This window comes from Thermococcus cleftensis, from assembly GCF_000265525.1.
In the GTDB taxonomy this organism is placed as follows: Archaea; Methanobacteriota_B; Thermococci; order Thermococcales; family Thermococcaceae; genus Thermococcus; species Thermococcus cleftensis.
Genome location: NC_018015.1, coordinates 704,275 through 1,599,885, shown reverse-complemented (window position 1 = coordinate 1,599,885; position 895,611 = coordinate 704,275). Strand labels below are relative to the sequence as shown.

Below are 895,611 nucleotides of genomic sequence, written 5' to 3'. Positions count from 1 at the left end.
TGTCGTCGTCCCAATACTTCTGATATCAATATTCCCACAGGTCGGTGTCGTGATGCTGGCCTTCAGCGAGAGCTGGGCAGGAACCTGGCCCCAGGGCTTCACCACCGCCCACATACAGAGCATCATAACCCAGCCAGATATTGAGAGGGTCATCATAAACAGCGTAATGTACTCGACGGCGGCCATTATTGTCATCATACTGCTATCGCTCACGGCATCCTACGCCTCCAGCAGGTTCAAGAAGAGCAAACTCGGTCCGATACTCGACAGCCTCTCAACCATACCAATAGCCGTCCCAGGTATCGTCATAGCCATGAGCTACTTCTTCTTCTTTGCCAAGGTGTTTCCGAACACGCCCCTCGACCCCACCAACCTGCTGGGCTTCAACCCGGCCATGGTGCTCATACTGGCCTACTCGATAAGACGTCTCCCCTTCGCGGCGCGTTCAATCTCTGCAGGAATCCAACAGGTCCACGTGTCCCTTGAAGAAGCAGCCCTAAACCTCGGCGCCAGCAGGTGGAAGGCACTGACGGGCATCTTGATACCGCTGATACTCCTTAACCTCCTTGGAGGTGCAATGCTGAGCTTCGTCTACTGTATGAGCGAGACCAGCGTGGGTATCACCCTCGGTTCCATTAACCCCGACTACTATCCGATAACGGCCAGAATGGTGGAGCTCATGACAAGTGCCGTCGGAAGTGCCAACCTGGCCGCGGCACTGGGTGTCTTCCTGATGACGGTCCAGATAATCGCCATAGTCCTTGCGAACCTTATAACCAAGCAGAAGTACTCCTTCATAGGTCTCACATGAGGTGGTTGAGATGGTTGATGTCAAACTCGAAAACATCGTCAAAACCTTTGGAGAAACCGTTGCCCTCAAAGGAATAAACCTTCACATAAAGGCGGGGGAGCTCTTCACCCTGCTCGGACCGAGCGGCTGTGGAAAGTCCACGACGCTGAGGATCATAGCCGGCCTTGACTTCCCGGACAGCGGGACGATATACTTCGGCGACGAGGAGGTCACCTACCTCCCCTCCAGCAAGCGCGGAGCGGTGCTCGTCTTCCAGAACTACGCCCTCTGGCCCCACATGACGGTCTTCGACAACGTCGCCTACGGCCTCAAGCTAAGGAAGGTTCCAAAGGAGGAGATAAAGAAAAAGGTCCAGTGGGCACTCGAGCTCGTCAAGCTAGAGGGCTTTGCGGACCGCTACCCGACCCAGCTTTCCGGAGGTCAGCAGCAGCGCGTTGCCATAGCGAGGGCACTCGTCGTCGAGCCCAAGGTTCTCCTCCTGGACGAGCCGCTGAGCAACCTCGACGCCAAGCTCCGCCTTGAGATGCGTTCGGAGATAAGGCGCATACAGCGCGAGCTCGGCATAACGGTGATTTACGTTACCCACGACCAGGAGGAGGCCATGGCCATAAGCGACAGGATTGCCGTCATGAACGTCGGAACCGTCGAGCAGGTCGGAACGCCGAAGGAGATATACGAGAGTCCGAGGACAGAGTTCGTGGCCAGCTTCATGGGTAAGACCAACGTCATTCCCGCGAAGGTCGTCGAGAGGAACGGTGACCGCGTTACCGTTGAGTTCGAAGGAATAAGACTCGACGGCCTTTACTACACCGAGAAGAGCGACGACGTGGTCATAGTCATTAGGCCAGAGAGGATAAAACTCAAACCGGTGGAGAATGCAGTTTCCTTTACAGGAACCGTTGATCTCGTTGAATACTACGGCTTCTTCATCGAGGTCGTCGGTCTCTTCGGGGACACCAGGATAATAGCCAGAACGATAAGCGACAGGGAAGTTGCCGGCCTGAGGCCAACCCAGCCGGTGACCTTCTACGTTGAGAGGGACGACATAATCGTCCTTCCAAAGCAGCAGCTTTAAACCCCTCTTTTTAATTATCCCTAGGTGGTGGCATGGAGCTTTTGGAGTTCCTCCGGGAGGGCCAGGTTTACGAGGTTCTCCTGGTCACGAGATCAAACGTCACCCCAGTAGGAGTCGTGAGGAAGGGAGAGAGGCTGTTTTTCAAGCTCTTCGGTGGAAAGAGCGCTGGTGAGCTAAAGGAACACCCGTATGCCTCTCTACAGGTCACCAACGATGTCGAGCTTATTGTAAAGCTGGCCCTGAACGTTCCCGTCAAGCTGGAGTTCGAAGGTAACGGTCGTTATCGCTGGATAAAAACCCTACCTGGAGTTTACGGAAGGGTTAAGTGGCGGGAAGAGCCCCACGAGGACGAGCTCGGAAAGGCGACGGTGATGAAATGTTCCCTGGAACCCGCGGGGGTCATCGCTGGAGTCTTACCCCCAATGCCCCTCAGCAGGGCGGACTTCCACCTCCTCGAGATGGCCGTGGACTTCACCAGACTGGAGGTAGCAAGGAGGAACGGGAAGATTGATGTCGCCAAGAAGCTGCGCGAAAGGATAGTCGAGAACTATTCCTCCTACAGGCGGTTCGGGGGAAGCTCGGAGCTGGCTGAGGCTATGATGGCGGCACTGGACGAAGGTGGGTAGGGAAAGCTTATAACCGATTTATTTCAGCTTTTCTTGGTGGTACCATGAAGGCCGGCAAGCTTATGGCCCTTTTGGTGGCCCTGCTTACCATAGCGGCGGTTCCAGTGAACACGGTCTGGGCCGCCTCGAGCTCGGTGGCTCCGGGGGAGGTTCTGATTCAGCCCCTGCCAGGAGTTCCAGCCATAGGGAAACCAGGAGATGTCGTTGAAATCCAGCCAGCGGAAGGCGTTGCAATCCAGTCCCTCCAGATAGTCTCGATACTCCACGGACCCTATGACCTTGAAATCGTCGGCACCGAGAACGGCATCATCAAGGCCAAGATACCGGAGGACGCGGTTCCGGACGTGTATTTCCTCGTCGTCAAGAGCGACAGGGGCGAGGTCACGATACCCAACGGCGTGTGGGTCATGAAGGACGCCCCAACGGTTCTCAGGATAGCCCACGGCAGCGACCTTCACGTCACCAGCGGTTCCAAGATGGGCTTCGTCTGCGGGGACTACTTCCAGAAGAGCATTCCAGAGATACTCCAGTACTGCGACCATCCCTACGCGATGCACAGCTACACCGCCGCCGACAGCTTTATGACGTACTACGCCATGACTGGCCTGCAGAGTGAGAACGTCATCAACCTCATAATCAGCACGGGCGACGACGTCGATACCAACGGCGACAGCGAGGGCTACAAGATGTTCGACGAGGCAATACTCCACGGCACCGCCGCAGGCACGCCCTTCATAAGCATAAAGGGCAACCACGACCACCCACCGACCTACTACAACAAGTACGTTGGCCCCAGGTACTTCTACGAGGTCATAGGCGACTTTCTGATAATCGGTCTGGACAGCAGGGGCGAGGAGAGGCACCCCGAGCTTGAGCAGCTCCAGTGGATGGAAAACGTGCTAAAGAGCCACCCTGACAAGGTACCAATAGTCCTCGTCCACCACCCGTTCTGGTACAGCACCCCCGACGGCAAGTGGGGCGGGACCATAAAGGGCTACACCGCCTTCGATGACGGTGACTGGCAGACCCTGACCAAATACGTTAGCTGGGACTGGGAAGGTAAGAACGGCGAGTACGACGAGATAGCCAGAACCTTCCTCCAGCTCGTCGAGAAGTACAACGTCAGGCTCGTCCTTGCCGGACACATTCACAGGGACAAGCCGGTCCTCTACATCGACAAGGAGGGCAACGAGCACTGGTTCTACACCGTCACCACCACCGGCGCCCCGGACAAGACCAGCAACCCGCCGAGCCAGGCCGACCAGAGCAGGGGCTACACCACCCCGAGCTGGTACGGATCACAGGTTATCTACGTCTATGAAAACGGCACCGTGAAGTTCCCGCTCGCCGGCGACGTCCTTCACGAGGGCATAAGCTCCCTCCCGATACCGCAGAAGTTTATCGTTTACAGGCAGAACGGTGAAGACGGGACTGCAGTCAAGTTCGTGAACGAGCTTGGCGAGGCCGTCAGCGGGCCCTTCGTCCTCGAGATACCCGCGGGAGCCAAGGTTGATCCGGAACACACCAATATAACCTACACCGTCCTCGGCGAGAGGGAAATCGGCGGAACCTACTACATGCTCCTCAACGTCACCGTCCCGGCCGGCGTCAGCCAGATAACCGTCGTCAAGGAAGCCGATACCCAGGGGCCCGAGGTTAAGGTAGGCTACCTCATGCCGGGCAAGCCCAGGCCGGGACAGAGGTTCAAGGTCTACGTCACCGCCAGCGACAACGTCGGAATCAGGGACATGAAGGTGCAGATAATCAGCGATGGCAAGGTTCTGGCGGAATACCCGGCGTTCTCGATGAAGCCGGCAGAGGTCGAGGCCACCTATTACACCGAGATCCCGGGCGTTGATGCAAGCGAGTTCACCATCAAGGTGATCGCGACTGACTTCTACGGCAACACCGGCGAGACCACCTACACCGTTGGCGGAAGCACTGGCACCAGCAGCCCGAGCCAGACCGAGACCAGCGAGGGTGGAAGCACCTGCGGTCCGGCGGCTCTCGTGGGCCTCGCACTCCTCCCGGCTCTTCTCAGGAGGAGAAAGTAAGCCTTCCATCTCTTTTTTACGTTACCTTTCGTTTTTCAAAGCCCTCCTTCCTGGGGAAGAGTTTTTAAACCGTCCCCATAAGCCCCCCATGGTGGTGAAGGTGAAGTTCAAGGGCAAGGCCTTTGGTAACATCGTGAGGATTGAATTTGATATCCTCACCCTCAGCGAGCTTAAAATAGACGACCTGCGAGACTTTGACGTCGATTCCATTAAGATAGAGCTCAAGCCCACCTCCTCGGGCATCAAGATAATAGGAATATGGGAAGGCCCGGTTGAGGAGGCCGGCGAAGGGATAAAGAAGGCCCTCTTCGAGAGCTACCGGCTCCGCGAGAGGGTGCTCAACAGGATAAAGAGCAAGACCGAGGCGATAAGGAGCACGATGCGCCAGCTTGGCTTTAAGGAGGAGGTTGAAGGCTACGGAAGCGCCCTCCGCTTCGTGAAGAAGGTCGGCTCCTACGAGATAGTGGTCGTTGCCTCAACCACCGACGACGTTGTTAGGGTCGAGGTCTACGGCAACGACAAGAAGATAATAAGCCCAGAGCTCGAGAGCATCTTCGAGGACGTCGAGGTGGAGGAGCTGGAGATATACGACTTTGAGGAGAACAAGGAGGAGCGGCTCGTCATAAACCTGGAGATACCGCGGAACGAGGAAAAGCCCGAGAAGAAGATAGTGGAAGCAATAAGAATGATAGAGAGCATGCTGATGGCCTAATCACTTGTACTTGTTTTCCAGCGGGAGCTGTTTGAGCTTCGCCGTTAACCCCTTCGCAGGGGCTTTGTCCTCGCTTGTTATCTTTCCCGTTTTGAGGTCTATCCTGGCGTAGTAGAGCGTCTCTTTACCGGCCACTTTGACGTGGACGTAGCCCTTCTCCTCGTAGAGGGTGAGCCTCTCGACGGTGGGGTTTTCTTCCCCGTACTTCTCGGCCACGTGCTTGAGGTAGCCCTCCTTTATTGCCATCTCGGTGAAGCGGACGTCGCTTTCGATAACCTCGCCGGTCGTCCTGTGGAGAACTATCCTGCCGACCTTCGTCCTCCCCGCGAATTCCGCCACCCAGTTCTCTCTTAGGGCAAGGGACTTGACCGTGGCCTCTTCGTCTATCTCCCTTGCCTTCTCCACCGCGATTTTCTCCGCCAGCTCCCTCCTGAGGACGCGGTCGGTCTCTTCTATCAGCTTTCCATCTTTGCTGACCCTGACGGTTACTATATGACGATCGTTCTCGGCGGTGACCCTGTACTCGGTCTCGTCCTCTTCAACCGACTTTATCTCGAAGTCCCCGTACCGCCCCGAGACTATCTCCCTGGCCCTCTCCGCCGTCACCTCGACGAGGTAGTCCAGCACGTCACCTGTCGAGCCGTCCACCTTGACGACCGCCCTTCCATCGGCGCTCTCGAGAATCAGCTCGAGGTACTTGTGCTCCAGCACGCGGTACGAGCTCATCTCCAGGTTCCTGAGGGGGAAGTTGCCCTCTATCACCGCCCTGGCGTTCTCGGAGGCTTCCTCCGGCGAGGGTAGCTTTCTCGCCTCCCTGTACTCTCCAGTGGTGAGGTCCACGCTGACGACCGCTATCCCGTCCTCAAGCAGGATATCCGCCACCGCGGCCTTCTTGCCCTTCTCGAGGTTAAGCACCCTTCCATCGGGGTAGGCTTTCCTGAGGAGCTCTTCCAGGGCCTCATCGCTCATTATAACCTCCATTCCGAGGAGTTTGCCCGTGTAGGCGTTGAAAGAAGCCTCGAAGGAGAACCTCTCGGTCGTCCCGGTTATCTTGACCTTTCCGTTCACCCTCCTGAGCTCGTACGCCTTCACACCCTCCCCAGTCTGTTTGAGGACCTCGTTGCGAACCCTCTCAATGAAGTACCCATCGGGGAGGGGCTCCATCTCCAGCTCCACGTCTCCAGTCTCGAGGTTCACCAGCGCTTCCGCCTGGTTCTCCCCCGCCCTGATGGAGAGCTTGGTGGTTTTGGGAACGTAGACCTTCTTCCTTTCGTGTATCGTTATCTTCCCCTCCGGAACACCGAGCTCCCTCGCGGCGGCAGCCTTGAGAACGAAGACGGCCTCGCTTGGGCTTATCGGGACCTCCACTTCCCTCTCGGTGGCCCTTATGATGGAGCGGTCGTTCAGGAGAGCCTTTGTAACCGGAACGCTCAGCCTCTTATCCTGGGTGGCTCTGAGAACAATGTCCTCGTCCGAGAACACCACGGCCTTGTCCTTCTCCTCCTCACCTTCCACCGACCAGGAGAAAATGTAGGCGCTGGAGAGGGTCACGGAAACGGACTCAAGCTCTATCTCCTCGGGCTTCACAGGGTACCTTGAGGCGGCAAAGGAGGCGACCTTCCTGAGAACCTCCTCCGACGAGAAGTCGTGGAGCAGGGGAGCGTCCAGCTCGAACTCTTCTATGGGAGTGTCTTCACTTTTCTCGTGAGCTTTCGCCATCTCCCTGACCAGTTCCTCGGGGGGTTCAAGGCCGTAGTTGTTAAAGAGCGAGGCCAGCTTCTCCCCGTCCCACGGGACTATCCGTCCCCGGTACTCCCTGGAGATGAGAACCTTGGCGTCCTTGGTGAAGCCGGCGGGAGATATGAGTATTCCCTTGTCGGCTCTGTACTTGTCAGCGAGGTCTGCAAAAACGTTGATGTCCCTGGAAGACGCCAAGCCCTTTGGGTGGAGCGCAAGAACCACCTTCTCCATTCCGGCTATAGGGTCGTCCCTTATCGCCACCACGTCGATTCCCCATTCCTTCCTGCCGGCGACCCTCTCGTACTCCCTGAAGCCCATTCTCCTCAGCAGCTCTATCACGTTCTCAATCAGCGTTTCCCTAGAGGCAGTTCTTATTAAATCGGGACTCCACGGCATCAGTCTCACCCATGAAAGTGAACTCTACCATCACCCCCCTATCGTGCTCATTTTATAAATCTCTTTCCCCGGAACGGCCTTATCACCGCAGGTGTTCAAAATAAGCTTTTTAACTCCACAATTTAACACCGCGATGGTGATGGAATGTTCAGGCTCACCGACTTCGATTATCACGATAAAACCGTCTTTCTACGGGCCGACCTGAACTCCCCCGTCAAGGACGGGAATATCATCAGTGACGCCAGGTTTCGAGCGGTTCTCCCGACGGTAAGGTACCTCCTTGAGGGTGGGGCCAAGCTCGTCATAGGGACGCACCAGAGCAAGCCGTACAAGGGGGACTACATTACCACCGAGCAGCACGCCGAGATACTCAGCGGGCTCCTCGGGCAGGAGGTGGAGTACGTCGAGGACATCTTTGGGAGGTACGCGAGAGAGAAGATAAGCTCGCTTAAACCCGGGGAGGCCATAATGCTCGAAAATCTCCGCTTTTCTGCAGAGGAGATCAAATACAAGCCGATTGAGGAATGTGAGAAAACTTTCTTCGTGAGGAAGCTTGCCCCGCTCATCGACTACGTCGTGAACGACGCCTTTGCCGCCGCCCACAGGAGCCAGCCATCGCTGGTGGGCTTCGCAAGGCTCAAGCCGATGATAATGGGCCTCCTCATGGAAAGGGAGATCCGGGCGCTCACAAAGGCCTACGAGACCCAGGAGAAGCCGAGGGTCTACGTGCTTGGAGGGGCAAAGGTGGACGATTCCCTCCGCGTTGCAGAGAACGTTCTGAGAGGGGAAAAGGCGGACCTCATTCTAACCGGCGGTCTCGTCGGCCACGTCTTCACCCTCGCCAAGGGCTTCAACCTCGGCGATGCCAACCTCGAGTTCATGGAAAGGAAGGGCCTCTTGGAGCTGGTGGACTGGGCTGAAAGAATCCTCGACGAGTTCTATCCGCAGGTCAGAACGCCCGTTGATTTCGCAGTTGATTACAGGGGTGAGCGCGTTGAGGTGGACCTCCTGAGTGATGAGAAGTGGCTTTTCGACGGGCACCCGATCCTCGACATCGGCTCCAGAACCGTTGAGAAGTACCGCGAGGTTCTCATGAAGGCGAGGGTGATAGTCGCCAACGGGCCGATGGGCGTCTTCGAGCGTGAAGAGTTCGCAATTGGAACGGTCGGAGTCTTCAGGGCGATAGGCGAGAGCAAAGCCTTCAGCGTCGTTGGTGGTGGCCACTCAATAGCGAGCATCTACAAGTACGGCATAACCGGGATAAGCCACGTCTCAACCGGCGGTGGCGCGATGCTGAGCTTCTTCGCGGGGGAGAAACTTCCAGTCCTCGAGGCGTTCAAGGAGAGCTACGAGCGTTTCAAGGACCTTCTCAAAGGGTGAGTAGCCAGACGAGGAGAACGACCGCGAGTGTTCCCGCGAGGAGGAGCATCAGGAACCATTCCACCCTCTCCATTAACCTTCTGTTCGAGTAGAGAACGTGACCTACGATTCCAAGGGCGAAGGAAGCGGCTATGAGCACCCTCTCCTCCACAGATTCAACCCCCGCGAGGACGGCCTCAAGGCCCCAGAGGGCAAGAAGCAGGAGGAATGCGCCGGCGATGAGGTAACCCCTTCTCATTCTCCTCGCGTTGGTGATGTAGAAGGTCGCGGCGAAGGCCACGAGGAAGACCACCATCGCCTGTATCTCCAGCGGCATCGGAATGGAGTTTGAGAGAACCAACCTCTCGTAAACCCACACAACCCCAGAGATTATCGTGGAAACTATCAGCGCCATCACGAAGATGTTGTGAACGTGGTCCGCTATGCCAAGGGCCTCTTCGAGCCCCTCAATCTCCTCCCGCCCTGGTACTTTTCCCTCAGCTTCCGTCCTTCCAGCCATTGAACCCACGGAAGCAGTACGCGCTTGGGGGATTTAAGGCTACCGCGTTCAGTCCACACCGGTCTTCTCGTAGAGCCTCCGATAAACGCCCCTGAAATGAAAGAGCATGATGACGGCATAGACCACCGCGAAGGACTTCAGGGGGAAGTGGCCGCCGAGAAAGTGGTTCAGGAGGAACAGCGTTGCCACGACGGCCAGGTACGTTATAATGACGTTGAGGGTCGCCGCCAACGTTGAGCCCTTGCGGTAGGCCAACCACACCCAGAAGGAAGAGTTGAGCGTTACCAGCCAGCGTAGCCTGAGGGGCTCCTCCGGTGAGACCTCGACGGAGTAAGAGTCCCTCAGCATCTCCTTTCGGAACGCGAGAGCGAGACCGGCCGTTAGCAGCATCATTCCAAACGAGCCAATTATGAGGAGACCGCTGTTGAGAATTGCCCCGATGGATAATGTCACGACCCAAGCCATAAAGGCCAGGTACACAACCAGCGATTCCAGGGAGAGCCGTCTCTTCCTGAAGAGATGGAAGGGATAGACGCCGAAGACCGAAACGCCGAGTACAAGCATGAAAGTGGGGAGGATCACCTCACTCATTCCGCATCGGAAGGTTTAGAACGCAAAAGAATAAAAAGATTTCGATTGAAAATTGAAATACTGACAGCCACAGAGCAACACGCACTACAAAAGGGAGATGGAAAAGAAAAGTAAGGGCGTGGCCAGAGATTTCGTGTCCCGCTCAGTCTATCGTGGCCTTCCTGAAGCCAAGCGCGGCAATTCCGGCGAACAGCGCGGCGAGGCCGATTAGCACCACCCAGTCGGTGACGATTCCGAAGGTCGGCTCGACACCGGCAAGGTAGTAGCGGGAGCCGTCCACCGCGTAGGTGAGGGGGTTCACCTTTGCCAGCCACTGCATCCACTCGGGCATCGTGCTTATTGGATAGAACGCCCCACTGAGGAAGGTCATCGGGAGCATTATCATGGTCACTATCATCTGGAAGCCTTCCATGCTGGTCATCTTGAGGGCTATCGCCACCCCCATGCCCGCTATCGCTATCCCGACGAGGAAGCTCAGGCCCAGCGCGGGGAGGATTCCGCTCACCCTGAGGTCGGCCATCGTGAAGCTGAGTGCCAGGATTATGACGCCCTGTATCATGGCCATGAGCGCTCCCCCGGTGATTCTGCCGAGTATTGCCTCCGTCCTGCTTGCGGGAGCCACCAGAATCTCCTTCAGGAAGCCGAACTGCTTGTCCCAGATGAGCGTTATGCCCTGCATGAAGCTCATGTTGAAGACCGTCATGGCTATTATTCCAGGCACCAGGTAGGTCATGTAGTCGACGCCTCCGAATATCGGGGCCGCCATGGGGTTGTCGAAGACCCCGCCCCAGCCCTTGCCGAAGAAGATGAGCCAGATGAGCGGGTTGATTATGCTCCCTATCACCCTCGCCCGTGAGCGGGAAAAGCGCTTCAGTTCGCGGTATATCATGGTGAAAAAGACCTGCATGCAATCACCTCCTCATGCGAGCCTTCATCATCATTTTCGCCACGCTCTGCTCTCCGCCCTCGTCCCGGATTTCCCTGCCTGTGAGGTGCAGGAAGACGTCGTTGAGCGTCGGCCTGTGGTATGTGACTTCGAGGATTTTGATACCGTTCTCCTTCGCCATCTCGAAGAGCTTTGGCAAAGCTTCTGCCGCGTTGTCCACGTCCAGCCTGATCCTCCCGTCCGGGAGCACCTTGCAGCCCTTGATGAAATCCGCCTTGAGGCACTTGAGCTCCTCCCTTGCCTGGAGCTTCAGGTAGATTATATCGTTGCCAACGAGCTTTTTCAGTTCCTCAGCGGTGCCCTCCGCGATTATCTTCCCGTGGTCCATTATCGCTATCCTGTCGGCTAACTGCTCGGCCTCGTCCATGTAGTGGGTGGTGAGGAATATCGTCATGTTGTGCTCCTCCTTCATGGCCCTGATGTAGTCCCAGATGTGCGCCCTGGTCTGCGGGTCAAGACCTATGGTCGGCTCGTCGAGGAAGAGTATCTCCGGCTCGTGGAGCAGCGAGCGGGCTATCTCAAGCCTTCTCTGCATTCCGCCCGAGAAGAACTTGACGGGCCTGTCCTTGAACTCCCACAGCTCGACGAACTTGAGGAGGCGCTCTATCTTCTCCTTCAGGTTCTCAACGCCGTATATCCTGCCGTGAATGAGCATGTTCTCGTAGGCGGTAAGCTCTCTATCAACGCTCGGATCCTGGAAGACTATCCCTATCTTCCTCCTGACTTCAATCGGTTCCCTGACAACGTCGTGGCCGGCGACTATGGCCTTCCCGGCCGTTGGCTTCAGCAACGTCGTGAGGACGTGGACGGTTGTGGTCTTTCCTGCCCCGTTCGGGCCAAGGAAGGCAAATATCTCCCCCTGCTTTACATCGAACGAAATACCCTTGACGGCCTCAAAGTCGCCGTACTTCTTAACGAGGTTTTCAACCTCAATCGCCTTCATAACTTCCACCTCCAAGAAGAACCAGCCTCAGCTCCCTAGCGCAGCCGGTAAAAAGCTCCCTGATCCTCGCCCTCTGCTCGTCCGTCAGTTCGTCCACGGACTCAAAGAGCTCCTTGAAGGCCGCCCTCAGCTCGTCGCCTCCCAGCTCAAGGAACGCCTTGTAGGCGCGCATTCTGCGCTTTGCCTCGGCGAGATCATCAGCGTGCTCCGCGAGGTAGTCCAGCCCCTTCTCGGTGATCACGTAGGTCTTTTTCTCCCTCTCACCCCTGCTGGTCACCTCAATCAGGCCGCTTCTCCGCAGGGAGGCGAGGATAGGGTACACAGTTCCGGCGCTCAGCTTCATGCCGTATCTTCCTTCCAGCTCCGCCATTATCCCGTAGCCGTGCATCGGCTCCCGGAGGAGGTCAAGGATAAGTATCTTCATGTATCCCCTGAAGTTAGGTCTCTCCATTGCTTTCACCGATATATCGCTAGATACATTGGTTTATAAAGCTTTGGGCGATAACGTTATTACCACCAGAAGTCCATCGCGGGGTGATGGTGATGAGGGTCGTCATGAAGCCCCTCTTCGACGCCGAGCTACCCCCTGGTTTCGAGGAGATATTAAAGGACAAGCTAATGGGAAGGGAGCTAAGGACTGGAGAAGAGGTCGAGGTTGAACTCCTTGGAAAGCCACTGCCCTTCAAGGTTCTCCTTGCCGAGCCGAGCCCTCTAAAGGTTGGCAGGGGGACGAAGATAGAGCTTTCGCGGGGGGACGTGGAGGTTCTGGACTTCGAGTTCGACGAAGCTGTGAAGGAAGTTGTTCCCTTCGACGGCGGCTTTGTCGTTGTGCTCGGCAGAAAGGTTCTAATTCTGAACCACACCGGGCAAAAGATTTATAGCGACGAGTTCGAAGAACTTAACGGAGTTAGGGTCTCCAAAGGAACAGTGGTGATAATCCATGACGGGAACAAAATCAGGCTCGTTAAGCCTTGAGGGCTTCACCTTCGATGAAACCTGGGAGGAGAAGAGGAAAAGAGCCGGGAGAATCGTCGAGGTTTTGATGAAAACCTACCCGAGGGAGAGGCTCCTCATCGGCGACCCCTACCGAACGCTGGTTCACTGCATTATCTCCCAGCGCATGCGCGATGAGGTTACCTACCGCGTCTGGGGGGAGCTGTTCGAGAGGTACCGCGACATCGAGACTATAGCAAACACGCCGGTCGAGGAGATGCAGCGCTTTCTGAGGGAGCGTGGCGTCGGCCTCTGGAAGACAAAGGGTGAGTGGATAGTTAAGGCCTCGCGGATAATCCTCGAAGAGTACGGCGGGAAGGTGCCCGATGACATTCATGAGCTCATGAAATTGCCGGGCATAGGAAGGAAGTGCGCCAACATCGTTTTAGCTTACGGCTTCGGAAAGCAGGCTATCCCAGTTGATACCCACGTGAACAGGATAAGCAAGCGCCTCGGTTTGGCTCCACCGAGGGTTCCTCCTGAGAAGGTCGAGGAGTACCTGAGAGAACTAATCCCCAGGGAGAAGTGGATTTACGTGAACCACGCGATGGTGGACCACGGAAAGAACATATGCAACCCCATAAGGCCAAAGTGCGGCGAGTGTCCGCTAAAAGAACTCTGCCCTTACGCGAAGGGATTAGTGGGGAACGGGGACATCAGGTAGTGCCCGTGCCGACGTCGTGAAGCTCGAACCTCAGGGGGAACTCCAGCCCCACCTCCCTTTTCTCCGCGGTGAAACGGCCCTTCCTGACCTCGTACTCAACCGTGACCACGAAGGTAACATTCCCGGAGTACGCAGGTGGATTCCCGTTCACCGTGAAGTCTGGCCACGCCTCGAAGAGCAGCCTTTTCCCCATGCTGGTTCCGTTGGTATGGCGACGATGCAACCGGCCTCGTTGGGGTCGCCGCAGGGCCTCGCCTCCACCAGGAACGGCCCGTCGAGGGGCTTGAAAACGGGAAACCCCACGAAGTCGTCGGGAACCACGTCGTCGAGCCAGGTGTTGCCAGACGCCAGTACCTTAACCTCCGCCCGTGTGACCTGGACAGAGGAGTTGAGGGGCAAGGCCTCGACGGTCACCGGGGCCGAGATGCGGACCTGAGTGCCAGCGACGTTCCTACGCCCGGAGAGCCTGATTCCCAGGCAAACCCTGACGTCGGTCTCGACGCAGGAAGTCCTCAGTGCCCCTATCAGCGCCCACCTGTCGATTCTCGCAGGGAAGGTCGAGGCGTTGATGACCAGGACTTCGCCCTGGAGGTGGAACTCCTCCCCACCGCCCTGATATGCGACGGGGTTGAGGTGGAGCCAGTGGAGGGCGTAAGCGACGACCGCCGTTAGGAGAATCAGAACCATCGAAAGGACGTGCCTTCTTCCAACCCGCATGGAGGAAATTATGGAAGGGGGATATAAAAGCCTTTCACTCCTCCTCTTCCACTTCCTCGCCGGCCAGCTTCCTCAGCCTGTCAAGGTCGGAGCCAACGGCTATGAGCACGTCGCCTTCCTTTATGACGTCGTTCCGTCCCGGGTTGTAGATGTACCTGCTCCCGCGCTTTATGGCCAGAATCCTGGTTCCTATCTTGCTGGGAAGCTTGAGCTGTTCGAGGGTCTTGCCGTGAAGAACAGAGCCCCTGTGAACCGTCACCCTGCCGAGTTCCTCCTCACTCTCTTCCATTATCTTCCGGATTATCGGGTGCGGCTCAACGTCGCGGAGCACGAGGTCGGATATTTTGTAGGCGGCATCGCTTATCTGCTCGTTTATCTCGGCCATATCTATGACGCTGAGAAGCTTGAGCGGGTCTTCCTCCCTCTTGGCAAGCATCAGAGCGAGCTTCTTGACCTTGAGGGTCAGCTCGTCCATGCGCTCCTCAAGCAGGTAAACCTCCTCCGCTATGTCCTCGCTGTTGTACATCACCGAGGAAAAGGCCAGATCAACCATGAGCGATGAGAGGTCCTTCATCTCTATGAGGCAGTTCCTAATCTCTTCAAGCTCACTCATTGCCCATCACCTTGATGTTGCCCCTGGCTATCTCCTTGAGGTAGTCTATGGAGGTGTTCGTTCCCCTTCCTATGAGTATGTCCCCCGGGAATATCTTGAAGTCCCCGTCGGGGTCGAAAATCCAGCGCTTGCCCCTTCTCACCGCGACTATCCATACTCCGGTGTTCGTGGCCAAATCCAGCTCCTCCAGGGTTTTGCCCACCAGTATCGAATCGGCCGAAACGTAGATTTTGCCTATTATCTCCTCGCTGCCGAGTATTGCTTCGGTTATGACTGGGTGAAGTTCAACACCTTCAAGAACCATCTTCGCCAGGTCCGCGGCGGCGTTGGACATGTCATCTATGGCGTGGGCCATGTGGAGAATGGACGTTATCTGCTCGGCCTCCTTGGGGCTTCTAGCCGCCAAAACTGCGTGAACCATGAGGTGGTAGTTGAGCAGGTCGAGGTACTCCTCAAGCTCAAGCACCTCTTCGGCCATCTCCTCCTCGTTGAAGAGTATCGAGGAGTAGGCCAGGTCAACCATCAGCTCGGCGGTGTTCTTCATCTCGATGAAAATGTCCTTAACGTTCCTTGGAACCTCGATTTCGTCCCACTCTTCCACCCGGCTCTCACCGATGTGGGGAGGGAGGGAAATCTTATTTAGTTTTCGCCTTCGAAAAGTTTAATACCCGCAAGGGCCAACGTCCACGGGGTGAGGGCAATGGAGAGTGATGGCAGTGATCGGCGGGGAGGTCAGGGAGGAGCTGAGGGAGAAGGTCAAGGAAGCCTACAGGGTCACGCTGCCGTCCCTGTTCACCTCCCAGATATTCGGCCTATTCGGCGGTACATTCCTGGGCAAGTACTTTGAGACCATAAGAACCCAGTTTCCCGGCCTTCTTGTGGTTCTGCCAGGAATGATGGGCCTTCGCGGCAACGTCTTCGGCTCGATGGCTTCCCGCTTCTCCACGATGCTCTACCTCGGTGACCTTGAGCCTTCCCTTCGTGACAGGAAGGTTCTCAAGGAGATAGTGCTCAGAATGCTCATCTCGCTCATTCCGATCTTCCTTCTGTGGGCCATAGGCGTCGCCACCGGAATAAAGAAGAACGCCTTCGACGTCCTCCTCATAGTCGTCACCTCGACGATACTGGTCTCCTTCATCCTCGGATACTTCACCTCATTCGTCACCATCTTCGCCTTCAGGCGCGGCACCGACCCTGACAGCGTAGCCGCTCCGCTCGTCGCCTCGATGGGCGACTTTCTAACCGTTCCCTCTTTAGTGCTCTTCATACTCCTCATAGAGAAATCCCCCGAAGCCTTCAGGCTCTTCAACTACTCCATGATAGTCCTCTTCGCCGTCGTCGCCGCGGTGAGCAGAGTCAGAAAGGCGGAGTTCCTCGAACTGAAGCAGGTGTTCCTGACTATAACCGGCCTTGCACTGCTCTCCACCGTCTCTGGCTCGCTCCTGGCGAAGTTCAGCGGTGTGATACAGGCCTCGGTGATACTGAGCTTTATCTATCCAGCACTGCTGAGCTCCTTCGGCAACTACGGTTCAATAATAGCCGCCAAGACCTCAACTAAGCTCCACCTCGGTGAGATAGAGGGCTTCCTCTGTCCGAAGGCCTTCACCGACATACTGGCCCTCTTCACCACCGCCCCGGTGATAGGACTCACCAAGGTCCTCATAGGCGGTGCGCTGATGGCTCTCACGACCGGGGCGAGCGTTCCCCGGACGGTCTACTGGATAGTGCTCACCTACCCCTTCATGGCGCTCTTCATAATGCTCTACTCCTACGCGATCTCCTACTTCCTGTTCCAGAAGAACATCGACCCGGACCACGTGGCCATTCCGCTCATCTCCAACAACAGCGACATATTCGGGACGATATACGTCGTGCTGATGGCCAAGCTGATGGTGGGAGCATGATCGGCCTTTCGATGACCGCTTACCGGGAGAAAACGCTGAAGGGTTTCGACGAGTGGCTGGAACAGGTTGAGGCCCTTGGCTTCGACTTCGTCGAGCTCGTAAGCGAGTGGCCACATTACCTAACGAAAGAGACCCTCCCCACCTTCAAGGAGGCCTTCTCAGCCCACAGGTTAAAGGTTACCCTCCACGCTCCTTTCAGCGACCTCAACCTCGCCTCCTTCAACGAAAGGATACGAGAGGCCTCGCTCGGCATAATCCGTGAAACCTTAGTGCTGGCGGCTGAGCTTGACGCCCTCGTCGTTACAATCCACCCCGGCCACTGCTCGCCGGTGAGCGTGAGGAACAGGAGGAAGTACCTGGAGATACACAGGGAGTCCCTGCGGAGAATAGCGAGGTGGGGGGAGGAATACGGGGTCAGGATCGGCGTTGAAAACATGCCGCGCTTTCCAATTCTCGATGCACAGACGTGCGAGAGGCTGGCGGAGGTCATCGGGGACGTTGAAATCGGGATCACCTTCGACGTTGGCCACCTAAACACGACAACCGGCAACTTCTCCGGCTTCCTCGAAAGGTTCGGCACCAGGATAATCCACCTGCACCTCCACGACAACTCCGGAAAGAGCGACGAGCACCTAGCACCTGGAGAAGGAACGGTACCCTGGGAGACCCTGGTTCCGAGACTTCCAGACACCACCTGGGCCCTCGAAGTAGGGAACCTGCAATCCGCCAGAAAAGGCCTCGAATTCCTGAAAAACCTGCATTGATGGACTTTTGAGTTCACTAGGGTTCAGATTTTACAAAACGCAACTCTTTTATACATTCAAACTGAAGTTTCCCCGAGGAGAAGTTTCTGGCGGAGGGATAGCAATGGCGGAAAAGATAGTTGAGGAAATGAGGCCCTTCTTCGACCCGAAGGCGGTCGCTATCATCGGTGCAACCAACAAGAAGGGTAAGGTTGGAAACGTCATATTCGAGAACTTCAAGATGAACAAGGAGCGCGGAATCTTCAAGGGCAACATCTACCCGGTGAACCCGAAGCTCGATGAGATTGATGGATACAAGGTCTACAAGACCATTGATGAGCTTCCCGATGACACAGATCTGGCGGTTATCTCAATTCCGGCCCCGTTCGTTCCAGATACAATGAGAGAGATAGCAAAGAAGGGGATAAAGTCCGTCATCATCATCACAGGCGGCTTCGGTGAGCTCGGCGAGGAAGGTAAGAAGCTGGAGCGCGAGATTCTTGAGATAGCCAGGGAGAACGGAATAAGGGTCATCGGCCCGAACTGCGTTGGCGTTTACGTTCCAGACACCGGCGTTGACACGGTCTTCCTGCCGGAGAGCAAGATGGACAGGCCGAAGAGCGGGCCCATCGCTTTCGTCAGCCAGAGCGGTGCCTTCGCCGCTGCGATGCTCGACTGGGCCGCGATGGCGGGTATAGGCATAGGCAAGATGGTCAGCTACGGGAACAAGCTCGACGTCGATGATGCGGACCTGATGGACTACTTCATTCACGACGATACCATAAACGTCGTTACCTTCTACATCGAGGGAGTCAAGGACGGCAGGAAGTTCATGGAGAGCGCCAAGAGGATAACCAGGGTTAAGCCCGTCATAGCTCTCAAGAGCGGAAGGACCGAGTACGGGGCCAAGGCCGCCTCTTCCCACACCGGTTCACTCGCCGGAGCGGACACGATTTACGATGCGGTCTTCAAGCAGACCGGAATAATCCGTGCCGAGGACTTCGAGCACATGTTCGACCTGGCGAAGGCCTTTGCCGCGCTCAAGGACAAGCTCCCGAAGGGCGACAGGATAGGAATAATCACCGACGGCGGTGGAGCCGGCGTTATGGCCAGCGATGCCGTTGCCAAGTTCGGCCTCAAGATGGCCGAGCTGAGCGAGGAGACGGTAAAGTTCCTGAGGGAGAACTTCCCGCCGCACGCGGTTCCGGGCAACCCCACCGACGTGGTTGGGGACACCGACGCGGAGCGCTACAGGATAGCCATCGAGGGCTTCGTGAACGACCCGAACGTCGATGCAATAGTGGTAATCGTCCTGTTCCAGGTTCCGCTCCTCGAGGAGGAGAAGATAATCGACATTCTCTCCGAGTACCAGAAGAAGAGCGACAAGCCCATCGTTGCCGTTGCCATGGGTGGTAAGAAGACCGATCACTACGCCAGAATCCTTGAGGAGAAGGGAGTTCCCGTTTATCCGACCCCCGAGAGGGGAGTCAGGGCCATGGCGGGCCTTGTCAAGTACGCCGAATACCTTAGGAAGGGGGTTTGACCCCCAGACCTTTCGGTGGTGGTAGTATGAAGGAGGAAGCCCTTAAGGTTATTAAGGAGGTCCTCGCCTCGGGCAGGACCGCCCTCGTCGAGTACGAGGCAAAGCAGGTTCTCAAAGCCTACGGTCTCCCGGTTCCGGAGGAAAAGCTAGCCAAGACACTGGACGAGGCTCTCAAGTACGCCGAGGAAATCGGCTACCCGGTTGCCATGAAACTCATGTCGCCACAGATTCTCCACAAGAGCGACGCCAAGGTCGTCCTTCTCAACATCAAGAGCCCGGAGGAGCTGAAGGAGAAGTGGGAGGTTATCCACGAGAACGCTAGGAAGTACAGGCCCGATGCAGAGATACTCGGCGTTCTCATAGCTCCAATGCTAAGGCCCGGCAGGGAGATAATCATCGGCGTTACCGAGGACCCGCAGTTCGGTCACGCCCTCATGTTCGGCCTCGGTGGAATCTTCGTCGAGGTGCTCAAGGACGTGACCTTCCGCATAATACCCATAACCGAGCGCGACGCCAGGAAGATGATAACCGAGATCAAGAGCTATCCAATCCTCGCCGGGGCGCGCGGTGAGGAGCCGGCCGACATCGATGCAATAGTCGAGCTGCTCCTCAAGGTCAGCGAACTCGTGAACGACCTCGACGCTTACATCAAGGAGATGGACCTCAACCCGGTTTTCGTCTACGAGAAGGGCAAGGGTGCCGTGGTGGTTGACGCCAGGATAATCGTCAAGGAGCCTACCGAGAAGAAAGAGGAGATAAGCAGCGAGTACAGGGAGAGGTGCGCCTGATCAATCCGCCTTTTCTTCTTCCTCTTTCCGGGACTCACTCTCCTCGCGGTAAACTTCCTGGACGTAGCCCAGTATGTCGTGGAGTATGAAGAAGTTTATGGCCGTATCAACCGCGGAGAGGAGGTTCCCGGCTATGAGGAAGAGCAGGGCGAAGAAGAAGCTTATCCCAGCGTAGATTAGGGCAACCTTGATGGCAGTCCTGTTCTCCCGCCCGACCCCGTAGGCCAGGGACAGGCTCAGGAGCGCGAAGGAGAGGTAAACGAACGAACCCCATGCGTAGGCATAGTAGAGGAGCAGTACCCCGTTGATGGAAAGAAGGAGAGTGGCAAGGGTTAGCCGTTTCATGTTACCCCCAGATAACCTTCAAATATCTCCACGTACTTAAACCCATCGTCGGGGAAGATGAGGACGTAGGTTTTCTCACCGAATTCGTTGGAGATTTTCTCGTACGCCTTGACAACCGCTCCAGAACTGAGTCCTATCAAGAGACCGTCCCTGCGTGCCACGCTGAAGGCGCCTTCAATAGCTTCGTTCCGGGTTATCTCCACGACCCTGTCTATGTCCACCTGGAAGTACCACTTGGGCTTCGTCTCGAGGCGCTTTATTCCAGGGATCTTCTCTCCTTTGGCGGGGACAACGCCGATGATCCTTGTGTCGTAGCGCTCCTTGAAGTACTGTGCCAGACCGGCTATGTGGCCCGAAGTGCCTATGCCTGCTATCAGGACGTCAGGCTTTTTGCCGATGCTCTTCAGCTGCTCGTCTATCTCCCCCGCGGTAAAGCGGTAGTGGGCGTCGAAGTTGTCGTCGTTCTCGAACTGGTTGAGGTTCATCGCACCGGCTTTTCTGGCTTCTTCCTGCACAAAGCGCACCATCGTCGGGTCTATCGTCTCGAAGTCCGTCATAACGACCTCTGCACCGAGGACCCTGAGCAGAACCTGGGTAGCCTTTGGTGTTGGCTTCGGCAGGTATGCCCTGAACTCTATTCCCAGAACGTTGCTGAGCGCCGCAAGAGAAATCCCGACGTTGCCGGAGGTGGCCTCAAAAAGGGCCGTGCCGTTGATGTCCCCGCGCTCGATGGCCTTCATAAGCATGTTAAAAACGGCCCTGTCCTTGATGCTCCTGCTGAAGGGGTTAAAGAACTCCAGCTTGGCAAAATACATCCCCCCTCTCCGCCGAGAGTTTGACCAGGGGGGTCGGCTTGTACTTCTCGAACAGTTCGAGGGTGCTGTTAAACACGTTCATTTGCCATCACCGAAAACGGGTGAGAGAAGGGCTTTAAAAACTTTCCTAAAACGAACAGTTGTGGACAAAATTGGGTAATCAGAGCGCCCCTTCCCTCACGAGCCTTTCCTTTATCCTCTCAAACTCACCGAGTGAACCCCTCACTATCGGGTGCCTCGGCACGAAGGGGCACGGCTCCTCCCGCTCGATGCTTATCGCAAACGTCCCTATCTCCTTTGCTATTTTGACTATCTCCTCCTTGTCGAGGCCGATGAGGGGCCTCAAAATAGGCAGGTCGCTCGCGGTGCTTATGATGAGAAGGTTGTCGAGGGTCTGCGATGCCACCTGCCCTAGGGAGTCGCCCGTAACTATAGCGCTTGCCCCGATTTCGTGTCCCACCCTGCACGCCTTCCTGAGCATCGTGTATTTACAGAAGAGGCACGTCCACTTGGCCTTTCCAATCTCAGCGAGCTTCGAAAAAACCGGAGCCTGTTCCTCGTAGGCATCTACTATAACCGGCTCATTCAGCTTTCCGTACTTTCCGAGAACCTCGCAGAGCTCAAGGACCTTGGACTCCTTCGTACCGCTCTGCCGGAAGTGAACGGGGGTTATCTCAAAGCCTTTCCTGAGCATCAGGTAAATCGCCACCGGCGAGTCTATGCCCGAGCTTAGTAGGGCAACTGCCTTCATGTCTTGGACTTGGAGGGAGCTTTTATGAGGCTTTCCTCAACTCAGGGTTTCAAACCTTTGAGGAGGAAACCGAGGTAAACGAACCACGACAGGATAAAGAACGCCCCTATGAGCTCCGGAATCGCCAGCCCCTTGAAGACTCTCGCCTTAATCAGGTAGAGCATGGTGAAGAAGACGAGAACGGCTAAAACGCTCCAGACGTAGTTGATGGGGTTCTTCTGCCCGAGCTTTATCCCTATTATCGCTATGTCAGCTAAGGCCAGGACGTAGAAGAGGACAGCCGAAGGGGAGTGGTAGGGTAGCTCCTCCGGGAAGACGCCGACGAGGAAGAGAAAGACCATCGCGAGGGGCATGAGGTAAGAGAGACCGTTCCTGAAGGCAACAACCGACGGTATCATCGCAACCGTTGCGAAGAGCATGAGGAAGCCGTTGAAGAGCCAGCGGTTCGGGTTTTTAAGGGAACCCATGTCGCTCAGCGCGTTGTCCGTGAAGGAGAACCAGGGGTTGGCGTGGACGTTCACCGCTAAGCCCACGAGGAAGAGAACGGGAAGCGAAAGGGCTATATAAGAAGCGACCCGCTCAGCCTCCATCACAACCCCCTCAGCACTCCCCCTTCCCCGGGTCTTCACCAAAGATGGCTCTGTAAATCTTCCTGAACTCCTCCCACGAACCGCGGATTATCGGGTGCTTTGGAATGAAGGGTATCTCGTCCTCAGGCAGGGTTGAGAGCTCGAAGGTGCCGATTCTCTTGGCTATGCTCACTATCTCCTCCTTGTCAAGGCCAACGAGCGGGCGGTAAATCGGCAAATCGCTCGCCTGGCTGACAATGTACATGTTCTCGAGGGTCTGCGAAGCCACCTGCCCGAGGGAGTCGCCCATGACGATGCCTTTAGCTCCGAAGTCCTTCGCTATTTTATCGGCGTGCCTAACCATCATGAACTTGCAGAAGACGCAGGTGTACTTCTCCTTTCCAAGCTCGCGGAGCTTCTCGATGATTCTCTCGCGCTCCTTGGGCTTCACAACTATCAGCTCACCCTTTCCTCCATAGTGGTACTTCTTGAGCTGATTCCATATCCTCCGGACCTTCTCAAGGGTCTTCTCGCCCATGTAGATGTGAACCGGAATAACCTCGACGCCGCGTTTCATCATGAGAAATGCCGCAACCGGCGAGTCTATACCGCCGCTAAGCAGAGCCACCACTTTGCCCTGCGTCCCTATCGGCAGTCCTCCCCAGGCTTTAACCTTGTCCACGAAGACGTAGGCTTTTCCCTCCATCAGCTCGACGCCGACCTCGATGTCGTAGTCGTGCAGATTAACCTCGCTCTCCTCGTTTTCAAGAATGTACTCGCCGACCTTGGCCTGTATCTCGGGGCTCTTGAGCGGGAACTCCTTGGTTATTCTCCTGGCGGTGACCCTAAAGCGGGGCCTCTCAAGGCCCAGCTCGCGCTTCTTCCTCCTGAAGAGCTTTAAAGCTGTTCTGTTGATCTTATCGAGGTTCGCATCGACCTCCATCGCCGGCGAGAGCGAAACTATGCCGAAGACGCGCGTGAGAACCTCGACGGCTTCTTTGGCTTTGTTCGTCCTCACGAGAACGCGCCCGTGCTTGGCCTCAACCTTCTTGAACTCTACCCCCTCACTGACTAAAGCTTCGCGTATGTTGTTCATGAGTATGTTCTCGAACCATCTCCTCGTCTGCCTTGACTTGGTTCCAATCTCGCCGTAGCGGACTATGATCACGTTCATGGAATCACCCCAGAGCATGCGGGAACTTGATTATTATCTCCACGTACTTCTGGATTCCCTCGTAAAGGATCAGGGAAACCAGATAGGAGGAGAGGAGAATAAGCTCGTTCATCTCGAATATGTGGGCCGCTATGGCCTTTGCTCGGGGCGTTGCGTCCACTATGGTTCGCATGTACTTTCTCTTGAGGGAGTGGTTAATTAGTATGAATCCTACGAGCAGGGCCACTCCAACCAGGCCCCAAGTCTGACCCAGAGCAAGCATCATGAAGAGCGTGGAGGCGACTATTATCCAGCCGCCGATGACACCGAGCAGGATAACGAACTCTATCATCTTCCCACCAAAGGTCAGTGGTGGCAGGGTAATAAAAAGGTAACTCAGACAAACTTAACGACGTCCCCCAGCTTTTTCCTCCTCTTCCTGGGTCGCACCTCACCCCTTGGATAGCCCACAGGAACGAGGCCAACGAGGTAGTGGTTCTCGTCGAGGCCTGCGAGCTCTCTAACCTTCTCCTCTATCCCCCGGAAGTTTGTTACCCCGATGTAGACAGTCCCGAGGCCCAGCTCAACGGCCTTGAGCATGAGGTTCTGAATGGCCATCGCGGCGCTCTCAACGCTCCATATGAACTCGAGCTCGTCGAACTCCTTCCCGGGAAGGAAGCGGGTCCCCCTGTCGATGAACACCGCGATGTAAACCGGCGCCCTGTACATTCCCTCCTCGTACATTCTCCGCCTGAGCTTCTCTATCTTCTCCTCGGAAAGCTTCACCGCCCTGTAGTAGGCTTCCATTCCCTCAGCTATCAGGGAGTAGAGCCTTTCCCTCGCCCCTTCGCTCCGGAAGACCACGAAGAGCCAGTTCTCCAGGCCGCTGGCCGTTGGCGCCCTTATGGCAGCCTCTATTAGGGCCTTCACGTGCTCCTCGGGAACGTCCATATCCTCGAAGTACCTCACCGATGTTCTTAGCCTTATCGCCTCCTTCAGCTCCACGCTACCACCCACTTAGGATTCCCGAGGACCTTAATCAACCTTTCCGGAACCAAAGGTTTAAGAGAACGGCCGAGTAAAGGGGAAAGGTGAAAGTTTGCATGTACGGCTGGAGAGGAAGACTTGGCCTTATCGTCCCGTCATCTAACACGACCATGGAGATGGAACTTCATTCAGTCCTTCCCGAGGGCGTTTCGCTCCACACCGCGAGGGTTCCTCTCAGGAACGTCACCGAAGAGGAGCTTATAAAGATGAACGCCCTGGCGGTCGAGAGCGCCAAGCTCCTCCGCGATGCGGGGGTTGAGCTGATCCTCTACGGTTGCACGAGCGGTTCGTTCATAGGCGGAAAGGACTACGAGAAAGAACTGGAGGCGCAAATAGAGGAAGAGGTGAACGTCCCGGTCGTGAGCACGAGCACCGCCGTCGTGGAGGCGCTGAAGATACTGGACGCCCAGTCGGTTCTGGTCGTCACGCCCTACACCGACGAGATAAACCAGAGGGAGAGGGAGTTCCTCGAGGCCAACGACTTCGAGGTCCTAGACATAAGGGGGCTCGGCCTGGAGGACAACCAGGCTATAGGGAAGCTCGAGCCCTACGAGGCATACCGCCTGGCAAAGGCGAGCTTCCTCGACGAGGCGGACGCGGTTTTCATAAGCTGCACCAACCTCAGGACCTTCGAGATAATCGAAACGCTGGAGGAGGACCTAGGAGTCCCGGTCGTTACCAGCAACCAGGCCTCGCTGTGGCTCGCACTGAGGCAGATGGACGTGATGGAGAAGATTCCCTACCTCGGACGGCTCTTCACGGAGTTCTGATCCCTCAACATTTTTCTGCCCTTGCCCTCCGAAACCCTTTTAAGACTCCCCGCTCATTTCTTGGGTGTTAGTCACTGAGGGTGATACATATGGGGCTCCTGGAGGAGGCGAGGAAGCTTTCAATCTACACCGCCTACAACACGAACGTGGACGCGATAACCTACCTGACGGGAGAGACGGTGCAGGGGCTGATAGACGAGCTCGGGGCCGAGAACGTGAGAAGGAGAATGGAGGAGTACCCGAGGGAGATAAACGAGCCCCTCGACTTCGTGGCGAGGCTGGTGCACGCGCTGAAGACTGGTAAGCCGATGGCGGTCCCGCTCGTGAACGAGGAGCTCCATTCCTGGTTTGATTCCCACTTCAAGTACGACGTCGAGAGAATGGGCGGCCAGGCGGGGATAATAGCGAACCTCCTGGCCAGCCTAGATTTCAGGAGGGTGATAGTCTACACCCCCCACCTCGCGAGGAAGCAGGCCGAGATGTTCGTGGAGGGGCCGAACCTTCTCTATCCGGTGGTTGAGGACGGGAGGCTGACCTTCAGGCACCCACGCGAGGCCTACCGCGAGAACGACCCTATCAAGGTGAACCGCATTTTTGAATTCCGCGCCGGGACGAGGTTCAGACTCGGAGAGGAGACGATAACGGTTCCCTTCTCTGGCAGGTTCATAGTCTCGGCGAGGTTCGAGAGCATAAGGATATACACCGAGCCCGAGCTGAAGCCGTTCCTGCCGGAGATAGGCCTCCAGGTTGACGGGGCGATCCTTTCAGGTTACCAGGGCATAAAGCTCCGCTATTCGGACGGCAAGGACGCCAACCACTACCTCAGGGAGGCGAAGAGGGACATACTCCTGCTCAAGCGGGAGAAGGACGTCAAGGTTCACCTGGAGTTTGCCTCGATACAGAACCGCGAGCTCAGGAAGAAGGTCATCTACAACCTCTTCCCCCTGGTTGACAGCGTTGGCATGGACGAGGCCGAGATAGCCCACGTCCTCAACGCCCTCGGCTACTCCAAGCTCGCCGATCGGATATTCACCTACAACCGCATCGAGGACACCGTCCTCGGGGGGAAGATACTCATCGACGAGATGAACCTTGAGGTTCTGCAAATACACACGATCTACTACCTGATGTACATCACCCACGCGGACAACCCGCTGAGCGAGGAGGAACTCAGGAACAGTCTTGAGCTCGCCACCACTCTAGCAGCCGCTAGGGCCTCCCTTGGGGAAATCCGCTCGCCCGAGGACTTCAAGGTGGGCACTGAAGTGCCGTACAACGAGCGCGGGGAGTACGTCAAACTGCGCTTCGAGGAGGCGAAGAGGAGGCTCCGCACGAGGGAGTACAAGGTCGTCATAATCCCCACGAGGCTCGTCAAGAACCCGGTCTCAACGGTCGGTCTGGGCGATACCATCTCCGCAGGGGCATTCACGAGCTATCTAGCGCTGCTGAAGAAGAAGGAGGCGCTCTGAGGTTTTTTCTCCGTTTCTCCAGTTGAGATTGGTGCGGTGTAGCGTACCAAATACGGTATGGTGTACCGTTTCTACTCAACCAATCCCTCCATGAGGCCAGCCTTCTCCTGGGCCCTCCTGAGGTGTTCCACGGTGACCTTGGTGTAAATCTGGGTTGTCGAGAGGTTGGAGTGGCCGAGTAACTCTTGAATGGCCCTTATGTCCACACCCCGCTCGAGCATGTGGGTGGCGAAGCTGTGGCGAAGCTTGTGGGGGGTTACCTCAATCCCGGCCCTCGCCCCGTACTTCTTAAGAAGGTACCAGACGGTCTTGGGGGAGAGCCTGTCCTTTTCCCTCCTCCTCTCCTCGACCAGGAGGTACTCGCTGTCGTCTTCCCGGGTTTCAATGTATGCCCTTATCTCTCCGACCAGGAACTCGGGAATCGGGACGACCCTGTCCTTAGCGCCCTTCCCGCCGCGGACGACTATGAGACCCCTGTCGAGGTCGATATCGCCCTTTTTGAGGTTGCAGAGCTCGCTTACCCTCAGCCCGGCACCGTAGAGGAGGAGAACGATAAGCCTGTCACGTCTCCTCGTCGGCGGAATCACCGAGAGGAGTCTCTTGACCTCCTCACGCGTTAGGGCCTTCGGCAGACTCTTCGGCACCTTCGGCGGCTTGAGCTTCTCGGCCTCCTCTTCGTAACCCTCAAAGCGGAAGTAGGACCGGAGGGCCTGGACGACGAGGTTTAGGCTCCTGCTAGAGTACCCCTCCCTCCTGAGCCTGGCCAGAAAACGGAGGGCGGAGCGGGCGTTTAGCCTCCCGCCCCACTCGAGATAGCGCCGCACGTAATAGGAGTACATTCTAATCGTGTTAGGGCTCTTGCCCTCGAGGTCCAGGTAGGTCTCGAACTCCTCTATGATTTCCTGGGCTTCCATTTTACTGGCCCTTCAGGAGATTCTCCAGATCTTCGGGCTTGACCTCAGTACTTTCAATGACTTCCAGATCCTCCTCAACCTCCGACGTCGGCTGTTCAGGTCTTGGAGGCTCCGGCTCTTCCGCTATGCTGAGGCTAAGGTAGACCGTCCTAAGGAGCTCGTCCACCAGGTTTCTGTCCTCGGCGAAGATGTACCCCTGGCCGACTATGACCTTGCCGGCCAGACCGAGCTTCTCGACGGCCCTTCCAATGTATGCCTCGTCTGGAACCGGCTCGGCCGGGAAGAGGGACTTCCAGGCCTCGTCGATACGGTAGACGTTTCTGCTGTTCTCCAGGAGGGCCTTAAGACTCTCGTTCTCCTCCCTGAGCCTCTCGTTCTCGGCCCTCAGCTCCTCGTTGGTCTGAATCAGATTCTCGTGCTCCTCCTTGAGCCTCCTGTACTCCTCGGCAAGTCCATCATAGCGCCCCTTGAGGTCAAGAAGCTGGTTCCTGAGGGCCATGTACTCGGGGAGTACCTGAAGACTCTTCAGTCCCGCCCTGACGAGTGTGTTCTTGAGCTCCTTCTTCACAAGCTCCACATCAACGTGCTCCAGATCGTGGCCGAGGGGAAGCTTCATTCTCTCGACATGGCCAACCATCTCGCTCAGCTCGCCGTAGAGCCTCTCGGCGAGGTCCCTTCCAACCCTATCCGCGTCGGTTGCTATGATGAGCAAATCGGCTCCGGCGGCCGCGCTCTTTGCTATCTCCACGTTAGTCGTTGGGATTATCGCGGAGATCGTGATGTTGTACTCGCTCCCCAGGGCCAGCCCCTGGAGGGCCTTGCTTACGACCTCAACGTCGCTCGCACCTTCCACGAGGATTCTAACATCGACTATCGCCATACCCATCACCGTAAACTCTCACCATCTCGACCTTAAAACGGTTCCCATCGGGAGGCTTATAAGATCAAACTCCCAAATACTATTAGGGGAGAACGGTGCAGGTCTCTGGGTGGCTAGTGGAGCCGTTGCTTGGAATCCTGGAGATCGTGTGGGTACTCACTGTCATCGTGATATACCCCATCTTCACTTACTACATCGTTCTGACACTCGAGGGTCTCAGGTACAATTCGAAGTTCAACCCCCCAGACGTTCCAAAGGATCTCCCATCTGTTACGGTTCTCATTCCAGCGAGAAACGAGGGCGTGGTGATAAGGGACACGCTCCTGGCGATGGCAAACCTCGACTATCCCAGGGACAAACTGGAGGTCCTCCTGCTCGACGACGGTTCCACGGACGAGACTGTGAGGATAGCGGAGGAGGTGGCGAGGGAGCACCCATTCATCAGGGTGATCCGCGTTGAGGGCGGCGGAAGGGGGAAGAGCTACGTTCTGAACTACGGCCTTAAACTGGCGAGGGGAGAAGTCATAGCGGTCTATGACGCCGACAACAGGCCGGAGCCGGGGGCGCTCAAGGGCCTGGTGGCTATGCTGAGCGACGAGACGCCTGCAGTAACCGGAAAAGTCCGAACAATAAACTGGAACCGGAACGTACTCACGCGCTTCATATGCATGGAGTACCTCTACTTCCAGCTGGCCGGCCAGAGCGGAAAGAGCAAGCTGTACAAAACCGCCATACTTCCTGGGACGAACTTCGTAATAAGGAGGGACCTGCTCGAAGAGCTGGGCGGCTGGGACGAGAATGCCCTCGCGGAGGACCTGGAGCTTTCCTTCAGGGTAATAGCCCTGGGAAAGAGGATAGCCTACAACCCACTCGCGGTCACCTGGGAGCAGGAGCCGGAGAGCTGGCGCGTGTGGTTCAGGCAACGGACCCGCTGGGCGGCCGGAAACGTCTACACCGTGAGGGAGCACGTAAAGAGGTTCCGCGAGATAAAGGGCTGGGGCCTGCGCTTTGACCTGCTCCTCACGCTGATGGTGTACTACCTCCTGGCGATAGCCGTCATAGTTGCGGACGTGGCCTTCGTGGCACTAATGATGGCTTCAGGAAACGTTACGTGGTTCACGGGACTTATCCTGAGCTTTGTGTACCTTTCGTTCCTGCTGGAGATTTTCGCTGGTCTCTACGACGGAAAGATAAGGAGCATCGGCTGCTGGCTCCTCGCACCGCTCATGTACTACACATACTCTCAGATGTGGATATTAATCTCCCTCGCCGGTCTGTGGGAGGCGAGAAAGGCCAAGAAGGTGTGGTACAAGACGCCTAGAACGGCGGTTTAGAGGTCGATCTCAAGGCTCGGCCTCTCAAGAACGACCCGCCCATCGGGCAGGAGGGAGATGCTGAGCGCCCGGATTTCAACGCCCGCTTTGCTGGCTTTCTTCAAAAGCCTCGCTATCTCAGGGTCGCCCCCCTCGTAGGGCCTGAACTTTTCTACACCGGGCATCGCTCCGACGAAGAAAATCATCGCCTTTTTCCCCGCCCTTGAAAGCTCCATCAGCTCCCTGACGTGCTTCTGGCCCCTGACGCTTGGGCAGTCGGGGTACATCGCGTACTCGCCCCTCTCACCGCCCCTGAGAACGGCACTCTTCATCTCGGCGTATACCTCCCCCTCAGGGCAGTCAAAGAGGTAGTCGAGGCGCGAGTTGCCAACGCGGACTTCCCTCCTTTTTATTGAGCAGTCCCTCAGCCAGGGGATAAGGTTGAGCTCAACGGCCCTCTCGAAGGCCTTCGCCTGAGTCCTCGTGTCTATCACCGCTCCCTTTCCGTCCAGGTCCTCGAAAGCGAGCAGGACGAAATCGGTCTTGCCCCCGCTCTTCGGGAGGCAGAAAGCCCTCCTTCCGGGAACCATGAACTCCTCCAGACGACCGGTGTTGGTTACGAGGGCTTTTCTGATTTCTCCATTGACCTCAACCAGCGCCACGAAGCGGTTGAGCCTCTCGAGGAAGACGCAGGGAACGACGTTCAGTTTCAGCAGGACCTCCCTCATGGGGGTGTTCTATGGGTGCGGGAAATATAAATCTTGGCCGTCACCCTTTATCCAGAACTGGGCAATCTACCAGTTGGAGGATAATGAGGTTTACGACAGGAATGACGGGATAACCAATCGCCAAGGGCTTCCGGCGGAAGTGCGACGACTGCATGACCATTGAGGAACTTTTGCTCACCTAAACCCTTAAAAGCCCATTATGATGACTGTCTAAACGGTGGTGCCGATGGTGGACTTTGAACTGCTCAAGAGGATTGTAGAGGCGCCGGGCGTTTCCGGCTACGAGTTTCTTGGCGTCAGGGACGTCGTCATCGAGGCCTTCAAGCCCTACGTTGATGAGATTAAGGTTGACAAGCTGGGCAACGTCATAGCCCACAAGGAGGGCAAGGGTCCAAAGGTCATGCTCGCCGGGCATATGGACCAGATTGGCCTCATGGTTACCCACATCGAGAAGAACGGCTTCCTCCGCGTTGCACCGGTTGGAGGGGTGGACCCTAGGACGCTGATAGCCCAGCGCTTCAAGGTCTGGGTTGGGCCGAACGAGTTCGTCTACGGCGTCGGTGGAAGCGTTCCGCCCCACATTCAGAAGCCGGAGCAGAGGAACAAGGCCCCGACCTGGGAGCAGGTCTTCATTGACATCGGTGCCGAGAGCAAGGAAGAGGCAGAGGAGATGGGCGTCAAGATAGGCACAGTCATCACCTGGGACGGAAGGCTTGAGAGGCTCGGCAAGCACCGCCTAGTCAGCATCGCCCACGACGACAGGATAGCGGTCTACACCCTCGTTGAGGCCGCGAGACAGTTAAGCGAGACCGATGCCGATGTCTACTTCGTGGCAACGGTTCAGGAGGAGGTAGGGCTTCGCGGAGCTAAGGTTTCGGCCTTCGGCATCGACCCCGACTACGGCTTCGCCCTCGACGTAACCATAGCGGCCGACGTTCCCGGAACGCCGGAGCACAAGCAGATAACCCAGCTCGGGAAGGGCGTCGCGATCAAGATAATGGACCGCTCGGTAATCTGCCACCCGACGATAGTGAGGTGGATGGAAGAGCTTGCCAAGAAGCACGAGATACCCTACCAGTGGGACATTCTCACCGGCGGAGGAACAGATGCAGGAGCGATACACCTCAACAAGGCCGGCGTCCCGAGCGGCGGAATAAGCATTCCGGCGCGCTACATACACTCCAACACCGAGGTCGTGGACGAGAGGGACGTCGATGCCGCCGTCAAGCTGACCGTCAAGGTCCTCGAGGAGATCCCGGGGCTGAAGCTCTGAGCCCTTCTCCGTTTTTCATCGTTTTCCATCGCCAAATTTAAAAACCTGCTTGAGTACATTCCGGGGACGAGTGCACAAGGGTGTGCCCCATGGAGTCAAGGACGGCAGAGGTGCCCTTCTCGGCCGGGTGGGAGGCGCTCGTGGGAGTGGCCTCGAGGCCGGAGGGAGTGTTTCCAACGTTTCCGTACGAGGCCAAGGTCGTTAGAATGGGCGAGAAAGTCATAGCCAGACTCTCGGTCAGGAAGTTTCTGTTCAAGTTCGAGTTCGAGGGCGTCCTCGAGTTCACCTTTAACGAGCCCCACGTCACCTACGTTATGAAGGGAAGCAGGGGGCTCCTCATACTCTCCTTCGCCGCCCTTGAAGGAAAACTTGTGGCCAGAGCTTCCGCCGACGTTCCAGGGGAGAGAATGCTGGGCAAGAAGCTGGCCTACCTCGCCGAAGGGGCGGGGCTCAGTTTGGCGAAGATGGCCGAGAGCCACGGCATCATAGCGGCGAGGGCCTTCGGATCACCCAGGGACTTTATAATCAGGAACTTCGAGCCGTCCCTTCTTGCCCACGTGGTAAGGTACGTCCGTCTAAACACGGGAATGAAAAGCTTCACGCTCACCGGGGAGAACGGGAGCGAGAGGTTCACGGTGAAGGTGAAGGACGGGATAGTCGAGAAGGTGGAATACGAGTCCAGCTCAGGAAGCTCCATAATAGAGGTCGGCAGGAGCATTCTGGAAGTCGATGGGCGGGACTTCGCGGGAATAGACGCGAGGGGAGAGTACGTCATGAAGGTCAGGGACTGAAATCGCTTTCTTCTGCTGGAGCACTTGTCCCACTCCCGTGCTCTTCTGATTCCACGGGGGCGACACTCTTCTCCTCCATCTGGAACTTGTTCCACTCGTACCAGAAGAGCAGGGCCCCGACGAGAACGCCCGCGAGGAAGAACGGCCACTTGGAGGGGAGCGGCAAGCCGCGGTGCCAGCGATAGAGCAGGTAGTTCTGGTAGAAGAATAGATAGCTCAGCCAGGCTACCAGGAGCGCCTCGACCGTGTACTCGATGAGTCTTCTAGTTCTCTCTTCCATTACCCTTCACCTGGGGAAAAGTTAAAAGCGGCCCGTTAAAACTCTTTCTCATGAGTGATACCAGCGAGCAGTTCGAATACTTTCCCTACGAGAGCCTGAGGCCCAACCAGCGCGAGTTCATTGAGCTGGTAGCTGAAACCGTCAGGAACGGAGAGAACGCCATAATCGAAGCCCCCACGGGCTTCGGAAAGACAGTAAGCGTTCTGGCGGGAATACTGCCCCAAGCGAAGGAGATGGGATACAAGGTTCTCTACCTCGCGAGAACCCACAGGCAGATGGATAGAGTTATAGAGGAGCTGAAGGTCATAAACCGGAAGGCCAAGGTTTCCGGCGTTGAGCTGAGGAGCAGGAAGGAGTTGTGCCTCCACACCTACCTCACCCAGTTCACGAGCGACGCCTACACGGCCATGGTCGTCTGCAAGAACCTCAAAAAGCTCGGGAAGTGCGAGTTCTACGAGAACGAGAAGAAGAAAAAGGCCGAGTTCGACGAGCTGGTGAACTTCTTCCTCGACGAGCCGAGCCACCCAGTGGAGATCCTGAGCTACGCGGAAACTCTCGAGCTGTGCCCCTACGATCTGACCAAGAGAATGGCGGAGAAGGCCGACGTGATAGTGGCCAGCTACCTCTACCTTCTCAGTCCTTCGATAAGGGAGAACTTCATAAGCTCGCTCGACGTCGATTACTCTGACCTCATAGTGGTCTTCGACGAGGCCCACAACCTACCGGATCAGGCCATCTCCGCCCTTAGCGACAGGATAAGCATCAACACCGTGAACAGGGCAATAAAGGAGGCCGACGAGTACAACGAGCACGAGATAGCCAACTTCCTCAGCATCTTTGGCAGGGGACTTGAGATTCTCTTCCAGGAGAAGCTCGCGAGCAGGGACGTCCAGGAGACACCAGTTCAGCCCGAGCTGGTCTTCTCTCACGTCGTAGATGTGCTAGGCCTGGACACGAGGTGGCTCGTCAAGACCCTCAACGACATGGTGGCCGTTGGCGACGCGATAAGGGAGGACAGGATAGAGAAGGGCAAGCCCCCAAGGAGCTACATCGGCCGCGTTGGAGAGTTCCTCCTCCTGTGGCTCTCGCTCATAGGTAGGGAAGATTACCTCTTCCTCCTCAGCAGGGAACGGGGGCTGAGCCTCGAGCTTGTGGCCCTGGACCCCTCCAAGGCGCTGGGATTCCTGAGGGAAGTTCAGAGCGCGATATTCATGTCCGGAACGCTCACCCCGCTCGAAGCTTTCCGCGACGTGATGGGCATCGAGAGGGCAAGGTTGAAGAAGTTCCCGAGAATGGTAAAGCGGGAGAACGCTCAGGTCTTGGTGGCTAAAGACGTCTCAACGCGCGGTGAGGAGCGCTCCATTCAGGTTTACAGGAAGATGGTGGACTACATAGTCGAAGCGGCAAAGCTTATCCCCAGGAACGTCGGCGTTTTCGCGGCATCTTACGAGGTCCTCCAGGGCCTGCTCTCGGCCAACCTCCAAGTCAGGCTTGAGGAAACCGGAAAAGCCGTGTTCATCGAAAAGCAGGGAGCCAGCTCGGCGGAGAACGACGCGATGGTGGCGAGCTTTAAGGCCCACGCCAAGGGCAACGGCGCGGTTCTGCTCGGCGTCATGGGCGGCAGGAACAGCGAGGGGCAGGACTACAGTGGTGATGAGATGAATGGGGTCATACTCGTTGGAATTCCCTACGCGAGGCCGACCCCTAGGGTTCAGGCCCAGGTAAGGTACTTCGAGCGGAAGTTCCCCGATAAGGGGCGCTACTACGGGTATTACTTGCCTGCCCACCGGAAGCTCGTCCAGGCCGCGGGGAGGGTGCATCGCTCGGCAGAGGAGAAGGGGAGCATAATAATACTCGACTACCGCGTCCTCTGGAGGGGAATAAGAAAGGACCTGCCCGACTGGATCGTCGAGACGATGAGGCCCGTCGATCTGGCCAGAATGAGGCTCTACCTAAGGAGGTTCTGGTCAGGGGGCGAAAGATTTAAAAAGACCCTGCGGGAGGTATAGGTCGGGCGCTCGGGCAGTGCCGGGGTAGCTTAGCCTGGTCAGAGCGCTCGGCTCATAGGGCCGCTCCCCCTCGGGGGAGCCTGAGAAACCGAGAGGTCCGGGGTTCAAAGCCCCGCCCCGGCACCACAGAAACTTTTGACAGACAAAAGTTCCACCAAAGCTCGTGGCTCTTTTTGGAAAGCCGAATTTTAAAGTGATTTTCCTACCAATCGGCCGTTTGAGTTGAGAACTTTTTGACTTATTTCTTGGGTGTGGGTTTGCTTTTAAATCGACGCCCGAAGGGCGTCAAGGAGAGAGTAACCCCGTTTTGAGGCTTATTCTCAACGTGTTCTCTCTTAGAAACGAGCACTGGGGGTAAAAATCCTCGCATTGGAACCTTTTTAAAGAGGGGCTACGTGCTTTTGGTGAAGCCTTTCCAAAAGTTTCAGCGCTGGCGAAAGATCAGGTGCCTTATCTAAGAGTCTCCGTTTAACGCGGGTTTATTCTCGAGTTGCCCTTGGGGAGTGCTTCACTCTAAAAACGGCTCCATCGAACGTCAATAACGAATTTTCTCCTTGGATTCAAGTTTCAAGTATGGTTTCAGAACCCCTCCCAGCGGGAATCAAAAACATAGAAAAGGCTACCAGTAGCCATACATCTGCACCATCAGGTGGCGCTTTATCCGTTTTCCGTAGTAGTAACCTATCGCCATTCCTACGAGAAGCCCCCCCAGGTGGGCGTAGACGTTGACGCTCGGCATGATGCTGTTTATCAGGAAGAGGACGAAGGCGTTTATCAATGCCCCCTGCATGTTGCCACCAACGACGCCGGTTATGATTATCAGCGTTCCAACTATGCCGAAGAGGGCCCCGCTCGCGCCTGCGCTCACCGAGTTGGCCGGAAGCAGGAAGAGCGTCAGCAGGTTGCCGGCCAGACCCGAGACGAGATAGACCATGACGAGCCTCTTCGGTCCGATGATTCCCTCAAGCTGCCTGCCCATCATAAGGAGGAAGTACATGTTGAAGCCTATGTGGAGTATTCCCACGTGCACGAACATCGCCGTGACGAGCTGCCACCACCAGCCGTAGCTGAGCACCGCGTAGTTCCACTGGCCGAGCCTCGCCAGGACGTCGATGCTTATGCTGAATGGGTTCCCGCTGAGGATTGCTTCGACTATGTAAACGGCCACGTTTATCAGGAAGAGTGTGAAGGTTGCCTTTCCGTAGCGGTGGGTAAGGCCTTCAAGGCTCATTTTCCAGCTCCTCCAGGATTATATCAAGCAGGTAGCGGTCGTTAACGGCTATGACGTTCGTCTTGGTCGTGGCGTCGAGCCTCAGCTCCAGCTCCTTCCCCCTCTCGTCCGCAACTATGGCTCCGGCTTCCCTGGCTATGAGCACCCCCGCCGCTATGTCCGTCGTCCTCACGTAGTTCCTTATGTCCAGGACGCCGTCGAGGGCACCCTTGGCGAGGTACGTCAGCTCCACGGCTATCGCGCCCAGGACGCGAACCCGTTTGACCCTCCTTATTAATCCCAGACACCTGCCGCGCGTGTAGAAGCTCAGCGCCTCCTTCCCTCGCTCGGGTTTTCTGACCCTTACCGGCCTTCCGTTCATGTAGGCACCCCCTCCCGGAAGGGCCTCGTAGAAAGTTCTCGTAACGAACTCGTATATCGCGCCGTAAACGGGCCTGTTCTTCCTGAACACAGCGAAGCTAAAGGCGAATATTGGTATCCCCGCGGCGAAGTTGTAGGAACCGTCTATCGGGTCAACGATGACCGTGTAGTCACTCCCGTTGTCTATGAAGCCTATCTCCTCGCTGACGATGTTGACCCCAAGAGGCTGGAGCCTGGCAAGGACGACATCCTCGGCGACCCTGTCAACGTACTTCGTAACGTCTCCGCTGACGTTTTCTCCTATGGTCTCCCCCGCCCTGGGGGTGCCGAAGAGGGGCATCACTTCCTTCTCAACCTCCCTCGCGGTTTCGAGGGCAATCTCGTTCCATGGAATCTCCATATCAACCACCCATAAGCATTATCAGCAGGTTTCTCGTTCCCGGCCCAAAGCCGAGTATGAATATCGTGAGCTTCACAAAGTTTATTAAATCGGGATCCTCTTCCTTCATCTCCCGGTCGAGTATCCAGACTACGGGGAGGAGGATAAGGAACTTCTCGAGGTACATCACCGCCGCGGTCCCAAAGGCGTCTATGAGCCACCTCGCGAGGACGTGCTGCTCCCAGAAGCCGAGGAACTGGATTCCAACGAAAGTGGTCGTGGCATCGTAGAAGTGCGTGTAGAAGAGGATCGAGTTATCACTGACGAGGGCGAACTTCCTTGAGAGAAGCCATATGAAGGCCTCGGAAACCAGTAACGCGGGGATAAAGTACCTGAACACCGCGGGGTTGAAGCTCACGTTGTCGAGGTTTATCACGAGCACGAACAGCAGCCCACCAACGAGTATCCAGCCGAAGTCCCGGTAGAGGGGATAGAGCCTCTCGCCGGGGCAGTGCTTCCAGACCGCAAAGAGGGAAGCTATAGCAAAGGCCGCTATGACGAAGTAGCCGCCGGGGCTGACGGTTAAATAGGTCCTTGGCAGTATTCCCACGTCCGTCATGCTCCTCATCAGCGGGCCGAGGATTATGTACGGAATGAGGGCCCTGAAGAAGCGGTCGTCAACCTTTATTTCCATTCGCTTGAGCATTCTGTACAGCAGGAGTACTGCTATGCCAAGGATTATCGCGTAGGCAATAGTGTTCACGGGATTGTAGCCTTGATTCTCCTTGATGGGAAGCACAAAGTACTCGTAAAAAAACTCGTAAAGCCCCATTCGACCACCATAGACGGTTGTTCCGATAGCCTTAAAGCTTTTCCCACCTTAAGGTTAAGGGTGGTGAGAAAAGTGCACCTGATGCAGCTCCCGCGAGAGGTTTTGCTCGGCGAGAACCTCAAGGGGGAGGTCGTGAACGTTGCAAAGAGGCTCGGTTTGGGGAGAAAAGCGCTCGTGCTCTATGGAAAACACACGAAAAAGATAGCGGGAAGGGAGGTCGAGGAGAACCTCTCGGCGGAGTACGAGGTGGAGGGTCTCACCGTCAAGGGCGCCACGATGGAGGAGGTGACCCGAGCCCTCAATAAAATCAGAAGCGGGAGCTTTGACTGGCTCATAGCGGTCGGCGGCGGGAGCATAATAGACGTCGCCAAGCTCGCCTCCTTCAAGGCGGGAGTTCCCTTCATCAGCTTTCCGACAACGGCCTCCCACGACGGCATAGCTAGCGCCAACGCCTCCATCAGAGACCTCGGAACCAAAACCTCGGTCAAAGCAGTGCCGCCGGTGGCTGTCATAGCGGACGTCCAGGTGATCAAGACCGCCCCCTACCGCTACCTCGCGGCGGGCGTGGGCGACATGATAAGCAACCTGACGGCGGTGAAGGACTGGCAGCTGGCACACAGGATAAAGGGCGAGTATTACAGCGAGTACGCCGCCTCGCTCAGCCTGATGAGCGCCAAGATGGTTATGAAGAACGCGGACATAATAAGGTTGGGCAACGAGGAGAGCGTGAGGAAGGTGGTGAAGGGCCTCATCTCCTGCGGCGTTGCGATGAGCATAGCGGGCTCTTCGAGACCTGCCAGCGGGGCGGAGCATCTCTTCAGCCACGCACTTGACGCAATAGCGCCAAAGCCAGCCCTCCACGGCGAGCAGGTGGGCGTTGGGACGATAATAATGGCCTACCTCCACGGCCTCAAGTGGGAGAGGATTAGGGAAACCTTAAAGAGGGTGGGGGCGCCAACTAACGCATACGAGCTGGGAATCGATCCCGAGCTGATCATTGAGGCACTCACCATAGCCCACACAATAAGGCCCGAGCGCTACACGATCCTCGGGAAGGACGGCCTCACGCGAGAAGCGGCTGAAAAGGCCGCTAAAATCACGGGAGTCATCTGACTATCATCACTCATGGAGGTGTTTGGAATGGCGATAATCACGTTAGTTGGGGAAAAGCTGGCAAGACCAGGGGTTGAGTTCATATTCTACGGGCCTGCAGAGCCGTGCAGAACCTGCAAACTGGCCGGGGTCTGCGTCGGAAACCTGGAGCAAGGAAGGCGTTACAAGATACTAAGGGTAAGGAGTATGCCCTCCCACTCATGTCCGCTCCACGAGGGGAAAGTAAGGGTCGTCGAAGTCGTCGAGCCGAGCATAGAGGTGGCGATAGAGCCCAGGCTCGCTGTGGCGGGCTCGGTGATAAGGCTCAGGTTCGAGAACTGCAACGATCCCGAGAAGGCCGAACTCTTCAGGCCCGAGGGCCTCTTCGAGGGCGACCACGTGAAAATAATCGAGGTAACCGGAGAAGTCGAGTGCGACGGAAAGACCTACAAGGTAGTCAAGGTAATGCGCAAGAAGGATTAACCTTCTTTTTCCACTTTTGCGAACGTTACGATTTCTTCTCCCGCAATCCTAACCCGGTATGCCCTCATATTTCGCTCGAGGAAGAGCCTTATCGCCCTCAGCGTTCTCTCCCGCCTCAACAGCTCTTCTCTGGCCCCCTCAACGTTTACCTCCCTGAACCTGACTCTGAAGCCGGGCCTCAGCTGGGCCAGCATGGACAGGTGGGCGCTGATAACGACGCCGATCCTCGCGTAGCCACCCGTCGTCTGCGCGTCCCTCATCATGACGATGGGCCTCCCGCTGGCGGGAGCCTGCACCGTGCCCGGGACTAGGGGGCCCGTCACTATCCCCGCACCCTTTCCCGAGTGCTCTATCTCCTTTCCGTCGAGGCGGTAGCCCATTCTATCGGACTCGGGCGTTACGGTGTAGGTCTCGCTGAGGAAAGTCCTAATTCCTTCCTCCGTGAAGTGATCCAGGTCGGGACCGGGAATGACGCCAACTGCTATCTCCTCAGCCGAGTAGTCAGGCCTCAGTTCCTCGGGCAGGTACCTACCCTCTTTCCCCGTCAGGATCGCGTGGCCGAGGTTCAGCCTATCGCCTGCTTTCAAGGGCCTTCCGAGGCCTGCCCTCGCGTAGGTCGAGCAGCTCCCGAGGAGCTTCTCGCATTTCACGCCCCCGGCGAATGCTATGTAGCCGTAGAGGCCATTGTTGAGGGTTCCAACTTCAAGGACGTCGCCCCTCTTCGCCCAGTAACTAGTCCAGGGTTCGATTGGGACTCCGTTGAGCCTTAAGTCAACGTCTCCCGCAACCGCAAAGACCGCCGAGGCGTTGAACCTCAGCGTCGGCCCGCCGAGGAGGAACTCGAGGAGCGGCTCATCCCCGGGGTTTCCAACAAGGTAGTTGGCTATCCTGGCGGAGAAGTCGTCCATGTAGCCAGATACAGGAACGCCGAGCTTTCTGTAACCTTTCCTCCCGGCGTCCTGAACGGTTAGAAGGGAGGGAACGCGGAGGAGCTCAATCATTGCCCCATTCCTCCTGATAGAGCCTCAAAAACTCTTCCTCATCAATCGGTACGAACTTGACCCTGTCCCCCGGCTGGAGGAGCGTCGGCGGTTTTCTCTCCGGGCTGAAGAGCCTGAGGGGTGTCCTTCCAATCAACCGCCAGCCGCCGGGGCTTTCGAGGGGGTAAATCCCGGTCTGCTTTCCCGCTATCCCAACGCTTCCGGCGGGAACCTTTAAGCGCGGTCTTTCGAGGCGTGGCGCGGCTATCCTCTCGTCCATTCCACCGAGGTAGGCGAAACCCGGCAGAAAGCCGAGGAAGTAGACGCGGTAAACCGGTTTGGAGTGGATCTCTATGACGTCATCGACGCTCAGGCCGCTGTGCTTCGCCACGAACTCCAGGTCCGGGCCGTACTCACCGCCGTAAACGACCGGAATCTCCACGAGCTCTCCCTCAAAGCTCTCAGCCGAGGCCTCAACGCCTTCAACGGCCCGCTTGACGCCCTCGAAGTCTATCAAGGTCGGGTCGTAGATCACCGCAAGGGAGGAGTAGGCCGGAACTACCTCCACGAGCCACTCAAAACCCGCTTTCTCTATCGCCCTCGCGAGGGCGTGAACGCGGTCGTTTATTCCCTCGTTTATGACTTCCCCAAAGGAAATCAGAAGGGCCGAATCGCCGAGGGGTTTGACCTTCATGCTCTCACCGGACAACCTCTTTCATTGGCACTATTCTCACTCCTTCCTCCTCGAGAACCTTCCTGATATGGCTCGCTATCTCCACCGCCTCCGGGTTGTCGCCGTGGACGCAGATGGTATCAGCTTTCAGCTCAACCCACTCCCCGTTTATCGCCCTAACGCCACCGTCCTTGACCATTGAGATGACGCGCTCGGCTATCTCTTCCTTGTCGTGTATGACCGCTCCCGGCCTCAACCGGGAAACTAGAGTGCCGTCAGGGTTGTACGCGCGATCGGCGAAGACCTCGTGGGCGACCTTAACCCCCATCTCCTCCGCCATCTCCGCCGGCCTTGAACCGGAGAGGGTAACGAATATCAGGTTCCTATCGAAGTCCGCTATCCCCTCGATGACGGCCCTCGCGAGCTCTTCCTCCTTGACGAGGGCGTTGTAGAGTGCCCCGTGGGGCTTGACGTGCTGGAGCTCGATCCCTTCAGCCCTTGTGAACGCATAGAGCGCCCCAATCTGGTAGAGAATGTAGTTCCTCGCTTCCTCCGGGGTGAGCCTCATGTAGCGTCTTCCAAAACCAAGCAGGTCCGGATAACCCGGGTGTGCCCCAACGGCAACGCCTTTCTCCCTCGCGAGCCTTACCGTCTTCCTCATAACCACCGGGTCTCCGGCGTGCCAGCCCGTCGCTACGTTCGCGCTCGTGATGTGGTTCATGACCTCCTCGTCGAGGCCGAGCCTGTACCTCCCAAAGCTCTCGCCGAGGTCGGAGTTCAAATCGACCTTCATGCTCCCACCGATGTCATTTCGACGGAAATCTAAAAAAGGGTTTCCCCGAGTTTAGGCCATGAAGGTCCAGGTCATAGACACCGCGATATTCATTCAGGGGGCTGACGTTGAGGGGGTTACAACGCCCAGGGTCGTCGATGAGGTCAAGGACCCCGAGTCGAGGCTCTTCCTTGAGGGCCTGATTGGCGCGGGCAAGGTCAGGGTTCTCCAGCCGTCGAGGGGGAGCATTGAGGCCGTTAGGGAAGCCGCAAAGAGAACGGGCGAGCTCGGCGAGCTGAGTGAGGCCGATATCGAGGTTCTTGCCCTGGCGTACGAGCTGGGAGGAGTCCTCTTCACCGACGACTACAACCTCCAGAACATTGCGAAAACGCTCGGGATAGAGTTCAAAACACTCAAGGGCGGGATAAAGCGCGTGATCCGCTGGAACTACGTCTGCATCGGCTGCGGAAAGCGCTTTAAAGAGGAACCGCCCGGCGGAATATGTCCCGACTGCGGCAGCCCGGTGAGGCTGATACCGAGGAAAAGACGAAAAAAGCGGGGAAGGCGTCAGCCGTAGACGTCGACCACTATTCTGTCGGGGTTGCTGAGCGTGAAGGAGTTGTAGGGCAGGTACGGCGTGTTGAGAACGAGGACGATGAAGACGTAGCCGTTACTCTCGGTGGCGTAGATGTAGGGAGCCGTTGGGGAGCCGGTGTATGTGTACTGCCAGTCGCCGTAGACCGGCCAGCCCAGGTCTGAAAGCCGGGCGTTGTCGAGCTGGATGACCAAGTGATAACCGCTCGAATACGAGGTGTAGTAGACGTGGTAAGCAACCGGCTGGCTCAGGTCGAGGACGACGCGGAAGTAACCGTCGTGCTGGGCGAATCTTATACCCGTGACAGTCGGGACGGGGTCATGCACGGGAACACCGAAGTAGCGCTGGACACCGTAGAGGATCGCGTATGCATAGCGCCACTGGTAGCTCTCGTCGGTTATTATGCTCACGTCGTAGGTGTTCGTGACAAAGCCCGTCTCGATGAGTATGGCGGGCATGGAGGTGTACTTGAGGACGTAGAAGCCGGCCTCTTTAACGCCCCTGTTCTGTAGGGGGATAACCTTGGCAATCTCCTCATCGACGTATGTCGCAAGGAGATTACCTTTGGTGGAACCGTAGTAGTGGTAGACCTCAAAGCCGCTCGCTGAGGTGTCGCTCGCGGCGTTGGCGTGTATGCTGATGAAGATGTCGCAACCGGCGGAGTTGGCTATGCTGACCCTGTCGGAGAGGGAAACGTAGTAGTCGCCGTCCCTCGTGAGGACTACCCTTGCCCCGTCGGCCTCGAGCAGCTTCGCAACCTTCAGTGCTATGGCAAGGTTGATGTCCTTCTCCTCAACGCCGTTCGCAACCGCTCCCGGGTCGGTACCGCCGTGGCCCGCATCGACGCAGATGGTATAGCCGCTGAGGTCAGTCCCGGCGGAGGACACCGGGGCCGCTGAAAACATCGCCAGCACAACCAAGATGATTACCAGGGCACCTATCCTTCTCATGGTGCACACCTCCGGCCGTTAAGGTAAAGAAACGTGCATTTGCTTTATAAATTTTTCCAGAATTTGCGGTTTATTCAACGCCCCGGACGGGCTCGGCGCTCATAGGGTACGTCATCGCCTCGGCTCAGCCCGTCTTGGAATCGTCACGGCCCGCCCGGGACGGCGTCAGGGCCAGTCCTCGTCATCAACATCAGTGCAATTCGCTGTCATCATCCGCGGTTCAACCTTGCAGGTAGTAGGATATAAGCTTTCTCAGCTCGATGTTGCGCTCGGGCTTCTTTCCCAGGAACCTCTTAAGCCCGCTGTTCTCGGCCATTAAACCTGAAAGCTCGATGGCGAGTATCTTGTTGTCCTCGCTCAGGCCGTAGGCCTTGAAGCGTAGGGAGGAGTACTCCTTCTCAAGCGCCCACGTTTTCTCCTCAAGTTCCTTCACCCTCTCCTCAAGCTCCTCAAGGTTCCCCCTCGGCTCACGGAACTCGCCGGTTAAAGCTATCTCAACGACCCTCTCGGGAGAAACGCCGTAGCGCTCGGCAAGCTCCTCGATACTCTTCCACAGGCTCTCATCGAGCTCAACCTCGATTTTCCCGAAGCCCTTCTCGGGCCTGATGATGAGCCTCATACTTTTTCCTCCAGGAGTTTTTTCATGAGGGATAAGAACTCCTCCGCTATTTTTATCGCCTCCTCGACCTCCTCAGCGTCGGGTTCATAGACTATGTCGTACTGGTCCTCGTGCCTCAGCTCCCTCATTCTGTCCAGGAGTTCGACCCACGTCCCCTCCAGCTTCCCGCGTTTAACGTAGAATTCCTCAAGGTAACGGGCGATGCAGTAGTGGCTCTTCTCCCTCCAGCCGTCGCGGAAAAGAACCGCCCTGGCGGCGTGGAACATGGCCATATAAGATGCCATGAGGGACGTCCGGTACGAGCCGTAGGTGAGGTTTCTCCTCGCCTCTTCGAGCCAGTCCCCGGCGCGTTTAATGCTCAACCAGCCCTTCTCCGGGGACGGTGGAACCCTTCTCAACAGGTTCCTTTCGAGGCATCTCTCGAATCCGCTCAAGGTTCTCCCCCCATATTATCATCGAACCGTAGGCGAGTGAGTAGTAGAAAACCGGGTCGTTGGTCCTGAGCTTTCTAACCCTCTCGGGCGTGAGAACGAGGAGATTGACCTCCCTGCCGGTGGACTTTTCTATCTCCCTCTTCAGGGAGGCGGATCTAGCTATGCTCGGCCTCTCGACGAAGACCCAGACGTCGAGATCACTTTCTGGCGTATTTTCCCCGGTTGCAAAGCTTCCGTACACCCCGAGGGCAATGACCCACCCGCTCTTCAGGGGCTCCAGCTTTTTGGAGAGCCACATAAAGTTGATGAACCTCTTGAGCTCCCGGGTTCTCGGAACGCTGAGTACAGTGAATCCCCTGCCGGATTTCTTGGCCATGCCGTACTTCACAAGAAGGTGCAGGGTTTTGGAGACGAGGCCCTTACTTAGACCAGTTGCCCTCGCGGTTTCTTCGACCCCCACCCGATGGCGCTCAAGCGCGTAGGCGAGGATCCTGATCCTCTCTTCGGTTGATACCAGTTCATGCATGTTACCGGCTCTCGTTCATGATTTATGAACTTTTCGTTCACACTCCATGAACGGCTTGTTCACGATCCGTGAACTTTCTTAAGCTCCCGCTTTCTCTCCTCAACGGCCTTCCTCAGCTCCTCGTTCTCCTTCCTCAGCCTGTCGCGCTCGGCGGTCATGAACTCCCTGTCCCTCAAAGCCTTCTCGTAGAACTCCTTAAGCTCTTCAATCTCCTCCTCCATCTCTCGGAGCTTCTCCTCAAGCTTGGAGACCTTCTCCCTCAGGAACTCCTCGCGCTCCGCCTTCAGCGTTTCTTCAACCCGTGGGAGGTGTCCTTCGATGAGCGCCTCAACGTCTCTCCCCTTTAGGCACTTGAACTTATCCCTGGGCAGGGTTATCTCCAGCCTCATGGTTCCTCACGCGACCAAAGCCATTCAAGGAATTCCTCGGACAACCTGGCCCCGGTTTTTGGGTCTTCCTCCTTGAACCAGACGTTCAGGAGGACGTTCGTGTCGATGTACACCCTAATCATACCCCTCCTCCCTGAGTTTCCTTATCAGCTCGACGCTCGTCATGCCCTCCGGTAGTTTTCCCTCGAGTATCCCGAGCATCTTTCCGGCGGAGCCTTTCTTAGGGGCCCTCTTCCTTCGGGTTTCCATTATGAGTGTGAGGGTTTTCATGTCCACCAGCATCCCACCACCGGCCTAACTTCGGCGGTTTTGTATTTTAAACTTCCTCTCCAGCTCGGTTTTCCTGTCGTAGCAGAGAACGTAAAACGCCAGAAGTCCCTTCCACTTCCCGTAGGGTTCAATGACCTCGCGGACATCCTTTTCCTTAACCTCTTTAACGCTCTTCCCGAAAATCTTTGCTATTCCCCTCCTTAGACCTAAATCACCCGCAGGATAGACGTTCTTCCTGAGGCCGTAGGCGAGGAAAAGCTCGGCGCTCCACTTCCCTATTCCGCGGAACTTTGTGAGGTATTTTACCGCGTCATCAACGCTCCAGTCCCAGAGCTCAAGGTCGAACTTTCCGCTCAGGTATAGCTTCGTGAGGCCCTTTATGTAGCCCGCGCGGTAGCCGAGCTTCGCTTTTTTGAGCCCCTCTTCGCTCAGAGACACTATTCTCTCGGGGCGCGGAAAGGCGTAGATGCCCCCAACGGGCTCCCCCGCCAGTTCGACGAGGTTTCTAATCGTCCTCTGGGCGAACTCGAAGCTGACCTGCTGCTGGGCCACCACTTCAACCAGGGCCTGGTACGGGCTCGGCGCTGCTGGAACCGTCAGGCCGTAGAACTCGTCAATGAGAAAAGCAAAGGGGGAGTCGCCTATCTCGGCGTAGAATGAATCTAGGTCCGTATCGAGGCCGAGAACAAAGGCCAGCCTATCCCTCGCTTCTTTTCGCTCCCTCCTCCCCCAATCCCCGGGAAAGTGGAAGTCCCCGTCGTAGGCAACGATTCCGACCCTTCCGGTGCTCAGCCAGATGGCCTGATAGAACGTCCCGTCCTTAAATACCCACGTGCCGTTGCGTATCATCTCGCGGGCCGTTTTTTCGAGATCGATCTCAGCCATCGGTCGAGCCTAACGGGGTTTTCCCTTATATCCTTTAGGGTCGAGACGTACAGCCTCTTCCCATCGACGGAGCGCTTTATCTGAACCTCGCCCGCCTCCTCGAGGAAGCGAAGGGCGTCTTTGATGTCCTCGGCGCGGACGTCGAAGCTCCGCCTGAGGAACTCCCAGTAAGGCTCGCGGCTGGAATATCTCACTGCCTCCCTCACGAGCTCCCAGGCCCTCGCGACCTTTTCTTCACCCTTAGCAACCCGGTAGAGCTTGGCAAGGGTTTTCAGCCTCATATTGGTGAGTTCTCGGGACAGTATAAATCACTTTTGGCCGGCAGGCAAAAGGTTTAAACCCTCGAGTGGTATTAGTATTTGGCGGTGGATATGAGGCCCAGGCTCGCGCTGATTGCTCTGCTACTCGCTGTGCTCATTCTCCAGCAGGGGGTGAGCGGGAAGGAAAACGTCGTCTACGTCGCCAGAGTGGACGGCATGATAACCGGCTACACGGTGGACCAGTTCGACCGCTACATAAGCGAGGCCGAAAGGGCGAACGCCTCCGCCATAATCATAGAGCTGAACACACCCGGCGGAAGGGGCGATGCTATGCAGGAGATCGTCACGAGGATTCAAAACGCTAAGGTTCCCGTTATAATCTACGTCCACCCCTCCGGGGGAATGGCCGCCTCCGCCGGGACGTACATAGCACTAAGCTCCCACCTCATAGCGATGACCCCCGGGACTGTCATAGGGGCCTGCAGGCCGATACTGGGTTACTCCACCAACGGGAGCATAGTTGAAGCCCCTCCCAAGATAACAAACTTCTACGTCGCCTACATTCGCGAGCTAGCGAGGGTGAGCGGGAGGAACGAAACACTGGCGGAAGAGTTCATAACCGAGGACAGGAGCGTAACGCCCGAGGAGGCGTTGAAGTACGGCGTCATCGAGGTCATTGCGAGCGACGTTGAGGAGCTCCTCCAGAAGGCGGACGGAATGGAGACAAAAGTCCCCGTGGCTGGAAAGGGAAAGGTGACTCTTCACCTCAGGGACGCGGAGCTCATGTACATCGAGCCGTCCTTCAGAGACACGGTCGTCAAGTACATAACAGACCCCACGATAGCCTACCTCCTCCTGAACCTGGGGTTCATAGGCCTCATCTTCGGTTTTCTAACTCCGGGCTGGCACGTTCCCGAGACGGTGGGCGCGATAATGCTTGTTCTTGGCCTCCTAGGCCTGGGCTACTTTGGATACGAGAGCGCAGGACTGTTGCTGGTAGTGCTGGCGATGATATTCTTCATAGCCGAGGCCCTGACGCCGACCTTTGGCCTGTTCACAGTCGCGGGGGTTGTGACCTTCGTCATAGGGGGCATTCTGCTCTTCAGCGGAACCGGAGCCGGAGGTGAGTACCTGGTGACGAGTGAGACGTACTCAGTACTGCGTATAGCGATACTGGTCATGGCAATACTGCTCGGGCTGTTTTTCCTCTTCGGTGCAGCCACTGTGGTCAGAGCCCACCGGAAAAAGCCCGAGGCCGGGAAAGAGGAGCTCATAGGGGAAGTCGGAAAGGTCGTGGAAGACGTAGACCCTGAGGGCGTCGTCAAGCTTCGTGGGGAACTCTGGAAGGCGGAGAGCAGGGACGGGAGGAGAATCCCGGTCGGGGAGAAGGTCAAAGTTGTTGAAGTCAGGGGGTTGACCCTCATCGTCGAAAAAGTTGATGGAGTGAAGGAGGGAGAATGAATGGCCATAACGGCAAGTACCGTGGTTATTTCGATTGTTTTGTTGTTTGTTTTGATTATCCTGGCGACGGCAATAAAGATAGTCAAGGAGTACGAGAGGGCCGTCATCTTCCGCCTTGGAAGGGTCGTGGGAGCCAGAGGGCCTGGACTGTTCTTCATAATCCCGATCTTCGAGAAGGCCGTCATAGTGGACCTCAGGACCAGGGTCCTCGACGTGCCCGTTCAGGAGACCATAACCAAGGACAACGTGCCCGTCAGGGTGAACGCCGTGGTCTACTTCCGCGTCGTCGATCCGGTGAAGGCCGTGACGCAGGTGGCGAACTACATAATGGCCACCAGCCAGATAGCTCAGACCACGCTGAGGAGCGTCATAGGCCAGGCCCACCTCGACGAGCTGCTCAGCGAGAGGGAGAAGCTCAACCTCCAGCTCCAGAAGATAATCGACGAGGCAACTGACCCATGGGGCATAAAGGTCAGCACGGTCGAGATAAAGGACGTTGAGCTGCCGAGTGGAATGCAGAGGGCGATGGCCAGGCAGGCCGAGGCCGAGAGGGAGAGGAGGGCCAGGATAACCCTGGCGGAGGCAGAGAGGCAGGCGGCTGAAAAGCTCCGCGAGGCGGCGGAGATAATCAGCGAGCACCCGATGGCGCTGCAGCTGAGGACGCTCCAGACGATCAGCGACGTCGCCAGCGACAAGAGCAACGTGATAATCCTTCCCCTGCCGATGGAGATGCTGAAGCTGTTCAAGAGCCTGTCGGATACTGCCGAGGTGGCAAAGAAGAAGCTTGAGAAGGAAATGCTCGGGGAGGGAGAGTCAAAGGGCGAAGGGAAGGCCCAGGAAGAGTAAACTGAAGACGGTCTTTTCTCTACCTTTTTCTCCTGTCACTAGATGAACCGCAAAAAATAAAAGCATTGCCTGCATAGTTCATACACGCAAATTGAACACTCCGTATAAAATCGAAAGGCCGCGGAGATCACTGCAAAAAGGCGGTACCGCTTACGCTGGAGGTGTGAACTTTGGAAGGCCGTTCAATTGTTTTTGCATCTGGAAAGGGTGGAACCGGTAAAACAACGACGGTTGCAAACCTGGGTGTCGCATTGGCCCAGTTCGGGAAGGAGGTAATACTGCTGGACGCGGATATAACCATGGCCAACCTGAGCCTCGTCCTTGGAATGGAGGACATTCCAATAACCCTCCACGACGTCCTGGCAGGCGAGGCAGACCTCAAGGACGCAATATACGAGGGACCCGCTGGAGTCAAGGTCATACCGGGAGGACTCAGCCTGGAGAAGATCAAGAAGGCCAAGCCCGAGAGGCTCAGGCAGCTCATCAGGGAAATCGGCCAGATGGCTGACTTCGTTCTCATTGACGCCCCCGCAGGTCTTGAGATGACATCTGTTACAGCCCTCCTCATCGGTAAGGAACTGATAATCGTCACCAACCCCGAGATATCTGCCATCACGGACTCCCTCAAGACCAAGCTCATAGCAGAGAAGCTTGGGACCCTGCCGCTCGGAGCGATACTCAACAGGGTCACCAACGAGAAGACCGAACTCACCCAGGAAGAGATTGAGGCGATCCTTGAGGTTCCTGTCTTGGCAATGATACCGGAGGACCCAGAGGTCAAGCGCGCCTCCGCCTACGGTGTGCCGCTCGTCATCAAGAACCCGACCAGTCCGGCGGCCATAGCCATCAAGCAGCTCGCGGCCAAGCTCGCAGGAATCAAGTGGCAGGCTCCCGAGCCGGAGAGCCCGATTAAGAGGGTCTTCAAAGCGCTCTTCGGAGGGAAGAAATGATGGCCGACGCCCTCGTGTACGGAATAGTGATCATACTGATACTGCTCAACGTGATACTGCTGATGCTCTACTTCTCCGCCAAGAGCAACCCCTACTACGTCGTCTATGACGAGGAGACCAAGAGCGCCCTCAAGAGGCGCGTCTCCAGCCTCAAGGAGGATCTCGAGAGCGAGCTGGTGGACTTCGACGTCGAGGAGTGGGAGAAGACCCTCGAGGAGTCCATAGACGAGGAAGTCAGGAACCTCTGAGCTTTTCAACCCTTTTGTTATTAAACATTTCTGGGGCGTTAAATTTTAAAACTCCTTTTCTGCCAACTTTATATGGGGGGTGAGGGATAATGAAGATTCGACTCGGCTATCCGGACAGGATAGTCGAGGTTAAGGATAGAACCGTTTACGTCTTCAAGGGACGTCTCGTGAGTGCCCCCCTTAACGAACTCGTGAGCTACTATCTTAAGGGCGATGGACTGCTCCCCCCCGCAATCAGGGAAGTCGCCCGGGACGTGGTGAACGTTCTCCTCAGAACTGGGAGGCTCGAGATGGACTACCAGACAGGAACCCAGTACATTCACGGCCTCAGCGGCTGATTTTTACACCTTTTCTGCAAGGAGCCGGCCCCGGAGGAGAGGGTTTTTCCAGCCCATCAGTTAAAAAAGTTTAAGTATTCTTCGACGCAATAGAGTGAACCAAATCCACGGAGGGATCAGAGATGAAGGCAAGGGTCAAGATACTGGACGTGTACAGCGGGAGGTACTCGGTTTTTATCAACGAGAACGAAGCCAAAAAGGCTAAGCTCCACCCGGACGACCTCGTCAAGATTGAGGCGGGCAAAAAGACGGTCTACGGAAGCGTTGTTATAAGCAGCCTCGTCGGGGAAGGCGAGATAGGTGTAAGCAGGGACGTTCTCCAGCTGCACAGCTTCTCCGAGGGGGAGACCGTCACGGTCGTCCCAAGCGGAACCCCCGAGAGCGTCCGCTACATAAAGAAGAAGATGAACGGAGAGAAGCTCAGGAAGGTTGAGATAGAGACGATAATCAAGGACATAGTCGATAGAAAGCTCCGCGACATCGAGATAAGCTCCTTCGTCACCTCACTGGAGATAAACGGCCTGGACATGGACGAAATAGCTGCCCTCACCATTGCAATGGCTGAAACCGGAGACATGCTCGACATCGACAGGAAGCCCATAATGGACGTCCACAGCATCGGCGGCGTTCCGGGCAACAAGACCAACATACTCGTCGTGCCCATAGTTGCCGCGGCCGGCCTGACGATACCCAAGACCAGCTCAAGGGCAATAACCAGCGCCGCTGGAACCGCCGATGTGGTCGAGGTCTTCGCGGAGGTCAGCTTCTCCCTGGACGAGATAAAGCGCATAGTTGAGAAGATCGGCGCCTGTATGGTGTGGGGAGGAGCTCTGAACCTCGCCCCGGCCGATGACATAACCATCAAGGCCGAGCGCGCGCTCAGCATCGATCCGACCGGGCTTATGCTCGCGAGCATAATGTCCAAGAAGTACGCCATGGGAAGCCAGTACGTGCTCATCGACATTCCGACTGGGAAGGGCGTCAAGGTCGAGACGGTCGATCAGGCGAGAGCCTTGGCCAGGGACTTCATAGAGCTCGGCAAGAGGCTCGGCCAGTACGTCGAGGTAGCGATAACCTACGGCGGCCAGCCGATTGGACACACCGTCGGCCCGGCCCTTGAGGCAAGGGAGGCCCTTTCGGCTTTGATGACCGGCAAAGGCCCTGGAAGCCTCATAGAGAAGGCCACCGGCCTGGCAGGAATACTCCTCGAGATGGGCGGCGTTGCCCCGGCCGGAATGGGCAAGAAGATGGCGAGGGAAATACTCGAGAGCGGAAAGGCCTGGGAGAAGATGAAGGAGATAATCGAGGAGCAGGGCGGCGATCCAAACATAAAACCCGAGGAGATACCAATCGGCGACAAGACCTACACCTTCACCGCCCCGACGAGCGGCTACGTAACGGCCATAGACAACAGGGCGATAACGGCCATAGCCAGGGCCGCGGGAGCGCCGGAGGACAAGGGTGCGGGACTCGAGCTATACGTCAAGGTCGGCGAGAAGGTCAAAGAAGGAGACCCGCTCTTCACGATCCACGCCGAGAGCGAGGCCAGGCTCGACCAGGCCATAGTGTTCGCCCGCAGAGCAGAGCCGATAAGGATAGAGGGAATGGTTCTCCAGCGAATCGGGAACATCTGAAGGGTTCCGTTTCCCTTTTCCCTTTCGTTAGCCGAAGTCAGCCGCGCTTCCCGTGTCTCTCGTACCAGCCCCACTCCTTCTTGGGGCCGAAGGCCCTGACGCCTTTCTTTACGAGGGTTATCCTCAGGTCCTTGGCCATCTCGGGCGTTATCTCACCGCGCTCCTCGAGCCAGTTTATTATCTCAAGCGCCTCATCGTCCGTCTCGCACCGCCTGAGGAAGTCTATCACCGTTGGGTTGTAGCCGGAGAAGTCCGTCGGCTCCTCCACCCTCTCCTCGCTGGTTCTGTAGGCCTCTATCGAAATGCCCTCTCCCTCGAGCTCCCTGGCGAGGGCCGGGAAGGTCTGCTCGAACTCCTCCCTGTCGTACTCCTGCCAGGCGAAGTCGTCCACGGGGCGCTTCTTCTTCCGCTCGTCCATTCCACACACCGGAAGGATTTGGAATCAAGGGTTTATAAATGGTGACCAGAACCGGATATCATGAGGGGCTCTTACTTCCTGGTTATCAGGCTGGACGGGGACAAGGAGATACGAACGAAGGGCAGAACGTTCCGGCTCAGGGCGGGCCACTACGTCTACGTCGGCTCCGCCATGAACTCCCTCGAAAAGCGGGTCGCGAGGCACTTCAAAAGGGAAAAGAGGCTCCACTGGCACATCGACTTTCTCCTGAAGGAAGCCGAGCTTCTGAGGGCCTACCTCATTCCAAGCGACGAGAGGCTGGAGGAGAGGCTCTCCCTGGAGGTGGCCAGGCGTGGCGAACCGGTGCCGGGGTTCGGGGCGGGGGACGTGAGGGTAAAGACTAACCTCTACCGCTTTGAAGAAGAACCGGACGAAACCTTGACGGAAATCCTCGAGAACCTCGGCCTCAACTGGAAAATCGTTAAAAGCGAGGCCGACGTAAAGGATATGCGGTGGTAGTATGGGGACGATTATTGAGGCGGTCTATGACGGCGAGACGTTCAGACCTCTCAGGCGAGTGAACATACCAAAGGGGACGAAGGTCAGAATTATCGTTGGCGAGACCATCTGGGACCTGCTTGATGAGATTGAGGGGATTCCCGTCGATGTCAGCGTGGAGGAAGTGCTGGAAGATGTTAGGCAGAGCGTCCAGTAAAGCCCCAAACGGTGCAGTTCCCCCCGTTCCGCTAGCCGTCCCCCAGTTTTTAGATTCAAAGGCGACACCGCCCACTTTCCTATCAACCTGGCCAACCAAGAGTTTGGAGATTAGAAGCTTTATGGGGGTGTGAAAGATGCTGGAAATTGGAAAGGTCGAGCGCTACATTCACGAGAAGCTCGAAAGGGAGAAGCTCCACTTCGTTCTTCTCGACCCGGACGACGTTACGCCGGAGGAAGCGGCCAAAATAGCGGAGATGAGCGAGGAAACCGGCGTCGATGCGATTATGATAGGCGGCTCCACGGGGGCAGAAGGGGAAGTTCTCGACGGCGTGGTGAGGGCGATAAAGGAATCCTCCGACCTGCCCACGATACTCTTCCCGGGCTCCCACGGCGGGATAAGCAAGTACGCCGACGCGATATTCTTCATGAGCCTTCTCAACTCGACCAACCCGTTCTTCATAACCGGGGCTCAGGCCTTAGGAGCCTTCCAGGTCAAGCGCTACGGGCTGGAGCCGATACCGATGGCCTACCTCATAATCGAGCCCGGTGAGACCGTCGGCTGGGTCGGCGATGCAAAGCCGATTCCCAGGCACAAGCCCAAGATAGCGGCGGCCTACGCTTTGGCCGGCCAGTACCTCGGCATGAGGCTCGTCTACCTTGAGGCCGGAAGCGGGGCGTCCCAGCCGGTTCCTCCGGAGATGATAGCCCTCGTCAAGCACGTCATAGACGTGCCCCTCATCGTCGGCGGCGGCATAAGGACGGCCGAGCAGGCGAGGGCGGCCGTGAAGGCAGGGGCTGACATAATAGTGACGGGGACTGCAATAGAAAAGGCAGGTTCGCTTGAAAAGGCAGGGAAAAAACTCCGTGAGCTGAACAGGGGGATAAAGGGGCGGGATTAAGCCTCGGACAGGACCCTGAGGCTGACCTTACCGTTTTTGATTATCTTCCTGAGTTCTGAGAGAAGCCCCCTGGTGTCGTCCTCAACTACCTCCATCTTTATCTCGCTGAAGCCCTCCGCGTCGGGCGGGAAGAAGTGTATGTCCCTAATCCTGCCCCTAACCATGGCAAACAAACGGCCCAGAATTTTTCCCCTACCTTCATAGGGCAATTTTATATCGAGTTCGACAATTTGCATACCTATCACCGCTTTGTTTTATGAAAAAAGGCCTATATAACCATTTTCATGAGCGGGAATTATCGAATTTCCGAACCGATATTCCTGAGGGTTATTCCAGTTCCGCAAGACTTATCTTTTATCGCTTCGATTTTTATCTCGGTGATGCAGATGCGCGCATTCATATCCCTTGACCTTGAGGGCCTACCGTACATCGTCAGCAGGGAGCACCTCTTCGTGAAAGGCGCCCTCTACGGGGAGGCCCGGAGGATAGCGACCGAGGTGGTGAAGGTTACCGCCGAGACGCTCCACGAACTCGGCTTTGAGGAGGTCATAATAGCCGACAGCCATGGTCCGATGGTCAATATCCTTCCCGGAGAGATGCCCGAATACGTTGAGCTGGTGAGGGGCTTTCCGAGGCCGCTCAGCATGGTGGCCTTCGCCAGGGGAAGCGACGCCGCGCTCTTCCTCGGCTACCACGCCAAGGCCGGCACGAGCTACGCCACCTTCGACCACACCTACAGCGGGGCGAGCATAGACAGGCTGGAGATAAACGGGGTTGAGGTGAGCGAGTTCCTGCTCAACGCCTACATTTTGGGAAGCTGGGGAATCCCCGTGATCCTCGTGGGAGGGGATAGAAGGCTCCTCGAAACGGACGTTAAGACATTCACTCCCTGGGTAGTTGGCGTTCCCTTCAAGGAGTCTCCCTCACGCTACGCCGCCAAGAGCCCTAGAATGAGGAGAATAAAGACCATGCTGCGGGAGGGCGTGATAGAGGCCGTCGAGCGGCTGAAGAGAGGAGAGACAAAGCCCCTCGTTACCAGAGAGCCAGTCCACGTAAAAGTCCGCTTCCTGAGGAGCGATATGGCAGACACCGCCGAGCTGCTGCCGTTCGTGAATCGCATAGACGGGAAGACGGTCGAGTTCAAGGCGAAGACCGTTGAGGAAGCCTACAAGGTCTTCGAGCTGCTGACCCTGGCGGCGGCCGGGGTGAGCGCGATAGTAACGAGGTAAAAGCTTAAGTCCAACGCTAACTAAAAGGTAACGCCCCCGGGAAACCGCGGGGAATGAGCGCTCGGCGAGCGATGATTTCCCTTCGCTCCCCGGGGGCACAGTTTATAAGACCCACGCTCTATTTTGAGGTATGAGGAGAACCATCTTAGCGACCCTCCTGGTGCTCATAGTGTTCTCATCGGGGTGCATTGCTCCGTTACATTACACTAGTGAGAGCGAGACCCCTCATTCGTGGGAAACTTCTGAAGTCACGTCTTCTTCCCCTTCGTACACGACACTCCCTGCAACCTGGACAAATCCCCTCGTGAAATGGGAGAACACAACGGTATCCCTGCCAAGCCAGGACGCCGAGCTCAACTGTCCGGGAATTCTCTGGCGCTATCTCCTGAAGGATGCCCTCGAATGCATGCTGAGCGGAAAGGAGCTCGATGTGGTTTCACCCCTGGCAGAGCAACTGAAGGGTGAGAACCTGCCACAAAGCGCCTGGAACGTTCTGGAGTGGGAGGGGGAGTGGCTGAGCTACGACTGGGAAAAGGCCAGCCAGCCCTTTGCGAAGGTCATAATATACCCCGACGGCAGGCAGGAGGTCGTTGAGGGGCAGAACAACACCATTCAGACCCCCTACGAGACGATAATGCGGAGAAAGGGAGTGTGCACCGACTACACGATCCTAACCGATGCCCTCCTTCTCGCGATGAACCACTCGCCGGTATATGCAATGGCGATAAACCTCACCGACCTCGGGCATGCAACGGCGCTGGTGAAGATAGGCGGCTGGTACTTTGCCCTTGACCAGCACCTCCCCCCGATGGATCTTGGCGCCTACTACCGCTACTGGGAGAGACAGGGGAGTACGATAATCAACGCCACGCTCTACGAGATAACGCCCGGCGAAAATCAGGCGAACGTGAAAAACCTGGGAACGATCAGGGGGTATGAGTTCCTCAATCAGGACTACACGATGACTGACGCTGACGCCAGGAACCTGGCCTACTCAATGATGAACGTTTTCTACGGCGATTTTGGCCTGAAAGCCGATGAATCCCTGACCAGTCTCTCGGACGGAAAGCTTCCCGGAGGCTACAAGGCGGGCTGGACGTGGGGAGTCACGTACTATCACCTGGCCGACTACTACCACCCCATATTCCACAAACAGTATGCGGAGTGGCTTACCGGTGAAATGCTATCTGATTCAGGGTTCTTAGGCTACCTAAAAAAGAGCGACACGGTTTGGGTAGAAATTGGGATAGCGGGTGACGATCTCGTCGTCACCGTTTACCTCGGGGAGCTTCAGTAGCGTCTCGAGTAGCCGCGGGAATAGTTTCTCCTTCCCTTTCTGTTGTTTCTGTAGTTCCTCGGACGTTCCTCGCGCTCATACCTCTCCCTGTACTCCTTCGGTATCTCCTCGCTCAGCTCAGACTTCCTTATCTCCACCCCTGCGACCTGGGCGATGTAGCGCAGCCTCTTGAACTCACCGGGCATTATGAAGGTCACCGCCCTTCCGCGCTTGCCCATTCTGCCCGTTCTCCCTATCCTGTGTACGTAGTCCTCAGCCGTCATGGGCAGTGAATAGTTCACTATGTGGCTCACGTCCTGAACGTCCAGGCCGCGCGCGGCGACGTCGGTGGCGACGAGAATTCTCGTCCGCTTTGTCTTGAAGCGCCAGAAGGTTCTCTCGCGCGCTGCCTGGCTCATGTCGCCGTTCAAGGCCTCGGCGCTGTAGCCCTGCCTCCTGAGTTTCTCACTCAGCTCCCTGGTTTCCCTCTTGGTGGCGCAGAAGATTATGCCGTAGAAGTCCCCATCGAGTATCTTCTTCAGCACGGTGAACTTCCTCGCGGGAACGACCTCAACGTACTCCTGATCTACCATTTCGGGGACCAGCTCGTCGCTGCTCACGCTCACGACCTCGTAGTCCCCCATGTAGCGCCTCGCGAGCCTTCTTATCTCCCGCGGCATCGTGGCCGAGAACATCAGCACCCTCTTCCTCCTCGGAGTCTCACGGAAGATCGCCTCTATGTCGTCTATGAAGCCCATGTCGAGCATTCTGTCAGCTTCGTCCAGTATGAAGAACCTGACGGAGCTGAGATCGAGGGTTCCGCGCCTTATGTGGTCGAGAACCCTTCCGGGGGTTCCAACTACGACATGGGTGCCCCGCTCGAGGGCCCTTATCTGCGGACCAATCGGCTGGCCACCGTAGACCGCGTAAACGTAAACCCTCTTCCTCCCGCGGAGGCTCTTGATTTCATCGGCCACCTGGAGGGCAAGCTCCCTCGTGGGCGTGAGGATTATCGCCTGAACCGCCTTGACCTTCGGGTCGATGGCCTCGATTATGGGGAGCGCAAATGCCGCTGTTTTCCCCGTCCCTGTCTGGGACTGGCCGATTATATCGACGTCGCCCGATAGAAGACGCGGTATGACCTCCCTCTGAATGTCCGTTGGGGTCTCAAAACCCTTCTGCCTGACGGCCACTAACGTGGCCTCGGACAAGCCTAAGCTTTCAAAACTCATTTTCCTAACTCCTTACGTTGCTCAAACGCATCCCTTCTCAAACGGAACGCGTCGAGAAGAAACGCGGTCTGGCGGGCCGGGGGGGATTCGAACCCCCGACCACGGGATTAAGAGTCCCGCGCTCTAACCATGCTGAGCTACCGGCCCTCAACCCGAAGTCATAGACGGGAGGTTGCTTTATAAATCTTTCGGTTCCCCCGGGGCAGAGAGGGGATAGAAAAATTTATAAAGACTCCCCGAGCCTTATAGTTTGGCAACGCGGGGGTTGCCGAGCCTGGTCAAAGGCGCGGGATTGAGGGTCCCGTCCCGTAGGGGTTCCGGGGTTCAAATCCCCGCCCCCGCACCAGAAACGTTTCTACCGGAAAGCTTCATCAAAGCTAGCATGCCTTATCAGAACATGCAAGTTAGTTAGGGGTTTGTCATTAACTCGCTTGTTTTGGTTGGGGTTTTCTTCTCCTTAGCGCCCTTCGGGCGCTGTTCTTAGATAAAACCCCTTCAATAGGTCTCTAATCAATACAAACCCTCGATAAAATGCCCACTAACGAGGCATGCAACTACCTTCTCCCTAGCATGCAGTCAGAGCCTTTTGGTCAAACTTTGCAAAGCAAAGTTTGTTCGCCTGCGCGACGTCGAGCCTCGCTCGACGCGAGGGACGCCAGTCCCGCAGAGTTTGACCAAGGTTTGTAGCTCCTTCTTGAAGTACCCATCTCCAAGTGGTTTCCCCATTTTGGAGCGTTTAACACGGAGAACAACTCCAGAATACTCTAATACAGGGGTTTGCTTTCTTTTGACGCCCTTCGGGCGTCTTTTGGAGTTAAACCCCCTCAACAGGAACCCAAAGTGGTTCTCACTTGAAACATCAGCCTCAAGTTTGGAAACCACATTTCCAGGTTACAACATAGAGAAGAGCTACAAACTCCCAGCGAAGCTTTCTAAGACAGAAAAATGCTTATCAGGTAAGTTGTTTCCAGGTTTTACTCTCCCAAAGAACGCACAGGCCAAACATATTTAAACCTTCAGTGCGTAAAACTCATCGGTGGCACAGATGAAAGGAATCTCCCGAGAGCTCGTGGTTGGGATTCTCGTGGGAATGGCGATTGGAGCGGTTTTCTCCTACGCTCTCGCCGTCCACGATGACACCTCCGGCGGGATCCGCACCTGTCCGGTAGTCAATCACGAAACCCTGATGGGATACCTGGTGAGGGCCAGCCCGACCACCGGTGGGAAGGCAACCGCCAGGGCGGTGGAGAGGGCCTATCTCGAGCAGCGCAGTCCTAACTATCCCTTAGAGCTCTTCAAGGAGATGTACCGTGACGTTCCTGGGAGAAAGAAGTTCATCGGACTTTCATACGTTTTCGCCAACGACACCCTTCTCTACGGCCGATTCGCCATCACCAACGAAACGCCCTCGGAGTTCGAGTTCGAGAGTCCGGCTCCGGACATGAGCCAGAGGATAGACGGGGCCGGGATAATGACCCCCAGGTGGGCCGTCATCTTCGTGAGCCTCTACGACCTCGGGGGAAGAAACGGCGTTGAGGGGCTCAGCCTCACAGTGCCCGCGGACTGGAAGCTCGAGTACTACGGGGGAACCGGGGAGATTACCCCCGGAAGCGTGCTCCGCGTGAGGTTCCCCGACAAAAAGAGGGACAACTATGTGGTTCTGGCCTTCGAGACCAGCGGTATACCCGATTCGCTCGACATTGAGGTCACCGTGGCAGGGGACGACTACCGGCTGATGGGCTACTCCTCCACATAAGGAGCCGTGATGACCTTCCTAATCTCCCTCGCCTTCTTCTCGCCTATTCCTTCAACCTCCTTGAGTTCCTCCTCCGTCGCGGTGAAAACCCTCTCCACGTTGCCGAAGTGCCTCAGCAGTCTCTTGGCGAGCGTTGCTGAAACGTTTGGCAGGCCCTCAACGATTAGCCTCTGCCTCTCCGCCAGGGTTAGGGCCTTCTTCTCGCTCCTAAGGCGGACCTCCTTCTTCCTCTCCTCCTGCTCGCGCTTGGCCAGGAGGTAGATGAAGCTCGCGGTTTCCTCCTTGCCCGAGGAGAAGAGTATCGGCACTCCCCAGTCGAGGGTCACAGCGGCTATGGCACCGCGAATGGCGTTGGGGTGAACGTTCCTTACCCCGTAAAGCTCGCCCTCGATGATTATCACCGGCTTCTCGTAGGCCCTCTTAAGCCTCTCCACCTGGTCAAAGAGCCTGCCGTCTATGATTGACTGTATGAAGTCGTTGGCGCTCTTCCTCTCTATCCCGACCTCCTCGCTGACGACGTAGTCGGCAACGTCGAGCGTCCTGACCTCAACCTCCGCCCCGAGTTCCTTCAACAGCTTCGGAACCCCGCTCCTCAACTCGCGGGAATCGACGTAAACGACTATCCCCTTGGGTTTCCTCACGAAAACGGGCTTTATTGGGAGTTCCTTCCGCTCCTCGGCCGGTTTCTCCGACTTCTCTTTTGGCTCACGTCCGGATTTATCGGTCCTTTCAACTCTCTTCGGCTTCAAAAACTGGTCGAGGGAAGTTATCCTACCCCTCGCGGACATCTCAACACTCCCCTTCCGCCCTTCCGGTTTATCTCCTCCGTTACGTGCGCGCTCAAGCTCACCCGCCACCTTCCTTACCGCTTCGAACATTCCCCTCTCCTTCCTCCTGGAGCTCCAGTAGTAGGCCTCATCGCGCGTCCCCTTTGCCATAAGGATTACTACCTTCCCGGGCCTGTGCCTGCCGGTTCTACCACGACGCTGTATGCTCCTTATCGCCGAAGGCACTGGTTCATAGAAGACCACCAGATCAACCTCGGGAACGTCTAGACCCTCCTCGCCGACGCTCGTGGCGACGAGAACGTTAAATTCACCCCTGGAAAAGCGCTCAAGAGTTTCCTTCTGCTTCCTCTGGCTCATTCCCTTATCCTTTCCCCTGCTGGCCTGTCCGATGAAGCGCTCGGCGCTTATACCAAGTCCCCCAAGCTCCTCGACGATTTTCCTTCCCGTGTCGCGGTAGTTGGTGAAAACGATTATTTTTGAGTTGGGCTTTCTCTCTAGCTGTTTTTTGATGAGCTCCTTGAGCTTCTCCATCTTGGGGTGGTCCATTCCCATCTCCTTCGCCTGAACGAGGAGGTAAATCACCTTCCTCATACGGGGGTCTTCCATCAGCTCCCTGCTGGACTTGGTTCTCTTATCCTCGCGGAGCTTCTTCAGGTAGGCCCTCAACGCGGTCAGCCCTTGGGTTTCGAGGAGTTCTATCGCGTGCTGAAGCTTCACCGCCTTCGCCTGGTACATTCTAAGCCGGCCCAGCTCGTAGTTGCCCATGGCAACCTCGCGGTTGATTTTAGAGCCCGCCTGGAGGACTTCCCTCTTGGAGATGTCGGGGGAATAGGTCGAGACGAGCTTGAACTGGGCCAGGGGCTTGAGACTCTCCTTCAGCATCTCCCTGAGGAGCGAGCGAACCTCCGTGTAGATACCTGGGAGTTCAACCTTCACCCACTCGAAAGCTATCCTCTGGACGTAAGGCTTGACGTCAGGCGAGTTCTCGGTTCTAACTTCTATGCGCCCTATCCCGAGGTTCCTCACTATCTCGCGTATCTTCTCCTCGTCGCTCCCCGGGGAGGCAGTCAATCCCAGAACGAGCGGGTGTTTGGCAGTTTTGAGGTACTCCTTCGCTATGAAGACGTAGGCGTAGTTTCCAACCGCGCGGTGGGCCTCGTCTACAACCAGCAGAACGACGTCCTCGAGCGAAATTCTGCCCGTCAATACGTCGTTCTCGACGGTTTGGGGCGTGGCGGTTATCACGACGCTCTCCCTCCACACCTCAGCCCTCTTTTCGGGCGAAAGCTCGCCGGTGAGGACGTTGATTTTCTCCGGCGGGAGGTTGAAGATCTTTCTAAAGCTCTCGGCGTGCTGGAGCGCTAGGGGCTTCGTTGGGGCGAGGAAGAGGACCTTTCCACCGTACCTGGAGAGGCGGTAGTCTGCTATGAGCATCGCTATGAGCGTCTTTCCTAATCCAGTCGGCAGAACGACAAGGCAGTTGGTTTCCTTGCACCGGGCGTAGATGACCTCCTGGTAAACGCGAGGCTCGATTATATCGCGACGAAGGTACATATGCCTATATCCTCGGCGAAGTTTATAAATTATGAGACCAACTCAGGCCATGCTCCTCACGAGGCACGCCAGGGAGAGGCTCGTCAAGAGGCTCGCAAAGAGAAGAAAGCTTGAGAGGATTTACTCGGAGCTGTGGGCCTTCCTCGACCGTTCGCGGAGGATTGACGTGAACGAAAGGATCGTAATCTTCACAGACGGGAGAAAGAGCCTGGTCTGTGCTAAGCTCGAATGCGAGAGGCTTTCCCTGGAAGAAATCAAAGAAAGGGTTTCGGGTATTTCCAGGGCCTACGAGTGCGTTTTCTTCGACGGGAGAACCGCCAGGGAAACAGCTCCCGGAAAATTCCTGGAGGAGATCCCCGACGGGACGTACTGCTTCTACCTGAACAAGGAAAAGAAAAGTCTATACCTCGGGAGCGAGGAGCCCCTGCTGGTCATAACGATAAGGCCAGCGAAGAGGGAAGAAAGAAACCTGAGCTAAGCTTCCTCACCTACTGGCACGACCAGTATCTCCCCAAAGGGCTCCTCCTGAATGAGGTCCACCTTCCCCATGTTGGAGAGGAAGAGGAGGTAGAGGAAGGTTCTAGCTATTATCTTCGGCGTCGGGTCAAAGACGAGATCCCAGAAGTTTATTGGCTCCCGTGTTTCCCGGTACATGTTCACGACTATCTCGTGGAGGCGGTAGACGTGCTTCTCGATGTCCACGCGGAAGTCATCGACGACGAAGACCTCCTCCTCTATCTCGACCTTCTTTTTCTTCCTGGGCTTTCTCTTCTCCGCCTCCTCGAGGGCGTCCATAAGGGCATCTAAGAGGTCGTCGAAGGTGTAGTAGCGCTCGACTCTCCTGAGCGGCGGGGCCAAAGGTTCGACCTCGACGTGGAGCCTCTCCTCCTTCCGCTCCTCCTCTTCCTCCTCGTCCGCGTGGAGCAAAGCCTCACTCTTCATTCTCACGAGGATTGATGCAGCCAGGATTGCTCTGGCTGAAACCCTGAGGTCAAGCTCCTTCATCTCCCTGAGCCGTTCGATGTACTTCTCGGTCAGGTCAACGATGTCGATGTTCCAGGGATCGACCTTGCCCATCTGAACGAGCTGGAGGAGAATGTCAACGGGCGTTATCTCCTCCTCGCGACGGGATTCCATCACCATCACCCGCCCAGGTGGCCGAACATCTCGGCGTGCTCGGCCTCGCTCCTCTTCCTGGCCTCTTCGAGTATCTTCATGGCCTTCTCAAGGCTCAGTGCAACGACGCGGGAGACGCCGTTCCTCATGCTGACCCCGATTATCTTGTCCGCGTTCGCCATCATGACGTCCCTGAGTGTAATCACGATGAACTGGCTGTTCTGGGAGGCCTCCTTGATGAGGTCGGCGACGCGCTTGACGTTGGCGTCGTCGAGGTGTGCATCGATCTCGTCGAAGAGGTAGAAGGGAGCCGGCTTGTAGCGCTGTATGGCGAAGACGAAGGCCAAAGCCGTTAAAGCTTTCTCGCCGCCGCTCATGGCCTCTATCCTCTTGACGTCCTTTCCAGCGGGCTTGGCCTCTATCTCAAGACCCCCGGCGAAGGGGTCGTCGGGGTTCTCGAGGATAAGCCTGGCGCTTCCTCCCGGCGAGAGCTTGGCGAACAGCTCCGAGAAGTTCCTGGCTATCTCGTTGAGGGTCTGGAGGAAGACCTGCTTCTTCTGGCCCTCTATCTCCTCGATGAACTCCTCTATGCTCTCCTTCTCAGCCAGAACCTGCTCGCGCTTGCTCTTCAGCTCGAGGTAGCGTCTCTCGACGACTTCGAAGTCCTCTATGGCCTTCATGTTCACGGGCTCGAGGGAGCGTATCTCTTCCTCCATCTTCTCTATCTGCTCACGGAGCGCCTCGAGCTCGAGCGGCACTTCCTTGATGCTCTTTATGAGCTTGGGGTCAAAGTGCTTCAGCTCGTCCCTCTTCTCCTTCAGCGCGGCCTCGTACTGTGCGAGCTTTATCTTGAGGGTGTTTGCCTCTATGCGAAGCTCCTGAAGCTTGGAGTTCAGCTCGTCCTTCTCGGCGCGGAGGTCTATTATATCGTTCCTGACCTTTTCGCGCCTTTCGCGTAGCTCCTTGAGTTCGTCCTTGACGCTCTCCTCCGCCTTCCTGAGCTCATTAAGCTCAGCCTCGAACTCCTTAATTGCGCTCTCATTCTCCTCGATGTTTGCCTTGAGGGCGTTTATCCTGTTCACCAGCCCCTCGATTTCCTCCTCCAGATCAGCCTTCCTCGGCAGCAGCTCCTCGTTTATCCTCACATCGAGGTTCTCGAGCTTGCTCTCGACCTTGCTCAGCTCCTCGCGGAGCTTGCTTATCTCTGCCTCGACCTCCCGTATGCGCTGGTTCAGCTCCCGGGCCTCAGGGTTCTCGAGGGCCCTCTTGAGCTTCTCCCTCTTCTTCTCCAGCCTCTCTATCCTTCCTCTGAGCTTTGCCATCTCGCCCTTAGCCTCGTGAATCCTCTTTTCCAGCTCCTCGATGAGCCTCTCGTTCTCCTCAATCTCCTCCTTGAGCGCCCTGTCCTCCGCAAGGAGGCGATCCATCTCACGCTGGACCACCTGCAGGTCCTTGGCCAGCTCGCTCTTCCTCATACGGAGCTCGAACAGCTCGTTCTCCAGCCCCTTGACCTCGAGCCTGAGGGCATTGACGGTAGATTCCAAAGCTTCCTTCTCACGTTCGAGCTTCTCCACCCTTTTCCTTATCTCGTCCACGTTTACTCCGAGCTTCCCCCTCGGCCTGTAGTGGCCGCCGGTTATCGCTCCGCTCCTCTCCAAAAGCTCGCCGCCGAGGGTCACCATGCGAACCTTTCCTATTCCAACCGTTCTCGCCTCGTCCATGTCGCTCACTATCAGCGTGTCCCCGAGGGCGTAGGCTACGGCGTTCTTGAAGCGCGGGTCGTACTGGACGACGTCCATCGCGGGAATTCCGAGGGAAGGCTTCTCGCGCATCGAGCGGGGCTTTATCTTGTTCAGCGGGAGGAATGTGAGCCTTCCGAGCCTCTTCTCCTTGAGGAGCCTTATCGCCTTCTCCGCAACCCTGTCGTCCTCGACGACGACGTGGTCGTAGCTCCCGCCGAGGGCAACCTCTATGGCCAGCGCGTAGTCCTCGCTCGCAACCGTTATCAGCTCCCCGAGGGGACCGTAGAGGCCGGGGATGTTCTGGCCCTTGAGGAACTCAACCGCGCGGTTCCCGCGAACCTCGCGCTGGGCCTCGGCCTTTATCAGCTCCTCCCTGGCCTTTGCAAGCTCTCCCTCGACCTTCCTGAGGGCCTTGCTCTTTTCCTCCATCTCCTTCTCGGCCTTCCTGAGCCTCGCCTCTGCCTTGGACATCTTCCCGTCGATTTCGCCGAGCTCGGAGCGCTTCGCCTCCAGGGACTTTTTGGCCTCCTCGATCTGGGCCTTGAGGGAAATCCTTCTGGCGTTGTTCTGGGCTATCCTGGCCCTGGCCCTCTCTATCTCCTCTTCAAACTTCTTAATATCGCTCTCCTTCATGTAGAGCTCCTTCTTGGCCTCCTCCAGCTCGTCAACGACCTTGTCGAAGTCCTGCTTGGCCATGGCAAAATCCCTGTCTATCTCGCCGAGCTTGACAACCAACTCGTTCTTGACAACCTCCCTCTCCTTTATCTCGGCGATGAGCTTCTCACGTCTCTTGCTCCAGCGGTTTATTGCGTTCCGCCCCTTCTCTATTTCCTCCGAAACCTTTCTAAGCTCCTCTTTCGCCTTCATCAGACGGTGCTGGCTGTCCTCTATCTCCTTTTGAGCCAGTTCTATGTTCTTCCTGGCCATCTCTATCCTCGACTGAACCTCGCTTATCTTCCTCGTGACCTCCAGGATACCGTCCTCGCTCTTCTCCTCAAGCTCCTTCTCGATGGCGTTCAGTTCCCTCTCCTTCGCCACTATCTCCCTGGCAACCTCCTTGAGCCTGGCCCCCATCGCCGCTATCTCGGCCTCTATCTCCTTGTCGCGCAGGTTGCTTTCCTCTATCAGGCTTTCCAGCTTCCTTATCTCACCCAAAAGAAGCGTTACTTTGGCCCTCTCAACGCGCTCCTTGAGGTCGAGGTAGCGAAGGGCATCGTTGCGCTCCTTCTCGAGCTTGTCTAGCTGGGCCTTCACTTCCCTGATGAGAAGATCAACACGAGCGAGGTTCTCTTCGGCCTGCTTTAATTCCTTCAACGCCTTCTCCTTCTTTGCGTCGTACTCGGCTATGCCGGAGATCTCATCGATTAGCATTCTCCTCTCGGTAGGGCTCATCTTGATGAACTTGGTGATGTCCCCCTGGAGGACGAGGTTGTAGCCCTCCGGCGAGATCATCGCCGCGCTGAGCACGTCAAGTATGTCGCTCCTGCTCGTCCTCTTTCCGTTGAGCCAGTAGGTGCTCCTGCCGTCGGGGTAAACTCTTCTCTTTATCACGACCTCGTCCTCGTCTATCGGAAAACCCCTGTCCTCGTTGTTGAAGTACATCGCCACTTCCGCGTACTTGGCCGGAGGCTCGGTCTTAGTGCCCGCGAAGATGAGGTCGCTTATCCTCGTGGCACGCATGGCCTTGGCGGACAGGCCGCCGAGGACGAAGAGAACGGCGTCGCCAATGTTGCTCTTCCCAGAACCGTTGGCACCGACGATGGCGGTGAAGCCTTTAGAAAGGGGAACGACGACCTTCCTGTTACCGTAGGATTTGAAGCCCTTCATTTCAATTTTCTCGATGTACGGCATGCCCTTACACCTAAACAGGGGAATGGCAAAGATGGTTATATAAGTTTACCCGTGTCACTCAACTATCCTGCGGAGTATGTTCCTGACCCTGTCATCGATGCCGTCGCTGATGGTGACGTAGAAGTCAGAGTTCGCCAGAAGGGCCATGTCCCGGAGCTTGCTGACAAACCTCAGCGTTGGCTCGACGCCGTTCTCTATCATCAAGTATTCGATGGCGTCCAGTATGACGTCCGCCTCACCCTGCTGGAGCTGCTCCCACACCATCTGCTCGATGGCGTGAAGCCTGGAGGGAGAAACGGCGTTGGGGTGGGGGATCTTGGTCACCCATATCGGGTGGACGTTATGCTTATCAAGTTCCACCGGCGGCTTTCGGGTTATGAGAAGCTTCCTTCGGCGCTTATTTCTTTGGAGGAGCTCATTGAGGCGCCTATAATCCACCACTCGCGACCCCTCGTACGTGGGTCGGATCCTCAACATCATACCCACCACTTCTTCACCATTTGGATTGGAGGACGCACTGAACTGTTTCCTCGCCAACCCAACTTCGTATCCAACTTTATAAGTGTTACTGTGTAAAATTGGAAGATTAGCAACATACCAAAAATACCACATGAAACTGAAAGGAAATACAAAATGTTGGAAACTTATGGAAATTAAACCGGCTATTCTGTCTTCCTTTCGCAAAGTTCGAGGAGAACACCGGTCACTGCCTTCGGGTGCACGAAGGCTATCTTGGCCCCGCCGGCACCTATGCGTGGCTCCTCGTCTATGAGCCTGTAGCCGGCTTCCTTGAGCTTCTCTAGGTGCGTCTCGATGTCATCGACGCCGAGGGCTATGTGGTGTATGCCCTCCCCCCTCTTCGCTATGAACTTGGCTATCGGTGAGTCCTCCGCCGTCGGCTCGAGGAGCTCAATCCTGCTCTCACCGACGTGGATTATCGCGGTTCTCACCTTCTGGTCCGGTACCTCTTCAATCTCCTCGACCTTGAGACCGAGGCCCTCCCAGACCTTTATGGCCTCTTCCAGGTTCTTGACGGCTATACCAACGTGGTCTATCTTCCTTATCATACCTTCACCCCCAGTGCTTTCTCCAACACCTTATCCGCGGCAGAGTAGGGGTCGATTTCACGCCTCACAACTCCGTCGATCAGGGAAGCTACCTCCCCCTCGTTGAGCTTCTCGCCGACGATGCGGGATATTCTGCCGGAGACTATGGTCTTAACCTCTTCCTCCGCCCGGAAGCGCCTCTTGCGCTCTATCTCGCCGCTCTCCACGAGGAACTTCCCGTGGTCGTTGATGGCCTTCCACAGCTCCCGGATTCCCTTCATCGTCGTGGCGACGGTCTCGACTATCGGCGGCCTCCAGCCTCTCCTTTCCCAGCGCTCCTTCTCGAGGTCGAGCATGAGGTTGAGCTCGAAGTACGTCGCGTCCGCCCCCTCCTTGTCCGCCTTGTTTATGACGAAGACGTCCGCTATCTCCATCAGGCCAGCCTTTATGGCCTGTATGTCGTCTCCCAGGCCAGGAACCGTGACGAGGACGACGGTGTCAGCAGTCTTGACGATGTCTATCTCTATCTGCCCAACGCCGACGGTCTCGACGAAGATAACGTCGCAGCCGTAGGCGTCGAGAACCTTTATGGCGTCGTTTGTGGCCTTGGCGAGACCGCCGAGGGAGCCGCGCGTGGCCATGCTCCTTATGAAAACCCCAGGGTCGGTGGAGTGACGCTGCATTCTTATCCTGTCACCGAGCAAAGCTCCGCCAGTGAAGGGGGAGGTTGGGTCGATGGCTATGACGCCTACAACCTTCCCCTCCTCCCTGGCGACCCTGATGAGCTTGTCGAGGAGCGTGGACTTACCCGCCCCCGGCGGCCCGGTTATCCCGACAATGTAGGCGTTGCCGGTGTGAGGGTAAATCCTGGATATTATCTCCCTCGCTTTCTCCTCGTCGTTCTCAACGAGGGTTATGAGCCTGGCAGTTGCCCGCTTGTCCCCACGGAGCATTCTCTCTATGAGGCCCTCTAGCATCGTCACCACTCGGACAGATTATCCAAAAGAAATTATAAAGTTTGCTCACTCCTCCCTGAACTTCCTGAGCTTGGGGACGTTCTCGTCTATGAAGGCTATGATGTCTCCGATGGGGCTTCCCGGGCCGAAAACCTTGGCGACGCCCATCTTCTCGAGCTCCTCCGCGTCGTCGGGCGGGATTATTCCGCCGGCTATGACGAGCACGTCCTCGTTCACCCTGAGGCCCCTCTCCTCGAGGAGCTTGAGTATCTTGGGAATGAGAACCATGTGGGCACCGGAGAGTATGCTTATCCCAAGGACATCGACGTCCTCCTGGATAACACTCTCGACTATCTGCTCCGGCGTCTGCCTGATTCCAGTGTAGATAACCTCGAAACCGGCATCGCGCAGGGCCCTGGCGACGACCTTAGCTCCCCTGTCGTGACCGTCAAGTCCGGGCTTGGCGACGAGAACCCTAACCTTGGAGCGCTCGACCATCTTCACCACCGCTTCCTTTTCTCCCCTGCGGTATTTAAAGGTTTGTCAAAACTCAAGGTTGGGCTTTACTTTGGATATTTTGTCCAGAAAGGGTTTTTAACCCCTCGCCGGGAGGTTGAACCATGCCCAAGTTCGCACACGACGCCCACACCCACACCGTTTACTCGGACGGCATCGGGGGGATAGCCGAGAACATAGCGGCCGCCGAAGAGAAGGGGCTTAGACTGCTCGGAATAACCGACCACGTCCACTACCTCTCAGAGAGAACCCTCAGCAGATACGTCAGGGAAATAAAGCGGTGGGGAGGGGAGGCCGAGATAACGGTACTGGCCGGAATCGAAGGGAACTTAACCTTTAACGGCGTGGACGTGCCGGATTTCATGGCCAGAAAGCTCGACTACGTGATAGCCAGCGTCCACGAGTGGCTGGAGAGCCCGAGCCAGTACATCGAGCTGGTGAAGTTGGCCCTCATCGATGAGAACGTGACGGTTATAGGGCACTTCGGGGCGAACTTTCCCCACATCGGATATCCAACTCTGGAGGAGCTCGAGGAGGTTCTCGAGCTGGCCGAGGCCAACGGAAAGGCCTTCGAGATAAGCTCCCGCTACCGCGTCCCCGATTTGGAGTTCGTGAGGGAGTGCATAAGGCGGGGAATAAAGCTCACCTTCGCAAGCGACGCCCATTATCCCCCCGCCGTCGGGAGCGTCTCCTGGAGCGAGAAGGTCTTCAGGAAAGCGGGAGGGAGAAAGGAGGACCTGCTCTTCGAAGAGTTCCTGTAGGTTTTCGTTATTTCAGCCCTCCCCGAGGCCGAGTTCAATTTTGAGATCACCAAGGACAAAGAGGCCCAAAATCGCGGGACGCCCTTGTTTTCCTTCCAGATTTAAGCATCTCATGGCCAGAGAACCGAGCCAGTTCAGCGCGACAAGACCTCAAATCCAAGCTCCCGGAGCTTCCAGATTATCTCTATGGGGAAGCCCACGACGTTGTAGTAGTCGCCCCTGATCCACTCTACCAGGAGCCCTCCCAGTCCCTGAATTCCATACGCCCCCGCCTTGTCCATCGGTTCACCCGTTGCCACGTACGCCCGTATCAGTTCCTCGTCCAGCTCGCGGAACTTCACGTCCGTCGTCACGGCACCGCAGAGCTCCTTCCCCCCGTGGATTATGCAGTATCCCGTGGTGACCTGGTGAACCCTGCCGCTCAGCAGTTTCAGCATTCTGACCGCGTGCCCCTCGTCCCTCGGCTTTCCCAGTATCTGACCGTCCACGCTCACCACGGTGTCGGCGCCGATGACAGTGCCGCCAACCCTGGAGTAAACCTCCCTGGCCTTCCTCCTGGCGAGTTCGACGGAATAATCTCCTGGCTCCCTGAGCCGGCACTCCTCGCTGGCGTTGCTTGGCACCACCTTGAACTCAGGGACGAACCTCGACAGTATCTCCCTCCTCCGTGGACTGGCGGAAGCTAGCACGAGCATGGTCAATGCTCCGGTGGAGGGTTAAAAAACGTTGCGAGGATTAAGCAATCTCCTGATGCTCGAGATTAAAAGGTAGACAAAGGCCATGATCCACAGGAAGTTGCCAACTACCGTGCCCTCCGTTCCAACCCACAGCGCGGAGAGGTGAGCCAGCAGGCCACCGATGGCAAGACTCCAGAAAAGTCTATCCCTCCAGAGCACGGGCATCTTCACCACTCCCCGATTCTCCGGGACACGCCTCCATCTCCCTTCTAAGCGATTCGATTTCCCCTCTAAGCTCCCTCCGAACCTCGCCCATCTTCCAGATGACGATACCAAAGGCAATCACAAGGAGGCCAAACCCCAGGACACGTCCTTCGGTTACTATAATACCCGCCAGCCCGAGGGCGCTCAGGATCGCCCCGAGGGTTTCCATGGGGTCATAGCGGCTTTCCATCTTCTTTCTCCCTCCTGAGCGACTCGAGTTCCTTCCTCAAAACCTCGACCTCATCACTGAGCTGCCACACTTTGACTAGAAGGACTACCAGAATCGCAAGGGGTAGGAGCCCGAGCAGGAGGAGCATCAGCGCTGGGCCGCCAGGAATGAAAGGGGCAAGTATGAGGGCGAGGAAGAACACCGCCACTAGGGTGGCCAGGACGTCGGCCGCTCCCAAGCTTACCACCATAGAAAAGAAGAAAACAAACTATAAAAGATTTTCTCAAGCACTTGCCCAGATGGGTATCCCTGCCTCGATGAGCCTCTTGAGTTCCTTGCCTATCGGTGTGCTCTTGCTGACCTTGACGAGGCCCTTCTTGCTCGGCGTTGCCGTGAAGACGTACTGCTCGCCGCCGTAGAACTTGAGAGGTTTTTTGGCGTAGTCAGGGGAAACTCTGAGCACTATCGTTTTCTTCTTCTCCTCGACCTCGACGGGTATCTTTTCCTTGGGTTTCTCCGCCTCCCTCTCGGCGAAGCTCTTGACGTCTATGCTTATGCCAATCCTCTTCTCCAGCTCGGTTATGCGCTTGCCCTTCTTGCCGATTATGGCCGGAATGTCGAACTCGTCCGCGTAGATCACCGCCTTGTGCGGGCTGACTATCTCGACCTCGGCGTAGACATCTGGCAGGAACTTCTTTATCTCCTGCTTGAGCCTCTTCTCGGCGAGCCTTAATGCCGGAGCCTTCTCCTCCTTCTTTACCGGAACGACGCTTATCTCCTCGCCGTAGGTGTATATCTCGTACTCAAGCTCGCCCGTCTCGAAGTCCCTGACCTCTATGACTGGCCTCGCTAAATCCTCCTCCTTCATCCCGCTCGGCACCTTGACGAGGTACTCGAGCGTCAGAACTTTGGCAACCCTTCCGGCCTTGATGAATATCACCGTGTCAACTATCTGGGGTATCATCCCCAGCTCGACCCTTCCGATGAAGCGCTGTATCGCGTCTATCGGCTTGGTCGCGTGCACGACACCGACCATTCCAACGCCGGCAAGCCTTAAATCCGAGTAAATCTTGAAGTCGCTCGTCTTCCTCATCTCGTCGAATATCGTGTAGTCCGGCCTCACAAGGAGGAGTATGTCACCGGTCAGCTCCATTCTACCTTTTAAAGCTGTGTACTGCGTTATCTCCTCACCCACCTGAAGGTCGCGGGGCTTTTCCATCGTCTTGACGATCCTTCCCATTCCGGCGTACCACTCGGCCAAGGCTTGAGCAAAAGTTGTCTTTCCCTCTCCGGGGGCTCCTGCAATGAGCACGCCAGCCGCTTTGTTCCTGAGCCTCTCCAACAGCTTCTCACTCAGCTCGTAGTCCTCTATACCGAGTTTCTTGACGGGCCTTACGGCGGTAATCTCAATCCTGTCGGCGAAGGGCGGCTTTGCTATGACGATACGGTAGTTCCTGAGCTGGACCACCGTTGCTCCGGGCTCGTCGAGCTCTATGAAGCTCTCCGGATCACGCCTTGCGCGCTCGACGATGTCATCTGCAATCTCCTCGAGCTCCTCATCACTGAGCGGTTCGTCCCTAACGGGAACGAGCCGCCACTCTCCCGGGCGGCCTTTCTTCGCTAGGGGCCGGAGGCCAGCCTTCAGGTGGACGCTCATCGTGGTCTCGTCGAAGAAGTCCTCGAGACGGTGCCTGACCTCCTTCTTAGCGGTCAGGTAAATGACGTCGATGCCTTTGGCTATCGCGATGTCCCTCTGCACCTGGTCGCCGGTGATGAGGGTCGCCCCAAGGACCCGAGCCGTCTCACGGACGAGGTTGTCTATCTCACCCGACTTGGCAGTTCTTATCTGCCATAGCTCCGGCCTCTCCCCGTGGAACTCGAGGAGAATCCTGTCTCTGTCAGCCATCTCCCGGAGCTTTTTAAGCTCTTCCAGGCCGGTGTGGCCTATCGCCTTCCCCTCGTTGGCCTGGTGCTCTATCTCCGCTATGACCGCCTCCGGAATCACAACCTTGACCTTCTCGTCGAACGCTGAAAGGAACTGCGTGAGCCTCCCATCGACGATAACGCTCGTATCAGCTACGAACACCTTCATCTCTCCCACCTCTTTCCCTCTTAACGTCGGTGTGGCTAAAGGTTCATAAAGGTTTAGCCAGAAATAGAATGGGTGGGAAGATGGGAAGGCTCATCTCCATAGCGAGCGGCAAGGGGGGCACCGGAAAGACCACCACCGCCGCGAACCTCTCCATAGCCCTCGGGAAGATGGGTTACAAGGTGTGCGCCGTCGATGCAGACCTGACGATGGCCAACCTGAGCCTCGTGATGGGAATAGACGACGCCTACACGACCATTCACGACGTCCTCGCCGGACGGGCGGACATAAACGACGCAATATACGCGACCGCCTACGAGAACGTTCACGTTATCCCGGCCGCCATCGACTGGGAGCACGTCATAAGGGCCGACCCGAGGAGGCTTCCCGAGACCATAAAACCCCTCAAGGGCAAGTTCGACTTCGTTATAATCGACTCTCCAGCCGGCCTCCAGATGGACGCTATGAACGCGATGCTGAGCGGTGAGGAGGTTCTCCTAGTCACCAATCCCGAGATTTCCTGCCTAACCGATACAATGAAGGTCGGAATGGTTCTCAGGAAAGCCGGCTTAGCTGTTCTTGGCTTCGTCCTCAACCGCTACGGCAGGAGCGATAACGACATACCTCCGGACGTCGCTGAGGAAGTTATGGAGATTCCTCTCCTCGCGGTTATTCCCGAGGATCCGCCGGTCAGGGAGGCAACGCTTGAGGGGGTTCCTGTGGTAGAGTACAAGCCCAACTCGCCGGGCGCAAAGGCCTTCATGGAGCTGGCCGAGAGGATAACGAGGATAGCGGGGTTCAAGGCGAGGGTGATGCGATGATACTGGTGTTCATAGGCACCGCTGGAAGCGGGAAGACCACCCTCAGCGCGGCCTTCGGAAGGTACCTAGAGGAGAACGGATACTCGGTGGGGTACGTGAACCTGGACACCGGGGTCAAGAGCCTCCCCTACCGGCCGGACGTCGACGTGAGGGAGAGCGTCACCGCATGGGAGCTTATGGAGGAGGGCCTCGGTCCGAACGGGGCCATAGTGGAGAGCTACGACAGACTTCTGCCGGAGGTGGACGAGTACGCTTCCAGAATAGCCAGGCTGGACGGGGAGAGGGACTACATCATGGTGGACACGCCGGGGCAGATGGAGACGTTTCTCTTCCACGAGTTCGGCGTGAGGCTGATGGAGAGCCTCCCGGAGCCGCTCGCGGTCTACCTCTTCGGCCCGGAGATACTGAAGGAGCCCCACGACTTCTGCTTCGTCCGGTTCTTCAGCCTCATGATAGACCTCCGCCTGGGCACGACGACGGTTCCGGCCCTCAGCAAGGTGGACACCGTGGAGGACCTTGAGGGATACAGAAAGTTCCTAGACGATATCGAGTACCTGACCGCAAGGCTAAAGCTGGAACCTTCGACACAGGGGCTTCTAGCTCACAAGATGTGCTCCGCCCTGCCGGAGCTGGCGCCGCCGACGAGGGTGGTCTACCTCTCGGCAAGAACGGGGGAGGGCTTCGACGAGCTTGAAACCCTCGCCCACGAGCACCGCTGCACCTGCGGCGACCTCACATAATTCCAGGTTCAGTTTTTCGTCCCTTTTCTGGACGAACGTTCAGCGTTTCCGGTTCCGTTTCATCACTACACCACATCGAAAGCGGGAAGCCTTATCTCGGCGACTGTGTATTTAACGCGGTGGGAGAGATGTGCCTGATTGCCGGCGGAGTGGGTTCAAATCTGAGGGAAAGGTTCGTCACGATGATACTCGCAGGAAAGCACAGGGGAGAAGACAGCTTCGGCGTCTGGACCGACGGAGGAGTGTTCAAATCAGGCGACTTCTCCAGAGTCTCGGAGATTCCGGACGGAAGGATAGGTCTCCTCCAGTGCAGGCTTGCCATGACCGGCTCCAAAGCGTTTACCCAGCCCTTCGTGAACGAGCTGGCCCTGGTCCACAACGGCGAGATATACAACCACCGTGAGCTGAGGGCCTGGCTGGAGGGAAAGGGCGTCTCCTTCGAGAGCGACGTGGACAGCGAGGTTATTTTGAGGCTCATCGAGTTCTTCCTCGATGGGGGAATGAGCGTTTCTGAGGCCGTCGGAAGGGCGATGGGAATGCTTGAAGGGGACTACGCGGTTGCCTTCTCCAACGGGGAGAGGATATACCTCTTCCGCGACCCCATTGGGATAAGGCCCCTATACTTCTCGCCCAGGGGTTTCTTCGCCAGCGAGAGGAAGGTTCTATGGTCGATAGGCGAGGAGGCGATTCCCGTTAGGCCCGGGGAGCTGGTCATCATCGACAGAAATACCATCAAGCGGGAGACAGTTTTTTCCCTAGCCCGGCTGAGGAGAAAGCCCCTCGACCCAAAAAGGGCCGTCGAAGCGGTTGCCAGAGCCCTTACCTGCGCCACCAGGCACCGGGTTGGGAAGAGAACCGGGATCCTGTTCTCCGGCGGGCTGGACAGCTCGACCATCGCCCTCATCGCTTCGGAGTACTCGGACGTCGTCCTCTACACCGCCGGGGCCGAGGGGAGCCAGGACCTCGAGTGGGCGAGGAAGGTCGCCGACCTTCTGGGGCTTCCCTTGAGGGAGAGGGTCTTCGACATCGACGACGTGAGAGATGCCGTCCCCAGGGTCGCCTTCGCCATTGAGGAGCCGAACCCGATGAACCTGGCCATAGGGGTTCCCCTCTACTTCGCCACGGAGCTGGCCAGGAAAGACGGGGCCAGGGTGCTCCTCAGCGGGCAGGGGGCGGACGAGCTCTTCGGCGGCTACGCCAAGTACCTCGAGAGGCCCGAGCTGATGGAGCGCGACCTGGAGGAAATAGGTGAGAAGAACCTCGCGCGCGACGACAAGATAGCGATGCTCAACTCGGTCGAGGGCCGCTTCCCCTTCCTCTCCCTGCCGGTTGTCTCGGCGGCGCTGAACACGCCACTGGAGGCCAAGATTTCCGGCGGGAGGAGGAAGGTCGTCCTCAGAAAGGCGGCGTTAAAGCTCGGACTCCCAGAGGAAGTGGCATGGAGGGAGAAGAAAGCCGCCCAGTACGGCAGCGGTTCGCAGAAAATCCTCGAGAGGCTCGCAAAAAGCGAAGGGCTGAGGCTGAGAGAATACGCTGAGAAACTTTTCATTGAGACGTTTAAACGGGGATAAACGTTCCTGAACGTTCTTTAATGTTTCCGCCCCAAAGGGGGCATCTCAACGTTTTTTCCCGCTCGCAGAGCTAACCGGGGCAAACGGTTTCGTGAAAAAGGCTTAAATAGGCCCTTTTCGATGGATAGAGTGGTGAGAGAAGGTGAAGGGAAAGGCAACTGGGGTCATTCTCATAGGGTTCATCGTGCTGTCACTGCTCCCCCTGCCGGGCGCATCTGGCGCGGAGAGCGGGATAGTGATACTCGTCACGGACAACGAGGCCGATCTGGCGGTGGCCAAGGGTGCGGCGGAACTTCTCGGGGCGGAGGTTGTGGTAAGTCCCTGGGGAACGTACAGCCCCGAGGTGAGCGCCGAGATACTCAGCGCCGCACCGGGAATGGTGATAATCATCGGCGGTCCCGTGGCCCTTCCGGAGGACTACACGGGCGACCTGAAGGACTTCGGAATACCCTACGAGCGCTGGTACGGTGAGACCAGGTACGGCACGAACCTCGCCGTCATACAAGGACTCGCCAGGGAGTTCCCAGAGGTTCTAAGGGACGTGAGCACGGTGGTCGTGGCCAACGGGAGAGACGCCCTCGCCCTCAGGGAGTACGCAAATTCCATCACCGCTGGCACGGGAGAGAAGCCGCTCCTCGTTCTCACGGACGAGGGAAAGACCAATGAGACCCTCGAAGCCCTATCACGGCTGACAGAAATTAGAAAAATCCGCTACATAGCGACGGAGGACGATGGAAGGCCGATGTTTCCCCTCAACAAGGGGGCAATTCAGGGGTTCGTTAGGGAACACTTCGGTGGAAACGTCAGCGTGGAGGAGAGGACATCTCCTCCTGGACCGAGAGATGCCCTGATACAGCTGGCCGTTGCCGAGAACCGAACCACGAGGGCGGAGGAGCTTCTTGACGGCCTCCAGATACCCCAAGCAAGGGAGAGGCTTGAGAAGGCAAGGGGGCTCCTCCAGAAAGCGAGGGAAGCCTACGGCGCCGGGGACTACGTGGAAGCCTACGCTCTATCCGTCAGGGCAAGTGGTGAAGCGGATTTCGTGATAGCGAGGGCCTACAGCGAGGTCAGGACGATATACCAAGGCTCCGCCAAGATAAAGCTCCAGGTTCAGCTCTCCCAGCTCGAGGCTATGCTCAAAGTTTTAAAAGCCAGGGGCTACGACGTGAGCGAGGCCGAGGAGCTCCTCCAAGAGGCAAGGGGGGCCCTGGAGAGGGGCGACTACTCGTACCTCATCAACGACCTCATACCGATGATCAAGGAGAAGATAGCCGAGGAGACCGTCTGGAAGGGAGGCATTCCGAGGCCTCCCGGGCCGCCATCTGGAAGGGATAAGGGGAAACCATAAGCCTTTTTAAAACCCTTCCCAATTTTTTCCGGTCACAATGAGGATTCTAATGGTCGGCCACTACCCGCCGCACGGGGGAGGAGTTGCTAACCACCTCGACGGCCTCGTGAGGGAGCTGAGGAAGAGGCACGAGGTCCACGTTCTCACATACGGCCCAATCAAGCCGAGGGAGTTCGAGAGGGATTTGGTTCACCAGGTGAAGGTTCCCCGGGTTTACGGTCTCAGGGGGACGAGCTTCGCGTTCCTGGGAGCAGGGAGGATAACGAGGCTCCAGGGGAAGTTCGAATTTGATTTAATCCACGCCCACTTCGTTGGAACAACGAGCTTCGCCGGAGTTCTAGCGAAGGAAAGGCTAAACCTCCCGCTCGTCGTGACCGCCCATGGGAGCGACCTGGAGCACACGGCAAAGCTGAGACTCGGGAGGTTCTACGTGAAAAGAACCCTGGCCGCGGCGGACGAGATAATAGCGGTCAGCCACTGGCTGGCGAGGAAAGCGCTCGACCTCGGAGCTGAGAGGGTCAGGGTCATTCCGAACGGCGTGAGGGAGCTGAGAAGTGTTCCTGGAGCCAGGAGGTACGTAACCTTCATCGGTGCGCTCAGAGAGTACAAATCCCCGGAAACCTTCATCGAGCTTGCCAGACACTTCCCGAGCGAGGAGTTCCTGGTGGTGGGCGACGGCCCGCTGAGGGAGAGGCTTGAGAGGGAAGCGCCGGAAAACGTCCGCTTCCTCGGCTACCGGGAGGACGTTGATAGAATCCTCTCGGAGAGCAGGCTCCTGGTTCTCCCCTCGAGGAGGGAGGGCTTCGGACTCGTTATTATCGAGGCTAACAGCCTTGGGGTTCCGGCAGTTGGAAGGAGGGTGAGCGCGGTTCCCGAGCTGATACGCGAGGGCAAGAACGGACTGACCTTCCAAAGCTTCGACGAACTCATTGAGGCTGTGGGGAAGCTCCTCGAACCAAAGGCAAACAGGAAAGCCGGCTCAACCGGAAGGCACGTTTCAAAGATCTACTCCTGGGAGAAGGTTGCGAGGGAAGTTGAGAAGGTTTACGAGTCCGTCCTGGGATAGGTTTTTAACCGCTTTTTCTCGCCCTCTCCAGGGTGAGAGAATGACGGTAATAATCAACATGCGAGACGGGATCGATGAGAGAAAGATAAGGGTCGCCGCGAGGTTCATACTGGAGGGCAAGCTGGTGGCCTTCCCGACCGAGACGGTTTACGGACTGGGAGCCGATGCCCTCAACGGGGAAGCCGTGAGGAGAATTTTCGAGGCGAAGGGCAGGCCGGCAGACAATCCCCTAATAATCCACATAGCGGACTTCAGCGACCTGAAAAAGCTCGCGTCAGAGGTTCCGAAGGAGGCGAAACTTCTGGCCGAGGAGTTTTGGCCTGGCCCCCTGACATTCGTTCTTCCCAGGAAGGAAGAAGTCCCGCTCGTAACCACCGGGGGTCTTGACACGGTCGCGGTTAGAATGCCCTCCCACCCGATAGCACTCTCCCTAATAAGGGCCAGCACGCCGATTGCTGCCCCTTCCGCCAACATAAGTGGGAAACCTAGCCCAACACTTGCGGAGCACGTGATTGACGACTTCTACGGAAAAATCAAGGCCATAATAGACGGGGGAGAGACGAGGATAGGCGTGGAATCGACGGTGATAGACCTCAGCTCCGAGAAACCCACCCTCCTGAGACCAGGAGGCCTGCCGCTGGAGGAGATCGAGAGGGTGATAGGTCCAGTGGAGATACACCCGGCGGTGAGGGGGAAGCTGATAGACGTCGCCCGCGCCCCGGGAATGAAGTACAGGCACTACTCACCGAACGCCCAGGTCATAGTGGTGGAAGGGCGCAGGGAACGGGTGAGGGCAAAGATCGAGGAGCTGGTGAGGGAGTACCGCTCAAAAAGCTATCGCGTTGGGGTCATGGCAACGGAGGAGTTCGAGGCCGACGAGTTCTTCCACCTCGGGAGGAGCGAGGAAGAAGTCGCGAGAAACCTCTTCAAGGCCCTGAGGGAGCTCGACAGGCGAGGGGTAGACGTCATAATCGCGGAGGGCGTTGAGGAGAAAGGCCTGGGCTTCGCGGTCATGAACAGGCTGAGGAAGGCGGCCGGATACAGGATAGTCTGGGCATAGACAACGCTTAAATATTGTGATTGCCAAGATTTAGGCAACATTCGCGGACTCGAATCATGTGAGGTGAGAGATTTGGTGGGCAATATGGGACTGGAGGGGCCGGAGGACCTCGAGCAGCTCGCCATCAAGAAAATCAACAGCGGCGAGTTAAAAGAGGGCCTCAAGCTCATGCTCCGAGCCGCAAAGGGCTACGAGGAGGAGGGAAAGGCTGAGGACGCCGCCAGGCTTTTCAAATACCTGGGCTACGTGCTCCTCGAGAGAACAGGGTCCATCGAAAAGGCCCGCCCCTCCCTTCTAAAGAGCGCTTACCTTTACTTGGATTTAATCGATAGGGAGATATCCAAGCCGGACGTGGACATAGACACCCTCGACGAGTACTGCTTCAGCGTTCTTGAGATATTCGCCACCCTGAACGACCAGAAGAACCTTGAGAAGTATGCCGAGGAGTTTGCGGGCATATACGAGGAGCTTGGCAACTCCTACCAGGAGAACGACGATCTAGAAATTGCCATACGGGCCTACGAGACGGCCTACAGGTACTACAAGTTGATGGGCAACGAGGAGGCGTACAAGAGGATAGCAGAGACACTTATAACCCTCTACGGCCAGGTGGCCGAGAGCAGGCTGGAGAGTGGAGACACGAAAGGGGCAGCCAAAGCCTTCTACCACCTGGCAGGATTCACAAGGGCGCTCTTCGGCTACGACATACACTTCATAGAAATGATGGACACCGCCGCCAAGAACTTCGAGAAGGCCAGCAAAACCGCCTACTCCAACGGCGACCTCGATGGGACGACGAGCTGTCTCGTGAAGGCCCAATATGCGTACCTCCTAGCCAGAAACTTCAACAGGGCCAAGCTCATTGGCCTCAACACGGCAAGAATGCTCTACCAGGTCATAAGCTCCCACCGCTCGAGGGGGGACTATGAGAAGGCGGCGGAGAAGCTCGTGGAGCTGAGCGAGGCGCTGATAGGCATAGGGAAGCTGGAGGAGGCGATGGGAACCTACAAGAGCGCCCTCGAGACGAGGAGCACGATGCCGGCAAGGGTTCGCGTTAGAATAGCCGTCCTCAAGAAGTTCGCCGCCGAGAACGGCAGGGAGGACGTCCTCGACGACATCGAGAACATTGAATACTACCTCGGCAGGAACAAACACACCAAGGCGCTGGAGCTGGCGGAAAAGGCCATGAGAAGGGACGGGCTCGTGGAAGTGCTGGAGAAGATACACGCGGCCGAGGGGTACGGCTGAAAAAGGAGAATCAGGGAGAGGACTTGACCTCAACCCTCGGAATGGGTATGTGGTACGGAAGGCGCATCTCCTTCGCGAGGAGCATCAGCATCGGGGAAACTTCCTTGGTTATGAAGTTCACGACCTCCGCGAAGGTGACGGGGTCTATCTTCTTTTCATCTTCCCACAGGCCAAGTATCTCATCTATCTTGTCCTTCTGCGGCGGAAGGTAGAGTATGGCGCCCTCTATGGCACCCTGGGCGATTCTAGGGTTGTAGTCAATCTCGTACCTGAAGAGGACCTCGATGCCGTTCATCTTTCCGGTCGGGGTGCGTATCTCCCCGAGGCGCATCTCCTTAACTTTGGGGGAGAGCCTGACCTCTATCTGGCCCGACGGAGCGGAGACACCGAGCTTTTCCATTTCAACCTTGGTTATGTTGAACCCGAGTACTGGCATTTTCTTTCACCACCCCGAAGTCGATCGGTTTATATAAAACGCTATCGGTAGGGCTTTAAACTTTCCCCCCAACTTCCAGCGATGGCCAGGGAAAAAGTCGTTAGGATCTGGGACGAGAGGGAGGTAATCTACACCCCAAAGAGGTGGCACTACCTCCGGGAGAAGCGCGAGAAGGCGCTCAAGATAATGGAGAGGCTTAGCCAGTTCGACCCCCTCCTCTACGGCAGCGTGGCAAGGGGCGACGTGAGAAAGGACAGCGACGTGGACATCTTCATACCCTACAGGGTCCCGAGCTACCTGGTGGAGCTAGCCCTTGAGGGGCTCGTGAGGAGAAGGAAGATAGTCATGGCGACGCCCTGGCACCTCATCAAGGGGGTCATCGAGATAGACGAGGAAACGACCGTAACGTTCCCGTTAATAGAGCCTACCGACAGGGAGCTCGACTTCTACCGGTGGGGCGGGGCGGTTGATTTGCGGGGCGTGAAGACGGAGGAGCGCGTTCCCGGCGTGAATAAAAAGCTCATCCTGATAATTCCGACGGAGAAAGGCCACATCGAGAGGGAAGTTGTCGGAAGGGAAAGTGAAGTTGCCAGAACCCTCGGCGTGAGCGTGGACATCGTCACCGAGCGCGTCCACGTTCTAACGAGGAGGGACGCGATTGGGAGGACTGGCATCTATCTGAACGAAGAGGTCCCAGACTGGCTGACCTTTGAGGAGGCCCTGAAAATCATCGCCGACCGCGACCCCAACGTGAGGAGGAAGGTGAGGGAGCGGGGAGGGGTTTAGCGAAGAAGCCAATCCTGGAGGGGAACGACATCGATTTTTTTGCCCCTCAGCTCAACCCTCTCCCGGTCGGCGAACGTAATCACTGTAAGCCTCTCCGCACCAATCCGCTCCGAGGCACTAACAAGGGCTTTAAGCTCGCGCTCCCGGTTAAGGGTATGAAGCTCGTAGCTGACCTGAATCAGCTCGTCTCCAGCAAGGAAATCTACCTCCCAGTCATCGCCGGGAACGTAGAACAAATCCTCTCCCGGCTCAAAGCCCCGCCTCAGAAGTTCAACCATGACGAGGTTTTCAAGCAGTCTTCCCCTGTCCTTAACCCCAGTAATCCTCAGCAGGCCGTTATCAACGAGGTAGGGCTTGAAGCCGAGCAGTTCCGCCTTTTTGTAGGACTTCACATAGGGAGGGAGACGGTGCAGAATGAACGCATCGCTCAGGTATTCGAGGTAATCGGCGAGGGTTCCCTTGCCTATCGAAACTCCAAGGCTCTTCATCGTCGAATACGCCTTGGTAAGTGTGAGATGGCTTGAACGGGCCAGGATTTTCAAAAGAAGCCTCAAAGCCGAGACGTTCCTGACCCCCCATCGCTCCACGATGTCGCGATAGATTGCGAGGTCGAGGATTCCCCTAAGGACTTCAATCCTCATGTGGGGGTTGAGCACGACCTCTGGATAGCCCCCCCATTCGAGGTACTCCCGCAGAAGAATTCTAAGCTCCACTTTCTCAGCACTTGAGAGGTAGCGCTTAACCGCAAATCCCCTTGCCTTCAAAAACTCCCCAAAGGAAAAGGGAAAGACGCGAACCGATACCGAGCGCCCCCTTAACTGGGTCGCTATCTCCTTCGAGAGGAGCTTTGAGGAGGAGCCTGATACGAAGACCATGTTACCCATATCGAGGAGGTAGCGGACGAAGCGCTCCCAGCCATCAACGGCCTGAACCTCGTCGAGGAAGAGGTGGAGTTTCTCCCCACCCATCTCCCTCAGGACTTCCAAGAGTGTCATCAAATCCTCAAGGGAAGCCCCCACAAGCCTCGGGTCCTCGAGGTTCACGTAGACGACCTTCTCCTCCGGAACACCCTCCGACCTGAGTTTCTCGATGATTTGACGCATGAGGTAGGTTTTCCCTGCTCTCCTCGGCCCGATTATCGCCAGTGCCATCTGGGTGTTGGGGATTCTCACGTCGATTTCTCGTTCCACCCCCTCGAAGGGCAGTGAACGGTAATCGAGAATCACCTCGGCCCAAGTTTCCCTTTCAATCATGGCCCATCATGGACTACATACAGTACAACCCTTTATAAATTCTTGTACTCCGTACAGTACAAGATGCAGAGAAAAGGAAAGGGGAGTCTCAGCCCTCGCAACAGCGCTCCTTCATGCTCGCGGGCAGGATCTCCTTGAAGCCCGTGTACTTCCACAGGGCTTTTGGAAGCTTCACGACGCCCTCTTCCGTCTGGTGGTTCTCGAGGATTGCCACGATGGCCCTCGAGGTGGCTATGGCCGTCGAGTTGAGGGTATGGACGAACTTTGGCTTCTCATGGGTCTTGTCGCGGAAGCGTATGTTCAAGCGCCTCGCCTGCCACTCGGTGCAGTTGCTCGCGCTCACAACCTCCCTGAACTTGCCCTGGCCGGCCATCCAGGCCTCTATGTCGTACTTCTTGGCAGCCACGTAGCCCAGGTCGCCGGTGCAGATGTTCACGACGCGATAAGGAATCTCAAGCTCCTGGAAAATCTCCTCTGCGTTAGCTATGAGCTTCTCGTGCCACTCCCAGCTCTCCTCGGGCCTCGAATAGACGAACTGCTCGACCTTGTGGAACTGGTGGACGCGGAATATCCCCTTGGTGTCCTTTCCAGCGGTTCCTGCCTCTTTCCTGAAGCACGGGCTCACTCCGACGTAGAGGAGCGGGAGATCCTTCCCCTCGATTATCTCGTTGGCGTGCATTCCAGCGAGGGGGTGCTCGGCAGTCGGAATCAGGTAGAGATCCTCGCCTTCAACCTTGTAGATGACGTCCTCGAAGTCGCCGAAGCTGGTGACTCCCTCCTCTACAAACCTGCGCACCATGTAGGGCGGTATGACCGGGACGAAGCCCTTCTCGATGAGCTTGTCAAGGGCGAAGCGTAGGAGTGCCAAATCAAGTATGACGAGCTCGTTCATGAGGTAGTAGAAGCGCGAACCGCTCACCTTCGCGGCCCTCTCGAGGTCAGCACCGCGGAGGAGCTCCAGCATGTCCACGTGGAGCCTCGGCCTCCAGCTTAAAACCTCGTAGTCCATCTTTCCAAGGCTCTGCTCTTTAAAGCTCTCCAAAAAGCCCTCCCAGACCTTGGCTTTGCCCCAGAACCTTATGGGAACGTTGTCCTCGTCGCTCTCCCCGACAGGGACGCTCTCGTGGGTGATGTTCGGCAGGCGCCAGAGGTAATAGTCTATCTTCTTCCTGAGCTCTTCAACTTCCTTCTCAAGCTCCTCAATCTGCTTCACTATCTCGTTGCTCCTCGCTAGGAGGTCATCGATCGGCTCGCCGGCCTTCTTGCGCTTGCCTATCTGAACCGCCAGCTGATTGCGCTCCTTCCGGAGGGTGTTGATTTTCCTCAGGTTCTCACGCCACTTCCTGTCAAGCTCAAGGATTTCGTCTATCCACTTGAGCTTTTCAATCTCCCCGCGCTTTATGAGGTCGCCCTTGACCAGGTCTGGATTTTCACGAATGAGCTTTATGTCCAGCATCGCCAACACCTGGGAGAAGAAGGAACGGGAGTTTAAAAAAGGTTTTGATGAGGGATTTGGAAGAACGACAGCCTCAGCCGAAGAACGTAACCTCTACCTCTTCTCCAGCCTCGAGTATCTCGACGTTCTCCGGCACCTCAATGAAGCCGTCGGCATCGATGAAGCTCGTGACCGCCCCGCTCCCCTTGAGTATCGGCACTGCCTTCCCCCCATCTATCCTGACGGGGAGGAACTGACGCCTGCCCTTAACCGAGAAGACCTTGTGGGCGAGCCTTTTTTTCACCTTCCTGACCTCGCTCTCCCTGCCGAGGAGCCTCCTGAGGAGCGGTGCAACGAGAAGGGTAAAGTTGGTGAGACAGCTCGTAGGATAGCCGGGCAGGCCAAAGACCGGCTTTCCGTTGATTAAGCCTATTATCGTCGGCTTTCCTGGCTGAATCGCTATGCCGTGTACCTTCACCTCCCCGAGCTCCTCGATTATCGAGCTGGTGAGGTCCCTGATCCCACCGCTCGCGCCACCGCTGAGGAGGACGATGTCACAGCACTCGACTCCCTTCTCGATGAGGGCCTTGAGGCTCTCGCGGTCGTCCCTTGCTATGCCTAGGAAAACGGCTTCACCTCCAAGCTCCCTCACGGCGTCGGCTATTGCTCTGCCGTTGATGTCGTAAATCTGGCCAGGTTTTAGCTCCTCCCCCGGGAGAACGAGCTCGTTGCCGGTGCTTATCACCGCCACCTTGGGCTTCCTGAAAACGGGGACCTCAAAAATCCCAACGGCGGAGAGGAGGGCGGTTTCCTTGAAGCCGAGCTTTGTCTCCTTCCTTAGGAGGGGCCTGCCCTTCGGAATGTCCGCCCCGGCCTTCATGACACCGAGACCAGGATAAGCAGGCTTGTAAATGATTACCTCGTCCCCTTCCCTGTCCACGTCCTCGAACTGTATAACCGCATCTGCTCCCCTCGGAAGGGGTGCACCGGTGGATATGTAAACGCTCTCGCCCGGCTTGAGCTCGAAGTCGGGGAAGTCACCGGCGTTCACCTCACCGACGACCCTCAGCCTCACCGGCTCGCCCTCGCTCGCCATGAAGGTATCCTCTGCCCTAAGGGCGTAGCCGTCCACAGTCGCCCTATCGAAGGGCGGGACATCTACTGGGGAAACTACCTCCTCAGCAAGAACCCTGCCGAGGGCTTCGCTCAGGGGGACCTTCTCGGTTTCCGGCTCTAAGGGAAATGAGTCGATTACCTCCAAAGCCTTCTCGAGGGGAACGACCTTCAGGAACGCCATTCTATCACCCGGAGAAAAGAAAACGCGTCTCTATAAATGGGTTGCGTAAGCGGGAGTGTTTAACGAGAAAAGGAAAGCTCACCACTCCTCGTCCTCTTCCCAATCTTCCTCCTCCCACTCCTCCTCCCAGTCCTCAAGCTCGTCCTCCTCGAGCTCCCACTCCTCTTCCTCTTCGAAGAGCTCCTCGTCGAACTCCTCAACGTCCTTCTTTTTCTTGGGAGGCTGCATCACTATCCCCGTTCCCACATTCCGATAATGGCTTATAAACTTTTTTCTATCGAATCAAAGCCTTTCGTCTCCAAATTTTCTGATTGGGACGGTTAGAAAGGTTTTTAATTGGTCAGACCAAGTGAAGACCATGAGGGTTGCTATTGTAACAAGCGATGCTAGGGTTTACTACACCGCCGCACGGGTGCTGAAGGAGTATGGCATTCCCTTCCACAGCCTCAGGGTTGGTGAGAGGATACCCTTTGACGTCGAGGTTGTTCTCACCGGCGAGAGGGACCGGGATAGTGTTCGCTTTCCTGTCAAGGTCGTCGTGAAGGACGAGAACTTCATAGACGAGCTCTTAGCAAAGCTCGAGGGAAGGGAGAGGTTTAAGAGGATTTACATCTCCATAGACCCCGGGGAGAGGCCCGGGCTGAGCGTCGTCGCCGACAACCGCGTGCTTGAGGTTCACCACCTCAAAAGTCCCCGGGACGTTGGAATAATACTCGACCTGCTGGAGAAGTATCCAGGCGCTAAAATCAAGATTGGCCACGGGGCGAAGAGGCAGAGGGTGCTCATGCTGAAGGCCCTCGCCGACCTGCTGGGTTACGATTATCCCGTCATAGTGGTGAACGAGTACCGGACGACCCCCAAGGTGGGGGGAGTCGAGGTTTCGCAGGTTCAGGACATAGTGGCGGCCATAAACATCGGCCTGCGCGAGGGAAGAACCGTTCCAATCGGCGAGCTGCTCGATGTCAGGGAGCCGACCAAGAGGGAGATAGAGGACATAAAGAGGCGCAGTCGGGAGCTGAGCGGGAACATCACGATATCCTCCAGACTGGCGCGGGAGGTTGCCCTGGGCAACATCACGCTGGAGGAGGCAATAGAAAGGCACAAAAAGGGGATCGGGAGGAGGTCACGATGATATTTGGAAAAGATGAGGAGAGGTACGAGAAGATTAAGCTCCGCGTCGCCGAGGCCCTGAAGAGGGACGTAGGAAGGGGGATAGTACGCTTCGATAGAAAGTACCAGAAGCAGCTTGGAGTCGAGCCTGGAGATATCGTCGAGCTGATCGGGGAGAGGACTACAGCAGCGATAGTTGCAAACCCCCACCCGGACGACCGCGGGCTGGACATCATCAGAATGGACGGCTACATCAGGCGGAACGCTGGAGTGAGCATAGGAGACTACGTCACCGTCGCCAAGGCCGAGGTGCAGGAGGCGAAGAAGGTTGTCTTAGCCCCGGCCCAGAAGGGGGTCTTCATTCAGATACCCGGCGACATGGTGAAGCAGAACCTCCTCGGAAGGCCGGTCGTTAAGGGCGACCTCATAGTGGCCAGCAGCAGGAGCGAGACCTACTACGGCGGCTCGCCCTTCGACGAACTGTTGAGAGGGCTCTTCGAGACGATGCCCCTCGGCTTCGGCGAGCTGAAGTTCGTGGTCGTGAACACGAACCCCAAGGGCATAGTCCAGATAACCTACAACACGGAGGTTGAAGTCCTCCCCCAGGCGGTTGAAGTCCGCGAGGAAGCTATCCCCGAGGTCACCTACGAGGACATCGGAGGTCTAAGCGACGCGATTCAAAAAATCCGTGAGATGGTCGAGCTTCCCCTAAAGCACCCCGAGCTCTTCGAGCGCCTTGGAATAGAGCCGCCAAAGGGAGTTCTCCTCTACGGTCCGCCGGGAACGGGTAAGACGCTCCTCGCCAAGGCGGTGGCCAACGAAGCCAACGCTCACTTCATAGCCATCAACGGGCCGGAGATAATGAGCAAGTTTTACGGTGAGAGCGAGGAGCGCCTGAGGGAGATATTCAAAGAAGCCGAGGAGAACGCGCCGAGCATCATCTTCATAGACGAAATTGACGCTATAGCCCCCAAGAGGGAGGAGGTTGTCGGTGAGGTCGAGAAGCGCGTTGTGAGCCAGCTTCTCACGCTGATGGACGGCCTCAAGGGACGCGGAAAGGTGATAGTCATAGCCGCCACCAACAGGCCCGACGCCCTCGACCCGGCCCTGAGAAGGCCCGGGCGCTTTGACAGGGAGATCGAGGTCGGCGTTCCGGACAAGCAGGGAAGGAAGGAGATACTCCAGATACACACGAGGAGCATGCCGCTCGAGCCGGACTACGACAGGGAGACCGTGCTGAGGGTGCTGAGGGAACTCGCCAGGAGGAAGGCTTTCGACGAAAAGGCCCTCAGAAAGCTGACGGAACGCGTCGAGAGGGCCAGGAGCGAGGAGGAAATCAAGGAGATACTCAAGAGCGAGAGCGAGATTTACCCCGAGGTCAGGGCGAGGCTCATCGACAGAATGCTGGAGGAGATAGCGGACAAGACCCACGGCTTCGTTGGGGCCGACCTCGCGGCTCTGGCAAGGGAAGCCGCTATGGTCGTGCTCAGGAGGCTCATCAACGAGGGCAAGATAAGCCCGGAGCAGGAGAGGATTCCTCCCGAAGTTCTTCAGGAGCTCCGCGTTAGGAAGGCGGACTTCTATGAGGCCCTCAAGATGGTGGACCCAAGTGCGCTCAGGGAAGTGCTCATCGAGATGCCCAACGTCCGCTGGGAGGACATAGGCGGCCTTGATGAGGTCAAGCAGGAGCTGAAGGAGGCGGTAGAGTGGCCGCTCAAGTATCCAAAGGCCTTCCAGAGGCTCGGAATTGAGCCGCCCAGGGGGGTTCTCCTCTACGGCCCGCCTGGAACCGGTAAGACGCTCCTCGCCAAGGCAGTGGCGACGGAGAGCGAGGCCAACTTCATCGGCATTCGTGGGCCGGAGGTTCTGAGCAAGTGGGTGGGTGAGAGCGAGAAGAGGATAAGGGAGATATTCAGGAAGGCTCGCCAGGCGGCTCCGACGGTGATATTCATCGACGAGATCGACGCAATAGCCCCAGCGAGAGGAATGGAAGGCGACCGCGTCACCGACAGGCTCATCAACCAGCTCCTCACCGAGATGGACGGCATAGAGAGGAACAGTGGTGTCGTTGTGATAGCGGCAACGAACAGACCTGACATACTAGACCCGGCTTTACTGAGGCCTGGAAGGTTCGACAGGCTCATACTCGTTCCGGCACCCGATGAGAAAGCGAGGCTGGAGATACTCAGGGTCCACACCAGGCGCGTGCCTCTGGCCAAGGACGTAAACCTCCGCGAGCTGGCGAAGAAGACCGAGGGATACTCCGGTGCAGACCTGGAAGCCCTTGTAAGGGAAGCCGCCCTGCTGGCGATGCGCAGGGCGATAGCGGAGCTTCCGGAGGAGCTGGTCGAAGAGGAGAGCGAGGAGTTCCTGGAGAGGCTGAAGGTCTCGCGGAGGGACTTCGAGGAGGCCCTCAAGAAGGTCCGCCCGAGCATAACCCCCTACATGGTGGAGTACTACCGCAGCTTCGAGGAGAACAGAAAGAAGGTGGAGGGCAGGAAGGGAGGGCCAGACTACTACACCTTCTGACTTTCCTCACCTTTTGGAAAAAGTTTTATACGTTGGTGCCCAAGAGGCTACACGATTAAACCGAGGGGTGGCGAAGATGGTCAAGATAATGGCTTCCAAGCTTAGGGACGTCGAGCTCATAACCGACACCGGTGTAAGGCTCGGCTGGGTCTACGACCTCAGCTTTGACGAAGAAACCGGCGACATTCTCGTCATAGTTGCCGAACCGGACGAAGACCTCGACACGAGCGAGTTCGTCACCGACCACGAGGGACTCCTCCTCGTCCCGATCAGCGCGGTCAAGAGCATAGGCGAGGTAATAATAATTGACTCCACCAAGCTCGCGGTCAAGTCCAAGCTGAGAAGGCCGCCCTCACCGAAGCCCTCCGAGTGATTCCGGCTCCCCGTTAATATCCTTCGTAGAGCCTCTCCGCAAGGAAGCGGGGAAGTCCCGCCTCCAGTATCTTTCTGGCGGCATCATCAACGTCATACTCAACGCGGTGGAATTCAAGATTGTCGGAAGTCTCTTCTTCCGTGTTGATAAGTGCATAGGCGGCCCTCCAATCCCCATCGCGGGGCTGACCAACGCCGCCGGGGTTTATTATCCTCCTTCCGTCGATTATCTTGAGCATCGGGACGTGAGTGTGGCCGACCAGGAGATCGTCCTGTTTAACGTAGCTCAGAACGGCGCGGAACTCCCCTTCCGGGAGCCAGGGAAAGAGGTACTCGTCCAGAGGGGCCCGGGGGGAGCCGTGGATCAGGAGGTAGCTCCTCCCGGCATCGTCGGTGAAGAGTTGCCTTACCGGAAGGCGCCTGAGGAACTCGAGGTTCTCGCTCGTCATCACGCGCTGATGCCACCTTACAGCCTGCCTCGCGTGGGGGTTGAAGCCCCACTCGGCGCCGAAGGCTATCGCGTTGTCGTGGTTGCCGCGGACGCAGAGGAAAGTTCTTTTTTCCATCTGCTTCCTTACGAACTCCACAACCTCGTTCGGACTGGCTCCATATCCGACGAGGTCGCCCATGCAGAGTACCGCGTCGGCCCTTCTGACTTCCCGCCAAACGGCTTTCAGCGCTTCAAGGTTGGAGTGAATGTCGCTTACGAGGGCGATGAGCATGACACTTCCCCCGTTTACATGGGAAACGCACGTTAAAAACACTTACCGAATACAGAAGAGAACCGAGAAGAGATGGGAAGGAATGGAAAATCACTCCCTCCTCTGCTTGGCCTTCCACCTGCTCCAGCGGTAGAGGGCCGCGAGGGACTTTATCGCCCTCTCCGGCTCCGGGTAGGCAGGAATGCCCTCCTCGTTGAGCATGTCTATTGCTTCCTTGGCCTCTATGCCGCCGACGATGGCAACGACGAGGGGCTTCTTCCTGCCGCTCTCGTTGTACTCGCGGATAACTATCTTCGCAAGGTCGCGCGGGTCAAGCACGGCCGTCTGGCAGTAGAGCACCGCTATGCTGTGCATGTTCGGGTTGGCAAGGGCGTCCCTGACGGCACCCTCGTAGCTCTCCGCGCCGGCCATACCGGTAAGATCAACCGGGTTCTTGTAGCTTCCGAAGGGCGGCATGTGGTTGGCGAAGACCTTGAGGTCCTCGAGGTTGTCGTAGAGGTGAAGTCCCTCTTCCTCGGCGGCGTCGGTGGCCATGACTCCTATTCCACCGCCGTTGGTGAGTATGACGACGTTCTCCCCCTCGGGCTCCGGGAGGTTGCTCAGCGTTCTGGCCCAGTCGAAGGCCTCGCCGATGGTGAGGGCCCTCAGAACGCCGCTCTGCTTGAAGGCCGCCTCGTATATCTTGTCGGCGCCGGCGAGGGAACCGGTATGGGAAGCGGCAGCCTTGGCACCGCGCTCGCTCCTTCCGGCCTTGATGATGATTATCGGCTTCTCCTTGCTGACCTCCCTGGCGACCTCCATGAAGCGCCTCCCGTCCTTGACGCCCTCCATGTAGATGAGTATCGCCTTGGTGTTCTCGTCCTCCTTGAAGAACTCGAGCAGGTCGGCATCGTCGATGTCGCTCTTGTTCCCGACGCTGACCACGGCAGAGAGACCGACCTTCTCAAGGATGGTCCAGCCCATGAGGGCTATTCCCAGTGCACCGCTCTGGCTGATGAGGGCCAGGTTGCCTGGCATGACGTCGGTGGGACCAAAGGTGGCGTTCATCTTGGCGGGAGTGTAGACGACGCCAAAGATGTTGGGGCCGAGGATCCTCATGCCGTACTTGTGCGCGGTCTCGACTATCTGCCTTTCGACCTTCTTGCCCTCCTCGCCAAGCTCGCCGAAGCCCGAGCTGATGATCGGGAGAACCTTGACGCCCTTCTTGCCGGCCTCCTCAACGACCTGCGGGACGAACTTGGCCGGCACGACGATGACGGCCATATCGACCTCGTCCGGAACGTCAAGAATGCTCCTGTAGGACTTGAACTTCTTCCCGTTTATCTCTATCTCGACGCCCTTGATGTTCACGGGGTAGATCTTGCCCTCGTAGCCGTACTCCACGAGGTTCTTCATGACGGCGTAGCCAATCTTGCCTGGCTTCTCAGAAGCGCCGATGACGGCGATGCTCTTCGGCCTGAAAAGTGCCTCAAGGTTCCTGTCCATCTCAATCACCTCACTTCGATGAGAGTCACATTTTCCGGTCAGTAAAAGCGGTTATAACTTTTCTCTTCTCGTTTTGACGATAGCCGAATCGACGGACGTTAAAAGAACCGAAGGTTGAGCACCGAAGATTCAGAACCTCTCCAAAATTCTTATTAGCCCGGCCTTCGAATCAAGGAGAGGTGATAACGTGAAAGCGCTTGAAGGCCGAACTGAGAAGAGGGCCCTGCACGTCCTCAGCATTCTCTTCGACTTCGTGGTCATAGCGCTGGGAACGCTCACTATGGTGTACGTCATTCGAATGATCATCGACCTCGCGATAAGTTCCTTCAGGCACTTCGTTCCAGAGGACGCGCTCCAGGGGATCGTGCTGATTCTGATATTCCTGGAGGTTTTCGAGATAATCGTGATGTACATCGCTTACCACCACGTGCCCATGAAGAGCGTCGTCGAGATAGGCGTCCTAGCGCTGGTGAAGGAACTTCTCGTGAACATTGACCTGGCGGAGCTCGGCTGGCAGATGCTCTTCGGGATTGCCGCGCTTATAGCGGCTATGGGCTGGGTCTACACCAGAGAGCGGCAGAGGGAGGACGCCCACACGGAGTTCATGATAGAACACGGGATCGAGGAGAACACGTGAGGGGTGGTGGTATGGGGGTTCAGATTGGCGAGCTGGTTCCGAGGAAGGAGATAGAGCTAGAAGGACTGTACGGGAGGAAAGTGGCGATAGATGCCTTCAACGCGATGTACCAGTTCCTCTCAACGATAAGGCAGCGCGACGGGACGCCGCTCATGGACTCCAGAGGGAGGATAACCTCCCACCTGAGCGGCTTTTTCTACCGGACCATCAATCTCATGGAGGCTGGTATAAAACCGGCTTACGTTTTCGACGGAAAGCCACCAGAATTCAAGCGAAAGGAGATTGAAAAGCGCCGTGAAGCGAGGGAAAAGGCCGAGGAGAGGTGGCACGAGGCCCTCGAAAGGGGCGACCTTGAGGAGGCCAAGAAGTACGCGATGCGCGCCACCAGGGTGAACGAGGGGCTCATAAACGACGCCAAGAAACTGCTCGAGCTGATGGGGATTCCGGTGATCCAGGCACCGAGCGAGGGAGAGGCCCAGGCAGCTTACATGGCCGCCAAAAAGAAGGTTTACGCCTCGGCCAGCCAGGACTACGATTCGCTCCTCTTCGGCGCGCCGAGGCTGGTTAGAAACCTAACCATAACCGGTAGGAGGAAGCTCCCTGGAAAGAACGCCTACGTCGAAGTTAAGCCCGAGCTCGTGGTTCTGGAGGAAGTTCTCAAGGAGCTCGGGGTAGACAGGGAAAAGCTTATCGAGATGGCCATACTCGTTGGAACCGACTACAACCCCGGCGGAATTAAGGGTATCGGTCCGAAGAAGGCTTTGACCATAGTCAAAAGAACCAAGGACCCGCTCAGGAAGTACCAGAAGGACAGCGACGTTGATTTGTACGCCATAAAGGAGTTCTTCCTCAACCCCCCGGTCACCGATGAATACGAGCTTAAGTGGCGCGAGCCGGACGAGGAGGGTATCATCAGGTTCCTCTGCGACGAGCACGACTTCAGTGAAGAGCGCGTTAAGAACGGCATTGAAAGGCTGAAGAAGGCGGTGAAGGCAGGAAAGCAGGCAACGCTGGAAAGCTGGTTCGGGAAGCGCTGACCTTTTCTTTTCCTCAAACCGGTATCTTCAGGTTGAGCTTGTCCACTAGCTCCTTGTATCTGTTCCTGACGGTGACCTCGGTGACGCGCGCCACCTCGGCCACCTCGCGCTGGGTCCTCTTCTCGTCCTCCAGGAGACCGGCTATGTAGAGCGCCGCGGCAACCAAACCTGCAGGACTCTTTCCGCTGGTGAGGCCCTTCTCGTAGGCCTCCTCGAGTATCGCGATGGCCCTTCTCCTCACCCTCTCACTCAGGCCCAGCTCGTCCGCGAACTTGTTCACGTAGTCGGTCGGCTTGACGAAGAGCTTCTTCGGCGTGAGGTTGAGGTTCCTCGCGATAAAGCGGAAGCTCCTGCCTATCTCCTTCTTGTCAACGCGGGAGATGTCGGCTATCTCGTCGAGCGTCCTGGGAACCTTCAAGAGCCTGCAGGAGGCGTAGACGCAGGCCGCTATAACGCTCTCAATCGAGCGGCCCCTTATCAGGCCTTTCCTGACGGCTTCACGGTAGAGCCTTGCCGCTTCCTCCTCCACATGCCTCGGGAGCTTGAGCTGGCTCGCTATTCTATCCAGCTCGCTGAGGGCAAAGGCGAGGTTACGCTCGGCGGCATCGCTCACCCTGAGCCTGCTCTGCCACTTCCTGAGCCTGTACATCTTCTCACGCATCAGCCCGGAGAGATTCCTGTCGATTCCAATGTCGGTTGAAAGGCCCTTATCGTGAAGAAGAATGCTCTCGGGGGCGCCAACACGGGCCCTCTTTTCCCTCTGGCTCGCGTCAAATGCGCGCCACTCCGGCCCCATATCAACGACGTTCTCCTCTATAACGTACCCGCAGACCTTACAGATTATCTCGCCCCTACCCGGATCGTAGATGAACTCCGTCGAGCCGCAGACCGGGCAAACCCTACGATTGCTCACTCCAACACCCCCAACCGGCCGGCTATTTTATATGGCCCTTATAAACCTTCGCCTTTTTTAACCACATAGCGGAGTAACCAGGCAAGGTCCTCACGCTTGAAGGTTATCCTCTCCAGGACACGGACGTCCCAGTCCTCCTCAACGATGTTGGCATAGATCCACAGAAACACTGGGTCGTCATCACTCCCAACGTGAAGGTTGCGGTAGAGCAGATCGACCGTTCCGTCCTTGTTCTTCTTAACCGAGACGGCCTTCCAAGTGTCCAGACTAACCTCTCCCTTCTCGTCGAGAATCTCCACTATCTGCCTGGCGTCCATGGAGTCACCTTCTGGTTACCACTTAATCTTGTAGTCCCTGCGCGTCCTCTCGTCTATCTGGGCCAGAATCCTTTTGAGCTTGGCGTCGTCGATGGGCTCCCTTATCTGGCCCGCCTGGTATAGCTGAACCAGAACTAGCTCAACCTGTCTCGCGAGCTCTGGCTTGACGAGTTTAACCCTGCCAAGCCTCTCCCTGGCATCGGGCGTGAGAATCCTCCTCATTATGGCATCGAGCTGGGCCTCGAGCTCCATCTCCTGCCTCAGAGCCTCCTCCTGGGCCTTCTGCTGTTCGAGGTACTTCCTCTGGAGCTCCATGAGCTTGCGCTTCCTGATCTCCTCTATGTCCTCGGCCATGGCCCTCACCTCCGGGGTTAAGATTGGGGAGGGGGTTAAAAGGCTTTGCGTTTCAGGGCTTCACCTTCTCCCCAGGACCAGGACGAGAGCCATTACCCCAAGGACCGCCACGATGAGCCACACCGCCGTTGTGAAATCTTCAGAGGGTTCAGGGCCGCTGGGACATAAGGAATAATTGAAACTGACCAATCCGGGCCAAGAAGCTGACGACCCCGTATAAGCGGGTTCTACGAGGGTGTACACCGCGGGAGTTCCGCCGCGATAAAAGAGCAGTGGAACTTCGGAGGGGTTCTCAATGGGAATCGAACTGTTGTCCGGGTGATGACCGGGAACGTAGTAGATGAGCACCCCCACCGGCGACCGGAACCGCCGCGAGATGCTCGAGGTCCTGCCTGGAGTAGTATTCCTCCAGCTCCGCGATGGGTATCTCGTACCGCTCTCCACCGCCCTCAACCACGAGGCTCTGACCGTAGATGCTGACGTTGAACCAGGGTGGAACGTAAGAGACGTGCTCCCCGGCGGGCTCGTTTACCCTGAAGGAAGCGTCTTCGGTAACGCGGTAAACCTCGAACGTCCCGTTGCGGTGGGCAACGTAAACGTCCGGAGGATTGAGTCTCACACTTCCTGAATCCTGTCGGAGCTCGCCCAGCGTGCGAACGCATTTCTCTCCGGGTATGAACCAGAACAGGTGGGTGCCGTTGAAGACGAGCTATGCGTTGGAGGGCAGATCTGGGAAACCCGGAGGTACAAAGGCGACCGGCAAGTCCCCTGCGTATCCCGATCTTCCAACGTAGCTAAGGGAGGTGCCGTTGAAGTGGTAGATGTCAACCCAGGCGGAGACCGGTGCGGGGGAACAGCACGGCTCGGTTCCCGGGCACTGGCACCGATAGTCATAGAGCCACCAGGTGGCCAGCAGGAAAGCGTCCTTGCCGTTGGAGATGACCGTTATGGAGCTCAGACGGAACTCTCCGGCACTATCAAGAGGGAGGATGAGCAGATACAGCACAGCGAGGACCGTGAGGGTTTTCCTCAGCGACATGTCCTCACCTTAGGTAGCGTTCGGGGTATCAATCGAAACCCATAGAAAAATTCGAGGTGGCCCTAAAAACGTTTCCTGGCACAGAAAGCCGGCAGAAGGGGGCAGAGGTTTGAAAAAAGGCCGAGCTCAGTACTTCTTGAGCTCGGGTATCTGCTCCTCGAGCTCCTTCTTGAGCTCGGTGGCTATCTTGTCAAGGAAGCTCTGTCCCTGCGGGGTAACGACCCTTCCCTCGCCCGGAACCTTCTGGACGAAGCCAGCCGCTTCGAGCTGCTGGAGAGCCTTCCTAATGATGCTCCCACCGGCCTTGTAGAAGTGCTCCGGGGCGTGGCCGCGGTTCTTCCTGCCGCCGTACCAGGTCCTGAGCCTCTCGATGCCGACCGGCCCATCGATGTAGACCTTCCTGAGTATGCTGGCAACGCGGTAGTACCACCAGTCCTCCTGCTCGGGAAGCCTCTCCTTGTGCCTCCCGGTCTTGACGAACGGGGCCCACTCGGGCGGCTTTATCGCCTCTATCTCCTTGAGCTTCTGAGCAACCCTCTCAACGAGCAAATCACCGGGAACGTCGTAAACGGTCGCCACTTTCAATCCCTCCCCTTCTTGAATTTCCTCCTGAACTGAGCGATGTCGAGCTTGACTTTCTTAACGGGCTTCTCCTCCCGCTTTTCCTTCGAAAGCTCCTTTCTCTGGAGCTTCCTTAAATACTTTTCCCAACCTTCCCTCGGTTTGAACAATATAAACCTTTTGCCGCGCACGTCGATTAGCTCGCTGTCGGTCAGCTCGGCAACCCTCCTTGCCAGCTCCTGTCTGTCCAGGCCAGTGCTTATGAGCGCGCCCTTCCGAATCTCAACCTTGAGCACACCGTCCTTCTCGAGTTGGGTGTTTATCTCCTCTATCACGCCCTCGTCAAGTCCCCTCTTACCTATCCAGGCTCGCGGGGGAATGTCGTAGTATCTCGCCCTCATGGCGCGTCTCACTTTACCAGGCAAGCGTTTCTCCATCTCTCTCACCCCTAAGCCTCTCGCGGGTGAGGGCCTTATAAAGGTTGGCCTTTTAAAGGTGTTGGCAACAATAACCTACGGAGAAGGGGTGAGGCTATGCTCGTTCACCATCTCTACTCGGGCGGAAAGGACTCAAGTTTAGCCGCGTGGATTCTAACCAGGCTCGGCTACGAGGTTAAACTCGTAACGGTGAGCTTCGGCCTCCTCGACAACTGGCGTTTCGCCGGGGAAACCGCCGAGAAGCTCGGCTTCGAGCACGATGTCCTCTACCTGCCCAGGGAAATTCTGGAAAAGGCGGCCGAGATTGCCATTAGAGACAGCCACCCGAACAATGCCATACAGTTCCTTCACGAGAGGGCATTAGAAGCGCTCGCTTCTCTCCCGGAGGTAGAAAGGGTCAGCGACGGAACGCGAAGGGACGACAGGGTTCCACTCCTCGACCTGCCGAAGACGAGATCTCTTGAAGACCGCTTCAACGTCGCCTACGTAAGGCCCCTCCTCGGCCTGGGTTACAAAACTATCCGCGAGCTGACGGAGAGGCTTTTCATCGTTGAAATTCGAGAGAGCGAGGAGCTGGAAAAAGCAGACTACGAGGTAGAGCTGAGGCACATATTGAGGGAGAATGGAATCGACCCGCTGACGATTTTTCCGAAGAAGCACTACCAGTCGAGGGTTATGGGGTGGAAGGAAAAGGAAATTAGAGCTCGAGGCTGAGCTTCCTGACTATCGGATTCTCGGCCTCTTCGGGCTTTATCTCCTCGACGCTCTCAACCCATATCTTGGTTCTCGGGACGCGGTGCTTGCTGCCTATCTCGGAGTAGAGTATCTCGAGCACGTCCTCGGCCTTGAGGCCGCGGTACTCCCTGGTGAACCTCTCCTTCTTCCCGTTCCTCTCGAAAACGCCCTTAACGCGAAAGACCTTAACCTCCATAGCTCACACCTCCATCATCAGTCAAGGAAGCCCAGGGCTTCCTCAATCTTCACTATCTCCGGACCGGTGGTCAGGTGCCCAACGACGACACCGTGAGAGTTGGCGAGCATGCAGGAGCCAACGAAGGGAACGCCCATGTTGGCGGTTCCGACGTAGATGTCAACCTTGAACAGGTCGCGGAGCCATTCCAGCTCCTCGTCGGTTGCCTCGGGGTGAACCAGCCCGCCCCTGTTGGTCACCACTCCAACGCTCCCGACGGCGTGGTAGTCCCCTATCATACCCCTCTCGACCTCGACGCCGAGTATGTCCTCGAGCTTCCTAGCCTCTTCTCGCGTGAACTTCGCGCTCACCAGCGCGGCCCTGTCGTTGGCGAGGATCAAGTTGCCGAAGGCCGTCAGCGTGCTCTGGAACGGGACTATCTCGGTGTCTATTCCGTACTCCTTAAGCTGACCGTTGATGTGCTCCAGCTCGGCGTCCCAGACGTACCAGGGGACGACTATGGCACTGGAGTTTCCGGCCGCGAATATGCCGACTATGCGGGACTTCATTATGCTCGTTTCAATGAGCGGAACCTTGAGAACCTCCCTGAGAACCCCGAGCTTCTTCTCGCCGAGGCCCTCCCTGATCAGGGCTAACTTATCGGTGGCGGTACCGTAAACGCCAAGGTACGGAGAGTTCTCAAAATCGAGTCTTTCTATGTGCATCTCGTCACCTCGTTAAATTAAAAGGGATCAGGCGAGGGAGACCTTGGCTATCCTCTTGCCCTCTTCCTCTTCCACAATGACCTTGACGCGGAGCTTGTTGGGCGGCTTTTCCGCTCCGCGTTCCCAGAGCTTCTCGTTGACGTCGGTGCCGATGATGACTTCGTCGGCCTTGGCGTGCCTGGCTATCCACTCGCGGACGAACTTAGCTGCTCTCGGGGCCCTCTTCCAGCGCGGAACGCGCTTCTTTATCTTCTTGATGGGAACGACGAATATGACCTCCTCTCCGGGCTTGATCATCTTAACTCACCTCACTCCTTGAGCTTGGTCCTTCTCCACATTCTCCTCTTGGGGTGGGTCATGACCTTCCTGTTGGTCTTGACTATGACCCAGACCGGAATGCGCCTGTTCTGCTTGGCGGCCTTTGCAAGCCTGAGTTTCTTCGCAAGCGGCTTGTTTCTCGCCATAACTACACCTCCGGGGATTATCATGATGCCTGTTGATGCTTTGGCTATCCTTTTTTAAGCTTTTTCGTGGGGTTTCAGGGTTTCTGGGAGAATGGGGATAGAAATGGAAAGGGCGGGATCAGAATATCAGCGGCGCCCTGTACTCGCCCCAGACCTCGCGCAGGACGTCGGTGACCTCTCCAAGGGTCGCGAGGTGCCTGTGGGCCTCGATGATGTAGGGCATGAGGTTCTCGTCCTCGCTCTCGGCTGCCTTTCTGAGCCTGTCGAGGGCCTCCTCGACCTTCTTGCTGTCGCGCTCGCTCCTCAGCTTCTTGAGCCTCTCGATCTGCTTCTCCCTGATGCTCGGGTCAACCTTGAGTATCTCGACGTCGAGCGGCTCGTCGACGATGAACTCGTTCACACCGACGATGATGCGCTTCTTCTCCTCGACCTCCTTCTGGTACTTGTAAGCGCTCTCCGCTATCTCCTTCTGAATGTAGCCGCGCTCGATGGCCCTCATCATGCCGCCCATCTTCTGGATCTTCTCGATATACTTCAAAGCTTCTTCGTAGATGTGGTCGGTGAGCCACTCGATGTAGTAGGAACCGCCGAGCGGGTCTATCGTATCAACGACGCCGCTCTCGTAGGCGATTATCTGCTGGGTCCTGAGGGCTATCCTGACGCTCTTCTCGGTGGGCAGGCTCAGGGCCTCGTCGTAGGAGTTGGTGTGAAGGCTCTGCGTCCCGCCGAGGACAGCGGCTAAGGCCTGAATGGCAACTCTCACTATGTTGTTCTCAGGCTGCTGGGCGGTGAGAGTTGAGCCGGCCGTCTGGGTATGGAAGCGCAGGAGCATCGAGCGCGGGTTCTTGGCGTTGAACCACTCCTTCATGATGTAAGCCCAGAGCCTTCTGGCAGCCCTGAACTTGGCGATCTCTTCCAAGAAGTTGTTGTGGGCGTTGAAGAAGAAGCTCAGCCTTCCGGCAAACTTGTCGACGTCCATGCCCCTGTCTATGACGGCTTTGACGTACTCGATACCGTCGGCGAGGGTGAAAGCGACCTCCTGGACGGCGTTCGCGCCTGCCTCGCGAATGTGGTAGCCGCTTATCGAAATCGGGTTCCACTTGGGGACGTTCTCGGCGCAGTACATTATGATATCGGTCGTGAGGCGCATGCTCGGCTGCGGCGGGAAGATGTAGGTCCCTCTAGCTATGTACTCCTTCAGGATGTCGTTCTGAACAGTTCCGCGGAGCTGGTGGGGCTGGACCCCCTGCTCTTCAGCCACGAGGATATACATGGCGAGCAGGTTGGCGGCCGTCGAGTTGATGGTCATGCTCGTTGAAACCTTGTCGAGCGGGATTCCGTCGAAGAGTATGCGCATGTCCCAGAGGGAGTCAATGGCGACGCCGACCTTTCCGACCTCGCCCTCGCTCATCGGGTGGTCGGAGTCGTAGCCTATCTGGGTGGGCAGGTCGAAGGCAACGCTAAGCCCGGTCTGACCCTGCTCAAGCAGGTACTTGTAGCGCCTGTTGCTCTCCTCAGCGGTTCCGAAGCCGGCGTACTGCCTCATCGTCCAGAACCTTCCGCGGTACATGGTTGCATAAACTCCACGGGTGAACGGGTACTCACCGGGGAAGCCGAGCTTTTCAAGGTAGTCCCAGTCTTCCCCGAGGTCGGCGGGAGTGTAAACGCGCTTTATCTCAAAACCGTCGTCTGTCATGAACTTCTCCTTTCTTTCGGGCCTCTTCTCGATGAACTTTTTAACGGTCGTTTCCTCCCAGCGCTTCTCCTCCTCCCTAATCTTCGCGAGCTTCTCCTTATCGAAGGTCATGCCTACCACCTGCCCCTATTTGGGCGCCGGCCTATAAAAAGCTTTTACATAACTCAAGGCCGGCCTTGATTTTGGATAAATTGTCCATCAGTCCAACGAGGCCGGGCGAAGATAAATAAGGCCGACTAACCCTTATTCAATGTGATGATAATAGGTAACGTAGGCCTCGACAGCTCCGCGCGCTTCGCCTTTCAGAGCCACGCCCACACAGACCACTTCGTCAGCGGGGAGGCCATTTTCGCTACCAAGGCGACCAAATTCCTCAGTCACCTCCGGAAGGGCGGCTTTTACAGGGAAATCGAGTTCGGGAAAACCTTTTACCTCGATGAATTCAGGGCGAAGCTCTATCCAGCGGGTCATATGCTCGGCTCGGCAGGAATAAAGCTCTGGCTGGAAAACGGGACGCTCTTCTACACAGGTGACACCAAGTGGTTCAAGCTCAGGACGGCAGAAAGGAGCAGGTTTCCGAGGGCGGACTTCCTGGTCATGGAGGCCACCTTCGGCGTTCCGAGCTTCACCTTTCCAGCTCCGAGGGAGGCGGAGAAGAAGCTGATAGCCTTCGTGGAGGAGGCCCTCGACAGGGGAAAAAGGCCGGTTCTCTATGTGAACCAGACCGGAAAGGCTCAGGAGGTCATGAAGATACTGGAGGCACACGGTTACACCGTCAAGACCTCACGGGAGATTCTCAAGGTGGCGCGCGTTTACTCGAAGTTCGGGGTAACCTTTGGAAACATCGATCCCGATGGCGAGGTCGTTCTCCGTTCCTACCGCTCTCCGCGCGTGAAGAACTCCCTATCTCCCTGGGAACTGACGGTTTCAGGCTTTGGAAGATTGAAGCTCAGCAACCACGCCGACTTCTGGGAGCTGATGAGGATTGTGGAGAAGGTAAACCCGGAAAGGGTCTTCACGGTCTACGGCTTCGCCCGGGAATTCGCGAGGATACTGAGGGGACTCGGTTATACTGCCGAGTCCATAGAGCCCAACACGGGGCTGAGGATTTAGTAACGACCGGGGACTAAAATCGAAAAGTTTATAAAGGGTCAGCTTTTAGTTACTACTGGTAACCAAAAGGGTTGGGGGGTGAGAGCATGGTCTGGAGGAGGGACCGCTACTGGGACCCCTTCGACCTGATGAGGGAGATTCAGGAGGAGATCGACGCCATATTCAGGGACGTCATGCGCGGGCCGAGGCTCTGGGGCTACCGCGAGCCCGGCGAGAGCATAGCCGTCAGCGAGACCTGGCGCGAGCCCTTCGTGGACATCTTCGACCGCGGTGACAGGTTCGTCATAACCGTCGAGCTTCCAGGGGTCAGGAAGGAGGACATCAAGCTCCGCGTCACCGAGGACACGGTTTACCTTGAGGCCCAGGTGAAGCGCGAGAAGGAGCTCGAGGAGGAGGGCGCGATAAGGATCGAACGCTACTACAGCGGTTACAGAAGGGTCATCAGGCTCCCGGAGGAAGTCATTCCAGAGAAGACCAAGGCCCGCTACAACAACGGGGTCCTCGAGATAGAGCTGCCCAAGAAGGCTCCGAAGAAGACCGAGGGAGAGGGCTTCGAGGTGAAGATCGAGTAACGACCCTTTCGTTTTTGAGGGGGACTACCTTCCGTCCTCCCTGTCATCAAACCCGCGCTGCTGCCCGCACAAGCGGGTAAAATAAGAACGTTGAATCTCACGATCATCGGTCACGAAAAGTTTGGAGGTGGTGAAAAATGGCCGAAAAGAGAGAGGTCAAGCTCAAGGTCGCCTCTGCTTACCAGAGGGACGTTGGGAGGGGAATAGTTAGGATAGACCGCAAGGCGATGCGCGAGATAGGCGTCCAGAGCGGTGACATAATCGAGATCATCGGAACCAAGAACACGGCCGCGGTGGTGTGGCCGGCCTACCCCGAGGACGAAGGACTCGGCATAATCAGAATGGACGGAACCATAAGGAAGAACGCCGGCGTTGGCCTCGGTGACGAGGTGACCGTCAGGAGGGCCGACGTCAAGGAGGCGAAGAAGGTCATAGTCGCCCCGACCGAGCCGATCCGCTTCGGGCACGACTTCGTCGAGTGGTTCCACAGCAGGCTCGTCGGGAGGCCCGTGGTCAGGGGAGACTACATCAAGATCGGAATCCTCGGCCAGGAGCTGACCTTCGTGGTCACCGCAACGACTCCGGCAGGGATAGTCCAGATAACCGAGTTCACCGAGTTCCAGGTGAGCGAGAAGCCCGTCAAGGAGGTGTCAAAGACCGCAGCCCTCGGCGTCACCTACGAGGACATCGGTGGACTGAGCGACGTCATTCAGAAGGTCAGGGAGATGATAGAGCTTCCGCTCAAGCACCCGGAGATATTCGAGAAGCTCGGCATTGAGCCACCGAAGGGAGTTCTCCTCTACGGCCCGCCGGGAACCGGTAAGACCCTCCTCGCCAAGGCCGTTGCAAACGAGGCCAACGCCCACTTCATAGCCATCAACGGGCCGGAGATAATGAGCAAGTACTACGGTGAGAGCGAGGAGCGCCTGAGGGAGGTCTTCAAGGAGGCCGAGGAGAACGCCCCGGCGATAATCTTCATCGATGAGATAGACGCGATTGCTCCGAAGAGGGAAGAAACCCACGGTGAGGTCGAGAAGAGGGTTGTGAGCCAGCTGCTCACGCTCATGGACGGCCTGAAGAGCAGGGGCAAGGTCATAGTCATAGGCGCCACCAACAGGCCCGACGCCATCGACCCGGCCCTCAGGAGGCCAGGAAGGTTCGACCGCGAGCTCGAAGTCGGCGTTCCGGACAAGCAGGGCAGGAAGGAGATACTCCAGATACACACGAGGGGAATGCCCATCGAGCCGGAGTTCAGGAAGGGCAGGGTCATCGAGATACTCGAGGAGCTTGAGAGGAACGACGCCTACCGCGAGAGCGCCGAGAGGGCACTCATGAAGGTCAAGGACGCCAAGGAGGAGGAGATTCCCGAGATACTCAGGGGCATAGATGAGAAGCTCTACGACGAGGTCAAGGCCAGGCTCATCGATGCTCTCCTTGAGGAACTGGCAGAGGTCACGCACGGCTTCGTCGGTGCCGACCTCGCGGCGCTGGCAAGGGAGGCAGCCATGGCGGCGCTCAGGAGGCTCATCAAGGAGGGCAAGATTGACTTCGAGGCCGAGCACATACCCAAGGAGGTCCTTGAGGATCTCAAGGTCACGAGGAAGGACTTCTACGAGGCCCTCAAGATGGTCGAGCCGTCGGCGCTGAGAGAGGTGCTCCTCGAGGTTCCGAACGTCCGCTGGGAGGACATAGGCGGCCTGGAGGACGTCAAGGAGGAGCTTCGTGAAGCCGTCGAGTGGCCGCTCAAGTATCCGGAGGCCTTCCTTGGGCTCGGCATAACCCCGCCGAAGGGAATACTCCTCTACGGCCCGCCGGGAACCGGTAAGACCCTCCTCGCGAAGGCAGTTGCCAACGAGAGCGAGGCCAACTTCATCGCCATCAAAGGCCCAGAGGTGCTGAGCAAGTGGGTCGGCGAGAGCGAGAAGAACATCAGGGAGATATTCAGGAAGGCCCGGCAGGCGGCTCCGACGGTGATATTCATCGACGAGATCGACGCGATAGCCCCGAGGAGGGGAACCGACGTCAACCGCGTCACCGACAGGCTCATCAACCAGCTCCTCACCGAGATGGACGGAATCCAGGAGAACAGCGGAGTGGTTGTTATAGGCGCCACCAACAGGCCGGACATCATCGACCCGGCCCTGCTCAGACCTGGAAGGTTCGACAGGCTCATACTCGTGCCGGCGCCGGACGAGAAGGCCAGGCTGGAGATATTCAAGGTCCACACCAGGAACGTGCCGCTCGCCGAGGACGTCAAGCTCGAGGAGCTGGCGAAGAGGACCGAGGGCTACACGGGAGCCGACATCGAGGCGGTTGTGAGAGAGGCCGCGATGCTCGCCATGCGCAGAGCGCTCCAGAAGGGCATCATAAGGCCCGGCATGAGGGCGGACGAGATAAGGGCCAAGGTCAAGGTCACGATGAAGGACTTCGAGGAGGCCATGAAGAAGATAGGCCCCAGCGTGAGCGAGGAGACCATGGAGTACTACAGAAGGGTCCAGGAGCAGTTCAAGCAGGCCCGCGGGTGAGCGGAGAACGGGGGGTGGGCAACCTTATATCCCCCTTCTTCCAAACCCTTAAGGTGGTTCCATGAGAAAGCCCCTTCTGATCCTTCTCACGGTCGTCCTGATGATGTACCTCTACCCGCTGTCCATCGTACCTCTCCTCCTGCTGAGGAGGGAGTGGCCAGGGTTCAGGGAAGAACTGGGCAGGGCCGCGGTGGCCATCGGCCTGTCAATACCCCTATACGTCGCAAAGGTGGCCCTTGGAATATCCGGCTGGAGCGAGACCCTCGGGATAACGCCGCTGGAGGTCTCGCCGGTGGCCTGGTGGGGGGTCTACCTGACCTTCACGGCCCTCCAGACGCTGGCGGTCTACCACATCTACCTCGTATCGAGAGGCCTCGGGAGAACGGCCCGGATCGGGGGCGTTCTGATGCTCGCGGCCGTCCCGCTCCACCTCCTCAGCCTGACGGTCTACTTCGCCCTCACCTGGCTCGGCCTGCTGCTCCTGCTGATCGGAATGGAACGGGGAGGTGATGGGAATGATATACGGCGTGCTGCTCAGCATTCCTAAGAAGCTAGTGCCGAAGTACGAGGACGAGGTTAGAAAGGTCATCGGACACGGCATAGCGAGGGGCGACGTTATAAGCTTCACCGAGGCCCGCTACAAGGGTGACGTCGCCTTCGTCATGCTCGCCCGCTCAAGCAGGGCGGCCGAGAGGATAGCCAACGAGCTGAGGGAGCTCCCCATAAACGTCAAGGTCATAGAGATCGAGGGGGAGAGCTAAGCGATCCACTCGAGCTCGTAGCCCCTCGCGCGGAGCTTCTCCATTTCCTCCCTCGCTATCCTCTCGGCCTTCTTTATGTCGTTGGTGACGACTATCTTCTCCTTGGGAAGGGTGTTGTTCATGTAGTAGACGATCCTCACGAGCATACCATCACCCCAATATATCACTGCGAGTGATAGAAGAGTTCGAGAGATTTAAAAACATTGTTGCACTGATTTCAACAGCAAAGTACACAACAGTACGAACCAAAATATGCATTAATGTACAACATTATCCCAATGATCACAAGTGTCGCTTCACCGCGGAGGGCACTGGTAAGAATAACTGAGGAAGGAGAATCACTCAAGCTTCTCCAGCTCGAAGACCCTCGCGTCCTTCCGCCTCATTTCCTGAACGGCAAGTCTTCTTGCCTCGTCCGCGGTTTCCGCCTCAAAGACTATGGTGGTCCCGTGGTGGTCACCACCGTGAAGTGTGAGGGCCCACTTCATCCTATCACCGACAGCCCATTGTCACTTGTTCAAAACTTATAAATCTAACGGGCCAAATTTAGGTATGCGGCTGATGATTCGACAAGGGGATTTAAGTTTGATTATCAAAACGGCAGAAAAGAGCGAGGTTGAGATATGCGGCTTCCTCTTCGGGAAGCGGGAAGGAGAGAACGCGAGTGTCGAGATTGTCAGCTTTATCACCAATCGGCTGGACTCACCCAATGCCTTCGAGATGGAGCCACTGGAGATGGTGAGGGCCATCGATGATGCCGAGGCGAGAGGTCTGCAGGTTGTTGGCATCTTTCACTCCCACTTGAAGTGTCCACCGAGACCTAGCGGCCACGATCTGAAGGGAATGAACCTCTGGCCGGTGGTCTGGCTGATAGTGGACGACAGGGGAAACTACGGGGCTTATGTGCTGGAGGGAGACAAAATCCGGGAGGTGGAAGTTAAACTTGTCTAACTCAATCCTCCCTTATCACTATCTCTATCTTCCTGCCCTCGCGGTAGCCCTTCATAGCAGAGAGCATGCCCTTAATCGTCTTCTCGACGAGCTCCTGAACCCAGTCCTTCATCGGGAGAACCTGACCGTCTATCTTCACCGTGACCTTCGGCTTCGAGCTGAGCACAACGCAGTCCTTCAGGGTTTTCTCACCCCTAACAATCATCTTCGCCATCTCCGCACAGCGGAAGCCGCAGAGGCCGCAGTCTATGTTAGGAAGCATGAAGGCCCTCTTCTCCACCAGATCGGCGAGCTTTTCTGGCTCTTTAGTCGCGTCTATAACGGGCAACCCGTCTATCTCCTCAACGCCGATGGAGGCTACGACCCCGCTCACCGCTATCGCCAGGCCGCCGTTGAGCTCCCTCACCTCCTCCTCGTTCCTCGCGCATATCACCTTGGGCACGTGCTGGACCGACTTGAAGCCCTCGAGCAGAAGAAAATCGGCTGAAACCATCGAGAAGAGTGCGTTGATGTCCTTGGCCTTGAAGAGAACCGCATCGGTATCGTGAGCTCTAACCAGAACGGCATCGGCGACCCTTGAGAAGCGCCAGGTGTCGCTCCCTTCCCTGTCAAAGTCGGCGTGCATGCTCTTCGCTATGGCAACGCGGTAACCGCGCTCCTTCAGAACCCTCGCAACCGCCTCAACCGTTGTGGTTTTCCCGCTCTTCTTGAAGCCGACGAAAGCAACGGCCCTCATCTCAACACCTCACAGCAACATTATCCAGTTCAGGTCGTCTATCTTGATTATCAGCTCCTTCGCCCTGTTCCCGGCTATGTCCACGACGTCGCTCAGGAGTATGACCTCCTCGTCGAAGTCCTTGAGTATTCCAGTGAAGGAGTGATCGTTGCTCACGGCCAAGGCCACCCTTTTCCCCTTCCAAGCCTCGAGGGTCCTGTCAAGGAGGTACTGCTTCTCGCCCATGCGCTCACCTCCAGAGACCAAAAGCCTATAAGGCTTTTAACCGTTTCCGGTTCGGTGATAGAATGAGGTTCGTGACCAAGAACGAGGCCGTCAAGAGGTCGTTTCTCGAGGATCTGAAGAGGGAAGGGATAAGGTTCGAGCTCAACGAGAGACTGGGCTACGAGAGCTTCGTGGGTTACATGCTCGAGGGAACGCTGGAGGAGATAAGGTCGCAGATAGATGTCATGGAGGGCGCCGACAGGGAGGCGCTCCTCGAGGGCTTCACGTCCTTCCGTGAGAGCCTGAACCACATACTGGAGCACATCAAGGTCGGGGAGAGGTTCGAGGCTCTCCTGCAGGAGGGCCCCTGGGTGGCTGAGCTCCTCGACCAGCTGACCAGGAACGGGGCGATAGACTACCAGGACGGCGTGATAAGGCTCCGCGATGGGGTGGACGTTACAAAGCTCCGCTTCGAGTTCAAGTTCCCCTTCAACCTCGTCCACAGCCCGGAAAGCGCCGAGAGGATAGCGAAGCAGTTCGCCTTCGCCGACCTCACGATGGAGTACGAATTCGAGATACTGGAGCTGGACATAGGCAAGATAAACGCCCTCGGGAAGGTGGCGGCGAGGTACTTCCCGGAGGAGCTACTGCTGAAGGTCTACTTCGCCCTCATCGGAAGGGCCATACTGGCGGGGGAGGTTCTGAAGGCCATAGGGGACGAGAGGGTGGAGCTGGAGGAGCTCGTGAAGGGCTTCGTGAGGGCCTCACCGATAGCCATTCCAACCGAGAAGGGAACCCTGGTCATCAACTACTCCCCAAAGGCCCTGGAGGAGGTGCTTCGCTTCCTCAAGAGACAGGGCTACGTCGAGATAAAGGCCGGAAAGGTCAAGAAGCTCAGGGATCTGGTCTGAGGTACTCAACCTTCGCCCTTCCATTCTTTTCCAGCCATTCCAGCAGTTCCTTGGCGAACTCGAACTTCTTCCTCTTGCTCTCCCACACCCGCGCGTGCTCCCTGAGACCCGGCTTGCTCCACCTCCCAACGGTATCGCCGAAGTCGAAGCCCACCAGAACTATCTCCCTTGCGCCCAGCTCCTCGGCCAGAAAAGCGGCCCTGTCGCCGTCGGTGAAGCCGCCGAAGTTGTAAACGATGTCGAGGGGCTCGGTCTGGCACGTGCCGAGTATGCGCGAGAACATGGGCACGTAAACGCCCATCTTCTCCACGTTGTCGCCGTGGGCGTGGACGACCAAAAAAGCGCCCTTATCGTTTGCGAGCTTTATGTCGGGTATCCTGCCGTCGAGATCGGTAACGATAACATCGGGCAGTAGCCCGGCATCGAGGAGTGCCGTTGTCGCTCCGTCGGCAGTTATTAGCGTTCCGTCCGAGAAGTCGAACTCCTCCAAGGCCAGCCCAAGGCTCGGGCCGGCGCCGAAGACGTAGGCTTTCCTCCCAACCACAGTCGCGAGCTCCTCCCGCAGAATGTACTCGTCGCCCTCCAGCAGGAGCGCCCTCAAAAGCTCGGCAGATTTTCTGTCCTCCTCGACCGAGTAGCCCATCTCCCTCACGATTCGCTCGTAGAACGGCTTCCAGTCCTCCCATCTCATTTCAATCCCTCAGCCTCCTGTCCATTTTTACCATCTCCCTCCACTGCCTCCCGGGCCAGTAGATTTGGCCGCATTTGGTGCAAACGTAGAACTCGTCGTACTTCCAATACACCGCCTCCGGAACCTTCTCCCTGATTTCTTCCTTCGAAACGCGCTTTATGGGCCCGTTGCACTTAGGACACCGCGCGCTGGCCGGGAAAAGCTCGCTGAACTCAACCCCCGAGGCCATCAGCTCCTTCACCTGCCCCTCGAGGGAGTTCGATGAGAGGAGGAAAACCTCCGCGCCGAGTTTTTTCGCTCTCTCGGCCAAGCCGGAGTCGCGCGTGAGGATTATCCGGCCTTCTCGCAGGGCAACCCGGATTATCTCATCATCGTCCTCCACTCCGTAGAGGGTGTCGTGGCCGTAAAGCCGGAGCCACCTCGCGAGCCGGCCGAGCATCATGTCGGCGATGAACCTCATATTGGGAAGTTGAGGCAACCCTTATAAGGGCCTTATTTCACAGCCGTGAAATAGGTGGTGGGTTTGATAGTCTACTTCATAGGCACCGGCGGCAGCGAGGGGATTCCCGCCCACCTCTGCACCTGCCCGACCTGCACCGAGGCGAGAAGGTTCGGCTTCGCCCAGAGGAAGCCCTCGACCCTCGCCGTGATCACCGAAAAGGGGAAAGCGGTTCTCTTCGACGTGGGCACGGACATAAGGGATTACCTCAACGTCCCCCTCGAGGCAATATTTCTGACCCACTGGCACCACGACCACATCTACGGCCTCTACAAGCTCCGCTGGATGGCACTTGAAACCCCGCTCTACGCTCCGGAAGGGCACGCCGACGCCCTGATCCTCCGCGAGCCCAAGAACCTCCAGCCAAGGGTGGTGAAAGCGGGTGACGTTATTAAGCTGGACACGCTGAGGATAACGGCCCTGAGGCTCAATCACCAAGTTGAAACCCTCGGCTACCTCATCGAGGAGGACGGGAAGACCATCGCAATCCTCTACGACACCAAGGGCCTCCCCGAGGAGACGGAGGAGTTCCTGAAGGGGAAGGCTCCCCTCAGGCTCGCCATCGTCGATGCAACCTACCCGCCGGGAATTAAGGATCCCTACCACAACAACGTTGATGAAGCTGCCGAACTGGGCCTCAGGCTCGCCGAGAGGACGGTTCTAAGCCACATCTCCCACAAGAACCTGCCATTCCTTGAGCTGACGGAGTACGTTAGAAAAAGGTGGGGAAACAGGGTTCTCGTCGCCTACGACGGCATGGTGTTCTACGTGTGAGCGCAATGCTTAAAAAGTTATAAGTCGAGTATCATACTATGCCAATAACTTTTGTTGACCGGGAGTCCGAGATAGAGTTCATGGAAAGACTCTGGGAGGGGGAGAACGCATTCCTTCCCATCTACGGGAGGAGGCGCGTGGGAAAGACCCGCCTGGTCGGGGAGTTCATGGGGGACAAACCGTCGGTTTATTACCTCGCCAGAAACAGCACCTACCATGACAACCTGAGGGGGTTCACGCGGGAGGTTCTCAAGGTGCATTCCTCCCCCTTCCTGAACGAGTCGTCGTTCTCGAGCTTCGAGGAGGCTTTCAGGTACATCGCGGAGAAGGGGAAGGTCGTGGTTGTCATAGACGAGTTTCCATATCTCATCCAGTCAGACAAAAGGATTTTGAGCGAGTTTCAGTACATAGTCGATGAAATCGTCAGGAACTCCGGGATTTATCTCATACTCGTCGGTTCGAGCGTTGGTATGATGGAGGAGCACGTGCTGGGCCAGAAGAGCCCGCTCTACGGCAGGAGAGACGGCCAGATAAAGCTCGGCCCCCTCGACTTCTTCAGCTCCTGGAAGCTGCTCGGTGTTGGCGTTGAAGAAGCCGTGAAGATTTACGGCGTGACCGGCGGGGTTCCGGCGTATCTTCTCCTCTTCAGCCACTTTGAGGACATCAAACGGGTCGCCTTCAGCAAGCACGGATTCCTATACGCCGAGGCGGATTTCCTGCTCTCAAGCGAGCTGAGGGAACCGCGGACGTACAAGCTCATCCTGAAGGCAATCGCCGAGGGTAAAATCCGTTTCAACGAGATAAGCACCTACACAGGAATCCCCCGCTCGAACCTCTTCAAGTACCTGGAAGTCCTCGAAAGACTCGGCTTTGTAAGGAGGGAAACTCCGGTTACCGCCCCACCGAAGACCAAGCACACAAGGTACAGAATATCTGACAGATACCTCGCCTTCTACTTCAGGTTCGTTGAGCGGTACAGGGACGAGATAGAGCTCGAGAGCCTCGACTTCTGGGAGGAGTTTCTGAAGGGATACAGCACATACCTAGGTTCAGTCTTCGAGGAGGTTTCCAGGGAGTTCCTCGTCAGGCTGGGAAGGGAGGGAAAGCTCCCGCTGAGGCCCAGCAGGCTTGGAAGGTGGTGGCATAAAAACGAGGAAATAGACATCGTTGCCCTCGACGAGCGGGAAAAAAGGGCCCTCCTCGTGGAGGTGAAGTGGAAGGAACTTGGCGAGAGGGAGGCCCGGGGAATTTTGAAGGACCTGGAGCGCAAGGCAGGGTTGATGGGCCTTGAAGGGTGGGGAAAGGGTTACGGGCTCGTCGCGAAAGAGGTTATGGGAAAAGAACGGCTGAGGAGAGAGGGCTGGTTCGCATGGGATTTGGAAGATTTCATGGAGTTTGATGGAGCTGGTGGCCATGAGGACCCTTGAGCTCGCCAGGCGGAGGAAGACGGTGAGGAGGTTCCTCCCGGATGCGCCTCCAAGGGAGGACATAATGACGGCCATCAAGGTGGCCAAGGAAGCGCCGAGCGGCATGAACGCTCAGCCCTGGAAGTTCGTGGTGATAGACGACCCCTGGCTGAAGGGGAAGGTAAGGGAGCTCTGCGAGGGGGAAGAGAGGAAGTTTTACTCCGGAACTAAGGGAGATTTGATGGCGTGGCTCACCGCGAAGGGCTTCACGCCGGAGAAGCCCTTCCTCAGCGAGGCCCCCTACCTGATACTCGTCTTCGGGCACACAAAAGCCCCCTACTGGCTCCAGTCAACGTGGATAGCCGTCGGCTACCTTCTCCTGGCCCTGGAAGAGTTAGGCCTCGGGACCGTGACCTACACGCCGCCGAACCCAAAACCGGTAGAGGAGCTTCTAAAGGCTCCTACGGAATACAAGCTCCAGACGATACTGCCCGTTGGTTACCCCGCCGACCCGAAGCCGAAGTACGGGAGGAAGAAGCTGGAGGACGTGGTGGGATTCAACGGCTTCTGAGGAAGCTTTCCAGTTCTTTTAAAATCTCCATCTGTTCAGGGGTTTCCACGGCCCCCGGCCGTATCCTCCTGACCCTCCCAAGGGCCTCCCCCAGCGGGAGTCCCTTGGAGTACATCAGCCACGCCACAGCCACCGTTCCGCTCCTTCCGAGGCCACCGAGGCAGTGAATCAGAACCTTCTTGCCTTCCCTCACCCTCCCCCCAATCCAGCGCAGGATTTCAAGGAGCTGGCTCAACGTCGGCGCTGTGAAATCGGGTATCGGGCTGTGGAGAACATCAACGCCCCTTTTCTTCCATTCCTCGATGGAATAAGGAAGCTCGAACTCCTCGACGAGGACAACTACCGCGTCGAACGTCTCCGCAACCCGATCGATTTCACCCACCGTCGGCATCCTTGAGAAGGCAACGCCCTCATCGATGAACCTGGCAGAGCTCCACATACTACCACCTCTGAACATTCCGGGGACTTACAGATAAATCTTTTGACGGAATACCCATTTCAAATGGGCCGATGAACCAAAAGGTATTTATGAACCTTCGGTAAGATTATTGCGTGGGGACCCACCATGAGAGGAAGGCGTTATCTTGTCGTCTTAACAGTGCTCCTGCTGAGCATCACAGTAGCAGGGTGCATAAGCAGCACCCAGACACCGACCGAGACGAGTCCCTCGCCCACCAACACCGTTCCGCTCGTGGGCGACACCAACGGGGACCTGAACACTCAGGATCTTCAGGAGTATATAGACTCGCTTCCGGCGGAACCTCTTACTGACGCAGAAAAAGAGGGTCTCCTCTATATGGTCGAGGAGGAGAAGCTCGCCCACGACGTTTACACCAAGCTCTACGAGAAGTGGGGGCTTCCGATATTCAACAACATCGCCAAGAGCGAGACCACCCACGTGGAATCCGTGAGAATGCTCCTCAAAAAGTACAATCTAACAGATCCAACGGCAGATGAGGGTATCGGTGAGTTCCAGAACGAGGAGCTCCAGGCCCTCTACGACCAGCTCATCGAGATGGGCATGAAGAGCGAAATCGATGCCCTCAAGGTCGGCGCTCTCATAGAGGAGACCGACATAAAGGACCTCCAGGAGTGGATATCAAAGACAAACAAGATAGACATCATCACGGTCTACGAGAACCTGATGATGGGCTCGAGAAACCACCTTCGCTCGTTCGTCGGCCAGCTGGAGAGCAGGGGAGTGAGCTATGAGCCGCAGGTCCTGCCGAAGGACGAGTTCGAGGCAATAATCAACAGCCCGATGGAGACGGGCCAGGGAATGGGCAAGGGGCCGTGACTGGCCGTTCTCTTTCAATTTTCACCCGACCACAAGCAACCGTTCTCCCCGTGAAGAGGCCAGGAGCGTCCCGTTCTCATTGAAGGCCCACGCACCGCCCGGCGGAAAGCTGTTCACAACAAAGGTCCTGACGCCAAGGAGCTTAACGCGCTCAGACATCGCCTCGACATTTTCTGATGTCATTTCTCCATATTCCGGCGAGTACTCCATCGGCACGAAGAGGTAGTCAGGCCTTTTCCGTCTAACCCACTTCGCTATCCTCTTGTTGTACAGGTCGCCGCAGATTATTATCGCCACCTTTCCGAACTCGGTTTTGGTTGTTCTCACAGTGTTGCCGGTGCAGAACTTCATCGGCTCCTGGAACTTGCGGTGCTTGAGGAGCACCTCGCCGTTTCGACCGATCAGCAGGGCGGAGTTGTAGACGCAGTTCTTGTAGGGCTCAAGGAGGCCGAAGACAACGTAAACGCCGTTCTCTCTGGCCAGTTCACTCACCCGCCCGACTATCTCATCGTACAGCTTTGCCCCCCTGAAGTCCCACTCCTCAAAGCCGGTGAGGCAGTACTCGGGGAAGACCACGAAGTCTGGCTCGTACTCCAAAGCCTCATTGAAGCGCTTTTTGAACTCGTTCCAGTTGGCTTTGAAGTTTCCAACCTCAACGCGCATCGGGATTAGGACAACCTTCATTTTTTCAGCCTCCTGAGGGCAGATGCGGTGGCGAGAACGGCAACGAGGAGGAAAAGCCTCACGTCCCACCTCCCCAGCCTCTCCATCAGGAGGTGGGCAGAGGTTAGAACGAAAACCACCGAGACTGCCTCCTGAACCCATTGCGGGGCAAATTTTTCGCAGGCATACAGGACAATAAGGTACAGGAGGACGAGCGCCAGGTAAACCGGCCCAAGAATGATGGTGGGGGCAAAGAATACCGCTATCACCAACAAGACGACAGCGGCGTAGAGGCCTTCCCTCACTGGCTTCACCTGAATTCATCGTCATGGATAAGCCTTAAAAACTTTTTTGAGTGGTAACAACGATGGCCGTTGGAGGGTGAGCTATGAGAACCTACTCCTTCGGCGTTGAGACGGTTCCGGCAGCTCTAGCGGACGACCTGATAGTTGGAAGCGTCCACGACGGGAGGAACTACAGGATAATGCTGGCGAGGGTTGTATGGGAGGAAATCATTGAAACCCGCTTTCTGGCTGGAGAAAACGACTGGGAGGGCCACAGCGCAGCGGAACTGGACAGCGGCTACATCATCGGCGGGGCCGTCGAAGGCGTTGCAACACCGGACGGCGGCGAGGGCTGGAAGGCCTACGTCGCGAGACTCGACGAAAGCTTAAACGTCCTCTGGGAGCGGAAGATTGATGTGAGGGAGAACGGGGCGGCCTATTCGGTTCTCCCAGCGGAGGAAGGTCTCTTCATCGCCGGCGAGACGGGAAGGCCCGGCGACAAGGGCTTCTTCCTCGGAAGGCTCTCACTCGAAGGTGAACTCCTCTGGCTGAGGGACTTTGGGCACTGGGAAGACGTGGTTCACGGCACTTCTTCCATCTGAGAACGGCTTCAAGCTCATCGGGAGCGTGAAAACCGGGCGCTGGGAGGTCAGGGTCTTCGATTTTGGCTCCAGCGGAGAGTTTCTCGGAGAGAAAGCCCTCGCGGAGGGGATAGCGCTGACTGCCGGTTTGTGGTGTGAAAAGCTCGTCCTCGCGGGCTACCGCGGCGAGAACTTCTGGGTTCGGGTAGGGAAGAGGGGCATCACGCTCGGGGAGGGAACCGCCACTTCGATGTTCGCCACCAGAGACCGCATTCTCGTCGGCGGGGAGCTCGAAGGAAACGCCGTCATCGTTGAACTCCCCGGAGGGGGAGAAGTGGTGGGCAGGAGAAAGCCCTGGGAGAACGGCTCGGTAGAGGTTTTGGGGGAAGGCGTTGCCCTTGGAGTGAGGGAGGGGGAGAGGATTGAGATGGTCATTGCCTTCCTCTAGCCCTTATCCCCTTAATCCCCCAATAACTCACCTAAACCCCGCAATGGGAACCGGACGAATGCCAATCCTTGGACAACAACTTGCAAGGGAAAAATACTTATAATTTGAAATCCAAAAGTATCGGGGGATCCCTGTGAGGCACATCAAACTTATTGTTTCACTGATCCTTATAATTCTGATCACAACGTCCAGCGGGTGCATCAACGGTCCGCCTGGAGAAGAAATCGGAAGCCCTGAAACGGAAAAGGCCTTCAAAAGTGGAGAACATGGAACCCCTGTGAACATTTTCCCTACGGAGGCTGTAAAAGCCACGTTTCCGGCAGGGACATTCGAACCGAAAACAGTGGACTGGTTCGCATACCCGCCGGAGTACGCGATCCTTGACGTCGTCTCCAGGTTATCGAAACGGTACAACGTCACCGAGGGGAGGGTGAGCATACCCCAACCTCAGAGGAGCCTCTCAAGCTTTACCGGAACGGCAAACGGCACCGAGTTCGGCCTCTTTGTTTATCCCAATTCAACGGCGGCCAGAGAAGCCATGAATCACGTAGTGGAACTCCTGGGGGAGAACGGCTTTCAGCGGGGAGACGATATCTTCTGGGAGAAGGGAAACGAGACTTACCTGGTGTTCCCATTCTACGAACGTTACTTTTACGTCCTGACCGTGGCGAGAGTCACCGGGGGGAGCACAGAAGAAAGGAGGGAAAAACTCTCGGGGTTCCTGGAGAGTGCCATCGCTTACGGACCCGGGCCCGGCGAGGTTCTCGGCCCCTTCCTGCCGGCCAAAGTGATCGCGGAGAACTGGAGCGAGGAGAGGGGTCTGAAGTTTTCGGGCTACCTGGACGCCCTTGAGGGGAAGGTTAAGGGAACCAACGTCAGCGCGGTTTTTCTCGTCTACCGGCCAGGCGAGGGCAGAGGGGTCTATCTCCAGCTCAAGGAGGCGTTTCTCAGGAACGGCTGGGTTGAGGGTGAGTACATCAACACAAACACCCGGGATCCGGCGGGACATCTCGTGGCGAGCGACTACTTCGAGGCCAACGGCACGGGGGCCTACATAGAGCTGGCGAGGATCACCGGCGTGGAGCGCGTCACCCTCCTGCGCGGAAAGTCCGGAGAGGTCAAAGCCATCGTAAACGACCTGTGGTCCGAAGGAGACCCAACGGAGGGGCTATCCTTCGAGCGGGGGGCAGAGGTGCCAGGGGGCGTTTTCAGGCCGGCCAGCGGGAGGAGCGTGGAGCCTGAAATGGTAATATCGATGGTCCTCGATGACCTCAGGGAGGACTTCAACATCACGGCGGACTTTGTGGATATCCCCGATGTCCCGGCGGCAGCCTGGTACAGCGGAAGAACTGCCGACGTCGAGTTCATGTTCCTCATCTATCCGAACGCCACCGCCTATCTCAAAGCCCTCGACGAGCTGACCGAAAAGCTCCTGGCTGAAGGCTGGGAGAGAACCGACGACGGAAGGGAACCCTACGCGAGAACCTTCGCCCGGGATTCAGACACCCTAACGGCCTTCGTCCAGTACCGCTACAACCACTACCTCGCCATCGTCATCAAGAAGCCCAGGTACTCGACCAGCGACTTCTTCTGGCACGTGGTCGGCACGGGCGAAGCAAGTCCAGGTGCGCTGCTCTCCTTCGGCAAACTGAGGAACGACGTGAGGCCCTGGAACTGGACGGAAAAGGCTGGACTGAGGTTCGACGGGTACATATACAAGCTGGAGGGGAACGCCTCAGGTGACACGAAAGCGGTGGTGCTGTTCTATCCTGCCCGGCTCGGCATGGAAGTCTACTTCCAGCTCAAGAAAGCGTTCCTCGAAACAGGGTGGGTGGAGAGGGACTACGTCGAGCTTCCCTCCCACGATGAGAGGAGACACCTGGTGGCCAACGACCTCTTCGAGAAAAACGGAAAAGCGGTTTACATCGAGATCTCCACCTACGGGGACATGGACGTCCTGATACTGCTCTACGGGGACAAGCCGGGTGTCAAAACCTCTGCCAGGGCAATGTGGAGGTGAGAGGGAGGTGGCTATCTCCTGGAAAACCTGAAAAGTATCTCCCTGAGCGGCGTGGAGGGGTCAAAGTGCTCCACGAGCACCTCGACAACATCGTCGAGAAGATCGTAATCAGCGAGCGCCCTCTGGAACCGCCGCTTCGCCCTGCCGGTCACCCTAGCTATGCCCGCCACCCTGAACAGAATCACCGGGACGCGAAGAAACAGAAGATAAAGGGCGGAGCGGAGGAACCTCACTCGCCGTCCTCCTTTCGTTTATCCCCGGGTTCGCCCTGGACGATGTTAATGGGGCCGAGGTGCCGTCCTCCACCCACCATTTCGCCGAGCATCTCCATCAGCTTCTTGCCGGGGTTTATAGCGTCCATGTACTCCTTCGTCAGTTCAAGGGCAGCGTCCCTATCCATTCCGGCCTCGGCCAGGTTCTTGTAGAACTCCGCCACGCTCTTTCCCATCGCCTGAACTCTCTCCGGGCTGTAGAGCTCGTTGAGGAGCTCCTTGAGCGGTTCGAGTATGTCCTCCACCATCTCGCCAACCTTATCCATGAGGGCCGGTATCTTGTCGAGGTCTTTGTCGCCCTCGTAGGCCTCGATGAGATCCGCCACGATCTCGGCCTTCTTCTTGAGAACCTCTACCTCCTCCACACTCTGGGCGTTCCTTATTTCCTCGACCAGCTCGTCGAGGAGCTCCTCCAGCTTCCTGGCTCCGGTCCTTTCGTCCACCATATCAACCACCTCAGTAATCATTAGTCTGGTCAAACCTAATCGGCATTCCGATTAGTTCGAGCCACCTTTTGACCACTCGCTTTGAGAGGGCGTAGGCCTTTCCCCTCTCGCCGGGAACCTCAACGACGATGCCAAGCTCAACCAGCTCTCTCAGCTTTGCCCGAACCGTGTTCCGCGAGGCCTTTCCGCGCCTCCCCTTCAGCTCCCGGGCTATCTGGCTGACGTTCGCCCTCTTCAGGTCGAAGAGAATTCTGACTATCTCACGCGCTATGGGGTCGGTAACCTCTGGCACGGCCACTTCTATCCCGAGCCCCCCGTACTGGGCGTAGAGGTTGATGAGCCTGAGGTAGGCCTGCGCCATCTGAGAAACCACCGCAAAGCTCTCCCTGAGCTCCTCAAGGGCCTTTCTGAGCTCCTGTACTTCCCTGGCGAGTTCCTCGTCGGCCATGTTTAAGGGTAGGGTGGTCAATCCTTTAGCCTTTCCGGTCAGGGGTGAGCAGTTCAATTTCTGCAATCCAGACGTAGCGGTTCGCCCTCTCGAACCGGCACTCCAGCCCGAGCGCGGTGCAGATTTTCCCCAGCCCCTAGACGGTCGCGAAGTACTCGTCCTCCATCTCCTTCTTTAGGCCGTCCTCCTCCCCGATTCTCATCTTTTCCTCCTCTGACTCAAACATCACATCGGCGATGACGATTCTCCCGCCAGGCTTAAGAACGCGGAGCATCTCCTTTATCGCGTCCGTCTTTTCCCCATCGGGAACATGGTGGAAGGCGTAGGTCGTTATCACGGTGTCCACACTTTCGTCCGTGAGGGGAATCCTTAAGAAGTGCCCGTCGAGGGGCTCGAAGCCGTGCTTCTCCCTGAACTTCTCACGCATTCCGACGGAAGGCTCGACGCCAATGTACTTCTCAGGGTCGAGGAAGCGCAGAACGTTCCCGGTGCCGCAGCCGATGTCCACAACAAGCCCCTAGCTCGTTCAGCAACGAGTTTGAGGACCTTCCAGTAATCCTTGTGTATCCAGTCCTCCCTTTTTACATCTTCATCGTAGCTCCTGGCCCAACCGTCGAAGTCCCAGCGCTCCATTAGGATACCTCCAAAACCTCGCCTCAGCTTGATAGCCTCTGCGTCAGGTTGAACAGCCTCTCCGCGCGGGCGGGGGACAGTTCACCCACCCCTCCGTTTTCGAGCACCGCACCCAGTTCTCTTGAGATTTCATCGAGGAGTTTCACGTCGTCCGAGAGCACTTCATCGGGATTTGGACTGTTCATGGCCGTGTGGAGGTAGACCTCCAGATTACTGGCCGCCACATGGAGCCTCCAGTACCTCTCATCTTCATTCAGCAGATAGAGGGAGAACGCTGCCTTTTCCATCATCACGGAGCAGTAAGTGTACCGGCTCAGCCTTTCCCTAAGGACATCATTGCTCACGTTGCCATCGAGCATTATCCCGATGGTGTTCATGTCTTCCAGGCAGAAGACCGCGATGTTTGAAACATCGAGTATGCCATTCAGAGTGGCCTCAAACTCCCTTTCCTGCTGATGGTATGCGTAGCCAAGGGAGGCGGAAATGATGAGCAACGCGACGGCGAGCGCGAGGAGGCGATTCATTAACACCACCAAACGTAATAACGAAAGGTGCTTAAGAGCGTTTTTCCAATCAGGCAACGGGTGGTGGTATGGAACCTCTCATAAGGGAAGCCAGACCTGATGACAGACCCTTCATCGAGGAGATTTCAAGGCTCACGTGGGGCGGGGAAGACTACCTGGCAAGGGTTTTCGACGAATGGCTTAGAGACGGCCACTTCTACGTGTTGGAGGTTGATGGAAAGGTAATCGGCACGGCGAAGCTGACGCTTCTCCCGGGAAAGGTCGGCTGGCTTGAGGGGCTGAGGGTTCACCCGGATTACAGAGGTAGGGGCTACGGGAGGAAGCTCCACGGCTTTATGCTTGAACTGGGCGAGAGGCTCGCCCGCGAGGGGAAGATTGAGGCCCTTGAGTTCGCGACTTACTTCCTCAACCGCGAGAGCATAGCAATGGCCGAGAGAACGGGCTTCCACGTGAGGGCCAGGTTCTTCGTCTTCGGGGCAAAAACCGAGAGCTTCGAGCCGGAGGAGCCTGAGCGGATAGAGCCGACCCTTGAGGACCTGACGCTCGGCACCGTTCCCGTCGGCTGGCGCTTCGTGAGGAGGAGCAGGGAGGCCTTAGAGTGGATTAAGGAAAACGCCGAGCTCTACGACATCAACGGCTTCCACTTTTTGGTCCCGAAGGAGGGAGCAACTTTCACGCCTCTGGACGTCGGTCTCGCGACGCTCAAGGCTATCCTTCCAGCGATGGCGTGGGTAGCGAGGGAGAGGGGCAGGGAAGAGTTCGACGTGATGCTTCCGAGCGGGGTTAAACCGCTCCTGCCGGGGTTAAAACGGCTCGGCCTCTTCCTCTGGGACGAGGCAGAGGAGCCTAACGTGCTGGCGTTCAGGAAGAGGCTGGTTTAAGCCACGATGGCCATGAACGCCCGCCTGCGTTCTTCCAGGCCCCACCGGGCGAGTTCCACGCGGCGATATCGAGCTACCGGAAGGTTCTTGGCCTCGTCACGCCGTTCATCGCGGGTGCTTTAGCGAGCATCCACGCAACTCTCCCGTACGCGGCGAGCTTAGCGATGTTCCTGCTGGCGGGAGTGATGTTCTGGTGGCTGGCGGGAAAAGGTATTTATTCCGGTGGGTCAAGTTAGTGGTGTGATGGCGATGAGCGAGGTCGTGATTTCGAAGAGGGACGTGCTGGCCCACGAGAGGCTGAGGGTAATCTCCGAGCTTGCTCCGATACGCGAGAAAATCAGGATGTTCGAGGAGAAATATGGGATGACGATTGAAGAGTTCGAGAAAAAACTCAAAAGCTCGGAGGAGTCTTTCGAGGCATGGGACGACTACATTGAGTGGAAGGCCTACGTAAAGAAACTGGAAGAACTCAAAAGCAGGCTCAGGGAGATTGAGCATGCTCAGAGAGTTAGAGTTGCTTGATGGCAGTCCCGTTGTTAAGGATTACGAGATTCTCGATTACAAAGAAGGAGAGAGCTTCTATTTCCTGAAAATCAAGGCAGAGCTAATAGACGGGAGCGTTCTGTACATCAGGGAGTTCGTCTCCGAGGATGACTACAACTACTCGTTCCAGTGGCAGAGGAATGGGGAGCTTATAGTTCGCTGGGATAACGCGCCGCACCACAGGGATGTAGAGACTTTCCCACATCATAAGCACGTCGGCTCCAAGGATAACGTTCAGCCTTCCAGGGAGGTTTCACTGGAGGACGTTCTGAAGGCCATCGAGGAAAGAATCAAACCCGCATTCTGAGCCTCCAGCCGTCTATTCTAAAGCCACCCATCTGTTCAAGGATGTAGTTTATCAAAGCCTCGACGTTTTCGGTTCTGACCTCTTTTATGCCCCTGAGAAAGAGATTCACGAACTTTTCGTCCGGGAAGTCCAGGTAGAGGTAAGCCCTTCTAAAGTTTTCGTCCCTGAAAAGGCGGTAAACTTTGCTCGCTGGAGGAATTTCAACACCCAAGAACTTCGAATAAACCTCAAGGGCTCTGTTGAGAGCCAAGTTGTAGAGGTAGCCAGAGCTGGGATCGTTCCTGTCTTCAGCGTCCTTCAGACTGTCGAGCATGTCCCAGAGGAAGTACTTAGCTATTTCCACCCAAGTCTCATCGGGCCGTTCAAAGGGTCTCTTCATGTATTCCAGCGCTTCCGATTTGAGAGCTTCAGCTATTCCGGTTTTGTCGAAGAGAACTTTTCCGATGGTGATAATCCTCGCCGTACTCCTGCTGTTCTGGACAAGCTCCTTCTCAAAGTAGCGCCTTATCTGCCTCGCCGGGTTTGCAAAGTACTCGATGAGGAAGCCGTCCACGACTACGTTTCCCCTTTCCCGCCAATCCACGTCATCGGAGAGCACGATGTAAACGTCTATGTCCGAGCGCGCCGTCTGGAGGCCGAGGGCATAGCTCCCAGTTAGCAGGGCCGCCTCGACGAAGTCCTTAGTTTTCCAGCCCTCAATAAACTTTTCCAAAGCGAGTTTCCAGTCTGCCTCCATACATACCCCCTAATTCAAAGGTAAAGAGATTCAAGGCTTCTAAAACTCCGGAATCCTAATCGGCGCCTGGAGCTCCTTCTCGTTCTTTTCCAGGTTCGTGGCGAGCATCTTTATTCTTTCACAGCCCTTTATCTCTCTGATAAACTCGGCCACGCTCCTCGGCACGAGCTCCTCCCAGGGCTGCCCCTCGACCATGCGCCTTCTTATCTCGGTCGCCGAGAGTATGTCCTTCCTGAACATCGGCTGGACGATGACCTCGTAGCCTTTCTCTCTGAAGAGCTGTGCAACGAGCGAGTTGCCCGTGAAAACCACATCGAAGCGCGGAACCATGCTCACCACGTAGGTCGCCCAGATGGCATTGAAGTTTATGTCCGGGAGCGGAATCAGGTAGTAGCGCTTCTCAACCCCAGCCTCGTCCAGGGCCCTTATCAGCATCTCCATTCTCTCGCTCGTCGTGAAGGGATTCTTGAGCGTGTGGCTCGCCTGGGCGCTCCCAATTCCGATGATGACCTCATCAACCTGCGAGAAAACGAACTCAAGGGCCTTTATGTGCCCGTTGTGAACCGGCTGAAACCGGCCGACGAAGAGTCCGCGCCTTACCATTCAATCACCTCCAATCAACTTCACCCTCACCTCGTCCCCGACCTTCAGACCAAGCCTTTCCGCCGCGCTCCCCTGATTGACTGCTATCTCAAGGTAGTCGTGGCTTCCGGGGAGGGCCAAAAGCTCTCCGGGCTTTACGTAGCCGTAGGCGTCGAGGTAGGGGATACTCAAGCCGAAATCCGGAAGTTCAACGGCCTCTGGCCTTCCGTAGTTTTCCAAATTAAGGATAACGTTGCCGAAGTCGTCGATGTAAATCACCTTCAGGAGCCATGATTCGCCCTCCTTCCTCGGCTCGACGTCAAGCCTAATCAGCGAGTCGAGAGGAATCTCCTCCGCGAACTCTTCCGGAGAAACGCCCCTCTCGATTAACGCACCCGCTGGACCGAAAACGTCCCTCCCGTGGAAGGTCGAGCTTATCCTCCAGCCGGTGAAGCGACTTATCCTCTCAAAATCTATGGCCCAGGCCCTTCTGGGGTTTACGTGCTTGAGCGGGAGCGTGGCTAAACCGTTGTCCGGAACGACCAGCCACTGGTCGCCTTCGATTATTACCGCCCTCCTCTCGGTTCCGACGCCGGGGTCTATGACACCGACGTGAACCGTTCCCTCAGGGGAATACTTGACCACCTGCTCCATCACAAAAGAGCCCTCAATGATGGAGTGCCTCGTTACCGCGTGCGTCACATCGACGATCCTCGCGTCAAGGTTGACCCTCAGCATCGCCACCTTCATCTCGCCGACGTAGGGCCCCTTAAGCCCGAAGTCCGTCGTCAGCGTTATCATTCCCACCACCTAAAGCTTATTAACGGTTCGGGCTTTAAAGGGTTTGGAAGATGACCATGAGAAGGCTCGCCCTCACCCTGCTCCTGATTCTTATCGTGGTTGCCTCGGGCTGTCTCTTCAAACCTCCCGCCGAGGTCAGATTCTCGGTTGATAAAACAGTAGTGGCTCCCGACGGAACGCTCCACGTCATCGTCTTCGTGAACAACACGGGCAAGGTCGGATTGACGGGGGCAACCCTCGTTCTCGGCGACGACAGCTTCCAGATACTCCAGGAGCCAAAGTTCCCGGACGTTCTGCCCGTGGGCCAGTCCGTTCAGCTGGTCTGGATACTCAAGGCCCCTGCCATACCCGGTTACTACAACCTCAAGCTCTCCCTCGAGCTGACCGATGAGCTTAAAAGAACCTGGACGGGCTTCTACGGACAGTTCAGGATCTCCGTCTCACGGGACGTTCTTCCCTCAGAGGAAGTCGAACTGGACGTGAAGGGGCCGGGAGTGCTGGAGGGAGGAGAGGTCTCGACCATAACCGTCACCATAAGGAACCGGCTGGAGGTTCCGGTGGATCTCCTTGATGTTAGACTCGACCTCCTCGATGGAATGAAAGTAACCGCCGCCGACGCGCTGCCGGACGAGCTGAACGGGGAGGAAACGGTTACCCTCAGGTACACCGTCAAGGCACCCTACGCCTACAGAAAGGGATACGTCTCGGCGATACTCAGGTACAGGATAGGCGACGCCGAGAAGAGCGTCGTCGAGAGCGTACCCCTTGAGATAACGTGGAGGCCCTGGGAGAAGAGCGAGGAAACCCTCAGGGAAGCCTACGGATTGAAGTACCACTGGATAACGGACAGGTATCTGGTCGATGGCTACTGGGCAGACCTCTACAACTCAACCCCCTCCTTCGACAGGGCCGAGATAAGGAGTCTTACCCTTAGGATAATCGGGAACACCAGCTCGGAGGAGGGTGCCGCGGAGAGGCTGTTAAGCTGGCTGGTAAGCAACTACTCCCTCGGGGACACCACCTCGACCCTGGAACCGGAAAAGATACTCCTCCAGGACAGGATAAGCTACGCCGAGGGTCAGATACTCCTGACCGCGATGCTCCGCTCCATAGACGTCCCGGCAAGGGTCGTCACGGTGTACAACGGAACGGACTGCACCAGAAGGCCGGTGACGGAGTTCTACACGACCGACGGCTGGTACGTCGTAGACATCAGGCACTCGTTCATCGGCTCCCTGGAGGACTACCTCGCCAGCCCCTACTTTCCGCGGCTGTACCAGATGATAACGGTGGAAGGATACCGGATAGTCGCCCAGAACCCAACGGACCTCAGCGGACACGGCCACGTTGATATAACCGGGGACTTCACGGCCAACCTGGAGGACAGGCTCCTGAGCGTCGTTAGTGACAGACTGAAGCCGGAACTCCGCTCCAAGCTCACTATGGTGCTCAACAACCTGAACGAGAACGAGAGGCTCTACGCCCTCTTCCTCCTGGCCTCAGCCCCGAACGATGAAGAGCTCAACAGGGTGGTGGAGGAGTACAGCACCAAGAGAATGGAGCAAAACGTAAAAACCATGTACGAGTTCTACAGGGACATGACGTGGAGCGACGACTTCACGAAGTACTGGAGGATATTCGCGGGTGATGTGAGATGATAACCGTGCTTCGCCTTGGTCACAGACCTGAGAGGGACAAGAGGATAACGACCCACGTCGCTCTGACGGCGAGGGCGTTTGGGGCGGATAAAATCGTCATAGCTGCGGAAGAAGACGAGCACGTGAGGGAGAGCGTCGAGGACGTTGTGAGGCGCTGGGGGGGACCGTTCGAGATAACCTTCGACCCGGGCTGGAAGCGGCTGATGAGGGAGTGGAAGGAGCGAGGAGGAATGATAGTCCACCTCACGATGTACGGGATCCACATCGACGACGCGATGCCAAGAATCAGGGACGAGCTGAAGGAAGGCAGGGACGTGCTCGTCGTCGTCGGTGCCGAGAAGGTGCCCCGAGACGTCTATGAGATCGCAGATTACAACGTCGGCGTGGGGAACCAGCCCCACAGCGAGGTTGCCGCTTTGGCGGTCTTCCTCGACAGGCTCCTTGAAGGGCAGGGCCTGAGGAAGGAGTTCCAGAATGCAAAACTCAAGATAATCCCGCAGGAGAGGGGGAAGAGGGTAATCGAGCTGAAGTGAGGGATGCTCATGGTTCTCAACCGCTACCGCGAGAACGTTAAGGGCTACCTGGAAGCGATCGTTAGACCCCTCGCGAGGGCGGGAGTGACTCCGAACACGATAACCGTCCTCGGTCTGCTGGTAAGCCTCGCCGGGGCGTACCTCTTCTACCGCGGCGAGCAGATCATAGCGGCTCTCGTTCTGCTCTTCGGCTCTCTCGTCGATGCCCTCGATGGAACGCTCGCGAGGCTGACAGGAAAGACGAGCCGCTTTGGAGCGTTCCTGGATTCAACCTTCGACAGGATAAGCGATGGTGCGGTTCTCTTCGGGATAGCCCTGGGCAACCTCGCCGACTGGCGTGTTGCTTTCATTGCCTTCATGGGGAGCTACCTCGTCAGCTACGAGCGCTGCAGGGCCGAGCTGGCCGGCTCCGGAAGGCTGGCCGTTGGGATAGCCGAGAGGGCCGAGAGGCTACTGATAATAATCATCACCGCGCTCTTCGGCCATGTTGAGTACGGTGTTTACGCAGTTGCAGTCCTGGCGTGGATAACCGTCCTCCAGAGGCTTTACGCCGCCTACCAGAGGCTTAGGGAGTGAAGAAGAGGGGAATGACGAAAATTTCGCTAAACGAGCCGCCAGGGCGATGAAGACCCCTGCCGTTGCCGACCCCTCACATCAACCCCTTAACGATTTCAACGACCTCGCCAAGTTTTGAGACCACGAAGTCGCAGTTTCCCCAGAGCTCTCTCCTCGCCCCCTTCGGGTCGAGAAGGACGCTGAGCATTCCAACATTTTTTGCCCCGACGCAGTCCTTGGCAGGATTGTCGCCGACGTAGAGAACTTTGCTCGCTTCAACGCCGGCCCTCTCAAGGGCGAGCTGGAAAGGCCTCGGGTGGGGCTTGTAGAAGCCGGCATCCTCGCTGGTGGTTATCGAGTCAAAGAGGTCGTAGATGCCGAGTGCCTTTAGGTGGGCCTCTATGTAGTCGTTGTCCGAGTCGGTGATTATGCCAACGTGCAGGCCAAGGTCTTTAAGTGCTTTAATCGTCTCGACGGCATCGGGGAAGAGCTTTCCATACCTCGCGTGCATCTCAAGACTAATCTCCCAGAAGTCCTCAGGAACGGTGAAGCCGTAACGCTCGGCCACTCTTCTCATGGCCTCGATATCAACGTCCCGGATTTTGACGTAGGGCTTGCCTGCGAGCTCCTTGAACATCACCGAGCTTTCCTCCTCGTACTCCTCCCACAGCCGCAGGTAGTCCAGGTCTTCCCTCCCGGCCCTCTTCAGAACCTCGCGAACTATGTTCTGGTGGGTTACGTTTTCGCCCTCCTTGGTTATGAGCGTCCCGACGAAGTCGAAGAAGACGGCCTTCATTTCCACCACCGTTTCCCGTTCTCCTTTAGGATTAAAACGCTTCCCGCCGGGGAGACGAACGGCCATCAAAAAACTTTCGATAAGTTGGACGTCTGACAGAAAAAGTTGAGAAAGGTTTTTATCATAAATCAACTTCCTGTTGTGCAGGAGGTGAGGAAAATCGAGGCTATACTCCTCGTCTGGGGGGTTCGAGACGAGGTTCTGGAAAGGCTCCCCGTGAGTGGCTACTGGCTCTACGGGGAGTACGATTTCATAGCCAGTGTGGACTTCGCGAGCGAGAGGGAAATGGAGGAGTTTGAAAAGGTCCTCAGAAGGCTAATCAATGGCAACACCTTCAAGCTCATGCCCGTCAGGCTCTCCGCAATCAAGAGGGAGGTCGGGGGAGAAGAGACGGTTACGCTCCTGGAGAGCGTCAAAGCCTCGGCCCCATGATGCCTTTCCTTTTCAGCTCCTCGTAGGCCCGCCTCAGGGCCTCCCTTATGAGGTGTCTCTTGTTAAGACCGCCGAGTCTGTAGGCCGCTTTTCTGAGACTGCCAGTCTTGAGGAATAGTTCGATTAGCCTCCTGTCCTCCTCGGAAAGGTTGAGGTGCTTTAGGGCCTTCTCCGCTATCTCGACCGGCAGGTTCCCCTCATAGGCGTAGTCGGAGCTCATAACCGGTTTATCAAAGCGCTCAACGAGGCGGAAGACTATGACGTGGGCCTTCGAGTCGTCGTTCACCCACCTGTAGTGCTCCCTCAGAGCGTTGATTAACTCCTCCCTGCTCGAGAAGCCGTCGAGGAAGGCGTCTTCATCGGTCAGCTCCTTCACCGTCTTGCTCTCGACCCTCTCGATTACGGCCTTCCCTATCGCGTAGCCGCCGGAGTGTATCAGGACAGTGTCGCCCTCCTTCAGGTTCGGCCTCCTGCCGAGCCTCACCGTCGCCCTCTTTTTACCCTTCAGTATCGCTTCCCTATACCTCCCGTCGAACTCGAGGTGCTTCATCTTCCCTCACCGAGGAGCTTGAACTTTATGACGATGACGCCGTAGCGGTTCTCCTTCCACTTGGGGTAGAGGTTGTGGAACCGCTTTACGGCCCTCTCGAAGCTAGGTTCATCAGGAAAGATTTTCTTTATCGGCTCCTCCCTCAGCACCTGACGGAAGGTCTCGTAGCGTTTAACTTCAGTTACAACGGCAGGAATCGAGTCGTTGAATATGAGCTTGTCGCCGGGCTGAATTTTCCTGAGCTGGGGGTAGGCTACGCGAACCTCTATCCTCTTCTCCCCGGACTTTATGAAGTCGAGGTACTCGTCGCGGACTTTCAGGTGATAAATCCTCATCTTTCATCACACCCCACTTTTCCGCCCCGCTTAAAAGGCTGATGGAAACTTTTAAATCCTTTAGCGCCGAAGTAAAGTCAGGTGTGAGAGATGAGAAGGAGTGCCCAGAGCGCCATCGAGTACCTCTTCATGCTGGCTGCGGTGCTGGTGCTCGTGCTCATGGCCACCAGGGTGGTGCTCAACGGAGTAAAGAACATGAACGAGGCAATAAGCGACTACGTAACCCAGGTCAGGCAGGAGATACTCGAAGACCTTTGAGGTGGAATCATGGAATACGTCCCCCTCCTTCTGGGGCTGGTTATGGGAGCCGTTACTTCTTACACCGATCTAAAGACCGGGTTCATTGACGACATACACGTTTTTCCCACCCTCGCGCTCATCGGGAAGCTCCGCGGCTGGGAGGGCGAGGAGAGCGAGGGAACGCTCGACAGGATCCCCATTCCCGCCGTCGAGGTTGGGGTTCTCTACTACCTCTACCGCGGTCTCGAGGGGAACGACCTCCTTTTGGCCGCCTCCGGAGTCCTCGGATTTCTCCTCGGCCTGACCCTGGGACTGCTTCTCTACTACATCGGCGCCTGGGCGAGCGGTGACGCGATCATTCTGGCGGGCTTCTCGGCCCTCCTGCCCTACCCCCCCGCGAGTGCCTCCACGGTGCCGCCGTACGCCCTAAGCTATCCCCTGTATCCCTTGACAATACTCCTCAACAGCCTGATAGCGGTGTTCCCGTTCGTGTTCATCTACTCCCTCGGCGTTATTCTACTGAGAAAGCAGTTCGACGATCTCAGGAGGATCCTCACCGAGAGAGCGAGGCTTACCGTCGAGGTGTCCCTCTGGATAATTGCCGCCCTGGGATTCAGGCTCGTAATCTATGATACGGCGGGAATAGAGATAGTGGGACTCTGGTCGTGGATCTTCACGGTGGCCGTGATATACGTTCTGGGCAAGTTCAGGAGGGTTGGAGACCTCGTGGGCCTGGCCGTTCTGGCGTACCTCTTGTATAGGGACCCAGTGCCGATGGCCGAGGCGTTCCTCAGGCTCCTCGCGGTGCTCTACACGTTCAAGGTGTTCTTCTCGCTGGTGAAGTTCATGCGGAAGAACGTCCTCATGGAGGAGGTTCCGGTGGAGGCCCTGAGCGAGTGGGACATACTGGGGGAGACTATTTTCGAAAAAGACGGCGAGGTTGGAAGGGACAGGGACGACCTCTTCACGAGGATCAAGAGGGCCATCGCGATGGCCGACCCCTCGCTCCTCAGGCCAGACTACGGAAGGATCATAGCGTCCCCAACCGCCGAGGGACTCAGGAAGGAGCAGATAGAGGAGCTGAGACGCCTCGTTGAGGAAGGAAGGCTGGAGAACAGGTTTTTAAGGAAGAAGTCGATGCCCTTCGCGCCGGCGCTCTTCCTCGGCTTCCTGATAAGCTACTTCTGGGGAGACGTCTTCTGGTGGATACAGCTCAAGATGGCCGGGCTGTGAGGGTAAGTTTTTAATCACCAAACCGGATTAGGGCACGGCCCGGCGCCCGCCCTCCCTGGGGAATCGTGAACCGGGGGTTCCGGCCGGGCCGACAGGGGAATGATGAGCTTTTGCTTTGCCGAGTGGTGAGGAGCACGCCCTTCACTGACCCCCTATTAAGCCCTCGATTATCTCCCTGACCTCGTGGAGGCTCTCGACGACGTGGTCGCCCTCAACGCCCTCGTGCGGGTTTATGGCTATTGCCACGTCCGCCTCGCGGAACATGCTGAGGTCGTTGTAGCCGTCTCCAACCGCCACCGTCAGTTCCGGTTTAAGCTCCTCCTTCAGGCCCCTCAGTATGGCACCCTTGCTCCTGAAGTCCACGATCGGATTCACCTTCCCGGTTATGGAGCCGTTCTCGTCGAATATCAGCTCGTTGGCGAAGACGTAATCGACGCCTAGTTCTTCCCCCACTTTTCTCGCGAGGCACAAGAGGCCGCTGCTCAGAATGGCTATTCTGAAGTCGTTCCTCCGGAGGAAGTCTATGAGCTCCCCCGCGCCTTCCATGTACTCGACCGAGCGAACCCACTCCATTATCTCCTCCTTGGTGTGCCCCCTCCAGAGGGACGCGTCGAGCTCGGCCCACTCCGCGTAGTCAATCTTTCCGGAGAAGAAAAGCTCCGCGTACTCCTTCCCCTTCTCCCACGTGCCGAACCTCTTATGAAGCTCCACCCAGCCCGAGATTGACTTGACGAGAGTTCCCTCAAGGTCAAAAGCTATGAGCCTTACCACATTACCACCATGGAAAAGGGAGGGAAAAAGCTTAAAAGCCTACCCCCGCCAGCCGTGCGCCCCTATGAGGGGCACGAAGACAACGCTGCCCCAGCGCCTTTTTCTTATCCTTCCGTCATCAGTCTTCTCCACAACGTACAGCTCCTGCCACAGGTGGTGGCTTCCCACAGGTATTATCAGCCGCCCCCCAGGTTTGAGCTGCTCGAGGAGGGGCTTTGGAACCTCGGGCGCTCCGGCGGTTACAATTATCCTGTCGTAAGGGGCTTTCGGAGGAAAGCCGAGCGTCCCGTCACCAAGGAAAACGTGGACGTTCTTTACCCCCGCCCTTTCAAGGTTCTGCCTCGCGAACTCAACCAACTCGGGAATCCTCTCGATGGTATAGACGTCGGTCCCCACGAGTTCCGAGATTAGGGCCGCGTTCCAGCCACTGCCAGTTCCTATCTCGAGGACGTTCATTCCCGGTTTTAAGTCTGCCAGCTCAAGCATTATTGCAACCATATGTGGGGCACTCACTGTTTGCCCGGCTGGGATCGGCAGAGGCTCGTCGAGATGGGCATACTTTTGATGCCTCTTCTCGACAAAGAGGTAGCGGGGGTACTTTAGAAAAGCCCTCCTAACGGCATCGCTCCGTATCAACCCCTCACTGGAGAGGCTCTCAACGGTCCTCTCCCACAAACGCCTTAACCCAGTCTCGTCAGACATGAAAGGATAACCAACTTGGGAACATTTAAGGATTGCGAAGAGAACCGAGAGAAGTTAGATAGTGGCCGGCGGCGTCCCCGGTTTCCCGCCCCCTCTCGGAGGGCAGTACACCCGGGATCGCTGGCGGGCTTAACTTCCGGGGTCGAAACGAGACCGGGTGTGACCCCGCCGCTATGACCGCCGTACCGATACATACCTGCCGCGGAGGGTTTATAAAGTTTACGGTCAAAGTGGGCATCGATGGAGGGGGAAATACTGGAACTGTTGGGGCTGGAGAGAGCGAGAGAACCGCTCAGTCCGGGGAAAAGGCTAAGAGAGTTTCAAAAGAGGATACAGAGTTTGAAAAACGGCGATGAGGTTGAGGTAGCAGGATTTCTAATCGGGAGGAAACCGCCAGGCGCCCCGCTCGACGGTGCCTACTATCTCCTCTCACCCATTCCGCCCTCGGAGCTCGCGTCGCTCGGGAAGAGCGAGTTCAGGACGTACCTGGTAATCAGAGCCACTGAGATGACCGAGATGAAGGGCGAGGTCAGGCCGGGAAGCCACGTCTTGGTCAGGGGTATCACCGACGCCTATCCCTGGGGCAATCTCAGAATGGTGCACGCAAAGGAAATAGAGGGAAGGGACTACTCGGACTACTGGAGGGACTACAGCGAGTTCGCTCTCAGCGGGCGCGAGGTGGGGGAGCTGTTTGAGAACACCGTTTACCTGCGCGATGACATGAGGAAAGCCCTCATCTACTCCCTCTTCGGCGTGCCCTACACCCCCCTACCGGAGACGCGGAGCTGGGGGGAGGGCTTCGGGTACACGGTCTACCGGTACGGGGAAGGAACGGGCCTCCTGGCCCTGTGGAAGGCCCTGAAGTACTTCTACAAGGGCCTGCCCTGGGAAGTGAGGCTGAGCAGGAAGAGGGTCATCGAGACCGAGGATCCACTCCTGGGAATCGATTTTAGACTGGGCAACCCGAACGGGAGCGACGTGAAGTACTACACGCCCCTCACCAAGAAGGCCCTCTCAGCCCTGCCCAAGTGGGTGGAACCCTTCCTGACGGGCAAGAGGTCGGTAGGATTAATTCCCGAGAACCGCGAGCCGAACCCTCGGGACGCGCTGGCAAGGATATCAGAGACACCCTTCGTCCTGGTGCCGTGGGAGGAGAAGCCTTACTTCGAGGAGAGTAGAGAGTTCCGCCAGCTCCTCCCCAACCTCCTGGTCACCGTGTTCCTCCACAGGGCAAAGGTTACTTCCCTTGGGGGCGAGGTGATGCGGGAGTTCAGGGAGAGGTACATTGAACTCAGGGAGTGGGGAAGGAGGGAGTACGGGAGGGAGTTCGAGGTCCTGAGCGTGCCATCGAGTTTCCTCAACAACAGAACCCGCTACGTTCTCGATGCGAGGCTCTTCGGAGCGGTGAGCAGGTTCCGGGGGAAGCCCGGGAGGCGAGTGGTCAGGGAAGTGGTGGGAATAAGCGAGGCCATAATAAACGACTGGGCCGTCGTCATCAAGGAGAACCCCGAAATCCTAATATCCCTCGAGCGGGAGTACGAGAGGTACGTTCCCCGGGACGTCAGGGCACAGAGGGCGCTCATGCTTATATACGACATCGCGGCCACGAGCACTGAGGGCGAGATGACCGCGGAGGAGGTCGTTCGGACCCTCGTGAGCCGCGGGTTCAGCAGGACGGACGCCCTTGAACTGCTGGAGAGGTTCATAAAAACCGGATACCTTTACGAGCCGTTCCCCGGAAAGCTCAAGCTGGTGCGGTGATAGAATGGGAAAGAAGTTCATCAGGAAGAGGGAGCAGAGGGAAAAGAGGAGAATAGCCCGGGAGAGAATCGAGACGCTCTTCACGCTGGCGGAGAGGGCCTTCCCCTACGAGCCGGAACTCGCCAACAGATACGTCGAGATAGCACTGGCAGTTCAGCAGAAGGCAAGGATAAGAATGCCGAGGAAGTGGAAGAGGCGGTACTGCAGGCGGTGCCACTCGTTCCTCGTTCCCGGAAAGAACGCCCGCGTCAGGCTCAGGAGCAGGCCGTACCCCCACGTGGTGGTCAAGTGCCTCAACTGCGGTCACATAATGCGCTACCCGTACCTGCGGGAGAAGAAGGGGAAAAGAAAGGGGGTGGGGCGTTAGGTTATTTTAGCCCCTGATTTGAGCCTAGGAAGGCGTTGGTGGTGCCCAGCGTGAATCCTCAAGGGCCGAACTTTCCAGGCCCGCGTGAGCCCGGCACGTTTGCCCTTATCGCGTCTCGGCCGCTGGTGTAGGCCTCGCGCAGCATAGTCTTTATCTGGTTCATCATCTCCTTGGCTTCATCGTACTGACCGTTCTTTATGGCCTCCTTGAGCTGCTCCATCAGGGCGTTTATGGCGCTCACGTCTATGCCGGCCTTTTCCATCACCCTTATCTGGGCCTCCAGCTTCTCCATCTCCACCTCAAGCGCGAGCCTCTGGTTGGTTTTCATGGCGACCCTCATCTCACCGTTTGCCATCTTGAGGGCAAATTCCGTCTGAGCCTGGAGCTTAACCAAGGTTCCATAGGCTTCTTCGTACCGTCCCTCCTGGATACTCTGGTTAGCGGTCTCCATAAGCCGCTCCATCAGACGAACCTGCTCCATCAGCCCCGTGGAGTTGGTGACGTTCGCTATCGCCTCAATCTCCATCAGCCTCTCCCTCACCTGCTCCATTAGCATAAGAACGTCCTCCCTGGTGACGTTGGCCCTGACCTCTTTGGAGGTGCAGTTGCAGGCGCGGAGCTGGTTCTTGACCTGTTCCATCACGGTCTCGGAGGCGTTGGTGGAAATCAAAGTCACGTTCCTGACCTGGAGTCTCTCCATCAGGCGGGTCACGTTGGTGCTGGCGTTCACGTAGGTTATCATGGCACCGTTCTGAACGGCTATCCTAAGGGCGTTCCGAATGGCGAGGGTGTCGTTGCCGGCAACGACAACGCTTCCGTTGAACTGGAGCTGGAACCTGACCTGGGCCTGTTCCATCACCATAATGTTGGTCTCGTACCTGTTCTGGCCGCCCCAGCGTTCAACGGTTATCCCCAGCTCCTGAAGGTCACTGACGTACTCCTCCACGACGGCCTCAGGACCGCCGATTATGATGACCTCGTCCGGGGCGTAGCTCATGATCTCAGCCGTAACGTTCGGGTCGTAAGTTCCCCACGTCGTCGTGACAACCACAGCCCCCGTCTCGTTGGCGAGGTACTCCGCAATGGCCTTATCGGCCGCGTTGTCGCTCACGAGTATGACTGTCACGCTCGTCTCAGCACTGACGCTGCTGATCGTGAACGGCATCGCCAACATCAGCAGTCCGAACAGGACCGCCACCACTTTCTTACCCATCATAGCTCTTCACCTCAGCCCTCCCTATGAAAAAAGGTCTATTTAAGCTTTTTTCAGGAAATCGTCAATTTACGTTGGCGATTGTTTAGAAAAAAGCTCTGAAAATCGGTTTCCATTTTTTAACCGTTAATGAAGGTTTCACAACGTTTAATTGCGTTTAACGAAAGCCCGTCGAGGTTAAAACGCGGAAAGAAAGAAGAATCTGTGGCAGTTCATCAAACCCCGTTCAATCCCGTCCTATAATGGCCACGGCCCGGACGGGACTTCCCGAGCCGCCCTCTATTCTCAGGGGAAGACCCACAAAGGTGAACCTCCTGCCGATGAGGGAATCAAGGTTGACGAGGTTCTCGAAGATGGGGACCTCTTCACTCAGGAGTATCCTGTGGACGGCCTCATCGCCGATGCTCATCGCATCGGTACCGACGGCTTTGACACCTTCTGCCACTAGGAAGAGCGCCACCTCGGGCGAAAGCTCCCGCCCGCCCGTCAGGAACAGGACGATCCTGTCATAGTAGCCAGAGTCTGGTATCTCATCGAGCCTGATCTTTCCATCGCCGTTCCTGACGTCCAGAACGAGGCCCTCCCCCATGAAGCGTTCGAGTGGCATCTCGTCGATGGTTTTGCCGTCGGGAACAAAGTGGGCCGGAGCATCGACGTGGGTTCCGGTGTGCTCGCCCATCTTCAGAACGTTCATGTAGTAACCGTCCCTGTCGATGACCGCCCAGAGCCTGACGCTCACCGGCGGGTCGTCTGGATAGACGGACGTGTCCTCTGAGATTGGGACGGAGAGGTCAACTATCATAGCCACACCAACCCTTTTTAACCCTCCAGATTAAAAACCCTGCGGTGATGGCCGTGGAATGCACGAAGGACTACTGCGTCAAGGACATCTCCCTCGCCCCGAGCGGGGAGAAAAAAATTGACTGGGTGTCAAGGTTCATGCCGGTCCTTCAGCATATAAGGGCCGATTTCGAAAAGAGAAAGCCATTCAAAGGGATAAGGATAGCGACCACGCTACACCTTGAGATGAAGACCGCTTTTCTGCTCCTAACCCTGAAGGCGGGCGGTGCAGAGGTTTCCGCCGCCGCGAGCAATCCGCTGTCAACGCAGGACGACGTCGTCGCGGCTCTGGCGAAGGCAGGGGTGAAGGTCTACGCGATTCGGGGAGAGAGCCGGGAGGAGTACTACGAGAACATGCACCGCGCTCTGGACATAAGGCCCAACATCATCATCGACGACGGGGCAGACATGATAAGCGTTGTTCACCGAGAGAGGGGAGAGCTTATCGACGAAATCTGGGGCGCGAGCGAGGAGACAACAACGGGCGTTATAAGGCTCCGCGCGATGGAGAGGGACGGCGTGCTGAAGTTCCCGATAATAGCGGTGAACGACAGCTACACGAAATACCTCTTCGACAACCGCTACGGGACGGGACAATCGACCTGGGACGGGATAATAAGAACCACCAACCTTTTGGTGGCAGGCAAGAACGTCGTCGTTGTCGGCTACGGCTGGTGCGGAAGGGGCATAGCGATGCGCGCCCGGGGACTGGGAGCGACGGTCATAGTTGTGGAGGTCGACCCGATTAGAGCGTTAGAAGCGAGAATGGACGGGTTCCTGGTCATGGACATGAATGAGGCGGCGAAGGTAGGCGACATCTTCGTTACATCAACGGGCAACATAAAGTGTATTCGCAGGGAGCACTTCGAGCTGATGAAGGACGGCGTTATAATGGCTAACGCGGGCCACTTCGACGTGGAGATATGGAAGCCGGACCTGGAGGAGCTGGCCGTTGAGATAAGCGAGCCGAGGCCCAACATCACCGAGTACAAGCTGGCAGATGGAAGGAGGCTGTACCTCCTAGCGGAGGGCAGGCTGGTGAACCTCGCCGCGGCCGACGGCCACCCGGCGGAGATAATGGATATGAGCTTCGCCCTGCAGGCTAAGGCCGCCGAGTACATAAAGGAAAACCACGAGAGGCTTGAGCCAAAGGTCTACGTCCTTCCAAGGGAGATCGACGAGATGGTGGCGAGAATCAAGCTGAGAGCGATGGGAATAAGGATTGAGGAGCTCACGGAGGAGCAGAGAAAATACCTTGAGAGCTGGGAGCACGGAACTTGATCTTAGGCCATAAAGAGAACGTATCTCTTGCCCCCCTCCACCCACTCTTTTTCCTTCGTGAGAATCCGAGTCTCCCAGGGGGATCTAAGCACCACCACCGCAGGAACGCCCTCCTCCCAGCCAAGCCTGAGCAGAACAGGCCTTTTTACCGGTGAACCACCCATCAAACCAAGCGTAATCCCCCTCTCGTCCCTGCCGAGGTACTCGACGGTGAAAGAATCGCCCGCCGTCATGTACGTCCTCAGCACGAGAAACGTTTCGGAGGCATCTTCCAGCTTCTCTCCCTTGGCCCGGGAGAACGAAGAGGCCACCGCAACCGCCGCACCCAGCAGGAACGGTGTGAGGAGATAGAAAGGGAAGGCCCTTTCGGGCGATTCTGCCCAGGAGCTCCAGCGGAGGACCAGGAAAAGGTAGCCCGCGCCGAGGGGAACCGGAAAGAGAGCTTCCTTAATGGCAGATAACGCGGAGGATTCAAGCTCTTCCCGAGATATTCCGGCGCGTAATGCCGTCTCGCTTTCCTGAGTTATCCAGTCAATGTGACTGACAATCAGCAGGACGGTGATGTAGAGAACTCCTCCCAGCGTGTACCCTGTGAGCAGTCCCACTGGAAGTCCGTAGAGGGAGGGGAGGAGGTACAGGGCGAACTGAATTCCAACGGTCTTCAGAGCGCTCTCCGCGAACAGGTAAAGGCCCAGGGAAAGAAGAGCAGAGACCAGAAGCAGGAGAGGAAACGGGGAAATCCAAACCCCGATGAGCTCGTGAAGGTAAGCAGATACCAGGAAACCCCCCGTTCGGTGGGAGAACAGCCACGCCAAGGGAAGGGAAGAGACCGCCACCAGGAGGTACTCAACACGGCGGAGCGAAAGCTCAAAGCGCACTGAAAACACCCCCCACGACCTTTTTCACAGCCACTCCAACGTCCTCCTCCAGTGGATTCCAGTGAACCACCGATGCCTTTAGGTCCTCGGAGAGTCCTTCCTTGTGGAGGGCAGAGAGCGCGAGCGGAACGTCTCCAAACTGCCCGTACGGATTAACGTCCACCACCACTACCCTACAGTCGAACGCGGCCCTGAGCCTCTCGATGGCGTTTTTGACATCATCAAGGTTGTAGGGGGTCAGATTGGTCACGAGAACAGCCACCGCCACCCCTCCCCTCACCGAGGTTCTGGAGCGCTCAACCGCAAGGGGAAGCGATTCCTCGTGGTGGACCGACGGGCCAGCGGACAGCACGGCCCGGGCGAACGTTGATACCGCCTGAACCCCGCTTCTCGGCGTGATAATTCTCCGGGAGCCCACGAGATAGAGGCCCACCTTGAAGTCGTTTCTGAGGAGAAGGCTCACGAGGGACATAACGAGACCCAAGGAGCTTTCAAGAGAGCCATGGAAAGCGCTTCCAACCGCCGTACTCTCCGTCGTGTCCAGGTAAACCATCACGGTGGCGCGTCCTTCGGGCTCGTACTCATTGACGAGAACCTTCCCAAGCCGCGCGGTTGCTTTCCAGTTTATCGTCCTGAGAGAATCCCCAGGCCGGTACTCCCTTATCTCCCTGAAGTCCGTCGAAGTCGGCCCCAGAGGTGCCACGTGGTTCGAGGCCCTCCTCTCCCTGGTCCGGAGCTTTGAAAGAATCAGCCTCCGAATCCCGCCAACCCTGGGATAAGCCTCGATCTCCACCTCCTCCCCGGCCAGAACGTAGGTTCCGTCCTTTATCCCCAGAAAGTCCCGCCCTATTACCTCAACCGGCGAAAGGGAGTGGGAACCCTTTTTTAGGGGGTGGATCTTATAGCTGTACTCCACGACCAGCCTTTTCCCGGGCTTCTTGAAGAAGACGTGCCTGTTCTTTCCCACCACCTCCAGCCCGGGCGAGGTGACGTCTCCAATGAACACGAAGCCGGAACCTCCCTCGACCACCAGGCGAACCCTAACTTCCGCCGTCCCCCCCACAGCCAGCTTTCTGCTCCCAACGTCCCTCTCGACGACGATGCCGGAGGGAGGTTCCGAGAGAATGCCGTAAACAAGAACCGACGCTGGGATAAAGCTGGCGTAGGCCAGCCCGACGACGCCCGTTAGGATTGCCAGCGAGAACGGGGCCAGGGTGAGCAGAACCAGCCACGTCAGCCGTTCCATTTCCCGATCCCCCCGTGGGTTTCGAGCCTCTTGACCAGCTCCTGAACCAGCAGGGCCCTCCTTTCCTTCTCTTCCTCTGCCTTCTTTTCAACCAGCCAGGGAGGTGCCAGAGGGGAAACGGGGGATTCCCGGTAATTGGCAACGGGCCGTATTATCTCCTCAAGGTGGGAATCGTAAAGTCTCTTCGGGGAGTTCCTTATGATGAACACCAGCAGAGGCGCCCGGTCACCCTTCTCGACGAACGCCCTCACTACCCGCCCCAGGTCCCTGGAGTAGGTGTCCTTCCTTGGCTCCAGGTCGGGTAGGGGCAGGAGGCCCATCTTCCTTCTGCCAGTTCTCTTCGAGGAGACGTAGCTCGAGACAAGGTATACCAGATAAAGCACGGCCAGGGAGGTGAAGAGGTATGAAACGAGCACGAACGAGGAACCTCTGGAGGGATAGGCGAGCATAAACGATGATATCGCCCCAACGGCCGCAACCCCAAGGAAGTTCCTCTCGAGAAAGTCGTTTTCGTACCGGACGCGGAGAACGTAGGCGATGAGGTAAACGATGGCCACCCAGGCAAGGAACGACACCGCAAAGAGCCGGAACCACGAGTCGGAGCGGAACAGGAAAATCGCAAGCGACATTATGGCAAAACCAAGACTCCTGGCCAGTAGATCCCTGTACCTCTCGACGTATTTTGCCGTTCCGGCAACTGCCGCACCGGCACCGAAGAGCAGGCCAGTATGAAAGTCCATGGACATGAACCCCAAGACGCTCCAGGTGAACATGTTACTCGCGAAGCTCCTGAGTTCGTCGCTTATTCTAAGTTTAGTCATTCAACCACCCCCAGTTCCCTCAACCCCTCGAGGAGAGCGATGAAATCGTCCTTCCCAACCGGGTGTTCCGAGTACTTTGCCCTGACGAAGACCCGGGTGATCCCGCGCAGAGGTTTTCCGTCGAGACCCTTCTCCTCAAGCAGGTGCTCGATCTCAAGGGGCGTCATAGGTCTCTCCGGAACGCCGTTGGAGGAAGCGAACGGGAGGAAGTGAAGCTCGTAGGCCTTAATCACCGCCTCCCTCGGGGGAAGGACGTACAGCTCGATCTCCTGACCTCCAGCGGAAAGGACGTGGCAGCCCTCTCCAAGCTCCAGCGTGAACTCCCTTCCGAATCCCAGCGATTCGCCGTCGAGGAACAGCTCCGCCTCGTCAGAGAGGGAAACCTTAACCGCCTCACCCGGAAGAAACACCCTGCGCGAGGGCTTCAAGAACCCCACTCTCTCCATTGACAGCTTAAACTGTGGAACGAGCCTCAGCTCGGCCCGTTTCTTCGAGTAGACGCTGTATCCTGCACCGGCGATAGCGATGACTGCCAACAGCGGGAACAGGACCCTAAAGATTCCGGCGAAGGCCTTCAAAAGTCCAAGGAGCCTTTCGAGGAGAGATGGACCTTCCGCCCTGGTAGAGGGCCCGTCCCCAACAGCGAGCTGAACGGTCTCGTTGATTGGGAGGTAGTAGGTGCTTCCCCCGTACATAACTCTGATGGAGGTTACGTTCTCCTGGGTCAGGTTGAGGGTCACGTAGCCCTCGTCGTCGGTTTTCAGCGTGAGAACCTCGGAACCCACGGACAGGGTTACGGCCTCGTTGGCGAGGGGGACGTCCCTCCAGTAGAGACTGAGCCTCAGAGTTCCGTTTTCAAGCCTCGCCGACACCTCAGGTTTTCGCCTGATCACCATAAGGGGATCGCTGTTCGAGGGGTAAGCCATGTAACCCCGGTAGTAGGCGATGACGTGATAGCTGCCCGGCGGCTGTCCCGGCCCTATGAAGCCCTTGACCTCGAACCTGCCGTTCCTGACGGTGCTCTGGCCCAGGAAAATTCCCGCTTTTCCCTTGGTCTCGTTCAGGGTTATCCAGACGACCCCACCATCAACGGGGCTTCCATCGGGATACCGGACGGTCCCCCTGACGGTGACCCAGATCGAACCGTCTCCCCCCACAACCGCGGGATAGTCCGTTATCTCAACGATGGGTTTTTCGAGCAGTGCCACCCACATCAGGAGCGCCACCGTCCCGTTCGTGGAATTGACCGTGACGAAAAAGGGGTAATATCCTGGCCTCATCGACCTGTTCACTGGACCCAGCCTGTACCTGTGAATCCTGTACCCATTTTCCTCCTCCACTGACTCCTCCTCGACCGGGAGTGCACTGAAAACGCTAACTGTCCCGCCGGGGGAGTTTTCCCTGAACTCCAGACTTGCGCTCCGCAGGTAGGTCATCAGGACGAGGGGCCTGTCAGTATCAACGGTAAAGGGAGCGGGGTTGATCCCCTTGAGCATGGTAACTCCCCTCTGAGAGTACACCCTGGGCACGTAGTAGACGCCGTCGTACCAGACCACCATGTTTTCAGGCTCGCGGTTCGGAAGGACCGGCAGACTCTTGGCAGGCCCATCTGTGCAGACTAGCATCGGGTCGTCCGGGAGAACCGCCACAGGGCAATCGACGTGTATGTTGGAGGGCTTAAAGGTAAAGTCCGAGTTCGGAAAGCCGGCCCTGAAAGAGAAGACGCCCCCAGAGGAGGGACGGCCCTCCTCACCCGGCCTGTCTGAGAACAGTGCATCTAACAGACTCCTAGTCAGGCCTCCCTCTGGGCCCGCATAGGGGAGCGTGGAGTAGCCGAGCGTGAGGGTAGCCAGAAACACCATTGTGAGGAGGAGAAGCGCGGCGCGTTCCCCCTTCATTTTTCCTCGCCCTTGGGCACGGGGGTTTTCTTGAGGGCCTCCCTGACGACCTCCTCTCCACTCACCCCCTCAAAGGCGTACTCAGGCTTGATGACAATCCTATGCGCCAGAACGTCTAGGGCGAAGTCCTTGATGTCGTCGGGGAGCACGAAGTCCCTGCCCTCAAGTAAAGCATTCGCCTTGGCGACTTTCATCAGCGCTATCGCGCCCCTGGGACTCGGGCCGGCCTCCACACGACCGTCGGCACGGGCATTCCTGACGAGTTCGACTATGTACCTCAACAAGTCACCGCTGATGAAGATTTTTCTTTCAACCAGCCCCTGCATCTCAAGGAAGGTTTCCCGATCGATGACTGGCTTCAAATCAACCGTCGGATCGTCCTTGCCCCACTCCAGCCTCGCCTCAAGGATCGCCACCTCGTCCTCCAAACGCTTCGGATAACCCACACGCAAGCGGAGCAGAAAACGATCCAACTGAGCCTCGGGCAATGGGTAAGTCCCCTCAAACTCAATCGGATTCTGGGTTGCAATGACGAAGAAGGGCTTCTCAAGCGGGAAGGTTTCACCCTCAATCGTCACCTGTCGCTCCTCCATGGCTTCCAGGAGGGCGGATTGGGTTTTTGGAGGTGCGCGGTTTATCTCGTCTGCGAGAAGGACGTTCGTGAAGATTGGGCCTTTAATGAGTTCAAAGGTTCCCTGGTTTTGGCGCCAGACTTTGGTTCCGAGAATGTCGGCCGGGAGTAAGTCTGGAGTGAATTGGACGCGCTTGTAGTTCAATCCCAGAGTCTTGGCGAAGGCTTTGGCTAAAAGCGTCTTCCCCAGTCCGGGGTAATCCTCGAAGAGGACATTCCCATTCACAAGCGCGGCAGCCAGAGTCTTCCTGACGACGACCTCGTTACCAATAAAAACCTCCGAGATCGTTTCAACTATCTCCCTGGAAATCTCACGAGCCTGTTCAATCCCGAGCAATTTCTATCCCCCCACCGAATTAATATGGGGATTGTTTTCAAATTAGCAGCATAAGTTAGATACTCCTTAACATCTTAAGATGTGAAAATGCCGTGAGTATTTAAACCTTTGGGAGAGGTAACGCTCCCGCGAAGATTTGCAAATGGTTGTCCTCGTCAGAGGAAAATTTTTATACATTAGTCTATATTTAACATCGGTGGTCCACATGAAGAAGCTTTCAGCCATAGTTGTGGTGTTAGTAGTTCTGCTAAGTCTACCAATGGTCGCCTCTGTCCAGCAGAGGCACGGGATAGACTACTCCAAACCCCTGTACGCAGAGGACGTGACGATAGGGCACAAGATAACTGTAGACTACATTCCAAAGGCCGGAGGATTCCGCGGCGGAAGAGGTGGAGGAACAAGCACCACAACCGCAGCAACAGGTATCCTCGGAGCCCCAGTTGAGGGTGAAAAGTATGCGATAGTCATAGGCATAGCCGACTATCCGGGCACATCAAGCGACCTCCAGTACACGGACGATGATGCTCAGCTGGTCTACGATACGCTGATTAACGTCTACGGCTTCAAGCCAGAGAACGTAATCCTCCTCCTCAACATGGACGCGAGCTTCTACAACATATACAACGCGGTTATGGAGCTCAAGTCGAAGGTCCAGCCGGGAGATGAGGTTGTGTTCTACTTCAGCGGTCACGGTTCAACCGGAAGGGCCGATGATGGGGACGACGAGGTAATTGACGAAGCGATAGTCACTCACGACGGGAACCCGGACGGAAGCTTCATCCTTATATGGGACGGACAGCTAAGGGCCTGGTTCGAGGACTTCCCGACCGACAGGATAATATTCATCTTCGACAGCTGCTACTCTGGTGGAATGACCGATTTAGCTGCAGACGGCAGGATAGTCGTCATGGCCTCTGGGGAAAGGGAGTTCTCACTTGAGAGCGCCGAGTGGGGACACGGTCAGTTCACGTACTACTTCTTCCTTGAGGGCATCAACGAGGGCTACGCCGATGTCTACGACCACGATGGAGACCCCGCCACTCCAGACGTCACTGTCGAGGAGGCATTTGACTACACCTTCGCCAACTGCGAGCAGCAAACACCCGTTATAGCAGATGGTTTCACCAACGACCTCCTTCCATAAAGCGTTTTAGCTCCCTCTCCCTTTCTTCTTCTGGTGATGTTATGGACGTTGAGCCCTTCAAGATTATCCCTGTCGGATACGTCAGGAAAAACGGCGAGACTTTCATAGAGATTCTACAGAAGTTCCACGAAGCCATAGACGGCCTCAACGAGGGGGACTGGATAAAGCTGATCCTCTGGTTTCACAAGAGTGACAACCCTGAAAAACGGAGCGTTCTGAAGGTTCACCCGTACAACAATCCTGAGAACCCCCTCAGGGGAGTCTTTGCAACACGCTCACCGGTCAGACCCAACCCCCTGGCCATCTACGCCGTTAGAATAAACCGTATCGAGGGGAACAGGCTCTATATCGACTGGATAGACGCCCACAACGGAACGCCGGTCGTGGACATAAAGATACTCGTGGAGAGGCTCGACTGTCCGGGGAGAGGCAGATCCCGGAGGAAGAGCTTGACATCGAAGCATCATGGCAGATTAGAGAGGTAAACCTGATACCGAGGAGGGACGAGCACCTCGACGAGCTGGAGGAGGAAGCCCTTAACGAAGTATACGGAAACCTACCCGCTGAGATAAGTGACAAGCTGAAGCCTCCAAGACCTGCCCAGACTAATCAGAGGTCATCGCCGTCCCAGAACTCCATGCACCAGAGCAGGCACTCCCTACTCGCACAGCGGTCGAGCACTATGCAACTGTAGCAATCGCAGCCCTCAGGTGGATTCGGTACCATATTTTCACCCCTAAAATACATGGAGGGCGCTGGCTTTAAAGCTGACGTAAACCTTCTTTCCCTTGGTTATTCCCATCTCAAGCATCGAGGAGCGAGTTATGAAGGCTCTGAGGTAAAGCCCGCCCACCGCCAGGTGAACCCTGACCAGGGGGCCGAGCTCCTCAACCGACTCAACCACGGCCGCGAATTCATTTCTCGCGGAGGTTTTTATGGGCCCAAGGGACAGGATTATATCCTCGGGCCTCAAACCAACGCGGACCCTTCCACTTGCCTCAACCGGGAGCTCTATCTCAACACCGTTTGTTTTGAGAATCCTCCCCTCCGCGGTTCCCTCGATGATGTTCTCGAAGCCGAGGAAGCGTGCAACTTCTTCGCTCGCCGGCCTTGAGAAGACCTCCCTGACCGGGCCGACCTGGACGAGCCTTCCATCGAGCATCACGCCAACGCGGTCACCCAGGCTTATGGCCTCCTCGAAGGAGTGGGTGACGTGCAGAGCGGTGAAGCCCAGCTCCTTCCTCCAGCGCTTCATCTCGCCCATAAGCTTGGCCCTCGTCTGGACGTCGAGGTTGGCGAAGGGCTCGTCCATCAGAACGAGCGGCGGTTCGATGACGAGGGCCCTCGCTATCGCCACGCGCTGCTGCTCCCCACCGCTCAGTGTTTTTGGCCTGCGGTGGAGGAGGTGATCTATTCCAAGCACGTCCGCGATTTCCCTGACCTTCCTCTCAATCTGAGGCCTCGGGACGCCCCGGAGTTTAAGCCCGAAGGCTATGTTGTCAAAGACGCTCATGTGAGGAAACAGCGCGTAGTTCTGGGGAATGTAGGCCAGGCCCCTTCTCTCGGGAGGCAGGTCGGTTATGTCCTCACCGTCCAAGAAAACCCTGCCCGAGTCGGGCTCGATTATGCCCGCTATTATCTCAAGGAGCACCGTCTTCCCTGCTCCGCTCGGGCCGAGGATTATGAAGTGCTCTCCCTCGCTCACGTCAAAGCTTATCTCCCTCAGCCGGAACTCCTTCCAGTCCTTGGAGACTCCCTTAACCTCAAGCATTGGCCTTCCTCCCCACGAGCCAGCGCAGGATAACGAAAACTGTGAGGCTCATCACGATTAGAATCACGGAAATCGGCCTCGACGCCCTCAGGCCGTAGTTGTTGAAGTACTCCATGACGAGAACCTGGGCCGTTTTGGGGTAGTAGGCGATTATGAGTATGGCACCGACCTCGCTTATGGCTCTCGCCCACGTCATTATCGCACCGCTCGCTATCGAAGGGAAAGCTATCCGAAGGGCCACTGAGAAGAAGGCCCTTAGCCTCGAGGCGCCCAGGGTTCTGGCTACGTATTCCAGCTCCTCATCGACCGCCAGAAAACCGTCGCGCGCGGCGTTTATGGCAAAGGGTGCCGAGACGAAGAGCATCGCGGCTATTATGCCGGTGTAGCTGTCGAGAATCGCGCTCGAAAAGGTAACGAGGAGCATTATTCCAACGACGGAATGGGGAATGACTATGGGCACGTCCACGATGGCCTGCACGAGGCTTTTTCCCGGGAACTCCTTCCTCGCCAGAACGTAGCCGAGGGGAACGCCGAAGAGGAGTGCTATAAGCGCGGTTGCAGTCGCTGTTGTGAGGGAGTTGATGAGGGCCTCGATTACGTAGGAGTCGTGGAGGGTCTTGACGAGCATCTCCAGGTCAGCGGCCTGCTTGACCAGTATGACGACCAGCGGGAGGGCTATGTAGACGACGAGGAAGCTTCCCAGCGCGGCGAAGAAGTAGAGGGTGTAGTCCCGTTTCATGGCCATCCCCTAAAATTTGAGGGGAGGAGATAAAAACCTCACCCCTCCACCTTGACGAGGGGCTTTATCTCGTCCGGGACGCTGCCGAAGGCAACCGGCGGCCAGATGAAGTCCTGGTGGTTCTCCTGGAAGATTCTCTTCCCGTTCTCGCCGAGGAGGTACTTGAGGAACTCCATAGCCAGCTCCCTGTTGGGCGCGTCCTTCGGAACGGTCACGCCGTAGACTATAGGCTTGGCCTGGATAATCTTGCCGGTGGAGCCGATGTAGATGCTGACCTTGCCGTAGTAGTCGGCCATCTTGAAGTCCCTGAGGTTTATCTCGTCCGGGAGCGTTACGTAGCTGAGGTTGTGCTGCTCGGCAACGCTCTTGTAAATGAAGTAGTAGTCGAGGCTTCCGCTCTCAACGAGGGCAGTCAAATCGGTCTCCTTTGGCCTGATGACGACCCTGTCGTTCTTTATCTGGATATCCTTGGGGGCAATTACCATAGAACCGTTGGCGTAGATGTTGGTGTTCCTCTCGACCAGGGTCTCGAATATCGGTTTGTCGTAGTAGTAATCGGCCAGCTTCATGACCATGACGCTCCTGTAACCGCAGGGGTCCTGGTTCGGGTCGCTGAAGCCGAAGGAAACGTCGTCCCTCGCGAGTATCTCGTACCACCTATCCGGGTGAGCCTTCATCTCGTCGGCGTACTTGCTGTGCTCCGTGAAGGCTATGACAATCTCGTTGGTGGCGAAGATGGCGTAGAAGTCAGTAAAGTTCGGCATCATAAGCTGGGGAATGAGGGTGTAGTCTGCAACCGCCACTATATCGGCCTTCTTGCCCAGGTCGATGACCTTCCTCACAGCCATGACGCTCCCACTCGCCTCGTCCTGGAAGGTCACCTTGTAGCCGAGGTTCTCCTCCGCGTATTTGGCAAACTCCTCCTCCAGCTGCTGGAAGGGGACACTCAGCGAGCCGGCGTGGAAGATTACGAGGGTTTCTTCCTTCGTGCTGGAGTCACCAGAACCACCCATGCAGCCGGCCGCGACGACCGAGAGCAGGAGAACCGCGATCAAAAGGAACCCCGCTTTCTTCATCGGAACCACCGATACAATGGACGGAACCGTGTATTTAAACGTTTTGAGCAAACAAAAGGATTAACGTAAATGGATGTGTTTTCCGGGGCTCCGGCCCGGTTCGAAAACCTTTTCTCTTTTGCCGGCGAAGTTTGATAGGTGGTACTGTGTCGCTTCTAGCTTTGACTGGGATGTTCATATTCGGGGGAAAGAAGGAGAAGCCCCGAAGGGATATATACGAAGAACTCTCAAAGAAATGGGGATTGCCAAAAGAGGTGGTAAAGAACATCGGATACGTGTATGGAAGCCCGGGGCGGGGACTTATCAAAATACTAAAGAGTGTGGATCCGGAGAACTCAGAAAAGTATGCGTGGAATGCCCTTGACGTAGATGATCGGGGAGATTACATATACATACGGAGCATCGAAGACTCAGAATACAGGGAAAAGGCAGGCAGAGAAAAAGCGCCACACGGCGTGCATTACCCGATAATCCATGGGTTCTTGACGCTGGCGATCGCAAGAAAGCTGGGCAACACAAGCGGAATAATTGGACACGCCGTTGGAGAAGCACTGAGCATGTGGCTATCACGGGGCGGATACCCTGACATCAAGAAGAATCCAGATCAATTTGTGGACTTATTGGCAACGATCCTACAGAGAAGAGGAATGTATGTTGACGAAAACGTGAAGAGAACAATTCGAGAAGCGCTCGAAAAATCAACAAAAATAGCAGATAAACTCATTCCAGACGTATCGAGCGTCAAACATCTCGATGCAACATCTAGAGCAATTGCCAACGACGCTGAAGACCCCTTCCAGATCCTCCGAAACGCAGGCATCGACATAGAGCCGGAACTTGAAGAATTCCGGCAGTTCCTGGCGGAGATCAGCGGGAAGAAGGTTGCACCAAAGAAATTCCCCGAGGTGGAGGAAACCAGCAGAGCATCGAGCAAAAGTTTAATCGCTCCAGAGCTCCTCGCGATAGCGAAGGGGCTGGAATTTGCGGGCTATTCTGAGGAGGCGATGAAGAGGGCAGAGGAGGAGCTCTGGAAGCTCATAGACGGGCTCCTTGAGGACCCCGAGGAGAACGCCATCGAGATAGCCTACGCCGTTAAGCTCCTCCGGCTCGTCCAGCGGAGGGACGTCGAGGGGATAAGGAACTTCGGGGGCTGAGGCGCGAAACCCTTTTATACTTTTCGATTCACGATTATATTATGAGAAGTCGAAAATTTGTGGACAGGGAGGAGGAGCTCAGGACCCTCGAGAGGCTTTACCGGCGGGAAGGCTTCACCCTCGTCCTCGTCACGGGGAGGAGGAGAATCGGGAAGAGCAGGCTCGTCAGGGAGTTCTTGAAGGACAAAGAGGCCATCGCGGTGCAGTTTGAGAAGCGGGTCTGGGAGTACAACCTCGCCAAGCTCAACGGGGAGATCGGGCGGTACTTCGGGATCCCGGTTCCAAACTTCCGGACCTTCACGGACGCCTTCCGCTTCATAGCCTCCCAGGGAAAGGGAAGGCTCGTGGTCTTCCTCGACGAGTTCTCCTACCTCCTCAGGTACTCGGAGGTGGAGGCTGAGTTCCAGAGCGTGGTCGATGAGGTCCTCGGCGGGAGCGACGTGATGCTCATACTCTCGGCCTCCTCGGTCGGCCTGCTCAAGAGAAGCTTCTTCGACTACTCGAGCCCGCTCTACGGCAGGAGCGACGCGACGCTGAACCTCCAGCCCCTGGGGTTCAGGCACCTCTTCGAGTGGTTCCCACGCCTAAGCCCCGACGATGCCGTGAAGCTCTACGCCGTGACCTCCGGCGTCCCCAGGTACCTTGAGCTCTTCAGCGGAAGGGACGTCGAGGATGAGATAAGGGGGAACTTCTTTGACCCGAACGCCTTCCTCTTCCGCGAGGCCAAGGCGCTGCTTGAGGAGGAGCTGAGGGAGCCTGAAACATACTACACGGTGCTTGAGGCTGTGGCGCGGGGAAAGACGAGGGTCAATGAGATCGCCCAGTACTCCTTCATCGAGCCTAAGAACACCGCCAGGTACCTCAGGATCCTTGAGGACATCGGGATTCTAAAGCGCGAGCTGCCGGTTGGGAGGAGGGCGAAGCGCGGGGCCTATCGCTTCAGGGATCTCTACTTCGCCTTCTGGTTCCGCTTCGTGGCCCCGCACTTCGAGGAGATCGAGAGCGGATTTCCGGAGGGGGCGCTTGAGGACTTCAACACCGGCTTCAACCGTTACCTCGGCTTCGCCTTTGAAGAGGTGGGGAGGCAGTTTTTAATCGAGCTCAACAGGGCCGGAAAGCTGCCGTTCAGGTTCACCAAGGTCGGAAGGTGGTGGCATAAGAGCGAGGAGATTGACCTGCTCGCCCTGAACGAGCGGGAGAAAAAAGCTTTGTTTGTGGAGGTGAAGTGGAAGGGGCTGAGGGAGAAAGAGGCGCGCGGAGTTCTCAAAGACCTGGAGCGGAAGGCTGAGCTGGTGGGTCTTGAAGGGTGGGGGAAGATCTACGGGCTGGTGGCAAAGACGATTGAGAACAAAAACAACCTCAAGGAAAACGGTTACCTTGTCTGGGATTTGAAGGACTTCGAAAGGTTCTTGGCTCCGAAGACTGAACCGCGAAACCCTTAAATAGTTTACTCGCAAGTAATTTACCGGTGAGTAAACTAATGTTCATCGACCGAAAGGCTGAGCTCGGACTGCTTGAAGAGCGTCTGAAGAGGGGGAGAGCCGAATTCGTCGTCCTCTACGGCAGGAGGAGGATCGGAAAGACCGCCCTGCTCCTTGAGTTCATAGGGAGGCATGGCGGCCTCTACCTCCTCGCGAGGGAGACGAGCGAGGCCGAGAACCTCAGGCGCTTCTCGGAGAGGCTCGCGGCCCACTTCAACGACGAGTTCTTGAGGAAAAACCCCCTCCGGAGCTGGGACGCCTTCTTCGAGTACCTGCACGGTAAAGCAATGGGGGAGAGGCTCATAGTTGCCATCGATGAGTTCCCCTACCTCGTGAAGGGAAACGGGGCCTTACCTTCCATCCTCCAGGAGTACTGGGACCTAAAGCTCTCCCGCGGGAAGATTTTCCTGATGATCAGCGGCTCCTCGGTGGGGATGATGGAGAGGCTCCTCGGCTACAGGAGTCCGCTCTACGGGAGGAGGACGGCTCAGCTGAGGCTCAGGCCCCTGAACTTCTTCGAGGCGAGGGCCTTCCTTCCGGGGTACACGCTGGAGGACTTCGTGAAGGTCTACGGCATCCTCGGGGGGACGCCGGCCTACCTCCTTGAGTTCAGCGACGGGAGGGGCCTTGAGGAGAACCTGCTCGACTACTTCCGGCCCGATTCGTTCCTCTACGGCGATGCCCTCTTCATACTGAGGGAAGAACTTGATGAACCGAGGAACTACTTCGCGATAATGGAGGCCATAGCGAGGGGCAAGACAACGCTCGGCGAGATAACCAGCGAGACCGGGCTCGAGAGGGGAACCGTGGGGAAGTACCTGGGCGTTCTCATTGAGCTTGACCTCGTGAGGAGGGAAGTCCCTGTAACGGCCAGCTGGAAGAGCAGGAAGGGGCGCTACCACATAACGGACCCCTACTTCACCTTCTGGTTCCGCTACGTCTACCCGAACGCCGACCTGGTGGAGAGCGGCCAGGGCGATGCCCTGGTGGAGCTCGTGATGAACGATCTCCCCGCTTACCTGGGCGGGGTCTTCGAGGAAATCGCGAGGCAGTTCCTGGGGAAGCTCAACAAAGCCAAGGAGCTTCCCTTCCGCTTCACGAAAATCGGCAGGTGGTGGCATAAGAGCGAGGAGATTGACCTGCTCGCCCTGAACGAGCGGGAGAAAAAAGCGCTGTTCGTCGAGGCCAAGTGGAAAAGCCTGAGGGAGAAAGAGGCCCGCGGAATACTTAGAGATCTGGAGAGGAAGAGCGAGCTGGTGGGACTTGAAAGCTGGGGGCGTTATTACGGTCTGGTTGCCAGGGAAGTGGAAGGTAAGGAGGGGCTTAAGGAAGAGGGCTACCTTGCCTGGGACCTTGAAGATTTCGAAGAAGGGCTTAACGGGGCTTAAACGGCCGGCAAAAAGCCGGCTATCTGCCCTTTCTCCTCTCCGCCAGTCCATCGACCAGCTCCCGAAAATGCTCATAAAACTCGCTCTCGCGGAGGGAATCAAGGGCACCCCAGAACTCGTCTAGATTAGAGAAGCCGGCCCTCTCGTACTCACAGGCCTGGATCAGCATCTCCAGCTTATCGGCGAACTTGACGAGCCGGCCCTCGAGGCTGAGTTCTTCCTCGTACTCCCTCCAGAGCCTGAAGTACTCCTCCGGCTTCGGCGTCTTTATGAACAGCTCCATCGCAGCCTTCTTCTCGGCTTTTCCCTTGTCGATATAGTACTGCGCCGTCAGGGGTATATCCGTAATCCTGGCCTCGGCCAGGTCGTGGAGGAGGGCCATTTTCAGGGCCCTCTCAACGTTCACATCGACGCCCTTCACCTTAAGCTCGTCGGCCAGGAAGAGCGTGATAAGGGCAACGCGGTAGCTGTGGTCGGCTATGCTCTCGGGATTCGGGACTCCCCTGAGGAGCCAGCCGGTTCTCGGCAGTCTCTTCAGATTGCCCGCTTCAAGAAGGAGGTCCAAGAGCGGCATTTTTCATTCCTCCGTCGTGAACACCGCCCTCTCGGTCTCGATGGCGCTCGCCATTATGCAGTCACCGAGAAACCTGCCGTAGACCTTCACCCTGTCGCCGGCCCCAATGCATGGACTCCCAGAGAACTCAACCCGTATACCGGAAACCTTAAAGGTTGTCCTGTAACCAGGAAGCTCCATGGGGAGGAACTCGACCAGGGGCTTGTCCTCTATCTCTCCCTCAATGACGATGTTCTTGCCCCTGAAGGCCCCGGAATTCAGCTCATCGACCGTGACGATGTAATAGTAATGGTGACCGAGTTTGACCCTCTTGGGCATGCTCATCACCTTTATAGACCGACCCTGAAAGTAGGTGTGGGGTGAGGGTATGATAAAGGTTGCGATTATCGGTGCCGAGAACGTCGGCAAATCAACGCTCATGAACGCCCTCATAGGTGGCAAAGTTTCAGAGGTGGAGAACCTGCCGGGAACCACGAAGGGGATCATAAGGAGGCGCTTCGGCAAGCTCAAGATACCGAAGAGCATGAAGAACCCGCTCGGCGGCGCCGACGAGTTCGTCCTCATAGACACCGCGGGCCTCTTCGACCCGCAGAGGGAGCTAAGGGGAAAGGTGCTGAGCGAAGAGAGGTTCAGAGAAATCCTGAACGAGATAGTCTCCGCGGACGTGATCATTCATATGGTCGATGCCACCGTTGGCCTCCACAGGGGAATGGAAAAGCTCCATCACATGCTCAAGTTCCGGTATGATAAGCCCATAATAGTCGTCATCAACAAGATAGACCTCGTCCCCAGGGAGCGGGTCGAAGAAATCAGGGAGGTCATAAAGAAGCGCCTCGAACAAGAAGCGATACCGCTATCGCTGGTCACATACGAGGGGTTCAACGACCTGCTCGAGAGGCTGGCCTATTACGCCCAGTACGTCTGACTACTCCTCCAGGAACTTGGGGCACGGGCATACCATGACCCGAACCTTTCTGTGCCTTGGACCGTCGAGCTCGACGAAGAGTATCCTCTGCCACGTCCCAAGCTGGAGCTCGGCCTGATCTACGGGAACCACAACCTCAGGATTGAGGAAGAGGCCAGCCCTCAGGTGGGAGTGGGCGTTGCGGTCAATGGTGTCGTGGGCGTAGCCGGCGCCTTTGGGGACGAGATCCTCCATCTTGGCCTTGATGTCCCCGAGGAGGCCTTTCTCAGCCTCGTTTATGAGCAGGCCCGTTGTGGTATGCCCGGTAAACACAACGACGATGCCATGCTTAACGCGGGAGCGGTACACGATGCGCTGAACCTCATCGGTTATGTCGATTATCTCGAACCGCTCCTTCGTCGGAACATCAACCTCAAAGAGCACCCACATCACCCGGGAAGGTTCTTCCGTATCTCCATCAGCAGCTCCTCTGCACCCTTGACCCTGCCCGAAACGACAGCCTTCAACAGCACGGCCGCCTCGTAGGCGTCCATCAGATCCTTGCGGTTGCTCTTCACTATCTCCTCGCGGAGGGTGGAGTAGATCTCCTCAACGGCGTCCCTGAAGAGCACCTCGTCGGAGTAAAGCTCCTTGTCCGTGAGGAGAAGGGATACCATATCGGCTATGAAATCCACCCGACTGCCGTTCCTCTTCCTCAGCGCCTTGAGCCTTTCCACTGCTCAACCCTCCTTGGAAGCTCCTGCTCAAGGGCCTTGACGAGTATTTCGGATATCAGGAGCGATGAGAACTTCGGCTCCCTAACCTCGAGAGCAGCATCGATGGCCCTTTCAACGTCGCCCTTCTTGAGGAAGTGGTGGGCAACGTCAGCCATCACGACCGAATGGAGGCGGGTGTCGCGAAGAATGCTACCTATCTTCATAGCCCCCTCAAGCTCACCCATTATGACGTAGTACCTGGCTATCTTGGCCCATATCTCCTCGCTGGGGGTGCTCTTGCCTATGGCCTTGATTATCTCCCAGTTGCCCAGCTCGGGCTTCTCGAGGATCCTGTTCATCACGGCCCTTCCAACTATCTCGGCCTCGCGCTCGTTGAGGGCCGCTATAAACGCCGGCAGGACATCGTGGTCCCTCTCGAGGAGCTCAAGGGCTATCCTGGTCATTACTTCCTCGCCGTTCTCACGGCCCCGTATCAGCTCGATCGCCGGAACTCCCTCTCCGCTGAGGGCAAAGGCCAGGGCCAAGTCCTCGGTGAACTCCTCCCCAAACTTTTCGATCAGTTCCTGAGCGACGGCCTCCAAGGAATCTATGTAGTGGCCGAGAACGTCCCTCTCCTTTAGGTAGAAGGACACCTCCTTGAAGGCCTGTCTGGCCCACTCCTTGACACCTATTGACCTTATCAGAGATATGCCGTTCTCGTAGCTCCCCAGTGCTATGTAGGCTTTTATGATCTCAAGGAGCGCCTTTGAGCGGTGGGGCTCCTCCTCTATGTACTCAAGGGCAAGCTTGCTCTTCCTCAGGCGATAAGCAACCTTGAGCTGCTCCTTCTCTATCATGCGCGTGTTTGCACGGATTATCTCGAGAAGAACGTCATCGCGGAGCTTTACATCCTCTATCTCCAGGGCGTAGGTTATGGCCTCGCCTATCTCCCCAAGGGCCAGCATGTAGCGCGCGGCGGTCGCCATTATAACGTCGCGCTGGGGAGGCGGAAGAATGCGGGAGTCCTCGAGAACCCCCTGATATATCCTCTTGGAGGACTTAAGTCCCGCCCTGTGAAGGGAGTATCCAACCGAAAGGAGGGCGCGGAACATCTTGACCGGATCCTCTATTTCCTTGGCCGTCTCAAGGGCCTTGAGAAAAGCTGTCTTGTAGTTTCTATCCCTCGCCTTCACCAGCCGCTCGCCTATTTTAGCGTAGGTCACGGATTTTATGTAAGGATCAGGAATCACCTCAACGGAAGCGAGGACTTCCTTGACAATCATACTGCATATCCCCCGCAGGATTGTGGATTTTACACACCTTACCATATATTACGTTACCAGCTCTTATTAACCTAACCCTCGGAACTTTTTTAAGGGTTCCCTCGAAGAGCGCAGTATGTACGCGGTCATATTCGGTAAGAATCCGGCCCTCAGCGAGGCAGAATTTTATTCATTCGCCAGGAGATTTGACATTAAGGTTAGGCCAATTGAATCCAGTCGTTACTGGTTGTTATTCGAGTCACCAAGTGGAGTTGAAAGATACTTCAACCGGCTCGGCGGCTCCCTCAAGCTCGTGAGAATAGTCGGCGAGGGAGATGAAGCGATCAAGAATCTCGAATACACCAAACTCTTCACGGTCAGCCTCTACGGGAAAAACGACTGGAAGCTCTGGAGGAAGCTGGGAAGTGAGATAAAAAGAGAATTCAAGGTTGAGGGTCCCTCCAAGTTCTTCAAGCCTGCCAAGGTTTACTCCATGCCCGCAGAGCTTATCCTCAAGGGTTTTCCCGAGACAAAGGACTTCGTCTTCATCTTTAGAGAAGATGGGAGCTTCCTAGTGGGCGAGACGGTCAAGGTCACCAACCCGTTTGAGCTGAAGAAGCTCGACGTTGAGAGGCCCGTCCAGAGGCCTATCCTTTCGATTCCTCCAAGGCTCGCGAGGATAATGGTGAACCTGACCGAGGTGAGAAAAGGTTCGTTCCTCGACCCCTTCTGTGGGATAGGGACGATTCTCCAGGAGTTCGTCCTCCAGGGGCTTTCAGCTTACGGGAGCGACCGCGACCCCGAGAGGATACGCGAAGCAAAGAGAAACCTCGCCTGGCTGAGGAAGGAGTTCCGGCTCAAAAATTCGGCCCACATTGAGGTCTGCGACGCGAGGAAGCTAAAGCGCTGTTTCAGGCAGAGGTTCGACACGATAGTTACGGAGCCGTACCTCGGGAAGCCACTAAAGGTGAACCCGAGCAGGGGGGAGGCGATAAGGCTCGCCAACGAGCTGGACAGGCTCTACTTCTCGGTTTTCGAGAGCTTTGGCGAGGTCCTCAAAAGGAACGGAAAAGTAGTCTTCGTCTTCCCAGCATACCGGCTGAAGGACGGGGGAATGTACAGAAAGGAGAGAAAATGGCTGGGCAAGCTTGGCTTCGAAGTCATTGGAAGGTACACCGACTACGAGGAGAGGCACCGTGTAATCAGGGACATTCACGTGCTGAGGTACAGGGGCTAAAGGAGTCTCGCGTGCTCCTGCTTTATGCAGCGGTGGGCCACAGCCCTTAATCCGGCTTCCTTGGCCTTTTTGAACGCTTCCCGGTCGTACGTCCCAAACTGGAACCACACCACCTTCGCCCCCTTCTTTATTGCCTGCTCCACGTAGTCCATTGTAAACTCGGGCCTCACGAAGAGGTCCACTATCTCAACGTCATCGGGGATATCCAGAACGCTCGGGTAGCACTTCCGGCCAAGAACCTCCGAGTAGCGGGGATTAACCGGATAGACTTCGTAGCCGTGTTCAAGAAGATAACGCATCACTTCGTTGGAATCGCGCTCGACCTTCGGTGAAGCACCAACAAGGGCGATCTTCCGATACTTCGTCAGAATCTCGCGGATTTCCTCATCGCTCAACCTATCAACCGGCATTATCCTGACCATGGTACCACCGAAAAAGGTTCTGAGCCAAGCTTTAAAGGGATAGCGGAGAAGTTCCATCGGTGGGAAGGTTGCTTTACGAGGAGACCCTGACGAGCAGAGGGCTTCAGGTTTTCATGCTCGTTCCGATAGTCTCTATGCTCGCCGGCCTCTACGCGACGTATCGGGCCGGGGAGGGACTCTGGATAATGGCAGCCGCGACCGCCGGAACCCTGATCATACTCCTCGATGCTATGGCGATTAGAATCGAGATAGACGAGCGCGAGCTGAGGATAAGAGGAGTCCTGGGACTCCTGGTGAGAAAAACGGTTCCCATCGAGAACATGGCGAGCTTCAAGGCAGGTGAGGGCTGGGCCTCCTGCTACGGGAGGATACACTTCAACCTTCCGGCCAAAGGCTGCGTGACAATACATCAGAAAAGGGGCTGGACGGTCTCGTTCACCACCAACAATCCAGAGGAAGTCGCGAGGGTTCTCGCTACCCTTGGCGTTCCACGAGAACCTTAGTGCCCCTCACCTCCACGACCACAACTTTCTCGCCGGTTCTGGCTTTCCCGTTCACGCATTCGGCCCTCCACAGCTCACCGTCGAGCTTGACGATCCCCTTAGGGTCCAGTTCCTCAACGACGAGGGCTTTCCTCCCCACCAGCGCTTCCGGCCCGGTTGAAGGCTTCTTCTCAAGCCCTCCCCCGAGGACGTAAGGCGCTATGAGGAAGTCTTTAACCAGGAGAACGACCATCAGGGGGGCGCTTATCCAAAGGGGAATTTCCACCCCCGCCTGAGGAAGCACCAAAAAGAGGAAGACGCCGACTATTATCTCATCGGCCATCAGTGCGATCAGCTTAAGACCCCTTTCGGCTTTCATACGCGGCACCTGTCAGCCACTTCCAGTAGGGGTTCAGCTCAAGAATCGTCCACCAGCGCTTCAGTTCCTTTCTCGCAGCCCGGTACTCCGGGTAAAACTCTCCAACAAGCTCCCAAAAGGCCTTCGAGTGGTTCATATGTCTCATGTGGGCGAGCTCGTGAACCACAACGTACTCCCTGAGCTCCGGTGGAACCGCGGCGAGACGGACGTTGAAGCTGAGGTTTCCCCGAGGGGAGCAGCTCCCCCACCTGCTCTTCTGGTGCCTGATATAAACCTTCCCCGGCTCGACGCCCATTCTGCCGGCGTAGAAATCCACAATGGGCAGAAGCTCCCTCCGCAGGAGTCTCCGGAGATAATCCACCACGTCGTAGGGGTTCGGGGAGAGAACCACCGTCCCGAACTGCCCGTGAACCTTCGGCCTTCTCCCGTGAATGACCCGGTAAAACTCGCCGTTGATTGGAAAGCCTGACCGAGCTACCTTCCTGAGGCCCTCGATCTCGGCCAGCTTGCCCTCGAGCCAGCTCCGGTGCCGCTCGACGAAGCCATCAACGTCGAAGCCCTCCGGGGCGGTAACCACAACCGTTCCGTCCGGCCTAACCTCGAGCCTGGCGTACCTGACCGGCCGGCGGAGAACTTCCAGGTTCACCCGGTTCACCTTAGATTGAGAAACCGAAAAGGTCTTTATGAACCTTCGGGTCAAAAAGCCTTGTATCATGACCTACCAGGTGGGAGAGCAGAGTTCCTCCGTAGGCTGGAGCAGGAATGCCGTGGAGAAGGGTACCGTGAACTCATCGTAGGCTGAAGGAGCGGTAGACTTTCGAGGAGAGTGGCAACCAGTGCAATTCCAGCCAAGATGGCCGGTGAGACCCCAGGTGTAAGAACGGCGTGGCTCGCCCAGAGCGCAATCAGCGAGACCAAAACAGGTACTTCTGCTTGACGTCCTGGGATCGATGCCCGGGACACCAAAGTGGCCATTAGGCACCACGGAAAGAGGGTAGTGATTTTCAGGAGAAGCAAAAGGGCACACCAGATAGGTTTCCTGCTCGCGTGGGACAGTACATTTTTCTTTTGAAAGCCTCGACCATCACGGAGGGGATTCCGACAGTTCGCATTAGTTCGAGGGCAACTTCCAGGGATTCATGCGCAAGAATTGGAAAAAGGGCTTAAAAATCAGTCGAGCATAGCGAGGATCTTGTCCACCTCGTTCGAGACCTCAACGTCGAATAGGTGTATCGTCGGGAGGAGCCACCAGAGGCGGTAGTTGTGGGTCTTCTTTTCCTGGCCGTAGTACTGGAAGATGAACCTCCCGAAGCCTGTGAGATCGCGGTGAACGTCCCTGACCTCCCTTAGGACCCTCCTGACCTTCGGCGGGTACTCCTCGAACGGCAGGGGAACGCTCAGTGTCTCAACGCGGTTCTTGTAGAAGTCGGTCGTCAGGCCGACGCTGACCACGTGCTTCTCGAGCTGGTTGAACTTCTTCTCGCTCCAGAAGCGGTGGAGTATTAACCTTGGATCCTCCTTTGCCAGCGGGTAGCTGGTCTCTTCCGCCTCGAGCCAGAACTCCAGGTAGGGCTGACCGCGTTCGATGACTATCCTGGCGAGCAGCTGGGCGTTCCTCGGTATCTCCCTCTTGGTCTCGCTGATGTGGTACTCCCTGCCGTTCTCGGTGTAGGTCTCTCCCTCCTCCCTCGTTCCGGCCCTCGATACGAAGTAGGCCTCCTCTCCGTCTATCGTTCCCAGGTGCAGGTCGTAGCCCCAGGCCTTGAGGTCCTTGAACCTGAAGCGCCTCTCAGCGGGGACAATCCCGGTGTTCTCAACTATGTAGTATCCCTCAAGCATTTTTTCACCTCAAGTAAATAAAAAGAGTCGGGCCTTTTAAGCTTTTTCATCTATGACCAGCTCGATCTCGGCGATCGTCTCGGGGTTCTTGAGAAGCTCAACGATACGCCTGTCGATGTCCCTGGCGGCCTTGTTGGCCCTTATAGCCAGGGTTCTGGCGTCCACGTAGTCGCTTTTCCGAATAACCATTGAGTACCCGTGGTCGAGGATAAGTCGCGGACTCCCCTCGGCCAGCACTTCATCTACCAGACCACCGACCTTTATCCTTATACGAAGCCTCCTCCCCGTCCTCAGGGCAGCCTTGAACTCCTCTCTTAGGTCGTTTATCCCCTTATCAGCTTCGATACAGAGTATGCAGTCACCCCTCGGCGTGAGGTAGTCCTCCTTGGTGAACTCCAGTGTCGATCTGTGGGTGGCTTTAACGTTCTCGTGACCGCGGCATCTGATTACTTCTCTCAGCATGGAAAGGGGTTTTCGAGAGGCCTTATAAACTATTGTCAAATTGCTCGAGTTACGTTGTGGATGACAACAATTCGGCTATGTAAGCAAGTGATAATCAAGTGTTAACAACTAAAATAAGTAATCATTGATTCTTCAAGGCTTGGTGATTTGCCGATGGAGAAGGCGTACCTATCAATGGTGACTCCCGGGACCCTGGAAGTCCACGCGGGAATGAACTTCCTAGCTACTGGCATAAAAGATAAGTTAAAGGATAAAGCGGTGAAAACCGTATGGGATCTATTGTCCGATGTGTTTTCCCTTCGGGAAGGTGATTTGATATACTTCTGGGTATATGAGCAGGGTGAAGAAGAAGACTTTCTGGGAACGTGGAAAGTTGAAGGAGAGCCGTATTTCGATACCGTGGCCAAGTGTTGTGGCTCCTCTTCTCATTGCGTTCCTGGTAACTATCCATTCCGAGTCCAGTTAAATCCCCAGGGTCTATGGAAAGATCCATTGCCGGGTGATTACGTTTATTCCCAACCCCAGCACATTGGGTTCTTGTGGCCCATTATCGGAAAGAAATCCCTGAATCGCGGCAAGAGCCTTACTTCCCTTCCTCCGTATGGAGACTCGATACTCAATGGGATTTATAGTACGTTTCAAAAGGTAAGCTCAACGTGGAACACGCGTGGCTACAACACCCAAGCGTGTCAGAACAATTACGCTCCAGGAAACAATGCCGTCAAATTGGACAAGACCTGGTTCTATGGGCTGTTTCAGAACAATAACACTGGGAGTGCCTCATCATTACGAGGTCAATCAATTAGTTCCATAAACATCAGCCAGTTACCAGTGATGAGTTCAAAGGATCCCAACTTGTTCGTAGTGGAGAAAGCTCTTGAGGCTTGGTTCTCGATGTTCATCGACAAGCCGGAGATGGATCACTTCTGGAATCAACTAAGCCAGAGAATTGGAATCAACTTCAACAAGAATAACATCCTATGGTTCTCCAATTACCATCCTCTCACGATAACTGGGAAGAACGTGGACTTCATCGTGTTGTTTAAGAAAAACAATCACTGTCACCTAGTTTTGGTAGAGTTGAAGAGAGAGCACTTAACAAGATCCATCTTTGAACAGGCTTCGCAGGAAGTCGAGACGTACGAGAGAATAGCAAGGAACTTGTTCACTCCACTGCTCCTGAAGAATTGTAATGACCTAGAATTCCACACAGTAATCGTTGGTGGATACCCAAAAGACGGGAGGAAGAATGGCAGTAAACAAGAAATCAAGAATCATCCAAGATACAAGAACCACGTGGTGTTCGGGTACAACATTGGCCCGAGCGGGAATCCTCCGGTGAGCTTCGACTTGGTCTAGCATCACGTGACGTTACTACTTTTTATTCTCTCTTCGATGAAGGGAAGCCAAGTCCAATAAGCCCCAACCAGCGTATTTTCTACTCCTCACTTTGTTAAAGAACTTCCTTGAAAATTCAATGTATTCATCCCGGAGTGGATACCTCCTATCCTCCACTGAGAATCCAAGGTTCTCGGCGACGCTGGACAAGTACGTTTCAACGTTGGAATCCAGGGGGATGTATGGTAAGTCATGGGCAAACAACAACGTAGCAGCCGTCACGTAAGAACCAACGCCCGGAATGGAGAGAAGCTCGTGGGCATCTTTTGGAACTATCCCATCGTACTCGCTGACCAACGTTTCCGCAATTCTAACTAGCAAGCGAGTGCGCCTCCTGTAAAGCCCCAGGGGTCGAATGCTCTCTTGAATCTTCTCGACTGGAATCTCGAGAAGAACCTCCGGCGTCGACGCCTTCAGTATCAAGTCACGGCCGTACTTGTCAACGTTCTCCGCGCGCGTCTTCCACAGTAGAAACTCGGTCGTCAGAACTTGAAAGGGAGTTAGATCCATAACTCTCCAAAAAAATCTTCTACCATATTTTTTGTAGTAATTCTCACAGGTGACGCCAAGGGTGGAGAGGTCAAGATCCATTGGACGATGCCTCCTCGCAACTTGAGAGCATCTTGACTATTCTCCTTCCCTCCTTGGTCAGGTAGTACAACCTGCTCTTGGAGTGCTCGTGCTCGACGAACTCGACGATGCCTTCAGTCCGAAGTTCCCTGAGCGCCCGGCTAACCGTGGGCAAGTGCTTGTTGAGCGCGATCGCCATTTCCTTGGGAGTCGCGTAGCCCCTCCGGGATAATTCAAGGATGATGCCATATCTAACGCCAGAGGACTTGACGAATGATGCCTTTTTGAGTATTGCTTGATCCATAACAGCACCTCTCTACACGCCCAGCACCTTGACTGGTCGGAACCCGTCACTCGTCTTCTCGACAACCAGCACGATCGACGAGGCTATCAAGACCACTGATTCCACCGCGGGAAAGTGTAGTTTCACGGGAAGCAACTTGTGAAAGACCACGCTACGATTGATTATTCCCCAGGCGAACTCGCGATACATCCAGGTTATGGACTTCATACCACTCTCCATTTCCTCGAGAAGGAACTCGTCAACTAGCCTTTTCTCGATTGCTGAGAGGTCCCCCTTTCTACTAACACCCTCAAGCTCAGGGGAATACACGAAGATTGTGAAGAACACGCGTGGAGTCACCTGCTGGCGCGTCCTGCTTTGATTTTCGTAGAAGCCTCTCGTCAATGCCTCCAGCAGGCCAACCTCCAGCTCCGGATCATCCTCATCGAGGAGCCTTCGCGTGCTATCAACGAGGTCCCTGGAACGACCCTTCGTCATCGAGAAGAAGTTGGCCACGGTGTTCTTGAAGTCAAAACCGATGACTTCAACGTTTTCCCAGGCCGCAAGAGCCGCTTGACCAAAGGACCTGGTAACCGCTTCGGGATTCTTCCACTGAATTGGAGCTCCCTGAAGGAAAACTTCTTGCCCAGTAGTCACGCTTTTCACGAATTTCACGAAATCCTCTCTTGTAAGTGGAAGGTACTCCTTGGATATCCAGGCATCGACGAAGAAATTCCTCATTTCCTCATCATCAGTGACTACTTTCAAGATGTTCCCTCTTCCATAGAACTCCTGGTTCAGGACAGCTTTTAGTAGCATCTCTTGTTGGTTCCGTACCCACCGAATGGTAGCAGCCTGGAACTCTCTCCTTCCAACCGTTTTTCCTTTCAACCTCTGGTTCGTCTTAAACTTGAAGAATTCTAGGTGGAACTGCCGCCACGTTGGGGCGGTGAAGAGGTTCCGTCCCCCCTTCAAGGCAGTTTCATCAAGACCCTCCCAGCTAAGAGAAAGTCCCTGCGCTTTCAAGTCACGCGCGCATTCTCTCAAGTTCTGAGCTATTTCCTCCACCCGCGGGATCGTCATTTCTCATCCCCGTCAAGTATCGATGATGATATTTAAGAAAATGCTTAACATATGATTAACAAACAATTACCAGAAAATTTTTAAGGAGAGTCATCGCACGTAAGTGGGGGGTGTTGAATTGAATAAATTCCCAAGGGATGAACTAATGAAAGCAGTTTCCACGTGGTTGACGCTTCGAGAAACAAAGAGGGGCGAGAGGCCCGTCACTGTTGACCTGTTCAGTGGTGCTGGTGGGCTGAGTCTTGGGTTCGATATGGCGGGGTTTGACGTTGCATTGGGGCTAGATGCCTGGGAAGATGCCTTGAAAACTTACAGGATGAATCACCCATCATCGATTCCTCTCCTAGCAGATGCCAGGAAGATAACTGGAAGGGACATAAAGAACAAGCTACGAGAGAAGGGATTTGACGATCCCGTGCTTGTGATCGGAGGGCCCCCCTGCCAAGGCTTCTCGTACGCTGGAAAGAGGGATCCCAATGATGAGAGGAACAACTTGGTCTGGCACTTCCTGCGCTTGGTGCACGAGCTAGATGTGGATTACTTTGTTATGGAAAACGTTTCAGGGTTGCTTACGATGAAGACCCCCGAAGGAGATTCAGTGCCTGAGAAGGTTCTGGAGAGAGCCGAGGAATACGGGTACAAGACGAACATAAAGCTTCTCAATGCAGTCAACTTTTGGGTGCCTCAACACCGCAGGCGTGTCATAATTCTCGGCTCCTCATTGAAGGCCCCATCTCACCTGAAGCCCCTTACCAAGATTCCGCTCACAGTGAGGGATGGGATAAGTGATCTCCCAACCCCAACTCCGGCTGATCCTCAATCATACGCTCATCCGCCCGAACGGCCGTATCAAGAAGTTATGAGAGTTGGCTCTAGATTCATTTACAACCATATCCCCACCAGGCATTCTCCAGAGATGATAGAAAAAATAAAGAACACTCCTCCGGGCCAGTCAGTGTATCCCAAGTTCAAGCATAGCTGGTATCGCCTCAAGTGGAACGAGCCAGCTCCCGTTATGAAAGAGAATCATAACGCTCCCGCGGTGCACCCGGAAGAACACCGTGTCATCACCCCCCGTGAAATGGCAAGGTTGCAGAGCTTTCCTGATGCATTCAGGTTTCTAGGAACTAAGAGCTCGATTTTAAAGCAGATTGGAAATGCTGTCCCTCCGATATTGGCATACTTCATTGCAAGACACGTGATGACCATTATGCACGAAAAAGTCGAGATTGAAATTAAAGAGGAAAAATTGAGAAACTCGATAAGTGGAAAGGACATAACAACTCTTCAAGCATCCAACTCCTCAAAGGGCCAGCTCAAGTTGACACAGTTCCTCAAGGGAAGATGATATCATATTCCAATAACCCTCTTTTTCTTCCATATAGAAAACTTTTAAAAGGCCTCTTATGATTTGGGTTACGGTTGTCAGAGTCAGGCTAATGGGGGGATTGATGATGGGAAACATCAAGCAGACTTTCATCAAGAGAACCGCCCGTGAACTGTTCGACCGCTACCCGAACGAGTTCACCAGGGACTTCGAGCACAACAAGAAGAAGGTGGAGGAGCTCACCAACGTCACCAGCAAGACCATCAGGAACAGGATAGCGGGCTACATAACCAGGCTCGTGAGAATGAAGGAAGAGGGCAAGATGCTTTAATCGCCCTTTTCCCGGGTTTTATTCTCTCGCCTCCTCCTAAAAGTCGTTGAGGTCTTCCAGTATCTTCCTCGGCAGTCTCGGGCCGAACTGCTTCATGAGCCTCTCAAACTCCCTCTCGTTCTCCTGCGCTATCCTGCGAAGGAGGTTCTCGATGTAGGTCTCAGTAAGGAGGCGAACCTCCTCTAGCTCCTGCTTCATTCTGATTATCTCCTCTATCCTGCCCTGTATCTCGGCCAGAAACGTCAAAAGCTCGTCTATCTTTGACTCTGCAGGCTCGGTGGACTTTATAAGCGCCCTCGCCTGGGCGTACTCCCTGGTCTGGCGGGGGGCCTTTGGCTCGTACATCTCCGTGCCAAAGGTGTACGGGGTTAAGAGAACCTCCATTCTGAAACCGCGCTTTATGGTGTAGTACTTCCTTGGCCTGCCGCGGGGTATCTTCTCGGTCCTGCCCTCGATGAGGCCTGCGCTCTCAAGTATCCTGAGGTGTTCCAGAACGGCCTTTTGACCCACTCCCAGCTCTTGGCTGAGCTCACTCACGAAGTAGGGCCTCTTGGTGAGCAGGATAAGTATCCTTCTCCGCGTCTCGTTCCCGAGTATGTCGAGTAGCTTTCCCATGTTCTTATTTGACTCCATGCTCTCACCCCCTTTCCCTAACCTGATGTAAGAAAAGATTACTTTAAGCTTTTCGGTGAGTTGGAAAGCTGGAAGAAATTAGGGAACGAAGTGATGCCCCCTGCATCTGGCTTCGTAGCTCTCGCTCCCGCCGACGAGTATTACCGGCGAGTCCCTCGGGGCAGGCTTACCGTCTATGAGGCGCTGACTCCTCGTCGCCGGCTTCCCACAGACGGTGCAGACGGCGGTGAGGTAGACTATGTTATCGGCCCTCACGAGGAGCTCCTTCGTGACCGGGAAAGGCTCAGCCTTGAAGTCCAGGTTAAGGCCGCTGGCGATGACGTAGACACCTTCATCGGCCAGCTCTTCGAGGGCACCAACTATATCCATCGGGAAGAACTGAACTTCATCGATTCCTATGACATCGTAGTTTCCTTTCCTCGTAATCTCGACTATCCTCCTCACTCCGTCCTCATCTGTCGAAACCACGAAAGCCTCGTAGCGCAGACCGTTGTGGGCAACGACCTCGTCTTCGGAATACCTGTTGTCGATTGCCGGCTTGAAGAGTGCCGCCTTTCTCTTCGCAAAGGTCTGCCTCTCGATGCGCTTTATCAGCTCGGTTGTTTTTCCAGCGAACATTGGACCGGTGATTACCTCCAAGAATCCCCCTGGGTGAACCATGATTCTCACCAAGAAAAGAACGCCCCCTGGCGTTAAATCTCCTCCGGCCGAAAAGTTGAACGGAAGACAAAAATGGGGAAGAAAAGCCGTCAAAGCTGTCAGACCGGGGTAACGTGGCCCCACTTCTCCAGAGCCCTGGCGAGCTCCTTGTGGGTCTTGGCGTACTCGTCGAGCGGGATTCCCTGCATTATGGCGTCTATGGCCTGCCTGACGGCCCTTGCCCCCGCGGCAGGTCCGTCCGGGTGGCCGAGTGTTCCACCGCCGAGCTGAAGCACTATGTCGGTTCCAAGGGCCTCTATGACGGGCGGCAGGTTGCCGGGGTGGAGTCCACCGGAGCTGGTCGGGAACGCCGCCTTTATGCCGTAGAACTTCTGCTCGAGGTGGAAGACATCGCCCTCGTCCGGCCTGTAGGTTTCCTCCCTGAGGACCCTCGCGTTCTGGATGACGTCCCACTTTCCGCCCTCGAGCTTGCCGGCTCCGGCGGTTCCGACGTGGAGCTGGTCAATGCCTATGAGCCTGTAAAGCTTCGCCAGGACGAACATCGAGATGCCGTGGTAGGGGTTCCTCGTGAAGGCCGCGTGCATCGCCCTGTGGCCGTGAATGGCCAGCCCGTAGTCGGCCGCGAGGTCCCTGATGTACTGCAGCGCTCCCCAGCCGGTTATGACGACGTCAACCATGGCGTGCTTGAGGCCAAGGTCCGCTAGAATCTCGATCCTCTCTTCCATCTCGGGGAGGTTGGCGGTTATGTTCGCGAACCAGGTCTTCTTCTCACCGGTCTCGTTCTCAACCCTGTCAATTATCCTCGCGATGATCTCGGCCCTCTCCTCAAAGCGGTTGTACCAGGGGCTGGTGAGGTTCTCGTCGTCCTTCATGTAGTCGGCACCGTTGGAGAGCAGGTCGTAGGCGAGCTTCTCGAACTCCTCGGGCGAATAGCCGACCTTGGGCTTTGGAACAACGCCGTAGATGGGCCTGTCCTTGATGTCGAGCATCTTCCTGACGCCCTCGATACCGAAGGCCGGCCCGTCAAACTCCCTGATGAGCTTCTCCGGGAAGTAGAGGTCCTCAAGGCGCAGGGCCTTGGCGCGCTTCATTCCGAAGACGTTCCCCGCTATGCTCGCGAGAAGTCCGGGAAGGTTGGCCTCCTCGAAGGCGTGGAAGGGATAGGCGATCTTGACTATCCAGCTTCCGTCGCCCATGTCGTGGAAGTCGAAGGCTTTAGCCGAGAGGTCCGCCCAGCGCTCCTCTTCGTACCAGTTGTAGAGGGTCGTCCAGGTTCCGGTCGAGCTCTCGGCGGCGACACCACCGGCAACTGCCTCTATAGAGTATCCCTCAGCGGGGGTTATGCGGAAGACGGCTATTATGTCCCTCTTCCTGTTGGGCTCGTAGTCCTTGTCCACATAGTAGTCGTATATCCTGTCGAACTTCTCCACCATGCTTCCACCTCCTGGGTAAATTTTGGATTGCATCAATCCCTATAAAAATGCTGTGGTTCATTCTTGGGACATCGATGCTTCCTTAAGAACATCTGAGATGTTTTCTCTTCCTCCGCGTTCCAAACCGCCGCACCTGTTTGGGAAATCCCGGGCCACATATGGTAATAATCAGCGATTGGAGGCTAGATGGAGGTTTTCAAAACTTCGTCCTCAGGCTGGCATTGACGCTTGAGTAAGTTGGCAACCCGATGATGGGGGATTTCTCCACTGGCAGACCAAAAAAGGACAATTATTCCCCCCAGAGCGCCCGGTTGCCGAAAAGTTTATATAGGCCTTCCTTCCTAGAATAGAACGCAGATACCTGCAAAACAACGTTTAGGAGGTTGGGAAAATGGCTGAGTTGCCGATTGCCCCGGTTGACAGGCTTATAAGGAAGGCCGGCGCCGCCCGCGTTAGCGAGGACGCCGCGAAGCTCCTCGCCGAGCACCTCGAGGAGAAGGCCATGGAGATCGCCAGGAAGGCCGTTGATCTCGCTCACCACGCCGGCAGGAAGACCGTCAAGGCCGAGGACATCAAGCTCGCCATCAAGAGCTGATGGCCCTTTTCCACTACTTTTACGCTTTTCCAGCTCTTCTCACCAGAAGCGCACCCTCTCAACCCTGACGTTTTCTCCGTTGATTTCAAGAAACGCAAAGCCCGCGGAGTCCATTCTGGGAAACGTCGGCGAGCCGGGGTTTAGGAGGACCACCCTTCTTCCATGAACCGAATAGGTATCGTGGTAGAAGCGGTGCGTGTGGCCGAATACGAGAACATCGACCCCCATGTCCAGGGCCTTGAGCGTCAGGAACTGGGCGTTGAGCGAGAAGAACTGGTGCCCGTGGAGGAGGCCTATCCTGACGTCACCGGCTTCGACGACCTTTTCCTCGGGCAGGCTGAGGCGGTCGGCGTTGCCGCGAACCGCTACAACCGGAGCGAACTCCTCCAGTCTCTCCAGAAGCTCGTGAGAGGTGACGTCGCCGGCGTGGAGTATCAAATCCGGCCCCCGCTCACCCAGTGCTTGAAAAAGAAGAGAAGGAACGTTTCCCGTCTTGTCTCCGTGGTGGGTGTCGCTCGTCACCGCTATGAGCAAGGCTATCCCTCAGATCGGGACGTTTATGTTGAGCTTTTCCACCAGCTCCTTGTACCTGTTTCTTACAGTCACTTCGGTGACGTGTGCAACCTCCGCCACCTCACGCTGGGTCTTCTTCTCGCCCTCCAGGAGGGAGGCGACATACAGGGCCGCGGCCGCCAGTCCGGTCGGCCCCTTGCCGCTCGTTATGCCCCTCTTTATGGCCTCGCGGAGTATCTCCTTGGCCCTCTTCTTTGTCCTCGCGCTGACGTTGAGCGCATCACCAAAGCGGTCCACGTACTCTATCGGGCTGGTGGGGCGGAGGTTGAGGTTCAGCCCCCTGGCAAGGAAGCGGTAGCTCCTGCCTATCTCCTTCTTGGTAACCTTGGAAACGGCAGCTATCTCGTCGAGAGTCCTGGGAATGCCCTCCATTCTGCAGGCGGCGTAAAGGGCGGCAGAAACCATTCCCTCAATGGAGCGGCCCCTTATGAGCTTCTTCATGACGGCCTTGCGGTAAAGCGAGGCCGCAACCTCCTTGACGCGCCGGGGAAGGCGCATCTGGGCCGCCATTCTGTCCAGCTCGCTCAGGGCGAAGGCCAGGTTACGCTCGGCCGCGTCGTTTATGCGCATTCTCCTCTGCCACATTCTAAGCCGTCTCATCTTCGTTCGGTACATTCCGGTTATCTGGTTGCCGTGTATGTCCTTGTCGCGCCAGTCAATGTCCGTGGAGAGGCCCTTATCGTGTATCATCAACGTCATGGGCGCACCGGTCCTGGCGCGCTTGGCCCTCTGGTCAGGGTCGAAGGCGCGCCACTCTGGACCTTCATCGACGACATTCTGCTGAACAACGTAACCGCAGACAGAACAGACAATCTCGCCCCTCCGCGGGTCGTAGAACAGCTTATCGGAGCCACAAATCGGACACACGTTCTTATCAGCCAAAAGCTCTCACCCCCTCTTTCTGGGGGCAGGGCGCTTTCCGCGGCCCTTGGAACCCTTCCTCCCGGGCCTGCCCTTCCTGGCGTGCCCGGACTTCTTCCTCGATGAATCAACGTAGAGCAGAGCACCAACGTAGTTCTCGGGATTTCTGACGCGCGGCTTGACAGCTACGTAGGGCCTCTTAACTGGCCCAAAGACGTCCTTCACTACACCGACCACGGTGAGCTTCTTGTCCACCACCGGGTCGTTGAGCGAAGGTACCCAGTCGGTGCGCAGAATCAAGAACCCCTGCTTCGCGTAGTGAGAAACTTTGCCCAGGCGCTTCATAGCCCCACCCCAAAAGGACATATCCTTTTAAGCTTTTCGTTTTTGCCCTTATAAGTTTTTCGGAAATTTCCAAAAGGTTTTTATTGGTGCGCCCGCTAATATCAAAGATTGGGACGGACAAAATGAAGTGTCTGGTCGTCGGCCACCTCGTGAAGGACGTCCTCGTCAAGGGTTCGGGAATCGAATACCGCATCGGTGGAGGAGCCTACTACTCCGCCCTGGCACTGTCACGGTTCTGTGATGTTGAGGTTCTGACGAGCGTTGGGGAGGACTTCCCAGGAAAATGGCTTGAGGAGCTCGAGGCTTCGGGGATAAGGCTCCATGTAATCCCCTCGCGAAACAGCACCTCTTACCGGCTCCGCTATCTCGACAGGGATAACCGGGAGCTGACCCTCCTCTCCGTTGCGGAGAGAATAACGGACTTCCCAAAGAAGGGATACGACATGATACTGCTCAACCCGGTGGCGGGGGAGATACCACCGGAAAGCATAGAACTCGCTAGAGAGAGGAGCAGCTTCGTCGGGGCGGACGTCCAGGGCTTCATAAGGCCCCCAGAACCTGGAAGAGTGAAGCTGAAGGACATTGACGGCTCTGTTTTCAGGGGGGTAAAGGTTCTCCACGGGGAAGCTTCGGAAATGACGCTAGTGAAGGGAATTGAACCCGGCGACGTGGAGGTTCTCTTAGTTTCACAGGGTGGAGACGAGGGAACAGCATACTTGAGGGGCAGGAAGCACGTTTACCGTCCCGTCAAGGTCGCAGTGGACGAGTCCACCGGTGCCGGTGACGTTTTCCTGGCTTCCTTCTCGTACTTCTACCGCGAGTGTCCCTTCGTGCAGGCCCTCAAGAGGGCCGCCGCATTCACCGCGCTCTTTCTGAAGCACCGTCACTTCTCGTTCCCGTTGGAGGAAGTGAACGAACTGGCGAGGGAGGTTGATGTTAAGCCCGCTCGCCAAGCATCAGGAATATAAGGGAACTCCACGGAGTTTAATCACCGATGATGAAACGTCAGCATGCTGAGTCGTGATGAAAAGCGGGGGCTGAGGTGATCCCATGGACCGCTACGTCCTTCTCGTAAAGACACCAAAGGACTACAACGTTGAACCGGTTAAGAGAGAGCTGATGGAGTTTTTATCAAGGAAGCACCCGGAGCTGGAGGTGGAGATGCACCGCTGCATAGGTCTGACCGCGGACGTTGTGCTACTCTACAACAACGGTGTCGTCCTCATAAAGCGGAAGCACGAGCCCTTCAAGGACAGCTTTGCTTTACCCGGTGGGTTCGTGGAGTACGGTGAGACCGTTGAAGAGGCAGCAGTCAGAGAGGCGAGGGAGGAGACCGGCCTCGACGTAAGGCTCATCAGGTTGGTGGGGATTTACTCAGACCCCAACAGAGACCCCAGGGGACATACAGTGACGGCGGCCTTTCTGGCGGTTGGCTCGGGAACGCTGAAGGCGGGGGACGATGCCAAGGAAGTGCACGTTGTCCCAATAGACGAGGCGCTTAAGTTACCACTAGCGTTCGACCACGAAAAGATCCTGAAGGACGCACTGGGCGTGAGGTGACGTTATGCAGCTTGAATATCCCGCCTTCGGGAAGATAGTCGTCGATGGAAAGGTCTACGAGCACGACATCGTAATCTATCCCAGCGGAAAAATCGAGAGGCGCAAAAAGTGGCTGAGCAAGGACAAGCACGGGACGAGTCATAAGCTCGACCCCGACGAGCTGAGGGAGTACCTTGAGGAGAATTTCGACGTCCTGGTAGTTGGTACAGGCTTCTACGGCTACCTGTCGCTTCTTCCGGAGAGCAGGGAGCTGGTGAAGGGCAAAGAGGTCATCGAAAAGCCGACCGGCGAGGCCGTGAAGCTCTTCAACGAGCTGTGGGAAAGGAAAAAGACCCTTGGAATCTTTCACGTCACCTGCTGATGGCCCTCTGAACGAGGAGAACCCCCAGGGCCGCCACCGCCAGCGCGTAGGGGTAGCCAATGAAGTACCAGGTTCCGGCAACGGTTCCGAGGGCGATTCCGTTAAGTATCATCAGCGCCAGCACGTGGCCGAAGTTGGTTTCCGGCACTGAAAGCTCCCGCTCGCCCCAGTAAAAGAAGGCCATCGCCACAGAGGAGGTGAGAAGGGGCAACACGAGAGCCGCTGGGAGAAACCGGAGCGCTCCCAGGTCCATGTAGGAAGCCACCAAGACAAGTCCCACTCCAGCGGTGACGGGGACGGCGTTCATGACGAGGAGCTTTGCCCTCACGAACTGGCCGACCGTTATCGGAAGGCTCCTCAGGAACTCGAACTCCTTTCCATCTATCTTGAGGACCGTATCGACCCCGACCGAGGCCACCCAGGCTATCATTAGGAGAACCGAGGCGAGCGCCCAATCTCCAATCTTTCCCGAGGTAAGGATCCCCACCGCACTCGGAAGGATTATGAAGAGGGGGAATATCAAACCCACTAACAGGGCGCTCTTTCGGAAGACTATTCTCAAATCCTTGAGCGCGAGGGCCAGAACAGGGTGGTGAGTTTCGGCCTTGAAGCGGACGATTCTTGCGTGGGAAACCCTCACCCCCTCCTCCAGTCCACTCCAGAGCCTCCCGAGAACGAGCCAGTAGAGCGGAACGAGAACCGCAAGGTAGCAGAGGAGAATCAGGAGTGAGTGGAGTGGCTCGGTTATCGAGGCGACCGAGAAGGGGTAGGCTATGGAGTACCGGGCAAAGAAGGGCAGGATCTCCTCGTAGTGCTCGTTCACGTACTCCTGGAGATAGTTGAGGGCGTAGAACATGCTTATGAAGAGCAGAACGCCGAGGGTTCTGGCGAGGGTTCTGAGCTTCGAGAACCTGCCACCAACGCTGGCGGAGCCAAAGAAGGTGAACACCACCAGGCCGAGAACGTGGCCGAGGAAAGTGCCGACGAGCACCCAGAGCAGGCCAACGAGGCCGGGGGCGCCGTACTTAAAGGTCATCGCAGCCGCCACAGGCAGGAGGGCTATGACCGCGGGGACGTTGTCTATCGCCAGGAGAAGGCTGAGGTACTTAGCGCCCGTCTTAACCGGGAGCGGCTTAAGGGGCTCGAAAATCCCCATCGAGACCGCGTAGGAGGCATTCACCGTCGTTGCGTAGAGAGCCATTATGAACGGAAGCATCGCGTAGGTCGCGAACAGGATCGCCGCCCTCTTTTCGTCCTCCGCCCCAAGCACCGCTCCCGCCATCATGAACCCAAAGAAGAGGAAGGCGACCGATTGGAGAGCTATACCCCGCTTTATATCACCGGCGTTCTTGAGCTGCTTCCTGAACCTCTCTGGGTCGGCCGCCACTTGAGGGTTGCTCTTCAAACGCCTGTAGTGGAGTTCCTTGTAGAGGATTCTGACTATCTCCCACATACTCCCACCTTAGAGGGTCTCCTTCAGGACCTGAACTATTCCAGCAACCTCGTCCTGGCTCTCGGTGAGCTTGAGGAAAACGTCCTCCAGGCTCTCCTCGTGGGCAAACTCCTTAAGCTGTTCAACCGTGCCCTCGGCGATTATCTCGCCGTTGTAGATGACGCCAACGCGGTCGCATATCGTCTCGGCCAGCGCAAGAACGTGAGTGGAGAAGACAATGCTCTTGCCCTCATCTCGGAATTGGAGCAGAAGCTCCCTCAGAATCCTCGCGCTCTTGGGATCAAGGCCGTTCATGGCCTCGTCAAGGATCAGAACCCTCGGGTCGTGGAGCATGGCCGCTATGAGAGACACCTTCTGCCTCGTTCCAAAGCTGAGCGAACCTATCATCTCACCGAGGTAGCTCTCTATGCCAAAGGCCCTGACGAGCGTTTCAACGCGCTCCTGGAGTTCTTCCCTCGGGATACCCCTCACGCTCCCCACGAAGTTGAAGAACTCAACCGGTGTGAGGCTCTCGTAAAGAACCGGCGTTTCCGGAACGTAGCCGGTTATCCTTCTAACCTCAATGGGGTTCTTGTCAACATCAATGCCTCCAACAACGACGCGCCCGGAGGTAGGCTGCAGTATGCCCGCCAGAATCTTCATCGTCGTGCTCTTACCGCTCCCGTTCGGGCCGAGGAGGCCATAAATCTCGCCGTCGGCAACGGTGAAGGTTATTCCTTTAACGGCCATCGTCGAGCCGAAGCCCTTGGTGAGGTCCTCAACCTCGATCATTCTACCACCGATTGTGATAATCCAGGCGGATTAATAAAGTTTATCCTCTGAAGAGTGATTCATCAGAGGTATCCTTAAATAAAATGGCGCCGGAGTTGTACCAATCCAAACCCGTGTGTGGCGTTTCTTTTTCAGGCCAGGGTTTGGACTTGGAGGTGCGTGTATGAAAAAAACCTCAAGGATATTGGTTCTTGTTTTACTGAGCGCGTTAGTCATCATTGGGGGGTGCATTGGAAACACCCCTTCACCCACAGAGACCGGTTCCCAAACCGGCGAGAACAGCTGGGAAGGAGGAATAAGCGAGAGCACAACAACGGAGACCCAGGGGACAACCGAGACGGTGACCGAGACCGTAACCCAGACGGAAACCCAAACTCAAGCGGAGACCGGGACATCAACGGAAACGCCTGCCAACGAAAGCCTCCAGTTCGACGAGGACGGCAACGTCATCTGCGATGAGAACTCGGATCCGGACCTCGGCTGCGAGGCCGGTGAGAGGAACGAAAACGGGACGGGTATTGGCTTCCCGATCCTCAACGTCAACCTAACGCCCGCGATAATCCCAATTTACAGGCTTAACAGCAACCTGACCTACGCCGGCCCGCTGACGGGCATGGCGAGCGAGCCCAACGGCGAGATAGTGGAGTGGGTCTCGATACTGACCTCGTCCCGCGAGCCGGGGAAGAGCGTTGCCCTCACGATAAAGTTCGAGAGCGAGGAGCTGGCAAGGGAATACGTTCATATCAAAGAGCTGAGGGACCTCCAGGGTAGGGTGATAGCGTCCTACAGGCCTACAATCCTTAAGTTCGACACCGGCGAGGAGTTTGGCGAGAGATGGGAGCTCCACCTCTACCTGGGAAGCTTCACGCTCTACAGCGTTACCGGAGGCGGCCTCACCGAGGTCCAAAAGGGGAGCGTCGAGATAGATGGCTCAATTGTGAGGTTCACCGTCGAGAACTTCTCGGAGATATTCCCCGACACAGTCTTCATGCGCATAGAGGGCAACCCAGAGGATCCGAAGACCGGTCAGAGGTTCAGCTACCCCGAGACCGGGAAGTTCATCATAAAAGCAACCCTGGGGAGGATTGACTACTACGCCCCGGCCTACTACGGCGACGCCAAGAGCGGCGTAGCTTTGTACGCCGAGGTTCTCGGCGATGACGTGAAGTTCAGGCTCCAGTTCAAGGACGAGGAAACGTATGAGGACTTCATACCCGGCGACATGTTCATAGACAGCACCGACAACGGCGAGTTTGACTGGTACGCGGAGATAGGGTCGAGCCACTTCCAGCTCAAGGACAGCTCCGGGAGCGTTTACCGCGAGGGGGACGTCATCCGCGGGGAAACGGAGCTCGGCCCCTACGTGGAGTTCACGGTCGAGAACCTCTTCTCCATAATCCCGTGGAGGGAGTTCCGGTTCTGGTTCTCCAACCCCGTCCTAGAAAACCGCTTCCCGGCCGAGGGGAACCTCTGGTTCAACGCCACCAGCGGGCTGAGCATAGAGGAGGACGTTGATAGGTACATCGTTGTGGTGGTCGAGGACGTCTACATCAAGGGCAACAAGGACAAGGCCGAGGGGGAGATAAGCCTCGTCTCGTGGGCCTACGGCACGAACTACTACGAGAACCTCAATAAAATCGAGTACAGCCCCATCTACGTCTTCGGCTACCCGCTCAGGCTCTGGATCGAAGCTGATGACCACAGCAGGCTTCTATACCACGACAGGAACGCGGCAAGGCCGGACTGGCCCTTCACGAACGGCTACCCTGTCCTGGCGATGCCCCTCGACGAAGCCAAGAAGTATCAGATGATATTCGTCAAGACGACCGGCTGGGACAACGACGACCTCGGAACGTACGTCAAGCTCGGTGCAGGTTTCCTCCTCGATGCCGCGGTAGGCCTCGCGACGGGCGAGATATCGAGCCTCGTCGAGCACGGCTACACAGGGGCGATGCTCCTCCACCAGCTGGAGACCGGCGAGAGCGCCAGCTACTTCTGGGGCGAGGCTTTAGCGAACCTCTTCGGCGCACCGCCGGACAGGGTGGGCTACGACACGATATCCTTCGACCCGAGGAGGGACTACAGCGACGGCTACCTCGTCAGGTCGGTCTCGAAGGACGGCAACATGGTGGTCACCTACATCATCTACGAGGTCGACCTTCCAAGGGCGGCGCGCTACGCGAGGCTCGAGCTGTCGGTTGATGGACTGCTCTTCACGAAGGACACCGAGTGGGGCGACGACGAGTACTACGCCTTCTTCAGGGCCTCCACCGGTTTCACTCCTGGAAATGCCGAGGTCGATGACGCCCTCATAGGGGAGATCACGACGATGGTTCCAGAGGGAGTGGCCTACGCCTATCCAAAGCTCGACAGGAGCAGCGGAACGGTGGGCTTCTCGGTGGGGGACTTCTCCGACGGCAAGCTCGACCACGGGGTCATAAACGGGAACACCGTCAAGATAATCCCCTTCGGGCTCACCCTGGTCAATTTGAGCAGCATAAGGACGCCCTTCGTCTACGTCGAGTACGACGGCTGGGAGGAGGATTCCGGTAACTGGGGCAACGACGACGACCCGATGGGGACGTTCGGCATAACGCTCCTCCTCGACGGCGGGAACTTCCACTGGGACCCGTTCTCGGGAATCCCGAGAAGATCCTGGGGAGGGAAGGACTTCGACGTCTGCGGCGTCTCAGGCGGCTGTTCCACGGTGTACATGAGCGCCTACATAGGGCCCTGAGGCCCTCAACCTTTTCTTTCAAGGTGCGCCCTCTTCACCTCAAGAACCCCCGAATACTCCCACTCGCTCCACTTCTTCTCGACCTCGTCGAAAACTATCCTCGCCCTGAAGAACGGCGCATCCCTGACGAAGGTCTCGAACTCACCGCCTTCCCCTGCGACGTGGATTTTATACTTCTCGTGGAGCTTTACCAGCTCACCTAAGGCCTTCTCGTCTATCCTCCGTCCGAGCCAGCTCTCGTCAAGACCGTATGCTGAAACCCCGACTATCACAATGTCGAAAATCCCCACCAGCTCGCGCATATAATCTATTGGATCGCGGTGCCAGGCCGGGGCGAAGCTCTCGATTCCAAGCTCCTCCGCCACCCTATCGACTCTCTTCTTCTGGTACTCACTCGCCAGAGCTCCGGCAACGACTCCATCTATCCTCAGCCCCTCAAGGACGGCCTTCATGTCCTCTACCTCTCTCTCCTTCTCGCCGCTCGTGAAGCCCTTGACGAGGGGAATCCCTATGGCCCTCGCCTGGAGCTCGGTGAGGTGTATGTTCGGCACGTGGTACATGTAGCTGTCATCGCGCTCGCTGACCATCGAGACGAGGTATTTCACCTCAAAGCCCTGCCTCAGCGCCCAGTGGAGGGCGTAGTTGGAATCTTTACCGCCCGAATAGAGCACCGCGACACGCATTTTCACCACCGAAAACTTTAAATCACCTATGGTTAATTTAATCTCGGTTCTCCCGATTGATGCCACATCGAGGGACTTAAAAAGGTGATGTCAATGACCCCAGGGACGGCGGTGATTCTAGCGGCTGGCCTCGGCACGAGGATCGGGGGCAGGCCCAAGGGCCTCCTCAAGGTTGCGGGAAGGGAGATTCTCTATCGAACGATAGTACTACTCCAGAAAAACGGCATCAAACGCTTTGTAATCGTAACCAACGAGCGCTACGCCCCGCTTTACCAGGAGTTCATTGAAAGGCACGGCTTCAACGCCGAGCTGGTGGTAAACCCAGAGCCCGAGAGGGACAACGGCCACTCGCTCCACATGGCCAGAAACCGCGTCTCCGGGCGGTTTGTTCTGGTGATGAGCGACCACGTCTACAGCGAGGCCTTCATCGAGCGCGCTGTAAAGGGAGACGGCCTGATAGCGGACAGGAAACCGGGGTGGATTGACGTTGAAGAGGCCACAAAGGTCAAAATCAGGGACGGCAGGGTCGAGCGAATCGGAAAGGGGCTGAGAGAGTGGGACGCAATAGACACGGGCTTCTTCGTCCTCGATGAGGGCATCTTTGAGGTGACAGCCCGGCTTGAAGAAGAGCGGGACGGTGACTACCCGCTGAGTGAGGTCGTTGAGCGGGCTGGGCTTAGGGTGACTTTCGTTGACGGTCTCGGCTGGACCGACGTTGACACACCTGAGGAGCTGAAGAGAGCCAGAAGGATGCTCGTCTTCACAGCGGTGAAGGGAACGGGCGACGGCTTCATCAGCAGGCACATCAACAGGAAGATTTCGACGAGGGTCAGCTACTTCCTGGTGGAGAAGGCCACCCCAAACGAGATGACAGCCCTTACATTCGCCCTTGGAATCCTTTCGGCCTTTCTAACCCTCGTCAGCCTCCCTCTGGCCGGGATACTCTACCAGCTTAGCTCCATCCTCGACGGCGTTGACGGCGAGCTTGCCAGGGCACAGCTGAGGACGAGCAGGTTCGGCGGCTACATCGACTCCCTCCTCGACCGCTACGTTGACGGGGCTTTCTTAGCCCTGCTGGCCTATTCGACCCTAAGGGAGCCCCTCTGGTACCTCGTTGCCCTCCTGGCATTGCTTGGCTCTGTCATGGTCAGCTACTCGACCGAGAGGTTCAAGGCCGCCTTCTGCAGGGACGCCTACAGGGAAGTCCCCGCCCTGAGAAGGCTTCCCGGAAAGAGGGACGAGAGGGTCTTCATAACCATGCTGTTCCTGCTCTGGCCTTCGAACGTCTCGGTCAAGGCGCTCTTCCTCCTGATGGCCGTCTTGACAAACCCGAGGGTTATCCTGACGGCGTATTTAATTTCCCGAAAAGTTTTGCAGCCGAAAACTATTTAACTGTTGTAAAATATCTTAGAGCAACTGAGGAGGTGGAGAAAATGGTGAAGGTTGTCATACTCGGACAGGGCTACGTTGCCAGCATCTTCGCGAGCGGGCTTGAGAAGATAAAGGCAGGAAAGATGGAGCCCTACGGCGTCCCCCTTGCCGATGAGCTTCCAATCAAGATTAAGGACATCGAGATAGTCGGCTCCTACGACGTTGATGCCGGCAAGGTCGGAAAGGACCTCTACGATGTCGTCAAGGCCTACGATCCGGAGGCACCGGAGAGCCTCAGGGGGATAACCATAAGGAAGGGAATACACCTCGGGAGCCTCAGGAACCTCCCGCTTGAAGCTACCGGCCTCGAAGACGAGATGACCCTCAGCGAGGCGGTCGAGCACCTCGTGAACGAGTGGAAGGAGCTCGGTGCCGAGGTTTTCGTTAACGTCTGCACCACCGAGGCCTTCGTGCCCTTCGGGAGCAGGGAGGAGCTTGAGAAGGCCATCGAGGAGGACAACAGGGACAGGCTCACGGCAACGCAGGTTTACGCCTACGCGATAGCCCAGTACGCCAGGGAGGTCGGCGGCGCTGCCTTCGTCAACGCGATTCCGACGCTCATCGCCAACGACCCGGCGTTCGTCGAGCTCGCGAAGGAGAGCAACCTCGTTATCTTCGGCGACGACGGTGCCACCGGCGCAACCCCGCTCACCGCCGACATACTCAGCCACCTCGCCCAGAGGAACCGCTACGTCCTCGACATAGCCCAGTTCAACATCGGCGGAAACAACGACTTCCTGGCCCTCACCGACAAGGAGAGGAACAAGAGCAAGGAGTTCACCAAGAGCTCGGTTGTCAAGGAGCTTCTCGGCTACGACGCTCCGCACTACATCAAGCCCACCGGCTTCCTCGAGCCCCTCGGCGACAAGAAGTTCATAGCGATGCACATCGAGTACGTCAGCTTCAACGGCGCCCACGACGAGCTCGTCATCACCGGAAGGATAAACGACAGCCCGGCTTTAGCTGGCCTTCTCGTCGACCTCGCGAGGCTCGGAAAGATAGCGATTGAGAAGAAGGCCTTTGGAACCGTCTACGAGGTAAACGCCTTTTACATGAAGAACCCGGGACCGAAGGACAGGCCCAACATACCGCGCATCATAGCCCACGAGAAGATGCGCATCTGGGCCGGCCTCGAGCCCAGGTGGCTCTGATTCCCCTCTTCTTCCAACAAACCTTTTAATCCCATCAATCCTATTTCTTCCGGAGGGAAGCCGATGAGCTGGAAGAGGGGAGCCTATCCTGAGTTCACTCTTGAAGATGCCGTTGCGGTTCTTTTCATGCTTCAGAACCCGACGGGAAGAAAGGCTATATCAGAGGTTCTTGACCTCGGCGAAGGGAGCGTCAGGACGCTTTTGAAGAAACTTGCCGCCCTCGATGTCATAAGCTCCACCCAGCGCGGGCACTCTCTCAACGATAGCGGAATGAAGCTCCTTGAAAGGCTCTCGAAGCACTTCTCAGAGGTTCATAAGGTTGGGGAGGTCGATGGTTACCCAGCCCACGCCATTCTCGTGAAAAACCCGCCCGAATTCAAGAGCATCGAGCTCAGGGACGAGGCAGTAAGGTTCTTTGCAAAGGGAGCAATGATACTCGTTGTGAAGAACGGAGAGCCAGTTTTCCCCGAGGACGAAAGGCCGCTGAGCGAGACGATGCCCGGGCTTGCGGGGGAAATTAAAGGGGCGTTCAATCTGGAGGATAATGACCTCGTAGTGGTAACGTGGGCAGAGAAGGAAGCCGACGCCATGAAGAGCGCATATCACGTCGCCCTCACCCTGAAGGAGGGAGAACTGCCGGAGGAGATAAGGTCCCTCGTGAGGTGAAGCCATGAAGAGGCTCATACTTGCCCTTGACGTCTACGAACGTGAGAGGGCCCTGGAGATAGCGGAATGCACCGCTGACTACCTGTGGGCCGTGAAGGTGAACTGGCCGCTGATAATAGGCTCGGGTTTGGGCATCATCACCGAACTCAGGCAGGTGACCGGACTGCCGGTGATAGCAGATCTTAAGCTGGCCGATATTCCGAACACCAACAGGCTCATAGCGAGGAAAGTTTTTGACGCAGGGGCCGACTACATCATAGCCCACGGCTTCGTCGGAAGGGAGGGCGTCAATGCCATCATGGAGCTTGGGGAGACCATCATTGTCGTCGAGATGAGCCACCCGGGTGCAGAGGAATTTATCCAACCGGCGACGGATAAGCTGATCGAGCTCGCCAACGAGCTTGAGCCCTTCGGCGTTATAGCGCCGGCCACAAGGCCGGAGCGCGTTGCATACATACGCTCGAAGCTGAAACCCGGAATCAAAATCCTGACCCCCGGTGTTGGGGCACAGGGAGGAAAGGCAGGCGAAGTTTTAAAGGCCGGTGCCGATTACGTCATCGTGGGCCGCTCTATCTATGCGAGTGAGAATCCAAGGGAAGCCGCGAGAAATCTCCACCGGGAGATAGCGGGGGTGTGAAGATGGAGCTTAAGGTCAAGCACCCGCTCAGCAAGAAGGAAGTGAAGGAGATAATAAGGGAGATGAGTGAGATATTCGGCGAGGAGATAGCGGGGAAGATGCTGAACAAGAAGGACCGCGTCGAGGTGGCGGAGTTCGATAAGACAACCGAGATACTCCTCGTGAACGGTAAGCCGTTCTTCATACGGAGGAAGGGCCTCATCTTCCCGCTCGTCATAGCGCTCTACGAGCTTTCCAACGAGGAAGACCTGAGGAAGTGGCCGAGAAGGGTGGTGGTCGATGCCGGTGCGGTGCCCTTCATAATAAAGGGCGCCGACGTCATGGCGGCGGGGATAACCGACGCCGATGATGGCATAAGGGAGGGCGACTTCGTCTTCGTGGTTGAGGAGGACTACGGAAGACCGCTGGCGATAGGCATAGCACTCATGGACGGAAAGGCGATGAAGGAGAAGCCCAAGGGAAAGGCTGTGAAGAACATACACCACGCAAAGGACAGGATCTGGGAGCTGACGGTGGGCTGAGATGGGAGAAGGGCGGGTGGAGCGGAGAATCCGCGTTCTGGTGGGGGGCGTCTTCGACCTCCTCCATGTCGGTCACATTCACTTTTTGAGGCAGGCTAAGGAGCTGGGCGACGAGCTTATAGTGATAGTCTCCCACGACGACACGGTCAGGAGAAGGAAGGGGAGGGAACCTGTCAATCCCGCTGAGGACAGGGCGGAGCTGTTGAGGGCTATAAAGTACGTGGACGAGGTCTACATCGGCTCCCCCGGAGGGATAGACTACGAGCTGGTGAGGAGGATAAACCCCGACATAGTGGCCATAGGCCCCGACCAAGACTTCAACTGCGAGAGGCTCAAGGAGGCACTCAGACAACACGGCATCGACGCGGAGGTAATAAGGATACCCTACCTCTACAAGAGCGACAGGGCGAAGACGAGCAAGATAATAAGAAGAATAGTCGAGGCCTACTGCGACTAGCCTCAACCCGGGCCGGGAGTTGGGGCGTGATTTTAGCGGGTTATTTCAACCGTGGGTCCCAATCAACATCAGAGCTTGAACTTCTCTATGTAGTCCCTAAGGAAGTCGGGGTCTTCTCTCTTCACGGCGCTGAGGAGTTCCTCGAACTTTTTCTCCCCCAGGGCAAGGCGGAGGTAGTAGTAAAGATTGACCGCGTCCTCTACGATAGCGCTCTGCCTCCTGCCCTCCTCCCCATAGAGCTCAATGAGCTTCCTGTTCATGTCCCTGCTTATGTAAAGGGTCTTCTGCATCTTCTCCTTCTTCAGCTCGGCCGATCTTGAAGGAGCCTTATCCTCCCTCTTTCGAGGCTTCGACGGCCGGGTGAGCTCATTGACGGAACCATCGAAGAGCTTTGGGATTTTATCCTTCGACAATCTCAACCACCTCGCGGGCGAGCTTTTTGAAGGCCCTGGCGGCCCGTCCATCACCCTCAAACTCGAATATGCTCATGCCCTGGCTCTGGGCCTTCTCCAGAGCTATCGCCTTTGGAATCGTCGTCAGAATGGGCGCGTCGGGGTAGGTCTCCCTGAGCTCCTTGAGGCGCATCTTCGGAACCTTGGTCTGACGGGTGAACTTGTTGGGAACCAGGCCAAGGAGTTTAAGGTTCTCGTTAGTTTCCTGACGTATCATACGCATCAAATTGAACATCAGCTGCATTCCTATGACGCCAAAGTAGCTCAGTTCTAGGGGAATGAGAACGTAATCTGAGGCAGTCAGTGAGTTCACAAGGAATATCCCCATGCTCGGAGGGTTGTCTATCAGAACGTAGTCGTAATCTGGAAGGACGGGCAGTAGGGCCTTTTCGAGCCTTCTCTCGCGGTTGTAGGCGTTGATTATCTCTATTTCCTTGGCCGAAAGGTTGAGATGGCTCGGTACCAGGTGCAGATTCTCCCTGACCTCAACTATCGTATCCTCGATGTCGCTCTCCCTTGTCATGAGGGTTCCAACGTTGCTGTTGCCGTACTGAAGGACGTCCATTCCGATCAGACCGAACGTGAGGTTGAACTGGGGGTCAATGTCCACCACCAGGACCTTCCTGCCCATCGCCGAGAGGGCATAGGCAAGGTTCATCGTCAAGGTGGTCTTTCCAACGCCGCCTTTCTGGTTGGCTACGCTAATAACCACTGCCATAGAATCACCCGCTAAATGGTAAAGGGGAAAATCAGGCGATGTCAATGAAGTCTTCGAGAACCCTTTTCGCGTAGGGTGGGAGTTCTCTTCCCTTCTTCTCGGGTTTACCGGATATCGCGTTGAAGATTCTATCAAAATCTCCGTCCTTGGATTTGAACGGCTTGACCGGCTCGGGGGCTATTATGTTGTCCTTCATCGACGAGCCAACCTGGAGGGCGTGTTCGCCACCGAGTATGTGGGGGGACTTAACGCCGGTCATTATGACCATTGCCCTTACCACTTTACCCATATCCTCGTCTATCCTTGCACCCCACTTGATTTCGCTCTTCTCGCCAAGCTTCTCGTAGACGATGTTCATGGCGTCGTTTATCTCACCGAGGCTCACGTCTGGTCCGACTGTGAAGTGAACCAGGGCCCTGTCGCCGCTTCCGTACTCAACCTCGAGCATCTTGTTTTCGAGCGCGTTCTTGACCGCATCGACCGCCCTGTTGCTTGAGTCGCTCTCGCCTATTCCTATCAAGGCCGCACCGCCGTTGTGCATGACGCTGTAAACGTCGGCAAAGTCGATGTTAACCATGGACGGGAGCTTTATCGTCTCGGTGATGCCCTTGACCATTCTGGCTATTATCTCGTCGGCGAAGCGGAAGGCGGCGTTTATTGGAAGCTTCGGGACGAGCTTGAGGAGCTTGTCGTTCTCGATGATGATGACCGTGTCCGAGTAGTACATGAGGGCCTTTATACCAGCCTTGGCCTTCTCGATCCTGATCTTGCCCTCGTTCTTGAACGGGTAGGTTACAACGCTGACGACGAGCGGTTCCCTAAAGCGACCGTTGTGCCTGGCACGCTCCTTTATGACCTTCGCAACAACCGGAGCAGCGCCCGTACCGGTGCCGTTACCCATACCAGCGGTTATGAACACAAGATCGGCGTCACCGATGGTCTCGGCAATCTCGTGGGCGCTCGCCTCGGCGGCGCGGTAGCCAACCTCGGGGTTTCCACCGGAACCCTTACCCTGGGTTATTTCCTTGCCGAGGAGAAGCTTTTTATGGGCTTTCGTCCTGGCAAGGTGCTGGGCGTCAGTGTTCATTGCTATAAGCTCAGCACCCTGAACACCGAGCTCAAAGAGTCTGGTTATCGTGTTATTGCCAGAGCCGCCAACGCCAACTATGACTATCTTTATGAGATCCTCAAGGTTCTCGTCGGAGAATCCCTCCATCTGAGGCGCCCTGGGTCCCTCATCGAGATCCAGCTTGATTCCGGCCTGTTCCAACAGCTTGAATACCATATGCCCCAACCCCCCAAACTTGGACTGATCAGCAGCAATTTGATTTAACCGTTGATTGAAGCGGCTTATTTCAGGACGTAATCTGGAGTTGAACGCTCCTCGATCTCAAGCTGATAGAGTTCCTTCTTCAAAAGCTCGCGTATAGCTTCCCTGATAATCTCGCTCCTGTTGGGATATACACCCTTCCTGACGAGCTGATCCATGGCGTTTATCAGTCCCTGAGGGAGCTGTACACTGATGATACGCATTTTGGTCATCTCTGCACCACCTAGTTCAGCAAGCCGCTGAAATAAATAGTGGTTTAATTAGTTAAATACTTTGCGCTTGCTTGATATTATCAAAATAATATGATTCTCAAAAAATTTTTGAAAGAATCTAAAGTAGCAAAAAATACAACAACTCAAACGCCCGAGAGACCCAGAAAGGGTTTTAACGCCAAAGTTTCCAGCTGGCACGGGGTGAACAGATGAGAGGGATAACCGACAATCTCCACATCGCCCGGGTACTGGTCAAAAACGTTGAGAAGTTGATACCAAAGATAGGTGGCGACTTTCAAGTTGTAAAGGCAGACTGCTGGGAACAAGTGGCCTTCGCGGCACTCCTGGCAATGCGCTCGTTTGAAAGGGGCACCAACCACGCCAAAACCCTTGGAGGAGAGATGCTGCTCCGCCTGGCTGGAACGCTCCAGATAAAGGACGCGATAAAGAACCACGGGGCAGGGGAGGGTGAGAACTACCTCGTAGTCTTCGGCAGCGGGGAGAGAGCCAAGGAAATTCTTGCGGAGCTGGGTCTGGAGGAGCTGCCTCTCATCGACTGCAACAAGGAAAAATCGAAAAGATTTTTCGAAAAAGCCGCGCTCGTTGAAGTTTTATAGACAAACAATGGCCATTTCTGTGCTTTGTGTCGGATAGGTTTATAAAATCCCGCCATTACTTTCGAACTGCCTGAGGTGATGCTCCCATGAGATACAAAAAGCGCAAATACTTCCTCGCCGGCAGAATAAACCTTATTCAGCGCTCGAAAATCAGGGAACTCTTCGAAAAAGCCAAGAAGATGGAGAACGTAATATCCCTGGGGATAGGCGAACCCGATTTTGACACCCCCCAGGTCATAAAGGAAGCCGCCAAACAGGCCCTCGACGAGGGTTATACGCACTACACCCCCAACGCCGGAATCCCCGAGTTCCGCGAGGCCATAGCCGAGTACTACAAGACACACTACAAGGTTGATGTTTCTCCCGAGGATATAATCGTCACCGCCGGCGCTTACGAGGCAACCTATCTCGCATTCCAGACCCTCCTGGAGCAGGACGATGATGTAATCATTCCCGACCCCGCTTTCGTCTGCTATGTCGAGGACGCCAAGATATCTGAGGCGGGCATCATAAGGATCCCCCTCCGTGAAGAAAGAGAGTTCCAGCTCGATCCGGACGAGCTGGTCGAGGCCATTACAAAGCGCACCAGAATGCTCGTCATAAACTATCCCAACAATCCGACGGGTGCCGTCCTCAAGAAGAAGACCGTCAAGGCGATAGCTGACATAGCCGAGGACTACAACCTCTACATTCTCAGCGACGAGCCCTACGAGCACTTCCTCTACGAAGGAGCTAAGCACTACCCGATGATAAAGTACGCCCCGCACAACACGATTCTGGCGAACAGCTTCTCCAAGACCTTTGCCATGACCGGCTGGAGACTGGGCTTCACCATCGCCCCGACCCAGGTCATAAGGGACATGATAAAGCTCCACGCCTACGTCATCGGCAACGTGACGTCCTTCATTCAGATAGCGGGAATTACGGCCCTTCGCGACAAGCGCAGCTGGGAAGCTGTCGAGGCCATGCGCCAGACCTACGCCGAGAGGAGGCGGCTCGTCCTCAAGTACCTCAACAAGATGCCCCACATAACCCCCTTCAGACCCAAGGGCGCCTTCTACATCTGGGCCAAGATTGATCCCGAGCTTGAGATGAGCAGCGAAGACTTCGCGGAGTGGCTCCTCGACAACGCCAGGGTGGTGGTGATCCCGGGAACCGCTTTCGGAAAGGCCGGAGAGGGCTGGATAAGGATAAGCTACGCCACCAAGAAGAGCCAGCTTAAAGAGGCCATGGAGAGAATGCACGAGGCCCTTTCAAAGCTCTGAGGGAGGTCCGATGGACGGAATTCTCGCCATCTTCTTCGCAATCTTTCTGGCGGAGCTCGGTGACAAAACCCAGCTGGCAACGATGGCCTTCGCGGCCAAGTACGGCTGGAAAACGGCTTTCATAGGTGCCGTTCTGGGCTTGGCCGCCGTGAACCTCATCGGCGCGGTTCTCGGCGACAAGCTCGGGGACTTCATTCCCCTCGAACTCGTTCACAAGTTCGCAGGGGCGCTCTTCATAGTTTTCGGAGTGCTCATGATATTCGGAAAGCTTTAGGAGGGATAGAGATGGACAGGAGATGGAGGTCGGTACTGCTCGACACCCTCGTGATGACCGCCGGCTTCGGAACGCTCACCATGATGGCCGTCGCCAAGCCGGACGTCATAGCGCACTTCGGCATCGACGATAACGCCTACGAGTGGCAGCACATCGCTTACGTCTTCGGTCTTTTCATAGCCTTCCTCCTTGGTCATACCAGAATATACGAGGGAAGCTTCAAGAGGAGCGTCGCCATAGCGCTCAGCTGGGCGGCGATAGCGCAGGCCCTCATTCCCCTTGCCCCCAACTGGTACGTCGTGGTGTTCCTCAGGTTCATTCAGGGTTTCGTGGTCACGCTCGTGCCGCTCTTCAGCACTCAGATAGCTCACTTCTTCGTGGCTGAGAGACCGTTCGCTAAAGGAATAGTCCTCTCGGGCATCTTCTGGGGGGGAGTTTTCGGAAGCATGAGCGCCAAGTACGCGGTGGCGAGCTTCGGCTGGAAGGGCGGTTTCTGGGTAACCGTCATCATAATGTACGCCGTCCTCGCCCTCTGGTGGGTTCTTACAGAGGACTTCGAGATAATCCACAGGAGCGAGGGCGAGGCGAGGATAAACGTCTGGAAAATGCCCTTCACCTGGGTTCTCGGCTTCACCTTCTTCCCTGCCCTGTGGGTCATCTTCACGATAATCGGATTCTCCGCGTCCCTTGGTTACAGCATGGGCTGGACCAAGGAGCACGTGGCAACGCTGAGCACCAGCTTAAACGTCTCTAAGGCCCTCTGGAGCATCGGAATGGGCTACGTCGGCTACATGCTGTCGAGGAAGAACCCGAGCGCCAAGGGCCTCTTCAGGGCCATCGTCCAGGTGATGATATTTTCCTACGCGGTCGCCTTCATCGGACTGCTGGTATACGGAAAGGCCATGCTGGCGGGGAACTACACCCTTGCCCTCGCCTCGGTCGTCCTCATCGGCGCCCTCCAGGGAACAGGACCGGCCTTCTGGACGAGCGCTCCGGCAACCTATCCAAAGAGCATCTTTCCCAAGGCCAGCTTCGCCCTCGGCCTAATCTCCAACTCCGCCAACGCCATAGCCCCGACCGTCACCGAGATTCTCGCCAGGCAGGGAACCGGGCTGGCCCTGGCCGAACTGGCCCTGATGCCGATCCTCGGAATCCTCACCCTCCTGGCCGTTTCCAGAATGAGGCTCCCCGTGGAGGAGCTGGGCGATGCAGCCTAAACCCATCGTGGTCTCCTTCTTTACCCTCCTTGCCTTCTTTTTCTATGGCATAGCGGCCATTAGTGGGGGGGAAACCACCAACCTCATCGGCTACTCGATAATCGGGACGATACACCTGGCCTTTGCCCTCGGCCTCTGGAGGGGCTTGGAAATCTTCGTGAACCTCTCCGCTTATCTGGCGCTCCTCGATATGCTCTTCGGCCTGCTGTGGATCATGGTAGGCCTTTCCTTCCCCGCGGCAACGCTGACCCTCCTCTCCGCACTGGCGCTTTTCATACTGATGGACGAGGACGTGAGGAGCGAGCTCAAAATGCCGTGAGCAAGCTTTGCTCCCACAAAGCTTGACCAAAAAGGTATAACTGTCCAAAATAGAAAGTCAAAAGTCAGCATGCTTCTTCAAAATGTGTATTTTAAGAGGGTTTTGTACCCCCGACGGAGTAATTCAACAAGGTTTACTTCAGGACAGCGCCCGAAGGGCGCTAAGGAGAAGAAAACCCCAACCAAAACAAGCGAGTTAATGACAAACCCCTAACTAACTTGCATGTTCTGACAAGGCATGCTAGCTTTGATGAAACTTTGCTCAGAAACGTTTCTGGTGCGGGGGCGGGGATTTGAACCCCGGAACCCCTGCGGGACGGGACCCTAAATCCCGCGCCTTTGGCCAGGCTCGGCAACCCCCGCGCGGATTGAACTTCTCCCCGGCGCTTTAAAAACTTTGAGGGGAAAGGCTTATAAGGATGTAAAGGAAGCTTTACGTAAAGGAAACTTTACATGGTGATGTGAATGAGCCTGAAATACGAAGGCCTGCGCGCAGGTTTAATAGCCGGGATAATTATCGGCCTTGCATACTCCACCAAATCTGGAAGGGCATCCCTAGCGGTGGGAATATTCCTTCTAGGCGTTCTGCTGGCATACGCTCTGAACTGGTACTACAACTCAAGGGTGGAGAAGGTAGAGGACGAGAGAACCGAGCTGATAAGTACCAAGAGTACAGGAAACGCGTTCGCCGTGATGAGTATCCTCCTCTTTGCCGAGTACCTCTGGGAGTACTCCAAAGGGAACACCGAAATTGCCATGAAGCTCCTGATTCCACTCGCGCTAGGTGCAATTGTCCTCCTAATATCACAGTACCGCTACGAAAGGGTGATGTGAATGAACGAGCTCGCCTTGGTCTCGTTGATTGCCCTGATTGGAGGCGGGCTCTTCGGGTACTTCATGACCAGGACGACAGTGAACAACATCGGCTTTCCCCTCGATGAGAGGGCCGAAGAGATAGCCAAAATCTCCGCCATGCGGACGCTGGAGCTGGTTCTGCTCGTAACCGTGATTTCGCTGTACTACTGCGCATTCTTTATCCGAGACGAGAGGTGCGCCAATTTCATGGTATTGATATTCGCGACAATATTTTTTGGCAACTTGGCATTCAGGGCTTATTACTCGAGGAAACTGTGAGGGATTCGAATGAAAAACCGTCTCCGCGAGCTCAGGGAGGAGGTGGGCATAACCCAGGAGGAGCTGGCGAGGGCTTTGGGCGTCACCAGACAGACAATAATAGCCATCGAGAAGGGCCGCTACGATCCGTCGCTTAGGCTGGCCTTCAAAATCGCCCGATTTTTCAACAAACCGATTGAAGAAATCTTTATCTACGAGGAAGATTAAGGATAATGGGGGACCTTGAATGCCCATGGTTGAAGTTCTGAACCTCGAGAAGGACTACGGAAAGGTAAAGGCCCTCAAAGGGATAAGCTTCTCCGTCAATGAAGGTGAAATATTCGGCCTGATCGGGCCGAACGGGGCCGGAAAGAGCACGACGCTCAAGATACTCTCGACGCTCCTCAAACCCACGGGAGGAACCGCGAGGATAGCCGGCCACGACGTCGTGAAAGAGGCGGAGAAGGTAAGGGGACTGATAAGCTACCTGCCTGAAGAGGCCGGAGCATACAAAAACCTCACCGGCTACGAGTACCTTCAGTTCATGGCGAAGTTGTACGCGAAGGACGAGGAAAAAGCAAAGAAGATGCTCGAGCTCGGCGTCGAGCTTAGCGGACTTGGGGAAAGGCTTCACGACAAGGTGGCGACTTACTCCAAGGGAATGGCGAGGAAGCTGCTCATAGCCAGGGCACTTATGGTGAAGCCCAAACTCGCGATACTCGACGAACCAGCGAGCGGGTTGGACATAGTGAACGCCTACTCGATACGTCAGATGATAAGGCGCTTCGCCCGCGAGGAAGGGGTAACGTTTCTCCTCTCGAGCCACAACATGCTGGAGGTTGAGTACCTCTGCCACAGGGTGGCGCTGATAAACAAAGGACAGATAGTTGATGTAGGCACCCCCAAAGAGCTGAAGGACAAGTACGGAGCGGAGAACCTCGAGGAGGTCTTCATGACTGCCGTTGGGAAGAAAATCAGTGAGCCCATAGGAGGTGAGGGGGCTTGAGCGACTTCTGGGTAATGGCGATGAAGGAGCTCAAAAACCTGTTCAGGGACAAGAAGCTCGTCTTTGGCCTGGTAGTCGTCCCGCTTATCCTTCTTCCAGTGATGGGAAAGGCCGTCAGTGTGGGAATGGAGCAGGCCCAGGGCGAGACTCACGTGGCTATAGTGAACTTCGACGACGGAAAGTACGGTGCGCTCCTGATAAAGGCGCTGGAAATAGCCCCCAACGTGACGGTAACGGTGGTGAACGCCACTTCCCTCGATGAGGCAATTCAACAGGCGGTACAGAACGAGCAGAACGTCCTAGTGGTAATACCTCCGGACTTCACGGCAAAGCTCCAGGCCAACGAGACGGCCACGGTGGAGATATACGGAATCTTCATGAGCATAAGCACGGGCATAAAGGAAAGCGTCAGCGAGGGAAGGATAAACGCCGTCCTGCAGGTCCTCAGCGAGAGCATAGCCAAAATAAAGGTGAAGAACCTCGGCGCTAACAATCCGGACGCGATACTCCAGCCGATACGAACCGAGAGCAGGTCGGTAATAAACGGCAACGTAGTGGACGTGTCTCCCACCGTCGTCTCGGGGGTCATAGCGGCGCAGGCCTTCACGATACCGCTAATAGTCTTCATGATGGTCATGATAACCTCTCAGATGGCGGCAGGAGCGATAGCGAGTGAGAAGGAGAACAAAACACTGGAAACCCTGCTCACCCTCCCGGTTCCCAGAACCCACATCGTGGCAGCCAAGATCTTCGGGACCGCGATGATGGGTCTCGCGGCGGCGGTAGCTTATATGGTCGGAATGAAGTACTACATGGGCTCCTTCGGTATAGGTTCGAGCGGGGTGAGCCTTGAGGATTTGGGCCTCGTGGTAACTCCAACGGGCGCGGCAATGTTTGCACTCGTCGTGTTCCTGACGATAATAATAGCCCTCAGCCTGGCGATGATAGTGGCGACCTTCGCGGAGGACGTTCAGAGCGCGACCACGTTGGTGAGCGCGGTGATCCTTCCGCTGGCCTTCCCGGCGTTCCTGCTGATGTACACTGACATCAACGACATGCCAACTCTAGTTAAGTACACCCTGCTGGCAATACCCTTCACCCACCCTGTCATCGACTACCGCTACGCCCTGCTGAGCAGCTACAAGCCTCTGGTGGCAAGCGTGCTCTACCTGACCATCATAGCGGCGGCAATACTCTACGCGACCGCGAGAGTCTTTTCCTCGGAGAGAATCCTGACGGCCCAGATAAGCTGGGGAAGGAGGAAGAAAAAGCAGGGATAACCCCTTCTACCTTTTATTGAACCGCCGTTATAGCTTCTCAATCACGACGACAGGACGGCCGTTAAGAACGGTTGAGGCTACTATGACCTTGTCGCCACCCTTGACGCCGATTGCTTCCAGCTCTTTCGTTACGGCGAGGAACGTCCTCCCGTTACTGGTTGTTACTGTTCTCACCTTCCAGTTGCCCTCACCGTAGAGGCCGTTGAGCTCTTCCCCGCGCTCCACGATTTTTTTAAGGGTTTCCAGGTCTTTCATAGTAACGCACCCCTCAGCATTTGTACGGGACACCCCCATTAATAGCCCATTGATTACCACTAAATGTTAAATAAAAAGTTTTTGCATGTTGAAAATTTGAAAACCCACAAATCCAAGGGAACCAAAAGAGATGTGGCAGTCCTATTCTATCGGCACGCCGTCCTTCGTCCTCGGTGCGAGCCATTTCATGAGCTTCTTGGGATTCTTGGTTCTGATGACTATCGTTATCGGGCCAAGCGGTGATTCCTCGTTGAAGTTCACAACTCCCGCGTAAGCCGCCTGCTTGTTCACCTTGACGATTATTTCCTCGCCGAAGTAGCCCTCCTCCAGGAAGGAGCGCGCAGTGTCTAGTATCGCCTGCCCGCGGAAGAGCTCGTAGAGCCTGCTTAACGCTTTTCTGCTCCCCGTCTTTCCGGTCAGAATAATGTAGTCGCCCCTATCAAAGGCCTCGAACTCCAAATCGGGGACGAGGTTCAGCATGGCCTTCTTGACCTTCTCGATGTCCTCTGTGGGGTAAACGTGGGCCTCGACCTCGACCTCTTCAAAGAGTTCCTCTGTCATTTTTCCCACCCGGGATAAGCTCGAAAGAAAGCTTATAAACCCAACCACAGAATTAGTTAGGGTGCCCTAAAGATGTTAGATGGGTTCATAACCGGTCTCGCGGAGTGGATACTCGAAGTCTCGAACGGTGAAATAATGTGGGTGGCCTTCTACGCCGGCCTGTTCGTTGCTCTGATGACCTCCCTCGGCGCGATGGTGGCCATATTCGCGAAGCGTCTCCCCGAGGGCGGCGTCGATTTCTCCCTCGCCTTCGCGGCGGGGGTCATGATAGTCGCTTCCTTCACATCGCTGATTCTCCCGGCGATAGAAAGCACCGGCTCGTTCACCCCTGCGGGAGTGGGTATAGCGCTCGGCATAGCCCTCATCTACCTGATAGACCGTCTCCTCCCCCATGAGCATCTGGTAAAGGGCTACGAGGGGCCAAAGTCGATGAAGGACAGGTTGAGGAAGGTCTGGCTCCTGGTCATAGCGGTCATAATCCACAACCTTCCCGAGGGAATGGCCGTCGGAACGTCCCTGGTCTACAACCTGGAGGTGGGTCTCGTTACCACCATAGCCATCGGGATCCAGGACTTCCCGAAGGGCACCGTGGTCTCCCTTCCCCTGGCAACGCTCCAGAGGAAGCGCCTTCAGCCGATAGCGATGGGAGTGCTGAGCGGCTTCGCTGAGATGGCCATGGTACTCCTCGGGGCCTACTTCTTCACTCTCTTCAGCTGGCTACTCCCCTACGGCCTCGGTTTAGCAGGGGGAGCGATGCTCTACGTGACGGTCAAGGAGATGATACCTGAGATATACAGGGGAGAAAAGAACGAGACCCTCGCAAGCCTGGGCTTCTTCGCGGGTTTCTACGTTATGCTCTTCCTCGACTCAATGCTCGGCTAGGATCTTGTCAACGAGCTCCCGCACCCTCTTCTCGTACTCCTCCCGGGAGCAGTCGTTTACCACCATGTGGTCTGCCATCGCTATGACGTTCCCTATGCCGAACTTCAGCTCCTTCCAGTCGCGCTCCTCGAAGTCCTCCCAAGTTTGAGGGTCGTCGTGTCTTCCCCTAGCCCTGAGCCTCTCGAAGCGGAGCATAGGGGGAGTGTGGACGGCAATTATCAATATCTTCTCCCCGGGGAAGGCGCCCCTGAAGGTCCCAACCTCGTCCAGAGAGCGGACGCCGTCGATGACCACTATAGGACTCTCCCTGAGCAGCTCCCTCACCTTCTCGACGGCAAGCTTTGCAACGGCGTTCTGACCGAGCTCCTGTCTAAGCCTTATGCTCACCTTGGCCACGTTCTCCTTGGTAAGCTCAAGGCCGCGCTTCACGGTCTCTTCCCTCACGACGTCGCCCATAGAAACGCTTGGAAAACCTCTCCTCTCGAACTCGTGAACAATCTTGCTCTTTCCTGAACCGGGCATTCCTGTCACGATGATTATCATAGTGCCCACGCCCGAGTAAAATGGGGGGATTTAAAAAGATTGACCTCACTTCAGGAAGGCATCTAAAGTACCCCTCTTCTTTCTCCCGGACCTTTTGGTGGCCCCCTTGATTTCCCCAGGCATCTCAACTCCGAAATACCTAAAAAGTCCCTCCACCACTTTTATTCCTATGCCCTCCACCTCGAGGAGATCCTTCACCTTGGCGCGCATTATGTCCTCCTGGCTCCTGAAGCCCGCGTTGTATAGCGCCCTGGCCCTCTTCCTCCCGATGTTCGGGAGCTTAACCAGCTCGAGGAGCTCTTCTCTAACGCCGTGGCGCAGGCGGAGGTGGAGGTCGCGGAGGTACTGGAGAACCTCCGCCTTCGGCTCGAAGAGCCTGTAGAGCTCTATGAGCGAGTACATCAGCCAGTCAGCCAGCTCGAGAATTCTGTAGAGGTCGCCGGGGTCTATGGAGTAGGTCTCGTAAATCCTCGCCTCAGGAACCTCGTTAATCCAGTCGAGGAGGACTTTGGCAGTTTTCACCTGCCCGAGAAAGCCCTGAAAGCGGGAGTCCTCGTAGTAGGGTATGCTCGCGTAGAGCTCCCCCTCAAGCTCGTAAGCTAAGTCGAGGTAGTCCTCCATCTCGCGCCTCCTGGCGGTAAGCGTGGCCATGTCCGGGGTTGAGGCTATCAGCTGGAAGATTCCGAAGGGGTTGGGGTTCCTCTCGATGGCCGGAAAGGTGTCCCTGAACTTCTTGGCCGTCAGCGGGTCGATGTAGAGCTGGGAGGTTCTTTTGCCGAAGGGAAGCGGCATGAAGTTGTCTTCGAGGTCCAGATCAACGAACTCGTTCTCTATCAGGAAGTAGACAACTTCTTTCGCCTTGTATTCGAGGGAGCTTAAATCCTTCCTCTGGTGGGCGTAGAAGGTCCTCTCGAGGAAGCTTATCAGCTCCCTGAAGCTTGAAACACCGAAGTTCGTTATTAAAGCCAGAACCTGACTCCTGAAGGCCTGCTCGTTGGCGAGCATCGAGAAGAGCTTCTCCGGCCTTCCGCGAATGTAGCGCTCCATCAGCTTGCCAGGTTCCTCGGTTCTGGCAACTATTATAGCCTCTCCAAATTTATCGTACCTTGGCCTTCCAGCCCTTCCCATCATCTGCTGTATCTCGAGGACCGGAATATCTACCCAGCCGAAGTTGGAGTAGCGCTTGGTGTCGCGGATTATTACTCTGAATGAGGGTAAATTCACACCCGCACTCAAGGTCGGCGTCGCCGTTATTACCTTAATCAGCCCTTCGCGGAAGGCGTCCTCTATCAAAGTCCTCTCGGCTCGGCTTAATCCCGCGTGGTGGAAGGCGACGCCTCCTTTCAAGGCCCTCTTAAGCTTTTCACTCGTGGGGTTGTCCTCCAGCTCGGAGGCCAGCCTCTCCAAGGCCCTCTTCTCGGGTTTGGTGAGATAGCCCGAGACGAGTTTTGAGAGTGCCAGCGCCTCCTTCTCGGCACTCCTTCTGGTGTTGACGAAAACCAGCGCGCCCTTGCCTCTCTTCACCGCGTCCGTCACCAGGGAGTACCAGTTCTCGGGGTATCTCTCAACCTTCCCGTCCTCCCAGACGAGCGTCCCGAGGTGAAAAATCCCCTTCCTGAGCTGAACCGGACGCCAGTCGCTCATAACCAGTGCGGCATCGAGCCACTCCGCCAGCTCCTCCGCGTTGCCGACGGTGGCGCTTAAAGCTAAAATCTGGGCCTTTCCAAGCATGTGGGTTAAAATCATCTCCAGCGTAGCTCCTCTGTCGTAGGAGCCTATTAGGTGAACCTCATCTGCAACGACGAGCTTTACCTCATCGATCCACCTTGCCCCGTGCCTCAAAAGGGAGTCGAACTTCTCGGCGGTGGCGACTATTATGTCGTACCTCCCGAGCCACTCGTCGGTGGAGTCGTAGTCGCCCGTGGTCGCGGCAACCCTGAGGCCCAGCTTTTCCCACTCTTTAAATTCCCGGTACTTTTCCTCAGCTAAGGCCTTCAGCGGGACGAGGTAGACCGCCTTACCTCCCTCGCGGAGGAGCTTGTTGACCATGACTATCTCGCTCACCAGCGTCTTCCCGCTCGCGGTCGGGATCGCCAGGACTAGGTTCCTGCCTTTCAAAACACCGCTCTTCAAGGCTTCCGCCTGCGGCGGGTAGAGCTCCTCGATGCCCCTCTCGAGTACTACCTTCTTCACCCTCTCATCGACGGGAAGCTCCTCAACCCTCATGTTCCTCAGCTCCTCCACTATTCGGCCGGCGGTTTTATATGCTTATCCCACCAACTACCCTGGGGTCGGTTATGAAGGTCGGGGTTCCGTACGTGCTATTCGAGACCAGGGCGGGAAGGTACGGGGTAGATGCGTACTTTTCCATGAGGGTCGAGAGGGTTGAAAGACGGGCTACCCTGATAAGGAAGGCTGAGGATTTGAGCCCCGTTGATGAAAGGCCACCCCTGGCCCTCCTGGAAACGGATTCCCTGGAAGGCTACCTCAGAGCGCTCTTCGAGACCCTCTATGCATTGAGCGGCGAGAGCTTCAACAAGAGGGCCAGGCACATGAGACGCTGGAACATCTGGAGGATAATCGGAATACCCACTGGCCATCAGCGGCACATCGAGCGCGATGAACGGCTGGCGAAGAGGAACAGGGAAGCCCTGCTTGCACTCTCGATACTGCGGAAGGTGCTCGGGGTGAAGGGTCCCTCCGAGTTGGAGGGAGCGAAAATAGTCCCCCTCGGCTATGCGGTTTTCGAACTCGAGGTGAAGGGTGGGGAAGTGGGCGACCCGGTTTACAGGGAGCTCTTCCGCGTTGATTATGGCGCGGCTATGGCCCTATCCCGGCTGATAATAGAGGAGAAAAAAGGGCTCAGGCCTTAGCGTAGAGCCAGCAGGCGACGTAGTGGTCCCTCTCCACCTCGACGAGAGGAGGCTCCTTCGCGTCGCAGAGGCCGGCCTTGGCGAAGGGGCACCTCGGGTGGAAGCGGCAGCCCCTGGGCGGATTTATCGGGCTTGGCGGCTCTCCTTCAACCTTCATGCGCTCCTCCTTGAGCTCCCTGGCCAGGTCAGGGTCGGGAACGGGAATGGCCGACAGCAGGAACTTGGTGTAGGGGTGGAGGGGATTCTCGAATATCTTCTCCGCCGGACCGACCTCCACGAGCTTTCCGAGGTACATCACTCCCATTCTGTGGCTCATGTACTTAACGACTCCAAGGTCGTGGCTTATGAAGAGGTAGGTGAAGCCGTACTGCCTCTGGAGGTCCTTCAGCGTGTTGAGAATGTTGGCCTGAACCGAGACGTCGAGCGCTGAGGTCGGCTCGTCGAGGACTATGAACTCCGGCCTGAGCGCGAGGAGCCTCGCCAGGGCTATGCGCTGTCTCTGCCCGCCGGAGAACTCGTGGGGGTAGCGGTAGAGGTGCATCTCGTTGAGACCGACGCTCTCGAGGAGTTTTATCACGAAATCCTCAGGGTCATCGACCTCTATGCCGTGGAACTTGACGGGCTCCATGATGACCTCAAAGACGGTCTGCCTGGGGTTGAGCGAAGAGTACGGATCCTGGAACATTATCTGGGCCTTTCGCCTGAACCACTTCATCTCCTCGCCCTTAAGCTTCGTGACGTCCTTTCCCTGGAAGATGATTTGACCGTCGGTCGGCTCTATGAGGCGGAGGATTGTTCTTCCCGTGGTGGTTTTGCCACAGCCGCTCTCCCCAACGAGACCGAAGGTTTCGCCCCGGTTTATCGTGAAGCTGACGTCATCGACCGCTTTAACGTAGCCCTCTGTTCTGAAGAGCCCCCTAATGGGGAAGTACTTCTTGAGGCTCTTAACCTCGAGTATCGGCTCGCTCATGCTATCACCTCAGTACAGGTGGCAGGCCACGAAGTGGCCGGGTTCAATCTCCTTCAGCTCGGGAACCTTCTCCCTGCATATCCCCCTCGCCTTCGGGCACCTCGGGTGGAAGCGGCAGCCGCCTGGGGGCTCTATGAGGTTCGGAACCGTTCCGGGTATCGTTTCCAGCCTGTCTATTCTGCCGAGGGGGTTTGGAACAGCTCTGAGGAGGCCCTGGGTGTAAGGGTGGAGCGGGTTCTTGAATATCTGCTCGACGGAGCCTATCTCGACTATTTTGCCCGCGTACATGACCGCAACGCGGTCGGCCATCTCCGCAACGACGCCCATGTTGTGGGTGATGAGTATGACCGTGGTGTTGTACTCCTCCTTGAGCTTGTTCATGAGGTCAAGTATCTGGGCCTGGACTGTGACGTCTAAAGCGGTGGTCGGCTCGTCGGCGATGAGTATCTTGGGGTTGTTGGAGACGCCTATTCCTATGACAACGCGCTGCTTCATTCCTCCGCTCATCTCGTGGGGGTAGTTCTTCACCCTGTTCTCGGGGTCTGGAATGAGGACGCGCCTGAGTATGTCCACCGCTCTTCTGAAGCCCTCCTTCCAGTCCTTGACGGTGTCGTGGACGACCATCGCCTCGGCTATCTGGTAGCCGACAGTGTAGAGCGGGTCGAGCGACGCGTGGGGGTCCTGAAAGATGTAGGCTATCTCCTTGCCGCGAATGTCGCGTATCTCCTCAGGGGAGAGCTTCAGCAGGTCCACGGTCGAGCCGTCCTCACGGTGGTAAACCACGCTTCCCTCGACTATCCTTCCCGGACTCTCGATGAGCTGGGTTAATGCCCTGGAGGTGACGCTCTTTCCACAGCCGGTTTCTCCGACGAGGGCGAAGGTTTCCCCGCGGTAAACGTCGAAGGAAACCCTCTCAATGGCCTTGACTATGCCCGCGTAAGTGTAGAAGTGGACTGTCAAGTCCCTAACCTCAAGGATAGGATCAGGCATTGCTCTCACCCTCCTTGCTCTTCTTGACCTTGAACTCTATGCTCCTCCTCGTCTTCGGATCGAGGATGTCCCTCATGGTGTCGCCGAGCAGGTTCCAGCCGAGGGCGACAAGCATAATCATCAGGCCTGAGAAGGTGACCAGCCACCACTTCTCCGGGAAGTACTGGGAGCCGTCGTAGACTATCCTTCCCCAGTCGGCTATCGGGGGAGTGGCACCGAGACCGAGGAAGCTCAGGCCGGCTTCCATGAGTATCACTCCACCGAAGTCGAGGGTGATGTAGACGAGTATCGGGCCGATGATGTTGGGGAGAATGTGCTTGAACATTATCGTCCTTGAGCTGAGTCCTATCGCTCTCGCCGCCTCGACGTAGAGGTTCTCCCTCTCGGTGAGAGTTGAACCGCGCGTGATTCTTGCATAGGCCGGCCACCAGACGATAATCATGGCCAGTATGACGGCGAGGAGCTTTCCGAGGTTACCAGCGTCCTGGGGTTCGAGCGCGAAGAGCCACAGCACGAAGCTCTGGACGGTCTCGTGGGAGGATATGAAGTTCTGCAGTCTCTGCGGCAACACCGCGGAGAACGCTATGGCCAGTATGAGCGCCGGAAATGCCAGGAAGACATCGGTGATGCGCATAACCAGCTCGTCCACCTTGCCGCCGTAGTAGCCCGCTATGAGGCCCAGGATTATGCCCAAGGGAACGCCGAGGGCTATGACTATGATTGAGATAACGAACGAGACCCTGGCTCCGTAGAGTATCAGGCTGAGGAGGTCCCTTCCGTAGTGGTCAGCACCGAGGGTGTAGTGTATGGTGGCGGTGTACTGCAGGATAACGTCTCCCCTAAGCTCTGTTACGTTGAGCGTGTATGTTGAACCCGGCGGGGCGAGGTAGGTTTCGAAGTTGTAGTTGGTCGGGAAGAAGCGGTAGCTCCAGGGCGCAAGGCTGGGGCCGAAGAGGCCGAGGAACACGAACATCAGCACGAGGGCGAGGCCTATAAGGCCGGGGGGCGAGCGGTTCAGGGCGTAGAGCATAAGCTTCCACTCTTCCATCTTGGAGCGGTTCTTCCTCTTCCAGTCCTTCTTGAAGAGGCTGATGAAAGAACCAAGTGCCTCAACAAAGGCATCGGAGAGCTTATCGAGAACGTTCTTCTTATACTCTTCCCTTCCCATTTTACCACCCCAGCGTTAGTACCTCACCCTCGGGTCTATCAGGGCGTAGAGTATGTCCACGACGAGGTTCGTTATGAGGAATATCAGGGCGAAGACCATGGTTATCGCCACGACCGCAGGGAAGTCGAGGTTCCTGATGGATTCGATGACGTAGGAACCCATTCCGGGCAGGCCAAACACCGTCTCGGTGATCGGAGTTCCGCCGAGGAGGCCGCCGAACTGGAGGCCGAGAACGGTAACTATCGGCACCATCGCGTTCTTGAGGGCGTGGCGGTAGATGCCCCTCTTCGGAACACCCTTGGCCTTGAGGAATCCCACGTAGTCGCTTCCTATGGCCTCAAGGAAGCTGTTCCTGACGAACCTCGCCAGAACACCAGCTCCCATGAAGCCCAGCGTGAATCCGGGGAGCCAGAGCCTGTGAATGTGCTGGCTGAAGGTATCAAAGTCGCCCGTCAGCAGGGCGTCTATCATAGGTATGTGAGTTATCTGGTGCTCCGGGGGAGCCGGGAAGCCGGCGAGCGTTATCCAGTGAACCTTGACGAAGAACACGTAGATGAGGAGGTAGCCGAGCCAGAAAACGGGCATGGAAACACCCGTGAGGGCAAAGAACCTTATGAGGGTATCCACCCAGGTGTTCCTCTTGAGGGCGGAGATTATACCGAGAGGTATGCCGATTATCAGTATGAAGAAGAACGCCATCAGCGCCAGCTCAAACGTTATGGGAAACCTCTCGCTTATGTCGTCGAAGACGTAGTTGGACGTTCTCGGATCCACTATGCTGTTCCTCGCCAGCCCGCTCACCAGGAACCAGTACTGGTCGTACCACGGCTCGTCCAGATGGTACTCCTTCCTTATCTGCTCCATGTACGCCTGACTGGCCTTCTCTCCACCGGCCCACGCCCTGGCGACGTCGGCGGGGATAACGTAGGCGATGAGGAAAACGATGAGTGTAACCCCAATTAGGGTGGGTATGAAGGTGAGCAGCCTTCTTATTAGGAACTTCCTCAGATTCGCCAATCCAATCCCCCCTGCTTCTTTTGGCATTCTCTCAACGGCCAAAAAGCGAAGGAGAAAAAAGAAAGCCCAAAATCAGCCGACTGTGACTTCAAGGCTCTTGAACTCGGTGGCGCCGTAGAGGAACGGGCCAACCCAGTTGTCGGAGTCGAGGTAGTCCGGAACCCAGCCGACGATGTAGACGTCGTACTCGCCGTGTTCGGTCTTGTCGAGGTAGGTCGGCCAGTTGTAGCTGTTCACCGTTACCTGGAAGCCGAGCTGGCTCCAGACGTTCTGGAGGAGGGTCATTATCTTCTCACGGGCGCTGTTGCCCTCGTTGTAGATGAGCTCTATCTTGTACTTGGTCGGATCAACGCCCGCCTGGTTGAGGAGCTGCTTGGCCTTGGCGAGGTTGTAGGTGTACTTGATTATTCCCTCCTCGGTGTAGCCCGGCCACGGCTTCGGTATCGGACCGTAGTTCCTCTCGAGGAGCCCCTGGTAAACGACCTGGGATATCTGGTCGTACGGAACCGCGTAGGCGAGGGCCTCCCTAACGAGCGGGTCGTTGAAGGGCTCCTTCTGGGTGTTGAAGACGAGGAAGGTCAGTATTGGCTGGAGTATGTCGGTCTTAACGACTGACTTGAAGCCCTGGAGCTCAAGGCCCTTAACCGTGTCCATCTTCTCGGGCGGAATCGCGACAACATCGGCGGTACCGGTCTTGAAGATGTTTATCCTCGCCATGGCGTCGCTGTTTATGATGTAGATGACCCTCTTGTGGCCTGGGTTGGCGGTGGCGTTCCAGTAGTACGGGTTGTATTCAAGGACTATGTAGGCGTCCTTCTGGTAGTCCTTGACGTAGAACGGGCCGGTTCCGACCGGGTTGTTGTGCATGAGCTGGTGGGTCGGGTCGCTCTTGCCCTCGCTCAGGTAGCTCCACCAGGCGCTCGGGTCGTGGCCGTTGTCGCTCGCCTGGAGGGCCTCCTGGTACTTGTCGCCGAGGAGGTACTCCATCGGGACGACGCTGAGGAACGGGTCGGCGAGTATTCCGAGGACGGGAGCGTAGGGTGCCGGGAGGACGAGCTTGAAGACTCCCGCGGTCTCACCGTCGTAGCCGAAGAACTGCTTGAGCTCATCGAGGCTCTTTATCTCGGTGCTCTTGCCGTTGTACTCGGCGATGAGCGGGTGCTCCTTGAGGTACTGGTCGAACTCGTCCTCGGTGAGGGCCTGGGAGGCGTTCACGTCCATGAAGCCATCGACCATCCAGCTGACGGAGTGACCGAGCCTCTCGACGCGCAGGAAGGTGAAGGCAACGTCTGTGGCGTCAATCGGGTAGGTCTTGTCGTTCCACGGGTCGTAGGCCTTGACGCCGCCGCGAATAAGGAAGTACCACTCGGTGCCCTCCTTGTTGTGAGCCCACGCAACCGCGAGGTCCGGGCTGACCTGCTCGGTGTTCTCCTTCCAGTAGGTGACGAGGGTGTCGCCTATCTCATGCCAGATCTCCCAGCCGAAGGTCTCGTAGGTCATCGCCGGGTCAAAGCTCTCCGGCCAGCCGATGGTGGCGATAGTGTAGGTCTCGGGGTCGTTCTCGTAGTCCTTGATGCCTATCTTGACGGAGGGAGCGTTCTGGTCCTCGCTCAGGAGGTCGTAGCGCTCCGCGAGGGTCGGGTGATAATACCTGCCCTTGACCCAGTCCCAGTAGACGCGGAGCTGCTTGTTCTGACCGAGGATAACCTCCGGGGCGAGCTTGTTTCCGAGCATGTAAACGGCCTTGAAGAGCTCGGTTCTAATCGTCGGATCGGTCTCGCGCCTTGCCGCTATGATGAGGGCATCAACGTGCTCGTCGCGGAAGAATGCGGGGTCAATCGCACCGAACCCCTGACCCTTCTCCATGAGGGTCTGGACGTCGGGGGTGTTCTCAGTATCGACCTCGTACTCGACCTTTATGACCTTCCTGTCGCTGGGTATCTCAACGGTCGGGCTGGCACCTTTCGGGCCGACAACGACGACGCTCTTATCAGTGACGATTACGTACACGTCCCCCATCTCAAGTATTCCCGGATTCACCTCGGCTGGAGTCTGAGTCTGGGTTTCCGACTGGCTGGAGGTGGTGGTTCCTCCGGAGGTTCCCGACTGGGAGGTCGTAGTCTGACTCGGGCTCTCAGAGGTACCCTGAGAGATGGTGGTCGTTGGGCTCGTGCTACCGCCGATACAGCCGCTGGCAACAACAGAAAAAGCCACCAAAAAAACAACCAACAGGGCTATTGTAGTCCTAGCCTTCATTAATACCCACCCCTGTACATTAAGGGCATAGATGTTAAGGTTGATGCAGTAATAAACCTTTCGATGTCACCAATTGGTACTTCAATAGCCCAACGGAGGCACGGTTGGGTACTATAATGCATCGTCTGCGAAATGCACCACAGGCGTGTACCCGAAAAAACTACGAAAAGCTTAAATGAGATGGGGGTCAAATAAAGGCGTAAAGCCTTTCCGCGGTGGTGAAAAATGGTTAGGTCGTACGTTTTACTGACCGTTGAGATTGGAAAAGTTGAGAGCGTCATAGAGGCGCTCAAGCAGATTCCGGGCGTCACCAAGGCCGACGCCGTCACTGGGCCGTACGATGCGATAGTCCACATCGAGGCGAAGGACCTCGGCGAGCTCACCAGAAAGATACTCCACGACATTCACAACATCGACGGCGTTATCGACACCACTACCGCCATCGTTGTAGAAATGGAAGAGGAGGAGTGATCACCTCTTTTTCTTCCCGGATTTGTGTTTCTTCTTGCCCTTGGCTTTAGCCTGGGTTTTCCGGATTTCCCTGATCTTCTGGCCCAGCATTCTCAGGGCCTTCCCTTTGGGGTGCTTGCTCTCCAGCCTGAGCATTCCCCTAACCCTGTACTCCTCGTCGAGGCCAGCCAAGCGGGGATTGAGCTTTTCAGGGTCAAGCTCAACGACTTTCATTCCAAGGGCCACCGCGGCGTCCGCTATCTCCTGAACCTTGGGAGCATCGACCGCGAACTCCTTCCCTACGGCCCTTCCATAGCGCCTGCTGAGCCTTGCGTCGAGCTCGTTGGGCCACACCACGAACTTCCTCATCGTCCCACCTGAAAGGTTTAAAAGAAACGCCGTTAAAAACCCTTTTGGTGAGCCAGATGGACACCCCAATCTTCGAAAAGTACCTCCTCGGCCGAGCCAACAGGGGGGACACCATTTTGATTGAATACAAGCCATCTTATCCCGTCGAGGATTTCTCATGGGGAATCCTTCTGCCCGCACTTGCCGGGAGATACGGCGTCGTCGTGGCGGACTTCTTCGGAGTGGGTGATATACTCTTCAGGAACTACGCGAGGAGGATATCCGGGAGGGAGTACTCCCGGGTTATAGAGCTTATCAAGAGGATAAAGGTCGTGAAAATCGGCCCCGGGTCGGCCAGCTACGGTGAGGTAATAGAGGAAGTCGTCCCGGCCTACGATCCCCAGACGTTCCTCAAGAACTACCACGCCGTTATCGGAAAGATGAGCCGCTCACCTGTCAAGCCGGAGTACTTCGTGACCTTTGGACTGAGTCACTACATTCATTTCGGTGGGGACGAGGCCATGAAGTCCATACTGACTGGTATCAGCACGATTCCCATGGAGGACTGGGTTGGAATACACTTTATAAACAAGGACGTCCTGAGGAAGGAGCACCTCGCGATGCTGGAGGAGATAGCCTCAATGGTCTTTCAGGTGTCGGAGGAGGGTCTAAAGGCCAGGAAGGAAGGTGGGACGATTGATACGGGAAGGGGATAAGGTTCTCCTCATCGACAAGCGGGGCAAGAGGTACCTCGTGACGGTTTCCGAGAGGGAGTTCCACACCGACCTTGGAATACTGAAGCTGAGCGAGCTGATAGGGAAGGAGTATGGAAGCAGGATAACCAGCCACAAGGGCGAGGAGTTCAGGGTAATAAAGCCCGACATCAACGACATCATAGCCAAGATGAGGCGCGGGCCACAGATAATACACCCCAAGGACGCCGGCATTATAGTCGCCTACGCGGGCATATCTCCAGGAGACACAGTCATCGAGGCCGGCGTGGGGAGCGGCGCCCTGACGATATTCCTGGCGAACATAGTGGGACCGGACGGAAGGATAATAAGCTACGAGATAAGGGAGGACCACGCAGAGATAGCCAGAAAGAACGTTGAACTGGCGGGCTTTTCCGACAGGGTCACCATCAAGCTCAAGGACATCTACGAGGGTATAGATGAAGAGTACGCCGACCACATAGTCCTCGACCTGCCACAACCGGAGAACGTACTCCCTCATGCCGTCGAGGTTTTGAGACCGGGCGGCTACTTTGTAGCCTACACTCCCTGCACCAACCAGGTTCACCGCTTCTTCCAGGCGTTCCAGGAGTACAGGGAGTACTTCTACCGGCCCAGGGTTGTGGAAGTCCTTGTTAGGGAACACGAAGTTAAGAGGGAGTGCATGAGGCCAAAAACCACGATGCTGGCTCATACAGGCTACATAACATTTCTCAGGAAGCTGTGAAGCCGCTTTTCTCCCCTGTTTCTTCTTCCCCAAAGGTCAGATACGCCAGACCCCCAAAGACCACCAGCCCGGCGACTGCGTGAATCAGAGGGTTTCCAGGGAGAATTCTCAGGACCGGGACGTTGCCGTACACGACAGGCCAGAAGAGGGCCAGGGCCGTCAGCACAACTGAGATGCGGTAGATGAGCCGTGCCATAGCCATTCCCCAATCGCCCTCTTTTCGGAAGTTTTTTAATCTTTCCCTTTCCCCTCCGAGGATCCTTCCGCGATGTAAACCTTTGGTTGGCAACATCTTTATAAACACTCCATGTTGCAAACCTTTAGATGACCATGTTTGAACCCATGTACGGAGGTGTTCATTGTGCCATACAAGATCCTTGAGAAGAAGGAAATCGCAATGCGCAACATCTGGTACAAGATTCACGCGCCCCACGTGGCGAAGAAGGTCAAACCGGGCCAGTTCGTCATCGTCAGGGCATTCAAGAACGGTGAGAGAATTCCCCTCACCCCCGTCATGTGGGACCCCGAGCAGGGCTGGGTCGTTCTCATAACATTCATACGCGGAAAGACCACAGCCAGAATGGCCGCCGAGCTGAAGGAGGGCGATGAACTCCTCAACGTCGCCGGTCCGCTCGGAAACCCCGCTGAGATGGAGAAGTTCGGAAAGATACTCGCTATTGGTGCCTACACCGGAATAGTCGAGGTTTATCCCATCGCAAAAGCCTGGCAGGAGCTCGGGAACGAGGTAACCACGCTCCACGTCACCTTCGAGCCGATGGTCGTCCTCAAGGACGAGCTGGAGGAAGCTGTCGGCAGGCACGTACTCGAGACCGTCCCGATAGACCCGAACCTCGACTTCCCGACCAACATGAAGAACGTCACCAAGAGGCTCGTCGAGAAGGTCCGCGAGATGCTGGAGCAGGAAGAGTACGACCTCGTCTTCATGGTCGGCCCCTCGGGCGACCAGAAGGCCGTCTTCGAGGTGGTCAGGGAGTTCGGCGTCCCGATGAAGGCTGACCTCCACCCGATAATGGTGGACGGAACTGGCATGTGCGGTGCCTGCCGTGTCACCGTCGGCGGCGAGGTCAAGTTCGCCTGCATAGACGGGCCGGAGTTCGACGCCTACCAGGTTGCCTGGGACGAGCTGATAGCGAGGAGCGGCTACTACACGGACCTGGAGGTCAAGGCCTTCAGCGACTACCTGAAGGCCCTCGAGGGGGGTGAGTGAAATGGCCGTCAAGAGAAAGCTCATCAAGGAGCGCGTCCCGACGCCTGAGAGGCCGGTGGAGGAGAGGATAAGGAGCTTTGACGAGGTCAACCTCGGCTACACCTTCGAGCTGGCCGTTAAGGAGGCCGAGCGCTGTTTGCAGTGCCCCTACAACTACGCGCCCTGTATAAAGGGCTGTCCCGTTCACATCGACATTCCGGGCTTCATAAGCAAGCTGGTTGAATACCGCGACGATCCTGACAAAGCCGTCAAAGAGGCCCTCAACGTCATATGGGCCTGCAACTCGCTCCCAGCCACCACCGGCCGCGTCTGCCCGCAGGAGGACCAGTGTGAGATGAACTGTGTCATGGGCAAGGTCGGCGACAAGATAAACATCGGCAAGCTTGAGCGCTTTGTGGCCGACTACGCAAGGGAGAAGGGAATCGATGAAGAACTCCTCTTCGAGATGGTGCCGAGGATAGAGAAGAAGGGACAGAGCGTTGCAATCATTGGAGCTGGCCCCGCTGGACTCACAGCTGCAGGAGAGCTGGCCAAGCTCGGCTACGACGTTACAATCTACGAGGCCCTCCACGAGCCCGGTGGGGTTCTGATGTACGGAATCCCCGAGTTCAGGCTCCCGAAGAGCATCGTCGAGAGCGAGATAGACAAGCTCAGGAAGCTCGGGGTTAAGATTCTCACAGACCACATCGTCGGCAAGACCGTCACCATCGAGGAGCTCCTTGAGGAATACGACGCCGTATTCATCGGCTCCGGAGCTGGAACGCCGAGGCTCATCAACGCGCCGGGCATAAACCTCAACGGAATCTACACCGCCAACGAGTTCCTCACCAGGGTAAACCTCATGAAGGCCTACAAGTTCCCCGAGTACGACACACCGGTTAAGGTCGGGAAGCGCGTTGTGGTCATCGGAGCCGGAAACACGGCAATGGACGCCGCCCGCTCAGCGAGGCGCTTTGGAGCGGAGGTCATCATCGCCTACCGCCGCGGTCCTGAGGACGTCAGCGCGAGGATCGAGGAGGTCGAGCACGCCAAGGAAGAAGGCATCAAGTTCGAGTTCTTCGTGAACCCAGTCGAGTTCATCGGCGATGGAAAGGGCAACCTCAAGGCGGTTAAGTTCGAGAAGATGAAGCCCCTCGACGAGCGCGACAGCAGGGGCAAGAGGAAGATAGTCGGAACCGGCGAGTACGTGGAGATAGAGGCCGAGACCGTCATCATAGCCATCGGAAAGCACCCGAACAGGCTCATCATCAACACGCCCGGCCTGAAGGTCGAGCGCGGTAAGATAGTTGTGGACGAGAACCTGATGACGAGCATTCCGGGGGTCTTCGCTGGCGGTGACGCGATAAGGGGAGAGGCGACCGTTATTCTAGCCATGGGCGACGGAAGGAGGGCGGCAAAGGCCATCCACGAATACCTCACGAAGAAGAGGGAAGGGAACGCCTGACCCTTTCATTCATTTTTCCTTGAAGCACTCCTCGAGTATCGGGTCGGGAATGCTATAGCGGACGTTTCTTCCCTCGCGCTTCTTCTCAAGGAACGAGGAATCAACAAGGGCCTTGAGAAGCCTCGCCAGCACGCTGTCGGCTATGCTCCTGCCCTCCCTCATCTCGAGGTGTTCCTTTATCCCCTCCCACGTTCTCCTGCCGCTGGCAACGGCCCTCATTATCTCGACGTACCGTTTTCTAGCGGCGGGTCTCTTCGAAAGGAAGTTCTCGAACTCCTCCATGGCGAGGGCCTTTGCCTCCTCGAAAACATTATCCACGAGGTTCTCGGTGAGCCCCTTTTCCATTGCCTTCCTGCCGAAGAGAACGAGCCACCCCACTATGCCGTCGAGCCTCTCCACGGCAAGGTCTATAAGCTCCTCGGAGGGAGTTAAACCTACCTGTTCAAAGCCTATCCTGAGGAACTCCCTGCTCTGCTCCGGTGAGAACCTGTGAAGGGAAATTTCATGGAAGTACCTGCCGTAAAGGGGGGCCTTCGGGTCATCGAGGCCCAGGTAATCGTGGAGCAGGCCCACCTCGGAGCCGGTCATGACCATTCTGAGGTCGGAGTAATCGTAGAGATGGGCTATGATGCCCGCGAATTCACTCCCCACCGGCCCCCTGAGGTACTGAACCTCATCGAAGGCCAGGACGACGTCGTATTTTTCCAGTTCCCTGAAGAGCGCTATGAGGTCGGTTCTCTCGTCCTTCCAGGAAAAGCTCACCCCGAAGCTCAGAACCCTGAGGCCCGTTATGTTCTTGAGGTCTCTCCTGAGCTCCTCCCAGAGGTCGCGGTTTTCGCGAAGGAAGGCATTGACCGAGCTCTCTATCCTCCGGTAAACGTCCATTCGGGAGTTCGGGTTTACCCCCCTGAAATCCACGAGAACGTACGGAACCGCGAGCTCGTTCAGGCCCACCACGAGAAGGGAAGTCTTCCCGAGCCTCCTTATGCCTGTTATTACGGTGAGGGGGTTTCCGGACCTGATTGAGCGCTCGAACTCCGCAAGCTCCTCTTCCCTGTCGTACAGGTCCTCCCTCCGTCTCTTCGGCCGGGTGTCAAAGTACACAACTACCACCCCAGTAGTTAACTACCGGGGCAGAAGTTATAAGGGTTTCGTGAAGTTTATCAGGTGAGGATAGAGAACAGTACGGCGATGACGAGCCTAACGGTAGCTGACCCGTGATGAGGGGCATACTGGCCGAGCCGCTAGGCTTTTTAACTTCCCCTAAAAAAGATTGAACGAGCGATGAAGACCTCTAGGGTATCTGAACGGTGATGATGGTCAAAGCCTGAGCTCACTCCTCCATCTCCTCGATTTCTTCGAGGATCTCCTCGAACTTCTTGAAGTCCTCGCTCTTTGCAAGGAGTGTTACGAACTCGTCTATCTCCCTCTTCTCAAGGAAGGCTCCAGCTAAGAGCTTCCCGGTGTAGCGGTTGTTCTTTATCTCCCAGAACATGTAGAACTCCGGGAAGTTCTCCTTGATCTTCCTGTAGGCGACACCGTATTTCGAGTCCTTAAGCGGGTTCTGCTCGAGGTAGAAGTGGCCCGGCTCGAGCTCAATCATGTGGAGGATCGCGCCCCTCTTGGTTTTCACGAGCTTTACCTTAACGTCCCATTCCTTCAGAACCTTCATGGCGAACACCGAAAAGAATAGGGCAGAAAGGTATTAAAGCCTTGCTCAGAGGCTCTCGAGGTACCTGGCATAAGCTTCGGCGTCCATGAGCTCCTTGAGCTCCTCGTCGAGGTTGCTTGGCCTGAGCTTGGCAATCCAGTGCTCGTAGGGGTCTTCGTTGAGGACCTCAGGTGAATCCTCGAGCTCCTCGTTGACCTCTATGACCTCGCCGCTGACCGGGGCGTAAACCTCGCTGACAGCTTTAACGCTCTCCAGCTCGCAGAGGACGTCGCCCTTGCTGATCTCCTTACCGACCTCGGGAAGCTCGACGTAGGCGAGGTCACCTAGCTCCTTCTGGGCGTAGTCGCTTATGCCCACGAGAACAGTCCCGTCCTCAAGGACCTGAACCCACTCGTGGTCCTTCGTGTAGTAGAGGCCCTCCTTGACCTTGTATTCACCGACTTCAATCATGAACATCACCGCCCTTCTCTACGCAGGCAGGGATTTAAACCTTTCCATGAGTGAAGGCTTTTGCATCTGCCTTCGGGCCACGGCCGGCAGTACGTTCGAGATTTTCGGCCCAACACCGAACGGATTTCACAGTTTTGGGAAGTCTCTTGTCATAGTGCAAAACCGTTATAACCCCCGGCGCCGTAAGGTACCACATGAGCCGGGTCCCCTTCTACCTCCGGGATAGGCTGGAGGCCCTCAACGAGAGGGTTCTCGCCGAGAGGTTCGAGGCGTCGAAGCTTCCGACATGGGAGAGGGTACTGCTGACGTGGTTCACCCTCCTGGCCTTCTGGGTGGTCATAACCTCGAGCCTCGAGCCGGCCAGCGTTGTCTCGGGCGCGGTGGTCACGCTCATCGTGGCCCTCTTCATGCGCGACCTCCTGACCGAGGACATAAGGCGGAGCGGCCACATCGCTGAGAAAATCCTCTACTTCGCTCTGATATACCTCCCGCAGTACCTCGTGATAATGGCCTTCCGTCTGCTGGAGAGCAACCTGAAGGTGGCGAAGAACGTGATTTTCATGGACATCAAACCCGGCATAGTCAAGGTAAAGACCGACCTCCACTCCGACACGGGGGTGACGATACTGGCAAACTCGATAACCCTCACCCCGGGCACCCTAACGCTCGACGTCAAGAAGAAGCTCGGGGAAACCTACCTCTACGTCCACTGGATAGAGGTCGAGACCCTGAACAGAGAGAAGGCGGGAGAGAAGATAAAGGGGGACATCGAGGAATGGCTCAAGAAGGTCTTCTGGTGAGCGCCTTCTACCTTCTCGTCTTCACGGCTATGCTGATAACATACCGCGTGCTTAGAGGACCGACCCTGCCGGACAGGGTGGTCGGCCTTAACACCATAACGACGAAGGTGGTGGTGATAATAGCCATAGTCGCCGTGATGAGGGGGGAGTACTACCTGATCGACCTGGCCATAGTCCTGCTGATGGTGAACTCCGTTGGTGGGCTGATACTGGCAAAGTACATGGAGCGTGCCGGCGGTGCTTGAGGTGCTCCTCCTCTTCGGCGAGGCGGTCATGCTCTTTGGAGCCCTGGGGATACTCCGCTTCCCCGACGTTTACACGCGCCTCCACGCGGCCAGCAAGTGCGACACAGGTGGAGCCATGAGCATAATCCTGTACCTAGTGCTCACGATGGACGCCCCCGGAATCGTCAAGGCCAAGTTCCTCGTGCTGGCGTTCCTCATAGCGATGATAAACCCGATGGTCAGCCACGCCCTCGCGAGGGGGGCCTACAGGTACGGCGTGAAGCCGGAAGTGGTGGTGGACATGTATGCTTGGGACAATCCTTGACGTGCTCTTCGTCACGATGATAATCCTGGCCATCGCCGTCGTGGAGGAGGGAAACCTGGTGACGGCCATCGTCAAGTACTCCCTCCTGAGCCTTCTCTTTATCCTAGCCCTGTTCGAGCTGAACGCCCCGGACGTTGCGCTCTCGGCGATAGTGGTCGGGGCGGTGGTCATAGGCGTGTTTCTCTTCACGGTTGAGGAGGTGAGGAAGTGAGAGCCATAGCCATCACGCTCACCCTCGCTCTCGCGACCCTGCTCCTTTCCCTGGATTATCACTTCCCATCTGGGGGAAGCTTCGCCTACTACGTGACCCGCTGGGAAGAAATCGGCGTCCCCAACCTGGTCTCAGCCATCTTGGCCGGCTGGAGGGCCTACGACAGCCTCGGCGAGGCCAGTTTGCTCTTCACGGCAGTTGTTGGTTTCTACGTCCTCCTCGGGGGGAAGAAGAAGTGAAGATGAGCGTCGTCGTCAGAACCACCACCAAGATGGTGAGCCCCTTCCTCGTCACCTACGCCGCCTACCTGATGCTGTACGGGCACCTGAGCCCCGGCGGCGGCTTCCAGGGAGGGGTAATCCTGGCGGTGGCGGTGATACTGCTCATAACCTCCCACGGCTACCGGAAGGTGAGGAGGAGGTTCCACTTCAACTGGGCCAGCCTGATAGAAAGCTCTGCCGGGGCCATGCTCGTGCTCCTAGGGCTGGCGGGGCTGGCCTTCGGGGCTTTCTACTCAAACTTCCTTCCCACGGAAGGGGGGATAATCCTGCCCTTCAACGTCATCGTCGGTCTTGAGGTTGGGGCGGGTTTCACCTTCGTATTCTACATACTGCTGAGGTGGGTGGAAAGTGATTAGCCCGGAGCAGGCTGGGATAGCAATAATGCTGGTCGGAATCTATGGGCTGATGGCTAAGAGGGAGCCGATAAAGCTGGTGCTCTCCATAAACGTTGTCTCCCTAGGGTTAGTGCTGTTTTTCATCGGGCTGGCTTACTCGCCCGGAAGGGACGTCCCCGTGATGCCAGCCGAGCCCGTGGACCCGCTCCCGGCCACGCTGATGCTGACTACCCTCGTGGTCGATGTGGCCATAACGTCCCTCGCCCTGGCGATGATAATCAGAATGAGGGGTGAAGGCAATTGATACCCATTCCCGTCGCCATTGCCCTGCTCTGCGCCTTCCTCCTGGTCCTCCTCGACACGCTCCGCGTTAGGGAGGCCGTTTTGAAGGGGGTATTTCTCATCGGCGCACTCCTGCCAGCGCCGGTTTTCCTCTTTGTCGGTGTGGGTTCGGAGGTTGTTGGGGGCTGGCCCAGGGAAGCGGGAATAGAGGTGGCCGTTACCCGGCTCAACATGCCCTTCCTCGTGGGGGAGATAGTTCTCTTCGCCTTCGTGGCGTTCTACTCCCTCGCTTACTTCAACCTGAAGGACGGCAAAACCAGAAAAGTCCTCGCCCTTCTCCTCCTTCTCCACGCGGGCCTGATGGGAGCGTTCGTAGCGAGGGACCTCTTCAACTTCTACATCTACATGGAGATAGCCTCGGTCTCGGCCTTCTCGCTGGTGGCGTTCTCAGATGAGAAGGGGGCCAAAAGGGCGGCCTTCAAGTACCTGATGCTCTCGCTCCTTGCTTCCTACCTCTTCGTCTTCGCGGTGGGCCTTGTGTACATGGAAACCGGCTACCTGAACGTCGGGCTAATAACTGAAAACGCCAGGGATAGCAGGGAGCTCCAGGTCGCCCTCGGCGTAGCCCTCTCGGCGCTTGTCCTCAAGGCGGGAATCTTTCCCCTCCACGGCTGGCTTCCAGATGCCCACTCCAAGGCCCCGACCCCCGTCAGCGCCCTCCTGAGCGGTGCCGTGGTCAAGGCACCCGCTTATGGAATGATCCTGCTCCTCCCGGCCCTGCCCGCTGGGGAACCCCTCAGGCTCGCCCTGCTCGCGGTCGCGGTGGTGTCAATCTTCTTCGGAATAGCGATGGCCCTCCTGCAGAAGGACGCCAAGAGACTCCTTGCTTATCACACCGTCTCCCAGATGGGCTACGTGCTCCTTGGAATAGCGAGCCTCAACTTCCTCGGCGCGGCCTACTACGCGATGGCGCACTCGATTTTCAAGGGGGGCCTTTTCCTGGGCATCGGCTCCATGGGGAGGAAGAGCAGGGAGCTCGGAACCTTCGGGTACCGCGGGGACGCTGTGATGATGGCTTCCGTCATCGCTCTCAGCCTGGCGATAGGCGGGGTCTCACCTCTCATCGGCGCCTACGGGAAGGGACTCATCTACTCCAACCTTTCCTGGCCCTGGAAGCTGGCGGTGCCTCTGGGGAGCGTGGGGACCCTGGTTTCCTTCACCAAGCTCAACTCATACCTGGCGATGGGCAGGGGCGTGAAGTTACCGGCATCGTGGAAGCTCCCGGTTCTCGGACTGGCCCTGACCGCGCTCGCCGGGGGCCTTTACCTGGGCTTAGGATTGAATCCCAAGGACCTCCTCTACCTCTCCGCGGCCTTTCTCATCTTCCAGCTCCTCAAGAGGGCCGGAGTCTTCGAGAAGAGTCCCTCCCCCGGAGGGGGCGAAGTGGGGGAGGAGGTGAACCGCCTGACTGCCGTGATGGTCGCTTTCATTCTGCTATTGACACTAATCCAGGGGGTTTAGGTAGACCTCCCTCACCTCTGGAAGGCTTTCCAGCTCGCGCCTCAGGTCGTCGAGGTTCCCCACCCCACCGATGTCAACGACCGCGACGATGCCTGCGAGGCCTATGGCGGAGAGCTCCTCGGACTCGCTGAAGAGTATGTTCACGCCGTGCCTGCCGAAGAGGCCGCTTATCTTCGCCAGCACACCGGGCCTGTCCTCAACGACAAGCTCCACCTCGGCCAACCTCTTCCCTGGGAGAGCTATCCGCTCCATGTGAATCTCGTTGAGGTCCGTGTCCACCTCGATGAGGAAGTAGGCGCCCTCAAGGAGGCCCAGCTCGTAGGCGTAGTCCATGGGGATCTCAACAGCCCCGTCCCTCTTTATCTTGACTATCTCGTAGTGCCTCATGATAGCCAGTTCGCACGGGACAATAAAAGGATTTTTAAAATTCGCCGCCCATACGGGAACCATGGAAATCATCGGGTACGTCTTCATAATCATAGCCTTTGCAAGGCTCCTGGCGGAGGGGTTTGAGAGGCTGGGCTATCCAGGATTCCTGGGTGAGATTACGGCGGGAATGATACTGAGCGCCCTCCTTCTCGACATGCCCAGGGACCAGATGGAGCTGCTGGCGGAGCTGGGCCTGTTCTTCCTGATGATTTCAGCAGGCCTTGAGGTGACGCCCGAGGAGCTCCACTACGCCGGAAAGATCACCCTGCCCCTCTACGCGCTAACGTACACCGCGATGTTCCTAGTCACGCTCCCCTTCACCGGCTGGACCGTCGGCTCGGACAACATCATCTCGGCAGCGATACTATCAACGGCCTCCGCCCCGATAGTGCTTCGCCTCAAGAGGTTCTTCGGAAGCGACTTCCTCCACGTGGCCCTCTCATACGCTGTGATAAGTGAGATATTCGGTCTGTTTATAGTGTACATGACGATAAGGTTTCATGAGAACCCAGGTGACTACGGGCCCATATTGTCAAGCATACTGAAGGACTTCATCTTCGTGGGCACCCTGCTCTACATCAACTACCTCCTCGGCATAAAGCAGAAGGTCCGCATAATACGCTTCCTCCGCAGGCTCAAGAGCGACGAGGCGGTGTTCGGCCTCTTTATGGTGTTCTCCACATCGCTCGCCTTCATCAGCGAGGAGATAGGAATGCACTTCAGCATAGGCGGTTTCCTCGCTGGGTTAATGATGCACAGCGACCTCGTCGGCACCAAGCAGTACGACAGGCTGACCACGATAGTCAGCGGGGTCACCTACGGCATCTTCGCCCCGATATTCTTCGCCTGGCGCGGACTTAACTTCGAGACCGAGCTTTCCCTCGTCGTCATTGAGTTCTTCATTGCGATATACCTTGTCAGACTGACTCTGTCGTCCCTGATAGTTAGGAAGACAGATCTATCAACGAGCCTTGTAAGAGGGGCCGGGATAGCCAGCTTCGGCGTCCTGGGCCTGCTCATGGGAGAAATAAGCTTCGTGTCGGGAGCACTGAGCGAGCACATGTACGCCATGGCCTCCCTCGCGAGCGTGCTGGGGATCTTCACCTCGGCCACGTTAGGGAGGGTCATAAACCATTATAAAGCAGAGAAGCCAAGCGGCACCGTCTAACTCCCGTACCTCCCCCAACAAGGCGTTACGGGAGCAAAGCCCACCCCTCGGGCTTTCTTTTAGATGTAGCGAAACGTTTTTAAGCCGCCCGCAAATTAGCGAGTAAGCGAACCGTTGCTTTCAACTATAATCGTCTAATAGGTGAGAAAAGAAAGGAGGAAGCCGAGATGAGCTGGACGACGCCAAAGAGGGCTTTCATAGGTGCCGCCGCCGCTGAGGGCGGAACCAAACTCAACGCCTTCGACAACGCCCTCCTCAAGTTGGGCATAGGAAACGTCAATCTCGTCAAGCTGAGCAGCGTCATTCCCGCGCACATCGAGTGGATAGAGGAGGTTCACGACGTCCCGATAGGAATGCTCCTTCCTACCGTCTACGCGCACATCGAGAGCGACGAGCCGGGAATGACCATAAGCGCGGCCCTGGGCATAGGAATCAGCGAGAACAACGAGGGTGGCTTGATCTACGAGTACAGCGGCTACTGCACCAAGGAAGAAGCCGAAGAGATGGTTAGGAAGATGGTCGAGGAGGGCTTTGAGCAGAGGGGCTGGAAGCTGGCGGAGTTCAAGGTCGCCAGCGCGAGCATAACCGTTAAGGACAAGCCCGCCGCCGCTATAGCCGTAGTGGTGATGTTCCCCTACTGATTCTTCATACCTTTTCCATTTCAAGGAGAACGTACTCGCCCTGGGCGATCTTCTCGAAGAGTAGGTTGTAGCGGGTTCCGTCCTTCACCGCCCAGACGTCTATGTACTCGCCATCTCCAGCCGGACGGACGTTTATCCAGAGCACGTCGAAGCCCTCCCGCCTGAGGGCGTTCTTCAGTATCCCCCCGATGCGCTTCCCGGGGACGAAAGCCCCGTCCTCCTCTCGGCCGTCTAGAAAGCGCCAGAGCTTGAAGAAGAGCCTCCTGCGGTTCCGTTCCTCCGCAGGATAGAGAAAGAAAACCCTGTCGTTCTCTCGGAGAAGGAAGCTGTGCCTTGCGCTCTCAAAGACCACCACCGAGAGAAAAACCGAACCGTCCTCAAGGATCTCCCCAACGATGTGGGGAATTCCATATTTAAAGCCCTCAGCAATCTCCTCTTCCACAAGCCCAAGCTTTCTCGCCAGTTCCCGCCGGGTTCCGGTATTCATCACCGCGATACTACCCGAGGACGCTTATAAAAATTTCCCAGGGCCAGAAGAACCTTAAGCTTTAAAACCCCGTGCCCTACCTAAGGGCGGTGAGACTCATGGGATACAACGAGCAGGAGAGAGCTTTCATCGAGTGGTATCCAAGGGGCTACGGCGTCGGCTTCAAAGTCAGGGAGAGGCTCTTTGAGACCCAGACGAAGTACCAGAGGCTTGAAATCTATGAGACTGAAGGATTTGGCAAACTGCTCGTCCTCGACGGGACGGTTCAGCTCGTTGAGGTCGGCGAGGAGAGCTACCACGAGGTTCTCGTTCACCCGGTCATGCTCGCGCACCCGAACCCGAGGAGGGTGCTCGTCATAGGCGGCGGCGACGGGGGCACGCTGAGGGAGGTCCTCAAGCACGGGACGGTGGAGAAGGCTACGATGGTTGAGATAGACGACGGCGTGGTGGAGGCTTCCTACATATACCTCGACGTGGCGAAGGACCTCCTCGACAGGCTCCTGAAGGGGGAGGAGCCGAGGGCCGAGCTCATAATCGGCGACGGCGTGAAGTACCTGCGGGAGAGCGACGAGCGCTTCGACGTCATAATAGTGGACTCCACCGACCCCGTTGGTCCTGCGAAGCTCCTGTTCAGCGAGGAGTTCTACCGCTCGGCCTACGAAAAGCTCAACGAGAAAGGGCTCTACATCACCCAGGCCGGGAGCGTTTACCTCTTCACCAACGAGCTCCTCGACGCTTACAGGGCGATGAAGAGGGTCTTCGATAGGGTTTACTACTTCAGCTTCCCGGTGATAGGCTACGCCTCACCCTGGAGCTTCCTGGTGGGGGTCAAGGGCGACATCGATTTCAGAAAGGTAGACACCAGGCGGGCAGAAAAGCTCGGCCTCTACTACTACGACCCGGAGAGGCACGAGACGCTCTTCCAGATGCCGAAGTACGTCAGGGACCTCCTTGAGAGGGCCTGACGGCTTTTCTAAAACCTTTTTGGAGGTACAACCATGCTCCGCGCGGTTATCAGAAACGCTCGAATCCCCGATGGGCGGGCGTTCGTAGGCATGGGGCTCCTGGGACTCACGTTCAGTCTGGAGAACAGCCCCGATTACACCCGTTTGGTCATGTTCCTGATTTCGCTCGTCCTCTACGTGGCCTATGCCTTCGCGATAAACAACTGCTTTGACGCGGATACCGACTCGATAAACCCGAGAAAGAGGGAGAAAAACCCCGTGGCCAGCGGAGAGCTGAGCTTTGGGGCGGGGATTGCCTCTTCCCTCGCCATGGCGCTGCTGGGACTGGGGCTTGCCGGCAGGCTGGGGGCGGGAGATCTGGTGGTGTACGCATCGATGATCCTGCTGGCAACCGCTTACTCGGCCCCACCGAGGCTCAAGGCGCGGCCGGTGGTGGACGTCCTCTCCCACGGGGCATTCTTCGGGGCCCTGCCCTTCCTCTACGGGGCCTACTTCGACGGCTCAATCACCGTGGAGGAGTGGGGCATCGCCGCGGCGGTGTTCCTCTACTCACTCGCCCTTGAGCTGAGGAACCACCTTGAGGACTACGAGAGCGACCTCAAAGCCGGCCTCAGGACGACGCCGATAGTCATCGGCAAAGGGCTCTCCGAAACCCTCGTCATCGCATTTTCGGCCGGGGCGGTAGGTCTGGCCCTCGCGGGAGTCCAACCAACCCTGGGTCTGCTCGGGGCCACAATTTACGGTCTCCGCACCAACTACAGGCTGATGGACGCTGCGATGGCCGCGGTCCTGATTTTCAGGGCATCAGGGGTGGTCTGATTGCGGATAGCGCTGGTGAGTGACTGGTACTACCCCAAAGTGGGCGGCGTCGCGAGCCACATGCACAGTCTGGCACTGAAGCTCAGTGAAAGGGGCCACGAGGTCGCGATAATCACCAACGACCTCGAAACTGGGAGGGAAGGGGAGCTGGAGAGCCTCGGGATAGAGCTGGTGAAGATTCCAGGTAGAACTAGCCCGATATTCGGGATAAACATGAGCTACTCCCTCGCCTCCAGCAGGGAACTCGAGGAATTCCTCAAGGACTACGATGTGGTCCACTCCCACCACGCCTTCACCCCACTGGCCCTCAAAGCCGTCAAGGCGGGCAGGGAGCTGGGGAAGGCGACCCTGCTGACCACCCACAGCATCTCATTTTCCCACGAGTCCCGCCTCTGGCAGGCCCTGGGCCTAACCATGCCCCTCTTCAGCCGCTACCTCCGCTACCCCCACGAGATAATAGCCGTAAGCCGCGCGGCGGAGGCGTTCATAAGGCACTTCACCGACGTTCCAGTCAGGGTGATACCCAACGGGGTGGACGACGAGAGGTTCCGACCGCTGGGTGAGGCGGACAAAAGGAGAGTGAGGGAGGAGTTGGGCATCGAGGGAAGGGTCGTGCTCTACGTCAGCAGAATGTCGCCGAGGAAGGGACCACACGTGCTCCTCAACGCCTTCCAGGGCGTGGCGAAGAGGACGGAAGACGTCACCCTCGTGTTGGTTGGCTCCGGCGAGATGCTCCCCTTCCTGAAGGCACAGGCGAAGTTCCTGAAGATCGAGGACAGGGTCAGGTTCCTCGGCTACGTGGACGACGCCACTCTGCCGCGCCTCTTCGGGGCGGCGGACGTTTTCGTCCTTCCATCGACGACTGCGGAGGCCTTTGGGATAGTTATCCTCGAAGCTATGGCCTCGGGAATCCCAGTGGTAGCAACTGACGTCGGCGGAATTCCGGAGATAGTGGGGGAGAGCGAGAGCGGCTTCCTGGTTCCTCCTGGAAACGAACCCGCCCTTGAGGAGGCAATTCAAAAGCTCCTCAGCGACGAGAAACTGGCCAAGTGGTTCGGGAGCAACGGAAGGAGGGCGGTCGAGAAGCACTACTCCTGGAGAAGGGTGAGCGGGGAGATAGAAAAGGCTTATGAGGAAACGATGAGAAACATCTAGGCAGAGATAGAGCGGTGGCTGAGATGGGGAAGGACGAGGTCTTGAAGGAGATAGACCGGCGCATCAAACGCCTGGAAGCGGAAATTCAAATGGCAGAGGAAAGGCTGAAGTACCTAGAGGAGATAGGGGCGCCCTCGAAGTACCGCGCCCTCCAGAGGAAGGACTACACCATTTACTACCTCGTCTTCATGGGGGTCTGGATGCTCGCTGGCACTCTGGCCCTTATCCTCATAAGGGGCCGCGTTCCCTATTTCAACGTCCCCCTGCTCCCCTACCTCCTGATATCCATCGTTATCCTGGCCGCACCGCTGCTTTACCTCCTGTTGAGCAGGGGAGAGAAGACCGGAACTCCCATGGAGGAGCTGGAGGAGCGGGAGAGACTCGCCAGGGAGGTGCTGGCCCTCTTCTACCGCCCCCTCCGAGAGGCGGTTGAGAAGGACGACAGGGGAAAGATTAAGGCGATAGCGGAAGAGCTCCTGAACAACCCTGTCCTAGCCAACGCAGTGGAAAAGATGGCCGAGGGTGAGCCGAAGCTCATGGCCTACGCCCTCTACCTCTACGCGAGCTACTCTCCGGAACTCGAGGACGAGGTGAGGGGAACCCTCGAAAGGCTGGGCAACAGGCCCCTCAGGGCGCTCCTGTCGGAGCTGGTGGAGAGCTAATCGGTTTTTCGGGGGAAAATATATAACTCCCACCGCCGTTTTTACCTTGGTGAGAGTCTTGAGGCTGGAGGTTCTGAGCAGGGAGGATATGAACGCCCTATCTAGGGAGCTGAGCAGGGCAGGAATAATGAACCGAACAAAGGAGGAGATTTCTTCCAGGATATCGCACTACGTCACGGTAGATGGCACCTACGCGGAGCTTCTCGAGAGAGCCGAGGGAATGGAACCCATCGAGGAGGCGCTAGAGGAGCTCAGGTTTGCCTACGACGAGATGCTCGGAAAATGGGAGGTGGGCGAGGAGAGGAACCTTGAGGAACTCTTCGACGAGTCCAACCTCGGAAAGCTGGTGGCAGTCACCGCCCTCATCGAGGCCGGCGCGGTCGAGGAGAAGGACGGAAAGCTCGTGCTGAGAGAAAAGGTACCCCTAGAGGTTCTCAGGGTCGAGCTCCGCTTCCCAATAGAGGACGTCGAGGAGTACCTGGAGGAGCTGGAGAAGCGCTTTGAGGTCGGAATGGTCACTGAGTACACTCTGGAGAAGAGGTACTTCGTGGAGGTAATGGAGGTCGAAGGGGAGCTCATCGAGGCCGCGCTGGAGATAGCCGAGGAGTACGCCACGGAGGAGAGCCTCGTCAATGCAACCTTCGAGGGGATAGCCCGCTCCGTCCTAGCGAACGTCATACTCGAGCTGGCAGAGAGGCACAGGCGCAAGAACGAGCTCATCGAGGCGATAATGGAAAGGGAACCCATCGTGGTGGAGGAGGAGCACGGGAGGGTGAACATCTACTTCGACGAGGACGCCATAGAAGACTTCCTGAAGGAACTCCAGACGCTCGGCTACCTCAAGGTGAAGGGCAACAGGATATGGGTCTAAGCCTCTCCGTAAAATTTTAAAATGACCTTTCTCACCTTAGCCCGGAGGTGGTGGCAGTGGCGGAGCTGAAGGCGGTTATATTCTACGACCGCGACGGCACCCGCTACTACCGCTGCCCGCGCTGCGGAATGCTCTTCAGGGACTCCAAGGAGTACACGAGGCACGTGAACAGGGCCCACGGGCACCTGTTCCGGAAGTGATTCCCTTTTCATTTACGGAATGAGGAGAACGGCCAGGGCTGAAAAGAAGTGATGAGCGGTTTCGGGCTTGCCGACCGCTAGTCTCGGATTATTATCTCCTTCGTCAGCCTGACTATGAAGGTCTTCCCCACTTTCTCCCTCTCAACCAGTTGCTTCTTCTCCAGCTCCTGGATAATTCTACTTATCGTGGGCCTTGAATAGCCCGTTAGCTCGGGTAGCTCCTCCTGCTTCACCGTGCCGCCCCTCTGGAGTATCGCGTTCACAACTATGCGCTCCTTCTCGGTCAGAACCTCGATGGGAACCCTGTTGGCAGACCACTTCTTCTTAGCGTAGTAGAGCGAGACCGGAACCGCCACGGCCAGTGAGAGCAGGACCGCGGCAGCTATCATCACCCAGTTTGTCTCCTTCTCCTGGGGCGGAAGCTTTATCTCCAGGTTCTCCTTGACCCAGTAGGTCTGGTAGCCCATCTCCTCTATCTTCTTCTGCACGTCCTTGGACATTCCAGCACCCATCAGCTCCACCAGGTCAGGGTTGAGCTTCTTTATAGCGTTGGCCGTGGAGTCAGAAAGGGCATCTTCCTGAGTCAGCAGGAGGGGAAAGCCGTATATCATCGCCCACCTGGCGGCTGCTAAAGCGGAGCCATAGTCGCTGGAGCTGGCGACCACGACGGTCTCGGCACCGTTTGGATAGAAGTGGAGAGCCAGCTTTGCGGCAGTTTCGGTCCTAACCGCCCCGCCGATCCTCTCCACCACGAATCCCATGTTGAGGAGCTCGTCCTGAACCTTATCGCTGACCGCCTGGGAGTCGCCTATTATGAGCACGTGGTTCCAGCCGAACTGGGCGTAGCTCTGGAGCTGGGCTATGGTTCCAGGATCGAGCTCCTTGGGATTGACGGGAAGAATAGGGACGTCGAGCATCTTGGCGTAGGGAAGGGCCACTATGTAGTCGATTAAATCGTCGTTTCTCACGATTATGAGGTCGTACTTCGGCCTATCTTCCCTCTCCTGGGCGGAGGAAAGAGGCAGGAGGAAGGACGAGAACACCAGCAGGATCAGCGCCAGAGCAGCGGCCCTTTTAACCATTTCACCACCTAAAAAGGGGGTGGGAAAAGGCCCTTAAAAGGTTTTTCAAAGCTCAATCTCCTCGCCAGGCTTGAGAATTACCACCTCGGCCTTCTCCCCAACGAGCCCCCTGAACTCCTCCGGGTCGGCGGAGATCGGCGGCCAGGTGTTGTAATGCATCGGAACGACCTTCCTAGGCCTGAGGAACTCAACGGCCTTAGCAGCTTCCCTCGGCCCCATAGTGAAGTGGCCACCTATCGGAAGGAGCGCAAGGTCTATCGGCCCATAAAGCTCGGCGAAGAGCTCCATATCCCTGAAGACGAATGTGTCGCCGGCGTGGTAAATCTTGACGCCGTCTAGCTCGATTATGTAACCACAGGCGTTCCCTATGCCGTACTTGCCGTCGCTGCTGGAGTGCCAGGCCGGAACCTGGACTATTTTAACACCCTCGACCTCGGTCGGGCCGTAGTTCATGCCGATAGTGGTTATGCCCTCGTTGCCCTCGACGAGGTAGTTGGCGATATCGTACATCGCCACTATCTTGGCCCCGGTTCTCCTGGCTATATCGACGGCATCGCCAATGTGGTCCCCGTGGGCGTGCGTTATTAGTATTAAGTCAGCATCTAGCTCCTCAGGCTTGGCTGCGGCCTGTGGATTACCGGTTAGGAACGGGTCTATCAGGATTTTCTTACTCCCCTCTATCAGGAAGGCCGCGTGGCCCAGAAACTTCACCTTCACCATTGGCATCACCACAGGATATAATAACCTGGACTAACTTAAATCTTTCGGGCGAGGAATATGGTCAATGATGTCCGTTTCAGCCCATCAGCGCTTTGTTTTTCCTCCCTCCTGCCCATAAATGCCTCACTGTCCTTTTTGGGAAAGCTTATATACAATTCCACCGAGATTTAAGCGGTGAGTTGCAGATGACGTTTGACTACTTCTTCAAGCCGAGGGCAATAGCTGTTATCGGGGCATCGAACGACCCCCTCAAGCTCGGCTACGAAGTCTTCAAGAACCTTAAGAAGTACAGGGACGGCAGGGTTTACCCTGTGAACGTCAAGGACGAGGAGGTTCAGGGGATCAAGGCATACAAGAACGTAAAGGACATTCCCGACGATGTGGACTTGGCGGTGGTGGTGGTTCCAAAGAGGTTCGTGAAGCAGACGATAATCGACTGCGGCGAGAAGGGCGTCAAGGGGATAATCCTCATCACGGCAGGCTTCGGTGAGGTCGGCGAGGAGGGCAAGCGGGAGGAGAAGGAACTTGTTGAGATAGCCCACAGGTACGGTATGAGGATAGTCGGCCCGAACTGCGTCGGAATAATGAACACCCACAACGATATGAACGCCACCTTCGTGATGGACGCGAAGAAGGGGGACATCGCTTTCATCAGCCAGAGCGGAGCTTTGGGAGCAGGGATCATCTACAAGACCGTCAAGGAAGGAATCGGCTTTTCCAAGTTCGTGAGCATAGGCAACATGGCCGATGTGGACTTCGCCGAGTTCATAGAGTACCTGGCCGATACGGAGGAGGACAAGGCCATAGCGCTCTACATCGAGGGGCTCAAGGACGGAAGGAGGTTCATGGAGATAGCCAAGCGCGTGACCAAGAAGAAGCCGGTCATAGTCCTCAAGGCCGGAAGGAGCGAGAGCGGGGCAAGGGCTGCATCAAGCCACACAGGTTCGCTCGCTGGAAGCTGGAAGATTTACGAGGCGGCGTTCAAGCAGAGTGGGGTCATAATCGCCGAAACAATAGACGACATGCTCAGCATGGCGAGGGCCTTTACACAGCCACTCCCGAGGGGCAAGAGGGTCGCCATAATGACCAACGCAGGTGGTCCCGGGGTTCTCACCGCAGATGCAATAGACAAGCTCGGGCTGAAGCTTGCCAACCTCGAGGAGAAGACGGTGGAGGAGCTGCGCTCATTCCTGCCGCCGATGGCTGCAGTTAAGAACCCAGTGGATATGATAGCGAGCGCTCGCGGAGAGGACTACTACAAAACGGCCAAGGCCCTCCTCAAGGACCCGAACGTGGACATGCTCATAAGCATCTGCGTAGTCCCGACCTTCGCAGGAATGACACCGACCGAGCACGCCGAGGGCGTGGTCAGAGCGGTCAGGGAGGTAAACAACGGCAAGCCGGTTCTTGGCCTCTTCATGGCCGGCTACGTCAGTGAGAGGGCGAAGGAGGTTCTCGAGAAGGCGGGCATTCCAAGCTACGAGAGGCCGGAAGACGTTGCCGCGGCCGCTTACGCCCTGGTCGAGTTCGCAAAGGCCAGGGGAGTTTTGGAGGAAGAGGAGTGAGGTGATTGTAGATGGCGAAGGTTACCGACATAGTGTTGTGGGACAAGCCAGGGGAGAAGGTTATCCTCCTCGGCAACCAGGCGATAGCGAGGGGAGCCCTCGAGGCCAACATAGCCGTTTTCGCCGCCTACCCCGGAACGCCCAGCTCGGAGCTCACCGATACGATGGCGATGGTTGCCAAGAAGGCCGGTGTCTACATGGAGTACTCCACCAACGAGAAGGTCGCCTTCGAGACAGCTCTAAGCGCCGCGTGGAGCGGTCTGAGGGCCATGACGGCCATGAAGCACGTGGGTCTTAACGTTGCGGCCGACACTTTCCTCAGCGCCGTCGGAATGGGAGTGGAGGGCGGCTTCGTCATAATGGTGGCAGATGACCCAAGCATGTGGAGCAGCCAGAACGAGCAGGACACAAGGGTTTACGCAAAGTTCGCCAACGTGCCCGTCCTCGAGCCCAGCGACCCGATGGAAGCCAAAGAGATGACGAAGTACGCCTTCGAGCTGAGCGAGAAGTTCAAGCACTTCGTTATCCTCAGAACCACCACGAGAAGCTCCCACGCGAGGGGAGACGTCGTTCTTGGAGAGCTTCCTGAGGAAATAAAGGGGGCCAAGAGGAAGTTCGGGAACTTCAAGAAGGACCCGAGCAGGTTCGTGGACATACCTGCCAACGCAAGAAAGTTCCACCCGCAGATTCTCGAAAAGATCGAGAGGATCCGCGAGGAGCTCAACAACTGCCCCTTCAACTGGATTGAGGGCGACGAGAACGCAAAGGTTGGCATCATTGCGCCTGGCCTGAGCTACGCATACGTCAAGGAGGCCCTCAACTGGCTCGGAGTCGAGAACGTAAAGGTTCTCAAGCTCGGAACCCCGTTCCCCGTCCCATACGGCCTTCTTGAGAAGTTCCTCGACGGCCTTGAGAAGGTTCTCATCGTTGAGGAGCTCGAGCCGGTGGTCGAGGAGCAGGTCAAGACCTGGGCCTACGACAGGGGACTCAGGATTCCGATCCACGGCAAGGACCTCGTGCCAAGGATATACGAGATGACCACCAGGAGGGCGGTCGAAGTGATAGCCAAGTTCCTCGGACTTGAGACCCCCGTGAACTTCGAGGAGATAGATAGGAAGTACGAGAAGGTCAGCAAGATGGTCCCGCCGAGGCCTCCCTCACTGTGCCCCGCCTGCCCGCACAGGAACACATTCTACGCCATAAAGAAGGCCGCCACTCCGAGGGCAATCTTCCCGAGCGACATAGGCTGTTACACCCTCGGTGTTCTTCCACCGCTCAAGGCCGTAGACACGACCGTCGCGATGGGCGGTTCGATAGGCATCGCCCACGGTCTGAGCATAGCCCTCAACGGAAGCATAGCCGAGGAGGAGCGCAAGACCGGCAAGGAGAAGAAGGTCATCGTTGCCACCATCGGCGACTCGACGTTCTTCCATACCGGACTTCCGGCCCTCGCTAACGCCATCTACAACCGCTCCAACGTCCTCATAGTAGTCGTGGACAACCTTGTTACAGCTATGACCGGCGACCAACCGAACCCGGGAACCGGTGACACCCCGCACGGGCCAGGAAAGCAGATTAAGATAGAGGAAGTTGCAAGGGCCCTCGGCGCGGACTTCGTCGAGGTCGTCGATCCATACGACATAAAGGCCACCACCGAGACCATAAAGAGGGCCCTCCAGGTTGAAGGAGTTAGCGTCGTAGTCACCAGGCGCGTCTGTGCCCTCCACAGGATAGGCCAGCTCAGGAAGGCCAAGGTACAGTGGCCAATCTACCAGGTGAACGAGGAGAAGTGTACCGGCTGTAAGATATGTATCAACGCCTACGGCTGTCCGGCCATCTACTGGGACGCTGAGACCGGCAAGGCCAAGGTCGATGAGCTCATGTGCTGGGGCTGCGGCGGCTGTGCCCAGGTCTGTCCGTTCGATGCCTTTGAGAAGGTCAGGGAGGGAGAGATATGAGGGAGTACAACATCGTTATCACCGGAGTTGGCGGCCAGGGTATTCTCACCGCCGCCAACCTCCTCGGCTGGGCCGCCCTCCGCGCTGGATACAAGGTCAGAATGGGAGAGGTCCACGGAATGAGCCAGCGCTTCGGTAGCGTCATAGCGTACGTCCGCTTTGGAGAGGACGTGTACGGCGCGATGGTTCCGGAAGGAAAGGCCGACGTCATACTAAGCTTCGAGCCGGTTGAGGCTTTGAGGTACATCAACTACCTCAAGAAGGGAGGCCTAGTTTTCACCAACGCCAGGCCGATACCGCCGGTTCAGGTCTCCATGGGCCTGGCCAGCTACCCGAGCCTTGAGGAAATTAAGAAGGTCGTGGAAGAGGACTTCAAGGGCAAGTTCATGGCCTTCGACGCCGAAGAGCTCGCCGTGAAGGCCGGCAACGTCATCACCACCAACGTCGTCCTCATCGGAGCGCTTACCCAGACGCCAGGCTTTCCGCTCTCGGCGGAGCACGTCAAGGAAGTTATCCGCGTCAGCGTTCCTCCGAAAGCCGTCGATGTGAACATGAAAGCCTTCGACCTCGGAGTCCAGGCGGCGAAGGAAATGCTGGGGCTCTGATGCCCCCTTTAGGATTTTTCCGTTCTCGAAGATAAGAAAGTGCTAAGCCCTCTTGGCGGCCTGGAGCTTTCTGACCCTCTCCTCAACGGTCTCAGTACCGAGGAGGGCCTTCTTGAGGAGCGGGAGCCACAGGGTCTCCGTGACGATGGACGCGAAGACAGTGATGACGGTGACCGCCAGTATGACCTCCGCCCAGTGCAGGGTCAGCGTCCCCTCGCCGTACTTGTTCACCAGGGCAAGGGGAAGGGAAGCCAGGGCGGCCGGGACTATACCCCTGGGCCCCTCGAGCGATATGAAGAGGTACCTCCTGAAGCCCCAGCGCCTTGCTATCGGCAGGGCCGCGAGAGGCCTGGCAACGAGCATGAGGAAGTAAGCCACCAGCAGGCCCTTCACTAGGTTGCCGGCGAATATGCCGAGTTCAAGGCTTGCACCGAGGAGGAAGAAGATGAAGAGAGTCGCTATGGCAGAAAGGTTCTCGTTGAATCTCACCTCGAGGCTTATGGCCTTGAGAACCCTCTCCATAACGCCGATGCTGCGGAACTTTCCGAGCACCTTGAAGTTCCCGAGCACCAGGCCGGCAACGGTGGCGGCAAGGTAGCCGGAGGCATCGATGCTGTCTCCTACCAGAAAGGTCAGGAAAGCCAGTCCCAGGGCGAATATCTCGATCTCGGGGAACTCAAAGATCTCAGCCTTCTTGATGAACCAGTAGCCAAAGAAGCCCATGGCCACGCCGACCAGGGCAGAGACGATTACCTCGTAGAGGAAGTAGAGAACGCTGGCGCCGTAGATACCCACGTGACCGGAAAAGGCCGAGAAAACTTCCGAGACGGCGTTGGGGTAGAGCATCGCCACGGCCACCGTCGTTAAGACTATGCCCAGAGGATCGTTGAATATCGACTCGGCCACTATGGTGGTCTCCACGTCCTGCTCAACCCGGTACTGCCTGAAGAGGGGAATCAGCGTGGCCGGGTCTGTGGCACTCACTATCGCGCCGAAGAGGAACCCGACCAGGAGCGGGGCGCCAAAGAGCCAGGAGAAGAACCAACCCGCGAGAAAAGCCGTTACAAGAACCCCAATGGTGTCAAGGAGGAGAATGGTGGTTGAGTTTCTTTTGAGGAGCTTCCAGCTCAGATTGTGACCTTCGGTAAAGAGTATAACCACGAGGCCAAAAACCCTCACGTACTCGAAGAGCTCGTGGGAAAGGGAACGGGGCACAAAGGAGGTCAGCGGCCCAATAAGAACCCCCAGGAGAATAAAGAGGGGAACGTATGATATTCCAGACTTCCTACTCACGACCATCGCGAGAACGCCCAGCATGAGAATCGCAACCAGGAGCTTCGCTACTAGATCCACCGGAACCATGCTCTCGCCTCCGTTTTTGAAGCGGTAAGATATAGGGTTTTTTAAAGTTCCTGAACGAAAGATTTCACCCCACAACCTCAGGCGGAATCGCTACCCAGAACTGTCCAACTAAATGTCCCACCACTGCCCGATTACCTCCCTCACCCTCGTGACGGTTCTCAGTGCCTCGTAGGAGGGGCTAACCGGAACCTCTCTAATTTCTCCGCTCAGATAGCCCTTGATGAACGCGGGAAGCCCCTTTTCAAGGCCAACGGAGTAACCGCCCTCGAAGATCACCGCGAGCGGATAGCGGGAGAGGGTCGAGCCGGCATAGGCGAAGAAAAGCTCGCTCAGCCTGAGGGTCGTCAGGTTCTCACCCAGGAAGCCGTCAAAGCCGGCCGAAACGACAACGAGCCTTGGCTTGAACTCCGCGAGAACCGGCAGAACGACCTCGTTCCAGGCGTAGATGAAGTCGTCGCCGGAGTAGTGGGGCATCGGGACATTGATTTTTGTACCCTCGGCCCCTTTCCCGCCGACCTCGTGCTCGTAGCCGCTCCAGGGGTAGATGTCGTGCTCGTGCAGGTCTATGTGGACGGCATTGGGATCGTCCCAGAGTATCTCCTGAGTGCCGTTGCCGTGGTGGGCGTCGAAGTCTATGACGAGAACCTTCCCTGAAAGCTCCTCAGCCACCTTCGCCGCGTAGGTGGCGTTGTTGAAGATGCAGAAGCCAAGGGTGGGAGCGTTGAAGGCCCTTCCAGATTTCCCCGCGTGGTGTCCTGGTGGTCTGACGAGGGCAAGGTAGAGGCCTTTCCTTTCGAGGGTGAGCTCGACGGCGAGGCGAGAAGCTCCAAAGGCCGTTAAAGCGGCCTCCCAGGTTCCTGGCGAGACGTAGGTGTCGGGGTCGAGGTACGAGAACGCGCCGCCCCTCCCCCTGACGAGCTCGACGTACTCCTTCGAGTGAACCCTGAGGAGCTCCTCCTCGGGAACGGGCTGGGGTTCGATGGGATCCCAAAGTCCCAGGTTTTTCAGAGCCTGAACTGCCCTCAAAAGCCTCTCGGGATTCTCAGGGTGATAGTTTTCAGGCTTGTGCTCCAAGAAAACGGGGGAATAGATAACGGAGAAGGCCAAAGCCTTCACCACTCCTCCTCTTCCTCGATGAGGCCGTACTTCTCCAGCTCGCGGAGGAGCTTTCTGACGGCCTCCCATGCGTCGTGCTCGCTCTTCGCTCCGGAGCAGACTATCTTTCCGGAGGAGAAGAGCAGTATCACCGCCCTCGGCTCCTTGACGCGGTAGATAACGCCGGGGAACTGCTCGGGCTCGTACTCACAGTTGGGAAGGCTCAAAGCAACGGCATCGAGGTTGAACTCCATACCTATGTCGCCGCTGAAGACCATGTTCTGTATGTCTATCTGCGGAGCGCGGCCGAACTTGGCCCCTATCTTCTTGAGCATTTGAATGAGCTTATTGACGGCCCGCTCAATATCCTCGACGCTCTTGGCGCCGGTGACGACGAGCTTGCCCGAACTGAATATCAGGAGGGCAACCTTTGGCTCTTCGAAGCGGCAGATTATGCCGGGGAACTCCTCTGGGTTGTACTTGGAGTTGGGGCATATCTCAATGACCTTCTCAAGGTTGAGCTGCGTGAACAAGTCCACAGAAGCGACGATGTTCTCGATCCTGAGCTTTACATTGCTCATATCTACCAAGGCTTACACCTCCAGATGGTGGGTTTAAAAACCCTTTATAAATGAAGCCGCTTGAGCTTTTAAAGGTTTACGTCCAAAAGAGGACATCAGACTAGAAAAAGAACGGAAGGGAATCAGGGGTAGGCCTCAACTAGGACTTTGCCCGCCTCGGTGAGGCTCTTGCTCCCGAGGAAGCCCAGCTCGCGGAGCATCGTCAAAGCTTTCTTTATCTCGTCGTCGCTCAGGCTGAGGTGCTTCCTTATGACGTCCACTTCCTCCACCTTGTAGCCCCTGGCCTCGCCCTTCTCCTTCCAGATTCTGTTGAAGGTCTCAAGGTTGTCGTGGATAACCTTCAGCACGTTGTAGAGGGTCGGGGTGACGCTGAACTTGACCCTGACTACCTCCTGGAGCTTCGCGTTCTCGAGGACCGTCTTGACCCCCTCTCCAAGCTCAGTGAGCTTGACCATGCCGTTCTGGAGCTCGACGACGAAGCCCTTGGCCTCGGCCTCACCGATTGCCCTGGTTATCTCTTTCTCGTCGCCGCCGACGTAGTCCCTGACCAGTTCAACCAGCTCGTCGCGGTGGACGTACTTCCTTCTGGGGGTCTTTGCGAGTATGGCCGCGTCGTAGCGCGTTATGAAGGGCCTCCTCCTTATCGAGCGGCTCAGCCTGAGGTAGAACCTGCCCTTGTCGGTGACGCCGGCCTTTACAACCCCCTCCTCCTGGGCCTTCAGAACCCACTCCGCTATGGGAACGTCGCCGCTCTCCGCGTAGGTTACGGCCTTCATGGCATCGGGACTGACGGTTCCGAACTCTATGGCCCCCCTGCCCCACTCGGTGAGCCAGTAGGTGTCCTTGTTCTTAACGAGCCTCCTCTCGACGAGCTCCTTGCTCTCAAGGAGGTGGAGTATCGCCCCGAGGTCTTCGACTTCGACGCGCCTGGCGATCTCCTTCCCTGTCGGCAGTATCTCGGGGTTGGTCTCGTGCTTCTCCTCTATTTCCTTGATGGCCCTGAGGACGGCGAGCTCATCGTCGAGCAGGTAGATCGGGAGGACCTTCTCCTCGATCCTGCCCATCGCCTCGTAGGTCTCCATCATGGCTTTTCCGAACTCCGTCGTTCCCTTCTCGTCGCTGAGCCCCATGCTCTCCAGCTCTGCGTTGCCCCTACCCGCCTTCAACGCCTCGAAGTCCTCCTTTCTCAGAACTATGGCCCTTGCAAACACTGGTATCATGCTTATCGCTTTGAGCGCGAGCCTTGCAGCCGGAGTGGTCGCGAAGGCCCTGCCCTTCTCTGTCGGCGGTGAAATCAGGAGCAGGCGCATGGCCTGGAGGGCGTTGACTATGTTGTCGCCGTAGAGCCGGGAGTTCTTGAAGGTGACGAGCTCGTCGAGGGTTCCGAGCTTTGGCATTCCCCTGAGGAACGAGACTATCTCAGGCGTGAGGTAAACGACCGGGTGCGTCTCGCGGTAAATTTGGAGGAGCGCCCTTCCGAACTCGGTGAGGCCGTTCTCGTCGGCCAGCTTCCTCTCCTTAAGCTTCTCAAGCCAGTCCCCGGGGATTTTACCGGTCTCCTCCAGGAGCTCCAGCATCTTCACTATCTCGGTGTCGGCTATAAGGTCGGGGAGTTCCTCAAGGTTGAGCGAGTCGGTGATTTCAAGAAGCTTCCTTCCGGCCTCTGTGAGCTTAATCTTTCCTCCCTCAAGCTCGGCGAAGCCAAGTATGTAGAGCTCTATCGCCCTAATCTGGAACTCCTCGGGCAGTTTGGCCTCGATCTCGGCCTGACTCTCGGTTTTCTTCATCTCCCTGAGTATCTCCAGGTGCCTCCTCTTCAGGTACATATCATCACCTCCGCTGTTGCCAGACATTTTTCTAACCAGAATTTTTTAAAACTTTCGGTGAATAAAAATGGGTAAGGTTTAAAAGGTGAGGAAAGCAGGTGGGGCAGGTGGTGGAGATGAGGAACACGATGGTGTTAGTGAGAACCGACAACTTCCAGAAAGCCAGCATAGCCTTGGCTGACCTCGTGCGCTACGGAGGAATGAGGATTCGCGGTGATCCCAGGATAATCCCCCCTGCCCTCTCGGACTGGGCCTTCGAGAAGATAAGCGGCGAGAGGCCTAGGAAGCGCTTCAGGGCTCATGTGGTTGCTCAGATAGACCTCCCCCCAAGGAAGGCGATAGGCAGGCTGATGGACATTCACCCCCCGGCACATATCCTTGTGATACCGCCCGACACAGAGATCTGGGAGGAGCTGATACGTCTCTGGGGAAGCTTTGAAAAGCTCCGCGGTTTTCACCCGCCGAAGATGACCAAGGCAGAGGAGCTGAGGAAGAAGGAGAAGGAAGAGGAGGAGTGGGAGTTCGAGGAGTTTTGATCACTTCTTTCTCTTTCGTATCCTGATGTTAGCGATGTCGCCGAGGGTCGGCTCGTAGTCCCTGGGAATCGTCCTCTTCTCAATCATCTCCTCTCCACTTGTTTCAATGAGCTTTATCTTGAAGTACTTCTCAAGCTTCCTGGCCTCCTTTATGGTGGGCTCGCGGTGGCCGTGGGCTATCGCGCGGAGGTCGTTCATCGAAAGGCCTATCTCGTGGGAGAGCTGCTCGTAGCTCTTGCCACTCCTCTGTATTGCCTTGTACACCCTCTCGGCGTAGTCCTCGACTATCTCCTCGGTGTAGAGAGGCTTCTCGCGGTAGGGCTTCGGCTCCCTCTTGGGCCTCGGGGCGGGTCTGGAAACGCGCCTCTGCCTGCCCGTTGGCATTATGCTGAAGGTTCCGGGCTTTTTACCGCCGTATTTCTCGTAACAGCGGTCACAGACGAGAACTTCAGCACCCTCGAGCCTTATCCTGTGCCCCGGCCCCCTTATCGGGGCGCCACAAATCTCGCAGTACTTCGGCTTGGCCTTCCCCATCTCAACCACCTTCTTGCTCCACATAAGGCTCGGAGTCAGGCTTTTTAAACCCCACGATGAGCTTATACCGATGGCGGAAGTGAAGGTAGAGAGGCTCAGGGAACTTGACCAGGGGACGCTCGAGAGGCTCATCGAGATATACATGAGGGGCTACGAGGGAATGCGCGAGTACGGCGGTGAGGGTGAGAGCTATGCGAAAAGATACCTCCGCTGGTGCTGGAACAATGCCAGGGACGGTTTCTTCGTCGCCAAGATCGGCGATGAGATAGTGGGCTTCATAGTCTGCGACGACGACTGGTACAGCAAGTACGAGGGAAGAACCGTCGGGGCGATCCACGAGTTCGTGGTGGACAAGAACTACCAGGGGCACGGGATAGGGAGGAGGCTCATGGAGAAGTGCCTGGAGTACCTGGGGAAGCACAACGATAGGATTGAGCTGTGGGTCGGGGAGAAGAACGAGGGCGCCATCAGATTCTACGAAGGCTACGGCTTTAAGAAAGTCGGCCAGAGCGGGATATGGGTTAGAATGGTGAAGGATTTGAAGGGGGGTGGCGGGAGTGCCCTGCATAGACCCTCCAAGCCCGGAGAAGGTGAGGAACTTGAGGGAAGAAAGCTTCATAAGAGAAGGAAATGGGAAGCTGAAGGTGACGATAGAGAGCAACGGAGAGGTCATTAAGACCACCGTGAACGGTTCGCTAAAGAGCGTTAATGAGATAGCGGAGATGCTTGGCGTCAAGGTCGAGAACGGGAGGATAGAGGCCGTCGTCGACGGGGTCAGAATTACGGCCAAGCGAGGAAAGCTTGAGCTCGAGTTCGAGAACGGGGACAAGATGAGGATTGAGCGGGCCTGAGCCACAGCGGACATAAAAAGGAAGTAGAAAATGCTTCACTTCACAGGCGGCCTGAACTTGTAGCCGTAGAGGATTATTCCGTCCTCCTCGAACTCCCTTATCTTCTTGGTGACGACCTCGACCTCCATGCCGAAGTCTATCTCCTCGGGATCGACGTCGGTGAGCTGAGCCAGGACCACCGGGCCCTCTTCAAGCTCTATTAGGGCCAGCGGGAACGGCTTGTAGTACTCGAAGCCGCTCGGAGGGTTTCTAACTATGGTCCAGCTGATGACCTTGCCCTTTCCGCTCAGCTCAACCTCCTCGATGTTCCTCGAACCGCAGACCGGGCAGACCGGCCTCTTCGGGAAGTGAACGTGACCGTTCTCGCACTTTCCGCCCATGAGCCGGTACTTCTCACGGAAGTGCCTCCAGTAGCGGGAAACCTGCATCGGGCGAGCCATCTTCAAACCCTCCTGAATATGCTAACCGTTATGTTCGAGCCGGTTCCACCTATGTTCTGGGTGAGGCCTATCTCAGCGTCCGGCACCTGGTTCGGGGCCTCTCCGCGGAGCTGGAGGACAGCTTCGACGGTCTGGTACATTCCGGTGGCTCCAACAGGGTGACCCCTCGCCTTAAGGCCTCCCATGGTCTGTATAGGATAGTCGGCGTCTATCGCTATCTGTCCCTCCCTGGCGAGCTTCGCACCCTCACCCTTCTTCGCAACGCCGAGGGCCTCGAGGCTTAGCGCCGCCATCACGGTGAAGGCGTCGTGAACCTCGAAGAAGTCTATGTCCCTCGCCTCAACGCCTGCCATCTTGTATGCCCTCTCAGCGGCTATCTTCGCCGCCTTGAGCGTTAGGAGATCCTCCCTGCTGGCCAGGCTTATGGTGTCCACAGCGCGCCCCATTCCAGCTACCTCGACCCACTTCTCCTTCGGAACCCCGAGCTCCTTCGCCTTCTCCGGCGTGGTGATTATGACCGCCGCAGAGCCATCGCAGACAGGCGAGGCGTCGAAGAGCTTGAGCGGGTCTGCAATGTAGGGGCTCTTGAGAACAGTTTCGACCTTAATCGGGCGCTTGAACATCGCGTAGGGGTTCTTGGCGCCGTTGGCGTGGGCATTGACTGCGAAGAGGGCCAGATCCTCCTCGGTGTAGCCGTAGGTCTTCATGTAGTAGCGCATTACCAGGGCGTTCAAAGCCACGAAGCTGGCACCGTGGAAGAGCTCCCACTCGGCGTCGGCCGCGTAAGCGAGGTAGCGCGTCGCGTCGCTCGGCCACGCGTCCGTCATCTTCTCGACGCCAACGACAGCAACGACATCTTCCAGCCCGCTCATTACTGCCTTGACTCCCTCTTGAAGGGCGGCGCCTCCGCTGGCGCAGGCGGCCTCGATTTTAACGGCAGGAATGTTTCCAAGACCGGCCCAGTCGGCTATGAGCGCGCCGAGGTTCTCCTGCTCGACGAAGGGGCCTGAGATCATATTGCCGACGTAGAGGGAATCCACCTTCTCTATTCCGGCATCGTCCATAGCCTTGAGGAGAGCCTCGACCGCCAAATCGCGGAGGCCGAGCCTCCAGTGCTCGCCAACGGGGGTCATACCGGCACCTATTATGACTGCCTTCCTCATCTCAACCACCTCACATGATGAACTTTCTCCTCGCCTTCGCGTAGAGGGCGTAGTCGATGTACTTCTTCCTGTTCACGTAGTCTATGGTCTTTGGAGCGAGGTCGCGCTTCTCCTCGATGGCGTCCTGAACGACGATGCTGAAGGCGTCGCTTCCAGCGCCGGAACCGAAGGAAACCCACAGGATCCTGTCGCCCGGCTTGGCGATGTCGAGAACTGCAGAGACGCCGACCATCGTGGCGCCGCTGTAGGTGTTTCCGATGATTCCAGTGAGCAGTCCAGGGAGGATCTTCTCCTTCGGGATTCCAAGAATCTTGCCGGCGGTGAGCGGGAACTTGACGTTGGGCTGGTGGAAGACCGCGTAGTCGAAGTCGTTCACCGTAAGGCCGAGCTCCTCCATGAGCGTCTTGGCCGCGCTGATGACGTGGTGGAAGTAGGCAGGCTCGCCGGTGAACCTGTTACCGTGCCTCGGGTAGTGCTCGTGCTGTCTCCTCCAGAAGTCCGGAGTGTCGGTGACGTAGGAGTAGCTACCCTCGAAGTAGGCAACGGTCTCGGAGCTCTTTGGCCCGACTATGAAGGCCGCTCCACCTGCTCCGGCGGTGAACTCGAGGTGGTCGCCGGGCCTTCCCTGGGCGGTGTCGGCTCCAATGGCCATCGCGTAGTCCGCCATCTCAGAGCCGACGAAGCCTATCGCGGTCTGCAAAGCCTCGGTTCCAGCCTTACAGGCGAACTCGAAGTCAGCGGTGCTCACATCGGGAGTTGCGCCGATGGCTTCGGCTATTACAGTTCCGGTGGGCTTGACAGCGTAGGGCTTGCTCTCCGAGCCGAACCAGACCGCTCTTATGAGCTTGGGATCGATCCTGGCCCTTCTCAGTGCGTTTCTCGCGGCCTCGATTCCTATGGTGAGCGCGTCCTCGTCAAGGCCCGGAACGGCCTTCTCCTCAATGGGGAAGCTGGAAACTCCCCAGACCCTTCCTATCTCCTCGGCCTTGATTCTATACATTGGAACGTAGGCACCGTAGCCGACGATGCCGACTTCGCGCCTCGGCTTCAGGAGCTTTTTCATGGTGCATCACCCACAAAAGCTGAACGTGACTCGCCTAAGGTTCAAGAGCGAGTTATAAAAGCCTTTCGGTGAAAGTAAAAGGCTTTTTCGACAATTGGCGAAGAAAGGGGGCAGAAAAGGATAAAGAAGATCACGGTTTTCTGACAACGAAGAGCGCGTGGTCCTTCTCGTAGGGCTCAAGGGAAAGCCTCTCGACGACCTTGAAGTACTCGGAAAGCTCCTTCTCCACCTCGTCGAACACCTGCTCCGGCTCCTTGGTGACGTCGATGCTCCTGCTCTTGACGGAAATCATGGCGTAGCCGCCGCTCTTGAGGAAGACCCTTGCGTTGTCTATCAGGATTTTCGCCTGGGTCGGCTGGGCGACGTCCTCGAAGATGACATCGACCTTAGGGACGAGCGCGCGGTAGCCTTCCGGCTTGGTGGCGTCGCCGAGTATGGGGACGAGGTTCCTCCTCTCCTCAACCAGAGGGACCAGCTCCCTGAGAACCCTCGGGGAAAACTCGACACCGAAGACCTTGCCCTCCCAGCCGACGATGTCGCTGACGTGGCTGGCAGTCGTTCCGCTTGCCACTCCGAGGTAGAGGACGGTCGAGCCGGGCCTTATCGGGAAGTGCTTGAGTCCCTTGAGTATGGCCGCGCCGAGCTTGGAGCGGCTGGGGTTCCACACCCTGTACTCCTCGCCCTCGAACTTTATCAGCCTCTCGCCGTAGACCCTCTGGCCCGGAACGAGGTTCTTCGTTGCTATCTTCTCGCTACCGTCCTCGTCGATGAAGACGTAAACGCCCGGGAACTTGTGCTTCTTAATCCTCATCTACCTCACCTCTTGCCGCCCTTACCCTTCTTCTTTTTCTTTTTGTCCTTCTTCCCCTTCATCTTCTCCTTCTTCTCGAACTTCCTGCCCTTCTCGCCCTTTCCTTTCTTCTTGCCCTTTGCCTTTTCCTTCTTTCTCTTGGCCGGCTTGGCCTTCCTCTTGGGCGGGTTCGGGTACTTCTGCTTTATCTCCTGAATCCTGCCCTCGAGCTCCTGCTTCAGCTCCTCGGCTATGTATTCGCCGGAGAAGTAATCAACACGCGCCGCTATGGCGAGCTTTCCGGCCAGAGCTCTCGCGATCTTACCCCTCTGCCACCAGGGTGAGCGGTTTATCGCGGGGTACTGGAAGATGACACCGTGCTTGGGCGGCTTCGCCCCGGTTCTGAGGTGCCTAAAGAGGGCCTTCTCGGCTCCAAGGACCTGTATGGTGGAGGCAGGCATCATAGCCAGCTCCCTCAACCCGCCGGCCAGGCTGAGGAGCCTCGCGGCCAGCTTGGCACCGACTAAAGCTTTCAGGTTCGGGGCGACCTCGTCCATCGCGGTCTCAAGGTAGTCCTCTATCTGGCGCCTGAGCTTGTAGAGGTCATCTATCTCGCTGGCGAGCTTGACGATGATGTCTGCGTCGAACTTGCCGAGCGGTGCTCCCATCGACTTCTCGGCCGCGTTCAGTATCTTCCCAATCTTGCCCTCGGGGAGGCCGAGCTTCTTGAGCCTTTCCTCCGTGGCGTTCTCCCTCGGGCCAACTTCCTTGACGAAGGCCACGTACTGCTCGTGCTTGGGCAGTATCTCGTCCAGCTCAGGGAAGTGGAGGCCGTACCACTCCCTCAGCCTGGAGACGAGGAGGTTTATGACCTTGTCAATGTCGTCTAAGGCTTCGATGGCCTGTATAATCATCTTGTCGCGCGCGCCGCTCTGCTCCTGTATGCGGAGCCTGGTGAGAGCGACGCCGACGTTGAAGTACTCGTCGAACCAGTTCTCGCCGAGGAACTCCCCGGGGCTTGAGCGGAGCTTTTCTCCTGCCACGTTCGGGAACTCGGCGGTGGCGTTGTAGCCGAGCTCCTTGAGCTTCCTGCTAAGCTCCGAGTCCTCAACCACGAACTCGTCGTAGCCCTCCCCGCTCAGCTCGTCGAGGAAGGCCAAAAGCTCATCGCTCGGCTCGCCCTTGAGGAGCTTGTCGAGGCTCGCCTCCGGCCTTCCGGAGAAGACCCTCTGGTCGATGAGATTACCGCTCTCGTCAAAGGCATAGACGCCCCTGACGTTCTCCGCTATGTAAGCTTTCATCATCATCACCCTCTCGGTTTTTGTTTCCGGAGTATAAAAGGGTTAGGCGTTTTAAACCCTTGTGTGTTTTGCATCAACTTCCGTTGAGACCCCCAACAGTCAATGAGCACCGTTAGCTTGAGAGTTTTAAGAACCTGTGTAGGGGTTTAAAATTGTATGGGGTTTGCCATAATATAACTTGGTTTTGGCCGAAATTTCACTTCTGGTGATAGAAAGGGTTAAATAGTCCAACGGCATATTTTGTAATACCATTCCCCACTGGAAGCGCAGATTATGGGCCGGAAAGCCGCGGTAGTATTACTTACAGGACCGTGAGTACAGTGATGGCACCCGTCATATTTACGTCCATACTACACGGGCACCGTGGCTTAATGGCAGACCAACTTCCGACTGGGTGATCGTTGACAGCCTACCGGGAGCAACAATAGTTACTGTCAAACCAAATTCCCGTCCATCAGGAATATGCCCAACTTCACTGGAGGAGGTGCCCCGAAAATGAATAAGACCCTTTATATTATTTCAGTGCTTTTTGTTATTTTCATTCTGACTATTACTTACGCAGATCACGAAGCGAGTAACGATAACGTCTCCAGTCATGGTAGTCTGTCAGGCCAGGTTAATGTTTCCCAAAGTCAAGGCCATCAGAGTGAGAAGCACTATCTGATGGAAAATCAATGCAAAAATAATGTGAACACTATCCCAGGATTAAACTCTTTTGGGAACATTATTGTATCAGAGAGACTTCCCAATAATTCAGCTGTAAGATTTAATGAAAACATAATAATAATTCCAAAGACAGACCTAAATAAATCCATAACAGCAGGAAAGATGTACCTTCAAAACTGGACTCATGAAATTGGGATAACCGTTCCATGTTACATCCAGGGAGGAGAAGCTACCCTGGACAACAACTCTACAAGTAAGGGTTTTCACGATTTGGGCCTATGCGTATCAACCTCTTCCCAGATCGACCTTACAAACGAGAGATGCATATTTCTAAAAACCGTAAACTATGAATCAGAACTGCCACCCGGAAGGGTGCATATGGCAACATATGCCATTCCACTGGCTAATACTAGTTGGGACAAATGGGATCATGTTTATTGCAGTGGAGTAATCGACTATCTAAGTGTCTGTGGCCATCCAGAACTGTGGGTGAAGAACTTTACGAGCCCCTGTTACTGCAACAGCCACACAATTGTCAAAAAGGTTTTGGACGGAATAGCCGAGGCGGGTTTTAGCACGATGGTATCTAGTGAAAAGAGTACCCCCAACGAAATATTTTCACAAATAGAGATATACATATATCGCAAAGGCGACGAATACCTCTACGTGGAATTCGCCAAAGTCAAGGGCATGGATTTGGTTAGAGTTCTCATGATAATGGGCGATGAGAAAGTCGTGAAAGCCTATGCACAGGCGTTCAGTGCTGGAACGCTGGTCTCCCAAAATTAAGCTTGAGACGTAACCAACAGATATTGACCATAGTCAACCCATCTACGGAGGGTGAAGGCCACTATGAAAGGCTCCAAGAAACCCAAGCTCCATTTTTTCATCTTTCTGCTGATAGCCCTGGTAGTGGTCGCTACGCTGAGTATTCTCTACTTCAGGGAAAAGGGAACACCCATATACAACAACCAGACGTTAGGCCCCCAGGAATGCGGCCAGGAATGCAGGCTTACTATCCATTCAAAGCAGCCAGAAAACGCCCTAATCGGCGGGTGGATAGACAAAAGAATCACCGAAGTGACCAACGGCTCCGAGCTTACACTGGACGACTGGTTCGTCGTTTACCCCAACATGAACCTCACCTCCCCGCCGGAGGGCTGGAACGCCTACTTAATCCACTGGCCGGAGAAGTTCAACCTGACTGTGCCGTGCTCCATGGGCGGCTTTACAATGGCCCTTGTGGGCAGGGAGAGCGGGCAATCCTTCTACCAGGCGGTTTTAAGGAACGAAACCCCTACAAAACACGCGAGGGACTGCTGGGGAGAAGGGAACGGGCGGTGGCTGGAACTGCCGCCGGGAAAGGCCTACTTCGCGGTTCAGTACATTCCAACGGCCAACGCAACCTGGAAACTCACCGTCCTGACGCCGACCAGAACCTGGACGGACTTCAGGGACTACCACATCTTCTTCGAGACCCCGGTGGAGCTTGAAGCCACCTGCATCTGCCCGATAGAAACGCTGATCGAGAGGTTTGAGGCTTCCATTAAAGCCCAGGGCTTCGAAGAGACCGAACTCTGGACCGTACCCAGGGAAAACGACTGCTTCAAGCCGCTCAGCATCAAGCTCTACCGCAGGGGCGACGAGTACCTCTATGTGGAGTTCGCCCGGGTGAAGGGTCTGGACCTGGTCAGGGTCCTCATGGTACTCGGCGAGGACGAGGGAGTCGTGAAGGCCTACGCGGAAGCCTTCAGCGCGGGAAACGTCGAAGGCTAAAGCCTTTCACTTTTCACCATCGACAAGACGGGGAATAAAGGGAAGAAGAGCCTCAATCCTCCCAGGGCTCGGTGTACTTGAGGGCCCAGCCGAACTCCTCCTTGAGGATATCTATCGCCGCACTGGGCGGGATTATGCCGCGCTCGGTTATGATGACGTCCACATATTCAGGCGGGGTAACGTCGAAGGCCGGGTTCCAGACCTCGATGTTCTTCGGCCAGGTCTTGAGCTCCTCCTCGGGAATGACCTCGGTCGGGTCGCGCATCTCTATCTCCACCAGCTGGCCGAGCATGGTCTCGGGGTGGAACTTGTAGGTCTCGGCGGCAATCATGGTCCAGACCCTGTGCTCCTTGGCGGTGAGCGCTATTAAAGCCGTTCCAATCTTGTTTATCACCGCGCCGTTCACGGTTATGCTGTCCGCTCCCATCACCACCTTGTCGGTCATCTTCATGTAGTGCCTCGCCGCGCTGTCCACGACGTAGATGACCGGAATGCCGTAGCTGGCCAGCTCCTTCGCGGTTATCTTGCCCTGCCACTTGGGCCTCGTCTCCGTGACGATGACCTTGATGTCCTTGCCCTGCTCCCAGGCGGTCTTCATGACGCTTATGGCTGCTTTACTGTGGCAGTGGGTCATTATGACGTCGCCGTCCTCTATCCTGTTTGCCCCTATCTCGCCAATCCTCTCAACGGCCTTCTCCGAGTTGTGAATGAACTCCTTGGCAGCGTTTATGACTATGAACTTGAGCTGCTCCAAATCCGCACCGCCGGCGTAGGCAACTTTGCCGCGGTGCATAACGTAACGGAGCGCGTTTGGGAGGGAAACCGCTGTTGGCCTCGTCTCGTAGAGTATCTTCGCCGCCTGCTTCATCTCGTCCCAGAACTCATCGACGTTCGTCGCCCTGCTCTTCTCGGCCTGGAGCTGGAGCGCGTAGGCCGCGGAGCGGGCTATTTTCCCGGCCCCCCTTATCCTCATGTCCCTTATCTCCTCGGCTATCTCGAGCACTTCCTTCACCACTGCCATTGCCATCACCCCTTACTGGTAACCACACATTATGGTGGGAGGGTTTATAGATGTTTTTGTGTTCACTGGTGGAGGTTTAGGTTCGTTGATGTTCTGAAAAGAACCCGCAGGGTTTAGTTTACATTTGTAAATCGCCCTAACGACCATTGCAGAAAGATTTATAACCAATCGCCGCTAATCCCACGTGTATAGAATTGGTGATGTGCTCAAAAGTGTTCATTCAAATGGGGGGGAAAGGAAGTGGAGGAAAAACTCATGAGGAAGCTAAGCTCAGGGTCACTGGACTTCGAGTCATACTTTTCAGACAAGGCGAGGGAGATGAAGGCCTCGGAGATCAGGGAGCTTCTCAAGCTCGTCGAAACGAGCGACGTCATAAGCCTCGCTGGCGGCCTTCCGGCGCCCGAAACCTTCCCGGTGGAGAAGATAAAGGAGATATCCCAGGAAGTCCTCACCCACCACGCCGACAAGGCCCTCCAGTACGGAACCACCAAGGGCTTCACTCCGCTCCGCCTCGCGCTGGCTGACTGGATGGAGAAGCGCTACGACATTCCCACGAGCAAGGTCGAGATAATGATGGTGGCCGGCAGCCAGCAGGCCCTCGACCTCATAGGGAGGACCTTCATCAATCCCGGCGACCTCGTTGTCGTCGAGGGGCCGACGTACCTTGCCGCTTTAAACGCCTTCAAGTACTACGATCCCGAGTTCATAAGCATTCCAATGGACGACAACGGAATGATGGTCGACCTCCTCGAGGACAAGCTCAAGAAGCTCGCCGCTGAGGGGAAGAAGATCAAGTTCGTCTACACCGTCTCGACCTTCCAGAACCCGATGGGAGTCACCATGAGCCTCGACAGGAGGAAGAGGCTGGTGGAGCTGGCCAGTGAATACGACTTCCTGATTGTCGAGGACAGCCCCTACGCGGAGCTCCGCTACTCCGGTGAGCCGATACCGCCGATAAAGCACTTTGACGACGAGGGGCGCGTTCTCTACCTCGGGACCTTCTCGAAGATACTCGCACCGGGCTTCCGCCTCGGCTGGGTCGCCGCGCACCCGCACTTCATAAGGAAGATGGAGATAGCCAAGCAGGCCGTTGATCTGTGCGCCAACACACTCGCCCAGGCCATAGCCTGGAAGTTCGTGGAGGAGGGCCACCTCGACGAGCACATACCCAAGATAATCGAGTTCTACAAGCCGAGGCGCGATGCAATGCTCGAGGCCCTCGAGGAGTACATGCCCGAGGGTGTCAGGTGGACAAGGCCAGAGGGCGGAATGTTCATATGGGTCACACTTCCTGAGGGCATCGACACCAAGATGATGATGGAGAAGGCCGTCGCGAAGGGTGTCGCCTACGTGCCCGGTGAGGCATTCTTCGCCCACCGCGACGTCAAGAATACGATGAGGCTCAACTTCACCTACGTGCCAGAGGAGACCATCAGGGAGGGCGTTAAACGGCTCGCCGAGGTCATAGAAGAGGAGATAAAGGCCCTTAGAGGCTGAGTTTTTCTTCCACATTTCATCATTCACAAAGTTTTTTACCCTTTCCTGAGACTTCCACTGAGGTGATGGTTATGAAACCTTTAATCGGTATAATCGGCCAGAGCGACCACCCGCGGAACAGGCTCTTTCTCGACAGGACCCACGTTGAGAATGTCGCCGCGGCGGGAGGCGTTCCGGCAGTCTTCAACGCTGACTCATCGCCGGAGGAAGTCCTTGAGCACGTGGACGGGATACTGCTCATAGAGGGCCCCGACGTTCACCCACACTTCTACGGCGAGGATCCCTCGAGCTCCATCAAGTACGTGGACGTTGAGAGAGACGAGCTCGAGATAGAGCTGGTGAAAAGGGCTGTGGAAAAGGGGATTCCAGTTTTCGGGGTCTGCAGGGGAATGCAGGTCATAAACGTGGCCCTGGGAGGAACCCTCTATCAGGACATCAACGAGATACCCAAGGCGATAAAGCACGACTGGGAGCTCAAACTCATAGGGCCAAGCCAGCGCGTTCATGGGGTCAGGATAAAGATGAACTCAAGGCTCTACGAAATACTCAAGGACGAGCTGAACGTTGAGGGCACCAATGAGGTCCACGTGAGGGTAAACAGCTTCCACCATCAGGCCGTCAAGCGAGTGGGCGAGGGAATAAGACCGGTCGCATACGCGGTCGATGGGCTGATAGAGGCCATAGAGGGCACGGGGGAGTACGAAGGCTTCATTCTGGGCGTCCAGTGGCAGCCCGAGTACCTCCCGGAGATGCGGCGGCTCTACGAGGCCTTTGTCATGGCGGCGGCCAACTACAGGGCGAGGAAGATGGAGCTTGAAGAGATAGAAATCGAGGCCAGGGTGAGGGAGAAACTGGAAGGCGACATTAGAGAGGAACAAGGTGAGAGCCATCGCAGCTCGGAAACGAGCGATAGCCTTCACGACACGAGCCAAACGTGATCCCCCTAGAGGCCATCTTTTCCTCGGCATCGCTGAGGATTTCAAGGCGGAGCTCCCTGGGGAGGTAGTGATAGCCGCCGATTTTTTCACCCCTCTCGTAGAGGGGCCAGAGCTTTTCCATTAGCTCTGGAAACTTAGCGAACATTCTCTTCTTGGAGTCGGGCCTGAGCTTGAGCGTCGAAACGGTGATGTGGCTCACGAAGCTCAGAGCATCTAGAGTTTTATCGAAGTCTTCCCAGGTGTAGAATGGGATTATCGGGTCTATCCTTGCGTAAACCGGAATCCCCGCTTTCTTGGCCTTCTTGAGGACCCTTATCCTGGCCTTAGGGGAGGGCGCGTTAGGTTCGAGGAGCTTGGCCTTTCTCTCATCAACGGTCGTGACTGTTATCCCGACGGCGCAGCGAAGTTCACTCAGGAGATCCAGGTCGCGCTCGAAGATATCTGACTTCGTGAGGAGCAGACAGCGGACATTATGGCGTTTGAACAGCTCCAGAACCTTCCGCGTTATACCCAGTTCGCGCTCAATGGTTGGATAGGGGTCCGATGAGTAGGAGAGTGCTATGATGTAGCGTTTATCGAACTTCCTGAGCTCCCGCTCGAGCCTGGGGAGCAGGCCCTCCTTGGTCCTCACGCGGAAGGCGTTGGGAATGTAGGAGGTTATGTAGCAGTAGACGCACGCGTGGTCGCAGCCGGTGTAGACGTTAAGGGTGTACTTGAAGGGGCACGTGCAGAGCTTCGCCTTCCAGGGATCGAAGGGCCGTATGTACATAATCGGAGGTTTCAGAAACCCTTTAAATCCCTTGCCCGAGGTTGAAAAGGTGGTGGCAGTGAGTGAACCGGTTAAGGGAAAGGTTGAATGGTTCAAGGATTACCAGTTCATCGGCAGGATAGAGAGCGACAAGTGCTCCGTCATTCTCGGGGAGGGAGGAATAAGCCCCATGAAGCTCCTCCTCCTGAGCGTCGCGGGCTGTACGGCCTACGACGTGGTCATGATACTCCAGAAGATGCGCGAGCCGATTGAAGGTCTGGAGGTCGAGATTTCGGGCGAGAGGAAGGAGGAGCACCCGAAGATATACAGGAAAGTCCACCTCCACTACAGAATCCACGGAAACGTGAGGGAGGAGAAGGCCAAGAGGGCGATAGAGCTGAGCCAGGACAAGTACTGCTCCGCCTCTGCCCATATGAAGCTCAGCGGGGCCGAGCTTACGTACTCCTTTGAGATTATCCGCGGAGGATAGGATTAACTTTTTAACCCCCTCTTCTCCGGCCCGGAAGGGTGGTAGCTTGCTCGAGTACCTGAAGTACTTCGTCATACTCTACGGAGGCCTCTTCGCGATAACCAACCCTGTCGGAGCCGTTCCGGTCTTCCTGAGCGTCACTCACGACCTCTCCTGGAGCCAGAGGAGGGAGATAGCGACCAAAACGGCTCTAACGGTCGTTGCAACCCTCGTCATCTTCGCCCTCATAGGGGAGTGGATATTCAAGTTCTTCGGATCCAGCATAGATGCCTTCGCGATAGCGGGTGGAATACTCCTCTTCAAGATGGCTATGGACATGCTCTCTGGCAGGCTCTCGACGGTCAAGATAAGCAAAGAGGAGACTGAGGAGTTCAGCGAGGAAGTGGTCACGCTGGAGGAGGTTGCCATAATACCCCTGGCGATACCCCTAATCTCGGGACCCGGTGCGATAACCACGGTCATGCTCTACATGGCAAAGAGCACTTCCGTTCCGGAGAAGGCGACGGTGATAGCGAGCATTCTCGCGATAGGCCTGACCGTCTGGCTGATCCTCTGCTCCTCCAACAGGATACAGAGGAAGCTTGGCAGGGTAGGAATAAAGGTTATGACGAGAATGATGGGTCTCATACTAACGTCTATGGCGGTTCAGATGATAATCAACGGCATCAAGGGGGCGTTCGGGCTTTAGCGTTTCACGGTTTTATTGCCCGGGACTTAAATTTTTATAACTTGGTTTTGGCCAGGTTTTCACTTTTGGTGATAGGAAAGGATTAAATAGAAGAATAGCCCACCGTGTAATAGGGGAGCTCCAAAATGGATAAGAATGTGAAGGTTGCTGTCCTGATTATTTCCGTTGTTGTGGTTCTCACGCTGGGTTACTACATATCAGGGAACCAGCTACCAAGCAAGGACTCCAGCGACGGGGTGGACTATTCCACCGTAACCTGCACGCTTGAGACCGAGCCCGGATTCACCCACGCAAACGCCTGGACCGGCTGGAGCGTCAGGGAACTTGTGGACAACCGCATGATGGAGTTCAGCGATTTTCTGGAGTTCGTTCCAAAGGTATCGCTGAGTGAAGGAACGAGCAGCGGTTACCTGCACGCGGAGAACTGGCCGGCGGAGATGGGAATACTGCCTGAGTGCACGCTGGCTGGCAGTGCCGTCTTCTTCGAGAACAACGACATCGCGAGGGGAATGTACTACCCGGTAGTTGCCGGAAACAGGGGAGAGATAAAAAGGCAGGACATCGAACTGCCCGCGGGGAACGTTTACTTCGCCCACTACGTGATACCCACGAAGAACACCACCTGGGAGGTAACGGAAAACCTTGCGAACTCGAACGGGACGGACTTCCTGATGAGCGGCGGCATCTCGGAGAGAAGGAGGACAGAGCTCACCGGGGCCTGCACCTGCCCCATTGAAGCGGTAATCGCCCAGCTCGACGAGGCCATAAAGGCGGAGGGATTTGAGGAGAGAATCCTGGATAAAAAACCCACCGAGAACGAGTACTTCAGGCCGTTGAGTGCAAAACTCTACCGCAGAGGCGGCGATTACCTCTACGTCGAATTCTCTGAGGTCAAGGGCATGGATCTGGTGAGAGTCCTCATGATAATGGGCGACGAGGAGACGGTCAAGGCTTACGCAGAGGCCTTCACGGCGGGAAGCATCGGAGAAGGGTGATGCTCCCACCGGCACATTTTTTAGCCGGAGGTTCAACTTTTCACGGTGTTGAAAATGCGCGGAGACCTGATTCGTGTTCTCAGCTCAGTTGAGGAGAAGGCCAACGAGCTGAAGCTCGACGGCTACGAGCCGGACGTTGTCCTCCTGGGAAGGGAAGCCTACGAGTTCATAAGGGAGCAGATAAACGAGGAGTTCGGCGACGAGGAGGAGGTTTTCGAGCTCTCGGGCCTTAAGATACGCATGCTCGACGAGCTCGGAGGGGATGCAGTTGTCATCGACAGCAAGGCACTCGGCCTCGGTCCCGGCGGGGCGAAGAGGTTTAGGGTCGTCCTATAACTCCCCAGACCTTCCCGTTTCTCATTTCCACCCTCAGCCCCCTCAGGACGAGAAGGCTGAGCGAGACGGCCATTATATCGGCCAAACTGCCGGGGTTCCTCAGGTCTCCCTTCTCCCGCATGAACGCATCGAACTCTTCGATGCCCATCTTTCCCTCAAGGACTTTCCCGGCGTTCTCCTGAACGAGCCTCGCCTCTTCGATGCCGGCCTTCCTGACTATCAGCGTGTCGATGTTCCCGGCCAAAAGTTCGATGAAGGCCCTCACGACCGCCTCCTCCAAGGGGAGCTTTTTTACCAGCTCATACAGCCATTCAAAGGTGGCATAGCTGAGTTCGTAGCCGTTCAGCCACTCGCAGAACACAAGCTCCCGCCCACAGCTCATCTCCGCGAGCCGGGAGAGGTTGATTCCGTCCCTGAAGAGTTCCCTGAAGGACTCATCGCTGTAAACGTCGTACTTCACACCGCTGGGGATTCCCTTGGGGTTCGCTATCCTTATCGCCCTGTAAAGCTCCATCGTGTCCCGAACCGTTGATTCGTCGATGAGGAGCCTGGCCTTCTCCCTGGCGTCGAGCATGTTCCTCCCGAGGGCAAGGCCCATGACGAGCGGAACGGAGAGAACGATTACCCCGAAGTTTGGGTTGGCGTCCTGGGCCTCGCGGGAGACCTGAACGGCGCGCTTTATCAGCTCGCCTATGCCAGCCTCGTTAAGTCCGAGCGTTCCCCGTTTCATCAGCTCGGCCCTCTTGACGGCCTCATAGTAGATTCCCGCGACGGCCGTGTCGGCGAAGAGGAAGTGGTAGAGGGTCAGATCCTCGAAATCCTCAAAGCGGTTCACGTTGCCGGGTTTGGGAACGACAGCCTCGAGCAGGGGCCCGAGGGTGAAGGCCCTGACGATCTTCCACCGGTCCATTCACACCACCAGGTAGAGGAGCAGGTAGATGAGGTAGAGGAGCAGCACCACTCTGCGGGCGGCTTTCCTGGTCATCATGTAGAGTCCAAAGGCTATGAGCGTAACGCCCCAGAAGGCGTCCTTTATGTAAGGTGCGTACGGCCTGAGCCAGTCGAGGAAGGCCGGCTGAAATTCCTTGAGGAGCAGGAGGAAGCCAAGGAAAACCAGAATCAAGCCAAAGGTTCTCATATCAATCACCCCTCAGGAGCAGGACGAGGCCTATCACAAGGAAGGTAACGGCCATGAGCGTCCTGATGTCAAGGGCCGGAAGGAGGACGGGCATAAAAGGCCCAGCTAAAAGCACCGCGCCGAGGACTATGAGGATAATCGCTATCGCCTTCGAGTTATCATCACCTGAAAAGACCTCCTCCAGTTTCTTCCCGGTCTCATCGACCAGCTCATTTACCCTGTCGGAGAGGGGCTTCTCTCCCTCTTCCCCCTCCTCAGGAATCACCAGGGCCGCTATAAAGTAGAGGAGCGTCATCGCAACCGGGTTGAAGACGAGGAGCACGACAAAGAGCAGCCTGACGAGGGTCGGGTCCAGCTCGAGGTGCTCGGCTATGCCCCCGAGGACGCCGAGGAGAATCCTGCTGCGTTTTGACCTCACGAGTTTTCCCGCCATCTCTCTCACCCAAAAAGGAAAGGTTCCAGAGGCTTAAAAGACATTCCCCCTGACTTTTCTCTTTTCAAGCCTCGCCCTTCAGGACGGGGAGGAGGTCAGGTCGCCAACCACGCCCTCCCTCGGTACCCGAGTCGCATCGTCATCGACCTAATTAGGAAAAGTGATCAGTCGGCTCCTAATGGAACTCGAGGGAATGAAAAAGGAACAAACATCACCTGAGGAGCTTCACAAACTCCCTCATCCAGGCGTGCAGGTCGCCGGGGTGCCTTGAGCTGACCCAGTTGCCATCGACGACGACTTCCTCGTTCACCCACTCGGCGCCGGCGTTCCTAACGTCGTCTCTAATGGTTATCGTGCTCGTTCCCTTCCTCCCCCTCAGCACGCCGGCTGAGATGAGTATTTGCGGCCCGTGGCAGATGCTAGCTACTGGCTTTCCGGCCTCGAACATCTTCCTGGTTATCTCGATGGCCTTCTCGTTGAGCCTGACTATTTCTGGAGCCTTTCCACCAGGGAGAACGAGGGCGTCGAACTCATCGGGATCGACCTCGTCAAAGCTCAGCTGGACTTCAACGGAATAGCCGTGCTTTCCAGTTATCCTCCCGCGCTCGAAGCTGGCTATGTAGACCTCATGGCCCTCCTCCTTTATTCTGTGGAGGGGATAGATAAGCTCAACGTCCTCGAACCCGTCGGCGCTCAGAAACAGCACCTTCATATGACCACCCCAGTTATAACGTTCAGAGGGGAATGGAAAAGGTGCTTATAAGGATTTTTGGGCAAAAATGGTCAGAGAGGTAGCTCGGTTGTCTCCTTGTGTATCTTAAGCGCCACCATCGTGTGGGTGGCGACGACGCCATCTATCTCACCAATGGTGTCGAGGAACTCGTTGAGCTCGTCGCTTCCCGACGTCCTTATCTTCACCAGCATGTCGTAGTCGCCTGTGGTCTCGTAGATCTCAACTATCTGGGGGTACTGCTTCAGCTCGTTTGCCACGTGCGAGTACATTCCAGCCTTGGATTTGATGAGTATAAAAGCCAGTATCTTAAAGCCCAGTGATTCCGGATCAAGGATAACCGTGAACTTTCGTATTATGCCCCTGTCCTTGAGCTTCTTTATCCTCTCGTAGACCGTAGATTCGGCCAGACCCACCTCCTTGGATATCTCCCTCAGGGGCGTCCGGCTGTTCTTCTGGAGTATCGCGAGTATCTTCCTATCAGTCTCGTCCAAACCGGTTCGCATGAGCATCACCGCCAGTAAAAAATTTTCGAGAGATTATATAAATTTGCCGATTTCAAAACCACAGCGTTTATAAAACGCCCCTCGCCTCTTAATTCAGAGCTTCTGGGGGGTCAGCGATGCCAACGAACGTGACAGCGGAATACCTGGCGGCGGAGGAGGAGTACAGAAACGCAAAGACTATCCCTGAGAAGATACGCGCCCTCGAAAAGATGTACGCCACCGTGCCAAAGCACAAGGGGACTGAGAAGCTCCGCCTCCAGATAAAACGCAAGCTGGCCGAGCTCAGGAAAGAGCTGGAGAAGCAGAGGCAGATGAAGAAGGGCGGCGGCGGGCCCTCGATGGCCGTCCGAAAGGAGGGCGCGGCACAGATAGTTCTCGCGGGCCTCCCCAACGTGGGCAAGAGCTCACTCATGAAGGCCCTAACCAACGTCGATGCCGACGTTGCCGACTACGCCTTCACGACCGTCGAGCCGATTCCGGGCATGATGCATCACAGAGACGTTCAGATACAGCTCGTCGAGGTTCCTGGCCTCGTTGAGGGAGCTGCCCTCGGAAAGGGCATGGGACCGCAGCTGCTGAGCGTTATCAGAAACGCCGACGCGATAGCGATAGTCGTTGACCTCTCCCAGGACCCGGTGAAGCAGATGGAGACCCTTCTCAGGGAGTTCGAGAGGGCGGGGATAAAGCTCAACAAGCGCCGCCCGAGGGTTGAGATAAAGAGAACCGCGATGGGTGGGATAGTCATCAATGGCCAGGAGAACATCAAGGGCGACATAAGCGAGGTCATGAAGATGCTCCGCGAGGAGAGAATCCACTCGGCAGAGATAACCGTCAAGGAGCCCGTAACGCTTGAGGAGTTCGCCGACGCGCTCGATGAAAGCCTCGTCTGGAGGAGGGCGATAATCATCGCCAACAAGGGCGACGCCCCGGGAAGCAAGGAGAACTATGAGAAGCTCGTTGAGGCCTACGGGGACCGCTTTAAGATAATCCCTGTCTCCGCGAGAAAGAAGATAAACCTCGACAAGCTGAAGGACGAGCTATACGAGCTGGCCGGTATAATCCGCGTCTTCACCAAGAGCCCCGGCGAGGAGCCGGCCTATCCACCGGTGCCGCTGAAGAAGGGCTCGACCGTTATGGACCTGGCCGAAAGGATCCACAAGGACTTCGCCAAGAACTTCCGCTACGCTCGCGTGTGGGGCAAGAGCGTCAAGTTCCCCGGCCAGCGCGTTGGGGCCGACCACGTTCTTGAAGACGGTGATATCGTGGAGATTCACGCCCGTTAGCGACAGAACGGCCCCCTGCACTTCCTCCCGTCTTTTCCGACTAGGGAATCCAGCCTGAACTCCTTCCCGTCGAGGCTGTCCATTATCAAGTTTTCACCGTCCCTCTCGAAAATCCAGAAGACCTTGTAGGCCCTCTCGTGGCGCACCACCTCTATCCTTGGAAGCCACCAGGAGATTACCCTCGAGTTCCCCCAGGTTATCGCGCTCTCTAAGGCCTTCTTCTCGGCCTCGTCGTAACCAACCAGCGGCTCCATTACCTTGTTCCCCTCTACGTCCCACTCGTAGAGCTCTATGAATCCGTCTCCCCTCTCGGCCCCGAGGCGGTAGAGATCCACGTAGGCGAAGTAATCCAGCACCCTGTCGCTTTTACCGAGGCGCCTGTAGAAGAGCCGCAGGTGGAAGATGTGGTATGGATAGAGCACGAAGTCAGGGTTTGAATGCTCTGGCTTGAATATCGGCCTCATGACTTTAACTCTCATCTGACACACCAATAAATGTAACGCGAGGGCCTTATTAACGGTTGCGCAGGTTTTGTTTCATTCCCCGAATATTCCATCTCGACTTTGGAATAATTCAACCAACACATTTATATTTGCAAAATGCGTATGAGGTGTTTGATGTCCTCTATAGGACATCGATGTATTGAGGTGGTGTAAAATGGGGCTGAGTGGTGAAGCCTGGGCAACCCTGCTGGTTCCGACTTTTTTGGGCATCGCAACGATGCTTCTCTACGGCTTCTGGGACAAAATAACCGGCAAGGAGTACTACGTGGACGACGAGATCCTGGCCTACGATGAGGACCTGATGAAAACCCTTGAGGAGGAGGGTAAGGCATGAACACGGAGATACTCCTCGGTTTCCTGTTCTACCTCGCCCTTCTGGCCTACATCGGCTGGTGGGCCAACAGGTACACCAAGACCGAGGATCAGTACTTCGTCGGCGGCAGGAAGGTCCACGTTTTGGCGGCGACCCTATCAGACAAGGCGAGTGACTTCTCAGGCTGGCTGATGCTAGGCTATCCTGGGAGCGCCTTCAAGGCAGGCCTAGGTGCTTTCTGGGCAGGAATCGGCTGTCTCTTCGGAACGCTGGCAGACTACGTCCTCATCGGGCCGAGGCTCAGAATCTACGCCGGTAAGTTCAGGGCCATAACGGTTCCGGACTACCTTGAGGCCCGCCTGAAGGACGACACCAAGCTGATAAGAATCCTGAGCGCGCTGATAATCCTGATATTCATGACGGCCTACGTTGCGGCGCAGTTCACGGCCGGAGGAAAGACCTTCGCCGAGGGCTTCGGCATAAGCGACAACACCGGAATAATCATAACCGTCATAATCCTCACCGCCTACGTCATCACCGGTGGCTTCTTCGCCGTCGTCTGGACCGACGTCGTTCAGGCAATGTTCATGCTGCTGACCCTGATAATCGTTCCCTTCCTGGCGCTGGCGGAGATAGGCGGCCTGGACAAGGCGACGCAGATAATAGCCCAGGCCGACCCGACGAAGCTCGACCCGTTCGGCGGCGCGACCGGTCTGGCGGCGATAGTCTTCGCGATAGGCTACGCCAGCTGGATAGTTGGCTACCTCGGACAGCCGCACATAGTCACGCGCTACATGAGCGTCGAGGACCCGAGGAAGCTCAGGAGGCCCGGAATCTTCATCAGTGGAACGTGGACGATACTCGTTCTCTGGGGCGCCTTCTTCGCGGGCTTTCTTGGCTTCGCGATGTACCAGGCTGGAATGCTCCAGGTCAGCGACCCGGAGAAGGTCATTCCCGCCATGGCCGTCGAGCTGATGCCCGGCTGGCTCGCAGGATTTGTCATAGCCGGGATAATCTCGGCCGTCATGAGCACCGCCGATTCACAGCTCCTCGTGGCTTCCTCCGCCATAGCCAGGGACTTCTACCACAAGGTGCTCGGAAAGGAGGTCGGCAAGAGGCAGATGGTGAACATCTCGAGGCTCGTAGTCGCTGGCGTCGCCCTCGTCGGCCTCTGGTTCGCGCTGACCGGCAACAAGGTCGTCTACGAGATGGTCGCGACTGCCTGGGGAGGACTGGCCGTGGGATTCGGACCGATACTCACGCTGAGCCTCTGGTGGAAGGGCGTAACCAAGGAGGGCGGAATAGCCGGAATGGCTTACGGTCTGGTCAGCGAAGTTATCCTCGAGGCGAAGGTATACGGCTGGGCCTTCAACCCCGACGCCCCGGGATTCTTCGGCACGATCGGTTCATGGTTCAACGGCATACCGGTGTTCTTCATCAACTTCTTCGTGACGCTGTTCATCATAATCCTCGTCAGCCTCTTCACCAAGCCGCCCGAGGACGTCGTCAGGCTCCACGAGGAGATATTCAGGAAGGTTCCCATCGAGGCGGGGAAGAAGAGCATCACCGAGACCAGAGCCAAGAGCCAGGTCGAGAACGTGGCTGAGTTCGTCCTCACTAGGGGCCTTGCCTGAGTCCCTCTATTTTTCATTTGGAGCATGACGTTCCGCCCCCGGAACGCTGAATCGCCCAACCTTTGGTTTTAAACCATTTTTGGTCAGCCTAACGTTTATAAGCACTGGTGTATAAAGGAGAGCGCCGATTGTAAAATCCTCGGGGTGGGAGCATGAGACCGCTCGACCTTACTGAGAAGGAACATTCTAGAAAGGTCACCATCTACTTTGAAGGAAAACCCTACGAGGCCTATGAGGGGGAAAAGATTACCGTCGCCCTTCTCGCCAACGGAATTTACTGGCTCACCACCAGCACGGAGGGACGGAAAAGGGGGGCCTTCACCTTCGGTCCGGTGCCAATGGTGGTGAACGGGATCAAGAACATCAACGCGCGCAAGACCAAGGTTCGTGACGGCATGAGGCTGGAGAGGCAGGGCTACGGGGACTTCCAGGAGACCGTTGAGATCGACGAGGGCAAGCCGGTTGGAAGACTGGTCGTAGATGTGGCCGTCATCGGCGGCGGCCCGGCGGGAATAGGGACTGTCCTGGAGGTCCAGGAACACCTCACCGTCGCCATAATAGAGGAGAAGGGCTGGCTCGGCGGCGACCTCTGGCTTAAGGGCCTTCCGCAGGAGGGTTTTGGAGAGAAGAAGCCCCAGGAGGTCGTTAATGAGCTTGTCGGGAAATTCAACGAGAACGTCCGGGTTTTCAAGGGCACGATAGCCCTCGGGGTCTTCGACAAGGGCGAGTACTTCCTCGTGCCGATAGTCACTGGACAGAACCAGCTCATCGAGATAATGGCGAAGCGCGTCGTTCTGGCCGTCGGTGCCGTGGATAACATACTGCTCTTCGAGAACAACGATTATCCCGGAGTTTTCAGGAGGAGCGACGCCCTGGAGGTTATCAACGTCTGGGGAATCGCCCCGGGAAGAAAGGTGGCGGTGGTCGGTGCCTTCCCCGAGGAGATCACCGTCGAGCTCGACCGCTGGGGGATAGAATACGTAGTCGTCCCCAATCCGAAGCGCGTCGAGGGGAGGGAGAAGGTCGAAAGGCTCATTGACATGAACGGGCACTCCTACGAGGTCGATGCGGTGATAGTTTCCGACGGGAGAAGGCCGGACATAAACCCCATCACCCAGGCAGGTGGAAAGCTGAAGTTCAAGCGCGGCTACTACGTTCCGGTGCTTGACTCCCAGCACAGGATACGCGACGGCATTTACGTGGCGGGAAGCGCGGTCTCGATAAAACCCCACTATGCCAACTACCTCGAGGGCAGGCTCGTCGGGGCGTACATTCTAAGGGAGTTCGGCTTCGAGGCGGAACCCTGCACCTACGAGGAGAGGCTGAAGGACTACGAGCCGGTGGCGGTTCCCGTTCACAAACTCCCACTCGACGAGTTCAACGGCGATGATGTCCAGATATGCGGTTGCGACGTCTCGCTCGGAAAGGTGGACAACGTCGTGAAGTCAGGCATAACCGACCTGCAGATAATCAAGCGCCTAACGCATTTAGCGATGGGCTTCTGCCAGGGCCGCTTCTGCCTCTTCAACGGCGCGGTTGTTGTTTCGCAGAGGACTGGAACGCCGATGGACAGGCTCGACATACCCGTCGCGAGACCGCCCCTTAAGAACATTAGAATGAAGGTCACCGCCGAGGGGGTGGAGGAGTATGCCGAGTAAAGAGCTCCCCGGGAGGAGCGATATCGTCATCATCGGTGGCGGGATAGTCGGGGTAACGCTCGCCCATGAGCTGGCGAAGCGAGGGGAGGAGGTCACCGTCATAGAGAAGCGCTTCATAGGTTCAGGCTCGACCTTCCGCTGTGGAACCGGCATAAGGCAGCAGTTCAACGATGAAGCGAACGTCCAGGTTATGAAGCGCTCCGTCGAGCTGTGGAAGAAGTACAGTGAGGAGTACGGCTTCTCCTTCGAGCAGACGGGCTACCTCTTCCTGCTCTACGACGATGACGAGGTGGAAGAGTTCAAGCAGAACATTGCGATTCAGAACAGGTTCGGCGTCCCGACGAGGCTCATAACGCCGGAGGAAGCCAAGGAAATAGTCCCGCTCCTGGACATCAGCGAGGTGATAGCTGCCTCCTGGAACCCAACCGACGGAAAGGCCGACCCCTTCTACGCCACGGCCGCCTTTGCCCTCAACGCCGAGCGCTTCGGGGCCAGGCTGGTTGAATACACCGAGGTCAAGGACTTCATCGTCGAGAACGGCGAGATAAAGGGCCTGAAGACCAGCAGGGGAACAATAAAGACGGGCACCGTCATAAACGCCACCAACGCCTGGGCAAAGCTCATCAACGCGATGGCCGGGATAAGCGTCAAGATACCGATAGAGCCCTACAAGCACCAGGCTGTCATAACTCAGCCCATAAAGAAAGGCGCAATAAGGCCGATGGTCATCTCCTTCAAGTACGGCCACGCTTACCTGACCCAGACGGCCCACGGTGGCGTAGTCGGGGGAGTCGGCTACGAGCTCGGGCCGACCTACGACCTCAACCCGACCTACGAGTTCCTCCGCGAGGTTAGCTACTACTTCACCAAGATTATCCCCGCCCTTAGGGAGCTCCTCATACTGAGGACCTGGGCGGGTTACTACGCGAAAACTCCCGACAGCAATCCCGCAATCGGGAAAATCGAGGAGCTGAGCGACTACTACATTGCCGCCGGTTTCTCCGGCCACGGCTTCATGATGGCGCCAGCTGTTGCGGAGATGGTCGCTGACCTAGTGACGAAGGGAAGAACGTCCCTCCCGGTTGAGTGGTACGACCCCTACCGCTTCGAGAGGGGAGAGCTCAGGGGAGAGGCCCTCCAGATGGGGTGAGCTTTCCTTTTCTCGCCACCCTTAAATATTTTCGAGCCCAACTTCCATAGGGGAAGTTCATGTACCGCGTTGATTCTCCCGGCAGGGTGAACCTGATAGGGGACCACACCGACTACGCCCTCGGATACGTCATGCCCGTGGCAATAAACCTCTACACCGTTCTCCACGCCCAAAAGGACGAAAAAGCCAGGGTTTACTCCCAGATTTTCCGGGAGGTGAAGGAGTTCGACCTAGAGGACATCAAAAAGGCCAACGATTGGGCTGACTACGTTAGGGGGATCTTCTGGGTTCTGAGGGTGGAGGGGTACAAAGTTGGCGGAATGAGGGGAATCCTTGGGGGCGATCTACCGATCGGTTCGGGCCTGGGTTCCTCGGCGAGCATAGAGATTGCTGTTTTGGCTTTCCTCAACGGGGCCTACGGGCTGGACCTCCTCCCAATAGAGATGGCCCTTCTCGCCCAGAAGGCGGAGAACGACTTTGTCGGAGTCCCCTGCGGGATACTCGACCAGTTCGCGGTCGTCCACGGAAAGAAAGAGCACGTCATATTCCTCGACACGGACACGCTGAGGCACGAGTACATCAGGTTCCCCGGCGACGTTCAGATTCTCGTGTTCTACACAGGGGTTAAACGGGAGCTGTCCTCCTCCGCCTACGCAGAGAGGAGGAAGGTCGCCGAGGAGACGCTCAGGCTCCTTGGAAAGAGAACCTCCAAGGAGGTCGAGGAGCGGGAGCTCAGGAACCTCCCCTCCCTTTACCGGCGATTCTTCGGGTACATCGTCAGGGAGAACCGGCGCGTCCTTGAGGCCAGGGACGCCCTGAAGAGCGGCGACCTCCAGAGATTCGGCGAGCTGATGACTGCCTCGCACTGGGACCTGGCGAGGAACTACGACGTCTCGAGCGAGGAGCTGGACTTCTTTGTAAGGAAGGCGGTCGAATTCGGTGCCTACGGGGCCAAGCTGACCGGCGCCGGCTTCGGCGGCTCGGCGGTGGCCATAGTTCCGGAGGAGCTGGTACTGGACGTGGCCATGAGGATCACCGATGAATACGTCAGGCACTTCAACTGGGAGCCTGACTACCACCTCGTCAGCCCGAGCGATGGAGTGCGCGTGAGGAGGGTCTGAACTTCTTCTGACCACTGATTTCCTGACTTTCCGCCCTGAAGGGCGAGGCTTTCAAGAGAAATGTGACGTAGAGGCACTGTAGTCCATCATCGATTATCCATATGTTGGCAAGCAATTAAACAACTTTATGCAGTAAAGTTTATAAAAAATGAATTTGAAAAATTGATTGAAAACTCTACAGGGCGATGCTATGAAACTCAAAATCGTGGGAGTCTTGTTGCTGACCCTACTGTTAACCTCCACCCTTGGCATGACGGCAACGGACTTTCTGAGTGTCGAAAGAACTTACCTCCAGGGAGGCGCTAAGGTCTTCATATTCCAACCCTCCCCCGAGGGAGGGGTAAAACTCCTCAAGCAGGGACACCTCAGCGGTCTCGTGACTCTGAGGACGGAAAGCAAAAAGTGGCGCGAAGCCGAGACTACTGAAAACCTACACGCTGTACCCACCCCGCTCGCAATATACATCACAAAGGACGGAAAGGTGGGAGTAAAAAGCATTCAGCCCGGAAAACCCCTCGAATTGAAGGGAATGTTCCCAATCGAGGAAGTTGCGGAACCCTATACCAAGCCGGGGCTGAGACTCCCGATAACGGCAAGACTGAAATATAAACTGCGCTCGCTTTTGGGCACATCGTCCTGTCCTTGGGGCTATGAGGAACTCAATGACAGATACTGCATAATCGAAAACTGGGAGTACCTTAAAGACTCATACTACGCTGACTCAAAAACCTTCACAGAATGGATCCCCTTCATGGGATTGAAAGTCAAAACTGGAGGGTATAAAGAAATAAGAAGCATCAGCGCTTCATGGGGTATTCAATTAACAACAAGTACAAATTCAATGTGGAGTCTAAGCATAGACGGAATACCTGTCCTAGACTTTGGAAATTCATACTCAGGCTCAACGCTGAAGGTCAGCTATGCGCCAGAACACGTAATAGAAACTGAGAACGGTTATTTGGACAGATACCTAAATCTCCCATTGAAGTACGTGGTCGTTGTTTACAACATTCCAGTATACGACAAGTGGAAGAAGGAATACGCCAGCATCCCCATTGCCGGAGTTTATCCCTTGGAAGTTATGATGAGCGGAGAATATAACGTCGGGGAAAGCGACCTGAACAGGAACCACTTACTAACGGATTACCTCCCGAATTCTCACTTTCCAACAAGTAACATCAAGGCAGAAATAAAAGTGGCCAAAACGGATTCCCGTGGTTCGTATCCAAACCTCGTGTTTGATTTCCAGGGGAGCTCCGGATACAACTTCTATTCTACTCCCCTAGGGGGTTCCGCGGCAAATTGGCTCTGGAGCAAACTTCCCGGAATCGGAACATTATCAATAACTTTCAGCTACTCATCAACGTCTCAATCAGTCGCAACGTATCGCATTGATATAGAGGAAGGGGCACCCAACCGGGCTTACTACGCCTCAATACTCAAAAGGAACCTCACACTCACTAACAGCAACAACGTGGAAGCAGCAATGTACTTTGCCACTGTAGATGACGGCCAGGATTCTCTGCCCCCATGTATTGGAAACTTCTGTCCCAAATCACTTGATCCAAACACTGAGAGATGACGTCCCTCTCTTTTTGTTCTGAAACCCCTACGTAGCCATGCGAATGGCACGTTTCCACATACATGTTCCCGGAGGAAGTTTTATAAGAGGCTTTCCGTAGGGCCGGCCGATGAAGAGGGAAAGGGCTATCCTCCAGGGGCGCAGGGAGAAGGCAGGAAAGCTCAGGCGGCTAAAGGTGAAGAGAAAGAACGTCCTCCTCCTAGCGGTCTCCATGTTCCTCGCCAACGTCTCCTTCGGAATGGCCTTCCCGTACCTGAGCGTCTACATGCGCCTCATCGGCGGAACGATGCTCATGGTAGGCCTCCTCAGCGTGGCATTCAACCTGACCTCCACGGCCTTCCAGTACCCCTTCGGCTACCTCTCCGACTCCACCAGAAACAGGAAAGGCTTCATAGCCCTCGGTCTCTTCTCCACGGGCTTCTTCTACGCCCTGATGGCCCTGGTATCGACTCCCCTGGCCCTACTCGCCCTGAGAACGGCTCAAGGAGCGCTCGGCTCGGCAATGATGCCTGCCAAGTCGGCCCTCATAGCGGAGCTTTCCACGAGGATAGGCTCGGCCTACGGCCTCTTCTCAACCGTTGAGAACGCCGGCTATATGTCCGGGAACTTCCTCGGCGGCTTCCTTGTAAAGAGAATCGGAATAAGGGGGATATTCGTGCTTTCCGGCGTTCTGCTGGCGGTTTCCGCGGTTATAGCCCTGGCTATGCGCGAGAGACCACGGCCGAAAAGGGCGCCGAGGCTTCTCCTGATCCCCCAGGAAGGGCGGGAGAGCGATAGGGCGACCGTCGGAAAGAAAGCCCTGGGAAGGCTGATGAGGGGCCACCTCGGAACCTTCTACCTCAGCGTCCTGCTGATGATGATAGCCAGCGGCCAGGTTTACTCCGTAGTCCCGGTTTACTTCGGCGAGACCTTCGGCGAGGAGTGGGTCGGTCTGCTCTTCGGCATCGATTCCCTCGCGGCCGCCCTGAGCGGCTACTACATCGGGAGGCTCATCGACAGGTACGGGGCCAAAAGGTTCTACCTCCTCTCCATAGCCGGCTACGGTATCGCTTTCCTCGGTTACGCCTTCGCGGAAAGCATCTACCTAATGCTCCCCGTTGCCTTCCTCTCGGGTGTGAAGTGGTCCATGACGCTGAATTCGGCCTCCACTTACGTCGCCGAGCGGGTGAGGGTGAGCGAACGCGGCCAGGGGATGGGCCTGCTGAACGCGATGATGAGCCTCGGCTGGGTCCTCGGCCCTCTCCTCGGGGGTTACCTATCGGGGATAAGCTTCACCCTGAACTTCGTGAGCACGCTGATTCCCCTAGGGCTGGCCTTCGTTTTAGCCATCAGACTGCCAGGGTGATGCACTCCGGAGGAACGCGCTCGACTATCCTGACGTTCTTTCCGGCTCTGTAGATCCTCAGGCCCCTCTTCCTCAGACAGTCGGCGTCTATGACGAGAAGAACCACGTCCCTCCCGTGCCTCCTGCCCGTTTCGACCGCCTCGCTTTTGCTCGTCGTTAGGTGAACGAACTGCCGCTTCATCGGTTTGAGTCCTTCTTTCAGAATTCGCGTGAGGTTCCTCCTCGGCGTTCCGTGGTAGAGAATTCTGGCCTCCCTATCTTCTTCGTGGTTTAGAGAGACCGGAAAGCTGTGGCCGTAGCGGGCGCGGATTTTGTCTCCTCTAATCTCGTAGCGGCCCTTCGCATCGCGGGCGACTATCTCCCTAACGAACTCCTCGGTGACATCGGGATAAACGCTCCGCAGGGCACTCACTAGGTCTTTGAGGGGCACAAAGCCCCTGGAGTCAGGCTTCAGCCCGAACTCCTCTGGGGAATGGCGCAGAATGTAGGCCATCAGCTTGCTCACCCTGACCCTCGACGGCATGGAGAAGAGTGGAGGGAGGAAATAAAAAACCTCACGGAAGCTCGATGACCGCCCACACCGGTCTGTGGTCTGAAACCTCGACGTCGCAGAGGCAGCCGTAGTCCTTAACCCGGGCCGGCCAGTCCTTCTTGAGTAGAATGTAGTCTATGTTCTCCTCGTCCCTGACACCGTTGCGCTCCCAGAGGAAGGTGTACGGGGGCCTCTCGGGGAAGGCGTCGCGGTAGTCGCGCGTGAGTATTGCTATTGCCTCCTCGTCAGGCTCCGCGTTGGTGTCGCCCCCTATTACCTGGGCCACCGGTTTGCTCTCCGCAAACTTGAGCAGCTCCTCGGCCTGCATCGCCCTCTCCTCCTCGCTCAGCCCCATGTGGACGTTCACTAGGGTGAGGCCGAGTTCCTCGATGAAGACCTTCTGTGCCGGTCTCGCCTGGCCGACGCTCTCTAGGTTGAGCTCACCCTCGGTTCTCATGTGCCAGTGGGAGAAGACCGCTATCCCGTAGCTTCCCTCCACTGCCGGCTTGTACTCGTAGGCGTAGCCGAGGCGGGCGGAGATGAAAAGGGGCACGTCCTGGTAGCCGTTGGCTATCATTCCGCCAACAACCTCCTGGGCCAGCCACACGTCCGGCCTCTGCCCGGCTAAAAGGTTCACGAGCTCGTAGCCGTTGAAGGTGCCGTCGTAGGGCCCGAAGCCCTGGTGGACGTTGTAGGTCCAGATGAGGACGTCCTTTTTCGCTTCGCCGTAGGTTGGCCCCGCGTTGAAGAGTGCCAGGGTTATCAGGGAAGCGACGATGAGGCCGGCCAGCGGTCCGGCAATTTCCCTCGCGCTTGGGAGTCCAACTTCGCGGTCCTTCCCGTAGGCGCTGAGGGCGTAGATTACTGAAGCGACCAGAATCAAAATCTCAAGCCTGTCCTCCATGAAGGCCAGCCCTATGTCCCTGCCCACGTAGGCACCTATGGCGAGCGTTGAGACGAGGAAGAGGTAGAACGCACCTATGACGCCTCCCCTGCTGCCCTTGGCGTTCTCGACCAGCGCTATTGAAGCCGCGAGAGCTAAGGGGAGACCGATGAGCGAGAGTGGCTTGAGGAAGAGCGTGGCCGAGCCTAGGACGAGTAGGGCCATCGCGAGGGAGGGCTTTCTGGCAAGGTACGGGCCGAGAAGAATCGCCAGGGCCACGAACAGGGAGAAGCCGATGAACTCGGGCAGGTAATAGACAGTCATTCCGGAGTAGCGCATCACGGCGTTGGGGTAGATGAGGCCGAGCTCGAGCAGAGCCGCGAAGGCGTACAGCCCAAAGCCGGGCTTCTTGAGGGTTCCCGGTTCCTTCCAGAGAGCGTATGAGCCGAGGAACAGAAGGACGGCCAGGATTACCCTCGTGTAGGGGAAATCAGCCGGTTCCCCGCCGGTGGCCAGAACGCGGAGGCTCAGGTCGGCAACGAGGCCGATCGCCAGGTACTTCACGTCAAGCTCCTTGACGAGGGCCAGAGCCACTGGAAGGGCAAAGGCCGCTATCAGGTGCGTGTATTCCGTCGCATCAGTGGCGAGGAGTGCGATGGCGTAGGCGGCCATTATGACCGCCCCGGCCTTTCTGCTAAGCCGCCCGACGAGAAATGCCGCAAGCAGGAGCAGGAGAATCCCCAGTCCGGAGGGGAGGTTCACCCCGTAGAAGAACGTCTTTTCCAGGCTGGAATACGCTCCCGCAATGAAGATTCTAAGTGACGACGCCAGCAACACTCCGGCCCCAAGACCGAGCAGTATTTTATCCCTTCCGTTCACGCTCATGTCCATCACCTAAAACTCAAGTTGTTGGGAGGGCACTTAAACTTTGTTGATACCCCAACGGCTCAGAGGAAGAAGGGGAGGAGAAAAACCAGCGCCCCCATGAGAAAGGCCGCCTCCATCTTCCGGAACACTTCCTGCCTTTCAGCACCGTCGAGCCAGTGCCATAGTTGAAGGACAGAATATGCCATAAAAGGGAGCGAAAGGACAGAGGGAAGCGGGTAATAGCCGAGGAGGCAGTAGACGACGACCATGATGGAGGAGAGGGCAAAGAGAAGCATCCCAACCTTTATTCCCCTCTCCCGCCCGAGCCACGAGGCGGACGTTCTTGCCCCCAGGGCGAGGTCCTCATCTATGGTCGGTATCGCGAGTATCATGTGGCCTGCCGAGAGGAGAACGAAGAAGGGGAGGGAGTAAACGACCGCCCATCTCACCGGAAGGCCGAGGGACTCGAAGATGAGCCCCATCGTGACGGGGCCGTAGGTCAGGCCGTTGGTCAGCGAATCGACGAGGGGCCTCGCCTTGAAGCGCATCGGAGGAGCGGAGTACGCTATGGCGAGGAAAGAGGCGATGAGCGTTATGACAAGGGCTTTGAGGGATATCAGCGCGGAAAGGGCAAGCGCCGGAATGAGGAGGCCGTAGCCGAGGAGTTTAGCGACCCTCAGGCTCACCTTTCCGCTCACGAGGGGGAGCTCGGTTCTGTTGGCCAGCAAATCCAGCTCGTAGTCGTGGTACTCGTTGATGACCAGGCCCGCCGACGTGACGAGAAAGACCACGAGCATCGCTATGAGAAAATCCGCCGTGAAGAAAACGCCGTAGTGGTAGCGCGCGATGGTGAAGGCAACTAACCCCGGAACGAGGGAGGGAAGGGCGAACTTGGGACGAAGAAGGGAAAGTAGAGCCCGGAGCTCCACTCAGCGGAACCTCCTGAGGGCCATCTCGGCCGCAACGCTTATCGGGTCAATGGTCGGGCTTATCGGCGGGGCGTAGGCGGTCTCAAGGTAAACGACGTCCTCAACGGTCGCCCCCTTCTGCGCCAAAGCCGAGAGCGTCATTATCCTGCCCCAGACGCGCTCGCCGCCGACTATCTGCGCGCCGATTAGCTTCCTGTCGGACTTCCTGAAGATTACTTTAACCGTTATCGGCTTGCCGCCGGGGTAGTACTCGGGTTTTGTGCTTCCCTTGAACTTGCCGACTGCTATTTCAATGCCCTCTCTCTTGGCCCTCTCTTCGGTTATTCCGAAGGTACCTATCTCGAGGCCGAAGAGCTCGGTTATTGCGGTGTTGAAGGTCGGCCTGAAGGCGACGTCCTTTCCGGCTATGTGCTCCGCCGCGACCTTCGCCATTCTCACCGCGCTCGTCCCGAGCTGGCTGAGCGTCCTTGCCCCGGTAACGGCATCAATGACCTCCGCGCAGTCGCCTATTGCGTAAATATCAGGATCGCTCGTCTGGAGGTGCTCATTGACGACTATTCCGCGGTTCACCTCAAGCCCTGCCGCCTTCGCCAGGTCGGTGTTGGCCCTCACACCGGTGGCAACGAGCACGAGGTCGGCCGGGACTTCCTCGTCGCCGATTCTTACAGCTCTGACCGGGCTTCCGATTATCTCGCTAACTCCCTCTTTGAAGCGGAAAGTTATGTTGTGTTTCTCCATCTCGGCCTGGACGAGCTTGGCGGTATCCTTGTCCAGCATCGTGGGCAGAAGCCTGTCCATGAGCTCTACAACCAGAACCTCCATGCCGAGCTTCGCGAAGGCCTCCGCGCCTTCGAGGCCTATAAGCCCTGCACCGATGACGACGGCCTTTCTCGGCTTCCTCTCGGCTATGTAGGCCTTTATCCTCCTCACGTCGTCGAGGCTCTTGAGGGTGAACACTCCCTCGTTCTCCACGCCCTTGATGGGTGGAACAAAGGCCTTAGAGCCAACCGCCAGGACAAGCTTGTCGTAGGGGATTTCGTCCTTGTCGGTGATTACAGCCTTCCTCTCGCGGTCTATTGCCCTGACCTCGGTGTTGAGCATAAGCTGGATCTTCTGCTTTTCGTAGAACTCGTTGGGGAAGACGACAACGTCCTCGGGCTTCTCTATCGTGCCGCTGATGACGTGCGGCAGGGCGCAGGGGGAGTACTGCATTGTCTCCTCCTTTCCGATGACGATGATCTCGGCCTTTCTGTCGAGCTTCCTCATGAAGAGGGCGAAGTTGCTTCCGGCTGTGCCAGAACCGACGACCACGATTTTCATGAGCACCACCGGAGGGAGAAGGGCGAGGAGGTATAAAAAGTTGGCCTTGGTGAAAGGAGGGATTAGAACCTCACGGCTCCACTACCGTCCCGCTGTGCTTCCCCCTCACCACGTCAAAGAGGTGATAGGCGTCGCTCTTCCCGACTATGTAGGTTCTAATCTTCCCGCGCTGGATGAACTTCGCCGCTAAAGCATCAACGACCCCGCTTCCCCCCGCTTTGCTCTCGGCTTGCATGGCGATCTCGACGAGCTGGTCGACGGTTATCCTGTCGAGCTTCTTCGCGTTGGGGTTCTTTCTCGGATCAGAATCGTAGACGCCGTCAACGTTTGTCACCACGACGAGAAGGTCGGCCTGGAGGTACTCGGCGAGAAGAGCCGAAACCGCATCGGTCGTGTGGCCGGGGTGAGTTCCTCCCATTATTGGTATCTTCTTGAGCTGTATGACCTCCCAGGCCTTCCTGAAGTCCTGAATGACGAAGGGATAGGCCTTCTCGCCGAGGGCAGCGATGAGAAGCATTGCATTGGCGCGGGTGATGTGAATTCCGATGTAGTCCTTGAAGGTCTCGTTGGGCGTGAAGGTCTTCGCCGCTTTGATGTACTTCCTGGCAACCTTTCCTCCGCCGACTACCACCGCAACCTCGTGGTCCTCGCTTATCTTGATGAGCTCGTATGCGATGGCCTTAATAAAATCAACGTCCGGGTCGTCGGGGACAAGAACCGAACCGCCTATATCGAAGACTATCCTCATGATGACCCTCACGGTGCTAATCGAGGTTCCTTTATAACCTTTTTCTTGCCTAGAATCAGTCAACCCGAAAGCGTTATCAACTTAAAAGGGGAAAGTATGTTGGTGTGGGGCATGGAGATAACGGTTAGGGTGCGCGTTCCGGAGGGGGCTGATGAAAAAGCAATCGGCGAGCTAGCGGGGCTGTTTGCGCGGGCACAGGTGTTGAAGTCCCTTGCAACCGGGAAAAGAAAGGTAAGGAGAGAAAAGGCTTCGTGGAGGGAGCTTCGTGAGTATCTTGAGGAGTACCGCGACCTTCGTGGATAGCAGTGTCCTCCTGAACGTAATCTTTGAAACCGAACTCACCGAACGGGCCGTTAAGTTGATTTCTCTCGCGGAGTATCCTGTGATTTCTGAGACGGTAATCGATGAATGCGTTTACGTCACCCTCAGGAGGAAAGCATCTCGAAAAGGAGTGCGCAGCATATACGACCTGAAGCGATTCCTCAAAAGAGAAGAGGGGAAAGCTCTAATCCGAGAATCCAACGAGGATGTTCTCTCCGTCGTGGCGAGTTACGGGATGGAGGTTGTGAAAGACCCCGATGTGTTTCTTGCGTTGAGTCTTGCGGAGAGATACGGCCTGCTGCTTCACGATGCAAAGATACTCGGCTCAATGGTCGAGAACGGAATTCGAAAGCTCGTCACCCTGGACAGAGACTTCGAGGGAATCCCTTTGATTGAGGTCATAAAGGAAAACAAAAACGGAGAGTAGCTCACCCTATCTGGAAGGCTGAAGTCCTCAGCTCACCGCGCTCGAAGCGGTAGGGGTCGTACCACTCCCAGTCTAGCGGGACCTTGGAGCGGCCCTTTGAAATCAGCTCGGCCATCGCCTGAGCAACCGCCGGGGCCATCATGAAGCCGTGCCCGCTGAAACCAGCCGCGATATAGAAGTTATCAAGGAGTTTACCCATCGCAGGGTTGCTGTCGGGCGTTTTCGCGTAGAAGCCCGCCCACTGACGGACGATGTGTGCATAGCGGAGCGGCGGGGCTATCCTGACCGCGTAGTCCAGAACACCGCGCAGGAAGTCGTAGGTCGGCTCGACGTCGTTTAAGCTCCTAGCCTTGTGCTCTATTCCTGCGCCGCAGATTATCCCGCCGTCCTCCCCGTCCTGGATGATGTAGGCGTCGTTCCAGCTCGGCGGACAGATCAGCGGTTCAGCCTGTCCGGGCTCGAGGGGTTCGGTCTTGACGAGCTGGTGCTTGTAGGCGGTGATGGGAACGAGGTTCCGCTTTAAGCCAGCCATCTCGTTGATGAGCGGCGCCCAGGCGTTGGCCGCGTTGAGGACGGCATCTACCCTAACCCTCTCGATCCTCCCGTTGTAGCGGAACTTCACGGTCGTTATGGCGTTCCCCTCGCGCTCAAAGCCAACCACCTCGGTGTGCTCGCGCGCATCAACGCCGAGCCCCTTAGCCCGGAAGAGGTAGGCAAAAAGCGTCTTGAAGGGGTTCGCCTTCCCGTCCTTCGGGTTCCACGCCCCGGCGAGGAAGGGCTCGGTGTTGAGGATCGGGGCTATCTCTTTCGCTTCGTCCATGTCGATGAGCCTTGTTGGGACACCGAATTTGTTCTGGAGCTTTATGTTCGCCTTAAACGCCTCAACCTCCTCCTCACTCGTGGCAAGGAACAGGTAGCCGGTCTGTCTGAAGACTATGTCGCTCTCCAGCTCCTCCTCAAGCTTTTCCCATCTCTCAACGGAGTGCTTCATGAGCCTGATGTTCGCTTCGTCCGTGAACTGTGCCCTGATTCCCGTTGCACAGCGGAAGGTGGAGCCCGAGCCGAAGTAGTTCTTCTCGAGGAGGATTACCTCCTCCCCAAGCTTCGCCAGCTCGTAGGCGGTGGCAACTCCTATTATCCCCCCGCCAATTACGGCTATTTTACTCATCGGCACCACCCACTATGACCTCTACGCGGACCGGCCTGGTCGGGACCCTCGCCTTTGGAAGCAGAATGTCCTCCTGCTTCTTCCCGGTCTTCCTCGCGAGTATGCCAAGCACTATCGGGATGCACGTCCTTCCCTGGCAGGGGCCCATTCCTATGCGGAGGAGCCTCTTGAGCTCCTCGATGTCGGTAATTCCAGAATCGATGAGCGCCTCGACCTCCTCAACGGTGACATCGTTACAGCGGCAGACTATTTTCTTCCCGGCCATTTTCATCACCCCTCGCCCCTCACAGCCCTTTCTTCGAAAGCGCTGGCGGAATGTTTCTGACTCCAACACAGGCTTCCACGACATTGGGTGCCCCCACAAGTGATGCCACTCCACTGTTCACCCCTGAAATGTGCCCTTCGGGCATGTGAGTGTGAACCCTACTGAGGTGTTCCATCTCCTGGCACCCATCGGATAGGATCTCGACGGTCATTCTCTCACCACCTTAATCGCCCTAACCTCCCAGGCCAGCTCTATCGGCACCTCAACGGTGATTATCGGTGTATCTCCCTTGCTCTTTTCCCTGGGAACTACCGTGATCACCTTCCCCCTTCCGACCGGCTCGCCGACCCTGTTGAGCAGTATTACCTCCTCGCCCCGCTTGGGCAGCGGAAGAAGCTCGTGGGGCATCGTTATCCTTGCCTTGTCGCCAACGTAGTGCACCATGAAGAAGGCCAGGCCCGGGCATATCTGGACGCAGAGGGAGCATCCTATGCACCTGTCGTAGTCCACAATCGGCAAATCGTTCGGGGTGGGCATGCTTATCGCGTTGGTCGGACATACCTCCCTGCACGGGGCGCACGGAATCTCCTGCGGGCATTCCGGAATCGCTACCGGTCTTTTCCTCAGCCTCTCCTCGCTCGGCCTCGGGATTATCGAGAAGAGCTCCTCGGGAGTGATGTAACCGTTTCTGAGGTAGGCGGGGATTTCACTCACTGGCGACACCTCCAATAAGGGCCTTTTTAATCCCCTCAAGCACGTGCCTGCCGAAGGGGCCTGAGCGGAACTCTACGAGGTCCTTCTGGGCTTTCTCCATCTCCTTCAGCCAGCTTTCGTCCGCTATTCCGAGTCTCAGTGTTGCCGCAATTCCCGCTATCTTCCCTTCAAGCATCGCAGTAGTAGCTTCCTCTATTCCGGCCGAATCTCCTGCGACGAATATTCCCCTGACCGTTGTTTCCATCCACTCGTCGCGGAGAGCCACGTGGCCGCTCAGCTCGCGTACGTAGCGTATCTGACAGCCCGCCTGATGGAGGAGCTCGATGCTCGGCCTCAGGCCAACGGCGAGGGCTATAACGTCCACCTCAAAGGTTCTCTCCGTTCCGGGGATTGGCCTCCAGTTCTCGTCGAGTTGTGCCACAACGGCCTTCTCAACCTTCTCCTTTCCTTCAGCGCGAAGAATCGTGTGCCTCGTTAGTATCGGGACTCCAAGCCTTCTGACCTTGGCAGCATGGACGAAGTAGCCGCCGACCTTTGGCATGGCCTCGACTATCGCCTTCACTTCAACGCCCGCCTGGATGAGCTGATACGCCAGAATAAGTCCCACGTTGCCGGCACCGACGATTAAAACGCGGTCGCCGGGCTTGACGCCGTAGGTGTTCATGAGCGTCTGTATAGCTCCGGCACCGTAGATTCCGGGCAGATCGTTGTTCTCGAAGGGTATCATCTTCTCCATCGCACCGGTCGCCACTATGACCGCCCTTCCTCTGAATTCTATCAGTTCACGGTTGTTTTTAACCGCCAGAACGAGCTTCTCGTCGCCGTCCTGAAAGATGCCAACGGCGGACGTTTCAAGGAAGATTTTGATGTTCTTCCTTTTCCTCGCCTCGCCCTCCAGAATCCTCGCTATCTCAACGCCCCTGACCCCTGCGAACTGCTCGCGCTTGCCGAAGAACTTGTGGGTCTGCTTGACGAGCTGGCCGCCGAGCATGGGGTTCTCATCGAGAAGAACGACGCTCGCTCCCCCGTCGGCCGCGTGTATGGCCGCCATCAGACCTGCGGGACCGCCGCCGATTATCACGATGTCTGCCTTCACTACCTTCGCGTTCCTGAACTCAGGGGGTTTGGCTTCTCTTGGCAGCTTGGCCTTTCCGCGCTGGCGCTCTATGACCATTCCGTCCTCGACGAGGGTTATGCACGTCCTCACGTTGGGAACCCCGTTCACGACCATCAGGCAGGAGGAGCACTTTCCGATGGCACAGAAGAGACCTCTAGGCCGCTTCTCGTTGGCGGAATAGTTCAGGACCCGTATTCCTGCCGCATGAAGGGCCGTTGCTATCGTTTCGCCCTCGTAGGCTTTTATGGGCTTTCCCTCAAAGTATATTGTAACCTCCCTGCCGCGCTCAAAACGCAGAACAGGATGCTCAGTTAAGCGCACGGTGTATCACCCATGCACCTATTCGTTCACGAATTTATGAAAATTTTTCAATCCGATGGTGAGCAACCTTTGGTTTCAGGACTACCAAAGCTTTATATATCCGGGGGCGGATAAGTTAGCTGGCGGCGGGCTAGGCCGGGGGGTTCGGCGTCCCCTGTAACCGGAAACCGTCGATATGCCGGGGCCGAAGCCCGGGGGGCGGTTCCTGAAGCCGCCCGTGGAAGCCGGGGTGCAACGGTGATCCCTCGTCCCGGGGGGCCGGCGGTGGGCGGGGTCCGGCTGGAGGGCCGGACTAACGCCCTTTACCCGCCGAACCCCGCCAGGCCCGGAAGGGAGCAGCGGTAGGCGGGACGTTCGGCGCTCCCGGGGTAGCGGGGGTGAGCGAGCCCCGGTGGAAGCGGGCGGTGGAGGGTTCCCACCCCCGGGCGCGCCCGCCGCCGCTAGAGCTTCTCTGAGAAATAACAAGCCGCAGGCAAAACCTTAATAGGACGTGTTCTCTTTTGACTTTGAGGTGTTAAGATGGCGAGCCTTGAGGTCGAGCTTTTCGGGATAAAATTCGAGAACCCGCTCATTCTCGCATCTGGAATAAACGACAAGGTGCCGGAGCAGTGGATCAGGGCGCACGAGGAGGGCGCCGGAGGGGTGGTCACGAAATCCATCGGCATCGAACCGAGGAAGGGCTACGACAACCCCACAATCGTCGAACTGCCCTGTGGTCTCATCAACGCGATGGGCCTTCCTAATCCCGGCTGGAGAGAGTTCCTCGAGATGGTCGAGGGTTACACCTTTGACTTTCCACTGATAGTCTCGATATTCGGTGGAACGCCTGAAGAGTTCGCTTTTCTGGCTGAGAAACTCAGCGGCGTTGCCGATGTCTTTGAGCTGAACCTCAGCTGTCCCCACGCAAAAGGCTACGGCATGGAAATCGGCCAGAAGCCGGAGAACGTCTACGAAGTCGTCAGGGCCGTCAAAGATGCGACCGACAGGCCTGTGATAGCGAAGCTGACGCCCAACATAGATGACATAACCAAGCTTGGCCTGGCCGCGGAAAGAGCCGGAGCCGATGCGGTCTCGGCGATAAACACGCTGAAGGCAATAGCGATTGACATCTACGCGAAAAGGCCGATCCTCAGCAACCGTGTCGGCGGCTACTCCGGACCTGGAATCAAGCCCGTCGCACTGAGAGCCGTCTACGACCTAGCGAGAACGCTTGATATTCCTATTATAGGAATAGGGGGAATAACCACCTGGCAGGATGCGGTCGAGTTCCTCCTCGCTGGAGCTTCAGCCCTTCAGATCGGCACCGCTGTTTCACTCCGCGGGTGGAAGGTATTCAGGGAGATAAACGAGGGAATCGTGAGGTATCTTGAGGAGGAGGGCTTTTCGAGCGTTGAGGAGATAGTCGGCCTTGCATTGGAGGAGTAAAACATGAAAGAATGGGAAACAATCTCGTTGGGCGGGGATTTGAGCCCCGAAGAAATAGAGAAAGCCACAGAAGAAGCTCTCAACGAGGCCACAAGTGACATCGAACTCTCAGAAAACTTTAAACCATCAAAATCGGATTTGAGCGGGGTGAGAAAAATGAAGCGCGCTGTGGTGTTGTTCTCGGGGGGTCTTGACTCGACGGCATGCCTGTACTGGGCGAAGAGGAACTACGATGAGATTATAATGCTCGTCATTAACTACGGGAGCAACGAGGAGAGGGTCACTAACAAAGTTGCTGAGTTCTTTTCGAAGGAGCTGGACGTTCCGCTCAAAATAGTCCGCCTCGACTTTCTGGAGGAGTTCTCGAAGCTGAGGGGAACTACCCTCGTCGGAGGGGAGACACCGAAGGTTACCGCGGAGGAGCTTGAGGACATGAGTGTCGCCCAGGAAACTGCAAAAAGCGTCTGGGTTCCAGCGAGGAACGTCGTTCTGATAAGCGTCGCCGCATCGCTCCTCGATGCGCTCGGCGGCGGGGACATAGTAGTGGGCTTCAACGCGGAGGAAGGGGCCACATTCCCCGACAACACGCCCGAGTTCGTGGAGAGAATGAACGAGATGCTGAAATACGGCACAATGGCCGATGTGAGGGTCGTTGCACCGCTCATAGACCTCGACAAGAAGGGAATAGCAAGGCTTTTGAAGGAGCTGGGCGCGAAGTACGAGTACTCCAACTCCTGCTACATGCCGAGGGGCTTCACCGAGGACGGAAAGCCGATACACTGCGGCGAGTGTGAAAGCTGCGTCAGGAGGCACCGTGGGTTGATCGAGGGAATCGGCGAGGACAGAACCGTTTACGCCGTCGAGCCGAGGATCTAATGTTCAGCTCTGTTCACCCGCCACCGCAAGATTTATAAATCTCTTCCTTGCCCTTATCTTTGGGCGTGGGGCGGTAGCTCAGCCTGGGAGAGCGCCGGACTGAAGATCCGGGTGTCGGGGGTTCAAATCCCCCTCGCCCCACCACTTTCTGCGCGGTGGTAGTCTAGCCTGGTCTAGGACACCGGCCTTCCAAGCCGGTGACCCGGGTTCAAATCCCGGCCACCGCACCATAACAGCCATTGTTTGTACAAGCACTGGCAGGAGTAAGCTTAAAAGCGTCTTCTCCAAGACCAACTGGTGAGTCGCATGGCGATTTACTTCATAGGGCTGGGCCTTTACGACGAGAGAGACATCACGCTCAAGGGGCTGGAGGCGGCAAGGAAGTGCGACCTCGTTTTTGCCGAGTTCTACACCTCACTTCTTGCCGGAACAACGCTCGAGAGGATTGAGAATCTCATTGGAAAGCCTATCAGGAGGCTCAGTAGGGAGGAGGTTGAGCTACACTTCGAGCGCATCGTTCTAAGCGAGGCGAGGGAGAAGGACGTGGCCTTCCTCACCGCCGGTGATCCAATGGTTGCAACGACCCATGCGGATCTGCGCATAAGGGCTAAGCAACTTGGAATCGAGAGCTACGTTATCCACGCCCCAAGCATCTATTCCGCAATAGCGATAACCGGACTGCAAATATACAAGTTCGGGAAGAGCGCCACAGTGGCTTACCCTGAGAAGAACTGGTTCCCCACGAGTCACTACGACGTGATAAGGGAAAACCGAGAGCGCGGTCTCCACACAATGCTGTTTCTCGACATAAAGGCAGACCAGAACCGCTACATGACGGCCAACGAGGCGATGGAAATACTCCTCCAGGTGGAAGATATGAAAAAAGAAAACGTTTTCACGCCGGACACGCTCGTTGTCATCCTGGCTAGAGCCGGTTCGCTCAGTCCGACCCTCAGGGCAGGCTATGTGAAGGATATGCTAATGGAGGACTTTGGGAGACAGCCCCACGTAATGGTCGTTCCGGGCAGGCTCCACATCGTTGAGGCGGAGTATCTGGTGGAGTTCGCGGGGGCACCTAAGGAGATACTGGAGACGGTCTAGCGAAAGCTTTATATTTCCCCCTCCCCCCACTATTGCCGGGACGGGCCCGTGGTCTAGTCTGGTTATGACGCCGCCCTCACGAGGCGGAGGTCCGGGGTTCGAAGCCCCGCGGGCCCACCAGTTACAAACTTCGCCTGCGCGAAGTTTGATCAAGTTCGTAGCTCTTCTTGAAAGCTACAATTTTGAGTGATTTTCTCTTTGAGTGACTGTTTTTGAGGTGGAACTTTTCAAAGTGCTTCTTTGGTGTGGGTTTAACCTTTAAATCGACGCCCTTCGGGCGTCAGGAGGAGAGTAAACACCTTATCGGGGCTTACCTAACGTGTTCTCTTCTGGAAGATGGCATTTAATGGGTAAAATCCTCCCCTGCTGGGCTTTTCGACGGAGAGCTACGAACTTTTGGTCAAGCTTTTTTCCAAAAGCTCCCTTCGCAAGCGCTGGCAGAAGTGGAGGTGCATGTTTTGAAATGCAAAGTTGTCTCCCCCAGATTACCTGTTTTATATGATCCAGGCAGGAAAGGGTTAGGCAATTGCCGAAAAGCTTATAACGATTGACGAATATCCTCCACTATGCTTGAAAAGGAAAAAGAAGCTCTGGCAAAGAGGATAGCGGGGGAAATAACCCTTTCCTCAGACCCCGGCAAGACAATGCGCAAATGGCGCGAGATATTCGGAATCAGCCAGACAGAGCTGGCCGAATACCTCGGCGTCTCTTCTTCGGTCATAAGCGACTACGAAGGCGGAAGGAGAAAGAGTCCTGGAGCATCTACCATTAGGAAGTTCGTTGAAGCGCTCCTTGAGATAGACGAAAAGCGCGGGGGAAACGTCATTAGGGCCTTCAGCAAGACCATCGGTAGTGAGCTACCAACGAGCGCTATACTTGACATCAGGGAGTTTGCGCTCCCGATAACCATAAAGGACCTCGTGAATGCTATCAAGGGGGAAGTAGTCGCCAACATACACCTTCTCGACAGGCGCATCTACGGCTACACCGTCGTTGATAGCATAAGGGCGATCCTCGAGATGAGCAGTGAAGAGTTCCTCAAGCTCTACGGCTGGACGACGGAGCGGGCGCTGATATTCACCAAGGTCACTACTGGGAGAAGCCCAATGATAGCGGTCCGCGTCCAGGGCCTCAAGCCGGCGGTGGTTGTTCTCCACGGCGTAAAGAAGCTCGACGAGCTCGCGGTCAAGCTGGCCGAGCGTGAAAGGGTCCCGCTGGTGGTTTCCAACGTTGCGAGCGAGACCGAGCTCATAACCGGCCTCAGGAGGCTGGTGGAAAAGACTGAAAAGGAGCTGTGATCACTCGAGCTCCTTCCTTCTCCAGATTCCCTCGCCTGCAAGTCGGGTTAGCCGGTCCCTCATGTGAAGGAGAACGTCGCTCAGGGTCTTGCCGTTGTCATACTCCTCAAGTATGCCGAGAAGCTCCTCCCGACTGTAATCCTTCATCTCCCTCGCCAGCTCGGTCATTCTGGGGTACGCCCTAACTACGTTGTCTACTATCGTTATGTCCGCCATTCTGGCGCTCCGCGAGAGGGGGTTTAGATCCACCGTTATCACGAACTTGCCCATTCTCACGAGGGCCTCCGTCCTGTCACCGTCCTCAAGCGGGACGAGAACAACGTCAGCCTTCCAGATGCCGTTTTCGTCAACCTTCCCCCTCTCGTGCTCAAGGCCGGGGATTCTTTTGGTCGGGTTTATCCCGAGTATCTCCTCCGCCCCGTGCTTTCTGAGCTCCTCCGCTATGGCTCTAACGCGCTCCTCGGTTCGGTAGAAGAGGTTTATCTCTAGCTTGGCGTTTAGGGCTCTTGCCAGCTCCACCGTCTCCTCTGGAACAAGGGCCGCGACGTTGCCGTTTACGGAAACGACGGTGTGCTTCGCCAGGAGAAGCTTCGCGACGGCGGCGCGCATGGCCCTCTCGGCGGGTTCTATCGTCTTCTCCCCGATGAGGTAGTCAAAGGCCTCACCGCGGCCGTGGGCTATCAGTCCGGCCTTCGCGGTCATCCCCTTCTCCATGCCCTCGATGATCTTCTCCCGGTAGTACAGGCTCCAGTAGCGCGGGTGGCTCTTGGGTATTTCGACCATTTTTATCCCCCCGGTTACTTGGGGTCGGGGCGTAAAAAGCCTTTCTCCCGGCACGGGGCTTATACGCCGTCCTTCAGGTACCGCCGTTCTCAACCTTTGGTTTAAAAAATCTATATAAAAGCCACTCGTCCTAAACCAAAAGTGAACAAACTTGAACAAATGCTCAAGGTGATGCATCCATGTACCGGATAACTGCCAAAGAAGAACTCGACGTTAGGGACTTCTTCATGGAGGTCGAGGCACCGCACGTGGCAAGAGCCTGGAAACCGGGCCAGTTTGTCGTTTTGATGATACATGAGAAGGGCGAAAGGATTCCCATGTCCATCTACTATGCCGACAGGGAGACCGGAAGGATAGGCATGTTCATCAGGAGGCACGGGAAGACCACCTTCGACCTCTGGGACAACTTCGACGTTGGAGACTCCCTCTACGCCGTTGCGGGACCGCTCGGAACGCCGATCGAGGTCAAGCACTACGGAAACGTCGTCTTCGTCTCCGACGCAGTCTGCGGCCAGGCGGAGAACTACGCCACGCTCAAGGCCATGAAGGAGGCGGGTAACTACACCATCTCGATTCAGACCTTCGAGGACAAAGCCCACTCCTACCCGGAGAAGTTCCTGGCGAAGCCCGTCGCGGACGAGCACTACCTCACCACGGAGGACGGCTCGCGCGGAATCAAGGGGCACTACCTCGACGTTCTGAAGGAGCTCATCGAGAAGGATAAGGTGGACATAGTCTTTGGCGGTGGAAAGCTGGGGTCGCTCAAGAAGCTGGCTGAGCTTACGAAGGAGTACGGAATCCCAACAATCGTCACGGTAAGGCAGATAATGGTGGACGGAACCGGTATGTGCGGTTCCTGCAGGATACTCTACGACGGCGAGATAAAGTTCGCCTGCCGGGATGGCCCGATGTTCGACGCCCACAAGGTGGACTGGGACGACGTCATAAGGCGCGACTCCCGCTTCGTTCGCGAGCAGGAGATTGCAAAGAAGCACTACCTCGAATCCAAGGGGGTGGTCTGAATGGCAAAGCCAAAGATCATCAAGGAGCGCGTTCCGACGCCGGAGAGGCCCGTTGAGGAGCGCATTAAGAGTTTCGTCGAGGTCAACCTCGGCTACGACTTCGCGTCGGCGGTTAAGGAGGCGGAGCGTTGCATACAGTGTCCGCCGGAGTACGCCCCATGTATCAAGGGCTGTCCCGTTCACATCAACATTCCCGGCTTCCTGAAGGCCCTCCGCGAGAACGCAGACAATCCGGACGAGGCCGTTAAGAACGCCCTGCGCATTATATGGAACGACAACACCCTGCCGGCCGTTACAGGAAGGGTCTGCCCGCAGGAGGAGCAGTGTGAGGCCCCGTGTGTCATGGGAAAAGTGGGGGACCCCATAAACATCGGCAAGCTTGAGCGCTTCGTGGCCGACTACGCCCGCGAGAAGGGCATAGACGAGGAACTCCTCGGTGAATTCATGGCCGAAACAAACGGAAAAGGAAAGGTCGCCGTCGTCGGCGCCGGGCCGGCTGGACTCACCTGCGCCCTCGAACTTGCAAAGCTGGGTTATAAAGTGACCATCTTTGAGGCCCTCCACGAGGCCGGTGGAGTTCTTGTGTACGGAATTCCGGAATTCAGGCTTCCGAAGGAGATTCTCAAGGCCGAGCTTGACAAGCTGGAAAAGCTAGGCGTTGAGGTCAAGACCAACTACATCGTGGGCAAGACCGTTACCGTTGAAGAGCTCCTCCAGGAGTACGACGCCGTCTTCATCGGCACCGGAGCTGGAACGCCGAAGCTCCTCAACATACCCGGAATCCTCCTCGACAGGATTTACAGCGCCAACGAGTTCCTGACGAGGGTAAACCTCATGAAGGCCTACAAGTTCCCCGAGTACGACACGCCGATAGCCGTCGGGAAGAAGGTCATAGTGATAGGCGCCGGAAACACGGCAATGGACGCGGCGCGCTCCGCGCTCAGGCTCGGGGCTGAAGTTACCATCGCCTACCGCCGCGGAAGGGAGGACATGACCGCGAGGATAGAGGAGATAGCGCACGCCGAAGAGGAGGGAGTTAAGTTCGAGTTCTTCCTCACGCCGGTCGAGTTCCTTGGTGAGAACGGCAAGGTAAAGGCGGTCAGGTTCATGAAGATGCGCCCGCTGGAGGAACGCGACAGTCGCGGAAAGAGGAAGATAGAGCCGACCGGCGAGTACGTTACCCTTGAGGCCGACACCGTCATCATAGCCATCGGCCTTGAGCCGAACAGGATACTCGTTGAGGCCAGCGGATTTGAAGCCAACCCTGACGGAACGCTCGTTGTGGACGAGAACCTCATGACGAGCATTCCGGGAGTCTTCGCTGGCGGTGACGCGATAAGGGGAGAGGCAACCGTTATCCTGGCGATGGGCGACGGAAAGAAGGCCGCGAAGGCGATAGACGAGTATATAAGGTCCAGAAAGGCGAACTCGTGAGTTCTTTTCTTTTTTTCACCACTGTCTTTTTCTGTCTCCGAAGAAGAACTTCATGAATCCCGAGAAGTCCTCGCCGCGGAAGGCCGCGTAGAGTTCCTGGGTTTCCTCCGGCGTTAGCCACTCTATCCTCTCGGGGATTCCCTCCTCGAAGAGGTAGAGTATCTCATCGCCCTTTCTGGCCACGTCGAGGGTGTAGATTTTCTTTCCGTGCTTTTTGGCCATCTCAATCTCCCTGACGACGAGGGAGGTGAACTTCCCGACTATCGCTATGGCCACGAATATCTCGGCATCTGGAATCATGTGGTCGGTTGTCCTGAGACCGTAGTCGGAGGGAACCACGAAGTTGTTGGAGCCGAGCTTCTCCTCGAGTATCTCAAGAATGGCCTTCTCAGTGCGGGTGTGGTAGAGTATCGTGGGCTCGCTCAGGTAGACGAGCGGCCCGTAGGTTTCCTTCTTCTTTTTCCTGAAGAAACCAAGCATGGGACCACCTCAGGTGGGGATAATGTCATCATCTTGGCATCAGGAGGGATGACACTCTTCATCGGTCAACCTTCACTAACGGGTATGGCTTATTAAGGTTTAGTCTGAAAGTTCATGGGAAGAGCCATGAGAGTTGTTCCACTCGCGTCAGAAAGCCTCGGCGTGAGGAGCCTGGCAACGTTTGTAGAGGCCAGAGGAATAAAAATCCTCATCGACCCCGGTGTGGCCCTCGGGCCGAAGCGCTACGGCCTGCCGCCGGCTAAGATAGAGCTTGAAACCCTCCAGAAAATGAGGAGGAAGCTCCAGGGCTACGCGAGGAAAGCGGACGTGGTGACCATCTCTCACTACCACTACGACCACCACACGCCCTTCTTCGAGGGTCTCTACGAGAGCTCGAGCGAGGAGTATGCCAAAGAAATCTACTCGGGAAAGCTCCTCTTCATCAAGCACCCTAAAGAAAACATCAACTTCAGCCAGAGAAAGCGCGCCTGGGCCTTCCTCAAGAAGGCGGAGCCGATAGCAGAGAAGATAGAGTTCGCGGACGGGAGAAAATTTGACCTCGGCGGGGTTAGGCTTGAGTTCTCACCGGCGGTTCCCCACGGGAGCGAAGGTTCCAGGCTCGGCTTCGTTGTGATGACGCTCATTGACGACGGCTCTGAGAGAGTAATCCACGCGAGCGATATTCAGCTCCTCAACAGAAAAGCGGTGGAGTGGATAATCGAGAAAGTTCCAGACCTGCTCGTAACCGGTGGCCCGCCGACATACCTCGGTAAGCGCGCCGAGGGAAGCTGGGAGGCGGGCATTAAAAACCTCAACGAGATAATCCGCGAAACAGGGGCGGAGATAATCCTCGACCATCACATAGTGAGGGACAGGAACTACCCGCGCTTTTTCGACGAGCTGGAGGAGAGGCCCAAGACCTTCGCCGCCTACCTGAAGGTCGAGGACAGGCCGCTAGAAGCCTACAGGAGGGAGCTTCACAAAAGGGAAGGGGGCGAAAAGGTGGAACTGCCCTTCAGGCTAGGTTGAGAGAAAGCCGCCGTCCACGGGGATCACGGCTCCGTTGATATAGCTGGCAAGGTCGCTCGCGAGGAAGAGCATCACCCTCGCCACCTCGTCCGGCTGACCGAAGCGGCCCATCGGGAGGCGCGCGTTGAAGTTGAAGGATATGCTTATCTTCTCCACGTCGAGCTTCATTATCGCCTCCTTCTTGAGCCTCTTCACGCCCTCGGTCTCTATCCCACCGGGGACTATAACGTTCGCCCTGATTTTCTTCCCGTAGTCCCTCGCTATCGCCCTCGTCAGCGCCACAACGCCAAGCTTGGCCGCGTCGTAGTGGGCAAGGCCCCTCGCGAAGGGCAGGAACGCCTCTATCGAGCTGACGTTGATGATGACGCCGCCTTTATCCTTTCGCGCCCTGACGAAGTGCTGGCACATCCAGAAGACGGAGTGGAGGTTTATCTCCATGACCTTTTCGTAGAAGCCCTCATCGACCTCCGTGAAGTCCCTGAACCAGTAGACGCCGGCGTTGTTGACGAGTATGTCCGGCTCGTTGCCCTCCAATTCCTTCCAGAGCGCGTCTATCTCAATTTTCCTGGAGAGGTCAACGCGGTGGGTGCTAACGCTCACCCCGAACTCCTCCGCGAGGGCCTTCGTCTCCTCCAGCCCGGACTCGTTGAGATCCACGAGTTCTAAATCCGCCCCGGCCTCGGCAAATCTAATCGCCGCCGCGCGGCCTATCCCTGAAGCGGCCCCGGTTATGAGTGCCCTTCTCCCCTTCAGGGAGACGAGTTCGTTTAGAGGTTTCAGGGTCACCATGTTCATTGATTTGCAGTTTTCCCGATAAACTTTACTCAGAAAAGCCTTAAATCCAGAGAGGAAAAAGTTGTTTCAGGTGAGGAAGATGAGGGATTTCTACATCGCCCACGAGGAGGATATAAAAGCCGGAAAGACCACCGACGTTTACTTCATCAGGACGCGGAAGATACTAGTCGAGAAAGGCATTCACAGGAAGGTTTTCGCCGACATAACCACGACGGGACTTCCAAAGGGCTGGAAGTGGGGTGTTCTGGCGGGAATCGAGGAGGTTGCCAAGCTCCTTGAAGGCCTGCCGGTGAACGTCTACGCGATGAGAGAAGGCACGATATTCCACCCCTACGAGCCGGTTATGCAGATCGAGGGTTACTACGAGGAGTTCGGGATTTATGAAACCGCTTTACTCGGCATGCTCAGCCAGGCGAGCGGCATAGCCACCGCGGCACTGAGGGTGAAGATAGCGGCCAACTTCAAGCCGGTCTACTCCTTCGGCATAAGGCACATGCACCCTGCCATCGCTCCGATGATAGACCGCTCGGCCTTCATAGGCGGCTGCGACGGTGTGAGCGGAGTCCTCGGCGCGGAGATGATGGGAGAAAAGCCCGTCGGGACGATGCCGCACGCGCTGATCCTCACGGTTGGCGACCAGGTCAAGGCCTGGAAGTACTTCGACGAGGTGGTTGAACCAGAAGTCCCGAGAACTGCTTTGGTGGACACGCTGTGCGACGAGAAGTTCGAGGCCCTAATGGCGGCTGAAGCTTTGGGAGAGAGGCTCACCGCCGTCAGGCTCGACACTCCAGGCTCAAGGAGGGGCAACTTCAGGCGCATCATAGAGGAGGTTCGCTGGGAGCTCGACCTGAGGGGCTACAACTGGGTTAAGATATTCGTGAGCGGTGGCCTGAACGAGGATAGCATAAGGGAGATAGTTGACGTAGCCGATGCCTTCGGCGTGGGCTCAGCGATAGCGAGCGCGAAACCCGTGGACTTCTCCCTTGACATAGTCGAGGTTGAGGGGAAGCCCATCACCAAGCGCGGCAAGCTGAGCGGGAGGAAGCAGATCTACCGCTGTGAGAACGGCCACTACCACAGGGTTCCAGCGGATAAAAAGCTGGAAAAGTGCCCTGTCTGCGGTGCAAAGGTCGAACCGCTCCTCAAACCGCTCATCGAGAACGGCGAGATCGTTGCAGATCTTCCGAAGGCGAGGGAGATACGGGAATACGTTCTGGAGCAGGCGGAGAAGTTCGGGCTTAGCCTGGAGTGACCGTTCTTCTTTTATCTTACTAAATCTCCCAGAAAAGCAACGTGCAATGAAGGGAAAAAGAAGAGACTTCAGGCCTCCTCGATGTAAATGCAGCTGACCGGGCAGGCCTCGGCGGCCTCGACGGCGCAGTTGTAGAGGTTCTCGTCCTCAATAACCTCGACGATGACAACGCTCTTGCCCTCATCGTTCATCTCGAAGATGTCCGGGCAGAGGCTGGCACAGATGGCGTCTCCGATACAAACGTCCTGGTCAACCCTAACCTTCCAAGCCATGGAACATCACCGGACTTAGATGAACTCCGGCGAATATAAACTTTTCGTCGGGGAAAAGAACCCCAAAGGGCGAAAATCCGTGGAAAAAGGGAGCGAATAGCCCGTCAATGAACAGAAATTGACAGAATGGATCAGTAAAGGCCCAGCCTCTTCTTGTACTCGGGACTTATCCTGTCGGGCGTCCAGGGCGGGTCGAATGTTAGTTCGATTTCGGCGTCCTTGACGCCGGGGATCTCCAGTATCTTGTCCTCGACGGCCCTTAATATCCACATAGTCATCGGACAACCGGGAGTGGTCATCGTCATCTTGACGTAGACGGTGTTGTCAGGCCTAACCTTAACCTCGTAGATGAGGCCGAGGTTCACCACGTCGATTCCGATCTCTGGGTCGATAACCTCCTTGAGCTTCTCAAGGATCATGTCCTCCGTGAGCTTAACGTTTTCGCCGCCGTCCTGAACTTCGCGCTCGCGGTTGATGGTTATCAAGCCGATTCCCTCGAGCTTCCCAAGTTCCGAGTGGAGCCTTATGAGGACGTTGTCTATATCTGGAGTGTCCTTGGCGAGCGTGACTGTAACGTCCCCCTTATCGTTCACCTCGATGGATCTGACAAACTTCCCATCGACTATCTCATTAACGATCTTTTCGACTTCTTCCTTCGTGACCATTACTCACCACCTGGGTGGGATTCAGAATGACAGATTTAAACCTTTTGGGTCAGAATTGTGGAATCAGCGGGTGAGAACGTCGAGTATCAGAGCCTCGGCTATCTCCGGTGTTATGGCCCTGGCCCTCAACTCGCGGAGAACCCGCTGTATTGCAAACCGCTTGACGCTCGGTGCCCTCCTGAAGGTCTCCCAGAGCAACGGACAGCCAAACCTGAGATCGTACTTTCCTCCAATCAGCTCGATTATCTCGGCCTTGTCGAGGGCAAGGAATGCGGGAAGGTTGAGGGTCACCAGCCCATCGGTCTCGTAGATCGATATCAGCCCCGAGCTAAGGAGGTCGCCGCTGGCGAGGATCCCTATCCCGTTCTCCCGGGAGTAGCGCTCAACGGCCTCCATGACCATGGAGTGGCATTTACCGCATATTGGAGCGCCCTTGTCCATCTGGTCGGTTATCACGTCGAGGTAACCGGGCACATCAACAAAAACCGCTCCCTCGGAGCTGGCCCTCCCAATAACGCTCTCGTTCATCTGGGGAAGCCTGGCCGTTACGGGCACGACGTCGAAGCCGGCCCAGCGGAGTATCCTCAGCGTCGCCGTGCTGTCGGAGCCGGCGGAGAAGGCGAGGGCTATCTTAACTCCGATCGGCGAGCGGTCGAAGTCCTTCCCGCTAAGACGGTATTCCACCAGCGCCCTCAGCCGGGAGTATGCCCTCTCCCCGATTTTCTCCCTCACCCTTTCAAGGGCCTCGAGGTTGTACTCCAAGCGGTAGCGCTTGACGAAGTCTTTCTCAACTGGCCTTATCATCGTGGCCAGTAACGCCGGACACTTATTAAACTTGCCGCCGGGAAAAACCTTAAAAGAGGCCCACCCTAACCCCGTTTACGAACCAAAAATCCTTCTGGAGGTGCTTGCGATGATCGAGATAGTGGAGAAGGTTAAGGAGAAGACGAGCATTCCGGTTTACGAGAGAACCATCGAGAACGTTCTGAGCGCAGTTCAGGCCAGCGGTGACGTCTGGAGGATAGTGGATCTCAGTGAGGAGCCGCTTCCGCTCGTCGTGGCGGTCATAACGGCGCTCCACGAGCTTGGCTACGTCGCCTTCGACGGTCCGAACGTCGTCCTCACCCAGAGCGGCAGGAAGCTGGTGGAGAAGTACGGGATCGGCGCGAGGAAGGACTACACCTGCTCCCACTGCGAGGGTAAGACGGTCGAATTAGATGCCTTCAGCGACCTGCTCGAGCAGTTCAGGGAGATAGTGAAGGACCGCCCGCAGCCGAAGCACGACTTCGACCAGGCCTACGTTACGCCAGAAACCACCGTGGCGAGGATAGCCCTGATGCACACGAGGGGAGACCTTGAAAACAAGGAGGTCTTCGTTCTCGGCGACGACGACCTGACCAGCATAGCCCTCATGCTCTCCGGCCTGCCGAAGAGAATAGCTGTCCTCGACATTGACGAGAGGCTCGTGAAGTTCATCGAGAAAACTGCAGATGAACTCGGCTACGAGAACATCGAGATGTTCACCTTCGATCTCAGGGAGCCACTCCCGGACTACGCGCTCCACAAGTTCGACACCTTCATAACCGACCCGCCCGAGACCGTTGAGGCGATAAGGGCCTTCGTCGGCAGGGGGATAGCGACGCTTAAAGGGCCCGGCTGCGCCGGCTACTTCGGCATAACGAGGCGCGAGAGCTCACTCGACAAGTGGCGCGAGATCCAGAGGTTGCTCCTCAACGAGTTCAATGTTGTCATCACCGACATAATCAGGAACTTCAACGAGTACGTGAACTGGGGCTACGAGGAGGAGACGCGCGCCTGGAAGCTCCTGCCGGTCAAGGTCAGGCCGAGCTACAACTGGTACAAGAGCTACATGTTCAGGATCCAGACGCTCGAGGGCTCGAAGGGCTTTGAGGAGAGGATCACCGTCGGCGACGAGCTCTACAACGACGAGGAAGCTTCAACCACCTGAAAACCAGAAAAGAGGGGATTTACTTCTTCCCCTTTCTCCTGCCTCTCAGGACCACGATCCCGGCCAGGCTAATCAGCAGGACTCCGGCCCCGATGTAGAGGTAGGCCGTTTTTCCTTCCCCCGTCTCAGGTTCGGTGGCGCGGAATCCATTGACCCCGTAGGCGGTTATTGCCAGGGGGTTCTTCGACGGGTAAATGACGACGTAGCCGTCCAGGCCCCCAACCACTGCCTTCCCCGTTGCGTTGCCGATGTAAAAACCGTCCCTCACGAGCAGGAAGGTGGCGTTGGCCAGTTTCGCCGTTTCGCCCTCCACCTCCGGGCCGGGTATCTCCGCGTAGAGAAGGTTCCTGAGGAACGAGACCGCCCTCTCGTAAATCTCAGAGTCCTCAAGCCCCGCTTCCTGAAGCGCCCAGGCGACCCTTGCCGTCGAGGTAATCCCGGCTATAGAACCCTGGGTGTAGGGGAAGGCCCCGTTGGGATACTGCCTCTCCGCAAGCAGGCTCAGGGTTTCGTTGAGCTCCCTATCCATTCCGAACTCGCTGAAAACTATGACCCCGTAGGCGAAGTAGTAGGTCGGCACGTTGTAATAGACTGGGTTCCCGGTTTTCGGGTCAGTAGTTTCGCGCATCCACGTCAGGTTCCTACTGAGATAGTCCAGCGAGGGGGAGTAGTTGTAGCTTACGTTGAGGAACCTGAAAACCTCCACAACGTATTCGGTGTTGTAGAAGTCCCTCCAGACGCCGCCCTTTCCAGTTGAGAGGAGGTAGTCCACCTCGTCGTCGTAGTCCAAGCCCATGAGGGCCTTAACCCTCGCGAGCTCCGCCACCTGCCAGGGAAGAAGGCCTGAGATGCCGGAGGGCAACTCGGGGGTCTCGTTGCAGAGAAGGCGGTAGTCTGCCAGGATTACCCTTTCCCAGTCGTCGGTGGGGTTTATCTTGGAGAGGTACGGGCAGGCTATGGGACGGAGCTCCTCAAAGCCCTTGATTTTGGAAACGCTCAACAGATCAAGGACGCGGTAGTGAAGGACGCCCCAGAAGCCGAAGTGCTCCCTCTTGAGCAGTTCCTCGCGGTACTTCTCATCTCCCGTCGCGTAGAGTGCCATTGCCACGGCGACTGTGGAGTCAAAGTCCCCGCTAAGCTCAACCTCCTCGCCGAGGTAGGCGAGGGCGAAGGCGCGGTAGGCTTTCATCTCGCCTTCCACTTCCATCTCCCTGAGCTTCTCCCTTTCACCGAGCGCCATGTAGCCAAATATCCGCTCCGTATCTGTCCCGGGCTCGGTTCCCATCAGCCAGCCCTGGGCGCGGTTTATGGCCTCTTCCACCTGCTTCCTGAAGCCCACGAGGGTCTCGTTGATGTAGCCCCCATCAACGAACTCCCTGAGAGCTATTAACGCCAGTGCCGTGTCGGTGTAGTCGTTCCAGGAGCCGTCAGGGTTCTGCTTGTATATCAGCCAGTATGCGGCGCTGTTGAGGGTCTTGCCGTACCTGCCGCGGGCGATGTTTTCGCCCCTCATCAACGCGAGCATCGCCATGGCCGTGTACTTGGCCTCGTGCTCCTCCCCGCTGGCGAAGCCCCAGGAGTCGAAGGGCGTCCTTATCGCCATCAGCCACTCGCAGCCCTCCAGAACCTTTCCGTAGTCTCCAGTTCTGTAAAGGGCCAGAACTGCAAAGGCTGTGTCCGGGACGGTAGGCTCGTAGACGTAGGGCCTGATTTGAGCCTCTCCAGCGCGAATCGGCACGGCGGATAAAAGCATGAGCGTGAGCAGGGTTATTGCCAGAAGCTTCCTCACTTCGATCACCCCAGAAACGAAAGAAAAGAGGGGTTAAAAGGGTTCACCCGTAGTAGACCTTTCCGTAGAGGGTGTAGGAGGCCCAGCCGTAGGTGTTGTAGGCGTAGACGAGGAACGTCCAGTCACCAGGGGCGGGGTTGCTGTACTCGACGTGCTCGTTGCTGTCGTAGCTCTCGGAGCGGTCCACGATGTTGCCGTTCGGGTCGTAGAGGTAGAGGTCAAGGTCGTGGGCGCTGGTGTCGAAGACGAGGTCGCCGGTTATCTTGGTGGCGCCGCTGTTCACGGTCATGGTGAAGCTGTCGCTCTTGTCATAGTAGTCGTGGACGTACCCGGTGAAGGTCTGCTCATCGACGGTTGGCTCGGTCGGGGTGGGAGTGGTTCCGCCGGACTGGCTCAGAGAGCCGTCGCTGACGACGTCAACCTGATAGTTGGCTGCACCGCTGTAGCTGACGACCTTGAGCGTCCAGGTTCCGGCGGTCGGGTTGTAGTAGCCAACCTTTTCGAAGCCGTAGTAGGCGGTGTAGGAGTAATCAACCTGGTTGCCGTTCGGGTCGTAGAGGTAGAGGTCAAGGTCGCTTCCGCTGTTGTCCCAGTAGAGCGTGGCCGTGACGAAGGTGGCTCCGCTGATATCGAAGGCGTGGGTGGCGCTTCCCTTATCGGCGACGGAGCCGGTGAAGACGAGCTTGGAGAGGCTGTCGTAGTAGGCCGCCTTGTAGGCGTTCACCCTACCGGCACCGTAGGCGATGTCCGCTATCTCGTCGGGCTTGACTATGTCGGCGGTCTCGATGAGGGCGGTCTTGACCTTGTCAGGGGTCCAGTCCGGGTGGGCCTGGAGTATGAGAGCGGAGATTCCGGCGACGTGCGGGGTGGCCATCGAGGTTCCCGGGGCGGCGACGTAGTAGTCACCGATGGTAACGTCAGTGAGCTGGGTTCCGCTGGCTCTAGCCGCTATGATCCAGTTGCCCGGAGCGACGACCTCGGGCTTGAGCCTGTTGTCGGCGGTTGGTCCCCTGCTCGAGAAGTCGGTTATGACGTCGTACTTATCGACGGCGCCGACGGTGATGACCTTGCTGGCCGCTGCCGGTGAGCCGACGGTGTACTTGTCAGGCCCGCTGTTTCCAGCGGCAACCACCACAACGAGTCCAGCGTCCCAGGCGTTGTTAACGGCCTGGCTGAGTGAGTCGGTGCCATCTGAACTCTGGCTCGAGCCAAGGGAGAGGTTGATGACCCTTATCCCGTACTTGTCCTTGTTCTGGACCGCCCAGTCCACGCCGGCTATGATGTCAGATATGCTCCCCGAACCATCGGCACCGAGGACCTTGATGCCCACGAGCTTAGCACCGGGGGCCATTCCCTTGTACTGGCCGTTGCTGGCCGCTCCGGTTCCGGCTGCTATGGAAGCGACGTGGGTTCCGTGGCCCTGGTCATCGTAGGGGGTGGTCTTTCCGTTCACGTAGTCCACCCAGCCGATGACCTTGCCCTGGAGGTCCGGGTGGGAGGCGTCGATACCGGTGTCGATGATGGCAATGGTTATTCCAGAACCATCATAACCGAGGTTCCACATATTGGTGGCCATGACCTGAGCGGCCGACTCGTCAAGACCCTCGGTTTCAACGTTGACCTGAACCTTGTAGTCCTCCTGAATGAACCTTATTCCGGAAACCTTCGTGCTGCCGAAGAAGCCGGTGTCGATCATGCCGGCGACCACGAGCAGATCCCTGACCTTCATCTTGACGGCAACCGCAGGGATAATCTTGTAGGTGTACTTAATTTCAGCACCCATAGCCTTGAGAACCCTAAGGGCCCTGTCCCTGTCGGCCGGGCTGTTGAACATCATGACGGTGCTTACCTCCTGGTTCCAGTTCATTCCCTGAACCTTCTTGAACAGCCCAGGGGTCAGGAGGCCGTAGTTCTTCTGGGCCTGCGGGGCAACCGCGGGCTTGGCCGGCACGGCTGCAACCGCACCCGCCATCATTCCAACGAGTAACAGGGCAACCACCAACGCCTTCCAACCTTTCATTTCGAGACACCTCTTTTCAACGGTGTGTTTTAGTATCCATCTGGGTATTATACCCGTCATCAAGGTTCTAATGTGGACACCCAAATATAAGGTTTTCGGACATCAAAACGTACGTTGAACATATCGGGCGAAATTTCCGGGAATTTTGTTGATATTTGTAAACTAATTGCATACCATATCGTAACTTAAGATTGAATAAATCGTGCCCAATTGACCAGTCAACTCCCAATTATATACCAAGAATACCACATACTGGAAAATCTACAAAATATGGAAAATAAACCAACGTGGAAAACTTGCCTCAGAACTCGTCGATACCGAGCTCCTTCATCTTCTCCTCGGTTATCTTTCCGTCCTCGGTCCAGCCGCGGAACTTGTAGTACTTCGGAAGCATCAGGTGCAGCCTGACGACGTGCCCCTTGTTCGGCCCGTTCCTGACGGGCTCCTCAAGCAGTCTCTTGGGTAGGGTGTCCTCCTTGAGCGGGTCGAGGCCGGCCCTGAGGTTGAAGAGCCTCTCGGCGTTCCAGATGCGCTCGCCTATCTTGAGGTACTCCTCGGTCGAGAGGTCCCAGCCAAGGGCCGCGTTCAGCATGTCGCGGTAGTCGTCCGCTCCGAGACCGAAGGTCGTGAAGACACACAGTCCAGCGGCGTCAATGAGGGCAGTTAGGTCCTGGAAGAGTATGACCATCTTGACCTTCTCGTCACCGATGTCGTGCGGGTCCATCTTGTAGGGGTAGCCGAGGATCTCGGGACTTATCATGTACTGCTTGATGTGGCAGCCACCGCGGTTGTTGGTGGCGTAGCCGAGGCCGTGTCCCTCTGCTCCCCTCGGGTCATATGCAGGAAGCTCCTGCTTCTTGACGCCCATGAAGTACTCTGTACCGTTGTACATCTCGGCCAGGCGGTAGCCACCTTCGGCCAGCTTGTCACCGAAGCCTTCTCTCTTGGCTATCTTCTCGATGTAGTAGTGCAGAACTTCCGTGTTGCCCCATCTGAAGGGCGGAGCCTCCTCTCCGAGGTCCTCCTGCTTGAGCAGGCCCTTCTCGTAGAGTTCCATCGCAGTCGCGAGGGTTCCGCCGAGGCTTATGGTGTCCATACCGTACTCGTCGGCCCAGTGGTTGGCCTCGATTATGCTCGCGAGGTCGTTTATTCCGTTGTGCGCTCCGAGCGCCCATATGCTCTCGTACTCCGGCCCCTCCGTGACCCCCGTGGTCGGGAGCTTGTTGACCCTTCCACAGCCTATCGGACAGGCGTAGCACGGCTTGTTCCTTATCAGGTACTTGGCCGCCATGGCCTCACCGCTCTGCTCCTCTGCGTACTCGAACTGGCTGTACTGGAAGTTTCTCGTCGGGTAGAGGCCGTTCTGGTTGATGATGTTAACTAAAACGGCCGTTCCATACTTCGGCAGTCCACCGCCGGCGGTCGGGTCGTTCCTGAGCTTGTCGGTCTTCTCCTTGACGACGCTCGTGAACTTTGCCCTGTCGGCAACCTCAACGCGCTTGTGTCCGCGGACGACTATCGCCTTCAGCTTCTTGCTTCCCATCACTGCACCAACGCCACCCCTACCGGCGGCCCTGTGCTCATCGTTCATTACGGCCGCAAACCTTACGAGGTTCTCACCTGCCGGACCTATGAGTGCAACGCGGATTCTCTTGTCTCCGATTTCCTCCTTGAGGGCCTCCTCGGTCTCGGTGGAGGTCTTGCCCCAGAGGTGGCTGGCGTCGCGAATCTCAACGCTCTCGTCGTTTATGTAGAGGTAAACCGGGTGGTCGGAGGCTCCTTCCACTATGATGGCGTCCCAGCCCGCGAACTTGAGCTCCGCACCAAAGAATCCACCCGAGTTCGCCATTGCAATATAGCCCGTCAGCGGGCTCTTGGTTATCACCATGTACCTCCCACCGGTGGGAGCGGTGGTTCCGGTCAGAGGCCCGGTGGCGAAAATCATCTTGTTCTCCGGGCTGAAGGGATCCACGGTCGGGTCCATCTCCTTGAGGAGGTAGTAGATGCCGAACCCCCTCGTCCCGAGCCACTTCTTGGCGAACTTCTCGTCGAAGGTCTCTTCCTTGATGGTTCCATCTGTCAGGTTCACCCTCAAAATCTTACCCCAGTACGCGAACATACATTCATGCCTCCGAAGGTTCTTGGAATCATTTTTGTACATTAATGCTAATAAATTTGACGAAAGCAAAAAAAGGGACAATGATGAACAAATTAAGCATTTTTGTTTAACATTCCAATACAATCGGTCGAAAACCCGAATGGTTGTTTTCCACTTCAAACCACTTCCCGTTTCCGTCAGTCCCCGGGAGAAGCCAGAAAAAACCGAACTGACGGAAAACGAAAGAATGTAGTCACCAGAAGCCCTTCATGCCCTTCTCGGGAATCGGGCAGAGCACTATTCTCCTAGCCCATAAACAGTCGGCACAGCTGGGGGTATTTCCCCAGCAGTCGTAGTTGGTGTCCTGGACGAAGGAGCAGGACTCGTTGAGGGGGCAGTCGGTACAGCTCGGGTAGAGGGAGTTTTTAACAACGTAGCGGAACCAGCTGTATTCCCTGCTCGTCCAAATCTCCGCCAGGCTCTTTTCCCTGACGTTGCCGAAGGAGTGGGCGTAAACCTTCTTCTCCCTACCGAAGACTATCTCGGGATAGGTGTGCAGGAAGCGGTAGCATGGGGCTACTTCGCCGTCCCACCTGACAACGGCGACCTTCTTCTCGACGAACTCGCACTTCCTCTCGGTTCTCAGGGAGAACTCGGCTATTTTGTGCAGGTAACCGTGGTAAATTGCTTCCAGCTTATCGACGATGGGCTTCATATCGACGCTCCCATCATAAACGATTAGCTCGGAGTGCTCCTTGGTTATTGGGATAAGGTTTGAGATCAGGAGCGTATCAACGCCGAGGGAGCCGACGTAGTGCGCTATCTCCGGCAGCTCCTCGTAGTTCTCCTTCGTTGCGACGACCTCGACGCCGATGTGCGGAACGTCGCTTCCCAGTTTCTCCTTCACCTCCTGAATCTTCCTTATGCGCGAGCTCGTGTAGTCCGGCTTTATGTGGCCGATGTCAACGGGCTGAGTTGGAACGGAGTCTATGGAGAAGTAAATCAGGTCGAGGCCAAGCTTTACAAGCTCCTCTATCCTCTTGTCCGTTAGAAGGAAGCCGTTGGTGCTTATGCCGAGGGCGAAGCCGCGTTTCTTGACCTCTCTGGCCATGTCCATGAAGCGCGGGTGAACGGTCGGCTCGCCGATTCCGCCGAAGTATATCATCTCAAGCTCCGGAAGCTCCTCGGCGTCGTCGAGGATTTTGAGGAACAGCTCCCAGTCCATGTCTCCCTCTGGGTCCTCCCAGTACTGCTTGAAGCACATCTCGCACCGGAGGTTGCAGCGGTTGGTTATCTCGATGTAGAGGTAATGGATATCGGGCTTCTTCGGGATTAAAACCTTGTAGTCCGACAAATCGAAAAGGTGATGGTTTTCCATAACTGACACCTAACGGGAAAGTTAAAGGTGATCCCTTATAACGGTTGGTGGACAGTCTTGGGCAACGAGTTTCTCAACCAAAAGCTTCCAAACCCAGACACTCCAAGTGACTGAAGAAACCACTGAACAAGAAAGCCTCTAGGAGGAGCCACCAACTCTGATCAAACTTCGCACAGGCGAAGTTTGTAACTGGCGGGCCGGGCGGGATTCGAACCCGCGACCTTCGGCTCCGGAGGCCGACGCTCTATCCTGGCTAAGCCACCGGCCCAGGCCCATAACTACTCAATCACTGACTTTAAAAATCTAATTCCCGGCGGCCACAGTACAGAAGAGAACACTCCTGCACAAAAACTTTTTAGCCACGATACCCTATCAAATACCAAGAGAAAGGACGGTGATGGGCATGGAACCGCACGAGTTCAAGCTCACTGAAGAAGGAATGAAAGCCGTTCTCCCGCCCCTCGAGGCCGAGATAATGGAGCACATGTGGAAGGTCAAGGTGGCGACGGCAGGCCAGGTCTACGAGTACATGAAAGAAAAGCACCCTGACATAAGGCGCTCGACGATAAGCATACTCATGAACCGCCTCTGTGAAAGGGGGCTGCTCAAGAGGAGTGTCGAGAAAGGAAGGGGAGGAATGAGATACGTCTACACAATAACCACCACGAGAGAGGAGTTCGAGGAGAAGGTCGTCCAGAGCATCTTGGACGCTCTCATGACGAACTTCAAGGAGGCGACCTACGCGTACCTGTCCAAGATTAAGAAGTGATGAAGATGCTGTTCATCGTTATAGCCCTTGAAGTTCTGCTGGCGGTAATAGCGCTGGCGGAGCTGGGCCTAGAGATATCGCTGGTGGCCTTCGGAACAGTGCTGGCTCTCTACCTCTGGGTCTCCACCATGGACGTAAAGGGGAACTACGTTCCCCTCCAGAGGGAAGAGATGCCCTGGCTCTACGACGGCATAGCAGAGATGGCCAAAAAGGCAGGCCTTCCAATGCCCAGAGTATATATCCTCGACGACTACATACCCACGGCGTACTCCTTCAAGAACACTATAGTGCTCTCCCTCGGCCTCTTCGAAGTTTTAGACCAGGGGGAAATACTAGCGGTCGCAGCCCACGAGCTGGGCCACATAAAGAACGGCGACACCAGGACGTTCCCCCTCCTCGCCTACGGGAGGTACCTCATGGTGCTCTTCACAGTCGTGCTCGTACTCCTCACCAGAAGCCTCGCCGTAAGCCTGGCGGCCGTTACTCTGCTCGCCCTCTACGAGGTAACCAGGGCGAACTTCCACAAGGAGCGCGAGTTCCAGGCGGACGAGACCGCGCTGAGACTGCTCGACACGCCGATGAACCTCAAGCGCGCCCTCGAAGAGCTCAAGTACTACGAGGACCTGCGCGTTGGCGTCAAGATGGGCGCCCTCCCTAGCATCGAGCCGTCCATCGAGAGGAAACAGAAGGTTCAGATAATCGAGACCCACCCGAGTTACGACGAGAGGATATTCAGAATCTTGGTGGAGATGAGCGGGAACAACATGTTCAACAACCGTGTGCAGTGATGTGGTATGCCGGTTGAGATATTCCTCGACAGGGAAAAGGCGGAGAGGATAAAGGGAATCCGCCCCACCAAGGACGAGTACTTCATGCTCATAGCCAAGCTGGTCTCTCTCAGGGCAACCTGCCCGCGCTTGAGGGTAGGTGCAGTTGCGGTCAAGGACGGCTACATTCTCGCCACCGGCTACAACGGGGCGCCAAGGGGAATGGACCACTGTATAGACATCGGCTGCCTGATCGTCGATGGCCACTGTCACAGAGCTGTTCATGCGGAGCAGAACGTCATAGCGATGGCGGCAAGGAAGGGCATAAGCCTTGAGGGAGCGACGCTCTACGTCACCCACTTTCCCTGCGACACCTGCTTCAAGCTGGTCATAAACGCGGGCATAAAGGAGATAGTCTACGAGGAGATGTACCCCAACGAGGCCACCGAGATACTCCTCAGGGAGGCGCAGGAAAAGGGGATAGTGAAGATAAGGCAGTTCAAGCTGCCGAAGGAGAGAGTGAGGGCGTTCCTCGAGGAACTCTTCGGGGAGTTCAGGGATTGAGCCTCTCCTCGATTCTTTCCAGCTTCTCGTTTATCTCCTCCAGTTCCATCGCCACCTTTCTCGTGAGTTCGGTGATTTCCCTCTCGGTCTTGTCCACGGCGAGGTAGACCTTGAAGATCAGGATATACGAAAGGCCAATACCTATGACGAAGAGGGCATCGAGGCCCCTTCCCAGCCCCAGGAGCTTCTTTATCTCGTTGGCTATCTCGATGGGGAAGATGGAAACTATCAGAAGGCCGAGGAGTATGGTCTCCCAGAAAAGGAAGTCGCCCCACTCGAACTCCTTCTTCCCGTACCTTCCCAGGACATACACCATCAGCACGAGAACAACCGCTATAGCCATGTACTGCACCGCGTACATCACCATCACCTCAGCTTGTCAAACAGCAGGTTGAGGGCTATCTTGACGCCCTCGAGTATGTTGGTACCCTTCTTCATCGAGTACTCCGTGTAGACAGCCTTGATTGGAACCTCAACGATTCTGCAACCTGCTTTAGAAGCCTCGATGATGATCTCGCTGGAGACTGCGTAGCGGTCGCAGGTTATCCTTATCTTCGCGGCACAGTCCCTACTGAAGCATCTCAGCCCGCTCTGGCTGTCGCTCACGTACTTTCCGGCGAAGACGGCAGTTATGGCGTCGAGAATGAAGTTGCCAAAGCGCTTCACGAAGGGCATCTCCCTGGTGTCGCCCTTGAGCCTAGAGCCGACCGCGAAGTCGGCCCTTCCCTCAGCGACTGGCCTCATGACGCGGAGGGCGTCACTTACAAGGTGCTGGCCGTCGGCGTCGAAGGTAACCACCAGCCGAGCGCCTTTCCTGAGGGAGTACGCTATTCCAGTTCCAAGGGCCCCGCCAAGACCCCGGTTGATGAGGTGGGTTAGGACTCGAACGCCCCGAGAACGCGCTATCTCCCCCGTTCTGTCCATGGAGCCGTCGTTCACAACCACTATCTCATCGCGCCTGAAGTAGCGGAGGAGATCGTCGAGGACTTTGCCCACCATCCGCTCCTCGTTGTATGCGGGGACAACGATGTAGGTGCTCAGGAGATTCTCAGCGAGAGCCGTGAATTCCCTCATCGTGGGAACCTCAAAGTCCGGCTCGGCATCGACCGAGAAGCTCATTCTTCCCGACTCATGGGAGGTCACAATAACGGAGAGCGCGCCCAGCTCCCTGGCCGGAAGAACATCGTAGCCGTGGTCGCCGACGACGAGGGTCTTCTCGGGGGGGACGCCGAGGGTCGAGACTATGCGCTCCAGCTGGCCGGGATTGGGCTTGAGTTCATCGGCCGGAACGTCGTCCCTGGTGGAGACCACATCGAAGTAATCAGAAATTCCGTGCATCTCAAGGGCCCTGAGCGCTGCTTCCCTGGAGCTTCGGGTCATCACCGCCAGCCGAACTCCCCGGCTCCTCAAGAAGTCTAGGGCGTCGATAACACCATCAAAGAGAAAGCTTTCCTCCATTCTCTCCGTCTCAAGCCTCACGAGGTGAGCGTAAAGCTTCCCGAATTCCCGTCCGGTTTCCCGGGCTATCCTCTGAAGGCTCTCGTACATCGGCGTGAGATCGCCAAGAAGGCGCTCTGGAATGCCCTCTGCCAGAAGGCGTGTCTTAAGCTCCTCCTTGAGTTGAGCGAAGGGCTTCGGCGCACCGACGAGGGTGCCGTCAAGGTCGAAGACCACCAGCTTGATGTCCATGCCATTTCACCGAAGGATTTATTTTCGAACGCTCGTAACGGGGTAGGGTGCCTGAGTATGATTGAGGTGGCTCCGCTTATAGGTTTAACCCTGACGCTCATCCTGACGCCTTACCTGGCCAAAACCTTGAAGAACGCAGGGGTGGTGGGAAGGGACATACACAAGCCCAACCGCCCGGAAGTGGCCGAGATGGGCGGGCTGGCACTGCTCATCACGATTCCCTTTGCCCTCGCGCCGTTCCTCGACGCTGAAACCGCGAGGGCCCTCATCACGTTCCTGCTCTTTGGCGTCGTTGGGGTGATAGACGACCTGACGGCATTAAAGCAGTCCCACAAGGTTGCGCTGTCCCTGCTGGCGGCCGTTCCCGCGGCCTTTCTCGGCGCCTCCAGCGAGGTGAGCGTTTTTGGATACACGATAAATCTAGGAATCCTGTACCCAGTCTTCGCCGTTCTCTTCGTCACGGGCTCCGCCAACCTTGTGAACATACTCGCGGGATTCAACGGGCTGGAGGTGGGGACGAGCGCGATAGCCCTGGCTTTCCTCGCCGCCATAACAGACGGCCCGGCCAGGTGGCTGGCACTCACCGGGACGGGAGCGGCCCTCGGCTTCCTCTGGTGGAACCGCTATCCAGCGAGGGTATTTCCGGGAGATACCGGAACCCTGAGCCTAGGCGCGCTGATAGGGCTGGTAGGGATAACCGGCAAGGTCGAAGTCTGCGCGGCGGTTCTGCTGGTCCCGCACTTCCTGGACTTCACGATAAAGGCCCTCGGCGTCCGTTTCGGCGTCAGAAAGCACGGGAGGACGGAAGTGATGCCGGACGGAACGCTAAAAGCTCCACCATACCCGAGCTTTCTGGGGCTGATAATGAGAAGGGTCAGGGTAACGGAGCCGCGGCTGGTGGCTATAGTCTGGGGGATAGAGTTTATTCTCGGCCTCCTGGTTCTTGCTCTTCATCTATCACCTTGACCATTCCAAAGCCGTACCTGGTCTTCTCCCCAAAGCCGTTCTCGTAGCCGAAGCGGGCTATCTCCCTCGAGCCGGTGTAGCGGAATATCATGAGAGAACCGCGGTAGTAGGTGTCCTTGACGAGTATCCTAACGGGCTTGAACTTAACGACCTCGATTGAGAAATCCCTCTCCTCGGGCATCTGTCCTATTATAGCTGAGTAACGCATTAGCATTACCTTGCGGAGCTTGTCAAAGAAGCTCTCCTCGTTGGGGTAGAGATCCCATATCTTCATTCTGTTACCGCTGAGCTTGACGGTCCTTACCATTATCGGGCTGAGGGTCGAGAAAAGGGCGCTTCTCTCGATTTTAGGCTCCTTGAGAACCTTTATGTCCTCGGCAATGAAGGCGGCATCACCTATCTGGAGAACGGGACTATCGATGAAGCCCTCAACGACGGCCTTTATCAGCTCGCTCGATGAGGAGGAGACGTAGAGAGAAACGTCATCTGAGAGAACCCTTATCCCGCGGTCTGGAATGAGTTCGCGCTTCCTCACCATTATGCGAGAGAAAGTGAAGTAATCGACATGGCTCACCTCGGCTTCCCTAGCAATCTCGGGAGAAACTATCGCCATCTTCTCGAGGAGCTGCGTGTAAACGTCGTAGTTGTAGTTGAACGGAAGAATAGTGCCCTCCTCCGCGGGCCTGAACTTTATCTCCACCCTCATTACAACCCACCCCTCGGTATAACCTCCCTTATACTCCGTGTTTAAAGTTAATAAGAATTTCGCAAATTAAACCACCTGGAAATTACCTCGAAGCATCGTCCAGCAAATCCGCACGTCCGAGGCCAAAAGTATATAAGGCAACGCATCAACATTGGGAGAAGGATAGAGTTAAAAAGACCCTTCTTCAGATAATTCCATGTGAGAGGTGAAAATTATGAGCGTTGAAAACGTTGGTGTCAAACCATCGGACGAGTACGATGATTACGTCACGTATCTCAAGAGACGCATAAGACAGCTCGAGCTACAGGTGAGAACCCTCGAGGCTGACAAAGAGAGGCTGGAAAGGGAACTCTCGCGCCTCAGAATGGAGATGTCGAGGTTAAGACAGCCACCGGCCTTCGCAGGAACGCTCCTCGAGGTCCTCGACGATGACAGGGCCATAGTCCAGAACTTCAACGGACCACGCTTTGTCGTCAGGATAGCCCCCTGGATAGAGAGAGACAAGCTCAAGCCTGGCTCCAGGGTAGCCCTCGACCAGAGAACCATGGCCGTCGTCGAGCTTCTCCCGAGCGAGAAGGACCCGAGCGTCCTCGGTTTCGAGGTCATAGAGAGGCCCAAGGTCAGCTACGATGACATCGGCGGCCTGGACAAGCAGCTCCAGGAGCTGAGGGAGGCGATAGAGCTCCCGCTCAAGCACCCCGAGCTCTTTGAGAGGGTCGGAATAGAGCCGCCCAAGGGAGTCCTCCTCTACGGACCTCCCGGCTGCGGAAAGACGCTGATGGCCAAGGCCCTGGCCCACGAGGCCAACGCAACCTTCATACGCGTCGTCGGTAGCGAGCTGGTGAGGAAGTTCATCGGCGAGGGAGCAAGGCTCGTCCACGAGTTATTTGAACTCGCCAAAGAAAAGGCCCCAACCATAATCTTCATCGACGAGATCGACGCCATCGGAGCGAAGAGAATGGACGAAACCACCGGCGGCGAGAGGGAAGTGAACAGGACCCTTATGCAGCTGCTCGCCGAGATGGACGGCTTCGACCCGAGGGGCAACGTGAAAGTGATAGCGGCCACCAACAGGCCGGACATACTCGACCCGGCCCTGCTAAGGCCCGGACGCTTTGACAGGCTGATAGAAGTTCCACTCCCCGACTTCAGGGGAAGACTGGAGATACTCAAGGTGCACACGAGGAAGATGAACCTTAAGGACGTGGACCTGCGCGTAATCGCGGAGATGACCGAGGGAGCGAGCGGTGCCGATTTGAAGGCCATAGCCACCGAGGCGGGAATGTTCGCAATAAGGGACAGGCGCGAGTACGTTACCCAGGAAGACTTCCTCAAGGCCATAGAGAAGGTCTTCGGAGCAGAGCAGAGGTTGGCCCAGCAGATAGCGATGCACGAGGTCATGTACGGCTGATTTCTCTCTTTTCAGCCACTTCCTCAACTTTTATTATCGCTAAGGCAACCAGATACATCGCCGGCATGGCCAGAAAGGCCCTCTCATAGTCAGTTTTGTCTATCAGGAGTCCGATGAAGTATGGCCCAACAGTGGCACCGAGGAAGCCAACCATGTTAACGAAGCCCATGACAGGACCAAGGTTCTCCTCACCCGCCTTCTCCGCGGTGTAGGCGGTAACGATGGCCCCGACCGAGTAGAAGGTCAGGCCCAGGGGGACAACAACCCACGGCAAGGCCGTCAGCGCCAGAACCAGCGTTAGGAGGGCGTTGAGACCAAAGACCATAGCTATGCTCCTCTTTCCGATTCTATCGTAGAGGGCGCCGCCGAAGATGGACCCGGCTATGCCGATGAGGGACAGCAGGGAGAAGAACAGGGAAGCTTCCTGCACCGAAACCCCCGAGTTCACGAGGAACGAAACGAGGAACGTGAGGAGGCCGAAGAAGGCCGCCAGAACTATGAAGTTTGCAACGCTAAGGGGAATGACGTTCCGCGGAATCGAAAACCTGACTCGGGACGGCCTGGAAACCTCGCCTCTGACGGCGAGAGCGAGCGCTATTCCGACGGCAAGGCTCATAACCGAGAGCACCGGAAAGGCGTAGCGCCACTTGAGGTTCACCGCTATCGGAACCACTATCAGGGGGGCTATCCCGCTCCCAACGGGAGGGCCCACCATGAAGACTCCCAGAGCGGAACCCTTCCTCTCCCTGTAAACATCGCTTATGAGCGCGGTGGCCGGGGCGTAGTACAGGCCGGAGAACAGGCCGTAGAGTGCGCGAACTGCAATCAACTCCCAGTACTGGCGGGCGAAGACTATGAGGGCCGATGATATGGAGTATCCGATTATGCTGATGAGCAAGAGATACTTCCTTCCTATCCTGTCCCCGATATAACCGGCAGGAACCTGAATAAGGGCGTAGGGAAGCAAGAGGGCCGTCATCAGAAGTCCGGCCTCCGCGTTGCTTATGCCCAGCTCGGCCCTTATCATCGGTATCAGTGGTGGAACGGCCATTCTATGGGCGTAATTGAATATCCAGCCGAGGCTCACAAGGGCGAGGAGCTTCCTGCGCATGGTTTTCGATAGACAGTTTAACGTTTAAAAGTCTGTTGGGCAGGAGCGGCCAACTACTTTTATAAATCTCGACAAAAAAGCAGGTTCAGGGAGAGAAGATGGTGAGCAAACTCCTGGCGCTCGAAGCTTATCCCAACCTCAGGGACCTTGACTTCCGGATACTCAGAGGGGTAGAGCTGAACATGCGCCACCACCGATGGGTTCCCCTGGAGGACGTGGCGAGGTTCGCGAGAGTGGACGTTGAGACGGCCTCCTTCAGGCTCGGAAAGCTCGACGATTGGGGCCTGGTGGTGAGGAGGGGAGACATAGGCTACATAGGCTACCAGCTCACGATACACGGCTACGACGTCCTGGCGATAAGGGCCCTCGCGAGAAAGGGAGTGGTGGAGGCCATAAATCCCGCCCAGGTTGGGGTGGGTAAGGACGCTGACGTCTATGTTGGAATAACGCCCTCAGGCGAGAGGGTGGCGGTCAAGTTCAACCGCATAGGTGGGAGAACCGCATCGAGGAGAGCCAGTTACCACAGGCACGTCTTCAAGGACAAGCACCACACGAGCTGGCTCTACGTTTCGAGGCTGATAGCCAAGAAGGAGTACGAGGCGCTGACACTGCTTAGCCCGATAGCGAGGGTTCCGAGGCCGATAGCATGGAACAGGCACGTGGTGGTCATGGAGTTCGTCGAGGGCACCGAGCTGGCGGAGCTTCGCGATACCGATCTGAGCAGGGAGGAGGCGGGGGAGATACTCGAGAAGGTCCTCGAGGAGTACCTCAAGATAGTCCGCTTCGGCATAGTGCACTCGGATATGAGCGAGTTCAACATCGTCCTGACAGAGGGGGGAATACTCATCATCGACTGGGCGCAGTACATAACCACCGCCCACCCCGAGAGCTACGAGCTGCTAAAAAGGGACGTAACAGTTCTCCTGAACGCGTTCCGCAGAAGGTGGAGGGTTGAGCGCAACTTTGATGAAATCTGGCCTGCCTTTGAGGAGGCCTGGAGGGAGAGCAGGGGTGAGGGAGATGGTGATTAAGTACGAACCCCTCAACAGAAGGGAGAGAATCGTGAGGCTCTTCCGCGAGGCTATAGAAGCCGAGAACAGGCGCGACCTCGAGACGGCAAAGAAGAAGCTCGACGAGATAATGGATCTCGCGAGGGAAGAAGAGCCGGAGTTCTACTTCGAGGCATGCTTCAGAATGGCCGATATCTTCGTCCAAGAGGACAACTACCGCGGGGCTGTCAAGTGCGCCTTACGGGGAATCCACAGGGCGCCGAGTCTCGACCTCTACCGGCTGGGCGTGAAACGGCTGGGGGACATACTCTTCATAATGAAGCAGAACGGCCGGCTCGGCGAACTGGCGAGCGAGATGGACGTCACGCTGGGCCTGATAAAGGAGGACGAGGAACTTCACAGCTTCGCCCTGGCACTCGTCAGGCTGGCCCGGGGAGAGGAGGTGGCGGAGGAGTTCTCCCTTGAGGAGTTCAACGAGGTTCTGAGGAACCTCCGAGGATAGAGTCAAGGATCCTTTCCACGTACTCCGTTTCAGGCTTTACCGGGAAGTTGTACGGCTCTTTTCTGGGCCTCTCGTTGTAATAAGGCCTGTTGCAACCGGGGCAACCGTGAGTTGTAAAGACCTCGGGCGGAACGAGCTCGAGGAGCCTCTCCCTGGACAGGCCGAGGCCGACAAGATTGCCGTTTCCATCGAACTCCAACTCATCAACCCCGACCAGACCCTCACGGAGGAGGTAGCTGACCAACTGAATCCTGCGATAGCGGGCGAGAGTCGGGGGTCGGTGGTTCTCCAAGCGGGTCCCCCTGACCGGAGTGAACGCGAAGAGGGAAACGTCGGCGTCCATCGAGTATGCCCGGGCCAATGTCTCGACGGCCTCCCTGTCGGTCTCGCCGAGGCCTATTATGATGTGGATTAGGGCCTTCCCTGGGCCGAACACATCGATGATGTCCTTGGTAAAGTCCCACATATCGCCCCAAGAGTAGGGGGAGTCCTTTATCTCAGGGTAGAGCCTCTCGCTCGCCACGTCCAAGCCAACGCCGATGTAGTCCACCCCAAGGGAGCGAAACTTCTTGAGGACGGTTTTCTCAACCGGCGTTATCGAGACGGAAACCGGCAGTCCAAGGGGTTGGAGCTCGCGGAGCAGGCTGAGGGTGTCCTCGACCATTCCAGGGTAGTCTATCGTCTGGAGGCATATCCTCGCAAAGCGGCCCGAGGGCAGGGCCTCAACGACCTCCTCCACCTCGAAAGCTGGCCAGGTTATTCGGGAGAGCTTCTTCAGGTCCGCCCTGCTCTCCCTCGCCTGGGGACAGAAGGCGCAGTTGTTGCGACAGCGGCCCTCATGGTAGGTCATGAGGTACGCGGTGGTTGGTCTGGCAAGCATTCTGGCCCTTATCAGTCCCATAGCTATCGCCGTTCCGTAGGAGACCCTGACGAGCATCTCTACCCCCCACCCGGCTCACTTCCAGAGCTTAAAAACCTTGGGAACTGAACCGAGAGCAGGGCCAGGAAGGCTATCCAGGGGAGAAGCGGAAAGACGGCGCCGTAGCCCGAAGCTTTGGCCACGTAACCGAGGAGAACCGGACCGATGAGGAAACCGAGGTCGAAGAACATCGTGTATATGCCCGAGCCAAAGGAGCGTATCCTCTCGGGGAGGTAGGCCAGGGCCATCATCTGGAGCGACGGAACGGCCAGACCGAAGCCGGCTCCGATTATCGCGGCGCTGACGTAGGCCCCGGGAGGGAAGAGGCTGGCGTTGAGAATAACGTAGGCCGCTATGATTAGGGAAAGACCCAAAGAGGCTACTTTGACGGGGCCCCTGAGGTCGGCCTGCCTTCCCCCTATGACCCTTGTAAAGAGGGAGGAGGCGCCCATTATGCTGGCGTAAGTCCCGAAGGCGGCCGTTCCAAGGCCCGAGACCTTGTAGATAGCAGGTAAAAACGTGTTGAGGCCGCTGTAGGCGAGGCTCATGAAGAGCAGGCCAAGGGATGCGAAGACGAAGAAGGGGCTGAGGAGCTGCCGGTAGCTGGCCCTCTCCTCGCTCTTCCTCCGCCTGGGCAGGTGCTTGCCCACGTGACGGTAGGCGTTGAGGACGAGAAGCGTGGAGACCAGCGAAAGAAAGGCCGCGACTGAAAAGGCTACGGTGAAGCCCGAGAAATCGGTTATGTAGCCCCCCAAAGCGGGACCGATGAGGTTGCCGAGCGAGAACATCGTGCCCCTCCAGCCAAGGGTCTCTCCAACGCGGCCCTTGGGCGCGAGGTCTATGGCCGTGGAGAGGTTCGGCGGGAAGAATATGCCCATCGCGAAACCGTGAAGCCCCCTACCGAGGGCGAAGAGCCAGAGCTGGGAGGTGTAGTAGGAGAGCACGTAGAGAACCCCGGCGACGATGCCCAGAACCGTCCCGGCCACCATCAGGTGGAACCTCAGCCCCCTGTCGCCGAGGAAGCCGCCGAGGGGCTTCGTCACGAGGGCCACGACCGCGGAGACCGCGGCGACTATTCCAACCAGGAACGGGTCGGCGCCGAGGGATATCGCGAAGGGCGATATGAGAGGGCCGACTAGGGCTATTCCGAGAAAGAAGAAGAACGTCGCGAAGTGCAGGTACCAAATGTCCCTGGTAGCGCCCACTAAACACCAGCCTCCGGTTCCTCCATGCCGTCCCTCATGAAGGCGTAGCTCATGTGTTTAGTATTTTTCGCGAAGCCGACGTTGCCCCTGGAGTCAACCATTATGATGCCCATGGTATCGGGGCCAAAGTACTTGGTCGCGAGGCTTATCGCGGCTTCGCTCGCGCTCTGGGCGTCCATGCCCAACCTGACGAAGTCGGTGGCACTTTTGGCTAACGCCAGCTTTATCGCGACCTCGCCGAGGCCCGTGCAGGAAGCCCCGGCAACTTCGTTGGCGTAGGTGCCGCCGCCGATTATCGGAGTGTCACCGACCCTTCCGAACATCTTGAGGAAAACTCCCCCGGTTGAGGTTCCAGCGACTACCTCCTCGCCGTCAAAAGCCACCGCCCCGACCGTGCTCCTCAGCACCTCGGGATACTCCCTGATGAGTTCGTTCAGCTTCTTCCAGTGCCTCGTTTCGCCCCTCTCGATGAGCTTCTTCCTCAGCTCCTCCCACTGCTTCCGCCGCTCCTCGGTAACCGGGTCGTACTCCTCGAAGCCGAGAAGCCTCGCAAACTTTACAGCTCCCTCGCCGTTGAGAAGCACGTGGTCGGTTTTCTCCATCACCTTCCTCGCGACGCTTATCGGATTCTTAACTCCCCATATTCCCGCAACGGCTCCTGCATCGAGGGTCTTTCCGCGCATTATTGCCGCGTCCATCTCCACCTTCCCGTCGAGGGTAAGAACGCTCCCCGTTCCCGCGTTGAAGACCGGATTGTCCTCGAGGGCCTTCACCGCTTCCTCGACCGCGTCTAAAGCTGAGCCCCTCTTAAGCTCCCTCCAGCCCGCTAAAACGGCCTCTTTAACACCAGCAATGGCCTTCGGAATGCGCTCCTCCTTCCTTATCGTTCCGGCGCCGCCGTGAACTATTATCGCGACCATGAGAACCACCGTAATAAAAAGCCCTCGAACGGTTAAAAGGGTTATGGAAACGAGGAGAAATCAGCTGAGGGCCATGTTGATGACGGTCTCACCTATATTCTCGAGGTACTCCAGAATCCTGCGGTAGCTCTCAAGCGCGATTGACTGGCGGTAGTCGATGGAGCGTATCTCCTCCTTCAGCTCGAGCATCAACCTGTCTATCTTGCCCAAGTCCCTCGCCTCTATCTGGGCCATCATCTGGTCGAATTTCTCCTTCAAGTAGGGAACGTTGATTTCCCCCGGGTTCTCGGCTATGCGCATTATGTGATCCCCTATGCGCTCGATGTTGCGGACTATGAAGAGTATGCCGAGCAGGTCAAAGGTTCTCCTTATTATCCCACTCTCCTCGGTGACACCGCGCTTGGTTAGGAGCCTGTTCACCGCGCGGATTATGAGGAAGTAGAACCTGTCCAGCTCATTCTCGAGATCGCTGATGTCCCGGAGTATTTCACCGTCCCCAGGGTTCTGAATGAGGAGCTCAAGGTCACCAAGCATAGATATTATGAGGGAGCGTATTCTGTTTAGGAGTTCGGCCAGATTGACCTCCTCCTCGTCGAGGAGACTTTTGGCGACGATGCGCTGGGGCTCGTCGAGGATTATCTCCACTCCCGGAAGGCTCTGGAGAACCTTTCGCATCTTGACCTTGTATATCGGCATCTCCTCCGCCAGGTGTATCTCGAGGACGTCGTAGCCCTGAATGTAGGCAGATATTACCAGGCGGACGGCCATGTCGGGAGAGTACTCCCTCGATATGCGGAGAACCTTCTTCTCGCTTACCTCCCTCGGCTCCTTGGGGAAGATGGTTATGCTCCCGTCAGGGTTTATGGAGAGGGGAACGACGTCGCCCTGGCCAAGCCCGTGCTCCCGGACCCATTTCTTTGGGAGTGAGATTATGTATGAACTCCTGCCGGTAAATTGTATCTTTCTGAACTCCATAGATACCACCGCCAATATATAGAAGGCGCGGGAGGTATAAAAGGCTTCGATTCGATAGGCTTATAAACGCTATGAGGGACGTTTCACTATGCTCTCAGGCTACGGAAGGGACGCGAAGATACTCATAGCGGCGAACGCGGCCGGTCAGCTCTTCCTCCAGTTCTCCATATTCATTATGCCGTTCTATCTGGCCGTTCTCGGCTACGACATGGCACAGATGGGGACGTTCTTCTCGATACAGACGTTTACCGGCGGGCTGTTCTTTCTGGTAGCCGGCCAGGTTTCACTGAGACTTGGCTACAGAAAAACCCTCATCATCTCCGCCCTCCTGGGGCTGGCCGGGAGACTCCTCCAGGTGGCGGCGGTGAACGACTACGTCCTCGCCATCGGGTTTTTCCTGGTTGGCGCCAACATGGGTATGAGACAGCCAAACTTCACCGCCCTCCTCAGCGAGGAGGTCGGCGAGGAACGGAGACACCACGCCTTCTCGATAAGCTTTGGCCTCGGGACGATATTCAACGCCCTTGGAGTCCTGATAGCGGGCTTTGCACCCGACTTCTTCACCGGACTGGGGCTGAGTGAGGGGACCGCCTACCGGCTGGTCGTCTCGCTTGCGCTCCTCCAGTTCGCCCTCGTGATCCCGGCGCTGCTCATAATAAGCGACGTCCCGGTCAGGAACCCGAAGATAAACTGGAACCGTGAGCTGGTCGTGAAGATACTCAAGTTTTCCCTGCCGAGTGCTCTGATAGGCTTCGGTGCCGGAATAACGATACCCTACATGAGCATCTACTTCAAGCTCCAGTTCGGACAGACGCTCGCGACCATAAGCGGGGTATTCTTCCTCCAGCAGCTCGCGATGGGCCTGGGCTCCTTCGGCCTTCCGAGGCTGGTTCACAGGATAGGGCCGGTCAAGGTCATAACGTCCTTCCAGAGCATGGCGGCCTTTCTCTTCGCCATATTCCCCTCGATAGAGACCTTCTTGCTGGCGGCGGCCCTCTACATAATCCGCTCGATCCTCATGAACATCGTGTGGCCCATAAACGACTCCTTCATGATGGGATTCTTCTCAACGGAGGAGAAGGCGACCGCGGCGGGAATCAGGAGGGCATTCTCCACATTTATGCGCGGCGGTGGAAACTACGTCGGCGGTCTGCTCTTCGGAATGTCCCTGAGTTATCCCTTCTACGCAACGGCGACGCTCTACGTGATAGCGACGGCGATATTCTACGCCTTCTTCATAAAGCACAACAAGTGAAAAGAAAAGCTCAGTCCTTCGCGAGTTCGATTCCCCGCTCCAGGGCCCTGAAGTTGACCTCCCAGAGCTTTTCCCTCAGGGTGAGCCTTATACCCTCGTAGAGGGACTCCTTCCTGAGCGGTACCAGGCCCTTCCCGTAGGCATAGCCGAGCATCAGGACACCGAGCGTTCTGGGGTTTATCCTATCCGCCTTGCGCTGAAAGTTCATCATGTGAACCGGGCAGATTCTCGCTACCGCTTCCTCGATTTCCTCCAGGGAAGGATAGCGCTCCTTGCCAACGAGGGTCGTTGCGGTATGTATGGGGTAGGCGTTGATGACGGCCACGCTGTTTTTACCCAGAAAGCGGGCGTTCCTTAGTGCCTCGGCCGGCTCGAGGGCCAACATGAGGTTGGCTCTACCTTCTTCGATGAGGGGCGAGTAGACCTCCTCCCCAAAGCGCAGGTAGCTTAGAACGCTCCCGTAGCGCTGGCTCATTCCCAGGGTCTCCCCTATGCGGACGTTGTAGCCCTCGTGCATCGCCGCGTTCCCAACGATGCGCGAAAGGGTTAATCCTCCCTGACCGCCGACTCCGGTGATTATGAGGTTGAACTCCATGAGCACCACCGGATTCAGTTGGAGTGGAGGGATAAAAACCTGTTGCCGAGAAACTTCGGCAGATGAAGGGAGCACCCGAAAATACTGTGAATCACACCGGCAAAACTTGAAAAAAGAAATCACGCCTCCATGCGGAGGCGCTTAACGACGAACTCCCTATCGAGCGAGGCCAGAAAGCTCGCGAGCCTCGGGCCGCGGTCCCTGCCTATGAAGAGGTTGTAGAGTGCTCTGAACCACTCCTTGCTGGGTATCCCACGCTTCTTGGCGGCATCGTAGAGCACGTTGTTGAGTTCATCAACGGTGAACTTCTCGCGGCTCTCAAGCCAGTCCGCGACCTCGAGCATGGCCTCCCGTACCTCCGGCCTGAGTTCGAGCTCCGGAACCTTCCCAAGGAGGCTGAACTTCACGTTCTCCGGAGCGTACTTCTCGACCCAGTTTCTAGCGAGCCTTATGCGAAGCCTTATGCGCTCAACGTCCTCACCGCTCAGCTCCCCAGGAACGTGTCCCTGCTCCTGGAGGACGCGGATTATGCCATTTTCGTCCAGGTGTGGCATCTGGACGAGTGTAACGAGGAACCTGAAGGGGGCCTGAGCAGTCAGCCTCTCCGGAACCCTCGGCATCGAAAGCTCGTAGGTTCTCTTCAGCTCGGCCTCCTCCTCGAGGTTCTTTGCACTCTCCAGACCAAAGTAAATCCTCTCCACCCTGTCAAACTCGTCGTAGAGGTTGAGCAGGCCGAGGCCGAGGTCTATCTTGAGCTCCTTGTTGGGCCTCGCCTTGGCGTAGATGAAGCGGATTATTCCTGGCTCAAGAACCTCGTAGAGGTCGCTGAGGAGTATCACATTACCCTTCGAGCCACTCATCTTGCCCTTCTGCCCCTTGATTCCGACGAACTCGTACATCAGGTCTATGGGTGCAGGCCAGCCAAAGACCTTCTCAACGATCTCCCTGCCAGTGTCGTATGAGCCGCCTGCCGCTAGGTGGTCCTTCCCTGCAGGCTCGAAGTCCACCTTGAAGTGTGCCCAGCGCATCGGCCAGTCCACGCGCCAGCGGAGCTTGACGTTGCCCTCCCTTATGTCGGTCTCGCCCTCGCTCCCGCAGTGGGGACAGCGGTAGGAAACCTTCCACTCGCCGTCCCAGGAGATGAATTCGGCCTCCCTCCTGCACTTCGGGCAGTAGACCATCACCGGCTGCCAGTCTTCCTCCAGAGGGGGTTGCTTGGCCCTCTCGCGGTACTTGTCGAGTATGGCCTTTATCTCATCGCGCTTTTCAAGGGCGAGCTTTATCTCCTCGGCGTACTCGCCAGACTTGTACAGCTCGTAGGCGTGGAGAAAGTCCACCTCTATGCCGAGCCTCCTAACTTCCTCCTCAAAAAGCTCCATAAAGTGCTCGGCGTAGCTGTCATGGCAGCCCCATGGGTCGGGAACCTCGCGAACCGGCTTCGTGAGGTGCTCCTTCCACTCGGGCGGAACGTTCTTCGGCACCTTTCTAAAGCGGTCGTAGTCGTCCCACATGTGAATGTGGCGAACCTTCTTTCCCCTGTCCCTCAAAGCGTGACCCACTATGTAGGCCGTGAAGAACTCGCGGAAGTTTCCTATGTGAACGTAACCGCTCGGCGTGATTCCGCTCTCTACCACGTACTCCTCCTTGTCGCCCCTTTCGCGGATTATCTTTTCGGCCATGTAGTCAGCCCAGTGAACCATTCTCACCACCGCGCTTAGCTCTGACGAGGGCCTTTTAAGCTTAAGCTCGGCAAACTGAACAACCCAAGAACGGAAAATTTTATAAACTAAAAGGGTAAAACTACCTGCGGGAGTAAAGGAGGGCTGTCCATGGAAGTTGAACTGAGGAGGGCACAGGTTTTCTTCCCTGCTTCTCTGGAAATCCAGGAAGAGCTCCTCAAGGCGGGCTTTAAGGTGCCCTACGACCGGGAGAGCGGGAAGAAAACACCCATCCCGGTGGTCGTCAGCTCGCGGGAGGAACGGCGGGTTCGCAGGGGCCGCCTTCTAAAGGCGAGGGACTTTGAAGGTGATGGCAAGTTTACAGTGGTTCCGGGTGAGAGGTCTTCCCTGGAGCTTGAGCTCACGGAAAGGGGTTTTCTGGTGCTCAGGCCCAGGCCCAAGGAATATCACCTTGAGGAGCTCGGCTTCGTCTCGGTTCCTCCACGTGTTTGGGGGACGTGGGCGAGCTTTTCGCTGCCATTTTCGGCGTACGATGGGCTGGTGGAGTTCCTCGGCGATTTCAGAGACGGGGGTGGAAACGGATTCTACACGGCCTCCCGGGGCTCGGGAGGAAGGATAGAGGTCTACACCTACAAGGGGAGGAGGGGAAAAGACCTCGGAATCCCCGTATTTGGATACTCCCTTGGGCTTCACGGGCTGACGCTTGCGGAGGAGTATTTCAGGGAGAAGGCCAAAGAGAACGGCGTCCCTGAGGAACGGCTCGGCTATCTGAAGCTCGGCCTGAAGAAGAGGAGGGAGACAAGGGCGGGACTGAAAGTCGGCATCGTCTGGGAGAACGGAAGGCCAGTCGAGATAACGCTCAAGCTCTCGACGACGGAACCGAGGGTTAAAATTCAGGGACTTTATGGCGAACTTGTTGGCAAATCCAGGGGAGAACTGACAAGAACCGAGGAGTGGCACATCGTCGTCCATGCGAGTGATTTCATCACCGCGCTGGAGACCGTTGGGAAGGCCTTCGGGAGCAACCCATATTAACCCCAACCCCCTCTCATTTTTGGTGGAAAGCATGCTCCCCGGCTGGGTAATCTACGCGGCCATCGCCGCGACGTTCATACTCCTTGCGATAGGCATCACAAAGAAGCTCGGGCCGGAATGGGTGTGGGTGAACAGGAAGATAATCCACTTCAGCATCGTTCCCGCTGTTCTGATGTTCTACTACGGGAAAATACCCGCGGAGGTTTTCAGCGCGGCGGCGTTCATCTTCGGGGTCTTTCAGCTCTGGCCCCATATCAAAAAGAGAGAGTTCTCGTGGTACCAGATAGAGCACAACTACGGCGAGGTGTTCTTCGCGTTTTCGGCCTCGGCTATACCCCTGATCCTGCCGAGAAGCTATGCGACTGCCCTCTTGCTTGCCATGGCGATAAGCGACGGCGTCACCGGGATAATCAGGCACTTCTACTTCAAACGCAACGGCTTCAACGTCAAGCTCAAGAAGCACTGGACCGGCAGCCTCGGCTATCTCGTGACCGCGGCGATGATAGCGTTCATCTTCCTCAACGCGAGTGCAATGGGAAAAATAGGCTGGGCGGCCCTTCTGATGCTCGCGGAATACCAGCCCTGGCTCGACGACAACCTGGCGGTTCCGCTGGTCGGAAGCCTGTTGTTCCTCCTCTACTGAGCCCATCTTACCTTGAGGCTGTCCTTCTTCACTTTCTTGAACTCTTCCATGAGGGCCTTTCCGGTTTTTTCCATGAAGCCCTCCACGTCAATTATACCTAGCTCCTTCAGGCCGATGGCATCTACGCCCTTAGGAATACCCTTCGCCTCGACGTTTATCCCGATGTGGATTTTGACGCTGACGGGAGAAACCGTGGCTATAGAGATGCTGAGCTTTTTACCGTTGACGTAGATGTCATCGCCCTTTCTGTGGGTTTTCACGCCATATTCAGCCAGGACCTCGCAGAGCCTCGCTATGAAGAGCTTCTGAAGGGTTGAGGCGAAGAGGGTGTTCACCAAATCGAAGACCTCGATTATGTAGTGCACCATGTCGTCGCTCCTGATTTCCTTGCTCTGGCGGAGGTCCTCGATGTCAATCATCTCCTCGACCTTGACGTCGCACTTTCCACGGAAGACGACGAGTGAGTTGCCAAGGAGTCCAAAGTTCCTGTAGGCCCAGTGGCTTTGAATGGCCGAACCGTCGTAGTCTATACGCCTGCCCTTTACAATAAGTAGTTCCATAGCAATCACCCCAGCTTTTCAAGCAGTTGCATTAGCTCCTCAAAACTCTTTACGTCCACCCACATGTGAATGAAATCAACCCCTGGAACGGCCATCTTGACGTCATCGATGTGTATATCCCTGTCGTCCACGTAGATGACTCCCCCAACATCGTATCCCGAAAGCTCCAGCTCTCGGAGCGTTCTCGTTATCATATCCGCCTTGTCCGGGTGGTTCTCTATCTTTGGAAACCTGAAGTAGTCCCAAAGGCCAAAGCCTTCGAGGATTGGTCTAACCTTCTCTTCAACGTTCCAGCTCGCTATGCTCAGAACGAACCTCTCACCCGACCATTCGAGGAACTCCCTGACCCCTGGAAAGAGATGGAGTTCCTCGCCTGTAGAATCAACCAGATAATCGCCGTGGAACTCGTAGGATGGACTGAGTCGGGAGGCGTCGGGGTGATCCCACAGGGTGCCGTCCAGATCGAGAACGAGCAGTATCATCATACCACCAAGAAAAGCTCCGCTGGAGGATTTTAACAGTTGCGGAGAAGCATCATAACTGGGGGTTCAACATAGCAATGCAATCAACCAGAAGGGAAACGAGATTTAAGGGCTTGAGGACCGTGCACAGGCCGATTGACCTATCAAATGCCCAGCCCCCCTTTCAGGGGCAGAAACCTCGGGCTGTTGGGAGCGGCAGGCTGAACGGGTCGGTTTCCCTTCCCGCTTACACCCCCGCCCCATCAAACGGGTCTTCTTCCCGAGCCCTCGTCCCAGGCAAAGGACCGGTCGCCCGACCCCCTGCGCCTGGGAGTGGCCGCCTATTTTCGGGGACCGCTTCGGCCTTAGATGCTTTCAGGCCTTATCGGACGCGGCGTAGCTGCCCGGCTATGCCCTGTAGGACAACCGGTAGACCAGAGGCCGCGGCTCCCTGTTCCTCTCGTACTGGGGGAGCCTTCCCCTCAGGCGGCCAACACCTCCGGTAGATAGCATCCGACCTGTCTCACGACGGTCTAAACCCAGCTCACGTTCCCCTTTAATGGGTGAACACCCCCACCCTTGGCCCCTGCTGCAGGGCCAGGATGGGAAGAGCCGACAGCGAGGTAGCAAGCCTCGGGGTCGATATGGGCTCTCGCCCGAGACGACTCTGTTATCCCCAGGGTAGCTTTTCTGTCATCCCTGGCCCCCACCGGGGAGGCACAGGGGTTCGCTAGGCCACGCTTTCGCGGCTGGACCCGCCTCTGTTACGGGTCCAGTCAGGCCGGCTTTTGCCCTTGCACTCTACGGCGGATTCCTGACCCGCCTGAGCCGACCTTAGGGCACCCTCGATACCTTTTCGAGGGTGTGCCGCCCCAGCCAAACTGCCCACCTACCGCTGTCCCCCCATCGGGGGTTAGCCATACGGCAGAGGGTGGGCGGTGTCTCATGGACGGCTCCACCCGCCCCGGAGGACGGGCTTCGACGCCTCCCGCCTACGCTGCGCACCCCCCGCCGTATGGCAACGGCAGGCTGCAGTAAAGCTCCATGGGGTCTTCGCTTCCCACCGGAGGTCCCAGGCATATGCGCCTGGCAGTGGTTTCGCCGGGCCCCAGCCGGGGACAGTGGGGGCCTCGTTACGCCATTCATGCAGGTCGGCATTTAACCGACAAGGAATTTCGCTACCTTAAGAGGGTTATAGTTACCCCCGCCGTTTACCGGTGCTTCACCCGGTTGTACCCGGGCTTCACATACCGGCACTGGGCAGGCGTCGGCCCCAGTACAAACCCTTTCGGGCTAGCTGGGACCTGTGTTTTTACTAAACAGTCGGGCCCCCCTAGTCACTGCGACCTGCGGGTTACGCACCCGCAGGCACCCCTTCTCCCGAAGTTACGGGGCCAATTTGCCGAGTTCCCTCGGCTGGGTTTCCCCCGACACGCCTTAGGCTTCTCACCCAGGGGCACCAGTGTCGGTTCTCGGTACGGTCGCGGTGGATCGTTCCCAGAGGGCTTTTCACGGGCCCCAGGGATCGGCGGAACCCCCCTTACGGGAGGCCATTCGCGCTTTCACCCGGTTCTCGCCATTACGGCACTCCCCGGGCTTATACGCTTAGCCGGCCTTGTGGACCGGTCCGCCTACCCCGAGGCGTCACCCTCTGGGCTTGCGTTGCCGCACCTACCACCGCGGTACGGGAATATAAACCCGTTTCCCTTTCGCCAGCGCCGAGTTACGGGCTGGCTTAGGACCGACTAACCCACGGCTGACGAACATTGCCGTGGAACCCTGGCCCCTACGGCGGCCGGGATTCTCACCCGGCTATGCTGCTACTCCCGGCAGGATCCACAATACCGACGGGTCCACCGGACCTTACGGCCCGGCTTCCACCCCACCGGCACGCCCGCCTACCCGATCACGGACCAATCGGTCCGTGCGCCGGGGTCTCGGCAGCCGGCTTAAGCCCCGTCCATTTTCGGGGCCCCTGACCTCGACGGGTGAGCTGTTACGCACTCTTTAAAGGATGGCTGCTTCTAAGCCTACCTCCCCGCTGTCTAAGGCCAGGGACACCCTTTGGAGTAACACTTAGCCGGCATTTAGGGGCCTTAACCCCGGTCTGGGTTGTTCCCCTCTCGGGTGACGGCTTACACCGCCCCCCTACTCCGGCCTTCTACGGCGGCGGTGGGTTCGGAGTTTGACAGGGAGCCGGGGGATTTCTCCCCCTAAACCCCCAATCAGTGCTCTACCCCACCGCCTACCTCCAGCCGGGCTATCCTGAGGGATAATTCGGCGGGAACCAGCTATCGCCGGCCTCGATTGGCCTTTCACCCCTAGCCCGGGGTCACGGGAGCGAATTGCACGTCAGCATCCCTAGCGGGCCTCCATCCCTCTGTTGAGGGACTTCACCCTGCCCCGGGCTAGATCGACCGGCTTCGGGTCTCACCCGAGCGACTCCGGGCGCTTTCACACCCCGTCCCTCGCCCTTACGGGCTGCGGACCTGTCGGTTTCCCTTCGGCTTCGGGGTTGAACCCCTTAACCTCGCCGCTCGGGTGAACTCCCTGCCCCGTGATCCAAGACGGACGGTGCGACCCCGGTCGCCTCCCCTCGTACTCCACGGTCGCCCGTGTTTCCTTCGGGGAGGGTCAGCCCTTTCGAGCCGCACCCACCTATCGCCGCCTGGTTTCAGGCTCTTTTCACCCCCTGCCAGGGGTGCTTTTCAGCTTTCCCTCACGGTACTAGTTCGCTATCGGTCTCGGGACGTATTTAGGGTTGGGAGCCGATGCCTCCCAGCTTCCCGCCGGATATCCGACCGACGGTACTCAGGGACACCCCAAGACCCTGCGGGCTTGCGCCTACGGGGCTTTCACCCTCTACGGCGCCGCGTTCCAGCGGACTTCGGCTTCACCCGCGAGGGTCTTTCGGGGGCCCTACAACACCACATCCCCCGAACCTTTCGGCCCGGGGTTCAGTTTGCCCTGTGCCGCTTTCGGTCGCCCCTACTCACGGCATCGCTTTTGCTTTCTTTTCCTGCGGGTACTAAGATGTTTCAATTCCCCGCGTTCCCCCTCCCGACTGGGAGTGCGGCAAGAGCCGCGGGAGGTCCCATTCGGGAATCCCCGGTTCGACGGCTGCCTGCGCCTCGCCGGGGCTTATCGCAGCTTGCCACGCCCTTCGTCGGCGCCCCGAGCCGAGCCATCCACCAGGCGGCTTAGGTTTTCTGCCCCCTACTCAGGGGGCTGGGCATTTTTTGGGTCAATCGGCCTGTGCACGGTCCTCATCGTGACCCCTGTTCGGGGTCTCGGACCCTTCCACCCCGAGCCGTGCTCGGGATGTGCACCTCTTCGTGGTGGACCGGCCGGGATTCGAACCCGGGGCCTTCGGCTTGCAAAGCCGACGCTCTCCCAGGCTGAGCTACCGGCCCACGATGGCAGGCCCGGCACCTCTTAGACCCCCCGGACGGACTTTCCGGCGATAGGAGGTGATCGAGCCGTAGGTTCCCCTACGGCTACCTTGTTACGACTTCTCCCCCCTCACGGAGCCCAGGCTCGACCCGGCCTCCCCGAAGGGAGACCAGGCCTCACCCAGACCCCGCTCGGGTGGAGTGACGGGCGGTGTGTGCAAGGAGCAGGGACGTATTCGCCGCGCGATGATGACACGCGGGTACTAGGGATTCCAGCTTCACGCGGGCGAGTTGCAGCCCGCGATCCGAACTGGGGGCGGGTTTAGGGGATTCCCTTCCCCTTTCGGGGTCGGATCCCATTGTCCCGCCCATTGTAGCGCGCGTGTAGCCCGGGGGTTTCGGGGCATACTGACCTACCGTCGCCCGCTCCTTCCTCCGGCTTATCGCCGGCGGTCCCCCCAGAGTGCCTCCTCCCCAGCGGGGAGGACTGGCAACTGGGGGCGCGGGTCTCGCTCGTTACCACACTTAAGTGGACGCCTCACGGTACGAGCTGACGGCGGCCATGCACCTCCTCTCGGCGTGTCCGGCAAGACCTTCAGCCTGGCCTTCATCCTGCCGTCGCCCCCGGTGAGGTTCCCGGCGTTGAATCCAATTAAACCGCACGCTCCACCCCTTGTAGTGCTCCCCCGCCAATTCCTTTAAGTTTCAGCCTTGCGGCCGTACTCCCCAGGCGGCGGGCTTAACGGCTTCCCTTCGGCACCGGGCGAGCTCGAAGCTCGCCCGACACCTAGCCCGCATCCTTTACAGCCAGGACTACCCGGGTATCTAATCCGGTTCGCTCCCCTGGCCTTCGTCCCTCACCGTCGGACCCGTTCCAGCCGGGCGCCTTCGCCACTGGCGGTCCTCCTGGGATTATAGGATTTCACCCCTACCCCAGGAGTACCCCCGGCCTCTCCCGGTCCCAAGGCCCGCAGTATCCCCAGCAAGCCCCACGGTTGAGCCGTGGGATTTCGCCAGGGACTTACGGGCCCGGCTACGGACGCTTTAGGCCCAATAATAGCGGCCACCACTCGGGCCGCCGGTATTACCGCGGCGGCTGCCACCGGCCTTGCCCAGCCCTTATTCCCGGAGCTCTTTACACTCCGGAAAAGCCGTGGCGATGCCACGGCACTGGGGGTCCCCCCGTCGCGGTTTCCCGCATTGCGGAGGTTTCGCGCCTGCTGCGCCCCGTAGGGCCTGGACCCGTGTCTCAGTGTCCATCTCCGGGCTCCCACTCTCATGGCCCGTACCGATCTTCGGCTTGGTGGGCCGTTACCCCACCAACTACCTAATCGGCCGCCGGCCCATCCTCGGGCGGCTTACGCCCTTTCGGCCTGAGGACCTTCCAGTACCTCAGGCCTATGGGGGATTAGCCCCAGTTTCCCGGGGTTATCCCCCTCCCGAGGGTAGGTTACCGACGTGTTACTGAGCCGTCCGCCGGTGCGCGCAGAGCGCGCCCCATGACTCGCATGGCTTAGTCGGACCCCCATAGCAGTGGCCTCCGGCAGGATCAACCGGAATTGAGCAAGGAGTACGGCCGGTGGGACTTCCCTCAAAGGGGAAGTACCTATGTCCGTCCGGGGTTTGGTCGAGGTGCCGGGCCTGCCTTACCCCCGAGGGGTCCGCCTTTCGGCGTTTCCTCGGGAGCGCACATTGCTGTGACCCGGGCTGGAGGGCGGGGTTCATTGTGGGTGCTTTGCACCCTGTCCCCCCGACGCCGCCGTCTTGGCGCCCGGGTTTTGTCGCGCCCTGTTCGGGCGCTCCACCCAATAGGGCGGAACCCCACCGATACAAAATTTTTGCAAAACCCTTAAGCGGCCCTATTTTTAAAAAAGAGACAGTCAAAATTCTCCGACAAAATGCACAAATTTAGACATAAAAACGGCAAAAATTTTTGTACCTCCACCGTGGAAAATGAGGGAAAATCACAGGGCCAACACATCGGGCACTATGCTTATCCTCGAAACGGGGGTTGGTATGGTGTTGGTGACAGCCAGCTCGTCCACAGCCCTGCTCACCCTCTCTATGGCTCCCTCCGCAAAGACCCCGTGGGTGGCGGCAACGAAAACCTTCTCCGCGCCCATCTCTCTGAGCAGGTTCGCCGCTTTAATCATCGTCCCACCGGTGCTTATGATGTCGTCCACTATAAGCACGTTCCTCCCTTTAACGTCCACATCAACAGGCCTCATCTGAACCTCTGTGGGCGAAATCCTCCTCTTTTCAAAGTGGCTGTACTCGAGGCCGAGCTTTTCCGCAACCGCCGCCGCTCTCTCCAGCGCGCCCCTGTCTGGGGCAAGGACTATTCCCTCACCCAACCTTTCCGCGAAGTACTCCGCTATTGCCCTCGCCGGTGAGAGGTTCACGGCTTTTCCAGGGAAGAACTTCAGCGTTTCTGGGTTGTGAAGGTCAAAGACGTAGAGCTCGTCGTAGTATAACCCGAGAGCCCTCATCACCGCCCTAACGCTTACCGGCTCGCCCTCCTTTGTAACCCTGTCCTGCCTGCTGTAGGCAAAGTATGGAACGACGGCTCTAAGCCTCTCCACCCCCCGCTCCCGGAGGGCATCGGCTATGAGAAGGAGCTCGATTATCTTCTCGTCCTGGGGCGCGAAGGTGGACTGGACGACGGTAGCCTCTTCACCGGAGCCGAGAACGCGAACGTACTTCTCGCCGTCCGGAAACTTCCTTATCTCGACCTCAATCAGCTCGCCTCCAAGGGCCCTTATCTCGTCCTCAAGATGCCTGGCACCGCTTCCAACCACTATCATGAGCACCACCTCTTTGTCATGGGAATGTCTAATCCTTGCCTTAAAAACCCACCGTCATACCAGAAGAACGGCAATTATTCCGGCGAGGAAGATTCCATCGAAGGTTCCGGCCCCTCCTATGCTGACCATCGGCGCGCCAAGCCTCTTTATTCGGTTCCAGTTCATGAGGTCGGCCCCTATGAGAACCCCAAGGGTTCCGCTTATGTAGGCTATCGCGTTCGGGTTGCTCCCTCCCAGGAGCCAGCCGAGTGCTATAGCTATGATGGGCGGAAGGAAGAACGGCATGGCTATGCCGAGACCCCTTACCGGCCGAGCAACGGCGTGGCTGAAGAGGGCCGCTATGAGAACTGCAAGAAGGGCATTGAAAAGCAGTCCCCAGTTGCCTTGATAGATCATTCTTAGGATCTCGTACAAGGCCACGCTAACGGGAACGATGGCCCCACCGACGTTCACTGCTATGATCACCTTCCTCTCCTCCCAGTCGAAGACGGGGACCGGATAGGGTATGCCAAAGAACCTCACCTCCCTCACTTTCAGAACGGGCTCGTAGGAGGTCTCCTCGGCCACGGGTATGTTGATAAAGCTCCCAAAAAGGGCCAGCAAGAAGAGAGAGTAAGCAACCTCAGGCGGAATTCCGAGTTTCTCAAACGCCGCCATGACCGCCCCGGAGAAAAAAACGAATGCAATGATGAAGATGAGTCCCATTATTATGAGCACCGGGAGCGAAACCGGAGGAACTATCAGGCGGCGGTTGCCCATCATCACAGCCTCCCGCCCTTTGAGGGCCTGGATTTCCGCTCTCACAATTTGAAGGGGAAGGAGGATATATAAAGCCTGCGCCGGGCAAGGGCGTCCCCCGAGTTCCTCAGGAAAAACTTTAAGTCCACCTCGCCGAAACCTCCAGAGGTGGTAGAGCAGATGAAGATTATCTGGTACGGACACGCGTGCTTTTGGGTCGAGACCAACGGCGTGAGACTGCTGATCGACCCTTACCCAGAGGTTGATGACGACAGGATAGGCGAGGTGGACTACATACTGATAACCCACGAACATACCGACCACTACGGCAAAGTAGAACTCCTCTCAAGGCTCCGTGGTGCCACGGTGATAGGGCCGAAGCCGGTTTACATGATGGCCATCAGCGATGGAGTGACCAGGGTCAGAGAGATAAGGGACGGGGAAACCATCGAGCTCGAGAACGGGGTCAGAGTTACCGCCATCTACATGGAGCACCCCTCTAGCCAGTATCCGCTGGGCTATCTGATAGAGGGCGACAAGAGGCTCTTCCACACCGGCGATACATACTCAACCCCCACCCTTCAGAGGCTCAGGGGGAAGGTCGATGTCCTCCTCGTACCCATAAGCGGCCGCTCAACCGCCAACGAGCGCGAAGCGGCCCAGATAGTGGAGGACATCAGGCCCAGGATAGTTATCCCAATGCACTACGGGGTCTATGGAACGGGAAGTCCCGACAAGCTCCGCGAGGAACTCCAGAAAAGGCGTATCTGGGCCCTCGTCAAGCCCCTGGAGCACTACGAGGAGTTCACCGTCTAGCGGTGGAACCGATGCTCTCAACCGGGGTAAAATCACTGGACGAGCTCCTGGGCGGGGGCATCGCTCCCGGGGTTCTCACCCAGATTTACGGAGACTTCGCCACGGGGAAGACGACTCTGGCCCTCCAGATAGGCCTCCTGAGCGGGGGAAAGGTCGCGTACGTGGACACGGAAGGGGGTTTCTCCCCCGAGAGGTTGAGCCAGATGGCTAAAGCTAGGGGGTTCGAGCCGGAGGAGGCCCTTCAGCGCTTCATTCTCTTCACGCCCCTCGACTTCAAGGAGCAGCGCAGGACGATAGGGAGCCTGAAGAAGGTCGTGGATAGAAACTTCTCCCTCGTGGTTGTAGACTCAATAACCGCACACTACAGAGTGGAGGAAAGCAGGAAAGGCCTGAGCTCAGAACTCGGGAAGCAACTCCAGGTTCTCCTCTGGATAGCAAGGAAGAACGACGTCCCCGTCATCGTCATCAACCAGGTCCACTTCGACAGCAGGAGAGGGCAGATGAAGCCCGTGGCCGAGCACACCCTCAACTACAGGACGAAGGATATTCTGAGGCTCGACAAACTACCAAAGCCTGGCTTAAGGCTTGCCATACTCGAAAGGCACCGTCTCCGGCCGGAAGGTGGAATGGTCTACTTCAGGATTACCGAGAAGGGAATAGAGGACGTCGGGGACTGAGGGATATTACTCAACCGGTATTACGATTTGGCAATATTTGGAGAGTTTGAAAAAAGAAACGGCTCAAATCCGCTCGTAAACCTCCTGGACTATTCTCAGCACCGCCCGGTAGAGCTTCTCGCTTATTACGCCCTCCTCGTAGTGTTCAGCTAACTTCTCCTTGTCGATTATCTCCTTCTTGCCGTCGGGCCACCTGACTATGTCCACCTCGAGGTCCACGTAACGGGCCCTGTCCGGGTATATCTCGACCGGCGTGTTGATGTTGTAGTACTCGCCCTTCAGGTTGCCGTCGCGGTCGTAGTAGCGGTGCACGAACCACCACTTTCCAGCCTCTATCTCGGTTATCACGTAGTCGCCGAACTCTATGGGCAGGTCGAGGCCGTCGTAGAACTTGCCGGGCTTGAGGTGCCTCTTTACCGTGACCTTGAGCGGCTCCATTGACACCTCCTGAACCTCACCGGGGCCTATCTTTATCCTCTGACCGTCCGGCTTGTAATGCTCCAGGCTGAAGAGCCAGCCCCTCCTCGGTCCCTTGTTCTCAACTAGGGCCTCCCAGAGCCCCTGCTTAACCTTCTCCCTCTGTCCAGGAACCCTGGAAAGTATCCCCTCCGCTATCTCGACGGCAAAGCCGAGCTCCAAATCGTACGCCTTGAGCTGGTGATGGCCATCAACGGTCGGAACGACCCTGTTCCGTATCTCGTCGAGCTTCTTCTTCGCCCCGCCGCCGAACTCGACCTCGTAGATGTTTCTTCCCTCAATGATGAGCGCGGGGGCGTCGTGGGAGTCTGCCTTCTTGAGGCTGTCGGCCAGCTTGGAGAGCTTTATTATCTCGTCTCTGAGGAGGTTCCAGTCCTTGTAGGCGGCGGCGGTTCTCCAGAGTATCCCCCACTCACCCAGATCGACGCTCAGGCCGAGAATGCGGAGCCTCTCGCGCTCGCTCTGCTCCCTTATCTTGCGGGATATCTTGACATGTCTCTGAGCACCAACGGGCTTGGGAATCAGCACGGCGTAGTCACCGGGAATTGTGAGCGTGACGCTCAGCTGGGGGAGAACGTTGTGCTTCTTGACCTGGACGAGGAGTTCATCACCTTCCCTCGCACGGGGAATGTCCTTAACGGGAATCGTACCTATCGCGCTCCCTATGTCCACGTAAACGTACCTTTCATCTCTCTGGACGACTATGCCCTTGTATATGCCGTAGAGCTGGTAGGGGAGCTTTCTGAAGAAGACGTCTATGAACTCCTCCTCGAGAACCTCCTTGACGGCATCGACCTTCGTGCCAACGAGCACGACCCCGTGGTGATCCTTCTTGTCGTAAACATCGACGTCGAACTCGTCGTAGGTCTTCTCAAGCCCAAGCCTCTCAACGATCTTGTTGCTCGGCTGGGAAATTCCGAAGCCCCTGTCGAGGAACAGCTTGGTGAGGGCAGTGCTGTATATGCCCCTAACCCGAACTGTAACTCCTGTGTCTGTAGACACCTTCACCACCCCTCATCTTCTTTTCCACCACTCCTATGAGCGCCAGACCCTCCAGTATCTCGCCGGCGTTCTCGACGCCGCTCAACTTCTCCACGTTTCTCGCCTCGACCCAGAGCAGGCCCCTGGAGTGCCAGTCCCTCAGGGCCTCCTCGACCTTGTGCACGTCCCCTGGGTGAAGGTAAAGCCTGAGGAGGAACCGCTTGAGAGTATCGAGTTCGGCCTCAAGCGTCTTGATTTTTCTAAGCTCTTCCATTATACCAGCAGGTACCTTTTTCTCCTTTTCGCCTTCCGCCAGAAGAGCCATTCCCTCGACCTCACCCATCAGCTCACCGAGGGCCTTTCTGACCGCGTAGTCGTAGACTCTATGGAACTGGACGAGACGCTCCATGGTGGTCTCAAGCTTCATGCGGGCGTCGTAGTCGTCCCTGGACAGAAGGGAGAGCAGTTCCTCAAGCCTGAACTTCATTTGGTGCTCGTTCCGGTAAAGCTCCTTGGCCTGGGCCTCAGCGTGGCTTCCAATTCCGCTCATCTCTCGGTAGAGGGAGGAGGATACCTCGAGCTTCTCCCTTGATACGGCGTGAAGGGCCTTGATGGTTTCCAGAAGGGACTCTCTGTCTTTCTCACTGTAGAGCGCCGGAAATCTGGCCTCAAAAGCGGAGTGGAGAGACTCCAGGCGGGAAAGCTGGGCCTTAATTTCCTCTATGTTCATGGAAAACCCCCTGCTCTTAACTTGCCCCTCCACGTACTTGTAGTTTTCGATTAGAACTGTTAAACGAAACCACTTACCCAAAACCTTTTTTTAAGCCCTTCAATCTAATCAGTGCGGTGGTTGAATGACCCTCTACGACCGCTTCGGCCGGCCAGTAACGAACCTGCGCATCTCCCTCACCCAGGACTGCAACTTCCGGTGCTTCTTCTGTCACCGCGAGGGGCAGCACTTCAACGCGAGACTCGAGCTGACGCCCGCTGAAATAGAGAGGCTCGTCAGGATAGCCTCCAGGCTGGGAATAATGAAGGTAAAGCTCACGGGCGGGGAGCCAACCGTTAGGAGTGACATAATCGAGATAGTGAAGAGGATAAAGCCCTATGTGAAGGATCTAAGCATGACCACCAACGGGAGTCGCTTAAAGGAGCTCGCCAAGCCACTGGCCGAGGCCGGCCTCGACAGGGTGAACGTCTCACTTCACAGTCTAAGGCCGGACGTTTACAGAAAAATCACCGGCGTCGATATGCTCGATACCGTTTTGGAGGGCATTGAAGAGGCCGTCAAGTATCTCAGCCCGGTTAAGCTCAACATGACCGTGATGAGGGGCTTAAACGACGCCGAGATATGGGAAATGATCGACTTCGCGGCAAAGACCGGAGCAATTCTCCAGCTCATCGAGCTGGAAGCGCCGAGGGAGATGACCCATACGGGCTTCTTCAGGAAGTACTTCTATCCCCTCAAGCCAGTGGAGAGAGAGCTGGAAAAGAGGGCAGTTGAGGTAAGGGAGAGGAGAATGCACAGGCGGAAGAAATACTTCGTCCCCACGGACTATGGCATTGCGGAGGTTGAGGTGGTCAGGGCGATGCACAACACCGTCTTCTGCGCCAACTGCACGCGCCTGAGGGTTACCTCGGACGGCAAGTTCAAGACCTGCCTTCTGAGGAAGAACGACCTGGTGGACTTCGCCTCGGCACTGAGAAGCGGCGCGAGCGATGCCGAGCTCGTGGGCATCTTCCGAGAGGTTGTCCAGATGAGGGAGCCGTACTGGAAATAGTTTAATACCCCTCCGATCAATGGAGAATGGTGGGGGGCCATCGATGCGGTAACTTTCGTTGAGGGACTCCTGCTGGCAGGGGTGTCAGGGTACCTGCTCGTCAGGATATGGCTTCTTCACCTCCGAGACGAATCCCAAAAGGTAGAGTACTCTCTTGAGCTGTCGGTAGTCTTCACCCTCTTCACGCTGGCAGGCATTGCCCTGACACTCGGCGCGTTCCTTGGGAGCATCCCCCCAAGGGCCCCTGAAATCGTTGCACTGGCGGCCTTTGTTACCATATCCCTGCTCGCGATGAGGGAGCTTTTCAGGGGAACCCCCCGGATACTCCCGATGCCAGGAGTTGGGATAGGAAAGTCCAGTGTTTTCCTAGTGGAAAACGAGGACGAGGCGGAGATGGTGCTGAAAATACTCCACCTCAAGAAGGTGCCTTTGATGGTCATAAGCAGGAGACCCCGCGAGGAATGGATTTCGACCTTCGGATTCCAGCCCAACGTGTTCCTCTGGCTCAGCAACGTGCGACATCCCCTGGCGGTCAGTCCAAGCAGTCTCCACGTTCTAAGGGAAGAGGCAGTAAGGTTCATGAGGGAACACCCCGGAGGGGCGGTTTACGTGGAGGGTATCGAGTACCTTATGTTCTACTCCGACTTCAGAGCGATAGCTAAGTTCCTCTTCACCCTGCGGGACTACGCCCTTGCCGCAGGGGCATATATGATAGTTATGGCTTCACCAGAGCTCCTGGGTTCAAAGAGGTTTGCAGTGCTGGCGAGAGAATTTAAAAGGCCAGATTTCAGGGAGATCGAGGATATTCTCTCAGAGAAGGCGTTCTTCGGAACCGTACGGAGGGAGGACCTCGAGAGGCTCACAGGAAGTGAAAAATCGGGAGAAGATGATAATGCCGGCGGTAAAGGTAGCAAGGACTGAAGCAGAGTACGCGAAACGGAAGCTGAAAAAGCTGAACCTCTACGACGGGAAGAGGAGGCCAAGGAGGGAGGGTGACTTTGTCCTCCTACCGGTCATCGAGGACGAGAGGGCTCACTCGCTCGGCTACGAGGTTCTCCCGGTGGAGCTTCCCCTCAGGCCGGAGAGGCAGATTTACAGGAACCTTGAGAGTGTCTTAGCTGAAAGGCTGAGCGCGGAGGAGCTGAAACACCTAAGGCGCTACGATGTGATAGGCGACATAGCGATAATCCAGATTCCTCCCGAACTGGAGCACCGCGTTGATGACATCGTCTGGGGGCTGAGGAAGGTTCACCCGTTCCTGAAAGTCATTGCCAGGAAGGGTTTCCACGAGGGAGCGTTTAGGATAAGGGACTACTCGATAATCTGGGGCGAGAACAGGCTCGAAACAGTCCACAGGGAGAACGGCGTCGAGATTAAGGTTGACCTCTCCAGGGTTTTCTTCAACCCGAGGATGAAGGGCGAGCGCTACCGCCTGGCCCAGCTCGTCCGCGACGGCGAGAGGATTCTGATTCCCTTTGCAGGGGTTCTGCCCTATGCGCTCGTCATAGCGCGCTATAGAAAGGCCAAGATAACGGCGGTGGAGCTGAACAGAGAAGCCTACGAGCTCGGCCTTGAGAACATCGAGCGGAACAGGAAGAGGCTGAGGGGCGAGATAGAGTTCATACACGGCGATGCCTTCAAGGTTCTCCCCGAGTTACCAAAGTATGACCGCGTGGTAAGCCCGACGCCGAGGGGCGTTGATGCCCTCGCCCTAACGCTGGACAAAGCCAAGAGGTGGCTCCACTACTACGACTTCGTGCATGAGAGTGAGCTCGACGCCTTCCGAAGAAGAATCCTTGAGGAGTGCGCAAAGCTCGGAAGGGACTGCTCGGTGAGGGTGAAGAAGGTGAGCGACTTCAAGCCGTACGTTTTCAAGGTGTGCGCCGATATCGAATTAAAAGAAGGATAAAGAGCAGTTCCTTCACTTCTTCCCGAGGAAGTCAAACAGCGTCGCCTGCTTGCCCTTCTTCTTTTCGGGCTTCTTCCTGCCGAGGGGCTCGATTTCTTTCTCGGCCTCTTCCAGTTCTTCCTCCGTGAGTTCCCCTTCAGCCGTCTCGGGTTTGGCAACTTCCCCGGTCTCTTGCTCCTCAGCAGTGGGGGACTCTTTGGCCTCTTCCTTCGCCCTCGCGAGGCCCTCGCGGACGCTCTCCTCCAGCCTGCCCCGCTCCTTGAGCTTCTTCTCGATGTTCATCGCCTTGCCCCAAATCGTCCTGGCCTTCTCTGAATCCCCCGCCAGGAACTCGACCTCTTTCTCGCTCAGGTCGAGGAAGACGGTGAAGTGCGCCGCCAAATCGGGGTTGTTCTCGAAGATTACCCTGAGGTAGTGGAGCGTCTCCAGGGCTTCTGGCCTCGCCATGTGCATCTCGCTCATGACCTTCTTGACTATCGAATCCCTCAGCGAGCGCTCCGCCTTGCTCTCGGTGAGGAGCTTTATCGTCTTCGGCGGGTAAATCCTCACGAAGCCCTTCTTCTTAACCCCCGCGACGGCAACTCCAGCGGTCATCATGTCGGTGGCGTACTTCCATAGCGAGTAGTTCCCTGTCCTCTGTGCCCTGCCGAGGTATATGTCGGCCCTGCTGAGGGCCTCGTAGGCGCGAGCAATGTCCTCCGGCCTGTAGTAGACGTAGGGGACGTTCTCGTCTATCCACTGGAGGAGCTCGTGGGGGAACATATCCACGCCGAGAGTGGCCATCTTGGCCTTCTTCGCGTTGTCCGTGGCGAATATCTGCGCCAGCGCCTGGAAGACGCTCTTCTCCACGTCGCGGTAGGCTAAAACTTCCTTCGCGTCCTCAGTTCCGCCGGTAACCACCGTCTGGAGGTCGTTTATGGCCGCCCTCAAATCGCCGCTGGCGCGCTTGGCTATCTCGTATAGAATTTCCTTCGGGACGGTCTTGCCCTCGCGCTTGAGAATCCGGATCAAAGCTTTGATGATGTCCCTCTGCGTTAGGCGCTTGTACTCGACTATCTGCGCCTTGTTCCTTATCTCCCTCGGCACCTCCCAGTAGTGGTTGGCGCTCATTATTATCGGGTTCCTGGCCCTGTCGATGAGCTTCGCTATCTCCCTCGCCCCGCTCGGCTCGATGTTGTCAGCTTCATCGAGGAATATCAGTTTCCTCCTCTTCCCGAGGATGTCGAGCGTGTAAGCTGCCTGGACGTAGCGCTCTATCTTCTCAAAGGTTCTCTCGTCGCTCGCGTTCAGCTCGATGACCTCGAAGCCGTACTCATTTGCTAAAGCGTAAACCGTCGTCGTCTTGCCCACTCCCGGTGGACCTGCCAAGATCAGCGCCTTCTTCTTCGGCGGGTTGCCGTGGAGCCAGGCCTCCACCCAGGCCCTCACCTGCTCTATGGCCTTCTCCTGGTTCACTATCTCGCTGAGCTTCCTCGGCCGGTACTTCTCAACCCAGGGCACTTCCTGCATGGCCATCACTTGCCCATAATCGTGAACTGCGCGAGTAAAGCCTCAAGCTGTATCATCTCGTTCGCCCCTTCAACGAGGCGGAAGTTGTACTCGCCTATCTTGTCGGCCAGGGCGACCTTCCTGTCCTCCGGAATCGGCAGGTTGAACACTTCCTTGTGCATCTGAATCAGCACGTCCTCGCCGCTGAGGCCCTGTTTGAGGAGTATCTCCCTGAGCTTCTCCCTCGCCTTCAGGAAGTTGCCCTCCAGAGCGAGCTGCATCATCTCGCGGACGTCCTCTGGTCTCGCCCTGCTTGCCACGAGGAAGACGTTCTCATCGGTTATCTTCCTGTCGAGGGCCGCTGCCGCCTGCAGGACGTTTATCGCCCTCCTGAGGTCCCCCTCTGCGACGTACAGTATGGCCTGCAGGCCGTCCTCGGTAAGCTCCAGTCCCTCGTTCTCGGCTATGTACCTTATGCGCTTCGCTATGTCCTCGTCGCTCAGCGGCCTGAAGCGGAAGATGGCGCATCTCGACTGTATGGGTTCGATGATCTTTGAGGAGTAGTTGCAGTTGTGGCTGATGAGGCCGTTTGAGATGAAGCTGTGGTCCCTCGCGCAGGTGACGTCGTAGACGTCGAGGTACCCAAGGTTTTCCTTCCGGATTACCTTCTCGACCACGTAGCCGTCGAGGGTTCTCTCCCGGAGGAATTCCTCGAACGTCATGAAGTCCCTCGTCAGGCCAATCTCTTTACCCTTGAGCCTGCTGACCACGAAGTCCCTCTTGACGCCCAGAAGCCTGGCGGCGCTGGTCGGGTTGGACGACGTTGCCAGCTCAACGGCCTTCTCTGCCAGCTCCGGGAGGACGATCTCCTTGTAGGCGAGCTTGATCCTGAGGTACTCCCCAACGAGCCTCGCGTGGCTGTCCTTGGCGTAGGCGTAGCCGACCCTGCTGAGGAAGCGGAGGTAGTTGGCGTCGTTGGGAGTAACCACGAGGCGGACTATGAACCTGTCGCCCACGGGCGAGACCGTGACTCTGGACTCGACGTCGAATTCCCTCAACAGCTCGGAGAGGTCGTTGAAGAACTCCGTCGTGAGCTCAAGGCTCTCGCGGGTCGCGCGCATCTCAAGCTTTATCCCGTTGAAGTTGTAGCGCCTTCCGCTCGGCCTTGTCCCGTCGGCGCCGAAGAGGCCGCGCAGGAACTCCCTCTTGACGAATAGGTTGCCCTTCTTTATCCACTCCGGCACGCGGTAGCCCCTGCGCGTTTTGTTGCCGGCCTCGACACCCCAGTAGCGCATGAGGGCATGGAAGGCCGAGCTGTCCACGTAAAGCATGTGGATTCTGCCCTTAACAGGCCTCCCGTTGATTTCCGAGCCGGATTCGCGCTCGATTATCTCAGAGGGCGAAAGGCCGAGCTTCCGGAGGTCTTCGGCGAGCATCTCAAGCTCTTCCCTGCCCGAGTTGAACCACACCCTTACTCCCTTGGCCAGGTGGCCGTCCCCGAGCAGGAATCCAAGAACCCTCGCGAGGATTCCGGCCCTCTCGTCGTCGTAGCGGACGAGCCACTTCTCCCTGACCTCGCGGAGTATGTCGTAGGCCATTCCGCTGACCTCGCCGGCCAGGAGCTTCCTGACGGTGGTGTAGCTTATCCTTATCCCGAACTCCTCCTCAAGGGCCCTCTTCACGTCCATCGGGTTCCTCAGGGGCCTTCCTTCACGAACCTTCCTGACGAGCTGGGCCTTCCCCGAAATCCTCCTCTCGACGTAGCCCTTCTCCTCCAGGGACTTCAGGAGCTGGTTGATCCTCACGCGGGAGAGGCCGGTCTTCCGCTGGAGCTCCTCCCTCGAAATCCACTCCCCGGGTATCAGCTCAAGTACCTCCGCCTCCCTCGCCGTGAGGCCGTTCTCCATCTCCGCCTTGAGCTCCAGTGCCCTCGCGAGGATTTTCTCCTTCTCCCGAGTCAGCAGCTCCCGGAAGGTTCTGGCCTCGCCGATGGGCTTGAGCCCGTGCTCCCTCTCGATCTTCTCCAGGAAGGCGTAAAAGTCCCCCAGGTCAATTATCGGCCTCGGGTCCTCCTCGTAGGGGGTTCCCTCAAGCGTTGGCCTGACGAGAACCTCCGAGCCCTCCTTGAGGTCGTACGTCTGAACCCAGCCTTCAGGGGTGAGGAACATGTGGTCGCCGGTTGCCTCTATCGTCCTTCCGCTCTCAAGGGTCAGCCTGAAGACCGGGTGGCCCACAATCCTGGAGTTGAAGGCAACCGCGGCAATAACCGTGTCCCTCCCGGCGCGGTTGCTGACCTCCCTCAGGAGCCCCCTCTCGAAGTGTCCCAGGAAGTCCCTTATCCTGACCTCCCTCTCGTCGGGGGTGTATATCCTCGTATCGCCGGTAACGCAGCTCAAGATAAAGCGGACGTTGTTGGAGAACATCTCCATCGTTCTCCTCAGGGCCTGCTGGGCATCCTGGGTCAAAGCGTCTGCCTCGTCGAGGAAGATTATCTTGAAGCTCGCCCCCGCGACCGGCTTCGTCCTTGCAAATTCTTTCACCTTCTCTCGGATAACGTTTATCCCGCGTTCATCGCTTGCGTTCAGTTCCAAAAAGTTGTGCCTCCAGTTCTCGCCGAAGAGCTCGCGAGCGAGGGCCAGAGCGGCGGTCGTGTTGTGGAGAACCGTCGGGAGGTTCCCACCGATGAAGTTGTGGTAGCCGGGAACGTGCAGGTCGTAGATCACAAAATCTCCCCTGAGCCTCTCGATCTCAACTATCTCGTCCCACACGAGCTCGTTCTGGGCGAGGAAGATCAGGTAGGCCACTCCCCTCTTGAGCTTCTCATCATTCAGTATGCCCCTGAGGAGTTCTAGCTCCGCCTTCCTGATCTCTTCAAGGGTCTCTATCTTCTCCGTGTTGCCCTCGAGGATTATCCTGACGCTTGAGTTCCACGTCCCAACGAGCCTTCCAATCTCCGCATAGCTGGAGTACTTCCTGGCAAAGAGGCGCATTGCCTCTACCGTCTCCTCAAGGTCAATGCCGAGTGCCTTTGCTATTTTCAGGTAGTTCCTCAGGCTCGGCTTCCTCTTGCCCCTCACGTACTCGAGGATTCTATCAGCCCTTATCCCGGTCTTCTCCGCTATCTCCTTTCTCCTCTCCTCGACCTGGTTCCAGTCTATCAGAATGCTCCTCGACAGGGCTTTCTCCAGATTCTCAAGCTCATCGAGGCGGTAGTAGATTTCCTTCATGAGCTCCCAGGATATTTTCCTGGCTTTCTCAGGGCTCCAGCGGGCTTTGTCATCTGAGAACCTCAGCTTGAGCCTGTCCCTGACGTAGGAAATCAGCTCCCTGTCAGCGTAGAGGGAACCGACGTTAGGGTTGGGGTTCCTTATGAGCGCCTCCGCTTTCCTTCTCTTCTCTTCAATCGAGAATCCAACCTCAGCCAGGAAGCGCGACACGTTGTTCGAGCCGGATATGACGACGTAGTAGTAGGGACGTTTCTTCACGCGCCTTTCCTTGACCTTGGCCGTGATTCCCAGCCCGGCGAGGGCGTAAGAAATCTGCTCCACCATCTCCCTGCTGGCGGTGGAGAGGACTATACCCCCCCTCTCAACGCCGGCGTCGCAGTCGAAGTAGGCCCTCAGGAAGGAGCGTAGGCCCCTCCACCCCCGGGGGGGTATGTAAACTCTGTCGGCCTTTCTGCCAGCGAGGTCGAGGCCTTTGACGAGCTCCTTGGCCATCTTCGAGTTCACGTAGACGTCGGGCGCGCGGTTTCTGTGGAGTCTCTCCCTGATTTTTGCATCTGGAAAGAGCCTCTCCGTAAGCTCCATGAAGCGCTTTCTAAGCTTTGCGTCCGTGTTCGTGAAGGTTATGACGTTGCTCTGCGCGTCGGCGTGACCGTCGCCTATGAAGTATCCGAGCCACTCGGCGAGCGGGTCCTCCTCGAGAACCGCGGGGAGGAAGCGCGGGACGGCGAGCCTGTCGCCAGGTTCCAGCTCCTCCGCTTTCACCCACTCGATTCTGCCGTTCTTTCTGTTAACGAGGAGGGGGTGGTAGGGCGTTACCTTGAGCTCCCTCCCGAGCCCCGTCCTTATCCTGACAAGCTCGTTCGTCTTATCCTTGTAAACGTACTCCACGGGAAGTTCCCTAAGCCTGCCGTCCTCGTCAATGCCAAGAACCTTAAGGCCCTTAACCGGGGTTGGCCCGAACCTGCCGTTGCCGATCCTCTCAACGAGCTCCCCGATCGTCGTCAGCTCGCCGTTGGCGATGACCTTCGCGTCCCCCGTGAGGCACTTCCCGACACCGGGCGGGCCCGCGAAGAGAAGGTGCGGCATGGAACCGGTTTTAGCGTAGTGTTTGAGCCTCTTGACTATGTGCTCCTGACCGACGATGTCGTCGAGCCTCTGGGGCCGGTACTTCTCAACCCAGGGTTTCTCGAGGATCTTAACCTCCTGAATCTCCGCCGACATGGATTTCCACCTAAACCTTTATGAGAGCCAAGAGTTTAAGGGCTTTGCCATGGACCCGCTTGAGCACGCCTCGATTCCGGGCTTGGTTTATCTGGCACTCGCTCCGGAGCCAAAAGTCGGGGCGCTGGTTGCCCTAACCATCGGTGCTGTCTTTCCCGACCTGGACGCCCTGGCCGAAGAACACCGCTCCTACTTCCATTCCCTCTTGGCGCTTCTGCCCGCCCTGCTGGCCGGTTACCTCCTCAAAGGCCTCCCCCTGCTCTTCGCCCTCGGCTGGGCGAGCCACCTCTTCCTCGACTTCTTCACCGGCGTTATCCCACCATTCTACCCGCTCTCCAGAAGGGGGTGGGGGTTGTCGATTACCGTTATCGGGCCGAGAAATTTTAGGGTAAAGGCAAAGTTAATCGAAAAGTATCCAGATAAGAGGCACGACTACAGGCTGGAAATCGGCGGAAGTTTTGCGCTGGCCCTTTTAGCACTTCTCGTGGCAATAATCAGACTGCACTAACGGGTTCACTGCAAAACTTTTATACTCCGGTGTCCAACTACAACCGGTGGTTCTCATGGGGAAGCTTGACTGGATTAAGGAGGAGCTTCAGGAGCTCAAGGACAAGGGGCTCTACGTGACCATAAGGAAGCTTGAAAGCGCCCAGGGCCCCTGGGTTGTCGTTGATGGGAAGAAGGTTCTCAACATGTGCTCCAACAACTACCTCGGCTTAGCGGCCCACCCGGAGATCCGCTACGCCGCGATAAGGGCAATCCTCGACTACGGCGTCGGTGCCGGTGCCGTCAGAACCATAGCCGGCACCATGGAGCTCCACGTTGAACTGGAGGAGAAGCTGGCCAAGTTCAAGAAGAGGGAAGCTGCCATACTCCTCCAGAGCGGTTACAACGCGAACCTGGGAGCTATAAGTGCACTCCTCAGGAAGGGCGAGGACGGGGTTTTCATCAGCGAGGAGCTCAACCACGCGAGCATCATAGACGGAATGCGCCTCAGCGGCGCGCCGAAGGTGATCTACAAGCACATCGACATGGAGGACCTCGAGAAGCGCCTCAAGGAGAACAAGGACAAGAAGAAGAAAATCATCGTCAGCGACGGTGTCTTCTCGATGGACGGTGACCTCGCCCCGCTCCCCGAGATGGCCGAGCTGGCGGAGCAGTACGACGCGATAATCTACATCGACGACGCGCACGGTGAGGGCGTCCTCGGAGAGCACGGGAGAGGTATAGTGGACCACTTCAAGCTCCACGACAGGGTTGACTTCGAGATGGGAACGCTCAGCAAGGCCTTCGGTGTTATAGGCGGCTACGTCGCCGGCCCGGAGGAGGCCATAGACTACCTCCGCCAGAGGGCCAGACCGTTCCTCTTCTCCAGCGCGCCCAACCCGCCCGATGTAGCGGCTGCAATAGCGGCCGTCGAGATACTCCAGAGGAGCGACGAGCTCGTTAAAAAGCTCTGGGACAACACCCACTTCCTCCAGAACGGGCTCCGCGAGTTAGGCTACGACCTCGGCAACACCAAGCACCCGATTACGCCGGTCATGCTCTACGACGAGAAGCTCGCCCAGGAGTTCAGCAGGAGGCTCTACGAGGAGTACAACATCTTCGCGCAGGCGATAGTTTACCCGACCGTCCCGCTCGGAACCGCGAGGATAAGGCTCGAGCCATCGGCCGGCCACAGCAAGGAGGACCTCCAGTACGTCATCGACGCCTTCGAAGACCTCGGGAAGAAGACCGGGTTCTTGAAGTGAACCCCACCCCATCATTTTCTTTTAGAACTTCACCCACTCGATCTTGTAGTACACCACGTCGTTGTCCTCATCAACGACCGCCATCACCATGTTCTTCCTGACGCCGTGGGCGACACGGACGCGGGCGGTAATGTCGTTTGGACTGAAGCGAAGGTTCTCCGGGACAACCCATATCAGCCACTGGGAGTGCTCGTCCATTCCCCGCCTGTAAACGCGGAAATGGGAGCCGAACTTGAGGGCGGACTTCACCGTGTAGCCCCTGTCGCGCAGGTCGGTGTAAACGAGGAGCTTTATGTCGAACTGGTCGTCGCGCTTCCTGCCGAGCTCAACCAGCTCGCGGAAGGAGAGTTCCCTGTCACCGTCGAAGACCCTTATCTTTCCTTTCTCCATCAGGTAGGCGGCCTCTATGAGCGAGAGAAAGAGCTTTCCGTTCACGACCTCCCCGAAATAGCGCTTGTTGTAGAACTGGTTTATCGCCTTCTCGCGCTCGCTGAAGACCCTGTCGCCACTGAGCTGAAAGACTATGGGTTCCTTCAATTCCTCCCACCCCACTCCTCCGCGGGCATTAGCATGTAGTAAGCATCTTCGCCGTCGGCATAGTAGCCGATTATCCTCTTTATCTTCCTGAAGCCGAGGCGCTCGTAGAGCCTTATGGCCTTTTCGTTGCTCACGCGAACCTCCAGGCCGATGTAGCGCGCGCCCTTGCTTATTAGCCTTTCGATGACCTCGGTGAGAAGGGCGGAGCCTATGCCGTTACCCCGGTAAGCTGGATCAACGGCTATGCTCATTATGTGCCCCTCCAAATCTGGCCGGAGGTAACCCATAACGTAGCCTATCACCTTTCCGTTGTACTCGGCCACCAGGAAAGTGTCCGGGTTGTTCTCGAGGAAAACCAGGAACACGCCACGGGGGTACTCCTCCCGGAAAGACTCACGCTCTATCCTCACCACGTCGGGAATGTCAAAGAGCTTTGCTGGCCTTATAGCCACCATCGCCAGGGGGATCCTCCCCCCAAACTGCCTGAAGGAGACGCTCATGTTATAACCTACGCCCCGGAGCTTTTAATGTTTAGCCTTAAAAAAGATAAAGAAAATTAAAGAGAGCTCATTCTTCAGAATACTCTGTAGCCTCAATGCATATCCCAGTATTAGGATCGCATATCGGAATCCAATATGATTCTGGCACGTATATGTCCGCATACATAGAACCAAGGTAGTATCCCTGGCCGTTATAGTCAAATCTCACCGAACTGCGATAGAAAGTAGCTTGGAATGTCTTGTCTTTGTCAGTAGGCAAGACTGTTATACCAACAAGGGCATATTCCTGACGGTCTTCAGTTAGCCCAATTCCAACTGAAAGCAGCAGAGGATAGAGAACAACATCCGCTGGCAGTGAAAGAGCAGGTAAAACTGCCGCCGAAGCGCTAAGTAGCGGAATAGTTGAGACATCGTGTGCAACAACAATGTTGTTCACATCAAGGTAGTTTGTATTTACAGTACCTCCAGGTTCCCAGTATTTCTGTGTATAGTACATGATTCTTGATAATGTGCCACCATATGGAGAAGGATATCCATACTCCTTCAAGGAAACAGCCTGGAGTTGATTATAATTTACGACTGGCTGGGCCATGAGAATATATGCAGTTTGATCGAGTTCTACATCTACCGCACCAACCAAGTGTAAACGATATTTCGTTATGGCAGCATCACCTTTAATACCGATCCCAACTATGGTGGGATTACTAATTTCATCATTATGTATCCATTCTGAATACGAAAGCCAAATATTGTCCCCCCCTAGTGTGTAAACCGTTCCTACAACACTGCCCTCGTAACTTGAACCGGTTCCCGTTTTGTCAACCGCAGCGACGGCAGAGAAGGTTATTTCAATGCCATAGCTTGTGGAAGATTCAAACTGCTCTCTGAGAACAATGTCGTCTATATCATTAACGTCCCCATGGACATACGCCACTGCCAAAGGAATCTCAGTGTCTCTTTCAATATCAATAACCTCCTCAAGCTCCCATACATAGCAATATGGGTAATACGGATCAGAATAACACTCCTCTAAAAACCAATCCGGAGGAAAGCTCTCCACACTAACATCTTGACTTGTTGCATCGAAGCTAACGTTTAGTTCAAGTTTTTGGAGTTGTTCCCTAGAGAGCAACTTTTGGAATCTCCTGTTTACTTGGATTTCTACTGTGTTACCTTCACGGAATTTTCCGATATCCAGTGGAACCCCACCGATGAAGTAGTAGAGCCCATCGTCTTCATAGCTCGTGCCAAGAAGAATTATTCCCGGTCTTACCCAAGAAGGATTCGTGCCAGAAGCCCTCAACTGCAGTTCCCAGTTTTCTGCATACTCCTTAAGTCTATTATAGTCAAGTTTAATTTCATTTCTTCCGGAATAAACTCCTAAACTCAATGGAGTCCCATCTGGAAGCATTGCAATAACCGTCACTGTTTTAAGACCCTTGTCCTGCAGTATTACCCTAACCACCGGCTCTTTTAGCGGAGGACTCTTGTAGTAAACAACTTTGACTCCGGCATAGTCGCTCGCCTCAACCGGCGTACTGAAAACTGTCCACAGGAAGGGCCCTATTATCACGAGGCCGAGAATTAACGCAACAGCTTTTCTGCATTCCATTGTCATCATCGAGGAGAGCAAACAACTTGTAGTATAAAAACTTTTCGATTTGATAATTATAAACTGGCCCATCAAAGCTTTTAAGGCCCGGGGAGAATCCCAAACCGGGGTGGCCACCCCGGCGTGATGAGCACTCTCGAAACTGAGGGCGAGATGATGACCGGATTCCTGGCTGATTTTTGTTCAAAAGACCACACGGGGCTAAAGAAAACAGAAAAGCGGGATCAGATCAGGGCCGCGAACCCCGCAAGCAGCTCCGCGTATCCGAAATCGACCCCTTCCATGTAGGCCTTTATCTTTTCTCCCGTTCCCCACCTGTCCCTGCCGGCGAGCACTATCACCACCTGTCCACCGCTCCAGACGTCCGTCTTGGCGAAAACTCCCCTCCTGCCGGTTCTCACGGCCTCCTGCTCCCCAGCGCTGAGCACCTGCCTGACGTAGTCTCCAACCCCGTCGTAGGCGTCAGGCCCCCCAAGGATAAGGACGACCTTCGCGTCCCTGCGCGACTCAATGTCCTCCGCGGTGACCCTGGTGACGGTGAAGCCGAGAGCCTGGAGCTGGGAGGCCAGGAGGCGACCCTTTATGTTCCAGTCGATGTCGTTGGAGAGGACGACGACCTCGGGCATCTGGGGAGAGGGCTTCATTGCCCAGTCTACCAGATCCCTCAGAATGCCAAACTCCGTCTCGCCACCGGCTTCAAGCTCAAGGGAGCTGTAAACCGCGCGGTAATCACCGTCGCTGGCCAGTATGGCAGCACTGTAGTCGTCAGTGCGGGCGAGGATTACGGGATAGCGCTTCCGGAGAGCGTGGAGAAGCCTCACCCTTTCAAGGAGCTTTCCCTCTAGGGGAAGTGTGGCTGAGAGGCCACCGTAGGTCACGAGGACTCCGCCGTCTACCACCTCCATATTCGCGAGTGCTCCCGCCATGGCGAACGTCATCGAGAAGTTGAACCTCGCACCGGTCAGGTTGGCCACCGCCTCCTCCATCTCGCGCACAGCCCTTCCGTTCTCCCGGATAAACAGCTCCACGCTCCTATCAGCGATTCCCCTGGCCTGGGCAGGGAGGTAGTACTGCCAGCCAACGGTGGTCGAAACGTTCACCTCCAGGCGGCCGCCGTCGAAGGGACCCTTCCTGGAGAGGGTCAGCGGATAGCCCGTGTTCACGTTCATCACCATGAGCGGGACGTCGCTCACGTTGAGAGCCTTCCGAACGGCCAGAGCAAGCTGGAGGGGCTCCATGCGGAGCATTGAAGCCACGCTGATGTTTCCGGGAGTTCCTATGTGCTGGGGGTTCGTGGAGTCGAGGAGCGTTCCGGACGTCACGATGAGGCCCGCCCCGTTGAGGTGGAGGTAATCGTGGAGGGCCTTCATATCCTCTCCGCTCAGTCCCCACTCCGGGAGCCACAGGTTAGAGAGTATCACGACCTGGGGTTCGAAATCCTCGAGAGCTTTTCTCAGCTCGCTGGGTGAAACGACGCTGATGTTGTATTCCCCAGCCAGGAGCTCCCAGCGGTGGACGGTGAAGAGATCGCCCTTAACCCTACCCAGCGGCCCCGCCACGGCCTCGACGTCGGACAGGTTGTAGTGGTAGTAATCCCGAGAAACGTTCAGCTGCCCCTCTATCGAGTCGAGATACGGAAGGAAGCCCACCGCGTCCACCGACGGATCCACTACGAGAACCCTCGGGCTTTGGGGATTGACGACGTAGTAGGTGTAAACCGGGCTGTATGAGGTGTGCCCCTCAACGTCGGTTGCCTCCACGCGGAACTCAACCCTGCTCCCGGGAGGAAGGCCAGGTATGGTGAACCTGCGGTAGAAGACGTAGAAGTTCTGGCTCTCCCCGTAGAACCTCGCCCTCAGAGATGCCACCACAGGGTTCTCGGCGGTGGTCTTGAGGTAAGCCTCCTTCCACTCGCCGCCGTTTATCCTGTAGTAGGCCGCTATCCTGCCCGAGCCTGTGGTGACGCCGTAGTCATCGGCCACGAGGAAATAGACGGTGTAATCGGTGTAGGGCGCCACGGAGTGTCCGGCGGGGGGATTGCCAACGATGATCAGGGGAGGTCTGGGGGCCGTCACCACCACGGCTGGAGCCGCGGCGGGCAAAACAGAAGCCAGCAGCAGCAATGATACGAAGAGCGCGTGGATCCTCCGCATCTTAACCACCCCATGGAACTTACACTCCGGAACTATTTATCGTTTCCCTCCGGAACACCCAAAACCTTTAAACGCCTGGACAAATAATCCGACTCCATGAGAAAGTGGCTCCCAGGGCTGGCACTGCTCTCAGTGGTTTCCCTCTTCCTGGGCACCTACGTCGGCTCCGTTAGCCTCAGCCCCTCGGACGTGACGGCAGGCATAGCCTACGGGATAAAATCGACCCTGTCCGCCTTCTTCCCAGGAATTTCTCCCGGCGAGAAGCCGAGGTACTTCGTCATAATCTGGGAGCTCCGCCTCCCGAGGGTTCTACTGGCTTATCTAGTGGGCACCGCGCTGGCCTCCGCTGGCGTGGCGAGTCAGGCCCTCTTCAGGAACCCTCTCGCTGACCCGTACATAATCGGCGTCAGCGCGGGGGCGGGCATAGGTGCGGCGCTAGGGGCTATCTACGCGCCCCAGCATATGGGCGGCCTGGCCCTGGCCTCGGCCCTGCTCTCGGTGTTCATAGTCTACACCGTCTCCAAGGTCGATGGAAGGGTGCCGGTCGATACGCTCCTGCTGGCGGGGATAGCCTACGGCTTCCTGGCCGGAGCGGTGACCTGGTACCTCATCATCAGCCAGGGCGAGAGGGCCCACGTGACCTGGATGTGGCTCATGGGCACATTCAACGGGTCGAGCTGGAGAGACGTGGGTGAAATGTTCATCGTTGCACTCCTCGGTGTTGGCTTCCTCGTCTGGAAGTGGCGCGAGCTGAACCTTATCCTCCTCGGAGAGGAAAGCATAGCCCTCGGCCTTGACCTGCACCTCTACAGAAAGCTTTTCATCGTAGCCATAGCCCTTCTCACGGCCTTCGCAGTCTCAACGGCTGGAATAATAGGCTTCATCGGTCTAGTCAGCCCCCACATAATGCGCCTCCTCCTCGGTCCAAACCACCGCGAGCTGACCCCCGCGAGCGCGCTCTTCGGCGGGACACTCCTCGTCGTTGCAGACCTCCTTGCGAGAATCCTCGCGAGGCCAGCGGAGCTCCCCGTGGGCATAATCACCGCCCTGATGGGCGCGCCCTTCTTTCTCTACCTCCTAATGAAGCACAAGAGGGGGGAGCTGTACTCATGAAGCTGAAGGCGAGGGTTTCTTTCTCGTACGGTGAGCGAGAGGTTCTTAGGGGCGTCGAGATAGAGGCCGGGACTGGGGAGCTGATGGTCGTGATAGGACCCAACGGCGCCGGAAAGAGCACACTTCTCAAGTGCCTCGTCGGGATACTCCACCCGAGGGGCGAGGTGAGGCTCGGGGAGAAGGAATTAATGGCCATGAAGCCAGCAGAGCGGGCGAGGCTTATAACCTACGTCCCCCAGAGTTCCTTTCCGGAGTTTGCCTTCACAATAGAGGAGTTCGTGGAGATGGGAGCCTACGTCACGAGGGGCGACGTCAAGGGGGCGCTCAAAAGGGTAGGCCTCTGGGGGCGCAGGAGGGAGCCGGTAACGAACCTGAGCGGCGGCGAGTACCAGCTGGCGCTGATAGCGAGGGCCCTAGCTCAAGGGAGCAAAGCCATACTCCTCGACGAGCCGACGAGTCACTTAGATATAAACCACGCCCTCATGGTGATGGAGCTGCTGAAGGGCCTCAAGGAGGAGAAGATAATCGTGGCCGTTCTCCACGATCTGAATTTAGCGCTCCGCTACGCGGACAGGCTGGTCCTCCTGAAGGAAGGAGAAAAGTACTGGGAGGGGAAGCCGGGCGAGCTGGAGCCGGATATTATCGAAGAGGTCTACGGTGTGAAGGCAAGGATAGCGGAGGTGGACGGCCACAGGGTTCTTCTCGCCAGCGTCTAGCAAAGGTTTAAAACCCGGCGTGAGAAGAAGGGTTAGGGGTGAGAGAATGGAAACGAAGAAAACCGGCACCACCACCGTGGGAATAAAGGCCAGGGACGGTGTCGTTCTGGCCGCGGATACGCAGGCTTCCCTCGACCACATGGTCGAAACGCTGAACATCAGGAAGATAGTCCCGATCACCGACAGAATCGCCATAACCACCGCGGGAAGCGTCGGCGACGTGCAGGCCCTCGCGAGGATGCTCGAGGCGGAGGCGAGGTACTACCAGTTCACCTGGAACAGGCCCATGAGCACCAAGGCGATGGCTAACCTGCTCAGCAACATACTCAACGAGAACAAGTGGTTCCCCTACCTCGTCCAGATAATCATAGGGGGCTACGTCGAGGAGCCAACCCTTGCCAACCTCGACCCGATGGGAGGGTTAATCTTCGACGACTACACGGCGACTGGCTCCGGCAGTCCCTTCGCCATAGCCGTCCTTGAGGACGGTTTCAAGAAGGACATGAGCGTCAAGGAGGCGAGGGAGCTCGCCATCAGGGCCGTCAGGACTGCCGGCAAGAGGGACGTCTACACCGGCAGCAGGAAGGTTCAGGTCGTCGTCATCACGAAGGACGGCATGAAGGAGGAGTTCGTTGAGTTCAAGGAATGAACCAAAGCCCTTTTTAACTCCCCCTCCTATCTCCCACCATGGCTGAGCCTGGAAGAAAGGTTCTCTCGGCGGTTCTCATCGGCCTTCTTGCGGCTTCCCTCTACACCGCCGCGCTACTCGAAGGGCGATTCAGCTCTGAGGCGGTTATGGAGCAGATAGGCGAGATAATCGAGCAGGTCCAGGAGATAAGGGGGCTGATGTTCAAGGAAAAGCCCACGGTAATCGTCATAACCCGGCACGAGGCGCTCAGAATGTGGAAGCCCGGGAAGGCTGACCTCGAGAGAATGCACCGGGAAGAGCTCGTTTACAAGATGACGCTTCTCCTCCCACCGGACTACCAGTACGTCAAGGAGGAATCCGGGAGAAGCGCCGGCTGGATAGCCGCGACCTCTGGCAACACGATATACGTTATACAGGAGAACTTCATCGGCGATCCCGACACGGCGAAGAGGGCGATGGCCCATGAGCTGACCCACGTGCTTCAAAAGCAGTGGTTCGACGCGAGGTACGGCTCGGATACCTTCGACGGTTCCCTGGCGGCCAAGGCACTGATAGAGGGCGACGCCGACCTCGTCGCGGACATCTACTGCGAGAGGAACGGGATTCCGATACACAAGATACGCTCCCTGAGCGGGAACGCCCTCACAGACATCAACATCTTCCCCTACGTCTTCGGAGATAAGTTCGTCCGTTACCTCTACGAGAAAGGCAACTGGAGCCTCGTGAACAGGGCCTATGAGCGCTACCCCGAAACGGCGCTCGAGGTGATGAAGCCCGAACTCTACCTGGAGGGCTTCACGCCTGCAAGCGTTCAGCTAGATGTTCCCGCCGGCGTTCAGGTTCTGAGAGACGATAGACTGGGGGCGTTCTACGTCTACGTCCTCCTGCGGGACGTGGCGAAGCTCGGCAACGAGAGCGCATGGAACGTCTCTAGTGCATGGTTCGGGGACCGCCTCGTCCTAACTACCAATGGAACGGTCTACGTCCTCCTCTGGAAGGTCGAGTTCTCAAACGAGAACGCCTCAAAGACCTTTGGGGAGACCCTCTCCAGGCTCGCGGAGGGCAACACCTACGCGAACTACACGATAAGGATTGATGGAAGCTCCGTTCTCCTGATAGCCGAAAGGAGGGAGTGACGTGAAGCTCGTCTGCCCGATCTGCGGGAAAACCTACGACGAACCGGTTCAGAGGTGCGAGTGCGGCGAACCCGTGGAGTTCGAGCCCTTCACAGGGGAGCCTTACATCGGAAAGACCGTTTGGGAACGCTTCTGGGATTTCTGGCCGGTCGAACCAGAGCTTGAGCTTTCCCTCGGCGAGGGCGACACGCCGCTAGTGAGGTCGAAGCTCGGAGAGGAGTTTGGAATAAGGCTCTACCTCAAGAACGAGACGGTGAACCCGACCTGGAGCTTCAAGGACAGGGGGACGTTTTTAGCAATGGGCTACGCCCTCAAGGCCGGTTACAGGGCGGTCGGAACGGTATCAACCGGCAACATGGCGGCGAGCGTCTCGGCCTACGCCTCCCGCTTTGGATTGGAGGCGAAGATACTCGTCTCAGAGAGCGCGGGCGACGAGAAGCTCAAAGCAGTTTCCGTCTACGGCGGGGACGTCATCAGGGTTCGCGGTGACTATGGAAAGCTCTACTTCGAGAGCCTGAAGCTGGGGGAAAGGCTGGGCGTTTATTTCATCAACTCCGACAACCCCTTCAGGATAGAGGGCTACAAAGGCATCGCCTTCGAGATAGCGGAAGAGCTGACACCGGACTACGTTTTGATTCCAACGAGCTCGGGGGGCCTTTTCCGAGGAATAGCAAAGGGCTTCATTGAGCTACACGAGAGCGGGCTCATTGAAGAACTCCCGAAGCTAATCGCCGTTCAGGCCGAGGGCTGCTCGCCAATATGCCGGGCATTCAAGGGAGGGAAAGAGAGAATAGAGCGCTTTGACAACCCGAAGACGATAGCCAAGGCCATAGCCAACCCCTACCCGCCGAGCGGGAACGCGGTTCTGAAGCTCCTCCGGGAGTTCGGCTGGGGCTGCGTTTCGGTGAGCGACGGGGAAATCCTCGATGCACAGAGAAAGCTCGCCCGCGAGGGCCTCTTCGTCCAGCCCGCGAGCGCCACAGGGGTGGCCGCTTTGAGAAAGCTCGACCTGCCGGAGGGGGCAAAGGTCGTCTCCATTCTCACCGGTTCGGGTTTGAGAACTCTGAGAAACGCGCCGGCCGGGGAGGTAAGGGAATGCCCCCTCGAAAGACTTGAGGACTGTCTGAGGTGATGGGAATGCTCGTCGGAATAGGCCTGATGCCCCACGGGAACCCGGTTCTTGAGCCTCCAGACGGGGAAACGAGGAAGCTGGCGGAGGTTCTGAGGAGAATCGGCGAGGAGTTCAAGGACGTCGATTCCTACGTCCTCATAAGCCCGCACAACGCCCGCATGAGCGACCACCTCGGGGTTGTAATGGCGGAACACCTGGTTTCGTGGCTCGGCTTCGAGGGGAAGGAGCTGCCCGGCAAATGGGAGACCGACGTTGAGTTAGCTAAAAAAATCTACCGCGCGGAGAAAGAGGCAGGAATGCCGGTCGTTGATTTGAACTTCGCCTCCCTCAAAGGACAGTATTCAAGATGGCCCCTGAGCTGGGGGGAGCTGATCCCGCTCCAGTTCCTTGAGAGGAAACCGCTGGTTCTCATGACCCCCACAAGGGGAGTGTCGAGGGAGACCCTCATAAAGTTCGGTGAGGTCCTCGGGGAGGTCGTTGAGGGGGAAGAAAAGAGGGTCGCGCTGATAGTCAGCGCAGACCACGGACACGCCCACGATCCGAACGGACCCTACGGCCACAGAAAGGAGAGCGAGGAGTACGACAGGCTGGTAATGGAGCTGATTAAAGAGAACCGCCTCGATGAGCTCCCCAGCGTTCCAGAGGAGCTCGTGAGGAACGCCTTGGTGGACAGCTACTGGCAGATGTTGATAATGCTCGGCGCGATGAGAAAGGCTGAATTCAAACTGAAAAGCTCCGCCTACGCATGTCCTACCTACTTCGGCATGGCGGGGGCGCTGTGGGTGAGGAAGAACTAAAGGACATCAAAGCTTATCTCAAGCAACTCCTTGCTCTTCCTGAAGCGAACCTTCCTGATTTTTATCTCCCCTATCTCGCCAGTGGTTTTCGTGTGCTCCTTGTTGCATGCGTTCACGTTCCAGTTCTCGATGACGACCACCTTCAGCGTTTTAACTTCTGGCGGGATTGGAAAGAGGTCGTACATGTCCTCGCCGAAGCGCTTTTCAGCCTCCTCCCTGGGCAGCTCATAGACCTCGATGGGAACATTCTCCCTCACCTTCCCGTTGGCGAGGCGCTCTATCTCGGCGATTTCTTCAGGCGTTGGTTTCCTGTCGAACTTGACCGTCAGCCTCCCGTGGTTCCCGTCAACGTAAACGCTCGCCGTCCACTTCGCCCCCTCGCCGAGAACCTTAACGACAGCCCCCTTAACGACGTGCAGGGCCGTGTGAGTCCTGACCTCAACCGATGACATAGGCATCGTTCCATATTCTCGGAGGGCTTATTAACGATTGTGGACGTTAGGGAATGGCAGTGCAGGTTATTAACCCCACAGGTAAATTCAGACGGAGATTATCCAGCGGTGCTTGAATGTTTTTCAGTTTGCTGAGGGCCGTTCCGAATAATTCACGCCAGAAGCTTGCACCATTAAACAAAAACCGTTATAAATGCCAAAAACGATACACCAGTGCCGAATTAACAGCTTTTGAGGTGGTCAACATGGCCGAAAAGAAGAGAAAGAGGGTTCTCATTTTGGGCGCCGCTGGTAGGGACTTCCACAACTTCAACGTGTTCTTCAGGGACAACCCCGAGTACGAGGTTGTGGCCTTCACCGCAACTCAGATTCCCGACATCGAGGGCAGGCTTTACCCGCCCGAGCTCGCCGGCGAGCTCTACCCGAACGGAATCCCAATCTGGAGCGAGGACGATATGGAGAAGATAATCAAGGAGCACGACATCGACATCGTCGTCTTCGCCTACTCCGACGTCTCCCACGAGCACGTCATGCACCTCGCGAGCAGGGCTCACTCCGCTGGAGCCGACTTCTGGCTCCTTGGACCGAAGAGCACCATGCTGAAGAGCACCAAGCCCGTCATAGCGGTTACGGCAGTCAGAACCGGCTGTGGAAAGAGCCAGACCAGCAGGAAGGTCGCCCAGATCCTCCAGGAAATGGGCTACAAGGTCGTTGCCATAAGGCACCCGATGCCCTATGGTGACCTCAGGAAGCAGGTCGTCCAGCGCTTCGCCAGCTATGAGGACCTCGACAAGCACGAGTGCACCATCGAGGAGCGCGAGGAGTACGAGCCCTACATCGACAGGGGCATGGTCGTCTATGCCGGCGTTGACTACGAGAAGATCCTCCGCGAGGCCGAGAAGGAGGCCGACATAATCCTCTGGGACGGCGGAAACAACGACTTCCCGTTCTACGAGCCGGACCTCTGGATAGTCGTCACCGACCCGCACAGGCCCGGCCACGAGCTCAAGTACCACCCGGGTGAGACCAACTTCCGCGCCGCTGACGTCATAATCATCAACAAGATAGACACCGCCAACAGGGACGACATTCAGAAGGTCCGCGAGAGCATCGAGAAGGTCAACCCGAACGCCATCGTCATCGATGGTGCCTCACCGCTCTACGTGGACAAGCCGGAGCTGATAAAGGGCAAGCGCGTTCTCGTCGTTGAGGACGGTCCGACCCTCACCCACGGTGGCATGAAGTACGGTGCCGGCTACATAGCCGCCAAGAAGTACGGGGCTAAGGAGATAGTCGATCCAAGGCCCTACGCCGTCGGCTCGATCGTTGAGACCTACAAGAAGTACAGCCATCTTGACGTTATCCTGCCGGCCATGGGCTACGGCGCCAAGCAGATCAAGGAGCTTGAGGAGACCATCAACCGCGCAGATGCAGACGTCGTCATCATGGGTACCCCCATCGACCTCCGCCGCGTCATGAAGCTCAACAAGCCGGCCGTTCGCGTCCGCTACGAGCTTGAGGAGATCGGCGAGCCGAAGCTCAGGGACATTCTCAAGGAGTTCGTCGAGAAGTGCGAGAAGCTCAAGAAGGAGTGACCTTTTCCATTTTTAATCATTCTTCCGGTGGTTTTCATGTCAAACGCCGACTACACCGGGGTTCTTCTGTTTATCTACAGCATCTCAATGCTCCTCTCAATCGTCTGGGTAACCCTCGACTCGGTGACCAGGCAGAAGAGAATGCCTGGGGTGGAGAAGGTCATCTGGATAACCGTCGCCTTCCTCCTGGGGCCGATCGGCGCGGCTGTTTACTACTTCGTCATCAAGCGCGAGCATCGCTACGAAAGGGAACCGGAAGCCTTTTAGGTACAACGCCCAACTCATTCTGCCCGGGGAGCACCGCCGAGGGCGGAGTCAATGAACTTGGGCGGGTTATTACCCCCTTTATGTTCCACATAAGACAATAGAGGGAAAAATCCTATCGGTTCTCAAATTCTAAGTAAAACAAACCATGTGGGAAGCCCACCACAGGAGTATTCTCAAGCTCTTTTTCTTCTCGCTGTTCATTCAAACACATAACAAGATAATCAGTAACGAAACAACATTGATCTTTAAATTAAACCGACAATAGAAAAGTCTAAATACAATTGCACAAAGTATAATATGTCCCATAAACCGGAGGAGGCCCAGAAAATGAGAGCACCAATCGTGGGATTGCTCCTCAGTTTGACTATCCTGCTAAGTACGCTGAGCCTCGTGACTCCCATACTCAATAATCCGGAAACGGATTTCCAGGGCCAAGACGTAGTCATCTCGGAATCCGCTCAGAGGCTTCTAAGAGGTAATCCCGTTTACTTCTACGGAGACGACGCTCCAGAGAATGCCCGGAGGCTGGTGGATTCTCTTAGGACAAAATTGGGTATCGTCCTGGACTTCAAGGAACTGAAGAAGTCCAACGTAAAGTTCATCGGAATAGTGACCAAGCCAACCCCCGGGGACAGGTACTACACGGTATACTACATTGTCGAAGGCCCGGGAATAGACCCGCAGCGGGAGGTACGCGAACTCCAGAAGATAAGTGAGGGGGTAAAAAGAACGGACATTGAAATCCTATCCGCCAGGTCCAAGTTATCGCCCCTAAGCCTTCAGGTCTCCTATGACTGGAATCCCATAGGGAGCGTTCACTGGAAGAGAAGCACGCTGGATTCCGCCCCACGCGCCTACCTTGAATTCAAAGCGGACTACAGCTACGTGACAACAACCTCCGGCCAGTACTGGTATCTCGTTCACACAGTAACCCAGGGCAGGGCAATGGCATCTACCGTGGCCGTAAAAAGCCTGGAGACAATAATAGACGCCAACCACCCGCAGAACCCGTGGCAGCAGATAGAGGACTGGTGCCCCAAAAACGACGGAGGTCCTAAAACGGTTTACAGTTACACATTCCAGATCAACAATGCAAAAGAAGGATCTGTAAGTGCCACCGTCAGTTATGAAACCAGCGACGGTTATTACATGAAATGGAAGGACCGCACCAGCGGATACGAGAGCAGGCTCGATGTCATTCATGAGTACTACAAACAACATTATCTCCGCCCTGACATAGCCTGGGGATCACAGCTGACCGTGGAACCCTCGGCGATATTCTCAGCGGATCCATCAAAGGGAATGGGACGTACCTACTATTTAAGCCTGGACCACGTTGTGAAGGGAACCTTCTGGGTCAGGGGCGGAAGCGGAGCCATATACACCATGAGCGCGCCGCCGATAAAGTTCCACGTGACGGTGTATCCCTGGAAGATTGTTGAGTACGATTCATGATTCGTTTTTCAATTTTTGAGATAATAAGAACTCCCACTTCTCAAGGTTTATAAAGGTGTGAGAGCCGGGAGTCCTCACTCCCCAACCACCTGAACGATGACCCTCCTGTGCCTCGGTATCACGTCCAGCTCGACGAAGAAAATCTGCTGCCACGTGCCCCTCACGAGCCTGCCGTCAACGACGGGGAAGCACTCACTCGCCCCGAGGAGCGTAGCGCGGAGGTGGCTGTGGGCGTTATCGTCTATCCTGTCGTGGAGGTAACCCTTGCCTTTAGGTATAAGCTCCTTAAGTGCTCTCCTGAAGTCCTCAAGAAGGCCGGACTCGTGCTCTATCGTCACTATGGCCCCGGTCGCTCCGGGAACGAAGACGAGGCAGAGTCCGTTCTCTATCCCAGACTCCTCAACTACCCTCTCTACTTCCGCGGTTATATCAACGAGGTCAATCTCGCCCTCCGTCTGAAACCTCAACTCCCTCGTCACGACCCTCATACAACCACCCGAGCAGAACTCCGGCGGAGAAGCCTATTAAGTTTGCCGCCATGTCAGCGGGGGAGAACGTCCTTCCTGAGACCAGAAGCTGGAGAAGCCTGTGAGAACGGGAAGAAGGACTCCCATTTTCTAAAGCCGAGGAAGCCCAGGAATAGAAACATAATGAGGTGGGCAAGCTTGTCGCCGCCCCCAACGGGGGAAGGCAGTTGAGGAGAAAGAGAAGGACCAGATAAGCCAGCAGGGGGCCGTCACTCCTCCAGCGCACCGATGAGCCTCCTGACCTTCTCCACGACCTCCATCGGGCTTTCCCCGAAGATGTAAACCAGCGGCTCAACACCCGGCCCGCCTTCGTCTATGACCGCATCGCAGGGCCGTTCTCCAAGAGCCCCCGCGATGACCCTGACCGCCTCGTTCTCCTCCAGCCCGCCGGTCCTCACCCGGCAGACCTTGAAGCCGGCCCTCCCCAGGGCGGTCTCGACGTCCCCACCGTGCCTGATGTTGAGGACGCTCCTGATTTCCGGCCTGATGGAGGCGAGCTCGACCAGTATACCAGCGGTAAAGTGACTCGCCCCGAACTCCGGCGGGAGGTAGAAGACCCTTCCCTTCGCGGCCGTTATCCTGCCAGGAACAGCGGCCACGTCCTCCGGGCCGCGCGGAGATGGAAGGGCATAGGCAAGGTTGCTCCTAACCTCCGGAATGAGGCTGGGGAATCCCCTCATCTTGGCAAGCTCTCCGAGGGCCAGGTTGAGAACCTCTATCACCTCTGCCCTGTTCCCCTGAACCGAGAACATCGAGCGGCAGGTCTCTTCGCTCACCCCGGAGTATGCAGAGTAAAAGCGGCACAGGAAGCCGGTCTGAAACAGCTCGAAAATCCTCCTGGAAACGAGAGCTATAGCTTCCTCCTTCTTACCGCCGAAGAGAATCAGCCGTATCGCCTCCCCAGCTATCTCGTCAAGCTTTTCCGCGACCTCGGCCGGGGGGCGCTTGTATTTGCCCGCCAGGTACTTGCTTACCATCGCCTGGGTTATGCCGAGGTATTCACCTATCACCGACTGCCGCATTCCCGCCCGGTAGAGGCCTTCAGCTATCCTGGCGCGCAGGTAGGGCATCAGCTCCTCCGCGACGTAAACGCTCGGCGTCCTCATAGCACCACCCTAAAACCGGGTTATTGAAACTTCGAACCTGGGTTTAAAGGCTTGCCTCAACAAGATTTTGTCAAAAAACGTTTAAAAACCCATCGATTTTTACACCGGAAGGGCTTCTATGGACTGGAAAGGACGCGACGTGATAAGCGTTAGGGACTTCTCGAAGGAGGATATCGAGTTTGTTTTGAAGGTTGCCGAAAGGCTTGAAACTGAGCTGAAGGAGAAGGGCTCGCTCGACTACGCACGAGGGAAGATACTCGCCACGCTCTTCTTCGAGCCTTCAACGAGGACACGGCTGAGCTTCGAGAGCGCGATGCACAGGCTGGGGGGCTCGGTCATAGGCTTCTCCTCGGCCTCAAGCACGAGCGTAAAGAAGGGCGAGAGCCTGGCAGACACAATAAAGACGGTCGAGCAGTACAGCGATGTCATCGTGATAAGGCACCCGATGGAGGGTGCCGCAAGGTTAGCGGCGGAGGTGGCGGAGATACCTGTCATCAACGCCGGCGACGGAAGCAACCAGCACCCGACCCAAACGCTCCTTGACCTCTACACCATAAAGCGCGCCTTCGGAATGATTGACGGCCTAACAATTGGCCTGCTCGGCGACCTGAAGTACGGGAGAACGGTTCACAGCCTCGCGGAGGCTTTAGCCTTCTACGACGTCGAGCTCTACCTCATCTCACCCGAACTCCTGAGAATGCCGAGGCACATCATCGAGGAGCTCCGCGAGAAAGGCGTTAAGGTCCACGAGACAACCGACCTTGAGGGGGCGATTCCAGAGCTCGACGTCCTCTACGTCACGAGAATCCAGCGCGAGCGCTTTCCCGACGAGGAGGAGTACCTCAAGGTGAAGGGGAGCTACCAGGTGAACCCCAAAGTATTGAAGAACGCCAAGGAGCGCCTCAAGGTGATGCACCCGCTCCCGAGGGTGGACGAGATTCACCCGGAGGTGGATAAAACCCCGCACGCCCTCTACTTCAGGCAGGTCTTTTCGGGTGTTCCCGTTAGAATGGCACTCCTCGGATTAACCCTTGGAGTCTTGGAGGGATTCTGAATGCCCGAGCTCAAGGTTGAAGTAATTCCGGAAGGAACGGTTATAGACCACATTCCCGCCGGAAAGTGGCTCAAGGTCATCGAGATTCTCGGCCTAACCAAGCCCAACGGGGGGACCCTGCTCATAGCCTCGAACGTCCCAAGCGGGAAGCTCGGAAGGAAGGACATCGTCAAGGTCGAGGGGCGCTACCTGAGCGAGGAGGAAGTGAACAAGATAGCCCTCATCGCCCCGAGCGCAACGGTGAACATAGTCAGGGACTACAAGATAGTGGAGAAGTTCAAGGTCTCGATTCCGGGCGAGATAGTTGGAATCCTTCGCTGTCCCAACCCAAACTGCGTCAGCAACCACGAGCACGTGAAGCCAAGGTTCCACGTCGTCTCGAAGGAACCCCTCAAGCTACGTTGCCACTACTGCGAGAGGACGATGGAAGAAGAGGAGATAATGGGCAACCTCTAGCCCCTTTTCAGTTTCCATTATTCCAGCAGGTGGGGAACCCTTCTCAGCACCGGTATCGTCGCCGCCAGTCCCAGGAAGACGTCTATGGCGCTCTGTATCGCGTTCGGAAGGCCGATGGCAACCCAGAACGGAACACCGGTCCAGCTCTCGACAGCCTGAACCACCTGCTCCCTCGGGAGGCCGAGCCATATCTCAAGGGCAACGTAGTAGTTGAGGGCCAGCATGAGCGGTATCCTGACGGCAAGGCCGGCGAGGTAGGCCAGGACGGCGAAGACCACGAGTTTCCCCCCACCGGTGGAAAGCTCGAAGCCTGTAGCCCTCTTCGCCACTTCAAAGCCCACTATGACCGCCAGGGTCGCGAAGGACTTCATCATCGCCCCGAGCCAGCTGGCGGAGGAGACGACGCTCAGGCCCGCAAAGAGGAGCAGAACCGCGGTTAAGCCGCCGGTGAAGCCTGTGAGGAGGTAAACCATTATTATCGGAACCGCCACGAGGTCTATCTTCATACCCCACACTGTGGGCATCTCAATCGGCATCACATCGAAGAGCAGCGAGAGGCCGAGCATCATTCCGATTAGAGCTATCTCCCTCGAACTCATCCTCACACCCATCACCGGGCGAAGGTTTGTTCCAGATTTTATAAATTTTTGTTCCCATAATGGAACAATCTTCCGGCGAGAACCTTAAAAGCCGACCCCGCGAGGTAGGAGGGAAGGACCATGTTCACGGTCGAGGGAATATCGGAGCTGGTGAGGGCAATAAGGCGTGAGAACGGCTTTCCGGACAGCCCATTCAGGATAGACGAGGTCCGCTACGACCCCGAGGGCGACAAGCTCTTCATAATCGCCCACGACAGGACGGACAAGAGCGTCGTCATAGGCAACAGCCTCGTCATCGGGAAGCTCCGCGAGAGGCTCGGGGTGAAGCAGGTTACCGTCTACTCCAACCTCGACCTGGAGATAAAGCGGAGGAAGCTTGAGGAAGCGGAAAGGCTCGTCGAAGGGACGGAGCTTGAGTTTCTAAAACCAATTATCGAGGCCGAGAAGCGCTTCCCGCCAAGAAAGTGGCCCGAGGTTAGCGGGAACGTCAGAACACTCGTCTTCCTGAGCTTCAACGCGAAAGCTTTGCTCGGCTTTGCCGAAAGGCTGAATCTTCCCTACGAGGCGGTGGGGCTAAAATACGCCTTTCCAAAGATGAAGTACGAGCCGATTGATGGTGAGCCGGCGGAGGTTCTCTTCCCCGATGGGGAAAAGCTCATCAATCTCGCGGGAGAGAGGAAAGCGAAGCTCGTCCTCGCCGATTTTCCCTTCGGTCTAAGATTCGAGAAGGAAATCGCCCTCCTCAACCCCTTCCGACTGCTCCACATCGGCTTCTTCGAGCTGAAGTACCTCTTCGGCTTCGAGAGGCCGGTGGTATACGACAAAAAAGCCTTAATCCGGTTCATCACAGACTTAACCTACGAGGGGCTTATGGAATCGACCGACGGGGCCAATCTAATCTGGAGGATGTGGAGAAGATGATAGTCGGTGTCGTTGGAAAGATCGCCGCCGGAAAGACCACCGTTGCCAGGTTCTTCGAGGAGAAGGGATTCTGCAGGGTTTCCTGCAGCGACCCGCTGATAGACCTGCTCACCCACAACGTTTCCGACTACTCGTGGATCCCGGAACTGCCTGAAAAGGCCGAACCGACGCGCGAGAGGCTCATAGAGTTCGGGAAGTACCTGAAGGAGAAGTACGGCGGGGACGTCCTCATAAGGCTCGCCGTCGATAAAAAGAGGAACTGCAGGAACATCGTCATAGACGGCGTCCGCTCGCGGGAGGAGATAGAGGCGATAAAGAAACTCGGCGGAAAGGTGATTTACGTCGAGGCGAGGCCCGAGATAAGGTTCAAGCGGCTGGTGAAGAGGAAGGCGAGCAAGGATAAGGGCATAAAGAGCTTTGAGGACTTTAAAAGCATGGACGACGCCGAGGAGCGGTTGTACCACACGAGCGAGCTGAAGGGCCTAGCGGATTACGTGATAGTCAACGAGGGGACGCTGGAGGAGCTGAGGGAGAAGGTAGAGAGGATCATCGAGGAGATAGCGGGGAAGGTTTAATAGGGTGGGAACCAAAATTTAGCCGGTGAGCGTATGGGAGACATAGTGGTCAAAGTTCCCAAGGAACTTGAGAACGTGCTAACTCCAAGGGCCCTGAGGAAGATAGAGCTGGAAGTGCTAAGGGAGATCGAGGAGAGGATTCAGAGGGCCCAGCGGTTCATCGTCCTGGCCGAGAGGAGCGAACTCGAGGAGAAGGACGCCGAAGAGCTTTCAAGGGCCATGAAAGAACGACTTGCCAAGCGCTACGGGGTGCTTTGATGGAGGTCATCCTCGACTTCAACGTGGCCTTCTCAGCCCTGCACAGCAGGGGCGTCGCCCACAGGCTGTTCGCCGTGAACCACATAGCGAGGCAGTTCAACTTCCTCGTCCCCGAGTTCTTCGGGGAGGAGCTTTACGGGCACATGGACAGGCTGGTGAGGCTAACGAGACTCGACCGGAACGACCTCGAGGAGATGCTCTCGCTCATCCGCTTCCAAACGACGGTCGTCCCCTTTGAGTGGGTGAAGGAGAGGATCGAGGAGGCAAGGGCGATAAGCCCCGACCCGTACGATGTCCTGTACGTTGCAACGGTTCTGGCCACCGGCTCACCCCTCCTCACGGGTGACAAGAGGCTGATTTCGGCCCTCGGAGAGCAGGGCCTGCCGGTGATGACCCTCAGTGAGGCGGTAGAACTGCTCTTCGGAGGTGAGGAGCCATGAAACTCCTCGTCATAGCACCCTGCCTGCTCAGCCCCTTCTACGTCTACCGCGGGCCGAAAGAGAAGGAGTACAGGACGGCCCAGCTTTTGAGGAAGTTTATCGAAGAGCTAGGCGAGGGCTGGCAGGTTTTAGCCTATCCCTGCCCAGAGTTCGAGCTGATCGGCTGGCCGAGGGCACCGGCGAGCAGGGAAGTTTACGGGAGGCTGGGCATGAGGGAGAGGGCCAAGGTGATAGCAGACTTCATAGGCCGGGTCTTGACCGAGGAGAGGCCAGAGAAGGTCGTCTTAATCGGCGTTAAAGGCTCGCCAACCTGCGGCGTCTTTCACACCAGCTCCAGCGACCCAGAGGGCTACCCCTATTCCGCCATGCAGGAGTTCTTCTACCTGGGAAAGGAGGAGAGAGTGAGACGTTCGAGGGAGATCGTCGAGGGACAGAACTTCAAGCTCGTGAAGATGCCCGGGATACTCTTCGAGATACTCACCGCGAGGTTCCCGGAGGGGGTTTACGTTGAGTTCGACAAGGACGACGTCGAGGGCAGCATGGAAAGGGTTAAATCGGTTCTTGCCGAACTGGGGCCAGATGATGCAAAATGATGTGGTACACCCACGTTGTCTTCGGGGTTCTCTTCTACCTAATAGCGGTGCTCTTCGGCGCCCCGATGAGCTTAATCAACATTGGAATGGCGGCCCTTGGAGCCTTGATGCCCGACATAGACCACCCCAAGTCCTACATCTCTACCAAGCTCCCCGGTGGAACGGTCATGCCCCGCTTCGTCGAGCACAGGGGCGCGACCCACACGATAGAGGCGGCTTTTTTAATAACCGCCCTCGTTGGCGGCCTTGCCTACTGGATAACCGACAGCTACTGGCTAGGCATAGCGTTCTTCATCGGTTACATCTCCCACCTCTTCGCGGACACCCTGACGGTCTCGGGCATTAAGTGGAGCCGCTTTTCGAGCTTCCACCCGAGGGGGAAGATAAGAACCGGAACGCGGGGAGAGGGGCTGGTTCTGATACTGGTCACCTTCGCCACGCTGGTGCTCTTCGCCTACCTGCTCCTGCCCGAGGAGACGAGCCGGAACCTGGGCTGGGTCATGCTGATGGCGTTGATAGCGACCTTCGCGATAATAGGGAAGAAGCTGAAGAGGTTGAAGTGAGAAAGGTTATTGATCCAAGATATGAATAACTTCAACTTCATTCCAAGGCACATGAATATACTCTCTACCATGTTTAATCACTAAGTTTGATCTGTCCATAAAATCAACTAGTCTCCCCGAAATTACTCGCCCGGACTTTAAAGTTAGTTTGAGATAAGGAAACACGGTATAACTGTCGTCTTTTATTCTTTTGTTCCACAATATATTAAACAGTGAGAGTTCTAAATACTTCCCAGCTAATGCGACTATTCCAACAACTATGGCCTGAAATACAAGGAGACCAAAAAGCGAAGAAGGTTCATCTCTCTTGAGATTCATTCCTGCTAAGATAATACCGATAGCACTAAGATATATCGAGTAGATAGTAAAACGAACTCCATGATACTCCCTAGTGACATTAGCCCCGAGTAAAACCCTTGTTAAAACTGAACTCATTAAAAGCAATTCCAAAAGGAAATATATAGCAAGCAGAAGAGAATACACCCCGTCAGGACTTCTCCCCCACCATGAAGGGAGTAATGGAACAAATATCATTTCAAATACATTCAATGACACCAATACAAAAAATAACAATCCTCCAATTGTCTTCCATTTTTCCAATATCCGGATTTTCTGTTTTTGAACCTCAACATAAACAGATAAAACAGGTGAATATCTCAAAAAAGTTTGCTTCCATTGTCCCCAACCTGAATGTCTATCCCATGCATTAACCACCCAGTTAGCTAGAATCAATAAAATGGTAGCAATTGCACTTATAATTAAATTAGCCCCAAAACTCTGCCAATCCAAGCCCACACCACCTCAAGCTCTCTCCACCGCCCTCCTCACGATCTCCTCGGCCTTTTCCATCAGCGCCTTTGCTCTTTCCTCTGTGTGCGCTTCGAGGGTTATGCGCATTATCGGCTCCGTCCCGCTCGGCCTAAACAGAATCCACCAGTCGGCACCCTCTATTCTAACGCCGTCGATGTCTATGAGCCTCTCGTAGTCGAAGCTCCTGAGGGCTTCCTCGGCTATGAGCGCCATCGCCCTGGCCTTCTTTTCGTTGGGGCAGGGTATCTTGGCGCGAAGCGTCACGTAGCGCGGGACTTCTTTAGCGAGTTCGCTCAGTGGGCCGAGCCTGTCGATCATCTCAAGGACCAGCGCCCCGGCGAAAATACCGTCCGGCGTTAGGTTCCACTCCGGCATTATCCACGTCCCGCTCGGCTCGCCGCCGAAGACCCCGCCGTGTCTGGCAAGCTCGTCGGCAACGGCCACATCTCCAACGCGGGTCCTCACGACCTCCCCGCCGAGTGGCCTAACGTAGTCATCGAGGGCAAAGCCGGCATCGACCGTCGTTACCACCTTTCCCTTTCCGAACTTCCTCAGCATGTAGCCGGCTATGAGGCTCAGCATGACCTCGTATTCCACGAAGTTTCCCCCGTCATCGACGACGCCAATCCTGTCCGCGTCGCCGTCGTGCGCTATCCCAACATCGGCGCCCATGGCCTTAACTGTCTTGGCCAGCATCGAGAGACTCCTGGCGTTCGGCTCAAGCTCTCTAACGAAGAATCCGCTCGGGTGGGAGTTGAGGCTTATAACCCTGTTCCCCAGCTCGCGCTGGAGGTAGGGGCTGAGAACAGAGCCTGCCCCGTTGCCCGAATCGATAACGACGGTGTAGGAATCCTCAAGGTGAACCATATCGAGGGCGGTTTTTATGTACTCCTCCCTGGGGTCGGCTTTTCTGGGCGCTCCAATCTCGTTCCACGGGGCCTTCCTGAAGTTTCCGGACTCCAGAATGGCCTCAAGTCTGTTCTCCATCTCGGGGGTGTAGGCCATTCCGTTGGCCTGCCAGACCTTTATGCCGTTGTACTCCGGGGGATTATGGGAGGCGGTTATTGTGACGCCGGCATCGGCATTGTAGAGTTTGATTGCAAAGCCTGTCAGCGGGGTGGGCGCGAGGCCTATGTCTACCACATCGACCCCGGTTGAGAGGAGGCCGCTTATTAAAGCTTGCTTTACCATCTCGCCGCTCGTCCTCGTGTCCATACCTACGACGACCGTTCCCCCTTCGAGAAACGTCCCGAGGGCCCTTCCGACGTTGAGAGCGAGCTCGGGGGTCAGCTTTTCGTTGACGACCTCTCGAATCCCGCTGGTTCCGAAGTACTTCCCCATCTCGACCACCCGGTATGAAATTGAGAGACTGGCTTTGTGGGGAAATCAAAAAAGGGAGATATAACGCTTTCGTCACTTCTTTACGAGCCTGTAAATACCGACCGACACGTTGTAGGTGTCCACGTTCTCTGGAGCTTTGTAGTCGATCCTCACCTGGAAGGGCTGGCTCGAGCCGTATATGAACTCGTTCGTCTCGGATTCGGTTACAACGTTCCCGCTTCCATCGAGTATCGTTATCTTCACCACCGTCCCCTCGCTGTCCGCGGTTATCTTGTACTTGCCGGGCTCAAGGACGTGCGAAAGGTAGAAGACGTCCCCGCTGACGGTCTCGCTCTTGACCTCGACCGGGACCTTGTCGTATGCCGTCTCATAGTAGTACTGCATTCCGAACACTGCCACCATTCCGAGGACCAGGAGAAGGAAAAACCCAACCACCAGCTTTTTCAACAATCCCATTGTAAGCACCTCTCACAGTTCACCAAACCATCTCGCAGAAAAGAAAAGCGGGACAGGTTCGACTTAACTAATTACGCATTCAAGAGTAATAAGCCTTTCGGAAAAGAAAATTCCGTAAAAGGACATTACGGATAGGTTTTTCGAAGATTTCTCGCCAGTTCCACCAGCTTTCCAGCCCTCTCAAGCGAGACCTCGTTCTCAACCTTGCCGTCGTGCTTGATCCACGTGCCAACTATGAAGGCATCGGCGTACTTCCACAGCTCGGGAAGGTTGTTGTAGGAAGTGCCCGAACCCACCACCACTGGCACCGGCGAGATCCTCTTAGCCAGGGCGAGCTTTTCCACATCGACGGGTTTTCCTGTTGCCTTCCCGCTCACCACTACGGCATCTGCAAGGCCCCTCTCAACGGTGTCCCTGATGGCGTCCTCGAAGTCGAAGAAGTGGACCGCGTGCTTGACGTGGACGTCGGCGAAGACCTCTATTCTGCTCGGAAGGAGTTTTCTGAGCCTTGCCAGCTCGTGGGCGATGCCCTCGATTACGCCCTGGTCGGTGTAAGCCACACCGCTCAGCACGTTCACCCTTATGAAGTCCGCTTTGACGGCGTAGGCTATGGAGTAAGCGGCTATCCCGTCGTTGCGGAGAACGTTTATTCCGAGGGGAATGCTCACCTCGTCGCGCACCGCTTTGGCCACCGCGGTAAAAGCGGCCACTGTCGTCTTGTCCACGTACTTCGGGAACGGAACATCGCCGAAGTTTTCCACCATTATCGCGTCAAAGCCCGCTTTTTCTAACGTCCTGGCATCGCGTATAGCTCTCTCGATGACCGCCTCAAGGTTCCCGTCGTAGAGGTACGAGCCGGGAAGGGGCTTGAGGTGTACCATTCCGATGAGCGGCTTCCTTCCAAAGTCCATACCACCACCAAGCCAACAAAGGGCAGGGAATAGTTAAGGGTTTTGGAGGGAAATGCTCACATCTGCACATCAATGCAAAGCCTTATATAATCAGTGGTTGAGGTAAGGAACATCATGGTGCAAAGAAAGCAAGTGACCTTTCTCACCATAACCCTAATCTCCCTGCTCCTCACTTCGATCGCCCTGAGGCCAGTCATCATAAAGGCGCCCCCGGGGACGAAGAGCATCGAGGAGCTCCTCTCCCCAAAGCTTCCGCCCGGGAACGAGACCAACGAGACCGGACCGCCCGGGGAACCAAACCTCGTTCTTCTGGTCAGCGGGGCAGCACACACCCACTACCTGAGGCTCAACGTTTACACGGACTACGAGGCAGGAAGGTGGGTGACCAGGAACGCCACGGCGGTTCAGAGGAACGTCATCGCCCCACCGGAGATAACCGTTCCACACCATGCCGAGAGGGACAACGTGACGGTGGTATCTTTCACACCCCTCACCGGGAACCTCTTCACGTCCCTCTACACGACGAGGGTCGAGGGGGCCGGGGCGGAGGTGGTGCCGGAGTACAACCTCTTCAGAACCGGCCTGAGGGTAAGTTCCTACTCCTTCTCCTCGGTCAGCTACACATTTGACTGGCCCCACCTGGTGAACCTCACAGCTGGAAACCAGAGCATCTACCTCTCCGCCCCCAACGACACGAGGCTGGAATCTCTGGCTAGGGGGATAACCCTCGGCTCGCTCTCGGACTACGAGAAGGCCGTCAGGATAGCTAGATACTTGGCCGAGAACTATCGGGTGGAGGACGATGTAGCTCCACCGGAAGGCACCGACAGGCTGAGGTGGTTCCTCCTTGACTCGAAGGCTGGCACTCCGTACGACTTCGCAACGGCCTTCGTGATCCTCGCGAGGCTCAACGACCTTCCCGCGAGGCTGGTGGAGGGCCTATACATCGAGGCGATACCCCAGACCCAGGTCGTGACCGAGAAAAACAGGCACTTCTGGGCGGAGGTTTACTTCAACGGCGCCGGCTGGCTAGTCTTCGACCCCCTCCACCCAGACCCGAACGTTTACACCCCCTTCGAGCTGTCAATCAGGGGTGTCCCCCCGATTCTCGAACCGAACGGGACGGGAACCCTGGGGATCAGGTTCGAGCGCGTGGCGAGCGAGAGCGGGGCAAGGGTTGAGGTAAAGGCACCGGAAGTTGGTGTCATTGCCCTAATCAACGAATCGGGGATACACAACGTGACAATCGGCCCGTTCTGGAAACCCGGATACTACCCCATAATAGTGAACGCCTCGACTGAAAGGGGAGAGAGCATCGTAAGGTTCGCCCAGGTTTTGGTTCCGGGCGAGCTTTCGGCGAGGCCAAACCGGACGGCCGTTAATCTGCTCAAGAGCGGGAGCGAGGAGGTTGAAATCACGGTTTACGGAACGGGGAAAATCGACCTGGAGACCGATTCACGCCTCGTTGAGTCCTGGTCCGCCATCGAAACGGTAAGAAACGAGACGAAGATCTACGTCAGGCTCAACGCCCCGGCCGACTACCCAAACGGCCTCCACGTGGAGAAGCTGGTGGTGACGAAGGACGGCCAGAAGTTCCCCGTTTACCTGCCGGTGATCGTTGTTGAGAGGACGGAGGTGAAAGCCAACGTTCCAAAAACCCTGACCGCGGGGGAGTTCCTTAACTTAACGGGCGAGGTGATTACCCCCACGGGCGAAAGACCGACAAGGGGCAAGGCAGCGGCCTTCATCAGCGACGGGAATAGAATGATCCTCCTCGGGGTTTCCAACGTCTCGAACGGAACCTTCTCCGTTCTCGCCAGGATTCCTCCGTACCTCGAACCCGGAACGGGACAGGTGATGCTCTACTACATCGCACCCATTGGATATCCCTACCTCCCAGGAGGCAACGTGGTCACGGTCAGAATCAGGGGGCTCTCCAGATTCTCGCTTTCCGGGCCGATTCTGACCAGACCTGGCAACGTTACCATCGTCGGGACGCTGAGGGACGGAGCGGGAAGGCCGATAGCCAACGCCAGCGTGAATTATTACCTTGACGGAAGGCCGTTGGGAGGGACAAAAACCCTGACGAGCGGGGGCTTCTCGCTGAGACTTTACCTTCCAGAGGTCGGGAGGCACGTTCTGACCCTGGAACACCCGGGGAGCAAGGATTACGCGCCCTCCGTCCTGAACGTCACCGTCGCGGCGGTGGAGCTTGAGCTGCCGAGGGAGGTAGAGGCAGGACCCGGGGAGCCGGTCAAAATCAGCGGGAGGGTGATCGGAATAGAGGACGCTGTGATAGAGGCCTACGTGTTCCCTGAAAAGACCTACACCGTTAGAGTGGCCAACGGAAGCTTCAGCCTGACCCTCGAGCCATTCCAGACCGTTGGCGAGAAGTCCGTGGAGTTCAGGCAGGGAGCGAGGGTCCTCGGGAGGACGGCGGTGAAGGTGGTCTCACCCCTGAGGATAGAGGCCCTCACCAAACGGGCGGAGGGAGAGGAGAAGGCCCGGGTGGAACTCAAGGTGACCGACGTCCTGGACGAACCCGTGGAGGGGATCCAGCTCGAGGTGAAGGCGGGGAACTTCTCAACCCTAGCCCTCACCAACGGCTCGGGAATAGCGACCGTTTACCTCCCTGTGCCCGACGAGGAGACCAACGAAACGGTGACGGTTGTCTTCAGGGGTTCGACTTACTACCTCCCCACGAGGGCCGAGCTTCACATCGTCCTCTCGAGGGAGAAGAGCTTTCCCTGGCCTTACCTGGTTGTCCTGGCGATCGTCGGCGTCCTCGCAGGGAAGTACTGGCTTGGAAGGACGAGGCGGGAAGAGACCTCGGGAAGAACCGTCAAGATAATCTTCCGGGACGGTTTGCCCCTCTTCAGGAAGGGCGAGGAGATCGAGCTGGAGGTGGAGTGCGGCGGTGAGGCCGAGCTCCGCGTCGATGGGACGCCGCTCGGCAGGGGGAGAAGGTTCCGGCTGGACCTTCCGCCGGGGAGGCACGAGATTGAAGCCATCTGCGGGGACGAAGTTGAAAGGACCGCGGTCAGGGTGGTTCCGAGCTACGGCAAAGTGGTGGTCGAGGACTACGAGAGGTGCTTCCTCCCATGGGCCAGGAAAGCCGGACTCAATGTCGAGGAACTGACGCCGAGGGAAATAGCGAAGGCGTTGAAGGACATGATGTACCCCTGGGAGCCCATCAACGTGGTGACGGAGACACTCGAGAGAGTCAAGTACGGCGGAGGGGAGGTGACGAGGGAGGAGTTCATACGCTTCCACCGCGCGATGCTCGAGCTTACCGGGGGTGAATGCGTTGTTTAAGCCCAACTTGGGAAGGGTCGCGGTGTACCTCGGGATACTGGGTCTAATCTACGCCCTCTCAACGCGCGTTGGAGGTCTGGAAAACCTTCTCAGACCAGCCCTCATTCTGACCGTTTTCATGATGGCCGGGGACGCCGTCGAAGCCGCCAGGGGAGAAAAGGCGGGCCTCGCGGTCAGGATCGTCGGTCTCGCGCTCGCCGTCGGCACCGTGCCCCTGGCTCTGGTAATCCTCGGAGGAGGAACGGCCCTCATCGCGCCGAGGCTCGAGCGCTTCTCGAGAACGGCCAGGGGTGCCGGGCTGATGGTTTTCCTCTACGGCCTCTCGCTCCTTCCGCCGCTCGAGCCTATCGGGAGCGTCTTCACCTACGCTGGCCTTTTCCTCCTCGCAGGCTACCTCCTGGCCGAACTCCACGAGAGGGGGCACTCCTGGGCCGAGCCGGTGGAGAGGAACCTCATCGGGGTGGGAGTCCTCGGGGGAGCGCTCGGCCTGTACGCGTCCTTCAGGGGGACCCTGAGCGAAAGCCACCCATCGCTGGTGTTCTATGGCGAGTGGCTGGCCCTACTGCTGGCGGTAATAACGGCCGGGAGCCTCGTTCACGCCCACGTGAGCGGGAGCGACCCGGAGGAGTACCTCATCTCCCAGTGGAGGAGGCACGAGTCGAAGACGGCCAGGAAGCTGGGAAAGGAACTGGAAAACGCCAGCAAGGCGATAGAGGACTTCGTGGTCAGGGGAAGGAGGGGACCGCTCACGGCGTTCCTGGCATACTACGGGGCAAGGGTCTTCGAGGAGAGGGAAGAGTTCGAGGAGCTGATAGCCAGGATAGCGGACTACGAGGGGAGAAAAACCTCCCCGCTAACGCCCCCGTGGATAAGGCGGGTCATAGAGAGAAGGGAGCTAGAGCGGAGGGCCAGAATCGTTGAGGAAGTTCTCGAGGAGCTGAGAAAGATGATGGGGTGGGAGAAATGATGGGAATAGATAAAGCCCCAGAAAGACTGGAGGGGGTAGTTGAAACGATCTCGGAGGTTTTTGTTGGTAATGGGGCCGTTATCAAGCCCGAGTTTTCTTCTAAGGGTGTGAGTGGAGAAGAGGCCGTGAGGGAGGCCCTGAGGAAGACTCCAGTGCCAAAAGGCGAGGAAAAATGAAGAAGCGCCTGGTGGGGTACGTCCTCTGGGCACTGATACTGGGAACGGCCCTCCTGGCCCCGGGAATGATTGCACTAGCCTTGGTGCCGCTCTCAGTCCTGGCGCTGGCGGCGCTCATTGACCCGCCCGGGAAAATCGAGGTAAGGAAGAGGCTCTCGAAGCGGGAAATCCGGCTGGGAGAGGAGGTCGAGGTTGAGGTAGAGGTGAGCGTGGGGAGGGGGCTGGGGATTGTGGCGGTCAAGGACAGACTGCCGAGGAGCACGGCCCTCACCGCGGGAAGCAACGCCAGGGCATTCTTCAAGGGGCCAAAACCGCTGAGGGTTCGCTACACCTACAGGATAAAACCAACCCTGAGGGGAACCTACACCCTGCCGAGGACGGAAGTCACCGCAAGGAACCCCCTGGGGACGAGGTACCGCTGGGGGATCTACGGCCGGGAGCTGCTGCTTATAGCTGTTCCCGAGATGATAAGGGCCGTTCCGGTGACCGGAACGAGGAGGAAAGCCAGGATAAGCGTCCCCGAGACGAGCTTCTCCATAAGGGGGCCCATCTCCACGGACTTCAAGGAGATAAGGGACTACCGGACCGGCGACCCGATGAAGCTCATCAACTGGAAGGCCACTGCAAGAACGGGAAGGGTTCTGGTGAACGAGTTCGAGAGGGAAGGAAAGAAGGCGGTACTCTTCATCGTGGACGCGAGGGAGGAGATGAAGGTGGGAACTGAGGGTGAGAGCCCCTACGAGCACGCGATGAAGCTCGTGGCTTCGACGGCCCATCACTACCTCCGGAGAGACTACCACGTGGGCCTCTACCTCCTGGGGGCGAGAAAGTTCCTGCCTCCCACCACCGGGAGGAGACAGCTCGAGAGCATCGTCAGGACAATGATGGACTTCGAGAGGGTTCCAGGTGAGGAGGAGAGCCTTTCCGACGCCGTGGAGAGGCTCAAGCGGGCCCTCGTCCAGTACAGCCCCCTGGTCATCTACGTCTCCAACGTGCTCGAGGGGACGAAGGAGGATACCACCAGGGGGCTCAGAACCGTGGGGAGGGTGGAGAGAAGGCGCCCCGTGCTCGTGGACGTCTCGGTTTACCCGACCCTCGACGAGAGAACGGGAACCCTCATCGAGCTAGAGAAGCGCGCCGTGCTCGGGGAGCTTGAGGGCCTGGCCCACGTCGTCCGCTGGGTTCCGGGAAGGGAAGACCTGGGCGAGACGCTAAGCAAACTCCTGGGGGAGATAGCGTGAGAGTCCTGAAGCTCGCGGTCGTCGCTCCGGCGATAGCGCTTACCCCACTCGCCTACTCGAGCGCCTTCGGCGGAGACCCCCTCCTCGCCACCGCGGTGGGAATAATCCTCCTGGGTCTCCACCTGCTGGGCGGCTCGGCGAGCGGGACGGTATTCCTCTCTACCGTCCTCTACTCCGTGCCCTACGCGATGGCCCTCTCCGGGTTCCTGAGGGTTGCCTTCCCCCAGGCTCACGAGGCCATAAGCGAGGCCGTGCTGAATGACCCCTACTTCTCCAGCCCCGCGGTAATCCTATCACTGATCGGGCTGAGCGTTCTGGCCGAGTACGCGGACTCCGCGGAGGGACTGGAAAAGGCACTTGGAGTGCCGGGCTGGAGGGTCTTCATTTACGCCCTGCCAGTGGTTGTTCTGGCCCTCCTGGTCTCGACCGGCCTGATGTGGCTCGGAAGAAGCCTTAACATCACCACCGGGGGAATCGTCCTCCCCCTGCTCCTCCTTCTCCTGGGAATCGTGCTGGCCTACTCGTCGGTGGAGGGCGGAAGGTACGGGAGGGTAATCGCGGCCGTCGAGGTTCCGCCGATGAACGGAGAGGTGGTAATCGAAACATCGGGGGGAGAGAAAAGCGTTCCCATCAGCCGTTCCTCCGCGTTCGAGTGGGACACCCTCAGACTGGAGGTGGAGCTTGAGGAGAGACCAAAGAGGGTGAGGCTGAGAAACGATGATGGGGAGAGAATTCTAATCCCCCTGATTGAGAGCACCGACGGGAAAACGCTGTTCCTTCTCTATCGGGTGGATAGGGAAGGTTAATATAGGTCGCCGAGCATATTCACCCCGGTGAGAAACATGAGCGAAAAACTTCCCAAGGCCGCCTCCAGGATTCTTGAGGAGGGGGAGAGGGTTCTCTTCACCGTGAGGAAGAAGATAAGCCTGGAAAAGCCCAAGTGGCTCCTTATAACCGACAGGAGGATAATCTACCTGGACGAGAAGGTCCTCGGGAGGTACGAGGTCAAGGCCATTCCCTACCAGAAGCTCGAGGAGGTCAAGGTCGAGCTGGGGGTTGTGTCCTCGGAGTTCCTCATAAAGGGCGAGGAGAACATAAGGCTCAAGCTCGGCTGGATGAACAAGGAACAGGCGAGAGAAACGATAAACGCCATAAAGGACGCCCTCAACGCGATAGCCATCGAACCGGTGACGATAGAGGTGAAGAAGGGCCTCACCCACGAGACGTGGACGCTCAAGAAGCCCAAGGAGCTGGTTAGCAGGGTCGTTCCTGCAGGAACCACCGTCCAGCACCAGCCGGCAGTGGAGAAGAAGGAAGATCCGCTGGAAAAGCTGAAGAAGCTCAAGGAGCTCTACGACATGGGCGTGATAAGCCAGGAGGAGTACGAGGAGAAGAGGAAGAAGCTACTCGACCAGATTTAGCCTCGGGAAAGCCGGTGTCATCACCGCTCAGGGCAGGGAGTTCTCCTCATCGGCGGCAATCCTTTTAAGCTTCCGGCTTTTAACTCCTTCCATGTTCGCCCTCATAGCCCGCGCCCGAAAGGACGCGAAGGCGCTGGAGTACATCAACGAGAGGAACTACGGCGGCTTCCTGAGCGTCGAGAGCCTCGGCGGCGGCAGGAGGAAGGAGGAGGTTCTCGAAAACCTCAACGAGATCCTTGAGAAGCCGTACGTTCCCATACTGCTCCTCGGGGAAAAAGAGAAGGACCTGATGGAGGAGCTACTGCCAGTTCTGCGCGAGTCAGGAAAGCCCTTCTACGCGCGGATTCTGAGAACGAAGCGCGTCAGGAACATGCGGGTTGATGAGCTACACTCCAACATCGAGGAGATAAAAGCCCGCTTTCGCCTCGGAATCGAGTGGAGAAAAGCGTACCTCCTCAACCCGGAGAATCCATTTGGAGTCGAAATCAACCCCGACTACGACATCTACCTGGCCACCGGCGAGGGCTTTAGAAAGGCCATGCGCTCTCTCCTCGGAGTCGAGCTGGGTGAGAACTCCCTCGTGCTCAGGAAGAAGATGAACCAGGAGGTCTACTTCTCCGGCCCCAACAGGGTCGCCGAGGTCAGCAAGAAGCTCGGCGTTCCGACGGAGGTTCTATGGCGCTGTCCCTGCGTTGAGGACGTTCCCCTCGAACGGCTCATCGACGCCAACAGGAACTACATCGAGGCCTTCGCGCGGGCTAGCAGGGCCTTTCTCGAGCGGTTCAAGGAACACGACGTGATAGTGCCTTGGAGCGGGGGCAAGGACTCGACCGCCACACTGCTCCTCGCGAGCGAGGTCTTTGACGAGGTCACCGCAGTATACGTGAGAATGGAGCACGAGATGCCCATGACGGACGAGTACGTTGAGAGGCTCGCGGGAAAGCTCGGCGTCAATCTGATCCGCGTCGATGTTCCGATGCCCCTCGATAAGTTTGGCATGCCGACCCACGGCAACCGCTGGTGCACGAGGAAGAAGGTAGAAGCCCTTTACTCCGTCGTCTCGGAGTTCGAGAAACCCGTTCTTCTCGTCGGAGACAGGGACGGGGAGAGCGCGAGGAGACGGCTCAAACCGCCGGTGGTGGAGAGAAAGACCAACTCCGGAACCGTCCTCGAGGCCATGCCGGTGAAGTTCTGGAGTGGAATGATGGTGCAGCTATTCATACTTATGAGGGGACTTGAACTCCACCCTCTCTACTACGAGGGCTTCTATAGACTCGGCTGCACTGTATGTCCGAGCTTAGCGGAGTGGGAGGTAAGGCTGCTGGAAAAAATGGGAGTGGAGAAGCTCCCGGCCGGCTACTGACGCCGCCCGCGAAGGAGCGGGAGCAGGGCGATGAGCAGGAGCGCGGCCGGCCCGCAGGTTTTTTCAGGAGCCGTCGTTGTGGATTGCAAGGGGCCCTGCTCAAGCACCACCGTGCCGTTCGCCGTCCCGTGGTAGACCAGGCCGGTCGGCTCAAGGTTTTCCCAGCGGAGACCGCGGTAAAGTTCGACCTCGAAGGCCGTCCCGTTGGGGAGCGGAACGACGGTGAAGTAGTGGCCGGTCGATGATTTGAGCAGGGGCCTTGGTTCAGCCAGCTCCGGGAGGCTGCCCCTAATCCAGAGCTGGCCCGTGATGTTTGTGGCGTTCAGCACGAGGAGAACCGGAACGTCGTTCCCGGAGTAGTAGCGCAGCTTTGCCGGGTCGCTGGCCTTTCCCCCGGTTTCGACCACGACGTCGAGCCAAGCCTTCCGAGTTTTCACTTCGGGAACCTCGACGAGTATCTCGGTTGAGTTCCATGAGATGACCCTCGCCTCGACGCCGCCGATGATAACCCTTCCCGAGGAGCCGAAGCCCGCCCCTCCGATGAGAACCCTCTGACCGGGCTGGGCGGTGTATGGAGTCACCGAGCCGATGAGAGGTTCTCCCTGCTCCCCTTCGACGTGGAAGACGTAGAAGCTGTTGCGCGGGAGTTCGAGCGAGGCCTCTCCACCGGAAACCCTCATCTCGGCACCGCTCAACGCGTCGCGGTAGGTTCCGTCCCCCCAATCCAGGGAAACCGTGAGGTTCCTCGGAGAGCCTTTGTTCATGACCACGAAAATTTTGTGGCTTCCAAAGGTTCTCTCGAAGGCCCAGGTGTTGTAGTCGGCGTAAAGGGTTTTGAAGTCGCCGAAAGCTAAGGCGTCGTTGGTCTTCCTCAGCTCAGCCAGGGTTCTGATTATGTGGGCGGCCTCGGTGGTGTTGTTAAACACCATCATCGGCCTGTTGTACGGGTCGCCCTTTCCGTCCCCGCTCACCAGGTAGCTCTCGTCGCCGTAGTATATCACCGGAATTCCGGGCAAGGTCATGGTCAAGGCCAGTGCCATGTGGAAGCGCTCCACCCTGTCCTTCCTCCCCGCCGCGTTGAGGAAGCGAACGAGGTCGTGGCTGTCCAGGAAGTTGAGTTGCTTATTGGGATAGGTGAAGAGGGAGTAATAGTCCTCAAGCTCCTCTGAGAGAGCGTCAAGGCCACCGAAGACCGCGAACGTCCTGACTATCTCCTCCCGTATGGGTATGTTGAGGACCGGCGAGACGTTGGAGTAGCGGTAGAGCTCGTAGAGGTCGTCCGTTTTATCGGGCGAGAGGGAGTAGTACTCCCCGTAGATGAAGAGGGGGCCCTTTGAGTAGAGGCGCAGGTAGAAGCTCTCAAGCCAGCCGAGATCCATGTGCTTGACGGCATCAATCCTGAAGCCGCAGGCGCCTGAGTCGGCGAAGAGAAGCGCGCCCTCGGTGAGGTATGAATCCACCCAGGGGTTGAGCTGGTTGAAGTCGGCTAAACCAAAGAGGTTGGCGTACTTGAGCTGAAAGCCGAACCAGTCGTTTATGTTACCGTTGTGGTGGTAGATTCCATCGACGCTACCGGTGTAGGGGTTGCGCGTGGCGTTCTCGGCGTCGGCGTAATAGTGGGTGACGAAGGTGCCGTTGTCGTAGAGGGAGCCGAACTCACCGTCCGTTGCCGGGCCGGCATGGTTGGGCACGTAGTCAACGATTATGCAGATTCCCCGCTTTTCAGCCTCCTCCACCAGCTCCCTGAAGTCCTCCCAGGTTCCGAAGTGCTCCTCTATCCTCTTGTAGTCCCTCGTCCAGTAGCCGTGGTATGGGGCCGAGCCGGAGGCCATTCTGTTTATGTTGTCGTTGAGGGGTGATACCCATATCATCGAGACGCCGAGGCTGGCTATGTAGTCGAGCTTTTCCGTGAGTCCCTCTATGTCGCCTCCCCAGTAGAGGCGGTAGTCGCTCCTTGAGGGGTCGTAGAAGGGCCCGTTGTTGCTCGCGTTTCCGTCGTAAAAGCGGTCCACCATCACCTGATAAACCACTCCCCTCTCGGGAACGGGGTAAGCGCCCGCGAGGGGGAGGAGCAGGAGGATTGCGAGGAGAGCCGCCACCGCTGACCTCATTATATCACCAAAGGTGATAAGAACGGGAGTTTAAAAGCCTTCACACTACTGTCTCGATATGTCTTTGAAGCTCAGGGAAGCCGTGGAGCCAACGATAGAAGCGTTCGCAGCCTTGATGACCCGGAGACGGTACTTGCCCCCTTCGAAGTCCCACCGGATCACAGTGCTGGCAGTCTCCTCAAAGAACGAGAGCAGCTCGGGCGAGTACCTCTCCATGATGTCGGCGTTGAGGAAGTACAGCGCTACGCGGCTCTTCTTCCCGACGAAGGTCGAGATGTTGCGGATCAGCCGCATAACCTCGTGCCGCTCAAGGGCGATGAAGAGCTTGTGGATTCCAAGTACAGGATTGAAAACAACCTCCTCTGGGACTATCTTCTCGTAGATCTCGTTGTAGTACCTGAAATCAAGGGAGTACTTATCCACCTCAACCCTCCCGAAGACTCTCCCTATTTCGCGGCTACCCCCGATCTTTATAACCGGGGCGTTCCTGAGGCCCTCGAGCTCCAGACCCATGAGGTCAAGGCGGATGACGCTCTCCGCGAAGGCGTCTGAGATGTCATCGATTATGAGCGGCGTCCCTCTGGCCCTGCATCTGCGGCAGATCAGGTAGAGAAGAAGTTCGGGGGAGGAAACCGCACTGTACTCAATGAGGACCGTTTCGCCCGGTCTAAGTCCGAAAAGAATCGAATCCACTGCGTGAGGGGCCATTGTGGTACCACCAGATACATTTTACAGGCAACGTATAAAAGGTTACCGCGTGGCAACCGTTTCACACGATCCTTCCCACGGTCAGCACCCGCGGGGATATGAAGGAACCCTCACGGACGGATTCCCTGCCAACCGAGCTCACCGACCTGAGAACCTCGAAGACGTTGCCTGTGAGCATGTTGTCCCGGAAGGGCCTCAGCTCACCGTTTTTGATGACGTAACCAAGTTCCACCGTCAGCGAGAAGTCGCCGCTGACGGGGTTGGCCGTGTGCTCGCCGAAGACCCTCCTCACCACAACGCCCTCGTAGTCCTCCAGTCTCTCCTTCCCCGGCTCCACGACGAGATTGCTCGTCCCAATGTGCGGAACGGTGCGGAAGTCCCTCACCGCGTTGCTCGTGCTCTCCATTCCGAGGAAAGAGCCATAGGTGTGGTCCAGGAGGAAGTTCCTTAGGAGACCCTTCTCGATTAGAACGGTCCTCCTTCCAGGAGTTCCCTCCCCGTCGAAGGGGTAGCTGCCGGGGAGGCCGGGCAAGGTTGGATCATCGACGAGAGTCACGGCCTCACCCGCCACCTCCTCGCCCGTACCCGAGAACCTGCTCCTGCCGAAGTAGACGCTGTCGCCGTAGAGGTTCTCGAGGAATATCCCGAGGAGGGACTGGAAGGCGCTCGGCTCGAGAACCAGCTCCCCGCTGAAGGGCTCGAGCCTTTCGGCGGCCGAGCTAAGGAGCGCCTCCTCCCTGGCAAGGGCTATCGATCTCCCCAGCTCCTCGAGTGGCTGGAGCGAGCGGTAGGACTGGTAGTGGTAGCCCGTGCCGGGCCGCGTGCCCTCGACCACGGCGTAGGCCGAGACGCTCATTCCCGTGGAGCGCCCCTCGAGGAACACACCGCTGGAGTTGGCCACGCCGTAGGAGTTCACCCCCAGGGCCAGCGAGCCAGATAGGGTCAGAGAGTCCCCCTTCAGCTCGCGCATCTTGCCGGCGAACTCCTCCGCGAGCGAGTGGGCCTCTTCAAAGGGGATATCCTCTATGCGCCGGTCGTAGAGGCCATCGACGCGGGGAACCTTCGAGGGAGCCGGAAAGCCCCTGAAGAGTATCTCACTCACCCGGGCCAACTTTACCGCCCTCTTCACGAACTCCTCCAGGGTCTTCCGATCGTGGTTGAGGCCAGTTATGTAGGAGAAGCCCAGCCTTCCGTTGTAACCAACGCGCAGGCCCATTCCCGAGTAGAACTTCCTCTGGGAGCGCTCGAGCCTCTCGCGCTCTATCCTGAAGGAGCCTCCCCTACCAGCCTCCCAGTAGAGCTCCCACTCGACGTTCTCCCGCTCCAGTATCGACACCAGGGTCTCGACGGAAGAGTTCACCTCAATCCCCCCACGAGAGCCCTCGTCAAAAGGTGCGGCCCGCCGTCGTCCACCGGAACCACCTGTCCCTTACCGCAGTAGCCGGGGAACTCCACCCTCAACTCCTTCCCCACGGCCCTGATGTTCCTCAGAACTTCAAGAATGCTCCCGCTCATGGCCACATCGCGCACCATATCCTTTATCTCGCCGTTCTCTATGATGTATCCCTCGGTGGCACCGAAGGTAAAGGTTCCGCTCGCGGTGTCCACCTGGCCCCCCTTGTCGCCGGCCATGTAGAGGCCGTTCTTAACCTCTTCCAGCATCTCCTCGAGGCTCCAGCTTCCAGGCTCAACGTAGGTGTTGCTCATTCTGACGAGGGGCTGGTAGGCGTAGCCCTGCGCCCTTCCGTGGCCGTTGGGTTCGAGACCAAGCAAAGCGCTCGTCTCGCGGTCGTTGAGGTAGTTCACGAGCACGCCGTCCCGGATTATCTCCACGCGCTTCCCCCTGATTCCTTCGTCGTCGTAGACGTAGGAGCCGTACTTGCCGGGAAGCGTTGGGTCGTCCACAACGGTCAGCCCCTCCACCGCTATCCTCTCGCCCAGCTTCCCGGCCAAGATGCTGTCGCCGTTCTTCACTGAATCCGCCTCGACCGCGTGGCCCAGGGCCTCGTGTATGAAGACGCCAGTCAGTTCGGGGTCCATTATGATCTCGAACTCTCCAGAGGGCGGCGAGCGAGCGTGGAGGAGCGAGAGTGCCTTTTCCTTCACCAGCTCGGCCCAGTGGGGGAAGTCTATGTCCTCGACCAGTTCCCAGCCAGCAGTTCCACCGAAGTACCTCCAGTAGGTCTGCATCTCCCCGTTCTCCCTCGCCGTAACCGAGAACCCCACCCTCACCCTCGGAACCACCGTCTCTATCTCGCTCCCAAGGGAGTTGAAGTAGAGCTGCTCCTTCAGGCCGTCGCCGTAAGCCGTCTCCCTGCTGACTATTCTCTCCCCCTCGAGGAGGGAGTCTATCTCCTTAACGAGGGTCAGCTTGTCCTCGACCTCGATGTCGGTGAAGGGCTTCCTCACCTTTATCTCCGCCCTCTCCCTCACGGGGTCACCGAGGTGTATCCTCGAATCCCCGCGGGAGAGCTTGGCTATCTTCATGGCCGTTTTTATGGCCTCCTCCGCCCGCGTCATGTCGTTGGCGCTGGAAAAGCCCCAGGCCCCGTTGAAGGCCCTCACGCCTATACCCATCTCCGCGTTGAGCGATAGCTCGTCGAGCTGACCGTTCCTAATGCTGAGGTGGGAAGCAGTTACACGGGTTATCCTTATCTCATAATAGGACACGCCGTAGCGCTCCGCGAGAGCCTCGGCTTTTCTCACGAGGTTCTCCATCTCTCTCACCGATGGGCATAAAAAGGGTTGGCTTATATGGATTTTTATCGGATAGATAGATGAACCATAGGATTTAAGGGTTGGTTTATGGAGAGGCGTAACGAGATACTCCACGCGATCCAGGCGAAGCCGGGGATAACCTTCAGGGAGCTGGCGAGGGAGCTTGGGATCGGCATCGGTGACCTCCAGTACCACCTGAGGAGGCTAGAGAAGGAGGGCAGGATATTCTCCAGGAAGGTCGGGAAGAGGCGCTACCTGTTCCCGAGGGGCTTCGAGGAGGAAGCTCAGAGACTGCTGATAGCCATCTCGACGGAGACCCGAAGGAGAATCCTCCTGCTACTGCTGGAGGGACAGAGGAATCAGAAGGACGTGGCCGAAAAGCTGAACCTCAGTCAGCCGACGGTGAGCTACCACATGGGTGAGCTGGTCAAGCTCGGTATAGTGAGGGCAAGAAAAGACGGGAAGAGCGTGATTTATTCCCTGTCGTACGACCCGGAGGTAATAGCAAGGGTGATAAGGGACTACCGGCCCGGTCTCTGGGAGAAGCTGGCCGACAACCTGATAGACCTACTTGCTGGCATGGGTGAGGAGGAATGATGGAAACTCTACTGACGATAGCGGCGCTTGTGCTGGCCCTCGTCCTGGCGGGGGTATCTTTCATAGCCTACAGGAAGAGCCACCTGCGTCCGGCCCTCTACCTGCTCGCGGCCTTCCTCTTGATGGCAATCAAAAAAACGATAGAAATGGCGAGCCTTGCGGAGTGGATAGAGAGGGACGTGGGACTGATAGTCGGGGCCCTCGAGGTGCTCGTGCTGGCCCTGCTCGTGCTCTCCCTCTGGAGACGCTAGCGGACCACCATAACGGGCGGGTTTATGGAGCCGACGACCTCCTCAAGGAGACTTCCTATCCTCGTTTTTCCGCTCCTCCCGTAGGCGCCCATGACCACGAGGGAGTACTGGCCGGAGTTGGCCTCCTCGAGTATCTTCTCCTTCGCCGAGCCTTCCACTATCCTGAAGGAGCAGTTCACTCCTTCCTCATGACACAGTTCGAGGAGCGTGGTCATCAGGTGTTTTATGCTCTTCTTCATATCCTTCCATATCTCCGCCTCGAACTTCTCCACCTGGGAAAGGTTCTCGCTGTAGAGGCCGAGGTTGAAGGCCATCGCCTTTGCCTCCCTCCTGTCGAGGACGGAGAATAGTATCACCTTGCCGTGCCTCCTCTTGGCCACCGCTATTGCATGAAGCGCCGCTTTCTGACTCCATTTCGAGCCGTCTATCAACACGAGTATCCTCATAACTCACACCCCTATGTACCTTATCCAGAGCAATCCCAAGCCGACGGTGACGGTGACGAGCATTATGACCAGTCCAACCTTGAGGAAGTCCATGAAGGTTATTCTGACGCCCTCCTTGGCGGCTATACCAAGCACGACGACGTTGGCGCTCGCACCTATGGCCGTTCCGTTCCCTCCAAGACAGGCACCGAGCGAGAGTGCCCACCAGAGGGGATAAATGTCCATCGTGCTCCCCATCGCCTTTATGAGGGGAATCATCGCCGCAGTCAGGGGAATGTTGTCCACTACGGCGGACGCTATTGCAGAGAACCAGGTTATTATGACGAGCGCTTCCCCGGTATTGTTTACGTAGCTGGTTATCCAGAGGGCAATGTCCTCGATGACGCCGGTCTCGACGAGCGCTCCTACCAGTATGAAGAGCCCCATGAAGAAGAATATCGCCGTCCACTCTATCTTTTCCAGTATCGACTCCGGGTCCATTCCGCTCCAGAGGAGGAGCACGGAGGCACCCACCAGGGCCACCACTGCCGGGGGAATATCAAGCCTGTCGTGGACAAAGAAGAGCAGAATAACCCCGACTATGACGATGACCGACTTCCGGAACAGGGAGTAGTCCCTTATCGCATCTTCCTCGCTCAGCCCCTCGAGGGTAGAGAGGATTCTTTTCCTCTTGGAATCGCTTATCCTCATTGCCCCCCGGTAGAACAGGTATATCAGCCCCAGGGATACGAAGAGGTCCACCAGCGCTATCGGTCCCATGTTGAGGAGAAACTCGTTGAAGCTTAACCCAGCGGCCGAGCCTATCATTATGTTGGGGGGATCACCTATCAGCGTTGCCATTCCGCCGATGTTGGAGGAAAAGACCTCGGCCAGGAGGAACGGGACGGGATTAACGTCCATGAGGCGGGTTATGTAGAGCAGCATAGGCGTAAGGAGCAGAACCGTCGTGACGTTGTCGAGAACAGAACTCACGAGGGCGGTAACGATCGAGAACAACAGGAGAACGTTCATTGGACTTCCACGGGCGAACTTGGCGGTTTTTATCGCTATGAACTCGAACAGCCCGCTCTCCTTGGCGGTGTTCACGATTATCATCATTCCGATAAGAAGCAGGAGCGTTCCAAGGTCCAGGTGCTCTGGGACAGCCTCCCAGGGAACTATTCCGAGCAAAAGAACCAGCGCCGCACCGAACAGGGCCGCCACCGTTCTGTGAACCCTCTCACTGATTATCATGGCGTAAGTTACAAGGAACACGACCACTGCGATTCCGGTCATCACTGCCTGCTCCATTGCCATCACCCTCAGTAAACCAGGACGGGTTTGTCAAGGTGCTGAACGATCTTAAGGACTATGGGACTTACGGGAGACGTTCTCGTGACCTCGGAGCCGTAGCTCCTTGAAACCACAAGGAGATCGAAGCCCTCCCCCATAAGCCTTATCACGTCGTCCCCCTTGCTCCCTATGAAGTACCTCCTCTCAACACGGAGGCCCAGCTCCTCGAGCCTCGGGGCTATCTTGGCCAGCATTCCCTCGGCGAACTCTATCTTTGCCCTCTTGAGCTTCTCCGCCTCCTCTTTACCCAGGGTCTGCTCGATGAGGGAGAGAGTCCGCTTCTCGGAGATGTAAACCAGAGTCACCGAGGCCCCGAGGTACGCGCTCAGCGTCTCGTAGAGCTCCTCCGGAATCTCGCCGGAGAACCTGTCGATGGGCATCAGTATGGAGTGCACCTCCGGGAGAACGAACTCCTCAGGCAGGAGGAGAAACTCGCGGTAGCGCCTTGAAATCTCCTCGTACCTGTCTCCCGCGATGTTCTTGAACTTGCGGTTTATCAGCGAGCTGAACAGGCCCATTAAACCCACCACTCACCCAGTAAGAAATACAGTTTAAAAATTTGTCCTCGAACCACGGCACCACTCTATAAGAGAATTGAACCAAAAGAGCTTTATTAAGTCAAAACGACCTAAAGAAAGGGTGAAAAAGATGAAAAAAATCATAGCAATGCTTATCACGGCCCTGCTGATTCTGCCTTTCGTGGGCTTCACAGCAGCCCAGTGCCCGAGCGAGGGGCACACCGTCGTCCTGAAGGCCCCCGCAGTATCGAGGACATCGGACGGCCAGCTCGTTGGAGTGGCCACTGACTTCGTTATAACCGTCGCCCCAGGAACGGGCCACGTTTACGTGGAGACCTGGCCGCTGGCTGAGGTGGACATGCAGGCCAGCGCGAGGTTGGCCTCGCAAATAGCGGGCAAGGTTCTCGGGGTCGATATGAGCAAGTACGACGTCTTCATTCAGATAAAGGCGGACTCCCCGATAATCGGCGGGCCTTCCGCGGGAGGAACCATGACGGTTGGGATAATAGCGGCCCTCGAGGGCTGGCAGGTCAATCCAAAGGTGATGATGACGGGCATGATAAACCCGGACGGAACGATAGGGCCCGTCGGCGGAATCCTCGAGAAGGCCTCCGCCGCCCACGACGTCGGGGCCGAGGTGTTCCTGATTCCGGAGGGCCAGAGGATACAGTACGTCCAGGAGACCCAGAAGAAGGAGATAGGCGGCATAGTGGAGATAAACACCCAAACCAAGAAGGTGGACGTGGTCGAGTACGCCAAGGAGCGCTGGGGACTGACGGTCATAGAGATAAAGGACATCTACGACGCCGTCTACTACTTCACCGGCCACAGGATACCCAGGCCAAAGGCGCCCTCCTACGTCACCATCGACACCTCCTTCCTCAAGGACGATGCGCTCAAAGACTACAAAAACACCACCTCATATTACCAGGCAACGCTGGACAAGCTCAAGGACAGCGACGTGAGCTACGCCACCTACACCACCCTGATGGAGGCCCTGAACCAGGCGAACGTTATCCTCAACCAGTCAAGGGAAGCAATAGACGACGGAATGTACTACACCGCCCTCAGCAAGGACTTCCAGGCTAGGATCATCATAAGGCACGTGGACTGGTACCTGGACTCCAACGGCCCCGACGACGTGCAGAGGCTCCTAAAGACCGTGGAGAGTCAGATAAACGCCTCTGAGGTCTCGGTTTCCAACGTGACGATAAAAGGAATAACGATGCTCCAGGCGGTCGCGGCGGCCGAAGAGAGGGTGGAGCAGGCGAAGAGCCTCCTTGACGAGGCCTGGAAGTACTACTACAACGGGGACTACTGGGACGCCGTTGGTGATGCAGCCTATGCCTACGAGAGGGCCAAAACTGCCGAGTTCTGGGCCAAACTGGGCGAGAGGTTCGCGGGCGACGAGGTCATAAGCAGGGACGTTGTGAAGGCAACGGCCAGGGACTACATAGACGAGTCCAGCCTCATAGTGACCTACATAGAGTCCATGTACGGGGACGTGGGGGGCGACCTCAGCCAGAGCATAGTCCAGGCGGAGCAGTACTACGAGGACGGCAAGTACTCGGCGGCGCTCTTCACGGCGATGGAGGCGCGCGTGAGGGCGCAGGTCTTCCTCGACACCCTCGGCATAGACAACCAGAGCGTGCTGATGGACAAGGCGAGGGCGATGAAGGAGGAGGCCAAGGTGGCCATAGGCATAGCGCAGAGCCAGGGCATAACCCCCGTTCTGGCCATGGCCTACTACGAGTTCGCCGAGAGCTACGAGAAGAGCGCGGAGGAGAACAACAGCCTCGAGGACCTCCAGACAGCCATGATATTCTACCAGTACGCCAGGGAAACCGCCGGCCTGTTCCTCAGCAGTCCGGGCGGAAGCGTTCAGGTACCACAGGACAACACGACCGGCGTGCCACAGATCGTCATACCCACGGGCACTCCAGACGCTGGAGGGCCTGATGAACAGACTGAGAGCCAAGGTGGCGTTCCGGAGACAGCGCTTGCCCTGGCGGCGATTGGGGCGTTCCTCGTCGGTGCCCTCGTGGGCAGAAAGCTGTGATCACCTTTCCTTTTTTTCTCAGCTACACCAGCGACTTCAGGAACTCCACGTAGACTCTCTTCACCCGCTTCATGGACTCGACGCTCACCCACTCGTCGCTACCGTGCCAGTTGCCACCTACCGGCCCGTAGACGAGGGTAGGCTTCCCAAGGTATGTGCCGAAGTAGTTGAAGTCCCCCACGCTCCTCCCGTAGATAATCTCCGGTTCTCCTCCGAGAACGGCCCTGTGGGCGGACTTGAAGACGTTCACGAAGCGGTCGTTCTCCCTGACGACGTAGGGGAGCATGTCCGGCGTTGGCCGCTCGAACTTCGAGACCCTGAGCTTTCCGTTGAGCTTTATCCTCTCCGCCAGCTTCATCAGCTCCCTCTCAACCCTTTCCCAGTCCTCGCCGATGACTATGTGCCTGTCGATTATCGCCCTGGCGTAGTCCGGGACGCTCAAACCGTCGGCCGAGCCCTCTATGTGGAGGGTGCAGTATGAGCCGGCACCGAGCTTCCGGTGGTTCCTGAAGCGTATCTTCCAAAGGCTTCCCACGAAGCGGCCCAGCTCCTCTATGGCGTTCAGCCCCTCGTGGGGCCTGGCGGCGTGAGCCTTCCTGCCGAAGACCTCGACCTGAACAACGAACCTTCCCCTGGCACCGAGCATCAGCCGCTCGTTGGTGGGTTCGCCCACGAGGACCACGTCAGCCTTGTCCAACTTGCCGCTCCTTATGAGCTCCCAGGCCCCGCGGGAGTAGCCCTCTTCATCGACCACCGCGGTGAAGATGACGTTGGGCCTCTCCTTCTTTGGGAGTTCAGCGACTTCCACGAAAGCCGCCATAAGTGCCGCGAGACCGGCCTTCATGTCGGCGCTGCCAAGGCCGTAGAAGCGGTCGCCGTCCAGCTCGCCGTGAGGATCCCGAGTCCAGCCGGAGGAGAGATTCACCGTGTCCATGTGACCGTTGAGAACGACGGTGTGTCCCCTGCCCGGAAGCCGGGCGATGACGTTGTCCCCGAAGCCATCAACTGGAAGGAGCTCGACCTCAAAGCCGTGCTCCTCCAGAAACGATGCTATGAAGCGGGAGATTTCCTCCTCACTTCCGAAAGGGGAACTGATGGAAACCAGCCCCTTAAGGAGGTCGAATTCCATATAATCACCACCAGGTAACAAAAACGACAAACTGCTTAAGTAATTTTCCCTAATGACGCGGAACAAAACTTGATTAAATCCAAGTTTTCCAGGATAAACAACAACCGAATGCGTGAATTCCAAAAGGGGGTACTATACATCTATCAAGTGGAGTACTAAAACAGCGGAACCGGGAACTAAGATCCGCGAAAAACCCCAGAAGAGAGTCGTGTGGTGGACCGGGCGGGATTTGAACCCGCGGCCTCCGCCTTGCGAGGGCGGCGCTCGTACCAGGCTGAGCTACCGGCCCACTCCCGGTTATATTGGGCACAACTTGGCTTTAAAAAGTTTCCGTCCAACCGCGGAATCCAGTGGACATTTTTGAGTTTAATTTCCACTGGAAAAGAAGGACTTTTAACTTCAAGATGCTAACCAACTTCGGTGGTTCAATGGACGCGAGGGGCTTTCACAGGAGCAACTTCATTGGTAACGGGAAAATCGAGGTCATTCCGAAGGTTCCCCTCACGAGGGAAACCCTTCCTTTAGCGTACACGCCTGGAGTCGCCGAGGTATCGCGCGAGATAGCCAGAGAGCCGGACAAAGCCTTCGAATACACCAACAGGGGCAACACCGTGGCCGTGATAAGTGACGGCACGAGGGTACTTGGACTCGGAGATATTGGCCCCCTCGGAGCTCTCCCCGTCATGGAGGGTAAGGCACTCCTCTTCAAGGTCTTCGGCGGTGTCGATGCGTCCCCTCTTGTTCTAGCTGAGAAAGACCCCGAAAAGTTCATTGAAGTTGTTAAGGCAGTTTCTCCCTCCTTCGGCGGGGTAAACCTCGAGGACATAGCCTCGCCCAAGTGCTTCTACATACTGGACAGGCTGAGGGAGGAGCTCGATGTACCAGTCTTCCACGACGACCAGCAGGGGACTGCGAGCGTTGTCTTGGCCGGATTGCTCAACGCGCTTAAAGTTGTGGGAAAAAAGCTCAGCGAGGTAAGCGTGGCCCTTTTTGGAGCGGGCGCGGCGGGCTTCGCGACTCTCAGGCTTCTGGTGAAGGCGGGGGCTAAGCCGGAAAAGGTTCGCGTCGTCGAGCTCGTGGAGGGGAGGCCGAGGGTTCTAACGCCCGATTTACCCCTTGAGAACCTCTTCCCGTACCGCGGGGAACTGCTGGGGAAAACGAACGGCGAGGGAGTCGAAGGTGGCCCGGAGGAGGCAGTAGAGGGTGCGGACGTTCTAATATCCTTCACGAAGCCCGGACCGGGCGTGATAAAGCCCGAGTGGATAGGGAAGATGGCCGACGACGCGATAGTGTTCCCTCTGGCCAATCCAATCCCCGAGATACTCCCTGAGGAGGCTAAAAAGGCCGGTGCTCGGATAGTTGCCACTGGAAGGAGCGACTATCCGAACCAGATCAACAACCTCCTCGGCTTCCCCGCGATATTCAGGGGAGCACTTGACGTGAGGGCCAGGACCATAACCGACGGCATGATAATAGAGGCTTCAAAGGCAATCGCTTCCGTAATAGAGCCGAGCGAGGGGGAGATAATCCCGTCGCCCTTCCACCCGGAAGTTCACCCCAGGGTGGCGAGGGCCGTCGCCGAGGAAGCGATGAGGGAGGGAATCGCGAGGGTCCGCGTCAATCCTGAGGAGGTTGAGGAGAGGCTCAGAACTTGGAGGCGGTTCTACGAGGGGAACATAGTCCCGCTGAACGAGAAGAGGAGGAACTACCGGTAGAGGCTTCCACCGTGCGCGTCTATGGCCACAATCAGCGGGAAGTCCTCAACCTCAAGAACCCACAGGGCCTCTGGAATTCCAAGGTCGAGCCAGTGGACGGCTTTAACCCCCTTTATGCTCCTTGCCGCGAGCGAACCCGCACCGCCAGTGAAGGCGAAGTAAACTGCGCGGCCTTTGAAAGGCCCGACCTCCATTCCGCCCTTCCCTATTATCCCCCGAACCCCAAGACCCAGAATCCCGTCGAGGTAGCGGTTCATTCTGGCACTCGTCGTCGGCCCCGCCGAAACGACCTTGTAGCTTTCTCCCCTTTTCCTGACCACGGGACCGCAGTGGTATATCACCGCCCCCTCCGGCTCGAAGGGCAGTTCCTCCCTCGGTAAACTCAGAATCCTCCTGTGGGCCGAGTCGCGGGCGGTGTAGATCGTTCCGGAGAGGAGGATTATATCACCGGCTCTCAGTTTCAGGACGTCTTCCTCGCCCAGGGGCGTTTCTAGCTTCACTGCCAAACCTCAACCCTCCCCTCGGGCTTTATTCTCAGGAAGGCCCTCCTGTTGGCCCAGCACTGGACAACGAGACCGACCGGAAAGCTTGCCGGGTGCCTGTGGGCCACCTCAATTTTGACGTCGAGGGCGGTCGTTCTGCCACCCATTCCCATCGGGCCGATCCCGAGGGCGTTTATTTCCTTCAAAAGCTCTTCCTCGAGCTCCGCTATCCTCCCGTCCGGGTTCCTCTCGCCGAGCCTCCTCAGGAGAGCTCTCTTCGCCAGCCCCATCGCGTAATCGGCTCCCCCGCCGACTCCTATCCCGAGGACGACCGGTGGGCAGGGCTTTCCGCCGCAGGCCTTAAGATGCTCGACCACGAAGCGCTTAACCCCTTCCCAGCCCTCGGAGGGGGTGAGCATAGCCAGGGCGGAGCAGTTCTCGCTCCCACCACCCTTTGGAAGGACCGCCACCTCGATTTCGTCGCCCTCAGTTATCTCCCAGTGGATCACCGGAACGCCCCTCCCAGTGTTGTCGCCCGAGTTCCTCCCGGTCAGAATGTCGACGGCGTTTGGCCTGAGGGGCACCTCTTCCGTCACCCTCCGCGTTGCCTCGATTATCGCTCCCTTGAGCTCCCCGAGGAAGGGGCTGTTAACCCCGGCTTTAACGAAGAAGATTAGCGTTCCGGTGTCCTGGCAGACGGGAATGGACTCGGTTTTTCCGATCTCTATGGCCTTGAGAATGTTCTCAAGGTTGAAGCGCGCTATTTCGCTCTCCTCCTCTTCATAGGCACGTTGGAGCGCAGAAACCGTATCATCAGGAATGCGAGTAACCGCGAGTCTTATGGCTTCTACCAATCCGTCAATCAATTGCCACTCACCGGGCAAAAATAGGGGCCAGAGTTTAAAAAGTTAACAGAAAAGAGGCAATCAGCCCTTGAGAATCTCAACTATCTGCTCGGCAACCTGAACCCCGGCGCGCATCTGGGCCTCTTCCGTTGAGGCACCGATGTGGGGTGTGAGGACGACGTTGTCGAGCTTTGTGAGTGGGTGGTCCTTCGGCAGGGGCTCCTCCTCGAAAACATCTAAGCCCGCTCCGGCAATCCAGCCCTCCTGGAGGGCTTTGACGAGGGCGCTGGTATCGACAACTGCACCGCGGGCGGCGTTGATGAGTATTGCCGTTGGCTTCATCAGCTTGAGCCGCTCCTCGTTGATGAGGTGGTAGGTCTGCTCCACCAGCGGAACGTGAAGGGTAACTACGTCGCTCTCCCTCAGAAGCTCCTCAAGCTGGGCGAACTTCCCGCCGACCTCTTTGGCCATCTCCTCGTTCGGGTAGGGGTCGTAGAGGAGAACCTTCATACCAAGGGCATGGGCAATCTTGGCCACCTCGTAGCCTATCCTTCCGAAGCCGATTACTCCTATGGTCTTGCCCTCAAGTTCGATTCCCATGCACTGCTTCTTGGCCCAGACGCCCTCGCGCATCTTCCTGTCGGCGAAGGCTACCTTCCTGGCCACGCTGAACATCAAAGCTATCGCCAGCTCGGCGACGCTCCTTGAGCTCGCCCCGGGGCTGTTCACAACCTTAATGCCCCTCTCCTTAGCGGCTTCGAGGTCTATGTTGTCCAGTCCAACGCCGGCCCTCCCGATGACCTTGAGCTTGGGTGCACTCTCGATGACCCTCCTCGTCACCTTCGGCTTGCTTCTGACGATTATCGCATCGACGTCTTTCACGAGCTCAACGAGCCTCTCCTCGTCGGGGTACTCCTCGTAGATAACATCAAAACCGGCTTTCCTTAGAACCTCCATAGCCTTCTCGTGGAGCGGAGCTGCAACGAGTACCTTCGCCATTTCCATCACCTCAACCCCTTCTCTTTATGGCCATCAGCATGACCTGGTCGGAAGTATCTTCCGCCCTGTCAGCTATGTCGCCCATCTTGGTGAGTATCTGGTTCCAGATGAGCTTGGCGTAGGTGGTGATGGTCTCGCTCTCAAAAACCTTACCCTTGACATCGTACTCCACTTCATCGGCCTTTTCTTCGGCGTCCTCGACGGCCTTGGCAAGCTCTATAGCCTTATCAACATCAGTATTGAGAGCATTGACCGCCTGAACGAGGACTGAATAGGTGTCTCTAGCCGAATCCACGAGGCGAAGGATCTCATCTTTCAGCTCGGCCGGCACCTTTGGTTTTGCCAGAATAAGAGTGTGGGCCGCGCTCTCGGCGGCATCGGCCACCTGGTCTATGAGCTCGCTCAAGCGGACGTAGTCGCCCCTGTTGGCAGGTAGGAAGGCCCCCTCGTAGAGCATGGTCTCTATGCCCCTCCTAAGGGAGTCCGCCTTACTCTCGAGCTGGTCCACTTCCCTCTCGAAGGCCTTTGCCCTCTCGAAGTCGCCCTCGAGGTAAGCCTCGACCAGAGCCCTGAACGCAACCAGTGCTTCGTCCACGACCTTGAGATGATTCTCTATGGCCTCAAAAACGCTGCTCTCCTTACCCCCAAATATGGGCATCTTCAATCCCCCAAGTTAAGTTCAACCGCCCGGTTTATTTAGATTTTCCTTCGCCTTGACCAGGGCCCAGATGAGTTCGTTCCTCGGCGCTTCCAGACCGACGGAGCCCGCGTACTCAACTATCTTGCCGTTGATGTAGTCTATCTCCGTCCTCTTGCCCCTCCTTATGTCCTGAAGGGTGGAGTTGTAGTTCTCCCTCGTGCGTTCAATCGTGTCCCAGAGGAGCTCCAGGGGGTGCATCTCGAACTCCACGCCGAGCTGCTGGGCCACCATGCAGCCCTCCCTTGCCACGTCCACCGAGACCGCCTCGAGGTACGGGTCGTCCTTCAAAGCCCCGTTCTTGACTTCAAGAACTGTTCCAAGGCCGTTTATCACGGAATTGACTATCGCCTTGGCCCATTTCCAGCCCAGGACGTTCTCAGTGGTGGAAACCTCGAGTCCGGCCTCCCTGAGAACTCCGGCGACCTCCCCAACAAAGGGGTCTCCACCCGTGGGGTACTTCCCGATGACCGTTATACCCTTGCCTGTCCACTTTACGACGCCCCACTCCATTAGCATTGCGCCGTTGGTAGTTATGCCTCCCATCACATTAGGCGTCACCCTCATAGCCAGTTCCTCGTTTCCAAGGCCGTTCTGGACGCTCAGAATCCACGTTTCCGGACCGATGCATTTTCTGGCGCACTCCAAGGCGGCTTTGGTGGAGTAGGACTTGGTCGCCAGGAGGAGAAGCTCTGGTGGTTCTTCGGGGGCGTGAACGGTCGCCCTTGGCCTGACCACGAACTCCTCCACTCCGGTTATCCTGAGCCCCCTCTCCAGTATCGCCCTCACCTGCTCCTCCCTTCCGATGAGCGTCACGTCGTTGCCCGCCCTCGTTAAGAGAGCTCCGAAGAGGGAACCTATGCTCCCGGCTCCGAGGACGTAAATCTTCATCTCACCACCGCAACCGTTTAAAGACAACACCTTAAATGCCTACCGATGATAAGCGTGGTTCTGGTGGAGCCGGAGGGGCCGGCGAACATAGGAATGATAGCGAGGACCATGAAGAACTTTGGATTTTCCAGCCTAGTGCTCGTGAACCCTAACCTAACGGAGGAAAGCTACAGCTATGCAGTCCACGCAAGGGACGTATTAGACAGGGCACTCATGGTTGAGAGCTTTGAGGAGGCGCTTGAGCTCTTCGATTTGGCCGTTGGAACAACGGGGAAGCCCGGAGGGAGGTTCATACCACACCGTGTTCCCCTCTATCCCTGGGAGCTGAGGGAGACGCTCGAAGGCTATCCCGGGAGGGTCGGCCTTTTCTTCGGCAGGGAGAGCATCGGGCTGAGAAACGATGAGCTGGAAAGGCTCGACTTCACCGTGACGGTTCCGACCAGCGAGGCCTACCCCGTGATGAACCTCGCACAGGCCGTCGCGGTTATCCTCTACGAGCTCTCAAAGGAAAGGCCGGAGGCGAAAGTTCGCTCCCTTGAACCTGCAACGAGGAGGGAGAAGGAGGAGTTAGCAAGGTCGTGGGAGAGACTCTTGGAAGCTCTCAACTACCCCAAGGATCCGGAGAGACGGGAGGTCTTCGCAAAGGTGTTTCAGCGCTTCGTGGGGAGGGCCGTTCTGTACGGGAGGGAGGTTCACACGCTTATAGGGCCGCTGAGAAAGGCCGCTATAAAGCTGGAGGAGTGCGGAGATGCTGAGCGTTGATGTCTTTGAGATGGCAGGCAGAAAAGTGTGGATAGGCGTGATCCACGAGAAAAAAATCCAGGGGATAACCTTCGCCCTCGACGGGGCGCAGTTCCGGGCGAACATCGAGCGCCTCTCGGACTTCCTGGAGAGAAGGGGCGTCGATGTCGATGCCAGTGATGGGGAGAGCGATTACCCCTCCCTCGTCCGGGACGTCATCGTCGGGAGGCTGGAAAACGAGGATCTTCTTCTGGAGCTTTCGTTCGAGGGCGTTACACCCTTTGAGAGGCGGGTTTACGAATGGCTCACGAAAAACGTTAAAAGAGGTAGCGTTATAACCTACGGTGGCCTTGCAGGGGCATTAAACACATCACCGCGGGCCATCGGCGGGGCGATGAGGCGGAACCCCTACCCGATAGTCGTTCCCTGCCACAGGGTCGTTGCCAGCGACGGCATCGGTCACTACACTCCGAGGCTGGAGGGGAAGGTTTTCCTGCTGGAAATCGAGGGGGTGAAAGAATGGACAAGCTCAAGGCGTACCTGATTGGATTCCTCATCGCTGTTATAGCCATAGCGGCCGGCATAGTCTGGTACGGCGGCTTCAAGCTGCTGCTCCAGGTGATACTCACCCTGGGTTTCCTGGGAGTTACGCTGATGCTGCTCTTCTTCACGGGACTTACCTTCTACGCCGAGAGCTGGAAGTATGGGACAATACTGGCAGTCTTCACGGCGATAAGCGGCTACGGCTTATACCTCAGCGCCACCTGGCAGAACCTCCAGGTGGTTGGTGGGATAATAGTCTTCTTCATCGCCATACTCGCCTTCGGCATCTGGTACATAAGCGAGCCCGATCTGAGCCTGACGGACCGCTTCCGCTCGGCTGAAAAGCTTGAAAAGATGGGTAAGTACAAAGCCGCGGCCAGAAAGTACGAGAAGGCCGGAAACTACCTGAAGGCGGCGGAGATGTACGAGAAGCTTGGCTGGATGGAGAGCGCCGCCTGGGCCTACGAGAAGGCCGGGAAGTACGAGAGGGCCGCGGAGATATACGAGGAGCTGTACGAGAAGGAGAGGGACACATACTACCTCAAGGAGGCCCACGAGTACTGGAAGAAGGCTGGAAACAGGGAGAGGGCAGCTAAGGCCCTCGAGCGCTACGCCGAGGAGGAGCCCTGGTTCTGGGAGGACGTGGCAAAGCTCTACGAGGAGCTGGGCAACGAGGAGAAGGCCAGGGAGGCCTGGGAGAGGGCCTTGGAGTACTACCAGAAGGAAGCTCAGGAAGAGGGCGTCTTTTACGAGGACGTTGGCAACATAGCAAGGAAGCTCGGCAGGGAGGAGCTGGCGAGGGAGGCATACCAGAAGTTCCTGGAGTACTGCCTGAAGGAGGCCGAAAAAGACCCGATGTGGTGGAAGCACGTGGCGGAGGCCTACGAGTACCTCGGCGAGAGGGAGAAGGCGGAGGAAGCCAGAAAGAAGTACGAGGAGTACAGGGCAAAGATAATGAAGACCAACGAGGAGACCTCAAAGTTCCCGGAGGAGAAGAGAGAGACCTGAAGCTAAAATACTCTCTCTATCTCCTCAATTTTGTCAAAATCCCCGTCGTTTGAGAGTATCTTCTTCACCCCGTGCTTCCTCATCGTTGCGTAGTGAATCGCATCGTCGAAGTCAAGCTTCTCAATCCTTTCCGCTTCCATGAGAATTTCAGGTGTCAGTGGGACGACTCGAATCCCCAGTTCCGGAAGTATTTCCATGAGGTTAAATGTCCCCTTCCTGTTCAGCCTTCTGAGAAGTATGTAAAGCTGCCAGACGGTTAGTGACGAGGTTATCATTGAGCCATAATGTTCTTCCAGCAAATCGGTGGCCCTATCAGAGAACTCAGGGTTGTCAGTGAGGTGATAGTAAATCACGTTGACGTCAACGTAAACCCTCACAGCTCTCCCCTCAGGAGCTTTTCAGTTTCTTCCTTCACGATTTCGTCAATTTCCTCACCGGTGAGGTTTTCTCCCCGGAAAATTCCCCGGTATTTCATCAGCTTCTCCCTGACGGGAATCAGGATTATCCTGCCGTCCTTCTCCTCGACGTAGAACTCCCTGGAGCGGAGGTTTTTCCTGATGCTGGCAGGGAGGTAAACCCTCCCGTTGTCATCGAGTCTCACAACTTCCACTGTCATGGTAAAGATTGGGTTTTTGGAAAATAAATACTTTTTGGCAAACGCAATTCCCTAATACATCTCGCCCCTCCTCTCAATCTCCTCCAGCTCTTTTGCTATTTCTCTCTCCTTCTTCTCGGCGTACCTCTCCAGCCACTCAAAGAAGAACTTTCCGGCGAGCAGGAGCAGGGCTACACTCAGAAACCCCACCATAATCTGGAAGTCCGTGGGAACGGCGCGGGGAAATTGCACTCTCCCACCCCCTCACCGGGTACGTCAAGGAGCCTAAAAACCTTGCCAACCTTTTTAAGACCCCCGGGCTACCTTCCAACAGGTGGTAGCGATGATGGGAATGAACCCCCGGCAGATGAAGAAGCTCATGCGCCAGATGGGCATAAAAATGGAGGAGCTCGAGGGCGTTGAGGAGGTCATAATAAGGCTCGAGAACAAGGAGATAATCCTCAAGGACCCGGTGATAACGATAATAACCGCCCAGGGAGAGAAGAGCTACCAGATAGTGCCAGGAAAGGAAGAAGTAAGGGCGGTGGTCAGGGTCTCGGAAGATGACATCAAGCTCGTCATGGAGCAGGCTGGCGTCGACTACGATACCGCAAAGAAGGCCCTCGAAGAGGCCGAAGGGGACCTGGCGGAGGCAATAATAAAGCTAACGGGGGGCTGAGCCTCAGCCCTCCCCGTGCTCCTTCTGGAAGGTTTCGATGGCCTTCATGAGTGGAATCAGGTGCATCAGGGCCGGGCCACCGGCCATCAGAACCGCAACGAGGCCCGCCTCGAAGAGTTCCTCCGGCTTGGCGCCCGCTTCCAGAGCTTTCTGGGTGTGGAGGTAGATGCACCACTCACAGCCCTGGGCTATGCCGAGGGCGAGTGCGATAAGCTCCTTCTCACGCGTCGTCAGGGCCTTGTTATCTAGGGTCTCGCGCAGGAACCTTGAGAAGGCGGAAATCTCCTTGGGGTGCTGCTTGCCCAGCCTGTCGAGGAGTTCCTCAATCTCCTTAAGCTTGACATCAACGTCGTCGTAATCCATAGGGACCACCGCATATAGCTCGCTTTTGGAGTTTAAAGGCGTATCCCAAACTTCAGGTTGAAAACCGGCCGTTCCAAAAGGCTATAAACCCCAGGGAGAAAATATGGCCGATGAAAGCAATAGGAGTAATAAGAAGATCCAGGCGCGACGGGGTGAGCAGGGAGGAGTTCGAGGAGCTTTTGAGGAGTGCGGGCTATGAAGTCCTCGCGATCCTCGAGCAGAACAGGGAGGAGCACCCGCGCTACAACATAGGAAAGGGAAAGCTCGAGGAGCTGAAGGAGCTCGTAAAGGAGCTCAAGCCAGATAAGGTTATCTTTGCCAACAGGCTGACGCCGAGCCAGGCCTACAACCTCTGGAAGGAGCTCCGCGTCGAGGTAATTGACCGGTGGCAGCTCGTCCTCGAGATTTTCGAAAAGCGGGCCCACTCAAAGGAGGCAAAGCTTCAAGTTGAGTTAGCCTCGCTCCAGTACGAGGTCCCCCTCGTGAAGGAAGCGATAAGGCGAATCAAGCTCGGCGACAGGGCCGGCTTTAAGGGAATGGGTGAGTATCAGACGCAGCAGTACCTCAAGCACATTCGCTATCGTATGGGGAAGATACGGAAGGAGCTTGAGAGGGTCAAGGCCGACAGGGAAGTTAAGCGGAAGCGCAGGGAAGAGGTGGGGTTCATTCTCATAGCCCTGGCCGGCTACACCAACGCGGGGAAATCGACCCTTCTCAACGCCCTCGCCGGGGAGGAGATAGAGGCCAGAAACCAGATGTTCACGACGCTTGACACGACAACGAGGCGCTTCAAGCTGGGGGGCAAGAGGGTTCTCGTCACTGACACGGTCGGCTTCATAGATGGCCTTCCACCGTTTATAGTCGAGGCATTTCACTCGACGCTGGAGGAGATAGTTAAGGCGGACATAATTCTGCTCGTCCTCGATGCCAGCGAGCCCTGGACCGAGATGAGGAGGAAGTTCCTGGCATCGCTCGGCGTTCTCAGGGAGCTGAAGGCCCTTGACAAGCCGATAATAGTGGTCCTCAACAAGAGGGATTTAACGAGCGAGGAGGACATAAGGGACAAAGCGGAGATTATGAAGGCCCTTGCCGAGGAGAGGGGAATAGGTTCGAACGTCGTCTCAATCTCGGCAAAGCTGGGCCAGCTTGAAGAGCTTTACGGCACCCTCGAGGAGGTTATCCTCACCCTGCCGAAGTACAAGGCCTTCGAGATAACCGTGGACGAGCCGGATAAGGTTCCCAGGGTGATGGCGCTCATAAACTCCATCGGCGAGATTCTGTCGGTCGAGTACGGCGAGAAAACTAGGATAAGGGCCTACGTGCAGACGGGAATGATAAAGGAGCTCACACGGCTCGGGGTTAGGATAGAGAGGCTAAACCAGCCCCACGAGGGAGAAGGCCTTGAAGATAGCGAGTGATATCACTATGGCCGTGAGCGGCGTCGCGACCCAGCCAAAGACTATGTCCCTTATGACGCCCCTCTCGACGCCCTCTCCCGCGAGCAGGCCCACCCCGATGACGCCCCCAACTATTGACTGGCTCGAGCTGACGGGAAGGCCGAAGAAGTTCGCCAGGCTGACAGCTATTGCCGAACCGAACTGGGCGGCGAATGCCGAAACGGGTCCGAGGGAAGTTATCTTCTTCCCGACGGTGTGCATCACCGCATAGCTGAACGTGAGAGCGCCGATGGAAAGCGCTATCGCCCCGAAGATTCCAGCAACCTTCGGCTCCATGAAGCCGGCACCGACCAGAGGGCCGGAGGCGTTGGCAACTTCGTTCGTCCCGAAGTTGAAGGCCATGTAGGAGCCGCCGAGTATGGCCAGGGCCTTGTAGAGGGCCTCAATCGTCGAGACGCTTTTTATCTTGGAAACCACCCAGCCGTAGAATCTGAAGAGGAATATGGCAAGAATCCCCGACAGCACCGGTGAGACGACCCAGGCGGCGGCTATTTTACCGAGAGTGTACCAGTTCACTGGGGCGTGGGTGGCGAGGCCCACTCCTATAACCCCTCCAACTATCGCCTGGGTTGTGGAGACGGGAAGGCCCTTCACGGTGGCTATCGTCACCCAAACGCCCGCGGCGAGGAGCGCTATGACCGCCATCTCCATTGTTAGGTACCCCTCCGGGACTATGCCTTTCCCAACGGTCTTCATGACCTTGTAACCCCGGAGGTATGCCCCCATCAGGACAAATATCGCTATCGTAAGCGTGGCCTGGCGGAAGCTCAGTATTCCAGCCCCGACAGCAGTCCCCATAGCGTTGGCAGAGTCATTCGAGCCTATGTTCCAGGCAATGTAAAACGCCACTGCTATCGCCGCTACCGCCAGGCCCTCCATTTTAACCACCACTATATAGTCTATATACCAGCCTGTAGTTTATGGATTTAAAAATTTAGCGGGCGAACTTTTTTCGGGAAACAATGCGCTCTTTTTACCATTGGCGACTGACAACGTTCACGCCTACCCAAAGACACCTGCCGAAGGGAGATTAAGCCAATACCGAAACTTAAATAAATGCGTTGAATGAATAAAGTTTGACAAACTTAAGGAGGCAGAGAAGATGATCGAGATTCGTTTTCACGGTAGGGGTGGACAGGGTGCCGTTACCGCCGCCAACATACTAGCCTCAGCCGCTTTCCTTGAGGGCAAGTACGTCCAGGCGTTCCCGTTCTTCGGTGTCGAGAGGCGTGGAGCGCCGGTTACAGCGTTCACCAGGATCGACGAGAGGCCGATAAGGATAAAGACCCAGATATACGAGCCCGACATAGTGGTCGTCCTCGACCCGAGCCTTCTCGACACCGTTGACGTCACCGCAGGTCTCAAGGACGACGGAATCGTCATCGTCAACACAGAGAAGAGCAAGGAAGAGGTTCTCGAGAAGCTCAAGAAGAAGCCGGCCAAGCTGGCCCTCGTCGATGCCACCACCATAGCCCTCGACGTCCTTGGCCTTCCAATTACCAACACCGCAATCCTCGGTGCGGTCGCAAAGGCCACCGGCGTCGTCACCCTCGAGCACGTCCAGAAGGCCATTCAGGACGTCTTCTCCGGATCCCTCGGCGAGAAGAACGCCAAGGCCGCAGAGGAAGCATTCAACAAGACTACCGTTTACGAGCTCTAATCTTCTTTCCTATCCTTTAACCCCGAACAAGGTGGTGATAAGGTTGAACACGCTGTTTGGTGAAAAGAAGGAAGGGGCCACCAAAATCGTCCTCACCCGGGTGGACGAGTACCCGGAGGCCCCGATTAGCCTGGGCACCACGCTCAGCAACTTCACCGGCGACTGGAGGACGTTCATACCCGTCGTCGATGATGACAAGTGCGTTAAGTGCTACATCTGCTGGAAATTCTGCCCCGAGCCGGCTATATACATACGCGAGGACGGCTACGTCGGGATAGACTACGACTACTGTAAGGGCTGCGGTATCTGTGCGAACGAGTGCCCGACCAAGGCCATAACGATGGAAAAAGAGGAGAAGTGAGGTGTTGGTTATGGAGTACAAGCCCATTAGAAAGGTCGTGAGCGGCAACTACGCGGCCGCTTACGCCGTTAAACACGCCCGCGTTGAGGTCGTCGCGGCTTACCCCATCACCCCCCAGACCAGCATCATCGAGAAGATAGCCGAGTTCCTCGCCAACGGAGAGATAGAGGGGCTTGAGTACGTACCGGTCGAGAGCGAGCACTCAGCCATGGCCGCCTGTATAGGAGCGAGCGCGACCGGCGCCAGGGCTTTCACCGCCACCTCCGCCCAGGGTCTCGCTCTCATGCACGAGATGCTACACTGGGCGGCTGGAGCGAGGCTGCCGATAGTCATGGTCGATGTGAACCGTGCCATGGCTCCCCCCTGGAGCGTCTGGGACGACCAGACCGACAGTTTGGCGCAGAGGGACACCGGCTGGCTCCAGTTCTACGCGGAGAACAACCAAGAGGTCTACGACGGTGTGCTGATGGCATTCAAGATAGCCGAGACCGTGAACCTCCCCGCGATGGTTGTCGAGAGTGCCTTCATACTGAGCCACACCTACGACGTTGTCGAGATGATCCCACAGGAGCTGGTCGATGAGTTCCTTCCGCCAAGGAAGCCGCTCTACACGCTCACCGACTTCGACAACCCCGTTGCTGTAGGTGCCCTTGGTGGCCCCAACGACTACTACGAGTTCCGCTACAAGATAGCCAAGGCTATGGAAGATGCCAAGAAGGTCATTCACGAGGTTGGAAAAGAGTTCGGCGAGCGCTTTGGAAGGGACTACAGCCAGATGATAGAGCTATACAGGACTGACGACGCAGACTTCGTCTTCATGGGTATGGGTTCACTCATGGGAACCGTCAAGCAGGCGGTCGATGTTCTCCGCGATGAGGGCTACAAGGTCGGCGCCGCGAAGGTCCGCTGGTTCAGGCCCTTCCCGAAGGAGGAGCTTTACGAGCTGGCAAAGAGCGTTGAAGGCATAGCCGTCCTCGACAGGAACTTCTCCTTCGGCCAGGAGGGCATACTCTTCAACGAGGCCAAGGGAGCGCTCTACAACACCAATGCAAAGCCGCTCATGAAGAACTACATAGTCGGCCTCGGAGGAAGGGACTTCACCGTCAGCGACGTCAGGAAGATAGCCGAGAACATGAAGGCCATCATCGAGAAGGGAGAGCTAGATGTAGAGGTGGACTGGTACCACCTTAAGAGGTGAGAACGATGGAGATTCCCGAGAACGTTAAGAAGAGGTTGAGCATACCGGCGGAAGAGCACTTCTACGCCGGCCACACGGCCTGCCAGGGCTGTGGCGCTTCCCTCGGACTCCGCTATGTCCTCAAAGCTTACGGGAAGAAGACGATATTCGCCATTCCTGCGTGCTGTTCAACCATCATCGCTGGCCCCTGGCCGTACAGCGCGCTCAACGCCAATCTGTTCCACACGGCCTTTGAAACCACCGGTGCCGTTATAGGTGGTATTGAGGCGGCCCTCAAGGCCAAGGGATACAAGGTCAAGGGCGAGGACGGAATAATGGTCGTCGGCTGGGCCGGCGACGGAGGAACCGCCGACATAGGACTCCAAGCCCTGAGCGGCTTCCTCGAGAGGGGTCACGATGCGGTTTACATAATGTACGACAACGAGGCCTACATGAACACCGGAATCCAGAGGTCCGGTTCGACCCCGTACGGTGCCTGGACCACCAACACCCCTGGCGGAAAGAAGCACTTCCTCGAGAAGAGGCACAAGAAGAAGGTCATCGACATAGTCATAGCCCACGAGATACCCTACGCCGCCACCGCAAGCGTCGCCTATCCGGAGGACTTCATAAGGAAGCTCAAGAAGGCCCAGAAGATCCCTGGACCGAGCTTCATCCAGCTCTTCGCGCCGTGCCCGACCGGCTGGCGCTCACCGACCGACAAGAGCATCGAGCTCGCGAGGCTCGCGGTTCAGACGGCCTACTTCCCGCTCTTCGAGTACGAGAACGGAAAGTACAAGATCAACATGCCGAGCACCAAGAAGGAGCCGAAACCGATAGAGGAGTTCCTCAAGTACCAGGGCAGGTTTAAGTACATGACCAAGGAGGACATTGAGATCCTCCAGCAGTGGGTCCTCCACGAGTGGGAGAAGCTCAAGAAGCTCGCCGAGGTCTTCGGCTGAGCTTTCCATCTTTACCCCAAGGTTTAAGTTTCCATCTGATAATTCACCCGAGGTGATAAGCATGGCCGAGAGTCCGTTTAAGGCCGACATCGAGAGGGTTCAGAAGGAGTATAGCGAAAAGATGACCCCGGGAGCGATAGCCACCATTCCGGGGAGCAGCGTGATAAACAAGACCGGTTCCTGGAGAGTTTTTATGCCCGAGTTCAACAGGGACAAGTGCGTCCGCTGCTACCTCTGCTACATCTACTGCCCGGAGCCGGCCATCTACCTCGACGAGGAGAACTATCCGGTCTTTGACTTCGACTACTGCAAGGGCTGTGGGATATGTGCCAACGAGTGCCCGACCGATGCCATAATAATGGTTAGGGAGACCAAGTGAGGTGGTGAAAGATGCCGATGAGAAAGGTTATGAAGGCCAACGAAGCCGCCGCCTGGGCGGCCAAGCTCGCCAAGCCGAAGGTCATAGCGGCCTTCCCGATTACCCCATCGACCCTCGTCCCCGAGAAGATAAGCGAGTTCGTCGCAGATGGAGAGCTCGATGCCGAGTTCATCAAGGTCGAGAGCGAGCACTCAGCGATTTCAGCCTGTGTCGGTGCCTCGGCGGCTGGAGTCAGAACCTTCACGGCCACAGCTTCACAGGGTCTGGCTCTGATGCACGAGATACTCTTCATTGCCGCAGGAATGCGCCTTCCGATAGTCATCGCCGTTGGAAACAGGGCCTTGAGCGCCCCGATCAACATCTGGAACGACTGGCAGGACACCATCAGCGAGCGCGACACCGGCTGGCTCCAGTTCTACGCGGAGAACAACCAGGAGGCCCTTGACCTGATCCTCATAGCCTTCAAGGTTGCCGAGGACGAGCGCGTCCTCCTCCCGGCCATGGTCGGCTTCGACGCGTTCATACTCACCCACACCGTCGAGCCGGTCGAGATTCCCGACCAGGAGCTCGTTGACGAGTTCCTCGGCGAGTACGAGCCCAAGCACGCCTACCTCGACCCGACCAGGCCTATAACCCAGGGCACCCTCGCCTTCCCGGCCCACTACATGGAGGCCCGCTACACAGTCTGGCAGGCCAACGAGAACGCCAGGAAGGTCATCGATGAGGTCTTTGAGGAGTTCGAGAAGCGCTTTGGTAGAAAGTACCAGAAGATAGAGGAGTACCGCACCGACGACGCGGAAATAATCTTCGTCACGATGGGATCCTTGGCTGGAACCCTCAAGGAGTACATCGACCACCTCCGCGAGAAGGGCATCAAGGCCGGTGCTGCCAAGCTCACAGTTTACAGGCCGTTCCCGATCGAGGAGGTAAGGGAGCTCGCAAAGAAGGCGAAGGTTCTCGCGCTCCTCGAGAAGAACGTCACCTTCAGCGTCGGCGGAGCCCTCTTCCAGGACTTCAGCAGGGCGCTCATCAACGAGAGCGAGAAGCCGAAGATCGTTGACTTCATCCTCGGACTTGGAGGAAGGGACGTCACCTTCAAGGACCTCGACGAGGCACTCGCGATTGCCCAGAAGGCCCTCAACGGAGAAGAGTTTAACGAGGTCAATTGGATCGGCCTGAGAAAGGAACTGCTGTGAGGTGAGGAAAATGGCCGTTAGGAAGCCCCCCGTTACCACTCGCGAGTACTGGGCACCCGGTCACGCCGCCTGTGCCGGCTGTGGGTGTGCCACCGCTCTGAGGCTCGCCACCAAGGCCTTCAGCGAGGCCATGGAGGAGAAGTATGGTGACCCGAACGCCTTCGCCATAGCCCAGGCCACGGGCTGTATGGAGGTCGTTTCAGCAGTCTTCCCCTACACCGCCTGGAAGGCCCCGTGGGTTCACGTGGCCTTTGAGAACGCTGCAGCGGTTGCGAGCGGTGTCGAAGCAGCGTGGAAGAAGCTCGGAAGGAAGGGCAAGATACTGGCTATAGGCGGTGACGGTGGTACCGCCGACATCGGTATGCAGGCCCTCAGCGGTATGCTTGAGCGCTGGCACAACGTGGTTTACCTCATGTACGACAACGAGGCCTACATGAACACTGGAATCCAGCGCTCTAGCTCAACCCCCTACGGTGCCTGGACCACCACCAGCCCGCCGGGCAAGCTCTCCATCGGTGAGGACAAGCCCAAGAAGTGGGTCGCGCTTATAGCTGCCGCCCACCAGATCCCGTACGTTGCAACCGCCAGCATAGGCAACCCCTTTGACTTCGTCAAGAAGATGAAGAAGGCCGCCAAGGTCGATGGCCCGGCATTCGTCCAGGTTCAGTGTACTTGCCCAACCGGCTGGAAGAGCCCGCTCGAGAAGGGCGTCGAGATCGCCCGCCTGGCCATAGAGACAGGCGTCTGGCCGCTCTTCGAGATCGAGAACGGCGACTTCCACAACATCAAGATACAGAGCCCCGGAGGGGGAGCGAAGGTCAAGCGCGAGGGCGGTCGCGTAGTCGCCATAGAGTTCAAGAAGCCCATCGAGGAGTACCTTAAACTGCAGGGCAGGTTCAAGCACCTCTTCAAGCAGCCGGAAGCCATCGATGTTATGCGCGAGCAGATCAAGGCCATGTGGAAGGTTCTCGGCGTCGACGTCACCCTCCCGAAGCCGGAGGAGTGAACCTCCTTCCGTTTCGATTCTTTTCTTAGAAAGACCTCCCAGACTACCATTAGGAGTCCGGTTCTCACGGTGCAGGTTATCAACCTTTCGTTGATAACACCAAGATTAAAAAATTGTTAAAAATCGTGCTACTCAACCCCAAATTGGTGATACAATGCTCACGCTCAACAGGCTGGTGGCGGAGGGAAACGCGGAGGGGATACTCGAATACGCCAGGGAGTTCCACGGTCACGTCTGCCCGTACCTCGCCCTCGGGATAAGGGCGTCATTGATAGCCATGGAGGAGCTGGGGGTGGGCAGGCTGGATCATTCCTCAAGTGTCGATGAGTCCCTACTCGCGATAGTCGAAATCAACAGCTGCTTCACCGACGGCGTTCAGGTGGCGACAGGCTGTACGCTGGGCAACAACTCGCTCATCTACCTCGACCTCGGAAAAACCGCCCTCACCCTCGTCAAGCGCTCCACCTGGGAGGGGGTCAGGGTTTACGCAGACGCGGAGAGGCTGAGGAAGTACTATCCCCCCGGAACAACCGAGCTCTTCAATAGGGTTGTCCGGGAGCGCAAGGGGAGTGAGGAGGAGCGAAAGCGCCTCTGGGAGCTCTGGGAAGAGGTTGCAAAAGCCATGCTTCACCTCCCGAGGGACGAATTCAAGATCAAGCGCGTAAGGGTTCCCCCGATTGAGCAGGCGCCGATAGTGGAGAGCGTCCGCTGCGCGAAGTGCGGGGAGCTGGTCATGGAAACGAGAGCGGTTCACGTGAACGGCGAACCGCTGTGCCTCCGCTGTGCCGGAGAGGCCTATCTGGCCGTGGTCGGGCGGGGAATAGTGGAGATCGAGCGGAGGGGGTGCTGAAATGAGGAAGTTCATCGCGCTGATCCTCATTTTTGTGGTGGTTCTCGCCAGCGGCTGCACCGGAAGCGGTGCCAATTCCGAAAACGGAAACGCCACCCTAACGGTCACCGATGCCCTCGGAAGGAGCGTGGAGGTGCCGAAGAACGTTGAGAGAGTTATAGCAGTTGGTCCCGGTGCGCTCAGGTTAATAGTCTATCTCAACGCGAGCGACATGGTGGTTGGCGTCGAGGACTTCGAGAAGCGCTACTCCTTCGGGAGGCCGTACATAATGGCCCACCCGGAGCTCAAAGACCTCCCGAGCGTCGGACCCGGCGGGCCGGGGAAACTGCCCGACTTCGAGGCCATCGTGAAGCTCAGGCCGGACGTGATTTTCATCACCTACGTGGACGGAAAAACGGCCGACGAGATAGAGGAGAAGACGGGAATTCCAGTCGTGGTGCTCAGCTACGGAAGCCTGGGAACCTTTGATGACGAGGAGCTGTTCGCCTCCATAGAGCTCGCCGGCAGGATACTCGGAAGGGAGGAGAGGGCCAGGGAGATCACGGAGTTCATAAAGTCGATCCAGGAGGACCTGATGAACCGGACGAAAGGCGTCGAGCCGAAGAGGGTCTACGTCGGAGGTATAGGCTACAAGGGTGCCCACGGGATAGAGAGCACTGAGGCAGGCTATCCGCCGTTCAGAGCGGTTAACGCCGAAAACGTAGCCGACGAGCTCGGAGAAGGTCACAAGTCCATAGACAAGGAGATGCTCCTCGAGTGGCAGCCGGACTACATATTCATCGACGAGGGCGGCCTCAAGCTGGTCCTCGATGACTACTCCAGGAACCCGGACTTCTACGGCTCGCTGAGGGCCGTGAAGGAAGGCAACCTCTACGGCCTGCTCCCCTACAACTTCTACACCACGAACATAGGAACCGCCCTGGCCGACGCGTACTTCATAGGCAAGGTGCTCTACCCCGAGCGCTTCCGCGACGTTGATCCCGAGGAGAAGGCCGACGAGATATACACGTTCCTCGTCGGAAAGCCCGTCTACGAAGCCATGAAGGAACAGTTCGGGGGCTTCGGAAGGATAGACCTCTCCAACGGGACCGTCAAGTACTCACTACCGACCTCACCGTGATGGACATGGATTACAGGGACTACGTGGCCAGAAGGGTCTTCATGGGCTTCCTCCTCCTTCTTTCCATCGTTCTGGTCAGCCTACACTCCCTCTCCCACGGGGCCTACCACCTGACGGTTGGGGAAGTCGTTGATGCCCTCCTCGGCGGCGGAACGGATAGTACTAGGCTCATCGTCTGGAACATAAGGCTACCGAGAATAGTCGCGGGTCTTTTGGTCGGTGCCTCCCTGGCCATAGCCGGCGCTGTCATGCAGGGCTTCCTCAGAAACCCCCTGGCGACTCCCTTCACGATGGGCGTCTCCCACGGTGCCATGTTCGGGGCATCGCTGGCCATACTCCTCGGCGCAGGCTACGCCGAAAGTTCCGGAAGGATTTCACTCGACAACCCTTACGCCGTCGTCCTCTTCGCTTTCATCGGAGCCATAAGCGCCACCGCGGTGATCCTGACACTTGCAAGGCTCAGGGGGCTTAGCCCGGAGGCAATAATCCTGGCCGGTGTGGCCATGAGCTCGCTCTTCGTCGCCATGACGACCCTCGTACAGTACTTCGCCGACGAGCTCCAGCTCGCCGCGATGGTATACTGGAGCTTCGGAGACCTCGGACGGGCCACCTGGAGGGAGGACGCGATAATGTTCCTGACATTCGCACCTGTTTTCACATACTTCCTTCTGAGACGCTGGGACCTGAACGCCTCCGCGGTGGGGGACGAGGTGGCGAAGAGCGTCGGGGTGGAGGTGGAAAGGATCCGCCTCGTCTCGACGTTCCTGGCGGCGCTGATAACGGCAGTGAGCGTTGCCTTCGTCGGAGTAATAGGCTTTGTAGGCCTCATAGCACCCCATGCAGTTAGGCTGATCGCCGGAGGCGACTACCGCTTCCTGATTCCACTCTCGGCCCTCACGGGCGCGCTCTTGCTCGTGACCGCTGACACTCTCGCGAGACTCATCATCTCCCCCGCGGTGCTCCCTGTGGGCATAGTGACCTCATTCCTCGGCGCCCCGGCGTTCATCTACCTCCTGGTGAGAATGGAGGGCCGGAGATGAAGGCGGTGGAGGCTGAGAACCTGAGGTTCTCCTACGACGAGCGGGAAGTTCTCAGGGGGGTGAGCCTGAGGATTGAGACGGGTGAATTTGTTGCCGTCCTTGGACCGAACGGGGCAGGCAAGAGCACCCTAGTGAAGTGCATTGCAGGAATCCTGGAATGCGGTGGGGTCGAGGTCTTTGGAAAGCCGATCGGCGAGTACTCGAGGAACGAGCTGGCCAGGATACTCGCTTACGTTCCCCAGAGGACAGAGCCAGGCTTCATGACGGTCTTTGACACGGTTCTCCTCGGCAGAAGGCCGTACATGGGGCTCAGGCCGTCCAGGAGGGACATCGAGGCTGTCGAAAGGGCCCTCAAAAGACTGGGGATATGGGACCTGGCCCCCAGGAGAACGAGGGGCCTCAGCGGAGGAGAGCTCCAGAAGGTGAACATAGCGAGGGCCCTCGCGCAGGAGCCGCGAGTACTAATAATGGACGAGCCTACCAACAACCTGGACGTTAAAAGTCAGCTCGAGGTTATGCAGCTCGCGAAGGAGCTCTCGAGGGAGGGAAAAACCGTTATCACCGTGATGCACGACGTGAACCTAGCCCTCCGCTTTGCCAGGAGGTTCATCTTCATGAAGGACGGAAAAATAATCGCTGACGGAGGCTTTAATGTTCTCAGCGAAGAGCTCTTCCGCGAGGTCTACGGTGTGAACGTAGCGATGGGGGAGGTCAGGGGCGTTCCAACGGTGGTTCCACTCTTGGATACCCAAATCTGAGTAACATTGTCAAGTTTTGGGACAAAGCTTTTAAGCCCCTTAGGCCAACCTAAGCCGGAGGTGGAGGAAATGACGATAAAGGCTCCCACGCTCAACATAGGCGGCCTCGGTGCCGACCCGCTCACCCAGAGGATAAAGGAGAAGCAGGAGAAGTGGACCTACAAGGTGGCCGTCCTCAGCGGTAAGGGCGGCGTTGGAAAGAGCACCGTCGCGGTCAATCTCGCCGCAGCCCTTGCCAAGAAGGGCTACTTCGTTGGAATACTCGACGCGGACATACACGGGCCGAACGTCGCCAAGATGCTCGGCGTGGACAAGGCGGAGGTTCTGGCCGAGAAGCTCGAGGACGGCAGGTTCGAAATGATACCGCCGATGAACGACTTCCTTGGCCAGACGACCCCGATAAAGGTCATGAGCATGGGCTTCCTCGTCCCGGAGGATCAGCCGATAATCTGGCGCGGTTCTCTTGTAACAAAGGCCATCAAGCAGCTCCTCGGCGACGTCAAGTGGGGTTCCCTAGACTTCATGATAATCGACTTCCCCCCTGGAACTGGCGACGAGATACTCACCGTGACCCAGAGTCTACAGCTCGATGCGGCGGTTATAGTCACCACTCCCCAGGAGGTTGCCTTGCTCGACACCGGAAAGGCTGTAAACATGATGAAGAAGATGGAGGTTCCCTACATAGCGGTCGTCGAGAACATGAGCTACCTCATATGCCCGCACTGCGGCAACGAGATCGACCTCTTCGGAAAGGGTGGGGGCAAAAAGCTCGCCGAGAAGGAGGGTGTGGATTTCCTTGGAGAAGTGCCGATAGACCTCAAGGCCAGGGAAGCCAGCGACGCGGGAATACCGATAGTCCTCTACGAGGACACGCCCGCGGCCAAGGCATTCATGGAAATAGCGGAAAAGCTCGCGAAGAAGCTCGAAGAGATGAAAGGAGGGGAAACGGAGGAGTAAACCATTTAAGTATTTCCCCTCAACTTTTTACGGCGCGGCTCAGGCCGGCGGAAGCCGATGCGATGGGGCCGCGCTGGGCCGGGCTACATTAAATTTTTAACCACTTCTGGGTATCCACTCGGGAGGGAGAGCATGAGAAAGGCCCCAGTTCTGATGGCGCTCGTTTTCCTGCTGATGGTTCCCCTCGCCTCCGCCGCCGGGGTAACGTACTATCCCGACCGGGAGGCGTTCCAGGCCTTTCTCTCCTCGGACTCAACCTACACCGTCGTTCCGGGCAACGACACCTGGGCCAGGGCCTGGGCCTACTACGTCGATGAGAAGCTCTACACCATCAAGGCCCACGGGAATGATACCCTCGTTCTCGTCGGAAACGTCTACAACAACCGCCTCATCGCCTCCCTCTGGAATCAAACCGGCCTTCCCGCCAACGCTTCCCTTCTGCCGTCCATCGTCGTGCTCAACAACACCGTCCTCATAACGGGCTCCGAGGACAACATATACCTAACCGAGAGGGCCTTCGAGGGGCTGTGGAACCCGCCCAGGAGCTCGGCCATAGCCTTCCTCTCCCTGACCTTCGGAATGATGCTGGCTTTCCTCGCCCTTCTCAGCAGGGACGACAGCCACGCGGGGAGGTTCTACGCCCTTGCCGCTTCCCTGTTCATGCTGTGGTACCTGACCGCAGAACGGCCGAAGTTCACCCATGGATTCCTGGCGCAACTTCTCTCGGCCCTCGAGTTCACGGCAGGCTCCCCTCCTGACTCCCCCATCAGCGCCATAATGGGGGCCGTCTTCACCGTGGTTCCACCCATAGAGGAGAACGTGGTCTTTATCCACTGGCTCCTGATACTCGTTATCATGTCCTTCTCCTTCTACCTGGCCCCGAAGAGATCCCGCGAGCTGGGCTTCCTCGTCTTCGGCCTTACCTTCGTGGCCCCAATGTTCAGGAACGGGTTCAGCGAGATAAACGGAGCAACGCTCGGGCTGGCGGGGTTCATAATAGCCCTGGCCATAGTCAGCAACGTGACCTTTTCGCCGGAGAAGTGGAAGGCCCTCCTCCAGACGGGGGTGCTGTCAATCTTCACGCTCCTGGCGATAGCAATAAACCCCTACCTCGTTCTCATGCCGGTAGCCTTCGTCCTGACGTTCCCCAAGAGGTACCTGCGGAACTACGCCTACCTGCTGATGACGGGTGCGGGGGTTTTCCTCCTCTACACGGCCTTCGGGCTGTCCCTCAACATTCCCTCAAGCCTGCCCCCCAGCGCGGTTTCATACGCGAAGAACTTCCTGATGAACAGCTCCCTGGCCCTCACCACGGGCGTGTATGCCCTCTGGAATAGAAAAAAGGGAATCACGATGAGGGGAACGACGGCGTTCCTCCTGCTGATGACGGTGATCTACACCCCCCTGGCACTCTTCGCGCCCTCGCTGTTCCCCTACTGCTTCGTCCTGCTGTCTGCCCTCGCTGTGAGGCTTCTCCACGGGCTCACTCCTCGAGCTTGATGGCACCTATCACGGTACCCTTCAGGTGTGGACCTATCTCCTTGATTATGCCAGGCGCCTGGGTGCCCTTCTTGAGTATCAGAAGCGTCTCCATCAGGCCCAGCTCTTCTATGCGCTTCACGTCCCTTCCGTGGCCCGTCCTGATGAGGGCCTTTTCCACGTTCTCGCTCACGGTTCCGGCTATGAAGAGCTTGTCGTGGCCGTCGTTGAGCCAGGAGTTTATCCTCTTCAGCTGGGCATCGCTGAAGGCCAACTCGACCTCCCTCGCGCCGAACTCAACGTCCGTCACCACGACCTCAACGGGCAGGTTGTCCACCCACCCCATCTTCGCTATCAGCTCCCTGACTGGAATCTCGCCGAAGGCCCTCTTGAGGTAGTAGAGGGGCAGGAGGGCGTCCTTGGGGCGGGGACGGAATATTCCGATGTCCACGTAGGCGCCGTAACCAACTTTGCCGAGGTCTATGAAGCGGCCCCGGTAGGTTTTCCCCTCTTCGACGTTCTTCAGGCTGTATGGAACCTCGCCGAACTCCTCCCTTACGAGGTTCGCACTTATCTCCTCGTCCTCGCCGCTCAGAGACACCTTAACCCAGTTCTTCTTAACAGCGGAGAGCTTCCACTCGACCTCGAGGTCGCCAAGAAGGGCCCTCAGCTTCCTGTCGAGCTTTAAAAAGCCGCTCCTGTCGCCGTAAACTTTCTCCAGAATAACCACTTCTTCCATCTTCACCATCCCCGAAGTTCATTAAAGGAGAAGGCCATTCAGTTGGACTTCCTCTTCCTGGGCTTCTTCCTGAGGCCCAGCTCAATCTCAAGCTCCTCGATGCGCTTCTTTAGCTCCTCGACGACCGCCGTGTTGTCGTACTGCATGAGCATGGCCCCGCAGATGGGGCACTGGAACTCGTACTCCATAGCCTCGTCGAAGGTGAGCTTGGGGTGTCCGGGGGTGCCGCAGTGGTAGTAAATCTCGCTCGTTTCCTCCTCGAGCATCTCCTTGAGCTTCTTGAGTTCGGCCATCTTTCTGGAACGAATTATCTCCGGAAGGCGCTTGGTCTCAAGGCGCCAGTAGTAGTAATACCAGCCGGTTTCCTTGTCCCTTATCCTCTTGAACTCAGCCAGTCCCTGATCGTAGAGCATATAGAGAACCTTCCTCACCGTATTAACGCGTATCTCCGTCATCTCGGCCAGTTCCTCGTCGGTGGCTTCCTTCTTCTTCTCGAGGGCTTTGATTACCTCAACGGCCTCCTCACCGCCTATGTCCATTGCAAGCTCGAGTAGCTCCTTGTTCTTCCTCCTTGCCACAGTAACGACCTCCAGAGAATATTCGACCCCCTGACTTCACGCCCACAGAGCTGTCCAATACCAAACTATGTGGCCTGGACTATATATAGGTTTTTGTCATATTTCCAACCACAATGAACAGAAAAGAGCATCGAATGGAAGTTTACTCGGTGAAGTACTCGTCGAGAAGTTCCTTCGCGGAGGGCTTGTAAAGTTCCAGGACCTCGATGTGCTCTATAACGTTCCCCTCACGGAGCTGGAGCTTCACCTTCCCACCGTAAACCTGAAGGTCATCGAGCATGCCGTAGATAGCGTCTTCCGCCTCCAGGGGCGTCTTGAACTTCATTATGTACTCCTCACCCTCCGATAGAATGAGCTTGACCCAGTACTCGTTCTTCCTCTTGAAGGGGCGGGTGATTTTGGGCTTGAAATTGTCGATTATGATTTCCAAGAGCGTCACCTCCGGCCTAAGGACTTTTGGTACCTCTAAAGCTTTTAGGGCACGACCTTTTAAGGGTTTCTTAAAGGGAGGCTTAAAGGGGGTACATCGGGCGGTATTTAAAAGTTATGAAGGACGGGAAAACCTCACCGCCCGTTGAACGGAAGTTCAAGACCAACCTCCCCGGCCCTTCTGATGACCTCTTCAAGGGGCACTATCGCGCTCCTTGCCCCAACCTTCTGAACGGTGAGGTAAGCCAGGAGCATTCCCAGCCGGGCCGCGTCCTCGAGGCTCCACCCACTGAGGACGCCGTAGATAACACCCGCGTCGAAGGAATCCCCCGCACCGGTTGAATCCACGACCTCGGCGCTTAGACCCCTGACCTCGCTGATCCTCCCGCTTTCGTCCCTCACCAGGGCACCGCCCCCGTTGAGGGTCACCACGAGGTTTCTGGCCGAGGAGAGCGAGAGGTCGAGGGAGCCGAACTTTCTCCTGTACTCGTCCTCGTTCATCATCAGGTAATCAACTTTCTCCTCGATCTCCTTTGGCAGGGCCGCTTCACCTATGTCGAGCGAAACGGTTATCCCATTCTCGCTCGCGAATGCCACGACCTGTTCTATCGTCTCCGGCGGGTTGGAGGAGAGGTGAACGTGCCTCGTCCTGGCCAGGTAATCGAAGTCCACACCCTTCATCAGGTTGGCGCCGGGGTACTTCACTATCCTCTTGTCCTCCCCACGTATCATCGCTATCGCAACGCCAGAGGGAGCATCGACGACCCTGATTCCGCCGGTGTCCACTCCAATGCTCCTGAAGTACTCCAGGTGGGCGTTTCCTATCTCGTCCCTTCCAACCGCACCGATGTAGCCGGTTTTAAGGCCGAAGTGAGCGAGCCAGCTTATAGTGTTCGCCGCCGCCCCGCCTAGACCGAAGAAAGCCTCCCTCGCGTTCACCTTCTCGTGGAACTCCGGAAATCTGTCGAGGAGCATTATTATGTCGTAGTTCAGGTTCCCTATTCCCACCACATCAAACCTGGCCATCTTCCTCACCTCCAGTCCCTAAACAGAAAGCTGGGACCGAATCGTTAATAACCTTGCGCACGAGGGAAAGATTTAAATATCCATTCCTACTCATATATGGGTAAGAGGTGGACAAAAATGATGCTCATACTCGAGGCCTACTTCAAGAACTATCCCGCCAGGAGGAAGGTCGCGGAGTTCCTGTTCGAGAACGGCCTAAGCGTGAAGAACGGCAAGATCTACCTCAGGGACGTCGAGGTTCCAATAAGCGAGCTGGCGCGGATAATCGGCGTGAACAGAAAGATAGTCTATCACACCATCGAGTACATCGAGAAGACCTACCCGCTCAAGCTGATCTTCGAGAAGCTCAATCCCCTCCCCAGCCTCATCGACGTCGCCCCACTGATGGGGTGGGAGGTCCTCGAGATAGAGCTGGAGAAGGACAAGTACCTTCGGGGCTTTTCAGAAGTCCTGGGTCTGCTCCACGAGAACGGGGTTCCTGTTATGGAGGTGTTCAGCAGGAACCTCCGCGAGGAGCCAAGCAAGCTCTACATAGTCATCGACGGCACCCTACCAGTCGAGGTCTTCGTGAAGGTAAAGGAAATGGACGGGTTCAGGAAGCTAATACTCCACACGCCCGAGAAGGATAAGGAGAAGTACGTCTGCAACTACTGCGAGGTCAAGTACTGTCCCAAGAGAGTTCTAATGGAGCGCTTCGCCGCTACCCAGTGACCCTGAACCCCTCAAGTCCCTCAGGCTCCTCCCATTTTACCTCGACCCTCGTCACCCTGGCGAGTGCCGGTCCCTGGTGCGCCCAGCCTATCAGTGCTTCAACCCTTTCCTCGTCGCCCTCGATGACGGCCTCAACAGTCCCGTCGGGCAGGTTTCTGACCCACCCTGCCAGACCGAGCTTCCTCGCCTCCCGCTGCAGGCTCCACCGAAAACCAACTCCCTGGACGCGCCCGTGAATTCTGAGGTGAGCCCTCACCCTTCCCATACCACACCCCGTGCATAGTACTCCCACAACCGATTTAAGCTTATCCGTCGAGTTTGAACGGGGGTGAGGGCATGGAGATGATAATGGTGTACACTACCTTCCCGAACTGGGAGAGCGCCGAGAAAACCGTTAAGGAGCTCCTCGAGAGAAAACTCATCGCCTGCGCCAACCTGAGGGAGCACAGGGCGTTCTACTGGTGGGACGGAAAGATAGAGGAGGACACGGAGGTGGGAGCACTTCTCAAGACGACCGTGGAGAAGTGGAAAGAGCTAAAGGAGGCGATAAAGGAGTTGCACCCCTACACCGTCCCGGTCATCGCGCGCATAGATGTGGACAGGGTCAATGAAGAGTACGCCGAGTGGCTTGAGAAGGTGCTCCCATGATACGGAAGGTGAAGCCCCAGATCAGGACAGTCGGTTTCGACGACGGAACCTTCTCCTTTTCCTCAAAGCTCGAGCGCGGAAAGACCATTCTGATAGGAGTCGTCATGAAGGGCTCCCAGGAGGTCGTGGGCGTTCTTTCCCGATGGATAACGGTGGACGGTACCGACGCTACAGAGGCGATGGCAGATGCAGTGACAGCTTCCCGTTTCAAGGATCTCAGGGTGATCCTCCTGAAGGGCATAACCTACGCGGGCTTCAACGTGGTGAACCTGGAGAAGCTCCACCGGGAAACCGGTCTGCCGGTGGTGGTCGTCGTCCGGAAGAGGCCGGACCTCGGGGCGATGGAGGCCGCTCTCAGGAAACACTTCCCCGACGCGGAGGAGAGGCTCAGGCTTCTTAAAAAGGCCCCCCCGCTGGTTGAGGTGATACCCGAAAAGCTCTACTTCCAGGCCGTCGGAGTGGACGAGAAGACCGCGGCTGAGATAATCCGGGCTACCACCAGGACCGGCCTGAATCCCGAACCGCTCCGCCTCGCCCACATGATAGCCAGCGCCGTCATGACCGGCGAGAGCAGGAGGGAGTAGATTTATAAGCCAAAAATCGGAGAAAAGAACGACCGATGATGGCAACAGGGTAGCTACCGAGTGATGAGGAAGCCGTTCCAGACTGAGGTCATTCGCATGGAACCAGTAGCACAGGAACTTTTGAGTCCCTTACGACTCTCTCCGCAGTGCTGCCGAGGAGCAGGTCCTTGATGAAGCTCCGTCCCTTCTTGCCGATGACTATGAGGGTCGAGTTCTTGGCGAGGGACGTCCCTATTATCGCCTGGCTCGCCGAGCCTACCATCACCTCGGTCTCAAACTTTGCTCTCAGACCCCTGGCGGACTTCTCCAGGTTCTTCTTCGCCAGCTCTATGTTATGCTCCAGCTCCTCCATTCCCCCGTAGTCCACCGAATGGAGGAGCAAACCACTCTCAACGAGCTCCTCGAACTTCCTGACGGTCTTGAGAACCTTTATCGAACACTTGGAGAAGTCAATGGCAACGAGGGGACGCTTTAAGAGCTCTGAGCAGTCCACAGCCAGCTCAAAGGCATCGTTCTTCTTGACGTACTTGAGGAGCAGGACGGGCCTTCTGGTAGCCCTGGCCAGGTTGGAGGCCGTGCTTCCGACGAACATCGCCCGCCAGACGTTCTCACCCATGCTGGGTATGACGACCAGATCCACGCCCTTCTCATCAGCCGTCTCTGCTATCTCCACCGACGGAATCCCTATCCTCACGACGGGCTCAACGTTAAAGCCGTCCTTTCCTAGCTCCTCAGCGAGCTCCCCAAGTCTCTCACGGTACACTTCCTCGAGCTCAAAGGCTTCAAACTCGGCTATGGTTATGTCGATGACGTGAATCAGCACCAGCTCCCGGACACCCAGGGAGAGGAGCTTTGGAAGGCAGTGCCTCAGCGCGTGGAGGGAAACGTCGGAAAAATCCGTGGGATACAAAACCCTCTCAAACATTTCCGAACACCCCAGCATTAATTTGAACGTTGATGCTTATTATAGTTGCCCATGAATTGGAAAGGATTATAACGCTCAGGCCCAAGTTTTAACGGTGATGGCTATGGTAAAGAGGGTTCACCTATTCGACTGGCATAAGGAGAACGCCAAGAAGGTTGAGGAGTTCGCGGGCTGGGAGATGCCCATCTGGTATTCGAGCATAAAGGAGGAGCACCTCGCCGTTAGGAACGGCGTTGGCATATTCGACGTCTCGCACATGGGGGAGTTCATCTTCCGCGGTAAGGACGCCCTCGAGTTCCTCCAGTACGTCACGACCAACGACATAAGCAAGCCCCCCGCGATAAGCGGAACCTACACCCTCGTCCTCAACGAACGTGGAGCCGTGAAGGACGAGACCCTTGTCTTCAACATGGGAAACGACACATACATGATGGTCTGCGACAGCGACGCCTTCGAGAAGCTCGAGGCCTGGTTCAGCGCGATAAAGCGCGGAATCGAGAAGTTCGGTGAGCTGGACCTCGAGATCGAAAATAAAACCTACGACATGGTCATGTTCTCGATACAGGGGCCGAAGGCTAGGGATCTAGCGAAAGACCTCTTCGGCATCGACATCAACGAGCTCTGGTGGTTCCAAGCGAAGGAGGTCGAGCTCGACGGAATTAAGATGCTCCTCTCGAGGAGCGGCTACACCGGCGAGAACGGCTTTGAGATCTACTTCGAGGACGCCAACCCATACCACCCCAATCCAGAGAAGAGGGGCGAGCCCGAGAAAGCCCTCCACGTCTGGAAGACAATACTCGAGGCCGGCGAGAAGTACGGAATAAAGCCCGCCGGACTTGGAGCAAGGGATACGCTCAGGCTTGAGGCCGGTTATACCCTCTACGGCAATGAGACCAAGGAGCTCCAGCTCCTCAGCACGGACATAGACGAAGTAACTCCCCTCCAGGCCAACCTCGACTTCGCCATCTTCTGGGACAAGGAGTTCATAGGGAAGGAGGCACTCCTCAAGCAGAGGGAGAGGGGCCTTGGCAGGAAGCTGGTGCACTTCAAGATGGTCGAGAAGGGAATCCCGAGGGAGGGCTACAAAGTTCTCGCGAACGGCGAACTCATCGGCGAGGTCACCAGCGGAACCAGTTCCCCGCTCCTCGGCATCGGCATAGGAATAGCCTTCGTGAAGGAGGAGTACGCGAAGCCGGGCGTTGAGCTGGAGGTGGAGATAAGGGGCAAGCCGAGGAAGGCGATAACGGTAGCTCCGCCCTTCTACGACCCCAAGAAGTACGGGGCCTTCAGGGAGGAGTGATTCCTCCCCTTCTTTTCTCCAAAAACCTTTTAGGTAACGGTACCGTTACCTGGTAACGGGGGCATTACCTATGCTGTTTGACCCGAGACCAAAGAAAAGACGGGAGGAGCTGTTTGACAGGGAAGAGGAAATAAACGAGCTCGTGACGACCTCGGAACCCTTAACGCTCCTCCTGGGAATACGGCGCGTTGGAAAGAGCTCCCTTCTAAGGGTTGCACTCAACGAGCTCGAAAACGGAGTCTACATCGATGCCAGGAAGATGTACTTTGACTCCGGCGGCTGGATAACCTCGGAATCGCTCATCAGGGAGTTCGAGAGGGCCTTAAACTCCCTTAGGGGTGCCATCAAGGGCAGGGTCTTCGAGGTTCTCGGCCACGTCAGGGGCGTCTCAATCTCTGGATTAAGGCTTGAGCTCGGTCGGGACGTTCGTCTTTCGGAGGTTCTCGAGGCACTTAACGAGGTCGGCGCGGTTGTAGGCATCGACGAGGCCCAGTACCTCAGGTTTTACGGTTCGAGGGGAGGCAGGGAGTTCCTGGCCCTTTTAGCCTACTCCTACGACAACCTCGATAACCTGAGGTTTATACTCACCGGCTCCGAGGTGGGCCTGCTCCACGATTTCCTGGGCACGGACGACTACGAGAGCCCCCTCTACGGGAGGGCCCACAGGGAGGTCGTTCTCAAACCGTTCCCGCGGGAGCTTTCCATCGGCTTCCTCCGCAGGGGTTTCTCGGAGATGAACGTTGATGTTTCGAGCGAGGTCATCGAGGAAGCCGTTGATGTGCTCGATGGCGTGCCCGGGTGGCTGGTCGAGTTCGGAAGGAGGTATGCAGAGACCCGGGACCTTAAGGGCTCGCTTGATTACGTGTTCAACCGCGCCAGGGGCTTCCTCAGGGGCGAGCTGGAGGAGCTGAAAAGGAGAAGCCCCCGCTACGTCCTGATCCTCGAGGCCATAGCCAGGGGACACAACAGGTGGGAGCTGATAAGGGACTACCTCTCCTCCAGGGGACAGAGGGTTCCGAATTCGCGTTTAGCCGGCCTCCTCAGGAACCTGGAGAAGATGAGCTGGATCGAAGAGGACTTCAGCTCAGGGGTGAAGCGGTACAGGATAACGGATCCGGTAATCGAGCGCGTTCTGGTGGAGCGATAGCCTTTTATCCCCCTCCGCCCCTCCCAACACCATGTCAAGGAAACACGCCGTCGGTGCGGTGCTGTTGTGGTCAACGGTCGCTTCCGCCTTCAAGCTCTCGCTCCGCTACATGAGCCCGCTCCAGCTTCTCCTCTACGCCTCGCTGACCTCGCTCGCGCTCTTCGGGCTTCTCTATGCGAGGGACTTCAGCCCAAGGAGGGATAACCTCCGCTCGGCCTACCTGGGCCTCGTAAACCCTCTCCTCTACTACACCGTGCTCTTCTCTGCCTACGACCTCCTGCCGGCCCAGGAAGCGCAGGCTTTAAACTACACCTGGCCGCTGATGCTCGTGCTCCTATCGATTCCACTCCTCGGAAAGAAACTGGGTGCCAGAACCATGGCCGGTCTCTTCCTCGGATTCCTCGGTGCCCTCGTCGTGGCGACGAAGGGTGACCTGGGAGGGCTAAACTTCACCGACCCGCTCGGCGTTGCCCTCGGCCTGGGAAGCGCGGTGGTCTGGGCAGCCTACTGGCTCCTCAACCTCCGCGATGAGAGACAGCTCGTTGAGAAGATGTTCTGGAACTTCCTCTTCGGCTTCGCATACGTTTCAATCGTTGCGGTCGCGACCGGCAACCTCACGGTACCACCCGTGGAAGGCCTCGCTGGAGCGGTTTACGTCGGCCTGTTCGAGATGGGGATTACCTTTCTCCTCTGGTACCGGGCGGTGGAGGGGGACATGGCCTTTGCCTCCAACCTGGCCTACCTCGTGCCCTTCCTGAGCCTGTTCCTCATTTCCATCGTCGTGGGGGAGAGCATAGCGCCGGCAACCGTGGCGGGACTGGCGATGATAGTTGGGGGCATAGTCCTCGGGCGGGAACGATAAAGCTTTTAAATGGAGAACGGCTTAATTATAGCGGGCCAGGGCGGTGGTAGTCTAGCCTGGTCCAGGACACCGGCCTCCCAAGCCGGTAACCCGGGTTCAAATCCCGGCCACCGCACCACATTTTTCTCGCGCTCATTCCCTCACCCCTTCCTGCCCACAATGAGCCGGACTATTCCCCGGTAGTGGCTCTCCTCGTGCTCGATTTCGAAGTATTTTCTGGCCAGAAGGTGCGTTTCCCTCAGCGTGTTGTCCTCCAGCAAGAGACCAAGGAGAACGTCGAGGGGTTTGAGAAACAGCCAGTTCAGAAGCCTGCAGTCGCTCTTCGTGTGCTCAAGCAGGATTACCCTCCCGCCGGGCTTAAGGACGCGGTGTATTTCTGCCATGGCCCTCTCCGGGTCCGGGACGGTGCAGAAGACGAAGGCTGAAAGGACGGTATCGAAGCTCCCGCTTGGGAACTCCAGCTTTTCGGCGTCCATCACGTAGAATCTGGCGTTCAAACCAATTTCCTCGGCCCTCTCCTTCGCCACCTCCACCATCTCGGGGACGGCATCTATCGCGTGCAGCTCGATGTCCCGTGGGTAATGGGGGAGCATGAAGCCGGTGCCGACGCCGACCTCGAGCACCCTGCCGGCGACGTAGCCGGCCGCCTTCCTCCTCAGCGGGTCAAAGAACCTCTCCAGCGGGCCGTCTATCCTCTCGTACCTCTCGCCGAGCTTCGCATACTTCTCCCGAAAGCCCATGGGTGCAACTCGTCCTTCCCCGTTAAAACCCTTGCTGGGCAGGATTGGGGAGTCGGCAGGCTTTTAAGACCAAAGGGCAAAGCGGGCGTGGTGATGCTCATGCCGTACCTGCTCATAGAACACCTGGAGGAACTGCGCGACTGGGTACTGCTCGAGTACAGGCACGCGAGCGAGTGGTGGGGGGAGAGGCTGATATTCACCAACGTAGAACCTCATGAAAGGGAAGAACTCGCGAAGCTGGGAAGCGTTTTGAGCCAGAGCGTCACAGAGTTCCCCTTCGACCGCTCGAAGCTCATAATCCTCGACCCCTTCGCTGAGGAGGAGCTGAAGCCGGAGGACATCGAGGGGGACACGATAATAGTCGTCGGCGGAATCCTTGGCGACTTCGAGTTCACGGGAAAAACCAAGAAGTTCATAACCGAGAAGATTGAGGGTGCGAAGGCCAGGCACATCGGGAGCGTGCAGTTTTCCATAGACGGCTCGGCGATAGTGGCGAAGCTTATCGCGGAAGGGAAGAGGCTGGGGGAGATTGAGTACGAGCTTAACCCCACGATAAAGCTGGACGAGTTCAGCGAGATAACGCTCCACTACGCGGTGCCGAAGCTGAACGGGAAGCTTCTGCTCACGCCCGGACTCATAGAACTCCAGAAGAGGGAGCTGGGCTACACGGAAACGGACGACGGGATAAGCGACGAGGAGCTTGAGGCGTTCTTCGAGGGGAAGGGAGAGATTTAGAACCTGCTCTCAGTTTAAACCTTTTTGGGTTCGTTGAGGGTTCGCCCCAAGTCCTTCTCGGGAATCAGGCACGTTGATTACTTGGCCCCAGATTCGCCACCATACAACAGATGATGGCTGTTTTTGGATTCACTGAATCGGGTGCGTTAAACACAACCTTGAAACGTAAGACTTATAAGGGACGTCCCAGTACTACAATCGCACCGCACGCATGGAGGGTGCACGCGCGTGGGGATTCCAAGGTCGATCGTTTTTTCGCTGGTAGTCCTATCGGTGACCCTGCCCCCAGTTCACGCCCTCCCCAACTGGTTCCAGGAGGGGACTTACGTTAAATACGCCCTGCTATCACCCGGAGACGAAAGGAAGGTCAACATCTTTGAGGTTTACCTATCCCAAATACCAAATCAATCCCGGGATTTAATTTTAAAACGTCTAAATGGTACAGGTGCAGATGAGCTTGTATCCTTGGTGGTTCGGGGGAACGTGTTTTTGACGTTAATGATATTGAATGTACAAAATGAGACTGCGCTGGTAAACACCACCCTCGAACTTAATGATGTCTGGATTTACAACAGATATTATTTAGATAAAATTGTTATGTCCACAATCCTCACTCTGGATCTTAGACGCATGGAATACATAGATGACAACGGTTCAGTAATCGGGAGACCAACTTTTCTTGTCTTCCCAGAGAATCTGCCCCCCAAAGGAAGTCTACTGGTAAATATGAGTCGTGTCGGGAAATTAGGTGCTGCAACCCAGGACATTCTTGTGGACAATGTATCCTATTCTTTGTGGGAGCATACAAAGTTAAACACATATTATCGCACTTTCGAACCCCCATATATCCACATATCCAGCTCACAGGTTCCTTTCTACTGGAAACTCAGTGATGGTTATTACTCGGCCACAATTTGGAACAACTACATCTATGACTTTGATACAGGAGTTTTGATAACAGGATTTTTTGATGTGACTCCAGAGTTGCTGGCCCTCGGAGTAATAAACGGCGACAGTTATGATTATTCAGCCGCCGAAAGGAATGAGAGGCTTAAGGACAGGGGCGAAACCCCCCCATGAGCTCTGGAATCCCGGCTTTAACCTCTACGACACCAACGTCAGGTTTCCAAAAACGTCATCAAGTGAGGTTCCTGACACAAAGATGAAATACCTCTTCTCGGTTTCTCTGTTACTTCTACTTCTCAGCGCCCTCCTGAACTGGAGGTGGAGGGGAGAATGAGGAAAACCATCGCCGCTGTCCTGGCACTTCTGACACTTTCAGCGGCCGCAGCGCCAGTTTACTCACTTCCATACTGGTTCCAGAAGGGGGTGTATATCAAATACGCCCTTATGGTGCCCGAAAATCCTAACGGACAGGAATGGAACGCGTTCCAGGTGTGGCCGGAACTTCTACCGGAAGATGCCTACGAGAACATATCCGCCGTGGAGGAAGTCGATAACAACTCCTTCATGACCCTAGTGGCAGAAGGAAACGTCTTCTTAACCTTTGAGATCGTTGACGTTTCCAATGACAGCGCCTCAATCAGGGTTACTTTGGAGCTTAACAACGCGCTGGCCAATTTTCAGAAACCCCTCGGTAAACTGGTTCTCTCAAGAACGATCCTCCTTAACCTGACCGACATGATGTACCACCACAACGGCAGAGTTCTTGGAAGGCCCACGTTTTTCGTGGACCCCTCCAGATTACCAAAGAAGGGGGGCCTGCTCGTCCGTTCGAGCATCCTAAGGGAGTTCAACTTCACAACCTCCGATCTGGTGGTGAACAACGTCTCGTTCACCTGGATGGACAAAAAAATTCTCCACACGTACTACGGGGACTTTAACCCGCCCTACGTCCTTATCGAGAGCAACGCGGTGCCGCTGGTCTGGTCAAGGGGTGGCGGCATCATAAAGGCCTCACTAATCTCGGGAGGGGTATACGACTTTGACACTGGCATAATGCTGACCACCAGGCTCATGAAAACCTCGCCCGAACTCCTGTCCCTTGGGGTGATACTGGGAAACAGTTACGATTACCTGGCCGGCGAAAAAATGTCAAAACTCTTCGCCGAGGGCAGGGCGGATAAAGAATGGTGGCAACCCGGCTTTAACCTCTACGACACCAACGTCAAGCTCCCGGACTACGGGAGCGGGCGCTCGCCTTCGACCCCAGTCAGGTACTTCTTCGTCATCTCGCTCGTCGTTCTCGCCATGACAGCTCTGTGGACGGAAAGGAGGTGGAAGCGGTGAGATGGAAGCTCATTTTTCTGGCGTTTTTGATGGCCGGTCTGCTCGTTCCTCCGGCATATTCGGCCGGAGAAAGCACGATGGAGAGGCCCGGCTACCTGTTCGTCGAGGCACCTGGAAACGTGGCCGAGATAGAGGGGGTGGGCTCTTACACCACTCCCGTGGGCCTGGTGCTCAAGCCGGGGAACTACACAGTCAGGATAACCGGAAACGTAACCGTAACCGCCAGGGTTTCGGTGAAGGCTGGGGAAGCCACAATCCTCCGCGTGAATCCCGACGAGATTGCGGAAGCGGTTTCAGGGGAGGGGATCGTGTCGATATGGGCAATCTTCAACGAGAGCGCCAACTACAGCCGGGAGAAGCTCAACCCTCCCTTCAATCCGTTTGCGTTCCCAGGTGGGTGTGGAAGCAACTCCGGGTATCTCAACGTATCGAATCCCTACCCAATGGGCCTCGCAGTGCGGGGAAGGGACGAGGTGTACATAACCCTCAATGGAACCTTCATGCACATTGGAGACGATGACGGGAAACCCTGCATTTTCTACGTCGAAGTGTACCCAGGGGCAACTCACTCGGAAAGCGTCAGAAACGCCACCTACCTCGTCCCCTGGGCGCGGCTGGAGATAGACTCCGTGCCCCAGGGTTTGACGTTCTACATCAACGGCGGCTACAACCGCTACATTTTCTACACCCCCATGGGCCTCTACGTTCCGGCCATTCCCCGCGACGTTTACAACGCCACCGCCGTCAGCTACTACGGGACGGTACGGATACCGGTGATCCATAAGCTCGACACCCACACGGTGGGAATAGCGGAGAACCACTACTTGGTCCAGTGCCTCGTCAGGGTGGTCCCCAACGAAACCCGCCACATCAGCGTGGACATGGAAAAGGTGAAGTCCTCGCTGACGGTGGAGAGGAGGGCTGTGAGAGCGGTTCCCCTTAAGGTCGATTCCGAGCCGGGCAACGCTTCCCTCGTGGTCACCGACGGGGTACTGAGGGCCTTCGCCACAACGCCCGCGACGCTCTTTCTTCCCCCCGGGAACTACACCGTCGTAGCCTCTAAGGGCAACCTCTCGGCTAAAGAATCCGTGTTTCTGGCAGAGAGTGCGAGTGTTTTCCTGAGGCTCTCCCCGGCCAGCGCGGCCCTAACTGTGGTAACCTATCCGGAAAACGCGACGGTGCTCCTTAACGGCGAGGAGGTCAAATCCAAAAACCTAACGCTCAGCCCCGGGCGCTACAACATCACAGTGAAGGCTCCCGGCTATCTCACGAAGAGCCTGGAGGTAATCCTGGCCCCGAACGAGTCGAAGAGGATCGAGGTGAGCCTGGAAAAGAAGCCCGCGGTGGAGGATAGGGAAATCGTCACCTCGCCGCCCTCTGGCGGAGCAGACGACACCGGGGCCGGGGAAAAGTCGCAGACCCGCGAAAACAGTGTTCCTGAGAACACTCCTGTCCCCTCAGCGCCGCCCACCGATGACGTCCCTGGCCCGCCGGGAAGGGACAACGGCTCCCTGTGGGTCAAGGCGGGTATCCTTGCCGGGGTCGTGGGTGCGGTCTACCTGGCCCTGAGGCTGAGGAGGTGAGGCAATGAGGGCCCAGATAAGGTGGGAGCTTGAGGATCCCTACAACCTGCTCGTCTTCATCTTCGGCTTCGTCATGCTCGGCATCACCTTCTTTTCCGGCCTGACGAGCAACGATACCGTGTTTATGATAGCCGGGCCGGATAGCGTAATAGTTTCCGAGTCCGCCAAGACCCTGGGACTGATACTCCCAAGGCTGGGAACCGAGGAGTACACGATATTCGCGCTCACCGGGGCCCTGCTGGTCTCCCTGATGCTCAGGTACGACAGGGACACTAGGGTTGCCAAGAGCATCTACAGCCTGCCCGTCAGGAACCATTCGGTGGTCCTTTCAAAGGCGCTCTCCGCGATGGTGCTGCTCTTCCTTGCCTCAATCCTGCCGGCCCTCCTGGCGTTCTTATACATTCACGGGGACGTCCCTGAGCTGATGAGAAGGGCACTCTTCGGGGAGGGCTTCTTAGCGGGCTACCTCCTCTACTGAGCCATGATGGTGCTCTACGTGGTATCTTTATCGGCCCTGGTGGCTATGCTCTCCCCGAACACCTTCGCCGCCCTCCTCGGAAGCATAACGCTCCTCTACGCCCCCCTCGTGCTTAAACTGAGGAGCCTTCCCCCGAGGGTCATCGACGATGCGTTCTTCAAAGCCTACACGACCCAGTTCTACCCCTCCGACAGGGTGGCGGCGTTCCTCGACGGTTCCTTCTACGTGGGGCTTCTTCTACCGGCGGTGATGCTCGGCGTGGCCCTCATACTCAGCGAGTGGAGGGACGTCTCATGAGGCTCCTGAAGGCGGTACTGCTGTCGATAGTCATAATGACAATCCTCGTGTTCCCGATAGAAAAGAACGCCCTGACCCAGCCGATTTCCGAGGTCGTCCTCGTGGGGCAGGGAATGGTGGTGCCGTCAGCGGGAACGGCAGTGCTCAGTGCCAGCGCCGACGAGGGAACCGGCTATACCGTCAGGGTCTTCGACCCCGAAAGCGGAAGGGCGATCCTCGAAAGGAACGTGACGGGCAGTTTCCGCGGCAGGGCGATGCTGGAGCACTCGGGGCCCTACTATTTCGCGGTGGGGTCGATGACGCCGGTTACCCTGGCGGTCAGGGTGATCAACAGGCACCCCTCGGTAACCGTTCTCAACATCAGGTACGGCCTGGGAGGTGTGAGCGCCCTCCTTCTCGCGGCCGTCCTGCTCGTGGAGGGGAGGAGAAGATGATAACCGCGAAGAACCTCACCAAGCGGTTCGGCAGGCTGGTGGCCCTGGATTCGATAAACCTCGAAATCGAGGGGGGACTGACGCTGATACTCGGCCCCAACGGTGGCGGAAAGAGCACCTTCCTGAACCTCTGCGCCGGCCTGTACAGGCCGAGCAAAGGGGAAATCAGGGTCCTGGGCGAGAAGCCCTGGAGCAACGACGGGCTGAGGAAAAGGATAGGCGTCTCCTTCGACCCGCCGGCCCTTCCAAAGCACAGGACGGCCAGGGAATGGCTCACCTACATCGCCGAAGTCAAGGGGCTGGACGGAGAAGAAGTAATCAAAGCCGCGGAGCTATTCTCGGCCGAGAAGTACCTGAACAGAAAGATGGGAGAGTACTCGGCGGGCATGCTCAAGAGGATCAGCCTGGCCCAGGCGTTCCTCGGAAAACCCGAGCTGGTGCTCCTAGATGAGCCTCTAGCCAACCTGGATCTGGAGGGGATAAAGGAAGTCGCAGGAGTTATAGGAGAGCTGGCCCAAAAGGGGACCAACATGGTCGTGGTTTCCCACATCTGGCGCCCCCTCGTTGAGTTTGCGGACAGAATCGTTGTGATAGCCGCGGGGAGGGTGGTGCTGACGGGAACCCCTGATGAGGTGGTGCCCGAGATCGAGGAGATATGACATTTGCTTTTTCCAGGCCCCCTATTTTAGGATCCTGTGGGCACCAGCCCAAAAACCGAGACGTTCAGCCCCTCCCTGATGTACAGCATCACGCCGTCCCGGGAGTAGACGGGACGGTACTTCCCCCCCACCATCTTTTGAAGCCTCTCAAGGTAGAGCCTGCCGCGGTAGGTTTTCACGTTCACGAGAACCGCGTCCGGCTCCACCCCGGCGGGGTAAACGTAAACGTCGGGCTTGACGGCCAGGGCGGGGTAAAAGGCCGGCTGGGTGTAGACGGAAAGGTTGCTCCCCAGGAGGAACTCGATGACCGGTTCCACCGCCTTTCGGCCGGGTATGGGTTCGAGAACCGAGGGGTAGACGAGGGGGAGCGGTTTCTCCGGCTGATTCAGCTCGACCGGCATCGTCGCCAGGGAAACCAGAAGGCCAACACTCAGGAGAACGGGAAGGATCCTCCTGAGGTCGAGCTCCCTGAGCGCGAAGACCGCACCGATGAAGGAGAGGGGGAGAACCATGTAGGGGTAGTGGAAGCCGAAAGTCGTTTGGCTGGGCCTCGATGCCAGGAGGTTTTCAAGCCAGGGGAGGGTAAGAAGAAGGGCGTTCCTGGGTCTGAAGAGCGGCAGGAGGCCCAGGCTCAGGTTGAAAAGGAGGAAGTAGAGGAGCTTCTGCCTATCCAGCCGGGGTTCGGTGTAGAGGCTCCCGTACAGGTAGCCGCCCCCAAGGGCCGGGATCACCAGCTTTATGACCACCGCACCGTACAGCAGGGAGAGGGCCGCCAGAAGAAGCAGAGGACGGTTTTTCCTTGCGCTTTTGAGGGAGATTTCATCTCCGAAGGCCCACCATAGGGAGAGGGAGAGAACACCGAGAAAGGCGTCCTCCTTGATGGTCAGTATGAGCCCGGAAACGAGGAAGAATGCCCGTTCCCTGCGATCGACCAGAAAAATCGCCGAGAGGATAAAGAGGGGGACGGCGAAGGAGACGGGGTGGAACTCGAAGAGGTTTATGCCAACGAGGGAGGAGTTGAAGGCGTAGAGAACCGTCGCCGCCAGCGCTTCCAGAGGGGACAGGAGCTTCCTAGCGAGGACGTATGCCAGAAACACGGAGAAACCCAGGGCAGCAGTCTGGAGGACGAGCAGTGTTTTTGGGGACGGAAATACCGCGAATATCGGGACCAGGAGATAGAGAAACGGTTGGAAGTGAACGGCGAGATGATTTGGCGTACCGTAGAGCTGCCATTCAACGGTGTTGAACAGGGGCCTGCCGTGGAGGAAGCCGGCCAGTGACTGGGTGAAGATCCCAAGGTCAAGGCTGGTGTAGCGAAAGCACTCGAACTTAACGAGGCTGAAATGCATCAAAAGGGCTGAATAGGCAAGTGCAATGAAGACCGCAGTAACATCGTAATGACATAACCTAGTTTTAGTTCTCCCCATAACTATCAACGATAGTTACAGGCCGAGGTTTAAAACTATTTCGTCCACTCGTCGGAGAGGCGCTCTATCTCACTCCTGACTCTATCCCTCTCCGCCCTGTCCACGACAAGAAAAACCTCCTGAACGCTTCCATTGCTCTTGGCGACGAGCTTCAGCCCGGTCTGCGTTTCCCGCGTCACCTTAATCTCGAAGCCCCTGGAGTCGCTCGCGTAAATCCTCCCGGGGATAACCTTTTTGACCCCGGGTATCGCGGCTATCCTCTCAAGGGGTTTCTCAAGTCCCTTGAGAAAGTGGTGCTCCCTTTTGACGCCCCGCTTGAAGTGCCTCGGCATGGTCAAAGAAGGGGAGTGCGGCTTTTTAGAGTTTTCTTACCGCCGGACCATAAAGAACCAGGTGAAGCCTATAAGTGCGAGCAGAACGACCGCCGCCCAGAACTCGAGGGCGTAGGTCCTCGGCACCTCGCACCGGCTGAACGTCACGTTATCGGCCCCCACAGCAAACCTGCTCCCCCACCCCTCCCCGAGTGGGAATACCTTTAGGCTTCCATCGTAGTATAGGAGAGAAACTTCCGAAATTCCCCGAACAGGGACGCTCTCGTTTCCAAAGACCAACAGTTCACCCGTGGAGTTGGCATCTGGCGCGAAGTAGTGCGTAACGTCCGGTGGAACAAGGAGGAGCGCGTTCTCAAGTTCGTACGCCCTGAGATGACCCGCTTCCCTGTCGTCCCACAGATGCTCGGCAACAGCCTGGAGGGATAGCTCCACACCCTTCCCCGGGATTTTAAGCCTTCCGTTGTCCACCTCGACATTCAACGGTTTCGGCGGCTTCTCGGGTTCGTCCCCCTCCAGTTCAACACCCCACGGCCCTTTGACTACCGTTACCCCCTTGAAGTAGGTACCGCTCTCGGTCTCCCTCAGATCGAGGATTCCGGCGGTGGCGTTTCTGGCGACGTTGATGGCAAGGAGCTCGTTCTCCGAGACCTGGACCACCAGGTATGGCACGGCCACGGCGAAGTTGGGCGAACCTTCCAGGCCCGTCTTCACCGATGTGACCCTCTCGAAGCAGTCCTCACCCATTCTATAGACATCTACCCTCCCTTCGTCCGGGACAAACACATAGTATAATCCCCGGTACCAGTAAACGACCGGCGTGTCCCAGGATCCACCGATGAAATACGCCCCTGTCGAGTTCACGTAGAAGTTGTAGTAAAAGTAGCCCGTGGGCACAAGCATGTCACTCATTGAGGTTGAGTAGGGGACGTAGACGAGCGAGAGGACGGCGGAGTCACCGTACACAGCCAAGACGTGAAAGTCAAAGCTCTCAGCCCCAAGGTAGTCGGCACAGGCACCGGGAAGAAGAGAAAGGAGAACCACGAGAAGGAGAGAAAGGTACAGAGTTCTCCTCATGGTCAGGCCCTCTTCCTGACCTTTACAGCCACGCCCTTCTTCGCCCTAACCATCTCCTCTCCGCTCAGAACTGCCTTTCCGACGCCGACAACTTTTCCGTCCCTGACGACGCCGACGATGTCGTCCGGTCTTATAGTCGGGTCCGCCTCATCAACTCCCACCGCGAAGACGTCGCCGCGGAGCTCGAAGTCCACATTCACCCAGTATGCCTTGAGCGAATCGTAGATCCTCTGCATTCCGAAGGGGGTGACGCTTATCACGCCGTCCCTGAAGGTTCCCGTCTGCTGGCCGTCAACGAAGAGGCGGAGCATCTTGGAGCCCTTCACCTGCCCGTTCTCCGGGAGAACGGCTTCCCCGGCTCCAGCACCGAAGTAGAAGTCGAAGACCTTCCTTATGTTTTCAAAGTAGCGGTAGGTCCTGTCCTCCTTGGTTCCCTCAAGCTCGAACTCCCCCAGCGTCTCGGTGAGGGCTTTAAGGCTCTCCCTGCTCGTCGTGCCGTTCTCAACGCGGGTGAAGATAATTTCCCTCCCGCTCAGCTCACCGGCGAGCTTGGCTATCTCGACGTAGGCTTCGTCGAGGTGAGCTATTATCGGAACGTCCCTCGGGTACTTCTCCAGTGTCTTCGCGAGGAGCTCGGCCGCTGGCTTAATCTCCTCCTCGTTCCAGTGGCCGGTGACGACTATGTCATACTTTGCTAACCACTCCCACTCCCTAGGCACGACGCCAAATGGGGAGGTGAGGATAAGCTCGTGAACCCTGCTTATTCCAGAGCCGAGGGCCTCCTTCACGGCTCTGCGGTAGAGGGTGTGTGAGCGCGAGAATGAATAGGGCTTTTTGGCCGAGCAGGGGAAGAGGAGCACAAGCTCGGTGTTCTTCGGTGGGACGAAGCGCTCGACAACGCGCTCGTGCCAGCGCTTTACCTCGGGCCTCCTTATCGAGGCTTCGCTCATGAAGTAGACCGTCTCCCTCTGGATTGGGGTGTACTTCTCAAGGTAATCCCCGTGCTCCAGGTCGGCTATCCTCAGAATCCCCGCGTGGTACTGGGTGTTGAAGAAGTTCTCGACGAGGTAGCGGAGCTTGCCCTCTTCAATGGCCCTCCTGACGAGCAATATGGTTTCCCTCGCGAAGTCGAGGGAGTTTGGTTCCCTGTCCCAGAGGAACGGGCTAAACTGAGTGAAACCCTTGCCCTCGAAGTCGTAGAGCTTGAGCGAGCGCGTCTCGAAGGCATCCACACCGAGATAAACCGCCAGCGGGTAGAAGAAGGGCTCCAGATCGGCGATTATCATGACGTTGGGGAACCTCTCGCGGAGTTCCCTAAGGATTCTCACGAAGTAACGATACTCCTTGACGAGTATCTTGGTGTTGCCAAGGTAGACGGCCTCAAAGCCATAGCGTTCGATTATCTTGAAGAACTCGGGAAGGTATTCCGTCCTCCTGAGTGCTGGCAGGTAGAAGGCGTTGAAGCCCTCGTAGTTTACGCTCCAGAGCCTTCCAATGGCTTTTTCAATGACCTCGGCGGGGGTGTAGAAGCCGAGCGGAATGGCCGGGGCTAAGTTGAAGTCATAATCCCCCGGCTCCTCCGGGTGGAAGAAGGAGTTGAAGGGGGAGAGGGTGAAGTCTACCCCAGCCAAGGCTGGGGTTCTGAAGGAGTGCTCTCCCAGCCTAACCAGACCCAGCCTTCCGGGCCCCTCGTGCCTGATTACCTCCATAGCCAGGCCTCAGACGAGGTTGTACCTCTGGAGGAGCAGCAGCTCGTCGAGGGTGAGCTTCTCACCGCGCTTGAACTTCTCCAGGGCCTCGACTGCCTTCTCAAAGCTGGCGTCCTTCTTGGCGCGCATCCTCGCGACAAGCCTGTAGGCTATGAGCTCCTTGTGCTTCTCGTCGTATTCCCTTATCTTCCTTTCGATAGCGCGGAGCTCCCTCCTGACCTCCCTTATCTTGTCGCGTAGCTCGACGACCTTGGCGTGGTACTCATCGGCCTCCTTTTTGACCTCGTCAGCCTTGTTGAAGGCCTCTATCATCTGCTCGTGGAACTGCTGGCTCTGGTTGGCAAGCTTCTGTATCTCGAGGCTGATGTTCCGCCTGGCCTTCTTGAGCTGGTCAACCTTCTTCCTCGCCTCGACGAGCTTTCTGTGGAAGCGCTCGGCCTGCTGGATTATCTCGAGCTCCGTCGCGAGAACCTGGATCTGGTCAACTATCTGCTTCTCCCGGTCGGGCGTTATGTTCGGATTGGTCTGGAGTTCCCACTCGAGTTTCTCTATCCTCTCCTGTATCTTCTCCGGCGGCATCTTAAGTCTGCGGAGCTGGTTGTACTCGTCCCTCTTGGTTCTGTACTCGAGTATCTCCTGGTAGAGGAGGTCGAGCTTCGCGTTTATCTCCTCGCGGTTTTTCTTTAGCTCCTGTATCTGCTGGTTGATCTCGTCGCGCTTGGCCTTGTACTCCCTTCCCCTCTGGCGGAGCCCCTTAACCTCGTTGTTCTTCTCGTCCCTTCTCTGAATCCAGATTTGAAGCTCCTTTTCAAGTTCATCAAGTTTGGCCCTTATCTCGTTTCTCTCTTTCTCAAGGGCCTCTATCTCCCTCTTGATCCTCTTAATCTCCTCTGGATCCACTTTCGTCTGCATTGCTCTTACCCCTCTCCCTTTTTAGAACAGCTTGACCTGCTCAAACATTTCTGGACTCAAAAAGGAATGAGCAAATAAAAACTTTTTGGCCCGGGAAGCCTCAACCTAGCAAAAAAGTTGAGAAAGCTGAGGGAAGCTTCATTTGGAACTCTCGCCGCGCTGGGTGTAGGGCATGAACTCGACCGTGCCCCTCTGCTTCATGGGCTGCTTGTACAGCTCCATGAGGGCATAGACCTCCTCGGGAACGTCCGTGCTGACGTGAAGACCGAGCTCCCTGGCCTGCTCGTAGGTTATCGGGTAGTCGTGCGTCCACCTGCCCTCAGTGAGTATCTGTGCCAGCTCTTTGGCCTTCTCCTCTCCATACCTGTCCTTGAGAATGCTGTAGACGAAGTCACGAACCTGCTTTATGGCCTTCTCCGCAACGTCGGCCAGGATAAGGGTCTGGTCGTCAACCTTGTCGGCGCCTTTCTTCTCGACGGCCCTGACGATGCTCGGCCCGGGGTACTGGCCGAGCTGGGGGTCAACGGGGCCGAGAACCGCGTGGGGATCCATTATTATCTTGTCCGCGGCGAGCGCTATCAAAGTCCCGCCGCTCATGGCGTAGTGGGGAACTATCACACGAGTCTCCGCCGGGTGGTCGTGGAGGGCCTTAGCTATCTGCGTCGCCGCCAGCACAAGCCCACCGGGAGTGTGTATGATGAGGTCTATCGGCTTGTCCTTGGGGGCCGAGCGAATAGCTCTCAGCACCTCCTCGCTGTCCTCGACGCTTATGAACTTGTAGAAGGGGATTCCAAAGAGGCCGATGCTTTCCTGCCTGTGGATCATCGTTATGACGGTTGAGCCCCTCTTTTCCGAGAGCCTCTTGAGCAGCTTGGCCCTCGCTATCTGCAGGCTCCTGTACTGCATCTGGGGCCAAAGCAAGATGTACATGAAGAACAGCCACCACAGAAGAGAGCCGAAGAATCCGCTGGTTGCCTCACTCATGGTATCACCTGATAAAGAAGGGAGGGGTGGTATTTATAGCCTTTGGTTCAGGCCTTCACGACCTGGGTACCTGTCTTGCCCTTGAGGGCATCGACGGCCTTCTCGAGGTGGGCTATAACCGCCCTTTCCCCACCCCCCTCGACGAACCTTATGGCGGCCAAAACCTTCGGCCCCATGCTACCCTTCTTAAAGTGGCCCTCCTTGTAATAGCGCTTCAGCTCCTCGACGGTGACCTTTCCGAGCCAGCGCTCGTCGGGCTTGCCGAAGTTTACCGCCGCGCCATTCACATCGGTGAGAATCATGAAGATGTCGGCGTTGACCTCCTCCGCCAGCTTCTCGCCAGCCAGGTCCTTGTCTATAACCGCTTCCACACCCCGGAGCCGGCCGTTCTCCTCCACGACGGGAACGCCACCGCCGCCGCTCGCTATGACTATGAAGCCCTTCTCAACGAGATCGACTATCACTGGTGCCTCTACGTGGCCCTTCGGATCGGGGCTCGGCACTACCCTCCTCCAGCCCCTCCCGGAGTCCTCCACAACAACCCAGCCCTTCTCCTCCGCGAGCTTTTTGGCTGTCTCCTCATCGTAGAAGGGCCCAACCGGCTTGCTCGGATTCTGGAAGGCGGGATCGTCCTTGTCAACGAGGGTCTGCGTCACTATCGTAGCGACTGGCTTTTCAATACCCCTCGCGCGGAGCTCGTTGACGAGCGCCTGCTGGATCATGTAGCCTATCTGGCCCTGCGTCATCGCTCCGGCCACGTCCATAGGCTGGGCAGGAATGCCGTGGACGGCCTGGCCGGCGTCCATGTGGAGGAGCAAAGCACCGACCTGCGGGCCGTTCCCGTGGGTTATGACCACCTCGTAGTCCCCGTCCAGGATTATGTCCACTATCTGCCTGGCAGTCTTCATGACGTTGGCCATCTGTTCCTCGTAGGTTCCCTTCTGGCCTCGCTGGAGAATAGCGTTGCCGCCCAAGGCTATTACAACCCTCTTCATGAGCATCACCTCCTGGAGGTATAGCTACGCGCAAGGGGATAAAAACGTTCGTTAGAAGCCAAGGCTGTTCACTGGAAAAAGGTTCGAAAGGCCGGAAAATAAGTTGGCAAAGGTAAAGAATAGCAAGGCTCCAAAAGGGCGGATTCCCTCAGAGGTACCAGTCCGAGAAGTTCCCCAATCCAAGCCTCTCGAGCGTTCTCATGACGCCGAGGGCTATGCCCTCCACCTCTATCCCTCCGGGGAGCTTGTAAGCGTCGCCGACGATGTAAACATCACTCATCGGGAAGTCCTCGACGGTCTGCCCGCTCGCCACCCTGTTCACTGGATTCCCTTCAAGGTAAGTCTGAACGAGCAGAATCTCGCCCTCGTTATCCAGGTTCGGGAATATGCGGTAGATGTCCTCTATCCCCTTCTTCCTCTCGGCCTTAACGTTTCTGCTCTGCAAAGCGTGATGGAGCATTATCAGGGTGTAGCCTTCCCTTGCCAGCTCCGGGGAAAGGCTGGAGGGCTCGTTGTAGCCGTTTATCCTCTCGGTGTCGAGGGTGAAGACGACGGTGTTGCCGACCCTTGGCTCCCCTTTCAGGGCCACGTTGTACTTTATACCCTCGCTCGGCCTCAGCGAATCAACGCGCTTGAGGTACTCACGCTCGAAGTTGTCCCTTCCGATGAGCTCGACGGTCTCCTTTATTCCCACATTGGAGATTAGGACATCGTAGGGGAGCTCGTCGTTGTCAGCGGTGATGACCCTCTTTTTCTCGACATCGATTTCAACGGCCTTTTTGCCTGTCATTATCCTTCCGCCGCTGTTCTCGGTTATCCTCGCGAGCTCGCCCGTTACGGCCCTGCAGCCGCCCTTGATCAGTCCAGGTCCGCCCCACCTCAGGGCCGCCTTTATCTCCCTCGCCAGCTCTCCGGCCGGAACGTCCAGCACGCTGTCGGCCCAGCCGAGGAAGCTCTGGAAGAAGAGATCCACGAACTCGTTGTCGCCAACCCTCTCGCGTATCCACTCGCGGCCGCTCATCTCGGCCTCCTCCCCCACGGGGAGCTTGCCCCTCCTCACGTCCGCCATGAGCTTCATCGCCCTCGCCTTCTCCCTGAAGCCGAGGTACTTCCAGCCCTCGCGGTAGGAGAAGGTTCTTCCTTCGTAGAAGATCATGCCTTTGGGGTCTGAGTTAACTATCTTGACCTCAGCCCCAAGGAGCTTCAGGAGGTGAGCCAGAGGCCCGTCCTCGCCGTGGGGGAGCATGTGAAAGGCCCCGGTGGAGAGGCCGAAGCCCCTGTATTCCAGATTGGTGAAGCGCCCACCGACGTAGGGGGCCTTCTCGATGACGGTGACGTCGTAACCGTTCTTGGCCAGGAAAGAGGCCGTCAGAAGGCCGCCGATTCCGGAGCCTATTACAACTGCCCTCATTCTTCTCACCTGAGATTCATGAAGAGGGGGAGAATATAAGGGTTGTTCTCAAAAAGAGGAAAATAACTCAGAGCCTCCACTCAACGCCGAGCGCTTCGCTGTAGGCATCAAGAACCCTTTCGAGATACTCCTTTGCCGTGCCGACCTTGTCAATCCTGAACTTCTCGGCCCATCTTTCATTTCCGAACTCCTCGCTTCCCGCTGCCACGAGGTCTATAACGCGCATCGAGTCCCAGAAGACAGGCCTGTAGCCGGCCTTCCTCGCGTACTCGATGAGCCTCTTGAGCTGCTTCCTCGCGTGCTCCTCCATGTCCACGTTCTCACCGTAGGCCTCCATGAAGAGCGCCTTAAGGACGGGCTTCATCCAGCCCCTGTGGAAGCGGCACCAGCCGACGTTGTCGTACCAGAACTCCCAGAGGGCGCTCGCTATTATCTTGCTCGCCAGCTCCTCGGGCTCGAGGAAGACGCCGAACTGATAGAAGGTCCAGTATCTTCCTTGAATCGGGAGCGGTATGTAGTTGCCGATGGCCCAGTACATCGTCGGTGTCATCTCGCCGTTCTCGCCGAGGGGAGTGAAGACCGCGTAGTCCTTGAAGCTCTCGCCGTACTTGAGCCTGTCCTTGAACTTCTCGTCGAGGATAACGCTCGCCTTCCTCTTGCCGAGACCGATTACCCTGGCAATCTCGTTCTCGGCGAAGGCGACGCGGTGGGCCAATTCAGCCACAAGCTTTGCGTTGACCTCGCTCGCCTCGACCGGGCGCTCGATTAAAGCCTCCTTCGTGAACTCCGGCTTTCCGCTTATACCAACTTCCTCCGGCTTGAGCAGACCGCGGTGGACGAGCTCAAGGACCCAGGCGGCGGTTCCGCCGAACTCTATCGCGTCGAAGCCCATCGCATCGACGGCGTGGACGCTTATGTCGCTTGCCCTCAGGGAGATGCTCCCGCTGAGGGGCCCGTTGGCCTCGTAAGGCTCGTACTCGACGTGGTGTCCGCGCCTGTACTTCTTACAGACGACGGGACACGGCTCGCCGCAGGTCGTCCAGTTCTTGGGCTTTATCGCCTCTTCGTTGAAGGGCTCCCAGTAGTGCTTCATTATGTTCTCGTGTATCCTAATGCGCTCCTCCTTCGGTATGTACGGCATCTGCCAGTTGAGTATGGGTACGAAGTCGCCCTCGGCAGGGTAGTTGCCGCCGAAGGTTCCGCCAGTGTTGAGCTTGGGGTTGAAGCGGTACTTGGTGGTCTTTTCAGCTATAATCTCGTTGTAAGGCTTCTTGTGGACGCCTTCCACTATGCCCTTGGCCGTTCTGAAGTTGCCGATGTCTTCACCCGGGAAGGGCCTCTTCCTCGGCTTCCCGCCGAAGATTATTCCAACGACGTTGTGAGCGCGGAGGAGAACGCTTCCAGAGCCTCCTCTCGCGGCCCAGTCTTCACTGCCGACCAGACGTTCTCCCTTCCTGAGGGCCTGGGAGAATATAGCGCCGTAGTTGGTGTTCAGCGAGGCCGGTCCAACGACCGCTATTCTGTACTCGAAGTCAAACTTATCGCCAAAGGTCTCGATGAGGTACTGGGTGAGGGCATAAACCCCCTCTTCGCCCTTGTAGCCCCTCCATATCTCTATGACCTTTTCGAGTTCAATCTCGTGGAGCTCAACGTGAACGTTCTCACCGTCGTTGTAGAGGAGCACCACAACGGGCTTCTCGGCCTTGCCCTCAAAGGTTACGAAATCAACGCCGACGTTCTTGAAGGCGTAAGCGGCACCTCCCATTGCAGAGGGGAAGAGCGTGCCGTAGAGCGGCGAGCGGAAGAAGAACATTAGCCTGTGCGCTCCGGGCAGGGTTGAGCCCGAGAACGGCCCCATTCCCATTACCGTGACGTTTCTGGGATCATAAGGATCAAGGGAGTGCGTTTCAAGGCTCTCGTGGAGCTCTATGCCGTAGTCTATGACGCCGTAGATCCCGTCTCTATCCACTTCCTCACTCTCAACTTTCCTCTCGTCCAGCTTGAGCCTGAGAACTGTGAACTTCATGCTCTCACCCCTTTGTATCACTCCGAGTGTTAGTTTTTGGGAGGAGAATATTTAAGGCTTCCGATGGGTCTATCAAAAAAGTTGGACGCGAGGTTTTAAAAATCTTAGCAATCGGGACGGCCAAGAAACGTTGAGGGAACCAAAGGAGAAAAAGGAGGACTCACTCTATGTCCTCAAAGCGCTCTTCGAGTCTCTCCAGGACGCCCGGAAGGGTGGTGTACTCCATGTCCTCCATCGGGAGCCTGTGGGGCTCGAAGGGCCCGTGTCTGCGTATGTATTCAGCAATCTCAAGGGCCTTCTGCCTTGCGTAGTCAAAGGCCGGGTCGTCGAACAGATCAACCGGACCGACGAGCTTTCCTTCAGGGCTTATCTGCCAGCCGAGGGCAACAACTCTTGGCGGGCCGTCGAACCTCGTCGGGTTGGCCTGGTGCATCGGGACGGGCATTATCGGTCCGTTGTGGGAACCCCTCATCCACCCGCTGACGAGGTGCGGGAAGGCGAATGGCTCGAGAACCTCGCCGAGAGCTGGAAGTCCACTCTGGGCGCGGACGATGGCGACCGGGTCGTCCTTCCCTATGTACTCACCGGCTATTTCAAAGAGCTTCTCGGTGCTCACAACAGCGACCGGCTCGTCCTTGGCTATCTTGTGGCCCTCCTTCGGGAAGACGCGCTTGATGACGTACCTGCTCTTGGCGCCGATGAGGGCGAGGAGGTCGTAGAGCTCCTCCGGAGTGCTGAGGATAACGCGCTTGTGCTCCTTTATGTCCCAGACCTCGAAGCGGAAGCCCATGTGCATGTTCGGGTCGATGACTAGGCCGGCGGTGTTGAAAGGATCCGCGAACATTCTGAATATCGGGAGGTTGAAGGCACCGGGTTCGGTCTTGTCCATGTGGAATGTAACCACCGGCTCGCTCTTTCTCAGCGTTATCTCCATCTCAGCAACTCCCGGCCCCATTCCGCGGACGTTACCACTGAAGGCGTCCTTGAGAAGATCCTGGCCGGCACCGTAGAGGCCGAGCTCCTTGGCAACCTTTGTGGCCTCCTCGAAGGCCTTCCAGGCAAGACCGTGGACATCAGGGCTGTCTACACCCTTCCTGTGGGTCATTATTAGCTGGAGGTCATCGCCGCAGGTGGCGACGTAGAAGTCGATTATCGTTCCCTCCTCGACAGCCTTTGAGAGGACTTCCTCGGCCGTCTCGACGAGCTGAGGGTGCACCCTGGAGTGTCCGGGCCAGCCGCCGATGTCGGCCTTGATGACGCTTAGGGTTATCTTCTCTCCAACGGCCATGGCAACCACCGGTAGCTTTAACCACTTTTATGCTTATAAAACGTTAATATCACCGTCGATGATACACAAGAAGAAGTCAAAATTCAGCAGCCCTAGGGCAAGGAAAGAACGAAAGGATATCACTCGCAGATGTCTGTCCAGCCGAACTGCTCCTTAACGACCTTGATGAGGTTCCTGAGCTCATCCTTCTTGATGTTCACGCTCGAACTTGCTCCGACGAGAGCTATTATACCGTGGACCTCCTCCTGAATCTGTATGACGTCGTCGTGAACCTTCATGACCCGGAGTTCCCTCCTGGCGGTCTCGTCCTCGCTTATCCTGAACTTGTCCTTTCCTATGACTATGGGCTCCTCCATCTTTACCACCTCGAAATATTTTTGTAAGCCAAAGTTAATAAAACTTCCGGGAGCAAAGTTTATAAACCTCCTCCCGCTAAGCTTAAGCCGGACGGGGGCGTGGTGTAGCCTGGTCCATCATCGCGGGCTCCAGAGGTATGAGGACTTGCGGGTTTGCTGATTGGGGATGAGCCTTTGGAGCTCTGACCCGGAGAAACCCGCGGACCGGGGTTCAAATCCCCGCGCCCCCACCATTGAAACTTTGCTTGGCGAAGTTTCATCAAAGTTGGTAGCTCTTTTTGAAAAGGTTAAAATTTTGGGTGGTTTTCTCGGGAATGGTCGTTTTAAACTCGAGAACATTCAAAACTGCCCTGCGAGTGCGGGTTTACCTCTAAAAAGACGCCCGAAGGGCGTCAAGAGAGGAATAACCCCTTGTTGGGAGTTGTTTGAGCGTGTTCTCCTTTGAGAGCTACAAACTTTTGGCGAAACTTCAGTGCTTGCGGGGAGTGGTCATTTTCCGAAGGGGCATCTAAAGTCCCAATCTCTCAGCCTAAAATGCGAGAACTGGCCAAATAACGCCATCGCCCCTTACCGTCAGTCGGCTAAAAATCAGAAAAGTGCACGCCGGTTGGCGTGTCTCACTTGAGCTTCTCGAGTATTATCGCGGGGCAGACCTTGGTGACGCCATCGAGGCGGCCTATCTTGTTGGAGATTATGTCCGAGAGGTCCTCCCCGTCCTTGGCCCAGACCTCGGCCATTATCATGTGGTCGCCGCTGGTGAGGTAAACCTCCCTCACGAAGTCGAACTCCTTGAGCTTCTCGGCCACATCGAAGATCTTCTCGGGGAGGGTATCAACACCGGTCAGGCTGACGAGGTTGTAGCCGAGCTTTGAGGGGTCCACCACGACGGTGTACTGCTTTATAACGCCAGCCTCTTCGAGTGCCTTCACGCGCTTCCTAACGGCCGTCTCGCTTATGCCAAGGACCTTCGCTATCTCCGTGAACGGGGTGCGTGCGTCCTTGGTGAGCATCTCGATTATGATCCTGTCCCTTTCGTCAAGCATCTTTCATCACCTCTAACTAACATTATGCAGACCAAGTATATTAAGCTTTTGAACTTATCGGTTCTAAAGTTAAACCTTGAGTTTAAGTTTGACAACCGTCTCCACGTGGGGCGTGTGGGGGAACATGTCAATGCCAATGGCGCTCTCGACCGCGTACTTCTCCCCCAGCACCTCAAGGTTCTGGGCGAGGGTTCCGGGGTTGCAGGAGACGTAAACGATGCTTGGAGGTTTGTCTTTTAAGATTTTCCGAATCAGCTTGGGGTGAAGGCCCGCCCGCGGCGGATCGACTATTACAGTGTCGTATCTGGCCAGGCTTTCCACGTCCCTGTCCTCCCCGACCATAAAGCTAGCCTCAACGCCGTTCAGCTCCGCGTTTTTGTTGGCCATCTCCACCGCGAAGGGGTTCACCTCAATCCCCTCAACCTTAAAGCCCCTCTTCGCAAGGTAAACGCCGAACGTCCCAACGCCCGAGTAGAGGTCGAGAACGCTATCCCCGTCCACCAGCTCCGCCACCTTTCTAACCAACGTCACGGCCTGATAGCTGTTGGTCTGGAAGAAGCTGTTCGGGTGAATCAGGTAGGTGACGTCGTCCAGTCTCTCCCTTATAAACTCGGCCTTCCAAAAGCGCTCTATCTCGCCGTAAGAGACGTCGCTCTGGGTTCTGTTCACGCTCCAGTATATCGAGTCCGCGTAGTCAAAGTACTCTGGAAAGCGCTCCGGCAGGGAACCCTCCGACGTCACCAGGTTCACCATCAGCTCGCCCGTGAACTTGCCCTCCCTTATGACGATGTAGCGCAGGAAGCCCTCGTTCCGCCGTATCTCGTAGAGGCTCGGCTTGGAGTCTTCTATGAACTCCCTCAGGGAGCGGAGAATCCTCCCGCTCACCTCGCCGAAAACGGGGCAGTGCTCGATATCGACCGCGTCCCACCAGGTTCCGCGGCGCCTGAAGCCTATGCCCCTTGTCGAAATGACAACATCAATCCTGTTTCTATGACCGTAAATCACCGGGGAGGGTATGACCTTGATGTCCATGCCAAGGAGTGTCGAGAGTTTCTCCTCCTTGAACTCCACCTGCCTTTCGTAGGGAATGTGCTGAAGGAGACAGCCGCCGCAGACGCCGAAATAGGGACAGACGGGCTCCGTCCGCTCTGGGGAGGGTTCAACCACCTCAAAATCTGTGGCAATCAAGGTGCGCTTCTTCCTCCGCCATTTTTTGACCTCAACGACGTCCCCGGGTGCGGTGAATGGAACGTGCACCTCCCTCCTCCCGTCCCTCACTACCCCAAGGCCCTCCAAGTCCAGTCTCTCCACAACCCCGCGCATGCTCCACCATAACCTGCACGCCTTATAAACCTGCCCTTGAAAGATGGCCAATTCTGGCCGCGGAAGGTTTATTTAGTTCGGGGACGTAATTACTAACGGTGCCGTCTGATGTTCGGCCGACGCAAAGATGTGGTGTATAAAATCCTCGCCACCAAGAAGAGGGCCGTTGCCCTCCAGACCCTGAGCGCCGAACTGGAGACACCTGCGCCCGCAGTTTTTCGGGCGGTTAAAGAGCTCGAATCCGACGGTCTCGTTGAGGTCTTCTACGGCCAGGACAAGGCCGCAATAATGGTCAGGGCAAAGACCATCGAGGATTACCTCTGACCTGTTCTTCAATCATTTTCTTGAAACCGAACAATTCAAAGGGGGCCTAGTTTATGGTATCAGTGGTCATTACCGGCAGGGGAGGGGCGGGAAAGACGACGATGACCTCCAACCTTGGAGCATACTTCTCGAAGAAGGGCTACCGCTCGCTTGTCGTCGATGGCGACCTGTACCTTCCAAAGCTCGCCTTTCACTTCGGAATATATGCCCCCCAGTACAACATTCACACCCTCTTGAAGAATCCTGAGATGAGGGTTATCGACGCCGTGTATCACGATCCGAGGACGGGAACGGACATACTGCCGGGAAGTTCAAAGCTCTATGACGTCATAGACCTCGACCAGAAAAGGCTGAGGGATATAGTGAGGGAGATACAGTCCAGGTATAACATCACGATAATAGACTCCCCGGTTGGCATTCCCTTCGACACGATATCCACCTTTCGGCTTGCCCAGTATCAGTTAATCATAGTGGAGATAGAGCGCTGTCCCATCTACTCCGTCCACAGAATGATAGAGAACGAGGTCATAAAGCTCAAGTCCCTCGGCGACGCCTACGGCCTCAAGGTCGGCGTCGTACTCAACAAGGTCAGGGAATCCTCGAGCAACGTCGATGACATAATCGATTTCCTAGAGTACAGCGTCGATGTCCCGGTGGTCGGGGTGATACCCTTCGATCACAGAGTTCCGGAGGCGACCAACTACGGCAGGCCTGTCATCGACCACGCCCCCCACGCCAAGGCCTCGAAGGCTATAGGTGAGAGCGGGGAGATACTCGACGAATGGGTGTTCGGGGAGAAAAGGAAGAAGGGACTTTTCTCGAGGCTCTACGATGCCCTGGCATCACTGCTCCGCGGAACGAACGTCTCTTCTCTCAAAAAGCTCTGAGACCCCGACGAGCGGGAGGAAGGTGTACTCCTCACCTATCCTCTCCTCCGCGCCCTCCTCCCGATCCACGACCACGCTTATGGCTGCTATTTTGGCTCCTGCTTTCTCCAGAACCTCGGCCGCGCGGAGGACGCTTCCGCCCGTCGTCGTCACGTCCTCGACGAGGAGGATTCTCTCCCCCGGCTTAACCTCTCCCTCGATCTGGCTCCCAGTGCCGTGACCCTTGGGCTTCTTCCTGACTATGACCAGGGGCTTTCCGGTCTCCAAAGCCAGCGCGGTCGCTATGGGGACGGCCCCAAGCTCCGGACCGGCAACGCGGTCGAAGTCTATGCCCCTCTCTTCGGCCGTTTCCCTCATCAGCCGTGCTATGAGCTTGAGCGCCTCCGGATTGGTGGAGAGCTTCTTGACGTTGATGTAGTAGTCGCTCTCCTTCCCGGACGTTAGTACGAAGTGCCCGAAGAGTACAGCCTCCTCGGAGAAGAACATCTCGATGAGCCTCTCCTTGAGCTCCCTCATATTGAACACCCTCGTGTAAATTTCTCCACCCATTGACTGAAAAATGGACAGGAAGCTTAAAAAAGTTGAGGCCAAGGTTAATAAGACCTGATGGTGAATGAACTACCATGACACCTGAGAAGGTCATCGAGTACTACTTCGGGATCATAACGGTCGTCGGGGGCATCTCAGTTCTTCTCGCCGTCAGGTACACCCTCCAGAGGTGGCGCTCCTTTCCCAAGAGCGGCTGGAAGGCCCAGGCCTTCGCGATGAGCATTTTGGGACTGGTCATAGCCTCGTTCCTCGAGTTTCCCTTCCTGGCGCTCCAAGCCTGGCTGGTTCTGGCTTTCGTCGCCGGTGTTGTGGAGGAGTCAGTAAAGCTGCTCCCCCTCAAGTTCTTCGAGCGCTTCCCAGACTGGCAGCGGTGGAAGCTCGTGATAGGGACTGGCCTGTTCCTCGGAATTACAGAGGGGATAATGTACACGGCCGGAATCTTCGCCCTGAACCAGGAACCCTACCTCGTGGCCGTGAGGATAGTGCTGATGGGACTCCACACGGTCTGGGCGGCCATTTCCGTTGGCTTCCTGCTGGGAGGGAGTGGAAGGGAGCGCTTCTCAGGACTGGCCTTCTCGATTACGGCCCATGCCCTCTACGACCTCCCCTCCCTGGCGGTGGTCGGGGGTTATTCAGGAAACGTGGCCGCTTTTCTCGCCGGAATATCAACACTCTTCATCTTGGCAACTCCAGTGATGGCCAAAAAAGCCGCTGAACTGGCCGGAAGGCTGATTCCCGAAGAGGAAGAAGGAACAAAGGAGGAAGGAACGGCCGAGGTCACCTCTTCGCCTTGAACCTCTCCTGGAACTCGTAGAGCTGGGCGATCCTCTCAATGGTGTCCGCTTCCTCCGGACTCTTGTCTTCTCTTAAGGCCACGTAGCGCGGGAAGCGAAGGGCAAAGCCGCTCTCGTACTTCGGGCTCCTTTGTATCTCCTGGTAGGTAACCTGGATAACGACCTTTGGCTCTATCTCAACGTACTTGCCCTCCTCGCGAACTATGAGAGGTTTGAGCATCTTCGTGAACTCCGCCAGGTCCTCGTCCGTGAATCCGCTTCCCACCTTTCCAACAGGGACGAACTCACCGCTGTGCGGGTCGAAAGCAGCCACGAGGAAGGAGCCGAGCAGGTGGGCACGCCTCCCCTCACCCCATTCGGCGCCTATGATGACCAAATCGAGATCCTCCATCGTGGGCTTTATTTTGAGCCACTTCTTGCCCCTGTTTCCGGGCTCGTAAACCGAATCCAGCCTTTTGGCCATCAGCCCCTCGTGGCCGAGTTCCAGGGCTTTCTTGTAGAACGCCTCTGCCTCTTCGGCGCTCTTAGTGACCAGCTGCTCCGCCAGCCTTATCCGCTCCCCCGGAGAAATTATCTCCTCCAGCTTTTCCCTGCGCTCCGAGAAGGGGGTGTCTATCAGCCCCTCACCATCGACGTAGAGGACGTCGAAGAGGTTCAGCTCAAGGGGGATTTTCTCTATCATCTCCTCGATGTTGTATTTCCTCCTAAACCTTCTCAGGACATACTGGAAGGGCCTCGGCTTCCCACCTTCGCCGACGGCAACGAGCTCGCCCTCCACTATCGCCTTTTCGGCCTTTAAGCTCTCCCTCACCGCCCGGACTATCTCTGGAATCGAGCGGGTGACGTTCTCCAGCCGACGGGAGTATATCACGACCCTATCGCCATCCTTGTGAACCTGAACGCGAGCGCCATCGTACTTAATCTCGAACGCCGCCTTCCCACCCATTTCCGCCAGGGCTTCCTTCACGCTCGCCGCGTTCTGAGCCAGCATCGGCCTTATGGGCTTGCCCACCTGGATTCTGACCCTGGATAGGCCCTCGTTGCCCTCGAGCTTCGCTATCTTGGCCACGTGGCCAAAATCGCTCGTCAGCATATAGGCCCGCTCAACAAGCTCGGGCTTCACCTTGAAGGCCTCGGCTATCGCATCGCGCAGTATGCCCTCCGCGACGCCTGTTCTCATTGTTCCCAGGACGGTTCTGGCCAGATACTTACCCTCCTCTGGCTTGGCGTCCATAAAGAGGTTGGCCAGATACTTCATCTTCCTGTCCTGGCTCCCCTCCCCCTGGGCCTCGGCTATTTTGACGAAGGTGTCGTAAACGCGCTTTATCGTCAGCGGCTGGGAGAAGAAGCTCCTCTGCTTTTTCTTTTTCAGGGCCAGGGCAACGCTCTCGCCGAGATCACCGGTGTCCTTAACTGAGTTCTCGATTTCCCTCTCGGAGACGCCGGTGGCGATGGAAACGGACTTTATGAGGAGCTTCTCACCTACACCAAGCTCCCTCTCGTCCCAGTCTGGGAAGACCTTGCCAAGGATAAGGTATGGAACGACCTCAAGAACGTCGTCCGGCGTTTTCCTCAGGAACTCCGCCACAAAGCGGGTCTTGAGGGTCTTGAGGGTGGTCTTCTCCAGTCTCCTGTACAGCTCCGTCAGCTCGGAGTATTTCATCTCTCACCACCTGAAACACAATGAGGAAAAGGAGGATAAAAGGTTAGCCCACCCACCTGCCCACCCTCGGCTTTCCCTCATGTATTCCGGCCACGTCATAGGGCAGGCCGAGATCAGAGAGGAGGGCTTTAGTGTTCTCAAGCTCCTTCTCCCGGACGAGTGCAAAGAGACCCCTGCCGAGCATTATCATCGAGCTGGGGTTCGAAAGATGCCTGTCAAACTCCCTCGCGACCTCTAAGAGCTCTCCTTCCAGGAGGCCCGTTCTCTCGGCAAAACCCCTCGCGAGAACCATCAGTCTCTCCGGCCTTGGGTCTCTGAGGAGGGAATCCAGCGCTTTCCTTCCTTCAACCTCTATCGCCTTAACGACGTCCCCATCGAGGATTTCCTTCGTTGAGAGCCTTCCCAGGGGCACGACGAGGACCTTGTAGTCCTCAAAGAACAGGTTGTCCACCACGCCGATTCCGGGGCCACCGGCCTTGACGCGAACCTCAATTCCGCCGGCAAGCTGGGCTATCACGTCGCCTAGACCGCCCCTGTGCTTCACCTCGACCTCGTGGGCAAGTTGAGAGGCCTTAAGCCACGTCCCGCCGAAGACGTAGCTCAAAGCTAAGGCCGTTCCCAGGGCCCCGCCGGCGCTGTTTCCGAAGCCGTAGCCGTTCGGGAAGTCGAAGTACTGCCAGATTTCGACCTCGCCAAGGAAGTCGTTGGGGACGAGCCTCTCGGCGACGGAGTAGCTGATAATCGCCTCCTCCCCCTTCACGGGTTCGCCGTTGAAGGCGATGTGTATGTGCTTCTCGAGCGTTCCGGTTTCCACGCTAACGAAGACGTTGGTTCCCTTGTCGAGGTTTATTCCAGCGCCGAGCGAGCCGGCCTTAAGCGGGTCATCGTGAAAGAGGGGAACGAAGAATGCCGTTATGTGAGCCGGAACGAAGGCCCTGATGAGCATGACACCACCTCCCGCTGGAGTTCAACGGAGGGCTTTTAAACCTTCAGAAGAGCGGAAAAATGGGAGAACGGAAGGGTTCACTCCTCAACCACGTAGACCGGCACCTTTCCGTGCGGTATGCCGTACTTCTTCCCGTACCACTCGCTGAGGACGTACCAAGCCGCCACGAGGAGGACGAAGCCAAGGGGCAGGAGGATTATCCAGCTCCTAACGCCGAGGCCGAAGAGCACGTAGAGGACAGCGCCTATCGATGCGACGGTGAGGGCATAGGGTATCTGCGTGGTTACGTGGTCTATGTGGTCCGAGCCGGAGAACATCGAACTCATGATGGTTGTGTCGCTTATCGGGGAGCAGTGGTCGCCGAAGATCGAGCCGGTGAAGGTCGCTCCGATGGTTGCGAAGACTATCTCGTTGACCTGACCGTTGGTGAAGGCGAGGCTGAGCTGGACGCCGAGCGGGACCATTATGGCGAAGGTTCCCCAGCTGGTTCCTGTGGTGAAGGCAACGAACATAGCCGCGAGGAACATTATGAGGGGCATCCATGGGCCGAGGTCGGCGCCAGAACCTGTGGCAAGGTCTATTATGTACGTGCCCGTCCCAACGGCCTCAGCCGCCGTGCCAAGGCTCCAAGCGAGGACAAGAATTGTGTTGGCGAAGAGCATCTGCTTCATTCCCCTGATTACCGTGTCCTCCCATTCTTCGATGGTCATCTTCTTCCTGCCGAGGAGCATTATGCTGGCGACGAGGACCATCGTGAAGCTTCCCCAGAGGAGTGCCGTTGCAGCGTCGGCCTCACGGAACGACTCCACAAAGCCGTAGTTGAGGAAATTCACGCCGAATGGGTTCTCAAGCTCCGTCCACCAGCCAAGATCCTGACTGTAGGCTTCGAGGTTCGCGGCACCGGTGTACCAGAGGCCGAGCATCGATACCGCAACGAGGACAAGGATCGGTATGACGAAGTCCCAGAGGCTACCGGTTTCCTTCGGCATTCCAAGGTCCACCTCGGTGGTCATGAGCGGCTTTGCCCCGTCGCGGAGAACCTTGCCTTCCTTCCTGGCGCGCATCTCGGCCTTGAGCATCGGACCGTAGTGCCTGTGGGTGTAGGCCACGATGAAAACGAGTATTATCGCGAGTATCGAGTAGAACCTGAAGGGAACGCTGGAAAGCCATGCATCGTAGGAATTGTACGACACTCCAAACCCATCGAAGCCCTTTCCGATCATAGCCAGCTCATAACCGATCCAGGTCGAGATAAGCGCCAGGCCAGCGACCGGCGCGGCGGTTGAGTCGTCTATGTAGGCCAGCATCTCCCTCGAAACGCGCGTCCTGTCGGTGATGGGCCTCATGGTGTTTCCGACGATGATGGTGTTGGTGTAGTCGTCGAAGAAGACGAGAACGCCCATCAGCCAGCCGAGGACAGAGGCGCCCCTGCTCGTTTTAACCCTCTTTGCGAGGGCTTTGGCAAGGGCATGCACCCCACCTGACTTGTAAATCAACCCAACGCCCGCGCCTATGAGGAAGTCGAAGATGAGTATCCTGGCGTTCCAGTCGCTGGTTACGCTACCCACGACCCATTCCAAGCTTTGGGTGGTTCCCGTTACCGGGTTCCAGCCCGAGACCATCAGGCCCCCAATCCAGACGCCTGCGAAGAGAGCCAGAACGACCCTCTTCGTCCATATCGCCAGTATAATAGCCACCAGGGGCGGTAGCAGAGACAGTATTCCAAAGTCCGACACGGTTTCACCTCCACGGGTTTTGAACCAATGAATATCCGTCAAATATAAGCTTTTCCAAAAATACTTACTGACATTCTGGTGATTCATCGAAAATGCTGCTACGCTTCCACGAGCCTACATGGTCCCTAAAGTGCTGTATAGTGAACATTAGTGTACCCCTGCCTTATAGGATACCTTCAGGTACATTAATGCGCACTCAAGACATAAAAACCTTTCCCAGAAAAAGATTCAGCCAACCCCAAGATACCATTAAAAAACACAAGACGAAACAGGTTCACATAGAAAAGTAATTGAAACGTGAAAAAATGTTCAGAAAGAAGACTCGAGAAGGGCCCTGAGCCTGGCGAAGTCCTTCCTCAGCTCCTCCCTTATGGGCGGCCGGTAGAGGGCAGCTGCCGGGTGGTACATCGGCATTATGACGATTTTCCCGAAGAGCGTTCTTGCCTCGAAGGTCTTTCCGTGTATCCTACTTATCGGCTCGGGCTCAAAGCCGAACTTCTCGAGTATGTAGCGCATCGAGTGCCTGCCCAGCGGAACTATCACCTTTGGCCGGATAATGTCTATCTGCCTGTCGAGGTAGGGGGAGCAGGCCTTGATTTCCTCCTCGGTCGGGTCGCGGTTTTCAGGAGGGCGGCACTTTACGATGTTTGTTATGTAAACCTCCTCCCTGCTCAGGCCTATCTCGGCCAAAAGCTCGTCGAGAACCCTTCCAGCTCGCCCGACGAAGGGGAGGCCTTTCTGATCCTCCCAGTAGCCCGGTGCTTCACCAACGAACATGACCTTAGCGTCGTAGCTTCCAGCGCCGGGAACGGCGTTCGTCCTGAGCTCCCCGAGTGGACACTTCCTGCAGGCCCTTATCCTCTCCTCGAGCTTCTTCATGAGTTCTTCCTTTCCCATGGCCATCACGCGAGGGTCTTCTGGCTCAGGTAAGCCTTCAGAAACTCGACCCAGGCGGTGTAGTAGCCCTTCTCGTAGTCGTCCCTGAAGTCGTGCTCAAGGATACCCTCGAAGTGCTCAAGGAGCTTTTCGGCCTTCTTCCGGTCGTGCTCCCTGATGAGCTGGACTATCAGCGAGTCCGGGTCGTTGTCTTTTATTGCGCTGAGGAAGCCGTTTATGGCCTTCCCATAGCCCCTTCCCCACTCATCGGAGCCGGCCATTTTCTGGAGCTTCTCCAGGTGTCCCTTAGCACGGGAAAAGTCCCTCTTGAGGAGCGCCCTGAGGAACATCTCCATTCTCATTTCTCTCGCGGGCATTCCACCACCTCCCCCCTGTAGTCGGGCGGGCTTTTAACGGTTTCCACCCATTGCCCAGATATGCCCCATACCTATGCAGGAAAACTTTCATATTTACGCAAAAGCTTTTATACTCCGAAATTGGAGGGATAAGCAGACAGGTGGAAGTCATAACGTTGAGGTGGAGAGCATGGCGGAAAGTATTGGTGAAGTTCCCAGCGGCGAGAAAGAATTCGCCGAATCAACCCGAAGGATTAGAGACATCATTGAGTTCCCTGAAATAACAGAGGAAGAGTTCGAGACCATGCTCAAGAGTGCGAGCAGGGCCTACGGAGGCCCCCTGCCGCACAGAACGTACTCACTCTGTCCCGAGACGAGGAGGGTCGTTCCGGCCCTCGTGTGGGAGAAGGGCGGCAAGGTCTGGATAACCAAGCGTTGTCCCGAGGGCATGATAACCGATGTCTACTACGAGAGCGTCGAGCAGTACTACCGCTTCCAGCGCTGGAGGTTCGACTTCAAGCTCAAAAGCTTCAACGTCGAGAACACCGGCGCCAACTGCCCCTTAGACTGCGGTCTCTGCGCGAGACACCGCTCTCACACGAACCTGCTCAACATCGTGCTCACAAACCGCTGTAATTTGAGCTGCTGGTACTGCTTCTTCTACGCCAAGGAGGGCCAGCCGATTTACGAGCCGACCCTCGAGCAGATTAGAATGATGCTCCGCAACGCCAAGAAGCAGTACCCGGTCGGAGCCAACGCCGTCCAGCTCACCGGAGGCGAGCCTACCCTCCGCGAGGATCTCATTGAGATAATCAAGATCGCCAAGGAAGAGGGCTACGACCACGTCCAGCTCAACACCGACGGAATAAAGCTCGCCTTCGAGCCGGAGCTGGTAAAGAAGATTCGCGAGGCGGGCGTTAATACCCTCTACATGAGCTACGACGGAATGACGCCCCAGACCAACTGGAAGAACCACTGGGAGGTCCCACTCATCTTTGAGAACGTCAGGAAGGCCGGAGGGCCGGGGATAGTCCTCGTGCCCACCACCATAAGGAACGTGAACGACCACGAACTCGGGGCCATGATAAACTTCGCCCTCAACCACCTCGACATCGTCAGGGGTGTGAACTTCCAGCCCATTTCCCTCGTCGGAAGGGTCCCAAGGAAGGAGCGCCAGCGCTTTAGGATAACAATTCCTGGAGCGATAGCAAGGATAGAGGAACAGACCAACGGTGCAATAGCTATGGACGACTGGTACCCGATTCCGATAGCCGGACACATAGCCCGCTTTTTTGAGGCCTTCACAGGCTCGCGCTACTACATGACGAGCCACTACTGCTGTGGAGCCGCAACCTACGTCTTCCTCGACCGCGAGAACAAGAGGGTGGTGCCAATAAGCAGGTTCCTGGACGTTGAAGGCTTCGTAGAGTATCTCGAGACCAGGGCCGAGGAGATAGAGAAGTGGAAGAGCCTCGGGAGGCTCCAGAAGCTCAAGCTCGGGGCGGAGATATTCATGAAGTTCAAGAGCTTCTACGACGACAGGTACGCTCCCAAGGGCGTGAAGGTGCTCGACCTCATAAAGAACGCCTTCATGTACGGCAACTACGATGCCCTCGGCAAGTTCCACAAGAACGCCCTCTTCCTCGGAATGATGCACTTCATGGACGAGTACAACTACGACGTGGAAAGGGTCGAGCGCTGCGTCATACACTACGCGATGCCCGACGGCAGGGTGGTGCCCTTCTGTACGTTCAACGTGATCCCGGAGCTCTACCGCGACAAGGTCCAGTCCCAGTTCAGCTACACCTGGGAGGAGTGGAAGACGATGCACCCCGACTGGGAGTACCACCGGGACAAGTACGTCAGAACCAAGGAGTTCGTGGAGAAGATGAGGAACAGCGAGCTCTACAGGAAGACCTACATCGACATAGAGGACTACTTCGGGGTGAAGGGGTGATGGTGATGGACAGGGTGAGCGGAAAGCGCCTCCTGAGGCTGGAGTTCAGGTTCGCCCGGGCCACGCCCGACGATGCCAGGGTCGTACAGTACGAACTCCTCAAGGACGAGAGGGTCTGGAGGGCCTTCATCAACGGCTACGCCAAGAACGGGTTCGTGGTATTCGACGAGGAAGCCCTGCCGAGGGAGGAGCTGCTCGAGAAGCTCAAGAGCCTGGAGCCGGAGGTTGTCGGTGAGGTCTACCTCACCGTCGAGGAGCTTATCGAATCGAGCTACTCCTGGAACAACGTCATGGGGCAGGTCTGAGGCCCGCCCTCTTTTTCTTCCCCTAAGAACAGAAGGGGATCAGCGCAGCTCTATTCTCGCCCTGCCCTTGAAGTCCGGCTTCTTCAGCTCGAAGCTAACGATTCCGCTGAACGCGCTCAGGTCAATGACGTTTCTTCCCGCCCTCACCTCAAAGGTCTCGGCAACGGACTCCCCAGGCGGCAGGGACAGGTCGTACTCGTAGACCGTCAGCAGGTTGTCCCGGTGGAGGTGGAGAACCATTCTCGGCTCGCGGTGGCCGTCGAGGGGGATTCCTCCGAAGGTTCCGGCCCCGAGGTTTTTCGCGGCACTCGGAAGGGACAGGGGCAGGGAGAAGCTGACCGATGGCGGCCGTTCCTGGAGTATTTTTTCGTCAAGAACCACTATATCCCTGTTCCCAGTGTCGAAGGGCGTCGCCTCAGTTGCCCCGGTGTTCGGGGCGCTGTTCGTCGCGACGAGGAGCTTCCCGTCCATCTTCTCGATGCTCGTCACCCTCGCCCCGAGTGCACCGACTATCTTCACCATCGGGGGAGCGACGTAGAGCAGAACGCTCGGCCCAACCACCGTGTTGGTGGTCCACCAGTCCATTCCGTCGGAGCCAGGCCTGTAAACCGCGTCGTGGTGGGCGTTGAAGGCCGTTAGTATTCCTCCACCCACGTTAATCGCGTTCACCCTGAAGGGGGCATAGAAGGTGTAGAAGTCGAGGAGGCGGAAGAAGGTGAACTCCTCACCCATCAACGGATTACCCGCTATTATCCCCCCGCGGACGAACGCAAAGGCGCGGTTGTAGGCGGAGGCCATCGCCCCCAGCTCGGGCCTTATGTAGGGCCTTCCATCGGCACTTTCGGCCACTCTGAAGGACTCCCAGCGGCCGCTTATCAGGTCGAGGGCCTTAATCCCCCTCAGCCCGCCCGTGAAGTTGTTGCCAACCCCGAAGAAGACCGAATCGTGGACCCTAGTTCCCTTGGGGGAAGGCTCATGAAGGAGCGCCTCGGCCCGTCCGGTCCTCCTGTCCAGGGCGTAGACGCCGAGGTTAGCGTGGCCGTCCTCCCTCGCGAGTAGAAGCCTGTCGTTGTAGGGGTCGTAGATTAAATCGCTCACCTCCCCAGCCCAGTCGGTCTCGTGGTGTATAGAGTCCCTCCAGAGGAGCTTCACCGTCCCCTCGGAGGTGTCGTAGGCGTGGACGTGGGAGTACTTGTTGTTGAAGAGTATCCTCCTCTCGCGGTAAACGGCCGGAGCGTGAACCCAGCCCCCGAAGTATATGAACTCATCGACCGTCTCGACGGCGTTGTAGGTGTCGCCACCGCTGGTCGGTGCCGGGCCAACGAGGGTGAAGTCGTAGACCCTCTCGTCCCCGCCCTTCAGGTCGATGAAGTGCGCCTCCGCCTCGAAGGCGAGCGTGTAGTAAAGCACACCGTCGTGGTACCTCAGGCCGAAGATCCCGCCGCTGCCCCACTCGGGGCCGTACCTGCCGGGAAAACGATAGTTCCCCAGGAGCATAACACCACCGGTGATAATGGGGGCCGAGGTTTTATCCCGCTTTCGGTTCGAGGGGCTTTTAAGGAGAATGGCACTAAGCTAAACCATGAACCCATATCGAGGACTTGCCATAATCTTCGGCTTCTACGCCCTGGGCGAGTTCACGAGCTTCGCGCTCAACCTCACGATACCCGGGAGCGTCCTCGGCATGCTCTTCCTCCTTGGGGCGCTCCTCACCGGTGCCGTGAAGCTCGACTGGGTCGAGGACGAGGCGGAGCTGTTCATAAGGAATATGAGCGTCATGTTCGTGCCTCCGGGGGTGGGAATAGTGAGCTACATCGGGCTGATAAAGAGCCAGCTGCTTCCAATCTCCGTCTCCCTCCTCCTGAGCTTCCTGATAACGCTCCTCGTCACGGCGAAGACCGTTGAACTCCTCAGGAGGAATGAACCATGAACCCGCTGGGGATAACCCTCACCCTTGTGGTCTTCTACCTGTTCTCGGAGCTCCACTCCAGGAGGAGGGCGTTCTACACGAACCCTGTTCTCCTCTCCATAATCACGATAGCGGTTATCCTGAAATGGTTCGGAATCCCCTACGGGAGCTACATGGAGAGCGCGGCTATACTTAAGTTCCTCCTCGGGCCGGCCGTTGTTAGCCTTGCGGTTCCGGTCTACAAGGGCAGGGAGACGATAAGGGCATACTCAAAGGAGATAGCCCTGGGGATAGCCGTCGGTGGCACTGTTGCAATCCTCAGCGCCTTTTACATCGCCGAGCTCCTCGGCGGAAGTGAAGAAGTTCTCCTCAGCATAGCACCGAAGAGCGTGACGACGGCGATAGCGATAGGGATAAGCGACAAAATCGGCGGGATACCCTCCTTAACGGCCGTTCTCGTCATAACAACCGGCCTTCTCGGCAACGCCTTTGCCCCGGAGCTCCTCAACCTTTTCAGGGTGAGGGACAGAATAGCTAGGGGTCTCGCGACGGGAGTGAGTTCGCACGGCCTCGGGACGGCGAGGATAATACTGGAGGACGAGCTGGCGGGGGCTGTGAGCGGACTGGCGATGGCACTAAACGGAGTCTTTACCGCCCTCCTTCTTCCCCATCTCATCGAAATCCTCAAGTAGGCACTCGCTTATCCTGAGCCTGTCCTTGGCGTCGAGGAAGAGGGTGAAGTCTCTCTTGGCTATCCTGTCGGAGATGGGGGCGTGCTCAACGAGGAAGGCTATTATCTCGGCCGTACTGTAGGGAACCTTTATCCCGAGCTCATCGGCCTTCTCAAAGAGCCTGTCAGGGACGGAGAATATGTCCTCTCCCCTCTTCACCTCGACGCTGACCTTGGCGTTTATCTGCTCCCATATGAGGATAGTGTTCCTGGCCTTCTCGATCTTGTCCAGGGCGCGCCTCTCGAGAATGCTAACGTTGGCCCTGCTCGTGCCGAGGAGCTCGGCAATCTCGCTCTGCTTGAGCCCCCTGGCGCGGAGGCGGAGAATCTTAATCTGCTGCTCGGTGAGAAAGCTCCTCGCCGACATTTTAAACACCACAGTTTAACAAGGCACCGATGGTTAAAAGTTTTTCCGCGGAAAGGATAGGGCTGACTGCCGGGAAAGCGACTCAAAAAAGCGATTTCTGGTGGTCCCGCGGCCCGGATTTGAACCGGGGACCTGCGGATCTACAGTCCGCCGCCGCTCCCAGGCTAGGCTACCGCGGGACCCGTGCCCGTTCCATAGTGTCCCGGGTAGGTTTATAAATTTTTCTCCCGAGTTAGGTGGGGTGAGGACATGAAGCTCTACGAACCCGTTACCCTCGCGATGCCCCTGGCAAGAAAGCTCGGCGAGTTCATCGTGGAGAAGGGCCGACTGCCGAACGGAGAGGAGCTTAGGGCGGTTCTTCGCGAGATGGGCCTGGAGGAGAGCTGCCTTGACAGGAGCATGGCGGTGTTCCGGAGCAGATTCCTGGTGGCCATAGCGTTCCCCAGGGAAACGGTGGTCATCGACGTCATACCCTCGAGCGGAGAGCTGAGCGACGCGCTGGAGGTCATAGCGTACCGGGATAGGAAGCTGGAATCGTTCATCGTCGAGATAGTTCCTGCCAACGACCTCGAGTACGAGGGAAACATAGGGATCGAGCCCGTGATAATAAACGAGAAAAACCTCACGCTTGAGAGCAACCCTGTTCTGGGCCACTTCGAGGAGGACGGTGAGGGCCTCTTCCTTGTCATAGACCCAAAGACCCACGAGCGCTGGAAGAGCGAGGGAGACGTCCACGTCTGTCCCATCTGCGGTGGAGAGCTCGCCTGGAAGGGGAAGAAAGCCTACTGCAGGGACTGCGGCTATGGGGTGAAGGTGGTGGGAGAATGAGCAGGGCAATCAAAACCCAGCTCGTTAGGTACTCCAGAAAGGCCCACGAGCGCGGTTTGACGGCCGCCTTTGGCGGAAACCTGAGCGTCAGGAGCGGGGGTCTCGTTTTTATCAAGGCCACAGGGGCAGTGATGGACGAGATGACTGGAGAACAGGTGGCGGTGGTGAGCATAGATGGAAACCAGATTTCGGGAGTTAGGCCTTCCTCCGAGTACAGGCTCCACCTGGAGGTCTACAGGAGGAGGCCCGACGTCAGGGCGATTGTTCACCTGCACCCGCCGTACGCCATAGCGGCCTCCACCACGGTGGACGTGGAGCTACCGGTAATAACGCCGGAGGCAGAGATATACCTAAAAAGGATTCCAGTAGTCCCGTTCAGACCCGCGGGAACCCAGGAGCTGGCGGAGGTTGTTGCCGACGCCCTCTGCCACGCCGATGCGGTGATAATGGAGAGGCACGGCACGGTTACGGTCGGGAGAAGTCTCAGGGAGGCGTTCTACAAGGCGGAGCTCGTTGAGGAGAGCGCGAAGCTCTGGTACCTGAGCAAAAGGGACAAGTGAAGGAGCAGAAACACATAAATGAGCGTAAAAAGGAAACGCTCACTTCACCTGCTCGAGGGCGCCGAGAACCTCCCAGATGATGGTCCTCGTGTGCATCGGCATGTTCGGGTCCTCGCTGATCTCCTCGAGGATTGCTATGGCATCGGCCGCTCTAACGGCCGGCTCCTTGCTCTCGTCGAGGAGGACCTCGATGGCCTGCTCGGCGGCGCGCCTGATGTTCCTCGGGACGACCGTGTCCTGGACGACCTGCTCCTTGAGAACCTGCACAATCTGCTGAATCAGCTCGCTCATTCTATCACCCCCTTTTCTAAAGAATTGTTACTAAAATCCTCCCGGATTATCTTAAGCTTTCCTAACTAAAAAGCTTTTCGGTCAATGTCGAAACCGGAGGAAGGAAAGGGTTAGAACTCAACACCTTTCCTAGCCAGGATCCCCCTCTGGTAGGGGTGCTTCACCTCCCTCATCTCCGTCACGTAATCGGCAAGCTCGAACAGCTCCTCAGGACAGTAGCGGCCGGTCAGAACCAGCTCAGTGTTGGGGGCCTTGTTTTTGATCATCTCCCTAACCTCCCCCACATCGAGCATGCCGAAGCCCATGGCGACGCAGATCTCGTCGAGAACCACTAGGTCCCATTCCCCGCTCGAGACAACTTCCTTCGCGCGCTGGAGAGCTTTTTTGGCCGCCTCTATGTCGTCGGGCTCGGGCTTGCCGTGGACGAACTTTGGAAGGCCAAAGGACTCTATGACCGCGCCGCACTCCGCTATCTTCTTCTGCTCGCCGTACACATCGGGAGCCTTCATGAACTGGAGGATTATCACCTTTCCGCCGGAGCCGAGCATCCTCACGGCGAGGCCGAAGGCCGCGGTGGTCTTCCCCTTCCCGTTGCCGGTGTAAATGTGAACCAGGCCGAGCTTGTCTTTCCAGGACATTGACCTTCACCGGGTGGATATAATTGCCAGGGGTTTTAAGAGTGTTGGGTATGCTCAGGGAATTGGTCAAACTAGTGAACATCCCATCACTAGTGACGGGCCGTCACTTCCACAGTATGTAGGACGGCCGGGTACTAGACACATCAAAGTGTTCACCATTTCTCCCACTTTTTTCAGTATCCGCCAGTTTAGAAGGGTACACCCACAAAAGGGTCCCTGTGCTGGAAACCTTCAGACAGTAACGCCCGTGAAGTTGGCTTTGGAAGCTTTTTATTCGGGGAGAACAGTAATTCTGGGGCCGGGGCCGGGATTTGAACCCGGGCTAGGGGATCCACAGTCCCCTGTGCTGACCAGGCTACACCACCCCGGCCATCGCTAAAAGCTTTTGGGTTAGCTTTATAAAGTTTTCGACGGAACGGGCTGAAAGAGGGAGCAGAGACCTTTTACTTACCCCAATCCCAGGCTTAATGTCCCTTTCACCAAAACGAAAACGGTACGGAGGTTTAGGGATGAAAGCCAAGCGCGAGGCGCTCACGAGTCTCTTCACGGCGATGAGAGATGGAAAAGTAGACGAGGACATTATAGACCTTCTCCTGCTCATCAACTCCATCAAGGGAATCTACACCACCTCCTCCTGCTCGGGGAGGATTGGAATCCTCGAAGAACCGGCCCTTGGCGCGAAACCCCTCTCAAGGTGGCTGATAAAGGTTCACCGCGAGATGACGTTTGAAGAGGCAGATGAAGCGCTCAAAAAGGCAGAAAAAGGACTCATCTTCCTCAAGAGCCAGCCCCCGATTTTCCACGTCGTCGCCGAGGACCTGGAGAAGGCAAAGAGACTGCACGAGCTCGGCCTGGCGAGCGGCTTCAAGTACACGACCTTCAAGGTAATTTCAAACCGCTACCTCGTCGAGATAAACGCCACCGAGTATTTGACGGCCCCGCTCGGCAGGGACGGGAGAATACTGGTAGGCGAAGAATACCTACGCTTCGCGGTTGAGGTAGGCAACTCGATGCTGAAACGCTCAAAGGGCAGGCTTCCGAGGCTTGGGGAAAACTTCAGAAAACTGAGGAAAGAGCTTGGCAAAGACGAGCTGTTCTACGAGCTGGCCGGGAAGTTCGAGATAGAAAAGGAACGGAAACTGCCTTGAGCTAACGCATCTCGTTCCACTTGGGGTTTCCGTAGCGCTCCTCTATCAGCTTTTCCGCCAGCTCAAGCTCGTAATTCGTTAGCTCCCCCTCTTCCAGCTCGAACGCGGTAAAGAACTTGTCCTTCAACAGCTCGTAGGCCTCCCAGCGGTTCAGCCGTACTCCCTCGCGCTCAAGGGTTGTTACGCGCTCCCAGATGCTTGAAACGCCCTTGTCGGCGAGCTTTGCTTTGGAAACCCTCAGAACCTTCGCGAGGACTTCAACGCGCGTCGCGTACATGAATGTGCCGTGCTGAAGGATTATCCCTTTTCTACGCGTCTGGGCCGAACCGCTTATCTTTTTCCCGTTGGCGACTATATCGTTCAGTCCAGAGAAGCCAGCGTTCAGGCCGAGCTCCCTCAGGGCATCTACCAGGGGGCCAGCTAAATAGCGGTAGCTATCCTCGACGTTCCTGAGCATTGGATGGTGGTCCTCGCCGACGACCACCGAGTAGGTTATCTCCCCGAACTCGTCGTGGAAGACGCTTCCTCCACCAGTTATGCGCCTGACGACTGGAATCCCAAGCGCTCTGGCCTCCTCGAGGTTCACGTCGTGTATTACACTCTGGAATCGGCCGATAGTTACCGAACTCGGCGAGAAGGCGTAGAGTCTAACGGTGTCAGGAACCTTCCCCTCTATTCTGGCACGCATTATCGCCTCGTCTATCGCCATCTGAACCTCGGGTCGGGCAACTATGAGTGGAATGAACCTCATAACGACCACCAAGGTTAAAAGGTTGAGCAAGTTTTTAAGCCCAGCGATGATGAGGCCCAAGCCCTTCCGAGGTGACGATGAGGAGAGCGGTCACCACTGAGCGGATAGAAACTTTGCCTCCGCAAAGTTTCATCAAAGTTCGTGATTTCTTCGTGGAGATCTCTTGAGTGGGGTTTTCTTTATTTTCTGAACCTCTACCAACGCTCGTTTTTGATAGGGGTTTGCTTTTTGGATAAGCGCCCTTCGGGCGCTGGGAATAGAAACCCCCCCACGAACCAATTATGGAGTAGTTCCCAAAAAAGCTCCAAGTCAAGTAAACCCAAAATTAACCAGACAAACTCAATAAGAATCACGACTCCCACAAAAGAAGCAGAGAAATTTCAAAGGTTTGAGGGTACGAAGCAAGCTTTGACAAAGCTCCACCAAAGAGTTCGTAGCTCTTTGCAGCAGATTTTCATCAAGAATTTGTTAGGCAGGGTTCGTGGGGGTGTGGGGGCGAAGCCCCCCGGAGTTTTAAGAAAAAGCGGGGTCGTGGGGCGAAGCCCCACTCCGGGGGTTTAAGAGTACAGAGAGATAAGGGGGCGGAGCCCCCTTGTCTTTCGTAAGGTCAGGGGCCGATTAGCTCATCACGGATCAGATACCTACCCTCACATCATCCCAGGCCCAGGCTTTCCCGGATTTCCAGCGGTATGAGTCCTATCTTCGGAAGCACCAGCAAAGCTTTGTCCTCGACGGCGTAGGCCGGGACGCACGGCACCATACCGTAGGGGGTCGGGTATTCGGGGTCGGGCGCCCAGTTGTTGTCGCCCCATGTGAGGAAGCACTTCTCGGTCTTACCTCCGAGATTCACCTCACTTATCGCCCTCACCCGGTGGATTATCGGGTACTCATAGCCCGGGCGCTTGTAGACTATGACATCGCCCACGTGAACGTCGTCTATGTTTTCCTCACTTATGCCCTTCAGCAACACGACGTCGCCGCGGTAGAAAACCGGCTCCATCGAGCCACTAACCACTATGACCAAGGGCGAATCCGTGTGAAGGGCAACCTTAAGGCCGAACTGAAAGATGAATACCACTATGATAGCTATCAGTATCCACGCCGCGTCCCTTTTCCAGTCCTCCATTTCAGCGCCTCCATCAGCGTGCTTATTCTCACGGGTATGGCACCTATCGCGGTGCAGGTTTCAAGGCTCACCCTTCTCCCCGTTACGTCCATGTGGTAGCGGGCCAACTTAAAGATTTCCTTCGGAAGGCCATGCCTGCCGAGACCTATCAGGAGCAGAAAGCTCTCCCCACGAACCGCCCTCTCGGCAAGCTCAAGGGGCGTTATCTCCTTCTCAGCACCGGGCTTCCTCGTGGTGGCAACTGGCGTTCCGAACTGCGGCGGGAAGCCCCTCCTAGGAAAGTCGAGGAGGTGAAACCTGTTCCCCTCGGCCAGCTCGAGGAGGTACCTCCCACCCTCGCCTATCGTGGTGTGGCCGCTTATCTCCTCCGCGACATCTATGGGCCTGCCCTCGAACGGAAAGCCAACGAGGGCCAGATGAAAGCCGTAAGCGTAAGCTATCGGGCCAGCGCGGGCTATGGCGCGGAGATGGGCCTCGTGGAGCCTCTTCGGGTCGTAGGTGTTGTACAGAGCCATCGTCAGCATTGCCATGGTTGGGGATAACCAACAAACCTTTATAAGGATTTAGAACGAATCAAAAAGTTAGTATGACGACGCGAGAAGAGATAGAGATGCTCATTCGCAGGGGCTATTATGATGAAGCTCTCTCCGAGGTTGAAGAACTGGAGGACCCAATGGACAGGGTAGAGGTTTTGACGGACATCGCTGTTGTCATTCATCAGAGGGGCGGACCGGAGGACTGGATACCCAGCCTTATAGAGGACGCAATGTACATAGCTAAGAAGCTCAAGGATCCGGCCCAGAAGGCCGTGGCGTATTCTGTCATAGCCTCAGCCCTGGGGATAATAGGATACGAAGACGACGCCATGGACTTCTTCGGCAGGGCCCTCGACATAACCGACGACATAAAGAACCCGATAGAAAAAGGAATCGTTCTCTCGACCCTGGCCTACCATCTGGCCGTTGGGGGCTACCCTGAGAGCGCCCTGGAGGTTTTCAACGTCGCCTTTGACACGATAATAGGGGCCGAGATACCCTACACCCACAAGGTGGACGGGATAATAAGAATAGCCGAGTTGATGGAGAAGGCCGGAGACGCGCTTCCCTCAAGCAAAGCCCTGGAGTTCTACAAGATGGCCTTTGATATATTTGACAAACTCCACGTGAACCAGCGCGCGGCGGTTGTTGAGAAGAAAATCGATCTGGCCAAGACCGTCTACGAAGTTGGATTGCCCGAAGTGAGGGAGTCCCTGCTGAAGGGACGCTACCACTACGCCCTGGCGATAGTAGAGAAGAAGTACCATGGAGTCACAAGGTTAATCGGGGAACTTGAGATCTCCCTCTGGATGAAGAGGGTGAACAACTCCGAGTACTTAGATGTAGTGGACCGTGCCTTTGTAAAATGCGAGAACCCCGTCTTCACCGAGGCAAACGTTCAAAAGATAGCCAGCCTGCTGACTGAGATAGGCAGCCTCTCCCGGGCCCTTGAGTTCGCCATGGAAATACGGGACAACCGCAAGAGGAGCGAGGCACTCAAGGCCATAGCGGTTGAGCTGGCCAAGAGGCACGAGTTTGAAGATGCCAGAAAGGTAGTTGAGGGGATTCCAGATCCGGAAATCAAGGCGGAAGCCCTGACCGAGGTCGCGGCCATAGAGGAGAGCGTCTGAGGTGATCCGATGATTTTTGATGCACACTCCGATTTGCCCACACTTATTTACGGTGAGCGGAAGGCAGAAAAAACTCGCATCCTGGAGGAGAACTTCGGGCGCTTCTTCGCCCCGGGAATAGGCGCGAGGGTCATGGCGATATGGACAAGGCCAGAGAGGCGGGGCGATGCTACTGTTTACGGCCTCGAGGTCCTCAACGCTTTTCTGAAGGACGTAGAGGAGAGCGAGCACTTCGAGCTCGTGAAAAACGTTGGAGAGATGGGGAAGGCCATCAGAGAGGGAAGGGTCGCCCTCTGGCTCGGCCTGGAGGGAGGGGAACCCATCGGAGAGAGCCTCGACCTCCTCGAGGTCTTCCATCGCCTTGGACTGAGGGTTCTGACGCTCACCTGGAGCCTGAGGAATGCCATAGGTGACGGGGTCTTCGAGAGAACCAACGGCGGGCTCACCAACTTCGGAGTCGAGGTCGTTGGCAAGGCCGAGGAGCTTGGAATAGTGCTCGACCTCAGCCACATAAACGAGGCCGGCTTCTGGGACGCGCTGGAGGTGACCTCCTTCCCCGTCATAGCGTCGCACTCCAACGCGAGGAAGCTCTGCGACCACCCAAGGAACCTGACGGACGAGCAGCTGAAGGCGATAGCGGAGAGGGACGGCGTCGTTGGAGCGGTCGCGATACCGGGCTTCGTGGACAGGGAGAACCCAACGCTGGAGAAATACGTTGAACACATAATTTACATGGCAGATCTCATCGGCTACCGCCACGTTGGCCTGGGCTTCGACTTCGTTTACTACCTCAAGGGCTGGAGCGGAAAGAGCGTTGAAGGTTTTGAGGACGAGTCAAGGATTCCAGCACTCCTCGCGAGGCTGAGGGAGAACTTCAGCGAGAAAGAGGTCGAGGCCATAGCCTTCAAGAACTTCGAGCGCGTCTTTGAGAGGGTCGTGGGTTAGGTTTTTATCCCCCCGTCCCCAGCACTGCAGGGTGGGAGTTATGGATGAGCTCTACTTCCTGACAGCGAGGGAAGCCAGGAGACTGCTCTTTTCAGGGGGAACCGTTAAGCTCAACCTCGACCTTAGAAAAACCAGCAGGGCGTGGGAGATAAAACGGGAGGGAGAGGAGTTCATCTTCCCCGACGGAACGAGGGTTTCGCGGGACGTCCTGGAGAGGATCGCGAGGGACGAGGGGAGCGTTTACTTCGTGAGAGGTGGTGGGGTTTACAAAGCCGCCATCGCAGGAGAGCACTTCTACAAGCTCGTCCCGACGATTCCGCCGACGATTGAGATAAACGGCATCAGAATGCACAGGACAAAGGAAGTGAACCCCCTCCAGGACACGAGGAACAAGGTGAACGCGGTGAAGCCGAAAGAGGGCGAAACGGTTCTCGACACCTGCATGGGGCTGGGCTACACGGCCATAGAGGCCTCGAAGAGGGGAGCGTACGTCATAACCATCGAGAAGGACCCGAACGTGATTGAGCTTGCCAGAATAAACCCCTGGAGCAGGGAGCTCTTCACCGGCGGGAAGGTGCAGGTGATTCAGGGCGACGCCTTCGAGGTCGTGAAGAAGTTCAAGGACGAGAGCTTTGACGTGATAATCCACGACCCGCCGCGCTTTTCTCTGGCCGGCCAGCTTTATTCGGAGGAGTTCTACGGCGAGCTCTTCAGGGTTCTCAAACCCGGCGGAAGGCTCTTCCACTACGTCGGCAACCCCGGGAAGAAGTACCGGAGGAAGGACCTGCAGAGGGGCGTCATGGAGAGGCTGAGGAGAGCGGGCTTCGTCGGGGTTAGAAGGGTGGAGGAAGCGCTTGGAGTTGTGGCGAGAAAACCGGAAAACAAAAGAGGGAAGAATTAAATCCCTCCGACCTCCTCCATCTCCTCAAAGGCTTCGAGGTTCGTGTAGTAGTCCATGAGCTCGGAGATTTCCCTTCTAAGCCTGAAGCTCCTGACTATCGCTATGGCAAAGCCTACTATCGACGGCCAGGCCAGGAGGAGCAGCAGCTTGGCGTCGCTCATCGGTATCGGCCTCGGGTCGGTGAAGCGGTTGAAGTTCCATATCATGAAGGCTATCATCAGCCAGGCCGTTGAGAAGTTGGTCAGGCCGCTGCCGCTTTCTCCGAGCTTGAAGCCCGGAACGACGTCCTTCGTGATGGGAGGAAGCAGGTTGCTCCCCATGAAGCCGAGCTGGTCCTCGAAGACGTGGAGCCACTGGCCGATCATTGAGGCGAGTGCCAGCTCCGTCGCGTGCTCGTAGCCGATCAGCTTGAAGAAGGCGAAGACGACGAGGCCTATTATCATGCCCATCGTGAGGGAGTGGCTGAAGCCGTGGTGCCATGGAAGGAAGCGGTCCTTGACGACCGTCTTGCCCCTGAACTGGGCCCTCCTGAAGGCTATCTCCGGGCCCGAAAAGGAGTCTATCCTCGTGGGCTTGGGGTAGGTCTTGATGAAGGGCACGCTCACCTTGGCCACGCCGTACTTCCTGTACTCGGGCACTTCGCCACCTATCGCGACACCTCCAGGCGTTACTATCGGCCCCATCTCGACGCGGACTTCCCTCCTGGGCGGGTCGAGGTGGACCAGGAAGCGCCTGTAAACGTCGCCGGGCAGGCGAATGTTGTGTATCTTGACTATTCTCTCGCCCTCGCGGTAGGCCTCCTCGATGGCCCTCGCTATGGTGTCCGCTATGCCCTGCGGGTGGGGGGCATCGCTGACGACGAGCTTGAGGCCCTCCTCTCCGACATCGACGTAGCCGAAGACAAGCAGCTTCTTGCCCTCCTCGATCTTTCCGAACTCCTCCTCGAAGAACTCGTAGTCGTCGCCGAAGGCCTCGACGGTTATCTTCCCCGTTCCGTCGTTGAGGGTGAAGACTATGCTGTTGTACTCCTCCGTGACGGTCTCCTCGCTTCCGTCCTCGCGGAGGACCTTGTAGGAGACCTTCCCGGAGCCCCTGGCGAGTATATCCTCCACCGTTCCCTCGATGGCAAAGAACTGGTAGCGGTTTTCCTCGCTCAGCTCGCTTACCTTGACGAGCCTCGGCGCGTAGTGCTTCTTTTCGTCCCAGGGGGCGGGGTCTATCTCGTAGTCCCTCCTCGCCAGGAACTTTCCGAACTTGAAGTCCACGAAGTCGGGGAAGTAGGCGGAGGCGGCCGCGATGACCGGAATGAGTATGCCCAGCCTTAGATCACCGACGAGGGCGGCGAAGAAGGTCGCCGCCGCGAGGCCCGAGATGTAGTGGGTGAATCCCCTCATCTCACATCACCCCAGTCCGAGCAGGTGCATGAAGTAGCCGGTGTGGCCTGTCATGCTGATGAGCACGGGCAGGATAAGTCCGCCGAGGCAGTAGCTCCTCCTGGTGTTGAAGGCAGCCGCCATCAGGCCTATCGCCGTCGATACGAAGAGCACCGCCAGCCCCATCGGGCCGGTGAGGAGGTAGCTTATCACGACGAGCGTCACCGCAACAACGTAGGAGAGCTTCTTGATGTGGACGACGTTGAAGCTCTTGGCTAGGAACCTGGAGAGGTAGTAGGTGAAGAGGAAGCTTATGCCCGCGCTGAGCAGTATGGCACCTATCGCGGCCAGGTACTCCGCGTAGCTCTTGGGGGTGTAGATTGAGCTGACGAGCCACGCAGCCGCTCCCCTCGTGAGCCTCAGCTGGGGCAGGAAGAGGAGCGTGAAGGCTCCGACGTAGTAGATGACCCTGTTCACGCCCTGGCTTATGATGAAGGCGTCGTCTCCGCGCTGGCTGGTCATGTGGCCCGCTATCAGCGCTCCCATTCCTCCGGTGATTATCGGGTAGACGGCCGCTATTGTTCCTCCGAGGGCGCCGCCGAAGGTGGCCTTGAGGGTGTTGTAGAGGCTGCTCTCGACCCTGTCGTCGGGAACCTGCTCGAGCATCGGCGGGTTGGATAGTATGTTGAGTATCACCCAGGACATTCCGAAGAAGCCTATGAACATCGGGGTAAGGCGGGTGTAGGCGCTCGTCGTCGGCAGGAGGTTGGTGTTCATCACTATGAAGCCCAGCAGGCCCGAGAGGAAGAACACCAAGATTCCACCGAATATCTGCCTCCAGGCCAGCCAGAGCCTCTCAGCGGGTGTTCTTCCTCTGTCTCCCTCCTTGGGCCACTCGCTCATGAACATGAAGACCACTATCGCAACGAGGAAGTAGGTGATGTACGGACTGGTCGCCTGGTAGATGGGCGGGAGTATCCTCGGGAAGAGGAAGAGCGCTCCAATCACGAGGAACAGGGTTCCCGCTACCGCTCCGATGAGGTAGAGCAGGACCGCCTCGTGGCCCCTGCCGAGAAGGAGATAGCGCTGTGTGGGGAAGAGGAGGAAGACGGCGCTCTCGTCGGCGACGCTGAAGTAGACGCTCGATATCGCGCTCACGTAGGCGTAGGCGACTATGGCGCCGATGGCGAAGAAGGGGAAGGCCTGGACGGGCATCAGCTCGCCAACGCCGAAGACGGCAACGAGTAGGGCCATTATGTTGAATATGTGGAATCCCGGGATCCAGGATATGAGGGCGCCGAAGAGCACACCGGCGAGGGACCAGATTAAAAGGTCAGAGAGGGGGAGCATGGCCATCACCTCACCTCGATGCAGTCGGCCCTGTAAGGAATGACCTCAACGGTTCCCTTGTACTCGGCGACGTAGCCAGCAACCCTGACCGTCTGGCCCTCGCTGAGGTCGGGCTGGGCCACGCTCTTCGGTATGAAGACCACCAGCTCCCCGCTTCCGTCGTCGATGGTCAGCTTGACGAAGGTGCTGCCGGTGTAGACGTCCGTGATGGTCCCCTCAACGACCACGGTCTCCCCGAGGAGGTCGAGGGTAACGTCGCCCGTCCTTAATTCCTCCGCCGGAACCGCTTCAACGACGGTTATGGAAACCACCTCGCCGGCGTCGGCGTCGTAGGTTATCCTCAGCCTGCTTCCCGTTCCCGCCTCCCTCGGGTCCGGGAGGAGCTCCCTCGAAACCGAGAGCTCAGCGCTTCCGGTGGAGTCGTGGACCTTCATGACGTAGCCATTGTCGTAGCTCAGCCCGTCCCAGGTGACGGTGAGGTTCACCTTACCGGTCGCGTCCGGAAGCTCCGAGACGGTTATCTCCTCTATTCCCTCCACGGGTTCCTCCCCGATAACCACGGCATCGAGGTCGTAGACTATAACCTCTGCCTCGCCGTTGTACTCGTCCACGTAGCCGGCTACGGTGACGCTCTGGCCCTTCCTGACGCTCAGGTTGGCACCACCGGGTATGAAGACCGCTATTCCACCGCTCCCGTCATCTACCGTCAGCTTGAGGTTGCTTCCGAGGGTGAAGACGCTCGAAACCGTCCCGTTCACGGCCACGGTCTTGCCCTTCATCGAGAGGTCTATTGAGCCCGTCCTGACCAGCGGTGATGGCTTGGCCCTGGTGACGTTGAGGGAAGTTATCCTGCCGGAGAGTGGGTCGGCTACGATTCTCAGCTCGCTCCCGGTTCCCGCGCCGAGCGGGTTGGGCAGGAGGGAGCGCTCGACGAGCAGGGTTGCGCTTCCGGTGGAGTCGTGGAAGGTCAGGGCGTAGTCTGGTTTCTGGTACGATATGGAATCCCACGTGACCGTCAGGAGGAGCGGCTCCGTGGCGTTCGCGAGTTCGGAGACCGTGCCCTCCCTCGGGCCGGTTTCCTCGACCCTCTGGATCGAGGCCGGGTTGAAGAGCACCACCTCGGGCTCGTCGCGGTATATCTCAACGTATCCGCCGATCCGCACCAGGTCGCCCTTGGCAGGGACGTAGGTTAGCTCGTTGGCGGTTGAGCGCGGCACGAAGACAGGCAGCTCGCAGACGACTATCTTGAGGTTGCCACTGAGGTTGGCCACGTCGGTGACCCTGCCCACCACCTCAACCAGCTCTCCCCTCATCTCGACCGTGACCTCGTCAGGCCTGAGAGGAATCGGGGCTATCGGCACCTCTATGGTGAGGTTCTCGCCCTTCACGAGGTTCTCTCCAGCCACCAGGCCCCTGACGACGACCTGGCTTCCAGTTCCAGCCTCGAGCGGGTTGAGGTTCAGCAGGGCCTCCCTCGGGAGAGAAGCCTTGACGCCGTCCACCGTGAGGTAGTAGGTGCCGTTTGCGTAGGTCAGGCCATCGATGGAGCCGGCGAAATCGACGAGCTGGCCCTCGTAATCAGCGAGTTCGTCCGCGGTCACCCTCGGGAGCTCTATCTCCTCCGGCGGGAGCGGCTCTCCGAGGGCCCTGATCCCTTCCCCGGTGTAAACGACTACCTCGAGCCTTCCACGGTACTCCTCCAGGTAGCCCCCGACCTCCACGCCGAGGCCTACCTTGAGCTGGGCCAGGGTCTCGTTCGACAGCTCGGCGAGGGTGGCCGAGGGTATGAAGACGTCCATCCTTCCGGTGCCGTCGTCGATGACCAGCTTGAGGTTCGAGCCTATCCTGTCAACCTCCTCGATGTTACCCTTCATCACCACCAACGAGCCGCGCATGTCGATGGTCAGCGTCCCTATCGGCCTGAACTCGGGGTTCACGGGGCTGACGACTTCGAGGTAAGCCGCGACGAGCCTGCCGTCGTCCCCCATTCTTCCCGCAACCTTGACCGTGCTCTCGCTCGAGGCGTTGAAGGGGTTGAGGCTCGCGAGAACCTCGCGCGGCACGAGGGCGTCGAGGTAGCTGCTTCCGTCGGTGAGGGTCAGAACGTAGCGGCCGTTCTCGTAGGTTATTCCGGCGAGCGTCCCCTCAACGGCCATGACCATCCCCGGGTAGTTGGGTGCCTCGCCTATGGGCACCAGCGGCGCCTCCTCGATGGGAGTTATAGACAGCTGGGTGAGGTTCCTGACGACTATCTCCGGCGAGGTGCCCTTGTAGAGGTAGACTATCCCCGGGGCGTAGAGGGTGTCACCGACCTTGACGGAGAGGTTGTTGAAGACGAGGAGGACCCTCGGAACGAGCACCGAAACGAGGGAATCCCCGGTATCGACGGTCATCAGGTACCCGGAACTGACGTTGGAGAACTCGGTGACGATGCCCTCAACGGCCACGTAGGAGCCGCTCATGTTGGCGTTGAGGGACTTGACGATGGGCGGATTATCGGAGTAGAGTTTCGAGCGGAAATTCAGGCCGTCGAGGTACTGGAGCATCGAGTAGGTGTAGGTCTCCCTCACGCGGAGCTGGACCTCGGCCGTTATCTCGTCGCCGGGGAAGGGAACGAGCCCCCTCCTTATCATCTCGTCCGCCAGCGGGGAGTAAACGCGGACGTCGATCTGCCCGGTTCCATCGTCGACCGTGAAGGTGAGGCCGAGCTTTCCGCCGGTCTGGGAGACGTAGGGAACCGTAACGACCGTTCCGTTTATCCTGACGACGGCGTAGTTCATCAGGTAGTTGCCGTAGACGTCGCTCACCCTAACGAGCGGTGCCTGGGCGCTCTGGGCGGCAACGAGAAGAACGGCAACGCCGATGACTGAGATCAGAATCGACAGGTACTTGAGCCTGGAAACGTCCAGCTTCTTCTGCTCCTTCAGGCCGTGATAGTAGAGCTTCTTCTCACCCTTCTTTCCCGACATGAGCAGACCTCCGGATTATTTGACGTAGCAATCCAGTTGATGGGTGCTCTTTTTAACGCTTTCGTGCCAGATGGAGGCAGAAAAGGGCATACATGGGCAGGAAAGAACTTTACGATGGCAGAAAATAATTTAAATCAAGGGAACACAATCACGTCATACACGTTATCATGTCACAGACCAAAAAAGGCATCTTTTCCATCGGCTCCTCATCGTCAAGGCAAGCAAGGCTCTCGTTGAGGGAAACAGGGCAGAATTCGAGAAGGTTCTCGGGGACTTCGAGAGGAACTACCTCATGGAGGGGCTGGTGAGATACAGGGGAGAGTCTTTCCTTGAGCTCCTCGGGAAGTACGTTCTTCTGGGAGTTACTGCGGGGTTCAATAGAGCGGAGGAGCTGATAGCGGAGGCGGAAAAGGGTGGGGTCCGCATCATTGAAGTCGGCGATCCCTACGTTCCCTTCTACCTGGCAGGAACGCTGTTCCTGGAGGGAAAGCCCGTCCCAAAGGAAATCGTGAAAAGATTGCCCTACCCCATCTACGACCTGAACGATGAGGATTACATCGCCTTTCTCCTCAGGCTCTTCGAGCACAACCACCGCTTTGGGATAGTCAGCTGCGCCTTCGAGTTCTTCGCCCTGAGAGAGGCCCTTTATATGGGGCTTCTAAAGCCGGAGAAACCCGAAATCTGAAGGGATAAGGGTGCTTCGTCGGGGTAGCCCAGCTGGAAGGGGACATCGACGACGTTGATGGAGAGTTCAAAATCGCCTGCAGATACGGGTGGTGCGTTTTTTACTTCAGGGGGAGCAGGAAAAGGTTGAAGAAAAAGCTGAAAGAGATGGGCCTCAGCTTTCCTTGAGTATCTTCTCAACCTCAAAGCCTTCCTCGTACCTCCTCAGCTTCCTCTCGAAGAACTCGATGAAGAGCCTGTAGCGCTTTGAGCGGTGCTTCGGGCTTCCCCGGACGCTGTGGCCATGGGCACCGCGTCTGAAGACCGCTATGTAGGCCTCCTTGCCCATGTCCTTTAGCACGTTGTAGAACATGAGGCTCTGGTCGAGGGGACAGCGGTAGTCCTCAAGACTGTGTATCAGCAGTATCGGGGCCTTGACGTTCTCCGCGTGGAAGAGGGGGCTTAACCTGCGGTAGTTCTCGTTTTCGAGCGGGTTCGGGCCGATGACCTCGACGTCGTACCAGAGGCCGATGTCCGAGAAGGCGTAGCTCGTCAGCCAGTAGCTTATGCCGTTCTCGCTGATGCCGGCCTTGAAGAGGTCGGACTGGGTTAAGGCCCAGTTGGTCATGTAGCCGCCGTAGCTTATGCCCGTTATGCCAACCCTCTCCCTGTCGGCCTGGGGTTCGAGCTTGAAGAACTCCTCGATTCCAGCCATTATGTCCTCGAAGTCTTCTAAACCAGTCCTCTCCAGAACCCGGAGCGCGAAGTCCTCGGTGTAGCCGTCGCTGCCGCGCGGGTTCACGAAGACGACGTAGTAGCCCTTGCTCGCCATCAGCTGCATCTCGTAGACGAAGCGGTGGCCGTACATCCCCTTCGGTCCGCCGTGGACGAAGACTATCACCGGGGCCTTCTCATTCTCCTTGAGCTCAGGCCTCAGATACCAGCCATCTATTTCCAAGTCCTTGCTCCTAAAGCGGAAATGCCTCGGCTCGAAGGTCTTCAGCCTGGCGAATATCGGCCCGTTGTAGTCGGTTATCTGCTTCAGCTCGCCGTCGTAGAGGTAGAGCTCGCCTATGCGCGTTGCCGTCATTATCAGGAGCAGGGCTTTGCCCCCGCTCGCGTCCAGCCCGTAAATCCAGTGGTTGCCCACAACGACCCTCTCGGCCTTTCCGTCCCAGAGCCAGAGGTTCACTCTCCCGGCGTCAGGCGTTAGGAAGTAGACCTTCCCGTCGGTCAGCTTCGCTCCCCAGACGTCGAGCGGGCCCTCGTAGACGGCCCTAAGCTCCCCGTCCCAGAGGTAGAGCCAGTCGTGCTCGCTCATGAACCTCTTCTCCCTCTTGCCCCTCAGGAGTATCCTTTCCCCGTCGGAGTCGATGGCCTCAAACGAAACGCGCTCGAAGAGCCTCTCCTCGCTTCCGTCCCTCCAGAGGTAGATGTCGTGGAACTTGAAGAGGGTCGGCTTACCGTTCTCGCTGTGCGGGACGTTCATGAGTATGGCATCGCCGTGCCAGATTCCGCTCGAAAACCTAGGCTTCTCGATCTCCTCCAGGATTTCCTCGCTCTCCGTGTCGAGAACCCAGAAGGTCGTTTTCTCCCCGTCGAGGAAGCCCATGCCATCGAACCAGAAGGGTACTTCGCTGTCGAAGACTAAATCCTCATCGTCCCTCCTCTTGAAACCGACAACCAAGAGACGCCTTGAATCAGCGTTCCACTGGAGCGATCGGACGTTTTTGGTTGAGAGAACCTTTTTGGCGCTGAGGGTGTGAACATCGGCAACCCACACCTCGGTTTCCTTCTTCTCCTCGTTCGCCCTTGTGAAGGCTATCTTCCTTCCATCGGGAGAGAGCCTTGGCATTGAGGCGTTCTCGATGAAGCGCCTCGAGCCAGTCTCGAGGTCTTCAACGACGATTGTGCTCTCGTACTTGTTGTCCTTCATGTTCACCTTCGTCAGGGTGTAAGCTACCTTGCTGCCTTCAATCCGCGGGTCGTTCAGGTAGGCGAAGCGAGAAAAGGTCTTTTCGTTCCATTCGATACCGCTCATAACGCTATCACCGATTTATACTAAGTCGGAGAGGTATATAAGCTTAACTCCTGTCTGAGGTAACAACCGCGAGAACCTTTAAAAGGCCCTCACCGATAGCGAGGTGACAGGTGGGAGTATGAGGGAAGAGCACGCCGTTGGAATCATACTGGCCGTTGGCATATTCATATCAGTCGCCTTCAGGACCTACGTGGGAATAGCGATAGCGGCCGTTGGGATACCCCTTTACCTGGCCTACACCGCGAGGGAGCAGAACATACTCGCGAAGTCAAGGCTCTACGACAGGGACCTGTTCCTGATGATAGCGATAGCCGTGGTGGTCATACTCGTCTTCAACTACCTCTGGGACCCGAGAATGGGCCTCATAGCGATGGCCGTTGCGATACCGCTCCTGGCCCTCTACGCCGACAGGCTAAAGGCGAGAAAGAAGGCGCAGAAGGCCTGAGAGCTTTCCTGTTCTCTTGTACTCCCTGACGGCCTCCCTCATCTCGCCCAAGAAATCCTCCCCTATTCCGAACCTCCTCCTGACGCGGCGGGAGATGTAGTTGTCACTGAGGAAAAGCATCGCCATCGCCGAGGTGAGGTTCTTCGGCTTCCGCCAGCCGGCCTTCTCGAAGTCGATTAGGTAAACCCGCTCACCGATGATTATGTGCTTGCCCCCCTGAATCTGACCGTGGTCGATGCCGAGACGGTCGAGCAAAGCGGCTTTCTCGGCTATCTCGAACAGATGGCGCTTTTCAAGGTCGGCGTGGAAGATTATCTCCCCATCAGCGAATTCCCGGATTAAATACTCCAGTCCCTCGAAGAGGCCATAGGCTACGAGGGGCGGCGTTACACCAAAGGGCTCGATGGTCTTTATTATCCTCGCCTCCCTCTCAAAGTTCTGCCTCGGCGAGTCGGGTCTTTGGAGCTTTATAATGACGTTTTTTTCATCTAATCTGGCCCGGAAGATTAAGCTGGTCGTGCCCTTTGCGTAGGGCTGGGTTTCCTCAAATCCGAGCGATTTCAGGCGGGAGTAAAACCGCTCCAATTGAGCTTTGCTTATCAGGTGGTCGAACATATGCCTCGATAAGCTTAAATACTCCGCCGATAAAATACTTTTGGTGATAGCCATGGTGACGGCTTTTATTTTGATGGTTACGGCCGCTGGAAAGGAAAGGGAAGTTATGGAGAAGCTTCTCGCCATGCCGGAGGTTAAGGAGGCCTACGTTGTCTACGGCGAGTACGACCTTGTTGTCAAGGTCGAGACCGACACGCTGAAGGACCTTGACCAGTTCATCACCGAGAAGATAAGGAAGATGACCGAGATCCAGATGACCTCGACGATGATAGCCATCTGAACCTCTTCTCCGTTCTTCCGTTCTCCCTTATGCCAGAACGCCTTCTGGGCCATCATCGTCCCAGAGCAGGGCGAAGCCCACGCTCAAAAGCACCATCGTGACGACAGGAGCTAAAAACCACCACCATCTGCCCGCGTATAGGGCGCCCTGGTTGAGACCCTCGAGTATGAAGGAGCCCCAGTTGTCGCTCGGAATCATGTTGAAAAACCCGAGTATCGCCACGAGCGCGACCACCTTGGGGAACAGGAGGCTGAAGTGGCTCAGGGCGTAGGGGATTACAGGCTTCAGAATATGCCTCCTGAGAATGTAGAGGTCGCCGGCCCCAAGAGCCCTTGCCGCGGCAACGTGCTCCCTGACCTTCTCCTGAACGACGAAGCCCCTCACGGCGCTCCCGAACTTGCCCGCGAGCAGGAGGGCGAGTATCAGTGACAGGGTTCCCGTCCCTATCTCCCTGGTCATCGCTATGCCCGTCGTTGAGAATGAGAATATCATCAGCATCGCGAGGGGAAGGACGGGGAGCGCCCCCAGGGAGTTCAGCAGGCTCTCAAGAAGAATCGCGGGCCGGCTCCGATAGTAACCGGCGAAGAGGCCGAGGAGCAGGCCTATGATCATCACAAGGAGGGAGACCTCAAGCGACACGAGCAGAGTACTCCTACCGGCAAGAACAAAGCCCACCCAGAGGTCGCGGCCGTAGGAGTCTGTGCCGAGGAGACCGTAGGAATCGCCAAAGACCGTGACGGCAACGGGGGAAGAGGATTCGACCTCAAGGGTGTACCTTCCCTCCAGAACCTCGCCGCCGTACCCCATGAAGAGGAGCTGGGTGGGCGTGAAGAGGGGCCTGCTCTCCGGGCCGTAGCCGAGGGACTCGGCAAACTCGTAAGCCCCCGCGGCGAGGGTGGGGTTGGAGTTGATGCTCGTCCTCCCGTTCACCTCTACCGGGCCAAGAACCACGGAAAGGCCGTCGGGGCGGTGAATTACAAGCCTAACCGTCGAGTTGCCCTCGATCATCACGTTTCCCGGAACGATCCCATCAACCGTGAAGGTCATTGAAAAATTCGTTCCAGCCGATTCAAGGGTTCTGAAGCCCGAAGGAAGCCAGATGGGCCTGGCGTTCTTGGGATAGTCGTTCCAGTAGGGCAGGTAGTTCCAGTTGGCGGCCTTTTCAGGGGGCACGAGGAGATGCATTGGAACGACCGCGAGGAGCATCACCAGCAGTATCAGCGCGATTCCGGCTTTTTCCTTCCGATCAAGCCTCAACGCCGCCACCTCCGGGGGTCAGGAGTTCCGACAGGAGGGTCACCGCCAGGAGGACGAAGAAGTTCACGACCATGAAGACCGCTATGGGATAAAAGAAGACGTCCGGGTCGAGGGTGTAGAGGTCGCCCGATATGCGGAAGCCCCACTCGAGCATCTTGCCGAGGCCGAAGAGGCCGAAGAAGGCATCGACCACGAGGGCGAGCGTCGAGACCTCGACGAAGTGCTGGAAGAGGAAGCCGAGGAACGAGGGCATCACGGCGCGGAGGACGTGCCTCTCGACCCTGCGCTCTGGCAACCCCATCGCCCTCTTGGCGCGCACGTACTCCTTCCCGAACTCGTCCCGGAGGAGTATCACCAAAGCCTCGACGAACTCCCAGAGGGCGACGAGGACTATGGAAATCAGCGGAAAGGCCATGTAGGCGAGGTTCCTGGTGAGGGAGGTCGATGCGCCGAGGCCGTTTATCAGGTAGTTGGGGAGCGCGCTCATTATGATGAGGAGCGAGAAGAGCGCCGCCACCGCCCAGACGGGGAGGCCGTTGAAGACCCTGGCGAGAAAGCGGACGGTAGAGCGGAGGCGCCTTTTCCTGAGGGCGAGCTTTGCGAGGGGGAAGCCGATGAGGATTATCGTGATCTCAGCCAGGAGGGTTAGCACCAGCGTTCTGACCACCATGAGCTTCCTCGGTACAGGATAATCGTAGTCAGGATCGAAGAGGGAGTGGTAGAGCACGTAAAGCCCCGCATGAAGGGGGTTCATCGCGAGGGTCGGGTAGTCCTTCGGGGCCACGAAACGCATGTAGTAGTCGTAGGGGTCCATTCCCATGGAACTCGCGTTGGCCTCTATCACAGCCCTCTCCGCAGGGGGCATCAGGCTGAACTTCATATCCGCCCGGTAGAAGCTGTAATCCTTTATCCCGATGCCAGATATAAGCGCCACGAGAAGGATAAGGAGGAGGTAGTTGAGGAGCGCGCGGGAGATAGCCCGGCCCATGGGATCACCCCGCCAGGCTACCCGGTGAGTTTGGGGGACATTTCCTTTCCAACACGGCCATCACCTCAAATCCATTCTTCTGAACCTGAAGAGAGCCAATCCAAGGTAGACGGGGATAAGCCCAACTATTAAGGCCATCTGAGCGGGATTGTCAGCTATGGCTCGCTTAACCCCAATGTACTCGACGGTGTATGTGCCGTCGTCGTTGAAGGTGGTTCTATCTATGCCCTTGAAGATGTCGAGCATGAGCACCTGAGGGACGTAGAAGAGGTATTTGAGGTGATATTCCCTGTAAAGCTTGTCCAGACGCTCGCGATAGGCCTTTTTCTCCTCCGGCGAAAGCTTGCTGAAGTCCCCCCATTTCTGAATCCCGAACTCCTCCTTGGCCTTGTCCTCGGCGAAGCCGTCCATCACCTGGGGCATGACGAGGCCGGTAACGAAAAATAGAACCAGAGCCAGCCCCAGGGCGGTGTTGGAGGAACACACGAACGTGGAAATCAGCAGGCCGAGGGCGAGGAGCTGGAGCATGGCGAACAGGATTAGCAGGTTCGAGAGGACCAGGTCCCCAACGAGGGAGGTGGTGAGGGAGAGGCCGTAGTACTTCGTTATCGCGAAGGACAGAAGGGTGGCGAAGACCATAGCCACCACTACGCTGAGGGCCTGGCCGAGGAACTTGCCGAGAAGATACGACGTCCTTCCAAGCGGCTTGCTGAGGGCTACCCTCACCGTTCCGTCCTCCAGGTCGGAGTTCACCGAAGTTGCACCCGCCATGAGGGCGTAGACGCCGATGAAGAGGAACGCGCTGACAGCTATGTAACCCACGAGACTCGTGACGAGCACCTCTTCCGGATTGGTGGCCCCTTCGAGGTTGTCCTTGACCTCTCTAAAGGCCATGGCGTAGATCAGCAAAATCAAAACCAGTATCAGCCAGAACTTTTTCGTCCGCAGGCTCTTCTTCAGCTCCAGCTCAAATCCCCACATGCTATCACCTCAGGTCGGCTTTTCTGAACTTCACCCAGGAGACGGTGAGGTAGGCGAGAGTTGGAAGGATCAGCATGGCCATATTGGCCTTATAATCCAGAACCTCACTGACCGGCGCCGGCGGAAGGCTACGCTTTGGGGAGACGGCCATATTAAGGACCGTGTACTGCGCGGAAGGGCTTGGGACAAGCAGGGCGTTCCTTGAGAACACTTCGATGGGGCTGCCGTTCCCGGCCCCCGCCAGAGAGGCCGTGATGACAAGGAGGGGAGCAACAAAGCCCACGAGGAACGCCAGGAGAACGGAAAAAATGAGGGCTTTTCTGCCCCTCATGAAAGCTGACAGCAGGTAGCCGAGCGCCAAATACTGGAGAAGCGAGAGGAAAAGCAGAGAACCGAAGACCAGGCCGAGTTCAAGGGTTTTACTTAACGGGGCGCCAAGATGCAGGGCGTAGGCTATAACCAAGGCAACGTAAAGAGCCACACCAAGAGATACTGCGAGGGCATCGCTCAGGAGCGTTCCAAGGAAGAAGTCCTTTCTCCTCAGGGGCTTGCTTAGAAGAACCCTTACGGTGCCGTTGTCAATGGTCGAGCTTATCGAAAGCGCCCCCAGCGGGAGAACCACGAAGGGGAGGAGAGAGCCGTTCAGAGTTGAAATTAGGGCGTTGAGAAGGCCCGGATTACCGTAGTTCAGGTAGTACTTATCGAGAGTCCCTTTGCTCAGAAGTGCCATCAAAGCCGTGAAGGCAACGAAGGCCATGAAGCGCCTGCTCTGAAGGCTTAACCCGAGGAAAACGCCGTAAAGCCCACGGGGAGAGAAGGAAACTCCCGGAACCGGCAATGGTCCGGGGCTTCTAAGCTCCCTCCTCCGGAACAGCTCCATTCCGGCGAGCGATAGAGCAATGGAGAGGGCGAAAAGCTCGGCAATCACTCTGTAGGATACGGAGACGCCCCCTCCAATGGAAACGGCCCTCTCAAGGTAGACTGTTGGAACGAAAGAGTAGTCAGATTTTCCGAGGAGTAGGAGCATGACAAAGGCCCCCAGCCCGAGGAAGACCCCCGAGTCGCGGGAGGTGGCGAAGGGAAGGAGGAAAAGGACGATTCCAACAACGCCGACCAGCGAGAGCGAAAGGACGAGCGAGCCGATGAGGTAATCCCTAACCGCGAAGCCGTGAGCCAGCATTGCGAGCGCTCCGGAGAGTGCAATTCCAAGGGCGGAAATTAGAACGAGCTTCAACCCCTCAGAGGTCCAGCCGAGGAAGTAGCGCCTCCTCGTGAGGGGTTTCGATAACATTAGCACAACGTTTCCCCGCTCGAAGTCCGAACCGAAGCGCGAGAGAAGTAAGATCAGCAGGAGGGGCATGAAGAGGAACTTGAGAAAGTTGGGGAGCCACTTGGTGATCAGATCGGCGGTGACAAGGCGGGCAAGCTCCTCTGCCGGAATATCCTGGTAGTGGGCGGTAAATCTGGAAACGTCTATCTCGACAGCTATGATGGACACGATGGCGGCTAAGGCAGCGAAAAGGTGCTGGAGCCTGAGCACGGGGTTTCCTTTGAGCCGGTTTAGTTCCAGTTCAAAAAAAGTTAGAAATATGTTTAGGGGCTTCACTGGTTTCCCGCCTCCAGTCTCCGGGATGGGCCGGGGGGCTTCTAGACAATTCCATTGACTGTCTCATAACCACCCGCTACTCCCCTCTGAGGCTTATGTCGAGAACTAATGAGCTCTCTCCCTCGTTCCTTATGATGACCTTCCAGGAGCCTTCTGGAAACTCCACCTTCTCCTTCACTCTGGTCACATTTGTCCGTTTAAAGATCTCCTTTGAACCGTCCGAGGAGACCACGAGTAAGGTGAACGGCCCGTTCCCAGAGACGTCCACGTTCAGGGTCACGGGGCCCTTGAAGGGGTATACCACCTCAGAGCCCGGTTTAACGACCTTGCCCTTCGAGTACACGAAATTCCCACCGCCAAGGCACCCTCCCAGCATGGCGCTGACCAGGAGTATCGCCAGGAGTGTTGTTGATGAAGCTCTCACGGTTATCCCCCCAATGCACAAAGTAAAAAAATAAATCAAAGATCAACTAGGCACGTGTTGTCTAGCCCGCAGGCATCAATTCCACACAGGTCTAAGGCGCATTGATCTATGCCACAGAGATCCAGCCCGCCGCATGGAATATCAAACACTATACAAAATGCAGGTTCGTGCTCATGGTTTTCCTGGTGAGTTAGTCTCCTAAACATTGTCTTCACCCATCACAAATCAATGCCGCAGGAATTGTCTACTCCACAGATATCCAACCCGCAGATGTTCCAGTCCCAGCAGATGTCGAGACAGAACTCCGGCTCCACAGGGTTGCCGCCGGCGTTCAGCTTCTTAAACACTCTCTATCACCTCCGTTGGTTTTTGGGTTTTGGCCTCATCGGACTCCTCGGCCCTCACCCCTCTCTGGGGTGAGCGTGAGAAGACCTTATTCAACCAATCCTCGTCAAGATTCGAGTAGAGCCAAGAACCCCATTTCACGAGAGCAAACATATAGGCGCAGTGGAACTCGTCGGGAGCAAATATATCACCGTTATAGTAGTGGTTGTTGTATATACAACCACCGCCACAGTAGGCCCTTATCGGACAGTTCGAACAGTTCGGCCTCCTATCCACGGTATGATGAAGGATCTTCTGAATGAACTCGTTCTCCCACTTGAAATCATCAACGTGTCCAACAACAAACTCCTCCATGCCCACGAACCTGTGGCAGGGATACATCGTCCCATCTGCTGAAACCCCAAAGTAGCTCCTGGCAACGCCGCATGGATAATGGCGGTAGGTGTTGGAGTAGATCATGTGGACAATCTCACGGAGCTTCGTGTAAACGATTCCCTTCTCTTTGTAGTGTTCAAGCTCGTCCATCACTATCTTTTTCAGGGCAGACTCAACGAGTTTAGCATGCTCCTTGGTTAGCGGCGTGCTAGTGGTTGCAGGCTCAAGATGAACGCTCCTAAAACCAAAATCAACGAAGAACCGATAGATCTCATAGTACCTGTCGAGCTGTTCGGGCAGAATCGTCGCGCGGACGCTAACCTTAACGCCGCGCTCAAGCATCTTCTTTGCATTCTTCGCAACAACATCAAAGGTTGGATACCCGCCGCGCAGGGGTCTATTGTGGTTCTGAACGTCTTCAGGACCATCAAAGCTCAGGGTTACCGTGAAGTTGTTCTCGAGGAAAAAGTCAATAACCTTGTCAGTCACGAGGTAGCCGTTGGTGGTGATGCTGAACGTGACGACTTTATCATACTCTTCAGCCTTCTGCTTGGCGTATTGAACAAGCTCCCGAATCAGCGGAAAGTTCAACAAAGGTTCGCCACCGAAGAACTGTAGGTTAACAACTTTCTTTCCTTCCCCCATCAGCAAATCAATAGCCCTTTTACCAACTTCCGGGCTCATTCTGGTGTTGGGAGTGTGATAAGTTCCACTATCTCCATAGCAGTAAACGCAGGCAAAGTTGCAGTCCTCCATAACATTAAGGGAGAGGGAAGAAATTTTGGACTTCATAATTCCAAGATATGGTTTTACCGGGGGCTTGGGCTCAAAAAACACACGGCGAAGACTTTCATCAGATTTAATCTCATTTATCAAAGAATCCCAGTCAGATTCGGAGTACTCCATTACAAAACGCTCTCTGGCATCACTCCAGCCCAGTTCTGCCACAAACCTGCAGAAGTCGTAGGTTTTCTTATCGACCTCAAAGAGGGTTCCCGTGGACGAATGTAGAACAAAGTACTTGCCACCCACTTCGAAATTATATAACTCAGGCTTGGGTGTAGTGTTACTGACTTTCATTACATCACCGAATAACAAACACCACTAAAATTTATAAAATTTTCGAAAAGGTTGAATAAAACTCAGTTATAAACTGGACTGACAATAGAATTCAACTGCCAAACAGAATCATAAACACGTCCTCCAGGGACAGGTTCTCAACCCGCGCGCTCAGCACTTTGCCTGAGGGGAACCTGGAGAGGAACTCATTGACCTCGCCGGACTTGAGGTAGGCAGTGACGTGGGTGAAATTACCCTTCCTGATGCACCTGACGAGGTAGCCTCCAGGGCACGGAGCGGAGCCCTCAACCACAAGGAGAACCTTCCTGTCAAAGTCCACCTCGAGCTTCCTGCTTATCTCCTCGGGCTTTCCTTCCAGGATAGGCCTCTTGTTGAAGAGCAGAACCCTGTCGCTCAGCTTCTCCGCCTCCGAAAGGTCGTGGGTGGTGAGGATAACCGTCGTCCCAAAGTCACGGACGAGGGCCATTATTGCGTCATGTATCTCGCTCTTGGTTATCACGTCGAGAAAAACCGTCGGCTCGTCGAGTATGAGGTACTTCGGCCTCACCACCAGGGCGGAGGCGATGTAAACCTTCTGCTTCATTCCGGCCGAGAGCTTCTGGTACCACTCGTCCCTCTTCTCCCACAGGTTCAGTAGCTTGAGCGCGTACTCTATGCGCTCCCCTATCTCACCCTCGGGGACCTTCCACAGCCTCGCGATGAACTGGAGGTTTCGTTGAACGCTTAAGCGCCACTGGAATATGCCCCACATATCCCTCTCGCCGGTGAAAACCGTGAACATCTCACCAGCAACTTTGCCGTGCTCCCTAAAGCTGTCGTGGCCGTCGATGAGCAGTTTTCCGGAACTCGGCTCGAGGAGGCCGTTGGCGATTTTGCAGAGGGTTGTCTTTCCCGCGCCGTTGGGGCCGAGGAGGCCGAATATCTCCCCCTCCCTCACCCGGAAGCTCAGGTCTATGAGGGCTGGAATCTCTTCCCTGGGCTTTCCGAGAAAATCGCGGAGGCTACCCAGATCGAAGAAGCCCCTGAAAGGGGGAGGATAGTACTTGGTGAGATGCTCGGCTTCTATCATCTAACCACCTCACACGTGCCCGAGGGTGCCCAGCTGCATCGCCTTCCCAACGCCCCACCGGAAGGTCGCGATTCCGATGAGGAGCATGATAGTAGTGGTCAGGGCAAGGTTCACGAAGCTGGGCCAGATCTGGGACACTGAATAGCCCCCGCCCATCGTCAGCCTGGCCATCTCAAGAATGTACCTCTCTGGGTGTATCTTGGAAATGGGCTGGAGCCACCAGGGAAGCGCGTCGGGCGGGAAGTAGAGACCGCTCACGAGCTGGGAGGTGAGGTTGAGGAACCAGTTTATCGGGTCCTGCCTGGCTTTGGTAGCGGCCCGAAAGCCTGCTGAAAAGAGTTCAAGGGCGAAGGTGAGGGTGAAGCCCGCGAGGATAACGAGCAGGGCACCGAGGTTGATGTGTATGACCAGGCCGTAGAAGAGAACAAAGATTGTAGTTATAAGGCCCATTATCATAAGGCTCCAGACGACGTTCCAGGCGTTTATTCCCACGAAGATCGCCACCATTCCGGCGGGGGAGGCGTAGAGCATCGGGAAGCTCCGTCCAATCAGGAGCTTGGAAAGGCTGCCCCGCGGAAGGAATATTATGTTGTGCACGATGAAGCCTATCAGAAAGAACTGGAGGAAGGAGTCGGTTCCGTACTGCTCGATGTTGGCGTCTATCGTCACCAGGCTCGCAAAGATTCCCATCACCGCAACCTGGATTAGAAGGCCTATCAGGTAGCTGACCACGTCCCAGCGGTAGCTGAAAAAGACCTCCCTCTGAATGTTGAAGAACTCGCGGACTATTCTAACACCGTCCTTCATTCCCACCGAAAAAAGTTAGAAGGGAGGTTTAAAAGAATATCGGCTCACTTGTTCATCATGAGCCTTATTCGTTCCGCCGCATCTTTCGCCTTGTCAGAGATGTTGCTGAGAGTTCTGGCGATGTTGAGAACGTAGAACCCGTCGCCCCAGCTCAGATTTTCCGCGTTCTCGAGGACGAGCTGCATAAGCCTCGTGTCGAGGCCGTCTATCTCCTTCTCGACGCTCTCTATCTTCCGTATAAGCCCGTACTCCTTCTCTATCTCCCCGTCGGCGAAGCCGCTCTCTATAACCCTATCCATCTGCACTATCGCCTCGTGGACGAGCTTCGCCGCCTTGATGCTCTCCGTGCCCATCTGGAGTATGAGCTCCTTTATCTCCGCCGGGAGCTCGCCGGGCCTCTTCACCAGGAGCCACTTGGCGGTGTCCTCGGCGGCATCTGCCACCTTGTCCTGCATGTGGAGGTAGATGAGAACGTCCTCCCTCGCCACGGCCATCATCAGCTTCGAGCTGAGGGAATCCCTTATCTCCTCCTTTATCCTGTCGGCAACGTCCTCAAGGCGGTCCACTTCAATGGCAAGCCTCTCCATCTCCCCGTAATTCCCGGAGTGCCAGGCCTGAAGGGCCCTCTCGAGGGTCTCAACGGTGTTGAGAACCACTTCCGAGTGCTTTATGAGGGGCTTGAAGGGGCTTTTGGCGAAGAGCTTAGTCCAAACCTGCATACTATCACCCCACCACCATCAAAACCTTGAATATGGCCGCGCTGATTAGACCGGCCACCGGAACGGTGACGAACCAGGAGATTATTATATCCCTCACTATGTCCTTGTTTATTGCCTTTACCCCCCTCGCGAGGCCTATTCCAATGACCGCGCCGACGACGGTGTGGGTGGTCGAGATTGGAAGTCCAAGCCAGCTGGCGGCGAGGACAACGGTTGCCGCTGAAAAGTCGATGGTGAAGCCGCGCGTGTTGGTGAGCTCGGTTATCTTCTTTCCCACCGTCTCCATCACCCTGTAGCCGTAGGTCGCAACGCCAACCGCTATCCCGAGACCGCCGAGGGCCAGAATCCACCTAGGGACCGGCACTTCCATTCCGCCGAGACCCATCGTGGCTACCGCGTAGACGGCAGCGACGGGACCGATGGCGTTGGCAACGTCGTTGGCACCGTGGGCCAATGCAACGTAGCCGGAAGTCACCACCTGCGCCTTCCGGAATATCGCTTCAACCCCGACGAACGGGTCGCTGCTCGGGAAGCGGAGCTTTATGAGGAAGTAAGTCACCACGAACACGATAATACCCAGCGGAATACCGTACATGAGAACTCCCGTCTTTAGGTCCTTTCCATGGAGAACCTTGATGTAGAACATGGTTCCAATGACCACGAAAGCCAAGCCGATCCAGAACGGGGACCATATCCTGGCGCTCCTGACGGGGTCCTTTCTCTCGAAGATGCTCTTGGTGAAGGCCTTGAAGATGAAGTAGGCCATTATGGCGCCGATTATCGGTGAGAGAATCCAGCTGAGAACCACCTGACCCATCTTGCCCCAGTTCACTATCGCCGTGCCAGCGTAGACTATTCCGTAGCCCGCTATGCCGCCGATGATGGAATGGGTAGTCGAGACCGGTAGGCCGAACTTGGTGGCCACTATTAGCCATATCGTGGCCGCGAGAAGGGCCGCAACGGAGCCATACACGAGGACCATCGGGTCGGTTATCATCGTAGGGTCGAGGATTCCCTTCCTTATAGTTTCAGTGACGCTCTTCCCAAAGAAGTACGCGCCCGTGAACTCAAGGAGGCCAGCTATTATAACCGCCTGCTTCGGGGTTATCGCCTTCGCACCGACGGCGGTGCTCATCGAGTTGGCGGCGTCGTTGGCACCTATCGCCCAAGCCATCGCGAAACCCAGGAGAACCGTTATCAATAGCCACACGTCCACGCTCACCACCGGAACCCGCTAAGGTGCGCTCTATAAATATCTTGTCGCAGTAGAATATATCGCGGTGGCCACATCTATATAGGCCAAAATAGAATAAATAGACAGAAGGTCAGGGCTCGACCTTGACCGGTTCGACCTGTATCGTGCCGTTGGAGAGCATGTTGAGCCTGACGTAGTGGTAGAAACCCCCCTCGTCCTCTGGGGCGTAGAGGGGAGCTCCACCACCGCCAGTGATGACCATCTGAACCCCGTCCTCTTCACCGTACCAGTAGATGTGAATGTGGCTGAAGACCCCGAAGGCGTTGTATTTCTTCATGAGGGTCAAAAGCTTTCTGGCGTCCTCTGGGTTCATCGCGTGATCACCGTCCGGTCTCGGGTCTATCGGGGGCGCGTGGAGAACCAGGACAGGCCTCTTTCCGGCATTCTTCGCCTTCTCCAGCTCCTTCTCGAGCCAATAGAAGGTCTCATCGCTCAGTCCGTAGTCGTGCTCGATGTTGTTGATGATAACGTAGTAATAATCGCCCAGGGCAAAGGAGTAGTCGTCAGGACCGAACACCTGGTGATAGACGTTTATTCCCTCACCCCTGTACTCGTGGTTGCCTGGCGCGACGAATATCGGCTTGTTCCACTTCCACTCCTTGAGAAGCTCGCCCCACTCGTCCACCCTGCCGGAGTAAACGAGGTCACCGCCATCTATAATGAACAGCCCGTCGTCCTCGTTGATCTCGTCCCGTATCTTGAGGAACACCGGTGGAATCTCTTTCCCTCCGTCCGGCCTGTGGTCACCGAGGGCTAAAACGGTGTAGTTGCCGACGTCCTCGGCAGCCAGCCGGAATGAGGGAGCCCTAAACCTGACCCAGGTGTCGCCGGTTTCTGCGCCCTCGGGCAGGTCGAGTATCGAGGGATTGATGTTCTCGATGACGTAGGTGAGCTCGACGTCCCCGTCCACGGTTGCGCTCACGTTGAAGCCGAGGGCGTGAATGTAAACGGTGGAGCCGTTCACGAGCCTTATGAAGCCGCCCTTCACGGTAACGTTCGCACCATCGACGACGCGCCAGTAGTAGATGAAGGGCTCCTCAGTCCTGAAGGAGTCAAGGTACCAGTGCTCGCCGTCATCAGGAACCCCGTCCCAGTCGTTGTCGCCTATGACCTTGACCACTATTCCCTCGAACTCCCCGCTCCTCACGACGTCATCGGCCCTGATTTTCCTCCCGTCCTTCAGCTCCATCGCGTACTCAATCGCCGCCCCTGTTCCGGCCCTGCTCGTACCGGTGAAGACGAAGTACGCTTTTCCATCATTGTTGAAAGCCGCGAATATTCCCTTGTCCTTCCCCACGAACTTGACGCCGAGCTTGTAAACAATGTAGCCAAAGTAATCGTTGACCGTTATAAGGATCGGCTTACCCCTGAGTATCTCCCTCGCGTCCGCCGGCGAGAGCACCGCGACGCCCCCACCGTACTGGCTAGCCGGGAGAATCTGAGCGTCCGGGAAGTAGTGTTTTGCAAGATCCTCGTAGCCCTCACTCACGTAGACCTTCGAAACGTCCGCAAGGCCCTCCCACTGGGCCAGGACCTGACCCTTCTCGTAGCTCCCGAAGTCTATTCCACCCGATGCGGTGGTAGTAGTGCTCGATGTCTGGCCCGGTCCGCTGGAGCTGATGCATCCCGCGGCCAGCACCATAAAAACCAGCAGGATTCCAAAAGCAACTTTCCTCATAAGCTCCACCTTCAAGGAGGTTGAACGGGAAGCTTAAAGCCCTTTTGATTGCGGTTCAGACTCGGCAGATTTAAATATTCCAGGATCGAGAGTCCCTCGGTGATACCATGTTCGTCGGACACTACACGGAGGTCCCCGAGAAGGACACCGGTTTTGAAGGAGTAACCATTAGATGGCTCGTCTCCCCGAAGCTCGGGGCCAAGAACTTCGCCATGCGCTACTTCGTCCTCAGGAAGAACTCGGAGATCCCGATCCACCAGCACGACTGGGAGCATGAAATCTTCATCATGAGGGGCGAGGGGGTAATAACCAACGGAAAGGAGGAGTACCACGTCAAAGCAGGGAACTTCCTCTACGTCCCGCCCAACGAGCCCCACGGCTACAAGGCCTTAACCGACACCTTCGAGTTCCTCTGCATAATCCCCGCCAAGAAGGAGGCCATACCGGAGGACGAGTGGGCTTAGCGCCGGTGATGGTAAACCTTTATCTTCTTCCTCCTCAAGACAAGGAGATCGGCCTTTCGTGACTTGGGACGTATCGGTTCTTCCTCGAGGAGAAGCCACGCCAAGTCGTAGGCAATGGAGGCTATTATGAAAAGGAAAATGCCGAGGACTATGAGTGGGGTATAATACCAGATGATCCCTATTTTTGGAATTACCAGAACAACCTTTCCAATAACCTGGTCGGGGTAGACCTGCCAGGGGTCGGGGTAGTTCCTGTTGTCACCCTTGGTTCTGAAATAATAGCCGTTCGATGTGTTCTCGATGGCTATTATCCTGTGGGTGATCCGGTAGGTTGAGTTGCCTATCGTGACCCTGTAGAGGATAACGTCGCCGACGCGGAGCTGGTCGGGATCGACGGGCCTCGTCACCACGAGGTCGTTGGGGTTGATGTTCGGCTCCATAGAATCGGTGAGTATGACCACGTACTGGAAGCCGAAAACGAAGTGGAGAAGCACGATTAGGACGGTGAAGAACAGGAGGAAGTACGAGACGACCGTGAGGACGTCGGGACGACGCTTGTCCATTGAACCACCACCTAATTAAAGCCGCATTCTGTGCCCATTTCAACCACTTCGAAGCTATAATCGACGTGACGCACTATGTAAACCCAGCCTATGTAAGCTAAAAGGTTGACGGTTCCGGAGCGGCTGATTGCCTGGCCGAAGCCGACGGGGAGGTTTTGGACGTACGACTCACTCCCGTCACTGACCCTGACGCTCAGCCAGATGGACGGCACCGAAAAGGTCGGGGCCATGGCTAAGGCAAACACCAGGACGAACATAAGGCCGATGATCCCAAGTCTACCGACGATGAGATGGCATGGCATGTCAGCGGAGAAACCTCAAAACTAGAGAAAAGTGGGAAAGGAGACCCGCTAAGGGGTCATGGACCCTGGTAGACAACGGCTATCTTGTTTATCCAGACGTGGGACGACGTAAAGATCTGCTCAAGCGTTGTGGTTCCGAAGGTGATCGTTAGAGTCCCGGTACCGTCATCTAGGGTTATAGAAGTACCTAACGGAATTACCGCCCAGTAGTTGCCAGTGTTTGTGTCCTGAGTCCAGGTAAGACTATTAACCGGAACCACTTTCGTATAGACAAGAACGTCATTGTCATCGTAGAACTTCACAATAATGTTCCCATTTTCCACACTAAGATCCCTAGTTGAGGTAACGTTAATGACAATGTCATCTAGAATGTCTGGATCACCAGCATTTAGTGACCACGTAACGTCGGTGGAAAGTATCGGATTGTCTATGACATTGCTGCCAGCACCAATGCCCTGAACAGTGACGGTGATATACGGCACAGCCAGCGCGGCTCCAACCATCGCCAGCGCGAGTGCGAGCGCCAGCGGGATTAACCTCTTCTTATTGGCCCTCCTCATGGGGTTTCACCTCCATGATACTGCTTGTAAAATAAGTCGCCCTCGGGTATTTAAGGTTTGTTACCCAAATTTAAGCAGATGCTTACCCAAACCTCCGAGGCGAAAAGCAGGCACAACGTCGATAAGGACTACGAATCTTAACATATTGAAAAGTCAACGAACATAACTGGAATCTCTTGGGTGAACCACAAAGGGGGTTGGACAAAGTTCAGGTTCACGCCACCGTCCCCCTCAGGTAGGTCGAGCCGGCCCAATCCACCTTAACCTCCAGGAATTCTCCCGGCCTACCGGAGTCAAAGATTATATCCTTGTAGTTGGAAGTCCTGCCCTCGATCCCACCTTTCTTGCCCTCGCCGTGGACGAGGACCTCGACGGTCTTCCCAACGTAGGTCCTGTTTATCTCGTACGCTATCTGCAGCCTCAGCCTGTGCAAAAGCCTCGAGCGCTCCTTGACCTTCCAGCCGGGAAGCTGCTTCCACCTCGCCGCTACCGTTCCCGGTCTGGGAGAATAGCGGGAAACGTTTATCTTGTCGGGCCGGACGCGCTTTACCAGCTCGGCGGTGTTCTGGAAGGCCTCCTCCGTCTCGCCGGGAAATCCGACGATGATGTCCGTGTTGAGGTTCAAGTGGGGAATTCTCCTCCTGAAGGTCCGCACTATCTCCTCGAACTCCTCCACGGTGTACGTTCTCCCCATTCTCCTCAGGACCTCATCGTCCCCACTCTGGACCGGAAGGTGGAGGAACTTGTAGACCTTCTCGTCCCGATAAGCCTCCACCAGCTCGTCGAGGAACTTTATTGCATGGTTCGGGTTCATCATGCCGACCCTGACCCTGAAATCGCCCTCGATGGCCGTTATCTCGTCGAGTAACTTGGCCAAGTTCGTCCCGATGTCGAAGCCGTAGCAGCCTGTATCCTCGCTCGACAGCTGTATCTCCTTGTATCCCCTGGCGAGGGCCTCCTTGACCCACCTGACGACGAGCTCCGGTTTGTAGCTCTTCAGAACACCCCTGGCGAAGCGCGTGGCACAGTAGGTGCAGGCGTTGAGGCAGCCCTCACTTATCGGGACGACGAAGGCGACGCCGTTCTTCCAGAGCCTCGGAAGTTCGAGCTTGTCTATGCTCCTCTCGCGCCAGCCTTCGACGCTGATCAGCTTTCCGCCGCGCTCCGCTACGCTTATCGCCTCCGCTATCCTGTCTATGCTCTTGACGCCGAGAATTCCCGAGACTCGTGGATCTATGGCCCCAGGGTTCACGTGGACGAGACAGCCAGTGGCGATGACTTTTTTCCCGGAATCGAGGAGCTCCTTTATCCTCTCGCGCATGTGCTTCTCGGTGGGGTCTTTAACCGCGCAGGTGTTCACAACAACGTAGTCAGCACTTTCTGGGGTCTCCACTAGCTCATAGCCAGCTCTAAGGAGGATTGCCTCCATCATCTCCGCATCGGCCCTGTTCCTCGTGCAACCGTAGGTCTCAACGTGAACCCTTACCATCGGTGCCGGCTGGGCCAAGGGGTTTAAAAAGGGTGCGGTTCAAGTCCGGGAACTCACACAAAACATATAACGCTCAGGAGCACGTAGGGCATCACGAAAAGAAAAACGGCCACAAACGTTAGTTCCTTTTATCCACTCCCAAGGCCGTTGCTGCGCCTCATAATGAGAAACGAGAGAAGGCAGACGATCAGGACCGGAACCAACGACGATACCGCCGTGAAAAGCGCGCCGGGAAGCAGGTATAGATACCCGATGTATCGAGAAGCGCCACCGTCCGGTAGAGCAGGATTGGGTGAGGCAGACAGAACTCCAACTATAACCCCAATCATCACGGACTTCTCGTCCATGAGACCACGGCAGGAATTGGCTCAAAGCCTTAAAAACGTTCTTCAAAAGACTCGGAGGGTAAGAATAGGAAGGAAAGGGAAATCAGATGACTTCCGCGAAAGCGAACTTCCTCTTGACCGAGTTAATGACGATCTCAACCTCGTCGCCGACCTGGGTGTTCGGGACGAAGATAACGAAGCCCTTTATCTTGGCGATGCCGTCACCGCCCTTACCGAGGCTCTCAATCCTAACTCTATACCTTTCTCCAACCTTAACGGGGGCTTCGTAGCCGCCAAATCCATCTCCATACATATCTAACACCAACTCTTTCAACTTTCAGGGCTCTTCCGAAAGACTCCGAGAAGAGTCCCAATGGTGGGTCAGTTCGAGGGTATATAAAGGTTTGGGTGAGGCCGTTTGCCGTCGTAAAAAAGGCAAACAAAACTGTTTCTCAAAAAGCAGGCAATTGACGGCCCTTCACGAGAAATTGACGGTTCCAAACCTTCGGTTCAGGAAACCCTTTTATCAAAAGCCGACGATTACCTAATGGGGGAGATAAAATTCAAATTTGGGGGTGGTACCTTGGGTGAGATAGCCATTAACAAGATGTGCCGCGTCGCTGGGGAGGCAAAGCTCGTCCTCTATGAGGAGAACGGGACGGTGACGGACGCGCTCTTCATCACAACGGCCCCGGTCAGGGGTTTCGAGAAGATGGTCATCGGAAAGAACCCGCTGTTCGCGGTAGAGGCGGTGATGAGAATCTGCGGACTCTGCCACGCGTCCCACGGCATAGCGGCGGTCGAGGCGGTGGAGCACGCGATAGGCATAGCCCCGCCGAGGAACGGGCTCCTCATGAGGGAGGCGTTGGGGCTGATAAACAGGACTCAGAGTCACGCCCTCCAGTTCCTCATGATAGCGGGCGACCTGATAAAGGAGGAGAAGCGGAACGAGGTTCTCTTCAAGCTGATGGACTTCCACGCCAAGGTCAGCGACTACCTGCTGAAGCTTGGTGGTGCTGCGACTCACCCGCCGAACCTCACGATAGGGGGAATGCTCCGCGTTCCCAAGTGGAGCGTCTTCAACAACCTCAAGGCGAGGTTTCCGAACCTCATAAAGAGCTGGGAGGAGCTGAGAGAAATTCTCCTCGACGAGGACGTTCAGACCGAAGTCGCCGAGGAGCTCAGAGGGGCGAGGAGGGAGATGCCCTATTTAACGAGCAGTTTCTTCTACGGCGACCGCTACAACATAAGGACCGACAGGGTTGAGACGATGCCGTACTACGAGTTCAGGAAGGAAGAGCCCGCGAGGGAATCAACGACGCTGGTGGCTTTCTACGACGGGAAGAAGGTCGAGACCGGCCCGAGGGCCAGAATGAAGACCTACCGCGAGTTCAAAGACGATTCCCTCTACGGCCTGCACCTCGCGAGGGTCGAAGATACGGAGCTTGCCCTCCTCAGGCTCGCGGAGATTCTCGACGAGATTAACATGGAGGAAGCCTTCAGGGTCAAGAACATAACCTTCGGCCCGGGCAGGGGCGTCGGCGTTTACGAGGCTCCTAGGGGAACGCTGATACACTACATCGAGCTCGGCGAGGAGGGGCGCGTTGTGAGCTCGAAGATTGTGGTTCCGACGATGTTCAACATTCCGGTCATGGAGGAGATGGCGAAGGGGCTGAGCGTCAGGGCCGCTGAGACGGTTATGAGGCTCTACGACCCCTGCATCCCCTGCACGACCCACGTCGTTAGGTTGGGGTGATTGGTATGGAGAAGCTCAAGGTCCTCCACGTTGATATAGGCGGTTGCGAGGGCTGTAACGTCAGCATAATCAGGGCGTATCCGAAGCTCATGGAGAGCGTAGAACTCGACATCTCATACCTCCGCAACGGGGGTTACAAGTACGACGAGTACGATGTGGCTCTCGTAACCGGCGGGGTCTGCATGAACGAGCCGAGGGTCATCGAGGAGCTGAAGGAGGTGAGGGAGAAGGCGAAGGTTGTTGTCGCCTTCGGCTCGTGCTCGGCCCTAGGCGGGATACTGCGCTTCTGCCGGGGAGGCCAAGCGCCGAGGCCGGACCACAGGAACTTCCAGCCGATAAACAGCGTAATTGAGGTTGATTACTCGATACCCGGCTGTCCACCAACGCCCCAGATGCTCCAGTCCTTCTTCAAGTACTTCACAGCCGGCAACGAGACGAGGCTTAGGCTCTTCAAGGTGACGGCCCAGGTCAAGAAGCTCAGCGGGTTCGACCTCATAGACGACATCGTCCTGACTGGCCTCTGCATAGGCTGCGGTGCCTGCGAGCTGTCCTGCCCAACTGGGGCCATCAAGCTCATAGACAAGAGGCCTACCCTGGCCCAGGAGAGGTGCATCAGGTGCGGAACCTGCTACATCCGCTGTCCGCGCGCGAGCCAGATAATCTGCCTCGGGGGTGTTAAGTCATGATGCCGTTTGGAGAAAGCCTGCTCGGCCAGATTAGGGCCGTCTACCTCGGTAGGGGAACCGACAAGGAGATACTGAGAAGGAAAGTTGCCAGCGGAGGCGCTGTTACCGCAATGCTGACCTACGCCCTGGAGAAGGGCCTGATAGACGGCATCGTCACCTCGAAGAGAACCAAGGGACTTGAGGGCGAAGCTGTGGTCGCGAGAACGAAGGAGGAGCTCCTCGAGACGGCAGGGAATCGCTGGAGCATCGTACCCTTTGCCGCGAGAATAAAGGCGAAAATAGAGGAAGAGGACTTAAAGAAGGTTGCAGTCGTCTGCCTGCCCTGCCAGGCCCAGTTCTTCGGCCAGATGAGGGACTTCCCGATACTCGAGGCAGACTTCGGGAACAGGATTCGCTACATCGTGAGTCTCTTCTGCATGGGCACCTTCGCTTTCGAGGCCTTCCTCAACTACCTGCGCGTTAAGTACGGGGTCAGGGCGGAGGAGATAGTAGACATAAAGCTCACAAGGGACTTCCTCGAAATCCACAGGGAGAGCGGGGTCCTCACGATACCACTTAGGGAGGCCTTCTCCTACCTCCAGACTGGCTGTCTGGTCTGCTCCGACTACACCGGCGTGTGGAGCGATATCTCTGCTGGCTTCGTCGAGAGCGAACCCGGCTGGACTGTCATCATAACGAGAAACCAGCGCGGGGAGGAGCTCGTTAGAGGAGCTGAGAATGATGGCTACCTCGAGCTACGCGACGGCTCCCACGTCCTCGGCGAGGTTCTCAAGGGGGCGAGGGAGAAGCTCGCGAGGGCCCAGAGGAACATGGCCCAGCTCCTGTGAGCCTTTATTTTTCTGCCACTTTGTTAAACGCTTTTGTTTTATATCCTCAAAAGGGAATACAAAAAAGCTTTTTCAGGACTCCTTTTCCGAAAAGAAGGCCATATAAAACCTTTTGTTTGGAACTGGGCATTTAGAAAAGCGTTTTAAATCCCAGATTCAAGTTTCAATCGAGGGGACAAAAATGTGCATGTGGACATATGTGTTCATGGGGGTGGAAGCTTGAAGGTTCCCGTCGTCTGCCCCTACTGCGGGGTGGGGTGCCGGCTGTACATCGAGAGAACCCCGAGCGGTTACAGGCTTGAGTACGCCGACGATATTCCGGGGATTCCCAACGAGAACGGGAGGCTCTGTCCGAAGGGAAACGCGGTTCTCGACCTGCTCTCGAAGGACAGGCTCAGGAAACCGCTGAAGGCGAAGGAGGAAGGTAAGTTCGTCGAGGTGAGCTGGGGAGAAGCGATAAAGGAAGTCGCCGAGAGGCTGAGGGAGATAGCTAAGGACGACCCAAGGCAGCTCATGTTCTTCGGCTCGGCGAAGACCTTCAACGAGCCCAACTACCTGATTCAGAAGCTCGCCAGAATGCTGGGCACCAACAACATCGACCACTGCGCAAGGCTCTGCCACTCCTCGACCGTCGCCGGCCTGAAGGCCGTCTTTGGGGCCGGAGCCATGACCAACACCTACCGGGACATCGAGATGGCGGACGTGATAATGATCTGGGGACACAACTACGCTGAAACCCACCCGGTCGGCTTCCGCTACGTCATCAAGGCAAAGGAGCGGGGCGCGAAGGTAATCGTCGTTGATCCAAGGTTCACCAGAACGGCGTGGTTCTCCGACCTGTTCCTTCAGCTTTATCCGGGAACGGACATAGCCCTCGCCAACGGAATAATGCACGTGATAATCAAGCACGGCCTCTACGACAGGGAGTTCGTTGAGAAGAGAACGGTCGGCTTCTCAGAGCTCAAGAGGACCGTTGAGAAGTACACGCCTGAGAGGGTCGAGGAGATAACTGGCGTTCCGGCTGAACTCATAGAGGAAGCCGCTGTAACGTTTGCCAGGGCTGAAAACGCCGTCATCACCTGGGCAATGGGATTAACGCAGTCGGTTCACGGCTACGACAACGTTAGAGCCGTCGCGACGCTCATAGCCATCACCGGCCACATAGGAAGGCCCGGAAACGGGGCATCTCCAATGAGGGGCCAGAACAACGTCCAGGGTGCCTGCGACCTCGGCGTTCTGCCGAACGTCTTCCCTGGCTACCAGGCGGTAACCGACCCCGAGAAGAGGAGGTTCTTCGAGGAGTTCTGGGGAGCGGAGCTGAGCGGTGAGGTCGGCCTGACGACGATCGAGGCAACCCACGAGGCCGAGAAGGGCAGGGTGAAGGCATACTACATAATGGGAGAGAACCCGGCCATAAGCGAGGCCAACTCAAAAAGGGCTATCAGAGCGCTCAGAAAGCTTGAGTTCCTCGTCGTTCAGGACATCTTCCCGACGGAAACCGCGAGATTGGCGGACATCGTTCTTCCGGCGACTTCGATGCTCGAAAACGAGGGCTCGCTCACCAACACCGAGAGGCGCGTGCAGTGGAGCTTCAAAGCGCTGAATCCGCCGGGGGAGGCCAGGCCCGACTGGTGGATAGTGAGCGAAATCGGGAAGGCCATCGGATTCACCGGAAGCGGGGCAAGGGGCTTCAACTACCGCTCGCCGGAGGAGATACTTAGGGAGATAAACGCCTGCACGCCCCAGTACAGGGGCATAACGCCGGAGAGGCTCAAGGAGAACCTTGCCGGAATCCACTGGCCGTGTCCGAGCGAAGACCACCCGGGAACACCGCTACTCTACACCGAGAGGTTCCTTACCCCAGACGGTAAAGCCCATCTGGCTTCCGTGGAGCACAGTGGACCGGCGGAGATACCAGACAAGGACTACCCGCTGATTCTGACGACGATGCGCTACGTGGGACACTTCCACACGCTGACGATGACGGGGAGGAGCGAGCTTCTGAGGAAGCGCTGGAGGGAGCCGTTCCTCGAAGTTCACCCGGACGACGCGGAGCGCTTCAAGCTAAAGGACGGGGAATGGGCCGTCGTCGAGACGAGACGCGGGAGGTACCCTGTCAGGGCGAAGGTTACGAAGGCCGTCAAGAGGGGCGTCGTTGCCATTCCATGGCACTGGGGTGCCAACGTCCTCACAAACGACGCCATAGACCCTGTCTCGAAGATTCCGGACACGAAAGCCTGTGCCTGCAGGGTGAGACCCGTTAGCGAGGCCGAGGCGAGAAAGCTACTCGACGAGCTGAGGGAGATGGGGGTGGTCGCATGAGCGGAATCCTCATCGACCCGGGCAAGTGCATAGCCTGCAGGGCCTGCGAGGTGGCCTGTGAGAGGGAGCACGGACGGAGCTTCATCACCGTCTTCGAGTTCGAAACTTCCGCCGTTCCCCTCAACTGCCGTCACTGCGAGAGGGCTCCCTGCGTAGAGGCCTGCCCGACGGGGGCGCTCTTCAGGGACGGGGACGGGGCGGTCCTCGTTGATGTGAAGAAGTGCATAGGCTGCAACATGTGCGTCCTAGCCTGTCCCTTCGGAATCCCGGAGATAGCCGGAAAAATCATGGTCAAGTGCGACCTCTGCCCGGACAGGAGGGCTGAAGGAAAGCTCCCCCTCTGCGTCCAGACGTGTCCAACAGGCGCGCTGACCTACGAGGAGCCAAGTGAGTTCTCAATGAGCAGAAGAAAAGCCTACGCCGAAAGGCTCGCCCTCAGGAGGGCTGAAAATGCGCCCGGCCTTTGACTGGGAGAGGTGCATAGGCTGTGGGGCCTGCGTGAGGGTCTGCAGGGGCGGGGCTTTGAGCTACCGTGACGAAAACGGCAGGCGGACGATAACCTTCGAGCCGAGGCTCTGCGACGGCGACCTGCTCTGCGTCGAGGCCTGCCCGGTGAACGCCGTCAGGGGCGTGCCCAACCACGAGAGCGGAGAAAGCTCGGCCACCTTCGAGCTCGCCCGCTGTGAGAACTGCGGAAAGCTGACGGAGTTCACCCTCAAGGAGGTCGAATGGGGCCGGAAGATGGGCCATTTCGACCTTTTCCTCTGCTCAACCTGCAGACGGCTCAAATCAGCCCAAAAGATTGGGGAGGGATTGGAATGAGCGAGGTGCTCTATGGAGTTGATTCGACCTTCGAGGGGATAGCGAGGAAGGCCACCCCGAAGTTTAGGACAACGCCGGGAAGGCTGCTCTTCGCCGGTTTCATGGCCGGAGCTTACATAGCCTTCGGCTTCGTCTTAGCGGTTATCGCGGCGACGGGCTTCCACGACAACCCCTCGGCCTTCAAGCTTCTCCTCGGTGCGGTCTTCCCAGTCGGACTCATAGCGGTAATCCTAGCTGGAGCTGACCTCTGGACCGGGAACGTCCAGTTCCTGAGCTCGGCCAAGGCCAAGGGCTACGCGGACTTCAGGTGCGTCCTCTACAACTGGTTCGGGAGCTACGGCGGCAACTTCATAGGCTCGGTCTTCATAGCGCTCCTGGCAGTTCAGCTTACCGGGCTCTTCGGCCACGTCGGCGACCCGAACACCTTCGGGAGCACGATAGTAGCGATAGCCCAAGGTAAGGTCTCGAAGGACTTCATGGCTCTGCTCTTCCTCGGAATAGGCTGTAACTGGCTCGTGAACGTTGCAATCTGGCAGTCCGCGAGGGTCCAGGACGGTGCAGGCAAGATACTGGCGATATGGTTCCCGATATTCGCCTTCGTGGCGATAGGCTTCGAGCACGCCATAGCCAACATGTGGGCGATTCCAGCTGGAATATTCCTCAGCGACGGGGCAATAAACTGGGCAAACTTCTTCCACAACCTGATTCCGGTGACGCTCGGAAACGCCATAGGCGGCTTCCTCTTCGTCAGCTTCTACTACTGGTACCTCAGCCACCCGGAGCTGACCGCGAAGAGGCTCGCAAAGGAAATAGTGGACTTCACGGCAGTCTTCATAGCGTTCTGGGTTACCGCGACCCTCATTCCGGCCGGGATAGCGACGGTCCTCAAGGGGAACCTCTACGCCTTCCCGCTCGTCCTCAGCGCCTACTACATAGCCGGAACCTTCGCCCTGGCCAAAATCGCCAAGCCGGGGGTGGAAAAATGAACGGCATGAACTTCGCCTTCCACTGCCTTGAGAGACCGGAGCCGACCGGAAAGAGGGTGGCAATCATAGGCGCTGGACCGGCGGGATTGGCCGCGGCCGGCTATTTGGCCTGCAAGGGGCATGAGGTCCACGTCTACGACAAACTGCCGGAGCCAGGGGGCTTAATGCTCTTCGCAATTCCGGACTTCAGGATTCCGGTCGAGAGGGTCCGCCTCGGCTACTTCGACCTCGCGAAGAGAATGGGCGTGAAGTTCCACACGGGCGTCAAGGTAATCTCGGGGGAGAGAGGTGACGAGGGCGATGAGTTCGTCGAGAAAACCCTTCCATTCGAGGAGCTAGTAAGGGACTTCGACGCGGTTCTGATAGCGACGGGAACCTGGCGCTCCTGGGTGGCAGATATTCCGGGAATAGAGCTCGAAGGCGTCTTCAAGGCCCTGGAGTACCTCTTCAGGATAAAGAGCGCCAAGCTCGGCCACATGGACTGGAAAGAGGTTCCAGAAATAGAGGGCAAGCGGGTGATTGTCATCGGAGCCGGGCATACCGCCTGCGACGCGGCCATGGAGAGCCTCCTTATGGGAGCGGAGAAGGTCTACATGAGCTACCGCAGGACGATAAGGGAGGCTCCAGCTGGAAGCTACGAGATAAACCTGCTCCGCGAGAAGGGCGTTGAGTGGCTCGAGCTGACGGTTCCGGTGAGGATAATCGGCGAAAACGGAAAAGTGAAGGGAATAGAGCTGAAGAAGTGCAGGCTCGGCGAACCCGACGCGAGCGGAAGGAGGAAGCCGATACCGATTGAAGGAAGCGAGTTCACCGTTGAGGTGGACTACGTCGTCTTTGCGATAGGCCAGACACCGACGCCACCCTTCATCGAGGGCATCGCCACCGACAGGAAGGGCAGGATTGTGGTTGATTCGAGGCACATGACGAGCAGGGAAGGTATCTTCGCGGCAGGCGATGTAGTTCTTGGCCCGTCGCTCGTTGGGAGGGCAACAAAGGACGGCCTCTACGCCGGGCGGGACATACACCTCTGGCTGACGGGGGTGAGGGCATGAAGCTCCTCGTCGATTTCAACACCTGCATAGGCTGCGAGACCTGCGAAGCGGTGTGTGACTTCATTCACGACGGCAGGCCCAACATAAGGGTGGTCTTCGCGAGCAACGGGGTGGGAGTTCCAATAAACTGCCGGCACTGCGACGACGCCCCCTGCATGGCGGTCTGTCCAGTGAACGCGATAACCCGCGATAGAGACGGGGCAGTGGTGATAAACCATGAGAAATGCATAGGCTGTTTAATGTGCCTCTCGGTCTGCCCCTTCGGGGCCATAAGCTACGAACCCGTGGTTAAGGTCGTCTGCAAGTGCGACATGTGCGCAGAGAGGAGGGCGGAGGGACTGAAACCTGCCTGCCACGAGATGTGCCCCGCTAACGCCATCTACTACGGGCCCGACGGAGGGGAGGAGAAGAGAAAACGCGTTACGGAGGCCATTTCCCGGGAGCGTTAGTTTTTCTTCTTTTTGTGGCCGAAACCGTTAAAGTACATTGCAGCATAGATTAGATCATGAATGCTCCTAAACCTTTGGTTTACAACAAGGTGTTTCTTACCTTTTTTTGGCAAACTGAGCTTTGAAAAACCGTTTTAAGCCGAGAGGAGAAGTCAAAAACGAGAGTAAACAAAAGCGTTAATGCGGAGGTGGTAGCTTGCCCTTCATGGTCGCGTTCGTCTTCGCGTACCTCCTGTGGCTCGTCTTGACAGCTGGAACTAACGGACTGCTCTGGAGCACGGGGGAGCTGATAGCGGGACTGATATTTGCCGGAGTAGTTGCCTACACGACGAAAGACGTAATCGGCGAGAAATCGACGCGCTTTCTCAACCCGATAAAGTGGCTCGAGTTCGCGGTTTACAGCGTTGGGCCGCTCTTCTGGGGCATGGTTAAGGCCAACTTCCACGTTGCCTGGCTCGTCATAACCGGGAAGATAAGGCCGGGCATCGTTAGAGTCCCCGTTGACCTCGAGAACGACGCCCAGTACACCATTCTGAGCAACTCGATAACCCTCACGCCGGGAACGCTCACAGTGGATGCATGCCCCAAGGAGAAGGCCCTCTACGTCCACTGGATTGACATTCCTCCCGGCTTAGAGAGGCCGGAGAACTCGGAGCCGGTTTCAGGTCCCTTCGAAAAGTGGGCCAGGAGGCTGGGAAGATGATCGAACCGGTGTTCTTCTACGCGGCGCTGATAATCTCAATAGGCGCGTTCTTAGCCATACTCAGGATTCTACTCGGTCCAACTGTTCCCGACAGGGTCGTCGGCGTCGATACTCTCAACACCCTCGTCGTTGCCGGCATGGTTCTCCTCGGCGCGGCATACGACAGGACGATTTACATCGACATAGCCATCGTTTACGCGCTCCTCAGCTACATAGGAACGCTGATAGTCGCGAGATACCTTCAGGGGGGATTGAAATGATTGAGTACCTGATTTACGCCTTCCTCGCGATAAATATAACCTTCAACCTCCTCGGGAGCATAGCCCTCCACCGCTTCCCCGACGTCTACACGAGGCTCCACGGGGCGACAAAGTGCACGACGTTTGGAACGATATTCGCGGTTTTAGCGGTCGTCACCCACGCCCTTTACAGGCTTCACGTCACTGGCGACCCGAAGTACCTCCAGATGGCCCTCCACAGCTTCGTGGCCCTGGTGGCTCTCCTCCTGACGAACCCGGTCGGGGCACACGCAATAGCCAAGGCCGCCCACCTGAGCGGCTACAAGCCGGCCAGAGCGGTCATCGATGCCTACGAGGAGAAGCTCGGGGGTGAGGAGGAATGAACGCCCTGACGGTTGACATGGCGATTCAGGCGATTATTCTCATCGGCGTCCTGATCACGGCCTACCTCACGATTCGCTTCAGGGATTTGCTGGCCGCTGCCCTCATGTCGGCTGCGATGAGCCTTCTCCTGAGCCTTGAGTTCTACATGCTCCACGCACCTGACGTGGCGATAGCAGAGGCTGCCGTCGGGGCCGGTGTTGTCACGGCCGTCGTAGTTTACGGCATAGCGAAGACCGAGAGATGGGAGGTGGAACCGTGAAGAGAACAATAGCTTACCTCTCACTGCTGTTTATCCTCGGCGTGCTCCTCTACATAGCGAACCCCGACTACGGCCTCAAGTTCGGCCCGGGCGGCAGCGAGTGGCTCTCGCTCCGCTACACGGACAACTACTACATCACCCACGGCCTCGAGGAGGTCGGCGGTACGAACATAGTCACCGACATAGTCTTTGACTACCGTGGCTACGATACCATAGGTGAGGCGACGGTTCTCTTCACGGCCATAGCCGGCGCGATAGCCCTTCTAAGGCCCTGGAGGAGGGATAGGGCATGAGAGAGGATATGGGGCTCATCGTGAAGACCACTGCCAGAGCCATAATCCCACTCATCGGAATCTTCGGTGCCTACATAGTGATGCACGGTCACCTTACCCCAGGAGGCGGATTCCAGGGTGGAGCGACGATAGCGGGGGCGGGGATACTGTTCCTGGTCGCCTTCGGCCTCGACGAGATGAAGAAGCACTACAACAAGAGCCTCTACTCGGTCCTGGAGGGAGTGGGCGGTCTGGCCTTCCTCGGCGCGGCGATGCTCGGCATGGGCGTTGCTTTCTTCTACAACACGCTCTGGCACAACGGGCCCTTCTTCAACGGAGAACCGGGAACGCTCCTCTCGGCGGGGTTCCTGCCGATAATGAACTTAGCGGTGGGTCTGAAGGTGTTTACCGGCCTCGTCAGCGCGCTGACGGCGATAGCCCTCTACAGGAGGTGGAAGTCGTGATTCAGTTCCAGTTCATCACCGCGTTCCTGCTCATAGCCCTCGGAATCTACGCCTTTCTGGCAAAGAGGAACCTAATCAAGCTGATTTTGGCGCTCGACATCATAGACTCGGGGATACACCTGCTCCTCATCAGCCTCGGCTATCGCATAGAGCTGGACCAGATCCCGACCGCGCCGATTTACACCGGCTACGAGACGCTGAAAAGCCCGATGGTCGGACCGCTTCCCCAAGCTTTGGTCCTCACGAGCATAGTCATCGGCGTCTGTGTGCTCTCGCTCGCGGTTGCGCTCACAATAAACGCCTACCGCCACTACGGAACCCTTGACGTGAGAGCCCTGAGGAGGTTGAGGGGATGAACGGCGAGGCGATACTTCCATACCTCATAATCATTCCGCTCTTCGGAGCGTTCTCGATGCCGATAGTCAATCTGCTCGGAAGAAAGGCCAGGGAAGCGTGGGCCGTCATGATTTCCGGCGCAACGCTCGCCGTCGGCTCCGCAATCTTCTACTACGTCTGGGATACCAAGAAAATCCTCGTCTACACACTCGGTGCCAAGAGCCCACTCGGCCAGGGCGTGGGCTTTCCAATAAGGATAGTCTGGGAGGTTGACCTCTTCGGCGCGATAATGGTGCTGATGGTAACTCTCGTGAGCTTCCTGGCCGTGCTTTATTCCCTCGGCTACATGAAGCACGACACCGGCCTCGACAAGTACTACACCCTCATCATAATCCTCGAGCTCGGAATGCTCGGCATAGCCATAACCGGCGACCTCTTCAACTTCTACGTCTTCCTGGAGATAATGAGCATCGCCAGCTACGCGCTCGTCGCCTTCAGGAACGACACCTGGGAGGGCATTGAAGCCGGCATCAAGTACATGTTCGTCGGCTCGATAGCGAGTTCCTTCGTGCTCCTCGGTATAGCGCTCCTCTACGGCCAGTACGGAACGCTCACTATGAGCTATCTCGCTTTAAAGCTCGCCCAAAGCCCGAGCGTTACGGCCAAGGTTGCCCTGGCACTCTTCATAGCGGGGCTCCTCTTCAAGAGCGGTGCTTCTCCAGTCCACATGTGGCTTGCCGATGCTCACCCGGCCGCGCCGAGCTCGATAAGTGCCATGCTCTCCGGTCTCGTCATCAAGATAGGCGGAATCTACGCCCTCACGAGGATACTCTTCAGCATCTACGGGGCAAGCATAAGCGTTAAGACCGTCGGCTGGGTGGTCATCATCTTCGCCTGCATAACCCTCATCGTCGGCAACGCGATGGCGGTAATCCAGAACGACATGAAGAGGCTCCTGGCCTACTCTTCAGTCGGGCAGATAGGATACATTCTCCTCGGCCTCGGAATCGGTTTAGCGGCCTACGGAAGCCAGACCGGAGAGATAGCGATGGCGGGAGCGATTTACCACACCTTCAACCACGCCCTCATGAAGGCACTCCTCTTCCTGATTGCCGGTGTGGTCATTCATCAACTCGGCACGAGGGACCTCAACGAGCTGAGCGGCTTGGCTAAGGCGATGCCGAAGACGACCTTTGCCTTCCTGATCGGAGCGGCCGCGATAATAGGAATGCCCCCGCTGAACGGCTTCGCGAGCAAATGGCTCATCTACGAGAGCTCGGCAATATTCAACCCGATACTCGGCGCGATAGCAATAATAGGAACGGCATTCTGTACCGCTGCCTACGTCAAGGTGCTCTACACCTTCTTTGGAAGGCCCAGCGAGAGGGTCATGAAGGCCAAAGACCCCGAGGGAACGATGCTCTGGCCGATAATAATCCTGGTGGTTGCCATAATCGTCATGGGGCTCTTCCCGTGGCAGATAAGCGACAAGGTCATGATTCCAGCCGTGAAGGCCCTTGAGAACCAGCTGGCCTACGTAAGCGCCGTCTTAGGGGGTGCGTGAAATGTTCGGCTACTGGGATGCGCTTTACTTCGTCTTTGTCTTCATCATCGGCCTAATCCTGGCTTACCTCCTCGACAAGTGGGCCAAGAGGAGCGGAATGGGGACGAGGGAAGTCGGCGACGGGGCGAAGATATTCATAAGCGGTGAGGACCCCGACAAGGTGATTCCGGGCTTCGAGCACCTTGAAGGCCACTACACCGGAAAAAACGTCATGTGGGGGCTGACCTACGCGCTCAAGCGCTTCTTCACCGCCTTAAGAAAAGAGCACACCGGACTGCTGACCGACTACGTGAGCTACCTCGTCATAGTTACCGCCTTCGTCATGGGAGTGCTGTTGATATGGGGGTGAAGGGAGGTGACGCTCATGGGCGGGTTTGAAAGAAAAACCGTGAGAAACCCAATCACGGGGCGGGCACTTGAGGGAACCCAAAAACTTCCGCGAGCGCTTGCGGAGGCAAGGGCTCATAGGGGGTGAAGTAAGATGAGCATCAAAGTTCCCGCTAACGGAGGTTCAAACTCACCGGAACGCGAGGGGCTTGAGAAGAGAATCGCCCAGCTGTGCCGCTACATAGGAAAGTCACCCTGGGTCTTCCACGTGAACAGCGGCTCGTGCAACGGCTGCGACATCGAGATAATAGCGGCCCTGACCCCAAGATACGACGCGGAGCGCTTCGGAGTCAAGCTCGTCGGCAGTCCGAGGCACGCGGATATACTCCTCGTTACCGGGCCTGTAACCAACCAGAGCCTTGAGAGGGTCAAGCTGGTCTACGAGCAAACTCCAGACCCGAAGATAGTGATAGCGGTCGGCTCCTGCCCCACCGGCGGGAGCGTCTTCTACGAGAGCCCCTTCACCAACGCACCGCTGAGCAACGTCATTCCGGTAGATGTTTACGTCCCCGGCTGTCCGCCGAGGCCCGAAGCTATACTCCACGGCGTCGTTTTGGCCCTCGAAAAGCTGGCTAAAATCCTGAAGGGTGAGGTCCCGGAGGTGAAAGAATGAGCGAGACCGAGGTTAAGGAGCCCACCAAGGCCGGGAAGGTCGCGGAGGCAATAGCGGAGCGCTTTCCAAACGCCCAAGTTGAAGTGAAGACCAACAAGTGGGGGCGCGAGAGAGTGTGGGTTCGCGTTGAGAAAAGCGAGTACCGCGAGCTGATGAAGTTCATAAAGGAACTCGACGGCGAGGCCCACTACTCGATAGGCATCGAGCAGGACCTTGGAGAGGAGCTCGGCTTCCTGAGCCACCTCGTGATCTACTACGACGACGCCCCGGCCGTTTCCCTGCTCATAGACGTCCACGCGCCCAAGGACGACCCGGTGATTCCGGACATCAGTGATATCTTTCCAATAGCAGCGCAATACGAAAGGGAAGGCATGGAAATGGTCGGCATAGACTTCGAGGGAGCGCCAGACAAGAGGAGGCTCTTCTTACCAGAGGACTTCCCGGAGGGAATCTACCCGCTCCGCCTCGATGAGAAGGGCGTTCCCGAGGAGATGGTGCACAACGCAGGGCACCCGTACTACCTCAAAGGAGGTGCAAAGAAATGACCAAAGTCGAGTACTGGGTCAAGATACCCTTCGGACCCATTCACCCCGGCCTGGAGGAGCCGGAGAAGTTCATACTCACCCTCGACGGCGAGAGGATAGTCGATGTGGACGTCAAGCTCGGATACAACCTGCGCGGAATCCAGTGGATAGCCCTCAGGAGGAACTACGTCCAGATAATGTACCTGGCGGAGAGGATGTGCGGAATCTGCTCCTTCTCCCACAACCACACCTACACTAGGGCCGTCGAGGAAGCGGCCGGGATAGAGGTGCCGGAGAGGGCCGAGTACATCAGGGTTATAATCGGCGAGCTGGAGAGAATCCACTCCCACCTGCTCAACCTCGGAGTTCTGGCCCACGACATAGGCTACGACACGGTGCTACACCTTACCTGGCTGGCCCGTGAGAAGGTCATGGACACCCTTGAGGCAGTTGCCGGAAACCGCGTAAACTACTCGATGGTGACGATAGGGGGAGTGAGGAGGGACATAGACGAGAAGAGGAGGCGGATAATCCTCGACATGATAAAGTACTACCGCGAGGTTCTCCCGCAGATTGAGGATATCTTCCTCCACGACCCGACGATAGAGGCCCGTTTCAGGGACTGTGCTGTGATAAGCAAGCGCGTCGCGATGGAGCAGGGCGCGGTCGGCCCGACCGGAAGGGGAAGCGGAATCAGGGACGACGCGAGGTGGAGCGAGAGGCTCGGCGTCTACCCCGACCTCGGGATAAAACCGGTGATGCCCGGGGACGTTACGGGCGAGAGGCCGAGGGGGGACGTCTTCGACAGAATGGCAGTCAGGATAGGCGAGCTGTGGCAGAGCCTTGAGCTTATAGAGCACGCCCTCGATCAGATGCCGGACGGGAAAATCAAGCTCTTCCCCAAGGACAACGTTCTGGTCGCGAAGCTCAGGATAATGGTGGACGAAGAGGGGGTTGGAAGGTACGAGGCCCCGAGGGGAGAGCTGATTCACTACGTCCGCGGAAAGAAGGGAAGCGACAAGCCCCTCCGCTGGAAGCCGAGGGAGCCGACCTTCCCGAACCTCTTCGCGGTTGCTGAGGGAGTTAAGGGAGACCAGGTCGCTGACTTCGTCGTTGCGGTCGCCTCGATTGACCCATGCCTGAGCTGTACGGACAGGGTTGCCGTCCTCAGCGACGGCAGGAAGAGAATCTTAACCGAGAAGGACCTCCTGAAGGCCTCGATAAAGAAGACGCGCGAGATTAACCCAGATGTAAAGGGCGACCCGACCCCGGTCGGTCTCGGCTGTTCGAGGTGATGGGAATGGACGTTATGGGCAACATCGTTTACCCGGTCGCGGGACTGCTCGGCCTCTACGGTTTCGTCTCACTCGCCTCACTCCTCTGGGAGGGGATAGACAGGAAGCTGGTAGCGAGGATGCAGAGGCGCGTTGGGCCGCCGCTGATACAGCCGTTCTACGACTTCCTCAAGCTGATGAGCAAGGAGACGATAGTTCCAAACACTGCCAACTACATGTTCCGGGCCGCGCCGGTTTTAGCCCTGGCGACTGCCATAGCGCTCCTGGCTTACACGCCGATGGGATTCACGCCCATTATGGCGAGCAAGGGCGACGTCATCGTCTTCATCTACCTCCTCGCCCTGATAAGCTTCTTCAAGATAGTGGGAGCGATAAGCTCTGGCAGTCCGTACGCGAAGATAGGAGCCGCGAGGGAAGCGACGGTGATGGTTTCCAGAGAGCCCGCGATGATGCTCGCTATCTTCGCCATAATGTGGCGCCTCGGTAAGCTCGGCGTGGACAGGCCGTTCAGCATGGGCATCTTCTACCAGCACAACATCTGGGAGATAGGGACGCCCATGAGCTTCGTTGGGGCGATAATACTCCTCTACGTCTTCTGCGTCTGGCTGGCGAGCGAGATAGAGGTCGGGTTCTTCAACATACCCGATGCAGAGGAGGAAATAGCCGAGGGACTGCTCGTGGAGTACAGCGGAAGGTACCTTGCCCTGCTCAAGCTGACGAAGGCTCTCAAAGCTTATATAGCCGCTTCCCTCGTGGTCGCGATATTCTTCCCCTGGGGGATAGCTGACTACTTCAACCTCACCGGCCTTTCAGCAGAGGTTGTGAACCTGCTCTTCCACACGCTGAAGGTCTTCATACTGCTCTTCGTCGTCGAGAGCGTCTTTAGAGCAGTGACGGGAAGGCTGAAGATAACGCAGGCCGTTGACTTCCTCTGGAAGAACGTCTTCTTAGCGTCGCTCGTCGGCTCGCTCCTCATAGCGATGGAGGTGATAATGTGAGGGCACCTATACTCGTCCCAACGGTGCTCAGGAACCTGGCGAGGAAGCCAGCGACCAACCTCTTCCCCAAGACCGAGCCAGTGCCGGTTCCGGAGGACTTCAGGGGCCAGCTGAAGTACAACGTCGATAAGTGCGTCGGCTGTAGAATGTGCGTCACCGTCTGCCCGGCCGGTGTTTTTGTCTATCTACCCGACATCAGGAAGGTGGCCCTCTGGACCGCCCGTTGCGTCTACTGCTCCCAGTGCGTTGACGTCTGCCCGACAGGGGCTTTGGAGATGAGCGACGAGTTCCTCCTGGCCAGCTACGACAACGGCGACGACAAATTTATCCCGCTCAAGGAGGAGAAAATCGAAGAGATAAGGCGGAAGCTCGAGGAGCAGAAGAAGGCCAAGGAGCGGGCTAAAGCCAAGGTAGAGAAAAAGTGAAGGAGGCAGCGTCAGCTGGCCCCAATTTCACCTTTTCTTACCCCTTCCGCATAGCCGTAGTCCCTCATCAGCGACTCTATGGCTCTCTCATGAAGCTTCTCGGTGGAGCCAAGGTATGAAAAGACCGCCCTCAGGAAATCGTCGTCAGCCTTCCCGGTCAGAATTGAGTAAACCCTCTCAGCGACTTCCTCCAGCTCAAGGGCACATTTAAGAACGGCAAAAACGTCGTTTTCGCTCTCAAGCTCCCCTATATCCGAGAGTTCCTCCAGAGATGGGCCGTGGACTTCTGGAATTTCCGCCCCGAACTTCCGGGTGTACAGAGTTCTCAGCTTCCTCTCATGCCTCTCCGCCTCACGGGAGAGGAGCTTGAACATATCATAAGCATCGTCGAGACCCAGGTTCTTCGCCTTTCTGGAAAGCCTAAGGTAAAGAAGAGCCTTGTCGCCCTCCAGGAATATCCAATGGGCGAGAAGCTCCCTCAGCGGAAGTTCCTCAAGGAAAGACAGGCCTTCAAGATCGGTCATTCCAATCACCCAATAAACTATACTCGGAAGGCTTTATACGGGCTTTGGCACAACCGTCTATGAAAGGAGTTTGGGGACAAAATACCGCCGAAAGAAGGGTATTTTAAAACTTAAGTCCTTTTTGAACCGGATTTCGGCGTTTGGTCTCAGTTTTTTCCCAGCCCCTCCATCATTTTCCTGAGTGCCTCGTAGTGGCCGCGCTCGACTTCAGCCAGCTTGAGGTAGAACTCCCGAAGTTTACCCCCATTCACCTTCTCGGCGAGCAGCTTGTACGCCTCGTGGGCTATCAGCTCGCTCTCCATGGCCGCCTTCAAGACATCCTCCAGCTGGTCGGCCCTCTCGAACTTATCGAGAACCGGGAGCACCTCAAGGGGAGGGACGTCACTCCTTGGGTTCCTACCATAGGAGGACTTGAATTGGGACTCAAGATCCCTGGCGTGGGAGATAGAATCCTGGGCGAGCTTCTCGAAGGTTTTCACAAGCTCCTCACCTAGACCCAGGTTCCTCGCGCGCCTGGCCAGCTCGCGGTAAAACCTAGCCTCCTCGAGCTCGCTCGCTATCCAGTAGGCCAGGACCTCCTCGTAGCTCAGCTTTGACAGGGCCTCGACGACCCCCTCAACGTCGTACATCTTTCACCCCCATAACCCAAAGGTGCTCCCCCAAATAAACCTTTAGGGAGTGCCACGAAAGCGGGTCAGAGGGTTCGATGACACCCCTTCTCAGCTTTCAGTCGGAAACCTCGAAGCGAAGCAGTTCTCCCCTCTTCACCAGTCCGATCCCGGCTTTCTTACCTAAAACCTCGACAACCACGGTGAAGTCCGGGTCGCCCAGGTTCACCCCAAGGCCAAAGCGCTCCACGAGGAGTGAGCCGAGCTTCACCTCAAGCTCCCTCTGGGACAGTTTTCTGTTTCCCCTGACCTTGGCCCGAACCGCGAAGGTTCCGTCTATCCTCTCCCCCACTCCAAGGACGGCCTTCTCTATCTCCTCCCACCTCGCGGGGACGAGCCTCTCGAGGGGAACCACCCTCTGAATGGCCTGCGTCTCAAAGTTTTTGAGCCTTTCAAGAGCTTCTTCCTTTGAGAGGGGAGTCTCTGCGAGAAGAACGCCCCTCCAGTCGGTTCCCCTAACCCGAACCTTCCCAAGGGCCCACTCGAGTTCGAGTATCGCGTCGCCCTCGCGCCCCTGCGGTGCCGTGACTAGGAGAATCATCTCTGCTCACCAATGGACAGGTTTTTATATTTCGCGTTCCTAAACTAAGCGGTGAGTTAAAATGGGAGCAAGCGGCCTTAAGCTTTATCCCTACCAGTCATACGAGGTTTACGGCCTTTCTCGCAACCCCTTCGAACAGCTCGCAAGCGAGGGAATAACCGACGTGGAGAGCATTCACGTTTACCAGGAGGTGGACATGCGCCTTCAGATGATAGTTTCGGAGGTCATAGGCAACAAGAGCTCGATAGCGCTGAGCATCGTCGGCCCGCTGGGAATGGGAAAGACCCAGAGGCTCAAGACCATAGCCAAGGCCATTGAAGAGAACAGGGGGAAGGCGATATACGTCAAGGTCGATACCAACGACATACTCAAGCTCACCCGCGACATATTCTACTCCCTCAAGCCGCCCAAGAGCAGGACCAACATATTCCTCGAGAACCTCTCCAGGAAGCTCGGCTTCATAGACAGGCTCGAAAAGATGCTCAGCGACAGGAACGAGTACAAGAGCAGGGACATAGCCGAGCTCCTGGTCGAGCAGATGAGCAGGTACCCCTACTGCGCCCTCCTACTCGACGAGCTGGAGAACATGGGGAGCGCGAGCGAGAGGGAGAAGATACAGTTCTTCGAGATGCTGAGGCACTTCATAAGCACGATGCCCAAGGGCTGCATAGTGGCCTTCGCCTCAATACCCGAGGCGTATGAGGAGTACTCCAGGATCTTCCCGGCCTTCTTCATGCGCCTCCACTACGAGTTCAAGCTCAGGCCGATGAGCCTGGACGAGGCCTACGAGCTGGTGAAGAAGAGGCTCAACAGGGTGAGGGTGAGGGACACCGACGACCCGCTCTACCCCTTCACGGAGGAGGCGATAAGGCTGATCCACCAGCTCGGGAAGGGCAACCCGAGGCAGATTTTGAGGCTCCTCCACTACGTCCTGAGCGAAGCGGCAAAGCACAAGTTCGACCCCATAGACGACTACGTCGTGACGACAATACTCGAGGAACCAAAGAGCCTCGAGGAGTACCTGACGAGGATTCCGAAGGAGTACCGTGATCTCGTGGAGGCGATAGTCTTCGAGTTCAACGGAGGGCCAGTGAGCTACATTCAGGTCGCGAAGGCCGTCAAGAGACCCGGCATACAGGTCTACGACCAGCTCAACGAGCTGATAAGGCTCGGCTTCCTAGTGGGCGACCCCAAGGGCAACTACAAGGTCCCGGACTACGTCAGAAAGTTTTTAGAGGAGGGCCAAGCCGAGGAGCTGAAGGGTGAGTGAGGTGCCGAACTACGACACTCACGTGCTGAGCGGGGTACTCAGTTATCCCGTGGCCGTCGCCCTGGCCGGATTGCTGGCGGACCACGGCGCCCCCCTTGAGCTGAGCACTATGGCTCTAATCATAGGTTACGCATTCTACGTCCTGGGCAGCGATCTGCCGGACATGGACCACCCCAACGCTCTCATTCACCGCGGGACCAAGCCAATAGTCAGCGTCGCGGCCGGCGGGGCGGTGTACACCAACATAGCCGGCTCCATCGACCTCGGACAGCCCTGGCTCAACACGGCCGTGGAGTGGGTGGTGGCGGCCCTCGCCGGGGTCATGGCGTGGTTCGCCTTCACCTGGCTGATGCCGAGGCACAGGGGCATAGTGCATTCCCTCCTCTTCGCGGCAATCTACGGTGGGCTGGCGTTCCTGATGGTGGAGTACGGCCTGGGCATGAGGACTGGTGAGGGCCTGTTCGTTGGACTTAGTGCATTCCTCGGCTACACCCTTCACCTGCTCCTCGACGGCTCGGTTAAGCTGGTTTAGCTTTGCCCATTTTTGGGCAATAATCCTTTTAAATGACCCAAGTTAGGAAAGCCCGGAGGTGGGAGAGATGTTCAGCCTTGGAGGATTCTCGCGCGGGGGAGAGTACGAGAACAAGACCTGGGACGTGCTCATCATCGGCGCCGGTCCAGCGGGTTTCACCGCCGCCATATACGCGGCGCGCTTCGGCCTCGAGACGCTGATCATCAGCAAGGACCTCGGGGGCAACATGGCGCTGACTGACCTCATAGAGAACTACCCCGGTTTCCCCGAGGGAATAAGTGGCTCGGAGCTGACCAGCAAGATGCACGAGCAGGTCAAGAAGCTGGGCGTTGATATCGTCTTCGACGAGGTCGAGCGCATAGACCCGACGGAGTGCGCCTACTACGAAGGCCCGTGCAAGTTCGCCGTCAGAACCAAGAACGGCAAGGAGTACAAGGGCAAAACGATAATCATAGCGGTTGGAGCCGCGCCGAGGAAGCTCCACGTTCCGGGTGAAGAGGAGTTCACGGGGAGGGGCGTCTCTTACTGCGCCACCTGCGACGGCCCGCTCTTCAAGGGCAAGAAGGTCATCGTCGTCGGTGGTGGAAACACTGCCCTCCAGGAGGCGCTCTACCTCAAGAGCATCGGCGTCGATGTAACGCTCGTTCACAGGCGCGACAAGTTCAGGGCCGACAAGATACTGCAGGACAGGTTCAAGGAGAGCGGCATTCCGGCGATACTCAACACCGTCGTGACGGAGATAATCGGAAAGGATAAGGTCGAGGCGGTCAAGCTGAAGAACCGCGTAACCGGGGAAGAGACCGAGATGAAGGTCGATGGAGTGTTCATCTTCATCGGCTACGAGCCCAAAACCGACTTCGTCAAGCACCTCGGCATAACCGACGAGTACGGCTACATTCCGGTGGACATGCAGATGCGCACCAAGGTCAAGGGCATCTTCGCGGCAGGGGATATAACCAACGTCTTCAAGCAGATAGCGGTAGCTGTAGGTCAGGGAGCCATCGCTGCGAACTCCGCCAAGGAGCTCCTCGAGGAGTGGAACTCGAAGACCGTGGAGTGAGTTCCCCACGCCCCCTCTTCTTTGTTCCCGACATTCCCAGTGCCTTACCTTTCCAAATCGACCCCTCCCCAGGATTTTCCGAAAATTTTTCGGCCAAATATGTTCATCGATGAACACAGGCTTATATAGGAGAAGCACGATCCCCCACCGGTGATGCACATGGTGGTTAGGCCGAACGTTAAGGAACTCCCCGGACCCAAGGCAAGGGAGATAATAGAGAAGAACTTCGAGGCTTTAGCCGTTACCACCCAGGATCCAGAGACCCTTCCGATAGTCATCGACCACGGCGATGGAATTCTCGTCTACGACGTCGATGGAAACACCTTCTATGACTTCGGAAGCGGCGTCGGTGTTCTTAACGTCGGCCACGCCCACCCGAGGGTCGTCGAGGCGATCAAGAGGCAGGCCGAGAAGTTCACCCACTTCGCCCTCAACGACTTCTTCTACGAGAACGCCATAGTACTCGCCAACAAGCTCGCCGAACTCGCCCCCGGAGACTTCCCGAAGAAGGTCGTCTACCAGAACAGCGGTGCGGAAGCAAACGAGGCCATGATGAAGCTCGTCAAGTACGGCACCGGCAGGAAGAGGTTTATCGCCTTCTACCACGCTTTCCACGGCAGGACCCAGGCCGTTCTCAGCCTCACCGCCAGCAAGTGGGTCCAGCAGGACAGGTTCTTCCCGACAATGCCGGGAGTTGAACACATACCCTACCCGAACCCCTACAGGAACCCCTGGCACATAGACGGCTACGCCGAGCCGGACGAGCTCGTTAACAGGGTCATAGAGTTCATCGAGGAGTACGTCTTCCGCCACGTCCCGCCCCACGAGGTTGGAGCCATAGTCTTCGAGCCGATACAGGGTGAGGGCGGCTACGTCGTCCCGCCGAAGAACTTCTTCAAGGAGCTGAAGAAGCTCGCCGACAACTACGGCATACTCCTCGCGGACGATGAGGTTCAGATGGGCGTCGGAAGGACCGGAAAGTTCTGGGCCATCGAGCACTTCGACGTTGCCCCGGACACCATACAGTTCGGCAAGGCCATAGGCGGCGGAATCCCGCTCGCGGGTGTCGTCCACAGGGCCGACATAGCCTTCGACAAGCCGGGCAGGCACGCCTCGACCTTCGGCGGCAACCCGGTGGCAATAGCGGCAGGTATAGAGGTCGTCGAGATAGTCAAGGAGCTCCTCCCGCACGTCCAGGAAGTTGGAGACTACCTCCACAGGTACCTCAAGGAGCTCGAGGAGAAGTACGAGGTCATCGGCGATGCACGCGGCCTTGGACTTGCCCAGGCGGTCGAGATCGTCAAGAGCAAGGACACCAAGGAGAAGAACCCCGAGCTGAGGGACAGGATAGTCAAGGAAGCCGTCAAGCGCGGCCTTATCCTCCTCGGCTGCGGCGACAACAGCATACGCTTCATACCGCCGCTGACAATAACGAAGGAGGAAATCGACGTCGCCATGGAGATATTCGAGGAGAGCCTCAAGGCCGCTCTCCAGTGATTTCTCCCTTTTCTTATCCGTTTGCTCAAGTTGTAATCCCCGAAAAGTCAAGTTTTTAAAGTTGCAGCTTGAAATTCTCCCGGTGATGGTGATGAGCGACCTGACAGAGATGCTCAAACCATACGGACCGTACGTTCTCGCGGCGGTGACTGTCATCTACATCGCCTACCTCTACATCAACAGGAAGAAGTTCAGAAGCGCCAGCGTTCTTGCCATATCAGCGGTCATGGCAGCGGTGACCGGTGTGACGACGGCCTTCATCACAATAACCACCCCCGCCACCGGCGGCTACCTCAACTTCGGCGACACCATGGTCATGTTCTCGGCAATGGTCTTCGGACCGGTCGTCGGAGTCTTCGCCGGCGGCGTCGGTTCGGCCCTTGGTGACATAATAGCCGGGTACCCCGGTTGGGCGCCGATAACGCTCGTCGTGAAGGGCCTAGAGGGCCTCGCGGTTGGATACCTCGCCAGGAGGAGCGACAACGTTTCCACCCTGGTCATAGCCGGTCTCGTCGGCGGAATAATAATGGTCTCCGGCTACTTTGCCTTCGAGGCCTACATGTTCGGCGTCCCCGCGGCGCTCACAGAGGTTCCGGTGAACATGCTCCAGGCGGTTACGGGTGTTATCGTTGGCACCGCCCTCGCGAGGGTGATAAAGAAGAGGTACCCAGAGGTCGAGGACCTCGTCTAAATCTCCAGGTTCTTTATTTCTTCCCACATCTCGTTCTCGACGAGGAGCGGTTCTATGGATATCCTCCTTGAAGCGCGCTTCATCTGGCCGAGGTACGTGGAGTCGGCTATGACGGCGTCATAACCGAGCTCCTCTATCTTGTATATCTTGAACCTGCACTCGCGGAGCAGTTCAACGGCATACTCTATGAAGCGGGGACCAACGAGAAGTATGTCCGGTTCGAGACCCTCTTCCCTGAGCTCCTCCACCGCCTTATTGAGAAGGTCCCTCAGCTCATCCATCACGGGACCCCTCCACGATCTTTACCCCGCTCGACGTGCCTATCCTCGTCGCCCCGGCCTCTATCATCGCCAGGGCCTGCTCGTAGGTTCTAATTCCTCCAGCGGCCTTAACGCCCATCTCCGGGCCGACCACCTTCCTCATGAGCCTGACGTCCTCCACAGTTGCCCCGCCGGTTCCGAAGCCGGTTGAAGTTTTCACGAAGTCAGCCCCGGCCTCCTTTGCCAGCTCGCAGGCCTTCACCTTCTCCTCCTCGGTGAGGTAGCAGGTCTCGATTATGACCTTGACCTTGGCGCCTTTCTCATGGGCGACCTTGACGACTTCCTCTATATCCCTCTTGACGTAGTCGTAGTCCCTATCCTTGAGCGCGCCGATGTTGATGACCATGTCCAGCTCGTCGGCACCGTCCTCAAGTGCCCTCTTCGCCTCGAAGACCTTCACCTCGGTCGGCGTCGCCCCGAGGGGGAAGCCTATGACGCTGGCGACCTTGACGTCGGCCTTCTTCTCCTTCAGATACTCTTTCGCGAGTCTGACACGGTAAGGATTGACGCAGACAGCGTAGAAGTTGTACTCTATCGCCTCGTCGCAGAGCTTGATTATATCATCTTTAGTCGCGTATGGCTTGAGATTGGTGTGGTCAATGTACCTGGCAACATCGATGCGATCAACCACTTTCCATCACCCCGTGACTACTCCGCACCAATGTATTTAGAGTTTTTCTCCCCAAAAATGCGTAGGTCTTCGGAAAATATGCGGATCCTGTTTTGAAATCTAAACAATTTTTGGACACATCTCCAGCAACGAGTAGAAGTTTCGGAGTCTTGGTAAAAATTCCAAGAGGGCACCGCAAGGAAAGCCTCACTCTCCGTCTAAGGGATCAGGAATTTAAACGAAAATTATCTCTCCACCAGATCCCCCAAGGCACGGAGAAACCTCTCCCCAACACCCTCCTCCCCAAAAACGGGCTCTTCCTCCCCGCTGGCTATCCTCTCCAGTACACCAACCGCGTTGTCCCAGCTCTCCTCTAGCGTTTTTCCCTTTGGAATAGGATTCCGGAGCACGTGCCACCTCCCCGTCTCCTCGTCGTACACTATTATCCTCGGAATGTAATCCAGGTCCATGAAGGTGTTGTCAAGGGTAAGTTCTACCCTGAAACCCTCAAGCTCGATGTAGCCTTCCTCGCGAAGCTTCCTTTTCCAGTCCATGTGAGAAGGTTCGGGGGGAGGTTTAAAAGCTAAGCGCCGGCTAAAACCTTTATATGCCCTCCCGAAAAATATCACCCGAGGTGATTGAGATGGAGAACCCCTTTGAGATAACCGGAGTCGTTGCCAGGGAGATACTCGACAGCAGGGGAAACCCAACGGTCGAGGTCGAGGTTTACACACCGATAAGCATGGGAAGAGCGGCTGTTCCGAGCGGTGCCTCAACCGGCACCCACGAGGCCCTTGAGCTCCGCGACGGCGGAAAGCGCTACCTCGGCAAGGGCGTTAGAAGGGCCGTCGAGAACGTGAACAAGATAATCGCGCCGGAAATCATAGGAATGGACGTCACCTGGCAGAGGGACATAGACAGCCTCATGCTCGAGCTCGACGGAACCGAGAACAAGAGCAACCTCGGGGCCAACGCGATCCTCGGCGTTTCCCTCGCCGTCGCGAAGGCTGCCGCCAACGCGCTCGGCCTTCCGCTTTACCAGTACATAGGCGGAACCAACGCCTACGTCATGCCGGTCCCGATGAGCAACGTCATCAACGGTGGCGTTCACGCCGGCAACGAGCTCGACTTCCAGGAGTTCATGATAATGCCCGTAGGAGCCAGCAGCTTCCGCGAGGCGATAAGGTGGGTCAGCGAGACTTACCACGTCCTCAAGAAGGTCATAGCCGAGAAGTACGGAAAGAACGCCGTGAACGTCGGTGACGAGGGCGGCTTCGCCCCACCGATGAAGGAAGCCACCGAGCCGCTCGAGGTTCTCATAAAGGCCATCGAGGAAGCCGGTTACAAGCCAGGCGACGAGATAGCCTTCGCCCTCGACGCCGCCTCCAGCGAGTTCTTCCACCCGGACAAGGGCAAGTACGTCGTCGGTGGGAAGGAGTACGACAGGGGGGAGCTCCTCGAGCTCTACCGCGAGCTGGTCTCGAGCTACCCGATAGTCTCCATCGAGGACCCGTTCCACGAGGAGGACTGGGAAGGATTCGTTCTCATAACAAAGGAGCTGGGAAGCAAGATACAGATAGTCGGCGACGACCTCTTCGTCACCAACCCGAAGAGGATAAGGAAGGGCATCGAGATGGGCGCGGCCAACGCTCTGCTCCTCAAGGTGAACCAGATTGGAACGCTGAGCGAGGCCATCGATGCCGCATACACGGCTTTTAGGGCGGGCTACGGCGTCGTCGTCTCCCACCGCTCCGGCGAGACCGAGGACAGCACCATAGCGGACCTCGCGGTTGCCCTCAACGCCGGCCAGATCAAGACCGGCGCCCCGGCAAGGAGCGACAGGAACGCCAAGTACAACCAGCTCATCAGGATCGAGGAGGAGCTGGAGGGGATAGCGGTCTATCCGGGCAGGAAGTTCCGCAACCCCTTCCTCTGACCCCTTTCCTTAATTTGGTGGAGCAGATGGGACTGGAGAAGCTCCTAAGGCCCCGACCGCTACTGATTCTGGCGGAGCTGTTCCTCCTGCCCGCGGTACTCCTGGCTTCAAAGTCCTACAACGCCTCCATAGCCTGCCTCGGGGCCTCGACTATCCTCTATTACATCGGCATGACAGAGCTTGTGAGCAGGAGGCTGGGACGGTGGGCAGTGAAGAGGTTCACCATTGCCTACCTCCTCAGGGCCCTCTCGTGGGTTCTCATGCTCGCCTCGGCCTTCTACACCTATTCCGCCGTCATAAAGAACATCTTCCCCTTCGGCCCGCAGGAGTTCGTGGTGACGTCGGTGGTGGCACTCGTTGGGGCCGGGATAAACTACATCGCAGTCGGGATAAGGAACAGCGTCCTCTGGAAGATCAAGGGGCTGAAGATGAGCCTCTGGATGTCCAGGCTTAACTCAATCGTGCTGTTCCTCATGGCGGCCGTGCCGTTTCTCCCTGCCCTATCAAGCGCGGAGGAGGTTACGTGGCTCCTCGCGATTCTGGCGGCGCCCATACTTGGTTCATTCACGGTTCTCGCGGTACTCGGAAAGCTGTTCTACCTCAGGTTCCTCCTGACCTTCGATGAAACAGAAACGTCCAGTCAGGGTTTTAAGAGGGAGGGCGGACTTCCAAGGCGGGAGTGAGACTGAATGACAGAACGAAAAAAGCTCAAAATCTTCGCCCTCCACGACCCCTTTCTGAGGTGAGTTAAATGAAAAAGCTCAAAATCTACATCCCGGGCATCAAATTCCCCTCGCAGGACCGGGGGGTTTCACCCCCCGCGTCCTTGCCAACCCCCTCCCCCCGAACGTGGGGCTTCGCCCCACATAAACCGGGAAACTACGTTTCCCAGACCCTTCCTCCTCTTTTAAACACCGGAGGGGGCTTCGCCCCCTACAACCCCCAGGGAGGGAACTGAATGCCCAAAAAACTCAAAATCTACATTCCCGGCATCAAATTCCCTTCAATCTCGCTCACGGGAAACTACTGCTCGCTGAACTGTGCCCACTGCGGGAAGCACTACCTCGAGAGAATGAGGAAGCCGACGAGAAAAGAGCTGGTCGATTACTGCCTCGGTCTCGAGAGGGAAGGCTACACCGGCTGCCTGCTGAGCGGCGGAATGGACTCAAGGCTCAAGGTGCCTCTGGATAGGTACGCTGACGAACTGAGGGAGATAAAGAGAAGGACGAACCTAAAGCTCAACGCCCACGTCGGGTTCATAGACGAGAGCGATCTGGAGTGGGTCAGGTACGTCGATGTTGTCTCCCTCGACTTCGTGGGCGATGACGACGTGATAAGGCGAGTTTACAGGATAGACAAGACCGTCAAGGACTATCTCAAAATCCTCGACCTGCTCACGGAAACCGGGGTGAGGGTGGCGCCTCACATAACGATAGGCCTCGACTTTGGAAGGATAAGCTGGGAGTTCAGGGCCATAGACCTGCTGGTGGAGTACCCCATAGACGTCCTCGTGCTGGACGTGCTCATTCCAACGAAGGGAACCGAGATGGAGAACGTCCCGAAGCCTTCGGTGGAGGAGAGCCTGAAGGTGGTCAGGTACGCGAGGGAGCGCTTCGACGGGGAGCTGAGCATAGGCTGTATGAGGCCCCCGGGACGGTGGAGGCTTGACTTTGACAGGGGGGCGGTTCTGGCCGGCATCGACAGGCTGACGAACCCGCCGAGGAAAGTCATCGAGTGGGCAAAAACGGTGAGGGAGGTGGAGATAATCTACGAGTGCTGTGTGATGTGAGGATATTGAACGGAACCCACTCACTTTTTCTGATTTGAAAAGGTGTGATCCCAGCCCATGCATCTATCCTTTTGTGGTGATGACATTAACCATAACTCAATTCTCCAGATACGGTGTTCTAAAAGGCAGACTTTCCCAGATATAATCATCAGAGGTGATAAAATTTTAAACCACTCGAAAAGCTTTTGTACTCTTCTTGCTTAAGTATAATTGCCCAAATTCAAATTGTCGGGTGACAGCGATGGATAAAAGAGTATGTGCACTACTATTGGGAATATTGCTGATTCTTGGAGGACTCCCAACGGGAGCCTCAGTAAAAGAAACGCATCGCTACAGAGGGGGCGTTATCAACCCGTTCTTCGAGGGCTACCTAAAGGTACTACCTAACGCAACGAAAGAAGAAAAGGAAGCACTGCTAACCCTCATAGAGGCCATGCTAAACGGAACTCTCAACGGCGAAATAACTGTTTCTGATGCAATGAAAATCAAAAATACCAGATGGAACGGGACCGATTTAATATTCGAAATCTGGTGGTACGACGGAATGAACCCCGTCGCCATAAGAACATACCGCTGGAGAAATCCCAGACAGGCTCTCCACCTAGTGCACCAGATGAAAGACGGAAAGACATCGGAGGAATCCCTGGAAGAGGCCTTCACTGTTGAACCTCTAACTATATCCCACGCCGTCCACATTGAAGACGTTGACTACCTTACCAACGATGGAAGCGGGGAATACGTTCTTCTCCACAACCCCGGCCTTTCACCTGTGAGTCTGCTGGGTTGGTATATAATGGATGAATACGCTTACAACAACCCGAGTTGCTGGATAGACAACATAATCCCAAGGGACGACTGTGTAGATTCGTATGGAAAAGACCACGTGATTATGGTTTCCGTTAATATACCCCCTGAAGCAGTTGTTAGAATACCAGTTGCCAGCTCCCCCGACAACGCCATCCTAAACAACGATGGGGATACGGTTTATCTCATCGATGACAAGGGGTATTTTGCAGGCATGTACTCCTATTCGGCATCGCCCGAGATAACCGTGGAGGGAGTATCTTACTATCCAAATCCAATCAGAGAGGGCGATTACATGGATCTAACAATAATCCTAGACAACAGGGGTGCCCTCGATGGAACTGGGACGATAGAAGTTTACATAGACGGGAAACTCGTGAAAAGCTCCACGGAAACCGTGTGGAAGTACCATGTATGGTACTACAGAATGTATGACGTTTGGAAAGCAACGTCTGGAAGTCACGTTCTGACCGTCAAGTTTGTTCCACAGTACGGTGGAGAAGTTTCTTCAAAGTCCATAACGTTCACAGTCTCGGCCTCAGAGCCCTATATAACGGAAGTAACCCACAACGACCTAGTCGAGGGTTATCCTGCGGAGTTCCACGTTGATGTCGTCAATCCAGCTGGAGAGAGAAAGGACATCATTCTGAAGCTCTTCGTTGATGGCGTTGAGGTAGACACCGTAACCAGCTACGTTTATGAAGAGTGGGGGTTTGACCTACAGTGGAGCAACCCCGAAAAAGAATTCCACAAAGTGGAGATAAAGCTTTATGATGAGTCTGGAACACTACTCTACTCCCAGTGGGCAAGCACGCTGTACTTCAGGCCCAACACACCCCCGAGGATAGAAAGTGTCCAGCTACCTTCATGGGTGTACGCAAACGAGTGGAGTAATGGAACGATCCAAGTTCACGATTCCGAGGGGGACTTAGTAGACGTTAAGGTGAACGTTATTGGAAGATTCAGCTTCACTCGCAGTGACCTATCCCCTGGTGTCACACATGAATTCCCCCTCGCACCCATATACAACCACACCAACTGCCGTGAGAACGTCACCCTGGAGTTTACACCAATAGATCAATACGGAATGACTGGAGAAACCATAACGAAGGTGATAACAGTAGTCACCGACAGCGATAGAGACGGATGGTGCAACGCCTTAGAGCAAGAATACGGTACAAACCCGTACAGCAAGGATACCGATGGGGATGGGGTAATTGACCCCAAAGACGTTGACCCGTTGAGGGATGCCGTAATTGAGCTGTACCTCTTCAGAGCGAGGACCCTAGACCCAGCCGAAAACTACGACCTAACCTGGGATGTTGACTTCCGCATTGAGGCCACCTTCAAAGCCGGCTCAATCACACAAACCCTAAAAGAAGACCTTCCAGACAACACCCGGGACGTCGAGAACATGGTAATGCTGACTAACGACATCTTCGAGAACATTCAGAAAGAGGCCGTGGCGGTTCTAAAGTTCAACCCACCCGATGACGTTGAGACAGTCGAAGTAGACCTCAAACTGGTGGACAGAGACTTAGTGTCTGAAGATGAGATTATGGACATCTCACCCCGGCCAGGAGACGACGAGAACGGAAAAGTCGCCAGGCTCTTCTTCAGCCTTAAGAACGGCACGTGGTGGGGCGACGATTACATAAACGACCACAAAGATTACTTCGGTTACGGCCACCTGAGCGGAGCAGATGACTCCACGGAGGACTACACAAACGGCGGAGAATACGATGCCGAACCTTTCTCCAAGTACTACGACGAGCTTGAGGCCCTCGGCTATGATTTAAGCGTTGTAAACATCACGGACGTTCAGGGCTGGGACGGAATAGAATCTCTAGAACTCAAGGACTACCAGAGCGGAACCTTCTATCAATACACAAATCCTGAAGAAGCCGTGCTCTTCACCCTCGCACTCCCCAACAGAACCCAAAAGAGGGTCCTCATCATCAACAAGCGGAACGCCGAAGTGAGGAGGATGAAGTTGAGCGATGACGTGAGCGCAATGTCCACAAGAGAAGCAGACAAAGGCGCCAAGGTGAGCAACACCCCAACCAACACAACGCCCGAAATCGGAAAGAAGGCCAGGTACGAGGCAACGCTCATTTTCAGGAGGGGAATGGATAGTGTCGAGAGCCTCAGCACGGAGGCAGTTTCAAGCTCAGAGACCACAACTGAAGCAAGTTCACTGGCCTTTGATGTCGTTGCAACATCGGAGGACGTTGATGAGGACGATGCAGAAATATGGTTCCTCATCAAGACGAACGACGCCGATGGAATTCCATTTTACAGGGAGCTTGAGCTGAACAGGGAACTGAATAAACAGGGAATCGCGGAGAGGTTCGATCCCTCGGACGGTTTTGGCATTGACGACCCAGACCTCTACAGGGGACTGATCGAGAGGGACGCCTACGGCGACTATGATGGAGATGGCGTTCCAAACAGTGTGGAGCTGTTCATCGGGAAGGATCCCGCGCTGAGAGATGTTCTGGGTGTTCACTTAAATATATCCATCGAGTGGAATGCCAGTGAAGATGAAATCAAAGCGTTCATAAAGAGTTTCCAAAAGGCAAGCCAAGTAATCTACGATTACACCGACGGGTACGCAATAATATCGGGATTAACCATCTACACCTCAAAGAGGGCGTGGGACAGTGCAGATATACAGGTTTCTAACGATATTGTCCTGAACACATCACACAAATATTGGCCAAATACAAATGCTGGTGGCGGCTATTGGCTCAAACATTATGTTGGGGAGACATCCCCAGTAATAAAAGTCCCACGGAAATACGATCCAAGTGGACAAAATAATGAAAGCAACTTAGTAGGACCTACTGACAAAACGTATTGGAGAATGTTAGGACATGAACTTGGACATTATCTGTTTATGCTCGGGGACGAGTACATGACATGGCAGGGTATCCACTACAGCAATGTACAGAGCGAACTTAACATAGAACTAGAAAAAATACCCAAAACCATAATGTACGATGGAAACAAATATTCCGAGATAAGCTACTATAATAGCTATCTTGAATTCAACAATGAACTTAAAACTAAAATTGGCATTGGATGGGAAAATTACACTACATGGCAATGGTATAGATGGATGGGACACTCTTCATGGACATCATTAGTCATTCTTTTGAAATATCCTGAAATGGGTTTGAACTATACAAGAGATTGGGAGCATGATATCTTTGAAAAAGTGATAATTCCAAACTTGCAAAGATTACCATTGCACATAAGTATTGGGAACTTAACTATCGAGACTATCAAAACATACACACCTTTTACTGGTCCTTACACTGGAGTGGGATACTATCTAAGGGCGGAGGTGAACCCATGAATCGAGTTGCTCTTGTTTTGTTACTCCTCATTTTCTCAGCAATAATCGGTGGATACTACCTAACCCATGGCCCAGAAAAAACAGAAATCACGCTCAAACCAGTGTACCCTACCGAAATTTACACATCAAAGGTTAAACCATTGGTGGAGAAATGGACGGACGATGCAGAGCTCATCCTTGTCTACGGTTCCGAACACTGCCAGCACATTCTTTGCGACCTTCACCCAATGTCATCACCCTGTATTTGCAATGATTCAACGTTTGGCGATGGAAGGGCACCACAATGGACGTTCATCTTTTATTCAGAGCAAAAAGGCGAGCTCATAAAAGTGGATGCGTACATCGTAGGGGAAGGCGGGCAAAAAAGATGGCAGGTTGTTTCCAAAACATACGGGACTCCTCTCAACTACTCCAGTCTCGACACAAGTCTCTCGAATCCCCCAGAAAACCATACCAGCAAACCGGGGGTTTACATACTCTTTAGAAACCAATGGAAGTTCAGCCTTAGACCTCTCAACATTACTGCAACCAATTTCACGGAATTCAAACGGCTGATTCTGGCAGAATCCAAGAGCCCGACAGTATACGGGGGAGTTCTAATACTTCCGGACAGAAAAATCGGGGATTTGAAATCACCAACCATAATCATCAGGACCCAGTTCAATCAAACAAGGGACATTGTTACCGTGGTTTACCCCGGGGCAGTGTTAAGGGGATACGTCCCACCGCTCCCATGCAAACCCACATCGCTGGAAAGCTACTCCCAGAGTGTCTCGACTGTAATCGAAAGGCTGACATCCCCAGAGTTTTCAGAGCTTAAATTGATCCTCGGGCAGCCTTACGCATACTACAAACTGGAAAACGGTACGATAAAGATAGAAACCCTAGACTGTGAGTTTGAAGTGAATGATGAGGACATAAAAGGGGCGTGCAGGACGAGATGATGGGCGGGCAAAGGGGAATACTCAGATCCACAACATCCTTGGATGTTGAAGCCTGCCCGTACACCGGAGTAGGCTATTATATGATCATACAATGGAGGCGATGAGGATGAAAAAGATAGCCCTTTTGGCTTTTGCCTTTATCCTTTTACTCTTCATCCCACCCGCCAGCGGAGCAAGTGTATGGGACGGTTTGATTGATAAGCCCATTTACTACGTCAACATTGAGGGGTACAGTCTTACTGGAGTTCCACCGTGGAATCCCTTTAACGATCTTCAATAACCTGGATTAACATAGGCCACAAATACAATGAAACTCATACATTCAACAAATATTACGAAGGAGGAAAATGGAAGGAAGGCTTCTTCCTCAAACACGGAAACCCAAAACCTTTCAACATAACAGACTGGAACCTCTCAAAGATCCTCAAAGAATACCAGTGGGGCGTTGTGAATTACCTGCCAAACGTTAGCGGGAAACACTGGCATAAGGGCTACTGGAACAGCACAATAACCAGATGGGAAGTCACACTCTCAGCAAGCAAGTTCAAGGTTGTCCTTCATGGTGGGGATTGTGGCGAGTGCGAGCAGTACATCATCTTCGAATGCCAGAGCGAAGAAAACAATGTAACCTGTCAGTGGGGAAAACCAGTTTTTAAGGTAATAACCCCTCCATGGGGGCCAAAAGATACGACAACGAGCACGACAAAAGAAAAACTCTGCGGACCAGGATTACTGGTCGGATTAGTATTAATCCCTATATTGGCCGGGAGGTGGCGTGGGTCGTGAAGAAGGGTTTATCCCTGGCCTTGCTCTTCCTCCTTTTCCTTCCTTTGGCTTCAGCTGGAAAGGTTAACCTGTTCAACCACCTGCCGGGCAATGAGACGGTGAAGTTGGTAACTTTCGAATGCCACTCAAACTGCACGCCCCAAAAATGGTTCATGGTCGATAACTTAACCATCATAAAACCCCACAACGAGACTTCAGACATCAAAATCACAATAACCGGAAACAAGAGCAGGCAAAAACTCATCCCAGCCAGGAATTCAACACCATTCACAATCAACAACATCAACTGGAGCGCGGTAAACGAAACCATCAAGAACCTAACTTCCTACAAATTCTTAGGTTCAACACTCCCTAAGCAGTATACTCGGATGACTGGAAGGATCACGGAGAATGGACTTGAGATGGAGTTTCATTGTGATGACTGTTTCCTAGGCAAATGCCCAATGTTCTTAGATATGACGTGTAACACCACTTGCAAAGTCGAACCTAAAACATTCGCCGACTGCGGCATGGACATGAGGTACACCAAGACAAACACAACCACCCAGAAACCAGAAAACAAACAAACCTGCGGGCCAGCTTTGCTAGTTGGGTTGGCGTTAATTCCCCTGCTGATAAGACGGGAAAAGGTAAGTTAATAAGCCAAACTAGTGGTGACCACAATGCCAAAAAGGTCACTAATACAATATTTGTTCCTTTTAGCTTTTGTAGTCCTGGCGATTATGCTTATTGTTTCAGCCCAACACAGCCGGCCCCCAGGTGTTTCCCAGGATAACAAGTCTTCAAGTATTCCCCAAGAACTTTCTCCCTATGATGCATACTTATTATTTGCAAAGCCATGCACAGAGAACTGGAGTGCTGATGCCGTTCTAATCGAAGCAGAATTTATAGAGCCTTCCGCGGGGAAATGGGAACCCACAGATGGAGGGCTCTACAAGCCACCATTAGAGATAGTTCAGGAATCCAAATTCAACAACGGCCGTTCACACCTCCACCTGTTCACATTCTACTCCCCCTCAAAAAAGGAGCTCCTGCTGTTAACTGTTTACGTCACAAACACGACTAAAAAATGGGATGTGCTGGAAACATCCAAGGGGACTCCCATGGATTATTCTTCATTCAAAGTCCTTCCAGAGAGGCTCCAGGGAGTTCCCAACACTACTCATGCAATCCTGTTCCTGGGGGGATGGCATGAAGCTGCCGATATCGGCTCTCCCAAACTAGCGGAGAACCTTACGGTTATGGAGGTCACAGTTTGGGATACGAAGCACACTTCTATTGATGAGGGAATCCTGATTCCGATAAGAGCGGTTTTGTATAGACTTCCCAACGGCACGATTATAGTCAACTATCCAGGAGGGGTAAAGGTATCAACCAAGGCGGGTATTCCTCCCGGATTAACAACATTCAAGCTCAATAGTAGCGTTATTGCCACGTTTGAAAAGATAAGAGAAGGCTGGCACCGCAGTGGAATAGAAAAATACGTGATAACATTAGAGACCATCAAGGGTTTCAGGCTCACAAGACCGAGTGGGTCGGGGCTCAATATCAAGGAGTGTACGGTTAGAATCGGTAATCTATCAACAGCCAAATGTTATGGAACTCAGAGTTAATGTCAAGGTGGAGGTGAAACAACACATGATTCCCAAGAGTCCAAAAATCGCCCTTCTTTTCTTTATTATCTTCGCTACCGTAAGTCTTGTCTATTTCAAAATGCATTCACAGGAAAACCCTGAAACTTCCTTCGAACTTACAGCATTTGAAGCGTATACAAACATTGTACAGGACGAAATAAAAAGCTGGGACGAGAACGCTTCAATCCTAGCGGTTCAAGGAGTTGACTACAGATACCCTGTGAGAATCCCCAGAAGACCATAAACGAAGAATTCATAACCTGCTCAAAAGTTCCAACCAAAACTACCCTTGACTACAAAGCGCCATCTTGGATTTTTGTCCTGTACTCAAAACAGAAAAAAGAGCTCATGTGGATTGAGGCGGCTATCTTAAAGTATCCCACCAACAAAGAAGCGTGGAAAATCGTCAAGATAACCCAGCCAACCCCATTTGATTACTCAAAATTCGCGATTACACCTGAAATGCTGGAAAGAAACGCAAGCTGGAAAATTTTGAAATCCCACAATGGAGTCTCGTACTTCCTCTCAAATCTTGACCCACCGGATATAACAACAAACACAACAATGAGAGCCAAAGAGATTAGGGCTCTCCGTTCACAGTTCCTAGTTATAAACATACCAGTGCACGATAAACATCTGAGTTCAAGGTTCAAATTCGAACCGATTACGGGAGTCCTAGTTCTTCCAGACGAGAAAAGTTATGGCGTTGTAGTTCAGATAGTTCCACACAATGAAACTCACGATAGAATACTTGCGGAATATTGGCAAGCGGAGGTGGAAGGAATCGTACCAAAAACCGAGGGCGAACCAACTTCCCTCACCATTACAAGCCCCGGGCCTAGTGATGTGCATCAAGCCGAAACCATGATTAAAGAAGATTACATGGTGACCCACTACTGGATTGACATTATGAGGGAAGGTTTCTGTAAAGGCTTCGAAGATTACGAATGCGAGGACATCAACTATGACTGGGCTGGGGATTAGAATTCTCACAACTGGTTACATCTCAGGTTGTGACTATTTACACAATGATGCCGGCCTGTACCATGACTTAGACTTTGACGGGGTCCCCGATTCAGCACTGCCGGTAGACTATATTCCAAAGGCTGGCCCGTACACCGGCGTTGGCTACTATATGAGGTTCCTCATCAAAACGCCAGAAGAGGGGTGACATAGCGTGAAAAGACTTGGTTTGGTGATTCTTTTCCTTTTGCTCCTCCTTCCCCCTGTCACTGCGGTGAACGTCTGGGAGCACATAAACACCAGCAGGGAAATGTACTTCGTTAAAGTATTGGGCAGATGTAGAAGAGAACCACCACTTGACCCATTGAACAACTCCAGAATCGCCTCCGTCAGCATAGGATACGCCTACAGTGATTGCTGACTGGATTAACGTTGGCCCCTCTGCTGATAACAAAGAGAAAAAGCTGGTAGCTGAAGGCACTCTCCAATTACTTTCAATTTATATCATCGCCCCGGCCTTCACAGCTCCTCCTTAACCGTAACGAAGGACACCATCGTGACCGTCTGTCCGACGCCCTTTATCTCCCTGAGCCTGTCCACGACTATCTTCCCAACCTCCTCCGAGCTGGGGGCGCGGACCTTTATGAGCAGGTCCCACTCACCGGCTATTATGTGGACCTCGTAGACGCCCTCGAGGGCCGCTATCCTCTCGGCCACCTCGCGCTGGCTCAGCCCGGAGTCCTGCTCGTAGCGGGCCAGGATAAAGGCCGTCGTGCCGAGGTTGAGCTTCTTGTAGTTGGGCTTGACCGTGAACTTCTCTATGACACCCTCCTCCACGAGCTTTTTGATGCGGTAGTGGACGGTGGTCCTCGGTATGCCCAGCTTCTTGCTGAGCGATGCTATGTTCTCCCTCGCGTTCTCCTTGAGCTCCTCCAGCAGCTTCAAATCGGTGGCATCGAGAGAGCTTACCATCGTGACCCCCTTCGTCACCTGTTCAATAGTTGCTGTTAAGTTTGGGATAGAAGGCTTATTTAAGGTTTTCCTTTAGCCACTCTGCAAAAGCCTTTAAAGCCCTTCCACGATGTGATATTCTGTTCTTCTCCTCGGTTGTCATTTCGGCGAAAGTTTCCTCGAAACCCGTCGGCTTGAATATGGGGTCGAAGCCAAAGCCCATCGTACCGCGCTTCTCGCGGGTTATCTCTCCCTCCACGCGGCCGGTGAAGAGGTACAGCTCATTGTCCCAGTAAGCTATCACGCTCCTGAAGTGGGCCCTCCTGTCCTCCACACCCTCCATCAGCTTCAGTATCCCGTCCACGCCCAGGGTCCTGTAAACGTAGGCCGAGTAAACACCCGGAAAGCCGTTGAGGGCGTCGATGAAGAGGCCGGAGTCGTCGAGGAAGAACGGGCCGTCGAGCCTCTCCGCGAGCCACCTGGCCCCGTACTCGGCAACCTCCTCGAGCGTATCTGCCTGTATCTCGGGATAATCGACCTTAAGCTGATACACCTCAACGCCCAGCGGTTCAAAGTACTTCCTAGCCTCCTCCACCTTTCCGGGATTGGAAGTTATGAACGCCAGCCTCATAGAACCACCGGGAGAAGAGGGAAACGGGAGGTAAAAAGGTTGCCGGTTCAGTCTATCTTATACCCTATCCTCTCCACCAGCTCCCTGCGCTCCTTCTTCTGCTCCTCCGTTTCAATCTCCTTCGCGGCCTTGCCGTCCACTATGCCTATGACACTCCTTCCGAGGTCGGTCTCGGCGACTATGACCTGGAAGGGGTTCTCGCTGGCCCCGTAGACCATGGCCACGGCGGGGTGGTTCTTGACGGCGTTGAGCACGTTTATCGGGAAAGCATTGCGCATGAGCACCACGAAGACGTGGCCCGCGCCAATCTTCACCGCGTTCCTGGCGGCCAGCTTTTCTAGCTCCTCATCGTTGCCGGTGAAGCGGGTGAGCTGGGGCTTGGCCTCGTTCATCGCTATGCCGAACTTTATGCCTGGAACAGTCGTGAGGAGGGTCTTGGCCAGATCATCGACCGTGAATATCGAGAAGTTACCCTGACCGATTATCACCTCGACGCCCTCGGGCTTTTCGATATCGACGACCTCTATCTTCACCATGGCCACCACCGGAAGGATTTAATAACCGGAACGATATAACCTTTTCCCGTCCATCGGAGCGGTGAGGTGAAATGGTCGACCCCATGATGGAGGAGCTGGAGTTCCTGGCTGAAATCCTGAACAAATATCCCCTGGAGAGCCTCAAGAAGATAGCCGAGAGCGAGGGGATAGACTATTACAGGCTCAAGAGACTCTACGACAAGTACTACGGAAAGTATCTCACCGTGGGCTGCATAATAAACATAAAAAAGCTCGGACTCAGGAGCTTCGTCGCGTTTCTCAGCGTTTCTCCCGACAGGCTGATGGAAACGGCCGTCCGAATGACCCAGAACCCCTTCGTAACCTACGTCAATCCAGCCTTCGGCTTCAAGAACGGCCTCTCCATCACGTTCCACGCGCCAGACGACCAGAAGGATAGGATAGATGAGATGCTCTCCAAGTACTCGGACGACTACGAGTACTACGAGGCGAGGGCTTACCCCTACAGCGGCGACGACAACTTTGGAAGGTGGTACCTGAGCTACGACTACGCCATTCTGCTCGATATCCTGAAGTGGGACGCCCGGACACCAATAACCGAGATAGCAAGGAGGCTCGGGAAGAGCCGCCCCACAGCCAGATACATGATAAACAGGCTCCTCGAGGAGGAGATAGTGCTCGGCTTCACCCCGCTCATAGACATGAACGTCCACGACAGGGGAGTCATCGGGCTCACCAGGGAGCTCAATGAAGAGGTTCTGGAGAGGTTCAGGGAGTACGAGATATCCGTCGGCGTCCTGCCAGGGTACGGGTACCTCTTGGAGTGGTTCTTCTCCTCCAAGGAGGACTTAGGGAGCAAGGTTCTGGAGTTCAGTAACTACGTCGAGAAGCTCCTGATAGAGTACTTCGAGCCGGCCTTCAAGGAGATGAACGACAGGAACCTGAAGAACAGGCATCAGAGAATGGTTAAAAAGGACGGGAGCGGGTACCACTCCATACTGGACTTCTGAACTCAAAGGACGATTTGGCAGTACTCCAGGCCATCTATCTCCCCGGTTGCCTGGTACTCAAGGGCCCTGCAGTCGTGGCAGACGTACTTAAAGGGACACATACTGCAGGCCTGCACTTTATCCTTCGTCATCTTCCAGAACTCCTTGAGGCGCTTCTTCCGCAGTATGGCCTTTATTCCAACCTCCTTGGCATCGGCCACGATGTGGTTCCTGAGGAGGGGGCACGGAAGGGCGTAGCCGTCGGCCGTTATGGCAAGGGTTCCTGCAAGGCAGTCGTGGTACTTCTCGGTGGTCTGGCTCGTTATGCGCCTCATCTCGATGACGTTGAAGTCGAGCCTCCTGGCGGAGCCGGGGAAGAGGACGTCGATGTACACCTCCCCCTGAAAGGCGGTCTTGAGACCCTTGAGCTCGTCCAGGTCGGAACCCCTTACCATGATGATGGCACCGTGAAGCCAGCCCTGTGCCTCAAGCAGCTGGACGTTCTCCTCGCTGTACTCGAGCTCCGCGATGAATCGTACACCCTCCACGGGGGTTATTTCATCTAAATCCTCGAGCAGGACCACGGCGTAGACCTCGGGAACGCCGATTTCGACGGCGTACGATGCCATCGACACCAGGTACTCAACGCTGTCGTAGTTGGTGAGCCAGAGCTCCCTTCCCCCAGCCTCCTTGAACTCCCTTATCAGCTCCCTAACGCGCTCGACGCTCATCGGCTCGCGGCGGAGAATGAAGGAGTTGTTTCCAATGCAGCCTATAGAGCGGGGGATTCCGGTTACCTCGGAAAAACTGCCCTTTCCCGCACCGAGCTGAAGTATTAGCCTCTCGAGCCTGCCCCTGTGGGGGGCGTTGCTCCAGGGCGGCTTGGCGACAGAGGCAACCCCCGGGGAGAAATCAATGCCGAACGAATGAGCGGTATCGTAGACCACCTTCTCCATCGGGCACCACCGGAGGAGAATGGGGCAAAATCGTATATATACTTTTTCTATTCGGATTTTGCACACCACTGGGAATAGTCTGCAAAAAATGGAAAGTCAATCACCGGGAACCAGGCGATCACCCTCTATCCAGAAGGTCCCCTCGTCGGTGACTTCCCTCTTCCATACCGGAACGCGCCTCTTCACCTCATCGATGGCCCAGATGCAGGCATCGAAGGCCTCCTTCCTGTGCTTCCCACTGGCTATTATCAGTATCGTGTCCTCACCGACCTCGAGCTCCCCGTGGCGGTGCCATATCAGCATGTCGAGAATGGGGAACCTCTCGAGGGCCTCCCTCCGTATCCTCTCCATCTCGGCCTCCGCCATCTCCGGATAAGCCTCGTAGATGAGCTTCTTTACCTTCCTCCCGTGGTTCTCGTTCCTGACCTTGCCGAGGAAGAAGACGTAACCTCCTGCCTCGGGAACCAGGAGATAGCGAAGGGCCTCGTTGAGGTCGAAGGGTTCCTTCGTGAGCCTTACCTTCATCTCACCACCCCCCACGAAATACGGCATGAGGGATTAAAAACGGAGCGGTGGAAAGGTTTAAGTGGTTTCAAGCCCAGCCTCAGGGGGTGAGGAAAATGAGGAGATACGCCTTCCTGCTCATCGTTCTTCTGGTCATAGCCACCGCGGGCTGTCTGGGCGGCAACGGCCAGGCCCCGACGACAACTGAGGGCCAGATTTCGACTCCAACGACGACCCCAAACCTGGAAACCACAACCTCATCGAGTCCCACCGAAACGACGACAACCACCTTCACACCCCCGGAACTCGACCTAAACGGACTCCTCGAGAACGTCCTGGGGATAAAGCAGTTCACCTACCTGAGCAACGCCACCCTGAACATGACCGTCACGATAGAGGGCAACGGCACCTCCCAGAACGACAACGTGAGTCTCAGGATAATCGAGAGGGGCTACATCGACTTTGATTCCTGGAGCGCCTGGATAAACTCCACAACCCTGAGCCTTCAGGACGGAGCCAGAACCAACGCCTCTAGAATAGTGGTGAACAACGTCACCTACATACAGACCCCCGTGGGCTGGGTGACGTCGGAGGATCCGACCGTCAGCGAGGTGCTCTGGAGGTACAGCGTGGTTGGCCTGGCCAGGGAGTACCTGGGGGAGAAGCCGGACTCCGTGGAGGGCGGGGAGGTTATCAGGCTGACCTACCTCGTTCCGGACTACAAGCTGAAACCCCTGGCCGCGCTTTACTTCGCGGTCTCAGAGAACACCGACGTGGTGGTTAGAGACGGGAAACTGGAGCTGTGGTTCAGGGACGGAAGGCTGGTAGGCGGAAGGCTGAGCTTCTCGGTCAGCTCGACGGCGGAAGTGGACGACCCAGTGCTCGGAAAGATGACAATAACCCAGGCCGGAACCTGGGACGAGACCTTCAAGGTGACCTCCATAAACGAGAAGAGGAAAGTGAACCCGCCTACTTAAGCTCGACGACGTCGAAGGTGTTGTAGGCGAGGTCCACTATGAGGAGCCTGTTGAGGAGCGGCTCGCCGATTCCGGTGAGGAGCTTGATGACCTCCATGGCCTGAATCGAGCCGACTACACCAGCGGTTGCACCTATTATGGGGAACTTCCCCCTCTTTCCCCTAACTCCCGGGAAAATCTCGCGGAGGCTCTTCGTCACACCGGGGACTATCGTGGTCACCTGGCCGAAGGTGCCCTCCACGGCGCCGTGGACGAGGGGAACCCTCTTCCTACGGGAGTAGTCGTCGAGCAGGAAGCGAGTTTCAAAGTTGTCGAGGCAGTCCACGATTACATCAACGCCCTCGAGCACCTCATCGATGTTCTCCTCGGTGAGCCTGCCAACGAAGGTCTCTACCCTCACGTCCGGGTTGAAGCGCTCCAGCTTCCACTTTGCCGACAGGGGCTTCGGGTTCTTCCCCAGATCCTCCTCCCAGTGGAGTATCTGTCGGTTTAAGTTGCTCAGCTCAGGTTCCTGCTCGTCTATCAAAAGGAGCGTTCCGATTCCAGCGGCGGCGAGGTAGTAGGCAACGGGACTTCCGAGACCGCCGACTCCAACAACGGCCACCTTTGAGCTTTTAAGCTTCTCCTGGCCTTCCCTCCCGAAGATCATTATCTGCCTGTCGTAGCGCTCGATTTCCTTCTCGCTCAGCATCTCAACCACCGCTCACCGGGGGGAATATCGCCACTATGTCGCCGTCCCTCAGAACTTCATCGAAGCGGACGTAGCGGCCGTTGCGCGAGACGTTCACGTCGGCCAGGTCGTCCTCCTCCGCGAAGACCTCGTTCCTGAGAACCGGGTGCCTCTCCTTGAGCATCTCTATCAGCTCGCGAACCGTTGTCCCCTCTGGGATCTCGATCTCCTCCTCGCCCTTTCCGACCAGGGAGCGGTAGCGGGCGAAGTAGCGAACGGTAACCCTCATCTCGACCACCGAGAAAAGTTGGAGGAGAGGTTAAAAAGGCTTGCTGGGCGAAAGCGTTACCACGGCACGCTCTTCCAGCCCATCTTGTAGGCGAAGTAGTTGGCACCCCAGTGGACGAAGGGCGAGACGACCAGGAGGAAGATTATCTGGCCCGAGTCGAGCGTTTTGACTGGATAGGCCAGGGCGAGGGCCGCTATGAGAAACCCCAGCTGGTCGAGGCCTATGGCCGGAGCGCCGCGCGGAAGGTTTGCCCTTCTCTTGAAGAAACTCCCGATGAGGTCGCCAAGGAGGGCACCGAGGGAGAGCAGAAATGCGAGGAGAACCGCCGTCCCAAGGTCGCCGTAGAAGTCTGGGGTGATGAAGTACTGAACCAGTCCCGTGATTGTTCCAATGGCAACGCCACCGATGAAGCCGCGCCAGGTCTTTCCGTCGCCCAGGATCCTGCGCCCGTCCTTCCAGGTTCTTCCGCCGTCTATGGGCCTGCCTCCCCCCACGAGAACCGGGGAGGCGTTGGCGACGTAGGCGGGCAGTATGTACCAGAAGGCCCAGAGGAGAGATGAGAGCGAACCCATTATTCCACCCGTCTGGAGTACAAACCGGCGGTTTTAAAGCTACCGCTTTTCGGACTCGAGGCACTCCACCAGTCTCTCCAGAACCTCCTCGTCGTCGTGGCTCAGGAGGTATCGGATTATCCTCTCGGCCAGCTCGTTCCTCTTCAGGGCGAACTCTATGCTCTCCCGTATGAACTCAACTTCCTCCCCCTCCTCGCCCTCCAGCTCGGCCAGGGCCTTCATGAGGTTGGTCTTCATCTGCTCCACGTCCTCGAGAACACGGTTGTAGTAGGCGGCCTGACGCCAGTCCTTGAGGAGCCTTGTGGCCCTGTAGTAGGCCCTCTTGTCGCCGGGCTTCTTCACCCTCACGACGAAGCCGAGGCTCTCCATGGCCTTAAGGGCACTGCTGACGTGGGAGAGTGAGTAGCCGGTTCTCTCGGCTATCTCAGCCAGGCTCATCGGCTCCCTGGCAAGGAAAAGGGCACCGTAGATGTAGCCGTACAGCTCGCTGAAGCCGAACCTCCTCGCGGCCCCTGCGAAGTGGTTCATCACTATCCTCTTCGCCTCCTCAACACCCATCGCGCACACCCCAATTTCAGCCATCGACGAAGGGGGGTTAGTCCTTCACCGTGCACAAGGTTTTTAAAGTTTCGGATATTTAAAACTTTCGGAAATTTCCGAAAGTTGGGTGAGATCATGGACCTCCTGAGGAAAGCGGCGAGGATCATAGTGAGGTACCGCGTGGCCTTCGCGCTGGTAGCCCTGTTTCTGCTCATCGTTTCAGCCTACGGAATCCAGAGCCTCAGGTTCGAGAGTGATCTCAGCTCGATGCTCCCAGAGGGCGATCCAGCCATAAAGGACTACAACGCCCTTCAGAATGAGTTCCAGAGCGGCGACAGCACGCTGATAGTGGTTAAGATAGACTCCATCGAGCCGGGCGGCGTTTACGACGTCAGGGACCCCAAGGTGATAGAGGCCATATACGAACTCGAACAGAGGCTCAGGCGGAGGGAGTACGTGACGGACACGATGAGCATAGCGGACATCTACATGAAGGTTCTCGGAAGGCTTCCGCGGAGCGAGGAGGAGGCGAAGTTCGTCCTCGACATGCTCCCCGAGGAACAGAGGTACTCCCTCGTCAGCAGGGACTACACGATGACAATGATAGTGGTGACGATAAACAGGGAGAAGAAGACCGAGACCCTCGTGAGGGTCTACCAGGGGGTGCAGGAGGACATAGAGAGCGTCAAGTTTCCGCAGAACGTCGAGGTAATTCAGACCGGTAACATAGGCATAACCTACCGCATTCTCCAGCTCCTCCAGCGCGACCTCAACAAGACGATGGCGATATCGTTCCTCCTCGTCATAGCACTCCTTCTCTACTTCTACCGCTCCCCGGTCAAGGCCCTGATTCCCCTTATCCCCCTCGTCTTCGGGGTCGTTATGACGCTGGGCTTCATGGGGCTGGCCGGCATTCCCCTCGACCTGGCAACCACCACGATAGGGGCCATGCTCGTCGGAATGGGCATCGACTACGGCATACACGTGACCAACAGGTACTACGAGGAGAGGCGCAATGGCAAGGACGTTGAGGAGGCCGCGGCCGAGGCTGTGGCGGAGACCGGAAAGGCCCTCCTGGGCGCGGCGCTGACGACGATAGCGGGCTTTGCGGCGATGTACCTCTCGAGCCTCCCAATGCTCCACAACCTCGCGACCACTCTAATACTCGGTCTAAGCTTGGCCGCCCTGAACGCGGTGGTAATCACGCCGGCCGTGATAATCCTGGAAGAGGACGTTATGATGAGGCTCAAGGGACACCACGTCCGCCCGGAGGTACGCTCCGGAACGGGAGCAATTGGAAGGTTCTTCACCTCCCTTGGGGAAGCCATAAAGGCCAGGCCCGGGGCGTTTCTCGGCGCGGTTTTCCTGATTACACTGCTCTTCGCCTACGGGGTCACCCAGGTCACGACGGAGGTGAGGCTGGAGAAGTTCATTCCCCCAGGAATGCCCGAGATAGAGGCCCTAATGGACGTGAGAACCGAGTTCGGCGGCCAGGACGAGCTTTACGTCCTGGTGAGGGCGGACGACGTGAGAAACCCCGCGGTAGTGAGGGCCATGTACCGCTTCGAGAACCTGGTGAAGGCGGACTCCTACTACAACGGTGTGTTCGGCTCCCAGAGCCCGGCGGACATCGTTTACGAGAAGTACGGCTACATACCCAACGACAGGGAGAAGATAAGCGAGGCCCTCTCCGAGTACCAGGGGCCGTCCATGGTCTCGGGCGACTACTCCATGGCGATAATCAAGTTCACGGGCGACTTCGGCGGCACGAGCATGGACGACTTCAGAAGGATAATGAGGTACTTCGAGGAGGAAACCAAACTCGCCCAGGAAACCCAGTTCCCGCCGGGGGTTGAGCTTTCCCTGACCGGGGACCTCTACCTCAACTACGTCCTCGACCAGCTCACCAACGTCGAGATAAACCGCATATCCACCTACGGAACGGTCTTCGTGGTGCTCATCGTCCTCCTCCTCTTCCGGCGCATCAGGGTTTCGGTGGCGATGATAACCCCGATGTTCCTCGGCGCCCTCTGGACGGTGGGCTTCATGGGGCTGGCCGGGATACCCTTCACCCAGAGCTTAGCTGGAGTCATCTCGATGATAGTGGGCCTGGGCGTCGATTACGGAATGCACCTCACCCACCGCTTCATGGAGGAGATGAATGAAGGCAACCCGAAGCCCATAGTGACGGCCGTGGGGAGCGTGGGGCCAGGAATCCTGGCAGGTGCCCTCACCACCGCAGGCGGCTTCCTGGCCCTTCTCGCCGGCGAGCTTCCGACGATACACGACTTCGGCCTCACCCTGGCCTTTGGAATATTCGCCTCGATGACCTCGGCTTACCTCGTCACGCCCGCCCTGCTTCAAATATTCTACGGAAAGAAAACGGGAGGTGGTTCACCGTGAAGTGCTCTGGATTCCTGATTACGGCCCTACTCATCTTTGGGACCTTTGGAGGAATTGTCTCCGCATCTGAAACTGTTAGCCCTCTCTTCGAGGGTTACCTCAGCAAAGGCGAGGCCGTCCTGGTGGGCCCGCTGCTGATAACGCTCGCCGACACCGTGAAGGACTACGGAAACGGTGAGTACTACGCGATGCTCGTGATAATGAAGGACGGCAAGATACTGAACGCCGAGTACAAGACGATGCTGGTTCCCGATCCGAGGAAGATACAGTTCCTCCTGCTCGACCCGACCTTCCTCCTCGCCCTGGCCGAGACCCAGGGCTACGATCTGACGGAGTGCGCCGAGTACGTGAACAACACACCCGCCTTCGACGCATGCTTGCTCGCCAACGCCTACGGCTTCTACCAGTGGCTGAACACCGCCCCGCCGAGGGAAATCGGGGAGGCCGTGGTGAGGACTATCCAGACCCACCCGGAGCTGGGCCTGAGCGAGGAGGACGTCCTGATGGAGGTGACCTACCCCGACGTGACCCCTGTGAGGGAGGGGGAGACGGTTGAGCTGGACGTCGATGGAGAGAAGGCATACGTGACCGTGAACGAGATATACCCCAACGGCGTGAGGGTAAGCGTCAGCGGGCCGCCGGAGTGGAGAACCTCAACCCTGCCGGGCCTCGTCGTGACCAGTGTCGAAGTTCCCCAGACGGTCCAGCCGGGCGAGACGGTCACGGTTAAGGTTCACCTGAGGAACGAGGGAGCAATGAAGGTGCGCTACCTGAACGTCTTCGTCACCCCAACGCCGATGAGCTTCAACGACAGCTCCTCCATAGCGAGCGCGGTTTCCATGGCCCTCAGCCAGAGCGGCCTGTCCCAGAGCGTCTTCTACCCCGAGGGGAGCGCGGTTCAGTACATCGAGTACCTGGAGGGCAAGGACAACGCCACCCTGACCTTCAGGATCAAGATAAACCCCAACGCCGACACCGGAACCTACCCCCTCTACGTCGGGGTGGCCTACTTCACCGGGTTGGGTGCCAACATGAAGATGCTCCAGACCTACAACTTCGTCGCCCTCACCGTCAAGAAGAGCAGAGAAGGCTTCGTCGAGATAACCCGGGTCGAGACCGAGCCAGGGGAGATAAGCCCCGGGGACAGGTTCAAGGTCCGCTTCACCCTGGTGAACGAGGGTGCCGAGCCGGTGAAGGCCCTGAGCCTCAGGATAAACTCCTACCAGGTGCCGGTTCAGGGGGAAGTCAGCAACGTGGATTTATCCGCCCTCTCCCAGCTTCCGGTACAGGGGAGCGAGCAGCTCAGCCAGAACCTCCAGGACTACCTCAACGGGCTGATGCACCAGCTGGCGAAGCAGAGCATCGAGGCCTTCCTGCCCGTGGGGGAGGACAACGTGAAGTACGCGGCAGAGCTTATGCCGGGACAGAACGTGACCCTGGAGTTCACGGTGAAGGCCAACGAGAAGCTCGCCAACGGAATCTATCCCCTTAGAATAGAGCTGAAGTACCTGAGCGAGCCGGACGGGAAGGAGATAACGGACGAAAGGCTCGTCGGGATTGAGATAACCGGTAAGGCGGAGCTGATGCTCTCGAAGGCCTCGACCTCGCCGAGCAGAGTCCTTCCGGGCACGGACAACGTCGAGGTGAGCTTCCAGGTGGACAACGTTGGAACCGGGACGGCGAGAACCGTGGTGGTGAAGCCCCTGCCGGAGTGGCCCTTCAGCCTCAGCGACTCGAGCGAGCAGATGATAGGCCTCGGGAGCCTCGGAAAAGGTGATTCAGCCCAGGGCTCCTTCAGGGTGAACGTCGCCGAGAACGCCAGCGCCGGCACCTACGAGATACCGCTCCTGGTCACCTACACCAACGAGCTTGGAGTGAAGAAAAACGTGACCCTCACGGTGCCGGTAATAGTGGGTGCGAGGCCGAGGATAGAGGTGGAAAAGGTCACCGTCGAGCCTGAGCCGCTCCAGGGCGAGACCGTCAATGTGTACATCACCCTGAAAAACACGGGCGGCGAGAAAGCGACGAGCGTCATGGTAGAGGGCGTCGTCAAGGCCGACCAGCCCTTCACCCTGGACAAGAGAACCGACTACGTCGGCGACCTCGGACCGGGCGAGAGGGGGCAGGGGGTGATAGTCCTCAAGATAGACAGGAGTGCGATCCCCAAAGAGTACAGCATAGGCCTCAGGATAAGGGCCGTTGGGGACCCGAGCCAGGGCGACGACAACGTCTACGTCTTCGAGGAGACAGTGAGGATAACCGTGGGAGAGAACACGAAGACGGAGAGCAACCTGAGAAATCTCGCCATCGCAATCGGCGCGCTCGTCGTCGTGGTGGTGCTCTACACGTACCTGCGGGGAAGAGGAAAGTGAGCGGTAGCTTTAAACGGGCTTTGGATATAGAAATCCAAAGGTGAGAGAAATGAACCTCAAGTACCTCCTCCTCGGACTGGCGTTAATCTTCATCGTCTGGGTGGGCTACGTCGCCTACGCGGCCTACACCCTCAGCCCCCGCGTTAGCGCCCAGTGGGGCTACGTGAACGAGAAGACGACGGAGATATGGGTGGAGGCAAAGCTGAGCAAGCCCCTCCTCGTCCCCGCGTCTATAGAAGAGCTGAGGATAGAGTTCACCGGCATTCCAGTGGCTAGGGTGACCAGGTTCGAGTACGGGGCGACAGAGACTGATGTGAGCTTCGTCCTTGCAATAGACAACTACAACCTCGTGCGCTCCCTCGTGAACTACATGAACAACGGGCAGAGCGGCACGGTGGCGATACTCCTCCAGGGCCGGCTGCTCGGAATAATCCCCATCAAGACCGATATAGAGCAGGGGATAAGCGAGAACGTCCTGGCGTACCTGAACTTCACCGCCGAGAGCAAGGACCTGGCCGGGGGGCTGGTGAAAACTCCAGCGCTCGTTGAAACGAGGTTCGACTGGGCAGGGGAGGAGAACGGAAGGGCCAGGCTGATAGCCCACATGAAGTTCCACAACCCCAACGCCTTCCCAATTCCAATCGGCAACGTGAGCTTCGACGTCTACGCCAACGAGATCAAGATAGGCGACGGAAGGACGGCCCGGGTGGTGGTGATCCCGGCCAACGGCTACGCGACGCTGGACGTTGAGACCTACATTGAAGAGGACTCGCTCCCCAAGGTCTGGGCCGAGCACATCAAGAGCGGCGAGGTGAGCAAAGTCAGGGCGGACGTGTTCCTGGACATCAGGGTAATGAACCAGGACTACCACGTTAAGCTGGTCAGCTACGAGGAGACCGTGAAGACTGACATAATGGGTGAGCTGAACCGGCTCCTCGAGGACATGCTCAGATGAAGGTTTTTAAGGGCCCCTCCTCTTTCCCCTTTGGTGAGAGCCATGAACGTCAGAGAGATTCACGAGTTCCTCAACGCGATGTGGGAGGGCATTTTCACGCTCAACGATGAGCTCAAGCGCGAGCTGCCGGAGAAGGGATTCAAGGTAGAGGACGTGGAGGAGGTCTTCGGGGCCTACGTATTCCTCGACGGCGAGTGGAGGCCCATGAACTACCCCCACCCAGCTTTTGAGGTAAAGCCCCAGATAGAGGTGGGCGCAACGCCTGAGAGCTACTACCTCGTCGTGGCAGTTCCCAGGGAGAGAATAAGCGAGAACTTCGTCGGCCTCTTCCTCGAGCTCTTCCCCAGGAGCTTCATCTACGGGAGCGAGGACTTCCTGAGCGACGTCTACAACTGGAGGCGCGACGGGAGGGTTTCCCCGACCGAGATACTTGAGAGGATCGAGAAGAGCGACGAGAAGGTTTTCCAGTTCGAGGCGAACTTTGGAAGCGTCGGGGCGCTGAAGAAGGGCCTCCTGAGGCTCATAGACATCGGGAAGCGCTTCGAAATATTCGACCTCTGAGGTGTGGCTATGGCCCAAAGCTACGAGGAGGCCTTCCCGGCGGAGCTGAGGGAGTATTACCGAAAGCTCTTTGGTAAAGAGGCCGAGGAGATAATGGCCTCGCTCAGGACGCCGGTGGAGAAGTACTACATTCGCGTTAACACCCTCAAGACGAGCAGGGAGAAGCTCATGCGAATCCTCAGGAGGGAGGGGCTAAAGCCGAAGAGAAGCCCCTACCTCAAGGAGGGGATATACTTCGAGAGAGAAGGCCCCAACTTTCCCGATGACCACGAACCGGGCCTTCCGGTGGTGAGGGCCAACAAGTTCGCGGCGGAGAGCGTCTACCAGGGGGCGATGCTCTACGCGCCAGGGGTTCTGCAGGCGGACAAGAAAATCAAGCCCGGCGACGAGGTCGAGATAAGGGACCCGAGGGGACTGCTCGTCGGGATAGGCATCGCCAGAATGAGCGCCAAGGAGATGGTGGTCTCGACGAGGGGCCTGGCGGTGGAGGTCACCCTGCCAAAGTTCAGGCTTCCGAGCCTCAGCGAGCTTGAGAGCTTTAAGGAGGGCCTCTTCTACGCCCAGAGCTTACCGTCAATGGTGGTCGCGCACGTTCTGGAGCCGGGCGAGGAGGAGCTTATCGTGGATATGGCGGCCGCTCCCGGAGGAAAGACCAGCCACATCGCCCAGCTGATGCAGAACAGGGGCGAGATAATAGCGATGGACAAGTCCAAGAACAGGTTGAAAAAGATGGAGGGGGAGCTGGAGAGGCTTGGGGTTAAAAACGTCAAGCCAATACACATGGACTCCAGGAGGCTCCCCGAGCTGGGAATCGAGGCGGACAAGATACTGCTCGACGCACCGTGCACCGCTTTGGGAATAAGACCGAAGCTGTGGGAGAGCAGGACGCCAAAGGACATCGAGGCCACCGCACGCTACCAGAGGCACTTCATAAACGCCGCCATAAAGTCCCTCCGGAGGGGCGGCGTTCTGGTCTACTCGACCTGCACCCTCAGCTACGAGGAGAACGAGGCCAACGTAAAGTACGTCATGAGCAAAGGTTTAAAGCTCGAAGAGCAGAGCCTATTCATAGGTTCGAGCGGTATGGGAATTGACGAGGTTCAGCGCTTCTACCCCAACAGGCACCTGACCCAGGGCTTCTTCATAGCCCGATTTAGGAAGGTGTAGCGATGGACTGGAAGAAGTACTCCCTCCTCGGGCTTGGACTGGTGATAATAATCCTGCTCCTTTGGTGGGCTGGCGTAGAGGACGTCATCGAGATACTCCGGACGGCCAGGCTGGACTACTTCCTCCTGGCTGTTCTGGCCTACGTAGCCGCGGTCTTGATGTGGGCCCTCCGCTGGCGGGTTTTGCTCAACAGCCTCGGCATAAACGCCCCCTTCAGGACGATAGTCGCGGGGCTCTTCGTGGGCGTTTTCATAAACAACGTAACGCCGGGGGCAAGGGGGGGTGGCGAGCCCGTCAGAATGTATTACATCTCCAAGAAGACCGGCGAGCCCTACGGCCACGTCTTCGCCACCATAATGATGGACAGGATAATGGACGTCATTCCGGTCGTGGTGATGCTCCTCCTCGCGACGGCCCACGTTTACCGGCTCGGCTCCTTCTCGCTTACCCTGACACTGTTCCTCCTGGACATCTTCTTCGCCGCCATAACCCTCGCCACCGTCGGAATACTGCTGAGCGAGAGGAAGACGAAGGGAATACTCTACTGGTTCTACCGCCAGTTCGGCAGGATAATGCCCAAGAAGGCAGCCAAGTACGAGGAGAAGTTCGTCCACGCGGTGGAGGTAAGCGTGCCCCAGTTCCAGGAGAACTTCAAGCTCCTCATTAAACACAAGAAGGCATTCTTCCTCTCCCTGTTCTACTCCTTCGCCTTCTGGTTCCTCGTCCTGCTCCGCTCCTACTTCATCTTCCTCAGCATAAACAGCCCTATCCAGCTCCTCGATGTGATGGTCGTCCAGATGATAGGTATAGTTGTCGGAATGTTCATGATAATACCCGGGGGAGCCGGGATAATAGAGGCCATAAACTCGGCGGTCTACGTTCTCCTGGGCATAGACAAGGACATAGCCGTAACCGCGACCCTCCTCGAGAGACTCATCTCCTACTGGGCGCCGACGGTTATAGGGGCCGGGGTGATGACCCATTTCGGCATAAAAGTCAGCGAGGAGCGGAGGGAGGGAAAGGTATAAATTCGATGCAGAAGTAGTTCAATGTCAGCGGTGTTGGGAGATGGACAAAAAGAGGATCGCCTTCTTCGCCGGTGCGCTTATAGTAATTGGCGCCCTGATAAACTGGGCCGGGGCGCAGGGAATAGCGGACATACTCAGGAACTCCGACATAGAGTACTTCCTCCTAGCAATAGTGGTTTACCTCGTCACCCTCCTCGCCTGGGCGATGAGGTGGAAAGTCCTGCTGAAGGGCCTTGGCATAAGCGCTCCCCTCCTCAAGGTCTTCAAGGCGATATTCGTGGGTATGTTCTTCAACAACATAAGCCCTGGGGCCAAGGGACTGGGGGAGTTCATAAGGGTCTATTACCTCTCCAGGGAGACGAAAGAGCCCTACGGTCCGATGACGGCCAGCGTCATGATGGACCGAATGCTCGACCTCGTCCCGATAGGCGTGATGATGCTCTTCGCGACCCTCTACGTGTACAGCCTTGGAGAAACCGGCCTGACGGTCTTAATTATAATCCTGGACGTCATCATGATAGGCTTCTCCGCCCTCGTCATCGGGCTGCTGATGAGCGAGAAAAAAGCCCACTCGGCCATCTGGTGGATATACCGCCAGTACGCCAGGATATCACCAAAGGGCGCCGAGAAGCGCATTGAAAGTTTTAAGAAGATAGACGAGGTCACAATACCCCGATTCCAGCATGACTTCAAGATACTTGCAAAGAGCAAGTCGGCCACGCTGATGGCTGTTTTCTACTCCTTCGTCTACTGGACTCTCACAATACTCCGCTACTACCTCATCTTCCTGGCCATAAAGCACCCGATAGAACCGATAGCCATAACCGTTGTCCTGGTCGTCTCGATGGTCGTTGGCATGTTCGCCGTCGTTCCTGGAGGGGCTGGAATAATAGAAGCCGTGAACACGGCGGTGTTCATAGCCCTCGGCATAGACCCTCAGTACTCGGTCACCGGGGTTCTCCTGGAGAGGCTCATCTCCTACTGGGGCCCAACGGTCATAGGCTCCTTCGTCACCGCGGGTTTCAAGCCGGAGGGGGGAGATCTGGCCCTCCCAGCCCCCGACCGGCGAGTCCTCGACGAGGACGCTGAGCTTGAAAAAGCCTCCAGGCGTGAGGGATTATGAAGTTCGGCGTCGTGGCGAGAAGGGACAAGATGGAGGCCTTAAAGCTGGCCTACCGCGTGTACGACTTCCTCAAGGTCAGCGGTTACGAGGTCTTCGTGGACAGGGAAACCTACGAGCACCTGAGGGAGTTCAGGGAAGAGGACGTCCTCCCGCTCGAGGACTTCGACGTGGACTTCATAGTGGTCATAGGCGGGGACGGAACGATACTTAGGGTTGAACATAGAACAAGGAAAGAGATACCGATACTTGGGATAAACATGGGCACTCTCGGCTTTCTCACCGAGGTTGAGCCCCATGAAGCCTTTTTTGCACTAAGCAAGCTCATAGAGGGCGATTACCACATAGACGAGCGCATAAAGCTGAGAACTTATCTCGACGGTGAGAACAGGGTTCCCGATGCCCTCAACGAGGCCGCGGTGCTGACGGGAATTCCCGGCAAGATAATCCACCTGAGGTACTACATCGACGGCGGCCTGGCGGACGAGATAAGGGCCGACGGTCTGATAATCTCGACGCCGACTGGCTCGACGGGCTACGCCATGAGCGCGGGCGGCCCCTTCGTGGACCCCAGGCTGGACGTCATAGTGATAGCCCCCCTTGCACCGATAGCGCTGAGCTCAAGGCCGATGATAGTGCCCTCATACAGCACGATAGACGTTAGAAACCTGGCGGTAACGAGGGAGATAATCCTCGCCATCGACGGTCAGTTCTACACCTACCTCGAACCGGAGACAGACATAAGGATAAAGCTCTCTCCAAGGCGGGCCAAGTTCGTGCGCTTCACCAACGAGGTGTACCCCAAGTACACGATGAGAATCAAGAAGAAGTTCTGAGTATCTCCCGGAGGTTTTTGATCGGCTGGAACTCCCTCGCAAGAAGCTTGAACTCCCGCTCCCTCAAGGTATCCCGACCCACCAGCAGCAGGAGAGTGGAGCGGGAACTGACCGCGTAATCCTTCAGTGTGGAGAGAAACCTGAAAACCGAGCTGAAGTCGTTGTAAAGAATGAGGACCTCCAGGCAGTCTATTATAACCAGCCTACCGCCCCCCCGCATAAAGCTCACGGCGGCCTCAAGAATGACGTGGAGCCTCGTGGGACCAACGCCCTCCTCCCCCGCCTGGGTAACCCAGAGCGTCTGGACGTTCTCGAACTCCTTGTACTTCCAGGGGCTCCTCGTCACTACCAGCACCGGGGCCTTAACGGAGGCTATGAGCTCCTGCACTTCCCCCTCTCCAGTGTACAGGTAGCCCCCCGGGGAAAGGTCGTCGCTTCCAACACCCTTGACGGGAGCCGGAAGGATTCTGCGCTCAACGCTGCTTATGTAGCTCAAAAGACCGTAGGCCACCCCAATTATCGAGAAAAAGTACAGAACTTGCTCGGCTGAAAAAATCACTGGATCCGGCTCAGTAACGTCATCAATGACATCAAGTAACCTCCCGGCGGCCGCGAGAAAAAGCGAGGCGGCGATTATTATTATGAACCTGTCCAGAGGCTCCCCGTAGCGGTGTATCCTCTTGATGGCGTAGACGGCAGCATAGCTTATGACCAAGAACAGCACTATGTCCGCCAGGAGAACGACGTGGGGAACGGTCAGCCCCATACTACCTCCACCTCGTCCGTGCGGAACTTCTGCTTCACCACAGTATCCTCCAGAGAGAAGCGAACGCCACCGAGGTACATTCTGAGTCCCGTGTACGCTATCATCGCCCCGTTGTCCCTGCAGAGGTCGTAGGGCGGAACGAAGAAGCTAACCCCCCTGTCCTCGGCCATCGTTTTCAGCATCTCGCGGAGGCGGTTGTTGGCCGCGACGCCGCCGACGAGCACTACCTCCTCCTTGCCCGTATGCGCTAAGGCCCTCTCCGTCACCTCAACGAGCGCCGAGAAAGCCGTCTCCTGGAAGGAGTAGGCCAGGTCCTCGATGCGATATTTACCCGTCCTGTACTTCCTCACGGCCTCGGTGAGGATTCCTGAGAAGCTCAGGTCCATTCCCTTGACCGCGTAGGGGAGCTCGATGTAGCGCTCGCCCTTCAACGCGAGCTTTTCAATTTTAGGCCCGCCGGGGAAGCCTATGCCGAGCTCCCTCGCGAAGGTGTCTATCGCGTTGCCGATGCCTATGTCGAGGGTCTCGCCGAAGACGCGGTAGCGGCCGCCTTCCAGAGCTAAAACCTGCGTGTTGCCCCCGCTGACGTAGAGACCGACGGGGTCTTTAACACCAAACATTTTAGTTATCTCGACGTGGGCTATGCAGTGGTTGACGCCTATTATGGGCTTACCGTGCTTTATCGCCAGCGCCCTCGCGGCGGTCGCAACGACCCTCAAAGCTGGACCTAGGCCCGGCCCCTGGGAGAAGGCTATGACGTCGACGTCCTCCATCGTTATCCCTGCCCCGTCGAGGGCCTTCCTGAGGAGGGGCTTCAAAAGCCTCGCGTGGTGCTCCGCGGCCTCCTTCGGGTGGATTCCACCCTTCTCTGTGGTGAGAGTGTGGAATACGTTGGCGAGAACCTTCTCCTCGGTAACTATGCCTATGCCAAGGGTGTGGGCCGTGCCCTCTATGCCTAACGCTATCATCGTTGGACGCTCTGAAGTTGGATATAAAAAGGTTGCCGGGCCACGCAGGGAAACATTCAAAACAAAAATCAGCGGAGGGATAGCCACCCCAGGGCTTTGGCCGCGCGCTCCGGCGTGGGGAAGTTCTTTACGCCGTGCTCCTCAAGGAGCTTTACGCCTTCCCGGACCAGCTCGCCGGCCATGAAGTTGACCACAACAGGCTTGGCGCAGTTGGCGTCGATGACGGCTTTGGCTATCTCCTCGCCCGGTATGAAGATGGGCGGCACGCAGATGACGAGGAGGGAATCGACGTTCTCGTCTTTGCAGGCAATCTCGATGGTTCTCTTGTAGCGCTCGTAGTCGGCGTCGGCTATGAGGTCTATCGGGTTCCTAACGGAGCACTGGGGCGGGAGGAAGGAGCGAAGCTCCTCGACGGTCTCATCGCTCAGCTTGGCCATCTCAAGGCCGAGCCTCTCGAGCTTGTCCGTTGCCAGAACGCCCGGTCCGCCGGAGTTGGTGATGACGGCCACCCGCTTTCCGGCAGTTGAATACATCTCGAAGGCCTTAGCCGCATCGAACAGTTCTTCCATCTCCTCGACCTCTATGGCCCCGGCCTGCTTGAACGCGGCGCGGTAGATTTCGTAGGAACCTGCGAGCGAGCCCGTGTGGGAAGCGGCCGCCCTGGCACCGCCAGCGCTCTTCCCCGCCTTGAGGATTATCACCGGTTTTCTGGCACTCGCGTAGCGGAGTGCCTTGAGGAAGCGCCTCCCGTCCTTGACGCCCTCGATGTAGAGGGCGATGGCCTTCGTGTTCTCGTCGCTGGCAAAGTACTCCAGGAAGTCGCTCTCGTTTAAATCGGCGGCGTTTCCGTAGCTTACAAAGGCGGAAAAGCCTATTCCCTCGTCGTTGCCCATCGCCAAAGCTGCCCCCCCGAAGGCCCCGCTCTGGCTGATGAGAGCCAAGCCCCCTGGCTTGACCCGGACCTCGAAGGAGCCGAAGAACTTCCCGTGGACGCCGAAGATGCCGGCGCAGTTCGGACCTATCAGGCGAACGCCGTGCCTTCTCGCCCTCTCAACCAGCTCGCGCTCCAGCCCCTCGTTCCCGACCTCGGAGAAGCCGGCGCTTATCACCACGGCGCCCTTGATTAAGGGGCCGATTTCATCGATGAGATCGGGCACTATCCTAGCTGGAACCGCGATTATGGCGGTATCGACCGGCTCATCGAGCCTCTCACGGATTTGGAGGGTTCTCCCTGCGACCTCGACGGTTCCGCCCTTCGGGTTGACAGGTACTATTCTCCCCTCAAAGCCACCCTCAACGATGTTTCTCAGGATTTCATACGCTATGGCCCCCTCTTTGAATGACCCGAACACGGCGACGCTTGATGGATAAAAGAAGAAGTCCATTCACTCACCCCCGCTTTCCTCCTCCGGAGCGGATTCTCCCCCAGTTTCGGGGGACGTTCCTTCTCCGTCCCCAGCTGGCCCTCCAGACGAGCGACGCTTCTTGTAGACCACAATTCCAGCCACCAGCGCCAGCACCAGCCCACCCCAGAGGTAGGGCAGATAGTTCTGCTTTTTCTCCGTCACGGTTATGATGACCGTGTTATCCGGTGCGAGCTGGTAGGTACCACCGTACACATGGATCTCATCAAACCTCCCGGGGAGCTTCAAAACAGCCTGCCAGATCTTCTCGTTGGAGGTTTCCCTGTAAGATACCTCCGGCCTGGCGATTCCAATCACCACGATGCTACCGTTCTTCTGCAGGGAATCGATGCTGATGATGTCCATCGTGCCCCGGAAGCTCTTGATTAGGTAGTTCAGGGTGCTCTCACTGGCGTTTGCCCCGGTGAAGGTCGCGTTGAACTGAACGTACCCCTCGCCCGGATCATACATCATCTCTATCGTCTTGTGGGTCGAGTTCAGGAACCTGACGAAGGTGTAAACCGGGGTGTAAAGCTCGATCAGCGGTATATAATCACCGTCTGTCCATATGGCCACACCATCGGTGAAGTCGTCGGGTTTCGGAGCCAGGTTCTTCACCTCATAGTCCTTGGGCAGTATCAGGGTCATCTTTTTCCAGCTGTAGTCGAATACGTGTCCCTTGAAGACGAAGTCCATCGGGCCGGAGAGGGGACACCTGAGGACCTTCCCATCGTCGCTCACGAGGAAGTTGGAAACCACAAATGTAACAGAAGCAGACCAGTTGTCGAGAACGCGAACCGGACCACCCTCGGGCAGGTATATCGTGCTCGAGATGTTCGCGGCCTCGAAGCGCTTTTCAAAGTTGTCCTTGAGGTTCTCGTAAATCAGCTGGCGGACGAAGTCCCTGAACTCCTCCTCCGCCATCGTGCTGTTGTTGGCGGCCAGACCCTCGAAGTAAGCCCTGTAGGCAGGGTCCTTCAGGACGGCGTGAACCTTGAAGGTGGCCAGCCACACCTCCGAGCCGTTCACCTGCGCGGGGGAGGCCTTGATGACGAAGTCGATGTCAAAGAGAGGCTGGGGGTCATCGGCGGCCGACGCGAGTCCCACCGCGGGGGCGATGAGAAGAACCGTGAGAATCAGAACCGCGAGCTTCCGCATTCCATCACCTCCACGGAAATCTCTCCAGGCGATAAAAAAGCTTATTGGTTCAGCCACCTAAGGCATCTTCATGAAGAGAAAATACCGAAAGGTCGTTGTGGGCGGAACCTTTGACAGGCTCCACCTCGGGCATAAGGCCCTGCTGAGGAAGGCCTTTGAGGTGGGAGAATACGTTTACGTCGGCCTTACCTCGGACGAGATGATACGCGAGAAGCCCTACGCCGAAAAGATACTCCCCTACGAAATTCGTCTGAAGGATTTGATCAAGTTCTTCGAGGTGAACGGCTACTCCAACTACCGCGTTATCAAGATACAGACTGCGATAGGCTTTGCCGATAAGATGAAAAGCCTGGAGGCAATAGTGGTCAGCGAGGAGACCTACAAGGGTGCACTCATAGTAAACCGCGCGCGGGAGGAGAACGGGCTAAGGCCGCTTGAGATAGTCACCATAGGCCTCGTGAAAAGTTCCCTTGGCCCCAAAATCAGCTCGTCCCTCATACGGGCCGGCCTGATAGATCCATTCGGGAGGCCACTCTCCAGTGGAAACGGGACTCCTGAGGGAAAGGCGTTTAAGGTACAAAGACATAACACCTACGGTGATACCCATGGCGAAGCTGAGGGAGCCGATCATAGCGATTAACTTCAAGACCTACGCCCAGGCGACGGGTGAAGGGGCTTTAAGGATAGCCAAGGCGGCAGAGAAGGTGTGGAAGGAGACCGGCATAACCATCGTCGTTGCCCCGCAGCTGGCAGACCTCTACCGGATAGCCCAGGAGGTCGAGATCCCGGTCTTTGCCCAGCACATCGACCCGATAAAGCCCGGAAGCCACACCGGCCACGTTCTGCCGGAGGCCGTGAAGGAAGCCGGAGCGGTGGGAACGCTCCTCAACCACTCCGAGAACAGAATGGTCCTGGCGGATCTTGAGGCGGCCATAAGGCGCGCCGAGGAAGTTGGGCTAATGACGATGGTCTGCTCCAACAACCCGACCGTTTCAGCGGCGGTGGCGGCACTCGGCCCGGACTACGTTGCCGTCGAGCCGCCTGAACTGATAGGGACTGGGATCCCGGTCAGCAAGGCGAAGCCCGAGGTCATAACCAACACGGTCGAGCTGGTTAAAAGAGTCAATCCAGACGTGAAGGTTCTCACGGGCGCGGGAATAAGCACGGGCGAGGACGTCAAGAAGGCTTTGGAGCTCGGAAGCGTCGGCGTTCTTCTCGCAAGCGGAGTAACCAAGGCCAAGGACCCGGAGAAGGCGATAAGGGATCTAGTGTCTCTGATTCTCTGAGCCTTTTCTCACTTTTCTACCGCAAACAGGACTTAAGATTTATAAGCTGAGACTCGGCTTTTCTATCGGGCAGCCCCGTGGTGTAGCGGCCAAGCATGCGGGACTTTGGATCCCGCGACCCGGGTTCGAATCCCGGCGGGGCTACCATACAGCCCTGCAATTTCTCTGAAACCCTGAGAACTCCCGACATTGGACCTGCTGGATTAACTGGAATTTCAGATAAAAACACATGTTTAATTTTTCACCAATCAAATATCGAACCGTGAGCCGATTATTGTGACCCGTCCTGTCTCCGTGGCCAGTAAAATACTCTGTGAATATTTATTCTCCCAAAAATAACGGAAAAAAGCAAAAAGATGTCAATTTAAGAGACCCATGTACTCTGGACTGTGAACTGGAGCCGTTAATGCCATCTTCCGGTTGATGGCGATATTTGTGTTTGAAGGCCTGTTGAAGCTTCCTGCAGAGATTATGGGTTTAGAGGCTGTTTTTCTTGGTAATATCCCTATCATTCTCTTCTGCTCTTCCGTGAGCACACTGATGTCGTAGTAAAGCTCTCTGTAGTACTTCCAGAGCTCCTGCACGCTTATTCTGGCGTAGTTGGTTCTGTGGACATCATTTGATGGCCTGTGTCCGGTTAGCTTTCTGACCGCCCCAAACACCTTCTCATTGTTCATTCCATTCTCTTCGGCCCTCCTCTCCCACCCCTGTATGAAGAGCTTTCTGAAGTACTTGATTTTGAATCTGTGAAGTCCATCGCTGGTAATGAAATTCAAATTTGCCCCAAGGCCCTCCAGATTTCTGCTTTTCTTCGCTATCTTGTGCAGGAACGTATCCTTCAAGCTCCTCTTGCCCGGTTGCATGAAGAGATATCCACCCCGCCTTCTGATTTCATCTCCACTGAGTTCTAGATAGTATTTCACCGCATATTCTGTCTCTCTGGTCATGAATACTGTTTTATGACCCTCTATTCCCAGCAGTTTGCCCTCCTTTGTCCGGTCGGAGGATAGTTTGATGCTGTGTGTCTCGAAGTCGATGTCGTCCACTCTGATCTGCACAATTTCACTGACTCTTCTGCCAGTGCTGAAGAGCAGCAGTGCAAACGCCAGTGCCTTTGCATACTGTTTTTCTTTCAATCTACCGAGATGAAACAGCCGTTCCAGCCTTTTAAAGAACTCCCTAGCGTCTTCGAGTGTTAAATCCGGGGTATTTTCTTCCTGCTCAATTTTTCTTGCCGCGTTTACTTTCCGCAACGGGTCTCTCAGCACGTCTATCAGCACTTCCGAAACTCCCATCCTTCTCAGCAGCAAAATTACTGCTTGCAGTCTTTTTGTCATTGATGAGTTTGAGTACCCTGCCCCAATTAGGGCCCTTACATATTCCACCAAAACTCTTCGTGAAACAACATACTCTTCTCTCTTGGTAGGGGCTTTTATTCCATTCCCTGATTCAAGTTTCCCGGTCTTTACAAATCTCAGGAACTGCCACACAAACCTTTCAAGCTCTTTATGTCTCCGAGATACTGTGACTTGATGCATAGTCTGCGAGCATTTCCTCAACGTCGTTGCTTGAGATAAGGTACTGAAGCTCCTCAGGTTGGTATTCCAGCCTGATTAAACCCTTCCTACGCATTCATGGGTCCCACCGTCTTTCAACTTGAAAAATAGCGTTTTAAACATAGTTGAACATGATGGTGACAAAACATGTGCTGAGTGAATACACGTAAAATATTTCTGGGAAGGATTCAAATGAAACTATTTTGGTTTTGGTAGATGTTCATCATAATAACTTATTGGAACACTTTTCACGTAATGGGCACCTTTTGCATTTTGGTTTTTTGGGAGTACATATCAGAGCAGCAAAGTCTATTATTGCAAAATTGTACTCTCTATGGGAGTGCTTTGGTAGAATCTTTGAAGCAAGTCCAAGTATTTTTCTATCACGTCTTCCTTCTCCTTTGGGTGTTACCCCAAAATAGCGACTGAGAACTCTCACAACATTGGAATCAACCACCGCAACGGGTACATCACATGCAAAGCTCAGAACAGCGGCGGAAATGTACTGTCCTATGCCAGGAAGAGATAACAGTTCCTTTCTATCACATGGGATCCTGCCTTCATATTTTTCGGCAAGAATCTTTGCCAAAGCCAGAACTTTTTCTGCCCTCCATTCCAGCCCGAGTCTCGAGAAATATTCTCTAATTCTCTCCGGGGATGCCCTTGAAAGGGATAATACATCCGGAAATTCTTTTATGAATTCAAGATAAACCGGTACAACTTGGGAAGCCTTGGTGCGCTGGAGCATGAGCTCAGCGACAAGTATTCGATAGGGATCCCTTGTCTCACGCCACGGAAAGTTCCGTCCGTTCTGATAATACCAAGATAGCAGGGAATTAACAAAAAACTCAATTAACTCAGTATTTTCATCTGGCGTTTCCAAAGTTTTTTCACCCCCCATCCCTCAAAAGTTGCAATTATTGCCAGACCGAGTGCGGCCGCAAGAAACGGGGGAACAGCGTTTCCTATCTGCCTGTACTGTGCAGTTCTGGGACCTTTAAAGACGAACCAGTCAGGGAAACTCTGGAGCCTTGCCGCCTCTCTGGGGGTTAGGGTTCTCGGTTTAACAGGATGTATGTATCTGTACCCGTCCTTCTGTAGATGGGCGGTTATTGTCCATGAAGGACGATCCCATATGAGTTTTTTGAATTTATCCCTGAAGATGTCATCACGATACCCATAAAAGGCCTTTATGTGCTGGGGAAGGTCTTTCCATGAATCTCCCTCCTCCATGTGCTCAAAGGTCAATCTATCCCGTTCGGTGTGAGGACGAGAAATATGATTATGAACCATTCCATCCCAGAATGAGGTTTTTTTCCGGGCCCATTCCTGATATCTAGAAAAGGGATGGATAATATGGAACATAGGGTAATCTTCCATTCCCGATCTATTCGCGACTACCGGTTCCGGAAGATCTCCGATGGCCTGTCCAACGGTTACGTATGGATACTTGGGATGGAGATCTCCGGAAATGTAATCAATCAGATTTTTCTTGGGAGGCTGTTCAGGGTCTTTATGTGTGGGGATGGGCCATTTGAACTCGTCAATAAGTGATTTTTCATCTTGGTGGATTCCAACAAAGAAAATACGTCTTCTTGTCTGGGGCACGCCAAAATCGGCGGCATTGAGTATTCTTGGATTGTTTCCCGTTTCCCATCCAGGAACAATGTATCCAATCCTTCTGAAGTCATCAACTATCTCCCTCACAGTTTCCCCGTCTCTGTGGCTCATCATCCCCGGCACATTCTCCATTATGACGATTTTTGGCTGGAAATAGTCAACTATCCTAACGAATTCTCGATAAAGTATGTTTCGGGGATCGTCTATGAATCTGGGATGGTGATTTTTTACATCCTTCTTTTTCCCGTTTCTTGCGAGATTTGCTATTTTTACCCGTCCCGCAATGGAAAAACCCTGACAGGGCGGACCTCCCACAACTACATCAATATCACCTTTTTGGACACCTGACTCCTTCGAAATAACTTCAGGGGGCAGCTTTCTGAGGTCTTCTTTCAGGCCGGTGGTGTCAAATCCCATTGCTTCCCTGAAGTTGTAGTTGTACGTTCTTATCCCGTGGGGGTCAATATCAACGGCTGCTTGGGGCACTAATCCGGCCAGCACCATACCAAGAGAGAATCCCCCCGGTGCACCGAATAGATCTATGAAACTGTAGCTGTACCGTGATTTCATCGTATGCTCTCCTCCCAGCTGTAATTTATCGACGGCTTTTAAAGCATATCGAGGGCATAGGCAAGATCTTCAATTTCCGGCCCCTCGATAAGAACGCCTATCTCATGATTTCCAACCATTCCTCCCCATGTGAAATTCATTGATCCGATTACTGCCTTTCTGCGATCAACCACAATAGTCTTTGCATGAATTGTTTCTCCGGGATATTTTTTGCTGAATTCGACCAAGATAAAATTCTCATAGTGTTTTTTCAGCTGGAAAAGTTTTTGGGTTACCTTCAAAGAAGGGTTCAATTCGTTTACTATCAATTTCACAAACCTTCCTCTGCGGAGACTTTTTTCAATCATGTCAATTAGCCACATGGTATTATCTGTAATCACATATGTAACAAGATGTATCTGTTCATGAGCATCATCAAAAAGCTCTTGAATCACTGTCTCAATATTCCTGAAATTCCTAGATTTGAGATGATTCCCTGTTGTCAGAATTTTTACATTCCTACTCACGGTGAAGCCCCTCCATCCACTCCATCAAAAGATGTCTATCAAGCCACATGTTTCTATGCTCGCAGGAGGTCTCTGATATTAGAGTACATGCATAACAGGCTGCTCCGTTAACAGAAGCAGGCTTGCTCGGAGTGAATTTAAACTCCTGTTCCAGACACAGGGGATCATTTGAACAAGAGTAAAGCGAGTCATATGCTTCCTTCAGGATTTTCTCAAACCTGCGAACCAGTGATACAAGACCCCCCAAGGTTCCATCAGTGTTGGGCTGAGATGTGTACAGGACTATCCCTCCTACTGGATGCTGGGGATCATCCACCTTTATGTAAACCCTTTCCCTTATTGATGCTGCAGAATATCCCGAATCAACAGAGATAGCACGTATCAGGAGATGAGAAAGTGTGTGCCAAAACACAAATGCCGGATGAAGCTCAAATCTTTTCGCAGGATCCTTAAAGAGGTATTCTCTGTATCCATGGCCTCCAGAGCTAAATGCTCTAAACCATTCATCGTAATGCTTTCTCAGATCTGGTCTCCGATTCGGATATTCCCACAGTTGCCGCTCATCGTCAAACGTAATGAATATGCCCTCCCCAAATAACTGGACTCCTGGATACCATTCGTCCTTTCCATCATTGAACGAGACTGATACCAGTTTTGCATCTATGGTTGAGGTATCAACTCCACCACCAGGTTTTCCGATGAATCTTCTGTACCCCTTTAAAACCATGACAGTGTGAAGCTTATCTACAGGTGCAACCCTGAACGTCACGCCATTTTCATCAGAAATACGACGGATCTTGTTGCGATTGACATAAAATAGCACACGTTCCTTTCCGATATTGGAAGTTAGCGGGGGAAATCCTTTTCTGGAAGCATTCATAAAAGAGTCAAATTCCTCTTTAAACAGTTCGTAAGGGCTGTTTGGCACCTCTGTATTATTACCTGCAACTTCAAGAATTATGCTTTTTGCGTCTTCCCAGTCATATGATTCAATTTCAGCTATTTCATCGGCTGTTAGATCCTCTTTGAAAATCTCAATAAACTCGTCTCTATTATCTAGGATATCTGGTTTTAGTTTAAGAACTTTTTTTAACGAACTCCTAATCTCCCCCCTCATGAATATCCTATGCAGTGTCGTTGCACGCGGGGGAACCGTAAACAAGGTGGCAATTTCTGGAACATAGAGATTTGAAGCCTGACGCTGTATTGCATATGCATGTTCATTGCACCCCATCACATCTCCCAAGCGTTCTCTTCGTTCCAAGTATGTGCCTGGACACCTGTGCGGTTTTTTGTAGATCACTCCAAGATTTACCTTAGCCCGGCATTCCGGGCATTCTATCGTGACATCTGAGAGAGCGGGTCCTTCACGTTTCCAGTAAAACCAAGAAGTATGATTACATGAGGAATTTGGTCCATGGACTTCATATGCCCAGTTTATGTCACCAATATGGCCCTTTGGACATGCAAGTATGAAACGGATTGCCTGTTTTCTCCCCTGTTCCTGAAGTCTTTTTTCTATTTCATCCTTTGAATAACCCTTCTTTTTAAGTTCCTCCCTGCATTTGGGACATCCGTGGCTCTGATGGTAGAGAATTCCATGCTTTGTGCATATTGACCAGCGAGGGAACGGATCCGTTCTGTAAAGTGCATATTCAGGACGAAGATCAAGCTCTGCATTCGAAGGTAGCTGGAACACTCTTGCACCATTTAGATACCCTTTTGACATTCTTTCATGAGAGATTTCAAGCTTTTCGGGGGTTATTCCTTTGTTTTTGTTCCATTCATGAAACAGTCCAATATTCGGGCTGAGCACAATTCTCGGTCCTTCTGTTGTCTCAATAATCGCGCCCGGCCCAAACGTTGTGATAAATTGAGACCTTCTAATATGCTGAACCCTGCTCATAGTTATCTCCCCCTTAAATCAGTAATCTGAAATCCTACAGTCTCCTCAACATCTCTAAGGGAATTGGGTGCGTTGGGGTAAACTACCGGTTTTCTTTTGTACTCATGTGCGGGTGTTCCAAGCACAACAGGCTTTGTTGCTCGGAAGTACTCATGGTATTCAAGATCACCATCAACTTTTTTTGCCACTTCCTTCCACTTGTCCAGCTTTGATTCAACAATCTCCTTTAGTTCATCGGTCTCCACAAGCTGTCTTGATCCGGGTAATTTTCTCAGACGATCGCTGAATATTCGGATAAGCTCCATGATCTCGGGTGCCCGGGTTCTTTCATCAGCCATGAGGGGAGCACTCCTATCCTGCCACCATGGCACTTTAGGATTCGGATGATTCCTCAATATTCCCACCATAACAGGTCCCAAGGCTCGTTCTATGGTCCCCTGTGAAAAAGGAGCCACTGTTGAGGGTTCAACATACCTGTCAAGAGCACTGTGATATCCAATAAAAAATTCGTAATGACTCAGATCTCTCGGACGGGTAGCCCGATAAAAGGTAACAATAAGACCCGCTCTTCTTCTCCCCACACGACCCGTGGCCTGTATGTATGAGGTGGTCGTCTTGGGCTGGCCGTTAACAACCATCAGAGAAAGACGCCCGATATCCACTCCTGTTCCAAACATGCTTGTTGTAAAAATTGCATCGGCTGCATGCGTTCTTTCAAGCTTTCTCAGCAGGGCGGGCAATTCTGTTGAATCTCTCCTGCTGGAAAGCTCGACAACGTCATCGTCCCTGATCGGTCTGCGTTTTGATTCGTCCGGTTGAAGATCCCTAAGGCGTAACGGGATATCCTGTCTGTAAAGGCTGCGTGCGCCTGCTAGCTCACGAATGGCGTTAAAATAACCCACCAACGTCCAGAAGTAGTCCTCATCTTTAAGATATTTATCTTTTAGATCATAGACGCTTTGAAGCAACCTTGCCCATATTCTCACGAGTGGAGTATGGGGACCCCTACCGGGTGCGATCACACCGGCGTACAGCCTGCCGGGTCTGCTTTCGTCTCTGGGATGTGTACGGCGGTATTTTACAAAGAATCTGTCATCTGGAACAATCCCATGAGGGGGGAACATGGATAGTTTGCGTGTGAATAATGTCCCCACATGTTCTTGCGCCCCTTTTACAGTGGCTGTCGATGCAACATATTTTGCCCTATTCCCGGTCAGATAATCAACTGCCACTTCGTAGATTCCAACCATGCTCCCAAGGGGACCTGAGATCAGATGGAGCTCGTCCTGTATTACCAAGTCGGGGGGGTCTAGACGTGGCACTTTAACCCTTCCGTTACCACGTATTTTCTCTGGACGCATTCTCCTGTAGCCAAATCCCTTCTCAGTTTCCATCAAATCTTTTTGCGATTTTGAAACAGTGGAGCTAAATGCATTGGTTATCCCGAATAAAATCGCACTTTCAGGCTTAAATGAAATCTGGGCAAATTTATCAACGGTAGCTATCAAAAAAGAAGGAGGCAATCTGTAAATCTGTTCATCAACGGTCTGGGCGGGTATTGGGATCCTGTGGGAAAGAACGCTTGAAGTTTCCCGATTTATTGTAATACCTTCCATTCGTTCGACCCATGTAAAATCAGGGACCATCCTGAATTCAAGATTTCCGGGAATATGGAGATACATGCGTTTACCATTAATTCTGAATTCGAATGAATCATGGCTACCCTTTGGATAACCTTCAACCCAGAGGGCATTATTAAGCTCACACTTTGGATTTGGGCAGTAAATTTCAAAGTCGTGAAAGGCACTGGATTTTTTGGATTTATTCCTCGCTCTTGATATCAGGAAATATCCCGGTCTTGAAGGTCTTGCTGCCCTCAGGGTTACGTGGATATTGTGTTTGTTCAGAAATTCTTTAATAACTTCCCATGCACCATCCCAGAGATCAGTCGTGATAGGTCTATCACTGCGAATTGTAAACGTAATAACATGAAATTCTGGAGATGGGAGAGCCTCGACCAATACTGACACCAACTCAATACCAGTATCTCCAATATTGCCGCCTGCTATCTTCTTTAGAATCTCGTTGATAGTTTCTGCTGACGATGAAGATCGGATTGTTAGATGGATCTGAACCGGTTCTTTTGCGTCCAGTCCGCCGGCAGGGATTGCAAGTATGCTTCCACAAGCGGGGCAACGCAGTACCTGTGCGGGTTCACCCCGACCCTTTTCTGAGGCTTTTCCCAGAAGAATATCAAGTGCACCGGGAATAATTTCCGATTTATCCCTGCTTGGAACGCTATCAAGTCTGTTAGGAGTGAGATTGCCTCCTACCCATAGACCTATGGAGAATCTTGTACCTCCCCAGATAAACTGATCTTCCTGATTGGGATACCCTTTAGGTCTCCATCCAGGAGGTTTTCCTTCTTTAAGTCCGTACACTCTAAGGTACTCGCAGGCAGTTATCATGGAAAGTGCCCTTCTGAACTGCTGAATTGTAAGCAGCCTTAGCGTGTATCTTGAAATAACACCAGTGCCAGCTCCGCTTGTGTCGATATCAGATTTCCCTATCCTAGAAAGTGCTCTTCTGCGCCGGTATGCCAGTGTGAAGGCCACTAGTCCAAGATATGCCTCAGTCTTTCCCCCTCCAGTTGGTATCCACAGAAGATCGCAGATTTCCCTATCTGGAGAATCTGGATTTGTTATGGACTCAATATTCATCAAAAGGAATGCCAGCTGGTAAGGTCTCCATACCAATGGTTGTCCATCCCCTTGTTTATCTTTATGCTGCCATCCAAACTGGAGATCCATAGCCTTGTTTGCAAAGCAGAATGAAAGCCTGGCATCTTCATCGGTCTCAAGAACACGTATTCCTCTCCGGATCCTCCCGATGACATTGGCTATTTCCCTTAACATAATGAGCCCAATACGCTTTTCACTCTCCTTTTTCAGCTTCAGGTACTCTTTTACCTGATCTTTGAACCATTTAAGGTATCCTCTGTACAGTGGCATAAGGGCATTTTTCAGTTCGGAGGGGTTCCACATCTCAGCAAGCTTTCTCGCCTCAAGAACAGGAGGTCTTCCAAATTCCTCCCTCCAGCTAAAGGAAGGTGCTGAGATGGCGTAAACCGGAACAAATTCTGAACGAATCAACATGAAGTTTTTCCATGAATCCCCATCCTGTGGAGAAAGAGGAATAAATAGGTTGACCAAGGATTTTGCAGCTTTTTCAGGCTCAGGAATACCTTCCTTTTCTGCAATTTTTTTGTAAATTTCAAACACAGTTTCCGAATCAATCCACTTAAATGGCGGTCGAGGAGGAGCCTCCCCCGGAAATTCAAACTCTGGATCAACACACTCCTCAGGTGACTGTATGCACCATACTGCAGAGCACATATGACCCTTTGCATACCCTTTGCGATTACGATAAACAAAATCAACCACATCAGATTCGTTTCCAAACGTGGTGTGAACAGGCTCAGCATTGAATATTCTAACCCTAATCTGTGGCTGGAAGATATGAGTTTGAACAAACCCAATTCCATCTGAACTATCCCTATTGAACTGAAGCGCATTAACAAGGAATATGGATACGTGGACTTGTTCTCCCCGTCTTCTGGTGATTACTCGAAGCAGGAGTTCATCCTCTGTAATACCCAAAAGCTCTGCAACTTTGCTTTCTGGCAATTTAAAATCCTGAGGGGGGCATGGGGCTCCTTCCACACATGGTTTAAGCTCAACTTTCAGACATGAAGCCCTAGGAAATCTTTTCCATACGTTTTTACCCCCGTCCCAGAAATAGCGCGCCCATGTAACACAAATTGCAAGAATGGGAGTTTTTCCGGTTAATGGTTTAATAGCAAAAGAGATGCCAAGCGAACGGGGAGGAGATCTGGGATCCAGAATGGGGTTGAACCCAAGACTTACATCACCATCCTCTTCCTCATCCTCAGCTCCTCTGGTAACTTCCTCAGTTCCTGAAATTCCTTCTGTAGATGCATACTCTATGATCTCTTCAGATAATATTGTCCTTGGGGAAAGAATCCCCGTTATGTACTCTGTTGTCGGCTTTCTTGTTTTGGGGAGTTCTTCATAGATGCCATCTCTTGGACCAAGAAGCTCAGCAACGAGATCAGCAACGAGATCTGATCGCATTCCCATACTGTCGACCTCCCCCTCTCCAGCAGTAAAATTGATGGTACCAATCCTTTTAAGAGTTACTAAAAAGCATGATTGAAAATAATAACCAGGATCTGGATAAATAAATCAAAAAGAAATAAATCGCAAATTTTCGAAAATCTTATCATATGCATCCTGAAGCTCATCCACCGTGTGATGGGAGTAATGGAGAGCATTGATATCGTATCTAATTGAGTGACCCATAAGGAGCTTTTTGATTGTGGCGTTGCCGTTTCTCCTGTTCCTGCGCAAAGAACTTTCTCATGTGTTTGGGACGGAGTTTCTGGTTTCTTAGGGAGCTTTTTCTTCGGAATGGCCTTTGTAGTTGTGGTCTCGTGGCTAGGGGCTGGTGTGGGTCGGGTTTGTAAGTTCAGATGTATTCGACTCAGCATCTGCAAATCTGAGGGAGCTACCATGGCCCCCTACACATCGTCGAAGTCCCCGCTCTCCACCCTAAAACCCCTAGGCGAGCTAACCTCCCACAGGATGGCCCTCCCGAACCCGGTCTCCACCTCGACAGGGGTGTAGCCCGCGCCGACCTCCAGGGTGTTGATGTCCTCGAAGACCTCCCCATCGACCTCGTAGACCTCCACCTTCAGCCGTCCAGCCCCTTTGACGGCGTAAGGAAGGCCGTCGAAGTAAAGCTCGTAACCCTCTATCCACTCCTCCCCGAGGAACCTTGCCCCGTGGAGGTAGCCGTGAAGGGGCTTCCCCCTTCTCAGCGTCCCGTAAACGGCTATCCTAACCATCCTCAGACCTCCCAGTGTTCTCCATCCTCCAGCAGTACAGCCCTCTCCCCCCAGTTCTCCCTGAACCACCAGGGGTTCTCGGTGTGGACTGGGACGATGTGATCGGGGTCGATGTAGTCGATGGCCCTCGCCAGCTCCTCCCTCGAGACGTGGCCCGAGGCGTGTAGGCCCTTGTCGAAAACGGGGTTACCGTTTTCATCGACGCTGAACCCGTGGACCTCGAAGCCGAAGTAGCTCAGCCAGTTCCAGAGCCTCAGGAAGCTGAACCCCTGCTCCTCACCGAAGGCCTCGCTGGAGGAGTAGATGTAAACTCCGCCCATTGGCATGATGTCGAGGAGATGCGGCATATCGTGGAAGGAGAAGCAGAGGACGTAGCTTTCTCCCCCAGACCTGAGCTCCCCGGGGGTAACCTTGAGCTCATAGTACTCCCCGAGTATCCACTCCTCCCACTTCTCGAGTCTGGTCTTTGAGCTGGTGTAGATCCCCAGGCCTGTGAGGCGATCCTCCCCGTCCACGAGGCCCAGGGCGTGGAGGAAGTAGGCATCCTTTGTGGTGACGACGAGCTTTCTCCCGGTCCTCTCGGCAATCCTCTTGAAGCTCTCGAGCCTCTCGAAGTTCCTGGCCGAGAAATCCGCTATCACGAGGCCCCTCGCATCTTCCACGATGGGAAGGGCGGCCCTGTAGACGTCCTCCTCCGAGACATTGGAGCCCTCGTCCCTTCCGACCCTCGTCCCCTCGGTCACGAGAACCCCCGCGTTCCTCGCCTCCCTCAGGAACCGCCTCGTGAGATCCCCATTCTTCCCGTGGAACCTGAAGTCGCCGGTGTAGGCCACCGCCACGTCGCTCTCCACGATGTAGGCGCTGGCACCGTAGATGGAGTGGTCCACGGGAAAGGCCCTGACCTCGAACCCCAGGTCGGCCTCGTCGAGAGTCTCGACCCTTCCGGGCAGTATGGGCTTGACCCTGCCACGGCCCGATGCCAGCTCGACGTTGGCCCTCCAGTGCAGGAACTCCCTACCCTCCGCGGGGAGCTCCCCAGTCAATATAACATCCCTGCTCGGGTAGTGTCTCACCTCCCTGTCCGCCTCCAGCACGGAGGGGTTGGCACCGCTCGGGCTCTTGGGGGCGTAGTAGGGAAGCTCCATACCCATGTGCACCTGGCGGGAGGTGTCCCTGAGGGCCTTCAGGAGCACGATCGTGGTGGGAGAACCGACCAGGGGGACATTCCCGTCGAGGAGGGCAACGTTCCCCACGTGATCGAGGTGGGCGTGGCTTATGAGAACGGCATTAACTGGCACTTTTGGATATCTGGTCACTTCTCCCGAAAGGTCGGGGGGTATTAAGTCAGCACGGTAGACGTTGAGCTTCGGTATCAGGCCGAGCCTCCACAGGTCGTGGATCCCGCGCGAGGGCCTTTCGCTTATGAACTCCTCGTAGTAGAGGGAGTATTTCGCGAAGTTCATCCCGAAGTCGAGGAAGAGGCCGCTCTCTCCCCCGGATACGTGGATCTTTGAGCCCCCAATCGTCCTCGTCCCATCGTAGACGGTTATCCTCATAGCGAACCCCAGAGGAATTACACCCCAACCCAGATAAGGGTTTCCTGGGAACCGACAGCTCACTCGAATTCGCTGGAGATCAGGCCGAGCCCCTGGATCACCCCGGCCACCTCTGACAGCTTCTCGTAGGTGCGCTCGACCTCCGCAACGTCCCAGAAGACCAGCTTACGAACGAAATTCTCAGGAAGGCCCTCAACCTCCCTCCTGATCTTAGCCAGCTGCTCCCCATCGGACACCGCGATGACCTTCTGAACGACCGAGCTCCTCGAGGCTTTCTGCAGGTTGAGGATCAGGCTCTTTATCGAGCCGTTCCTGTGGATCTCAAAGACGTAAGCCACCGTTCCCAGGTTGCCTATCCGGGCCCTCCACACCACGTCGACCCTCGAACCCGGGGCGATCAGCTTTTCAGTCTCGGCATCAAAGCCCAGCCACAGCCCGATGTCGCGAACGTGGTCTCTGATCTCGTTGTGGTCGAACTCCCCGACGTTCCGGGGAACCACCGTCTCCCCGACAGGCTCGAGGGGTCCGTGCCTCCACACCTCATAGAGAAAGTAATCGACGAACAGCAGATCAGGGTCCCCAAAGCCCTCACTCCTGAGTTCGGCGGCTATCTCCTTCGCGACCGAGTTGAACCTCCCGTACTCCTCCCCCGAGATCCTGTACTTCCCGAGGGGAAGCTCGTCGTCAAAGCCCAGCAGTCCCAGGGCCTTCCTGGCCTTGTCGTTCCAGATGCCGTACTCTCTCGGGTTGAAGAGGCAGAGCAACTCGGTAACAGAGGCAGGACCAAGGCCCTTGATGCTCCCCATAAACCTATCAAAACGCTCCTCAAAGGGAGCCCCACCATAAAGCAGGTTAAAGAGTTCCTTCCGTATCTTCTCCATCCCGTTGTCCGAGATTATTCTCTGGAGGAGGTAGTCCTTGTTAGTCCACACCCTCGTTGCCCAGAGACCTGAGATTATCTCCCCCAGCTCAAACTCGCTCAGCCTCTTTATCCTTTCCTCAGCCAGAACCTCGGAGAACAGCGCCTCCCGCCGTTTCCTCTCCTCGAGGTCACGCTCGTACTCCTCGGAACCGACGTACCGTCCAAACACCCGGGAATACTCCCGGATCATTCCCCTGTGATGTGTCTTCAACCCTTTCACCCTCTCATCAAGCGGGACAACAGAAGTCAAAGCCCGGCTTCCATCCCCGTAGGGGGGATAAGGTGTCATGGCTTTAAGACTATCCCCGTGAACCCTGCCACGGGAAGCAGAAGGTTTATCTCATCGTTCTCAAAAAAGTTAACGGTGAACTCCCATGACCTACTGGCTCTGCATCACCAATCGCGACAACTGGGAGGTTGTCAGAAAGAAGAACGTCTGGGGCGTGGCAAAGAGGCACAAGAACACCATCGCCAAAGTCAAACCCGGTGACAAGCTCGTCTTCTACGTCAAGCAGGAAAGGAAGAACAAGGAAGTTCTCGAGCCTAAGATCGTCGGCATCTTTGAAGTCGTGAGCGAGCCTTACACAGACTCAAGCAGAATCTTCAAGAGTCCACCACACCTAAACGAGACTTACCCCCTCAGGGTCAAAATCAAGCCCATAAAGCTCGGTGAGCTCGACTTCAAGCCCCTCATCCCAAAGCTGAAGTTCATCACGAACAAGAAGCGCTGGAGCGGGCATTTAATGGGCAAAGCAATGAGAGAAATCCCAGAGGAGGATTACAAAATCATTGAAAGCCTCCTCTAAAGCCCGCTCTTCCTTAGGATTTCCTTGTATTCCCTCTCCTTTATGTACCTCCCCGATACCGCAATGAACCTCGGCGGTTTAACGGGTTTCGGGTACTTCTTGAGGTTTTTCAACCTGAGCACCATCCAGGGCCTCGGCCTCCTCCCGCGGGAGTGCCACTTCGCCCTTTCCCTCTCGTAATCCCTGAGCTCCTTGGCTGTGAGGAACAACTCATCCCCGTACTTCTCGATGATTTCCTCGATACCGTTGAGGAACTCGACGCCCTCAACTTCCGCCTCCCCGAGCCAGGCCTGGCCCTCCCTGGAGGCGTAGAAAACAACCTTCATTCCCGGTTTCACCCTCAGCGTCGAGGGCTTCACGAAGACCCTCTTCCCTTCCTCGAGTATCCTGTCCAGGAAGGGCTTTGGGACGGGAAAGGTAACACCGACGACCTTCTCCTCCATCGTGATCACCAGTTTGTAGTTTATCCTAACGCGTTAAATAATTTGAGATGGACATGATTCACTATTCACCTCGGCTGCCATCTGGGACAAATAGCAGCCCCGCAACTATGTGAGGCTTAATCCCTTCAGTTCTACGCTTTGTTATCTCCTCTTTAACTGCTTTACGTCTTGCTGCTATCCCAAAGCGCTCGACTAGATTCCAGCAGAGCTCTTCTACCTTATCTCTTGAAGTGGTCTTCTTCACGTTGGCTTTTAAGAGCGCATTTCTGAAAGGCTCATTGTTCAGGTATCCCCAATAGACAAGATCATAGAGCAGACTCAGGGACTCCTTCTCTCCGGGACTCCTGGTTTTTTCGATTTTCTCCTGAAGTTTGCCGAGAATTATCCTGACCTGTGCCGGGATCTTGGAGGGTCTCCGGGTGGTGTACTCCAGTTCACTCTCAGCGATCCTCAGTAGTTTCTGGAAGTCCGAAAGAACTTTTTTAGCTGCACCGCGGTAGATTTTCATAGCTTCGTTGCTGTTAAGTGAAGGTGTATCTTCGTTCAAACCAGTATCTTTGAGCAACTGTTCAATTGGAACGTTTTGGGCCTTCCATTCACCGTTAACTAGACGATAAACAAAATACTGGGATATCACTCCATTGCTGCAGACAAAAAACGCCACGGGATATTCCGTGTTGGACCTGACAATACTCCTCATGGAGTATCTCCTTGTAATCTCCTCAAACTTTTCCGCGTTGGACTCCTTAAACTCTCTTAGGAGCTTTTCGGCAAAGGTTGTAACTGACAACAGTGAACCACTTACATCCTCTTCAATTTTCTCGATGTTCTCGGTCCCGTAAATCGCTTTAATTGCTGAGGGGTTCCATTCCTCTTCCTCTTGAAGTATCTTCCCATCCGTCCCCAACGCCCTGTTGAATTCCTGAACTCTTCTCTCAACTTTTTGGAGGAGTCCCAGGTTCTCCTCTAGTTTCTTCTCGGGGAAGAAGTTGTAGATCAGGATTTCATCATGTTCAGTTCCAATTCTATCAACCCTACCAATTCTCTGAATTAACTTGATTGGCGTCCAGTGCAGATCGTAGTTTATTACAACGTTGGCATCCTGAAGGTTGAGTCCTTCGCTGAGGACGTCAGTTGCAATTAGAACGTGAAGCTCTTGGGATTCATCTATCTCATCCTCGAGGCCATTAGACCGCGGTGCAAAACGTACTATCTTGTTGGGTATCCCCCTGGTGTTTGAGCTTACGTATTCCATCTTTTCCGAGATGTCCTCAGGGAGTGTTCTTTTAAGCCCGTTGTAAACCCACTGAACTGTCTCTTCAAATTCACTGAAAACGAGGATCTTTTTGCCCTCATTTCTTAGTTCCACTATCTCATCAGCTAACTTTCTGAGCTTGGGATCTCTCCTAGGACTGCTTTCTAATTGCTCCTTAAGGGGCCTAAGTGCAGATTCCATGGACTCCAGAATCCTGAGATCGTGCCTTAAATCTTCCAACAATTTCCTGACCCTAAAGGCACCAGCTTTGTAAGTGACTTTACCAGCCCTCCTGTAATTCTCAATGAACTTCCTTACCTCCTCCCCATCTAGAACCCTCTCCTCTTTATCGCTGTTAATCTTGCCCAAGAGCACATCATCGAACTCATCGCCAGCGGGGATGAAGTCGTTCTCGACGAAAGTGATGAAGTTCTTCGTCTTGATCAGGTCCCTTCTCAGGGTCTGATACATTGCATACCAGGAACTCTCCAAGCGTTTCAGATAAAGAATCCTCATGATACCCCGGAGTCCTTTACCCGCGGAGGACAAGCTTCTGTATGGCTCAGCATCCTGGAACTGGGGTAGGACGTAGCTGTAAAGGTCAAACCTGGCGTAGTTCATGGAAGAAATGCCGTTCAAAAGCAACTCGTAGATGTCTTCCGGGTAAACCTCTGAGATAGTGTAAGTCAACACGGAGAGCCTTCTCTCGGGGAAACACAGTTTTTTATTTTTCTTGACCTTAATGCAGTTGTCCTTTCCTCCATAGAGGTTAAGGATGTCGTGCCTTGTTCTCCTTATTAAAATCTCCCTGAAGACGTAAGACGGGTCCAGTTCGCCGTTTTCAATGGCCTTCGTTAAATCATCCCAGTTCTGAGGATGTATTGGAAACGGGTGTCGTCTCTCAGGAAGGAACAGGCGAATTTGGCTTATCATATCCTTGTATCTCTTCCGGTAGGGCGTTGCGGTTAAGAGAATGACCCTCTTACCCGAAATTAGTTCTTGAAGGTTCTTGTAGGATTTGGTGGAGGGATTTGAGTAGTGATGCGCCTCATCTACCAAAACAGTTCCGACGTTCTTTAGATAGCTCTCCATTTCCTTGTATTTGGCAGGTGAAAGCTCTCTACGTGGCAAAAGGCCCGCGGAAAATACCTTCCCGGGGATGTTGTACTCCCTCAATAGCCCCTCCCAGTACCTAACAAGACTTGGAGGGACTATCACAGCAACTTCCCTGGGACGCCCATTCAAGAGATCCAAGAGTGAGAAGTGTTCTAAAAGTGCCAATCCTATGTAGCTCTTCCCAAGACCGACAACATCACTTATCAGAACCCCATTGTATTTGTTGACTATTGATATTGCCCTCTTAACTGCATCCTTCTGGAAGTCGTAGAGAACGTTTTCGAGCCTTCTCAAGAGAAAACCCGTGTCTTTGTCTAAGACATCTTTGTAAAGCTCGTACAGGCCCCTGATCAGTACTTCCCACGGCAAGGGTAAGTTGCCCGGAACCTGGCCTGCCCAGCTGTTTCCTATTATCTCGAGAAGCTTTGGGTTGAACGGAAGGGCCTCCTCCCAAATCTCATCATACCACTCTTTTAGGCTCTCGAAGTGCGTTGACTGCACGATGGCGTTCAGTTCGGTATTGCCGGAGAAACCCGCCAGCGTAAAGTTGCTTGAGCCCACGAGCCCCATCCGGGTTACGGACGGCCTTGAAGGGTAGAAGAGATACGCTTTAGCGTGCATGAACTCCTTGACGTAGATTTTAATCTCGAGTTTGTTACTACGAACCCAGTCCATAAGCCTCCTTAGGAACTGCTCATTCTCCTCGCTCTGCTCCATGAAGTTGGCGTTTTTTTCGATGTCCTCGCTCTGTTGGTCAAGGTTCGTTTCCATGCTTTTTTCACGGCGTTTTATCTTTTGAAGGGCCTCAAGGGAGTGGTAAACCATGCTGAGCTGCTCGAAGGTTTCCCTGTTCGTTTGGTTACCTATTACAATTCTCATCTTGCCCCCGTTCGAGAAGAATTTCTCGAGCTCGTTTTGAATCTCTTTCATGCCACTTATGAAGAGAAAACCCACGGCAACGTCTATCCGGTTGTAGTCCCCTGAAGTCAACACTTCCTTGAGAACATCAACCAGCCTAACCCTCTGGTTGTCAACGAGACCGTGCCTGTCAAGAAGAGATATAGCCGACTCAGCCATCTTTCTCCACCTCTACCAAGTGCTTCAAATCATCAACAATACCCTTGAGTTCCTCTTTTAACTCTCCAACGAAGTTCAAAAACTCTTCCCTTTCGAAGGGCTCGATGATCAGACCGATGTCCCTGTCCATCTCACCTTCAATGTTTTCGAGGAAGGTGCCTTCATCAATGGACTGTAAGGAGCTCTCTAGATGTTCCTTTGCCGGAGAGCTCAAGTTAAGGTAGTCATGTATTTTGTTCACTATCTCCTTCTTGTACTTGGATACCCTAAGGCCACGCTGATTGAGCTTGTAAAGGTCATAGAGATCCCTGAGTTTGAACTCTTTTCGGGTTAACAGCGCCCTGACTTTCTCCACCAAAATCTCCCTGTCGGAGTACGCAGTGAGGGAGAGTGGGTAATAGTTACCGAGGAATTCAATGTACTTTTCATACTCCCTCGGGGTGAGTTTGACTCCCTTCCAGGACAGAAGGGTGTTCGCCTTCAGGGTCTTTGGCCTGAACGCAAGCCTCTCAGCGTAGTTTACCTCCACCTTTATCTTCTCTCCCAAGGGTGAGTAGAGAACTATCTCCCTAAACCAGCCTGGGCCGATTCGGAAGCTAAAGTAACGATGGTTGTTGAAGTCGCTATGATCTTTGTATTGAAACTCAAGACCAAAATCCTTGGCCACGCACTTCAGGGTCTCAGCAATCCTGCCGGTTTCCCCGTTCAAGAACTTCTTCAGCTTGCTCCTACTCATATTCCTGAGCTCATCACTGTGCCTATATGCAAAGTCTAAATCCCTGCTGAAGCGATAGTAGCCGAGATGGCACTTTACGAGACAGGTTCCGCCTTTGAAAACGTAGTTCTCCCTGAATGTGGGATCTTTCTCAAGCTCCTTTAAGATAGTGTGGATTATGTAATCCCACTCCACGAGATCAACAGATTTTATCCCTGTTTTCTTCGAGACAAACCTGGCAAAACTTCTCCTCTCGTTCAGGCGAATCTCCATAAGAAGCGAGTCATCCAACATTCTCAACCACCTTCCTTATTGAGCGGGGATACCTTTCGGAATACCGGTGGAGTTTTTCTGTATTGGCATTATCTATGTATTCTCTCCAAACCCTTAGGGCGAGGTTCTTGGGTATGGTGCCGTAGTTGGAGAAGTACAGGAAGTCAAGGAGGGTCTTCTCGAGGTCAGAGAACTTTAGTGAGTCCCTGGCAACTATTCCAAAGTCAAAGAAGTTCCTCCTGCTCCTGATTATCCTAACTGGGGTTCCATTCACCTGAATAGGCCTTGGTCTTGCGAGTCTGTCGTTTATTATGAAGACCGTCGTGTACCCTTCATGGGTAAGGCCGTTGAGGACCAGGGCCGTAAAGAGACCGAAGTACCAATTCTTCGTTATCTTACCCATTCCGAGGGATAGTAGCCTGTAGATTGGAGGAGAGCCACCGGTTGAGAACTCTATCGGTGTTTTCACGTAGTAGAGGCCCCGCAAGATACGAATAACGTAGCCGTACTGGATGAGATAGTTCACCAGATAATCAACGTCCTCGTTGAAGTACGAGGCGAGCCTTTCAAGTTCTTCGCGGGTTATTACCTTTCCCCCGAACTCCGTGAGTAGGAGCTGGATGACGGGCTTCATGGTTTCAATTTGACTAACAACCCATAAAAAGTTAGTGGTTGTTAGTCAAACTGACATATCCAGACGGAATTTTTTTAAGTTCAAAAACCCAATGAAAAGTGGGGGCATTCTATGGAGAACAGTGAACTTATTAAGATTCTCCAGTTGCTGGCGAAAGCAGAGAGTGAAAAGCCAAAGCTCGATGATGAGCTAATCAATAAAGTCATTGAAAAAGTTCTCTCGGAATACAGGCCAAGGGTTGCCGTTGGTAGAGACGGCCAGCTCACGATATCCATCCCGGGCAACAACGTGCTCTCTTCCCTTAAAGAGCTGGGCCTTGACACGAACGAGCAGAAACGCTACCTAAATGCAGCAATGAAGAAAACACTAAAGGTACTGGGAGAGATGGTCTTCAACGAAAAGGAGCCCGAAAGTGAGATAGAGAAGAAAATCTTTGAGACCCTCAACGTTCCTGACCTCAGAGTAAAAGCCAAGCTCAAAAGGGCTTACACCCTACCTGTAGTTGACGCTATTGAAGTGCACCCCGCGGAGATAAGCGTGGATGGAGCGGAGTTAAAGTACTACCTCTTGAAAATCGAACACTTAAAGGACAAGAAACCTGTTGCAATCAATTTTATTATGACAAGAGGGGATTTAATGAAGCTCCACAACGCCATAGGGGAGGTGCTCAGCGATGGCGATGTCACTCAAGGAAACTAATCAGTACTTCGCGGGAACCATTCGAGCCGGACAGCCAATCTTCTACTACGAGAGCGGCCTGGCATTATCCTCAGAGGAGCCAGAAGAGATGCCAACTGTATCTGAGGAAGCAATAAGCGTGTTGGAAAACGCTCTGTCAGCACTCTCATCAAACATAGCGAGGGCACTGCTAATCCTCCGTGAGATGGTGCTCCTTTCGGGCCTTCAAGAGGAGTGGACGGGAAAGCTTAAGGTGGATCTCGAATCCCTACTTGAGACCCCGATACCCCACAAAGAGCTGATAATTGGTTATCTCCGGAGGATTCTCCCTGAATGGTTGAATAAGCCAGAAGTCAGGGAAATAAAAGTAACTGCGGGAACACCGGAGGGGGGTATCAACCCCCATGTTGTAATAATAGCAAAGTTCAGGGATTCCGAGGAAGCCGTTGACTTATCAGAAGAGTTCGAGTATCAGCTCCTATCAGCGGACCCCAAGGTGTCCAACAGGATACTCGTGTATTCCCTGTTTGAATGACGGTGAGGGGGACATGCCCGACTTTGACCCCAAAGGGTTCAAGTTAGTTGGAGACTACCTGAGTTCTTTAAACGAGGACTCCGGTACGCCTCCTCGCGATGCTATCAACAGAACCGCTGTTGGAAGGTATTATTACTCCGCCTTTTTGCAGCTGAGGGAGGTTTTAAAGAAGGGACTGGAAAAGTATCCTAAGTCCTTGCGGGATAAGGATTTTAATGATTTTATTGTCGCGCTTGAGGGTAAAAACTCACACGCAACCATCATAGCCTTCTTCGAAGCACTCAAGGAAGAAATTAACGACGTGAGGATTAGACAGGCCCATAACTCTATGGTGTACTTAAGAGCCTTACGAAACGCGGCTGACTACGACTTGAGAGAGAAGCCGGAGATTAAAACACCTAAAAGCCCGGAAAAAGTTAACTTCTCATCAAAAGCCTACGTTCAAAAAGCCCAACGCAAATACTCCTTTGTGGAAAACCTACTGGAAGATGATAGTGGAGACAAGTTGGGAGATATTATTCGAGTGCACAAGAACACAGTTGCCAATTGTATTAAAAAGGCATTATGAAAATTACGCTGAAGGGATACCTGAGTGGGAGTTAACCAAAACGGCATTCATTAAACTTCTGAGAGAACTCTTTAAGCCCATGTCTGGCGGCTTTTTTAAAGCACTATTTGTATTGCCGGTTAATTCCCAGAGCGTGATTTATGGTAACTAAACTATAAGTGGAGTTAAATTTCCCAATTTGCTTGCCTAACTCTTGACTAAAAATTTGCCTCTTCTTCTCATTCTTCTGCATCTCTTCTACGATAAGAGGTAGATAATCAGTGAGAGACTCAATATCTGGGGTTTCATTTTTAAACGCAGTAGCTAAACCGTCCAACAATAAAATCTGAGTTTCATCCAAATCAAGAGCATCGATAATCATGTTCCTATGCCTTCTAACAAGCTTCATAAGTTCATACATGCTTTTTGTTAGCTCTTTGTAATCTCTTTCAATTTGATTTACTATTCTCTGAGCTTTTTCTTTTGGTTCAAAAGGTGGTATCGCTATGGAGTACATAAACAGTGCCCCCAAATGCATATGCGACATCATCTGCCAGTTTTTCAAGATCATTACGAGCCTTGTCGAGCTTTTTCTGGAACGTGAGTGCAAGGGATCTTTTAAGTTTCCGTTTCCTTTCTTCTCTCTTCCTCCATTGGATAAACCTGTGAATAATCTCGAATGCCCCATAAACCTCAAGAACTAGACTAAGGTATGGCCTTAGATTCGCCGCGATAGTCCCTCCCGAGCCCGTAAAGACTTCAAATATTGCCTTGTCGAGCTCGTGCATGAACACTCCCTTCTTTGTTTAAAATTATTTTTTGTGAGTCAAATAATAGGCTGCAAAAGCTCCCAAGGCAATCAAAATTAGCACCCCAAGCATCTCCTTGAATTCCTTTGACTCTTTTAGTCTAGTTAAGTATTCCTTAATCTTTTGGAGTGCTGGCTCTAAGTTTCTCGGATCAAATCTTATGTATTCAACACCGGTTAAAAAGCCAGTAACATTAACCCCCTCCTCTACCAGGGGAATTATCAGTTTTCCAATAGCTTTTGCATATCCCAATTCCTGTTGAACCCATGCCGACTTTGAAGCTTTACTTGTCAATATTGCGAGAACAACATCACATCGTCTGATGGCCTCTTCTATCTTGGCGGGAAGATAAGTACCAGCCCTAACGTCTTCCTCTGCAAGGTATACATGGAATCCTTGAACTTCTAAGGTCTCTTTCACCTTTGTGATAACTTCATAATCTGAGGAGGAATGGCTAATAAAAACACTCAACAATTCAATCACCCCTCACTTCTTCCCCTTCTTCTTCGAAAACGTCTTCGCCTTCACCAGCCTCGCCTTCACGAGCTCCACCACAGCTTTGTAAACCTCAAGCTGCTCCTCCTCCGTCAGGCCAAGGGCCTCGAAGATGACCCTGTCAAGCTCGCGCCTGTCAGGCATAACCCTGTCGAGGGAGACGTCCTCGGGGTTAATGTTGCTCAGGTCTCTGTTGGGCTTTGGAAGGCCGAGCTCCTCAAAGATGGACTTGATTTCGCGGTTGGCCATTTTATTTAAAATTTGACCCAATTTATTATTCTTGACCATCAGTACAGGAATTTGTCGATATTCATTGGGATCAACTTTTAACATACCACCTCCCATATTAGCCTTTCCATAGAGCTCAATCATGAATATCCCAAGTGTAGAGTTAAAATATGCCCACAGTGGGACAATATCTTCCTTAGATATAACATCAATCTCCGCGAAACTATTACTAGTCAATGCTTCCGCTTTATTGTATGCACAAATAAAGGTCGAACCAATTCCACATGCCATAATTAAAGGTGATGGTTTTCTGCAATTCAAGGCGTACCATATCTTTTTTGATGCGAACGTGCTCCTTTGATTGATTTTTTTCTTCTCACCATACTCTATGTATTTCAACACATTGGTTTCTTTGAGCGTACTTTTGGGCTTTGAGACACAAAGTAGGAACCTTTTAATGTCCTTGTCTTCAATAATGATCCTTGATAATTCTCTAGCTTTCATGATTGCGGGCCTTAAATATTGAGGCTCAATTCCAAACTCACGTATTGTCTCTTTCTGAAGATAAAAGAAATTGTTAGCACCAGTAGGTCTACCCTCATAAACCCTGGCAATGTTATCCTTTTCCAAGTATTTCCATGATACTCGATCGTTTCCTAGTATTCTGTAGGTTATTTTGGGGGCCCTTACAAGGAGAGTTCCCCATTTCACTCCATGATAATTACCGTGGATATTGTATGCTTGGAGCAATGGGTTTTTCTTTCCTATTTTTGCCCCTCCCAGTTTTGCTAAGTCTACTTCCGAAATCCATCTAATTGTAATCTCCTCATTGGACCACAAACATAATCTGGTATTGAATACATTAAATTCATCTGAACACTCAAGAGAGTCAAAAAGTGTGCCAATAGTGTCTAAAGCAATCTTTGAAAAAGGTACTTTTAGCAGTATAAACTTGACAGCGTTATCTGTCACAGTATTAAAGAGCTCTCTGGGTTTTCTAGTTGCAATTGTTATGGATGTATTAACCTCTGCTTGCTCAAATGATCTAGTAGAATAATCTATTAAATACCTCAAGTGAGTAACCCTAAGCAAGAATTCTTGGAGGGGCTTTCCGTATTCACTATCCATCCAAGAGTTTGAAGTGATGAATACTATTGTTCCGGCTTTGTTTAGTAGATTTACACCTTGGACAAAAAAGTAGACATACAGGTCAGAATTCGGATTTAACGATAACTCTTTGCCAAATTTTTCCCGGATTACTAATTCCATGTGCTTTTTAATATTGTTTTTATACTCTTTCTTCAATTTTTTCTGAAGGTCTAAAGGTAATGTCTGAAATTCAACCAAATCATGGTATTCAGGGTAAATCTTTTTTGATTTAACATACGGCGGGTTCGCTATCACGATGTCGAAGCCCCTCTTCTCGAGCATGACATCTGGAAAATCAAGCTCCCAGATGAATGGCGGCTTCTCAAGGGCCGAAAAGTCCTCTTTCTTGACGGCCTCAAGGAGCAACCTAACCTCTTTCTTCTCCTTGGCCTTCAGCTCCTCCTCAAGGGCCCTCTCAAGGAACTCCTGGAGCGCACCCCACTTGGCCATCTCGATGTCCTTCAAAGTAACGGGCTTCCCGTCTATCTTTTCACCCATGTAGTACTTTCTCACGAGCTCTTTGTAAGCGACTATCGCCTCACTCGCACCCTTCTTGGCCCAGAGGAGTTTGAGGCTCTCTCTGAATTTAGCCAGAGGTATTTCAATGACCTTTTTCTTTCCACCGACCCTCAGGACAAAGTGTGGCGGAGCGAGCGAATCCCCAACCGCGAGCTTCGTCTCAAGGTTGGGCAGGATCGGCTCGTTCGGGATAGTTCCCTCACCCTCGATGAGCGCCAACCACAGCCTGAGCTTTGCCACCCTTATCGCCCAGTCCTTTATGTCAACGCCGTAGATGTTGTCCCTGATGATTTCAAGCTTCTTCTTGTAGGTAACCTTGCTGTCCTCGGTGAGCTTTTCGTGGAGCTCTATGAGGAGGTGGTACATTCCAACGAGAAACGCACCGCTTCCAGCCGCGGGGTCAACGACCCTGACCTCGTTGAGGGCCCTCTCAAGGGTCTCTATTTCATTCCAGGAGAGGCTCTTTGGATCCCAATTATAGGGTGGGGTGAACACGAAACTCCTGAGGAGGCCTTTATCGAGCTTGGTGTTCCTTTCGAGGTATTCATAGACCGCCATCCTGCACATGAAATCCACTTCGCTCCTCGGAGTGTAGAATATTCCAGATGCCCGCCTCTCCTCCTCGCTTTCAATTTGTTCCTCTTCGGCTATGAGCGACTCGTAAATCTTGCCAAGCATGGCCGGGTCAACGGCAACCTCAACCTCGTAGGGGGTCTCCTCCGTGACGGTGAAGTTGTAGACCTCAAAGAAGCCCATCACAATCTCCGTAATGAGTTTGTTGTCTATCTCCGTGATAACCTCGTCGAGGTTTACGCCTGCGATTTCAACTGGGCTGAAGAGTCCGCCGTTGAAGTAGGGGACACCGTAGAGAAAGACATCCCTGACGATGGGGGAAGGCACTTTGTTGATGTCCTCGATGTCCTTACGACTGTAGCCCCTTCTTGGACGGTTCATCGCGTAGAGGAAGAGAACCCTAAGGTAATCCCCATAAAAGTTACCGCCGTATTCCTCGTACTGGTCGTGGAGCCACTTGACGAAGTTCCGGAGGTCAACCTCATCCTGGAGTTCCTTCCTGAGGGTACTGAGGTCAACTATCCAGCCCTTCTTCTGGAGGAAGTAGACGAACATCAGCCTGTTGAAGAACGTGTGGGCGAAGGTTTTGGAGGCCCTCTCAACGAATATTTCTTCCCTCTTGGCTTTTGGTATTTCTATCGATTCACCGGTGAGGAGGTAGTCATCGGGGCAGAGGGCTCTTAGCTCTGAACCATATCTCGTTTTAATCCAGTTTTTAAGGTCGTAGTAGCTCCTCTTGTACTCCCTGAAGAACTCCTCGGCCAATGGTTTAACGAGCATGTAATTGTTCAGTGCATCCCTGATTAAGCTGGCGGAAAGCGTATCGTGCTTTCTGAGCTCCAGGGCAACTTTCGAGATGTTCGTTGCCAGCGTCCTGAACTTCTTCTCCTCGGGGTCGATTACGTAGACGTTGAGCTTTGCGCTCTCAAGCTTTCTCTGGTAGATTGGAATGATGAGCTTCCAGTACTTGTGCTTCTTGCTCTTTGGGTTCTCTATCACATCCAGAATGATGATGAAGTTTGCGAACGAGATATCCGAGGAATATGAGGTAAAGTTCAGCAGGTTTTTCACGAGCTTTTGGCGGTATTTAAGAGTGTCCTTCCATGTTTCAGCGTAGATGACGTAGAAATTTAAGCCCCTAGAGCGTGCCACAGAGATTACCTTTAACTCTCCAGTGTTCTCATCAACGAAGTCATCGAGGTATTCCCTCTCAACTTCTTCATCCTCACTCTCAAAACCCCAGTGCTCAAAAATCTCCCTGAACACATCCATGGCACTGTTAGTCCGGATCTCGGGTTCAAGGCCCCCGAGAAGGGACTCCACGACTCTAGCTTCAGCAACAACATCATTACCTTCGGTCATCGCCATGACAATCACCATCGAGTCTAACTATCCCCTATTGTTTTTAAAGGTTAACTCAATACGGGAACTTTTTTTGACTACAACGCAATAAACACTATACCAACCAGTGTATGCTCAAAAAATCTTAACAAACCCTGAGCCCCTAAAACGCGAACTCCTCCACACTGAACTCCTCGATCACCCTCTCGAAGTCGTTCTCCGGGGCGTAGGTAAAGCCACAGGAGGAACACTTCAGGACGCCGTTCTCCTCGTGGAGCGGGGAAAAGCAGACCGGACAGCGGTACTCCTCGCGGCTCAGCCTATCGTAAACCTCGTCCTTCATAACGAGCAGGTTCAGCTCGCTCTCCCAGTCCTCGTGGAGCATTCCCCAGTAGGGAGTCTCAATGGGGTAAAAATCCTCAAGAATCAGGGCGTTTATGCCTATCCCCCTCACTCCAGGCGGGAGCTTCCCGGCAGGCTCTATGCTCACCACGTACTGGTCGTAGAACTCTATGTGCTCCGCCCTAACCGTCAGTCCCCGCGAGAGCCTTGAGCGGAGGGGAATGAGCTGTAGGAAAAGGCTTTCCCTTTCAACGTCCCAGCTCGCGCTTACCGAAACGCTCCCCTTCGTGAAGAACTGGGTTATGAAACGCTCATCGCGCTCTTCACCAGCAAAGTGAAAGCCCAGCTTTCCCATCGCCCTCCCGAGGAAGTTGGGTCTTGGGAGCCTTCCATAGTTTATCATGTACTCGCCAATCCACCCCGCGAGGGGCATGGAATAGCCGATGAAAGCCTGCCGCTGGACGCGGAGGTAGGCCACACTGGGGAGCAATTTGAACCCGGGGCTCATTCCCATCAAAGAAAGAGGGGCGTAATGATATATATGATTAACGGTAAAGCTAGGAGCCAAAGAACTCGTCGAGGCTGATGCCCTTCTTGGGCTTTTTCATCTTTGACTTCTCCTTCCTGACGGCCTTTTCCAGACCCTCGGAGGGTTTTGTTTTCTTATCGGCTTTTTTGGACTTCTTTTCAGTTTTCGTCCCGGCCTTTGACTTTTCGGCCTTTTTCTTGAGCTTCCCGTTGGCCTTCAGCTCGTCGAGGTAGCCGTTCCGACCGTTGGATTTGCCCGTCCGCTCCTTTATCATCTTCTCGCATACGTCGGCGGAGAATCCCATAAGCGTCCTCTGTCTCTCCGGGAAGACGTTCTCGAAGAGGGACTTTATGTCCTTCTCGGTCAGGCATATCCTCTGCCTCGTGTAGTCGAGCACGTTGTACTTCGTGACGAGCATCTTGGCCGTTGGCAGGTACTTCTCTATGGCGCCCTTGCTGACGGTAAGGACTATCTTACCGCCGCACTTCGGGCATTTGCCGGCCAGCGGCGGTCTGCGGTACTTCGTGTTGCATTTCACACACCTGAACTCCTGACGGGTGAAGCTCCTCAGGTTGCCCCTCAAATCCGGGACGAGGTGGGAGTTGATTATCGTTTCGGCAACGTGGTGCTCGTCCACCGCGCGAATGCGCTCGGCGAGGGCGAGCTGGCGCTCCACCTTCTCCACCATATCGCCGAGCTGTTTGTACAGGCTCATCTTCGGGCCGAGGCCGATGTCGTCCGTATCGTGGGTGAACTTTATGCCCTCGTACATCTCCGGTTTGCCGAGCCTGTCCTCAACGCGCTCGATGAACTTAATCTCCTTCGGAGACTTCATCTCGTAGGTGGCGCTGTAGAATTCAAGGGGATAGTAGCGGACCACGTCCATGTTGTGGACCTCACTGTCCACCTCGCGCGGGTCGAGGCGTGTGGTAACGACGAGCGGAGCGTCCATCTTGCCGCCGCGCTTCTCGGGCAGGTAGTACTTGCTGAAGTTGAGCAGTGCATCGAGGAGGAGCATGACAGCGTCCTCGTCGCCGTCACAGTTGCGCCTTTTAGCTGCATGATAGTACGGGTGAGCGTAGCCAACGAGAACGTCCGAAAAGCCGATTATCCTGCCGATGATTCCGGCCGAGGTGTGTGGGGCTAAACCTATAACGAGGTGCCCGACGAGATCCTCCATCTTCTCGGCGTTGTAGAACCTCGGCAGGCCGTAGAACTTCTCAAGGAGGTCGTCTATGAAGCGAGCCACCTTGAGGAGATATTTCCCTGCCTCGTAGGGCAGTATGACGTCCTGGACTTTAAGCTCGAGTATCTGGTCGTCCCGCTCAAGGGGCTTGCCCTCGAAGTCGTGGGTGTAGCCGAGCTCCCTCAATTTTTCAACGCTCGTTCCAATTTCCCTCGGCTTGAAGTGGGTTATGGGGGCATCGGTGGCGTCGAAGCGAATCGTTCCATCTTTAAAGACGTAGACGTCGTTTTTGGCCCTCAGCAGGCCCTTCTCAAGCGGTTCTGCCATCTTAAAGCCAGAGGTCATACCCTGGACGCCCTTGAGCCTGTCGATGCCGTAGACCTTGACGTTCTCCATCGCGGCGCGGAGAAGCTCGGAGGGCTTTATGGTTCTCCTCGCGTATGGCTTAAGCTCGGTTCCGCACTTCGGACAGCGGAAGTCAAAGTTCTCGGCCTCACCCTGCGAGTAATCAACGTTGCACTTGGCGCAGTGCCAGAGAAGCTCCTTCCGTGTCCCACAGCGCGGGCAGATGTGCTCAGGCCCGGTGTGGCCGCACTCCGGGCACTTGAAGAAGGCTATCTCCACGCTCGTTACCTTTCCTTCCTCGGCGGCCTTCTTTATGTCGCGCGAGCTTCCACCGGCGAGGCCTATGGGGAAGAGAACCTGAACAGGCGGCTTCATCTTCCTCTCCTTGGCCTTCTCCGGCCTGCCCATACGAGCGCCGATCCAGCTGATTCCCCTGTCGCGGAGCTTGATCCCGTTGTTCTCGTTGATGATGTCGATGACCGTGAAGAGGGGCTTGGCCTCGAACTCCCACTCGAGGTTGCCCAGGGGTGTGAGCAGAGCTGCACTCCAGGGGTAGTCTATCACGATGACCTTTTTCCTGTCCTCGGTCCGCTCAAGCCTGTGGGGGAGGCCGAGCAGTTCAAGGTGGCGCTTTATCTTTGGATCGCTGTCGAGGACTACCTTCCTCGCGAACTTGAGCTTTCTGAACTCGTCCCACTCGATTTGGGCACCCACAAGGGCCCTCTGGAGCTCCTCAACCTCCTCCGGCTCCAGCGTGTTCCAGTAGAGGGTGTAGTACGGGTGAAGGGGAACGTCGAGAACCTTTGAGATGTGCACCGCCTCCTCGACGCTCGGCCTCACGCGGAGGGGGTCCTTGAGGAGCTTCTCCAGGAAATCTGGGTCGAGCTCAATGTATTCCGCCGCCTCCTCGATGGCCTCGCGCGGGTTGTCGGAGAAGGGCTTAAGCTCGACCTCGTAGGTCTCCGCTATGGCTTTGACGAACTCCTGAACCCACCATTCCTCGGCGTAGTTGGCAGGCAGGAGCGTCTGGTTGTTCTCGACGAAGTCTCCGAAGTTCACAAGGGCATCGCCAACGTAGAGTATCTCCTCGATTTTGTCCCTGATTCTGAGGGCCGTTTGGTAGTCGTCTACCCTCACCACGCTCCCGTCCCTGAGCTTTACTATCGGTCCCTCGACGGTGGTGGCGGGGGTTACGATGCAGCCCTTTCCGGGCCTCTCCGTCTTCATCTGGGTGCCTATCGCTATGAACTCGTCGAGGATGAGCATCGTCGCTGGGTTCACGCTCCAGGTGGCGAACCCGCTGACGCGGGAGCGACCGTATCTGAGCCTGAACCCGCCGTTGGTTGATGGCTCGGCAAAGAGCGGCCTCCCACCGATTATCTCCTTCGTGTACTTCTTGTTTGGGGCTATGTTGGCCCTAAAGCGCTCGTAGAGCTCGTAGTAGAAGCCCTTCTCAACTTTTTCGGCAACTTCCTCCCTGGCGCCGAAATCCTCAGCCTTGGATTCTCCAGGTTTGGAATCCTCCGCCTTCTTGCCCTTCTCCTTGGCCTCGACGAACTCCTTTATCCAGTCCCAGCCGTCCACACCCATCTTATCTATGTACTTGACGAGCTTCTTCGCCTTCTGGAGAACTCCCTCGGCCAGAACGAGAATAGCTCCACCGCGCAGGTGGTTGGTTTCAACGCCGGGAACGTCACGGTGGGAAACCTCGACTTTATCCGTTTCTTCGCCGGTTATCTCGATGGGAATGTTCCTCATGGCAAGCCTTACCTCGTCGGCCTCAGGGTGGTACTGCAGGCGCGTGACGGCGCGGTGGTAGAGATCTATCTCCTCGACCATTCTCTCTATGTGCTTCTCGCTGGGCTTGAAGCGGTCGAGGCCGAGCTTCTTCCTCACGTAGTCGCCGACGAGAACGCTTAAAGCCTGGGCCGTCCCGCCGGAGCTCCTTATCGGTCCCGCGTAGTAGAGCGCCAAGTACTCGCTGTTGTCCTCCCACTCGTTGCGCTTGATCTTAACGTCTGCTATTCCCTCAAGGGGGGCCGAGACGATGCCCTCGGTGAGAATGGCAAGAGCGGTTCTTACAGCCTGCTCCGCGTATTTCTCCTTGCTTCCCAAATCGCCGAACTTGCCATCGATGATTTCATCTACCACCTTTAACGCGGCCAGCTCCTTACCGTACTCCCTGACTAGCTCTCTTATTCTCTCGGCAACGCCCGGTGGGCCCACAAGGCTTTCCACACGGCCGGCCATGTCCGTGGCCTGGGGCACTTCAACTTCAAGGCTCGGGTCTTTTCCCTGAGCGCGGGCCTTTCTCGCAACCTCGTAGGCCCTGTCAATCTCGCGCTGGAGGGATTCGAAGTAGGCCTTCATTTCAGGTGAGTACAGCTCCTCCCCCATTCAAACCCCCTCGCAGAACTGGTCGAACCTCACGACGGCGCGGAGACGGGCGGTCTCAACGTCTATTATCGGGACCCTCGCAGGGGTCGGCACGATGTTCACCATCTTCTGGAACTCCGTCTGGGCCTGCCAGGTGCCGGTGTTTATCAGGAAGACGCCGTTGTAAATCCTGTACTCCATGACGTGGACGTGGCCGGCCTGGAAGAGGTCGGGAACCGACTCTATGACGAGCGTGTCCTCGGGGTCAGGCGCTATGGGAACCTTCTCCCCGAAGGTCGGCGCGAGATGGCGGAGCTTCAGCAGGTCAAGCATCGCCTCCGCAGGCCTGTGGTGGCTCCTGTTCGGGAGAGCGGTGACGACGTCTTCTATGCCCCTACCGTGAGCTATGAGGAAGTCCCTGCCGTGGAGCCTTATCACGGCGGGGTTGCTTATTATGACCGCGTTCTTTAGCCTCTTCAGTGGACGGGCGTATTCGTCGTAGAAGCCCGGCTGAGGCAGGGCCGTTCTAGCGGCATCGTGGTTGCCAGGGCCGATGAAGGTGGTTATGTGATCCGGAACGTTGCGGAGAAGGTTCGTTAGGGCCTCATACTGGTCAAAGATATCGGGAATCGCCAGCTCGTTGTACTGGCCGGGATAGATGCCTATCCCATCAACCACGTCGCCGGCGATTATCATGTACTTTATCCTACTGACCAGCTCCTCTTCCTTCCTGTTGTTCACCTCACCGTTGAGCCACTCGAGGAACCTTTCAAAGGCCTTCTCGCAGAACTTGTTAGAGCCAACGTGGATATCGCTCAAGAGGATCGCGTAAACCTTCTCCTCCAACGGGGGCTTCTCACGCTTGAACTTGGGGACGTCTGGGAGGAATATCTTGTCAGCGAAGAAGAGACCCCTTCTGGAATAGCGGCCACGGAAGGCAACGACAGAGTCGGGCATTATCTGGAAGAACTTCCTGCTCTCCTCGTTGTTGCGGTTTATGAAGACCTTGATTATCCCCGTGTTGTCCTCGACCTCGAACATGAAGCCCTTGGCCGTTTCCTTCTTGCTGTTGATGAGGCCTATTATGGTTACCTCCTCATCGCCGCCCACGTAGCTCAGCTTGCCGATGTCTATGACACTTCCGAGCTCTGGGTTCTCGCGGAGGATCCGGCGCATCTTCCTCAGCCGACTCTTAAAGTAGTCAGCATACACCTTGACTATTATCTCCCCTTCCTTGCTCGCGGCGCTCTTCACCTTGGGGACCTCGAACTTCACGTCCTTGACGTCGAAGACCAGCTCCCAGTCGTCAGGGATCTCCCTAGCCCGGTAAACGAACCCCTCCCTCGGGGTTATCACAACGTCGCGGTAAACCGAGTAGCTCTTTTCTTCCTCCAGCACCTCATCTCCAACGTAGGCTATTGGAACCCCGTAGTCACCGTAAACGATCTTCGGCTTGACCCCATTGCCGTTCTCATAATACTCCTCACTGTCCCCGTAGCCGCTCCCGTTGGCATACTCATTTTCAGCAACAAGGGGGCCTTGGGAGCTATTCTCCAAAGGATTATCCTCTAGGAGGACGTCAGATTCGGTGGAACTGTTTTCAGTCCGGACATCTTCCACTGGAAGCACCTCTCCAGAAACCTCGGCCACACCCTCACCGGATTCATCACTGGAGGTCTCGCTGACCGAAGTTCCAGTGGAAATAGAACTCTCCCCCCCGAAGAAGTGGGATTTTTCTTGCTCCAATTGTGAAAAGGAAGGTGTTTTGGAGAGGATTTCTTCGGCATTTCCAGTGGAAATCAACGTGCCTGACCTATCGGCCGAATCTTCCCCGACGTCACTGATCTCTGACAACGAAGCACTATCCCCGGCCGAATCCACAGAATGGGATTGTTCTTCCCGATATTCAACCACACCACCAGAATCCTCCAAGATTCCCTCACCAGTTTCGGCGGACGGCTGCGGCTCGGAGGGAGAGGGAACTTCCAATGGAACGCCCCCTTTCATCTCGAGGAACTCCCTTGCGATGGAGGAGTCTATTACAAAGGTTCCCCTAGCCTTGGCAAACTTTATCAGCTCGGCGAGCGTGAAGTCCCTCTTATAGCCGTCGGCGAGAAGATAGTAGGCGGAAGGAGTTATTAGATAGCGGTTTGTCATTAAGTCCTCTATCAGGCCCATCAGAGCAGCCTCCTCTGGCGGGACATGCTAATCGTGAGCAGGGTCTGGAGCTGCGGGTCGTGGCGGTATATGTTCTTCACCTTATAAGGTGTTACGTTGAGCCGTATCTCTTTCGTCCTGCCGTAGCGGCCCTTACTGACGACCTTGGCGTTGATGATGCCAAGCATGTCGAGCTCGTTTATCAGATCGCTGACGCGCCTCTGGGTGAGGGGCTCGAGGTCTATGTGGTCGCAGAGGGACATGTAAACCGAGTAAACGTCGCCGGTGTTGGCAGGCAACTCGCCGTTCTCGTCGAGGAGAACGATGGCGTAGAGGAGAACCTTCGAGTGGAGGGGAAGGGTTTTTATGACCTCCTCCATCGTGTCCTGCTCTATCTTCTCCTGGGCCTTCCAGACGTGCCTCTCCGTTACTTTACTAGCCCCCTCGCGCTCCGCTATCTCACCCGCAACGCGGAGCAGGTCAAGGGCCCTTCTCGCATCACCATGCTCGCGAGCGGCCAGGGCGGCACAGAGGGGAACGACACCGTCGTCGAGAACGCCCTCGTTGAAGGCATCTTTGGCACGCTGGAGGAGAATATCCCTGAGCTGGTTGGCGTCGTAAGGCGGAAAGACAACCTCCTCCTCACTCAGGCTCGAGAGAACACGTGCGTCGAGATACTCCTTGAACTTTAGGTCGTTGGAGATGCCGATTATGCTAACCTTGGCCCTGGACAGCTCGGTATTTATCCTCGTGAGGGAGTAGAGTATGTCGTCGCCGCTCTTCTTGATGAGCTTGTCAATCTCGTCCAGGACTATTATGACGAAGCGCTCACGCGCATCTATAACCTCCTTCAGTCTCGCGTAAACCTCGTCTGTCGGCCAGCCGACGAGAGGAACCTCCACACCACTCTCGTCTTTGAAATAGTTCACGATGTTGGCCAGAACGCGGTACTGGGTATCCACTATCTCGCAGTTTATGTAGATGACATCGACGGGAATCCGATACTTGTCGGATATCTTTTTCAGCTCCTCTGTGACGAACTTTATGGTGACGGTCTTACCCGTTCCAGTCTTCCCGTACACGAAAACGTTTGAAGGCGTCTCACCGCGCAGGACGGGAACTAGAATGTGAGCCAGCTCCTCTATCTGCTCGCGCCTGTGGGGAAGCTCCTTGGGAGTGTAGCTATGCCTGAGCACTTCCTTGTTCTTGAATATCTTCTTGGCGTGGAGATACTTCTCGAAGATCGAATCGAGGTAGTTGTCGTCCATGAGCACCACCCATTCCACCGGAAATCCAGGGCGACCCCAGATTATAGCGCAAATTAAGCAGGACATTATCGCCAGATGAACATTTTTAAGCGCTAATTCTGGATATTTGTCAAGATACCATGTTCCAAATTGAACGCTATACACTGCCTCCAAAGGAAGCACTGGATGCAGAGGAAAGCATAGATACTCGGAGTCGGGGGTTTATATGCGTTGTTGAACAGGGGAATGTAAAAAGCCAACCAGAAAATAGAAGAGATGGCCAGAGAAAAGAGGGCCAGATCAACCATCTTCCCCGGCAGGCTCTTCTTCCACAGCTTCAAGAACGGCGTCGAGAAGTTCCTTGGCGTCCTTCTCCGCAAGCCCGACCTTGATGGTGAGGAACTCCATGAGCTGCTCGTAGGTGTAGCCCTTCTGAATCCTCTCAAGGAGCATGACGACGATGCGGTCGAATATCCTCTCAACGAACTCCTCCTCGAGTCCGAGGGCGGAAACTCCCGAGAGAAGGCCAATCGCCAGGGCAGTCAGGGCGTCGTTGAATTCCTCCTTGCCAAGGGTCTTCTTGTCGAGGTCAACACGGATGTTAACAACGTCGTTGGGCCTCCCAAGGCTGAACTTCATCATGTATATCCTATCGTTCAGCTCAAGGAGGGTGTGGTAAACGTAGAGCCTGTCCTCATCGCCCAGGCCGTAGGTTTCAAGGCTCGTGGGGATCACAAGGTGAACAAACTCGTCGGAGAACATGACCACGAGGGTGAAAGGCATCTTGGGATGCTCGGCAACGTACACGGACTCTCCAACCGCCTTGACCTCCCAGGGGAGATCAACTATGTCGGCGGCATCTTCTCTGCCCGTCCTGAGCCACTCAAGAACCTGCGTTTCAATATCAGTCACACAAATCACCTCAAGGTTCTAAATGAGAAAGAGTTTATAAACATGCCGGTAGTAAGAGATTCTAATCCCGGACTACAAGATTCTAAAAACGTATACATTGATACCGATACATCGACTAGAAGAGTGAAAAGAAAACCGAAGTAAATCAGAAGTACCCAACGTCTTCCCCCTGCCCATCAATTTCTTTCTTGGCCGCGAACACCTCGTTGAGCAGGTTTTTTGCGTCCTCAACGCTCATACCGACCTTGACGGTCAGGAACCTCATAAGTTCGTCCCTGCTGGCGCCGCGCTCAACCCTCTCAAGAACCATTCCAACGATGCGGTCAAAGATTTCTCTTTCGAAGGCCTCTTCCAGCCCCATGGCTGATACCGCGGACATAAGGCCTATTAGCAAAGCCGTGAGCGCATCGTTGAACTCGTCCTTGCCAAGAGTCTTCTTGTCAAGATCCACGCGAAGATAGACGTCATCGTCCATTCCTGAGAGAGTGAACTTCATCAGATTCACCTGGTCGTTGAGACGAAGGAGGGTATGATACACCCTCAACTTCTCGTTGTTGGACATGGAGAATGTCTCGAGACCCATAGGCACTAGTAGGTGGACAAAGCCCTCTGAGAACACCACAAGGAGAGAGAACGGCATTCTCGGGTGTTCGGCCAGATAAGTCCCAGGTTGAACTTCCCTGACGGACCAGGGGAGATCCACTATGTCCTGGGCAGTGTCGTCACCCTCCCGAAGCCACTCAAGAACCTGAACCTCGATGTCGTCCATGGAAACCACCGAAGAATACTATGCGATGTAGGTTAATTAACTTTGCACTTGAAACGGCACAGGCAAACCCGAGCCTTCGTTCTCCACAGGAAGCAAAGGGGTTAAGCGCCCATAAATGTACAGCGGAATTTTAGGTTTGTAAATGTTCAGATGAAATCAAACGATCATTTCCACTGAAAGGTGAATGAACTTAAATGAACATTAAAATACGGACATTGGTGGACTGTTTTAGACATTCATGGTAAACAAAAGTGTTTTGCAATTTAGAAAAGTTAAACACTTCAATACCCCCTGGGAGTTTTATTTCCACTGGAGCCAGGTTTTGGCTACTCCCGTAATTTTTTGTCTTTTTGGTGAAACTCTCCCGTTTTCTTTTAAACTTTTGGTATTTATACATTTTCATGAACAATGTTCATAAAATCCCCAAATCTCTGAATAGTAATGAACGAAAGACTACAAAACTCAGAGCTTGTTTTTAAATCTGCTTATTTGATGTTCGAAAGATTGTTTATAAACACTCCTTTCATCTTTCTAGCCGCGAAAATCCGTCCATCTGCAAAACTGAGCTCCAGTGGAAATGAAACTCTGGGGGGTCTTTCAGATGGCCATCGAAAAAGACCTCTGTTTCCACTGGAAAAAACGCTCCATTGATGAACCTTGGGGGGCATTGGTGATAGGTTTTTAAAATCCCCCTCGTAAGGTATAACATGATTCCGGTTCCACTTGTAAGGAAGCTGCTGAAGGTGAAAATCAAGATCGGCCGGAACAGACTCCTCCAGATAGCGATGGCCGTACTCCTGCTGGCCCTGCTTTTCGCCTCCCTGTTCGCCTACTTCGAGGGTTTGGACTTCTACACGGCCTTCTACTGGGCCGTCATCACGATGGCGACGATTGGCTACGGCGACGTGACACCCCAGACCTCCGCGGGCAGGGCCGTGGCAATGGTGGCTGCAGTGGCGGGAATCTCAACTTTCACCGCCCTCGTGTCGATTCTGGCCGAGTACTTCATTTCATCGTCTTTGAGGAGGATGATGGGCATGCACCGCGTTAAGTACTCCGGTCATTACGTTGTTATCGGTCAGGGGAGCAGCGTGCCGAGCTGTGTGAACGAGCTCATCTCTGCCATTTCCAGTGGAGATGCCGAGCCTAAGCCCATAGTGGTGGTGTTCCCCAACGAGGAAGAGCGCAAGGGGATTGAGCTTCCAGAGGAAGTGGAGGTTCTCATAGGGGACCCCACGAATCCGGAGACCCTGGAGAGGGCCCACATCAGGGAGGCTTCCCACGTGATCCTTGCCCTCGAAGACGACTCCAAGTCCGTCTTCTCAACGCTCATGATAAAGCGCATGTCAAAGGCCAGGGTTCTCGTGGAGGCCCTCAAGGCCGAGAGCGTCGAGCTACTGAAGCAGGCCGGGGCGGACAGGGTGATACTGAGCAGGAGCTTCGCCGGAAGGCTTCTCGCGAGCTCGGTGTTTGAGCCCGAGGTAGTGGACGTTATAGATGACCTTACCACTTCTCTCGGCCGTTACGACATCTCGGTGCTTCTCCGGCGGGACCTCTGGGGTTCAACGTACATTGAGGCTCTTCGGAAGCTCCATGAAGAGAATGGCTACTTCTTATTGGGTTACTACACGGACAAGCCTGTTCTTAACCCGCCTCTTGATGAGAGAATCCCTGAGGGGGCCAAGCTGGTAGTCATTAGGCCCGCGGGTGGAGGGGGTGTGAATCCGAAGAAAAGTATATAACCCTTCGAATTTTTACCCCTATGGAAGGTAGCAGTGTTGGGTGATGTTCATGGCGAGGAAGAAGAAGGCCGAAGATGAAATAAAAGAGCTCGAGGAGTTCGAGGAGCTCGAGGTCGTTGAGGAGTCCGCTTCAAGCTCAACCAAGAAAAAGAAGGAGAAGGAAATAAAGACCCTTGAGGACCTGCCGGGCGTTGGGCCGGCCACCGCTGAAAAGCTCCGCGAGGCTGGCTACGACAGCATCGAGGCCATAGCCGTTGCCTCCCCCATGGAGCTCAAGGAGATAGCGGGAATAAGCGAGGGCGCTGCTCTCAAGATAATCCAGGCCGCGAGAGAGGCCGCCAACATAGGAACCTTCATGCGCGCTGACGAGTACATGGAGAAGCGAAAAACCATAGGCAGGATCTCCACTGGAAGCAAGAGCCTCGACAAGCTCCTGGGGGGTGGTATTGAGACCCAGGCCATAACCGAGGTCTTCGGAGAGTTCGGTTCTGGAAAGACCCAGCTGGCCCACACGCTGGCGGTGATGGTTCAGCTTCCGCCCGAGGAGGGCGGTCTTGGCGGCTCGGTGATCTGGATCGATACCGAGAACACCTTCAGGCCCGAGAGAATAAGGCAGATAGCTGAAAACCGCGGCCTCGATCCCGACGAGACCCTCAAGAACATCTACGTGGCTAGAGCCTTCAACAGCAACCACCAGATGCTCCTCGTCGAGAGGGCGGAGGAGATAATCAAGGAGAAGGCCGAGACGGACAGGCCGGTCAAGCTCCTTGTCGTCGATTCCCTGATGGCCCACTTCAGGAGCGAGTACGTCGGCAGGGGAACGCTGGCGGAGAGGCAGCAGAAGCTGGCCAAGCACCTCGCCGACCTGCACAGGATAGCGGACCTCTACGACATAGCCGTCTTCGTTACCAACCAGGTTCAGGCCAAGCCAGATGCCTTCTTCGGCGACCCGACGAGGCCTGTCGGCGGTCACATCTTGGCCCACAGCGCGACGCTGAGAATCTACCTGAGGAAGGGCAAGGCCGGAAAGAGGGTTGCTCGCCTGATAGACAGCCCGCACCTGCCCGAGGGAGAGGCCATATTCCGCATCACCGACAGGGGCGTCGAGGACTGAGTTAGCTTTTTAACCCCTCTTCTTTACCCAACTCCATGCCCAAGGTTGAGGCGATTCAGAATCCTTCCCGAGAGGAGCTTCTCACATTGATCGATTCCGCCCTCTCCAAGGAGGCCGTGCTCACCATATTCGCCCGCTGCAGGGTTCACTACGACGGCCGGGCGAAGAGCGAGCTCGGCTCCGGCGACAGGGTGATACTGGTCAAGCCCGACGGTGCATTTCTCGTTCACCAGAGCAAGAAGCGCGAGCCCGTGAACTGGCAGCCGCCGGGGAGCTTCGTTACAGTGGAGGTGCGGGAAGGGCTAGTTGTTCTCCGCTCGGTGAGGAGGAAGCCGAAGGAGATCCTGGAGGTCGAGCTTGAGGAGGTCTACCTGGCTTCGCTCTTCAACGCGGAGGACTACGAGGAGCTGGCCTTGACCGGGAGCGAGGCCGAGATGGCGGAGATGATATTCAGGAACCCGGAGCTCATTGAGCCCGGCTTCAAGCCGCTCTTTCGTGAGAAACAGATCGGCCATGGAATAGTGGATATCCTCGGGAAGGACGGCAGGGGAAACCTCGTCGTCCTCGAGCTGAAGCGCAGGAAGGCGGATTTGCATGCCGTCAGCCAGCTGAAGCGCTACGTGGAGGCGCTGGAGAGGGAGCATGGAAAAGTTAGGGGGATTCTGGTTGCCCCGTCCCTAACCTCCGGCGCGAAAAAGCTCCTTGAAAAGGAGGGGCTGGAGTTCAGAAAGGTCGAGCCGCCGAAGAAGGAAAAGCTCGGCAGGGGAAGGCAGAAGACCCTGTTTTAGCCTATGTCCATCTCGTGGGGAAACAGCTCCCTGACCCTCGCGAGCATAACCCCCTTTCTCCTCTCGACTTCCACCACACGCCCAAGGCCTACGAGCTTAACCTTTGCCCTGCATATCGTTACCTCCCTCTCGTCGCTCTCCTCCCATGGAATCCTCGTCTCCAGATACTTAGCTTCCATAAGCTCGGCCAGCAGGCCTTCCGTTCCAGTGGAAACGTCCTCGAAGGGGTCGTAGGTCAGGAAGAGCCTCATCGCCTCGCGTAGGGCCGCCTCGACTGCCATCACGTTCCTCGCGCTCCTCAGCTCTATCGTTCGGTAGGGGTTCCTGAGGAGTTCATCGAGAACCCTCCTCGCGATTCCAGCTAAGATCACCGCCTCCATGCTACCACCTCACAGGTAGATGCTCTCGTACTGTTTCATCTCCTTCCTCCTCGCCTGCTCCATCTGCTCGTGCATCTTCCTGAGCTGCTCCTCGATCATCTCGGCCTCCTTGATGAGCGGCTCGGTCGATACCTCTATCGGGGCCAGCTTCTTCAGAACCTCGATGACGTTGGCAGCTGCCCTCGGGTCGGGCCTGTCGCCGAATGTCTCACCGAGCAGAACGTAGGCATCAAGGCCGCCCCTGCTCGCCTCCCAGAGGAGCCTTCCGCTCATGCCCATTATAGAGCCGTACTGGAGTATCTTTGCCCCTGCCCCCTCAAGCTCCCTGTTCAGCTCCGCCCTTGCCCCAACGCCCCAGACCTCCATCTTCTCCTTGAAGAAGCCTATCCCAATTCCGCCGATCGAGAACACCTTCTCGGCTTTCATCTCTTTCAGGTAGTTCACCAGCTCCTTCGCTATCTCGTTCACGAGGGTTGGGGGGACGTAGATGTCCGCAACAGCTACGATGACGTTGTCCTTCCCGTAAAACCTGAGCGGTGGGTTGGGCTTTCCCTCGAGAACTATCGTCATCGGTGGTATGAACGGGCTTTCCACGTAGCCTATCATCTCCATTCCGAGCTCCTTAGCCAGGAAGTTGCCGGCTATGTGGCCGACCAAGCCAATCCCGGGGTAGCCCTCTATGAAGATGGGGTTTTTGACCTCAGGTAAGACGAGCTTGACGGGCCTTCCGTTCTCCATCTCACCACCCCCGAAGTATTTAGTTCCCAAAGGTTATTAAAGTTTTGCCAGTTCCTCGGAAGGGTTTTTGAAATCAGAGCCGATGTTGCCTGCGCGGAAGGCCGTTATGCTCTTTTGATGGAAAAGCCCTAATTGGTGGACAAGCGTTTTGAACTTGTTAGAAGAGCTTTTATCCCAAGAGCGCAAAAACTCTCGTGGTGAAACCATGGAGCGCCCGACCCTTCCCTTCATGCTGTGTGATGTTATTCTTTTGTGCCTCTACTCGGTCTATTCCGGAGGTGGTGAGATATGAGGTACTCTCTCCGCCTTCTACTCTTTTTGAGGCTTTTCCTCAGGGTCTTTGCCTTCGCTTACCCGCTCTTTCTGACGGTTATGTACAACTTCTGGATCTTTGAAAAACTGCCGGCCGTCGCGTGGTGGGGGTACATAGTCCTCATGGCCATTTGGGAAATTACCACCGGCGTTGCCGGCAATCGCCTGCCTCTAAAGCCCCTCCTAACGGCTTACGTGGTCATTGCCCTTTTCCTTGAGTTCCCAAGCGTTCTCCTGGGTGGGGTTTACCTTCACACGGTACTCTTCTTCGCCCCCTGGCTCCTTTTCTGGTATGGGTCACTGCTCCTGTTAAGCCTGCTCTTGATCTCCCGGGGGAGTTGGTAGGGGCTCCATTTCCACTGGAACGGCAACCCTTATATGAGTGGAGCGAGCATTTAACACGGTGATGACCATGCCGAGGATTGGGATAATAGGTGGCTCCGGTGTCTACGGAGTCTTCGAGCCGAGGGAGACGGTCAAGGTCCACACCCCCTACGGCAGGCCTTCGGCTCCAGTGGAAATCGGGGAGATAGGGGGCGTCGAGGTGGCTTTCATACCGCGCCACGGCAAGCACCACGAGTTCCCACCGCACGAGGTTCCCTACCGCGCGAACATCTGGGCCCTTAAGGAGCTCGGCGTCGAGCGCGTTATAGGCGTTACCGCCGTCGGCTCGCTCCGCGAGGAGTACAAGCCCGGAGACATCGTCATAACAGACCAGTTCATAGACTTCACCAAGAAGCGCGACTACACATTCTACAATGGACCGCGCGTCGCCCACGTGAGCATGGCCGACCCATTCTGCCCTGAGATGAGGAGGATTTTCTACGAAACTGCCAAGGAGCTCGGCTTCCCGGTTCACGAGAAGGGTACCTATGTCTGCATCGAGGGGCCGCGCTTTTCAACCCGCGCCGAGAGCTTCATGTTCAGGCAGTACGCCCACATAATAGGAATGACTCTCGTTCCCGAGATAAACCTCGCGCGCGAGCTGGGCATGTGCTACGCCAACATAGCGACCGTCACCGACTACGACGTCTGGGCCGACAAACCTGTTGATGCGCAGGAAGTCCTCCGCGTTATGGCCGAGAACAACTACAAGGTTCAGGAGTTGCTTAAGAAGGCCATCCCGCGCATTCCAGAGGAGAGGAAGTGCGGCTGCGCCGACGTGCTGAAGAGCATGTTTGTTTGAGTGGCATAGAAATGTTATTTTTGTTTTCTGTTTCCTGTGCTTTTGACTTCTTTCAGTAAATTTTAAAAGTCCTACCACCTACCGTCTTCGGTGAGTGCCGTGACCCGAAGGATGCTCTTTGTTCTCGCCATGCTATCTGTCCTCCTGTTGCCCGTTGCCAGCGCCTACGAGTTTCAGGCCTACGGCTACGTCACTGAGGTCGTCGATGGCGACACCGTGTGGTTCCACTCCTACTACGGCTACAAAGCTGGAGAAACCTTCAAGGTCCGCTTCGCCGACATAAATGCGCCCGAGATATACACCGATGAGGGCAAGGAATCGAAGGCAGCTTTGGAGTGGCTCCTCGATACGTACGGCCGCTACGTCTACCTTGACGTCGATGACATCTATGAAACCGACCGCTACGGCCGCGTGGTCGCGGTGGTTTACCTCCCCTTCTGGTACTATGGCTACGCCCTGAACGTCAATGAGTGGCTCGTCGAGAGCGGCTACGCGAGCATCTGGGACCACTACAACGAGTTCGACCCATACTCCTGGAGCCTCTGGGTTCCCATTTGAGGCTTTTCTCTTCTCCGACACCTTTTTAACTTCCACCGGAAACACAACCCTTTAAAATGGGGTGATGCTCATGAGCGTTCTCATCAAGAACGGTCACGTTATCTATGGCGAGAGCTTTGAGGTCGTAAAGGCTGATGTTCTCATCGAGGGAAACAGAATCGTCAAGGTTGCCAAGGAAATAAACGAGCCCGCTGACACGGTCATCGACGCCAAGGGAAAAGTCGTTTCTCCCGGCTTCATAAATCTTCACACACACTCGCCGATGGGCCTCTTCCGCGGCCTGGCTGACGATTTACCCCTCATGGACTGGCTCCAGAACCACATCTGGCCGAGGGAGGCGAAGCTAACTCGCGAGTACACCAAGGCCGGTGCCTATCTGGGTGCGCTTGAGATGATAAAGACCGGCACAACGACGTTTTTGGACATGTACTTCTTCATGGACGCGGTTGCCGAGGTCGTCGCGGAGTCGGGGCTGAGGGGCTACCTTTCCTATGGAATGATAGACCTCGGCGACCCCGAGAAGACCGAGAAGGAAATAAAGGAAGCCCTCCGCACGATGGAGTTCATCGAGAAGCTCAACTCGGAGCGCGTTCACTTCGTCTTTGGCCCCCACGCTCCCTACACCTGCTCGATTGCCCTGCTGAAGGAAGTAAGGAAGCTGGCAAACGAGCACGGAAAACTGATAACGATTCACGTGAGCGAGACGATGGCTGAGATAGGCCAGATAACCGAGCGCTACGGCAAGAGCCCCGTCGTTCTGCTCGATGAGGTTGGCTTCCTTGGAAACGACGTGATAATAGCGCACGGCGTCTGGCTCGACAGCAGGGACATTCAGATTCTCGCGAGGAACGGTGTTACAGTGGCTCACAACCCTGCCAGCAACATGAAGCTCGCGAGCGGGGTCATGCCCCTCCAGAGGCTCCTCAACGCGGGCGTAAACGTCGGCCTCGGTACTGACGGCGCCGCCAGCAACAACAACCTCGACATGCTTGACGAGATGAAGCTGGCGGCTTTGCTCCACAAGGTCCACAACCTCGACCCGACGGTTGCCGATGCAAAGACGGTATTCAGGATGGCAACCCTCAACGGTGCAAAGGCACTACGCCTCAAGGCCGGTGTGATAAAGGAGGGCTACCTGGCTGATATAGTCATTGTGGACTTTAACCGGCCCCACCTGAGGCCTATCAACAATGTAATCAGTCACCTCGTTTACTCTGCCAGTGGCAATGACGTGGAGACGACGATAGTCGACGGAAAGATTCTGATGCTGGACCGTGAAGTTCTCACCCTTGACGAGGAGAAGATACTTGATGAGGCTGAAAAAACGATAGAAAAGCTGGCTTAGCTCAGAGGCTCGCCAGCCAGTCAGGATCGACCCGGACCGGTCTTTCCTTTTCCACCCATACCCTGAGCTTCCGGTACATATCCGCCCCGGCGACACCGGAGATCACGCTTGACAGGCCCGTTATTAATCCGTCGAGCAGACCCGCGAGCAGGGCTCCGGTGATGCCCCCTGCAATGAGAGATGCAATGAAAACAAGCCCCTGTGCTGCTCCCCAGAGGCCAACACTCACCGCTGCCATCAGAGCTCCAAAGACGAAGACCTCTTTGGCGTTGTCCAGCGCGACACCTATAACTCCCAACCCCTCTCCGAAATCCCTGGCCCATACGTACGCAGGAATCATCATGGCGATTACCCCCATAAGGAGGATCGCCGGGGGCAGGCCAAGGAGTCCCACTAGGACGTACCTCGCCGTTCCTGAGAGGATGTAGTACGCCAGTATCGCTGGAAGGAGGAAGAGCCCGCCGACTATGAGGACTACAAGTCCGTAAACAATGCCCACCAGGAGAACCTTTATTCCCCCGGTTATCGATTCCATCACGAGGGCCGACTCCTCGAAGGGTGTCTTCTTTTGGTGGTAGTAGAAGGCCCTGATCGGGTAGTACACCACCGTGAGCTGGAGCAGGAGACCCGGCAGGGCGATGAGAATTGCGATCCAGACGTCCCGGTTGAGAACGTGGCCGGATAGAGCGATAAGTACCCCTGCCGTTCCTGATGCTATGAGCGGATACCTCCACAGCTTTCTGTCTTTTGATATCGCCGTAAGGGTTTCCCCCAGTGCCTCAAAAGCCCTCATTCCACACCATCGTTCATGGGTTTTGCCCATATTCAACTGTTACTGTTTTAAGTTGTACGTCATAAAAAGTTTCCAGAGTAACAACCCGCGCAACCGTTAAAATCTGTCGTGAGTAATCGGTTGGACGGTGATTGTGATGCTGTCCTTCGAGATCGTCCGCGGGGACATCACCCGCTTTCCTGCCGAGGCCATAGTCAACGCCGCCAACAAATACCTTGAGCACGGCGGCGGTGTCGCCTACGCCATAGCGAAGGCCGCCGCTGGAAACGTTGCCGAGTACATCAGGATAAGCAAGGAGGCCATGCGCGAGCAGCTCGGAAAAAGCTCGATTGAGCACGGTGAGGTTGTTGTAACCCCTGCCCTGAGGCTGGAGCGATACGGAATCAGGCACGTCATTCACACGGTCGGGCCATACTGCGGCGGTATCTGGAACGAGGAGAGGAAAGAAAAGCTTAGAAAAGCAATTCTCGGGGCGCTGAAAAAGGCCGACGAGCTCGGTGTCAAAACCATAGCTTTCCCCGCTATAAGCGCCGGCATCTACGGCTGTCCGCTTGAGGAGGTCGTGAGGACGTTCAGGGAGACCGTAGAGGAGTTCTCGAAGGAAGCGAAGAGCGTGGAGAGGGTTTACCTGGTGCTTTATTCTGAAGAGACCTACCGGCGGGCCTTGAAGGCCTAGCGTGAAGTTTTTATCAACTTTCATCAACCCATTCCGGTGATACTCATGCGCATCGAAGATGTCTACATCTGGGATATCAACGCGAAGTGGCTCGGCATAACCCCTTACCAGCTCATGGAGAACGCCGGGGCTGGCGTTGCCAGGACGATCGAGGAGCGCTTTGGAAAAGGCCTCAAGATAGCCGTCTTTTCTGGAACAGGCAACAACGGTGGCGACGGCTTCGTTACCGCGAGACACCTCAGCTTCGAGAACGATGTCACGCTCTTCCTCGTGGGGGATGAGGCGAAGATAAGGAGCGAGGAGGCAAGGCACAACTGGGAGATACTCAAGGGCCTGGACTTCGTGAAAATCCGGGTTCTCAAGGATTCCACCTACATAAGGTCCCTCGACCTCAGCGGTTTTGACGTCATCGTTGATGCCCTCCTTGGAGCCGGCACAAAGGGCGAGCCGCGCGAGCCGATCCGCTCGGCCATCGAGAAGATGAACGAGTACGCCGGAAAGGCCAAGATAGTCAGCGTTGACCTCCCGAGCGGCTATCCTTCACAGGTTCAAGTTAAGGCCGACTTCACGGTGACCTTCCAGTGGGACAAGGAGGAGTACGAGGGCTTCGAGCGCGTTGTGGTTAAGATAGGATATCCGAAGGAGCTCTACCACATCGTCGGGCCCGGTGATGCGAAGTTCGCTTTGAGGAAGAAGGGCGAGCACAAGGGTCAGAACGGCAAACTGCTCATCATAGGTGGCAGCGGGGACTATTACGGCGCTCCTTACCTTGCGGCAAGGGCGGCATCTTATCTCGTGGATCTGGTTTACCTGGCCATGCCCGGGTATCCGGCGAGGCGGGTAACCGACCCCGACCTGATCCTCAGGCCGGTCGAAGGGAAGAACTTCTCGCCGGGGCACGTTGAAGAACTTCTGAGCATAGCCGAAAAGGCCGACGCCGTCGTCATCGGCCCCGGAATCGGTCTCTCGGAGGAGACGAAGGAGTTCGTGAGGAGGTTCGTTAGGCGCTGCGAAAAGCCGATGGTGATTGATGCGGACGGCCTTAAAGCGATAGCCGGGGACTTGAGCGTTCTTAGAGGTAAAACCTTCGTTCTGACGCCTCACGCCGGTGAGTTCAAGGTTCTCTTTGGGGTGAAGCCCGAAGGTTCCTTCCAGGAAAAGGCGGAGCTCGTGAGGGCAAAGGCAAGGGAAATTGGCGGAGTTATCCTGCTCAAAGGTGCCTACGACGTCATCAGCGATGGAGAGGCATGGAAGTACAACCGGACTGGCAACCGGGGCATGACCACCGGCGGGACCGGGGACGTCTTGGCGGGCCTCGTCGGCGCTCTGCTCGCCCTCGGCAACGCACCATTAAGGGCGGCTTCCGCTGGAGCCTTCATCAACGGCCTCGCCGGGGACATGGTGAAGGAAGGGCTCGGCGAGAACTTCACCGCGCTGGAGGTTGCCAAAAAGGTTCCGCACACGGTCAGGTGGGTGGTGGAGTTCTGAGTTTGGTTTTTCAACGCCTTTGGGTGTTTTGTGTGGATCTCTTTTACTCAACTTGTTTTCGTCAAATTGGATTGTGTTTTGACTGTTAAAATCTTTTTTGCTCTCAGTTCGTGATTTACTATTTGAATGGGGAAAACTTTTAAGGACTTTGATTTTACACCTGTTGAGACTTGGGAAGGTGAAGTGCTTGAAGTAGCGTCTTTTGATAGCAGTCCTGATTGGAGTGGCTGCAGGTGATGAAAAATGGTCTCCGAAAACGCGGTTCGAGTTGCCATTTCGGTTCCGGCCGTTGTCCTTGCAGTCGCTGTCCTCGCGGTCGGGGGATTCTCCCCTGAGACAATGCTCGTTCTGGTCCTTCTCTGGGTTGCGGGTGCCCTCCTCCCCCGCGCCTGGGAGTTCCGGAACGGGAAACTGGAGCTGGCCTTTTTACTCCGGAACGTCCTTCTGTATGCTGCTTTGGTGGTTCTCGTTGGGGCGGAGTACCTGCTCCTTGAAGAGAGCGTCTATGGGGTCTCCAAGGAGGTGGTAATGTTCTTCACGGCCTGGCTTCTCAGCGGGATTTTTGAGTTCCTATGGCCAGGATTCGCGAGAAAGGGAGCCACTCAAGTGTCGCCGTAAACAGGAAGCTGGAAGAATGGAAACGGGTGGAGGAGCTCAGCCCACCCCACAGTAGCTCCAGACCGAGTAGCCGTAGTAGCCGTTGGCCGGGTCATGGGCCGGGGCCTCGAGGTAGACCCAGCCGCTGGAGGAGACGTACTTGTCAACCCAGCCCCCGAGGTTGCCGGTGTACTCGTGTATGCAGGAGCCGGCGAACTTCGGAACGTAGACCCACCTTCCGGCTTTGCTTGAGCCGAGGTTGATGTAGGTTATCAGTCCCGGCTTGTCGCCGTAGCCGTTTCTGACGAAGATCAGCTCGTCGCTGTCGTAGTAGACTATGTCGGTGCTCCCTCCCGCAAGGTGGTCGTGTATCCAGATGAGGTTCTTGAGCCTGTCCTTGTTGAGCCACTCTTCATAATCGCGGTAGAATATGACCGGCTGCCCCTCGTAGGTGAGAATGAACGCGTAGGCCGGGTACTTGTTCCAGATTATGTCAGTGTCGTGGTTGGCGACGAAGGTAACGGCCTTGAACGGGTCGCGGCTCACAACCGTTCCACCGTTCCTGAGGGCATCTACCAGCGCGGGAATGTTCTGATTGTCGAAGGCCTCGTCCATCTTGTAGTAGAGCGGGAAGTCGAAGACCTTGGCACCGCTGTCGTAGGCCCAGCTCAGGAGGGCGTCGACGTTGGTGTCCCAGTACTCTCCTACCGCCCAGCCGCCCCACCAGCTGAGCCAGTCCTTGACGACCCAGGGGGCGTAGCCCTTGACGTAGTCGAAGCGCCAGGCATCAACGCCGATGCTCCTGAGGTAGGCCGCGTAGCTCTCCTGGCTGGCCCAGAGCCAGTACTGGTCCCAGCTCTTGTCGTGGCATATGTCCGGATAGCCGCCAAAGGTTCCGGAATCGCCCGCGTGAAGCTCGTTCGGGTGGAAGTCGAGGTAGTTGGCGGTGTACTTGCCGGAGGCAACCTTGGAGAAGTCGGTCCAGGTGTAGTCGTTCACGAAGGGATTCCACTCGAGGTCTCCGCCGGCGCGGTGGTTGATGACTATGTCGGCTATGACCTTCATGTTGTAGGCGTGGGCGGTGTTTATCATGTTCACCAGCTCGGCCTTTGATCCGAAGCGGGTCTCAACGGTTCCCTTCTGGTAGTACTCGCCGAGGTCGAAGTAGTCGTAGGGGTCGTAGCCCATGGAGTAGCCGCCGCTCATGCCCTTGCTCGCGGGGGGAATCCATATTGCCGAAATCCCGGCACTCGCCCAGTCGGGTATCTTCTGGGCTATGGTGTCCCACCAGATTCCTCCACCTGGGACGTCCCAGTAGAAGGCCTGCATTATGACGCCGCCGTTTTCAAGGGTCTCGGCCTTTGCAGGGACAGCAGAGACGCTTAAGACAACCAGGGCTATCACCAGTGCCGCCAATATACCCCTGTTCATGGCAATCCCCCACGTATCTATTTGGGCACGTGCCCATATTATATCACTCGCGGTGAAATATTTAAGTTTTATCATTAATGTTCATTAAAGGACGTAAAAGAACATGGGATTAAGTGTTGAAAATGGAACGTCGTGTTTCAATAGTGGGAAAAAGTTAGAGTTCGATGAGATTCTTGACGCGCTTTGCCTTCTCGCACAGCTCGCAGCTCTGGAGGAAGACCAGCATGTTGAGGAGGTGGAAGAGTTCTATCTCGGTCAGCTCTATCTCAGCCTGGGATATTCTCTTGAGAATCGGCTGGGAGTTCACCTCTATCTCATTGAGGACATCCTTCGCGAGCCTCACTAGCTCATCACGGTTCTTTACCCTGAAGCCTGTCTTCTCGAGCAGTCTGACGAGCTTCTCGACCTCCACCTGGAGGTATGCCTGCCTGAACTGCTCCACGCTCTCGTCAGGGTCTGCCTTTATGAGGAACAGTCTGGCGGTTCTTGAGTAGACCCTCTCGTTCCCGTGGGCCTCCAGCTCCTCCACCACTCCGGCCTTTTCAAGGGCCTTGACGTGCCTGTAAACCGTTGTCCTGTCCTTGTTGAGAGCTTCACTGAGTTCGTTTATTGTCATCGGCCTCTGCCTGAGGAGCTGGAGTATCCTGAAGCGCGTCTCCTCGGAGAGGATCTTCACCTTCTCGGGCTCGGTGATTATGAGGACTTCCCTCACTCAGTACTCCTCCAGCTTGTCCTGGGGGGTTTCGCCCTCCTCCACTATCTTCTTGCCCGCCGCGACCATGTCTATGCTGTGGACCACTCCCCCAAACTCCTCGATGGTTCTGACTATCTCGTCGTAGTCGAGGTTGTCGCCGACCATCGTTATCTTGACGTTTTCTGTTTCCTTGTCTATCTCCACGAGGGTTATGTTGACGCCGTCGACTCCCTCGAGCTCGCTGAGTCCGAGCGCCAGCTCTGTCACCATCGGCTGGTGCGGCTTGAGCACGTCAAGGACCAGCAACCTTATTCCCTTCGCCATATCTCATCGCTTCCCTTTGGGCTTTATTTTTTAAGAATTTTCCCGAGCTTTCTGAGTAGCTCTATCGCCTCTTCATCACGGCCCATTCTGGCCATCGCGAGCCACTCTATCGCGTGGATTATATCCTCGTTGGAGAAGTCCTTGAGGGCCTCTTCGTTCCCCTCTATCTCCTTCGATATCTCGGTCTTGAACTCGTGCTCCTTCTTGAGAAGCTCGTCCATGGTGTTGAGCAGTTCATCGTCGTTGAACTCATAGCCAAGGGCCTTGAAGACCTCGAGCTTGGTCTTGAGCCTCGAGCGCGCGAAGTAGCGAAGCTCCTCGTCGCCGAGGTAGAGGTTTATGTAGAAGGCGTCGGCGGTTCTTCCGTAGTACTTCTCCACGAGGTTGCCCTTCATCTCCGTCCTCTTGACTTCGACCAAGCCCGCTTCCTTGAGCTTCTCGATGTGGTGGTATATCGTCTGGGGCGTCTTCCCGAGTATCTCGCTCAGCTGGGAAATCGTCATCTCCCTGTTGCGGAGCAGGCTCAGTATCTTCCTCCTCGTGTCCTCGAGCATCAGTTTTATGACCTCTGGGTCGGTTATGACCTTGACCTTTGCCATCTGGATCACCCAATTTTAACGTTCTTACGGTTTTTTGAACGTTCCAGAATTTAACTCTTTTGCCTCTCCCGAAGGCGAAACCACTCCTGCGGTAGCTTTATATATGTAAACTCCCTCTCCCCGTTGTATCCCCAATGGATAAAATATCCACTTCCTCCATGTACCCATCTGGGGAGGAAGGCTTAAATACGGACTCCCGAAAAACCTTCGGAGGTGGAAGTGATGGAGGCGCCAAAGCTCGATTTCCTGTTTTACCCGAGAAGCGTCGCTGTCATCGGGGCATCGAACGTCCCCGGAAAGGTTGGAAACGCCATAATGCGCTCAATAACGCTCCGCTACGACGGAAAGGTCTACGCCGTGAACGTCAAGGGCGGCGAGATAGAGGTCAACGGAAGGAAGTTCCCGGTTTACAGGAGCATCAAGGACGTTCCGGACGAGGTCGATGTTGCGGTAATAGCTGTCCCTGCCAAGTTTGTCCCCGACGTCATCGACGAGTGCGGCGAGAAGGGCGTTAAGGGTGCCGTCGTCATCTCCGCCGGCTTTAAGGAGGCCGGAAGGGCCGAGCTCGAGGAGGAGCTCGTCAGGCGTGCGAGGAAGTGGGGTATAAGGGTCGTCGGACCGAACTGTCTCGGCGTTACGAACCTTGAGAACGGCTTTGACTGCAACTTCAACCCGCCGGAGAGACAGGCCAGGCCGCCCTTTGGAAAGGTTGCCTTCATGAGCCAGAGCGGTGCCTTCGGTGCGGCAATCCTTGACTGGGCGGCCAGCCACAAGATAGGAATGAGCAAGTTCATCAGCCTCGGCAACATGGCCGACCTCGACGAGAGCGACTTCATAGCGTACCTCGGCGAGGACGAGAAGACCGGGGTCATCACCGGCTACATCGAGGGCGTCAAGGACGGGAGGAAGTTCTTCAACGTTGCTAAGGAGGTCACGCTCAAGAAGCCCATCATAATCCTCAAGGCTGGAAGGACTGAGGCAGGTGCCAAGGCGGCCGCTTCCCACACTGGTTCCCTCGCGGGGTCCTACAAGATATACGAGGCCGCCTTCGAGCAGACCGGTGTTCTCAGCGCCAAGAGCATGCGCCAGCTCTTCAACTACGCCAAAGCCCTGGCGATGCAGAAGCCGGCCAAAGGGAACCGCGTGGCGATAGTCACCAACGGCGGTGGAGCGGGAGTCATGATGAGTGACGGTCTGCTTGAGAGGGGAATGAAGCTCGCCGAGCTGAGCGAAGAGACCAACGAACGCTTTAGGAAAGACATCGAGGAAGGCAAGCTCCCGCACCACATGAGCTACAGAAACCCGATAGACGTCATAGGCGACGCCCCGTCGAGCAGGTACGAGATAGCAATGCGCTATGCCCTTGAAGACCCGAACGTCGACGTCCTCGTGGTCATAGCTCTCTTCCAGAGCCCCGCTTTGGACGAGGGAATCGTCGAGGCCATGGAGAGAATGCAAGCTTACGGCAAGCCGATAGTCTTCGTGGCCCCTGGTGGAGCTTACCCGCACAAGATGGCCAGGAACATCGAGCTCAAGGGCGTCCCCGTCTACGAGACAGTTGAAGACGGCGTCGATGCCGTTTATGCCCTCGTCAAGTACGGCGAGTGGCTGAGGGAGAATGGAAAACTTTAAATCCCCTTCCTTCCTTTCTCTTCCCATGCCTGGTGATTGCTTTTGGCCCTGGTGAAGCCTTCCTCTTCTGCCCCGGCTTAGCCCTGGGTTTCGTTTCCACTGGAAATGGAGGTGTTTTGAATGGACGAGTTTAAGGTCACCCCCTGGGACGTTGAGGGAATGGTGGACTACGCGAAGCTTATAGAGGAGTTCGGAACGAGTCCCATGACGGACGAGTTGCTTGAGAAGACCGCGGAGCTTACGAGGAGCGAGCTGCCGATGTACTTCAGGAGGCGCTTCTTCTTCTCCCACAGGGACTACGACAAGGTTTTGGCAGATTACGAGTCCGGAAAGGGCTTCTTCCTCTACACTGGCAGGGGCCCGAGCGGGCCGATGCACATAGGCCACATCATACCATTCTTCGCGACCAAGTGGCTCCAGGAGAAGTTCGGCGTGAACCTATACATCCAGATAACCGACGACGAGAAGTTCCTCTTCAAGGACAAGCTCACCTTCGAGGACACCAAGAGATGGGCCTACGACAACATACTGGACATCATAGCGGTCGGCTTCGACCCGGATAAGACCTTCATCTTCCAGGACAGCGAGTTCACCAAGATATACGAGATGGCAATCCCGATAGCGAAGAAGATAAACTACTCGATGGCTAAAGCGGTCTTCGGCTTCACAGAGCAGAGCAAGATCGGGATGATTTTTTACCCGGCAATACAGGCCGCTCCGACCTTCTTCGAGAGGAAGCGCTGCCTGATTCCTGCTGCCATAGACCAGGACCCCTACTGGAGGCTGCAGAGGGACTTCGCCGAGAGCCTCGGCTACTACAAGACAGCCGCAATTCACTCCAAGTTCGTTCCGGGATTGATGGGCCTTGAGGGCAAGATGAGCGCCAGCAAGCCCGAAACTGCCGTCTACCTCACCGACGACCCAGAAGAGGCTGGCAAGAAAATATGGAAGTACGCCCTAACCGGCGGGAGGGCGACGGCGAAGGAGCAGCGCGAGAAGGGCGGTCAGCCCGAGAAGTGCGTCGTCTTCAAGTGGTTTGAGATATTCTTCGAGCCGGACGACGAGAAGCTCATGGAGCGCTACCACGCCTGCAAGAGCGGTGAGCTGCTCTGCGGCCAGTGCAAGCGCGAGCTGATTGAGAGGGTTCAGGAGTTCCTGAAGGAGCACCAGAAGAAGCGCAAAGAGGCGGAAAAGAAGGTAGAGAAGTTCAAGTACACCGGTGAGCTGGCAAGGGAGCAGTGGGATAGGGCGATTCCTGAGCCTCTCAGGTGAACCCCCACCCCTCCTCGAACTCCTTTTCTTCCTCGGCTTCTTCCTCCAGCTCAACCCTGAAGGTCCCCTCGGCCTTAACGTCCGGCCTCAGCCGTATGTCCAGAATTCCCCGGATTATGAACTCGCCGTGGCCGAGGACAACAGTTCCCCTCCCGATCTTTCCTGCAAGGAGTCTTGGGCTCAGCGTGTCGTAGGAGCCGACCACCGTGACCTTCTCCTCCGGGAGCATTCTCTCCCTGAACTCGAAGCTCTGCCCTTCTTCGATTATCTTCTCATACTCGAAGCCGCTCGTGCTGAGGGTGACCTTCACGCGCCTCGCCTTGGTCAGGGTGGAATAGACCGTCCCGGCGATGAACTTTCCGTCCCCCCTGAAGTTTACCTGGGCCGAATCGCTCTCCGTGGCAACCGCCACCGTGCCGCTTCCCATGACCTCCCCCTCGTTGGTGAAGAAGAGCAGCAGGATGTTCTTGTATGGCCCGTCGGTTATACGAACCGCTGGAGCCCTGATGAACCCCGTGCCGTCCGGTGAAACGGCCGCCTTGAAACCCGCCCCGGGAAACGAAACCCCTGACGCCCTGTCCCGCCTCTCTGCGATGAACTTTCTCTCCACGTGGTAGTGCCTGTTCCTTCCGCTCCCGACCCAGTGGCCCTTTATCTCGAGCGTTCCGGTCTCGAATTCAAGTTCCTCCGGAAAAGTTATCCACGAATCAGATGCAACGAGCAGGTTGGCAAGGCCTTTGGCGCGCCGGTATTCCCTCCGCCCTCTGAGCAGGCCGTGGGTTAAGGGAACCATCAGCAGAAGGAGTACGGCCAGGAAACCTACCGCCAGAAACTCACCTCCCGGGGCGTTGATGAAAACGTGAAGCAGCGGTACCGTGAATAGCACCAGGAAAACCGCTATGAGAACAAAGACGAGAGTGCTTCCCTTTCCCTCTAGGACTACGAGCCTCACAGCTTTCACCGTTGGGTGTTGGACTGGGGAGTTTATTACCCTTCCCTCGAGCGGTTTATAACCGATGCCCCCAACCGTTGTTGGGTGTTGACGATGGTTCGCCTTCCATTCCGCGACGGGTTTTATGACCTGAGGCCGAGCAAGATAGTGGCTCTGGCAAAGAACTACGCCGAACACGCGAAAGAAATGGAGAGCGACGTTCCAGAAAAGCCGGTCTTCTTCCTCAAGCCGCCGAGTGCGCTGATAGGCCCGGGCAAGCCTATAATTTTACCCAGAATGAGCAAACGGGTTGACCACGAGGTAGAGCTGGCAGTGATAATCGGGAAGCGCGCGAAACGCGTGTCGAGAGAGAAGGCGATGAACTACGTGCTCGGCTACACGATACTCCTCGACATAACCGCCCGCGACCTTCAGGGGGAAGCGAGGGAGAAGGGCCTTCCCTGGAGCCTCGCCAAGGGCTTCGACACCTTCGCCCCGGTCGGCCCGAGAATAGCTGACAGGCGCGAGCTGAAGATAGACGACCTGGAGATAGGCCTCAAGGTGAACGGCCAGCTAAGACAGCTCGGACGGACGAGCGAGATGGTTTTCAAGGTTCCGGAGCTGATAGAGTACATAAGCTCCGTCATGACGCTCGAGCCCGGGGATATAATAGCGACCGGAACTCCAGCAGGGGTAGGCCCGCTCAGTCACGGCGACAGGGTTGAGGCCTGGATTGAGGGAATCGGGAGGGTCGAGTTCGACGTACTGGCAGAGGATTCAATACTCTGCTGAGAAACTTTTTTAAGTTTTTGTTCTCTGACTATTAAAGGTGGTGCTATGAAGCCCGTCCGCTGGCTGGTGGTTCTCCTCTTGGCCCTGGTGGTTTTCAGCGCTGCTTGCCTGGACAACAACTTCGTTTACGCCAGGGGAAAGAGCGTCCCGCCCGGGGAGACCAGGGGGTGGCCCTTCAAAGGCCCGGCGAACCTGACGGTCGAAATAAGCTCCAGTGTCCCCGTCGAGGTGAAGGTTGTCTCCTCCGACGGGACCGTGCTGAGGGACTTCGGAACCGTTAGGGAGGTGAACGATGTGGTTGAGCTCCCCAAGGGGGTATGGAAGGTGGTGATTAGCAATCCGGGCAACGAGACGGCGGTCATTGACGTGAAGCTCAAGACGTGACGTTCACTCTACCACGTAGGTGTGCACCGTCAGCCCGCCGTGGCCGATTAGGCGGTGGTGCCTGATTTCGAAGCCGTTCTCGGCTATAGCTCTCTCTATAGCCCTCTTCTCAGTCGTTATGAAGACGCCGCGCTTTTCCAGAACCTTCGAAAGCTCCGAGAAGAAGTCCATGTAAAGGCCTGGAATCATGCCCTTCCGCCCGATCTTCAGCCCGTAGGGCAGGTTGCTCACCGCGAAGTCCACGCTTTCGACGTATTCGCTCAGCCTGGTGGCATCTCCGAGAACGAAGTCTATACGCTCTGAGACTCCCGCCGCTAAAGCGTTCATCTCCGCCCCGCGCAGGTGCTTGCGGTACTTTTCGAGGCCGATTATCCTTCCATCGTATCCCCTCAGGGCGAGCTCTATTGGAATGGTCCCGCTCCCGCAGAATGGATCGATGAACGAACCCCCGTCTGGTTTTGCCAGCTCAATCAGCGCGTTGGCTATGCTGGCCTTGAGATGAGCGGGGTGGTCGTAAACGCGCCAGGGTCTCTTGTGGAGTGAGCTGTCCCCGGTGGTGTCTATCCCGAGGAAGAAGACGTCCCCGATGAGCTCGGCCCTGAAGATGACCGCCGGGTGGTCGAGGTTGACCCTCGGAGTTCCGAAGCGCGAGAGCCTGTCGAAGACGGCCTTTCCGACGGTTCTGGCGATGTCAACGCTCGTAACGCTGTGCTCCCCCTTCCTGAATGAGCGCACGGCAAAGCTCTCGCTAACCTTGACGAACCTTTCCACTGGAAGCTCTGAGACAAAATCTTCGATCCTCTTGAGGGCTTTTTCAGGGTCGTCATCTCCTATGCCTTCAAAGCGCTCGCTCGCTATTTCCATGATTATGCGGTGGAGGAGCCTGGAGCTCTCGTTCAGATAGGTTGGGACGCTTAACTCGCGCTTCTTCCCCTTCTCGTCGGTGTAGTAAGCCTCGCCGACCTCGGCAAGAACCCGCCCTTCAACGCCGAGAGGCCTCTCTTCCACACGAAACGGAACTCCAAGGCCCGAGAGCAGGTTCTCAACCTCCCCCTTTGCAAGATCCTCGATTCCCTGTGAAGTGGTGAGCAGGAGCCTCATGATAACGAATGTCTAGGTCCCCTCTTTTAAGCTTTGTTTGGTTAATGCCTCCGTGCACTTTCGTATAACTTGGTTATTTGGTGTCAAAATGATTTTATTCCATTGTATGTTACGACATTTTATCTATCGTCAAAAGTTCATTTGTCGAACTGTTAATTTCAACCAACGTAATTCTTATAAGTTTGTGATGTTACAGAACCATACGCGGTGAATGTATATGGGCGGCGATGGATTTGTTAGTTCATTGTATCTTGACAAGGTACTCGATGAGTACATTCTTTTCTCGCCAAAGACGCTTCACCTTATTCGGCTAGATGCTGAGAGCTATGAACTGCTTGATTCCATCAGAAAGCGCGGAGTCGAAGAGGGCGTTAGTGAGTTCTTGAAAAAACACCCTGAAATCAGCCCTCAAGATGTGAACCGGGTGATAGAAGGCCTGAAGGCCTTAAGCGCGGTTCCTCCTTACTTGAGCGTGGACTCTAAATCGTCCGAGGTTGTTCCAACTTCCGTTGCCCTCTACCTGACGAGTGCGTGTAACTTTAAATGCGTGTATTGTTATGAGCAGCAGCACGGGATTCCGCTGTTTATGATACGTGATGAAAATGATGCAGATGGCATAATTGAGTTTTTGCTTTCCAGGGGGTCTTCCAAACTGTCAGTTGGTTTCTTCGGGGGTGAGCCTCTCCTGAACTTCCGCATGCTCAGATACATTGCCGAGACTCTCTCGCGGAGGGCAGCCTCCCGGGGGAAGACCGTTAATTTCAGCATCACCACAAACGGTTACTTGATAACGCCTTCTGTTGTGGATTTCTTCAAAAGATTCCGCTTTAACGTCGTTCTCAGCATGGACGGACCCAGGGAGATACAGAATCATAACAGGCCCACGAAAACTGGGGATCCAACGTTTGACGTTGTAATGAAAAACCTCCGGCTCCTGCTTACCAGTGGTGTTCCTGTGACTGTGAGGGCAACGATACTTCCGGAGCAGATTGACAGGTATTTTGAAATTTTTAGATTTTTTGTGGAAAACGGCGTTAGGAGTGTTCACATTGAGCCCGCATCTATCGGCTCAGATAGTTTCCGCGAGATAGTCTCACCACTGAAGGAACAGCTGAAGCTCATTGCCGAGTACGAACTCGAGCACATCGAGGAGACGGAGATGTTTAGGTACTCCCACTTCAGGAAGTACTTCACGATCCTCGCCTCAAGGCGTGCCCTTGTCTATCCTTGCGGCGCTGGCAGGAAACTTTTTGGTGTATCCTCGGACGGAAAGCTTTACCCATGTCAGAGGTTCGTGGGAATGGACGAGTTCGTCGTGGGGGACGTTAGATCGGGTGTCAATGTTGATTCAGAGGTGATACAAAAGATACTTCGCAATCCCCCGAGGGAACCGTGCAACCACTGCTGGGCCTATCCATTGTGCAGGGGAGGCTGTTACTACATAAACTACATGTATTCGGGGGACATTCACAAACCTGATCCCTATTACTGCGAGTTCATTAGAGAGCTGATACGGCTTTCCATGTGGCTTTACGTCAAGGTTAAGCGAAACTACCCTGTGATTTTCGAGAAGATGTTGAAATCACTTGATTACTACTCACCCCCTCATGGGGTGAGCGAGGCTTCGGCCGATGAGTCAAAAATTAAAAAGGAGGTGGGTGAAGTATGGAGTTCGAGGTCGTGAACCCCGGAGACAAGACCAAGATCTGGATCGGACCCTGCGGAGTTCTTGACCAGGGCGGCTGCCCGTTCCCGGAGGACTGGGAGTGCTGGTGGCCGGAGGACATATGCTACAGGCCTGAGCCAATCTGATGGGCTATTCCTTTAATAATTTTTTTATCTTTGAAGAACTTTTGGCGTAGGAGAGGTAAGCAATGAGACTCCCGATCAGGACCCTCGCCCGGCTGGTGGCGGTTTACCTCGGCGTTCTCCTTGTGATCGTTCTGGTAGCCGGCGCCAGCTCCAACAAGATAGCCTGGGAGTACACCCACGAGGCCGTTCTCCATATCCGCGAATCCAACCCCGCTTTTTACGCCGAGCTTGAGAGGAACGCCACCCGGGAAGGACTGACGGTCGAGCAGTACTACCACCGCATACTCACGAAGGCAAAGGGAGTCCGAACCGACAACCTTCTCCTCATGGGGATAGACCTCCTCAGGAAGAGCTTTGACTACTACCGCGAGAATCCCAAGTACGACTTCGCCCACGTCATAAAGGTGACCCTCGCCGTCATGGGACTGGCCATGCTCCTGACGATTTTCCTGGGTCTGTTCCTGGGTTTTAAGCTGGCAAACGGGAGGTTCCTCGGGACGGTTGAGGGCCTGGCTCGCTTCTTCAACGGCCTGCCCTCCTGGTGGATAGGGGCGGTTCTGATAGCGGTCTTCGCCGTTGAGCTGGGCGTTTTCCCGATAGCGGGTCTGAGGAGCACCCCGCCGAAAGAGGGCTTTGAGGACTTTCTCGACGTTCTCTGGCATCTCGTCCTTCCCGTTACCACGCTGGTCTTCGTCTACGTCTGGGAGTTCGTGGTCACGGTGGCCCACGAGGTGAGGAACGAGCTTGGAAAGCCCTACGTCTTCACCGAGAGGGCCAAGGGCCTTCCCGAGGGGCTGATATACAGGAAGCACGTCCTCAGAAACGTTTCCATCGTCCTGAGTTCTTTCACGATCCAGAAGTTCGTTGAGATGTTCACGGACTACATAGTCATAGACGTCCTCTTCGGCCTCGGCGGCCTTGGAACCCTCCTGAGGGCCAGCTTCGTCAGGACCATAGTCCCGGCCATAGGCGTCGTCGTGCGCTTCGACTACCGCCTCTTCTTCGTCGTAACGCTGTCGATAGCCACCATAACGTTCCTCTTCTCCCTCCTGCTGGAGCTGACAAAAGGACTGCTCGATCCGAGGGTGAGCTGAAATGGGAAGGAAAGCGGGAGTGGCGATACTCGTAATCTTCGCGCTCTTCGTAATCTTCTCGAACGCGGGCGTGAGCGAGGAGGACATTGCCAACTGGGAGAATCTCAACTACTGGAAGGACAACCCGCGAATGGCATATCCCTCGTGGTTCGCCCTATTCGGCGACAGGACCCCCACTGTCTTCCTGGAGCCGTCGCTCGTTGAGGCGAATGGTTCCTCGGTTTACAGATTTTCCTACGAACATACCTACCGCGATAAGCCGAGCGACGTCAGATTCTACGGCCTTCCCTACGGCGAGGAGGTTGAGATAAGCGTTTTAAGGCCGGACGGGATCAGAGTGCCCCTCTATCGGGGCATCGCCACCTCCAGCAATCTCAGCCTCAACACCAACATGCGGGTGGCAGTTGTTTCCTCTCTTTCCGACGTTCTCAATCTCAGCGAAGCTGGATACGTCCTCTTCTCCGCGACCGAGCTTTTGTTCTCCCGCGACGGAAGTATGGCAACCCTCAACGGGGAGTACGTCTTTGAGGTTCGCTTAGCAGGAAACGCGACCCCTTCCGTTGAAATCCTTGGAACCTGCTACGGTCTCCTCGGCACGGACTCCTACGGCAGGGACATGTGGGTGGGCTTCGTCAAGGGAATGAACAACACCCTCTACCTGGCCTTCTTCACCACGGTGCTGATAGTGGTTCTGGGGGTTCTAATAGGTCTCATTTCGGGCTACGTTGGCGGTGCCCTGGGTGAGTTCATAACGTTCCTCCTGGAGGTTCTGGTGGCTTTGCCGATGCTCCCAATCCTCGTCGTCCTCGTCTGGCTCTTCTCCACCCAGGGCTACGGCCAGCAGGTCAGGATAAACCCCGTCCTCTTCATGTTCTTCGTTGCCCTCCTAACCCTCGGGAAGTTCGCCAAGACGGTTAGAATGATAACGATAAAGGAGAAGGTGAACGAGTACGTCAAAGCCGCGGTGAGCATGGGTGCCGGCACGCTCTGGGTCCTGAGGAGGCACATACTCCCGCCGGTCGGGGAGTTCTCCCTCAGGTACTCCACCATACTCCTGGCCAGGATAGTGGCGCTGATTTCAGTGTTCGGATTCTTCGGCCTGATTCCGGGCACCAACTGGGGCTCCTTCATGATAGAGGCCATGAACCAGGGGGCGCTCTACGGGGGCTACTGGTGGTGGATAGTGGCCCCGGGTCTTGCCATGGCCGTTCTAAGCGCCGGTCTGGCCTTTGTCTCCTCCGGCTCCGGTTAGCTACTCCAGTATCGCCACCACACCCTTCCACTTCTTTCCGAAGCACTCGCTCGCCAGGACGTGCTTGCCTGTCAGCCGCTCCAGGAGCTTTGTTCCGCCGTGGCACTTCTTGAAGCCCGTCGCTATTCCCACGGTGAAGCCCTCTATCTCCCTTATTCCTACGCGCTTTGTGCCGTCCAGCTTCCCCCTCAGCTCGTCCCCGTACCTCCAGAGTATCCTCCTCGGGTCCAGGAGGAGGTCCCTTTCAATTTCGTCCAAGACCTCTTTGAAGTCCCGGATAAATTCCTCCTCCCTTCTATCCTCCTTTCCGAAAAGAGTAAAACGGCCCGTCTGCCACTCCCTGAGGAACCATCTTGCCGTCTCCTCCAGATCGACCTCACCGCCGGCCTTTATGAGGCCCCTTCTCTCGCCTATCTTCCTGAGGATCTCCTCCTCGCCCTCAAACTCCTCGATGCCAAACTTCTCGGTTATCGCTTCCCGTCTCGTTTCAAGTATGCGGGAGATGAGCTTTAACGCCGGCTTGACGGGTTCATCTATCTTGTCTGCAGGGAAGCCTCCCTTGATGACCAGCTCGTCGAAGTCGTCTATTGGAACCACTCCTGGGCTGTCCAGGAGCCATATCCTCTTGCTCAGCCGTATCAGCTGCTTCCCCTTTGTGTAACCAGGTATTGGGGCCGTGCCGACCGCCCTCTTGCCCTTCAGGGTGTTTATTATCGTGCTCTTGCCGACGTTGGGGTAACCTATGAGCGCGACCTTCACCCTTTCGCTCTCCTCCAAGAGCGGCTTCGCGAGCCTTTTGATTTCCTTCCTCAGTATTCCGGTTCCCTTCCTCTCCCTGGCGGAGATGAAAACCACGGGTATCTCGCTCTTTCTCTTGTACTCCTCGGCCCATTCTTTTGGAACCAGGTCCGCCTTGTTCATGACTATGAGGAGCGGCTTGCCCTCTTCCTGGACTAGCCTCTCGAGCTTTCTGTTTCTTGTTCCTATCGGGTCCCTTGCGTCCACTACCTCTATGACCATGTCGGCCTCATCTATTACCTCCCTCACCACCCTCCACGCCTTTCTCGCTTTCATCTCTAACCACCGTTATCTCGAAGATTACCGTGCCGCCGTCCGTGTACGGCGGCCCCGGGTCGAGGCACTGAACGTATGCCTTCTCTCCCCTGCCCAGGCCTAGTTCACTCGGCTTAATACCCTTTCGCAGCGCAACTATGTACGGCAGGAGCGATGCGAATGCATGGGTGCATATGGCGTCGGTTTCCTCGAGCTTTACCTTCGGCCCTTCGACCACTATCCTGTCCCCGAGGTGAAAAACAGGGCATTTTCCCCGGATTTCTGCTACGCGAATCTCTAGCCGCTCCATACCCTCACCGAAACCTAAATAAAGATTGACGTTCAAAAAACTATCCGATACAAGAAGTCGGTTATGATAACGATTGATGGTGGTGCTCAACGTGTCCGAGGATATTGAGGCGAAGATTCGCCGTCTGAGGGAGCTGGGTAAAACTAGCGTGGAACCAGAGGTGCCGAAGACTGCCGCCCCTCCCGTCAAAAAGCCCCCCAAAAAGCCCCGCCACGTGGGGAGCATTAGGGAGAGAGAACGGAAAAAGAGGATCTTGACCGGTGCTGCGATAGTTATTATTGTGATCCTTATCATCTCAATGGGTGCTTACGTTTACCTGCAAAACCGTGCGGCTCAGGAGCTTAACGACCTCAGGGAGCAGAAGCTCAGGGAAGTGTACACCTACTTCCGCGGTGACATAGTTAATGAGTCCAAGAACTGTACTCAGCAGCCGATTGAGATAAGGAAGAAGCTCATAGCCAGCATAAACTCCGCCCAGACTGTTGAGGAACTCAACGCGATAGACGTTAAAGCGGCCTACAACCAGGCCGTCAGCGCCTACAACGAGTGCCTTCAGAGAATAGAGCGCCTTAAGTACGAGAAGGTCCTCAACCAGACCAAGGCAGAGAAGATACGTGAAATAGAAACTGAGTTCCAGAGCATACTTGCCATGCCCCTGCCAGATGACCTGAGGGCCAAGGTGATAGATTCAATGAAGAGCCTTGAGGCCCAGGTCATGAACGCTGAAACCGTGGAGCAGGTGGACTCCGTTGATCCTGCCCCGTACCTGCTCCAGCTATGGAGAGATTATTACTACTACAGGATCGACATCATTCCTGGCCAGGAGGTCATTCTTGAGAAGGACTCCACGAAGAGGATAGTGAGCAAGGCCGATGCCAAGGCAATCTTGGGCGGAATATTGGACTACAGGGAGCTGATGCAGTACAACGTTTACAAGGTCGAGTACGTTGACCTTGCCCTCGTCCTTCCAAGGGACAGAATAAACGGTGCCTTCCTTGCTCCAGGGGACAAGATAATGATATTTGCCAAGAACGACACAGGTGCCATCTTCAAGGAGATAGCCAACGAGGGCTACGTCCAGCTCGTGCTCCTTCCAACAGATGCGGGTATAATTTCTGTAAATGAAGCTCAGAGCCAGAGTAGCACGTCAAGCTCCACCTCCAGCACCCAGTACAGTGAGGAGCACTCTACCACCTATACTCCGGGTGACTCGACCCTAACGGACGGCCAAAGCACCAGTGATACCTACACCAACAGCCAGAGTGCCAGCCAGAGCGCCTCCGCCAGTTATAGCTACTCCGTTGATCTCACCGAGATCCTCAAGGCCATCGCCGCGGGCAAGATACAGGCCAGCGATGAGGTCAAGGAGCAGCTCAGGGCCTACGGCTGGGAGATCGTGGATCTCGAGAAGGAGTCCGGAATGCTGGTCCTCGATCCGAACTCTCAGTTCCTTGTCATTATCAGGGTGCCGTCGATCTTCGTGCCGGACATACTCTCCAACCAGCAGTACCTTTACATAGCCAAGAAAGCGACCTGAGGTGGTCATTATGAAGCGCCTCGTGGCTACCCTCTTCATTCTTTTGTTAGCTTCTTCTCTGGTTAGCGGTGAGACCTACGAACTCCCGGGTGTGACTCCTGACCAAAAGCCGTACAACAACATTGGAATTCTTGGGGAGGTTATGATAGACCTTAACGTCACGATCGTGAACACCGCGCCATTCCCCAAGTTCGTTATAGTCAATCCCCGCTACGACTTTCACGTTTTCAGGCTTTCCAACGATGAGTACATGGTCTCCTATCGCGTGGGGGACACTTCCTACCACTACCCCTCCCGCCTCGACAGGACGTCCCTAAACTACTACCTCGGCTTCTGGGTTATGCCATATGAGACCGTTGTCGTGAACTTCAGGATACCCTACAACAATTCCTACCTGCTCCAGACCTCGGACTACCAGTCCATCTGCGGCGACACCAATAAGATAACAAACGTTACCTACTACGTCATCAACGGCAGCCTCGCCCACGGGGGTAAAATAGACGTGTCCGATGATATATCCATGCTCAGCTGCGGGGTCATGTACCCTCAGCTCGTAAACACACCAAAGATAATCTCTCTGAGGAGCATGTTCCCGATGAACGACGGCCACGTAAAGGTACTCAAGTACGAGGGAACCGTCACCTTCCGCCTCACCAACGTGCCGAACCGGGCAGGAATATTCAACACCTTCTTCGCCGCCTCCGTGCCGGTGATCTTTAAGGAGGCCAAGATGTACAACTTCACCCCCAACTACACGATGACCTACAGGGAATACATGGAGGAGTTCGTGTGGAAGTACAAGGGACTTGAACCCCCGAAGAGAACCGAGCCGGAGCAACAGCTCCCCAGCGTGTCTGGTATGTTCCAGCTCTCCAATACCCTCCTGACTGGGGTAACCGTTGGCGCCCCAGTCGTTGAGCCTCCAAAGGAGGCAGGTCTCTATTTCCCCGTGTGGATAATCTTCCTGGGAGGAAGCATGGACATAAAATACCACGTTGAGTGGAGCGCTTAGGGGCGGTGAGAGTCGGTGTTCGACGAGGTGTTCAATGAAAAGAAAAAGAAGAAGGAGAGCCTTTCCTGGATAGATGAAATACTCAACGGGGAAGATGACCTCCTGGAGAGCATGCTGAAGGGGGATAAAACTAAGAAACGCGAGGAGGAGCTTCCCTTCGTCCAGAGCAAGGGAGGAGTAGATCTGGAGGAGATCCTTAGCACTCCCACGACCCCTGAGGAAGCCGCGGAAAGGAGGCCCACAGGGGCGGATATTCTGGAGGAAATACTCGTCAAGGAGGAGCCAGTGGAGAAGCCAAAGCCGGCACCGAAGCCCAAGCCTCCCTCAACTCTGCAGGACATCCTCGGTTCCTCAGTGCGCTCTGAAGAGGCTGCTTATGCAGGCAAGGCTGAGGTTCTCGATGCATACGGCAACGTCCGCATACTGAAGGTCAAGGGTGAGCCGGTGCCGATATACGAGATACGGCTTCCAAAGCTCAGCCGTGACGAGGAGGAGCTGTTCCTTCGCATTAAGGACAGGGCGATAACCGAGCTCCAGATTGACCCTGCCGCGTTCCCAACCCTGGAGGAGCGCAGGCGCGTCTTCATGAACGCCGTCAGGAAGATGATAAAGGAGGAAGCTCCCCACTTTTCCGAGGGAAGGGTTGAGATACTGGCCGAGATGATAGTCCAGCAGATGATAGGCTACGGCAAGCTTGATCCCCTCGTCCGCGACGATAACCTTGAGGAAATCATGGTCATAGGAAACAACCGACCGGTCTACGTCTGGCACAGACGCTTCAACATGTGCAAGACCAACGTGGTGTTTGAGGACGAAAAGGAGATACTGAACATCATAGAGAGAATTGCCAGGGAAGTGGGGAGGAGAATAGACCAGCAGAGCCCGCTCCTCGACGCCCGTCTCCCAGATGGAAGCCGTGTGAACGCCACCATACCTCCAATCAGCCTCGACGGTCCGACGATAACCATTCGTAAGTTCAAGAAGGATCCACTTACAATAATAGACCTCATCAAATACGGGACGATGAACACCGAGATAGCCGCGCTCCTCTGGATATTCGTGGACGGCCTCGGTGTTAAGCCTGCCAACGTCCTCGTTGCTGGTGGAACGGGTTCGGGTAAAACCACCACCCTCAACTCCCTCGGAATGTTCATACCCCCGAGCGAGCGCGTCATCACGATAGAGGACACCGCGGAGCTTCAGCTCCCCGTGGAGCACTGGGTGAGGCTCGAGACGAGACCGCCCAACGTCGAGGGCAAGGGTGAAATCACCATGGACGATCTCGTCAAGAACACCCTCCGTATGAGGCCCGATAGAATCATCGTTGGTGAGGTCCGTGGTCCCGAGGCCAGAACGATGTTCACGGCAATGAACACCGGACACGATGGGTGTATGGGTACGATCCACGCCAACAGCGCCAGGGAGACTATAGTAAGGCTTGAGAGTCCCCCGATGAGCGTTCCGAGGATAATGATTCCGGCCCTGGATATAATCATCATGCAGGTTCGCTTCCACAGCAGGAAGAAGGGAACCATAAGGCGCATAACGGAGATAGCCGAGATATCGGGCATTGAAGCTGAGAGCGTCCAGCTCAACAAGCTCTACAAGTACGATCCGGCCAAGGACGAGCTGGTTCCAACGGGAGTTCCGAGCAGAACCCTTAACAACCTGGCCCACCACACGGGAATGAGCGTTGCCGAGCTGGAGCTGGAGAAGGAGAAGAGGAAGATAATCCTTGAATGGATGGTGGAGCAGGGCATCAGGAGCATTGATCAGGTGGGCTACTACATCAGACAGTTCTACATCGACGAGGAGGGCCTGCTGAAGAAGATAGCTGCAGAGGGCAGTCTCGAGACCAGCAGACAGGTTAAGAACCTAATCTAAGGGTGATAACCGTGAGCATCGTTAGGGCCATCACCGACTTTTTGGAGCGTCTGGGCGGTAAGACAATAGAGGTCGCGGAAAAGCCGGTGAGAAGCATTCCAAAGGGTAAAAGCGTTCAAGAAAGGTTAAGGGCACTTAAGGAGCTTCAGAAGGAGATAGAGGCCGAGAAGTCCGAGGGCGAGAAGGAGAAGGAGATGGAAGAGCTTATCGAGTGGAGGAAAAAGGAGATACAGAGGCCTTTCTCTGACAGACTCGCGGACGCGATGCTGCGCTACTTCAGGGGCCCCATCGAGTCCCTCACCTCCTCTTTCAAGGGTCTTGACCAGGATCTCTACCGTGCCAACATTCTCACCCCTCCGGATAGGTACGTTGCCTTAATGCTTGCCGTTTCGGTGTTCGCGGGGATCTTCGGCTTTCTCTTTGCCTACCTGCTCTACATGCCCGTCGAGACTTCGGCACTCGTAGGTTTCCTAGGCTTCGTGGGCGGTTTCTTTTACATGAGGCACTATCCCAAGATGGTCTGGAAGCGCAGGGTGGCGGAGGTTGAGAGGGCGATGCCCTACGCCCTCAGGCACATGGCATCGCTCCTCAGCGCTGGAGTGGGCATAACCGAGGCGATACTCTCAGTGGCCCGAGCCGACTACGGTGCCATATCAGAGGAGTTCGAGCTCATGCTGAGGGACATGAGGACCGGCTCCTCCTTTGAGGACGCCTTGATGAAATTCGACGAGAAGATGGGATCTGAAAACGTCAGCAGGGTCGTCAAGCAGATACTCAGGGCCGTGAAGTTCGGTGGAAACCTCTCGGAGGTTCTCTACAAGCTGGCCGAGGACTTCGCCTTTGAGTACAGAATGAAGCTCGTGGAGTACGTCCAGAAGGTGAACGGTATAGCCTTCATCTACATGTTCCTCACCATAGTCATGCCCACGATGTTCGTCGTTGGAATCCTGGCCGGTTCGGTCATGGCGAGACAGCTGGTGATGCCGGTTGAGACCTTGGCGGTGATACTGCTCTTTGCCTTCCCAGCTATATCGCTGATAATCATAAACATGATCAAGAAGGGAGAGCCGAGGTGACTTCAATGGCAGGACTCTCATCTGCAATGGTCTCCCTCATAGAGAGGATTGTTCCCTCCAAATGGATGAAGCGCTACGAGCTCTTTATATACTCGGCCAATATAAACTTCCTCGCCGCCGAGTACCTTGTGGTTTCTCTGTTGGCCGGCGTAATAGCCTCTCTCCTGGTATATATGCTCTCAAAGCCCGCCTACTCAGTAGTATCCTTCATTGCGGTCTTTCTCGGCATGGCTTTTGGCTACCCATACTGGAGGATAACTAAGCGCACCGAGGAAATGGAGAAGATGCTCCCCGATGCCTTCTTCTACCTTGCCAGCTCGCTGAGGGCGGGAATATCGTTCTCCGAGGCCCTTGAGGAGCTCACCACGGCGAAGTTCGGTCCCCTCACCGACGAGTTCAAGAAGACCGTGGCCGAGATCAGGAAAGGCCGTCCGACAGTTGAGGCACTCAAGGCCTTTGCCATCAGGAACAAGAGGTCCACCGTGATCTACCGCTCCATGATGATAATCATCGAGGCCCTTGAGAGAGGAGCGCCGATGAGCGATGTTCTCGTTTTCGTTGGAAATGACGTTAGGGAGATACTCCGAATAAAGCAGGAGCGCAAGGCCTCGACCGGAATGCAGGTGATGTTCTTCATAATCACCAGCGGGGTAATAGGGCCGCTGATTTTGGGCGTTGTGGCTCAGATCATGACCGCTATGAACGTCGGTGATATAAACCTTCCAGTGGAGACCATTAGCAATATACTTCTCGGGTTCATAGTTCTTCAAGCTATAGCGTCCGGACTTGGAATAGGGGTAATAAGAGAAGGGAAGTACTCAGCGGGGCTGAAGTACAGCCTCCTGCTGGTGATCATGGGCGTGGTTGTGTACAACGGTGTCTTAGGACTCGGCCTCGCCGGCTGAGCTTTCCTTTGCCTTTTCTATCTCCACTACCTCAACCTCGAAGATGAGGGTCTTCCCGGCAAGTGGGTGGTTGAAGTCGAGGCTCACCTTTTCGTTCTCAACCTTGGCTATCTTCGCTATGCCCGAGTCCGTCATGACGTACATTCCCTCGATCGGCTCCATTCCTATGTTGGTGAACTCGGTTATCGGAACCTCGATTATGAGCTCGGGGTTCGGCATGCCGTAGGCCTTCTCCGGCGGTATGGTGACCGTCTTCTTCTCGCCCACTTCCATTCCGATGAGGGCCTCGTCGAGCCCCTGGATAATCTCACCCACCCCGATGTTCACGCCGAGGGGACCGTACTCCCTCTCCTCGACGTATATGCCGTTCTCCCTGGCGATGTCCTCGTAACTCGTGTCAAAAACTTCACCGTTCTCAAACCTGCCTATGTAGTGGAACACCACAAAATCTCCAGCCTCAACCTTCATTTCCTTCAACTCCAAAACTGTCTTCGCCGTAACTAGGTCCGGTTGCTTATAAACCTTTGGGCATTGCTACACAAGAATGTGAAAAGATGCGTTACTCCTCCGGCAGTATGTAGTAGACGTAGTGCGGCCTGCTTGTTATCTCGTCTATGAAGACCACCGTTCCGGTCTTCGGCGGCTTGAGGTAGTGGACCTCCCCTTTTCTGGTCGTGACGGCGGCGAAGGCGTCTCCCTTCCTCACGCGGTTGCCGACGTTGGCTATTATCGTCTTTGTGTACCCCTCAACGGGGAGTATTAGGAGCTCGTCGTCCTTCTTGAGGTATATCCTTGTCCTTCCGTCGGGAAGAACCAGTATTGCATCGACCAGCATCTTGCCCTCCATTCCGTCCACGTAGAGGTAGAACCTGTCGTAGACCTCCTTCGCCAGGAACTTCGCCCTCTCCACCTCCACGAAGTTGGGAACCTCCTCACCCTTTTCCAGCCAGACCTCGACGCTCCCCTGGATTATCACGCAGTCCCTCGCGACCCTTCCCTCCTGAAGGCACTCCTCTGGAGGGGCCTCAACGTAGAGCCTCGGCATCTTCTCCATGCTACCACCCAGGGTTTACCTCGGGGTAAAAGCTTTTAAACCTGCCCTTCGTACCACTCCTGATAAAAATGTCCATCAGGGTAAAATTCGCGGCACTCTACACCCTGCTGTTTGCACTGATGACCCTCATGATGGGCTACAGCGTTGAAAACTCCGGAATTCAGCGGAGTGAGGCCCCTTCCTTCGGCGTTCTGCTGCTCGCAATCGTTGCCGTCTCCCTGCTGGTCATCTTTCTCGTTCTCCTAAGCTGGAGGGACCTCTCACCAGGCAAGAAAAAGTATCCCGTTAACGTCAGGTCCTACCTTATGGCCTGGGCGTTCGCGATAGCCGGTGCGGCCGGAATACTCTACTACATCGGCCGCTCGAATCCCACTCCCCCCGTGAACTCCACCCTCAACTCGTCCCTTAACAGCACGACGGCCAACGGCAGCGCTATCCCGCCGGCGCCGGTTTACCACAACGACACCGTTTCAGCCGCCCCTCCCTCGGGGGTCCCCTCGAGCTACCTCCTCTACGGTGCGGCGCTTCTGTTCCTCGCGGGCCTGTCCTACTTCGCCGTGATCTATTACCGCGAGGCCCTCAGGAGGAGGAAGCTCAGGGAAATGAGGCTTAAGGCGGAGCTCTTTGACAGGAAGGTGGAGGAACTCGGTCTGGAAATGTTCAGCGACCCAAGGGAGGCGGTTGTTGGGATATACAAGAACGCCGTCCTCTGGCTGGAGATACTCGGCGTTCCATACAAGGAAAGCTGGACCCACTGGGAGCACGCCGAGAGGGTTCAAATTTTCAGAGAGCCCTTCAGGGGCATAACTGAGCTCTTTGAGAAGGCAAAGTACGCCCCTGAGAAGGTTACGTGGGAGGACGCGGAGAGGGCGCTCGAGCTCTACAGGAAGATGAGGGGGGCGGTGAATGAGGTTTCATAGGGCCCTTCTTATCGTTGGCTCCGTTTTGGTGCTGGTCGCCACCCTGGCCGGTTCCTACCTGGTCAGGTGGCTGGCCGTTCTCTTCCTGGGGGCAGTGATGGCGTTCTTTCTGTTCGGTGTTGAGATGAACGTGGCGAGACGGAGGCGGGACCGCGAACAGAGGGTTGAGAGGAAGACGGACGTGGACAGAACCGTTTCCCTCCTCCGGAAGGCCAGAACCGGCAGGGTCGCCCGCTCCCTTGTGGAGGAGAAGATAGTCGAGATCTACGCCACCCTGTCCGACGACTACAATTCCACCTATCACTCACTCATCACGAATCCGAACGAGGCCATAAGGGCCCTCCGCGCGGAGGGCGATTTCCTCGACAACCTGGAGAAGGCGCTTGACATTGTGGAGGCTGATCTGAATGAAGGTGGGAGAGATACACGAGAAGGGTAACGCCGTTCTCTCGGAGGTAAAGAAAGCAATAGTCGGGAAGGACGAGGTGCTGAGGCTTATCCTGACCACGATACTCGCCGACGGCCACGTCCTGCTGGAGGATCTGCCGGGACTGGCCAAGACCCTGATGGCCAAGAGCTTCGCCAAGGCCCTCGGCGTCCAGTTCACCCGCGTCCAGTTCACGCCGGACCTGCTCCCGAGCGACATACTTGGAGTGAGTGTCTTCAACCAGAAGACCCTCGAGTTCGAGTTCAGGAAGGGGCCGGTCTTCACCAACATACTCCTCGCGGACGAGATAAACCGCGCCCCTCCGAAGACACAGTCCGCTCTACTCGAGGCCATGCAGGAGAGGCAGGTTACCGTTGAGGGAAGCACCCACTCGCTTCCCAGGCCCTTCATCGTCATCGCGACCCAGAACCCGATAGAGCAGGAGGGAACCTACCCTCTCCCGGAGGCCCAGCTCGACCGCTTCCTCGTCCGCCTCCGCGTCGGCTACCCCTCGAAGGCGGAGGAGATAGAGATACTCCGCAGGAGAATGGCCAGGAAGAGGGAGGAACCGGACGTCCAGACGGTCCTGAGCGCGGAGGAAGTGGTCGAGATGCAGAGGGCGGTCGAGGAGGTCTACGTCAGCGACGCCATACTTGAGTACATAACCGACATCGTGACGGCCACCAGGGAGGACAGGAGGGAGATAGAGATAGGCGCCTCTCCGAGGGGGAGCCTGGCCCTTCTTAAGCTTTCCAGGGCCTACGCAGCCCTCAACGGAAGGGACTACGTTATTCCCGACGACGTTAAAGCCGTTGCCGTTCCGGCTTTGAGCCACAGGCTTATCCTCAAGCGCGAGCTGTGGTACACCAAGGTGAGCCAGGAGAGCATAATGGAGAAGCTCCTCGAGCGCGTTCCGGTTCCTAAATTCGAGTGAGGTGGAACGGTGCAGCCGGTTCCAAGGACTCCAACACCCGCTGAACTTGGGAAGGGGCCCGCTGAGGACGCCGGGCCAGAGGGGAGAATGGTTCCAACGGAAAAGGCTGAAGAGCTTTTCCTGGCCCTCTGGCTTCTTGTCCTCATCGCCTTCCTCCTGCTCCGCTGGGATCTGGTTTACCTCCTCCTTCCGGCCCTTTGGCTGGTCTTCGTCGCGGTGTTCTTCTTCAAGCCCAAGATGGACGTCAAGCTGGAGAGGGTGATTCCCCACAACCGCTTCCTCGAGGGCACTGAGATTGAGATAGTGCTCAAAATAAGGGCCGGCGAGAGGATTCCAAGCCTCAAGGTGAGGGAGGACCTTCCCGAGGGGCTTGAGTTGATAGACGGGAGAACCGAGTGGGTGCTGTCCCTGAGGAAAGGCGAGCTGAGGGAGCTCCGCTACCGCGTCCGCGTTAAGCGCGGAATCCACGAGTTCAACTGGGTCGAGCTGAGCTACCGCGATCCCTTCGGCTTCTTCCACTTCACGAAGAAGTTCGACCTCTACACCGAGCTCATAGGCGTTCCCATAATAGAGGACGTTCCAACGCCCTACTCCACGAGGGGAACCAAGATAACCGTCGGCTCCCTCCCGAGCCCCAGGGTAGGTGAGGGCGTGGAGTTCCACGCTATCCGGGAGTACCAGCCTGGCGACCCGCTGAAGATAATCAACTGGAAGGCCACCGCCAGAACCGGCAGGATAATGGCCAACGAGTACGAGAGCGAGCGCAAGGTGGACGTGATATTCATCGTCGATGCCTCCTACACCGGGGAGCTGGTCTTCGACAACCTCATTCGAGCCGCCGCCTCGCTCATGCTCAACGCCCTGAACAGTGGAACCAGCTTCGGCCTGCTCCTGGCGGAGGAGGTTCCCCTCTGGGTCCGCCCGGACTACGGCAAGAGGCACTTCTTCAAGTGCATCGACTTCCTCAGCACGGCCAGGCCCGACAGGAACAACATGATAGCCTACCAGGTCGAGCACCTGATACGCTCCCACTTCCCGCCGAGGGCGCAGCTGGTCTACTTCTCCCCCCTCCTCACCGAGGAGAGCAGGGAGGCGCTCAGGATAATGTCCGCCTTCGGCTACAACGTCGTCGTCATAAGCCCGGACCCCTACACCGCCGTTGAGCCAAAGAGCCGCGAGGAGGAGCTGGCCCTCAAGCTGCTCAGCCTCCATAGGAGGGCCGTGCTAAGGAAGATGGCGGGCTATGGGAGGATAATAGACTGGGACGTCAGGAAGCCGCTGAAGGCCGCGATAGCGGAGGTGATCCAGGTATGAGGATAAAAAGAAGGCTCTACTCCCTTGCACCGCTGGTTCCGCTCTTCCTCCTGCTGGCCCTGATCGACCGCCGCACGCTCCTCCTTCTTCCCCTAGCCCTCATGGGCCTTCAGTGGTACTTCATCGGCTCCCTCTTTTTCGTCTCCGTGGGGGCCTTCCTCATCTACACCAGGACCGGCGGTTTCTACGGCCTGGCGGTTATGGCCCTGGCCCTTCTGGCCCTAGAGATGGCCCACCTCGACAGGGAACGGGCGCCGCTGGAGCACTACGCCGTCCTTCTGGCGGCAGTTGGTCTGGCCTTCCCCACATACCTGCTGATGGTTTCCGTCTCGCCCCTCCTGCCGAGGCTCGAGGTCACCGCCTTGGCCGCTTTCCTGCTGGTCGTGCTCTACGTCTTCGTCAGGCTCGCGACTGACTAGATGCTCCAGCTCCCCTTTTTCTTCAGGACCTCCCTCGCCCTCTCCAGTCCGAGTTTTATGCAGGTCTCCAAGGGCTCTCTCCGGACGTAGCCCGCCAGGAAGCCGCCGGCGAAGGCGTCCCCGGCTCCAGTGGGGTCCACGATTTCGTTTTCACCTATGGGGAGCGCCGGAAACTCCCTGAACTTCCCATCGTAGATGAGAACTCCTCTCTCGCCGCGGGTTACGACCACGATTCCCGCGCCCCACTCGTGAAGAACCCTCGCCGCCTCCTCGACACTCTCCGCGCGGGTCATAACGAGGGCCTCCCTTTCATTGGGGAAGATGACCTCGGCGCGCGAGACCACCTTCCTCATGAGGTCCGTTTTCTTCCGGTAGTCGGCCATGTACGTCGGATTAAAGTCCAGGCTCGTCCTCTTCCCCTCGAGCCTCTTCAGGGCCTTCAGTTGCTCCTCCGGCGGAATGGGTGCGATGTGAAATACTTTTGCCTCCATGTACTCCTCTGGGATCTGCGTTTCACCCATATTCCTGGCAACACCCATCTCCACAGGGGCATCGACGCTCCCGTCCTCGTGGTAAATCATGTAGATGTGAATCGTCTTTCCGGGCAGGATTTGAACCCCCCTAACGTCCAGAACGGAGGAGAGCTTTTCGAGCCACTCCCGCGGAAAGTCCTCCCCCACCTTGGTGACCAGCCCGACCTTCGCCCCGGCCAGGGCGGCGGAGGTGGCCACGGCCGCCGCCGCTCCGCCCGGCAGAAGTACCTCCTCCCTTCCGGGGAACCTTATGTGGTCGATCGAGACGTGTCCGAGGACAACCAGGTCAAGTTCCATTCCCATCACCGCCCTCGCTTTTCATGTCACTATGGTTTTCCGCTTAAGCCGTTTCCGGTCTGAGTAATCGAGTTCTACTCCTTCGTTTAGATGCTCATCGAAAAGGTTTAAAAGTTCGGCCCCCCAAACTCCCCCAGGTGGTTGCCATGGAGAGCGTCTTCCAGAACGAAACTATAAAGGAGATTCTGGCCAAGTACAGACGGATATGGGCCATAAACCACGCCCAGAGCGTCCTCGGCTGGGACATGGAGGTCAACATGCCAAAGGAGGGAATCCTCGAGAGGAGCGTTGCCCAGGGCGAGCTTTCTGTTCTGGGCCAGGAGTTCCTCCTCAAGCCGGACTTCGTCGAGCTGGTCGAGAAGGCGAAGGGGCTTGAGCTAAACGAGTACGAGCGCGGTGTCGTTCGCGTCCTCGACCGCTCGATAAGGATAAGCAAAGCCTTCCCGCCCGAGTTCCTCAGGGAGATGAGCGAGGTAACGAGCCAGGCGACCAAGGCATGGGAGGAAGCAAAGAAGAGCGACGACTACTCCAAGTTCGAGCCCTGGCTGGACAGAATCATAGACCTCGCCAAGAGGGCCGCTGAATACCTCGGCTACGAGAACGAGCCCTACGACGCTTTACTCGACCTCTTCGAGGAGGGCCTCACCACCAGGGACGTCGAGAAGATGTTCGACAAGCTGGAGAAGGAGCTCAAGCCGCTCCTTGAGAAGATCATGGAGGAGGGCAAGGTTCCCCAGAGCCACCCGCTCGAGAAGGAGCGCTATGAGCAGGCCCAGATGGAGCGCGTGAACCGCTGGATCCTTGAGAAGTTCGGCTTCCCGCTTGGAGTCCGCTCAAGGCTTGACGTTTCAGCTCACCCCTTCACGACCGAGTTTGGAATAAGGGACGTGAGGATAACCACTCGCTACGAGGGCTACGACTTCAGAATGACCGTCCTCAGCACCGTCCACGAGTTCGGTCATGCACTCTACGAGCTCCAGCAGGACGAGAGGTTCATGTTCACGCCCATAGCGGGTGGAGTCTCCCTTGGAATCCACGAGAGCCAGAGTCGCTTCTGGGAGAACATCATCGGCCGCTCCAGGGAGTTCGCCGGGCTCATCTACCCTACCCTCAGGGAGAACCTGCCCTTCATGGCCAACTACACGCCCGAGGACGTTTACCTGTACTTCAACATGGTCAGGCCCGACTTCATAAGGACCGAGGCTGACGTGGTCACCTACAACTTCCACATTCTGCTCCGCTTCAAGCTAGAGAGAATGATGCTCAACGAGGGCGTCAAGGCGAAGGATCTACCGGAGCTCTGGAACGACGAGATGGAGAACCTCCTCGGCATAAGGCCCAAGACCTACCGCGAGGGCATCCTCCAGGACATTCACTGGGCCCACGGAACGATAGGCTACTTCCCGACCTACAGCATCGGAACCCTCCTCTCTGCTCAGCTCTACTACCACATGAAGCGCGACCTCGACGTCGAGGGGCTCGTGGGTGAGGGCAACTTCGGCCCGATAAAGGAGTGGCTCAGGGAAAGGATACACCGCTGGGGAAGCATCTACCCGCCGAAGGAGCTCCTCAGGAGGGCCATCGGCGAGGAGCTGGACCCGGAGTACTTCATCAGGTGGGTGAGGGAGAGGTACCTCTGACTTTTCTCCCTCTTTGCACCCTTCGTAATGCTTAAATGCGATGCATGCATTCAGTGTATTGGTGGTGTCATGGTAAAGACCATCACTATCTCTGACGACGTTTATGAGGAGCTCCTTCGAATCAAGGGCAAGAAGTCATTCAGCGAGCTGTTCCGCGAGCTTTTGAGGGAAAGGAAGGGGAACGCTGATGCCCTTCGCCACCTCTACGGAATCCTGAGCGAGGAGGAGTATAGGGAGACCAGAAAGAAGCTTGAGGAAATCGAAGGGGAGTTCGAGAGATGGGAGCGGTCCTTGACACGAACGTCATAATCGAGATTGTCCGGGGAAACGGGGAGGTTCTCAACAGGGTAACGTCATTGGACAGCACCTTCTACATAACCTCGATAACCAAGTTTGAAATCCTTCTTGGAATGCCGAGGAAGGACGAGCTGATATGGCTCGAAGCCCTCATAGAGCTACCCTTTGACGGGAAATGTGCCGAGATGGCGGCGTATCTCCACAGGAAACTGGAAGAAAAAGGAACCCCTATGTCCCTCCGCGACCTCTTCATAGCGTCAACTGCGATTGTCAACGGTCTTCCGATAATAACTTTGGACAGCGACTTCGAAGTTTTGAAGGAATTGGGCTTTGAGGTTCACATCATTTAGGCTCCCCAATCCACGCCACAGGCTCGACCTCTATCGCCGCGACGCCGTACTTCTTCTCCTTCTCCTCAGAGTAGAAGCGCCTGTAAACCTTGACGCCCTCCTCGATGCTCCCCACTCCCGGGAGAACGTTCTCAATGCCCTCCTTCTCCAGCATCTCCCTGAAGGAAGAGTAGACCCTCACGTCCTTCACGACGCACACCAGCTTGTTCTCGAAGACTATCTCGTCTCCCGGCCTGATGGCCTGCCTCTTCTCATCGTAGAGCCTGCCCTCGATCCTCTTCCTGCCCTCGGCTATCGCCCTGAGGTACTCCTCCTGGAGGCCCATTTTCCACCTCGCCAAGCCATCACCCCCTCACACGAGGTAGCGGACGATGCTCGGGCTTATCCTTATTAGCTTTGCGAGGAGTTTCGGCCTCCTGAGTATCGCCTTCGCGGTCTTCACGTGGTCGTCGAAGTCCGCCTGGCTCTCTATGACCTCCCTCGCCTCCCTGCTCCCGAGCACCTCGAAGACCCTCTCGATGTCCTCCTGGCTCATTCCCCTGAATATCCTCCTGAACCGCATTCCAAAGCTTATCTGGTTTTTGATCGCTCCGCAGAGCTTTTCATAGCTCTCGGGCTTCCCTGCCAGCAGGGCCTCCCTCAGCGCCCTGGCGCAGAGCATTCCAAAGACTATGCCTCCCGCGGTGGTCGGTTTTATCTGGAGCGCGGCGTCGCCGAGCAGTGCCACGTTGCCCCTCACCCAGGGCTTCCTCCAGCCGAAGCCCACCGTTCCGGCCTTGAACTCGACTATGGAGGTTGGCCTGAGCATTCTCACCCGGAGGAAGCGGTTGAGGGCCTCGATGCTCCCGAGGGTTCCGACCCTCGCCAGCCCCTCGTTCACCGGGGCCACCCACATGAAGAAGTCCCCGTTCATGTCCTTGTTCACCCAGACCTCGACGAAATCCTTCCTGAACTCGCCGACAACTTCGACCTCGTAGCCGCTCAGGAACTCGGCCTTAGTTTTGGCCCCGATTGCCCTCGCCACCGCACTGTTTACCCCGTCGGCCCCGACGTAGAAGTCCGCCTCCACCTCAAGCCTCTCGCCCAGGTGCTGGAGGACGGCCTTTCCGTTCCTGAACCCCCTGAAAGTTGTGGCCATGTAATAATCCACGCCCCTCCTAACGGCCCTCTCCGCGAGGCTCTTCTCCAGGGCCTTTCTATCGACCAGGTAAGCCTGGGGGCTTTTCCTCTCTATCTCGAAGTTCTGAATCCTGGAATAAAAAACGGCCCCGCGCAGTTCGTTGAGAACGGCCTCCTCGGGAAGGCCCAGCCTCTCGTAGTTCTCGGCCCCTATTATTCCGGTGCAGGCCTTGCCCCCGAAGGAACCCTTCTTCTCGACGACCGCGACGCTGAAGTCCCTCGCGAGCAGGTTGGCCAGGTAGTTGCCGGCAGGCCCGCCGCCGATTATGAGAACATCGTACCTCATTCCCACCCCTCGCCCGGTGTAGCTTTTAAACCCTAAAAACCTAACCTTTCCGGTGATGCTATGAAGGTTCTCGTCACGGGTTTCGAGCCCTTCGGAGGGGAGAGGATCAATCCCTCATGGGAGGCCGTTTCCAGGCTTCCGGAGGAAATTGAGGGGGCGGAGATAGTTAAGCGCAGGCTTCCGGTGACGTTCCGGGGTGTCAGGGAGCTCCTCCCAAAGCTGATAGTGGAGGAGAGACCGGACGTCGTTATCCTGACCGGCCAGGCGGGGGGCAGGCCGAACATCACCGTCGAGAGGGTTGCGATAAACGTCATGGACAGCACGATGCCCGACAACGAGGGCTTTGCCCCGGAGGACGAGCCGGTGTTCGAGGGCGCTCCAGCGGCGTACTTCGCGACGCTCCCCATAAAGGCCATAGTGAAGGCCCTGAGGAAGGCGAATATACCGGCGGGGATTTCAAACACCGCCGGGACCTACGTCTGCAACGCGGCCATGTTCACGGCGCTTCACACGATAGCCGTGGCTGGAATGGAAACCAGGGCTGGCTTCATTCACGTGCCCTTCAGCCACGAGCAGGCCCTGGAAAAGCCGAGGCCTTCGATGGCCCTCGAGACCATAGCGCGGGCCATTGAGGTCGCGGTCAGAACCTCGCTGGAGGTCTGAAACCTTTTTAAATCCCCTTTCCTAAACCCTACAAAGCCCATGAGGGTGAGGCCTATTCTGATCCTCGGCCTTGACGTGATAAGTGAGAACCCGAAGAGGTTCGCCGTCGTGAGCTGGTTCAACGGAAGGCTCGAGAGAAAGGGGGAGTTCACCCTCTACCGCCTAATCCGGTTCATTCAGGCCAAGAGGCCCGATATAGTGGCGATAGACAGCGTGACCGAGCTCGGTGAGGACCTGAGGAAGTTCCTACGGGCGCTTCCGCCGGAGACGAAGCTCGTCCAGGTGACCGGGAGGCCCGGGGAGCAGAGGAGCCTCCAGAGCCTCGCAAGGGAGCACGGCATAAGAACAGCAGACAGGTTCGACCCCTACGAGGAGGCGAAGCTCTCCGCCCTGCTCGCGAGCAGGGGCGTTGGCTACGAGGTTCTGGCCTTTGAGGACGAGGTTATAGTCAGGGTAACCCGGGGCAGGAGCCACGGCAAGGGCGGCTGGAGCCAGGATCGCTACAGGAAGCGCGTGCACAACCTCGTCCGCGACAAGGTGAGGGAGATAGAGGACAGGCTCAGAAGGGCGGATATACCCTTCGACCTTGAGACGGAGGAGAGGGACCACGGCCTGGCCAGGGGCGAGTTCAGGGTGTACGCGAGCAGGGAGGAGCTGGCCGGGCTGATAAGGCCGATGCGCGGTGGCGACGTCGAGGTGAGAATCCAGCCTGTGGAGAGGGCCGAGCTGGGCTTTGCCCCGCTGAAGGGTGAGGAGGCGGTGAGGGAGAGGAGGAGCATCATAGTTGGAATAGACCCGGGCATAACCGTCGGAATAGCCGCCATAGACCTGAAGGGGAATATAGTGGCCCTTCACAGCGAGAGAAACATGCCCGTCGGCGAGGTCTTCAGGTTCATAAGCGAGGTCGGCCACCCGGTTGTGGTTGCGACCGACGTTTCCCCCGCCCCGGGCTTCGTCGAGAAGATAGCCCGCTCCTTCAAGGCCAACCTCTTTGTCCCCAGGGAGAGCCTCCGGGTTGAGGAGAAGAACGAGCTCCTCAGGGGCCTTGGGATAAAGGTCGAGGACGACCACCAGCGGGACGCTTTGGCTGCCGCTTACAAGGCCTACCTCAGGCTCAAGCCGAAGCTGGAGCACATTGATGCCAAACTGCGCGATGCTGGGCTTAGCAAGAAGGCCGACGAGGTTAAGGCCCTCGTCATTCAGGGCTACAACCTCGGCGAGGCGATGCAGAGGGTGGCCGCGAGGAGGGAGGACAGAAGGCCGGAGCCTCGGCAGGAGGAAAGCGGGAGCGTCGATGTACGGCCCTACCTCAGGAAAATCCGGGAGCTTGAGGAGAGGATAGAGTTCCTCGAGCGGGAGAACGAGGAGCTTCGCGGGATAATCAGGGAGCAGAGGAGAACCATCGAGAGGCTCGAGAGGCGCATAGCTGACTACGACGAGGAGGTGAGGAGGAAGGTACTCCGCGAGAGGGAGCTTGAGGCGAAGGTTAAGCGCATAGAGGTGTTGGAAAAGCAGCTTAAGGAAGCCAAGGCGGTCATAGAGAGGCTGAGCAGGGATCTGGTCCAGGTCAAGCGCATGAACGTGGTTGAAATCCGCGGCAGCGCGGTTCCCCTCAAGGTCATGAACGTCCTCAGCTGGCGCGAACTTGAGAGGCTGGAACGGGAGGTCGGGATAAGGAGGGGTGATGTGCTCTTCGTCCTCAATCCGGCAGGGGCGGGGAAGGCCATAGCCGAGGAGCTGGTCGAGAAGGGGATAGGGGCTTTGATAACGGAGAGGCCCCTTCCGGAGCCGGTGAGGGAAGTGCTGAGAGAGGCCCACGTGCCCTTCTTCACGAGCGAAGAGCTTGACGTCAAGCGTGTCGATGAGTTCGCGGTGGTTGAGCGGGAGACCCTGGAGGGGGCCATCGAGGAACTGCTGTCGAGGTGGGAGCGGGAGGACGAGAGAAGAGAGGCGGAAAAGGTTCTCCGTCTTCTGGAGGAGTACCGGCTGGAGAGGAAGAAGGAGCTTCTCCGGAGGGCCGAGGAGGAGGCGAGGGCGGGGAGAAAGACTTAAGTAGTTCGGGAAACGTCCCGGACTGGTGATGCTTATAAACCGCGAGTCCCACATTATCTTCACCTCGCTCGTCGTGCTCGCGGTGGGCTTTCTCACCGGGATATACTACCGCAGGGTGGACCATATCCTGAGAACCGGCTGGATGATAGCTTGCATACTCCTCCTTTACCGCGTCAGCGGCCGCTATGAAAGGCCAGATGGTGTCGCCGGCGCCCTGCTGAGCCCTTTCTTCAACCGTGGAACCCTCGCGGTAACCTCTATTTTCCTGGCAGTACATGCCTCCCTCGTGAACGTTCCATTCACGGACATCGACCTCTTCAACGTGGCCTTCAGGGACGTGGACATGATAAGCCACTTCCTCGGCGGCCTCGTGATGTGGCTGATTGTAACGGAGGTGCTCATGAACCTCAGGCCGGACTTGGGGAGGTGGGAGCTGCTGGGTTACTCCTTCGTGGTTCTCCTCGCTGTGGGCATCGGCTGGGAGTTCGTGGAGTGGATTGGAAGCCGCTTCACCGAGGGAATCCTTCAAGAAACGCTCCTCAACAAGGTTAGAGACGTTTTGATGGAACAACTCGGGGCACTGTCCGGCCTGTTGATGGTATCGAGCAGGGGGTACCCATTTACACCTCCTGGGAGATGAGTGAGAGAACCTCCCTGAGAGCCCTCAGGTACTCTCCGGTTTCCTCCGCCCCCTTCTCGGTTATCCTCACCGCGGTTCTCGGTCTGTCGGCGAAGACCTTGTAGAGCTCGACGTAGCCCGCTTTTTCAAGGGCCTTGAGGTGGGAGTCAAGGTTTCCGGGGGTTACATCGAGAACGTCCAGAAGTTCCCTGAACAGAACCCTTCCCCTCGGGAGAAGGTAGAGCATAATCCCTAGCCTTATGGGATTTCCCAGGACGTGGTTCCTGCTCAGCTCCCGCAGGGCCTCCATTCTATCACCGCTCTATCGCCTTGAAGGCTGAGTAGATGTACAGCAGCACAGAGAGCGAGAATCCCAGCGCCACGAGAAAGCCCGCCCAGACCATGGCACCGCTTTCCATCTTGGCCGCAAGGGCTATTCCCAGGGCGGGAATCAGAAACGATGGTATAATCTCGCGCTCCACTCCGCTGTACTTTGCGAAGACCAGCCACATGCCGAAGACCGAGAGGGTTATGAAGCTCAAAAAGCCCACCGCGAGGCTGGCCTCCGCGTTTACCCCGGGGTCCAGCCTCGGAATAACCCCCCACCCGAGGGCGATTCCAGTTATCCATGAAACGGCTATCAGGATTCCGCCGGTGGTCGATGATTCCACTTCCTTCCCGGTGGCCATTCCCAGCTTCTGAAGCCTCCTCCATATCCTTCCCGTGAAGCCCATCGCCAGTATGAACGCCACGGGCCAGTAAACGATGTTGAACTGCCAGGGAAGGTCAAAAACGCCGATGATCACGTAGTATAACAGCATCACGGCCAGCCAGACCGCGAAGCTCATCGCGCCGTAGAGCTTCCCCGCCGCTATCAGCTTGCCCTCGACCCTCTCAAGGACGCTCTTCAGTTCCCTAACCTCTTCCATTTCTCCCACCGGTTGAAAGTATGGCGCACTGCTATTTATACCCCCGGCTTTCTCTGAACTTCAGAACTGCTAAGCCGGCGAGGTTGGCCGAGGAGTGGAGAACGAAGGCCGGGGCTATGCCGCCCAGGGCGAAGATGTAACCCGCTAGGAGGCCGAGGACGAACGCTCCACTCAGGACGATGGCCCTTTCCCCGGGCCCATCGAAGGCCATCAAGTGGGGGAGGGCAAAGAGGGTTGCGGAGAACGTTATCGCGCCCCAGAAGTGGCCGTGGTTCAGGAGGTAGCCTTCAAGGAGCCCCCTGTTGAGGGCCTCCTCGCTCAGCGGTGCCAGGAGCAGGAGGAGGAAAAACTTCCGCGCACCTTCGGGCAGAAATCCGGGCGTGGTTTCGGAGGGTGCAAAAAGGTTGAGGACGAGCGATATTGCAAAGCCGAGGACGAAGGCCTGGCCTATGTAAGCATCACTCCAGACGAAGCCGAACCTTTCGAACCCGCCGAGAAGCTTCATGGCCGTCAGGGAAAGTAGGAGCATTGTCAGCTGCATCATGAAGCCCGCTCTTTTCGGGCTCTTTCTGGCGGATATGGACGCTATAACGGAAGAGGGCACGAAGACCGCGAGCCAGAGGAGTAGTGCAAGGACGAAGTCAATCATGGCAGAGGCCTCCGGAATTTCCCTCATTTCTCCTATTCAGCCACCGGCCCTCGCGAGCCTGAGCTTCTCCATGAAGCGCTCGATTTCTTCCTCCGGGCCTTCAACGAGAACCCTGTTGAGGACGATGTCGTTCCTCCCGCTCTTTCCGACGAGGGTGAGCTTAACGTCCGCTCCGGCCCTCTTGGCGAGTTCCTCAAGCTCGGTGAGTGGGATCGGCGTTTCAATGACCTTCAAGCAGGAACCTCCACAGGGGAATTACCTCGATTCCGTCTATCTTTCCTTCCCGCTCCCAGGTTATCAGCTTGGCGTTTTTCCAGCCGAATTCCCGCATGGCCTTTTTCAGTGCCTTCACCTCCCTGTCCAGTGTCCCGGGGTTTGAAACGTCGTAGCTCACCTGAATGAGGGTTTCCTCCTCTGGGAGCACGAAGTCCACCTCCCACCCCTTCCCGAGGGCGTAGTTCACCTCCCCGCCCCTCCTGAGGAGTTCTATGAAGACCGCGTTCTCCATCAGCCTTCCGAAGTTCTCGCTGAACCTCACGCTCAGGAAGGTGGTGAAGGACGTGTCCACGAAGTATATCTTCTTCGGGTGCTGTATCCTCAGCCTGACCTTTGGGGAGTAAACCTCCACGGGAAAGGCGAAGTAGCACTCCCTCAGGTGGTTGAGGTAGTTCGAGAGCGTGGCCTTGCTCACAGCGTAGCCGAGGCTTCTCATGGTTCTCTCCATCTTGCTCAGGCTGAAGTACTCAGAGTTGAGGAGGAGCCGTATGAAGGCCCTGAGCTCCTCGGGGTTACGCACCCTGTACCTCTCGATGACGTCGAGGGCTATGATAGTGTTGAAGTAGTCCCTGACTATGAGGCCCTTTATGCGCCTGTCGTCCGTCAGTACCACCTCTGGGAACCCCCCGTAGAGGATGTACTCCCTCAGGAGGTTCAGGAGCTGGGCCTTTTTTCCGCTGAGGCCGACGTTGTGGGGTACTTCAAACCTTTTGAAGCGGAGGAACTCCCGGAAGCTCAGGGGGAACACTTCAAAGGTGAGCGCCCGTCCCCTCAGCGACGTGGGTATCTCCCTGCTCGATAGCTTTGAGGAGGAACCGCTCAGGAAGAGGCGGACGTTTTTCATGGAGTCGTTCACCCTCCTCGCCCACGAGTCCCATCCAGGGACGTTCTGGATCTCGTCGAGGAAGAGGTACAGCCGCTCCCTCTTCCCGAAGAGCTCCTCTATTGTTGGGATGAGCTCGGTGAGTGTTTCGGTCCTCTTTTCGAGCCTCTCGTCCTCAAAGTTGACGTAGAAAATATCCTCCCTCGGCACTTTCTCCGAGAGCTCGTTTATCAGCTGGAACATGAGGTACGTTTTTCCAGTCCTCCGGCAGCCCGCGAATGTGATGATTTTCTTCGGTCTCTCAGGAACCAGCGAGAAGTCGAAGTCCCTCTCAACGAGCTCCGGTGTCCAGTTCTCCTGCCACTCAACTATGACGCGCGCGAGGTTCTCGTCCATGGTTGTCACTTGCCCTTAACCTTTATAAAGGTTGTTTAGTATACTGAACAACCCTTTATAAACACCCGTTCACTTAATCCACTCTGAACGTCAGTCCCCTCTCCCTCGCCTTCCTCTCAACCTGTAACCTGAACTGACAGGCCTTGCATATCTCCCCCGTCGTCGGCTGGCCGCATATCCTGCAGCGGTTCAGCTCGCTCGTCTTTTTGGTGTAGGTCTTCGCTATGAGCGGGAAGAGCTTGTCGTAGCTCCTTAGTATCTGGTACTTCGTTCCTGGGTGTCTCTCCTCCATCTCGTTGAGCCAGTCCCTAATCTCAGCTCTGAAGGCTTCTACCGCGTAGGGACACTCGCTCAGGTCGACCTCTATGCCGTTCAGAACCGCGTAGAGGACTATCTCCTTCTCGGGAATTTCACGGAGCGGCTTTATCCTGGGAACTAGTTCGGGGTGTATCTCCTCGTAGTAGGGCCCGGTTCTTCCCAGTCTCGCTATGTCTCCCCTGAGGATGTTCATGATGAACATCTGCACCTCGTCGTCGAGGTTGTGGCCCACAGCTAATTTATCGGCCTCGACGTCTTTGGCCGCGTAGTTCAGAAGCCAGCGCCTCCAGACGCCGCAGTAGGAGCAGGCACCAACCCTTTCCCCCCTCTCGAAGCTCCCCATTATCTCCACCGTCTCGTCGAGGGTGAAGCCGATGTATTCCTTGAAGGAATAAATCCTGTGCTCTATCCCGAGCTTCTCCGCGTTCCTCCTCGCTATCTCAACGCTCGGCGGCCTATAGCCAGCTATGCCCTCATCGATTGTCACCGCAACTAACTCGAAGGGGAACTTCTCGCGGAGCTTCGCGAGGAGGTGAAGCAGAACGACGCTGTCCTTTCCGCCGCTAACGCCGACCGCTATCCTCTCGCCCTTCTCGATTAGGCGGTACTTCTTCACCGTCTCCTTGAACTTCTTCTCGACCATCTCGTTGAAGTGCCTGTGGCAGTAGTACCGCCCGGTGTAGCGTGCGTGGTAAACCGCTGGCCGGTTGCACTTGGAGCACTTCATTTTTTCACCCGTTCCGGGTTGAAAAAGGTGTTAAAAAAGTTAAGCCTCAGCCGATGAGGCTCCTCAGTGCCGGAAGGACGTTGAGGGCCAGCAGGAAAAGGCCCACTCCGATGGTGAAGTATCTGATGGGCTGCACTATCCTCTCGGGCAGGTACTCCTTGAGAACATCGTCCAGCATTCTCCCGCCGTCCAGAGGAACGAGCGGGAAGAGGTTCATCAGCCCTATGCCTATGTTGAGCACGTATATCCAGTAGAACGTGAAGAACAGCGGGAGCACGAGCCAGTCGGCTCCAACCTTCGAGACCACGTTCTGGGCGGGGTAGATCCCGATGTAACCCTTCTCCGGATTGTCCGGGTGGGCTCCAAGCTTCAGCTGGAGGTTAATCTCCCTTCCGTCCCTGAGCACGGTGAGCGTTATCACCTGGCCGGGCTTGGTGGTGTTCATGAAGTTGATGAACTCCTCCATATCCTTTATCTGCTGCCCGTCCATCGCTATTATCACGTCCCCCTTCTGGAGAAGACCGTAGGCAGGACCGTCATCGAGGACCCCGGATACGAGGATTCCCGAGGGCTGGAGGACTGGGGATATGGCGAAATTGAGTATCAGAACTGCCAGCAGGGCGGTGGCCACGTTGGCCAGTGAACCAGCACCGTAAACACGGAGCCTCGAGCGCAGGGGGGCCTTGGATAGCTCCTCCTCGTCAGGCTCGACGAAGGCGCCGGGGATCACGGCCAGGAGGACCAGGCCGACAGATTTGAGTGGAAGTCCCTCGGCCCGGGCCACCACCCCATGGCTGAGCTCGTGAACCACCATCACGACGGCGAGGGCGATGAGTCCGTAGGAGAGGGGTATAGTAACGCCGGGGATAACGAGCTGAACCCCGCTCCCCTCGCCACCGGTCTGTACAGCCCTAACTGCGGTCTTGAATAGAGCGTAGAAGACGTAGACCATTCCCATGAAGCCGAGGGCTATCCCAACGTCCGCGTAGACCTTCCAGAAGCGCCTGTTTTTACTGGAGAGTCTGTCTATGAACCCCAGGAGCTTCTTGGTTCTCCACATGGCGATGAACATGTCCACGGTGAGGCCCTCTTCCCTCTCTTCTCTCCTCCCGAAGAGGGCGTATAGGATCATCCAGAAGGCGATGATTCCGACGATGACTGCCATCAGTGTGCTGTTCATTTGGGCCACCTAATAGAGCGTTTTCGAGCTGAGTTTAAAAAGTAATCGGGCTAAAGCCGCCCAAGGAACTTGAGTATGTACACCTTGGTTCTGACGTCGAGGAGGGAGCGGATAACGTCGGACAGGTTGCCCCTCATCGTCGGGTTCAGCCTGAACGCGGTCAATATCTCCTTTGCCCCGCTCCTGTCGCCGCCGAAGAGCTTCAGTATCCCTATCTGAAGGAGGTGATAGCTCAGAACCCGGGGGTCGTGCCTTATGTCCCCGTGCTCCTCTATCATTCTGTACCTCCCCGCCAGGTACTTGGCGAAGGAGAACTGGCCCGAGTGAATGGAATAGTCTACCAGCGGCTCGTCTATCGCTCCGAAGCGGCACAGCTTGGCCATTCTCAGCCACATGTCCCAGTCCTCGCAGGTCGGGAAGCTCTCCCTGAAAAGTCCCGCCCTCCTGAAGCACTCGCGCCTCACCATTATCGTGGACGTCCCGGTTATGTTGTCCCTCAGCATGTGTCCGTAAACGTCTCCGCTCGCCCTGGGGTGCTTTATCCCCAGGATCCTTCCCCGCTCCAGGTAGTAGTAGGTAAATGCCGTGTAGATCAGCCCGTAGTCCCCGGGGAGCTCCCTGAAGGCCTCCATCTGGAGCTCGAGCTTGTCCTCCCGCCAGCGGTCGTCATCGTCGAGGAAGGCTATGAACTTCCCCCGGGCCTTCAAAACGCCGAGGTTGCGGGCGTTGGCTATGCCCTTTCCCCGCTGGGGAACGTACCTCAGGCGCCCGTCCCCGAAAGACCTGATGAGTTCCCTCGTCGATTCGCTCCTGGCGCCGTCCACCACGAGCACCTCGAAGTCGTCGAAACTCTGGTTTAATACGCTCTCTATTGCCCTCCTGAGGAGCCTGTCCCTGTTGTAGGTTGGGATTATGACCGAAACAGCCGGTCTCACCTGGCCACCCTCCCGCCGGTGAGGAGGCTCAGGTGCCTGAGTATCAGCCTCCTGGCCTTTCTCTCGAAGTCCTCCGCCTCCGATTCAACCTCCTCGAGCTTCCAGTCATCGACGTTGAAGACCGCGGTGCCCTCCCGGTGGTAGAGCCTTATCCTGTACTTCTCGAGCTCCTTCACGGCCTCGAGCTTCTCCTCGGGCAGGTTGGGGTAGGGGTAGTGGGTTCCGAAGCTCTCCGCCAGGGCGTACTCCGAGGCCAGCTGGAAGTCCTTCCCCTCAACCTGGCTCAGGATAAAGGGCTTTATCCTCGCGAGGCTCACGTAGCCTTCCGTTTCTCCTATCTCGTGGGGGGCTTTTATGAGGAGGGGCACCCTCAGGAGCTCGTCGTCCAAGAAAACCCCGTGTCCCAGCCTGTTGTCCTCCCCGAGCAACTGTCCGTGGTCGCTCGTGACGACGATGACGGAGTTTTCCATCAGGTTCCTGTCCTCGAGGGTCTCCATCATCTCCCTGAGCCTCTTCTCCAGGTATTCCACCTGCCTTGGATAGCCCTTCCTCCACTTTTCAACGAGCTCGGGCTCCTCGCCGAGAAGCCTGTTCACGACTGGGGCGTCGGTGAAGCCCTCGAAGATGGAATACGGCTCGTGAACCTCCATGAGGTTGATGAACATGTAAACCGGCCTCTTCAGCTCCATCTCTGAGAGGAGCCTCTCCGTCACCTTCGCCCCCTTGTCCCTGGGCCACCCTTCGCCGTACCTGCCCATTATCCTCAGGAAAATCTTGAACGGCAGGGTGAACTTCCTCTCCTTTACAAGTGCCCAGGTCAGCTCGAGGGCGTTCCTCGGCTCGTGCTTCTTGAGCACCTCGTTCAGCTCCTCCCGGTCTCTGTCCTCGATGAGGGGCTTGAGGGTGTCTCTGAACTCGTCGAACGCCCTGATGCCGAAGTCGGGGCCCACGAAGAAGTTGGCCGTGAGGAGGTAGGTTGTGTACCCGAGAGACCCCAAAACCTCGTGGAGGTACGTCCCGTCCTCCCGGAACCTCACGTCGGGCACCTTTCTCTTCCTGCCCTCGTGAACCCCGTGGTAGAGGGGATAGAGGCCGGTGAACATCGAGGCGTGGCTGGGTATCGTCCAGGGTGATGTTGTTATCGCGTTTTCGATGCTCGTGAACCCGAAGTCCCTCGTGAGGAGCCTCTCTATGCCCCTTGAGTGGTCCTTCCTCAGGGTGTCGAGGACGATGATTATGACGTTTGGCTTACCCACGGACATCACTCTCCCGAACCGGCACCAGCTTTCTCGCGTCCCTTATCCTCCTGAGCTTGCGGAGGTTGCTCCCCAGGGTCAGGTCGCTCCGTATCATCTCCCTGAGGTCCCCGTTCTCTATTCTTCTCTCGCGGCCCTTAAACGCTTTGAGGTATCCGGCAACGAGGGCGTAGCCCTTGACCGGGTTCTGAAGCATCAGAAATCCTGCTCTGGCAAGGATCGACGTGAAGGAGGCACCGAGCTTGTAGTTGGACCAGCCCAGCATCTCGTAGCCCCTCAGGTGGCCGAAGCGTCCCTCCGTCTCCCTGAGCTGGACCGCTATGGCATCGACCACCTGCCCGGTTCTCCACCCGAGGAACCTCGCGAGGTAGTGGGAGACGGTGTCAGGGCTTGGACCCTCGCGGTACCCACCGACCTCCCTGAAGCACTCCCTCCTGAAGAGCCTCGGACTGCCCTTCGGTCTCTCGGGGTCGGTTCCCTCCCAGACGAGCCGCCCGCCCTTCAGGTAGTATCCGCCGCCACTCACGATTCCAAGCCGGGGGTCCCTTCCAAAGGCCTCCACGAGTTTTTCGAAGAACCTGCGCTCCAGTATGAAGTCCGCGTCCAGAACTCCTATGTATCCGAAGGGTATGCCCCTCCCAATGGCCAGCGAGAGCGCCCTCTCGAACCCGATCCTGACTACTTGAGAGTAACGATACTTCAGGTCGTAGCCCCCGCCGCCCTTCAGGTGGAGAACCTCTATCCAGCGGTGCCTTTCGGCGAGCTCCTCAGCTATCTTCCCCGTCCCGTCGGAGCTGTTGTCGTTCACTATCACCCACAGCCTTGGCCTGATGCTCTGGTTCACAACGCTTTTGGCCAGCAGGGGCAGGTTCGCCTCTTCGTTCTTTGCGGGGGTGACGAGCAGGTAGCCCCGGGTTTTCGAGCTCCTCGGCCTCACTTCCTCCCCTCCGCCCTCTTCACCACCAGGTCAAAGAGCTCCTGGGGCTTCCCTATCAGCTCCCCCGTATTGCTGCTGAAGAAGCCGTGGTCCGAGTGGTCACCTCCCCTTGGATCCCCTGGAACTGGCTCCATTCCGTGGTCGGAGATTATGTAGAGAACGTCGCCCTCGTCCAGCTTCTCTGAGACGAGCTTCGCCAGCTTGTTGAGGTCGAAGTAGAGGTTCATAAGCTTGAGCTTCTTCCCTATTAGGAAGTGGGACACCTCGTCGAGGAAGGGGGTGTACCAGAAGATAAGCTCGTAATCTTTCTCCAGGGCCTCCATCAGTGCCCTCCTGTCCCTCTCGTAGGTTCTCATCGCGTACTCTATGAGGGGCCGGAGGTTGCCCTTCACGGCCTCCTTCATCGCCTCCCTTACCTCCGGGTTTGAGACGTTCCTGCCGTAGGAGGGAACGCCGTTGGTCCAGGTCTTCTCGAAGTAGTCGAAGATGGTCCTGTATTTCCTGTTCCTGAGCAGGTAGTCGTAGGTGGCCTCGAAGGGGTTGGAGGTTATCGCGTCCCCGAGCTTCTTCCTTATCGAAAGGGGGAGTATCTTGGCCCCCAGCTTGACGTACCAGGGGGTTTTGACCTTCGTTATGTTGCCCTTGTTGGCTATGAACTTCTGCCTCTTTATGAAGGGCTCCTCTATCTCGGGTATTTTTTTCCCCGTGAGCATTGATGCCCATATCGGCGGGGTCACGATTACCTCAAAATCCGAGAGATCGGTTTTTGTGAACGCCCTCTGCTGCAGGTACTTCAGGTTCCATTCCTTCACCAGGTCGTATTCCAGCCCGTCTATACCCAGGATTATTATTCTCCCCATGGGGGACCCGCTCCGTCCAGAAGTTTACCTCTCCCCTCTTGATCCTGTTCCTGTTGAGGGTCGCCATCGCCAGGCCCTCAATCATGTAAATTATCCTACGGGCGTTCTCCCTTTTAAAGCCTGAGGTCGCGAACAGGATCGAGTAGAGCAGCAGATCCCCCATTCTTCCGAGGGCGTAGCGTATCCTGTTGGGGAGCGTGTTCTCGAAGAGCTTGTAGAACAGGTAGAGGTGATAAACCTGCCTCATCACCTCGAACTGCCGGGAGGGAAGCCTCCCGGCCGGGGCCTCCAGGTGCGCCAGCCTGGCCTTTGGGGTCTGGTAGAGCGAGCCCGGGAAGAGCTTGTGGAGTCTGTAGGAGAAGTCCTTGTCCTCCCCCACGGCATATTTCTTCAGCCTCTCGTCGAACTTCAGGTGCCCGAAGGCCTCCCTCCGGTAGGACATGTTCGTTCCGCTGAAGCTCTCCCTGTTTATCGTTCTCGTGAGCCTGTAGGGAAGGATCTCAAAGAGTGAGGGGAGTTGTTTGTGAACATCGACCTCGTAGTAGCCGCGCTGGAGGAGCCACCAGAGGAACTTCAGAAGGCCGAACCTGATGAGGGGGTTGTTCCCGCTGACCCTGTTGGTTATGAACCCCTGGACGCCCATGGCGTTCGGGTGCTCCTCGTAAGTCAGGATAATGTTCTCCAGGTAGTCCCTTTCCAGGATCACGTCGTCGTCCAGGAAGAGGATTACATCGCCTCTGGCAACCTTTGCCCCGACGTTCCTGGCGTGGGGGAGGCTGGAGCGGGGAAGGTGGAGCCTCTTGACGGCGATTCCCCTGGACCTCAGGAGCTTTATCTCACCCTCGACCTTTCTCTCTTCCTCCCTTGAGGGCGCACCGTTGATGAGAATGACCTCGATCGGCTTCACGCTCTGGTGGGCTATTGATCTGAGGCACTCGGCCAGCTCTCTTGGCCTCTTGTAGAGCGTCGATATAACCACCGAAACTTCAAGCATTTTTCCTCACTGTGGTAAGAAACGGGGTGACCTTAAATAGTCTTTTGGTTCAACAAACTATATAACCCGCCGTCCCCAATCATAAAGCCGGTTGCCGGAGGGAGCACAGATGGGAATGGCTGAAAAGTTGCTCGCCCGCTTCAATCACTCCGTCGATGCCTTTGCTTCACTCGTTCACAATTACAGAATGGAGGACACCATAGCGATATTTGGAAGCCCGCGCTCTGGCTCGACCTGGCTTATGGAGCTTCTCGAGTCCATTCCGGGCTACAAGTCGGTGTTCGAGCCCTTCCACCCTAGATGGTATCCCGAGTTCGGAAGGAACGGCTTTCCGTACACCCCCTATGTTCCTGACGAGACCGAGCTGGCCTGGCTCGGTGATTACCTGGAGAGGGTCTTCTCGGGAAGGGTTCACGCGAGGTTCCCCTACCGCCGCCCCGTGCTCCCCAGGCTGAGGGCATCGAAACTGGTCGTCAAGTTTGTGAGGGCCAACACAGTCCTTCCCTGGGTGGCGGGGAACTTCGAGCTGAGGGGCTTCTACTTCATAATCCGCCACCCCTGCGCCACCATAGCGTCCCAGATTGCGACGGGTTACTATTCAAGGATAACTCCAGAGCAGCTGGCCAATGAAGTGCGCAAGGTGGAGGGCCTGGAGGAGCTGGCCGGGCGCGTTGCCCGCTTGAATACCGAGATAGGCCGCCTCGCCGCGGTGTGGGCCTTTGAGAACTACGTTCCCCTCTCCTCGGAGAGACCCTTCCCATGGTACACGGTGGTGTATGAGCGCCTCATCGTAAACCCGGCGGAGGAGCTTGAGGCTGTATTTGGCCACATCGGGGAGGGGGTTCCGGAGGGGGCATGGAAGAAAGTGAAAAAGCCGAGCATGGTCACGAGGAAAAGCTACGGAAAGGAGTACATAGGAACCCCCAAACAGCTCCTCAAGTGGAAGGACAAGCTGAGCGAGAGGCAGGTTGGGGAGATACTCGAGGTCGTCTCGTGGTTCGGCCTAGATTTCTACACCGCGGAGCCTGAGCCGGATTACGACGCCCTCGGGGAGGGGGGTGTGGAGGTTGGATAATCCCCATGTCGTGTTTATAGTGCTTGATACCCTCAGGAAAGACTACGGGAGGCTCGTTGAGAGATCCCTTTCCGAGCTGGGCTTCGTCGTCTATGAAAACGTCATAGCCCCAGCCCCCTGGACGCTACCAAGCCATGCTTCCCTCTTCAGCGGGCTTTACCCCGCCCTCCACGGTGCCCACGAGACAAGGGACGTTAAGAACTATGGTGTTAGGTTCAGGGGACCAAACTCGCTCCTCCGGATCTTTGATGAACTGGGCTACTCGACCCACCTAATCAGTGCCAACATGTTCGTCCGGCCGGGCTTCGGCTTCTCGGGTTTTGACCGCTTCCTGGACGTGTACTCAAACAGAACGTTTTCCCTGTTCAGTCCCAGGGAGAGGGCCCTCCTATCCCGGCTGTGGACCGAGGTGGACGGTTCAAAACTCGCCTTCCTCAGGGGGCTCGCGGCCTCTGGGGAGTATGGACTGCTCCTCAAGCTCTTTCCCGGGATCGCCCTCCAGCGAGCCCACGCATGGTACAAGCGCACGTTCCAGCACTGGCCCATAGAGAAGGGATCCAGAAGGGCGGTGGCGGCTGTACGGGGAATGGAGTTCACAGAACCCACTTTTCTCTTTATTAACCTGATGGAGGTTCATCAGCCCCTTTTCCTTAACAGGCACGTCTCATTTTACCTTAACTTCAAGAAGGGAGGGCCCGATAGGGGATTGATTGAACTCTGGAGGAGACGTTACGGGGAGGCGGTTGAATACCTCAACTCACGGCTCCTTGAGCTGATGGGGGTTCTGAAGCGGAAGGGTGTCTTCGATGAGTCCTTGATCGTTGTCCTGAGCGACCACGGTGAGCTGATAGGGGAGCACGGCAAGGTGCTCCACGGAACCTTCCTTTACGATGAACTGCTCAGGGTCCCCCTGATGGTGAAGTACCCTGAGTCCTGGGAAGTTGAGCTGAGTCATGAAAGCGGGTACATCAGCCTGACGTCGATCCCGCGCTTCATCTCGTCTCTCCTGTCCGGGAACTCCACGGATTTGCCCCTCTACTCTCCGGTGGTTTTCTCGGAGAGCTACGGGGTTTCCAACCCCTTTGACCTGTCCGTCCTCTCCGATGATGAGCTTGAGTTATACAGGTTCTTCGACAGGTACCGGGTGGCGGTTTACAGGGAGCATCTCAAGGGAATTTTCAACGTCCGGGATTGGAAGTTTGAGGAGGTGATATCTTACGACCCCCGGCTGGAGGTCACGGAGGACGATGTGGCCGGACTTAAACGGGAGGTTGTTGGCTTCCTGGGCAGGGTCGCTTCCCACAGGAAGCGCCTTACCCGCCTGAAATGAAGCGGGCGAGGAGTTTTTTGAGGGGCTTCAGGTTCGCCCCCGTCCTGGCTTCGAGGGCATCGAGGAGCTCGACGTCCTCCACCTCAACCGTCCTCAGGGCCAGTATCGCGGCCAGGTAAACGAGGTAGCCGGCAACGGTGACCGGGATCGCGGTGAGCAGGTTATCGTTCACCCCTATCGCCGTTATCGCCACGGCCAGGCCCAGTCCCGGGGCCAGAACCTTGATGTAGTTCCTTCCAAAGGGGTGTATCCCCGTCTTCCTGTGGAGCCACCAGGTTCTGTACAGGTTGGCGGTGACGTACGATACGGAAGTTGCCACCGCCGCGCCCTCTATGCCGTAGACGGGTATGAGAACGATGTTCAGGGCCACGTTTGCCATTGAAGCGAAGAGGTTGCCGGTCAGGTTGGCGGAGGGCTCTCCGACTGCTATGAGGCTCATTCCGTTGAGGCCCATCATTACGTGGAACATGAAGCCCGCCGAGAGTATTCTAAGCGCGGTGGCGGCATCGGTGTACTTGGATCCGAAGAACAGGCTGATGGCGCTCTCGGGGAAGACGAAGACGAAGAGGAACACCGGGAAGGTCAGTATGAAGACCCACCGCGTGGTGGTGCGGTACAGCTTCCTGAGCCCATCGATGTCGCCGCCGGTGAAGAAGGCCGTTGCTATGGGCATGTAGAGGAATCCCATCGAGTTCAGGAAGAGGGGGAGAAGCCTAGCTATCGGCGCCGCGCCGTTGTACAGCCCCACCGTGTCCGGGTCGAAGTAGTAGCCGAGCATCAGCGAATCCGTCCAGCCCATCACGTAATCGAGGATTCCGGTTAGCATCAGGGGCAGGGAGAAAAGGAACAGCTCCCTCGCTATTTTCCAGTCGAGGATCGGCCTCCCCGGCAGGAAGCCAAGGTGGCAGGACTCGCGGACGAGAAGGAGGGACGAGAGGGCCTGGGAGAGGACGTAGGCGAGGAACACGAAGGTAAAGTCCGCCCCGATCAGAAGTCCGGCCACGAGAATGATCAAAAACAGGAGGGGCGGCAGGACGTTGCGGTAGTAGAGGTTCTCCCTCACCCTGCCGTGGCCTCTCGAAACCGCCACGAGGAGCATCGTGAGCACCATGAAGGGGAGCGCTGGGGCGGCGAGGGGAAGGGTCTTGTCTATATACCTGTCGTTCAGGAGCCGGGCCAGGTCGGGGGCAAGGGAAACAGTCAGGGCCACCATGAGCATGGACGCCGCCAGGGCCATGGCAAGGCCGGTGGAGACGAGGGCCGGAACCTTTTCCCGCCTGTCCTTCAGGTACCTCGATATCTCCCTCGGCAGACCGCTCTGGAGGCCCAGGAGCGCGACGGTCATCGCTATGCTGATGACGGTCATGGTGAGGGTGAAGGAGCCGTACTGGTACCTGTCGAAGTGCCTCGCTATGATTGCCCTGCTGAGAAACGTCAGGAACATCGAGGCCACCGTTCCGGCCAGGACGATTCCCATGCCCCTGGCGACTCTGTGGAGTGCATTGTTGGTTTCGCTCAATCCCTTCACCCACCGAACAGGGTCAGCAGTCCTATCAGCAGGATTATCACGTTCATGGCCCTTTTAAGCTTCTCCCCCTCCGCGTTCCTGTTCACGTGCGTCCCCATGTAGACGCCGGGCAGGGTTCCGAGGGTTAATGCTCCGGCGAGGTGGTAGTCCACGCTTCCCATTCCCGCGTAGTTCAGGAAGCTGAGGGCCGAAAGCGCCAGACCGTAAGTTATCGTGACGCCGACGACTTCTTTCGGGTCGAGCCTGGCGACGTTCATCAGGGTGAAACTGACTATGACGCCAGCTCCGACGGAGGTGAACTGAACCGTCAGGCCAACGATGAAGCCGAGAAGGTAAATGTAGGCCCACCTCGGCCTTACCGGGACGCGGAATTCACCCTTGAGAAGGCTCAGAACCGCGCTGACGACGAGTATCGTCCCGAGGAGGAGGGTAAGATAGTCGTTGAGGGCGTTCCGGTCTATCTCGCGGAGGATTATCCCGCCCAGAACTATCGCCGGGACGCTTCCGGCTAGGAGGCGGAGCGCTATGTCGTACCGTATCCTGCCCTTCCTCCCGTGGAAGAAGACGCCAAAGACCCTTGTGACGGTGGCGTAGAGCAGGTCGGTTCCGACGGCAGTTAGGGGTTCAACGCCGAGAAAGATTAGGGAAGGGGTCATCAGGGCCCCGCCGCCGACCCCCGTTAGGCCCACGAGAAAGCCGACGAGAAAGCCCAGTCCTACGAAGGTCAGCGGGTTCAAGGCCCTCCCTCCGGTTCAGGGCAGGTAGCCGAGCTCCCTGGCCTTCTCTATTACCGCATCGACCTCCTCCTCCGGCGTCATCTTCGAGCTGTCCACCTTCACCTCGGGGTTCTCGGGTTCCTCGTAGACGCCGTCGTAGCCGGTCAGGCCCTTTATCTCGCCCCTTAATGCCTTCGCGTAAAGCCCCTTAGGGTCGCGCTGGATCCTCACCTCGAGGGGGGCGTAGACGTAGACCTCCATGAAGTCCCCAATCTCCTTCCTCGCGTACTCCCTGACGGTCCTGTAGGGTGAAATCAGCGAGACTATCGCTATAACCCCGTTCCTGCTGAGGAGCTTCGCCATGTGGATAACAACGCGGTTGTGCATCTCCCTGGCTTCCTTGGAAAACCCGAGGTTCGGGTAGAGGGTCTTTCTTATGGTATCCCCGTCGAGTATTTCAACCCGGTAGCCCATCTCCCTGAGCTTTCTGGCGAGCTTTACCGCCAGGGTAGTTTTTCCAGCACCGCTCGGCCCCGTGAGCCAGATGGTGAATCCCTTTTCAAGGTTCTTCATGGTTCACCCCGCCGTAGCTTCCTCCAGTTTGAAAGTTATCTCTGTTATGGGGGCATGGGTTCTCATGGAGGCTCCTATTATCTCGATGCCTACTATCTCCCCGTTTTCACCGTAATCTACGAGGACCCCCTTCTCGACCTCCACGGTATCAACTACCTTGGCATGGCTGAACCTGATGTACATCACATCATGCTTGGGATCGTAAGATATCTCCATCTACTCACCCCCGTACTTCTTTACCTTTGAGGTAACGTAGGCCGTGATGACAACTACCTCATTCTCAATTTCCTCGTAAATCACCCTAATGAGCTTTCCGTTTATCCGTTTTTGAGCCACCTTTCTTCCAAGGTATCCCTCTGTGGTATCATCTGGCGATTGGAGAGCCTCTTCCACGAGTTCCCTGCTTATCCCCCTTTCCTTCATTCTCTCCAGCGCGTGTGGAATGTATTTTATGCCCAAAGGTACCACCTGCCTTCATGGTAGAATGCTCCTTCCGTGCATACTGGCGAGAGGCTCCTCTATGCCGAAGAGCCTGAGCATGGTTGGAGCGAAGTCGTAGATGCTCAGCCGCGTTGCTCTGCTCTCGTCGAAGCCAGGCAGATACATTGAGAACACTCCGAACTCTGAGTGGTTTGCATCGTCCGGCCCGGTGTCGTTTTCCGGTAGATAATTGCTCGGGTGGCCGACGGTTCCCGCCGCGCGCCAGTTGAGGTTGTCAAAGTAGACCATTATGTCCGGCTTGCTTCCCTTCGCTATCGGATATATATCCTCCGGGTAGAACACCTTCGTGTCCCACTTCTCGCCGTTCGGGCCGCGTATGGAGCGTATCTGCTCAGCAACCTCGTCCCTTACCTTCTCGAACCTAGAGAGCGGTACCTTCCCGGCTTTCTCCCTTCCAAGGACGTTGAGGAAAACGCGCGAGTAGTAGCCGCCCCAGCCCCAGGCGGTGGTTTCCTTCCAGTCGACCTCAAGGCTCTCGAAGCGCTTGATCTTTCCGTCGTGGAGGGCCGCAGGGTTCTTTACCTTCAGCAGGCCCTCCTCAGCTAACCACTGGTTCACCGCGAAGTTGCCGTGCATGGCCTTTATCCCGTGGTCGGAGACGATGAAAACAGCGGTCTCGTCGAGGTCTATGAGCTTGAGCGTCTCGCCTATCTCCCTGTCCAGCAGCCTGTAGTAGTCCGGAATGACGTTCTCGTATTTGTTTCCCTTCCCGGGGTAGAGGTGGTGGTTCGGGTCGAAGTAGCGCCAGAAGGCGTGGTGGAGTCTATCCAGGCCAATCTCGACGAAGTGGAAGTAGTCCCACTCCTTCTCCTGAATGAGGTAGCGTATGACCTCGAACCGCTTCTCCGTCATCTCCCAGATGCCTTCCTTGACCTCGTCCTTGGCTTCCCTCCGGAACGGGACGTCGAAGATGTACTCCCCGACAAGGCGCTCTATCTCGCCCTTCAGCTCCCTCGGGTATGTGTAATCAACGCTCGCGTCTGGCGTTATGAAGCAGCTCACGAGGTGGCCGTTGATCGGCTTCGGCGGGTAGGTTGGCGGAACACCGACGATTATCGACTTCTTTCCGCGCTCACCGAGGTGATCCCAGAGAGTCGGCTCCTTGACCTTTTTGCTGTGAGCTATCCAGTAGTCGGTGTAGCTGTAGCCGGTCCTGTGCCTGAAGCCGTAGAGGCCGAGCTCGCCCGGCGTTTTTCCAGTAACCATCACCATCCACATTGGAATGGTTATCGCCGGTATTCCCGTCTGCATCGGGCCGTAGACGGACTTTTCGAGGAGCTTCTTCACGTTGGGCATGTCGTCGATGAAGCGGTTGAACAGCAGCTCCGGCGGGGCGGAGTCGAGGCCTATGACGAGCACCTTCTTCGTCCGCTCCATTCCCTCCTTAACTTTCCTTTCAAACTCCATTCTCCTCACCTCAGGTATTCTTCAACGATCTTGAGCGCGTCCTCGATTTTATCCCTCTCGCAGACGCAGCCGAGGACTTCCCTCTTGCCGCCGGCGTTGGTTCCGAGGGCTTTAATGCGTTCAATGACCTCGGCCATGTTTATCCTCTCCGCTTCCTCGCCGGAGATCCTGAAGTAAAGCTGTGCTTTTCCGTGGAAGTTCCCGTTGATGACCACCGCGCCCCTGTAACCGAGCTCCCAGACGAGCTTTCTGGCAACCTTTGAGATGATGTTGAAGGGGCTCTCGAAGCGGGCTATGGCGAAGCCGTTCCGCTCCTCGACGCCCGAAACCGCCCCCTCGATGGCCTCCCTGATCGCCTCTGCCTTTTTCACCCACGGCCCGTACTCAAGGAGCTCTTTCACCTCGTGGCTTAAAAGAACCCTAACTGCGTCCTCCACGGCTTCCCTGTCCACCGCTATGTAGTTCGAATCGATAAGCTCGACGAGCCTTAACGCATCTTCCCGCGAGATTCCCTCCCTTTCCAGAAGCTTTCTGACCCTCTCCAGCTCAAAGGCCTTCTCTCCTACGTCTCCAACGGCGCCGAGAGCGCTCCAGGCGTTGAAAAGCCCAAAGCGCTCTGAAACGACGAGTGAGCATGAGGGGTAGTGTTCGCCTTCGAGTGAGGGGTTCACCTGCTCAACGAGGGGGTTTTTGATTCTCCGCTGGGCGTGGTGGTCTATGAAGAGCGTCTCCACCTTTACCATCTCAACCTCGTCCGGAACGTTGAAGTCGAGGACGTAGAGCCTCTTGGCCTTCTCGATGGCGTCCCAGATCCTCTCGTCGAAGCGGAACTCACCTATCGGCGCCGTCATGTTGGTGAACCCGTCTAAGTCAAGCGCTTTGACCAGAAGGGCGGCAGAGGTTACTCCGTCCGTGTCCCAGTGGTGGACGATTAGGTTCACCTAACTCACCCGCAATAAATTTTATTTCTTTCCTCCAGGAACTCCTTAAGGACGTCCCGTTTTACCTTCTCCCCAAAGCTCTCAATGATGTCAGCCAGGCCAAGTTCTATGATGACCTTCCCGTGAGTGCCTTCTTTCAGCCTGACCTTTTTCAGAGGCTTGAAGACGCCGTTCTCGTAAACCACTTCAACTTCTTCCATTCCACTCACCACTAAGAAAATATATGTAAAGGGTAATAACGCTTTGCTTCACTCAACGAAGGGGTTCTCGAAGCTCCTGACGACCTCGTAGACCTCCGGCCTCATCATGTACTCCGGCGGTTGCTCACCGGCCATTATCATCTTCCTGAGCTTCGTCCCGCTTATGTGGACGTGGAACTCCTCGCCGTGCGGGCATATCTTCGCGTTCACCATTCCGCCGCACTTCTTGCAGTAAAAGGCCTCCCTGATGAACATCGGGGTTATGCCGAGGTCCGGGAAGTTGTCGAAGGTGTCCCAGGCCTCGTAGGGCCCGTAGTAGTCGCCGACACCTGCGTGATCCCTTCCGACGATGAAGTGCGTCGCACCGAAGTTCTTCCTCATTATCGCGTGGTGAATTGCCTCCCTCGGGCCCGCGTAGCGCATCTCGTAACGAACAGTAGCTAAAGTCGCGCTGTCCCTGGGGTAGTAGTGCCTGAAGAGCGCCTCGTAGGCCTTTATTATGACCTCGTCCTTGTAGTCGCCTTTCTTCTTCCTTCCGAGGACGGGGTTTATGAAGAGGCCGTCAACGAAGGTGAGTGCCGCCTTCTGGACGTACTCGTGGCCGAGGTGGGGCACGTTCCTTGTCTGGAAAGCCACTATCGTCTTCCAGCCCAGCTCCTTGAAGAGAACCCTCGTCTCGACCGGCCTGAGGGTGTATTTCGCGAAGGGGTTCGGGAGTTCGTTGAGGAGCTCAATCTCGCCCCCAACGAGGTAGTCGCCCATGCTCATTACCCTAGCGACGCCAGGGTGGTTGATGTCGTCCGTCTTGAAGACCTTGACGGCGAACTCCCTCTTATCGTAGGTGTATATCTCCTCGACGTGCATTCTAGCTATGGGAAGGTCGTCGTAGTAGAGGAGTATCGCGTCCCCCTCGTCGAAGGTTCTCTCGCCAACGTCGAGGACAATCGGGATCGTCCAGGGCGTGTCGTCGCTCAGGCGCATCTCATCAAGAACGTTCTGGAAGTCGTCGCTCGTGAGGAAGCCCTTGAGGGGTGAATAAACGCCGTGGGCGATGTTCTCGAGGTCTATTGCACGGCCGTGTTCGATCTGGACACGCGGGTATTCCCTCTGCTCGCTCAGGATCCTCTCGCGGGTTCTCTCGGCAACGAGTCTCCTGACAAGCTTGCCTCCGTGGGGCTTTGAGACCATGGTATCACCTCAAAAAGGAAAGGCCTCAGTCGAGGTAACCGAGGGCGCGAAGCCTCTCCTTGACCTTCTCTTCCTCCTCCTCGGTGAAGACCTCCTCCTTCTCCTCCTCTTCGAGACTCGCCAGAACCTCGCGGAGGACGTAGGTCACGTAGTCAGATACCGAGGTGAAGCCCGTGCCCTCTATTCTGGCCTTAATCTTGTCGTAGAGGGGCTTGGGTATGGAAACGGTGGTGTACTTCTTCTCCTCAGCCATCACAAACACCTCCAGCTTTAATGATACTTAATGACATTTAATTAAAAGGCCCCCCCGAATATTTAAAGATTTCCATTTCTTGTGGGAATGTTTGGGATATTTCGATGACAATCGTTTTAAGCCTCTGCACCAATTTTACAATGCAATGATGAGTGATGGGCGAACCGAAGGGTGAGGAAGGAAAGGTGATCGCTGAGCAAGCCTTTTAAGCGCCCTTCTCAACTTTTCTCGGGATGATGACTTCAGCCTTGTCTGAGGCTCGTGATGATGGAGTGACGGACTGACCGCCTTCTGCTTTTTTCGATTAGTCTAACAAAATTGGAAAACCTAATAAAGTTTGGTTCCGACGGCGGTATGGAAAGGTTTAAATATTGTGTGCATATGCACAAAATTGTGGTGGTACCGTGGAGGAGATTTACAAGCCGATATGGGTCAGCATAATTGGCAACGTTCTTCTCGCAGTCCTCAAGCTAATCGTGGGTTTCCTTTATTCCAGCATAGCCCTCATCTCGGACGGCGTTCATTCGCTGAGCGACGTCGTCACGAGCCTCATAGGTTATGCGGGGATAAAAATCTCCTCGAAACCGCCCGACAAAAGCCACCCCTTCGGCCACTCGCGCTTTGAACCTCTGGTGGCTTTCCTGATCGGTGAAGCCCTAATCGTGGTCGCCTACGAAATTGGAAGGGATTCCCTGATGAGGCTCCTCCACGGGGAGACCATAGAGGTAAATGGTCTCATGCTCGGGGTTACGGTGGTTTCCATACTCGCCAAGGAGCTCATGTTCCGCTATTCAGTTCACATTGGCAGGAAGCTCAACAGTCAGATCCTAATAGCCGACGCCTACCACCACAGGAGCGACGTCCTGAGCAGCGTTGCGGTTCTAATCGGTTTAGGTGCCCAGAAACTCGGCTTTCAGCATGGCGATTCCCTCGCGGGTCTCGTGGTTTCCGTCTTCCTCGTCAAGGTTGCCCTTGAGATAATTCTGGAAAACGTCGGCTACCTCACCGGAAAGGCCCCATCTTTCGAGGTGTGCGAGGAGATAAAGAGGCGCGCGTTGAGCGTTCCCAACGTCCTCGGCGTTCATGATTTAAGGGCCCACTACGTTGGTAGCAAGCTCCACGTCGAGCTCCACGTCGAGGTTCCACCGGAACTTTCTCTGAAGGAGGCCCACGACATCAGCGAGGAGGTGAAGAGGCGCATAGAAGAAATCCCCGATGTGGAGGTCGCCTTCGTGCACGTGGACATAAAGGGGGTCACCGAGTAGCCCCCCCAAAGTCCTTCAAATCGAAGACTAGGTAACCCTCTTTTCGGAGTTCCTCCTTCCCCTCAACGCGTTTCGCTATCATCCCATAGTACCTTCTTTTTCCAAGGTCTGCCTTCTCACCCTTCTCCTCAAGCGTCCTCAACACTTTGAGGGCTCCTCTCCTGGAGAGTTCCTTCCATTTGACCTCAAAGAGGCCCGCTTCACCGTTCAGACTGTTTAAAGCGACGAGGTCTATCTCCTCTCTCCTGTCCCACCATCTTCCGATTTTTGTGAAGCGGAAGGGTAGTTCATTCTTTGAGTTGAGCCTTATGAGGAACTCCCTGGCGACGCTCTCAAAGACCTCCCCGAGGTATTTGTTGAAGTCGTCCCTGAAGTCCTCGAACCTTATGGCGCCTATCTCGATATCGTCCCTGTAGGGATAGACAAAGCGGAGCCAGAAGCGGTAGTAGAAGTCCCTGACTCGGTACACGCCAAAGCGCTTCCTCTCCCTGACCGTTACCGGAAACTCCCTGTAAACCAGGTCGAGCGTTTCGAGGGTCTTCAGGTACTTTGGCAGGTTCGTAACGGCCACCTTCGTCTCGTTGGCTATCTCCGTCAGCTTGGTCTTACCGTCGTTTATTGCCTTCAGTATGTTGAGGTACGTGATGGGCTCCCTGAGCTCGTCCTTTAGCAATCTCTCTGCGTCCTCGTAGAGAACGCTGACCCTTCTGTAAAAGTTGCGCTCTATGTTTTCCTCAACACTTAAAGAATCATCGAAGTATTGAATGTAAGCAGGGATACCGTCTATCGTTCCGTAAACCTTGACGAGTTCTTCCCAGGAATAGCGGGAGAAGGCATCCCGCAGGTGGAAGAATCCGAGGGCTGACAGTTTGAGCTGTGCCGTCCTCCTTCCGTAGAGGGGGTTTTTGTAACTCATGAGGCCCTCCATGGTCGATATCGACGAGCCGAGAAGGATCAGCATGACCTGTGACTCCCTGAGGATCTCGTCCCATATGTACTGGAAGGTCGAGGGGATTGACCTGTCCTCCTCCACCCAGTAGGGGAACTCGTCTATCACGAAGACCAGCCTTCCAAAGTTTGCAACCTCTTCAAAGAACTCCTCAAGGTTTCTGGCCTCGATGAAGACGTTGAACCTCCGGTTGAAGCTCCTTACGATGCGCTCGAGTTCGAGCTCCATGGGCTCCTTCCTGGCAAGGAAGTAGAAGCTCTTTTTTCCCTCTATGAACCTCTTAACTAGTTCTGTTTTTCCGATGCGCCTGCGCCCGTATATCAGCACGAACTGGGCCTTTCCCTGGGAATAAAGCCCCTCCAGCGCTTTCAGCTCATCATCACGGTCGATGAACTTTAATACCATGATATTTAATATCGCGTTATTAATTTAAACGTTTCGGACCGCCTCCCTCAGATCCCCCAGAAACGCCTCCAGATGCTCCCTCTTCACGTGGGGCATCATGACTATCCTTATGTAACCGCGGTGGGCGCTTATACCCCACCCCCTTCTCTTGAGCTCCTCCTCGACTTCCTCGAGGTTTGGTGTCCCAAAGGAGACTATGTTGAGGACGGGCTCCCGTATCAGGTAAACCCCGGGTATCTTCTTCAGCTCCCGGGCGAACCACCTGCTCAGCTCCATGGCTTTCTTCACGACCCCTTTGTAGCCCTCAAAGCCGAGGTGCTTTATCATCGCCCAGACCGCGAGAGCGTTCGCTCCGGGTCTCGTACCAGTTATGGTTGCCTGCCACACCTTCCCACCGGCCAGATAAGGCGCGGGGACGCTTATCGCCTCCAGAAACCTCTTTTCCCTGAAGATTATTCCCCCTGCCGGAATCGGAACCATGCCCATCTTGTGGGGGTCTATGGTTACGCTCTTAACTCCCTTCAGCCTGAAGTCGAAGTCCGGAACCTCGTAGCCGAGCTCCTTGGCGAAGGGTATCACGAAGCCCCCGAAGGCGGCATCGACGTGGAGCGGAAGGCCGTAGTCTAAAGCCAAATCGCTTAAAGCGGGAATGTCGTCCACAACCCCTAAACCAGTCGTGCCGGCTATGCCGACTATCCCGACCGTGTTCTCTGTTATCTTCTCCTCGATGTCCCTCACGTTGACGGTGTAGTCGTTGTTGAGCTCGGCCCAGACGAGCTTAACGCCGAGCATCTCGCCCGCCTTGATGAATGAGAAGTGGGCGCTCTTCGGAAGAATCAGCTCGGGCTTCTCAACGTCCGCCAGGTTTCTGAAGGCCCTAACTGCCAAAATGTTGGCCTCGGTTCCGCCTGAAACGATATGTCCGTAGCCCTTTTCGAGGCCGAGGAGGTTCGAGAGCATCTCTATAGCCTCTTCCTCAACCTTCCTGCTCCCGACGTGCAGTCCGGGGTCTCCGAGGTTTCTGTCGATGAACTCGGTGACCACTTTAACCGCAAAGGGGTGTGGGTAGGTGCACATCGAGCCGAGGATCCTGCCCGAGTCAAAGGTTAAATCCTCACTCGTCTTTTTTCTCAGCTCTTCAAGGACATCTTCCTCGTCAGCGCCCCTCTCCGGAAACATCGTCTCACCAGCCCGAGCCTACTACCCGGCCGGGGATTTAAGCCTTTGCCCTCTTGAGGTAGGTCTTGAAGAACACGGGCGTTGTCAGGGCGGTGAGCATTGAGACCGCTATGACGCTGGCGAAGAGGACCTGGTCTATGAGGCCCGCGGAGAGGCCGAAGGTGAGTATGGCCAGCTCCAGGCTTCCCCTGCCGCCCATGCCTATGCCTATCGTCACCGCGTCCCTCCAGCTCAGGCCGAAGAGCCTCGCGCCGAGGCCGCAGCCGAGGAGCTTGCCCAGGACGGCCGCGAGATAGAGGGCCGCTATGAGGGCCAGGCTGATGTCGGCCAGAGGCGGGTTGAACATGAGGCCGACGTAGATGAAGAACAGGGGGATGAAGAACTCCGTCAGGACCACCTGGAGGTCGTTTATCAGCTCGTTGAGCTTTATCCTCGTCACCACGAGCGGGTCCTTCCTCTCGCGGAGCCTGCTTATCGTGAGTCCCGCCAGGTAGGCGCCGATTATCTGGTTCAGGCCGACCTTCTCGGCTATTATCGCCAGGGCGAAGGTGAGTATCAGCGTGAAGGTGAAGAAGACGTTGAGGTTCCTGACTATCGAGTAGAACCACCTGGCCCTCTTGAAGACGTACTCCGAGATTAGGAGCGTCACCGCGATGAAGGCGAATATCTTGACGGTCAGGATTCCAAAGGAGAGGACATCGAGTCCGCCGCTGGCGAGGGCGGTTATCACGCCTATCAGGTAAACGGCCATTATGTCGTCGGCAAAGGCCGCACCCATGAGTATCGACGAGACCTCGCGCTTCACCCGCTCCTTCACCAGGACGCCGCTGGTTACCTCTATGGCGGTGTTGCCCAGGGTGACCCCGATGAATATCGCGGCGGTGACGCCCTTGCCGAAGAGGTAAACGGTGGCGAAGCCGAGGAAGAAGGAGAAGGCCACGCCAAGGCCCGCCACGACGACGGCCTTCTTGGTGTTCTGGGCTATGGCCGAGAAGTTGCTGGTGAGTCCCATGTAGAGCATCATCATTATCAGGCCGAACTCCGCGAGAACCTCCAGCTCCTCCGTCGGCTCGATGACGCCGAGGACGAAGGGACCCAGCAGGATTCCGGTCAGCACGTGGGCTATTATCGGGTGTATCTCAACCCTCTCGAAGGCCCACTCTATGCTCTTCGCCGTCACGAGGAGAATCGCGAGTGCCGCTAGGAAGTCCACCTCAGTCCCCCCTGCCCAGCAGTGCGGCGACAACCCACAGCGCCATCAGGATTATCGCCAGTACCATGGCAGTCCCGGCCGCGCCCCTGCTCGTTCCGAAGACTATCGGTATGGGACCTATCATTATGACCCCGCCGCCCTCTATATCGCTCTCCCCACCTAGGGCAGAAACGAGGGTGCCTATAAAGACCAGTATGAAGCCGATGAATATCAGCGCCATTCCGCTCAGTATGAGGGCTTTGCCGTCCATACGCTATGGGCTTCTGGCTTTGTCTTTTAAAACTTAGCGCCGCACCCAAAGGGTTAAAATTCCAGTCCCCCACTCTCTACCATGCTAGTGCTCGTGGACCTGGACGACACCCTCTGCAACACCTGGGAGGCCGGCAGGTACAGCGTTCTCCGCCTGGTACCATACCTCCTCAGGCGGAGAAAGTTCAGGGCGTTCTTCTACATTCTCACGGCCCGCTATAGGGAGCTGGAGCAGCTCAGGGACCTCCACACTCTCGACTTCGATAAGCTCGTGGAGAGGGTTATGAGAAAGGTCTACGCGAAGGTTGACAGGGGAGAGCTGGAGGAGATAACCGAGCTCGTCGATAGGGTCTTCTTCTCGAACCTCCGTCTCTACCCCGATGCGCTCCCCTTCCTCGAGGGTGTCCGGGGGCTCGGTGCCCGGCTGGTTCTGATAACCGACTCCTCCACCAAGTGGCAGAGGAAGAAGCTCGAGTACCTCGGCATAAAGGACCACTTCGACGCCCTCATCATAAGCGGCGAAACCGGCCACAGCAAGCTTGAGCCCCACAACTTCAGGCTCGCGAGGCACCTCTTCCCGGACGAGGAGATATACATGGTTGGAGACCGGGACGACACTGACATGAGGGGAGGCAAGGAGATTGGGGCCACCACGATACTGGTTCAGAGGGGCTACTTCCGGGGGAGGCTCGCGAGGCACGCGGATTACGTGGTTAAGGATCTCCTCGAAGCCCTGGAGGTGATAAGGCGTGAGCATGAAAAGCGAGCTTAAGCGCAAGTCCCTCCACATGACCGGCCTGCTCGTCCCGCTCTCCTACCACCTCTTCGGAAGGGAGCTTACCCTGACTTTCATAGGTCTGGCCTTCTTCCTCTTCGTTGTCCTCGAGCCCTTCAGGATAATCGAGGAGCTGAGAGACAACATAAAGAGGAGGCTGAGCATATACGTCGATAACGATGTATTTGAGAGGGTGGAAGTTCTGGAGAAGCACATAGACGAGATTACCCGGTCCCACGAGCGCTACCGCGTCGCGGCCCACATCTACTTTGCCGCGGCATCTTTCATAGTCGTGTACTTCTTCCCGATGGAGATCGCCGTAGGTGCCATAACCGTCGCCACCGTTGGCGATGCCCTGGCGGCGATAATAGGAAAATCCCTCGGAAGGCACCGCTTCTCCAATGGAAAGAGCATTGAGGGTAGCCTGGCCTACTTCCTCGCCGGCGTTGCTATACTCTGGCCCCTCGTTGGCCTTCCGCTGGCCCTGATAGGTTCGGTCGCCGGAACCGTCGCCGAGTTCTACAACCTACCGCCTGACGACAACTTCTCCAACCAGCTGGCGGTGGCGCTGGCGGTTTACCTGGCTGGGTTACTCCTCTGAGGGCTAAAATCAGAAAAAGGGAAGAAACGGGCGGTCACTCTACCGTGACCGTGGCGAACTGGGTGAAAGTATCGACGTCTCCCCACTCCTGGCCTGGGTCGTTGTCCTTGACGGCTTCCTGGAGCGGCAGCGAATCGACTGCCGAGTCGCCGGCACCCTGCCCGGTGACGTAGGCGACGATGTTGATCTTCTCGGGCTTTCCTCCGAGGGCCTGCCACGGGATCGCTATCTCCAGCGTCTGCAGTCCGTCCTCTGCCCCGCCGGTGTAGGCGTAGAAGCCCACCCACTTGAGCTCTTCGTACCTCCAGCTTCCGTCGTTCCAGAGCATGAACTGGGCGCTGGTTATGTTGCTCGTTCCCTTGTCGCCGAAGAACTCGCCGTTCCAGAAGAAGTAGAGCTGTGCATCTATGCCCCTCTCGAAGTTAACCTTCCTGGCCCAGCTGTCCTGTCCAGTGGTGTAGCCGCCGTCCTTGTAGTCGAGGGCTATGCCGTAGGCGACCCTCCAGGAGGCCCTGTTCTCGGTGGTGAGGGCTATGTAGAGGAACTGGTCGTCGTAGTCGACGTAGAGGGCCTTGAGGTTCGCTCCGTCCTGACCGTAGCCGGTCTCATCGACCGCCACCGGCTGGACGTCCCAGTCGTCGAGGTTGCCGTCTATGGTCTTGGTGAGGTTCTTGGCGAGCTCCTGCATGTACTCCTCCCTCTCGAGCTCACCGCTCTGGGCCTTTTCGAGCATTACCTCCATCTCGCTGACGACCTTCTTGAGGCCGGTGTAGGCGCGGTATATCTTGAGTGAGGCTCCGAACGCGTAGTTCGGGCTGTCTATGAGCTCCTTGCCCTCGTTATAGAGCTTGAGAAGGTCCAGGACCTCTTTCTCCAGCTCGTTTATCCTGTCCTTCATATCTCCCGGAAGGGGCATGTTGTTTAGCTTGTTGCGGATCTCGATGTAGGTCTCATAATCCCTCTCAAAGTGCCTTATGCCGTAGTACTTGTTGTGTATCACGAAGGCGTTCTGGAATGCCATGAGCCTCTGGAGCTTGACGGAGACGACGCTTCCGCTCTCGATGATGTTGTCCATTCTTATGCGGACGTAGTAGTCGGGCACGTTGTCGGCGAGCTCCTTGACGGTGGATTCGGTGCTTATGGTATCGACGATGTCGCTTATCCCGTCGTCCGCGAAGTCGTCGCCGAAGTTCCAGACGCCCTCGCCGTAGCTGAAGCCGGTCGCGACCTGGAAGCTGAACTCCCTCGCACCCTCAAATACGCTCACGGGGACCCTTACCTCGACGGTGTTCTTCTCGAGGTCCACGCCGACCATCGCTCCATCGACCTTCACGATGTTCCCGCTCGGGTCGAGGAAGTAGAGCAGCGAGGTCAGGCTGTTGCCGGCGGCCGCGGTCGCTTTGGTCTGGCCGACGTACTGCTTTCCTCCGAGGTTGATTGCCATCTGAATGTCCCAGGCTATGACCGTCCTGGTGTCCATTCTGCCCGCGAAGGTCTCCCCTCCGCCCGCTTTGTAGTCTATCGGCACCGCTATGAAGGTCGCGCCGTTGTCGCCTATCTTGATGTTGCTCATGTCCTTGAACTTGAAGAGGAAGTAGACGTAGCGGTCGTCCTTGGTGACGCCGACCTCGGTGATGTCAGCGTGGGAGGAGCTTCCGCCCGGAAGGTACGGGTCCTTGTCGTGCCTCTGGTCGTTATCGGCGTCCCTCCAGATGAAGTACCCGTTCTGGACGGTGTAGGAGTTGGGGGCTACCTCAGCGCTTATCCAGTCCTCCGGGTTGCCGTCCACGTCTATGTTGCCGACCCAGACGACCTTTACAGTCATGGTGAACTCGTTGTTGTTCTCGCTGGCCTCGGGTATGGCGTTCTCCCCGTCCACGACGGCCCTTATCGTGTAGACGCCGGTGGCGTTGGGCTTCCAGTTGAAGGCCAACCACTTCTCCTCTCCGGCTCCAAGGTCCACCGTCCAGTTGGCCGCGAGGGTGTCGTTCACGTAGACCTCAACGCTCGCGTTCTGGGCCGGCAGGGAGCCCTCGTTCCTGACGGTGACGTTGAAGACGGCGTTCCTGTTGAGGCCAACGACTCCCGGCCCGCTCACGCCGACGGTCAGGTCGGCCATGAGGAACCACTCGCCGACGAGCATGTTTGTGAAGGTGTCGGTGTCTCCCCACTCGTTGCCTATGTTGGTGTAGTCTATGGCTGGATCAACCGGAATGCTGTCCACGGCAGAGCCGCCGCTCCCGGTTATCCAGGACATAACGGCGAACCTGGAGCGCTTGCCGCCGAGGGCGCTCCATGGAATGGCTATCTCGAGGGTCTGAAGGCCCGTTGAGGTGTCGCCGGTGTAGGCAAACTTGGCCCCAACGTCTGCCAGGCTTCCGTAGTTCCAGCCGCTTCCGGTGTAGGTGTTGAAGTTGTCGGTTCCCATTCCGCTGTTCCAGCCCCACCAGAAGTAGAGTTCATAATCAACGGCGAATCCGTTCGAGAACTCAACGCTTCTTCCCCAGGAGTCTCCACCGGAAACGTAACCGTTGCCGGTTCCGGGGTCAATGTCTATTCCTATTCCGTAGGCCACGTCCCAGCTTCCGGTGTTGTTGGTCTTGATGGCTATGTAAAGGTACTGATCGTCCCAGGAGACGTACATCTTGTCGAGGTTCGCTCCGGCCTGTCCGTTGTCCCTTCCAACCACCAGAAGGTCGGCATCGCTCCAGTCGCTCAGGTTGCCGTCTATGGTCTTGGGAGCGACGTAGAGAACCGCCATGTTGGTGAAGGTGTCGGTGTCTCCCCATTCGTTTCCGATGTTGTTGTAGTCTATGGCCGGGTCAACCGGCAGACTGTCCACCGCTGAGCCGCCGCTTCCGGTGACCCATGCCATCACCGCTATCTTCTCCGGCTTTCCTCCCAGGGCGCTCCACGGTACCTTTATCTCGACCGTCTGTAGACCGGTCGATGTATCGCCGGTGTAGGCGAAGCTCCCGCCGACGCCGGAGATGCTGTTGTAGTTCCAGCCGCTTCCGGTGTAGGTGTTGAAGTTGTCGGTTCCCATTCCGCTGTTCCAGCCCCACCAGAAGTAAATCTCGTAGTCGGGAGCAAAGCCGTTGGAGAACTCAACGCTTCTTCCCCAGGAGTCTCCACCGGAAACGTAACCGTTGCCGGTTCCGGGGTCAATGTCTATTCCTATTCCGTAGGCCACGTCCCAGCTTCCGGTGTTGTTGGTCTTGATGGCTATGTAAAGGTACTGATCGTCCCAGGAGACGTACATCTTGTCGAGGTTCGCTCCGGCCTGTCCATTGTTCCTTCCAGCGGCTATGAGGTCAGCGGAAGTCCAGTCGCTCAGGTTCCCGTCGATGATTTTAGTGCCGTATGCTGCACTTGCAAGTCCGCTGAAGGTCGGCACCAGGCCGAGCACTAGAATGGACATCAATATGAGGGTGGTTGCTTTCTTCACATTATCCACCTCCGATGAGGCCAAATCCCCGGGGGTGTACGATAGTCACCCGTGGTGAGTATTACGAGAAAAAGGTTTATATGCCTTTCTTTCCATATCACCGGTAGTGATAACAGCTTTGGTGGGTGGTTGCCAATGGTGAACTTCATCTTCGGGATTCACAACCATCAGCCCCTCGGAAACTTCGGCTGGGTCTTTGAGAGCGCCTACGAGAGAGCTTACAGGCCCTTCATGGAGACGCTGGAGGAGTACCCCAACATGAAGGTTGCGGCTCACTACTCCGGCCCGCTCCTTGAGTGGCTGGCCGAGAACAAACCCGAGCACATAGACCTGCTTAGGAGCCTCGTGAAGAGGGGCCAGCTTGAGATAGTCGTTGCCGGCTTCTACGAGCCAGTCCTTGCGGCGATTCCGAAGGAGGATAGAATAGAACAGATCAAGCTCCTCAAGAACTTCGCGAAAGAGCTCGGCTACGATGCCAGGGGCGTCTGGCTGACCGAACGCGTGTGGCAGCCGGAGCTGGTGAAAAGTCTCAGGCAGGCGGGGATAGAGTACGTCATCGTCGATGACTATCACTTTATGAGCGCCGGGCTTAGCAAGGAACAGCTGTTCTGGCCGTACTACACAGAGGACGGCGGGGAGGTTATAGCAGTCTTTCCAATAGACGAGAAATTGCGTTACCTAATACCGTTCCGTCCAGTGGAGAAAACTCTTGAGTACCTCCACTCCCTCGATGACGGCGACGGGAGCAAGGTCGCGGTCTTCCACGACGACGGCGAGAAGTTCGGTGTCTGGCCCGGAACGTACGAGTGGGTCTACGAGAGGGGCTGGCTCAGGGAGTTCTTTGACAGGATTTCGAGCGACGAGCGGATCAACCTCACCCTCTACTCCGAGTACCTCTGGCGCTTCAGGCCTAGGGGGCTGGTCTACCTGCCAATCGCATCTTACTTCGAGATGAGCGAGTGGAGCCTTCCGGCGGAGCAGGCCAAGCTCTTCGTCGAGTTCGTTGAAAAGCTCAAGGGGCAGGGCCAGTTCGAGCGCTACCGTGTCTTCGTCAGGGGAGGAATCTGGAAGAACTTCTTCTTCAAGTACCCCGAGAGCAACTACATGCACAAGAGAATGTTGATGGTAAGCAAGCTTGTCAGGGACAACCCGGAGGCGAGAGGCTACCTCCTCAAGGCCCAGTGCAACGACGCCTACTGGCACGGCGTCTTCGGAGGCGTCTACCTCCCCCACCTGCGTAGGGCCGTGTGGGAGAACATCATAAAGGCCAACAGTTACGTCTCCACCGGCAGCTTCGTCCGCGACATAGACTTCGACGGTAGGGACGAGGTCTTCATCGAGAACGAGAACTTCTACGCGGTCTTCAAGCCGGCCTACGGTGGGGCGCTCTTCGAGCTCAGCTCAAAGAAAAAGGCGGTGAACTACAACGACGTGCTCGCGAGGCGCTGGGAGCACTACCACGAGGTTCCCGAGGCGGCCACTCCAGAGGGAGAAGACGGCGAAGGAGTGGCCAGCATACACGAGGTCGGGAGGAAGATTCCGGACGAGATACGGCGGGAGCTGGCTTACGACGACCACCTGAGGGCCCTCCTCCAGGACCACTTCCTTGAGCCTGAGACGGCCCTCGACGAGTACCGCCTCAACAGGCACATCGAGCTGGGAGACTTCGTAACCGGTGCCTATAACTACAGCACCTTCGAGGGCGGGATAACCCTCTGGCGCGACGGTACCGTTTCAGGAAGACCCGCGCGTGTTGAGAAGTCCTTCCGCCTGGGTGAGGACGGCTTCGTCGTGGACTACACCGTGAGGAGTGAAAGCAAGGCCCTCTTCGGCGTCGAGCTTAACCTGGCCGTCCACAGCGTCATGGAAAGCCCTGGAGAGTTTGAGGCTGAGAGGTTCGAGGTGAACGACCCCTACGGTATTGGGAGGGTTGCGGTAGAGCTGGACAAAAAAGCGAGGGTCTGGAAGTATCCGATAAAGACCCTCAGCCAGAGCGAGAGCGGCTGGGACTTCATTCAGCAGGGCGTCAGCTATACAATCCTCTTCCCGGTCGAGGGTGAGCTTCGCTTCAGGCTCCACTTTAGGGAGCTCTGAGTTTTCCACTTTCAAATTTTCCCCGATTCCAAAATTTTTTTAAACCCTTTTTACGAGTCTAAGTTGGGGGGTTGTGGTGATCGAGGACGCCTCGAGAAACGCTGTTATTGGCCAGGTGGTCCTCATACTCTCTGGCCTGCTCGGTGGCTTCCTGGGCTTTTTGATCTCTCTATTCGGACTTGGTGCCTACGCTCTGGGAATGAGCGGCTTTGCAGATGTCTTCGGCGATTCGAGGATATTCAGGTTCGTGGTCTTTTCAATAATCTTCGCCCTGGCTGGGGGCGCCGTGATTCTGGGGGGCTTTCCACGGTTTGGCCTGCTTCTCTTGGCCATTGGTTCGGTCTTCGACGTTCTCGCCAACTACTACCTCTACGAAGCCTCGGGGGTTCCTGCAATAATCTGGGGATACGGTCTTATGCTCCTCGGTATCCCTCTGCTGCTGATCTACATTGGTATCCTCTTCATAGTCATCGGCAGGGTGATGGTCATCTACGGCTACCACGCGATACCTGAGGTTTACAGGATAAGGAAAAAAGCCAGAAACCACGTGGGCCTCAGCTAGGGTGGCCATCATCACAGCTCAGGGCCCGAAGTCTTGTTAGTAGCAGTTAAAAAAGTGGAAAAATTAGACGTTCACCCATCAGTTTTGCTGTTTTCTGAGATACGCCACGATCCCCAGGGTTGCCAGTACAAGCAACGAAATATTGGGGGAGAAGGGCACCTGTGCAAGGTCCACCGTCGTCAGGGTGTTTCCGTTGTCAGTCATCGAGTCACTGCCGTAACAGATCCTCTCCGCCCCGAGACCCTCGTACACCCAGGCGGATATTCCTATGGTTCCGCTGGGACTACCTATCACTCCCAGGGGGATCTGCATCTCAACGACGTTGTTGAGGGCCACGAACACCGTGTGGGACGGGTCGCCGTTAGCGACGTTGTTCCAGCTGGAGTCGTAGACGTCGAGGAATTCTGCGTTTCCATCGCTGACGCCGGGCTTGTTGAGGAATGCGTAGGCCCTGTAGTCGAGGTTTCCGTCGTTATCTGTATCGAAGCCTACTCCGACGAGGGGAGCGGGGTTGGTTCCTATTGGCAGCGTGTCCTTGAACTTGACGAGGACGTAGATGTGGTCCCCGTCGGCCCTCAACTGGACCTCTGTGATGTTGTATGTTCTTCCAGTGCAGGGGGACGTGTAGGCGTCGTTGGCGTCCTTCCAGACGAAGGTTCCATCGACTATACCTGAGCTGTCGGGCGCTATCGTCTCGTCGTTGGCCCAGGCTCCTCCAGGCCCCGTGACCGCGTCCCCGTCTATTCCTTCGGTGGGGTTCTTGGTTCCAAGGTTCACGTAGAACCTCCTGCTGTACGTTTGCACGGTCCATACCTTGAACCTGTCGAGGGTCGTGGCGTTGTAGACGTGCTCACCCTCGGGAAGGTCGCTCAATGAAGTCCACCAGGATTTCAGGTTCGAGCTACCCGTCATCCGGTATGTCGTCCCATCGAGGGTCAGGTTGCTCTGGTTGAGCTGCTTGTACCATGTCGTGACGTTGAGGGTGACCTCCTGCACGTCCACTATCGAGTCCCTCTCGGGGGTCGGATACGTCCAGCCAACCCTCTGGGGCGTTGCGTCGCTCGCGTTCACCAGACCGTAACCCGTGTAGTAGTCGGCCCCCGTGGCGTTTATGTCCTTTGAGGTTTTCTCTATGATCCAGATCATGGTATCTGGTGTTATCGTTGATCTCGCGCTCAGCACGTCCGCCACCACGCCGGCAACGTGGGGGGCGGCTGCGGAGGTTCCGGAAAATGACCCTAAGCTATAGGTTGCGACACCGTCCGGGGCAACAACGTTGGGCTTGAGCCAGTAACCCGTCTGCAGGTAGGGGTTGTACGCCGGTCCCATCGCGCTGAAGTTTTCAGGCGTTGAAACATCTTTCCAGTTCACCGCACCGACGGTGAGAACACCGGGGTGGTCGCCGGGTGGGCTCACGCTGCCTTCCTCCACTACAGCTCTGTAGGTGCCGTCATCGCGATACCAGTAACCCGCCACTTTGGTCCACCAAATGTCGAAGTGCATTGAATTGGCATCTGGCGCATTGTTTTTAGTAACGACCAACATGCAGTGATGGTTTTCGCCGTCGTCCCAGCCCTTGCTGGCGAGGTCGAAGTAAATGTATTCCAAGGGCTCCTGTCCAAAGGCGCCGTTTTGGAGGTCTTCAGAACTGGCCACAGTTTCCCATGCACTCCCGTTATCACAAAGGAGATAGGCGTCAAAATCGTTCGTTGGCCCACGGGCTGGATACGGATAGTCGGTCCACCGTATCCAGGCCTGGAATGTTCTGGAAACACCGCTGTTGAGTACCACCTGTATGGCCTCCCTATCGAGTTCAACGCTGGAAGAATCGCTCGCCGTGCCATAGATGTCCAGGTAGCCGTCTCCATCGGCGTCCTTCCAGTCACCTTCCCAGTGCTTGTCTCTGCCATTTCCAGCAGCGTTTACCCAGACGATACCGTTCTCAAGGGTGTGGTTGATTACCCGATAAACGTCCCAGAACTCCGGAATTCCATCGTTGTCCGTGTCGAACTGACTCGGCCCCCAGCCGTAGTTGCTTATCGAGTGGGATACCACCTTAACCCCGTTGTCCGCAAACCATTTGGTAACGTTGTACATCTCCTCCGTGGTTGAATAGACCCCCAGGTACATTCCATCTATTCCCGGGGCCACGTCGTATATTATCTCCGCGCACGCGCTCCCGTGAACCCCGCTTCCGGTGCCGTAGTCAGCGTACAGCTGCGTGTTCTGTGGTAGCTCACCGGCCTGTATTAGGTTCTGGTAGTTGGAGAACCCCCCTACCCCACTGGGTATGTCAAGCACTCCAACCCTTACCCCGCTACCGTTGTAACCCTTGCTCCAGGCATAGTGGGCTGAAATGTTGTAGACACCCTGACTGAGCACGCTACCTGCCGTTGGTTGTGCTAAAGGGATTTCACCGTCCCTTACGTAGGCCACGAATGTCAGGCTCTCAGCTGCTGTGAGTGTTCTCTCGTCGGGAACCACTGCCACTATAGGATTAGCACCAGCGTCCAGAACGATCACGCCCTTCTGCTCTAGAAGGGCCTTGGCGGATCGTATGGCTTCTTTGAAGCTTTTGCCTTTGAAGTAATCCGGGTCAATGTATATCAGAACGCGGACTCCCTTTGGATTGGATTTTACCTGTTGGCCTTCTGGAATGAAGTCAGACTCCCGTAGCTTTTGGACGATGCTGGGATCGTGCTTCCCGCCTTTCTTCTCTGAGGGTGTTGTGGCCGGAGTGATTGGTGGAAGCGACACCTTAACGGGTTTTACGCTTGGTGACTTTGGAGATGGAGCCGTTGGAACAGTGGCCTGAGGGTATGAAGCCGGTTGGGGTATCGCTGAGTGCTCTGGCTTTATAATTTCAAAAGGTTCCCCATCGGTGTTCTTTTGGGGGAGGGTTGCCTCGATGGGAGGGTGCTGTTTTACTGTTTGTGGCGAACTTCTTCCGTAGCTTATCCAGATTCCCACTAGGGACGTTAGTATTACTACTAGAACAACAACCGTTGCGACTTTTCTCATGGGGATCCCCAAAACATTATGGGATTAGAAAGACTTAAGTTTTTTCTTTGTCCAATTCATCTTTGCTTTATCATGAGCTCCAATGGCTCCTCAAGCCTCCAGAACCTGCAGAAGGAGCAAACCTCTCCGCTCGATGGCATGCCGCAGACCCTGCACTCCCTAAGCTCCGCCCTTTCCAGCTCGGCCTCGAAGAGATGCTTTTTCCTCAGGTAGCCCTTGACGAAGTTCATCTTCGTTCCGGGCCTCTTCTCCTCCATCTCGTTCAGGATTTCCTTGTACTCTATCGTCGTCGCTCCGACCGCGTGCGGGCACTCCTCGATGTGGTACTCTATGCCGTTGGCGAGGGCATAAGCCACCACTTCCCTCTCGGTCAGCTCGTAGAGGGGCTTCACCTTCTTCACGAGCTTGCCGTTGAACTCGCCCGGCGTCACCGGCCCCTGCTTCGCTAGATACTGCGTGTTCCAGTGCATGAGGTTCGAGAATATGAAGCTCGCCTCGTCGTCGAGGTTGTGGCCGGTAGCTACAGCGTCGAAGCCGTTGTCGTAGGCGAACTTGTTGAAGATGTACCTCTTCGTCAGCCCGCAGTAGGAGCAGGTCGGTCTGCGCGTCCTCACTTCCCCGATGCCCTTCCCGAGGAGCTCTTTGACGCGGACGACGTGGAGAGGAACGCCCAGAGCCTCGCACTGTCTCTTTGCGTACTCCTCGCTCTTCTCGGAATACTCGCCGATGCCGAGGTTTATGTGGAGGCACTCGATGTCGTAGCCGAGCTTCTTGAGGACGTGAGCGGTAACGGCCGAGTCCTTGCCCCCGCTGACGACGACCAGGACCCTCTCGTCCGGCCTGAGCATCTTGTAGCGCTCTATCGTCCTCTTCACCTTCCTCTCGAAGTACTCCGTGAAGTGCTCCTCGCAGAGGTACATCTTGGGATAGTGGAGCTTGATGAACGCGCTCCTCTCGCAGAACTTGCACCTCATCGGCATTTTATCTCACCGAAAATAGAAGATGTCGGGGGCTTTTAACGTTATCCTCTCCGTACTTTAAATGGATACACACCCTTCTTTTTTGCCACGATTGCGGCGTAGTAGAACTTGTCCCTCCTCCATTCGTCTATTATCCCCTCGGTGCTCTTCATCAGCTTGACGTATACCTCTCGGATCTCATCGTACTCCCTCACAACTGGTCGGCCCTGCTTTGCGGTTCTTATCTTAACCTTTGGGACGTCCCTCTTGAGGATCAGGCCTCTCCTTTCATATTCAATTCCTCCGAACTTGCCTGCGTAGGCCCTTCCCGCACTGTCCACGATAATCACCGTCGCACTCTTTGGCATGCCCTCCAGGAGGGCGCGTTTGTCTATTTTAACGGCGTGCTTAACGGCGACCTTGGTGTTCTGCCGGTTCTTGGGGGTTATGTTATAGTCCGGGTCCTTGAAGGCTCTTATGATGTTGAGCCCCCTGCTGAGCTCAAGCTCCTCCTCCCATTCCTTTTCCCTCCTCCCTGAGAGAACGAGGTACGCAACCGCCGAGCCTATCACCATTGCGAGCGCTTCCATACGACCACCCATCAAAATTGTATCGCGGGATCTTAGAAATTTTCCTTTAATCTCACATGGTGAGAAAGTATCATGTGATGAGATAAAACCTTAAGAGTCCTTCTTGCGCCCCGTGTTCTGGTGAGGTTCCGTGCGCAGGATTGGGCTGGTGTTCCTCGTGGTTTCACTGCTCGTGGTCTCCGTGTTCTCCGCGGGGTGCATTGGAGGTGGGCAGACTTCGCTCACTCCAACCGTCACGGGCAGCGGCGTCGCTGATAGCGATGGTGATGGAATACCCGACTCGGAGGAGGGTAAATACGGGACGAACCCCAACAATAAGGACACCGACGGGGACGGTCTCAGCGATGGGTTTGAACTGGAACACGGCATTGATCCGACACTCAAGGACACTGACGACGATGGTCTCAGCGATGGTTTCGAAGTGAACGTCTACAACACCTCTCCCCGTATGAAAGACACCGACGGAGACGGCCTGAGTGATGGATCCGAAGTCCATACTTACGGCAGCAATCCCCTGTCGAAGGACACTGACGGCGATGGCATCGGGGACGGTGACGAGGTTCTTCGGTATGGGACAGATCCCCTGAGTGCAGACTCCGACGGCGATGGCCTGAGTGATCCCAGCGAGCTTTCAAACTACACCACCAGCCCCCTCTCGGCCGATACCGACGGAGATGGATTGGGTGACTACGGGGAAATTTTCACATATCACACCGACCCGCTCAGGCAGGACAGCGATGATGACGGACTTGACGATTACTCGGAGCTTGCCTACGGAACGAACCCGTGGGAGGAGGACTCCGACAACGATACCCTTCTTGACGGTTACGAGGCCCAGCACGGCCTCGACCCCATCAGCCCCGACACCGATGAGGATTACCTGTCCGACGGCTATGAGGTTGAAATCGGGACCGATCCCGCTCTGGACTGGAGATACGGGCTCGATGAGGAAACTCTCAAGGCAGGTCTCAGCAGGATTATGAGGCAGCAAATCTCCGGTATAGCCAGGAACCTCTCCAGCGGCTCGGTTCTTGACCGGGCGTGGGCAATCCTTGAGTGGATAAACGCTACAATAACCTACAACCATACCAAGGCCGAGTTCGTTGAGGAAAGCGTGGTCCGGTGGGAGAGCCTGAACGAAACCGAAAAGTGGCTGTACCTCAACCTCACCCGCGTCCAGGCCATCAACGACACGGCTTACCGCCTGAAAAGCGGAATCTGCACCGATTATGCCCTCCTGACGTCGGGCCTCCTCCTCGAGGCCAACGTTAGTCCAGTCTACGTTCTGAGCATCGACTACTGGAACAGGAGCACCGGGCACGCGACGGTTGCCATCAAGGTCAACGGCACCTACCTCGTCCTCGACCAGCGACTTCCGCCAGTTCCCCTCGGAAACTACTACTGGTACTCGATATACACGGGCATGGGCGAGATAGAGAACGTGACCGTTTACAGGGTTTCGCTCGATGAGCGTGGCGAGGTCGTGGTTAGAAACTGGACCTGGAGGGCCGAGCGCCTCAAGGCAATGGCCAGAGCACCTGGAGAGGGGGACATCGGGAGCCTTGGGACCCTCGTCGAGAAACTGCTCGTTGAGAAGTACCCAGGGTACACGAAAGATGAGAGGTTGAGGGACCTCGCGGAGAAGGACTTCGGGGCCCTGCTGGCCACCGGCGACTACGCCAACGGCTACCTTCCGGGTGGTTTCGAGAAGGGCTGGGTGCTCTCCTCGCGCCACCCCCTCATTGGGTTCTACTACACCTCCCTGATGGCCGGGAAGCTCGTCCGCTACCTATGGCCTGGGCCTGATTTCGATGGGGGCGAGTGGCGTGAAATCCTGAGTCAGTGCGATCACTACTACCTAAAAATCGGAAAATACGGGGAAATAACGGTTAGAGACCACACGGGGGATTCATTTGAGGTTCCGGAGTTGCTTTTGGTCATGGAGGTTGCGGGCTGAAACTATTCCATTTCCTCTATTTTGTTCTTCCAGTTCCCCGGTTTCCTGAAGTCCTTCTCCGTGAAAAGGCCCTCCTTCTTAAGTATCCCCCTAGCGGCGAGCAATCCGGTGGCGGCCGCGTTCACTATGTCCCTGCTCAGCCCAGCACCATCTCCAGCGGCGAAAATCCCCTCTATGCTCGTCTCCAGGTTCTCATCGACCTCGACCCTCATTGCGTAGTACTTGATCTCCGGGGCGTAGAGAAGGGTGTGGTCGCTCGCAACGCCCGGAAGAACGCGGTCGAGCTTCTCTAGACCTTCGATGATGTTGGTCACGACGCGATGCGGTAGCGCCATCGCTATGTCTCCAGGGGTAACGTTCCTGAGCGTCGGCTCGACGTCGCTTCTCTTTATGCGCGCCCAGGTGCTCCTCCTGCCCCTCCTAAGGTCCCCGAGGCGCTGGATTAGGGGCTTGCCCCCTCCTATCGTCGTTGCCAGCTGGGCTATGCTCTTCCCGTAGGCCGTTGTATCTTCCACCGGCTCCGTCAGCTCAATCCTGCTGAGGAAGGCGAAGTTGGTGTTGTTGCTCTTCTTCTCGTGCATGGAGTGGCCGTTCACCCCGACGTAGCCGTCGTAGCGCTCCTCAACGACGAAGCCGTTCGGGTTGGTGCAGAAGGTCCTCACGAAGTCGTCGTAGGTGTCTGTGTAGATGTGGAACTTGGGGTCGTGGTTTATGCTCGTTATCGGCTCCATCACTATGGCGGGAACCTCGACGCGGACGCCAACGTCAATCGGCCCGTGCCTGGCTTTGAGCCCTATTTTTTGAGCTACCTCGTGGAACCAGTCCGCCCCTCCGCGGCCGGGGGCGACGATGATGTAGCGAGCTTTAATCTCGAAGACGTCCTTTCCACGTTTCACCTTCACCCAGCCCTTCCCGAATTCCAGCGCCTTCGTCCAGAGGAGGAACTCGACGCCTTTGCCCTCGAGGTGCCTCTTTATGTCCGCTATCACCTCGGGCGTCCTGTCCGAGCCAATGTGTCTCTGGATTATCGGAATGAACTTGACCCCCGCCTGTGCCGCCCTCTGCTCCCAGTACTTCACCTGCTCCTGCTTCCCCTTGAAGAGGTTCCTCGGGGCTTTGTGCCTCAGGAAGATCCGGTCAACCTCCCAGACGAGCTGCCAGGCGTAGTTCTCGTCGTTGGTGAGCTCGCTTAAATCGCCTCCAATGTCCGGGCGGAGGTTTATAGTGCCGTCGCTTAAGCCGCCTGCCCCGCCGACACCGCTCATTATGTGGCAGGGCCTGCACTCGATGCAGTAGCCGAGCTCGAACATCGGACAGACGCGCTGGTTCACGTCACCGCCCTCGTCTATTACGAGAACCTTCAGGTCGCTCTTTTCGGCGAGCTCGTAGGCCGCGAAGAGGCCGGCCGGCCCGGCCCCGATAATTACGACGTCGTAGGCCTTTCCGCTTTCGTTTCCAGAAACCATATTTCCCTTGCCGAGTTCTATGGCTCCCGCCTTAAAAAGTTTTTGGCAAATTTTTGGTTAATTCTTCCGAATTAAGTTCCCAAAATAGACATAAATAGCTCAAAATATTCCCGAAACATTTAAACACTTTTGGGTATTAGGGTTTCCAGTGGGGTGCATGGAACTCGTGGACACTGTGGAAAGCGTCAAGGCCACAAAGGCCAAGAAGATACGGATAATCCACAGCAAGAGACGGCTCCTCCAGCTCCAGCGCAAGGAGGAGCTCAGCCACAACATTAGATACGTCTCCAAGGTCCCGGTGAGGCTGGTCATGGACAGGGACTACCTCGTCGTCCACCCCCACGATTCCCTCGCGACCCTCATCGAGAGCATGGGCGAGGAGGAAAGCTCCGCCATCGTCGTTGATTCCGAGGGAAAGCTCGTCGGATTCGTCACGATGAAGGACATACTCCACCTCTTCGACGTTCCCCGGAGGCACTCCATAGTGGGCTTCGGCCTGCTGAAGAGGTACTCCGTCACTAGGGCGACGAGGGTTGAGGACATAATGGTCACCAGGCCCATAACGGTTGGAATCGACGACGACCTTGGACAAGCGATAAGAATAATGATTGAGACCGGAAAGCATCACCTTCCCGTCGTCGATGAGGACAACAGGGTTCACGGTCTGCTGGAGGTTAAGGACATAATACGCCTCATACGCCTCGTCTCCCTTTAACGACTAAAATCGGGTGTTACCATGGACGTCTTCCTGGAGCTCGCGGTAATCCTGGTAACGGCCAAGCTGATGGGCTACCTGAGCTCAAGACTCGGCTTCCCCGCGGCCCTGGGTCAGATAATAGGCGGGATAATCCTCGGCCCCTCTCTTCTCGACTTCGTGGCCTACGGTGAGGGTGTTCGGCTCATCTCCGAGCTGGGGGTAATAATGCTCCTCTTCCTTGCCGGCCTTGAAACGGACGTGGAGGAGTTCAGGCGCGTTGGCTTGCCCGCCTTCCTCATAGCCTCCCTCGGCGTTGCCCTTCCCTTCATCTTCGGCTACGCCGTCGCCCTCAGGTGGGGCTATCCCAACATGGAGGCCCTCTTCCTCGGTGGCGTCATGACGGCCACGAGCGTCAGCTTGACCGCGAGCGTCCTCATGGAGATGAAGAGGCTGAGAACCCGCGTTGGCGCGGCGATTCTAGCTGCCGCGGTCGTGGACGACGTCCTGGGCATAATAATCCTCACCATTCTCGTGGCCATGAACACCAAGGGGACCGTCTCCCCCGGGGACATAGGTGTGCTCCTCGTCGAGATAGCTGCCTTCTTCCTGCTGAGCTACCTGCTCGGTAGGGGCGTGGTCAAGAGGGTCCTCCGGGGTTCCCACAGGATAAACCTCCCCGAGACCGTCACGACGGTTTCCATAGTCGTCATGCTGATATTCGCCTACCTGGCGGAGTACTTCCAGATAGCGGCAATAACCGGGGCCTACCTGGCGGGCATACTCGTTGCCGGGAGCGAGGACGCCAAGAAGATAACCGACAAGATAGTCACGATAGGCTACGCCTTCTTCATTCCGGTCTTCCTGGTCGGCGTCGGCGCCGAGACCGATGCCCACGTGGTCCTCGCTGCAGGTGCCTTCGCGCTGGTCTACTCACTCCTCGCCATCGTCGGAAAGGTCGTCGGGTGCGGCGTCGGGGCCCTCCTTTCGAAGTTTAACCTCCGTGAGTCCCTCCAGATAGGCGTTGGAATGATCCCGAGAATGGAGGTTGGTCTTATAATGGCCAACATCGGCCTTTCCGAAGGAATCCTGACGAACGAGAGCTTTTCCATAGCCATAGCGATGGTCATGGCGACGACCCTTGTGACCCCTCCACTGCTGAAGCTCGTGTTTTCAAGGGGTTGAGCTCGGCCAACCGAGTGCTCATCACGCCTCAGCCAGTGCCGGTCTCGTCATCGCTCGAAGTACACTTTCGGGCATAGGTTTATAAAACCCTCACCGCAGTGGCGGACATGAGCGAGTGGCTTTCGATACTCAGTTCGGCGCTCTTCATGCTCATCATGATAGACCCGAGCGACAAGATACTCCTGGTCAGCCTCCTCCGGGAGGACTTTCACATAGAGGACATAAGGACCCTCATCGTGAGGGCGAACCTCATCGGCTTTCTGCTCCTCTTCCTGTTCGCGGTTTCCGGCCAGATAATCCTCCAGGAGATATTCCACATAGACATCAACGCCCTGCGCGTGGCAGGGGGTTTCGTGCTCTTCAAGATAGGCCTTGAGGCCCTGGAGAGCGGTGGAATGCTGACGCTCAAGAGGGAGAAGAATATACTCGCCCTGGCGGCCGTTCCCGTTGCGACACCCCTCATAGCCGGGCCCGCAGCCATAACCACCGCGATAACCCTCACCGCGGAGAAGGGCCTCTACCACGCGACCGCGGCAATCTTCATCGCCATACTCCTGACGGCCCTCGTGATGTTCGTGACTCTTTACGTCATCAAGAACGTCAGCAAGACCACCCTCGGCGTCTTCATAAGGATAATCGGTATGTTCACGATGGCTATCGGAGCGCAGATGATGGTGCAGGGTGTCGTCGGAATATACCTGCTCATGACATCCGCTGGATAAACGTCAAAGTTTCATGGGCTAACCTTTTAACCCCTTCCGCTTTTCCCAGGGAAAGGAGGGTTGAGAATGAAAGTTCGGCTGGAGAAAGTTAAGGGAACGCGAGACCTTTTGCCCGAGGAGATGGCCAAAAGGAGGTGGGTCTTCGAGAGGATAAGGGAGGTTTTCGAGCGCTATAACTTTCATGAAGTCCTCACGCCGACCTTTGAATACACCACCCTCTTCCAGCTGAGGAGCGGCGAGGAGGTGGTGGAGCAGCTCTACGCCTTCGACGACAAGGGCGGGCGGAACCTCTCGCTTAGGCCGGATATGACGTCAAGCGTAGCCAGGCTCTACGTGAACTCCTTCCAGACCGCCCCAAAGCCCATCAAGTGGTACTACATCGCCAACATGTTCAGGTATGAAGAACCCCAGAGCGGCCGCTACAGGGAGTTCTGGCAGGCGGGGGTTGAGCTGATAGGGAGCGATAGAGTTGAGGCCGACGCGGAGGTCATAGCCCTCTTCGTCGAGAGCTACCTGGCGACCGGCTTGGAGGACTTCACGGTGAACATAGGCGACCGCGTTCTGCTCGATGAGTTTGCCAAGATGCTCGGCGTTAAAGACGACATCGGCCTGATGAGGCTCATAGACAAGAAGGACAAGATGAGCAGGGAGGAATTCGTTAAAGCTTTGAGGGACTTCGGGCTGAGTGATGACGGGGTTGAGAAGGTTCTTCGGCTCATAGAGATTAAGGGCAAACCCGACGAGGTTCTCCCCCTTGCGGAGGGACTCTTCACGAGCGATGCAGCCAAGACGGAGATAGCAAGGCTCTACGAGCTTGTTGACCTTCTCGACGCCTACGGAGTCTCCAAGTGGATAAGGATAGACCTCGGCATCGCGAGGGGCTTTGACTACTACACCAGCATAGTCTTCGAGGCCATAGCGCCCAACGACCTCGGAATCGGCTCAATAGGCGGTGGCGGAAGGTACGACAACCTCATTGAAGTTTTTGGGGGCAAGCCAACTCCAGCGACGGGCTTTGCCATAGGGATAGAGCGCCTCATCCCAATACTCGAGTGGAAGGGCCTCATCCCGGAGCCGAAGCTCAGGCCCGATGTTTACGTGATTCCAATCGGGAAAGAACCGGATCTCAAAAAGGCCGCGATTGAGGTCGTCTCCGCCCTGAGAAGGGCTGGAATCAAGGCGGACATCGAGCTGACGGGAAGGAAGCTGAGGAAGGCTTTGGACTACGCGGGAAGGCTCGGCGTCCCCTACGTGATTCTCGTCGGAAAGAAGGACCTCGCGGAGGGAAGGGTCACGGTAAGGGACATGGAGGGCGGCGAGCAGAGGGTTGTGGAAAAGGAAGAGGTCGTGGAGGTCATCGCTGGGATACTGGGGCTTTAGCTTCACTTTGGCCTTTTCAATCATTTCCTGGCCTCCGTTCATTGCCGTTTTTTGCAAGGCGTCCAACTGCCATCGCCAGTAATTTTTTGATGTTCTTCCATGTGACGTACCTGCATTTACGTGCATTTTCATAACCCGCCACCCAGAGGGCTGGTACTGTTACAAACACGAAATGTCTCCCGTTACTTTTAAATTATGATCGTATTCATTGTAGATTGTTAGTCGGCAAGTGAGAGTTGCTTCATAGTCTCAACACTGAAGACGCAACAGTCAGAACCGTGTAGGCGTTAAACACGAGTTCAAATATTCTTTTGTCGAAATCAGGGAGAGTGAAGAAAAACAGACTCGTTCCAAGGTCCACAGTAATCGAGAGCACAATGCTGTGGGTTGCGACGTATACCGCGATCCCCGGAAAAACGCCAAACAGGAGGATAAGGGCTATCAAGGCTATGGAATCTTTTAAGTTAGTTTTTGTGGGATTCTCCCTGCTGGATAAAAACTCTTCAAGTTTGCCCTGAATATCCAAGAACGAGTAGTATCCAACGGCAGTGAGATAGAACACTAAGATAAACACCAACAGCCCCCAAAATCTGGATTCGGATTTCAAAAGTACTTCTCCCGCTATGTAGAAGGAAAGCAATAATGCTAGGGAATCACGGACACCTCTAATTGTCTCCCCAATGTATATGAACCTCCCATAAACAAGGGAAAGGAAAATCAAAAGGAAAACCAGTGTTCCATCGCTTACCATATTCACACCTCCTACTAATTGCCGGTTTCTGACTTTTCTTTTATCATTTTGTCCATGAGGTCTCGGATCTCTTAAATTCCGTGAAAATAACATAGATTGTGTATACTGCTGCTAGGACAAGGGTGTGAATGCCGTATATTACGTGGTACCACCCGGCGATGAGCAGGGGTGGAATGGCCGTTATTAAAAGTGTCTTCGCCGGGTGTTCCTTCAGCTTCAAGTCCTCCGCCACTTCATTCAGGAAAGTGAGCACGCTGTCGATCTTAAAAAGCGGCAGGAACAGCCACAATAACCACAGGATTGCAGCGAAGCCACCTAGAGATTCCATTCCTGCTATTACCGCCGCCACAGACAGCCATGAAGGCATAAAGACCTTTGTCTCAAATTTAAATTCAACGTCTTCAAACCACGGCAGGACTAAAACAGCCGCTGTCAAATACAAGTTCAGCTGGAGCAGGGGGTAAGCCGTCTCGGAATAGTTATCCCCCGTGGAAAACAGGAAAATTAAAGAGAGAATCCCGATTAGTGTCGGGACGTACCGGATTACTTCTCTCATTCCATCACCCTCCTACGACGTTGTTATTGTCCAATCCGGTGTCCGGATTTGGCCCAAATAACCAGTCGTGGATATCGGCCCCTATGAGGAGGATTGAGAGTAGTCCTCCGACTCTTTTTGCGGTCTTTGTGGCTAGTTTCCCACTCCCTTTGAGGAATATGTAGGTTGCTGCGACATATTTTCCAGCGTCGATATCGTCTTTGATGTCATTGTAAAAGTTCTTGACTTCGTCTATAATCCCCCTATCCTTGACCATTACTAGGTCTTCTGCGATTACATTGTTTTCGAAGATGAACTTGACCTTGTACGTGTAACCGGCAAGCCTATCCTTGTAAGAGCTGAATACCCTGTCAACAGGATCCCATGGACGCTCTCCGAAATAATAGTTCGCAAAGTCATCATCGAGTCTAATTTCCACCTGAATCGTACTGGTTGGGGTTAATGTTGGCCCTTTAACCATTTTCACGCTTGATAAATCCACATCCCATACTTTTTTTGTGCCAAACCACACCTCCTTGAGTGTAAGTGACTGTAAGGTGATGTGTGGATTCCATGATGCCACGCAAGTAACTTTTTCCCCAGGGTATACCTCACGGGTGCAATCCAAGTATGACGACGCCATTTTTCCCTTCACTTCAACCCTCACTTCGCTCCAGTACTCTTCTCCCTCCCCATTTGGTTCGCCATCGTGATTGTCGAGGAATACTTTGATCGTGTGAGTACCTACGCCAGCAAAGTTGTATCTAAGTTTTAAGATTTGGTCTCCATTAGCACTTGCGGGAATCTTGGCTTCAATGTTTTTAATCACGTCTCCATCGACTTCAATAAATCCTTTGACTGGAATTAGTGATCCATCGTAATTCCAGGCCTTCACTTGCAAATACACTTCTCCTCCACCCTCAAGCTCAGTCGGGTAAGCGAGCAACTTAATGTTGAATAGTCCTCCGATATTGATGGTGTGGTCCTTTTCGTCATCTGGGTTATCCGGATTGCTTAGTGTTATTGCGTCTGCGATGTACTCTGAATTGGAAGTAGTACTATCCCTCGACCAGACTCTTACCGTTACTTTGTGCTCGCCCAGAGGAATGCTACTGGGGACGTACCAAGTGAGCGTTACCGTGGTGCTGGATCCCGCCTTAACAGACGTTTCAACCGTCTGAACCGGGGGAAGTTCGTTGTCTATTATCAGCTCCACTCTTGCCTCCCTATCATTGTGGTGGGTGCTATCAAGCTGTACCTTAAAGCTGACGGTATTTCCTCTGCGAGCCGTTGATGGCCAGTCCAATGGGGTGATTTTGATTCTTGGAGATTCTCCATCTGGGCGAGGTTTGACTTCTATGGTACCATTGAACTTTTTGTAGTACTGTCCTACCTTAAAGTAGCCCTCATACTTGTAAGTTCCCTGCTTGGGATAAGTGATGCTTCCAACGTACACGGTCGAGTCGTCGAATCCCTGAAGCGAAAGAGAGCCGGTGAACTCTTTAAATTTACTTTCCATGATGTTTTCAGAAACTATGTATGGCACTTCGACTTTCAAGTAATAACTACCTGTGATGCTGAAGGGATTGTGATTGCTAACTTTTATTTTAAACTGGACGGGATCATTCTCCTTGATATCTCCACTCTGGGGGGTTGTCATGACTTCAACGTCTATGTTCTTTGTGGGGTCGTATTGAAGCTTTATCGTTGAGGAGTACTCCTCAACGGCTTGGAGTGTTGAATAGGTTGGGGGAGTATCATCTGGATTTAAGCTGCTTTCTGAGTTGGTGTGATATTCCGTGATGAACTGATAAGTCACCTTAATCTTTCCGCTGACTTCCACTTCGTAATCCCCATAAACTCTTCCGCTGACCGTGCTCTCGACTGTAATGGTTTCCCCGTTGTCGATAGCTCCGATGTCTTTGGAGTACTTAAGTTCCGTTCCTTCGATCTCTACCGTTACGTTTGTGGCGCTTGCCCCACTAACCGTGATGTCCATGGAGACTTTGTACGTTGCGTAATCCTCTGAAACCTCCACAGGGATAACCATTACGTTGTTAATTTTAAGTGACCTTGTGGTGTCAGGATTTAGAGCAGTTAGAATTCTGGAGCCCTCCTTGAAAGTTTCAGAGTTGCTTTCTGATGGCGTTATTTCGATGCTTTGGGAATTGAGTATGTTACTTGAATCCATTGCCGGTTTTTTGACCGGGTCAGTTATTCCTCCGTATTTCTCCCCGGGGTTTATTATGGGCAGGGTTATATTCTCGATGCTGTCCTGCGGTACGGTTACAATGTCACTACTGTTACCGCTTTTCACGGGGTATACACCCAAGGAGCTTTTCAGCCTCTCGATTTTATCGTTCAGTCTCCACTGCACTTCTGGGTTATTGTTTCCTAGTTCCTTGGCCGTCAGCAGTGCTTCGATATTGCTCGCCAGTTCGTATGCCGCGGTAGCGTTTGGCCAGTAGTAGACCCCGTAACTACTGTTGTCCGCGGAATTGTAAACCCTGAAAACTACTCCCCCGTTTTTCAGCCACCACATGACATAAACGTCCCTTCTCAACTCTATTAACTGCCAGAGGTCGCCGTGTTCCTTCAGTTCCGTAAGGGTTTCCTTGTTGAGAGTCTTCCCCACAATCATATCGTACATTTTGTCCCTCAGCTTTTCTGCTGCCGATTTCATTTTGCTATAATTCCCCTCACTGTGCCCCAGGTAAAGGTCAAGCCATTCGTCGGCTAAAACCGGGTTTATTAATAGGTTCCCCAGGTTCATATTAATCTCCTGGGGATTGGTCCATTTCCATTTTTCTAGTGTCCAGGTTTCGTACTCGTTGTACTTGAAGGCAACATCAATGAAGGCCATTGAGAATTCTTCGAGAAAGGCCGTCATGTTGAAGTCCTCGTTAATACCATCAGCGTTCTTGACAATGTACTCTTCCAAAGCTTGAATCTGCTCGTCAGTCCAGCCTTGAGCCTTCAAAGCTTCTACCGTCTCCTGGGGGAGGCCATTCCGGCTGATGTTCTGAGCCATTTCCCTTAACTCTTCGGCAGTGTAGTACGTCTTTACACCAGAAGCCTTCAGCTCCTCCAAAGCCTGCCAGATTAAGGCCGAAATGTTCGCAGCATTCTCCGCACCAAGGCGAGAGTTTTGAATCAACTCTCTGGCGAGGGTGGTGTTCCCGGTAGCGTTGAACTGAACCACGAGTTCGGCTTCCCTGTTGAGTATCTCCCAGAATTTCTCGTACGGGTCGTTCCGAGTTTCGAGGCTGGTGGCTTGGGCTGTACTTCCCGCCGCCGTCACCATCGACCCCAGCAGGAGGATTACCAACAGTACTCCTACCGCCTTCCTCATCGAGATTTCACCGCAGTACTAACTAAAGTTAGAACCTAAAAGATTTTTCTATCCACATTTTGCACACCACTAAAAATAGTACGCAAAAAACGGAAAACTTCAACTGTGGGGAGCGTGAAGCATCGTTGTTTAAATCGTTTTAGAGGAATAAAGAGTTTGGGAAACAGCAAAAACCTATCTCTTCAACTCAACCCTGAACTCCTTCGCTTTTCTCTTCATTCTCCACGCCTCAAGTCTCCGCACGAAGGGGCAGCGGGAGCGCCAGTGCAGGTAGGCCTTCTTCAGCCTCTCCAGCATTTTTACCACCTAGTACCCCCTTCTAATTTCCCCGAAGTACTCCAAGAGCGTCTCCGCTATTTCCTGGGACTCGATCCTAACGCTGACCTCGTGGTTCCAGTCCAGCGCGGCCTCGCTCCAGTTGTGACTTCCAATGTAAACCACCCTGCCGTCTATCACCACCATCTTGGTGTGGAGGGTTATCGAAGGTGAATCAAAGACCACATCGACCCCGTTGGAGCGGAGATAGTCGTAGGCGGCTCTGTTGTCCTCGATGCCGTTTTCGAGTATCACGTAAACGTTCACTCCCCTTCTTCTCGCCTCCACCAGCGCCCTTATCAGGTCGTTGGCGTGGTCATAGCTGTCGGTGGGGTCGTACTTCATCAGGAACATCGTGACGTAAATGCTCTCCCGCGCACTGCGGAGGCTTTCGATGACGCTCCTGTAATACGCGTCGTCCACCAGCAGTTCTACTGGGGGAGATTCTTCCGCGGTGTTTGGCTTCTCCAGCAGGCAGTCGCGGTACTTCTCGCGGAGTTCATCTAAGCTCTCACTCGTCCTGTTCAGCGTCGCGTTCAAAAGCCTCAGGTTCTCCAGGCAGGCTGTTAGGTTTTTCCTTAGCTCCGTTTCGGCACCCTGGTTTACGATGTACTCCGTCTCAGTTACGGTGACGGTTTTCGTGATGGTCTCGGTTCTCTCCACCGGTACAGTCTTTTCGGTGGTGGCGGTTCCGACCGTTGAGGTGCTTCCAAGACAGCCTGCCACCGCGAGCATCGCTGCCACCAATATGGCTATGAAGCACGTTTTCGGTCGCATGAAGGGTTCTCAAGGGGCCCCCTTAAAGCTTTAGCGGGTGAAACCTTTTAACGTCCCCTTCTTACCTTTGGTGATTGGGATGATGAGTCTGGAGCCCCCTGATCGGTGAGGAGGTTTCGCGGGGCTGACCACGATGATAAAGGAACGCCTCTGTCGGGAGTACCTGGAGGAAATTGACCGGCTGGAGCGCTCGCTCCGGGAGCTGGAGGAGGAGCTGATAGAGCTAAGAATGCAACTGAACCTTAAGGTGGACGAGGCCAACCGTCTGGCGATAGAGAACGCGAGTTTGAGGCACAGGGTTGAGATGATGGAGCGACGCGAGAAACGGCTGGTCGAATTTCTCCGGAAGTTGAAGATTCCCCTGATATACATCGACGAGGAGCGGTTCGAGGACGTTGATGTCGACCTTGGCCCCGATTCAAAAGACTGAGGAAAACCTTAATAGCCCAACTTCCTTTTCTACTCCAGCTTGAGAGGTGAGGATAATGAGCATGGACATGACCACGAGAATGTTTAAGGAGGAAGGCTGGATAAGAAAGCGGTGCCCCAAGTGCGGAAAGTTCTTCTGGACGCTTGACCCTGACAGGGAAACCTGTGGCGATCCACCGTGTGACGAGTACCAGTTCATCGGAAAGCCCGGCATACCGAGGAAGTACACCCTCGACGAGATGCGCGAGAAGTTCCTGAGCTTCTTCGAAAAGCACGGCCACGGCAGGGTGAAGCGCTACCCGGTTCTGCCGCGCTGGAGAGATGATGTGCTCCTCGTTGGAGCTTCAATTATGGACTTCCAGCCCTGGGTTATCAGCGGCGAGGCCGACCCGCCCGCAAACCCGCTCACCATAAGCCAGCCCTCGATAAGGTTCACCGACATAGACAACGTTGGAATCACCGGCAGGCACTTCACGATATTTGAGATGATGGCCCACCACGCCTTCAACTACCCGGAGAAGCCGATATACTGGATGGACGAGACGGTTGAGCTGGCCTTCGAGTTCTTCACCAGGGAGCTGAAGATGAAGCCAGAGGACATAACCTTCAAGGAGAACCCCTGGGCCGGCGGAGGAAACGCCGGGCCGGCCTTCGAGGTGCTCTACCGCGGTTTAGAGGTTGCTACGCTCGTTTTCATGCAGTACAAGAAGGCCCCCGAGAACGCCGACCCGAGCCAGGTGGTGGAGATTAAGGGCGACTACTACGTTCCGATGGAGACGAGGGTTGTTGACACCGGCTACGGCCTTGAGAGGCTCGTCTGGATGAGCCAGGGCACCCCAACGGCCTACGACGCCGTCCTCGGCTACGTGGTGGAGCCGCTCAAGAAGATGGCAGGGGTTGAAAAGATAGACGAGCGCATTTTGATGGAGAACTCCCGCTTGGCTGGAATGTTCGACATCGAGGACATGGGCGACCTTCGCTATCTTCGCGAGCAGGTTGCAAAGCGCGTCGGCATAAGCGTTGAGGAGCTTGAAAAAGCGGTGAGGCCCTACGAGCTGATCTATGCGATAGCGGACCACACCAAGGCTTTAACCTTTATGCTCGCTGATGGGGTTATCCCGTCCAACGTCAAGGCCGGCTATCTGGCGAGGCTCCTCATAAGGAAGAGCATAAGGCACCTCCGCGAGCTGGGCCTTGAAATACCGCTGGCTGAGATAGTGGCCATGCACATAAAGGAGCTCTCCCCGACGTTCCCGGAGTTCAAGGAGATGGAAGAGGTAATCCTCGACATCGTGAACGTCGAGGAGAAGCGCTATCAGGAGACCCTCAGGCGCGGAAGCGACCTGGTGAAGCGCGAGATAGCGAAGCTCAAGAAGAAGGGAATCAACGAGCTCCCGCTTGAAAAGCTGATACTCTTCTACGAGAGCCACGGCCTTACCCCGGAGATAGTTGCAGAGGTGGCACAGAAGGAGGGCATAAAGGTCGAGATTCCGGACAACTTCTACACGCTGGTTGCCAAGCAGGCCGAGAAGGTCGAGAAGAAGACCGCTGGGGAATACGTGGTGGACTTCGAGCTGGTCAAGGACCTTCCAGAGACGAGGACGCTCTACTACGAGGACCCGTTTATGAAGGAGTTCGATGCCGAGGTGCTCAGGGTTATAGAGGACTGGGTGGTTCTGAACCAGACGGCCTTCTACCCGGAGGGCGGCGGCCAGCCCTACGACACTGGTGTCTTGGTCGTTGACGGTAAAGAGGTCAAGGTTACTGAAGTTCAGAAGGTCGGGAAGGTCATACTCCACAGGGTCGAGAGGCCGGAGTCCTTCAAGCCCGGAGCGAAGGTTCATGGGAAGCTCGACTGGGAGAGGAGGATACAGCACATGCGCCACCACACCGGGACGCACGTCCTCATGGGTGCTCTAGTCAGGGTTCTCGGAAAGCACGTCTGGCAGGCCGGCAGTCAGCTCCACACCGACTGGGCGAGGCTCGACATAAGCCACTACAAGCGCATAACCGAGGAAGAGCTTAGGGAGATTGAGCGCCTGGCGAACAGGGTTGTGATGGAGAACAGGAAGGTAACGTGGGAGTGGCTGCCGAGGACGGAGGCGGAGATGAAGTACGGCTTCAGGCTCTACCAGGGTGGTGTCGTTCCGGGAAGGGTCATCAGGGTTCTCAGGATAGAGGGCTGGGACGTACAGGCCTGCGGTGGAACGCACCTGCCGAGCACAGGTTTGATAGGCCCGATTAAAATCCTCAGAACGGAGCGCATACAGGACGGCGTTGAGAGGATTATCTTCGCCGCTGGAGAAGCTGCAATTAACTGGATGCAGGAGACGGAAAGACTGCTCAAAAAGACGGCAGAAATCTTCCGCGTGCCGCCGGAGAAGGTGCCTGAAACCGCCGAGCGGTTCTTCAACGAGTGGAAGGAGGCAAGAAAGGAGGTCGAGAAGCTCAGGAAGGAGCTGGCGAAGCTGCTCGTTTACGAGCTTGAGGGCAAAGCTGAGAAGGTCGGCGAGGTGGAGTTCATCGGCGCGGTCGTTGAAGGGACCATGGACGACCTCCGCGAAGCTGCCAACAGGCTCAGGAAGGAGAAGAGAGTAGTAGTTCTCATCAGCAGGGAGGGCCACTTCGTCGTTGCCGTCGGCGATGGCCTCGACCTCAAGGCTGGAGAGCTCGCGAAGGTGATAACAAGCGTTGCCGGCGGTGGTGGCGGCGGAAGGAAGGAACTTGCCCAGGGCAGGATAAAGAACCCGCTGAAGGCGGAAGAGGCCATAGCCGAGGTGAAGAAGAGCCTCGGCTGATAGTCAATTTTTTAAAGTTTTAAGTGTAGCTATAAATCGAGGGATATTATAATGAGACTTGTTGTGGGATTACCTATTGAGGATATTAGGGATATTGATATTAAGAGCAATAATCCCTCGAAAATTCACAAGATACTTTTCTTGAAATGGGCTATGAGACAGTATGTCGTTTTCTTTTTTGGAGAGAATAGTGATTTAGATTATGATATCGTTAAAGGATATATTCTTGATAGAGGATATATTTTTAAAAAGATCTCTCCATATATTAGGAAAAGGCTAGACCTACAAGATGATGACGTGATATTATGGTTTCGCCCAGAGATGATTGATAGCGATGTTGAGACGATGATAGATTTAGCTCTTTTGACCGGTGATATTGACGAGTTTCTTGTAACATTTATTATGTCTAAGTGATATCTCTTCTCTTAGGGGTGTCCACAATCAAGGTCAAGGCCATTACCCGTGAAATCATTGCGCTCGCTCAAGAACTCGGTCTGAGAGCTGTTCCCGAGTACAGAACGCCCGACGGCACGAGGATAGACGTGGCGATTCTGAAAAACGAACAAAGGCTCCTGGCAATAGAGCTTGAGGCCTCCTTCAAGTGGTTTCCCCAGAGGGTGCTATACGATGTGGTCAAGGCCCACCGCGCGGGCTTCCCAGAGCTGTGGATAGTTACCCCCTTCCGCGGAAGCCCCGGCTGGGTCGAGGGCTACGCCAAAGAGCTCGGCCTGAAAATGGAGATAAAAAGCGATAGGGCCATCATCGACGAGCTCAAAGCCCGGTTGGCTCGTCTATGAAGAAAACCCCCAACCCAAAGCGCTCTCTGATAAGTTCCATGAGTGCCTTCACCCCGAGCGTTTCCGTCTTGTAGTGGCCCGCTACGAGGACGCTTTGGGGCAGATCAACGGCCGTCAGATAATCTGCGTGGGTGAACTCGCCCGTGATGAGGAGGTCAATCCCCTTCCGGTGGGCCTCCTCCAAAGCGAAGGCGCCGGCACCGCTCACCGCTCCGACGGTCCTTACCTCCCTCTTTCCGAACTCGTAGGTCTTGACGGTTGTATCGAGCTTCTCGGCAATTATCTGCGCCACCTTCTCGATCGGCTGGGACTCCTCGAACTCGCCGTAGAAGCCAATGCTCAGCCCCCTGTACTCCCCGAAGGGCCCCTTCGGCTCGAGGCCGAGGAGCTTCAACAGTCCAACGTTGTTCCCGACCTCCGGGTGGGCGTCGAGGGGCAGGTGGGCGACGTAGAGGTTCAGGCCGTTCTCTATGAGGGCTTTCAAACGCTTGTAGTGAACCCCGGTTATGTAGTTCAGACCGCCCCATATCATGCCGTGGTGGACTATCAGCATGTCCGCTCCGGCCTTTGCGGCCCTCTCGATTGTTCTCAGCGTCGTATCGACGGCGAAGGCCACCCTCTCAATCTCTTCTTTTCCCTCGACCTGAAGGCCGTTGCTCGACTTGTCAGGGTAAGCCGAGACGTTCAGGTACCCGCCGAGGAAGGCAACGAGCTCGTCGCGGTTCATGGTTATCACCCGGTTGTATTCACCTACTGAATAATTCACTACCTGAATATGCCCCGCAAACCCTTTTAAAACCCCGCCTTAGATTGGCTGAGAGGTGTGAAGATGGAGGAGAGGTTCGGAAAAGCTGTGGAGGAGCTCGCGAGACTGGTTATGTCGGGTGAGATTAAGAGCAGGGAGGAGCTCAACCGCTGGAAGATCAAGGTCTCGCGTAAGTATCATCTCTCAAAGATTCCGGGCAACTCCGACATCTTGAAGGCCATTCCGGAGGAGAGGCGCGAGGAGTTCAGGGAACTGCTCAAAAGGAAGCCTACGAGGACGATAAGCGGCGTCGCGGTAGTTGCCATGATGACCAAGCCATTTCCCTGCCCACACGGGCGTTGCATCTACTGCCCAGGCGGGCCCAGCGTCGGCTCTCCCCAGAGCTACACAGGGAGGGAACCTTCAGCCTTGAGGGCCGTTCAGAGCGCCTACCACCCCTACATAATCATGATGCGTCGCCTGAAGCAGCTCACCGACATCGGGCACGACGTGGACAAGGTCGAGGTCATAATCCAGGGAGGAACCTTTCCCGCGGTTGATCTGGACTATCAGGAGTGGTTCGTTAAAGAGGCCTTCAAGGCGATGAACGACTTCCCTCACTTCAGGGATATAGAGAACCTTGAGGAGAAGCTCGTCAGGTTGATAGTGAAAAGAGACGAGTCCGTCCTGGAGGAGGACCCCAAGTTCAGGGAGGCGTGGCTTAAGACACACTCAAAGCCCTACTACTACCTTGAGGACGAGCAGAGGAGGAACGAGAGGGCTAAGGTCAGAATGGTCGGGCTTACGATAGAGACGCGCCCGGACTGGGCCTTTGAGAGGCACATAGACAGGATGCTGAAGCTCGGAACAACGAGGGTTGAGCTCGGCGTTCAAACGATTTTCAACTTCATTCATGAGAGAACCAGGCGCGGTCACGGCGTCGAGGAGATAGTTAAGGCCACTCAACTTCTCCGCGATGCGGGCCTTAAAATCAACTACCACATAATGCCCGGCCTTCCCGGGAGCAACTTCGAGAGGGACCTCTACACTTTCAGGACGATCTTCGAGGATACCCGGTTCCGCCCTGACATGCTGAAAATTTACCCCACTCTCGTGACCAAAGACGCTCCCCTCTACCGCTGGTGGAAGGAGGGTAAATATCGTCCCTATCGCACTGAGGAGGCCGTTGAGCTCCTCGTCGAGGCCTACAAGCTCTTCCCCAAGTGGGTTCGCGTGATGAGAATCCAACGCGACATTCCCGTCCAGCTAATCGTCGACGGCGTCAAGCACTCCAATCTGGGCCAGCTGGTCTTCAACGAGCTGATAAAGCGCGGTATAAGGCCGAGGGAAATCCGCTTTAGAGAAGTCGGCCACATGATGGAGAAGTTTGGAATCCAGCCCGAGGTTGAGCACATAAAGCTCCTCCGCGAGGACTACGGGGCATCTGGCGGAAGGGAAATCTTCCTGAGCTTCGAGGACGTCAAGAACGACATACTGATAGGGTTCTTGAGGCTGAGGATTCCGAGCGAGAAGGCCCACAGGAGAGAGATAAAATGCTGTCCTTCCGCTATAGTCAGGGAGCTCCACGTTTACGGCCCCCTCGTGCCGATTGGTGGTAAACCTAGGTACGAGTGGCAGCACCGCGGTTACGGAAGGGAGCTTTTGAGCGAGGCCGAGAGGATAGCGAGGGAGGAGTTTGACGTCAAGAAGATGCTAGTTATAAGCGGCGTCGGCGTGAGGGAGTACTACAGAAAGTTCGGCTACCGGAAGAACGGGCCCTACGTCGCCAAGAGGCTCGACAAAAGCTATGGGGATTACAAAAAGAGCAGGGAGTTCGACGCGCACCTGAACACCTAGGCCTCAAGTTCCTCATGTATCCTTCTTATTTCCGCTTCCTTCACGGCTTTTTCGTGCTCTCTGTCCCCTTTCTCTCCGGCTACTCTCTGGGAAAGTTCGAGGAGCACCTTTTCTGGCCCGTAGCAGACGAGAACATCGCCCGGTTTTACAAGGGTGTCCCCTCTGGGTGCGCCTATGTAAACCTCCCTATCGCCTTTTTTCCTGTATATTCCCAGGACGAGTATTCCCTCTCTGTCCAATTCAAGCTCTCTCAGCGTCCTGTTGGCGAGCCAGCTGTTTTCCTTCACGCGGATCTGGGATATCGAGTATCCATGGGTTATTCCCAGCAACTGGGTGTAGTCGTAGACCCTCAGCTCCGGGAAGGCCCTGTTGAGAAAGCGCCTGATCCACCTTTTCATCCAGCGCTCAACCCTTTTTGATGTGAAGGTGACGTAGAGTCCCCCGAGGCTGAGCGCGAGGATCACCAGGTAGCCCGTTGCCTCTCCCCGGCTCCTTCCCAGGAACGTCAGTACCAGGGTGGCCATTGCAGATGCAATACCTGCACTCCCCAGGAATATCAGCGTCCTTATTATCTTCCTCCTTGCCGGGTGGGAGACAACGTACTCGCTCTCGCTGGTTGTGAAGCCCGTGCCAGAGAAGGCCGACTGTGCCTGAAACGATGCGACTTCCTTAGAAAGGCCGGTCATCTCAAGGGCCGTCGCCCCGATTCGGACTATTATCAGGGACAGCGTTATGACCAGAATAAGGGAAAGGAGGGCTATCAGCCCCTTCACCCCCTCGCTGGGACAGCGCTTCCGGACATCCTGGCGGTCAGTGCTATGGCTATGAAGTTGGCCCCGCTCATTATCAGGTCGAGGGACACGAAGAGGCCAATCGCCCAGAGGCTTGACCAGGGCCACTGGAGGACTATCAGGAAGCCGAGGATAACGCTTAGCACTCCTGAGAGCGTCATGAGGGCCCACTGGCTGACGTCCTTGTTCTGAAACGCTACTGCGATCCTTATCGCCCCTATCGCTATCAGTGAGAACCCGAGGACGAGTGTGAGTACCGTCGTGGCCAGAACCGGGTTTTCAAGCGTCGCTATGCCGCCGATGACGTATATGAGCCCCATTAAGATGTGTAGCGTCCTGCTCTTCCAGTCCTTGGCCTTGAAGATTCCCTGCCCCATCTGGAGTGCCCCTCCCACGAGCATGAAGGCTCCGAATATGGCAACGCTGGTTATGCTCACCAGCGGCAGGAGGAGCAGTCCGGCAAAGCCGAGGGTTATGAAGATTATCCCGAGGCCGAGAAGCCAGACCCAGTTCTTTCCAAGCTCACCGTATTCCATCGAACCACCCCCTAATTTTTTCACAAAAGGTAACTTTAGGTCTTTAAAAAGTTTTCTGTGAAAAGGTTACTAAAATTTCGGGTTTTTCGAGCTAGTAAAACTTTTTAAGCACCAGAGAACAACCCTGAACTGGGGTGGCTTTTAGTGGGTAAGGGCAGATGGTCTTTATCTTACGAGGCAAGCTTCAGGATCAAGGTCGTTCTTCTTGCTGCCATTTTTGGGCTTGCAATATTCATGATAGTTTACTACCCCATAATCTCTTACAACCCTGTTCCCTACGGCGTTGCCTCGCCTAAAGGGCAGATTCTCCTGATGGCGAACTTGACGTTCGACGGAATGAAGTGGGAGAACGCCGTGGATCTCTACAACAACCTGGTCCTCAAGGGGGACGAGGATTACGGAGACTATGTGGTGCTCGAACTCAAAACCCCTGGCTGGTGCATGGACGCGGTCGTTTGGGACGGAACGAGGTACACAAGAAGGGCCACCTGTGTTCGCAAGGTTACGATATCGAAGTACACCTTCCGCATACCTCCAGGCTCCTACTGGTACCTCGACGGCTCCTACCACCTGATACTCTACAAGCCTGAAGGTGCTCCAAAGAACTATGAGGTCGTGAACTTCACGGTAACGTATGGACCAAAATCGGACTGGGGTGCCTTTAAGGCCGCGTACCCGGAAGTTGAAAGGGAAAAATGAACGGGCACGTGATCAGACCTGGAACTCCGGGTTGTTCTTCATCGACCTTGCTCCAAGGGACATCGCTATGAAGCTCACACCGGCGACTATAAGTTCGATCGCCACGAAGATTCCGATGACCCACGGACTCCACTCGGGCCAGTTGGCGAGGATCATAACTCCGATGAAAAAGTCTATGACGCCCGAGAAGATCACCAGCCCGCCGTTCTGGACCTTGAAGCCCATCAGCACCTTGATGATACCGAAGACGAAGTACGCCCCGCCGAGTATGAAGGTCAGTATCTGGGCTGACAGGAGGGGCTCCTCGAGCATTGCCGCTCCGGCGATTATGTAAAGGGTTGCCAGCAGCAGCTGGAATATCCTCGTCCCCCCGCTCTCGCCCTTCGTGAAGATGGCAACAGCTATCAGTATCCCTCCGCCTATTATCAGGAACACTCCGAAAACCGCTATGCTGGCCAGCGTGACGAACGGGAGTATTCCCAGCCCGACTATACCGAGGATCAGGAGGACAACGCCGAGGAGGAGATACCACTGCCAGTGCGCCATCAGGCTGGCCAGTTTTTTTCTTGTCATCTCCTCGCGGTATTCGTTGTATTCCTCCGGGGTCATTGACCTTTCCCCGGAAGGCTCTTTAATATCGTCCATGGTTTTTACCTCCAAACGACATTTTACATACAGTGTATTTTGCTAAACCGATAAAAGTCTTTCGTCGAAGAGTTTTCGAAAGATTTCGATGCTTTTTTAACGGGTTTTCCGAATGGATCACCATGAGGTTCAAACCGAAACCATTCACCAAGGCGGTTCCCTTCAGGTGCCTTTACTGCCTTGACTGCTGCAGGGGAAGGCACGTTTACCTTACCTTGAAGGACATCGAAAGGATAGCGAAGAGGGGCCACGACCCCCAGGGTTTCGTGACGTTTTCGGTTGAGGGAAATACGATACGTTTCGTCCTTGCGGTGAGGGAATGGGACCTCGGCTGCGTCTTCCATGATCCGGAGACCGGAAAATGCAGGATACACGAGGCCAACCCTATAATCTGCAGGATATACCCCTTCATGGTCTCAAGGAAGCCCCTCGGCGTTGAGGGAGAAAAGCCGTTTCACTACAAGGGCCAAGAACTGTGGCTCTACTACGATGAAAGCTGTCCAGGGATAAACGCGGAGGAGCCGGAGGTTGAGATAACACCCGAGGAGATAGCTGAGCTGGGCCTCGAGTTTGAGAGGGAGTTCGAGCGCACGGATATGGACGGCTTTGTGAAGTTGCTCGACGAACTCGAACGAGGCTAAGCTTTTAAGCCCCCTCTCGAAACAACCTCCATGGAGATGGAACTCCGCTACCGGCGCGCTTCGGCCTGGGAGTACGACCTGATCCTCCGCGAGGCGGAGAAGTACGGCGAGCTGGAGCATCATTTCTTCGCGGTAGTGGAGGGCAAGTTTCGGGACGTTTACGCTGTCAATGAATCCCTCTGGAAGGAGCTTGAGGGGTTAAGGCTTAAGCCCTACGCCTACGGGACTTTCGTGGGCACGATTAAGGTGGACAACCTCGTCGAGAAGTTCTACCCCAACGTCGAGTTCTTCTACTTTGTTAAAGTCGAGAAGAACTACGCCGTGCTGAGTCCCAAGGCTGGCTTTCTCTTCACCACCGGTAAGGACGTTCCGAGAAGTGGCGTTAGGAAGTACAATTGGCAGGGCACCAAAAAGCTTGTGGTTTACGACGAGAACGGGGTTTTACTTGGCATCGGAAGGATTAACCCAGAAAGCAGGAGGAAGTTCATTCTGAACGTCACCGACGTCGGCGAGTTTCTGAGAAGGAAGCGCTAGAGCAGTCTGGCGGCATCCCGGTAGACTGGATTTGCAAAGGAGTAGAACGTTCTGTGGCCGATGGTCTCTTTTTTGAGCAGGAACAACCCGTCGGTTAGCGTTTCGAGCAGGGTGGTTAGAGGTTGCTTTGAAAGTCTCCAGCTTCCAGAGAAACCGGGACTCCAAGGCCCGCTGGGACAAATGCGCTGAACTCTACCTCGATGCTCCTTTTTCTGCTCCCCAGTTTGGAGACCGCACCCAAAAGGCGAACGGTTAAGTCGTGAAAACTTTTCGCAGTGGAGAGGTTGAGGTATATAACGGCAGTTCTCACACTCTTCGCGTATTCAACGGCCGTCGCTATGGACAGGCTCGTCTTCCCGACCATGCGTGGTCCAAGCACAACCCCCCATCCCGAGGCACGGAGAACCTTCAAAAGCTTCTCTGCTTCCCTCTTCCTGCCATGAAGCGTTCTTATATCCGTTCTTGGATGAACGTTGAAGTAGTTCTCCACTCAACAACCCCCTTAACAAGTTAGGGGGTTGTGCAATTAAAGTTCTTGCCGGTCGCAAAGAGGGAACTAAATTCTGAAAAAATGGACGAATTCATCCCAGCGTCACGACTATGGCGTAGCCGTCGGTCGTTTTAAGTCCCGCTACCTTTATCGTTCCTTTCCTGCTGTTGGGGTCGTATCTGAGTTCGACGTCCACATTCTCCGAAAGGGCCTCCTTTGGAATAGCTACCACCGCAAACCTCTGCCTCGCGGTGTCGCCCATTGAAATCTGGTTGATAGTGCCCTCCATGTCATATTCGTGGAAGAGTTTCGCCCTCAGGATTGGGACTATCTCCCCGGTGTAGAGCGTATCGCTTGAGCCCGTTCCTCCGCTTTGAAGGGTGAAGACCTTGTAGAATTCGCTTAATTTTTCTGAATCGTTGAGTTTTGCATAACCGTTGATTATCTCGTCTATGGTTATTCCTTGTGCAAGCTCGCTGAGGGGGATCTTTCTCGCCACGCCAGAATTATCAGGCAGTTTATCGAGAGGCTCGTAGTAGGGCAGACCGTTCAACAGCTTTCTGTACTCGTTGGGGATTTCTTGTACGTTGAAGCTCTCGGACATAACGGTATCACCATAAATCTTCTTGGCCTTGAATGTGAATCCATTGTCTGACTTGAGCTTCTCAACGCGAACTATATCGTTGGGTTCCATTTGGAAAACCCACATATCTTTCTGCTCTATCGAGACCTCGTCCCCATTAATCTTAAGTCCTACCGAGTAGTAGTACGGAACCACGAGAATTTCAGTGCTTCCGTTTCTCACTACCAGGTACGCGGAGTGTATGTTGTCGTTAGTTATGACCAGAAGAAGGTCTGCACTGCCGATGGAGTTAGAGGCCTGGGTTTCCGTTCCGCTGGAGGTGGTGTTCGTCCCCCCGCTTGTGCATCCGCTGGCAAAGACGGTAAGGAGAATCAAAAGAAGGGGGAAGAGTGCCCTTGGCCTCATCTAACATCGCCACCGGTTTATCTTCACTTTCCGGTGATCCCCCAGAGTACCCAGGCTATGGGCTCAAGGGTGAACCACAGGAGTATCGCCAGCAAGAACGCGAAGATCTGCATTGCTATCCCGGATCCAACGTACGCTCCTGGGGTCATGACAACCGCGACGTTTCCGCTACCCCCGCTGTGGGGGTCTATAACTTTCCTTGAGACCCTGGCGTAGACCTTGGCGACTATCCCAAATATTGATGAAGCCTGTCCGGTGTATATGTAAACATCCTTCTTGGTCCAGATGAGCAGCCCGATGAAGACGAAGAACAACAGGGCTCCTACTGGGGAGTCTGGATTAAACGCAAAGAGTACTATTGAGAGCACGTATACTATAAAGGTGCCCCATGCGAGCTTTTTGGTTTTCTCCTTCACGGGCACGTTGTATTCCTCTGCCAGCGAGGTGAGGCCGATCATCAATGCCAGCACGCTCCCAATCCCGAGGAACACCACAAGAACAGTAAATACAATGTTGTCGGGTTCCATCACCGCCCCGAGTGCGGCTATCGATAGTAGTATTCCAAGGTTCCCGAGCGCCCCGAGGATTCCAGCCACCGGCCGTTTCACAACCAGCACTATATCACCTCCTTACTATATCACCTCCTTACTATATCACCTCCTTACTATATCACCTCCTTACTATATCACCTCCTTACTATATCACCTCCTTACTATATCACCTCCTTACTATATCACCTCCTTACTATATCACCTCCTTACTATATCACCTCCTTACTATATCACCTCCTTACTATATCACCTCCTTACTATATCACCTCCTTACTATATCACCTCCTTAAAAAGCTTTTGGGCGTAGTCTAACCTTCTCGAATGCGTGTTTGTGGAATTATTTGTTTATTCTTCCTGAGGAACTCATAACCTCTGCCGGCTGTGGTGTTTTTGATTGGCTTTTCTTACCCCACGTAATCTTTTTAAGGCCTTTCGCGTAGAGTCTAACGGTAACTAAAGGTTACTAAAGGGGGTGACGCTCATGATCAAGAAAGTCAAGACTGGCATCCCTGGAATGGACGAGATACTCCACGGAGGAATCCCAGAGAGGAACGTGGTTTTGCTCAGCGGTGGACCCGGGACTGGCAAGTCCATCTTCAGCCAGCAGTTCATATGGAACGGCCTCCAGATGGGTGAGCCGGGAATCTACGTTGCCCTTGAGGAGCACCCGGTTCAGGTGAGGCAAAACATGGCCGGGTTCGGCTGGGACGTGCGGAAGTACGAGGAGGAAGGGTTGTTTGCGATGGTCGATGCCTTCACGGCCGGAATAGGCAAGAGCAAGGAGTACGAGAAGTATATAGTCCACGACCTCACCGATATCAGGGAGTTCATAGACGTTCTCAGAACGGCGGTCAAGGACTTGGGAGCCAAGAGGGTCGTCATAGACTCGGTAACGACGCTCTACATCAACAAGCCCGCGATGGCGAGGAGCATCGTGATGCAGCTCAAGCGCGTTCTGGCCGGTCTCGGCGTCACGAGCATACTGGTGAGCCAGATAAGCGTCGGCGAGCGCGGTTTCGGCGGGCCCGGCGTCGAGCACGGAGTTGATGGCATAATCCGCCTCGACCTGGACGAGATTGACGGCGAGCTGAAGCGCTCATTAATCGTCTGGAAGATGCGCGGGACGAGCCACAGCATGAGGAGGCACCCCTTCGAGATAACCGACAGGGGAATAGTCGTTTATCCTGACAAAGTACTGAAGAGGAAGGCGATAGTCGAGATTGAGTAAAAGCTGGGGGGTGGTGGAGAATGGTGGAGGTTCCGCTGAACCCGCTCGGGAGGGAGGAGATACACAGGCTCGAGAGCGTGCTCCTCTTCGCGACCCTCTTCAGGCCCGAGGTCATAGAGCTCATCAAGGACCCGGCCGAGAGGCTGACCTGGGTGGACAGCCTTGCCGTTGCCGCTGGAGCCATAGCGAGGGAGAAGGCGGGAATGACAGTAAGCGAGATAGCCGAGGAGCTCGGCAGGACCGAGGCGACGATAAGAAAGCACCTCAAGGGAGAAACCAAGGCCGGTCAGCTCGTCAGGGAGACCTACGAGCTGATAAAGCAGGGCAAGCTCGACGAGCTGGTCAGGAACATCGAAGTTTTGGCCAAGGGTGGTCAGCTGGTCGCCCTCGAGGAGTACGAGAGGCTCAAGAAGGAGAAGGAAGAGCTTGAGAAGCGGGTCAAGGCCCTCGAAGAGGAGAATCGCGAGCTAAAGGCAAAGCTCGAGAACGTCAGGAAGGTTCTGGGAGATGCCCTTGAGAGAATAAAGGAGATAGAGAAGCTCCTGTGATTATGGCCGCCATGCTTTCCCTTTTGAGAGTTCTTGCATTGCTTTGGCAATATCTTTTGCCCTCTGCTCTATGAACTTTTCGTAATTCTCACTTGCAAGGAGGTCATAGTCCACGTAGTGGGTCATAAGGCGCCTGCGGAGTTCGGACTCCCCCAAAGTTATGGCGTCGCTGATTTCGGTTAAGTACTCAAGAGGGGGTTTTGCACCAATCTTGCGATTGGTCTTCCATGTTATCATTATGCAGTTCACAGCTCTGTACGCGTCCTCTTCTTTGATACCATTATCGCGAAGCCACGCCACAGGGTATACATGGTGATATTCTCTTAGTTTTATGTTCTGTGGTGTGATTCTGCTTCCGTCTGAGATGTCTTCAGCCCCACCTCTGAATGATATGAGAAGAATTGCTCTTCCGAGTCTATCCCTGTATTTTGGCCATCTCGCTGTTTGAATGACCTCTTCAGGCGGAAGAGGATATGAATTTTCGTTAAAAATCGGAACGTTGCTTTCGTCTCCTTCTCCATTTATCAGCATGGCTTTTAATCCTCTGTAATCCTGGAGCATTGCAGTGGGGACAGCCCTGTCATACCTCTCCGTGAAGAACGCTCTCCACAGGTATTCCCTGAGCGTTATCCTCACGTTGCCTCCCTCGTTTCCGATGTCTGGGGCTTCACCCCATATTGCCGCTATTACGGGTAATGGGCTTTCAGTTGGAAGTCTTTGGCGGTCGGGGATTCCTTCCTCCTCCAAGAACTGGACGAGCAACTTGGTCCCGCGCACTACTTTTCTCCAGTCATCTTCAAACCTCTGAAAATCGATGCTAAAGAATCCGCGTTGATTAGGCGGTTTGTTCTGAAGCAGGGCAACAACAGACAGCACAAAGGTTGGTACATCAACGTATTCAGATATTCTCGGAACTTCCCTTTTGAGGGACCCTATTAGTTCATGTAGCGACTCTCCAGTGGCGCCTTCAAGCTGGGCAACCACGATGTCAAACGGCTTTAGTGGTGCCATGTTGGTATTCAGCTTAAGGAACACTTCTATGGCCACTTCTGGTGGAGTTTCTGGGGGTAAGTACAGGTATGGGAGGTTATAGTGAGCTACCTGTTCCCTTATTTTCGAAATTAGCGATACCAGCTTCAACATTTTCTTGGCGTCTCCATCTGTGGCTTTTTCAGCCCATTCATGGTATTCGCTTTCTCTGAGTTCTGGGTCGAGAAGTCTTACAGGTATTAGTCGCTTTTTCCAGCACTCTTCAGGATTCTCAATCCACATGGGGTATCTCTTTCCGTTCCGGACCCATCTTGAAACGTATATCACTTGGAACTCATCTTTGGGTATCTCATCAACACTGTTGTATTCTCCTGGAACTTTTACAAAATATGTTTTGTCAGGATAGTTATCCTTTAGACTTCTCCACAGGGCAGTTAAGCGTTGCTGGCCATCGAGAAGGAGTTCGTTTATACTCTCTCCCTCTTCCGGCGCACTTGTCAGAGGTCGGTAAACAAAAGGAACCCTGTCCCCAACACCAAGAACCAATGCAGAGCCTACCGGAAGGTCCCGAATAATGCTGGTTAGTAGCTCCGATATTTCCTTTGGACCCCAAGCTTCAAATCTTTGAAATCTTGGGAGAACCAATTGCCGTGTTCTTATCTTGGTGAACCAATCCTTAATAGAGCGATTTCGTGCCTCCATTCAGATGGCACCCGGAGAACTTACTAAGAAGGGTTATATAATATTTGTGGAAGAAGTTAAAGGGAAATATGGGCAATTATTTTGCGTTTCCGTTCTTTCTCAGGCTCTCTTCCCAGGTCATTATCATGTGGGTGTAGGTGTCGTCGTCCTCTTCGATGCCCCTCTTGATCTCGGAAACGTGGGCGTACTTGGCCTTGAACTGCTCGAGTATGTAATCGACGGCCTTCTCCGGGTCGGCCTTGGTGCCGCAGGTGTAGACGTCGAGCGCAGCGTAGCCCCTCTCCGGCCAGGTGTGGACCGAGATGTGGCTTTCGGCGACTATGACGACGCCGCTGACGCCGGTGGGGGAGAACTTGAAGAAGTAGCTTGACTTGACCTCCATGTTGCTGACCTTTGCCGCGTCGAGGAATATCTGTCTTATCCTGTCAGCGTCACTGAGAACCTCAGGATCGCAACCGGCAGCCTCCACAACGTAGTGGAACCCGATGGTCTCTATCTCGCTCATGGCCTCTCACCTCTTGTTGCTCCTATTACGTACCCTTTTTAAAGTTAAGCCCTTGAGCGGGGAACTATGGGCGGGCCGTTTTGCCGTTGAACTGCTCTGAATTGGCCTGGAATGCATTGAACTGTTGGGTTCTGGCTGTTATCGAAATTTTCCAAAAGCTCCTGGGGGATTCGGCCTAGTCCCGATTTGAAGGCTCTTTCATGGATTAAGCGCTCTCTCCGTCCCCGTTTGTCCCTGCTCATCGCTGGCCATTTTTATGCGTGAACCACTAATTTTAAAACTCGTCCCTCCAACTAACGACAAGTTTTGCAAAAACTAACGACGGGGTGAAGGTATGTCGAAGCCTAAAACCAAGGCAAGGCCCACGGCTGGCGATGCCGTGAGGGCGAAGAAAAGGAAAAAGCTCGGCTTTTTGGCCAAGATGGGGTACAAGAAGATGATTACGTATCCCCTCGCTGTGTTCCTCGTTGCTCTGATTCTGCTCGCGGTCAATTTCCCGACCCTGGGAATCGACCTGCAGGGAGGCGTCGTCGTTACTGCCTACGGGGTCAGCGCCAACCCCGACGAGCTGGCCAAGTTCATAAGCGACCAGCTTGGAGTCGATGTCAGGGTTGAGAGCTTCACCGGTGTCGATACAAACGGAGTTAGGGTTTACGCACCCGTTGGGACAGACCCGACCGAGATAATCAAAATCATGCAGCAGAAGTACCCTGATGCAGAGTACACCCACAGCGAGGTTCAGCCCACGTTCGGTGAAATCGCCCAGCAGCAGGGAATAAGGGCGCTCGTCTTCGCCTTCCTGGCCATGGCCGTGGTGGTGTTCCTGTTCTTCAGGAATATCGTGCCGTCCATGACGATAATCTTCTCGGCCCTCTCGGATATGACCATAGCCGTCGCCCTGATGGGCCTCTTCGGAATAGAGCTCACGACCGCGACCATAGCGGCCCTGCTGATGCTCATCGGTTACACCGTGGACAGCAACATTCTCCTCACCACCAAGCTCCTCAAGAGGAAGGAGGACAGCATAGACGAGGCCTACCTGAACGCGGTATCGACGGGCTTTACAATGAGTACTACGACCCTGGGCGCGCTCCTCATACTGTGGCTCATCTCCACGAGCCAGACCATAGACAACATCGCCATAGTCCTGATCTTCGGTCTTCTGGCCGACTTCATGAACACCTGGCTCCTCAACGCCGGCGTGCTGAAGTGGTACCTCTCAAATTCCGCCAGGGGTGGTAGCGAATGAGGAGAAAAACCAAGAGGCTCCTCCTTAACTGGAGAATTATCCTGCTCATTCTCTTCCTTGCGGGCTCGATTGCCACGCTCGCGGTAAAGCCTCTGACCTTTGGAATAGACATATCCGGTGGTGTGGCCCTGGTAGCCCAGACCGAGCACCCCGTGGACAGCGACACGATGCAGCTCGTCGTTGATTCGCTCCAGAAGAGGCTGAACACCCTCGGACTAAGGGACATAACGGTGGAAGCCCAGGGTGATCAGATAGTCCTCATAAAGGTAGCCAACGTCAGCACCGCCGAGCAGGCCAACCAGATAAAGGCGGTTATCGAGAGCCAGGGTGTTTTCTACATGGAATTCAACGGCGTGATCTTTGGAACCGGAAGCGATGTGGAGTACGTTGGCATCTATCAGATAAAACCTGACAACAGCTGGAGCGTCCCGTTCAGGATTTCAAAGAGCGCCGCCGAGAAGTTCGCCGAGCTGGCCAAGGGCAAGGTCGGCTGGCCCGTTGATATGTTCCTCGACCCGCCGGTCAATTCCCTCATGGTGGTTCCAGATTCCGTTTACAGACTAATGAACAGCACCGAGTTCAACGCCGAGGCCCCGGAAGCGCCCACCCTCATGGAGAGAATCTCCAAGGCCTTCAACATAACGGTTGTAGCCTACGCCAACCAGAGCGCGGACGAGATAGCCGGGCTGGCCGAGGGCAAGGACAAGATAGTCCTGGTCGATGTTCCGCAGGAACTCCAGAGCGGGCTTGAGGGAATGAACCTCACGGTCAGATACGTCCCGAGGAACCCTGGCGAGAGCGACCACCAGCTCATAGTCCGCGTTCTTGGCCTCTACGGCCCGTACTCCCTTGGTGAGGGCCTCACAATAGGCGAACCCCAGCAAGACGTCCAGATAACCGGAACCGCCCCCGACAGGCTCACGGCCGAGCAGGAGGCGAGCACGATATACACCGTCCTCAAGAGCGGTTCGCTTCCGGTCAAGCTCAACGTTGTTGGAATGGAGTTCATCTCCCCTAGGCTCGGCGAAAACTTCAAGACCCAGGCGCTCTACGCCGGAATAGCGGCGCTCATAGCGGTTCTTCTTATCGTCTACTTCCACTACAGGAACTGGAAGATAGCCATACCGGTCGCCAGCACGAGCTTCTTCGAGGTCCTCATAATCCTTGGCTTCGCCGCTCTGATAAACTGGAACCTCGACCTGCCGAGCATTGCAGGTATAATAGCGGCCATAGGTACCGGCGTCGATCAGCAGATAGTTATAACAGACGAGCTCCTTAGCGGTGAGAGGAGCACGAAGATAAGCAGGCGCTCGAGCGTAATCAAGAGAATGGGTAGGGCGTTCTTCGTCATATTCGCCTCGGCGGCAACCACTATAGCGGCCATGAGCTTCCTGCTGGTGTACTTCGTCGGAACGCTCAAGGGCTTCGCCTTCACCACCATACTCGGCGTCCTCATCGGAATACTGATCACCAGGCCCGCCTACGCCGAGATAGCGAAGTACCTGCTCGGTGAGGACTGATGTTCGTCGTCATAATGGGTGCCGGGAGGGTCGGCTTCCTCGTCGCCAAGATGCTCGAGGAGGACGGCCACGACGTCACCATAATCGAGATGGACAAGGCGAGGGCCAAGGAGCTCTCCCTCCTCATCAACGGCCTCGTTATCGAGGGCGATGCCACCGACCCGAGGACGCTGGAGGAGGCCAACATAAAGCAGGCAGACGCGTTCGCTGCCTTAACGGGTAAGGACGATGCGAATTTGCTCGCCTGTATACTGGCGAAGCACCTCAACCCGAAGATCAAGACGTCTCTCAGGATAGGCAACCCGAAGAACAGGAAGATATTCGAGGAGGTAACGGACCTCAAGCGCTACTTCGACTTCGTGATTTCGCCAGAGGAGATAGCGGCGGAGTACATAAGCCGGAACATCGTCACGCCAGGCTTCGACAGGGTGCTCTTTCCCAAGGAGGGGGCTGAGATAGTCCGCTTCACCATCGACGAAAACAGCGAGATAGCGGGCAAGTACGTCCGTGATCTTCAGCTGCCCAAGGACGCGCTCATGATAGCGGTCTACGACGAGAAGGGCAACCTAATTATCCCCTCTGGCGATACAAAGCTTCCTGAGAAGGGTCAGGTCATCGTCTTCGCCAAGAACAGCGCGCTTGAGGGCTTGAAGGAGCTCCTCGAGAGGAAAAAGCAGAGCGGCGAAGGTTAATATGGTTACCTTTTAATCTTTTATGTCCACTTCTCTCTCCGAACCTCGGGCCATCGTGCCAAAAACTATTTAAACCGGTTAGGGAAGCCAAAAGCGACGTGTGAGGAAACCTGTTTTCAGGGTCATTGGGGGGCTAATCATGGAGGACGTCATCAAACAGATTGTTGATGCAGAGAAGCGGGCGGAGGAGAGGATTGAGCGGGCCAAGGAGGAGGCAAGGGAGATAGTCCTCAAGGCCCGCGAGGAGGCCAGGCTCATCGAGCAGGAAATCATCGAAAGGGCCGAGAAGCAGGCCGAAGCCCTCATTGAGAAGGCCCGTCTCGAGGGCGAGGAGGAGGCAAAGAAAATCCTCGAGGAGGGTGAGGCCGAGATAGAGGAGCTAAAGGTCAAGGCCACGAACAATCTCGAGAGGGCCATCTCGGCCGGTATAGCGCTTGTGAGAGGGGGCTGAGATGTTCAGGCCGGAAGAGATGGTCAAGATCGAGGTCATAACGCTCAACCGCTATAAGGACAAGCTGCTCACCTACCTCCACGAGAACGGAGTGGTCGAGATAAGGGAGCTCGACGTCAGGGTGGCCCAGAAGGATTCCCCTAACGAGTACCACAGGAAAGCCGCTTCGTACAGCATAACCATCTCGAGGCTCGTCGATTTCCTAAAAGCCCACAGGAAGAAGGGCGGCGGTGGAATAAAGGAGTTCATCTTCCCGCCCGAGAGGGAGCGGAAGAAGTACAGGTACGAGGGGATAGAGAAGCTCATAAAGGACGTTGAGGCCTTCCTCTCCACCGTTGAGCCTGAGATAAAGGCGGTGGAGGGCAAGATAACCTCCACCCAGACCGAGATTGAGAGGATAAAGAATGACATCGCGATTCTCGAGCTCCTATCGGCAATTAACCTCGACGTGTCCTACCTCAAATCGACCGATATGCTTGAAATCGTAGTCGGCACCGTGGACAGGAACAGGTTCAGGCCCCTCGTCGAGGAGGTTAAGAAGGCCACCGACGGAAGGGCTGTCGTCGTCTCCAGGGAGCTTAAGGACAAGGTTTTAGCCGTTTTCGCCTTCCTCAAGCGCGACTACGAGAAGGCCAACCCGATCTTGGCGAAGTACTCCCTCGAGAGGCTCGAGGTCCCTGAGGGTAAGGGAACACCGAGGGAGCTCATAGCGGTCTACGAGGAGAAGCTCCGCGCCAAGGAGAAAGAGCTCGAGAGCGCCAAGAGAGATGCCGAGATGCTGGCCGAGAAGTACTACAATGACGTCGTCTTCTACCAGGAGCTGATGGAGAACGAGCGCGACAAGGCGAGCGTTTTACCGATGCTCGCGAGAACCAACATGACCTTCGCTTTGACCGGCTGGCTCCCCAGGACCGATGTCCCCAGGGTTCTCGAGGGAATAAAGAGGGTTACCGAAAACAAGGCCTACATCAACGTCCGCGAGCCGGGTGCAGAGGAGCTCGATGAGATTCCGATAAAGCTCAGGAACCCCGGCTGGGCCAGGCCATTTGAAATGCTCACGGAGATGTACGGCGTTCCCAAGTACGACGAGATAGACCCGACTCCGATAATAACCTTCACGTACTCGTTCTTCTTCGGATTCATGCTCACCGACTTCATGTACGGTCTCATCATAGCCATAATCGCGGCCCTCCTCGTCAAGGGGCACAGGAAATTCAACGACGGCACCTACAAGTTCTCCTACACCCTGCTCATCAGTTCGTTCTTCACCATGATAATGGGTGCCCTCTTCGGCAGCTACTTCGGCAACGCCCTCGACCTGGCCGGCTTCACCGTCCCGCGCGTCTGGGACACCTTCCAGGACGCCCTCGTGGTGCTCCAGCTGGCCCTGGCGATAGGCATAGCCCACCTGTTCCTCGGCTACACCCTGGGCTTCGTGGTCAAGTTCAAGAACGGCGACAGGAAGGGCGCTATACTCGACCAGCTGTCATGGATGCTCATAATCCTTGGAATCGTTACCCTCGTCCTCGGAACCAACAGCCCGAGCGCTGGAACCGCCGGCAAGGCGCTCTTTGGAATAGGTCTAGTGCTCTTCGCCATAGGCGAGGTGGTGAACAACGGTGGCCTGGCGGCGTTGCTGATAATCTCGGACTTCTTCGGCTTCGTCGGCAGCTGGCTCAGCTACGCAAGGCTTATGGCGCTTGCCCTGGCAACGGCTGGAATAGCCATGGTCATCAACATACTCGTCCAGATGGTCTGGGGCATAAGCATAGGCCCCGTTCCAATAGGAATAGTCATAGGTCTCATACTCTTTGCCGGCGGCCAGCTGTTTTCGGTCGCCATCAACGCCCTCGGAGCGTTCGTCCACTCGCTCCGTCTCCAGTACGTTGAATTTTTCGGGACGTTTTACTCAGGTGAAGGTAAACCTTTCGAGCCCTTCAGGGCAAAAAGAGAAGTTTCCGAGTTGGAGTTTGAAGCTTGAGGAGGTGTATGGAAGATGGACCCGATAGTTTACGTATCCCTTGGAGCCGCCCTTGCGGCCGGTCTTGCCGGAGCCGCTTCGGCCTTCGGTGTTGGTATAGCAGGCGCAGCCGCAGCTGGAGTCGTCGCCGAGGACGAGAAGAACTTCAAGAACGCGCTGATACTCGAGGGTCTGCCCATGACCCAGAGTATCTACGGTCTCATCACCCTGTTCCTTATCCTGATGGTCTCAGGAATCCTCGGTGGCGGCTTCAAGTTCACCGACCCGACCAACATGGACAACATCGTTAAGAGCGCCATACTCCTCGGTGCCGGTCTCGTGGTTGGCCTCACCGGCCTCTCGGCAATACCGCAGGGTATCATAGCCAGCGCTGGAATCGGTGCCGTCGCCAAGAACCCGAAGACCTTCACCCAGGGCATCATCTTCGCCGCTATGGCCGAGACCATGGCAATCTTCGGTCTCGTCGGAGCCTTGATAATGATAGTCACCGGAGTCGGCTTCTGACTCCGTCCAACTTTCTTTACAGCCAGGGGAGGAAGGAAGATGGAAGGGGCAGAGCTGATCATTCAGGAGATAAACAGGGAAGCGGAGCAGAAGATACAGTACATACTCAGCGAGGCCAGGGAGGAGGCGGAGCAGATTAAGGAGGAGGCCAGGAAGAGGGCCGAGGCCAGGGCCGAGTGGATAATGCGAAAGGCCCAGACCCAGGCCGAGATAGAGAGGCAGAGAATAATAGCCAACGCCAGGCTCGAGGTCAGGAAGAAGCGCCTCCAGGTTCAGGAGGAGCTGATTCAGGAGGTCATCTCAGCTCTCCGCGAGAGGCTGGCCGAGCTTCCCGAGGAGGAGTACTTCCCGATGCTCATCGACCTGGCGGTTGGAGCCGTTAAGGAACTCGGCTCTGAGAGCTTTGTCCTTCGCTCCAACGAGAAGACCCTGGAACTGCTTTCCAACAGACTCGACGAGTTCAGGAAGGCCCTCGCCGAGAGGCTCGGGAAGGATGTTGAGGTCGCCCTCGGCGAGCCGGTGCAGACTATCGGAGGCCTCATCGTTGAGACCCCCGATGGCTCCGTCAGGGTTGATAACACGTTTGAGGCCAGGATAGAGAGGTTCGAGGGCGAGCTGAGGGCCGAGATAGCCAAGGCTCTCTTCGGGTGAGGGCGATGGAACCAGGAGCCGTGAGCGGAATACTCAACACCACCCTCGCAGTGGTCTTCACCTGGGTGGGCTACAAGACGGCCAAGATAGTCTGGAAGTACACGCCCTACTCCTATCCGAACGCTAGGATAAAGGCGATGGAAGCGAAGCTCCTGACCGAGCAGAGGTTCAACGAGTTGGCCGAGAGCAGGACGCTCCAGAACTTCGTGGTCAGCCTGGAGGATACCGACTACAGGGACTACTTCGCGGACCTCTCGAGCTACGACATCGAGTCGATAGAGAGGGCCCTCGAGAGGGCCTTGGCCGGAACCTACGAGCTTATGGTTAAAATCCTCCCGAAGAGGTCCGCCCCCTTCTTCAGGCTCATGCTTGAGGAGTGGGACGTCAGGAACATAGCGAGCGTTGTCAAGGCCAAGCTCGCGGGCGAACCGGCCAGTGATTACGTCGTCGAGCTGGGAACGATGCTCCCCAAGGTCAAGGCCATGGCAGAGGCCAAGACCATGGAGGAGATACTCGTTATCCTTGAGGGCACCCCCTACGAGGAGCCCTACCAGAAGCTTCTCCTGGGCGAGATGAGCCTTAGGGAGTTCGAGACCGAGCTCTACAAGATGCACTACGCCAAGCTGCTCAACTATGCCCTCTCCAGGAAGGAGGACGAGAGGGTGATCCTCGAGGAGTTCGTGAGGCTCAGGATAGACAAGCTGAACCTCCTCACCGTTCTCAGGGCAAAGTCTGCAGGAATGGCCGCGGAGGAGATAAAGCCCATGCTCATTCCGGGTGGAAGCGTCAAGCTCGACCCGCTCCTCCACGTCGATGACCTGGGAATGGCCCTGGCCGAGCTGGACTCCACCAAGTACGGTAAGGTTATCCGCGACGTCAGGGAGGAAGTGGAGAGGGACCTCGGAGTCCTCGAGAGGACCCTGGAGAGGCACATCGTGGAGAGGCTTAGTGAGCTCAACAGGTTCTACCCGCTCAGCGTCGCTACACCGCTCGGCTACGTCCTCCAGAAGGAGAGGGAAATCCGGAAGCTCAGGGCCATAGCCAAGCTCATCAGCGATGGCCTCGAGCCCGAGAGGATAAAGGAGATGGCGGGTGATGCCGCATGAAGATAGCCGTGCTGGGGGACAGGGACACGGCGCTCGGCTTCAAGCTGGCCGGCGCCCACGAGGTTTATTCCTTTGACGACACGCCTCTCGAGCTGGAGAGGCTGAGAAACAAGCTGAAGGAGCTCATAGAGAGGGGCGACGTGGGAATAATACTCATAACCGAGAGGTTCGCCCAGAAGGTTGAGCTCCCAGAGGTTACCCTCCCGATCATTCTTCAGGTGCCGGACAAGTCCGGCTCTAAGTTCGGTGAAGAGGCGATTAAGGAGATAGTTAGGAGGGCAATTGGTGTTGAGCTGAAGAGGTGAAGGGAAATGGGAAGGATAATTCGCGTTACCGGTCCGCTCGTCGTTGCCGACGGAATGAAAGGATCGAAGATGTACGAGGTCGTTCGCGTCGGCGAAATGGGGCTCATAGGAGAAATCATACGCCTCGAGGGCGACAGGGCTGTTATCCAGGTCTACGAGGAAACCGCCGGTATAAAGCCCGGGGAGCCGGTCGAGGGAACTGGCGCTTCGCTGAGCGTTGAGCTCGGTCCCGGACTGCTCACCGCGATGTACGATGGAATTCAGAGGCCACTTGAGGCCCTCAGGGAGCTGAGCGGCGACTTCATAGCGAGAGGTCTCACCGCCCCGGCCCTGCCGAGGGACAAGAAGTGGCACTTCACCCCGAAGGTTAAGGTCGGGGACAAGGTCGTTGGCGGCGATATACTCGGTGTCGTTCCCGAGACCAGCATCATCGAGCACAAGATACTCGTTCCGCCCTGGGTCGAGGGTGAGATCGTCGAGATCGCCGAGGAGGGTGACTACACCGTCGAGGAGGTCATAGCCAGGGTCAAGAAGCCTGACGGAAGCATCGAGGAGCTTAAGATGTACCACAAGTGGCCCGTCCGTGTCAAGAGGCCCTACAAGAGGAAGCTCCCGCCCGAGGTTCCGCTCATCACCGGACAGAGGACTATAGACACCTTCTTCAGCCAGGCCAAGGGTGGAACGGCCGCTATTCCTGGCCCATTCGGTTCCGGAAAGACCGTTACCCAGCACCAGCTGGCCAAGTGGAGTGACGCCCAGGTCGTCGTTTACATAGGTTGCGGTGAGCGCGGAAACGAGATGACCGACGTGCTTGAGGAGTTCCCGAAGCTCAAGGACCCGAAGACCGGAAAGCCGCTCATGGAGAGGACGGTTCTCATAGCCAACACCTCCAACATGCCGGTCGCGGCGCGTGAGGCTTCCATCTACACCGGAATCACCATAGCCGAGTACTTCCGCGACCAGGGCTACGACGTGGCTCTTATGGCCGACTCCACCTCGAGATGGGCCGAAGCTTTGCGTGAGATTTCTGGAAGGCTTGAGGAGATGCCCGGTGAGGAGGGTTACCCGGCATACCTCGCGAGCAAGATCGCCGAGTTCTACGAGCGTGCCGGTCGCGTCGTCACCCTCGGAAGCGACGAGAGGATAGGCAGTGTCTCCGTCATCGGTGCAGTCTCGCCGCCTGGCGGTGACTTCAGCGAGCCGGTCGTCCAGAACACCCTGCGTGTCGTCAAGGTCTTCTGGGCCCTCGATGCAGACCTTGCTCGTAGGAGGCACTTCCCGGCAATAAACTGGCTCAGGAGCTACTCGCTCTACGTGGACTCCATCAAGGACTGGTGGCACAAGAACGTCGATCCCGAGTGGAAGGCCATGAGGGACAAGGCGATGGAGCTTCTCCAGAAGGAGGCCGAGCTCCAGGAGATAGTCAGGATCGTCGGTCCCGATGCACTGCCGGACAGGGAAAAAGCGGTGCTTATCGTCACCAGAATGCTCCGTGAGGACTACCTCCAGCAGGACGCTTTCGATGAGGTGGACACCTACTGCCCGCCCAAGAAGCAGGTCACCATGATGAGGGTTATCCTCAACTTCTACGAGAAGACCATGCAGGCCGTCGATAGGGGAGTTCCCGTTGATGAAATAGCCAAGCTCCCGGTCAGGGAGAAGATAGGACGTATGAAGTACGAGCCCGACCTTGAGAAGGTCAGGGCCCTCATAGACGAGACAAACGCTCAGTTTGAGGAGCTCTTCAAGAGGTACGGGGCGTGATGCTGATGCCGGGAATGGAGTACTCCACCGTTAGCAAGATTTACGGCCCGCTGATGATAGTCCAGGGCGTCAAGGGCGTTGCCTACGGTGAGGTCGTCGAGATAGAGACCGAGAGCGGCGAGAAGAGGAAGGGGCAGGTGCTTGAGGCCAGGCAGGACATGGCCATCGTCCAGGTCTTCGAGGGGACCCGTGATTTGGACATCAAGAGCACCCGCGTCCGCTTCACCGGCGAGACCCTCAAGGTTCCGGTTTCAATGGACATGCTCGGCAGGATATTCAACGGTATCGGGAAGCCCATCGATGGCGGACCGGAGATTATCCCGGAGGACAGGCGCGACGTCCACGGCGCTCCCCTCAACCCGGTCGCGAGAGCCTACCCGAGGGACTTCATACAGACCGGTGTCTCGGCCATAGATGGAATGAACACCCTCATTCGCGGCCAGAAGCTTCCGATATTCAGCGGTTCGGGTCTGCCACACAACATGCTCGCTGCACAGATAGCGAGGCAGGCCAAGGTTCTCGGCGACGAGGAGCAGTTCGCTGTCGTCTTCGCGGCAATGGGTATCACCTACGAAGAGGCCAACTTCTTCAAGAAGAGCTTCGAGGAGACCGGTGCCATCGAAAGGGCCGTCCTGTTCCTCAACCTCGCCGACGACCCGGCAATCGAGCGTATCATTACCCCGCGTATGGCGCTGACGGTTGCGGAGTACCTCGCCTTCGACTACGACATGCAGGTGCTGGTTATACTCACCGACATGACCAACTACGCGGAAGCTCTGCGTGAGATTTCAGCGGCGAGAGAAGAGGTTCCGGGCAGGCGCGGTTATCCGGGTTACATGTACACCGACCTGGCCACCATCTACGAGCGCGCTGGAAGGGTCAAGGGCAGGAAGGGAAGCATAACCCAGGTGCCCATTCTGACGATGCCGGACGACGACATAACCCACCCCATTCCCGACCTGACCGGATACATCACCGAGGGCCAGATAGTCCTCAGCAGGGACCTCCACAGGAAGGGTATCTACCCGCCCATTGATGTCCTTCCGTCGCTCAGCCGTCTGATGAAGGACGGTATCGGTAAGGGAATGACGAGAGAAGACCACCCGCAGCTCAGCCAGCAGCTCTACGCCGCCTACGCCGAGGGAAGGAGCCTCAGGGATCTCGTCGCCGTCGTCGGTGAAGAGGCATTAAGCGAGACCGACAGGAAGTATCTCAAGTTCGCGGACAGGTTTGAGAGGGAGTTCGTCGCCCAGCGCTACGACGAGGACAGGAGCATCTTCGAGACCCTCGACCTAGGCTGGGAGCTCTTGGCAGAGCTTCCGGAGAGCGAGCTCAAGCGTGTCAGGAAGGAGTACATCCTCAAGTACCACCCCAAGTACAGGAAGAGGGAGGGCTGACCTCCCTTCAACCTCTAGGTGGTCGAGATGGCAGAGCTGCTCAACGTCAAGCCCACCCGTATGGAGCTCCTGAACCTCAAGAGGCGCATTAAGCTGGCCAAGAAGGGTCACAAGCTCCTCAAGGACAAGCAGGACGCCCTGATAATGGAGTTCTTCACGATCTACGACGAGGCCCTCCAGCTTAGGGAAGAGCTCGGCAGGAAGATGGAGGAGGCGTTCAGGGCGCTCCAGGCGGCGGAGATGGACGTCGGAACGCTCCGCCTCAGGGAGATAGGCCTCTCGGTGAAGCCCAACAGGGAGGTCGAGATAAGGAAGAGGAACGTCATGGGCGTTCCTGTTCCGCTCATAGAGGCAGAATCCTTCCGGAGGAGCACGAGCGAACGCGGCTACGCCTTCGTCTCCAGTTCGGCCAGGGTAGATGCTGCGGCCGAGAAGTTCGAGGAGGTTCTTGACTTAGCCGTCCGCCTGGCCGAGGTCGAGGAGACCCTCAAGAGGCTCGCGAGGGAGATAGAGGTCACCAAGAGGCGCGTCAATGCCCTTGAGTACATCATAATCCCGCGCATGGAGGCGACGGTGAAGTTCATCAAGCAGCGCCTCGACGAGATGGAGCGCGAGAACTTCTTCAGGCTGAAGAGGGTCAAGGCCCTCATCGAGGCCAGAACCCAGGCCGAGGGCTCCTGACGGGGCAACCCTTTTATTCCTCTCCTCCATTTCTCTCCGGTGGTGGCATGACGGAGAAGCTGTTCTATGCCGACGCTTACCTCAGGGAGACCGAGGCGGTAATCAGGGACGTTGAAGTTGAGAGGGAGAGGGTCAGGGTTCTCCTCGACAGGACAGTATTCTACCCCGAGGGCGGCGGCCAGCCCTCTGACGGGGGGACAATAGTGGGTGAGGGCTTCAGGATTCTCGTGAACAGCGTCAGGGGCAAGGAGGAGGTATGGCACGAGGGAAAGCTTGAAGGCCGCCCTCCCGAACCAGGGGAATCCGTGAGACTGCTCCTCGACTGGAAGTGGCGCTACGAAAACATGCGCCAGCACACCGGCCAGCACATACTCTCCGCGGTTTTCAAGGAGCTTTACGACGCCAACACGACCGGCTTCCAGATATTCGAGACCCACAACAAGATAGAGATCGACTATTCCGGCGAGCTCACCTGGGAGATGGTTCTCGAAGCCGAGAGGAGGGCGAACGAGGTAGTATGGCGCAACGTCCCGGTTCGGATCGAGGTTTACCGGGAGCTCCCCGAAGAGCTCCGGAAGGAACTCCGGAAGGGACTGTCTGATAAGGTGAAGCCGCCCATAAGGATAGTCTCGATCCCCGGTGTCGATGTGACCCCCTGTGGCGGGACCCACGTGAGGAATACTGGTGAGGTAGGTTTCATCAAGGTTGTCAGGTTCTACCGCAAGAGCAGGAAGCTCTGGAGGATAGAGTTCGTCTGCGGCGGCAGGGCGCTGAAGTACCTCGATGAACTCCTGGGCGACTACTGGGAATCCCTGGACGAGATGCCCAACAAGAACCGCCCCCTGCTCGAGCGGGTGAGGGACCTAAAGGCAGAGGTAAAGCGCCTGGAGGAGGAAAAGGACGACCTGAGGCGGGAACTCTGGAGGTGGAAGGCTAAGGCACTCCTGGAAGAGGCCAGGGAAATCGGTGGGGTGAGGGTGGTCTCGTACGTTGAGGAGGCTCCGATGAAGGATGCCCAGGCCTTCGTGGTGTACCTCGTGGACAAGAACCCGAACACGGTGGCCCTGGTGGCCGGGGAGAACTACGTGATATTTGCCAAGAACGAGAACGTTGGGGCGGTCTCAATGAAGGAACTGCTCAGGGAGGTTCTGTCAGAGGCCGGTGGCGGCGGGGGCGGCAGTGAAGTGCTCGCGAGGGGAGGCGGCTTTGCAGCATCGCCGGGGGAGGTTCTGGAGCTGGCCCTTGAAAAATTGAGGGGGAAGCTTTCCCCCTGAACTCTACCCCCTTGACAGGAACCTCTCCTCCAGCTCGCGGTTTATCAGGACGAAGGCGAGGGCGAAGACCACGAGGGCGAGGCCGATGGGCACTATCATCCACCAGGCCATGCTGTATATCGCGTTCTGGCTGAGCACCATTCCCAGCATCGTTCCCCAGTTGAATCCGGGCGCGACCCTGAAGAAGCCCAGTATCGATATCAGCGCGATGACCTTGGGTGCGAAGAGCGAGAGCTGGTAGATTGAGTACGGCCCCACTATCCTCAGTATGTGCCTCCGGAGTATCCACTTCCTGTCGGCGCCCAGGCTCTCAGCCGCGGCCACGTACTCCTTGTTGAGCTCTGTCCTGACTATAGCCCCCACGTTCCTTGCTATCTTCCCGAAGAGCAGAAACGCCAGCGCCGGCACGAAGGCCCACATGGGTATCGTTATCCTGGCGTTGTAGGACACGCTCCCGGTCAGGGGTATGAGGGCTATCATGAAGGGTATGACGGGGATTATTGTGGAGAGCTTCGATATGGAATCCACGGCCGTTCCGGCCTTTCCCCTAAGTGAGGCGGCGAGGCCGGCGAGCGTTCCAAGGGCCACAGCCACCACCGCCGTGAGGTAGACGAGGATTACCGTCTGCCTCGCCCCCCACAGGAATGCCGCACCGACGTCCCTGCCGTAGGTGTCGGTTCCCAGGATACCGTAGGTGGCGCCTACTATTTTGACCGTTGAGTTCAGCGCCCCCTCGACGGTTATCGTGTAAACCCCGTGTTCCGGAACGACATCTCCGCTCAGGTTCACGAAGAACAGCGGCTTCAGGCCCATTCTAAAGGCCGTGTCCTCCATTCTGAACTCCACTCCCCTGTCTTCAGCTATCTCCATCAGCACCTGCCACTGATAGGCGAGGGAGACTTCATCGGAGGTTCCCCTGTAGAACTGGTAGCTCTTCCCTGAGGGTGTCGTCACCGTTACCGTCACGGGCCTTCCCTCGGTTCTGTTGAACTTCACTATTATGTCCTGGGGTGGCTTTGAGTACCTGAAGTCGTACTCGAAGGCCTGAAGGCCCGGCTGACTCTTTACAGGGGCCAGTTCCTCCGTTGGAGGCAGGCTCTTTCCGAAGAGGTTCACCCACGAGGGCGGAACGAGCTTGGGGTTGTCCTTCCAGTAGAGGCCGTTGTACCAGTTCTCTATCTTCTCCTCGTTCACGAAGTAGGGGGCGATGAACGCTGCGATGGTGTATATCACGATGATGGCCGCTCCCAGCCTGAGCTTGCTGGTTCTCATTGCCTCTCCCCTCCCGAGCGCGGGTCCAGGTAGAGGTACAGGCCCTCCATCACCACGGCGTTGATGAAGTAGAACAGCATCATAACCGCCGTCGCGAAGAACAGGATCTCGGGTGCATAGGCAAAACCGAACCCGTCCCCAATGCGGGTCAGCCCGAATGAAATCGCCATCAGATAGCCGAGGCCGTGTATGTTGAATATAACCTCGATGAGCATCATTCCTGTCAGTATCTCCAGGAAGTTGTACGTCGTGAATGTCAGGAACGCCGGTAAAGCGGTTCTGAGGAGTTTGCGCATTATCCTCCCCTCCGGCAGTCCCCTCGCGACGTCATAGAGCACGTGGTCGCCGTTGCGCTCGTTCACTATCATGTTCCTGACGTTGAACGCGTACTCCCACAGGCTCGAGAACACCAGCGTGAGCACCGGAAGGGCCAGGGCCCTGAGGTAGGTGCTCGTGGATAGGGTTCCGTGCACCTCCGCCCAGTTGATGGTGCCCTCGAAGTTGATGGGGAACAGGGAGAGCTTCCAGTAGAAGAGGAACAGGAACACCACGCCTATGAACCAGGAGGGCATGGCCGAGAGGGTTGGGGCCAGGACGGAGACCACCTTATCGATCCACCCCCGGTAGTAGCCTGCCCTCAGCCCCAGGAAAAGCCCTACCGCGAGGAGGAAGACCTCGGTCAGCACGAGGAGGGCGAAGCTCTTGACGACGAAGGTCTCCAGGCTCTCCCCCCTCACCTCCGGCGGGTTCCTCAGGAACTTCCATGTGGCGGAGAAGTAGCCGCCTATAGTGTCCAGCAGGCTACTGTCGTTTTTCGGGTAGAACTTGTAGACCTTTCCGAGGTCGTTCCGTTCAATCCGCAGTTCTCCACCCGCTATAATGGTTCCGACCACGAGAAGGGCGAGGAACAGGATTAGAAGGTTTCTAGTGATTATCCTGGCAGCGGCTCCGGCTTTAGCCATGTTTCCACCCATAAGTGGCATCGGTGTACTCTTTAAAACATTTACGAACCTGAGTAATTTTTGCCCGGTAGAAGAAGGAAATATAAATCAACGGTTTTCGGAAAATTAAAGCATCACTCCTGGAGGAGCGTATCAAGCCCCAATTTCCGGTATACGAACTTTTTTTGCTCCGCAGGTACTGCGGGCCTTGAGGTTTCCTTCTCCGCCTTCTCCCTGTCCATGAGGCCGTAGCGAACCAGGGCGGCTATCCTGCGGTGCTCGAAGCTGTGGCCGTGCTTCTCCCAGTAGCGCTCAAGGGCCGGCCCGAGGACGAGGCAGTTGGTGGTGTAGCCAGGCAGCTCGGGGAACTCGAAGGGGAGCCTCTCCAGGATTTCAAGCCTCTCCTTCTCGGTCATCATGGAGAGGAGCCGTATCTGAACCACTCCCCCGCTCATGAGCCTGTAGGGGTGGTGGCCGAAGGGAAGCTCGTGGCCGGTGATTATGTACCTGTACCCGTTCCTCAGGGCGTACTTCCTCAGCTTCTCCATCGTTCTCTTGGAGCAGCGCCTGCAGGGGGATTCCGCCTTGAGAAGGGCATCGCGGAAGATGTCGGAGTAATCGTGGCGAAGAACCTTGAACGGAACGCCCAGCGCCCTGGCTATCCTCCCGGCGTTCTCTATGGCCTCCCTCGCCATCAGCCCGTGGTCTATCATCACCGCCTCCAGCTCCGGGACCTTGAAAACCTCCTTTGCCAGATAGAGAGCCACAACGCTGTCCTTTCCGCCGGAGTAGGCAACTATTGCCCTGTCCACGTCCTTCATAAGCTCCTCCAGCTCGGCGCGGATCCTTTCCCTGTCCACCGGGTGTCTCAGATAGACCTGGCACTCCCTGCATATCGGCCTTCCGTCGATGATGTCTATCTTCGCCGTCCTCTCGTCGTGAACGCAGAGTGAACACCTTAGCATGGTGGGGAGGGAGAAGAAAGCTCTTAAAAGCTTTATCTGGGCAGTTTTGGCACCTTGGACTTGAGCTTCCCCGTGGTGTCCTTCGCCCTCTTCACCGTCTCATCGGTCTTCCTCTTGCCCTTCCGGGTGGCGAAGAAGCCGACCGTCGCTATGGCGTTCCTCAGGAGTATCCCGCGGTTGTTCCTGGCTATGAACCAGCCAAAGAGCAGGCCAAACGCTAGACCCGCCAGCCAGAGGGAGAGAATGAAGGTGTTGGCGCTCATACCGTTTGGGCTGAGCGTTACCGAGAGGGCCTTGTAGGCGAGGGCGAAGGCGACGACGAAGATCGTTTCGAGCAGTATCGACAGCTTGGTCGCCATTCCGATTATTCCCAGAACCGTGCTGTCCTCGGTGTACTCCTCTATGATTCTCTGGTCGTGGAGGCCGTAGACGAGGGTTCTCGTGATGTTTGCCCCGCTCCTGAAGGCGAGGAAACCGAAGATGGCCGCGCTCCAGCTGACTCCCCAGAGCTTCCATAACGCCCGGGCTCCAACGGCTATCCAGACAAGGGTGTAGAGCCTCTCGATGCCCTTCTTCTCGTTCTCAGGAACCTCGAGGCGGAGAACCTTCCTCCAGGCCATTCCCGTCAGGCTTCCAAAGGCCCTCATCAGCATCAGGGATAGGTTGATGAAGAGAAACGCCGTCAGGAAGAGGAATGCAAAGAGCTCCCGCAGCACGGGGTATCCCCCCTGTCCCTCTGGTTTTATTTTGCTCAGCACTTATTTAACGCTTCCCCTCAGCGCTTCAGGAACTCCTCCTCTATCTTCCTGCTCAGCGACACGAAGGAGAGCGCCAGAAGGCCTATGGAAACGCCCACCGGAACCACCTGCCACCACGCCAGCCTGTAGGTTGCTCCCTCCCTTATCGTCTGGCTCATTATGGTGCCCCAGTTGAAGCCCGGCACGATGTTGAAGAAGCCTAGGAGAGTTATGAACGCTATCGTCCCGGGGACGGCCAGGGCGAACTGGTAGATGGCGTAGGGCACCAGAACCCTTGAGACGTGCTTCCGGAGAATCCAGAGGGAACTCCCGCCGAGCGCCTTGGCCGATTCGACGTACTCCTTTCTGAGCTCCTCCTCGACCATCGAGCGGACGTTCCGCGAGACGTTTCCCATCATGAGAACTCCTACGATAAGGGCTATTGCGAGGGGGCTGGCCTTGATGACGTAGTTCTCGTCTATCGCCGCCGCCAGGACCACCGCGGACACCGCCACCGGAAGAACCGGGGTTACCGTCACGAGCCGTGAGATGAAATCCGCTATCCTACCCACCCAGCTGGAGAGGACGCTCAGCGTTCCCAGAATCAGGGCCAGACCAACCGTTGCGAGGGAGCCGAGGATAGCTATGGTTATGGTTTCTCTCATTCCCCATATGAAGCCGGTCCAGACGTCTCTCCCGACGGTGTCGGTTCCCAGGAGACCGTAGCTCTTTCCGAGCACCCTTATCTTCGGCTCTTTCTCCGGACCTTCGACCACTATCAGGTACCGCCCCTTCAGGAATTCCGGGTGATCTAGGCAGTCTTCGGTGGGCTTCGAGAATATTATGTTAAAGGCGTCGTGGAACAGCAGGTTCCCGCCTTCGGGCGTCACGTTGCACTTCTCCTCGGCTATTCTGACGAACACGCTGGGGTTCTTGGAGAAGTGTATCTCACCGAAAACGTAGCCGTCCCAGAGGACGTATTCCCGCCCGTCTGGTCCGATGATCTTTATCCTCATCACTCCCGTCGAGTTCGGAATGAAGATTATGTCCGAGGGTGCGGAGGAGTAGTGGAAGTCGTAGGTGAAGACGAACTCTCCGGCCTGACGCTCCCCCTGGAGCCACTCCGTCCTCGGCAATCCTGCAAGCTCGCCGTACCATTCCGGGGGAACGCCTATCGGGTTAAGACGCCAGTAGCCCAGGTTGTCCCAGTTCTCAACGTCCTCGCGGTTCAGGGTGAGGGGGCCGATGATGGAGACGATGAGGAAGGAGACGATTATCGCCACTGCCGCCGGGGTCGAGATGTTTCTCTCAAACATTCCGCCTCACCCTGGGGTCGAGCTTCAGGTAGAGGGCCTCCATAACCGTCGAGTTGATGAAGTATAGCAGAACCATGACGAGGGCGACGAAGAATATGTACCTGCCGTTGAAGGTGAACGTCTGTGTTATCTCGCCGCCGGGTGACAGGTGGTAGTTCTTTCCAGCGGAGCAGGCGAAGACGTAGCCTATGCCGTTCACGTTGAAGAGCTTCTCGACGGCCATCGCGTTTATCAGGAGGCTGAGGAAGTTGTAGCTTGTAAAGGTTAGGAAAGATGGAAGGACTGTTCTGAGGAGTTTTTTCATGATCCTTTTGTCGGGAAGGCCCTTGAGCACGTCCGCGAAGAAGTGCTCCTCGTGGGTTTCCCTCTTCACCAGGGTTCTCACGTTGAAAGCGTATATGACGACGTTGGCGAAGGTCAGCGTCAGGACCGGGAGGAGAAGGGCGTTCAGATAGGTGAAAACGCTTATCTCCCCGGTCGCCTTGGCGCGGGCGATGTAGTTCATGTAGTCTATCGTGGAAAGATCCAGCCGCCACCAGAGCGTCCACAGGAGAAATATTGCCCAGAACCAGCCGGGAATTGCGGAGAATATCGGTGCCAGTGTGGAAAGAACCTTGTCCCACCGGCCTCCCCGATAGCCAGCCTTCAAGCCCCAGTAGAGGCCCAGCAGGAACACCATGGCCATAGTCAGGAGGAGAACGATGAAGGTCGTCAGGATAGCCTTTTCCGGCGTCGTCATGAAGACCTCCTCGAAACTCTCCCTGGGGCTGGGGTTGTATATCCTGGCCTCCATGTCGCCCTGCTTCGCGACGATGACCGTTCCGTTCTTCCTGCTGAAGAGTGCGAACGAAAAGTTGGCGTACTCGTAGGTTTTTTCCAGGCTTTCTCTTATCCCCATCTTCCCTTCCACGGGAACGCCGAGCTTGTTCATCTCGATCGAGTTTATCTTGTGCTCGGCCTGGGCGATTAGGACACCCGTGATGACGAGAACAATTATCAGCAGTGTTACGTTCTCCAGGACTTTACCAATGAATCTCATTCCTGGAGCACCGTGGTAAAATACTCACCTCGCTTAAAAAGCTTTCCATCTGTGAATAAACCGAAAAATTTGGGTGTGTTTGGACATTTTGATGTAAAAATGGTGATTGAGGTTACGCTCTCTCCCTCTTCATCGCCGGTGCGACGTCCCTCGCAACGCGCCTCGCGCTGAACAGTGTCAGCGGGTCCATCGTCCTGTAGATTGCGAGCTGACAGCCGCTTATGCGGACGTCTATGTACTTCTTCGCCTCCATTGCGGCCTTCAGGTAGTCCCTTACGCTCTCGGCCCGCTCGAAGTCGAGGCCGGCCTTTTTCAACCGCTCGACGTTCAGCTCGTGAATCGTGAGGGGCTGGAGCATCATCTCGTCTATTCCAAGGGAAGCTGCAAGCTCCGCTATCCTCGGTATGTCCTCGTCGTTTATGCCCGGCATGAAGATGGTCCTCACAGCCGAGCGGACTCTCTTGTCGCCTCCCACTATCCTGAGGGCGTTTACAACCGCATCGAAGGTGTCGGCGTTGGTAATTTTGAGGTGCTTTTCCCTCGTTGATGCATCGAGGCTTATCATCACGAGGTCGAAGTCGAGCTTCTCCCACAGCTCCTCGGTGAGAAGGGAACCGTTCGTCTGAAGATCGAGCCTCGCCTCCGGAAACCTCTCCCTGAGCATTCTGTTGACCTCCACTATGCGCGGGCTTATGAGCGGCTCGCCGTACTGTGAAACGGTTATGGCGTACGGCCTCTCCCAGCCGTAGTAGCCGGGCTTTGGGGCCTTTCCGAGCTTCACCGCGACGTTTGAGTAGCAGAATATGCAGTCGTGGTTGCACGCCGGCGTGAGCTCGTAGCTCGGGTGGTGAACGGGGTTGGGATTGCTAAGGTCGAGACCCTGACAGCCCTGACAGTGGGTGGGGAACTTCAGATCCATCACGAACCTCTTTAGAAGCCTCGCCTCCTCGTTCTCGAGGATTTGCGGTTCCACGCCCATGCTCCTCGCGAACTCCTCCCAGCTCATCTTCTTCATTCTCTCACCGGCCGAAACAGAAAAAAGGGGTTTAAAAACCTGATTGGTCAGAGCAGTCCCCTGAGCTGGAAGCCGTCGAAGACCGGCCCGTCGCGGCAGACGAGGTACTTTCCGAGGTTGCAGGAGCCGCAGACGCCGATTCCGCACTTCATGTAGCGCTCCGCCGAAACCTGGACGTTCTCGTAGTTCATAACCTCCAGCACCGCTTTGAGCATCGGCTCCGGGCCGCAGGCGTAGACCTGGTCAAACTCGTTCTTTCTCTCCGCCAGCACGTCCGTTGGGAAGCCCTTTCTGCCAGCGGAGCCGTCGTCGGTGGTGATTATCACCTCGTCCACGTACTCTTCAATGTCCATCAGAGCCAGTTCTTCCCTGCTTCTGGCGCCGTAGATTAGGGTTATGCTCTTGAACCTCCCACTGTTCTGCCTCACGAACGCGTAGAGGGGTGGGATTCCTATGCCACCGCCGACGAGCGCTACCTTTTCCCCCTCTGGCTTGAAACCCCTGCCGTAGGGCCCGCGGATCCAGAGGTGGTCTCCCTCAGCCAGCTCGAAGAGCCTCGACGTGAAGGGACCAACGCGCTTGACGACTATCAAGTCCCTCCAGGCCAGGCTGAAGGGCTTTTCCCCGACCCCTGGAAGCCATGTCATTATGAACTGTCCGGCGGTAAATTTGAGCTTCTTATCGAAGCGGAAGGCCTTGACGTCCCTGGCAACGTCCCAGACTTCCCTAAGGGTTACCCTTTCCAGCATTTATCCTGACCCCCTCCGGCTTTCCCACGATTTCATCTTCCTCCATAACAACCCTTCCCCTGAGAAGGGTCATCAATACCTTTCCCTTCAGCTTTCTTCCCTCCCACGGGCTCCATTTTGCCTTCGTGTAGAAGTCCTCCGGTTTAACCGTCCATTCCCGCTTGAGGTCCACCACGGTGAAGTCCGCGTCCTTTCCCACCCCAAACCCCTTGTTCCTTATTCCAAATATTCTAATTGGATTCGTGTGCATCTTTTCAACGATGTCTGAAAGCTCGAGCATTCCCCTGTTCACGGCGTCGAGGAGAAGCGCCACCTCCGTTTCCAGCCCCGGTATCCCGGCCGCTCCGGCTTCCTTGTCCTCCGGCGTGTGGGGTGCGTGATCGCTGGCTATGAGTGGAATGTGGGAAAAGTTCCTCCAGAGTGCATTCCTATGTCCCTCGTCCCTCAGCGGAGGATAAACCTTGAGGAGAGGGTTCCCCTCGAAGTCCTTTCTCGTGAGAAAGAGATGGTGAGGGGTGACCTCGAAGCTCACCCAGGGTAGGTTTCTCCGCAGTATCGCTTCGATTCCACCGGCGGTTGATACGTGGCAGACGTTGAGGGGCTTTTCCAGATTTTCTGCCGCTTGAAGTGCCCGTTCTATCGCCAGAACCTCCGCCTCTGGTGGCCTCTCGGGGTTCCCTGCTATTACCTCCGCGTCCTCGGCGTGGACGCTAACGATGCTTGGAGCGCAGGAGTAGTCCGACTTAAAATCTTCTGAAAAGATTCCGCCAGTTGAGGCCCCCATGAAGATTTTGTAGAAGTCTGCCTCGGCTTTTCTCGCCTCGACGCAGTTGCCGTTTAGGAGGAAGCCCAGGGCGTAGTCGGCGTAGGATTTTCTGGCGAAAAGCTCTGCCCGCCTTTGAAACGTCTCGGAATCGGTTACCGGAGGTTTCGTGTTGGGCATGTCGAAGACAACTGTTATTCCTCCGTGTAGGGCTGCCATCGTCCCTGTTTCCACCGTTTCCTTCTCCCTATGCTCGAAGTCCCTCAGGTGGACGTGGACGTCTATCAAACCCGGGAGTACGACCTTTCCACGGCCAATTTGAATTATTTCTTCTCCCTTCAGATCGCCCCTTGAGACGCGCAGAATCCTGCCGCCAGAAACCCCTATGCTTCCTTCTATCAGTTTCCCACCCGTCAGGAATCGCCCTTTCAGAACCAGGTCGTACATAATGCCCGCACGCGTTTTGATGGGTTGGCATTTTAAGTTTTTTGCCTCCATGGGATTGGAAGCTGATGTTGAAAAGCCCCCTAATGATTTTTCGGGCTTTCTACAAACCTAATCGTCCTTAATAGGGCTTTTAGCCACTTGTCAATTTGGTTAGCTGGTAAATCTGGGAATGGGCTGTCGCATTTCTGGTTTTGGGCATTCTAACCTTTGATCCCTCGAATCGGCTGCATGTCCTCTTGTTTTCATCGACGTTACTTTTACAAGAACGTAACCCTTAAATAGGCTTTCAATGTATATCCTCATGCCATTATACACCACATATGGCAACATTGCCAAAAAGTGAAGGAGGCAGTGGAGTATGAAGAAGGCTTTGGGATTGTTTGTTATGGGTTTGATGTTGTTTAGTTTGTTTGCCGTCCACTCCGTCAGTGCGGCGGACTACACGCCGAAGGACATACCGCTGGACAGCGATGAGGCCAAGGCCAGGTTTAAGGCAGACCTCCAGTGGTACCTCAAGTACGGTCACTTTGTGATCAGCAACGGTCCGTACATTCTTGACATGTATGCTCCTGAGAACCTTTACCTTAAGCTCGTCAAGTTCAACGGTCAGAGGAACACTTTCAATGACGACCCCAAGCTCCCGAAGGACGGTTACGCTGATGTTATCGAGTACCAGGGTGTTCAGAACGAGGAGACCATAATCCTCCAGGTTGCCAAGGGTGAGTTCGACATTGGACTCTTCGCCTTCGGCGCCAACAAGTACCAGGGCCTCGGAAGTGACGTTCTCGCCAACCTCAACCTCTACAAGAGCGCCAGCTCCTCCGTTGAGCTGAGCATCAACCCGTACAAGGACCCCGACAAGGACATACCGATCGTTACCGTCGGTGACAGTGTTTACTTCAACCCGTTCGCCATCAGGGAAGTCAGGTTCGCCATGAACTGGCTCATCAGCAGGAACTACATAATCCAGAACATCTACCAGGGTAGCGGTGCCCCGGCCCTCAGCGGTATCACCCCGAGCGACCCGGCCGCCAAGTACTTCACCCCGGTCTATGAGGCTCTTCACCTCACCGCCGACGGAAACGAGGACCTCGCCCTTAAGATGATAAGCGACGCCCTCCAGGAGGCTGCCGACAAGCTCAAGGCCGAGGGCTACACCCTTGAGAAGAGGGACGATGGCTACTGGTACTTCGAGGGTCAGCCGGTTGAGGTTAAGTTTGTTATCCGTACCGAGGACGAGAGGAAGGACATAGGCCTTTACATCTCCGACCTCCTCGAGAAGAAGGTCGGATTCAAGGTTGATAGGATGCTCCTTGACAGGCAGAAGGCCAGCGAGATAGTCTTCAGGAAGCCGATCAGCACTTACGAGTGGAACCTTTACACTGGTGGTTGGGGTGCCGGTGGTCTTGGAAGCATGTACCCGGACTGGCAGATTTACTACTGGTACTCCCCGCTTGGCTACTACCCGAACTTCCAGGACCCGAGGCACCAGCCTGACGTCACCGTCGAGGACGCTCTCAAGTTCATAGGTGACGGTAGCGTTACCGCCGGCCTGCAGAAGCTCCAGACCAAGTACTACACCAGCGAGGAGAGCCTCGGCCCGATAATTAACTGGACCACCAAGGAGATCGGTTACCTCCTGCTCATGACCCAGTACACTGACCCGGCCACCAACACCACCATAGTCCTCAACAACGCCGACCAGTACTGGGACCTCCAGAAGATAGGCCTTACCATCGGTATCATGGACAGCGTCAGGATCTTCCTCGTTGAGAACTGGGAGTTCTACCCGGTGAACAAGGAGAGGGTCACCGACATCATCAGCGACCCGAGCGTTGGTATCGCCAGCAGGTGGAGCATAATGAGCGCCAAGACCCCGGACAAGCACCTTAAGGTCGCCCAGTTTGCCTCGACCGGTGCCCTCTTCATGAGCGCCTTCAACCCGGTCGGTGGTATCACCGACGTTTACAGCACCAGGCTCTGGAACCTCATCCACGACACCGGTGGAACCATCAACTTCGACGGTATCTACGTCCCGTACAGGTGCAAGTGGACCCTTGAGAAGGGTGAGTTCAAGGTTCCGGACGATGCCGTCATCTACAACCAGACCCAGGGCTGGATCACCGCCCACGCCGGCGAGACGGCCAACGTCAAGGTTACCGTCACCTGTGACATGGGCGAGTGGCAGAACGGCGTGAAGATGACTATTGACGATATCAAGTACTACATCGCCTTCGTTTACACCTGGGCTTACAAGGACACCCCGGACGACCCGTACTACGACAGCTCCCTCAGCTCGACCGCCGCTACCTACCAGACCTACCTTGGCTTCCAGTTCAACGACAACGGCTACGTGGTCTACGGAAACTACGTGCACCCGTTCGCCGACGACCTGACCGCTAGCAACTACATAATCTATCCAGACATGCCGTGGGAGCTCTACTGGGCCATGGGTGAGCTCGTCGCCAACAGCGACGCCTACGACGCCAGCAGCAAGTACTCCTTCAGCAGCAGCGGTGAGGGCCTCCTCCAGCTCGACCTCCTCACCAAGCAGCACGTCGATGACCTCGCCAAGGTTATCCTCAAGATCTCTGGCCTCACCTGGGACGAGATAACCAGCACCACGACCACCACTGAGACCGGCCCGAGCGTCACCACCCCGACCACTCCGACTGAGACCCCAACCGGTGGCGACAACACCACCACCTACGTCGTCGTCGGCCTGGTGATAATCATCATCGCCGCGGCCGCCTGGTACTTCACCAAGAAGAAGTGATTTCGTTCTTTTCCTACCTTTTTGTTTGCTTTTCTCCAGAATATCCTTTGGAACCCCTAATGCCCCGTGCCCTTCAAATGCGCTTTTGTGGCCATTTTGGGAAAATGTGTACATTGATGCAGTAAGATATATAAAGCCGGTTTTACAATGCTGAAAAAGATGCTCTAAAACACGACCAACCTGCTGTTTGGGGGTGAAAAGATGGGGTATCTCAAGTACCTGCTGTTTAGAATTGCAAACGCAATCCTCGTTCTGTTGATAGTGACGTTTATCATCGCGGCCCTCTTCGTGAAGGTCGCGGAGCAGAGCAACCTAGCAAAGATGAACGATGAGATGATGCAATGGGACAGAACCACCGGTCAGAATATCCTGAGAACCCAGGGTCAGGACGCTTATGAGAAGGCCAAGGCAGAGTATGAGGAGTTCTTGAGGGAGAAGTACGAACTCAATCTCCCCTACTGGCAGAAGGTGTATAACAAAGCAATCCGCACTCTCAAGCTGGATTTTGGAACAACCACGACCCCAATTTTTGGAACCAACGACGTGGCTGAAATCATCAAGGTTGCCGTTCCGAGGAGTGTTCTGCTCTTCACGACCGCCACGATAATCGTCATCATACTCGGTATATTCCTCGGTGTCAGGGCGGCGAGACACGCCGGCAGTGTCTTCGACAGGGGGCTTTCCGTGTTCGCCCTTATCACCTACAGTCTTCCGATGTGGTGGACGGGAATGATGTTCCTCCTGATATTCGCCTACAAGCTCGGCTGGTTCCCGCTCAGTTCGATGTTCGACCCACAGCTCACGGGCTGGGCACACGTTAAGGACGTTATATACAAGCTCACCCTTCCAGTTCTGACCTACGTCTTCGTTGCCTTCGGCGGCTGGGCTTGGACGACCAGGAACATCATGATAGGCACCCTCCAGGAGGACTTTATCATGGCCGCTAGGGCCAAAGGTATCCCCGAGCACAAGATCATCTACGGCCATGCCCTCCGCGCGGCAGCGCCGCCGATAGTGACCATGATCATCTTCGCCCTCCTCGGTTCACTTGGTGGTGCGATCATCAGTGAGCTCGTCTTCAACTACCCTGGAATGGGCAGGCTCTACTGGGTCGCCCTCCAGCAGAACGAGACCAATCTCCTCATAGGACTGACGTACTTCTTCACGGTGCTCTACCTGGCTGGAGTCGTCCTCGCTGATATGATCTACGGATTCCTTGACCCGCGTGTCAAGGTCGGTGCTTCCTCCAAGATGTGAGGTGATTCACGATGAGATGGGTCGATTTCAAAGAGGGATTGAAGGAGTTCCTTGATGAGTTCAAGAGGGAGAAGACCGGCATAGCCGGTGTGGTTCTCCTCGTCCTCCTTATCCTCGTCGCCCTTACCGCTCCGTACACGACCATACCTGACCTGCCGGAGAAGTGGAGGAGCTCGGCTTACTGGGAGGACAACCCCAAGAATGTCCCGCCCACTTGGTACAACATGTTCACCTCCCAGAAGCTCGTTCCCCAGGTGGTGTACTACAAGGACGATCTCTCCATAGCTCACCCGAGCAACACCGAAACCGTAATCGAGGCCACTTATAACTTCCCGGACGGCTACTACCTTGGCCCGCAGGGTATCATAATTAGGAACATCAACGTGACCGTAAATCAGCCCGCGAATGCCCCGACCTACAGCCTGTACCTTGAGAGGCCTGACGGAAAGACCGTTCCGCTCGTCGAGAACAAGCCCCTCACCGGCTCCACCACGATAGCCGTCGGTAGAGATGCCGCAATCTCTGCCAACATCTACGTCTGGCTCGTGAACGTCACCGAGGGAAGGGAACTCGACCCGTTCCAGGCCCAGATGGATCCGATAGTCATCATGAACATAAACACTCTTATCTCAACGGCCTTCGCCAAGGTCGAGCCTGGAATGAAGGCTGAGGACATTATAAACAACCCCGAGCCCCTCTGGGGCGACTACAAGCTCGTCCTCAAGATCGACAACCCTGCCCCCGACCAGAACAAGGTCATCATCGATGACATAAAGGTCACCTTCCTCGGTAGGAGCTACGGAACCATGGGTACCGACTACCTCGGCAGGGACCTGTGGGCTGGCATCATCTGGGGTAGCAGGGTCTCGCTTACCATTGGTATACTCGTCTCAGTCCTCAGCACCCTTATAGGCCTCGTCTACGGAGTTACCAGCGCCTACCTCGGCGGAAACGTCGATGAGTTCATGATGCGTATCAACGAGATATTCGCCTCAATTCCAAGCCTGCCAATACTTATCCTCATAGGTGCCACCGTCGGACATGTGACCCTAATGTTCATAGTGCTCCTGCTTGTCATATTCGGCTGGATGGGAATAGCGAGGATTTCGAGAAGTATGGCCCTCCAGATCAAGGAGCAGACCTACGTCGAGGCCGCCAAAGCCCTTGGTGCCGGCAACGGAAGGATAATCTTCAAGCACATACTGCCACAGCTCCTGCCCTACGCGTTTGCCGTCATAGCCCTCAGCGTTCCGGGTGCAGTTATAGCTGAGGCTTCCCTGAGCTTCCTCGGTATCGGTGATCCGACGGCCGTTACCTGGGGACAGATACTCAACGCGGCTCAGACTCAGTCGGCCACGACCAAGGGTTACTGGTGGTGGGTCCTCCCGCCCGGGCTTGGTATAGCCGTCGTCGGCCTTACCTTCGTCCTCATAGGTACGGCCCTCGATAAGATACTCAACCCGAGGCTCAGGAAGCTGTGAGGTGGTATGAATGGTCAAGAACGTACTCGAAGTTAAAGACCTCAAGATGTATTACTTCACCAACAAGGGTGTCGTCAAGGCCGTCGATAACATTTCCTTCAACCTCAGGAAGGGTGAGGTGCTGGGACTTGCCGGAGAGAGCGGATGCGGCAAGTCCTCCCTCGGTTTTACCCTTATGGGCATGCCAACTCCTCCGGGCAAGATAGTCAGCGGAAGCATCAAGATTGACGGCAGGGAGATAGTCGGCCTTCCGGAGGACGTTCTCAGGAAGGAGATACGCTGGCAGAAGATTTCGATGATCTTCCAAGGAGCTATGAACGCCCTCAACCCTGTCTACACCGTCGGCCACCAGATGATCGAGCCGCTTCTCCTCCACAAGGGAATGAGCAAGAGCGACGCCCTCGACAGGGCCCAGAAGTATCTCGAACTCGTCGGCCTTGACCCGGAGATAGTCTACCGCTATCCTCACGAGCTGAGCGGTGGTATGAAGCAGCGTGTTATCATAGCCTCCGCTCTCCTCCTTGAGCCCGATGTGGTCATAGCCGACGAGCCAACGACGGCACTTGACGTCGTTGTCCAGGCCCAGATCATCAACCTCTTGAAGAAGCTCAAGAAGGAGCTCGGCCTTTCCATGATATTCATCACCCACGACCTCAGCATTCTTGCGGAGATCAGTGACCGCGTTGCCATCATGTACGCGGGCAAGATCGTCGAGATTGGAGACAGCGAGAAGATCTACTACGAGCCGGCTCACCCGTACACCCAGAAGCTTCTCGCGGCAATACCCAGGCTCCACGAGGACGTTGAGAAACTGGAGTTCATTCCTGGACAGCCGCCCAACCTCATCAATCCGCCGAAGGGCTGCCGCTTCAACCCGAGGTGCCCGTACGTCATGCAGGTTTGTAAGGAGCAGGAGCCCGAGATGAAGGAAGTTGATAAGGATCACTACGCTGCATGCTGGCTGCTGTGAGGTGTGAGAAATGGCCGAGCCGATACTTAAGGTTGAAAACCTCAAGAAGTACTTCCCGATCAAGAGGGGCTTCCTCGACACCATCAAGGGCGCTCCCCAGAAGAAGGTACACGCGGTGGACGGCATCAGCTTTGAGATATACAAGCAGCAGGTCTTTGCCCTTGTCGGTGAGAGCGGCTGTGGTAAGTCCACCACTGGAAAGCTCATCGTCAAGCTCCTCGAACCAACGGACGGAAGGATATACCTCGAGGGCAAGGACGTTACCCACATCAAGACCAAGGAGGAGATACTCAACTACCGCAGACACGTGCAGATGATATTCCAGGACCCGTTCAGCTCTATGAACCCGAGGTTCAGGATATTCGATATCCTCGAGGAGCCGCTGCTCATACACGGCATAGGTGAGACCAAGGCCGAGCGCGAGGAGCTCATCTACAAGGCCCTAGAGATGGTCAAGATAACCCCACCTGAGGACTACGTCGGCAGGTTCCCGCACATGCTCTCCGGCGGTCAGAGGCAGCGTGTGGCAATAGCCCGTGCGCTGATCCTCAATCCGACCTTCATAGTGGCCGATGAGCCGGTCTCGATGCTCGACGTCTCGATCCGTGCAGAGGTTCTTGAGCTGATGAAGGAGCTCAAGGAGAAGATGGGCGTCACCTACCTATACATCACCCACGACATGTCCACCGCCAGGTACTTCGCCGACTGGATGGCGGTCATGTACCTCGGAAGAATAGTCGAGATGGGACCTGTCGAGAAGGTCATCGACAACCCGCTCCACCCGTACACCAGGGCCCTCTTAGCGGCCGTTCCGGAGCCGAAGCCCGAGCGCAGGAACGTCATCAAGGAGCTGCCCATCAAGGGTGAGGTGCCCAACGCCGTTGACATACCGTCCGGCTGTAGGTTCCACCCGAGATGCATCTACGCCCAGAAGGGACTCTGCGACACCAAGCACCCGCAGCTCGTCGAGTACGAGCACAACCACTTTGCCGAGTGCCACCTCGTCGGCAAGTACTGACCCCCTTCTTTTCTTTCTCTGGGTGATGCCGATGGGAACACTCCGTGAAGCTATGGGCTACCCCCTTCTGCGGGCTGGGATACTTCTCCTTGTGCTCGCCCTCTTAATCTCCGCGGCCGGCTTTTACCGCGTGACTAAGAGCTATTCCTCGAGCGGAACCCTCGGGGAGGGAATGCATTATCTCGGCGACGACAAGTTCGAGACGGATTACGTTTATCCTAACCGGACGCTGGTGGTTCAATCTGAAAACGCCACTTTCTCCCTCCTTCAGGGGGACGAAATGTACAACTACACCCTGGTGAACGATTCCCTGACCCTTTACCCCGCCCAGAGGCCGGTGATATACGTTTTTAAGGGGAGAGTGGAGTACAACTACACGGTCACGGCGCAGGATTATCCCTACGCCATCTACTCGCTGGTCGCCTTCGTGCTGATGCTCGTGGGAGTAGTGTTTTCCTTTATGGGTTATACCCAGTTCCTGAGGGACGTCAAGGAGGGTAAGAAATGAGAATGCTCGACTACGGGGCCGCCATTGAACGGGTGATCGATTTCATAAGGGAAAATGTTGAAAACGCCGGTGCTGAGGGCGTTGTCATCGGGATAAGCGGGGGTATAGACAGCACCACGACCACCTATCTGGCGGTTAAGGCCCTTGGAAAGGAGCGCGTCCTCGGCCTCATAATGCCCTACTATCACAACCAGGACGTTGAAGATGCAAAACTTGTCTGCTCCTCACTCGGAATCGAGTGCAAGCTGATAGACATCAGACCCATAGTCGATTCCTTCGTTGCCCAGCTCGGCTTCCAGCCGGACAAGCGCTCCCTCGGGAACATAATGGCCAGGACGAGAATGGTCCTTTTGTACGCCCACGCCAACGCGAGGAACTACCTTGTTCTCGGAACCAGCAACAGGAGCGAGTTCCTGACGGGCTACTTCACCAAGTGGGGCGACGGCGCGAGTGACTACGCACCTCTCATAAACCTCTACAAGACGGAGGTCTGGGAGGTGGCGAGGCTCCTCGGCGTTCCGGAAAGGATAATCGAGAAGAAGCCGACGGCGGGCCTTTGGGAGGGCCAGACCGACGAGGACGAGCTCGGAATAAGCTACCACCTGCTCGACGAAATCCTCTGGCGCCTCGTAGACCAGAAAATGGAGAAGGAGAGAATAGCTGAGGAGCTTGAAATTCCAATCGAGAGGGTCGAATACGTCGAGAACCTCGTGAGAAGAAGCGAGCACAAGCGCCGTTTACCCCTCGGTCCAGCGTTCTGAGGTGAGCCGATGAAGCGTGGTTATCTTCTCGTTTTTCTCGCCGCTTCCACTTGGGGAACCCTTGGAATATTCGCCAAATACCTGGACGGCTTTGGACTCAGCCCCTTCACGATGGTCTTCTATCGTGTTCTCTTCGCGATCCTTCTGCTGGGAACCTATCTCAGGCTCCGAGGGATTGGCTTCTCCCTTGAGCGTTCTAGGCTCAAGTTCTACGCCCTCTACGGCTTCTTCAGCATATTCCTCTTCTACACGCTCTACTTCTACACGGTGACGATTTCCTCAGTTTCCTTCGCGGTTCTTCTCCTTTACACGGCTCCGATTTACTCGATGATAATGGGAAGACTGATCTTTGGGGAACCGCTGAGGGGGGAGAAGCTCATCGCTCTGGCAATGGTTATCCTGGGCGTTCTCCTCGTCAATGGCTCCGGAACGGAGTTCTCGGCCAAGGCACTCCTCTTTGGCCTTCTGACAGGCTTTACCTACGCCCTCTACGGCGTCCTGGCAAAGTTCGCCGTTCGAAAGGAAGAGCCCGAGAAGGCCCTCTTCTACACCCTCCTCTTTGGTCTTGTCTTCCTGCTTCCATTTACGGATTTCGACGTTCCCGTTGGGGCGATTCCCTACCTCTTCGCCCTGGCTCTTTTCCCGACGTTCCTCGGCTACATACTCTACAACCACGCGCTAAGGGAGGTCGAGGTTAGCAGGGCGAGCATAGTGGCGACCATCGAACCGGTCGTGGCCATAGCATTGGCATTCCTGCTCTTTGGTGAAAGGCTCAGCGCGGAGCAGTTGATAGGTGCGGCCCTCATAATAGGCGGTTCGGTCCTCGTTCACGTTAAGGAAGGAGAAAAGTCCGGGAAAGCGAGCTAAACGTGGAAGTACCGTTCGAGCTCCCACTCGGTGACCTTCTTGGTCTCCAGGGGAAGCTCTTTGGCCTTGAGGTAAGTAACGTACTCCTCCCACTCGCGCTCCTTGTAGGCGATGAAGTTCTTGTATGCCCCTCCCAGCGCCTCCCTGACTACCTTGTCTTTCTTCAGTTCCTCCAGCGCCTCTCCAAGGCTTCCGGGAAGGGTTTCGATGCCGGCTTTGCTCCTCTCCTCATCGCTCATCTCGTAGACGTTCGTCTCCACGTAGGCCTCCGGCTCGAGCTTCCTCTTTATCCCGTCTAGCCCGGCCATTAGTATCGCCGAGAACGCCAGATAGGGGTTGGCGCTCGGGTCGGGACAGCGGTACTCTATCCTCGCCCCGTTGCCCCAGAACGCGGGAACTCTGATGAGCGCACTCCTGTTCCTGTATCCCCAGCTTATGTAAACCGGCGCCTCGTAACCCGGAACGAGGCGCTTGTAGCTGTTCACCGTCGGGTTTGTAACGGCGGCTAACGCCTTTGCGTGCTTGAGTATGCCTGCTATGAAGTGCAGTGCCGTCTCTCTCAGCCCCTCCTCGCCGACGAAGGCGTTCTCTCCGTCCCTCCACAGGCTGATGTGGAGGTGCATTCCGTTGCCCGGAAAGCCGTAGATTGGCTTTGGCATGAAGGTCGCGTAAAGGCCGCGCATCTCGGCCATGGCCTTGACTAGGTACTTGAAGCTCACTATGTTGTCGGCCGTCTTGAGGGCCTCGTCGTAGCGGAAGTCTATCTCGTGCTGGGCCTTACCTACCTCGTGGTGGAGCACCTCGGGAACGAGGCCAAACGCTTGCATGTAGAGCGCTATCTCCCTCCTGAGTTCCCGGGCCTTATCGAGGGTAACCAGGTCGAAGTAGCCGCCTCCGTCGGGAACCTGTAGCTCCCACGTTCCGTTCTTCCTGAAAAGGTAGAACTCGGGTTCGGGCCCTATGTAGGCTTTGAAGCCCTCCTTTTCTAGCCCCTCGAGAGCCCTCTTCAGAACCCCCCTCGGGTCAGCCTTGTAGGGCTTTCCGTCCTTGTAGATGTAGCCGTAGACCCTGGCTATGCCCTCCCAGGGAACTTCCGCGTAGGTGCTCGGGTCGGCCTTGAAGATCAGGTCGCTGTCCTCTATTCCCTGAAAGCCCGGAATTGAAGAGCCGTCGAATGCTATGCCGCCCTCTACGGCCTCTTCATACCTCCCTATGGGAATTTCCATGCCCTTTGGAACTCCGTTCATGTCCACGAATATGAGCTGGACGAATTGAGGCCTCCCACCGCTTGAAGCCCTTATGCCGGAGATTTCGTTCATTTTTATCACCATTTAATGTTCTATTGTTCATTTTTACGGCGAAATGTTGAACGATTATGAGAATAAAAGCCTTTTCACAGGATTTTTGTCATTGTGACGAGGGGCATAGCGGCATTTGAGGTGTTTGACAAAATAGTGGTTATTATGTCGTTGAGAACGATTAAAATGGGCATTTAAATGGCAAACAAAGCTTTTTGTTTCCTAGGTGTAGCAGGGAACATGCCAACGGCGGAGGACATACTGAACCGCGAGATAGTGAGGGTGAACCTCCACCTTCCAGCCTTCCGCCCCACGCTCTCCAAACTGCTGGCGGAGGAGGAACCGAGGGTCAAGCTCAGGGACGGTAGCTGGCATTACTTCCGGCGCTCGGAGCTCGAGTACCTGAACTCCCTGCTCGATGAAAACGAGGTCGAACTCCTCAAGGTTCCCATAGTCTTGGAGATAAGCACCGTCCACCGGGGCTACTTCCGGGTTCGCGGCAGGGTAGAGGTGAAGGTCATCGACAAAGTGCTGGAGAGCTATGACCCTCTCGATGAGCAGGCGGAGAGGCTTTATCATCGGTACCTCCTGCCCCGCGTGAGGCGCGTCCTCCCAACAACGACCACCTATGCGTTCATCGCGGAGTGATGGATATGGACGAGGAAGCCAGAGTTCTGAGGGACTACCTGACCTTCACTGTTCCCCATATCACCGTTCTAGCGGGCGCCATTCTGGGGATTCTGATGATAATCGGCGTTCCCGTCAGGACGGCCCTCGGAATATTTGCCATCGCATACGGCTTGATGCTCACTGTACTCGGACTCATCATACGCCCCCACGTCTCGGGGAATCTCCTGTATCGCCTGACTATGGCTTTCTTCGTCGGTCTGGTCGCCGTGGGTGCGTTCCTCCTGCTCCGTGGGGGGTAGGGTTTATATTGAAGAAGGTACAATTACCTGTGGTGGAAGTGATGAGGAAAGTATTGCTGGCGCTCACGGTGCTCATTGTCCTGGTTTCCCTCCTTCCTGTCGCGTTCGCCCAGTTTGCCCAGCTCGAGACGAGCGATGAGATAACCGTTCTGAGAGGCGACTACGGCTCGGGAACGGTGTGGCTGACAAACGCTGGAGGATTCACCTACAAGGTCGTCAGCTACCAGCGCTTTTGGGTCGAGGACTCCTCCGGGAGTCATATTGAGGGGTTCACCTTTAACATATCTCCGCACGTTTTCACCGACTGGGCGCCCAAGGCCCGCAAGTCTTTCTCGTACACCATAGAGTGCCCCTCCAACGTCTCGGGCGGCACGTACACCCTGGTGATGAGGTTCTTGGCTTTTACCCCCGATGGTTCGATGTACATTCTGTACGCCAGGATACCCCTTCACATTATCCAGGAGCCCCTTGACTTTGGCGTGGCCGAGGCCTACGTTCAAGGTAGGCCCGGCGCTTCGTACGCCCTCAACGGGGAAACGATAGTCGTGTTCTCCCACGTCACCAACATGGGGCATCGGAATGTCTCTGCCATTGGAGAGGTTTCTCTCGTCAAGGACGGTAGGGTTTACTTCTCCAGCAACAGGTCGCTGACCCTTCTACCCGGAGACAATCTGATAAGGTTTGAGGTTCCAGTGGATTACGACCTTCCTCCGGGAACGTACACCCTCCATTACACCATTAGATATGAGGGGGGCACGTACAGGTACTCCAAAGATTTCTCGGTCAGGTTCGGCGTCAAGCTGGTGGGGATCTCAGTTAAATCCGGCGAGGTTCGGTTGAACGAGGGCAACAGCGCTTACGTCACGGTTCTTTCGGAGAGAACCATCACGCTCAACCTGACCGTCGAGACCTACCTGGACGGGGTTCTGGTGTCGAGGTCTGAGAAGCCCATCGGTCTCGGTGAGGGCACCACCGTCCTTGAGGTTCCGCTCCCGACAAACGTTTCCGGAGCCATGAAGTCGATTATCAAGCTTAGGTTTGGGGACAGGCTGCTGGGGCAGGGCGATGTCACGTACCGTGTTCTCGCGCCCCCTGTAATCAAAAACGTTTCCTATGAAAGGATCTCCGGGGGTGAGGTGCTCTTTCGGCTGGTTGTTGATAATCCCGGTGACAGAGAAGTGGACGGCATTCTGGCCTACCGTATATACTCGGACGATGGGGTTCTCTACAAGGACACGATAGAGCAGTCCATACCGCCCGGTTCGAGTGAGATGGCGGTGAGGTTTGAAGTCCCCATAGGAAAGACCGTCTATTACGAGTTCACGCTCACTGCCGGCGGCGAGTCCAGCACGGTGCGGGGACGGCTCTACATTGAGCCTCCTGCCACTACCACGAATCCCTACACCACAACGTCGTCCCCCTCTTCCACACCCTCTACGACCCCCTCTAACACGACCACCATCGTGGAAGGGGACTCGAACGCCACCTGGGTGATTCTGGTGGTGCTCGCGTTCCTTTTGATGGCAGGGGGCGCGTTCTACTACACGAGAAAGGAGGACAAAAGAAAGAGACGACGCGTCAGACCAAAGCCAAAGCGTCGCTCCCCGCTCGGAAGGTTCAAGCCGCCGAAGCCCCCCAAGTTCCGGGAGAACCGGGAGCTTCCGAAGAGGAAGTGAACGCCAAACCTTTTTATCCCCTTTTTTCATAGCCCTTCTTGGCGAGGGGGTCGGGGGCTCTCGGGGTTCTCCCGAGGAAGTTCCGCCCACCGCACCGGGGCCGCGGTGCCGCAAGGCACCTCCCGAGAGGGAGGGCAACGGCGCAGAAACGACACGGCCCCCGGGAGATGTGAATGACGCGCGCGAAGGGCCCGGCGACGGTGCCCGAGATAACCCGCAGACGATCCCGGGGGATGCGGTGAAACGGCCGTCCCGCGGGGTGCAAGGCCGAGGGAGGGGCGATGAGTTCCCGGTGCGAGCCCCGTGGTAGGCCGCTCAGTCGAATGCCCCCTTGATACAGAAGGCGGGCTACGACCCCCTCGCCCAAATCAAGTCCAGCGCCGATGCGAGAAGTATGAGCGTCCCTCCGGCAATCGTTTTTATCCCTGGAACTTCCCCAAAGATAAGAAGGGCGTAAACAACCGCGCTTAGCGGGTCGAGGTAGCTCAGCAAGGCCGCCTCGCTAACCTCCACCTCCTTTAGCCCGTCCATGTAGAGGTAGAGGGCAAAAACTGTGTGAACGGCCACGAGAACCAGAACCGCCCACCAGACAGGTTCTCCAACGTCCGAGATGGCCACGATGGGGGCTAGGACGAGAGATGCCACGGCAAGCTGAAGGAATGTCAGGGTTTTCCCATCGATTTCTCTGAGGAACCTTCCCAGATTCGGTATCAGGGCGTAGAAGAACGCCGCCGTCAGGGCGAGTAAAATCCCGACGAAATCCCTGTCACCAAGGTCGATTCTCTGGCCGCTCATTATGAGTCCCAACCCTAGGAAGGCCAGCCCGATGAGCCCCCACCTTTTCGCGCTCATCTTCTCTCAGAGGAAGCGCCAGGAGATCAGCGTTGCCAGGATTGGAGCAGCATAGTAAACGAGGACCGCGTTGGCTATCGTCGTGTAGTTAAAGGCAGTGAAGAGGAACGTCCAGTTGAGGGCAAGGGCAGAGCCGAGTGCGAGGAGGGGCTTCCAGCGAGTTCGCAGGAGGTACGCGATGGAAGCTGGTGTCCCCTTCCCTGCCAGCACTGCAAGGAGAAGGAGCGCGCCGAGGGAGACCCTAGCAAAAGCCACACCTAATCCCGACAGCCCCGAAAAGCGGCCGAATATGCCGACGCTTCCCCATATCAGCATCGCCGCGGTGATTTTAAGCTTGCCCCTCACGGCTCACCATGCTCCTCTACCCATTCCTCGTAGGCTTCCTTGACCTCACTCCGCCTGAACTCCGGGACGGCGTCTCTGAAGGGGTTGAAGCGCTCCAGCTTCTTCTCGTCGGCCCCTATGTAGGTCGCCACCAGTCCGACCTTTGAGTGGAGGCTTGATGGGAGGCGGAGGATTCTCTTAACGTCCACCGTAACGCGCCCGTCGAAGTAGGCCTTGGAGAAGGTGCTGGAGAGCGCGAAGAGCCTGGTCAGCGTTTTGTAACCTACTCCCGGGGGGAACGCCGTTAGCAATCCTTTCCTGACGAAGCCCTCGTATATATCCTCCCGGGCCTGGATCAGCCTCTCCACTTGCCCCTTTCTCAGGCCGAGGTTGAGGAGGTGGTTCTCGTTCATTCTCTTAAGGAAATAGCCGAACCTCAGCCGGAACACCCTGTAGTAGCCCGATGAGAGCATTATCCTTCTACTCCCTATGTCGTCAAAGCTTACCTCCTCCGCCGCGCTCACGTAGGCCAGAACCTTCTCCCTTGCCCTTCCGTCAAGCTTCATGGCCCACTCATCGAGGACGCGAATGTGGTAACCCCTCCCCGAGTAAACCACGTGGACCTTCTCGAACCCGAAGTCCTCCTTCAGAACAATCAGCGTGTCCCTGGCGAGCTCCTTCGCGTCCTCCAGGCATATCGGGCAGACCTTCCCGTGCTCGTGGTTGCACCTCCGCAGGGGCAGGTCCTTGGCATCTATGTCAAAGACCAGCTCCGCTCCGAGCCAGCCCTCCATCTCCGCGGGCTCATTGTAGAGGGCGACGGAGGAATAGATTGCGTACGGCGCCGTTGTTCTGATGTAGTCCTCCAGGTCGCGGACGTCGAGGAAGACGTTCTTCCTGTCGCTCGGCCCCTCCCCCGTGTGGTCGAAGCCAAACTCTCTCTTTTCCAGGCTTTCCACGATGAACTCCGGCAGTTTCTCCGCGCTCCACTCCTTCCGGTAATAGAGTGTTCTCTCCTCTCTGGTGACCTCTCTGAGGAGCTCAGCCATTTTTCTCACCGTCCGTCTCTCCACTTTCACCTTTGCCCTTCTTCCTGCTCTCGAGGTAGAGCTTCCTCAGGTAGTAGGTCAGGGGGTTCTTCACGTTCCTGCAGTCCCTGTCCGGCCGGCACAGCTCCGGGGCGTTGGCTTTTATCTTGGAGCAGTTCGGGGGGAAGTACCAGGGGGAGTTGCCGCTGTCCTCGAGACTCGGCCTGTCGGTCAAGCCGAAGCCCAGGTGGTACCAGATGTTCTTTATCTCGTGAGGCTGGTCCTCGAAGAGCGGCGGCTTGCAGCGGTTGCCGGCCTCGATGATGACTGGCAGTATCTCCTTTTCCAGCACGCTCAGGTCGCTCACGCAGTCCCTTATCCTGACGTCCCTCCGTGGCGGATTGGGGCAGAGGCGCGCGTAGCTCAGGAAGCTGGTCAGGAGGACTGTTATCGCGTAGTTTCTAAGTCCCGCGGGCACGCCTCCGAGCGCAATCTTAACGCATGGTGGGAAGAGGTCGAAGCGCAGGGGCTGGGCCTCGGCACGGCCCATCTTCTCGAGCCTCTCCTTGAAGTGCTCTCGGGCCAACTCGCCGAGCCTCTCGTAGATCCGCAGGTAATAATCCGGAAGTTCGTCCCTGATCTCGTAGAGCAGGTTCACGGCTCTCTCAAAGTTCCTCTCGAAGGAGCGTCTCCACAGCTCAATCGCCTGATCCCTGGTAAGGTAGGCGTTGCCTCCCCTGATGTAGACCTCCCTCAGCGAGCCGTCCCACAGTTCAAGGAACTTCGATAGGTGAATCTTGTATTCCAGCTTCAGTCGTTTTCTCTCCTCCGGGCCCAGCTCGGTGTGGTGAGTCTTCTCGAGTATCGTCCGGTCCCTCCCCGGAATCTCATCTCTTTCGACGGTGCTGAGGGGGAGGGCCGTGCCCTCCAACCTCCCGGCCTTTCGTATCCTCTCCATGTAGAGCCTTATGCTCGCTTCCTTGACCAGCTCCATCTCCAGGCCGTAGGGGGAGAAGGCAAGTGCACCCAAGAGGGCGTAGAAGGTGAAGAGGTCCCTTATCCCTTCAAGCTCCAGAACTTCCCTGGGTATCTCCCTGGACTTTATCCACATTACTCTCTCTAGCACGGCTTCAATGGACACATAGGAGGGGATAACCGCCAGCAGTTCCTCCACTCCATCAAACTCGTCTTCGATGAGCCTCCTCGCCTCTGGCCCGAAAGGATCAAGCATGGGTTCACCTCTCGGATATGGGTAAGGCTTTGGGCATAAAACGATTTTCCCCGTTTGGTGTTGCTTGATGTTTCAAAGATCTGGTTGTCCCTTGAACTTTCGCGCCCCTCTCCCGGGTACATTTTAATTCCGGTTCGAAAGCACGAGATTTCCCAAAAGTTTTATATCTCATTGACGCCACAGGTTATACCAGGAAAGACAGCGGGTTCGTGACGAACTCCAAAGGGTGGTCCGTATGATCACGAAATACACCGTTAAGAGAGTGAAAAGTGGCATTCCTGGCTTTGACGATTTAATCGAGGGTGGCTTTCCCAGCGGTACAACGGTTCTTGTTACCGGCCCCACGGGAAGTGGAAAGACTACTTTTGGCGTTCAGTTCGTCTACAAAGGTGCCGAGCTGTACGGTGAACCTGGTGTGATAGTCACCCTTGAAGAGAGGGCCCAGGACCTCAGGAGGGAGATGCTCGCCTTCGGCTGGGATCTCGAAAAGTACGAGAAGGAGGGGAAGCTCGCCATCATCGATGGAGTTAGTGCCGTGGTCGGTCTCCCCTCCGAGGAACAGTACGTCCTAGAGGGCAACCTCAACGCCGAGGACTTCCTCCGCTACATCTACCGTGTTGTCAAGGCCATAGACGCGAAGAGGCTGGTCATCGATTCGATACCGTCGATAGCCTTCAGGCTCAGGAAGGAGAACGAGATAAGGGAGGTTCTCCTTCAGCTCAACACTATCCTCCTCGAGATGGGCGTCACCTCGATACTCACCACCGAGGCCCCGGAGCCCGGCAGGGGCAGGATAAGCAGGTATGGCATAGAGGAATACATCGCCAGGGGAGTCATTCTCCTTGACTTCATTGAGAAAGAAGTCGAGCTGAAGCGCTACCTCCTGATAAGGAAGATGAGGGAGACGAAGCACTCAATGAAGAAGTACCCCTTCGAGATAAACGAGGAGGGCGTGGTGGTCTATCCAAGCGGGGAAGTTTACTGATTCTTTTTTGACCTCCTCGCCATTGGCAGGCAAGTTTTAGGTGTTCTCAGAAGGATAACCTTTGGGGTCTGTTGGCCCTGAAGGGAACGGTTTGGGGGTGGAAGTCTTCTCTTTCTAATGGTGCTGGGGGCACGTCACTCTCCAAATAAGTAAAGTTTTTAAGGATCCGGTCTTACTTATTAACATGGTTCGAAGCAAAAAATTTGTGATGGTTCTATCTTTGGGATTGATCCTAGTTTTTATGTTACTGGACTTCATTGGTAACGACCGGATTGAATCTCGCGCATTTACTGGACTGTGCGTCCGCTCCGGGGCTGGCTTTTCTCTCCTCACCAACGGTGAGAGGGCCATCGGTGTTTACGCCTCCCTGGAAGTGGGCAAAGTCTATCGGATTACTGGTGTACCCTTCAACACAACCGGCGGTGAGAGGATTCGTCCGGAGCGGATTGAACCGGCCGAGCCTGACTTTCCCCTCGAATCTATAACTGGCGCGTACTGGCCCTCCCGCGGTTACTACCTCCTGACGCCCGAGAGGATCAGGCTTGCCTTCACCCTCAACGTTTCCAAGGGCGAGCTCGTGGAGGTGGAGGGGCTGTTCTATGGGGGCCGATTCTATCCCGTGAGGCATCGCCGTCTGGGAATGCCTAAGAAGCCCTTGGACGGAGTGCCCTGGCTGGTGGAGGGAGTGATTCTCTACTCCGGGAGGAATACGATCCTCTGGAACGGGAGTGAGGAGATAGTCGTTTACCCTCCCTACGGCCTGGAGCTTGAGCCGGGCCAGAGAGTCCGGGTTCTCGGAGTGGCGAGGTTCTACTCCAGGCTTACCCTCCTCGTGGACTCCAGGGAGGACGTTGAGATTCTTGGTCTGGCAGACAGAGCGCCCGTCTCCAGCGCTGGGGTTGGTCAGATTGTCGTCGGGAATTGTACAGTCCTCGGAACCGGCCGCTCTCTCAAACTCGACTGCGCCGACCTGAGACTCTACGGTTTCTCCGCGAGGGTTGGAGATTCGCTCCGCGTCGAGGCCTTGAGGAGGCCCTCCTCACTGCTCTGCCTCAACTGCACGGTGATAAGGCCGAGAGAACTGCTTCCGAACTCCATCTGTAACTTCTCCGAGGGAAGCTTCGCCAGAATAAGTGGAAACGTCTCATGGGTTAAGGTTTACAGAAACGGCTTCGGCCTGGCCAACGTGACGGACGGCAATTGCTGGGTGCTTCTCAAGCTGAGGAAGTCTCTGGGGATAACCCTTCAAGAAAACGAAACAGTCACTGCCTACGGCTTCTTCACGACATATCGCGGCATGCCGGCCTTTGAGATCGAGTCGGGTGATGACGTGTGCTCCGGGAACTGCTGACTGGTATGGCTGGTGGAACGCTCAGCGGGATTTCGCCCGGAATCCACGTCAATACCCTGGCGGCATTCCTTTCGAACGCCGGGATCCGCGACAACCTCGTCCTCTTCGTCATGGGCCTGACCCACACCTTCCTCGATGTGGTTCCCTCGGCCTTTCTTGGGGTTCCTGATGAGGGGACCTCGCTGGCTGTGTTGCCTGCCCACAGGCTCGTGCTCGGCGGGAGGGCGATGGAGGTGGTGAGGATAGCCCTCTGGGCGAGCTTTCTGGCAGTTATGATGACGATTCCCGCGATGCCCCTGTACCTCCATCTCGCGCCGCTGTATCGCCCGGACGCCGGCCGCTTCCTCGTTTTTCTGCTCGTGGTTTTTCTGGTGATGACGGAGCCCGGACTGAAGAAGCTTTCCGCCCTTCTCGTGTTCTTTCTCTCCGGGATTCTTGGAATGCTGACCTTCCGGCTCGGTCTCTCTCAGCCCCTCTACCACCTCTTCACGGGGCTGTTTGGAGTTCCCGTTATCCTGCTTTCGGCTTTGGAGGGAAGGACGCGCCAGATAGAGGCCGGAGACGGGGAGGTTCACCTGGATAAAGGCCACTTCCTGGGGTTTTCTGCCCTGGGAACGGCGCTGGGCATGGTAGCCTCGCTGGTTCCTGCCTTCACAGCCTCCCAGGCGGCCCTCATCGGTTCTCTCCTTTCGAAGGACGAGCGCTCCTTCCTGACGGTGGTCTTCTCGGTGAACACGGCCAACTTTCTCTTCTCCTTCACCAACTTCCTTGCCACGGGAAGGAGGAGAAACGGCATTGTGGCGCTGATGTCCCCCTTACCGCAAGAAGCCATAATCTTCTACCTCCTTACCGCCCTCTTCGTCTCCATAGCCGTTCTGCTCTACGGTGAGTTCCTGGCTGGCCTGGTGATGAGGGTTATTGGGAGGATTCCCTACAGGGGTTTGAACATTGGGGTTCTGGCTTTCCTTTTGGTGCTCTCGTTGGTATTTGATGGTCCGCTGGGCCTTTTGGTGCTTCTGGGGGCTTCCATGGTCGGCCTCCTGGCGTCAGCCCTGGGCGTGAAGAGAACCAACTGCATGGGGGTTCTCATGCTTCAGATAATAATCGGATAAGAAGGGGAGATCAGACGAACCTCTCCTTCATGATCTTCTGGAGCTCCGCGTAGTCGGTGACGATCCTCTTGCCGTCAAGCGTGGTGAAGTACGCCTTCTTGACCTTCATCGTCTTCATTTCAGTGTACTTCATCTCGGGCGGATCGTAAGAACCAGGCTCGACGACCTCGTCCTCGACGGTGTATGTTTCAAGCTCCGGCTGTCCGACGTACTTCCAGACCTCATAGAAGACCTCCGGCTCCAGGTGGATTTCGCCGTCAATCTCTATCCAGTCCGCCCCTATATCCTCAAGAAACTCCTTCACTACCTCGAAGTGCATAGAATCACCGGCATAATATAGGACGCTAAGGGTTATATACCTATCGCCGAACTTCCACCGGTGGTGAGAATGGCGAGGGTGATAGTAGATGCTCAGGCCGCGAGAGCCATAGGAAAGGGTGCGATGATCGTATTCAAAAAGGGCGTCGTGAGAACGGAAGGTAACTTCGAGCCCGGAGATGTAGTCGAAGTCTACACTAGGGGTGGGAAGTTTCTAGGAAAGGGCTTTGTCAATCCCAACTCCAACATAATGGTTCGCCTAGTAACCAAGGACCGCGGGACGGAGATAAACAAGGAGCTCTTTCGCGAGAGGATTAGGAAGGCCAACGAGTACCGCAAGAAGGTTCTCGGCTACGACAAAGCCTACCGCATGGTCTACGGCGAGGCCGACTACCTGCCGGGTCTCATAGTGGATCGCTTCAATGAGATTGCCTCGATTCAGATTTCGAGCGTTGGAATGGAGCGCTTCAAGCTCGATTTGGCCGAGGCTATAATGGAGGCAGAGCCGGAGATAGAGACAGTCTTCGAGAAGAACACCGGGCGCTCGAGGAGGAGGGAAGGTTTGCCAGAGATAGAGCGCGTCCTCCTCGGTAAGGAGAAGTACCGGACGGTAATCGAGGAAGGAAAGGCCAAGTTCATCGTGGATATGCGGGGACAGAAGACGGGCTTCTTCCTCGACCAGAGGGAGAACAGAATAGCCCTTGAGAAGTACGTCAAGCCGGGAATGAGGGTTCTCGATGTCTTCACCTACACCGGCGGCTTCGCGATACATGCCGCCGTCGCTGGAGCCGACGAGGTGGTGGCTGTAGACAAATCCCCCTGGGCAATCAACATGGTGAAGGAGAACGCCAAGCTCAACGGTGTTGAGGACAAGATGAAGTACATAGTGGGTTCGGCCTTCCCGGTAATGGAGGAGATGATAAAGAGGGGCGAGAAGTTTGACATCGTTATCCTCGACCCGCCCGCATTCGTCCAGCACGAGAAGGACCTAAAGCGTGGTCTTCGCGCTTACTTCAACGTGAACTACGCCGGCTTACAGCTGGTGAAGGAGGGTGGAATCCTCGTTACGGCCTCCTGCTCCCAGCACGTGGACATGCAGGCCTTCAAGGACATGGTCATTGCGGCCGCTGCCAAGGCCGGGAAGTTCCTCAAGCTCCTCGAGCCCTACAGGACTCAGGCGCCGGACCACCCGATACTCATGGCCTCGAAGGACACGGAGTACCTCAAGGCGCTCTTCCTCTACGTGGAGGATATGAAGTAGGGACGATGAGGAGAAAGCACCTCCTCTGATTCCGGCGTGAGTGATGAGACGCCCACGGTCCGAGTCCCTAAGCCTTGAGGATCAGGCTGTGCCTCCACCTCGTTCCGGCCTTAAAGCGTACGTCCCTGACGGAGTAGCCCAGTTCCTTTCCCTTTTCTTCCACGGCCTCTATCAGCGGCCCCTTGTCGGGAAGGAAGAGGGCTACCCTTCCGCCCGGCTTCAAATAGTCCAGCGCCTCCTCGATGAGCCTCACTGAAAAGCCCTCGCCGTGTTTCCCTCCACCGACGCCTTCAAGCTCGGTCAGAACGCCCTTTGTCGGCCCCTCGTAGTAGGGAGGTGCAGAAAAGATGACTTCGAAAAGCTCTCCCTCCGGGATCACACCTCGAATTATCCCGCTGTTGCTCCTGATGAGCTTAACTCTAGCTCTGTTCCGCTTGATGTTCCTCCTCGCGTACTCGAAGAACTCCTCATCAATCTCAGTCGCTGTGACGTCGCAGTTGAAGAGCTTCGCCGACATGAGTGCCATCAGTGCAGTATGCCCCGTCCCTATCTCCAGAACCCTCTCACCGCCCCCGAGGAAGGTCTTCAGGAAGAGGTAGCGCGAAACGGGAGTAGTTACCAGCCCGTGCGGGTGGTACTCTATGTCCAGCCCGAAAAGGGCCTTCGCTATCGCTTGGTTGTAAAGTATTCTGGCTTTTCTGTTTGAGAAGTCGAGCCTTCCGCGCTCGTCAATGTACTTTCCCAGCTCCGGAAAGAGCTTCAGGGCATCTTTTATCGGCAATCCGAGCTTTCCGTCCTTCCAGGTTGGCATGGTGAAAGATGGGGGTGAGGAAAAAAAGGCTTTCGCTCACAGGAGTGCTAAAGCCGCCATGACCTTCGCATCTTCGACCATGTTCTTTATCCGGGCGTACTCGTTGGGCTGGTGGGCGGTCTCGTCGAGCGTTGCCCACACAACCGCCGGGATTCCGAGCTTCCTGAAGTAGGCCGCGAAGGTTCCGCCACCTATTCCGCCGACCTTCGCCTCCTTTCCGCGGAGCCTCCTGATGGCCTCCTTGAGCAGGAGAACTATCTCGCTGTTCGGATCCGTCGGCTCCGGGGCGTCCATGCGCTGGAGAACCTCGAACTCTATCTCCGGCAGGACTTTTCCATCGAACTCCCGCCTGTACTTCTCCCTGACCTCTCCGGCAAGCCTCTCGGCGTCGGCAAGGATATCGTCTATGCTGTACCTCGGCAGAATCCTGCAGTCGAAGACGACCTCGTGCTCGCCGGGCACTATGTTCGGGCTGTCGGCCGGGCCGCGAACCATCGTCGGCTCGAAGGTGCTCTCCGGAGGGTCGAAGAGTTCGTCCCTCTCACCGTACTTCTCGTGGAGCAGTCTGTCGAGGTGGTAGGCGAAGTCAAGGGCGACGCGGTGGGCGTTCAGGCCTTTGTCCGGCATGCTCGCGTGAACCTGCTTGCCCCTGACCTTGACCCTGAGCCAGAGAATGCTCTTCTCGGCCACCTCGATGAAGGTGCCCTCCTCGTTCCCGCCGTCCGGAACGAGAACGAGGTCGTCCTTGCGGAACAGCTCCGGGTGCTCCCTCATCAGCCACTCGACGCCGTACTTGCTTCCGGTCTCTTCATCGCTGACGAAGGCCAGAATGACGGTTCTCTTCGGTCTTATCCCGAGGTTCATCATGGCCCTGACCGCGTAAAGTGAAGCCACGAGGCTCTGCCCGTTGTCCTCGCTTCCCCTGCCGTAGACCTTGCCGTCCTTGACGACCGGCTTGAACGGCTCCGTGACCGTCCACTTGCTTAAATCTCCGGGCGGGACAACGTCGATGTGGGTGAGGATCCAGAGCCTCGGGCCTTCCTCGCCCTTCTCACCGTAGTAGTACGCTAAAATGCTCGGCCTGACACCGTTCTTGGCCCTCTCGTCCGGCGCGTTGTAGACTTCAACTTTGTCGAAGGGCCAGTCCTTGATTATCTCCAAAAGCTTCTGGGCCTTGTCGTATTCACCCTCGTAGCCGTAGTCCGGGCTTATGGCCGGGATCTTAATCAGTTCGACGAGCGTCTCGACCATCTCGTCCTGGAGCTTTTCAATCTCCTCCGAGATTCTTTCAAGCTCGGCCATTTGGATCACCACCGTTGACTAGCTCACTTCCGTTTTTAAACTCAATCAGGTACCTCTTCCTCAGCTCGAAAAGAAACGTCATCAGACGCTCGTAAAGGGGCTCAACTTCCTCCCCAAAGCGCGCCTTCAGGGCCTTTCCTATTTCCTTGACAGTTCTCCTCCCATCGCACAGCTCCCACGTATAGGCTCCCATCTCGTCAAGTTCTATCCTCCTGTACTCTCCGTGGAGCTTCCTCGCCAGAAAGTCCAGCTTGGACTCCATTGGTACCATCAGATAGTACTTTCCTTCGACCTTCCTGAGCTCGACCTTCTCATTGCGCACTGGCACGAGGTTCATGTACTCTTCCATGCCCATTCCTCCGGCTGTCAAAATTTAAAGGCTGGGAAAAGAGGAAAATCACTTCTTCCTGCCGGTCATGTAGAGCCAGACCGCTATTCCTGCCAGGAGGATCATACCGAGAAGGTTGCTGCTGAAGCCAGTGCTCGGCGCCACACCTGCTACTATAAGGGCGGCAAAGAATATGCCCATGAGGGCTTCACCGGCGATGAGTCCGGCCGCACCAAGGACTCCTGGATCGGTTGGGCTCTCCTCGTTACTGCCCCTAGCCTTACCAACGAAATGCCTGACAAGACCTCCGATGAAGATTGGAACGCCAAGGCTGAGCGGCAGATAGATACCGACTGCAACGGGCATAACGGGAGTTCTGAACCTGGATCCCCTCCTTGCCAGGATCTCGTCAAGAATTATGAGGGCCACAGCTATCCCAGCGCCGATGTATATCATGTTCCACTCAAGGTTTCCGGTGAAGACACCCTCGGTGACCTTGGCCATGAGGAAGGCCTGCGGGGCGGCCAGAGCGTTCTCCTTGGCGGTTGGCGTTCCGGCTATACCGTAGGCCTGTATGAGGAGGTTGAGCACAGGTGCCATGACGAGGGCGGCAAAGAAGGTCCCGACTATCTCAAAGATCTGCTGCCTCTTTGGAGTTGCACCAACGATGTAACCCGTGGCCAGATCCTGCATGGTGTCACCGGCTATGGCAGCTGCCGTGCAGATAACCGCCGCCACGAGTATGGTTGCCGCCATACCCTCCATTCCGCTGAGGCCCAGGCCCTTGAGCACAAAGGCTGTGAAGAGCAGGCTCATGATGGTGATTCCCGAGACCGGGTTGTTGGAGGAACCAACGACACCCGCGAGGTAGCCGGCTATTGAGCTTCCAAGGAAGCCGACGATGAGGAGTATCACCGCCATTATTGCCGCGATTCCTATAGAGCCTATGATATGGAAGTACAGCAGGAACAGCGGTATCACGAAGGCTGCTATGAGCACCAGCACGTAGTTGAGCGGGAGATCCTCCTCGGTTCTGAGTATGGCCTCTCCGGACTGCTTCCTCTTTGCCACCTCAAGGCCGGCCTTGATTCCCCTCTTTATCGGTTTCCTGAGCTTGATGAGGCTCCAGAGGCCACCGACGACCATTGCACCGACACCCATGTAGCGAATCTTGGTGCTCCATATGGTCCAGGCGAGGTCGAGGGCGCTCATGTCGCCGTGGTTCATCTGGCCGGCGTAGAGTGGTATTGCTATGAACCAGGCTATCGCGCCTCCGAGGAAGACGAGGAACGCTATGTTGAGGCCAACGATGTAGCCAACCGCTATGAGTGCCGCAGAGAGGTCGCTTCCGAAGTAGTAGACGCGGGAACCGACCATCTTTGCGGTTTCGACGGTTCCGGACCAGAGGCCGGAGCTTCCGAAGAGTTTGAAGAGACCGCCGAAGATTCCACCGTAGAGTATCGGCTTGGCGTGGCTTCCGCCCTTGTCCCCTGCTATGAGAACCTCGGCACAGGCCGTTCCTTCTGGATAGGGGAGCTTTTCCTCGACGATGAACGCCCTCCTCAGCACAATTGTGAAGAGCGCACCGAGGGAACCGCCGAGCGCTGCTATTATAGTAACGATGTAATACGGGAAGGTTGTGTAGTAGCCCAGGACGACGAGGGCGGGAAACGTAAATATAACTCCCGCCGCTAGCGACTCACCGGCGGACGCTGCTGTCTGCACCATGTTGTTTTCCAAGATGTTTCTGTCCTTGAAGGCGAAGAGTATTGCCATCGATATGACCGCCGCCGGAATGCTGGCGCTGACTGTCATGCCGGCGTACATTCCTAGGTAGGCGTTGGCGGCGCCCATCACTATCGACAAAATAACACCCAAAACAAAGGCCTTGACCGTGTACTCTGGCAGGGACTTCTCAGGTGGTATGTATGGTTTCATCTCCATGGATTGCACCTCCAATGGGGGGCGTAGTAATTGATGTTATTGTTCGTTAAAAATGTTTTGTAACTGCCGATTTTTTTGAATTAAATATTGGGTTTCCCTCTATTATGTTACTACATGTTCCAACCAATCTCTGCCTAGAAGGGTCTTGCTTAACCCCATGTTACATTGATGTCCTATGAAACGGCAGTCATGTATATAAACGTCCACAGGCTCGGTGGGCAATGCCTTATATACCCAAGCGGTGACACTTCTACGTCTGCAAAAGAAACCGGGGGTGGAGAATTGATAGAGATAACGTTCCTCGGGAGCGGGGGCGGGAGGTTCATCACGATAACCCAGTTCCGCTCCACCGGGGGATTCCACATAAGGGCGAGCAGGAACGTCTACGTTGATCCAGGGCCAGGCGCGCTGGTGAGGAGCTGGCGCTACAAGCTCGACCCCAGGAAGCTCGACGTCATCTTCGTCTCCCACAGGCACGTGGACCACTGCAACGACGTGGAGGTAATGATAGAAGCCATGACCGGCGGAGCGCTTAAGAAGAGGGGTGTTTTGATAGCCTCGAAGAGCGTTATCCATGGCGATGAAACCCACACGCCTGCGGTGAGCAAGTACCACCTGGACGTGCTCGAGAGCATACACATTCCCGAGCCGGGGAGCAGGATAGCGATAGGTGAGGAGGAGTTCCTCATAACCCCGACCCAGCACTCGGACCCTACCACCATCGGCTTTCGCATGAAGACGAGGTACGGCGACATATCCTATATCCCCGACACGGCGTACTTCGATGAACTCCTGGAGTGGCACGACGGCGCGAGGCTCATAATAGCGGCAATAACCAGGCCAAGGGACATGGGCATTCCGTACCACCTCAGTACCGACGACGCGGTTGAGATGCTCAAGAATATGGAGCACAAACCTGATGCCCTCGTGATGAGCCACATCGGAATGAAGATGCACTTCGCCAACCCCTACAAGGAGGCCAAGTACATCGAAACCGTCACCGGCGTCAAGACCTACGTGGCCAAGGAGGGATTCAGGGTCATGGTGGAGAAGAACGAGATAGCGGTTAGAACTCTCAGGCCTGCGAGGTTCATCTGAGGTGGTTCCATGGGCGGAAAGGCCCTCGCCTCCGTTTCGGCTTTCTCCTTTATGCTCAATCTGTTCTTTGGAGAATCCCGCCTGTCACTCGATCTCCTGGTTCCTCTGCTTGTCTACTGGCTCTACCTGATGGGAACCGGAAAGAGGCCCGGACCTTGGGTTCTCGTCCGGGATTTGGGATTAATATTCCTCGCTGGAACGGCCGGCTGGTTGCTCGGAGTTATGGTCTAAAAGTGGAAAATGGGGCTCAGCCCTTCTTCATGACATCTTCAACGGCCTTTCTGACGGTTCCGTAGGCCAGCTCAAAGAGCTCGTCGCGTCTCTTCTCACTGGGAGCTTCGACAACAACACGAATCTTGGGCTCCGTTCCGCTCGGCCTCACTAGGACCCACGAGCCGTCCCTCAGGTTGAAGCGGAAGCCGGAAATAGTCAGAACTTCCCTGGTCTCGCTTCCCAGCTTCTCCTCAAGAACCCTGTACGCCCTCTCCATGACTGCCCCCTTGTGCTCGTCCGGGCAGGGGACGTTCCTCTTGGTGAGGTAGAACTCAGGAACGTTCTCCCTCACTATCTCTGACAGGGGTTTCCCTTCCTCGTCTATGAGTTTGAGCAGAAGCCCCATTGTCACGAAGCTGTCTATCCAGTTGCCGAACCTCGGGTGGACGAGCTTCCAGGGTTCGGCGGCAAAGATGGCCCCGTATTTCTTTATTCCGTCGTGGGGCTGGCCGAGGGGAATCCTCACCACCCTTCCGCCGGCCCTTTCGACGACGTGGTCTATCCTCGAGCCTGTGTCTATCGAAACGACAACCGTTCCGCCGCCGTGTTCCTCGGTGTAGAGCTTGGCGAAGAGCGCTATGACGGTGTCCTCGTTGAGGTAGTTGCCCCTCTCGTCGAACACCGCTATCCTGTCGGCGTCGCCGTCCTGCGCTATGGCAATATCAACGCCCAGCTCCCTCACGAGCTCTCCGAGGTAGGCTATGTTCTCGTAGCGAGGCTCGGGCTTCCTTCCCGGGAAGTGGCCGTCCACGTGGGCGTTCACGCTTATGACCTTCGCCCCCATCTCGCGCAGGAGGTAAGGGGCCAGAACGCTCCCGGCACCGTTGGCGCCGTCGTAGAGGACCTTTAAGCCCGTCCCGTGGTTCACGAAGTCGAGAACGGCCCCGATGTAGTCATCTATGACGTCGAGGGGCTTCACAGTCTTTATCTCGTCCCACCTGGCCTTCCTGAAGTTTCCTGAGAAAACGAGCTCCTCAAGCTCCTCCTCCTGCTCGACGTAGAACTCGGTTCCATCGCCGTTGAAGACCTTTATCCCGTTGTCGGTCGGTGGGTTGTGGCTGGCCGTTATCATAACTCCGCCGTCGCCGTGCTCTCTCGTCGCCCAGGCCAGGGCCGGTGTTGGGATTAAATCCGCGTCGAGAACCTCCTTCCCGGTCGAGAGGAGCCCCGCGATGAGGGCGTTCTTGAGCATCACGCTTGAAGTTCTCCCGTCCCTCGCGACCACGATGCTCTCTCCCTCGATGTAAGTCCCCATCGCCTTTCCTACGTCCATCGCGAGCTCGGGAGTGACCTTTTCCCAGAGGGTGCCCCTAATTCCAGCGGTACCGAAGAGCCTCATGTCACCACCGGAACTATTTGGTGCGGGGGTTATAAACGTATATCGCCAGTCCGCGGTGGTTTACCAGCCTCATTCCCCTGGGCATCGCATCTCCCGCCAGCGGCAAAATGTAAACCGGCAGTCTTAGCGTCCTGCCGAGCTTTAGAATGGGCCGCACTATCTCCGGCGTGGGCCTGACTGAGTAGAGCGCGCGGGCCTCTCTGTAAAGCCCTAGCCTCGGGCTGAACAGGTCGTCTCGCACCGCCCCTATGCCCAGCTCCCTTGCCCGTTCAACAGACTCGGGGTTCCAGTCGATGGCCAGAACGTCGTACCCCAGGCTTTTCAGTTTGAGCGCGACCTTGAACTGGAAGCCTATCCCTAGCTCGACTACCTTCCCCCTTGGAATCTCCCTGGCTAGGAACTCGGCGAAGTCCTCTATGGGCATGGGAGAAAATGGGAGGGGAGGTTTAAAAAGCTTCAGAAAACTGCCTTCCCACTCCCCTTCTCGAAGACGTGGGACTTGCGCATGTCGAAGACGACATCGATCTCCTGGCCTTCCGTCACTTTGGACTCCGAGCGGAAGGAGCCCAGGAATGTGACGTCGCCGACGCTCAGGTGGACTATCTTCTCGCTTCCGAGGTTCTCGATGATGTCCACCATGGCCCGAACCATGTTCTCCCCCGGTATCTTGACCTGGGCGAACATCGCGTCGTAGAGGTCCTCAGGGCGAATTCCGAAGATGACTTCCCTCCCGACGAGGTTCCTCTCCTCGAGAACCTCGAACTGGTCGGGGAGGAACTTGAGCCTGAACTCGCCGAAGTCGGCGAAGCCGTCCTCGGTCACCGTCGCGTCCATGAAGTTCATCGGGGGCGAGCCTATGAAGCCGGCAACGAAGGTGTTCGCGGGCCTGTCGTAGACCTCCTCCGGCGTTCCGACCTGCTGGAGGACGCCCTGGTTTATGACCGCTATCCTGTCGCCCATGGTCATGGCCTCAACTTGATCGTGGGTGACGTAGATTGTGGTAACTCCAAGCTGCCTCTGGAGTCTCTTGAGTTCGGCGCGCATCTTCACCCTGAGCTTTGCGTCCAGGTTGCTCAGGGGCTCGTCCATGAGGAAGACCTGGGGCTTCCTCACTATCGCCCTGCCCAGGGCAACCCTCTGCCTCTGACCACCGCTCAGCTCCCTCGGCTTCCTCTTGAGGAGCTCCGTCAGGCCGAGAAGTTCCGCGACTTCCCTGACGCGCTGGTCTATCTCCTGCTTCGGCACCTTTCTGAGCTTGAGGGGGAAGGCTATGTTATCGTAGACAGTCATGTGGGGGTACAGCGCGTAGCTCTGGAAGACCATTGCGATGTCCCTGTCCTTCGGTGGAACGAAGATTCCCTTCTCGGGGTCGGCCACGAGCCTGTCCCCGACGTATATCTGCCCCCTCGTCGGCTCCTCGAGGCCGGCTATCATCCTCAGCGTGGTGGTCTTTCCGCAGCCGCTAGGTCCGAGGAGGATCATGAACTCCCCGTCCTTGACGTCGAGGTTCATCTCCCTTACCGCGGTGAACTCCCCGAACTGCTTCCAGACGTTGATGAGCTTTACCTCGGCCATTTTATCACCTCAAAAATTTGAAAGGGTCAGCGCCTCCTTCTGAGGAGGAGCGGTATCGTGGCGAGTGCTATTAACGCGGCCGGACCGCAGATTCCTCCACCGCCTTCGGTGGTAGTGGTCGGTGCGGTGGTGCTCGGGCTGCTGGTGGTCGGAGTGGTAGTGGTGGTAGTGGTAGTCTGGCTCGGTGAGGTCGTCGAGGTTTCGCTCGTGGTCGTGGTGGTTTCGGTCGGTGTCTCGGTCGGGGTCGGCTCCTCGCCGCCGGTGCCCTCGACGAGCGGTATCATGAGCACGGTGGCGAGCTTCATGTTCTCGGCGTCGTAGGAGCTTAACTGCTCTTCCTGGGTTGGCTCAAAGCCGGGTGGGACGAGCTCATCGACCACCCTCGGTGCGACGCCGTTTATGACCGCGTTCGGGTCCGCCCCGCCGAGCTTCCACTGCTCCGCATCGACCGCTACCGGCCTCCACTTGTCAGGACCGTAGCCGTCCTGGGAGCCAACGAGCACGGAGGCGTAGAGGCCGTAATCCCCTATGGCCGGCAGGTACTTCTTGGGTAGCCTGACGACTATCGCGTTCTTTACCGGGTCGGCTGAGATCTGCATTTCGCCCTGGTAGACGGTTCCGTTGGGCAGGACGATGAGGTTACCGTAGTCCCAGCCCGCTATCCTCAGGGCCACGTCCCAGGGGTGCCTGGGGTCGAGCTGGACGTTGCTTCCCGGGCCATCGGGGAACATCTTTATCGCCGAGCTGTTACCGCCGTCGGTGTAGTCGAGGTAGACCTCGATTATCTGGAGGCTGAAGCCGTTGGGAGCGTTCCACGGGTTGCCACCGAGGTCCTTGAAGTAGAACTCGAGCGTCCAGTCGTCGCTTCCCTCGATCATCTTGAACTTCAGCAGGTCAAGGTGCCCCGGAACGAAGACCTTGTCGGTGGGGTAGGTGTAGGTTCCCGGTCCGTGGTCGTCACCCTCGGGGTCGTTCACGACTATTCCCTGCTTGAGTAGCGGAAGGGCCTTGACGGTGGCGAGTTTCATATCGTTGGCGTCGTAGCTGCTCAGCTGCTCCTCCTGGGTTGGCCTGAAGTTTGCAGGAGCGAGGAGGTCGATTACCCTGGGTGCAACACCGTTTATGACCGCGTTCGGGTCTGCTCCACCGACTTTCCACTCCTCGGCCTCAACCGCTACCGGTCTCCACTTGTCCGGCCCGTAACCGTCCTGGCTCCCGGTTAGGACGGCTCCCCAGAGGCCGTAGTCCTCGTTTATCGCTATGTACTTCTTCGGGACTTTCACTATCACCGCGTTCTTTACCGGGTCTGCCGAGATTTGCATCTCTCCCTGGTAGGCGGTTCCGTTCGGAAGGACTATCAGGTTTCCGTAGTCCCAGCCGGCAATCCTGAAGGCGACGTCCCACGGGTGGTCCGGGTCGAGGTTCACGTTGGCCCCGGGCCCGTCCGGGAACATCTTTATCGCCGTGCTGTTGCCGCCGTCCTTGAAGTCGAGGTAGACCTCGATTATCTGGAGGCTGAAGCCGTTGGGAGCGTTCCACGGGTTGCCACCGAGGTCCTTGAAGTAGAACTCCATCACGTAGCTGTCGGTCTGCTCAAGCATTCTGAAGCGGAGGAGGTCAAACACGCCCGGCTTAAAGACGTCGTTGGTCGGGTAGGTGTAGGTTCCCGGTCCGTGGTCGTCCCCCTCGGGGTCGGCTATGTCGGCTATGACGACTCCCTTTACTTCGGTCGGGAGCTTCAGCTCGACGGGGGTGCTTATGACCTCCAGCCTGCCGTCCTTCACGGTCGAGACGGCGAAGTAGAAATCGGCAGGGTTCTCTATGTACTCGAAGGGCACAACAACCTCTATTCCCTCACTCGTCTCCCTGACCGTCGCCTCACCGAGCTTTTCGCTGTTCTCGTAGTCGGTGGCCTTGTACACCTCGGCCTTCCCATCGTGGTAGACGAGGTGCTTGGTTATCATCAGCCCGACGCTGTCCGCTGAGAACGGGAACATGGAGTACCTGAGCTCGCCCGGCCTCCCCTGGAGGAGGGTGAAGGTGTTCCCGACGCGCTCGTCTTTTTCCCAGATGCTGACCTCGAACTGGCTCAGGTTACCCCTGACGATGAAGTGAAGCCCCTCGCCGTCGAAGTAGACGCTAACGCCCTCCGCCAGCGGCGACATGCTGGAGTAATTCTTCATCTCCCCCTCCTTGAGACCGTCGAGGGCTCTGGTGACGTAGGGCTCCCCGTCCGGGAAGTAGTTGCCGAAGAGGTAGCTCGGCGGCTCGACTCCAGCGAGCCTGTACATCTCGTAGAGGTAGGTCTTGAGGTAGCGGTCGAAGGTGAAGTCCTGCCCGCTGTTCTGGTCGCTCCCGTACCACCAGAACCAGTCGCTCGCCTCGGCGCGGAGCAGGTACTCGTGGGCCTTCTCCCAGTCCTCCTGGCTCATCTCGTCCTTCTTCTCCATCAGGGTCTTCCTCGCCAGGTAGAGCCAGTACCAGCCGTAGTTCTCTTGAGGCTCGCCTATCCAGGTGGAGAGCGTTCCGTCTATCCAGCTGCTCTCGGGCCACTGCATCTCCTCCTTGACGCCGACCATGTCGTAGAGGTCGCCGAGGCTCTGGGCTTTGAGGAGGGCCTGGACGTTGTCGCCCGTGAGGTCGAGGCGCTCCATCATCTTGGGGGTGAGCTTGTTGGCCTGGTCCCCGTAGAGCTGAATGTACTCGCTCGGCGTGAGGGTTCTTATCAGCCCCTGCTCCTGGAGTTCGGTCAGCTTCTTGTAGAGTTCCGTCAGGAAGATCTTGCCGTCGTAGGGGTAGTGCTCCCACGGGTTCTCGCCGTCGAGGGTGACCACGTAGACCAGCGAACCGTCGTAGTTTTCCTTCTGTATCTTGAGGAGCTCGTTCACGAAGTCATCAACCGCCTGGTACTGGTTCATACCCGCGTAGGTGAAGCCAACGCGGTCGCTCAGCGCGTGGTCGCGCGGGAAGAGGTAGATCTTCTTTCCGTTGAACTCGGCCACCCAGGGCTTGTAGTAGTTCTCAACGGTGTTCTCGACGCCGAGCCTGTCGAGGACGAGCTGGTCGGTCATGACCCAGGTCCAGCCGTTGTTGGCGAGTATCTCGAGGGTCTTGTCGTTCAGGGCACTCTCGGCGGCCCAGCCACCGACAGGCACTGCCGTCCCGTTCCCGAGGTACTGCTTGTAAAGCTCGTCCGCCCTCTTCACCTGGTCGTTGAAGTCGCCCTCCCAGCCGAAGTCGTTGAGTATCGGCCCTATCGGGTGGGCGTAGGGAACGACGGTAACTTCGACGTTGCCGTTCCCGAGGAGGAGGTTTACCTTCTCGTGCTCCTCGAAGGTGTGGTTGAGGAGCCAGAGCTGGGCGTCGAGGACGGTTTTAACGTCGTCCCTCGTGTAGCCTCCCTCGTCCACCTTGTCGTAGAGGGCCTTAAGCTCGGGGTGGGTCATTATGTAGTTGTAGTCTATCCAGGCGAGGTTGAAGAGAACCGCCAGGTCAATGTAGTCCTGCTCCGTGAACTCGTTGGTGACCGCGACTTTCTGCTCCTCGAGCGGAAGGTTGGCGTACTTGGCCTTTGCGGCCATCATTTTATCCTTCAGCTCCGTGTAGCGGTCCCAGAAGTCCCTTATCGGGTTGCCGCTGGGGTCTGTTATGGGCTCGCCGTTCCATGGTATGGTGTGGTCGAAGAACCCCCCGGGTGCCTGGAGCATGAACCACTTCTCCTCGACGGTGAGGGGCTCTCCGTTTGCTATCTTCTCTGTGATTATCTGGTATGTGTCCTTCTTGCCGTTCATGTAGTCCGCCAGCTGGGCTATGAGCGAGCCAGACAAATCGATCGTCGCGTGAACCTCCGGGTACTGGCTCAGGTAGTAGGCCATCTTCCAGTAGTTGTTGGCAGCGTGGAGCCTGACCCAGGGCCTCGTGTAGATGTCCTGGATCGGGTCGTAGTAGTAGGGCTGGTGCTGGTGCCAGACGATTATGACGTTGAGCGGCTTCGGTTCGGCCGCCCCAACGGTCTTTACGTTCGCTCCAATCAGACTTCCAACCATCAAAACTGCCAGGAGTAGGGCAACCACCCTTCTCATGCTATCACCTCATTCCTTGAGTCCTCCAACGGTAAGACCGCTCCTTATGTAGTTCTGGGCGAGCATGAACATCAGGAACACCGGCAGGGCGAAGAGCAGTGCCGCCGCCGCGAAGTAGCTCCAGTCTATGCCCCTGCCGATGCCGCCCAGGAGGAGGTATATCCACACCGACAGCGGCTGGTTGGGTTCGGTCAGGAGCAGGCTGGCGAGTATGAACTCCGTCCAGCCGCCTATGAAGGCGAATATCGCCACGGTCGCTATTCCCGGGAGGGCCATGGGCAGGAGCACGTGGCGGATTATCTGAAGGTAGCTCGCGCCGTCCACCAGGGCCGCCTCGTCAAAGTCTGGGCTTATGGAGTCTATGTAACCCTTGAGGAGCCAGGTGTTGAAGGGAACGCTTCCGGCGGCGTAGATGAAGGACAGCACCGGCAGCTTGTCGTAGAGGCCGAGCTTGACGACCATACCGTAGAGCGCTATAAGACCCGCTATGCCCAGTCCTCCAGCGACCTGGGTGAACATCAGGTAGAAGTAGAGCACGTGGTCCCTGCCGAAGAACTTCATGCGCGAGAACGCGTAGGCCGCTGGAACCACGAAGAGCAGGGCCAGCAGGACGGTCAGCGTGGCTATTATGAGGCTGTTCTTGAGGTAGCCGAAGAACTTGGAGTTCACGAACTTCCCTATGTTGGTGAAGCTCACGGTCCCGGTGTTCCTGGCCACGACGTACTTCTCCATCTGGCCCGAGACCTTCACTCCCTCGACCTCCCCGCTCTTTAGCTTTACGTCCCTGACTATCGCGAACCCTATGCTCCCGTCCTCGTTCACCCTGGTCAGGACGAACAGTCCGCTTACCTCCCCTTCCAGCCTGCCCTGGGCGTTTTGAGCGGTCGAGACGTCGAAGGTCAGTCCCTTCACTGGGATCTCAAAGGTCAGCCCCGTGAACGGGCCGTACTTCACCTTCCCCTTCAGCGTGCCGTCCACCAGGTAGAGCTTGCCGTCCTGGACGTGGGCGCTTCCCTCTATGGTTCCCGTGAAGTTCTCGCTCAGCTTGCTCCCGGAGAACCCGAAGAGCACCTCGCGGTAGGAGTCGAGGCTGACGTTCCTGGGTATCAGGTGGAATTCGGTCGTTGCCAGCGTCGAACCCGGGGTTATGGAGACGGTGAAGATGTAGTAGACCGGGAAGAGTATGATGAACATCACGAAGATGGCTATCAGGGTGAGGGTGAAGGTCTTGATAACCTCCCCCTTTCTCCTGCCCATCATCCCTTAGCACCCTCCTGGAGCCTGGTTATCCTGACGTTGACGTACATGTAAACCGCCAGCACGAGCGTGGCCACTATCATTATCGCCGCCGCCTTTCCGTAGTGCGGGCTCGCTCCAAAGGCCTTCCTGAAACCGTAGAGCAGTATGAACTTGTCCTCGAAGAGGCCGGCGTTGTAGATGTAGGGCACCATGAAGTACTGGAAGCTCGCCGCGCTGGTTAGTATCGTCGCGAATGCTATCGGTTTCCCGACTATCGGAAGGACCACGTGCCTTATCCTCTGCCAGTAGTTGGCGCCGTCTATTATCGCCGCCTCCACCAGCGTGTCCGGAACCGACTGGAGGGCGGCGGTTATGACGGTTATCATGAAGGGATAAGCCAGCCATACCTCGATTATGTTGAGTGCTATGAATGCCCAGAACGGGTCGTTGATCCAGTTGGGCAGGTTCTGAACCCCGAGGGATTTGAGCACCTGATTTACCGGCCCGAATATCGGGTCGAACATGAACTTCCAGACGGTCACGGAGAAGAGGAGCGGCAGGGCCCAGGGGATTATCAGGAGGGAACGGTAGATCATTTTGCCCTTGACGTACTTGCTGTTGTAGAGCAGGCTGAGGAAGATTCCGGCGAGGACCTTGAGGGTGACGCTGGTGACGACGAATATCCAAGTCCACATGAAGGCGCTCCTGAATGTTTCGTCGTTGAGTATCCAGCGGAAGTTCTCCAGCCCGACGAACTTGAGCGGCGGCGCATCTGGAGCCTGGACAGGGAAGTTACCGAGCTGGGCGTTGGTGAAGGCCAGGTAGATGGAGTATATTATCGGCCACAGGTTGAAGAACAGGAACGCGGCCATTCCTGGCAGGATGAGGAACAGGGCGATGGTGGTAGTCTTCTTCATGGCGGAATCCCTCCGAAAAGTGTGAAAAAGAGAGAACGGTCAGCCGTTCATGTTGTCGAGTATCTCCTGCTGGTACTTTTTGAGTATGGCCGGTATGTCGGCGTTCTCCGGGTCCTGGAGTATCTCGTTGATGGCGTTCGCGACTCCACCCCAGACGGCGCCCATCTTGGGGCTCTTGGGCATCAGGTAGGCGTGCTGGACGGCCTGTCCAAAGCCGTAGATGACCGGGTCGTTCTGGATCTCGGGGTCGTTGAGGACCTCCTTGAGGACCGGAATGTAGCCGAGCTGAAGAGCGAGCTCCTTAACCGCGGCTGGGTCGGTGGTGAACCACTTGACGAACTTCCAGGCGGCGTCCTTGTTCTTTATACCTGCCGCGAAGTAGATGTCCTTGACTCCACCGTAGGGCCTCGGCCAGTACTCCTTGCCGTCCTTGCTTATGGGCGGCAGCGGAACAACGCCGAAGTCAATTCCGGCTTTCTTGACGTCGCTTATGCTCCATGGACCGTTCACCATCATCGGCGCCCTGCCCTCAAGGAATATGCTCTGCTGGGTGCCGTAGTCGGGGCTAGGGGCCATGTAGGGCCAGATGTTCTGGAAGAAGAACTCAAAGCCCTCTATCGTCTCCGGCTGGTCGAGACCGGGCATCTCGGTCGCGTCGTCGAAGTAGTAGCCGCCGAAGGCGTGGGCCCAAGCGGATATGAAGTACGCGTCGATCGGATATGCTATTCCATACTTCTCCTCATCTGGTTTCCAGTGCTCCTCCATTATGGCCTTCATCTCGTCGAAGGTCTTGGGCGGCTCGCTCACCATGTCCTTGTTGTAGATGAGCGCAACGGTCTCGGCGGCGAAGGGCATGGCGTAGAAGTGGCCCTTGTACTGCATGGCATCGACGGCCATCGGGGCAAAGCCGTTGAGTATGTCATCGGTAACGTAGTCGTCAATTGGCTCGAGCATGCCGGCCTCCGCGAACTTGCCTATCCAGTCGTGAGCCCAGATGAAGAGGTCCGGCCCCTGACCGGTGGGTATGGCGGCCTTGAGGGCGCTCTCAAGGTCCGGCTTCTGCTCGAAGGTTATGGTGACGTCCGGGCACATGGCCATGTACTCCTCGGCCAGGCTCTGGAAGACCTCGAGCTCGTTGGGCTGCATCGCGTGCCAGATTACCACCTCACCGCTTCCACAGTCGGTTTCAGGGGTGGTCGTTGTTTCGGTTGGACTCGGGGAGCTCGTCTCGCTCGGACTGGTGGTCTCGCTCGGACTGCTGGTGGTGCTCGGGCTCTCGCTTCCACCGCTTATGCAGCCGCTGGCCACGACGCTGAGAACCAGAACCCCGACCAAAAGCAGGGCAAACAAACCTTTCCTCATGCTTTTATCACCCGCCTCAATTTTGGGTGGTATAGTATCATCGTCGGTGATATATATATCTTGCGCTCTCCTGTTCAGAGTTGATGACCGTGCACAGCTTTGAGCTTCTAGAAAATTTGTGTCGTCCCGGGAGCGTTAGGGAACACTCTTCCTAGCTGGTGTTCGGGGAGTAATTTTTCCAGTACTTGCGTTTAAGATGGGAAAGGAACAGCTTGAAACGGCATTCCTCTGGGTTTTTTGTGTACCTTATCTCCACCCTCACCCTCTCTTTCCCAAGAGCCCTCTCGTAGATTATTTCGTCCCCCTCGAACCTCAGCGGAATGAAATCTCCGAGCTGGAGGGCTTTGCTGCGCTTCCTTAGCTCTATCAGCTTTCTAGTCGTCTCGAGTATCCTCTCGTTCCACCCTTCCGGGTTCCACTCCATCGGGGTCCTTCCGGCGTCAAGGCCCCCTTCCAGCTTTCCCCTCAGCCCGATCTCGTCGCCGTAGAATATCGAGGGGATTCCCTTGTAGGTCATCAGAAAGGCCAGCGCGCAGAGGTACCTTCTTTCGTCGTTCACCAGGTCGATGAAGCGTTCCGTGTCGTGGTTGTCGATGAAGTTGTACATCGCGTACTCCGCGGGACCAAGATGAGCGCTCAGAAGCTCCAGACCGTTGAGGAACTCCCCCGCGTCAATCTCCCGCTCGACGAAGAACCTCAGTATTAGCTCGTAGAGGGGGTAGTTCATCGTCCCGTGGAACTTGTCAAAGAGCCAGAGCCTCGGGTCGTCCATGACCTCCCCGACGAGGTATGCATCTTTTGGGAGGGCTTTCCTCACCTCCCGCCAGAGCTCCGGCGGAACGCCGTGGGCCACGTCGAGCCTCCAGCCGTCCGCACCCTTTTCAAGCCAATGCATCATGACGTCCTTTACGAGTCTCTTTACTTCTGGGTTCTCGTGGTTCAACCTGGGCATCAGCCAGACGGAGTAGAAGCTCTCGTAGTTCCACCCTATCTCCTTCAGCCTCCGGTGCTTCTCCCTCGGAGAAATCTTTGACCTGAGAACCTCCAGGAACTCACCTGAAACCACGGGGAAGCCGGTCACCCTGTAAAAGTCTTTGTAGTCGCTCTCATTCCCCCGGGCTATCAAATCCTGGAAGAAGGGGTGGAAGAAGCTCGTGTGGTGGAAGACGCCGTCGAGAACTAGCTTGATGTCCCTCTTTTTGAGTTCTCCCGCCAGCTTGAGGAAAGTCCCATCTCCCCCGAGCTTTCTATCGATGTGGAAGTAGTCCGTAACGTCGTAGCGATGGTAGGTCGTGGACTCGAATACCGGGGTTATGTAGAGGGCGTTTGCGCCCAGGCTTTCGATGTGGTCGAGCCTTCTGATTATCCCCGCCAGGTCGCCGCCGTGGAACCCCTCCCCGGCAAATGCCCTCCCCCTCGGGGTCCCGGGCAGGCCCCGCTCAAACCTGTCGGGCATTATCTGGTAGAAAACCCTCCCGTGAATCCACCCTGGGGCATTGTATCTGTAAGGTTTCGCCTCGAAGGGGCCAAGTTCGATGGTTTTTCCTTCGGATTCCACGATGAGGGAGTATCTTATGACCCCTTCCCCCGGCAGGATTGCCTCGTAGTACTCGAAGAGCTCGTCGAAAGCCTTGCGCTTCATCGGAACCTCGCTCTCATCGAGAATGAGCCGAACCTTCCGGGTTTTTCCCCTCCGGGCCCTCAGAAGAACGTGGGTTCCCCCGGCGATGGAGTAGAGGTAGGTGGCGCTCGGCCTGTGGAAGAACTCACCTTCCCCTACTATTCTCGCCACACTCGCTTCCTTTTCCAGCTTGTACGAGAGTTTCCTGTAGGTTTCCACATCGGGGTTTTCTGGATCCATGAGAAATTCCCCGTCCACGGAGAAGCCGTAGTACCAGACGCCCTCGGGGAGCCTGAGGGTGATTCTCCACCGCTCCCCCTTCCGCTCCATTCGAAAGCTTCCCTCGTTGAAGGCGTTGAAGTTTCCGAGCAGGTAGGCGTATTTTCCCCTGGCCGGTATCGAGAACTCCACCCTGGCAACCCTTCCGAACCTCCAGTCCGGTTCGAACCCGAAAATTTTATACACCTTCACCACCAGGTATCACTACTGATGAATAAACTCGCGCGAGTGAAACTTAAAAGGTTGGGGGTTTTGGCATGCACGAAGAGGAAATCGTTGAGAAGCTCCAGAAGCTCGGTCTGACCAAGTATGAGAGCTTAGCCTACATCACTCTCCTCAAGCTCGGCCCTAGCAAGGCCACGGACATAACGAAGGAGAGCGGCATTCCCCACACTAGGGTGTACGACGTCCTCAGCTCGCTCCACAGAAAGGGTTTCGTCGATGTGATGCAGGGCTCTCCGAGGCTCTACAAGCCCGTCAATCCCGAGGTCGTTCTGGAGAAGATAAAGGAGGACTTCATAGAGGACATCGAGAACCTCAAGGTGGCCTTCCTCGAGCTCTACCGCGAGGTTCACGGTGAGGATTTACCGGAGATATGGACCATACAGGGCTTTGAGAACACCGTGGAAAGGGCTGAATATGTCATAAGGACCGCCAAGCACGAGGTTCTTATCAACACGCCTTTTGAGTTCCTCCAGCTCCTCAAGAGCGAGATAAGGGCCAGGAAGGACATAATCTTCGTCATAATCAGCAACTTCGACGAGATTCCCGACTGGCTCAAGGGTGACAACATAATGCTCGCGAGGAGTGGAGGTGCGCCCTGGCTCATGGCAAGCTGGATAATCGGCGACATCGACTACGCCCTCTTCTTCGGTGCCCTGCCGAAGGACAAGAGGAGGGAGAAGTTTTACTCCTTCTGGGCCAAAAGCCCAAAGATTATCCAAAACTACATGCACTGGTTTTACACGATATACCTCGACAACAGCGAGGTCATCAAGCCTTTAAGCTACTCAGCAGTTCCAAAGCCCCTCTCCCTCGTGAACATAAGAACCCTCATCACCCTCCTCAAGTACGTCGAGCTTCCCAGAAGGATAGAGGTCGTTGGCAGGCTCGTGGATACCAAGGAGCCGGTAACCCTCGATGGAAAGGTAACCGAGTACGAATACACCCCACTGACCGCGAACATAACAGTCCGAGCCGACGGAAGGGAATGGAAGGTCGGGGGAATCGGCAGCTACTTTGAGGACGTCGAGGGGGAGAAGTTCATTCTCCTTGAGTGAACTTTTCTTTTCCGTCTTGATACCGCTTGATCTCTAAATCGGGTGATGACAATGAAGATTCTGATTTTGGGGTTCGAGTACCTCCCGGTCAAGGTGGGGGGCCTGGCGGAGGCCATAACGAGCATGGCCGAGGGGTTGGCCAAGCTTGGCAACGAGGTTCTCGTTTTCACCCCCGACCACGGCAGGGGATTGGGCAAACCGGCCCACTCCTTCGGAATAATCTTTGAGGGGAGGGAGGTGAGCATAACGGCGAGGAAGAGAGAGCAGAACGGCGTAACCGTCTATGCCCTCTCCGGGGACGTCCTCGATACCGACGTTTACCCCGATTGGGAGACGCTCCTCAGAAAGGCCGTTCTCTTCGGAAAAGCGAGCGTCGGGCTGATGAACGAGCTTATTGAAACCTTCAAGCCGGACGTAATCCACGCCCACGACTGGCACACGGTCTTTGCCCTCGGCCTCTTGAAGAAATACTTCGGGACAAGGAGCATCTTCACGATCCACAGGCTCAACAAGGCCAGGATTCCAGCCCACTACTTCGGCGAGGCAAACCTCGCTGAACTTGCCCCCTACCCTGAAATGGATCCCGAGCACACCGCCGCCTATATAGCCGATGCCGTGACGACCGTCAGCAGGAGCTACTTGTGGGAGGAGTGGGGGTTCTTTGGGCACTTCGACGGCAAGGTTACCCACGTCTTCAACGGCATAGACTGCTCCTTCTGGAACGAGGAACTCATAGAGACGAAGGACCTCCCAAGGGAAGAGAGGAGAAGGCTCGTCCTGGAGCGCTTTGGGTTGGGCGACGGGAAGGCCTTCCTCTTCATAGGCCGCTTCGACAGGGCACAAAAGGGCGTTGATACGCTCCTCCGGGCGGTTGAAATACTATCGAACGACCCAGCCTTCGGTGAGATGCGCTTCCTCATCGTTGGGAAGGGTGACCCCGAACTGGAGGCGTGGGCGAGAGCGGTTCAAAACCGCTTCCCTGAAAACGTAAGGGTGATAACCGAACTCCTGAGCAGGGAAACCGTCCGCGAGCTCTACGGCTCGGTGGACTTCACCGTAATCCCGTCCTACTTCGAGCCCTTCGGTCTTGTTCAGCTTGAGGCGATGTGCCTCGGAGCCATACCCATCGCGAGCGCCGTTGGTGGGCTAAAGGACACTATAATAGACATCAACTCCGACCCGGAGAACGCCACTGGAATTCTTGTCCCTCCGAGGGACGCGTTCGCATTGGCGAGGGCGCTGGTTCTGGCGAAGGAGATAGACAAGGAGACCCTGAGAAAGCTCCGCGAGAACGGTAAGAGGAGGGCGAGGAAGGACTTCACCTGGGAGAACGCGTGCGGGAGGTACATTAAAGTCTATGATGGGGTGGTTGATAAGGCCGTTCCCTTCCTGCGCTAACGCCACCCGTACTCGGCCAGGAACTTTCTTTTCAACCTCTTTATGGTTCCCGAAACGCCGAGGGTTCTGAACATCACCTTCGAACCGTTTATCTCCGTAACCAGTGTCAGGGCGAAGCGGAGCTCCTCAACGTGCTTTCTATCAACGCGCACTATCCCGGTCTGACTCTTCTCGTCGAACTTGATGAACCACGGCTTGGCCTTAGCCGAGCCGAGGGTTCCGAGGGTTGAAATGCTCGCCTCCCAGATGGTCCGCTTTATCTCGTCCTTCGTGAAGGCCCTCTCTCCAATGACCTGGAATGCTATGTAGCGGTGCTTGTCCCTCAGGGTGGGCGGCAGGTACTTAGGCTTCTCCCTCATAGGCATCTGCACAACTTTGCCCGCCAACCTTTTTAAGCCCTCCCCCTCGTTTAGGGTTAGCGAGGTGAGTGAATGGTCTGGGAGACGCCTTACTTTTCGTACGCCGTTCGCGAGCTTCCTAAGGGCTGTCAGCTCTGCGTCAGGGGTGAGAAGCTCGTCCTCTTCACCACTGGAAAATGCCCTCGTGACTGCTTCTACTGTCCCCTGAGCGAGCACAGGAGGGGAGACGTCGTCTACGCCAACGAGAGGCCGGTGAGAAGCCTTGATGATATAATCGAAGAGGCCCTGCTGATGGAGGCGAAGGGAGCGGGAGTTACGGGCGGCGACCCCCTCGCGAGGCTCGATAGAACCGTTGAGTACATTCGGGTCCTCAAGGAGGCCTTTGACCGGGACTTTCACGTCCACCTCTACACCACCGGTGCTTTGGCCACGAAGAAGAACCTTGAGAAGCTCTATGACGCCGGCCTGGACGAGATACGCTTTCACCCCGATCTCTTCAACCCGAACTCAAGGCTCTTCAGGATCGAGATAGAGAACATAAGGAACGCCTTCGACTTCGACTGGGACGTCGGCGGCGAGATTCCCTCAGTTCCGGGGCAGTTCGAGAGGATGAAGTGGTACGCTGAATTTCTCGACGGCCTCGGCGCGAAGTTCCTCAACGTGAACGAGCTGGAGTTCAGCGAGACGAACCTGAGGGCGATTCTCGACAGGAGTTACAAGCCTGTGAGCGATGAGAGCGCGGCCATCAAAGGTTCCCTTGAGCTGGGCCTTAAGTTGCTCGAATGGGGCGAGGAGAACACCTCCCTGAGCTACCACCTCTGCACCGCGAAGCTCAAAGATGCCGTCCAGCTCAGGAACAGGCTGAGGAGAACCGCGAGGAACGTCGCCAAACCCTACATGGAAATCACCGAGGAGGGCACGCTCCGCTTCGGCATAGCGGAATACGACGACCTTGACGAACTCTACACGCTCCTCGTGGAAGAGGCCGAGGTTCCGCCTGAGTGGCTCTACCTCAACCGCGAAAAGGGAAGGATAGAGATGCCCGAGGAAGTGGCTTTAGAGCTGGCGGAAGCGGTGGAGGGCGACGTGCGGTTCTTCATCGTGGAGGAGTACCCGACCTTCGACAGGCTTGAGGTGGAGAGGGTTCCGCTGCCATGAGCCTGCTTTTGCCCTTTTACTATCCTAAGTTGTTGGTTATGGGGGCGTAAGTAACTTGCGGGGGCATAAGTTATAAGAGTTTCGAAAAGGTTATTTACCTTCGGGAATATTAACCACCATGCGGGTCTTTGTCAGGGACTACCTCCTTCCCTGGGCATTCATTGTCGTCTTTTGGTTCGCCCTCTGGCTTATCGTCCCTCCAATGCGGGAACGCCTCAACGCCGTTAGCCTTCTAATCGTTTTCTTTCTCCTTGGAGTCTTCATCGCCGTTGCCCTTTACTTCGTAGGGAAAGCCCTTGAACGCTACGGCTACTCCCGCAATGACATAAGGCACCTTCCGGAGATAATCGAGAAAACCCACGGGAGGCTCTACCTTCCGAAAGAGGTGTTCAATATCGTCGGCGACGCCCTTGTCTTCTGGGGTATCTTTGCGTGGGCCCTTCTGGCGACGGGAGACCCAATGATGGGACTTCTAAGCGGAATTGCAATGTTTGCTGAAATCATTGCCTTCTTAGTTCTTTTGGTCTCAATGGTCATATGGGTTATTATCTTTCCCCATTCCCTCTACCGGCTCTTCACCGGGAGGGAGCCGGACAGGGGGCTTTTGATTGGGGTTCCCATAAAGCAGAACCTCCTCTGCACGGCAGTCCTCGTCGCGGTCAGGCTCATAGCGCTTTATTCAAACTATCCAGCGAGTGATGATTTTATTGGGAAGATGGTGGCATTTGGAAGGAACACGGAGCTGGTGGTCTCGCTCCTTGAGCTTTCGGGCCTAAACTTTCTGTTCGGTATAATCGGCCTCTACGGGCCGAGAAAGAGCAGAAAGCTGACAGCGCTGGCATTGACTCTCATCGTCCTTGCGGAGCTGTGGGTTGCTTGGGGAATGCTCACGGGCAAATTTTAAATATTTCGTGCATGCATGCACTTATAGGTGGGGAACGTTGGGAAAAACGATAACCATAGCGGATGACGTTTACTACGAGCTAGTCAAAATGAAGGGGAACAAGAGCTTCTCGGAGCTTTTGAGGGAGCTAATAGGCAAGAAAAAGAAGGGCAACCTCGACGTGCTCCTGATCGCCTTCGGGACGAGAACGCCTGAAGAACTTGAAGAGCTAAAGCGGGAGCTTAGGGAGGTTGAAGAATGGATGGACTCCTGGACACCAGCGTGGTAATCGAGCTGTTCGGTGGGAACAGGAAAGTCGTCGAGGCGCTCTACCGGGAGGGAGCCAGGGAATACCATCTACCGACCATCGTTCTCTTTGAGCTCCACTGCGGCCATCTGAAGGAGAGGGAGGAGCTGATGCTCGAGATGATGCCCAAAGTCGAGTTTGATGAGAACTCCACAAAGATAGCCGGAGCAATTTTCAGGGACCTTATGAAGAAGGGAAAAAGACCGCCGTTTAAGGACCTTTTAATAGCCTCCACTGCCATAGCGCACAACGCAACGCTCTACACCTGCGATGACGACTTCAAGCGCTTCGAGGAGTACGGGCTAAAGGTGAAAGTGCTGGAAAAATGACCCAATGTGTTCTTTTGTTCAGGCTTTTACTCTGGCTTTTTTCGATTTGTTCTCGTCGTTTTAATACGGTTGGAAACTAAGAATTCTACGAAAAAAAAGCGTTAGTTAATAATGTTAGTAAATAGTAACATTTAAATACTTTTCTTTATTACCCATAATGACCATTTGGTCAGGTGGTGGCCATGAACTGGAAGAAGACGGTGTTTGGTCTCGTCCTTATGACCATGGTTTTGAGTCTTCAGTTGATTGCGGCACCGCAGGCAATGGCAATGAGTACCAACAACGCCAGCATCACCTTTAGAAGGGCCGTGGTTGCCTGGTACGATGATGAGGGTAAGCTTCAGATGAACGTTACTTGGATTAACAAGGTTGTGAACTTCACGAACATTACAAATGATTGTCCTTATCGTAACTCCAACATGACGCCGAATGTTAACGTTTCGGCGGTTACCCTCTACAACATGAGCAAGAAGCACGAGCAGTTGCTGTTCCTTCGCCTGAATTTCTACAACAGCACGCTCAATTACACTCTCTATGCCCTCGTTTATAAGGCTGAGAGGAGCCAGTACAATTTCACGTTAATCACGAGGATCTTTACCGACCCTAAAACTGGAGAGTACAAAGCCTTCGTTACTGGAATGAACATCGCTCCGAAAGACGAGAAGAAGTCTCTCCCGATCGGCGATGTAATACTCACAGCCAGCAACTTAACGCTCTCTCAGTACTACTGGACTTTGAACAAGGTTCTCATGAAGCTCAGGCGTGGCGATGAGACGAACTGGATTTGGGGCAGGAGTGCCTACGAGCTGAGGCACCTGTCGCACCTAGTGAAGCTCAAGCTCCCGCAGTACGACCAGCAGAAGGCAGTGGGAATGGCAATGACAATGGATGGTCTGAAATGTACTATTTGCCAAGCTTTAGTTTTTCTGATTTGTGTGGGTGGTGTTGGAGAGGCCCTTGGGTGTACAGTATACTGCGCAGGTGTATGTGCAGAGTTTGGGTACGCCGCTTTTATATGTGTGGGTATATGCCTACCACTATGCGATGGAGTTCTTGGATTAATACAGATTTATGGCTGTGATAAAGGTTCAGGACTCATTTGTGAGTACGCAGGGGCATGTTAGCCTTTTTATATTTTTCTAACCACAAATACTTATAGGCGAAGGTGATGCGCCATGAAAATACTCACTATCGAGATACACAGATTTAAAAATGGGAAAGAAGCCGGTGAGTTCCTAGAAAAGCTTGCCAGAAAGGGTTCTTCCTTCGGTCTGTTGCAGGTGGCGCTGTTTATCTTGGGAGACGTCCTGCTCGGCTACTTGTTCCCAGGAAAAGAACAATCTTTAACTAGGAATGTGGCAATCATAGTCTGGGGTCTGGTTGTTTTTCTGGGATTTCCGCGATTGAGGTGTCGCAAATGGTAAGAAGAAACTATATATTCGCTTCCGTTCCCATTTAGCGTTCTTGCACTGATCTACGGAGTTTACTCCACGAAGTTAATTCCAGCGTTTGTTGGAACGCTCTCGCTGGTTTTATACGTCCTAAGCCTTAGAACAGAAAACAAAGATGACATTAGGCTTACGGGAATCGTGGCAATGTTCTCTTCGATATTCTTCCTCTGGAACAGTGGAGTGAAATACCTGGGACTACTAGGTGTGTTCCTGCTCTTTGTTCTTCAGCTCGGCTCACACATGAGAGAAAAAGAAGTTTCAAATGCACAGAGAACATAAAAGAGAAAGCTCAAACCTTCTCAATCCCTATCTTCGCCTGAACCTCAGGCCACTCAACGACGTAGCCCCTGGCTTCCCCGAAGCGAACTTCCACAGCTCTGGTCTCCTTCTCCACGTAGTCGAGGTTCTCCTGGAGGAGCTCGCGGTTCTCGCCGGTGGTCTCTATGGTGACAACGATTCTGTCGTTCACGTCGAGGTCAAGCCTCTTGCGCATCTCCTGTATCCTCCTGACGAACTCCCTCGCGAGGCCCTCAGCCAAAAGCTCCCTCGTGAGGGTCTTGTCCACGAAGACCCTTCCGCCCTCGAACTCCTCGCTGACTAGGAAGTCCGGCAGCTTCTCCTCCACGCTCAGGTGCTCCCTGGTGAGGTGGAAGGTTTTACCCTCTATCTCAACGTCCATCTCGCCCTTCTCGTAGAGCTCCCTCCCGTGCTCGTTTATCCACGCTATCACGAGCCTTGCATCGCCCTTGAACTCCGGACCGACCTTAGCGAAGTTGGGCTTGATGACGAGCTCCCTCTCCACTTTGCCAACGACGACCTCCTTGGCGTTGAGCTGGTCGCGGAGTATTCTGTTGAGCCTCTCGACGGCCCTCTTCACGGTCTCGTCCTCGGTCTCTACGACTATCCTCCTGACCGGGTAGCGGAGCTTTATCCTGGCCCTCTGCCTTGCTGATGAGCCGGCCTCGACGATTCTCCTGACGTACTCCATTTCCCTCTCAAGCTCCTCGTCCCTGACCTTCTCGTCGGCCTTAGGCCAGTCGAGCATGTGGACGCTCTCGACTCCAAGGAACGGCCTGAGCATGTTCTGGTATATCTCCTCGGCTATGTAGGGCGTGAAGGGCGCCATGAGCCTCAGCAGGACGTCGAAGACCTTCCAGATGGTGTAATAGGCAGCTAACTTGTCGGGGTCGTCGCCCTCGACCCACATGCGCTTCCTTATGAGCCTCACGTACCACCTGCTCAAATCCTCGACCACGAAGTTGTAGATGGCCCTCGTTGCCTTCGTGAGCCTGAAGGTCTCTATTCCCTCGGTGACCTCGTCGATAAGCCCGTTAACCCTGCTGAGTATCCACCTATCCTCCTCGCGGAACGGAAGCTCCTCCGGCTTGAGCCTGGTAGGATCAAAGTTGTCGAGGCTCATGTAGGTGGCGCTGAGAACGTAGACGTTCCAGAGTATGTTGAGCATCCTCTTGACCTGCTCAAGGCCCTTCCAGCTGAAGCGCAGGTTCTCCCAGGGGTTCGTCGCCCAGAGCATGTAGAACCTGAAGGGGTCCCTTCCCTCCTTCTGGACGACCTCCTCCGGCCTTATGATGTTGCCGAGGCTCTTGCTCATCTTGTCGCCCTTTTCATCGAGGACGTATCCGTGCATCGCCACGTGCCTGTAGGGGACGGTGTCGAAGGCTATAACGCTGGCGGCTTGCTGGGAGTAGAACCACTTGGTGACTTGGTCCTCACCCTCGACTATGAAGTCTGCCGGCCAGAGCTTCTCGAAGAGCTCCCTGTTGCGCGGGTAGTCCAGCGAAGCCCAGCTTGCTATTCCGCTGTCGAACCAGACGTCAACGACGTCTTTAACGCGCCTCATCTCCTTGCCGTTGACCTTTATGATGAAGGCATCGACGTAGGGCCTGTGCAGGTCCTCCGGGCCGAGCTTCTCTTCTATAAGCTTGAGCTTCTCTTCGTAGCTCTCCGGGAGCTCTATTCTCTCGCCGTTAACCTCTATTGCGACGCTGAGCTCCACCAGCTCCTTGAACGAGCCAACGACGTATATCTCGCCGTCCTCGCTCCCCCATATCGGGAGCGGTATTCCCCAGTAGCGTTGCCTGCTTATGACCCAGTCGCCCGAGTTCATGACACCGTTGTCGTATCTCACTTTGACCCAGTCCGGATACCAGGTCACCTTCTCGTCGTTCTCCTTGATTATCCTGTCCTTCACCCTGCTGACCTTGAGGAACCACTGGTCAGTGGCGCGGAATATGAGCGGGGTCTTACAGCGCCAGCAGTGCGGGTACTTGTGCTCTATCTCACCAGCCTTCACGAGGTAGCCCTTCCCGCGAAGGTGCTCGATTATCTCCTTATCGGCGTCTTTGACATAGACTCCTTTCCACCTGCCCTCTGTGTACCTTCCTTGATCATCAACCGGGCTGTAAACCGGCAAACCATAGCGCTGACCGACCTCGAAGTCCTCCTCACCGTGGCCGGGGGCGGTGTGAACCAAACCCGTACCGTCCTCCAAAGTTACATGCTCGCCGAGGATAACCCTGTGCGCCCACTCGTACCTTTCGCGGAACTCCTTTTGGGCTGGATACTCGTCCATGAGGACGTGGACGTAGCGGAGTCCTTCGAGCTCCTCTCCCTTGAACTCATCAACTATCTCTCCCCTGACGCCGACCTCGTTGAGAACGCGCTCGACGAGGGCCTTCGCTATTATCCAGTACTCCTCCCCGTTCTCGGTCTCGACCTTAACCTTGGCGTACTCGTACTCCGGGTGAACGGTAACGGCTAAATTAGCGGGGAGCGTCCACGGTGTCGTCGTCCAGATGAGGAGGTACTCGTTCTCCTTGCCCTCAACCGGGAACTTGACGTATATGCTCGGGTCTTTCCTGAGCTTGTACTCACCGCGGACCTCGTGTTCGGCCAAGGCAGTCTCACAGCGCGGGCACCAGTGGAGGACGCGCTTGTCCTTCTCAAGCAGGCCCTTCTCCCAGGCGCGCTTGAGCGTGAACCAGCCCGATTCGATGTACTCGTTTTTTATCGTCATGTACGGCTCGTCCCAGTCCATCCATACGCCGAGCATCTTGAACTGCTCCGTCATGACCCTGAGGTTGTTGAGGGCGAACTCCTTGCACTTCCTGATGAAGTTGTCCACACCTATCTCGGTCTCTATGTCCTTCTTGGTCTTGAGCCCGAGGGCCTGCTCGACCTTGACCTCTATCGGAAGGCCATGCATGTCGAAGCCCGGCTGCCTGCGGACGTTGTAGCCCTGCATCGTCCGGAAGCGGATTATCATGTCCTTGATTATCTTGTTCCAGGCGGTTCCGAGGTGTATTGCACCGCTGACGTAGGGCGGCCCGTCGAGGAAGTAGTACTTCGGGCCTTCGGCTCTGCTCACTTTCACCTTCTCATAGACGCTGTTCTCCTGCCAAAAGCGCTCGACCTTCTCTTCAAGCTTTCCTGGGTTGTACTCCCTAAACTCCGGTTCCTTTATCATGTTAAAACCCTCCAGAAATGATCTTTATGATGGACTACCCTAGAACAGGGGGACTCAAGCCGCGAAACGGGCGAAGCGAAGGATAAAACACTCCCCCCTCATGGGCATCGGGGCAGAATTGGGAACTTCCCTTATAAGGTTTTTGGATAGAAAAGCCCGCAGTATAAAACTGTGCCCTCCCCGACCGCCCCCCGGTCACCTCTCGCGGGGGTGTGAGAGGGGAGGGCGTAGAAGGTAGGAGTTCAAAATTTTAAACCTGACGCTCCTCCTCGGGCTCACCTTTGCGCCTGCTCTCGTTCTTTATGACCTGCATCACGTAGTCGATGAACCTCCTGACCTCCTCGAGCTCCTCCTCGGGTATGTCCTGGATTTTCTTGTTCTTGCCCTTGTACGTGAGCAGTTTGAGGAGCGCGAGCCTCCCGAGCGCCGTCTTGGTACTTATCTCGCCGTTCTTCCAGTCGCGCCATATTGCATTTGCTATGCCGTAGAACTCCGGAATGCTGTCCAGTCCTGGGTCACCAACGTCTATGACCTCCTTTCCGAGGTACTTGTAGCGCTTCTCCTTCTCCTCCTTCGAGAACTCCTTGGTTTTCTCTTTGATGTACGCGTGTATCATGACAGTTCCCCCCTATTTTTCTTGAGTATTGTTCTGGTCCAATATTTTTTAACTTTTTGTTTCTAAAGGTGTTGTGCTGTCCTCAATGATATTCGAAATGTGCCGTCTGATTTGTATAACCAAGTTGTTGATCTTGGACATTTGCCAGCCAATTGGTACGGTGTTCAATTTTTGGATCCGTTCCAATTAGAAACGATTTTGTTAATGATCGGAACTTTTAATAACGAAAATTTTAAATAACATTACTTTAGTATATGACTATGGGAATAAACACTATATCAAACTTTGAACCTGCCCCTGCTGAAATCGAACTCCCGATGATGTAATCCTGATATCGTCCCCTGGGAGGGAGGAACCATGGCAGGGGCAAGGCTCTGGAAGGCCCTGTTTGTGTTGTTTGTTAGCCTTGCAATGGTAACAGTGCCGATTGTCAGTGCAGGTACCGAGGCCAGCAGCGGCGGACAGTTCAGCATTGGAGCAGTGGCTCCTCAGGTCACCGACGTCAAGTTCTACCTCGACGATCACACCACCCAGACCACCAGTGCAACCCCGGGCAATGCCTACTGGATCGACATAACCATCAGTGACGTTAACACGATGGACGACATAAAGGAGATAACCATCTGGTTCTACTATGACACGAACAACACCAAGGTTGGTCCGCTCCCGGCTGGAGACACAGATCCGAGCAGCTATGTGATACTCAAGTACGTTAGAACGCCCTTCAGCGACCAGCCAGGGACCTGGAAGTTCTACGACGCCACGGGCAATGAGATAGGCACCACGTTTGGAACCTGGCAGATAATAAGCCAGGTTGATCCGCAGACCTGGGACCAGAGTACGGGCACCTTTAGCGTTGAGATCGTAGTCGGCAAGGTTGCGAGGGAGGCCAACGATGGTATTGCCGGTGGGGACTGGGACTTCCAGGTGAAGGTCGTGGACAATGAGGCCCTTGAAAGTAACGTCTACACCGGCTATGGCTACACTGTTAACTGGTATGGAGAGATATGGGTCACTAACAGCTTTGCCTTTGGTACCGTCAATCCGCAGAGCACTGACAACCCACTGACCTCTCCGAGCACCGGGTACCTCGATGTCTACGTCATCAGCAACGGTAACTATGACGTCAATGTCAAGAGCGATGCCACTTGGACGGGTGTTAACAACAACAGCAGGACGGTCAGTGTTGTTACTGCCACGCCAGGAGACAAGCAGATACTCCTCAAGATCAACACCAACAACGACCCCTCTACCGCAGGAGCCATAGCAAGCACCTACACCCTCTGGCTGGACAACCAGGCGGGGCCGACCCAGGACGGTGATGCCAGTGCCGGGCAGGGAGCCCACCACTACGCTTACATGTGGCTTGACGTCGGTAGCAACATTGATCAGGACACCTACGTTGGGCACGTCTACTTCCAGGTGACCAACGCCTGAGGCCTCAGCTGATGTCTCTTGACTTTCTTTTTTTGCTCTGTTTTGGCAGAGCCTATCTTGATTTTGTCCGGGATTTCGGACCCCCGTAGAATTTAAATACTTTAAGTGTTTAAATTTGTAGGGGGTGGTGACGATGGAATGGAGCAGGGTACCCTTGATTCCACTCCTGCTGTTGTTACTTCTAGCACCTGGAGTTGCAGGTTACATCGGTGTTTCCGGTGATTTCTATTCGCACACGTATTACGTGCCGATTGGGGGTACAGTCACGGGCTCCACAGTGGTTATAAGCAACCCCTCAAACGAGACTATCCATGTTAGAATGACTTACCAGGTGACCCCCCAGACGGATCTCCTCACTGTCGAGTTCTCAGAGAACGAGTTTATTCTTCAACCGGGGGAGCGCAAGGTTGTCTACGTTACCCTTAAAGCCGCTCCCAACTGCCCTCCCGGAAACTACACGGTCACCGTGGGCGGTGAGGAAATAAAGCAGGTGGGCAACGTCAGCGTGGCAACTCCATCGGGCGCCCTGAAGGCAACCGTTATCGTAACAGGAGAAGGTGCCAGAGTAACGATCACCACAGTTGATGTAACAGGCAACGTTGTTCCGGTTGATCTGGTTCTCCTTTCGATGCCCTCCAAGTACCCTATAAAGCGTACCGACACGGGAAAACTTGAGGCCATCGTTGCCCCTGGCAAATACCGCGCCGAGGCGTACCTCGCTGGCCAGCTTCTCAATGCAACCGAGTTTGAGATCGGTCCGAACGAGGAGAAGGAGGTTAGGCTTGTTGTTAAGACGGTTTACTTCGTGGCTTTCGATGTAGTCCCGGCGAAGAATTCCGAAGGGAGGATCGGTTATGCCTATGTGGTGGCGACCGTCAGAAACCTTTTCAAACCACTAAAAGACGCGGAGGTTGTTCTGAGAGTCAGCTACAACGGAAAACCTGTTGAAAATGTTAGTGTTTCTAAGATGCCGCTCCTTCCCCTCAATGACACGGAGTTCAAGTACAACTACGTCCCGATTGAGGGATGGAAACCTGGAAAATACGAGTTCCAGATGCTCCTGTACTCAAGCGGCAAGCTCTATGCGAAGACCGAAATAAAGACCCTGGAAGTTACCGCAGAGATGGCGGGGGTTAGTATGGGGCAAGCCAGTCCAAGCCAGGCGGAGGAGGAGAAAACTAACGTCTACCTCTACATCGGGCTTGGGGCGCTGATCTTGGTGGTGCTGGCGTTACTGGCCTTCAGAAAGAAGAGCCCAATCAAGGTCACCACTGCTGAGATAAGAGACGGAAAGCTCACCGTCAGAGTGGAGAACACCTCCAGCAGGGAGGCCATGCTATTGCGTCTCAGGATCCTCGCCCTGCCCAGCAAGGTGGAGATAACGGACATCAGGAAACCAAAGCTTGTGGGAGGAGGCAAGAAGCTTGCTGGAAAGTCCATCGGAACCATCGAGGTTCCGGACGACGACGGCTCAATACGGGACGCCATGGAAAGCGGCGGAATTCTTGTTCGGGTTGAGACCAACATCGGAGTGGGCGAAGCCAAGTTTAAGACTTAAACCCCTTACCCTTTTCTAATCTCGTTCCATATCCCCGCCATTATCAGCGCCGCCCCGAGGTAGCCCCGGGAACTCAGGACCTCCCCTATGGTTAGAAACGCCGCAACGTGGCCGAATATCGGCTCGGCCGAGTAAATAAGTGCCGCCTTGTGTGCCCTCGTGTTCCTCTGGTGCTTCACCTGGAGCGTGAAGGCTATCACCGTCGCGAAGACCGAGGTGTACAGGATTCCGGCCCATGGCATCGGGTCGGTCGGGAGGGTGAAGGGCTCGGCGACGAGCGCAAAGGCCAGCGAAAAGACGAAGTTCCACGTTATCTGCCAGAAGGCCAGGCTGAGGTAGTCCTTCTCCCCAAAGCGCTGGACGAGCACTATCTGGAAGGCAAAGCTCAGGGCACACAGGACGGTGAGCATGTCGCCGTAGTTGAAGTCCGGGCTCGCCCCGGAGATGAGGTAGAGGCCGGTGAGGGCTATCGCGAGTGAAGCAGCATCTCTAAGCTTGAGCCCCTCCCTCAGCAGGAAGTAGGCTATGAAGGGCGTGAAGACGACGTAGAGCGAGGTTATGAAGGCGGAGTTCGAGGCGGTGGTGTACTTCAGCCCGACTATCTGGAAGCCGTGGCCGAAGAAGAGGGTCGCCCCCAGGATGAAGCCCTCCTTAAAGGTCTCCCTCTTAAGGACCCTTTCGCGGAAAATCAGCAGCATTAGGAGCGAGGCTATGCCGAAGCGGTACGCCAGAAAGAGTATCGGAGGCAGGTAGGCAAGGCTAACCTTCATGGCGGGGAAAGTGAAGCCCCATATAGCAGTGATGCCGAGGAGTATCAGCTCGGAGCGGTTCATCGAGCCGAGTTGTCGGGGAGGTTTAAAAGGTTACTCGCCGGGCCCGTTGATACAGCCCATGTTCATGGACAGGAGCATCTCAACGTATCCGGACTCAAGGTTTTCCTTTATTTTATCCGCCAGGGCTTTGAACTCCTCGACTGTGAGCGGTCTCTTGGTCTTCAGCCACTTAATTTTCCCGTCGTTCTTGTCGAGGATCACTATCTCCCCCTCCGTGATGAGGGGCACGTAGTTCATCTTTATTCCGTACAGCTCCTCGGCGAAGGCCAGCTTCGCCCTCATTAGCTCCAGGTAGTTGGCCAGGTCTTCACCCAGAATCCTCCTGAATTCGCGCTCCATTCTCCCACCGATTGACACTCAATGCACAGGTTTATTAATCTATCGGGCACATCTGGGTAAAAATGCCCTCCAATTTCTCCGAAACCCAAATAAGGGTCGGTAATGTATCACTCCCGGTGAGACAATGCTGATGAAGTACGCCCACCACTTCCACGCCTACCAGCCGGGTGACATCGTCCACGTCAAAGACGGCGACGGGAGCAGGCCCATCGAGTACGAGGAGAGGAGAAGCCCCGTTGCCATAAGAATCCGCGGGGAAGAAGTCAGGGGCGAGAACTGGACGAGGGCGATGCTCTACTCCTACGAGCACATAGCCGACACCCTGTCGCGAATGGAGGGGGTGAGCATAGACATCGAGCCCTTCACCTTCCTAATGCTCCTCCGCTACCGCAGGCGGGCCTTTGAAGATACGGTTGAACTTCTCCAGAGGTTTGACGCCGTCCCAACGACACCTTTCCACCCCATAGTTCCTCACCTCGACGAGTTCGAGCAGAGGATTCTCGCGAGGGTCTCCTTCGACTTCTATGCCCCTCTCATCGGAAAAAAGCCGGTGATAGGCTACTGGCTCCCCGAGGCCGTGATAACCAGAAAAACGGCTGAAATCGTTGAGTCCTCGACCGACCGAAGGCTCGTCTTCCTCCTCGACGAGAGGCAGCTCCTCTACGACTTCCCGCAGGCGAAGCACTCCTGCAACCGCTATTCAAGCTCCTTCGTCTTCGGAAGGGAGTGGTCTTTAAGTGATGCCTTCGCCTTCAACACACTCGACGTTCCCGGCCTGGTCGAGAGAACCCTCTCCTACCGCGACGACCACAAGGAGAACCTCGGCGTCCCTTACCTGGTATTCACGGCCAGCGACCTTGAGAGTCTCCTGGGGAATCCAGAACAGCTCGACCGCTTCACCGCCTGGATGGACGGGCTTAAGGGAAGGGGCGTTGAGAGGGTTTCGGCGATGGAGTTCGTGGCCAAGAAGCTCTCCGGCGAATTCAGGCGCCTCGATGGAGAGTGTTCCTTCGAGATGCCCGTCAAGGACTATTCCAGCTGGAGCGACTACTTCGATTTAAGCCTCGACGGCAAGACGAGCGATTCGAGATGGCTCGGTTACAGGAGAGCAGATGGAAGGGTATTCGCGAGGGAGGCGAGGGGGAAGGGAATTTCCCAGCTCTGGAAGGTGGCCTTCACGAGGCTCTTCGAGGAACTGAACAGGACAGTCCGCCTCGGCGTTTTAAAGGGCCTTGCTGAGCTCAACGCCCTCTCTGAAGAGTTCCTGGTGAGGTACGCGAGGGTCTTCTTCAGGGACTACTACGACCACTTCGGCCTGGAGACTTCCATGGATTACGTCCTTGAGCCCGCGAACGGCGATGAAAAGGCCCTCAGACTCGGGAGGATTTATTACCTCATGCTCCTCGCCAACCACTCCTGCCCTCGCTTCTGGGAGAACCTTGACACGCGCGTGGCCTTTGGCAACATCTCCACCATGGCGAAGGCCCTCATCGAGCTGATGCGCTACTTCGACGGGAGCGAGCTCCAGGGGTTCTTCATCGAGGCCTACCTCAAGCTCCTTAACTTCGATAAGCTGTACCACCTCTGGAACCTCTCCGCGATGCCCCCGCTGGAGGGCTGGGAGACGAGCTGGAGGGCGTGGGAGGAAGCGCTTAAGCCCGAGGTTCCCAACAGCGGCTACAACGTCGTGACGAGGGCGGCCCTTTACGTCGGAAAGCGCGACCTGAGGGGAGAGCTGAGGAATCTGATAGGGCATTACAACCTCGACTGGGCCGTCGCGGACACCGGTCACATACCGGGCGAGGTTCACGGGGACTGGGAGAACCGAGAGTGGTGTGAGCACAGGTTATGAAAATCCTCCGTTCCTTTACTTTAGGTTTCCTAATTTTGTTAGCCTAACGCTTAAAAAGCCGTGTGGGCTATACTACTGATGCGCCTCTGGTGTCGGAGGTGAGCGAATTGGACGGAAGAAACCGTAAAACCCAGCGTAGTGACGAAATATCCCTTTTTGGATCCCTGCTGACTAAGCTCGGGGGGAAGGAGTACCTGAAAATCAAGGGAATACTGGACATCGCCGACAAAAAGCTGAACAGGCGAAAGATGTTCCTACTGCTCCTTCAGGCTCCACTTCTCTCTGGCCAGGAAGAGGTAGGCCTCGTCCTCCAGCTCCTTGGGAACGTAGTCTAGCACTATCTCCGCTCTCTTCACATTCTCCCGTATCCCCTTTCCCAGGGCCACGGCGTTCTTTTTGAGGAGCTCCTCGATAACTTCCAGGATGCTCTCCTTCACCCTCTTCTCAGCGTAGAGCCTTTTGCCGATGAGCCACACCTTCCCGTTCTTCCTGTAGAAGTCCCAGCCCCTCTCGGTGAAAAACTCTGGTCCAGGCTTTATCTTCACCCTCTCCCTTTCTCTGCGGTCCACTTCCAGCATTATGAACGCCTTCCCCGAGGAACGCCCGACGTTCCAGCCGAGGACGTTGAAGCCTTCCCTTGAAAGGGCCCTCTCGAAGCCCCGCGCGCTCCTCTCCAGCTGGGGGAGAAGCAGGTCATCAACGAGCTCCTGGACTTTAAAGACCAGCGTCACTAGGTGCGTCCCCTTCCTCCTCAGCTCCGCGAGGTAGCTTCCGCTTTTCCTCGTCTCTGGGAAGAAGAACTCCTCGGAGGGGTTTTCCAGGAACTGATGAGCCTTGAAGTAAAACCTCCCGTACTTCTCCCAGCTCAGATTTGCCGCCACGTTCCTCCTTGGATCAACGGGGTCTATCACTATGAGGGGCTTGTCCTCTTCCGTTTCCCGCTTGACGGTCTTCATGGCGGGCTCCGGTTCTCTCCTCAGCCAGCCAGCGGGGTCAATAACCTTCTGCCTCAGGATGAAGTCGGAGTTTTCGAGGACTTTGAGGAAGGAGCCGTACTTTATGACCAGTATCTCCGCCAGGTAGCCTGAGAAGCCGCGCACGTAAACCTCGCTCCCGTAGGCGTTGATCCCCTTCAGGAAACGCTTGAGGAGCCTTACATCGTCGTTTCTCCCGTTGAGGTGCTCATTCACCCACTTCGTGTGGAGTATCGAGCGGTCTACGGCGGTTCTCACGTCCCTCCAGCTTTCCACGTCGTAGCAGGGGACCAGATCAACCTTTACCCCCCTGTATGTTGCCCTCACGTATGGGTGCTCGGCGTAGGCCACCTCATGGGAATCTAGCCTCTCCGCTATCGCCTTCCCGAGCCTTAGACCTTCCTCGCGGAGCTCTTCCAGGGGGGTATCGAGGGGAAAAGCAAGAAAGAGGTCAACGTCGTGGTCTCCAGCTAAATAGGTATCCTTCGCGAGGGAGCCAACGAAGTAGGGCTTAACGTCGAGGCCGAGGTCTTCGATGGTTTCCCTTGCAATCTCTTCCAGCTCCCTCATCAGCCCCTCAACGAAGGCCCTCTCCTCCTCGGTGGGGCGTATCCTCCGGAGGACTTTTTGAAGAACGGTTTCGATGGCGTCATCAAGGCTCATACTCTGCACCTGTTGATACTTAGCTATCAAAATCTTTATATATCTTTTGTTATCAAGCTGTCAATGATGTGAAATGGAAGACCTGGTCGTTCTACAGAACCCCTGGTGGGCCGATCCCGATGCGATATACGAAGACGAGAGGGTTAAAAAAGCCCTTTCCCGGAAACCGAGGATAGGCTACCGTTTTGAGCCGGCCAACAAGGTTCTGATAGGCCCGAGGCAGGTTGGTAAGACCACCTACATGAAGCTCTCCATAGCGAACCTCATAGAATCGGGGGTGAGTTCGAGGAACATCCTCTACTTCTCGTGCGACCTCCTGAGGGACTACCGCGAGATGGTCTCGGTTGTCAGGTCCTTTCTCCGGAGCACGAAGGGGCCGGTTTACGTTTTCCTCGATGAGGTCACCTTCGTCGAGGGCTGGGAGAGGTCGGTTAAGTTCCTTCTCGATTCCCCCCTTGCATCGAGGATGGTTCTCCAGGTCACGGGCTCAACTTCTGCTGGCCTCAAAAGGGAGAGCTTTCCCGGAAGGGACATAAAAGTTGAGGAGTTCCTTCCGCTGGACTTCAAGACCGTTTCTCTGATCTTTGAACCAAGACTGAGGAACCTCAAACTCCCCCACGAGCTTCCAAAGACGGGCCGGGAGTTCTATGAAAACGCCCTTGAGCTCTACCCCCATCTTGAAGTTCTAAGCGGGGCACTCGACTTTTATCTCTCCTCCGGGGGCTATCCGAGGTCAATCTACGAACTGCTGGAAGGGGGTATAACCCCGGAGACCTATGAAATGATCTACAACGCAACGATCCTCGACGTTGCCAAACTGGGGAGGAGCGAGAGAATAGCCCTCTCGATGATACTGGGCCTCCTGCGCCGCTATGGGGACAGGATAACCCTCAACTCCCTTGCTAAAGAGCTTGAGATAGGCTCCCACGTCACGGTGAGGGACTACCTTGAACTCTTCGAGGGGCTCTTCATCGGACGAAACTACTTCCAGGTCAAACTCCACGACTTTGCTCCCATGTTTAGAAAAGAGCGCAAATTCTACTTTACTGATCCCCTTTTGATCCATACCTTCAGAAGGCTCTTTGGAAGGGGACCTGAGACCGACAGGATAATTGAGGGGGTTGTGGGTGAACACCTGAAGCGTCTCTATCCCACTTACTTCCTCAGCGGTTCCAGGGAGGTTGATTTCATAACCCCCGGCTTTGGAGTTGAGGTGAAGTGGAGGAATAGGGTTAGGCCCTCGGACTTTCCAAGGGTCGGGATAAGGGAGAAGATACTCCTCTCAAAGGATAGACTGGAGTTTATTGAGGGAAAAAACCTTGCCATAATCCCGGTTTCCCTCTTCCTCTTCCAGCTTCACTCCGCCAGCTCGAACCTCGCGACGGTCTCGTAGATCGGGCCCTTGGGAGTGAGCGTGCTCTTCTTCAGCTCTATGGCTTCGACATCGAACTCGCCGAAGTCCTCGTTGGCCAAATCTTTCAGTGCCATCGCCAGCTCGAGTTTATCGCGCACGAACTTGACGCGGCCGATGGTTATGTGGGCCACGAAGTCCTTTTCCTTCTTGAAGCCTAACCTTCTCATCTCCCTTTCGACGTCCCTGGCGATGGCCTTTATGCCCTCGTCGTTCTCTATTCCGGCCCATATCACCCTCACGTAGTTCGGGTTCGGGAAGACCCCTATCCCCTTCACCCTAACGCGGTGCTTCTTGTGCTTCTTCGCTATTTCCTCCAGGGCTCTCTTGACCTCCTCCGCTGTTATTTCGTCAATCTCCCCGAGGAACTTGAGCGTGACGTGGAAGTTCTCCCTCTCGACGAACTTTATCTTTGCCGACTTGCTCCCTATCCTCTCCTGGGCCTTTAGCAGGTTATCTCGAACCTCGTCGCTGACCTCAATGGCTATGAACGCCCTCATATCACCACCGAGAAAAGTTGGGGGAGGGGGTTAAAATGCCTTATGATGACCTCTCGATCCGGTCACATTCCTTACTCTCGGACACAGGAGTATGAATGTTAATTCCAAAGTTACTTACTGGTGGGGATAAGAAAGTGAAACTGAAATAAAAAGAAATCATCCGCTAAAGACGATTTCTATGCTGTCCCCTGCGCTGAATCCGCTCGTGTCCCCTTGGCTTGCTCCAGGGAGTGGAATGTCCGCCCCAAGCTCAGTATCCTGCCAGAGACCAACAAAGTAACTAATGCCAATGTATGAATCAAGATTTGGATAAATTTGGGTGGCGAAGTAATAAGCTCCAGCGGCGGTACTGTCTGCGTCCGTGCCGTAGATAGTAACTACAAAGGACCCTATTTTCTCGTCGTTAAAGACTTGGATTATGAAGTAGCCTTCTGTAACATTCCACCACGGCTTTGGAGCAGTCCACGTAACGTTGCCCTGAGGAGAAACTATTGTTATCGTCCGTCCATCAAGGACCATGTGAACTGGTGCAATGTCCTCGTACTGTGCAGTTACAGGATTCACAAGTGGGCCTCCGACGGAAATCACAACATCACTGGATGTAACTTCATTCAGGTCAAATTCGCTGACCGGCTTTGAGATTGTTCTGACGCTTAGTGGAACTGTGCGTGATAGGTACTGAGATACTGAAAATGCATCTGGTGTGCCCACGTTATTGAAGACGAAGTAGACTTTGTCCGCACTGTTAATGTTATCATCGTATTCATCTATACTGGGTCCGCTTATCTTTATTTTTACGGTTATCTTGGATTTTTGATTGCTGGTGTCGGTGGCCAAGAGTATTATTGTGTGTATGCCTACTGACCATTTGGAAGTGTTTAATGTGTTTGTGTAAGTATATGATGTCATGTTTGGTATCTCTACTGAGTCAATCAGGTTGCTCATGGCCACAGAGTCTAAATATATCTCAAGTTTTGTAACTCCATGGTCATCCATTAGGGTGGCACTCACGTTTAGGAGGACTCCACGGGATATCCGGGTCCCGTTTGCTGGGGCTATCAGATCGATTGTGGGGGGGTCATCTTTGGAGATTTTGATGACTACAGAATCGTAGTTGAAGTAACCGAGTTTGTTGTATGCAACCACCGTAAGGATGTTCTCACCTGGGGCAAAGATCTTGCCAGAGAGTGATGTTATGTCTGTTATTGACGTGGTGTTCACGTTGTGTGTGGTTACTAGCTTTTCGTTTACCCAATATTCAATCCTTGCCAGACCATTTTCATCTTGGGCGCTTACAGTCACCATTATAGTGTCACTCTGTGTGAACTCCTTTGATGTCAAGTCTTCTTTGTTTGTAATCTGTACGGTGGGAACGTTATCTTCTGATGGATCGATATAGAACACAATTGTGTCTTCCACTTTCTGCCCCACTGTATCAACTGCGATTGCCTTTAGAGTGTGAGGACCAGCCGAGAGTGTTTCAGTTATTGTATACTCGTATGGCCCAGATGTCCAGTTCTTAATAAGATTTCCGTCTAGGTAAAGCTCAACGTACTTTATTCCCTCAACATCCGTTGCTAATACGTTTATAGGTATTGGGTCGCCCTGCTTGAAGTGTTGGTAATTCTGAGGCGACGTAATCTCGACGGTTGGCGGTTCGTCCGCTCTTACATGAACTGTGACTGTGTCTATGGCTTTGTTGTTTTCGGTATCATAAACTATGACATCAATGGTGTTATTCCCTTCTTTGAGGTAGTTTGATGGTATTGTGGCATTGTCTTGGGTAGATGTACCATTGACACAATGGGAAATTGTCCTATTTCCGTTGACCCAGTATTCAATTAATGTGAGTCCTTTGTCGTCGCTCGCCAAGACATTTACCTGTATTGAATCACCTATCTCGAACTCTGTTGAGATAAGCTCCTCTTTGTTGACAATCTGAACCGTTGGTGGATTGTCAAGGTTAGGGGCATCCACATAGAATGTCACTGTAGCTTCTGTACCCGCTCCTCTATCATCAACCGCAACGGCTCTGAGAACGTGGTCCCCAGTGGATAAAGTCTCCGTTATCGTATGTATGTATGGTTCTGATGTCCAGTTTCTGACTAGGTTGCCGTCGAGGTACAGTTCAACGTATGCAACGTGACCATCATCGGTGGCAGAGATGTTTACGGGAATTGAATCCCCCTGGATGAAGTGCTGTAGGTTCTGAGGAGAGATTATTTCGACTTGAGGTGGCTCATTGGGTTGCACTACTGTTATTGTGACTGAATCTAATGAATACTGACCGGAAGTGTCATATACAACAACCGTAATAGTGTTGTTTCCAATTCCCAAGTATAGAGAGGGTATGGTCTCGTTGTCCGTTACTGTTGTTTCGTTTTTGAAAACGTGAGTACTAATTAGTTTATCGTTGACATGATATTCTATTTTGGTGATGCCATTGTCGTCTCCTGCACTTACACAAACTTCAATGTTATCATCTTCTGTGAACTCTGTTGATATTAGTTCTGCTTTGTTAGTGATTTCAATGGTAGGTTTGTTATCAATTTCTGGCTCATCTATATAGAAAGTTATGGTGTCTTCTGCTTTTTGGCCCGCAGTGTCGACTGCCACTGCCTTGAGAGTATGGGGTCCTGGTGATAGTGATGAAGCAGGTACGACATACTCATATGGGTCATCTGTCCATTTGATCACGAAATCCTCATCGAGATACAATTCAACATACAGTAGACCTTCGACATCCTCTGCTGAGACTGTTACAGAAATGCTCTCATTAGAGGCAAAATGCTGGAAATCTTCTGGAGACACTATGGAGACTGCAGGGGGATTGTTTACTCTCACTATAACGCTACTAGACAATGCTTGATTTATGTCCTCTGGCGGAGTGTTGTAGAACCATGCGTAAACTGTTAATTCGTGAGTGCTTCCAGGTTCCCAACTGGAAGTGTCGATCCAAATAACGTCACTGTAGGGGCTCTCAAAGGGTCCGTCCAATGAAGTGCAACTTCCATCGACACAATATGAAATCCCCGTAATAGGGACAAATCTACCTACTGTGAAAGCAAAGATTAGGTCTTCTCCTCTAACAATGAGATCTCCATTTTCTGGAGCATCTATTATTATCTCTGGAGAATACAACCATTTTATGAATTCATCCCATTGACTCTCACTTGCGAATGTGAGGTAGTCGTAATGCCATGAGGAGTATTCCCCAAAGCTGCCATAGTCTATGGGTAGCTCTATGCTAATCCCCCATGTGTTCCGCTCGTAACCTTGATCCCATTTAGCTATTACTATATTGTTTAATGCTGTAAGGACATCATTAGCTTTCTCCTGTATTTCTGGGGAAGATGCACATGTGGATACTAAGTATATGAAATCACCTAAATCCATGTAGTGATTATAGTAGAAGTTGTCTGCAATTCCCTCAGCAAATCTGATAGAGTTATCACGAGCATATGCAAGGCATGTTCTTTCAGTAGAATCTTGAACAGCTAAAACAAATGCATTAATTGAATTAATTAGTTCATCAAAATTACTAAGATCAACTGAGGATAATGTATACTTATCACTCTCCCCTTCGAGTGATTCCCTGTACGCTTCAACAATTGCACTTGCAAGTTCTTGTGGTGTCATAACGGGATCATTTACAAGATCCTGCAAGAATGCCGAATAATCCCATCCATAACCTGGTTCGGTTTCTTCACTTCCAACAACTACTGCATTTGGATACACATCATGAATCTCTGCAAGTGTTTCTGCCATTTGCATCAAACAGGCATCAAATCCCAGTAAATCTATTGGTATTCCATTAGTCTTTATCTCTCTTAGTGCTTCGTTGAGTTCATTTAATGTTATCTTGTCGTTGCTATTTTCATCTATGGCTACATCTTGTGGAAATATAGGAGACTCATATGCGATTTTTGTTCCAGGAGAGGGAGCATCTGGGGACTCCCAACCCCCACCATGGTTCCATATAATCAATGCATAATGCTCCGCACCTGGATAGAGTTCGGAGGCTTTCTTCACGAATTCCACGAGGGTCTGGGGGTCACCCATGTTCCTCTCTCCCCAGTCTTCTTGAGCATTTTCAGATGTTGGTGTCATACCTCTAGTGACTACGAAGAGTTTAGTATCTATCCAATTGCCGTATGCGCTACTATATCCGTCCGGAATCCCATCATAATTAAAATCAGCGGATTCATCAAATATATTTCTATCGAATAAGACCACAATCTTAACGTCCTCTGTGGAACCAACTTGGGCCATTTCTAAGAAGTCGTCAATTGCGGCTCCTTCTAAGTTATTATCCCCATCTAAGTATACCATAATGACCCACTTTACTTCTTCTGGTCCTTGTGCATCAAATGCATATGCCCACTCAGTAATCTGATCACTTGGTACTGTACCAACGCCCGGGACATAGGTGTTGACTTCATACATGAAATAATATGTGCCTCCCTCTGGAATCATGAAATCCCCAATGTCTACTGTAATGGATGTTCCCGGAGATACCGTTGGAATACCAACAAGTTCAGTATAATCATAAGGATACTCACCGTCCCTGTCTAAATAGAAGTTAATCGTGCCGCTAAAAGACTCTGCTCTTGGATTAGCTACTCTTATTGAGATATGGACATTGTCCCCTGCATTCAGATCAGTATTGGGTTCAAACGTTACCCATGATGGATCAGAATACAGAGTATTTCTAACAAACTCTACAGCCGTTGAAGATGACAATGTTCCTATCTCCATTTGCCCCCAGAATTCTTTAACTCCTCCCTCTGGATCTTGCCACACTCGGATTCCATAATAGATATTTGGATCCAAATCAGGGAATGTCACACTCGCGTAATCTTCTCCACCATTAAACGATACTTGTTGTTCCGTTATGTATGACCATGAATCTCCAGATATTGAGTATAACCCCACGTAAATCGTCCCCGGATTTGGCGGTAAGGGTTTTTTGTAGATGTTATATACATCCACTGTCAACGAGACTCTGGGTGGTTCTATTTCTATATCACTAATGGTTTTGGAGTTACTTTTTAGTTGCCCGTCATCATACCATAACACAGTAGCTTCCCCAGTGTAGGTACCAGGAGAAAGTCCCATATCCTGGGTATTGTCGTGGAATGTTAGTGTAATCTCCTGTCCAGGGTCGAGGGTTATATCCGTCTTAGAGACATCCACTCCAAAACTCTGAGAGGGGTCCATGTAGAGGCTGACCCCCGCCACTGAGATTGTTCCTCTCACGGTTCCAGTGTTCTTTATTGTGACCGTCGCAGTAATGTCATCTCCTATATAGTAAACATCTTTGTCAAAACTAAAGCTCACAATTTCAAAGTATGGATGAGGTTCTTCAACTGTTACTGTTTCTTCTGGACTAATTGCTAGGGGGGACAGAGGACTATCAGTATAGACGATTACATACAAATTATAATCTCCAGGGCCAGCTATTGAGTTTAATGCATCGTAATCATAACTAAGATCCAAATATGACGAGGTTTCTCCTGCGTCAAGTGTTACGCTGGTTGAGTCTGTGATATACTCGGGGCCTCCTCCAGCAGGGTAAACTACAAGACCCACTTGAAATGTAGTTTTCACATTACCTGTATTCTTTACTTGGACGACGACATCTCCGGTATCGTCTGGAGGGGTAAGAGTTGTGTCCGTAACGTCAAAAGATGTGATCTCTGCATTGATGACTTCCCTGACATGTATTTGGTTAAGGCTGTTCCACGTTATCTGATCAGTAGCTAGTTCAAAATCAGTATCCTCTACCCAGACGTGAATGTAATAATCACCTGCTTCCTGTGGAGCATTAATATATACAGTAAATGTCTCACTCTCTCCCGGAGATAATGTTAAAGTTGAGCTGTAACTTTCTGAATCATAAGGAGAATATTTATCTTTATCAATTCTTACATGTACCCGTGTGGGGATATCGTAGTATTCATTTGGGTTGTTGACTGTTACATCGACTCTTATTGTTTCTCCCGGATTGACGTCATAACTTGATACACTAATCCCAGTTATATATGGTTCATCTCGTTCTAGAGGGATACTACCACCAGAATAGACATAGTATCCGGCAATTGTCCATAATTCCAGTTCAAGGGTATCATCATCGTTTACAAAGAACACTACAAAGTAATACACATTTCCGTCTATGATGCTGCTATCCGATACATAGATGGATTTGAAGGACTCTCCCCCATATACATGTGCGGATACAGGAGAGGAAGGTATTTCGTTCCAATTTTCATCATAAATACTCACATATATAGTCCCTGGACCTGGCAGGGGTAAATTGTTTACATTGTATATCTCAAGGGTTATGCTAGTAGCGAGAGCCAACTTTACTAGAGGGCTAACTAAACTAAAAATAAGTATCAACAAAATAAGCGCACTTCTATTTTTTTTATTCATAGGATACCCTCCCATATGTTAGTTTTTATCTTTATATTCTTATAATAAAAGTATAAAAATTTTGCTGAACATTAGACAGTATATTGTTGTGTGAAGCAATAATAAAAATAAAAAAGAAGCCAGCTTTAATAACAACAAAAGTTCACTCCCTCACAACGACCGGGAACTCCTCCCAGGGAAAGACTATCCACTTGTCGGTTCTGAAAACGTAGAAGTCAGGCACGACCTTCGTCCAGGGCTTCATGCTGAGGCAGGCGACCTTTACCTCCTTCGCCCCGGCCTTCTTCACCTCTTCGATGACGATTTCGAGGGTCTTCCCGGTGTCGCTGACGTCATCAACGATGACAACCTTCTTGCCCTCAAGCGAGCCGTGGAGCGGAATCGTTATGACCGGCTTCTCCATTCTCTCCTCAATGTCCTTGTAGAACTTGACGTCGATGACCTTGACCTCAAGGTCGCCGAGGATGTGGCTCAGCCTCACGGCCGGAATTAGCCCTCCCCTCGCCACCCCGACTATTACATCTGGCATGAAGTGCTTTCTAAGCTCGTCAGCGAGCGCGAACACTGCCCTGTCCACCTGCCACCAGGTGAGGTAAACCTTGTCCATATCAACACCTCCGAATATCGGGGGTTTTTGAAGGCCACGACTTAAGGTTTTGGGTGATGGGTAGAAGTTAAATCTGCGGACTTAAAAAGCCTCCGTTGGCAGGAAAATGTTAAAATCAAGAAATGTGGGGGGTCAGCTGATGACGCACTTGCTCCAGCCGCAGCGCGGGCAGGTGGCACAGCCGCTCTCCATCTTCAGCTCGACGAGTTCTCCGTCGCTCTCGTAGCAGACCGGACAGTATGCAACGCCGAGGAGCTCCCTGATTTTCTCCTCCGGAACATCGGGCTTCTCGGCGTGGTGATGCCCGTGGACTGGCTTCATTGGAGCGGGCCTGTTTATGGAGAAGCTCAGCTCGGGCTTCTTCTCCTTCCCGTTGGTGCCGTTGAGTATCGCCTCAACGTTGATGAACTTCGCCAGCCAGGGCTCCGCCTCGACAACGGCCTTCAGCTTTTCAACGGCATAGTTGCTCGGCTTCGCCGGAACCCTCTTCCTCTTTTCGCCCTCGACGCTGTAGACCTGGACGCTGAGCGAGCCGTCGCGGTAAACTGTTATACCCTTGCACCCGAGCTTGTAGGCGAGGAGATAAGCGGCCTTAACGTCCTCCACCGTTGCGTCGTTGGGCATGTTTATGGTCTTGCTTGCCGAATCCGTCAGCCAGAGCTGTATGTTCGCTTGGGCCAATATGTGGTCGAGCCAGTGGATGTCCATTGACGTGACGAAAACGCGCTGCATATCCTCGGGTATCTCCTCGAGACCCTGCACCGAGCCGTAGTTGTCGCTTATCTTCCTGAGTATCTCGTCGCTCCAGAGGCCGCGCTTCTTCAGCTCGGACTCGAAGACCGGATCAACGTAGTAGAACTCACCGACGGTGACGCTCTTCTTGTAGACGAGGGCAAAGATAGGCTCGATTCCGCTGGAGGTGTCGGCTATCATCGAGACGCTTCCGGTCGGCGGGCAGGTGGTCACCATTCCGTTTCTGACGCCGTACTTCTTGATTTCCTCAACAAGTTCGTCCCATGGCAGATTCCATATCTCGCGGTGGTAGAAGCCCTCGACCGGCAGCTCACCGTCCCTGTATCTGCTCTTCTCGTAGAGCGGGAAGGGTCCGCGCTTCTTGGCGGCGTCGACGGAGTATTTGTATGCGTAGAAGGTGAGGTACTCGGTGGCCTTCCTCATGAAGTCGTAGCCCTCTTTGCTGTTGTACGCTATGCCGAGCTTGAAGAGTGCATCAGCAAGGCCCATCATTCCGACGCCTATTCTCCGGGTCAGTTTGGTGTTCCTGTCTATCTCGGGGAGCGGGAACTTGTTGACGTCGATGGCGTTGTCGAGGTACTTGGCGACCTTTTGAATGACGTAGGCGTACTCGTCCCAGTCGAAGTAGGGCTCCCCGTTCTCGTCATACTTGACGAACTTGGCGAGGTTTATGCTGGCCAGATTGCAGGATTCGTACTCGTAGAGGGGCTCTTCCCCGCATGGATTAGTAGCGCGGATTTTTTCACCCTTTGCGGGCTCCAGAACGTTTCTCTTGTTTATGACGTCGAAGAACACAACGCCCGGATCGGCCTTGGCCCAGGCCATATAGGCGAGCTCCTCAAACAGGCTCTTGGGGTCTATCTCCTTGACCTTTTCGCCCGTCCTCGGGTTGACGAGCGGGTAGCGTCTTCCTTCGCGGAGCGCCTCCCAGAAGTCCTCCCAGATGCCGACGCTTATGTTGAAGTTGCTCAGCACGTTGGTTCCGACGTTCTTCTCCTTGGCGTGGATGAACTTTTCTATGTCCGGGTGCCAGACCTCAAGGATGCCCATGTTGGCTCCGCGCCTCACGCCGCCCTGCTTGATGACGTCGCTGACGGCGTCGATGAGGTGCATGAAGCTGACGGGGCCGCTTGCCGCTCCCGCGGTGGAGCCAACGAAATCGCCCTCAGGACGGAGTTTTGAGAAATTTAAACCCGTCCCGCCCCCGCTTTTCTGTATCATGGCCACATCGTGCGCCGCCTTCATGATGCTCTCCATGTCGTCCTCTATTGGGACAACGAAGCACGCTGAAAGCATGCCGAGTGGTCTGCCCGAGTTGATGAGCGCGGGGGTGTTCGGCATAAAGGTTTGGCTTGTCATTAATCTGAAGTACTCCTCCACTTCGTCTTCGTAGCCGTCGAAGGCGCCGTTTTCGAGCATCTTTATTACATCGTCGATTGAGACCTTCATCTGACCCTTTTCCGCCAGCTCGCGGTAGAGGTTCAGGAGCCTCTCGAAGTGGTATTTGTTGAGCTTGAACCTTCCGATGGAGAGCTTTCCGTCGTACTCCTCAAGTTTTCCTATGTAGTGTTCCACTCTGCTTAGATCCTGCTTATGTCCTCCGTTTTTGTCAAAGACCCTCTCGTCGTAGAGCAGGTCTGGAATGACTGAGAGAATCGCGACGCGCTCGAAAAGCTCCCTGGGGCTCTCAATTATCTCCCCCTTCTCGTTCTTTATAAGGTAGCGGGAAGCCAGAACGCGGAGGGCGTTGATGGAGAAGCGCTTGTCAATCTCGTCCAGCCTGTCCTTGTTGAGGATTTTCTTCTTCTCCTCCCTTATCTCTGCCTTTTTCTTGCGGTAGAGTATGTAAGCCTTGGCAACGTCAAAGAGGCCTGCCCTCATAAGTTCAAGCTCGACTATATCCTGAATGTTCTCTATATGGGGAACCTGGCCGTCGTATAGCTCGTTCACCCGCCTAACAACGCGCCTGACGACCCTGTTGAGGAGCTTCTCGTCGCGGACGCCGACTTCAAGCATTGCCCTTTGTATGGCCCACTTTATACGATCCTTATCAAACGGGACAATTCTGCCGTCCCTTTTCATCACTTTTTCAACCGGCATATAAACACCCCTGTCGTACAGTTGTTCATTGTTGCCCCTGTTAGTAGAAGCATCAGCGTGCCACTATGATGCGTGGGGTAAATATACCTTGCCCCGACTCAAGTTGCCACGGTGACGAATTTATCCCGGTGACTTTGCCTTCGGTGTGAAGCAGTAGAAAAGGGGGGTGTCGGATAATTTGTCCATATTTCAAAGCGACTCGTAGAGCAGCTTGAGTCGGTAGCCGTGCTTCAGCTCTTCTCCCGCCATCATCTTGAATATGTGGCTTAGAGAACCGTCCAGAATCTCTGCCAGTCTCGTGTAGAGTTCGTAGGCGTGCTTCTCCCTTATCAATGCTTCGAGAATCAGCTCCTCAAGGCTTTCAGGTTTTGCCCTCTCGTCGCTCAGCATCGGCTCGAGGGACAGCGAATCTAAGTAGTCTATGACCGCGGTTTCCTTCAGGCTTCCCTTTGAGAGCATTCCTTCGAGCGTTCTGCGGTGTCTCAGCTCTTCCTCTGCCATCAGCCTGAAGGTTTCCGTCATCTCGGGCCTCTCGAAGGTCGCGAAGGTTTCCCCGAGCTTGTGGAGGTTGTACAGCTCGTTCTCCTGCCAGATAAGCCTTTCGAGAAGCTCGTCGAGCCTCATTCTTTTTCCTCCAGCAGGGTTTTGAGGTATTCCTTCAGTTCAGCAACGCTGGGCAGGACCAGGTCCGGTTTGATTCCCATTCTCTCCACGTCCTCCAGCGTGCTGACCCCGGTTAGCACCATCGCCGCCTTCATTCCAAAGCGTTTGGCGAAGAGGACGTCGGTGTCGAGCCTGTCTCCTATCATCCATATTTCATCGACGTTGCCGAGCTTCTCCCTGACGACCTCGTAAACGGGTTCGTTGGGCTTTCCTATTATGAGGGGATCAGCATCTGTAGATGCCTTCAGCGCCGCTATTATTGAGCCCGCCCCGGGGTAGAGGCCCTCCTCAGCGGGGTAGGTCGTGTCCGGGTTCGTGCCTATAAAGCGCGCCCCGTTCCGTATCGCCAGCGTCCCGTACTTGAGCTTCTCGTAGGTTAAACCCGGGTCGAGGCCGACGACGACGTATTCAACTTCCTTCCAGGCACCTTTTCTGGCCTCTTCGATGCCCATGATTCCCCAGCCGAGGCGCTCCATTTCCACCTGCAGTCCTTCGCCGCCGATCACAAATATTTTTCCTGGCTTGAAGTGCCTCTCCATGTAGAGCCTCGTCGCCAGGCCGGAGGTGACTATGACTTCTTCCGGAACGTCGATGCCCATGAAAAGGAGCTTCTCGCGGTACATGGAGGGGTCCTTGGTAGAATTGTTGGTCAGGAAGATGAAGGGGATCCCTTTCTCCTTTAGAAAGTTTATCAGCTCGCGGGAACCTTCAACCGGCTCGTTTCCCCTGTAAAGGACGCCGTCCATGTCGAAGATTATGCCGATTTTGCCCTTCATGAATGGAGAAATGGGGTTGGGTTTAAAAGTTCACTGCTGCCAGGTGTCGTCAAGTCGGAAGGTGCCCCTATCCAGTACCTTTCCATTTCCCCAGTACGTGTATCGTATCACAACACTCCCGTTCAGCTGGTCAGGGAGGTAGAACTCGTCGGCTTTCTCGACTTTGTAACGCCTGTCAAAAACCACCCTCCCGTTGTCCAGGAAACCCGTGATGGTCAGGTACGTTCCAGTGGCGTTCGTGAACTCCAGGATAATCTTTCCTTCCCTGGAAACGACGGCCACGTTGGGGTGTTCGAATCTGAAAATCTTTATGTATCCTCCGTCCGAGTAAACCAGGCGGTAGTTTGGTGCCCTCTCCGTGAACATCAGCCTGGCGAGGGTCGTGTTGAATGCCCTGCCGTTCATCAGCACCGCGTAGCCGTAGTTCAGGTTGAGGTACACGTAGGCGTCCGCCTTCTGGGCCCCCGTGACGTTCATTCCCCTGACCCCTGCGGCGTCTTCAACGAATGCTTTCTTGGGGGAGAACCTGCTCTCCCCTACCGCTACCACTACCTCCCAGTGGTCGCCCCTGGGCTTGGCCGATATGGAGTATCCCTCCCTTTCGAAGAGGAACGCTCCTCCAACCTGCTCCACGAGTGGAATGGGCACCATCGGGTAGTCCTTAGGGGGAACCCCCGCCGTTTCCAGCACCGCCGGGAACTTGAGGACGGTGTCGTAGGAGACAATCACGTAATCAACGCCGAGGTTCATCAGCTCGTCCTTGCTCACCATGCCAAGGTAGTACCGGGCCGTGAGCTCATCGGGCACGCCCTTGGAAGGGGTGGCCCTGTGGGAGAAGTACGTCACCCAGTAACCCTGGTCCCACCAGGTCAGGACGACGTCGTTGCCGTTGGATAGCTCTCCCAGCTTCACGAGCGCCCTCTCCCAGTTTTCGTCCACGAAGGGCCGTGCGTTCAACGTGTTCTGGAGGTCCAAAATGCCCGTCGGTACAGTCAGGAGCACTATGAGGGCAGCGGCGGCGTGTTTCTTGGGTACGGCCCTCATCTCTTCCAGGAACTCGATCAGCTCTACCGCTCCGATTCCCGCCAGAACCGCCACGGCCAGCGAGCCGATGAAGAGGAATCTGGCCCAGAGGGCCATCATTATAAACCCCGGAATCGCGAAGCTCAGGACGATGAAGTCCGCTGCCCTGGCCCTTGAGGGCCTCAGGCGGAGTGTGAAGAACGGGACAGCTAAAAGGAGGGTTCCGTATGAAATCCAGACGTCCCTCAGGGACGTCCTCTGGGTCTCCGCGATGGCCCCGTCCCCGAACCGCTGGAGGAAAGCCAGGAACGTTTCCTCAACTAATCCCCTGTAGTGAACCCCAACGGCCGCCACTCCCAGCAGAAGAACCACTATTAGGGATATTCTACTCCGCGGGTCTTTGAGCAGGCGGGAAGCCGCGAGCAGAACGACCGTCGCGAGTATCAGGAGGGGCACGGCGTATTTCAGATAAGCGAGGAGAAACGCGTCCTTCACCAATCCGAACTCCAGGCCGAGCTTTTCAGCCACCGCCATTCCGTCAGGACGGTTCCAACCGAACATTCCGTAGCCTACTCGGGCGCCGAGGAAGTTTGCCATCAGGGCGCCGGCCGCGGCGGCCGCGGTTAGGGAGATGGAATCGGCGAATGCCCAGTCCTCCTGAAGAATCAGCGCCTCCAGGGTAAGGAATGCGGCGTTGGCGAGCAGGAAAACGAATATCAGGTAGTAGGCGCTCCAGAATCCGGCCGCGAGCCCAGCCACGAGCCCGGGGATTAGATAGAAAACGAGCCTCCTGTCTCCGGGCTCGCCTTTGATCTTTGGAGAGAGCGCCAAACCGATTCCAAGGAGCGCCAGGGCGTACCAGAGCAGGAGGTAGTTGTCGCCGCGGTAGTAGTTCGCCATTGAGCGGAAGATGTGTCCGAAGGAAATCGCCAGGAATATGGCGGAGAGCCCTGCCTCTCTCTCGCCGTACAGGCTTTTAATGGCGAAGTAGATAAGGACGACGGTCGCGGTACCCACCACGGCGGGGGTGACTCGAAAGGCTTCATCGATGGAAAGCCCCAGGGGGGAGAGCAGTTTGTACAGGTAGAACGGTGTTATCCAGAATCCCTTCGGGTGAAACTGGTCGATTAGCATTCCCCAGGGTGCGTTGGCGTAGGGGAAGAAGTTCACCCATTTTCCCATTGTTGCGGAGTACTCAACGTACGCTGCATGAAAGTAGGTATCGTAGCCCAGGAAGTATTTAAGCCTCAGGGGTATCAGACGGAGGATAAGGGCAGTGATGACTAAAACAGGAAGGATATACTTCGTTTTCATCAGTCCGGTGAGTTTGTCCATCACTGCCTCCCTTTTAGATCCCTTCACCTGGATCCCCACGGGGATACCTTCCGGCGGAGTATTAAAAAGTCTTGTGCTGGCACTCCATTAGGCAGATTTTTAAATCGGAATTTACTATCAAGTGGGGAGAGCTGGGAATGAGGATAGCCTTCATATACGACGCCCTTTACCCGGAGGTCAAAGGTGGCGTTGAGCGCAGGCTCTACGAGCTGGGTAAGAGACTGGCCAGGAAGCACGAGGTTCACTGGTACACCTTCAACTGGTGGGGAAGGGGCGGTGCAATTAACAGGGACGGGATAATCGTCCACGGCGTGGGTAGGCCTGCTGAGCTTTATCGTGGGGGCATCAGAAACCCGCTTGAGGCCTTGTCCTTTTCGTGGAGGCTTCTGATGGCCGAGGTTGATTCCTACGACGTCGTGGACTGCCAGGAATTTCCTTACCTTCACGCCTACCCCTCCAGGTGGAAGTTCAGCGGCTCCGGGGCCTTCGTGATAACCTGGCACGAGTACTGGGGGGAGTACTGGAACGAGTACCTTACCACGGGGTCTTCCGTTGGAGGAGCCCTTGAGAGAAATCTTTTGAAGCTGACGGAAAATCACCTCGCCGTTTCCCTACACACACTGCGCAGGCTTAAGGGGTTGAGGAGGCTCAACTTTGGCCTCGTCCCCAACGGGATAGATTTCGAGTTTATCCGCTCCGTTGAACCCCACCCCGAACTGAGGTACGATGCCGTCTTCGTCGGCAGGCTCATCGAGCACAAGAACCTGGAACTTCTCCTCAGGGCCCTGCGCCTGATACTACGTGAAGTTCCATCGTTCCGGGTCGGAATAGTTGGGGACGGTCCGCAGAGGGAAAAGCTCGAAAGAATGGCTAGAGAACTTGGGGTCGAGCGGAACGTGGACTTTCTCGGTTTTCTCCCAACTTTTGAGGAGGTCGTGTCGGTGGTGAAATCCTCCCGCGTGTTCGCGTTTCCCTCCCTCAGGGAGGGGTTCGGAATAGCCGTGCTGGAAGCGAACGCGGCTGGCCTTCCCGCGGTCGTCGTCGATGCACCGATGAACGCTTCAGTGGACCTGGTGGTTGATGGGAGGACCGGCCGCATCAGCCGGCCCGATCCCTTTGACTTCGCGAGGAAACTCTTATTAGTATGGGAGGACTCTCACCGCATGAGGCGTCCTTCCGTTTCATACGCCCGTAGGTATGACTGGGACAATGTTGCAAATCAGCTTGAAAGGTACTACAAGGGTGTTGTCAATGGAGCCTGAGGTAACGGTAGTACTGCCTACCATGAACGAGGAGGAGGCAATCTCCGTTGTGCTGCCGCGCATCAGGGAAGTCCTCGAGAAGATGGGGGTTTCCTACGAGATCGTGGTGGTCGATAAGAGCACCGACAGGACACCCGAGATAGCGAGGTCGATGGGTGCGAGGGTCATACGGCAGGAGGGTAGGGGCTACGGCGATGCCTACCTAACCGGCTTCAGGCACGCCAGAGGGAAGTTCATCGTCATGATGGACCCAGACGGGAGCTATGACCCAGAGGACATCCCAAAACTCTTGGAGCCATTACTCAAGGGAGAAGCTGACTTCGTTATGGGCACCAGACTCAAGGGTGAAATGGACGAGAAAGCCATGCCCTGGCTTCACAGGCGCATTGGAAATCCCCTCCTCACGTGGATACTCAACGTCCTCTTCAAGGCAGGAATAAGCGATGCCCACTGTGGCATGAGGGCCATAAGGAGGGACGCCCTTGAGAGACTTCCCCTGCAGTGCAAGGGGATGGAGTTCGCCAGCGAGATGGTCATTGAAGCCGCGAAAAGGGGTCTCCGTACAGTGGAGGTTCCGATAAGATATCACCCGAGAATAGGGGAATCCAAGCTCAGCTCCTTCAGGGATGGGTGGAGGCACCTGAGGCTCATGCTGCTCTACTCTCCATCCCACCTCTTCCTCCTCCCGGCCCTTGTTTTCATGGCCCTGGGTGCCGGTTTGATGGGCTACGCGTACTTCATCAAGCCCGAGAGGCTCCACACCCTTATCCTTGGCAGCGCTTTGACTCTTTTGGGCTTCCAGATACTTGGGTTTGGAATCTCCGCCAGGGTTTATGCCGTTAAAGAGGGCCTCGACGAGCCCACACGCCTCACGAGATTCTTCATGAGGTACTCCATACTCGAGGAGGGCCTGCTCGTTGGTGGCCTGATGTTCCTCGTTGGCGTGCTTCTGGGAATCTACATCTTCATGAGGTGGAGTTCGTCCGGGTACGGGGCCCTCTTCATGCTCAGGGAGGCCGTGCTGGTGCTCACCCTCACGACGCTGGGGTTATCTGTGATATTCTTCTCCTTCTTCATCAGCATCTACATGCTGAAGGGGGAGACCTGATGAAGCGTCGGGTTCTCATAGTTTCTCCCTATTTTTATCCCGAAGGTGGCGGGCTTGAGAAGTACGCCTTCAATATGGCCCTGGAGCTTTCGGAGAAAAACGAGGTCACCGTGCTCTGCATGACTCGTGGAGAGGAGGGCTGGGAGGATCTTGGGGGAATCAGGGTTTATCGCGTTAAACCGGGTTTTATCGTTTCCAACACCCCCCTGAGCCTGAGATTCGTCCTGAAGACCGCTGGAATGGTGCGGAGGGCGGATCTCGTTATCGCCCACACACCGGTTCCATTCGCTGCTGACGTTGCTTCTTTTCTGGCCAAGCTCCGGGGAATCCCTATCAGGATTGTTTACCACACCGTCGGGCTCAAAAAGGGCGCCGGCTTTCTTGACGCCCTCGCCGGGCTGTACTCCGCGACCCTGGAACGGCTCACCCTCCGTGGAGTGGGGATAATAGCCGTTTCAAAAACGGTCTGGGAGTATCTGCGGGAGAACGGCTACAATCCACGAGTATCCCACCCTCAAATCAGCCTTCCCGAGCACGCCTCCAGGCAGAGGAGCTGCTCCCGGGAGAAGGTGATCCTCTTCGTGGGCCAGCTTGGGAGGTACCACAGGTTCAAGAACCTCTACCTCCTGGTAAGGGCGTTCTCTGAGCTTTCGGTTGAGTTTCCGGAGTGGAAGCTCTGGGTCGTCGGGGACGGGGATCTTCTTGATGAGTACCGGCGGCTGGCCCTTGAACTCGGCCTCGGTTCGAGAGTCCGGTTCTTCGGCAGGATCAACAACCCTGAGGAACTGGCGGAAATATACTCGAGATCCGGGGTTCTCGTTCTCCCGTCTTCCTTCGAGTCCTTTGGAATGGTGGTCGCCGAGGCCCTGGCCTTTGGGGTTCCTGTCATCGTGTCCCCCCATGTTGGGGCGAGGATTCTGGTAGAGCCTGGCAAGAACGGCTTTGTTTTGAGGGATTTAAGCGTGTCGTCTCTCGTGGACGCCTTAAAACTTGTGATGGACGACCCAAAACTTCTCAGGAAGCTGTCATCACGTTCTACTCTTCGGGGGCATCGTTAGAAACTTCTTGAGCTTTAAGCGAGATATTGCCAGTTTCAGACGGGTTTCCTCACGCGTTCTCTCCCCCAAGCCGAAGCGTGACTCTATGGTGGCTATCTCCCTTTTTACTTCCTTGAGGGGCCTCAGATTCCGTCTATCTTCATCCCTCACAATCCACCAGGGGACCGTTATAAGATTGGGATTCCTGCCGATTCCGTGTCCGTACACCTTTATCGGGACGAACTCAAGAACCTTCTCCCCGAAGAGCTCTCCGTGGTCCGACGTAACCACGCTCTTCCCTCTCAGCCGGTGCAGGAGCAGCTCAACGTATGGCATCACGATCTGGAGGTTGTCCACGTAAGCTTTGATCAGTCGGCGCACGGGGAAGTGAGCGTATATTTCCGATAGGTATATCTCCTGGATAGGCTCGGGTGGAAAGTCCTGGAGGTAGCTTCCCCCTCTCTCCACGGATCTCTTGATGGCGGCCATTCCTTCGTCCTTGAACCCGAGGGTGAAGTACGGGTGGTGCGGCTGGAGAAAGTGGACGACGAGTCTCTTGTCAGGATACCTCCTCGCCGCGACCAGCGCCGCCCGGTACACCGCTCCAGGGGGCACGGTGTTGTACCTCTCGTTCCAGTGGGTCTTCCACACGGAGATGAGCCTGTGGAACTTTCCCTTGAGGTACCTGTCCACGAAGGGGTTGGCGCTTATGAAAACTATATCATCGTACCTTTCCTCGCGGAAGTTCATAACGAGGAACTCCCCGGTCCATGAGCCGAGGGAGGGCCGGGATTCAAGTTTTCCGGGAAGGCCCCTCCTCTGGAACTCCTCCTCGAAAACATCGTATCGGCAGTCATCGAGGATTATGAGGTGGTCCCAATCCTCCGAGAACACGCTTACCCCGGGATTCCTCTTTAGGAGCTGGACAAGACCCTTCAGTGTGTACTCTTTTATCCTGTGTTTTAGGAGGTTGGGCTTGGCTCTGGGGGTGGACATGATTTTACAGACCCTTTCCCACTCTAAAAATCTATCGGCGTATCACCTCGGGCGAGTTTCTCTTAAATTTGTTACCAAATTGGTTGGCTTTCCAGTGGATACTTGATCGAGAGTATTCATTTTATTGATGATAATGACTATTAAGGGTGTAAAGTTCAATAAATTGTGCTCTTGTGACCAGTATTCTGCCGTAATATCTAGCATTTTGATTATTTTGTCATGTGGTATTTTAAAACTAATGGCGTCCTCTCCAAATATAAAGCTATTTCCTAGATTTGCCCGTTTATATTTTTGATTTTAATGTATCCATGAATACAATGATTAAGTTTACCAAGTTAAAATTTTACTAACGAAAGATTTATATTACTAATTACATTAATACTTTAATGGCCTACGAGGCCGGCCTCCTTACAGGCAAAACCAAGGTAGGTGAAGCGATATGAATAGCCGCAGGACGGGGCGGTTTTACGCCCTGGTGCTGGCACTTTTGGTGCTGGTGTCTGTAGTGCCCGGGTTTATGCCCGGGGGAATAGGGACAGTGGCTGCAGCGGGATACATAATCAACGTTACTGCAGAAACTAACTACGGCGACAGCGTGCTGTTTGCAGGGTTCCCATATTTCATCAACGGAACAATAAACGCAACACAGCAGACATTTGCAAATATAACATTGTATTATGTTTACCCCAACGGTACAGAGATTACCGTGTACAGCAGAGTGAAGCCAATCAGTACCGGTCTAAACACCTTCTTGATAAACTCCACGGATCCCATTGACGTTGATCCTCAGTACTCCAGTGTTCCACGTGACGTCTCCCAGGTCAAACTTGTTGTTTATGAGTACGACATTGCCAACGGTAACATACCTGGAACTGAGACCATATTCAACTTTAACGTCAAGTTCCCGTTTGAAGTTACTTACAGCATAACCAGTTCGGTTCCATATGATGCCATTGGGAATGGTACCTGGGTGTACGACAGGGCTTTCAAGGAGATCTCATTTGACCTGGCTGTCACCATTCAGTACAATGACACCCTAGTGGGCTCGGGTATAGAACTGCCCAACAATGTTACTGTTAACGTAACACTTCCAGACGGTACCTCCGCCGAGACGGTGGTTCCGATAAATTCTACCGGTGGTGGGGACTATACTTTTGTGGATCTCATGTCTACCCTTGCAGGAAATGCTAGCCTAACAGTTCTTGACACTACCAACCAAATGACTCAGATTCTGAAGATCCCGATTTACGACTGGGGCATCAACTTCTCGCTTGTGAATATAGAACCCCATGCATATAGCATGGTGCCCTTTAATATTACAGGCACGGTCTATGACTTCACTCATCTCGGGACCAACAACACTTACAGCCTGGGCCTCAACACCACGGTGAACGTCTCCGTCGGGAACTACAGCACTGTTGTTACCCTCTTAAACGGCAAGGCGACCTTCGACCTGACGAACGTCGTCCTCCCGGCAGGTAGCTACAACCTCAGCGCCGCCCATATCGAGTACACCCCAAGTACCATCTACGGACCTATAGAAGTTGAACCGTGGAATATCCTTGTAATCCCAACCATAACCTGCACCAATGGGCTTGCCTGCACCGAGTTCTACGCTGGGATCAACCAGACCCTTAACATAAGCGTGACCTATCTGCTCAGCCCCCACTACAACCTCACCACGACCGCCAACTACAGGGTCCTCCTGAACGGTGTTGAGATGTACAACGGCACAATAAACGTTATCAACAACTCCGGCTGGACCATCATTCCGGTCAGCTTCCCGGAGAACGGAACTGTTACCGTTGAGGTCTGGGATAGTGTCTACCATCCCGAACCCAGCACGGAGACCCGCAGTGTTGTGAACTGGGACATTGCCGGGGCTTACCAGGTCATCCAGTACCCGGACGAGTACGATATCCTGGATACCCAGTTCTACGTCGGCGTTCCCGCGAACCTCACGCTGGGCATATTCTACAACGAACCCTGTCCGGTGAACACCACCGTTAACATAACCCTCGAGCTCCCCAATGGGACGGCGCTCGACTACTCGACGGTGGTCTCCGACGCCAACGGGACCAGCTTTGACGTTCCACAGACCTTCCTGTTCACCGAGCCCGGCTTCGTCACCGTGATCTATCACGACAGCCTCGGCAAGAGCTACAGCTTCACCATACCCGTCAAGGACTGGGGAATCTTCGTTGACGCCTCTCCTGAGGAGCTCACCCAGAACGAGAGCGTCAACTTCAACGTCTTCGTCGCTGAGTCACTGTACTTCGACTACCCTGATGTGAGAGACGTCATCGTCACCCTTGAACTTCCGGGCAGTGCTCCCATCGAGAAGACACTCACCCTCGAGATCAACGATGATATTAGCGAAGGTCAGGGTGGATACCAGGGCGTGATAACCTTCGAGAACGTCACCCCGCAGATGCCGGGAATCGGGTGGGTCATCGTTACCGACGTCCTCAGCGGCAAGACTGTTAAGATGCCGATAAAGATCAACGCGGCCATAACACCTGGAAACAGGTGGATTGACGTTACTGCAGTTCCCGCCACCGAGCCCGTCTACGCGTACCTTGGCAACAGCCTGAAGATCGACATCCAGTACATGTACAGCGACGGAATCGCGGCCTACAAGGACACCGACGACCACGTTGTTAACATCACGATAACCGATGCCGACGGAACGGCCTATCACCTCCAGCTCCCGGTTGACAACGGCTTCGTTGAGATACCCAACTATGCCATACCGGTCAACGGTACCAACAACATAGCCATCGACGTCGTGGACGCCTACAACGCCAGCATAACCGGCGGTGCCGTGGTCCCGGTCACGCCGTGGGACGTCACGTTTGACTTCGCCACGGATGGTACCGTTTGGCAGTACGTGCACAACACTCTCTACGTGACCGTCCACGTCAATGGTCCGGACGTTCCGGTCAACGTCACCCTCAACGGCGAGCTCTACACCGACGTCACCAACGGTTGGGTCATCGAGTACCCAATAACCGACCCGCAGGGAACGCTCACCTACAACGTCATTGCCACCTACAATGGCCACCAGGTCGGAAGCAGCAATTACACCGTTGAGGCCCAGCCGTGGGACGTCACGTTTGACTTCGCCACCGACGGACCCCTCTGGATGTACCTCCCCAACAGGATTCACGTGACCACTCACATCAACGGTCCGGACGTTCCGGTTGTCGTGGACTACGTAAGCGTCCACGGCCCGAGCCAGTGGTACGATGTGAGGAACGGGGATACGAAGTACATCCCCATTACCTCCAACGACTACTCGATCCTCCCGTACAACAGCACATTTGTGGCGTATTACAATGGACACCCGGTCGGGCATGGGTGGTACTACGCTGAGCCCGTCAGCTGGAACGCCACCATATCTATAACCCCCGAGTTCGTATACTATGGAATATCCACCAACATAACTGCAACCGTCACGCCTACCAATGGGGTACCACTTAACGCCAGCGATCTCACGGTTAAGCTCATCGTTAACGGGCATTCCAACGTGAGCAATGGAGTAGCCACGGTTTACCTCACCAACCCAACAGATGTGAGCGGCGTAGTGCAAGTCTATTACAACGGCCATCTGATCAATAGCACTACCCTTAACATACCTGTCAGGGAGTGGTCCACCAATGTTACCTACACTCCAAAGATCTTCTACTACCTCCCGAGTGGATACGCTAACGAGCCTCTAGCAGGAAGTGTAGTCACGGGGCTTCCGGCGGATGTTGCAAGGGCGGCCAACATAACGTTTGAGGTTTCACTTCCAAGCTTGTGGATAGGAGAGGGAACTTCAGGAGGTAATGAGTTCCAGTTCAACTTCTCGTGGGCTGCCGAGAACTTCGTCTTCAACAGCAGTGGAATAGTGCCATTGGTGATCAAACTCTACGACCCGGCTACCAACTTCATTTACTTCAACAAGACCTACAACATCTCCATAGTGCCTGCCCTAGAGGCTAACGTGGTGTCCCCAAGCGTTGCCTACGTGAACGTCTCCTTCACCCTTAATGTCAGCGTGACTTCCAACTCTCCGAACCCGAAGATAACCGTCACGATCAACGGAACCAACCACACCAACAGCACAACCCAGAACGGAACAGTTCTCATACACAAAGTGAATCTCACCAAGCCCGGTGAGTACACCGTGATAATCCACGATGCTAGCATCAACGCGACCATAACCAGAACCCTCGAGGTTCGCGACTGGCACATTGAAGTGACCGCCACGCCCGACAACATAACCGCGGGAAGCGTTTATGGCGTGAACTTCACCGTCAAGCTGGTGGACAGCGAGGGAGATATAGCCGACATAACTGAGAACGTGAACCTGTCCCTGGAGTTCAGCAACACCAGTGTTATCCCCAACGGGTTCTACACATGGACAGTACCTGTGGAGCACGGTGAGGGTATACTCAGCGCCCACGTGTTTGCCCCCGTTGCAGGACTCTTCAGGGTGGTGGCCGTCGACGGTTACGGCAACAAGAACGACACGAGCACCATAACAGTAAGCGAGCCCAACCCGGAGGATCTCACGTACGTCTACGTCAACATCAGGAAGCCCGGTTCGCTGGAGTCGCCTGACGTACCCGTCAACCTATACTGGGGCCTTAAGGTGGGTGACAGAATAACGTACTTCAGAATGGCAGACTCGCTGGTGCAGTACGATGACTCCAGGGAGGCCGTCTTTAAGCTTTACCCGACACATGAGTTTAGAATCTACGTCATTGCATTCCCGAAGAGCTTCAACAGGTCCATCGTCTACGATGGGATGGAGTGGAACGAGTCATTGAACAACACAAACCAAACATACTACTCCGTGAACACTACTGTGGAGATGCTCAACCTCAGCACGGTTAACGGCGTTACCACAGCGACGTTGAAAGTCAACGTCACGAAATACAAGATTACGGAACTTAACATTACAAAAGTGATCTACACCGTTAACATAACCGCGCCGGGTGCCATTGACCTCTATCCGGGTTCCTCATCGGTTCAGGGCAATGCAATCCTCGCCAACGTTACCACTCAGGTGTACCATATCGGCAATGGAACCACTCGCAATAAGACTGACGCCAATAATACCACAATATCTGTCGTAATCAGGCCGAATGACCTCAGCATTGAGCCACTTGACAACACCTCCCTCAAGCCGACCCAGGCGGGCGAGTACTTCACATTCAGGGCCATACTTGAAACTACCAACGCCACGGAGCAGTTCAACGCCACCTGGTCAGAAGAGCTCAAGGCTTGGCTTGAGAACCTCGACTTCATCAGCGACACTGTCAAAGAGGCGGCATTCCAGAATGCCACAAGACTGGCCTTTGAGCTAGTGAACCCATCGAGCTTCAACGGACCAGTGCCAAACGCTACCGTATACTTCCACATCAATAACACCGCGATTGCATACCTTGAGCCGACCAACGGTACCACCGACGCCAACGGAACGGTTTCATTCAAGGTTTACACCAAGGCCCAGGCTAACATGACTCCCGAGCAGCTCCGCAACTTCGTGGGTTCAGTCAACGTGTGGGCCACCTACGAGAACCTCACGACCGACAATATAACTGTGAACTTTGGAGGAATTGGTTCAATCTCCGGCGACATCACGGATGACACGGGAATGCAGGTTCCTGGAGCAACGGTAACGCTCAAGGTCCGTAAGGGAGGCGTATGGGTCAACGCTACTGACTTCGAGGGTAACATCCTCGCCACAGTCTCCAGTGAGGACGGACACTATGCGATTGGCAATGTCCCGGCCGCTCCTGAAGGAACGACGTACATGGTCGTTGTAACCAAGGGCAACCTCACGGGATACGCCTACGTCACTGTGAAGCCATTTGCCACATCCACCGCCGACGTCAAACTGACGGGCAACGCCACCGAGACTGGCTTCGCGATGTACCCTGAAAGGGTTGCCAACGCCGACACCGTCTACTTCGTCTTCAACAACCTCGGAACGCCAGATGCGTTCTCAACCACCCAGTACATAGCCCGCACCGTTCCCATTGATGTCAGGACGAAGGCAGTGCTTGCCGATCAGTTCAACCTCAGCACACTGACCGCCAACGACGTGCTCATCTCAGTCGGTGGATCGCTCGTCAACCCGGTTACCGCAGCCTACGAGGATATAGCGCCAGTGCACATGGTCATAAACGGTAGCAACATAACCATCGTTGCACCCGGAGAGAACTTCACCTGGCAGGCTCCCAAGGTCTGGTGGAACGTCAGCCAGGGCTACTTCATAATACAGCTCTTCGAGGACGAGAGCGGAGCCCTCGTCGTGACCATCTACGGTACCGACGCCGACAGCACCGCGGCAGGGGCCTACTACTTTATGGCCGAGATTTACCCCGACATCGACAGCTACAACGGTATCCACTACTTCGTCGGACTCTGGAAGGACACCGAGGCTGGAGCCGATGTTCCGCTACCGGGTGCGGACCTTGGAGACACGAGCGGCTTCAGCGCCGGCGACAGCATAACCATAGTCGCCCAGGGCTGAAGTTTTCCTTCTTTTCTCTTCCTTCCCAAAAATTTTTAATTGACTACACTGAAGTGTTTCTGGTGTTAGGGATGAGGTGGGAATATTATTTCTTGGCCATTATGCTGATCATAGGCATCGGGATCGTGTTAACGGTCTCGCATCAGACGTCATCCGGCTTTTCTATTGTCTACTTCGATAATGGTACTATCCCAGCCGTAGTGGAACCCCTAAAGAATTATACCGTCATCTTCATAATAGAGTCTCATGAGGGGGTGCCTGTCAACTACACGTACGGCGTTTATCTTGACGGGAGATTAATATCAAATGGTACTGTGCATCTGAAACCAAAAAGTTCCGAGTATGTGCCGGTCAGTTTTTCGGTTGGCTCTCCCGCCTATGATAGGATTCTCGTTGAGAAAAGAAATGCCGTGTACAACGTTACTGACTTGGCAAACATCTCGGGCAGGTGCGAGATTGACAATGGATCCGCCGTCTGCTTGCCCCCCATGTACTCCGGACCCGCTGGCTTGCAACTGATATTGAACACAAGTGATGATGGGGTGGTGGTGTCACAGGAAGTAAAGACCGAAAAGTCGGGGATTATCACCGTGACTAGATACTATCTAAACATAACTAAAATTGACCTTCGGATGTACCGCATCGAGTACGATATGATGAAGTTCCAGTATGTTCCCAGGAGCATTACGGTTGAAGTTCTGGTAAATTCCTCGGTTGGAAAATCCTATCGGATATCAACCACTATTCCCGTATCGGGGGGATAGCTGTGGATATGGTGATTCTCCTTTTTTTGTTCCTCCTTTGTTTTTTATCGGTGTACCTGATCCTGTTTGGTGAGATAAGCTATAGGATTAAGGTGTTGTCTTTGGTGATTTTGTCTTTGACACTGGTCGTGTTTATCCGTATGGGATTCAACAGATATTTCACCACTACGGACGAGTCTTATTATCTATCTTTAATAGCTCGTCCCATGTGGTATAAGACGGCAATTGTTTCCGGGTATGTAACGCCGATTCTGCTCCGATTATTTTATCGAATCTTAGGAGATCCGGTGAAAGTTGTTATTTGGAACTCCGTCTTTTTTATGGTGCTTTACGTGCTGGTGATATTTTTTTCTTACAGGAGGTTTGGCTTCTCGGATAGACACTCATTAACCGCGATTCTCCTGTTGTTCCTGACTCGTATGTACCTATGGCCCACGATTGAGGCTCGTCCCCAGCAGGTAGGGCTTTTGGTCGGACTAATATTGGTGGTTCTCACTATTAGTGTGAACTTAAGGCCTTCCACAGTTTTGTTATTTGTATCGATTTACATCCTCCTGATATTTAGTCATGTTTTGTCGTTTATCTTGTATTCTACCCTGATTCTTGGGTATCTGACCATTAAGATAGTTTTTGGCAATGCTGGGGAGAGTTACCTCAAGAAACTGGATGTGACGTTGGTGTCCATTTTGATATCGTGGGCTATCTTTGTTTTCATGCCCTATTCATATTATCTGATCAAGAATATGACCTGGATACTCAATAATATGGCCGGTGCGGACATGACTGTGTATCAGTTTTCATTGATTTCCCTTGGATTTCTTGTGATATCCTCAGCCGGATTGTACACTTTTGTAAGGAATTTACCTATTTCCGTTGGCCGTTTCTTTGAGGTTTTCTGGAATTCTATTGTTGACGTGCTTGCAAGAATCTCTTCCAAGGCTATTTTGATAGTCGCGGTCTTGGGTATTGCAGGGGCGGTGGTTTTGCAGATTATCCTTGAAAGAAGTATCTATTCCGATGTTTATGGCGGTTCACTTGTATCATTCCTGTTTTTCCAGATGGGAAATATTGCGTTTGGTCTGTTTTATGTTGACGGTATATTGTATAAGATACGCCAGAGAGAAATTTCAGATCTTGATATCCTCTCTCTGTTGTGGATTTTTGTAAGTGTGGGTCTCTTAGCCCTATCCTTTTTCATGCCCGAGGGAAAGGTCTGGACCTTCCGCAATTGGTTCCTTCGGGCTATTCAATACTTCGTGATATTTGCTGCTCCCGTTGCAGCTCACGCCCTATTAAAAGACGAGATGTTCAAACACGGTTTTAAGTCGATTTTTAAGCCTCTTTTAGTTGCCTCATTGGTATCAATGCTCATCGTTATCAGTGTTTTAAACACCTCAAGGATACCAGGGTTTTATGATTATGACGTCGTCTGGCCATCCGATTTGGTGACCCTCTGCCAGCACTATCCCTCTGCGGGTTATTATCCCAGAACCGAGGGTTCTATGTACTATACCGAGTTTGCTGTTCGAAATCTGGTTACTGCGTGTGGAGGTGAATTATTGAGGGAACCTTCCATCCTTCAGGGTTCCGTGCTGGCATCTTCGGATCGCTTCTATGTATACACTGGTAACTATGTCCCCCTCTCCCTCTTCAACTTTGAGAGAACACCCGGAACCCGGATTCTGTGCGGGAGGAATTCCAATACGTTGGCATACGCCGGCTCTCTTCTAGGGATATCTAAACTTGTCCCTGTAAGGGGAGGGGAGGAATGTTTTTCGTATTGCCTTTCATCGGCGGATTCCGTGATCCTGATTGGAGGAAGTACTTCCAATCCGTGTGTAAGGGTACTTGAGAGTTCTAGGGTAGTTCCGGTTCGTGTGGATAGTATCATGGTAAAAACTCCATCATCGATATACACTACCTCTCTTGGAAATCCCTGGTGGAACACTACCGAGGGGCTATTCGTCATCCAAGCGATTAAATACAGAAACGTTCCGATTCTTATCCTTGAGGGAACTAATATCGATGCCACGATGGCAGCTCTGGAGTATTATGCAAGAAGCAGAATGCATTCTAACTCCTTGATAAACAACAATACTCATTATATCGTTGGGAAGTGGGAGGAAACCGACGGCAGGGTTCTTGATGTTGCCCGAGGCTCTCCAGAAGACTCAAACGGCTTCAGTCCCAGCGACAGAATAACGATAATAGAAAGGGGCTGATTCACCGTTTCACATCAACGTTAAGCTTGAGACTCTGTATCGTCCCGTTTATGGCTTCCAGTATGAGGTTCCTGGCTTCCGTTTCCGCGTAGTTCCCGTCTGGGGGCGCGGGGGGAAGTCCCGGCTGTTCGTCCTTGAAGAGGAGGAACCACACCTGCCATCTGCCCGGCTTGTCTATGCTGAAGGTGTAGTTGGTCTCGAACTGGGGCGTCCAGTTGCCCTCGATGTTCACGGGGATCGACGGGAGGGTCACGTTGAACCAGCCCTGCATCGGGTACATCTCGTGTATCACCGTCGTGTTCGTCCTGTTGTCCCAGGTCAGGTTCACGAGCCACACCTGGACGTAGTAGGTCACGTTGCGGTGCTCGTGGTTCACTATTCCGATTATGACGGTTCCGTTCTGCCCCACCTTTAGCTCGGTCGGGTAGTTGTCCGCTATCCCATCGGGCCCCAGAATGTAGAACTCGGTGAACGCTTCACCCGGCTTGGGGTGGGTTATGACGTAGCCGAGGGTTCCGATTGAGGTTATTATGGAGATTATCAGGATAACGGTCAGGGCCTTGTCGAGCCGGCTGGAGTTCTCCCACTCGAGTTCCTCCTTCACCCGCTCCAGGGTTATCCAGGGAACCCAAGGCTCGAAGGCCTTTGCCCTTCGGTAGATGGCTATGAGTGCGAGGGCGACGTTGAATATTGTGAGGCTAACCAGTATCGGAATGAGCCTTATCCCCCAGGGTGTGTAATTCAGGCCGAGGCCGATGAGGGGGACTATCGCTATGCTCAGCCCGAAGCTCAAAGCCAGGCGCTCGAGGTTGTCAAGCTCGGGCCTGTTGGGGAAGAGGGCGGTTATGAAGACGTAGCCCGGAAAGAAGAGGACGAAGGCCAGTCCAAGGGCCTTTCTCGCCAGGCTGTCTGGGAAGTGGAATATGAGCGCGTCGAGTATGAGCGACAGGACGATTATCGCGAGCAGGTCCCAGTACTTCGCCGCTCCCTTCGGCGGAGCCCCCATTTCACCACCCTGGTAGAGTGGGGCAGGGCCTTTAAAACGGTTTCCGCGCCTATATCTGTGCTAGGTCTTCTAGCGATGGTTGGTATTTGGGCTATGGGTTATACAGTCCCATATTTGAAACGCCTTCCGTTACAGAACAGCCCTGGGACGCCTTGCCGGGCACTTGGCACGGTTTTGACATTCTACTCAAGTACGGCTTGTTCTCACAGCAAATAGTCGCGTATCTATACGTTGATGGGGGAGGTTTGGGATTATGTGCCTCTTTCAACTAAATCGATGACGATCCCTACTACGGGGGTATTCATTCATAACGTTGAGGTAGTCAGCTCTAGTCCTTCCAGTACACACACCCAATTTTCATCGATAATGTTCAGGAAAAGCACAACGGTGTGGTTGCTGATTCGGACGACTTCTCGAATGGGATCGCGTACTTTGACTATTATGAGAACGCAGTGACTACCTCCAACGTTCCCTTCTTCAGCAACGAGGTGGCAATGGCTTCCCTAGCCCTGCTCCTCGCCCTCGGTGCCGTCTGGCTCTTCAGGAGGGGCTGATTCCCCTCTGTTCTTTTCTGATCAGCCGCGCTAACCTTTTATACCCCGCTCGCCAACGTTTCTCAGAGATGTATCACCCGGGGTGAGTAAAGTGAAGAGGCCTTTAATAATCGCCCTCGTCCTCTTGGCTATCATCTCCCCGGCTCTCCAGAACCCTGCCGTTGCCTACCCCTCCGCGGACGGGAGCCCCTTCGACTGGGTCTACGACAACGTCAAGGCCCTCGACGGACACGACGACCTCTGGTACCGGTACGACGATGGGGACGACCTGGCCGGGAACCTCGTGGCGTTCTACTACTCCGAGAACCCCGACACGATAACCCTGCGCATCGACGTCACCGAGCTTGAAATCGGTGAGGAAGCAAACGCCAACTGGTACGTTCTGATGGACTTTGCAGATGGTGGACAGAACTGGCTCCCGGACAACCTCGTGGACAGCAACGGAAACGGCATCTGGAGCGGAATGGCCTGGGACCTGGCGGTGGCGGTGTACGATTCCAGTAACTACAACGTCTACTTCCCGGACTGGAGCGTCCACAACGACGTCGTCAAGGCGGTCTCCTTAAACGCCGACTACGACTTCATCGAGATCGAGCTGTACAAGGACAGGATACCCAACTTCCCCTCGGGCGGGCAGGTTCACTTCCAGGTGGTCAGTTCCAAGGACTTCTCCAGTCCATACCACGTAACCGATTCGATGCCGGACGATCTCAACTACTACTTCACCAGCGACGATAAGGTTGGAACGGCCAAGGTGGCCTTCGTCCACCACGGCAACCAGCACATCGGCTACACCGACGTGTTCTGCGGCGGCGTTGGGACGGGTTTCGACGAGATACTCAGGACCCACGACGCCTACAAGGTCCCGGTGAACCTCCATCTCAGCGGGGTTCTCCTGGAGAGCCTGCTCTGGAACGACCCCGACTGCGGTGACTTCAACTTCCGGGAGGAGATAAACAAGGGCATCTCCGAGGGCTGGATATCGATCCTGACCTCCGCCTATGGGCAGCACATAATGCCCTTCTTCCCGGCGGATCTGAACGTCAGGAGCCTTGGGAAGGAAAACGAGCTCATATGGCGCCTCTTTGCCTACGATCCGCGCGTGGCCTGGGTGCCCGAGAGGGTGTGGGAGACGGGCCTGAGCGATTCCGACCCCGTGAACGGTGTGAAGAGCGACCCCTGGGAGTACTTCGCCGCCATCGATCCGGCCGACGGGAGGCCCTACGTGGAGGCGGTCATACTCGACGGGAACACCCACGGCTCCAACGCCGGCAATCCCTACAAGGTCTACCGGCTCCCGAACGGCCAGCTCAGGGTGTTCTTCATCGACGACTGGCTCAAGGACAGCATCTACAATCCCGATGAGCGCACCAACATCAAGCGCCATTTCCTTGACTTTGCCCTGAGCTCGGACCAGGAGCAGATCCTCGTCTACGCCGATGACTGGGAGAAGGCCGCTGGAGTTGCCGGCTGGCCGACGGATCCGGAGAACTACCTCTACTTCGTCCGCTACGTCGCCGCCCACCCATGGATACAGGCGGTGAAGCTCGACGACGTCCTGTCCTGGAGCTCCTGGCAGGGCGGGAGGTTCTGGGGCGACGGCGGCGATTACTGGCCAATAGCTGGAACCTACACCGAAATCGGCGGTACGGCTGGCTACGGCGGAACTGGAGACGTGAACGGCGACGGCTCGGCCGAGAGGAACGCCTGGTACAAGGACTGGGCCATCAACTACTACCCCTATAACTGTCCCAAATCTGCCGGCGGGCTGTGGTGGGACGCCTACCAGGAGCTCAAGGCCCTCGAGAACGCTGGGGTGAGCAACAACCTCGTTGAGATGGCCTGGACGACCCTGCTGGCGAACATCTACGAAACCGGCTGGCACGACGGCCTGACCGGTCCCATCAGCGGGTGGGAGAAGGAAATCACCGCCCACGCGAGGCACGCGCTGGTTTACGCCTACGCCGCTTGGTGGCTGAACGATTCCAGCAAGCCCCTCTCCGCCTACTGGAAGAACGTCGATGGGGACAACGATGACGAGGTCGTTATACAGAACGACAGGCTCTACGCGGTCATCGACCCCGTGGGCGGCCGCATTGGCTGGCTCTTCGACTCCTCTGGGAACGTTGTCATCGGGAACTCGATGGCCCTGTGGAGCGGGACGGAGGGCGACTACAACGATGGAAACCACGTGTGGGCCCTCAGCGACGCCTACGACGGCGGAACCTACGAGAACGACTACTACCAGCTGGAGATACTGGAGGACGGCTCCGACGGCAGGGTCGTGGTCGTGGCGAGGCACCCCAGCGGGTTCTACAAGGTCATCAACCTCGAAGAGGGCTGGCCTTACCTCGAGATCACCTACCGCAACGTCGGCGGGAGAACCTACGTCAAGACCGGCTTCTCCCCGGGCATCTCCGACATGCTCCTCAGCGGAAAGGCCAACGTCGGAAGAACCTGGCTCTACTCCGGTGCCGTCGCCGGCTACTACAACTCCGTGACCGACACCCTCGGGGCGTACGTGATTCCAGCTCCCGCGTCCTTCAACAGGGGCGAGGACTGGAGAACCCTGGCCGTTGTGGACGAGATAAGCTTTGACTCCGACGCCAGGTTCTACCTCTTCGCCGGCCCCTGGAACGCTTCACTCTTCGGGAAGCTCCTCAGCTCGCCCCTCTCCGGAAGCTTCTGGACCGCTCCGGCGGTTCCTTCGGCGGGAGAGAGCGTGACGGTTTACTACAACGCCACCGGCGGCCCCCTTGAAGGTGCCTCTTCAATTGCCCTCCACTGGGGCCATGATGGCTGGCTCGACGCTTCCGATGTCCAGATGACGTACGAGAACGGGCTCTGGAAGGCGATCCTCCAGACCGATCCCGGCTGGGGCTCCATCGAGCTGGCCTTCACCGACGGCTCTCACTGGGACGACAACGGCGGAAGAAGCTATCGCGTTTACCTGGCACCTGATGCTCCGGCGGGGATTTCGGACGTCCTGACCGGCGACGAGGTGGGCTGGTCGTCGGACCTCCCGGCCCCCAACACGGGCGAGATAATCAACGGAGAGTACGCCTGGCACGACGCCTCCGCGGACGTTCATGCCACCGAGAACTACCCCCTCCCGGCTTCCAACTACGACCTGGAGAGCGTCCGCGTCAGGGCCGATGGGGAGTACCTCTACATCTCCATAAAACTGGCAAACCTGACGGGTGTGGGTCTCTTCGGCTCTCCCGTCATAGAGGTTCTCCTCAACACCGGAACCGGCGCCAACACCACGGTGCCCCTCTCCGGCGGCCTCTCCTACTCGCCGGGCTGGGACTACGCACTGGTGCTCGATCTCTCCCGGCCGAACCTTCCCAGCGACAGGCTCCTCGGTTCGCCTGCGGTTCTTCTCTACGACTCGTCTTTCGGGGAAGTTTCCGGTGACTATTACGCCGTGGTCTCAACCGTGAACGACGTGGTTCAGGTGGCCGTTCCGAGGGCCCTGCTGGGGGACGCCTCCAGCATCGGCATCAACGTCTTGGTGCTCATCGGGGACGGCAAGGGTGGCACCGTGGATCCTGGCTCGCCGAAGGTCGTCGATCTGATGTCTCCCCTTGACACGGACGGTGAGCTGGCGGACGGCTCGATTGACTACTCCCAGCCCCTGGACGTGACGGCGGTTCCCTTCTTCGGGAGCGCGCTGGGTTTAGTTGTTCTCCTCGGCTTCCTGTGGCTCTTCCGCAGGGGCTGAGGTTTTTCCCTTTTTCTTCAGCACCCACCACCAGTAGGCAAAGACGTAGACTATGAACATCAGGTCTCCCAGGTGGGAGTGGAAGAGCTCGAGAAAGGAGATCCCGCTGTGGTAGCCTATGACGAGCAGGGTAAATATCCTCACCGCGTTGAGGGGTATTATCCCGAGGGCGCCGAGGAGAAGGAGTGCCGCCTCCCTTCCCCTGGACTTTCGGAGATAAATCAGGAGGAGCGAGGCCAGGAGGTAGAGAACGAACGCGTCCAGTCCGGAGCAGCCGGAGCCTATTATGACAACGCTGTTCCTGATCACCGCCACGTTGCCGTTCATGGTTATGGGGACGTCGAAGAGGTATATCAGCCCTCTGACGAGATGGGAGGTCGCATCAACGAAGATGTCGCTCGTTCTGGCCACCATGGCGTCAACAAAGTCGCTCCTTGAACTCATCGCCAGAAGCGCCTCGGCGGCGGCTATCAAATTCGGACCCACCGTGCTCCTGGGTCTGAATAGCACCAGCGAGGTTCCTACAAGGACAAATGCCTGAAACGTGGCGGGGCTTGGGTACTCTCCAAATCTGACCAGGAGGAACACGGGGGAGGCCACTATTAGGAGCACTCCCGTGATCGTTGAGGCGCTCAGGTTAATTGGTTTCTTTTCCAGTCTTTCCCTCGAAAACGCCACCACCATGGCATAGAGGAGGCCGAAGTAGAGTATCGGGGGACTGCGGTAGATGACGAACAGCGCCCCCGTGAGTGCGAGGGAGAAGATCAGAAAGCCCTCACTTCTCCTCACGCAGGCCCACCTCGATGAACTCCACGTCGTTCCTCTCCGCCGCCAGGAGGAACGCTATCCCGAGACCAATTATGACGAATGACTGAACGACGGGATCGGAGAGCTTTTCCCTCAGCAGGTACAGGAAGCCCGCGGATCCGGCGAGCCAGGCGATGAGGTAGAGGGAGGTCCTCCCAAAGCGGGACCATGCCGAGTACATCACCGCGCCGACCATCGCGGGAACGAGGAGTAGATCGCTGACCGCCGAGGCGAGGAGGAGCGCTGTTGCTACGAGCCTGTCCCTTCCGAGGTTCACCCCTCCCAGCACCTCGTCGAGGAGCAGGAACGTTGATGCCGACGTCAGGACGGCCGTTTTAAGGCCGGCCCACTCGTATATCGAACCGCCCTTAACGGTGAGGGCAAGGGCGAGGGCGTAGGCGTAGAACGCCACGAGCGAGGCGTTTCGTCCCCTCGCCCTCAGGAGGTACGGGACGGCGGCCAGGACGAAGACCGGGTTCTTGAGCGCTATGCCAGCCAGAAGGGGAGCCACCAGTCCCATCATAGCCTCTTCACCACCCTCGGGAGCAGGTCTCTCGGACCGACCTCGATGACCTTGATCCAGCCGGAGACCTTTCTCGCCAGCATCTTTCTCTCGCGGTAGGCTTTGTAGGCCGCCTCGAGGGTCTTCTCGTCAATGGAAGAGCGGTCGATGAAGAGAACCGGGTTGGGGTAGAGAAGTACCGCCTGGGAGCCCCTCCTGGCCAGCACCCTCGCGGCCTTGACTATCTCCATCGGGTGGAGCCCGAGGTCGTCTATTATGATGACGTACGAGCCGGTTCCGGGCTTCATCGCAGCCTTGAGCACTCCTGAGCCCTCCGAACCGCTCCTGATTTTTCGGACTATCCTCCCGAGCGCTGATTCCCCCGCGAGCCGGGAGGGTCGGAGGGGCGGAAGTCCCTCCTCCCCCTTCAGCCCGAGCTCCTCCAGAACCGCTAGGGGGTCGCTGGAGTGCCCCACGAACCTCACTATGCCGGAGTCGTCGTAGGCCACCACCCTCACAGCGTGGCCGAACCTCCTGAAGTAGGCGATGAGCTGAGCCAGTATGAGCACCAGGTAGTCCACCTTGCCGGTGCGCATCTCCCTCCTGAACTTCCCGTCCACGTTTATCAGCACGTAGACGTCCGCCAGCGTTTCCCTCCTGAACACCCTGACCACGACCTCCTGGAGTCTTGAGGTGGCCTTCCAGTCTATCCTGGTTATGTCGTCCCCGGGCAGGAACTCCCTGAGCTCCTCGAACTCGAGGGTCTCGGCACCTATCCCCAGGGCCTTCTCGGTTTCGGAGAGGGCACTGATCTGGCGCCTCTCCCTCATTGCCTCCCTTATGCCCAGCGGTGACGGGAAGACGGTAACCTCGTCCCTTCCCTCCACGGGGAAGGTTTTCCTGAAGAGCCCCAGCCCGTCCTCGAAGACCGCCTCCGCCCTGAGTTTCACGCGGCCCTTCGAGAGGGGTATGAGGGTCTGCTCGAGGCGCTTTTTCTCGAGCGGATCTATTTCGACCGTCAGCTCCCTCGCAAAGACCTTCCCTGAGGTCTCCCGTATCCTCACCCTCCCGTCCAGGGGGGCCAGGTTCTCCACGGTGAGGGAAGTCTTGACCGGCTCCCTCTCCGTTCCCCTCTCCGGCACCTCTCTACTGACCCTCAGGCTGGGGCGGAAGCCGGTCCTGGCCATCGAGTAGTGGGCCATCACCGCCGCTCCCACCAGGGCAACGGAGGGGTTCCCCAGGAGGTAGGCCGCGGCTGAAACGACCCCCGCGAGGGACAGCAGGATCTCGGCGCGCTTCATTCCGTCGGCACCTCTACCCTCTCAAGGACGTCCCTCACTATGCCCTTTCCATCTACGCCCTCGACCTCGTACTCGGGCTTCACCACTATCCTGTGGGCTATCACCGGGACGGCAAGCCACTTCACGTCGTCTGGGATCACATAGCTCCTGCCCTCCAGGTAGGCCTTGACCTTCGAGGCATAAAGAAGGTGCTCACCAGCCCTGGGGGAGGCGCCCAGGATAACCCTCTCGTCCAGCCTGGTTTCCTTCACTATCTCGTAGATGTAGTCGATGATGGCATCGCTCACCCTGACTGCGAGGGCCTCCCTCTTGGCGCCCGCTATCTCGCTGCCCAGGACGACCTGCTGGGCCTCTGTGAACTGGCCGAGGCTCTTTCTCCGGAGCATCGCCTTTTCACTCTCCTCCGGGAGGTACGTCATGTCTACCTTCATCATGAAACGGTCCATCTGGGCGGTCGGGAGCTCGTAGACGCCCTCCATCTCGACTGGATTGCGGGTGGCCAGAACTATGAAGGGTTCGGGCAGCTTGAGGGGCAGGCCATCTATCGTTACCTGCCTCTCCTCCATCGCCTCCAGCAGTGCCGACTGGGTCTTGGGTGAGGCCCTGTTTATCTCGTCCACCAGGACCACGTTGGCGAATATCGGCCCCTTCCTCAGCTTGAACTGCCCGGAGCGCATGTCGTAGAAGGTGTGGCCGAGTATATCGGCTGGAAGCAGGTCTGGAGTCATCTGTATCCTGGAGAACTTCAGTCCGAGGGTGTTGGCAAAGTTCTTGCTCAGGGTTGTCTTGGCTATCCCAGGAACACCCTCCAGGAGCACGTGTCCGTTGGCTATCAGGGCTATCGTCATCAGCTCGACTATCTCGTCCATTCCCACGATGGCCTTTCCGACCTCTCCCTTTATCTTCTCCAGTATCATATCAACCACCCATTCTCCTCAGCATTTCCAGTACTTCTCCCTCGTCCCAGCCCCGCTCCTTGGCGAGGGCCAGGGCGAGTTCCTCAGTGCCCACTTTCCGCCCAAAGAAGCGCGAGAGGAGCCTGTGGATAAGCCTTCCAAGCGCGCTGAACAGTCCCAGCTCTCTCGCGAGAAGGAGCGTCGCTACTGCCAGTATCAGCTCTCCCGCCCTGTCCTTTGGCAGGACACGCGTCACCGTGACGGTTCCAACCGTGTAGAGGCTGAAGTCCGGGTGGTGGGCCTCGTCGAAGTAGAAGGTTCCCCCACCGAGGTAGTCCACGAGGTTGCGCAGGAACTGCTCGTTATCCCTGAACTGCATGTTGGCGAGAACGTCGGGGTCTGAGAGCACGATGACCCTGCCCTTCCCGTAGGGCACCTCGGCCATTATCGGGAACATTCTCCTGTGCAGGTTTATCATTGCGACCCTGCTGGCGTAGGCTTCTCCCTCTCTGGCCACTATTATTCCGGAGGGCTCGTTGGTGACGATCCTGCTCACGTTCCTGGCAAGAAGGGGGTTCTCTATTCTGACAGCGACGATGAGCCTGTCATCGGTCTCGTAGAAGAAGTCCCTGAGGGGGTACTCGGATATTCCAACCGGCAGCTTGAGGGCGCGGAGGATATCGTTCCCCGTTCCGAAGTCGTCCGCTATAAGGACGGTGTTGCCCCTCTCGAGGAACGCCCTTATCTGTGCCACCTCCGCGTCGGTGAACGTCATGTTGGGTCCGATTATGAGGAGCACACCGCTTTTCTCGCTGATGTTGGCGATGTCAAAGGACTCGAAGATCGGGACGATTTCCCTGCCCATGGAACCGGCCAGCCTCGCGAACTTGGAAGTCCCGTCCCAGTTCCAGTTGAAGATACTGTACTGGGTCGAGCTTTTGAAGAGGGGCACGGTTATGGGCATCGTGATGAGGGCGAAGAGCAGAAGGAGGAGTGTGAGGTACTTGACCGTCCTGTTCATCTCTCAAGCCCCCTCACGAGCCTCTCGATGTTTTCCCTGAACTCCACCAGCTCCTCCCCGCTCAGGGGCAATTCACCGTAGACCGCCTTCTCGTGCAATAGCGTCACCCTCTCCAGCTCCGGGTAGAGTTCCCACCCGCCGAGAGCCCTCAGCACCTCCCTCGGAGTGAGGTTCTCCCCCACGCCGAGCCTCTCCGCCAGCAGTTTCCTCAGCAGGGTGTACGCTTCACCGACGTCCTCCGGCACCTCGATCCACTCTTCCACCGTCACTGGCGCTCTCCTAGAGGGGATTTCCTCCGGTCCCTCCGGGGAGGGCGCCTTTCCTTCCCCGCGCCTCCTCAGCACCGCCGTCCCGGCCACCAGCAGGATCCCAAGAACCGCTATCGCGGCGTACCTGGGCCACGCGCTCTCCGGGGGAACCACGCTGAGGATAACCGTGTTCGACTCGGCCTCGCCGTACCTCAAGCTGCCCGGGAATTTGACGTAAACCTCGAACTCTCCCGGGAGATCTGGCTTCAGTGTGAACGTGAAATTGCCGTCCAGGGACTCTATTCGGGAGTGCTCCGTCCCGTTCACGTACACCACCAGCGTGGCCGGTATTTTCGGTTCGAGGGTTCCCCTAAAGGTGGCCGTTTTCCCCAGTGTGATTTTTGATGGACCGGTCAGGGTTATGGAAACTGGATACTTTGAGAACACGATCCGTACCTTCTTTGACGTCCCCTCGTGCTCTTCATCTCCCGCGAACCTGAGGAGGACTGTGAACTCTCCAGCCGTGGGCGAGAAGTACTCCCTGGAGAAGCCACCGTCCGGGCCTGTTTTCAGTGTCTCGTTTCCCACCTTTATCTCCCTGCCCCCCAGGTACTCGCCGTAGTAGTCCACGAGCCTTCCGGAGAGCGTGACGGTATGGTTGATGAGCGAGCTGTAAACATCATCGACGATGAACCTCGTCGGGATCTTCCTCACCCTTACCTCCACGGTGTTCGAGCTGTTTCCCCCCTGGGTTGCGTGTATCCTGTACGTTCCAATCTCGCTGAATCGGTAGCTCTTTGAGAAGAACCCGTTCGAGGGTGTCACAGGTAGCAGCACAGTGGAGTTCCCGCCCTCTATCACTATCGTTACGGTGTCGTTGCCGGGACAGGAGCCGAATATCGTGATGGTCTGGTGGAGTATAGGTTCGTCGGTCGAGACGCCTATCAGGAAACCCCCACCCGGTGGGGCGGAGGAGGCGAGGTTTCTTATCTTCTCCAGCTCCTTCCTGACGCCCTTCGTGTTGAAGGTGAGGACCTTCGTTCCGTTGCGGAGCTTCAGCAGGTCTATGGCGTTGAGCTCTTTCTCCATGTCGTCCACTGTTCCCAGGATCCCTGCGGCGAGCTCGGGGGAGGGGTTCCTGTGGAACTCAAGGGTGAGCCGGGTCAGGACTAGGAGGTCCTGGGCGAACTCGTGGAATGGAGGTATCACGACCATTACCGTCGAGTTCACTCCCCTTTCCCGGTAATACAGGCTCTCCTGGTTTATGAGCTCAAGCTCGTTGAGGGTCAGGTTGGCCAGCTTTAGGCCGTAGCTCTCGTTAAGGAGGGCGTACTTGAGGGAGTACTCAAACCTGATGAGGACCTTCGAGAAGTAGTTGTACAAAAAAACGTCTCGCTGAACCGGTTCTGACACGGCCGTTCCAGCCGCAGGGGGGAGGGAGCCTATGATTAGAATAAGGATTATTAAAAGTGGAACCCTCCTCATCGCTATCACACCCATAAGGCATAAAAACCTTTTAAGTTTATTCATCGAAGGTGTTAAAATGGGACGCCTCGCCGGGAGTGTTCTGACAATAACTGGGATCGTGCTGTGGTACTACGGGGGTACCTCAGGAAGCACGGGCGTTGTTAATCTTGGCCTCGGTGCCATAGTGCTCGGCCTGGTTCTCGCAGCACTGCCCCTCGGGGACAGGGTGGACAAGGAGGCCCTTCTTCTGGCCGTTGAGCCCTCCTGTGCTTTCCTGGAAAACCTCCGGCGCGGTTTGAATCTAACGGGCTCCCCCGTGGTGATCCCGCCCTACGAAAACCTGCCCTCCGGCGGCGTGTTCCTCCCGAGCACCGACGACTTCCGCCTCCCCCTTGGAAGGCTCGATGGTGAGAGCGTTTTCGTGACCGGCCCGGAGGCGGAAAGCGGCCTGCTAGTAAGCCCTCCCCCTGGCTGGGGAATATTGGAGTACACAATCGAGAACGTGGGCGAGCTTTCTGGGACTGGAGTTGGCTATGCCTCCTCAGCAGTCTCCTCCGTCCTGAGCGCCCTGGGGCTCGGTTCGGCGGAGGCCTTTGAGAGGGAGGACGGGACGATAGAGGTTTTCGTCAAGCCACTGTGTGACGGTTCCGTTCACGCCGACCCTGCCGTTTCGGCGGTTCTCCTGGGAATAGCCATCGGCACGGGTGAACTTCTCAGGATCCGCTCGGTTGAGAGAAAGAACGAGCACGTGAAGGTAACCCTAGAGCGCCTCGGTGGGATAGAAAAATGGCTATGAGGGAGAACGTCCTCCTGTTCCTCGCTGTCTGGATAGTCCTCTCGGCCCTCCTCAGCCCTTCGACTGAGATATTCCTCACCGTTGCCCTCATCGGCATTCTGATAACCCTTGAGATAGGCGCGTTCTACCTGCCGAGGGACGTCAAGGACTCGCTGAAGTTCTCCGCTTACCTGCTCCTTCTAGCTTTCGCCTTCATCGTGGCGAGAAAGGTGTACGAGGTCATAAAGTGAAATTCAGCCTGGGAGTGAGGCGAGAAGCTCCCTCACGGTCCTCCTCACGGCCCAGTAGCTGTCAAGCTTTGGCCTCCAGCCTGTTTTCTTTGCCTTCTCTATGCTCAGGCGCATGAACTTGACGTCGCCCTTCCAGCCGCGGCCGCCGTCGACGCCGCCGGTGAAGCGGAACCTCGGATTAAGGTTCATCTCCTCGCTCACTATCTTGGCTATCTCCGTCACCGTTATCCAGTCGTCGTTGCCGAGGTTGTAGAAGTCCACCCTTTGGGTTCCTTTCCTGAAGTGCTCAAAGATCTTGAGCATTCCATCAACCGTATCGCTCACGTGGAGGTAGCTCTTCCTCTGCGTCCCGTCGCCGAGTATTTCCAGCTCCTCCGGGTTCTTCCTGAGCTTGTTTATGAAGTCGTAGATTACCCCGTGGTTGGAGCGCTCGCCTATGATGTTAGCCAGGCGGAATATCAGAGCTTTGAACCCGAAGGTATGGGCGTACCCGCTGATTAAAGCTTCTGACGCCAGCTTGGCACCGCCGTAGACGCTTATCGGCTCGAGAGGGGCGTAGTCCTCGGGCGTTGGAATCACGGGCGCGTCGCCGTAGACCGTCGATGAGCTCGTGAAGACGAGGTATTCGGCCTTTGAGTCCCTCATCGCGTTGAGCAGGTTGTATGTTATGAGCACGTTGGTCTCGTAGAGGAGCTCCGGGCTCTGGGAGCCTATTCTAACCTCGGGGTTGGCGGCGAGGTGGAAGATGGCATCGACGCCTTCAACCGTCTCCTCAACGATCTTCGGGTCCCTCATGTCCCCCTCGATGAACTCGAAGCGTTCTTTGCCCAGCCAGCGCCTTACGTTGTCCAGGCTTCCCGCGCTGAGGTCGTCGAGAACCCTGACCTCCCAGCCAAGCTCCATCAGCCTGTCCACCAGGTGAGAGCCTATGAACCCGGCACCTCCCGTTACCAGGACTTTCATTCGTACCACCGCCGATGATGAGACAAAATTATTTAAATACGTTTGGACTCAATCTGTGACGGCTTTGATGACCTTGCAGTGGTGGTGTCAATGAAGATCCTCATAATGGCGGGCGGCTACGCCACCAGACTCTGGCCCATAACCAAGGACAACCCCAAGGCCCTCCTGCCCGTCGGTAACAGGGTCATACTGGACTACATACTGGAGAAGGTGGAGGAGCTTGGACTCGAGACCTACATCTCCACGAACCGCTTCTTCGAGGCTCACTTCCGCCCCTACGCGGAGGAGCGGGGGGTTGAGCTCATCGTCGAGGACACCCTCCACGAGGAGGAGAAGCTCGGCACGATCGGGGCCATGAAGAAGGCCGTCGATGAGCTGGGCCTTGACGACTACCTCGTCATCGCCGGTGACAACCTCTTCTCCTTCTCCCTGGAGGACTTTCTCAGGGCCTACGATGGCAGGACGCTGATAGCGGTCTACGACGTCGGTGACCTCAACCTGGCCAAGCGCTACGGCGTGGTGGTCCTGGAGGGGGACAGGGTAATCTCCTTTGAAGAGAAGCCGGCCCAGCCGCGCTCGACTCTCATAAGCACCGGCGTCTACGTGTTCCCGAAGGCTGTTATGGAGCGCATCGACGAGTACCTCTCCAACGGCAACCGCGATTCCCCCGGCTACTTCCTTCAGTGGCTCTTGGAGAGGGGCGAGCCGATAAAGGCATACCGCTTCTCCGAGTACTGGTATGACATAGGTTCAGCCGACAGCTACCTGGAGGCCCTCAAGACCCTGCTACGCGAGAGCCACGTCGAGGAGATCCAGATAAGCCCCTACGCCAAGATAATCCCGCCGGTCGTCATAAAGCGCGGTGCGAAAATACTCGGCCGTTCCATAATTGGTCCCTACGCATACATAGGCGAGAACTGCGTCATTGAGAACTCCGACGTTAGCGACTCCATAATCTTCAGGAACACCGTTATCAAAAACTCCACCATCTGGCGCTCTATAATAGACGAGAGGTGCGAGATAAGGAACCTCGAGCTGAGGAAGAGCCTCGTCGGCGGGCACGCGAAGATACAGAGGGGAGAGTGAGGGAGGTAAATGGAGCCTGCTGGGATCCGGGAAAAATTGGAGGGGGCATACCGCTTACTTCTCAGGCCGAGGTGCGCTATTCTGGCGCTAGTCTTCCTGGCCTCCGTGATTAGGCTCCTTCCAATGCGCTTCAAGTACCTCCTCGGTTACGATCCATATTTTCATCTCGCGTATATTCGCTACGCGCTGGAGAAAGGGGAATGGGTGAACTTCTTTCCCTACGCCACCGGCCCGTGGGGCTACCAGATAAGCCGTTTCCATCCCCTCGGTCTCTGGATGACGCCCGCATACTTCTATAAGCTCCTCTCCCCGCTGGGCGTTTCCCTTTATAATGCGTTCAGAATAACACCTGTGGTATTCGGCGTCCTCACCGTACTGTTTACTTACCTGGCCGTTCTAAAGCTCTACGGCAAAAGGGAAGCCTTTCTCTCGGCGTTTCTTCTGGCGGTGAGCTTCGGCCACGTCTTCCGCTCGATGGCCGGCTACTACAGGGGCGACAACTACATGCTCTTCTGGTACGGCTTTGCCCTCCTCAGCATGGCCCTGGCGCTCTCCAGGAAATCCCCCTCGTGGAGGTACAAGCGGTTGGTCTTCTACCTCCTTCCCGGAGTTTTCGCCGGCCTTTCCGCGGCCTTCTGGCAGGCTTACTACCCCATATTCGCCTTTGTTACCGCCAACGCCCTCTTCCTCGCCGTGGGTGCGTTCCTCCTCAGGAGGGACAGGTACATCGTCGATTCCCTGGCCATCCTGACCTCCCTGGCATTTGGTGCCATCCTGGCCAACTCAATAGGCCTCCACCTCGGGTACGGCATGGTGGGCGCCACCCACTGGCTCGGGAGAAAGCTGGCCGAGGAGCTCGGGGTTCAGTTCGGCTTCATCAAGGACCTGTTCCTTCTCCTGTACCTCAAGTACACCATTCCTCTCTCGATGGCGACTGTCGGTGCCTTAGCTGTCCTTTCCAGGCTCGTTCGCGATGAGAAGTTGAGGGTACTGATGGTCGCGATTGGGGTTGTCGCCGCGTTCTGGCTGGTTTTCAGGTACTATGGCATCGTAAACGATGCTCTCCTTCGTATCTTCCCAGAAAGTCCAATAGCTGAAACACAGAGGACTTCTTTCGGCGACTGGTGGAAGGCGTATGGCATAACCGGGTTGTTTATCCCCCTGTTTTTCTTCCGCTTCCTGAAAAGACCGGGGGTAGGTGACTTCCTGCTTCTTGGGACAGTGGTGGTTATGTTACCAATGGCGGTCATCTGGACGAGGTTCCTGTTTATAGCTTCCCTCGCCGTTGCGATAATGTCGGGCATCGGTCTGGTGGCTTTCCACGATACCCTGCTCTCCTGGAATAAAAAATGTGCCGGAAGCGGGCGCAGGTGGTTATCCCTGCTCACCTCGGCCCTCTTGCTCGGCGTCTCGCTCTTTTCTGCATACTATGGCTTCAGCGCAACATGGGGAGTTCATCCCATTGTAAATGAGGGATGGGATAATGCTTTGATGTATCTGGGGGAGCACTCAAACATAAACGACGTCGTCCTGACCTGGTGGGATCAGGGGCACTGGGTAACGTACTTCGCGAGGAGGGCCCCTGTTGCTCAGGGCGGGCCCAGCGGATGGGTGGCCCGGTACTACCTCGGTCTCAATGGGGAAAACGACCTGATGAAGCTCGGCGTCGATTACGTCATCGTCTCCTACGATACTCTGATGAAGTTTGGGGCGGTTATGGAGACTGCTGGGGTGGATCCGGACGGGTATGGCCTCGTGGTGCTCCACAGGGTGCCCTCCAGTGGTGCGGTCCTCGTTTTTTCCAACGGGCCATACTCCATAATGGCCGTCCCGGGGAAGGAGTGGGACGTCAAGGTGAACATCAACGGGCGCTTCCTGCTGCCTTCAAGGGTCTTCGTTGAGAGCGGTGCAGAGGTTAATGAGGTGACGACCTCCGGCCGTCCCACAGCCGACGCCTACGTTTACATCAACCTCAACTACGGCTACGCCGTGCTGATGAACGGAAAAGCGTTCAACACGACCCTCGCCAGGCTGATGTTCACGGACGAGCACCCAGAGGATTACTTCCTCCTGTACTCCGACGGCGGCTACGTGAAGATTTTCCAGTTCAAGCATCCTAACGTCGTTGTAAGGACAGAAAACGGCTCCATTGTTCTCAGGTTCACCAATACTACCGGAACGGCCTTAGGAATTTATGGCTTCCTGGATAACGGAACGCTCGTGTTCAGGAAGTGGTATAGCGTTGGTGGAAAGGATGCGTTCGTGCTCCCAGCTGACATCAACGGGAGCGTCGTCATTCGCTACACCTACGTCCAAGGGAAGACAGTGCTGGATAGGGGAGTTTTTAGGGTGGAAGACGTTGTCCCAGCTCGCGGCTAAACTGGGAGCCGGTCGATAAACTCGTCAGGATGTTGGGAGGATGTACCGCTTTAAAATGTATGAGACGCTTTGATCATCTGTAGGAAAGTACAAGCTAAAGACTCACCGTGAGTCAATCACGAGTTAAATGAGTCAAAAGGTGAAATCCCATGAGCGAGGCAAGCCAGGCACTGCAGAAGATTGCCAGAGGGACGGGGATTGTTTTTGCCGGGACTGTCATTTCAATGTTCTTCGGGTTTTTGAGCAGGGCGGTTATTGCGAGGTACTTTTCCACTGGAGAGTACGGTGTGTTCAACCTGGCATTGACCGTCCTCAACGTGGCCTTAGTTATTGTTATGCTTGGATTTTCAAATTCCCTGCCCAGGGAGGTTGCATTTTACAGGGAAAAAGAACCCCAAAAAGTCGCTGACCTGACTTCCACCGCTTTAATAATAGTCGCCCTGAACAGTCTGTTCTGGGTGGGGGTACTCCTACTTGGGGCCGACGAACTGGCCGGGCTTTTCAATGATGACAGGTTGATTTATGCGCTCAGGGTGGTGGTTTTTGCCCTGCCGTTTTGGGCCCTCACGGGGGTAATAATCGCCATTTCCCGCGGTTTTGGGCGGGTCCGGGAGAAGGTCTACATTCAGAACGTCCTTTACCCCCTGATATGGCTGGCCCTTGTTCTTGCCATTGCCCTACTCCGGCTTCCGTTCACTGCCGTCTTCTGGGGCTATGTGATTGCCCAGTTCCTCACGTTTGCGGTGCTCCTCCTTGAAATCCGCAGGATTGGGCTGATCACTTTCAGCCTTTCTGTCCGGCGTGAGGTAGCCAAAGAGCTGGTGCTCTTTTCAGTTCCCCTCATGCTCGTGGGAATACTAAACTTTCTGATGACCTGGACGGACACGCTCATGCTGGGGCATTACAAGGGCTCGGAGGTCGTTGGCCTGTACAACGCCGCCTCTCCCCTGGCCCGGCTGATACCGGTGTTCCTTGGTTCCGCTGGCATACTATACGCTCCAATAGTCACGCCGCTGTACGCGCGGGGGAAGATTGAGGAGATGGGGAGGGTGTACCGGATACTCACCAAGTGGATATTCTTCCTTACCTTACCGCTCTTCGCCCTCCTGTTTCTGTTCCCGGAGGTTGCCATCTCCTTCTTCTTCGGACAGAAGTACCTGGCGGCCGCCCAGGCTCTGAGGATACTGAGTGTCGGCTTTATGTTCCACACCCTCCTGGGGCTCAACGGACTTTCACTGCTCGTCATCGGGCAGCCCAAGCTCAACATGATCGGGGACACGTTTGCGGTGATTTCCAACGTTGTCCTGAACCTTCTCCTGATCCCGGAGTATGGAATGACCGGTGCGGCGGTGGCCACGGCTGTTTCCTATTTCGTTGCCAACGTGTTCAGGTCGTTCTGGCTCTACCAGCGGACGGGGATTCATCCCTTCGGCTGGAGCTACGTGAAGCCGCTGGTCATTGGATTCCTTCTTCTGGGGTTGGTGATGGTGAGTCCTTTGCAGGTATCAAATATATGGTGGGCAATTTTGGTTCTGGCGGCCTTTTTTGGGGTTTATGTCCCTCTGGTGCTCCTCAGCGGGAGTGTCGATAAGGAGGATGTTGAGCTAATCCTGGCTATAGAGAAGAGGCTTGGGGTTGATCTGGGGATAATAAAGAAAGTGCTGAAAAGGTTTGTTTAGATTTTTATCTTTGGGACTTTGGCAACGGTGGCGGTCTTGAGGAACTTTATGACTTCCTTTTTCATGTGCTTTACAACGTCTTCCGTAACTTCCACGTTGGGATCGTAGGATCTGATTTCCTCGAACTTCCAGTCCGTGACGTTGAAGATGCCCTTGAAGTTCTTGTAGTAGATGGCGATGCGGTATTTTTCAACTTTGTTCAATAGTTCCCTGTGTTCTTTTGATATTTCCAGTTCTGGGATGTAGTTCGGGCTTCCATAACTTTCAGAGAATGCCACATGTGAGAATAGGGTATCTGTGGATATCTCTGGTTTAGTTAGACTACTGAGTACAAAGTGATAGAGATTAGTTAGTGAAATGTAACCAGTACGATGAGACTCCTCTTTTGGTTTTTCTCTCCATGATTCAGGATATTTTATCCATAAAGGTACCCTAATGAGTTCGTCGTCTAAAAATGCCCCATGCCCAATGCGATTGTCCTCTCCTAGAAGCTGTCCATGATCGCTTGTAACAATAATCAGAGAATTGTCGAAGTCTATCCTTTCCTGCAAGGTGTTCAGTAAGTCTCTTAACTTCTCTCTCAAGTATATCGTCTCTTTTATATACCCTTTTTGCCAATCCTTTAAAATGTCCTCTGTGACTTTCCCGGTAAGTGTGAGCACTATCCCCCCTTGAGATGGGTACCGCATACTATATGGCTCATGGACTTCTATAAGGTTTACAAAGATAAAGTTCTTGCCCTTAGACCTTACTTTTTTCTTTAAAATAGAGATTGCCTGGGTCGCTCCTTTCTCAAGAGGATACCTTTTTAGACGCGGAAGGATTCCCCGGTTCCACAAAATGTCAAAAGTTGCATGCCAGATGGTTGATATCTCACCATGACGAAGTAACTTCAGAGCAATCATGATATAATTTGCTTTTTTGGGAGAGTATCTTTTGATTTTTTCTAAATCTGAGCGGGTTATTTTTTGAGGAGGAGCCCAGAAAATATCGTAACTTTCATGAAACCCATTGAAACCAAAGGCAGGCTGAACCAACACATTTGCGCTTATGAGACTTGTATGGTACCCGATATTTGAAAGGTATGCTGGCAGGTATTCGCGGTATCTTTTAAGCCTGACCTTGGGTATTTTTATGACATTGGTCTCATGGGCCCCGTGAAATGCGGGATACCTGCCCGTAAAAATAGAGGCGTGGGTGGGCAACGTCCACGGTGAGGGGGCAATTGCATTTGGGTAGTAGACGAATCCGAGCTCCTGGAGCATTGGGCCCAAGTATTTCTCCCCGTAATCTTTGCGGAGGGTGTCGAGGATTATTAAGATAATGTTTGGTTTGTCTATCATTTTGATCCCTCTCCCAATTTGATGAATGGTAATTCATCTTTTAGGGTCTATGGATTCCAATGCTTGGAGTAGGGCGCGTTTAAAGAAGTATCCCTCCCTGATCTTGTTAGCCAATTCAAGGACGTTTTTCCTAAGTTTCAAATATTTGTGTGAAGTAATTCTAAGTATAGTTTTTTCTATCCCATTCTCATTTTTATATGTAACTCCCACGTTGTACTTCTTAACGATCTTTGTTAAATATGTTGCTTTTACTGGTACTATCACCGGAATCCCTGAAGCAATATATGTTGAAAATTTCGACGTTGAACCAAATCTTAAATAAGGTATTAATGAGGATGAATAACTAATAATGCCAAAATCTTGCTTTGAGATTTCTTTGTGTAACTTCATTCTGTTATTTATGAAACCTTTGTACTTGATGTTTGGGGGTAAAGATTTAATCCAAGATTGATTCCTTCCAATTAAGGTGAACACAATATCATCTCTGCTATAATTCTCTAGATATTTAATTAGGCTTTCTCCAATGTATTGCTTTGAAAGATTGCCAGCTAGAACTGCTTTTCTTGGATACTCTAGACTCTTGTGTTCAGGGGGGATGAATTCAGTGTAATAATCCAAAATCTCAAAGTGGACAAATACCTTATCCTCTAACCCATAGCGTTCCCTTAGTACTTTGTCCATTTGGGGATTGAATGTTAGGATTGCAGATGAATCTTTAAAGAGTTTTTTTTCGATATCAATGGAATATCCTACCCTTCCTTTGGTTCGTTCGCGCTCAATAGGCAGGTCAAACACAAAGACAATATATCTCTTTTTCTCTAGAATGTAGTGTATATTTTTTAAGTCATGGTAACTTAAAATTGTTGAGGGATATACCGGAGTAAACAATGCTGGATATGGTATCAATAATATGTCTGATTTTTTTATAGCTGAAATGTACTTTGGCAATCCATGGAATTCCCGCCAGACTTTTGGGAATTTCGTGTTCTTTATGTATATACGAGGTATCTTGACAACATTAAAACCTAACTCAAGTGAAAATCTAGAAACATCCGCTAATAAGTGAGAAGTTGCAGGGCTATAGTTACTCAACGGGATTACTGTCGTGAATTTTGCTGGAGAGTGTACAAGGTCTAACTTAAGATTGCTACTCCCAAGCATCAGCTCCAACCCTCCTGTTTTTCTTTATTCATGAAAATTTTGACCTCATCGTTGCTGTAAATCAGTTCAAACTCAATATACGTTTGAGTAAAAAATTCCCTTGTATATTTGTAGCCGGGGTATAGTTCTGTGTATGTCAGTATGGTCTTTCTTAGTATGAAAATATATGCAAAATCATTGATTTCTAGTGTTTCTAGGAGATGCTGCCGAGGATGGTAAACCTTTCCAAGGTCTTTTGAGATGTAAGAGCCAATTTGCGTTTGAGATCCTGCTGCATAAATTTTCCCTCTGGGATTGTTGTAAGTTTCGTAGAATCTAACAGAAATGGGCTCTTGCCAAGTTTTTGTTTTTGAGGGATAAAATGCTATTTTGTATTCTATTGCTGGCAGTAGAATTGAGCTTGTCAAAATAATAACTATTGCTAAGGTCACTAGCGGTATGGTGACTGGCTTACGGAGCTTTGATCCGTTAGAAAGATGGATAATAATCCCGTATATGGCTACGGGAACGATGAAGTATATAAATGGATTATCTAGTGCTAATCGGGTGGGATTATGCAGAAAAGTTAGTGTGGAGGGAAGGGTATAGCCCAGAATCGGCAACCATAATATTTTTATTATTTTAGTAACGGCCATGGGATAATGTGACCTTGTGCTGGCCATTATATGTTTAGAGAAGGACTTTAAAAATATGACAAATGCTATCAATGAATACAACAGAATTGGGTGAATCTCGGCGAGTGTATATGCTATCAAGCTTGTGATGCTTTTCCCTGCAGCCATAGTTGTGCCAATTAGTTGCTCGGTTTTTTCGGCGGTTGTGTATTGAAGAATAGATTTCATGTGATTTCTGAGGGCAAATCCCATTAAGCCACCAGTACTCACGATGAGTATCCATGCAATAAATGTGATGGTGTATATCCCGAATAATGATGTTGAGTACCGGTTTCTGTTAATAATAAGCTCTCCTAATAGTATAAGGCCCATTATATATGCTGGAATCGGATGTGTAAAGGGGAGTACTATTAGCACAGGCAGTAGCAACGCTTGATACTTAAGCTCTTTTTTTGTTTGGTATTTTAAGTATATGTATATAACCACTCCGAAGATTATTATCGAGAATGTCTGGTTATATGGGTAGATGAATTCATTGAAAAAATTGGGAAGGACTAAAATGGACACTAATCCTCCTGTTACAATGTTTCTGAGGTTCTTGGTTTGGTTTATCAGATATTTAGACGTTAGATATAGAATGAGTACACTCATTAAATAATACAAAGCGGGAGCATAAACAAAGGCGTTAAAAACACTAATGCTAGAAACAAGATGCAATATTGCATATAGTAATGGCTGGGCAGGATAAAAGCTTGGATAATATGGAGTTTGGGGGACATGTGAAAAATGTATGATATCTTTTGCCATCCCTATGTAGTTGTATATGTCCATGCCAACAATGAAATAATAACCCAGAATCCTCCATAGAAATATCGATGAGAGCACTATCAGCGTTAATAATAATGTCCCGGATATCCAAAGGAGTGTGTTATTTTTTGACGTTCGTTTTATACTGATTAAAATGAATGCTGCCATAACAGACATGGCGGACATGGTTAGTATGAAAATTGCCTTACTGCTTTGAGTGAATATAAAAAGGACATATGTAGTTTCTGGATGTTGCCATAAATATACTATACCACTCATGTAAAGCACGTATGATGATATAAGGAAGAGAATTGCATTTCTCTTGGGATTCTTAAAAATATGCAGTATCACTCCACTCACCTATTCGTTCAATTTAGTTGTGACAGTTCTGTATACTTCCAGAGTTCTCTTTGCGATATTATCCCACGTGAACTGCTCCGCGTACTTTCTTATCTTCTCTCTGTCCCACTCTTTGTTCAGGGCTATTAAAATTTTTTCCGCTAGGCATTCTGGGTCTTTTGGGGGACACAGTAAACCATAGTCCTTGGAGATTATTATCTCAGGAATGCCTCCAACTGCGGTTCCTACAAAGGGAAGTCCAACCCCTAATGCTTCAAACATTACAGTGGGGTTGCCTTCACTCAAGCTCGATAACACGAACAAATCAGCAGCATTCATCCACAGCGGAATCTCAGAATGAGGCCGTGGGCCAATAAGCTTAACACACTCATCTAGTTGTAGTTGTTTTACCTGTTCTTCTAACTCATCCCTACTTGGGCCATCCCCCACGATAACAAGGAGAATATCTCGTCGATGATTAATTATATATTTCATCGATTCTATCAAATATTTATGTCCTTTAACGGGATACATATTAGCAACATTTAATATAATTTTTTTCTGAACGGGCAGTCCAAGCTTTTCTCTACATAATCTCTTATCCATTGGGTGAAATATATTTGAATCAAACCCATTGTATGTCAGCATGGTTTTTTGTGCTGCTTTGTCCCCAAATATCTCCGTAATGTTTTCCCTCTGTTTCTGAGAAACAACGAAGAATACCTCGGCCTGAGAAAAAATCAAGTCAAAGATTCGTTTGTGTTTTTTTAAGAACTCTTTGTCAGGCCTATAATGGAATGTTACTATTAGATTAAATCTCAGTAATTTTCTCCAGACCGCACCAATAATAGCTGGAAGAAGTCCCCCTAATGGTCCAGAAGCTTGGATATGCACAATGTCAAAGTTTTTGGAATCCTTTAATAATTTAATGGACAGTCCTATTGTCCGAGTGTACGCTCGGAGTAGTTTGTCTATTACTTTAGGATATTCTTTGGCAGGGGCAGTCTTGTAATGCTCAACGGTAATTCCCAATTTGCGTAGGTGGGTTATTAGTTCTTCCGTGTGGGTTGCCATGCCACCGGCTCCTCTGGTTTTAACGGTTCCGACCATTAAAACGCGCATGGTATCACCGTTGTAAGTTTTCAGTTATAAATTTACTAAATGTACTGAATCTAACGGTACTCTTATATTCATCGAGGACAGTTTTAATGAACTTTTCAAGATTTTTGTCGTTGAAGAAATCTTTTGTGTGCCCAATCATAACCAGAGGGATTTCGTAGTTTTCATAGTCATAGTGCTCTATTGCATAGTCAAGCATTTTTATCATGTCCTTGTATGACAGCTTTGAGAGGTCCCATTTTATTCCTCTGCAGTTTTGATGATCTTTATGGCTTGTGAGTTTTTTATCGGATTTTTTGAAAATCCTGGGGGGGCTGTGTAACCACACATAGGCGAGTGTTGAGAGATATCTTGGCTTTAAATACTCGTATCCTTTGGTGGGTACTGTATAGATTGGTATCTCATAGACACGGGTGTCACCGATTCTCTGGTAGCCCGTAGTTCTGATGGGTGCACACATACTTGCCAACGAATGAACGACAATACCAAGCCGTTCCATAGCCCTTGCCACGTGTACTGGAGCAGGAACCCACCCCATATTACTCAATCTCAATGCATTGCATTGATAATCATTGGCACTTATCATGGACTCTAAGGTCTCTTTCCCTCTACGGATTAGATTGTACACCTCTTGCTCATTCATATCAAAGACGGATAACTCCGGAATCTCTGGAATGAATCTTTTGTGGATATATCTCATTTTGACGAACTGTGGGTGAATATGGAGCTGAATGTCATGCCCATGCTCATATGCTGTGTTTATCTGATCTTGAATTATTTCTGCGGGGCTATATCCAAAATCCCTCCGAAGCCGGTCGTCGTATTTTTTAAAGTAAATATACTCATAAACTTCGAACATTATTGTTAGCGGCACATTGTACCTGTTAGTGATACCTAAGAGCCTGTTCATCGGCTCAATCATATGACGTTTTACATCTCCCCGTCCATTTCCAAATATCTCGTAATCAATCGTCATTATTATATGAATCATAGGCCTTCACCGGGTATCCAAACCATTCGATGCTTTTATGTAATATTTCTGTTAATATCCAATATTGCCAGGGTTTTATTTTTTTTCTCCATTTGTATGCACTTTTCGGATCAATACTTCTGCGGGTCGTTTTGTTGTCTATGCTTGATGGTTTGCCAGTTACATAAAGCATATCTTTCTCAAAGGGAACATCCAAGAACTGGCATAACTTTTTGAGATTTTCTCGGGGAGAAGTTACGATGTCTTCGTATCTAGTAAGAATAACATTTTCATCATTCTTGTGACTCTTGCATGTCCTAAACAGCCACGTATATTCTAGTATAATCCTGACTAATGTCGCAAAGTCAAAGAGTGTCACAAGACACTTCCAGCGCAACTTGGATTTCACCTCTCTTGAAAACTCGTCATTGGTCTTTGATAAGTATATGGCCCTGGGGTCTCTAACAAGACAGATAATTTTGCTATCTGGATAAAGAGTGTTCAGTAACTCAACATTTCGACCGTAAACCGGATTTTTTCCACCGATTCTAATTTTATCCGTATTGGACAAAAACTCTAAAAAAACTAGGTTAACTATATCTATACAAGAGATTTCTCCAAATTCTTGGTAGATTTTAATTGCATTTTTAGTAACTCGCTCTTTCTTTAGTTCAAATTTGTTAAGTTTCTTCCAGAATCCGCCGTAAAGTACTCGCTCCGAAAATAATTTATCTATAAGCATTTCAATGTCTCTTTCGTTCGAAATCTTGTGTGTTTTGCATAGTGTCATAACGTCAAATGCCCACGGATATGGATTCCATAGGTGGATTTCCTCCGGAATCATAGCAATAAATGAATTTGCATTTAGAATATTCGTGAGTAAAGTTGAACCGGTCCGGAAGATGCTTACTATAAAAATCGGATGACGAAGCTTCACCCTGGTTTCCATATAGCACCCCTCTGGTTGTTTGTGTATGTCTTTAGGAGTGTGGCTAACGCCATCATCATCCAGGCTTGACCCCATCTCATGTAGGGTATTTTGTTAGCAAAACCTGGCCATTTGTGAGAGTAAAAATACCCACTTGGGTCCTGCATGTTCTTAATAGTCCACTCTGCTATTCTTTCAGCGAAATTCAAGTATTTCGGTTCATTGAATGTGTTGTAAAGCTTTGAAAAAGTTATTATTCCCTGGGCCTGATTATGAACATCAATGGGATACTTTATTGGATAGCGATAATATGAAACTCCTTGGTGGTTAAACTGGACGTCCATGTAAAACTTAGTGGCTTTTAGTATAGAGTCCATAGTTTTTCTTGCTAGATGCTGATCCATGATATAGGGCAGAAACTCAAGCAAACCATCAATGATAAACCCCTGATGATAATCAAGTTGGAAGTAGAACTTTTTTGAGTCAAGATAATACGAATACGGCCAGGCTCCATTTGGTGTTTGGTATTGAAGTAGGAACTTTATAGTCCTTGATCCAATTTTTACTAATTTTTCATCATATTCAACAAGCCGAAGGTAGTAGCTCAGGGATTCTAGTGTTAGTGCAGATACGTTGAATACAATTTTTCCCTCTTCGTGAGGAGTGTATTTAAAATACGCCACATCACCCTTTTGACTGAGGTGTTCGTTTAAAATATGATTTACAGCTTTAGAAGCAATGCGTTTGTATTTTTTTAGTTTGTACTCTTTGTATCCCATCGAGAATGCCTTTATGGCTTCGCAGGTTCCTACAATGTCAGGCACCTCGGGAGTTAGCAAATGTTTTGGCCCAAAAAAGCTAAAATAGTGGCTGGGCCATCCAATGCCTGTGGAAGTTTCTATTTTATATTCATCCAATAATGAAAGTGCACGTTTAGCTTCTGCCTTGAATTCTGGTCGTCCTGTTATGCTACTGAGAGTTAGGTAAGATTGAGCAAATAAGGCCACCGCTTTGTTGCTGATCCCTTTTTTAATCCTGAGCTTTGGGCGGAGATTTATTGGAGAATATAGATTGGCTTGCAGGAGGATGAAATTAACAGGTTTACTCTTCAGTTTTTTTGCTATCGGGGATGAAAGCCAATCATAAGGATCCCACCCCCTATATCTCTCCTTTTTTACCCATGAATACAGGGACAACAATGAATTCCAGATTAAGGTTTCCATTTAATCCCTCCGTCCGGTGAATATCCCCACGATCTTCTCACTCGCCTTCCCGTCCCCGAACCTGTACGAGTACGTCTCACCCCTTGGCTCAAAGCTCCTTATTGCGTTCAGGATGCTGCCCTTGTCGGCTCCAACGAGCACGTTCCACCCGTCCTCTACCGTCTCAACCCATTCCGTCCTCGTTCTTAGTGTTATGCAGGGGACCTTGAGGAAGTACGCCTCCTTCTGAACCCCGCCGGAGTCCGTCAAAATCTTCTTGGCGTTCTCCTCAAGGACGAGCATGTCTAAATAGCCCACTGGTTGTGTTAGAACAATGTTTGGGGCTTTTTCAATCTTTTCCATCAGCCCGTAGGCCTTCAGGTACTTCTGGGTCCTTGGATGGGCTGGAAAGACTATCAACTCCTTACTCTCGATGAATGCATCAATGATGTTCTCCAGGTTCTCCCGGTTGTCAGTGTTCTCCGCCCTGTGGACGGTGGCCAGCAGGTACTCCTTAGGCTTTAGACCCAATTCTTCCAGAATGTTTGAGTTTTTCCTTGCAATTTCAATGTTATAAAGGAGGGCATCATACATTACGTCCCCGGTTAGGTAAACTCCCTCCGTGATTCCCTCCTTTTGAAGGTTTTTTACCGCGGTTTCGGTGGGGGCAAAGAGGTAGTCGCTGATGTGATCTGTCAGAACCCTGTTCACCTCCTCGGGCATTTTCCTGTCGAAGCTCCTTAGGCCTGCCTCAACGTGGGCCACCTTTATGTGAAGCTTAACGGCGGCGAGAGCGCCGGCGAGTGTCGAGTTTGTATCCCCGTAGACCAGAACTAAATCAGATTTCTCCTTCATTAGAACTTCCTCAATCCTCTTCAGCATCTCCCCGGTCTGGTAGCCGTGGCTTCCAGAGCCGACGCCGAGGTAGTAGTCCGGCTCTGGAATACTCAGCTGTTCAAAGAATATCCTGTTCATCTCGTAATCGTAATGCTGACCGGTGTGGATTACAATCTCGTCAAAGTACTTCCTCAGCTCCCTCGAAACTGGGGCCATCTTGATGAACTGGGGTCTCGCTCCGACCACGGTTGCTATTTTCATTCCCATCACCTGAAGCGGTATTGGATGTCCGGATTCTCTCTGAACTTCTCCATGCTCTCGGGGTAGTTCTCAAGGAACCAGACCATGAACGACGTTATATCTATCTTCTCCTCAAGGAGTTTCTTCCTCTTCTTCTGCCATTCCTTCTTGAGGTTCTCCACCTGCACCAGCTCGAGGGCTTTTTGGATGGCTTTCTCTGGATTACGGATGTTGAACATCAGCCCAAAGCGCTCCTCAAGCTCAATGAAGTTTCCCATATCGTTTGGACCAACGAACTTGTTGCTCCTGATCGTTGGTGTTCCCAGTAACGCTCCCTCAGTTGCCATTGTCTGTGTATCCGTGACGAGGAGCTTTGCGTAGTAGATGACATCGTGTATCCTGCTCTTGGGAACTTTAAGGACGTTGCCCTCGATTTCCCTCGGCACCTTGCCCTCTGCGGATATGAAAACTGTGGCGTGTTTTTCGAGTTCTTTTACAAGCCTTACCTTGTCCTCCCGTGTAAACCCCCTGATGCCAGCGTCGTGGACGGCGTCAAAGGCGTTAAACCTCAGCAGAACGTAGTCTTCTCCTTTGGACACTCCGAGTTCATCGAGGATGTCATCGCGTGGGGAATAGTAGTTTGGGTGTAGGTATGCCATCTCTTTGTAGCTGGCTATTTTGAGGTGCTTCCTACCGAGGTCATCTCTGAATGACTCTGGGGTTAGGAGGACATCAACGAAGGGCATGAACAGTTTGAACTGGACTGAATACGACAACGGGTTTACCCTGGGTTCGGAATCATTGAAGACAACGCAACCGCTCTTCAGCAACAGGGAGGTGTAGGCATCATACACCCCAAACCCTGTCACCACGTCTGGCTTAAAATCTTTTAGATATTTGTACGCCCTTATAACGTCAAAGGGCAGGGCGAGTATCTTCCCGTATTTTGAGTTGGCCCTGTATGAGAAGATCGTGGCGTTGTACCCCAGCTCCCTGAGCAGGTCTCCTATCTCGCCGTACTTTCTAAACAGCAGTTTTACTTCGTTTCCCCTCTCCTTGAGCTCCCTGGCGATGTTACGGTAAAAGTGAAACTGTGCCGGAGTGTTGATGAAGATTCCAGTCTTCATTTGTTGTACCTCCATGCCTCTATGAGACACGCTGAACCAAAGCTGAGTGTTCCCAGTCCAAATATCTTGAGTGCTGTGTCGATGGAGATCACAACAAATCCTAGCGAAGAGATAATGAGAATAGTCCCAGCATAGTACAGTACACCAAGGGGATGCCCCCTGCGGAGATACTTTACCCATACCCTCCACAGAAACGATTTTAAGAGGAACTTGCTCGTTGAAGATGCGAATCTTAATATTTTAAGCTTGGACACCTCCCCAACCCGGTATCGTATTCTCACGGGCACATTAATGACCCTGAGCCCTGCCACGTTTGCTTTTATAAGGACGTCGTTTTCAAATGCGTACCCCCTGTGGAGGGAATCCAAGTCAAGTTTTTTGAGGGCTTCTGCGGAAATGGCAACGTATCCATTTTGGGGATCGTTAACGTTCCAGTACCCGGAGGCAATCTTGTTCAAAACGTTCAGCAAAAACGTCCCAAAGAGGCGTATCCACGGCATCTCTTTCCAGTATCCCCCGTGAAATCTAGTGCCCTTGGCTATCTCTGCCCTCCCTTCTACTATCGGGTCAAGAAGTTTTGGTAGGTATTTGGGATCCATCTGGTTATCCCCGGCCATAACGGCAAGAACGTCCATACCTTCCTCCAATCCCCTCTTCCAGCCTGACACAATGGCACCGCCTACGCCCTGATTTTTTTCGTGCCGTATCAGCTCAACTCTTCCATCCTTTTTCATTATCTCTCTGACCACGTCCGAGGTTCTGTCGGTGGAAGCATCATCAACTACATATATCCTGTCCACAAAGTCGGGCATCTCATCTATGGTTCTCCCTATCAATTTTTCCTCATTGTAAGCGGGAACTGAGACCCCAATCTTTTTACCCCTATACATAGGTTGACACCGTTACTGGGGAGTGTAGCCCACTCTATAATATTTGAATCCCAATTTTTTAGCCTTTTCAGGGTCGAGGACGTTCCTCCCGTCCACTATCACTTTGGTGCGCATCTCCCCCGCCAGCTTCTCAAGGTCGAGCTCCTTGAACTCCCTGTGATCGGCTGTTATGACTATCGCGTCTATGTCCTTGAAGTCCTCCTTCCACTCGGCACCAAAACGCTCCGCGTCCTCCCGCGTGCACAGCGGGTCGTAGGCGTAAACGTTGGCGCCCCACTCTCTGAGCTCCTGAATTATGGGCTTTGCCGCGGCCTTCATGAACTCCCTGACGCCGCCCCGGAAGGTCAATCCTAGCACTAGGACGTTGCTTCCCTTCAGCGGTTTTCCAACCTGGTTCAGGGCTTTTACGGTGAGTTCGACAACGTGGTGAGGCATCGAGTCGTTGATTTCCCTGGCCGTTTTGATCAGGCGGGGGTTGGTCTTTTTCGCGAGGTTTATCACGAACCAGGGGTAAACTGGAATGCAGTGACCGCCAACTCCAGCCCCTGGCATGTGCAGGTGGCAGTAGGGCTGTGTATTCGCCGCCTGAAAGACTTCGAGAGCGTCCAGCCCGTGCTCCTCGCACCACATGGCGAGCTCGTTGGCGAGGGCAATGTTAACGTCCCTGTAAACGCCCTCAAAGACCTTTACCGCCTCTGCCGCTTTAATGGAGCTCATTGGAATGACTCCCTTCCTGTTTATGGTTTCATAGATGCCAATGACGGCTTCAAGGATCTTCTCGTCGCTCGCTCCGACTATCTTGGGGTACTGGCCGGTTATGTCCCTGATAGCTGTTCCCGTCATGGTTCTCTCGGGAGCGTGGGCAAGGCCAAACTCTCCGAGCTTGAGTCCTGACTTCTCCAGAATTGGAATCAAGCTCTCAGTAGTCCCCGGGGGCATGGTGGCCTCCGTAATGACTATGTCCCCCCTTTCCAGTCCCTGGGATATCTTTTCAGCTACATCGTAGACCGGGCCGAGCTTGAGGTTGCCCCTCTCATCCGTGAGGGTTGGGACGAGGATTATCATGACATCAGCCTTTTTGGCCGCCCATACTCCGTCAGTAGTTGCCTCTAACCTTCCGGCTTCGACATTCCTCCTGACGAGTTCATCGAGACCTGGCTCTTCCTTCACGTGGTTCTCTCCTCTGTTGATCATCTCGACGACCTTCTCGTTGATGTCAACCCCTATGACCCTGGCACCGTGGTCCGCGAAGACCGCCGCCAAGGGAAGGCCCATTTTCCCCATGCCGTAGACGGCTATTGTAACCTCACCGCTCTTGATGGCGGTTTTAACCTCCTCCCTGTTCAACCCGATGAGCTTCATTATTCCACCTCCACGACCCGGCCGTTCTTTGCACTCTCCAGGGCCTTAATTGCTACTTTAAGTGCGTGAAGACCAGCTTTCCCGTCGGTTATTGGTTCTTTTTTATGTTCCACACATTCGATGAAGTGCTCAATCTCATTCCTGAGGGGTTCTCTCTTCTCGATTTTGGCTTCGCGAATCCATTCGTGGTTGTATATCTTTAGGGTTTGATCAATATAATCAACGTACGCTATGCCTGCGGTGCCAACTACCGTTAGGGTTCTCGTCTTATGTGGGGTGAGCCAGTTAGTCTCCACGATTCCGCTTCCGTCATCAAAGCCCAGGGTTATTAGTGCGTGGTCCTCAACTCCCGCTGGATGAACAACGTTTCCGGCTCGGGCGTAGACCGTCCTAACAGGTTCTCCAAACAAGTAACTGATGACATCAATGTCATGAACGCCTAGGTCTATGATTATTCCGACATCCCGTATTCTTGCGGCCATGGGGCCTACGCGCTTGGCGCTTATCGTGACGATTTTACCGAGAAGACCCTCGTCTATTTTTTCTTTGAGCTTTAGAACCGCGGGGTTGAACCTCTCAATGTGCCCTACCATCAGGGTGACCCCGACCTCCTCGGCGGCTGTGATGATTGCTTTGGCGTTTTCTATCGTGTCCGCTATCGGCTTTTCAACAAGAACGCTTGTCCCAGCTTCAATAAACTCCACAGCGACGTCTTTGTGGAACGAGGTGGGAACTGCTATTGTTACCGCGTCCAGCCTTTCCCTTGCCAGCTCTTTGTAATTGGCGTAGGGGATTGTATTGAATTTTTTAGCAACCTCTTTAGCTCTCTCAAAGTTTGCATCAGCAACACCGACGAGCTCCACTTTCCCATCTCTTGCCAGTTCGGAGTAAACTCTCGCGTGGTGGTACCCCATGTTCCCGACACCAACGACTCCAACCCTGAGCATTTTCATCACCGAAATAAAGGGAGTTAAGAGGCGAGCTCGTTGAGAGTTTCCAGTATGTACGCGATGTCTTCATCGCTCACCGCTGGATGAACCGGCAGGCTCAGGACTTTTCTGCTCGCCTCTATTGCGTTTGGACAGCAGTCCTTTTCATAGCCGAGCTTCTGGAAGAGGGGTTGATGGTGCACAGGCATTGGGTAGTGGACGGCCGTGCCGATTCCCCTCTCGAGGAGCTTTGTCATCAATTCATCTCTGCTCATTGGGAAGTCCTCCTCAACACTGATCACGTACTGGTGGAAGACGTGGTAAACTCTAGGATCAACGTACGGGGGAACGAGTCCATGAATCTTTCTGATACCTTCGCTCAATCTCTCTGCGTTTTCATTTCTTATCCTGTTCCACTCGTCCAGTTTTCTTAGCTGAACGCGACCGATGGCACCAGCTATATTGGTGGTTCTGAGGTTGTAGCCGAGTTCCACGTGAAGGTACTTTTCAGCCTGCCCATGGCTCCTGATAAGTTTGGCCCTCCTCGCGAGCTCGTCGTCGTTAGTTACAACCATTCCACCCTCGCCAGTGGTCATGTTCTTCGTCGGGTAGAAGCTGAACGCTGCTATGTGTCCAAAAGTTCCTGCCTTTCGCCCTTCAAACATTGCCCCATGTGCTTGAGCGCAGTCCTCGATGAGATATAGATTGTAATCTTCGGCAATTTCTGTGAGGATTTTCATATTGGCTGGCTGACCATAAAGGTGAACGACGAGAATTGCCTTTGTCTTGTCCGTTATCTTCTCGAGAACCTCGTCTGGATCGAGGTTGTAAGTTTTCGGATCGATGTCAGCAAAAACCGGCTTTGCATTCTGGAAGAGGATTGAAGTGGCCGATGCGATGAACGTGAACGGAGTCGTGATGACCTCGTCCCCCGGCCCTATCCCGAGGGCCTTGAGGGCAACGTCAAGGGCCGCTGTGCCGTTGGCGACGGCAACACCGTGTTTGGCACCCAAATAATCGGCGAATTCCCTCTCGAAGGCTTCCACTTCCTTTCCATGGGCCAGCATTCCGCTCTTCAAGACTTCGACAACGGCGTTTATCTCCTCCTCTCCGATCATGGGCTTGGCGATTGGTATGCGTCTCATTTTCATCGCCTCACAGGTCTTTCTCCTTAAGGTAGCGCTCATAATCTTCTTTCCTTATTTTAACATCTCGCCCGCAGTGGGAGCACTTGAAGATGACGTGCTCTTCGTCTTCTCCAATTTTTTCCTTTAGTTTTCTCCCACAGTAGCAGACGAACCCCTTCAGACGGGCAGGATTACCATAAACCAGTCCAAAAGGTGGAACGTCCTTGGTGACAACGGCTCCGGCTCCTACCATTGCATACTCTCCTATTGTGACACCGCAAACGATGGTGGCATGGGCGCCTATGCTCGCACCCTTCTTCACGAGCGTTGGAACTACTTCCCAGTCCTGGTTGAAGGCCCTGGGATAGAGGTCGTTGGTGAAGGTCATGTGCGGACCGAGAAAAACATCGTCTTCAACCTTGACGCCGTGATAAACGCTCACTCCGTTCTGTATTTTCACGTTGTTGCCAATCTCGACATCAACGTCGATGTAGACGTCCTTTCCAATGTTGCAGTTCTTTCCTATTTTGGCACCCTTCCGCACATGAGCAAAGTGCCAGATACGGGTCCCTTCACCGATTTTGACCCCTTCTTCAACAACCGCTAAGGGGTGAACAAAAAAGTTTGCCATAGCAACGCACCCTCCATTTTGTTTTGTTTTTGAATCTTCTTGTTGTAACCGGGGACAACCACAAGGGTTTCGTCGTGCATGGGCCCCACCGGTGGCATCGTTGGGATACGTTCAGATTTTCCATTCTGATTCGAATAACATTCATTGCTCAAAACATGAGTCATATTTGAATCGGGTATTGATTTGTTGCCTCCTGTCTTTTAAGCTTTTCTAACCACCGTGAATACTGAAGTCTGCAACCTGAACGTTACTTGTAAGAAAATCGCCCTGTTCAGGTGCTAGATATGAATCTTCACCGTGTTCCTCGGGACATTTGTTAGCGCCGTGTCCTTTAAACCTGGCTGGGCGGGTGATTTTTGACAGTAATATGTCAATCGTTCTCGTTTCTTTGCCCTCCTATTCTGCGGAGATGTTTTTAGTAGGAGATGGGTTGCAATGGCAGCCGACCGAAAACTTTTTAAACCCTCCCTCCTCCCTAATCTCGGACACGCCCCGGTGGTGTAGCCCGGTCAATCATGCGGGACTCTCGATCCCGCGACCCGGGTTCAAATCCCGGCCGGGGCACCAGAATCCTTCTCCTGGGCCCGTGGCTCAGCCTGGTCAGAGCGCCCGCCTGATAAGCGGGAGGTCCGGGGTTCGAAGCCCCGCGGGCCCACCATAAGAAACTTTTCTGGCGAAAAGTTTCATCAAAGTTTGTAGCTCCTTTTGGAAAACTAAATCCTTGGGTGATTTCTCACCAATGGCCGTTTTGAGTGTGAGAACTTGTTAAATTGTTCTTTGTGTAGGGGTTTAACTCTAAGATAGACACCTGAAGGGCGTCGGGAGAAAGTAAACCCCTTTCAATGGATTCTCTTTAAAGTGTTCTCCACTTGAAAACTGTGCACTTGAAGCATAAAATCTCTTACCCACATGGGCGTTCTTTGCGAAGAGCTACTACCTTTTGGTTGAACATTTTCCAAAAGCTTCGGCGCTGGTGGGGGTAGTTGCCTGTTCTGAAAATTTCTGTGCGAGAATTACATTAAATTTTTATCTATATCTCCCTGAAACCTTATGTGGTGGAAGCTATGGGATGTCAAAAGCCGAACTATTTCAGCACGGCACCAAAAACCCGCATATGTGATCTTTTCGGAAGGGACTATCATGTATATAAGTTCGAAAAATGGATGCTGAACCCAAACAGGAGATTCTTCATAATTACCGGTCCCCGAAGAGTTGGTAAAACAAGCTTTCTCTACTCTACACTCAACGAGTTACACGAATCAAAAAACTACCAGACCATTGTAATCGATGTGAGGAAAGTAATCTCAATGAACAAAAACTATCCAGAAAACCTCATAGCTCAAAAAATGACTGGACTCTTATCGGGAAAAAAGCGTTTCAAAGAAATATTTCCTTTTGCGAAAATAACCGTGAAACTCCCGTTCATCGAGGCGGCGTGGGAAAATAAGGAAGAGCTTTCCCTCGCCGAGATATTCGACGCTCTAGGAGAAACAGACCACACTTTCGTAATAGCCTTTGATGAAGCGCAGGAACTGAGATATGGACAGAATGACCTCAGAGAACTTTTTGCATCGGTACTTGATTCACCAGAGTTACAAAACATAAAACTTATCTTCACCGGTTCACAAGTTGGCATACTCGAAAAATGGCTTGCGGTTGATGATGGCGATTCCCCGCTCTATGGACGCTTTGAAAAACGTATCCACCTCAACCGTTTCAGCCCCAACGAAACAATACGCTTCCTTGAGGAGGGCTTTGAGCAAAACGAGTTTGATGATTATGATTTCGATGAACTCATACTTGCGTATGATGGGGTAGGTGGCACGCCGGGCTGGCTCATTGATTATGCAAATGACCGCCTTGAAGGCTACACTCACAGAAAAGCGCTCAAAAATATGATTGAGAAGGCTAAAAAGAATGTGATAAGCGAGTTCAAGCAACTGAGAAAAGACAAGAAAAAAGAATCAAACTACGAAAAGGTCATGAGGATTATCGCGAAGAAAGTTCATGAGAGGGGATATGCGAAGTTCGGAGAGGTAAGGAGCTACACAAAGTTGGACGATTCCTTATTGAGAAGGTTGCTCATCAAGCTCGATGATTATGGGTACATCGAACAAGTGGGACATGATAGGTATACAATCTTTGACCCCATTGTGGCAAATGTGTTTGGTGATGTATAATTTTCCACATAGTCAGTTACTGACCATGTGGAGACTTATCCATTAATGAACATGTTTGTCGCCGATCTGAGTACATATGCCATTCGATGAGCCTGGGAACTGAAGGGATGTTCTTTTCGAGCTTGATGAGCAACCTTGCCCGGCAACATTTTCAGTGCTGGCGGAAGGTTTGCGCGTGGTTCTAAGGACACTGTCCTTCAGAGATTATAAGACAGAAACTCCAGGTTAATATCCACCAACAAATTTAGGCTCTAGTCTGCTTAAGTCGACTAAAACATAGGGATTTTGTTCTGTTTGGACAGACTAGAAGGTAGAAGTTTCGCCTTCACTACGATGCCCAGAAGGGAGGGGCCGACTTCATCTTAAGTGGGGGAAAATGGGCATTGTCGTTGAAGTTGGATGGGGGAAGAAAGGAACTAAGCAGGTTCTAAGAACGATGAAAAAGACCGGCCTGGACTGTGGTGTGGTCGTCCATAACGGAAAGCTTGAAAACAGAAATGGCGTGTGGTTTGTCCCCCGTGAACTGTTTCTCCTGATGCTTTGAGCTTTTCGCAGTTCCCTTTATCCTGTCCGTATGAGAGGAGCCGGTGCTGTTAAGGTTTGGTTAACCCCCGCAACTCTTAATGTACTATTTTGGACGTTCCCCATAATGGGGGACCTCTCATTTCTCCGGAGCACTCATTACGTGAGGTGTCTCCCTAAAGAACAGGGGGAGATAAGTTAAACCTCGGGGGGCGAGGGGGCGGAGCCCCCCAATAGATTGAAAAAAGAGGGGTGCGGGGTGGAACCCCGCATCTTCACACGGTTTCAAGATGGTCTGCATTTGCTGAAAATCCTTCCAGGATACTGACCTGTCTGGTAAGGAAGTGCGGAAAAATTACTGTTTGATGACTTGGTATATAGACATGAGTCAGCGAATTTATCCCGATTAAAGCCATCTCCCTCGGGGAAAAGCTTATAAGCCAACCCCCGCAATGCCCACCAGTGATTAAAAACCACCTTTCTCGGAGGTGTTCGCAGTGGAAGCCAAGTTCGAGATACCCGTATGCACATCATGCGGAAAGGAGATAACCCCTAGGGAGCACGCCACTCACTTCGTCTGCCCGAACTGCGGCGAGGAGATAATCTGGCGCTGCGAAAGCTGCAGGGTGTTAAGCGTCCCCTACAAGTGCCCCAAGTGCGGCTGGGAGGGGCCGTGAATTAGGAGGTGAAAAGGAATGAGCGACTTCAACCTTGTTGGCGTTATAAAGGTCATGCCGACCGACCCCGATGTGAACCTCGACGAGCTCGAGGAGAAGCTGAAGGCCGTTATCCCCGAGAGGTTCGGCCTCGCCAAGGTCGAGCGCGAGCCTATAGCTTTTGGTCTCGTCGCCCTCAAGTTCTACGTCCTTGGAAAGGACGAGGAGGGCTACTCCTACGACGAGGTCGCCGAGCTCTTCGAGAAGGTTGAGAACGTCGAGAGCGCCCAGGTCGAGACCGTTTCGAGGATTTGAATCCTCACATCTTTTCTCTATACTGTTATCACTCTTGAATGCAGTTTTCAGAAGAAACGCAAAACACAATATTTTTAGTTTTTCAGCCGAAATGTGTTTGATGGGAATCGTCTTAACTGACCATGCAAAGGAAAGACTTAGAGAACGGGAGATTGGCATTGAAGAAGTGGAGACCACCGTAAATTTACCGGGGAGGCAGTTTATGACCTGCGCTCGGGTCATTTTGTTGCGATTGGCCCGAGAAACGTCCCCAACCACTGGCTGATAGTAGCCTACGATAAAAGAGACGATACCATTGAAGTGATAACCGTCATAGACACCAGCAAAAGCCTCGGCAAAATCATTGAGCGAAGATTATCATCCCGGAGGGGGGTTGAGGTATGAAAGTTAGGTATGACCCAAAGGCCGACATCCTCTACATCCTCATTCGGGAGGGCCCTGTGGCAGACACTGACGAGGTTGACGACGATGTGTGGTTCGAGTATGACGAGAACGGGAACGTCGTTGGGATTGAAATATGGAACGCCGGCGAAAACGTTATCAGAAAGAGCTTCTGGAGATAGAGCGCTATATAAAAGGGCTGAAGGAGGGAATAAAGGCTTAAAGCCCCAAACTTAAACTCAACTTTGGCCTCTTCCACTCGTCGAGTATCGAGCGAAGCTCCTCGTTCTCCACCCTGGCGTAAAGCTCATCGAAGCGCTTCTTGGCCTCATCGTCCCCGGCCTTCCAGCGGGCCAGCTCCGCTATGGCCCTGAAGAAGTGTGCCGTATCGTCCTCGAAGAGCTCGGCAAAGGCCTCCATGTTCTCCGCGACCGTTTCGTAGGCGTTTTCGTTGAAGAGGCCCTCGATGAAATCCACCAGAGTGTCGAAGACGAGGCCAAAGACGTCGTCGCTCACGTTGATGGCCTTGACGAGTGCATCTCTTATCGCCCTGAAGGCCTTATCGTAGTCCTCTCTACCCGCGTGTATCTCCGCCTCCACCAGCTTGGCGTTTATCTCAATCTCGTCGTCCCTCGGGTTCCTGAGGACCTCGTTTATTAGGGCCTCTGCGGCATCGTAATTCCCGAGCTCGTAGTGGAAGTGGGCCAGATCGAGGAGGCTTATCAGGTGGTTCTTCTCGTCGTTTATGCGCTCGAATATCTCCCTCGCGCGCTCCATCAGCTCTATCGCCTTCTCTGTCTCTCCGAGTTCGTCGTGGTTCACCGCGAGGTTCGCCAGGGTAAGGGCTATCTCCTTGTCGTTCTTCAGAACGTTTTCCTCGTGCTCGAGGAGCTTCTCATAGGTTTCTATGGCCTTCTCTGGCATTCCGAAGTGCTCGTAGGCGTCGGCCAGGTAGTAGAGCGCGGTCGCGTACTCCTCGGGGTCGTCCTTCTTTCTCTCAACGACCTTCCTGTATAGCTCTACCGCGCTCTCAACGTCATCAAGATGAGCATAGACGTGGCCAATCTCGTGGAGCAGGTCGTAGGGGTCCTCGCACTCGACCGCGATTTCCCCGAGCCTTCCAAGCTCTTCCCTCAGCTCTTCTTCCTTCTCGATGGAGTCGATGTAATCGTCAAAGAGCTCCAAAAGCCTCTCGCAGTCCTTCTCGCTTAAAGCCTTCTCCCATTCAGCCTTGACATCGGCCACTTTACATCACCGTCCTTCGGTTGGCCGAACGGGTTAAAAAGCTATGGCTGCCCGGAGGGGGGCATCTTATCGTCAAATATTGCCCCATCATTTTGCATTAATGACGACTATTTGTCGATATTTATTCTTTGGGTGGTGTACGTTGTCAGTTTGATTGTCTTAAAGTTATGGATATTTTGTCCATATTGTCGTTTGGCGTAATCTCGTGGGGCAGTCTTGGAAAAACGACCGCGGGTTCAAGGGGAAGCGTTATATCGGGCGTTTACCCCTCCAATCATTGGATAATTTATCCAGGTGATCCTCATGGAGACCTTGAAGAAAGATGTGATCCAGGAGTACGCCGGCTGGAGCAGTCTCGACGTTCTGGAGAACGCGAACCGCTATCCCGGCCCGACTGGCTTCTTCGCCTACGTGATGGAAGAAGCGCTAAAGGAGAGCCTCTCGCTCATTCCTGAGGGGGGAAGGAAGGCCCATTTTTCCGGGGACATCTACATCCACAAGCTTCCCTACAGCCTCTACATACCCTACTGCACGGGCCACAGCACGGCGAGGCTCCTTGAGAAGGGTCTCAAAACCCCGACGATCGTCTCGAGGCCGGCCAGGCACTTCGACACCTACGTCGACCACATAGCCAACTACCTCATAACCATGCAGCACTACTTCAGCGGGGCGCAGGCTCTAAGCTCGGTCGAGTGGTACGCGGGACCGTTCGTGAGGAAGGAGGGCCTCGACAGGAGGAAGATACGGCAGAACATCCAGCGATTGGTTTACAATCTCAACTATCCAAGCAGGGTGGGCATGCAGACCCCTTTTACCAACTTCACCGTGACGCTGGACGCGCCGAAGAAGATGCTCGAGGGCGACCACGCCATCTACGCCGGAAGGAAGGCCGAACCCCTCGGTGAATACGAGAGGGAAGCGAAGGAGTTCTTTATAGCCCTAACGGAGGTCCTCCGCGAGGGAGATGCCCTGGGCCAGCCTTTCACGTTCCCGATTCCGACGCTGATGGTCACGGCTAAAATGCTCTGGGACGATCCGGAGGTCTTCGAGGCCGTCTTTACAACAGCCTCAAAGCGCGGGAGCTTCTACTGGCTCAACACGAACGTAGTTGACCCCGATGCGAGCTACGCGATGTGTTGCCGCATAGCCATTGACAAAACCGAGATGGCCTTCGCCTTCGGCATCTCCGGGAAGAGCGTCGAAGAAGAGACCCTAGAAAAGCTTGAACGCCAGCGCTTCGGTGGGCTCTGGGCGATGCCAGACATCACAGGCTCCGTGAACGTCACGACAGTCAACCTTCCGAGGCTTGCACTCAAAGCTAGAGGCGACGACGATAGGTTCTGGGAAGAGTACGAGCGCGTTCTCCAGGTCGTCCGGGACACCACCGATTGGTTCAGGGAGCGCTACGTGAGGCTGATAACGAATTACAGGCACATGTACAGCATGATTCACCTCTACCTCGAGGAGTTCCCGAGCAGTCACTTCAACACTATCGGAATCCTCGGCCTTCCTGAGGCGGCAGCGATTTACCTCAACGAACCGAAGCTCTGGGAGGAAGGGAGCAGAAGGGACTGGCTCAAAGCCGCTGAACTCATGAAGGAGATGGTCGAGTTCGCCACAGCCAAAGCGAGGGAGTGGATGAGAGAAACCGGAACGCCCTGGAACGTCGAGGAGGTTCCCGGTGAGAGTGCCGCGGCGAAGCTCGCCCTCAAAGACCTCCGCGACTTCCCGGAGCTTGAGGAGTACCTCAGCGACGCCGAGAACCCGATTTATTCAACCAGCATAGCGCCCTACTACGGCTCCCTCGAGCTGGCCGACCGGATAAGAGTCGAGGAAAAGGTCCAGAGGAGCTTCACCGGCGGAGTTATGATGCACATCTTCCTCGGGGAGGAGCCTGATCCGGAGGCACTGGCGAAGCTCACCAAGAGGCTCATGAGGACCGAGCTGGTTTACTGGAGCTACACGCCGGCCCTGACCGTCTGCAACGACTGTAACTACTCGACAACCGGCCTTCACACTCACTGCCCGCGCTGCGGAAGCGAGAACGTCGAGATATGGAGCAGGATTATCGGCTACTACCGCCCGCTCAAAAACTGGAACCCCTTCAGGAAGAAGGAGTTCTGGACGAGGAGGCACTACTCCTCCTGACGTTTTCTTTTCTCCTGGGGGTGATTCGATGCTCACAGGTGGCTGGAAGAGCGTCAGCATGGTTGACGTCCGCGGAAAGGTAACATTCACGCTGTGGCTCTGCGGTTGCAACTTGAAATGCCCCTTCTGCCACAACTGGCGCATAGCTGAAGGCCTCGACTGCTTCCCCCTGGATAGGAAACTTCTCTTGGAGGAGCTCGAATCCAGCTCGTTCCTCGTTGATTACCTTCACGTCACAGGGGGAGAACCGCTGATGCAATGGTGGGAGCTGAGCTCGCTCTTCTCCAAAGTTAAGCTTCTCGACGTGCCGGTGAGTTTGAACACCAACCTCACCCTCGTCGGACCGCTTGAAAAACTCCTGAAGGCGGGGCTGGTAGATCACATAGCAACTGACCTCAAGGCACCGCCCGAGCTGTACGGTCTCCCTACCGAAGTTGCTGAACGGCTCTGGAACCTCTTCCTCAGGGGGCTTGAAGTCGTTTCGGACTACGAAATCCCGCTCGAACTCAGAATCCCGGTGCCGAGGGGCTTTGACGTATGGCCATGGGTCGAGGAAGGGCTCGGACACATCAAAACGGACTTTTACGTCGTCCTTAATCCGCTCGTCGGAAAACCGCTGACAAATCCTCGCGACGAGGACTGGTGCTCCGCTCACTGCTGGCCCGGGAAAGAAGTCCATGAACTCAAAGAAAAACTGGGGGAGCTTGGCCTGAGGGTTTACGTCAGCGGTTTCCTCAAAACCCAATGGAACCAAGCGAACACCATGGAGGCAACGTAACCGAAAAATTTATAAATAGTCCAAAGGAACGATAAAGCGGAAGCACCAATTGTAACTAAAACCTCTCATTCCTCAAAAACAAAAGCGGGAGGGGGTGAGGGGAGATGGCCCAGCTCGCTGGACAGCCGGTTGTTATTCTGCCCGAGGGAACCCAGAGGTACGTTGGAAGGGACGCCCAGAGGCTCAACATTCTGGCCGCTAGGATAGTCGCCGAGACCATAAGGACCACCCTCGGTCCGAAGGGTATGGACAAGATGCTCGTGGACAGCCTCGGTGACATCGTCATCACCAACGACGGTGCCACCATACTCGATGAGATGGACATCCAGCACCCCGCTGCCAAGATGATGGTTGAAGTCGCCAAGACCCAGGACAAGGAGGCTGGTGACGGTACCACCACCGCCGTTGTCATCGCTGGCGAGCTTCTCAGGAAGGCCGAGGAGCTCCTCGACCAGAACATTCACCCGAGCATAGTCATCAAGGGTTACGCTCTCGCTGCCGAGAAGGCCCAGGAGATACTCGACGAGATAGCCAAGAGCGTTGATGTCGAGGACAAGGAGATACTCAAGAAGGCCGCGGTCACCTCCATCACCGGTAAGGCCGCCGAGGAGGAGAGGGAGTACCTCGCCGAAATAGCCGTCGAGGCCGTCAAGCAGGTCGCCGAGAAGGTCGGCGACAGGTACAAGGTGGACCTCGACAACATCAAGTTCGAGAAGAAGGAGGGCGCGAGCGTCCGCGAGACCCAGCTCATCAAGGGCGTCGTCATCGACAAGGAGGTCGTCCACCCCGGCATGCCCAAGAGGGTTGAGGGCGCGAAGATAGCCCTCATCAACGAGGCCCTCGAGGTCAAGGAGACCGAGACCGACGCTGAGATAAGGATCACCAGCCCGGAGCAGCTCCAGGCCTTCCTTGAGCAGGAGGAGAAGATGCTCCGCGAGATGGTCGAGAAGATCAAGGAGGTTGGAGCGAACGTCGTCTTCGTCCAGAAGGGCATCGACGACCTCGCCCAGCACTACCTCGCCAAGTACGGCATAATGGCCGTTCGCAGGGTCAAGAAGAGCGACATGGAGAAGCTCGCGAAAGCTACTGGCGCCAAGATCGTCACCAACGTCCGCGACCTCACCCCGGAGGACCTCGGTGAGGCCGAGCTCGTCGAGCAGAGGAAGGTCGCCGGCGAGAACATGATCTTCGTCGAGGGCTGCAAGAACCCGAAGGCGGTAACCATACTCATCAGGGGCGGTACCGAGCACGTCGTTGACGAGGTCGAGAGGGCGCTCGAAGATGCTGTCAAGGTCGTCAAGGACATCGTCGAGGACGGCAAGATCGTGGCAGCTGGCGGTGCTCCGGAGATCGAGCTGGCTATAAGGCTTGACGAGTACGCCAAGGAGGTTGGCGGCAAGGAGCAGCTCGCCATCGAGGCCTTCGCCGAGGCGCTCAAGGTCATACCGAGGACCCTCGCGGAGAACGCTGGCCTTGACCCGGTCGAGACCCTCGTTAAGGTCATTGCCGCCCACAAGGAGAAGGGCGCCAGCATCGGCGTTGACGTCTTCGAGGGCGAGCCGGCTGACATGTTCGAGCGCGGCGTCATCGCCCCGGTCAGGGTTCCGAAGCAGGCCATCAAGAGCGCCAGCGAGGCTGCGATAATGATCCTCAGGATCGACGACGTCATCGCCGCCAGCAAGCTCGAGAAGGACAAGGGCGGCGAGGGCGGAGGCAACGACTTCGGCAGCGACCTCGACTGAAGGCTTTGAGCTTTGGCTCTCCTACCTTTTTCTGTTCTCCCGACTTTTGGTTGGAGTTCAAGATTTGGAGTCTTTCTGGAATAGAGTACAGGTTTGGTCTAGTTGTTATTCAATTTTGGCCTGCTCAGCCGTGTTCTTTTGTTCGCTCTTTTACTCTCCCTTCTTTTGTCTTGTTCTCTTCTTGATGCTATGGTTGGAAATTGAAAATCCTACGAAAAAAACGGAACTGATTCAAACTTGTAATTGGAAAAATTTTAAGGATTTTAATGTAACATACACATAGGGGTGTGTCTATGGATGGTTGGGTCCGGAAGGTTGGTGCTCTGCTTTTGCTTGCTATGCTGTTGAGTCTCCAGTTGGGGACTGTCCAGGAGACCAAGGCTTTAACTGCCAGCAATTCCAGCGTAACATTCCGGAGGACTGTAGTTGCCTGGTACGATGAGAATGGTAAGCTCCAGCTCAACGTCACGTGGGTGAATAAGACCATTGACTTCGCGAACTTGACTAATGCCTCCTGTGCATGCCACAACTCAAGCTTCTGTAGTGCCTCAAACTTGACTGCAAACTTTAATGTTTCAGTGGTTACGCTTTACAACATGACGAGGAAGCACGAGCAGTTGTTGTTCTTTGGGATAACCCTTTACAACGAGACTTTCAACTACACCATATATGCCCTCGTTTACAAGGCTGAGAGGAGTCAGTATAATCTAAGTGTTATTACAAGAATAATACCCATAAACGGCACTAACTTGTTCACAACAATGGTGAATATCGAACCGAGGGATAGTAAGGCCCAACCTGTAGCGGATATAGTGTTCTTCGCGAACAAAACCCCTCTTGCTGACCACTATAGATTTGTTGGCAAAGTGCTGAATGAAATCAGGAAGAACGATACCACAAGCTGGATCTGGAATAAAGTCAGGATTGAGCTTAACGATCTAGCTAAGAAAACTGAGAGGGGTTTAGGAGACTATAATATAGTAGGACACGGCACTGTCATAATAATGGATGATACATGTACATCAAGTTGTGGGCTCATATGTTCATTGTCTACAACCCCTTTCTGTTTCCTACTATGCGGAATCGTTGCAGAAAATCCGCTGTGTGGCATAACCTGCTCAATCTTGTGGGGAGGTGCCTGTGGTTTTGGCTGTAGTGTTGCTTGTACAGGAACTACCGATCTCTGTTCGGTAGGGTGTGGTGGATTCTGTGCAGGACTTTGCTCAGCTGCATGTACAAAACTGGGGCCATTTTCATTTTTCTGTGAAGAATATGCGTGCGCTCCAGCTTGTACCGGAGCTTGTGAGGTGGTATGTGGATGAGCGGGAAGAAACATTTTCTCCTTCTAAACTTTTTTATCGGGGCAGTTTTTCTGGCAATCCTGTTCCACTACGCCCTTTCGCTTTCATTGGGGGAAAGCTTCTTATTTGCAGTCATCTTGTCACTTCTCTACACCTCTGCGCATATTTTCTGGAAAAGACAGGATAAACAGCAGAGAGAGTCTCAATTTTTAAAATCTCCAAGTATTGGGCTTATACTCTTTTTTCTGATTTCGTTTGGGTTTGGAGTGCTTTTATTTGAGCTTATCCACGCGGCGTTTGCAAAACCGGGCACCTCTTTCATCCCTCTCGCCAAAGTGCTCGGCGTTTTGTTCATAATCGGCACGTCTGTGCTGTTTCTCGTGGCAATGATACACGAGAGGGATAAGAAAACACCCGAAAAAGTCGTCTATTCTTGGCGAAACTTCCTCAAGGAACTTTCAACGTCCTTCTTAGTGTTTGCAATCGCATACTCCTCAGGGGTGAGTCTGGAAAAGAGCCTCTCGATGGCGCTTTACGTTTTTGTTTTGGCCAGCTGGTACTATTCCATAATGGCTCACAAGTATGTGATATCCGAGCGGATATTTAAAATCAGGATCGTTGTAAATTTTGTGGCCGTCACTTCCGGGCTGTACCTGTTCGTAATTGACAACATAGTCCTAAGTGGCCTGATTGGGGCACTTTTCGCGGTTGTGTCTGAAAAAGACTACAAGATAACCAGGAAACTTGTGGCAGAAGGGTTGCTGGGGAAGAAATACGCCGAAAGCGGAGCCTGGCGCCTGTTTTACGGCATCTTTTATGGATTTGGGGCGATGGTAGCTTTGATGATAGTCACTGGGGATTACAGTGCCTCGTTTATCAGGGAATCTTTGTTAACGGTGTTCAGGCTCCTGTACATATTTACGACGATTTTCCTTCCCTTCGGGACGTTTCTTGGGTGGTTGAGGCTGAAGGTTCATAATGGATGACCTAAAAACATAGACATTTGTGTTCTTTTGTCCGTTCCCTTACTCATACTCTTTTTGATTTGTTCTCGTCGTTTTGATACGGTTAGAAATTGAAAATCCCACGAAAAAACGTTAACTAATCCAACTAGTAAAAATTAGAATCAACTGGCCAGGTGGTGGCCATGAACTGGAGAAAGGCGACGTTCGGCGTGTTTCTGGTCTTTATGGTGCTGAGCCTGCAGTTGATTGCCGCTCCACAGGCCATGGCAATGAGCACTAACAACGCCAGCATAACCTTTAGGAGGGCGGTGGTTGCTTGGTACGATGAGAATGGTAAGCTTCAGATGAACGTCACGTGGGTGAATGCAACATTAAACTTCACTAATTTGACGCATTCTCCCTGCGCTTGCCAGAACGCCAGTTCTTGTGGTGCTTTTAATACGAGCGATCACGTTAATGTTTCGATAACCACTCTGTACAACATGACAAGGAATCATGAACAGTTGTTGTTCATCAAGGTTACTGCTTACAATGCCACCTTTAACTACACCATATACAACCTTGTTTATAGAGCCGAGAGGAGTCAGTATAATTTTACGCTAATCACTGAAATCCTAACTGACCCTAAAACTGGAGAGTACAGGGCTTTTGTTACTGGAATGAACATCGCTCCTGATGATGAGAGCAGGGCAGTTCCTGTTGGGGATACTGTACTGGTAATTGGTAATCTCACGCTTTCAGATTACTACTGGACTCTGAACAAGGTTCTCATGAAGCTCCCCAGGGGTGATGAGACGAACTGGATTTGGGGCAGGAGTGCTTACGAGTTAAGGCACCTTTCGCACCTAGTGAGGCTTAAGCTTCCTGAGTACAATGGAAAAGCAAACTTAGGGTATGCTATAGTCATCGATGACTACTCAGCGTGCGTTCATCTCTGCGACTTGTCATGCACTGGACTTTTTACCTTGTCTGTATAGCTGCAGCAGGCAGTAGTGGAGGAGTACTCTCGATTATATGCTTTGCAGGGGGGTTTATATGCTCGGGTCTTTGTGCCTCTACGTGTGGTGAGGACTTCTGGTCTAGCATTGTAAAAGGAGGAAGTTGCTCTGCTGGATGTTCAGAGATACTAAAGAGAATTTGTGCAAGTAGATGTGGAATATTGGGAAGCGTTTGCGCGGATGCCTGTGCAGCAGTTTTTGCTCCAATGATTTGTCCCCAGATTTGTGATACTATATTCTCATAGTCTTGAGCCCCTCATTTTTTAATTCTCCAGAATCAGAGCATTGTGGGGGATTCAAAAATGAAATTCGGAAAAAGGTCGGTAATGGAGGCTGTAATAGTTCCACTGGTGGCGTGGGTAGTTATATGGTTGTTTCTCTATATTCGCCCAACATCTGGTATTCAGCGTGAGAATTTCAACGTTTCCTGGCTGATTACAACGGTGGTTTCCCTATTACTTGTGCTGGCTTTTATTGCCCTTGTGCTCAAAAAGCGCCTGAGAAAAGTGGGTTATACCGACCTCAAATTTAAAGAGCTCCCCCAAGTTCTTGAGAAGGCTGACCCGGAGATTATCAATGATTTGACGTCAGGAATTTTTCGTGCTATTTTAATATGGGGTGCTTTTAGTTCAGGGGTTCTGATTAATGGTCCTAAGAAAGGGATAATACTCGCTATTGACTTTGCACTGGTTTTTATAACTGTCGGGCTCTTGTTAATCATCTCTATGGTGGTATTGCTCATGGACGTGCCTTTGATGCTCTATGAAAGTTTAACTGGAAAACGGCTCTCGCCCATCTTCAAGGAAATCCTGCTGATTTCGCTGGTTTCTGGGGGTTCTCTGGTTCTCCTGAGTTGTATGGCCTCACATCTTGGGGCCTCGGAAATTGGGCTATTCCGCTCTCTCTTAAAATTCTACGTAAACAGGGACTTATATGCAAACCTCCAGTTGCTGTCAGCCTTGAATATCCTGTACGGCCTTGTCGGAATTCTAATCCTGCCTAGAAGGAGAAGGGCTGGCCTTTTAATGCTCCTGCTGATTGCCCTCGCCCTCGTCCCCATACTGATAAAGGTTTTTATCCAACTGCACTCATTGTAGTTCGGATTTATCAAAAAAGCCCCGGTGGTCTCAATGGGGAGAAAAATTATTTTTAAGATCTTCATTTTTCCTGTGGTGCTCTCCGCGGTGCTGTTTGGCTTCGCCTGGGTGAAACTCGGCCTCATAACCCGTGAATGGGTTCTTAGTACGATCCTTCTTTTTGTCCTCATGGTAGCTTCAATGGTCTTCTTCCTAGCCCGCATTCTAGAGAAGCATGGATACGGGAAAAGTGACATCGGGTACCTAAAGCACGATGTACAGGAATGCATAGCCCATCACCTCATTCTCTGGGGAATTTTCAGCACGTTTCTCCTGGGGTTTCACGATGTTTTCCTTGCCATAATGGCGTTCGTTGGCCTGGCTTTTCTTATGGTAGTGATGTATCCGGTCTTCGCCACGATGGTGGTGTGGATTGTAGCTCTCCCGTTGTACTTTCTCAAGAGTAAAAGAGCAGAGTACGTCTTTGAGGGCATTGGTAAAACGTCCCTTGCCTCAGCTCTCGCAATTCCTCCAATATGGGTCGTCTCCCGTTATTTTGCAACCCAGAACTACCCGAAGGAAATTCTGGAAGTATTCACCGCCGTGGTTGTGAACGCCGAAAAGTTCCTGATTCTCTCAATCCTAAACACCCTGTTTGGCTTTTGGGGGTTTATCTCTCGCGCAGAGTTGGAAGGAGGATTCTTGCGATTGTTCTGCTTTCACTTGCAGTGGCCATGCTCTTCGTCGTCTGGGCATTGTTGAAACGTTGAACGTTGGGGGTGTTTAAGATGAAGCCTGGGCGAAAGTTGATGCTGGAAGCTATACTGGTTCCGTTGGTGATTTGGATGGCTCTGTGGGGGCTGTTCTATTTTCGTCCGCGTGTTCCATCACAGAAGATGACTATTACACTCTCCGGACTGATAACGGCGGTCGTTTCCTTCTTCATCGCGCTTGCTATAGCCTTTTTCATATTCAAAAGGCGTCTTGAGAGGGAGCGTAATTCAAAGTTTGGATTTAGGGAGCTTCTTCGGGTTATTGATGAGACGGACATTGGGGGTTATACAAGATTCAGCAAAGGATATCGCTTTCGTAATCCTGATGTGGGGTTCCCTCAGCACGGCCCTTGTGGATATGGGATTTGAGAGGGGCGTTATTTACGTTATCAACTTTGTTGTGATGTGTGATGATTTGTGTTCCTGTGTTTCTGGCAATAGCGGTGCTGTTTATAGACTTCCCCGTCTTTCTCTACGCGCGTTTCGTTGGAAAGGACTCCTCTCCGGGTTCCAGGGAGATTCTCCTTGGTTCTCTCGTCGCACTCATTTCCTTGGTTGCGGTGGGTTTGGTTGCAAATTATTCTGATGTTCGCGTTGAGGCGATACGCCCTATTCTGCATTTCTACAGCGAAGACCCGAGGGGGTATCGGTACGTCCTGTTGCTCTCTGGTTTGAACGTTCTATATGCTCTCTTTGGAATGCTGGTTTATCCCCGGAGGAGAAGGCTCGACCTTTTACTCCTACCGCCCATTGTCCTGCTCATCGCCTACACTCTGCTGAAGACGCTCATATGGGTTCATTCTCATTAGGTGGCAAAGTGGCGTTGTTATAATTTCCCAATCTCTTCCTCCAGCCTCTTGAGCTTCCCCTTGAAGCGCCTCAGCTGGTCGTTCGCTATGGCCACGATTCTCTCGATGTAATCCTCGCTCACCCATAACTCGCCGTCCTCGCCGAGCGGGACGTCCATCCTCTCCGTCGAGCGAATCTCAACGAGGAGCTTCCTGTGGCTGACGCTCTTTATGTTGCTGTACTTGAAGCCGAGGCCTATCGCGAGGTTGAGCAGTCTAACCGCGTCCTCCATCGTCCTCGCGCCGACGTGAAGAATCGGACTCCTCACGAGGAACCAGAGCTGACCGCTGGAGTGCCTTTCTATGGCATCGAAAACCTCCCCAACGTTAACCTCGCGGTGCCACTTGCCGAGCCAGACGGAATTGACCTTGTCGCCGAAGTGGGGCATCTCCATGACCGAAATCCTGCCCGAGCATGAGCTCGTCGTGAAGTAGTTCTCAAGGGCGTTGAGCTTCTCCAGAAGGGGTATTATGTCCTCATCAACCTTGTTCTCGGCCAAAGCCTTCCTCAGGCCCTCCATTGCTTTAGCCTTCTGCTCGTCGAAGTTTTTCGTATAGAGGAACATTCTTCACACCTCCAGCTCGTTGGTATCAACCACCGTCTCCCGCTCTCTCACGAACTCCACCAGCCTCTTGTAGGTCGCGTGTGCGCTTAGAGTCGAGGAATCGCCTATCAAAATCAGCTTCCTCTTAGCCCTCGTCAGCGAGACGTTCAAGCGCCTCAAGTCCTTCAGGAAGCCGAGCTCCCCACGCTTGTTCGAGCGGACGAAGGAGAGAACGATTACCTCCTTCTCGCGCCCCTGGTAGCCGTCAACAGTTTTAACTTCGACTTCCTCGGGCAGGAGCGAGCTTATGAGGTCCCGCTGGTCGTCGTAGGGGGTAATCACACCTATCCACTCGGACCTAACGCCGAGCTTCAACAGCCTTTCAATCGCCTCCCTAACGAGCCGGGCCTCAAGCGGGTTCTCTCTGCTCTCACTTCCATAGCGCTGCCTCTCGAAGCGGTTCTCCCGCCTGGCTGTGTCTATGAAAACCAGCACGTTCCCGGGCTTGAGGACTTCGGCCCAGACATCGCCCTCATCAGGCGACTCCACGCCCAAATCCACCAGTGTTATGCTCCTCACGCTCTCGTCGGCCTCTATTCTGCCGTCGTAGAACTCCCTGCTTGGAAACCTCATCAAGCGTTCGTTCATTCTGTACTGGACGGTAAGCATCTCGCTTTTCTCAGGATAGCGCTCGATCAGGCCCTCGAAGAGGGTCTTACCCAGCTCCTTCGCCTTCTCGCTGAGTATCGTTGGTGGCAGCTGCTTGTGGTCTCCAGCCAGGACGAAGCGCCTCGCGCGGTTTATCGGAATGAGCACGCTCGGTATCGTCGCCTGCGTCGCCTCGTCTATTACCGCGACATCGTAGGAGCCGTAGTCAACGACCTCAAGGCCGGCTGAAGAGTTCGTCGTCAGAACGACGTCCGCTTCCCTTATGATCTCCCGCGCTATCCTCTCCTCGAGCTTTCTGGCATCATCGAAGGTCTTCTGAACCTGCCGGTTGATTTTAATCCACTCCGCCATCTCGCGGATCAGGCGGGCTGGAACACCCCTCGTCCCGATTCCTTTAGAGGCCAGCCTGAGGATTTCCCTGTCGCTCAGCCCCCGCCTGTACTTTGGAGATGGCTTCGTGAAGGTGTCGCGCTTTTCAGCGAGGTTCTGGCCGATGACGCGAAGCTCCCTCAGCTCACCGTACAGCTCGTGCCGGGTTATGAGGTAAGCCAGGGTCGTCTCGTGGAGATTCTTAGAGACCCTGCTCGGGTGGCCGATGCGCACGACCTTTAACCCGGAATTGGCCAAGCGCTCAACAAGGTTGTCCACCGCCACGTTGCTCTCGGCGGTCGCCAAGACCTTGTTCCCCCGCGCTACTTCCTGCCGTATCAGCTCGACGAGCGTCCTCGTTTTTCCCGTTCCGAACGGTCCGTGAATCAGGAAGAAGTCATCGCTACCCAAAGCCCTCGCCACAGCTTTCCTCTGGCTCGCGTTCAGGTTTCTGTCAAAGGGGGTAAAATCGATTTCCTCGCTCTCCTCAGGCTCTCTCAAACCGAGGTAGAGCTCCAAGGCTTTCCTCCCGCTCTCCCTCAGGCTGTCCAGGTTCTCAAGCCATCTCTTAAAGGTTATGTCGTTGGCGTAGAGGTCGAGACGGACACCCTTCAGCGCCCACTCCGGGACCGTTTCCAAAGCCACGGTTATGAAGCGCTTCCCCTTCTCCACGACCGTCCCGATCAGGTCGCTCTTGAGGGGGTCCCTCTTGCTCACAACCACAAGGTCACCGACGCTTATCTCGGTCTTTATCTCCCTGTCGCGTCCGTATTTGACGAGGAAGTAGCCAAGCTCCTCGCCAACGACCTTGCCGTTGAGGCCAAGGATCGTCCTGCCCACCTTCTCCCTCTCGCGCCCGCTAAGCCGCCTCATTTCAGCCCTCATCGCCTCTATCTCGGCCTTCCTCTCCATCTCGATGAGGACCTTGAGGTGAGAGATGAACTTCGTGAGGGTTTCGTTTTCCGTCATCTTCTTCCCCTTCTGAGCTAGGAGCCTCCTTTTTAAAGGATTGGGAAACCTTTTTATTGTGTCGGACAAATGGAGGCATAGGTGGACAAAATGGCGACAACCGTTAAGGTCTCCGCGAGAATACCCAAGGGACTTGCCGAGAGAATGGACAGGCTTATTGAGGAAGGCTTTTACTCGAACAGGAGTGAGATAATAAAAGAGGCCCTCAGGGATTTTCTGCTCAGGAGAAGGTCCGTTGAAGATTCCGAAATTAAAGGGTACCTCAGGGCCGTCGAGGAAATCCTCAGGGAGGACTGGGAGAGCGAGGCCGACGAATACTGGGACGATGTTGGGGGAGTTCCCTATGAACCCAAAGGGTGAGCTTTCTCAGTGGGAGATAGTTCTCGTGGATTTTCCTTTTGTTGATTTGACGAGCCGAAAGCTTCGCCCCGCGCTCGTTGCGTCAAATAAAGAACTCAACCGGATTTCGAATGCCATCGTAGTTCTCCAGATAACGTCTAACCTTAACAGTGGCTTCGCTGAATACAACGTTGGAATCACCGACAGGGACGTTATACGCTACGCCGGGACGAGGCCGTTGAGGCCCAGTCTGATAAAACCGTACGTTGTTTTCACCCTTGAGAAATCCCTAATCAGGAAACGGATTGGCGTTCTCAGAGAAGAAAAAATCCAGGAAGTCAAAGAAGGCCTTAAACGGGTTTTCGGCCTTTATGGTCAGCCCATGCGAGTGTCCTCACCGCTCGGACGAAACTTCCCTCATCATCCCGAAAGGAGTGGGGAAGAAGGGTTAAAAAGCTAAGCCCTCTCCGAGGAAATCACCGAGACTATGTCCCTGTGGAAGGACTTGATTGCCCTGACATGCCTCTCTTCCACCCTTCCACAGCAGGCGACCCTCTCGTAGAACCGCTCAAGCTCGTCCAGGAGCCACTCCAGCTGTCTTCTGGCGTTGTCGCTGAAGCCGTTGCTCAGGAGCTTGCCCCTGAGAAACGGCATCACTTCCGACGGCCGGCCGAGAGCGGCCCAGAAGAGACCTTCCTTCAGCACCTCGCCTAAAAGCTCCTCAAAACCAGACCTGACCTCAGCGGAGGGTTTGGCCCTCCCCCCTGTTGATAATCTTCGCTTCGGCTTCCATGGCAGTTCACCGAAAAATGTGGTCATCGATGGATATTTTAGTCTTCCGGTGCTTCCCTTGAACGTGTGACTAAATGACGCGGAAAAATGGTAAAAGGTTGAACGGACTGCCTGATTCTGCCCCGAATTTTGTCATATCATCAGGGCTATGACGCCGACGGTGAGCAGCAGCGGCGCCGCGTAGGAGAGTGCTATGACGAGCCTCTTCACCTCGAACCACCGTGCACGGACATGGGCATCTGCTTAAAAAATTTACGTTTGTAAACTGGCTTGTGGGTTTGAAAACGTTCGAATACCTCGCCGGCATCGCCGAGGAAACCCTTAAAAACCCTTGACAGGTTCACGTTAAAAAGGACGTGGAGGTCCGGCAAAGATGGGGAAGTTTGAACACAAACTTGTTAATGCAATCAAAGGCTACACCTTTGACGACGTTCTCCTCATACCGCAGGCGACCGAGGTCGAGCCCAAGGACGTGGACGTCTCGACTCGGATAACCCCCAACGTCAGGCTCAAGGTCCCGATTCTCAGCGCGGCGATGGACACAGTCACCGAGTGGGAGATGGCCGTCGCGATGGCCAGGGAAGGTGGTCTAGGCGTCATACACAGGAACATGAGCATCAAAGAGCAGGTAGAGCAGGTGAGGAAGGTCAAGAGGGCGGAGCGCTTCATCGTTGAAGATGTAATCTCAATCTCACCGGACGAGACGATTGACTACGCCCTCTTTTTGATGGAGAAGAACGGCATAGACGGTCTCCCCGTGGTCGATGGTGACGGAAGGGTGGTGGGGATAGTCACCAAGAAGGACATAGCGGCAAAGGAGGGCCGGCTCGTCAGGGAGGTCATGACCGGCGAGGTCATAACGGTCGGAGAGGACGTCTCCGTGGAGGAGGCCCTCGACGTGATGGTGGCGCGGGGGATAGCGAGACTGCCTGTCCTCGATGAAAACGGCCGCCTCGTGGGAATAATCACGATGAGCGACCTCCTAATGAGGAAGAAGTACAGGAACGCGGTGAGGGACGAAAACGGCGACCTGCTCGTGGCCGCGGCAGTTGGCCCCTTCGACCTCGAGAGGGCAAAGGCCCTGGATAAAGCCGGTGCCGACGTCATAGTGGTCGATACCGCCCACGCCCACAACCTCAAGGCGATAAAGGCCATGAAGGAAATCAGAGAAGCCGTCGATGCTGATTTGATCGTCGGAAACATCGCCAACCCCGCGGCGGTCGATGACCTGACTTTTGCCGACGCGGTCAAGGTCGGAATCGGACCGGGGAGCATATGCACCACGCGCGTTGTCGCTGGCGTTGGAGTTCCTCAGGTTACCGCCATAGCTCTCGTCGCGGACAGGGCAGGTGAATATGGGCTTCACGTCATAGCCGATGGCGGAATCCGCTACTCCGGCGATATAGTCAAGGCCATCGCCGCTGGAGCTGACGCCGTCATGCTCGGCTCCCTTTTGGCAGGAACCAGGGAGGCACCAGGCAAGGAGGTTGTAATCAACGGAAGGAGGTACAAGCAGTACCGCGGTATGGGCTCGCTCGGAGCGATGATGAAGGGTGGAGCGGAGAGGTACTACCAGAAGGGCCACATGAAGACGAGGAAGTTCGTCCCGGAGGGCGTTGAAGGCGTCGTTCCCTACAAGGGGCCCGTCGGTGAGGTTCTCTACCAGCTCGTTGGGGGACTCCGCTCGGGAATGGGCTACGTCGGGGCAAGGAGCATTTCCGAGCTCAAGGAGAAGGGAGAGTTCGTGATCATAACTCAGGCGGGAGTTAGGGAGAGCCACCCGCACGACATCTTCATCACCAACGAGGCCCCGAACTATCCAACTAGGTAAGCAGGTTGTCCCAACGAAATTATTTTAAGTGGTACTTAATATCCCATTTGGTGGGATATAATGAGATGGGCGTCACTGTTGTTGCTCATCTTTATCATTTCTCCCCTGGTGGCGGCTGAGGAGTATAACGTTATCGGCCCTGCCGAGACGGTAGCGGTTGCCCCAGGAGGGGATTACTACATAGTAGTTCGCGGAGACGGCTCCTTTGTGAACGCCACCCTCGTCAGAGTGCTCGATGACAATCCGGTAAAAAATGTTACCGTGGACTCTGTAGCTGGGGTTTACGTCCTCAACTCTAACGTGGTGCTGGACGTTGATTCCTTGGTCGAAGATAGCTTTGTGAGGTACGTTGTGGTGTGGAAGGCCAAGAACGACAGTTACATCTACTACAGCGTCATTGATTCAAACGGTGATACAGTCACCAGAACCACTCGACTGGACGTAATAAAGCCCGATTATATTAGCGTGTCCAATGGAGGAGGATACTTCGTCGTGGTATACGAGAAGTACAACAGCAACGAGCTTTACTACTCGGTTCTTGATGCATCGGGGGACATCGTTGATAGGGGACTTCTCTACACCGGGAAGGGTGCGATTCACTACAGTGTAATAGCGTACGACCGGGAGAGCGGATACTTCGGAGTTGCGTTCAGAGAGAGCTGGAACGACGGATCCAGCTACAATCTAACCTTTATCGACTTTAAACTTCTCCCGGGTGGTGCCATTAACCTGTCGAGCGTTCACCGCGCAAGCTTTCCTGTTCGTGTATCCGCGGTAAGCGTCGCTCCGGGAATGGGCGGGTTCTTCGTGGCGTACAGGGAGTACTACTCCCCCTATTCCTGGGTGGTGATCGAAATACCCGATCCTCAATCACCCGGAACTTACAGTCGGGTGGTCGAGCTTTCTAGGGCCCGGAGCTCTGTCAGGGGAGATCTGGATCTCGTGCCCAACGAGACCTCCCCATACTTGGTCTTTGCCTATGAGAACCAGACTTCTGACTTGGTGTACGTGATCAAGCTGGTTAAGATAGGCTTGAACGGGGACATCCTGGGGGCCCTCTCCATAATACCTTCTTCCGGCAACTTCAGGTATCCATCTCTCGCGGTATCTTCTGTAACTCCAGTCGAGGCCTACGCAATTGGGTGGCTTGAAGCTGATAACGGCCGCGCCCTAAGCTCGGAGTACAAGTCGGACCTCACGGCGGTCAGTGAGGTCAACCAAGTGCCGTTCTTTGGTACCCCCGCCGTGGCCGTTGCTCTCGTGGTGATCGCCTGGTTTGTGGCCAGGAGATGAATTTTCTGCCTTCCTTTTTTTGGTACGTTTGTTGCTCATGACGTAACTCACTGGATTTCAACACTTTTTTAAAATTAGGCGGCCAAACTAAAGTAGGTGGAGAAGATGAAATCATCGGGGCCCATAATACTCGCGATGGTTGTTGGTCTTGGTTTGATGTTCGCACCCCCGGTGGTCTCTGGAGCCGGAACTCAGTCCCTTCTCATCCCATTATACGTTTATCCGGGCTGTTCTTGGGATTCTGTCATTGGCCTTAAAGCCCAGTACTCTGTTAACATTGTGATTATAGCCAACCCTGCCAACGGCCCGGGGTACCAAAAGGACTCCGTTTACGCCGAGTACATACAGAAGATGCGTGACGCGGGGATATCGGTTCTCGGCTACGTGTGGACCAACTACGGGAAACGCGACTCCTCAATAGTCGAGGACGAGATAGACAGTTGGGTCTCCTGGTACAACGTCAGCGGGATATTCTTCGACGGTGTGAACGTCTCGGCCGGTACTGAGGGGTACTACTCCAGTCTCGTGAACTACGTGAAGGGCAAGTCACAGTCGTACCTCGTGGTCGGAAACCCCGGCGCCTATGACCCCTCCACCCTAGCGGATTACACCGCGATCTTCGACGTCCTAGTGATATACGACAGTCCAGACTATCCCCCCTCCTGGCCAAGTGGCACCGACCCCTCGAAGCTGGGTGCTATGGTATACGGAGTGTCCTCCTTCGATGAGACGGCCTTCAAGGATCTTGCATCTAAGGCGTACTACGTGTACGTGACCGATGATGGAGACGACAATCCGTGGGACAGCCTCTCAAGCTATGTGGCGGACGAGGCGGCCGTTCTGGCGGGGGTCCCCAAGGTGAACTACGTCCTTAGGGTTAGCTCCCACAACACAACGGGGTATTCCGTGATTGAGCGCTACCCCAGCTACGACGTCTCGGGGGGTACATACAACGTCAGCTGGGACGTTCTCTTGAGGAACTGGGATTCCTCCGGTGCGGGAGTGCAGTTGATGTACCTGGTTCTTGACCAGGGTGGGAGCACCGTCGAGGTTCACTTCGATTGGGCTTACTACGGAAACGGAACCGCTCTCTACGCCTGCTACGGCTGGACAAGCTGTACCGACACTGATTTCAACGTCACCTCCTCCTGGCACAGGTTGGCCATAGCGGTTGATTCGGCGTCGGTTAAGTTCTACGTCGATGGGCTTGAAGTCAGAAACGTCGCCACGGGTGGGGCGGTGGAGGTTCTCCGTGTGGGTGCCGGGTCGTGGGACAAAACATCGCAGTACGACCTCTACATAGACAACGTGACGGAGAAGGCGGGAGTAGGGAGCGTCGTGGAGACCTTTGACTGTGGGAGCAACTGCTACTTCAGCACCCTCGTTGGGGACGTTGGCATCGTGCCTGCCAGTACAGTGGCGGTACCTTTCTTTGGCTCTTCAACCACGGTGGTGGTTCTGGCTGTGACGGCGGCACTGCTGATGAGACGTTGGTAGAAAAGCGTTTAAGTCCTACCTCTATCTTTTCTCCGGTGGTGAGATGAGGGTTGGAATCATCGGAAGCGGTGCCGCGGGATTGACGGCAGCCATAGCCCTGGCGAGGCGGGGCTTTGACGTGATGGTCATCGGTGAGGGGATACGGGAGAGCAACTCCTACCTCGCCCAGGCTGGAATAGCCTTTCCCATTCTGGACGGTGATTCTCCCAGGACTCACGTTCTCGACACGATCAGGGCTGGCAAGTACCTCAACGATGAGGAGGTCGTGTGGAGCGTGGTCTCTAAGGCAAGCGAGGCCTACGAGTTCCTTCTTTCAATAGGCCTTGAGTTTGAGACCAACGAGACCGAGGGCGGGCACTCCTTTCCCAGGATTTTCACGATTAAGAACGAGACCGGGAAGCACCTAATGAAGCTCCTCCACCTGGCGGCGAGGGAGGCGGGCGTCCACTTCGTCGATGGCCTTGCCGAGGAGCTGGTCGCGAGGGAAGGAAAGGCCTACGGGGTCTTTCTTGATGGCGAGCTCCTTGGGTTTGACGCTACTATCATAGCAACCGGTGGCTTCGCTTCGCTCTTCAAGTACACGGCCGGTTCCCCCCTCAACCTCGGCACCCTCATCGGCGATGCCGTTATGAAAGGCGCCCCGGCGAGGGATCTGGAGTTCGTCCAGTTTCACCCAACGGGCTACATCGGAAAGAGCGTTGTTTTTTTGATCAGCGAAGCCGTCCGCGGTGCCGGGGCAAAGCTAATCACCGAAGACGGCGAGCGCTTCGTGAACGAGCTCTCCACGAGGGACATCGTGGCAAGGGCCATATACAACCAGATGAGGGCCGGTAAGAGGGTCTTCCTCGACGCGACTGGCATAGAGGACTTCAAGAGGCGTTTCCCCCAGATATACGCCTTCCTGCGGAAGGACGGCCTCGACCCCTCCAGGGACCCAATTCCCGTCTCCCCAATAGCTCACTACACCATCGGGGGAATCTCCGTAGACATCTGGTACAGAACGAGGATTAAAAACCTCTACGCCGTCGGAGAGGCCATGAGCAACGGCTTCCACGGTGCGAACAGACTCGCCAGCAACTCGCTCCTCGAGTGCATCGTGAGCGGACTTGAGGTCGCGAGGACGATAGCGCGGGACAGGCCGAGACTTGGCGGGGTTCCAGAGGTTCCCTACACCTTCGACTCCCTTGGGGACGTTGAAGCCCTCAGGGAAATACTGTGGGAGCACGCTGGCATTGTGAGGACTGCCAGCAACTTGAGGGCCGGCCTGGAAAAGCTTGGCGAGATCGAGGCCGACCCGAGGCTTAAGCTGCTCGCGAGGGGAGTCCTCGAGTGCGCCCTGGTGAGGGAGGAAAGCAGGGGCGCCCACTACCGCGAGGACTTCCCCGTTATGAGGAAGGAGTTCGAGAGGCCGAGCTTCTTCGATGGGGAGTGCAGGCTCTAACCAAAGGTGTCCAAAAACCCTTTTAATCCCCCTCTTCTACCACAATTCAAGCGAGGTGAGAGTATGGAGAAGGAGACGCTCATAGCCGAGATTGAACGTCTCAAGGAAGAGAGGAACGCCATAATAATGGCCCACAACTACCAGCTCCCCGAGGTTCAGGACATAGCGGACTTCCTCGGCGACAGCCTGGAGCTCGCGAGGAAAGCTGTGAACGTTGATGCCGACGTCATAGTCTTCGCCGGCGTCGACTTCATGGCCGAAACCGCCAAAATCCTCAATCCGGAGAAGACCGTCCTGCTGCCGGCGAGGAGGGCGACCTGCGCGATGGCCAACATGCTGAAGGTCGAGCACATCCTCAGGGCCAAGGAGCAGTATCCTGATGCTCCGGTGGTTCTCTACGTGAACACCACCGCCGAGGCCAAGGCCTACGCCGACGTTACGGTTACCTCCGCCAACGCCGTCAAAATAGTTGAAAAGCTCGATTCCGATGTCATAATCTTCGGTCCCGACAAGAACCTTGCGAGCTACGTCGCCAGGGTCACCGGAAAGAAGGTCGTCCCCGTCCCCGAGCACGGCCACTGCTACGTCCACAGGAAGTTCACGCTGGCAGACGTGGAGCGCGCAAGGAAGCTCCACCCCAACGCCAAGCTGATGGTTCACCCGGAGTGCGAGCCCGAGGTTCAGGAGAGGGCAGATATCATAGTCTCCACGGGCGGAATGATAAGGCGCGCCCCGGAGTGGAACCAGTGGGTCGTCTTCACGGAGAGGGAGATGGTTTACCGCCTTCAGAAGCTCTACCCGGATATTAGGTTCCACCCGGCGAGGGAAGACGCAATCTGCGTCGGCATGAAGGCGATAACGCTCAACCACATCTACGAGTCCCTCAGGGACATGAAGTACGAGGTTGAAGTGCCCAGAGAGATAGCCGAGAAAGCTAAGAGGGCCATCGAGAAGATGCTGGAGATGAGTTAAGTCTGGAGGGAAAGATTCCGCCATTTTTGTTAAGTAGGGAGGGAAACTTTTTAAGGATTTTTACCTCTTCATTTAACATGAGCCGCGAGGAAACGATAGCCCAAATTGTGATGGACTACCTCAATCTCAGCGTTGAGGGTGTCGAGCGGGAGCTGAGCGTTCCAGAGGACATCCGGATAAACAAGGCAATAACAATAATCGGCCCAAGAAGGGCCGGAAAGACATTTTACATCCTTCAAAAGTTTTCCAAACTGAGGAATGCCGGTAAAGCGGCCGTCTTCTTCCCCCTCGACGATGACAGAATATTCCCTCCAACGCCCGATGACCTTTCAACCCTCGTGAGGGTGTTCTACGAGCTCTTCCCAGATGCCGACGAGAAGTACCTTTTTCTCGACGAGATTCAGAACGTCCCCAACTGGGAGCTTTTCGTTAAGCGTGTCCTGGAGCGTGATGGGTTCAGGGTCTACTTGACCGGCTCCTCCTCAAAGCTCCTCAGCAGGGAGATAGCGACAGCCCTTCGCGGAAGGACGCTGACATTTGAGATGATGCCCTTCAGCTTCCGGGAGTTCCTTAGGGCCAAGGGGATTGAGGTGGGCAGGTATCTCTCGACGAGAGAAGAGGCGGTTGTCAAGACCCTTCTGAGGGAGTATCTGGAGTTCGGCGGCTTTCCAGAGGTCGTTCTTCTCGAGGACAGGTACCTGAAGCGGAAAACGCTTTCCGAGTACGTGGATGTGATGCTCTACCGCGACGTTGTTGAAAGGCATGGGATAAAGAATCTAAAGGCGGTCAGGCTGTTCCTGAAGCTCCTCATAACCTCCTTTGCCAAGGAGTTCTCGGTGAACCGAACGGCCAGGTACATGAAGGGCATTGGCGTGGACGTCAGCAAGAACACCCTCTACAGCTACTTCGACTACTTTGAAGAAGCTTACGTGGTCTTCCCGCTCAAGAAGTTTTCCTACAACCTAAAGGAGGTTGAGAAGAGCCTTCCAAAGGTTTACATCGTTGATACCGGCCTGATAAACGCCTACTCGCTTCGCTTTGGGGAGACCATCGGCAGGCTCATTGAGAACGCCGTTTTCCTTGAACTCAGAAGGCGCGAGAGGGAGCTCTACTACTTCAAGGACGAGCGTGGAAGAGAGGTTGATTTCCTCGTGAAGGACGGAAAGGATATCCTGGAGCTCATACAGGTCAGTTATTCACTTGAAAGCCCTGAAACGTTCGAACGGGAGGTCTCGGCACTGCTGAGTGCCTCGGAGAAACTCGACTGCGAAAACCTAACGATAATAAACTGGGACAGAGATGACATCATTGAGGTCAGGGGAAAAAAGGTCAGGCTCGTCCCTCTCTGGAAGTTCCTGCTTGGAGGTGAGGGTGATGATAAATCTTAGTTATCTCCTGCAATTTATAGAAGAGGACGCCCCCTTTGGAGACGTCACGAGCGAGGCGGTCATACCTGAAGGAACGAGGGCCAAGGCCGTGATCATCGCGAAGGGGGAAGGAGTAATAGCGGGAGTCGAGGAAGCCAGGGCCCTCTTCGGGCACTTCGGGGTTAAAGTTGAGGTCAGGAAGATGGACGGCGAAGAAGTGAAGAGGGGCGACGTTATCCTCGAGCTTGAGGGGGACGCGAGGGCGATACTCCTCGTCGAGAGAACCGCCCTAAACGTCATGGGCAGAATGAGCGGCATAGCGACCGAAGTCAGGAAGCTGGTCGAGAGGGTTAAGGCCGTAAACCCGAAGGTTCGGGTTGCTGGGACGAGAAAAACCCTGCTCAAGCCTATAGACAAGAGGGCGATACTCATAGGTGGCGGTGAACCCCACCGCTTCTCGCTGAGCGACGCGATACTCATAAAGGATAACCACCTCGCTTTGGTTCCGCTGGAGGAGGCGATAAAGAGGGCCAGGGCCTTCTCTGCCTACAAGGTCGTCGAGGTTGAGGTCGAGAGCCTTGAGGACGCACTAAAAGCCGCCAGGGCAGGGGCCGACGTCGTGATGCTCGACAACATGAGTCCGGCCGAGATAGCCGAGGTTTTAACTGTTCTCAAGCGGGAAGGGCTCAGGGAGAGGGTTAAAATTGAAGTCAGCGGTGGAATAACGCCCGAGAACATAGCCGAATACGCGGGGCTCGACATCGACGTGATAAGCCTCGGTTATTTGACACACTCCGTTAAGAACTTCGACGTCAGCCTTGAGATAATTGGAAAGATATGAACGGGGATTTTTCGTCTTTTTCTGGTTTTTTCGAGGAGTTTTTTTATTTCTCAGTGAACTTTCCGGGGCAGGGTTTATATTCAAGTTTTTCCTTGAATTTAATTGCAAGCCAAAACTTGAAAAGGTGAGGGAGATGGGAAGGCTCGATGTTATCGAGGCTAAGGGTACCGAGAGGCTCAAGAGGGGCTTTGCAAAGATGGTGAAGGGCGGCGTCATAATGGACGTCACCAACGCCGAGCAGGCGAGGATTGCGGAGGAAGCGGGTGCCGTCTCGGTCATGGCCCTCCACCGCGTTCCAGCCGATATCAGGAAGGCAGGTGGCGTTGCCAGAATGGCCCCGATAGAGAAGATTCAGGAGATAATGGACGCGGTTACGATTCCCGTGATGGCCAAGGTCAGGATAGGCCACGTGGCGGAGGCCAAAATACTCGAGGCCCTCGGCGTCGATATGATCGACGAGAGCGAGGTTCTCACGCCTTCCGACCCGTTCTTCCACATAGACAAGAGGGAATTCACCGTCCCCTTCGTCTGCGGGGCCAGAAATCTCGGCGAGGCCGTCAGGAGGATATGGGAAGGCTCGGCCATGATCAGAACCAAGGGCGAGGCCGGGACCGGCAACATCGTCGAGGCGGTCAGGCACGTCCGCCTAGTCGCCGAGGGGATAAGGCAGATTCAGGCCATGACCGACGAGCAGGTCTACGGGGTTGCGGAGAAGTTCGCAGAGCCATACCTGAGGCTTGCCCTCAACGTCAAGGAGATAGCTGGCCTCCCAACGAGGGTCCTTGAGAACGAGCCGATTTACGGCCACTACACCTACCGCGAGATTGTCGATGGCCTCTACAGGGTTCTCCTCGAAATAAAGAAGCTCGGCCGCCTTCCGGTTGTGAACTTCGCGGCCGGAGGAGTTGCAACGCCGGCAGATGCAGCTTTGATGATGCAGATGGGCATGGACGGCGTCTTTGTAGGCTCGGGAATCTTCAAGAGCTCCAACCCGCCCAAGATGGCCAGGGCCATAGTCGAGGCCGTCAACCACTGGGACGAGCCGGATGTTCTCGTCGAGATAAGCAAAGAGATCGGCGAGCCGATGAAGGGTCAGGACATCGAAGAGCTCGAAGTCCGCCTTGAGGAGAGGGGCGTCTGAGCCCTTTCCAACTCTTTTGGAGGGGTTGAAATGGTCAAGGTGGGTGTCATAGGCCTCCAGGGCGACGTCAGCGAGCACATAGAGGCGAGCAAAAGGGCTTTGGAGAACCTCGGGGTTTCCGGTGAGGTCATCTGGCTCAGGAAGCCGGAACAGCTCGAAGGAATCTCCGCGATCATAATCCCCGGTGGCGAGAGCACGACCATCTCGAGGCTCATGGTGAAGAACGGCCTCCTCGAGCCAGTCAGGAAGCTCGGTGAGGAAGGACTTCCGATAATGGGAACCTGCGCAGGTTTGATAATGCTCTCGAAGGAGGTAATCGGCGCTACTCCGGAGCAGAGGTTCCTCGAGCTCCTCGACGTCCGCGTTAATAGAAACGCCTACGGCAGGCAGGTGGACAGCTTTGAGGCGCCGATAAAGCTAGCTTTCAGCAAAGAACCCTTCTCAGGGGTCTTCATTCGCGCTCCGAGGATAGTAGAACTCCTCAGCGACAGGGTGAGGCCGATAGCGTGGCTCGGAGACAGGGTTGTCGGCGTCGAGGAGGACAACCTAATCGGCCTCGAGTTCCACCCCGAGCTGACCGACGACACGAGGGTTCACGAGTACTTCCTAGGGAAGGCCCTCTGAATCTTTACAAATTTTCGTCGATTATCTCCAAAAAGATTTATATTTTTTAGCTTTTCCTGTCTAATGGTGGTAGCGTGAAGACGGTGGTGTGCCCCTACTGCGGTTTCGGCTGCAAGCTCCTCATTGGCGAGGAGAGGAGAAGGGTGAAGCCTTACCCCGGCGAACCCAACCGTGGGAAGCTCTGCCCGAAGGGACTCTACGCCCTCGAGTTCGTCTTCTCGAAGGACAGGCTCAAGAGACCGCTCAAGCGGGTCGGCTCGGCGATGGTTCCGATAAGCTGGGGCGTTGCACTCGAGGAGATAGCAAACCGGCTCCTCGAGATTCGCGAGCTCTACGGTCCTGATGCGGTCGCCTTCATAGCATCGTCCAAAATCAGCAACGAGGAGAACTACCTCCTACAGAAAATCGCGCGCCTCTTCGGCACGAACAACATAGACAACTGCGCGAGGCTGTGTCACGAGGCGAGCGTCCACGCTCTAAAGCTTGCCGTGGGAACCGGGGCCCAGACCAACCCTTACGAGGATCTGGAGAGGTTTGGGGTCGTACTAATATGGGGCTACAATCCTGCCGAAACGCACCCGGTTGTGATGGACTATCTCCTGCGGGCAAAGAGGAAAGGTGCTAAGATAATCGTCGTTGACGTCAGGGAAACCAGAACGATGGCCTTCGCCGACCACAGACTGATTTTAAAGCCCGGAACCGACATAGTCCTCGCAAACGCGATGGCGAACGTTATAATTAGGGAGGAACTGTACGACGAGGAGTTCGTTAAAACGAGAACCTCTGGCTTCTCGGAGGTGAAGATGGGGGTTATGAAGTACACACCCGAGTACGCGGAGAAGGTAACCGGAGTCCCAGCTGAAACCATTCGGGAGGTTGCACGGGAGTTTGCCCTCGCGGGAAGCGGTGCGATAATGTGGGGCATGGGCCTGACACAGCACGTTTCCGGAGTGGAGAACGTCCTGGCGGTAATAAACCTCGCTTTGCTCCTCGGCTACATCGGCGAGAAAGGTGGCCTCTACCCAATGCGTGGCCAGAACAACGTCCAGGGTGCCGCATACATGGGTGCCCTCAGTGAGTTCCTGCCCGGCTACGTTCCGCTGACCGATGAGAGGTTCAGGAAGCGCGTTGCGTCGCTCTGGGGCGTGGAAGACCTTCCAACGGAGCGCGGGCTCTACCTCACCGAGCTGTGGGAGGCCATCGAGAACGGCGACGTCAGGGCGCTCTACATCGTCGGTGAGAACCCCGCCGTCAGCGAGGCTAACTTTGCCCGCGTTAGGGAGGCGCTGAGAAAGCTCGACCTGCTCGTCGTTCAGGATATTTTCATGACGAGAACTGCCCGCTATGCCCACTACGTTCTGCCGGCTTCAGCCTTCTGCGAGAAGAGCGGTAGCTACATGAACAGCGAGAGGAGAATCCAGTGGAGCCACAGGGTCTGCCAGCCCCTTGGAGATTCAAAGCCCGACTGGGAGATTCTGACGGCCCTTGGCAGGGCTCTTGGATTGCCCGGCTTTGACTACCGCTCGGTGGAGGAGATTACCGCCGAGTACTTCAAGCTCTTTCCGGAGCTGGAGGACAGGAGCGTCGAGGAGCTGAAGACGGGGGAGGGAATCTTCCTGCCGAGGAAGAGGCTCCACACTTGGGAGTTCGCAACCCCTGACGGGAGGGCAAGACTGATCGCTGTGGAGAGGATTTCTCCCTGGGAAGAGCCAGATGGGGAGTTCCCCTTTGTCCTGACGACCGTTCGGCTGATCAGCCACTACAACACGGGTGAGATGACGCTGAGAAGCCCCTCCCTCCTCAGGCTGATGGGCGAACCCAGGGTGCTGATAAACAGGAGCGACGCGGAGAGGCTTGGAATTCACGACGGAGACTGGGTCGAGATCGAGACGAGGCGCGGGAAGATTAGAATGCGCGCGAAGCTCGGCGGTGTCCCGGAGGGGCTTGTGGCGGTTCCCTTCCACTTCAAGGCGAACAGGCTGACGAGCGAGGCGCTGAACAAGGCAGGAACGCCGGAGTTCAAGTTCTCCGCCGCTAAATTGAGAAAGCTCAGAAGCGGAAGGCCCACTCCGGATACTCGCCGGTGAGGCACGCCAGGCAGAGGTCTCTCCTCCCAACGGCTTTTTTCAGCCCATCGACGCTGAGGTAAGCCAAACTGTCGGCACCTATGGTTTTTCTCACATTCTCGACACTTCCAAAGGCCGCTATGAGCTCGTGTCTCGTCGGAATATCCACCCCCATGTAGCACGGGTACCTTATGGGCGGTGATGCTATTCTGACGTGCACCTCTCCCGCGCCCGCCCCCCTCAGCATGGCGACGATGCGCTTCATGGTCGTCCCCCTGACGATTGAATCATCGACCAGCACGACGCTCTTCCCCTCAACGACTTCCCTCACCGGGGAGAGCTTGAGCTTGACTTTCAGCTCACGGTAGAACTGGCCGGGGGTTATGAACGTCCGCCCTATGTAGCGGTTCTTTATCAGCCCCTCGGAGTAGGGAATCCCGCTGACCTGGGAGAAGCCCATAGCAGCTGCCCTCCCGGAGTCAGGAACGGCTATAACGACGTCCCCATCTGCCGGGCTCTCCTTTGCCAACTCCCGCCCCATCCTGACCCTGGCGCTGTACACGTTGACCCCGTCTATGGTGCTGTCCGGGCGGGCGAAGTATATGTATTCAAAAACGCAGTGATGGTGGCTCTCTCTGGCCAAAACCTTGCTCTCAACCCCGTCTTCCGAGACCAGAAAGACCTCCCCGGGCTTCACGTCCCTCACATCCTCAACGAAGAGCCTTAGCGCTGAGTCCTCTGAGGCAAAGTAGTGGCCGTCTCCAAAGCCGTAGCTCAGCGGGCGAAATCCCACGGGGTCCCTTGCGACGATTATCTTCCCATCGAAGAGGAACGCAACGGAGTAAGCGCCTTTGACTTCGTTAAACACTTCCCGCATAGCCTCGAACTCGTCCCCGGTCTCGTTAAAGTGCCACAGGAAGGAAATCCCCAGCAGCTCGGAGTCAACCGTGTGGCGGAACTTAACGCCATGGCTTTCGTACCTCTCGCGAAGGAGCCTGAAGTTGGTCAGGGTTCCGTTGTGGGCCACCGCTATTTTCATACCGCAGCACTCCGTTTCTAGGGGCTGGGTTTCGTTAAGCGAGCCGGAAGTGGAGTAGCGGACGTGGGCTATCGCCGTGCTGGATTTGAGCTTTGCCAGCTCGCCGTTCCTGAAAACCTCCGAGACGAGTCCTCTCCCCGTCACCGTCCGTATGCGGTGCTTCCACACGCTTATCCCGGCGCTCTCCTGTCCCCTGTGCTGCAGTGCTATCAGCGCGTAGTAGGCCTTCCTTGCTGCGTTTTCGGTTTTTGCTGCGAAGACCCCGCACTTCTCCCTCATGATGAATCCCGCCGTGCAATTAACTTAAACATGTTAATTAAACTGGAATCTGACGGCAGTATTTTAGCTCCCCGTGTTTAAAAGCTTTGCCCATTGTTTGCCATTTTTATGATAAAACAACCCTTAAATAGCCTAAAATTTTACACAAATATGGTGAAGTCCATGGAGGTCTATGAAGGTAAGGCGAAAAAAATTATCCCGCTCGATGATGGAAAGGCCATAATGGAGTTCAAGGACGATGCTACGGCCTTCGACGGCAAGAAGAAGGCCCAGTTCAAGGGGAAGGGCTGGCTCAACGCCCAGATCAGCGCGGTTCTCTTCAAGGTCCTCGAGGAGAAGGGGATCAAGACCCACTTCATAGGCGTCGCCGGTGAGAACAGGCTCATCGTTGAGAGGCTTGAAATGTACCCGCTTGAAGTTGTCGTCAGGAACGTCGTCGCCGGAAGCCTGAAGAAGCGCCTTCCGCTGGAAGAAGGAACCGAGCTGCCGGAGCCGATAGTCGAGCTCTATTACAAGGACGACAGCCTCGGTGACCCGATGATAAACCACCACCACGCAAAGATCCTTGGCGTGAGCGAGGAGGAAATCAGGGAGATGGAGCGCATTGCCCTTAAGGTTAACGATGTCCTGAGGGAGTACTTTGCCGAGCGGGGAATCATACTGGTCGACTTCAAGCTCGAGTTCGGGAAGAACGGGAGGGGCGAGATAGTGCTCGGCGACGAGATAAGCCCGGACACCTGCCGCTTCTGGGACGCCGAAACCAGGGAGAGCCTCGACAAGGACGTCTTCCGCTTCGACAGGGGCGACCTGATAAACGCCTATGAAAGGCTTTATGAGCGCTTAACTGGAACTTCCTGAGCTTCCCCTATCATTGCCATTATCTTTCTGTGGAGCTGTTTGATCAGCTCCCTCCTGTCCTCCATCAGGACAACGTCGCTCGAGCCTATAGCCTCGAGGTTGAAGGCGAAGGGGCTTGGAACGTCCTGCCTCCTGAACTCCACCTTTATTCTGCCCTCCCTGACCCAGTCCAGGAACTGCTCAGCGCCCTCGACGTCCATCTTGTCCTCCATAATCTCGCGGTAGACCTCCTTCAGGAGCGGGAAGTCGGGGTGGTTCTCCTTGAGGACCTTGAGGAGGGAAACCGCCATCACCTGCTGTCTCCCCAGCCTCTTGCTCCTCCCGACGTAGCGCCTGAGGATAAGCAATCCTCGATTGGCCACGTGCCTGAAGCGCCTCTTCAGTAGCTCTGTGTTGTCCAGGGCCAGCTTTAGCGTCTCCCTCAGGTCCTCGACCTCGAAAAGCTCCCTTACCTCCTCCTCGCTCAGCTCTACCTCCGGCGGGAGGAGCAGGGCGAAGCCGTTGTCGTTTATCGCCACCCCGACGTTGCAGTTTTTTCTCTTGCTCACGAGGTAGGCGAAGGCCCTGCTCAGCGCGTCGTTCGCGCGCCTCCCGATGAGGGTGTGGAAGAAGTAGCGGTTCCTCTTTCCCGGAACGAACTCGACCAAAACCGTTTCATCGTCAGGAACTACCGAATACCTCGCCTGCTCGCGGAAGTAAGCTATTACAGCCCTCGCGGCCTTCTCGTCTATCCCGTACTTCCGCACGAGCCTCCTAACCGCGTCCCTCCGGTGAAGAAGCCCCTTAACTTCACGCCTGAACCTCTGAATGTCGAGGGCCAGGTCAAAGCTGAGAGGGAGCATCTCCGAGAACCAGGCCGGAATAGTTGGCTTCGCTCCCTCGCGGGGAATGACGTAGATCTTGTTACCCCTGCTCTTGACGAACTCGTATGTTCTTCCGGCCAGGACGAAGATGTCGCCGGGCATTAGGCGCTCCGCAAACTCCTCCTCCACAGTTCCGATCATCTGCTTGTCCATAGTGTAAACCCGGATCTTGGCCTCATCCGGTATCGTGCCGACGTTCATGTAGTAAATCGTCCTCGTCATCTTCCCGCGCCGTCCAAAGCGCCCGTCCTCGAGCCATATCTTGGCGTAGACCTTCCTCTCCTCCAAACCTGCGTATTCCCCCGCCAGATACCTCAAAACGCCCATGAAGTCCTCGAAGGGCAGGTCTTTAAAGGGATAAGCGCGCCTCACGAGGTTGTATGCCTCCTCCACCTCCCAGACCCTGTTGAGGGCCATTCCGAGCAGGTGCTGGACGAGAACATCGAGCGGGTTCCTTGGGATTTTCACGCGGTCGAGCCGTCTGTTCCTCGCGTTGTGCGCTAAAACCGTAACCTCGACCAAATCGTCCCTGTCGAGAGCCAGAATAACGCCCTTGCTGACCTCGTGGAGCCTGTGGCCTGCCCTGCCGATTCTCTGCAACGCACGGTTCACGCTCTTTGGAGAACCGATAAGGACGACCAGATCGATCGTTCCGATGTCTATGCCGAGCTCCAGTGATGTGCTGCTAATTACACAGCGTAATTCGCCCCTCTTCAGCCTCTCCTCGACGTCCAGGCGAACCTCCCTGGACAGCGAGGAGTGGTGGGCTTCAATCAGGCCCTCGAACTCCGGGAAGCGCTTTTTAAGGTTGAAGGCGACCCTCTCGGCGCCGCTCCTCGTGTTGGTGAAAATTAACGTCGTCCTATGAGCTTTTATCAGCTCGGCAAGCCTGTTGTAGAGGGCATCGCTCAGCGCTCCAGCGGGGGTGTAAATCAAATCCTCAACAACGCTCTCGACTTTTATTTCCGTCTGCTTGGCGAAGCTCACATCAACGATAAGCCCGGGCCTCGGCTTCCCGTTTTCAAAGCCGAAGACGAACTTGGCCACCTCCTCGAGAGGGTGTATGGTGGCGCTCAGGCCTATCCTCACGAACCTCCCCTCGGCCATCTCCTGAAGCCTCTCGACGCTGAGCGCGAGGTGGGAACCGCGCTTGTTCTCAGCCAGCGCGTGAACCTCGTCTATGATGAGGTACTTTACAGTTCTCAGCCTCTCGCGGAACTTTGGGGCGTTTAAAGCAATGGCAAGGCTCTCGGGAGTGGTTATGAGTATGTGTGGCGGCTTCCTCACCATCTTGCTCTTCTCGTAGCTTGAAGTGTCGCTCGTCCTTATGCCGACCATTATCTCCGGGATTTCGTAGCCGAGCTCCCTCGCCACTTCCTTTATCTCGGCTAAAGGCCCCTCCAGGTTGCGCTTTATGTCGTTGTTCAAAGCCCTCAAAGGGGAAACGTAGAGCACGTAGATTTTGTCCTCGAGCTTACCCTCCTTGCCGAGGAGGATGAGCTCATTTATCGCCGAGAGAAAAGCGGAGAGCGTTTTTCCGGAGCCCGTTGGCGAGGAGATGAGAACGTTCTCACCTTTATGAATTTCCATGACCGCGTAGCGCTGGGGCGGTGTAAAAGTCCCGAACTTCCGCTTAAACCACTCCCTAACCGGTTCGCTCAGGATCGAGAATATCTCTTCGTCGCTGTATTCCCTCTCGGCCCATCGTATCATGATTGGAACTCTTTCGGGTTTGATTAAAAACTTTTTGCTTCCTAAATTCAAACTGGGCCGAGCCTCTTGAGGATTTTGGCAAGCCTTCCCAGCTCCCCAAAATCCAGGAGCTCTCCCTCGACGGGCACCAGCACGCGCAACTTTGAGGTGCCGAACTTCTGAAGGAACGGCGAAACTCTCTCCCTCGTCACATCGTTACCGTAGGCCCAGGGACTGAAGGCTGGCAGGACGATAAGCCTCTCGCCCCACAGAAAAGCCGGTACCTTCACGCTTGCCCCCACCTCGTCCCTCAGCCTTATTGCGGGGTGTTCGTGGCCGATTATGAACCTCTCTCCTTCCTCCAGCCTGTGGCCATGGACCAGGGTCCACCCTCCGACTTCTAACCTGTCCACGATTTCAACTCCCCTCTCCCTCAGCCACAGTATTCCCGGGTCGTGATTTCCCCTGACCACTATTATCTCATCGACTTCGCCCTCAAGGGCGTCGAAGAATCTCTCCAGCTCCTCCCGTTCCCGCCTGAACGGGACGAACGAGTGCTTCAGGTCGCCGTCGATGATGAGCCTCTTCGGCCTTTCCTTTTTCACAACGGCCAGAACCTCTTGGATAAGCCTGTCGAGGAGGTTGGGGACGTAGTTGCCCTCCCTGGCCATCGATTCCTCAAATCCTATGTGGAGGTCCGCTATTACCAGATCTTTTCCCAGCAGGACCGCTTTCTCAGGAACGGGCCTCGGCCTCATGGTACCTAGAAAGGGCTGGGGCTTAAAACGCTTGCCGTTCGGACTCGTGAGTTATCCAGACGGTGTAGCAGCCCTTCGCGTCTTCTTCGATAACAATCTTTCTCAATCGGGGCCCATATTCCTTCACGGCCCCCTCAACGACAGCCGGAAGGTTCTCAAGGAATGCCTTCTTCTTTACGGTTAGCTCCATGGGACCACCGAAAAAAGTTGGGAGAGGGGCTTAAAGCCTTACCCCGTAGTTCTCTATCGTTATTCCTGGCCTTTCCGTGACGGTTCCAAGCTCAAAGCTCTCGAAGTGTTTGTTTAGGATTTCCAAAGCGGCCTCCTTCTCCCCCTGCGGGACCACCGCGACGAAGCCGACCCCCATGTTGAAAACGCGGAACATCTCCTCCAGCGGAACGCCGTTCTCGTGGACGAGCTTGAATATACCATCAATGGGTGGCATCTTCAGCCTGAAGCCGTGGTTCGTGAGGCGCTTGAGGTTGGTCAGCCCGCCGCCGGTTATGTGTGCCAGGCCGTGAACCTCGACACTTTCCAGCAGCTCAAGAACCGCCTTCACGTAAATCCTCGTTGGCTCCAAAAGCCACTCCCAGAGCTTCCTGCCTTCGTACTCGTAGTCGAGGCCGTATTTAGGGATTAGAAGCTTCCTTGCAAGGGTCAGGCCGTTGGAGTGGATTCCCGAACTCGCTATGCCAATAACCGCATCGCCGGGCCTTATCTTCTCACCCGTGATGACCTTCTCTCTATCCACCACGCCGATGGCGGTTCCCGCCAAGTCGAAGCCGTTTATCAAATCGGGCATAACCGCCGTTTCCCCGCCGACTATCGCCACTCCCGCCTGTCTTGCCCCCTCGTGGAGGCCCTTCCCTATTTCCCCAAAAACCTTCTCGTCCGGCTCCTTTACGGCAAGGTAATCGACGAGGGCAACCGGCTCCGCCCCAACGCAGAGCAGGTCGTTCACGTTCATGGCTATCATGTCTATCCCTATCGTGTCGAACTTTCCAACGGCCTCGGCAACGAGCACCTTGGTTCCAACTCCATCGGTCGTCATGGCAAGGTAGAAGTCACGGAAGTCAAGTAAAGCTGCGTAATGGCCCAGATTCTCGGCCGGTTCACCGGGTTTTCCTCTCCTGAACTCGAAGGTCGCTTTTGCGAGCCCTATGATTCCTTTAAGGGCCCTCGCAGTTTTCTCGTCATCAACTCCCGCCTGGGCGTAGGTAAACATGAGCATCACCGCCGATAGTTCTCGGGCATGCTTAAAAGGTTTGCCATCTTTCTGCTTAAAAAGACTTAAATATAAGCAATTTTTAACATCTTAACGTCAAAACTTGAGGTGGTGCCCATGATTAAGCTCCGCGATGAACTCGGAACGGCCATGACCGACTCGGCCCAAAAGATACTCCTCCTCGGGAGCGGTGAGCTCGGGAAGGAGATAGCCATCGAGGCCCAGAGGCTCGGCGTTGAAGTTGTGGCCCTCGATAGATACGCCAACGCTCCGGCCATGCAGGTTGCACACCGCTCCTACGTCGGTGACATGCGTAAGGCTGACTTCCTCTTCTCGGTCGTCGAGAGGGAAAAGCCCGACGCGATAATCCCTGAGATAGAGGCCATAAACCTCGACGCTCTCTTCGAGCTGGAGAAAGACGGCTACTTCGTGGTTCCGAACGCAAAGGCAACTTGGATAGCGATGCACCGCGAGAGGACTAGGGAGACGCTCGTGAAGGAAGCTAAAGTTCCAACCTCGCGCTACGCCTATGCGACTACGCTCGACGAGCTCTACGAGGCCTGCGAGAAGATAGGCTACCCCTGCCACACCAAGGCCATAATGAGCTCCTCTGGAAAGGGCTCCTACTTCGTGAAGGGACCGGAGGACGTTCCAAAGGCCTGGGAGGTGGCCAAGAAGAAGGCCCGCGGCAGCGCCGAGAAGATAATCGTCGAGGAGCACATAGACTTCGACGTTGAGATAACCGAGCTTGCCGTCAGGCACTACGACGAGAACGGTGAGATCGTTACCACCTTCCCGAAGCCGGTCGGCCACTACCAGATTGACGGCGACTATCATTCCAGCTGGCAGCCGGCCGAGATAAGCGGGAAGGCCGAGCGAGAGGTTTACCGCATAGCCAAGCGCATCACCGACGTTCTCGGCGGCCTCGGACTGTTCGGCGTTGAGATGTTCGTTAAGGGCGACAAGGTCTGGGCGAACGAGGTCTCCCCGAGGCCCCACGACACGGGCATGGTAACCCTCGCCTCCCACCCGACTGGCTTCTCGGAGTTTGGACTCCACCTCAGGGCGGTCCTCGGCCTCCCGATTCCCGGCGAGTGGGTTGAAGGTTATCGCCTGTTCCCGCTCCTGACGCCAGCAGCTACACACGTAATCAAGGCCAACGTTTCAGGCTACTCCCCGGGCTTCCGCGGTCTTTCAAAGGCCCTCAGCGTCCCGAACGCGACGGTGAGGCTCTTCGGGAAGCCCGAAGCTTATCCTGGAAGGAGGCTCGGCGTCGCCTTGGCTTGGGCCAAAGACATTGCCGAGGCAAAGAGACGTGCCGAGATGGTTGCCCACGCTGTGGAGCTTAGAACCCGGAGTTCGGGTTGGCATCAACAGGATTACGAAAGGAGAAAGCACCTGCTATAATTAACACTTTGTTACAGTTCGATGGAAAAAGGAAAGATTTAAAAGGGCCGAAGTGTTCCACATTGTAGGCTAAAATAGTATTGAGCTTCGGCTCAAATAAGGTTGCGGGTGGAATAAGCCCGTGTTTCGATGCGGGCTTACGCCCGCATCCTTTCCCTGTACTCTTCAAGCTTCTTCCCCAGGTTTTCGTCCTTCAGGGCAAGGATTTCTATCGCGAGCAAAGCGGCGTTCTTGCCGTTGTCTATGCCGACCGTCGCTACTGGAACCCCCGGCGGCAGCTGGGCGATGCTGAGTAGCGCGTCGAGGCCGTTCAGTTTGGCCGAGACCGGGACGCCTATCACCTGCTTGACCGTGTGCGCCGCTATGACTCCTGGCAAAGCTGCGCTCAGGCCCGCTATCGCTATGAAAACGTCGTAGTCCTTCTTAGCTAGCTCTTCAACCTTCTTCGGATTCCTGTGGGCCGAGGCGACCTCAACGTCGTACTCAACGCCAAACTCGTCGAGAACTGCCGTAACCTTCTCCGCTATATGGGAGTCGCTCCTGCTTCCCATAACCACGAGCACCTTCATGGGCTTCACCGAAAGAAATTGTCCGCGACACTTTATAAGTTTTGCCATTTTAATGTAAAAACAAAGCTTAAAAGTTGTAATTTTTGACAGATAAATGGTGAAGCTCATGAAGGTTCTGCTCGTTGGAGGCGGCGGTAGGGAAAACGCCATAGGTGAGGCCCTCGTAAGGGACGGTGCGGAACTTTACGTGGTTTCAAAGCACAGGAACCCCGGCCTCACTAGGCTCGCGAAGGGCTACGGTTTAGCCAAGGAAACGGACGTCGAGAGGGTTCTCGCCTATGCTGGAAAGTTTGGCGTCGAGCTGGCCTTCATCGGCCCGGAGGCACCACTTGAGAGGGGCATCGTTGATATGCTCGAAGAGAACGGGATTCCAGCGGTCGGCCCGAGCAGGGAGGCGGCGAGGCTCGAAACCGACAAGGCCTTCGCGAGGGCCTTCATGGAGCGCAACGAGATTCCGGGAAGGAAGGCCTTCAGGGTTTTCACAGACGTTACCGAGATGCGCTCGTGGATAGATGACTTCGGGAAGCCGGTCGTGGTGAAGCCAATCGGCCTCACCGGCGGAAAGGGCGTCAAAGTTGTGGGCTACCAGCTGAGGGACAACGAGGAGGCCAAAGCCTACGCCGAGGTGCTGATTAGGAAGGACGGTAGGGTTCTCATCGAGGAGCGCACCGACGGCGTCGAGTTCACCTTCCAGGTCTTTACGGACGGAAAGAAAGTGATTCCGATGCCCCTCGCCCAGGACTATCCCCACGCCTACGAGGACGATAAGGGCCCCATAACCGGCGGCATGGGCTCATACTCATGCGCGAACGGCCTGCTCCCCTTCGTGACGCGCGAGGACTACGAAAAGGCCCTTGAAACTTTGAAAGCGACCGTTGAAGCCATGCGGAAGAACGGAACGCCCTACAAGGGGATCCTCTACGGCCAGTTCATGCTGAGCAAAGATGGGCCCGTTCTCATAGAATACAACGCCCGTTTCGGCGACCCCGAGGCGATGAACGTCCTCCCGCTCCTCAGGACGAGCCTGCTTGAGATCGCTGAGGGAATCGTTGACGGCAACCTCAGGAAGGCGGAGTTTGAGAACAAAGCCACCGTCGTCAAGTACCTCGCACCGAGGGGCTATCCAACGAACCCGGTTAAAGGCGTTAAGGTCGGGGTAGATGAGGAGGCCGTTGTTAAATCCGGGGCTAGGCTCTACTACGCGTCCATTGATGAGAACTTTACGCTCCTCGGTTCGCGCGCCATAGCGGTCGTTGGAATCGCCGAATCCCTCGATGAAGCCGAGAGCATAGCCCAGAATGCCATTGGCCATGTGCGTGGTGAACTGTTCTACAGGCGCGACGTTGGGACGTGGAGAAGCGTGGAGAAGAGAATACGCGTTATGAGGGAGCTCGGAAAGGATTTTGAGCCGAATTTATGCTGAGGTGGTTAAGATGATAAGCCGTGAGGAAATTTTAGGAGTCCTTGAGAGGTACGACCCTGAGAAGATAACCGTCGGCGTCCTCGGAAGCCACTCCGCGCTGGACATAGCCGATGGAGCAAAGGAGGAGGGCCTTCCAGTTTTAGTTGTCGCCCAGAGGGGCAGGCACAGGACCTATGCGGAGTACTTCAAGCTGAGGAAGACGAAGGACGGTTTAACCAAGGGCTTCATTGACGAGGTTATGGTCCTTGAGAAGTTTGCCCAAATCATTGACGTCCAGGAGGAGCTGGTAAGGAGGAACGTAATCTTTGTGCCAAACCGCTCCTTCGTGGTCTACACGGGCATAGACAGGGTGGAGAACGACTTCCGCGTTCCGCTCTTCGGGAGCAGGAACCTGCTTCGGAGCGAGGAGAGGAGCGAGGAGAAGAGCTACTACTGGCTCCTTGAGAAGGCCGGTCTTCCCTACCCGGAGCCCGTTAGCCCAGAAGAGAGTGATGAGGTCGGCCTAGTCATCGTCAAGCTGCCGCACGCAAAGAAGAGGCTTGAGCGCGGCTTCTTCACGGCGGCAAGCTACAAGGAGTTCCGCGAGAAGGCGGAGAGGCTCATCAGGCTCGGCGTAATCACCGAGGAGGACCTCGTGAGGGCCAGAATCGAGCGCTACATCATAGGCCCGGTCTTCAACTTCGACTTCTTCTACTCGCCGATAGATGGGGAGATTGAGCTTTTGGGAATCGACTGGCGCTTCGAGACGAGCCTGGACGGCCACGTGAGGCTTCCGGCGAGCCAGCAGCTGACCCTGCCAGAGCACCAGTTCGAGCCGGAATACACCGTGACGGGCCACGCTTCCTCAACGCTCCGTGAGAGCCTTCTTGAGAAGGTCTTCGACATGGCCGAGCGCTACGTCAGGGCGACGCAGGAGTACTATCCACCCGGAATAATCGGGCCCTTTACGCTCCAGACGGCCGTTGACAAGGATCTCAACTTCTACATCTACGATGTAGCGCCGAGGACGGGCGGTGGAACCAACATCCACATGGCGATGGGTCACCCCTATGGTAACGCCCTCTGGAGGAAGCCGATGAGCACCGGAAGGAGGATTGCCCTGGAGATAAAGCGCGCGGTTGAGCTGGACGAGCTTGAGAAGGTGGTAACGTGAGGTGGTTGAAATGAAGTGGAAGGTTACCGTCATCGTTCGCCTCAAGGAAGGCCTCAACGACCCGGAAGGAAGGGTCATAGGAAACGCCCTCAGGAACCTCGGCTACGCGGTGGAGAACCTTCGCGTTCCCAAGTACTTCGAGTTCGAGCTGGAGAGCGAGAAGCCTGAGCGAGAGGTCGAGGAGATGTGCAGAAAGCTCCTTGCCAACCCGCTGATCCACAACTACGAGTACAGCATCGAACCGGTGAGCTGAGATGGTTAAGTTCGCGGTCATCGTCTTCCCCGGAACAAACTGCGACTTCGAGACGGAGAGGGCCATAAGGAGGGCCGGTGCAGAGGCCGAGCGCGTCTGGTACAGAGCTAATCTCAGGGACTTCGACGGCATCGTTCTCCCAGGGGGATTCAGCTACGCCGACTACCTTAGGGCCGGAGCGATAGCGGCGAGGCAGGAGATAATGGAAGAGGTTAAGGAGTTCGCCCGCGAGGGGAGGCCCGTTCTTGGGATATGCAACGGCTTTCAAATCCTTACCGAGACCGGTCTCCTTCCGGGGGCGCTGAGGCCGAACAGGATACCGCGCTTCCTCTGCAGATGGGTGCACCTCCGCGTTGAAGACACTGAAACGCCCTTTACTACCCTTTACGAGCCCGGCGAGGTTATCAGAATGCCGATAGCCCACGCGGAGGGCAACTACTACGTAGACGACCCCTCTAAGGTCAGAATCGTCTTCCAGTACAGCGACGAAAAGGGCAACGTAACCGAAAAAGCGAACCCAAACGGCTCGGTTCTGAACATAGCCGCCATAGCCAACGAGATGGGCAACGTCCTCGGAACCATGCCCCACCCGGAGCGCGCGAGCGACCGCTTTCTGGGTAGCGAGGACGGCCTGAGGCTCTTCAGGAGCATGGTGGAGTGGGCGAGGAGGTGATGGAATGTTCCCCCACGAGGAGAAGCTCATCCGTGAGAGGCTTGGGAGAGAGCTTAACGAGCTCGAATGGGCTATGCTCGAAGTTATGTGGAGTGAGCATGCCTCATACAAGTCGAGCAGGCCGTGGCTGAAGCTCCTGCCGACCGAGAACGAGCACGTGATTCTGGGCCCCGGTGAGGACGCTGGAATAATCAGGTTTGACGATGAGACCTGGATAGCGGTTGGAATCGAGAGCCACAACCACCCCTCAGCTGTGGAGCCCTACGGTGGAGCGACGACGGGCGTCGGTGGAATCGTCAGGGACATACTCTGTATGGGTGCAAGGCCGATAGCTTTGCTTGACCCGATACGCTTCGGACCATTGGAAAAGGAGCGGAACCGGTATCTCTTTGAGCACGTCGTCAAGGGCATAGCCGACTACGGCAACAGGATAGGTGTCCCGACGGTCGGAGGAGAAACCGAGTTCGATGAGAGCCTCGATAATTACACCCTCGTCAACGTTGCCTGCGTTGGGATTATGAGGCCCGAGCACCTCGTCCACAGCTACGTCACCGAGTCCGGTCTCAAACTCATCCTTGTCGGTAACAGAACCGGGAGGGACGGGATTCACGGCGTCACCTTCGCCAGCGAGGAGCTGGGCGAGAACGCGGAGGAGGAAGACCGCTCCGCGGTGCAGATTCCCGACCCCTTCACGGAGAAGCTCCTAATCGAGGCGACGCTCGAAGCGGTTTACACTGGTAAAGTGAAGGCTCTAAAAGACCTTGGCGGTGGCGGTTTAACCTGCGCCGCCTCCGAGATGGCAGGGAAGAAGGGCTTCGGCGCGGTAATCTACGCCGACAGAGTTCCCCTCCGCGAGCCGGGGATGAGCGTTACCGAGGTAATGATTTCCGAAAGCCAGGAGAGAATGCTCTTCGCGGTTAGTGAAGCCGACGTCGATGCCCTCGGAAAGATTTTCGAGAAGTACGGCCTTGAGTGGACGGTTGTTGGGGAGGTCGTTGAGGAGCCTCGCTTTATCATCTACTGGAAGGGCGAGAAGGTCGCTGACATGCCCATCGAGCTCCTAACGAACGTTCCAACGATAGAGTGGGAGATGAAGCCCTACAGCATCGAAAAGCCTGCTGAGACGCCTGACGTCCCCTTCGAGAGGGCCTTCAACCTCGTCTGGAGCAGTCCGAACGTCCTGAGCAAGCGCTGGGTCTGGGAGCAGTACGACCACGAGGTTCAGGGGAGGACCGTCCTCAAGCCCGGGAGAGACGCCGCCGTCCTGAAGCTCAACGACGAGTACGGCCTGGCCTTCGTTGCCGACGGAAGTCCAAACCACAGCCGCCTCAACCCCTACCAAGGTGCGATGGGTGCCGTCGCTGAAGTCGTCAGGAACCTCGTGGGCGTTGGAGCTGAACCCTTGGCCTTGGTGGACAACCTCAACTTTGCCTCGCCCGAGAGGCCCGATGTTTACTGGAGCTTCGCCGAGACGGTGAGGGGGCTGGCCGACGCTGCCAAGGCCTTTGGCCTGGCGTACGTCAGCGGCAACGTCAGCTTCTACAACGAGATCGTTAACAGGCCGATAAAGCCGACCCCCGTCGTTGCCGGCCTCGGGAAGGTAAAGCTTGAGGAAATTCCGGAGATGGGGCTGGAAGAGGGCCTGCTCATCGCGGTGGTCGGCTTCACAAGGCCTGAACTCGGCGGTTCAGAACTTTACAGGGTCTTTGGAGTCGAGGGCGGCTTTGCCCCCCGTGTAAACCTTAAGGTGGAGAGGGCCAACGCCGAGGGGATTCTGAAGGCTATACGGAAGGGTCTCGTTAGGGCGGTGCACGATGTGAGCAGGGGAGGAATAGCAGTGGCGCTCGCTGAGATGGCCCTATCTGGAAACACGGGCTTCACGGCAGACCTCTCAAAGGTTCCCACCGAAACTTCTAACCCAATCGAGGTCGCCTTCAGCGAGAGCCACTCCCGCTATATCGTGGCCTTCCCGGAGGAGAACCTCGATGCACTTAATGCCATCTTCAGGGACTTCGCCGTCATCGGAAGGGCCGGCGGAAAGGAGGCGGCCTTCCTCTGGGACGGAAGGGAGCTCCTCCGGAAGCCCCTCGAAGAGCTCAGGGCAATCCATGAGTCCCTGCCAAAGCTTCTGGGTGAGGAGGAATGAGGGTAGCGACCTATGCCTCCCACTCCGCCCTCCAGATTTTGAAGGGGGCAAAGGACGAGGGTTTAGAGACGGTGGCCTTTGGAAACCCCCGCGTTAAGCCCCTCTACACGCGCTACTTCCCTGTGGCGGACTACTTCATTGGGGGAACCTATCCGGAGGAAGAGCTGCTTGAGTTCGATGCGGTCGTCATACCAACCGGTTCCTTCGTCGCCCACCTCGGAATCGAGCTTGTTGAAAAAATGCGCGTCCCCTACTACGGCAACAAAGAGGTGCTGAAGTGGGAGAGCGACAGGAACCTCGAGAGGAAGTGGCTCGAGAGGGCAAAGCTCCACCTCCCGAGGGTTTACGAGGACCCAGACGACATAGAGGGGCCGGTCATAGTCAAGCCCTTCGGCGCGGGCGGTGGAAAGGGCTACTTTTTGGCCAAGAGCCCCGGGGACTTCTGGAAGAAAGCCGAGAGGCTCGGCATCAGGGACAAAGAAGACCTTGGAAGGGTTCAGATTCAGGAGTACGTCCTCGGCGTCCCGGTTTATCCCCACTACTTCTACTCGAAGCTCAACCGCGAGCTGGAGCTGATGAGCATAGACAGAAGGTATGAGTCCAACGCCGACGCGATAGGAAGGATCCCGGCCAAAGAGCAGCTCGACCTCGAAATTAACACCAACTACACGGTGGTGGGCAACATACCGCTCGTTCTCAGGGAGAGCCTGCTGATCGATATTATCGAGGCCGGCGAGAGGACGGTCAAGGCTGCCGAGGAGCTGATGGGCGGCCTGTGGGGGCCGTTCTGCCTTGAGGGTGTCTTCACAGAGGAGCTGGACTTTGTGGTTTTCGAGATTTCCGCGAGGATAGTGGCGGGAACGAACCCCTTCGTCCACGGCTCGCCCTACAGCTGGCTCCGCTATGACGAACCCGTTAGCACGGGGAGGAGAATCGCGATGGAGCTGATGCAGGGATTAGAGGAGGATCGGCTCGATGAAATTTTGACGTGAAACTGTCTAATTTCCGCTCGGATAGGTTTATAAATTGACGTCCGAATGGTTGGCAAAAAGGTGGTGCTCATGTGGGAGAGGTTCATCGAGGAGAAGGTTGAGGAGATAAGGAATACGGTCGGTGACGGGAAGGCCATAATAGCCCTCTCCGGCGGCGTTGACAGCTCGGTCGCAGCGGTGCTTGCTCACAAAGCGATTGGCGACAGACTCCACGCCGTCTTCGTGAACACCGGCTTCATGAGGAAGAACGAGCCAGAATTCGTCGTCAAGACCTTCCGCGACGAGTTCGGGCTCAACCTGCACTACGTCGACGCCGGCGAGCGCTTTTTCAGAGAGCTCAAAGGCGTAACCGATCCGGAGGAGAAGAGGAAGGTAATCGGCAGGGTCTTCATTGAGGTCTTCGAGGAGGTGGCTAGAGAGATTGACGCACAGTTCCTCATTCAGGGAACCATAGCCCCGGACTGGATTGAGAGCAAGGGCAAAATCAAGAGCCACCACAACGTTGGAGGTCTGCCCGAGAGGCTCAACCTCAAGCTCATCGAGCCGCTCCGCGACCTCTACAAGGACGAGGTCAGGGAGCTTGGCAGGGAGCTCGGCCTCCCGGAGAAGATATACAACCGCATGCCCTTCCCGGGGCCGGGTCTTGCCGTCCGTGTCCTTGGTGAGGTTACTCCGGAGAAGGTCGCCATCGTCAGGGAAGCCAACGCCATAGTCGAGGAGGAAATCGAGAGGGCCGGGCTGAGACCCTGGCAGGCCTTCGCCGTTCTGCTGGGAGTGAAGACCGTCGGCGTTCAGGGCGACATAAGGGCCTACAAGGAAACGATAGCGGTTCGCGTCGTTGAGAGCCTCGACGGCATGACGGCAAATGCCATGAACGTCCCCTTCGAGGTCCTCCAGAGGATAGCCTTCAGGATAACGAGCGAGATTCCCGATGTTGGAAGGGTGCTCTACGACGTCACCAACAAGCCTCCGGCGACGATCGAGTTCGAGTGAGAACCTTTATTTATTTTCGGGGAGAATTTAAAGCGGTGGGAGCATGGGCGAGATCATCGAGGTGGTTTACGAGAACGGGGTTCTGAAGCCCCTCAAGCCACTCAAGCTGAGGGAGGGACAGAGGCTCAGGGTGAGGATATACCGCGGGGACTTCCTTGAGCTGGCCAGGGAGATGAGGGGAGAACTCACGAGGGAGCGCTTTGAGGAGGACCCGACTGATTACCTCCTGCGCCTCAGGGAGGAGGAGACATGAGGGTCGTCATAGACACTTCCGTGGTTTTTCACCTGTTTTCCAGCTTTTACCCGGAAAGGACCGAGGTTGCAGAGAGGGTCATCAAACTTGCCCAGGAGGGCGTTCTTGAACTGTACTCTCCCCGTTTGGGTGAAGTGGAGTTCGTGGCGGTTCTTTCGAGGTACTTCGACCGCGAGCGGGTCGAGAGGGCGTTGGACTACTACGGCGAAATCGTCGTGTGGGTTCCCGAGGAACTGCTCATTGAAGACCTTCGGGAGGTTGCATTTCAGACCCATCACAAGGCCTCGGACATATACTTCATCGCAACCGCCCGCTACCTGGGAGCGGTTCTAGTGACGAACGACAAAAAGATGGTCGGGCTGGCCAAATCCCTCGGCTTACGGGCCTTCTACCTGGTTGATGAGCACGATGAGTTTTTCAAATTCTTGGAGGTGGTGAAATGATAGTCATAATGGACAACGGCGGGCAGTACGTTCACAGGATTTGGCGAACCCTGAGGTACCTCGGCGTCGAGGCGAAGATAATCCCGAACACGACGCCGCTTGAGGAGATAAAGGCGATGAAGCCGAAGGGCATAATCTTCTCCGGCGGGCCGGACATAGACAGGACCGGCAACTGCTCTGCTGTTCTTGAGCACTACGACGAGTTCAACGTCCCGATCCTCGGCATCTGCCTCGGTCACCAGCTGATAGCGAGGCACTTCGGGGGGAAGGTCGGCAGGGGTGAAAAAGCAGAGTACAGCCTCGTCGAGATCGAAATAGTCGAGGAGGACGACATCTTCCGCGGGCTTCCGGAAAAGTTGAGGGTCTGGGAGAGCCACATGGACGAGGTGAAAGAGCTGCCACCTAACTTCAGGCTCCTCGCGAGGAGCGAGACCTGTCCGGTTGAGGCCATGAAGCACGAGAGCCTGCCCATCTACGGCGTCCAGTTCCACCCGGAGGTTGCCCACACGGAGAGGGGAGCGGAGGTTTACAGGAACTTCGCCAGGCTCTGTGGGGAGCTCAGCTAGTCGGTCCTCTCCTCATTTTTCTCGGCAACGGGTTCTTTCCTCATCGCCCCTTATTTTCAAATGCGCGGCGTTGCTTAAACGTTACTCCTTACGATGCGCGATTGCAAGTCCGAAAACTTTTTAAGGTTCCATGTATTACTATCAACGGTGATAGATTGGGGTACACTATCTACTACCGCGTTGAGATCCTCGATTGGGAAGGATTCCGGAAATTCATCGCCAGAACCTGCGAAGGGCTTGGATTCCGGATAATCATGGAGAACGAGCGCGTTCTAATCCTCCCCGAGTGCTCTGGCACCGAACCCCTGGAGATAATGAGGAATGGGGAAGGCTTTGTGAAGACCAACCTCGTTGAGCCCTGCCACTCGATTTTCCTTCTGATTCTTCACTCGGTTTCTTCCTTCGGCTCGGTTGAGCTGTGGGAGGACTGACCAAGGTACACCTCGAGTATCCTGATCGGAACCGCGCCCCTAAGCTTCCTGTCCTCGACCAAAAGCTTAACGACCCTTCCCACTGCGAGGTCCTCCACGGCGTCAACCCAGTAGTGACCCGGCTTGACGTTTGCCGCTATGTCGTCGTGGACGAAGACTCTTACGAGGTCTCCCTTTACTTCCTCCACGATGCCGTAGGTGTAGTCCCTTCCGTATCTCTGCTTGAAGTACCAGCGGAACGCCATCACCGCTGCGAAGACCATCAGGAGGTAGCCATAGTAGTAGTAAACCGAGGTAGCGACCCTTCTCACGAGGGTGTAGCCAAGGAACGCGGCCAGGGTTACGGCCGAGATTCCGTAGTAGAAAGCCCGATATGGCTCGGGGTCTATGAAGAAGCTCCAGTTCTTGGCGAGTGTGTACCTGATGTACAGGAAGTACAGCCCTCCAAACACCGTTATCCAGATGGGGTTCAGCCGGAGGAGGAGCATTGCCAGATTGGCAAAGAGGTAAAGGAGAAACGCCACCTGCAGCCTTAAGCTTAGGAACTCGTGAACCGTCAGCGGTTTTTTGGTGAGCCTCTTCATCAGACTGAAGTCCGGTGGCCTTTCCCCGGGAGTGGGAAAAAGAAATGCCCTGACCTTGGCACCGGCTGAGTACACCGATTCACCAATGCGGTAGAGGAAATCTTCCAGCCCCATGATTTCACCTCTTCAGCAGGTCGTTCGCTCCTTCAGCTCCAAAGATGGCAGTGGCTGTTTCGTAGTCCATGAAGAACGGAACTTCCAGAGGATTACCGAGCACCGTGTTCACGTCGTCCGGATAGGCGTAGGAGATGCCCCATATGCGGTATCCCTGCCCTGTTATGGAGGCTCCCTCTTTGAAGTAGTAGTTGAGGAAGTTGTAATCCACGCTGGAAACGCCCTCCTCCGGGTTCTTCTGGAGGTCGCTGAACAGGTTGTACAGTTTCTCATCGTAGGTTCTGTAGGGAACCATGAAGCTGACGAGGCCTATCGGGTAGTACTCGTCACCGTACTTTATCCCGAGCTCGTCCTGCATCTCCATTGAGAGCCTGAAGTAGTTGGCGTGGTTGTCGTCGCTGTTCTCCAGCCTCTCAAAGAAGGACCAGCCGGAGTAAGTTCCGAAGTACTTCATATCCATCACGCACTCCACGAAGGGCTGGAGATCGTAGGCTTTGGAGTTGTAGGTGGCTGTGGTTTCGGGGGCTGTTTCAACGCCCGAGGAGGTTATCTGGGCTGGTTTGACGGGGTAGTAGTTGCCGAGGCCTATTACTATCCAGTCAAAGTACGCATCGTTGTCGCGGGTGTTATCGATGACGATTCCGACCTTCAGGCTATCCGCGGGATACCCCGACACAGAGGTTTCGACGCGATTGATGGAACCCGTGGAGGATATGCGCGCAAAGGATAGTTCAACATTGCCGTTGGAGGGTGTGAAGTTCACCTCATAGCGGTAGGTGTATGAGGTGTAGGTTGGAGCGCTTGACGTCGAGACCAGGCTGTCCCCCCAGTCCTTCAGTATTCCCAGGAAATCGCCGCCGTGATCCTCACTGGTGGCGCTCGTGTCGTCTATGAACTGAAGGCTGTTGGATATTGCGTGGTTTGTTATATCGTACGACAGCTTATCGTCGTCTATCAGCTTCCTGACGAATATCCAGTCGTAGGTTGCTCCCCTGTCTTCGTCTTCGCTGTCTATGACTAGGAATATGTATTTCAGGTAGGAGTAGAGGGTCTTGTAGGTTTCATCGTAGTTGTTGGTAACGTCTCTCGTGAAGTCCGTGAAGCTCGCGCTGGTGTTGTAGATTTCCTTGACTTCATAGGTGTGGTAGTCGTAGTCTCTGTTCGAAACCTGCCCGTCGTCGAGGTCGTCGTTGTCATACCACCAGTTTTCTATCCACCAGGTTCCAGAGTATCCCCATTCCACCCAGTGAATTGCCATGGGATCGTTCCCGCTGTTTATATCATCGGTGAAGAGTTGTTCGGCTATGTAATATCTAGCCCGCCGATTCGCCCCTACCAATCTGATCCAACCGTCCCACACTCCAATTCCAGCGTTCCAGTCCCTTCTGGAATCAAAGTTTGGCTTCATTCTGAACCTGACCGCAAAGTCGTATGTTATGTCCAGCGGGTCCTTGTTCACCATCGCAAACAGTGAATCTCCCCCGTCTATAGTTACTGTCCCCGTACCTTCTGGGTTCAAACTAACCCCTGCCCCCTGGTCGTGGGGGTCGATTATCCACTTTGAAAGGGTCTCGTTAAAGTCATCGAAGAAGGGGAACACGGCCTCGCCGTTGCCCCTGCGGTAGGTTCCGGTGTTGTACCTGATGTAGAAGGTTCCCGGCAGATCCCCACGTATCCATATGAGGGCGCCGTCGTCGTTCCAGTACTCTATCCAGAACGGCAGGGGAGACGTCATCTCCGGGTCGGAGTACACTTCAATCTGGGCCTCGTTCAGGTCGTTATGGAGGATCACCTGGGCTATCGTGGAATTTAAGTGCACGGGTATCTGAACGTCCCTGGCGTTTGAGGGGTAGTTCACTCTGATCCTGAGGTACCCTTCCTGCACGATCGCCTCAGGCTCCACCTGTGCCCCCGCGTCGAAGTCCCTCACCGCCCTTTCAGGGGCCATCTTGAACCTGATGAAAAAGCTCCCGCTGAGGGTGTCGAGAGTCTGGAGGACGAGCTTCTCCGCACCGGCGGGAACCACCACGTTGCCGTTTCCGTCCAGGTACGCCCCGCCCGGATTCTCCCAGAGTGCGGAGTTCGGGGCTGAACCTGCGCTGCCATCAAAAGTGTCTATCAGCCAGAACATCTGGTCCACGTTATACCCGGTAGTTGCCCGGGCTGGGTCGTCGGTGAAGTATATTGAGTAGGTAGTTCCGGTGGACTTTATCCAGATCCAGGCGTAGGTGCTTCCCCAGTACTCTATCCAGAAATCCACCTGGCCGCAGTTGCCATTTCCGTCGTATATTACCAGCGATGCCATGTCTTCCGTGGCGTATATGCCTGGGAACATCGAGGTAGGGACCTTCAGGAGAACGAGGCTTCCCTGGGGTGTCCAGGGTATTGTGATGTTAACCCTCCATTTGTAGGAAGCGTCGCACCAGTTGCTCGAGCTGGTGTCGCTGAAGACCAAGACTCCAAGATCCCCCGTTTTAAAAACCTTAGATGGGTCCACCGGGTCCCCTCCAGGCTGGAATACCGTCCCGTTCAGGAAGGGAGTACCATCGGAGGGGCTTCCTGACTTCAAAACGTACGCGTGGGCGTCGGCGTTGGGATAGGTTGGACCGAAGAAGATGTAATCCAGATCTGGGGCGCTCTTGTATATCCCGGCCACGTGGTCCCTGTCGCTGTTGCCGTTGCCGTAGAGAACCTTCATCGGCCTGTCTATGAGCTCGGGATAGGTGTAGTTGCAGGGCTGAATGGAGCGGAAGTACCTTCCGTTCGTGAGGGCCGAGAACATCGGATCCTCGAGATCCTGTATGGAGATTATGGAGTAAACGTACCCTTTTCTCGGGATCTGCCCTTCATAAATAACATTGCTGGCCGAGTCGTATATCTTAACGTTCTCCAGTCTGGCCCTTATGACGATCCTGAATGAGTCAAGGGGGGCAACGGTTATGTCCACGTTGTTGATGAGGAAATCCCTCAGCTCGCGGTCGCTCATCGTCTGGAGGTCTGTCAGGGGGGTGTTGCTTATCTCCATCGTGTAGCCCTGCTTTTTCAGTTCGGTGGAGACGTTTATCAGCCACTTCTTCAGCGTTTGATCCTTCATTATCTTGTCCACGTAGCTCTGGGAGATTCCACTGGCCTCTTTAAAGAGCACCAGGTCACGAATGGTGACGTTGGCGGGGCTGGTCTGGGGATCGAGGAAATTGCCAGTGCTGGCTATGTAATCAACGACCGTGACCAGGGCCCTCTTTCCTGATATTTCCAGGGCCCTTTGGAGGTCCAGCTCGACGTACGATACGACTCTATATGTTCTCTCAACCTGCATTCTCTCGCTCTGGGCGAAGATTATCTGGGAGGAGACGTCCTCGTAGGTGGCGAGGAGGAGCATCAGGGGTATGATTAGGAGTATGACCGTGGAGTTTATGATGTAGGCTCTCCTTCTCATCAGCCTTCCCTCCAGACGCGAAGGGTTATCGTTATCGGTTCAAAGAGTCCAGGTATGTTTCCCATTGAGACGAAGTCGATCCTGACACTCTCGGGCAGGTCCACGTCTATAGGATTCTCCCTGGAGCCGTCGAAGGGTTCGCTCTTCCATTCGTCGGGGTTTTGGTCGTTTTCATAGTTCAGCTTCTCGAACAGCCTGAGTATCGCGTCGTCCACCGCGTATCTGGTGGGATCGAGTTCATCTATAGATATGTCCTTGTATGGAGGGTCGCCTATGAGGATCGTTCTGGGCTCGCTGCTGGGCCCGTAGTAGTACTGGAGGCGGTAGCCCTGGTAATCGGGGTATCCCTGGAGGGCCTTGGGGAACACCTCGCCGTAGCCCGCGTAACCCTCGATGAAGTACTTGATTATTCCTCTGGTGGCACCCTCCCTGTAAGAAGTCCCACCCTCGTTCACTCCAACGGACAGGGTGGCGGTGAAGGTGTTGTCGCCTTCCCTCATCATCCAGTCGAACATCTTGGTGTAGGCTATCCTTATGGCATACCTCCCGTTGGGACCCGAGTAGAACTCCTCCCCGTTCTCCTCAAGGGTCTGGGTGGTGGAGCTGTCAAAGCAGTAACCGACCCACAGGTCCGCATACCAGGGAATAGCCTTGGAGGGAAGAGTGTACGAGACGCTCATGCTCTTGTACGTTTGAACGCCGCAGTGGTAACCCGTGGGGTCGCTGTATGTGGGGTCGTTATAGTCCACGTATATGGATAGGGGTATGCTGTATCTTGAGGTGACGACCTTTGAAATGTAGCCAATCTTAACGTACGAATCGGGGTATCCGTAGAGAACCCTCTCGCGCACACCTCCGCAGTCGTTGCAGGGGTACGAGTCCGAGCTGGCGCCTCCGTAGTAGAAATGCTGCTTATCATCATCGTATTTGGCGTCCACGGCGATAACGAAGTCGAAGACCATCTTTGAGAGGTCCTCGTAGGTTATCCCGTAATCATCGAGGGCGTCCGCTATAGTACTGTTCGTGAACTCCACCGTCTCGATGGAATTGGGATCAACCCTCTTCTCTGCTAGGAGGTAGAGGTTTCCGCCGAGACCGTAGTAGAGCCTGACGACTTCGGCGCCCTCAACCTTGAACTTCATGTCGATAGATGTAATGTTTCCGGGGACA

At 55.8% G+C, this 895,611-nt stretch carries 927 protein-coding genes, 17 tRNA genes, 3 rRNA genes, 2 other RNA genes and 3 pseudogenes (2 of these 952 cut by a window edge); 475 read left to right on the top strand and 477 right to left on the bottom strand.

The annotated features are described in order from the left end of the window. The 5 genes from CL1_RS08715 to CL1_RS08695 all read left to right on the top strand — a co-directional run. Positions 1–811 carry the 3' portion of an ABC transporter permease gene (locus tag CL1_RS08715; RefSeq protein ID WP_014789514.1) on the top strand. The gene continues 1,028 nt to the left of window position 1, outside the view, so 811 of the gene's 1,839 nt are visible here — the last part of the coding sequence; its start codon lies beyond the left edge, outside the window; its stop codon occupies positions 809–811. 10 nt (positions 812–821) lie between these two features. Beyond that, positions 822–1,886: an ABC transporter ATP-binding protein gene (locus CL1_RS08710; RefSeq protein ID WP_014789513.1), complete on the top strand. Its 1,065-nt coding sequence runs from the start codon at positions 822–824 to the stop codon at positions 1,884–1,886. Between the two features lie 32 nt (positions 1,887–1,918). Continuing rightward, positions 1,919–2,512: a DUF447 domain-containing protein gene (locus CL1_RS08705; RefSeq protein WP_014789512.1), complete on the top strand. Its 594-nt coding sequence runs from the start codon at positions 1,919–1,921 to the stop codon at positions 2,510–2,512. Between the two features lie 44 nt (positions 2,513–2,556). Continuing rightward, on the top strand, positions 2,557–4,566 hold the full coding sequence (locus CL1_RS08700) for a metallophosphoesterase family protein (RefSeq protein ID WP_014789511.1): 2,010 nt from the start codon (positions 2,557–2,559) through the stop codon (positions 4,564–4,566). Positions 4,567–4,654: 88 nt separating this feature from the next. Then, positions 4,655–5,278, top strand: a complete 624-nt coding sequence (locus tag CL1_RS08695; RefSeq protein WP_014789510.1) for a hypothetical protein — start codon at positions 4,655–4,657, stop codon at positions 5,276–5,278. On the opposite strand, the gene CL1_RS08690 is transcribed toward CL1_RS08695, so the two are convergent. Next, positions 5,279–7,414, bottom strand: coding sequence for a restriction endonuclease (locus CL1_RS08690; protein ID WP_014789509.1), 2,136 nt, complete (start codon positions 7,412–7,414; stop codon positions 5,279–5,281). It lies immediately after the preceding gene. A 144-nt stretch (positions 7,415–7,558) separates the two neighbouring features. Between CL1_RS08690 and CL1_RS08685 the strand changes: the two genes are divergently transcribed. Beyond that, positions 7,559–8,794 carry a phosphoglycerate kinase gene (locus tag CL1_RS08685; RefSeq protein WP_014789508.1) on the top strand — a complete coding sequence of 412 codons (1,236 nt, stop codon included), beginning with the start codon at positions 7,559–7,561 and terminating at the stop codon, positions 8,792–8,794. Here CL1_RS08685 and CL1_RS08680 read toward each other — a convergent pair. From CL1_RS08680 to CL1_RS08660, 5 genes are all read right to left on the bottom strand, one after another. Beyond that, positions 8,784–9,293, bottom strand: coding sequence for a hypothetical protein (locus tag CL1_RS08680; protein ID WP_014789507.1), 510 nt, complete (start codon positions 9,291–9,293; stop codon positions 8,784–8,786). The two genes, CL1_RS08685 and CL1_RS08680, sit on opposite strands and share 11 nt — an antisense overlap. A gap of 48 nt (positions 9,294–9,341) precedes the next feature. After that, on the bottom strand, positions 9,342–9,884 hold the full coding sequence (locus tag CL1_RS08675; protein ID WP_148267300.1) for a hypothetical protein: 543 nt from the start codon (positions 9,882–9,884) through the stop codon (positions 9,342–9,344). A gap of 142 nt (positions 9,885–10,026) precedes the next feature. Then, positions 10,027–10,791 (bottom strand): ABC transporter permease, encoded by a 765-nt coding sequence (locus CL1_RS08670; RefSeq protein ID WP_014789505.1) that lies wholly within the window; start codon positions 10,789–10,791, stop codon positions 10,027–10,029. Positions 10,792–10,795: 4 nt separating this feature from the next. Then, entirely contained in the window at positions 10,796–11,773 is a 978-nt protein-coding gene (locus tag CL1_RS08665) for an ATP-binding cassette domain-containing protein (RefSeq protein WP_014789504.1), read from the bottom strand. Next, positions 11,760–12,224, bottom strand: coding sequence for a PadR family transcriptional regulator (locus CL1_RS08660; RefSeq protein ID WP_048152202.1), 465 nt, complete (start codon positions 12,222–12,224; stop codon positions 11,760–11,762). The genes CL1_RS08665 and CL1_RS08660 overlap by 14 nt, the downstream gene beginning before the upstream one ends. Positions 12,225–12,316: 92 nt before the next feature. Between CL1_RS08660 and CL1_RS08655 the strand changes: the two genes are divergently transcribed. After that, complete coding sequence (locus tag CL1_RS08655) at positions 12,317–12,748, top strand: DUF6849 domain-containing protein (RefSeq protein WP_014789502.1); 432 nt, start codon at positions 12,317–12,319, stop codon at positions 12,746–12,748. Beyond that, positions 12,714–13,430, top strand: coding sequence for an endonuclease III domain-containing protein (locus CL1_RS08650; protein ID WP_014789501.1), 717 nt, complete (start codon positions 12,714–12,716; stop codon positions 13,428–13,430). The genes CL1_RS08655 and CL1_RS08650 overlap by 35 nt, the downstream gene beginning before the upstream one ends. Here CL1_RS08650 and CL1_RS10690 read toward each other — a convergent pair. Genes CL1_RS10690 through CL1_RS08635 form a run of 4 tightly spaced genes read right to left on the bottom strand, consistent with a single transcriptional unit; the run spans position 13,423 to position 15,361 of the window. Next, positions 13,423–13,623, bottom strand: a complete 201-nt coding sequence (locus tag CL1_RS10690) for a hypothetical protein (RefSeq protein WP_148267299.1) — start codon at positions 13,621–13,623, stop codon at positions 13,423–13,425. The genes CL1_RS08650 and CL1_RS10690 overlap by 8 nt on opposite strands. After that, the gene (locus tag CL1_RS08645; protein ID WP_014789500.1) at positions 13,578–14,147 is read right to left on the bottom strand and encodes a hypothetical protein; all 570 of its coding nucleotides are present in this window, start codon (positions 14,145–14,147) and stop codon (positions 13,578–13,580) included. Before CL1_RS08645 ends, CL1_RS10690 begins: the two co-directional genes overlap by 46 nt. 34 nt (positions 14,148–14,181) lie before the next feature. Next, positions 14,182–14,760: a potassium channel family protein gene (locus CL1_RS08640; RefSeq protein WP_014789499.1), complete on the bottom strand. Its 579-nt coding sequence runs from the start codon at positions 14,758–14,760 to the stop codon at positions 14,182–14,184. Beyond that, positions 14,753–15,361 (bottom strand): potassium channel family protein, encoded by a 609-nt coding sequence (locus tag CL1_RS08635; RefSeq protein WP_014789498.1) that lies wholly within the window; start codon positions 15,359–15,361, stop codon positions 14,753–14,755. The genes CL1_RS08640 and CL1_RS08635 overlap by 8 nt, the downstream gene beginning before the upstream one ends. A gap of 109 nt (positions 15,362–15,470) precedes the next feature. Here CL1_RS08635 and CL1_RS08630 point away from each other — a divergent pair, with 109 nt between their 5' ends. The 4 genes from CL1_RS08630 (at position 15,471) to CL1_RS08615 (ending at position 19,738) form a co-directional block, all read left to right on the top strand. After that, positions 15,471–16,664, top strand: coding sequence for a magnesium transporter (locus CL1_RS08630; protein WP_014789497.1), 1,194 nt, complete (start codon positions 15,471–15,473; stop codon positions 16,662–16,664). Next, a complete protein-coding gene (locus CL1_RS08625) occupies positions 16,661–17,428 on the top strand; it encodes a sugar phosphate isomerase/epimerase family protein (RefSeq protein WP_048152197.1) in 768 nt (255 codons plus the stop codon). The genes CL1_RS08630 and CL1_RS08625 overlap by 4 nt, the downstream gene beginning before the upstream one ends. 103 nt (positions 17,429–17,531) lie before the next feature. After that, entirely contained in the window at positions 17,532–18,950 is a 1,419-nt protein-coding gene (locus CL1_RS08620; RefSeq protein WP_014789495.1) for an acetate--CoA ligase family protein, read from the top strand. A gap of 26 nt (positions 18,951–18,976) precedes the next feature. Beyond that, positions 18,977–19,738, top strand: a complete 762-nt coding sequence (locus CL1_RS08615; protein ID WP_014789494.1) for an acetate--CoA ligase family protein — start codon at positions 18,977–18,979, stop codon at positions 19,736–19,738. Here CL1_RS08615 and CL1_RS08610 read toward each other — a convergent pair whose 3' ends face one another. The 7 genes and pseudogenes from CL1_RS08610 to CL1_RS08580 form a co-directional block, all read right to left on the bottom strand. Then, positions 19,739–20,083: a hypothetical protein gene (locus CL1_RS08610; RefSeq protein ID WP_014789493.1), complete on the bottom strand. Its 345-nt coding sequence runs from the start codon at positions 20,081–20,083 to the stop codon at positions 19,739–19,741. Further along, positions 20,080–20,901: pseudogene (locus CL1_RS08605) on the bottom strand (cysteine synthase family protein); the annotation flags it as partial. The gene CL1_RS08610 and the pseudogene CL1_RS08605, both read right to left, overlap by 4 nt. A gap of 157 nt (positions 20,902–21,058) precedes the next feature. Then, on the bottom strand, positions 21,059–21,649 hold the full coding sequence (locus CL1_RS08600; RefSeq protein WP_048152196.1) for an adenine nucleotide alpha hydrolase family protein: 591 nt from the start codon (positions 21,647–21,649) through the stop codon (positions 21,059–21,061). A 41-nt stretch (positions 21,650–21,690) separates the two neighbouring features. After that, the gene (locus CL1_RS08595) at positions 21,691–22,239 is read right to left on the bottom strand and encodes a DUF998 domain-containing protein (RefSeq protein WP_014789490.1); all 549 of its coding nucleotides are present in this window, start codon (positions 22,237–22,239) and stop codon (positions 21,691–21,693) included. 10 nt (positions 22,240–22,249) lie between these two features. Further along, positions 22,250–23,392, bottom strand: coding sequence for a tRNA uracil 4-sulfurtransferase ThiI (gene thiI / locus CL1_RS08590; RefSeq protein WP_014789489.1), 1,143 nt, complete (start codon positions 23,390–23,392; stop codon positions 22,250–22,252). 4 nt (positions 23,393–23,396) lie between these two features. Next, the gene (locus CL1_RS08585) at positions 23,397–23,723 is read right to left on the bottom strand and encodes a hypothetical protein (RefSeq protein ID WP_014789488.1); all 327 of its coding nucleotides are present in this window, start codon (positions 23,721–23,723) and stop codon (positions 23,397–23,399) included. A gap of 44 nt (positions 23,724–23,767) precedes the next feature. Next, positions 23,768–24,376, bottom strand: a complete 609-nt coding sequence (locus tag CL1_RS08580) for a nitroreductase family protein (RefSeq protein ID WP_014789487.1) — start codon at positions 24,374–24,376, stop codon at positions 23,768–23,770. A gap of 98 nt (positions 24,377–24,474) precedes the next feature. Here CL1_RS08580 and CL1_RS08575 point away from each other — a divergent pair, with 98 nt between their 5' ends. Next, complete coding sequence (locus tag CL1_RS08575) at positions 24,475–25,188, top strand: maleate cis-trans isomerase family protein (protein ID WP_014789486.1); 714 nt, start codon at positions 24,475–24,477, stop codon at positions 25,186–25,188. A gap of 89 nt (positions 25,189–25,277) precedes the next feature. Further along, positions 25,278–26,657, top strand: coding sequence for an ADP-specific phosphofructokinase (pfkC, locus tag CL1_RS08570; RefSeq protein WP_014789485.1), 1,380 nt, complete (start codon positions 25,278–25,280; stop codon positions 26,655–26,657). A 71-nt stretch (positions 26,658–26,728) separates the two neighbouring features. Here the strand turns inward: pfkC and xerA are convergent, their stop codons facing one another. Together xerA and CL1_RS08560 are read right to left on the bottom strand one after the other, a co-directional pair. After that, positions 26,729–27,571: a site-specific tyrosine recombinase/integron integrase gene (gene xerA / locus CL1_RS08565; protein WP_014789484.1), complete on the bottom strand. Its 843-nt coding sequence runs from the start codon at positions 27,569–27,571 to the stop codon at positions 26,729–26,731. 1 nt (position 27,572) lies between these two features. After that, positions 27,573–28,451 carry a toprim domain-containing protein gene (locus CL1_RS08560; protein ID WP_014789483.1) on the bottom strand — a complete coding sequence of 293 codons (879 nt, stop codon included), beginning with the start codon at positions 28,449–28,451 and terminating at the stop codon, positions 27,573–27,575. A 95-nt stretch (positions 28,452–28,546) separates the two neighbouring features. Here CL1_RS08560 and CL1_RS08555 point away from each other — a divergent pair, with 95 nt between their 5' ends. After that, positions 28,547–29,785 carry a glycosyltransferase gene (locus CL1_RS08555; RefSeq protein ID WP_014789482.1) on the top strand — a complete coding sequence of 413 codons (1,239 nt, stop codon included), beginning with the start codon at positions 28,547–28,549 and terminating at the stop codon, positions 29,783–29,785. Here the strand turns inward: CL1_RS08555 and sfsA are convergent. After that, on the bottom strand, positions 29,782–30,492 hold the full coding sequence (gene sfsA / locus CL1_RS08550; RefSeq protein ID WP_014789481.1) for a DNA/RNA nuclease SfsA: 711 nt from the start codon (positions 30,490–30,492) through the stop codon (positions 29,782–29,784). The genes CL1_RS08555 and sfsA overlap by 4 nt on opposite strands. Positions 30,493–30,718: 226 nt before the next feature. On the opposite strand from sfsA, the gene CL1_RS08545 reads away from it, so the two are divergent. After that, positions 30,719–31,765: a M42 family metallopeptidase gene (locus tag CL1_RS08545; RefSeq protein ID WP_014789480.1), complete on the top strand. Its 1,047-nt coding sequence runs from the start codon at positions 30,719–30,721 to the stop codon at positions 31,763–31,765. Positions 31,766–31,854: 89 nt separating this feature from the next. Then, positions 31,855–32,556 (top strand): hypothetical protein, encoded by a 702-nt coding sequence (locus CL1_RS08540; protein WP_014789479.1) that lies wholly within the window; start codon positions 31,855–31,857, stop codon positions 32,554–32,556. Here CL1_RS08540 and CL1_RS08535 read toward each other — a convergent pair. Further along, the gene (locus CL1_RS08535; protein ID WP_014789478.1) at positions 32,546–32,836 is read right to left on the bottom strand and encodes a membrane protein; all 291 of its coding nucleotides are present in this window, start codon (positions 32,834–32,836) and stop codon (positions 32,546–32,548) included. The genes CL1_RS08540 and CL1_RS08535 overlap by 11 nt on opposite strands. A gap of 50 nt (positions 32,837–32,886) precedes the next feature. On the opposite strand from CL1_RS08535, the gene CL1_RS08530 reads away from it, so the two are divergent. Next, a complete protein-coding gene (locus tag CL1_RS08530) occupies positions 32,887–34,845 on the top strand; it encodes a helicase C-terminal domain-containing protein (RefSeq protein WP_014789477.1) in 1,959 nt (652 codons plus the stop codon). A gap of 18 nt (positions 34,846–34,863) precedes the next feature. Continuing rightward, a tRNA-Met gene (locus CL1_RS08525) sits at positions 34,864–34,971 on the top strand. Between the two features lie 493 nt (positions 34,972–35,464). Here the strand turns inward: CL1_RS08525 and CL1_RS08520 are convergent. Genes CL1_RS08520 through CL1_RS08510 form a run of 3 tightly spaced genes read right to left on the bottom strand, consistent with a single transcriptional unit; the run spans position 35,465 to position 37,647 of the window. Then, positions 35,465–36,076, bottom strand: coding sequence for a rhomboid family intramembrane serine protease (locus CL1_RS08520; RefSeq protein ID WP_014789476.1), 612 nt, complete (start codon positions 36,074–36,076; stop codon positions 35,465–35,467). Continuing rightward, the gene (locus tag CL1_RS08515) at positions 36,066–36,836 is read right to left on the bottom strand and encodes a bifunctional fructose-bisphosphatase/inositol-phosphate phosphatase (protein WP_014789475.1); all 771 of its coding nucleotides are present in this window, start codon (positions 36,834–36,836) and stop codon (positions 36,066–36,068) included. The genes CL1_RS08520 and CL1_RS08515 overlap by 11 nt, the downstream gene beginning before the upstream one ends. Position 36,837: 1 nt before the next feature. Further along, entirely contained in the window at positions 36,838–37,647 is an 810-nt protein-coding gene (locus tag CL1_RS08510) for a DUF63 family protein (protein WP_014789474.1), read from the bottom strand. A gap of 72 nt (positions 37,648–37,719) precedes the next feature. Here CL1_RS08510 and CL1_RS08505 point away from each other — a divergent pair, with 72 nt between their 5' ends. After that, entirely contained in the window at positions 37,720–38,760 is a 1,041-nt protein-coding gene (locus CL1_RS08505; RefSeq protein WP_048152192.1) for an NAD(P)-dependent glycerol-1-phosphate dehydrogenase, read from the top strand. A gap of 27 nt (positions 38,761–38,787) precedes the next feature. Next, entirely contained in the window at positions 38,788–39,222 is a 435-nt protein-coding gene (locus CL1_RS08500; RefSeq protein ID WP_014789472.1) for a UPF0179 family protein, read from the top strand. Here the strand turns inward: CL1_RS08500 and CL1_RS08495 are convergent. Genes CL1_RS08495 through CL1_RS08485 form a run of 3 tightly spaced genes read right to left on the bottom strand, consistent with a single transcriptional unit; the run spans position 39,219 to position 41,668 of the window. Next, positions 39,219–40,223, bottom strand: coding sequence for a 5-oxoprolinase subunit C family protein (locus CL1_RS08495; protein ID WP_014789471.1), 1,005 nt, complete (start codon positions 40,221–40,223; stop codon positions 39,219–39,221). The genes CL1_RS08500 and CL1_RS08495 overlap by 4 nt on opposite strands. Further along, the gene (pxpB, locus tag CL1_RS08490; protein WP_014789470.1) at positions 40,216–40,896 is read right to left on the bottom strand and encodes a 5-oxoprolinase subunit PxpB; all 681 of its coding nucleotides are present in this window, start codon (positions 40,894–40,896) and stop codon (positions 40,216–40,218) included. The genes CL1_RS08495 and pxpB overlap by 8 nt, the downstream gene beginning before the upstream one ends. A 4-nt stretch (positions 40,897–40,900) precedes the next feature. Next, positions 40,901–41,668, bottom strand: coding sequence for a LamB/YcsF family protein (locus tag CL1_RS08485; RefSeq protein ID WP_014789469.1), 768 nt, complete (start codon positions 41,666–41,668; stop codon positions 40,901–40,903). Positions 41,669–41,726: 58 nt separating this feature from the next. On the opposite strand from CL1_RS08485, the gene CL1_RS08480 reads away from it, so the two are divergent. Continuing rightward, positions 41,727–42,224: a type II toxin-antitoxin system VapC family toxin gene (locus tag CL1_RS08480; protein WP_014789468.1), complete on the top strand. Its 498-nt coding sequence runs from the start codon at positions 41,727–41,729 to the stop codon at positions 42,222–42,224. Here CL1_RS08480 and CL1_RS08475 read toward each other — a convergent pair. From CL1_RS08475 to CL1_RS08445, 9 genes are all read right to left on the bottom strand, one after another. Beyond that, positions 42,215–43,192: an N-acetylmuramoyl-L-alanine amidase gene (locus CL1_RS08475; RefSeq protein WP_014789467.1), complete on the bottom strand. Its 978-nt coding sequence runs from the start codon at positions 43,190–43,192 to the stop codon at positions 42,215–42,217. The two genes, CL1_RS08480 and CL1_RS08475, sit on opposite strands and share 10 nt — an antisense overlap. A 220-nt stretch (positions 43,193–43,412) precedes the next feature. Beyond that, positions 43,413–43,811, bottom strand: coding sequence for a hypothetical protein (locus CL1_RS08470; RefSeq protein WP_014789466.1), 399 nt, complete (start codon positions 43,809–43,811; stop codon positions 43,413–43,415). Beyond that, the gene (locus tag CL1_RS08465; protein WP_014789465.1) at positions 43,808–44,173 is read right to left on the bottom strand and encodes a HEPN domain-containing protein; all 366 of its coding nucleotides are present in this window, start codon (positions 44,171–44,173) and stop codon (positions 43,808–43,810) included. Before CL1_RS08465 ends, CL1_RS08470 begins: the two co-directional genes overlap by 4 nt. Beyond that, the gene (locus CL1_RS08460; RefSeq protein WP_014789464.1) at positions 44,163–44,771 is read right to left on the bottom strand and encodes a nucleotidyltransferase domain-containing protein; all 609 of its coding nucleotides are present in this window, start codon (positions 44,769–44,771) and stop codon (positions 44,163–44,165) included. Before CL1_RS08460 ends, CL1_RS08465 begins: the two co-directional genes overlap by 11 nt. A gap of 59 nt (positions 44,772–44,830) precedes the next feature. Next, positions 44,831–45,160 carry a hypothetical protein gene (locus CL1_RS08455; RefSeq protein ID WP_014789463.1) on the bottom strand — a complete coding sequence of 110 codons (330 nt, stop codon included), beginning with the start codon at positions 45,158–45,160 and terminating at the stop codon, positions 44,831–44,833. Then, the gene (locus tag CL1_RS10900) at positions 45,157–45,282 is read right to left on the bottom strand and encodes a hypothetical protein (protein WP_257719859.1); all 126 of its coding nucleotides are present in this window, start codon (positions 45,280–45,282) and stop codon (positions 45,157–45,159) included. The genes CL1_RS08455 and CL1_RS10900 overlap by 4 nt, the downstream gene beginning before the upstream one ends. Then, entirely contained in the window at positions 45,275–45,436 is a 162-nt protein-coding gene (locus CL1_RS10775; protein WP_187287184.1) for a hypothetical protein, read from the bottom strand. Before CL1_RS10775 ends, CL1_RS10900 begins: the two co-directional genes overlap by 8 nt. Before the next feature lie 18 nt (positions 45,437–45,454). Then, on the bottom strand, positions 45,455–46,315 hold the full coding sequence (locus tag CL1_RS08450; protein ID WP_014789461.1) for a DNA-3-methyladenine glycosylase family protein: 861 nt from the start codon (positions 46,313–46,315) through the stop codon (positions 45,455–45,457). Continuing rightward, complete coding sequence (locus CL1_RS08445) at positions 46,276–46,596, bottom strand: hypothetical protein (protein ID WP_014789460.1); 321 nt, start codon at positions 46,594–46,596, stop codon at positions 46,276–46,278. Before CL1_RS08445 ends, CL1_RS08450 begins: the two co-directional genes overlap by 40 nt. A gap of 90 nt (positions 46,597–46,686) precedes the next feature. Between CL1_RS08445 and CL1_RS08440 the strand changes: the two genes are divergently transcribed. From CL1_RS08440 to CL1_RS08415, 6 genes are all read left to right on the top strand, one after another. Further along, entirely contained in the window at positions 46,687–48,036 is a 1,350-nt protein-coding gene (locus CL1_RS08440; RefSeq protein WP_014789459.1) for an NfeD family protein, read from the top strand. Next, a complete protein-coding gene (locus CL1_RS08435) occupies positions 48,037–48,882 on the top strand; it encodes a slipin family protein (RefSeq protein ID WP_014789458.1) in 846 nt (281 codons plus the stop codon). 170 nt (positions 48,883–49,052) lie between these two features. Then, positions 49,053–49,832 carry a cell division ATPase MinD gene (gene minD, locus CL1_RS08430; RefSeq protein ID WP_014789457.1) on the top strand — a complete coding sequence of 260 codons (780 nt, stop codon included), beginning with the start codon at positions 49,053–49,055 and terminating at the stop codon, positions 49,830–49,832. Continuing rightward, positions 49,829–50,080 (top strand): hypothetical protein, encoded by a 252-nt coding sequence (locus CL1_RS08425; protein WP_014789456.1) that lies wholly within the window; start codon positions 49,829–49,831, stop codon positions 50,078–50,080. Before minD (CL1_RS08430) ends, CL1_RS08425 begins: the two co-directional genes overlap by 4 nt. Positions 50,081–50,169: 89 nt before the next feature. Beyond that, a complete protein-coding gene (locus CL1_RS08420; RefSeq protein WP_014789455.1) occupies positions 50,170–50,418 on the top strand; it encodes a hypothetical protein in 249 nt (82 codons plus the stop codon). Positions 50,419–50,540: 122 nt separating this feature from the next. After that, on the top strand, positions 50,541–52,052 hold the full coding sequence (locus tag CL1_RS08415; protein ID WP_014789454.1) for an AMP phosphorylase: 1,512 nt from the start codon (positions 50,541–50,543) through the stop codon (positions 52,050–52,052). Positions 52,053–52,089: 37 nt separating this feature from the next. Here the strand turns inward: CL1_RS08415 and CL1_RS08410 are convergent, their stop codons facing one another. Next, entirely contained in the window at positions 52,090–52,470 is a 381-nt protein-coding gene (locus tag CL1_RS08410; protein ID WP_014789453.1) for a DUF2095 family protein, read from the bottom strand. 60 nt (positions 52,471–52,530) lie between these two features. Here CL1_RS08410 and CL1_RS08405 point away from each other — a divergent pair, with 60 nt between their 5' ends. From CL1_RS08405 to CL1_RS08395, 3 genes are all read left to right on the top strand, one after another. Further along, entirely contained in the window at positions 52,531–52,968 is a 438-nt protein-coding gene (locus tag CL1_RS08405) for a GIY-YIG nuclease family protein (RefSeq protein ID WP_014789452.1), read from the top strand. Position 52,969: 1 nt separating this feature from the next. After that, a complete protein-coding gene (locus tag CL1_RS08400) occupies positions 52,970–53,164 on the top strand; it encodes an antitoxin family protein (protein ID WP_014789451.1) in 195 nt (64 codons plus the stop codon). A gap of 136 nt (positions 53,165–53,300) precedes the next feature. Then, a complete protein-coding gene (locus CL1_RS08395) occupies positions 53,301–54,065 on the top strand; it encodes a geranylgeranylglyceryl/heptaprenylglyceryl phosphate synthase (RefSeq protein ID WP_014789450.1) in 765 nt (254 codons plus the stop codon). Here the strand turns inward: CL1_RS08395 and CL1_RS08390 are convergent. Continuing rightward, positions 54,062–54,301: a hypothetical protein gene (locus CL1_RS08390; RefSeq protein WP_014789449.1), complete on the bottom strand. Its 240-nt coding sequence runs from the start codon at positions 54,299–54,301 to the stop codon at positions 54,062–54,064. The two genes, CL1_RS08395 and CL1_RS08390, sit on opposite strands and share 4 nt — an antisense overlap. Before the next feature lie 150 nt (positions 54,302–54,451). Here CL1_RS08390 and CL1_RS08385 point away from each other — a divergent pair, with 150 nt between their 5' ends. Both CL1_RS08385 and CL1_RS08380 read left to right on the top strand, forming a co-directional pair. Next, a complete protein-coding gene (locus tag CL1_RS08385; RefSeq protein WP_014789448.1) occupies positions 54,452–55,294 on the top strand; it encodes a M55 family metallopeptidase in 843 nt (280 codons plus the stop codon). 130 nt (positions 55,295–55,424) lie between these two features. After that, a complete protein-coding gene (locus CL1_RS08380) occupies positions 55,425–56,591 on the top strand; it encodes a transglutaminase-like domain-containing protein (protein WP_014789447.1) in 1,167 nt (388 codons plus the stop codon). On the opposite strand, the gene CL1_RS08375 is transcribed toward CL1_RS08380, so the two are convergent. Together CL1_RS08375 and CL1_RS08370 are read right to left on the bottom strand one after the other, a co-directional pair. Continuing rightward, entirely contained in the window at positions 56,585–57,802 is a 1,218-nt protein-coding gene (locus CL1_RS08375; protein WP_014789446.1) for a DEAD/DEAH box helicase, read from the bottom strand. The two genes, CL1_RS08380 and CL1_RS08375, sit on opposite strands and share 7 nt — an antisense overlap. Before the next feature lie 69 nt (positions 57,803–57,871). Continuing rightward, a tRNA-Lys gene (locus CL1_RS08370) sits at positions 57,872–57,949 on the bottom strand. Positions 57,950–58,060: 111 nt separating this feature from the next. Between CL1_RS08370 and CL1_RS08365 the strand changes: the two genes are divergently transcribed. Both CL1_RS08365 and CL1_RS08360 read left to right on the top strand, forming a co-directional pair. After that, positions 58,061–58,148 (top strand) — tRNA-Leu (locus CL1_RS08365). Positions 58,149–58,847: 699 nt separating this feature from the next. After that, positions 58,848–59,558, top strand: coding sequence for a hypothetical protein (locus CL1_RS08360; protein WP_014789445.1), 711 nt, complete (start codon positions 58,848–58,850; stop codon positions 59,556–59,558). Here CL1_RS08360 and CL1_RS08355 read toward each other — a convergent pair. Beyond that, positions 59,543–61,900, bottom strand: a complete 2,358-nt coding sequence (locus CL1_RS08355; protein WP_014789444.1) for a DEAD/DEAH box helicase — start codon at positions 61,898–61,900, stop codon at positions 59,543–59,545. The two genes, CL1_RS08360 and CL1_RS08355, sit on opposite strands and share 16 nt — an antisense overlap. A gap of 49 nt (positions 61,901–61,949) precedes the next feature. Here CL1_RS08355 and CL1_RS08350 point away from each other — a divergent pair, with 49 nt between their 5' ends. Continuing rightward, positions 61,950–62,378 carry a hypothetical protein gene (locus tag CL1_RS08350; protein ID WP_048152186.1) on the top strand — a complete coding sequence of 143 codons (429 nt, stop codon included), beginning with the start codon at positions 61,950–61,952 and terminating at the stop codon, positions 62,376–62,378. Here CL1_RS08350 and CL1_RS08345 read toward each other — a convergent pair. The 6 genes from CL1_RS08345 to CL1_RS08320 all read right to left on the bottom strand — a co-directional run bounded on the left by CL1_RS08345 (position 62,375) and on the right by CL1_RS08320 (position 69,109). After that, positions 62,375–63,037 carry a segregation and condensation protein A gene (locus CL1_RS08345; RefSeq protein WP_014789442.1) on the bottom strand — a complete coding sequence of 221 codons (663 nt, stop codon included), beginning with the start codon at positions 63,035–63,037 and terminating at the stop codon, positions 62,375–62,377. The genes CL1_RS08350 and CL1_RS08345 overlap by 4 nt on opposite strands. 5 nt (positions 63,038–63,042) lie before the next feature. Continuing rightward, positions 63,043–66,609, bottom strand: a complete 3,567-nt coding sequence (gene smc, locus CL1_RS08340) for a chromosome segregation protein SMC (RefSeq protein ID WP_014789441.1) — start codon at positions 66,607–66,609, stop codon at positions 63,043–63,045. A 54-nt stretch (positions 66,610–66,663) separates the two neighbouring features. Further along, the gene (locus CL1_RS08335; protein WP_257719862.1) at positions 66,664–67,086 is read right to left on the bottom strand and encodes a DUF835 domain-containing protein; all 423 of its coding nucleotides are present in this window, start codon (positions 67,084–67,086) and stop codon (positions 66,664–66,666) included. Between the two features lie 185 nt (positions 67,087–67,271). Continuing rightward, positions 67,272–67,676: a methylmalonyl-CoA epimerase gene (gene mce / locus CL1_RS08330; protein ID WP_014789439.1), complete on the bottom strand. Its 405-nt coding sequence runs from the start codon at positions 67,674–67,676 to the stop codon at positions 67,272–67,274. Then, positions 67,673–68,632: a methylmalonyl Co-A mutase-associated GTPase MeaB gene (gene meaB, locus CL1_RS08325; protein ID WP_014789438.1), complete on the bottom strand. Its 960-nt coding sequence runs from the start codon at positions 68,630–68,632 to the stop codon at positions 67,673–67,675. Before meaB ends, mce begins: the two co-directional genes overlap by 4 nt. A 45-nt stretch (positions 68,633–68,677) precedes the next feature. Further along, the gene (locus CL1_RS08320; protein WP_014789437.1) at positions 68,678–69,109 is read right to left on the bottom strand and encodes a cobalamin B12-binding domain-containing protein; all 432 of its coding nucleotides are present in this window, start codon (positions 69,107–69,109) and stop codon (positions 68,678–68,680) included. Between the two features lie 122 nt (positions 69,110–69,231). Between CL1_RS08320 and CL1_RS08315 the strand changes: the two genes are divergently transcribed. Beyond that, on the top strand, positions 69,232–69,888 hold the full coding sequence (locus CL1_RS08315; RefSeq protein WP_014789436.1) for a PHP domain-containing protein: 657 nt from the start codon (positions 69,232–69,234) through the stop codon (positions 69,886–69,888). Between the two features lie 134 nt (positions 69,889–70,022). Here the strand turns inward: CL1_RS08315 and CL1_RS08310 are convergent, their stop codons facing one another. Genes CL1_RS08310 through CL1_RS08290 form a run of 5 tightly spaced genes read right to left on the bottom strand, consistent with a single transcriptional unit; the run spans position 70,023 to position 73,090 of the window. Then, a complete protein-coding gene (locus CL1_RS08310) occupies positions 70,023–70,583 on the bottom strand; it encodes a Maf-like protein (protein WP_014789435.1) in 561 nt (186 codons plus the stop codon). A gap of 21 nt (positions 70,584–70,604) precedes the next feature. Continuing rightward, entirely contained in the window at positions 70,605–70,790 is a 186-nt protein-coding gene (locus tag CL1_RS08305; RefSeq protein ID WP_014789434.1) for a hypothetical protein, read from the bottom strand. Then, complete coding sequence (locus CL1_RS08300; RefSeq protein WP_014789433.1) at positions 70,768–71,019, bottom strand: hypothetical protein; 252 nt, start codon at positions 71,017–71,019, stop codon at positions 70,768–70,770. The genes CL1_RS08305 and CL1_RS08300 overlap by 23 nt, the downstream gene beginning before the upstream one ends. Next, positions 71,003–71,245 carry a hypothetical protein gene (locus CL1_RS08295; RefSeq protein WP_148267297.1) on the bottom strand — a complete coding sequence of 81 codons (243 nt, stop codon included), beginning with the start codon at positions 71,243–71,245 and terminating at the stop codon, positions 71,003–71,005. Before CL1_RS08295 ends, CL1_RS08300 begins: the two co-directional genes overlap by 17 nt. Positions 71,246–71,281: 36 nt before the next feature. Beyond that, entirely contained in the window at positions 71,282–73,090 is a 1,809-nt protein-coding gene (locus tag CL1_RS08290; RefSeq protein ID WP_014789432.1) for a PINc/VapC family ATPase, read from the bottom strand. An 80-nt stretch (positions 73,091–73,170) separates the two neighbouring features. On the opposite strand from CL1_RS08290, the gene minD (CL1_RS08285) reads away from it, so the two are divergent. The 7 genes from minD (CL1_RS08285) (at position 73,171) to CL1_RS08255 (ending at position 80,941) form a co-directional block, all read left to right on the top strand. Beyond that, entirely contained in the window at positions 73,171–73,908 is a 738-nt protein-coding gene (gene minD, locus CL1_RS08285) for a cell division ATPase MinD (RefSeq protein ID WP_014789431.1), read from the top strand. Beyond that, entirely contained in the window at positions 73,905–74,648 is a 744-nt protein-coding gene (locus CL1_RS08280) for an ATP/GTP-binding protein (RefSeq protein ID WP_014789430.1), read from the top strand. The genes minD (CL1_RS08285) and CL1_RS08280 overlap by 4 nt, the downstream gene beginning before the upstream one ends. A gap of 128 nt (positions 74,649–74,776) precedes the next feature. After that, positions 74,777–76,219, top strand: coding sequence for a DUF7411 family protein (locus CL1_RS08275; RefSeq protein WP_014789429.1), 1,443 nt, complete (start codon positions 74,777–74,779; stop codon positions 76,217–76,219). 142 nt (positions 76,220–76,361) lie between these two features. Next, positions 76,362–77,567 carry a cell wall-binding repeat-containing protein gene (locus CL1_RS08270; RefSeq protein ID WP_014789428.1) on the top strand — a complete coding sequence of 402 codons (1,206 nt, stop codon included), beginning with the start codon at positions 76,362–76,364 and terminating at the stop codon, positions 77,565–77,567. Positions 77,568–77,604: 37 nt separating this feature from the next. Then, complete coding sequence (locus CL1_RS08265) at positions 77,605–78,633, top strand: glycosyltransferase family 4 protein (RefSeq protein ID WP_048152177.1); 1,029 nt, start codon at positions 77,605–77,607, stop codon at positions 78,631–78,633. A gap of 40 nt (positions 78,634–78,673) precedes the next feature. Beyond that, positions 78,674–79,693, top strand: coding sequence for an L-threonylcarbamoyladenylate synthase (locus CL1_RS08260; RefSeq protein WP_014789426.1), 1,020 nt, complete (start codon positions 78,674–78,676; stop codon positions 79,691–79,693). 84 nt (positions 79,694–79,777) lie between these two features. Next, positions 79,778–80,941, top strand: a complete 1,164-nt coding sequence (locus CL1_RS08255; RefSeq protein ID WP_014789425.1) for a hypothetical protein — start codon at positions 79,778–79,780, stop codon at positions 80,939–80,941. A 10-nt stretch (positions 80,942–80,951) separates the two neighbouring features. Here the strand turns inward: CL1_RS08255 and CL1_RS08250 are convergent, their stop codons facing one another. Beyond that, positions 80,952–81,377: a hypothetical protein gene (locus CL1_RS08250; RefSeq protein ID WP_014789424.1), complete on the bottom strand. Its 426-nt coding sequence runs from the start codon at positions 81,375–81,377 to the stop codon at positions 80,952–80,954. 81 nt (positions 81,378–81,458) lie between these two features. On the opposite strand from CL1_RS08250, the gene CL1_RS08245 reads away from it, so the two are divergent. Beyond that, positions 81,459–82,163, top strand: a complete 705-nt coding sequence (locus tag CL1_RS08245) for a nucleotidyltransferase domain-containing protein (RefSeq protein WP_014789423.1) — start codon at positions 81,459–81,461, stop codon at positions 82,161–82,163. Here the strand turns inward: CL1_RS08245 and CL1_RS08240 are convergent. From CL1_RS08240 to CL1_RS10770, 4 genes are all read right to left on the bottom strand, one after another. Continuing rightward, positions 82,160–83,416, bottom strand: coding sequence for an ATP-binding protein (locus CL1_RS08240; protein WP_014789422.1), 1,257 nt, complete (start codon positions 83,414–83,416; stop codon positions 82,160–82,162). The genes CL1_RS08245 and CL1_RS08240 overlap by 4 nt on opposite strands. A gap of 88 nt (positions 83,417–83,504) precedes the next feature. Next, positions 83,505–84,872, bottom strand: coding sequence for a serine--tRNA ligase (serS, locus tag CL1_RS08235; RefSeq protein WP_014789421.1), 1,368 nt, complete (start codon positions 84,870–84,872; stop codon positions 83,505–83,507). A 73-nt stretch (positions 84,873–84,945) separates the two neighbouring features. Beyond that, positions 84,946–86,148, bottom strand: coding sequence for a molybdenum cofactor synthesis domain-containing protein (locus CL1_RS08230; protein ID WP_014789420.1), 1,203 nt, complete (start codon positions 86,146–86,148; stop codon positions 84,946–84,948). A 78-nt stretch (positions 86,149–86,226) separates the two neighbouring features. Beyond that, complete coding sequence (locus tag CL1_RS10770; protein WP_206204756.1) at positions 86,227–86,379, bottom strand: hypothetical protein; 153 nt, start codon at positions 86,377–86,379, stop codon at positions 86,227–86,229. Between the two features lie 127 nt (positions 86,380–86,506). On the opposite strand from CL1_RS10770, the gene CL1_RS08225 reads away from it, so the two are divergent. From CL1_RS08225 to CL1_RS08215, 3 genes are all read left to right on the top strand, one after another. Next, a complete protein-coding gene (locus tag CL1_RS08225) occupies positions 86,507–87,280 on the top strand; it encodes a hypothetical protein (protein WP_014789419.1) in 774 nt (257 codons plus the stop codon). After that, complete coding sequence (locus tag CL1_RS08220) at positions 87,277–89,787, top strand: CDC48 family AAA ATPase (protein WP_014789418.1); 2,511 nt, start codon at positions 87,277–87,279, stop codon at positions 89,785–89,787. The genes CL1_RS08225 and CL1_RS08220 overlap by 4 nt, the downstream gene beginning before the upstream one ends. A 76-nt stretch (positions 89,788–89,863) precedes the next feature. Further along, the gene (locus tag CL1_RS08215) at positions 89,864–90,160 is read left to right on the top strand and encodes a PRC-barrel domain-containing protein (RefSeq protein ID WP_014789417.1); all 297 of its coding nucleotides are present in this window, start codon (positions 89,864–89,866) and stop codon (positions 90,158–90,160) included. Positions 90,161–90,173: 13 nt separating this feature from the next. Here CL1_RS08215 and CL1_RS08210 read toward each other — a convergent pair whose 3' ends face one another. Together CL1_RS08210 and acs are read right to left on the bottom strand one after the other, a co-directional pair. Further along, positions 90,174–90,881 carry a metallophosphoesterase family protein gene (locus CL1_RS08210; protein ID WP_014789416.1) on the bottom strand — a complete coding sequence of 236 codons (708 nt, stop codon included), beginning with the start codon at positions 90,879–90,881 and terminating at the stop codon, positions 90,174–90,176. 90 nt (positions 90,882–90,971) lie between these two features. Next, positions 90,972–92,366, bottom strand: coding sequence for an acetate--CoA ligase alpha subunit (gene acs, locus CL1_RS08205; protein ID WP_014789415.1), 1,395 nt, complete (start codon positions 92,364–92,366; stop codon positions 90,972–90,974). Positions 92,367–92,553: 187 nt separating this feature from the next. Between acs and CL1_RS08200 the strand changes: the two genes are divergently transcribed. Together CL1_RS08200 and fen are read left to right on the top strand one after the other, a co-directional pair. After that, a complete protein-coding gene (locus CL1_RS08200; protein WP_014789414.1) occupies positions 92,554–93,003 on the top strand; it encodes a phosphate-starvation-inducible PsiE family protein in 450 nt (149 codons plus the stop codon). 11 nt (positions 93,004–93,014) lie between these two features. Next, positions 93,015–94,040, top strand: a complete 1,026-nt coding sequence (gene fen, locus CL1_RS08195; RefSeq protein ID WP_014789413.1) for a flap endonuclease-1 — start codon at positions 93,015–93,017, stop codon at positions 94,038–94,040. Between the two features lie 13 nt (positions 94,041–94,053). Here fen and CL1_RS08190 read toward each other — a convergent pair whose 3' ends face one another. The 7 genes from CL1_RS08190 to CL1_RS08160 form a co-directional block, all read right to left on the bottom strand. Next, entirely contained in the window at positions 94,054–94,953 is a 900-nt protein-coding gene (locus tag CL1_RS08190) for a transcription initiation factor IIB (protein WP_014789412.1), read from the bottom strand. Positions 94,954–94,991: 38 nt separating this feature from the next. After that, positions 94,992–95,270: a hypothetical protein gene (locus tag CL1_RS08185; RefSeq protein WP_014789411.1), complete on the bottom strand. Its 279-nt coding sequence runs from the start codon at positions 95,268–95,270 to the stop codon at positions 94,992–94,994. Between the two features lie 15 nt (positions 95,271–95,285). Next, positions 95,286–95,624 carry a DNA-binding protein gene (locus CL1_RS08180; RefSeq protein WP_014789410.1) on the bottom strand — a complete coding sequence of 113 codons (339 nt, stop codon included), beginning with the start codon at positions 95,622–95,624 and terminating at the stop codon, positions 95,286–95,288. Between the two features lie 292 nt (positions 95,625–95,916). Continuing rightward, a complete protein-coding gene (locus CL1_RS10680; protein ID WP_014789408.1) occupies positions 95,917–96,243 on the bottom strand; it encodes a hypothetical protein in 327 nt (108 codons plus the stop codon). Positions 96,244–96,333: 90 nt separating this feature from the next. Next, positions 96,334–96,663: a hypothetical protein gene (locus CL1_RS08170; RefSeq protein WP_014789407.1), complete on the bottom strand. Its 330-nt coding sequence runs from the start codon at positions 96,661–96,663 to the stop codon at positions 96,334–96,336. 126 nt (positions 96,664–96,789) lie between these two features. Beyond that, on the bottom strand, positions 96,790–97,242 hold the full coding sequence (locus tag CL1_RS08165; RefSeq protein ID WP_014789406.1) for a 30S ribosomal protein S19e: 453 nt from the start codon (positions 97,240–97,242) through the stop codon (positions 96,790–96,792). A 2-nt stretch (positions 97,243–97,244) separates the two neighbouring features. After that, positions 97,245–97,661, bottom strand: coding sequence for a YhbY family RNA-binding protein (locus CL1_RS08160; RefSeq protein ID WP_014789405.1), 417 nt, complete (start codon positions 97,659–97,661; stop codon positions 97,245–97,247). Positions 97,662–97,757: 96 nt separating this feature from the next. Here CL1_RS08160 and CL1_RS08155 point away from each other — a divergent pair, with 96 nt between their 5' ends. Further along, positions 97,758–98,375: a DUF7411 family protein gene (locus CL1_RS08155; RefSeq protein WP_014789404.1), complete on the top strand. Its 618-nt coding sequence runs from the start codon at positions 97,758–97,760 to the stop codon at positions 98,373–98,375. Here CL1_RS08155 and rpl18a read toward each other — a convergent pair. From rpl18a to CL1_RS08130, 5 genes are all read right to left on the bottom strand, one after another. Next, entirely contained in the window at positions 98,359–98,592 is a 234-nt protein-coding gene (rpl18a, locus tag CL1_RS08150; protein WP_014789403.1) for a 50S ribosomal protein L18Ae, read from the bottom strand. The two genes, CL1_RS08155 and rpl18a, sit on opposite strands and share 17 nt — an antisense overlap. A gap of 17 nt (positions 98,593–98,609) precedes the next feature. Next, a complete protein-coding gene (locus CL1_RS08145) occupies positions 98,610–99,296 on the bottom strand; it encodes a translation initiation factor IF-6 (protein ID WP_014789402.1) in 687 nt (228 codons plus the stop codon). A gap of 27 nt (positions 99,297–99,323) precedes the next feature. Continuing rightward, positions 99,324–99,593 carry a 50S ribosomal protein L31e gene (locus CL1_RS08140; protein WP_014789401.1) on the bottom strand — a complete coding sequence of 90 codons (270 nt, stop codon included), beginning with the start codon at positions 99,591–99,593 and terminating at the stop codon, positions 99,324–99,326. 11 nt (positions 99,594–99,604) lie between these two features. After that, positions 99,605–99,760 (bottom strand): 50S ribosomal protein L39e, encoded by a 156-nt coding sequence (locus tag CL1_RS08135; RefSeq protein WP_014013574.1) that lies wholly within the window; start codon positions 99,758–99,760, stop codon positions 99,605–99,607. Positions 99,761–99,878: 118 nt separating this feature from the next. Further along, on the bottom strand, positions 99,879–101,567 hold the full coding sequence (locus CL1_RS08130; RefSeq protein WP_014789400.1) for an acyl-CoA mutase large subunit family protein: 1,689 nt from the start codon (positions 101,565–101,567) through the stop codon (positions 99,879–99,881). Positions 101,568–101,711: 144 nt separating this feature from the next. Between CL1_RS08130 and CL1_RS08125 the strand changes: the two genes are divergently transcribed. The 5 genes from CL1_RS08125 (at position 101,712) to CL1_RS08105 (ending at position 106,427) form a co-directional block, all read left to right on the top strand. After that, the gene (locus CL1_RS08125) at positions 101,712–102,569 is read left to right on the top strand and encodes an MBL fold metallo-hydrolase (protein ID WP_014789399.1); all 858 of its coding nucleotides are present in this window, start codon (positions 101,712–101,714) and stop codon (positions 102,567–102,569) included. An 86-nt stretch (positions 102,570–102,655) separates the two neighbouring features. Then, the gene (locus CL1_RS08120; protein WP_014789398.1) at positions 102,656–103,141 is read left to right on the top strand and encodes an Hsp20/alpha crystallin family protein; all 486 of its coding nucleotides are present in this window, start codon (positions 102,656–102,658) and stop codon (positions 103,139–103,141) included. Between the two features lie 137 nt (positions 103,142–103,278). Further along, entirely contained in the window at positions 103,279–105,666 is a 2,388-nt protein-coding gene (locus CL1_RS08115) for a CDC48 family AAA ATPase (protein ID WP_014789397.1), read from the top strand. A 61-nt stretch (positions 105,667–105,727) separates the two neighbouring features. Then, complete coding sequence (locus CL1_RS08110) at positions 105,728–106,213, top strand: hypothetical protein (RefSeq protein WP_014789396.1); 486 nt, start codon at positions 105,728–105,730, stop codon at positions 106,211–106,213. Then, entirely contained in the window at positions 106,182–106,427 is a 246-nt protein-coding gene (locus CL1_RS08105) for a hypothetical protein (protein WP_014789395.1), read from the top strand. The genes CL1_RS08110 and CL1_RS08105 overlap by 32 nt, the downstream gene beginning before the upstream one ends. On the opposite strand, the gene CL1_RS10765 is transcribed toward CL1_RS08105, so the two are convergent. Together CL1_RS10765 and CL1_RS10760 are read right to left on the bottom strand one after the other, a co-directional pair. Continuing rightward, entirely contained in the window at positions 106,424–106,573 is a 150-nt protein-coding gene (locus CL1_RS10765; RefSeq protein ID WP_167773043.1) for a hypothetical protein, read from the bottom strand. The two genes, CL1_RS08105 and CL1_RS10765, sit on opposite strands and share 4 nt — an antisense overlap. Positions 106,574–106,765: 192 nt before the next feature. Next, positions 106,766–106,915 carry a hypothetical protein gene (locus CL1_RS10760; protein ID WP_014789394.1) on the bottom strand — a complete coding sequence of 50 codons (150 nt, stop codon included), beginning with the start codon at positions 106,913–106,915 and terminating at the stop codon, positions 106,766–106,768. A gap of 64 nt (positions 106,916–106,979) precedes the next feature. Between CL1_RS10760 and CL1_RS08100 the strand changes: the two genes are divergently transcribed. Further along, positions 106,980–107,378: a M67 family metallopeptidase gene (locus tag CL1_RS08100; RefSeq protein WP_048152442.1), complete on the top strand. Its 399-nt coding sequence runs from the start codon at positions 106,980–106,982 to the stop codon at positions 107,376–107,378. Between the two features lies 1 nt (position 107,379). On the opposite strand, the gene mobB is transcribed toward CL1_RS08100, so the two are convergent. Beyond that, positions 107,380–108,114, bottom strand: a complete 735-nt coding sequence (gene mobB, locus CL1_RS08095; RefSeq protein ID WP_014789392.1) for a molybdopterin-guanine dinucleotide biosynthesis protein B — start codon at positions 108,112–108,114, stop codon at positions 107,380–107,382. Between the two features lie 9 nt (positions 108,115–108,123). Next, complete coding sequence (locus tag CL1_RS08090; protein WP_014789391.1) at positions 108,124–108,339, bottom strand: LSm family protein; 216 nt, start codon at positions 108,337–108,339, stop codon at positions 108,124–108,126. Between the two features lie 62 nt (positions 108,340–108,401). Here CL1_RS08090 and CL1_RS08085 point away from each other — a divergent pair, with 62 nt between their 5' ends. Next, positions 108,402–109,229 carry a hypothetical protein gene (locus CL1_RS08085; RefSeq protein WP_014789390.1) on the top strand — a complete coding sequence of 276 codons (828 nt, stop codon included), beginning with the start codon at positions 108,402–108,404 and terminating at the stop codon, positions 109,227–109,229. On the opposite strand, the gene CL1_RS08080 is transcribed toward CL1_RS08085, so the two are convergent. Together CL1_RS08080 and CL1_RS08075 are read right to left on the bottom strand one after the other, a co-directional pair. Then, positions 109,213–109,920, bottom strand: a complete 708-nt coding sequence (locus tag CL1_RS08080; protein ID WP_014789389.1) for a 6-hydroxymethylpterin diphosphokinase MptE-like protein — start codon at positions 109,918–109,920, stop codon at positions 109,213–109,215. The genes CL1_RS08085 and CL1_RS08080 overlap by 17 nt on opposite strands. 1 nt (position 109,921) lies before the next feature. Continuing rightward, on the bottom strand, positions 109,922–110,380 hold the full coding sequence (locus CL1_RS08075; protein WP_048152166.1) for a Mut7-C RNAse domain-containing protein: 459 nt from the start codon (positions 110,378–110,380) through the stop codon (positions 109,922–109,924). A gap of 63 nt (positions 110,381–110,443) precedes the next feature. On the opposite strand from CL1_RS08075, the gene CL1_RS08070 reads away from it, so the two are divergent. Genes CL1_RS08070 through CL1_RS08060 form a run of 3 tightly spaced genes read left to right on the top strand, consistent with a single transcriptional unit; the run spans position 110,444 to position 113,170 of the window. Further along, positions 110,444–111,193, top strand: coding sequence for an MBL fold metallo-hydrolase (locus CL1_RS08070; protein ID WP_048152162.1), 750 nt, complete (start codon positions 110,444–110,446; stop codon positions 111,191–111,193). A gap of 38 nt (positions 111,194–111,231) precedes the next feature. Beyond that, on the top strand, positions 111,232–112,620 hold the full coding sequence (locus tag CL1_RS08065) for an ATP-binding protein (RefSeq protein WP_014789386.1): 1,389 nt from the start codon (positions 111,232–111,234) through the stop codon (positions 112,618–112,620). Continuing rightward, positions 112,607–113,170, top strand: coding sequence for a nitroreductase family protein (locus tag CL1_RS08060; protein ID WP_048152438.1), 564 nt, complete (start codon positions 112,607–112,609; stop codon positions 113,168–113,170). Before CL1_RS08065 ends, CL1_RS08060 begins: the two co-directional genes overlap by 14 nt. On the opposite strand, the gene CL1_RS08055 is transcribed toward CL1_RS08060, so the two are convergent. Continuing rightward, a complete protein-coding gene (locus tag CL1_RS08055) occupies positions 113,157–113,609 on the bottom strand; it encodes a protein-tyrosine phosphatase family protein (RefSeq protein ID WP_014789384.1) in 453 nt (150 codons plus the stop codon). The genes CL1_RS08060 and CL1_RS08055 overlap by 14 nt on opposite strands. Before the next feature lie 126 nt (positions 113,610–113,735). On the opposite strand from CL1_RS08055, the gene CL1_RS08050 reads away from it, so the two are divergent. Continuing rightward, on the top strand, positions 113,736–114,467 hold the full coding sequence (locus tag CL1_RS08050) for a DUF2202 domain-containing protein (protein ID WP_014789383.1): 732 nt from the start codon (positions 113,736–113,738) through the stop codon (positions 114,465–114,467). Between the two features lie 21 nt (positions 114,468–114,488). On the opposite strand, the gene CL1_RS08045 is transcribed toward CL1_RS08050, so the two are convergent. Together CL1_RS08045 and CL1_RS08040 are read right to left on the bottom strand one after the other, a co-directional pair. Further along, on the bottom strand, positions 114,489–115,151 hold the full coding sequence (locus CL1_RS08045; protein ID WP_014789382.1) for a carbon-nitrogen hydrolase family protein: 663 nt from the start codon (positions 115,149–115,151) through the stop codon (positions 114,489–114,491). Next, positions 115,148–115,444: a hypothetical protein gene (locus tag CL1_RS08040; protein ID WP_237266239.1), complete on the bottom strand. Its 297-nt coding sequence runs from the start codon at positions 115,442–115,444 to the stop codon at positions 115,148–115,150. Before CL1_RS08040 ends, CL1_RS08045 begins: the two co-directional genes overlap by 4 nt. Positions 115,445–115,518: 74 nt before the next feature. Here CL1_RS08040 and CL1_RS10850 point away from each other — a divergent pair, with 74 nt between their 5' ends. From CL1_RS10850 to CL1_RS08030, 3 genes are all read left to right on the top strand, one after another. Then, positions 115,519–116,016, top strand: coding sequence for a hypothetical protein (locus tag CL1_RS10850; RefSeq protein WP_237266238.1), 498 nt, complete (start codon positions 115,519–115,521; stop codon positions 116,014–116,016). After that, positions 115,973–116,443, top strand: coding sequence for a hypothetical protein (locus tag CL1_RS10845; RefSeq protein WP_237266237.1), 471 nt, complete (start codon positions 115,973–115,975; stop codon positions 116,441–116,443). The genes CL1_RS10850 and CL1_RS10845 overlap by 44 nt, the downstream gene beginning before the upstream one ends. Before the next feature lie 277 nt (positions 116,444–116,720). Then, the gene (locus tag CL1_RS08030; protein ID WP_237266236.1) at positions 116,721–118,463 is read left to right on the top strand and encodes a hypothetical protein; all 1,743 of its coding nucleotides are present in this window, start codon (positions 116,721–116,723) and stop codon (positions 118,461–118,463) included. 11 nt (positions 118,464–118,474) lie between these two features. Here CL1_RS08030 and CL1_RS08025 read toward each other — a convergent pair whose 3' ends face one another. From CL1_RS08025 to CL1_RS08005, 5 genes are all read right to left on the bottom strand, one after another. Then, complete coding sequence (locus CL1_RS08025) at positions 118,475–118,696, bottom strand: hypothetical protein (RefSeq protein ID WP_014789379.1); 222 nt, start codon at positions 118,694–118,696, stop codon at positions 118,475–118,477. Further along, positions 118,693–119,181 carry a hypothetical protein gene (locus CL1_RS08020; RefSeq protein ID WP_014789378.1) on the bottom strand — a complete coding sequence of 163 codons (489 nt, stop codon included), beginning with the start codon at positions 119,179–119,181 and terminating at the stop codon, positions 118,693–118,695. The genes CL1_RS08025 and CL1_RS08020 overlap by 4 nt, the downstream gene beginning before the upstream one ends. Positions 119,182–119,191: 10 nt before the next feature. Further along, positions 119,192–119,629, bottom strand: a complete 438-nt coding sequence (locus CL1_RS08015; RefSeq protein ID WP_014789377.1) for a helix-turn-helix domain-containing protein — start codon at positions 119,627–119,629, stop codon at positions 119,192–119,194. Between the two features lie 136 nt (positions 119,630–119,765). Then, positions 119,766–120,137, bottom strand: a complete 372-nt coding sequence (locus CL1_RS10840; protein WP_014789376.1) for a class I SAM-dependent methyltransferase — start codon at positions 120,135–120,137, stop codon at positions 119,766–119,768. 148 nt (positions 120,138–120,285) lie between these two features. Beyond that, positions 120,286–120,786, bottom strand: coding sequence for a hypothetical protein (locus CL1_RS08005; RefSeq protein WP_014789375.1), 501 nt, complete (start codon positions 120,784–120,786; stop codon positions 120,286–120,288). A gap of 68 nt (positions 120,787–120,854) precedes the next feature. On the opposite strand from CL1_RS08005, the gene CL1_RS08000 reads away from it, so the two are divergent. From CL1_RS08000 to CL1_RS07990, 3 genes are all read left to right on the top strand, one after another. Further along, positions 120,855–121,667 (top strand): GNAT family N-acetyltransferase, encoded by an 813-nt coding sequence (locus CL1_RS08000; RefSeq protein ID WP_014789374.1) that lies wholly within the window; start codon positions 120,855–120,857, stop codon positions 121,665–121,667. A 243-nt stretch (positions 121,668–121,910) separates the two neighbouring features. After that, positions 121,911–122,189: an SPFH domain-containing protein gene (locus CL1_RS07995; protein ID WP_237266235.1), complete on the top strand. Its 279-nt coding sequence runs from the start codon at positions 121,911–121,913 to the stop codon at positions 122,187–122,189. Then, positions 122,164–122,517, top strand: a complete 354-nt coding sequence (locus tag CL1_RS07990; protein WP_014789372.1) for a toxin-antitoxin system TumE family protein — start codon at positions 122,164–122,166, stop codon at positions 122,515–122,517. Before CL1_RS07995 ends, CL1_RS07990 begins: the two co-directional genes overlap by 26 nt. Here the strand turns inward: CL1_RS07990 and CL1_RS07985 are convergent. From CL1_RS07985 to CL1_RS07975, 3 genes are read right to left on the bottom strand one after another with little or no spacing between them, the layout of a single operon-like run. Further along, complete coding sequence (locus CL1_RS07985) at positions 122,501–123,253, bottom strand: nucleotidyltransferase domain-containing protein (RefSeq protein WP_014789371.1); 753 nt, start codon at positions 123,251–123,253, stop codon at positions 122,501–122,503. The genes CL1_RS07990 and CL1_RS07985 overlap by 17 nt on opposite strands. Positions 123,254–123,292: 39 nt before the next feature. After that, a complete protein-coding gene (locus CL1_RS07980) occupies positions 123,293–123,856 on the bottom strand; it encodes a nicotinamide-nucleotide adenylyltransferase (RefSeq protein ID WP_014789370.1) in 564 nt (187 codons plus the stop codon). Further along, positions 123,857–124,636 carry an SAM hydrolase/SAM-dependent halogenase family protein gene (locus tag CL1_RS07975; protein WP_014789369.1) on the bottom strand — a complete coding sequence of 260 codons (780 nt, stop codon included), beginning with the start codon at positions 124,634–124,636 and terminating at the stop codon, positions 123,857–123,859. 50 nt (positions 124,637–124,686) lie between these two features. Between CL1_RS07975 and CL1_RS07970 the strand changes: the two genes are divergently transcribed. From CL1_RS07970 to pgsA, 3 genes are read left to right on the top strand one after another with little or no spacing between them, the layout of a single operon-like run. Continuing rightward, positions 124,687–126,294, top strand: coding sequence for a transglutaminase-like domain-containing protein (locus CL1_RS07970; protein ID WP_014789368.1), 1,608 nt, complete (start codon positions 124,687–124,689; stop codon positions 126,292–126,294). Next, positions 126,291–126,827, top strand: coding sequence for a tRNA (cytidine(56)-2'-O)-methyltransferase (locus CL1_RS07965; RefSeq protein ID WP_014789367.1), 537 nt, complete (start codon positions 126,291–126,293; stop codon positions 126,825–126,827). The genes CL1_RS07970 and CL1_RS07965 overlap by 4 nt, the downstream gene beginning before the upstream one ends. 9 nt (positions 126,828–126,836) lie before the next feature. After that, positions 126,837–127,403 carry an archaetidylinositol phosphate synthase gene (pgsA, locus tag CL1_RS07960; protein ID WP_014789366.1) on the top strand — a complete coding sequence of 189 codons (567 nt, stop codon included), beginning with the start codon at positions 126,837–126,839 and terminating at the stop codon, positions 127,401–127,403. Between the two features lie 73 nt (positions 127,404–127,476). On the opposite strand, the gene CL1_RS07955 is transcribed toward pgsA, so the two are convergent. Beyond that, positions 127,477–128,178: a TIGR02253 family HAD-type hydrolase gene (locus CL1_RS07955; RefSeq protein WP_014789365.1), complete on the bottom strand. Its 702-nt coding sequence runs from the start codon at positions 128,176–128,178 to the stop codon at positions 127,477–127,479. A 150-nt stretch (positions 128,179–128,328) separates the two neighbouring features. Between CL1_RS07955 and CL1_RS07950 the strand changes: the two genes are divergently transcribed. Next, entirely contained in the window at positions 128,329–128,610 is a 282-nt protein-coding gene (locus CL1_RS07950) for a hypothetical protein (protein WP_014789364.1), read from the top strand. Here the strand turns inward: CL1_RS07950 and CL1_RS07945 are convergent. Both CL1_RS07945 and CL1_RS07940 read right to left on the bottom strand, forming a co-directional pair. Continuing rightward, a complete protein-coding gene (locus tag CL1_RS07945) occupies positions 128,591–129,160 on the bottom strand; it encodes an ASCH domain-containing protein (RefSeq protein WP_014789363.1) in 570 nt (189 codons plus the stop codon). The genes CL1_RS07950 and CL1_RS07945 overlap by 20 nt on opposite strands. Further along, on the bottom strand, positions 129,157–129,495 hold the full coding sequence (locus CL1_RS07940; RefSeq protein ID WP_014789362.1) for an ASCH domain-containing protein: 339 nt from the start codon (positions 129,493–129,495) through the stop codon (positions 129,157–129,159). Before CL1_RS07940 ends, CL1_RS07945 begins: the two co-directional genes overlap by 4 nt. Before the next feature lie 90 nt (positions 129,496–129,585). Here CL1_RS07940 and CL1_RS10595 point away from each other — a divergent pair, with 90 nt between their 5' ends. Further along, complete coding sequence (locus CL1_RS10595; RefSeq protein ID WP_014789361.1) at positions 129,586–129,753, top strand: class III signal peptide-containing protein; 168 nt, start codon at positions 129,586–129,588, stop codon at positions 129,751–129,753. Positions 129,754–129,762: 9 nt separating this feature from the next. Continuing rightward, a complete protein-coding gene (locus tag CL1_RS07935; protein WP_014789360.1) occupies positions 129,763–130,968 on the top strand; it encodes an A24 family peptidase C-terminal domain-containing protein in 1,206 nt (401 codons plus the stop codon). A 141-nt stretch (positions 130,969–131,109) separates the two neighbouring features. Here the strand turns inward: CL1_RS07935 and CL1_RS07930 are convergent, their stop codons facing one another. From CL1_RS07930 to rrf, 3 genes are all read right to left on the bottom strand, one after another. Further along, positions 131,110–131,739, bottom strand: a complete 630-nt coding sequence (locus tag CL1_RS07930; RefSeq protein WP_014789359.1) for an HAD-IB family phosphatase — start codon at positions 131,737–131,739, stop codon at positions 131,110–131,112. 39 nt (positions 131,740–131,778) lie between these two features. Next, complete coding sequence (locus CL1_RS07925) at positions 131,779–132,441, bottom strand: protein-L-isoaspartate(D-aspartate) O-methyltransferase (protein WP_048152158.1); 663 nt, start codon at positions 132,439–132,441, stop codon at positions 131,779–131,781. A 63-nt stretch (positions 132,442–132,504) separates the two neighbouring features. Beyond that, positions 132,505–132,626, bottom strand: a 5S ribosomal RNA gene (gene rrf / locus CL1_RS07920). Between the two features lie 55 nt (positions 132,627–132,681). On the opposite strand from rrf, the gene CL1_RS07915 reads away from it, so the two are divergent. Then, positions 132,682–134,202 carry a hypothetical protein gene (locus CL1_RS07915; RefSeq protein WP_014789357.1) on the top strand — a complete coding sequence of 507 codons (1,521 nt, stop codon included), beginning with the start codon at positions 132,682–132,684 and terminating at the stop codon, positions 134,200–134,202. A 4-nt stretch (positions 134,203–134,206) separates the two neighbouring features. After that, a complete protein-coding gene (locus CL1_RS07910) occupies positions 134,207–134,569 on the top strand; it encodes a ribonuclease P protein component 4 (RefSeq protein ID WP_014789356.1) in 363 nt (120 codons plus the stop codon). 58 nt (positions 134,570–134,627) lie between these two features. Here the strand turns inward: CL1_RS07910 and CL1_RS07905 are convergent, their stop codons facing one another. After that, positions 134,628–135,785, bottom strand: coding sequence for a cell wall-binding repeat-containing protein (locus CL1_RS07905; RefSeq protein ID WP_014789355.1), 1,158 nt, complete (start codon positions 135,783–135,785; stop codon positions 134,628–134,630). Positions 135,786–136,008: 223 nt separating this feature from the next. Then, complete coding sequence (locus CL1_RS07900; protein WP_014789354.1) at positions 136,009–136,584, bottom strand: cyclase family protein; 576 nt, start codon at positions 136,582–136,584, stop codon at positions 136,009–136,011. Positions 136,585–136,637: 53 nt separating this feature from the next. On the opposite strand from CL1_RS07900, the gene CL1_RS07895 reads away from it, so the two are divergent. Then, a complete protein-coding gene (locus CL1_RS07895; RefSeq protein ID WP_014789353.1) occupies positions 136,638–137,903 on the top strand; it encodes an adenosylhomocysteinase in 1,266 nt (421 codons plus the stop codon). A 2-nt stretch (positions 137,904–137,905) separates the two neighbouring features. Here the strand turns inward: CL1_RS07895 and CL1_RS07890 are convergent, their stop codons facing one another. Genes CL1_RS07890 through CL1_RS07870 form a run of 5 tightly spaced genes read right to left on the bottom strand, consistent with a single transcriptional unit; the run spans position 137,906 to position 143,714 of the window. Continuing rightward, positions 137,906–138,781 (bottom strand): hypothetical protein, encoded by an 876-nt coding sequence (locus CL1_RS07890; RefSeq protein WP_014789352.1) that lies wholly within the window; start codon positions 138,779–138,781, stop codon positions 137,906–137,908. Beyond that, on the bottom strand, positions 138,771–140,027 hold the full coding sequence (locus CL1_RS07885; protein ID WP_014789351.1) for a DUF58 domain-containing protein: 1,257 nt from the start codon (positions 140,025–140,027) through the stop codon (positions 138,771–138,773). Before CL1_RS07885 ends, CL1_RS07890 begins: the two co-directional genes overlap by 11 nt. Continuing rightward, a complete protein-coding gene (locus CL1_RS07880) occupies positions 140,015–140,848 on the bottom strand; it encodes a hypothetical protein (RefSeq protein WP_014789350.1) in 834 nt (277 codons plus the stop codon). Before CL1_RS07880 ends, CL1_RS07885 begins: the two co-directional genes overlap by 13 nt. Beyond that, positions 140,845–142,746, bottom strand: coding sequence for a hypothetical protein (locus tag CL1_RS07875; RefSeq protein ID WP_014789349.1), 1,902 nt, complete (start codon positions 142,744–142,746; stop codon positions 140,845–140,847). The genes CL1_RS07880 and CL1_RS07875 overlap by 4 nt, the downstream gene beginning before the upstream one ends. Further along, a complete protein-coding gene (locus CL1_RS07870) occupies positions 142,743–143,714 on the bottom strand; it encodes an AAA family ATPase (RefSeq protein WP_014789348.1) in 972 nt (323 codons plus the stop codon). The genes CL1_RS07875 and CL1_RS07870 overlap by 4 nt, the downstream gene beginning before the upstream one ends. Positions 143,715–143,919: 205 nt before the next feature. Between CL1_RS07870 and CL1_RS07865 the strand changes: the two genes are divergently transcribed. Together CL1_RS07865 and tsaA are read left to right on the top strand one after the other, a co-directional pair. Beyond that, positions 143,920–144,858 carry a caspase family protein gene (locus tag CL1_RS07865; RefSeq protein ID WP_014789347.1) on the top strand — a complete coding sequence of 313 codons (939 nt, stop codon included), beginning with the start codon at positions 143,920–143,922 and terminating at the stop codon, positions 144,856–144,858. Positions 144,859–144,899: 41 nt separating this feature from the next. Beyond that, on the top strand, positions 144,900–145,343 hold the full coding sequence (gene tsaA / locus CL1_RS07860; protein ID WP_014789346.1) for a tRNA (N6-threonylcarbamoyladenosine(37)-N6)-methyltransferase TrmO: 444 nt from the start codon (positions 144,900–144,902) through the stop codon (positions 145,341–145,343). A gap of 251 nt (positions 145,344–145,594) precedes the next feature. Here tsaA and wtpC read toward each other — a convergent pair whose 3' ends face one another. From wtpC to wtpA, 3 genes are read right to left on the bottom strand one after another with little or no spacing between them, the layout of a single operon-like run. Further along, positions 145,595–146,629, bottom strand: a complete 1,035-nt coding sequence (gene wtpC / locus CL1_RS07855) for a tungstate ABC transporter ATP-binding protein WtpC (RefSeq protein WP_014789345.1) — start codon at positions 146,627–146,629, stop codon at positions 145,595–145,597. Next, positions 146,622–147,368: a tungstate ABC transporter permease WtpB gene (gene wtpB, locus CL1_RS07850; protein ID WP_014789344.1), complete on the bottom strand. Its 747-nt coding sequence runs from the start codon at positions 147,366–147,368 to the stop codon at positions 146,622–146,624. Before wtpB ends, wtpC begins: the two co-directional genes overlap by 8 nt. A gap of 38 nt (positions 147,369–147,406) precedes the next feature. Next, a complete protein-coding gene (gene wtpA, locus CL1_RS07845; protein ID WP_014789343.1) occupies positions 147,407–148,444 on the bottom strand; it encodes a tungstate ABC transporter substrate-binding protein WtpA in 1,038 nt (345 codons plus the stop codon). 146 nt (positions 148,445–148,590) lie between these two features. Between wtpA and CL1_RS07840 the strand changes: the two genes are divergently transcribed. Genes CL1_RS07840 through CL1_RS07830 form a run of 3 tightly spaced genes read left to right on the top strand, consistent with a single transcriptional unit; the run spans position 148,591 to position 152,467 of the window. Then, entirely contained in the window at positions 148,591–149,598 is a 1,008-nt protein-coding gene (locus tag CL1_RS07840; protein WP_048152154.1) for a hypothetical protein, read from the top strand. Positions 149,599–149,639: 41 nt separating this feature from the next. Beyond that, positions 149,640–151,040 carry an ATP-binding protein gene (locus CL1_RS07835; protein WP_014789341.1) on the top strand — a complete coding sequence of 467 codons (1,401 nt, stop codon included), beginning with the start codon at positions 149,640–149,642 and terminating at the stop codon, positions 151,038–151,040. Between the two features lie 38 nt (positions 151,041–151,078). After that, entirely contained in the window at positions 151,079–152,467 is a 1,389-nt protein-coding gene (locus tag CL1_RS07830; protein WP_014789340.1) for an ATP-binding protein, read from the top strand. 19 nt (positions 152,468–152,486) lie between these two features. On the opposite strand, the gene CL1_RS07825 is transcribed toward CL1_RS07830, so the two are convergent. Next, positions 152,487–153,041 (bottom strand): HD domain-containing protein, encoded by a 555-nt coding sequence (locus tag CL1_RS07825; RefSeq protein ID WP_014789339.1) that lies wholly within the window; start codon positions 153,039–153,041, stop codon positions 152,487–152,489. 3 nt (positions 153,042–153,044) lie between these two features. Beyond that, positions 153,045–153,359 (bottom strand): GTP-binding protein, encoded by a 315-nt coding sequence (locus CL1_RS07820; protein WP_014789338.1) that lies wholly within the window; start codon positions 153,357–153,359, stop codon positions 153,045–153,047. A 49-nt stretch (positions 153,360–153,408) separates the two neighbouring features. Here CL1_RS07820 and CL1_RS07815 point away from each other — a divergent pair, with 49 nt between their 5' ends. After that, positions 153,409–153,966 carry an Era-like GTP-binding protein gene (locus CL1_RS07815; RefSeq protein ID WP_014789337.1) on the top strand — a complete coding sequence of 186 codons (558 nt, stop codon included), beginning with the start codon at positions 153,409–153,411 and terminating at the stop codon, positions 153,964–153,966. Here CL1_RS07815 and CL1_RS07810 read toward each other — a convergent pair whose 3' ends face one another. From CL1_RS07810 to CL1_RS07800, 3 genes are read right to left on the bottom strand one after another with little or no spacing between them, the layout of a single operon-like run. After that, positions 153,967–154,389: a secondary thiamine-phosphate synthase enzyme YjbQ gene (locus CL1_RS07810; protein WP_014789336.1), complete on the bottom strand. Its 423-nt coding sequence runs from the start codon at positions 154,387–154,389 to the stop codon at positions 153,967–153,969. 5 nt (positions 154,390–154,394) lie between these two features. Further along, entirely contained in the window at positions 154,395–154,682 is a 288-nt protein-coding gene (locus CL1_RS07805) for a hypothetical protein (protein ID WP_014789335.1), read from the bottom strand. Continuing rightward, positions 154,661–155,944 carry a hypothetical protein gene (locus CL1_RS07800; protein WP_014789334.1) on the bottom strand — a complete coding sequence of 428 codons (1,284 nt, stop codon included), beginning with the start codon at positions 155,942–155,944 and terminating at the stop codon, positions 154,661–154,663. The genes CL1_RS07805 and CL1_RS07800 overlap by 22 nt, the downstream gene beginning before the upstream one ends. A 115-nt stretch (positions 155,945–156,059) precedes the next feature. On the opposite strand from CL1_RS07800, the gene CL1_RS07795 reads away from it, so the two are divergent. Further along, positions 156,060–157,160, top strand: a complete 1,101-nt coding sequence (locus CL1_RS07795) for a TRM11 family SAM-dependent methyltransferase (protein ID WP_014789333.1) — start codon at positions 156,060–156,062, stop codon at positions 157,158–157,160. Here CL1_RS07795 and CL1_RS07790 read toward each other — a convergent pair. Further along, positions 157,157–157,582, bottom strand: coding sequence for a CoA-binding protein (locus tag CL1_RS07790; protein ID WP_014789332.1), 426 nt, complete (start codon positions 157,580–157,582; stop codon positions 157,157–157,159). The two genes, CL1_RS07795 and CL1_RS07790, sit on opposite strands and share 4 nt — an antisense overlap. Positions 157,583–157,641: 59 nt before the next feature. On the opposite strand from CL1_RS07790, the gene CL1_RS07785 reads away from it, so the two are divergent. Continuing rightward, positions 157,642–158,085, top strand: coding sequence for a hypothetical protein (locus CL1_RS07785; protein ID WP_237266234.1), 444 nt, complete (start codon positions 157,642–157,644; stop codon positions 158,083–158,085). Here the strand turns inward: CL1_RS07785 and CL1_RS07780 are convergent. From CL1_RS07780 to CL1_RS07765, 4 genes are all read right to left on the bottom strand, one after another. Next, positions 158,057–158,443, bottom strand: a complete 387-nt coding sequence (locus CL1_RS07780; RefSeq protein ID WP_014789330.1) for an NfeD family protein — start codon at positions 158,441–158,443, stop codon at positions 158,057–158,059. The two genes, CL1_RS07785 and CL1_RS07780, sit on opposite strands and share 29 nt — an antisense overlap. Next, positions 158,421–159,089 (bottom strand): M48 family metallopeptidase, encoded by a 669-nt coding sequence (locus CL1_RS07775; protein ID WP_014789329.1) that lies wholly within the window; start codon positions 159,087–159,089, stop codon positions 158,421–158,423. Before CL1_RS07775 ends, CL1_RS07780 begins: the two co-directional genes overlap by 23 nt. A gap of 524 nt (positions 159,090–159,613) precedes the next feature. After that, positions 159,614–160,282, bottom strand: a complete 669-nt coding sequence (locus CL1_RS07770; protein WP_014789328.1) for a TIGR00703 family protein — start codon at positions 160,280–160,282, stop codon at positions 159,614–159,616. A 36-nt stretch (positions 160,283–160,318) separates the two neighbouring features. Then, positions 160,319–160,744: a DUF371 domain-containing protein gene (locus CL1_RS07765; protein WP_014789327.1), complete on the bottom strand. Its 426-nt coding sequence runs from the start codon at positions 160,742–160,744 to the stop codon at positions 160,319–160,321. Positions 160,745–160,897: 153 nt separating this feature from the next. Between CL1_RS07765 and CL1_RS07760 the strand changes: the two genes are divergently transcribed. Beyond that, a complete protein-coding gene (locus CL1_RS07760) occupies positions 160,898–162,103 on the top strand; it encodes a hypothetical protein (protein ID WP_014789326.1) in 1,206 nt (401 codons plus the stop codon). Between the two features lie 15 nt (positions 162,104–162,118). Here the strand turns inward: CL1_RS07760 and CL1_RS07755 are convergent, their stop codons facing one another. From CL1_RS07755 to CL1_RS07745, 3 genes are read right to left on the bottom strand one after another with little or no spacing between them, the layout of a single operon-like run. Continuing rightward, positions 162,119–162,733: an HhH-GDP family DNA glycosylase gene (locus CL1_RS07755; RefSeq protein WP_014789325.1), complete on the bottom strand. Its 615-nt coding sequence runs from the start codon at positions 162,731–162,733 to the stop codon at positions 162,119–162,121. After that, positions 162,723–163,016 carry a winged helix-turn-helix transcriptional regulator gene (locus CL1_RS07750; RefSeq protein WP_014789324.1) on the bottom strand — a complete coding sequence of 98 codons (294 nt, stop codon included), beginning with the start codon at positions 163,014–163,016 and terminating at the stop codon, positions 162,723–162,725. The genes CL1_RS07755 and CL1_RS07750 overlap by 11 nt, the downstream gene beginning before the upstream one ends. A 12-nt stretch (positions 163,017–163,028) precedes the next feature. Further along, positions 163,029–164,078 carry a hypothetical protein gene (locus tag CL1_RS07745; protein WP_014789323.1) on the bottom strand — a complete coding sequence of 350 codons (1,050 nt, stop codon included), beginning with the start codon at positions 164,076–164,078 and terminating at the stop codon, positions 163,029–163,031. A gap of 103 nt (positions 164,079–164,181) precedes the next feature. Here CL1_RS07745 and CL1_RS07740 point away from each other — a divergent pair, with 103 nt between their 5' ends. Continuing rightward, complete coding sequence (locus CL1_RS07740; RefSeq protein ID WP_148267296.1) at positions 164,182–165,426, top strand: DNA cytosine methyltransferase; 1,245 nt, start codon at positions 164,182–164,184, stop codon at positions 165,424–165,426. Between the two features lie 106 nt (positions 165,427–165,532). Continuing rightward, a complete protein-coding gene (locus CL1_RS07735; RefSeq protein ID WP_014789321.1) occupies positions 165,533–165,736 on the top strand; it encodes a 30S ribosomal protein S17e in 204 nt (67 codons plus the stop codon). Positions 165,737–165,772: 36 nt separating this feature from the next. On the opposite strand, the gene CL1_RS07730 is transcribed toward CL1_RS07735, so the two are convergent. The 3 genes from CL1_RS07730 to rbcL form a co-directional block, all read right to left on the bottom strand. Then, positions 165,773–166,369, bottom strand: coding sequence for an ArsR/SmtB family transcription factor (locus CL1_RS07730; protein ID WP_014789320.1), 597 nt, complete (start codon positions 166,367–166,369; stop codon positions 165,773–165,775). 78 nt (positions 166,370–166,447) lie between these two features. Continuing rightward, complete coding sequence (locus tag CL1_RS07725; protein ID WP_014789319.1) at positions 166,448–167,029, bottom strand: thymidine kinase; 582 nt, start codon at positions 167,027–167,029, stop codon at positions 166,448–166,450. A 98-nt stretch (positions 167,030–167,127) separates the two neighbouring features. After that, on the bottom strand, positions 167,128–168,462 hold the full coding sequence (gene rbcL, locus CL1_RS07720) for a type III ribulose-bisphosphate carboxylase (protein WP_014789318.1): 1,335 nt from the start codon (positions 168,460–168,462) through the stop codon (positions 167,128–167,130). A gap of 391 nt (positions 168,463–168,853) precedes the next feature. Between rbcL and hpkB the strand changes: the two genes are divergently transcribed. After that, positions 168,854–169,057 (top strand): archaeal histone HpkB, encoded by a 204-nt coding sequence (hpkB, locus tag CL1_RS07715; protein ID WP_014013473.1) that lies wholly within the window; start codon positions 168,854–168,856, stop codon positions 169,055–169,057. A 39-nt stretch (positions 169,058–169,096) separates the two neighbouring features. Here the strand turns inward: hpkB and CL1_RS07710 are convergent, their stop codons facing one another. From CL1_RS07710 to CL1_RS07700, 3 genes are read right to left on the bottom strand one after another with little or no spacing between them, the layout of a single operon-like run. Next, complete coding sequence (locus CL1_RS07710) at positions 169,097–169,591, bottom strand: metallophosphoesterase (protein ID WP_014789317.1); 495 nt, start codon at positions 169,589–169,591, stop codon at positions 169,097–169,099. A gap of 9 nt (positions 169,592–169,600) precedes the next feature. After that, the gene (locus CL1_RS07705; protein ID WP_048152149.1) at positions 169,601–170,512 is read right to left on the bottom strand and encodes a transcription initiation factor IIB; all 912 of its coding nucleotides are present in this window, start codon (positions 170,510–170,512) and stop codon (positions 169,601–169,603) included. Between the two features lie 6 nt (positions 170,513–170,518). Then, positions 170,519–170,836 (bottom strand): Gar1/Naf1 family protein, encoded by a 318-nt coding sequence (locus tag CL1_RS07700; RefSeq protein WP_014789315.1) that lies wholly within the window; start codon positions 170,834–170,836, stop codon positions 170,519–170,521. Between the two features lie 122 nt (positions 170,837–170,958). Here CL1_RS07700 and CL1_RS07695 point away from each other — a divergent pair, with 122 nt between their 5' ends. From CL1_RS07695 to CL1_RS07685, 3 genes are all read left to right on the top strand, one after another. Continuing rightward, positions 170,959–171,804, top strand: coding sequence for a carbohydrate kinase family protein (locus tag CL1_RS07695; protein ID WP_048152147.1), 846 nt, complete (start codon positions 170,959–170,961; stop codon positions 171,802–171,804). Positions 171,805–171,886: 82 nt separating this feature from the next. Continuing rightward, a complete protein-coding gene (locus tag CL1_RS07690) occupies positions 171,887–172,396 on the top strand; it encodes an NUDIX domain-containing protein (protein WP_014789313.1) in 510 nt (169 codons plus the stop codon). A gap of 4 nt (positions 172,397–172,400) precedes the next feature. Then, positions 172,401–172,757, top strand: a complete 357-nt coding sequence (locus tag CL1_RS07685) for an Mth938-like domain-containing protein (protein ID WP_014789312.1) — start codon at positions 172,401–172,403, stop codon at positions 172,755–172,757. Here CL1_RS07685 and CL1_RS07680 read toward each other — a convergent pair. Then, positions 172,747–174,210 (bottom strand): membrane protein, encoded by a 1,464-nt coding sequence (locus CL1_RS07680; RefSeq protein ID WP_014789311.1) that lies wholly within the window; start codon positions 174,208–174,210, stop codon positions 172,747–172,749. The two genes, CL1_RS07685 and CL1_RS07680, sit on opposite strands and share 11 nt — an antisense overlap. 9 nt (positions 174,211–174,219) lie before the next feature. Further along, positions 174,220–174,981: an ABC transporter ATP-binding protein gene (locus tag CL1_RS07675; protein WP_014789310.1), complete on the bottom strand. Its 762-nt coding sequence runs from the start codon at positions 174,979–174,981 to the stop codon at positions 174,220–174,222. A gap of 163 nt (positions 174,982–175,144) precedes the next feature. On the opposite strand from CL1_RS07675, the gene CL1_RS07670 reads away from it, so the two are divergent. Continuing rightward, complete coding sequence (locus tag CL1_RS07670) at positions 175,145–177,718, top strand: hypothetical protein (RefSeq protein ID WP_014789309.1); 2,574 nt, start codon at positions 175,145–175,147, stop codon at positions 177,716–177,718. A gap of 5 nt (positions 177,719–177,723) precedes the next feature. On the opposite strand, the gene CL1_RS07665 is transcribed toward CL1_RS07670, so the two are convergent. Then, on the bottom strand, positions 177,724–178,401 hold the full coding sequence (locus CL1_RS07665) for a diphthine--ammonia ligase (RefSeq protein WP_014789308.1): 678 nt from the start codon (positions 178,399–178,401) through the stop codon (positions 177,724–177,726). Between the two features lie 93 nt (positions 178,402–178,494). Between CL1_RS07665 and CL1_RS07660 the strand changes: the two genes are divergently transcribed. The 6 genes from CL1_RS07660 to CL1_RS07635 all read left to right on the top strand — a co-directional run bounded on the left by CL1_RS07660 (position 178,495) and on the right by CL1_RS07635 (position 183,264). Continuing rightward, positions 178,495–179,793, top strand: coding sequence for a bifunctional L-myo-inositol-1-phosphate cytidylyltransferase/CDP-L-myo-inositol myo-inositolphosphotransferase (locus tag CL1_RS07660; protein WP_014789307.1), 1,299 nt, complete (start codon positions 178,495–178,497; stop codon positions 179,791–179,793). 41 nt (positions 179,794–179,834) lie between these two features. Next, complete coding sequence (locus CL1_RS07655) at positions 179,835–180,983, top strand: inositol-3-phosphate synthase (RefSeq protein ID WP_014789306.1); 1,149 nt, start codon at positions 179,835–179,837, stop codon at positions 180,981–180,983. A 63-nt stretch (positions 180,984–181,046) separates the two neighbouring features. After that, positions 181,047–181,649, top strand: coding sequence for a DUF4443 domain-containing protein (locus CL1_RS07650; RefSeq protein WP_014789305.1), 603 nt, complete (start codon positions 181,047–181,049; stop codon positions 181,647–181,649). 4 nt (positions 181,650–181,653) lie between these two features. After that, on the top strand, positions 181,654–182,286 hold the full coding sequence (gene pyrF, locus CL1_RS07645) for an orotidine-5'-phosphate decarboxylase (protein WP_014789304.1): 633 nt from the start codon (positions 181,654–181,656) through the stop codon (positions 182,284–182,286). Positions 182,287–182,288: 2 nt separating this feature from the next. Next, entirely contained in the window at positions 182,289–182,807 is a 519-nt protein-coding gene (locus tag CL1_RS07640) for an RNA-binding protein (RefSeq protein WP_014789303.1), read from the top strand. Between the two features lies 1 nt (position 182,808). Then, positions 182,809–183,264, top strand: coding sequence for an adenylyltransferase/cytidyltransferase family protein (locus tag CL1_RS07635; protein WP_014789302.1), 456 nt, complete (start codon positions 182,809–182,811; stop codon positions 183,262–183,264). A gap of 68 nt (positions 183,265–183,332) precedes the next feature. On the opposite strand, the gene CL1_RS07630 is transcribed toward CL1_RS07635, so the two are convergent. The 4 genes from CL1_RS07630 to CL1_RS07615 form a co-directional block, all read right to left on the bottom strand. Beyond that, complete coding sequence (locus CL1_RS07630) at positions 183,333–183,677, bottom strand: hypothetical protein (protein WP_014789301.1); 345 nt, start codon at positions 183,675–183,677, stop codon at positions 183,333–183,335. Further along, entirely contained in the window at positions 183,664–184,434 is a 771-nt protein-coding gene (locus CL1_RS07625; protein ID WP_014789300.1) for a ParA family protein, read from the bottom strand. Before CL1_RS07625 ends, CL1_RS07630 begins: the two co-directional genes overlap by 14 nt. Positions 184,435–184,465: 31 nt before the next feature. Next, entirely contained in the window at positions 184,466–185,719 is a 1,254-nt protein-coding gene (gene ftsZ / locus CL1_RS07620) for a cell division protein FtsZ (protein ID WP_014789299.1), read from the bottom strand. A gap of 65 nt (positions 185,720–185,784) precedes the next feature. Next, entirely contained in the window at positions 185,785–185,976 is a 192-nt protein-coding gene (locus CL1_RS07615; RefSeq protein WP_014789298.1) for a ribbon-helix-helix domain-containing protein, read from the bottom strand. A gap of 209 nt (positions 185,977–186,185) precedes the next feature. Here CL1_RS07615 and cgi121 point away from each other — a divergent pair, with 209 nt between their 5' ends. The 5 genes from cgi121 to CL1_RS07590 all read left to right on the top strand — a co-directional run bounded on the left by cgi121 (position 186,186) and on the right by CL1_RS07590 (position 189,668). Then, positions 186,186–186,593, top strand: a complete 408-nt coding sequence (gene cgi121 / locus CL1_RS07610; RefSeq protein WP_014789297.1) for a KEOPS complex subunit Cgi121 — start codon at positions 186,186–186,188, stop codon at positions 186,591–186,593. 86 nt (positions 186,594–186,679) lie between these two features. Next, positions 186,680–187,858 (top strand): pyridoxal phosphate-dependent aminotransferase, encoded by a 1,179-nt coding sequence (locus tag CL1_RS07605; RefSeq protein ID WP_014789296.1) that lies wholly within the window; start codon positions 186,680–186,682, stop codon positions 187,856–187,858. Between the two features lie 10 nt (positions 187,859–187,868). Then, the gene (locus tag CL1_RS07600) at positions 187,869–188,132 is read left to right on the top strand and encodes a TMEM165/GDT1 family protein (RefSeq protein ID WP_014789295.1); all 264 of its coding nucleotides are present in this window, start codon (positions 187,869–187,871) and stop codon (positions 188,130–188,132) included. A gap of 11 nt (positions 188,133–188,143) precedes the next feature. Then, a complete protein-coding gene (locus CL1_RS07595) occupies positions 188,144–189,349 on the top strand; it encodes an MFS transporter (protein WP_014789294.1) in 1,206 nt (401 codons plus the stop codon). Continuing rightward, entirely contained in the window at positions 189,339–189,668 is a 330-nt protein-coding gene (locus CL1_RS07590; RefSeq protein ID WP_014789293.1) for a hypothetical protein, read from the top strand. Before CL1_RS07595 ends, CL1_RS07590 begins: the two co-directional genes overlap by 11 nt. Before the next feature lie 274 nt (positions 189,669–189,942). Here CL1_RS07590 and CL1_RS07585 read toward each other — a convergent pair. Further along, positions 189,943–190,030 (bottom strand) — tRNA-Leu (locus CL1_RS07585). A 102-nt stretch (positions 190,031–190,132) separates the two neighbouring features. Between CL1_RS07585 and CL1_RS07580 the strand changes: the two genes are divergently transcribed. From CL1_RS07580 to CL1_RS07560, 5 genes are read left to right on the top strand one after another with little or no spacing between them, the layout of a single operon-like run. Beyond that, positions 190,133–190,501, top strand: a complete 369-nt coding sequence (locus tag CL1_RS07580) for a DUF2178 domain-containing protein (RefSeq protein ID WP_014789292.1) — start codon at positions 190,133–190,135, stop codon at positions 190,499–190,501. Next, positions 190,502–190,801: a DUF2178 domain-containing protein gene (locus CL1_RS07575; RefSeq protein ID WP_014789291.1), complete on the top strand. Its 300-nt coding sequence runs from the start codon at positions 190,502–190,504 to the stop codon at positions 190,799–190,801. A 9-nt stretch (positions 190,802–190,810) separates the two neighbouring features. Beyond that, the gene (locus CL1_RS07570) at positions 190,811–191,008 is read left to right on the top strand and encodes a helix-turn-helix transcriptional regulator (RefSeq protein ID WP_014789290.1); all 198 of its coding nucleotides are present in this window, start codon (positions 190,811–190,813) and stop codon (positions 191,006–191,008) included. Between the two features lie 19 nt (positions 191,009–191,027). After that, on the top strand, positions 191,028–191,786 hold the full coding sequence (locus CL1_RS07565) for an ABC transporter ATP-binding protein (RefSeq protein ID WP_014789289.1): 759 nt from the start codon (positions 191,028–191,030) through the stop codon (positions 191,784–191,786). After that, positions 191,783–193,066, top strand: coding sequence for an ABC transporter permease (locus CL1_RS07560; protein ID WP_048152139.1), 1,284 nt, complete (start codon positions 191,783–191,785; stop codon positions 193,064–193,066). The genes CL1_RS07565 and CL1_RS07560 overlap by 4 nt, the downstream gene beginning before the upstream one ends. 27 nt (positions 193,067–193,093) lie before the next feature. Here the strand turns inward: CL1_RS07560 and CL1_RS07555 are convergent, their stop codons facing one another. Beyond that, entirely contained in the window at positions 193,094–193,321 is a 228-nt protein-coding gene (locus CL1_RS07555; protein WP_048152136.1) for a hypothetical protein, read from the bottom strand. A 141-nt stretch (positions 193,322–193,462) separates the two neighbouring features. Continuing rightward, positions 193,463–193,882 (bottom strand): RNA-binding domain-containing protein, encoded by a 420-nt coding sequence (locus CL1_RS07550; protein ID WP_014789287.1) that lies wholly within the window; start codon positions 193,880–193,882, stop codon positions 193,463–193,465. Between the two features lie 72 nt (positions 193,883–193,954). Between CL1_RS07550 and CL1_RS07545 the strand changes: the two genes are divergently transcribed. Next, positions 193,955–194,764 carry a ZIP family metal transporter gene (locus tag CL1_RS07545; RefSeq protein ID WP_014789286.1) on the top strand — a complete coding sequence of 270 codons (810 nt, stop codon included), beginning with the start codon at positions 193,955–193,957 and terminating at the stop codon, positions 194,762–194,764. Here CL1_RS07545 and CL1_RS07540 read toward each other — a convergent pair. Both CL1_RS07540 and CL1_RS07535 read right to left on the bottom strand, forming a co-directional pair. Further along, entirely contained in the window at positions 194,750–195,307 is a 558-nt protein-coding gene (locus CL1_RS07540; RefSeq protein ID WP_014789285.1) for a dephospho-CoA kinase, read from the bottom strand. The two genes, CL1_RS07545 and CL1_RS07540, sit on opposite strands and share 15 nt — an antisense overlap. Positions 195,308–195,352: 45 nt before the next feature. Next, positions 195,353–197,533 carry an ATP-dependent DNA helicase gene (locus CL1_RS07535; protein ID WP_014789284.1) on the bottom strand — a complete coding sequence of 727 codons (2,181 nt, stop codon included), beginning with the start codon at positions 197,531–197,533 and terminating at the stop codon, positions 195,353–195,355. A gap of 71 nt (positions 197,534–197,604) precedes the next feature. On the opposite strand from CL1_RS07535, the gene CL1_RS07530 reads away from it, so the two are divergent. Next, on the top strand, positions 197,605–198,180 hold the full coding sequence (locus CL1_RS07530; protein ID WP_014789283.1) for a hypothetical protein: 576 nt from the start codon (positions 197,605–197,607) through the stop codon (positions 198,178–198,180). On the opposite strand, the gene CL1_RS07525 is transcribed toward CL1_RS07530, so the two are convergent. The 5 genes from CL1_RS07525 to CL1_RS07505 form a co-directional block, all read right to left on the bottom strand. Continuing rightward, positions 198,170–199,150 carry an ABC transporter ATP-binding protein gene (locus CL1_RS07525; protein WP_014789282.1) on the bottom strand — a complete coding sequence of 327 codons (981 nt, stop codon included), beginning with the start codon at positions 199,148–199,150 and terminating at the stop codon, positions 198,170–198,172. The two genes, CL1_RS07530 and CL1_RS07525, sit on opposite strands and share 11 nt — an antisense overlap. 9 nt (positions 199,151–199,159) lie before the next feature. After that, on the bottom strand, positions 199,160–200,140 hold the full coding sequence (locus CL1_RS07520; RefSeq protein ID WP_014789281.1) for an ABC transporter ATP-binding protein: 981 nt from the start codon (positions 200,138–200,140) through the stop codon (positions 199,160–199,162). Beyond that, positions 200,133–201,308 (bottom strand): ABC transporter permease, encoded by a 1,176-nt coding sequence (locus CL1_RS07515; RefSeq protein ID WP_014789280.1) that lies wholly within the window; start codon positions 201,306–201,308, stop codon positions 200,133–200,135. Before CL1_RS07515 ends, CL1_RS07520 begins: the two co-directional genes overlap by 8 nt. A gap of 15 nt (positions 201,309–201,323) precedes the next feature. After that, entirely contained in the window at positions 201,324–202,325 is a 1,002-nt protein-coding gene (locus tag CL1_RS07510; RefSeq protein WP_014789279.1) for an ABC transporter permease, read from the bottom strand. A 72-nt stretch (positions 202,326–202,397) separates the two neighbouring features. Then, the gene (locus CL1_RS07505) at positions 202,398–204,581 is read right to left on the bottom strand and encodes an ABC transporter substrate-binding protein (RefSeq protein ID WP_048152134.1); all 2,184 of its coding nucleotides are present in this window, start codon (positions 204,579–204,581) and stop codon (positions 202,398–202,400) included. Between the two features lie 225 nt (positions 204,582–204,806). Here CL1_RS07505 and CL1_RS07500 point away from each other — a divergent pair, with 225 nt between their 5' ends. After that, positions 204,807–205,052 carry an Lrp/AsnC family transcriptional regulator gene (locus CL1_RS07500; RefSeq protein ID WP_014789277.1) on the top strand — a complete coding sequence of 82 codons (246 nt, stop codon included), beginning with the start codon at positions 204,807–204,809 and terminating at the stop codon, positions 205,050–205,052. Here the strand turns inward: CL1_RS07500 and CL1_RS07495 are convergent, their stop codons facing one another. Next, on the bottom strand, positions 205,053–205,400 hold the full coding sequence (locus tag CL1_RS07495) for a signal recognition particle protein Srp19 (RefSeq protein WP_014789276.1): 348 nt from the start codon (positions 205,398–205,400) through the stop codon (positions 205,053–205,055). 56 nt (positions 205,401–205,456) lie between these two features. On the opposite strand from CL1_RS07495, the gene CL1_RS07490 reads away from it, so the two are divergent. Together CL1_RS07490 and CL1_RS07485 are read left to right on the top strand one after the other, a co-directional pair. Continuing rightward, positions 205,457–206,095 carry a DUF257 family protein gene (locus tag CL1_RS07490; protein ID WP_014789275.1) on the top strand — a complete coding sequence of 213 codons (639 nt, stop codon included), beginning with the start codon at positions 205,457–205,459 and terminating at the stop codon, positions 206,093–206,095. Beyond that, complete coding sequence (locus CL1_RS07485) at positions 206,076–206,837, top strand: tRNA (adenine-N1)-methyltransferase (protein ID WP_014789274.1); 762 nt, start codon at positions 206,076–206,078, stop codon at positions 206,835–206,837. Before CL1_RS07490 ends, CL1_RS07485 begins: the two co-directional genes overlap by 20 nt. Here the strand turns inward: CL1_RS07485 and CL1_RS07480 are convergent. Then, positions 206,824–207,039: a hypothetical protein gene (locus CL1_RS07480; RefSeq protein ID WP_237266232.1), complete on the bottom strand. Its 216-nt coding sequence runs from the start codon at positions 207,037–207,039 to the stop codon at positions 206,824–206,826. The two genes, CL1_RS07485 and CL1_RS07480, sit on opposite strands and share 14 nt — an antisense overlap. A 195-nt stretch (positions 207,040–207,234) precedes the next feature. Here CL1_RS07480 and CL1_RS07475 point away from each other — a divergent pair, with 195 nt between their 5' ends. Then, positions 207,235–208,065: a sulfide/dihydroorotate dehydrogenase-like FAD/NAD-binding protein gene (locus CL1_RS07475; protein ID WP_048152431.1), complete on the top strand. Its 831-nt coding sequence runs from the start codon at positions 207,235–207,237 to the stop codon at positions 208,063–208,065. Between the two features lies 1 nt (position 208,066). Further along, positions 208,067–209,509, top strand: a complete 1,443-nt coding sequence (gene gltA, locus CL1_RS07470) for an NADPH-dependent glutamate synthase (RefSeq protein ID WP_014789271.1) — start codon at positions 208,067–208,069, stop codon at positions 209,507–209,509. A gap of 9 nt (positions 209,510–209,518) precedes the next feature. Here the strand turns inward: gltA (CL1_RS07470) and CL1_RS07465 are convergent, their stop codons facing one another. From CL1_RS07465 to gcvH, 3 genes are all read right to left on the bottom strand, one after another. Next, positions 209,519–210,622 carry an AAA family ATPase gene (locus CL1_RS07465; RefSeq protein ID WP_148267295.1) on the bottom strand — a complete coding sequence of 368 codons (1,104 nt, stop codon included), beginning with the start codon at positions 210,620–210,622 and terminating at the stop codon, positions 209,519–209,521. Between the two features lie 220 nt (positions 210,623–210,842). Continuing rightward, entirely contained in the window at positions 210,843–211,181 is a 339-nt protein-coding gene (locus CL1_RS07460; protein WP_014789269.1) for a DUF7132 family protein, read from the bottom strand. A 45-nt stretch (positions 211,182–211,226) separates the two neighbouring features. Further along, the gene (gene gcvH / locus CL1_RS07455; protein ID WP_014789268.1) at positions 211,227–211,631 is read right to left on the bottom strand and encodes a glycine cleavage system protein GcvH; all 405 of its coding nucleotides are present in this window, start codon (positions 211,629–211,631) and stop codon (positions 211,227–211,229) included. 194 nt (positions 211,632–211,825) lie between these two features. Here gcvH and CL1_RS07450 point away from each other — a divergent pair, with 194 nt between their 5' ends. From CL1_RS07450 to CL1_RS07415, 8 genes are read left to right on the top strand one after another with little or no spacing between them, the layout of a single operon-like run. After that, positions 211,826–212,431: a Na+/H+ antiporter subunit E gene (locus tag CL1_RS07450; RefSeq protein ID WP_014789267.1), complete on the top strand. Its 606-nt coding sequence runs from the start codon at positions 211,826–211,828 to the stop codon at positions 212,429–212,431. After that, positions 212,407–212,676, top strand: a complete 270-nt coding sequence (locus tag CL1_RS07445; RefSeq protein WP_048152128.1) for a monovalent cation/H+ antiporter complex subunit F — start codon at positions 212,407–212,409, stop codon at positions 212,674–212,676. Before CL1_RS07450 ends, CL1_RS07445 begins: the two co-directional genes overlap by 25 nt. Next, complete coding sequence (mnhG, locus tag CL1_RS07440; protein ID WP_083830204.1) at positions 212,669–212,980, top strand: monovalent cation/H(+) antiporter subunit G; 312 nt, start codon at positions 212,669–212,671, stop codon at positions 212,978–212,980. The genes CL1_RS07445 and mnhG (CL1_RS07440) overlap by 8 nt, the downstream gene beginning before the upstream one ends. Beyond that, entirely contained in the window at positions 212,961–213,191 is a 231-nt protein-coding gene (locus tag CL1_RS07435; RefSeq protein ID WP_014789264.1) for a hydrogenase subunit MbhD domain-containing protein, read from the top strand. Before mnhG (CL1_RS07440) ends, CL1_RS07435 begins: the two co-directional genes overlap by 20 nt. Next, complete coding sequence (locus CL1_RS07430; protein WP_014789263.1) at positions 213,188–213,430, top strand: hypothetical protein; 243 nt, start codon at positions 213,188–213,190, stop codon at positions 213,428–213,430. The genes CL1_RS07435 and CL1_RS07430 overlap by 4 nt, the downstream gene beginning before the upstream one ends. Further along, positions 213,427–213,828, top strand: coding sequence for a Na(+)/H(+) antiporter subunit B (locus tag CL1_RS07425; RefSeq protein ID WP_014789262.1), 402 nt, complete (start codon positions 213,427–213,429; stop codon positions 213,826–213,828). The genes CL1_RS07430 and CL1_RS07425 overlap by 4 nt, the downstream gene beginning before the upstream one ends. After that, entirely contained in the window at positions 213,821–214,111 is a 291-nt protein-coding gene (locus tag CL1_RS07420; RefSeq protein WP_014789261.1) for a cation:proton antiporter subunit C, read from the top strand. The genes CL1_RS07425 and CL1_RS07420 overlap by 8 nt, the downstream gene beginning before the upstream one ends. Beyond that, positions 214,108–215,610: a proton-conducting transporter transmembrane domain-containing protein gene (locus CL1_RS07415; RefSeq protein ID WP_014789260.1), complete on the top strand. Its 1,503-nt coding sequence runs from the start codon at positions 214,108–214,110 to the stop codon at positions 215,608–215,610. Before CL1_RS07420 ends, CL1_RS07415 begins: the two co-directional genes overlap by 4 nt. Here CL1_RS07415 and CL1_RS07410 read toward each other — a convergent pair. Next, positions 215,593–215,997 (bottom strand): ACT domain-containing protein, encoded by a 405-nt coding sequence (locus CL1_RS07410; RefSeq protein WP_048152425.1) that lies wholly within the window; start codon positions 215,995–215,997, stop codon positions 215,593–215,595. The two genes, CL1_RS07415 and CL1_RS07410, sit on opposite strands and share 18 nt — an antisense overlap. A 61-nt stretch (positions 215,998–216,058) precedes the next feature. Here CL1_RS07410 and CL1_RS07405 point away from each other — a divergent pair, with 61 nt between their 5' ends. Both CL1_RS07405 and CL1_RS07400 read left to right on the top strand, forming a co-directional pair. Then, complete coding sequence (locus CL1_RS07405) at positions 216,059–217,207, top strand: cation:proton antiporter (protein ID WP_048152124.1); 1,149 nt, start codon at positions 216,059–216,061, stop codon at positions 217,205–217,207. Between the two features lie 167 nt (positions 217,208–217,374). Next, positions 217,375–217,848 (top strand): pyruvoyl-dependent arginine decarboxylase, encoded by a 474-nt coding sequence (locus tag CL1_RS07400; RefSeq protein ID WP_014789257.1) that lies wholly within the window; start codon positions 217,375–217,377, stop codon positions 217,846–217,848. Positions 217,849–217,852: 4 nt separating this feature from the next. Here CL1_RS07400 and CL1_RS07395 read toward each other — a convergent pair whose 3' ends face one another. After that, complete coding sequence (locus CL1_RS07395; protein WP_014789256.1) at positions 217,853–218,335, bottom strand: hypothetical protein; 483 nt, start codon at positions 218,333–218,335, stop codon at positions 217,853–217,855. A 98-nt stretch (positions 218,336–218,433) separates the two neighbouring features. On the opposite strand from CL1_RS07395, the gene speE reads away from it, so the two are divergent. Genes speE through CL1_RS07365 form a run of 6 tightly spaced genes read left to right on the top strand, consistent with a single transcriptional unit; the run spans position 218,434 to position 223,007 of the window. Beyond that, entirely contained in the window at positions 218,434–219,300 is an 867-nt protein-coding gene (speE, locus tag CL1_RS07390; RefSeq protein ID WP_014789255.1) for a polyamine aminopropyltransferase, read from the top strand. 33 nt (positions 219,301–219,333) lie between these two features. Beyond that, positions 219,334–220,119: a UbiA prenyltransferase family protein gene (locus CL1_RS07385; protein ID WP_014789254.1), complete on the top strand. Its 786-nt coding sequence runs from the start codon at positions 219,334–219,336 to the stop codon at positions 220,117–220,119. Continuing rightward, the gene (locus CL1_RS07380; RefSeq protein ID WP_048152120.1) at positions 220,120–221,274 is read left to right on the top strand and encodes a glycosyltransferase family 4 protein; all 1,155 of its coding nucleotides are present in this window, start codon (positions 220,120–220,122) and stop codon (positions 221,272–221,274) included. Between the two features lie 23 nt (positions 221,275–221,297). After that, the gene (locus CL1_RS07375; RefSeq protein WP_014789252.1) at positions 221,298–221,936 is read left to right on the top strand and encodes a hypothetical protein; all 639 of its coding nucleotides are present in this window, start codon (positions 221,298–221,300) and stop codon (positions 221,934–221,936) included. 58 nt (positions 221,937–221,994) lie between these two features. Next, a complete protein-coding gene (locus tag CL1_RS07370; RefSeq protein ID WP_014789251.1) occupies positions 221,995–222,807 on the top strand; it encodes a hypothetical protein in 813 nt (270 codons plus the stop codon). A 47-nt stretch (positions 222,808–222,854) separates the two neighbouring features. Next, positions 222,855–223,007 (top strand): DUF7128 family protein, encoded by a 153-nt coding sequence (locus CL1_RS07365; protein ID WP_237266231.1) that lies wholly within the window; start codon positions 222,855–222,857, stop codon positions 223,005–223,007. Between the two features lie 77 nt (positions 223,008–223,084). Here CL1_RS07365 and CL1_RS07360 read toward each other — a convergent pair whose 3' ends face one another. Both CL1_RS07360 and CL1_RS07355 read right to left on the bottom strand, forming a co-directional pair. After that, positions 223,085–224,089 carry a cell wall-binding repeat-containing protein gene (locus tag CL1_RS07360; protein WP_014789250.1) on the bottom strand — a complete coding sequence of 335 codons (1,005 nt, stop codon included), beginning with the start codon at positions 224,087–224,089 and terminating at the stop codon, positions 223,085–223,087. A 45-nt stretch (positions 224,090–224,134) separates the two neighbouring features. Beyond that, positions 224,135–224,809 carry a metal-dependent hydrolase gene (locus CL1_RS07355; RefSeq protein WP_014789249.1) on the bottom strand — a complete coding sequence of 225 codons (675 nt, stop codon included), beginning with the start codon at positions 224,807–224,809 and terminating at the stop codon, positions 224,135–224,137. Between the two features lie 185 nt (positions 224,810–224,994). Between CL1_RS07355 and CL1_RS07350 the strand changes: the two genes are divergently transcribed. The 3 genes from CL1_RS07350 to CL1_RS07340 are packed head-to-tail and all read left to right on the top strand — an operon-like array spanning position 224,995 to position 228,937. Beyond that, positions 224,995–226,374: an acetate--CoA ligase family protein gene (locus CL1_RS07350; RefSeq protein WP_014789248.1), complete on the top strand. Its 1,380-nt coding sequence runs from the start codon at positions 224,995–224,997 to the stop codon at positions 226,372–226,374. Between the two features lie 11 nt (positions 226,375–226,385). Further along, entirely contained in the window at positions 226,386–228,332 is a 1,947-nt protein-coding gene (gene iorA / locus CL1_RS07345; protein WP_014789247.1) for an indolepyruvate ferredoxin oxidoreductase subunit alpha, read from the top strand. Beyond that, complete coding sequence (locus tag CL1_RS07340) at positions 228,329–228,937, top strand: indolepyruvate oxidoreductase subunit beta (RefSeq protein WP_014789246.1); 609 nt, start codon at positions 228,329–228,331, stop codon at positions 228,935–228,937. Before iorA ends, CL1_RS07340 begins: the two co-directional genes overlap by 4 nt. 42 nt (positions 228,938–228,979) lie before the next feature. On the opposite strand, the gene CL1_RS07335 is transcribed toward CL1_RS07340, so the two are convergent. The 4 genes from CL1_RS07335 to CL1_RS07320 all read right to left on the bottom strand — a co-directional run bounded on the left by CL1_RS07335 (position 228,980) and on the right by CL1_RS07320 (position 233,801). Further along, positions 228,980–230,299: a cation:proton antiporter gene (locus CL1_RS07335; protein WP_014789245.1), complete on the bottom strand. Its 1,320-nt coding sequence runs from the start codon at positions 230,297–230,299 to the stop codon at positions 228,980–228,982. A gap of 108 nt (positions 230,300–230,407) precedes the next feature. Continuing rightward, entirely contained in the window at positions 230,408–231,406 is a 999-nt protein-coding gene (locus CL1_RS07330) for a histone deacetylase family protein (RefSeq protein WP_014789244.1), read from the bottom strand. A 5-nt stretch (positions 231,407–231,411) separates the two neighbouring features. Further along, on the bottom strand, positions 231,412–231,984 hold the full coding sequence (locus CL1_RS07325; RefSeq protein WP_048152114.1) for a TATA-box-binding protein: 573 nt from the start codon (positions 231,982–231,984) through the stop codon (positions 231,412–231,414). A 113-nt stretch (positions 231,985–232,097) separates the two neighbouring features. Next, complete coding sequence (locus CL1_RS07320; RefSeq protein ID WP_014789242.1) at positions 232,098–233,801, bottom strand: DUF505 family protein; 1,704 nt, start codon at positions 233,799–233,801, stop codon at positions 232,098–232,100. Between the two features lie 116 nt (positions 233,802–233,917). On the opposite strand from CL1_RS07320, the gene CL1_RS07315 reads away from it, so the two are divergent. Beyond that, entirely contained in the window at positions 233,918–234,337 is a 420-nt protein-coding gene (locus CL1_RS07315) for a DUF356 domain-containing protein (protein ID WP_014789241.1), read from the top strand. On the opposite strand, the gene CL1_RS07310 is transcribed toward CL1_RS07315, so the two are convergent. Next, entirely contained in the window at positions 234,338–234,871 is a 534-nt protein-coding gene (locus tag CL1_RS07310) for a multiprotein bridging factor aMBF1 (RefSeq protein WP_014789240.1), read from the bottom strand. It lies immediately after the preceding gene. Positions 234,872–234,941: 70 nt separating this feature from the next. On the opposite strand from CL1_RS07310, the pseudogene CL1_RS07305 reads away from it, so the two are divergent. After that, a pseudogene (locus CL1_RS07305) lies at positions 234,942–235,415 on the top strand (GNAT family N-acetyltransferase); the annotation flags it as partial. A gap of 100 nt (positions 235,416–235,515) precedes the next feature. Beyond that, positions 235,516–235,722 carry a hypothetical protein gene (locus CL1_RS07300; RefSeq protein ID WP_014789238.1) on the top strand — a complete coding sequence of 69 codons (207 nt, stop codon included), beginning with the start codon at positions 235,516–235,518 and terminating at the stop codon, positions 235,720–235,722. A 35-nt stretch (positions 235,723–235,757) separates the two neighbouring features. On the opposite strand, the gene CL1_RS07295 is transcribed toward CL1_RS07300, so the two are convergent. The 5 genes from CL1_RS07295 to CL1_RS07275 form a co-directional block, all read right to left on the bottom strand. Beyond that, entirely contained in the window at positions 235,758–236,162 is a 405-nt protein-coding gene (locus tag CL1_RS07295; RefSeq protein WP_014789237.1) for a Zn-ribbon domain-containing OB-fold protein, read from the bottom strand. A gap of 2 nt (positions 236,163–236,164) precedes the next feature. After that, entirely contained in the window at positions 236,165–237,325 is a 1,161-nt protein-coding gene (locus CL1_RS07290; protein ID WP_014789236.1) for a thiolase domain-containing protein, read from the bottom strand. A 10-nt stretch (positions 237,326–237,335) separates the two neighbouring features. After that, on the bottom strand, positions 237,336–238,388 hold the full coding sequence (locus CL1_RS07285; RefSeq protein WP_014789235.1) for a hydroxymethylglutaryl-CoA synthase: 1,053 nt from the start codon (positions 238,386–238,388) through the stop codon (positions 237,336–237,338). 130 nt (positions 238,389–238,518) lie between these two features. Then, entirely contained in the window at positions 238,519–239,199 is a 681-nt protein-coding gene (locus CL1_RS07280; protein ID WP_014789234.1) for a fibrillarin-like rRNA/tRNA 2'-O-methyltransferase, read from the bottom strand. Positions 239,200–239,204: 5 nt separating this feature from the next. After that, entirely contained in the window at positions 239,205–240,479 is a 1,275-nt protein-coding gene (locus CL1_RS07275; RefSeq protein ID WP_014789233.1) for a hypothetical protein, read from the bottom strand. Between the two features lie 495 nt (positions 240,480–240,974). Here CL1_RS07275 and CL1_RS07270 point away from each other — a divergent pair, with 495 nt between their 5' ends. After that, positions 240,975–241,934: a hypothetical protein gene (locus tag CL1_RS07270; RefSeq protein WP_014789232.1), complete on the top strand. Its 960-nt coding sequence runs from the start codon at positions 240,975–240,977 to the stop codon at positions 241,932–241,934. A gap of 63 nt (positions 241,935–241,997) precedes the next feature. Continuing rightward, positions 241,998–242,921, top strand: coding sequence for a hypothetical protein (locus CL1_RS07265; RefSeq protein ID WP_014789231.1), 924 nt, complete (start codon positions 241,998–242,000; stop codon positions 242,919–242,921). A gap of 52 nt (positions 242,922–242,973) precedes the next feature. Here the strand turns inward: CL1_RS07265 and CL1_RS07260 are convergent, their stop codons facing one another. Then, entirely contained in the window at positions 242,974–243,942 is a 969-nt protein-coding gene (locus CL1_RS07260; RefSeq protein WP_014789230.1) for a ribose 1,5-bisphosphate isomerase, read from the bottom strand. Between the two features lie 240 nt (positions 243,943–244,182). On the opposite strand from CL1_RS07260, the gene CL1_RS07255 reads away from it, so the two are divergent. Continuing rightward, entirely contained in the window at positions 244,183–245,439 is a 1,257-nt protein-coding gene (locus tag CL1_RS07255; RefSeq protein WP_014789229.1) for an aminotransferase-like domain-containing protein, read from the top strand. A 71-nt stretch (positions 245,440–245,510) separates the two neighbouring features. After that, the gene (locus tag CL1_RS07250; RefSeq protein WP_014789228.1) at positions 245,511–246,377 is read left to right on the top strand and encodes a gamma-glutamyl-gamma-aminobutyrate hydrolase family protein; all 867 of its coding nucleotides are present in this window, start codon (positions 245,511–245,513) and stop codon (positions 246,375–246,377) included. Here CL1_RS07250 and CL1_RS07245 read toward each other — a convergent pair. Continuing rightward, entirely contained in the window at positions 246,304–247,146 is an 843-nt protein-coding gene (locus CL1_RS07245) for an SPL family radical SAM protein (RefSeq protein ID WP_014789227.1), read from the bottom strand. The two genes, CL1_RS07250 and CL1_RS07245, sit on opposite strands and share 74 nt — an antisense overlap. A gap of 58 nt (positions 247,147–247,204) precedes the next feature. Between CL1_RS07245 and CL1_RS07240 the strand changes: the two genes are divergently transcribed. The 4 genes from CL1_RS07240 (at position 247,205) to CL1_RS07225 (ending at position 249,634) form a co-directional block, all read left to right on the top strand. Beyond that, positions 247,205–247,615 carry an OsmC family protein gene (locus CL1_RS07240; protein WP_048152417.1) on the top strand — a complete coding sequence of 137 codons (411 nt, stop codon included), beginning with the start codon at positions 247,205–247,207 and terminating at the stop codon, positions 247,613–247,615. A gap of 46 nt (positions 247,616–247,661) precedes the next feature. Further along, the gene (snatA, locus tag CL1_RS07235) at positions 247,662–248,303 is read left to right on the top strand and encodes a neutral amino acid NAAT transporter SnatA (protein WP_014789225.1); all 642 of its coding nucleotides are present in this window, start codon (positions 247,662–247,664) and stop codon (positions 248,301–248,303) included. Between the two features lie 125 nt (positions 248,304–248,428). Beyond that, positions 248,429–249,298 (top strand): hypothetical protein, encoded by an 870-nt coding sequence (locus tag CL1_RS07230; protein WP_014789224.1) that lies wholly within the window; start codon positions 248,429–248,431, stop codon positions 249,296–249,298. Positions 249,299–249,352: 54 nt separating this feature from the next. Next, entirely contained in the window at positions 249,353–249,634 is a 282-nt protein-coding gene (locus CL1_RS07225; RefSeq protein ID WP_014789223.1) for a family 4A encapsulin nanocompartment shell protein, read from the top strand. Here the strand turns inward: CL1_RS07225 and CL1_RS07220 are convergent. The 5 genes from CL1_RS07220 to CL1_RS07200 all read right to left on the bottom strand — a co-directional run bounded on the left by CL1_RS07220 (position 249,618) and on the right by CL1_RS07200 (position 252,441). Next, positions 249,618–250,544: a triphosphoribosyl-dephospho-CoA synthase gene (locus tag CL1_RS07220; RefSeq protein WP_014789222.1), complete on the bottom strand. Its 927-nt coding sequence runs from the start codon at positions 250,542–250,544 to the stop codon at positions 249,618–249,620. The two genes, CL1_RS07225 and CL1_RS07220, sit on opposite strands and share 17 nt — an antisense overlap. Then, complete coding sequence (locus CL1_RS07215; protein WP_014789221.1) at positions 250,545–250,772, bottom strand: hypothetical protein; 228 nt, start codon at positions 250,770–250,772, stop codon at positions 250,545–250,547. It lies immediately after the preceding gene. Between the two features lies 1 nt (position 250,773). Next, positions 250,774–251,205 carry a PspC domain-containing protein gene (locus CL1_RS07210; RefSeq protein WP_014789220.1) on the bottom strand — a complete coding sequence of 144 codons (432 nt, stop codon included), beginning with the start codon at positions 251,203–251,205 and terminating at the stop codon, positions 250,774–250,776. A 211-nt stretch (positions 251,206–251,416) separates the two neighbouring features. Then, positions 251,417–251,917, bottom strand: a complete 501-nt coding sequence (pfpI, locus tag CL1_RS07205) for a deglycase PfpI (RefSeq protein WP_014789219.1) — start codon at positions 251,915–251,917, stop codon at positions 251,417–251,419. A gap of 71 nt (positions 251,918–251,988) precedes the next feature. Beyond that, positions 251,989–252,441: an Lrp/AsnC family transcriptional regulator gene (locus CL1_RS07200; RefSeq protein ID WP_014789218.1), complete on the bottom strand. Its 453-nt coding sequence runs from the start codon at positions 252,439–252,441 to the stop codon at positions 251,989–251,991. A gap of 116 nt (positions 252,442–252,557) precedes the next feature. Between CL1_RS07200 and CL1_RS07195 the strand changes: the two genes are divergently transcribed. Then, positions 252,558–253,724: an OBG GTPase family GTP-binding protein gene (locus CL1_RS07195; RefSeq protein ID WP_014789217.1), complete on the top strand. Its 1,167-nt coding sequence runs from the start codon at positions 252,558–252,560 to the stop codon at positions 253,722–253,724. Here CL1_RS07195 and CL1_RS07190 read toward each other — a convergent pair. Next, positions 253,721–254,203, bottom strand: a complete 483-nt coding sequence (locus CL1_RS07190; protein WP_014789216.1) for a hypothetical protein — start codon at positions 254,201–254,203, stop codon at positions 253,721–253,723. The two genes, CL1_RS07195 and CL1_RS07190, sit on opposite strands and share 4 nt — an antisense overlap. A gap of 178 nt (positions 254,204–254,381) precedes the next feature. Between CL1_RS07190 and CL1_RS07185 the strand changes: the two genes are divergently transcribed. The 7 genes from CL1_RS07185 to CL1_RS07155 all read left to right on the top strand — a co-directional run bounded on the left by CL1_RS07185 (position 254,382) and on the right by CL1_RS07155 (position 263,030). Beyond that, entirely contained in the window at positions 254,382–254,561 is a 180-nt protein-coding gene (locus tag CL1_RS07185; RefSeq protein WP_014789215.1) for a hypothetical protein, read from the top strand. Then, positions 254,558–256,174: a sodium/proline symporter gene (locus CL1_RS07180; protein ID WP_014789214.1), complete on the top strand. Its 1,617-nt coding sequence runs from the start codon at positions 254,558–254,560 to the stop codon at positions 256,172–256,174. The genes CL1_RS07185 and CL1_RS07180 overlap by 4 nt, the downstream gene beginning before the upstream one ends. Before the next feature lie 152 nt (positions 256,175–256,326). Continuing rightward, positions 256,327–257,832 (top strand): FAD-dependent oxidoreductase, encoded by a 1,506-nt coding sequence (locus CL1_RS07175; protein WP_014789213.1) that lies wholly within the window; start codon positions 256,327–256,329, stop codon positions 257,830–257,832. Continuing rightward, a complete protein-coding gene (locus tag CL1_RS07170; RefSeq protein WP_014789212.1) occupies positions 257,822–258,982 on the top strand; it encodes an NAD(P)/FAD-dependent oxidoreductase in 1,161 nt (386 codons plus the stop codon). Before CL1_RS07175 ends, CL1_RS07170 begins: the two co-directional genes overlap by 11 nt. Before the next feature lie 59 nt (positions 258,983–259,041). After that, complete coding sequence (locus CL1_RS07165; protein WP_014789211.1) at positions 259,042–260,103, top strand: galactokinase; 1,062 nt, start codon at positions 259,042–259,044, stop codon at positions 260,101–260,103. A gap of 166 nt (positions 260,104–260,269) precedes the next feature. Next, positions 260,270–261,685: a hypothetical protein gene (locus CL1_RS07160; RefSeq protein ID WP_237266230.1), complete on the top strand. Its 1,416-nt coding sequence runs from the start codon at positions 260,270–260,272 to the stop codon at positions 261,683–261,685. Between the two features lie 109 nt (positions 261,686–261,794). Then, positions 261,795–263,030, top strand: a complete 1,236-nt coding sequence (locus CL1_RS07155) for an MFS transporter (RefSeq protein WP_014789209.1) — start codon at positions 261,795–261,797, stop codon at positions 263,028–263,030. On the opposite strand, the gene CL1_RS07150 is transcribed toward CL1_RS07155, so the two are convergent. The 5 genes from CL1_RS07150 to pyrH all read right to left on the bottom strand — a co-directional run bounded on the left by CL1_RS07150 (position 263,014) and on the right by pyrH (position 268,309). Further along, positions 263,014–263,553, bottom strand: a complete 540-nt coding sequence (locus CL1_RS07150) for an RNA 2'-phosphotransferase (RefSeq protein WP_048152096.1) — start codon at positions 263,551–263,553, stop codon at positions 263,014–263,016. The genes CL1_RS07155 and CL1_RS07150 overlap by 17 nt on opposite strands. A gap of 31 nt (positions 263,554–263,584) precedes the next feature. Further along, complete coding sequence (locus CL1_RS07145; RefSeq protein WP_014789207.1) at positions 263,585–265,330, bottom strand: endonuclease/exonuclease/phosphatase family protein; 1,746 nt, start codon at positions 265,328–265,330, stop codon at positions 263,585–263,587. Positions 265,331–265,392: 62 nt separating this feature from the next. Beyond that, positions 265,393–266,241: a prenyltransferase gene (locus CL1_RS07140; RefSeq protein ID WP_014789206.1), complete on the bottom strand. Its 849-nt coding sequence runs from the start codon at positions 266,239–266,241 to the stop codon at positions 265,393–265,395. Then, positions 266,242–267,561 (bottom strand): NAD(P)/FAD-dependent oxidoreductase, encoded by a 1,320-nt coding sequence (locus CL1_RS07135; protein ID WP_014789205.1) that lies wholly within the window; start codon positions 267,559–267,561, stop codon positions 266,242–266,244. Positions 267,562–267,631: 70 nt separating this feature from the next. After that, complete coding sequence (pyrH, locus tag CL1_RS07130; RefSeq protein WP_014789204.1) at positions 267,632–268,309, bottom strand: UMP kinase; 678 nt, start codon at positions 268,307–268,309, stop codon at positions 267,632–267,634. Positions 268,310–268,405: 96 nt separating this feature from the next. On the opposite strand from pyrH, the gene CL1_RS07125 reads away from it, so the two are divergent. Both CL1_RS07125 and CL1_RS10530 read left to right on the top strand, forming a co-directional pair. Beyond that, positions 268,406–268,612, top strand: a complete 207-nt coding sequence (locus CL1_RS07125; protein WP_014789203.1) for a hypothetical protein — start codon at positions 268,406–268,408, stop codon at positions 268,610–268,612. Further along, positions 268,605–269,057, top strand: coding sequence for a PIN domain-containing protein (locus CL1_RS10530; protein ID WP_014789202.1), 453 nt, complete (start codon positions 268,605–268,607; stop codon positions 269,055–269,057). The genes CL1_RS07125 and CL1_RS10530 overlap by 8 nt, the downstream gene beginning before the upstream one ends. 1 nt (position 269,058) lies before the next feature. Here CL1_RS10530 and CL1_RS07115 read toward each other — a convergent pair whose 3' ends face one another. The 5 genes from CL1_RS07115 to CL1_RS07095 are packed head-to-tail and all read right to left on the bottom strand — an operon-like array spanning position 269,059 to position 272,642. Further along, entirely contained in the window at positions 269,059–270,225 is a 1,167-nt protein-coding gene (locus CL1_RS07115; RefSeq protein WP_014789201.1) for an NAD(P)/FAD-dependent oxidoreductase, read from the bottom strand. Continuing rightward, a complete protein-coding gene (locus tag CL1_RS07110; protein ID WP_014789200.1) occupies positions 270,218–270,490 on the bottom strand; it encodes a (2Fe-2S)-binding protein in 273 nt (90 codons plus the stop codon). The genes CL1_RS07115 and CL1_RS07110 overlap by 8 nt, the downstream gene beginning before the upstream one ends. 19 nt (positions 270,491–270,509) lie before the next feature. Then, the gene (locus tag CL1_RS07105; protein ID WP_048152093.1) at positions 270,510–270,701 is read right to left on the bottom strand and encodes a hypothetical protein; all 192 of its coding nucleotides are present in this window, start codon (positions 270,699–270,701) and stop codon (positions 270,510–270,512) included. Then, complete coding sequence (locus CL1_RS07100; protein ID WP_014789199.1) at positions 270,698–271,204, bottom strand: 4Fe-4S dicluster domain-containing protein; 507 nt, start codon at positions 271,202–271,204, stop codon at positions 270,698–270,700. The genes CL1_RS07105 and CL1_RS07100 overlap by 4 nt, the downstream gene beginning before the upstream one ends. Next, entirely contained in the window at positions 271,197–272,642 is a 1,446-nt protein-coding gene (locus tag CL1_RS07095) for an FAD-dependent oxidoreductase (RefSeq protein WP_014789198.1), read from the bottom strand. The genes CL1_RS07100 and CL1_RS07095 overlap by 8 nt, the downstream gene beginning before the upstream one ends. A gap of 123 nt (positions 272,643–272,765) precedes the next feature. Between CL1_RS07095 and ffs the strand changes: the two genes are divergently transcribed. The 8 genes from ffs (at position 272,766) to CL1_RS07060 (ending at position 277,342) form a co-directional block, all read left to right on the top strand. Further along, positions 272,766–273,079, top strand: an RNA gene (ffs, locus tag CL1_RS10585) — signal recognition particle sRNA. Between the two features lie 82 nt (positions 273,080–273,161). Continuing rightward, complete coding sequence (locus CL1_RS07090) at positions 273,162–274,067, top strand: dihydroorotate dehydrogenase (RefSeq protein WP_014789197.1); 906 nt, start codon at positions 273,162–273,164, stop codon at positions 274,065–274,067. 156 nt (positions 274,068–274,223) lie between these two features. Beyond that, on the top strand, positions 274,224–274,943 hold the full coding sequence (queC, locus tag CL1_RS07085) for a 7-cyano-7-deazaguanine synthase QueC (protein ID WP_048152090.1): 720 nt from the start codon (positions 274,224–274,226) through the stop codon (positions 274,941–274,943). A gap of 67 nt (positions 274,944–275,010) precedes the next feature. Next, positions 275,011–275,087 (top strand) — tRNA-Phe (locus tag CL1_RS07080). 8 nt (positions 275,088–275,095) lie between these two features. Continuing rightward, positions 275,096–275,173, top strand: a tRNA-Gly gene (locus tag CL1_RS07075). Positions 275,174–275,249: 76 nt separating this feature from the next. Further along, entirely contained in the window at positions 275,250–276,044 is a 795-nt protein-coding gene (dph5, locus tag CL1_RS07070) for a diphthine synthase (RefSeq protein WP_014789195.1), read from the top strand. Positions 276,045–276,086: 42 nt separating this feature from the next. Continuing rightward, positions 276,087–276,164: transfer RNA gene (locus CL1_RS07065), tRNA-Val, on the top strand. A 446-nt stretch (positions 276,165–276,610) separates the two neighbouring features. After that, positions 276,611–277,342 (top strand): helix-turn-helix domain-containing protein, encoded by a 732-nt coding sequence (locus CL1_RS07060; RefSeq protein ID WP_014789194.1) that lies wholly within the window; start codon positions 276,611–276,613, stop codon positions 277,340–277,342. Here the strand turns inward: CL1_RS07060 and CL1_RS07055 are convergent, their stop codons facing one another. Beyond that, a complete protein-coding gene (locus CL1_RS07055; RefSeq protein ID WP_014789193.1) occupies positions 277,343–278,125 on the bottom strand; it encodes a 4-phosphopantoate--beta-alanine ligase in 783 nt (260 codons plus the stop codon). A gap of 179 nt (positions 278,126–278,304) precedes the next feature. On the opposite strand from CL1_RS07055, the gene CL1_RS07050 reads away from it, so the two are divergent. Both CL1_RS07050 and gltA (CL1_RS07045) read left to right on the top strand, forming a co-directional pair. After that, entirely contained in the window at positions 278,305–279,147 is an 843-nt protein-coding gene (locus CL1_RS07050; protein WP_014789192.1) for a sulfide/dihydroorotate dehydrogenase-like FAD/NAD-binding protein, read from the top strand. Then, the gene (gene gltA / locus CL1_RS07045; protein WP_014789191.1) at positions 279,148–280,581 is read left to right on the top strand and encodes an NADPH-dependent glutamate synthase; all 1,434 of its coding nucleotides are present in this window, start codon (positions 279,148–279,150) and stop codon (positions 280,579–280,581) included. 15 nt (positions 280,582–280,596) lie between these two features. Here the strand turns inward: gltA (CL1_RS07045) and CL1_RS07040 are convergent, their stop codons facing one another. Further along, positions 280,597–281,061, bottom strand: a complete 465-nt coding sequence (locus tag CL1_RS07040; protein WP_014789190.1) for a hypothetical protein — start codon at positions 281,059–281,061, stop codon at positions 280,597–280,599. Positions 281,062–281,187: 126 nt separating this feature from the next. Here CL1_RS07040 and CL1_RS07035 point away from each other — a divergent pair, with 126 nt between their 5' ends. After that, positions 281,188–282,090 carry an MBL fold metallo-hydrolase gene (locus tag CL1_RS07035; RefSeq protein WP_014789189.1) on the top strand — a complete coding sequence of 301 codons (903 nt, stop codon included), beginning with the start codon at positions 281,188–281,190 and terminating at the stop codon, positions 282,088–282,090. On the opposite strand, the gene CL1_RS07030 is transcribed toward CL1_RS07035, so the two are convergent. Further along, positions 282,082–282,885 (bottom strand): SDR family NAD(P)-dependent oxidoreductase, encoded by an 804-nt coding sequence (locus CL1_RS07030; RefSeq protein ID WP_014789188.1) that lies wholly within the window; start codon positions 282,883–282,885, stop codon positions 282,082–282,084. The genes CL1_RS07035 and CL1_RS07030 overlap by 9 nt on opposite strands. Before the next feature lie 79 nt (positions 282,886–282,964). Here CL1_RS07030 and CL1_RS07025 point away from each other — a divergent pair, with 79 nt between their 5' ends. Continuing rightward, positions 282,965–284,137 carry a nicotinate phosphoribosyltransferase gene (locus CL1_RS07025; RefSeq protein WP_014789187.1) on the top strand — a complete coding sequence of 391 codons (1,173 nt, stop codon included), beginning with the start codon at positions 282,965–282,967 and terminating at the stop codon, positions 284,135–284,137. Between the two features lie 68 nt (positions 284,138–284,205). On the opposite strand, the gene CL1_RS07020 is transcribed toward CL1_RS07025, so the two are convergent. The 3 genes from CL1_RS07020 to CL1_RS07010 form a co-directional block, all read right to left on the bottom strand. Continuing rightward, the gene (locus CL1_RS07020; protein WP_014789186.1) at positions 284,206–284,409 is read right to left on the bottom strand and encodes a ferredoxin; all 204 of its coding nucleotides are present in this window, start codon (positions 284,407–284,409) and stop codon (positions 284,206–284,208) included. A gap of 131 nt (positions 284,410–284,540) precedes the next feature. Continuing rightward, positions 284,541–285,074 (bottom strand): metal-sulfur cluster assembly factor, encoded by a 534-nt coding sequence (locus tag CL1_RS07015; RefSeq protein ID WP_014789185.1) that lies wholly within the window; start codon positions 285,072–285,074, stop codon positions 284,541–284,543. Between the two features lie 63 nt (positions 285,075–285,137). Then, a complete protein-coding gene (locus tag CL1_RS07010; protein WP_014789184.1) occupies positions 285,138–285,878 on the bottom strand; it encodes a hypothetical protein in 741 nt (246 codons plus the stop codon). 109 nt (positions 285,879–285,987) lie between these two features. On the opposite strand from CL1_RS07010, the gene bpsA reads away from it, so the two are divergent. After that, a complete protein-coding gene (gene bpsA, locus CL1_RS07005; protein ID WP_014789183.1) occupies positions 285,988–287,043 on the top strand; it encodes a N(4)-bis(aminopropyl)spermidine synthase in 1,056 nt (351 codons plus the stop codon). A gap of 19 nt (positions 287,044–287,062) precedes the next feature. Here bpsA and CL1_RS07000 read toward each other — a convergent pair whose 3' ends face one another. The 5 genes from CL1_RS07000 to CL1_RS06980 form a co-directional block, all read right to left on the bottom strand. Further along, positions 287,063–288,832: an LPXTG cell wall anchor domain-containing protein gene (locus CL1_RS07000; protein WP_014789182.1), complete on the bottom strand. Its 1,770-nt coding sequence runs from the start codon at positions 288,830–288,832 to the stop codon at positions 287,063–287,065. A gap of 43 nt (positions 288,833–288,875) precedes the next feature. Next, entirely contained in the window at positions 288,876–290,852 is a 1,977-nt protein-coding gene (locus CL1_RS06995; RefSeq protein ID WP_014789181.1) for a S8 family serine peptidase, read from the bottom strand. A 301-nt stretch (positions 290,853–291,153) separates the two neighbouring features. Beyond that, positions 291,154–292,971, bottom strand: coding sequence for an aldehyde ferredoxin oxidoreductase family protein (locus tag CL1_RS06990; protein ID WP_014789180.1), 1,818 nt, complete (start codon positions 292,969–292,971; stop codon positions 291,154–291,156). A gap of 232 nt (positions 292,972–293,203) precedes the next feature. Next, complete coding sequence (locus CL1_RS06985) at positions 293,204–294,328, bottom strand: tungsten cofactor oxidoreductase radical SAM maturase (RefSeq protein ID WP_014789179.1); 1,125 nt, start codon at positions 294,326–294,328, stop codon at positions 293,204–293,206. A 190-nt stretch (positions 294,329–294,518) separates the two neighbouring features. Next, positions 294,519–294,596 (bottom strand) — tRNA-Arg (locus CL1_RS06980). A gap of 135 nt (positions 294,597–294,731) precedes the next feature. Between CL1_RS06980 and CL1_RS06975 the strand changes: the two genes are divergently transcribed. Genes CL1_RS06975 through CL1_RS06965 form a run of 3 tightly spaced genes read left to right on the top strand, consistent with a single transcriptional unit; the run spans position 294,732 to position 296,428 of the window. Further along, positions 294,732–295,097, top strand: coding sequence for a BlaI/MecI/CopY family transcriptional regulator (locus CL1_RS06975; protein ID WP_014789178.1), 366 nt, complete (start codon positions 294,732–294,734; stop codon positions 295,095–295,097). A gap of 5 nt (positions 295,098–295,102) precedes the next feature. After that, on the top strand, positions 295,103–295,885 hold the full coding sequence (locus tag CL1_RS06970; protein ID WP_014789177.1) for a M48 family metallopeptidase: 783 nt from the start codon (positions 295,103–295,105) through the stop codon (positions 295,883–295,885). A 6-nt stretch (positions 295,886–295,891) separates the two neighbouring features. Continuing rightward, entirely contained in the window at positions 295,892–296,428 is a 537-nt protein-coding gene (locus CL1_RS06965) for a deoxycytidylate deaminase (RefSeq protein WP_014789176.1), read from the top strand. Here the strand turns inward: CL1_RS06965 and CL1_RS06960 are convergent. Together CL1_RS06960 and CL1_RS06955 are read right to left on the bottom strand one after the other, a co-directional pair. Continuing rightward, positions 296,418–296,789, bottom strand: coding sequence for a DUF2304 domain-containing protein (locus CL1_RS06960; protein ID WP_014789175.1), 372 nt, complete (start codon positions 296,787–296,789; stop codon positions 296,418–296,420). The genes CL1_RS06965 and CL1_RS06960 overlap by 11 nt on opposite strands. A 5-nt stretch (positions 296,790–296,794) precedes the next feature. Further along, entirely contained in the window at positions 296,795–298,117 is a 1,323-nt protein-coding gene (locus tag CL1_RS06955; protein ID WP_014789174.1) for an HAD family hydrolase, read from the bottom strand. Positions 298,118–298,174: 57 nt separating this feature from the next. On the opposite strand from CL1_RS06955, the gene CL1_RS06950 reads away from it, so the two are divergent. Beyond that, entirely contained in the window at positions 298,175–299,083 is a 909-nt protein-coding gene (locus tag CL1_RS06950; RefSeq protein WP_014789173.1) for an MraY family glycosyltransferase, read from the top strand. On the opposite strand, the gene cas6 is transcribed toward CL1_RS06950, so the two are convergent. Beyond that, positions 299,040–299,789 (bottom strand): CRISPR-associated endoribonuclease Cas6, encoded by a 750-nt coding sequence (gene cas6 / locus CL1_RS06945; RefSeq protein ID WP_014789172.1) that lies wholly within the window; start codon positions 299,787–299,789, stop codon positions 299,040–299,042. The two genes, CL1_RS06950 and cas6, sit on opposite strands and share 44 nt — an antisense overlap. A 214-nt stretch (positions 299,790–300,003) precedes the next feature. Here cas6 and CL1_RS06940 point away from each other — a divergent pair, with 214 nt between their 5' ends. Beyond that, complete coding sequence (locus CL1_RS06940; protein ID WP_014789171.1) at positions 300,004–301,200, top strand: proteasome-activating nucleotidase; 1,197 nt, start codon at positions 300,004–300,006, stop codon at positions 301,198–301,200. Here CL1_RS06940 and CL1_RS06935 read toward each other — a convergent pair. Continuing rightward, positions 301,187–302,311, bottom strand: coding sequence for an MFS transporter (locus CL1_RS06935; RefSeq protein WP_014789170.1), 1,125 nt, complete (start codon positions 302,309–302,311; stop codon positions 301,187–301,189). The two genes, CL1_RS06940 and CL1_RS06935, sit on opposite strands and share 14 nt — an antisense overlap. Before the next feature lie 98 nt (positions 302,312–302,409). Between CL1_RS06935 and CL1_RS06930 the strand changes: the two genes are divergently transcribed. Further along, the gene (locus CL1_RS06930; RefSeq protein WP_014789169.1) at positions 302,410–303,342 is read left to right on the top strand and encodes a serine/threonine-protein kinase RIO2; all 933 of its coding nucleotides are present in this window, start codon (positions 302,410–302,412) and stop codon (positions 303,340–303,342) included. Then, positions 303,332–303,823, top strand: a complete 492-nt coding sequence (locus CL1_RS06925) for a hypothetical protein (RefSeq protein WP_014789168.1) — start codon at positions 303,332–303,334, stop codon at positions 303,821–303,823. Before CL1_RS06930 ends, CL1_RS06925 begins: the two co-directional genes overlap by 11 nt. Here the strand turns inward: CL1_RS06925 and CL1_RS06920 are convergent. The 4 genes from CL1_RS06920 to CL1_RS06905 are packed head-to-tail and all read right to left on the bottom strand — an operon-like array spanning position 303,792 to position 307,842. Further along, positions 303,792–304,760 carry a radical SAM protein gene (locus CL1_RS06920; RefSeq protein ID WP_014789167.1) on the bottom strand — a complete coding sequence of 323 codons (969 nt, stop codon included), beginning with the start codon at positions 304,758–304,760 and terminating at the stop codon, positions 303,792–303,794. The genes CL1_RS06925 and CL1_RS06920 overlap by 32 nt on opposite strands. Positions 304,761–304,762: 2 nt before the next feature. Continuing rightward, entirely contained in the window at positions 304,763–305,947 is a 1,185-nt protein-coding gene (locus CL1_RS06915; protein ID WP_014789166.1) for an MFS transporter, read from the bottom strand. Continuing rightward, positions 305,947–306,867, bottom strand: a complete 921-nt coding sequence (locus CL1_RS06910) for an isoaspartyl peptidase/L-asparaginase family protein (RefSeq protein ID WP_014789165.1) — start codon at positions 306,865–306,867, stop codon at positions 305,947–305,949. Before CL1_RS06910 ends, CL1_RS06915 begins: the two co-directional genes overlap by 1 nt. A gap of 60 nt (positions 306,868–306,927) precedes the next feature. After that, a complete protein-coding gene (locus CL1_RS06905; protein ID WP_014789164.1) occupies positions 306,928–307,842 on the bottom strand; it encodes a phosphate signaling complex PhoU family protein in 915 nt (304 codons plus the stop codon). Between the two features lie 88 nt (positions 307,843–307,930). On the opposite strand from CL1_RS06905, the gene CL1_RS06900 reads away from it, so the two are divergent. Beyond that, complete coding sequence (locus tag CL1_RS06900) at positions 307,931–309,097, top strand: MFS transporter (RefSeq protein WP_014789163.1); 1,167 nt, start codon at positions 307,931–307,933, stop codon at positions 309,095–309,097. A 10-nt stretch (positions 309,098–309,107) separates the two neighbouring features. Here the strand turns inward: CL1_RS06900 and CL1_RS06895 are convergent, their stop codons facing one another. Further along, on the bottom strand, positions 309,108–309,692 hold the full coding sequence (locus CL1_RS06895) for an indolepyruvate oxidoreductase subunit beta (RefSeq protein WP_014789162.1): 585 nt from the start codon (positions 309,690–309,692) through the stop codon (positions 309,108–309,110). 119 nt (positions 309,693–309,811) lie between these two features. Then, positions 309,812–311,392: a lysine--tRNA ligase gene (lysS, locus tag CL1_RS06890; RefSeq protein WP_014789161.1), complete on the bottom strand. Its 1,581-nt coding sequence runs from the start codon at positions 311,390–311,392 to the stop codon at positions 309,812–309,814. A 129-nt stretch (positions 311,393–311,521) separates the two neighbouring features. Here lysS and CL1_RS06885 point away from each other — a divergent pair, with 129 nt between their 5' ends. Both CL1_RS06885 and CL1_RS06880 read left to right on the top strand, forming a co-directional pair. Then, a complete protein-coding gene (locus tag CL1_RS06885) occupies positions 311,522–312,406 on the top strand; it encodes a hypothetical protein (protein ID WP_014789160.1) in 885 nt (294 codons plus the stop codon). Positions 312,407–312,437: 31 nt separating this feature from the next. Next, a complete protein-coding gene (locus tag CL1_RS06880) occupies positions 312,438–313,049 on the top strand; it encodes a diacylglycerol/polyprenol kinase family protein (RefSeq protein WP_014789159.1) in 612 nt (203 codons plus the stop codon). On the opposite strand, the gene CL1_RS06875 is transcribed toward CL1_RS06880, so the two are convergent. The 7 genes from CL1_RS06875 to CL1_RS06845 all read right to left on the bottom strand — a co-directional run bounded on the left by CL1_RS06875 (position 313,043) and on the right by CL1_RS06845 (position 321,025). After that, positions 313,043–313,609, bottom strand: a complete 567-nt coding sequence (locus CL1_RS06875; RefSeq protein ID WP_014789158.1) for a DUF366 family protein — start codon at positions 313,607–313,609, stop codon at positions 313,043–313,045. The two genes, CL1_RS06880 and CL1_RS06875, sit on opposite strands and share 7 nt — an antisense overlap. Before the next feature lie 5 nt (positions 313,610–313,614). After that, positions 313,615–314,091 carry a magnesium-dependent phosphatase-1 gene (locus CL1_RS06870; RefSeq protein ID WP_014789157.1) on the bottom strand — a complete coding sequence of 159 codons (477 nt, stop codon included), beginning with the start codon at positions 314,089–314,091 and terminating at the stop codon, positions 313,615–313,617. A 166-nt stretch (positions 314,092–314,257) separates the two neighbouring features. Further along, positions 314,258–317,286, bottom strand: a 23S ribosomal RNA gene (locus CL1_RS06865). Positions 317,287–317,406: 120 nt separating this feature from the next. Next, positions 317,407–317,483 (bottom strand) — tRNA-Ala (locus tag CL1_RS06860). Between the two features lie 52 nt (positions 317,484–317,535). Then, positions 317,536–319,022, bottom strand: a 16S ribosomal RNA gene (locus tag CL1_RS06855). The 16S and 23S rRNA genes sit together here with 1 tRNA gene alongside, the layout of an rRNA operon. Positions 319,023–319,426: 404 nt before the next feature. Continuing rightward, positions 319,427–320,266 (bottom strand): ribose-phosphate diphosphokinase, encoded by an 840-nt coding sequence (locus tag CL1_RS06850; RefSeq protein ID WP_014789156.1) that lies wholly within the window; start codon positions 320,264–320,266, stop codon positions 319,427–319,429. A gap of 54 nt (positions 320,267–320,320) precedes the next feature. Then, positions 320,321–321,025 carry a DUF1614 domain-containing protein gene (locus CL1_RS06845; RefSeq protein WP_048152407.1) on the bottom strand — a complete coding sequence of 235 codons (705 nt, stop codon included), beginning with the start codon at positions 321,023–321,025 and terminating at the stop codon, positions 320,321–320,323. 159 nt (positions 321,026–321,184) lie between these two features. Between CL1_RS06845 and CL1_RS06840 the strand changes: the two genes are divergently transcribed. Both CL1_RS06840 and radB read left to right on the top strand, forming a co-directional pair. Beyond that, the gene (locus CL1_RS06840) at positions 321,185–321,820 is read left to right on the top strand and encodes an MBL fold metallo-hydrolase (protein WP_014789153.1); all 636 of its coding nucleotides are present in this window, start codon (positions 321,185–321,187) and stop codon (positions 321,818–321,820) included. A gap of 11 nt (positions 321,821–321,831) precedes the next feature. Beyond that, complete coding sequence (gene radB / locus CL1_RS06835) at positions 321,832–322,497, top strand: DNA repair and recombination protein RadB (RefSeq protein ID WP_014789152.1); 666 nt, start codon at positions 321,832–321,834, stop codon at positions 322,495–322,497. Between the two features lie 63 nt (positions 322,498–322,560). On the opposite strand, the gene CL1_RS06830 is transcribed toward radB, so the two are convergent. Further along, a complete protein-coding gene (locus CL1_RS06830; RefSeq protein WP_014789151.1) occupies positions 322,561–323,976 on the bottom strand; it encodes a DUF402 domain-containing protein in 1,416 nt (471 codons plus the stop codon). Continuing rightward, positions 323,942–324,685, bottom strand: a complete 744-nt coding sequence (locus CL1_RS06825) for a hypothetical protein (protein ID WP_014789150.1) — start codon at positions 324,683–324,685, stop codon at positions 323,942–323,944. The genes CL1_RS06830 and CL1_RS06825 overlap by 35 nt, the downstream gene beginning before the upstream one ends. Positions 324,686–324,809: 124 nt before the next feature. On the opposite strand from CL1_RS06825, the gene moaA reads away from it, so the two are divergent. The 3 genes from moaA to taw22 all read left to right on the top strand — a co-directional run bounded on the left by moaA (position 324,810) and on the right by taw22 (position 327,645). Continuing rightward, positions 324,810–325,736, top strand: coding sequence for a GTP 3',8-cyclase MoaA (moaA, locus tag CL1_RS06820; protein WP_014789149.1), 927 nt, complete (start codon positions 324,810–324,812; stop codon positions 325,734–325,736). An 81-nt stretch (positions 325,737–325,817) separates the two neighbouring features. Further along, positions 325,818–326,657: a DUF835 domain-containing protein gene (locus tag CL1_RS06815; protein WP_014789148.1), complete on the top strand. Its 840-nt coding sequence runs from the start codon at positions 325,818–325,820 to the stop codon at positions 326,655–326,657. Continuing rightward, a complete protein-coding gene (gene taw22 / locus CL1_RS06810) occupies positions 326,629–327,645 on the top strand; it encodes a tRNA (guanine(37)-N1)/4-demethylwyosine(37)-methyltransferase Taw22 (RefSeq protein WP_014789147.1) in 1,017 nt (338 codons plus the stop codon). The genes CL1_RS06815 and taw22 overlap by 29 nt, the downstream gene beginning before the upstream one ends. 12 nt (positions 327,646–327,657) lie before the next feature. On the opposite strand, the gene CL1_RS06805 is transcribed toward taw22, so the two are convergent. After that, the gene (locus tag CL1_RS06805) at positions 327,658–329,154 is read right to left on the bottom strand and encodes a replication factor C large subunit (protein WP_014789146.1); all 1,497 of its coding nucleotides are present in this window, start codon (positions 329,152–329,154) and stop codon (positions 327,658–327,660) included. Between the two features lie 5 nt (positions 329,155–329,159). Continuing rightward, positions 329,160–333,581, bottom strand: coding sequence for an LAGLIDADG family homing endonuclease (locus tag CL1_RS06800; RefSeq protein ID WP_014789145.1), 4,422 nt, complete (start codon positions 333,579–333,581; stop codon positions 329,160–329,162). Positions 333,582–333,630: 49 nt separating this feature from the next. Here CL1_RS06800 and CL1_RS06795 point away from each other — a divergent pair, with 49 nt between their 5' ends. Both CL1_RS06795 and CL1_RS06790 read left to right on the top strand, forming a co-directional pair. Continuing rightward, the gene (locus CL1_RS06795) at positions 333,631–334,089 is read left to right on the top strand and encodes a metal-dependent hydrolase (protein WP_148267293.1); all 459 of its coding nucleotides are present in this window, start codon (positions 333,631–333,633) and stop codon (positions 334,087–334,089) included. A gap of 55 nt (positions 334,090–334,144) precedes the next feature. Further along, positions 334,145–335,332, top strand: a complete 1,188-nt coding sequence (locus CL1_RS06790) for a glycine C-acetyltransferase (RefSeq protein WP_014789143.1) — start codon at positions 334,145–334,147, stop codon at positions 335,330–335,332. Between the two features lie 21 nt (positions 335,333–335,353). Here CL1_RS06790 and endA read toward each other — a convergent pair whose 3' ends face one another. From endA to CL1_RS06770, 4 genes are all read right to left on the bottom strand, one after another. After that, positions 335,354–335,869, bottom strand: coding sequence for a tRNA-intron lyase (endA, locus tag CL1_RS06785; RefSeq protein WP_014789142.1), 516 nt, complete (start codon positions 335,867–335,869; stop codon positions 335,354–335,356). Continuing rightward, a complete protein-coding gene (gene rimI, locus CL1_RS06780; RefSeq protein WP_014789141.1) occupies positions 335,866–336,369 on the bottom strand; it encodes a ribosomal protein S18-alanine N-acetyltransferase in 504 nt (167 codons plus the stop codon). The genes endA and rimI overlap by 4 nt, the downstream gene beginning before the upstream one ends. Positions 336,370–336,436: 67 nt before the next feature. Beyond that, positions 336,437–337,990: a Rossmann-fold NAD(P)-binding domain-containing protein gene (locus CL1_RS06775; RefSeq protein WP_237266228.1), complete on the bottom strand. Its 1,554-nt coding sequence runs from the start codon at positions 337,988–337,990 to the stop codon at positions 336,437–336,439. Positions 337,991–338,205: 215 nt separating this feature from the next. Further along, a complete protein-coding gene (locus CL1_RS06770) occupies positions 338,206–340,134 on the bottom strand; it encodes a hypothetical protein (RefSeq protein ID WP_014789139.1) in 1,929 nt (642 codons plus the stop codon). 96 nt (positions 340,135–340,230) lie between these two features. Between CL1_RS06770 and CL1_RS06765 the strand changes: the two genes are divergently transcribed. Genes CL1_RS06765 through CL1_RS06740 form a run of 6 tightly spaced genes read left to right on the top strand, consistent with a single transcriptional unit; the run spans position 340,231 to position 345,677 of the window. Next, a complete protein-coding gene (locus tag CL1_RS06765) occupies positions 340,231–341,247 on the top strand; it encodes a FecCD family ABC transporter permease (RefSeq protein ID WP_014789138.1) in 1,017 nt (338 codons plus the stop codon). Beyond that, the gene (locus tag CL1_RS06760; protein WP_014789137.1) at positions 341,244–341,963 is read left to right on the top strand and encodes an ABC transporter ATP-binding protein; all 720 of its coding nucleotides are present in this window, start codon (positions 341,244–341,246) and stop codon (positions 341,961–341,963) included. Before CL1_RS06765 ends, CL1_RS06760 begins: the two co-directional genes overlap by 4 nt. 46 nt (positions 341,964–342,009) lie before the next feature. Next, complete coding sequence (gene psmB, locus CL1_RS06755) at positions 342,010–342,612, top strand: archaeal proteasome endopeptidase complex subunit beta (RefSeq protein ID WP_014789136.1); 603 nt, start codon at positions 342,010–342,012, stop codon at positions 342,610–342,612. Positions 342,613–342,650: 38 nt separating this feature from the next. Beyond that, positions 342,651–343,748, top strand: coding sequence for an eCIS core domain-containing protein (locus CL1_RS06750; RefSeq protein WP_014789135.1), 1,098 nt, complete (start codon positions 342,651–342,653; stop codon positions 343,746–343,748). A gap of 1 nt (position 343,749) precedes the next feature. Continuing rightward, positions 343,750–344,880, top strand: coding sequence for a threonine synthase (gene thrC / locus CL1_RS06745; protein WP_014789134.1), 1,131 nt, complete (start codon positions 343,750–343,752; stop codon positions 344,878–344,880). A 5-nt stretch (positions 344,881–344,885) separates the two neighbouring features. Then, positions 344,886–345,677: a DODA-type extradiol aromatic ring-opening family dioxygenase gene (locus CL1_RS06740; RefSeq protein ID WP_014789133.1), complete on the top strand. Its 792-nt coding sequence runs from the start codon at positions 344,886–344,888 to the stop codon at positions 345,675–345,677. Here the strand turns inward: CL1_RS06740 and CL1_RS06735 are convergent. Further along, positions 345,674–346,129 (bottom strand): alanyl-tRNA editing protein, encoded by a 456-nt coding sequence (locus CL1_RS06735; protein WP_014789132.1) that lies wholly within the window; start codon positions 346,127–346,129, stop codon positions 345,674–345,676. The two genes, CL1_RS06740 and CL1_RS06735, sit on opposite strands and share 4 nt — an antisense overlap. A 245-nt stretch (positions 346,130–346,374) precedes the next feature. On the opposite strand from CL1_RS06735, the gene CL1_RS06730 reads away from it, so the two are divergent. The 3 genes from CL1_RS06730 (at position 346,375) to CL1_RS06720 (ending at position 349,446) form a co-directional block, all read left to right on the top strand. Then, complete coding sequence (locus tag CL1_RS06730) at positions 346,375–347,724, top strand: cyclic 2,3-diphosphoglycerate synthase (RefSeq protein ID WP_014789131.1); 1,350 nt, start codon at positions 346,375–346,377, stop codon at positions 347,722–347,724. Positions 347,725–347,760: 36 nt separating this feature from the next. Continuing rightward, positions 347,761–347,991 (top strand): PLDc N-terminal domain-containing protein, encoded by a 231-nt coding sequence (locus tag CL1_RS06725; RefSeq protein ID WP_014789130.1) that lies wholly within the window; start codon positions 347,761–347,763, stop codon positions 347,989–347,991. 528 nt (positions 347,992–348,519) lie between these two features. Then, the gene (locus CL1_RS06720; protein ID WP_148267292.1) at positions 348,520–349,446 is read left to right on the top strand and encodes a hypothetical protein; all 927 of its coding nucleotides are present in this window, start codon (positions 348,520–348,522) and stop codon (positions 349,444–349,446) included. Positions 349,447–349,520: 74 nt separating this feature from the next. Here the strand turns inward: CL1_RS06720 and CL1_RS06715 are convergent, their stop codons facing one another. Together CL1_RS06715 and CL1_RS06710 are read right to left on the bottom strand one after the other, a co-directional pair. Then, on the bottom strand, positions 349,521–349,934 hold the full coding sequence (locus tag CL1_RS06715) for a secondary thiamine-phosphate synthase enzyme YjbQ (RefSeq protein WP_014789128.1): 414 nt from the start codon (positions 349,932–349,934) through the stop codon (positions 349,521–349,523). Positions 349,935–350,182: 248 nt separating this feature from the next. Next, positions 350,183–351,079 carry a thiamine-phosphate synthase family protein gene (locus tag CL1_RS06710; protein ID WP_014789127.1) on the bottom strand — a complete coding sequence of 299 codons (897 nt, stop codon included), beginning with the start codon at positions 351,077–351,079 and terminating at the stop codon, positions 350,183–350,185. 118 nt (positions 351,080–351,197) lie between these two features. Here CL1_RS06710 and pyrB point away from each other — a divergent pair, with 118 nt between their 5' ends. Continuing rightward, on the top strand, positions 351,198–352,133 hold the full coding sequence (pyrB, locus tag CL1_RS06705; protein WP_014789126.1) for an aspartate carbamoyltransferase: 936 nt from the start codon (positions 351,198–351,200) through the stop codon (positions 352,131–352,133). Further along, positions 352,134–352,589 (top strand): aspartate carbamoyltransferase regulatory subunit, encoded by a 456-nt coding sequence (gene pyrI, locus CL1_RS06700; RefSeq protein WP_014789125.1) that lies wholly within the window; start codon positions 352,134–352,136, stop codon positions 352,587–352,589. 17 nt (positions 352,590–352,606) lie between these two features. Here pyrI and CL1_RS06695 read toward each other — a convergent pair whose 3' ends face one another. Next, the gene (locus tag CL1_RS06695; protein WP_335324031.1) at positions 352,607–353,200 is read right to left on the bottom strand and encodes an ECF transporter S component; all 594 of its coding nucleotides are present in this window, start codon (positions 353,198–353,200) and stop codon (positions 352,607–352,609) included. 108 nt (positions 353,201–353,308) lie between these two features. Here CL1_RS06695 and CL1_RS06690 point away from each other — a divergent pair, with 108 nt between their 5' ends. From CL1_RS06690 to CL1_RS06665, 6 genes are read left to right on the top strand one after another with little or no spacing between them, the layout of a single operon-like run. Further along, entirely contained in the window at positions 353,309–354,109 is an 801-nt protein-coding gene (locus CL1_RS06690; RefSeq protein WP_014789123.1) for a hypothetical protein, read from the top strand. Continuing rightward, positions 354,106–354,684 (top strand): AAA family ATPase, encoded by a 579-nt coding sequence (locus CL1_RS06685; protein ID WP_014789122.1) that lies wholly within the window; start codon positions 354,106–354,108, stop codon positions 354,682–354,684. The genes CL1_RS06690 and CL1_RS06685 overlap by 4 nt, the downstream gene beginning before the upstream one ends. 33 nt (positions 354,685–354,717) lie before the next feature. After that, positions 354,718–354,942 (top strand): hypothetical protein, encoded by a 225-nt coding sequence (locus CL1_RS06680; protein WP_014789121.1) that lies wholly within the window; start codon positions 354,718–354,720, stop codon positions 354,940–354,942. Continuing rightward, positions 354,942–355,382: a PIN domain-containing protein gene (locus tag CL1_RS06675; protein ID WP_014789120.1), complete on the top strand. Its 441-nt coding sequence runs from the start codon at positions 354,942–354,944 to the stop codon at positions 355,380–355,382. The genes CL1_RS06680 and CL1_RS06675 overlap by 1 nt, the downstream gene beginning before the upstream one ends. Continuing rightward, on the top strand, positions 355,379–355,975 hold the full coding sequence (locus CL1_RS06670; RefSeq protein WP_014789119.1) for a hypothetical protein: 597 nt from the start codon (positions 355,379–355,381) through the stop codon (positions 355,973–355,975). Before CL1_RS06675 ends, CL1_RS06670 begins: the two co-directional genes overlap by 4 nt. Then, positions 355,972–356,538 carry a metal-dependent hydrolase gene (locus tag CL1_RS06665; protein WP_014789118.1) on the top strand — a complete coding sequence of 189 codons (567 nt, stop codon included), beginning with the start codon at positions 355,972–355,974 and terminating at the stop codon, positions 356,536–356,538. Before CL1_RS06670 ends, CL1_RS06665 begins: the two co-directional genes overlap by 4 nt. A gap of 6 nt (positions 356,539–356,544) precedes the next feature. Here the strand turns inward: CL1_RS06665 and CL1_RS06660 are convergent, their stop codons facing one another. The 4 genes from CL1_RS06660 to CL1_RS06645 all read right to left on the bottom strand — a co-directional run bounded on the left by CL1_RS06660 (position 356,545) and on the right by CL1_RS06645 (position 360,056). Further along, entirely contained in the window at positions 356,545–357,327 is a 783-nt protein-coding gene (locus CL1_RS06660) for a hypothetical protein (protein ID WP_048152074.1), read from the bottom strand. 12 nt (positions 357,328–357,339) lie between these two features. Beyond that, on the bottom strand, positions 357,340–358,689 hold the full coding sequence (glmM, locus tag CL1_RS06655) for a phosphoglucosamine mutase (RefSeq protein WP_014789116.1): 1,350 nt from the start codon (positions 358,687–358,689) through the stop codon (positions 357,340–357,342). 72 nt (positions 358,690–358,761) lie between these two features. Continuing rightward, positions 358,762–359,145, bottom strand: a complete 384-nt coding sequence (locus tag CL1_RS06650; RefSeq protein ID WP_014789115.1) for a hypothetical protein — start codon at positions 359,143–359,145, stop codon at positions 358,762–358,764. A 125-nt stretch (positions 359,146–359,270) separates the two neighbouring features. Then, entirely contained in the window at positions 359,271–360,056 is a 786-nt protein-coding gene (locus CL1_RS06645) for a BtpA/SgcQ family protein (protein ID WP_014789114.1), read from the bottom strand. A 114-nt stretch (positions 360,057–360,170) separates the two neighbouring features. Between CL1_RS06645 and CL1_RS06640 the strand changes: the two genes are divergently transcribed. The 7 genes from CL1_RS06640 to CL1_RS06610 all read left to right on the top strand — a co-directional run bounded on the left by CL1_RS06640 (position 360,171) and on the right by CL1_RS06610 (position 368,539). Further along, positions 360,171–363,371: a transglutaminase domain-containing protein gene (locus tag CL1_RS06640; protein WP_048152071.1), complete on the top strand. Its 3,201-nt coding sequence runs from the start codon at positions 360,171–360,173 to the stop codon at positions 363,369–363,371. Beyond that, positions 363,364–364,338, top strand: coding sequence for a hypothetical protein (locus CL1_RS06635; RefSeq protein ID WP_014789112.1), 975 nt, complete (start codon positions 363,364–363,366; stop codon positions 364,336–364,338). Before CL1_RS06640 ends, CL1_RS06635 begins: the two co-directional genes overlap by 8 nt. Then, positions 364,335–364,514, top strand: coding sequence for a hypothetical protein (locus CL1_RS06630; protein ID WP_048152067.1), 180 nt, complete (start codon positions 364,335–364,337; stop codon positions 364,512–364,514). The genes CL1_RS06635 and CL1_RS06630 overlap by 4 nt, the downstream gene beginning before the upstream one ends. Beyond that, positions 364,511–365,755: a DUF58 domain-containing protein gene (locus CL1_RS06625; RefSeq protein WP_014789111.1), complete on the top strand. Its 1,245-nt coding sequence runs from the start codon at positions 364,511–364,513 to the stop codon at positions 365,753–365,755. The genes CL1_RS06630 and CL1_RS06625 overlap by 4 nt, the downstream gene beginning before the upstream one ends. Next, complete coding sequence (locus CL1_RS06620; protein ID WP_014789110.1) at positions 365,752–366,561, top strand: hypothetical protein; 810 nt, start codon at positions 365,752–365,754, stop codon at positions 366,559–366,561. The genes CL1_RS06625 and CL1_RS06620 overlap by 4 nt, the downstream gene beginning before the upstream one ends. A 36-nt stretch (positions 366,562–366,597) precedes the next feature. Next, positions 366,598–367,176, top strand: coding sequence for a PH domain-containing protein (locus CL1_RS06615; protein ID WP_014789109.1), 579 nt, complete (start codon positions 366,598–366,600; stop codon positions 367,174–367,176). A gap of 91 nt (positions 367,177–367,267) precedes the next feature. Then, on the top strand, positions 367,268–368,539 hold the full coding sequence (locus tag CL1_RS06610; protein WP_014789108.1) for a phosphoadenosine phosphosulfate reductase domain-containing protein: 1,272 nt from the start codon (positions 367,268–367,270) through the stop codon (positions 368,537–368,539). On the opposite strand, the gene CL1_RS06605 is transcribed toward CL1_RS06610, so the two are convergent. From CL1_RS06605 to CL1_RS06590, 4 genes are all read right to left on the bottom strand, one after another. Further along, entirely contained in the window at positions 368,533–370,650 is a 2,118-nt protein-coding gene (locus CL1_RS06605) for an alpha-amylase family glycosyl hydrolase (protein ID WP_014789107.1), read from the bottom strand. The two genes, CL1_RS06610 and CL1_RS06605, sit on opposite strands and share 7 nt — an antisense overlap. 45 nt (positions 370,651–370,695) lie before the next feature. Beyond that, entirely contained in the window at positions 370,696–371,358 is a 663-nt protein-coding gene (locus CL1_RS06600) for a DUF257 family protein (protein WP_014789106.1), read from the bottom strand. A 61-nt stretch (positions 371,359–371,419) separates the two neighbouring features. Beyond that, positions 371,420–372,718 (bottom strand): TldD/PmbA family protein, encoded by a 1,299-nt coding sequence (locus CL1_RS06595; RefSeq protein ID WP_014789105.1) that lies wholly within the window; start codon positions 372,716–372,718, stop codon positions 371,420–371,422. Continuing rightward, positions 372,715–374,076, bottom strand: a complete 1,362-nt coding sequence (locus tag CL1_RS06590) for a TldD/PmbA family protein (RefSeq protein ID WP_014789104.1) — start codon at positions 374,074–374,076, stop codon at positions 372,715–372,717. The genes CL1_RS06595 and CL1_RS06590 overlap by 4 nt, the downstream gene beginning before the upstream one ends. A gap of 87 nt (positions 374,077–374,163) precedes the next feature. Between CL1_RS06590 and CL1_RS06585 the strand changes: the two genes are divergently transcribed. Next, positions 374,164–374,673 (top strand): winged helix-turn-helix transcriptional regulator, encoded by a 510-nt coding sequence (locus tag CL1_RS06585; protein ID WP_014789103.1) that lies wholly within the window; start codon positions 374,164–374,166, stop codon positions 374,671–374,673. Next, positions 374,670–374,924 carry a hypothetical protein gene (locus CL1_RS06580; protein WP_048152064.1) on the top strand — a complete coding sequence of 85 codons (255 nt, stop codon included), beginning with the start codon at positions 374,670–374,672 and terminating at the stop codon, positions 374,922–374,924. Before CL1_RS06585 ends, CL1_RS06580 begins: the two co-directional genes overlap by 4 nt. Here CL1_RS06580 and CL1_RS06575 read toward each other — a convergent pair. The 3 genes from CL1_RS06575 to CL1_RS06565 are packed head-to-tail and all read right to left on the bottom strand — an operon-like array spanning position 374,921 to position 377,220. Then, complete coding sequence (locus CL1_RS06575) at positions 374,921–375,370, bottom strand: universal stress protein (protein ID WP_014789101.1); 450 nt, start codon at positions 375,368–375,370, stop codon at positions 374,921–374,923. The genes CL1_RS06580 and CL1_RS06575 overlap by 4 nt on opposite strands. Positions 375,371–375,373: 3 nt before the next feature. Further along, positions 375,374–376,660 (bottom strand): ArsB/NhaD family transporter, encoded by a 1,287-nt coding sequence (locus CL1_RS06570; RefSeq protein ID WP_014789100.1) that lies wholly within the window; start codon positions 376,658–376,660, stop codon positions 375,374–375,376. 11 nt (positions 376,661–376,671) lie between these two features. Further along, complete coding sequence (locus tag CL1_RS06565; RefSeq protein WP_014789099.1) at positions 376,672–377,220, bottom strand: universal stress protein; 549 nt, start codon at positions 377,218–377,220, stop codon at positions 376,672–376,674. 130 nt (positions 377,221–377,350) lie between these two features. Here CL1_RS06565 and CL1_RS06560 point away from each other — a divergent pair, with 130 nt between their 5' ends. Continuing rightward, positions 377,351–379,279: a S16 family serine protease gene (locus CL1_RS06560; RefSeq protein ID WP_014789098.1), complete on the top strand. Its 1,929-nt coding sequence runs from the start codon at positions 377,351–377,353 to the stop codon at positions 379,277–379,279. A gap of 22 nt (positions 379,280–379,301) precedes the next feature. On the opposite strand, the gene CL1_RS06555 is transcribed toward CL1_RS06560, so the two are convergent. Next, positions 379,302–380,408 (bottom strand): M20 family metallopeptidase, encoded by a 1,107-nt coding sequence (locus tag CL1_RS06555; protein ID WP_014789097.1) that lies wholly within the window; start codon positions 380,406–380,408, stop codon positions 379,302–379,304. 211 nt (positions 380,409–380,619) lie between these two features. Beyond that, positions 380,620–380,697 (bottom strand) — tRNA-Ala (locus CL1_RS06550). A gap of 139 nt (positions 380,698–380,836) precedes the next feature. Between CL1_RS06550 and CL1_RS06545 the strand changes: the two genes are divergently transcribed. After that, on the top strand, positions 380,837–382,123 hold the full coding sequence (locus tag CL1_RS06545; RefSeq protein ID WP_014789096.1) for an NAD(P)-dependent malic enzyme: 1,287 nt from the start codon (positions 380,837–380,839) through the stop codon (positions 382,121–382,123). Here the strand turns inward: CL1_RS06545 and CL1_RS06540 are convergent. Genes CL1_RS06540 through CL1_RS06520 form a run of 5 tightly spaced genes read right to left on the bottom strand, consistent with a single transcriptional unit; the run spans position 382,114 to position 386,037 of the window. Beyond that, positions 382,114–382,629, bottom strand: coding sequence for a FumA C-terminus/TtdB family hydratase beta subunit (locus tag CL1_RS06540; protein WP_048152058.1), 516 nt, complete (start codon positions 382,627–382,629; stop codon positions 382,114–382,116). The genes CL1_RS06545 and CL1_RS06540 overlap by 10 nt on opposite strands. Beyond that, positions 382,620–383,471 (bottom strand): fumarate hydratase, encoded by an 852-nt coding sequence (locus CL1_RS06535; protein WP_014789094.1) that lies wholly within the window; start codon positions 383,469–383,471, stop codon positions 382,620–382,622. The genes CL1_RS06540 and CL1_RS06535 overlap by 10 nt, the downstream gene beginning before the upstream one ends. A 60-nt stretch (positions 383,472–383,531) precedes the next feature. After that, positions 383,532–384,455, bottom strand: coding sequence for a hydroxyacid dehydrogenase (locus CL1_RS06530; RefSeq protein ID WP_014789093.1), 924 nt, complete (start codon positions 384,453–384,455; stop codon positions 383,532–383,534). Positions 384,456–384,459: 4 nt separating this feature from the next. After that, complete coding sequence (locus CL1_RS06525; protein ID WP_014789092.1) at positions 384,460–385,107, bottom strand: TIGR00153 family protein; 648 nt, start codon at positions 385,105–385,107, stop codon at positions 384,460–384,462. A gap of 21 nt (positions 385,108–385,128) precedes the next feature. Further along, entirely contained in the window at positions 385,129–386,037 is a 909-nt protein-coding gene (locus CL1_RS06520) for a 2-dehydropantoate 2-reductase (RefSeq protein WP_014789091.1), read from the bottom strand. 45 nt (positions 386,038–386,082) lie between these two features. Between CL1_RS06520 and CL1_RS06515 the strand changes: the two genes are divergently transcribed. Genes CL1_RS06515 through CL1_RS06505 form a run of 3 tightly spaced genes read left to right on the top strand, consistent with a single transcriptional unit; the run spans position 386,083 to position 388,329 of the window. Further along, a complete protein-coding gene (locus tag CL1_RS06515) occupies positions 386,083–386,799 on the top strand; it encodes an RNA methyltransferase (RefSeq protein WP_048152053.1) in 717 nt (238 codons plus the stop codon). Then, positions 386,786–387,322 (top strand): methylated-DNA--protein-cysteine methyltransferase, encoded by a 537-nt coding sequence (otg, locus tag CL1_RS06510; RefSeq protein ID WP_014789089.1) that lies wholly within the window; start codon positions 386,786–386,788, stop codon positions 387,320–387,322. The genes CL1_RS06515 and otg overlap by 14 nt, the downstream gene beginning before the upstream one ends. Next, entirely contained in the window at positions 387,298–388,329 is a 1,032-nt protein-coding gene (locus CL1_RS06505; protein ID WP_014789088.1) for a tetratricopeptide repeat protein, read from the top strand. Before otg ends, CL1_RS06505 begins: the two co-directional genes overlap by 25 nt. A gap of 2 nt (positions 388,330–388,331) precedes the next feature. Here the strand turns inward: CL1_RS06505 and CL1_RS06500 are convergent, their stop codons facing one another. The 3 genes from CL1_RS06500 to CL1_RS06490 are packed head-to-tail and all read right to left on the bottom strand — an operon-like array spanning position 388,332 to position 389,176. After that, positions 388,332–388,706 (bottom strand): type II toxin-antitoxin system VapC family toxin, encoded by a 375-nt coding sequence (locus CL1_RS06500; RefSeq protein WP_014789087.1) that lies wholly within the window; start codon positions 388,704–388,706, stop codon positions 388,332–388,334. Continuing rightward, positions 388,703–388,945, bottom strand: a complete 243-nt coding sequence (locus CL1_RS06495) for an AbrB/MazE/SpoVT family DNA-binding domain-containing protein (RefSeq protein ID WP_083830195.1) — start codon at positions 388,943–388,945, stop codon at positions 388,703–388,705. Before CL1_RS06495 ends, CL1_RS06500 begins: the two co-directional genes overlap by 4 nt. Positions 388,946–388,996: 51 nt before the next feature. Further along, complete coding sequence (locus tag CL1_RS06490; RefSeq protein WP_048152050.1) at positions 388,997–389,176, bottom strand: hypothetical protein; 180 nt, start codon at positions 389,174–389,176, stop codon at positions 388,997–388,999. A gap of 91 nt (positions 389,177–389,267) precedes the next feature. Here CL1_RS06490 and CL1_RS06485 point away from each other — a divergent pair, with 91 nt between their 5' ends. Continuing rightward, positions 389,268–389,603, top strand: a complete 336-nt coding sequence (locus CL1_RS06485; RefSeq protein ID WP_014789085.1) for a nascent polypeptide-associated complex protein — start codon at positions 389,268–389,270, stop codon at positions 389,601–389,603. Between the two features lie 3 nt (positions 389,604–389,606). On the opposite strand, the gene CL1_RS06480 is transcribed toward CL1_RS06485, so the two are convergent. Beyond that, the gene (locus CL1_RS06480) at positions 389,607–389,966 is read right to left on the bottom strand and encodes a carboxymuconolactone decarboxylase family protein (RefSeq protein WP_014789084.1); all 360 of its coding nucleotides are present in this window, start codon (positions 389,964–389,966) and stop codon (positions 389,607–389,609) included. A gap of 110 nt (positions 389,967–390,076) precedes the next feature. On the opposite strand from CL1_RS06480, the gene hflX reads away from it, so the two are divergent. After that, complete coding sequence (gene hflX, locus CL1_RS06475) at positions 390,077–391,384, top strand: GTPase HflX (protein ID WP_014789083.1); 1,308 nt, start codon at positions 390,077–390,079, stop codon at positions 391,382–391,384. Here the strand turns inward: hflX and CL1_RS06470 are convergent. Beyond that, positions 391,340–392,302: an inorganic phosphate transporter gene (locus CL1_RS06470; RefSeq protein WP_014789082.1), complete on the bottom strand. Its 963-nt coding sequence runs from the start codon at positions 392,300–392,302 to the stop codon at positions 391,340–391,342. The two genes, hflX and CL1_RS06470, sit on opposite strands and share 45 nt — an antisense overlap. Positions 392,303–392,525: 223 nt before the next feature. Between CL1_RS06470 and CL1_RS06465 the strand changes: the two genes are divergently transcribed. From CL1_RS06465 to CL1_RS06405, 13 genes are all read left to right on the top strand, one after another. Continuing rightward, positions 392,526–393,083 carry a pyruvate/ketoisovalerate ferredoxin oxidoreductase subunit gamma gene (locus tag CL1_RS06465; RefSeq protein ID WP_014789081.1) on the top strand — a complete coding sequence of 186 codons (558 nt, stop codon included), beginning with the start codon at positions 392,526–392,528 and terminating at the stop codon, positions 393,081–393,083. A gap of 43 nt (positions 393,084–393,126) precedes the next feature. Then, positions 393,127–393,444, top strand: coding sequence for a 3-methyl-2-oxobutanoate dehydrogenase subunit delta (locus tag CL1_RS06460; RefSeq protein WP_048152047.1), 318 nt, complete (start codon positions 393,127–393,129; stop codon positions 393,442–393,444). A gap of 10 nt (positions 393,445–393,454) precedes the next feature. Then, positions 393,455–394,642 (top strand): 2-ketoisovalerate ferredoxin oxidoreductase subunit alpha, encoded by a 1,188-nt coding sequence (gene porA, locus CL1_RS06455; protein ID WP_014789079.1) that lies wholly within the window; start codon positions 393,455–393,457, stop codon positions 394,640–394,642. A gap of 5 nt (positions 394,643–394,647) precedes the next feature. Further along, positions 394,648–395,583, top strand: coding sequence for a 3-methyl-2-oxobutanoate dehydrogenase subunit beta (locus tag CL1_RS06450; protein WP_014789078.1), 936 nt, complete (start codon positions 394,648–394,650; stop codon positions 395,581–395,583). A gap of 61 nt (positions 395,584–395,644) precedes the next feature. Next, positions 395,645–395,962 (top strand): pyruvate synthase subunit PorD, encoded by a 318-nt coding sequence (gene porD / locus CL1_RS06445; protein WP_014789077.1) that lies wholly within the window; start codon positions 395,645–395,647, stop codon positions 395,960–395,962. 11 nt (positions 395,963–395,973) lie between these two features. Next, a complete protein-coding gene (gene porA / locus CL1_RS06440; protein WP_014789076.1) occupies positions 395,974–397,158 on the top strand; it encodes a pyruvate synthase subunit PorA in 1,185 nt (394 codons plus the stop codon). A gap of 10 nt (positions 397,159–397,168) precedes the next feature. Continuing rightward, positions 397,169–398,164 (top strand): pyruvate synthase subunit PorB, encoded by a 996-nt coding sequence (gene porB, locus CL1_RS06435; RefSeq protein ID WP_014789075.1) that lies wholly within the window; start codon positions 397,169–397,171, stop codon positions 398,162–398,164. A gap of 154 nt (positions 398,165–398,318) precedes the next feature. Beyond that, positions 398,319–399,014 carry an FmdE family protein gene (locus CL1_RS06430; RefSeq protein ID WP_014789074.1) on the top strand — a complete coding sequence of 232 codons (696 nt, stop codon included), beginning with the start codon at positions 398,319–398,321 and terminating at the stop codon, positions 399,012–399,014. A 1-nt stretch (position 399,015) separates the two neighbouring features. Beyond that, positions 399,016–400,134 carry an iron ABC transporter substrate-binding protein gene (locus CL1_RS06425; protein ID WP_014789073.1) on the top strand — a complete coding sequence of 373 codons (1,119 nt, stop codon included), beginning with the start codon at positions 399,016–399,018 and terminating at the stop codon, positions 400,132–400,134. A 5-nt stretch (positions 400,135–400,139) separates the two neighbouring features. Continuing rightward, a complete protein-coding gene (locus CL1_RS06420; RefSeq protein ID WP_014789072.1) occupies positions 400,140–401,174 on the top strand; it encodes a FecCD family ABC transporter permease in 1,035 nt (344 codons plus the stop codon). Beyond that, on the top strand, positions 401,171–401,932 hold the full coding sequence (locus CL1_RS06415; RefSeq protein ID WP_014789071.1) for an ABC transporter ATP-binding protein: 762 nt from the start codon (positions 401,171–401,173) through the stop codon (positions 401,930–401,932). The genes CL1_RS06420 and CL1_RS06415 overlap by 4 nt, the downstream gene beginning before the upstream one ends. A gap of 69 nt (positions 401,933–402,001) precedes the next feature. Beyond that, a complete protein-coding gene (locus CL1_RS06410; protein WP_014789070.1) occupies positions 402,002–402,889 on the top strand; it encodes an Mrp/NBP35 family ATP-binding protein in 888 nt (295 codons plus the stop codon). A 132-nt stretch (positions 402,890–403,021) separates the two neighbouring features. Beyond that, entirely contained in the window at positions 403,022–404,389 is a 1,368-nt protein-coding gene (locus CL1_RS06405; protein WP_014789069.1) for a hypothetical protein, read from the top strand. Here CL1_RS06405 and CL1_RS06400 read toward each other — a convergent pair. The 4 genes from CL1_RS06400 to CL1_RS06385 all read right to left on the bottom strand — a co-directional run bounded on the left by CL1_RS06400 (position 404,373) and on the right by CL1_RS06385 (position 407,140). After that, on the bottom strand, positions 404,373–405,107 hold the full coding sequence (locus tag CL1_RS06400; RefSeq protein WP_014789068.1) for a DUF2110 family protein: 735 nt from the start codon (positions 405,105–405,107) through the stop codon (positions 404,373–404,375). The two genes, CL1_RS06405 and CL1_RS06400, sit on opposite strands and share 17 nt — an antisense overlap. A 38-nt stretch (positions 405,108–405,145) precedes the next feature. Beyond that, positions 405,146–405,685 carry a transcription factor E gene (tfe, locus tag CL1_RS06395; RefSeq protein WP_014789067.1) on the bottom strand — a complete coding sequence of 180 codons (540 nt, stop codon included), beginning with the start codon at positions 405,683–405,685 and terminating at the stop codon, positions 405,146–405,148. Between the two features lie 142 nt (positions 405,686–405,827). Continuing rightward, complete coding sequence (locus tag CL1_RS06390) at positions 405,828–406,115, bottom strand: hypothetical protein (RefSeq protein WP_048152043.1); 288 nt, start codon at positions 406,113–406,115, stop codon at positions 405,828–405,830. Positions 406,116–406,249: 134 nt separating this feature from the next. Continuing rightward, a complete protein-coding gene (locus CL1_RS06385) occupies positions 406,250–407,140 on the bottom strand; it encodes an ADP-dependent ribose-1-phosphate kinase (RefSeq protein ID WP_014789065.1) in 891 nt (296 codons plus the stop codon). Between the two features lie 117 nt (positions 407,141–407,257). Between CL1_RS06385 and CL1_RS06380 the strand changes: the two genes are divergently transcribed. After that, the gene (locus CL1_RS06380) at positions 407,258–407,851 is read left to right on the top strand and encodes a hypothetical protein (RefSeq protein WP_014789064.1); all 594 of its coding nucleotides are present in this window, start codon (positions 407,258–407,260) and stop codon (positions 407,849–407,851) included. On the opposite strand, the gene CL1_RS06375 is transcribed toward CL1_RS06380, so the two are convergent. Next, positions 407,841–408,116 (bottom strand): acylphosphatase, encoded by a 276-nt coding sequence (locus CL1_RS06375; protein WP_014789063.1) that lies wholly within the window; start codon positions 408,114–408,116, stop codon positions 407,841–407,843. The genes CL1_RS06380 and CL1_RS06375 overlap by 11 nt on opposite strands. Before the next feature lie 71 nt (positions 408,117–408,187). Here CL1_RS06375 and cutA point away from each other — a divergent pair, with 71 nt between their 5' ends. Together cutA and CL1_RS06365 are read left to right on the top strand one after the other, a co-directional pair. Further along, complete coding sequence (cutA, locus tag CL1_RS06370; protein ID WP_014789062.1) at positions 408,188–408,499, top strand: divalent-cation tolerance protein CutA; 312 nt, start codon at positions 408,188–408,190, stop codon at positions 408,497–408,499. Further along, on the top strand, positions 408,496–409,083 hold the full coding sequence (locus CL1_RS06365; protein ID WP_014789061.1) for an endonuclease dU: 588 nt from the start codon (positions 408,496–408,498) through the stop codon (positions 409,081–409,083). The genes cutA and CL1_RS06365 overlap by 4 nt, the downstream gene beginning before the upstream one ends. 88 nt (positions 409,084–409,171) lie before the next feature. Here CL1_RS06365 and CL1_RS06360 read toward each other — a convergent pair whose 3' ends face one another. Next, positions 409,172–410,008 (bottom strand): universal stress protein, encoded by an 837-nt coding sequence (locus CL1_RS06360; protein ID WP_014789060.1) that lies wholly within the window; start codon positions 410,006–410,008, stop codon positions 409,172–409,174. 103 nt (positions 410,009–410,111) lie between these two features. On the opposite strand from CL1_RS06360, the gene gcvT reads away from it, so the two are divergent. The 4 genes from gcvT to CL1_RS06340 all read left to right on the top strand — a co-directional run bounded on the left by gcvT (position 410,112) and on the right by CL1_RS06340 (position 413,435). Next, on the top strand, positions 410,112–411,308 hold the full coding sequence (gcvT, locus tag CL1_RS06355; protein ID WP_014789059.1) for a glycine cleavage system aminomethyltransferase GcvT: 1,197 nt from the start codon (positions 410,112–410,114) through the stop codon (positions 411,306–411,308). 70 nt (positions 411,309–411,378) lie between these two features. Continuing rightward, positions 411,379–412,455 carry an AAA family ATPase gene (locus CL1_RS06350; RefSeq protein ID WP_014789058.1) on the top strand — a complete coding sequence of 359 codons (1,077 nt, stop codon included), beginning with the start codon at positions 411,379–411,381 and terminating at the stop codon, positions 412,453–412,455. A 31-nt stretch (positions 412,456–412,486) separates the two neighbouring features. Then, the gene (locus CL1_RS06345) at positions 412,487–413,317 is read left to right on the top strand and encodes a DMT family transporter (RefSeq protein ID WP_014789057.1); all 831 of its coding nucleotides are present in this window, start codon (positions 412,487–412,489) and stop codon (positions 413,315–413,317) included. 40 nt (positions 413,318–413,357) lie between these two features. Continuing rightward, a tRNA-Gly gene (locus CL1_RS06340) sits at positions 413,358–413,435 on the top strand. A gap of 22 nt (positions 413,436–413,457) precedes the next feature. Here CL1_RS06340 and CL1_RS06335 read toward each other — a convergent pair. Further along, on the bottom strand, positions 413,458–414,057 hold the full coding sequence (locus tag CL1_RS06335) for a class I SAM-dependent methyltransferase (protein WP_014789056.1): 600 nt from the start codon (positions 414,055–414,057) through the stop codon (positions 413,458–413,460). Between the two features lie 99 nt (positions 414,058–414,156). On the opposite strand from CL1_RS06335, the gene CL1_RS06330 reads away from it, so the two are divergent. The 8 genes from CL1_RS06330 (at position 414,157) to CL1_RS06300 (ending at position 420,493) form a co-directional block, all read left to right on the top strand. Beyond that, positions 414,157–414,792 (top strand): hypothetical protein, encoded by a 636-nt coding sequence (locus tag CL1_RS06330; RefSeq protein WP_048152038.1) that lies wholly within the window; start codon positions 414,157–414,159, stop codon positions 414,790–414,792. A 228-nt stretch (positions 414,793–415,020) separates the two neighbouring features. Beyond that, positions 415,021–415,872 (top strand): hypothetical protein, encoded by an 852-nt coding sequence (locus CL1_RS06325; RefSeq protein ID WP_048152036.1) that lies wholly within the window; start codon positions 415,021–415,023, stop codon positions 415,870–415,872. Between the two features lie 156 nt (positions 415,873–416,028). After that, positions 416,029–417,042 (top strand): hypothetical protein, encoded by a 1,014-nt coding sequence (locus tag CL1_RS06320; RefSeq protein WP_014789054.1) that lies wholly within the window; start codon positions 416,029–416,031, stop codon positions 417,040–417,042. Next, a complete protein-coding gene (locus CL1_RS06315; protein ID WP_014789053.1) occupies positions 417,039–418,625 on the top strand; it encodes a PEGA domain-containing protein in 1,587 nt (528 codons plus the stop codon). Before CL1_RS06320 ends, CL1_RS06315 begins: the two co-directional genes overlap by 4 nt. A gap of 4 nt (positions 418,626–418,629) precedes the next feature. Next, positions 418,630–419,103, top strand: a complete 474-nt coding sequence (locus tag CL1_RS10525) for an ABC-2 transporter permease (RefSeq protein ID WP_052304116.1) — start codon at positions 418,630–418,632, stop codon at positions 419,101–419,103. Between the two features lie 3 nt (positions 419,104–419,106). Beyond that, entirely contained in the window at positions 419,107–419,400 is a 294-nt protein-coding gene (locus tag CL1_RS10520; protein WP_148267291.1) for a hypothetical protein, read from the top strand. After that, complete coding sequence (locus CL1_RS06305; RefSeq protein ID WP_014789052.1) at positions 419,397–419,834, top strand: hypothetical protein; 438 nt, start codon at positions 419,397–419,399, stop codon at positions 419,832–419,834. Before CL1_RS10520 ends, CL1_RS06305 begins: the two co-directional genes overlap by 4 nt. Next, on the top strand, positions 419,831–420,493 hold the full coding sequence (locus tag CL1_RS06300) for an ABC transporter ATP-binding protein (RefSeq protein ID WP_014789051.1): 663 nt from the start codon (positions 419,831–419,833) through the stop codon (positions 420,491–420,493). The genes CL1_RS06305 and CL1_RS06300 overlap by 4 nt, the downstream gene beginning before the upstream one ends. Before the next feature lie 26 nt (positions 420,494–420,519). Here the strand turns inward: CL1_RS06300 and CL1_RS06295 are convergent, their stop codons facing one another. From CL1_RS06295 to CL1_RS06245, 11 genes are all read right to left on the bottom strand, one after another. Next, entirely contained in the window at positions 420,520–421,920 is a 1,401-nt protein-coding gene (locus tag CL1_RS06295; RefSeq protein ID WP_014789050.1) for a DUF2079 domain-containing protein, read from the bottom strand. Positions 421,921–421,955: 35 nt separating this feature from the next. After that, complete coding sequence (locus tag CL1_RS06290) at positions 421,956–422,252, bottom strand: DUF2103 domain-containing protein (RefSeq protein ID WP_014789049.1); 297 nt, start codon at positions 422,250–422,252, stop codon at positions 421,956–421,958. 36 nt (positions 422,253–422,288) lie between these two features. Beyond that, the gene (locus tag CL1_RS06285) at positions 422,289–423,326 is read right to left on the bottom strand and encodes a hypothetical protein (RefSeq protein WP_014789048.1); all 1,038 of its coding nucleotides are present in this window, start codon (positions 423,324–423,326) and stop codon (positions 422,289–422,291) included. 2 nt (positions 423,327–423,328) lie between these two features. Continuing rightward, positions 423,329–425,035 (bottom strand): archaeosine synthase subunit alpha, encoded by a 1,707-nt coding sequence (gene arcS / locus CL1_RS06280; protein WP_014789047.1) that lies wholly within the window; start codon positions 425,033–425,035, stop codon positions 423,329–423,331. 9 nt (positions 425,036–425,044) lie between these two features. After that, positions 425,045–425,947, bottom strand: coding sequence for a coiled-coil protein (locus CL1_RS06275; RefSeq protein ID WP_014789046.1), 903 nt, complete (start codon positions 425,945–425,947; stop codon positions 425,045–425,047). A 138-nt stretch (positions 425,948–426,085) separates the two neighbouring features. After that, complete coding sequence (locus CL1_RS06270) at positions 426,086–426,931, bottom strand: SDH family Clp fold serine proteinase (protein WP_014789045.1); 846 nt, start codon at positions 426,929–426,931, stop codon at positions 426,086–426,088. Positions 426,932–426,978: 47 nt separating this feature from the next. After that, entirely contained in the window at positions 426,979–427,926 is a 948-nt protein-coding gene (arcC, locus tag CL1_RS06265) for a carbamate kinase (protein WP_014789044.1), read from the bottom strand. A gap of 148 nt (positions 427,927–428,074) precedes the next feature. Continuing rightward, on the bottom strand, positions 428,075–429,337 hold the full coding sequence (locus CL1_RS06260; protein ID WP_014789043.1) for a phytoene desaturase family protein: 1,263 nt from the start codon (positions 429,335–429,337) through the stop codon (positions 428,075–428,077). Between the two features lie 67 nt (positions 429,338–429,404). Then, positions 429,405–431,363, bottom strand: a complete 1,959-nt coding sequence (gor, locus tag CL1_RS06255; protein ID WP_014789042.1) for a glyceraldehyde-3-phosphate:ferredoxin oxidoreductase — start codon at positions 431,361–431,363, stop codon at positions 429,405–429,407. Between the two features lie 160 nt (positions 431,364–431,523). After that, positions 431,524–432,651 carry a fructose-1,6-bisphosphate aldolase/phosphatase gene (gene fbp / locus CL1_RS06250; protein WP_014789041.1) on the bottom strand — a complete coding sequence of 376 codons (1,128 nt, stop codon included), beginning with the start codon at positions 432,649–432,651 and terminating at the stop codon, positions 431,524–431,526. A gap of 119 nt (positions 432,652–432,770) precedes the next feature. Beyond that, positions 432,771–433,007 carry a hypothetical protein gene (locus CL1_RS06245; protein ID WP_014789040.1) on the bottom strand — a complete coding sequence of 79 codons (237 nt, stop codon included), beginning with the start codon at positions 433,005–433,007 and terminating at the stop codon, positions 432,771–432,773. Positions 433,008–433,100: 93 nt separating this feature from the next. Between CL1_RS06245 and CL1_RS06240 the strand changes: the two genes are divergently transcribed. Continuing rightward, positions 433,101–433,240: transfer RNA gene (locus CL1_RS06240), tRNA-Trp, on the top strand. A 384-nt stretch (positions 433,241–433,624) separates the two neighbouring features. Here the strand turns inward: CL1_RS06240 and lrpA are convergent. Both lrpA and rlmD read right to left on the bottom strand, forming a co-directional pair. Next, complete coding sequence (gene lrpA / locus CL1_RS06235; RefSeq protein WP_014789039.1) at positions 433,625–434,050, bottom strand: HTH-type transcriptional regulator LrpA; 426 nt, start codon at positions 434,048–434,050, stop codon at positions 433,625–433,627. Between the two features lie 69 nt (positions 434,051–434,119). Further along, on the bottom strand, positions 434,120–435,373 hold the full coding sequence (rlmD, locus tag CL1_RS06230) for a 23S rRNA (uracil(1939)-C(5))-methyltransferase RlmD (RefSeq protein WP_014789038.1): 1,254 nt from the start codon (positions 435,371–435,373) through the stop codon (positions 434,120–434,122). Between the two features lie 108 nt (positions 435,374–435,481). Here rlmD and CL1_RS06225 point away from each other — a divergent pair, with 108 nt between their 5' ends. Further along, positions 435,482–435,697, top strand: a complete 216-nt coding sequence (locus tag CL1_RS06225; protein WP_014789037.1) for a helix-turn-helix domain-containing protein — start codon at positions 435,482–435,484, stop codon at positions 435,695–435,697. Between the two features lie 53 nt (positions 435,698–435,750). Further along, positions 435,751–436,584 (top strand): MinD/ParA family ATP-binding protein, encoded by an 834-nt coding sequence (locus tag CL1_RS06220; RefSeq protein WP_014789036.1) that lies wholly within the window; start codon positions 435,751–435,753, stop codon positions 436,582–436,584. Here the strand turns inward: CL1_RS06220 and pyrE are convergent. After that, positions 436,540–437,100 carry an orotate phosphoribosyltransferase gene (pyrE, locus tag CL1_RS06215; RefSeq protein WP_014789035.1) on the bottom strand — a complete coding sequence of 187 codons (561 nt, stop codon included), beginning with the start codon at positions 437,098–437,100 and terminating at the stop codon, positions 436,540–436,542. The two genes, CL1_RS06220 and pyrE, sit on opposite strands and share 45 nt — an antisense overlap. 107 nt (positions 437,101–437,207) lie before the next feature. Here pyrE and CL1_RS06210 point away from each other — a divergent pair, with 107 nt between their 5' ends. Continuing rightward, entirely contained in the window at positions 437,208–437,927 is a 720-nt protein-coding gene (locus CL1_RS06210) for a membrane protein (RefSeq protein WP_014789034.1), read from the top strand. On the opposite strand, the gene CL1_RS06205 is transcribed toward CL1_RS06210, so the two are convergent. The 5 genes from CL1_RS06205 to CL1_RS06185 form a co-directional block, all read right to left on the bottom strand. Further along, positions 437,911–439,590, bottom strand: a complete 1,680-nt coding sequence (locus tag CL1_RS06205; protein ID WP_014789033.1) for an ATP-dependent DNA ligase — start codon at positions 439,588–439,590, stop codon at positions 437,911–437,913. The genes CL1_RS06210 and CL1_RS06205 overlap by 17 nt on opposite strands. Before the next feature lie 43 nt (positions 439,591–439,633). Beyond that, positions 439,634–440,536, bottom strand: coding sequence for a pantoate kinase (locus tag CL1_RS06200; protein ID WP_014789032.1), 903 nt, complete (start codon positions 440,534–440,536; stop codon positions 439,634–439,636). Positions 440,537–440,613: 77 nt separating this feature from the next. After that, complete coding sequence (locus tag CL1_RS06195; RefSeq protein ID WP_048152031.1) at positions 440,614–442,272, bottom strand: Na+/H+ antiporter NhaC family protein; 1,659 nt, start codon at positions 442,270–442,272, stop codon at positions 440,614–440,616. A gap of 309 nt (positions 442,273–442,581) precedes the next feature. After that, positions 442,582–443,169: a type-4 uracil-DNA glycosylase gene (gene udg / locus CL1_RS06190; protein ID WP_048152029.1), complete on the bottom strand. Its 588-nt coding sequence runs from the start codon at positions 443,167–443,169 to the stop codon at positions 442,582–442,584. A 5-nt stretch (positions 443,170–443,174) separates the two neighbouring features. Next, complete coding sequence (locus CL1_RS06185; protein WP_014789029.1) at positions 443,175–443,525, bottom strand: hypothetical protein; 351 nt, start codon at positions 443,523–443,525, stop codon at positions 443,175–443,177. A gap of 169 nt (positions 443,526–443,694) precedes the next feature. Here CL1_RS06185 and tes point away from each other — a divergent pair, with 169 nt between their 5' ends. After that, positions 443,695–445,461, top strand: coding sequence for a tetraether lipid synthase Tes (gene tes / locus CL1_RS06180; protein ID WP_014789028.1), 1,767 nt, complete (start codon positions 443,695–443,697; stop codon positions 445,459–445,461). Between the two features lie 5 nt (positions 445,462–445,466). After that, positions 445,467–445,766, top strand: coding sequence for a DUF3213 domain-containing protein (locus tag CL1_RS06175; protein ID WP_014789027.1), 300 nt, complete (start codon positions 445,467–445,469; stop codon positions 445,764–445,766). A gap of 39 nt (positions 445,767–445,805) precedes the next feature. Here the strand turns inward: CL1_RS06175 and CL1_RS06170 are convergent, their stop codons facing one another. Next, positions 445,806–447,263, bottom strand: a complete 1,458-nt coding sequence (locus CL1_RS06170; protein ID WP_014789026.1) for a DUF2139 domain-containing protein — start codon at positions 447,261–447,263, stop codon at positions 445,806–445,808. Between the two features lie 85 nt (positions 447,264–447,348). Here CL1_RS06170 and CL1_RS06165 point away from each other — a divergent pair, with 85 nt between their 5' ends. Both CL1_RS06165 and CL1_RS06160 read left to right on the top strand, forming a co-directional pair. Continuing rightward, the gene (locus CL1_RS06165) at positions 447,349–447,696 is read left to right on the top strand and encodes a CidA/LrgA family protein (RefSeq protein WP_014789025.1); all 348 of its coding nucleotides are present in this window, start codon (positions 447,349–447,351) and stop codon (positions 447,694–447,696) included. After that, a complete protein-coding gene (locus CL1_RS06160; RefSeq protein ID WP_014789024.1) occupies positions 447,693–448,367 on the top strand; it encodes a CidB/LrgB family autolysis modulator in 675 nt (224 codons plus the stop codon). Before CL1_RS06165 ends, CL1_RS06160 begins: the two co-directional genes overlap by 4 nt. On the opposite strand, the gene CL1_RS06155 is transcribed toward CL1_RS06160, so the two are convergent. Next, positions 448,311–448,772 (bottom strand): Tfx family DNA-binding protein, encoded by a 462-nt coding sequence (locus CL1_RS06155; protein ID WP_014789023.1) that lies wholly within the window; start codon positions 448,770–448,772, stop codon positions 448,311–448,313. The genes CL1_RS06160 and CL1_RS06155 overlap by 57 nt on opposite strands. 101 nt (positions 448,773–448,873) lie before the next feature. Next, positions 448,874–448,951: transfer RNA gene (locus tag CL1_RS06150), tRNA-Tyr, on the bottom strand. A 70-nt stretch (positions 448,952–449,021) separates the two neighbouring features. Here CL1_RS06150 and CL1_RS06145 point away from each other — a divergent pair. Beyond that, the gene (locus tag CL1_RS06145) at positions 449,022–449,600 is read left to right on the top strand and encodes an FYVE zinc finger domain-containing protein (protein WP_014789022.1); all 579 of its coding nucleotides are present in this window, start codon (positions 449,022–449,024) and stop codon (positions 449,598–449,600) included. Next, positions 449,597–450,160, top strand: coding sequence for an aldolase (locus CL1_RS06140; RefSeq protein ID WP_014789021.1), 564 nt, complete (start codon positions 449,597–449,599; stop codon positions 450,158–450,160). The genes CL1_RS06145 and CL1_RS06140 overlap by 4 nt, the downstream gene beginning before the upstream one ends. 39 nt (positions 450,161–450,199) lie before the next feature. Here CL1_RS06140 and CL1_RS06135 read toward each other — a convergent pair whose 3' ends face one another. The 3 genes from CL1_RS06135 to CL1_RS06125 all read right to left on the bottom strand — a co-directional run bounded on the left by CL1_RS06135 (position 450,200) and on the right by CL1_RS06125 (position 451,459). Then, a complete protein-coding gene (locus CL1_RS06135) occupies positions 450,200–450,451 on the bottom strand; it encodes a UPF0147 family protein (protein WP_014122777.1) in 252 nt (83 codons plus the stop codon). Between the two features lie 110 nt (positions 450,452–450,561). Next, the gene (gene cobO / locus CL1_RS06130; RefSeq protein ID WP_014789020.1) at positions 450,562–451,089 is read right to left on the bottom strand and encodes a cob(I)yrinic acid a,c-diamide adenosyltransferase; all 528 of its coding nucleotides are present in this window, start codon (positions 451,087–451,089) and stop codon (positions 450,562–450,564) included. Positions 451,090–451,382: 293 nt separating this feature from the next. Continuing rightward, positions 451,383–451,459: transfer RNA gene (locus CL1_RS06125), tRNA-His, on the bottom strand. A gap of 139 nt (positions 451,460–451,598) precedes the next feature. Between CL1_RS06125 and taw3 (CL1_RS06120) the strand changes: the two genes are divergently transcribed. Continuing rightward, positions 451,599–452,237, top strand: a complete 639-nt coding sequence (taw3, locus tag CL1_RS06120) for a tRNA(Phe) 7-((3-amino-3-carboxypropyl)-4-demethylwyosine(37)-N(4))-methyltransferase Taw3 (protein ID WP_014789019.1) — start codon at positions 451,599–451,601, stop codon at positions 452,235–452,237. A 1-nt stretch (position 452,238) separates the two neighbouring features. Here the strand turns inward: taw3 (CL1_RS06120) and CL1_RS06115 are convergent, their stop codons facing one another. The 3 genes from CL1_RS06115 to CL1_RS06105 form a co-directional block, all read right to left on the bottom strand. Beyond that, complete coding sequence (locus CL1_RS06115; protein WP_014789018.1) at positions 452,239–452,988, bottom strand: lipoate--protein ligase family protein; 750 nt, start codon at positions 452,986–452,988, stop codon at positions 452,239–452,241. A gap of 652 nt (positions 452,989–453,640) precedes the next feature. Then, positions 453,641–454,114, bottom strand: a complete 474-nt coding sequence (locus CL1_RS06110) for a signal peptidase I (RefSeq protein ID WP_014789017.1) — start codon at positions 454,112–454,114, stop codon at positions 453,641–453,643. Beyond that, the gene (locus tag CL1_RS06105; protein ID WP_048152404.1) at positions 454,078–454,638 is read right to left on the bottom strand and encodes a DUF531 domain-containing protein; all 561 of its coding nucleotides are present in this window, start codon (positions 454,636–454,638) and stop codon (positions 454,078–454,080) included. The genes CL1_RS06110 and CL1_RS06105 overlap by 37 nt, the downstream gene beginning before the upstream one ends. A 62-nt stretch (positions 454,639–454,700) precedes the next feature. Here CL1_RS06105 and CL1_RS06100 point away from each other — a divergent pair, with 62 nt between their 5' ends. The 3 genes from CL1_RS06100 to CL1_RS06090 are packed head-to-tail and all read left to right on the top strand — an operon-like array spanning position 454,701 to position 457,626. Then, positions 454,701–455,780, top strand: coding sequence for a hypothetical protein (locus CL1_RS06100; RefSeq protein WP_237266227.1), 1,080 nt, complete (start codon positions 454,701–454,703; stop codon positions 455,778–455,780). A 9-nt stretch (positions 455,781–455,789) separates the two neighbouring features. Further along, positions 455,790–456,725: a dipeptidase gene (locus CL1_RS06095; RefSeq protein WP_014789014.1), complete on the top strand. Its 936-nt coding sequence runs from the start codon at positions 455,790–455,792 to the stop codon at positions 456,723–456,725. Positions 456,726–456,765: 40 nt separating this feature from the next. After that, entirely contained in the window at positions 456,766–457,626 is an 861-nt protein-coding gene (locus CL1_RS06090; RefSeq protein ID WP_014789013.1) for a class I SAM-dependent methyltransferase, read from the top strand. Here CL1_RS06090 and CL1_RS06085 read toward each other — a convergent pair. Genes CL1_RS06085 through CL1_RS06075 form a run of 3 tightly spaced genes read right to left on the bottom strand, consistent with a single transcriptional unit; the run spans position 457,623 to position 463,318 of the window. Beyond that, positions 457,623–459,020 carry a metal-dependent hydrolase gene (locus CL1_RS06085; protein ID WP_014789012.1) on the bottom strand — a complete coding sequence of 466 codons (1,398 nt, stop codon included), beginning with the start codon at positions 459,018–459,020 and terminating at the stop codon, positions 457,623–457,625. The two genes, CL1_RS06090 and CL1_RS06085, sit on opposite strands and share 4 nt — an antisense overlap. A 6-nt stretch (positions 459,021–459,026) precedes the next feature. Next, on the bottom strand, positions 459,027–460,349 hold the full coding sequence (locus CL1_RS06080) for a tripartite tricarboxylate transporter permease (RefSeq protein ID WP_014789011.1): 1,323 nt from the start codon (positions 460,347–460,349) through the stop codon (positions 459,027–459,029). Between the two features lie 5 nt (positions 460,350–460,354). Next, positions 460,355–463,318: an OB-fold nucleic acid binding domain-containing protein gene (locus CL1_RS06075; RefSeq protein ID WP_014789010.1), complete on the bottom strand. Its 2,964-nt coding sequence runs from the start codon at positions 463,316–463,318 to the stop codon at positions 460,355–460,357. A gap of 292 nt (positions 463,319–463,610) precedes the next feature. Here CL1_RS06075 and CL1_RS06070 point away from each other — a divergent pair, with 292 nt between their 5' ends. Then, entirely contained in the window at positions 463,611–464,003 is a 393-nt protein-coding gene (locus CL1_RS06070; RefSeq protein ID WP_014789009.1) for a hypothetical protein, read from the top strand. Between the two features lie 153 nt (positions 464,004–464,156). Here CL1_RS06070 and CL1_RS06065 read toward each other — a convergent pair whose 3' ends face one another. After that, positions 464,157–466,022 (bottom strand): alpha/beta hydrolase family protein, encoded by a 1,866-nt coding sequence (locus CL1_RS06065; RefSeq protein ID WP_014789008.1) that lies wholly within the window; start codon positions 466,020–466,022, stop codon positions 464,157–464,159. Positions 466,023–466,140: 118 nt separating this feature from the next. Here CL1_RS06065 and CL1_RS06060 point away from each other — a divergent pair, with 118 nt between their 5' ends. Next, complete coding sequence (locus CL1_RS06060) at positions 466,141–466,467, top strand: hypothetical protein (protein ID WP_014789007.1); 327 nt, start codon at positions 466,141–466,143, stop codon at positions 466,465–466,467. Here the strand turns inward: CL1_RS06060 and CL1_RS06055 are convergent. Next, positions 466,435–467,082, bottom strand: a complete 648-nt coding sequence (locus CL1_RS06055) for a serine/threonine protein kinase (RefSeq protein WP_014789006.1) — start codon at positions 467,080–467,082, stop codon at positions 466,435–466,437. The genes CL1_RS06060 and CL1_RS06055 overlap by 33 nt on opposite strands. A 52-nt stretch (positions 467,083–467,134) precedes the next feature. Here CL1_RS06055 and CL1_RS06050 point away from each other — a divergent pair, with 52 nt between their 5' ends. Continuing rightward, complete coding sequence (locus CL1_RS06050; protein WP_014013114.1) at positions 467,135–467,362, top strand: Lrp/AsnC family transcriptional regulator; 228 nt, start codon at positions 467,135–467,137, stop codon at positions 467,360–467,362. Between the two features lie 27 nt (positions 467,363–467,389). Here CL1_RS06050 and CL1_RS06045 read toward each other — a convergent pair whose 3' ends face one another. The 12 genes from CL1_RS06045 to CL1_RS05995 form a co-directional block, all read right to left on the bottom strand. Continuing rightward, positions 467,390–468,628, bottom strand: a complete 1,239-nt coding sequence (locus tag CL1_RS06045; protein WP_394295195.1) for an ABC transporter permease — start codon at positions 468,626–468,628, stop codon at positions 467,390–467,392. Next, positions 468,609–469,607, bottom strand: coding sequence for an ABC transporter permease subunit (locus CL1_RS06040; protein ID WP_014789004.1), 999 nt, complete (start codon positions 469,605–469,607; stop codon positions 468,609–468,611). Before CL1_RS06040 ends, CL1_RS06045 begins: the two co-directional genes overlap by 20 nt. Before the next feature lie 60 nt (positions 469,608–469,667). After that, entirely contained in the window at positions 469,668–470,588 is a 921-nt protein-coding gene (locus CL1_RS06035) for an ABC transporter permease (RefSeq protein ID WP_014789003.1), read from the bottom strand. A gap of 4 nt (positions 470,589–470,592) precedes the next feature. Next, positions 470,593–472,128, bottom strand: a complete 1,536-nt coding sequence (locus tag CL1_RS06030; protein ID WP_187287160.1) for an ABC transporter permease subunit — start codon at positions 472,126–472,128, stop codon at positions 470,593–470,595. Between the two features lie 142 nt (positions 472,129–472,270). Further along, positions 472,271–472,618: a hypothetical protein gene (locus tag CL1_RS06025; protein ID WP_014789001.1), complete on the bottom strand. Its 348-nt coding sequence runs from the start codon at positions 472,616–472,618 to the stop codon at positions 472,271–472,273. 218 nt (positions 472,619–472,836) lie between these two features. Beyond that, positions 472,837–472,965, bottom strand: coding sequence for a hypothetical protein (locus CL1_RS10895; protein ID WP_256366093.1), 129 nt, complete (start codon positions 472,963–472,965; stop codon positions 472,837–472,839). Then, the gene (locus tag CL1_RS06020; protein WP_014789000.1) at positions 472,958–474,418 is read right to left on the bottom strand and encodes a radical SAM/SPASM domain-containing protein; all 1,461 of its coding nucleotides are present in this window, start codon (positions 474,416–474,418) and stop codon (positions 472,958–472,960) included. The genes CL1_RS10895 and CL1_RS06020 overlap by 8 nt, the downstream gene beginning before the upstream one ends. 91 nt (positions 474,419–474,509) lie before the next feature. Next, positions 474,510–475,487, bottom strand: coding sequence for an ABC transporter ATP-binding protein (locus CL1_RS06015; protein WP_014788999.1), 978 nt, complete (start codon positions 475,485–475,487; stop codon positions 474,510–474,512). A 9-nt stretch (positions 475,488–475,496) separates the two neighbouring features. Next, entirely contained in the window at positions 475,497–476,294 is a 798-nt protein-coding gene (locus CL1_RS06010; protein ID WP_014788998.1) for an ABC transporter permease, read from the bottom strand. Between the two features lie 44 nt (positions 476,295–476,338). Then, the gene (locus tag CL1_RS06005) at positions 476,339–477,013 is read right to left on the bottom strand and encodes a TIGR00153 family protein (protein WP_014788997.1); all 675 of its coding nucleotides are present in this window, start codon (positions 477,011–477,013) and stop codon (positions 476,339–476,341) included. Between the two features lie 4 nt (positions 477,014–477,017). Continuing rightward, positions 477,018–478,187: an inorganic phosphate transporter gene (locus tag CL1_RS06000; protein WP_048152398.1), complete on the bottom strand. Its 1,170-nt coding sequence runs from the start codon at positions 478,185–478,187 to the stop codon at positions 477,018–477,020. A 151-nt stretch (positions 478,188–478,338) separates the two neighbouring features. Then, positions 478,339–479,946, bottom strand: coding sequence for a metallophosphoesterase family protein (locus CL1_RS05995; RefSeq protein ID WP_014788995.1), 1,608 nt, complete (start codon positions 479,944–479,946; stop codon positions 478,339–478,341). 107 nt (positions 479,947–480,053) lie between these two features. Between CL1_RS05995 and CL1_RS05990 the strand changes: the two genes are divergently transcribed. Continuing rightward, positions 480,054–480,410: a cupin domain-containing protein gene (locus CL1_RS05990; RefSeq protein WP_014788994.1), complete on the top strand. Its 357-nt coding sequence runs from the start codon at positions 480,054–480,056 to the stop codon at positions 480,408–480,410. On the opposite strand, the gene CL1_RS05985 is transcribed toward CL1_RS05990, so the two are convergent. The 6 genes from CL1_RS05985 to CL1_RS05960 all read right to left on the bottom strand — a co-directional run bounded on the left by CL1_RS05985 (position 480,407) and on the right by CL1_RS05960 (position 483,963). Beyond that, positions 480,407–480,973: a signal peptidase I gene (locus tag CL1_RS05985; protein ID WP_014788993.1), complete on the bottom strand. Its 567-nt coding sequence runs from the start codon at positions 480,971–480,973 to the stop codon at positions 480,407–480,409. The two genes, CL1_RS05990 and CL1_RS05985, sit on opposite strands and share 4 nt — an antisense overlap. 11 nt (positions 480,974–480,984) lie before the next feature. Next, on the bottom strand, positions 480,985–481,203 hold the full coding sequence (locus tag CL1_RS05980) for a hypothetical protein (protein ID WP_148267289.1): 219 nt from the start codon (positions 481,201–481,203) through the stop codon (positions 480,985–480,987). A 128-nt stretch (positions 481,204–481,331) separates the two neighbouring features. Then, positions 481,332–481,835, bottom strand: coding sequence for a hypothetical protein (locus tag CL1_RS05975; protein WP_014788992.1), 504 nt, complete (start codon positions 481,833–481,835; stop codon positions 481,332–481,334). A 214-nt stretch (positions 481,836–482,049) separates the two neighbouring features. Further along, positions 482,050–483,324, bottom strand: a complete 1,275-nt coding sequence (locus CL1_RS05970) for a tRNA (N(6)-L-threonylcarbamoyladenosine(37)-C(2))-methylthiotransferase (RefSeq protein WP_014788991.1) — start codon at positions 483,322–483,324, stop codon at positions 482,050–482,052. Positions 483,325–483,452: 128 nt separating this feature from the next. Then, a complete protein-coding gene (locus CL1_RS10830) occupies positions 483,453–483,671 on the bottom strand; it encodes a hypothetical protein (RefSeq protein ID WP_048152019.1) in 219 nt (72 codons plus the stop codon). A gap of 82 nt (positions 483,672–483,753) precedes the next feature. Beyond that, positions 483,754–483,963, bottom strand: a complete 210-nt coding sequence (locus CL1_RS05960; RefSeq protein ID WP_014788990.1) for a TRAM domain-containing protein — start codon at positions 483,961–483,963, stop codon at positions 483,754–483,756. Between the two features lie 270 nt (positions 483,964–484,233). Here CL1_RS05960 and CL1_RS05955 point away from each other — a divergent pair, with 270 nt between their 5' ends. The 23 genes from CL1_RS05955 (at position 484,234) to CL1_RS05845 (ending at position 501,013) form a co-directional block, all read left to right on the top strand. Continuing rightward, the gene (locus tag CL1_RS05955; RefSeq protein ID WP_014788989.1) at positions 484,234–485,406 is read left to right on the top strand and encodes a nickel-dependent hydrogenase large subunit; all 1,173 of its coding nucleotides are present in this window, start codon (positions 484,234–484,236) and stop codon (positions 485,404–485,406) included. A gap of 5 nt (positions 485,407–485,411) precedes the next feature. Next, positions 485,412–486,092 (top strand): NADH-quinone oxidoreductase subunit B family protein, encoded by a 681-nt coding sequence (locus CL1_RS05950; RefSeq protein WP_014788988.1) that lies wholly within the window; start codon positions 485,412–485,414, stop codon positions 486,090–486,092. After that, on the top strand, positions 486,089–486,919 hold the full coding sequence (locus CL1_RS05945; RefSeq protein WP_014788987.1) for a Coenzyme F420 hydrogenase/dehydrogenase, beta subunit C-terminal domain: 831 nt from the start codon (positions 486,089–486,091) through the stop codon (positions 486,917–486,919). The genes CL1_RS05950 and CL1_RS05945 overlap by 4 nt, the downstream gene beginning before the upstream one ends. A 219-nt stretch (positions 486,920–487,138) precedes the next feature. Further along, entirely contained in the window at positions 487,139–489,241 is a 2,103-nt protein-coding gene (gene fdhF, locus CL1_RS05940; RefSeq protein WP_202946263.1) for a formate dehydrogenase subunit alpha, read from the top strand. After that, a complete protein-coding gene (locus CL1_RS05935; protein WP_014788985.1) occupies positions 489,238–489,708 on the top strand; it encodes a 4Fe-4S dicluster domain-containing protein in 471 nt (156 codons plus the stop codon). Before fdhF (CL1_RS05940) ends, CL1_RS05935 begins: the two co-directional genes overlap by 4 nt. Then, on the top strand, positions 489,692–490,063 hold the full coding sequence (locus CL1_RS10515) for a 4Fe-4S dicluster domain-containing protein (RefSeq protein ID WP_014788984.1): 372 nt from the start codon (positions 489,692–489,694) through the stop codon (positions 490,061–490,063). The genes CL1_RS05935 and CL1_RS10515 overlap by 17 nt, the downstream gene beginning before the upstream one ends. Then, the gene (locus tag CL1_RS05925) at positions 490,060–491,049 is read left to right on the top strand and encodes a formate/nitrite transporter family protein (RefSeq protein ID WP_014788983.1); all 990 of its coding nucleotides are present in this window, start codon (positions 490,060–490,062) and stop codon (positions 491,047–491,049) included. The genes CL1_RS10515 and CL1_RS05925 overlap by 4 nt, the downstream gene beginning before the upstream one ends. Continuing rightward, positions 491,046–492,101, top strand: a complete 1,056-nt coding sequence (locus CL1_RS05920) for an FAD-dependent oxidoreductase (RefSeq protein WP_014788982.1) — start codon at positions 491,046–491,048, stop codon at positions 492,099–492,101. Before CL1_RS05925 ends, CL1_RS05920 begins: the two co-directional genes overlap by 4 nt. Beyond that, positions 492,098–492,550 (top strand): 4Fe-4S dicluster domain-containing protein, encoded by a 453-nt coding sequence (locus CL1_RS05915; RefSeq protein ID WP_014788981.1) that lies wholly within the window; start codon positions 492,098–492,100, stop codon positions 492,548–492,550. Before CL1_RS05920 ends, CL1_RS05915 begins: the two co-directional genes overlap by 4 nt. A 196-nt stretch (positions 492,551–492,746) precedes the next feature. Then, positions 492,747–493,253 (top strand): monovalent cation/H+ antiporter subunit E, encoded by a 507-nt coding sequence (locus tag CL1_RS05910; RefSeq protein ID WP_048152016.1) that lies wholly within the window; start codon positions 492,747–492,749, stop codon positions 493,251–493,253. Beyond that, positions 493,250–493,513, top strand: a complete 264-nt coding sequence (locus tag CL1_RS05905; RefSeq protein ID WP_014788979.1) for a cation:proton antiporter — start codon at positions 493,250–493,252, stop codon at positions 493,511–493,513. Before CL1_RS05910 ends, CL1_RS05905 begins: the two co-directional genes overlap by 4 nt. Beyond that, positions 493,510–493,875, top strand: coding sequence for a monovalent cation/H(+) antiporter subunit G (gene mnhG / locus CL1_RS05900; protein ID WP_014788978.1), 366 nt, complete (start codon positions 493,510–493,512; stop codon positions 493,873–493,875). The genes CL1_RS05905 and mnhG (CL1_RS05900) overlap by 4 nt, the downstream gene beginning before the upstream one ends. Continuing rightward, complete coding sequence (locus CL1_RS05895) at positions 493,872–494,135, top strand: hydrogenase subunit MbhD domain-containing protein (RefSeq protein ID WP_014788977.1); 264 nt, start codon at positions 493,872–493,874, stop codon at positions 494,133–494,135. Before mnhG (CL1_RS05900) ends, CL1_RS05895 begins: the two co-directional genes overlap by 4 nt. Then, the gene (mbhE, locus tag CL1_RS05890) at positions 494,132–494,428 is read left to right on the top strand and encodes a hydrogen gas-evolving membrane-bound hydrogenase subunit E (RefSeq protein ID WP_014788976.1); all 297 of its coding nucleotides are present in this window, start codon (positions 494,132–494,134) and stop codon (positions 494,426–494,428) included. Before CL1_RS05895 ends, mbhE begins: the two co-directional genes overlap by 4 nt. Continuing rightward, on the top strand, positions 494,425–494,871 hold the full coding sequence (locus CL1_RS05885) for a Na(+)/H(+) antiporter subunit B (RefSeq protein WP_014788975.1): 447 nt from the start codon (positions 494,425–494,427) through the stop codon (positions 494,869–494,871). The genes mbhE and CL1_RS05885 overlap by 4 nt, the downstream gene beginning before the upstream one ends. Next, positions 494,868–495,227, top strand: a complete 360-nt coding sequence (locus tag CL1_RS05880) for an NADH-quinone oxidoreductase subunit K (RefSeq protein ID WP_014788974.1) — start codon at positions 494,868–494,870, stop codon at positions 495,225–495,227. Before CL1_RS05885 ends, CL1_RS05880 begins: the two co-directional genes overlap by 4 nt. Then, positions 495,224–496,771 (top strand): proton-conducting transporter transmembrane domain-containing protein, encoded by a 1,548-nt coding sequence (locus CL1_RS05875; protein ID WP_014788973.1) that lies wholly within the window; start codon positions 495,224–495,226, stop codon positions 496,769–496,771. Before CL1_RS05880 ends, CL1_RS05875 begins: the two co-directional genes overlap by 4 nt. 1 nt (position 496,772) lies before the next feature. Beyond that, the gene (locus CL1_RS05870) at positions 496,773–497,120 is read left to right on the top strand and encodes a hypothetical protein (protein WP_014788972.1); all 348 of its coding nucleotides are present in this window, start codon (positions 496,773–496,775) and stop codon (positions 497,118–497,120) included. 132 nt (positions 497,121–497,252) lie between these two features. After that, positions 497,253–497,771, top strand: coding sequence for an NADH-quinone oxidoreductase subunit B family protein (locus CL1_RS05865; protein WP_014788971.1), 519 nt, complete (start codon positions 497,253–497,255; stop codon positions 497,769–497,771). Then, on the top strand, positions 497,768–498,316 hold the full coding sequence (locus CL1_RS05860; protein ID WP_014788970.1) for an NADH-quinone oxidoreductase subunit C: 549 nt from the start codon (positions 497,768–497,770) through the stop codon (positions 498,314–498,316). Before CL1_RS05865 ends, CL1_RS05860 begins: the two co-directional genes overlap by 4 nt. Further along, the gene (locus CL1_RS05855) at positions 498,313–499,590 is read left to right on the top strand and encodes a hydrogenase large subunit (protein WP_014788969.1); all 1,278 of its coding nucleotides are present in this window, start codon (positions 498,313–498,315) and stop codon (positions 499,588–499,590) included. The genes CL1_RS05860 and CL1_RS05855 overlap by 4 nt, the downstream gene beginning before the upstream one ends. A gap of 5 nt (positions 499,591–499,595) precedes the next feature. Then, on the top strand, positions 499,596–500,588 hold the full coding sequence (locus CL1_RS05850; RefSeq protein ID WP_014788968.1) for a respiratory chain complex I subunit 1 family protein: 993 nt from the start codon (positions 499,596–499,598) through the stop codon (positions 500,586–500,588). Next, positions 500,585–501,013, top strand: a complete 429-nt coding sequence (locus tag CL1_RS05845) for a 4Fe-4S dicluster domain-containing protein (RefSeq protein ID WP_014788967.1) — start codon at positions 500,585–500,587, stop codon at positions 501,011–501,013. The genes CL1_RS05850 and CL1_RS05845 overlap by 4 nt, the downstream gene beginning before the upstream one ends. 11 nt (positions 501,014–501,024) lie before the next feature. Here CL1_RS05845 and CL1_RS05840 read toward each other — a convergent pair whose 3' ends face one another. The 3 genes from CL1_RS05840 to CL1_RS05830 all read right to left on the bottom strand — a co-directional run bounded on the left by CL1_RS05840 (position 501,025) and on the right by CL1_RS05830 (position 502,746). Further along, positions 501,025–501,537 carry a ferritin family protein gene (locus CL1_RS05840; RefSeq protein WP_014788966.1) on the bottom strand — a complete coding sequence of 171 codons (513 nt, stop codon included), beginning with the start codon at positions 501,535–501,537 and terminating at the stop codon, positions 501,025–501,027. A gap of 146 nt (positions 501,538–501,683) precedes the next feature. Then, positions 501,684–502,166 (bottom strand): ferritin-like domain-containing protein, encoded by a 483-nt coding sequence (locus CL1_RS05835; RefSeq protein ID WP_014788965.1) that lies wholly within the window; start codon positions 502,164–502,166, stop codon positions 501,684–501,686. Positions 502,167–502,263: 97 nt separating this feature from the next. Beyond that, positions 502,264–502,746, bottom strand: a complete 483-nt coding sequence (locus CL1_RS05830; RefSeq protein WP_014788964.1) for a THUMP domain-containing protein — start codon at positions 502,744–502,746, stop codon at positions 502,264–502,266. 61 nt (positions 502,747–502,807) lie between these two features. Here CL1_RS05830 and CL1_RS05825 point away from each other — a divergent pair, with 61 nt between their 5' ends. The 5 genes from CL1_RS05825 to CL1_RS05805 all read left to right on the top strand — a co-directional run bounded on the left by CL1_RS05825 (position 502,808) and on the right by CL1_RS05805 (position 507,796). After that, the gene (locus CL1_RS05825) at positions 502,808–504,016 is read left to right on the top strand and encodes an ATP-binding protein (protein WP_014788963.1); all 1,209 of its coding nucleotides are present in this window, start codon (positions 502,808–502,810) and stop codon (positions 504,014–504,016) included. Between the two features lies 1 nt (position 504,017). After that, positions 504,018–504,548 carry a metal-dependent hydrolase gene (locus tag CL1_RS05820; protein ID WP_014788962.1) on the top strand — a complete coding sequence of 177 codons (531 nt, stop codon included), beginning with the start codon at positions 504,018–504,020 and terminating at the stop codon, positions 504,546–504,548. 67 nt (positions 504,549–504,615) lie between these two features. Continuing rightward, entirely contained in the window at positions 504,616–505,608 is a 993-nt protein-coding gene (gene trxB, locus CL1_RS05815) for a thioredoxin-disulfide reductase (RefSeq protein ID WP_014788961.1), read from the top strand. 159 nt (positions 505,609–505,767) lie between these two features. Continuing rightward, on the top strand, positions 505,768–507,105 hold the full coding sequence (locus tag CL1_RS05810; protein WP_014788960.1) for an ornithine aminotransferase: 1,338 nt from the start codon (positions 505,768–505,770) through the stop codon (positions 507,103–507,105). An 85-nt stretch (positions 507,106–507,190) separates the two neighbouring features. Further along, positions 507,191–507,796, top strand: a complete 606-nt coding sequence (locus tag CL1_RS05805) for an ECF transporter S component (RefSeq protein ID WP_237266293.1) — start codon at positions 507,191–507,193, stop codon at positions 507,794–507,796. Here the strand turns inward: CL1_RS05805 and CL1_RS05800 are convergent. From CL1_RS05800 to CL1_RS05790, 3 genes are all read right to left on the bottom strand, one after another. After that, positions 507,793–508,077 (bottom strand): family 4B encapsulin nanocompartment shell protein, encoded by a 285-nt coding sequence (locus CL1_RS05800; protein WP_014788958.1) that lies wholly within the window; start codon positions 508,075–508,077, stop codon positions 507,793–507,795. The two genes, CL1_RS05805 and CL1_RS05800, sit on opposite strands and share 4 nt — an antisense overlap. Then, complete coding sequence (gene deoC / locus CL1_RS05795; RefSeq protein WP_014788957.1) at positions 508,070–508,747, bottom strand: deoxyribose-phosphate aldolase; 678 nt, start codon at positions 508,745–508,747, stop codon at positions 508,070–508,072. Before deoC ends, CL1_RS05800 begins: the two co-directional genes overlap by 8 nt. Positions 508,748–508,971: 224 nt before the next feature. Next, positions 508,972–509,280: a hypothetical protein gene (locus tag CL1_RS05790; protein WP_014788956.1), complete on the bottom strand. Its 309-nt coding sequence runs from the start codon at positions 509,278–509,280 to the stop codon at positions 508,972–508,974. Positions 509,281–509,369: 89 nt separating this feature from the next. On the opposite strand from CL1_RS05790, the gene eno reads away from it, so the two are divergent. From eno to CL1_RS10660, 11 genes are all read left to right on the top strand, one after another. Further along, the gene (eno, locus tag CL1_RS05785) at positions 509,370–510,662 is read left to right on the top strand and encodes a phosphopyruvate hydratase (protein WP_014788955.1); all 1,293 of its coding nucleotides are present in this window, start codon (positions 509,370–509,372) and stop codon (positions 510,660–510,662) included. A 26-nt stretch (positions 510,663–510,688) separates the two neighbouring features. Further along, entirely contained in the window at positions 510,689–511,345 is a 657-nt protein-coding gene (locus CL1_RS05780) for a hypothetical protein (RefSeq protein ID WP_014788954.1), read from the top strand. Between the two features lie 275 nt (positions 511,346–511,620). After that, entirely contained in the window at positions 511,621–512,451 is an 831-nt protein-coding gene (locus CL1_RS05770) for a radical SAM protein (protein WP_014788953.1), read from the top strand. Positions 512,452–512,692: 241 nt separating this feature from the next. Next, complete coding sequence (locus CL1_RS05765; RefSeq protein WP_014788952.1) at positions 512,693–516,616, top strand: lamin tail domain-containing protein; 3,924 nt, start codon at positions 512,693–512,695, stop codon at positions 516,614–516,616. Continuing rightward, positions 516,613–517,560 (top strand): hypothetical protein, encoded by a 948-nt coding sequence (locus CL1_RS05760; protein ID WP_014788951.1) that lies wholly within the window; start codon positions 516,613–516,615, stop codon positions 517,558–517,560. The genes CL1_RS05765 and CL1_RS05760 overlap by 4 nt, the downstream gene beginning before the upstream one ends. A 91-nt stretch (positions 517,561–517,651) precedes the next feature. Then, on the top strand, positions 517,652–517,840 hold the full coding sequence (locus CL1_RS10670) for a hypothetical protein (RefSeq protein ID WP_148267287.1): 189 nt from the start codon (positions 517,652–517,654) through the stop codon (positions 517,838–517,840). 490 nt (positions 517,841–518,330) lie between these two features. Next, positions 518,331–518,984: a CGP-CTERM sorting domain-containing protein gene (locus tag CL1_RS05755; RefSeq protein ID WP_187287158.1), complete on the top strand. Its 654-nt coding sequence runs from the start codon at positions 518,331–518,333 to the stop codon at positions 518,982–518,984. 24 nt (positions 518,985–519,008) lie between these two features. Next, complete coding sequence (locus CL1_RS05750) at positions 519,009–519,959, top strand: hypothetical protein (RefSeq protein ID WP_014788949.1); 951 nt, start codon at positions 519,009–519,011, stop codon at positions 519,957–519,959. 25 nt (positions 519,960–519,984) lie between these two features. Beyond that, entirely contained in the window at positions 519,985–520,224 is a 240-nt protein-coding gene (locus CL1_RS05745; protein ID WP_014788948.1) for a hypothetical protein, read from the top strand. A 104-nt stretch (positions 520,225–520,328) separates the two neighbouring features. Further along, the gene (locus CL1_RS05740) at positions 520,329–520,964 is read left to right on the top strand and encodes a hypothetical protein (protein ID WP_014788947.1); all 636 of its coding nucleotides are present in this window, start codon (positions 520,329–520,331) and stop codon (positions 520,962–520,964) included. A gap of 193 nt (positions 520,965–521,157) precedes the next feature. Further along, positions 521,158–521,364, top strand: coding sequence for a hypothetical protein (locus CL1_RS10660; RefSeq protein WP_014788946.1), 207 nt, complete (start codon positions 521,158–521,160; stop codon positions 521,362–521,364). A 98-nt stretch (positions 521,365–521,462) separates the two neighbouring features. Here the strand turns inward: CL1_RS10660 and CL1_RS05730 are convergent, their stop codons facing one another. From CL1_RS05730 to CL1_RS05720, 3 genes are read right to left on the bottom strand one after another with little or no spacing between them, the layout of a single operon-like run. Continuing rightward, positions 521,463–521,915 (bottom strand): Lrp/AsnC family transcriptional regulator, encoded by a 453-nt coding sequence (locus CL1_RS05730; RefSeq protein WP_014788945.1) that lies wholly within the window; start codon positions 521,913–521,915, stop codon positions 521,463–521,465. Positions 521,916–521,970: 55 nt separating this feature from the next. Continuing rightward, positions 521,971–522,525: an XTP/dITP diphosphatase gene (locus CL1_RS05725; RefSeq protein WP_014788944.1), complete on the bottom strand. Its 555-nt coding sequence runs from the start codon at positions 522,523–522,525 to the stop codon at positions 521,971–521,973. A 47-nt stretch (positions 522,526–522,572) separates the two neighbouring features. Further along, positions 522,573–523,061, bottom strand: coding sequence for an adenosine-specific kinase (locus CL1_RS05720; protein WP_014788943.1), 489 nt, complete (start codon positions 523,059–523,061; stop codon positions 522,573–522,575). A 71-nt stretch (positions 523,062–523,132) separates the two neighbouring features. On the opposite strand from CL1_RS05720, the gene CL1_RS05715 reads away from it, so the two are divergent. Beyond that, positions 523,133–524,050, top strand: a complete 918-nt coding sequence (locus CL1_RS05715; RefSeq protein WP_014788942.1) for an Lrp/AsnC family transcriptional regulator — start codon at positions 523,133–523,135, stop codon at positions 524,048–524,050. A gap of 2 nt (positions 524,051–524,052) precedes the next feature. On the opposite strand, the gene CL1_RS05710 is transcribed toward CL1_RS05715, so the two are convergent. Beyond that, positions 524,053–524,985 (bottom strand): SPASM domain-containing protein, encoded by a 933-nt coding sequence (locus tag CL1_RS05710; protein WP_014788941.1) that lies wholly within the window; start codon positions 524,983–524,985, stop codon positions 524,053–524,055. Between the two features lie 96 nt (positions 524,986–525,081). Beyond that, positions 525,082–525,510 carry a molybdenum cofactor biosynthesis protein MoaE gene (locus CL1_RS05705; protein WP_014788940.1) on the bottom strand — a complete coding sequence of 143 codons (429 nt, stop codon included), beginning with the start codon at positions 525,508–525,510 and terminating at the stop codon, positions 525,082–525,084. Between the two features lie 95 nt (positions 525,511–525,605). On the opposite strand from CL1_RS05705, the gene CL1_RS05700 reads away from it, so the two are divergent. Continuing rightward, the gene (locus CL1_RS05700; protein ID WP_014788939.1) at positions 525,606–526,466 is read left to right on the top strand and encodes a hypothetical protein; all 861 of its coding nucleotides are present in this window, start codon (positions 525,606–525,608) and stop codon (positions 526,464–526,466) included. Here the strand turns inward: CL1_RS05700 and CL1_RS05695 are convergent. The 4 genes from CL1_RS05695 to CL1_RS05680 are packed head-to-tail and all read right to left on the bottom strand — an operon-like array spanning position 526,459 to position 528,555. After that, entirely contained in the window at positions 526,459–527,157 is a 699-nt protein-coding gene (locus CL1_RS05695; protein WP_014788938.1) for a ThiF family adenylyltransferase, read from the bottom strand. The genes CL1_RS05700 and CL1_RS05695 overlap by 8 nt on opposite strands. A gap of 1 nt (position 527,158) precedes the next feature. Next, positions 527,159–527,425 carry a ubiquitin-like small modifier protein 1 gene (locus CL1_RS05690; RefSeq protein WP_014788937.1) on the bottom strand — a complete coding sequence of 89 codons (267 nt, stop codon included), beginning with the start codon at positions 527,423–527,425 and terminating at the stop codon, positions 527,159–527,161. A 56-nt stretch (positions 527,426–527,481) separates the two neighbouring features. Next, entirely contained in the window at positions 527,482–527,997 is a 516-nt protein-coding gene (locus CL1_RS05685; protein WP_014788936.1) for a CDP-2,3-bis-(O-geranylgeranyl)-sn-glycerol synthase, read from the bottom strand. 39 nt (positions 527,998–528,036) lie between these two features. Then, a complete protein-coding gene (locus CL1_RS05680; RefSeq protein ID WP_014788935.1) occupies positions 528,037–528,555 on the bottom strand; it encodes a GbsR/MarR family transcriptional regulator in 519 nt (172 codons plus the stop codon). A gap of 117 nt (positions 528,556–528,672) precedes the next feature. On the opposite strand from CL1_RS05680, the gene CL1_RS05675 reads away from it, so the two are divergent. From CL1_RS05675 to CL1_RS05640, 8 genes are read left to right on the top strand one after another with little or no spacing between them, the layout of a single operon-like run. Further along, entirely contained in the window at positions 528,673–530,940 is a 2,268-nt protein-coding gene (locus tag CL1_RS05675) for a hydrophobe/amphiphile efflux-3 (HAE3) family transporter (RefSeq protein WP_014788934.1), read from the top strand. Continuing rightward, a complete protein-coding gene (locus CL1_RS05670) occupies positions 530,937–533,312 on the top strand; it encodes a COG1361 S-layer family protein (RefSeq protein ID WP_014788933.1) in 2,376 nt (791 codons plus the stop codon). Before CL1_RS05675 ends, CL1_RS05670 begins: the two co-directional genes overlap by 4 nt. 49 nt (positions 533,313–533,361) lie before the next feature. Beyond that, positions 533,362–534,267 carry an LEA type 2 family protein gene (locus CL1_RS05665; protein ID WP_014788932.1) on the top strand — a complete coding sequence of 302 codons (906 nt, stop codon included), beginning with the start codon at positions 533,362–533,364 and terminating at the stop codon, positions 534,265–534,267. A 42-nt stretch (positions 534,268–534,309) separates the two neighbouring features. Beyond that, a complete protein-coding gene (locus tag CL1_RS05660) occupies positions 534,310–534,828 on the top strand; it encodes a DUF3201 domain-containing protein (RefSeq protein WP_014788931.1) in 519 nt (172 codons plus the stop codon). Between the two features lie 9 nt (positions 534,829–534,837). Next, a complete protein-coding gene (locus tag CL1_RS05655) occupies positions 534,838–535,995 on the top strand; it encodes an RsmB/NOP family class I SAM-dependent RNA methyltransferase (RefSeq protein ID WP_014788930.1) in 1,158 nt (385 codons plus the stop codon). Positions 535,996–535,997: 2 nt separating this feature from the next. Beyond that, entirely contained in the window at positions 535,998–537,023 is a 1,026-nt protein-coding gene (locus CL1_RS05650; RefSeq protein WP_014788929.1) for a lysylphosphatidylglycerol synthase transmembrane domain-containing protein, read from the top strand. Positions 537,024–537,063: 40 nt separating this feature from the next. Continuing rightward, the gene (locus CL1_RS05645) at positions 537,064–538,146 is read left to right on the top strand and encodes a lysylphosphatidylglycerol synthase transmembrane domain-containing protein (RefSeq protein ID WP_014788928.1); all 1,083 of its coding nucleotides are present in this window, start codon (positions 537,064–537,066) and stop codon (positions 538,144–538,146) included. Further along, complete coding sequence (locus CL1_RS05640; protein WP_014788927.1) at positions 538,143–538,979, top strand: NAD(+) kinase; 837 nt, start codon at positions 538,143–538,145, stop codon at positions 538,977–538,979. Before CL1_RS05645 ends, CL1_RS05640 begins: the two co-directional genes overlap by 4 nt. On the opposite strand, the gene CL1_RS05635 is transcribed toward CL1_RS05640, so the two are convergent. The 4 genes from CL1_RS05635 to CL1_RS05620 all read right to left on the bottom strand — a co-directional run bounded on the left by CL1_RS05635 (position 538,963) and on the right by CL1_RS05620 (position 543,274). After that, positions 538,963–539,745, bottom strand: coding sequence for a DUF835 domain-containing protein (locus CL1_RS05635; RefSeq protein WP_014788926.1), 783 nt, complete (start codon positions 539,743–539,745; stop codon positions 538,963–538,965). The two genes, CL1_RS05640 and CL1_RS05635, sit on opposite strands and share 17 nt — an antisense overlap. Beyond that, positions 539,736–540,713 (bottom strand): bifunctional N(6)-L-threonylcarbamoyladenine synthase/serine/threonine protein kinase, encoded by a 978-nt coding sequence (locus CL1_RS05630; RefSeq protein WP_014788925.1) that lies wholly within the window; start codon positions 540,711–540,713, stop codon positions 539,736–539,738. The genes CL1_RS05635 and CL1_RS05630 overlap by 10 nt, the downstream gene beginning before the upstream one ends. A gap of 68 nt (positions 540,714–540,781) precedes the next feature. Further along, on the bottom strand, positions 540,782–542,098 hold the full coding sequence (locus CL1_RS05625) for an acetate--CoA ligase family protein (protein WP_014788924.1): 1,317 nt from the start codon (positions 542,096–542,098) through the stop codon (positions 540,782–540,784). Then, positions 542,099–543,274: a hypothetical protein gene (locus tag CL1_RS05620; RefSeq protein WP_014788923.1), complete on the bottom strand. Its 1,176-nt coding sequence runs from the start codon at positions 543,272–543,274 to the stop codon at positions 542,099–542,101. It abuts the gene before it with no gap. A 70-nt stretch (positions 543,275–543,344) separates the two neighbouring features. Between CL1_RS05620 and coaD the strand changes: the two are divergent. The 3 genes and pseudogenes from coaD to CL1_RS05605 all read left to right on the top strand — a co-directional run. After that, positions 543,345–543,809 (top strand): annotated as a pseudogene (gene coaD, locus CL1_RS05615) (phosphopantetheine adenylyltransferase); the annotation flags it as partial. Positions 543,810–543,879: 70 nt separating this feature from the next. Next, complete coding sequence (tpiA, locus tag CL1_RS05610) at positions 543,880–544,560, top strand: triose-phosphate isomerase (protein WP_014788921.1); 681 nt, start codon at positions 543,880–543,882, stop codon at positions 544,558–544,560. Positions 544,561–544,631: 71 nt separating this feature from the next. Continuing rightward, positions 544,632–544,707 (top strand) — tRNA-Gln (locus tag CL1_RS05605). Between the two features lie 212 nt (positions 544,708–544,919). Here the strand turns inward: CL1_RS05605 and CL1_RS05600 are convergent. The 9 genes from CL1_RS05600 to CL1_RS05555 all read right to left on the bottom strand — a co-directional run bounded on the left by CL1_RS05600 (position 544,920) and on the right by CL1_RS05555 (position 558,334). Continuing rightward, on the bottom strand, positions 544,920–546,050 hold the full coding sequence (locus tag CL1_RS05600) for a tyrosine-type recombinase/integrase (RefSeq protein WP_187287157.1): 1,131 nt from the start codon (positions 546,048–546,050) through the stop codon (positions 544,920–544,922). Positions 546,051–546,339: 289 nt separating this feature from the next. Then, a complete protein-coding gene (locus CL1_RS10580; RefSeq protein WP_014788919.1) occupies positions 546,340–546,999 on the bottom strand; it encodes an HhH-GPD family protein in 660 nt (219 codons plus the stop codon). Continuing rightward, positions 546,969–548,306, bottom strand: coding sequence for a DNA cytosine methyltransferase (locus CL1_RS05590; RefSeq protein WP_014788918.1), 1,338 nt, complete (start codon positions 548,304–548,306; stop codon positions 546,969–546,971). The genes CL1_RS10580 and CL1_RS05590 overlap by 31 nt, the downstream gene beginning before the upstream one ends. A gap of 38 nt (positions 548,307–548,344) precedes the next feature. Beyond that, positions 548,345–548,812, bottom strand: coding sequence for a phospholipase D-like domain-containing protein (locus CL1_RS05585; RefSeq protein WP_014788917.1), 468 nt, complete (start codon positions 548,810–548,812; stop codon positions 548,345–548,347). Further along, positions 548,805–550,718 (bottom strand): DUF1998 domain-containing protein, encoded by a 1,914-nt coding sequence (gene drmB / locus CL1_RS10575; protein ID WP_014788916.1) that lies wholly within the window; start codon positions 550,716–550,718, stop codon positions 548,805–548,807. Before drmB ends, CL1_RS05585 begins: the two co-directional genes overlap by 8 nt. A 2-nt stretch (positions 550,719–550,720) precedes the next feature. Beyond that, a complete protein-coding gene (gene drmA, locus CL1_RS05570) occupies positions 550,721–554,878 on the bottom strand; it encodes a DISARM system helicase DrmA (protein ID WP_014788915.1) in 4,158 nt (1,385 codons plus the stop codon). 440 nt (positions 554,879–555,318) lie between these two features. Next, positions 555,319–555,645 (bottom strand): gamma-glutamylcyclotransferase family protein, encoded by a 327-nt coding sequence (locus CL1_RS05565; RefSeq protein WP_014788914.1) that lies wholly within the window; start codon positions 555,643–555,645, stop codon positions 555,319–555,321. A 2-nt stretch (positions 555,646–555,647) separates the two neighbouring features. Further along, positions 555,648–557,201, bottom strand: a complete 1,554-nt coding sequence (locus CL1_RS05560; protein WP_014788913.1) for an MBL fold metallo-hydrolase — start codon at positions 557,199–557,201, stop codon at positions 555,648–555,650. Between the two features lie 59 nt (positions 557,202–557,260). After that, on the bottom strand, positions 557,261–558,334 hold the full coding sequence (locus CL1_RS05555; RefSeq protein ID WP_148267286.1) for a hypothetical protein: 1,074 nt from the start codon (positions 558,332–558,334) through the stop codon (positions 557,261–557,263). Positions 558,335–558,497: 163 nt separating this feature from the next. On the opposite strand from CL1_RS05555, the gene CL1_RS05550 reads away from it, so the two are divergent. Beyond that, positions 558,498–558,929 carry an EVE domain-containing protein gene (locus CL1_RS05550; RefSeq protein WP_014788911.1) on the top strand — a complete coding sequence of 144 codons (432 nt, stop codon included), beginning with the start codon at positions 558,498–558,500 and terminating at the stop codon, positions 558,927–558,929. Here the strand turns inward: CL1_RS05550 and CL1_RS05545 are convergent. The 4 genes from CL1_RS05545 to CL1_RS05530 all read right to left on the bottom strand — a co-directional run bounded on the left by CL1_RS05545 (position 558,926) and on the right by CL1_RS05530 (position 564,442). Then, positions 558,926–559,372, bottom strand: coding sequence for a DUF365 domain-containing protein (locus CL1_RS05545; RefSeq protein WP_014788910.1), 447 nt, complete (start codon positions 559,370–559,372; stop codon positions 558,926–558,928). The genes CL1_RS05550 and CL1_RS05545 overlap by 4 nt on opposite strands. 61 nt (positions 559,373–559,433) lie before the next feature. Continuing rightward, a complete protein-coding gene (locus CL1_RS05540; RefSeq protein WP_014788909.1) occupies positions 559,434–562,820 on the bottom strand; it encodes a helicase-related protein in 3,387 nt (1,128 codons plus the stop codon). Then, positions 562,813–563,829, bottom strand: a complete 1,017-nt coding sequence (locus tag CL1_RS05535; RefSeq protein ID WP_014788908.1) for a nucleotidyl transferase AbiEii/AbiGii toxin family protein — start codon at positions 563,827–563,829, stop codon at positions 562,813–562,815. Before CL1_RS05535 ends, CL1_RS05540 begins: the two co-directional genes overlap by 8 nt. Further along, positions 563,819–564,442 carry a type IV toxin-antitoxin system AbiEi family antitoxin domain-containing protein gene (locus CL1_RS05530; protein ID WP_014788907.1) on the bottom strand — a complete coding sequence of 208 codons (624 nt, stop codon included), beginning with the start codon at positions 564,440–564,442 and terminating at the stop codon, positions 563,819–563,821. The genes CL1_RS05535 and CL1_RS05530 overlap by 11 nt, the downstream gene beginning before the upstream one ends. Before the next feature lie 111 nt (positions 564,443–564,553). On the opposite strand from CL1_RS05530, the gene CL1_RS05525 reads away from it, so the two are divergent. From CL1_RS05525 to CL1_RS05515, 3 genes are read left to right on the top strand one after another with little or no spacing between them, the layout of a single operon-like run. After that, the gene (locus tag CL1_RS05525) at positions 564,554–565,141 is read left to right on the top strand and encodes a hypothetical protein (protein WP_014788906.1); all 588 of its coding nucleotides are present in this window, start codon (positions 564,554–564,556) and stop codon (positions 565,139–565,141) included. After that, positions 565,116–565,655: a hypothetical protein gene (locus CL1_RS05520; RefSeq protein WP_048151988.1), complete on the top strand. Its 540-nt coding sequence runs from the start codon at positions 565,116–565,118 to the stop codon at positions 565,653–565,655. The genes CL1_RS05525 and CL1_RS05520 overlap by 26 nt, the downstream gene beginning before the upstream one ends. 13 nt (positions 565,656–565,668) lie before the next feature. Next, positions 565,669–566,223, top strand: coding sequence for a hypothetical protein (locus tag CL1_RS05515; RefSeq protein ID WP_014788904.1), 555 nt, complete (start codon positions 565,669–565,671; stop codon positions 566,221–566,223). Between the two features lie 103 nt (positions 566,224–566,326). Here CL1_RS05515 and CL1_RS05510 read toward each other — a convergent pair whose 3' ends face one another. The 10 genes from CL1_RS05510 to CL1_RS05460 form a co-directional block, all read right to left on the bottom strand. Further along, on the bottom strand, positions 566,327–566,719 hold the full coding sequence (locus CL1_RS05510; protein ID WP_014788903.1) for a hypothetical protein: 393 nt from the start codon (positions 566,717–566,719) through the stop codon (positions 566,327–566,329). Further along, positions 566,691–566,990, bottom strand: a complete 300-nt coding sequence (locus tag CL1_RS05505; protein ID WP_014788902.1) for a hypothetical protein — start codon at positions 566,988–566,990, stop codon at positions 566,691–566,693. The genes CL1_RS05510 and CL1_RS05505 overlap by 29 nt, the downstream gene beginning before the upstream one ends. Positions 566,991–567,014: 24 nt before the next feature. Continuing rightward, positions 567,015–567,494, bottom strand: coding sequence for a toll/interleukin-1 receptor domain-containing protein (locus CL1_RS05500; RefSeq protein ID WP_014788901.1), 480 nt, complete (start codon positions 567,492–567,494; stop codon positions 567,015–567,017). 3 nt (positions 567,495–567,497) lie between these two features. Further along, positions 567,498–571,355, bottom strand: coding sequence for an Eco57I restriction-modification methylase domain-containing protein (locus CL1_RS05495; protein ID WP_237266226.1), 3,858 nt, complete (start codon positions 571,353–571,355; stop codon positions 567,498–567,500). 124 nt (positions 571,356–571,479) lie between these two features. Further along, positions 571,480–572,166: a hypothetical protein gene (locus CL1_RS05490; protein ID WP_014788899.1), complete on the bottom strand. Its 687-nt coding sequence runs from the start codon at positions 572,164–572,166 to the stop codon at positions 571,480–571,482. A gap of 49 nt (positions 572,167–572,215) precedes the next feature. Continuing rightward, positions 572,216–576,115: a DNA-directed DNA polymerase II large subunit gene (locus tag CL1_RS05485; RefSeq protein ID WP_014788898.1), complete on the bottom strand. Its 3,900-nt coding sequence runs from the start codon at positions 576,113–576,115 to the stop codon at positions 572,216–572,218. Next, the gene (locus CL1_RS05480; protein ID WP_014788897.1) at positions 576,116–578,272 is read right to left on the bottom strand and encodes a DNA-directed DNA polymerase II small subunit; all 2,157 of its coding nucleotides are present in this window, start codon (positions 578,270–578,272) and stop codon (positions 576,116–576,118) included. It lies immediately after the preceding gene. Then, complete coding sequence (locus CL1_RS05475; protein WP_014788896.1) at positions 578,272–579,519, bottom strand: ORC1-type DNA replication protein; 1,248 nt, start codon at positions 579,517–579,519, stop codon at positions 578,272–578,274. Before CL1_RS05475 ends, CL1_RS05480 begins: the two co-directional genes overlap by 1 nt. 279 nt (positions 579,520–579,798) lie before the next feature. Further along, positions 579,799–580,410 carry a YbjN domain-containing protein gene (locus CL1_RS05465; RefSeq protein WP_014788894.1) on the bottom strand — a complete coding sequence of 204 codons (612 nt, stop codon included), beginning with the start codon at positions 580,408–580,410 and terminating at the stop codon, positions 579,799–579,801. A 145-nt stretch (positions 580,411–580,555) separates the two neighbouring features. Next, a complete protein-coding gene (locus CL1_RS05460; RefSeq protein ID WP_014788893.1) occupies positions 580,556–581,179 on the bottom strand; it encodes a hypothetical protein in 624 nt (207 codons plus the stop codon). A gap of 707 nt (positions 581,180–581,886) precedes the next feature. Between CL1_RS05460 and CL1_RS05450 the strand changes: the two genes are divergently transcribed. Genes CL1_RS05450 through nucS form a run of 3 tightly spaced genes read left to right on the top strand, consistent with a single transcriptional unit; the run spans position 581,887 to position 584,823 of the window. Then, positions 581,887–582,921: a potassium channel family protein gene (locus CL1_RS05450; protein ID WP_014788891.1), complete on the top strand. Its 1,035-nt coding sequence runs from the start codon at positions 581,887–581,889 to the stop codon at positions 582,919–582,921. Between the two features lie 49 nt (positions 582,922–582,970). Beyond that, positions 582,971–584,035, top strand: coding sequence for a DNA repair and recombination protein RadA (radA, locus tag CL1_RS05445; protein WP_014788890.1), 1,065 nt, complete (start codon positions 582,971–582,973; stop codon positions 584,033–584,035). Positions 584,036–584,070: 35 nt separating this feature from the next. Beyond that, positions 584,071–584,823, top strand: a complete 753-nt coding sequence (gene nucS, locus CL1_RS05440) for an endonuclease NucS (RefSeq protein WP_083830192.1) — start codon at positions 584,071–584,073, stop codon at positions 584,821–584,823. On the opposite strand, the gene CL1_RS05435 is transcribed toward nucS, so the two are convergent. Further along, a complete protein-coding gene (locus tag CL1_RS05435; protein WP_014788888.1) occupies positions 584,820–585,203 on the bottom strand; it encodes a DUF473 family protein in 384 nt (127 codons plus the stop codon). The two genes, nucS and CL1_RS05435, sit on opposite strands and share 4 nt — an antisense overlap. Positions 585,204–585,212: 9 nt before the next feature. Next, on the bottom strand, positions 585,213–585,941 hold the full coding sequence (locus CL1_RS05430; RefSeq protein ID WP_014788887.1) for a proteasome assembly chaperone family protein: 729 nt from the start codon (positions 585,939–585,941) through the stop codon (positions 585,213–585,215). 288 nt (positions 585,942–586,229) lie between these two features. Between CL1_RS05430 and CL1_RS05425 the strand changes: the two genes are divergently transcribed. From CL1_RS05425 to CL1_RS05410, 4 genes are all read left to right on the top strand, one after another. After that, complete coding sequence (locus tag CL1_RS05425; protein ID WP_014788886.1) at positions 586,230–586,598, top strand: hypothetical protein; 369 nt, start codon at positions 586,230–586,232, stop codon at positions 586,596–586,598. A 67-nt stretch (positions 586,599–586,665) separates the two neighbouring features. Then, positions 586,666–587,439, top strand: coding sequence for an S-methyl-5'-thioadenosine phosphorylase (locus CL1_RS05420; protein WP_014788885.1), 774 nt, complete (start codon positions 586,666–586,668; stop codon positions 587,437–587,439). 90 nt (positions 587,440–587,529) lie between these two features. Further along, positions 587,530–587,997, top strand: a complete 468-nt coding sequence (locus CL1_RS05415) for a thermonuclease family protein (protein WP_237266225.1) — start codon at positions 587,530–587,532, stop codon at positions 587,995–587,997. Positions 587,998–588,067: 70 nt separating this feature from the next. After that, on the top strand, positions 588,068–589,342 hold the full coding sequence (locus CL1_RS05410; RefSeq protein WP_014788883.1) for an amidohydrolase family protein: 1,275 nt from the start codon (positions 588,068–588,070) through the stop codon (positions 589,340–589,342). A 1-nt stretch (position 589,343) separates the two neighbouring features. Here the strand turns inward: CL1_RS05410 and CL1_RS05405 are convergent, their stop codons facing one another. Beyond that, positions 589,344–590,135: a hypothetical protein gene (locus CL1_RS05405; RefSeq protein WP_014788882.1), complete on the bottom strand. Its 792-nt coding sequence runs from the start codon at positions 590,133–590,135 to the stop codon at positions 589,344–589,346. 136 nt (positions 590,136–590,271) lie between these two features. Here CL1_RS05405 and CL1_RS05400 point away from each other — a divergent pair, with 136 nt between their 5' ends. The 3 genes from CL1_RS05400 (at position 590,272) to CL1_RS05390 (ending at position 592,917) form a co-directional block, all read left to right on the top strand. Beyond that, on the top strand, positions 590,272–590,811 hold the full coding sequence (locus CL1_RS05400) for a [protein ADP-ribosylglutamate] hydrolase (RefSeq protein ID WP_014788881.1): 540 nt from the start codon (positions 590,272–590,274) through the stop codon (positions 590,809–590,811). Between the two features lie 45 nt (positions 590,812–590,856). Further along, the gene (locus tag CL1_RS05395) at positions 590,857–592,299 is read left to right on the top strand and encodes a bifunctional ADP-dependent NAD(P)H-hydrate dehydratase/NAD(P)H-hydrate epimerase (protein WP_014788880.1); all 1,443 of its coding nucleotides are present in this window, start codon (positions 590,857–590,859) and stop codon (positions 592,297–592,299) included. Between the two features lie 243 nt (positions 592,300–592,542). After that, positions 592,543–592,917 (top strand): hypothetical protein, encoded by a 375-nt coding sequence (locus tag CL1_RS05390; protein WP_014788879.1) that lies wholly within the window; start codon positions 592,543–592,545, stop codon positions 592,915–592,917. 36 nt (positions 592,918–592,953) lie between these two features. On the opposite strand, the gene CL1_RS05385 is transcribed toward CL1_RS05390, so the two are convergent. From CL1_RS05385 to CL1_RS05370, 4 genes are all read right to left on the bottom strand, one after another. Beyond that, the gene (locus tag CL1_RS05385) at positions 592,954–594,327 is read right to left on the bottom strand and encodes an alpha-amylase (RefSeq protein WP_014788878.1); all 1,374 of its coding nucleotides are present in this window, start codon (positions 594,325–594,327) and stop codon (positions 592,954–592,956) included. Between the two features lie 154 nt (positions 594,328–594,481). Beyond that, positions 594,482–595,039 carry an ArsR/SmtB family transcription factor gene (locus CL1_RS05380; RefSeq protein WP_014788877.1) on the bottom strand — a complete coding sequence of 186 codons (558 nt, stop codon included), beginning with the start codon at positions 595,037–595,039 and terminating at the stop codon, positions 594,482–594,484. Continuing rightward, positions 595,040–595,345 (bottom strand): DUF211 domain-containing protein, encoded by a 306-nt coding sequence (locus CL1_RS05375; RefSeq protein WP_014788876.1) that lies wholly within the window; start codon positions 595,343–595,345, stop codon positions 595,040–595,042. A gap of 23 nt (positions 595,346–595,368) precedes the next feature. Further along, entirely contained in the window at positions 595,369–595,944 is a 576-nt protein-coding gene (locus CL1_RS05370) for a winged helix-turn-helix domain-containing protein (protein WP_014788875.1), read from the bottom strand. A gap of 222 nt (positions 595,945–596,166) precedes the next feature. Between CL1_RS05370 and CL1_RS05365 the strand changes: the two genes are divergently transcribed. Both CL1_RS05365 and CL1_RS05360 read left to right on the top strand, forming a co-directional pair. Further along, entirely contained in the window at positions 596,167–597,576 is a 1,410-nt protein-coding gene (locus CL1_RS05365) for an acetate--CoA ligase family protein (RefSeq protein ID WP_014788874.1), read from the top strand. 120 nt (positions 597,577–597,696) lie between these two features. Further along, complete coding sequence (locus CL1_RS05360; protein WP_014788873.1) at positions 597,697–598,848, top strand: tryptophan--tRNA ligase; 1,152 nt, start codon at positions 597,697–597,699, stop codon at positions 598,846–598,848. Here CL1_RS05360 and CL1_RS05355 read toward each other — a convergent pair. After that, entirely contained in the window at positions 598,841–599,809 is a 969-nt protein-coding gene (locus CL1_RS05355; RefSeq protein ID WP_237266224.1) for a hypothetical protein, read from the bottom strand. The genes CL1_RS05360 and CL1_RS05355 overlap by 8 nt on opposite strands. Before the next feature lie 84 nt (positions 599,810–599,893). On the opposite strand from CL1_RS05355, the gene CL1_RS05350 reads away from it, so the two are divergent. Together CL1_RS05350 and CL1_RS05345 are read left to right on the top strand one after the other, a co-directional pair. Beyond that, a complete protein-coding gene (locus CL1_RS05350) occupies positions 599,894–600,571 on the top strand; it encodes a fumarylacetoacetate hydrolase family protein (protein WP_014788871.1) in 678 nt (225 codons plus the stop codon). A 45-nt stretch (positions 600,572–600,616) separates the two neighbouring features. Beyond that, on the top strand, positions 600,617–600,955 hold the full coding sequence (locus CL1_RS05345) for a hypothetical protein (protein WP_014788870.1): 339 nt from the start codon (positions 600,617–600,619) through the stop codon (positions 600,953–600,955). A gap of 3 nt (positions 600,956–600,958) precedes the next feature. Here CL1_RS05345 and trm14 read toward each other — a convergent pair whose 3' ends face one another. Beyond that, entirely contained in the window at positions 600,959–602,056 is a 1,098-nt protein-coding gene (gene trm14 / locus CL1_RS05340) for a tRNA (guanine(6)-N2)-methyltransferase (protein WP_014788869.1), read from the bottom strand. A 217-nt stretch (positions 602,057–602,273) separates the two neighbouring features. Between trm14 and CL1_RS05335 the strand changes: the two genes are divergently transcribed. From CL1_RS05335 to CL1_RS05325, 4 genes are all read left to right on the top strand, one after another. Then, entirely contained in the window at positions 602,274–603,740 is a 1,467-nt protein-coding gene (locus CL1_RS05335; protein ID WP_014788868.1) for a radical SAM/SPASM domain-containing protein, read from the top strand. Continuing rightward, a complete protein-coding gene (locus CL1_RS10755) occupies positions 603,722–603,868 on the top strand; it encodes a hypothetical protein (RefSeq protein ID WP_167774315.1) in 147 nt (48 codons plus the stop codon). Before CL1_RS05335 ends, CL1_RS10755 begins: the two co-directional genes overlap by 19 nt. A gap of 62 nt (positions 603,869–603,930) precedes the next feature. Continuing rightward, the gene (locus tag CL1_RS05330; RefSeq protein ID WP_014788867.1) at positions 603,931–604,962 is read left to right on the top strand and encodes an ABC transporter permease subunit; all 1,032 of its coding nucleotides are present in this window, start codon (positions 603,931–603,933) and stop codon (positions 604,960–604,962) included. Between the two features lies 1 nt (position 604,963). Continuing rightward, positions 604,964–606,214 (top strand): ABC transporter permease, encoded by a 1,251-nt coding sequence (locus CL1_RS05325; RefSeq protein ID WP_014788866.1) that lies wholly within the window; start codon positions 604,964–604,966, stop codon positions 606,212–606,214. On the opposite strand, the gene CL1_RS05320 is transcribed toward CL1_RS05325, so the two are convergent. Together CL1_RS05320 and CL1_RS05315 are read right to left on the bottom strand one after the other, a co-directional pair. Then, a complete protein-coding gene (locus CL1_RS05320) occupies positions 606,215–607,288 on the bottom strand; it encodes a GTPase (RefSeq protein WP_014788865.1) in 1,074 nt (357 codons plus the stop codon). Beyond that, positions 607,242–607,577 carry a TIGR04076 family protein gene (locus tag CL1_RS05315; protein WP_014788864.1) on the bottom strand — a complete coding sequence of 112 codons (336 nt, stop codon included), beginning with the start codon at positions 607,575–607,577 and terminating at the stop codon, positions 607,242–607,244. Before CL1_RS05315 ends, CL1_RS05320 begins: the two co-directional genes overlap by 47 nt. 91 nt (positions 607,578–607,668) lie before the next feature. Here CL1_RS05315 and CL1_RS05310 point away from each other — a divergent pair, with 91 nt between their 5' ends. The 5 genes from CL1_RS05310 to CL1_RS05290 are packed head-to-tail and all read left to right on the top strand — an operon-like array spanning position 607,669 to position 613,991. Then, positions 607,669–609,114: a DUF515 domain-containing protein gene (locus CL1_RS05310; RefSeq protein WP_048151972.1), complete on the top strand. Its 1,446-nt coding sequence runs from the start codon at positions 607,669–607,671 to the stop codon at positions 609,112–609,114. Positions 609,115–609,124: 10 nt separating this feature from the next. Continuing rightward, complete coding sequence (locus CL1_RS05305) at positions 609,125–610,126, top strand: hypothetical protein (RefSeq protein WP_014788862.1); 1,002 nt, start codon at positions 609,125–609,127, stop codon at positions 610,124–610,126. A 27-nt stretch (positions 610,127–610,153) separates the two neighbouring features. After that, positions 610,154–612,010, top strand: coding sequence for a CpaF family protein (locus CL1_RS05300; protein ID WP_048152384.1), 1,857 nt, complete (start codon positions 610,154–610,156; stop codon positions 612,008–612,010). Positions 612,011–612,021: 11 nt separating this feature from the next. Continuing rightward, positions 612,022–613,086 (top strand): type II secretion system F family protein, encoded by a 1,065-nt coding sequence (locus CL1_RS05295; protein WP_014788860.1) that lies wholly within the window; start codon positions 612,022–612,024, stop codon positions 613,084–613,086. A gap of 5 nt (positions 613,087–613,091) precedes the next feature. After that, positions 613,092–613,991 (top strand): type II secretion system F family protein, encoded by a 900-nt coding sequence (locus CL1_RS05290; RefSeq protein ID WP_014788859.1) that lies wholly within the window; start codon positions 613,092–613,094, stop codon positions 613,989–613,991. Here the strand turns inward: CL1_RS05290 and CL1_RS05285 are convergent. Then, positions 613,968–614,459 carry an FKBP-type peptidyl-prolyl cis-trans isomerase gene (locus CL1_RS05285; RefSeq protein WP_014788858.1) on the bottom strand — a complete coding sequence of 164 codons (492 nt, stop codon included), beginning with the start codon at positions 614,457–614,459 and terminating at the stop codon, positions 613,968–613,970. The two genes, CL1_RS05290 and CL1_RS05285, sit on opposite strands and share 24 nt — an antisense overlap. Before the next feature lie 91 nt (positions 614,460–614,550). Continuing rightward, positions 614,551–615,045 (bottom strand): DUF2118 family protein, encoded by a 495-nt coding sequence (locus CL1_RS05280; RefSeq protein ID WP_014788857.1) that lies wholly within the window; start codon positions 615,043–615,045, stop codon positions 614,551–614,553. 68 nt (positions 615,046–615,113) lie between these two features. Here CL1_RS05280 and CL1_RS05275 point away from each other — a divergent pair, with 68 nt between their 5' ends. From CL1_RS05275 to CL1_RS05255, 5 genes are read left to right on the top strand one after another with little or no spacing between them, the layout of a single operon-like run. Continuing rightward, positions 615,114–615,965, top strand: a complete 852-nt coding sequence (locus CL1_RS05275; RefSeq protein ID WP_014788856.1) for a DUF4129 domain-containing protein — start codon at positions 615,114–615,116, stop codon at positions 615,963–615,965. Then, positions 615,952–616,404, top strand: a complete 453-nt coding sequence (locus CL1_RS05270) for a hypothetical protein (protein WP_014788855.1) — start codon at positions 615,952–615,954, stop codon at positions 616,402–616,404. Before CL1_RS05275 ends, CL1_RS05270 begins: the two co-directional genes overlap by 14 nt. Further along, positions 616,373–617,326 carry an AAA family ATPase gene (locus tag CL1_RS05265; RefSeq protein ID WP_014788854.1) on the top strand — a complete coding sequence of 318 codons (954 nt, stop codon included), beginning with the start codon at positions 616,373–616,375 and terminating at the stop codon, positions 617,324–617,326. The genes CL1_RS05270 and CL1_RS05265 overlap by 32 nt, the downstream gene beginning before the upstream one ends. Positions 617,327–617,335: 9 nt before the next feature. After that, entirely contained in the window at positions 617,336–618,640 is a 1,305-nt protein-coding gene (locus CL1_RS05260) for a DUF58 domain-containing protein (protein ID WP_014788853.1), read from the top strand. Beyond that, positions 618,637–619,059: a hypothetical protein gene (locus tag CL1_RS05255; RefSeq protein ID WP_014788852.1), complete on the top strand. Its 423-nt coding sequence runs from the start codon at positions 618,637–618,639 to the stop codon at positions 619,057–619,059. Before CL1_RS05260 ends, CL1_RS05255 begins: the two co-directional genes overlap by 4 nt. Here CL1_RS05255 and CL1_RS05250 read toward each other — a convergent pair. Beyond that, on the bottom strand, positions 619,056–619,889 hold the full coding sequence (locus tag CL1_RS05250) for a carbohydrate kinase family protein (RefSeq protein WP_014788851.1): 834 nt from the start codon (positions 619,887–619,889) through the stop codon (positions 619,056–619,058). The genes CL1_RS05255 and CL1_RS05250 overlap by 4 nt on opposite strands. Positions 619,890–620,035: 146 nt before the next feature. On the opposite strand from CL1_RS05250, the gene CL1_RS05245 reads away from it, so the two are divergent. The 3 genes from CL1_RS05245 to CL1_RS05235 all read left to right on the top strand — a co-directional run bounded on the left by CL1_RS05245 (position 620,036) and on the right by CL1_RS05235 (position 622,176). Then, positions 620,036–621,529, top strand: a complete 1,494-nt coding sequence (locus CL1_RS05245) for a carboxypeptidase M32 (protein WP_014788850.1) — start codon at positions 620,036–620,038, stop codon at positions 621,527–621,529. Between the two features lie 69 nt (positions 621,530–621,598). Beyond that, positions 621,599–621,838, top strand: coding sequence for an antitoxin VapB family protein (locus CL1_RS05240; RefSeq protein ID WP_048151969.1), 240 nt, complete (start codon positions 621,599–621,601; stop codon positions 621,836–621,838). Further along, the gene (locus CL1_RS05235) at positions 621,808–622,176 is read left to right on the top strand and encodes a type II toxin-antitoxin system VapC family toxin (protein WP_014788848.1); all 369 of its coding nucleotides are present in this window, start codon (positions 621,808–621,810) and stop codon (positions 622,174–622,176) included. The genes CL1_RS05240 and CL1_RS05235 overlap by 31 nt, the downstream gene beginning before the upstream one ends. On the opposite strand, the gene CL1_RS05230 is transcribed toward CL1_RS05235, so the two are convergent. Further along, complete coding sequence (locus CL1_RS05230) at positions 622,169–622,516, bottom strand: ASCH domain-containing protein (protein WP_048151967.1); 348 nt, start codon at positions 622,514–622,516, stop codon at positions 622,169–622,171. The genes CL1_RS05235 and CL1_RS05230 overlap by 8 nt on opposite strands. A 12-nt stretch (positions 622,517–622,528) precedes the next feature. Next, positions 622,529–623,641 carry a geranylgeranyl reductase family protein gene (locus CL1_RS05225; RefSeq protein ID WP_014788846.1) on the bottom strand — a complete coding sequence of 371 codons (1,113 nt, stop codon included), beginning with the start codon at positions 623,639–623,641 and terminating at the stop codon, positions 622,529–622,531. A gap of 60 nt (positions 623,642–623,701) precedes the next feature. Between CL1_RS05225 and pcp the strand changes: the two genes are divergently transcribed. The 3 genes from pcp to CL1_RS05210 are packed head-to-tail and all read left to right on the top strand — an operon-like array spanning position 623,702 to position 626,996. Further along, a complete protein-coding gene (pcp, locus tag CL1_RS05220; RefSeq protein ID WP_014788845.1) occupies positions 623,702–624,304 on the top strand; it encodes a pyroglutamyl-peptidase I in 603 nt (200 codons plus the stop codon). A gap of 39 nt (positions 624,305–624,343) precedes the next feature. After that, the gene (locus CL1_RS05215; RefSeq protein ID WP_014788844.1) at positions 624,344–626,356 is read left to right on the top strand and encodes a DUF460 domain-containing protein; all 2,013 of its coding nucleotides are present in this window, start codon (positions 624,344–624,346) and stop codon (positions 626,354–626,356) included. Positions 626,357–626,384: 28 nt separating this feature from the next. Further along, entirely contained in the window at positions 626,385–626,996 is a 612-nt protein-coding gene (locus tag CL1_RS05210) for a DUF2238 domain-containing protein (RefSeq protein WP_014788843.1), read from the top strand. Here the strand turns inward: CL1_RS05210 and CL1_RS05205 are convergent. From CL1_RS05205 to CL1_RS05150, 12 genes are all read right to left on the bottom strand, one after another. Continuing rightward, complete coding sequence (locus CL1_RS05205; RefSeq protein WP_014788842.1) at positions 626,977–627,285, bottom strand: transcriptional regulator; 309 nt, start codon at positions 627,283–627,285, stop codon at positions 626,977–626,979. The genes CL1_RS05210 and CL1_RS05205 overlap by 20 nt on opposite strands. 4 nt (positions 627,286–627,289) lie before the next feature. Further along, positions 627,290–627,904, bottom strand: a complete 615-nt coding sequence (locus CL1_RS05200) for a hypothetical protein (RefSeq protein ID WP_014788841.1) — start codon at positions 627,902–627,904, stop codon at positions 627,290–627,292. A gap of 31 nt (positions 627,905–627,935) precedes the next feature. Further along, complete coding sequence (locus tag CL1_RS05195) at positions 627,936–628,580, bottom strand: CPBP family intramembrane glutamic endopeptidase (RefSeq protein WP_237266288.1); 645 nt, start codon at positions 628,578–628,580, stop codon at positions 627,936–627,938. A gap of 9 nt (positions 628,581–628,589) precedes the next feature. After that, positions 628,590–628,787 (bottom strand): TIGR04140 family protein, encoded by a 198-nt coding sequence (locus tag CL1_RS05190; protein WP_014788839.1) that lies wholly within the window; start codon positions 628,785–628,787, stop codon positions 628,590–628,592. Continuing rightward, positions 628,774–630,048: an ATP-binding protein gene (locus CL1_RS05185; protein WP_014788838.1), complete on the bottom strand. Its 1,275-nt coding sequence runs from the start codon at positions 630,046–630,048 to the stop codon at positions 628,774–628,776. The genes CL1_RS05190 and CL1_RS05185 overlap by 14 nt, the downstream gene beginning before the upstream one ends. Before the next feature lie 73 nt (positions 630,049–630,121). Continuing rightward, positions 630,122–631,093: a TIGR00269 family protein gene (locus tag CL1_RS05180; RefSeq protein ID WP_014788837.1), complete on the bottom strand. Its 972-nt coding sequence runs from the start codon at positions 631,091–631,093 to the stop codon at positions 630,122–630,124. A gap of 46 nt (positions 631,094–631,139) precedes the next feature. Next, positions 631,140–632,273: a site-2 protease family protein gene (locus tag CL1_RS05175; RefSeq protein ID WP_014788836.1), complete on the bottom strand. Its 1,134-nt coding sequence runs from the start codon at positions 632,271–632,273 to the stop codon at positions 631,140–631,142. Positions 632,274–632,323: 50 nt separating this feature from the next. Further along, complete coding sequence (locus CL1_RS05170; RefSeq protein ID WP_014788835.1) at positions 632,324–633,208, bottom strand: glycosyltransferase; 885 nt, start codon at positions 633,206–633,208, stop codon at positions 632,324–632,326. Further along, complete coding sequence (locus CL1_RS05165; protein ID WP_014788834.1) at positions 633,205–634,470, bottom strand: sulfatase-like hydrolase/transferase; 1,266 nt, start codon at positions 634,468–634,470, stop codon at positions 633,205–633,207. The genes CL1_RS05170 and CL1_RS05165 overlap by 4 nt, the downstream gene beginning before the upstream one ends. After that, the gene (locus CL1_RS05160; RefSeq protein ID WP_014788833.1) at positions 634,457–635,401 is read right to left on the bottom strand and encodes a glycosyltransferase family 2 protein; all 945 of its coding nucleotides are present in this window, start codon (positions 635,399–635,401) and stop codon (positions 634,457–634,459) included. Before CL1_RS05160 ends, CL1_RS05165 begins: the two co-directional genes overlap by 14 nt. Next, complete coding sequence (locus tag CL1_RS05155; protein ID WP_148267284.1) at positions 635,398–636,261, bottom strand: alkaline phosphatase family protein; 864 nt, start codon at positions 636,259–636,261, stop codon at positions 635,398–635,400. The genes CL1_RS05160 and CL1_RS05155 overlap by 4 nt, the downstream gene beginning before the upstream one ends. Next, positions 636,146–637,255 carry a glycosyltransferase family 2 protein gene (locus CL1_RS05150; RefSeq protein ID WP_014788831.1) on the bottom strand — a complete coding sequence of 370 codons (1,110 nt, stop codon included), beginning with the start codon at positions 637,253–637,255 and terminating at the stop codon, positions 636,146–636,148. Before CL1_RS05150 ends, CL1_RS05155 begins: the two co-directional genes overlap by 116 nt. 109 nt (positions 637,256–637,364) lie before the next feature. Between CL1_RS05150 and CL1_RS05145 the strand changes: the two genes are divergently transcribed. Next, positions 637,365–638,330: a sulfotransferase family protein gene (locus CL1_RS05145; protein WP_014788830.1), complete on the top strand. Its 966-nt coding sequence runs from the start codon at positions 637,365–637,367 to the stop codon at positions 638,328–638,330. Then, positions 638,314–639,660 (top strand): sulfatase-like hydrolase/transferase, encoded by a 1,347-nt coding sequence (locus CL1_RS05140; protein ID WP_237266287.1) that lies wholly within the window; start codon positions 638,314–638,316, stop codon positions 639,658–639,660. Before CL1_RS05145 ends, CL1_RS05140 begins: the two co-directional genes overlap by 17 nt. On the opposite strand, the gene CL1_RS05135 is transcribed toward CL1_RS05140, so the two are convergent. From CL1_RS05135 to CL1_RS05090, 10 genes are read right to left on the bottom strand one after another with little or no spacing between them, the layout of a single operon-like run. Then, positions 639,644–641,188: a flippase gene (locus CL1_RS05135; protein ID WP_237266286.1), complete on the bottom strand. Its 1,545-nt coding sequence runs from the start codon at positions 641,186–641,188 to the stop codon at positions 639,644–639,646. The two genes, CL1_RS05140 and CL1_RS05135, sit on opposite strands and share 17 nt — an antisense overlap. Next, positions 641,185–641,925 carry a sulfite exporter TauE/SafE family protein gene (locus CL1_RS05130; protein WP_014788827.1) on the bottom strand — a complete coding sequence of 247 codons (741 nt, stop codon included), beginning with the start codon at positions 641,923–641,925 and terminating at the stop codon, positions 641,185–641,187. The genes CL1_RS05135 and CL1_RS05130 overlap by 4 nt, the downstream gene beginning before the upstream one ends. A 15-nt stretch (positions 641,926–641,940) precedes the next feature. After that, positions 641,941–642,477 carry an adenylyl-sulfate kinase gene (gene cysC / locus CL1_RS05125; RefSeq protein WP_014788826.1) on the bottom strand — a complete coding sequence of 179 codons (537 nt, stop codon included), beginning with the start codon at positions 642,475–642,477 and terminating at the stop codon, positions 641,941–641,943. 3 nt (positions 642,478–642,480) lie between these two features. Next, complete coding sequence (locus CL1_RS05120) at positions 642,481–642,693, bottom strand: DUF2283 domain-containing protein (RefSeq protein WP_014788825.1); 213 nt, start codon at positions 642,691–642,693, stop codon at positions 642,481–642,483. Continuing rightward, positions 642,694–642,936 (bottom strand): DUF4258 domain-containing protein, encoded by a 243-nt coding sequence (locus CL1_RS05115; protein WP_052304114.1) that lies wholly within the window; start codon positions 642,934–642,936, stop codon positions 642,694–642,696. 15 nt (positions 642,937–642,951) lie between these two features. Beyond that, entirely contained in the window at positions 642,952–644,385 is a 1,434-nt protein-coding gene (locus CL1_RS05110) for an alkaline phosphatase family protein (protein WP_014788823.1), read from the bottom strand. 5 nt (positions 644,386–644,390) lie between these two features. Then, positions 644,391–645,326 carry a DHH family phosphoesterase gene (locus tag CL1_RS05105; RefSeq protein ID WP_014788822.1) on the bottom strand — a complete coding sequence of 312 codons (936 nt, stop codon included), beginning with the start codon at positions 645,324–645,326 and terminating at the stop codon, positions 644,391–644,393. 5 nt (positions 645,327–645,331) lie between these two features. Then, positions 645,332–645,526: an antitoxin family protein gene (locus tag CL1_RS05100; RefSeq protein ID WP_014788821.1), complete on the bottom strand. Its 195-nt coding sequence runs from the start codon at positions 645,524–645,526 to the stop codon at positions 645,332–645,334. 48 nt (positions 645,527–645,574) lie between these two features. Then, complete coding sequence (sat, locus tag CL1_RS05095; RefSeq protein WP_014788820.1) at positions 645,575–646,714, bottom strand: sulfate adenylyltransferase; 1,140 nt, start codon at positions 646,712–646,714, stop codon at positions 645,575–645,577. 25 nt (positions 646,715–646,739) lie between these two features. After that, entirely contained in the window at positions 646,740–646,967 is a 228-nt protein-coding gene (locus tag CL1_RS05090; RefSeq protein WP_014788819.1) for a ribbon-helix-helix domain-containing protein, read from the bottom strand. Positions 646,968–647,371: 404 nt separating this feature from the next. Between CL1_RS05090 and CL1_RS05085 the strand changes: the two genes are divergently transcribed. Beyond that, positions 647,372–648,232 carry a cation diffusion facilitator family transporter gene (locus CL1_RS05085; protein ID WP_014788818.1) on the top strand — a complete coding sequence of 287 codons (861 nt, stop codon included), beginning with the start codon at positions 647,372–647,374 and terminating at the stop codon, positions 648,230–648,232. Here the strand turns inward: CL1_RS05085 and CL1_RS05080 are convergent. From CL1_RS05080 to CL1_RS05065, 4 genes are read right to left on the bottom strand one after another with little or no spacing between them, the layout of a single operon-like run. Next, positions 648,222–649,586, bottom strand: a complete 1,365-nt coding sequence (locus CL1_RS05080) for an ATP-binding protein (protein WP_014788817.1) — start codon at positions 649,584–649,586, stop codon at positions 648,222–648,224. The genes CL1_RS05085 and CL1_RS05080 overlap by 11 nt on opposite strands. A gap of 24 nt (positions 649,587–649,610) precedes the next feature. Further along, positions 649,611–650,765, bottom strand: a complete 1,155-nt coding sequence (gene mfnA / locus CL1_RS05075) for a tyrosine decarboxylase MfnA (protein WP_014788816.1) — start codon at positions 650,763–650,765, stop codon at positions 649,611–649,613. 37 nt (positions 650,766–650,802) lie between these two features. Beyond that, positions 650,803–651,978: a cation:proton antiporter gene (locus tag CL1_RS05070; protein WP_014788815.1), complete on the bottom strand. Its 1,176-nt coding sequence runs from the start codon at positions 651,976–651,978 to the stop codon at positions 650,803–650,805. 1 nt (position 651,979) lies between these two features. Continuing rightward, positions 651,980–652,228 carry a TIGR00304 family membrane protein gene (locus CL1_RS05065; protein ID WP_014788814.1) on the bottom strand — a complete coding sequence of 83 codons (249 nt, stop codon included), beginning with the start codon at positions 652,226–652,228 and terminating at the stop codon, positions 651,980–651,982. Between the two features lie 81 nt (positions 652,229–652,309). Here CL1_RS05065 and CL1_RS05060 point away from each other — a divergent pair, with 81 nt between their 5' ends. Further along, a complete protein-coding gene (locus CL1_RS05060) occupies positions 652,310–652,999 on the top strand; it encodes an HAD family hydrolase (RefSeq protein WP_014788813.1) in 690 nt (229 codons plus the stop codon). Further along, positions 652,977–653,603, top strand: a complete 627-nt coding sequence (locus CL1_RS05055) for a diacylglycerol/polyprenol kinase family protein (protein ID WP_048151962.1) — start codon at positions 652,977–652,979, stop codon at positions 653,601–653,603. Before CL1_RS05060 ends, CL1_RS05055 begins: the two co-directional genes overlap by 23 nt. A gap of 34 nt (positions 653,604–653,637) precedes the next feature. Here the strand turns inward: CL1_RS05055 and CL1_RS05050 are convergent, their stop codons facing one another. Then, on the bottom strand, positions 653,638–657,024 hold the full coding sequence (locus CL1_RS05050) for a CARDB domain-containing protein (protein WP_014788811.1): 3,387 nt from the start codon (positions 657,022–657,024) through the stop codon (positions 653,638–653,640). Positions 657,025–657,180: 156 nt separating this feature from the next. On the opposite strand from CL1_RS05050, the gene CL1_RS05045 reads away from it, so the two are divergent. Together CL1_RS05045 and CL1_RS05040 are read left to right on the top strand one after the other, a co-directional pair. Beyond that, complete coding sequence (locus tag CL1_RS05045; protein WP_187287179.1) at positions 657,181–659,145, top strand: alpha-amylase/4-alpha-glucanotransferase domain-containing protein; 1,965 nt, start codon at positions 657,181–657,183, stop codon at positions 659,143–659,145. Positions 659,146–659,221: 76 nt separating this feature from the next. Continuing rightward, positions 659,222–659,707: a hypothetical protein gene (locus CL1_RS05040; protein ID WP_048151956.1), complete on the top strand. Its 486-nt coding sequence runs from the start codon at positions 659,222–659,224 to the stop codon at positions 659,705–659,707. 78 nt (positions 659,708–659,785) lie between these two features. Here the strand turns inward: CL1_RS05040 and CL1_RS05035 are convergent, their stop codons facing one another. From CL1_RS05035 to CL1_RS05025, 3 genes are all read right to left on the bottom strand, one after another. Next, the gene (locus tag CL1_RS05035) at positions 659,786–662,464 is read right to left on the bottom strand and encodes a S8 family serine peptidase (protein WP_237266285.1); all 2,679 of its coding nucleotides are present in this window, start codon (positions 662,462–662,464) and stop codon (positions 659,786–659,788) included. Between the two features lie 320 nt (positions 662,465–662,784). Then, on the bottom strand, positions 662,785–663,702 hold the full coding sequence (ttuA, locus tag CL1_RS05030; protein ID WP_048152376.1) for a tRNA-5-methyluridine(54) 2-sulfurtransferase: 918 nt from the start codon (positions 663,700–663,702) through the stop codon (positions 662,785–662,787). A gap of 47 nt (positions 663,703–663,749) precedes the next feature. Beyond that, the gene (locus tag CL1_RS05025; protein ID WP_014788807.1) at positions 663,750–664,277 is read right to left on the bottom strand and encodes a hypothetical protein; all 528 of its coding nucleotides are present in this window, start codon (positions 664,275–664,277) and stop codon (positions 663,750–663,752) included. A 130-nt stretch (positions 664,278–664,407) separates the two neighbouring features. Between CL1_RS05025 and CL1_RS10825 the strand changes: the two genes are divergently transcribed. Beyond that, on the top strand, positions 664,408–666,234 hold the full coding sequence (locus CL1_RS10825) for a transglutaminase-like domain-containing protein (RefSeq protein WP_052304113.1): 1,827 nt from the start codon (positions 664,408–664,410) through the stop codon (positions 666,232–666,234). A 2-nt stretch (positions 666,235–666,236) separates the two neighbouring features. Here CL1_RS10825 and CL1_RS05015 read toward each other — a convergent pair whose 3' ends face one another. Continuing rightward, entirely contained in the window at positions 666,237–667,700 is a 1,464-nt protein-coding gene (locus CL1_RS05015) for an NAD(P)/FAD-dependent oxidoreductase (RefSeq protein ID WP_014788805.1), read from the bottom strand. A gap of 157 nt (positions 667,701–667,857) precedes the next feature. Between CL1_RS05015 and CL1_RS05010 the strand changes: the two genes are divergently transcribed. The 4 genes from CL1_RS05010 (at position 667,858) to hisS (ending at position 671,681) form a co-directional block, all read left to right on the top strand. Further along, positions 667,858–668,415 carry a CBS domain-containing protein gene (locus CL1_RS05010; RefSeq protein WP_014788804.1) on the top strand — a complete coding sequence of 186 codons (558 nt, stop codon included), beginning with the start codon at positions 667,858–667,860 and terminating at the stop codon, positions 668,413–668,415. A gap of 21 nt (positions 668,416–668,436) precedes the next feature. Beyond that, complete coding sequence (locus tag CL1_RS05005; RefSeq protein WP_014788803.1) at positions 668,437–669,579, top strand: cation:proton antiporter; 1,143 nt, start codon at positions 668,437–668,439, stop codon at positions 669,577–669,579. Between the two features lie 107 nt (positions 669,580–669,686). Then, positions 669,687–670,301, top strand: coding sequence for a MarC family protein (locus CL1_RS05000; RefSeq protein ID WP_014788802.1), 615 nt, complete (start codon positions 669,687–669,689; stop codon positions 670,299–670,301). A gap of 66 nt (positions 670,302–670,367) precedes the next feature. Then, the gene (gene hisS, locus CL1_RS04995) at positions 670,368–671,681 is read left to right on the top strand and encodes a histidine--tRNA ligase (RefSeq protein ID WP_014788801.1); all 1,314 of its coding nucleotides are present in this window, start codon (positions 670,368–670,370) and stop codon (positions 671,679–671,681) included. A gap of 241 nt (positions 671,682–671,922) precedes the next feature. Here hisS and CL1_RS04990 read toward each other — a convergent pair whose 3' ends face one another. The 5 genes from CL1_RS04990 to CL1_RS04975 form a co-directional block, all read right to left on the bottom strand. Next, positions 671,923–672,432, bottom strand: a complete 510-nt coding sequence (locus CL1_RS04990; protein WP_014788800.1) for a hypothetical protein — start codon at positions 672,430–672,432, stop codon at positions 671,923–671,925. A 43-nt stretch (positions 672,433–672,475) separates the two neighbouring features. Beyond that, a complete protein-coding gene (locus CL1_RS04985) occupies positions 672,476–672,988 on the bottom strand; it encodes a hypothetical protein (protein ID WP_014788799.1) in 513 nt (170 codons plus the stop codon). A 4-nt stretch (positions 672,989–672,992) separates the two neighbouring features. After that, positions 672,993–676,319 carry a hypothetical protein gene (locus CL1_RS04980; protein ID WP_148267283.1) on the bottom strand — a complete coding sequence of 1,109 codons (3,327 nt, stop codon included), beginning with the start codon at positions 676,317–676,319 and terminating at the stop codon, positions 672,993–672,995. Between the two features lie 174 nt (positions 676,320–676,493). Beyond that, on the bottom strand, positions 676,494–676,625 hold the full coding sequence (locus tag CL1_RS10890; protein ID WP_257719863.1) for a hypothetical protein: 132 nt from the start codon (positions 676,623–676,625) through the stop codon (positions 676,494–676,496). Further along, a complete protein-coding gene (locus tag CL1_RS04975) occupies positions 676,626–677,411 on the bottom strand; it encodes a phospholipase D-like domain-containing protein (protein ID WP_237266284.1) in 786 nt (261 codons plus the stop codon). It abuts the gene before it with no gap. Between the two features lie 133 nt (positions 677,412–677,544). Between CL1_RS04975 and CL1_RS04970 the strand changes: the two genes are divergently transcribed. From CL1_RS04970 to CL1_RS04955, 4 genes are read left to right on the top strand one after another with little or no spacing between them, the layout of a single operon-like run. Next, positions 677,545–677,841: a hypothetical protein gene (locus CL1_RS04970; protein WP_014788796.1), complete on the top strand. Its 297-nt coding sequence runs from the start codon at positions 677,545–677,547 to the stop codon at positions 677,839–677,841. Between the two features lie 55 nt (positions 677,842–677,896). Then, the gene (gene alaS / locus CL1_RS04965) at positions 677,897–680,638 is read left to right on the top strand and encodes an alanine--tRNA ligase (protein ID WP_014788795.1); all 2,742 of its coding nucleotides are present in this window, start codon (positions 677,897–677,899) and stop codon (positions 680,636–680,638) included. 51 nt (positions 680,639–680,689) lie between these two features. Beyond that, a complete protein-coding gene (locus CL1_RS04960; protein ID WP_014788794.1) occupies positions 680,690–681,052 on the top strand; it encodes a hypothetical protein in 363 nt (120 codons plus the stop codon). Between the two features lie 17 nt (positions 681,053–681,069). Continuing rightward, complete coding sequence (locus CL1_RS04955) at positions 681,070–681,435, top strand: hypothetical protein (protein WP_014788793.1); 366 nt, start codon at positions 681,070–681,072, stop codon at positions 681,433–681,435. Here CL1_RS04955 and CL1_RS04950 read toward each other — a convergent pair. Beyond that, positions 681,410–682,162, bottom strand: a complete 753-nt coding sequence (locus CL1_RS04950; RefSeq protein ID WP_014788792.1) for a Nif3-like dinuclear metal center hexameric protein — start codon at positions 682,160–682,162, stop codon at positions 681,410–681,412. The genes CL1_RS04955 and CL1_RS04950 overlap by 26 nt on opposite strands. A gap of 102 nt (positions 682,163–682,264) precedes the next feature. Between CL1_RS04950 and CL1_RS04945 the strand changes: the two genes are divergently transcribed. Then, complete coding sequence (locus CL1_RS04945) at positions 682,265–684,037, top strand: tRNA uridine(34) 5-carboxymethylaminomethyl modification radical SAM/GNAT enzyme Elp3 (protein ID WP_014788791.1); 1,773 nt, start codon at positions 682,265–682,267, stop codon at positions 684,035–684,037. Here CL1_RS04945 and CL1_RS04940 read toward each other — a convergent pair. Next, a complete protein-coding gene (locus CL1_RS04940; protein WP_048152369.1) occupies positions 684,034–684,801 on the bottom strand; it encodes a TrkA C-terminal domain-containing protein in 768 nt (255 codons plus the stop codon). The genes CL1_RS04945 and CL1_RS04940 overlap by 4 nt on opposite strands. Before the next feature lie 5 nt (positions 684,802–684,806). Beyond that, positions 684,807–685,364 carry an HdeD family acid-resistance protein gene (locus CL1_RS04935; RefSeq protein WP_014788789.1) on the bottom strand — a complete coding sequence of 186 codons (558 nt, stop codon included), beginning with the start codon at positions 685,362–685,364 and terminating at the stop codon, positions 684,807–684,809. A gap of 234 nt (positions 685,365–685,598) precedes the next feature. Here CL1_RS04935 and CL1_RS04930 point away from each other — a divergent pair, with 234 nt between their 5' ends. Further along, on the top strand, positions 685,599–686,063 hold the full coding sequence (locus CL1_RS04930; protein ID WP_237266283.1) for a hypothetical protein: 465 nt from the start codon (positions 685,599–685,601) through the stop codon (positions 686,061–686,063). A gap of 12 nt (positions 686,064–686,075) precedes the next feature. Here CL1_RS04930 and CL1_RS04925 read toward each other — a convergent pair whose 3' ends face one another. After that, a complete protein-coding gene (locus CL1_RS04925; RefSeq protein ID WP_014788787.1) occupies positions 686,076–686,708 on the bottom strand; it encodes an HdeD family acid-resistance protein in 633 nt (210 codons plus the stop codon). Positions 686,709–686,830: 122 nt separating this feature from the next. On the opposite strand from CL1_RS04925, the gene CL1_RS04920 reads away from it, so the two are divergent. Then, positions 686,831–687,349, top strand: a complete 519-nt coding sequence (locus CL1_RS04920; RefSeq protein WP_014788786.1) for a YkgJ family cysteine cluster protein — start codon at positions 686,831–686,833, stop codon at positions 687,347–687,349. Between the two features lie 30 nt (positions 687,350–687,379). Then, positions 687,380–687,883 (top strand): PUA domain-containing protein, encoded by a 504-nt coding sequence (locus tag CL1_RS04915; protein ID WP_187287178.1) that lies wholly within the window; start codon positions 687,380–687,382, stop codon positions 687,881–687,883. A 115-nt stretch (positions 687,884–687,998) separates the two neighbouring features. Here the strand turns inward: CL1_RS04915 and CL1_RS04910 are convergent, their stop codons facing one another. From CL1_RS04910 to CL1_RS04900, 3 genes are all read right to left on the bottom strand, one after another. Beyond that, positions 687,999–688,373 (bottom strand): ATP-binding protein, encoded by a 375-nt coding sequence (locus tag CL1_RS04910; protein ID WP_048151950.1) that lies wholly within the window; start codon positions 688,371–688,373, stop codon positions 687,999–688,001. A 91-nt stretch (positions 688,374–688,464) separates the two neighbouring features. Then, a complete protein-coding gene (locus tag CL1_RS04905) occupies positions 688,465–689,361 on the bottom strand; it encodes a hypothetical protein (RefSeq protein WP_014788784.1) in 897 nt (298 codons plus the stop codon). Positions 689,362–689,384: 23 nt separating this feature from the next. Next, positions 689,385–689,978 carry a hypothetical protein gene (locus CL1_RS04900; protein ID WP_014788783.1) on the bottom strand — a complete coding sequence of 198 codons (594 nt, stop codon included), beginning with the start codon at positions 689,976–689,978 and terminating at the stop codon, positions 689,385–689,387. Positions 689,979–690,393: 415 nt separating this feature from the next. Between CL1_RS04900 and CL1_RS04895 the strand changes: the two genes are divergently transcribed. Both CL1_RS04895 and CL1_RS04890 read left to right on the top strand, forming a co-directional pair. Then, entirely contained in the window at positions 690,394–691,140 is a 747-nt protein-coding gene (locus CL1_RS04895; RefSeq protein ID WP_014788782.1) for a KaiC domain-containing protein, read from the top strand. A 23-nt stretch (positions 691,141–691,163) separates the two neighbouring features. After that, positions 691,164–691,688, top strand: coding sequence for a hypothetical protein (locus CL1_RS04890; protein WP_048152368.1), 525 nt, complete (start codon positions 691,164–691,166; stop codon positions 691,686–691,688). Here the strand turns inward: CL1_RS04890 and CL1_RS04885 are convergent, their stop codons facing one another. Both CL1_RS04885 and speD read right to left on the bottom strand, forming a co-directional pair. Next, positions 691,689–693,380 (bottom strand): DUF262 domain-containing protein, encoded by a 1,692-nt coding sequence (locus tag CL1_RS04885; RefSeq protein WP_014788780.1) that lies wholly within the window; start codon positions 693,378–693,380, stop codon positions 691,689–691,691. It abuts the gene before it with no gap. A gap of 76 nt (positions 693,381–693,456) precedes the next feature. Beyond that, positions 693,457–693,876, bottom strand: coding sequence for an adenosylmethionine decarboxylase (speD, locus tag CL1_RS04880; protein WP_048152365.1), 420 nt, complete (start codon positions 693,874–693,876; stop codon positions 693,457–693,459). A 343-nt stretch (positions 693,877–694,219) separates the two neighbouring features. Here speD and CL1_RS04875 point away from each other — a divergent pair, with 343 nt between their 5' ends. From CL1_RS04875 to CL1_RS04815, 13 genes are all read left to right on the top strand, one after another. After that, positions 694,220–695,134, top strand: coding sequence for a protein translocase subunit SecF (locus CL1_RS04875; RefSeq protein WP_014788778.1), 915 nt, complete (start codon positions 694,220–694,222; stop codon positions 695,132–695,134). Then, a complete protein-coding gene (locus CL1_RS04870; RefSeq protein WP_014788777.1) occupies positions 695,131–696,654 on the top strand; it encodes a preprotein translocase subunit SecD in 1,524 nt (507 codons plus the stop codon). Before CL1_RS04875 ends, CL1_RS04870 begins: the two co-directional genes overlap by 4 nt. Next, a complete protein-coding gene (locus CL1_RS04865; protein ID WP_014788776.1) occupies positions 696,654–697,346 on the top strand; it encodes a potassium channel family protein in 693 nt (230 codons plus the stop codon). The genes CL1_RS04870 and CL1_RS04865 overlap by 1 nt, the downstream gene beginning before the upstream one ends. 139 nt (positions 697,347–697,485) lie before the next feature. Continuing rightward, positions 697,486–697,797 carry a V-type ATP synthase subunit H gene (locus CL1_RS04860; RefSeq protein WP_014788775.1) on the top strand — a complete coding sequence of 104 codons (312 nt, stop codon included), beginning with the start codon at positions 697,486–697,488 and terminating at the stop codon, positions 697,795–697,797. Position 697,798: 1 nt separating this feature from the next. Further along, the gene (locus CL1_RS04855) at positions 697,799–699,778 is read left to right on the top strand and encodes a V-type ATP synthase subunit I (protein ID WP_014788774.1); all 1,980 of its coding nucleotides are present in this window, start codon (positions 697,799–697,801) and stop codon (positions 699,776–699,778) included. Positions 699,779–699,793: 15 nt separating this feature from the next. Next, on the top strand, positions 699,794–700,282 hold the full coding sequence (locus tag CL1_RS04850) for a V-type ATP synthase subunit K (RefSeq protein WP_014788773.1): 489 nt from the start codon (positions 699,794–699,796) through the stop codon (positions 700,280–700,282). A 39-nt stretch (positions 700,283–700,321) separates the two neighbouring features. Further along, positions 700,322–700,933, top strand: coding sequence for a V-type ATP synthase subunit E (locus CL1_RS04845; protein WP_014788772.1), 612 nt, complete (start codon positions 700,322–700,324; stop codon positions 700,931–700,933). Positions 700,934–700,938: 5 nt separating this feature from the next. Further along, positions 700,939–702,039 carry a V-type ATP synthase subunit C gene (locus CL1_RS04840; RefSeq protein ID WP_014788771.1) on the top strand — a complete coding sequence of 367 codons (1,101 nt, stop codon included), beginning with the start codon at positions 700,939–700,941 and terminating at the stop codon, positions 702,037–702,039. Then, complete coding sequence (locus CL1_RS04835) at positions 702,036–702,344, top strand: V-type ATP synthase subunit F (protein ID WP_014788770.1); 309 nt, start codon at positions 702,036–702,038, stop codon at positions 702,342–702,344. The genes CL1_RS04840 and CL1_RS04835 overlap by 4 nt, the downstream gene beginning before the upstream one ends. 6 nt (positions 702,345–702,350) lie before the next feature. Then, complete coding sequence (locus tag CL1_RS04830) at positions 702,351–704,108, top strand: ATP synthase subunit A (protein WP_014788769.1); 1,758 nt, start codon at positions 702,351–702,353, stop codon at positions 704,106–704,108. A 5-nt stretch (positions 704,109–704,113) separates the two neighbouring features. After that, positions 704,114–705,505: an ATP synthase subunit B gene (locus CL1_RS04825; protein WP_048151947.1), complete on the top strand. Its 1,392-nt coding sequence runs from the start codon at positions 704,114–704,116 to the stop codon at positions 705,503–705,505. Between the two features lie 27 nt (positions 705,506–705,532). Further along, positions 705,533–706,186: a V-type ATP synthase subunit D gene (locus CL1_RS04820; RefSeq protein WP_014788767.1), complete on the top strand. Its 654-nt coding sequence runs from the start codon at positions 705,533–705,535 to the stop codon at positions 706,184–706,186. Positions 706,187–706,233: 47 nt separating this feature from the next. Next, positions 706,234–707,460 (top strand): alanyl-tRNA editing protein, encoded by a 1,227-nt coding sequence (locus CL1_RS04815; RefSeq protein WP_014788766.1) that lies wholly within the window; start codon positions 706,234–706,236, stop codon positions 707,458–707,460. Positions 707,461–707,463: 3 nt separating this feature from the next. On the opposite strand, the gene CL1_RS04810 is transcribed toward CL1_RS04815, so the two are convergent. The 9 genes from CL1_RS04810 to CL1_RS04770 form a co-directional block, all read right to left on the bottom strand. Next, entirely contained in the window at positions 707,464–708,732 is a 1,269-nt protein-coding gene (locus CL1_RS04810; protein WP_014788765.1) for an ABC transporter permease, read from the bottom strand. Next, the gene (locus CL1_RS04805) at positions 708,729–709,694 is read right to left on the bottom strand and encodes an ABC transporter permease subunit (protein WP_014788764.1); all 966 of its coding nucleotides are present in this window, start codon (positions 709,692–709,694) and stop codon (positions 708,729–708,731) included. Before CL1_RS04805 ends, CL1_RS04810 begins: the two co-directional genes overlap by 4 nt. A 113-nt stretch (positions 709,695–709,807) precedes the next feature. Further along, positions 709,808–710,638, bottom strand: coding sequence for a 7-cyano-7-deazaguanine synthase (locus CL1_RS04800; RefSeq protein WP_014788763.1), 831 nt, complete (start codon positions 710,636–710,638; stop codon positions 709,808–709,810). 32 nt (positions 710,639–710,670) lie between these two features. Beyond that, positions 710,671–711,354 (bottom strand): hypothetical protein, encoded by a 684-nt coding sequence (locus tag CL1_RS04795; RefSeq protein WP_014788762.1) that lies wholly within the window; start codon positions 711,352–711,354, stop codon positions 710,671–710,673. 59 nt (positions 711,355–711,413) lie between these two features. Beyond that, positions 711,414–712,691 (bottom strand): ABC transporter permease, encoded by a 1,278-nt coding sequence (locus CL1_RS04790; protein ID WP_014788761.1) that lies wholly within the window; start codon positions 712,689–712,691, stop codon positions 711,414–711,416. Beyond that, positions 712,684–713,730: an ABC transporter permease subunit gene (locus CL1_RS04785; RefSeq protein ID WP_014788760.1), complete on the bottom strand. Its 1,047-nt coding sequence runs from the start codon at positions 713,728–713,730 to the stop codon at positions 712,684–712,686. Before CL1_RS04785 ends, CL1_RS04790 begins: the two co-directional genes overlap by 8 nt. A gap of 112 nt (positions 713,731–713,842) precedes the next feature. Beyond that, positions 713,843–714,745 carry a radical SAM protein gene (locus CL1_RS04780; protein ID WP_014788759.1) on the bottom strand — a complete coding sequence of 301 codons (903 nt, stop codon included), beginning with the start codon at positions 714,743–714,745 and terminating at the stop codon, positions 713,843–713,845. Positions 714,746–714,792: 47 nt separating this feature from the next. Beyond that, positions 714,793–715,494, bottom strand: coding sequence for a dihydroorotate dehydrogenase electron transfer subunit (locus CL1_RS04775; RefSeq protein WP_014788758.1), 702 nt, complete (start codon positions 715,492–715,494; stop codon positions 714,793–714,795). Beyond that, a complete protein-coding gene (locus CL1_RS04770) occupies positions 715,472–716,704 on the bottom strand; it encodes a dihydroorotase (RefSeq protein WP_014788757.1) in 1,233 nt (410 codons plus the stop codon). The genes CL1_RS04775 and CL1_RS04770 overlap by 23 nt, the downstream gene beginning before the upstream one ends. Before the next feature lie 358 nt (positions 716,705–717,062). Here CL1_RS04770 and CL1_RS04765 point away from each other — a divergent pair, with 358 nt between their 5' ends. From CL1_RS04765 to CL1_RS04730, 8 genes are all read left to right on the top strand, one after another. Further along, positions 717,063–719,480: an ABC transporter substrate-binding protein gene (locus CL1_RS04765; protein WP_014788756.1), complete on the top strand. Its 2,418-nt coding sequence runs from the start codon at positions 717,063–717,065 to the stop codon at positions 719,478–719,480. 201 nt (positions 719,481–719,681) lie between these two features. Next, on the top strand, positions 719,682–720,737 hold the full coding sequence (locus CL1_RS04760; protein WP_014788755.1) for an ABC transporter permease: 1,056 nt from the start codon (positions 719,682–719,684) through the stop codon (positions 720,735–720,737). 11 nt (positions 720,738–720,748) lie between these two features. After that, positions 720,749–722,218, top strand: a complete 1,470-nt coding sequence (locus CL1_RS04755; protein WP_014788754.1) for an ABC transporter permease — start codon at positions 720,749–720,751, stop codon at positions 722,216–722,218. A gap of 10 nt (positions 722,219–722,228) precedes the next feature. Then, entirely contained in the window at positions 722,229–723,188 is a 960-nt protein-coding gene (locus CL1_RS04750) for an ABC transporter ATP-binding protein (protein ID WP_014788753.1), read from the top strand. 10 nt (positions 723,189–723,198) lie between these two features. After that, the gene (locus CL1_RS04745; RefSeq protein ID WP_014788752.1) at positions 723,199–724,206 is read left to right on the top strand and encodes an ABC transporter ATP-binding protein; all 1,008 of its coding nucleotides are present in this window, start codon (positions 723,199–723,201) and stop codon (positions 724,204–724,206) included. A gap of 25 nt (positions 724,207–724,231) precedes the next feature. Continuing rightward, positions 724,232–724,714, top strand: coding sequence for a hypothetical protein (locus tag CL1_RS04740; protein ID WP_237266282.1), 483 nt, complete (start codon positions 724,232–724,234; stop codon positions 724,712–724,714). Beyond that, on the top strand, positions 724,711–725,475 hold the full coding sequence (locus CL1_RS04735; RefSeq protein ID WP_014788750.1) for an NAD+ synthase: 765 nt from the start codon (positions 724,711–724,713) through the stop codon (positions 725,473–725,475). The genes CL1_RS04740 and CL1_RS04735 overlap by 4 nt, the downstream gene beginning before the upstream one ends. 9 nt (positions 725,476–725,484) lie before the next feature. Continuing rightward, entirely contained in the window at positions 725,485–726,342 is an 858-nt protein-coding gene (locus CL1_RS04730) for an EamA family transporter (protein ID WP_014788749.1), read from the top strand. Here CL1_RS04730 and glnA read toward each other — a convergent pair. Next, a complete protein-coding gene (gene glnA / locus CL1_RS04725; RefSeq protein WP_014788748.1) occupies positions 726,339–727,661 on the bottom strand; it encodes a type I glutamate--ammonia ligase in 1,323 nt (440 codons plus the stop codon). The two genes, CL1_RS04730 and glnA, sit on opposite strands and share 4 nt — an antisense overlap. A 219-nt stretch (positions 727,662–727,880) precedes the next feature. Here glnA and CL1_RS04720 point away from each other — a divergent pair, with 219 nt between their 5' ends. From CL1_RS04720 to rnpB, 4 genes are all read left to right on the top strand, one after another. Next, positions 727,881–728,288 carry a DUF61 family protein gene (locus CL1_RS04720; RefSeq protein ID WP_014788747.1) on the top strand — a complete coding sequence of 136 codons (408 nt, stop codon included), beginning with the start codon at positions 727,881–727,883 and terminating at the stop codon, positions 728,286–728,288. Next, a complete protein-coding gene (locus tag CL1_RS04715) occupies positions 728,288–728,569 on the top strand; it encodes a hypothetical protein (protein ID WP_237266281.1) in 282 nt (93 codons plus the stop codon). Before CL1_RS04720 ends, CL1_RS04715 begins: the two co-directional genes overlap by 1 nt. Before the next feature lie 41 nt (positions 728,570–728,610). After that, a complete protein-coding gene (locus CL1_RS04710; RefSeq protein ID WP_014788745.1) occupies positions 728,611–730,245 on the top strand; it encodes a COG1361 family protein in 1,635 nt (544 codons plus the stop codon). 41 nt (positions 730,246–730,286) lie between these two features. Beyond that, positions 730,287–730,608: RNase P RNA component (gene rnpB / locus CL1_RS10540), an RNA gene on the top strand. Here rnpB and CL1_RS10915 read toward each other — a convergent pair. Genes CL1_RS10915 through priL form a run of 4 tightly spaced genes read right to left on the bottom strand, consistent with a single transcriptional unit; the run spans position 730,594 to position 733,680 of the window. Further along, positions 730,594–731,097 carry a DMT family transporter gene (locus CL1_RS10915; RefSeq protein WP_335323932.1) on the bottom strand — a complete coding sequence of 168 codons (504 nt, stop codon included), beginning with the start codon at positions 731,095–731,097 and terminating at the stop codon, positions 730,594–730,596. The two genes, rnpB and CL1_RS10915, sit on opposite strands and share 15 nt — an antisense overlap. A 6-nt stretch (positions 731,098–731,103) precedes the next feature. Next, positions 731,104–731,442 (bottom strand): EamA family transporter, encoded by a 339-nt coding sequence (locus tag CL1_RS10910; RefSeq protein WP_335323930.1) that lies wholly within the window; start codon positions 731,440–731,442, stop codon positions 731,104–731,106. Continuing rightward, the gene (priS, locus tag CL1_RS04700; protein WP_014788744.1) at positions 731,439–732,470 is read right to left on the bottom strand and encodes a DNA primase catalytic subunit PriS; all 1,032 of its coding nucleotides are present in this window, start codon (positions 732,468–732,470) and stop codon (positions 731,439–731,441) included. The genes CL1_RS10910 and priS overlap by 4 nt, the downstream gene beginning before the upstream one ends. Further along, complete coding sequence (priL, locus tag CL1_RS04695; RefSeq protein WP_014788743.1) at positions 732,463–733,680, bottom strand: DNA primase large subunit PriL; 1,218 nt, start codon at positions 733,678–733,680, stop codon at positions 732,463–732,465. Before priL ends, priS begins: the two co-directional genes overlap by 8 nt. 235 nt (positions 733,681–733,915) lie before the next feature. Here priL and CL1_RS04690 point away from each other — a divergent pair, with 235 nt between their 5' ends. The 3 genes from CL1_RS04690 to CL1_RS04680 all read left to right on the top strand — a co-directional run bounded on the left by CL1_RS04690 (position 733,916) and on the right by CL1_RS04680 (position 737,128). Then, positions 733,916–734,665, top strand: coding sequence for an ATPase domain-containing protein (locus CL1_RS04690; protein WP_014788742.1), 750 nt, complete (start codon positions 733,916–733,918; stop codon positions 734,663–734,665). Positions 734,666–734,849: 184 nt separating this feature from the next. After that, positions 734,850–736,016: a single stranded DNA-binding domain-containing protein gene (locus CL1_RS04685; RefSeq protein ID WP_048151941.1), complete on the top strand. Its 1,167-nt coding sequence runs from the start codon at positions 734,850–734,852 to the stop codon at positions 736,014–736,016. Next, the gene (locus tag CL1_RS04680; protein WP_048151938.1) at positions 735,998–737,128 is read left to right on the top strand and encodes a tripartite tricarboxylate transporter permease; all 1,131 of its coding nucleotides are present in this window, start codon (positions 735,998–736,000) and stop codon (positions 737,126–737,128) included. The genes CL1_RS04685 and CL1_RS04680 overlap by 19 nt, the downstream gene beginning before the upstream one ends. 10 nt (positions 737,129–737,138) lie before the next feature. Here the strand turns inward: CL1_RS04680 and CL1_RS04675 are convergent, their stop codons facing one another. Further along, positions 737,139–737,447: a DUF5748 family protein gene (locus CL1_RS04675; protein ID WP_014788739.1), complete on the bottom strand. Its 309-nt coding sequence runs from the start codon at positions 737,445–737,447 to the stop codon at positions 737,139–737,141. Between the two features lie 69 nt (positions 737,448–737,516). On the opposite strand from CL1_RS04675, the gene CL1_RS04670 reads away from it, so the two are divergent. After that, on the top strand, positions 737,517–738,707 hold the full coding sequence (locus CL1_RS04670) for a class I SAM-dependent rRNA methyltransferase (protein WP_014788738.1): 1,191 nt from the start codon (positions 737,517–737,519) through the stop codon (positions 738,705–738,707). A 67-nt stretch (positions 738,708–738,774) separates the two neighbouring features. On the opposite strand, the gene CL1_RS04665 is transcribed toward CL1_RS04670, so the two are convergent. Genes CL1_RS04665 through CL1_RS04650 form a run of 4 tightly spaced genes read right to left on the bottom strand, consistent with a single transcriptional unit; the run spans position 738,775 to position 743,092 of the window. After that, entirely contained in the window at positions 738,775–739,518 is a 744-nt protein-coding gene (locus CL1_RS04665) for an RlmF-related methyltransferase (RefSeq protein WP_014788737.1), read from the bottom strand. Positions 739,519–739,554: 36 nt separating this feature from the next. Continuing rightward, positions 739,555–740,820: a M20 family metallo-hydrolase gene (locus CL1_RS04660; RefSeq protein ID WP_048151936.1), complete on the bottom strand. Its 1,266-nt coding sequence runs from the start codon at positions 740,818–740,820 to the stop codon at positions 739,555–739,557. Next, positions 740,807–741,169, bottom strand: a complete 363-nt coding sequence (locus tag CL1_RS04655) for a PqqD family protein (RefSeq protein ID WP_014788735.1) — start codon at positions 741,167–741,169, stop codon at positions 740,807–740,809. Before CL1_RS04655 ends, CL1_RS04660 begins: the two co-directional genes overlap by 14 nt. Before the next feature lie 48 nt (positions 741,170–741,217). Beyond that, positions 741,218–743,092, bottom strand: coding sequence for an OPT family oligopeptide transporter (locus CL1_RS04650; RefSeq protein WP_014788734.1), 1,875 nt, complete (start codon positions 743,090–743,092; stop codon positions 741,218–741,220). Between the two features lie 282 nt (positions 743,093–743,374). On the opposite strand from CL1_RS04650, the gene CL1_RS04645 reads away from it, so the two are divergent. After that, the gene (locus CL1_RS04645; protein ID WP_014788733.1) at positions 743,375–744,190 is read left to right on the top strand and encodes an MBL fold metallo-hydrolase; all 816 of its coding nucleotides are present in this window, start codon (positions 743,375–743,377) and stop codon (positions 744,188–744,190) included. A 9-nt stretch (positions 744,191–744,199) separates the two neighbouring features. Next, positions 744,200–744,421 carry a hypothetical protein gene (locus tag CL1_RS04640; protein ID WP_014788732.1) on the top strand — a complete coding sequence of 74 codons (222 nt, stop codon included), beginning with the start codon at positions 744,200–744,202 and terminating at the stop codon, positions 744,419–744,421. A 16-nt stretch (positions 744,422–744,437) separates the two neighbouring features. Here the strand turns inward: CL1_RS04640 and glmM (CL1_RS04635) are convergent, their stop codons facing one another. The 8 genes from glmM (CL1_RS04635) to CL1_RS04600 all read right to left on the bottom strand — a co-directional run bounded on the left by glmM (CL1_RS04635) (position 744,438) and on the right by CL1_RS04600 (position 757,063). Continuing rightward, positions 744,438–745,802, bottom strand: coding sequence for a phosphoglucosamine mutase (glmM, locus tag CL1_RS04635; RefSeq protein ID WP_014788731.1), 1,365 nt, complete (start codon positions 745,800–745,802; stop codon positions 744,438–744,440). Between the two features lie 13 nt (positions 745,803–745,815). Next, the gene (locus CL1_RS04630; protein WP_014788730.1) at positions 745,816–746,226 is read right to left on the bottom strand and encodes a UPF0146 family protein; all 411 of its coding nucleotides are present in this window, start codon (positions 746,224–746,226) and stop codon (positions 745,816–745,818) included. A 32-nt stretch (positions 746,227–746,258) separates the two neighbouring features. Then, positions 746,259–747,377, bottom strand: coding sequence for an ABC transporter ATP-binding protein (locus CL1_RS04625; protein WP_014788729.1), 1,119 nt, complete (start codon positions 747,375–747,377; stop codon positions 746,259–746,261). A 26-nt stretch (positions 747,378–747,403) separates the two neighbouring features. Further along, a complete protein-coding gene (locus CL1_RS04620) occupies positions 747,404–751,459 on the bottom strand; it encodes a glucodextranase DOMON-like domain-containing protein (RefSeq protein ID WP_014788728.1) in 4,056 nt (1,351 codons plus the stop codon). 9 nt (positions 751,460–751,468) lie between these two features. Further along, positions 751,469–752,719: an ABC transporter permease subunit gene (locus CL1_RS04615; protein WP_014788727.1), complete on the bottom strand. Its 1,251-nt coding sequence runs from the start codon at positions 752,717–752,719 to the stop codon at positions 751,469–751,471. Beyond that, entirely contained in the window at positions 752,716–753,615 is a 900-nt protein-coding gene (locus CL1_RS04610) for a carbohydrate ABC transporter permease (RefSeq protein WP_014788726.1), read from the bottom strand. The genes CL1_RS04615 and CL1_RS04610 overlap by 4 nt, the downstream gene beginning before the upstream one ends. 39 nt (positions 753,616–753,654) lie before the next feature. Further along, positions 753,655–754,977, bottom strand: a complete 1,323-nt coding sequence (locus CL1_RS04605) for an extracellular solute-binding protein (RefSeq protein ID WP_014788725.1) — start codon at positions 754,975–754,977, stop codon at positions 753,655–753,657. Positions 754,978–755,128: 151 nt separating this feature from the next. Next, on the bottom strand, positions 755,129–757,063 hold the full coding sequence (locus CL1_RS04600) for an alpha amylase N-terminal ig-like domain-containing protein (protein ID WP_014788724.1): 1,935 nt from the start codon (positions 757,061–757,063) through the stop codon (positions 755,129–755,131). 71 nt (positions 757,064–757,134) lie between these two features. On the opposite strand from CL1_RS04600, the gene trmBL1 reads away from it, so the two are divergent. Together trmBL1 and CL1_RS04590 are read left to right on the top strand one after the other, a co-directional pair. Then, positions 757,135–758,157: an HTH-type sugar sensing transcriptional regulator TrmBL1 gene (trmBL1, locus tag CL1_RS04595; RefSeq protein ID WP_014788723.1), complete on the top strand. Its 1,023-nt coding sequence runs from the start codon at positions 757,135–757,137 to the stop codon at positions 758,155–758,157. A 51-nt stretch (positions 758,158–758,208) separates the two neighbouring features. Continuing rightward, positions 758,209–759,555: a glycogen synthase gene (locus CL1_RS04590; protein WP_014788722.1), complete on the top strand. Its 1,347-nt coding sequence runs from the start codon at positions 758,209–758,211 to the stop codon at positions 759,553–759,555. Here CL1_RS04590 and CL1_RS04585 read toward each other — a convergent pair. Then, the gene (locus CL1_RS04585; RefSeq protein ID WP_014788721.1) at positions 759,552–759,914 is read right to left on the bottom strand and encodes a ribonuclease P protein component 2; all 363 of its coding nucleotides are present in this window, start codon (positions 759,912–759,914) and stop codon (positions 759,552–759,554) included. The two genes, CL1_RS04590 and CL1_RS04585, sit on opposite strands and share 4 nt — an antisense overlap. A gap of 72 nt (positions 759,915–759,986) precedes the next feature. On the opposite strand from CL1_RS04585, the gene CL1_RS04580 reads away from it, so the two are divergent. The 6 genes from CL1_RS04580 to CL1_RS04555 all read left to right on the top strand — a co-directional run bounded on the left by CL1_RS04580 (position 759,987) and on the right by CL1_RS04555 (position 764,015). Then, positions 759,987–761,072, top strand: a complete 1,086-nt coding sequence (locus CL1_RS04580; protein ID WP_014788720.1) for a radical SAM protein — start codon at positions 759,987–759,989, stop codon at positions 761,070–761,072. 118 nt (positions 761,073–761,190) lie between these two features. After that, entirely contained in the window at positions 761,191–761,976 is a 786-nt protein-coding gene (locus CL1_RS04575) for a hypothetical protein (RefSeq protein ID WP_014788719.1), read from the top strand. Between the two features lie 37 nt (positions 761,977–762,013). Continuing rightward, a complete protein-coding gene (locus CL1_RS04570) occupies positions 762,014–762,244 on the top strand; it encodes an antitoxin VapB family protein (RefSeq protein ID WP_048151933.1) in 231 nt (76 codons plus the stop codon). Continuing rightward, a complete protein-coding gene (locus tag CL1_RS04565; RefSeq protein ID WP_014788717.1) occupies positions 762,214–762,591 on the top strand; it encodes a type II toxin-antitoxin system VapC family toxin in 378 nt (125 codons plus the stop codon). The genes CL1_RS04570 and CL1_RS04565 overlap by 31 nt, the downstream gene beginning before the upstream one ends. Before the next feature lie 182 nt (positions 762,592–762,773). Beyond that, a complete protein-coding gene (locus tag CL1_RS04560) occupies positions 762,774–763,715 on the top strand; it encodes a halocin C8-like domain-containing protein (protein WP_014788716.1) in 942 nt (313 codons plus the stop codon). A gap of 51 nt (positions 763,716–763,766) precedes the next feature. Beyond that, positions 763,767–764,015 carry a hypothetical protein gene (locus CL1_RS04555; protein WP_014788715.1) on the top strand — a complete coding sequence of 83 codons (249 nt, stop codon included), beginning with the start codon at positions 763,767–763,769 and terminating at the stop codon, positions 764,013–764,015. A 316-nt stretch (positions 764,016–764,331) separates the two neighbouring features. Here the strand turns inward: CL1_RS04555 and ileS are convergent, their stop codons facing one another. Then, entirely contained in the window at positions 764,332–767,529 is a 3,198-nt protein-coding gene (ileS, locus tag CL1_RS04550) for an isoleucine--tRNA ligase (protein ID WP_014788714.1), read from the bottom strand. 250 nt (positions 767,530–767,779) lie between these two features. Further along, positions 767,780–768,145: a hypothetical protein gene (locus tag CL1_RS04545; RefSeq protein ID WP_014788713.1), complete on the bottom strand. Its 366-nt coding sequence runs from the start codon at positions 768,143–768,145 to the stop codon at positions 767,780–767,782. Positions 768,146–768,502: 357 nt separating this feature from the next. Between CL1_RS04545 and CL1_RS04540 the strand changes: the two genes are divergently transcribed. Both CL1_RS04540 and CL1_RS04535 read left to right on the top strand, forming a co-directional pair. Continuing rightward, positions 768,503–769,582 carry a hypothetical protein gene (locus tag CL1_RS04540; RefSeq protein ID WP_014788712.1) on the top strand — a complete coding sequence of 360 codons (1,080 nt, stop codon included), beginning with the start codon at positions 768,503–768,505 and terminating at the stop codon, positions 769,580–769,582. Between the two features lie 133 nt (positions 769,583–769,715). Beyond that, positions 769,716–771,140: a COG1470 family protein gene (locus CL1_RS04535; protein ID WP_014788711.1), complete on the top strand. Its 1,425-nt coding sequence runs from the start codon at positions 769,716–769,718 to the stop codon at positions 771,138–771,140. 5 nt (positions 771,141–771,145) lie between these two features. Here CL1_RS04535 and CL1_RS04530 read toward each other — a convergent pair whose 3' ends face one another. Continuing rightward, positions 771,146–771,973: a DMT family transporter gene (locus tag CL1_RS04530; protein WP_014788710.1), complete on the bottom strand. Its 828-nt coding sequence runs from the start codon at positions 771,971–771,973 to the stop codon at positions 771,146–771,148. Positions 771,974–772,003: 30 nt separating this feature from the next. Further along, complete coding sequence (locus CL1_RS04525; RefSeq protein WP_014788709.1) at positions 772,004–772,312, bottom strand: hypothetical protein; 309 nt, start codon at positions 772,310–772,312, stop codon at positions 772,004–772,006. A 124-nt stretch (positions 772,313–772,436) separates the two neighbouring features. On the opposite strand from CL1_RS04525, the gene CL1_RS04520 reads away from it, so the two are divergent. Continuing rightward, the gene (locus CL1_RS04520; protein ID WP_014788708.1) at positions 772,437–774,164 is read left to right on the top strand and encodes a glycoside hydrolase; all 1,728 of its coding nucleotides are present in this window, start codon (positions 772,437–772,439) and stop codon (positions 774,162–774,164) included. 254 nt (positions 774,165–774,418) lie between these two features. Here the strand turns inward: CL1_RS04520 and cca are convergent, their stop codons facing one another. Next, entirely contained in the window at positions 774,419–775,801 is a 1,383-nt protein-coding gene (gene cca, locus CL1_RS04515; RefSeq protein ID WP_014788707.1) for a CCA tRNA nucleotidyltransferase, read from the bottom strand. Positions 775,802–775,874: 73 nt separating this feature from the next. Here cca and CL1_RS04510 point away from each other — a divergent pair, with 73 nt between their 5' ends. Continuing rightward, positions 775,875–777,194, top strand: a complete 1,320-nt coding sequence (locus CL1_RS04510; RefSeq protein ID WP_014788706.1) for an ATP-binding protein — start codon at positions 775,875–775,877, stop codon at positions 777,192–777,194. Here CL1_RS04510 and thpR read toward each other — a convergent pair. The 7 genes from thpR to CL1_RS04475 all read right to left on the bottom strand — a co-directional run bounded on the left by thpR (position 777,158) and on the right by CL1_RS04475 (position 791,431). After that, entirely contained in the window at positions 777,158–777,712 is a 555-nt protein-coding gene (thpR, locus tag CL1_RS04505; protein WP_014788705.1) for an RNA 2',3'-cyclic phosphodiesterase, read from the bottom strand. The two genes, CL1_RS04510 and thpR, sit on opposite strands and share 37 nt — an antisense overlap. A gap of 156 nt (positions 777,713–777,868) precedes the next feature. After that, positions 777,869–784,162: an Ig-like domain-containing protein gene (locus CL1_RS04500; RefSeq protein ID WP_083830189.1), complete on the bottom strand. Its 6,294-nt coding sequence runs from the start codon at positions 784,160–784,162 to the stop codon at positions 777,869–777,871. Between the two features lie 127 nt (positions 784,163–784,289). Beyond that, positions 784,290–784,754, bottom strand: coding sequence for a phosphoribosyltransferase (locus CL1_RS04495; protein WP_014788703.1), 465 nt, complete (start codon positions 784,752–784,754; stop codon positions 784,290–784,292). A 132-nt stretch (positions 784,755–784,886) separates the two neighbouring features. After that, a complete protein-coding gene (locus CL1_RS04490; protein ID WP_014788702.1) occupies positions 784,887–787,607 on the bottom strand; it encodes an adenosylcobalamin-dependent ribonucleoside-diphosphate reductase in 2,721 nt (906 codons plus the stop codon). 189 nt (positions 787,608–787,796) lie between these two features. Continuing rightward, a complete protein-coding gene (locus CL1_RS04485) occupies positions 787,797–788,231 on the bottom strand; it encodes a ferritin family protein (RefSeq protein WP_014788701.1) in 435 nt (144 codons plus the stop codon). Continuing rightward, complete coding sequence (locus tag CL1_RS04480; RefSeq protein WP_048151931.1) at positions 788,228–789,046, bottom strand: HAD-IIA family hydrolase; 819 nt, start codon at positions 789,044–789,046, stop codon at positions 788,228–788,230. The genes CL1_RS04485 and CL1_RS04480 overlap by 4 nt, the downstream gene beginning before the upstream one ends. Positions 789,047–789,076: 30 nt before the next feature. After that, complete coding sequence (locus CL1_RS04475) at positions 789,077–791,431, bottom strand: oligosaccharyl transferase, STT3 subunit (RefSeq protein WP_237266280.1); 2,355 nt, start codon at positions 791,429–791,431, stop codon at positions 789,077–789,079. A 110-nt stretch (positions 791,432–791,541) separates the two neighbouring features. On the opposite strand from CL1_RS04475, the gene CL1_RS04470 reads away from it, so the two are divergent. The 3 genes from CL1_RS04470 to CL1_RS04460 are packed head-to-tail and all read left to right on the top strand — an operon-like array spanning position 791,542 to position 794,832. Then, positions 791,542–792,666, top strand: a complete 1,125-nt coding sequence (locus CL1_RS04470) for a glycosyltransferase family 4 protein (protein WP_014788698.1) — start codon at positions 791,542–791,544, stop codon at positions 792,664–792,666. Continuing rightward, the gene (locus CL1_RS04465) at positions 792,656–793,774 is read left to right on the top strand and encodes a glycosyltransferase family 2 protein (protein WP_014788697.1); all 1,119 of its coding nucleotides are present in this window, start codon (positions 792,656–792,658) and stop codon (positions 793,772–793,774) included. Before CL1_RS04470 ends, CL1_RS04465 begins: the two co-directional genes overlap by 11 nt. Then, the gene (locus CL1_RS04460; protein ID WP_014788696.1) at positions 793,774–794,832 is read left to right on the top strand and encodes a glycosyltransferase family 4 protein; all 1,059 of its coding nucleotides are present in this window, start codon (positions 793,774–793,776) and stop codon (positions 794,830–794,832) included. Before CL1_RS04465 ends, CL1_RS04460 begins: the two co-directional genes overlap by 1 nt. Here CL1_RS04460 and CL1_RS04455 read toward each other — a convergent pair. Then, positions 794,803–795,807, bottom strand: a complete 1,005-nt coding sequence (locus CL1_RS04455; protein WP_014788695.1) for a hypothetical protein — start codon at positions 795,805–795,807, stop codon at positions 794,803–794,805. The genes CL1_RS04460 and CL1_RS04455 overlap by 30 nt on opposite strands. Before the next feature lie 439 nt (positions 795,808–796,246). Here CL1_RS04455 and CL1_RS04450 point away from each other — a divergent pair, with 439 nt between their 5' ends. The 3 genes from CL1_RS04450 to CL1_RS04440 all read left to right on the top strand — a co-directional run bounded on the left by CL1_RS04450 (position 796,247) and on the right by CL1_RS04440 (position 805,322). Then, entirely contained in the window at positions 796,247–802,336 is a 6,090-nt protein-coding gene (locus tag CL1_RS04450; RefSeq protein ID WP_014788694.1) for a carboxypeptidase-like regulatory domain-containing protein, read from the top strand. A 62-nt stretch (positions 802,337–802,398) separates the two neighbouring features. Continuing rightward, complete coding sequence (locus tag CL1_RS04445; RefSeq protein WP_148267282.1) at positions 802,399–803,100, top strand: hypothetical protein; 702 nt, start codon at positions 802,399–802,401, stop codon at positions 803,098–803,100. Between the two features lie 2 nt (positions 803,101–803,102). Beyond that, positions 803,103–805,322: a hypothetical protein gene (locus CL1_RS04440; protein WP_014788692.1), complete on the top strand. Its 2,220-nt coding sequence runs from the start codon at positions 803,103–803,105 to the stop codon at positions 805,320–805,322. A 1-nt stretch (position 805,323) separates the two neighbouring features. On the opposite strand, the gene CL1_RS04435 is transcribed toward CL1_RS04440, so the two are convergent. After that, positions 805,324–806,328, bottom strand: a complete 1,005-nt coding sequence (locus CL1_RS04435) for a DUF1616 domain-containing protein (RefSeq protein WP_014788691.1) — start codon at positions 806,326–806,328, stop codon at positions 805,324–805,326. Between the two features lie 389 nt (positions 806,329–806,717). On the opposite strand from CL1_RS04435, the gene CL1_RS10750 reads away from it, so the two are divergent. Beyond that, the gene (locus CL1_RS10750; protein ID WP_187287177.1) at positions 806,718–806,882 is read left to right on the top strand and encodes a hypothetical protein; all 165 of its coding nucleotides are present in this window, start codon (positions 806,718–806,720) and stop codon (positions 806,880–806,882) included. Positions 806,883–806,973: 91 nt separating this feature from the next. Continuing rightward, the gene (locus CL1_RS04430; RefSeq protein ID WP_014788690.1) at positions 806,974–810,606 is read left to right on the top strand and encodes a carbohydrate-binding protein; all 3,633 of its coding nucleotides are present in this window, start codon (positions 806,974–806,976) and stop codon (positions 810,604–810,606) included. On the opposite strand, the gene CL1_RS04425 is transcribed toward CL1_RS04430, so the two are convergent. From CL1_RS04425 to CL1_RS04400, 6 genes are read right to left on the bottom strand one after another with little or no spacing between them, the layout of a single operon-like run. Beyond that, complete coding sequence (locus CL1_RS04425; RefSeq protein WP_014788689.1) at positions 810,562–811,395, bottom strand: exosortase/archaeosortase family protein; 834 nt, start codon at positions 811,393–811,395, stop codon at positions 810,562–810,564. The two genes, CL1_RS04430 and CL1_RS04425, sit on opposite strands and share 45 nt — an antisense overlap. After that, positions 811,382–811,936, bottom strand: coding sequence for a hypothetical protein (locus CL1_RS04420; protein ID WP_014788688.1), 555 nt, complete (start codon positions 811,934–811,936; stop codon positions 811,382–811,384). Before CL1_RS04420 ends, CL1_RS04425 begins: the two co-directional genes overlap by 14 nt. Next, entirely contained in the window at positions 811,933–813,216 is a 1,284-nt protein-coding gene (locus CL1_RS04415) for a DUF58 domain-containing protein (protein ID WP_014788687.1), read from the bottom strand. Before CL1_RS04415 ends, CL1_RS04420 begins: the two co-directional genes overlap by 4 nt. Further along, positions 813,213–814,133, bottom strand: coding sequence for an AAA family ATPase (locus CL1_RS04410; RefSeq protein WP_014788686.1), 921 nt, complete (start codon positions 814,131–814,133; stop codon positions 813,213–813,215). The genes CL1_RS04415 and CL1_RS04410 overlap by 4 nt, the downstream gene beginning before the upstream one ends. A gap of 1 nt (position 814,134) precedes the next feature. Then, entirely contained in the window at positions 814,135–815,133 is a 999-nt protein-coding gene (locus tag CL1_RS04405; RefSeq protein WP_014788685.1) for a DUF4350 domain-containing protein, read from the bottom strand. Then, a complete protein-coding gene (locus tag CL1_RS04400; protein WP_148267280.1) occupies positions 815,130–816,881 on the bottom strand; it encodes a DUF4129 domain-containing protein in 1,752 nt (583 codons plus the stop codon). The genes CL1_RS04405 and CL1_RS04400 overlap by 4 nt, the downstream gene beginning before the upstream one ends. Before the next feature lie 43 nt (positions 816,882–816,924). On the opposite strand from CL1_RS04400, the gene CL1_RS04395 reads away from it, so the two are divergent. Further along, positions 816,925–817,644, top strand: a complete 720-nt coding sequence (locus CL1_RS04395) for a hypothetical protein (RefSeq protein WP_014788683.1) — start codon at positions 816,925–816,927, stop codon at positions 817,642–817,644. Next, positions 817,635–817,874, top strand: a complete 240-nt coding sequence (locus tag CL1_RS04390) for a hypothetical protein (RefSeq protein WP_014788682.1) — start codon at positions 817,635–817,637, stop codon at positions 817,872–817,874. Before CL1_RS04395 ends, CL1_RS04390 begins: the two co-directional genes overlap by 10 nt. 3 nt (positions 817,875–817,877) lie before the next feature. On the opposite strand, the gene CL1_RS04385 is transcribed toward CL1_RS04390, so the two are convergent. Beyond that, entirely contained in the window at positions 817,878–818,837 is a 960-nt protein-coding gene (locus tag CL1_RS04385) for an NAD-dependent epimerase/dehydratase family protein (protein ID WP_014788681.1), read from the bottom strand. A gap of 90 nt (positions 818,838–818,927) precedes the next feature. On the opposite strand from CL1_RS04385, the gene CL1_RS04380 reads away from it, so the two are divergent. The 3 genes from CL1_RS04380 (at position 818,928) to CL1_RS04370 (ending at position 823,981) form a co-directional block, all read left to right on the top strand. Then, entirely contained in the window at positions 818,928–819,923 is a 996-nt protein-coding gene (locus CL1_RS04380) for a nucleotidyltransferase family protein (RefSeq protein ID WP_014788680.1), read from the top strand. A gap of 9 nt (positions 819,924–819,932) precedes the next feature. Then, entirely contained in the window at positions 819,933–822,302 is a 2,370-nt protein-coding gene (locus CL1_RS04375) for an STT3 domain-containing protein (RefSeq protein WP_014788679.1), read from the top strand. Positions 822,303–822,451: 149 nt separating this feature from the next. Continuing rightward, complete coding sequence (locus CL1_RS04370; protein WP_014788678.1) at positions 822,452–823,981, top strand: flippase; 1,530 nt, start codon at positions 822,452–822,454, stop codon at positions 823,979–823,981. Here the strand turns inward: CL1_RS04370 and CL1_RS04365 are convergent. From CL1_RS04365 to CL1_RS04300, 14 genes are read right to left on the bottom strand one after another with little or no spacing between them, the layout of a single operon-like run. Then, positions 823,978–825,324, bottom strand: coding sequence for a sulfatase-like hydrolase/transferase (locus CL1_RS04365; protein WP_014788677.1), 1,347 nt, complete (start codon positions 825,322–825,324; stop codon positions 823,978–823,980). The two genes, CL1_RS04370 and CL1_RS04365, sit on opposite strands and share 4 nt — an antisense overlap. Positions 825,325–825,357: 33 nt before the next feature. Next, on the bottom strand, positions 825,358–826,494 hold the full coding sequence (locus CL1_RS04360) for a hypothetical protein (RefSeq protein WP_148267279.1): 1,137 nt from the start codon (positions 826,492–826,494) through the stop codon (positions 825,358–825,360). After that, positions 826,485–828,257: a hypothetical protein gene (locus tag CL1_RS04355; protein ID WP_014788675.1), complete on the bottom strand. Its 1,773-nt coding sequence runs from the start codon at positions 828,255–828,257 to the stop codon at positions 826,485–826,487. Before CL1_RS04355 ends, CL1_RS04360 begins: the two co-directional genes overlap by 10 nt. Positions 828,258–828,266: 9 nt before the next feature. Beyond that, positions 828,267–829,355 carry a glycosyltransferase gene (locus CL1_RS10570; RefSeq protein WP_237266279.1) on the bottom strand — a complete coding sequence of 363 codons (1,089 nt, stop codon included), beginning with the start codon at positions 829,353–829,355 and terminating at the stop codon, positions 828,267–828,269. 16 nt (positions 829,356–829,371) lie between these two features. After that, complete coding sequence (locus CL1_RS04345) at positions 829,372–830,355, bottom strand: polysaccharide deacetylase family protein (RefSeq protein WP_014788673.1); 984 nt, start codon at positions 830,353–830,355, stop codon at positions 829,372–829,374. Continuing rightward, on the bottom strand, positions 830,330–831,283 hold the full coding sequence (locus CL1_RS04340; protein WP_014788672.1) for a sulfotransferase family protein: 954 nt from the start codon (positions 831,281–831,283) through the stop codon (positions 830,330–830,332). Before CL1_RS04340 ends, CL1_RS04345 begins: the two co-directional genes overlap by 26 nt. After that, entirely contained in the window at positions 831,268–832,485 is a 1,218-nt protein-coding gene (locus CL1_RS04335) for a glycoside hydrolase family 88 protein (protein WP_014788671.1), read from the bottom strand. Before CL1_RS04335 ends, CL1_RS04340 begins: the two co-directional genes overlap by 16 nt. Beyond that, complete coding sequence (gene wecB, locus CL1_RS04330; RefSeq protein ID WP_014788670.1) at positions 832,486–833,562, bottom strand: non-hydrolyzing UDP-N-acetylglucosamine 2-epimerase; 1,077 nt, start codon at positions 833,560–833,562, stop codon at positions 832,486–832,488. It abuts the gene before it with no gap. 5 nt (positions 833,563–833,567) lie between these two features. After that, positions 833,568–834,668 carry a DUF354 domain-containing protein gene (locus CL1_RS04325; RefSeq protein WP_014788669.1) on the bottom strand — a complete coding sequence of 367 codons (1,101 nt, stop codon included), beginning with the start codon at positions 834,666–834,668 and terminating at the stop codon, positions 833,568–833,570. After that, the gene (locus CL1_RS04320; RefSeq protein WP_014788668.1) at positions 834,665–835,558 is read right to left on the bottom strand and encodes a glycosyltransferase family 2 protein; all 894 of its coding nucleotides are present in this window, start codon (positions 835,556–835,558) and stop codon (positions 834,665–834,667) included. The genes CL1_RS04325 and CL1_RS04320 overlap by 4 nt, the downstream gene beginning before the upstream one ends. A 12-nt stretch (positions 835,559–835,570) precedes the next feature. Further along, positions 835,571–836,920 carry a nucleotide sugar dehydrogenase gene (locus CL1_RS04315; protein WP_014788667.1) on the bottom strand — a complete coding sequence of 450 codons (1,350 nt, stop codon included), beginning with the start codon at positions 836,918–836,920 and terminating at the stop codon, positions 835,571–835,573. Further along, complete coding sequence (locus CL1_RS04310; RefSeq protein ID WP_014788666.1) at positions 836,920–837,867, bottom strand: UDP-N-acetylglucosamine 3-dehydrogenase; 948 nt, start codon at positions 837,865–837,867, stop codon at positions 836,920–836,922. The genes CL1_RS04315 and CL1_RS04310 overlap by 1 nt, the downstream gene beginning before the upstream one ends. Before the next feature lie 23 nt (positions 837,868–837,890). Continuing rightward, the gene (locus tag CL1_RS04305) at positions 837,891–838,994 is read right to left on the bottom strand and encodes a DegT/DnrJ/EryC1/StrS family aminotransferase (protein ID WP_014788665.1); all 1,104 of its coding nucleotides are present in this window, start codon (positions 838,992–838,994) and stop codon (positions 837,891–837,893) included. Positions 838,995–839,004: 10 nt separating this feature from the next. Further along, complete coding sequence (locus tag CL1_RS04300; protein WP_014788664.1) at positions 839,005–839,607, bottom strand: acyltransferase; 603 nt, start codon at positions 839,605–839,607, stop codon at positions 839,005–839,007. 489 nt (positions 839,608–840,096) lie between these two features. On the opposite strand from CL1_RS04300, the gene CL1_RS04295 reads away from it, so the two are divergent. The 7 genes from CL1_RS04295 to CL1_RS04270 all read left to right on the top strand — a co-directional run bounded on the left by CL1_RS04295 (position 840,097) and on the right by CL1_RS04270 (position 843,843). Further along, positions 840,097–840,174: transfer RNA gene (locus tag CL1_RS04295), tRNA-Glu, on the top strand. 13 nt (positions 840,175–840,187) lie between these two features. Then, a tRNA-Ile gene (locus CL1_RS04290) sits at positions 840,188–840,265 on the top strand. A 394-nt stretch (positions 840,266–840,659) separates the two neighbouring features. Next, positions 840,660–841,787: an AAA family ATPase gene (locus tag CL1_RS04285; protein ID WP_148267278.1), complete on the top strand. Its 1,128-nt coding sequence runs from the start codon at positions 840,660–840,662 to the stop codon at positions 841,785–841,787. A 376-nt stretch (positions 841,788–842,163) separates the two neighbouring features. Then, the gene (locus tag CL1_RS10565) at positions 842,164–842,331 is read left to right on the top strand and encodes a hypothetical protein (RefSeq protein WP_237266277.1); all 168 of its coding nucleotides are present in this window, start codon (positions 842,164–842,166) and stop codon (positions 842,329–842,331) included. Between the two features lie 475 nt (positions 842,332–842,806). Then, on the top strand, positions 842,807–842,986 hold the full coding sequence (locus CL1_RS04280) for a zinc finger domain-containing protein (protein WP_012572828.1): 180 nt from the start codon (positions 842,807–842,809) through the stop codon (positions 842,984–842,986). Between the two features lie 18 nt (positions 842,987–843,004). Beyond that, positions 843,005–843,280 carry an elongation factor 1-beta gene (locus CL1_RS04275; RefSeq protein WP_014788662.1) on the top strand — a complete coding sequence of 92 codons (276 nt, stop codon included), beginning with the start codon at positions 843,005–843,007 and terminating at the stop codon, positions 843,278–843,280. Positions 843,281–843,660: 380 nt separating this feature from the next. Next, complete coding sequence (locus CL1_RS04270; RefSeq protein ID WP_014788661.1) at positions 843,661–843,843, top strand: DUF2283 domain-containing protein; 183 nt, start codon at positions 843,661–843,663, stop codon at positions 843,841–843,843. A gap of 37 nt (positions 843,844–843,880) precedes the next feature. On the opposite strand, the gene CL1_RS04265 is transcribed toward CL1_RS04270, so the two are convergent. Further along, entirely contained in the window at positions 843,881–844,906 is a 1,026-nt protein-coding gene (locus tag CL1_RS04265; protein ID WP_014788660.1) for a tetratricopeptide repeat protein, read from the bottom strand. 303 nt (positions 844,907–845,209) lie between these two features. Between CL1_RS04265 and CL1_RS04260 the strand changes: the two genes are divergently transcribed. The 10 genes from CL1_RS04260 to CL1_RS10815 all read left to right on the top strand — a co-directional run bounded on the left by CL1_RS04260 (position 845,210) and on the right by CL1_RS10815 (position 855,496). Next, entirely contained in the window at positions 845,210–847,054 is a 1,845-nt protein-coding gene (locus tag CL1_RS04260) for an anaerobic ribonucleoside triphosphate reductase (RefSeq protein ID WP_014788659.1), read from the top strand. Between the two features lie 28 nt (positions 847,055–847,082). After that, a complete protein-coding gene (locus tag CL1_RS04255) occupies positions 847,083–847,832 on the top strand; it encodes an anaerobic ribonucleoside-triphosphate reductase activating protein (protein ID WP_048151920.1) in 750 nt (249 codons plus the stop codon). A 104-nt stretch (positions 847,833–847,936) separates the two neighbouring features. Then, positions 847,937–849,574 carry a thermosome subunit beta gene (thsB, locus tag CL1_RS04250; protein ID WP_014788657.1) on the top strand — a complete coding sequence of 546 codons (1,638 nt, stop codon included), beginning with the start codon at positions 847,937–847,939 and terminating at the stop codon, positions 849,572–849,574. Between the two features lie 293 nt (positions 849,575–849,867). Further along, positions 849,868–850,896 carry a hypothetical protein gene (locus tag CL1_RS04245; protein ID WP_014788656.1) on the top strand — a complete coding sequence of 343 codons (1,029 nt, stop codon included), beginning with the start codon at positions 849,868–849,870 and terminating at the stop codon, positions 850,894–850,896. After that, a complete protein-coding gene (locus CL1_RS04240; RefSeq protein WP_014788655.1) occupies positions 850,893–851,861 on the top strand; it encodes a hypothetical protein in 969 nt (322 codons plus the stop codon). Before CL1_RS04245 ends, CL1_RS04240 begins: the two co-directional genes overlap by 4 nt. Before the next feature lie 161 nt (positions 851,862–852,022). Further along, positions 852,023–852,817, top strand: a complete 795-nt coding sequence (locus tag CL1_RS04235) for a hypothetical protein (protein WP_014788654.1) — start codon at positions 852,023–852,025, stop codon at positions 852,815–852,817. Positions 852,818–853,140: 323 nt separating this feature from the next. Further along, complete coding sequence (locus CL1_RS04230; RefSeq protein WP_014788653.1) at positions 853,141–853,935, top strand: hypothetical protein; 795 nt, start codon at positions 853,141–853,143, stop codon at positions 853,933–853,935. Positions 853,936–853,968: 33 nt separating this feature from the next. Next, positions 853,969–854,676, top strand: a complete 708-nt coding sequence (locus CL1_RS04225; RefSeq protein ID WP_014788652.1) for a hypothetical protein — start codon at positions 853,969–853,971, stop codon at positions 854,674–854,676. 26 nt (positions 854,677–854,702) lie between these two features. Next, on the top strand, positions 854,703–855,056 hold the full coding sequence (locus tag CL1_RS10820; protein WP_014788651.1) for a hypothetical protein: 354 nt from the start codon (positions 854,703–854,705) through the stop codon (positions 855,054–855,056). A 41-nt stretch (positions 855,057–855,097) separates the two neighbouring features. Further along, entirely contained in the window at positions 855,098–855,496 is a 399-nt protein-coding gene (locus CL1_RS10815) for a hypothetical protein (protein ID WP_014788650.1), read from the top strand. Between the two features lie 17 nt (positions 855,497–855,513). Here CL1_RS10815 and taw3 (CL1_RS04210) read toward each other — a convergent pair whose 3' ends face one another. Then, complete coding sequence (taw3, locus tag CL1_RS04210; RefSeq protein WP_014788649.1) at positions 855,514–856,101, bottom strand: tRNA(Phe) 7-((3-amino-3-carboxypropyl)-4-demethylwyosine(37)-N(4))-methyltransferase Taw3; 588 nt, start codon at positions 856,099–856,101, stop codon at positions 855,514–855,516. Positions 856,102–856,104: 3 nt separating this feature from the next. Further along, positions 856,105–858,087: an IGHMBP2 family helicase gene (locus CL1_RS04205; protein WP_014788648.1), complete on the bottom strand. Its 1,983-nt coding sequence runs from the start codon at positions 858,085–858,087 to the stop codon at positions 856,105–856,107. Positions 858,088–858,177: 90 nt separating this feature from the next. Between CL1_RS04205 and CL1_RS04200 the strand changes: the two genes are divergently transcribed. Both CL1_RS04200 and CL1_RS04195 read left to right on the top strand, forming a co-directional pair. Further along, on the top strand, positions 858,178–858,447 hold the full coding sequence (locus CL1_RS04200; RefSeq protein ID WP_014788647.1) for a ribbon-helix-helix domain-containing protein: 270 nt from the start codon (positions 858,178–858,180) through the stop codon (positions 858,445–858,447). Then, positions 858,431–858,886, top strand: coding sequence for a type II toxin-antitoxin system PemK/MazF family toxin (locus CL1_RS04195; RefSeq protein WP_014788646.1), 456 nt, complete (start codon positions 858,431–858,433; stop codon positions 858,884–858,886). Before CL1_RS04200 ends, CL1_RS04195 begins: the two co-directional genes overlap by 17 nt. Here CL1_RS04195 and CL1_RS04190 read toward each other — a convergent pair. Further along, positions 858,883–859,245 carry a hypothetical protein gene (locus tag CL1_RS04190; protein WP_237266275.1) on the bottom strand — a complete coding sequence of 121 codons (363 nt, stop codon included), beginning with the start codon at positions 859,243–859,245 and terminating at the stop codon, positions 858,883–858,885. The genes CL1_RS04195 and CL1_RS04190 overlap by 4 nt on opposite strands. A 346-nt stretch (positions 859,246–859,591) precedes the next feature. Between CL1_RS04190 and guaB the strand changes: the two genes are divergently transcribed. From guaB to fdhF (CL1_RS04140), 10 genes are all read left to right on the top strand, one after another. After that, positions 859,592–861,049, top strand: coding sequence for an IMP dehydrogenase (gene guaB / locus CL1_RS04185; RefSeq protein ID WP_014788644.1), 1,458 nt, complete (start codon positions 859,592–859,594; stop codon positions 861,047–861,049). A gap of 60 nt (positions 861,050–861,109) precedes the next feature. Next, positions 861,110–862,342: a hypothetical protein gene (locus CL1_RS04180; RefSeq protein ID WP_014788643.1), complete on the top strand. Its 1,233-nt coding sequence runs from the start codon at positions 861,110–861,112 to the stop codon at positions 862,340–862,342. Between the two features lie 105 nt (positions 862,343–862,447). Then, the gene (locus CL1_RS04175) at positions 862,448–863,839 is read left to right on the top strand and encodes a spherulation-specific family 4 protein (RefSeq protein WP_014788642.1); all 1,392 of its coding nucleotides are present in this window, start codon (positions 862,448–862,450) and stop codon (positions 863,837–863,839) included. Positions 863,840–863,882: 43 nt separating this feature from the next. Further along, entirely contained in the window at positions 863,883–865,280 is a 1,398-nt protein-coding gene (locus CL1_RS04170) for an L-aspartate oxidase (RefSeq protein WP_014788641.1), read from the top strand. Positions 865,281–865,343: 63 nt separating this feature from the next. Next, positions 865,344–866,252: a quinolinate synthase NadA gene (gene nadA, locus CL1_RS04165; RefSeq protein WP_014788640.1), complete on the top strand. Its 909-nt coding sequence runs from the start codon at positions 865,344–865,346 to the stop codon at positions 866,250–866,252. A 77-nt stretch (positions 866,253–866,329) separates the two neighbouring features. Then, complete coding sequence (locus CL1_RS04160) at positions 866,330–867,640, top strand: ATP-binding protein (RefSeq protein WP_014788639.1); 1,311 nt, start codon at positions 866,330–866,332, stop codon at positions 867,638–867,640. Beyond that, positions 867,627–868,460 carry a carboxylating nicotinate-nucleotide diphosphorylase gene (gene nadC / locus CL1_RS04155; protein WP_014788638.1) on the top strand — a complete coding sequence of 278 codons (834 nt, stop codon included), beginning with the start codon at positions 867,627–867,629 and terminating at the stop codon, positions 868,458–868,460. The genes CL1_RS04160 and nadC overlap by 14 nt, the downstream gene beginning before the upstream one ends. Before the next feature lie 133 nt (positions 868,461–868,593). Continuing rightward, entirely contained in the window at positions 868,594–869,601 is a 1,008-nt protein-coding gene (gene pdxS, locus CL1_RS04150; RefSeq protein WP_014788637.1) for a pyridoxal 5'-phosphate synthase lyase subunit PdxS, read from the top strand. Between the two features lie 30 nt (positions 869,602–869,631). Continuing rightward, the gene (gene pdxT, locus CL1_RS04145) at positions 869,632–870,225 is read left to right on the top strand and encodes a pyridoxal 5'-phosphate synthase glutaminase subunit PdxT (RefSeq protein WP_014788636.1); all 594 of its coding nucleotides are present in this window, start codon (positions 869,632–869,634) and stop codon (positions 870,223–870,225) included. Between the two features lie 74 nt (positions 870,226–870,299). After that, positions 870,300–872,312, top strand: coding sequence for a formate dehydrogenase subunit alpha (gene fdhF / locus CL1_RS04140; protein ID WP_014788635.1), 2,013 nt, complete (start codon positions 870,300–870,302; stop codon positions 872,310–872,312). Here the strand turns inward: fdhF (CL1_RS04140) and purF are convergent. After that, entirely contained in the window at positions 872,275–873,609 is a 1,335-nt protein-coding gene (purF, locus tag CL1_RS04135; RefSeq protein WP_014788634.1) for an amidophosphoribosyltransferase, read from the bottom strand. The genes fdhF (CL1_RS04140) and purF overlap by 38 nt on opposite strands. 162 nt (positions 873,610–873,771) lie before the next feature. Between purF and purC the strand changes: the two genes are divergently transcribed. Then, positions 873,772–874,467 carry a phosphoribosylaminoimidazolesuccinocarboxamide synthase gene (gene purC / locus CL1_RS04130; RefSeq protein ID WP_014788633.1) on the top strand — a complete coding sequence of 232 codons (696 nt, stop codon included), beginning with the start codon at positions 873,772–873,774 and terminating at the stop codon, positions 874,465–874,467. Here the strand turns inward: purC and CL1_RS04125 are convergent. Genes CL1_RS04125 through purM form a run of 4 tightly spaced genes read right to left on the bottom strand, consistent with a single transcriptional unit; the run spans position 874,440 to position 879,005 of the window. After that, a complete protein-coding gene (locus CL1_RS04125) occupies positions 874,440–877,043 on the bottom strand; it encodes an ATP-dependent helicase (protein ID WP_014788632.1) in 2,604 nt (867 codons plus the stop codon). The genes purC and CL1_RS04125 overlap by 28 nt on opposite strands. A 47-nt stretch (positions 877,044–877,090) precedes the next feature. Next, positions 877,091–877,780, bottom strand: coding sequence for a metallophosphoesterase (locus tag CL1_RS04120; protein ID WP_014788631.1), 690 nt, complete (start codon positions 877,778–877,780; stop codon positions 877,091–877,093). A gap of 22 nt (positions 877,781–877,802) precedes the next feature. After that, the gene (locus CL1_RS10745; RefSeq protein WP_014788630.1) at positions 877,803–877,970 is read right to left on the bottom strand and encodes a hypothetical protein; all 168 of its coding nucleotides are present in this window, start codon (positions 877,968–877,970) and stop codon (positions 877,803–877,805) included. 30 nt (positions 877,971–878,000) lie between these two features. Beyond that, complete coding sequence (purM, locus tag CL1_RS04115; protein WP_014788629.1) at positions 878,001–879,005, bottom strand: phosphoribosylformylglycinamidine cyclo-ligase; 1,005 nt, start codon at positions 879,003–879,005, stop codon at positions 878,001–878,003. 117 nt (positions 879,006–879,122) lie between these two features. Between purM and purT the strand changes: the two genes are divergently transcribed. Then, positions 879,123–880,412, top strand: coding sequence for a phosphoribosylglycinamide formyltransferase 2 (gene purT, locus CL1_RS04110; protein WP_014788628.1), 1,290 nt, complete (start codon positions 879,123–879,125; stop codon positions 880,410–880,412). 137 nt (positions 880,413–880,549) lie between these two features. On the opposite strand, the gene purE is transcribed toward purT, so the two are convergent. Next, the gene (gene purE / locus CL1_RS04105) at positions 880,550–880,981 is read right to left on the bottom strand and encodes a 5-(carboxyamino)imidazole ribonucleotide mutase (RefSeq protein ID WP_014788627.1); all 432 of its coding nucleotides are present in this window, start codon (positions 880,979–880,981) and stop codon (positions 880,550–880,552) included. A 106-nt stretch (positions 880,982–881,087) separates the two neighbouring features. Here purE and purD point away from each other — a divergent pair, with 106 nt between their 5' ends. The 11 genes from purD to CL1_RS04050 all read left to right on the top strand — a co-directional run bounded on the left by purD (position 881,088) and on the right by CL1_RS04050 (position 890,307). Further along, positions 881,088–882,404, top strand: coding sequence for a phosphoribosylamine--glycine ligase (purD, locus tag CL1_RS04100; protein WP_014788626.1), 1,317 nt, complete (start codon positions 881,088–881,090; stop codon positions 882,402–882,404). Between the two features lie 10 nt (positions 882,405–882,414). Continuing rightward, positions 882,415–883,557 carry a formate--phosphoribosylaminoimidazolecarboxamide ligase family protein gene (locus CL1_RS04095; RefSeq protein ID WP_014788625.1) on the top strand — a complete coding sequence of 381 codons (1,143 nt, stop codon included), beginning with the start codon at positions 882,415–882,417 and terminating at the stop codon, positions 883,555–883,557. 10 nt (positions 883,558–883,567) lie between these two features. Next, the gene (gene purS / locus CL1_RS04090; RefSeq protein WP_014788624.1) at positions 883,568–883,810 is read left to right on the top strand and encodes a phosphoribosylformylglycinamidine synthase subunit PurS; all 243 of its coding nucleotides are present in this window, start codon (positions 883,568–883,570) and stop codon (positions 883,808–883,810) included. 1 nt (position 883,811) lies between these two features. Beyond that, positions 883,812–884,483: a phosphoribosylformylglycinamidine synthase I gene (gene purQ, locus CL1_RS04085; RefSeq protein ID WP_014788623.1), complete on the top strand. Its 672-nt coding sequence runs from the start codon at positions 883,812–883,814 to the stop codon at positions 884,481–884,483. A 4-nt stretch (positions 884,484–884,487) separates the two neighbouring features. Further along, positions 884,488–886,629, top strand: a complete 2,142-nt coding sequence (gene purL, locus CL1_RS04080; protein ID WP_014788622.1) for a phosphoribosylformylglycinamidine synthase subunit PurL — start codon at positions 884,488–884,490, stop codon at positions 886,627–886,629. Beyond that, positions 886,626–887,621: a formate--phosphoribosylaminoimidazolecarboxamide ligase gene (locus CL1_RS04075; protein WP_014788621.1), complete on the top strand. Its 996-nt coding sequence runs from the start codon at positions 886,626–886,628 to the stop codon at positions 887,619–887,621. The genes purL and CL1_RS04075 overlap by 4 nt, the downstream gene beginning before the upstream one ends. A gap of 69 nt (positions 887,622–887,690) precedes the next feature. Next, positions 887,691–888,614: a glutamine-hydrolyzing GMP synthase gene (gene guaA / locus CL1_RS04070; RefSeq protein WP_014788620.1), complete on the top strand. Its 924-nt coding sequence runs from the start codon at positions 887,691–887,693 to the stop codon at positions 888,612–888,614. Positions 888,615–888,657: 43 nt separating this feature from the next. After that, positions 888,658–888,867, top strand: coding sequence for an antitoxin family protein (locus CL1_RS04065; RefSeq protein WP_014788619.1), 210 nt, complete (start codon positions 888,658–888,660; stop codon positions 888,865–888,867). Continuing rightward, a complete protein-coding gene (locus tag CL1_RS04060) occupies positions 888,864–889,310 on the top strand; it encodes a type II toxin-antitoxin system VapC family toxin (RefSeq protein ID WP_014788618.1) in 447 nt (148 codons plus the stop codon). Before CL1_RS04065 ends, CL1_RS04060 begins: the two co-directional genes overlap by 4 nt. Next, positions 889,307–889,876, top strand: coding sequence for a GMP synthase subunit A (locus CL1_RS04055; protein WP_014788617.1), 570 nt, complete (start codon positions 889,307–889,309; stop codon positions 889,874–889,876). Before CL1_RS04060 ends, CL1_RS04055 begins: the two co-directional genes overlap by 4 nt. Before the next feature lie 155 nt (positions 889,877–890,031). Next, positions 890,032–890,307 (top strand): hypothetical protein, encoded by a 276-nt coding sequence (locus CL1_RS04050; protein ID WP_048151913.1) that lies wholly within the window; start codon positions 890,032–890,034, stop codon positions 890,305–890,307. Here CL1_RS04050 and CL1_RS04045 read toward each other — a convergent pair. The 3 genes in view from CL1_RS04045 to CL1_RS04035 are tightly spaced (at most 4 nt apart) and all read right to left on the bottom strand, a layout consistent with a single transcriptional unit that may run on beyond the window. Next, complete coding sequence (locus CL1_RS04045) at positions 890,262–891,005, bottom strand: DUF2101 family protein (protein WP_014788616.1); 744 nt, start codon at positions 891,003–891,005, stop codon at positions 890,262–890,264. The genes CL1_RS04050 and CL1_RS04045 overlap by 46 nt on opposite strands. Positions 891,006–891,009: 4 nt before the next feature. Continuing rightward, the gene (locus CL1_RS04040) at positions 891,010–894,441 is read right to left on the bottom strand and encodes a DUF2341 domain-containing protein (RefSeq protein ID WP_014788615.1); all 3,432 of its coding nucleotides are present in this window, start codon (positions 894,439–894,441) and stop codon (positions 891,010–891,012) included. Then, positions 894,441–895,611 carry the 3' portion of a hypothetical protein gene (locus CL1_RS04035; RefSeq protein ID WP_014788614.1) on the bottom strand. It continues 1,007 nt past the right edge of the window, so the window shows 1,171 of its 2,178 coding nt (coding positions 1,008–2,178); the start codon falls outside the window, past its right edge — the gene reads right to left on this strand; the stop codon is at positions 894,441–894,443. Before CL1_RS04035 ends, CL1_RS04040 begins: the two co-directional genes overlap by 1 nt.

Bases quoted from the DNA above. Each gene is read 5' to 3' on its own strand.
- CL1_RS08710 (WP_014789513.1), top strand. From the start codon at position 822: ATGGTTGATGTCAAACTCGAAAACATCGTCAAAACCTTTGGAGAAACC.
- CL1_RS08705 (WP_014789512.1), top strand. From the start codon at position 1,919: ATGGAGCTTTTGGAGTTCCTCCGGGAGGGCCAGGTTTACGAGGTTCTC.
- CL1_RS08700 (WP_014789511.1), top strand. From the start codon at position 2,557: ATGAAGGCCGGCAAGCTTATGGCCCTTTTGGTGGCCCTGCTTACCATA.
- CL1_RS08695 (WP_014789510.1), top strand. From the start codon at position 4,655: ATGGTGGTGAAGGTGAAGTTCAAGGGCAAGGCCTTTGGTAACATCGTG.
- CL1_RS08690 (WP_014789509.1), bottom strand. From the start codon at position 7,414: ATGCCGTGGAGTCCCGATTTAATAAGAACTGCCTCTAGGGAAACGCTG.
- CL1_RS08685 (WP_014789508.1), top strand. From the start codon at position 7,559: ATGTTCAGGCTCACCGACTTCGATTATCACGATAAAACCGTCTTTCTA.
- CL1_RS08680 (WP_014789507.1), bottom strand. From the start codon at position 9,293: ATGGCTGGAAGGACGGAAGCTGAGGGAAAAGTACCAGGGCGGGAGGAG.
- CL1_RS08675 (WP_148267300.1), bottom strand. From the start codon at position 9,884: ATGAGTGAGGTGATCCTCCCCACTTTCATGCTTGTACTCGGCGTTTCG.
- CL1_RS08670 (WP_014789505.1), bottom strand. From the start codon at position 10,791: ATGCAGGTCTTTTTCACCATGATATACCGCGAACTGAAGCGCTTTTCC.
- CL1_RS08665 (WP_014789504.1), bottom strand. From the start codon at position 11,773: ATGAAGGCGATTGAGGTTGAAAACCTCGTTAAGAAGTACGGCGACTTT.
- CL1_RS08660 (WP_048152202.1), bottom strand. From the start codon at position 12,224: ATGGAGAGACCTAACTTCAGGGGATACATGAAGATACTTATCCTTGAC.
- CL1_RS08655 (WP_014789502.1), top strand. From the start codon at position 12,317: ATGAGGGTCGTCATGAAGCCCCTCTTCGACGCCGAGCTACCCCCTGGT.
- CL1_RS08650 (WP_014789501.1), top strand. From the start codon at position 12,714: ATGACGGGAACAAAATCAGGCTCGTTAAGCCTTGAGGGCTTCACCTTC.
- CL1_RS10690 (WP_148267299.1), bottom strand. From the start codon at position 13,623: ATGGGGAAAAGGCTGCTCTTCGAGGCGTGGCCAGACTTCACGGTGAAC.
- CL1_RS08645 (WP_014789500.1), bottom strand. From the start codon at position 14,147: ATGCGGGTTGGAAGAAGGCACGTCCTTTCGATGGTTCTGATTCTCCTA.
- CL1_RS08640 (WP_014789499.1), bottom strand. From the start codon at position 14,760: ATGAGTGAGCTTGAAGAGATTAGGAACTGCCTCATAGAGATGAAGGAC.
- CL1_RS08630 (WP_014789497.1), top strand. From the start codon at position 15,471: ATGGCAGTGATCGGCGGGGAGGTCAGGGAGGAGCTGAGGGAGAAGGTC.
- CL1_RS08625 (WP_048152197.1), top strand. From the start codon at position 16,661: ATGATCGGCCTTTCGATGACCGCTTACCGGGAGAAAACGCTGAAGGGT.
- CL1_RS08620 (WP_014789495.1), top strand. From the start codon at position 17,532: ATGGCGGAAAAGATAGTTGAGGAAATGAGGCCCTTCTTCGACCCGAAG.
- CL1_RS08615 (WP_014789494.1), top strand. From the start codon at position 18,977: ATGAAGGAGGAAGCCCTTAAGGTTATTAAGGAGGTCCTCGCCTCGGGC.
- CL1_RS08610 (WP_014789493.1), bottom strand. From the start codon at position 20,083: ATGAAACGGCTAACCCTTGCCACTCTCCTTCTTTCCATCAACGGGGTA.
- CL1_RS08600 (WP_048152196.1), bottom strand. From the start codon at position 21,649: ATGAAGGCAGTTGCCCTACTAAGCTCGGGCATAGACTCGCCGGTGGCG.
- CL1_RS08595 (WP_014789490.1), bottom strand. From the start codon at position 22,239: ATGGAGGCTGAGCGGGTCGCTTCTTATATAGCCCTTTCGCTTCCCGTT.
- thiI (WP_014789489.1), bottom strand. From the start codon at position 23,392: ATGAACGTGATCATAGTCCGCTACGGCGAGATTGGAACCAAGTCAAGG.
- CL1_RS08585 (WP_014789488.1), bottom strand. From the start codon at position 23,723: ATGATAGAGTTCGTTATCCTGCTCGGTGTCATCGGCGGCTGGATAATA.
- CL1_RS08575 (WP_014789486.1), top strand. From the start codon at position 24,475: ATGTACGGCTGGAGAGGAAGACTTGGCCTTATCGTCCCGTCATCTAAC.
- pfkC (WP_014789485.1), top strand. From the start codon at position 25,278: ATGGGGCTCCTGGAGGAGGCGAGGAAGCTTTCAATCTACACCGCCTAC.
- xerA (WP_014789484.1), bottom strand. From the start codon at position 27,571: ATGGAAGCCCAGGAAATCATAGAGGAGTTCGAGACCTACCTGGACCTC.
- CL1_RS08560 (WP_014789483.1), bottom strand. From the start codon at position 28,451: ATGGCGATAGTCGATGTTAGAATCCTCGTGGAAGGTGCGAGCGACGTT.
- sfsA (WP_014789481.1), bottom strand. From the start codon at position 30,492: ATGAGGGAGGTCCTGCTGAAACTGAACGTCGTTCCCTGCGTCTTCCTC.
- CL1_RS08545 (WP_014789480.1), top strand. From the start codon at position 30,719: ATGGTGGACTTTGAACTGCTCAAGAGGATTGTAGAGGCGCCGGGCGTT.
- CL1_RS08540 (WP_014789479.1), top strand. From the start codon at position 31,855: ATGGAGTCAAGGACGGCAGAGGTGCCCTTCTCGGCCGGGTGGGAGGCG.
- CL1_RS08535 (WP_014789478.1), bottom strand. From the start codon at position 32,836: ATGGAAGAGAGAACTAGAAGACTCATCGAGTACACGGTCGAGGCGCTC.
- CL1_RS08530 (WP_014789477.1), top strand. From the start codon at position 32,887: ATGAGTGATACCAGCGAGCAGTTCGAATACTTTCCCTACGAGAGCCTG.
- CL1_RS08520 (WP_014789476.1), bottom strand. From the start codon at position 36,076: ATGAGCCTTGAAGGCCTTACCCACCGCTACGGAAAGGCAACCTTCACA.
- CL1_RS08515 (WP_014789475.1), bottom strand. From the start codon at position 36,836: ATGGAGATTCCATGGAACGAGATTGCCCTCGAAACCGCGAGGGAGGTT.
- CL1_RS08510 (WP_014789474.1), bottom strand. From the start codon at position 37,647: ATGGGGCTTTACGAGTTTTTTTACGAGTACTTTGTGCTTCCCATCAAG.
- CL1_RS08500 (WP_014789472.1), top strand. From the start codon at position 38,788: ATGGCGATAATCACGTTAGTTGGGGAAAAGCTGGCAAGACCAGGGGTT.
- CL1_RS08495 (WP_014789471.1), bottom strand. From the start codon at position 40,223: ATGATTGAGCTCCTCCGCGTTCCCTCCCTTCTAACCGTTCAGGACGCC.
- pxpB (WP_014789470.1), bottom strand. From the start codon at position 40,896: ATGAAGGTCAAACCCCTCGGCGATTCGGCCCTTCTGATTTCCTTTGGG.
- CL1_RS08485 (WP_014789469.1), bottom strand. From the start codon at position 41,668: ATGAAGGTCGATTTGAACTCCGACCTCGGCGAGAGCTTTGGGAGGTAC.
- CL1_RS08480 (WP_014789468.1), top strand. From the start codon at position 41,727: ATGAAGGTCCAGGTCATAGACACCGCGATATTCATTCAGGGGGCTGAC.
- CL1_RS08475 (WP_014789467.1), bottom strand. From the start codon at position 43,192: ATGAGAAGGATAGGTGCCCTGGTAATCATCTTGGTTGTGCTGGCGATG.
- CL1_RS08470 (WP_014789466.1), bottom strand. From the start codon at position 43,811: ATGAGGCTCATCATCAGGCCCGAGAAGGGCTTCGGGAAAATCGAGGTT.
- CL1_RS08460 (WP_014789464.1), bottom strand. From the start codon at position 44,771: ATGCATGAACTGGTATCAACCGAAGAGAGGATCAGGATCCTCGCCTAC.
- CL1_RS08455 (WP_014789463.1), bottom strand. From the start codon at position 45,160: ATGAGGCTGGAGATAACCCTGCCCAGGGATAAGTTCAAGTGCCTAAAG.
- CL1_RS10900 (WP_257719859.1), bottom strand. From the start codon at position 45,282: ATGATTAGGGTGTACATCGACACGAACGTCCTCCTGAACGTCTGGTTC.
- CL1_RS08450 (WP_014789461.1), bottom strand. From the start codon at position 46,315: ATGGCTGAGATCGATCTCGAAAAAACGGCCCGCGAGATGATACGCAAC.
- CL1_RS08445 (WP_014789460.1), bottom strand. From the start codon at position 46,596: ATGAGGCTGAAAACCCTTGCCAAGCTCTACCGGGTTGCTAAGGGTGAA.
- CL1_RS08440 (WP_014789459.1), top strand. From the start codon at position 46,687: ATGAGGCCCAGGCTCGCGCTGATTGCTCTGCTACTCGCTGTGCTCATT.
- CL1_RS08435 (WP_014789458.1), top strand. From the start codon at position 48,037: ATGGCCATAACGGCAAGTACCGTGGTTATTTCGATTGTTTTGTTGTTT.
- CL1_RS08425 (WP_014789456.1), top strand. From the start codon at position 49,829: ATGATGGCCGACGCCCTCGTGTACGGAATAGTGATCATACTGATACTG.
- CL1_RS08420 (WP_014789455.1), top strand. From the start codon at position 50,170: ATGAAGATTCGACTCGGCTATCCGGACAGGATAGTCGAGGTTAAGGAT.
- CL1_RS08415 (WP_014789454.1), top strand. From the start codon at position 50,541: ATGAAGGCAAGGGTCAAGATACTGGACGTGTACAGCGGGAGGTACTCG.
- CL1_RS08410 (WP_014789453.1), bottom strand. From the start codon at position 52,470: ATGGACGAGCGGAAGAAGAAGCGCCCCGTGGACGACTTCGCCTGGCAG.
- CL1_RS08405 (WP_014789452.1), top strand. From the start codon at position 52,531: ATGAGGGGCTCTTACTTCCTGGTTATCAGGCTGGACGGGGACAAGGAG.
- CL1_RS08400 (WP_014789451.1), top strand. From the start codon at position 52,970: ATGGGGACGATTATTGAGGCGGTCTATGACGGCGAGACGTTCAGACCT.
- CL1_RS08395 (WP_014789450.1), top strand. From the start codon at position 53,301: ATGCTGGAAATTGGAAAGGTCGAGCGCTACATTCACGAGAAGCTCGAA.
- CL1_RS08390 (WP_014789449.1), bottom strand. From the start codon at position 54,301: ATGCAAATTGTCGAACTCGATATAAAATTGCCCTATGAAGGTAGGGGA.
- CL1_RS08385 (WP_014789448.1), top strand. From the start codon at position 54,452: ATGCGCGCATTCATATCCCTTGACCTTGAGGGCCTACCGTACATCGTC.
- CL1_RS08380 (WP_014789447.1), top strand. From the start codon at position 55,425: ATGAGGAGAACCATCTTAGCGACCCTCCTGGTGCTCATAGTGTTCTCA.
- CL1_RS08375 (WP_014789446.1), bottom strand. From the start codon at position 57,802: ATGAGTTTTGAAAGCTTAGGCTTGTCCGAGGCCACGTTAGTGGCCGTC.
- CL1_RS08360 (WP_014789445.1), top strand. From the start codon at position 58,848: ATGAAAGGAATCTCCCGAGAGCTCGTGGTTGGGATTCTCGTGGGAATG.
- CL1_RS08355 (WP_014789444.1), bottom strand. From the start codon at position 61,900: ATGTACCTTCGTCGCGATATAATCGAGCCTCGCGTTTACCAGGAGGTC.
- CL1_RS08350 (WP_048152186.1), top strand. From the start codon at position 61,950: ATGCTCCTCACGAGGCACGCCAGGGAGAGGCTCGTCAAGAGGCTCGCA.
- CL1_RS08345 (WP_014789442.1), bottom strand. From the start codon at position 63,037: ATGGAATCCCGTCGCGAGGAGGAGATAACGCCCGTTGACATTCTCCTC.
- smc (WP_014789441.1), bottom strand. From the start codon at position 66,609: ATGCCGTACATCGAGAAAATTGAAATGAAGGGCTTCAAATCCTACGGT.
- CL1_RS08335 (WP_257719862.1), bottom strand. From the start codon at position 67,086: ATGTTGAGGATCCGACCCACGTACGAGGGGTCGCGAGTGGTGGATTAT.
- mce (WP_014789439.1), bottom strand. From the start codon at position 67,676: ATGATAAGGAAGATAGACCACGTTGGTATAGCCGTCAAGAACCTGGAA.
- meaB (WP_014789438.1), bottom strand. From the start codon at position 68,632: ATGCTAGAGGGCCTCATAGAGAGAATGCTCCGTGGGGACAAGCGGGCA.
- CL1_RS08320 (WP_014789437.1), bottom strand. From the start codon at position 69,109: ATGGTCGAGCGCTCCAAGGTTAGGGTTCTCGTCGCCAAGCCCGGACTT.
- CL1_RS08315 (WP_014789436.1), top strand. From the start codon at position 69,232: ATGCCCAAGTTCGCACACGACGCCCACACCCACACCGTTTACTCGGAC.
- CL1_RS08310 (WP_014789435.1), bottom strand. From the start codon at position 70,583: ATGCTCGTGCTAGCTTCCGCCAGTCCACGGAGGAGGGAGATACTGTCG.
- CL1_RS08305 (WP_014789434.1), bottom strand. From the start codon at position 70,790: ATGCCCGTGCTCTGGAGGGATAGACTTTTCTGGAGTCTTGCCATCGGT.
- CL1_RS08300 (WP_014789433.1), bottom strand. From the start codon at position 71,019: ATGGAAAGCCGCTATGACCCCATGGAAACCCTCGGGGCGATCCTGAGC.
- CL1_RS08290 (WP_014789432.1), bottom strand. From the start codon at position 73,090: ATGAAGGTGTTCGTAGCTGATACGAGCGTTATCGTCGATGGGAGGCTC.
- minD (WP_014789431.1), top strand. From the start codon at position 73,171: ATGGGAAGGCTCATCTCCATAGCGAGCGGCAAGGGGGGCACCGGAAAG.
- CL1_RS08280 (WP_014789430.1), top strand. From the start codon at position 73,905: ATGATACTGGTGTTCATAGGCACCGCTGGAAGCGGGAAGACCACCCTC.
- CL1_RS08275 (WP_014789429.1), top strand. From the start codon at position 74,777: ATGTGCCTGATTGCCGGCGGAGTGGGTTCAAATCTGAGGGAAAGGTTC.
- CL1_RS08265 (WP_048152177.1), top strand. From the start codon at position 77,605: ATGAGGATTCTAATGGTCGGCCACTACCCGCCGCACGGGGGAGGAGTT.
- CL1_RS08260 (WP_014789426.1), top strand. From the start codon at position 78,674: ATGACGGTAATAATCAACATGCGAGACGGGATCGATGAGAGAAAGATA.
- CL1_RS08255 (WP_014789425.1), top strand. From the start codon at position 79,778: ATGGGACTGGAGGGGCCGGAGGACCTCGAGCAGCTCGCCATCAAGAAA.
- CL1_RS08250 (WP_014789424.1), bottom strand. From the start codon at position 81,377: ATGCCAGTACTCGGGTTCAACATAACCAAGGTTGAAATGGAAAAGCTC.
- CL1_RS08245 (WP_014789423.1), top strand. From the start codon at position 81,459: ATGGCCAGGGAAAAAGTCGTTAGGATCTGGGACGAGAGGGAGGTAATC.
- CL1_RS08240 (WP_014789422.1), bottom strand. From the start codon at position 83,416: ATGATTGAAAGGGAAACTTGGGCCGAGGTGATTCTCGATTACCGTTCA.
- serS (WP_014789421.1), bottom strand. From the start codon at position 84,872: ATGCTGGACATAAAGCTCATTCGTGAAAATCCAGACCTGGTCAAGGGC.
- CL1_RS08230 (WP_014789420.1), bottom strand. From the start codon at position 86,148: ATGGCGTTCCTGAAGGTCGTTCCCCTCGAGAAGGCTTTGGAGGTAATC.
- CL1_RS08225 (WP_014789419.1), top strand. From the start codon at position 86,507: ATGAGGGTTGCTATTGTAACAAGCGATGCTAGGGTTTACTACACCGCC.
- CL1_RS08220 (WP_014789418.1), top strand. From the start codon at position 87,277: ATGATATTTGGAAAAGATGAGGAGAGGTACGAGAAGATTAAGCTCCGC.
- CL1_RS08215 (WP_014789417.1), top strand. From the start codon at position 89,864: ATGGTCAAGATAATGGCTTCCAAGCTTAGGGACGTCGAGCTCATAACC.
- CL1_RS08210 (WP_014789416.1), bottom strand. From the start codon at position 90,881: ATGCTCATCGCCCTCGTAAGCGACATTCACTCCAACCTTGAAGCGCTG.
- acs (WP_014789415.1), bottom strand. From the start codon at position 92,366: ATGGACAGGAACCTTGAGGCACTTTTCAGGCCGAAGAGCATCGCCGTC.
- fen (WP_014789413.1), top strand. From the start codon at position 93,015: ATGGGGGTTCAGATTGGCGAGCTGGTTCCGAGGAAGGAGATAGAGCTA.
- CL1_RS08185 (WP_014789411.1), bottom strand. From the start codon at position 95,270: ATGGACGCCAGGCAGATAGTGGAGATTCTCGACGAGAAGGGAGAGGTT.
- CL1_RS08180 (WP_014789410.1), bottom strand. From the start codon at position 95,624: ATGGCCGAGGACATAGAGGAGATCAGGAAGCGCAAGCTCATGGAGCTC.
- CL1_RS08170 (WP_014789407.1), bottom strand. From the start codon at position 96,663: ATGTCGCTGAGGAAAACCCTCACGGTCCTCGCTGTGCTGTATCTGCTC.
- CL1_RS08160 (WP_014789405.1), bottom strand. From the start codon at position 97,661: ATGGAGAAACGCTTGCCTGGTAAAGTGAGACGCGCCATGAGGGCGAGA.
- CL1_RS08155 (WP_014789404.1), top strand. From the start codon at position 97,758: ATGCTCGTTCACCATCTCTACTCGGGCGGAAAGGACTCAAGTTTAGCC.
- rpl18a (WP_014789403.1), bottom strand. From the start codon at position 98,592: ATGGAGGTTAAGGTCTTTCGCGTTAAGGGCGTTTTCGAGAGGAACGGG.
- CL1_RS08145 (WP_014789402.1), bottom strand. From the start codon at position 99,296: ATGCACATAGAAAGACTCGATTTTGAGAACTCTCCGTACCTTGGCGTT.
- CL1_RS08140 (WP_014789401.1), bottom strand. From the start codon at position 99,593: ATGATCAAGCCCGGAGAGGAGGTCATATTCGTCGTTCCCATCAAGAAG.
- CL1_RS08135 (WP_014013574.1), bottom strand. From the start codon at position 99,760: ATGGCGAGAAACAAGCCGCTTGCGAAGAAACTCAGGCTTGCAAAGGCC.
- CL1_RS08130 (WP_014789400.1), bottom strand. From the start codon at position 101,567: ATGACCTTCGATAAGGAGAAGCTCGCGAAGATTAGGGAGGAGGAGAAG.
- CL1_RS08125 (WP_014789399.1), top strand. From the start codon at position 101,712: ATGATAATAGGTAACGTAGGCCTCGACAGCTCCGCGCGCTTCGCCTTT.
- CL1_RS08120 (WP_014789398.1), top strand. From the start codon at position 102,656: ATGGTCTGGAGGAGGGACCGCTACTGGGACCCCTTCGACCTGATGAGG.
- CL1_RS08115 (WP_014789397.1), top strand. From the start codon at position 103,279: ATGGCCGAAAAGAGAGAGGTCAAGCTCAAGGTCGCCTCTGCTTACCAG.
- CL1_RS08110 (WP_014789396.1), top strand. From the start codon at position 105,728: ATGAGAAAGCCCCTTCTGATCCTTCTCACGGTCGTCCTGATGATGTAC.
- CL1_RS08105 (WP_014789395.1), top strand. From the start codon at position 106,182: ATGATATACGGCGTGCTGCTCAGCATTCCTAAGAAGCTAGTGCCGAAG.
- CL1_RS10765 (WP_167773043.1), bottom strand. From the start codon at position 106,573: ATGCTCGTGAGGATCGTCTACTACATGAACAACACCCTTCCCAAGGAG.
- CL1_RS10760 (WP_014789394.1), bottom strand. From the start codon at position 106,915: ATGAAGTGGGCCCTCACACTTCACGGTGGTGACCACCACGGGACCACC.
- CL1_RS08100 (WP_048152442.1), top strand. From the start codon at position 106,980: ATGCGGCTGATGATTCGACAAGGGGATTTAAGTTTGATTATCAAAACG.
- mobB (WP_014789392.1), bottom strand. From the start codon at position 108,114: ATGAGGGCCGTTGCTTTCGTCGGCTTCAAGAAGAGCGGGAAAACCACA.
- CL1_RS08090 (WP_014789391.1), bottom strand. From the start codon at position 108,339: ATGGGCGAGAAGCAGTACCTCCTTGACAGGACCCTCGAGGCTTGGAAG.
- CL1_RS08085 (WP_014789390.1), top strand. From the start codon at position 108,402: ATGAGGTTCGTGACCAAGAACGAGGCCGTCAAGAGGTCGTTTCTCGAG.
- CL1_RS08080 (WP_014789389.1), bottom strand. From the start codon at position 109,920: ATGAGATGGGAGGACTGGAAGCCGTTCTACGAGCGAATCGTGAGGGAG.
- CL1_RS08075 (WP_048152166.1), bottom strand. From the start codon at position 110,380: ATGAGGTTCATCGCCGACATGATGCTCGGCCGGCTCGCGAGGTGGCTC.
- CL1_RS08065 (WP_014789386.1), top strand. From the start codon at position 111,232: ATGCCAATAACTTTTGTTGACCGGGAGTCCGAGATAGAGTTCATGGAA.
- CL1_RS08060 (WP_048152438.1), top strand. From the start codon at position 112,607: ATGAGGACCCTTGAGCTCGCCAGGCGGAGGAAGACGGTGAGGAGGTTC.
- CL1_RS08055 (WP_014789384.1), bottom strand. From the start codon at position 113,609: ATGTGGAGCTCTGCCAGGTTCATCGATGAGGGCGTTGCCTTCTCAAGG.
- CL1_RS08050 (WP_014789383.1), top strand. From the start codon at position 113,736: ATGAGAGGAAGGCGTTATCTTGTCGTCTTAACAGTGCTCCTGCTGAGC.
- CL1_RS08045 (WP_014789382.1), bottom strand. From the start codon at position 115,151: ATGAAGGTTGTCCTAATCCCGATGCGCGTTGAGGTTGGAAACTTCAAA.
- CL1_RS10850 (WP_237266238.1), top strand. From the start codon at position 115,519: ATGAGAACCTACTCCTTCGGCGTTGAGACGGTTCCGGCAGCTCTAGCG.
- CL1_RS08020 (WP_014789378.1), bottom strand. From the start codon at position 119,181: ATGGTGGACGAAAGGACCGGAGCCAGGAAGCTGGAGGAGCTCCTCGAC.
- CL1_RS08015 (WP_014789377.1), bottom strand. From the start codon at position 119,629: ATGGCCGACGAGGAACTCGCCAGGGAAGTACAGGAGCTCAGAAAGGCC.
- CL1_RS08005 (WP_014789375.1), bottom strand. From the start codon at position 120,786: ATGAATCGCCTCCTCGCGCTCGCCGTCGCGTTGCTCATCATTTCCGCC.
- CL1_RS08000 (WP_014789374.1), top strand. From the start codon at position 120,855: ATGGAACCTCTCATAAGGGAAGCCAGACCTGATGACAGACCCTTCATC.
- CL1_RS07995 (WP_237266235.1), top strand. From the start codon at position 121,911: ATGGCGATGAGCGAGGTCGTGATTTCGAAGAGGGACGTGCTGGCCCAC.
- CL1_RS07990 (WP_014789372.1), top strand. From the start codon at position 122,164: ATGCTCAGAGAGTTAGAGTTGCTTGATGGCAGTCCCGTTGTTAAGGAT.
- CL1_RS07985 (WP_014789371.1), bottom strand. From the start codon at position 123,253: ATGGAGGCAGACTGGAAACTCGCTTTGGAAAAGTTTATTGAGGGCTGG.
- CL1_RS07980 (WP_014789370.1), bottom strand. From the start codon at position 123,856: ATGGTAAGGCGCGGACTCTTCGTCGGCCGGTTTCAGCCGGTTCACAAC.
- CL1_RS07975 (WP_014789369.1), bottom strand. From the start codon at position 124,636: ATGATAACGCTGACGACGGACTTCGGGCTTAAGGGGCCCTACGTCGGC.
- CL1_RS07970 (WP_014789368.1), top strand. From the start codon at position 124,687: ATGACCATGAGAAGGCTCGCCCTCACCCTGCTCCTGATTCTTATCGTG.
- CL1_RS07965 (WP_014789367.1), top strand. From the start codon at position 126,291: ATGATAACCGTGCTTCGCCTTGGTCACAGACCTGAGAGGGACAAGAGG.
- pgsA (WP_014789366.1), top strand. From the start codon at position 126,837: ATGGTTCTCAACCGCTACCGCGAGAACGTTAAGGGCTACCTGGAAGCG.
- CL1_RS07955 (WP_014789365.1), bottom strand. From the start codon at position 128,178: ATGAAGGCCGTCTTCTTCGACTTCGTCGGGACGCTCATAACCAAGGAG.
- CL1_RS07945 (WP_014789363.1), bottom strand. From the start codon at position 129,160: ATGAAGCACCTCGAGTTCGACGGGAGGTATAGGGAAGCGATACTGAAG.
- CL1_RS07940 (WP_014789362.1), bottom strand. From the start codon at position 129,495: ATGAGGATTTATCACCTGAAAGTCCGCGACGAGTACCTCGACTTCATA.
- CL1_RS10595 (WP_014789361.1), top strand. From the start codon at position 129,586: ATGAGAAGGAGTGCCCAGAGCGCCATCGAGTACCTCTTCATGCTGGCT.
- CL1_RS07935 (WP_014789360.1), top strand. From the start codon at position 129,763: ATGGAATACGTCCCCCTCCTTCTGGGGCTGGTTATGGGAGCCGTTACT.
- CL1_RS07925 (WP_048152158.1), bottom strand. From the start codon at position 132,441: ATGTCTGACGAGACTGGGTTAAGGCGTTTGTGGGAGAGGACCGTTGAG.
- CL1_RS07915 (WP_014789357.1), top strand. From the start codon at position 132,682: ATGGAGGGGGAAATACTGGAACTGTTGGGGCTGGAGAGAGCGAGAGAA.
- CL1_RS07910 (WP_014789356.1), top strand. From the start codon at position 134,207: ATGGGAAAGAAGTTCATCAGGAAGAGGGAGCAGAGGGAAAAGAGGAGA.
- CL1_RS07905 (WP_014789355.1), bottom strand. From the start codon at position 135,785: ATGATGGGTAAGAAAGTGGTGGCGGTCCTGTTCGGACTGCTGATGTTG.
- CL1_RS07900 (WP_014789354.1), bottom strand. From the start codon at position 136,584: ATGATAGTTGACCTCTCCGTCCCAATCTCAGAGGACACGTCCGTCTAT.
- CL1_RS07885 (WP_014789351.1), bottom strand. From the start codon at position 140,027: ATGGAACGGCTGACGTGGCTGGTTCTGCTCACCCTGGCCCCGTTCTCG.
- CL1_RS07880 (WP_014789350.1), bottom strand. From the start codon at position 140,848: ATGACTAAACTTAGAATAAGCGACGAACTCAGGAGCTTCGCGAGTAAC.
- CL1_RS07875 (WP_014789349.1), bottom strand. From the start codon at position 142,746: ATGAAGGGGGAACGCGCCGCGCTTCTCCTCCTCACAATGGTGTTTCTG.
- CL1_RS07865 (WP_014789347.1), top strand. From the start codon at position 143,920: ATGAAGAAGCTTTCAGCCATAGTTGTGGTGTTAGTAGTTCTGCTAAGT.
- tsaA (WP_014789346.1), top strand. From the start codon at position 144,900: ATGGACGTTGAGCCCTTCAAGATTATCCCTGTCGGATACGTCAGGAAA.
- wtpC (WP_014789345.1), bottom strand. From the start codon at position 146,629: ATGCTTGAGGTTAAGGGAGTCTCCAAGGACTGGAAGGAGTTCCGGCTG.
- wtpB (WP_014789344.1), bottom strand. From the start codon at position 147,368: ATGAAACGGGACTACACCCTCTACTTCTTCGCCGCGCTGGGAAGCTTC.
- wtpA (WP_014789343.1), bottom strand. From the start codon at position 148,444: ATGAAGAAAGCGGGGTTCCTTTTGATCGCGGTTCTCCTGCTCTCGGTC.
- CL1_RS07835 (WP_014789341.1), top strand. From the start codon at position 149,640: ATGAGAAGTCGAAAATTTGTGGACAGGGAGGAGGAGCTCAGGACCCTC.
- CL1_RS07830 (WP_014789340.1), top strand. From the start codon at position 151,079: ATGTTCATCGACCGAAAGGCTGAGCTCGGACTGCTTGAAGAGCGTCTG.
- CL1_RS07825 (WP_014789339.1), bottom strand. From the start codon at position 153,041: ATGCCGCTCTTGGACCTCCTTCTTGAAGCGGGCAATCTGAAGAGACTG.
- CL1_RS07820 (WP_014789338.1), bottom strand. From the start codon at position 153,359: ATGCCCAAGAGGGTCAAACTCGGTCACCATTACTATTACATCGTCACG.
- CL1_RS07815 (WP_014789337.1), top strand. From the start codon at position 153,409: ATGATAAAGGTTGCGATTATCGGTGCCGAGAACGTCGGCAAATCAACG.
- CL1_RS07800 (WP_014789334.1), bottom strand. From the start codon at position 155,944: ATGATTGTCAAGGAAGTCCTCGCTTCCGTTGAGGTGATTCCTGATCCT.
- CL1_RS07795 (WP_014789333.1), top strand. From the start codon at position 156,060: ATGTACGCGGTCATATTCGGTAAGAATCCGGCCCTCAGCGAGGCAGAA.
- CL1_RS07790 (WP_014789332.1), bottom strand. From the start codon at position 157,582: ATGGTCAGGATAATGCCGGTTGATAGGTTGAGCGATGAGGAAATCCGC.
- CL1_RS07780 (WP_014789330.1), bottom strand. From the start codon at position 158,443: ATGAAAGCCGAAAGGGGTCTTAAGCTGATCGCACTGATGGCCGATGAG.
- CL1_RS07770 (WP_014789328.1), bottom strand. From the start codon at position 160,282: ATGCTTGAGGGATACTACATAGTTGAGAACACCGGGATTGTCCCCGCT.
- CL1_RS07765 (WP_014789327.1), bottom strand. From the start codon at position 160,744: ATGCTGAGAGAAGTAATCAGATGCCGCGGTCACGAGAACGTTAAAGCC.
- CL1_RS07760 (WP_014789326.1), top strand. From the start codon at position 160,898: ATGGAGAAGGCGTACCTATCAATGGTGACTCCCGGGACCCTGGAAGTC.
- CL1_RS07755 (WP_014789325.1), bottom strand. From the start codon at position 162,733: ATGGATCTTGACCTCTCCACCCTTGGCGTCACCTGTGAGAATTACTAC.
- CL1_RS07750 (WP_014789324.1), bottom strand. From the start codon at position 163,016: ATGGATCAAGCAATACTCAAAAAGGCATCATTCGTCAAGTCCTCTGGC.
- CL1_RS07745 (WP_014789323.1), bottom strand. From the start codon at position 164,078: ATGACGATCCCGCGGGTGGAGGAAATAGCTCAGAACTTGAGAGAATGC.
- CL1_RS07735 (WP_014789321.1), top strand. From the start codon at position 165,533: ATGGGAAACATCAAGCAGACTTTCATCAAGAGAACCGCCCGTGAACTG.
- CL1_RS07730 (WP_014789320.1), bottom strand. From the start codon at position 166,369: ATGGAGTCAAATAAGAACATGGGAAAGCTACTCGACATACTCGGGAAC.
- CL1_RS07725 (WP_014789319.1), bottom strand. From the start codon at position 167,029: ATGGTTCACCCAGGGGGATTCTTGGAGGTAATCACCGGTCCAATGTTC.
- rbcL (WP_014789318.1), bottom strand. From the start codon at position 168,462: ATGGTGGAGAAGTTCGACAGGATATACGACTACTATGTGGACAAGGAC.
- hpkB (WP_014013473.1), top strand. From the start codon at position 168,854: ATGGCTGAGTTGCCGATTGCCCCGGTTGACAGGCTTATAAGGAAGGCC.
- CL1_RS07700 (WP_014789315.1), bottom strand. From the start codon at position 170,836: ATGAAGCGCCTGGGCAAAGTTTCTCACTACGCGAAGCAGGGGTTCTTG.
- CL1_RS07695 (WP_048152147.1), top strand. From the start codon at position 170,959: ATGAAGTGTCTGGTCGTCGGCCACCTCGTGAAGGACGTCCTCGTCAAG.
- CL1_RS07690 (WP_014789313.1), top strand. From the start codon at position 171,887: ATGGACCGCTACGTCCTTCTCGTAAAGACACCAAAGGACTACAACGTT.
- CL1_RS07685 (WP_014789312.1), top strand. From the start codon at position 172,401: ATGCAGCTTGAATATCCCGCCTTCGGGAAGATAGTCGTCGATGGAAAG.
- CL1_RS07680 (WP_014789311.1), bottom strand. From the start codon at position 174,210: ATGTGGGAGATAGTCAGAATCCTCTACAAGGAACTCCACTACAGGCGT.
- CL1_RS07675 (WP_014789310.1), bottom strand. From the start codon at position 174,981: ATGATCGAGGTTGAGGACCTCACCAAGGGCTTCGGCTCGACGATGGCC.
- CL1_RS07670 (WP_014789309.1), top strand. From the start codon at position 175,145: ATGAAAAAAACCTCAAGGATATTGGTTCTTGTTTTACTGAGCGCGTTA.
- CL1_RS07665 (WP_014789308.1), bottom strand. From the start codon at position 178,401: ATGCGTGTCGCGGTGCTCTATTCGGGCGGTAAAGATTCCAACTACGCC.
- CL1_RS07660 (WP_014789307.1), top strand. From the start codon at position 178,495: ATGACCCCAGGGACGGCGGTGATTCTAGCGGCTGGCCTCGGCACGAGG.
- CL1_RS07655 (WP_014789306.1), top strand. From the start codon at position 179,835: ATGGTGAAGGTTGTCATACTCGGACAGGGCTACGTTGCCAGCATCTTC.
- CL1_RS07650 (WP_014789305.1), top strand. From the start codon at position 181,047: ATGAGCTGGAAGAGGGGAGCCTATCCTGAGTTCACTCTTGAAGATGCC.
- pyrF (WP_014789304.1), top strand. From the start codon at position 181,654: ATGAAGAGGCTCATACTTGCCCTTGACGTCTACGAACGTGAGAGGGCC.
- CL1_RS07640 (WP_014789303.1), top strand. From the start codon at position 182,289: ATGGAGCTTAAGGTCAAGCACCCGCTCAGCAAGAAGGAAGTGAAGGAG.
- CL1_RS07635 (WP_014789302.1), top strand. From the start codon at position 182,809: ATGGGAGAAGGGCGGGTGGAGCGGAGAATCCGCGTTCTGGTGGGGGGC.
- CL1_RS07625 (WP_014789300.1), bottom strand. From the start codon at position 184,434: ATGGCAGTGGTTATTAGCGTAGCCAACCAGAAAGGCGGCGTTGGAAAG.
- ftsZ (WP_014789299.1), bottom strand. From the start codon at position 185,719: ATGGTATTCAAGCTGTTGGAACAGGCCGGAATCAAGCTGGATCTCGAT.
- CL1_RS07615 (WP_014789298.1), bottom strand. From the start codon at position 185,976: ATGACCAAAATGCGTATCATCAGTGTACAGCTCCCTCAGGGACTGATA.
- cgi121 (WP_014789297.1), top strand. From the start codon at position 186,186: ATGAGAGGGATAACCGACAATCTCCACATCGCCCGGGTACTGGTCAAA.
- CL1_RS07605 (WP_014789296.1), top strand. From the start codon at position 186,680: ATGAGATACAAAAAGCGCAAATACTTCCTCGCCGGCAGAATAAACCTT.
- CL1_RS07600 (WP_014789295.1), top strand. From the start codon at position 187,869: ATGGACGGAATTCTCGCCATCTTCTTCGCAATCTTTCTGGCGGAGCTC.
- CL1_RS07595 (WP_014789294.1), top strand. From the start codon at position 188,144: ATGGACAGGAGATGGAGGTCGGTACTGCTCGACACCCTCGTGATGACC.
- CL1_RS07590 (WP_014789293.1), top strand. From the start codon at position 189,339: ATGCAGCCTAAACCCATCGTGGTCTCCTTCTTTACCCTCCTTGCCTTC.
- CL1_RS07580 (WP_014789292.1), top strand. From the start codon at position 190,133: ATGAGCCTGAAATACGAAGGCCTGCGCGCAGGTTTAATAGCCGGGATA.
- CL1_RS07575 (WP_014789291.1), top strand. From the start codon at position 190,502: ATGAACGAGCTCGCCTTGGTCTCGTTGATTGCCCTGATTGGAGGCGGG.
- CL1_RS07570 (WP_014789290.1), top strand. From the start codon at position 190,811: ATGAAAAACCGTCTCCGCGAGCTCAGGGAGGAGGTGGGCATAACCCAG.
- CL1_RS07565 (WP_014789289.1), top strand. From the start codon at position 191,028: ATGCCCATGGTTGAAGTTCTGAACCTCGAGAAGGACTACGGAAAGGTA.
- CL1_RS07555 (WP_048152136.1), bottom strand. From the start codon at position 193,321: ATGAAAGACCTGGAAACCCTTAAAAAAATCGTGGAGCGCGGGGAAGAG.
- CL1_RS07550 (WP_014789287.1), bottom strand. From the start codon at position 193,882: ATGACAGAGGAACTCTTTGAAGAGGTCGAGGTCGAGGCCCACGTTTAC.
- CL1_RS07545 (WP_014789286.1), top strand. From the start codon at position 193,955: ATGTTAGATGGGTTCATAACCGGTCTCGCGGAGTGGATACTCGAAGTC.
- CL1_RS07540 (WP_014789285.1), bottom strand. From the start codon at position 195,307: ATGATAATCATCGTGACAGGAATGCCCGGTTCAGGAAAGAGCAAGATT.
- CL1_RS07535 (WP_014789284.1), bottom strand. From the start codon at position 197,533: ATGAGGGTTGAGGAGCTTCCCGTCGATGAGAGGGTGAAGAAGGTAGTA.
- CL1_RS07530 (WP_014789283.1), top strand. From the start codon at position 197,605: ATGAAGGTCGGGGTTCCGTACGTGCTATTCGAGACCAGGGCGGGAAGG.
- CL1_RS07525 (WP_014789282.1), bottom strand. From the start codon at position 199,150: ATGAGCGAGCCGATACTCGAGGTTAAGAGCCTCAAGAAGTACTTCCCC.
- CL1_RS07520 (WP_014789281.1), bottom strand. From the start codon at position 200,140: ATGCCTGATCCTATCCTTGAGGTTAGGGACTTGACAGTCCACTTCTAC.
- CL1_RS07515 (WP_014789280.1), bottom strand. From the start codon at position 201,308: ATGGGAAGGGAAGAGTATAAGAAGAACGTTCTCGATAAGCTCTCCGAT.
- CL1_RS07505 (WP_048152134.1), bottom strand. From the start codon at position 204,581: ATGAAGGCTAGGACTACAATAGCCCTGTTGGTTGTTTTTTTGGTGGCT.
- CL1_RS07500 (WP_014789277.1), top strand. From the start codon at position 204,807: ATGGTTAGGTCGTACGTTTTACTGACCGTTGAGATTGGAAAAGTTGAG.
- CL1_RS07495 (WP_014789276.1), bottom strand. From the start codon at position 205,400: ATGAGGAAGTTCGTGGTGTGGCCCAACGAGCTCGACGCAAGGCTCAGC.
- CL1_RS07490 (WP_014789275.1), top strand. From the start codon at position 205,457: ATGGACACCCCAATCTTCGAAAAGTACCTCCTCGGCCGAGCCAACAGG.
- CL1_RS07480 (WP_237266232.1), bottom strand. From the start codon at position 207,039: ATGGCTATGGCACGGCTCATCTACCGCATCTCAGTTGTGCTGACGGCC.
- CL1_RS07475 (WP_048152431.1), top strand. From the start codon at position 207,235: ATGCGCAACATCTGGTACAAGATTCACGCGCCCCACGTGGCGAAGAAG.
- gltA (WP_014789271.1), top strand. From the start codon at position 208,067: ATGGCCGTCAAGAGAAAGCTCATCAAGGAGCGCGTCCCGACGCCTGAG.
- CL1_RS07460 (WP_014789269.1), bottom strand. From the start codon at position 211,181: ATGAAGGTTCTGAAGGAATGGGACGTTAAGGTAAAGCTCGTGAAAACC.
- gcvH (WP_014789268.1), bottom strand. From the start codon at position 211,631: ATGATTGAAGTCGGTGAATACAAGGTCAAGGAGGGCCTCTACTACACG.
- CL1_RS07450 (WP_014789267.1), top strand. From the start codon at position 211,826: ATGAGCCGGGTCCCCTTCTACCTCCGGGATAGGCTGGAGGCCCTCAAC.
- CL1_RS07445 (WP_048152128.1), top strand. From the start codon at position 212,407: ATGGCTCAAGAAGGTCTTCTGGTGAGCGCCTTCTACCTTCTCGTCTTC.
- CL1_RS07435 (WP_014789264.1), top strand. From the start codon at position 212,961: ATGCTTGGGACAATCCTTGACGTGCTCTTCGTCACGATGATAATCCTG.
- CL1_RS07410 (WP_048152425.1), bottom strand. From the start codon at position 215,997: ATGAGGCACTACGAGATAGTCAAGATAAAGAGGGACGGGGCTGTTGAG.
- CL1_RS07405 (WP_048152124.1), top strand. From the start codon at position 216,059: ATGGAAATCATCGGGTACGTCTTCATAATCATAGCCTTTGCAAGGCTC.
- CL1_RS07400 (WP_014789257.1), top strand. From the start codon at position 217,375: ATGAGCTGGACGACGCCAAAGAGGGCTTTCATAGGTGCCGCCGCCGCT.
- CL1_RS07395 (WP_014789256.1), bottom strand. From the start codon at position 218,335: ATGAATACCGGAACCCGGCGGGAACTGGCGAGAAAGCTTGGGCTTGTG.
- speE (WP_014789255.1), top strand. From the start codon at position 218,434: ATGGGATACAACGAGCAGGAGAGAGCTTTCATCGAGTGGTATCCAAGG.
- CL1_RS07385 (WP_014789254.1), top strand. From the start codon at position 219,334: ATGCTCCGCGCGGTTATCAGAAACGCTCGAATCCCCGATGGGCGGGCG.
- CL1_RS07375 (WP_014789252.1), top strand. From the start codon at position 221,298: ATGGGGAAGGACGAGGTCTTGAAGGAGATAGACCGGCGCATCAAACGC.
- CL1_RS07360 (WP_014789250.1), bottom strand. From the start codon at position 224,089: ATGGTTAAAAGGGCCGCTGCTCTGGCGCTGATCCTGCTGGTGTTCTCG.
- CL1_RS07355 (WP_014789249.1), bottom strand. From the start codon at position 224,809: ATGGTGAAGGTGAAGTTTCTGGGCCACGCGGCCTTCCTGATAGAGGGG.
- CL1_RS07350 (WP_014789248.1), top strand. From the start codon at position 224,995: ATGACGTTTGACTACTTCTTCAAGCCGAGGGCAATAGCTGTTATCGGG.
- iorA (WP_014789247.1), top strand. From the start codon at position 226,386: ATGGCGAAGGTTACCGACATAGTGTTGTGGGACAAGCCAGGGGAGAAG.
- CL1_RS07340 (WP_014789246.1), top strand. From the start codon at position 228,329: ATGAGGGAGTACAACATCGTTATCACCGGAGTTGGCGGCCAGGGTATT.
- CL1_RS07335 (WP_014789245.1), bottom strand. From the start codon at position 230,299: ATGGTTCCGGTGGATCTAGTAGCGAAGCTCCTGGTTGCGATTCTCATG.
- CL1_RS07320 (WP_014789242.1), bottom strand. From the start codon at position 233,801: ATGTACCTGAAGAGGAGGCACCTGGAGATACTCAGGGAGATGAAGAAA.
- CL1_RS07315 (WP_014789241.1), top strand. From the start codon at position 233,918: ATGAGGAACACGATGGTGTTAGTGAGAACCGACAACTTCCAGAAAGCC.
- CL1_RS07310 (WP_014789240.1), bottom strand. From the start codon at position 234,871: ATGGGGAAGGCCAAGCCGAAGTACTGCGAGATTTGTGGCGCCCCGATA.
- CL1_RS07295 (WP_014789237.1), bottom strand. From the start codon at position 236,162: ATGGCTCGCCCGATGCAGGTTTCCCGCTACTGGAGGCACTTCCGTGAG.
- CL1_RS07290 (WP_014789236.1), bottom strand. From the start codon at position 237,325: ATGAGGAAGGCAGTCATAATAGGTGCCGGTATGACCCCCGTTGGCGAG.
- CL1_RS07285 (WP_014789235.1), bottom strand. From the start codon at position 238,388: ATGAAAAAGCTCCTGAAGCCGAGGCGCGAAGTCGGCATCGTCGGCTAC.
- CL1_RS07280 (WP_014789234.1), bottom strand. From the start codon at position 239,199: ATGAGGATTAAGAAGCACAAGTTCCCGGGCGTTTACGTCTTCATCGAC.
- CL1_RS07275 (WP_014789233.1), bottom strand. From the start codon at position 240,479: ATGAAAGCTTACATAGCGGAGAACGTCAGGGGCGTCTATGCCTTTGAC.
- CL1_RS07270 (WP_014789232.1), top strand. From the start codon at position 240,975: ATGAATAAGACCCTTTATATTATTTCAGTGCTTTTTGTTATTTTCATT.
- CL1_RS07265 (WP_014789231.1), top strand. From the start codon at position 241,998: ATGAAAGGCTCCAAGAAACCCAAGCTCCATTTTTTCATCTTTCTGCTG.
- CL1_RS07260 (WP_014789230.1), bottom strand. From the start codon at position 243,942: ATGGCAGTGGTGAAGGAAGTGCTCGAGATAGCCGAGGAGATAAGGGAC.
- CL1_RS07250 (WP_014789228.1), top strand. From the start codon at position 245,511: ATGAAACCTTTAATCGGTATAATCGGCCAGAGCGACCACCCGCGGAAC.
- CL1_RS07245 (WP_014789227.1), bottom strand. From the start codon at position 247,146: ATGTACATACGGCCCTTCGATCCCTGGAAGGCGAAGCTCTGCACGTGC.
- CL1_RS07230 (WP_014789224.1), top strand. From the start codon at position 248,429: ATGGATAAGAATGTGAAGGTTGCTGTCCTGATTATTTCCGTTGTTGTG.
- CL1_RS07225 (WP_014789223.1), top strand. From the start codon at position 249,353: ATGCGCGGAGACCTGATTCGTGTTCTCAGCTCAGTTGAGGAGAAGGCC.
- CL1_RS07220 (WP_014789222.1), bottom strand. From the start codon at position 250,544: ATGGACCGGTGGAAGATCGTCAGGGCCTTCACCCTCGGGCCCCTGCTC.
- CL1_RS07215 (WP_014789221.1), bottom strand. From the start codon at position 250,772: ATGAGAACCTTTGGCTTGATTCTGGTTTTCCTTGGCTTCCTCCTGCTC.
- CL1_RS07210 (WP_014789220.1), bottom strand. From the start codon at position 251,205: ATGGCGGGAAAACTCGTGAGGTCAAAACGCAGCAGGATTCTCCTCGGC.
- pfpI (WP_014789219.1), bottom strand. From the start codon at position 251,917: ATGAAGGTGCTGTTTCTGAGCGCCGACGGGTTCGAGGACGTTGAGCTT.
- CL1_RS07200 (WP_014789218.1), bottom strand. From the start codon at position 252,441: ATGCGAACCGGTTTGGACGAGACTGATAGGAAGATACTCGCGATACTC.
- CL1_RS07195 (WP_014789217.1), top strand. From the start codon at position 252,558: ATGCCAACGAACGTGACAGCGGAATACCTGGCGGCGGAGGAGGAGTAC.
- CL1_RS07190 (WP_014789216.1), bottom strand. From the start codon at position 254,203: ATGAGAGTTAAAGTCATGAGGCCGATATTCAAGCCAGAGCATTCAAAC.
- CL1_RS07185 (WP_014789215.1), top strand. From the start codon at position 254,382: ATGGGGCTGAGTGGTGAAGCCTGGGCAACCCTGCTGGTTCCGACTTTT.
- CL1_RS07180 (WP_014789214.1), top strand. From the start codon at position 254,558: ATGAACACGGAGATACTCCTCGGTTTCCTGTTCTACCTCGCCCTTCTG.
- CL1_RS07175 (WP_014789213.1), top strand. From the start codon at position 256,327: ATGAGACCGCTCGACCTTACTGAGAAGGAACATTCTAGAAAGGTCACC.
- CL1_RS07170 (WP_014789212.1), top strand. From the start codon at position 257,822: ATGCCGAGTAAAGAGCTCCCCGGGAGGAGCGATATCGTCATCATCGGT.
- CL1_RS07165 (WP_014789211.1), top strand. From the start codon at position 259,042: ATGTACCGCGTTGATTCTCCCGGCAGGGTGAACCTGATAGGGGACCAC.
- CL1_RS07155 (WP_014789209.1), top strand. From the start codon at position 261,795: ATGAAGAGGGAAAGGGCTATCCTCCAGGGGCGCAGGGAGAAGGCAGGA.
- CL1_RS07150 (WP_048152096.1), bottom strand. From the start codon at position 263,553: ATGCCGTCGAGGGTCAGGGTGAGCAAGCTGATGGCCTACATTCTGCGC.
- CL1_RS07145 (WP_014789207.1), bottom strand. From the start codon at position 265,330: ATGAGCGTGAACGGAAGGGATAAAATACTGCTCGGTCTTGGGGCCGGA.
- CL1_RS07135 (WP_014789205.1), bottom strand. From the start codon at position 267,561: ATGAAAATCGTGGTCGTCGGTTCTGGCACAGCCGGAAGCAACTTCGCC.
- pyrH (WP_014789204.1), bottom strand. From the start codon at position 268,309: ATGAGGATAGTCTTCGATATAGGCGGTTCGGTTCTTGTCCCCGACGAC.
- CL1_RS07125 (WP_014789203.1), top strand. From the start codon at position 268,406: ATGTTGGTGTGGGGCATGGAGATAACGGTTAGGGTGCGCGTTCCGGAG.
- CL1_RS07115 (WP_014789201.1), bottom strand. From the start codon at position 270,225: ATGAGTAAAATAGCCGTAATTGGCGGGGGGATAATAGGAGTTGCCACC.
- CL1_RS07110 (WP_014789200.1), bottom strand. From the start codon at position 270,490: ATGGCCGGGAAGAAAATAGTCTGCCGCTGTAACGATGTCACCGTTGAG.
- CL1_RS07105 (WP_048152093.1), bottom strand. From the start codon at position 270,701: ATGACCGTCGAGATCCTATCCGATGGGTGCCAGGAGATGGAACACCTC.
- CL1_RS07090 (WP_014789197.1), top strand. From the start codon at position 273,162: ATGGCGAGCCTTGAGGTCGAGCTTTTCGGGATAAAATTCGAGAACCCG.
- queC (WP_048152090.1), top strand. From the start codon at position 274,224: ATGAAGCGCGCTGTGGTGTTGTTCTCGGGGGGTCTTGACTCGACGGCA.
- dph5 (WP_014789195.1), top strand. From the start codon at position 275,250: ATGGCGATTTACTTCATAGGGCTGGGCCTTTACGACGAGAGAGACATC.
- CL1_RS07060 (WP_014789194.1), top strand. From the start codon at position 276,611: ATGCTTGAAAAGGAAAAAGAAGCTCTGGCAAAGAGGATAGCGGGGGAA.
- CL1_RS07055 (WP_014789193.1), bottom strand. From the start codon at position 278,125: ATGGTCGAAATACCCAAGAGCCACCCGCGCTACTGGAGCCTGTACTAC.
- CL1_RS07050 (WP_014789192.1), top strand. From the start codon at position 278,305: ATGTACCGGATAACTGCCAAAGAAGAACTCGACGTTAGGGACTTCTTC.
- gltA (WP_014789191.1), top strand. From the start codon at position 279,148: ATGGCAAAGCCAAAGATCATCAAGGAGCGCGTTCCGACGCCGGAGAGG.
- CL1_RS07040 (WP_014789190.1), bottom strand. From the start codon at position 281,061: ATGCTTGGTTTCTTCAGGAAAAAGAAGAAGGAAACCTACGGGCCGCTC.
- CL1_RS07035 (WP_014789189.1), top strand. From the start codon at position 281,188: ATGAGAGTTGTTCCACTCGCGTCAGAAAGCCTCGGCGTGAGGAGCCTG.
- CL1_RS07030 (WP_014789188.1), bottom strand. From the start codon at position 282,885: ATGAACATGGTGACCCTGAAACCTCTAAACGAACTCGTCTCCCTGAAG.
- CL1_RS07025 (WP_014789187.1), top strand. From the start codon at position 282,965: ATGAGGGATTTCTACATCGCCCACGAGGAGGATATAAAAGCCGGAAAG.
- CL1_RS07020 (WP_014789186.1), bottom strand. From the start codon at position 284,409: ATGGCTTGGAAGGTTAGGGTTGACCAGGACGTTTGTATCGGAGACGCC.
- CL1_RS07015 (WP_014789185.1), bottom strand. From the start codon at position 285,074: ATGGTCACGAAGGAAGAAGTCGAAAAGATCGTTAATGAGATAGTCGAT.
- CL1_RS07010 (WP_014789184.1), bottom strand. From the start codon at position 285,878: ATGATAAGGCCAGTTGAGAAAGACTTCGTCAAGCGCTACCGCTTGGAG.
- bpsA (WP_014789183.1), top strand. From the start codon at position 285,988: ATGATCGAGATAGTGGAGAAGGTTAAGGAGAAGACGAGCATTCCGGTT.
- CL1_RS06995 (WP_014789181.1), bottom strand. From the start codon at position 290,852: ATGAAAGGTTGGAAGGCGTTGGTGGTTGCCCTGTTACTCGTTGGAATG.
- CL1_RS06990 (WP_014789180.1), bottom strand. From the start codon at position 292,971: ATGTTCGCGTACTGGGGTAAGATTTTGAGGGTGAACCTGACAGATGGA.
- CL1_RS06985 (WP_014789179.1), bottom strand. From the start codon at position 294,328: ATGGAAAACCATCACCTTTTCGATTTGTCGGACTACAAGGTTTTAATC.
- CL1_RS06975 (WP_014789178.1), top strand. From the start codon at position 294,732: ATGGAACCGCACGAGTTCAAGCTCACTGAAGAAGGAATGAAAGCCGTT.
- CL1_RS06970 (WP_014789177.1), top strand. From the start codon at position 295,103: ATGCTGTTCATCGTTATAGCCCTTGAAGTTCTGCTGGCGGTAATAGCG.
- CL1_RS06965 (WP_014789176.1), top strand. From the start codon at position 295,892: ATGCCGGTTGAGATATTCCTCGACAGGGAAAAGGCGGAGAGGATAAAG.
- CL1_RS06960 (WP_014789175.1), bottom strand. From the start codon at position 296,789: ATGTACGCGGTGCAGTACATGGCTATAGCGGTTGTTCTCGTGCTGATG.
- CL1_RS06955 (WP_014789174.1), bottom strand. From the start codon at position 298,117: ATGGACATCAAGCTGGTGGTCTTCGACCTTGACGGCACCCTCGTCGGT.
- CL1_RS06950 (WP_014789173.1), top strand. From the start codon at position 298,175: ATGATTGAGGTGGCTCCGCTTATAGGTTTAACCCTGACGCTCATCCTG.
- cas6 (WP_014789172.1), bottom strand. From the start codon at position 299,789: ATGAGGGTGGAGATAAAGTTCAGGCCCGCGGAGGAGGGCACTATTCTT.
- CL1_RS06940 (WP_014789171.1), top strand. From the start codon at position 300,004: ATGAGCGTTGAAAACGTTGGTGTCAAACCATCGGACGAGTACGATGAT.
- CL1_RS06935 (WP_014789170.1), bottom strand. From the start codon at position 302,311: ATGCGCAGGAAGCTCCTCGCCCTTGTGAGCCTCGGCTGGATATTCAAT.
- CL1_RS06930 (WP_014789169.1), top strand. From the start codon at position 302,410: ATGGTGAGCAAACTCCTGGCGCTCGAAGCTTATCCCAACCTCAGGGAC.
- CL1_RS06925 (WP_014789168.1), top strand. From the start codon at position 303,332: ATGGTGATTAAGTACGAACCCCTCAACAGAAGGGAGAGAATCGTGAGG.
- CL1_RS06920 (WP_014789167.1), bottom strand. From the start codon at position 304,760: ATGCTCGTCAGGGTCTCCTACGGAACGGCGATAGCTATGGGACTGATA.
- CL1_RS06910 (WP_014789165.1), bottom strand. From the start codon at position 306,867: ATGGTCGCGATAATAGTTCACGGCGGCGCCGGAACGATAAGGAAGGAG.
- CL1_RS06905 (WP_014789164.1), bottom strand. From the start codon at position 307,842: ATGGAGTTCAGAAAGATACAATTTACCGGCAGGAGTTCATACATAATC.
- CL1_RS06900 (WP_014789163.1), top strand. From the start codon at position 307,931: ATGCTCTCAGGCTACGGAAGGGACGCGAAGATACTCATAGCGGCGAAC.
- CL1_RS06895 (WP_014789162.1), bottom strand. From the start codon at position 309,692: ATGGAGTTCAACCTCATAATCACCGGAGTCGGCGGTCAGGGAGGATTA.
- lysS (WP_014789161.1), bottom strand. From the start codon at position 311,392: ATGGTTCACTGGGCTGACTACATGGCCGAAAAGATAATCCGCGAAAGG.
- CL1_RS06885 (WP_014789160.1), top strand. From the start codon at position 311,522: ATGGAAGTTGAACTGAGGAGGGCACAGGTTTTCTTCCCTGCTTCTCTG.
- CL1_RS06880 (WP_014789159.1), top strand. From the start codon at position 312,438: ATGCTCCCCGGCTGGGTAATCTACGCGGCCATCGCCGCGACGTTCATA.
- CL1_RS06875 (WP_014789158.1), bottom strand. From the start codon at position 313,609: ATGGAACTACTTATTGTAAAGGGCAGGCGTATAGACTACGACGGTTCG.
- CL1_RS06870 (WP_014789157.1), bottom strand. From the start codon at position 314,091: ATGATACTGCTCGTTCTCGATCTGGACGGCACCCTGTGGGATCACCCC.
- CL1_RS06850 (WP_014789156.1), bottom strand. From the start codon at position 320,266: ATGATAGTGGTTGGAAGCGGTGCCAGGCATCTTGAGGACGAGATAAGG.
- CL1_RS06845 (WP_048152407.1), bottom strand. From the start codon at position 321,025: ATGGGCAACCGCCGCCTGATAGTTCCTCCGGTTTCGCTCCCGGTGCTC.
- CL1_RS06840 (WP_014789153.1), top strand. From the start codon at position 321,185: ATGAAGATTATCTGGTACGGACACGCGTGCTTTTGGGTCGAGACCAAC.
- radB (WP_014789152.1), top strand. From the start codon at position 321,832: ATGCTCTCAACCGGGGTAAAATCACTGGACGAGCTCCTGGGCGGGGGC.
- CL1_RS06825 (WP_014789150.1), bottom strand. From the start codon at position 324,685: ATGAACATAGAGGAAATTAAGGCCCAGCTTTCCCGCCTGGAGTCTCTC.
- moaA (WP_014789149.1), top strand. From the start codon at position 324,810: ATGACCCTCTACGACCGCTTCGGCCGGCCAGTAACGAACCTGCGCATC.
- taw22 (WP_014789147.1), top strand. From the start codon at position 326,629: ATGCCGGCGGTAAAGGTAGCAAGGACTGAAGCAGAGTACGCGAAACGG.
- CL1_RS06805 (WP_014789146.1), bottom strand. From the start codon at position 329,154: ATGCAGGAAGTGCCCTGGGTTGAGAAGTACCGGCCGAGGAAGCTCAGC.
- CL1_RS06800 (WP_014789145.1), bottom strand. From the start codon at position 333,581: ATGTCGGCGGAGATTCAGGAGGTTAAGATCCTCGAGAAACCCTGGGTT.
- CL1_RS06795 (WP_148267293.1), top strand. From the start codon at position 333,631: ATGGACCCGCTTGAGCACGCCTCGATTCCGGGCTTGGTTTATCTGGCA.
- CL1_RS06790 (WP_014789143.1), top strand. From the start codon at position 334,145: ATGGGGAAGCTTGACTGGATTAAGGAGGAGCTTCAGGAGCTCAAGGAC.
- rimI (WP_014789141.1), bottom strand. From the start codon at position 336,369: ATGAGCGTCTCCTTCAGGCAGTTTGGGGGGAGGATCCCCCTGGCGATG.
- CL1_RS06775 (WP_237266228.1), bottom strand. From the start codon at position 337,990: ATGATGACAATGGAATGCAGAAAAGCTGTTGCGTTAATTCTCGGCCTC.
- CL1_RS06770 (WP_014789139.1), bottom strand. From the start codon at position 340,134: ATGCGGAGGATCCACGCGCTCTTCGTATCATTGCTGCTGCTGGCTTCT.
- CL1_RS06765 (WP_014789138.1), top strand. From the start codon at position 340,231: ATGAGAAAGTGGCTCCCAGGGCTGGCACTGCTCTCAGTGGTTTCCCTC.
- CL1_RS06760 (WP_014789137.1), top strand. From the start codon at position 341,244: ATGAAGCTGAAGGCGAGGGTTTCTTTCTCGTACGGTGAGCGAGAGGTT.
- psmB (WP_014789136.1), top strand. From the start codon at position 342,010: ATGGAAACGAAGAAAACCGGCACCACCACCGTGGGAATAAAGGCCAGG.
- CL1_RS06750 (WP_014789135.1), top strand. From the start codon at position 342,651: ATGGCTGAGCCTGGAAGAAAGGTTCTCTCGGCGGTTCTCATCGGCCTT.
- CL1_RS06740 (WP_014789133.1), top strand. From the start codon at position 344,886: ATGCTCGTCGGAATAGGCCTGATGCCCCACGGGAACCCGGTTCTTGAG.
- CL1_RS06735 (WP_014789132.1), bottom strand. From the start codon at position 346,129: ATGTCATCGGTTGAGGTCAGGACTCACACGGCCCTGCACGTCGTTAAG.
- CL1_RS06730 (WP_014789131.1), top strand. From the start codon at position 346,375: ATGGCCGAAAAGAAGAGAAAGAGGGTTCTCATTTTGGGCGCCGCTGGT.
- CL1_RS06725 (WP_014789130.1), top strand. From the start codon at position 347,761: ATGTCAAACGCCGACTACACCGGGGTTCTTCTGTTTATCTACAGCATC.
- CL1_RS06715 (WP_014789128.1), bottom strand. From the start codon at position 349,934: ATGAGGGTCGTGACGAGGGAGTTGAGGTTTCAGACGGAGGGCGAGATT.
- CL1_RS06710 (WP_014789127.1), bottom strand. From the start codon at position 351,079: ATGAGGACGCCGAGCGTTTACGTCGCGGAGGAGCTGATGCCCTACCTG.
- pyrB (WP_014789126.1), top strand. From the start codon at position 351,198: ATGGACTGGAAAGGACGCGACGTGATAAGCGTTAGGGACTTCTCGAAG.
- pyrI (WP_014789125.1), top strand. From the start codon at position 352,134: ATGCCCGAGCTCAAGGTTGAAGTAATTCCGGAAGGAACGGTTATAGAC.
- CL1_RS06695 (WP_335324031.1), bottom strand. From the start codon at position 353,200: ATGGGTGTGAGGATGAGTTCGAGGGAGATAGCTCTAATCGGAATGATG.
- CL1_RS06690 (WP_014789123.1), top strand. From the start codon at position 353,309: ATGTTCACGGTCGAGGGAATATCGGAGCTGGTGAGGGCAATAAGGCGT.
- CL1_RS06685 (WP_014789122.1), top strand. From the start codon at position 354,106: ATGATAGTCGGTGTCGTTGGAAAGATCGCCGCCGGAAAGACCACCGTT.
- CL1_RS06680 (WP_014789121.1), top strand. From the start codon at position 354,718: ATGGGAGACATAGTGGTCAAAGTTCCCAAGGAACTTGAGAACGTGCTA.
- CL1_RS06675 (WP_014789120.1), top strand. From the start codon at position 354,942: ATGGAGGTCATCCTCGACTTCAACGTGGCCTTCTCAGCCCTGCACAGC.
- CL1_RS06670 (WP_014789119.1), top strand. From the start codon at position 355,379: ATGAAACTCCTCGTCATAGCACCCTGCCTGCTCAGCCCCTTCTACGTC.
- CL1_RS06665 (WP_014789118.1), top strand. From the start codon at position 355,972: ATGATGTGGTACACCCACGTTGTCTTCGGGGTTCTCTTCTACCTAATA.
- glmM (WP_014789116.1), bottom strand. From the start codon at position 358,689: ATGGGGAAGTACTTCGGAACCAGCGGGATTCGAGAGGTCGTCAACGAA.
- CL1_RS06650 (WP_014789115.1), bottom strand. From the start codon at position 359,145: ATGGGATTGTTGAAAAAGCTGGTGGTTGGGTTTTTCCTTCTCCTGGTC.
- CL1_RS06645 (WP_014789114.1), bottom strand. From the start codon at position 360,056: ATGGACTTTGGAAGGAAGCCGCTCATCGGAATGGTACACCTCAAGCCC.
- CL1_RS06640 (WP_048152071.1), top strand. From the start codon at position 360,171: ATGGTGCAAAGAAAGCAAGTGACCTTTCTCACCATAACCCTAATCTCC.
- CL1_RS06630 (WP_048152067.1), top strand. From the start codon at position 364,335: ATGATGGGAATAGATAAAGCCCCAGAAAGACTGGAGGGGGTAGTTGAA.
- CL1_RS06625 (WP_014789111.1), top strand. From the start codon at position 364,511: ATGAAGAAGCGCCTGGTGGGGTACGTCCTCTGGGCACTGATACTGGGA.
- CL1_RS06615 (WP_014789109.1), top strand. From the start codon at position 366,598: ATGAGCGAAAAACTTCCCAAGGCCGCCTCCAGGATTCTTGAGGAGGGG.
- CL1_RS06610 (WP_014789108.1), top strand. From the start codon at position 367,268: ATGTTCGCCCTCATAGCCCGCGCCCGAAAGGACGCGAAGGCGCTGGAG.
- CL1_RS06605 (WP_014789107.1), bottom strand. From the start codon at position 370,650: ATGAGGTCAGCGGTGGCGGCTCTCCTCGCAATCCTCCTGCTCCTCCCC.
- CL1_RS06600 (WP_014789106.1), bottom strand. From the start codon at position 371,358: ATGGCCCCTCACGCAGTGGATTCGATTCTTTTCGGACTTAGACCGGGC.
- CL1_RS06590 (WP_014789104.1), bottom strand. From the start codon at position 374,076: ATGGAGAACCTCGTGAGAAAAGCCGAGGCTCTCGCGGAGCGCTACGGC.
- CL1_RS06585 (WP_014789103.1), top strand. From the start codon at position 374,164: ATGGAGAGGCGTAACGAGATACTCCACGCGATCCAGGCGAAGCCGGGG.
- CL1_RS06580 (WP_048152064.1), top strand. From the start codon at position 374,670: ATGATGGAAACTCTACTGACGATAGCGGCGCTTGTGCTGGCCCTCGTC.
- CL1_RS06575 (WP_014789101.1), bottom strand. From the start codon at position 375,370: ATGAGGATACTCGTGTTGATAGACGGCTCGAAATGGAGTCAGAAAGCG.
- CL1_RS06570 (WP_014789100.1), bottom strand. From the start codon at position 376,660: ATGGAGCAGGCAGTGATGACCGGAATCGCAGTGGTCGTGTTCCTTGTA.
- CL1_RS06565 (WP_014789099.1), bottom strand. From the start codon at position 377,220: ATGGGCCTGTTCAGCTCGCTGATAAACCGCAAGTTCAAGAACATCGCG.
- CL1_RS06560 (WP_014789098.1), top strand. From the start codon at position 377,351: ATGAAAAAAATCATAGCAATGCTTATCACGGCCCTGCTGATTCTGCCT.
- CL1_RS06555 (WP_014789097.1), bottom strand. From the start codon at position 380,408: ATGGAATTCGACCTCCTTAAGGGGCTGGTTTCCATCAGTTCCCCTTTC.
- CL1_RS06545 (WP_014789096.1), top strand. From the start codon at position 380,837: ATGGACGCGAGGGGCTTTCACAGGAGCAACTTCATTGGTAACGGGAAA.
- CL1_RS06530 (WP_014789093.1), bottom strand. From the start codon at position 384,455: ATGGAAATGGCGAAGGTACTCGTTGCAGCTCCGCTCCACGAGAAGGCT.
- CL1_RS06525 (WP_014789092.1), bottom strand. From the start codon at position 385,107: ATGCCCATATTTGGGGGTAAGGAGAGCAGCGTTTTTGAGGCCATAGAG.
- CL1_RS06520 (WP_014789091.1), bottom strand. From the start codon at position 386,037: ATGAAGATTTACGTCCTCGGAGCCGGGAGCATAGGTTCCCTCTTCGGA.
- CL1_RS06515 (WP_048152053.1), top strand. From the start codon at position 386,083: ATGATAAGCGTGGTTCTGGTGGAGCCGGAGGGGCCGGCGAACATAGGA.
- otg (WP_014789089.1), top strand. From the start codon at position 386,786: ATGCTGAGCGTTGATGTCTTTGAGATGGCAGGCAGAAAAGTGTGGATA.
- CL1_RS06505 (WP_014789088.1), top strand. From the start codon at position 387,298: ATGGACAAGCTCAAGGCGTACCTGATTGGATTCCTCATCGCTGTTATA.
- CL1_RS06495 (WP_083830195.1), bottom strand. From the start codon at position 388,945: ATGACAGTGGAAGTTGTGAGACTCGATGACAACGGGAGGGTTTACCTC.
- CL1_RS06485 (WP_014789085.1), top strand. From the start codon at position 389,268: ATGATGGGAATGAACCCCCGGCAGATGAAGAAGCTCATGCGCCAGATG.
- CL1_RS06480 (WP_014789084.1), bottom strand. From the start codon at position 389,966: ATGGATTACGACGACGTTGATGTCAAGCTTAAGGAGATTGAGGAACTC.
- hflX (WP_014789083.1), top strand. From the start codon at position 390,077: ATGAAAGCAATAGGAGTAATAAGAAGATCCAGGCGCGACGGGGTGAGC.
- CL1_RS06470 (WP_014789082.1), bottom strand. From the start codon at position 392,302: ATGGAGGGCCTGGCGGTAGCGGCGATAGCAGTGGCGTTTTACATTGCC.
- CL1_RS06465 (WP_014789081.1), top strand. From the start codon at position 392,526: ATGATCGAGATTCGTTTTCACGGTAGGGGTGGACAGGGTGCCGTTACC.
- porA (WP_014789079.1), top strand. From the start codon at position 393,455: ATGGAGTACAAGCCCATTAGAAAGGTCGTGAGCGGCAACTACGCGGCC.
- CL1_RS06450 (WP_014789078.1), top strand. From the start codon at position 394,648: ATGGAGATTCCCGAGAACGTTAAGAAGAGGTTGAGCATACCGGCGGAA.
- porD (WP_014789077.1), top strand. From the start codon at position 395,645: ATGGCCGAGAGTCCGTTTAAGGCCGACATCGAGAGGGTTCAGAAGGAG.
- porA (WP_014789076.1), top strand. From the start codon at position 395,974: ATGCCGATGAGAAAGGTTATGAAGGCCAACGAAGCCGCCGCCTGGGCG.
- porB (WP_014789075.1), top strand. From the start codon at position 397,169: ATGGCCGTTAGGAAGCCCCCCGTTACCACTCGCGAGTACTGGGCACCC.
- CL1_RS06430 (WP_014789074.1), top strand. From the start codon at position 398,319: ATGCTCACGCTCAACAGGCTGGTGGCGGAGGGAAACGCGGAGGGGATA.
- CL1_RS06425 (WP_014789073.1), top strand. From the start codon at position 399,016: ATGAGGAAGTTCATCGCGCTGATCCTCATTTTTGTGGTGGTTCTCGCC.
- CL1_RS06420 (WP_014789072.1), top strand. From the start codon at position 400,140: ATGGATTACAGGGACTACGTGGCCAGAAGGGTCTTCATGGGCTTCCTC.
- CL1_RS06415 (WP_014789071.1), top strand. From the start codon at position 401,171: ATGAAGGCGGTGGAGGCTGAGAACCTGAGGTTCTCCTACGACGAGCGG.
- CL1_RS06410 (WP_014789070.1), top strand. From the start codon at position 402,002: ATGACGATAAAGGCTCCCACGCTCAACATAGGCGGCCTCGGTGCCGAC.
- CL1_RS06405 (WP_014789069.1), top strand. From the start codon at position 403,022: ATGAGAAAGGCCCCAGTTCTGATGGCGCTCGTTTTCCTGCTGATGGTT.
- CL1_RS06400 (WP_014789068.1), bottom strand. From the start codon at position 405,107: ATGGAAGAAGTGGTTATTCTGGAGAAAGTTTACGGCGACAGGAGCGGC.
- CL1_RS06385 (WP_014789065.1), bottom strand. From the start codon at position 407,140: ATGGCCAGGTTTGATGTGGTGGGAATAGGGAACCTGAACTACGACATA.
- CL1_RS06380 (WP_014789064.1), top strand. From the start codon at position 407,258: ATGATGCTCATACTCGAGGCCTACTTCAAGAACTATCCCGCCAGGAGG.
- CL1_RS06375 (WP_014789063.1), bottom strand. From the start codon at position 408,116: ATGGGAAGGGTGAGGGCTCACCTCAGAATTCACGGGCGCGTCCAGGGA.
- cutA (WP_014789062.1), top strand. From the start codon at position 408,188: ATGGAGATGATAATGGTGTACACTACCTTCCCGAACTGGGAGAGCGCC.
- CL1_RS06365 (WP_014789061.1), top strand. From the start codon at position 408,496: ATGATACGGAAGGTGAAGCCCCAGATCAGGACAGTCGGTTTCGACGAC.
- CL1_RS06360 (WP_014789060.1), bottom strand. From the start codon at position 410,008: ATGTTTGAGAGGGTTTTGTATCCCACGGATTTTTCCGACGTTTCCCTC.
- gcvT (WP_014789059.1), top strand. From the start codon at position 410,112: ATGGTAAAGAGGGTTCACCTATTCGACTGGCATAAGGAGAACGCCAAG.
- CL1_RS06350 (WP_014789058.1), top strand. From the start codon at position 411,379: ATGCTGTTTGACCCGAGACCAAAGAAAAGACGGGAGGAGCTGTTTGAC.
- CL1_RS06345 (WP_014789057.1), top strand. From the start codon at position 412,487: ATGTCAAGGAAACACGCCGTCGGTGCGGTGCTGTTGTGGTCAACGGTC.
- CL1_RS06335 (WP_014789056.1), bottom strand. From the start codon at position 414,057: ATGGGCTTTCGGGAGAAGTATGCGAAGCTCGGCGAGAGGTACGAGAGG.
- CL1_RS06330 (WP_048152038.1), top strand. From the start codon at position 414,157: ATGCCGTACCTGCTCATAGAACACCTGGAGGAACTGCGCGACTGGGTA.
- CL1_RS06320 (WP_014789054.1), top strand. From the start codon at position 416,029: ATGAGGAAAACCATCGCCGCTGTCCTGGCACTTCTGACACTTTCAGCG.
- CL1_RS10525 (WP_052304116.1), top strand. From the start codon at position 418,630: ATGAGGGCCCAGATAAGGTGGGAGCTTGAGGATCCCTACAACCTGCTC.
- CL1_RS10520 (WP_148267291.1), top strand. From the start codon at position 419,107: ATGATGGTGCTCTACGTGGTATCTTTATCGGCCCTGGTGGCTATGCTC.
- CL1_RS06305 (WP_014789052.1), top strand. From the start codon at position 419,397: ATGAGGCTCCTGAAGGCGGTACTGCTGTCGATAGTCATAATGACAATC.
- CL1_RS06300 (WP_014789051.1), top strand. From the start codon at position 419,831: ATGATAACCGCGAAGAACCTCACCAAGCGGTTCGGCAGGCTGGTGGCC.
- CL1_RS06295 (WP_014789050.1), bottom strand. From the start codon at position 421,920: ATGGGGAGAACTAAAACTAGGTTATGTCATTACGATGTTACTGCGGTC.
- CL1_RS06290 (WP_014789049.1), bottom strand. From the start codon at position 422,252: ATGCCGAGGCACTTCAAGCGGGGCGTCAAAAGGGAGCACCACTTTCTC.
- CL1_RS06285 (WP_014789048.1), bottom strand. From the start codon at position 423,326: ATGAGGAGAACTCTGTACCTTTCTCTCCTTCTCGTGGTTCTCCTTTCT.
- arcS (WP_014789047.1), bottom strand. From the start codon at position 425,035: ATGGAGGTAATCAGGCACGAGGGGCCCGGAAGGCTGGGTCTGGTTAGG.
- CL1_RS06275 (WP_014789046.1), bottom strand. From the start codon at position 425,947: ATGCAGACGAAAGTGGATCCAGAGGAGATTAAGAGGATCAAGAGGGAG.
- CL1_RS06270 (WP_014789045.1), bottom strand. From the start codon at position 426,931: ATGAGTGAGGCAACCAGCGGATTCTTCGGCTCTCTTCTGTGGTGGCTG.
- arcC (WP_014789044.1), bottom strand. From the start codon at position 427,926: ATGAAGAGGGTTGTAATAGCCTTGGGCGGCAACGCTATTCTCCAGCGA.
- CL1_RS06260 (WP_014789043.1), bottom strand. From the start codon at position 429,337: ATGAGGGCAGTTGTAATAGGCTCCGGAATCGGCGGCCTTCTGACGGCC.
- gor (WP_014789042.1), bottom strand. From the start codon at position 431,363: ATGAAGTTCACAGTTCTCAGGCTCAAGCTGGACGAGAGGAAAGTTGAG.
- fbp (WP_014789041.1), bottom strand. From the start codon at position 432,651: ATGGCCGTTGGAGAGAAGATAACCCTAAGCGTCATCAAGGCCGACATC.
- CL1_RS06245 (WP_014789040.1), bottom strand. From the start codon at position 433,007: ATGGAGGAGCCCATAGTCATAGGAAAGGACAAGTTCAGGATAAGCGAG.
- lrpA (WP_014789039.1), bottom strand. From the start codon at position 434,050: ATGCTTGACGAAAGGGACAGGATCATAATCGAGATGCTCACCAAGGAC.
- rlmD (WP_014789038.1), bottom strand. From the start codon at position 435,373: ATGCGCGGGGTTGTGGAGAGACTGGACTTGGAGGGCCTTGGGGTAGTG.
- CL1_RS06225 (WP_014789037.1), top strand. From the start codon at position 435,482: ATGTTCGGCCGACGCAAAGATGTGGTGTATAAAATCCTCGCCACCAAG.
- CL1_RS06220 (WP_014789036.1), top strand. From the start codon at position 435,751: ATGGTATCAGTGGTCATTACCGGCAGGGGAGGGGCGGGAAAGACGACG.
- pyrE (WP_014789035.1), bottom strand. From the start codon at position 437,100: ATGAGGGAGCTCAAGGAGAGGCTCATCGAGATGTTCTTCTCCGAGGAG.
- CL1_RS06210 (WP_014789034.1), top strand. From the start codon at position 437,208: ATGACACCTGAGAAGGTCATCGAGTACTACTTCGGGATCATAACGGTC.
- CL1_RS06205 (WP_014789033.1), bottom strand. From the start codon at position 439,590: ATGAAATACTCCGAGCTGACGGAGCTGTACAGGAGACTGGAGAAGACC.
- CL1_RS06200 (WP_014789032.1), bottom strand. From the start codon at position 440,536: ATGCTCATCAGGGCCTTCGTTCCGGCTCACATAACGGCATTCTTCGTT.
- udg (WP_048152029.1), bottom strand. From the start codon at position 443,169: ATGGGAAAGGAAGAACTCATGAAGAAGCTCGAGGAGAGGATAAGGGCC.
- CL1_RS06185 (WP_014789029.1), bottom strand. From the start codon at position 443,525: ATGCCCGCGAGAGAAATGAGAATGGAGATGTTCCTCAGGGCGCTCCTC.
- tes (WP_014789028.1), top strand. From the start codon at position 443,695: ATGGCGGAAAGTATTGGTGAAGTTCCCAGCGGCGAGAAAGAATTCGCC.
- CL1_RS06175 (WP_014789027.1), top strand. From the start codon at position 445,467: ATGGACAGGGTGAGCGGAAAGCGCCTCCTGAGGCTGGAGTTCAGGTTC.
- CL1_RS06170 (WP_014789026.1), bottom strand. From the start codon at position 447,263: ATGCTCCTGGGGAACTATCGTTTTCCCGGCAGGTACGGCCCCGAGTGG.
- CL1_RS06165 (WP_014789025.1), top strand. From the start codon at position 447,349: ATGAACCCATATCGAGGACTTGCCATAATCTTCGGCTTCTACGCCCTG.
- CL1_RS06160 (WP_014789024.1), top strand. From the start codon at position 447,693: ATGAACCCGCTGGGGATAACCCTCACCCTTGTGGTCTTCTACCTGTTC.
- CL1_RS06155 (WP_014789023.1), bottom strand. From the start codon at position 448,772: ATGTCGGCGAGGAGCTTTCTCACCGAGCAGCAGATTAAGATTCTCCGC.
- CL1_RS06145 (WP_014789022.1), top strand. From the start codon at position 449,022: ATGAAGCTCTACGAACCCGTTACCCTCGCGATGCCCCTGGCAAGAAAG.
- CL1_RS06140 (WP_014789021.1), top strand. From the start codon at position 449,597: ATGAGCAGGGCAATCAAAACCCAGCTCGTTAGGTACTCCAGAAAGGCC.
- CL1_RS06135 (WP_014122777.1), bottom strand. From the start codon at position 450,451: ATGAGCGAGCTGATTCAGCAGATTGTGCAGGTTCTCAAGGAGCAGGTC.
- cobO (WP_014789020.1), bottom strand. From the start codon at position 451,089: ATGTCCTGGAAAGACAAGCTCGGCCTGGTTCACATTTACACCGGCAAC.
- taw3 (WP_014789019.1), top strand. From the start codon at position 451,599: ATGAAAGCCAAGCGCGAGGCGCTCACGAGTCTCTTCACGGCGATGAGA.
- CL1_RS06115 (WP_014789018.1), bottom strand. From the start codon at position 452,988: ATGAGGTTCATTCCACTCATAGTTGCCCGACCCGAGGTTCAGATGGCG.
- CL1_RS06110 (WP_014789017.1), bottom strand. From the start codon at position 454,114: ATGGAGGACTGGAAAAGGGACGCGGCGTGGATACTGATAGCTATCATA.
- CL1_RS06105 (WP_048152404.1), bottom strand. From the start codon at position 454,638: ATGCTGACGATGGCTCTGTACAACACCTACGACCCGAAGAGGCTCCAC.
- CL1_RS06100 (WP_237266227.1), top strand. From the start codon at position 454,701: ATGACGACGCGAGAAGAGATAGAGATGCTCATTCGCAGGGGCTATTAT.
- CL1_RS06095 (WP_014789014.1), top strand. From the start codon at position 455,790: ATGATTTTTGATGCACACTCCGATTTGCCCACACTTATTTACGGTGAG.
- CL1_RS06090 (WP_014789013.1), top strand. From the start codon at position 456,766: ATGGATGAGCTCTACTTCCTGACAGCGAGGGAAGCCAGGAGACTGCTC.
- CL1_RS06085 (WP_014789012.1), bottom strand. From the start codon at position 459,020: ATGAGGGGATTCACCCACTACATCTCGGGCCTCGCGGCGGCGACCTTC.
- CL1_RS06080 (WP_014789011.1), bottom strand. From the start codon at position 460,349: ATGCTCCCCCTCTCTGACCTTTTAATCTGGTCCCTCGCCGGTGTGCTC.
- CL1_RS06075 (WP_014789010.1), bottom strand. From the start codon at position 463,318: ATGTCGGGAAAGAAGGGTGAGAAGAAGCTCTACTATCACGGCCTGAAG.
- CL1_RS06070 (WP_014789009.1), top strand. From the start codon at position 463,611: ATGGAGGGGCTGGTGAGATACAGGGGAGAGTCTTTCCTTGAGCTCCTC.
- CL1_RS06065 (WP_014789008.1), bottom strand. From the start codon at position 466,022: ATGAGCGGTATCGAATGGAACGAAAAGACCTTTTCTCGCTTCGCCTAC.
- CL1_RS06060 (WP_014789007.1), top strand. From the start codon at position 466,141: ATGAGGGAAGAGCACGCCGTTGGAATCATACTGGCCGTTGGCATATTC.
- CL1_RS06055 (WP_014789006.1), bottom strand. From the start codon at position 467,082: ATGTTCGACCACCTGATAAGCAAAGCTCAATTGGAGCGGTTTTACTCC.
- CL1_RS06050 (WP_014013114.1), top strand. From the start codon at position 467,135: ATGGTGACGGCTTTTATTTTGATGGTTACGGCCGCTGGAAAGGAAAGG.
- CL1_RS06040 (WP_014789004.1), bottom strand. From the start codon at position 469,607: ATGGGCCGGGCTATCTCCCGCGCGCTCCTCAACTACCTCCTCCTTATC.
- CL1_RS06035 (WP_014789003.1), bottom strand. From the start codon at position 470,588: ATGTGGGGATTTGAGCTGGAGCTGAAGAAGAGCCTGCGGACGAAAAAG.
- CL1_RS06020 (WP_014789000.1), bottom strand. From the start codon at position 474,418: ATGAAAGTCAGTAACACTACACCCAAGCCTGAGTTATATAATTTCGAA.
- CL1_RS06015 (WP_014788999.1), bottom strand. From the start codon at position 475,487: ATGATAGAAGCCGAGCATCTCACCAAGTACTATCCTCCCCCTTTCAGG.
- CL1_RS06010 (WP_014788998.1), bottom strand. From the start codon at position 476,294: ATGAAGGACGGTGTTAGAATAGTCCGCGAGTTCTTCAACATTCAGAGG.
- CL1_RS06005 (WP_014788997.1), bottom strand. From the start codon at position 477,013: ATGCAGGTTTGGACTAAGCTCTTCGCCAAAAGCCCCTTCAAGCCCCTC.
- CL1_RS06000 (WP_048152398.1), bottom strand. From the start codon at position 478,187: ATGGCTTGGGCGATAGGTGCCAACGACGCCGCCAACTCGATGAGCACC.
- CL1_RS05995 (WP_014788995.1), bottom strand. From the start codon at position 479,946: ATGAGGAAAGTTGCTTTTGGAATCCTGCTGGTTTTTATGGTGCTGGCC.
- CL1_RS05990 (WP_014788994.1), top strand. From the start codon at position 480,054: ATGTTCGTCGGACACTACACGGAGGTCCCCGAGAAGGACACCGGTTTT.
- CL1_RS05985 (WP_014788993.1), bottom strand. From the start codon at position 480,973: ATGGACAAGCGTCGTCCCGACGTCCTCACGGTCGTCTCGTACTTCCTC.
- CL1_RS05980 (WP_148267289.1), bottom strand. From the start codon at position 481,203: ATGGCCCCGACCTTTTCGGTGCCGTCCATCTGGCTGAGCGTCAGGGTC.
- CL1_RS05975 (WP_014788992.1), bottom strand. From the start codon at position 481,835: ATGAGGAGGGCCAATAAGAAGAGGTTAATCCCGCTGGCGCTCGCACTC.
- CL1_RS05970 (WP_014788991.1), bottom strand. From the start codon at position 483,324: ATGGTAAGGGTTCACGTTGAGACCTACGGTTGCACGAGGAACAGGGCC.
- CL1_RS10830 (WP_048152019.1), bottom strand. From the start codon at position 483,671: ATGGACGAGAAGTCCGTGATGATTGGGGTTATAGTTGGAGTTCTGTCT.
- CL1_RS05960 (WP_014788990.1), bottom strand. From the start codon at position 483,963: ATGTATGGAGATGGATTTGGCGGCTACGAAGCCCCCGTTAAGGTTGGA.
- CL1_RS05950 (WP_014788988.1), top strand. From the start codon at position 485,412: ATGGAGAAGCTCAAGGTCCTCCACGTTGATATAGGCGGTTGCGAGGGC.
- CL1_RS05945 (WP_014788987.1), top strand. From the start codon at position 486,089: ATGATGCCGTTTGGAGAAAGCCTGCTCGGCCAGATTAGGGCCGTCTAC.
- CL1_RS05935 (WP_014788985.1), top strand. From the start codon at position 489,238: ATGAGCGGAATCCTCATCGACCCGGGCAAGTGCATAGCCTGCAGGGCC.
- CL1_RS10515 (WP_014788984.1), top strand. From the start codon at position 489,692: ATGCGCCCGGCCTTTGACTGGGAGAGGTGCATAGGCTGTGGGGCCTGC.
- CL1_RS05925 (WP_014788983.1), top strand. From the start codon at position 490,060: ATGAGCGAGGTGCTCTATGGAGTTGATTCGACCTTCGAGGGGATAGCG.
- CL1_RS05920 (WP_014788982.1), top strand. From the start codon at position 491,046: ATGAACGGCATGAACTTCGCCTTCCACTGCCTTGAGAGACCGGAGCCG.
- CL1_RS05915 (WP_014788981.1), top strand. From the start codon at position 492,098: ATGAAGCTCCTCGTCGATTTCAACACCTGCATAGGCTGCGAGACCTGC.
- CL1_RS05905 (WP_014788979.1), top strand. From the start codon at position 493,250: ATGATCGAACCGGTGTTCTTCTACGCGGCGCTGATAATCTCAATAGGC.
- mnhG (WP_014788978.1), top strand. From the start codon at position 493,510: ATGATTGAGTACCTGATTTACGCCTTCCTCGCGATAAATATAACCTTC.
- CL1_RS05895 (WP_014788977.1), top strand. From the start codon at position 493,872: ATGAACGCCCTGACGGTTGACATGGCGATTCAGGCGATTATTCTCATC.
- CL1_RS05885 (WP_014788975.1), top strand. From the start codon at position 494,425: ATGAGAGAGGATATGGGGCTCATCGTGAAGACCACTGCCAGAGCCATA.
- CL1_RS05875 (WP_014788973.1), top strand. From the start codon at position 495,224: ATGAACGGCGAGGCGATACTTCCATACCTCATAATCATTCCGCTCTTC.
- CL1_RS05870 (WP_014788972.1), top strand. From the start codon at position 496,773: ATGTTCGGCTACTGGGATGCGCTTTACTTCGTCTTTGTCTTCATCATC.
- CL1_RS05865 (WP_014788971.1), top strand. From the start codon at position 497,253: ATGAGCATCAAAGTTCCCGCTAACGGAGGTTCAAACTCACCGGAACGC.
- CL1_RS05860 (WP_014788970.1), top strand. From the start codon at position 497,768: ATGAGCGAGACCGAGGTTAAGGAGCCCACCAAGGCCGGGAAGGTCGCG.
- CL1_RS05855 (WP_014788969.1), top strand. From the start codon at position 498,313: ATGACCAAAGTCGAGTACTGGGTCAAGATACCCTTCGGACCCATTCAC.
- CL1_RS05850 (WP_014788968.1), top strand. From the start codon at position 499,596: ATGGACGTTATGGGCAACATCGTTTACCCGGTCGCGGGACTGCTCGGC.
- CL1_RS05840 (WP_014788966.1), bottom strand. From the start codon at position 501,537: ATGACCGATCTTGAAGGCCTGTCTTTCCTTGAGGAACTTCCGCTGAGG.
- CL1_RS05835 (WP_014788965.1), bottom strand. From the start codon at position 502,166: ATGTACGACGTTGAGGGGGTCGTCGAGGCCCTGTCAAAGCTGAGCTAC.
- CL1_RS05830 (WP_014788964.1), bottom strand. From the start codon at position 502,746: ATGATTCTCCTAGTCACGGCACCGCAGGGGCGCGAGGGCGACGCGATA.
- CL1_RS05825 (WP_014788963.1), top strand. From the start codon at position 502,808: ATGGGAGCAAGCGGCCTTAAGCTTTATCCCTACCAGTCATACGAGGTT.
- trxB (WP_014788961.1), top strand. From the start codon at position 504,616: ATGTTCAGCCTTGGAGGATTCTCGCGCGGGGGAGAGTACGAGAACAAG.
- CL1_RS05810 (WP_014788960.1), top strand. From the start codon at position 505,768: ATGGTGGTTAGGCCGAACGTTAAGGAACTCCCCGGACCCAAGGCAAGG.
- CL1_RS05805 (WP_237266293.1), top strand. From the start codon at position 507,191: ATGGTGATGAGCGACCTGACAGAGATGCTCAAACCATACGGACCGTAC.
- CL1_RS05800 (WP_014788958.1), bottom strand. From the start codon at position 508,077: ATGGATGAGCTGAGGGACCTTCTCAATAAGGCGGTGGAGGAGCTCAGG.
- CL1_RS05790 (WP_014788956.1), bottom strand. From the start codon at position 509,280: ATGGACTGGAAAAGGAAGCTTCGCGAGGAAGGCTACATCGAGCTTGAG.
- eno (WP_014788955.1), top strand. From the start codon at position 509,370: ATGGAGAACCCCTTTGAGATAACCGGAGTCGTTGCCAGGGAGATACTC.
- CL1_RS05780 (WP_014788954.1), top strand. From the start codon at position 510,689: ATGGGACTGGAGAAGCTCCTAAGGCCCCGACCGCTACTGATTCTGGCG.
- CL1_RS05770 (WP_014788953.1), top strand. From the start codon at position 511,621: ATGCCCAAAAAACTCAAAATCTACATTCCCGGCATCAAATTCCCTTCA.
- CL1_RS05765 (WP_014788952.1), top strand. From the start codon at position 512,693: ATGGATAAAAGAGTATGTGCACTACTATTGGGAATATTGCTGATTCTT.
- CL1_RS05760 (WP_014788951.1), top strand. From the start codon at position 516,613: ATGAATCGAGTTGCTCTTGTTTTGTTACTCCTCATTTTCTCAGCAATA.
- CL1_RS10670 (WP_148267287.1), top strand. From the start codon at position 517,652: ATGGAGGCGATGAGGATGAAAAAGATAGCCCTTTTGGCTTTTGCCTTT.
- CL1_RS05750 (WP_014788949.1), top strand. From the start codon at position 519,009: ATGCCAAAAAGGTCACTAATACAATATTTGTTCCTTTTAGCTTTTGTA.
- CL1_RS05745 (WP_014788948.1), top strand. From the start codon at position 519,985: ATGATTCCCAAGAGTCCAAAAATCGCCCTTCTTTTCTTTATTATCTTC.
- CL1_RS05740 (WP_014788947.1), top strand. From the start codon at position 520,329: ATGTGGATTGAGGCGGCTATCTTAAAGTATCCCACCAACAAAGAAGCG.
- CL1_RS05730 (WP_014788945.1), bottom strand. From the start codon at position 521,915: ATGGTAAGCTCTCTCGATGCCACCGATTTGAAGCTGCTGGAGGAGCTC.
- CL1_RS05725 (WP_014788944.1), bottom strand. From the start codon at position 522,525: ATGAGGCTGGCGTTCATAACTTCCAATCCCGGAAAGGTGGAGGAGGCT.
- CL1_RS05720 (WP_014788943.1), bottom strand. From the start codon at position 523,061: ATGGTGAAGATAGAGGTCGTCGATATCGAAAAGCCCGAGGGCGTCGAG.
- CL1_RS05715 (WP_014788942.1), top strand. From the start codon at position 523,133: ATGGTCGACCCCATGATGGAGGAGCTGGAGTTCCTGGCTGAAATCCTG.
- CL1_RS05710 (WP_014788941.1), bottom strand. From the start codon at position 524,985: ATGGAGAAGGTGGTCTACGATACCGCTCATTCGTTCGGCATTGATTTC.
- CL1_RS05705 (WP_014788940.1), bottom strand. From the start codon at position 525,510: ATGAAGGTAAGGCTCACGAAGGAACCCTTCGACCTCAACGAGGCCCTT.
- CL1_RS05700 (WP_014788939.1), top strand. From the start codon at position 525,606: ATGAGGAGATACGCCTTCCTGCTCATCGTTCTTCTGGTCATAGCCACC.
- CL1_RS05695 (WP_014788938.1), bottom strand. From the start codon at position 527,157: ATGCTGAGCGAGAAGGAAATCGAGCGCTACGACAGGCAGATAATGATC.
- CL1_RS05690 (WP_014788937.1), bottom strand. From the start codon at position 527,425: ATGAGGGTTACCGTTCGCTACTTCGCCCGCTACCGCTCCCTGGTCGGA.
- CL1_RS05685 (WP_014788936.1), bottom strand. From the start codon at position 527,997: ATGGGTTCGCTCTCATCTCTCCTCTGGGCCTTCTGGTACATACTGCCC.
- CL1_RS05680 (WP_014788935.1), bottom strand. From the start codon at position 528,555: ATGGGTGTTGAGGAGGCGAAGAGGATAGTGATGAACCACTTCGCAGGG.
- CL1_RS05675 (WP_014788934.1), top strand. From the start codon at position 528,673: ATGGACCTCCTGAGGAAAGCGGCGAGGATCATAGTGAGGTACCGCGTG.
- CL1_RS05665 (WP_014788932.1), top strand. From the start codon at position 533,362: ATGAACCTCAAGTACCTCCTCCTCGGACTGGCGTTAATCTTCATCGTC.
- CL1_RS05660 (WP_014788931.1), top strand. From the start codon at position 534,310: ATGAACGTCAGAGAGATTCACGAGTTCCTCAACGCGATGTGGGAGGGC.
- CL1_RS05655 (WP_014788930.1), top strand. From the start codon at position 534,838: ATGGCCCAAAGCTACGAGGAGGCCTTCCCGGCGGAGCTGAGGGAGTAT.
- CL1_RS05650 (WP_014788929.1), top strand. From the start codon at position 535,998: ATGGACTGGAAGAAGTACTCCCTCCTCGGGCTTGGACTGGTGATAATA.
- CL1_RS05645 (WP_014788928.1), top strand. From the start codon at position 537,064: ATGGACAAAAAGAGGATCGCCTTCTTCGCCGGTGCGCTTATAGTAATT.
- CL1_RS05640 (WP_014788927.1), top strand. From the start codon at position 538,143: ATGAAGTTCGGCGTCGTGGCGAGAAGGGACAAGATGGAGGCCTTAAAG.
- CL1_RS05635 (WP_014788926.1), bottom strand. From the start codon at position 539,745: ATGGGGCTGACCGTTCCCCACGTCGTTCTCCTGGCGGACATAGTGCTG.
- CL1_RS05630 (WP_014788925.1), bottom strand. From the start codon at position 540,713: ATGATAGCGTTAGGCATAGAGGGCACGGCCCACACCCTTGGCATAGGC.
- CL1_RS05625 (WP_014788924.1), bottom strand. From the start codon at position 542,098: ATGGACTTCTTCTTTTATCCATCAAGCGTCGCCGTGTTCGGGTCATTC.
- CL1_RS05620 (WP_014788923.1), bottom strand. From the start codon at position 543,274: ATGCGGAAGCTCGCGGTTCTGATTCTCACGGTTCTTCTCATCGCCCCC.
- tpiA (WP_014788921.1), top strand. From the start codon at position 543,880: ATGGCGAAGCTGAGGGAGCCGATCATAGCGATTAACTTCAAGACCTAC.
- CL1_RS05590 (WP_014788918.1), bottom strand. From the start codon at position 548,306: ATGAAATCACGGTACAGCTACAGTTTCATAGATCTATTCGGTGCACCG.
- drmB (WP_014788916.1), bottom strand. From the start codon at position 550,718: ATGAGCAGGGTTCAGCATATTAGAAGGTCTCAATTTATCACAACGTTT.
- drmA (WP_014788915.1), bottom strand. From the start codon at position 554,878: ATGGGAATGCGATCAGATCTCGTTGCTGATCTCGTTGCTGAGCTTCTT.
- CL1_RS05565 (WP_014788914.1), bottom strand. From the start codon at position 555,645: ATGGTTAGGATAGCCGTTTACGGGACGCTGAGAAGGGGGAAGCCCCTT.
- CL1_RS05560 (WP_014788913.1), bottom strand. From the start codon at position 557,201: ATGAGGATAACCGTCTACGATGGGACGAGGACGATTGGGGGCTCAAAG.
- CL1_RS05550 (WP_014788911.1), top strand. From the start codon at position 558,498: ATGACCTACTGGCTCTGCATCACCAATCGCGACAACTGGGAGGTTGTC.
- CL1_RS05545 (WP_014788910.1), bottom strand. From the start codon at position 559,372: ATGGAGGAGAAGGTCGTCGGTGTTACCTTTCCCGTCCCAAAGCCCTTC.
- CL1_RS05540 (WP_014788909.1), bottom strand. From the start codon at position 562,820: ATGGCTGAGTCGGCTATATCTCTTCTTGACAGGCACGGTCTCGTTGAC.
- CL1_RS05535 (WP_014788908.1), bottom strand. From the start codon at position 563,829: ATGTTGGATGACTCGCTTCTTATGGAGATTCGCCTGAACGAGAGGAGA.
- CL1_RS05530 (WP_014788907.1), bottom strand. From the start codon at position 564,442: ATGAAGCCCGTCATCCAGCTCCTACTCACGGAGTTCGGGGGAAAGGTA.
- CL1_RS05525 (WP_014788906.1), top strand. From the start codon at position 564,554: ATGGAGAACAGTGAACTTATTAAGATTCTCCAGTTGCTGGCGAAAGCA.
- CL1_RS05520 (WP_048151988.1), top strand. From the start codon at position 565,116: ATGGCGATGTCACTCAAGGAAACTAATCAGTACTTCGCGGGAACCATT.
- CL1_RS05515 (WP_014788904.1), top strand. From the start codon at position 565,669: ATGCCCGACTTTGACCCCAAAGGGTTCAAGTTAGTTGGAGACTACCTG.
- CL1_RS05510 (WP_014788903.1), bottom strand. From the start codon at position 566,719: ATGTACTCCATAGCGATACCACCTTTTGAACCAAAAGAAAAAGCTCAG.
- CL1_RS05505 (WP_014788902.1), bottom strand. From the start codon at position 566,990: ATGCACGAGCTCGACAAGGCAATATTTGAAGTCTTTACGGGCTCGGGA.
- CL1_RS05495 (WP_237266226.1), bottom strand. From the start codon at position 571,355: ATGGTGATTGTCATGGCGATGACCGAAGGTAATGATGTTGTTGCTGAA.
- CL1_RS05490 (WP_014788899.1), bottom strand. From the start codon at position 572,166: ATGAGCCCCGGGTTCAAATTGCTCCCCAGTGTGGCCTACCTCCGCGTC.
- CL1_RS05485 (WP_014788898.1), bottom strand. From the start codon at position 576,115: ATGGGGGAGGAGCTGTACTCACCTGAAATGAAGGCCTACTTCGAATCC.
- CL1_RS05480 (WP_014788897.1), bottom strand. From the start codon at position 578,272: ATGGGCCTGATAGAGGACTTAATGACAAACCGCTATCTAATAACTCCT.
- CL1_RS05475 (WP_014788896.1), bottom strand. From the start codon at position 579,519: ATGGACGACAACTACCTCGATTCGATCTTCGAGAAGTATCTCCACGCC.
- CL1_RS05460 (WP_014788893.1), bottom strand. From the start codon at position 581,179: ATGGACGACATCGAGGTTCAGGTTCTTGAGTGGCTTCGGGAGGGTGAC.
- CL1_RS05450 (WP_014788891.1), top strand. From the start codon at position 581,887: ATGATTCCGGTTCCACTTGTAAGGAAGCTGCTGAAGGTGAAAATCAAG.
- radA (WP_014788890.1), top strand. From the start codon at position 582,971: ATGGCGAGGAAGAAGAAGGCCGAAGATGAAATAAAAGAGCTCGAGGAG.
- nucS (WP_083830192.1), top strand. From the start codon at position 584,071: ATGCCCAAGGTTGAGGCGATTCAGAATCCTTCCCGAGAGGAGCTTCTC.
- CL1_RS05435 (WP_014788888.1), bottom strand. From the start codon at position 585,203: ATGGAGGCGGTGATCTTAGCTGGAATCGCGAGGAGGGTTCTCGATGAA.
- CL1_RS05430 (WP_014788887.1), bottom strand. From the start codon at position 585,941: ATGGAGAACGGAAGGCCCGTCAAGCTCGTCTTACCTGAGGTCAAAAAC.
- CL1_RS05425 (WP_014788886.1), top strand. From the start codon at position 586,230: ATGAGGTACTCTCTCCGCCTTCTACTCTTTTTGAGGCTTTTCCTCAGG.
- CL1_RS05420 (WP_014788885.1), top strand. From the start codon at position 586,666: ATGCCGAGGATTGGGATAATAGGTGGCTCCGGTGTCTACGGAGTCTTC.
- CL1_RS05410 (WP_014788883.1), top strand. From the start codon at position 588,068: ATGAGCGTTCTCATCAAGAACGGTCACGTTATCTATGGCGAGAGCTTT.
- CL1_RS05405 (WP_014788882.1), bottom strand. From the start codon at position 590,135: ATGAGGGCTTTTGAGGCACTGGGGGAAACCCTTACGGCGATATCAAAA.
- CL1_RS05400 (WP_014788881.1), top strand. From the start codon at position 590,272: ATGCTGTCCTTCGAGATCGTCCGCGGGGACATCACCCGCTTTCCTGCC.
- CL1_RS05395 (WP_014788880.1), top strand. From the start codon at position 590,857: ATGCGCATCGAAGATGTCTACATCTGGGATATCAACGCGAAGTGGCTC.
- CL1_RS05390 (WP_014788879.1), top strand. From the start codon at position 592,543: ATGGTCTCCGAAAACGCGGTTCGAGTTGCCATTTCGGTTCCGGCCGTT.
- CL1_RS05385 (WP_014788878.1), bottom strand. From the start codon at position 594,327: ATGAACAGGGGTATATTGGCGGCACTGGTGATAGCCCTGGTTGTCTTA.
- CL1_RS05375 (WP_014788876.1), bottom strand. From the start codon at position 595,345: ATGGCGAAGGGAATAAGGTTGCTGGTCCTTGACGTGCTCAAGCCGCAC.
- CL1_RS05370 (WP_014788875.1), bottom strand. From the start codon at position 595,944: ATGGCAAAGGTCAAGGTCATAACCGACCCAGAGGTCATAAAACTGATG.
- CL1_RS05365 (WP_014788874.1), top strand. From the start codon at position 596,167: ATGGAGGCGCCAAAGCTCGATTTCCTGTTTTACCCGAGAAGCGTCGCT.
- CL1_RS05360 (WP_014788873.1), top strand. From the start codon at position 597,697: ATGGACGAGTTTAAGGTCACCCCCTGGGACGTTGAGGGAATGGTGGAC.
- CL1_RS05350 (WP_014788871.1), top strand. From the start codon at position 599,894: ATGGTTCGCCTTCCATTCCGCGACGGGTTTTATGACCTGAGGCCGAGC.
- CL1_RS05345 (WP_014788870.1), top strand. From the start codon at position 600,617: ATGAAGCCCGTCCGCTGGCTGGTGGTTCTCCTCTTGGCCCTGGTGGTT.
- trm14 (WP_014788869.1), bottom strand. From the start codon at position 602,056: ATGAGGCTCCTGCTCACCACTTCACAGGGAATCGAGGATCTTGCAAAG.
- CL1_RS05335 (WP_014788868.1), top strand. From the start codon at position 602,274: ATGGGCGGCGATGGATTTGTTAGTTCATTGTATCTTGACAAGGTACTC.
- CL1_RS10755 (WP_167774315.1), top strand. From the start codon at position 603,722: ATGGAGTTCGAGGTCGTGAACCCCGGAGACAAGACCAAGATCTGGATC.
- CL1_RS05330 (WP_014788867.1), top strand. From the start codon at position 603,931: ATGAGACTCCCGATCAGGACCCTCGCCCGGCTGGTGGCGGTTTACCTC.
- CL1_RS05325 (WP_014788866.1), top strand. From the start codon at position 604,964: ATGGGAAGGAAAGCGGGAGTGGCGATACTCGTAATCTTCGCGCTCTTC.
- CL1_RS05320 (WP_014788865.1), bottom strand. From the start codon at position 607,288: ATGAAAGCGAGAAAGGCGTGGAGGGTGGTGAGGGAGGTAATAGATGAG.
- CL1_RS05315 (WP_014788864.1), bottom strand. From the start codon at position 607,577: ATGGAGCGGCTAGAGATTCGCGTAGCAGAAATCCGGGGAAAATGCCCT.
- CL1_RS05305 (WP_014788862.1), top strand. From the start codon at position 609,125: ATGAAGCGCCTCGTGGCTACCCTCTTCATTCTTTTGTTAGCTTCTTCT.
- CL1_RS05290 (WP_014788859.1), top strand. From the start codon at position 613,092: ATGGCAGGACTCTCATCTGCAATGGTCTCCCTCATAGAGAGGATTGTT.
- CL1_RS05285 (WP_014788858.1), bottom strand. From the start codon at position 614,459: ATGAAGGTTGAGGCTGGAGATTTTGTGGTGTTCCACTACATAGGCAGG.
- CL1_RS05280 (WP_014788857.1), bottom strand. From the start codon at position 615,045: ATGGAGAAGATGCCGAGGCTCTACGTTGAGGCCCCTCCAGAGGAGTGC.
- CL1_RS05275 (WP_014788856.1), top strand. From the start codon at position 615,114: ATGTCCATCAGGGTAAAATTCGCGGCACTCTACACCCTGCTGTTTGCA.
- CL1_RS05270 (WP_014788855.1), top strand. From the start codon at position 615,952: ATGAGGTTTCATAGGGCCCTTCTTATCGTTGGCTCCGTTTTGGTGCTG.
- CL1_RS05265 (WP_014788854.1), top strand. From the start codon at position 616,373: ATGAAGGTGGGAGAGATACACGAGAAGGGTAACGCCGTTCTCTCGGAG.
- CL1_RS05255 (WP_014788852.1), top strand. From the start codon at position 618,637: ATGAGGATAAAAAGAAGGCTCTACTCCCTTGCACCGCTGGTTCCGCTC.
- CL1_RS05250 (WP_014788851.1), bottom strand. From the start codon at position 619,889: ATGGAACTTGACCTGGTTGTCCTCGGACACGTCTCGATCGACCACATA.
- CL1_RS05245 (WP_014788850.1), top strand. From the start codon at position 620,036: ATGGAGAGCGTCTTCCAGAACGAAACTATAAAGGAGATTCTGGCCAAG.
- CL1_RS05240 (WP_048151969.1), top strand. From the start codon at position 621,599: ATGGTAAAGACCATCACTATCTCTGACGACGTTTATGAGGAGCTCCTT.
- CL1_RS05235 (WP_014788848.1), top strand. From the start codon at position 621,808: ATGGGAGCGGTCCTTGACACGAACGTCATAATCGAGATTGTCCGGGGA.
- CL1_RS05225 (WP_014788846.1), bottom strand. From the start codon at position 623,641: ATGAGGTACGATGTTCTCATAATCGGCGGCGGGCCTGCCGGCAACTAC.
- pcp (WP_014788845.1), top strand. From the start codon at position 623,702: ATGAAGGTTCTCGTCACGGGTTTCGAGCCCTTCGGAGGGGAGAGGATC.
- CL1_RS05215 (WP_014788844.1), top strand. From the start codon at position 624,344: ATGAGGGTGAGGCCTATTCTGATCCTCGGCCTTGACGTGATAAGTGAG.
- CL1_RS05210 (WP_014788843.1), top strand. From the start codon at position 626,385: ATGCTTATAAACCGCGAGTCCCACATTATCTTCACCTCGCTCGTCGTG.
- CL1_RS05205 (WP_014788842.1), bottom strand. From the start codon at position 627,285: ATGGAGGCCCTGCGGGAGCTGAGCAGGAACCACGTCCTGGGAAATCCC.
- CL1_RS05200 (WP_014788841.1), bottom strand. From the start codon at position 627,904: ATGGAAGAGGTTAGGGAACTGAAGAGCGTCCTTGAGAGGGTCGAGGGC.
- CL1_RS05195 (WP_237266288.1), bottom strand. From the start codon at position 628,580: ATGAGGGAAATTCCGGAGGCCTCTGCCATGATTGACTTCGTCCTTGCA.
- CL1_RS05185 (WP_014788838.1), bottom strand. From the start codon at position 630,048: ATGGACGAGAACCTCGCGCGCGTCATAGTTGAGTGGCAGGAGAACTGG.
- CL1_RS05180 (WP_014788837.1), bottom strand. From the start codon at position 631,093: ATGAAGTGCTCCAAGTGCAACCGGCCAGCGGTTTACCACGCACGCTAC.
- CL1_RS05175 (WP_014788836.1), bottom strand. From the start codon at position 632,273: ATGAACAGCACACTGATGGCAGTCATCGTCGGAATCATCGCCTTCTGG.
- CL1_RS05165 (WP_014788834.1), bottom strand. From the start codon at position 634,470: ATGTCCGTGGGTAAGCCAAACGTCATAATCATCGTCCTCGACACCCTG.
- CL1_RS05155 (WP_148267284.1), bottom strand. From the start codon at position 636,261: ATGGGGAGAATAATAATCCTGGGTATAGACGGGCTGGAATACGACCTG.
- CL1_RS05150 (WP_014788831.1), bottom strand. From the start codon at position 637,255: ATGCTTGAAGTTTCGGTGGTTATATCGACGCTCTACAAGAGGCCAAGA.
- CL1_RS05145 (WP_014788830.1), top strand. From the start codon at position 637,365: ATGGGAATGGCTGAAAAGTTGCTCGCCCGCTTCAATCACTCCGTCGAT.
- cysC (WP_014788826.1), bottom strand. From the start codon at position 642,477: ATGAAGAACCTTGAAAAGGGATTCACCATCTGGCTCACGGGGCCGAGC.
- CL1_RS05120 (WP_014788825.1), bottom strand. From the start codon at position 642,693: ATGGAGATATCTTACGATCCCAAGCATGATGTGATGTACATCAGGTTC.
- CL1_RS05110 (WP_014788823.1), bottom strand. From the start codon at position 644,385: ATGGAGTTTGAAAGGAAAGTTAAGGAGGGAATGGAGCGGACGAAGAAG.
- CL1_RS05100 (WP_014788821.1), bottom strand. From the start codon at position 645,526: ATGGAAGAAGTTGAAGTGGTTTACGAGAACGGCGTCTTCAAGCCTCTG.
- sat (WP_014788820.1), bottom strand. From the start codon at position 646,714: ATGGTCTCAAAGCCCCACGGAGGCAAGCTTGTCAGGAGACTCGTTGCC.
- CL1_RS05090 (WP_014788819.1), bottom strand. From the start codon at position 646,967: ATGGCTGAGGAGAAGAAGTACACCACCGTTTCCATACCCAAGCCCCTC.
- CL1_RS05080 (WP_014788817.1), bottom strand. From the start codon at position 649,586: ATGGTATTAAAGTTCATCGACCGTGATGATGAGCTGAAAGCGCTGGAG.
- mfnA (WP_014788816.1), bottom strand. From the start codon at position 650,765: ATGTTTCCGGAGAGGGGCGCTGACGAGGAAGATGTCCTTGAAGAGCTG.
- CL1_RS05065 (WP_014788814.1), bottom strand. From the start codon at position 652,228: ATGGACGGCAAAGCCCTCATACTGAGCGGAATGGCGCTGATATTCATC.
- CL1_RS05060 (WP_014788813.1), top strand. From the start codon at position 652,310: ATGCTAGTGCTCGTGGACCTGGACGACACCCTCTGCAACACCTGGGAG.
- CL1_RS05050 (WP_014788811.1), bottom strand. From the start codon at position 657,024: ATGTCCATTCTAGTGCTCGGCCTGGTGCCGACCTTCAGCGGACTTGCA.
- ttuA (WP_048152376.1), bottom strand. From the start codon at position 663,702: ATGAGGTGCAAGTTCTGCGAGAGGAGCGCGTTCATCAAGCTCCACTAT.
- CL1_RS05025 (WP_014788807.1), bottom strand. From the start codon at position 664,277: ATGGAAGCGCTCGCAATGGTGATAGGCTCGGCGGTTGCGTACCTCGTT.
- CL1_RS05015 (WP_014788805.1), bottom strand. From the start codon at position 667,700: ATGGTTTCTGGAAACGAAAGCGGAAAGGCCTACGACGTCGTAATTATC.
- CL1_RS05010 (WP_014788804.1), top strand. From the start codon at position 667,858: ATGGAACTCGTGGACACTGTGGAAAGCGTCAAGGCCACAAAGGCCAAG.
- CL1_RS05005 (WP_014788803.1), top strand. From the start codon at position 668,437: ATGGACGTCTTCCTGGAGCTCGCGGTAATCCTGGTAACGGCCAAGCTG.
- CL1_RS05000 (WP_014788802.1), top strand. From the start codon at position 669,687: ATGAGCGAGTGGCTTTCGATACTCAGTTCGGCGCTCTTCATGCTCATC.
- hisS (WP_014788801.1), top strand. From the start codon at position 670,368: ATGAAAGTTCGGCTGGAGAAAGTTAAGGGAACGCGAGACCTTTTGCCC.
- CL1_RS04990 (WP_014788800.1), bottom strand. From the start codon at position 672,432: ATGGTAAGCGATGGAACACTGGTTTTCCTTTTGATTTTCCTTTCCCTT.
- CL1_RS04985 (WP_014788799.1), bottom strand. From the start codon at position 672,988: ATGAGAGAAGTAATCCGGTACGTCCCGACACTAATCGGGATTCTCTCT.
- CL1_RS04980 (WP_148267283.1), bottom strand. From the start codon at position 676,319: ATGAGGAAGGCGGTAGGAGTACTGTTGGTAATCCTCCTGCTGGGGTCG.
- CL1_RS04975 (WP_237266284.1), bottom strand. From the start codon at position 677,411: ATGCGACCGAAAACGTGCTTCATAGCCATATTGGTGGCAGCGATGCTC.
- CL1_RS04970 (WP_014788796.1), top strand. From the start codon at position 677,545: ATGATAAAGGAACGCCTCTGTCGGGAGTACCTGGAGGAAATTGACCGG.
- alaS (WP_014788795.1), top strand. From the start codon at position 677,897: ATGAGCATGGACATGACCACGAGAATGTTTAAGGAGGAAGGCTGGATA.
- CL1_RS04960 (WP_014788794.1), top strand. From the start codon at position 680,690: ATGAGACTTGTTGTGGGATTACCTATTGAGGATATTAGGGATATTGAT.
- CL1_RS04950 (WP_014788792.1), bottom strand. From the start codon at position 682,162: ATGAACCGCGACGAGCTCGTTGCCTTCCTCGGCGGGTACCTGAACGTC.
- CL1_RS04945 (WP_014788791.1), top strand. From the start codon at position 682,265: ATGGAGGAGAGGTTCGGAAAAGCTGTGGAGGAGCTCGCGAGACTGGTT.
- CL1_RS04935 (WP_014788789.1), bottom strand. From the start codon at position 685,364: ATGGAATACGGTGAGCTTGGAAAGAACTGGGTCTGGCTTCTCGGCCTC.
- CL1_RS04930 (WP_237266283.1), top strand. From the start codon at position 685,599: ATGATAGTTTACTACCCCATAATCTCTTACAACCCTGTTCCCTACGGC.
- CL1_RS04925 (WP_014788787.1), bottom strand. From the start codon at position 686,708: ATGGACGATATTAAAGAGCCTTCCGGGGAAAGGTCAATGACCCCGGAG.
- CL1_RS04920 (WP_014788786.1), top strand. From the start codon at position 686,831: ATGAGGTTCAAACCGAAACCATTCACCAAGGCGGTTCCCTTCAGGTGC.
- CL1_RS04915 (WP_187287178.1), top strand. From the start codon at position 687,380: ATGGAGATGGAACTCCGCTACCGGCGCGCTTCGGCCTGGGAGTACGAC.
- CL1_RS04905 (WP_014788784.1), bottom strand. From the start codon at position 689,361: ATGAGGCCAAGGGCACTCTTCCCCCTTCTTTTGATTCTCCTTACCGTC.
- CL1_RS04895 (WP_014788782.1), top strand. From the start codon at position 690,394: ATGATCAAGAAAGTCAAGACTGGCATCCCTGGAATGGACGAGATACTC.
- CL1_RS04885 (WP_014788780.1), bottom strand. From the start codon at position 693,380: ATGGAGGCACGAAATCGCTCTATTAAGGATTGGTTCACCAAGATAAGA.
- CL1_RS04875 (WP_014788778.1), top strand. From the start codon at position 694,220: ATGTCGAAGCCTAAAACCAAGGCAAGGCCCACGGCTGGCGATGCCGTG.
- CL1_RS04870 (WP_014788777.1), top strand. From the start codon at position 695,131: ATGAGGAGAAAAACCAAGAGGCTCCTCCTTAACTGGAGAATTATCCTG.
- CL1_RS04865 (WP_014788776.1), top strand. From the start codon at position 696,654: ATGTTCGTCGTCATAATGGGTGCCGGGAGGGTCGGCTTCCTCGTCGCC.
- CL1_RS04860 (WP_014788775.1), top strand. From the start codon at position 697,486: ATGGAGGACGTCATCAAACAGATTGTTGATGCAGAGAAGCGGGCGGAG.
- CL1_RS04855 (WP_014788774.1), top strand. From the start codon at position 697,799: ATGTTCAGGCCGGAAGAGATGGTCAAGATCGAGGTCATAACGCTCAAC.
- CL1_RS04850 (WP_014788773.1), top strand. From the start codon at position 699,794: ATGGACCCGATAGTTTACGTATCCCTTGGAGCCGCCCTTGCGGCCGGT.
- CL1_RS04845 (WP_014788772.1), top strand. From the start codon at position 700,322: ATGGAAGGGGCAGAGCTGATCATTCAGGAGATAAACAGGGAAGCGGAG.
- CL1_RS04840 (WP_014788771.1), top strand. From the start codon at position 700,939: ATGGAACCAGGAGCCGTGAGCGGAATACTCAACACCACCCTCGCAGTG.
- CL1_RS04835 (WP_014788770.1), top strand. From the start codon at position 702,036: ATGAAGATAGCCGTGCTGGGGGACAGGGACACGGCGCTCGGCTTCAAG.
- CL1_RS04830 (WP_014788769.1), top strand. From the start codon at position 702,351: ATGGGAAGGATAATTCGCGTTACCGGTCCGCTCGTCGTTGCCGACGGA.
- CL1_RS04825 (WP_048151947.1), top strand. From the start codon at position 704,114: ATGCCGGGAATGGAGTACTCCACCGTTAGCAAGATTTACGGCCCGCTG.
- CL1_RS04820 (WP_014788767.1), top strand. From the start codon at position 705,533: ATGGCAGAGCTGCTCAACGTCAAGCCCACCCGTATGGAGCTCCTGAAC.
- CL1_RS04815 (WP_014788766.1), top strand. From the start codon at position 706,234: ATGACGGAGAAGCTGTTCTATGCCGACGCTTACCTCAGGGAGACCGAG.
- CL1_RS04810 (WP_014788765.1), bottom strand. From the start codon at position 708,732: ATGAGAACCAGCAAGCTCAGGCTGGGAGCGGCCATCATCGTGATATAC.
- CL1_RS04805 (WP_014788764.1), bottom strand. From the start codon at position 709,694: ATGGCTAAAGCCGGAGCCGCTGCCAGGATAATCACTAGAAACCTTCTA.
- CL1_RS04800 (WP_014788763.1), bottom strand. From the start codon at position 710,638: ATGCTAAGGTGTTCACTCTGCGTTCACGACGAGAGGACGGCGAAGATA.
- CL1_RS04790 (WP_014788761.1), bottom strand. From the start codon at position 712,691: ATGTTTGAGAGAAACATCTCGACCCCGGCGGCAGTGGCGATAATCGTC.
- CL1_RS04785 (WP_014788760.1), bottom strand. From the start codon at position 713,730: ATGAGATTCATTGGTAAAGTCCTGGAGAACGTAACACTGCTGATAATT.
- CL1_RS04780 (WP_014788759.1), bottom strand. From the start codon at position 714,745: ATGAAGAAGATGAGCTGGGAGGAGTTCGCGAGGAGCATGGGCGTGGAA.
- CL1_RS04775 (WP_014788758.1), bottom strand. From the start codon at position 715,494: ATGCTGGAAAGGGTAACCCTTAGGGAAGTCTGGGACGTTGCCAGGGAC.
- CL1_RS04770 (WP_014788757.1), bottom strand. From the start codon at position 716,704: ATGTACGACCTGGTTCTGAAAGGGCGATTCCTGACGGGTGGGAAACTG.
- CL1_RS04765 (WP_014788756.1), top strand. From the start codon at position 717,063: ATGAAGAAGGCTTTGGGATTGTTTGTTATGGGTTTGATGTTGTTTAGT.
- CL1_RS04760 (WP_014788755.1), top strand. From the start codon at position 719,682: ATGGGGTATCTCAAGTACCTGCTGTTTAGAATTGCAAACGCAATCCTC.
- CL1_RS04755 (WP_014788754.1), top strand. From the start codon at position 720,749: ATGAGATGGGTCGATTTCAAAGAGGGATTGAAGGAGTTCCTTGATGAG.
- CL1_RS04750 (WP_014788753.1), top strand. From the start codon at position 722,229: ATGGTCAAGAACGTACTCGAAGTTAAAGACCTCAAGATGTATTACTTC.
- CL1_RS04745 (WP_014788752.1), top strand. From the start codon at position 723,199: ATGGCCGAGCCGATACTTAAGGTTGAAAACCTCAAGAAGTACTTCCCG.
- CL1_RS04740 (WP_237266282.1), top strand. From the start codon at position 724,232: ATGCCGATGGGAACACTCCGTGAAGCTATGGGCTACCCCCTTCTGCGG.
- CL1_RS04735 (WP_014788750.1), top strand. From the start codon at position 724,711: ATGAGAATGCTCGACTACGGGGCCGCCATTGAACGGGTGATCGATTTC.
- CL1_RS04730 (WP_014788749.1), top strand. From the start codon at position 725,485: ATGAAGCGTGGTTATCTTCTCGTTTTTCTCGCCGCTTCCACTTGGGGA.
- glnA (WP_014788748.1), bottom strand. From the start codon at position 727,661: ATGAACGAAATCTCCGGCATAAGGGCTTCAAGCGGTGGGAGGCCTCAA.
- CL1_RS04720 (WP_014788747.1), top strand. From the start codon at position 727,881: ATGCCAACGGCGGAGGACATACTGAACCGCGAGATAGTGAGGGTGAAC.
- CL1_RS04715 (WP_237266281.1), top strand. From the start codon at position 728,288: ATGGATATGGACGAGGAAGCCAGAGTTCTGAGGGACTACCTGACCTTC.
- CL1_RS04710 (WP_014788745.1), top strand. From the start codon at position 728,611: ATGAGGAAAGTATTGCTGGCGCTCACGGTGCTCATTGTCCTGGTTTCC.
- CL1_RS10915 (WP_335323932.1), bottom strand. From the start codon at position 731,097: ATGAGCGCGAAAAGGTGGGGGCTCATCGGGCTGGCCTTCCTAGGGTTG.
- priS (WP_014788744.1), bottom strand. From the start codon at position 732,470: ATGGCTGAGCTCCTCAGAGAGGTCACCAGAGAGGAGAGAACACTCTAT.
- priL (WP_014788743.1), bottom strand. From the start codon at position 733,680: ATGCTTGATCCTTTCGGGCCAGAGGCGAGGAGGCTCATCGAAGACGAG.
- CL1_RS04690 (WP_014788742.1), top strand. From the start codon at position 733,916: ATGATCACGAAATACACCGTTAAGAGAGTGAAAAGTGGCATTCCTGGC.
- CL1_RS04685 (WP_048151941.1), top strand. From the start codon at position 734,850: ATGGTTCGAAGCAAAAAATTTGTGATGGTTCTATCTTTGGGATTGATC.
- CL1_RS04675 (WP_014788739.1), bottom strand. From the start codon at position 737,447: ATGCACTTCGAGGTAGTGAAGGAGTTTCTTGAGGATATAGGGGCGGAC.
- CL1_RS04670 (WP_014788738.1), top strand. From the start codon at position 737,517: ATGGCGAGGGTGATAGTAGATGCTCAGGCCGCGAGAGCCATAGGAAAG.
- CL1_RS04665 (WP_014788737.1), bottom strand. From the start codon at position 739,518: ATGCCAACCTGGAAGGACGGAAAGCTCGGATTGCCGATAAAAGATGCC.
- CL1_RS04660 (WP_048151936.1), bottom strand. From the start codon at position 740,820: ATGGCCGAGCTTGAAAGAATCTCGGAGGAGATTGAAAAGCTCCAGGAC.
- CL1_RS04655 (WP_014788735.1), bottom strand. From the start codon at position 741,169: ATGGAAGAGTACATGAACCTCGTGCCAGTGCGCAATGAGAAGGTCGAG.
- CL1_RS04650 (WP_014788734.1), bottom strand. From the start codon at position 743,092: ATGGAGATGAAACCATACATACCACCTGAGAAGTCCCTGCCAGAGTAC.
- CL1_RS04640 (WP_014788732.1), top strand. From the start codon at position 744,200: ATGGGCGGAAAGGCCCTCGCCTCCGTTTCGGCTTTCTCCTTTATGCTC.
- glmM (WP_014788731.1), bottom strand. From the start codon at position 745,802: ATGAGGCTCTTCGGTACCGCTGGAATTAGGGGCACCCTCTGGGAAAAG.
- CL1_RS04630 (WP_014788730.1), bottom strand. From the start codon at position 746,226: ATGCCCATAGAGGACTTCGCCGAGTTCCTAGCCAGGGAGATTCCAAGG.
- CL1_RS04625 (WP_014788729.1), bottom strand. From the start codon at position 747,377: ATGGCCGAGGTAAAGCTCATCAACGTCTGGAAGCAGTTCGGGGAGTTC.
- CL1_RS04620 (WP_014788728.1), bottom strand. From the start codon at position 751,459: ATGAGAAGGGTGGTTGCCCTACTCCTGGCAGTTTTGATGGTTGGAAGT.
- CL1_RS04615 (WP_014788727.1), bottom strand. From the start codon at position 752,719: ATGATGGGCAGGAGAAAGGGGGAGGTTATCAAGACCTTCACCCTCACC.
- CL1_RS04610 (WP_014788726.1), bottom strand. From the start codon at position 753,615: ATGAAGAAGACTACCACCATCGCCCTGTTCCTCATCCTGCCAGGAATG.
- CL1_RS04605 (WP_014788725.1), bottom strand. From the start codon at position 754,977: ATGAGGAAAGGTTTGTTTGCCCTGCTTTTGGTCGGGGTTCTGGTTCTC.
- trmBL1 (WP_014788723.1), top strand. From the start codon at position 757,135: ATGCACGAAGAGGAAATCGTTGAGAAGCTCCAGAAGCTCGGTCTGACC.
- CL1_RS04590 (WP_014788722.1), top strand. From the start codon at position 758,209: ATGAAGATTCTGATTTTGGGGTTCGAGTACCTCCCGGTCAAGGTGGGG.
- CL1_RS04585 (WP_014788721.1), bottom strand. From the start codon at position 759,914: ATGAGGGAGAAGCCTAAGTACCTGCCGCCCACCCTGAGGGACAAGCAC.
- CL1_RS04580 (WP_014788720.1), top strand. From the start codon at position 759,987: ATGGTCTGGGAGACGCCTTACTTTTCGTACGCCGTTCGCGAGCTTCCT.
- CL1_RS04575 (WP_014788719.1), top strand. From the start codon at position 761,191: ATGCGGGTCTTTGTCAGGGACTACCTCCTTCCCTGGGCATTCATTGTC.
- CL1_RS04565 (WP_014788717.1), top strand. From the start codon at position 762,214: ATGGATGGACTCCTGGACACCAGCGTGGTAATCGAGCTGTTCGGTGGG.
- CL1_RS04560 (WP_014788716.1), top strand. From the start codon at position 762,774: ATGAACTGGAAGAAGACGGTGTTTGGTCTCGTCCTTATGACCATGGTT.
- CL1_RS04555 (WP_014788715.1), top strand. From the start codon at position 763,767: ATGAAAATACTCACTATCGAGATACACAGATTTAAAAATGGGAAAGAA.
- ileS (WP_014788714.1), bottom strand. From the start codon at position 767,529: ATGATAAAGGAACCGGAGTTTAGGGAGTACAACCCAGGAAAGCTTGAA.
- CL1_RS04545 (WP_014788713.1), bottom strand. From the start codon at position 768,145: ATGATACACGCGTACATCAAAGAGAAAACCAAGGAGTTCTCGAAGGAG.
- CL1_RS04540 (WP_014788712.1), top strand. From the start codon at position 768,503: ATGGCAGGGGCAAGGCTCTGGAAGGCCCTGTTTGTGTTGTTTGTTAGC.
- CL1_RS04535 (WP_014788711.1), top strand. From the start codon at position 769,716: ATGGAATGGAGCAGGGTACCCTTGATTCCACTCCTGCTGTTGTTACTT.
- CL1_RS04530 (WP_014788710.1), bottom strand. From the start codon at position 771,973: ATGAACCGCTCCGAGCTGATACTCCTCGGCATCACTGCTATATGGGGC.
- CL1_RS04525 (WP_014788709.1), bottom strand. From the start codon at position 772,312: ATGGAGCGCGAATTCAGGAGGATTCTGGGTGAAGACCTGGCCAACTAC.
- CL1_RS04520 (WP_014788708.1), top strand. From the start codon at position 772,437: ATGCTGATGAAGTACGCCCACCACTTCCACGCCTACCAGCCGGGTGAC.
- cca (WP_014788707.1), bottom strand. From the start codon at position 775,801: ATGAGCCTTGATGACGCCATCGAAACCGTTCTTCAAAAAGTCCTCCGG.
- CL1_RS04510 (WP_014788706.1), top strand. From the start codon at position 775,875: ATGGAAGACCTGGTCGTTCTACAGAACCCCTGGTGGGCCGATCCCGAT.
- thpR (WP_014788705.1), bottom strand. From the start codon at position 777,712: ATGAGGGCGTTCATAGCCATTGAGGTCAGCGACGAGGTTCGAGATAAC.
- CL1_RS04500 (WP_083830189.1), bottom strand. From the start codon at position 784,162: ATGGGAGGGTATCCTATGAATAAAAAAAATAGAAGTGCGCTTATTTTG.
- CL1_RS04495 (WP_014788703.1), bottom strand. From the start codon at position 784,754: ATGGACAAGGTTTACCTCACCTGGTGGCAGGTGGACAGGGCAGTGTTC.
- CL1_RS04490 (WP_014788702.1), bottom strand. From the start codon at position 787,607: ATGCCGGTTGAAAAAGTGATGAAAAGGGACGGCAGAATTGTCCCGTTT.
- CL1_RS04485 (WP_014788701.1), bottom strand. From the start codon at position 788,231: ATGAGGCTCGACGAGCTTCTCGAAAGGCTTATCTGGCAGGAGAACGAG.
- CL1_RS04480 (WP_048151931.1), bottom strand. From the start codon at position 789,046: ATGAAGGGCAAAATCGGCATAATCTTCGACATGGACGGCGTCCTTTAC.
- CL1_RS04470 (WP_014788698.1), top strand. From the start codon at position 791,542: ATGAGGATAGCCTTCATATACGACGCCCTTTACCCGGAGGTCAAAGGT.
- CL1_RS04465 (WP_014788697.1), top strand. From the start codon at position 792,656: ATGGAGCCTGAGGTAACGGTAGTACTGCCTACCATGAACGAGGAGGAG.
- CL1_RS04460 (WP_014788696.1), top strand. From the start codon at position 793,774: ATGAAGCGTCGGGTTCTCATAGTTTCTCCCTATTTTTATCCCGAAGGT.
- CL1_RS04455 (WP_014788695.1), bottom strand. From the start codon at position 795,807: ATGTCCACCCCCAGAGCCAAGCCCAACCTCCTAAAACACAGGATAAAA.
- CL1_RS04450 (WP_014788694.1), top strand. From the start codon at position 796,247: ATGAATAGCCGCAGGACGGGGCGGTTTTACGCCCTGGTGCTGGCACTT.
- CL1_RS04435 (WP_014788691.1), bottom strand. From the start codon at position 806,328: ATGGGGGCTCCGCCGAAGGGAGCGGCGAAGTACTGGGACCTGCTCGCG.
- CL1_RS04420 (WP_014788688.1), bottom strand. From the start codon at position 811,936: ATGATGGGACTGGTGGCTCCCCTTCTGGCTGGCATAGCGCTCAAGAAC.
- CL1_RS04415 (WP_014788687.1), bottom strand. From the start codon at position 813,216: ATGAAGCGCGCCGAGATCCTGCTGTCCCTCGCGGGGGTCGTTTCAGCC.
- CL1_RS04410 (WP_014788686.1), bottom strand. From the start codon at position 814,133: ATGATACTGGAGAAGATAAAGGGAGAGGTCGGAAAGGCCATCGTGGGA.
- CL1_RS04405 (WP_014788685.1), bottom strand. From the start codon at position 815,133: ATGAACAGGACGGTCAAGTACCTCACACTCCTCCTTCTGCTCTTCGCC.
- CL1_RS04400 (WP_148267280.1), bottom strand. From the start codon at position 816,881: ATGGGTGTGATAGCGATGAGGAGGGTTCCACTTTTAATAATCCTTATT.
- CL1_RS04395 (WP_014788683.1), top strand. From the start codon at position 816,925: ATGGGACGCCTCGCCGGGAGTGTTCTGACAATAACTGGGATCGTGCTG.
- CL1_RS04390 (WP_014788682.1), top strand. From the start codon at position 817,635: ATGGCTATGAGGGAGAACGTCCTCCTGTTCCTCGCTGTCTGGATAGTC.
- CL1_RS04385 (WP_014788681.1), bottom strand. From the start codon at position 818,837: ATGAAAGTCCTGGTAACGGGAGGTGCCGGGTTCATAGGCTCTCACCTG.
- CL1_RS04380 (WP_014788680.1), top strand. From the start codon at position 818,928: ATGAAGATCCTCATAATGGCGGGCGGCTACGCCACCAGACTCTGGCCC.
- CL1_RS04375 (WP_014788679.1), top strand. From the start codon at position 819,933: ATGGAGCCTGCTGGGATCCGGGAAAAATTGGAGGGGGCATACCGCTTA.
- CL1_RS04370 (WP_014788678.1), top strand. From the start codon at position 822,452: ATGAGCGAGGCAAGCCAGGCACTGCAGAAGATTGCCAGAGGGACGGGG.
- CL1_RS04365 (WP_014788677.1), bottom strand. From the start codon at position 825,324: ATGATAGACAAACCAAACATTATCTTAATAATCCTCGACACCCTCCGC.
- CL1_RS10570 (WP_237266279.1), bottom strand. From the start codon at position 829,355: ATGGTCGGAACCGTTAAAACCAGAGGAGCCGGTGGCATGGCAACCCAC.
- CL1_RS04345 (WP_014788673.1), bottom strand. From the start codon at position 830,355: ATGATTCATATAATAATGACGATTGATTACGAGATATTTGGAAATGGA.
- CL1_RS04340 (WP_014788672.1), bottom strand. From the start codon at position 831,283: ATGGAAACCAGGGTGAAGCTTCGTCATCCGATTTTTATAGTAAGCATC.
- CL1_RS04335 (WP_014788671.1), bottom strand. From the start codon at position 832,485: ATGGAAACCTTAATCTGGAATTCATTGTTGTCCCTGTATTCATGGGTA.
- wecB (WP_014788670.1), bottom strand. From the start codon at position 833,562: ATGAAAATAGCAACCGTGGTCGGAGCGAGACCCCAGTTCATCAAGATG.
- CL1_RS04325 (WP_014788669.1), bottom strand. From the start codon at position 834,668: ATGAAGACTGGAATCTTCATCAACACTCCGGCACAGTTTCACTTTTAC.
- CL1_RS04320 (WP_014788668.1), bottom strand. From the start codon at position 835,558: ATGTATAGGGGTAAAAAGATTGGGGTCTCAGTTCCCGCTTACAATGAG.
- CL1_RS04315 (WP_014788667.1), bottom strand. From the start codon at position 836,920: ATGAAGCTCATCGGGTTGAACAGGGAGGAGGTTAAAACCGCCATCAAG.
- CL1_RS04310 (WP_014788666.1), bottom strand. From the start codon at position 837,867: ATGCTCAGGGTTGGAGTCGTTGGTGTCGGGAACATGGGGTACCACCAC.
- CL1_RS04305 (WP_014788665.1), bottom strand. From the start codon at position 838,994: ATGAGACGCATACCAATCGCCAAGCCCATGATCGGAGAGGAGGAGATA.
- CL1_RS04300 (WP_014788664.1), bottom strand. From the start codon at position 839,607: ATGGCAAACTTTTTTGTTCACCCCTTAGCGGTTGTTGAAGAAGGGGTC.
- CL1_RS10565 (WP_237266277.1), top strand. From the start codon at position 842,164: ATGGGCATTGTCGTTGAAGTTGGATGGGGGAAGAAAGGAACTAAGCAG.
- CL1_RS04275 (WP_014788662.1), top strand. From the start codon at position 843,005: ATGAGCGACTTCAACCTTGTTGGCGTTATAAAGGTCATGCCGACCGAC.
- CL1_RS04270 (WP_014788661.1), top strand. From the start codon at position 843,661: ATGAAAGTTAGGTATGACCCAAAGGCCGACATCCTCTACATCCTCATT.
- CL1_RS04260 (WP_014788659.1), top strand. From the start codon at position 845,210: ATGGAGACCTTGAAGAAAGATGTGATCCAGGAGTACGCCGGCTGGAGC.
- CL1_RS04255 (WP_048151920.1), top strand. From the start codon at position 847,083: ATGCTCACAGGTGGCTGGAAGAGCGTCAGCATGGTTGACGTCCGCGGA.
- thsB (WP_014788657.1), top strand. From the start codon at position 847,937: ATGGCCCAGCTCGCTGGACAGCCGGTTGTTATTCTGCCCGAGGGAACC.
- CL1_RS04245 (WP_014788656.1), top strand. From the start codon at position 849,868: ATGGATGGTTGGGTCCGGAAGGTTGGTGCTCTGCTTTTGCTTGCTATG.
- CL1_RS04240 (WP_014788655.1), top strand. From the start codon at position 850,893: ATGAGCGGGAAGAAACATTTTCTCCTTCTAAACTTTTTTATCGGGGCA.
- CL1_RS04235 (WP_014788654.1), top strand. From the start codon at position 852,023: ATGAACTGGAGAAAGGCGACGTTCGGCGTGTTTCTGGTCTTTATGGTG.
- CL1_RS04230 (WP_014788653.1), top strand. From the start codon at position 853,141: ATGAAATTCGGAAAAAGGTCGGTAATGGAGGCTGTAATAGTTCCACTG.
- CL1_RS04225 (WP_014788652.1), top strand. From the start codon at position 853,969: ATGGGGAGAAAAATTATTTTTAAGATCTTCATTTTTCCTGTGGTGCTC.
- CL1_RS10820 (WP_014788651.1), top strand. From the start codon at position 854,703: ATGAAGCCTGGGCGAAAGTTGATGCTGGAAGCTATACTGGTTCCGTTG.
- CL1_RS10815 (WP_014788650.1), top strand. From the start codon at position 855,098: ATGATTTGTGTTCCTGTGTTTCTGGCAATAGCGGTGCTGTTTATAGAC.
- taw3 (WP_014788649.1), bottom strand. From the start codon at position 856,101: ATGTTCCTCTATACGAAAAACTTCGACGAGCAGAAGGCTAAAGCAATG.
- CL1_RS04205 (WP_014788648.1), bottom strand. From the start codon at position 858,087: ATGACGGAAAACGAAACCCTCACGAAGTTCATCTCTCACCTCAAGGTC.
- CL1_RS04200 (WP_014788647.1), top strand. From the start codon at position 858,178: ATGGCGACAACCGTTAAGGTCTCCGCGAGAATACCCAAGGGACTTGCC.
- CL1_RS04195 (WP_014788646.1), top strand. From the start codon at position 858,431: ATGAACCCAAAGGGTGAGCTTTCTCAGTGGGAGATAGTTCTCGTGGAT.
- CL1_RS04190 (WP_237266275.1), bottom strand. From the start codon at position 859,245: ATGACCACATTTTTCGGTGAACTGCCATGGAAGCCGAAGCGAAGATTA.
- guaB (WP_014788644.1), top strand. From the start codon at position 859,592: ATGGGGAAGTTTGAACACAAACTTGTTAATGCAATCAAAGGCTACACC.
- CL1_RS04180 (WP_014788643.1), top strand. From the start codon at position 861,110: ATGAGATGGGCGTCACTGTTGTTGCTCATCTTTATCATTTCTCCCCTG.
- CL1_RS04175 (WP_014788642.1), top strand. From the start codon at position 862,448: ATGAAATCATCGGGGCCCATAATACTCGCGATGGTTGTTGGTCTTGGT.
- CL1_RS04170 (WP_014788641.1), top strand. From the start codon at position 863,883: ATGAGGGTTGGAATCATCGGAAGCGGTGCCGCGGGATTGACGGCAGCC.
- nadA (WP_014788640.1), top strand. From the start codon at position 865,344: ATGGAGAAGGAGACGCTCATAGCCGAGATTGAACGTCTCAAGGAAGAG.
- CL1_RS04160 (WP_014788639.1), top strand. From the start codon at position 866,330: ATGAGCCGCGAGGAAACGATAGCCCAAATTGTGATGGACTACCTCAAT.
- nadC (WP_014788638.1), top strand. From the start codon at position 867,627: ATGATAAATCTTAGTTATCTCCTGCAATTTATAGAAGAGGACGCCCCC.
- pdxS (WP_014788637.1), top strand. From the start codon at position 868,594: ATGGGAAGGCTCGATGTTATCGAGGCTAAGGGTACCGAGAGGCTCAAG.
- pdxT (WP_014788636.1), top strand. From the start codon at position 869,632: ATGGTCAAGGTGGGTGTCATAGGCCTCCAGGGCGACGTCAGCGAGCAC.
- purF (WP_014788634.1), bottom strand. From the start codon at position 873,609: ATGAGGGAGAAGTGCGGGGTCTTCGCAGCAAAAACCGAAAACGCAGCA.
- purC (WP_014788633.1), top strand. From the start codon at position 873,772: ATGGAGGTCTATGAAGGTAAGGCGAAAAAAATTATCCCGCTCGATGAT.
- CL1_RS04125 (WP_014788632.1), bottom strand. From the start codon at position 877,043: ATGATACGATGGGCCGAGAGGGAATACAGCGACGAAGAGATATTCTCG.
- CL1_RS04120 (WP_014788631.1), bottom strand. From the start codon at position 877,780: ATGAGGCCGAGGCCCGTTCCTGAGAAAGCGGTCCTGCTGGGAAAAGAT.
- CL1_RS10745 (WP_014788630.1), bottom strand. From the start codon at position 877,970: ATGGAGCTAACCGTAAAGAAGAAGGCATTCCTTGAGAACCTTCCGGCT.
- purM (WP_014788629.1), bottom strand. From the start codon at position 879,005: ATGTTTACCTACGCCCAGGCGGGAGTTGATGACGAGAAAACTGCGAGG.
- purT (WP_014788628.1), top strand. From the start codon at position 879,123: ATGATTAAGCTCCGCGATGAACTCGGAACGGCCATGACCGACTCGGCC.
- purE (WP_014788627.1), bottom strand. From the start codon at position 880,981: ATGAAGGTGCTCGTGGTTATGGGAAGCAGGAGCGACTCCCATATAGCG.
- purD (WP_014788626.1), top strand. From the start codon at position 881,088: ATGAAGGTTCTGCTCGTTGGAGGCGGCGGTAGGGAAAACGCCATAGGT.
- CL1_RS04095 (WP_014788625.1), top strand. From the start codon at position 882,415: ATGATAAGCCGTGAGGAAATTTTAGGAGTCCTTGAGAGGTACGACCCT.
- purS (WP_014788624.1), top strand. From the start codon at position 883,568: ATGAAGTGGAAGGTTACCGTCATCGTTCGCCTCAAGGAAGGCCTCAAC.
- purQ (WP_014788623.1), top strand. From the start codon at position 883,812: ATGGTTAAGTTCGCGGTCATCGTCTTCCCCGGAACAAACTGCGACTTC.
- purL (WP_014788622.1), top strand. From the start codon at position 884,488: ATGTTCCCCCACGAGGAGAAGCTCATCCGTGAGAGGCTTGGGAGAGAG.
- CL1_RS04075 (WP_014788621.1), top strand. From the start codon at position 886,626: ATGAGGGTAGCGACCTATGCCTCCCACTCCGCCCTCCAGATTTTGAAG.
- guaA (WP_014788620.1), top strand. From the start codon at position 887,691: ATGTGGGAGAGGTTCATCGAGGAGAAGGTTGAGGAGATAAGGAATACG.
- CL1_RS04065 (WP_014788619.1), top strand. From the start codon at position 888,658: ATGGGCGAGATCATCGAGGTGGTTTACGAGAACGGGGTTCTGAAGCCC.
- CL1_RS04060 (WP_014788618.1), top strand. From the start codon at position 888,864: ATGAGGGTCGTCATAGACACTTCCGTGGTTTTTCACCTGTTTTCCAGC.
- CL1_RS04055 (WP_014788617.1), top strand. From the start codon at position 889,307: ATGATAGTCATAATGGACAACGGCGGGCAGTACGTTCACAGGATTTGG.
- CL1_RS04045 (WP_014788616.1), bottom strand. From the start codon at position 891,005: ATGGGGCTGGAAGATTTCCTCTACCGCATTGGTGAATCGGTGTACTCA.
- CL1_RS04040 (WP_014788615.1), bottom strand. From the start codon at position 894,441: ATGAGAAGGAGAGCCTACATCATAAACTCCACGGTCATACTCCTAATC.